The sequence below is a fragment of the Arthrobacter sp. MMS18-M83 genome, assembly GCF_026683955.1.
Classification (GTDB): Bacteria; Actinomycetota; Actinomycetes; order Actinomycetales; family Micrococcaceae; genus Arthrobacter.
On record NZ_CP113343.1, the window covers coordinates 3,902,756 to 4,825,501 of the forward strand.

Annotated in this window: 817 protein-coding genes, 16 tRNA genes, 2 other RNA genes, 24 pseudogenes and 4 riboswitches (2 of these 863 only partly in view); of the genes and pseudogenes, 502 read left to right on the forward strand and 357 right to left on the reverse strand. The window is 63.2% G+C overall.

Annotated elements, in window-relative coordinates:
• From OW521_RS18485 to OW521_RS18505, 5 genes are all read left to right on the forward strand, one after another.
• Positions 1–128 carry the 3' end of an ABC transporter permease gene (locus tag OW521_RS18485; protein WP_268021032.1) on the forward strand. 583 nt of this gene lie to the left of the window's left edge, so 128 of the gene's 711 nt are visible here — the last part of the coding sequence; its start codon lies off the left edge, out of view; its stop codon occupies positions 126–128.
• Positions 125–868 carry an ABC transporter permease gene (locus tag OW521_RS18490; RefSeq protein WP_268021033.1) on the forward strand — a complete coding sequence of 248 codons (744 nt, stop codon included), beginning with the start codon at positions 125–127 and terminating at the stop codon, positions 866–868. The genes OW521_RS18485 and OW521_RS18490 overlap by 4 nt, the downstream gene beginning before the upstream one ends.
• Entirely contained in the window at positions 865–1,809 is a 945-nt protein-coding gene (locus tag OW521_RS18495; protein ID WP_268021034.1) for an ABC transporter substrate-binding protein, read from the forward strand. Before OW521_RS18490 ends, OW521_RS18495 begins: the two co-directional genes overlap by 4 nt.
• Before the next feature lie 114 nt (positions 1,810–1,923).
• Positions 1,924–3,144: a pyridoxal phosphate-dependent aminotransferase gene (locus OW521_RS18500; protein ID WP_268021035.1), complete on the forward strand. Its 1,221-nt coding sequence runs from the start codon at positions 1,924–1,926 to the stop codon at positions 3,142–3,144.
• Between the two features lie 51 nt (positions 3,145–3,195).
• Positions 3,196–4,050: a polyphosphate kinase 2 family protein gene (locus OW521_RS18505; protein WP_268021036.1), complete on the forward strand. Its 855-nt coding sequence runs from the start codon at positions 3,196–3,198 to the stop codon at positions 4,048–4,050.
• Here OW521_RS18505 and OW521_RS18510 read toward each other — a convergent pair.
• Both OW521_RS18510 and xseA read right to left on the reverse strand, forming a co-directional pair.
• The gene (locus OW521_RS18510; RefSeq protein WP_268021037.1) at positions 4,047–4,304 is read right to left on the reverse strand and encodes an exodeoxyribonuclease VII small subunit; all 258 of its coding nucleotides are present in this window, start codon (positions 4,302–4,304) and stop codon (positions 4,047–4,049) included. The two genes, OW521_RS18505 and OW521_RS18510, sit on opposite strands and share 4 nt — an antisense overlap.
• A 3-nt stretch (positions 4,305–4,307) precedes the next feature.
• Positions 4,308–5,648: an exodeoxyribonuclease VII large subunit gene (xseA, locus tag OW521_RS18515; RefSeq protein WP_442781177.1), complete on the reverse strand. Its 1,341-nt coding sequence runs from the start codon at positions 5,646–5,648 to the stop codon at positions 4,308–4,310.
• Between the two features lie 221 nt (positions 5,649–5,869).
• Here xseA and OW521_RS18520 point away from each other — a divergent pair, with 221 nt between their 5' ends.
• Both OW521_RS18520 and OW521_RS18525 read left to right on the forward strand, forming a co-directional pair.
• On the forward strand, positions 5,870–6,748 hold the full coding sequence (locus OW521_RS18520) for a hypothetical protein (RefSeq protein WP_268021038.1): 879 nt from the start codon (positions 5,870–5,872) through the stop codon (positions 6,746–6,748).
• A complete protein-coding gene (locus OW521_RS18525; RefSeq protein ID WP_268021039.1) occupies positions 6,745–7,830 on the forward strand; it encodes a 4-hydroxy-3-methylbut-2-enyl diphosphate reductase in 1,086 nt (361 codons plus the stop codon). Before OW521_RS18520 ends, OW521_RS18525 begins: the two co-directional genes overlap by 4 nt.
• Positions 7,831–7,892: 62 nt before the next feature.
• Here OW521_RS18525 and OW521_RS18530 read toward each other — a convergent pair whose 3' ends face one another.
• Positions 7,893–9,131, reverse strand: a complete 1,239-nt coding sequence (locus OW521_RS18530) for a DNA recombination protein RmuC (RefSeq protein ID WP_268021040.1) — start codon at positions 9,129–9,131, stop codon at positions 7,893–7,895.
• A 122-nt stretch (positions 9,132–9,253) separates the two neighbouring features.
• On the opposite strand from OW521_RS18530, the gene ychF reads away from it, so the two are divergent.
• Positions 9,254–10,339, forward strand: coding sequence for a redox-regulated ATPase YchF (ychF, locus tag OW521_RS18535; protein ID WP_268021041.1), 1,086 nt, complete (start codon positions 9,254–9,256; stop codon positions 10,337–10,339).
• 41 nt (positions 10,340–10,380) lie between these two features.
• Here ychF and OW521_RS18540 read toward each other — a convergent pair whose 3' ends face one another.
• Positions 10,381–11,160, reverse strand: coding sequence for an alpha/beta fold hydrolase (locus OW521_RS18540; protein WP_268021042.1), 780 nt, complete (start codon positions 11,158–11,160; stop codon positions 10,381–10,383).
• 84 nt (positions 11,161–11,244) lie between these two features.
• On the opposite strand from OW521_RS18540, the gene OW521_RS18545 reads away from it, so the two are divergent.
• The 4 genes from OW521_RS18545 (at position 11,245) to OW521_RS18560 (ending at position 18,034) form a co-directional block, all read left to right on the forward strand.
• Positions 11,245–13,011, forward strand: a complete 1,767-nt coding sequence (locus tag OW521_RS18545; RefSeq protein WP_268021043.1) for a GNAT family N-acetyltransferase — start codon at positions 11,245–11,247, stop codon at positions 13,009–13,011.
• A 431-nt stretch (positions 13,012–13,442) separates the two neighbouring features.
• On the forward strand, positions 13,443–15,218 hold the full coding sequence (locus OW521_RS18550; protein WP_268021044.1) for an ABC transporter family substrate-binding protein: 1,776 nt from the start codon (positions 13,443–13,445) through the stop codon (positions 15,216–15,218).
• Between the two features lie 180 nt (positions 15,219–15,398).
• Positions 15,399–16,940 carry an ABC transporter permease gene (locus OW521_RS18555; protein WP_268021045.1) on the forward strand — a complete coding sequence of 514 codons (1,542 nt, stop codon included), beginning with the start codon at positions 15,399–15,401 and terminating at the stop codon, positions 16,938–16,940.
• The gene (locus OW521_RS18560) at positions 16,937–18,034 is read left to right on the forward strand and encodes an ABC transporter permease (RefSeq protein WP_268021046.1); all 1,098 of its coding nucleotides are present in this window, start codon (positions 16,937–16,939) and stop codon (positions 18,032–18,034) included. The genes OW521_RS18555 and OW521_RS18560 overlap by 4 nt, the downstream gene beginning before the upstream one ends.
• A 21-nt stretch (positions 18,035–18,055) precedes the next feature.
• Here OW521_RS18560 and OW521_RS18565 read toward each other — a convergent pair whose 3' ends face one another.
• A complete protein-coding gene (locus tag OW521_RS18565; RefSeq protein WP_268021047.1) occupies positions 18,056–18,685 on the reverse strand; it encodes a PH domain-containing protein in 630 nt (209 codons plus the stop codon).
• Between the two features lie 79 nt (positions 18,686–18,764).
• Between OW521_RS18565 and OW521_RS18570 the strand changes: the two genes are divergently transcribed.
• The 6 genes from OW521_RS18570 (at position 18,765) to typA (ending at position 28,690) form a co-directional block, all read left to right on the forward strand.
• A complete protein-coding gene (locus OW521_RS18570; RefSeq protein WP_268021048.1) occupies positions 18,765–20,612 on the forward strand; it encodes an ABC transporter ATP-binding protein in 1,848 nt (615 codons plus the stop codon).
• Positions 20,613–21,038: 426 nt separating this feature from the next.
• The gene (locus OW521_RS18575) at positions 21,039–22,721 is read left to right on the forward strand and encodes a peptide ABC transporter substrate-binding protein (protein WP_268021049.1); all 1,683 of its coding nucleotides are present in this window, start codon (positions 21,039–21,041) and stop codon (positions 22,719–22,721) included.
• 135 nt (positions 22,722–22,856) lie between these two features.
• Positions 22,857–23,786 (forward strand): ABC transporter permease, encoded by a 930-nt coding sequence (locus tag OW521_RS18580; RefSeq protein ID WP_268021050.1) that lies wholly within the window; start codon positions 22,857–22,859, stop codon positions 23,784–23,786.
• On the forward strand, positions 23,776–24,726 hold the full coding sequence (locus OW521_RS18585; protein WP_268021051.1) for an ABC transporter permease: 951 nt from the start codon (positions 23,776–23,778) through the stop codon (positions 24,724–24,726). The genes OW521_RS18580 and OW521_RS18585 overlap by 11 nt, the downstream gene beginning before the upstream one ends.
• Positions 24,727–24,737: 11 nt before the next feature.
• The gene (locus OW521_RS18590) at positions 24,738–26,450 is read left to right on the forward strand and encodes a dipeptide ABC transporter ATP-binding protein (protein ID WP_268021052.1); all 1,713 of its coding nucleotides are present in this window, start codon (positions 24,738–24,740) and stop codon (positions 26,448–26,450) included.
• A 311-nt stretch (positions 26,451–26,761) separates the two neighbouring features.
• A complete protein-coding gene (typA, locus tag OW521_RS18595) occupies positions 26,762–28,690 on the forward strand; it encodes a translational GTPase TypA (protein ID WP_265977008.1) in 1,929 nt (642 codons plus the stop codon).
• Positions 28,691–29,096: 406 nt separating this feature from the next.
• On the opposite strand, the gene OW521_RS18600 is transcribed toward typA, so the two are convergent.
• A complete protein-coding gene (locus tag OW521_RS18600; protein WP_268021053.1) occupies positions 29,097–29,618 on the reverse strand; it encodes a helix-turn-helix domain-containing protein in 522 nt (173 codons plus the stop codon).
• A 206-nt stretch (positions 29,619–29,824) separates the two neighbouring features.
• On the opposite strand from OW521_RS18600, the gene OW521_RS18605 reads away from it, so the two are divergent.
• Together OW521_RS18605 and OW521_RS18610 are read left to right on the forward strand one after the other, a co-directional pair.
• Entirely contained in the window at positions 29,825–30,961 is a 1,137-nt protein-coding gene (locus OW521_RS18605; protein WP_268021054.1) for an MFS transporter, read from the forward strand.
• 72 nt (positions 30,962–31,033) lie between these two features.
• Positions 31,034–31,972 carry a type IV toxin-antitoxin system AbiEi family antitoxin domain-containing protein gene (locus tag OW521_RS18610; protein WP_268021055.1) on the forward strand — a complete coding sequence of 313 codons (939 nt, stop codon included), beginning with the start codon at positions 31,034–31,036 and terminating at the stop codon, positions 31,970–31,972.
• Between the two features lie 263 nt (positions 31,973–32,235).
• Here the strand turns inward: OW521_RS18610 and OW521_RS18615 are convergent, their stop codons facing one another.
• Positions 32,236–32,478: a putative acetyltransferase gene (locus OW521_RS18615; protein WP_268021056.1), complete on the reverse strand. Its 243-nt coding sequence runs from the start codon at positions 32,476–32,478 to the stop codon at positions 32,236–32,238.
• 136 nt (positions 32,479–32,614) lie between these two features.
• On the opposite strand from OW521_RS18615, the gene fdxA reads away from it, so the two are divergent.
• The 3 genes from fdxA (at position 32,615) to OW521_RS18630 (ending at position 35,616) form a co-directional block, all read left to right on the forward strand.
• Complete coding sequence (fdxA, locus tag OW521_RS18620; RefSeq protein ID WP_018776555.1) at positions 32,615–32,941, forward strand: ferredoxin; 327 nt, start codon at positions 32,615–32,617, stop codon at positions 32,939–32,941.
• Positions 32,942–32,956: 15 nt separating this feature from the next.
• The gene (gene dapC / locus OW521_RS18625) at positions 32,957–34,102 is read left to right on the forward strand and encodes a succinyldiaminopimelate transaminase (RefSeq protein WP_326493975.1); all 1,146 of its coding nucleotides are present in this window, start codon (positions 32,957–32,959) and stop codon (positions 34,100–34,102) included.
• A 230-nt stretch (positions 34,103–34,332) separates the two neighbouring features.
• A complete protein-coding gene (locus OW521_RS18630) occupies positions 34,333–35,616 on the forward strand; it encodes a citrate synthase (RefSeq protein WP_268021057.1) in 1,284 nt (427 codons plus the stop codon).
• Positions 35,617–35,743: 127 nt separating this feature from the next.
• On the opposite strand, the gene galE is transcribed toward OW521_RS18630, so the two are convergent.
• Positions 35,744–36,757, reverse strand: a complete 1,014-nt coding sequence (galE, locus tag OW521_RS18635) for a UDP-glucose 4-epimerase GalE (protein ID WP_268021058.1) — start codon at positions 36,755–36,757, stop codon at positions 35,744–35,746.
• Between the two features lie 115 nt (positions 36,758–36,872).
• Here galE and OW521_RS18640 point away from each other — a divergent pair, with 115 nt between their 5' ends.
• Positions 36,873–37,532: a TetR/AcrR family transcriptional regulator gene (locus tag OW521_RS18640; protein ID WP_268021059.1), complete on the forward strand. Its 660-nt coding sequence runs from the start codon at positions 36,873–36,875 to the stop codon at positions 37,530–37,532.
• A 28-nt stretch (positions 37,533–37,560) separates the two neighbouring features.
• Complete coding sequence (locus OW521_RS18645; RefSeq protein WP_268021060.1) at positions 37,561–38,172, forward strand: hypothetical protein; 612 nt, start codon at positions 37,561–37,563, stop codon at positions 38,170–38,172.
• Between the two features lie 38 nt (positions 38,173–38,210).
• Here OW521_RS18645 and OW521_RS18650 read toward each other — a convergent pair whose 3' ends face one another.
• A complete protein-coding gene (locus tag OW521_RS18650; protein ID WP_268021061.1) occupies positions 38,211–39,050 on the reverse strand; it encodes a hypothetical protein in 840 nt (279 codons plus the stop codon).
• A gap of 11 nt (positions 39,051–39,061) precedes the next feature.
• The gene (dapD, locus tag OW521_RS18655) at positions 39,062–40,087 is read right to left on the reverse strand and encodes a 2,3,4,5-tetrahydropyridine-2,6-dicarboxylate N-succinyltransferase (protein ID WP_268021062.1); all 1,026 of its coding nucleotides are present in this window, start codon (positions 40,085–40,087) and stop codon (positions 39,062–39,064) included.
• A gap of 86 nt (positions 40,088–40,173) precedes the next feature.
• Here dapD and dapE point away from each other — a divergent pair, with 86 nt between their 5' ends.
• Entirely contained in the window at positions 40,174–41,298 is a 1,125-nt protein-coding gene (dapE, locus tag OW521_RS18660; protein ID WP_268021063.1) for a succinyl-diaminopimelate desuccinylase, read from the forward strand.
• 70 nt (positions 41,299–41,368) lie between these two features.
• On the opposite strand, the gene OW521_RS18665 is transcribed toward dapE, so the two are convergent.
• The 4 genes from OW521_RS18665 to OW521_RS18680 form a co-directional block, all read right to left on the reverse strand.
• Positions 41,369–42,208: an amino acid ABC transporter permease gene (locus tag OW521_RS18665; protein ID WP_268021064.1), complete on the reverse strand. Its 840-nt coding sequence runs from the start codon at positions 42,206–42,208 to the stop codon at positions 41,369–41,371.
• Positions 42,205–42,855 carry an amino acid ABC transporter permease gene (locus OW521_RS18670; protein WP_268021065.1) on the reverse strand — a complete coding sequence of 217 codons (651 nt, stop codon included), beginning with the start codon at positions 42,853–42,855 and terminating at the stop codon, positions 42,205–42,207. Before OW521_RS18670 ends, OW521_RS18665 begins: the two co-directional genes overlap by 4 nt.
• A 91-nt stretch (positions 42,856–42,946) precedes the next feature.
• Positions 42,947–43,822: a glutamate ABC transporter substrate-binding protein gene (locus tag OW521_RS18675; protein WP_268021066.1), complete on the reverse strand. Its 876-nt coding sequence runs from the start codon at positions 43,820–43,822 to the stop codon at positions 42,947–42,949.
• Between the two features lie 48 nt (positions 43,823–43,870).
• Positions 43,871–44,626: an amino acid ABC transporter ATP-binding protein gene (locus tag OW521_RS18680; RefSeq protein WP_268021067.1), complete on the reverse strand. Its 756-nt coding sequence runs from the start codon at positions 44,624–44,626 to the stop codon at positions 43,871–43,873.
• Between the two features lie 185 nt (positions 44,627–44,811).
• On the opposite strand from OW521_RS18680, the gene OW521_RS18685 reads away from it, so the two are divergent.
• The 4 genes from OW521_RS18685 to OW521_RS18700 all read left to right on the forward strand — a co-directional run bounded on the left by OW521_RS18685 (position 44,812) and on the right by OW521_RS18700 (position 47,720).
• Entirely contained in the window at positions 44,812–45,660 is an 849-nt protein-coding gene (locus OW521_RS18685) for a TIGR00730 family Rossman fold protein (RefSeq protein ID WP_268021068.1), read from the forward strand.
• A 37-nt stretch (positions 45,661–45,697) separates the two neighbouring features.
• Positions 45,698–46,033: a DivIVA domain-containing protein gene (locus OW521_RS18690; RefSeq protein ID WP_268021069.1), complete on the forward strand. Its 336-nt coding sequence runs from the start codon at positions 45,698–45,700 to the stop codon at positions 46,031–46,033.
• Positions 46,034–46,068: 35 nt separating this feature from the next.
• Positions 46,069–47,322 (forward strand): hypothetical protein, encoded by a 1,254-nt coding sequence (locus tag OW521_RS18695; protein ID WP_268025966.1) that lies wholly within the window; start codon positions 46,069–46,071, stop codon positions 47,320–47,322.
• A 230-nt stretch (positions 47,323–47,552) separates the two neighbouring features.
• On the forward strand, positions 47,553–47,720 hold the full coding sequence (locus OW521_RS18700; protein WP_009357720.1) for a DUF3117 domain-containing protein: 168 nt from the start codon (positions 47,553–47,555) through the stop codon (positions 47,718–47,720).
• Positions 47,721–47,808: 88 nt separating this feature from the next.
• Here the strand turns inward: OW521_RS18700 and OW521_RS18705 are convergent, their stop codons facing one another.
• Positions 47,809–48,441, reverse strand: coding sequence for an O-methyltransferase (locus tag OW521_RS18705; RefSeq protein WP_028264931.1), 633 nt, complete (start codon positions 48,439–48,441; stop codon positions 47,809–47,811).
• 258 nt (positions 48,442–48,699) lie between these two features.
• On the opposite strand from OW521_RS18705, the gene sigE reads away from it, so the two are divergent.
• The 3 genes from sigE to OW521_RS18720 are packed head-to-tail and all read left to right on the forward strand — an operon-like array spanning position 48,700 to position 50,677.
• Entirely contained in the window at positions 48,700–49,344 is a 645-nt protein-coding gene (gene sigE, locus OW521_RS18710; protein WP_268021070.1) for an RNA polymerase sigma factor SigE, read from the forward strand.
• 39 nt (positions 49,345–49,383) lie between these two features.
• On the forward strand, positions 49,384–50,262 hold the full coding sequence (locus OW521_RS18715; protein WP_268021071.1) for a hypothetical protein: 879 nt from the start codon (positions 49,384–49,386) through the stop codon (positions 50,260–50,262).
• A 31-nt stretch (positions 50,263–50,293) separates the two neighbouring features.
• A complete protein-coding gene (locus tag OW521_RS18720) occupies positions 50,294–50,677 on the forward strand; it encodes a twin-arginine translocase TatA/TatE family subunit (RefSeq protein ID WP_268021072.1) in 384 nt (127 codons plus the stop codon).
• A 2-nt stretch (positions 50,678–50,679) separates the two neighbouring features.
• Here OW521_RS18720 and OW521_RS18725 read toward each other — a convergent pair whose 3' ends face one another.
• From OW521_RS18725 to OW521_RS18735, 3 genes are read right to left on the reverse strand one after another with little or no spacing between them, the layout of a single operon-like run.
• Positions 50,680–51,807, reverse strand: a complete 1,128-nt coding sequence (locus tag OW521_RS18725; protein ID WP_268021073.1) for an Mrp/NBP35 family ATP-binding protein — start codon at positions 51,805–51,807, stop codon at positions 50,680–50,682.
• Positions 51,808–51,818: 11 nt separating this feature from the next.
• The gene (locus OW521_RS18730; protein ID WP_268025968.1) at positions 51,819–52,460 is read right to left on the reverse strand and encodes a DUF1003 domain-containing protein; all 642 of its coding nucleotides are present in this window, start codon (positions 52,458–52,460) and stop codon (positions 51,819–51,821) included.
• Between the two features lie 49 nt (positions 52,461–52,509).
• Positions 52,510–53,793 (reverse strand): magnesium transporter MgtE N-terminal domain-containing protein, encoded by a 1,284-nt coding sequence (locus OW521_RS18735; RefSeq protein WP_268021074.1) that lies wholly within the window; start codon positions 53,791–53,793, stop codon positions 52,510–52,512.
• Between the two features lie 76 nt (positions 53,794–53,869).
• Between OW521_RS18735 and OW521_RS18740 the strand changes: the two genes are divergently transcribed.
• Entirely contained in the window at positions 53,870–54,691 is an 822-nt protein-coding gene (locus OW521_RS18740; protein ID WP_268021075.1) for a general stress protein, read from the forward strand.
• 75 nt (positions 54,692–54,766) lie between these two features.
• Here the strand turns inward: OW521_RS18740 and OW521_RS18745 are convergent, their stop codons facing one another.
• On the reverse strand, positions 54,767–56,350 hold the full coding sequence (locus tag OW521_RS18745; protein WP_268021076.1) for an aminopeptidase P family protein: 1,584 nt from the start codon (positions 56,348–56,350) through the stop codon (positions 54,767–54,769).
• Positions 56,351–56,430: 80 nt separating this feature from the next.
• Here OW521_RS18745 and OW521_RS18750 point away from each other — a divergent pair, with 80 nt between their 5' ends.
• A complete protein-coding gene (locus tag OW521_RS18750) occupies positions 56,431–57,276 on the forward strand; it encodes a PHP domain-containing protein (protein WP_268021077.1) in 846 nt (281 codons plus the stop codon).
• A gap of 74 nt (positions 57,277–57,350) precedes the next feature.
• Here the strand turns inward: OW521_RS18750 and OW521_RS18755 are convergent, their stop codons facing one another.
• The 4 genes from OW521_RS18755 to thiE all read right to left on the reverse strand — a co-directional run bounded on the left by OW521_RS18755 (position 57,351) and on the right by thiE (position 62,441).
• Positions 57,351–58,214, reverse strand: coding sequence for a DNA-methyltransferase (locus OW521_RS18755; protein ID WP_265977041.1), 864 nt, complete (start codon positions 58,212–58,214; stop codon positions 57,351–57,353).
• Between the two features lie 8 nt (positions 58,215–58,222).
• Entirely contained in the window at positions 58,223–59,917 is a 1,695-nt protein-coding gene (locus OW521_RS18760; RefSeq protein ID WP_268021078.1) for a DEAD/DEAH box helicase, read from the reverse strand.
• A gap of 288 nt (positions 59,918–60,205) precedes the next feature.
• The gene (locus tag OW521_RS18765; RefSeq protein ID WP_268021079.1) at positions 60,206–61,714 is read right to left on the reverse strand and encodes an RNB domain-containing ribonuclease; all 1,509 of its coding nucleotides are present in this window, start codon (positions 61,712–61,714) and stop codon (positions 60,206–60,208) included.
• A gap of 37 nt (positions 61,715–61,751) precedes the next feature.
• Positions 61,752–62,441 carry a thiamine phosphate synthase gene (gene thiE, locus OW521_RS18770; RefSeq protein WP_268021080.1) on the reverse strand — a complete coding sequence of 230 codons (690 nt, stop codon included), beginning with the start codon at positions 62,439–62,441 and terminating at the stop codon, positions 61,752–61,754.
• Between the two features lie 26 nt (positions 62,442–62,467).
• Positions 62,468–62,587, forward strand: a riboswitch (TPP riboswitch).
• On the opposite strand from thiE, the gene thiO reads away from it, so the two are divergent.
• The 4 genes from thiO to OW521_RS18790 all read left to right on the forward strand — a co-directional run bounded on the left by thiO (position 62,579) and on the right by OW521_RS18790 (position 65,689).
• Positions 62,579–63,916, forward strand: coding sequence for a glycine oxidase ThiO (thiO, locus tag OW521_RS18775; RefSeq protein ID WP_268021081.1), 1,338 nt, complete (start codon positions 62,579–62,581; stop codon positions 63,914–63,916). Its footprint overlaps the riboswitch before it by 9 nt.
• Positions 63,913–64,149: a sulfur carrier protein ThiS gene (gene thiS, locus OW521_RS18780; protein ID WP_268021082.1), complete on the forward strand. Its 237-nt coding sequence runs from the start codon at positions 63,913–63,915 to the stop codon at positions 64,147–64,149. Before thiO ends, thiS begins: the two co-directional genes overlap by 4 nt.
• Positions 64,150–64,152: 3 nt before the next feature.
• Positions 64,153–64,959: a thiazole synthase gene (locus OW521_RS18785; protein ID WP_326493976.1), complete on the forward strand. Its 807-nt coding sequence runs from the start codon at positions 64,153–64,155 to the stop codon at positions 64,957–64,959.
• Between the two features lie 64 nt (positions 64,960–65,023).
• On the forward strand, positions 65,024–65,689 hold the full coding sequence (locus OW521_RS18790) for a 4a-hydroxytetrahydrobiopterin dehydratase (protein WP_268021083.1): 666 nt from the start codon (positions 65,024–65,026) through the stop codon (positions 65,687–65,689).
• Between the two features lie 36 nt (positions 65,690–65,725).
• Here OW521_RS18790 and OW521_RS18795 read toward each other — a convergent pair whose 3' ends face one another.
• From OW521_RS18795 to OW521_RS18805, 3 genes are read right to left on the reverse strand one after another with little or no spacing between them, the layout of a single operon-like run.
• The gene (locus tag OW521_RS18795; protein WP_268021084.1) at positions 65,726–66,028 is read right to left on the reverse strand and encodes a hypothetical protein; all 303 of its coding nucleotides are present in this window, start codon (positions 66,026–66,028) and stop codon (positions 65,726–65,728) included.
• A 36-nt stretch (positions 66,029–66,064) separates the two neighbouring features.
• Positions 66,065–66,289, reverse strand: coding sequence for a DUF3107 domain-containing protein (locus OW521_RS18800; RefSeq protein ID WP_268021085.1), 225 nt, complete (start codon positions 66,287–66,289; stop codon positions 66,065–66,067).
• Positions 66,290–66,339: 50 nt separating this feature from the next.
• On the reverse strand, positions 66,340–66,996 hold the full coding sequence (locus OW521_RS18805) for a TetR/AcrR family transcriptional regulator (protein WP_442781178.1): 657 nt from the start codon (positions 66,994–66,996) through the stop codon (positions 66,340–66,342).
• A gap of 85 nt (positions 66,997–67,081) precedes the next feature.
• Between OW521_RS18805 and moeB the strand changes: the two genes are divergently transcribed.
• Both moeB and OW521_RS18815 read left to right on the forward strand, forming a co-directional pair.
• Complete coding sequence (moeB, locus tag OW521_RS18810; RefSeq protein WP_268021086.1) at positions 67,082–68,281, forward strand: molybdopterin-synthase adenylyltransferase MoeB; 1,200 nt, start codon at positions 67,082–67,084, stop codon at positions 68,279–68,281.
• A gap of 33 nt (positions 68,282–68,314) precedes the next feature.
• Complete coding sequence (locus OW521_RS18815; RefSeq protein WP_268021087.1) at positions 68,315–69,307, forward strand: SDR family NAD(P)-dependent oxidoreductase; 993 nt, start codon at positions 68,315–68,317, stop codon at positions 69,305–69,307.
• Between the two features lie 162 nt (positions 69,308–69,469).
• Here OW521_RS18815 and OW521_RS18820 read toward each other — a convergent pair whose 3' ends face one another.
• Complete coding sequence (locus OW521_RS18820) at positions 69,470–70,798, reverse strand: glutamyl-tRNA reductase (protein WP_268021088.1); 1,329 nt, start codon at positions 70,796–70,798, stop codon at positions 69,470–69,472.
• Between the two features lie 148 nt (positions 70,799–70,946).
• On the opposite strand from OW521_RS18820, the gene hemE reads away from it, so the two are divergent.
• From hemE to OW521_RS18870, 10 genes and pseudogenes are all read left to right on the forward strand, one after another.
• Positions 70,947–72,089 (forward strand): uroporphyrinogen decarboxylase, encoded by a 1,143-nt coding sequence (gene hemE / locus OW521_RS18825; protein ID WP_268021089.1) that lies wholly within the window; start codon positions 70,947–70,949, stop codon positions 72,087–72,089.
• 5 nt (positions 72,090–72,094) lie between these two features.
• A pseudogene (hemG, locus tag OW521_RS18830) lies at positions 72,095–73,578 on the forward strand (protoporphyrinogen oxidase).
• Positions 73,579–73,650: 72 nt separating this feature from the next.
• Entirely contained in the window at positions 73,651–74,352 is a 702-nt protein-coding gene (gene hemQ, locus OW521_RS18835) for a hydrogen peroxide-dependent heme synthase (RefSeq protein ID WP_268021090.1), read from the forward strand.
• A 65-nt stretch (positions 74,353–74,417) separates the two neighbouring features.
• On the forward strand, positions 74,418–75,593 hold the full coding sequence (locus OW521_RS18840; RefSeq protein WP_268025974.1) for a ferrochelatase: 1,176 nt from the start codon (positions 74,418–74,420) through the stop codon (positions 75,591–75,593).
• The gene (gene hemC / locus OW521_RS18845; protein WP_268021091.1) at positions 75,590–76,585 is read left to right on the forward strand and encodes a hydroxymethylbilane synthase; all 996 of its coding nucleotides are present in this window, start codon (positions 75,590–75,592) and stop codon (positions 76,583–76,585) included. Before OW521_RS18840 ends, hemC begins: the two co-directional genes overlap by 4 nt.
• 19 nt (positions 76,586–76,604) lie before the next feature.
• On the forward strand, positions 76,605–77,498 hold the full coding sequence (locus OW521_RS18850; RefSeq protein ID WP_268021092.1) for a uroporphyrinogen-III synthase: 894 nt from the start codon (positions 76,605–76,607) through the stop codon (positions 77,496–77,498).
• Positions 77,495–78,475, forward strand: coding sequence for a porphobilinogen synthase (hemB, locus tag OW521_RS18855; protein ID WP_268021093.1), 981 nt, complete (start codon positions 77,495–77,497; stop codon positions 78,473–78,475). The genes OW521_RS18850 and hemB overlap by 4 nt, the downstream gene beginning before the upstream one ends.
• Positions 78,475–79,551, forward strand: a complete 1,077-nt coding sequence (locus OW521_RS18860; RefSeq protein WP_268021094.1) for an LLM class flavin-dependent oxidoreductase — start codon at positions 78,475–78,477, stop codon at positions 79,549–79,551. Before hemB ends, OW521_RS18860 begins: the two co-directional genes overlap by 1 nt.
• 75 nt (positions 79,552–79,626) lie before the next feature.
• Complete coding sequence (gene hemL / locus OW521_RS18865) at positions 79,627–80,946, forward strand: glutamate-1-semialdehyde 2,1-aminomutase (RefSeq protein ID WP_268021095.1); 1,320 nt, start codon at positions 79,627–79,629, stop codon at positions 80,944–80,946.
• Between the two features lie 399 nt (positions 80,947–81,345).
• Positions 81,346–82,320, forward strand: coding sequence for a glycoside hydrolase family 3 N-terminal domain-containing protein (locus OW521_RS18870; protein WP_268021096.1), 975 nt, complete (start codon positions 81,346–81,348; stop codon positions 82,318–82,320).
• Between the two features lie 101 nt (positions 82,321–82,421).
• Here the strand turns inward: OW521_RS18870 and OW521_RS18875 are convergent, their stop codons facing one another.
• From OW521_RS18875 to OW521_RS18890, 4 genes are all read right to left on the reverse strand, one after another.
• On the reverse strand, positions 82,422–83,159 hold the full coding sequence (locus OW521_RS18875; RefSeq protein WP_268021097.1) for an amino acid ABC transporter ATP-binding protein: 738 nt from the start codon (positions 83,157–83,159) through the stop codon (positions 82,422–82,424).
• Positions 83,156–83,929 carry an amino acid ABC transporter permease gene (locus tag OW521_RS18880; RefSeq protein ID WP_268021098.1) on the reverse strand — a complete coding sequence of 258 codons (774 nt, stop codon included), beginning with the start codon at positions 83,927–83,929 and terminating at the stop codon, positions 83,156–83,158. The genes OW521_RS18875 and OW521_RS18880 overlap by 4 nt, the downstream gene beginning before the upstream one ends.
• 12 nt (positions 83,930–83,941) lie before the next feature.
• Positions 83,942–84,895, reverse strand: coding sequence for a substrate-binding periplasmic protein (locus tag OW521_RS18885; protein ID WP_268021099.1), 954 nt, complete (start codon positions 84,893–84,895; stop codon positions 83,942–83,944).
• A 341-nt stretch (positions 84,896–85,236) separates the two neighbouring features.
• The gene (locus OW521_RS18890; RefSeq protein ID WP_268021100.1) at positions 85,237–85,947 is read right to left on the reverse strand and encodes a 3'-5' exonuclease; all 711 of its coding nucleotides are present in this window, start codon (positions 85,945–85,947) and stop codon (positions 85,237–85,239) included.
• Between the two features lie 90 nt (positions 85,948–86,037).
• On the opposite strand from OW521_RS18890, the gene OW521_RS18895 reads away from it, so the two are divergent.
• From OW521_RS18895 to OW521_RS18905, 3 genes are all read left to right on the forward strand, one after another.
• Positions 86,038–86,454, forward strand: a complete 417-nt coding sequence (locus OW521_RS18895) for an MGMT family protein (protein WP_268021101.1) — start codon at positions 86,038–86,040, stop codon at positions 86,452–86,454.
• A 74-nt stretch (positions 86,455–86,528) separates the two neighbouring features.
• Entirely contained in the window at positions 86,529–89,792 is a 3,264-nt protein-coding gene (locus OW521_RS18900) for an ATP-dependent helicase (protein ID WP_268025976.1), read from the forward strand.
• Positions 89,789–93,337: an ATP-dependent helicase gene (locus OW521_RS18905; RefSeq protein ID WP_268021102.1), complete on the forward strand. Its 3,549-nt coding sequence runs from the start codon at positions 89,789–89,791 to the stop codon at positions 93,335–93,337. The genes OW521_RS18900 and OW521_RS18905 overlap by 4 nt, the downstream gene beginning before the upstream one ends.
• 57 nt (positions 93,338–93,394) lie before the next feature.
• On the opposite strand, the gene OW521_RS18910 is transcribed toward OW521_RS18905, so the two are convergent.
• On the reverse strand, positions 93,395–94,654 hold the full coding sequence (locus tag OW521_RS18910) for a macrolide 2'-phosphotransferase (RefSeq protein WP_268021103.1): 1,260 nt from the start codon (positions 94,652–94,654) through the stop codon (positions 93,395–93,397).
• A gap of 144 nt (positions 94,655–94,798) precedes the next feature.
• On the opposite strand from OW521_RS18910, the gene nudC reads away from it, so the two are divergent.
• Genes nudC through OW521_RS18925 form a run of 3 tightly spaced genes read left to right on the forward strand, consistent with a single transcriptional unit; the run spans position 94,799 to position 98,543 of the window.
• Complete coding sequence (gene nudC / locus OW521_RS18915) at positions 94,799–95,785, forward strand: NAD(+) diphosphatase (protein ID WP_268021104.1); 987 nt, start codon at positions 94,799–94,801, stop codon at positions 95,783–95,785.
• The gene (locus OW521_RS18920) at positions 95,782–97,914 is read left to right on the forward strand and encodes an ATP-dependent DNA helicase UvrD2 (RefSeq protein WP_268021105.1); all 2,133 of its coding nucleotides are present in this window, start codon (positions 95,782–95,784) and stop codon (positions 97,912–97,914) included. The genes nudC and OW521_RS18920 overlap by 4 nt, the downstream gene beginning before the upstream one ends.
• Entirely contained in the window at positions 97,914–98,543 is a 630-nt protein-coding gene (locus OW521_RS18925; RefSeq protein ID WP_268021106.1) for a M48 metallopeptidase family protein, read from the forward strand. Before OW521_RS18920 ends, OW521_RS18925 begins: the two co-directional genes overlap by 1 nt.
• A 57-nt stretch (positions 98,544–98,600) precedes the next feature.
• On the opposite strand, the gene OW521_RS18930 is transcribed toward OW521_RS18925, so the two are convergent.
• The gene (locus tag OW521_RS18930) at positions 98,601–100,034 is read right to left on the reverse strand and encodes a zinc-dependent metalloprotease (protein WP_268021107.1); all 1,434 of its coding nucleotides are present in this window, start codon (positions 100,032–100,034) and stop codon (positions 98,601–98,603) included.
• Between the two features lie 394 nt (positions 100,035–100,428).
• Here OW521_RS18930 and OW521_RS18935 point away from each other — a divergent pair, with 394 nt between their 5' ends.
• From OW521_RS18935 to OW521_RS18975, 9 genes are all read left to right on the forward strand, one after another.
• Positions 100,429–101,457: a YlbL family protein gene (locus OW521_RS18935; protein ID WP_268025977.1), complete on the forward strand. Its 1,029-nt coding sequence runs from the start codon at positions 100,429–100,431 to the stop codon at positions 101,455–101,457.
• A 133-nt stretch (positions 101,458–101,590) separates the two neighbouring features.
• Positions 101,591–104,581, forward strand: a complete 2,991-nt coding sequence (locus tag OW521_RS18940; RefSeq protein WP_268021108.1) for a UPF0182 family membrane protein — start codon at positions 101,591–101,593, stop codon at positions 104,579–104,581.
• A gap of 242 nt (positions 104,582–104,823) precedes the next feature.
• Positions 104,824–104,897 (forward strand) — tRNA-Met (locus tag OW521_RS18945).
• Positions 104,898–105,244: 347 nt separating this feature from the next.
• Positions 105,245–105,321: transfer RNA gene (locus tag OW521_RS18950), tRNA-Met, on the forward strand.
• Positions 105,322–105,528: 207 nt separating this feature from the next.
• Positions 105,529–105,900 (forward strand): VOC family protein, encoded by a 372-nt coding sequence (locus OW521_RS18955; protein WP_268021109.1) that lies wholly within the window; start codon positions 105,529–105,531, stop codon positions 105,898–105,900.
• A 184-nt stretch (positions 105,901–106,084) separates the two neighbouring features.
• The gene (locus OW521_RS18960) at positions 106,085–106,852 is read left to right on the forward strand and encodes an electron transfer flavoprotein subunit beta/FixA family protein (RefSeq protein ID WP_268021110.1); all 768 of its coding nucleotides are present in this window, start codon (positions 106,085–106,087) and stop codon (positions 106,850–106,852) included.
• Positions 106,853–106,865: 13 nt separating this feature from the next.
• Positions 106,866–107,837, forward strand: coding sequence for an electron transfer flavoprotein subunit alpha/FixB family protein (locus OW521_RS18965; protein WP_268021111.1), 972 nt, complete (start codon positions 106,866–106,868; stop codon positions 107,835–107,837).
• 90 nt (positions 107,838–107,927) lie between these two features.
• On the forward strand, positions 107,928–108,860 hold the full coding sequence (locus tag OW521_RS18970; RefSeq protein WP_268025978.1) for a cytochrome b/b6 domain-containing protein: 933 nt from the start codon (positions 107,928–107,930) through the stop codon (positions 108,858–108,860).
• A 49-nt stretch (positions 108,861–108,909) separates the two neighbouring features.
• Positions 108,910–110,046: an acyl-CoA dehydrogenase family protein gene (locus tag OW521_RS18975; RefSeq protein WP_268021112.1), complete on the forward strand. Its 1,137-nt coding sequence runs from the start codon at positions 108,910–108,912 to the stop codon at positions 110,044–110,046.
• A 61-nt stretch (positions 110,047–110,107) separates the two neighbouring features.
• Here OW521_RS18975 and OW521_RS18980 read toward each other — a convergent pair whose 3' ends face one another.
• Together OW521_RS18980 and OW521_RS18985 are read right to left on the reverse strand one after the other, a co-directional pair.
• Positions 110,108–110,896: a PspA/IM30 family protein gene (locus tag OW521_RS18980; protein ID WP_268021113.1), complete on the reverse strand. Its 789-nt coding sequence runs from the start codon at positions 110,894–110,896 to the stop codon at positions 110,108–110,110.
• 100 nt (positions 110,897–110,996) lie between these two features.
• Complete coding sequence (locus tag OW521_RS18985) at positions 110,997–113,054, reverse strand: TPM domain-containing protein (protein WP_268021114.1); 2,058 nt, start codon at positions 113,052–113,054, stop codon at positions 110,997–110,999.
• Between the two features lie 331 nt (positions 113,055–113,385).
• Here OW521_RS18985 and OW521_RS18990 point away from each other — a divergent pair, with 331 nt between their 5' ends.
• From OW521_RS18990 to OW521_RS19015, 6 genes are all read left to right on the forward strand, one after another.
• Entirely contained in the window at positions 113,386–115,056 is a 1,671-nt protein-coding gene (locus OW521_RS18990) for a S1C family serine protease (RefSeq protein ID WP_268021115.1), read from the forward strand.
• Positions 115,057–115,311: 255 nt separating this feature from the next.
• Positions 115,312–116,112, forward strand: coding sequence for an electron transfer flavoprotein subunit beta/FixA family protein (locus OW521_RS18995; protein WP_268021116.1), 801 nt, complete (start codon positions 115,312–115,314; stop codon positions 116,110–116,112).
• A gap of 15 nt (positions 116,113–116,127) precedes the next feature.
• A complete protein-coding gene (locus OW521_RS19000) occupies positions 116,128–117,081 on the forward strand; it encodes an electron transfer flavoprotein subunit alpha/FixB family protein (RefSeq protein WP_268021117.1) in 954 nt (317 codons plus the stop codon).
• Positions 117,082–117,086: 5 nt separating this feature from the next.
• On the forward strand, positions 117,087–117,866 hold the full coding sequence (locus OW521_RS19005; RefSeq protein WP_268021118.1) for a PIG-L deacetylase family protein: 780 nt from the start codon (positions 117,087–117,089) through the stop codon (positions 117,864–117,866).
• A 74-nt stretch (positions 117,867–117,940) separates the two neighbouring features.
• Complete coding sequence (locus OW521_RS19010) at positions 117,941–118,486, forward strand: gluconokinase (RefSeq protein WP_268021119.1); 546 nt, start codon at positions 117,941–117,943, stop codon at positions 118,484–118,486.
• Positions 118,483–119,856 carry a GntT/GntP/DsdX family permease gene (locus OW521_RS19015; RefSeq protein ID WP_268021120.1) on the forward strand — a complete coding sequence of 458 codons (1,374 nt, stop codon included), beginning with the start codon at positions 118,483–118,485 and terminating at the stop codon, positions 119,854–119,856. The genes OW521_RS19010 and OW521_RS19015 overlap by 4 nt, the downstream gene beginning before the upstream one ends.
• Positions 119,857–119,943: 87 nt before the next feature.
• Here the strand turns inward: OW521_RS19015 and OW521_RS19020 are convergent, their stop codons facing one another.
• The 5 genes from OW521_RS19020 to OW521_RS19040 all read right to left on the reverse strand — a co-directional run bounded on the left by OW521_RS19020 (position 119,944) and on the right by OW521_RS19040 (position 123,907).
• Complete coding sequence (locus OW521_RS19020; RefSeq protein WP_268021121.1) at positions 119,944–120,705, reverse strand: MerR family transcriptional regulator; 762 nt, start codon at positions 120,703–120,705, stop codon at positions 119,944–119,946.
• 54 nt (positions 120,706–120,759) lie between these two features.
• A complete protein-coding gene (locus tag OW521_RS19025) occupies positions 120,760–121,626 on the reverse strand; it encodes an anti-sigma factor (RefSeq protein ID WP_268021122.1) in 867 nt (288 codons plus the stop codon).
• 1 nt (position 121,627) lies between these two features.
• Positions 121,628–122,224 (reverse strand): ECF RNA polymerase sigma factor SigK, encoded by a 597-nt coding sequence (sigK, locus tag OW521_RS19030; RefSeq protein WP_326494042.1) that lies wholly within the window; start codon positions 122,222–122,224, stop codon positions 121,628–121,630.
• Between the two features lie 219 nt (positions 122,225–122,443).
• Positions 122,444–122,911, reverse strand: a complete 468-nt coding sequence (locus OW521_RS19035; protein WP_268021123.1) for a tRNA (cytidine(34)-2'-O)-methyltransferase — start codon at positions 122,909–122,911, stop codon at positions 122,444–122,446.
• Positions 122,912–122,950: 39 nt separating this feature from the next.
• Positions 122,951–123,907: a J domain-containing protein gene (locus OW521_RS19040; RefSeq protein ID WP_268021124.1), complete on the reverse strand. Its 957-nt coding sequence runs from the start codon at positions 123,905–123,907 to the stop codon at positions 122,951–122,953.
• A 139-nt stretch (positions 123,908–124,046) separates the two neighbouring features.
• Between OW521_RS19040 and OW521_RS19045 the strand changes: the two genes are divergently transcribed.
• A complete protein-coding gene (locus OW521_RS19045; protein WP_268021125.1) occupies positions 124,047–125,024 on the forward strand; it encodes a diacylglycerol/lipid kinase family protein in 978 nt (325 codons plus the stop codon).
• 9 nt (positions 125,025–125,033) lie between these two features.
• On the opposite strand, the gene OW521_RS19050 is transcribed toward OW521_RS19045, so the two are convergent.
• On the reverse strand, positions 125,034–125,453 hold the full coding sequence (locus OW521_RS19050) for a hypothetical protein (protein WP_268021126.1): 420 nt from the start codon (positions 125,451–125,453) through the stop codon (positions 125,034–125,036).
• Between the two features lie 89 nt (positions 125,454–125,542).
• On the opposite strand from OW521_RS19050, the gene OW521_RS19055 reads away from it, so the two are divergent.
• Together OW521_RS19055 and OW521_RS19060 are read left to right on the forward strand one after the other, a co-directional pair.
• Complete coding sequence (locus OW521_RS19055; RefSeq protein ID WP_268021127.1) at positions 125,543–126,208, forward strand: helix-turn-helix transcriptional regulator; 666 nt, start codon at positions 125,543–125,545, stop codon at positions 126,206–126,208.
• A 68-nt stretch (positions 126,209–126,276) separates the two neighbouring features.
• Positions 126,277–127,545, forward strand: coding sequence for a cysteine desulfurase family protein (locus OW521_RS19060; RefSeq protein WP_268021128.1), 1,269 nt, complete (start codon positions 126,277–126,279; stop codon positions 127,543–127,545).
• On the opposite strand, the gene OW521_RS19065 is transcribed toward OW521_RS19060, so the two are convergent.
• Positions 127,524–128,762 (reverse strand): NAD(P)/FAD-dependent oxidoreductase, encoded by a 1,239-nt coding sequence (locus OW521_RS19065; protein ID WP_268021129.1) that lies wholly within the window; start codon positions 128,760–128,762, stop codon positions 127,524–127,526. The genes OW521_RS19060 and OW521_RS19065 overlap by 22 nt on opposite strands.
• Before the next feature lie 226 nt (positions 128,763–128,988).
• On the opposite strand from OW521_RS19065, the gene mnmA reads away from it, so the two are divergent.
• The 6 genes and pseudogenes from mnmA (at position 128,989) to OW521_RS19095 (ending at position 137,673) form a co-directional block, all read left to right on the forward strand.
• Positions 128,989–130,110: a tRNA 2-thiouridine(34) synthase MnmA gene (gene mnmA / locus OW521_RS19070; RefSeq protein WP_268025981.1), complete on the forward strand. Its 1,122-nt coding sequence runs from the start codon at positions 128,989–128,991 to the stop codon at positions 130,108–130,110.
• A 148-nt stretch (positions 130,111–130,258) separates the two neighbouring features.
• Positions 130,259–131,884, forward strand: coding sequence for a hypothetical protein (locus OW521_RS19075; protein ID WP_268021130.1), 1,626 nt, complete (start codon positions 130,259–130,261; stop codon positions 131,882–131,884).
• Positions 131,885–132,086: 202 nt separating this feature from the next.
• Positions 132,087–133,715 (forward strand): ABC transporter substrate-binding protein, encoded by a 1,629-nt coding sequence (locus tag OW521_RS19080; RefSeq protein WP_268021131.1) that lies wholly within the window; start codon positions 132,087–132,089, stop codon positions 133,713–133,715.
• A 114-nt stretch (positions 133,716–133,829) separates the two neighbouring features.
• A pseudogene (locus OW521_RS19085) lies at positions 133,830–134,916 on the forward strand (ABC transporter permease).
• Between the two features lies 1 nt (position 134,917).
• Positions 134,918–135,952 (forward strand): ABC transporter permease, encoded by a 1,035-nt coding sequence (locus OW521_RS19090; RefSeq protein ID WP_268021132.1) that lies wholly within the window; start codon positions 134,918–134,920, stop codon positions 135,950–135,952.
• Positions 135,949–137,673, forward strand: coding sequence for an ABC transporter ATP-binding protein (locus OW521_RS19095; protein WP_268021133.1), 1,725 nt, complete (start codon positions 135,949–135,951; stop codon positions 137,671–137,673). The genes OW521_RS19090 and OW521_RS19095 overlap by 4 nt, the downstream gene beginning before the upstream one ends.
• Positions 137,674–137,750: 77 nt before the next feature.
• On the opposite strand, the gene OW521_RS19100 is transcribed toward OW521_RS19095, so the two are convergent.
• Complete coding sequence (locus OW521_RS19100; protein WP_268021134.1) at positions 137,751–138,410, reverse strand: NADPH-dependent F420 reductase; 660 nt, start codon at positions 138,408–138,410, stop codon at positions 137,751–137,753.
• 78 nt (positions 138,411–138,488) lie between these two features.
• On the opposite strand from OW521_RS19100, the gene OW521_RS19105 reads away from it, so the two are divergent.
• Positions 138,489–138,875, forward strand: coding sequence for a chorismate mutase (locus tag OW521_RS19105; RefSeq protein WP_265977108.1), 387 nt, complete (start codon positions 138,489–138,491; stop codon positions 138,873–138,875).
• Between the two features lie 4 nt (positions 138,876–138,879).
• A complete protein-coding gene (locus OW521_RS19110; protein WP_268021135.1) occupies positions 138,880–139,917 on the forward strand; it encodes a hypothetical protein in 1,038 nt (345 codons plus the stop codon).
• A 17-nt stretch (positions 139,918–139,934) separates the two neighbouring features.
• Here the strand turns inward: OW521_RS19110 and OW521_RS19115 are convergent, their stop codons facing one another.
• From OW521_RS19115 to OW521_RS19140, 6 genes are read right to left on the reverse strand one after another with little or no spacing between them, the layout of a single operon-like run.
• Positions 139,935–140,669: a DUF4166 domain-containing protein gene (locus OW521_RS19115; RefSeq protein ID WP_268021136.1), complete on the reverse strand. Its 735-nt coding sequence runs from the start codon at positions 140,667–140,669 to the stop codon at positions 139,935–139,937.
• A 52-nt stretch (positions 140,670–140,721) separates the two neighbouring features.
• Entirely contained in the window at positions 140,722–142,014 is a 1,293-nt protein-coding gene (locus OW521_RS19120; RefSeq protein WP_268021137.1) for a DUF58 domain-containing protein, read from the reverse strand.
• A gap of 35 nt (positions 142,015–142,049) precedes the next feature.
• Complete coding sequence (locus OW521_RS19125; protein WP_268021138.1) at positions 142,050–143,105, reverse strand: AAA family ATPase; 1,056 nt, start codon at positions 143,103–143,105, stop codon at positions 142,050–142,052.
• Entirely contained in the window at positions 143,102–144,343 is a 1,242-nt protein-coding gene (locus OW521_RS19130; RefSeq protein WP_268021139.1) for a DUF4350 domain-containing protein, read from the reverse strand. Before OW521_RS19130 ends, OW521_RS19125 begins: the two co-directional genes overlap by 4 nt.
• The gene (locus OW521_RS19135; RefSeq protein ID WP_268021140.1) at positions 144,340–145,062 is read right to left on the reverse strand and encodes a DUF4129 domain-containing protein; all 723 of its coding nucleotides are present in this window, start codon (positions 145,060–145,062) and stop codon (positions 144,340–144,342) included. The genes OW521_RS19130 and OW521_RS19135 overlap by 4 nt, the downstream gene beginning before the upstream one ends.
• Positions 145,023–146,288: a hypothetical protein gene (locus OW521_RS19140; RefSeq protein WP_268021141.1), complete on the reverse strand. Its 1,266-nt coding sequence runs from the start codon at positions 146,286–146,288 to the stop codon at positions 145,023–145,025. Before OW521_RS19140 ends, OW521_RS19135 begins: the two co-directional genes overlap by 40 nt.
• Before the next feature lie 178 nt (positions 146,289–146,466).
• Between OW521_RS19140 and mtrA the strand changes: the two genes are divergently transcribed.
• The 8 genes from mtrA to secA all read left to right on the forward strand — a co-directional run bounded on the left by mtrA (position 146,467) and on the right by secA (position 156,997).
• Complete coding sequence (gene mtrA, locus OW521_RS19145; RefSeq protein ID WP_184736948.1) at positions 146,467–147,141, forward strand: MtrAB system response regulator MtrA; 675 nt, start codon at positions 146,467–146,469, stop codon at positions 147,139–147,141.
• Positions 147,113–149,098, forward strand: coding sequence for an MtrAB system histidine kinase MtrB (mtrB, locus tag OW521_RS19150; protein WP_442781179.1), 1,986 nt, complete (start codon positions 147,113–147,115; stop codon positions 149,096–149,098). Before mtrA ends, mtrB begins: the two co-directional genes overlap by 29 nt.
• The gene (locus tag OW521_RS19155) at positions 149,095–150,831 is read left to right on the forward strand and encodes an LpqB family beta-propeller domain-containing protein (RefSeq protein ID WP_268021142.1); all 1,737 of its coding nucleotides are present in this window, start codon (positions 149,095–149,097) and stop codon (positions 150,829–150,831) included. The genes mtrB and OW521_RS19155 overlap by 4 nt, the downstream gene beginning before the upstream one ends.
• A gap of 205 nt (positions 150,832–151,036) precedes the next feature.
• Positions 151,037–151,612 carry a ComF family protein gene (locus tag OW521_RS19160; RefSeq protein ID WP_326493977.1) on the forward strand — a complete coding sequence of 192 codons (576 nt, stop codon included), beginning with the start codon at positions 151,037–151,039 and terminating at the stop codon, positions 151,610–151,612.
• Between the two features lie 117 nt (positions 151,613–151,729).
• The gene (locus OW521_RS24230; RefSeq protein WP_326493978.1) at positions 151,730–151,915 is read left to right on the forward strand and encodes a phosphoribosyltransferase family protein; all 186 of its coding nucleotides are present in this window, start codon (positions 151,730–151,732) and stop codon (positions 151,913–151,915) included.
• 204 nt (positions 151,916–152,119) lie between these two features.
• Positions 152,120–152,845, forward strand: coding sequence for a ribosome hibernation-promoting factor, HPF/YfiA family (gene hpf, locus OW521_RS19165; RefSeq protein WP_268021143.1), 726 nt, complete (start codon positions 152,120–152,122; stop codon positions 152,843–152,845).
• 32 nt (positions 152,846–152,877) lie between these two features.
• Positions 152,878–154,119: a winged helix-turn-helix domain-containing protein gene (locus tag OW521_RS19170; RefSeq protein ID WP_268021144.1), complete on the forward strand. Its 1,242-nt coding sequence runs from the start codon at positions 152,878–152,880 to the stop codon at positions 154,117–154,119.
• A 133-nt stretch (positions 154,120–154,252) separates the two neighbouring features.
• Complete coding sequence (gene secA / locus OW521_RS19175; RefSeq protein ID WP_268021145.1) at positions 154,253–156,997, forward strand: preprotein translocase subunit SecA; 2,745 nt, start codon at positions 154,253–154,255, stop codon at positions 156,995–156,997.
• A gap of 132 nt (positions 156,998–157,129) precedes the next feature.
• Here the strand turns inward: secA and OW521_RS19180 are convergent, their stop codons facing one another.
• Both OW521_RS19180 and OW521_RS19185 read right to left on the reverse strand, forming a co-directional pair.
• Positions 157,130–157,645 carry an Rv3235 family protein gene (locus OW521_RS19180; RefSeq protein WP_268021146.1) on the reverse strand — a complete coding sequence of 172 codons (516 nt, stop codon included), beginning with the start codon at positions 157,643–157,645 and terminating at the stop codon, positions 157,130–157,132.
• 72 nt (positions 157,646–157,717) lie between these two features.
• Positions 157,718–158,494: a LysM peptidoglycan-binding domain-containing protein gene (locus OW521_RS19185; protein WP_268021147.1), complete on the reverse strand. Its 777-nt coding sequence runs from the start codon at positions 158,492–158,494 to the stop codon at positions 157,718–157,720.
• Positions 158,495–158,630: 136 nt separating this feature from the next.
• Between OW521_RS19185 and OW521_RS19190 the strand changes: the two genes are divergently transcribed.
• Positions 158,631–159,224 carry a hypothetical protein gene (locus tag OW521_RS19190; protein WP_326493979.1) on the forward strand — a complete coding sequence of 198 codons (594 nt, stop codon included), beginning with the start codon at positions 158,631–158,633 and terminating at the stop codon, positions 159,222–159,224.
• Positions 159,225–159,310: 86 nt separating this feature from the next.
• Here the strand turns inward: OW521_RS19190 and OW521_RS19195 are convergent, their stop codons facing one another.
• Positions 159,311–159,526, reverse strand: coding sequence for a helix-turn-helix domain-containing protein (locus tag OW521_RS19195; RefSeq protein ID WP_268021148.1), 216 nt, complete (start codon positions 159,524–159,526; stop codon positions 159,311–159,313).
• A 151-nt stretch (positions 159,527–159,677) separates the two neighbouring features.
• Here OW521_RS19195 and OW521_RS19200 point away from each other — a divergent pair, with 151 nt between their 5' ends.
• Genes OW521_RS19200 through OW521_RS19215 form a run of 4 tightly spaced genes read left to right on the forward strand, consistent with a single transcriptional unit; the run spans position 159,678 to position 168,042 of the window.
• On the forward strand, positions 159,678–160,322 hold the full coding sequence (locus tag OW521_RS19200; protein WP_268021149.1) for an SAF domain-containing protein: 645 nt from the start codon (positions 159,678–159,680) through the stop codon (positions 160,320–160,322).
• A complete protein-coding gene (locus OW521_RS19205; RefSeq protein ID WP_268021150.1) occupies positions 160,319–161,632 on the forward strand; it encodes an AAA family ATPase in 1,314 nt (437 codons plus the stop codon). The genes OW521_RS19200 and OW521_RS19205 overlap by 4 nt, the downstream gene beginning before the upstream one ends.
• 57 nt (positions 161,633–161,689) lie before the next feature.
• Positions 161,690–166,543 (forward strand): NAD-glutamate dehydrogenase, encoded by a 4,854-nt coding sequence (locus OW521_RS19210; protein ID WP_268021151.1) that lies wholly within the window; start codon positions 161,690–161,692, stop codon positions 166,541–166,543.
• A 29-nt stretch (positions 166,544–166,572) separates the two neighbouring features.
• A complete protein-coding gene (locus tag OW521_RS19215) occupies positions 166,573–168,042 on the forward strand; it encodes a sensor histidine kinase (RefSeq protein WP_268021152.1) in 1,470 nt (489 codons plus the stop codon).
• Between the two features lie 127 nt (positions 168,043–168,169).
• Here the strand turns inward: OW521_RS19215 and OW521_RS19220 are convergent, their stop codons facing one another.
• Positions 168,170–168,418: a WhiB family transcriptional regulator gene (locus OW521_RS19220; RefSeq protein WP_003804966.1), complete on the reverse strand. Its 249-nt coding sequence runs from the start codon at positions 168,416–168,418 to the stop codon at positions 168,170–168,172.
• 344 nt (positions 168,419–168,762) lie between these two features.
• Between OW521_RS19220 and OW521_RS19225 the strand changes: the two genes are divergently transcribed.
• A complete protein-coding gene (locus OW521_RS19225; protein WP_442781282.1) occupies positions 168,763–169,143 on the forward strand; it encodes a hypothetical protein in 381 nt (126 codons plus the stop codon).
• Positions 169,144–169,167: 24 nt separating this feature from the next.
• On the opposite strand, the gene OW521_RS19230 is transcribed toward OW521_RS19225, so the two are convergent.
• The gene (locus OW521_RS19230) at positions 169,168–170,229 is read right to left on the reverse strand and encodes a hypothetical protein (RefSeq protein WP_268021154.1); all 1,062 of its coding nucleotides are present in this window, start codon (positions 170,227–170,229) and stop codon (positions 169,168–169,170) included.
• Positions 170,172–173,240: an FtsK/SpoIIIE domain-containing protein gene (locus OW521_RS19235; protein ID WP_268021155.1), complete on the reverse strand. Its 3,069-nt coding sequence runs from the start codon at positions 173,238–173,240 to the stop codon at positions 170,172–170,174. The genes OW521_RS19230 and OW521_RS19235 overlap by 58 nt, the downstream gene beginning before the upstream one ends.
• 212 nt (positions 173,241–173,452) lie before the next feature.
• On the opposite strand from OW521_RS19235, the gene glf reads away from it, so the two are divergent.
• The 7 genes and pseudogenes from glf to OW521_RS19265 all read left to right on the forward strand — a co-directional run bounded on the left by glf (position 173,453) and on the right by OW521_RS19265 (position 180,910).
• The gene (glf, locus tag OW521_RS19240) at positions 173,453–174,640 is read left to right on the forward strand and encodes a UDP-galactopyranose mutase (RefSeq protein ID WP_268021156.1); all 1,188 of its coding nucleotides are present in this window, start codon (positions 173,453–173,455) and stop codon (positions 174,638–174,640) included.
• Entirely contained in the window at positions 174,637–176,616 is a 1,980-nt protein-coding gene (locus tag OW521_RS19245) for a glycosyltransferase (RefSeq protein ID WP_268021157.1), read from the forward strand. Before glf ends, OW521_RS19245 begins: the two co-directional genes overlap by 4 nt.
• On the forward strand, positions 176,617–177,486 hold the full coding sequence (locus tag OW521_RS19250) for an ABC transporter permease (protein WP_265977134.1): 870 nt from the start codon (positions 176,617–176,619) through the stop codon (positions 177,484–177,486).
• A gap of 1 nt (position 177,487) precedes the next feature.
• Positions 177,488–178,249: an ABC transporter ATP-binding protein gene (locus tag OW521_RS19255; protein WP_265977135.1), complete on the forward strand. Its 762-nt coding sequence runs from the start codon at positions 177,488–177,490 to the stop codon at positions 178,247–178,249.
• A 143-nt stretch (positions 178,250–178,392) separates the two neighbouring features.
• A pseudogene (locus OW521_RS24455) lies at positions 178,393–178,986 on the forward strand (LGFP repeat-containing protein); the annotation flags it as partial.
• Between the two features lie 96 nt (positions 178,987–179,082).
• Complete coding sequence (locus tag OW521_RS19260; protein WP_268021158.1) at positions 179,083–180,285, forward strand: L,D-transpeptidase family protein; 1,203 nt, start codon at positions 179,083–179,085, stop codon at positions 180,283–180,285.
• Entirely contained in the window at positions 180,269–180,910 is a 642-nt protein-coding gene (locus OW521_RS19265; protein WP_268021159.1) for a hypothetical protein, read from the forward strand. The genes OW521_RS19260 and OW521_RS19265 overlap by 17 nt, the downstream gene beginning before the upstream one ends.
• A gap of 27 nt (positions 180,911–180,937) precedes the next feature.
• Here OW521_RS19265 and OW521_RS19270 read toward each other — a convergent pair whose 3' ends face one another.
• Both OW521_RS19270 and rfbA read right to left on the reverse strand, forming a co-directional pair.
• Complete coding sequence (locus OW521_RS19270; RefSeq protein WP_268021160.1) at positions 180,938–182,902, reverse strand: DUF6541 family protein; 1,965 nt, start codon at positions 182,900–182,902, stop codon at positions 180,938–180,940.
• A gap of 1 nt (position 182,903) precedes the next feature.
• Positions 182,904–183,773, reverse strand: coding sequence for a glucose-1-phosphate thymidylyltransferase RfbA (gene rfbA / locus OW521_RS19275; protein ID WP_268021161.1), 870 nt, complete (start codon positions 183,771–183,773; stop codon positions 182,904–182,906).
• Between the two features lie 144 nt (positions 183,774–183,917).
• On the opposite strand from rfbA, the gene OW521_RS19280 reads away from it, so the two are divergent.
• A complete protein-coding gene (locus tag OW521_RS19280; RefSeq protein WP_268021162.1) occupies positions 183,918–185,000 on the forward strand; it encodes an acyltransferase family protein in 1,083 nt (360 codons plus the stop codon).
• A gap of 88 nt (positions 185,001–185,088) precedes the next feature.
• On the opposite strand, the gene OW521_RS19285 is transcribed toward OW521_RS19280, so the two are convergent.
• From OW521_RS19285 to OW521_RS19320, 8 genes are all read right to left on the reverse strand, one after another.
• A complete protein-coding gene (locus tag OW521_RS19285; protein ID WP_268021163.1) occupies positions 185,089–187,125 on the reverse strand; it encodes a hypothetical protein in 2,037 nt (678 codons plus the stop codon).
• Between the two features lie 129 nt (positions 187,126–187,254).
• Positions 187,255–188,124 carry a glycosyltransferase gene (locus OW521_RS19290; RefSeq protein WP_268021164.1) on the reverse strand — a complete coding sequence of 290 codons (870 nt, stop codon included), beginning with the start codon at positions 188,122–188,124 and terminating at the stop codon, positions 187,255–187,257.
• Between the two features lie 40 nt (positions 188,125–188,164).
• A complete protein-coding gene (locus tag OW521_RS19295) occupies positions 188,165–189,262 on the reverse strand; it encodes an NAD-dependent epimerase/dehydratase family protein (RefSeq protein ID WP_268021165.1) in 1,098 nt (365 codons plus the stop codon).
• 20 nt (positions 189,263–189,282) lie between these two features.
• Positions 189,283–190,170 carry a glycosyltransferase gene (locus OW521_RS19300; protein ID WP_268021166.1) on the reverse strand — a complete coding sequence of 296 codons (888 nt, stop codon included), beginning with the start codon at positions 190,168–190,170 and terminating at the stop codon, positions 189,283–189,285.
• A gap of 1 nt (position 190,171) precedes the next feature.
• The gene (locus OW521_RS19305; RefSeq protein WP_268021167.1) at positions 190,172–190,606 is read right to left on the reverse strand and encodes a DUF2304 domain-containing protein; all 435 of its coding nucleotides are present in this window, start codon (positions 190,604–190,606) and stop codon (positions 190,172–190,174) included.
• The gene (locus OW521_RS19310) at positions 190,606–191,358 is read right to left on the reverse strand and encodes a glycosyltransferase family 2 protein (protein WP_268021168.1); all 753 of its coding nucleotides are present in this window, start codon (positions 191,356–191,358) and stop codon (positions 190,606–190,608) included. The genes OW521_RS19305 and OW521_RS19310 overlap by 1 nt, the downstream gene beginning before the upstream one ends.
• Before the next feature lie 71 nt (positions 191,359–191,429).
• Complete coding sequence (locus OW521_RS19315; RefSeq protein ID WP_268021169.1) at positions 191,430–192,194, reverse strand: glycosyltransferase; 765 nt, start codon at positions 192,192–192,194, stop codon at positions 191,430–191,432.
• A gap of 144 nt (positions 192,195–192,338) precedes the next feature.
• A complete protein-coding gene (locus OW521_RS19320; RefSeq protein WP_268021170.1) occupies positions 192,339–193,571 on the reverse strand; it encodes a polysaccharide biosynthesis protein in 1,233 nt (410 codons plus the stop codon).
• A gap of 147 nt (positions 193,572–193,718) precedes the next feature.
• Here OW521_RS19320 and OW521_RS19325 point away from each other — a divergent pair, with 147 nt between their 5' ends.
• Complete coding sequence (locus tag OW521_RS19325) at positions 193,719–194,495, forward strand: glycosyltransferase (RefSeq protein ID WP_268021171.1); 777 nt, start codon at positions 193,719–193,721, stop codon at positions 194,493–194,495.
• Here OW521_RS19325 and OW521_RS19330 read toward each other — a convergent pair.
• Complete coding sequence (locus tag OW521_RS19330) at positions 194,492–196,015, reverse strand: GH25 family lysozyme (RefSeq protein WP_268021172.1); 1,524 nt, start codon at positions 196,013–196,015, stop codon at positions 194,492–194,494. The two genes, OW521_RS19325 and OW521_RS19330, sit on opposite strands and share 4 nt — an antisense overlap.
• A 441-nt stretch (positions 196,016–196,456) precedes the next feature.
• Here OW521_RS19330 and rfbB point away from each other — a divergent pair, with 441 nt between their 5' ends.
• Both rfbB and OW521_RS19340 read left to right on the forward strand, forming a co-directional pair.
• Complete coding sequence (rfbB, locus tag OW521_RS19335) at positions 196,457–197,455, forward strand: dTDP-glucose 4,6-dehydratase (RefSeq protein WP_268021173.1); 999 nt, start codon at positions 196,457–196,459, stop codon at positions 197,453–197,455.
• A gap of 3 nt (positions 197,456–197,458) precedes the next feature.
• On the forward strand, positions 197,459–198,868 hold the full coding sequence (locus OW521_RS19340) for a bifunctional dTDP-4-dehydrorhamnose 3,5-epimerase family protein/NAD(P)-dependent oxidoreductase (RefSeq protein ID WP_268021174.1): 1,410 nt from the start codon (positions 197,459–197,461) through the stop codon (positions 198,866–198,868).
• 91 nt (positions 198,869–198,959) lie between these two features.
• Here OW521_RS19340 and OW521_RS19345 read toward each other — a convergent pair whose 3' ends face one another.
• The 3 genes from OW521_RS19345 to OW521_RS19355 form a co-directional block, all read right to left on the reverse strand.
• A complete protein-coding gene (locus OW521_RS19345; protein ID WP_268021175.1) occupies positions 198,960–200,483 on the reverse strand; it encodes a DUF2142 domain-containing protein in 1,524 nt (507 codons plus the stop codon).
• Between the two features lie 191 nt (positions 200,484–200,674).
• Positions 200,675–201,736 carry a substrate-binding domain-containing protein gene (locus OW521_RS19350; RefSeq protein ID WP_268021176.1) on the reverse strand — a complete coding sequence of 354 codons (1,062 nt, stop codon included), beginning with the start codon at positions 201,734–201,736 and terminating at the stop codon, positions 200,675–200,677.
• A gap of 234 nt (positions 201,737–201,970) precedes the next feature.
• A complete protein-coding gene (locus OW521_RS19355; RefSeq protein WP_268021177.1) occupies positions 201,971–204,406 on the reverse strand; it encodes a polysaccharide deacetylase family protein in 2,436 nt (811 codons plus the stop codon).
• A 561-nt stretch (positions 204,407–204,967) separates the two neighbouring features.
• Between OW521_RS19355 and OW521_RS19360 the strand changes: the two genes are divergently transcribed.
• The 13 genes from OW521_RS19360 (at position 204,968) to ssrA (ending at position 215,308) form a co-directional block, all read left to right on the forward strand.
• Positions 204,968–206,191: a CpaF family protein gene (locus OW521_RS19360; protein ID WP_268021178.1), complete on the forward strand. Its 1,224-nt coding sequence runs from the start codon at positions 204,968–204,970 to the stop codon at positions 206,189–206,191.
• The gene (locus tag OW521_RS19365) at positions 206,191–207,042 is read left to right on the forward strand and encodes a type II secretion system F family protein (RefSeq protein ID WP_268021179.1); all 852 of its coding nucleotides are present in this window, start codon (positions 206,191–206,193) and stop codon (positions 207,040–207,042) included. The genes OW521_RS19360 and OW521_RS19365 overlap by 1 nt, the downstream gene beginning before the upstream one ends.
• Positions 207,039–207,977, forward strand: coding sequence for a type II secretion system F family protein (locus OW521_RS19370; RefSeq protein ID WP_268021180.1), 939 nt, complete (start codon positions 207,039–207,041; stop codon positions 207,975–207,977). The genes OW521_RS19365 and OW521_RS19370 overlap by 4 nt, the downstream gene beginning before the upstream one ends.
• A 113-nt stretch (positions 207,978–208,090) precedes the next feature.
• Complete coding sequence (locus OW521_RS19375; protein WP_268021181.1) at positions 208,091–208,351, forward strand: hypothetical protein; 261 nt, start codon at positions 208,091–208,093, stop codon at positions 208,349–208,351.
• Positions 208,352–208,354: 3 nt separating this feature from the next.
• The gene (locus OW521_RS19380) at positions 208,355–208,777 is read left to right on the forward strand and encodes a TadE family protein (protein WP_268021182.1); all 423 of its coding nucleotides are present in this window, start codon (positions 208,355–208,357) and stop codon (positions 208,775–208,777) included.
• Between the two features lie 166 nt (positions 208,778–208,943).
• The gene (locus tag OW521_RS19385; protein WP_326493980.1) at positions 208,944–209,336 is read left to right on the forward strand and encodes a hypothetical protein; all 393 of its coding nucleotides are present in this window, start codon (positions 208,944–208,946) and stop codon (positions 209,334–209,336) included.
• Positions 209,333–209,809 carry a pilus assembly protein TadG-related protein gene (locus OW521_RS19390; RefSeq protein ID WP_326493981.1) on the forward strand — a complete coding sequence of 159 codons (477 nt, stop codon included), beginning with the start codon at positions 209,333–209,335 and terminating at the stop codon, positions 209,807–209,809. The genes OW521_RS19385 and OW521_RS19390 overlap by 4 nt, the downstream gene beginning before the upstream one ends.
• Positions 209,810–209,876: 67 nt before the next feature.
• On the forward strand, positions 209,877–210,992 hold the full coding sequence (gene prfB / locus OW521_RS19395) for a peptide chain release factor 2 (protein WP_268021183.1): 1,116 nt from the start codon (positions 209,877–209,879) through the stop codon (positions 210,990–210,992).
• A gap of 163 nt (positions 210,993–211,155) precedes the next feature.
• Entirely contained in the window at positions 211,156–211,920 is a 765-nt protein-coding gene (gene ftsE, locus OW521_RS19400; RefSeq protein WP_268021184.1) for a cell division ATP-binding protein FtsE, read from the forward strand.
• Positions 211,917–212,831, forward strand: coding sequence for a permease-like cell division protein FtsX (gene ftsX, locus OW521_RS19405; protein WP_268021185.1), 915 nt, complete (start codon positions 211,917–211,919; stop codon positions 212,829–212,831). Before ftsE ends, ftsX begins: the two co-directional genes overlap by 4 nt.
• A 74-nt stretch (positions 212,832–212,905) precedes the next feature.
• Positions 212,906–214,258 (forward strand): M23 family metallopeptidase, encoded by a 1,353-nt coding sequence (locus OW521_RS19410; protein WP_268025990.1) that lies wholly within the window; start codon positions 212,906–212,908, stop codon positions 214,256–214,258.
• Positions 214,259–214,322: 64 nt separating this feature from the next.
• Positions 214,323–214,793 (forward strand): SsrA-binding protein SmpB, encoded by a 471-nt coding sequence (smpB, locus tag OW521_RS19415; protein WP_028264808.1) that lies wholly within the window; start codon positions 214,323–214,325, stop codon positions 214,791–214,793.
• A 146-nt stretch (positions 214,794–214,939) separates the two neighbouring features.
• Positions 214,940–215,308: a transfer-messenger RNA gene (gene ssrA, locus OW521_RS19420) on the forward strand.
• 132 nt (positions 215,309–215,440) lie between these two features.
• Here the strand turns inward: ssrA and OW521_RS19425 are convergent.
• The gene (locus tag OW521_RS19425; RefSeq protein ID WP_268021186.1) at positions 215,441–215,683 is read right to left on the reverse strand and encodes a hypothetical protein; all 243 of its coding nucleotides are present in this window, start codon (positions 215,681–215,683) and stop codon (positions 215,441–215,443) included.
• 633 nt (positions 215,684–216,316) lie between these two features.
• Between OW521_RS19425 and OW521_RS19430 the strand changes: the two genes are divergently transcribed.
• Positions 216,317–217,315 carry a S1C family serine protease gene (locus tag OW521_RS19430; protein ID WP_268021187.1) on the forward strand — a complete coding sequence of 333 codons (999 nt, stop codon included), beginning with the start codon at positions 216,317–216,319 and terminating at the stop codon, positions 217,313–217,315.
• A gap of 64 nt (positions 217,316–217,379) precedes the next feature.
• Here the strand turns inward: OW521_RS19430 and OW521_RS19435 are convergent, their stop codons facing one another.
• Together OW521_RS19435 and OW521_RS19440 are read right to left on the reverse strand one after the other, a co-directional pair.
• Positions 217,380–217,520: a hypothetical protein gene (locus OW521_RS19435; RefSeq protein ID WP_268021188.1), complete on the reverse strand. Its 141-nt coding sequence runs from the start codon at positions 217,518–217,520 to the stop codon at positions 217,380–217,382.
• 122 nt (positions 217,521–217,642) lie between these two features.
• The gene (locus tag OW521_RS19440; protein ID WP_268021189.1) at positions 217,643–218,017 is read right to left on the reverse strand and encodes a hypothetical protein; all 375 of its coding nucleotides are present in this window, start codon (positions 218,015–218,017) and stop codon (positions 217,643–217,645) included.
• A gap of 74 nt (positions 218,018–218,091) precedes the next feature.
• Between OW521_RS19440 and OW521_RS19445 the strand changes: the two genes are divergently transcribed.
• On the forward strand, positions 218,092–219,543 hold the full coding sequence (locus OW521_RS19445) for an MFS transporter (protein WP_268021190.1): 1,452 nt from the start codon (positions 218,092–218,094) through the stop codon (positions 219,541–219,543).
• 26 nt (positions 219,544–219,569) lie between these two features.
• On the opposite strand, the gene OW521_RS19450 is transcribed toward OW521_RS19445, so the two are convergent.
• The 7 genes from OW521_RS19450 to OW521_RS19480 form a co-directional block, all read right to left on the reverse strand.
• Complete coding sequence (locus OW521_RS19450; RefSeq protein WP_268021191.1) at positions 219,570–220,283, reverse strand: metal-dependent transcriptional regulator; 714 nt, start codon at positions 220,281–220,283, stop codon at positions 219,570–219,572.
• A 29-nt stretch (positions 220,284–220,312) separates the two neighbouring features.
• On the reverse strand, positions 220,313–221,089 hold the full coding sequence (locus tag OW521_RS19455) for a class I SAM-dependent methyltransferase (RefSeq protein WP_268021192.1): 777 nt from the start codon (positions 221,087–221,089) through the stop codon (positions 220,313–220,315).
• Positions 221,090–221,139: 50 nt separating this feature from the next.
• On the reverse strand, positions 221,140–222,564 hold the full coding sequence (locus OW521_RS19460) for an aminotransferase class V-fold PLP-dependent enzyme (RefSeq protein WP_268021193.1): 1,425 nt from the start codon (positions 222,562–222,564) through the stop codon (positions 221,140–221,142).
• Between the two features lie 35 nt (positions 222,565–222,599).
• A riboswitch (SAM riboswitch) is annotated at positions 222,600–222,712 on the reverse strand.
• A 161-nt stretch (positions 222,713–222,873) separates the two neighbouring features.
• Positions 222,874–223,686: a histidinol-phosphatase gene (gene hisN / locus OW521_RS19465; RefSeq protein ID WP_268021194.1), complete on the reverse strand. Its 813-nt coding sequence runs from the start codon at positions 223,684–223,686 to the stop codon at positions 222,874–222,876.
• A gap of 66 nt (positions 223,687–223,752) precedes the next feature.
• Positions 223,753–224,868, reverse strand: a complete 1,116-nt coding sequence (rsgA, locus tag OW521_RS19470) for a ribosome small subunit-dependent GTPase A (RefSeq protein ID WP_268021195.1) — start codon at positions 224,866–224,868, stop codon at positions 223,753–223,755.
• Between the two features lie 2 nt (positions 224,869–224,870).
• Positions 224,871–226,265: a 3-phosphoshikimate 1-carboxyvinyltransferase gene (gene aroA / locus OW521_RS19475; RefSeq protein ID WP_268021196.1), complete on the reverse strand. Its 1,395-nt coding sequence runs from the start codon at positions 226,263–226,265 to the stop codon at positions 224,871–224,873.
• A 6-nt stretch (positions 226,266–226,271) separates the two neighbouring features.
• Positions 226,272–226,787 (reverse strand): DoxX family protein, encoded by a 516-nt coding sequence (locus OW521_RS19480; RefSeq protein WP_268021197.1) that lies wholly within the window; start codon positions 226,785–226,787, stop codon positions 226,272–226,274.
• 219 nt (positions 226,788–227,006) lie between these two features.
• Here OW521_RS19480 and OW521_RS19485 point away from each other — a divergent pair, with 219 nt between their 5' ends.
• Positions 227,007–227,846: a sigma-70 family RNA polymerase sigma factor gene (locus OW521_RS19485; protein ID WP_442781180.1), complete on the forward strand. Its 840-nt coding sequence runs from the start codon at positions 227,007–227,009 to the stop codon at positions 227,844–227,846.
• A complete protein-coding gene (gene rsrA, locus OW521_RS19490; protein WP_265977188.1) occupies positions 227,843–228,100 on the forward strand; it encodes a mycothiol system anti-sigma-R factor in 258 nt (85 codons plus the stop codon). Before OW521_RS19485 ends, rsrA begins: the two co-directional genes overlap by 4 nt.
• Before the next feature lie 79 nt (positions 228,101–228,179).
• Here rsrA and OW521_RS24460 read toward each other — a convergent pair whose 3' ends face one another.
• The 5 genes and pseudogenes from OW521_RS24460 to OW521_RS19510 all read right to left on the reverse strand — a co-directional run bounded on the left by OW521_RS24460 (position 228,180) and on the right by OW521_RS19510 (position 234,502).
• A complete protein-coding gene (locus tag OW521_RS24460) occupies positions 228,180–228,254 on the reverse strand; it encodes a 50S ribosomal protein bL37 (protein WP_369299106.1) in 75 nt (24 codons plus the stop codon).
• 127 nt (positions 228,255–228,381) lie between these two features.
• The gene (locus OW521_RS19495; protein ID WP_268021199.1) at positions 228,382–228,996 is read right to left on the reverse strand and encodes a PadR family transcriptional regulator; all 615 of its coding nucleotides are present in this window, start codon (positions 228,994–228,996) and stop codon (positions 228,382–228,384) included.
• Entirely contained in the window at positions 228,996–229,844 is an 849-nt protein-coding gene (locus OW521_RS19500; RefSeq protein ID WP_268021200.1) for a DUF4097 family beta strand repeat-containing protein, read from the reverse strand. The genes OW521_RS19495 and OW521_RS19500 overlap by 1 nt, the downstream gene beginning before the upstream one ends.
• A gap of 104 nt (positions 229,845–229,948) precedes the next feature.
• On the reverse strand, positions 229,949–230,548 hold the full coding sequence (locus OW521_RS19505) for a GDSL-type esterase/lipase family protein (protein ID WP_268021201.1): 600 nt from the start codon (positions 230,546–230,548) through the stop codon (positions 229,949–229,951).
• Between the two features lie 134 nt (positions 230,549–230,682).
• Positions 230,683–234,502: pseudogene (locus tag OW521_RS19510) on the reverse strand (multifunctional oxoglutarate decarboxylase/oxoglutarate dehydrogenase thiamine pyrophosphate-binding subunit/dihydrolipoyllysine-residue succinyltransferase subunit).
• A 534-nt stretch (positions 234,503–235,036) separates the two neighbouring features.
• Here OW521_RS19510 and OW521_RS19515 point away from each other — a divergent pair.
• The 5 genes from OW521_RS19515 to OW521_RS19535 all read left to right on the forward strand — a co-directional run bounded on the left by OW521_RS19515 (position 235,037) and on the right by OW521_RS19535 (position 240,553).
• Complete coding sequence (locus OW521_RS19515) at positions 235,037–236,503, forward strand: hemolysin family protein (RefSeq protein ID WP_268021202.1); 1,467 nt, start codon at positions 235,037–235,039, stop codon at positions 236,501–236,503.
• Positions 236,500–237,570: a hemolysin family protein gene (locus OW521_RS19520; protein WP_268021203.1), complete on the forward strand. Its 1,071-nt coding sequence runs from the start codon at positions 236,500–236,502 to the stop codon at positions 237,568–237,570. Before OW521_RS19515 ends, OW521_RS19520 begins: the two co-directional genes overlap by 4 nt.
• Before the next feature lie 131 nt (positions 237,571–237,701).
• On the forward strand, positions 237,702–238,643 hold the full coding sequence (locus OW521_RS19525) for a metal ABC transporter solute-binding protein, Zn/Mn family (RefSeq protein ID WP_268021204.1): 942 nt from the start codon (positions 237,702–237,704) through the stop codon (positions 238,641–238,643).
• A gap of 173 nt (positions 238,644–238,816) precedes the next feature.
• Positions 238,817–239,632, forward strand: a complete 816-nt coding sequence (locus tag OW521_RS19530) for a metal ABC transporter ATP-binding protein (RefSeq protein ID WP_268021205.1) — start codon at positions 238,817–238,819, stop codon at positions 239,630–239,632.
• Positions 239,633–240,553 (forward strand): metal ABC transporter permease, encoded by a 921-nt coding sequence (locus tag OW521_RS19535; RefSeq protein ID WP_268021206.1) that lies wholly within the window; start codon positions 239,633–239,635, stop codon positions 240,551–240,553.
• Positions 240,554–240,582: 29 nt separating this feature from the next.
• Here the strand turns inward: OW521_RS19535 and OW521_RS19540 are convergent, their stop codons facing one another.
• The gene (locus OW521_RS19540; protein ID WP_268021207.1) at positions 240,583–241,065 is read right to left on the reverse strand and encodes a Fur family transcriptional regulator; all 483 of its coding nucleotides are present in this window, start codon (positions 241,063–241,065) and stop codon (positions 240,583–240,585) included.
• A 123-nt stretch (positions 241,066–241,188) separates the two neighbouring features.
• Between OW521_RS19540 and OW521_RS19545 the strand changes: the two genes are divergently transcribed.
• On the forward strand, positions 241,189–241,845 hold the full coding sequence (locus tag OW521_RS19545) for an MBL fold metallo-hydrolase (protein WP_268021208.1): 657 nt from the start codon (positions 241,189–241,191) through the stop codon (positions 241,843–241,845).
• Between the two features lie 22 nt (positions 241,846–241,867).
• Here OW521_RS19545 and OW521_RS19550 read toward each other — a convergent pair whose 3' ends face one another.
• Positions 241,868–242,956: a PLP-dependent cysteine synthase family protein gene (locus tag OW521_RS19550; protein ID WP_268021209.1), complete on the reverse strand. Its 1,089-nt coding sequence runs from the start codon at positions 242,954–242,956 to the stop codon at positions 241,868–241,870.
• A gap of 94 nt (positions 242,957–243,050) precedes the next feature.
• Between OW521_RS19550 and OW521_RS19555 the strand changes: the two genes are divergently transcribed.
• The 3 genes and pseudogenes from OW521_RS19555 to OW521_RS19565 all read left to right on the forward strand — a co-directional run bounded on the left by OW521_RS19555 (position 243,051) and on the right by OW521_RS19565 (position 245,599).
• Positions 243,051–243,905, forward strand: a complete 855-nt coding sequence (locus OW521_RS19555; RefSeq protein ID WP_268021210.1) for a sulfurtransferase — start codon at positions 243,051–243,053, stop codon at positions 243,903–243,905.
• A 79-nt stretch (positions 243,906–243,984) separates the two neighbouring features.
• Positions 243,985–245,174, forward strand: a pseudogene (locus tag OW521_RS19560) (NAD(P)-dependent alcohol dehydrogenase).
• The gene (locus OW521_RS19565) at positions 245,171–245,599 is read left to right on the forward strand and encodes an HIT family protein (RefSeq protein ID WP_268021212.1); all 429 of its coding nucleotides are present in this window, start codon (positions 245,171–245,173) and stop codon (positions 245,597–245,599) included. Before OW521_RS19560 ends, OW521_RS19565 begins: the two are co-directional and overlap by 4 nt.
• A gap of 343 nt (positions 245,600–245,942) precedes the next feature.
• On the opposite strand, the gene hrpA is transcribed toward OW521_RS19565, so the two are convergent.
• From hrpA to OW521_RS19580, 3 genes are all read right to left on the reverse strand, one after another.
• Positions 245,943–249,929 (reverse strand): ATP-dependent RNA helicase HrpA, encoded by a 3,987-nt coding sequence (gene hrpA / locus OW521_RS19570; RefSeq protein WP_268021213.1) that lies wholly within the window; start codon positions 249,927–249,929, stop codon positions 245,943–245,945.
• Positions 249,930–249,942: 13 nt separating this feature from the next.
• Complete coding sequence (locus OW521_RS19575; protein WP_268021214.1) at positions 249,943–250,929, reverse strand: helix-turn-helix transcriptional regulator; 987 nt, start codon at positions 250,927–250,929, stop codon at positions 249,943–249,945.
• A gap of 148 nt (positions 250,930–251,077) precedes the next feature.
• Positions 251,078–251,248 carry a hypothetical protein gene (locus OW521_RS19580; RefSeq protein ID WP_268021215.1) on the reverse strand — a complete coding sequence of 57 codons (171 nt, stop codon included), beginning with the start codon at positions 251,246–251,248 and terminating at the stop codon, positions 251,078–251,080.
• 81 nt (positions 251,249–251,329) lie between these two features.
• Here OW521_RS19580 and OW521_RS19585 point away from each other — a divergent pair, with 81 nt between their 5' ends.
• On the forward strand, positions 251,330–252,298 hold the full coding sequence (locus OW521_RS19585; RefSeq protein ID WP_268021216.1) for a GlxA family transcriptional regulator: 969 nt from the start codon (positions 251,330–251,332) through the stop codon (positions 252,296–252,298).
• Here the strand turns inward: OW521_RS19585 and OW521_RS19590 are convergent.
• The 8 genes from OW521_RS19590 to OW521_RS19625 form a co-directional block, all read right to left on the reverse strand.
• Positions 252,295–252,591 carry a protealysin inhibitor emfourin gene (locus OW521_RS19590; RefSeq protein WP_268021217.1) on the reverse strand — a complete coding sequence of 99 codons (297 nt, stop codon included), beginning with the start codon at positions 252,589–252,591 and terminating at the stop codon, positions 252,295–252,297. The genes OW521_RS19585 and OW521_RS19590 overlap by 4 nt on opposite strands.
• 33 nt (positions 252,592–252,624) lie before the next feature.
• Complete coding sequence (locus OW521_RS19595) at positions 252,625–253,641, reverse strand: M4 family metallopeptidase (RefSeq protein ID WP_268025992.1); 1,017 nt, start codon at positions 253,639–253,641, stop codon at positions 252,625–252,627.
• A gap of 122 nt (positions 253,642–253,763) precedes the next feature.
• Positions 253,764–253,934 (reverse strand): hypothetical protein, encoded by a 171-nt coding sequence (locus OW521_RS19600; RefSeq protein WP_268021218.1) that lies wholly within the window; start codon positions 253,932–253,934, stop codon positions 253,764–253,766.
• Positions 253,921–254,055, reverse strand: coding sequence for a hypothetical protein (locus OW521_RS19605; protein WP_268021219.1), 135 nt, complete (start codon positions 254,053–254,055; stop codon positions 253,921–253,923). The genes OW521_RS19600 and OW521_RS19605 overlap by 14 nt, the downstream gene beginning before the upstream one ends.
• A 146-nt stretch (positions 254,056–254,201) precedes the next feature.
• Positions 254,202–254,274 (reverse strand) — tRNA-Arg (locus tag OW521_RS19610).
• Between the two features lie 90 nt (positions 254,275–254,364).
• Positions 254,365–255,885 carry an FAD-dependent oxidoreductase gene (locus OW521_RS19615; protein WP_268021220.1) on the reverse strand — a complete coding sequence of 507 codons (1,521 nt, stop codon included), beginning with the start codon at positions 255,883–255,885 and terminating at the stop codon, positions 254,365–254,367.
• Complete coding sequence (locus OW521_RS19620) at positions 255,882–256,754, reverse strand: FAD:protein FMN transferase (RefSeq protein ID WP_268021221.1); 873 nt, start codon at positions 256,752–256,754, stop codon at positions 255,882–255,884. Before OW521_RS19620 ends, OW521_RS19615 begins: the two co-directional genes overlap by 4 nt.
• A 5-nt stretch (positions 256,755–256,759) precedes the next feature.
• Entirely contained in the window at positions 256,760–257,233 is a 474-nt protein-coding gene (locus OW521_RS19625; protein WP_268021222.1) for an FMN-binding protein, read from the reverse strand.
• A 229-nt stretch (positions 257,234–257,462) separates the two neighbouring features.
• On the opposite strand from OW521_RS19625, the gene argS reads away from it, so the two are divergent.
• The 10 genes from argS (at position 257,463) to OW521_RS19675 (ending at position 270,100) form a co-directional block, all read left to right on the forward strand.
• Positions 257,463–259,112: an arginine--tRNA ligase gene (argS, locus tag OW521_RS19630; protein ID WP_268021223.1), complete on the forward strand. Its 1,650-nt coding sequence runs from the start codon at positions 257,463–257,465 to the stop codon at positions 259,110–259,112.
• A 66-nt stretch (positions 259,113–259,178) separates the two neighbouring features.
• Positions 259,179–260,600, forward strand: a complete 1,422-nt coding sequence (lysA, locus tag OW521_RS19635; RefSeq protein ID WP_268025994.1) for a diaminopimelate decarboxylase — start codon at positions 259,179–259,181, stop codon at positions 260,598–260,600.
• Entirely contained in the window at positions 260,593–261,915 is a 1,323-nt protein-coding gene (locus OW521_RS19640; RefSeq protein ID WP_268021224.1) for a homoserine dehydrogenase, read from the forward strand. Before lysA ends, OW521_RS19640 begins: the two co-directional genes overlap by 8 nt.
• Positions 261,916–263,022 (forward strand): threonine synthase, encoded by a 1,107-nt coding sequence (thrC, locus tag OW521_RS19645; protein ID WP_268021225.1) that lies wholly within the window; start codon positions 261,916–261,918, stop codon positions 263,020–263,022.
• A gap of 2 nt (positions 263,023–263,024) precedes the next feature.
• Positions 263,025–263,999 (forward strand): homoserine kinase, encoded by a 975-nt coding sequence (gene thrB / locus OW521_RS19650; protein ID WP_268021226.1) that lies wholly within the window; start codon positions 263,025–263,027, stop codon positions 263,997–263,999.
• Positions 264,000–264,300: 301 nt separating this feature from the next.
• The gene (gene rho / locus OW521_RS19655) at positions 264,301–266,433 is read left to right on the forward strand and encodes a transcription termination factor Rho (RefSeq protein ID WP_268021227.1); all 2,133 of its coding nucleotides are present in this window, start codon (positions 264,301–264,303) and stop codon (positions 266,431–266,433) included.
• A gap of 176 nt (positions 266,434–266,609) precedes the next feature.
• The gene (prfA, locus tag OW521_RS19660; protein ID WP_265977220.1) at positions 266,610–267,683 is read left to right on the forward strand and encodes a peptide chain release factor 1; all 1,074 of its coding nucleotides are present in this window, start codon (positions 266,610–266,612) and stop codon (positions 267,681–267,683) included.
• 18 nt (positions 267,684–267,701) lie between these two features.
• On the forward strand, positions 267,702–268,574 hold the full coding sequence (prmC, locus tag OW521_RS19665) for a peptide chain release factor N(5)-glutamine methyltransferase (protein ID WP_268021228.1): 873 nt from the start codon (positions 267,702–267,704) through the stop codon (positions 268,572–268,574).
• A 12-nt stretch (positions 268,575–268,586) separates the two neighbouring features.
• Positions 268,587–269,312 (forward strand): L-threonylcarbamoyladenylate synthase, encoded by a 726-nt coding sequence (locus OW521_RS19670; protein ID WP_268021229.1) that lies wholly within the window; start codon positions 268,587–268,589, stop codon positions 269,310–269,312.
• On the forward strand, positions 269,309–270,100 hold the full coding sequence (locus tag OW521_RS19675; RefSeq protein WP_268021230.1) for a WecB/TagA/CpsF family glycosyltransferase: 792 nt from the start codon (positions 269,309–269,311) through the stop codon (positions 270,098–270,100). The genes OW521_RS19670 and OW521_RS19675 overlap by 4 nt, the downstream gene beginning before the upstream one ends.
• Here OW521_RS19675 and OW521_RS19680 read toward each other — a convergent pair.
• A complete protein-coding gene (locus OW521_RS19680; RefSeq protein WP_268021231.1) occupies positions 270,097–270,993 on the reverse strand; it encodes a glycosyltransferase in 897 nt (298 codons plus the stop codon). The two genes, OW521_RS19675 and OW521_RS19680, sit on opposite strands and share 4 nt — an antisense overlap.
• Positions 270,994–271,206: 213 nt before the next feature.
• Between OW521_RS19680 and OW521_RS19685 the strand changes: the two genes are divergently transcribed.
• The 14 genes from OW521_RS19685 (at position 271,207) to OW521_RS19750 (ending at position 284,686) form a co-directional block, all read left to right on the forward strand.
• Positions 271,207–272,316, forward strand: coding sequence for an MraY family glycosyltransferase (locus tag OW521_RS19685; RefSeq protein WP_268021232.1), 1,110 nt, complete (start codon positions 271,207–271,209; stop codon positions 272,314–272,316).
• A 127-nt stretch (positions 272,317–272,443) separates the two neighbouring features.
• The gene (locus tag OW521_RS19690; RefSeq protein WP_268021233.1) at positions 272,444–272,932 is read left to right on the forward strand and encodes a hypothetical protein; all 489 of its coding nucleotides are present in this window, start codon (positions 272,444–272,446) and stop codon (positions 272,930–272,932) included.
• Positions 272,919–273,257: a hypothetical protein gene (locus OW521_RS19695; protein ID WP_268021234.1), complete on the forward strand. Its 339-nt coding sequence runs from the start codon at positions 272,919–272,921 to the stop codon at positions 273,255–273,257. Before OW521_RS19690 ends, OW521_RS19695 begins: the two co-directional genes overlap by 14 nt.
• 81 nt (positions 273,258–273,338) lie before the next feature.
• Positions 273,339–274,139 carry a F0F1 ATP synthase subunit A gene (gene atpB, locus OW521_RS19700; RefSeq protein ID WP_268021235.1) on the forward strand — a complete coding sequence of 267 codons (801 nt, stop codon included), beginning with the start codon at positions 273,339–273,341 and terminating at the stop codon, positions 274,137–274,139.
• A gap of 82 nt (positions 274,140–274,221) precedes the next feature.
• Positions 274,222–274,440 carry an ATP synthase F0 subunit C gene (gene atpE, locus OW521_RS19705; RefSeq protein WP_028264751.1) on the forward strand — a complete coding sequence of 73 codons (219 nt, stop codon included), beginning with the start codon at positions 274,222–274,224 and terminating at the stop codon, positions 274,438–274,440.
• Positions 274,441–274,494: 54 nt separating this feature from the next.
• Positions 274,495–275,055: a F0F1 ATP synthase subunit B gene (locus OW521_RS19710; protein ID WP_268021236.1), complete on the forward strand. Its 561-nt coding sequence runs from the start codon at positions 274,495–274,497 to the stop codon at positions 275,053–275,055.
• Positions 275,055–275,882, forward strand: a complete 828-nt coding sequence (locus OW521_RS19715) for a F0F1 ATP synthase subunit delta (RefSeq protein WP_268021237.1) — start codon at positions 275,055–275,057, stop codon at positions 275,880–275,882. Before OW521_RS19710 ends, OW521_RS19715 begins: the two co-directional genes overlap by 1 nt.
• An 83-nt stretch (positions 275,883–275,965) precedes the next feature.
• Positions 275,966–277,603, forward strand: a complete 1,638-nt coding sequence (gene atpA / locus OW521_RS19720) for a F0F1 ATP synthase subunit alpha (protein WP_265977309.1) — start codon at positions 275,966–275,968, stop codon at positions 277,601–277,603.
• 91 nt (positions 277,604–277,694) lie between these two features.
• Entirely contained in the window at positions 277,695–278,582 is an 888-nt protein-coding gene (locus tag OW521_RS19725) for a F0F1 ATP synthase subunit gamma (protein WP_265977229.1), read from the forward strand.
• A gap of 86 nt (positions 278,583–278,668) precedes the next feature.
• Entirely contained in the window at positions 278,669–280,123 is a 1,455-nt protein-coding gene (gene atpD / locus OW521_RS19730; RefSeq protein ID WP_265977230.1) for a F0F1 ATP synthase subunit beta, read from the forward strand.
• 1 nt (position 280,124) lies between these two features.
• The gene (locus OW521_RS19735) at positions 280,125–280,409 is read left to right on the forward strand and encodes a F0F1 ATP synthase subunit epsilon (protein ID WP_268021238.1); all 285 of its coding nucleotides are present in this window, start codon (positions 280,125–280,127) and stop codon (positions 280,407–280,409) included.
• Positions 280,410–280,419: 10 nt separating this feature from the next.
• Positions 280,420–280,851 (forward strand): DUF2550 domain-containing protein, encoded by a 432-nt coding sequence (locus OW521_RS19740; protein WP_268021239.1) that lies wholly within the window; start codon positions 280,420–280,422, stop codon positions 280,849–280,851.
• Between the two features lie 65 nt (positions 280,852–280,916).
• Positions 280,917–282,128, forward strand: a complete 1,212-nt coding sequence (locus tag OW521_RS19745) for an alpha/beta hydrolase (protein WP_268021240.1) — start codon at positions 280,917–280,919, stop codon at positions 282,126–282,128.
• Between the two features lie 68 nt (positions 282,129–282,196).
• Entirely contained in the window at positions 282,197–284,686 is a 2,490-nt protein-coding gene (locus OW521_RS19750; protein WP_268025998.1) for a bifunctional lysylphosphatidylglycerol flippase/synthetase MprF, read from the forward strand.
• Between the two features lie 143 nt (positions 284,687–284,829).
• Here OW521_RS19750 and OW521_RS19755 read toward each other — a convergent pair whose 3' ends face one another.
• The 3 genes from OW521_RS19755 to nucS all read right to left on the reverse strand — a co-directional run bounded on the left by OW521_RS19755 (position 284,830) and on the right by nucS (position 287,342).
• On the reverse strand, positions 284,830–285,033 hold the full coding sequence (locus OW521_RS19755) for a cold-shock protein (RefSeq protein ID WP_028264741.1): 204 nt from the start codon (positions 285,031–285,033) through the stop codon (positions 284,830–284,832).
• A gap of 291 nt (positions 285,034–285,324) precedes the next feature.
• Positions 285,325–286,572: an N-acetylglucosamine-6-phosphate deacetylase gene (nagA, locus tag OW521_RS19760; protein WP_268021241.1), complete on the reverse strand. Its 1,248-nt coding sequence runs from the start codon at positions 286,570–286,572 to the stop codon at positions 285,325–285,327.
• Between the two features lie 74 nt (positions 286,573–286,646).
• Positions 286,647–287,342: an endonuclease NucS gene (gene nucS / locus OW521_RS19765; protein WP_268026000.1), complete on the reverse strand. Its 696-nt coding sequence runs from the start codon at positions 287,340–287,342 to the stop codon at positions 286,647–286,649.
• 57 nt (positions 287,343–287,399) lie between these two features.
• Here nucS and OW521_RS19770 point away from each other — a divergent pair, with 57 nt between their 5' ends.
• Entirely contained in the window at positions 287,400–287,732 is a 333-nt protein-coding gene (locus OW521_RS19770; RefSeq protein ID WP_265977234.1) for an ATP/GTP-binding protein, read from the forward strand.
• An 18-nt stretch (positions 287,733–287,750) separates the two neighbouring features.
• The gene (locus tag OW521_RS19775; RefSeq protein WP_268021242.1) at positions 287,751–288,545 is read left to right on the forward strand and encodes an alpha/beta hydrolase; all 795 of its coding nucleotides are present in this window, start codon (positions 287,751–287,753) and stop codon (positions 288,543–288,545) included.
• A gap of 10 nt (positions 288,546–288,555) precedes the next feature.
• Here OW521_RS19775 and OW521_RS19780 read toward each other — a convergent pair whose 3' ends face one another.
• Complete coding sequence (locus OW521_RS19780) at positions 288,556–289,743, reverse strand: AI-2E family transporter (RefSeq protein ID WP_268026002.1); 1,188 nt, start codon at positions 289,741–289,743, stop codon at positions 288,556–288,558.
• Between the two features lie 299 nt (positions 289,744–290,042).
• On the opposite strand from OW521_RS19780, the gene OW521_RS19785 reads away from it, so the two are divergent.
• The 8 genes from OW521_RS19785 (at position 290,043) to OW521_RS19820 (ending at position 299,690) form a co-directional block, all read left to right on the forward strand.
• Positions 290,043–291,812, forward strand: coding sequence for a hypothetical protein (locus OW521_RS19785; RefSeq protein ID WP_268021243.1), 1,770 nt, complete (start codon positions 290,043–290,045; stop codon positions 291,810–291,812).
• A gap of 36 nt (positions 291,813–291,848) precedes the next feature.
• The gene (locus OW521_RS19790; RefSeq protein WP_268021244.1) at positions 291,849–292,814 is read left to right on the forward strand and encodes a tetratricopeptide repeat protein; all 966 of its coding nucleotides are present in this window, start codon (positions 291,849–291,851) and stop codon (positions 292,812–292,814) included.
• Complete coding sequence (locus OW521_RS19795) at positions 292,814–293,917, forward strand: NADH:flavin oxidoreductase/NADH oxidase (protein ID WP_268021245.1); 1,104 nt, start codon at positions 292,814–292,816, stop codon at positions 293,915–293,917. The genes OW521_RS19790 and OW521_RS19795 overlap by 1 nt, the downstream gene beginning before the upstream one ends.
• Positions 293,918–294,045: 128 nt before the next feature.
• Positions 294,046–294,837, forward strand: coding sequence for an ABC transporter ATP-binding protein (locus OW521_RS19800; RefSeq protein WP_268021246.1), 792 nt, complete (start codon positions 294,046–294,048; stop codon positions 294,835–294,837).
• On the forward strand, positions 294,819–296,390 hold the full coding sequence (locus tag OW521_RS19805; RefSeq protein WP_268021247.1) for a transporter: 1,572 nt from the start codon (positions 294,819–294,821) through the stop codon (positions 296,388–296,390). The genes OW521_RS19800 and OW521_RS19805 overlap by 19 nt, the downstream gene beginning before the upstream one ends.
• A 99-nt stretch (positions 296,391–296,489) precedes the next feature.
• The gene (gene nagB / locus OW521_RS19810; RefSeq protein WP_265977241.1) at positions 296,490–297,272 is read left to right on the forward strand and encodes a glucosamine-6-phosphate deaminase; all 783 of its coding nucleotides are present in this window, start codon (positions 296,490–296,492) and stop codon (positions 297,270–297,272) included.
• A gap of 22 nt (positions 297,273–297,294) precedes the next feature.
• Positions 297,295–297,636, forward strand: coding sequence for a DUF3039 domain-containing protein (locus OW521_RS19815; protein ID WP_268021248.1), 342 nt, complete (start codon positions 297,295–297,297; stop codon positions 297,634–297,636).
• 275 nt (positions 297,637–297,911) lie between these two features.
• Positions 297,912–299,690, forward strand: a complete 1,779-nt coding sequence (locus OW521_RS19820; protein ID WP_268021249.1) for a DEAD/DEAH box helicase — start codon at positions 297,912–297,914, stop codon at positions 299,688–299,690.
• Between the two features lie 33 nt (positions 299,691–299,723).
• Here the strand turns inward: OW521_RS19820 and OW521_RS19825 are convergent, their stop codons facing one another.
• Positions 299,724–300,350: an isochorismatase family protein gene (locus tag OW521_RS19825; RefSeq protein WP_268021250.1), complete on the reverse strand. Its 627-nt coding sequence runs from the start codon at positions 300,348–300,350 to the stop codon at positions 299,724–299,726.
• On the reverse strand, positions 300,351–301,679 hold the full coding sequence (locus OW521_RS19830) for a nicotinate phosphoribosyltransferase (protein ID WP_268021251.1): 1,329 nt from the start codon (positions 301,677–301,679) through the stop codon (positions 300,351–300,353).
• Between the two features lie 131 nt (positions 301,680–301,810).
• Here OW521_RS19830 and clpS point away from each other — a divergent pair, with 131 nt between their 5' ends.
• The 6 genes from clpS to rdgB all read left to right on the forward strand — a co-directional run bounded on the left by clpS (position 301,811) and on the right by rdgB (position 306,175).
• Positions 301,811–302,197 (forward strand): ATP-dependent Clp protease adapter ClpS, encoded by a 387-nt coding sequence (gene clpS, locus OW521_RS19835; protein ID WP_268021252.1) that lies wholly within the window; start codon positions 301,811–301,813, stop codon positions 302,195–302,197.
• On the forward strand, positions 302,190–302,756 hold the full coding sequence (locus OW521_RS19840) for a DUF2017 domain-containing protein (RefSeq protein WP_268021253.1): 567 nt from the start codon (positions 302,190–302,192) through the stop codon (positions 302,754–302,756). The genes clpS and OW521_RS19840 overlap by 8 nt, the downstream gene beginning before the upstream one ends.
• A gap of 105 nt (positions 302,757–302,861) precedes the next feature.
• A complete protein-coding gene (murI, locus tag OW521_RS19845; protein ID WP_268021254.1) occupies positions 302,862–303,932 on the forward strand; it encodes a glutamate racemase in 1,071 nt (356 codons plus the stop codon).
• On the forward strand, positions 303,929–304,726 hold the full coding sequence (locus tag OW521_RS19850) for an MBL fold metallo-hydrolase (RefSeq protein WP_268021255.1): 798 nt from the start codon (positions 303,929–303,931) through the stop codon (positions 304,724–304,726). Before murI ends, OW521_RS19850 begins: the two co-directional genes overlap by 4 nt.
• 43 nt (positions 304,727–304,769) lie before the next feature.
• Positions 304,770–305,528 (forward strand): ribonuclease PH, encoded by a 759-nt coding sequence (rph, locus tag OW521_RS19855; protein WP_078108499.1) that lies wholly within the window; start codon positions 304,770–304,772, stop codon positions 305,526–305,528.
• Positions 305,529–305,536: 8 nt separating this feature from the next.
• The gene (rdgB, locus tag OW521_RS19860; protein WP_268026007.1) at positions 305,537–306,175 is read left to right on the forward strand and encodes an RdgB/HAM1 family non-canonical purine NTP pyrophosphatase; all 639 of its coding nucleotides are present in this window, start codon (positions 305,537–305,539) and stop codon (positions 306,173–306,175) included.
• A gap of 61 nt (positions 306,176–306,236) precedes the next feature.
• Here the strand turns inward: rdgB and OW521_RS19865 are convergent, their stop codons facing one another.
• Positions 306,237–306,998: a VTT domain-containing protein gene (locus OW521_RS19865; RefSeq protein WP_268021256.1), complete on the reverse strand. Its 762-nt coding sequence runs from the start codon at positions 306,996–306,998 to the stop codon at positions 306,237–306,239.
• 200 nt (positions 306,999–307,198) lie between these two features.
• On the opposite strand from OW521_RS19865, the gene OW521_RS19870 reads away from it, so the two are divergent.
• The 4 genes from OW521_RS19870 to OW521_RS19885 all read left to right on the forward strand — a co-directional run bounded on the left by OW521_RS19870 (position 307,199) and on the right by OW521_RS19885 (position 309,198).
• Positions 307,199–307,324, forward strand: a complete 126-nt coding sequence (locus tag OW521_RS19870) for a hypothetical protein (RefSeq protein ID WP_268026124.1) — start codon at positions 307,199–307,201, stop codon at positions 307,322–307,324.
• Positions 307,269–307,592, forward strand: a complete 324-nt coding sequence (locus OW521_RS19875; RefSeq protein WP_268021257.1) for a DUF4235 domain-containing protein — start codon at positions 307,269–307,271, stop codon at positions 307,590–307,592. Before OW521_RS19870 ends, OW521_RS19875 begins: the two co-directional genes overlap by 56 nt.
• Complete coding sequence (locus OW521_RS19880) at positions 307,561–308,583, forward strand: exonuclease domain-containing protein (RefSeq protein WP_268021258.1); 1,023 nt, start codon at positions 307,561–307,563, stop codon at positions 308,581–308,583. Before OW521_RS19875 ends, OW521_RS19880 begins: the two co-directional genes overlap by 32 nt.
• Positions 308,584–308,649: 66 nt before the next feature.
• The gene (locus tag OW521_RS19885) at positions 308,650–309,198 is read left to right on the forward strand and encodes a DUF4395 domain-containing protein (protein ID WP_268021259.1); all 549 of its coding nucleotides are present in this window, start codon (positions 308,650–308,652) and stop codon (positions 309,196–309,198) included.
• Positions 309,199–309,224: 26 nt separating this feature from the next.
• Here OW521_RS19885 and OW521_RS19890 read toward each other — a convergent pair.
• Positions 309,225–310,309: pseudogene (locus tag OW521_RS19890) on the reverse strand (ADP-ribosylglycohydrolase family protein).
• 77 nt (positions 310,310–310,386) lie between these two features.
• Here OW521_RS19890 and OW521_RS19895 point away from each other — a divergent pair.
• The 6 genes and pseudogenes from OW521_RS19895 (at position 310,387) to OW521_RS19920 (ending at position 317,960) form a co-directional block, all read left to right on the forward strand.
• Positions 310,387–310,743 carry a YidH family protein gene (locus OW521_RS19895; protein ID WP_268021260.1) on the forward strand — a complete coding sequence of 119 codons (357 nt, stop codon included), beginning with the start codon at positions 310,387–310,389 and terminating at the stop codon, positions 310,741–310,743.
• Complete coding sequence (locus OW521_RS19900; protein ID WP_268021261.1) at positions 310,740–311,090, forward strand: DUF202 domain-containing protein; 351 nt, start codon at positions 310,740–310,742, stop codon at positions 311,088–311,090. The genes OW521_RS19895 and OW521_RS19900 overlap by 4 nt, the downstream gene beginning before the upstream one ends.
• Before the next feature lie 135 nt (positions 311,091–311,225).
• Positions 311,226–312,143: an MIP/aquaporin family protein gene (locus OW521_RS19905; RefSeq protein WP_268021262.1), complete on the forward strand. Its 918-nt coding sequence runs from the start codon at positions 311,226–311,228 to the stop codon at positions 312,141–312,143.
• Positions 312,144–312,232: 89 nt separating this feature from the next.
• Positions 312,233–313,422: pseudogene (locus tag OW521_RS19910) on the forward strand (exonuclease SbcCD subunit D).
• Positions 313,419–316,439 (forward strand): AAA family ATPase, encoded by a 3,021-nt coding sequence (locus OW521_RS19915; RefSeq protein WP_268021263.1) that lies wholly within the window; start codon positions 313,419–313,421, stop codon positions 316,437–316,439. The pseudogene OW521_RS19910 and the gene OW521_RS19915 overlap by 4 nt, the downstream one beginning before the upstream one ends.
• Positions 316,440–316,556: 117 nt before the next feature.
• Complete coding sequence (locus tag OW521_RS19920) at positions 316,557–317,960, forward strand: MFS transporter (RefSeq protein ID WP_268021264.1); 1,404 nt, start codon at positions 316,557–316,559, stop codon at positions 317,958–317,960.
• Positions 317,961–318,103: 143 nt separating this feature from the next.
• Here the strand turns inward: OW521_RS19920 and OW521_RS19925 are convergent, their stop codons facing one another.
• Positions 318,104–318,838, reverse strand: coding sequence for an IclR family transcriptional regulator (locus OW521_RS19925; protein WP_268026009.1), 735 nt, complete (start codon positions 318,836–318,838; stop codon positions 318,104–318,106).
• A 148-nt stretch (positions 318,839–318,986) separates the two neighbouring features.
• On the opposite strand from OW521_RS19925, the gene OW521_RS19930 reads away from it, so the two are divergent.
• Positions 318,987–319,523 carry a flavin reductase family protein gene (locus OW521_RS19930; RefSeq protein WP_268026011.1) on the forward strand — a complete coding sequence of 179 codons (537 nt, stop codon included), beginning with the start codon at positions 318,987–318,989 and terminating at the stop codon, positions 319,521–319,523.
• A gap of 72 nt (positions 319,524–319,595) precedes the next feature.
• Positions 319,596–321,050, forward strand: a complete 1,455-nt coding sequence (hpaB, locus tag OW521_RS19935; RefSeq protein ID WP_268021265.1) for a 4-hydroxyphenylacetate 3-monooxygenase, oxygenase component — start codon at positions 319,596–319,598, stop codon at positions 321,048–321,050.
• Positions 321,051–321,332: 282 nt separating this feature from the next.
• Here hpaB and OW521_RS19940 read toward each other — a convergent pair whose 3' ends face one another.
• Positions 321,333–321,986 (reverse strand): phosphoribosyltransferase, encoded by a 654-nt coding sequence (locus tag OW521_RS19940; RefSeq protein ID WP_268021266.1) that lies wholly within the window; start codon positions 321,984–321,986, stop codon positions 321,333–321,335.
• 73 nt (positions 321,987–322,059) lie between these two features.
• On the opposite strand from OW521_RS19940, the gene OW521_RS19945 reads away from it, so the two are divergent.
• Complete coding sequence (locus OW521_RS19945) at positions 322,060–322,482, forward strand: MarR family transcriptional regulator (RefSeq protein WP_268026012.1); 423 nt, start codon at positions 322,060–322,062, stop codon at positions 322,480–322,482.
• Positions 322,483–322,504: 22 nt separating this feature from the next.
• Here OW521_RS19945 and OW521_RS19950 read toward each other — a convergent pair whose 3' ends face one another.
• The 5 genes from OW521_RS19950 to OW521_RS19970 all read right to left on the reverse strand — a co-directional run bounded on the left by OW521_RS19950 (position 322,505) and on the right by OW521_RS19970 (position 327,299).
• On the reverse strand, positions 322,505–323,335 hold the full coding sequence (locus OW521_RS19950) for an alpha/beta fold hydrolase (RefSeq protein WP_268021267.1): 831 nt from the start codon (positions 323,333–323,335) through the stop codon (positions 322,505–322,507).
• A gap of 4 nt (positions 323,336–323,339) precedes the next feature.
• On the reverse strand, positions 323,340–323,669 hold the full coding sequence (locus tag OW521_RS19955) for a biotin/lipoyl-containing protein (protein WP_268021268.1): 330 nt from the start codon (positions 323,667–323,669) through the stop codon (positions 323,340–323,342).
• Positions 323,662–324,696, reverse strand: a complete 1,035-nt coding sequence (locus OW521_RS19960) for an alpha-ketoacid dehydrogenase subunit beta (protein WP_268021269.1) — start codon at positions 324,694–324,696, stop codon at positions 323,662–323,664. Before OW521_RS19960 ends, OW521_RS19955 begins: the two co-directional genes overlap by 8 nt.
• Positions 324,689–325,726 (reverse strand): thiamine pyrophosphate-dependent enzyme, encoded by a 1,038-nt coding sequence (locus OW521_RS19965; protein ID WP_268021270.1) that lies wholly within the window; start codon positions 325,724–325,726, stop codon positions 324,689–324,691. The genes OW521_RS19960 and OW521_RS19965 overlap by 8 nt, the downstream gene beginning before the upstream one ends.
• Before the next feature lie 190 nt (positions 325,727–325,916).
• On the reverse strand, positions 325,917–327,299 hold the full coding sequence (locus tag OW521_RS19970) for an amino acid permease (protein ID WP_268021271.1): 1,383 nt from the start codon (positions 327,297–327,299) through the stop codon (positions 325,917–325,919).
• Between the two features lie 177 nt (positions 327,300–327,476).
• Between OW521_RS19970 and OW521_RS19975 the strand changes: the two genes are divergently transcribed.
• The 6 genes from OW521_RS19975 to OW521_RS20000 all read left to right on the forward strand — a co-directional run bounded on the left by OW521_RS19975 (position 327,477) and on the right by OW521_RS20000 (position 333,938).
• Positions 327,477–327,956: an Lrp/AsnC family transcriptional regulator gene (locus OW521_RS19975; RefSeq protein WP_268021272.1), complete on the forward strand. Its 480-nt coding sequence runs from the start codon at positions 327,477–327,479 to the stop codon at positions 327,954–327,956.
• 92 nt (positions 327,957–328,048) lie between these two features.
• Entirely contained in the window at positions 328,049–328,768 is a 720-nt protein-coding gene (locus OW521_RS19980; protein ID WP_268021273.1) for an NUDIX hydrolase, read from the forward strand.
• On the forward strand, positions 328,765–330,072 hold the full coding sequence (gene nadA / locus OW521_RS19985) for a quinolinate synthase NadA (protein WP_268021274.1): 1,308 nt from the start codon (positions 328,765–328,767) through the stop codon (positions 330,070–330,072). Before OW521_RS19980 ends, nadA begins: the two co-directional genes overlap by 4 nt.
• Before the next feature lie 36 nt (positions 330,073–330,108).
• Positions 330,109–331,875 (forward strand): L-aspartate oxidase, encoded by a 1,767-nt coding sequence (gene nadB / locus OW521_RS19990; protein ID WP_268021275.1) that lies wholly within the window; start codon positions 330,109–330,111, stop codon positions 331,873–331,875.
• Positions 331,868–332,758: a carboxylating nicotinate-nucleotide diphosphorylase gene (gene nadC / locus OW521_RS19995; RefSeq protein WP_268021276.1), complete on the forward strand. Its 891-nt coding sequence runs from the start codon at positions 331,868–331,870 to the stop codon at positions 332,756–332,758. The genes nadB and nadC overlap by 8 nt, the downstream gene beginning before the upstream one ends.
• A gap of 4 nt (positions 332,759–332,762) precedes the next feature.
• Complete coding sequence (locus OW521_RS20000) at positions 332,763–333,938, forward strand: cysteine desulfurase family protein (RefSeq protein ID WP_268021277.1); 1,176 nt, start codon at positions 332,763–332,765, stop codon at positions 333,936–333,938.
• A 90-nt stretch (positions 333,939–334,028) separates the two neighbouring features.
• Here the strand turns inward: OW521_RS20000 and OW521_RS20005 are convergent, their stop codons facing one another.
• The 3 genes from OW521_RS20005 to OW521_RS20015 form a co-directional block, all read right to left on the reverse strand.
• Positions 334,029–334,520, reverse strand: a complete 492-nt coding sequence (locus tag OW521_RS20005) for a GtrA family protein (protein ID WP_268021278.1) — start codon at positions 334,518–334,520, stop codon at positions 334,029–334,031.
• A 17-nt stretch (positions 334,521–334,537) separates the two neighbouring features.
• A complete protein-coding gene (locus OW521_RS20010) occupies positions 334,538–335,386 on the reverse strand; it encodes a fumarylacetoacetate hydrolase family protein (RefSeq protein WP_268021279.1) in 849 nt (282 codons plus the stop codon).
• 87 nt (positions 335,387–335,473) lie between these two features.
• Positions 335,474–336,145, reverse strand: coding sequence for a DUF1684 domain-containing protein (locus OW521_RS20015; protein WP_268021280.1), 672 nt, complete (start codon positions 336,143–336,145; stop codon positions 335,474–335,476).
• Positions 336,146–336,287: 142 nt separating this feature from the next.
• On the opposite strand from OW521_RS20015, the gene OW521_RS20020 reads away from it, so the two are divergent.
• Both OW521_RS20020 and OW521_RS20025 read left to right on the forward strand, forming a co-directional pair.
• Positions 336,288–337,082 (forward strand): hypothetical protein, encoded by a 795-nt coding sequence (locus OW521_RS20020; protein WP_268021281.1) that lies wholly within the window; start codon positions 336,288–336,290, stop codon positions 337,080–337,082.
• Between the two features lie 67 nt (positions 337,083–337,149).
• Positions 337,150–337,956: a transglutaminase-like domain-containing protein gene (locus OW521_RS20025; protein WP_268021282.1), complete on the forward strand. Its 807-nt coding sequence runs from the start codon at positions 337,150–337,152 to the stop codon at positions 337,954–337,956.
• 15 nt (positions 337,957–337,971) lie between these two features.
• Here OW521_RS20025 and OW521_RS20030 read toward each other — a convergent pair whose 3' ends face one another.
• The 7 genes from OW521_RS20030 to bcp form a co-directional block, all read right to left on the reverse strand.
• On the reverse strand, positions 337,972–338,436 hold the full coding sequence (locus tag OW521_RS20030) for a MarR family winged helix-turn-helix transcriptional regulator (RefSeq protein WP_268021283.1): 465 nt from the start codon (positions 338,434–338,436) through the stop codon (positions 337,972–337,974).
• Complete coding sequence (locus OW521_RS20035) at positions 338,433–339,554, reverse strand: LLM class flavin-dependent oxidoreductase (RefSeq protein WP_268021284.1); 1,122 nt, start codon at positions 339,552–339,554, stop codon at positions 338,433–338,435. Before OW521_RS20035 ends, OW521_RS20030 begins: the two co-directional genes overlap by 4 nt.
• A 126-nt stretch (positions 339,555–339,680) precedes the next feature.
• Positions 339,681–342,902, reverse strand: coding sequence for an efflux RND transporter permease subunit (locus OW521_RS20040; RefSeq protein ID WP_268021285.1), 3,222 nt, complete (start codon positions 342,900–342,902; stop codon positions 339,681–339,683).
• A gap of 64 nt (positions 342,903–342,966) precedes the next feature.
• Positions 342,967–344,472: a malate:quinone oxidoreductase gene (locus OW521_RS20045; RefSeq protein ID WP_268021286.1), complete on the reverse strand. Its 1,506-nt coding sequence runs from the start codon at positions 344,470–344,472 to the stop codon at positions 342,967–342,969.
• Between the two features lie 79 nt (positions 344,473–344,551).
• Positions 344,552–346,219, reverse strand: coding sequence for an ABC transporter substrate-binding protein (locus OW521_RS20050; RefSeq protein ID WP_268021287.1), 1,668 nt, complete (start codon positions 346,217–346,219; stop codon positions 344,552–344,554).
• 134 nt (positions 346,220–346,353) lie between these two features.
• Positions 346,354–346,435, reverse strand: a tRNA-Leu gene (locus OW521_RS20055).
• Positions 346,436–346,554: 119 nt separating this feature from the next.
• Entirely contained in the window at positions 346,555–347,028 is a 474-nt protein-coding gene (gene bcp, locus OW521_RS20060; RefSeq protein WP_268021288.1) for a thioredoxin-dependent thiol peroxidase, read from the reverse strand.
• Positions 347,029–347,137: 109 nt separating this feature from the next.
• Between bcp and OW521_RS20065 the strand changes: the two genes are divergently transcribed.
• Entirely contained in the window at positions 347,138–347,626 is a 489-nt protein-coding gene (locus OW521_RS20065) for a MarR family winged helix-turn-helix transcriptional regulator (protein WP_268021289.1), read from the forward strand.
• Positions 347,627–347,713: 87 nt separating this feature from the next.
• On the opposite strand, the gene OW521_RS20070 is transcribed toward OW521_RS20065, so the two are convergent.
• The 4 genes from OW521_RS20070 to OW521_RS20085 form a co-directional block, all read right to left on the reverse strand.
• A tRNA-Lys gene (locus OW521_RS20070) sits at positions 347,714–347,789 on the reverse strand.
• Positions 347,790–347,858: 69 nt separating this feature from the next.
• A tRNA-Lys gene (locus tag OW521_RS20075) sits at positions 347,859–347,934 on the reverse strand.
• A gap of 116 nt (positions 347,935–348,050) precedes the next feature.
• Complete coding sequence (locus OW521_RS20080) at positions 348,051–349,235, reverse strand: PQQ-dependent sugar dehydrogenase (protein WP_268021290.1); 1,185 nt, start codon at positions 349,233–349,235, stop codon at positions 348,051–348,053.
• 4 nt (positions 349,236–349,239) lie between these two features.
• The gene (locus tag OW521_RS20085) at positions 349,240–350,352 is read right to left on the reverse strand and encodes a sunset domain-containing protein (RefSeq protein ID WP_268021291.1); all 1,113 of its coding nucleotides are present in this window, start codon (positions 350,350–350,352) and stop codon (positions 349,240–349,242) included.
• A 171-nt stretch (positions 350,353–350,523) separates the two neighbouring features.
• On the opposite strand from OW521_RS20085, the gene OW521_RS20090 reads away from it, so the two are divergent.
• The 9 genes and pseudogenes from OW521_RS20090 to metG all read left to right on the forward strand — a co-directional run bounded on the left by OW521_RS20090 (position 350,524) and on the right by metG (position 364,435).
• On the forward strand, positions 350,524–351,417 hold the full coding sequence (locus tag OW521_RS20090) for a LysR family transcriptional regulator (protein WP_268021292.1): 894 nt from the start codon (positions 350,524–350,526) through the stop codon (positions 351,415–351,417).
• Between the two features lie 184 nt (positions 351,418–351,601).
• A pseudogene (gene ilvD / locus OW521_RS20095) lies at positions 351,602–353,322 on the forward strand (dihydroxy-acid dehydratase).
• Between the two features lie 413 nt (positions 353,323–353,735).
• Positions 353,736–355,637 carry an acetolactate synthase large subunit gene (locus tag OW521_RS20100; RefSeq protein WP_268021293.1) on the forward strand — a complete coding sequence of 634 codons (1,902 nt, stop codon included), beginning with the start codon at positions 353,736–353,738 and terminating at the stop codon, positions 355,635–355,637.
• A gap of 2 nt (positions 355,638–355,639) precedes the next feature.
• Positions 355,640–356,152 (forward strand): acetolactate synthase small subunit, encoded by a 513-nt coding sequence (gene ilvN / locus OW521_RS20105; RefSeq protein ID WP_236811607.1) that lies wholly within the window; start codon positions 355,640–355,642, stop codon positions 356,150–356,152.
• A 72-nt stretch (positions 356,153–356,224) separates the two neighbouring features.
• Complete coding sequence (gene ilvC, locus OW521_RS20110; protein WP_265980903.1) at positions 356,225–357,250, forward strand: ketol-acid reductoisomerase; 1,026 nt, start codon at positions 356,225–356,227, stop codon at positions 357,248–357,250.
• Positions 357,251–357,435: 185 nt separating this feature from the next.
• Entirely contained in the window at positions 357,436–359,031 is a 1,596-nt protein-coding gene (serA, locus tag OW521_RS20115) for a phosphoglycerate dehydrogenase (RefSeq protein WP_268021294.1), read from the forward strand.
• Positions 359,032–359,241: 210 nt separating this feature from the next.
• The gene (locus tag OW521_RS20120; protein WP_268021295.1) at positions 359,242–362,046 is read left to right on the forward strand and encodes an ABC transporter permease; all 2,805 of its coding nucleotides are present in this window, start codon (positions 359,242–359,244) and stop codon (positions 362,044–362,046) included.
• On the forward strand, positions 362,043–362,798 hold the full coding sequence (locus OW521_RS20125; protein WP_268021296.1) for an ABC transporter ATP-binding protein: 756 nt from the start codon (positions 362,043–362,045) through the stop codon (positions 362,796–362,798). Before OW521_RS20120 ends, OW521_RS20125 begins: the two co-directional genes overlap by 4 nt.
• A gap of 77 nt (positions 362,799–362,875) precedes the next feature.
• Positions 362,876–364,435 carry a methionine--tRNA ligase gene (gene metG, locus OW521_RS20130; protein WP_268021297.1) on the forward strand — a complete coding sequence of 520 codons (1,560 nt, stop codon included), beginning with the start codon at positions 362,876–362,878 and terminating at the stop codon, positions 364,433–364,435.
• Between the two features lie 399 nt (positions 364,436–364,834).
• On the opposite strand, the gene OW521_RS20135 is transcribed toward metG, so the two are convergent.
• Positions 364,835–365,521, reverse strand: a complete 687-nt coding sequence (locus tag OW521_RS20135; RefSeq protein ID WP_268021298.1) for a hypothetical protein — start codon at positions 365,519–365,521, stop codon at positions 364,835–364,837.
• A gap of 268 nt (positions 365,522–365,789) precedes the next feature.
• Here OW521_RS20135 and OW521_RS20140 point away from each other — a divergent pair, with 268 nt between their 5' ends.
• The 3 genes from OW521_RS20140 (at position 365,790) to OW521_RS20150 (ending at position 368,861) form a co-directional block, all read left to right on the forward strand.
• The gene (locus OW521_RS20140; RefSeq protein WP_268021299.1) at positions 365,790–366,497 is read left to right on the forward strand and encodes a class F sortase; all 708 of its coding nucleotides are present in this window, start codon (positions 365,790–365,792) and stop codon (positions 366,495–366,497) included.
• 71 nt (positions 366,498–366,568) lie between these two features.
• Positions 366,569–367,633: a 3-isopropylmalate dehydrogenase gene (locus OW521_RS20145; protein WP_442781181.1), complete on the forward strand. Its 1,065-nt coding sequence runs from the start codon at positions 366,569–366,571 to the stop codon at positions 367,631–367,633.
• Between the two features lie 115 nt (positions 367,634–367,748).
• The gene (locus tag OW521_RS20150; RefSeq protein ID WP_268021300.1) at positions 367,749–368,861 is read left to right on the forward strand and encodes a branched-chain amino acid aminotransferase; all 1,113 of its coding nucleotides are present in this window, start codon (positions 367,749–367,751) and stop codon (positions 368,859–368,861) included.
• Positions 368,862–368,963: 102 nt separating this feature from the next.
• On the opposite strand, the gene OW521_RS20155 is transcribed toward OW521_RS20150, so the two are convergent.
• Complete coding sequence (locus tag OW521_RS20155; protein ID WP_268021301.1) at positions 368,964–369,539, reverse strand: SGNH/GDSL hydrolase family protein; 576 nt, start codon at positions 369,537–369,539, stop codon at positions 368,964–368,966.
• Between the two features lie 332 nt (positions 369,540–369,871).
• Here OW521_RS20155 and OW521_RS20160 point away from each other — a divergent pair, with 332 nt between their 5' ends.
• The 4 genes from OW521_RS20160 to OW521_RS20175 all read left to right on the forward strand — a co-directional run bounded on the left by OW521_RS20160 (position 369,872) and on the right by OW521_RS20175 (position 373,824).
• Positions 369,872–370,654, forward strand: coding sequence for an MBL fold metallo-hydrolase (locus OW521_RS20160; RefSeq protein WP_268021302.1), 783 nt, complete (start codon positions 369,872–369,874; stop codon positions 370,652–370,654).
• A gap of 71 nt (positions 370,655–370,725) precedes the next feature.
• Positions 370,726–371,502, forward strand: a complete 777-nt coding sequence (locus tag OW521_RS20165; RefSeq protein WP_268021303.1) for a fumarylacetoacetate hydrolase family protein — start codon at positions 370,726–370,728, stop codon at positions 371,500–371,502.
• A gap of 81 nt (positions 371,503–371,583) precedes the next feature.
• The gene (gene gltX / locus OW521_RS20170; RefSeq protein WP_268021304.1) at positions 371,584–373,098 is read left to right on the forward strand and encodes a glutamate--tRNA ligase; all 1,515 of its coding nucleotides are present in this window, start codon (positions 371,584–371,586) and stop codon (positions 373,096–373,098) included.
• Between the two features lie 12 nt (positions 373,099–373,110).
• The gene (locus tag OW521_RS20175) at positions 373,111–373,824 is read left to right on the forward strand and encodes an HAD family hydrolase (protein WP_268021305.1); all 714 of its coding nucleotides are present in this window, start codon (positions 373,111–373,113) and stop codon (positions 373,822–373,824) included.
• A gap of 39 nt (positions 373,825–373,863) precedes the next feature.
• On the opposite strand, the gene OW521_RS20180 is transcribed toward OW521_RS20175, so the two are convergent.
• A complete protein-coding gene (locus OW521_RS20180) occupies positions 373,864–375,327 on the reverse strand; it encodes a hypothetical protein (RefSeq protein ID WP_268021306.1) in 1,464 nt (487 codons plus the stop codon).
• 333 nt (positions 375,328–375,660) lie between these two features.
• On the opposite strand from OW521_RS20180, the gene OW521_RS20185 reads away from it, so the two are divergent.
• Positions 375,661–375,732 (forward strand) — tRNA-Gln (locus OW521_RS20185).
• Positions 375,733–375,873: 141 nt separating this feature from the next.
• Positions 375,874–375,946 (forward strand) — tRNA-Glu (locus OW521_RS20190).
• A gap of 185 nt (positions 375,947–376,131) precedes the next feature.
• Here the strand turns inward: OW521_RS20190 and OW521_RS20195 are convergent.
• Positions 376,132–376,695 carry a DUF1697 domain-containing protein gene (locus OW521_RS20195; RefSeq protein WP_268021307.1) on the reverse strand — a complete coding sequence of 188 codons (564 nt, stop codon included), beginning with the start codon at positions 376,693–376,695 and terminating at the stop codon, positions 376,132–376,134.
• Between the two features lie 68 nt (positions 376,696–376,763).
• The gene (locus OW521_RS20200; RefSeq protein ID WP_028264661.1) at positions 376,764–377,483 is read right to left on the reverse strand and encodes an IclR family transcriptional regulator; all 720 of its coding nucleotides are present in this window, start codon (positions 377,481–377,483) and stop codon (positions 376,764–376,766) included.
• 112 nt (positions 377,484–377,595) lie between these two features.
• Between OW521_RS20200 and leuC the strand changes: the two genes are divergently transcribed.
• From leuC to OW521_RS20230, 6 genes are all read left to right on the forward strand, one after another.
• Positions 377,596–379,050 carry a 3-isopropylmalate dehydratase large subunit gene (gene leuC / locus OW521_RS20205; RefSeq protein ID WP_268021308.1) on the forward strand — a complete coding sequence of 485 codons (1,455 nt, stop codon included), beginning with the start codon at positions 377,596–377,598 and terminating at the stop codon, positions 379,048–379,050.
• A gap of 10 nt (positions 379,051–379,060) precedes the next feature.
• Positions 379,061–379,663: a 3-isopropylmalate dehydratase small subunit gene (gene leuD / locus OW521_RS20210; protein WP_268021309.1), complete on the forward strand. Its 603-nt coding sequence runs from the start codon at positions 379,061–379,063 to the stop codon at positions 379,661–379,663.
• Between the two features lie 163 nt (positions 379,664–379,826).
• Complete coding sequence (murA, locus tag OW521_RS20215) at positions 379,827–381,152, forward strand: UDP-N-acetylglucosamine 1-carboxyvinyltransferase (RefSeq protein WP_268021310.1); 1,326 nt, start codon at positions 379,827–379,829, stop codon at positions 381,150–381,152.
• Between the two features lie 11 nt (positions 381,153–381,163).
• Positions 381,164–381,937, forward strand: a complete 774-nt coding sequence (locus OW521_RS20220) for a lysophospholipid acyltransferase family protein (protein WP_268021311.1) — start codon at positions 381,164–381,166, stop codon at positions 381,935–381,937.
• Positions 381,938–381,954: 17 nt separating this feature from the next.
• Positions 381,955–382,986: an NAD(P)H-dependent glycerol-3-phosphate dehydrogenase gene (locus OW521_RS20225; RefSeq protein WP_268026015.1), complete on the forward strand. Its 1,032-nt coding sequence runs from the start codon at positions 381,955–381,957 to the stop codon at positions 382,984–382,986.
• Between the two features lie 17 nt (positions 382,987–383,003).
• Complete coding sequence (locus OW521_RS20230; protein WP_268026017.1) at positions 383,004–384,170, forward strand: D-alanine--D-alanine ligase family protein; 1,167 nt, start codon at positions 383,004–383,006, stop codon at positions 384,168–384,170.
• 41 nt (positions 384,171–384,211) lie between these two features.
• Here OW521_RS20230 and OW521_RS20235 read toward each other — a convergent pair whose 3' ends face one another.
• The gene (locus tag OW521_RS20235; RefSeq protein ID WP_268021312.1) at positions 384,212–384,727 is read right to left on the reverse strand and encodes a DUF3515 family protein; all 516 of its coding nucleotides are present in this window, start codon (positions 384,725–384,727) and stop codon (positions 384,212–384,214) included.
• A gap of 270 nt (positions 384,728–384,997) precedes the next feature.
• Between OW521_RS20235 and OW521_RS20240 the strand changes: the two genes are divergently transcribed.
• The 5 genes from OW521_RS20240 (at position 384,998) to rsmD (ending at position 392,727) form a co-directional block, all read left to right on the forward strand.
• Positions 384,998–387,652, forward strand: coding sequence for a hypothetical protein (locus OW521_RS20240; protein WP_268021313.1), 2,655 nt, complete (start codon positions 384,998–385,000; stop codon positions 387,650–387,652).
• Positions 387,653–387,757: 105 nt separating this feature from the next.
• Positions 387,758–388,771, forward strand: coding sequence for a thiamine-phosphate kinase (gene thiL / locus OW521_RS20245; RefSeq protein ID WP_268021314.1), 1,014 nt, complete (start codon positions 387,758–387,760; stop codon positions 388,769–388,771).
• A 22-nt stretch (positions 388,772–388,793) separates the two neighbouring features.
• Complete coding sequence (locus tag OW521_RS20250; RefSeq protein WP_268021315.1) at positions 388,794–389,840, forward strand: DAK2 domain-containing protein; 1,047 nt, start codon at positions 388,794–388,796, stop codon at positions 389,838–389,840.
• Positions 389,830–392,109: an ATP-dependent DNA helicase RecG gene (locus OW521_RS20255; RefSeq protein WP_268021316.1), complete on the forward strand. Its 2,280-nt coding sequence runs from the start codon at positions 389,830–389,832 to the stop codon at positions 392,107–392,109. The genes OW521_RS20250 and OW521_RS20255 overlap by 11 nt, the downstream gene beginning before the upstream one ends.
• 51 nt (positions 392,110–392,160) lie before the next feature.
• Positions 392,161–392,727: a 16S rRNA (guanine(966)-N(2))-methyltransferase RsmD gene (rsmD, locus tag OW521_RS20260; protein WP_268021317.1), complete on the forward strand. Its 567-nt coding sequence runs from the start codon at positions 392,161–392,163 to the stop codon at positions 392,725–392,727.
• A 43-nt stretch (positions 392,728–392,770) separates the two neighbouring features.
• Here the strand turns inward: rsmD and OW521_RS20265 are convergent, their stop codons facing one another.
• A complete protein-coding gene (locus OW521_RS20265; protein WP_268021318.1) occupies positions 392,771–393,559 on the reverse strand; it encodes a spermidine synthase in 789 nt (262 codons plus the stop codon).
• A gap of 2 nt (positions 393,560–393,561) precedes the next feature.
• Positions 393,562–394,818 carry an aminotransferase class I/II-fold pyridoxal phosphate-dependent enzyme gene (locus tag OW521_RS20270; RefSeq protein ID WP_268021319.1) on the reverse strand — a complete coding sequence of 419 codons (1,257 nt, stop codon included), beginning with the start codon at positions 394,816–394,818 and terminating at the stop codon, positions 393,562–393,564.
• A gap of 105 nt (positions 394,819–394,923) precedes the next feature.
• Between OW521_RS20270 and coaD the strand changes: the two genes are divergently transcribed.
• The 8 genes from coaD (at position 394,924) to ftsY (ending at position 403,531) form a co-directional block, all read left to right on the forward strand.
• Entirely contained in the window at positions 394,924–395,409 is a 486-nt protein-coding gene (coaD, locus tag OW521_RS20275) for a pantetheine-phosphate adenylyltransferase (protein WP_268021320.1), read from the forward strand.
• A gap of 147 nt (positions 395,410–395,556) precedes the next feature.
• The gene (locus OW521_RS20280) at positions 395,557–396,084 is read left to right on the forward strand and encodes a YceD family protein (protein WP_268021321.1); all 528 of its coding nucleotides are present in this window, start codon (positions 395,557–395,559) and stop codon (positions 396,082–396,084) included.
• A gap of 32 nt (positions 396,085–396,116) precedes the next feature.
• A complete protein-coding gene (gene rpmF, locus OW521_RS20285; RefSeq protein WP_028264646.1) occupies positions 396,117–396,320 on the forward strand; it encodes a 50S ribosomal protein L32 in 204 nt (67 codons plus the stop codon).
• Positions 396,321–396,344: 24 nt separating this feature from the next.
• On the forward strand, positions 396,345–397,091 hold the full coding sequence (gene rnc / locus OW521_RS20290; RefSeq protein ID WP_268021322.1) for a ribonuclease III: 747 nt from the start codon (positions 396,345–396,347) through the stop codon (positions 397,089–397,091).
• A gap of 5 nt (positions 397,092–397,096) precedes the next feature.
• Positions 397,097–398,074 (forward strand): bifunctional DNA-formamidopyrimidine glycosylase/DNA-(apurinic or apyrimidinic site) lyase, encoded by a 978-nt coding sequence (mutM, locus tag OW521_RS20295; RefSeq protein ID WP_268021323.1) that lies wholly within the window; start codon positions 397,097–397,099, stop codon positions 398,072–398,074.
• Between the two features lie 61 nt (positions 398,075–398,135).
• Entirely contained in the window at positions 398,136–398,573 is a 438-nt protein-coding gene (locus OW521_RS20300; RefSeq protein ID WP_268021324.1) for a hypothetical protein, read from the forward strand.
• A 120-nt stretch (positions 398,574–398,693) separates the two neighbouring features.
• The gene (gene smc / locus OW521_RS20305; RefSeq protein WP_268021325.1) at positions 398,694–402,287 is read left to right on the forward strand and encodes a chromosome segregation protein SMC; all 3,594 of its coding nucleotides are present in this window, start codon (positions 398,694–398,696) and stop codon (positions 402,285–402,287) included.
• A gap of 20 nt (positions 402,288–402,307) precedes the next feature.
• The gene (gene ftsY, locus OW521_RS20310) at positions 402,308–403,531 is read left to right on the forward strand and encodes a signal recognition particle-docking protein FtsY (RefSeq protein WP_268021326.1); all 1,224 of its coding nucleotides are present in this window, start codon (positions 402,308–402,310) and stop codon (positions 403,529–403,531) included.
• Positions 403,532–403,615: 84 nt separating this feature from the next.
• Here ftsY and OW521_RS20315 read toward each other — a convergent pair whose 3' ends face one another.
• Complete coding sequence (locus OW521_RS20315; RefSeq protein WP_268021327.1) at positions 403,616–404,860, reverse strand: MFS transporter; 1,245 nt, start codon at positions 404,858–404,860, stop codon at positions 403,616–403,618.
• Between the two features lie 225 nt (positions 404,861–405,085).
• On the opposite strand from OW521_RS20315, the gene OW521_RS20320 reads away from it, so the two are divergent.
• Positions 405,086–406,420 carry an ammonium transporter gene (locus OW521_RS20320; protein ID WP_268021328.1) on the forward strand — a complete coding sequence of 445 codons (1,335 nt, stop codon included), beginning with the start codon at positions 405,086–405,088 and terminating at the stop codon, positions 406,418–406,420.
• Positions 406,417–406,755, forward strand: a complete 339-nt coding sequence (locus OW521_RS20325; protein ID WP_028264639.1) for a P-II family nitrogen regulator — start codon at positions 406,417–406,419, stop codon at positions 406,753–406,755. The genes OW521_RS20320 and OW521_RS20325 overlap by 4 nt, the downstream gene beginning before the upstream one ends.
• 97 nt (positions 406,756–406,852) lie before the next feature.
• Here the strand turns inward: OW521_RS20325 and OW521_RS20330 are convergent, their stop codons facing one another.
• A complete protein-coding gene (locus tag OW521_RS20330) occupies positions 406,853–408,253 on the reverse strand; it encodes a glucose-6-phosphate dehydrogenase (RefSeq protein ID WP_268021329.1) in 1,401 nt (466 codons plus the stop codon).
• Between the two features lie 151 nt (positions 408,254–408,404).
• On the opposite strand from OW521_RS20330, the gene ffh reads away from it, so the two are divergent.
• Complete coding sequence (ffh, locus tag OW521_RS20335; protein ID WP_268021330.1) at positions 408,405–409,976, forward strand: signal recognition particle protein; 1,572 nt, start codon at positions 408,405–408,407, stop codon at positions 409,974–409,976.
• Positions 409,977–410,020: 44 nt separating this feature from the next.
• The gene (locus tag OW521_RS20340) at positions 410,021–410,770 is read left to right on the forward strand and encodes an alpha/beta fold hydrolase (RefSeq protein WP_268021331.1); all 750 of its coding nucleotides are present in this window, start codon (positions 410,021–410,023) and stop codon (positions 410,768–410,770) included.
• Here the strand turns inward: OW521_RS20340 and thiC are convergent, their stop codons facing one another.
• Positions 410,771–412,600, reverse strand: a complete 1,830-nt coding sequence (gene thiC / locus OW521_RS20345; protein ID WP_326493983.1) for a phosphomethylpyrimidine synthase ThiC — start codon at positions 412,598–412,600, stop codon at positions 410,771–410,773.
• Positions 412,596–412,703, reverse strand: a riboswitch (TPP riboswitch). Its footprint overlaps the gene before it by 5 nt.
• 123 nt (positions 412,704–412,826) lie before the next feature.
• Here thiC and OW521_RS20350 point away from each other — a divergent pair.
• The 17 genes from OW521_RS20350 (at position 412,827) to OW521_RS20430 (ending at position 426,486) form a co-directional block, all read left to right on the forward strand.
• Positions 412,827–413,921 (forward strand): amidohydrolase family protein, encoded by a 1,095-nt coding sequence (locus tag OW521_RS20350; protein ID WP_268021332.1) that lies wholly within the window; start codon positions 412,827–412,829, stop codon positions 413,919–413,921.
• 77 nt (positions 413,922–413,998) lie between these two features.
• On the forward strand, positions 413,999–414,871 hold the full coding sequence (locus OW521_RS20355; protein ID WP_268021333.1) for a VOC family protein: 873 nt from the start codon (positions 413,999–414,001) through the stop codon (positions 414,869–414,871).
• 119 nt (positions 414,872–414,990) lie between these two features.
• The gene (locus OW521_RS20360) at positions 414,991–415,434 is read left to right on the forward strand and encodes a hypothetical protein (RefSeq protein WP_268021334.1); all 444 of its coding nucleotides are present in this window, start codon (positions 414,991–414,993) and stop codon (positions 415,432–415,434) included.
• A 195-nt stretch (positions 415,435–415,629) separates the two neighbouring features.
• Positions 415,630–416,052, forward strand: coding sequence for a 30S ribosomal protein S16 (gene rpsP / locus OW521_RS20365; protein ID WP_184737373.1), 423 nt, complete (start codon positions 415,630–415,632; stop codon positions 416,050–416,052).
• A gap of 1 nt (position 416,053) precedes the next feature.
• The gene (locus OW521_RS20370; protein ID WP_028267532.1) at positions 416,054–416,296 is read left to right on the forward strand and encodes an RNA-binding protein; all 243 of its coding nucleotides are present in this window, start codon (positions 416,054–416,056) and stop codon (positions 416,294–416,296) included.
• Between the two features lie 129 nt (positions 416,297–416,425).
• A complete protein-coding gene (rimM, locus tag OW521_RS20375; protein WP_268021335.1) occupies positions 416,426–416,986 on the forward strand; it encodes a ribosome maturation factor RimM in 561 nt (186 codons plus the stop codon).
• A complete protein-coding gene (trmD, locus tag OW521_RS20380; protein ID WP_268021336.1) occupies positions 416,987–417,838 on the forward strand; it encodes a tRNA (guanosine(37)-N1)-methyltransferase TrmD in 852 nt (283 codons plus the stop codon).
• Between the two features lie 289 nt (positions 417,839–418,127).
• Positions 418,128–418,487, forward strand: coding sequence for a 50S ribosomal protein L19 (rplS, locus tag OW521_RS20385; RefSeq protein ID WP_234752061.1), 360 nt, complete (start codon positions 418,128–418,130; stop codon positions 418,485–418,487).
• A gap of 76 nt (positions 418,488–418,563) precedes the next feature.
• Positions 418,564–419,241 (forward strand): signal peptidase I, encoded by a 678-nt coding sequence (gene lepB / locus OW521_RS20390; RefSeq protein ID WP_268021337.1) that lies wholly within the window; start codon positions 418,564–418,566, stop codon positions 419,239–419,241.
• Positions 419,242–420,177, forward strand: a complete 936-nt coding sequence (lepB, locus tag OW521_RS20395; protein WP_268021338.1) for a signal peptidase I — start codon at positions 419,242–419,244, stop codon at positions 420,175–420,177. It begins immediately after the preceding gene.
• Complete coding sequence (locus OW521_RS20400; RefSeq protein WP_442781283.1) at positions 420,177–420,944, forward strand: ribonuclease HII; 768 nt, start codon at positions 420,177–420,179, stop codon at positions 420,942–420,944. The genes lepB (OW521_RS20395) and OW521_RS20400 overlap by 1 nt, the downstream gene beginning before the upstream one ends.
• Positions 420,945–421,022: 78 nt before the next feature.
• Complete coding sequence (locus OW521_RS20405) at positions 421,023–421,367, forward strand: DUF2469 domain-containing protein (RefSeq protein WP_059387678.1); 345 nt, start codon at positions 421,023–421,025, stop codon at positions 421,365–421,367.
• 113 nt (positions 421,368–421,480) lie between these two features.
• On the forward strand, positions 421,481–421,837 hold the full coding sequence (locus OW521_RS20410; protein WP_268021340.1) for a YraN family protein: 357 nt from the start codon (positions 421,481–421,483) through the stop codon (positions 421,835–421,837).
• The gene (locus tag OW521_RS20415) at positions 421,838–423,379 is read left to right on the forward strand and encodes a YifB family Mg chelatase-like AAA ATPase (protein ID WP_268021341.1); all 1,542 of its coding nucleotides are present in this window, start codon (positions 421,838–421,840) and stop codon (positions 423,377–423,379) included. It abuts the gene before it with no gap.
• 137 nt (positions 423,380–423,516) lie between these two features.
• Entirely contained in the window at positions 423,517–424,659 is a 1,143-nt protein-coding gene (dprA, locus tag OW521_RS20420) for a DNA-processing protein DprA (protein ID WP_268026020.1), read from the forward strand.
• Between the two features lie 85 nt (positions 424,660–424,744).
• Positions 424,745–425,710 carry a tyrosine recombinase XerC gene (locus OW521_RS20425; protein WP_442781284.1) on the forward strand — a complete coding sequence of 322 codons (966 nt, stop codon included), beginning with the start codon at positions 424,745–424,747 and terminating at the stop codon, positions 425,708–425,710.
• A gap of 272 nt (positions 425,711–425,982) precedes the next feature.
• Positions 425,983–426,486 carry a DUF3145 domain-containing protein gene (locus OW521_RS20430; protein WP_265980849.1) on the forward strand — a complete coding sequence of 168 codons (504 nt, stop codon included), beginning with the start codon at positions 425,983–425,985 and terminating at the stop codon, positions 426,484–426,486.
• Positions 426,487–426,622: 136 nt separating this feature from the next.
• Here OW521_RS20430 and fabF read toward each other — a convergent pair whose 3' ends face one another.
• From fabF to aceE, 6 genes are all read right to left on the reverse strand, one after another.
• Positions 426,623–427,858, reverse strand: a complete 1,236-nt coding sequence (gene fabF, locus OW521_RS20435) for a beta-ketoacyl-ACP synthase II (RefSeq protein ID WP_268021343.1) — start codon at positions 427,856–427,858, stop codon at positions 426,623–426,625.
• Positions 427,859–427,998: 140 nt separating this feature from the next.
• Positions 427,999–428,244 (reverse strand): acyl carrier protein, encoded by a 246-nt coding sequence (locus OW521_RS20440; protein ID WP_184737393.1) that lies wholly within the window; start codon positions 428,242–428,244, stop codon positions 427,999–428,001.
• 106 nt (positions 428,245–428,350) lie between these two features.
• Positions 428,351–429,412 (reverse strand): beta-ketoacyl-ACP synthase III, encoded by a 1,062-nt coding sequence (locus OW521_RS20445; protein WP_268021344.1) that lies wholly within the window; start codon positions 429,410–429,412, stop codon positions 428,351–428,353.
• Positions 429,409–430,338: an ACP S-malonyltransferase gene (locus tag OW521_RS20450; protein WP_268021345.1), complete on the reverse strand. Its 930-nt coding sequence runs from the start codon at positions 430,336–430,338 to the stop codon at positions 429,409–429,411. Before OW521_RS20450 ends, OW521_RS20445 begins: the two co-directional genes overlap by 4 nt.
• An 88-nt stretch (positions 430,339–430,426) precedes the next feature.
• Positions 430,427–431,671, reverse strand: a complete 1,245-nt coding sequence (locus tag OW521_RS20455; RefSeq protein WP_268021346.1) for a PucR family transcriptional regulator — start codon at positions 431,669–431,671, stop codon at positions 430,427–430,429.
• 190 nt (positions 431,672–431,861) lie between these two features.
• The gene (gene aceE, locus OW521_RS20460; RefSeq protein ID WP_268021347.1) at positions 431,862–434,630 is read right to left on the reverse strand and encodes a pyruvate dehydrogenase (acetyl-transferring), homodimeric type; all 2,769 of its coding nucleotides are present in this window, start codon (positions 434,628–434,630) and stop codon (positions 431,862–431,864) included.
• A 388-nt stretch (positions 434,631–435,018) separates the two neighbouring features.
• Here aceE and OW521_RS20465 point away from each other — a divergent pair, with 388 nt between their 5' ends.
• The 4 genes from OW521_RS20465 to OW521_RS20480 all read left to right on the forward strand — a co-directional run bounded on the left by OW521_RS20465 (position 435,019) and on the right by OW521_RS20480 (position 437,035).
• Positions 435,019–435,441, forward strand: a complete 423-nt coding sequence (locus tag OW521_RS20465; protein ID WP_268021348.1) for a DUF3052 domain-containing protein — start codon at positions 435,019–435,021, stop codon at positions 435,439–435,441.
• Positions 435,438–435,941: a peroxiredoxin gene (locus OW521_RS20470; protein ID WP_442781182.1), complete on the forward strand. Its 504-nt coding sequence runs from the start codon at positions 435,438–435,440 to the stop codon at positions 435,939–435,941. Before OW521_RS20465 ends, OW521_RS20470 begins: the two co-directional genes overlap by 4 nt.
• A 5-nt stretch (positions 435,942–435,946) precedes the next feature.
• Positions 435,947–436,903: an NAD-dependent protein deacetylase gene (locus tag OW521_RS20475; protein WP_268021349.1), complete on the forward strand. Its 957-nt coding sequence runs from the start codon at positions 435,947–435,949 to the stop codon at positions 436,901–436,903.
• A 56-nt stretch (positions 436,904–436,959) separates the two neighbouring features.
• A tRNA-Val gene (locus OW521_RS20480) sits at positions 436,960–437,035 on the forward strand.
• 231 nt (positions 437,036–437,266) lie between these two features.
• On the opposite strand, the gene OW521_RS24235 is transcribed toward OW521_RS20480, so the two are convergent.
• The 8 genes from OW521_RS24235 to OW521_RS20515 are packed head-to-tail and all read right to left on the reverse strand — an operon-like array spanning position 437,267 to position 443,699.
• Complete coding sequence (locus OW521_RS24235) at positions 437,267–437,584, reverse strand: hypothetical protein (RefSeq protein ID WP_326493984.1); 318 nt, start codon at positions 437,582–437,584, stop codon at positions 437,267–437,269.
• The gene (locus tag OW521_RS20485) at positions 437,557–438,147 is read right to left on the reverse strand and encodes an alanine racemase (RefSeq protein WP_326493985.1); all 591 of its coding nucleotides are present in this window, start codon (positions 438,145–438,147) and stop codon (positions 437,557–437,559) included. The genes OW521_RS24235 and OW521_RS20485 overlap by 28 nt, the downstream gene beginning before the upstream one ends.
• Before the next feature lie 25 nt (positions 438,148–438,172).
• Positions 438,173–439,003 carry an alkaline phosphatase family protein gene (locus OW521_RS20490; RefSeq protein WP_268021350.1) on the reverse strand — a complete coding sequence of 277 codons (831 nt, stop codon included), beginning with the start codon at positions 439,001–439,003 and terminating at the stop codon, positions 438,173–438,175.
• The gene (locus OW521_RS20495) at positions 439,000–439,662 is read right to left on the reverse strand and encodes an HAD family hydrolase (protein ID WP_268021351.1); all 663 of its coding nucleotides are present in this window, start codon (positions 439,660–439,662) and stop codon (positions 439,000–439,002) included. The genes OW521_RS20490 and OW521_RS20495 overlap by 4 nt, the downstream gene beginning before the upstream one ends.
• On the reverse strand, positions 439,659–440,771 hold the full coding sequence (locus OW521_RS20500; protein WP_268021352.1) for an ABC transporter ATP-binding protein: 1,113 nt from the start codon (positions 440,769–440,771) through the stop codon (positions 439,659–439,661). The genes OW521_RS20495 and OW521_RS20500 overlap by 4 nt, the downstream gene beginning before the upstream one ends.
• The gene (locus OW521_RS20505; protein ID WP_268021353.1) at positions 440,768–441,619 is read right to left on the reverse strand and encodes an ABC transporter permease; all 852 of its coding nucleotides are present in this window, start codon (positions 441,617–441,619) and stop codon (positions 440,768–440,770) included. Before OW521_RS20505 ends, OW521_RS20500 begins: the two co-directional genes overlap by 4 nt.
• Positions 441,607–442,548: an ABC transporter permease gene (locus tag OW521_RS20510; protein ID WP_268021354.1), complete on the reverse strand. Its 942-nt coding sequence runs from the start codon at positions 442,546–442,548 to the stop codon at positions 441,607–441,609. Before OW521_RS20510 ends, OW521_RS20505 begins: the two co-directional genes overlap by 13 nt.
• Entirely contained in the window at positions 442,548–443,699 is a 1,152-nt protein-coding gene (locus tag OW521_RS20515) for an ABC transporter substrate-binding protein (protein ID WP_268021355.1), read from the reverse strand. The genes OW521_RS20510 and OW521_RS20515 overlap by 1 nt, the downstream gene beginning before the upstream one ends.
• Before the next feature lie 166 nt (positions 443,700–443,865).
• Between OW521_RS20515 and OW521_RS20520 the strand changes: the two genes are divergently transcribed.
• The 4 genes from OW521_RS20520 (at position 443,866) to OW521_RS20535 (ending at position 447,870) form a co-directional block, all read left to right on the forward strand.
• Positions 443,866–444,648 carry a GntR family transcriptional regulator gene (locus OW521_RS20520; protein WP_268021356.1) on the forward strand — a complete coding sequence of 261 codons (783 nt, stop codon included), beginning with the start codon at positions 443,866–443,868 and terminating at the stop codon, positions 444,646–444,648.
• 96 nt (positions 444,649–444,744) lie between these two features.
• Entirely contained in the window at positions 444,745–445,269 is a 525-nt protein-coding gene (locus OW521_RS20525; protein ID WP_268021357.1) for a methyltransferase family protein, read from the forward strand.
• A gap of 292 nt (positions 445,270–445,561) precedes the next feature.
• Positions 445,562–446,359: an IclR family transcriptional regulator gene (locus OW521_RS20530; protein WP_268021358.1), complete on the forward strand. Its 798-nt coding sequence runs from the start codon at positions 445,562–445,564 to the stop codon at positions 446,357–446,359.
• Positions 446,360–446,514: 155 nt separating this feature from the next.
• Positions 446,515–447,870, forward strand: coding sequence for an MFS transporter (locus OW521_RS20535; protein WP_268021359.1), 1,356 nt, complete (start codon positions 446,515–446,517; stop codon positions 447,868–447,870).
• Positions 447,871–447,953: 83 nt separating this feature from the next.
• Here OW521_RS20535 and OW521_RS20540 read toward each other — a convergent pair whose 3' ends face one another.
• Entirely contained in the window at positions 447,954–448,310 is a 357-nt protein-coding gene (locus OW521_RS20540) for a hypothetical protein (RefSeq protein WP_268021360.1), read from the reverse strand.
• 665 nt (positions 448,311–448,975) lie between these two features.
• Positions 448,976–450,043 (reverse strand): D-2-hydroxyacid dehydrogenase, encoded by a 1,068-nt coding sequence (locus tag OW521_RS20545; RefSeq protein ID WP_268021361.1) that lies wholly within the window; start codon positions 450,041–450,043, stop codon positions 448,976–448,978.
• Positions 450,044–450,114: 71 nt separating this feature from the next.
• On the opposite strand from OW521_RS20545, the gene OW521_RS20550 reads away from it, so the two are divergent.
• Genes OW521_RS20550 through OW521_RS20560 form a run of 3 tightly spaced genes read left to right on the forward strand, consistent with a single transcriptional unit; the run spans position 450,115 to position 452,884 of the window.
• On the forward strand, positions 450,115–451,026 hold the full coding sequence (locus OW521_RS20550; RefSeq protein WP_268021362.1) for an NAD(P)-dependent oxidoreductase: 912 nt from the start codon (positions 450,115–450,117) through the stop codon (positions 451,024–451,026).
• A gap of 14 nt (positions 451,027–451,040) precedes the next feature.
• Positions 451,041–451,811 (forward strand): SDR family oxidoreductase, encoded by a 771-nt coding sequence (locus tag OW521_RS20555; RefSeq protein WP_268021363.1) that lies wholly within the window; start codon positions 451,041–451,043, stop codon positions 451,809–451,811.
• Positions 451,811–452,884, forward strand: coding sequence for an L-idonate 5-dehydrogenase (locus tag OW521_RS20560; RefSeq protein ID WP_268021364.1), 1,074 nt, complete (start codon positions 451,811–451,813; stop codon positions 452,882–452,884). Before OW521_RS20555 ends, OW521_RS20560 begins: the two co-directional genes overlap by 1 nt.
• Before the next feature lie 41 nt (positions 452,885–452,925).
• Here OW521_RS20560 and OW521_RS20565 read toward each other — a convergent pair whose 3' ends face one another.
• On the reverse strand, positions 452,926–453,654 hold the full coding sequence (locus tag OW521_RS20565) for a FadR/GntR family transcriptional regulator (protein WP_268021365.1): 729 nt from the start codon (positions 453,652–453,654) through the stop codon (positions 452,926–452,928).
• Positions 453,655–453,887: 233 nt separating this feature from the next.
• On the opposite strand from OW521_RS20565, the gene gndA reads away from it, so the two are divergent.
• Both gndA and OW521_RS20575 read left to right on the forward strand, forming a co-directional pair.
• Positions 453,888–455,324, forward strand: a complete 1,437-nt coding sequence (gndA, locus tag OW521_RS20570; RefSeq protein ID WP_268021366.1) for an NADP-dependent phosphogluconate dehydrogenase — start codon at positions 453,888–453,890, stop codon at positions 455,322–455,324.
• Positions 455,325–455,500: 176 nt separating this feature from the next.
• Positions 455,501–456,334, forward strand: a complete 834-nt coding sequence (locus OW521_RS20575; protein ID WP_268021367.1) for an oxidoreductase — start codon at positions 455,501–455,503, stop codon at positions 456,332–456,334.
• Here OW521_RS20575 and epsC read toward each other — a convergent pair.
• From epsC to msrA, 3 genes are all read right to left on the reverse strand, one after another.
• Positions 456,331–456,915, reverse strand: a complete 585-nt coding sequence (epsC, locus tag OW521_RS20580; RefSeq protein ID WP_268021368.1) for a serine O-acetyltransferase EpsC — start codon at positions 456,913–456,915, stop codon at positions 456,331–456,333. The genes OW521_RS20575 and epsC overlap by 4 nt on opposite strands.
• Positions 456,916–456,965: 50 nt before the next feature.
• The gene (gene cysK / locus OW521_RS20585; RefSeq protein ID WP_268021369.1) at positions 456,966–457,901 is read right to left on the reverse strand and encodes a cysteine synthase A; all 936 of its coding nucleotides are present in this window, start codon (positions 457,899–457,901) and stop codon (positions 456,966–456,968) included.
• 75 nt (positions 457,902–457,976) lie between these two features.
• A complete protein-coding gene (gene msrA, locus OW521_RS20590; protein WP_268021370.1) occupies positions 457,977–458,501 on the reverse strand; it encodes a peptide-methionine (S)-S-oxide reductase MsrA in 525 nt (174 codons plus the stop codon).
• A 147-nt stretch (positions 458,502–458,648) separates the two neighbouring features.
• On the opposite strand from msrA, the gene OW521_RS20595 reads away from it, so the two are divergent.
• Together OW521_RS20595 and OW521_RS20600 are read left to right on the forward strand one after the other, a co-directional pair.
• A complete protein-coding gene (locus OW521_RS20595) occupies positions 458,649–459,566 on the forward strand; it encodes a Nif3-like dinuclear metal center hexameric protein (RefSeq protein ID WP_268021371.1) in 918 nt (305 codons plus the stop codon).
• A 189-nt stretch (positions 459,567–459,755) separates the two neighbouring features.
• Positions 459,756–460,493, forward strand: coding sequence for a zinc ribbon domain-containing protein (locus tag OW521_RS20600; protein ID WP_268021372.1), 738 nt, complete (start codon positions 459,756–459,758; stop codon positions 460,491–460,493).
• Between the two features lie 69 nt (positions 460,494–460,562).
• Here OW521_RS20600 and OW521_RS20605 read toward each other — a convergent pair whose 3' ends face one another.
• Positions 460,563–461,327, reverse strand: a complete 765-nt coding sequence (locus OW521_RS20605; protein WP_268021373.1) for a YaaA family protein — start codon at positions 461,325–461,327, stop codon at positions 460,563–460,565.
• Positions 461,328–461,419: 92 nt separating this feature from the next.
• On the opposite strand from OW521_RS20605, the gene rnpB reads away from it, so the two are divergent.
• The 4 genes from rnpB (at position 461,420) to OW521_RS20625 (ending at position 464,786) form a co-directional block, all read left to right on the forward strand.
• Positions 461,420–461,811: RNase P RNA component class A (gene rnpB, locus OW521_RS20610), an RNA gene on the forward strand.
• Between the two features lie 281 nt (positions 461,812–462,092).
• The gene (locus OW521_RS20615; RefSeq protein WP_268026024.1) at positions 462,093–463,553 is read left to right on the forward strand and encodes a glyceraldehyde-3-phosphate dehydrogenase; all 1,461 of its coding nucleotides are present in this window, start codon (positions 462,093–462,095) and stop codon (positions 463,551–463,553) included.
• A gap of 86 nt (positions 463,554–463,639) precedes the next feature.
• Positions 463,640–463,849: a hypothetical protein gene (locus tag OW521_RS20620; RefSeq protein ID WP_268021374.1), complete on the forward strand. Its 210-nt coding sequence runs from the start codon at positions 463,640–463,642 to the stop codon at positions 463,847–463,849.
• A 136-nt stretch (positions 463,850–463,985) separates the two neighbouring features.
• Positions 463,986–464,786 (forward strand): HNH endonuclease family protein, encoded by an 801-nt coding sequence (locus OW521_RS20625; RefSeq protein WP_268021375.1) that lies wholly within the window; start codon positions 463,986–463,988, stop codon positions 464,784–464,786.
• Here OW521_RS20625 and OW521_RS20630 read toward each other — a convergent pair.
• From OW521_RS20630 to orn, 4 genes are all read right to left on the reverse strand, one after another.
• Positions 464,770–465,636 (reverse strand): acyltransferase domain-containing protein, encoded by an 867-nt coding sequence (locus OW521_RS20630; protein WP_268021376.1) that lies wholly within the window; start codon positions 465,634–465,636, stop codon positions 464,770–464,772. The genes OW521_RS20625 and OW521_RS20630 overlap by 17 nt on opposite strands.
• A gap of 3 nt (positions 465,637–465,639) precedes the next feature.
• Positions 465,640–466,212, reverse strand: a complete 573-nt coding sequence (gene def, locus OW521_RS20635) for a peptide deformylase (protein ID WP_268021377.1) — start codon at positions 466,210–466,212, stop codon at positions 465,640–465,642.
• 130 nt (positions 466,213–466,342) lie between these two features.
• Positions 466,343–466,415 (reverse strand) — tRNA-His (locus OW521_RS20640).
• 131 nt (positions 466,416–466,546) lie between these two features.
• Positions 466,547–467,131 carry an oligoribonuclease gene (gene orn / locus OW521_RS20645; RefSeq protein WP_268026025.1) on the reverse strand — a complete coding sequence of 195 codons (585 nt, stop codon included), beginning with the start codon at positions 467,129–467,131 and terminating at the stop codon, positions 466,547–466,549.
• 257 nt (positions 467,132–467,388) lie between these two features.
• Here orn and mptB (OW521_RS20650) point away from each other — a divergent pair, with 257 nt between their 5' ends.
• Positions 467,389–468,951 carry a polyprenol phosphomannose-dependent alpha 1,6 mannosyltransferase MptB gene (gene mptB / locus OW521_RS20650; protein WP_442781183.1) on the forward strand — a complete coding sequence of 521 codons (1,563 nt, stop codon included), beginning with the start codon at positions 467,389–467,391 and terminating at the stop codon, positions 468,949–468,951.
• On the opposite strand, the gene OW521_RS20655 is transcribed toward mptB (OW521_RS20650), so the two are convergent.
• Together OW521_RS20655 and OW521_RS20660 are read right to left on the reverse strand one after the other, a co-directional pair.
• A complete protein-coding gene (locus OW521_RS20655; RefSeq protein WP_268026026.1) occupies positions 468,935–470,197 on the reverse strand; it encodes a glycosyltransferase 87 family protein in 1,263 nt (420 codons plus the stop codon). The two genes, mptB (OW521_RS20650) and OW521_RS20655, sit on opposite strands and share 17 nt — an antisense overlap.
• 25 nt (positions 470,198–470,222) lie before the next feature.
• Positions 470,223–471,536, reverse strand: coding sequence for a glycosyltransferase family 87 protein (locus OW521_RS20660; protein WP_268026028.1), 1,314 nt, complete (start codon positions 471,534–471,536; stop codon positions 470,223–470,225).
• A 337-nt stretch (positions 471,537–471,873) separates the two neighbouring features.
• On the opposite strand from OW521_RS20660, the gene mptB (OW521_RS20665) reads away from it, so the two are divergent.
• Positions 471,874–473,451 (forward strand): polyprenol phosphomannose-dependent alpha 1,6 mannosyltransferase MptB, encoded by a 1,578-nt coding sequence (mptB, locus tag OW521_RS20665; protein WP_268021379.1) that lies wholly within the window; start codon positions 471,874–471,876, stop codon positions 473,449–473,451.
• A 7-nt stretch (positions 473,452–473,458) separates the two neighbouring features.
• Here the strand turns inward: mptB (OW521_RS20665) and OW521_RS20670 are convergent, their stop codons facing one another.
• Positions 473,459–474,136 carry a DNA alkylation repair protein gene (locus OW521_RS20670; protein ID WP_268021380.1) on the reverse strand — a complete coding sequence of 226 codons (678 nt, stop codon included), beginning with the start codon at positions 474,134–474,136 and terminating at the stop codon, positions 473,459–473,461.
• A 159-nt stretch (positions 474,137–474,295) separates the two neighbouring features.
• Between OW521_RS20670 and map the strand changes: the two genes are divergently transcribed.
• Entirely contained in the window at positions 474,296–475,063 is a 768-nt protein-coding gene (gene map / locus OW521_RS20675; RefSeq protein ID WP_268021381.1) for a type I methionyl aminopeptidase, read from the forward strand.
• 33 nt (positions 475,064–475,096) lie between these two features.
• On the opposite strand, the gene OW521_RS20680 is transcribed toward map, so the two are convergent.
• Positions 475,097–475,729 (reverse strand): GNAT family N-acetyltransferase, encoded by a 633-nt coding sequence (locus tag OW521_RS20680; RefSeq protein ID WP_268021382.1) that lies wholly within the window; start codon positions 475,727–475,729, stop codon positions 475,097–475,099.
• 96 nt (positions 475,730–475,825) lie between these two features.
• Positions 475,826–475,898: transfer RNA gene (locus OW521_RS20685), tRNA-Arg, on the reverse strand.
• Between the two features lie 218 nt (positions 475,899–476,116).
• Between OW521_RS20685 and OW521_RS20690 the strand changes: the two genes are divergently transcribed.
• The 3 genes from OW521_RS20690 to ettA all read left to right on the forward strand — a co-directional run bounded on the left by OW521_RS20690 (position 476,117) and on the right by ettA (position 479,018).
• The gene (locus OW521_RS20690) at positions 476,117–476,659 is read left to right on the forward strand and encodes a single-stranded DNA-binding protein (protein WP_268021383.1); all 543 of its coding nucleotides are present in this window, start codon (positions 476,117–476,119) and stop codon (positions 476,657–476,659) included.
• A gap of 101 nt (positions 476,660–476,760) precedes the next feature.
• Positions 476,761–477,288: a DUF6993 domain-containing protein gene (locus OW521_RS20695; RefSeq protein ID WP_268021384.1), complete on the forward strand. Its 528-nt coding sequence runs from the start codon at positions 476,761–476,763 to the stop codon at positions 477,286–477,288.
• A gap of 47 nt (positions 477,289–477,335) precedes the next feature.
• Complete coding sequence (ettA, locus tag OW521_RS20700) at positions 477,336–479,018, forward strand: energy-dependent translational throttle protein EttA (protein ID WP_265979931.1); 1,683 nt, start codon at positions 477,336–477,338, stop codon at positions 479,016–479,018.
• Between the two features lie 104 nt (positions 479,019–479,122).
• On the opposite strand, the gene OW521_RS20705 is transcribed toward ettA, so the two are convergent.
• Complete coding sequence (locus tag OW521_RS20705) at positions 479,123–480,031, reverse strand: acyl-CoA thioesterase (protein ID WP_268021385.1); 909 nt, start codon at positions 480,029–480,031, stop codon at positions 479,123–479,125.
• Between the two features lie 63 nt (positions 480,032–480,094).
• On the opposite strand from OW521_RS20705, the gene OW521_RS20710 reads away from it, so the two are divergent.
• Positions 480,095–480,769 (forward strand): hypothetical protein, encoded by a 675-nt coding sequence (locus tag OW521_RS20710; RefSeq protein WP_268021386.1) that lies wholly within the window; start codon positions 480,095–480,097, stop codon positions 480,767–480,769.
• Between the two features lie 62 nt (positions 480,770–480,831).
• Here OW521_RS20710 and OW521_RS20715 read toward each other — a convergent pair whose 3' ends face one another.
• The 4 genes from OW521_RS20715 to pepN (OW521_RS20730) form a co-directional block, all read right to left on the reverse strand.
• Positions 480,832–481,305: a globin gene (locus tag OW521_RS20715; RefSeq protein WP_326493986.1), complete on the reverse strand. Its 474-nt coding sequence runs from the start codon at positions 481,303–481,305 to the stop codon at positions 480,832–480,834.
• A gap of 1 nt (position 481,306) precedes the next feature.
• On the reverse strand, positions 481,307–482,035 hold the full coding sequence (locus OW521_RS20720) for a mechanosensitive ion channel family protein (protein ID WP_268021387.1): 729 nt from the start codon (positions 482,033–482,035) through the stop codon (positions 481,307–481,309).
• A 146-nt stretch (positions 482,036–482,181) separates the two neighbouring features.
• Complete coding sequence (locus OW521_RS20725) at positions 482,182–482,661, reverse strand: OsmC family protein (RefSeq protein ID WP_268021388.1); 480 nt, start codon at positions 482,659–482,661, stop codon at positions 482,182–482,184.
• Positions 482,662–482,757: 96 nt separating this feature from the next.
• On the reverse strand, positions 482,758–485,319 hold the full coding sequence (gene pepN / locus OW521_RS20730; RefSeq protein WP_268026031.1) for an aminopeptidase N: 2,562 nt from the start codon (positions 485,317–485,319) through the stop codon (positions 482,758–482,760).
• Positions 485,320–485,457: 138 nt separating this feature from the next.
• On the opposite strand from pepN (OW521_RS20730), the gene OW521_RS20735 reads away from it, so the two are divergent.
• The 3 genes from OW521_RS20735 (at position 485,458) to OW521_RS20745 (ending at position 488,000) form a co-directional block, all read left to right on the forward strand.
• Positions 485,458–486,459 carry a hypothetical protein gene (locus OW521_RS20735; protein WP_268021389.1) on the forward strand — a complete coding sequence of 334 codons (1,002 nt, stop codon included), beginning with the start codon at positions 485,458–485,460 and terminating at the stop codon, positions 486,457–486,459.
• Positions 486,460–486,654: 195 nt separating this feature from the next.
• Positions 486,655–487,095 carry a ribose-5-phosphate isomerase gene (locus tag OW521_RS20740; protein ID WP_268026032.1) on the forward strand — a complete coding sequence of 147 codons (441 nt, stop codon included), beginning with the start codon at positions 486,655–486,657 and terminating at the stop codon, positions 487,093–487,095.
• Positions 487,095–488,000 (forward strand): Fpg/Nei family DNA glycosylase, encoded by a 906-nt coding sequence (locus OW521_RS20745; RefSeq protein WP_268021390.1) that lies wholly within the window; start codon positions 487,095–487,097, stop codon positions 487,998–488,000. The genes OW521_RS20740 and OW521_RS20745 overlap by 1 nt, the downstream gene beginning before the upstream one ends.
• A gap of 79 nt (positions 488,001–488,079) precedes the next feature.
• Here the strand turns inward: OW521_RS20745 and OW521_RS20750 are convergent.
• Positions 488,080–488,153: transfer RNA gene (locus tag OW521_RS20750), tRNA-Gly, on the reverse strand.
• Positions 488,154–488,297: 144 nt separating this feature from the next.
• On the opposite strand from OW521_RS20750, the gene OW521_RS20755 reads away from it, so the two are divergent.
• The 6 genes from OW521_RS20755 to OW521_RS20780 all read left to right on the forward strand — a co-directional run bounded on the left by OW521_RS20755 (position 488,298) and on the right by OW521_RS20780 (position 493,529).
• A tRNA-Pro gene (locus OW521_RS20755) sits at positions 488,298–488,372 on the forward strand.
• 68 nt (positions 488,373–488,440) lie between these two features.
• Positions 488,441–489,811 (forward strand): trigger factor, encoded by a 1,371-nt coding sequence (gene tig, locus OW521_RS20760; RefSeq protein ID WP_268021391.1) that lies wholly within the window; start codon positions 488,441–488,443, stop codon positions 489,809–489,811.
• Positions 489,812–490,053: 242 nt separating this feature from the next.
• Positions 490,054–490,665 carry an ATP-dependent Clp protease proteolytic subunit gene (locus tag OW521_RS20765; RefSeq protein WP_234749995.1) on the forward strand — a complete coding sequence of 204 codons (612 nt, stop codon included), beginning with the start codon at positions 490,054–490,056 and terminating at the stop codon, positions 490,663–490,665.
• 37 nt (positions 490,666–490,702) lie between these two features.
• Entirely contained in the window at positions 490,703–491,362 is a 660-nt protein-coding gene (locus tag OW521_RS20770; RefSeq protein ID WP_234749864.1) for an ATP-dependent Clp protease proteolytic subunit, read from the forward strand.
• A gap of 184 nt (positions 491,363–491,546) precedes the next feature.
• The gene (gene clpX / locus OW521_RS20775) at positions 491,547–492,833 is read left to right on the forward strand and encodes an ATP-dependent Clp protease ATP-binding subunit ClpX (RefSeq protein WP_265979940.1); all 1,287 of its coding nucleotides are present in this window, start codon (positions 491,547–491,549) and stop codon (positions 492,831–492,833) included.
• A 126-nt stretch (positions 492,834–492,959) separates the two neighbouring features.
• On the forward strand, positions 492,960–493,529 hold the full coding sequence (locus OW521_RS20780; protein WP_268026033.1) for a mycothiol-dependent nitroreductase Rv2466c family protein: 570 nt from the start codon (positions 492,960–492,962) through the stop codon (positions 493,527–493,529).
• Between the two features lie 36 nt (positions 493,530–493,565).
• Here the strand turns inward: OW521_RS20780 and OW521_RS20785 are convergent, their stop codons facing one another.
• Together OW521_RS20785 and valS are read right to left on the reverse strand one after the other, a co-directional pair.
• Entirely contained in the window at positions 493,566–494,441 is an 876-nt protein-coding gene (locus OW521_RS20785; protein ID WP_268021392.1) for an Fpg/Nei family DNA glycosylase, read from the reverse strand.
• 383 nt (positions 494,442–494,824) lie between these two features.
• Positions 494,825–497,446: a valine--tRNA ligase gene (gene valS / locus OW521_RS20790; protein ID WP_268021393.1), complete on the reverse strand. Its 2,622-nt coding sequence runs from the start codon at positions 497,444–497,446 to the stop codon at positions 494,825–494,827.
• 63 nt (positions 497,447–497,509) lie between these two features.
• On the opposite strand from valS, the gene OW521_RS20795 reads away from it, so the two are divergent.
• The 7 genes from OW521_RS20795 to ndk all read left to right on the forward strand — a co-directional run bounded on the left by OW521_RS20795 (position 497,510) and on the right by ndk (position 505,262).
• Entirely contained in the window at positions 497,510–497,887 is a 378-nt protein-coding gene (locus OW521_RS20795) for a DUF488 domain-containing protein (protein ID WP_268021394.1), read from the forward strand.
• The gene (locus OW521_RS20800) at positions 497,884–498,522 is read left to right on the forward strand and encodes a class I SAM-dependent methyltransferase (protein WP_268021395.1); all 639 of its coding nucleotides are present in this window, start codon (positions 497,884–497,886) and stop codon (positions 498,520–498,522) included. Before OW521_RS20795 ends, OW521_RS20800 begins: the two co-directional genes overlap by 4 nt.
• A 9-nt stretch (positions 498,523–498,531) precedes the next feature.
• On the forward strand, positions 498,532–499,290 hold the full coding sequence (locus OW521_RS20805) for an SDR family oxidoreductase (protein WP_268021396.1): 759 nt from the start codon (positions 498,532–498,534) through the stop codon (positions 499,288–499,290).
• A 330-nt stretch (positions 499,291–499,620) separates the two neighbouring features.
• A complete protein-coding gene (ileS, locus tag OW521_RS20810; protein ID WP_268021397.1) occupies positions 499,621–502,968 on the forward strand; it encodes an isoleucine--tRNA ligase in 3,348 nt (1,115 codons plus the stop codon).
• Positions 502,969–502,971: 3 nt separating this feature from the next.
• Entirely contained in the window at positions 502,972–504,333 is a 1,362-nt protein-coding gene (locus OW521_RS20815; RefSeq protein ID WP_268021398.1) for a bifunctional folylpolyglutamate synthase/dihydrofolate synthase, read from the forward strand.
• A 2-nt stretch (positions 504,334–504,335) separates the two neighbouring features.
• A complete protein-coding gene (locus tag OW521_RS20820) occupies positions 504,336–504,788 on the forward strand; it encodes a DUF4233 domain-containing protein (protein WP_268021399.1) in 453 nt (150 codons plus the stop codon).
• Between the two features lie 54 nt (positions 504,789–504,842).
• Entirely contained in the window at positions 504,843–505,262 is a 420-nt protein-coding gene (gene ndk, locus OW521_RS20825) for a nucleoside-diphosphate kinase (RefSeq protein WP_268021400.1), read from the forward strand.
• Between the two features lie 88 nt (positions 505,263–505,350).
• On the opposite strand, the gene OW521_RS20830 is transcribed toward ndk, so the two are convergent.
• Complete coding sequence (locus tag OW521_RS20830; RefSeq protein WP_268021401.1) at positions 505,351–506,064, reverse strand: vitamin K epoxide reductase family protein; 714 nt, start codon at positions 506,062–506,064, stop codon at positions 505,351–505,353.
• Between the two features lie 467 nt (positions 506,065–506,531).
• Between OW521_RS20830 and OW521_RS20835 the strand changes: the two genes are divergently transcribed.
• The 14 genes from OW521_RS20835 to glgP all read left to right on the forward strand — a co-directional run bounded on the left by OW521_RS20835 (position 506,532) and on the right by glgP (position 524,144).
• A complete protein-coding gene (locus tag OW521_RS20835; protein ID WP_268021402.1) occupies positions 506,532–509,627 on the forward strand; it encodes an Rne/Rng family ribonuclease in 3,096 nt (1,031 codons plus the stop codon).
• 108 nt (positions 509,628–509,735) lie between these two features.
• A riboswitch (TPP riboswitch) is annotated at positions 509,736–509,832 on the forward strand.
• Complete coding sequence (locus OW521_RS20840) at positions 509,824–511,344, forward strand: bifunctional hydroxymethylpyrimidine kinase/phosphomethylpyrimidine kinase (protein ID WP_268021403.1); 1,521 nt, start codon at positions 509,824–509,826, stop codon at positions 511,342–511,344. (Overlaps the previous riboswitch by 9 nt.)
• Before the next feature lie 421 nt (positions 511,345–511,765).
• The gene (rplU, locus tag OW521_RS20845; RefSeq protein WP_028267456.1) at positions 511,766–512,074 is read left to right on the forward strand and encodes a 50S ribosomal protein L21; all 309 of its coding nucleotides are present in this window, start codon (positions 511,766–511,768) and stop codon (positions 512,072–512,074) included.
• A 60-nt stretch (positions 512,075–512,134) separates the two neighbouring features.
• Positions 512,135–512,398 carry a 50S ribosomal protein L27 gene (gene rpmA / locus OW521_RS20850; protein ID WP_003803426.1) on the forward strand — a complete coding sequence of 88 codons (264 nt, stop codon included), beginning with the start codon at positions 512,135–512,137 and terminating at the stop codon, positions 512,396–512,398.
• Between the two features lie 144 nt (positions 512,399–512,542).
• The gene (gene obgE / locus OW521_RS20855) at positions 512,543–514,132 is read left to right on the forward strand and encodes a GTPase ObgE (RefSeq protein ID WP_268021404.1); all 1,590 of its coding nucleotides are present in this window, start codon (positions 512,543–512,545) and stop codon (positions 514,130–514,132) included.
• Complete coding sequence (gene proB / locus OW521_RS20860; RefSeq protein WP_268021405.1) at positions 514,122–515,312, forward strand: glutamate 5-kinase; 1,191 nt, start codon at positions 514,122–514,124, stop codon at positions 515,310–515,312. The genes obgE and proB overlap by 11 nt, the downstream gene beginning before the upstream one ends.
• The gene (locus tag OW521_RS20865) at positions 515,309–516,679 is read left to right on the forward strand and encodes a glutamate-5-semialdehyde dehydrogenase (protein ID WP_268021406.1); all 1,371 of its coding nucleotides are present in this window, start codon (positions 515,309–515,311) and stop codon (positions 516,677–516,679) included. Before proB ends, OW521_RS20865 begins: the two co-directional genes overlap by 4 nt.
• Positions 516,680–516,758: 79 nt before the next feature.
• Positions 516,759–516,992 carry a hypothetical protein gene (locus OW521_RS20870; protein WP_268021407.1) on the forward strand — a complete coding sequence of 78 codons (234 nt, stop codon included), beginning with the start codon at positions 516,759–516,761 and terminating at the stop codon, positions 516,990–516,992.
• Positions 516,993–517,047: 55 nt separating this feature from the next.
• A complete protein-coding gene (nadD, locus tag OW521_RS20875) occupies positions 517,048–517,668 on the forward strand; it encodes a nicotinate-nucleotide adenylyltransferase (protein WP_268021408.1) in 621 nt (206 codons plus the stop codon).
• A gap of 7 nt (positions 517,669–517,675) precedes the next feature.
• Complete coding sequence (locus tag OW521_RS20880) at positions 517,676–518,920, forward strand: hypothetical protein (RefSeq protein WP_268021409.1); 1,245 nt, start codon at positions 517,676–517,678, stop codon at positions 518,918–518,920.
• A 63-nt stretch (positions 518,921–518,983) separates the two neighbouring features.
• Positions 518,984–519,382 carry a ribosome silencing factor gene (gene rsfS / locus OW521_RS20885; RefSeq protein ID WP_265979969.1) on the forward strand — a complete coding sequence of 133 codons (399 nt, stop codon included), beginning with the start codon at positions 518,984–518,986 and terminating at the stop codon, positions 519,380–519,382.
• 143 nt (positions 519,383–519,525) lie between these two features.
• Positions 519,526–519,601, forward strand: a tRNA-Ala gene (locus OW521_RS20890).
• A gap of 299 nt (positions 519,602–519,900) precedes the next feature.
• Positions 519,901–520,917, forward strand: a complete 1,017-nt coding sequence (locus tag OW521_RS20895) for a LacI family DNA-binding transcriptional regulator (protein ID WP_268021410.1) — start codon at positions 519,901–519,903, stop codon at positions 520,915–520,917.
• Positions 520,918–521,537: 620 nt separating this feature from the next.
• The gene (gene glgP, locus OW521_RS20900; RefSeq protein WP_268021411.1) at positions 521,538–524,144 is read left to right on the forward strand and encodes an alpha-glucan family phosphorylase; all 2,607 of its coding nucleotides are present in this window, start codon (positions 521,538–521,540) and stop codon (positions 524,142–524,144) included.
• A 151-nt stretch (positions 524,145–524,295) separates the two neighbouring features.
• Here glgP and OW521_RS20905 read toward each other — a convergent pair whose 3' ends face one another.
• The 4 genes from OW521_RS20905 to OW521_RS20920 are packed head-to-tail and all read right to left on the reverse strand — an operon-like array spanning position 524,296 to position 530,038.
• Entirely contained in the window at positions 524,296–527,727 is a 3,432-nt protein-coding gene (locus OW521_RS20905; protein ID WP_268021412.1) for an error-prone DNA polymerase, read from the reverse strand.
• Between the two features lie 39 nt (positions 527,728–527,766).
• Positions 527,767–528,810: a hypothetical protein gene (locus tag OW521_RS20910; protein ID WP_268021413.1), complete on the reverse strand. Its 1,044-nt coding sequence runs from the start codon at positions 528,808–528,810 to the stop codon at positions 527,767–527,769.
• A 44-nt stretch (positions 528,811–528,854) separates the two neighbouring features.
• The gene (locus OW521_RS20915; protein WP_268021414.1) at positions 528,855–529,385 is read right to left on the reverse strand and encodes a Y-family DNA polymerase; all 531 of its coding nucleotides are present in this window, start codon (positions 529,383–529,385) and stop codon (positions 528,855–528,857) included.
• Complete coding sequence (locus tag OW521_RS20920; protein WP_268021415.1) at positions 529,382–530,038, reverse strand: hypothetical protein; 657 nt, start codon at positions 530,036–530,038, stop codon at positions 529,382–529,384. Before OW521_RS20920 ends, OW521_RS20915 begins: the two co-directional genes overlap by 4 nt.
• 142 nt (positions 530,039–530,180) lie before the next feature.
• Between OW521_RS20920 and OW521_RS20925 the strand changes: the two genes are divergently transcribed.
• Both OW521_RS20925 and OW521_RS20930 read left to right on the forward strand, forming a co-directional pair.
• Complete coding sequence (locus OW521_RS20925) at positions 530,181–530,810, forward strand: cadmium resistance transporter (RefSeq protein WP_268021416.1); 630 nt, start codon at positions 530,181–530,183, stop codon at positions 530,808–530,810.
• A 144-nt stretch (positions 530,811–530,954) separates the two neighbouring features.
• Complete coding sequence (locus OW521_RS20930; RefSeq protein ID WP_268021417.1) at positions 530,955–531,509, forward strand: hypothetical protein; 555 nt, start codon at positions 530,955–530,957, stop codon at positions 531,507–531,509.
• Positions 531,510–531,516: 7 nt separating this feature from the next.
• On the opposite strand, the gene OW521_RS20935 is transcribed toward OW521_RS20930, so the two are convergent.
• Complete coding sequence (locus OW521_RS20935; protein ID WP_268021418.1) at positions 531,517–532,392, reverse strand: caspase family protein; 876 nt, start codon at positions 532,390–532,392, stop codon at positions 531,517–531,519.
• 190 nt (positions 532,393–532,582) lie between these two features.
• Here OW521_RS20935 and OW521_RS20940 point away from each other — a divergent pair, with 190 nt between their 5' ends.
• The gene (locus OW521_RS20940) at positions 532,583–532,942 is read left to right on the forward strand and encodes a sec-independent translocase (RefSeq protein ID WP_268021419.1); all 360 of its coding nucleotides are present in this window, start codon (positions 532,583–532,585) and stop codon (positions 532,940–532,942) included.
• A gap of 4 nt (positions 532,943–532,946) precedes the next feature.
• On the opposite strand, the gene OW521_RS20945 is transcribed toward OW521_RS20940, so the two are convergent.
• Both OW521_RS20945 and OW521_RS20950 read right to left on the reverse strand, forming a co-directional pair.
• Positions 532,947–534,668: an amidase gene (locus OW521_RS20945; protein ID WP_268021420.1), complete on the reverse strand. Its 1,722-nt coding sequence runs from the start codon at positions 534,666–534,668 to the stop codon at positions 532,947–532,949.
• A complete protein-coding gene (locus OW521_RS20950; protein ID WP_268021421.1) occupies positions 534,665–535,711 on the reverse strand; it encodes an agmatine deiminase family protein in 1,047 nt (348 codons plus the stop codon). Before OW521_RS20950 ends, OW521_RS20945 begins: the two co-directional genes overlap by 4 nt.
• A 135-nt stretch (positions 535,712–535,846) precedes the next feature.
• Here OW521_RS20950 and OW521_RS20955 point away from each other — a divergent pair, with 135 nt between their 5' ends.
• Positions 535,847–536,482 (forward strand): TetR/AcrR family transcriptional regulator, encoded by a 636-nt coding sequence (locus OW521_RS20955; RefSeq protein WP_268021422.1) that lies wholly within the window; start codon positions 535,847–535,849, stop codon positions 536,480–536,482.
• A 23-nt stretch (positions 536,483–536,505) separates the two neighbouring features.
• On the opposite strand, the gene OW521_RS20960 is transcribed toward OW521_RS20955, so the two are convergent.
• From OW521_RS20960 to OW521_RS20970, 3 genes are all read right to left on the reverse strand, one after another.
• Entirely contained in the window at positions 536,506–537,285 is a 780-nt protein-coding gene (locus OW521_RS20960; protein WP_268021423.1) for an SDR family NAD(P)-dependent oxidoreductase, read from the reverse strand.
• Positions 537,286–537,362: 77 nt separating this feature from the next.
• Positions 537,363–537,977 (reverse strand): TetR/AcrR family transcriptional regulator, encoded by a 615-nt coding sequence (locus tag OW521_RS20965; protein WP_268021424.1) that lies wholly within the window; start codon positions 537,975–537,977, stop codon positions 537,363–537,365.
• Positions 537,978–538,009: 32 nt separating this feature from the next.
• Positions 538,010–538,594 carry a ScbR family autoregulator-binding transcription factor gene (locus tag OW521_RS20970; RefSeq protein WP_268021425.1) on the reverse strand — a complete coding sequence of 195 codons (585 nt, stop codon included), beginning with the start codon at positions 538,592–538,594 and terminating at the stop codon, positions 538,010–538,012.
• Positions 538,595–539,109: 515 nt separating this feature from the next.
• Here OW521_RS20970 and OW521_RS20975 point away from each other — a divergent pair.
• Positions 539,110–539,182, forward strand: a tRNA-Ala gene (locus OW521_RS20975).
• 209 nt (positions 539,183–539,391) lie between these two features.
• On the opposite strand, the pseudogene OW521_RS24465 reads toward OW521_RS20975, so the two are convergent.
• A pseudogene (locus tag OW521_RS24465) lies at positions 539,392–539,616 on the reverse strand (multicopper oxidase domain-containing protein); the annotation flags it as partial.
• On the opposite strand from OW521_RS24465, the gene OW521_RS20980 reads away from it, so the two are divergent.
• On the forward strand, positions 539,518–540,060 hold the full coding sequence (locus OW521_RS20980; RefSeq protein WP_268021426.1) for a hypothetical protein: 543 nt from the start codon (positions 539,518–539,520) through the stop codon (positions 540,058–540,060). The pseudogene OW521_RS24465 and the gene OW521_RS20980 overlap by 99 nt on opposite strands.
• Positions 540,061–540,243: 183 nt before the next feature.
• On the opposite strand, the pseudogene OW521_RS24470 reads toward OW521_RS20980, so the two are convergent.
• Positions 540,244–540,798: pseudogene (locus OW521_RS24470) on the reverse strand (multicopper oxidase domain-containing protein); the annotation flags it as partial.
• Here OW521_RS24470 and OW521_RS20985 point away from each other — a divergent pair.
• Entirely contained in the window at positions 540,751–541,062 is a 312-nt protein-coding gene (locus OW521_RS20985; RefSeq protein ID WP_268021427.1) for a hypothetical protein, read from the forward strand. The pseudogene OW521_RS24470 and the gene OW521_RS20985 overlap by 48 nt on opposite strands.
• 166 nt (positions 541,063–541,228) lie before the next feature.
• Here OW521_RS20985 and OW521_RS20990 read toward each other — a convergent pair whose 3' ends face one another.
• Positions 541,229–541,687 carry a DUF6220 domain-containing protein gene (locus OW521_RS20990; protein WP_268021428.1) on the reverse strand — a complete coding sequence of 153 codons (459 nt, stop codon included), beginning with the start codon at positions 541,685–541,687 and terminating at the stop codon, positions 541,229–541,231.
• Between the two features lie 97 nt (positions 541,688–541,784).
• Complete coding sequence (locus OW521_RS20995; protein ID WP_268021429.1) at positions 541,785–542,162, reverse strand: cupin domain-containing protein; 378 nt, start codon at positions 542,160–542,162, stop codon at positions 541,785–541,787.
• Between the two features lie 256 nt (positions 542,163–542,418).
• Here OW521_RS20995 and OW521_RS21000 point away from each other — a divergent pair, with 256 nt between their 5' ends.
• Positions 542,419–543,576: a class I SAM-dependent methyltransferase gene (locus OW521_RS21000; RefSeq protein WP_268021430.1), complete on the forward strand. Its 1,158-nt coding sequence runs from the start codon at positions 542,419–542,421 to the stop codon at positions 543,574–543,576.
• Positions 543,577–543,606: 30 nt separating this feature from the next.
• Here OW521_RS21000 and OW521_RS21005 read toward each other — a convergent pair whose 3' ends face one another.
• On the reverse strand, positions 543,607–544,497 hold the full coding sequence (locus tag OW521_RS21005; protein WP_268021431.1) for an aminoglycoside phosphotransferase family protein: 891 nt from the start codon (positions 544,495–544,497) through the stop codon (positions 543,607–543,609).
• Positions 544,498–544,626: 129 nt separating this feature from the next.
• Between OW521_RS21005 and OW521_RS21010 the strand changes: the two genes are divergently transcribed.
• The 4 genes from OW521_RS21010 to OW521_RS21025 all read left to right on the forward strand — a co-directional run bounded on the left by OW521_RS21010 (position 544,627) and on the right by OW521_RS21025 (position 549,115).
• Entirely contained in the window at positions 544,627–545,880 is a 1,254-nt protein-coding gene (locus OW521_RS21010; protein WP_268021432.1) for an ROK family protein, read from the forward strand.
• A gap of 104 nt (positions 545,881–545,984) precedes the next feature.
• A complete protein-coding gene (locus tag OW521_RS21015) occupies positions 545,985–547,340 on the forward strand; it encodes an extracellular solute-binding protein (protein ID WP_268021433.1) in 1,356 nt (451 codons plus the stop codon).
• Between the two features lie 3 nt (positions 547,341–547,343).
• Positions 547,344–548,240, forward strand: coding sequence for a carbohydrate ABC transporter permease (locus tag OW521_RS21020; protein WP_268021434.1), 897 nt, complete (start codon positions 547,344–547,346; stop codon positions 548,238–548,240).
• A 47-nt stretch (positions 548,241–548,287) separates the two neighbouring features.
• On the forward strand, positions 548,288–549,115 hold the full coding sequence (locus OW521_RS21025) for a carbohydrate ABC transporter permease (protein ID WP_268021435.1): 828 nt from the start codon (positions 548,288–548,290) through the stop codon (positions 549,113–549,115).
• 18 nt (positions 549,116–549,133) lie between these two features.
• Here OW521_RS21025 and OW521_RS21030 read toward each other — a convergent pair whose 3' ends face one another.
• Positions 549,134–549,337: a hypothetical protein gene (locus OW521_RS21030; protein ID WP_268021436.1), complete on the reverse strand. Its 204-nt coding sequence runs from the start codon at positions 549,335–549,337 to the stop codon at positions 549,134–549,136.
• 450 nt (positions 549,338–549,787) lie between these two features.
• On the opposite strand from OW521_RS21030, the gene OW521_RS21035 reads away from it, so the two are divergent.
• Positions 549,788–550,756, forward strand: a complete 969-nt coding sequence (locus OW521_RS21035; protein WP_268021437.1) for a methylenetetrahydrofolate reductase — start codon at positions 549,788–549,790, stop codon at positions 550,754–550,756.
• A 65-nt stretch (positions 550,757–550,821) separates the two neighbouring features.
• Positions 550,822–553,155, forward strand: a complete 2,334-nt coding sequence (metE, locus tag OW521_RS21040; protein WP_268021438.1) for a 5-methyltetrahydropteroyltriglutamate--homocysteine S-methyltransferase — start codon at positions 550,822–550,824, stop codon at positions 553,153–553,155.
• 97 nt (positions 553,156–553,252) lie between these two features.
• Here the strand turns inward: metE and OW521_RS21045 are convergent, their stop codons facing one another.
• Together OW521_RS21045 and OW521_RS21050 are read right to left on the reverse strand one after the other, a co-directional pair.
• Positions 553,253–553,759: a DUF2004 domain-containing protein gene (locus OW521_RS21045; protein WP_268021439.1), complete on the reverse strand. Its 507-nt coding sequence runs from the start codon at positions 553,757–553,759 to the stop codon at positions 553,253–553,255.
• A 51-nt stretch (positions 553,760–553,810) separates the two neighbouring features.
• On the reverse strand, positions 553,811–554,788 hold the full coding sequence (locus tag OW521_RS21050; RefSeq protein WP_268021440.1) for a LysR family transcriptional regulator: 978 nt from the start codon (positions 554,786–554,788) through the stop codon (positions 553,811–553,813).
• A gap of 497 nt (positions 554,789–555,285) precedes the next feature.
• Between OW521_RS21050 and nrdH the strand changes: the two genes are divergently transcribed.
• The 4 genes from nrdH (at position 555,286) to nrdF (ending at position 559,307) form a co-directional block, all read left to right on the forward strand.
• Positions 555,286–555,528 carry a glutaredoxin-like protein NrdH gene (gene nrdH / locus OW521_RS21055; protein WP_028267421.1) on the forward strand — a complete coding sequence of 81 codons (243 nt, stop codon included), beginning with the start codon at positions 555,286–555,288 and terminating at the stop codon, positions 555,526–555,528.
• A gap of 56 nt (positions 555,529–555,584) precedes the next feature.
• Complete coding sequence (gene nrdI, locus OW521_RS21060; protein ID WP_268021441.1) at positions 555,585–556,055, forward strand: class Ib ribonucleoside-diphosphate reductase assembly flavoprotein NrdI; 471 nt, start codon at positions 555,585–555,587, stop codon at positions 556,053–556,055.
• Between the two features lie 11 nt (positions 556,056–556,066).
• Entirely contained in the window at positions 556,067–558,214 is a 2,148-nt protein-coding gene (gene nrdE / locus OW521_RS21065; protein ID WP_268026034.1) for a class 1b ribonucleoside-diphosphate reductase subunit alpha, read from the forward strand.
• A gap of 118 nt (positions 558,215–558,332) precedes the next feature.
• Complete coding sequence (gene nrdF / locus OW521_RS21070; protein WP_265981378.1) at positions 558,333–559,307, forward strand: class 1b ribonucleoside-diphosphate reductase subunit beta; 975 nt, start codon at positions 558,333–558,335, stop codon at positions 559,305–559,307.
• Between the two features lie 198 nt (positions 559,308–559,505).
• Here the strand turns inward: nrdF and OW521_RS21075 are convergent, their stop codons facing one another.
• The 3 genes from OW521_RS21075 to OW521_RS21085 form a co-directional block, all read right to left on the reverse strand.
• The gene (locus tag OW521_RS21075) at positions 559,506–561,233 is read right to left on the reverse strand and encodes an HNH endonuclease signature motif containing protein (protein WP_268021442.1); all 1,728 of its coding nucleotides are present in this window, start codon (positions 561,231–561,233) and stop codon (positions 559,506–559,508) included.
• 519 nt (positions 561,234–561,752) lie between these two features.
• A complete protein-coding gene (locus OW521_RS21080; protein WP_268021443.1) occupies positions 561,753–564,854 on the reverse strand; it encodes a PAS domain S-box protein in 3,102 nt (1,033 codons plus the stop codon).
• A gap of 216 nt (positions 564,855–565,070) precedes the next feature.
• Positions 565,071–565,961 (reverse strand): ribonuclease Z, encoded by an 891-nt coding sequence (locus tag OW521_RS21085; RefSeq protein WP_268021444.1) that lies wholly within the window; start codon positions 565,959–565,961, stop codon positions 565,071–565,073.
• 115 nt (positions 565,962–566,076) lie between these two features.
• Between OW521_RS21085 and OW521_RS21090 the strand changes: the two genes are divergently transcribed.
• From OW521_RS21090 to OW521_RS21105, 4 genes are all read left to right on the forward strand, one after another.
• Positions 566,077–567,066 (forward strand): dienelactone hydrolase family protein, encoded by a 990-nt coding sequence (locus OW521_RS21090; protein ID WP_268021445.1) that lies wholly within the window; start codon positions 566,077–566,079, stop codon positions 567,064–567,066.
• Positions 567,067–567,093: 27 nt separating this feature from the next.
• Positions 567,094–567,750 (forward strand): DNA alkylation repair protein, encoded by a 657-nt coding sequence (locus OW521_RS21095; protein ID WP_268021446.1) that lies wholly within the window; start codon positions 567,094–567,096, stop codon positions 567,748–567,750.
• A 259-nt stretch (positions 567,751–568,009) separates the two neighbouring features.
• Positions 568,010–568,381: a hypothetical protein gene (locus tag OW521_RS21100; RefSeq protein WP_268021447.1), complete on the forward strand. Its 372-nt coding sequence runs from the start codon at positions 568,010–568,012 to the stop codon at positions 568,379–568,381.
• A gap of 294 nt (positions 568,382–568,675) precedes the next feature.
• A complete protein-coding gene (locus OW521_RS21105) occupies positions 568,676–569,458 on the forward strand; it encodes a hypothetical protein (RefSeq protein ID WP_268026126.1) in 783 nt (260 codons plus the stop codon).
• Positions 569,459–569,679: 221 nt separating this feature from the next.
• Here OW521_RS21105 and OW521_RS24240 read toward each other — a convergent pair.
• Positions 569,680–569,943 (reverse strand): annotated as a pseudogene (locus OW521_RS24240) (hypothetical protein); the annotation flags it as partial.
• Here OW521_RS24240 and OW521_RS21115 point away from each other — a divergent pair.
• From OW521_RS21115 to OW521_RS21130, 4 genes are all read left to right on the forward strand, one after another.
• The gene (locus OW521_RS21115) at positions 569,908–570,102 is read left to right on the forward strand and encodes a DUF1918 domain-containing protein (RefSeq protein WP_268021448.1); all 195 of its coding nucleotides are present in this window, start codon (positions 569,908–569,910) and stop codon (positions 570,100–570,102) included. The pseudogene OW521_RS24240 and the gene OW521_RS21115 overlap by 36 nt on opposite strands.
• 186 nt (positions 570,103–570,288) lie before the next feature.
• Complete coding sequence (locus OW521_RS21120; RefSeq protein WP_268021449.1) at positions 570,289–571,092, forward strand: thioesterase family protein; 804 nt, start codon at positions 570,289–570,291, stop codon at positions 571,090–571,092.
• A complete protein-coding gene (locus tag OW521_RS21125) occupies positions 571,092–571,868 on the forward strand; it encodes a lipoate--protein ligase family protein (protein ID WP_268021450.1) in 777 nt (258 codons plus the stop codon). Before OW521_RS21120 ends, OW521_RS21125 begins: the two co-directional genes overlap by 1 nt.
• A gap of 103 nt (positions 571,869–571,971) precedes the next feature.
• Complete coding sequence (locus OW521_RS21130; RefSeq protein WP_268021451.1) at positions 571,972–574,290, forward strand: FdhF/YdeP family oxidoreductase; 2,319 nt, start codon at positions 571,972–571,974, stop codon at positions 574,288–574,290.
• A 24-nt stretch (positions 574,291–574,314) separates the two neighbouring features.
• Here the strand turns inward: OW521_RS21130 and OW521_RS21135 are convergent, their stop codons facing one another.
• From OW521_RS21135 to OW521_RS21150, 4 genes are all read right to left on the reverse strand, one after another.
• A complete protein-coding gene (locus tag OW521_RS21135) occupies positions 574,315–574,974 on the reverse strand; it encodes an MBL fold metallo-hydrolase (protein WP_268021452.1) in 660 nt (219 codons plus the stop codon).
• Complete coding sequence (locus OW521_RS21140) at positions 574,971–576,056, reverse strand: S-(hydroxymethyl)mycothiol dehydrogenase (protein ID WP_268021453.1); 1,086 nt, start codon at positions 576,054–576,056, stop codon at positions 574,971–574,973. Before OW521_RS21140 ends, OW521_RS21135 begins: the two co-directional genes overlap by 4 nt.
• Positions 576,057–576,291: 235 nt before the next feature.
• Positions 576,292–576,549, reverse strand: a complete 258-nt coding sequence (locus tag OW521_RS21145; RefSeq protein WP_268021454.1) for a mycoredoxin — start codon at positions 576,547–576,549, stop codon at positions 576,292–576,294.
• A gap of 226 nt (positions 576,550–576,775) precedes the next feature.
• Positions 576,776–577,165 (reverse strand): hypothetical protein, encoded by a 390-nt coding sequence (locus tag OW521_RS21150; protein ID WP_268021455.1) that lies wholly within the window; start codon positions 577,163–577,165, stop codon positions 576,776–576,778.
• A gap of 184 nt (positions 577,166–577,349) precedes the next feature.
• On the opposite strand from OW521_RS21150, the gene OW521_RS21155 reads away from it, so the two are divergent.
• Positions 577,350–578,054 (forward strand): MFS transporter, encoded by a 705-nt coding sequence (locus tag OW521_RS21155; RefSeq protein WP_268021456.1) that lies wholly within the window; start codon positions 577,350–577,352, stop codon positions 578,052–578,054.
• The gene (locus OW521_RS21160) at positions 578,006–578,587 is read left to right on the forward strand and encodes an MFS transporter (protein ID WP_268026035.1); all 582 of its coding nucleotides are present in this window, start codon (positions 578,006–578,008) and stop codon (positions 578,585–578,587) included. Before OW521_RS21155 ends, OW521_RS21160 begins: the two co-directional genes overlap by 49 nt.
• Here the strand turns inward: OW521_RS21160 and OW521_RS21165 are convergent.
• The 4 genes from OW521_RS21165 to trxB all read right to left on the reverse strand — a co-directional run bounded on the left by OW521_RS21165 (position 578,577) and on the right by trxB (position 583,758).
• Positions 578,577–579,824 carry an APC family permease gene (locus tag OW521_RS21165; RefSeq protein WP_268021457.1) on the reverse strand — a complete coding sequence of 416 codons (1,248 nt, stop codon included), beginning with the start codon at positions 579,822–579,824 and terminating at the stop codon, positions 578,577–578,579. The genes OW521_RS21160 and OW521_RS21165 overlap by 11 nt on opposite strands.
• An 84-nt stretch (positions 579,825–579,908) precedes the next feature.
• Positions 579,909–581,159, reverse strand: coding sequence for an Nramp family divalent metal transporter (locus OW521_RS21170; RefSeq protein ID WP_268021458.1), 1,251 nt, complete (start codon positions 581,157–581,159; stop codon positions 579,909–579,911).
• 194 nt (positions 581,160–581,353) lie between these two features.
• Complete coding sequence (locus OW521_RS21175) at positions 581,354–582,631, reverse strand: DDE-type integrase/transposase/recombinase (protein ID WP_268021459.1); 1,278 nt, start codon at positions 582,629–582,631, stop codon at positions 581,354–581,356.
• A 149-nt stretch (positions 582,632–582,780) separates the two neighbouring features.
• Complete coding sequence (gene trxB / locus OW521_RS21180) at positions 582,781–583,758, reverse strand: thioredoxin-disulfide reductase (protein WP_268021460.1); 978 nt, start codon at positions 583,756–583,758, stop codon at positions 582,781–582,783.
• A 67-nt stretch (positions 583,759–583,825) separates the two neighbouring features.
• On the opposite strand from trxB, the gene OW521_RS21185 reads away from it, so the two are divergent.
• Entirely contained in the window at positions 583,826–584,344 is a 519-nt protein-coding gene (locus OW521_RS21185) for a GNAT family N-acetyltransferase (RefSeq protein WP_268021461.1), read from the forward strand.
• A gap of 38 nt (positions 584,345–584,382) precedes the next feature.
• On the opposite strand, the gene OW521_RS21190 is transcribed toward OW521_RS21185, so the two are convergent.
• The gene (locus tag OW521_RS21190; protein ID WP_442781184.1) at positions 584,383–585,075 is read right to left on the reverse strand and encodes an NUDIX domain-containing protein; all 693 of its coding nucleotides are present in this window, start codon (positions 585,073–585,075) and stop codon (positions 584,383–584,385) included.
• 46 nt (positions 585,076–585,121) lie between these two features.
• On the opposite strand from OW521_RS21190, the gene OW521_RS21195 reads away from it, so the two are divergent.
• On the forward strand, positions 585,122–585,880 hold the full coding sequence (locus OW521_RS21195; protein WP_268021463.1) for a DeoR/GlpR family DNA-binding transcription regulator: 759 nt from the start codon (positions 585,122–585,124) through the stop codon (positions 585,878–585,880).
• 75 nt (positions 585,881–585,955) lie between these two features.
• Here the strand turns inward: OW521_RS21195 and OW521_RS21200 are convergent, their stop codons facing one another.
• The 3 genes from OW521_RS21200 to OW521_RS21210 all read right to left on the reverse strand — a co-directional run bounded on the left by OW521_RS21200 (position 585,956) and on the right by OW521_RS21210 (position 589,354).
• Complete coding sequence (locus OW521_RS21200; protein WP_268021464.1) at positions 585,956–586,552, reverse strand: TMEM175 family protein; 597 nt, start codon at positions 586,550–586,552, stop codon at positions 585,956–585,958.
• Positions 586,553–586,703: 151 nt separating this feature from the next.
• The gene (locus tag OW521_RS21205) at positions 586,704–587,747 is read right to left on the reverse strand and encodes an NAD(P)-dependent alcohol dehydrogenase (RefSeq protein ID WP_268021465.1); all 1,044 of its coding nucleotides are present in this window, start codon (positions 587,745–587,747) and stop codon (positions 586,704–586,706) included.
• A gap of 122 nt (positions 587,748–587,869) precedes the next feature.
• Complete coding sequence (locus OW521_RS21210; protein WP_268021466.1) at positions 587,870–589,354, reverse strand: CehA/McbA family metallohydrolase; 1,485 nt, start codon at positions 589,352–589,354, stop codon at positions 587,870–587,872.
• A 293-nt stretch (positions 589,355–589,647) separates the two neighbouring features.
• On the opposite strand from OW521_RS21210, the gene OW521_RS21215 reads away from it, so the two are divergent.
• Positions 589,648–589,908, forward strand: coding sequence for a hypothetical protein (locus OW521_RS21215; RefSeq protein WP_268021467.1), 261 nt, complete (start codon positions 589,648–589,650; stop codon positions 589,906–589,908).
• A 75-nt stretch (positions 589,909–589,983) separates the two neighbouring features.
• On the opposite strand, the gene OW521_RS21220 is transcribed toward OW521_RS21215, so the two are convergent.
• The 4 genes from OW521_RS21220 to OW521_RS21235 form a co-directional block, all read right to left on the reverse strand.
• Positions 589,984–590,589 carry a DUF305 domain-containing protein gene (locus tag OW521_RS21220; RefSeq protein WP_268021468.1) on the reverse strand — a complete coding sequence of 202 codons (606 nt, stop codon included), beginning with the start codon at positions 590,587–590,589 and terminating at the stop codon, positions 589,984–589,986.
• Positions 590,590–590,723: 134 nt separating this feature from the next.
• Complete coding sequence (locus tag OW521_RS21225) at positions 590,724–591,182, reverse strand: hypothetical protein (RefSeq protein WP_268021469.1); 459 nt, start codon at positions 591,180–591,182, stop codon at positions 590,724–590,726.
• 33 nt (positions 591,183–591,215) lie between these two features.
• Positions 591,216–592,013 (reverse strand): SPFH domain-containing protein, encoded by a 798-nt coding sequence (locus OW521_RS21230; protein WP_442781285.1) that lies wholly within the window; start codon positions 592,011–592,013, stop codon positions 591,216–591,218.
• A 206-nt stretch (positions 592,014–592,219) separates the two neighbouring features.
• Positions 592,220–592,405, reverse strand: coding sequence for a hypothetical protein (locus OW521_RS21235; protein ID WP_268021470.1), 186 nt, complete (start codon positions 592,403–592,405; stop codon positions 592,220–592,222).
• 83 nt (positions 592,406–592,488) lie between these two features.
• On the opposite strand from OW521_RS21235, the gene hrpB reads away from it, so the two are divergent.
• The 3 genes from hrpB (at position 592,489) to OW521_RS21250 (ending at position 598,330) form a co-directional block, all read left to right on the forward strand.
• Positions 592,489–595,209, forward strand: a complete 2,721-nt coding sequence (hrpB, locus tag OW521_RS21240; protein WP_268021471.1) for an ATP-dependent helicase HrpB — start codon at positions 592,489–592,491, stop codon at positions 595,207–595,209.
• A 71-nt stretch (positions 595,210–595,280) separates the two neighbouring features.
• Complete coding sequence (locus OW521_RS21245) at positions 595,281–596,033, forward strand: M50 family metallopeptidase (RefSeq protein WP_268026037.1); 753 nt, start codon at positions 595,281–595,283, stop codon at positions 596,031–596,033.
• A 119-nt stretch (positions 596,034–596,152) separates the two neighbouring features.
• The gene (locus OW521_RS21250) at positions 596,153–598,330 is read left to right on the forward strand and encodes an elongation factor G-like protein EF-G2 (RefSeq protein ID WP_268021472.1); all 2,178 of its coding nucleotides are present in this window, start codon (positions 596,153–596,155) and stop codon (positions 598,328–598,330) included.
• 15 nt (positions 598,331–598,345) lie between these two features.
• Here OW521_RS21250 and OW521_RS21255 read toward each other — a convergent pair whose 3' ends face one another.
• From OW521_RS21255 to kynA, 8 genes are all read right to left on the reverse strand, one after another.
• Entirely contained in the window at positions 598,346–599,011 is a 666-nt protein-coding gene (locus tag OW521_RS21255) for an alpha/beta hydrolase family protein (RefSeq protein WP_268021473.1), read from the reverse strand.
• Positions 599,008–599,628 (reverse strand): L-threonylcarbamoyladenylate synthase, encoded by a 621-nt coding sequence (locus tag OW521_RS21260; protein WP_265977605.1) that lies wholly within the window; start codon positions 599,626–599,628, stop codon positions 599,008–599,010. Before OW521_RS21260 ends, OW521_RS21255 begins: the two co-directional genes overlap by 4 nt.
• A 27-nt stretch (positions 599,629–599,655) precedes the next feature.
• On the reverse strand, positions 599,656–600,501 hold the full coding sequence (locus tag OW521_RS21265) for an ABC transporter permease (RefSeq protein WP_268021474.1): 846 nt from the start codon (positions 600,499–600,501) through the stop codon (positions 599,656–599,658).
• 16 nt (positions 600,502–600,517) lie between these two features.
• Entirely contained in the window at positions 600,518–601,504 is a 987-nt protein-coding gene (locus OW521_RS21270; RefSeq protein WP_268021475.1) for an ABC transporter ATP-binding protein, read from the reverse strand.
• Positions 601,501–602,589 carry a LolA family protein gene (locus tag OW521_RS21275; protein ID WP_268021476.1) on the reverse strand — a complete coding sequence of 363 codons (1,089 nt, stop codon included), beginning with the start codon at positions 602,587–602,589 and terminating at the stop codon, positions 601,501–601,503. Before OW521_RS21275 ends, OW521_RS21270 begins: the two co-directional genes overlap by 4 nt.
• Positions 602,590–602,675: 86 nt before the next feature.
• Positions 602,676–603,563 (reverse strand): PaaX family transcriptional regulator, encoded by an 888-nt coding sequence (locus OW521_RS21280; RefSeq protein WP_268021477.1) that lies wholly within the window; start codon positions 603,561–603,563, stop codon positions 602,676–602,678.
• Positions 603,560–604,798 (reverse strand): kynureninase, encoded by a 1,239-nt coding sequence (kynU, locus tag OW521_RS21285; RefSeq protein WP_268021478.1) that lies wholly within the window; start codon positions 604,796–604,798, stop codon positions 603,560–603,562. Before kynU ends, OW521_RS21280 begins: the two co-directional genes overlap by 4 nt.
• A gap of 64 nt (positions 604,799–604,862) precedes the next feature.
• On the reverse strand, positions 604,863–605,732 hold the full coding sequence (gene kynA / locus OW521_RS21290) for a tryptophan 2,3-dioxygenase (protein ID WP_268021479.1): 870 nt from the start codon (positions 605,730–605,732) through the stop codon (positions 604,863–604,865).
• Between the two features lie 132 nt (positions 605,733–605,864).
• Between kynA and OW521_RS21295 the strand changes: the two genes are divergently transcribed.
• From OW521_RS21295 to OW521_RS21320, 6 genes are all read left to right on the forward strand, one after another.
• Positions 605,865–606,362 carry an HAD domain-containing protein gene (locus tag OW521_RS21295; protein WP_268021480.1) on the forward strand — a complete coding sequence of 166 codons (498 nt, stop codon included), beginning with the start codon at positions 605,865–605,867 and terminating at the stop codon, positions 606,360–606,362.
• A gap of 168 nt (positions 606,363–606,530) precedes the next feature.
• Positions 606,531–607,745, forward strand: coding sequence for an inorganic phosphate transporter (locus OW521_RS21300; RefSeq protein WP_268021481.1), 1,215 nt, complete (start codon positions 606,531–606,533; stop codon positions 607,743–607,745).
• Positions 607,742–607,963, forward strand: coding sequence for a hypothetical protein (locus OW521_RS21305; protein WP_268021482.1), 222 nt, complete (start codon positions 607,742–607,744; stop codon positions 607,961–607,963). The genes OW521_RS21300 and OW521_RS21305 overlap by 4 nt, the downstream gene beginning before the upstream one ends.
• Before the next feature lie 128 nt (positions 607,964–608,091).
• Complete coding sequence (locus OW521_RS21310) at positions 608,092–609,048, forward strand: hypothetical protein (protein ID WP_268021483.1); 957 nt, start codon at positions 608,092–608,094, stop codon at positions 609,046–609,048.
• The gene (locus OW521_RS21315) at positions 609,045–609,950 is read left to right on the forward strand and encodes a hypothetical protein (protein ID WP_268021484.1); all 906 of its coding nucleotides are present in this window, start codon (positions 609,045–609,047) and stop codon (positions 609,948–609,950) included. Before OW521_RS21310 ends, OW521_RS21315 begins: the two co-directional genes overlap by 4 nt.
• Before the next feature lie 13 nt (positions 609,951–609,963).
• Positions 609,964–610,515, forward strand: coding sequence for a dihydrofolate reductase family protein (locus OW521_RS21320; RefSeq protein ID WP_268021485.1), 552 nt, complete (start codon positions 609,964–609,966; stop codon positions 610,513–610,515).
• A gap of 30 nt (positions 610,516–610,545) precedes the next feature.
• On the opposite strand, the gene OW521_RS21325 is transcribed toward OW521_RS21320, so the two are convergent.
• Complete coding sequence (locus OW521_RS21325) at positions 610,546–611,013, reverse strand: hotdog fold thioesterase (RefSeq protein ID WP_268021486.1); 468 nt, start codon at positions 611,011–611,013, stop codon at positions 610,546–610,548.
• Positions 611,014–611,182: 169 nt separating this feature from the next.
• Between OW521_RS21325 and polA the strand changes: the two genes are divergently transcribed.
• The 4 genes from polA (at position 611,183) to rpsA (ending at position 617,839) form a co-directional block, all read left to right on the forward strand.
• Positions 611,183–613,825, forward strand: coding sequence for a DNA polymerase I (gene polA / locus OW521_RS21330; RefSeq protein WP_268026039.1), 2,643 nt, complete (start codon positions 611,183–611,185; stop codon positions 613,823–613,825).
• Between the two features lie 91 nt (positions 613,826–613,916).
• Positions 613,917–615,221: a GNAT family N-acetyltransferase gene (locus OW521_RS21335; protein ID WP_268021487.1), complete on the forward strand. Its 1,305-nt coding sequence runs from the start codon at positions 613,917–613,919 to the stop codon at positions 615,219–615,221.
• Positions 615,222–615,263: 42 nt separating this feature from the next.
• Positions 615,264–616,196, forward strand: coding sequence for a polysaccharide deacetylase family protein (locus tag OW521_RS21340; protein ID WP_268021488.1), 933 nt, complete (start codon positions 615,264–615,266; stop codon positions 616,194–616,196).
• A 167-nt stretch (positions 616,197–616,363) separates the two neighbouring features.
• A complete protein-coding gene (gene rpsA / locus OW521_RS21345) occupies positions 616,364–617,839 on the forward strand; it encodes a 30S ribosomal protein S1 (protein ID WP_265977586.1) in 1,476 nt (491 codons plus the stop codon).
• 296 nt (positions 617,840–618,135) lie between these two features.
• On the opposite strand, the gene OW521_RS21350 is transcribed toward rpsA, so the two are convergent.
• The gene (locus tag OW521_RS21350) at positions 618,136–618,825 is read right to left on the reverse strand and encodes an IMPACT family protein (protein ID WP_268021489.1); all 690 of its coding nucleotides are present in this window, start codon (positions 618,823–618,825) and stop codon (positions 618,136–618,138) included.
• 22 nt (positions 618,826–618,847) lie between these two features.
• Here OW521_RS21350 and coaE point away from each other — a divergent pair, with 22 nt between their 5' ends.
• From coaE to OW521_RS21365, 3 genes are all read left to right on the forward strand, one after another.
• Positions 618,848–620,068 (forward strand): dephospho-CoA kinase, encoded by a 1,221-nt coding sequence (gene coaE / locus OW521_RS21355; RefSeq protein WP_268021490.1) that lies wholly within the window; start codon positions 618,848–618,850, stop codon positions 620,066–620,068.
• Positions 620,069–620,113: 45 nt separating this feature from the next.
• Positions 620,114–622,201, forward strand: a complete 2,088-nt coding sequence (gene uvrB, locus OW521_RS21360) for an excinuclease ABC subunit UvrB (RefSeq protein ID WP_268021491.1) — start codon at positions 620,114–620,116, stop codon at positions 622,199–622,201.
• A gap of 179 nt (positions 622,202–622,380) precedes the next feature.
• Positions 622,381–623,415: a TerC family protein gene (locus OW521_RS21365; protein ID WP_268021492.1), complete on the forward strand. Its 1,035-nt coding sequence runs from the start codon at positions 622,381–622,383 to the stop codon at positions 623,413–623,415.
• Between the two features lie 62 nt (positions 623,416–623,477).
• On the opposite strand, the gene OW521_RS21370 is transcribed toward OW521_RS21365, so the two are convergent.
• Genes OW521_RS21370 through OW521_RS21380 form a run of 3 tightly spaced genes read right to left on the reverse strand, consistent with a single transcriptional unit; the run spans position 623,478 to position 627,902 of the window.
• The gene (locus OW521_RS21370; protein ID WP_268026040.1) at positions 623,478–624,815 is read right to left on the reverse strand and encodes an alpha/beta fold hydrolase; all 1,338 of its coding nucleotides are present in this window, start codon (positions 624,813–624,815) and stop codon (positions 623,478–623,480) included.
• A gap of 4 nt (positions 624,816–624,819) precedes the next feature.
• Complete coding sequence (locus OW521_RS21375) at positions 624,820–625,320, reverse strand: GNAT family N-acetyltransferase (protein ID WP_268021493.1); 501 nt, start codon at positions 625,318–625,320, stop codon at positions 624,820–624,822.
• A gap of 20 nt (positions 625,321–625,340) precedes the next feature.
• Positions 625,341–627,902 (reverse strand): DEAD/DEAH box helicase, encoded by a 2,562-nt coding sequence (locus tag OW521_RS21380; RefSeq protein ID WP_268021494.1) that lies wholly within the window; start codon positions 627,900–627,902, stop codon positions 625,341–625,343.
• Between the two features lie 315 nt (positions 627,903–628,217).
• Between OW521_RS21380 and OW521_RS21385 the strand changes: the two are divergent.
• From OW521_RS21385 to OW521_RS21470, 18 genes and pseudogenes are all read left to right on the forward strand, one after another.
• Positions 628,218–628,974: pseudogene (locus OW521_RS21385) on the forward strand (hypothetical protein).
• A gap of 72 nt (positions 628,975–629,046) precedes the next feature.
• A complete protein-coding gene (locus OW521_RS21390) occupies positions 629,047–629,826 on the forward strand; it encodes a trans-aconitate 2-methyltransferase (RefSeq protein ID WP_268021495.1) in 780 nt (259 codons plus the stop codon).
• Positions 629,827–629,961: 135 nt separating this feature from the next.
• Positions 629,962–631,707: an ABC transporter ATP-binding protein gene (locus OW521_RS21395; RefSeq protein ID WP_268021496.1), complete on the forward strand. Its 1,746-nt coding sequence runs from the start codon at positions 629,962–629,964 to the stop codon at positions 631,705–631,707.
• Positions 631,708–631,796: 89 nt separating this feature from the next.
• Positions 631,797–633,605: an ABC transporter ATP-binding protein gene (locus tag OW521_RS21400; RefSeq protein WP_442781286.1), complete on the forward strand. Its 1,809-nt coding sequence runs from the start codon at positions 631,797–631,799 to the stop codon at positions 633,603–633,605.
• Positions 633,602–633,982: a GntR family transcriptional regulator gene (locus OW521_RS21405; protein WP_268021498.1), complete on the forward strand. Its 381-nt coding sequence runs from the start codon at positions 633,602–633,604 to the stop codon at positions 633,980–633,982. Before OW521_RS21400 ends, OW521_RS21405 begins: the two co-directional genes overlap by 4 nt.
• A 65-nt stretch (positions 633,983–634,047) precedes the next feature.
• Complete coding sequence (gene uvrA, locus OW521_RS21410; protein WP_268021499.1) at positions 634,048–636,975, forward strand: excinuclease ABC subunit UvrA; 2,928 nt, start codon at positions 634,048–634,050, stop codon at positions 636,973–636,975.
• Between the two features lie 99 nt (positions 636,976–637,074).
• Positions 637,075–637,791: an HAD hydrolase-like protein gene (locus OW521_RS21415; protein WP_268021500.1), complete on the forward strand. Its 717-nt coding sequence runs from the start codon at positions 637,075–637,077 to the stop codon at positions 637,789–637,791.
• Positions 637,778–638,446: a lysophospholipid acyltransferase family protein gene (locus tag OW521_RS21420; RefSeq protein WP_268021501.1), complete on the forward strand. Its 669-nt coding sequence runs from the start codon at positions 637,778–637,780 to the stop codon at positions 638,444–638,446. The genes OW521_RS21415 and OW521_RS21420 overlap by 14 nt, the downstream gene beginning before the upstream one ends.
• Positions 638,447–638,504: 58 nt before the next feature.
• Complete coding sequence (gene uvrC, locus OW521_RS21425) at positions 638,505–640,499, forward strand: excinuclease ABC subunit UvrC (RefSeq protein WP_268021502.1); 1,995 nt, start codon at positions 638,505–638,507, stop codon at positions 640,497–640,499.
• A gap of 86 nt (positions 640,500–640,585) precedes the next feature.
• A pseudogene (gene rapZ / locus OW521_RS21430) lies at positions 640,586–641,508 on the forward strand (RNase adapter RapZ).
• Positions 641,508–642,524, forward strand: coding sequence for a gluconeogenesis factor YvcK family protein (locus tag OW521_RS21435; RefSeq protein ID WP_268021503.1), 1,017 nt, complete (start codon positions 641,508–641,510; stop codon positions 642,522–642,524). Before rapZ ends, OW521_RS21435 begins: the two are co-directional and overlap by 1 nt.
• 9 nt (positions 642,525–642,533) lie before the next feature.
• Positions 642,534–643,514, forward strand: a complete 981-nt coding sequence (gene whiA, locus OW521_RS21440; protein WP_265977562.1) for a DNA-binding protein WhiA — start codon at positions 642,534–642,536, stop codon at positions 643,512–643,514.
• Between the two features lie 109 nt (positions 643,515–643,623).
• On the forward strand, positions 643,624–644,247 hold the full coding sequence (locus OW521_RS21445; RefSeq protein ID WP_059389282.1) for a superoxide dismutase: 624 nt from the start codon (positions 643,624–643,626) through the stop codon (positions 644,245–644,247).
• A gap of 285 nt (positions 644,248–644,532) precedes the next feature.
• Complete coding sequence (gap, locus tag OW521_RS21450) at positions 644,533–645,543, forward strand: type I glyceraldehyde-3-phosphate dehydrogenase (RefSeq protein WP_268021504.1); 1,011 nt, start codon at positions 644,533–644,535, stop codon at positions 645,541–645,543.
• A 9-nt stretch (positions 645,544–645,552) separates the two neighbouring features.
• Positions 645,553–646,779: a phosphoglycerate kinase gene (locus OW521_RS21455; protein WP_268021505.1), complete on the forward strand. Its 1,227-nt coding sequence runs from the start codon at positions 645,553–645,555 to the stop codon at positions 646,777–646,779.
• A gap of 81 nt (positions 646,780–646,860) precedes the next feature.
• Positions 646,861–647,676: a triose-phosphate isomerase gene (gene tpiA, locus OW521_RS21460; protein ID WP_268021506.1), complete on the forward strand. Its 816-nt coding sequence runs from the start codon at positions 646,861–646,863 to the stop codon at positions 647,674–647,676.
• Positions 647,677–647,723: 47 nt separating this feature from the next.
• The gene (gene secG / locus OW521_RS21465) at positions 647,724–647,981 is read left to right on the forward strand and encodes a preprotein translocase subunit SecG (protein WP_074589634.1); all 258 of its coding nucleotides are present in this window, start codon (positions 647,724–647,726) and stop codon (positions 647,979–647,981) included.
• A gap of 122 nt (positions 647,982–648,103) precedes the next feature.
• On the forward strand, positions 648,104–648,499 hold the full coding sequence (locus OW521_RS21470; RefSeq protein ID WP_268021507.1) for an RNA polymerase-binding protein RbpA: 396 nt from the start codon (positions 648,104–648,106) through the stop codon (positions 648,497–648,499).
• Here the strand turns inward: OW521_RS21470 and pgl are convergent.
• Genes pgl through tkt form a run of 6 tightly spaced genes read right to left on the reverse strand, consistent with a single transcriptional unit; the run spans position 648,452 to position 656,711 of the window.
• Positions 648,452–649,270: a 6-phosphogluconolactonase gene (pgl, locus tag OW521_RS21475; RefSeq protein WP_268021508.1), complete on the reverse strand. Its 819-nt coding sequence runs from the start codon at positions 649,268–649,270 to the stop codon at positions 648,452–648,454. The two genes, OW521_RS21470 and pgl, sit on opposite strands and share 48 nt — an antisense overlap.
• 8 nt (positions 649,271–649,278) lie before the next feature.
• Complete coding sequence (locus tag OW521_RS21480) at positions 649,279–650,202, reverse strand: glucose-6-phosphate dehydrogenase assembly protein OpcA (protein WP_268021509.1); 924 nt, start codon at positions 650,200–650,202, stop codon at positions 649,279–649,281.
• Entirely contained in the window at positions 650,199–651,764 is a 1,566-nt protein-coding gene (zwf, locus tag OW521_RS21485) for a glucose-6-phosphate dehydrogenase (RefSeq protein ID WP_268021510.1), read from the reverse strand. The genes OW521_RS21480 and zwf overlap by 4 nt, the downstream gene beginning before the upstream one ends.
• Positions 651,765–651,779: 15 nt before the next feature.
• Positions 651,780–653,411: a glucose-6-phosphate isomerase gene (locus OW521_RS21490; protein ID WP_268021511.1), complete on the reverse strand. Its 1,632-nt coding sequence runs from the start codon at positions 653,409–653,411 to the stop codon at positions 651,780–651,782.
• Positions 653,412–653,416: 5 nt separating this feature from the next.
• Positions 653,417–654,535: a transaldolase gene (gene tal / locus OW521_RS21495; RefSeq protein ID WP_268021512.1), complete on the reverse strand. Its 1,119-nt coding sequence runs from the start codon at positions 654,533–654,535 to the stop codon at positions 653,417–653,419.
• 58 nt (positions 654,536–654,593) lie between these two features.
• Positions 654,594–656,711: a transketolase gene (gene tkt, locus OW521_RS21500; RefSeq protein WP_268026042.1), complete on the reverse strand. Its 2,118-nt coding sequence runs from the start codon at positions 656,709–656,711 to the stop codon at positions 654,594–654,596.
• A gap of 493 nt (positions 656,712–657,204) precedes the next feature.
• On the opposite strand from tkt, the gene OW521_RS21505 reads away from it, so the two are divergent.
• A complete protein-coding gene (locus OW521_RS21505) occupies positions 657,205–658,167 on the forward strand; it encodes a heme o synthase (protein ID WP_268021513.1) in 963 nt (320 codons plus the stop codon).
• Between the two features lie 201 nt (positions 658,168–658,368).
• On the opposite strand, the gene OW521_RS21510 is transcribed toward OW521_RS21505, so the two are convergent.
• Genes OW521_RS21510 through OW521_RS21520 form a run of 3 tightly spaced genes read right to left on the reverse strand, consistent with a single transcriptional unit; the run spans position 658,369 to position 661,106 of the window.
• On the reverse strand, positions 658,369–659,313 hold the full coding sequence (locus OW521_RS21510; RefSeq protein WP_268021514.1) for a COX15/CtaA family protein: 945 nt from the start codon (positions 659,311–659,313) through the stop codon (positions 658,369–658,371).
• A gap of 54 nt (positions 659,314–659,367) precedes the next feature.
• Positions 659,368–660,144 (reverse strand): ABC transporter permease, encoded by a 777-nt coding sequence (locus tag OW521_RS21515; RefSeq protein ID WP_268021515.1) that lies wholly within the window; start codon positions 660,142–660,144, stop codon positions 659,368–659,370.
• Positions 660,141–661,106 (reverse strand): ABC transporter ATP-binding protein, encoded by a 966-nt coding sequence (locus OW521_RS21520; protein ID WP_268021516.1) that lies wholly within the window; start codon positions 661,104–661,106, stop codon positions 660,141–660,143. Before OW521_RS21520 ends, OW521_RS21515 begins: the two co-directional genes overlap by 4 nt.
• A gap of 137 nt (positions 661,107–661,243) precedes the next feature.
• On the opposite strand from OW521_RS21520, the gene OW521_RS21525 reads away from it, so the two are divergent.
• The 8 genes and pseudogenes from OW521_RS21525 to OW521_RS21560 all read left to right on the forward strand — a co-directional run bounded on the left by OW521_RS21525 (position 661,244) and on the right by OW521_RS21560 (position 669,186).
• Entirely contained in the window at positions 661,244–662,029 is a 786-nt protein-coding gene (locus OW521_RS21525) for a helix-turn-helix transcriptional regulator (RefSeq protein WP_268026044.1), read from the forward strand.
• 11 nt (positions 662,030–662,040) lie between these two features.
• On the forward strand, positions 662,041–663,516 hold the full coding sequence (gene sufB, locus OW521_RS21530; RefSeq protein WP_265977544.1) for a Fe-S cluster assembly protein SufB: 1,476 nt from the start codon (positions 662,041–662,043) through the stop codon (positions 663,514–663,516).
• Positions 663,517–663,518: 2 nt separating this feature from the next.
• Complete coding sequence (sufD, locus tag OW521_RS21535) at positions 663,519–664,835, forward strand: Fe-S cluster assembly protein SufD (RefSeq protein ID WP_268021517.1); 1,317 nt, start codon at positions 663,519–663,521, stop codon at positions 664,833–664,835.
• A 26-nt stretch (positions 664,836–664,861) separates the two neighbouring features.
• Positions 664,862–665,218 carry a non-heme iron oxygenase ferredoxin subunit gene (locus tag OW521_RS21540; protein ID WP_059389267.1) on the forward strand — a complete coding sequence of 119 codons (357 nt, stop codon included), beginning with the start codon at positions 664,862–664,864 and terminating at the stop codon, positions 665,216–665,218.
• Positions 665,219–665,256: 38 nt separating this feature from the next.
• Positions 665,257–666,051: a Fe-S cluster assembly ATPase SufC gene (gene sufC, locus OW521_RS21545; RefSeq protein WP_265977540.1), complete on the forward strand. Its 795-nt coding sequence runs from the start codon at positions 665,257–665,259 to the stop codon at positions 666,049–666,051.
• 14 nt (positions 666,052–666,065) lie between these two features.
• Entirely contained in the window at positions 666,066–666,398 is a 333-nt protein-coding gene (locus tag OW521_RS21550) for a metal-sulfur cluster assembly factor (RefSeq protein ID WP_059389266.1), read from the forward strand.
• Positions 666,399–666,555: 157 nt separating this feature from the next.
• Positions 666,556–667,976: pseudogene (locus tag OW521_RS21555) on the forward strand (class I adenylate-forming enzyme family protein).
• Positions 667,969–669,186, forward strand: coding sequence for a thiolase family protein (locus OW521_RS21560; protein ID WP_442781185.1), 1,218 nt, complete (start codon positions 667,969–667,971; stop codon positions 669,184–669,186). The pseudogene OW521_RS21555 and the gene OW521_RS21560 overlap by 8 nt, the downstream one beginning before the upstream one ends.
• On the opposite strand, the gene OW521_RS21565 is transcribed toward OW521_RS21560, so the two are convergent.
• The 4 genes from OW521_RS21565 to OW521_RS21580 form a co-directional block, all read right to left on the reverse strand.
• The gene (locus OW521_RS21565) at positions 669,183–669,806 is read right to left on the reverse strand and encodes an energy-coupling factor transporter transmembrane component T family protein (protein WP_268021518.1); all 624 of its coding nucleotides are present in this window, start codon (positions 669,804–669,806) and stop codon (positions 669,183–669,185) included. The two genes, OW521_RS21560 and OW521_RS21565, sit on opposite strands and share 4 nt — an antisense overlap.
• Positions 669,803–670,555, reverse strand: a complete 753-nt coding sequence (locus OW521_RS21570; RefSeq protein ID WP_268021519.1) for an energy-coupling factor ABC transporter ATP-binding protein — start codon at positions 670,553–670,555, stop codon at positions 669,803–669,805. Before OW521_RS21570 ends, OW521_RS21565 begins: the two co-directional genes overlap by 4 nt.
• An 18-nt stretch (positions 670,556–670,573) precedes the next feature.
• Positions 670,574–671,188, reverse strand: a complete 615-nt coding sequence (locus tag OW521_RS21575) for a biotin transporter BioY (protein ID WP_268021520.1) — start codon at positions 671,186–671,188, stop codon at positions 670,574–670,576.
• Positions 671,189–671,348: 160 nt separating this feature from the next.
• Entirely contained in the window at positions 671,349–672,110 is a 762-nt protein-coding gene (locus OW521_RS21580) for a hypothetical protein (RefSeq protein WP_268021521.1), read from the reverse strand.
• 275 nt (positions 672,111–672,385) lie between these two features.
• On the opposite strand from OW521_RS21580, the gene OW521_RS21585 reads away from it, so the two are divergent.
• On the forward strand, positions 672,386–673,984 hold the full coding sequence (locus tag OW521_RS21585; RefSeq protein ID WP_268021522.1) for an ABC-F family ATP-binding cassette domain-containing protein: 1,599 nt from the start codon (positions 672,386–672,388) through the stop codon (positions 673,982–673,984).
• 25 nt (positions 673,985–674,009) lie between these two features.
• Here the strand turns inward: OW521_RS21585 and OW521_RS21590 are convergent, their stop codons facing one another.
• From OW521_RS21590 to OW521_RS21610, 5 genes are all read right to left on the reverse strand, one after another.
• Positions 674,010–674,453 carry an SRPBCC domain-containing protein gene (locus OW521_RS21590; protein WP_268021523.1) on the reverse strand — a complete coding sequence of 148 codons (444 nt, stop codon included), beginning with the start codon at positions 674,451–674,453 and terminating at the stop codon, positions 674,010–674,012.
• A gap of 72 nt (positions 674,454–674,525) precedes the next feature.
• Complete coding sequence (locus tag OW521_RS21595; protein ID WP_268021524.1) at positions 674,526–675,011, reverse strand: YbaK/EbsC family protein; 486 nt, start codon at positions 675,009–675,011, stop codon at positions 674,526–674,528.
• Positions 674,995–675,849 (reverse strand): SURF1 family cytochrome oxidase biogenesis protein, encoded by an 855-nt coding sequence (locus tag OW521_RS21600; protein ID WP_268021525.1) that lies wholly within the window; start codon positions 675,847–675,849, stop codon positions 674,995–674,997. The genes OW521_RS21595 and OW521_RS21600 overlap by 17 nt, the downstream gene beginning before the upstream one ends.
• Positions 675,850–676,128, reverse strand: coding sequence for a hypothetical protein (locus OW521_RS21605; RefSeq protein ID WP_268021526.1), 279 nt, complete (start codon positions 676,126–676,128; stop codon positions 675,850–675,852).
• Complete coding sequence (locus tag OW521_RS21610) at positions 676,125–676,643, reverse strand: DUF3099 domain-containing protein (RefSeq protein ID WP_268021527.1); 519 nt, start codon at positions 676,641–676,643, stop codon at positions 676,125–676,127. The genes OW521_RS21605 and OW521_RS21610 overlap by 4 nt, the downstream gene beginning before the upstream one ends.
• A 153-nt stretch (positions 676,644–676,796) precedes the next feature.
• On the opposite strand from OW521_RS21610, the gene OW521_RS21615 reads away from it, so the two are divergent.
• The gene (locus OW521_RS21615) at positions 676,797–677,522 is read left to right on the forward strand and encodes a beta-ketoacyl-ACP reductase (RefSeq protein WP_268021528.1); all 726 of its coding nucleotides are present in this window, start codon (positions 676,797–676,799) and stop codon (positions 677,520–677,522) included.
• Positions 677,523–677,671: 149 nt separating this feature from the next.
• Complete coding sequence (locus OW521_RS21620; RefSeq protein WP_268021529.1) at positions 677,672–678,421, forward strand: SDR family oxidoreductase; 750 nt, start codon at positions 677,672–677,674, stop codon at positions 678,419–678,421.
• Positions 678,422–678,490: 69 nt separating this feature from the next.
• Here OW521_RS21620 and serB read toward each other — a convergent pair whose 3' ends face one another.
• A complete protein-coding gene (gene serB, locus OW521_RS21625) occupies positions 678,491–679,384 on the reverse strand; it encodes a phosphoserine phosphatase SerB (protein WP_268021530.1) in 894 nt (297 codons plus the stop codon).
• A gap of 125 nt (positions 679,385–679,509) precedes the next feature.
• On the opposite strand from serB, the gene OW521_RS21630 reads away from it, so the two are divergent.
• The 5 genes from OW521_RS21630 (at position 679,510) to OW521_RS21650 (ending at position 683,550) form a co-directional block, all read left to right on the forward strand.
• Positions 679,510–680,295, forward strand: coding sequence for an ABC transporter ATP-binding protein (locus tag OW521_RS21630; RefSeq protein ID WP_265977520.1), 786 nt, complete (start codon positions 679,510–679,512; stop codon positions 680,293–680,295).
• A gap of 19 nt (positions 680,296–680,314) precedes the next feature.
• Positions 680,315–681,100, forward strand: a complete 786-nt coding sequence (locus OW521_RS21635) for a sulfite exporter TauE/SafE family protein (protein WP_268021531.1) — start codon at positions 680,315–680,317, stop codon at positions 681,098–681,100.
• A gap of 7 nt (positions 681,101–681,107) precedes the next feature.
• Positions 681,108–681,917 carry a TrmH family RNA methyltransferase gene (locus tag OW521_RS21640; protein WP_268021532.1) on the forward strand — a complete coding sequence of 270 codons (810 nt, stop codon included), beginning with the start codon at positions 681,108–681,110 and terminating at the stop codon, positions 681,915–681,917.
• A 196-nt stretch (positions 681,918–682,113) separates the two neighbouring features.
• Entirely contained in the window at positions 682,114–682,371 is a 258-nt protein-coding gene (locus OW521_RS21645; RefSeq protein WP_009358283.1) for a type B 50S ribosomal protein L31, read from the forward strand.
• 81 nt (positions 682,372–682,452) lie between these two features.
• A complete protein-coding gene (locus OW521_RS21650) occupies positions 682,453–683,550 on the forward strand; it encodes a lipoate--protein ligase family protein (protein WP_442781186.1) in 1,098 nt (365 codons plus the stop codon).
• Positions 683,551–683,592: 42 nt separating this feature from the next.
• Here OW521_RS21650 and OW521_RS21655 read toward each other — a convergent pair whose 3' ends face one another.
• The 4 genes from OW521_RS21655 to OW521_RS21670 form a co-directional block, all read right to left on the reverse strand.
• Positions 683,593–684,165, reverse strand: coding sequence for a hypothetical protein (locus OW521_RS21655; protein WP_268021534.1), 573 nt, complete (start codon positions 684,163–684,165; stop codon positions 683,593–683,595).
• Positions 684,166–684,208: 43 nt separating this feature from the next.
• On the reverse strand, positions 684,209–684,601 hold the full coding sequence (locus OW521_RS21660; protein WP_268021535.1) for a hypothetical protein: 393 nt from the start codon (positions 684,599–684,601) through the stop codon (positions 684,209–684,211).
• A 118-nt stretch (positions 684,602–684,719) separates the two neighbouring features.
• Positions 684,720–687,323, reverse strand: coding sequence for an aminopeptidase N (pepN, locus tag OW521_RS21665; protein WP_268021536.1), 2,604 nt, complete (start codon positions 687,321–687,323; stop codon positions 684,720–684,722).
• 4 nt (positions 687,324–687,327) lie between these two features.
• Positions 687,328–688,371 carry a YeiH family protein gene (locus tag OW521_RS21670; RefSeq protein WP_268021537.1) on the reverse strand — a complete coding sequence of 348 codons (1,044 nt, stop codon included), beginning with the start codon at positions 688,369–688,371 and terminating at the stop codon, positions 687,328–687,330.
• 113 nt (positions 688,372–688,484) lie between these two features.
• Between OW521_RS21670 and OW521_RS21675 the strand changes: the two genes are divergently transcribed.
• The 3 genes from OW521_RS21675 (at position 688,485) to OW521_RS21685 (ending at position 691,889) form a co-directional block, all read left to right on the forward strand.
• Positions 688,485–690,041 (forward strand): circularly permuted type 2 ATP-grasp protein, encoded by a 1,557-nt coding sequence (locus OW521_RS21675; RefSeq protein ID WP_265977424.1) that lies wholly within the window; start codon positions 688,485–688,487, stop codon positions 690,039–690,041.
• 73 nt (positions 690,042–690,114) lie between these two features.
• Positions 690,115–691,041 (forward strand): alpha-E domain-containing protein, encoded by a 927-nt coding sequence (locus OW521_RS21680; RefSeq protein WP_265977423.1) that lies wholly within the window; start codon positions 690,115–690,117, stop codon positions 691,039–691,041.
• Entirely contained in the window at positions 691,038–691,889 is an 852-nt protein-coding gene (locus tag OW521_RS21685) for a transglutaminase family protein (RefSeq protein WP_268021538.1), read from the forward strand. Before OW521_RS21680 ends, OW521_RS21685 begins: the two co-directional genes overlap by 4 nt.
• Before the next feature lie 25 nt (positions 691,890–691,914).
• Here OW521_RS21685 and OW521_RS21690 read toward each other — a convergent pair whose 3' ends face one another.
• The gene (locus OW521_RS21690; RefSeq protein WP_268021539.1) at positions 691,915–693,366 is read right to left on the reverse strand and encodes an SDR family oxidoreductase; all 1,452 of its coding nucleotides are present in this window, start codon (positions 693,364–693,366) and stop codon (positions 691,915–691,917) included.
• Between the two features lie 109 nt (positions 693,367–693,475).
• Positions 693,476–694,858: a glucose-1-phosphate adenylyltransferase gene (gene glgC, locus OW521_RS21695; protein ID WP_268021540.1), complete on the reverse strand. Its 1,383-nt coding sequence runs from the start codon at positions 694,856–694,858 to the stop codon at positions 693,476–693,478.
• Positions 694,859–694,962: 104 nt separating this feature from the next.
• On the opposite strand from glgC, the gene glgA reads away from it, so the two are divergent.
• Entirely contained in the window at positions 694,963–696,162 is a 1,200-nt protein-coding gene (gene glgA, locus OW521_RS21700; RefSeq protein WP_268021541.1) for a glycogen synthase, read from the forward strand.
• A 177-nt stretch (positions 696,163–696,339) separates the two neighbouring features.
• Here glgA and OW521_RS21705 read toward each other — a convergent pair whose 3' ends face one another.
• Together OW521_RS21705 and OW521_RS21710 are read right to left on the reverse strand one after the other, a co-directional pair.
• Complete coding sequence (locus tag OW521_RS21705; protein WP_268021542.1) at positions 696,340–698,442, reverse strand: acyl-CoA dehydrogenase family protein; 2,103 nt, start codon at positions 698,440–698,442, stop codon at positions 696,340–696,342.
• A 35-nt stretch (positions 698,443–698,477) separates the two neighbouring features.
• Positions 698,478–699,206 carry a TetR family transcriptional regulator gene (locus OW521_RS21710; RefSeq protein ID WP_442781187.1) on the reverse strand — a complete coding sequence of 243 codons (729 nt, stop codon included), beginning with the start codon at positions 699,204–699,206 and terminating at the stop codon, positions 698,478–698,480.
• A 63-nt stretch (positions 699,207–699,269) separates the two neighbouring features.
• On the opposite strand from OW521_RS21710, the pseudogene OW521_RS21715 reads away from it, so the two are divergent.
• The 4 genes and pseudogenes from OW521_RS21715 (at position 699,270) to OW521_RS21730 (ending at position 704,101) form a co-directional block, all read left to right on the forward strand.
• A pseudogene (locus OW521_RS21715) lies at positions 699,270–700,645 on the forward strand (acetyl-CoA C-acetyltransferase).
• Complete coding sequence (locus OW521_RS21720) at positions 700,642–702,000, forward strand: 3-oxoacyl-ACP reductase (RefSeq protein ID WP_268021544.1); 1,359 nt, start codon at positions 700,642–700,644, stop codon at positions 701,998–702,000. Before OW521_RS21715 ends, OW521_RS21720 begins: the two are co-directional and overlap by 4 nt.
• Positions 701,997–702,908: a MaoC family dehydratase gene (locus OW521_RS21725; RefSeq protein WP_268021545.1), complete on the forward strand. Its 912-nt coding sequence runs from the start codon at positions 701,997–701,999 to the stop codon at positions 702,906–702,908. The genes OW521_RS21720 and OW521_RS21725 overlap by 4 nt, the downstream gene beginning before the upstream one ends.
• A gap of 197 nt (positions 702,909–703,105) precedes the next feature.
• Positions 703,106–704,101 (forward strand): patatin-like phospholipase family protein, encoded by a 996-nt coding sequence (locus OW521_RS21730; protein ID WP_268021546.1) that lies wholly within the window; start codon positions 703,106–703,108, stop codon positions 704,099–704,101.
• Positions 704,102–704,230: 129 nt separating this feature from the next.
• On the opposite strand, the gene OW521_RS21735 is transcribed toward OW521_RS21730, so the two are convergent.
• A tRNA-Leu gene (locus OW521_RS21735) sits at positions 704,231–704,314 on the reverse strand.
• A 276-nt stretch (positions 704,315–704,590) separates the two neighbouring features.
• Here OW521_RS21735 and OW521_RS21740 point away from each other — a divergent pair.
• The gene (locus OW521_RS21740; RefSeq protein WP_268021547.1) at positions 704,591–705,895 is read left to right on the forward strand and encodes a M20/M25/M40 family metallo-hydrolase; all 1,305 of its coding nucleotides are present in this window, start codon (positions 704,591–704,593) and stop codon (positions 705,893–705,895) included.
• A 10-nt stretch (positions 705,896–705,905) separates the two neighbouring features.
• Entirely contained in the window at positions 705,906–707,066 is a 1,161-nt protein-coding gene (locus OW521_RS21745; RefSeq protein WP_268021548.1) for an acyl-CoA dehydrogenase family protein, read from the forward strand.
• Positions 707,067–707,110: 44 nt separating this feature from the next.
• Here OW521_RS21745 and OW521_RS21750 read toward each other — a convergent pair whose 3' ends face one another.
• A complete protein-coding gene (locus tag OW521_RS21750) occupies positions 707,111–707,344 on the reverse strand; it encodes a DUF5703 family protein (RefSeq protein ID WP_268021549.1) in 234 nt (77 codons plus the stop codon).
• Positions 707,345–707,383: 39 nt separating this feature from the next.
• Here OW521_RS21750 and OW521_RS21755 point away from each other — a divergent pair, with 39 nt between their 5' ends.
• A complete protein-coding gene (locus OW521_RS21755; RefSeq protein ID WP_059389240.1) occupies positions 707,384–707,656 on the forward strand; it encodes a hypothetical protein in 273 nt (90 codons plus the stop codon).
• A 47-nt stretch (positions 707,657–707,703) separates the two neighbouring features.
• On the opposite strand, the gene OW521_RS21760 is transcribed toward OW521_RS21755, so the two are convergent.
• A complete protein-coding gene (locus OW521_RS21760) occupies positions 707,704–708,636 on the reverse strand; it encodes an aldo/keto reductase (RefSeq protein ID WP_268021550.1) in 933 nt (310 codons plus the stop codon).
• 52 nt (positions 708,637–708,688) lie between these two features.
• Between OW521_RS21760 and OW521_RS21765 the strand changes: the two genes are divergently transcribed.
• Together OW521_RS21765 and mshC are read left to right on the forward strand one after the other, a co-directional pair.
• A complete protein-coding gene (locus tag OW521_RS21765) occupies positions 708,689–709,522 on the forward strand; it encodes an undecaprenyl-diphosphate phosphatase (RefSeq protein ID WP_268021551.1) in 834 nt (277 codons plus the stop codon).
• A 16-nt stretch (positions 709,523–709,538) separates the two neighbouring features.
• The gene (mshC, locus tag OW521_RS21770; RefSeq protein WP_268021552.1) at positions 709,539–710,822 is read left to right on the forward strand and encodes a cysteine--1-D-myo-inosityl 2-amino-2-deoxy-alpha-D-glucopyranoside ligase; all 1,284 of its coding nucleotides are present in this window, start codon (positions 709,539–709,541) and stop codon (positions 710,820–710,822) included.
• A 57-nt stretch (positions 710,823–710,879) separates the two neighbouring features.
• Here mshC and OW521_RS21775 read toward each other — a convergent pair whose 3' ends face one another.
• Entirely contained in the window at positions 710,880–711,785 is a 906-nt protein-coding gene (locus OW521_RS21775; RefSeq protein WP_268021553.1) for a PAC2 family protein, read from the reverse strand.
• A 120-nt stretch (positions 711,786–711,905) separates the two neighbouring features.
• On the opposite strand from OW521_RS21775, the gene OW521_RS21780 reads away from it, so the two are divergent.
• The 18 genes from OW521_RS21780 to OW521_RS21865 all read left to right on the forward strand — a co-directional run bounded on the left by OW521_RS21780 (position 711,906) and on the right by OW521_RS21865 (position 732,771).
• Positions 711,906–712,637, forward strand: a complete 732-nt coding sequence (locus tag OW521_RS21780) for an HAD family hydrolase (RefSeq protein ID WP_268021554.1) — start codon at positions 711,906–711,908, stop codon at positions 712,635–712,637.
• A complete protein-coding gene (locus tag OW521_RS21785; protein ID WP_268021555.1) occupies positions 712,638–713,804 on the forward strand; it encodes a site-2 protease family protein in 1,167 nt (388 codons plus the stop codon).
• A gap of 119 nt (positions 713,805–713,923) precedes the next feature.
• Positions 713,924–714,973, forward strand: coding sequence for a tRNA (adenine-N1)-methyltransferase (locus OW521_RS21790; protein ID WP_268021556.1), 1,050 nt, complete (start codon positions 713,924–713,926; stop codon positions 714,971–714,973).
• 101 nt (positions 714,974–715,074) lie between these two features.
• Positions 715,075–716,889 carry a proteasome ATPase gene (arc, locus tag OW521_RS21795; RefSeq protein ID WP_268021557.1) on the forward strand — a complete coding sequence of 605 codons (1,815 nt, stop codon included), beginning with the start codon at positions 715,075–715,077 and terminating at the stop codon, positions 716,887–716,889.
• Positions 716,890–716,939: 50 nt separating this feature from the next.
• Positions 716,940–718,556 (forward strand): depupylase/deamidase Dop, encoded by a 1,617-nt coding sequence (gene dop / locus OW521_RS21800; protein WP_268026048.1) that lies wholly within the window; start codon positions 716,940–716,942, stop codon positions 718,554–718,556.
• Between the two features lie 122 nt (positions 718,557–718,678).
• Entirely contained in the window at positions 718,679–718,882 is a 204-nt protein-coding gene (locus OW521_RS21805; protein ID WP_268021558.1) for a ubiquitin-like protein Pup, read from the forward strand.
• Positions 718,883–718,960: 78 nt separating this feature from the next.
• Entirely contained in the window at positions 718,961–719,770 is an 810-nt protein-coding gene (prcB, locus tag OW521_RS21810; protein ID WP_268021559.1) for a proteasome subunit beta, read from the forward strand.
• A gap of 1 nt (position 719,771) precedes the next feature.
• On the forward strand, positions 719,772–720,479 hold the full coding sequence (gene prcA, locus OW521_RS21815; protein ID WP_268021560.1) for a proteasome subunit alpha: 708 nt from the start codon (positions 719,772–719,774) through the stop codon (positions 720,477–720,479).
• Position 720,480: 1 nt separating this feature from the next.
• Positions 720,481–721,845 carry a Pup--protein ligase gene (pafA, locus tag OW521_RS21820; protein ID WP_268021561.1) on the forward strand — a complete coding sequence of 455 codons (1,365 nt, stop codon included), beginning with the start codon at positions 720,481–720,483 and terminating at the stop codon, positions 721,843–721,845.
• Positions 721,846–721,954: 109 nt separating this feature from the next.
• Positions 721,955–722,890 carry an FKBP-type peptidyl-prolyl cis-trans isomerase gene (locus tag OW521_RS21825; RefSeq protein WP_268021562.1) on the forward strand — a complete coding sequence of 312 codons (936 nt, stop codon included), beginning with the start codon at positions 721,955–721,957 and terminating at the stop codon, positions 722,888–722,890.
• Positions 722,891–722,940: 50 nt separating this feature from the next.
• Entirely contained in the window at positions 722,941–723,336 is a 396-nt protein-coding gene (locus tag OW521_RS21830) for an FKBP-type peptidyl-prolyl cis-trans isomerase (protein WP_268021563.1), read from the forward strand.
• A 96-nt stretch (positions 723,337–723,432) separates the two neighbouring features.
• On the forward strand, positions 723,433–725,436 hold the full coding sequence (locus tag OW521_RS21835; RefSeq protein ID WP_268021564.1) for a helix-turn-helix transcriptional regulator: 2,004 nt from the start codon (positions 723,433–723,435) through the stop codon (positions 725,434–725,436).
• Between the two features lie 42 nt (positions 725,437–725,478).
• A complete protein-coding gene (locus tag OW521_RS21840; protein WP_268021565.1) occupies positions 725,479–725,829 on the forward strand; it encodes a hypothetical protein in 351 nt (116 codons plus the stop codon).
• 32 nt (positions 725,830–725,861) lie between these two features.
• A complete protein-coding gene (gene tatA / locus OW521_RS21845; RefSeq protein WP_265977393.1) occupies positions 725,862–726,131 on the forward strand; it encodes a Sec-independent protein translocase subunit TatA in 270 nt (89 codons plus the stop codon).
• A gap of 48 nt (positions 726,132–726,179) precedes the next feature.
• Positions 726,180–726,974, forward strand: a complete 795-nt coding sequence (gene tatC / locus OW521_RS21850) for a twin-arginine translocase subunit TatC (protein WP_268026050.1) — start codon at positions 726,180–726,182, stop codon at positions 726,972–726,974.
• 24 nt (positions 726,975–726,998) lie between these two features.
• Positions 726,999–729,896: a DEAD/DEAH box helicase gene (locus OW521_RS21855; RefSeq protein ID WP_268021566.1), complete on the forward strand. Its 2,898-nt coding sequence runs from the start codon at positions 726,999–727,001 to the stop codon at positions 729,894–729,896.
• 32 nt (positions 729,897–729,928) lie between these two features.
• Positions 729,929–731,593, forward strand: a complete 1,665-nt coding sequence (locus tag OW521_RS21860; protein WP_268021567.1) for an amidohydrolase — start codon at positions 729,929–729,931, stop codon at positions 731,591–731,593.
• A gap of 434 nt (positions 731,594–732,027) precedes the next feature.
• Positions 732,028–732,771: a polyprenol monophosphomannose synthase gene (locus tag OW521_RS21865; RefSeq protein ID WP_268021568.1), complete on the forward strand. Its 744-nt coding sequence runs from the start codon at positions 732,028–732,030 to the stop codon at positions 732,769–732,771.
• A 77-nt stretch (positions 732,772–732,848) separates the two neighbouring features.
• On the opposite strand, the gene OW521_RS21870 is transcribed toward OW521_RS21865, so the two are convergent.
• The 4 genes from OW521_RS21870 to OW521_RS21885 all read right to left on the reverse strand — a co-directional run bounded on the left by OW521_RS21870 (position 732,849) and on the right by OW521_RS21885 (position 736,062).
• On the reverse strand, positions 732,849–733,196 hold the full coding sequence (locus tag OW521_RS21870) for an RNA polymerase-binding protein RbpA (RefSeq protein ID WP_059389983.1): 348 nt from the start codon (positions 733,194–733,196) through the stop codon (positions 732,849–732,851).
• 317 nt (positions 733,197–733,513) lie between these two features.
• On the reverse strand, positions 733,514–734,533 hold the full coding sequence (locus OW521_RS21875; protein ID WP_268021569.1) for an SPFH domain-containing protein: 1,020 nt from the start codon (positions 734,531–734,533) through the stop codon (positions 733,514–733,516).
• Between the two features lie 104 nt (positions 734,534–734,637).
• Entirely contained in the window at positions 734,638–735,099 is a 462-nt protein-coding gene (locus OW521_RS21880) for an NfeD family protein (RefSeq protein ID WP_268026052.1), read from the reverse strand.
• A gap of 108 nt (positions 735,100–735,207) precedes the next feature.
• Complete coding sequence (locus OW521_RS21885; protein ID WP_268021570.1) at positions 735,208–736,062, reverse strand: methyltransferase domain-containing protein; 855 nt, start codon at positions 736,060–736,062, stop codon at positions 735,208–735,210.
• Positions 736,063–736,130: 68 nt separating this feature from the next.
• Here OW521_RS21885 and OW521_RS21890 point away from each other — a divergent pair.
• Positions 736,131–738,157 (forward strand): annotated as a pseudogene (locus tag OW521_RS21890) (S9 family peptidase).
• Here OW521_RS21890 and OW521_RS21895 read toward each other — a convergent pair.
• The 5 genes from OW521_RS21895 to OW521_RS21915 are packed head-to-tail and all read right to left on the reverse strand — an operon-like array spanning position 738,147 to position 742,759.
• Positions 738,147–738,824, reverse strand: coding sequence for a peptide deformylase (locus OW521_RS21895; RefSeq protein ID WP_268021571.1), 678 nt, complete (start codon positions 738,822–738,824; stop codon positions 738,147–738,149). The pseudogene OW521_RS21890 and the gene OW521_RS21895 overlap by 11 nt on opposite strands.
• A gap of 25 nt (positions 738,825–738,849) precedes the next feature.
• The gene (locus OW521_RS21900) at positions 738,850–739,713 is read right to left on the reverse strand and encodes a hypothetical protein (protein WP_268021572.1); all 864 of its coding nucleotides are present in this window, start codon (positions 739,711–739,713) and stop codon (positions 738,850–738,852) included.
• A 46-nt stretch (positions 739,714–739,759) separates the two neighbouring features.
• Positions 739,760–740,902 carry an FAD-dependent oxidoreductase gene (locus tag OW521_RS21905; RefSeq protein WP_268021573.1) on the reverse strand — a complete coding sequence of 381 codons (1,143 nt, stop codon included), beginning with the start codon at positions 740,900–740,902 and terminating at the stop codon, positions 739,760–739,762.
• Complete coding sequence (locus OW521_RS21910; protein ID WP_326493987.1) at positions 740,895–741,578, reverse strand: class I SAM-dependent methyltransferase; 684 nt, start codon at positions 741,576–741,578, stop codon at positions 740,895–740,897. The genes OW521_RS21905 and OW521_RS21910 overlap by 8 nt, the downstream gene beginning before the upstream one ends.
• A 44-nt stretch (positions 741,579–741,622) precedes the next feature.
• On the reverse strand, positions 741,623–742,759 hold the full coding sequence (locus OW521_RS21915) for a type III polyketide synthase (protein ID WP_268021575.1): 1,137 nt from the start codon (positions 742,757–742,759) through the stop codon (positions 741,623–741,625).
• Between the two features lie 402 nt (positions 742,760–743,161).
• On the opposite strand from OW521_RS21915, the gene OW521_RS21920 reads away from it, so the two are divergent.
• The 11 genes from OW521_RS21920 to OW521_RS21970 all read left to right on the forward strand — a co-directional run bounded on the left by OW521_RS21920 (position 743,162) and on the right by OW521_RS21970 (position 753,499).
• Positions 743,162–743,983 (forward strand): site-specific integrase, encoded by an 822-nt coding sequence (locus OW521_RS21920; RefSeq protein WP_268021576.1) that lies wholly within the window; start codon positions 743,162–743,164, stop codon positions 743,981–743,983.
• A 17-nt stretch (positions 743,984–744,000) separates the two neighbouring features.
• Positions 744,001–744,267, forward strand: a complete 267-nt coding sequence (locus OW521_RS21925; RefSeq protein ID WP_268026054.1) for a tyrosine-type recombinase/integrase — start codon at positions 744,001–744,003, stop codon at positions 744,265–744,267.
• The gene (locus tag OW521_RS21930; protein ID WP_442781188.1) at positions 744,261–744,599 is read left to right on the forward strand and encodes a helix-turn-helix domain-containing protein; all 339 of its coding nucleotides are present in this window, start codon (positions 744,261–744,263) and stop codon (positions 744,597–744,599) included. The genes OW521_RS21925 and OW521_RS21930 overlap by 7 nt, the downstream gene beginning before the upstream one ends.
• 197 nt (positions 744,600–744,796) lie before the next feature.
• Positions 744,797–746,098 carry a recombinase XerD gene (locus tag OW521_RS21935; RefSeq protein WP_268021577.1) on the forward strand — a complete coding sequence of 434 codons (1,302 nt, stop codon included), beginning with the start codon at positions 744,797–744,799 and terminating at the stop codon, positions 746,096–746,098.
• Between the two features lie 67 nt (positions 746,099–746,165).
• The gene (locus tag OW521_RS21940) at positions 746,166–746,711 is read left to right on the forward strand and encodes a hypothetical protein (protein ID WP_268021578.1); all 546 of its coding nucleotides are present in this window, start codon (positions 746,166–746,168) and stop codon (positions 746,709–746,711) included.
• A gap of 143 nt (positions 746,712–746,854) precedes the next feature.
• Positions 746,855–747,739, forward strand: coding sequence for a TnsA-like heteromeric transposase endonuclease subunit (locus OW521_RS21945; protein WP_268021579.1), 885 nt, complete (start codon positions 746,855–746,857; stop codon positions 747,737–747,739).
• Positions 747,736–748,530 carry a hypothetical protein gene (locus tag OW521_RS21950; protein WP_268021580.1) on the forward strand — a complete coding sequence of 265 codons (795 nt, stop codon included), beginning with the start codon at positions 747,736–747,738 and terminating at the stop codon, positions 748,528–748,530. The genes OW521_RS21945 and OW521_RS21950 overlap by 4 nt, the downstream gene beginning before the upstream one ends.
• Entirely contained in the window at positions 748,464–749,771 is a 1,308-nt protein-coding gene (locus OW521_RS21955; RefSeq protein WP_268021581.1) for a Mu transposase C-terminal domain-containing protein, read from the forward strand. Before OW521_RS21950 ends, OW521_RS21955 begins: the two co-directional genes overlap by 67 nt.
• Before the next feature lie 159 nt (positions 749,772–749,930).
• Positions 749,931–750,818, forward strand: coding sequence for an ATP-binding protein (locus OW521_RS21960; protein ID WP_268021582.1), 888 nt, complete (start codon positions 749,931–749,933; stop codon positions 750,816–750,818).
• A complete protein-coding gene (locus OW521_RS21965; protein ID WP_268021583.1) occupies positions 750,815–751,486 on the forward strand; it encodes a hypothetical protein in 672 nt (223 codons plus the stop codon). Before OW521_RS21960 ends, OW521_RS21965 begins: the two co-directional genes overlap by 4 nt.
• A 1,368-nt stretch (positions 751,487–752,854) precedes the next feature.
• On the forward strand, positions 752,855–753,499 hold the full coding sequence (locus tag OW521_RS21970) for an NADPH-dependent F420 reductase (RefSeq protein ID WP_268021584.1): 645 nt from the start codon (positions 752,855–752,857) through the stop codon (positions 753,497–753,499).
• Positions 753,500–753,607: 108 nt separating this feature from the next.
• On the opposite strand, the gene OW521_RS21975 is transcribed toward OW521_RS21970, so the two are convergent.
• A complete protein-coding gene (locus OW521_RS21975) occupies positions 753,608–754,861 on the reverse strand; it encodes an aminotransferase-like domain-containing protein (protein ID WP_268021585.1) in 1,254 nt (417 codons plus the stop codon).
• A 98-nt stretch (positions 754,862–754,959) separates the two neighbouring features.
• On the opposite strand from OW521_RS21975, the gene OW521_RS21980 reads away from it, so the two are divergent.
• Complete coding sequence (locus OW521_RS21980; RefSeq protein ID WP_268021586.1) at positions 754,960–755,529, forward strand: CGNR zinc finger domain-containing protein; 570 nt, start codon at positions 754,960–754,962, stop codon at positions 755,527–755,529.
• An 86-nt stretch (positions 755,530–755,615) separates the two neighbouring features.
• Positions 755,616–756,437, forward strand: coding sequence for an alpha/beta fold hydrolase (locus OW521_RS21985; protein WP_268021587.1), 822 nt, complete (start codon positions 755,616–755,618; stop codon positions 756,435–756,437).
• 50 nt (positions 756,438–756,487) lie between these two features.
• Here the strand turns inward: OW521_RS21985 and OW521_RS21990 are convergent, their stop codons facing one another.
• Positions 756,488–757,120, reverse strand: a complete 633-nt coding sequence (locus OW521_RS21990) for a LysE family translocator (protein WP_268021588.1) — start codon at positions 757,118–757,120, stop codon at positions 756,488–756,490.
• 78 nt (positions 757,121–757,198) lie between these two features.
• Between OW521_RS21990 and OW521_RS21995 the strand changes: the two genes are divergently transcribed.
• Both OW521_RS21995 and OW521_RS22000 read left to right on the forward strand, forming a co-directional pair.
• On the forward strand, positions 757,199–758,767 hold the full coding sequence (locus OW521_RS21995; RefSeq protein ID WP_268021589.1) for an LCP family protein: 1,569 nt from the start codon (positions 757,199–757,201) through the stop codon (positions 758,765–758,767).
• Positions 758,768–758,890: 123 nt separating this feature from the next.
• Complete coding sequence (locus tag OW521_RS22000) at positions 758,891–759,760, forward strand: SGNH/GDSL hydrolase family protein (protein WP_268021590.1); 870 nt, start codon at positions 758,891–758,893, stop codon at positions 759,758–759,760.
• Between the two features lie 8 nt (positions 759,761–759,768).
• On the opposite strand, the gene OW521_RS22005 is transcribed toward OW521_RS22000, so the two are convergent.
• Positions 759,769–760,188 (reverse strand): VOC family protein, encoded by a 420-nt coding sequence (locus OW521_RS22005; RefSeq protein ID WP_268021591.1) that lies wholly within the window; start codon positions 760,186–760,188, stop codon positions 759,769–759,771.
• A 168-nt stretch (positions 760,189–760,356) separates the two neighbouring features.
• Here OW521_RS22005 and OW521_RS22010 point away from each other — a divergent pair, with 168 nt between their 5' ends.
• A complete protein-coding gene (locus OW521_RS22010) occupies positions 760,357–761,019 on the forward strand; it encodes a LysE family translocator (RefSeq protein ID WP_268021592.1) in 663 nt (220 codons plus the stop codon).
• An 8-nt stretch (positions 761,020–761,027) separates the two neighbouring features.
• On the opposite strand, the gene OW521_RS22015 is transcribed toward OW521_RS22010, so the two are convergent.
• Positions 761,028–761,402, reverse strand: a complete 375-nt coding sequence (locus OW521_RS22015) for a VOC family protein (RefSeq protein WP_268021593.1) — start codon at positions 761,400–761,402, stop codon at positions 761,028–761,030.
• Between the two features lie 153 nt (positions 761,403–761,555).
• Between OW521_RS22015 and OW521_RS22020 the strand changes: the two genes are divergently transcribed.
• Both OW521_RS22020 and OW521_RS22025 read left to right on the forward strand, forming a co-directional pair.
• Positions 761,556–761,954 (forward strand): DUF3054 domain-containing protein, encoded by a 399-nt coding sequence (locus tag OW521_RS22020; protein WP_268021594.1) that lies wholly within the window; start codon positions 761,556–761,558, stop codon positions 761,952–761,954.
• Positions 761,955–762,012: 58 nt separating this feature from the next.
• The gene (locus tag OW521_RS22025) at positions 762,013–762,294 is read left to right on the forward strand and encodes an Lrp/AsnC family transcriptional regulator (protein WP_268021595.1); all 282 of its coding nucleotides are present in this window, start codon (positions 762,013–762,015) and stop codon (positions 762,292–762,294) included.
• Positions 762,295–762,322: 28 nt separating this feature from the next.
• On the opposite strand, the gene trpD is transcribed toward OW521_RS22025, so the two are convergent.
• On the reverse strand, positions 762,323–763,381 hold the full coding sequence (trpD, locus tag OW521_RS22030; RefSeq protein WP_268021596.1) for an anthranilate phosphoribosyltransferase: 1,059 nt from the start codon (positions 763,379–763,381) through the stop codon (positions 762,323–762,325).
• A 148-nt stretch (positions 763,382–763,529) separates the two neighbouring features.
• Between trpD and ctaE the strand changes: the two genes are divergently transcribed.
• The 4 genes from ctaE (at position 763,530) to qcrB (ending at position 767,865) form a co-directional block, all read left to right on the forward strand.
• Positions 763,530–764,168 (forward strand): aa3-type cytochrome oxidase subunit III, encoded by a 639-nt coding sequence (gene ctaE, locus OW521_RS22035; RefSeq protein WP_442781189.1) that lies wholly within the window; start codon positions 763,530–763,532, stop codon positions 764,166–764,168.
• 88 nt (positions 764,169–764,256) lie between these two features.
• The gene (gene qcrC, locus OW521_RS22040) at positions 764,257–765,045 is read left to right on the forward strand and encodes a cytochrome bc1 complex diheme cytochrome c subunit (RefSeq protein ID WP_268021598.1); all 789 of its coding nucleotides are present in this window, start codon (positions 764,257–764,259) and stop codon (positions 765,043–765,045) included.
• A 98-nt stretch (positions 765,046–765,143) separates the two neighbouring features.
• The gene (gene qcrA / locus OW521_RS22045) at positions 765,144–766,214 is read left to right on the forward strand and encodes a cytochrome bc1 complex Rieske iron-sulfur subunit (protein ID WP_268021599.1); all 1,071 of its coding nucleotides are present in this window, start codon (positions 765,144–765,146) and stop codon (positions 766,212–766,214) included.
• Positions 766,192–767,865: a cytochrome bc1 complex cytochrome b subunit gene (gene qcrB / locus OW521_RS22050; RefSeq protein WP_268021600.1), complete on the forward strand. Its 1,674-nt coding sequence runs from the start codon at positions 766,192–766,194 to the stop codon at positions 767,863–767,865. The genes qcrA and qcrB overlap by 23 nt, the downstream gene beginning before the upstream one ends.
• Positions 767,866–767,970: 105 nt before the next feature.
• Here the strand turns inward: qcrB and OW521_RS22055 are convergent, their stop codons facing one another.
• On the reverse strand, positions 767,971–768,762 hold the full coding sequence (locus OW521_RS22055; protein WP_268021601.1) for a GntR family transcriptional regulator: 792 nt from the start codon (positions 768,760–768,762) through the stop codon (positions 767,971–767,973).
• A 165-nt stretch (positions 768,763–768,927) separates the two neighbouring features.
• On the opposite strand from OW521_RS22055, the gene OW521_RS22060 reads away from it, so the two are divergent.
• Positions 768,928–769,221 carry an HPr family phosphocarrier protein gene (locus tag OW521_RS22060; protein ID WP_268021602.1) on the forward strand — a complete coding sequence of 98 codons (294 nt, stop codon included), beginning with the start codon at positions 768,928–768,930 and terminating at the stop codon, positions 769,219–769,221.
• 119 nt (positions 769,222–769,340) lie between these two features.
• On the opposite strand, the gene OW521_RS22065 is transcribed toward OW521_RS22060, so the two are convergent.
• From OW521_RS22065 to OW521_RS22085, 5 genes are all read right to left on the reverse strand, one after another.
• Positions 769,341–769,742 carry a cytochrome c oxidase subunit 4 gene (locus OW521_RS22065; protein WP_268021603.1) on the reverse strand — a complete coding sequence of 134 codons (402 nt, stop codon included), beginning with the start codon at positions 769,740–769,742 and terminating at the stop codon, positions 769,341–769,343.
• Positions 769,739–771,457, reverse strand: coding sequence for an aa3-type cytochrome oxidase subunit I (gene ctaD / locus OW521_RS22070; RefSeq protein WP_268021604.1), 1,719 nt, complete (start codon positions 771,455–771,457; stop codon positions 769,739–769,741). Before ctaD ends, OW521_RS22065 begins: the two co-directional genes overlap by 4 nt.
• Positions 771,458–771,467: 10 nt before the next feature.
• Entirely contained in the window at positions 771,468–772,340 is an 873-nt protein-coding gene (gene ctaC, locus OW521_RS22075; protein ID WP_268021605.1) for an aa3-type cytochrome oxidase subunit II, read from the reverse strand.
• A 182-nt stretch (positions 772,341–772,522) separates the two neighbouring features.
• On the reverse strand, positions 772,523–772,909 hold the full coding sequence (locus OW521_RS22080; RefSeq protein ID WP_059390004.1) for a HesB/IscA family protein: 387 nt from the start codon (positions 772,907–772,909) through the stop codon (positions 772,523–772,525).
• Positions 772,910–773,114: 205 nt separating this feature from the next.
• The gene (locus OW521_RS22085) at positions 773,115–774,542 is read right to left on the reverse strand and encodes a dipeptidase (RefSeq protein WP_268021606.1); all 1,428 of its coding nucleotides are present in this window, start codon (positions 774,540–774,542) and stop codon (positions 773,115–773,117) included.
• 121 nt (positions 774,543–774,663) lie between these two features.
• Between OW521_RS22085 and OW521_RS22090 the strand changes: the two genes are divergently transcribed.
• Positions 774,664–775,263 (forward strand): DUF3043 domain-containing protein, encoded by a 600-nt coding sequence (locus OW521_RS22090; protein WP_268021607.1) that lies wholly within the window; start codon positions 774,664–774,666, stop codon positions 775,261–775,263.
• 119 nt (positions 775,264–775,382) lie between these two features.
• On the opposite strand, the gene OW521_RS22095 is transcribed toward OW521_RS22090, so the two are convergent.
• Positions 775,383–776,450, reverse strand: coding sequence for a quinone-dependent dihydroorotate dehydrogenase (locus tag OW521_RS22095; protein WP_268021608.1), 1,068 nt, complete (start codon positions 776,448–776,450; stop codon positions 775,383–775,385).
• A gap of 68 nt (positions 776,451–776,518) precedes the next feature.
• Between OW521_RS22095 and OW521_RS22100 the strand changes: the two genes are divergently transcribed.
• The 3 genes from OW521_RS22100 to OW521_RS22110 are packed head-to-tail and all read left to right on the forward strand — an operon-like array spanning position 776,519 to position 780,324.
• Positions 776,519–778,201, forward strand: a complete 1,683-nt coding sequence (locus OW521_RS22100) for an FAD-binding dehydrogenase (RefSeq protein WP_268021609.1) — start codon at positions 776,519–776,521, stop codon at positions 778,199–778,201.
• A 9-nt stretch (positions 778,202–778,210) separates the two neighbouring features.
• Complete coding sequence (locus OW521_RS22105) at positions 778,211–779,254, forward strand: alpha/beta hydrolase (protein WP_268021610.1); 1,044 nt, start codon at positions 778,211–778,213, stop codon at positions 779,252–779,254.
• The gene (locus OW521_RS22110) at positions 779,251–780,324 is read left to right on the forward strand and encodes an alpha/beta hydrolase (protein ID WP_268021611.1); all 1,074 of its coding nucleotides are present in this window, start codon (positions 779,251–779,253) and stop codon (positions 780,322–780,324) included. The genes OW521_RS22105 and OW521_RS22110 overlap by 4 nt, the downstream gene beginning before the upstream one ends.
• A gap of 31 nt (positions 780,325–780,355) precedes the next feature.
• Here OW521_RS22110 and OW521_RS22115 read toward each other — a convergent pair whose 3' ends face one another.
• From OW521_RS22115 to leuA, 3 genes are all read right to left on the reverse strand, one after another.
• Positions 780,356–781,174 (reverse strand): isoprenyl transferase, encoded by an 819-nt coding sequence (locus OW521_RS22115; RefSeq protein ID WP_268021612.1) that lies wholly within the window; start codon positions 781,172–781,174, stop codon positions 780,356–780,358.
• Between the two features lie 2 nt (positions 781,175–781,176).
• Positions 781,177–781,932 (reverse strand): DNA repair protein RecO, encoded by a 756-nt coding sequence (gene recO / locus OW521_RS22120; protein ID WP_268021613.1) that lies wholly within the window; start codon positions 781,930–781,932, stop codon positions 781,177–781,179.
• Positions 781,933–782,015: 83 nt separating this feature from the next.
• Entirely contained in the window at positions 782,016–783,755 is a 1,740-nt protein-coding gene (gene leuA / locus OW521_RS22125; RefSeq protein ID WP_268021614.1) for a 2-isopropylmalate synthase, read from the reverse strand.
• Positions 783,756–784,005: 250 nt separating this feature from the next.
• On the opposite strand from leuA, the gene OW521_RS22130 reads away from it, so the two are divergent.
• A complete protein-coding gene (locus tag OW521_RS22130; RefSeq protein WP_268021615.1) occupies positions 784,006–785,958 on the forward strand; it encodes a M13 family metallopeptidase in 1,953 nt (650 codons plus the stop codon).
• A gap of 71 nt (positions 785,959–786,029) precedes the next feature.
• On the opposite strand, the gene OW521_RS22135 is transcribed toward OW521_RS22130, so the two are convergent.
• From OW521_RS22135 to OW521_RS22155, 5 genes are all read right to left on the reverse strand, one after another.
• On the reverse strand, positions 786,030–787,607 hold the full coding sequence (locus OW521_RS22135; RefSeq protein ID WP_268021616.1) for an LCP family protein: 1,578 nt from the start codon (positions 787,605–787,607) through the stop codon (positions 786,030–786,032).
• Between the two features lie 74 nt (positions 787,608–787,681).
• Entirely contained in the window at positions 787,682–788,644 is a 963-nt protein-coding gene (era, locus tag OW521_RS22140) for a GTPase Era (RefSeq protein ID WP_268021617.1), read from the reverse strand.
• Positions 788,628–789,959: a hemolysin family protein gene (locus OW521_RS22145; protein WP_268021618.1), complete on the reverse strand. Its 1,332-nt coding sequence runs from the start codon at positions 789,957–789,959 to the stop codon at positions 788,628–788,630. The genes era and OW521_RS22145 overlap by 17 nt, the downstream gene beginning before the upstream one ends.
• Entirely contained in the window at positions 789,956–790,429 is a 474-nt protein-coding gene (gene ybeY, locus OW521_RS22150) for an rRNA maturation RNase YbeY (protein WP_268021619.1), read from the reverse strand. The genes OW521_RS22145 and ybeY overlap by 4 nt, the downstream gene beginning before the upstream one ends.
• Positions 790,426–791,514, reverse strand: a complete 1,089-nt coding sequence (locus OW521_RS22155; protein WP_268021620.1) for a PhoH family protein — start codon at positions 791,512–791,514, stop codon at positions 790,426–790,428. The genes ybeY and OW521_RS22155 overlap by 4 nt, the downstream gene beginning before the upstream one ends.
• A gap of 421 nt (positions 791,515–791,935) precedes the next feature.
• Here OW521_RS22155 and OW521_RS22160 point away from each other — a divergent pair, with 421 nt between their 5' ends.
• A complete protein-coding gene (locus OW521_RS22160; RefSeq protein ID WP_268021621.1) occupies positions 791,936–792,823 on the forward strand; it encodes a GerMN domain-containing protein in 888 nt (295 codons plus the stop codon).
• Between the two features lie 65 nt (positions 792,824–792,888).
• Here OW521_RS22160 and OW521_RS22165 read toward each other — a convergent pair.
• From OW521_RS22165 to hrcA, 3 genes and pseudogenes are all read right to left on the reverse strand, one after another.
• Positions 792,889–793,664 (reverse strand): annotated as a pseudogene (locus OW521_RS22165) (16S rRNA (uracil(1498)-N(3))-methyltransferase).
• Positions 793,665–793,666: 2 nt separating this feature from the next.
• Positions 793,667–794,797, reverse strand: a complete 1,131-nt coding sequence (gene dnaJ / locus OW521_RS22170) for a molecular chaperone DnaJ (protein WP_268021622.1) — start codon at positions 794,795–794,797, stop codon at positions 793,667–793,669.
• A 60-nt stretch (positions 794,798–794,857) separates the two neighbouring features.
• Positions 794,858–795,871, reverse strand: a complete 1,014-nt coding sequence (gene hrcA / locus OW521_RS22175; protein WP_268021623.1) for a heat-inducible transcriptional repressor HrcA — start codon at positions 795,869–795,871, stop codon at positions 794,858–794,860.
• Positions 795,872–796,086: 215 nt separating this feature from the next.
• Here hrcA and OW521_RS22180 point away from each other — a divergent pair, with 215 nt between their 5' ends.
• Positions 796,087–796,944 carry a DUF3097 domain-containing protein gene (locus OW521_RS22180; protein WP_268021624.1) on the forward strand — a complete coding sequence of 286 codons (858 nt, stop codon included), beginning with the start codon at positions 796,087–796,089 and terminating at the stop codon, positions 796,942–796,944.
• Positions 796,945–797,091: 147 nt separating this feature from the next.
• Complete coding sequence (locus tag OW521_RS22185) at positions 797,092–797,505, forward strand: DUF4870 domain-containing protein (protein WP_265977346.1); 414 nt, start codon at positions 797,092–797,094, stop codon at positions 797,503–797,505.
• Positions 797,506–797,570: 65 nt separating this feature from the next.
• On the opposite strand, the gene hemW is transcribed toward OW521_RS22185, so the two are convergent.
• Together hemW and lepA are read right to left on the reverse strand one after the other, a co-directional pair.
• Entirely contained in the window at positions 797,571–798,800 is a 1,230-nt protein-coding gene (gene hemW / locus OW521_RS22190) for a radical SAM family heme chaperone HemW (protein ID WP_268021625.1), read from the reverse strand.
• 48 nt (positions 798,801–798,848) lie between these two features.
• Positions 798,849–800,702 (reverse strand): translation elongation factor 4, encoded by a 1,854-nt coding sequence (gene lepA / locus OW521_RS22195; RefSeq protein ID WP_268021626.1) that lies wholly within the window; start codon positions 800,700–800,702, stop codon positions 798,849–798,851.
• Between the two features lie 179 nt (positions 800,703–800,881).
• On the opposite strand from lepA, the gene OW521_RS22200 reads away from it, so the two are divergent.
• Entirely contained in the window at positions 800,882–801,448 is a 567-nt protein-coding gene (locus OW521_RS22200) for a type II toxin-antitoxin system PemK/MazF family toxin (protein WP_268021627.1), read from the forward strand.
• A gap of 169 nt (positions 801,449–801,617) precedes the next feature.
• Positions 801,618–801,878, forward strand: a complete 261-nt coding sequence (gene rpsT, locus OW521_RS22205) for a 30S ribosomal protein S20 (protein WP_028267110.1) — start codon at positions 801,618–801,620, stop codon at positions 801,876–801,878.
• A gap of 206 nt (positions 801,879–802,084) precedes the next feature.
• Here rpsT and holA read toward each other — a convergent pair whose 3' ends face one another.
• The 5 genes from holA to OW521_RS22230 form a co-directional block, all read right to left on the reverse strand.
• Positions 802,085–803,101, reverse strand: coding sequence for a DNA polymerase III subunit delta (gene holA / locus OW521_RS22210; RefSeq protein WP_268021628.1), 1,017 nt, complete (start codon positions 803,099–803,101; stop codon positions 802,085–802,087).
• A gap of 28 nt (positions 803,102–803,129) precedes the next feature.
• Entirely contained in the window at positions 803,130–804,701 is a 1,572-nt protein-coding gene (locus tag OW521_RS22215) for a ComEC/Rec2 family competence protein (RefSeq protein ID WP_268021629.1), read from the reverse strand.
• Positions 804,702–805,001: 300 nt separating this feature from the next.
• A complete protein-coding gene (locus OW521_RS22220; protein WP_268021630.1) occupies positions 805,002–805,457 on the reverse strand; it encodes a ComEA family DNA-binding protein in 456 nt (151 codons plus the stop codon).
• A 553-nt stretch (positions 805,458–806,010) separates the two neighbouring features.
• Entirely contained in the window at positions 806,011–806,235 is a 225-nt protein-coding gene (locus OW521_RS22225; RefSeq protein ID WP_268021631.1) for a hypothetical protein, read from the reverse strand.
• Between the two features lie 369 nt (positions 806,236–806,604).
• Entirely contained in the window at positions 806,605–807,444 is an 840-nt protein-coding gene (locus tag OW521_RS22230) for an META domain-containing protein (protein ID WP_268021632.1), read from the reverse strand.
• A gap of 370 nt (positions 807,445–807,814) precedes the next feature.
• Here OW521_RS22230 and OW521_RS22235 point away from each other — a divergent pair, with 370 nt between their 5' ends.
• Positions 807,815–807,985 carry a hypothetical protein gene (locus OW521_RS22235; protein ID WP_268021633.1) on the forward strand — a complete coding sequence of 57 codons (171 nt, stop codon included), beginning with the start codon at positions 807,815–807,817 and terminating at the stop codon, positions 807,983–807,985.
• A gap of 102 nt (positions 807,986–808,087) precedes the next feature.
• On the opposite strand, the gene OW521_RS22240 is transcribed toward OW521_RS22235, so the two are convergent.
• The 5 genes from OW521_RS22240 to OW521_RS22260 all read right to left on the reverse strand — a co-directional run bounded on the left by OW521_RS22240 (position 808,088) and on the right by OW521_RS22260 (position 816,377).
• Entirely contained in the window at positions 808,088–809,143 is a 1,056-nt protein-coding gene (locus tag OW521_RS22240; RefSeq protein WP_268021634.1) for a DegV family protein, read from the reverse strand.
• 57 nt (positions 809,144–809,200) lie between these two features.
• Positions 809,201–811,729, reverse strand: a complete 2,529-nt coding sequence (leuS, locus tag OW521_RS22245; RefSeq protein ID WP_268021635.1) for a leucine--tRNA ligase — start codon at positions 811,727–811,729, stop codon at positions 809,201–809,203.
• A gap of 320 nt (positions 811,730–812,049) precedes the next feature.
• Positions 812,050–813,564, reverse strand: coding sequence for a glycerol kinase GlpK (glpK, locus tag OW521_RS22250; protein WP_268021636.1), 1,515 nt, complete (start codon positions 813,562–813,564; stop codon positions 812,050–812,052).
• Between the two features lie 58 nt (positions 813,565–813,622).
• Positions 813,623–814,372, reverse strand: coding sequence for an MIP/aquaporin family protein (locus OW521_RS22255; protein WP_268021637.1), 750 nt, complete (start codon positions 814,370–814,372; stop codon positions 813,623–813,625).
• Between the two features lie 175 nt (positions 814,373–814,547).
• On the reverse strand, positions 814,548–816,377 hold the full coding sequence (locus OW521_RS22260; RefSeq protein ID WP_268021638.1) for a glycerol-3-phosphate dehydrogenase/oxidase: 1,830 nt from the start codon (positions 816,375–816,377) through the stop codon (positions 814,548–814,550).
• Between the two features lie 124 nt (positions 816,378–816,501).
• Between OW521_RS22260 and OW521_RS22265 the strand changes: the two genes are divergently transcribed.
• From OW521_RS22265 to OW521_RS22280, 4 genes are read left to right on the forward strand one after another with little or no spacing between them, the layout of a single operon-like run.
• On the forward strand, positions 816,502–817,464 hold the full coding sequence (locus OW521_RS22265; protein WP_268021639.1) for a sugar-binding transcriptional regulator: 963 nt from the start codon (positions 816,502–816,504) through the stop codon (positions 817,462–817,464).
• Positions 817,465–817,518: 54 nt separating this feature from the next.
• Positions 817,519–818,400 (forward strand): aldo/keto reductase, encoded by an 882-nt coding sequence (locus OW521_RS22270; protein ID WP_268021640.1) that lies wholly within the window; start codon positions 817,519–817,521, stop codon positions 818,398–818,400.
• A gap of 10 nt (positions 818,401–818,410) precedes the next feature.
• The gene (locus OW521_RS22275; protein ID WP_268021641.1) at positions 818,411–819,355 is read left to right on the forward strand and encodes an alpha/beta fold hydrolase; all 945 of its coding nucleotides are present in this window, start codon (positions 818,411–818,413) and stop codon (positions 819,353–819,355) included.
• Positions 819,352–820,434 carry a glycosyltransferase family 4 protein gene (locus OW521_RS22280; protein ID WP_268021642.1) on the forward strand — a complete coding sequence of 361 codons (1,083 nt, stop codon included), beginning with the start codon at positions 819,352–819,354 and terminating at the stop codon, positions 820,432–820,434. Before OW521_RS22275 ends, OW521_RS22280 begins: the two co-directional genes overlap by 4 nt.
• Here the strand turns inward: OW521_RS22280 and OW521_RS22285 are convergent.
• From OW521_RS22285 to OW521_RS22355, 15 genes are all read right to left on the reverse strand, one after another.
• The gene (locus OW521_RS22285; protein ID WP_268021643.1) at positions 820,431–822,557 is read right to left on the reverse strand and encodes a primosomal protein N'; all 2,127 of its coding nucleotides are present in this window, start codon (positions 822,555–822,557) and stop codon (positions 820,431–820,433) included. The genes OW521_RS22280 and OW521_RS22285 overlap by 4 nt on opposite strands.
• Positions 822,558–822,720: 163 nt before the next feature.
• On the reverse strand, positions 822,721–823,950 hold the full coding sequence (metK, locus tag OW521_RS22290; RefSeq protein WP_268021644.1) for a methionine adenosyltransferase: 1,230 nt from the start codon (positions 823,948–823,950) through the stop codon (positions 822,721–822,723).
• A 91-nt stretch (positions 823,951–824,041) separates the two neighbouring features.
• The gene (coaBC, locus tag OW521_RS22295; protein ID WP_268021645.1) at positions 824,042–825,289 is read right to left on the reverse strand and encodes a bifunctional phosphopantothenoylcysteine decarboxylase/phosphopantothenate--cysteine ligase CoaBC; all 1,248 of its coding nucleotides are present in this window, start codon (positions 825,287–825,289) and stop codon (positions 824,042–824,044) included.
• Positions 825,290–825,316: 27 nt separating this feature from the next.
• Positions 825,317–825,577 carry a DNA-directed RNA polymerase subunit omega gene (gene rpoZ / locus OW521_RS22300; RefSeq protein ID WP_078109003.1) on the reverse strand — a complete coding sequence of 87 codons (261 nt, stop codon included), beginning with the start codon at positions 825,575–825,577 and terminating at the stop codon, positions 825,317–825,319.
• A gap of 39 nt (positions 825,578–825,616) precedes the next feature.
• Positions 825,617–826,189: a guanylate kinase gene (gene gmk, locus OW521_RS22305; RefSeq protein WP_268021646.1), complete on the reverse strand. Its 573-nt coding sequence runs from the start codon at positions 826,187–826,189 to the stop codon at positions 825,617–825,619.
• A 57-nt stretch (positions 826,190–826,246) separates the two neighbouring features.
• The gene (mihF, locus tag OW521_RS22310) at positions 826,247–826,573 is read right to left on the reverse strand and encodes an integration host factor, actinobacterial type (RefSeq protein WP_268021647.1); all 327 of its coding nucleotides are present in this window, start codon (positions 826,571–826,573) and stop codon (positions 826,247–826,249) included.
• A gap of 109 nt (positions 826,574–826,682) precedes the next feature.
• The gene (gene pyrF, locus OW521_RS22315; RefSeq protein ID WP_268021648.1) at positions 826,683–827,594 is read right to left on the reverse strand and encodes an orotidine-5'-phosphate decarboxylase; all 912 of its coding nucleotides are present in this window, start codon (positions 827,592–827,594) and stop codon (positions 826,683–826,685) included.
• Positions 827,587–830,895 (reverse strand): carbamoyl-phosphate synthase large subunit, encoded by a 3,309-nt coding sequence (carB, locus tag OW521_RS22320; protein ID WP_268021649.1) that lies wholly within the window; start codon positions 830,893–830,895, stop codon positions 827,587–827,589. Before carB ends, pyrF begins: the two co-directional genes overlap by 8 nt.
• A complete protein-coding gene (carA, locus tag OW521_RS22325; RefSeq protein ID WP_268021650.1) occupies positions 830,895–832,199 on the reverse strand; it encodes a glutamine-hydrolyzing carbamoyl-phosphate synthase small subunit in 1,305 nt (434 codons plus the stop codon). The genes carB and carA overlap by 1 nt, the downstream gene beginning before the upstream one ends.
• Positions 832,180–832,698 carry a PH-like domain-containing protein gene (locus OW521_RS22330; protein WP_268021651.1) on the reverse strand — a complete coding sequence of 173 codons (519 nt, stop codon included), beginning with the start codon at positions 832,696–832,698 and terminating at the stop codon, positions 832,180–832,182. The genes carA and OW521_RS22330 overlap by 20 nt, the downstream gene beginning before the upstream one ends.
• Entirely contained in the window at positions 832,698–834,059 is a 1,362-nt protein-coding gene (locus OW521_RS22335) for a dihydroorotase (RefSeq protein ID WP_268021652.1), read from the reverse strand. The genes OW521_RS22330 and OW521_RS22335 overlap by 1 nt, the downstream gene beginning before the upstream one ends.
• Positions 834,059–835,072 carry an aspartate carbamoyltransferase catalytic subunit gene (locus OW521_RS22340; protein WP_268021653.1) on the reverse strand — a complete coding sequence of 338 codons (1,014 nt, stop codon included), beginning with the start codon at positions 835,070–835,072 and terminating at the stop codon, positions 834,059–834,061. The genes OW521_RS22335 and OW521_RS22340 overlap by 1 nt, the downstream gene beginning before the upstream one ends.
• The gene (gene pyrR / locus OW521_RS22345; protein ID WP_268021654.1) at positions 835,069–835,650 is read right to left on the reverse strand and encodes a bifunctional pyr operon transcriptional regulator/uracil phosphoribosyltransferase PyrR; all 582 of its coding nucleotides are present in this window, start codon (positions 835,648–835,650) and stop codon (positions 835,069–835,071) included. The genes OW521_RS22340 and pyrR overlap by 4 nt, the downstream gene beginning before the upstream one ends.
• 178 nt (positions 835,651–835,828) lie before the next feature.
• Positions 835,829–836,494 carry a response regulator transcription factor gene (locus OW521_RS22350; protein ID WP_268021655.1) on the reverse strand — a complete coding sequence of 222 codons (666 nt, stop codon included), beginning with the start codon at positions 836,492–836,494 and terminating at the stop codon, positions 835,829–835,831.
• Positions 836,491–838,086, reverse strand: a complete 1,596-nt coding sequence (locus tag OW521_RS22355) for a sensor histidine kinase (RefSeq protein WP_268021656.1) — start codon at positions 838,084–838,086, stop codon at positions 836,491–836,493. Before OW521_RS22355 ends, OW521_RS22350 begins: the two co-directional genes overlap by 4 nt.
• 303 nt (positions 838,087–838,389) lie before the next feature.
• Here OW521_RS22355 and OW521_RS22360 point away from each other — a divergent pair, with 303 nt between their 5' ends.
• The 8 genes from OW521_RS22360 to OW521_RS22395 all read left to right on the forward strand — a co-directional run bounded on the left by OW521_RS22360 (position 838,390) and on the right by OW521_RS22395 (position 848,886).
• Entirely contained in the window at positions 838,390–839,604 is a 1,215-nt protein-coding gene (locus OW521_RS22360; RefSeq protein WP_268021657.1) for a glycosyltransferase family protein, read from the forward strand.
• Complete coding sequence (locus OW521_RS22365; protein ID WP_268021658.1) at positions 839,591–840,811, forward strand: glycosyltransferase; 1,221 nt, start codon at positions 839,591–839,593, stop codon at positions 840,809–840,811. The genes OW521_RS22360 and OW521_RS22365 overlap by 14 nt, the downstream gene beginning before the upstream one ends.
• Positions 840,811–841,986: a glycosyltransferase family 4 protein gene (locus tag OW521_RS22370; RefSeq protein ID WP_268021659.1), complete on the forward strand. Its 1,176-nt coding sequence runs from the start codon at positions 840,811–840,813 to the stop codon at positions 841,984–841,986. The genes OW521_RS22365 and OW521_RS22370 overlap by 1 nt, the downstream gene beginning before the upstream one ends.
• A gap of 107 nt (positions 841,987–842,093) precedes the next feature.
• The gene (locus tag OW521_RS22375) at positions 842,094–843,866 is read left to right on the forward strand and encodes an ABC transporter ATP-binding protein (RefSeq protein ID WP_326493988.1); all 1,773 of its coding nucleotides are present in this window, start codon (positions 842,094–842,096) and stop codon (positions 843,864–843,866) included.
• Between the two features lie 158 nt (positions 843,867–844,024).
• Positions 844,025–845,137, forward strand: coding sequence for a phosphotransferase family protein (locus OW521_RS22380; RefSeq protein ID WP_268021661.1), 1,113 nt, complete (start codon positions 844,025–844,027; stop codon positions 845,135–845,137).
• Positions 845,134–846,273 carry a phosphotransferase gene (locus OW521_RS22385; protein ID WP_268021662.1) on the forward strand — a complete coding sequence of 380 codons (1,140 nt, stop codon included), beginning with the start codon at positions 845,134–845,136 and terminating at the stop codon, positions 846,271–846,273. Before OW521_RS22380 ends, OW521_RS22385 begins: the two co-directional genes overlap by 4 nt.
• A complete protein-coding gene (locus OW521_RS22390) occupies positions 846,270–847,364 on the forward strand; it encodes a phosphotransferase (protein WP_268021663.1) in 1,095 nt (364 codons plus the stop codon). The genes OW521_RS22385 and OW521_RS22390 overlap by 4 nt, the downstream gene beginning before the upstream one ends.
• A 76-nt stretch (positions 847,365–847,440) precedes the next feature.
• Complete coding sequence (locus OW521_RS22395; protein WP_442781190.1) at positions 847,441–848,886, forward strand: UDP-glucose dehydrogenase family protein; 1,446 nt, start codon at positions 847,441–847,443, stop codon at positions 848,884–848,886.
• On the opposite strand, the gene OW521_RS22400 is transcribed toward OW521_RS22395, so the two are convergent.
• Positions 848,875–849,897, reverse strand: a complete 1,023-nt coding sequence (locus OW521_RS22400; protein ID WP_268021664.1) for an alkaline phosphatase family protein — start codon at positions 849,895–849,897, stop codon at positions 848,875–848,877. The two genes, OW521_RS22395 and OW521_RS22400, sit on opposite strands and share 12 nt — an antisense overlap.
• A gap of 308 nt (positions 849,898–850,205) precedes the next feature.
• Between OW521_RS22400 and OW521_RS22405 the strand changes: the two genes are divergently transcribed.
• Positions 850,206–851,111, forward strand: coding sequence for a glutamate ABC transporter substrate-binding protein (locus OW521_RS22405; protein ID WP_268021665.1), 906 nt, complete (start codon positions 850,206–850,208; stop codon positions 851,109–851,111).
• A 92-nt stretch (positions 851,112–851,203) separates the two neighbouring features.
• Here the strand turns inward: OW521_RS22405 and nusB are convergent, their stop codons facing one another.
• The 14 genes from nusB to OW521_RS22475 form a co-directional block, all read right to left on the reverse strand.
• A complete protein-coding gene (gene nusB, locus OW521_RS22410; protein WP_184735037.1) occupies positions 851,204–851,614 on the reverse strand; it encodes a transcription antitermination factor NusB in 411 nt (136 codons plus the stop codon).
• A complete protein-coding gene (gene efp, locus OW521_RS22415) occupies positions 851,614–852,177 on the reverse strand; it encodes an elongation factor P (protein ID WP_078108994.1) in 564 nt (187 codons plus the stop codon). The genes nusB and efp overlap by 1 nt, the downstream gene beginning before the upstream one ends.
• Positions 852,178–852,369: 192 nt before the next feature.
• Positions 852,370–852,891 carry a tetratricopeptide repeat protein gene (locus OW521_RS22420; RefSeq protein ID WP_268021666.1) on the reverse strand — a complete coding sequence of 174 codons (522 nt, stop codon included), beginning with the start codon at positions 852,889–852,891 and terminating at the stop codon, positions 852,370–852,372.
• Entirely contained in the window at positions 852,888–853,979 is a 1,092-nt protein-coding gene (gene aroB, locus OW521_RS22425) for a 3-dehydroquinate synthase (protein ID WP_268021667.1), read from the reverse strand. Before aroB ends, OW521_RS22420 begins: the two co-directional genes overlap by 4 nt.
• Positions 853,976–854,485, reverse strand: coding sequence for a shikimate kinase (locus OW521_RS22430; RefSeq protein WP_268021668.1), 510 nt, complete (start codon positions 854,483–854,485; stop codon positions 853,976–853,978). The genes aroB and OW521_RS22430 overlap by 4 nt, the downstream gene beginning before the upstream one ends.
• Before the next feature lie 56 nt (positions 854,486–854,541).
• Positions 854,542–855,741, reverse strand: a complete 1,200-nt coding sequence (gene aroC / locus OW521_RS22435) for a chorismate synthase (RefSeq protein WP_268021669.1) — start codon at positions 855,739–855,741, stop codon at positions 854,542–854,544.
• A 26-nt stretch (positions 855,742–855,767) separates the two neighbouring features.
• Positions 855,768–856,634 (reverse strand): shikimate dehydrogenase, encoded by an 867-nt coding sequence (locus OW521_RS22440; RefSeq protein WP_268021670.1) that lies wholly within the window; start codon positions 856,632–856,634, stop codon positions 855,768–855,770.
• Complete coding sequence (gene mltG, locus OW521_RS22445) at positions 856,631–858,334, reverse strand: endolytic transglycosylase MltG (RefSeq protein ID WP_268021671.1); 1,704 nt, start codon at positions 858,332–858,334, stop codon at positions 856,631–856,633. The genes OW521_RS22440 and mltG overlap by 4 nt, the downstream gene beginning before the upstream one ends.
• On the reverse strand, positions 858,331–858,921 hold the full coding sequence (gene ruvX / locus OW521_RS22450) for a Holliday junction resolvase RuvX (RefSeq protein WP_268021672.1): 591 nt from the start codon (positions 858,919–858,921) through the stop codon (positions 858,331–858,333). The genes mltG and ruvX overlap by 4 nt, the downstream gene beginning before the upstream one ends.
• Positions 858,922–858,923: 2 nt before the next feature.
• Entirely contained in the window at positions 858,924–861,602 is a 2,679-nt protein-coding gene (alaS, locus tag OW521_RS22455) for an alanine--tRNA ligase (RefSeq protein WP_268021673.1), read from the reverse strand.
• A 120-nt stretch (positions 861,603–861,722) separates the two neighbouring features.
• Complete coding sequence (locus OW521_RS22460; RefSeq protein WP_268026060.1) at positions 861,723–861,935, reverse strand: hypothetical protein; 213 nt, start codon at positions 861,933–861,935, stop codon at positions 861,723–861,725.
• A gap of 42 nt (positions 861,936–861,977) precedes the next feature.
• Positions 861,978–862,352: a DUF948 domain-containing protein gene (locus tag OW521_RS22465; protein ID WP_265981145.1), complete on the reverse strand. Its 375-nt coding sequence runs from the start codon at positions 862,350–862,352 to the stop codon at positions 861,978–861,980.
• 150 nt (positions 862,353–862,502) lie between these two features.
• Positions 862,503–863,123, reverse strand: a complete 621-nt coding sequence (gene rpsD, locus OW521_RS22470; protein WP_028267147.1) for a 30S ribosomal protein S4 — start codon at positions 863,121–863,123, stop codon at positions 862,503–862,505.
• A 170-nt stretch (positions 863,124–863,293) separates the two neighbouring features.
• Positions 863,294–864,763, reverse strand: a complete 1,470-nt coding sequence (locus OW521_RS22475) for a replication-associated recombination protein A (RefSeq protein ID WP_268021674.1) — start codon at positions 864,761–864,763, stop codon at positions 863,294–863,296.
• Between the two features lie 41 nt (positions 864,764–864,804).
• Here OW521_RS22475 and OW521_RS22480 point away from each other — a divergent pair, with 41 nt between their 5' ends.
• Positions 864,805–865,482 (forward strand): acVLRF1 family peptidyl-tRNA hydrolase, encoded by a 678-nt coding sequence (locus OW521_RS22480; protein WP_268021675.1) that lies wholly within the window; start codon positions 864,805–864,807, stop codon positions 865,480–865,482.
• Here OW521_RS22480 and OW521_RS22485 read toward each other — a convergent pair.
• Positions 865,466–866,641: a helix-turn-helix domain-containing protein gene (locus OW521_RS22485; protein ID WP_268021676.1), complete on the reverse strand. Its 1,176-nt coding sequence runs from the start codon at positions 866,639–866,641 to the stop codon at positions 865,466–865,468. The genes OW521_RS22480 and OW521_RS22485 overlap by 17 nt on opposite strands.
• A 179-nt stretch (positions 866,642–866,820) precedes the next feature.
• On the opposite strand from OW521_RS22485, the gene OW521_RS22490 reads away from it, so the two are divergent.
• The 6 genes and pseudogenes from OW521_RS22490 to OW521_RS22515 all read left to right on the forward strand — a co-directional run bounded on the left by OW521_RS22490 (position 866,821) and on the right by OW521_RS22515 (position 874,046).
• Positions 866,821–868,314 carry an amino acid permease gene (locus tag OW521_RS22490; RefSeq protein WP_268021677.1) on the forward strand — a complete coding sequence of 498 codons (1,494 nt, stop codon included), beginning with the start codon at positions 866,821–866,823 and terminating at the stop codon, positions 868,312–868,314.
• Complete coding sequence (locus OW521_RS22495; RefSeq protein ID WP_268021678.1) at positions 868,311–869,585, forward strand: M20 family metallo-hydrolase; 1,275 nt, start codon at positions 868,311–868,313, stop codon at positions 869,583–869,585. The genes OW521_RS22490 and OW521_RS22495 overlap by 4 nt, the downstream gene beginning before the upstream one ends.
• Positions 869,582–870,406, forward strand: a complete 825-nt coding sequence (locus tag OW521_RS22500; protein ID WP_268021679.1) for a nitrilase-related carbon-nitrogen hydrolase — start codon at positions 869,582–869,584, stop codon at positions 870,404–870,406. The genes OW521_RS22495 and OW521_RS22500 overlap by 4 nt, the downstream gene beginning before the upstream one ends.
• 8 nt (positions 870,407–870,414) lie before the next feature.
• Positions 870,415–872,126, forward strand: a pseudogene (locus tag OW521_RS22505) (flavin monoamine oxidase family protein).
• 209 nt (positions 872,127–872,335) lie between these two features.
• Entirely contained in the window at positions 872,336–872,539 is a 204-nt protein-coding gene (locus OW521_RS22510) for a hypothetical protein (protein ID WP_268021680.1), read from the forward strand.
• Between the two features lie 22 nt (positions 872,540–872,561).
• On the forward strand, positions 872,562–874,046 hold the full coding sequence (locus tag OW521_RS22515; protein WP_442781191.1) for a DUF222 domain-containing protein: 1,485 nt from the start codon (positions 872,562–872,564) through the stop codon (positions 874,044–874,046).
• A gap of 212 nt (positions 874,047–874,258) precedes the next feature.
• Here OW521_RS22515 and OW521_RS24475 read toward each other — a convergent pair.
• The 3 genes and pseudogenes from OW521_RS24475 to hisS all read right to left on the reverse strand — a co-directional run.
• A pseudogene (locus tag OW521_RS24475) lies at positions 874,259–874,906 on the reverse strand (GNAT family N-acetyltransferase); the annotation flags it as partial.
• 84 nt (positions 874,907–874,990) lie between these two features.
• A complete protein-coding gene (aspS, locus tag OW521_RS22525; RefSeq protein ID WP_268021681.1) occupies positions 874,991–876,772 on the reverse strand; it encodes an aspartate--tRNA ligase in 1,782 nt (593 codons plus the stop codon).
• Positions 876,773–876,917: 145 nt separating this feature from the next.
• Positions 876,918–878,269 (reverse strand): annotated as a pseudogene (gene hisS / locus OW521_RS22530) (histidine--tRNA ligase).
• 208 nt (positions 878,270–878,477) lie between these two features.
• Between hisS and OW521_RS22535 the strand changes: the two are divergent.
• The 3 genes from OW521_RS22535 to OW521_RS22545 all read left to right on the forward strand — a co-directional run bounded on the left by OW521_RS22535 (position 878,478) and on the right by OW521_RS22545 (position 881,727).
• Positions 878,478–879,293 carry a peptidylprolyl isomerase gene (locus OW521_RS22535; protein ID WP_268021682.1) on the forward strand — a complete coding sequence of 272 codons (816 nt, stop codon included), beginning with the start codon at positions 878,478–878,480 and terminating at the stop codon, positions 879,291–879,293.
• Positions 879,294–879,358: 65 nt separating this feature from the next.
• Positions 879,359–881,008: a DUF349 domain-containing protein gene (locus OW521_RS22540; RefSeq protein ID WP_268021683.1), complete on the forward strand. Its 1,650-nt coding sequence runs from the start codon at positions 879,359–879,361 to the stop codon at positions 881,006–881,008.
• A gap of 89 nt (positions 881,009–881,097) precedes the next feature.
• Positions 881,098–881,727: a type IV toxin-antitoxin system AbiEi family antitoxin gene (locus OW521_RS22545; RefSeq protein ID WP_268021684.1), complete on the forward strand. Its 630-nt coding sequence runs from the start codon at positions 881,098–881,100 to the stop codon at positions 881,725–881,727.
• Positions 881,728–881,738: 11 nt separating this feature from the next.
• Here OW521_RS22545 and OW521_RS22550 read toward each other — a convergent pair whose 3' ends face one another.
• The 9 genes and pseudogenes from OW521_RS22550 to pdxT form a co-directional block, all read right to left on the reverse strand.
• Positions 881,739–884,132 carry a RelA/SpoT family protein gene (locus OW521_RS22550; RefSeq protein WP_326493989.1) on the reverse strand — a complete coding sequence of 798 codons (2,394 nt, stop codon included), beginning with the start codon at positions 884,130–884,132 and terminating at the stop codon, positions 881,739–881,741.
• Positions 884,133–884,279: 147 nt separating this feature from the next.
• Positions 884,280–885,293: a protein translocase subunit SecF gene (gene secF, locus OW521_RS22555; protein WP_268021685.1), complete on the reverse strand. Its 1,014-nt coding sequence runs from the start codon at positions 885,291–885,293 to the stop codon at positions 884,280–884,282.
• Positions 885,293–887,046 (reverse strand): annotated as a pseudogene (secD, locus tag OW521_RS22560) (protein translocase subunit SecD). Before secD ends, secF begins: the two are co-directional and overlap by 1 nt.
• Positions 887,047–887,155: 109 nt before the next feature.
• Positions 887,156–887,539, reverse strand: a complete 384-nt coding sequence (yajC, locus tag OW521_RS22565; protein ID WP_268021687.1) for a preprotein translocase subunit YajC — start codon at positions 887,537–887,539, stop codon at positions 887,156–887,158.
• Between the two features lie 189 nt (positions 887,540–887,728).
• Positions 887,729–888,805 (reverse strand): Holliday junction branch migration DNA helicase RuvB, encoded by a 1,077-nt coding sequence (ruvB, locus tag OW521_RS22570; RefSeq protein WP_268021688.1) that lies wholly within the window; start codon positions 888,803–888,805, stop codon positions 887,729–887,731.
• Positions 888,798–889,442: a Holliday junction branch migration protein RuvA gene (gene ruvA, locus OW521_RS22575; RefSeq protein WP_268021689.1), complete on the reverse strand. Its 645-nt coding sequence runs from the start codon at positions 889,440–889,442 to the stop codon at positions 888,798–888,800. The genes ruvB and ruvA overlap by 8 nt, the downstream gene beginning before the upstream one ends.
• Before the next feature lie 90 nt (positions 889,443–889,532).
• Positions 889,533–890,111, reverse strand: a complete 579-nt coding sequence (gene ruvC, locus OW521_RS22580) for a crossover junction endodeoxyribonuclease RuvC (RefSeq protein ID WP_184734994.1) — start codon at positions 890,109–890,111, stop codon at positions 889,533–889,535.
• 45 nt (positions 890,112–890,156) lie between these two features.
• Positions 890,157–890,912, reverse strand: a complete 756-nt coding sequence (locus OW521_RS22585) for a YebC/PmpR family DNA-binding transcriptional regulator (RefSeq protein ID WP_268021690.1) — start codon at positions 890,910–890,912, stop codon at positions 890,157–890,159.
• Positions 890,913–890,915: 3 nt separating this feature from the next.
• Entirely contained in the window at positions 890,916–891,617 is a 702-nt protein-coding gene (pdxT, locus tag OW521_RS22590; RefSeq protein ID WP_268021691.1) for a pyridoxal 5'-phosphate synthase glutaminase subunit PdxT, read from the reverse strand.
• Positions 891,618–891,718: 101 nt separating this feature from the next.
• On the opposite strand from pdxT, the gene OW521_RS22595 reads away from it, so the two are divergent.
• Complete coding sequence (locus OW521_RS22595; RefSeq protein ID WP_268021692.1) at positions 891,719–893,014, forward strand: Mur ligase family protein; 1,296 nt, start codon at positions 891,719–891,721, stop codon at positions 893,012–893,014.
• On the forward strand, positions 893,011–893,763 hold the full coding sequence (locus OW521_RS22600) for a type 1 glutamine amidotransferase (RefSeq protein ID WP_268021693.1): 753 nt from the start codon (positions 893,011–893,013) through the stop codon (positions 893,761–893,763). Before OW521_RS22595 ends, OW521_RS22600 begins: the two co-directional genes overlap by 4 nt.
• 33 nt (positions 893,764–893,796) lie before the next feature.
• Here OW521_RS22600 and OW521_RS22605 read toward each other — a convergent pair whose 3' ends face one another.
• Positions 893,797–895,044: a CapA family protein gene (locus OW521_RS22605; protein ID WP_442781192.1), complete on the reverse strand. Its 1,248-nt coding sequence runs from the start codon at positions 895,042–895,044 to the stop codon at positions 893,797–893,799.
• A 73-nt stretch (positions 895,045–895,117) separates the two neighbouring features.
• Between OW521_RS22605 and OW521_RS22610 the strand changes: the two are divergent.
• Positions 895,118–897,131: pseudogene (locus tag OW521_RS22610) on the forward strand (M3 family metallopeptidase).
• 277 nt (positions 897,132–897,408) lie between these two features.
• Here the strand turns inward: OW521_RS22610 and pdxS are convergent.
• On the reverse strand, positions 897,409–898,335 hold the full coding sequence (pdxS, locus tag OW521_RS22615) for a pyridoxal 5'-phosphate synthase lyase subunit PdxS (RefSeq protein WP_326493990.1): 927 nt from the start codon (positions 898,333–898,335) through the stop codon (positions 897,409–897,411).
• Between the two features lie 466 nt (positions 898,336–898,801).
• Here pdxS and OW521_RS22620 point away from each other — a divergent pair, with 466 nt between their 5' ends.
• Positions 898,802–900,316, forward strand: coding sequence for an HNH endonuclease signature motif containing protein (locus OW521_RS22620; RefSeq protein WP_268026065.1), 1,515 nt, complete (start codon positions 898,802–898,804; stop codon positions 900,314–900,316).
• Between the two features lie 107 nt (positions 900,317–900,423).
• Here OW521_RS22620 and pgsA read toward each other — a convergent pair whose 3' ends face one another.
• From pgsA to thrS, 3 genes are read right to left on the reverse strand one after another with little or no spacing between them, the layout of a single operon-like run.
• Positions 900,424–901,053, reverse strand: a complete 630-nt coding sequence (gene pgsA / locus OW521_RS22625; protein ID WP_268021695.1) for a phosphatidylinositol phosphate synthase — start codon at positions 901,051–901,053, stop codon at positions 900,424–900,426.
• Positions 901,046–901,654, reverse strand: coding sequence for an HIT family protein (locus tag OW521_RS22630; RefSeq protein WP_268021696.1), 609 nt, complete (start codon positions 901,652–901,654; stop codon positions 901,046–901,048). The genes pgsA and OW521_RS22630 overlap by 8 nt, the downstream gene beginning before the upstream one ends.
• A gap of 27 nt (positions 901,655–901,681) precedes the next feature.
• The gene (thrS, locus tag OW521_RS22635) at positions 901,682–903,691 is read right to left on the reverse strand and encodes a threonine--tRNA ligase (RefSeq protein WP_268021697.1); all 2,010 of its coding nucleotides are present in this window, start codon (positions 903,689–903,691) and stop codon (positions 901,682–901,684) included.
• Positions 903,692–903,975: 284 nt separating this feature from the next.
• Here thrS and OW521_RS22640 point away from each other — a divergent pair, with 284 nt between their 5' ends.
• Both OW521_RS22640 and OW521_RS22645 read left to right on the forward strand, forming a co-directional pair.
• Complete coding sequence (locus OW521_RS22640; RefSeq protein WP_268021698.1) at positions 903,976–904,566, forward strand: RNA polymerase sigma factor; 591 nt, start codon at positions 903,976–903,978, stop codon at positions 904,564–904,566.
• A complete protein-coding gene (locus OW521_RS22645; RefSeq protein ID WP_268021699.1) occupies positions 904,550–905,821 on the forward strand; it encodes a hypothetical protein in 1,272 nt (423 codons plus the stop codon). Before OW521_RS22640 ends, OW521_RS22645 begins: the two co-directional genes overlap by 17 nt.
• Before the next feature lie 141 nt (positions 905,822–905,962).
• Here OW521_RS22645 and OW521_RS22650 read toward each other — a convergent pair whose 3' ends face one another.
• Both OW521_RS22650 and OW521_RS22655 read right to left on the reverse strand, forming a co-directional pair.
• Positions 905,963–906,244: a YegP family protein gene (locus OW521_RS22650; protein ID WP_268021700.1), complete on the reverse strand. Its 282-nt coding sequence runs from the start codon at positions 906,242–906,244 to the stop codon at positions 905,963–905,965.
• A 115-nt stretch (positions 906,245–906,359) separates the two neighbouring features.
• A complete protein-coding gene (locus tag OW521_RS22655) occupies positions 906,360–907,958 on the reverse strand; it encodes a S53 family peptidase (protein WP_268021701.1) in 1,599 nt (532 codons plus the stop codon).
• A gap of 173 nt (positions 907,959–908,131) precedes the next feature.
• On the opposite strand from OW521_RS22655, the gene OW521_RS22660 reads away from it, so the two are divergent.
• From OW521_RS22660 to OW521_RS22675, 4 genes and pseudogenes are all read left to right on the forward strand, one after another.
• The gene (locus OW521_RS22660) at positions 908,132–909,532 is read left to right on the forward strand and encodes a glutamate decarboxylase (RefSeq protein ID WP_268026067.1); all 1,401 of its coding nucleotides are present in this window, start codon (positions 908,132–908,134) and stop codon (positions 909,530–909,532) included.
• A 29-nt stretch (positions 909,533–909,561) separates the two neighbouring features.
• On the forward strand, positions 909,562–910,428 hold the full coding sequence (locus OW521_RS22665) for a class II glutamine amidotransferase (RefSeq protein ID WP_268021702.1): 867 nt from the start codon (positions 909,562–909,564) through the stop codon (positions 910,426–910,428).
• A gap of 87 nt (positions 910,429–910,515) precedes the next feature.
• Positions 910,516–910,668, forward strand: a complete 153-nt coding sequence (locus OW521_RS22670; protein WP_268021703.1) for a hypothetical protein — start codon at positions 910,516–910,518, stop codon at positions 910,666–910,668.
• 79 nt (positions 910,669–910,747) lie between these two features.
• A pseudogene (locus OW521_RS22675) lies at positions 910,748–911,637 on the forward strand (helix-turn-helix transcriptional regulator).
• A gap of 7 nt (positions 911,638–911,644) precedes the next feature.
• Here OW521_RS22675 and OW521_RS22680 read toward each other — a convergent pair.
• Both OW521_RS22680 and OW521_RS22685 read right to left on the reverse strand, forming a co-directional pair.
• The gene (locus tag OW521_RS22680; RefSeq protein WP_268021704.1) at positions 911,645–912,454 is read right to left on the reverse strand and encodes an alpha/beta hydrolase family protein; all 810 of its coding nucleotides are present in this window, start codon (positions 912,452–912,454) and stop codon (positions 911,645–911,647) included.
• A gap of 219 nt (positions 912,455–912,673) precedes the next feature.
• The gene (locus OW521_RS22685; RefSeq protein WP_268021705.1) at positions 912,674–913,429 is read right to left on the reverse strand and encodes a cation diffusion facilitator family transporter; all 756 of its coding nucleotides are present in this window, start codon (positions 913,427–913,429) and stop codon (positions 912,674–912,676) included.
• Between OW521_RS22685 and OW521_RS22690 the strand changes: the two are divergent.
• The 5 genes and pseudogenes from OW521_RS22690 to OW521_RS22710 all read left to right on the forward strand — a co-directional run.
• A pseudogene (locus OW521_RS22690) lies at positions 913,377–913,670 on the forward strand (SDR family NAD(P)-dependent oxidoreductase); the annotation flags it as partial. The gene OW521_RS22685 and the pseudogene OW521_RS22690 overlap by 53 nt on opposite strands.
• Before the next feature lie 72 nt (positions 913,671–913,742).
• The gene (locus tag OW521_RS22695; RefSeq protein WP_268021706.1) at positions 913,743–914,051 is read left to right on the forward strand and encodes a hypothetical protein; all 309 of its coding nucleotides are present in this window, start codon (positions 913,743–913,745) and stop codon (positions 914,049–914,051) included.
• A 56-nt stretch (positions 914,052–914,107) separates the two neighbouring features.
• On the forward strand, positions 914,108–914,851 hold the full coding sequence (locus tag OW521_RS22700) for an SRPBCC family protein (protein WP_268021707.1): 744 nt from the start codon (positions 914,108–914,110) through the stop codon (positions 914,849–914,851).
• A gap of 416 nt (positions 914,852–915,267) precedes the next feature.
• Positions 915,268–915,534 (forward strand): GlsB/YeaQ/YmgE family stress response membrane protein, encoded by a 267-nt coding sequence (locus OW521_RS22705; protein ID WP_268021708.1) that lies wholly within the window; start codon positions 915,268–915,270, stop codon positions 915,532–915,534.
• Between the two features lie 221 nt (positions 915,535–915,755).
• A complete protein-coding gene (locus OW521_RS22710) occupies positions 915,756–915,956 on the forward strand; it encodes a hypothetical protein (protein WP_268021709.1) in 201 nt (66 codons plus the stop codon).
• Between the two features lie 94 nt (positions 915,957–916,050).
• Here OW521_RS22710 and OW521_RS22715 read toward each other — a convergent pair whose 3' ends face one another.
• On the reverse strand, positions 916,051–916,302 hold the full coding sequence (locus OW521_RS22715) for a hypothetical protein (RefSeq protein WP_326493991.1): 252 nt from the start codon (positions 916,300–916,302) through the stop codon (positions 916,051–916,053).
• 522 nt (positions 916,303–916,824) lie between these two features.
• Between OW521_RS22715 and OW521_RS22720 the strand changes: the two genes are divergently transcribed.
• On the forward strand, positions 916,825–917,193 hold the full coding sequence (locus tag OW521_RS22720) for a YegP family protein (protein ID WP_326493992.1): 369 nt from the start codon (positions 916,825–916,827) through the stop codon (positions 917,191–917,193).
• A gap of 154 nt (positions 917,194–917,347) precedes the next feature.
• Here the strand turns inward: OW521_RS22720 and ggt are convergent, their stop codons facing one another.
• Entirely contained in the window at positions 917,348–919,174 is a 1,827-nt protein-coding gene (ggt, locus tag OW521_RS22725; RefSeq protein WP_268021711.1) for a gamma-glutamyltransferase, read from the reverse strand.
• 186 nt (positions 919,175–919,360) lie between these two features.
• Between ggt and OW521_RS22730 the strand changes: the two genes are divergently transcribed.
• The 4 genes in view from OW521_RS22730 to OW521_RS22745 are tightly spaced (at most 3 nt apart) and all read left to right on the forward strand, a layout consistent with a single transcriptional unit that may run on beyond the window.
• On the forward strand, positions 919,361–920,350 hold the full coding sequence (locus OW521_RS22730; RefSeq protein WP_268021712.1) for a LacI family DNA-binding transcriptional regulator: 990 nt from the start codon (positions 919,361–919,363) through the stop codon (positions 920,348–920,350).
• Positions 920,351–920,352: 2 nt separating this feature from the next.
• A complete protein-coding gene (locus OW521_RS22735; RefSeq protein ID WP_268021713.1) occupies positions 920,353–921,333 on the forward strand; it encodes a 2-hydroxyacid dehydrogenase in 981 nt (326 codons plus the stop codon).
• The gene (gene manD, locus OW521_RS22740) at positions 921,330–922,547 is read left to right on the forward strand and encodes a D-mannonate dehydratase ManD (RefSeq protein ID WP_268021714.1); all 1,218 of its coding nucleotides are present in this window, start codon (positions 921,330–921,332) and stop codon (positions 922,545–922,547) included. The genes OW521_RS22735 and manD overlap by 4 nt, the downstream gene beginning before the upstream one ends.
• A gap of 3 nt (positions 922,548–922,550) precedes the next feature.
• Positions 922,551–922,746 carry the 5' portion of a mannitol dehydrogenase family protein gene (locus OW521_RS22745; RefSeq protein ID WP_268021715.1) on the forward strand. The gene runs 1,328 nt beyond the window's last position, so the window shows 196 of its 1,524 coding nt (coding positions 1–196); its start codon is at positions 922,551–922,553; its stop codon lies off the right edge, out of view.

Below are 922,746 nucleotides of genomic sequence, written 5' to 3' on the forward strand. Positions count from 1 at the left end.
CGTTCCTGGTCCTCCTGGAGAAGGCACTGACCCCCTGGACACGGGCCAGTGCCGTAACCACCAAGCAAGAAACCAAGGCAGGGCTGGCCATCGCGGAAACCCGGATCCACGCGGAGGCGGCCCGATGAGCAACTTCCTGGACACGGTCGCGTGGCTCACGGATCCGGATCATTGGTCAGGAAGCGGCGGAATCGCCACCAGGCTCCTTGAACACCTGCAGTATTCGGCCCTGGTCCTGGCGATTGCCGCGGCCATCGCCGTACCGGTGGGCCTCTTCATCGGCCACACCGGACATGGACGCGTCGTCGCCGTGGCATTCGCCGGTGCCTTGCGGGCCCTCCCCACCCTCGGCTTGCTCGTCCTGTTTGCTTTGTTGGCCGGAAGCGGTCTCATGCCGCCCGTGTGGGCGTTGGTCATCCTGACTGTGCCACCCCTTTTGGCGGGGACATACGCCGGGATTTCGAGCGTCGATCCGAATGTCGTTGACGGGGCCAGGGCCATGGGCATGACCGAACTCCAGATATTGTTCCGCGTGGAGCTGCCCAACGGCCTGCAAGTCATGTTTGGGGGCATCCGCACTGCGGTCCTGCAGGTCATCGCGACGGTTTCCGTCGTGGCCTACCTTCCTTTGGGCGGCCTGGGGCGTTATCTTTTTGACGGATTGGTCCTCCAGGACTTTCCCCGCATGCTGGGCGGGTCACTGCTCATCGCGGCGTTGGCAATCGCCGTCGACCTCATTCTGGCGCTGGCGCAGAGGATTCTGCTTCCGCCCGGACTTTCCATCGATTCCAACGGCGGCCACAAGGCCACCGGAGATCTCGCAGCCGCTGCACCAGCAGGAGCTGCCGTTCAAGGAGGTACCGCATGAAGCACCCCGTCACCCTGACCCGCCGCGGGCTCGGAGGCCTAGCGGCCGGAGTCGGCGTTGCACTTGCCCTGAGCGCATGTGGCGGCAGCCCGCTGTCCACGCCATCCACTAATGCTCCCTCCGGGGCCGGGGGATCGCTGACCGTGGGTTCGGCCGATTTCCCGGAGAGCCAAGTCATTGCCGAAATCTACGCCGGAGCACTGAACGCCGCGGGCGTCACGGCCACTACCAAACCCAATATTGGATCGCGCGAGATCTACTTCAAGGCCGTCCAGGACGGTTCGATCGATCTCGCCCCGGATTACTCAGGCAACCTGCTGTCCTACTTGGACAAGAACGCTACCCAGGTCTCGGCAGATGACGTCTTCAAGGCGTTGCCCGGAAAGCTTCCGCAGGGATTGGGAGTGCTGGACGCTGCCAAGGCCGAGGACAAGGACGCCATGGTTGTCACCAAGGCCACGGCGGAGAAGTACCAGCTCAAATCCATCGATGACCTCGCCAAGGTCTGCAAGGATCTCACGATGGCGGCGCCGGCAACTTTTGAGACCCGTGCCTACGGCTTCCCGGGTCTTAAAGCCAACTACAACTGCGTGCTCAAGGCCCTGAAGCCGTTCAGCGATGGCGGCGGCAACCTGACGTTGCAGGCTCTGCTGTCCAACGACGTTCAGGTTGCGGACATCTACACCACCACTCCGTCCATCCAGGACAACGCGCTGGTGGTGTTGGATGATCCCAAGAACAACTTCAAGGCCCAGCAGGTCCTCCCGCTGTACAACAAGGCCAAGATGACAGACAAGGCGAAGGACGCCCTCAACGCCGTGTCCAAGATCCTGAGCACGGACGACCTCATCAGCCTCAACCGCGCAGTCAGCGGCAACCAGAAGCAGAACCCCAAGGACGCCGCAGCCGCATGGCTCAAGGACAAGGGGATCGTGAAGTAACCTTCACGAGAAATGCTCGACGGCGGCGAGGAACCCAGGGGGCCTCGCCGCCGTCGTCGTTAATGTGAGTGATGTCTCAACTGAAGTACATCCCTGGTATGGCATATTTGATGAATGGCAGAATTCAAGCAGTCCACCAAGCTTCATAATGTCCTTTACGACATCCGTGGACCGATTCTTCAGGCCGCCCAGCAGATGGAGGCTGAGGGTCACCGCATCCTCAAACTGAATATCGGAAACCCGGCACCGTTCGGATTTGAAGCGCCGGACGCGATTTTGGTGGATATGATCCGCCATCTGCCCCATGCCCAGGGATACAGCGATTCGCGCGGTATTTTCTCAGCCCGCACCGCCGTCTCGCAGTACTACCAGACCCGCGGCATCCAAAACATCCACGTTGACGACATCTACCTTGGCAACGGCGTCAGCGAGCTCATCACCATGTCGCTCATGGCTTTGCTGGAAGTGGGAGACGAGATCCTCATCCCCACTCCCGACTACCCGCTCTGGACTGCCTCGGTGGCATTGGCCGGCGGCCGCCCTGTCCACTATCTGTGCGACGAAGAGTCGGGCTGGCAGCCCGACCTTGAGGACATGGAATCCAAGATCACGCCTCAAACCAAGGGCATCGTGGTCATCAACCCGAACAACCCCACGGGGGCGGTGTACCCGGAGGAGACCCTCAAGAAGATCGTGGCCCTGGCTGAAAAGCATGGCCTGGTGGTGTTCGCGGATGAGATCTACGAGAAAATCCTCTACGAAGACGCTGTCCACGTGAATCTTGCCGGGCTCACCGGCGACGACGTACTGTGCCTGACGTTCAGCGGACTGTCCAAGGCATACCGGGTGTGTGGCTACCGTGCTGGCTGGATGGCCATCTCTGGTCCCAAGAAGGATGCCGCCGACTACCTCGAAGGCATCAACCTGCTGGCCAACATGCGTTTGTGCGCCAACGTGCCGGCACAGCATGCCATCCAGACCGCCTTGGGCGGCCACCAGAGCATCAATGACTTGATCCTGCCCGGCGGTAGGCTCCTCGAGCAGCGGAACAAAGCCTACGATCTGCTCAACGCGATCCCAGGAGTCAGCACACAGCAGGCCAGGGGTGCCCTTTACCTGTTCCCGAAGCTTGACCCCGAGGTCTATCACATCCGCGACGACGAGAAATTCGTCCTTGACCTGCTCAAGGAACAAAAGATACTCGTCTCACACGGCCGGGCCTTCAACTGGGTGCGTCCGGACCATTTCCGCATGGTGACCCTGCCAAACGTCAAGGACATTGAAGAAGCGATTGGGCGCATGGCGGACTTCCTCGGGCGGTACGAAGGCAACTAGCCTGTTGTGCAAGCCGCGACGAAATGCGGTCGGACCAGAGGGGACGTCGAAATGGCCGGGACCACGGAGTTCACGAAGCAGGTATCCACCGTCTTGAAGGCCGGACCGGGATTTTCGCTGGATGCGGTAGACGCCGATTCGACACCCGGCTACAAGGGGAAGAAGTCTGACGGCGTCGCTTTGCTGGCAGCCCAGGACGGTCGTCTGGATGTCCTGCAGGAGATGCTCTTTGCCGAGGGAAAATTTGGCAGCCCCAAGCGGGTGCTGTTGATCCTCCAAGCCATGGATACTGCCGGCAAGGGCGGGATTGTTGAGCATGTCGTGGGATCGATGGATCCGCAGGGAGTCAAGGTTGCCCCGTTCAAGGCGCCGACTGATGAAGAGAAAGCCCACGATTTCCTCTGGCGGATCGAGAAGGCGTTGCCCCCCGCCGGATTCGTCGGAGTCTTTGACCGCTCCCACTACGAGGACGTGCTGATACACCGCGTGCACGGGTGGGCTGATGAGGCCGAATTGGAACGGCGCTACGCGGCCATCAACGAGTTCGAGGCACACCTCGTCGAGCAAGGCACGGCGATCGTCAAGGTCATGCTGAACATCAGCCGTGATGAACAGAAAGCGCGCCTGCTGGCCCGATTGGATGACCCTTCCAAGCATTGGAAGTACAGCACGGACGATCTCAAGGAACGCGCCTTTTGGGATTCCTATATGGACGCCTATCAGCTGGTCTTCGAGAAAACATCAACCGAGGTGGCGCCCTGGTATGTGGTTCCGGCGAACAAGAAGTGGTTTGCGAGGATCGCTGTACAGGAGCTTCTACTCGAGGCCCTCGGGAAGCTGGATCTGGGCTGGCCGAAAGCCGACTTTGACGTGCCGGCCGAGCGGGCTCTGGCCGTCCAATCCTAGCTGGCCGTCGGGCCGTCCTCGCCGTTGCTTCGAGCCGCGGCCAGCCTCCTGCGGGCACCCTCCAGCCACTCTTCGCAGCGCTTCGCCAAAGCCTCGCCGCGTTCCCAAAGGGCGAGTGATTCCTCAAGGCTTGCACCGCCGGCTTCAAGGCGGCCAACCACGCCCATGAGTTGCTCGCGGGCTTCCTCGTAACTGAGGGCGTCCAGGTTCTCCGCCGAGGTTTTAGCCTCTGGGGAGGAGTTCTCTGCTGTCATTTCTTAATCCTCGTTCTGCTGTTGCTTGCTTGGGTTTCCGGAAGCTCCGGAAGACACGGCTGAGAGGCGGCCTTCTGCCAACCGCAGGGTCAGCTCGGTTCCGTCCGGGGCTTGGTCCGGGCTCCGGACAACATCGTGGCCGATGCCGTCCGCTCCCGTCACTTGGACCACCGCATAGCCGCGGTCCAGTGTTTTTTGCGGGGACAATGCCCTCACCTGAGCGCGGAGGTGGTGCATCTGGTCGACTGCGCGGACGACGGCGGAGCTAACGGCCGTGTGCGCGTGTTTCCGGAGTCGCTCGATGTCCTCTGCCCTGGCTGTGACCATTCCCTCAGGGAAAGCAAGCACGGGGCGTGACCTCAACGCGTTGAGGCTATCCGTTTCGCGGTCCACCAAGCGGCTTACGTTACGGTGCAGTTGCTCTCGAGCCTGCCGGACCCTCGCCAATTCCTCGGCGACGTCCGGCACGATCCTCTTCGCGGCGTCAGTGGGCGTGGACGCCCTCAGATCCGCGACGTCGTCCAAGATAGGGTGGTCGGCCTCATGGCCAATTGCGCTGACCACCGGAGTAGCCGCGGCAGATACCGCCCGTACCAGTTCCTCGTTGCTGAAGGGAAGCAGATCCTCCAACGCTCCGCCGCCACGGGCGATCACGATCACATCGACGTGGGGATCGGCGTCGAGTTCCCTGAGGGCAGCCAGGATCTGAGTCACCGCGGTGACCCCTTGGACAGCGACCTCGCGGATGGCGAATTCCACGGCTGGCCAGCGAAGGGCCGCATTGCGCAGCACGTCTTTCTTGGCATCCGAATCGCGGCCTGTGATCAGCCCGATCCGGTGGGGGAGCAGTGGCAGCCGTTTCTTCCGCGACTCGGAGAACAACCCTTCGGCGCCAAGCGCCTGACGCAAGCGTTCGATCCTCGCGAGGAGATCACCGAGGCCAACAGGGCGGATGTCCTTGATCGACATGTTGAGCCGGCCGGTCTTAAGCCAGAATTCGGGTTTCACCAGGGCGACGACGCGGGAGCCACGCTCCAATGGGACCTTCTGGCGGTCCAGAACGTTGGACCACAGCGATGCGGGCAAAGAGATTTCAGCGTCGGTGTCCCGCAACGTCACGAATGCGCTGCCACCACGGCGGTTGAGCTCGATGACTTGGCCTTCGATCCACGCCGCCGGGGCCCGTTCTATGTGCGTCTTGAGCTTGCGGGACAGCAGCTGCAACGGCCAAGGATTGTCCGGCGTGGTCTCCGACGCCGTGGCCGGCAGTGTCGACTCCGCATCGGGGGAATCGGCAGTTGGCAACGGCTGTGGGGTGCCGCCGGGCACGGCATCATAGGACACGCGGGTAGCCTCCTGCTGGTGGCTGGTGCATGGTTCCGTCCTCGCTGGTACGTTGCTAAAGGCTGCCGGCGGCACTGCTGCCATCAGTGCCGCTGAAAAGTTTGCTACCGAAAAGTTGGTGGCAGGCTTCCAACTCTATCCATACCTTGTAGCACGCATGACTGACATTTACTGGTCGTCGCCCCGACTGGAACTGCTGTACTCCAAACCCGAGGAATCCATTGCGCACGTTCGTCTCTGCTATCGCAGTGATCTTTGCCCTTCTGCTCACAGGAATCGCCGTCCCTATGGCGTGGACGGACGCCAACATCGTCCGGGAAGAGGGGTTCGTGGGGCTCACTGCTTCGCTCGGCAAGGACCAGGCGTTCCAGGCCCGCCTGGCGGCTACCGCCGTCGGAAGCCTTGAATCCAAAGTCAACCTACCGGCGTCGGTGGAACAACTTGGTGCCTCGCTCCTTAAGAACGCTGCCTCGTCCATGTCCACATGGCCGGAATACCCCCAAGCCTGGAATGAAACCGTCCGCCGGAGCCACCAGCTGAATTTTGACGGGGGTGCCGGTCCAGCGAACTCAGGTGCGCTGACGTCCCTAGTGCTCGACGTCGGGCCCCTCGCCAAGCTCGCCGCAGACCGCCTGCGCGCGACAACCGGCCTCCCCATAACGCCCCCGGATTCCATCCAGATCAGTATCGGAGGTCCGGGCCAACGCCAGCAGGTAGACACAATCTCTGCGTACGCGCCGATGTGGTGGATCCCCGCCCTGGGTGCCATCCTGTTGTTGGCCTTGGCTCTGTTGGCTGCCAGGCGCAGGGGAGCGGTTGTCTTCTTCGCCGGACTTGGCTTGGCCGCGTTCGCAGGACTGTGGCAAGTGGCCGCCACAGTCTTGAAAGGCGTAGGGGATGCGGGACTGGGGGGCACCGCCACGGGTGGACAGTTCGCCCAGGAGTTGGTGACCGCATCCGTCGACAACTTCACTGGCTGGATCGTCGTCGCCGGGATTGCCGGGGGAGTCCTTGCCCTTCTCGGCCTGCTCGTTGTGATCGTGGCACTCAAAGCCAGGCCGAGCGTGCGGGCGAACGCTGCCGGTAGCATGGAGGGATGACCAGCTCAGCAGTTTCCATTCCGATGCCCTCTGTCCCGCGTAGGCGTCGGACGCCGGACGAGGTGCTGGCCGCCGCGCCGGTACCCGGCCCCAAGCGAGTCCTGCTCGCGGCTCCCCGCGGATACTGCGCCGGAGTCGACCGCGCAGTCATTGCGGTAGAGAAGGCACTGGAACACTATGGTCCGCCCGTATACGTGCGCAAGCAGATTGTCCATAACGTACACGTCGTCACCTCTCTGGAGGACAAGGGTGCCATCTTCGTCGACGAGACGGATGAAGTACCCGAAGGTGCCCTGGTGATCTTCTCCGCACATGGAGTGTCCCCGGCCGTTGTGCAGTCCGCCGAAGACCGTGGCCTGCGCACCATCGATGCCACGTGCCCCCTTGTTACGAAGGTGCACCGCGAAGCCGTCCGCTTCGCCAAGGAAGACTACGACATTCTCCTCATCGGCCATGATGGCCACGAGGAAGTGGAAGGCACGGCCGGCGAAGCTCCGGACCACATCCAGATCATCAACGGACCGCACGAAGTGGACAAGGTGACCGTGCGCAATCCGGAGAAGACCATCTGGCTTTCACAGACCACCCTAAGCGTGGACGAGACCATGGAGACGGTCCGGATGCTCAAGGAACGGTTCCCCACACTGCAGGATCCGCCCAGCGATGACATTTGCTATGCCACCACCAACCGCCAAGTGGCCATCAAGAAAATTGCCCCGCAGGCGGACCTGGTGATCGTGGTTGGATCGGCGAATTCTTCCAACTCCGTGCGGCTTGTCGAAGTGGCGCTCGAGTATGGCGCCAAGGCCTCCTACCGGGTCGATTTCGCGAACGAGGTTGACGAAAGCTGGTTCGAGGGCGTTGCCACAATTGGACTGACCTCGGGCGCTTCTGTTCCCGAAGTCCTGGTCCAGGACGTCCTCCGCTTGCTGGCTGACTATGGCTATGGTGCTGTTGAAGAAGTGGTGACAGCGGAGGAAGACTTGCTGTTCTCCCTGCCGAAGGAACTGCGCGCCACCCTCAAAGAGGCCGGAGACGTTACACGCGCCCTGGGCGGACGCGGGAACCGCTCGACGTCGTAGGCGGTACCCGGCGGTCCTAGGCCGGTACACATGGTCCAGTCCCGGGACGGTGCACGTCGGTCCTAGGCCGCGGATTCTCCTTCGATAAGTTCGGGCGCAGCCAGGGTCCGCGGCACTGCTTCGACAGCGGACGGTGACACCAAACCGTCCGTGTCCATGGCATTGAGTTTCCGCGCCGTGGGCAGTACGCGAGCCTCCAGTGTTCCTACGAGCGCGTTGTAGCGATCCACGGAGGACTTCAGCGACGAGCCCAGCTTGCCAACATTGTCGCCAAGCGTGCCCATGCGTTCGTACAGCTGCCGGGCGAGCTCGAAGAGTTCCCGGGCGTTGTCCGTCAAAACGTCCTGGCGCCAAGTGAAGGCAACGGACTTGAGAACGGCCAGCAAGGTACCCGGCGATGCCAGGACCACGTTCCGGGAGAGGGCGTGGTCCAAAAGCGCCGGGTCCGCTTCCAGGGCCGCGGCGAGGATCGACTCTGCCGGCAAGAAGCAGATCACAAGCTCGGGAGAGTTTCCGGGGATGTCCCAATACTTTTTGGACCCCAGGGCATCCACATGGGACTTGAGCGCCTTCGCATGAGCCAGCAGCAAGGCCTCTGTGCTATTTCCTCCCGACTGCATGCCATGGCCGTCCATCTGCGTCCTGTTTCCTGCCGCGTATCCTGCGCTGCCCTGTTCTTGGGCAGCGAGGTAGGACGCCAGCGGAACTTTGGCATCGACCACCAACTGCTTCCCCCCGGGCAGCTGGACAACCAGGTCAGGCCGGACGGCGTTGTCCACGGAAGCGGAATGCACCTGCTCGTGAAAATCGACGTGCCGCAACATGCCCGCGGCTTCCACCACCCGGCGCAGTTGGACTTCACCCCACTGCCCCCTCGCACTGTTGGACCGCAGCGCGGATGCCAGAGCGTGGGTGGAGCGCAGGAGCTGCTCATCGGACAAGCGGGCTTCCTGGAGCTGCTGGGCAAGCTGCCCGTATTGCTCCAAGCGATCCCTTTCCAGAAGCGAGACCTGTTGCTGGACAGCCGTCAGTTTCTCGGCAACGGGGGCAAGGGCACGCAGCACACTGCCGTCTTGGTTCCTGGACTCGTTCAGTTCGCGGTTCTGCGACGACAGAAGGCGCCGTTCGGCGTCGGCGGCTGCAAACTGGGCGTTTACTGCGGCGAGGCGCTCGGAGACCGCGTCGAAATCATCTTCAAGGGCGACGTTCCGGCGTCGAAACAGAACGAACCCCGCCACTATGCCGGCGGCGGCACCGAGAAGAAGCATCAACAACGCGAGTATCACTGCAAATCCATCCATGACCCAACCTTGGCACAGGGGCAGGACAATTTAGGGAAGGGGAGCTCACGGCACCCGGGACTCCGGTCCTCGGTTCTTCTCGGCAAACGGACAAGGGGCCTCAGCGGGTAGAATCAATGCTCGTGGCTCTTACTATTGGCATCGTCGGACTGCCCAACGTCGGCAAATCAACCCTTTTCAACGCACTGACCCGCAACCAGGTGCTGGCCGCGAACTACCCGTTCGCCACCATCGAGCCAAACGTCGGCGTCGTCAACCTCCCGGACCCGCGCCTGCAGAAGTTGGCGGAGGTCTTCGGATCGCAGCGCCTCCTGCCCGCCGTCGTCTCGTTCGTTGACATCGCGGGAATCGTCAAGGGCGCCTCGGAAGGAGAAGGCCTGGGCAACAAGTTCCTTGCGAACATCCGCGAGGCAGAAGCCATCGCCCAAGTCATCCGCGTCTTCGATGACCCGGACGTTGTCCACATCGATGGCAAAGTTGACCCCCGCTCCGACATTGAGACGATCAACACCGAATTGATCCTGGCGGACCTCCAGACGATCGAAAAGGCCACTCCCCGGATCGAAAAAGAAGTCAAGATCAAGAAGCGGGAAGCCGCGGAACTCGCAGCAATCCTGGCTGCCCAGGCCGTGCTGGAACGCGGCGACACGATCTTCTCCTCGGTCAAGAGCGACAAGCTCGAGATGGAGCACCTCAAGGAGCTCAGCCTCCTCACGGCCAAGCCCTTCATCTACGTCTTCAACTCGGACGAAGGAATCCTGGGCAACCCGGAAAAGCAAGAGGAACTGCGCGCCATGGTGGCGCCAGCGGACTGCATTTTCCTTGACGCCAAGCTGGAATCGGATCTCGTTGAACTCGACGAGGAAGAAGCCCGCGAGATGCTCGAGATGAACGGCCAGGACGAATCCGGGCTCGATCAGCTGGCACGGGTCGGATTCCACACCCTCGGTCTGCAGACCTACCTCACTGCTGGTCCGAAGGAAGCCCGCGCTTGGACCATCCACCGAGGCGACACCGCGCCCCAGGCCGCAGGAGTCATTCACACGGATTTCCAGCGCGGATTCATCAAGGCCGAAGTTGTCTCCTTCGATGACCTCATCGCTGCCGGATCCATGGCCGAGGCCAAGTCCCGCGGCAAAGTCCGCATTGAAGGCAAGGAATACGTCATGGCCGACGGCGATGTGGTGGAGTTCCGCTTCAACGTGTAATCGAGTTCCGCTTGTGAACAAGTAGTCGAGCGAATTGTCGGTTAGCCCAGACGCGCGACATCCTGGCTCAGAATATTGGGCCAGGTTTCGACATCAGCCGGGGTGCGGGCGACCGTCAGCGTTGCTTGCGGGAGCAGTGCGGCCAGGGATTCCGCGGTTGACAGCGGGTGGCCCGGATCGTCGACCCACGCCAGGATTGTCGTTGGTATGTCGATTCGCGCGACGGCCTCGGGAGCGGGCAGATCGCTGAGTGCGGCGCCTCGAAACACCGACGGCAACAGCTCGTCGGCGACGTCGGGCCTCGTCTCCGGCGCACCGTTTGTCGCCGGCGGCGGTGTTTCGCCGCGGGTGGTGGCGAGGAATGCCTCGACACCAACAGATTCGATAAGCCCTGCGGCAACCCCGTAGTTCGCAGCCTGTGCAGCTCTGGTTTCCCACGCGGTGGGTGGCACCATGAGCGTGAGCCCGGTAAAACGGTCCGGCTCGCGGGAAGCGGCGTGCAAGAGTGTGCCGGTACCCATGGAGGGGCCAACTCCGTGGACACGTTCACCTGGGAACCAGTGATCGAGCAGCCGTAGGAGGTCGTCGGCGAGGTTTTGCCATTGATATTCCTCGGGAACCTTCCGCCCAGTCGACCGGCCATGGCCGCGTGCGTCGTACCGCAGCAGTCGAGTTCCACTGAGCCCTCGACCGAGGTCGAGGTTGAGTACCCGGTCGTGCGCGCGGCTTGAGGTAAGGCCATGCAGCTGGACAACCGGGTGTCCACCTTCGTCGCTCAAAGCAACCGCAAGCTCGGCTCCGGGTACCTCGAAAGTGGGCATCAGGCTCCTCGTTTCATGACTGACCGCGCCACCTTTAGCGGCTGCGTTGAGAATTCAGGCTATCTGGGGCGATAGGATACTGCCATGCGGCTGACCAACGTCACGCACCTGCGCCTACCATTCGGACGACTTTGGGGCTACGACGTCAGTGTCTCGGAGCCCGGCCGTCGTCTTCCGGTGTCCTTTGACCAGCGGCTCCATGTCGGGACAGGCGACCGGCCCGGCTCCTGGATGGCAATGTCCTTTCGGCTGCCTACACCAACTCGTCGTGAGTCAATTGCCGATGCCTGGCTGGCTGTCGTCGCCCGTCACGGCACGCTGCGAACGGCATTCGTGCCCGGTGCGGACGATGATCCGGAGCTTCACGAAATTGATATAGGTCCGGGAACCTGGGTGGAGCATCAGGTATCTCCTGGCCAGTCCGTCAATGACGCGGTGCGGGACATTCTCGATGCCGCGTGTTCGCCGTACCAACACCCCTCACACCGGCTTTGCGTATTGGAGACTGCTGCTGGACTCACAGTCGTGATTGCGGCCGACCACGCCCACGTCGATATGTGGTCAATGCTGGTGATCGCGCGAGACCTGCTGTCGGCGCTCGATGCTGGGAGGGCGGGCCGTGAACCGTTGCCCGGGCCAGCGCCCACATTTGTTGAACACACGCAGGCACTGCTGGATCGGAATGCGGCGCCGGACCACGTGCGTCACCGATGGGAAGACATCATCGGGGACAGCGGCGGCGTAATGCCGCAATTCCCACTGCCCCTGGGTGCGCCCGATCCGCAGCGCGAGCGTGTAGAAGTTCGCGATGTGTTCGATCTCGACGACGGTGCCGCATTTGCTGCGCAGGCCCGCAACGACGGTGTCTCGACACTTGCACTCGCTGTTGTTGCGATGACAGCGGTGACCCGCGAGTTGGCGGGAACCCCGCTGCGAGCCGTTTTTCCCGTGCACAGCCGTTTCGACGACCGCTGGCATGACTCAGTCGGCTGGTTCATTACTAATTCGGTACTTGAGTCGGCGGTCGCCGAGCCGCGCGCTGCGGCGGCCGCGGTAAAAGAGGCTGTGCAGCTTGGCTCGTGGCCGCTCGCGGACGTGCTGGCCCCATGGGGCGGCATGCCCGTAGCTCCTGGTATGTTCGCGATCTCCTGGCTGGACCTGCGCAGACTGCCAGTGCGAATCGACTCCGTCGGACTCGACGCCCATTATGTGAGCGCGACAATCGATACCGACGGCGTCATGCTTTGGTTCATCCTGGACGAGTCCGGCCTGCACTTGAGATGCCGTTATCCCGACACCCTTGAGGCTCGAGCCAACGTCGGCGGATGGCTTGATCTGCTGGTCGCTCGTTTGCAGGCAGATGCGCGATCCTCAGTTCGAGGACTGCTGCGAGTGGCGGGCCGGACCTTCAGGCTGGAACGGGCGAATCGCGATGATGTCGAGGCCATCGCCGCGCTGCTGTCCGATGATCAGTTCGGTCCCGATCGTGAGTGCGTCGAGCTCGAACGATACGAGGCGGCCTACAACTTGGTTGTTCGCGACAGTTCCAACTATCTGGGGGTCGTCCGAAATGATGCCGACCGCATCGTTGCCACGATGCAATTGACCGTCATTCCAGGTCTTTCCCGGGGTGGTTCTTCCCGACTACAGATCGAGGGACTGCGAGTTGCGGCCGCGGAACGTTCACATGGCTTGGGCACCGCGATGCTTGAGTGGGCACACAATTTTGGGCGTGCGCGTGGGGCGCATCTGGCACAGGTGACCACCGACGAAGCACGGGAACGGGCTCGAGCCTTCTACACCCGACTCGGATATCGGACTGCCCACGTCGGGCTGAAACGGCGCATATAGGCACCTGCACTTCACGTGCTGGATGGATCGGATTTCGTGGCGGAAGCGCGTACTCGCCTTATCGGCCTTAGGGCGGTGTCGGTAAGCGGCTGACGCTGTCATGCACATAAGCGCCAGAATGCGGCGGGGTTCCGCGTCAACGTATAGTGCCCCAGCCATCCTCAGTGATGGAGAATTAACTGATAAAAGCCCCGGTTCGCCTTGAATCGGGGCTTTTGTCACGTCGGCTGGATCGCGGAACCACTTGGACGTCCTTCAATGATTGCATCTCGATAACAAACTTTACTGGCGGGAAACTTTGGGCCCAAACATCCGGTCCGGGCGCTAGGCTACTGCTCATGTGAGACGACCCACAAGCCTGCTGAGGGGGTTGTGGCAGTCTGCCGGAGTCAACAGCGCCGGCTTTTTCCACTCAAAAAATAGGAGGCGGAATGCGTTTCGGACGTACTTCCAAAGCAGTGGGCATCGCGGCAATCGCCGCAATCGCACTGAGCGCCTGCGCCGGCAATACCGGCGGCAACACCCCGTCCACCGGAGCGGCCAAGCAAGGTGGCACGGCCACCGTAGTCGAGGTCAACGCTTTCAACACGTTCAACCCCAACACTGCAGATGGCAACACAGACATCAACTCGAAGGTCAGCTACGCCACGCACTCGGGGTTTTACTACATCGACAACAAGCTGAATGTCGTCCACAACGACAAATTCGGCAAGATGGAAAAGGTCTCGGATAGTCCGCTGACTGTGAAGTACACCATCAACGACGGTGTGAAGTGGTCCGACGGCACGCCCGTTTCGGCCGCCGACCTCCTCCTCCAGTGGGCAGCGTTCTCCGGCTACTACGACGACGCCGACGCCAAGGCCAAGACCGGCACGTCGTACTTCTCCTACGCTGGTGACAACTCGGGCCTCAGCCTGACGGATTTCCCGGAGATCAGCAACAACAACAAGACTCTTACGCTCAAGTACTCCAAGCCTTTCTCCGACTGGGAGATCGTCCTGGGTGGGCCTGGCATTGACATTCCTGCCCACGTCCTGGCCCAGAAGGCCGGACTGAAGGACACCCAGGCCCTGATTGACTTCTTCAAGAGCAAGCCACGCGGAGATGCCAAGGCGCCGCAGCCCGCCGACGCGAAGCTGAAGGCAATGTCGGACTTGTGGAACACCGGCTTCGACACGAAGACGCTTCCCGCAGACCCGACGCTGTTCCTTTCGAACGGTCCTTACATCGTCAAGAGCATGAACCAGGACCAGTCCCTCACCATGGTCCGCAACAAGGACTACAACTGGGGACCGACGCCGAGCCTTGACGAAATCACCGTCCGCTACATCGGTTCCGCCCCGGCTCAGGTCCAGGCCCTCAAGAATGGCGAGGCAGACATCATTGCCCCGCAGGCTTCCGCTGACACGCTCGAACAGCTGAAGGCACTCTCCAGCCAGGGCGTAACCGTTGACCAGGGCAACCAGCTGGCCTTCGACCACTTGGACCTGAACTACTCGGGACCGTTGGCCGACCAGAACGTGCGCCAGGCCTTCATGAAAACCGTGCCCCGCAAGGACATCGTCAACAAGATCATTGGCAAGCTTGACCCGAATGCCAAGCCGCTCGACTCGCAGATCTTCGTCCCGCAGCAGGCTGCTTACGCGGATTCGGCCAAGAACAACGGTTCCTCGGCCTACCAGGATGTCGACATTGACGGCGCCAAGAAGCTCCTCAACGGTGCCACTCCGGAAGTCCGCATCATGTACAACAAGGACAACCCAAACCGTGTTGACGCCTTCTCGCTGATCCGCGAATCGGCCACCAAGGCCGGCTTCAAGATCGTCGACGGCGGCCTTGGCAAGTCCGACTGGGGCAAGGCACTGGGCAAGGGGGGCTATGACGCCACCATCTTCGGCTGGATCAACCCGGGCGTTGGTGTCTCCGGCGTTCCGCAGATATTCAAGACGGGCGGCGGCAACAACTTCAACAAGTTCAGCAGCGCTGACGCGGACAAGTTGATGGAACAGCTCGTGGTCACCACAGACCGCAGCAAGCAAGATGACCTCGAGAAGCAGATCGACAAGAAGATCTGGGACTCCGCATACGGTGTGCCGCTCTTCCAGTCCGTGAACGTGGACGCTTACAGCGACCGCATCACCGGTGTGAAGCTCATGCCGAACCAGACTGGTGTTTGGTGGAACTTCTGGGAATGGGCTCAGAAGTAAGACCCAACTCCGCGAGCAATATCGCCAGCCGAGGCGCCGGGACCGACGTATCATGGTCCCGGCGCCTTCGGGTTGGTGAACCGGCATATTGTCTGCTTCCCAACGACCTCAAGCAGGGAAGGGGCACGATTCTGCGATAGGCGCCGGCGACCCCGGGCCTGGATTTCGAGGTTCTTCACCATGGTGACCTATATCGTCAGGCGGCTTATCACCGCCGCATTCATTCTTCTTGGAGCATCGTTCTTGGTGTATCTCCTGACAGCGTTGTCCGGAGACCCCTTGGAAGAGCTCCGCACCAGCAGTGCACCGAACCGGCAAGCATTGATGGATGCGCGAATCAATCTGCTTGATCTCGACACACCAGCGCCGCTTCGCTATTTCAAGTGGCTGGGCGGCGCCGCCCAGTGCCTGGTTCCCCTCGGCAACGCCTGCAATCTCGGCAAGAACATCGCCGGGCAGCCAATCACGGAGGCCCTCGGCTTCGCGCTGGTTCAAACCCTGACGCTTGTTACCGGCGCGACAATTCTTGCGATTCTCATCGGCATTTCGCTCGGCATCGTCACCGCACTCCGCCAGTACAGCGCGTTGGACTATGGCGTGACCTTCATGGCATTCCTGTTCTTCTCATTGCCGATCTTCTGGGTAGCCGTCCTTCTCAAGGAGTTCGGTGCCATTGGCTTTAATGACTTCCTGCGAAATCCGGAAATACCCCCGGCCGTGGCCCTTGGAATCGGAGCCGTCTTGGGCCTCATTGGGGCCGTCGTCGTGGGCGGCGAAGTGAAACGCCGACTGATCGTCGCAGGCTCTGTCTTTGCGGCGGTTTCGGTTGTTCTTTTCTACTTCTCGCTGACTCAATGGTTCCGCAATCCGGGCCTGGGGCCGGTCATCATTGCGATCATGGGGGCGGGAATCGCCGTCGGAATCACCATATTGGTTTCCGGACTCAAGAACCGCAAGGCACTGCAATCGAGCCTGATTGTGGTGGGGATCGGTGTGATCGCCTATTTCGCTGTGCAGCCGCTGCTCAATGACGCGACCGCGCTCATGATCTTCCTCCTTGCAATCGCCACCATTCTGGTTGGCGTCGCAGTGGGGTACTTCATGGGCGGCTACGACCGCGGCCAATCCATGCGCGCCGCCGGACTCACGGCCTTCCTGGTCGGAGCCCTTGTGGTCATGGACCGGTTCATGCAGGCCTGGCCCTCTTATTTCAACAACAGCCGGGTTCGCGGACGTCCCATCGCCACTATCGGAGCGGGAACGCCGAACATCCAAGGCGATTTCTGGATCATGTCCACAGACACCTTGACCCACCTCGTCTTGCCGACCATTGCCCTGATCCTTGTCTCGTTGGCCAGCTACGCGCGGTTCACACGTTCGTCGATGCTCGAAATCATGAACATGGACTACATCCGCACAGCGCGAGCCAAGGGCCTGAGCGAACGTTCCGTGGTCATGGGCCACGCCTTCCGGAACGCTCTGATTCCGATTGCAACGATCGTCGCCTTTGACATCGGTGCATTGATCGGTGGTGCCGTCATTACTGAAACGGTCTTTTCCGTTCGGGGCATGGGTTTCTTGTTCATCGACGGACTGCTGCACACGGACCCTAACCCGGTGATGGGCGTGTTCCTTTGTGTGGCTATCACCGCCATGGCCTTCAACCTGATAGCGGACCTCGCGTACTCCGCGCTCGACCCACGCGTAAGGATCAAAGCATGAGCCAGCCAACTCAAGAGGACGAACTCCTCGCGCAACAGGCGCTTGCCGAAGCTGCAGCCACCCACGCAGGCAGCGAAGTTACCAGCGGCCTGAGCCAGGGCCAGATTGTCCGTAAAAGATTCTTCGGCCACACGGGCGCCCTGATAGGACTCGCTGTTTTCGCGGTGATCTTCCTGCTTGCCTTTACCGCGGTGGGCGCGTTCGGGATTCCCGGGTGGTGGAAGTACAACCACCTGGACGTCGCGCCGCTCGTCAACGACGGTGCTCCAACCTCCTCGCTGTGGCCGTTTGCGTGGGGCGAGCATCCGTTTGGCCAAGACCGGATCGGGCGCGATCTGTTTGCCATGACGATGCGCGGCGCACAGCAGTCAGTCACGGTGATGCTCCTGATCGGTGGGATTGCAGGTGCGATCGGCGCCATTGTCGGAGGACTTGCCGGCTATTTCCGAGGCTGGGTCGAAGCGATCCTCATGCGCTTGACGGACGTCATTATCATCATTCCGTTGCTTCTCCTCGCGGCCGTGGTGGGCCAGATAGCCAACCGCAGGGATGAGGGCAGTTGGTTGACCGGCTTTGCCGCCAACAACGGCGTCGTCATTCTCGGCGTCTTCCTCGGATTTGTGAGCTGGGTGGGCCTCGCCCGTCTTGTCCGAGGTGAGTTCCTGACCCTCCGTGAGCGGGAGTTCGTCGATGCTGCCCGGATCTCCGGAGCCTCCAACGCGAGGATCATCTTCAAGCACATCTTGCCGAACGCCGTCGGTGTGCTGATCGTCAACGTAACGCTGACCATGTCCGCTGCCATCCTGCTAGAGACGGCCCTCAGCTACCTCGGCCTTGGAGTGCACCCGCCAGATACCTCACTAGGCCTGTTGATTTCCCAAAACCAGGAAGCCTTTGCTACCCGGCCGTGGCTTTTCTGGTATCCGGGCTTGTTCATCATCCTCATCTGCCTCAGTATCAACTTCATCGGCGATGGCCTGCGGGACGCTTTCGACCCGCGCCAGAAGAAGTTCCGGGCCAAGTCCGCGGTTGAGACCGCAATGCACTCCAGCACGACGACGGCGCCGGTCGCCGATACTCCGAAGGGCAGCTGAGTGGGACCCGCCAGGGGAGCCTCAGTATCGGAAGACCGCCCAGTAGCTGGCCGCGGCCAGCGCCACCGTGGCCGCCACTCGGAACCATCCGACCGTAACCGCCACTGTGGCGTCCTCCGCCCGGCCGGGCTCTACTCGGCCGGACTCCACCAGGGCCTGCCATCGGGTGCGGACCAAGACGGCTGCGGCACCCGAATCGGTGTTCTTGAGATCTCCGGGTCGAACCGAACTGCCAGGACCGTATGTGGTGCCTGGGAGCCCCCTCAGGTGCTCGGGGCGGGCATTGCGCCCGCCCCAAATCCCGGGCGCCGGTGCGGCCCACGCGGAGTATTTTTTGCGGGGCGTCATGAGCGTGAGGGCGTAGCGGGTGTCCACTTGCACCAGGGCATCCCACGGGACCTCAACGGTGCTGTAAGGGTTCTCCAGCCGTACGCCGGAGTCCATGACCACCACCACGGGGCGCCAGAACAGCAACCAGCCGATGAAGGCAACAAGGAGCAAGGGAGCGGTGCCCGGAAGGGCTCCCGGACCGGCCGCCACAAGCGTCACGACCACCCCGAAGGCCGCTATTGCCCAACAAGCCCAGGCGAACAGCCTGCTGGTGCGGGCCTTGAAGATTTCGACATTTCCAGCATGGGGCTCTCGGCTCATGCCCCTAATAATTCAGGATTCCGGGCTACTTCACTAATCACCCCTTGGAGGGTGGCCCGGGCGGAAGGGAATACCCAACATGACTGACAATGCCAGCCCCGAACCTGAGGCAACCCCGCTAGAGACTGCCTCGGACAAGAGTGCGCTCGGGAGCGTGGTCCTGGAAGTGCGCGATCTCAGCGTCGACTTCGGTGTGGAGAAGAAATGGGTCCCCGCCGCCATCGGACTGAACTATGAGGTCAGGGCGGGTGAGGTCCTCGCCATCGTCGGTGAATCCGGTTCCGGCAAGAGTGCCAGTTCCATGGCTTTGCTGGGATTGCTGCCCAGCAACAGCCGGGTCACGGGGAGTGTGAAGCTCTCCGGCAAGGAGCTGCTTGGCGCCAAATCCGGCACCATCAGGGAGGTCCGCGGCAAGGATGTTGCCGTGATCTTCCAGGAACCGATGACGGCGCTCAACCCCGTCTACACGGTGGGTGCCCAGATCGTTGAGACGATCCGGCTTCACAACGTGGTCTCCCCGGACGAGGCCAAGGAGCGCGCATTGCGCATGTTGGACCTCGTGGAGCTTCCTGACCCGGAGAAGGCCTTCAAGTCGTATCCGCATCAGCTTTCCGGCGGCCAGCGCCAGCGGGCCATGATCGCCCAGTCGTTGTCTTGCGACCCGAAACTGCTGATCGCGGATGAACCCACCACGGCCCTGGACGTGACGGTCCAAGCTGAAATCCTGGATTTGATGCGCAATCTGCGCAACAAGCTGGATAGCGCCATCGTCCTCATCACGCACGACATGGGTGTGGTGGCCGACCTCGCTGACCGGATAGCAGTGATGCGCAAGGGTGTCATCGTGGAAACGGGTACGGCGCAGCAGATCTTCAGCAACCCGCAGCATGAATACACGCAGGCGCTGCTGGCAGCTGTTCCCCACTTGGGCCAGGGCGCGGACAGTCCCGATGTCGATGTCACTGCGGCCCTGGCTGCGGCCACCAACACCGAGCTCGAATCCGTTGAGCATGACGAACTGCTCCGCCGGGAACGTAAAAACCAAGCGGCTTTGAAGGCGGCGGCGGAAGAAGCCGCCAAGCCCAAGGGCAACCCTGTGCTTGAGCTGATCGACGTCGCCATCGAGTATCCCAAGCAGGGCCGTGTTCCTGCGTTCCGTGCTGTCGAGGGGGCAAACCTGGTCATCTACCCTGGTCAAGTGGTGGGCCTGGTTGGGGAGTCGGGATCCGGCAAGACGACCATTGGACGCGCCGCCGTCGGGCTCTTGCCTGTGGCCGCCGGCAGCATGCGTGTGGTGGGTCAGGACATTTCCGCAGCGAAACGGAATGGAAAGCAGCTTCGCGAGGTGCGTCGGGATATCGGCATGGTCTTCCAGGATCCGTCGTCGTCGCTGAACCCGCGGCTGCCTATCGGTGAGAGTATCGGCGAACCGATGTTCCTTGCCGGGGCCGCCAAGGGCGTGGAGCTGCAGAAGCGGATCGAGAACCTTCTCGACCAAGTGGAGCTGCCCCGCGGTTACCGCAACCGTTACCCGCATGAGTTGTCGGGCGGCCAGAAGCAGCGTGTCGGTATCGCGCGTGCGCTGTCCCTGCAGCCAAAGCTTATGGTGGCGGATGAGCCGACGTCGGCGCTGGACGTTTCGGTGCAGGCGAAGGTTTTGGAACTCTTCCAGAACCTGCAAAAGGAACTGGGATTCGCGTGCCTGTTCGTGACCCACGACCTCGCCGTGGTTGATGTGCTGGCGGACCGGATTTGCGTCATGCAGCGCGGCCGGATCGTGGAGCAGGGCACCCGGGAACAGATTCTCCGTAATCCGCAGGAACCTTACACGCAAAGGCTGCTTGCCGCGGTACCGCTTCCGGACCCGGAGAAGCAGCGCGAGCGCAGGGAACTGCGGGCGCAACTCATGGCCGCCGGCATCGAGTAGCAGCTGCGCGCGAAGCAGCTCGCGGCATAAACGGACTGCCGCTCGTTGCGAAAGAGTCCCCATGGCCAACGGTCCATGGGGGCTCTTTTCTATGCCCCGGGTGTTCTTTCGCACTTCCACGAAAGGGGTTTCGGCATGCCCGAAACCCCTATTTTCCTGCGAAAAGTAGAGGTCAGGCATGCCGAGTGTACCAAGGAGTAACCCATTACGTGAAGTGACTGCTTCATTTACTTGAAATGACTGCTTCATTACTAAAACTGTCAAGGCATACTTGGGTCCCATGTGCCAATGGGATTCCATATTTCGGACAAGGTGTGGTTAGGATTACACATCCATGTAGGCCGCGTCACAGGATAATTCTGTGCCTGGCCCCCGGGGCAGCCATGAGTTGCCCCGACCCATCCCCCTGAATCCATAGGAGGCGGAATGCGTTTTTCGCGCACTTCCAAAGCTCTAGGCTTGCTGGCAGTCGCCGCACTTGCCCTTACCGGATGCGGCAGCGCCGGCTCCGGAAGCAGCGGCCAGGCTGCTGCCGGCGATCCGAACAAAATCATCACCGCATACAGCAATGAACCCCAGCACCCCCTGCTGCCGTCCAACACCAACGAGGTGTACGGCGGCCGCGTCGTCGAACTCCTGTTCGAAGGCCTGCGCAGCTACGACGCCAGCGGAAAGTCCGTGAATGCCCTCGCGGAATCCATTGACACGACTGACGGCCAGAATTACACCATCAAGGTCAAGAAGGGCACCAAGTTCACCAACGGCGAGGAAGTCACCGCCAAGAGCTTCGTTGACGCCTGGAACTTCGCCGCACTGAGCACCAACGCACAGACCAGCAGCAGCTTCTTCGAGTCGATTGACGGCTACGACGCCGTCAGTGCCACCAAGAAGGAACCTGGCGCGGACGGCAAGTCCAAAGACGTTCCTGCCCCGACCGCGCAGACCATGTCGGGCTTGGTTCTGAAGGACGGCTCGACCTTCACGGTGAAGCTGGCACAGCCGGAAGCCGACTGGCCTTTGCGCCTCGGCTACTCCGCTTTCATGCCGCTCCCCGCCGATGCCCTCAAGGACCCGAAGGCCTTCGGCGAAAACCCCGTCGGCAACGGCCCGTACAAGATGGCCGCCAAGGGTGCCTGGCAGCACGACAGCCAGATCGCCCTCGTCAAGAACGCCGACTACCAGGGTCCCCGCGCGGCCAAGAACGGTGGCGTGACCTTCAAGTTCTATACCGATCCGGCACCGGCATACACGGACATCCAGGCCAACAACCTCGACGTCACCGACGTCCTGCCGACGAACGCCCTGAAGACCTACACCACGGACTTCCCGGACCACAACCTCAACAAGGCTTACGCGGGCAACGCAACTCTCAACATCCCGAACTACCTGCCTGAGTTCCAGGGAGACGCCGGCAAGCTCCGCCGCCAGGCCATCTCCATGGCCATCAACCGCGACGAAATCACCAAGGTTGTCTTCAACGGCACCCGTATATCGGCCAAGGACTTCACGTCTCCCTCCGTTGACGGTTACAACGCCAACGTAGCGGGCTCGGATGTTCTGAAGTTCGACGCCGCGAAGGCGAAGGACCTCTGGGCCAAGGCAGAGGCCCTCAGCCCGTGGCCGGCTGGCAAGGTTCTTCAGCTCGCGTACAACACCGATGGTGGCAACAAGGAATGGATCGACGCAGTTGCCAACAACCTGAAGAACAACCTCGGCATCAAGGCAGAAGGCCAGCCGTTCGCCAAGTTTGCTGAGATCCTGAACCTCCGCAAGGCCAAGACGCTTCCGGGCTTCACCCGCGCAGGCTGGCAGGCAGACTACCCGTCGCTGTTCAACTTCCTCGGCCCGCTGCTGAAGACCGGCGCTAGCGCCAACTACGAGGGCTACAGCAACCCGGAATTCGACAAGCTGCTGATCGAAGGCCTTGCGTCCAAGACCACGGACGACGCGAACAAGAAGTTCACCCAGGCACAGGAAATCCTGTTCAAGGACCTTCCCAACCTGCCCCTGTGGTACCAGGCACGCCAGGCTGTATGGAGCCAGAACGTTACCAACGTTGACTCCGGCTGGAACGGCGTCCTGCTCTACTACAACATCACCGCAAAGTAGTCCTCTGGACTTGTTCCAAGCTCGCTAGTGCATGGGGGTCCGGTCGCAAAACCGGGCCCCCTGTGCGCTTGATCCGGCACGAAAGCTGTCCCACATGAATCCCCTTAGTTTCAAGAGCGCCCAGGATACTTTGCTGTGATCCAGTACATCCTCAGGCGTTTGCTGCAGGTCATCCCGGTCTTCCTGGGAACCACCCTGCTTGTGTACTTCATGGTCTTCGCCCTCCCGGGCGACCCCATCCGCGCTTTGTTCGGCGACCGTCCGCCCAGCGAGTCCGTCATTGCCGCCCTGCGCCAGCAATACAACCTCGACCAGCCGTTCTGGGTCCAGTACGGACTGTTCCTCAAGAACCTGTTCACCTTCAACCTCGGCGTTGACTTCACCGGTCAACCCATTGCCGCCACCCTTGGCCGCATCTTTCCCGTGACCGCCATGCTTGCCGTTGAGGCCCTGGCTATCCAGGCCGTCTTCGGTGTGGCCTTCGGCCTGATCGCCGGCCTGCGCAAGGGGAAGCTCTTTGACTCCACCGTGCTGGTTGCCTCCCTCGTCGTCATCGCGGTCCCCACCTTCGTGCTGGGCTTCGTTCTTCAGCTCGTCGTCGGCGTGCAGCTCGGCTGGGCCAAGCCCACGGTGGGATCCAACGCGGACTGGGGCACACTGATCCTCCCGGCCACGGTTCTTGGCCTCGTGTCCTTTGCCTACGTGCTGCGGTTGACCCGCGCCTCGGTCATCGAAAACATGAACGCCGACTACGTCCGTACGGCAACCGCGAAAGGCCTTTCCCGTCCCCGAGTGGTCCTCGCCCACATCCTGCGAAACTCCATGATCCCCGTGGTCACCTACCTGGGGGCGAACCTGGGTGGCTTGATGGGCGGCGCGATCGTCACCGAAGGCATCTTCAACGTGCCCGGCGTCGGACAGAAGCTCTACCAAGCGGTGATCCGCAGCGAGGGCCCCACCGTCGTTGCCATCGTTAGCGTGCTGGTGCTGGTGTTCGTTGCCGCCAACCTGTTGGTCGACCTCCTGTACGCCTGGCTTGACCCGAGGATCCGCTATGAAAAGTAACCGTCAAATCGAGCACTACGTTGCCCCCATCGACGAGACACCGCTGCTCGCGACCGATACCCTCAAGGTCGACGCAGCACCCCTGAGCCTCTGGGCAGACGCCTGGCGGAAGCTCCGCCGTCGTCCGCTGTTCATCATCTCCGCGCTCATGATCTTCCTGCTCCTCATCGTCGCGTTCTTCCCGGGTCTGTTCACGCAGACAGCTCCGAACGACAACTGCCAACTGGGCGACTCCCTGGCGGGCCCCTCGGCCGGCCATCCCTTGGGATTCACCTTCCAGGGCTGCGACATCTATTCCCGCGTCATCCACGGCACGCAGGCATCCTTAACAGTCGGCGTCGTCTCGGTCATCTTCGTCCTGATCATCGGCGTCACGCTCGGCGCGCTGGCTGGGTTCTTTGGCGGCTGGGTTGACACCGTCATTGCCCGCATTGGCGACATCTTCTTCGCATTGCCTTTGGTCCTCGGCGCACTGGTCGTTACCCAGCTCCCCTTCTTCCGCGAGAACAAGAGCGTCTTCACGGTGGTCATGGTCATCGTGATGCTCGGGTGGCCCCAAATGGCCCGTATCACCCGTGGTGCCGTGATCGAGGTCCGCAACGCCGATTTCGTCACTGCCGCACGCTCGCTAGGTGTCTCCAAGATCGGCACCCTGGTCCGGCACGTGGTTCCGAACGCGCTCGCGCCGATCATTGTCCTGGCCACCATGGAACTGGGTGTCTTCATCGTCACTGAAGCAACGCTCTCCTTCCTTGGCATTGGCTTGCCCGGCAGCATCATGTCCTGGGGTAACGACATTTCCGCGGCGAAGGACACTCTGCGCACCAACCCCGAGGTGCTGATGTTCCCCGCAACCGCATTGTCCATTACAGTCCTGAGCTTCATCATGCTTGGCGACGCGCTGCGTGACGCCCTTGACCCCAAGAGCCGCAAGCGATGAAGGAGGCAATCATGACAACGTCCAACGTCACCATCAACGAGGCCGGAACCGAAGAGCGCCCGCTCCTTGAAATCAGGGACCTCGCCATCTCCTTCCAGACGGCGAGCGGCGAGTTCCAGGCCGTCAAGAACGCCCACCTGACTATCATGCCGGGCGAGACAGTCGCCATCGTGGGAGAGTCCGGTTCGGGAAAGTCGACGACGGCACTCGCCGCCATCGGTCTCCTGCCGGAGAACGGCCGGGTTTCCGGCGGCCAGATCCTGCTCGACGGCGAGGACATCTCGCACGCGCCGGAACGGCGCATGATCGAGCTGCGTGGCAACACGATCGGCATGGTCCCGCAGGATCCGATGTCCAACCTCAACCCGGTGTGGAAGATCGGCTACCAGGTCCGCGAGACCTTGCGCGCCAACGGCAAGCCCCATGCTCCGGCTGATGTGGCCCGTGTCCTCGGGGAAGCCGGCTTGCCGGACTCGGCGCGGCGTGCCAAGCAGTACCCGCACGAGTTCTCCGGCGGCATGCGCCAGCGGGCACTGATTGCCATCGGCCTGTCCTGCCAGCCGCGGCTGCTTATTGCCGATGAGCCGACGTCGGCCCTCGACGTGACCGTTCAGCGGCAGATCCTCGACCACCTCGAGACCATGACGGCGGAGCTCGGTACGGCAGTCCTGCTTATCACCCACGATCTTGGCCTCGCGGCTGAACGCGCGGACAAAGTGGTGGTCATGTACCGCGGCAACGTAGTGGAAGCCGGCCCTTCGCTAGAACTGCTCCGCAACCCGCAGCACCCCTACACCCAGCGGCTCGTGGCGTCGGCCCCGTCCTTGGCTTCCCGCAGGATCCAGGCAGCCAAGGCTGAAGGCATCCAAACGGAAGAACTCCTGGCACCCACCGAAGCTGTGGTTGAAAAGGCGCTCCCAGAGGACGTTCTGAAGGTCGAGAGCCTCAGCAAGGTCTTCAAGTTGCGCTCGGGAGTGGGCAGGTCCACCGACTTCACCGCGGTGGACAATGTCTCATTCAACGTCAAGCGCGGGACGACGACGGCGATCGTGGGGGAGTCGGGCTCCGGCAAGTCCACTGTGGCTCAAATGGTCCTTAACCTCCTGCCGCCGACGTCGGGCCGGATCGTGTTCGACGGGGTGGACACCTCCACGTTGAACAGCCGAGAGATCTTCAAGTTCCGGCGTCGTGTCCAGCCGATCTTCCAGGACCCGTACGGTTCCCTTGACCCGATGTACAACATCTTCAGGACCATCGAGGAACCGCTCCGGACCCACAAGATCGGTGACAAGGTCAGCCGCGAGAAGAAGGTCCGGGAGCTTCTGGACCAAGTGGCGCTGCCGCAGTCCACCATGCAGCGATACCCGAACGAGCTCTCTGGCGGCCAGCGGCAGCGCGTAGCGATCGCCCGGGCCCTGGCGCTGGATCCAGAAGTGATCATCTGCGACGAAGCGGTCTCCGCCTTGGACGTTTTGGTGCAGGCCCAGGTGCTGAACCTGCTGGCCGAGCTGCAGTCCAATCTCGGCCTGACCTACCTGTTCATCACGCACGACCTCGCCGTCGTACGGCAGATCGCGGACCATGTCTGCGTGATGCAGAAGGGCAGGCTCGTGGAAACGGGCAGTACAGACAATGTCTTCGATTCGCCGCAGCAGGAGTACACAAAAGCACTCCTCAACGCGATTCCCGGAGCAAGCCTGATGCTGCCGCCCGCGGTGGCCTGACCCGGCTCAGAAACCTTCATTCAACGCCCGTAAGGCAATCAAGAAGGCCGGTGCCGCTTCCCCTGAGGGAGGGGCGCCGGCCTCTTTTGTGTTCCCCGGGAGTTCCACGCGGATCTCCACGCGGTTTTCCCCGCGGATTGTGATGAAGGGCACAATTAGCTGGCGTTGCGGGTGATTTTTAGGCCAATAAATACCACAGCGTTTAGACTCTATGTAGGTGCCCTGTGTCAAAGGGTCTCTTCCGTCGTGCGTTCCGGTTGGAAATGTCGCGATACCACAGCTGACTTCACCACTGAATCGAGCAATAACGCATGTCTGAAACCACCACCAACACCGCGGTAGCCACTGCATCGCGCAGTGACCTGCGCAACGTCGCGATTGTGGCCCACGTTGACCACGGCAAGACCACCCTGGTCGACGCCATGCTCAAGCAGACCAACTCCTTTGCCGAGCACAACCACCTCGAAGACCGCGTCATGGACTCCGGTGACCTGGAGCGCGAAAAGGGCATTACCATCCTGGCCAAGAACACCACCGTGGCCTACAACGGACCGTCCTCCCATGGCGAGACCATCACCATCAACGTGATCGACACCCCTGGCCACGCTGACTTCGGCGGCGAGGTTGAGCGCGGCCTGTCCATGGTTGACGGCGTCGTGCTCCTCGTGGATGCTTCCGAGGGTCCGCTGCCCCAGACCCGCTTTGTGCTCCGCAAGGCCCTCGCCGCGCACCTTCCGGTCATCCTGCTGGTCAACAAGACCGACCGCCCTGACGCCCGCATCGAAGAAGTTGTCCACGAATCCATGGACCTGCTCCTGGGCTTGGCTTCGGACCTCGCGGACGAAGTTCCGGACCTCGACCTGGACAAGATCCTGGAAGTTCCCGTGGTCTACGCTGCAGCCAAGGTCGGCCGCGCCTCCCTGGAACAGCCGGCTGATGGATCGGCGCCGGAGAACGAAGATCTCGAACCCCTGTTCAAGACGATCATCGAGCACATCCCGGCTCCGACCTACAACCCGAACGGTGTCCTGCAGGCGCACGTCACCAACCTGGACGCTTCCCCGTTCCTCGGCCGCCTCGCACTCCTGCGCATCTACAACGGCACCCTCCGCAAGGGCCAGACCGTTGCTTGGGCGCGAGCCAACGGCGAACTGAAGAACGTCAAGATCACCGAGCTCCTGGCCACCAAGGCACTGGACCGCGTTCCGACCGACTCCGCTGGTCCGGGCGAGATCGTTGCTGTTGCCGGTATCGAGGAAATCACCATTGGTGAGACCCTGACCGACGCCGAGAACCCGCAGCCGCTGCCGCTCATCACGGTGGATGACCCCGCGATCTCCATGACCATCGGTATCAACACCTCTCCGCTGGCCGGTAAGGTCAAGGGTGCCAAGGTAACGGCGCGCCAGGTGAAGGATCGCCTCGACAAGGAACTGATCGGTAACGTCTCCATCAAGGTTCTGCCCACCGAGCGTCCGGATGCCTGGGAAGTCCAGGGCCGTGGCGAGCTTGCGCTGGCTATCCTCGTGGAGCAGATGCGACGTGAAGGCTTCGAACTGACTGTCGGCAAGCCGCAGGTTGTCACCCGGACCATCGACGGCAAGATCCACGAGCCGATGGAACACATGACCATCGACGTTCCGGAAGAGTACCTCGGCGCGGTCACGCAGCTCATGGCCGCTCGCAAGGGCCGCATGACCAACATGGCCAACCACGGTACGGGCTGGTGCCGCATGGAATTCATCGTTCCTGCCCGTGGCCTCATCGGCTTCCGCACCAAGTTCCTCACGGACACCCGTGGCGCCGGCATCGCTTCCTCGATCTCCGAGGGCTACGAGCCGTGGGCCGGTCCCATCGAATACCGCACCAACGGTTCGATGGTTGCCGACCGCGCCGGCGTGGTCACCCCCTTCGCCATGATCAACCTGCAGGAACGCGGCTCCTTCTTCGTGAAGCCCACGTCCGAGGTCTACGAAGGCATGATCGTCGGCGAGAACTCCCGCGCCGACGACATGGACGTCAACATCACGAAGGAAAAGAAGCTCACCAACATGCGTGCCGCTTCCTCCGACACCTTCGAGAACCTGACGCCGCCGCGCGACCTGACCCTCGAAGAGTCCCTCGAATTCGCTCGCGAAGACGAGTGCGTTGAGGTGACCCCGGAGTCCATCCGCATCCGCAAGCTGATCCTGGATGCCAATGAGCGCGCCAAGGCTACCCGCGCCCGCGCCAAAGTCTGATCCAGCGCTGATTGCGTAGTGACGCATTGAATAAAGGAGCCACCGGAGCAGCACGCGGCATTGCCGCAGCTGTTCCGGTGGCTCTTTTGCTGCCCTGGCGGGCACCGCACTGCACCGGCAGGCGCTCCTTATTGCCGGCGTCGAGGTCTACTGGGGTGCTGCTGCGGCACTGCTCCTGCTCGCCTCGTTGCAACTCTGGCTGGGCGCCTGGTCGCGGTCTTTGCTCCCGACGGCGGTGGCCGGCATTGCCTGTTATGTGGCGGTTGGCCTGCTGTCGGCTTCCGGAACGGGCAAGCAGCTGATAGTTGCTGACGTACCGGGAAATGTGTGGGTGTACGGCAGTGCGGGCGTGACTTTTGTGATGCTCTTGTGGTGCCGGCGATACAGGCATCCGCCGCGCGGCTGACTAGTCCGCGCTTGGATCCCGGTGGTGGGCGATCAAGAGCGAAGTGGCCACGCCGTCGTCGTCCGCCGGAAGGCGCATGTATTCCTCGACGACTGCCCGCAGCTTGCCCATCATTTCCTGTTGACGCGCGGCGTTGAACTTTACTCCAAGCCGCCACACATCGATATCCCCAGGGGCGAGTCCCCGGGTTTCCTGAACGAATGTTTCGATCAAGACAGGGGAAATATCGTCGACCGGGGTGCTCCACGATGTGCGGGTGGCGATGTACGGCACCTCCTTGGCGCCCCGCTTTCCCTTCCGGCCTTCCTGCGGCACGAGAAAACCCGTGCGGACCAAGGTTCGCACGTGGTGCAGGCTCGACGCGGGATTAATATCCAGCAGCCCGGCAATTTCTTTGTTTGTGCGCGCGTGATGCAGGCAGAGCCGGAGAATCCGCAGGCGTAGCGGCGAACTCAAGGCGCGCCCCTTGGCGACGAGATCGCCGTCCCCCAATTGTTCCGTCATGGTGGCCAGTGTAGCCATCCATCAGTGATTGACATATATCAATCACTGGGGAAAACTGGGCGAGTGAACGCCGGGACCACTGACAATGCTCCGCAAACTGACGCAGCACAACAAGCGGCCTCGCTCTGGCGGGACCGGAACTTCACTACCTTCTGGTCAGGCCAAGCCGTCAGCCAGCTGGGGCACAACTGGGGCAACCGGCGTTTCCAGTCCTCGCAGGGTCTTTGCTCGGGGCCAGCGAGTTCGAAGTTGGCGCGCTCAATGCTGCCAGCCTGGCGGCCTTCCTGCTGATCGGTTTGCCGGCCGGAGCGTGGGTAGACCGCTGGTTGAAACGCCGCACCATGATTGTGGCGGACCTGGTCCGGACTGCGGCGATGGCGACCGTACCACTCCTCTGGTGGGCAGGCATCCTGCAGATCTGGCACTTGTACGCAGTAGCGGCCGTCGTCGGGGCCGCAACAGTCTTCTTCGACGTCTCCTACCATAGCTACGTGCCTGTGCTCGTGGATGCCGCGAACGTGCCACAGGCCAATTCCAAGTTGGAAGCCACCTCCCAGATCGCGCGCATCGGCGGACCTGCCGCAGGTGGCGCGCTGCTGACGGTGGTGTCCGCCCCGGTACTGTTCGTCGGGGAAGCAGCCGGCTATCTCCTGTCCGCCATTTTCTTGTTCAGGACACGCGATGCGGAACGGCCCGTGCCGGCCAAGGACCGGCAGCCGCTAGCAAAGGAAATCAAGGAAGGCCTTGTCTTCGTGGTCAGGCATCCGTTGATCAGCAGAATTGCGGCCTGCACGGGCGGGGTGAACTTCTTCACTACGATCGCCTCTACTTTGATGCCCGTGCTCGTGCTGAGGGAACTGGAGCTAGGGCCACCGGGCATGGGCCTCATCATGGCGGTCGGGGCCGTGGGCGGACTGATCGGGGCCGTTGCCGCGCCCAGGCTCGCAGCTTGGATCGGTGAGGGGACCGTCATTCCCGCGGCGTCGATGGTGAACTCGCTTTTCCTCGTCTTGGTGCCGCTGTCGGTGCTGGCTCCCGAGCGATGGATCTCCTTGGTGATGCTCATCGTCTCCGAGTTCGGCTTCGCCTTCGGGGTGCTGGTGTACAACATCATGCAGCTGAGCATGAGGCAGCGGGTGTGTCCGCCCCGGCTCTTGGGGCGCATGAATGCTTCCATTCGCTTTGTGGTCTGGGGTGTCATGCCAATTGCCGCGCTTGCTTCAGGCCTGCTTGCCGAAAGGCTTGGGCTGGCCCCGACGCTCTGGATCGGCGTGGCCGGGAGCATGGTCTGTGTTGCACCAGCGTTGTTCTCGCCGCTTCGGGGAATGCGCAGGCTGCCTGACGGCGTGCGCGGCGCCTGACCTCCTTGGGACATGCCCCGCCTTGGCTCGCAGCGCTGGACATAATGGCATCATGCGCATTCCTTGGCACAAGTGCAGCGCATGCTCGGCGCAGATGAGGGCACATGTCCAACGTTTGATTTCAAGATTGGACCGGAAGTTCTCCACATACCCAATGTTGGCGCTTCCGTGCCTCCGGTTTCGAGCGGAACGATGGGGCGCATGGTGAACATCAGTGAAGTCATTTCAGCGTACGACGGCGTGGCGCGGGCTAAACATCTCGCTGCGGCTGGGGTGTCGCATTTCCAGCTGAAATCCGAGTTGGCGAGTGGACGGATTCTCCGCGTGGCCCGAGGGGTCTATGCGGTGCCCGGCGCCGATCCCGGCTTGCTCGCTATCCGGTCCCTTCCTGCGGAACCGGCCTGCATTTCCGCGGCCGAATTCTCGGGGTTGTGGGTTCTGGATGCCCCCCAATCTCCCCACGTGGCAGTCCCTCACAGCCGAAAGTACGAAGGTTTTGTCTGCCATCGATCCGCGGTCCCGCCTACCTTAATGGATTCAGTCATCCAGGCCTTGCGTTGCTTGCCGGATCTGGAGGGTCTGGTCGTTGCCGAATCTGCGGTGGTTCTTGGCAGGCTGCCGCTCACGGCCATCAGGATGAGGCTGAGTGGTCGGAATGATGCGCGGGAGCGGAGACTCGTGTCACAAATCGTTCCGCAGTCACAGTCGATTATTGAGTGCATCGCCAGATACCTCCTGCGAGAAGCAGGCTTTCTCGTTGAATCACAGGTAAACATTCCGGGCATGGGGCATCTGGATCTGATGGTGGACGGAAGGCTGGGGATTGAAACCGACGGAGCAGGTTTCCACATGGACAAGCCGAGCTTCGAGGAGGACCGCCGTCGGTGGAATATCACCACAAGGTTGGGTGTCCCGACCTTGGTTGTGAGCTATTCGATGTTGAAGAACCGGCCTCGAGAATTTGTGGCGATGGTCCGGGACACTCTGAGGTCTCTCGACCGAGCCGCGTGACCCCCCGGTGGGCTACCCTACGCCTGTGTCAGAAGGGACATGCCCATCGCTGCTCATCAGGAGTGGACATGTCCCTCGCTCGGGCCCGCGTTAACAAGGGACATGCCCGTAGCAGAGGGCTAGGAGTGGGCATGTTGGCATTATGTCCAGTGGTTCGAACCAGCAGGGGGCATGTCCCATGGTTCGAACCAGCAGGGGGCATGTCCCGTGGGTCGGAGCGGGAGGGGGCATGCCCGGTGAGCGGGGAAGACGGGGGAGCAGGCCTACTGCGGGGCGGGGCGGGGTTTACGGCGTGGAGGCGGAGGCGGGACTTCTTTTGCTGCGACTACAAGGGCCAGCGGGATCTCGACGTCGGACCGGCGGGTGCGGATGGTGCACGCACCATCGGTGACGGAGAGCAAGTAGCCGAGGGCATCGGTGAAGCCGTTGTCCACCCGGTATCGGACAACTACCCGTGTTCCGGATGCGGTGTTGAGCAGGAAATCCTGGGGCCGGGGCGAATTCACTAGTTCATAGTAGGACGCCCGGCTAGGTTGGTGAGTTCACGCTGGTGGATAATAGGGTCAGAATTCGATGTACCGGCCACAGGGCCGGTGGTACTACCCGGAAACTGTCCGGGACAACTGTGGAGAGGCAAGGGACGTGACCTACGTAATCGCGCAGCCGTGTGTGGACGTCAAGGACAAGGCATGTATTGAAGAATGCCCTGTTGACTGCATCTACGAAGGCGAACGTTCCCTTTATATCCACCCGGATGAGTGCGTGGACTGCGGCGCTTGCGAACCCGTGTGCCCGGTGGAAGCGATCTACTACGAGGATGACACCCCGGAGGAATGGGCGGACTACTACAAGGCCAACGTCGAATTCTTCGATGATCTCGGGTCCCCGGGTGGAGCTGCCAAGATTGGCAATACCGGCAAGGACCACCCGTTCATCGCCGCGCTGCCTCCTCAGAACCAAGACCACTAAGAACGGTTGTTTCCTTTGATTTCTGCGGCCCCCGCCTTTGGCCTCAACCTGCCCGACTATCCTTGGGAAGCTATGGCGCCGTACGTGGCCAAGGCTGCAGAACACCCGGGCGGGGTAGTCAATCTCTCGATCGGCACTCCCGTGGATCCCACGCCGGAGCTCGTTCGCGAGGCGCTCGCCGGGGCAGCCAATGCTCATGGGTACCCGACTGTCCACGGCACGGAAGCTCTTCGCGAGGCTGTGTCCACCTGGTTCGCTACCCGACGTGGAGTCCCTGGGATCGACCCCCGGGACGTTTTGCCCACAGTCGGCTCCAAGGAACTGGTGGCCTGGCTGCCGTTTCTGTTGGGGCTCAGCGCAGGCGACGTCGTTGTCCGTCCTACGGTGGCTTACCCGACGTACGACATCGGCGCCCTGCTTGCAGGGGCCACGGCGATTGCTGCAGACAATCTGGACGAACTGGACGCCGCAACCCGTAGCCGGGTCCGGCTCATCTGGATCAACTCCCCGGGCAACCCCACCGGCAGTGTTCGCGATGTCGAATCCCTCAGGCAGATCGTTGCCCAGGCCCGCGAGATCGGCGCTGTGGTGGCGTCTGACGAATGCTATGCCGAACTCGGTTGGGGCGGATGGGATGCCCAGCGTGGCGGCGAAGCCGTGCCCAGCGTTCTTGATCCGCGTGTCACGGGTGGGTCAGACGGACTGTTGTGCGTCTACTCCCTCAGCAAGCAGTCGAACCTCGCCGGCTACCGGGCCGCCTTCGTGGCCGGAGACTCATCGATCGTGGCGAATCTGGTCAACAGCCGCAAGCACGCAGGCATGATCGTGCCTTACCCGGTCCAGGAAGCCATGCGCATCGCGCTCGGCGACGTCGGCCACGTGCTGGCCCAAAAGGATCTCTACCGCGGCCGCCGTGAACGCCTCCTGCCAGCTCTGCAGAACTTCGGACTGGAGATCCACGAGTCCAAAGCGGGCTTGTACTTGTGGTCCACCGCAGGGGAGGCGACGTGGGACACCGTGCGGCGTTTCGCTGACCTGGGCATCGTCGTCGGGCCCGGAGTGTTCTATGGAGACGCCGGCAACGGTTTCATCCGGGTGGCGCTCACGGGCACCGATGAACGCATCGACGCCGCTGTGGAACGCTTGAACACTGCACGGTAACAATGATGTGACTTGCCGCACAGGGCGCGTCACTCCGCCAGTAACCGTAGCTTGTGGATTAGTTTGTCCCGCTTACTGGCGGTAGCTTTTAACTGACTATCAATGGTGGCTTTCTCCACGAAGGCGGTCCAGCCGATGGTGCCTGCACCTGCAGGCTCCCGGCTGGAGTCACCAGATGTTGGTTGGATCAAGCTTTCGACCGAGGCCAAGGGCCTCATGAAGGGGACTCCATGACTGAGACCACCAGTGCTACCCTGCGCCATGCCGGCGGAGAGCTCGAGCTCCCGCGGATCAAGGTTGTAGAAGGGAACGAAGGATACGACGTTTCCAAGCTGCTGAAGCAGACGGGCGCCGTCGCCTACGACCCCGGCTTCATGAACACCGCCGCCACCACGTCGGCAATCACCTACATCGACGGCGACGCCGGTATCCTGCGCTACCGCGGCTACCCGATCGAGCAGCTTGCCCAGCACTCCAGCTTCCTGGAAGTTTCCTACCTGCTGATCTACGGCAACCTGCCCACGCCCACTGAGCTGGATGCCTTTGACCAGCGCATCCGCCACCACACGCTGCTCCACGAAGAGCTCAAGGGCTTCTTCGGCGGATTCCCGCGTGACGCACACCCTATGCCTGTCTTGTCCTCGGCCGTCTCGGCGCTGTCCACGTTCTACCAGGACTCCTTGGACCCGTTCAACCCGGAGCACGTGGAAGTTTCCACCATCCGCCTCATGGCGAAGCTCCCGGTCATCGCGGCCTACGCCCACAAGAAGTCCATCGGCCAGCCCATGCTGTACCCGGACAACTCCATGAACCTGGTGGAGAACTTCCTGCGCTTGAGCTTCGGCTTGCCGGCGGAGCAGTACGAGTTGGACCCTGTTGTGGTCAAGGCGCTCGACCTCCTGCTCATCCTGCACGCAGACCACGAGCAAAACTGCTCGACGTCGACCGTCCGCCTGGTGGGCTCCTCGAACGCGAACCTGTTTGCTTCCGTTTCCGCAGGCATCAATGCGCTCTTCGGTCCCGCACACGGCGGCGCCAACGAGGCCGTGCTGAAGATGCTGCGCCAGATCCAAGCCGATGGCGTCAAGCCCGAGGACTACATGGAGAAGGTCAAGAACAAGGAAGACGGCGTCCGCCTGATGGGCTTCGGTCACCGGGTCTACAAGAATTACGACCCCCGCGCGAAGATCATCAAGGCGACGGCACACGAGATCCTGGGCAAGCTCGGCGGCAACGACGAACTCCTGGACATCGCAATGCGCCTTGAAGAGAAGGCGCTGGCGGACGATTACTTCATACAGCGCAAGCTCTACCCGAACGTGGACTTCTACACGGGCCTCATCTACAAGGCCATGGGCTTCCCGGAGAAGATGTTCACCGTCCTGTTCGCGATCGGCCGTCTCCCCGGCTGGATCGCACAGTGGCGAGAAATGATCAACGACCCCCAGACGAAGATCGGCCGTCCGCGGCAGCTCTACACAGGGGAACCGGAACGCAACTACCCGGCGGTCTAGTCCCCACCGGCTCCCAGGCCTCGCAAGCTCGGCCCGGATCCCTCGCCGGTGTGGGCCCTGCCAACGCGGGGTCACTTACAGCCTGTCCACAGGGACATCATGGGCCGTATGTGACCCCGCGTTGCTCTTAAGAGCTGTAGCCGAGGGGGTTGGTCTTCTGCCAGCGCCAGTGGTCTTCGCACATTTGGTCCACCGTCTTCGTGGTGGACCAGCTGAGGTCCGCCAAGGCAGAGGAAGCGTCGGCCCAGAACGCAGGCAGGTCTCCCGCGCGTCGTCCGGTGATCTCATACGGTAACGGGTGGCCCACGGCCTGTTCGAAGGCGTGGAGCATCTCTAGCACGGACGTGCCTTTCCCGGAGCCAAGGTTCCAGCGGTGCACGCCCGGACGGGCCGCAACATAGTCCAGTGCGGCGACGTGGCCATCCGCGAGGTCGACGACGTGGATGTAGTCCCGTAGGCAGGTGCCGTCCGGGGTGTCGTAGTCTCCACCAAAGACCATGAGCTTTTCGCGGCGGCCCACCGCCACCTGGGCGATATACGGAACCAGATTGTTCGGGATGCCCTGCGGGTCCTCGCCGATCCTGCCGGAGGGATGTGCGCCCACCGGGTTGAAGTAGCGCAGCAAGGCGATGTGCCAGCGCTCGTCCGCGGCGCCGAGGTCCGTAAGGATGTCCTCGATCTGCTCCTTGGTGCGGCCATAGGGGTTGTTGGCCCCGATCTCCATCTTTTCAACGTAGGGAATGGGGTTGTGCTCCCCGTATACGGTTGCCGAGGAACTGAAGACGATGGAGCGGACCCCATGCTTGTCCATGGCCCGGAGCAGGTTCAGCGTGCCCACGATGTTGTTGTAGTAGTAGTTCAGGGGCTCTTGGACCGATTCGCCAACGGCTTTGAGGCCGGCGAAGTGGATCACCGCGTCGATGCTGTGCTGATCGAACACCGACTCAAGCGCGGCCTCATCCACGAGATCCACCTGATGGAACGCTGCCGTCCTGCCTGCAAGTTCACCAACGCGGCGCAGGGATTCTTCGCTTGAGTTCACGAGGTTGTCCACCACGACTACTTCGTGTCCGGTTTCCAACAGGGACAGGACGGTGTGTGATCCGATGTAGCCGGTGCCACCCGTGACAAGAATTCTCATGCAAGCAACGCTAGCCGAAATTGATGCGTGCTCGCTGAGTGTTGCGTAGGACACAGTCCAGCATTCCCCGTGTGCCGGACGGCACGGTTCAAGCACATTTGTGCTAAAAAGATCTGTGCCCAAGATTGTTGATGCCGAAGCCCGGCGCCAGGAAGTAGTCGAAGCGGTCTTCAGGATCATCGCGTCTGATGGCCTGGAACGTGCCTCCTTGCGGGAGGTCGCTGATGAGGCCGGCCTCGCCGTTGGTTCCGTCCGCCACTACTTTGCCAGCAGCGATGAACTACTGGTCCATTCCTTCGCTGTGGTCATCGACAGGATCGCCACAAGGCTCGAGGAGGCGTTCGCCGTCGTCGAATCCCTGGACCATGCCTCGGCGGAACACGACGATGCCGTGTTAACCCTGCTGGGTCAATTCCTGCCGCTTGACGAGGAATCGGCCGTGGACGCTTGCGTGTGGATGGCGTTTCGCCACGCGGCCCGGATCCGACCCGTGCTCGAGGAAGAAGCTGCACGAAGCCACCGTGCCGTGGCCGCCGTCGTCGGACGTTTGGTCATGCGTTTGATGCGCGACGCCGGGACCCGCCAGGAACGTCTGGTGACGGAGGCCGAACGCCTCCTGTCCACCCTGGACGGGCTGTGCATGCATGCCCTGTTGCAGCCCGAGTGGATGACGTTCGAGGTCTGCCGAGACGTCCTGAGCGCGCATCTGGACTCCTTGTTGTCTCCCGTCCAACCGTTAACGTCAAGGCTCATCGGGAATAGACTGGAACCCTGAGTGGGCACCTGCCAAGGGAGGCAATCGGATGCATGACACAGGCGGTCAGGGGTGGCGGATCACAATGGACACCTCCGGACCGATGCTCATTGCCTTGTATCTGAGAGACGTTGCTGGACTGGACGGAGCCGGGACGCCGACGCTGTCCCACGCCACACCAAAAGTCAGACACGCTGATCACACGCACCTCACGGCCGAAGTCGGCGGTGTGCAGGCACTCAAGACGGAGTGGGAGGCCTGGTGGGAGCAACTGCTGAGGGCATATCCGGACGCCGCGCCGGAACTTTCACCGCCAGGGTTCAACGCATTCGGCAACTCGCCCGCCCTCCGCCGGGTGCTGCAGGCCCACTTCGGTGCTGCCCTGAGTTGGGCGGGTGAACGTCTTGAAGAGTACGAAAAACTTGAGGCCGAACGCGAAGCCAGCGGTGCCACGTTGCTCCTGGGGGACCTGGTGGAGGACCGTTTGCTGGAAGTCGGCCGGAGCTCACGGGACTTCCAGCTAACAATCATCGAATTGCCCCTCAACGAGCCAAGGGCGTGGTATTTGGAACCGGACAAGATGATCATGAGCCACCGGCTTTTGTCCGAGCCGGAAGTTTTCCGCAGCTACGTCCAGCCCGTGGTGGAACTCCTGGTCTGACGTAGGGCGACGTCGCCAGGCGCCACCCAGCCGTGGGACTACGTTTTCGGAGCGGAAACCGTGATGGTCATGGGTCCCGGCGTTGCAGAATCCTGCCAGCCTTTGCGGTCCTGCCTGTTCCAGGTGGCTCCCGCGATATCCACCTGCGTCACCGAGAGGGCTTTGGCATTTGCCACTGCCCATTGAGCCACAGCCCACGCCTGCGCACCACTAATGTTCAGCTGGACCGTGCGGCCCTGGGCTGTGGCCGGCAGCGAGCCGAACGCCGCTGTCATGGCCTCCGCAACAGCGTTCGGATCGCCGGCGGTGTCCGCGGCTCGGAGCGTGCAGTCCAGGGCCCTTTCGGAATGTCCGGTCAGCGCCGACGCGTAGGCTCGTCCCATCGCTTCCTGCTGCGCGTAGGCCTGGGGGTAGGCGGAATGCTGGACCGCCTGAGCTGCCTCGGTGATCGCCATGGTTTCGTAGCCGGGGATCTTCACCAAGTGGTCATAGAAAGCGTTTGTCGCGTACACGGGGTCCATGACCTGGGCCTCGGTGCCCCAGCCCTGGGACGGGCGCTGCTGAAAGAGGCCCTTCGAATCCGGGCCGACCTCGTCGCCATGACCGATGTTGCGAAGCTTGGACTCCTGCATGGCCGTGGCGACGGCAATGGTGGCAGCTCGGGGAGGCAGCCCTCGCTGCACGGAGATAGCCGTGATGAGGGCGGCATTCGCCGCCTGGTCGGTCGCCAACTCGTATGGATCTGAGCCGACGACGGCGATGCAGCGCTCCGTAACCAAGGTTTCGGAGCGCTGCAGTACAGTCACCACGGCGTAGAAGGCGCCAGCCACCAGGGCGAGGGCCAGCAACAAGATGATGGTGCGTCGGAGACGGCGCATCCAGGTATCAGCTAGTTTGCGTGGAGGGCTTCATTGAGTTCCACCGTCTGGCCCTTGCGCGGGAGGACCTCCACTTCTCCGGTGGTGGAGTTGCGGCGGAACAACAGGTTCGGCACGCCGGAGAGCTCCACAGCCTTGATGATGCTGCTGGTGTCCTCGCCGTTGGCGTCCTTCGGGCCGGGGATGCGCACGCGGGTTCCGGCCGTGACATAGAGTCCGGCTTCAACCACGGAGTCGTCGCCTATGCTGATGCCCACGCCGGAGTTGGCGCCCAGGAGCACACGCTCACCCAGCGCGATCTTTTCCTTGCCGCCACCGGAGAGGGTCCCCATGATGGAGGCGCCGCCGCCGACATCGGTGCCATCACCGGCAACAACGCCTGCAGAGATGCGGCCTTCCACCATCGAGGTGCCGAGCGTGCCGGCGTTGAAGTTCACGAAGCCCTCGTGCATGACCGTGGTGCCTTCGGAGAGGTAGGCCCCCAGGCGGACGCGGTCGGCGTCGGCGATCCTGACACCGGTGGGAATGACGTAGTCCACCATGCGGGGGAACTTGTCCACTCCGTAGACCGTGACTGCGCCGCGCTTGCGCAGGCGGGCGCGGGTCAATTCAAAGCCGTTCACGGCGGCGGGGCCAAAGTTTGTCCACACAACGTTGGGGAGCTTGCCGAAGATGCCGTCCAGATTGATGCTGTTGGGCTTGACCAAGCGGTGCGAAAGCAAGTGCAGGCGCAGGTAGGCGTCAACGGTGTCCGCGGGGGCCTCGTCGAGGTTGATCTGGGCGAAGACCACCTTCTGTTCGGTCCCGCGATCGGCGTCGTGGCTTTCGGCTGCAAGTGCGGTCAGCGATTCGTCTGCGTGCTCCACGGCACGCAGGGATTCAGCCGCTTCGCCCAGGGCCGGTGCCGGAAACCACACGTCCAGCACTGTCGCTTCTCCGGCGTCGGAGGTGGCGATGGTGGCCAGGCCAAAGCCATAGGCGGAACGATGGTTTGCAGAAGCGCTATCAAGCGCGGCAGAGGCAGCGGTTTCAGTCATGGCGCAAGTCTATCGAGAGCCACTGGTTCCATTGAAACCGTGTGTGGACCGAAGGGGTCGCAATTCGCTCGGGATACAGTGGACAAGTGACCGTTGAAACTACTCCAATTCTTCTTGACATCCGGCAAGACGTCGCGTTGCTGGCCGCCGCGCTCATGGACATCAACAGCGTGTCCGGCAACGAAGCCGCGCTGGCAGACGCCGTCGAATCCGCCCTCCGCGCGATCCCCGGCCTCCAGCTTCTGCGCGACGGCGACGCCATCATTGCCCGGACCGAACTGGGGCGCCCGGAGCGGGTGATCTTGGCCGGTCACCTTGATACCGTGCCGTTGCCTACCGTGGAAGGCTCACTCGGTACCGTGCCCTCCACCTGGGAGTCCGGCGTCCCGGGTACCGGAATCTTGTATGGACGTGGAGCCACGGACATGAAGGGTGGAGTCGCAGTGCAGCTTGCGCTCGCCGCAACCATGTTCGACGGCGGTGCCGAGCCGGGCAAGGACGTCACGTTCGTTTTCTACGACCATGAGGAAGTGGAGGCAGTCAAGAGCGGCCTCGGCCGATTGGTCCGGAACCACGGCCATCTTCTGGAAGGTGACTTCGCGATCCTGCTCGAACCCACCGACGGCACGGTGGAGGGCGGTTGCAACGGCACCAGCCGCTTCGAAGCCACAACCGTGGGGGAGGCGGCCCACTCGGCGCGGGCATGGATGGGCAGCAATGCCATCCACGCCGCTGCACCCATCCTGAGCCGTTTGGCAGCGTACGAACCGCGCACAGTCAACGTGGACGGTCTGGACTACCGGGAAAGCCTCAACGCCGTGAAGATCAACGGCGGTACCGCAGGCAACGTGATCCCGGACCGCTGCGTGGTGGAAATCAACTACCGCTTCGCGCCGGACAAGACCCCGGACCAAGCAGAAGCCCATGTCCGCGAACTGTTGGAGGGCTTCGACGTCGTCCGCACCGATGCCGCCGCTGGAGCGCGGCCCGGTCTCAACCACCCGGCCGCCGCGTCCTTCGTTGCCGCCGTCGGCGCCGAGCCCAAGCCCAAATACGGTTGGACCGACGTAGCGCGCTTCAGCGAGCTGGGCGTCCCCGCCGTCAACTTCGGCCCGGGGGATCCCTTGCTGGCCCATAAGGACAACGAACACGTCGACGCCGACGCCATCCGTGAGTGCCTCCGCGCGTTGCGGCTGTGGCTGGCGGACTGACTCCGGCAAGAAATACGGAGGGTCCGCAAGCCATCGCTTGCGGACCCTCCGTATTTCCGGACTTGCGGACCTACTTGGCCCCGGTGGGAATTTCGACCGCGGCCGCCGTCGCTACGCCGCCTGCTGCTTTCTTGGAGCCTCGCCGTTCGATCCAGATGGCCAAACGGGAGACGGAAAAATTAATAGCAATGTAGATTGCAGCAGCGACGAAGAACACCGGGAAGAGGAACTGCGGGCCGAGGAAGTCTGCCATGATCTGTACCTTCCGGAGGAGCTCCTCGTAGGAAACGATGTAGCCAAGCGAGGTGTCCTTCAGCAGCACAACGAGCTGCGCCACCAATGATGGCAGCATGCGCCGGATGGCTTGCGGAAGCTCAATGCTGAGGCGGGATTGAAAGCCTGTCAGACCGATCGCCAATCCAGCTTCCCGCTGGCCCTTGGGGAGTGACTGCACACCGGCGCGGATGATTTCCGCGAAGATGGCGGCGTTGTAGAGCACCAGCCCGGCCACGACCGCCACAAAGGATCCCGTGGCAAAAACCAGCAGTACGAAGAACATCATCAGCACCACCGGCATGCCGCGAAGGAATTCGAGCACGATCCGCGTGGGTACCCGGATCCACGCCACGGTGGATATTCGGAAGAGGCAGAGGAGCAAGCCAAGGGGGAAGGCGAGCACGGCAGCCACCGCAGCAGCTGACAGGGTGGCCACGATGCCGTTGCCAATCAGCCCCCAGACGTCCGGGATGCTAAAAACAGCCCAGCGCTGCGATTCGAAGATTCCTTGCTTGCCCAGTGTCAAGAGGGCAAGGCCCAGAAGGCCGGCGATCAGCAACCCTCCAATAATGGAGGCGATCAGCGAAGCGCGGCGGGCCTTGGGGCCAGGGACATCGTAGAGGACCGAGCTCATCGCGCGATCGCCACCTTTCGTTCAACCTGGCTGGCAACATACCCGAGGGGCACGGTAATGAGCAGATAGAAAATTGCGACACCGACCAGCACCCAGAGGACGCTGTCGCCGTGTGCGTTGGCAAGCTGCTTGCCGTAGCCGAAAAGTTCGAGAACAAAGAATGCGCCAGCCACGGAGGAATTCTTAACCAATGCGATCAGGATGTTGATCATGGGCGGGATGACGGTGCGCAACGCCTGGGGCAGGATGATGTAGTTGAGAACCTGAGCGAAGTTCATGCCGATGCTGCGGGCTGCCTCCGCCTGCCCAACCGGCACACTGTTGACGCCGGATCGCACGGCCTCGGCGATGAAGGCGGAAGTGTAGGCACTAAGGGCAATTATTGCCGCGACCTCGAATTGCTCAAAGGTCACGCCCAGCCGCGGGAGCACCACTGCGGCGAAGAAGAACGCAATGGTCAACGGAGTGTTCCTGACGATCTCCACGTAGGCCATGCTGAATCCGCGCAGGGCTTTGACGGGCGAGACGCGGGCTGCGGCGAGCAAAGTACCGACAACCAGTGCAATAATGCCGGACACCACTGCCAGGAAAAGAGTTCTGAGGAACCCGTCCCAATACTGGGGGAGGCTCTCAATGATGACGTCCATGACTTCCTTTGGCTACGTCGGGGAAAAGGATCATTGGAAGGGGTGGTTGTTGGACAGGCGCGAGAGAGCCTGTCCAACAACCACCGGGACCTCAGTAGCGGTCGATGGCTGGAAGTTCCGGCACCGTCTTGATCACGGCGCCTGCGGTTCCTTCCCAAGCCTTCTTGTAGGTGCCGTCCTTGGCGAAAGCCTCAAGCTGGTCGTTGATCCAGTTTCGGAAGACAGTGTCATCCTTCTTCAGACCGATGCCGTAGGGCTCCTTGGTGAAGGTTGCATCGGAGGCGAGCTTGAAGGCGTCCGGCTCCTTGTTCACAAAACCGGCAAGAATGACATTGTCCGTGGTAACTGCTTCAACCTGCTTGTTGCGCAGGGGCTCAAGGCACGCGGAGTACGTGGCAGCCGGCACCAGAATCGCGCCGTACTTGTCGACGATGGTTGCGGCCGGGGTCGAACCGGTGACGGAGCAGATCTTCTTGCCCTTGACGTCCTCGGGCTTGGTGATGGAGTTGTTGTCCTTGTTGACCATCAGTGCCTGTCCGGCCTGGTAGTACGGCCCAGCGAAGGAGACCTCGGTCTTGCGCTTGTCATTGATGGTGTACGTGGCCACAATGATGTCAACGTCACCGTTCTTGATGAACTGCTCGCGGTTGGCCGAAACCGTTTCCTTCCACTCGATCTTGTCCGCCGCGATGCCAAGCTTTGCTGCAATGGCCTTGCCGATTTCGACATCGAAGCCTACCGGCTTGCCGTCCAGCCCCTTCTGGCCAAACAGTGGCTGGTCGAACTTGGTGCCAATGGTGATCTTGCCGGCCTTGTTGAGCTTCTCCATCGTCGTGCCCGCCGCGAACGTCGGTTTCTCAACTGGAGTGGTGCCGCCTCCGCCGCCCCCACATGCGCTCAGCGAAAGAGCGAGTACCGCGCTTGCGGCTACCAGGAGAGATTTCCTCCGGGTGATAAAAGACTTCATGACATTCCTTTCATTGAGCGGCCGCCTCTGCGGCCCGAGCGCGGAGTGCTAGTGGGTGAGGAGTTTGGAGAGGAAATCCTTCGCACGGTTGCTTTGAGGATTGGTGAAGAATTCCTCTGGCGTGGAGTCTTCGACAATCTGGCCGTCGGCCATGAAGACCACCCGGTCAGCGGCCTTGCGGGCAAAGCCCATCTCGTGCGTGACCACGATCATGGTCATACCCTCTTTGGCCAGCTGGACCATGACGTCCAGGACCTCGTTGATCATTTCGGGATCCAGGGCAGAAGTCGGCTCGTCAAACAGCATGACCTTCGGCTTCATGGCCAGTGCCCGGGCGATTGCTACACGCTGCTGCTGGCCGCCGGACAGCTGTGCCGGAAGCTTGGGTGCTTGATGCCCGACGCCGACCCGCTCCAACAACGCCATCGCGTCTTTGTCAGCGGTTGCCTTGTCCAGTCTCTTGACCTTGATCGGCCCCAGCGTGACGTTTTCGAGAATCGTCTTATGGGCGAAAAGGTTGAAAGATTGGAAGACCATCCCGACGTCGGCACGGAGGACCGCAAGTTCCTTGCCCTCTTCCGGAAGCTTCTTGCCGTCGATCGAGATCTCACCGGTATCGATGGTCTCCAAGCGGTTGATGGCCCGGCACAGCGTCGACTTGCCTGAGCCCGATGGCCCGATCACAACTACAACCTCACCTTTTTTGACCTGGAGGTTGATGTCCTTGAGGACGTGCAGTTGACCATAGTGCTTGTTGACGCCATTCAGGGAGACAAGGGCATCGCTGGAGGCTTGAATAGTCATAAGACGAATCTAGCGAAGAAATGACGCAAGATGAGACAGCTCACATCAACTTCCGTAGATCGTGATTCAACAGATACCTGACTCGCAGGTAGCGGACAGCAAATGGTGCAATTCCTTCGGCAACACCTAAAACAACAGGGCAACACCGGGACAGCAGCGGCCCGCATCCGCGCTAGCCTATGTCAATGAGTACCAGCCAGCCCCAGGTTCCGAGTCCAGACGCTAATGGCAAAGCGACAAGCAGCGGATCGGCAGCGTCAGCCGCCGTTGCCGCAGATGCTCCGGCCAAGCACAAAGGTCCCTTGGAGCTTCGGCGCAAACAGGCCGCTATGCCGATGTCGGACCAGCGGCTCCTGGACACCCGGGGAGCGGACCACTTCATTCATACGGACCCGTGGCGGGTACTGCGCATCCAGAGCGAGTTCGTTGAAGGCTTCGGTGCTCTCGCGGAGCTTGGGCCGGCCGTAAGCGTCTTCGGCTCGGCCCGCACCAAGCCGGGCACGGGCTATTACGATATGGGCGTGCAGGTTGGCCGTCACCTTGCCGAAGCCGGCGTCGCCGTCATCACAGGCGGAGGCCCGGGATCCATGGAAGCCGCCAATCGAGGTGCCGTGGAAGGCAACGGGGTTTCCGTTGGCTTGGGCATAGAACTGCCCTTTGAACAGGGCCTGAACCGCTGGGTGGACCTTGGCATCAACTTCAGGTACTTCTTTGCCCGCAAGACCATGTTCGTCAAGTACGCGCAAGGGTTCATCGTCTTGCCGGGCGGTCTGGGAACCCTGGACGAACTGTTTGAAGCCATGGTTTTGGTACAGACCCGCAAAGTGACATCGTTCCCCATCGTCCTGCTGGGAGTCGACTTCTGGAGCCCCATGATCGAATGGATCAAGGGGACTTTGGTGGCCGAAGGCATGGTCTCCGCGAAGGACCTGGACCTCATCCAACTCGTGGATGATCCTGCGGACGCCGTCCACCGTGTCCTGCACGGTGTCCCGCGGCCCCCCTCGACCAACGGCGATCAGCGCCCGGAGTAACGTCGCCGGCACCCAGCTCTCAGGTGAGTCTGGCACGATGGTTGTTGTGAGCTTCTTTCTGGTCTTTTTCGCGATCGCCGTGGTCGGCGCGGTGTTGTTCCTCGGCACTGGAATTGCCCGGTCCAGCCGCAACGCCGGTGCCGGTTTGGATGAACCCGTGCCGAACCTGCCGCCGGTGCTGCTCCCGGCCGGAGCCAAGGCGTCCGACGTCGACCGCGTGCGTTTTGCGCTCGGCCTCCGGGGCTACCGGATGGACCAAGTGGATGAGGTGCTCGATGAGCTGCGGGATCAGTTGACCGCCCGGGAGACGGAAATCGATCGGCTGAAACGGGCCCTTGAAGCAGCCGGGAACCCGGAAGACCCGAAAGCGTGACCCAGTTGCTCGAAACGCGGTCCCCGAAGGGGTGCCTGGCCGGACGGCTGGGCCGCGTCGCAGCCCACGCCGCAAGTTGGCCGTGGTGGGTCCAGATCACCCTCGTCTACATCGCCGCGAGACTTGTGAGCGCTTGTATTTTCATGGCTGCCGCATTGCAGCAAGGCGTCAATCCGTGGTTCCCGCCCGCGCCCGACTACTGGAACTTCATCACTATCTGGGATGGGCGTTGGTACGCGGAAGCGGCGAACAACGGCTATCCCTCGGTTCTGCCGCTGAACGCGAGCGGGAATGTCGCCGAAAACTCGTGGGCGTTCTATGCCCTGTTTCCCTACCTCGGCAGGGCACTCGGTGCCCTGACCGGCTTGGCGACCCTGCCGGCGTTGACTGCCCTTGCCATGGCAGCCGGGCTTGGGGCAGCCATGGTCGTCTACAAACTATTCCGGGACTACACCGGGCGCCGTACGGCGCTCTGGGCAGTAGTCTTCTTCTCGACCTTCCCCGTCTCGCCCATCCTGCAGGTCCCCTACGCGGAATCCCTCAATATCCTGCTGCTGGCGGGTTCGCTTCTGCTTGTGGTGCGCCGCAAGTACCTCGCAGCGATGCCTGTGGTTCTGCTCATGTGCCTGTCGCGGCCCACCGGCGTCCCCTTCGCGGCCATGGCGGGGCTGCTTCTGCTCCACTACCTCTGGAAAAGGTTTGGGCGCAGCCTAGGGCCAGCCACGGCGCCCATGGTTCCCGCCGGGCCTAGTGACACTGCCCAGTCGGCTCCCACGCTCCGGGAACTCGCATCACTTGGAGCGCTCGTGGTGGTCAGCGCGGCAGGGGCCCTGGCTTGGCCAGCCATTGCCTGGGCAGTCACGGGGGATCCGCTCGCCTATACCAAGACCGAAACCGTGTGGCGCGGGGATGATCTTGTTCCGTTCAAACCTTGGTTCGACACCGGTCAGATGCTCTTCGGGCCAGTCCTCGGGATTCTGGCGCCGTTTGTGTTCGTGGGCCTTTTTGCCATGCTCATGTTCAGCAAGCCCGTCCGGGCTTTGGGCACTGAACTGCGGCTGTGGTGCACGTGCTACATGGGTTATCTCCTGGTCTTCCTGCACCCTCAGACGAGTACCTTCCGGATGCTCCTCCCTCTGTTCCCCCTGGCGCTCAGTGCAGCCTGGTTGTCCCGTTCCAAGGCTTACCGCGGCACGGTGGTGGTCATGTTTGTCCTGCTCCAGATCGTCTGGATTGTCTGGCTGTGGGCGTGGGCACCCCTGCCGGGCGGTGGCGACTATCCACCGTGATGCCGAGCGTCCTTTGGCCTGTACAAGCGTGATCACGGCCCGCCGGGAAAAGTCCATCAATTAGCTACGGACGGGTAATTACGAGATAATGGACACAAGCAAGGACGAAAAGCACCCTCGGGTGCTCGGCGACGACGACTGAACTGCCATGACTGTCGACGCCGTACATTCCACGCGAGCCAGCCCGGCCGGGTTGGCGGGATTTGGGACAACTGGAGGGGATTTTCCTAATGGCGGCTATGAAACCACGTACTGGCGACGGCCCTATGGAAGTAACCAAAGAGGGCCGCAGCCTGATCATGCGTGTGCCGCTCGAAGGCGGAGGACGGCTTGTGGTCGAGCTCAACGCAGCAGAAGCGGCGAACCTCAAGGAATGCCTCGTAGGCGTTACCGAATAGATTCAATGGGCAGGGCCCGGCAGAAGAGCCGGCGCCCTGCTTCCATGTTTAAGGCGGAACGCGAACAGTTCGTGAATCGCCCGGCGGGCTACTTCTTGACGGCTACCAGCAAGCCGTCGCCCGTGGGAAGCATTGCCGAGGAGAGACGCTCGTCGTCGCGGATGGCTTTGCCGATCTGGCGCAGCACCACGGTGGTGCTGTCCCTGGCGGCAGGGTTGGAAACCTTGTCCTTGTCCAGGGCGTCATTGATGACCAGCGTTCCGCCCGACTTCAGCAACCTGATGGCTTGCTCAACGTAGCCAGGAAAGTTCGGCTTGTCAGCATCGATGAACACGAGGTCGTACGCGGAATCGGTGAGGCGCGGCAGCACGTCCGCTGCACGGCCGGAGATGGTCCTGGTTCGGTTCGCCGGGCTGCCGGATTCCAGGAAGGCCTCCCGGGCGGCTTTTAGGTGCTCGACGTCGACGTCGATCGTGGTCAGGACGGCCTGTGGGCTGAGGCCCCGCAGAAGGCATACCCCGGAGACGCCCGCCCCGGATCCAACCTCCACAACGGTCTGGGCCTTCGACGCCGCAGCCAGAACCGTCAGGACAGCGCCAACCCCGGGGCTGACGGGAGTAACTCCCAGCTCGAAGGAGCGTTCACGGGCGCGAAGCAACACATCGTCCTCGGCAGGCAGATCTTCTGCATAGGACCAGCTGGTTGACTTGTCGGCACTCATGGGGGTTCGCTTTCCAGGCAGAGGGGTATTGGTTCCAGACTACTGTCTATGGGCCGCCCAGCCCGGACGCATGCGGCCCGTAATTCTGTGTCTTCCCGGTGTCCTCCAGACGATGTTCGCTCTGCGGAAAAAGGGTGCCTCCGATCAGCAAACTTTCAGACAACACTGGGATGATGTATATCTGGCCATCCAAGTGGCGGTCGGCAACGAACTCCTGAGTGACAGGCAGGATGGCAAACAGTTTGAGGGGAGCGGACGATGCGGGCATCAAGTGCTGCGCCAGTCCAGACAACGGCAGCAGTCCTGGGTTCCACCGGCACGGCTCCGCCCGTGGAAGAGTGGGTCAGGCCCAGTTGGGAAGAAGTGGTGGAAAACCACTCCGCCAAGGTCTTCCGCCTTGCCTATCGGCTGACGGGAAACAAGTTCGACGCCGAGGACCTCACCCAGGAAGTCTTCGTCCGGGTATTCCGTTCGCTCGAAAACTTCAAGCCCGGCACTCTCGACGGCTGGCTGCACCGCATCACCACCAACCTCTTCCTCGATCAGGCCCGCCGGAAGAGCCGCATCCGCTTCGATGCGCTGGCCGAAGACGCCGAATCACGACTGCCCGGGCATGAACCCGGACCTGAACAGAGCTTCGAGTTGAACAACCTGGACCTTGACGTCCAGCGAGCCTTGGAAGAACTCCCGCCCGACTTCCGCGCCGCCGTCGTGCTTTGCGATCTCGAAGGTCTCTCATACGACGAAGTTGCCGAAGCTCTGGGCGTGAAGCTGGGGACCGTCAGGTCCCGCATTCACCGCGGCCGGACGATGCTTCGCGAAAAGCTGGCCCATCGGGATCCGCGTCCGGTCCAAGCCCGCAAGCCGCGTCTCAAGATTCCGCGCATCGCCGGTCTCCTTTAGTCGCCGATGGGTGGTCTGCTGAACCGACGACGCGGTGGCTTGAACCGGGGAAACCGCCGGCACAGCCGTGCCCCGGGCCATCTGCGGGAATGCTCTGAGTGCCACGCCGCGGTACTCCGGGAACGCCAGTACCTGGAACGGCTCCGCCGCGCCGCGGTCCCCGAAGCGAGCCAGGATTTCACGAACCGACTGATCGAACACACCCAACGCTTGGCGCAGTCCGAGCTCCCTCACGGCCTGACACCCCGGCGAAGCGTGTGGCGCGGCATGCGGGTTGTTGGCTTGACGGCCGGTGGAGTCGCTGTCAGCGCCGGAATCCTGGCGGTCGCAGCCTATGCGCTCGGCGGCGACGTTGCGCCGCAGGCGTCGAACCGCGGAGAGCAGGAAGTCCGGACCCTGGTCAGTTCGACCATGGCCGGAAACGCTGGACAGCAACTCCCTGTCACGGGTTCACAGTTGAGCCTGCCCGTGACGGTGGCGGGAACCGCCAGCCTGAGCGGGCAGCAGTTGTCGGAACTGCGGAAAGACGGCTGGGCTTGCCCCGAGCTGGCAAGCATGGGATACCACGTTGTTTCTGCCCGGGCCATGATGCAGGACGGACACCCTGCAGTTGAGCTGCATCTCAGTAACGGCGACCATCACGCGACCTTGATTGAGGAGCACCTGGAGGGCAGCGGCAGGCCCGGGACCCAGATGTCCATCACTCCGGGAGCCCCGTGGCAAGCGGTCTACTCCTCGCCCGCGGCCGTGCTGCGCTATTCCTCCGATATGCCAGCCGATCAGGCCGCGGAGGCCGTTCCTGAGCTTGTGAAAGCAGGCGATTCGCTCGCCGCTATTCCGGCCGTGGGCATCTCAGGCACCTGGAATGAACGGCTGCAGCGGGGACTCGGTGCCCTGGCAGCCCTGGCGGGTTTCTGAGCGGGCTGACGGACAAGGTAACCTTCGATACGTGTTTGGAATCAATGGCCCGGAGTTTCTGATCCTGCTGATCATCGGCGTAATCGTGATCGGTCCCAGCCGTTTGCCCGAATACACCCGGAAGTTGGCGAATCTGGTCAAGGAACTGCGGCGCATGGCGTCCGGTGCCCGCGAACAGATCAAGGAAGAAGTCGGCATCGACATCGATGAAGTCGACTGGAAGAAATACGACCCCCGCCAATATGATCCGCGCCGGATCATCAAGGAAGCACTGCTCGACGACGACACGAAGCCGGTGAGCGCAGGCGCACCTGTCGCTGCCGTTGCCGTGGAAACAGTGCCCAAGGCCCCTAAACGGGTTATTGAACGGCTTCCCGTCGGTGACAAGGCACCCTTCGACTCCGAAGCCACCTAAAACTACTTTGGCTGGATGCCAAGCGACATTCCGGCCAGACCGCGCGGCTTGGCGTTGAGCTTGCCCGCGATGCTTTGAAGCGCCTGTGCCGCTGGCGTCTCCGGAGCCGCCAACACGACGGGACGGCCCGCGTCACCGCCTTCGCGCAGACGGATGTCCAAGGGGATCTGTCCCAGCAGCGGCACGTCGGTGCCGACGGCAGCGCTCAGGCGCTCGGCCAGCACCAACCCGCCGCCGCTGCCGAACAATTCCATCCTGCCGCCGTCGGGCAACTCCAGGAATGACATGTTTTCCACGACGCCGGCAAGTTTTTGGCCGGTCTGCGTTGCGATAGTGCCGGCCCGCTCGGCAACATCCGCTGCGGCGGCTTGCGGGGTGGTTACCACGAGGATTTCGGCCTTGGGAAGCAACTGCGCCACTGAGATGGCGATATCGCCGGTGCCGGGCGGCAGATCCAGGAACAAGGCATCCAGATCGCCGAAATAGACGTCGGTGAGGAATTGCTCCAACGCCCGGTGCAACATGGGGCCACGCCAGGCCACCGCCTTGTTCCCGGAAACAAACATTCCAATGGAGATCACCTTCACGCCGTAGGCCACCGGCGGGAGGATCATGTCGTCCACCCGGGTGGGCTGCTGCGTGATTCCCATGAGGCCCGGGACGGAGAAGCCGTGGACATCGGCGTCGACGATACCTACGCGCAGCCCCTGCGCTGCGAGGGCACACGCAAGGTTGACCGTCACCGAGGACTTTCCCACGCCTCCCTTGCCGCTGGCCACGGCAAACACCTTGGTCAATGACCCCGGCTCGTTGAAGGGGATTCCGCGTTGGCCGCCGGCGCCGCGCAGCCGCTCCTTGAGAGCATCGCGTTGTTCCTGCGTCATGACCTTGAGCTCGACTTCGACGCCGGTAACTCCCGGAACGCGCGTGAGGGCCGCCGTGGCATCGGCGGTGATGGTCTCACGAAGGGGACAACCGGCGATGGTCAGCAGCACCGCAACGCGGACGTTTCCGTCCGCTCCGGCTTCTACCGAATCCAGCATCCCCAACTCAGTGATGGGACGGCGGAGTTCGGGATCGATGACGGTAGCCAAGGCAGCATTCAGGGCCTCGACGGATGGTGTGCTCATGGAGTGGATGTTCAGCTTTCAGGCTGGTCGGAACCAGAAAGTGGCCCCGTCGAGGTTCCGACGGTCGATAGTCCGGAGTCAGCTGGCGTGGCGCTGGAATGCGCCGGGTGGACTTTGGGGATTTGCTGCGTGCGGGGATTGCGCTGTTTGTCGCGCTTGTCCTTGGCCTTATCTTTGGCCTTTTCGCCGTTGTTCGAGCCCGTGGAATTGTTCGGACGCAATTCTTCCTGGGCTTCGATGAGGTCCGAAAGGAGAGAGCGGAGTTCGGCACGCACGTAGTCCCTGGTGGCGACCTCGCGCAGGACAATGCGAAGAGCCGCGACCTCACGGGTCAGGTATTCCGTGTCAGCAAGATTGCGCTCGTCACGGGCGCGGTCTTGCTCGATGGTCACGCGGTCCCTGTCGTCCTGCCTGTTCTGGGCCAACAGGATCAGGGGAGCGGCGTAGGAGGCCTGCGTGGAAAAGAAAAGATTGAGGAGGATGAACGGGTAGGGATCCCATTGGAAGCCGAACAACCCAACAACATTGAACGCGATCCAGACGATCACGAAGATCGTCATGTAGAAAAGGAAGTTCGCTGTACCCATGTAGCGGGCGAAGCGCTCGGCAAATTTGCCGAAAGCATCGGGATCATTGCCGAAATTCGGTAGCATACGGGAACGCAGCTCGAGCGGGGTGTCCAGTCCTCCGCTGATGGGCTTCTCAGCCAATTCGGCCTCCTAGTTTCCTGATCGGGGCTCCGTCTTCGTGGGTTCGCCAGTCGTCCGGGAGCAAATGGTCTAAGAGGTCATCAACAGTCACCGCCCCCACTAGGCGACCGGCGCTGTTGACGACCGGGAGGGAGTTGAGGTTGTAGGAGGCCATGGTGTGGCTGACCTCGCTGACGCTGGCGTGATCGGAAACCGGTTCCAGGTTCTTGTCCACGATGCTGCCCAGCTGTTCGGGCGGTGCGCTGCGGAGCAATTGCTGGATATGCACCACGCCGAGGAATCGTCCCGTGGGCGTCTCCAACGGCGGACGGCAAATAAAGATGGCCGACGCCAGGGCGGGGGAGAGTTCCTCGCTGCGCACATGCGCAAGCGCTTCGGCGACCGTAGCTTCCGGGGGCAGAATCACGGGCACCGGGGTCATCAGGCCACCGGCAGTGTCTTCGTCATACTGCAGGAGCCTGCGGACGTCGTCCGCCTCGTCGGGCTCCATCAGGAGCAGCAGTTCCTCGGCCTTCGCGGAAGGCAGGTCGGCCAGCAAGTCCGCGGCGTCGTCCGGGTCCATTTCTTCCAGCACATCGGCTGCCCGCTCGTTGTCCAAGGCGGAAAGGAGCGTCACCTGGTCTTCTTCCGGCAACTCCTGGAGCACATCGGCGAGGCGTTCGTCCTGGAGCTCGCTGGCCACTTCGATCCGGCGCTTGTCCGACATCTCCTGCAGTGCGTCGGCAAAGTCCGCGGGTTTGAGGTCCTCGTGGGTGGCAACGAAGTGACTGGCGCCCTGGGGATCGTTCTCGGAGCCCTGCAGCGTGTCCGACCAGTCCACGAGCAGCGTGTGGCCGCGACGAAGCCCCCGAAGCCTGGAGGTTGACGTCCCGCGGCGAATGAAGAGTTTGGAGACCAGCCAGTCGCCGTTGCGTTGCTGGTCCATGGCGATGTCTTCGATGATGGCGTCGCCGCTGCCGTCCTTGAGCGTCACCTTGCGGTCAAAGAGCTCGCCGACCACCAGTTGCTCTGCACCGCGTTGCTGGAAGCGGCGCAGATTGACCAGGCCGGTGCAAATGATTTGGCTCTGGTCCATGGACGTCAGCCGGGTCATGGGAACGAAGACGCGTTTCTTGCCGGGAACTTCGACGACGATGCCCACTGCATGCGGTGCCCCGCGCAAGCCGCGCGAGAGCACAACGACATCGCGCAGCCGGCCCAAACGATCCCCCAGGGGGTCGAAGACATCGAGGCCGAGCAGGCGCGCAACAAAGACGCGTGAAGGATTTGTGCTCACACCTACAGGCTACCGAGTCTGCTCTCTTTTAGCTGAATTTCAGCCACTGCACATGTGAATGGGACAGAATGGGGCTATGGCGAACATTTTCGGTACCCCAAAGGCCACGGAGGAATCCCGCAGCGTCCCCAAGGGCGACACCGTTGGCTCCTACACGTCCTATCTTGATGCCCAGAAGGCGGTTGATTATCTGGCCGACCAGCAGTTCCCGGTCCAGCATGTCTCCATTGTGGGAAACGACCTCAAAATGGTGGAGCGGGTGACGGGACGGCTCAGCTACCCGCGGGTTGCACTGTCAGGCGCCCTAAGCGGCATGTGGTTCGGCCTGTTCGTGGGGGTCATGCTTTCGTTCTTCACCCCGGCCGGCGGACCGTTCTCGATTGTGACGTCTGTTCTCATGGGTGCCGCATTCTTCATGCTCTTTGGGATCGTCACTTATGCCGCCCAGCGAGGAAAGCGGGATTTCACCTCCACCAGCCAGGTAGTGGCGACGAACTATGACGTCATTGTCGCGTTGGAAGCATCGCAGGAAGCCCGCCGACTCCTTCACCAGTTGCCGATGAATCCCTCCGAGGCGGCGTTTGGCCGGCCGCCTCAAGCCTACACACCGCAGGACTACCGGAACCCGCCGGTCCAGCCAGGCCCGCAGGGCCCGGCCCCCGAACGGCCGGCTTCCTGGCAGGACCCCTACGGCCAGCGCGGACCCGAGGCCGGACACGGAACAGCCGGCGAGGCTGCCCAGCCGGCCGCGGATGTTCCAGTCGAGGCGGCACGCCCCGCCACCGGCGTGCGCTACCCGGACCTTCCGGACGGCCGGCCACAGTACGGCGTTCGAGTGAACGACGCCGGAAACGATCAGCAGCACGAAGCTGAGGGCGAAGACGCGGCCAAGCAGTAGTTAGGGCCGCCCAAGCAAAAGGGAGGGCTACCGGATCTGTATCCGGTAGCCCTCCTTTTGCGTTTGCCTGACTAATTACGCTTCGGCGTCTTGGTAAATGCCCGCCATCCAGGTCTCGACGTCGTCCGCCTTGCGGGGGAGGGCGGCACTGAGGTTGACGGGACCGTCGGCGGTCATCAGGATGTCGTCTTCGATCCGGACGCCGATTCCACGGTATTCCTCAGGAATGGCGAGGTCCTCGTTCTTGAAGTAGAGTCCGGGTTCGATGGTGAACACCATGCCCTCCGTGAGGACACCGTCCAGGTAGAGATCGCGCTTGGCCTGGGCGCAGTCGTGGACGTCCAGTCCCAAGTGGTGGCTGGTTCCGTGCGGCATCCAGCGGCGGTGCTGCTGGCCTTCGGGGTTGATGGCTTCCTCCACCGAAACCGGCAGGAGCCCCCACTCGGCAAGGCGCTCGGCAAGGACCGTGGTGGCGGCGGTATGGACTTCGCGGAACTTCGCGCCCGGCTGGGCCGCGGCGAATGCGGCGTCGGCAGCGTCAAGCACGGCCTCGTAGACCTTGCGTTGAACATCCGAGAACTTTCCGTTGGCCGGAATGGTGCGGGTTATGTCCGCCGTGTAGAGCGAATCCGCCTCCACGCCAGCGTCCACGAGCAGGAGCTCCCCGGCGTTGACCTTGCCCGTGTTCCGGGTCCAATGCAACACTGTGGCGTTGGACCCGGCGGCCGCGATGGTGTCGTAGCCGAGTTCGTTGCCTTCCTCGCGCGCACGGGCGAAGAACGCGCCCTCGACGACGCGTTCGCCCCGGTGGTGGGTCATGGCGCGGGGAAGGGCACGGACGACGTCGGCGAAACCCTCGACCGTAGCTGCAACGGCGATCTTCATCTGCTCGACTTCCCAGGGGTCCTTGAGAAGGCGAAGCTCGGAGAGGGCCTCGCTGAGCAGTTCGTCCAGGGCATCGAGTTCGCTCAGGTCCAAGTTCTCCGGATCCTTGGCCGTGTTGTAGCGGGCGGTGTCTACGAGGGCGTCGATGTTCTCGTCCACTTTGCGGACCAGGCGGATGGACACGCCGCCGATTTCCGCGGCGCCCACGTTCTTGGTGATGGCCATCTCGAGTTCGTCGATATGAGCGGTCTTGAGTCCGAGGCGCGCTTCGAATTCGGCGAGCGTGGGACGGGCGCCGATCCAGAACTCACCGGAACGCGAGTCCGCGTAGAACTGTTCCGTGTCCCGGCCCGCCAGCGGACGGAAGTAGAGTGTCGCGAGGTGGTTGCCGCCGTCGTCGCCGGTTCCTTCCTCAACGGGCTCCAGGACCAGCACGGCATCGGGCTCGTGGTCCAGGCCCAAGCCCGTGAGGTGGGCAAAGCCGGAGTGGGGGCGGAAGCGGTAGTCGCAATCGTTCGAACGGACCTTGAGAGGACCCGCCGGTACGACGAGGCGCACACCGGCGAACTTGTCGGAGATGGCCCGACGACGCGTGGCGGCGTGGTCTGCAACGGCGTCGCGCGCGGGGGTCACCTGCGGTGCGGACGCCCAATTGCTGGCCATGAACGCCTTGAAGGCATCGGATGTGGGCCGCTGGGAGCGGTTGTTGACGCGCTCCTCCAGGGGCTGGGAGGCTGTGGTTTCACCGTTTTGGGTGTTATCTGCATCATTCACCGTCCCATCGTCCCATCAAGGCCGACACTAGGCCAACGCCGCAACGGTCCAAGCCGCCCCTGATCAAATAGGCTTGGAAAGTGAAGATCGACCTGCACGCGCACTCCAATGTTTCCGACGGGACCGAGGCTCCCGCGGGAGTGATCGCTTCCGCGTCTGCTGCGGGTCTGGATGTGGTGGCCCTGACCGACCATGACTCCACTGATGGCTGGGATCAGGCTTCCGTTGCCGCCCTGGAATTCGGTGTGGCCTTCGTGCCGGGGATGGAGATATCCTGCCGTACCCGGGAGGGGATCAGTGTTCATCTGCTGAGTTATCTCCATGATCCGGAACATCCCGGCCTGCTCGAAGAAATCACCAAGGCAAAGGACGCGAGGCTCACTCGAGCGAAGCGCATGGTCACGCTCCTCGCCGAAGACTATCCCTTGAGCTGGGACGACGTCATCCACCATGTGGCTCCCGGCGCGACCGTGGGCCGTCCACACATCGCCGACGCCCTTGTGGCAGCCGGTGCCGTGGCTGACCGCTCGGAGGCCTTCACCGCGATCCTGACCTCGCACTCGCGTTACTTCGTGCAGCACTACGCACCTGACCCCGCGCTCGCCGTCGAACTCGTCCGGGCGGCGGGCGGCGTGCCCGTCTTCGCCCATCCGGTCGCCTCGGCCCGCGGCCGGGTGGTGGGGGAACGGACGTACCGGGAAATGATCGACGCCGGGCTCCAAGGGCTGGAAGTGGAGCACCGGGACAACCCCGAGGAAGGCCGCGTGTTCCTGCGGCGCCTGGCTGCCGAGAACGGGTTGTTCATGACCGGATCTTCCGACTACCACGGAACCGGTAAGCCCAATCTGTTCGGGGAGAACCTGACGTCGCCGGAGGTCCTGGCGCGCATCGAGGAACTCGGCACAGGAAGTTCCGTGGTCCGCTGACGGACAACAAATGCTTGGGCCCACGCCGCTAGGGTTCCCTGGCCGAGCTTGCGAGGCGAGGGTGGCGGTGGGGACTAGTTGGGGTAGAAAGTGGCTTTGCCGTCCAGACGCTTCCGCATCACGTCGATAGCCGGGGCGTTCTGGTCCACGCACACGAACTTGCGCTCAAGCTTCGCCGCGACTGAACCGAGCGTGCCGGACCCAGCGAAAAAGTCCAGGCACCAGTCTCCCGGCCGGCTGGATGCGGTGACGATACGCCGGACCAGGCCTTCCGGCTTTTGCGTTGGATAGCCGGTCTTTTCCTTGCCGGTGGGCGAAACTATGGTGTGCCACCACACATCGGTCGGGAGTTTCCCCAGTTCCCGCTTGGCCGGCGTCACGAGGCCGGGTGCCATGTACGGCTCGCGGTCCACCTCGGCGTTGTCGAAGTGGTATTTAGCGGGGTTCTTCACGTACACGAGGATGTTGTCGTGCTTGGTGGGCCAACGGTTCTTGGCGCGGGCGCCATAGTCGTACGCCCAGATGATCTCGTTCAAGAAACATTCCCGGCCGAAGATCGAATCCAGCATGACCTTCGCGTAGTGGACCTCGCGGTAGTCCAGATGCAGGTACAAGGTGCCGTCCTCGGCGAGTAGGCGCCAGGCCTCCACGAGGCGGGGTTCCAGGAAGGACCAATAGTCGCTGAAGGCGTCGTCGTAGCTGTGCAGGGCGCCTTTGATGGTGTCATAAGAGCGGCCCTTGAAGCCGACGCGGTCGCCGTCGCCGTCGGCGTTGCGCACCATGCGCGTTTCCTGGCGGCTTTGGACGCGGCCTGTGTTGAAGGGCGGGTCCACGTAAATCAGTGTGAAGGCGCCGTCCGGCAGCGTCGGGAGGAAATCCGCGTTGTCCGCGTGAACCACCAAATTGCTGCCGTCCGGCGCCCAAACAGTGTCAGTCATTGAGGCCGTTAAGCCTCGGTGCTCTCGGCAGAACCACCGGAAGCGGCCACCACTTCGCCGTTGCGGCGGCGGGTGCGCGAACGGCGTGCGCGGGAAGGCTTGTCCGCACCTTCGCCGGACTGCGGCTCGGCAGACTGGGCTGCAGCTTCGGCGGGGGCCGCGTCGCCTTCGGAAGTACGACGGCGGCGCGTGCGGTTATGTCCACCCTCGCCACTGCCCTCGCGAGAGGGAGCATCACCGGACTTCGCGCCACGGCGCCCACCTTCGTGTCCGCTGTCGCGGCCGGAGCGTCCACGCCCGGAATCGCCGCTGGAGCGCGAGTTTTTCTTTCCGGTCTCGCCGAGGTCTTCCAAGACCTCAGCGTCGACACCGGCCAGAACGCGCTTGTCGCGGGGCAGGCGGCCCTTGGTGCCCGCAGGGATGTCCAGCTCCTCGAAGAGGTGCGGCGACGAGGAGTAGGTTTCCACAGGCTCCGGGTAATTCAGGCCCAGCGCCTTGTTGATGAGACCCCAGCGCGGCATGTCGTCCCAATCGACGAACGTCACGGCCGTGCCCTTGTTGCCGGCGCGGCCGGTGCGGCCAACGCGGTGCAAGTAGATCTTTTCGTCTTCGACGCACTGGTAGTTGATCACGTGCGTGACGTCATCGACGTCGATGCCGCGGGCGGCGACGTCGGTGGCCACGAGGACGTCCACCTTGTTGTTGCGGAAGGCGCGGAGGGCTTGCTCGCGGGCGCCCTGGCCCAGGTCACCGTGGATGGCGGCGGCTGCGAAGCCGCGGTCCACGAGTTCCTCGGCGACCTTGGCTGCGGTGCGCTTGGTCTTGGTGAAGATGATGGTCCGGCCGCGTCCGCGGGCCTGCAGGATGCGGGCGACTACCTCGACCTTGTCCATGCTGTGGGCACGGTAGATGAGCTGCCGGATGTCGCGCTTGGTCAGGCCCTCGTCATCCGGGTCGGCGGCACGGATGTGAGTGGGCTGCGTCATGTAGCGGCGGGCCATGGCGATGACCGGGCCGGGCATGGTGGCCGAGAACAGCAGGGTCTGGCGGACAGCGGGTGTTCCGGCAATCAGGGTCTCGACGTCCGGGAGGAAGCCGAGGTCAAGCATCTCGTCTGCTTCGTCGAGAATCACCATGCGAACGTTCTTGAGGTTCAGGTGCTTCTGCTTGTAAAGGTCGATCAAACGGCCGGGCGTGCCGACGACAACCTCGACGCCCTTCTGCAGGGCCTCGATCTGGGGCTCGTAAGCGCGGCCGCCGTAGATCGTGGCGATGCGCGCGTTGCGCTTCCGGGATGCCGTCTGGAGGTCGTTGGCCACCTGAACGGCGAGTTCGCGGGTAGGAACAATCACGAGGGCCTGGGGTGCACCCGGGACAGCGAGCTTGTCGTGGCCGGCGTCGTCCGGTCCGACGACGCGCTGCAGGGCCGGAATACCGAAGCCGAGGGTCTTTCCGGTACCCGTCTTGGCCTGACCGATGATGTCGTGACCGCCCAGGGCTACCGGGAGGGTCATGGCCTGGATGGGGAAGGGGTGGGTGATTCCGGCGTCGGCAAGGGATTCAACGATGTCGGCGCGGACGTTGTAATCGGCGAAGGACTTTTCTGCGATCTCGTGGGGTATTTCATCCGAGGAAATGGTCTCCTCGGGTTCGATCGTTTCGGTTCCGTCTGTCAGAACTTCATGGGTGTGCAATTCACTCACAGTGGAGTTTTCCTTATTCATTTGGGCTGCGCTGCGTGCTCAACGGTTGTGGCAGGGCCGTTCCGGAGCACGGATGGGCGCAAGCAAATCCAGTGGAAGCCGATCGCGGGCTATCTAAATACTGGCACTGGGGACCAGCTGGTGTATCTCAAGATCGCGTAGGGGCGGGCTTGTTGATGTCAAAAAATTAACTGAATCAACGACCGGGCATCCATTACTACTCACACAGTCTAGCGTCTGGGGGCGATAAACCCCGGATCACGCCCCCGGGCCTGCAAGCGGACTCCGCTACGCGAGCAACTCGAAGGTGACTTGGCGGGTGGCGATGTCCGCGTCAAGCAGTTTCACGCGGACCTTCGTGCCGGACTCCATTTCGCCGTCGCAACGAGCGGTGACCGCGGGCTCGGCGATCTGGACGATGCCGTAGGGACCGTGCGGGGCTCCGTTCCCGTTGCCGTTGTTACCGTTGGTGCCATTCCCGTTGCCGTTGCCGTTGTTCTTGGCGGGTTTCGACCCGGAGATGACGACGGCGTCGAACTCCTGGCCGACATGGTTCACCAAGAGCGCTGCCTCCACAGTGTCCAAGGCCAGGCGCTCAAGTTTCCCGGCAAGCTGATCGGATGACGCCATGATGGCAGGCAAGCTCGGCAGGGCGTCCCGTGCCCACCCGGGAATTGCCGTCCCGGTGCTCAGGGCTTCACAGATGACCAAGACGAAGCGATCGATCAGCCGCCGCAACGGAGCGGTCGCGTGGGCATACGGGGCTCCGATCGCGGACTGCATCACGCCGTCTGGTACCTCGCCGTCGAAAGGCGTGTAGCCGGCGCCGCGGAAGAGCATCCCTGCCGAATGGAGGATAGCCAGCTGCCGGGGGTCCCTGGCATCGAGGGTGCGCAGGTACTCGCCGTAGCTGATCCCGTCGCGCCAAGGCTTGCCGAGGGCGCCCGTCTGCCGTTTGAAATGGAGCAACGAGCGCTCATCGGGGGCGGGCATGGTGCGCAGGATGCCCACTTTTCCGTCGAGCATCAGCTGGGCTGCGGCCATCCCGGTCATAAGCGAAATCTGGGCGTTCCAGTCTTCCACCGGCAACGGGGGAGCAGCGACGATCCTGTACCCCTCGCCGTCGGGCAGTTGGACGATTTCCTGCTCCGGCATGTTCAGGCTGGCTCCGCCTCGGCGGCGTTCGAGTTCCACCCGCTTGAGCCCTACCTCCTTAAGGAGTTGCAGGACCGGATCAGCTGTTCCGGAATCGATCTCCGCTTGGACGCCCTTGTAGTTGAGCTTGGCGCGGCTGCGAACCCTGGACCGACGTACGGAGACCGTGCGGGACTCCGCCTCGGCGTCGAGTTCGAAGTCCCATACGAAGGCGCCGCACGTCTGACCAGCCAGCAGGCTTCCGGCACGCTCGCTGATGATCTCGGGGTGCAGCGGGATGCGCCCGTCCGGGGCATAGTACGTTTGCCCGCGGTGACGGGTCTCGCCGTCGAGCGCCCCTCCCGGAGTGACGAAGGAGGGTACGTCGGAGATCGCGTAGAGAACCCTGTAACCACTGCCCGATCGCTCAATGAAAAGAGCTTGATCGAGATCCGTGGAAGATGGCGGGTCGATCGTGATGAACGGAATCTCCGTGAGGTCCTGCGCCGGCAGCGCGTGACCGGAAACCGCAGTTTCGGCGTCGCGCAGCGCTTCGATGGGATAGCCGGCAGGCAGCTCAAGCTCAGTTCGAAGCGCCGCCAGCGCCTCTGCGAGCGCGTTCGACGTTTCACTGAGATTCGGTGCTATCCGCTGATGTGACACGAAAGTCAGGGTAACTCCAAAATCTCCCGGAGTCTTGCTAAGCCGCCGCGGCGTCCAGGGCGGCAAGGAGCGCTTGGGCTGCGGCCGTTGGATCCTCTGCCTCAGTGATGGCCCGGACCACCACGATGCGGCTGGCGCCGGCTTGCACCACTTCCTCAACGTTGCTGAGATCAACGCCGCCGATTGCGAACCAAGGGAGCACAACGCCGCCCACTGTCTCCGCGTCTGCCTTCTTGATGGCCTCGGCAGCGTACTTCACGAGATCGAGCCCGACGGCGGAACGCCCGGGCTTGGTGGGGGTTGCCCACACCGGTCCGACGCAGAAATAGTCCAGGCCGCTGCGGCCAGGCGATGCGGCAATGGCAGCGTCAATCTGTTCGGGCGTGTGGGTCGAAAGGCCGATGATGGTGGGGTCGTGGAGCAGCTTCCGGGCCGAGCGCAGCGGGATGTCCTTCTGGCCGATATGGAACACCGGAGCGCCGGAGAGGGACGCGATATCTGCGCGGTCGTTAACGGCCCAGAGACGGCCGTGACGGTGCGCCACGGAATGCAGGACTTCCAGGAGTTCCAGTTCCTCGGCCGCTTCAATGGTCTTGTCCCGCAGCTGGATGATGTCCACGCCGCCCTCGAATGCGGCATCGACAAACTGCTCAAAGTCAGCCTGTTGCTTGCGGGCGTCGGTGCAGAGGTACAGGCGGGCGGTGGTGTGGACATCGTGCTGGGTCATGGAAACAGAGTAGTTCCTCTAAACTGGGCTGGTACCGCGGGAGCCGCGGCGGCAGTCACAATCGCCGCGCGGCTGAGAGGGCTTCAGCGCCGACCGCTTGACCTGATCCGGCTAGTACCGGCGTAGGGAAGGACTCCATGGACGAAATGAACACTCAGCACGAACCCCTGCACGCCGATGTGGCGGTGATTGGGGGCGGTGTGATCGGCCTCGGGATCGCGTGGGAGGCCCGCAGGTCCGGCCGCTCGGTGGTCCTCATCGACCCCGCGCCGGCCAGCGGCGCTACGTTTGCGGCAGCGGGCATGCTGGCGCCCGTCAGCGAACTGCACTACCAGGAAGAGGACCTCCTGGAACTCATGCTCGAATCGTCGGCCTTGTGGCCGGACTTCGAACGTCACTTGTCCGGCTCAAGTACCGGACGTAGTACTGGATACCGCACGACGCCGACCCTCGCCGTCGGCGCGGACGCTGCGGACCGCCGGGCGCTCGCCGACCTCCGGGACGTCCAGCTGGCCAACGGTTTGGTGGTGGAATCTGTGCCCCTGCGCGAGGCACGCGAACGTGAGCCGTTGTTGAGCCCCCAGATTTCCTGTGCCTTCCACATTCCCGGGGACCACCAAGTGGATCCGCGAAAACTTGCGGGTGCGATTGTTGGCGCGCTGGGAGACCACCAACCAGGTGACTCCAGTTGGGTTGAGGGGGCCGAGGATGGCTTTGCGGTCCGCAACAAGGCGGCGAGCCTTCTGTGGGAGGACGGGCGCGTCGTCGGGGCTGAGCTCGAGTCAGGCACACGGGTGCTGGCCAAGGAAACAGTGGTGGCCAACGGCCTGCACGCTGCCCGGTTGAACGGACTGCCGGATGGCTTGTCCCTCCCGCTACGCCCCGTGTACGGCGACATACTGCGGCTGCGCGTTCCGGAACACCTTCGGCCCCTGGTTACCGCAACGGTCCGCGGGATGGTGCGGGGGGTGCCGGTCTACATCGTCCCCCGGGAGGACGGGACAGTGGTGATCGGCGCAACGCAACGCGAGGACGGCTTGTCGACTTCGGGTGGATCCGCGAACTCGGTGTCGGCCGGTGGGGTATACCAATTGCTCCGCGACGCGCAGGTGCTGGTACCGGCCGTAGCAGAATTGGAACTCCTGGAAGCCACTGCCCGCGCCCGTCCGGGGACACCGGACAACGCACCCCTGCTGGGAAGGGTGGCAACAGGCGCCGGCCCCGAAGGAACTGAAGGCGCAGTGCACGGCCCCATCGTGCCCGGCCTCATTGTGGCCAGCGGCTTCTTCCGGCACGGAGTGCTCCTGACCCCGGCAGCCGCGAAAATCTGCGTCGGACTCATGGACGGCACTGGCGATCCACGCTGGAACAAGTTCCGCCCGGACCGCTTCTCCAAACCACCCGCACAAGCGGGCGTCGCGACAAACGGCTCGCAGCCTGCCACCTTAGACCCTCTTACGAAGGACCACGCATGAACATCAAATTGAACGGCGCCGATCACACGCTGAGCGACGACGCCTCCGTGACCACGCTCGTCACCCACATCACTGGACGCGCCTTGGATGCCAAGGGCCAGGCGGCCGACGGACGAAAGATTGGGGTCGCCGTCGCGCGCAATTCCGAAGTGGTGCCACGCAGCCAATGGGCTGCAACCGCGCTCGCAGAAGGCGACGAACTCGAAATCGTTACCGCAGTACAGGGAGGTTGAACCATGACCACAGCAAGCACTCAAACAGCAAGCACCCAAACCGACGCCTTGGTGATCGACGGCGTTGAGTTCAACTCGCGCCTCATCATGGGGACCGGCGGAGCGCCGAGCCTGGACGGCCTGGGGGCAGCCCTGCTGGCCTCGGGTACCGAACTCACCACCGTTGCCATGCGCAGGTACTCGCCCACGGAAACAGGCTCACTGTTCCAATTGCTCGTGGATCACGGGATCCGTGTCCTTCCAAACACCGCCGGCTGTTTTACCGCAAAGGACGCTGTCATGACAGCCGAGCTTGCCCGGGAGGCACTGGAAACGGATTGGGTGAAGCTCGAGGTCATCGCCGACGAGCACACGCTCCTGCCGGATGCGGTGGAACTCGTGGATGCCACCGAAAAACTCGTCGACCGTGGCTTCAAGGTCTTCGCCTACACCAACGACGACCCTGTGCTGGCGCTTCGCTTGGAAAACCTCGGGGCTACCGCCGTGATGCCTTTGGGGGCGCCAATCGGCACCGGTTTGGGCATCCTGAATCCCCACAACATTGAGCTGATTGTTTCCCGTGCTTCAGTGCCGGTAGTCCTCGACGCCGGCATCGGCACCGCGTCCGACGCCGCCCTTGCCATGGAGCTCGGCTGCGACGCCGTACTGCTGGCCACCGCCGTGACCCGGGCCCAGAACCCCGTGCAGATGGGCGAGGCCTTCAAACACGCCGTCATCGCCGGTAGGCTGGCGAAGCAGGCGGGCCGCATCCCGCGCCGGGAGCACGCTCTGGCGTCCTCAGCCATGGAAGGTCGGGCCGAGTTCCTCTAGGGGGCTTCTGCCGGACGCAGGGGGCATCCTGCGAAGGAATCCACGTCAGCGAAGGAGCCCCCCCATGGCCGGCAAGGATGACGTTCTCACCGGGTCCGCGATCAACGACGCCTTGGCGGAGCTGCCAGACTGGCGGTACCGCCTGGGCGGTCTCGTCACCGCCTACAAATGCCCGACCTCGGCTGCCGCGCTTGGACTGATTGCCGCCGTCGGGCACATCGCCGAGGAACAGAACCACCACCCGGACCTGGACTGGCGGTACAACCGGGTGTTCGTCCGCTATACGTCCCACGACGCCGGGAGCGAGGTAACGCAGCGCGACATCCGCGCAGCCACCCGCGCCAGCCAAGCAGCCAAGGAAGCCGGGGCCGTGGCCGAGCCGGGACTCCACCGCACGGTTGAGGTTGGAATAGACACCCCTGATCCCGGAGGAATTTCGGAAGTCTGGCGAGTGGCGCTTGGATACCGCAAGGGCCGGTCCGGAGGCCTTGAGGATCCCTATGGCCGCGGGCCCAACGTGTGGTTCCAGGAAACCCAAACTCCCAACCCGAACCGGCTCCACCTGGACGTGCACCGAAGCCAGGCTGAATCGGAACCCGCCGTGGAGAAGACCGCCGCTACCGGGGCGTTAATGGACCATGACCACGCACCCAAATGGGTGGTGGTCACGGATTCACAAGGAAATAGGTTGTGCCTCTGCACCGAAGCAGGCGACGAGCCGGATCTGTAATCACAGCTTTAGCGCCAGCAGGAGCTTCAGCACCAGCTAGAGCCGCAGGGCTGCCGTCAGCTGCGCAGTGTCGTGCCGGAACCGATGGCGGCCCAGGAAGAACGCGACAACCGCGGCCGCCGCAGTGCCCAGAATGATGGGCAAGACCCACGGGATCCAGGTCACGCCGGGCTGGTAGCCAAAGCCGAGCTGGATGAAGACCATCCAACTCAGCATGGCGACGGCTACCGAAACGCAGGCGGGGACGGCGATTCCGTAGGTGCCACGATGCTTGTCATTTCCCCAGACAATGAAGCCTGAAGCGATGGTGGCTAGCGCCACGATGACAAGTGAGAGCATGCGGACTCCTGGCTCGCTGGTGATCTGAGGTGAAGCTTAGAGGGCGCCGAAACCGACCCTGCGGACTTCCTCGGCCCCGATCTCAACGTAGCCGAGGACGTTGCCGGGGACGATGACCTGGCGGCCCTTCTCGTCGGTGAGACGCAAGTCTGTTCCATTGGCAATGGCGTCGCCCACGATCTTGGCAACAGCCTCGGCATCCAGAGCGGACTCCAGCACGATCTCACGGCCAACGTTCTGAATGCCGATCTTTACTTCCACAGCAGGGCCTCCCAGCCAATCAAGAATTTACACAGTCCTCTATTTGTAGCCTAGGACTCTTTGGGGAAGCGACTGATTCCGCGCCAAGCTAAACGGTAGATCAGGTCGCTGGCCACATCGAGGTCCAAATCGCCGTCGGTTTCGAGCCAATAGCGCGCGCTGACCTGCGCCATTCCAGCCAGGCCCCGGCCCAGCAACTGTGCCTCCAGCGGGGGCAGCTTGGTGTCTTCGGCAATGACCTTGGCGACGGCGTCGGCGAACGTGCGGTTGAAAGTCTCCAGGCGGGAACTGACGTCCGGGTCATTGATGAGGTCGGATTCGAAAACGAGCCGATGCGCCTGGTCATCGGCCGCGATGAAGCGATAGTAGGCGCGCATGACGGCCTGGACGCGTTCCTTGTTGTCCGAGGTCGAATTCAGTGCCGTGAGCATCTGGTCCGTGAGCATGGCCAGATGGCTGTCCAGGAGTGCCATGTACAGCTCCCGCTTCGACGGGAAGTGTTGGTACAGCACCGGCTTGCTGACATGGGCAGTCTCGGCGATTTCGTCCATGGCTGCGCCGTGGAAGCCGTTGGCAACAAACACTTCCAGGGCGGCGTTCAGGAGCTGGGCCCGGCGTTCATCGCGTGGCAGCCTCGCCGAGCGGGGCGAAACGGTCCGGTCTTGCTTGACCTGGGCCTCCTGTTTGATACGTGCGCTCTCAGCCACTTGTCTGCCGCCTTTCCTTTGCAGTTATGACCACAATACTGCGCAGTAATATGACCGGGCGGCACCGGCAGGCATACTTTGGAGTATGGCCACTACTTTTGCTGCCCAAACGTTGCCGTCCTCACTGCCTCCCCTCGTGGAACCGGCCGGAGAGCTGACCACCGAAGAGGTGGAACGCTACTCGCGCCACCTCATTATTCCCGAAATCGGAGCGGCCGGTCAGCGACGGCTCAAGAACGCGAAAGTGCTGGTGATAGGTGCCGGTGGATTGGGCTCACCCGCCCTGCTTTACCTGGCCGCAGCCGGGGTGGGGACGCTTGGCATTGTGGACGACGACGTCGTCGACCTCAGCAACTTGCAGCGTCAGGTCATCCACGGGGTGGCCGACGTGGGCCGGCCGAAGATTGAATCTGCGCGGGACGCCATCAAGGAACTCAACCCGCTCGTGAACGTCCAACTGCACAACGTGCGCCTGGACTCTTCCAACGCTCTGGAGCTCTTCGCCGGCTACGACCTCATCCTGGACGGCGCGGACAACTTTGCCACGCGGTACCTGGTGAACGACGCTGCCGCCATTCTCGGCAAACCTTATGTGTGGGGATCCATCTTCCGCTTCGACGGCCAGGTCAGCGTGTTCTGGGAGAAGCACGGCCCCAGCTACCGCGATCTCTATCCGGAGGCACCTCCGGCCGGCTCTGTCCCGTCCTGCGGCGAAGGCGGCGTGTTCGGCATGCTGTGCGCCGCCGTCGGCTCACTCATGGTGACAGAGGCAATCAAGCTCATCACCGGCGTCGGGCGTTCGATGCTTGGGCGCGTGGCGCTCTTTGACGCGCTCGGCGGCAGTTGGCGGGAAATCAAGGTTTCCAAGGATCCGGAGGCCGAACCGATTACCGAGTTGACCGACTACGAGGCTTTCTGCGGCATTACCCCTGCGCCCCCAGGCGACTCGGTTCCGACCGTCACGGCCACCGAACTTTCCGCGATGCTCGCGGCTCGCGCGGCGGGGGAACGCGACTTCGAACTGGTGGACGTCCGGGAGGTTGGTGAACACGAGATTGTGAACATCGACGGCTCGGTGCTCATCCCGCAGGGACGGATCCTGGCGGGGGAGGCTTGGACGGAGCTTCCGCAGGACAAAGAGATCGTGTTCCATTGCAAGGGCGGCACCCGTTCCGCTGCGGTGCTCGCGGCAGCACAGCGTGCCGGTTACACGCGCGTCAGCCATCTCGACGGCGGGATCCTGGCTTGGGTGCGCGACGTCGAGCCCGGCAAGCCGGTCTACTGACCCGACAGCGTACTGAACACGAAAGGCCCTGACATGAGCGAGGATTCCTTGACAACACCGCAGCATCCCATCGGATCGGGATTCGGCCACGGTTCCACGGCGTCGGACGTGCTCACCGGGGTGGACCTCCACGGTAAAACGGCCATTGTCACCGGGGGCTACTCCGGGCTCGGCCTGGAAACGGTACGGGCATTGTCCGCTGCCGGGGCGCGGGTCACGGTTCCAGCCAGGCGGCCCGAGCACGCGAAAGAAGTCCTCACCTCGGCCGGTCTGGGGCCGGAACAAGTGACCGTGGAGGCCCTGGATCTGGCCGACCAGGAGGGGGTGAAGGATTTCGCGGCACGCTTCCTGGAATCGAACCCAACACTGGACATCCTGATCAACAACGCGGCCATCATGGCTAGCCCGGAGCAGCGCGTGGGTCCGGGTTGGGAATCCCAGTTCGCCACCAACCACCTGGGCCACTTCACGCTTCTCAACACGTTGTGGCCCGCGTTGGCGGCTGCCGGCTCGGCCCGCGTCGTGTCCTTGTCCTCCACAGGACACAAACTCTCGCCGATCCGTTTCGAGGACATCAATTTCGAGACCGGCTACGACAAATGGAAGGCCTACGGCCAGGCAAAGACGGCCAATGCGCTGTTCGCCGTGGAACTGGACCGCCTGGGCCGGTCTTTCGGCGTGCGGGCCTTTGCGGTCCATCCCGGAGGCATCATGACCGAGTTGCAGCGCCACCTGCCACGGGAAGAAATGGTTGCCGCAGGGTGGATGGATGCCGAAGGCAACGTCAGGGAGGGTTTCAAGACTCCGGAGCAGGGAGCCGCCACGTCCACGTGGGCAGCCACGTCACCGGCCCTGGATGGCATGGGCGGGGTGTATTGCGAAGACTGCGACATCGCCAACCCCACGGACCCGGCCTCGCCGCTGGCTCGGTACCAGGGCGTCGACGCGCACGCCGTGGATCCTGAAGCGGCGCAACGGTTGTGGGCCGTCTCCGCGGAAATAACGGCCGTCAACGCGTTCGGGTAGGACCCCGCGGTTCCCGAACCACCACAGCAAGGGACATGCTCATTCTTGGTCAATGCCGCTGGACATAACCCTGTTATGTCCAGTCCTGGCGATCAGGGGAGCGCATGCTCTTGCGGCATGGGGCTTGCGAACCGCTTGGGGCGGGCGGCGTCGCGTGTGCGACTATGCGCTTTCAGCCTGCTGAGGTGCCTGTTGGTGGTCCACAGGGCATTCAGTTGCCGGGGCAGCGGCAACAGGCTGTTCCACCTGGATTCCGTACAGGGCCTCGAGTGCGGCCACGTACTCGTCTTGCTGGCCGTTGGCGGCAAGCTCCCTCGCACGGACCGTGGGGATGTGGAGCAATTGCTTGACCATACGGCGGAGGGCGAACTCGACTTCTTCGGCTGCGGCGGTGCAGCCGTGGCGCGCCCGGACTTTCTCCATTTCGGCGTCGAGGACGCTCATGGTGTGGCGGCGCAGCGCCACAATGGCCGAGTCAACAGAGCGGGCCTCCCGCTCCTGTTCGAAGGCTGCTGCTGCGCCGGACACAATAGCGCTCGCTTGTGCCAGCGACTCCGCCTGTTCCTGGGGCGCTGCCAAGCGGATGGATTCGAGCGTCAGGAGCTCGACGCCGTCGAGCTCGCCCACTGCAGGATCGAAATCGTGGGTGAGCGCGAGGTCGATCGCGATGAGCGTTTGAGGGGACAACGCGCGGACCTTGGCAAGTTCCGCGGCCTCCACGCGCGTGTCCGATCCGCTGCAGCCGATCATGACGTCCGCCGCGGCGACGGCGGCAGGAAGGGTTTCGGCGTCGAGCGCGGTTCCGCCGCGGGTCGCCACAAAAGCCTCGGCCCGGCCGGACGACGAATAGACCGACACATCGGTGCAGCCCCGCTCGCGAAGAAGTGACATGGTGGCTCCGGCGTAGGCGCCGGTTCCGAAGACGACGACCTTCTTGGTGCTCCAGTCGGCGTTCTCCGAGAGATCCGTGGCGAGGTCCAGGGCAACGGAAACGATCGACAGGCCACGCGAACCGAGGGCAGTCTGGGCCCCGACGTCCTTGGCGGTCTTGGAAGCGGCCTGGAATAGCCGGACAAGTCCTGAACTTGCGGTTCCTTCATGCTGGGCAGTGATGAGGGCGCGGCGCACCTGTCCAGCGATTTCGCGTTCGCCCACGACGGCGGAGTCCAGTCCGGCGCTCACGGCAAAGAGGTGCCTGCTGACTTCCGGCCCGGTGCGGGTGCTGAAGGCGCGTGACACGAGTTGCTCGTTGAGCCCGCTCAAGCCACTGATCTGAGTGACGAGCGCCGAGCGCGCGGCTTCGAGGTTCTCGACATGCGGCGTTTCGCCATAGATTTCGTAGCGATTGCAGGTGGCCAGGACCACGGCGCCGGAGACAAGTTGGGAGTCGGCCAAAGCGGACGAGGCAACCTCGGATGAACCGTTGCTCAACTGAGCGACGGTTTCAAGGTCGATGTCGGCGTGTGTAGCCACCAATGAGAAAAGAACCACAGCAAAGCAATCATAGCTTTTTCGGCGCCATGTAGAACAACGCACGGCAGTGGTTCTCCGCACTGCTTGGAGTGACGCCCGCCACGTCCCATGGTGTGGGACAGGCTGTCGTTATCTTTTGGGCCCGATCTTCGGCACAATCGAAGGCATGACTTCCAGTTCTGCATTGCCTCACTCCGTGTCGGCCAACCCTGTGTCCGCCGCCGGCGCTTCCGGCATCGCCGCCTCAAGCCTTGACGCAAACCACCCCCTCATGGATGGCCGCACCGCAGACTCGCCCCTGATCCAGGCCTACCGTGGCGGCAAGCCGTCCCGTCGTCCCGTGTGGTTCATGCGCCAGGCCGGCCGATCGTTGCCGGAATACCTCAAGGTCCGTGAAGGCGTTGCGATGCTGGACTCGTGCCTGCGTCCCGAGCTCGCCTCGGAGATCACGTTGCAGCCTGTCCGCCGCCACGACGTGGACGCAGCGATCTTCTTCTCCGACATCGTCATTCCCCTCAAGCTGGCGGGAGTTGGCGTCGACATCGTGCCCGGCGTCGGGCCCGTCCTGGACAAGCCCGTCCGCACCGCGGCCGACGTCGCCGCGCTGCCGCAGCTGACGTGGGAAGCCCTTGAACCGATCCGCGAGGCCGTGCGCCTGACCGTGGCGGAGCTTGGCGCCACCCCACTGATCGGCTTCGCAGGTGCGCCGTTCACTCTCGCTGCGTACATGGTGGAAGGCAAGCCGTCCCGGGACCACCTCGGTCCGCGCACCATGATGCACGCCGATCCGGAAACCTGGACCGCCCTGGCCAATTGGGCCGCGGATGCTTCCGGAATGTTCCTGCGCGCCCAACTGGAAGCCGGCGCGTCTGCCGGGCAGCTGTTCGACTCCTGGGCGGGCTCTCTTGGCCTGGCCGATTACACCAAGTACGTCGCTCCTGCCTCGACCCGTGCCCTTGACCACGTTCGCCACCTCGGCGCGCCGTTGGTCCACTTCGGCACGGGAACCTCCGAGTTGCTTGTCGCCATGCGGGCCGTCGGAGTGGACGTCGTGGGCGTGGACTACCGGCTGCCGTTGGACGAAGCGAACCGACGACTGGGCGGCACCGTCCCTCTGCAGGGCAACATTGACCCGGCGCTCCTTTCCGCGCCGTGGGACGTCCTGGAAGCGCACGTCCGTGAGGTGATCGCCGCCGGCTCTACGGCCCCGGGCCACGTCCTTAACCTCGGACACGGCGTGCCCCCGGAGACAGACCCAGCAGTCCTGACCCGGGTAGTGGAACTCATCCACTCGATCCCGGCAGGGTAGCCGGAATGCGCGGGGCACACCCAAAGCCCGAACACCCCCTTCCCGAGACATCACAAACCGGGCTGACGGCCGTCGTCGTGGGCGGCGGTATTGCCGGCCTCCTCGCGGCACGCGGATTGGCCAAAGCAGGAATCACAGTCACGGTGCTCGAAGCGAGCGACGCGTGGGGGGGTGCGTGGGAAGCCATACCGTGGCCGGCCTTGAGCTGGACAGCGGAGCTGAGTCCTTCGCTACCCGGTCCACCGCAGTGGCCGATCTTGCCCGCGAACTTGGGCTCGGTTCCAATATCGTCGCGCCACATCCGGGGGGCGCCTGGGTGCAGTTGCCTGACGGCCCGCAGGAGCTCCCCAAGACCGGGGTGCTCGGAATTCCCGCGAATCCCTGGGACCCGGAAGTCCGCCGCTCCTTGGGCCTAGCCGGTTCCTTAAGGGCCTCCCTCGACCGCTATTTGCCCGCATCAGTGGGTACCTCAGCCGCGGTCACGAGCGTCTCTGCATTGGTCCGGGCGCGGATGGGGAAGCGGGTGCTTGAACGGCTTGTGGCACCTGTGGTGGGCGGAGTCCACTCTGCCGATCCCGGACTGCTCGACGTCGACATGGTAGCCCCAGGCCTCCGTGCGGCGTTGCGTGAGCACGGTTCGCTTGCCGCTGCAGTGGCCAACCAGCGAAAGGCTACTTCGGGGCAAAACGGAACGGGCGAGGCGAAGGCCGGATCCGCCGTCGGCGGCTTGAAAGGCGGGATGAACACCCTGATCACCGCCCTCGTCGCGGAGCTGCGCTCCCAAGGTGTCACCCTGACTTCCGGTGCCCGGGTGGACTCGATCGCCCGCACCGAAAGCGGCTGGCAGGTTTCCACCGCACACAAAACGTACGACGCCGGGCGGCTGGTGGTGGCGCTTGACGGTCCGTCCGCCGTCGGGCTACTGGAGGACGCCCTTCCGGAGCTGTCCGGGTTGCGTCCCGTGGCGGGCCCGCTGGTGAGCCTGGTGACCTTGGTGGTGGACGTGCCCGAACTGGACCGACGCCCCCGCGGAACCGGAATCCTGGTGGCGCCGCAAACCGCCGGAATCGAGGCGAAGGCCCTGACGCATGCCACGGCCAAATGGGACTGGCTGGCCGAAGAAGCCGGACCCGGCACCCATGTGCTGCGCCTTTCCTATGGGCGGGGCGAAGGGGCGGACGTCGTTGAATTGGCGGCCGCGCGTTCTGTCGCCTCACGCGATGACGATTCTCTGTTTGAGGCTGCGCTCCGTGATGCCTCGACGTTGCTGACCGTGCCGATTGTCCGCGAAGACGTGCTCGATTGGGACGTGGTCCGATGGGCGGGTGCATTGCCGTTCGCCGCGGTTGGTCACAAACAGCGGGTTGCCGAGGTGCGCCGCACCTGCTCCGAAGCCGGGGGCCTGGCGGTTGTGGGCGGCTGGCTCGCTGGAAACGGCCTGGCTGCTGTAGTTGCCGACACGTTTGCGCAAATCGATGCAATTTTGTGAAATGCACCACTTCTACGTCTTGTAGAAGTGGTGCATTTCGACTTAGCGGCATCCACGGGGCAGACTTGTACCATGAGCCACACTTCTGCCGAATCTGTCACTAAAACTGCCGAATCCGAAGAGCAGTTCTTTACGCTGTGGACCGTCTTCAAGCGGTCGGGCGATGTCCTGCGCAGCGCCGATGCTGTCCAGGATTTCGAGCAGCTGGCTGCCAAGCTCGCCGAGGACGGCGTGGTCCTCCGCGGAAGCTACGACGTCTCCGCCATGCGTTCCGACGCCGACGTCATGGTGTGGCTCCACGGGGCCAAGCCCGAGGCCCTGCAGCAGGCCGTTCGTGACATCCGCCGCAGCGCGCTGTTCGCTGGCACCGAGATTGTCTGGTCCGCCATGGGCGTCCACCGCGAAGCCGAATTCGCCAAGAACCACGTTCCGGCTTACGCCCGTGGCGTCGAACCCAGCACTTGGCTGTGCGTCTACCCGTTCGTCCGCTCCTACGAGTGGTACATCCTGCCGGCCGAAGAGCGTGGCAAGATGCTGCGCGACCACGGCATGCTGGGCCGCGACTTCCCGCAGGTCATCTCCAACACCGTGTCCTCCTTCGCCTTGGGCGACTGGGAATGGATCCTCGGCCTGGAAGCGCCTGAGCTGGTTGACCTGGTTGACCTCATGCGCCACCTGCGGGCCACCGACGCCCGCAACCACGTGCGCGAGGAAATCCCGTTCTACACCGGCCGCCGGATCACCGCCGCGGAGATCGCCGAGGTCCTCGCGTGAGCGGCCGACACTCCACCGGGCCAGCCAGCCTTACTGAGGTCAATGACGTCACCGAGGCCGGGCGCATGGCTCCCAAAGAGTACGACGCCGTTCTCCTCGCCTCCTTCGGCGGGCCCGAAGGCCAGGACGACGTCATTCCCTTCCTGCGCAATGTGACCCGCGGCCGCGGAATCCCGGATGAGCGCCTCGAAGAGGTGTCCCACCACTACCGAGCGTTTGGTGGCATCAGCCCCATCAACCAGCAAAACAGGGACCTGAAGGCCGCCCTGGAGGCAGAGCTTGCCGCCCGAGGCATCGGCCTTCCCGTGCTGTGGGGCAACCGCAACTGGGACCCCTACCTTCCGCAAACGCTCCAGGAAGCCTACGACGCCGGCCACCGCAAGCTGCTGATGGTCACCACCAGTGCTTACTCCTGTTACTCCAGCTGCCGCCAGTACCGCGAGGACATCGGCATCGCGCTGACCGAGACCGGCCTTGACGGCAAGCTCGAGGTGGACAAGGTCCGCCAGTACTTCGACCACCCCGGCTTCGTCGAGCCTTTCGTGGAAGGAACCGCGGCGGGGCTCGCAGAAGTGCAGTCGAAACTCGCCGCAGCCGGTCTCGAGGACGCTCCGATCCACATCCTGTTCGCGACCCACTCCATTCCAACCCGTGACGCCGAAGCCGCCGGGCGTTCGGACGCCGAGCCGCGCGAGTTCGAGCAGGACTCGGCCTACGTGGCCCAGCACCTGGCCGCAGGCGCCGAGGTGGTTCGGCGGGTTGAAGCCGAATCCGGGCTCACCGCGCCCTGGTCCCTCGTTTACCAGTCCCGCTCAGGGGCTCCGCAAGTTCCCTGGCTTGAGCCGGACATCAACGATGCCCTTGAGGAATTGGCCGGGCAGGGGATCAAGGGTGTTGTCATCGTTCCGCTCGGCTTCGTCTCCGACCACATGGAAGTGGTGTGGGACCTGGACACCGAGGCACTGGAAACCTGCAAGAACTTCGGGCTAGCCGCCACGAGGGTTCCCACCCCGGGAACCCACCGCAAGTTCGTCTCCGGCCTGGTGGACCTCATCTGTGAGCGGACGGTTGCCAACAACATCGCCGATCGCCCGGCCATGACCGGATTGGGTCCGTGGTACGACGTCTGCCGGCCCGGTTGCTGCGCCAACTTCCGCGGCGAGAAGCCCACGATTGCGGGTGCAGACACCACCGTCGGGACCGGCCATGATGCCTACCCCGTAGGAGAAGGCGCGAAATGACCGTCCGGATCGGTACCCGCGCGAGCAAACTCGCGCTCACCCAGAGCCAGCAGGCAGCTGACCAGCTGGCCGCCGTCGGGGGCTTTCCCGTGGAACTGGTGCGCATCAAGACCGAAGGCGATGTCCGGACGGGCTCCCTGTCCCAGATGGGCGGCAGTGGCGTGTTCGTCGCCGCCCTTCGTGACGCGCTGTTGGCGAATGCGTGCGACGTCGCTGTGCACTCCTTGAAGGATCTCCCCACGGGTGCGGCTCCAGGACTCACCATTGCCGCAACGCCCAAGCGGGTGGACGTCCGGGACGCCTTGTGCGCCCGCGATGGCTTGAAGCTGTCGGATCTTCCGGAAGGCGCAAGGGTCGGCACCGGATCGCCGCGCCGCGCCGCGCAGCTTCGCGCCGCCCGTCCGGACCTTAACGTCGTGGACATCCGCGGCAACGTGGACACCCGGCTGGGCCGTGTTCCGGGGCTCGCCGGCAACCCGGAGGACGCCCCCGGCGATCTCGACGCCGTCGTTCTCGCCGCGGCGGGACTGGACCGGATCAGCAGGCTCGACGTCGTGACTGAATTCTTCGAAACCGACGTCATGCTTCCCGCGCCGGGGCAGGGCTCGCTCGCGATCGAGTGCCGCACGGCGGATGCTCCCGGACAGGCCGTCTCGCTGGAAGGTTCCCAGGGCGCCCAAAATGCCCTCGCCCAGGCCCTCGCCGCTCTGAATGACGAGGACACCCGCCTGGCCGTCACTGCGGAGCGCGCCGTGTTGGCCCGCCTCGAAGCCGGTTGCGCTGCCCCCGTTGGCGCCTATGCCTACCGCAAGGGCAGCATGCTGTACTTGGAAGCCGTTGTCTGCGCCGTGGATGGGAGCAAGACCGTAAGGGAGAAGAAAGCCACGGACGGCCTCACTGAGGTGGGTGCCACATTGCTGGGAATCGAAGTCGCTGAGCTCCTGCTTGCTGCGGGTGCTGCGGACATCACAGATCTTGCCGCTTCCCGATAACCGGAGCCAACAGGAGACCATGGGACGGCACAGCGCGGTGAAGTCAGGGGAGACCCGGGCCCTTGAAGGCGCCCGGGTCCTTGTGACGCGCAGTCCGGACCGTGCAGCCCCGCTCGTCGCTGCCCTGCGGGACGCTGGCGCCGAACCGCTCCTGCTTCCGTTGATCGACTTCGAGCGTGCCCGGGACCAGCACTCGCTCGAGGTCGCGCTGGACGCCCTCCGCGCGGGTGCATATGGCTGGCTCGTGGTCAGCAGCATCACCACTGTGCGCGCCCTGAAGGAAAAGGCGGCCGAACGCCGCTTGGAGTTGAAGGAACTGATTCCGGACTCGGTCAGGGTCGCAACGATTGGCCCGTCGAGCAGGAGGGTCCTCGAAGCGGAGGGCATCCCCGTGGACCTCGCGCCGGAGGATGTCCAGTCTGCCGCAGGACTCGTCTCGGTTTGGCCCACAGGCCTTGTCAGTGTGCTGTTGCCGCAAGCGGACATCGCCGATGCAGTGTTGGCGGCGGGGATCGAAGCCAAGGGAGCCGTTGTCCAGGCCGTCACGGCCTACCACACCGTGGATTACCCGGCCGACCCCGAACGCCGACTCACGGCTGCCTTGGTCGCGGCGAACGGTTGGCAAGCCGGGGCCGCATCGGGGGCTCCGGAGCTCACCCCGGCAGCCGCTAAAGCCGAGCTATCCAGCGGCCGGCTCCACGCCGTCGTCGCCGCCTCGCCCAGTGCAGCGCGCCGCATCCACGCCGCACTTGCTCCGCTGGAAGACTGCCGCTTCATCGCGATCGGGCGCTCGACGGCGGCAGAGGCTGCCGCTCTCGGCCTCCCGGTTGCGGCAACCGCCAAGGAACCCACACCCGCCGGCATCGTGGCCGCCCTACGCACCGTATTCGCAACCGAAGGGAACGAAAGTTGAGTTTTCCAAACCACCGGCCCCGCCGGCTCCGCACCACCCCCGCCATGCGCCGGATGACGGCTGAACACCGATTGGCGCCCGCGGACCTCATCTTGCCGGCCTTTATTCGCGAAGGACTCAGCGCGCCGGCTCCGATCACTTCCATGCCCGGCGTCGTGCAGCACACCACGGACTCGCTGAAGCGCGCCGCTGCGGAGGCCGTGGAACTCGGTGTCAGCGGAATCATGCTTTTCGGTGTTCCCGCAGTCCGTGATGCCCGCGGCACCGCTTCACTGGATCCGGACGGCGTGCTGAACAAGGCCATCCGCGATGTCCGCTCCGAAGTCGGCAATGACCTGGTGGTCATGGGCGACGTGTGCTTGGACGAGTTCACGGACCACGGTCACTGCGGGGTCCTCGACGCCAACGGTTACGTGGACAACGACGCCACCCTGGAGATTTACGCCCAGATGGCAGTGGCGCAGGCCGACGCCGGCGCCCATGTCCTGGGACCGTCCGGAATGATGGATGGCCAGATCGCCGTGATTCGCCAGGCCCTGGAAGCTGCCGGACACCAGAACACCGCCGTCCTCGCGTACGCGGCGAAGTATGCCTCGGCCTTCTACGGCCCATTCCGTGAGGCCGTGGATTCGCAGCTCAAGGGCGATCGCCGCACCTACCAGATGGATGCTGCCAACCGCCGGGAAGCCATCGTCGAGGTGGAACTCGACCTCGAGGAGGGCGCGGACATGGTGATGGTCAAGCCGGCCATGAGCTACCTCGACATCCTGGCCGACGTCGCCGCCATGAGCCCTGTCCCCGTGGCGGCCTACCAAATTTCCGGTGAATACGCCATGATCGAAGCGGCTGCCGCGAACGGCTGGATCGACCGCCGCGGCGCCATCACAGAATCCGTGCTCGGCATCAAACGGGCCGGCGCCGACATGGTGCTGACGTACTGGGCGTCCGAGCTTGCCGGCTGGCTCAAGGAGTCCTGATGACCGAAACCGCTTCCACTCCCACGGCCCCGGTGGTTCCTACGGAGATCCTCCTCGGACTGAACACCTTCGGTGACGCCGGATTGGACGCGGACGGCAACCCGAAACCGCACGCCCAGGTTTTGCGGGAGCTGCTGGCGGAAGCGGAACTGGCGGACGCCGTCGGGCTTCACGCCTTTGGCGTGGGGGAGCACCACCGCCGCGACTTCGCTGTCTCAGCGCCCGAGGTGTTCCTCGCGGCCGCAGCCGCCCGCACATCACGGATCAGGCTCGGTTCCGCTGTCACCGTGCTGAGTTCTGATGACCCCATCAGGGTCTTCCAACGCTTCTCCACCGTTGACGCTCTCTCCAACGGCCGGGCAGAAGTGATGCTGGGCCGCGGCTCCTTCGTGGAATCCTTCCCGTTGTTTGGCTTGGATTTGGCTGATTACGAAGTCTTGTTCGAGGAGAAGCTTGAACTGTTCGACAGGGTCCGGGCGCAAAAGCCCGTGCATTGGGAGGGCCGCACCCGGCCAAACGTGAACGGAATGAGCGTTTATCCGCCGTTGGAACATCACTTGCTGCCAACGTGGATTGGTGTGGGCGGAACTCCTGAGTCGGTGCTGCGCTGCGCCCAATACGGCTATCCGATCATCTTCGCCATCATCGGTGGAGAGCCGCGCCGTTTTGCCCCGCTGGTGGAGCTGTACCGCGAGGCAATGGGGAAATACGGACACCCGATGCAGCAGATCGCTACGCACTCGCCCGGCCACGTCGCTGCGACCGACGAGCAAGCCCGCGAGGAGTTGTTCCCGCACTGGTTGGCGCAGCGCAACCGGATCGGCGCTGAACGGGGTTGGGGCCCGGCCAGCAGGGGCGAATTCGACGCCATGTGCGGTCCCGAGGGTGCCTTGTATGTTGGTTCCCCGGAAACCGTCGCCCGGAAAATCGTGCTGCTGAAGCAGAACCTCGGCGTGGACCGTTTTGACCTCAAATACAGCAACGGAACCCTGCCCCATGAATCGATGATGCGCTGCATCGAACTCTTCGGGACTGAAGTGGCCCCTCTGGTTAGCGAACTGCTCGCCGTCCCTTGAACGCACCTGAACGCGCGCCTGAACGCGCGCCTGAACGTGCCTGAACCGCCCCGAATCCCTGAAAGAATGGAAACCATGACTTCAAACACCCCTGTTTCCGACCAGCTGTTCGACCGCGCCCGTTCGCTGATGCCCGGCGGCGTCAACTCCCCGGTGCGCGCCTTCGGCTCAGTGGGCGGCACCCCGAAGTTCATGGTCTCCGCACAGGGTCCTTACCTGACCGATGCGGATGGTCGCGAGTACGTGGACCTCGTATGCTCTTGGGGTCCGGCACTGCTGGGCCACGCGCACCCGGCTGTGCTCGAAGCTGTCCACGCCGCCGTGGACCGTGGCCTGTCCTTCGGTGCTTCGACGCCGGACGAGGCAAACCTCGCCGCGATCGTCAAGGAGCGGGTCTCCGCCGTCGAGCGAATCCGCATGGTTTCCACGGGTACGGAAGCCACGATGACCGCGGTGCGCTTGGCCCGCGGATTCACTGGACGCAATCTGATTGTGAAGTTCGCCGGTTGCTACCATGGCCACCTCGATGGACTCCTCGCCGCCGCCGGCTCGGGCCTCGCGACCATGGCGCTGCCCGGTTCGGCCGGCGTTACGGAAGCGGCCGCGGCTGAAACGCTCGTCCTTCCATACAATGACCTCGCCGCTGTGGAAGCCGCCTTCGCTGCCCACGGAAACAACATCGCGGCCGTCATCACTGAGGCTGCTCCTGCCAACATGGGCGTAGTCACGCCGAACGAAGGCTTCAACGCCGGGCTCTCCCGCATTACCCGCGAACACGGCGCTCTCTTGATCCTGGACGAGGTCCTCACCGGCTTCCGCACCGGCTACGCGGGCTACTGGGGCCTCACGGGCCGGCAGGAAGGCTGGGCGCCGGACTTGCTGACCTTCGGCAAGGTGATCGGCGGCGGCATGCCGACGGCGGCCCTTGGCGGACGGGGCGACGTGATGGACTACCTTGCGCCCCTTGGCCCGGTGTACCAGGCGGGTACCTTGTCCGGGAACCCCGTGGCGATGGCCGCAGGCGTCGCAACCCTGACGCACGCGACGCCCGAGGTCTACAGTTTCGTGGATGCCCGTTCGCTGGAACTCTCCGCGGCACTTTCATCGGCACTGGACACCGCCGGCGTGGACCACTCGATCCAGCGCGCAGGGAACCTTTTCTCCGTGGCCTTTGGTACGTCGGCCAACGGCGTCCACAACTACGCCGACGCGCAAGCCCAGGAAGTCTACCGCTACGCGCCGTTCTTCCACTCCATGCTGGACTCCGGCGTCTACCTGCCGCCGTCGGTCTTCGAAGCGTGGTTCTTGTCCGCCGCGCACGACGACGCCGCGATGAACCGGATCTTCGACGCACTGCCAGCCGCAGCCAAGGCAGCCGCGGAGGCGACTGCCTGACACGCGGCGTTTTCCCGATGTTTTGCAGCCTGCTCCGTGCGCGTACCGATGGGCCCGGAGCAGGCTGCGGGCAACGATCGAATCGACAAGGCGATGATTCATCTGCTCAAGCCGTCCAGAATTTCAGTGCTTGTCCTCATAGCCCTGATGGCAGGGGTATTTGCCTGGATCGCGCGTTCCGATGGCCCAGACCGCGGTTTGGTGGCGGGCGACTCGCCCACGACGCGGGGTACCCTGCAGGCCGCTCCGATGCCCGTGTTATCCAGCCCTCCGGCCGAAGGATCGCCGTCTCCTTCTGTTTCCCCTGCTACGCCTGCTGATTTGCCCCCTCCTCCCCACCCGACGCCGGAGCAACGGCTCGCGGACTTGACTCTGGAACAAAGGGTAGGGCAGTTGTTCATGGTGGCAGCCAAAGCCGACGGAGGGGATGCCGGCACGGTTGCTGAGCTCCTGAACAACCATGTGGGCAACATTTATCTGGCCGGTCGCAGCCAGGGAGGCGTTGGTGCGACGGCATCAGTGGTGGAAAAACTGAAGGCGGGCGTTTCGCCGGCTTCGACGCGTGGGTTGCCGCTGTTCGTCGCGACGGACCAGGAAGGCGGTTCCGTCCAAGTCCTCAGGGGACCCGGTTTCCTGCCTATTCCCGCAGCCCTGGACCAAGGCAAATCGAGTCCGGAACAATTACGCGCGGACGCACGGAACTGGGGGTCCGAGCTGCTGCAGGCCGGAGTGAATGTTGACCTGGCACCGGTGCTGGATACGGTTCCCAGCCCTGAGTTCGCTTCGTCGAATAAGCCCATTGGGGCGTTCCAGCGCGAGTACGGCTTCACCCCGGCCGAGGTGTCCGAGCACGGGAACGCGATGGCGGCCGGGCTGCGGGACGCAGGGGTGGCGCCGGTGGTCAAGCATTTCCCGGGCATGGGACGCGTCAGCCTGAATACCGACGTCAGCGCCAACGTCCGCGACGCCGAAACCACCCGGACGGATCCCTACCTCGCTCCATTCAAGGCCGCGATTGACGGAGGGCTCCGGTGGGTCATGATTTCGAACGCCTACTACGACAAGATCGATCCCGACCACATGGCGCCGTTCTCACCCGTCATCATGCGTTCCATGTTGCGTGCAGACGCAGGGTTTACCGGAATCATCGTGTCCGATGACCTGTGCAACGCCGTGCAGCTGTCGCCCTGGAGCGCGGGGGACAGGGCAACGAATTTCATCGCCGCGGGCGGCACCATGGCTTTGTGCGCAGATACGGCTTCCGTTCGGGTGATGTACGCCCGGGTCCTGGAGCGGGCGAAGAACGATCCTGATTTCCGCAAAGCAGTCGATGCCGCGGCCTTGACCGTTCTCCAAGTCAAGGCCGGACAGTAGGCCGGACGACATTAGGCCGGACGCGAAAAATCCCCGGCTTCCGGACGATTCCACCGCGTGCGCGGGTGGTTCGCCTGGAAGCCGGGGTTTCTTTGTAAGGCCTAGAGCACGTCCGAAAGGAAGCCCTTCAAACGTTCGGTTCGAGGCTCCGTGAAGAGCTGTTCGGGCGATCCTGACTCCACGACGACGCCTGCATCCATGAACGTCACGGTGTCCGACACGTTCCTTGAGAAGCCCATTTCGTGGGTTACCACCACCATGGTCATGCCACCCTTGGCCAGATCGGCCATGAGCGCGAGCACGCCCTTGACGAGTTCAGGGTCCAGGGCAGAAGTTGCCTCGTCGAAGAACATGACCTCGGGCTTCATGGCCAGCGCGCGGGCAATGGCCACACGCTGCTGCTGCCCACCGGAAAGATTGGCGGGCCGGGCATCGGCCTTGTGCTTGAGTCCGACGAGGTCCAGCTGTGCCAAGGCCTCCTCACGGGCCTGCTCCTTGGACATACCGCGCAGCTTCCGCAAAGCCAGAGTGATATTTTCCGCCACGGTCTTGTGGGGGAACAGGTTGAACTGCTGGAAGACCATGCCGATCCGCCGCCGCAGTTCATCCGGGTTGTCCTTGAGTACCGAACGGCCATCGAGCAAGATGTCACCCTGCTCGGGTTCGATTAGCCGGTTCATGACCCGCAGAAGCGTGGATTTTCCCGAGCCGGAAGGGCCGATCACGGAAGCCGTGGTGCCCTTCTCGACGTGTAAGTCGATCCCACGCAGGACATGGTTGGATCCGAACGACAGGTGGATGTTCTTCGCGGTCAGCGTTCCGGAAACGAACTCGCTCATACGTGGGCTCCCTTTCCGACGACGGCAGCTACCTCGTCCGGTTCCTTCTTCTCCGGCCGGCCCGAACGCAGGCGGCGGTCAATCCAGTTCACGAAGTGAGTCAACGGAATGGTCATGGCCAAGTAGAAGATTGCCGCCGCGACGTAAGGCGACAGATTTCCGCTATTGGACGCTGCGTCCTTGCCGATCTGGAAGATCTCACGCTCCGCGGCCACGAGTCCCAGGGTAAAGAGGAGGGACGACTCCTTGATCAGGGCAATGAACTGGTTCACCAGCGCAGGCAGGACGCGCCGAACACCCTGGGGAACCACCACGAGCCGCATGGCAGGGCCGTAGCCGAACCCCAGGGCGCGCGTCGCCTCGAGCTGCCCTTTGTCGACGCTCTGAATTCCCGAGCGGAAGATCTCGCCGATGTAGGCCGCCGACATCAGCGACAGCGCCGCGATGGCCAACGGGTACGGGCTCGTGGAACCTGTCAGCTGCTTGATGATGGGTCCGAAGCCCAGGCCAATCACGAGGATCGTGAGGACCGGCGGAAGCCCGCGGAGGACATCCGTGTACACGCGGGCGATCCATCGCGCCCCTGCGTTCCGGGAGATCCCCATGAGCGCGAGCAGCATGCCAAGCACCGTTCCGATGACGCCGGACGTCACGGCCAAGACGAGGGTGTTCGGCAGCCCGACGGCGAACATCTTGGGAAGGACTTCGCCTATCGCCTTCCAATCAAGGAAGGTCTCAGAGAGCAGTTTGAGGATTTCCTGGAGATCCATGGAACGCCTGGGTTACTTAGCGGGGATCTGGACGGCCTTGCTGCCCGGCTTCCAGCCCTGGGGAGTCTGATCCGCGGTCGTCGGGCGGTCCTTGTACCACTCTGCAGTGAGCTTGGTCCACGTGCCGTCCGCGATTACAGCGTCGAGGCCGGAGTTGAGGGCGTCCGTCAGGGCCTTGTTGTCCTTGTTCACGGCGTAGGCGGTGAAGTTCTGGGTGTTGACCACCTTCTCGGCGATCTTGGTCTTGTCGCCGTCCTTGACCTGGCCGGTGGCCTGCTGCGACGGGGCCACCCAAGCGTCAACCTGACCGCTCTTCACGTTGGCGTAAACCGTGTTGTAGTCCGGGAAGCGGACGGGCTCAAGCTTGAGCGTGTTGGTGACGTAGTCATCCTGGACGGTGCCTTGAACAACGCCGATACGGAGGTCGGACTTGAGGTCCGCGAAGCCCTTGACCTTGGAGTCGCTCTTGGTCACTACAGCCATGTAGCCGAAGTCGTAGCCGTTGGTGAAGCCGACCGTCTCGCGGCGCTTGTCCGTTGTGGAGATCGAGGAGGATCCGACGTCGAACTGCTTGTTCTTGACCTGGGAGAGCAGCGCTGAGAAGTCAGTGGAGGCGAACTCCACCTTGAGGCCCAGCTTGGCGCCAATGGCGCGCAGAAGCTCGTTGTCGTAACCGGTGAACTTTCCCGAAGGATCGATGAAGATGTTCGGCGGAGCGTCCGAGAGCGTACCGACGCGCAGGGTCCCGTCAGTGATCAAGCCCAGCTTGGACTTGTCGATCTTGTCCACCGGAGTGACGTCCTTGGTGGTGTACTTATCCAGCGTCTTTTGGTCGCTGCCTTGGAGGGCGTCGGTGGGCGAGGCGCTGCCGGTGCTGCCCGCTCCGCCACCGCAGGCGGCCAGGGACACGGCGAGAACTGCAGCCACAGGGACAGCAGAGAACCACTTCAGGGCTTTGATTTTCATCAAGCAAATCACTTTCATCGGGGAACACGCGTTCGTATCGAGGCGGGCGGGGAACGCAGCCAAAGCAGGTTTGGGCCGCAATATCAGAACTCGACCCGCCAAACTTAATTATGTCATTCGTCTATTCACCGATAAATTGACGGCGATACGACGTGTGATTCCCGGAAAGTCCGAATTAAATTCAACACTGAATGGGATTTGTCCCTGAAGTGCCGCATCCCCCGGCATCAGGGGGAATCCGTGACTGACGTCCAGCTGGCATTCAGGCAACGAACGGCAATGTGACATGCATCCCATCATGCGGACGCTTGGAGAAGCGTCCAGTCCGTGGACCCAAGCCTTTAGAATTCTCCGCGGCTGGCATCTTCCGGGGGAAGCACCGGCCAATTGCCTTCAATGACAGCCGTTGGTTTGGTCTTGCGCAGGTAGGTCTGGAAATCGGCGGCCTGTGCAGCCGCCCAATCAACCTGAAGGTGGTGCAGCTTGGAAGCGGGCATCTGCAGCTTCGGGAATTTGCCGGCCATGGCATCCAGCACGCGCAGGGTGGCGAGGGCGTCCGCGGCGGAGGTGTGGGCGTTATCGAGGTTCACGCCGTATTCCTCGCACAGAGCTGTCAGGGTCCGCTTGCCCTTGCGGTACCGGTCAACCTGCTTGTTCATGACATAGGGGTCAAGCACGGGGAACCGGGTCAGTTGCGGCACCCCGTAGCGGGCGGATTCGGCGGCCAGGACCGTGAAGTCATAGCTGGCATTGAACGCAATGACCGGCACACCGTCGTCGAACAATTCCTGCAGTGCCGCCGCAACCTCACGCGTGACCTCTGCGGCGGGGCGGCCCTCTGCCCTCGCCTTCTCCGTGGTGATGCCGTGGATTTCACTGGCTTCCAACGGGATCTCCACGCCAGCGTCCGCCAACCATTCGAGTTCCTTGATGACTCCGCCATCGTCGTCCACGACCGTGACGGAAGCGGTGACGATCCTCGCGGAACGGGAGTTCCGTCCGGTGGTCTCAAGATCGAAGGCGGCGCGGGGGAGGGTGTTCCAGGAGCTCATGCTTCAACGCTACCGGCGCCCTCCGACAAGAACCGGACCGACACACTCCCTGCGGAACGATGCGGCGGACGATGACGATACGCTGGTGGCATGCGGATGGAGTTTGTGACGGCGGTGCTGGCCGTCGTGGACCTCATGCCGCCCGGGGTTGCGGTGTCCTATGGGGATGTTGCCGAGCTTCTGGGCTCTGGCGGTCCGCGGCAGATCGGATCCGTCATGAGCCACCACGGGAGCGCCGTGGCCTGGTGGCGCGTCCTTCGCGCCAGCGGCGAGGCCCCGCCGGGCCTTGAGGCGGAGGCGCTGCGCCACTACTTGGACGAGGGAACGCCGCTCCACGGCGCCTACGCAGAGTATCTGCGGACTGGCGAGGGCCGGTGGCGGGTTGACCTCGGCTTGGCCCGGTGGGCTCCGACGGATCAGGATTTCGACAGTATCGATATGATCTCCGGGCAACTCGAGGGTCAGCTCCATAAATTGTCAGTGCCCGATGATGAAATGACTGTGTGAGTCCAACACCAACCCCGCAGGCGACAACACAGCAAGCAACAACACGGCAAACACCGCGGCAGGCCTCCGCCCGGTTGCGCCTGCTTCCGCCCCGTGAAGTCCATTACGCAGCACCGACGTTGTCCGCTGACCAGGCCGCCGTCGTCGAACTTCCGCTCGGATCCGGGCCGGTGTTGGTGCCGGGGGCACCGGGCACCGGGAAGTCCACTGTACTGGTGGAGGCTGCTGTCCGGCGCGTACAGCGCGATGGCGTGGATACCGAACGTATCCTGATCCTGGCGCCCGGCCGGCATGCGGCGTCGGCGTTGCGGGACACCTTTACGGGGCGGCTGGACCGCAGTTTGAGTACGACGCCGGCACGCACCTGGGCGTCATACGCCTTCGATCTGATCCGGCGAGCCAAAGCCGAGGGCGTGCTGCCGCTGCAGCGACCGCCCAAGTTGCTTTCGGGGCCGGAACAGGACCTCATCATCAAGGAATTGCTGGAGGGGCACGCCAAGCCGGGCTTTGAACTTCCGTGGCCCCGGGATTTGTCTGCGGCGTTGCCGACGCGGGGCTTCCGGCAGGAGGTCCGCCAGCTTTTTGACCGCATCATTGAATCCGGCCGCACTGCGGAAGACCTGACGGCGCTTGCCTACGAATGCGGCCGGCCGGACTGGATTGCCGCCGCGGACCTGTATGCGGAATACCGCGACGTCCTGGATCTGCGGATGCCAGAGGCCTTTGACCCGGCGGGAATCATTACCGCAGCGCGCCAGATCTTCCAGGATTCCCCCGGATTCCTGGCGGCCGAGCGTGAACGGTTGCAATTGATCCTGGTGGACGACATCCAAGAGGCAAATCCTGCAGTGTTCGAACTGCTAGCGGACATCGCAGAAGGCAAGGATGTTCTGGTGACGTCCTCCCCGGACACCGTGGTCCAAGGGTTTCGCGGTGCCCGTCCCGATCTTGTCGCCGAACTGCCGCATCTGCTCGGGGGCACGGCCCTCGGAGGCCTTGCGGGTAACGTGCGGGAGCTTCCTCTGTGGCACACCCACCGGCACCTCCCCGACGTCGCGAAAGCGTGGACGGGGGTGGCTGCACGTATCTCGCAGCGTGCAGGAGGCCAGTTGGCCCGGCGTCTGGATCCGCTACCTGCTCAAGCGGGCCCGCAGCCTGTGGGCCGCGTGGAAGCGCATGTGCTTCCCTCGGCAGTCCACGAATTGCGCTACGTGGCTCAACGCATCCTTGAAGCACAGCTACGTGAGAACTACGGGTTCGGTGACATCGCGGTGATTGTGCGCAACGGTGGGCAATTGGCGCAATTGCAACGCTATCTAGGCGGTCAAGGAATCCCGGTCCGCGTGCCCGTCGCGGATTCAGCTGTCCGCGATGAAGTGGCTGTTCGTCCCCTGCTTGAGGTGTACGGCGTGGTGCTGGACGCCGCCAAGCTGACGCCTGAGTCTGCTGTCTCGCTGCTCACGTCGAGGATCGGCGGGGCTACCGCCATCGAGCTGCGCCGCCTGCGGCAATCCCTGCGCAGGGAGGAACTGCTGGGCGGCGGTGGCCGGTCCAGTGACGCATTGCTCGTTGAAGCCTTGCTGCAGCCTGGGGCGCTGGGTTCTTTGGGTATCGAGGGCAGCTCGGCACGGCGCTTGGCCCGCATGATCGCGGCAGGACGTCTCGCTTCCGCCGAACCCGGAGCCAACGCTGAAACGGTGTTGTGGGCGTTGTGGCAAGCCACCGGGCTGGCCTCGCGCTGGACGGAAATGGCGCTCGACGGCGGCGCCGCCGGCGCCCGCGCGGACCGGGACCTTGACGCCATGATGGCTTTGTTCCACACCGCCGAGCGTTATGTTGACCAGCTCCCCGGCTCCGGTCCCGAACAGTTCCTGGAGTATCTGCTCAGCCAGGAACTTCCCATGGACACCCTTGCCGCCAGGGCGCAGTTGGAGGATGCGGTGGAGCTCATGACGCCGGCCAGCGCGGCCGGGCGGGAATGGTCCGTGGTCATTGTCGCGGGCCTGCAGGAAGGCGTCTGGCCCAACACCCGGCTCCGGGGTGAACTCCTCGGAAGTACGTTATTTGCCGATGCCATCGAGCACGGGGTTGAACACGCCTTGCAAAGGGGTCCCCTCAGCAGACTGCGGGATATCCGCTATGACGAGCTTCGCAGCTTCTCCACAGCCGTTTCACGTGCACGGGAAGTCCTCATCTGCACCGCTGTTTCGTCCGAAGATGAGCAGCAATCGGCCTTTCTTGACTACGTGGCGCCCCTTGAGCCGGGACAGTACCAACGTGAGTACACACCCGTAGGCCGTCCCATGACCCTTCGTGCCTTGGTGGCCGAGCTGAGGCAGCGCGTTCAGCCGGACGACGCCGCGCTTGCCCGCCCCGGCGTGGCCGGGGACGCCGCGGAAGCGGCCCGAGTCCTGGCCCACCTTGCCACAGCGGAGCCTGCGGTGCCGGGCGCGCATCCGGATTCCTGGTGGGGATTGGCGCCGCTCAGCAGCGAAGACCCGGTGGTCCCTCAAGGAGGCACTGTGTTCGTTTCTCCCTCCAAGGTGGAGACCGTACACAAATCGCCGTTGGATTGGTTTGTCCAGGCAGCGGGTGGCGAACCCGCCACGGACTTTGCCCGCAGCCTTGGCACCTTGGTCCATGCGATTGCCCAGGAGCTGCCCGATGCCTCCGGCGCTGAGTACGTCGCGGAGCTTGTGCGCCGCTGGCCGACTCTTGGCATGAAGGACAACTGGGAGGGCAGGCTGGACTTCCAGCGTGCAGAACAGATGGTCCGGAAGCTCGCCCAATACGTCCTTGTCATGCGGAGCGAAGGCCGAAGCCTGGCCGGGGTCGAAGTAGACTTCGACGTTCCCCTGCCGGAGGTGCGGCTCGATCCCTTTTCCGAGGATTCCGATGCTGTCCGGAACGCTGTGCTGAGGGGGCAAGTGGATCGCTTGGAAATAGATGCCGAAGGCAGGCTGGTGATTGTCGACCTCAAGACGGGCAAGCGCCAGCCGGGTAAAACCGAACTTGCGAGGCACCCGCAGCTGGGCGCGTATCAGGCGGCGGTGCTGCACGGCGGATTCGAGGGCCTACCCGTTCCCGGGCTTGTTCCAGGCGGCGCCGTTCTGGCACAGCTTGGGACCAAGACGAAGACGCCGGCAATCCAAGTGCAGGAGCCTCTGGATCCGGGAGATAACTGGGCGCAGGACCTTGTCAACGAGGCCGCCGCGCTCATGGCCGGAGCTAGCTTCGAGGCACGTCACGATCCCTCAAAAGGCAGCCACGGGGGCCACGGTTGCCGTCTGCCCGATATTTGCCCATTGTGCTCCAGGGGAAAGCAGGTCACCGAATGACCGTCCAAACACTCGCCGGTATCGAGGCTGAAGAGACTGCCGAAGATGCCCCGGTGCTGCCCGAGCCTCGATTCTCGCCTGGCGAGTTGTCGGCCATCCTGGGCGAGCGGAATCGTCCCACGGAAGAGCAATCTGCCATTATTGCTTCGCCGTTGACCCCACGGCTGGTCATCGCCGGCGCGGGATCCGGGAAGACTGCAACCATGGCGGATCGCGTTGTATGGCTCGTGGCCAACGGATGGGTCCGCCCCGAAGAGGTCCTGGGCGTCACCTTCACCCGCAAGGCCGCAGGGGAGCTGGCAAGCCGTATCCGCGCCAAATTGGCAACACTGCAACGCATAGCGTCGTCGGATAGCGGGCATTACGGTTTCCCGGAGGGTGTTGCCGGCTCCGACGAACTTGAACCCAAGGTGTCCACCTACCACTCCTACGCCAGCGGGATTGTGGCCGACTATGGCCTTCGCCTGGGAATCGAACGCGATGTGGTTCTGCTGGGAGGCGCCCAGGCCTGGCAGCTTGCCAGTGAGGTGGTTGAAGCGTACGACGGCGATTACGAGCACTTCACAGCTGCCAAGTCCACGTTGGTGAATGCCGTGATGCAGTTGGCCGGCGAGTGCGCCGAGCATTTGCGGGAACCCGTCGAAGTTCAACGCTGGTTGATGGAGCGGGTGTCCGAGTTCACTCACTTGCCTTACATGGACGGGGCAAAAAAGAACCCTACCCAAGCCGCCGGCGATCTCGGTGCCATATTGCGTACCAGGGCCAGCGTTGCGGACATGGTGGGGCGATACCAAATGGCCAAGAGGAACCGGGGGGTCCTGGACTTCGGCGATCTCGTTGCGCTCGCCGCCAAGATCGCCCAGGACATACCCTTGGCTGCCTCTACGGAGCGGGCCCGCTACAAGGTGGTGCTGCTTGATGAATTCCAGGACACCTCGCACGCCCAGCTGGTCCTGTTCTCCCGCCTGTTCGGGGGAGGACATGCCGTCACGGCGGTGGGGGATCCCAACCAGTCAATCTATGGGTTCAGGGGTGCCTCGGCAGGCCAGCTGTTCCATTTCGTGCAGGAATTCCCGGTCCTCGTGGAGGACAGCTTCGGAACCGCTTCCTTTGCACCTGCCCCCACTTCATACCTGACAACCGCGTGGCGGAACGGGCGCAACATCCTGGCCGCGGCCAACGTCATTTCCGCCCCGCTCAACAAGGCCGCCGCGAGTGAGGGAGCCCCGGGCTCGAGGGCCGAAGACAGCTCCGTGGCAGTACCTCCGTTGCAGCCGAGCCCAGCGGCTGTGGACGGCAGCGTCGTGCTCGGGCGCTTTGCCACGGACGAGGACGAGGCCGCTGCAATTGCCCGGGACGTCCACCGCTACCGGCGCACGGTCTTCGAAACCGCGGCTGACGGTGCACCTGTCTCGCCCACCATGGCAGTGCTCTGCCGCCGCCGGGCGCAGATGGAGTGCCTGCGGCGTGAATTCGAAGTCCAGGGGATCCCCTATGAAATCGTGGGTCTCGGCGGCCTGCTCGATACCCCTGAGGTTGTGGACCTCGTCGCGGCGCTCCGGGTCCTGGCCGATCCCGGCCGCTCGGATGCCCTGATGCGTCTGCTGGCAGGCGCCCGTTGGCGCATCGGTACTTCCGACCTCATGGCATTCCGCGACTGGTCGCAGTTCCTGGCCCGACGGCGCTCCCAAGGCGGTACTGGGGCCGGCAGTGTGGACGACGATGCCTCAGGGGCGGACGAAGGCCCTGCGGAGACCGTGGTGGAGAGCGACATCACGGACGCCGCGAGCCTTGTGGAGGCGCTGGACTTCTTGCCACGATCGGAATGGACCTCACGCCACGGCCGCTCCCTCAGCGCCCCGGCCTTGGAACGCCTCGGCCGCCTGTCTGCGGAACTTCGGAACCTCCGTGGGTTCATCGGGGATGACCTCAGCACCCTCCTTGGCGAGGTGGAGCGTGCCATGTTGCTGGACATTGAGGTCGCAGCGAAGCCCGGCACGAGCATCCATCAGGCTCGCCGGAACCTGGACGCATTCCACGACGCGGCTGCGAGTTTCCTACACACTTCTCAGCGCGTGGATCTGTTGGCCTTCCTGGGCTGGCTAGAAGCGGCCGCCGCGGAAGAGGGCGGCCTGGACATGGCCGATGCCGAGGTGAACCACGAGGCCGTGCAACTGCTGACGGTCCACGCCTCCAAAGGCTTGGAATGGGACGTTGCCTTTGTGCCCGGGCTCAACGCCGGGGCCTTCCCGAGCAGTCGCGACTCGCGATGGAGCAGCGGCACCGCAGCCCTGCCCTGGCCCCTCCGCGGAGACCGGGCCGACCTCCCGCAATGGGATCTGGACCAACCGGACCAGAAAGGGTGGCTGGATGCTGAGAAGGACTTCAAATCAGAGGTTCAGCACCATGGCGAGGCTGAAGAACGCCGACTCGCCTACGTTGCCTACACGCGTGCAAAGTTCGTCCTGTGGGCATCGAGCGCCGCATGGAACGGTTCCCGGGCAGGGATTGCAGAGACGTCTCCGTTCCTTGCTGAGTTGGCATGTCTGGCTGACCAGGCAAGCAACGACACCGTTGGAACATCCGCGGCGCTCATTCACCCGCAGTCGCTCAGTGAAGACGCATTGCCTACTGAGAGCCCCCTGACGGTCGGCACGGAAGTGGCGCTCTTCCCCTATGATCCGCTCGAAGGTCCCAGCGACCCCCGCACGGGAGAACGGCTCCGGTTGGTGCCGGGCAGGCGGGCTGCCATGGAGGCCGCGGCAACCCGGGTCAGGGAAGCCATTGAGGGGCTCCGGGCGGATTCGGCGATCGTCATCGAGGCCCCGTTGGTTAGTGCTCCGTCCCGCCCGTCCGTTCAACAGCTCCGGGGCGCGGCCGCTGGCTGGGCGGCCGAGGCAAGGCTGTTGTTGGAACGGCAGTTGCGACGGAAGCCGGTCCAGGACGTCCATTTGCCGGGTCATATCTCGGCATCCATGTTCGTCGATCTTGGAGATGATCCTGCTGCCGTCCTGGCCCAGCTCCGGCGGCCCGTGCCGCGGCAGCCTGGGATCTCGGCCCGCAAGGGCACCGCATTCCATTCATGGGTGGAGGAGTACTTCGGAACTACCGGCATGCTGGACCTCGACGAGGCACCCGGCTCCGACTCGCACATCGACGAGGCCTATGGTCTTGACGACATGGTGGCAACGTTTGTTACCTCCGAATGGGCACACCGTGCCCCTGCCTTCGTCGAGGTCCCGGTTGAGACACGGATTGGAGACGTGGTTGTGCGCGGCCGGATCGACGCCGTTTTTCAGGGGGCGGACGGTACCTGGGAACTGGTGGACTGGAAGACGGGCAAGCGGCCGGCCGGCCGGCAGCTTAAGACCCGCGCCGTGCAGCTTGCCGTGTACCGGCTGGCGTGGGCGCGCCTCAAGGGCGTGCCGTTGGAGCGGGTCAGCGCAGCGTTTTACTACGTAGCCGATGACGCCGTCGTGAGGCCCCACGATTTGGGCACGGCGGCTGAACTGGAGAACATCATCGCTTCCGCGCTTGGCAGCTAACACCGCTTGGCAGCTAAGACCGCTTGGCAGCTAAGACCGCCCTGCCGTGAAAACCGACTAGCGGTCCTTGGCATCCTGCAAGGGAGCGGGCTCCACTGTCTGGAGGGCCTTCGTCGAGGTGTCGTCTGACTCGGACGGCGCCCCCGGCGTCGAGCCGGTCCTTTTGCCTGAAACCACCACAAGTTCTGAAGCGGCCTCGTCTCCGGCAGCCTTATCCAATGTGGCATTGTCCACAGCGGCTTCGTCCAAGGGCTGAACAGTGACCGGCGGCGTCGTGGCGGCTGTTTCCGGATTGTCCGTTTGAACCGCTTCCGAGATGGCCGTCACGCTCACCGCGGGCTTCGCCGGGCCGTCGTCGGAAGCGGCAAGGTCCGCAGCCGCGGCCTCCTCGGCCGCCAGCGCGTTTTGTTCATCAATGTCGTCGGCGAGGGATCTGAGCATGCCCTCGGCCTCGCCCGTCATTTCACTGTGCCCCGCCGCCACGGCCTTGACGAGATACTGGGCCAGGGCGAATTCGGCGAGCAGTGCCGAGCGACGCAGCAGGTGCCCGTCCGGAGTGTCCCGCCGGGCTTCCGTGTAGTGCCTGAGGACGGACTCTACAAACCTCTGTTCGTTTGACGCCACGAGCCAAGCGAAGTCATCGGCCGGATCGCCGATGCGCAGATCGGTCCACCCAGTCACGGCAGTGACGCTGTCGCCGTCGATCAGCAGATTGTCTTCATGGAGATCGCCGTGGACCACGCACGGATTGAAGCGCCACAGCGCCACGTCCTCGAGTGCGTGCTCCCAACGACGAAGCAGGGAGGGCGGAATCTTGCCCGTGGTGGCGGCCTGGTCCAACTCATTCAGCTTGCGCTGGCGGAATTCGTTCGCCGTGTAGCTGGGAAGATCGGCGTTGTTGACGAGCGATTGGGGGAGGTCGTGGACCGCTGCCAGCGCCGTACCGATCTCCTTGGCCAATGCATCACTGCAGCTGGACAGCTCTTCGATGCTGCGCGTGGCCCCGGCCAAGTGGGCGTAGACAAAAGTGCTCAGCGCCCCTTGGCGGACCGTTCCGGCCACTGTTGGCATCAGAAAGGGCAGCTCGGCCCGGATCGCCGGGGCAAAGGCCCGCAGGATCATGAATTCGGTCTCCAGCCGGGCGCTGGCTTCCGGATGGCGCGGTGAACGGACGCGCCAACGCTTGCCTTCCGAGTCCAGCAGAAGCGCCGAATCGAAATCGGCAGCGTCATCCGGGGCGGAGGCGGCAGCCGTCGGCGTCAGGCCGGGCACCGCCGCGGTTGCTACAGCGGCCAGTTCGAACGGTGTTCTTCTCACGTATTCCAAGGTAGATTGACTGGCGCCTATGGGAGCGATGCAGTGCGGCGAGTCTTGAGATCCGCGTGAAAACTGCGTTCAGGGAGCGTGCCTCCAAGATGGATGCAAATGTCATTTGTCGGTGCGAGTCAGTACGGTAGGTACATGAGTTTCACCGAGTTCCCGGCACCGGCAAACCACCTTATCGATACCGTTCTTCCGGTGCGCCCTGCCTTGGTGGACCGGGGATCGGCCGAGCGCATGACGCCAGGCATGCTTGACGAAGTAATCTCTTCGGGCCGTGCCAAGGCCATGGTGCTGTCGCAACGCCAAGCTCTCGCTGTGGGTGACAAGCTGTGGCTGGGCGATGCCGCGCCGCTCTTTGAAAGCCTCCAGGCGGCCAGCGGACCGCTCACTGCCATTTATCTTGGCCGGACACTTGCCCCTTCCTCTGTCCCGGAGCGAACACCGATCGTCCTCTTCGTGCCCGGCGAGCCGGCTGCCCCCGGAACTGCGGGACTTCCGGCCGATGGCACCTGGACGGGGTTTCGGGAGATCGCTGCCCGCCTCGATGCCACGGAAACCGCTTTGTTCGTTGAGGCCAGCGCCATTTCCAATTGGCATGCCACCCATACACATTGCCCGCAATGCGGTACCCCAACCGCCATCGAGGCCGGGGGCTGGGTGCGTCGATGCCCGCGGGACAATTCGGAACACTATCCCCGGACGGATCCGGCCATCATCGTCACGGTCGTCGGCTCCGACGGCAGGCTGCTTCTGGGAGGAGGCGGGCCGGTAGACGCGAAGAACTACTCCACCTTGGCTGGCTTCGTTGAGCCGGGAGAGTCGCTTGAACAGGCCGTGGTGCGGGAAATCGGGGAAGAGGTAGGTGTGCGAGTCACCGCTTGCCAGTACCTTGGTTCCCAGTCGTGGCCGTTTCCGGCCTCGCTCATGCTTGGGTTTACGGCAACAACGGACGACGTCGAAGCCCGGCCCGACGGCGTCGAGGTCACCCGGGCGCGCTGGTTCAGCCGTGCGGAACTCCAGGCAGCCGTGCTCAGCGGCGAGATTACGATCTCCACGCGGCTCTCGATTGCGCGTTCCCTGATCGAGCACTGGTACGGCGGCGTCATCGAGGACCTCCAGCCGTGACGGACGGTATTTTCAGCGACACCGTTTCACTTGAGGACCAGATACTCGGTGGTCTTGATGCCGAGCAGCGGGAAGTCGCCAGCAACCTCAACGGGCCCATGTGCGTCCTTGCTGGAGCCGGAACAGGGAAAACCCGGGCCATCACGCACCGCATCGCTTACGGCGTCCATTCCGGTGTCTACAGTCCCCAGCGACTCCTTGCCGTCACGTTCACTTCGCGTGCCGCCGCCGAAATGCGCAGCCGGCTGCGGGATCTCGGCGTCGGAAACGTCCAAGCGCGCACTTTTCACGCCGCCGCGCTCAGGCAATTGCAGTTCTTCTGGCCCCAAGCGATCGGCGGTGTCCTGCCAAACTTGCTTGACCACAAGGCCAACATCATCGCCGAAGCCGCCCGTCGTCTCAGGCTCAGTACTGATCGAGCCTCCATCCGTGACCTTGCGGCCGAGATCGAGTGGGCCAAGGTTTCCATGCTTACGCCGGCCAACTACCTTGAAAACGCCCACGGACGCGGCACTCCGGGCGGCTTCGACCTCACCGCCGTCGCGCGGGTCTTCCAGTCCTACGAGGACGTGAAGACGGACCGGAACGTCATCGACTTCGAGGACGTCCTGTTGATCACGGTCGGCATCCTGCAGGAGGATCCGAAAGTAGCGGCGACGGTCCGCGAGCAGTACCGGCACTTCGTGGTGGACGAGTACCAGGACGTTTCCCCGCTGCAACAGCGGCTCTTGGAGCTGTGGCTTGGCGGTCGCGACGAGCTCTGCGTGGTGGGCGACGCCAGCCAGACCATTTACTCCTTCACGGGTGCCTCTCCGAAGCATCTCCTTGGCTTCAAGGGACAGTACCCCTCGGCCACAGTCGTGAAGCTGGTCCGTGACTATCGCTCCACGCCGCAGGTGGTGAAGCTGGCCAATGACCTCCTCGGATCCCGGCAGAGCGGTGGAACGGTGGCCGATGCTGCTTGGGCAAAGCCCCTGCAGTTGGTGGCGCAGCGTCCAACGGGACCGGAGCCACGGTTCATGGAATGCCCCGATGACGAGGCAGAGGCCGCGGTGGTCGCCGGCCGGATTCGGGAGCTGATCGACGCCGGGACCAAGGCGAGCGAGATCGCTGTGCTTTTCCGCACCAACGGACAGTCGGAAGCCTACGAACAAGCCCTCGCGTCGGCGGGCATTGGTTACCAGCTGCGGGGCGGTGAGCGCTTCTTCGCGCGCAAGGAAGTCCGGGATGCCATCCTCCAGTTGCGCGCCGCCACGCGGGCAGTGGCCGAGGAGTCCACCAAGGAACCCCTCGGCCAACTGGTCCGGGACATCGTGGCCTCGCTCGGCTACACGGATGCCGCCCCTCACAGCGGCGGGGCCCTGCGCGAACGCTGGGAGTCGCTGGCAGCTCTGGTGGCGCTCGCGGACGAACTTGCCATCAGTCGCGGGCCTGAATTCACGCTGATGGAATTCGTCAACGAACTCCAGGAACGTTCAGTGGCCCAGCACGCCCCGACGGTCCAAGGCGTGACCCTGGCCTCCCTCCACGCGGCAAAGGGCTTGGAGTGGGATGCCGTGTTCCTGGTGGGCTTGAGTGAGGGCCTCATGCCCATTTCCTTCGCGGACACTCCCGAGAGCGTAGACGAGGAACGCCGCCTGCTCTACGTCGGGATCACCCGGGCACGCGAGCACTTGACGCTTTCCTGGTCCACAGCCCGCACACCTGGAGGTCGGGCCAACCGCAAGCCTTCGCGCTTCCTCGACGGGCTGCGCCCTGATTCGGTGCTCGGAGCAAGCGCCCGCAGCCGCGCCATCCCGCGGCGCAAAGCGGCAGCACCGGCGTCGTGCAGGGTCTGCGGAACTATGCTCGCCACCGGCGCTGAACGCAAGGTGGGTCGCTGCAGCCAGTGCCCGCCCACGTATGAGGAACAGACCTTTGAGGCTTTGCGGCAATGGCGCAAGGACGAGGCATTGAGCAACGAAGTTCCCGCCTATGTGGTCTTCACTGACGCGACGTTGACTGCCATCGCCGAGGCTCGGCCTGCTTCGCTTGAGGAACTGGCGAAGCTCGCTGGTGTGGGTCCTTCCAAGCTGGAAAAGTACGGCGAAGCCGTGTTGGCGGTTCTGGTTGAGAACGGGTCTGCCTAGTGCCCCGGGTCGCGGGCCAGCCCGCTTTGCCGCTGACCACCGACGACGGTGCGCCCGTCGTCGTTCGACGTTCGGCGCGCCGCCGCCGAACTGTGGCAGCTTTCTGGGAGGACGGGAACGCGGTTGTTGCGATCCCTGCCCACTTCACGAAGGCACAAGAAAGCGAATGGGTCCGGCGGATGCTGGACAAGCTCAAACTCCAGGGGGAGAGGCGGACCCAAAGTGCCGGGAGGAGGCGTCCTGCCAGCGATGCCGCCCTCGCCGTTCATGCATCGGTGCTGTCATCAAAGTATCTGGGCGGTCGTGCCATCCCGACGTCGGTCCGCTGGGTCAGCAACCAGAAGTCACGGTGGGGGTCAGCTACTCCGGCGGACGGGACCATCCGATTGTCGGACAAGCTCCGGGCCATGCCGCAGTGGGTGATCGACTACGTGTTGCTCCACGAACTCGCGCATCTGCTGGTGGGCGGACATAACGCCGCGTTTTGGCGATTGTTGGAGGCATACCCCGAGACGCAGCGGGCCAAAGCCTTCCTGGAGGGCGTCGTCTTTGCATCGTCGCGGGGTCTCGGCCCGGATGACAATGGCGCCGACGCACCAGCCCGGGACTGGGACGCCGACGCCGACTAAATGCCTTCCGGGAGCGGCGCGGCTCCTTTATGGAGTCGCGCCTTAAGGTGGGACCGCTTAGGCCTTGGGTCCACCGGGTTCCGGGTTGTCGCCCGAGGTGTCTTCCTCTTCCGGCTTCTGAGCCTCCGGCCCGCTCTCGTCCGGGGTGTCGTAGCCACCTTCAAGGAGCTTCTGCAGGGCGTCGTCCACCTCGGTATCGCTGGCTTCGGCCAGGCGGCGCCGCTCGGTGAAGCCCGCGGGATCGTCCAGGTCGTGGGCTGTGGGGAGCAAATCGGGGTGCTGCCAGATGGCATCGCGGCCGGCGATTCCACGCTCGTCCTTCAGCGCAGCCCACAACGTGGCGGCCTCGCGCAGGCGCCGCGGGCGCAGTTCCAGTCCCACCAGTGAGGAGAACGCGTGTTCCGCGGGTCCTCCTGTGGCGCGGCGCCGACGCACCGTTTCACGGAGAGCGACGGCGGAGGGCAGCACTTTCTCGGTTGCAGCGGCAGTGAGTTCGTCCACCCAGCCCTCAACAAGTGCCAGGGCCGTCTCGAGTTTCTCCAGGGCCGCCGCTTGTTCGGGCGTGCGCTCGGGCGTGAACACGCCTTGGGACAGGGCTTCTTGGATACCCTCTGGATTGCCCGGGTCGAGATCGCGGGCGAGGTCTTCGACGCGCGACATGTCAATGTGGATGCCGCGGGCATAGGCCTCGATGGCGCCGAGGAGGTGCCCCCTCAGCCAAGGAACCTGCACGAACAGGCGTGCATGCGCGGCTTCGCGGACGGCGAGGAACAGCCGGACGTCATTCTCCGGGATACTCAGGCCTTCGCCGAATTTGGCCACATTGGCCGGTAGCAAGGCCATTTCGAGATCGGCGAGCGGAACACCGATATCGGTGGAACTGACCACCTCGGCGGACAGGGCGCCGATGGCCTGGCCAAGCTGCATGCCGAAGATGGCGCCGCCCATGTTCTGCAACATGGAGGAGGTGCCACCCATCATTGCCTTCATTTCTTCCGGCATCTGCTGGGTCAGTGCCTCCGAGAGCGCGTTGGCGATGCTGTTGGCGACCGGCTCGGTGAGCCGTTTCCAGGTGGCCAGGGTGGCTTCCACCCATTCGGCGCGGGACCAGGCGCGGCCAATCAGGCCCGTTGCTTGAAGGTCGGTGACTGGATCCAGCCAGAGTTCCGCTAGCCGCAGGGCCTCGTCGACTTCGCGGGTCTGCACGGCATTCACCGACGGATCCGTGCCGGCGGCGGCAACGCGGCGGGCGTTCTCGTGGGCCAGCTGCCAATTGACAGGTCCCTCGGAAGTGGAGCTCATCATGGCCTGCACCTGGGCAAACATTTGCTGCAGCATATTGGGGTCGTTCGGCAGCCCGGCGGCCTTCGCCAATTCGGCGGGGTCGATGTTGCCCATGCCTTGCCCGCCCATCAGGTTCTTCAGCATTTCTGCCAGAGGGTCCTGGGGTGAATCGTCTCCATTGGAGGGAGTGTTGGGGTTGGAGGTCATGGTGCCGCCGATCGTCGATGTGACTGGTGATCACTTTCACGGTACCGCGATGCCAGAGGGCTGTCTGCCTCAGGAACGCGTCGTTCGCTCTAGGCAAAGCACGTCCGGTGGGCACAGCGTCGTAGGGTGGATCGTTGGTATGTTTACTGGCCTCCAACCTGAGGGGCCGAATCGGTAGCGTTGGGCACGGGTTCCTGCGCGGAGAGGTCCCCCATTGACTAGTTTGCCGAGCCCCGGAGCGTCCGGGGAACCCGGACAGCCTCTCGGCCCCTCCTTCCCGCAAGACGCCCCGACGTCGCATGCCCCTTCCCCAGCGCAGGAAGCTGAATCGCGGGAGCAGGAACAGCCCCACGCGCCTGAACCGGCGCGGCGGCGGGACGGACGGTATTTCGCGATGTTGGTCTCCGGCGCCCTGACCGTCGTGTTGGGAGTCGCCGCAGCTGCCCTCCCCGTTCCTTATGTGGTGGAATCGCCGGGGCCAACGTTCAACACCCTGGGCACGGACCACAACAAACCAGTTATTAGCATCACCGGCCATCAGACCTTCCCCGCCAAAGGAAATCTCGACCTGACCACGGTGTTCATCAACGGTGGCCCCAACGGGCCAGTGAGCATTTTCGAAGCGTTCCAGGCCTGGTTGGACGGTTCCAAAGCCGTGTACCCCGAAGAATTGCTCTATCCCAAGGGCGTCACCAAGCAGCAATCCGAACAGGAAAGCGCGCTCGCCATGACCACCTCCCAAGAGAATGCGGTTGCCTCTGCGCTCCAGGAAGAGAACATTCCGTACCAGCAGAAACTTGAAGTCGCGGGGTTGTCCGACGGCTCGGCCTCCGCGGGCAAACTCCAAACCGGAGACGTTTTCACCTCGATCAACGGCAAGGCCGTTACGTCCCTCACCATCATCCAAACCGCACTGGCCGATGGTGCGGGCGCGCCTGCCGCCGTCGTCGTCGATCGCAAGGGCAATCCGGTGACTGTGAACATTACGCCGGGCAAGAGCTCAAACGGCCGCTACATCCTCGGAGTGATGCTCCAGTACAAGTTCACCTTCCCGTTCGATGTCAAGATCTCCTTGGATCAGGTGGGCGGACCAAGTGCCGGCATGATGTTTGCCCTTGGCATCATCGACAGCATCACTCCCGGCGACCTGACGGGAGGCAAGCATGTGGCCGGCACCGGCACTATTTCGCCCGATGGCGCCGTGGGACCCATCGGCGGAATCGCCCAGAAAATGCGGGGAGCGCGTAACGGAGGTGCCACCCTTTTCCTTGCACCGGCAGCCAATTGCGACGAAGTCGTAGGGCATATTCCGGATGGCCTGCAAGTAGTCAAAGTGGAGACCCTGGCGGATGCGAAGTCGGCGGTGGAACGACTCGCCTCTGGACAGGACATGTCCCGTCTTCCGACGTGCTCCAACAACTAGACTGACGATGGAACTTAGCTCCAACGCCACTCGTGGCACATATGACGGCCTCCGCCATCAGCACCAGGCACCGGGCCCGACGAACACACGCACTGATGACAATTAACTGACGACCAGCTATGAGGTACCGAGTTTGTCCCGTCCAGCCAGCACCAACCCGCCCCGAAGACCGCCGCTGAGACGGGGTGCCCTCACTCCTACCCTGATCGTCGTGGCGGTCGTAGTGGTGGGATTCATCTTCTTTGCCAATGTGTGGACCGATGTCCTCTGGTATCAGCAGTTGGGCTTCTTCGAAGTGTATTTCCGGGAGAATCTTGCCCGGATCCTCGTCTTCCTGGCCGGCTTCGCCCTGATGTTCGTCGCAGTCTTCTACGCGATCCGCGTCGCTTACCACGCGCGGCCCGTCTATGCCCCGGACTCCGAGGCCAGGGACAACATGAACCGGTACCAGGCGCAGCTTGAACCAGTGCGTCGCGTGGTCATGATCGGCGTCCCCGTGCTCTTCGGACTGTTCGCCGGAAGCGCTGCTGCGAGCCAATGGCAGAAAGTCCTCTTGTTCTTCAACCAGGTGCCGTTCGGCCAGGCTGACCCGCAGTTCGGCCTGGACATCAGCTTCTACCTCATGACTTTGCCGTTCCTTGGATTCGTCACGGGTTTCCTTATGAGCGTTGTGGTTGTTGCCGGAATCGCCGGGATCCTGACGCATTACCTCTATGGCAGCATCAGGCTGATGGAACGCGGCATCTTCACGAGCCGCGCGGCACAGATCCACCTGGCCTTGACCGGCGCCATTTTCCTGCTGCTTCTTGGAGCCAACTTCTGGCTGGACGTCTACAGCACCGTCCAAAACAACGGTGGACACTGGGCTGGCGCCCTTTACACCGATGTCAACGCTGTGATCCCCACCAAGACCATCCTGGCCGTTGCCGCTGGCCTCGTGGCCATCCTCTTCATCGTGGCCGCTGTGATCGGCCGCTGGCGCCTTCCTGTCATCGGCACCGCGATGCTCATTATCACGTCAATCCTCGCCGGTGGCGTCTACCCATGGGTCATTCAGCAGTTCCAAGTCCGCCCCTCGGAGCAGACACTGGAAAACAAGTACATCGACCGCAACATTGCGATGACCCGGGCCGCCTACGGTTTGGACCAGATCAAGGTTTCCCCTTACAACGCCACGACGGCCGCCAAGAGCGGGGCCCTTGCCAAGGACGCGCAGACGGCTGCCAACATCCGGTTGCTGGACCCAAACCTGGTCTCTTCCGCGTTCTCCCAGTTGGAGCAATACCGTCCGTATTACCAGTTCCCCAAGGCCCTGAACGTTGACAGGTACACGGTGAACGGCAAGACCCAGGACACCGTGATTGCCGTCCGTGAATTGAACCAGGACGGGTTGAACGCCAGCCAACAAACCTGGGTCAACCGGCATATCGTCTACACACACGGTTATGGGGTCGTGGCCGCCAAAGGCAACACCTTCACGGTTGACGGCAAGCCCGACTTCCTGCTGTCCGGTATTCCATCCATGGGCACACTCGGCAGCGACACGAGTTACCAGCCTCGTATCTATTTCGGCGAAGATTCGCCGGACTACTCGGTGGTCGGTGCCCCGGACGGCGCTGCGCACCGTGAACAGGACCGTCCTGCCGGCAAGGACACTTGGACTGAAACGCAGTACACGTTCTCAGGCAACGGTGGGCCGAATGTAGGTAACTGGTTCAACCGTCTCTTGTATTCCATTAAGTTCCAGTCTTCGGACCTGCTGCTGTCTGATGGCGTCAACGAGAAGTCCCAGATCCTCTATGACCGCACTCCGCGTGAGCGAGTGCAAAAGGTTGCTCCGTACCTGACCGTGGACGGCAGCGCCTATCCCGCAGTGGTCGATGGCCGTGTGAAATGGATCGTGGACGGTTACACCACCAGTCAGTACTTCCCATACTCGCAACAGCAGCAGCTCTCGAACGCCACGGCTGACTCGCAGACGACCTCCGGACGTACAGCAGCTTTGCCGAACAGCACCGTCAACTACATCAGGAACTCGGTCAAGGCCACTGTTGACGCCTACGACGGATCGGTGACCCTATACGCCTGGGATGACCAGGACCCCATCCTGAAAGCCTGGGAAAAGATCTTCCCGACCACCATCAAGCCGTACTCGGAAATGTCGGGACAGCTGATGAGCCACGTTCGCTACCCTGAGGATCTCTTCAAGGTCCAGCGTGAACTGCTTGGGCGTTACCACGTGACCAATGCGGACAACTTCTACCAGAACAACGATGCGTGGAGCGTTCCGAACGATCCGACGGTCACCGATGCCGTCAAACAGCCTCCGTTCTACATGTCCCTGCAGATGCCGGACCAGACCAAGCCTGCGTTCCAACTGACGTCGTCCTTCATTCCGCAGGTTGTCAACGGGGCCGCTCGGAATATCCTGTACGGCTTCCTGGCAGCAGATTCCGACGCGGGTAGCCAGAAGGGGGTGAAGGCTGACACGTACGGGCAGTTGCGCTTGCTGCAGTTGCCCACGGACACCCAAGTCCCGGGACCTGGCCAGGCGCAGAATAAGTTCAACTCCGATCCTGAAGTGTCGCGGGAACTTAACCTGCTCAGACAAGGCGCCTCGGATGTGCTCAACGGCAACCTTTTGACTTTGCCGGTGGGCGGAGGCCTGCTCTATGTTCAGCCGGTGTATCTGAAATCGACGGGTGAGACCTCATATCCGACGCTTCAGAGGGTGCTGGTGGCCTTCGGTGACAAGGTCGGCTTTGCGCCGACGCTCGACGCCGCGTTGAAGATCCTGTTCGGGGGCGACTCCGGGGCTTCGGCTGGGGACTCGGCTAACAACGGCCAGACTCCTACCCCACCGGGGGCAAGCACTCCGCCTGCCTCAGCGGATGCCCAGGCTCAGCTGAAGGCTGCGCTGGATGAAGCAAACAAGGCAATCCAGGACGGCCAGGCCGCTCTGGCCAAGGGCGACTTCGCCGGCTATGGCGCCCAGCAGAACATTCTGGCGGCCGCACTGAAGAAGGCGCTCGACGCCGAATCGCGGCTCGGTGTCACGCCCGCGCCTTCGGCCAGCGCGACGCCGTCGCCGACCTCCACGTCGTCGCCCTCGCCGAGCAAGTAGGTAGTTCTCCAACTGGCTGATATCGGCCTAGCTGGGGAGCGTTACAGGACCGGGCCAGCCCAGACCAGGGCTGGCCCGGTCTTCCTTTTGTTCCGGTGACCTGAGCGGTTCTTCCGGTGGCCTGACCGCGGTGCCCGGGCCATTTGGGGGCCGTAGGCGGGCCGGCGGCGAACCAGGGAGACGGAGGTCACGTCGTCTGGATTTGGCCTGACATTCACCGGCAGGTAAAGTAGTTCTTGCGACGCGGGGTGGAGCAGTTCGGTAGCTCGCTGGGCTCATAACCCAGAGGTCACAGGTTCAAATCCTGTCCCCGCAACTGGAGAAAAGGATCCGGCACAGTAGAAATACTGTGTCGGATCTTTTTGTTTTCCACCGATCTCTGGATAGGGAATTGGCAAGTGTGCCCGGTGCGGCAGTGCCACGTCCGTCCTGACCTTCTTTGAGCCGCTTCGGCGCCCAAATGACGCGACCCGCCGTGTCGCAAGCGCTTTCCCAAAGCAAAGAAGGTCAGGACGGCGCGGAGTGCCGGCGAGATTAGCCCCTCTCAGAGGCTGTTACTTCGGCTCAAATAGGTCCCTTTGGTTCCTCAGTTCCCGACGTGCCGCAGCCCACACCCTGGTGGTCAGGGGCACCCGTGAATCTGCGGTAGAGTTGATTCTGCGACGCGGGGTGGAGCAGTTCGGTAGCTCGCTGGGCTCATAACCCAGAGGTCACAGGTTCAAATCCTGTCCCCGCAACCAAGTAAACAAAAGAGTCCGCCCGACAGGGCGGGCTCTTTTGTTTTGTCCGGTTCGCTACGGCTGAAGGGCGCGCCTCGATTCTTCCCGGCCACATGTCCGCACATGGCTCCGAACGCTTCAAGCGTTGACAGTCCAGCTCCTGGAGGACGAAACTTGGGCCGAATGGCCCGTTCATCTGACGGCGCCGGCCGGCCAGGGAGGTTCCTGATGATCAATGCAACGATGGTCGTGGCGACAGTTCCGGTGACGGATCTGGAACGAGCGAAGGAATTCTACGGCGGCATCCTAGGGTTGACCTTCCTCTGGGAAACTCCGGTGGGCGTCCGGTACCGTTGCGGGTCGGTCAGTGAGATCTCTGTCTTCAAGCGTCCGCCCACGTCTACCGAGCACACTCTGGCCCACTTCGAAGTGGATGACATCGAGGCCGTGGTCCAGGACTTGGCGGCCAAGGGCGTCGAGTTCCTCGACTACGCAGATGGCCCCCTTGCCACGACAGGGCACGTCGCCCAGCTAGGACCTGCACGCGGCGCTTGGTTCCGTGATCCCGACGGGAACACTCTCGGCCTTCGCCAGGGTTAGGGCGGTCCCTGCCGGATCCTGATACCCACCGCCGGACCGCACGGCCATCCCGGCGTGGGAACCCCAGCTCCCGCAAGAATCAATAGGAGATCCAAGTATTCCTTCATCGCTGCATGGTAAATACTAGGAGTTCCTAGTATTCTCGATTCCAAGCGTCAGCCATTTGCATCGAGGGAGCTGTTGAATGAAGATCGTCGTGCTCGTCAAACAAGTGCCGGACACAGCGGAAGAACGGAAGCTCGACCTCGCTACGGGTCAGCTCGACCGTGAGTCCGCCGACAGGGTGGTTGATGAAATCAACGAACGCGCCCTTGAGTCAGCGTTGCGCATGAAGGACGCCAACAAGGGCACCGAAGTCGTGGCAATGACCATGGGACCCGCCGAGGCCTCCCATGCCCTTCGCAAAGCTCTTTCCATGGGCGCGGATTCAGCGGTACACGTCCTGGATGATTCCCTGGAAGGCGCCGACACGGGCCGCACCGCCGCGACACTGGCGGCCGCCCTGCGGTCCACAGGATTTGACATGGTGCTGGCCGGCAACGAATCCACTGATGGCCGCGCCGGCGTCGTGCCCGCCATGGTTGCCGAGCACCTCCAGTTGCCTCTGCTGGGATCGTTGATCTCCGCAGAGATCGCCGACGGCGCGGTAAGCGGCGTTCGCCAGGGCGAGGGCGGAACACTTAACGTCCAAGCGGGGCTGCCTGCCATCCTCACTGTGACTGAACGCTTCCCGGAAGCCCGGTTTCCCAACTTCAAAGGCATCCTGACAGCGAAGCGCAAACCAGTTGCCACGCTGTCCGTCTCCGACCTCGACGTCCCAGCAAGCGCGAGCCGCACCGTGGTGGTCTCGACTGTCGAACGGCCACCGCGCGCAGCCGGAAGAAAACTCATTGATGATGGGACGGCAGCCAATGAGCTGGCTGAGTTCCTTGTTGCGAATCGCCTGGTCTGAGGGAGGAACAGAAATGTCCAACGTTTTGGCACTCATCGAAATTTCCCACCGTGGCGAGATTGCAGCCTCAGCCCGCGGGCTGCTGGTAGCCGCTGCCACGCTGGGCTCGCCGGTCGCCGTCGTCGTCTCATCGGAGCCTCTAGCGGACGACGACGTCGCGCGGCTGGGTGAGCTGGGCGCGACGAGGATCTACTCGGCTGTGACTACAGCCGCTGGGACCGTTCTGGTGGCCCCTGCAGTCGATGCGCTGAGCCGGGCGGTCGAGGCTTATGAGCCGGCGGCCGTGCTTACCACCAACACCGCGGACGGCCGCGAAGCCGCCGCCCGGCTTGCCGTGCGGACGGGCGGCAGTGTGCTCGCCGACGTCGTGCAGGTGCGCACTGACAACGGAACCGTTGTCGCGCAGCATTCAGTCTTTGGCGGGGCTTACATCGTTGAGTCCACCGTGGACGGCGGGCTGCCCATCCTCACCATTCGACAGGGTGCGATCGAAGGCCAGGCTCCAGCAACCACGGCGGACGTCAGCACCGCGGTCGTGGAAGCCACCACCGCGGGTGCCGCTGTCATTGACCGGTTCAACGACGATCCGGTTGTCTCCGCCCGCCCGGAGCTTCGCAGTGCCGCAACGGTGGTCTCCGGCGGACGGGGCCTTGGCTCGTCTGAGAACTTTGTGCTGGTGGAACAGTTGGCCGACGCCCTGGGTGCGGCGATCGGCGCGTCACGTGCCGCCGTCGACGCTGGGTACATCGCCCAGACGGCCCAAGTTGGCCAGACCGGTGTCAGTGTGTCTCCGCAGCTGTATGTTGCTTTGGGAATTTCCGGAGCCATCCAGCACCGCGCAGGGATGCAGACCGCCAAGACCATTGTGGCCATCAACAAAGACGAGGACGCGCCCATTTTTGACGTGGCCGACTTCGGAATCGTGGGCGATATTTTCACCGTTGTTCCGAAACTCGTCGAGGCCATCAAAGCCCGATCCAATTGATGGCGTAACAGGCTTTGGCCGCTTCAGCCCAAAGCCTGTTAGCTTGATGCGTCCGTGATTGCAAAGTTCATCCGAGAGGTGTCTGAGAAGATGTCCACCCCCGCGAAAAAGTCGACAGCAGCCAAAAGCAAGTGGTCCCAACCCGTCTGGGTGGTTCCCGGTGTGCTGATCGTGCTTTTGCTCATTGTCTTGGTGGCCAAATGGTTGACGGGCACGTCGAGTGTGCAATCGTTCTTGCACGACTACCCGGGCGCTTCCAGCCTCCCGGAGGGCGCTCCTGTAGGGTTCCCGGCCTGGCTCGGGTGGCAGCATTTCCTGAACGTCTTCTTCATGGTGCTCATCGTCCGCTCCGGTTGGCAGGTTCGCACAGCCAAGCGGCCGCCGGCCCAGTGGACCCGCAACAACACAGGCCTGATCCGGACCAAGAACGCGCCTACCAAGATCAGCCTGGACCTTTGGTTCCACCTGACGCTGGATGCACTGTGGGTGCTCAACGGGATTGTCTTCATTATCGTGATTTTCGCTACCGGGCAATGGATGCGGATCATTCCCACGAGCTGGGATGTGTTCCCGAACGCAATTTCCGCCGCGCTTCAGTACGCATCCTTGAACTGGCCTACGGAGGACGGCTGGGTCAACTACAACGCGCTGCAGTTGCTGACCTACTTCGTCACGGTCTTCATCGCAGCCCCCCTCGCCATCATCACCGGCCTGCGCACATCCTCGGCATGGCCGAAGAAGGCCGGCACGGTGAACAAGGTGTATCCCATCGAGCTGGCCCGCGCCGTGCATTTCCCGGTGATGGTGTACTTCGTGCTCTTCACCATCGTGCATGTCACCTTGGTCCTCGCCACCGGGGCTCTACGCAACCTGAACCACATGTACGGCGGCAGTGACGACATCAACTGGGTTGGCTTCGGCATTTTCGCCGCGTCCCTCCTGGTGATTGTGGGCGCGTGGTTCCTCGCCAGGCCGCTGTTCCTTCGTCCAATCGCTTCGCTGATGGGGAAAGTCAGCAAGTAAACCGCTGCCAATAGCCGGAAAACTGGGAAGAACTGCAGAAGGAGTGCCAATGTTTGAGCTCACGGAAGACCAGCAAGCGGTGGTGGAGATGGTGCGCGACTTCGCCAAGACTGCCATCGCCCCGTTCGCCGCCGAATGGGACGAGACCAAACATTTCCCGGTGGACGTCCTTCGGGAAGCGGGCACCCTTGGCATGGGAGGCATTTATGTCCGGGAAGAGTTCGGCGGTTCAGGGCTTACGCGCACGGATGCTGCGCTGATCTTTGAGGAACTGTCCAAAGCAGACCCCACCATCGCCGCGTACATCTCCATCCACAACATGGTGGTCTGGATGATCGACGCTTTCGGCAACGATGAGCAGCGGGCCCAATGGGTTCCGCAGCTTGCGTCCATGGAAGCCCTGGGCAGCTATTGCCTCACGGAGCCGGGAGCAGGCTCCGACGCCGCGGCGCTGAGCACCAAAGCAGTGCTCGACGGCGACAGTTACGTTCTTAACGGCACCAAACAGTTCATTTCGGGTGCCGGTGCTTCCAGCATCTATGTGGTCATGGCCCGGACTGCGGACACGGGAAGCCAAGGAATCACAGCAATCGTGGTGCCGGCGGACGCGCCGGGCCTGTCTTTCGGCCCGAACGAAAAGAAAATGGGATGGAATGCGCAGCCAACCCGCCAGGTCATCTTCGAGGACGTACGGGTACCCGTGGCCAACCGCCTTGGCGAGGAAGGCAGCGGATTCGGCATCGCCATGAAGGGCCTCAACGGGGGCCGCGTCAATATGGGTGCCTGTTCCGTGGGCGGCGGCCAGGCGGCGCTGGACAAGTCCATCGCCTACCTCAAGTCACGCTCGGCATTCGGTGGGCCACTCATCAACCAGCAATCGCTGTTGTTTGATATCGCCGACATGGATACTGAACTCGAAACTGCCAGGACGCTGATCCTCCGAGCCGCTGACGCCTTGGACCGTGGCGCCCCGGACACCGTGAGGTTGTGCGCGATGGCCAAGCGCGTCGCCACGGATGCCGGTTTCAACGTGGCAAACAAGGCCATCCAGCTGCATGGCGGCTACGGATACCTGTCCGAATACGGGCTGGAGAAGATTGCCAGGGACCTGCGCGTCCACCAGATCCTGGAAGGCAGCAACGAAATCATGCGGCTGATCGTCGGGCGGCTTGCCGTCGGGGCCTAAAGCACGCAGCAAGTACGAATGGCCGGACCTCGATGGAGGTCCGGCCATTCTGTTGGTTGGATCAGAGCTTGTCGAAGTCGGCTTCGTCCACCGTGTCATCTGCCGGAGCGGTAGCGCCTGCGCCGATCGCAGCCTTCGAACCGCCGGACTTCAAGGCCGCCAGGCGAGCCTCGATTTCAGTCTGCTCGCCCAGGTCCTCAAGCTGGTTGAACTGTGCGTCCAGGCTGGAAGCAGCAAGCTCCTGCTGGCCGAGCACCTTGGCTTCTTCGCGGCGGATCTTCTCTTCGAAGCGGCCAACCTCGCTGGTGGGGTCCATGATGTCGATGCTCTTGAGGGCGTCGTGCACCTGGGTCTGGGCAGCAACCGTCTTGGAACGGGCAATCAGCTCGTTGCGCTTGCTGGTGAGCTCGTTGAGCTTGCCCTTCATCTGGTCCAGGCCGCTCTTGAGCTTGTCCACGACTTCCGACTGGGAGGCGATGTTGGGCTCGGCGGCCTTGGCTTGGTTCTCGGCCGACATCTGGCGCTGGATGGCCACCTTGGCAAGGTTGTCGAACTTGACGGCGTCGGCCGCGTTACCGGTAGCACGGTACTCGTCCGCCTTGCGGGATGCTGCGAGGGCTTTGTTGCCCCAGTCCTGGGCGTTCTTAATGTCCTCGTTGTAGTCGGCCTGGAGCATGCGGAGGTTGCCGATGGTCTGCGCCACGGCGGACTCGGCCTCGGCGATGTTGTTCGAGTAGTCGCGGACCATCTGGTCCAGCATCTTCTGCGGGTCCTCAGCTTGGTCGAGCAAGGCATTGATGTTCGCCTTGGCGAGCTGCGCTATCCGCCCGAAAATGGACTGCTTAACCATGGTGTTGCCTTTCGTCCTGCTCAGTGGTGCCCACTGAATCCAGTGATCAGTTCTTGTACCGCTCTACGTGGGGGACTGGCCCCCACCTAGCCTTCGTGAGCTAGAAGCTCCCGTCTCCGCCGCCGTCGCCGCCCCAGCCGCCACCGCCACCGCCGCCGTCGCCGCCGAAGAAGCCTCCGCCTCCACCACCGTCGCCGCCGCCGAAGAAACCTCCGCCGCCTCCGTCGTCGTTATTCCCACCGCCCCAGCCGCCTCCGCCGCCGTGGAGGATGGAGTTGATGAGGATGCCGCCGAGAATCGCTCCGCCGAGGCCACCACCACTGCCCCCGCCGCCGAACATGCCGCCACGTCCGTAGCCTTGGTTGGCGAAACCGCCGAATTGATCGACGTCGGACTGTGCAAGTTGCGCGGCTTGTGCCGCAAGCGCCTGGGCCTGCTGAGCATACGTCAGCGCGGTGACCGGGTCATTGCGGGAAATGGACAGGGCGTAGTCGAGATTCCGTTGGGCTTCGGCCAATCGGGTACGGGCCTCGGGGCCAACGCCGCCGCGCCGCGCCGCGATGTAGTCCGAGGTTGCGCTGATCTGGGACTGAGCAGCCATGATCGTCTGCTGAAGCGAGGCCTGTGCGCGCCGCGCCTGCTCCTGCTGATCGCGGATTCCCGAGAGGGACTGGTCCAAGGCCTGGTGTGCCCTCTCCACCCGGTCCAAGGTGGCGATGGGATCAATCTTGCCGCCTTGGATTTCTGCCTTGACCTGAGCCAGCGCGGCTTCGACTCCGGCCACCGGACCGGCCAGTTCCGGGTGCTCGCCGGACTGGATCATCGCTTTGGCTTGTGCGAGGTCCTGGCTGGTCTCCGCCACCGCACCCTCTAACGAGTTCCGGGCTTCGTCGAGGCTGTCCGCTACCTTGGAAATGGCACCGATCAGCACGTTGGTCTGGTGCAGGCCTTCTTCCGCGGCGCGGACCGCCACTGCGGCAAGGCTGCTTTCCCCTGCCGCCAGCTTTTCCTTGGCTGTACTTGTTGCGTTCTGAACGAAGGCAAGGCGGTCCTTGGCCTGCGTGATGTTGTCGCTCACGTGGCCAAGCGCACTGTCTGCGTACTTTTCGCGCAGGCCGCTGAGGGATTCCTCGGCACTGCTGATCTTCGCCTCCGCCTCGTTGGCGCCGGCAGCAACGGCTGCCAAAGCCTGGGGTGCGTTCTTCTCAAGCTCACGCAGGGAGTCGAAATCGGCCTTCTGCTCGCGCAACGACTCAAGGGCCGCCTCCGAACGTCGGATGATTTCGCCGAGCCAACTGCGCTGCTGCTCTTCGGTGTCCGGGATCTGGTCATCGAGCTGTTGCTGCAGCTTGAAGGACTCGGTCATGTGGTTTTTCGCATCGAGCAAGGCCTTGGTGAAGTTCCCGACGGCGGCATCGCCGTATTGCGCTTGGGCGAAGCCGAGTTCCTGCTCACTGGACTTGATGGTGTCATCCGCTTCGATGAGCAGGGATCCAGCTTTGCGCCGCAATTCCGGGATACTCAAGGAGGCAAGGGGATCCAGTTGCTCTGCCTGCGGGCCGTAGCTCGCGCTGGATGCCGGGCTCTTCTTGCGGCGGTTGCGGAAGTACAGGTATGTGCCAACGCCCCCAGCCGCAACAACGCCTGCACCGATGAGTACCGCAGTGCCCCCGCCGGAATTCTGGGTATCGCCGATGGCCTTGGCGGCATCAATCGCTGCTTGGTCGTAGTTCTTTTTGCCCTGCACAAGGTTTGCGAGGACGGCGTTTTTGAGGATGTCGTCACGCTGGGAATCAGTGATCTTGCTTCCAGGGCCACGGGTGATATTCACTTTGCCCTCGTCCGTGGCGATGGCCAGCAGGACGTCCGTCGATCCGAAGGACTTCTTCTTTGCCACCGCATTGCCCCAGTCGGTGGGCGTGGCCGGGTTGGTGAAGGTCTTTTCAGTGACGACATACAGGTTGAACTGGTGTTCGCTGTAAAGGGACTTGATTGCGTTTTGAACCGCAGTCTTGTCGCGAAGGACGCCGGCGTCGTCAGTGATGTTCTGGCCGGACGGGATAGTCACCGGGTCAGCGGCCCAGGCTGCTGCGGCCGGGAGGGCCAGCATTCCAGCCAGGCCGATGATGGCGAGTACACGTTTCAACATTGACCGCATGTGCAACCCTTCAGCACGTCTGCGATTGGTCCGGGCCGGACCAATCGAAACAGAATGCATCAGCGCCCCCACGCATGGTTGTCAAGCCGCAGGTCGCTGTGGCAATTCCACTTGATTCTATGGTGCACCTTTTGGAGCGTCCACAGCGGTAAATATGCCGCCAGCGAAACGGGGAGAGATCTGGCCTGCCCCAGCGTTGAAGGGGCTAGCCGGGGCCACTCGGGGCACATGTCCGTTCCTAGGACGGCGTTCAGCAAGCTCCCAGCGAACGTCGACTCTTGATTCAGCAAGAGCGACGATAGTTAAGGGGACGAGGAAGAAAGGAAGTCCCATGACGGAGAACCCAGCACAGGGCGCCGTGCCTGAGAACAATGGCCCCAAGAACCATGGTCCTGAGAGCAACGGCAAGGCGGAGGGGGACAAGCAAGCAAGCTCCCAGCCTACGGCGCCGCTGCCGGCATACCAGCCGGGTCAGGATTTCACAGCGCAGACTGCGGCACCTTGGGCTCAGGGCCCGGCCGAAAGCGCCACCGAACAGATCCAGGCGCAGCACAGTGCGCCTCAAAACAGTGCGCCTCAAAACAGCGCTCCCCAGAACAACCCGCCACAGCAAGGCGCCCCCCAGCACAGCGCGCCGCCGCAGCACGCGGAACCCCAGCGCCCGGCCTACGCCGCAGGCCAGGGGCACCCATATCCGCAGCACCAGCCTTTCTACGGTGGACCGAATCCCGCGCAGCACTATCCCACCCAGCAGTTCCCGGCAGCGGCCCACCCGGGCGGTCCAGCGGCCGGCCCCAAGCGCAAGCCAGTCTTCGGCGTCGGGACCCTGGTGGCCAGCATCCTGGCGGCAGGGCTCGTGGGCGGCGGCGTGGTGGCCGCCAGTGATCAGTTGTTCGGCAGCCGGACCCAGATCGCGGCCGGCAGCAGCCAGACGGGAACGGTGATCGTCAACAACAAGGACGACGTCAACGCCATCACGGCAGCAGCAGCCAAGGCTTCGCCCAGCGTCGTTACCATCATGGCTTCCAGTGGAAGCCAGGGCGGCACGGGTTCCGGCATCATCCTTGATGATCAGGGACACATCCTGACCAACACCCACGTGGTGACCCTCGACGGCGCCAGCGCCAACGCCGCGATTGAAGTGCGGTTGAGTGATGGACGCGTCATGAAGGCGACGGTCATAGGTACGGACCCGCTGTCGGACCTCGCCGTCATCAAGGTGGATAACGCTTCGGGCCTGGTGCCGGCTACGCTCGGTGACTCGAGCAAGATCAACGTTGGGGACAACGCCGTTGCCATTGGCGCCCCTCTCGGGCTGCCGGGCACCGTCACCGACGGCATCGTGTCTACGCTCAACCGCACCATCAGTGTGGCGTCCTCGGCTGTTCCCAACGGCGGCTCTGACAGCTCGCAGGGTGGCGGCCAGGGCGGATTCCAGTTCGCTCCTCCAGGCGGTGGCCAAAGCCAGCGCAGTGCGAGCCAGGGCACCGTTTCGCTCAACGTGATCCAGACCGATGCAGCCATCAACCCGGGCAACTCCGGTGGGGCCCTGGTCAACGCCAAGGGTGAGATCATCGGCGTCAACGTGGCGATCGCCTCGGCCGGCAGCAACAGTTCCTCGTCTTCGTCGAGCGGCAACATCGGTGTGGGCTTCAGCATCCCCATCAACAACGCGAAGCGTGTTGCTGACGAAATCATCAAGTCGGGCAAGGCCAGCCATGGGCAGTTCGGCGTCAGCGTTCAGCCCAAGTCGGCCACAGGAAGCACCTCCGGGTTCTCGATAGGCGCGCAGGTGGCAAGCGTGACCGGGGGCTCCGCCGCCGAGAAGGCAGGTATCAAGGTGGGTGACGTCGTAACCAAGTTCGCAGGCATGGACGTCAACGATCCCGATCAGCTCACCGCGGCTGTCCGCGAGCGGCCGGCAGGTTCAACGGTCAAGGTGACCATCCAGCGCGGCGGCCAGTCGCAGGAGCTCGATGTGACCCTGGACGCCGCACAGTAGCGTTCCATCGGCAATAAGTTAGTAATCGACGGCGGCGGGTGGCACCAGAACAGTGCCGCCCGCCGTCGTGTGCTTAGCCCGGCGAACGGGAGTGATCCACGAAACAGGAGTTAACGCGGGTACACGGCGTTGCCCGACTTGTCCCGCAATATGCTTAGCTAGGACGAGCCCTTACGCTGGGCACTCTTGGCCATGCCGCCAGCTGCTGGCCATCCCCGAGTATGGAAGGCTGCCTCGAACACAGTGGGAGACACATTGAAGATTGTTGTTCTGGTCAAGCACGTCCCGGACGCGCAGTTCGACCGACACCTCACCGGCCCAGGCAACACGACGGACCGCGACGAGAGCATCCTCTCCGAACTGGACGAGTATGCGCTTGAAGCCGCCCTGCAGCTCAGCGAGGCCCGCGGGGGTGCGAAGGCAGGCAATGAGGTCATCGCCCTCAGCATGGGCCCCGCCGGCGCCGTGAACGCCATCAAGAAGTCTTTGCAGATCGGAGCCTCCTCGGGTGCGCATTTGAGCGATGATGCGTTGGCCGGTTCCGATGCAGCCGCCACCTCGCTGGCCCTCGCCGCAGCAATCCGGTATCTCGCCGCAGACGCACCTGTGGACCTTGTCCTGACGGGCATGGCCTCGACCGACGGCGAAACGTCCTTGGTTCCCGCCCAGCTCGCCGAGCGGCTCGGGCTCCCGCAGGTCACATTTGCTTCTTCCCTTGAAGTCAACGGCGAACGCGTAGTCGCCCGCCGCGACGGCGACGCCCACGCGGACACCGTCGAGGCAACCTTGCCGGCTTTGGTATCCGTGACGGACCAGATCAACGAGCCGCGATACCCCAACTTCAAGGGCATCCTTGCCGCCAAGAAGAAAAAAATCACGGCACTCACCCTGGCCGACATCGGCGTCGATGCCGCACAGGTAGGCGCCGCGGGTTCGCTCACCGCCGTCGAAACCGCAGAGGCGCGTCCGCCGCGCACAGCGGGCACCATCATCACTGACGAAGGCGACGCCGGCATCAAGCTGGTTGAGTTCCTGGCCGCCCAGAAGCTGCTCTAAGAGGATTCCAGACACATGGCAAAAGCACTTGTATTCATTGACAACCCGGGATCGGCGCTCAAGAAGAGCAGCCTCGAACTCCTGACGATCGCCCGTTCCCTCGGGGAGGCGGCAGTCGCCTTCAACGGCGAACTGCACGACGACGTCGCCGCCGCCTTGGGGTCGCACGGAGCCTCAGTTCTCTACCGGCCATCCGCTACGGACCTGGACGACTATCTCGTCGCGCCGAAAGCCGCATACCTTGCCGCGGCTGTTGCCGCCTCCGGGGCCGAAACTGTCCTGCTGGAGAACACGGCGGATGGCAAGGAAATCGCAGCCCGCCTCGGCGTGAAGCTCAACGCCGGTGTCATCACCGATGTTGTGGGCGTCGACGCCGATGGCACGGCCCACAAGTCGGTCCTGGCCGGCTCGTACACCACCACGGCCAAGGCTCGCACTGCCGTCGCCGTGCTCACAGTCAAGCCGAACAGTGTCGACGTCGAGGCCCCGGCCGCGGCAAGCACGCCTGAAGCCGTCACTATCGACGTCCCGGCCGATGCCACGGCGAACGCCGCACGGATCACCGGCCGCGCCGAGAAGCCTGCCAGTGGCCGTCCTGAGCTCACCGAAGCCCGGATTGTGGTTGCAGGCGGCCGCGGCGTCGATGGCGACTTCGGTCCCTTGGAAGAACTGGCCGACGCGCTGGGCGGTGCACTGGGGGCTTCCCGAGCAGCCACGGATGCAGGCTGGATCGGACATGACTACCAAGTAGGCCAAACGGGCAAGACCGTTTCCCCGCAGCTTTACATCTCGGCGGGCATCTCGGGTGCCATCCAGCAGAAGGCCGGCATGCAGACCTCCAAGGTGATCGTCGCGATCAACAAGGATGCGGAATCGCCGATTTTCGAAATCGCGGACTTTGGCATCATCGGCGACCTCTTCAAGGTTGTTCCGCAGGCCACCGAAGAGATCAAGAAGCGGAAAGGCTGATCCCTTTGTCATCTGACGCTACGTCAACAAAGAGCCCGTTCAACGCCTCCACGGAGCGCGTTGAGCGGGTGCTTTGTTTTACCGCCCACCCGGACGACATCGACTTCGGCGCGGCCGGTACCATCGCTGCCTGGACTGCTGCCGGCGTCGAAGTCAGTTACTGCATCATGACCGACGGCGATGCCGGGGGCTTCGATCCGGCCCACCGTGACGAGATCATTGCCATGCGCGCGGAGGAGCAGAGTCAAGCTGCGGCCCTCGTCGGCGTGACGGACCTGCACTACCTCCACGAACGTGATGGCTACCTGGAACCGACGCATGAAGTGATCAGGCAAGTAGTGAAGTTGATCCGCGAAATCCGTCCCGACGTCGTCCTGGCGATGCACCCGGAACGCAACTGGGACCGGATCCAGAAAAGCCACCCGGACCACCTTGCTGTGGGGGAAATCGTGACCCGGGCCGTGTATCCCGCGGTTGAAAACCCGTTCGCTTACCCGGAACTCGCGGAGGCCGGACTCGGGGCCTACAAGGTGCCGTGGCTATGGCTGTTTGCCGGTCCGGAAACCCGTGAGAACTATTTCGTGGAAGTCACAGGACACGTTGACGCCAAGCTCGCCGCGATCCGGATCCATGCGAGCCAGCATCCCGACCTGGAAGGCATGGAACGCGCTGTCCGGGGCATGCTGGAGCGGAATGCCTCGCGCGCCGGGATGGTGGCCGGACGGGGCGCCGAGGCGTTCCATGTAGTGGAAGTCAACGGCTCCGGAACCATCGCCGGTTTCTGAAATTGCTGATGTGTAACCTGTGTCATATGCTTAGTCTCGTTTAAATCATATTTAATTGAGGAAGGCAGACTTTGATGGCGAAGACTGCACAACAACCGGTATTGGTGATCATGGGCGTCTCCGGTTCCGGTAAATCGACAGTGGCCGGCGTATTGGCCGGCCGCCTGGGTTGGGACCTCGCCGAAGGCGACGACCTGCACCCCGAAGCGAATGTGGCAAAGATGCAGGCAGGGCACGCACTCAGCGATGAGGACCGTTGGCCGTGGCTGGACATCATTGCCGATTGGATCAAGGAGCGCACAGCAGTTGGAAAGCCGGGCATCATCACGTGCTCGGCGTTGAAGAAGCGTTACCGCGATGTCCTTCGCGGCGAGGGAGTCGTGTTCGTCTTCCTCCAAGGAAGCAAGGACAAGATTTCCGATCGGCTGGCTTCGCGCCACGGCCACTTCATGCCTCCCTCGTTGCTGGAATCCCAGTTCGACGCACTGGAGAAGCCCACGGAGGACGAGAACCACATCTCGCTGTGCGTTTCAGCTTCTCCGGCTGAAGAAGCTGACGAAATCATCGAACGGCTCGGCCTTGAGGCACAGCCAGCACACACAACTGGAGATGCAGCGTGAACTGGACCGGGCACGATACCCAACTCCTTGTGGTTGCGGCTATCGGCATTGCGCTGATCGTCCTGCTGATCGCCAAATTCAAGGTCCACCCCTTCCTCTCCCTGGTGCTCGGCTCGGCCTTTGTCGGCCTTGCATCCGGAGTGGAACTGGCCAAGGTCATCAGCAACTTCGAAGACGGCGTGGGTGGCGTCCTCAAAGAGGTCGGCATCCTGATTGCACTCGGCGCCATGTTGGGCAAGCTCCTTGCTGATTCCGGCGGAGCAAACCGTGTGGTGGACACCCTCCTGGAGAAAGCCAGCGGCAACAAGGTGGTCTGGATGATCACCTTGGTCGCAGTCATCATCGGCCTTCCGATGTTCTTCGAGATTGGTCTGGTCCTGCTCCTGCCGGTGATCGTCCTGGTCACCCAACGCTCGCAGATGAAGCTCATGCGCATCGCGATCCCGGCTTTGGCGGGCCTGTCCGTGTTGCACGGCCTGGTGCCGCCGCACCCAGGACCACTGATCGCCATCAGCGCGGTGAAGGCCGAACTGGGCACCACGCTGGCACTGGGTCTCTTGGTCGCCATTCCCACAGTCATCATTTGTGGTCCGCTGTTTTCCCGGTTGGCTGCGCGCTGGGTTCCCGTGGATGCTCCCGCGGTGGCCGGCGGCGTCGACACCAAGCACGCCGTCGATCTCAGCGATGTCAAGCGTCAGCCAAGCTTCATCGTCACGTTGCTGACCATCATCTTCCCGGTGGTGCTCATGCTCCTGAAGGCCGTGGCGGACATCGTCTGGCCCGATGCCGCCCATGCTCCGATGATCCGTACGGTCCTGGACTTCGTGGGCCAGCCTCTCGTGGCCATGACCCTTGCCGTACTCGCCGCCATGGTGACTTTCGGATACGCCGTCGGATTCACCGGCACCAAGATCACGGCCAAGCTGGGCGACAGCCTCGGACCGATCGCCGCCATCCTCCTGATCGTGGGCGCCGGCGGTGGCTTCAAGCAGACCCTGATCGGTGCCGGCGTCGGTGACGCCGTCAAGAAATGGGCCGAGGGCGCCAACATGTCCGTGCTGGTCCTGGGCTTCATTGTGGCTGTGGCCCTCCGCCTGGCGACGGGCTCGGCGACAGTCGCCACTGTGACGGCCGCCGGTATCGTGGCTCCATTGGCGAGCAGCCTGAGCCCAACGCACGCGGCACTCCTTGCCCTGGCCATCGGTGCGGGTTCGCTCTTCCTGTCCCACGTCAACGACGCCGGTTTCTGGCTCGTGAAGGAGCTCTTCGGCCTGACCGTCGGGCAGACCTTCAAGACCTGGTCGGTGATGGAGACGCTTATCTCGGTGGTCGGCTTCGCCTTCATCATGGTGCTCTCGCTGATCATTTAGCGGGGGCTGCATACAGCGGCAAGTACGACGGCGGCCCGGCTCCCCACATGGGGGAGGCGGGCCGCCGTCGGCTTTCAGCGGGATGCCCTAGCTGAGTCTTTCTGCCGCGTAGATCTTGATGCCTTCCAGCAGGTAGGGCGCCAGGCCGACCCGGACCTTGTCGTAATTAGCGGTGAACCGGGGGTCCTCCACATACGTCCGGCCCAGGCCCACGTAGGATTCGGCGTTCGGTGTCCAACTGGCGCAGATCCACTTGTAGTGGCGGTCAACGGCGGCCTGGACCTCTGGGTGGTCCGCCGGAAGGGCGGTGTCGAAGCAGCGGGCGAGTTCCTGGTTCAGGGCCGCGTACTCCTCCATGAACGCCTGCTTCCGGGCTGGTGTCATCGCCGAGTGGCGTGCTTTGCTCTCGTCGACGGCCCGGTCGCCCCAGCGCTCGCGCGCCTCGGCTTCGTAGGGGTTGTTGTCGAAGTCCTTGAAGATATTCTCCGCGGTCATTGTTTCTCCTTGACGTAGTGCTGCGATAGTTGCGTCGACCGTCCGGGACATCCGGTCCAGGCGGTCCCGCTCAGCCAGCAGCCAGTTTCTGTGTACGGCAAGCGCCTCCGCAGGATCGGCCTGGCCATCCAGAACTTCGCCGATGGTCTCGAGCCCAAGGCCAAGTTCACGAAGCAGGAGAATGCGCTGCAGGCGCAGCAGTTCGGGCTGCCCGTAGTACCTGTAGCCGTTGTGTCCGGTATAGGCAGGCTCCAATAGTCCGAGCTGGTCGTAGTGCCGCAAGGTCCGCGAGGAAACTTTGCTGGCTTTGGCCACTTCGGAAATGGTCCACGTATCGGCTTTGTCCTGCTTCATATATCCAGCGTAGAAGTTGACGCTACGTCAAGGTCAAGCGTTGTTGCGATGAACTTACGTGAGAGGTGCTGCCGCAACGGTGGGGAGCGTCGGTTTCTTCGAGCCGCCCACGGGTTCCACGGTGATGCCGATGGCAGCAGCGCTGGAAATGCCCGCGACCACAGCCGGATGGCTCAGGGCTTCGGCGTCCATGAGTCCCTGGGATACGGGGTCGGAGCCGTCCTTGGGAATGAGCCACATCTGATAGACCTTGCCGGCGGGGGGAGCAGGAACTCCGTTCATGCGGACCACCACAGCGTTCTTCGTGCTGGAAATGGACACGGTGGCAGTGCCGCCGCCGTTGACGTTGACGGTAGCTTGCCGGACATCGCCGGCCTGCAGGACCTGGTTCACGGGATCGTTCTGCCCGGCTACGTAGACACCCACGCCCACCCCGCCAAGCGCAATCACTGCAGCAGCCGCGGCGGCTGCCACCCAACCGCGGACGCCGCCGAAGCGTCGCCGATCCCGTCGGCCCCGGGCCGCCGCGAGGTCCACGACGTCGGGAGAAACCTGCGTTGTGGGGCGAGCCGAGGCTTCGGCAGCCGGCGACGGTGCGGATGCGAGGCGTGGTTGTTGGGGGAGTTGCAGCAGAATGTCCTGCAACAGGCCGGGGCGGGGCTCGGCCTCGTCCGTGAAAGAGGTGGCGAGCGTTTCCCGCGTTTGCCTGACCCGGTCAAGGAATGCCGAGCGTTCGGGCGCAGTGGCAATGTAGTTGTCGATTTCCGTGCGCTCGGCATCGCTCAGCGCGTCAAGGGCATAGATCTCGGCGAGTTCCAAGGCCCGTCCCTTGGCAAGATCTGTGGCTATGTCGGTGGCGAACATCTTGCGAAGGTAACTGTCTTTCCCGAAGTTCTGATTGTTATCGTCGTGGTCGGTCATGTCAGCTCACCCCCAGGCAAGTCTTGAGTCGGAGAAGTCCATCGCGGATGCGGGACTTGATCGTAGGAATCGCGGCACCGAGTTGTTCCGCGACTTCCCGGTATGTGAGCCCGCCATAGTAAGCAAGCTTCACGGATTCCAATTGCGTTTCCGTAAGGGTGCCAAGGCAACGGGCGACAGCCTCGGCCTCGAGCCGGCTGCTGGCTTCCTCTTCCACGGAATCGTGGTCAAGGATTTGGCTCGCGGCACCATACTTCGCTTCGCGGTCCGTGGAGGACTGGGCCGAGCGGACGCGGTCGATCGCGCGCCGGTGGGTGATGGTCATGAGCCATGCGAGGGGACTGCCCGCCTCGGGATTGAATTTGGCCGCGTTCTGCCAGACCTGAATGAAAACTTCCTGGGTGGTATCTTCGCTCAAGCCGGCATCCACCAAGACGCGCTTGGCCATGCCGAAGACCCGCCGCGCGGTGAGCCGGTAGAACTCGCTGAAGGCTGCCTGGTCGCCGTCGGCCATCAAACCCAGCAATTCCGCAAGCTGCGCATTGGAGCCGGCTATCAGGCCGGGGGCCTCGGGGCCTCGCACATTCGGTGTATCCATCACCGTCCAGCATAGGTTGCCGGCGGCACGGGCAGCGCCAGGAGCAGTCCGAGTCCTGAGAGTAGTCACGTGCGCCCCTTCCATGGCCCGCCGTTTTCCCGGCACTTGGTGCCTCCGCAGGATGTTTGTGCCTGCATAGGGTATTCGATGCCGTGGGAGCTTTGGATGGGTGATCCGCGTCGGTGCCCTTGCGGATATCCTGACGGCTAGGCCAGCCCGCTAGAGCTTCGCCCCGGCGAAGCCGTGTTGACGCCAGGCCTCGTACACGGCGATCGAGGCGGCATTGGCCAGGTTCAGGGAGCGGAGCGATGGCAGCATCGGGAGCCGAACGCGGGCCGTGACGTGCGGGTCCTGTTTCAGCCACTCCGGAAGCCCGACGGATTCCGGGCCGAATAGCAGCACGTCGCCCTCCTGGTACGAAATGTCCGCATAGGAGGCTTCGCCGTCTGACGTGAAGGCGAAAACGCGATCGGGTTGCAAGGCCGCCCACGCCGCCTCAATGTCCTTATGCACGGTGACCACCGCGAGGTCGTGATAGTCGAGCCCCGCCCGGCGCAACTTCGCGTCGGAGAAGTCGAAGCCCAGCGGCTCCACCAAGTGGAGCTCCGCGCCGGTGATGGCGGCGAGCCGGATAGCGTTGCCCGTGTTGCCCGGGATTTCAGGAGTATGGAAGAGGATGCGGAACACGTACCAATCCTAGCCAGCGGAAGTGCCCGCTTGGGCAGCTCAGTGCATGCCGCGCAGCAGCCGGGCGAGCACCGGGACAACCACGGTGTTGGGCACGGGGCCGGAACCCAGGAATTGTTTGAGGCCGCGGGCCAGCCCGGAAGCGTTGACGATCTGGACCGAACCGAAATCTCCGTCTGTTCGCCGGTAGTGGTCGATGACCGGCTCGTGCGGGTTGCCGTCCGGGCTGTGGACTACCACCCAGCCCGTCACGTTCAGTTCCGGGAAGATCTCCTGCATGTGGCGCACGATCAGCTCGAGTCGCGGCGGCGGCACCGAACGGCCGCCGTGCTTGAGCGCCACCCCGTCCCAGGCATAGGCGCCCTTGGGCAGGAGCATGGAGCCGATCAACGCCAGGCGGTATCCGGCAAGCAAGGCGTGATCGATGTGGCTGTCGTCCGAGGGGGAGCGGAGACCGTTGATGAGGCGGGCCGAGGGGATGGCAGGCAGGATCTGGCGGCTGATGAGCTGGACCGTCCGCATTTCGCGCTGAATGCGGGCTTCGGCGCCGAAGATTCCACGCTTCCGGGGAATCCCGTGGATCTGCAGGGCGGCCTCGCCCTTGGAGATGAGGGGAACCTCGTGTGGATCATCGAAGGGCGGGACATAGACGGGGGCGTCGCCGGCGGTGTTGCGTGGGGCATTCGGCCTGTGGACTCCGGTGGTGCGGGTTTCCCTTCCGGGAGCGCCGGCCCCGCCGTAGTTCGGTCTTTGCGCCGGGTAGGGGGTTGCCCTGCCGGAAGCGCCACTCGCGTAGCGGCGGTCGTATTCCGCGCGTCGTTTGGGATCAATCAGGGTCTCGTACGCGAGCGTGACCTGCCGAAAGACTTCAGGATCCCCGCCATGGTCCGGGTGGGCGTTCCTCGCAGCCTTTCGGTAGGCCACTTTGATCTCCTTGTCCGTCGCAGTGACGGGGACCCGGAGGACCTGATAGTGGGAACTGCTGCCCTCAGCCAACCACGGGCCTTTCTCTGGAAATTCTGAAGTTTCCCGCCGTCCCGGTGCGGAGTGGCGATCTTGGCAAGTCTAGCCAGCCATCCATGAGAACGACGGCGGCCCGGGCTTTAGTTCCCGGGATCCCGCCTGTGGCGGTGGCATGATTCATGCTGTGAACTCCCCGGCCGGCGCCAATAGTCCCCTTGACCCACCAGGCACAGGCCCTGAGCGGAAGCGTGACGCTGCCCGCCGAAGGATCGTCCTGGCGGTCAATCCCGCTGCAGCATTTGGCCGGCACTCCCTTGCCGGGGACGAAGCCGAGCGCTGCCTCCGCGCCGCCGGCCTCGACGTCGTCGTACTTCGGCGCAACAGCATGGAGGCTCTGCAGGGAGCAGTGGGCGACGCCCTTCACGCGGGCACTGATGCCTTGGTGGTGGTGGGCGGCGACGGCATGGTCCATTTGGGGGTCAACTCACTCGCTGGGACCGGGCTGCCGCTCGGGATCGTTCCCGTGGGCACCGGAAACGACGTTGCCCGGATGCTTGGGCTGCCTTTGCAGGATGTTGCGGGATCGTGCGCCCGCGTGATCTCGGCGCTCGCCGGGGGTGGCCGGGTACTCGATGCAGGCCGCATCACCGCCGGCGGACGGACCACGTGGTTTGCCGGGGCTGTGTCCGCTGGCTTCGACGCCGCCGTCAACGAACGGGCCAACTCCTGGCGGTGGCCGCGTGGCGCTTTTCGCTACACTCTGGCGATGCTCCGGGAGTTGGGTTCGTTCCGGGCCATCAATTACACCGTGACGGCCGACGGCGTGACATCGCGGGAGGGTGCCATGCTGATTTCGGTGGCCAACGGCCAGTCGATCGGCGGTGGGATGCGCATCGTCCCGGATGCCGCGCCCGACGACGGGTTGCTGGACCTGTTTATCGTCAAGCCTCTGTCCCGGCCGGCCTTCCTTGCGGTCTTCCCGAAGGTCTTCTCCGGCCGCCATACCTCGCATCCGGCCGTGGAAATCCGCCGAGTCCGCTCAGTGCGCCTTGCGGCCGAAAACGTGGTGGCCTACGCCGACGGTGAGCGGATCGGCCTCCTTCCCTTGGACATCGACGTGGTTCCGGGCGCACTGCGGGTGTTGGCCTGAGCAGGCCGTTCAGCGACGCGAGGCTACGGCCAGGCGGTTGAGCGCGAGTGCGGCCACCAGCAGCCCGAAGTCGCGGAGTGCGACGTCGAAGAAGTTTCCGAGCACCAGCAGGTTCACGATGATTCCCAGAAGCCATACGGCTACCAGGAGCGAGCCAAAGCGCGGGCGGACCGCCACCGCAATACCGGCCACGATCTCTACGACGCCCACGATGTACATGAACGTTTGGGCAGGGATCGGCACCACGGTGGTGGCCACTGGGGCCAGGTAGGTCGTCCAGTGGGTGAGCAGGTTGGTGAACTTGTCCAGGCCGAAAATGATCGGCGCCACGGTGAACACGGTCCTAAGGAGCAGGAATGCCTGCCGCTGGGGATCCATGGACATGAGTGATCCGGTCTTCACTTGAGCCGAGGATGGTGCAGTTTTCATGATGCCTTCTTTCTAAAAGTGGATAGCTTGATTTTAGAAATTTAGAGGGATTAAGCAATGAGTGTTGTTTTTAGAGTTAAGCTGGATCCATGACCGGACTTCCCTGGCTGCGTCGGCTCTCGGCTCTCGCATCGCTCGACGACGGCAACCGCCGCCGCTTGTTTGAACACGTCTGCGGTGCTACCCGCGCGGTGAGCCGCGACGACGCTGCGATGGCTCTCGGACTTCCCCGGAGCACCGCCTCCTTCCACCTGGACCGGCTGGTCCGGGACGGGCTCCTGAGCGTTGAATTCCGCAAACTGGGTGGCAAGGTTGGGCCTGGTTCCGGGCGCCCTGCGAAGCTCTACGCCCCGGTCATCGACGAGATCGGCGCCTCGGTTCCGGAGCGCCACTATGACCTCGCCGGGGAAGTGATGGCCTCGGCCATCCAGGACCTGATGGCCGAGGGAGGGTCCCCCCGCGAAGTACTCCTCGAAACTGCTTATTCGCGGGGCCGCGAGGCAGGAAGCGCCGAGCCGCAATTCCTGGACGTTCTCATGAGCCACGGCTATCGCCCGGAAGCTGACGACGACGGCGGTTACTCCTTGGCCAATTGCCCGTTCCATCGCCTGGCCCAAGGTCACACAAACGTCGTCTGTGCCATGAACGGCGCCTTCCTCACCGGGGCGGCCGCCGCCTGCGGAATCGCGGAAGACCGGATCGCCGAAGACAGCCGCGAAGGCCATTGCTGCGCCAGGATCCGCCCGGCGGTTTGAGGGGGCATATTGAACAGCCGCCTTCCCGTGGCAAAGCCTGAATCCCGCTCCGTCGATAGACTTGGGTAGTGCCTGTTTATCTGGACCATGCCGCCACCACGCCCATCGCAGCCGTCGCCCTCAGTGCGATGACGCGCGAGCTAGCGCGGACTGGAAACCCCTCGTCGCTGCACTCTTCGGGGCGCCGTGCCCGGCGCGCGGTGGAAGAAGCGCGCGAGGCCATTGCCGCCGCTGCCGGGGCGCATCCTTCCGAACTCATCTTCACCTCCGGAGGCACCGAGGCCGACAACCTCGCAGTCAAGGGCCTGTACTGGGCCCGCCACGACGAAGACGGCCGCCGCAAGCGGATCCTTTGCTCCGCCGTCGAGCACCATGCCGTGCAGGACACCGTCGAGTGGCTTGAACGGCACGAAGGAGCCGAAGCAGTCTGGCTCCCTGTCGATTCCCAAGGCATGGTGCGGCTCGACGCCGTCCGGACAGAGATCGAACGCGATCCGGGATCGGTGGCCTTGGTAACCGTCATGTGGGCAAACAATGAGGTCGGGAGTATCCAGCCCGTCAAGGAGATCGTGGAACTCGCTGCAAGTCACAGCATTCCCGTGCACTCGGACGCGGTCCAGGCTTTCGGCTCGATTCCCCTTAATTTCCGCGAATCGGGGCTCGCCGCGATGTCGGTGTCAAGCCACAAAATCGGCGGCCCAGTGGGCGTGGGTGCCCTCTTCCTGGGGCGGTCCACCAAGGTCACGCCCGTCCAGCACGGGGGAGGGCAGGAACGTGACGTCCGCTCGGGAACACTGGATACGGCGTCGATCGCGGCGTTCGCGGCGGCGGCGGAGTCGGCTGCCCGGAACCTGCCTGCGGAGCGCGAGCGAATCAGTGCCTTGCGGGATCGGATCATTGGCGGAGTCCAGGCGGCCATTCCCGAGGCAGTGTTGCGCGGAGCGCCTGGAGACGCCCGGCTTCCGGGCAACGCGCACTTCACCTTCCCGGGCTGTGAGGGCGATTCCTTGCTGTTCCTGCTGGACCTCGCGGGTATTGAGTCATCCACGGGATCCGCCTGTACCGCAGGCGTCCCCAGGCCCTCGCACGTCTTGCTAGCCATGGGGCTGGATGAGGACACCGCGCGGGGCGCACAGCGATTCAGCCTAGGGCATTCCTCGAACGATGCCGACGTCGACTCGTTGCTCAACGCGCTGCCCGGCGCGTACGCCCGGGCGAAGCTCGCCGGAATGGCCGGACATGAGTCCAGTATCCAGACCGCGGCGACGGTGGCCCGCAGCTACGGCGGCGACTCTGCCAGGCGCCCCGCAGGAGGTCAGGCCTCCGGCAACAACTGATCCAACGGCACCGCAGGGTCAACCAGGCGATTCACGTCCACGCGGATCCGCCGGGTGATCAATGCCTTGATGGGCTTCTGAACCCGTTGCTGGTTGACGCTCATGCCTGCCACCACGGCACCGTCCCGCAGCCAGAAGGCAATGAAGCTGTTCTCCTCCAACGAGCCGCGGATAACGGGCGCCGAACCCGCCGCCACCGTTGAATATCCCCAGTACTCCATCGAGACGTCGAACTGGTCCGTGTAGAAATACGGGACGACGTCCAGCATCGCGTCCTGTCCCAGCATCGCTTTGGCCGCGACCTTGCCGCCGTTGAGGGCGTTGGACCAGTGCTCGCTGCGGTGGTGCTCGCCCGTGAAGGGGTGGAGGGCGTTGGCAACATCTCCCGCCGCAAAGACATCGGGACTGCTTGTCCGGAGCGAAGAATCGACCACGATTCCATTCCGAATTTCCAGTCCCATGGCTTCGGCCAGGGCGGTGTCCGGAACGACGCCGACGGCCACCACCACCAGCTCGGCAGGAAGGACCTCGCCGGAGTTGGTGACAACGGCCTGTGCCTTGCCGTCACGTCCCGTGATCTCCGCCGCGCTCGCGGGGAGCCGGAACTCCACGCCGTGCTTTTCGTGCAGGCTTCGGAAGAAGCCACCCAGCTCGGGTCCGATGGCCAGGCTCAGCGGCACGTCCTCCAGTCCCAGCAGGGTCACCGCGTTGCCGTAGCTGCTGGCGGCCGCGGCAAGCTCCATGCCGATCCAGCCGGAGCCGACCATCACCACGTTCCTTCCGCCGGCTGACAGCCCTTCCTTGAGTTTGCGTGAATCGTTGAAAGTCCGGAACGTCGTGACGCCGGCCAGTTCCGAACCGGGGAGGGGGATGTGCCGCGGTTGCGCTCCCGTGGCAATGAGGAGCCGGCTGAACTCGAGTTGCGTCCCTGAATCCAGCTGCACGGTGTGGGTGGCAGGATCGGCGGCAATGGCCTCCTCGCCGAGGAGGAGTTCGACGCCGTTCTCCTGGTACCAGCCGGCCGCCAGCACCGGGACGGCGTCCTCTTCTACCTTGCCCAAGAGAAACTCCTTGGAAAGCGGAGGACGCAGATAGGGCTGCTCATCCTCGGCGCAAACCACCGTGATCCTGCCTTGGAATCCTTCCGAGCGCAGGGTTTTGGCGGCGGTGGCTCCGGCCAGCCCGCCGCCGGCGATGACGATGTGTTCAGTGTCCATGGTGACTCGATTCGCGGGGGGGTGGAGGTTCGGTGGATGCGGACGGTCCACGCAGTCGAACATCTAAAACTGATAGTTTTGACTTTAGAAGTGTCCGTGATCGCGGTCAAGGCATTTTGGGGGGCATTCCGGCGGGGCGCTAGAATAGTCGGGCGCGCTTACTCTTTTCAGCCGCAATTCTTCTCCCCAACACCAACAGAAAGCCAGCATGCGAGTTCTTGCAGCCATGAGCGGCGGAGTCGACTCCGCCGTTGCCGCCGCCCGCGCCGTCGAGGCGGGGCACGACGTCGTCGGCGTCCACTTGGCGCTGTCACGCATGCCCGGAACGCTGCGTACCGGCAGCCGCGGCTGCTGCACGATCGAAGACTCCCGTGACGCTTGGCGCGCTTGCGATGTGCTGGGGATCCCTTATTACGTTTGGGACTTCTCGGAGCGCTTCAAGGAAGACGTCGTTCAGGACTTCATCGACGAATATGCCGCGGGTCGCACTCCCAATCCCTGCATGCGTTGCAACGAGCGGATCAAGTTCGCGGCCTTGCTGGAAAAGGCCATCGCCCTGGGCTTCGATGCGGTCTGCACGGGGCACTACGCCAAGGTCATCCAGGATGAAGGCGGCAATCCCGAGCTCCACCGCGCGGCCGATTGGGCCAAGGACCAGAGCTACGTTCTCGGCGTCCTGACCCACGAACAGCTCAAGCACTCCATGTTCCCGCTGGCCGAGACCGCCTCCAAGGCCGAGGTCCGTGCGGAGGCCGAGCGCCGCGGCCTGTCCGTGGCGAACAAGCCGGACAGTCATGACATCTGCTTCATCCCCGATGGCGACACCGCGGGTTGGCTTGCCGAAAAGATCGACATGACCACAGGCGACATCGTGGACGAGGCCGGGACCAAGGTAGGGGAGCACCCAGGCGCCAACGCGTTCACGGTTGGCCAACGCCGCGGGCTCAAGCTGGGCACTCCTGCCGCCGATGGCAAGCCACGCTTCGTGCTGGAAATCCGGCCCAAGGAAAACAAGGTTGTCGTCGGGCCCGAAGCCTTGCTCGCCATCGACGAGATCCGCGGAATCAAGGTTTCCTGGGCCGGACTGCCCATCGCCGAGGTAGCCACTGGAGCCGAGTTCGACTGCTATGCCCAGGTGCGGGCCCATGGCGACCCCGTTCCGGCCAAGGCGTTTGTAGAGCGGAATGTCGACGACGCCGGCGTCGAGCGCGAAGGCCTCGTGGTGACACTTATCGATCCGCTGCGCGGAGTGGCCCCCGGGCAGACCATCGTGTTGTATCAAGGCACGCGCGTCCTGGGCCAGGCAACCATCGACGCCGCCCGGTCCCTCCAGCGCGCGGCGCTTTAAGGATGTCTGCGGCAGCGCCCTAAGGGTGTCTGGTGGACCGCTCTAAGCGGGTCTGCGCCATTGCCTCCAGTGGAGGGCCGCTCCATACTTGGCTAAGCAGCGTTTCCGCTGCGGTGGTTGGGGTTCCGCATTCGGGACGGCGATGGCTGTGGCATTTCAAAAGAGGGCCCCGGGGGACATCAAGGCCGGGCAAATGGTCGAGGTGGCCGTTCTTGCTGAAGGCCCGATCAGCAGGGGCGGTGACGGTCCGCTGATCGCCCGGCTGCGTATCCCCGTGGAGCGATTGCGACGCGGTCCCACGGGACACCGGCTTGCCGTGCACATCAGGAAATGGCGCGGCACCAGCGTGGTGCCTATTACTCTCACGGCGCCAGGGGATCCGTGGCGCCTCGTCTCCGAGGATCCGCCCGCGGACTTGCGGGCACTCCTTGACGATTCGAGGTTCCTGGCCCAGCACGTCTATGGCGTGGCTTCGGCGACCCTTGACCTGTTCGAATCGACCCTGGGCCGGCGCATGCCGTGGAATCCGGAGGGTCGGCTCGTGTTGAAGGCCCGCGACCTTGTGACCGCCACGGACACCGGCTACCAGCGGGACACCAACATCATCCGGTTCGGGTCCATCGACCGCATGGGCTACAAGGTTCCGACGGCGTTGTTCCGGGACATCGTGGCGCACGAGGTTACGCACGCAATCCTCGATGGATTCCGGCCCGCATGGGGTGATGCGATGGCCACGGCGGAACAAATCGCCTTGCATGAAGCACTAGCGGACCTTGTTGCCGTCCTTTCCGTGTTTTCTTCGCGGGACGTGGTGTACCGCCAGCTCAAGGCCGCGGCCGGCGGATTGGAGGCCGGAAAGGAAATGGACGAGACCGTCTTGATGCGGTCCATCTTCGACTTTGCCCGGGATCTCTATGCCCGTGGCCCGCTGCGTGAGCCGTTCGTCGGTGCGGTCCCCGACCACTGGCAGGAGCTGACGGAGCCGCACAAGCGTGGCGCCGTCGTCGTCGGGGCCGTGTTGCGCGCGGTCCATAGACTCTGGGTCGAACGGAACCTCCGCTTCGGTGAAGGGCAGAGCCTGCAGCAGAATGCCGAGTCCGGATCCGTCGTGGGCACCAGGGTCCTGCGCATGCTCATCCGGGGGCTGGCCTACATGCCTCCCGTGGACGTCTCCTGGCACGACCTGTTGCGGGGAGTCATGGCATCGGACCTGGACATGGTTCCAGAGGACGCGCACGGCTACCGGGAGGCCCTCCAATCCGAATTCTCCGGGATCGGAATCCATCGCGTCTCGCTGTCCAATATTTCCGGGGTGGACAACTACAGGGGGCTGCGGTACCCCATTCGGCTCACGGCACTGGGCTCGGATCCCCAAGAGGTCCAGCGCTTTGTCTGGGAAAACCCCCGGCTGCTCGATGCCGCCCGTCTGGAGCGCCGAACTCCCCTTAGTTCCACGCGAGTGCGGACTTCCGAGCGGGTCACCCCGGACGGTTTCGTCGTCTCAGAGATCGGAGCGTCCTTCATCCAGACGGTGCGCATGAGCCGAAAAGAGGCCTATGTGCGTCTTGGCCTGAAGACCAAGCGCGACTATGTGGACATCCGCGGGGGCGGAGTCTTGAGGTTCGACGCCGGTGGCCGCCTCGTCTACGCGGCGCTGAAACCGGTGATGTCCCGTGAGCGGCAGGCCGCGTTGTTCGTCTCGGACGAACAGCGCGCGGCCGAAGAAGAGGCCTCGAGCGGAGTCAAGGACAAGTTCCACAGGACCGGTGAATAGCCCTTCGGGCATCAGGCGTTCCTGCGCATGGTGATCGATATAGCCGACGACGCGACCACAGAAAAGTAAATTTTGTGTCTCAACTCACAGAATCAAACGTTTCACCAGGAATGCTTCTGATTGAATCGTGGAATCAGGAGTATGTGCTCCGAGGAAATTACCGACGGCGGTACGCCGTATCCATCGAACAGAAAGTTCACTGATGGCAATGAACAAAAAAGCCCTGCGCAGCGTTATCGCGTTCGCGGGCATCTCCGCATTCGCTTTGACGGCCTGCACGGGCCCGTCCGGCGGCGGCGGTTCGGCTTCTTCAGCTGCCAGCGGCCCGATCGCCTACGGCACCACCGATAAAGTGACCGCGCTCGATCCCGCTGGTTCTTACGACAACGGTTCCTTCATGGTGATGAACCAGGTTTATTCCTTCCTCCTTAACTCGAAGCCCGGGAGCGCCGAGCCTGTCCCGGACCTGGCGGAATCGGCGTCGTTCACGTCGCCCACCGAGTTCACCGTCAAGCTGAAGTCCGGACTCAAGTGGGCCAACGGTCACACGCTGGACTCCACCGACGTCAAGTTTTCGTTCGACCGCCAGGTCAAGATCAACGACCCCGCAGGTCCGGCGTCCCTCCTCGAAAACCTGGACAGTGTCTCCACCCCCGACGCCAACACCGCGGTTTTCAAGCTGAAGCTCGCCAACGACCAGACGTTTGCACAGATCCTCAGCAGCCCGGCCGCGCCGATTGTGGACCACCAAGTCTTCCCGGCGGACAAGCTGCTCTCCGATGACGACATCATCAAGGCCAAGGCGTTCTACGGCCAGTACACGATCGACAGCTACAAGAAGAACGAGCTCATCAGCCTCAAGGCCTACCCGGACTACAAGGGTGTCCTGGGCAAGCCGGCCAATGACGCCGCGACCATCAAGTACTACGCCGAGCCGACCAACATGAAGCTGGACATCCAGCAGGGCAACATCGACGTTGCTAACCGAAGCCTCAGCGCCACCGATGTCGATGACCTCAAGAAGGACTCCAAGGTCAAGGTAAACGTTGGACCGGGCGGCGAAATCCGCTACATCACGTTCAACTTCAACACCATGCCCTTCGGCGCCAAGGCAGCGGGGGCGGACCCGGCCAAGGCACTCGCCGTCCGCCAGTCGATCGCCAACCTCGTTGACCGCCAGGCAATCGCCGATCAGGTCTACAAGGGCACATACCTGCCGCTGTACTCCAATGTTCCCAGCGGTTTCCTGGGCGCCAACGAGTCGTTCAAGGACGCATACGGCGACAACGGAAAGCCGAGCCTGGACAAGGCCAAGAAGGTCCTCTCCGACGCCGGCGTCAAGGATGTTGTCACCCTGAACCTGCAGTACAACCCGGACCACTATGGCAAGTCCTCAGGCGACGAGTACGCCATGATCAAGGACCAGCTTGAGAAGTCGGGTCTCTTCAAGGTCAACCTGCAGTCCACCGAATGGGTTACCTACAGCAAGGCCAGCCGCGCCGACGAGTACCCGCTGTTCCAGTTCGGTTGGTTCCCGGACTTCAGCGACGCCGACAACTACCTCACCCCCTTCTTCCCGAAGGGCGGCTTCCTGAAGAACCACTACGACAACCCGGCCGTGACGGCTCTGATCAACAAGCAGCTGACCGCCACGGACAAGTCGGCCCGCGAGTCGGCCATCAAGGACGCCCAGAACGCATTGGCGAAGGACATTTCCACTTTGCCGCTGCTCCAGGGTGCACAAGTTGCCATCTCGGCGAAGGGCGTGAACGGCGTCGACAAGACGCTTGACGCATCCTTCAAGTTCCGATTGGGAACCGTTTCAAAGTAAGCAGCCGGTCGGGGGAGGCGGGTGCCAACAGGCGCTTTGCCTCCCCTTACTGCTGATTGCCTCACATATGAGCAAAACCCCGCGCGATCCGCGGGCAATGAACTTTAGGTAGCAATGACAACACTTATAGAGGTGCCCGACGTCGAACCGGACGCGGTCGCTCCCAAGAGCAAATCAGCGGGCGGGGGTCTGGGCCGGTACATCGTGGTCAGGTTTTTCCTGATCATTCCCACGATCTTCATCCTTGTAACGCTGGTTTTCTTCCTCATGCGGGTCATCGGTGACCCCATCACTGCAGCGCAGGGTGGTCGGCTTCCCCGACGTCCTGGCACAGCGAATCCACGACGCCGGTTACGACCGGCCGATCATCATCCAGTACTTCGAATACCTGGGCCAATTGGTCACCGGCAACTTCGGCACCACCATCACGGACCGGCGGCCGGTCGTCGAAATGCTGTCGACGTTCGGCGCAGCCACCCTCGAGCTGTCGATCAACGCGTTGATCGTGGCACTCGCGGTCGGTATCCCGCTGGGCCTGATCGCCGCTCAGCGTCGCGACAAGGCCGCAGACGCCTTCCTCCGTTGCTTTGCCATCCTTTGCTATGCCACCCCGGTCTTCTTCTCGGGGCTCTTGCTGAAGCTGACGTTCTCCGTGTGGCTCGGCTGGCTGCCAGTGGCCGGGCGTGTCTCCACCCGCACCGAGCTGACCATGGGTCAACTCGCGGCTCCAACCGGCATTTACTGGCTGGACGCATTGCGCAGCGGGAACTTTAGCGCGCTGGGCGACATCGTCTCCCACGCAGTGCTTCCAGCCCTTGCTTTGGGCCTCCTGACCGCAGGCGTCTTCCTGCGCCTCGTCCGGACAAATGTCATCGGCACGCTGGGCAAGGACTACGTTGAGGCCGGCCGTTCACGCGGCGTCAGCGAGTTCCGGCTCGTCACCAAGCATGCCTACAAGCCGGCGCTGATCCCCATCATCACCGTCATGGGCCTGCAGATCGCCCTCATGTTGGGCGGTGCTGTCCTGACCGAGACCACCTTTGAATGGAAGGGGCTCGGCTACCAGTTGGTCCAGTACCTGAATGCGAGAGACTTCGTAGCAGTCCAGGGCATTGTGGTGCTGTTGGCCGTCATCGTGGCCATCACCAACTTCGTCGTGGACGTTGTCGCCGCGCTGATCGACCCGCGAGTGAGGTACTGAAATGAGCACTGCAACAATTTCCGGGCGGAAGAAGTCCTTCCTGACCGGACTCCCCGTCATTTCCCACCTCAACAAGAGCGTTGGCCTGCAGCGTGGGATGCTCATCACCGGGCTCGTGCTGACCGGATTCTTCCTGATCTGCACGGTGCTGGCTCCGTTCATAGCGCCTTACGGCTACGCCCAGCTAAGTGATGCTTCCGGCTCGTTTCCCACGCAGCAGGCCCCCAACAGCAAGCACCTGCTCGGTACGACAGTCGGCGGCTATGACGTCCTTTCGCGGGTCCTCTGGGGTTCACAGACCGCCGTGACCGTGATCGTCGTCGCCGTGGCGATGTCCATCTTCCTCGGAGTGGCGCTGGGCCTTCTCAGCGGTTACTTTGGCGGCTGGCTGGACCGGGTCCTCGTGGTCATCGCCGATGCCATCTACGCGTTTCCTTCCCTCCTCCTGGCGATCGTCATGTCCATCGTCATCAGCCGCGGGCAATCGAGCTTCTGGGGCGGCATCCTCGCCTGCGCCTTCTCGATCACTGTGGTGTTCGTGCCGCAATATTTCCGGGTGATCCGGGCCGAGACCATCAGGCTCAAGGCCGAGCCTTTCGTGGAATCGGCGATGGTCCTGGGTGCTTCCAGCCTGCGGATCATCACCCGCCACATCTTCAAGAACGCCACCCGGACACTTCCGCTGATGTTCACGCTGAACGCCTCTGAAGCCATCCTGACCTTGGCAGGCCTTGGCTTCCTTGGATTCGGCATCGAACCGTCCTCCGCCGCCGAATGGGGCTTCGACCTTAACAAGGCCATGGCAGACGCATCTTCCGGCATTTGGTGGACCGGCGTCTTCCCCGGCATCGCGATCGTCCTCACGGTGCTCGGTTTGACCTTGGTCGGCGAGAGTATCAACGACCTCAACGATCCCCGCCTACGTGGACGCAAGCGGGCCGGAGGCAAGGCCTCCCGCTCCAAAGCGACGGCAGGAACCGACGGCAAGAACACAGGAGCCCTTTCTGCTCCTGAATCAGAAGCAGGTAAGGCATGACCACCAATATCGGCAACATCTCGGACCAGCCGCAGGAACCGGGACGGCCCGTCCTGGACATCGAACGGCTCAAAGTAACGTTTGCCACGGACAGCGGCGATGTCTACGCCGTCAAGGACGTCAGCCTTGAGGTCAAGGCCGGAGAAGTGCTGGCGATCGTAGGGGAGTCCGGCTCCGGCAAGACTGTCACCGCCAAGACCATTCTTGGTCTGCTCCCGGAGACAGCCATCAGCTCGGGCGCGGTGCTGATCAATGGCAACAACGTGATCAGCGTCAGCGCGTCCAAGCTCCGCAAGATCCGTGGCCGGGACGTGGCCATGGTCTTCCAGGAACCTTCCACGGCACTGAACCCCGTGTTCACAGTCGGCTGGCAGATCGCCGAGGGCATCCGGGCCCATGCCACGGACGGGCACCGGATCTCGGCCAGGGAAGCCAAGAAGCGGGCCACGGAAGCACTGCGGAAGGTGGGCATCCCCGATCCCGAAACCCGTGTCAACTACTATCCCCACCAGCTTTCCGGAGGACAGAAGCAACGGGTGGTCATCGCGGCTGCGCTCGCCTTGAACCCGGGTTTGATCGTGGCGGATGAGCCGACGACGGCACTTGACGTCACTGTCCAGGCCGAGATCCTCCAGTTGCTCCGGGATCTACGGGACAAATACGGCACCTCGATCGTGCTCATTACGCACAATATGGGTGTAGTGGCAGACCTCGCCGACCGCGTGGTGGTCATGTATCAAGGTGACGTCGTCGAAGAAGCCACTGCCAAGGTTCTCTTCGCCGAGCCCAAGCAGGATTACACCAAGAAGCTGTTGGCCGCCGTGCCGCACCTCGGCCGCAACTCAGCATCCGAAGGGGCCACCCAACGTCTGCACCAAGGTGGGAAAGTCCTCGTTGAAGCCAAGAACCTCACCATCGAGTACCCGGGCCGCCTCGGCAAACCCGGGTTCAAAGCTGTGGACAACGTCAGCTTTACGGTCTCCGAGAACGAGGTCTTCGGCTTGGTAGGCGAGTCAGGTTCGGGCAAGTCCACTATCGGACGGGCCATCGCCGGCCTCAACCGGATCACCGGTGGCAGCCTCAAGGTACTCGGTTACGAAATGCTGGACTTCAAGGAACACACGTTCAAGCCCCTTCGCAAGGACATCGGCTTCGTTTTCCAGGACCCGGCAGCCTCGTTCAACCCGCAACTGACCATCGGCGAGTGCGTAGCGGAACCGCTGCTCATCCACACCCACCCGAGCCCCGCCCAAACACGCCTGCGGGTGGCCCAGTTGCTCGAATCGGTGCAACTGCCGGCGTCGTACGCCGAACGCTTCCCGCACGAGCTCTCCGGCGGGCAGCGCCAGCGTGCGTCACTGGCGCGTTCCCTCGCGCTTAATCCGCGCCTTTTGATCGCCGACGAGCCAACCTCGGCGCTGGACGTTTCCGTACAGGCAAAGGTCCTGGAACTGTTCAAGGACATCCAGGAAGAGTTCGGTTTCGCCGCGCTGTTCATCAGCCACGACCTCGCAGTGGTGGACATGCTCTCCCATTGGGTGGGCGTGTTGTTCAAGGGCAAGCTGGTGGAGCAAGGAATCGGAAGCCAGATCATGGGCAGTCCGCGGCATGACTACACACGCAGGCTCATCGCCTCGCTGCCGGTGCCGGATCCTGATGAGCAGGCCCGACGCCGGGAAGACAACCGCGAGCTTCTGGGCACCGAGCTACTCGGAAGCTAGCCCCCTCCCCTGACGGCAAGACCCGCCTTTCTTGTGAAAGGCGGGTCTTTCGTCTGTGCCGGTCTTTTTCGTGCTGCCTACTCAGAGACCACCGCGATGTTGAACATCTTGCCTTTCGGCTGGCGCATGAAGATCCGGAGCCACAGCGGCATCCACATTTCCAGGCCACGGGCGGCGTCGAGCCCGCCAAGGTCGTGGATGCGTTCCGGGAGCCAGCCGAACTCCCCCAGGAGCGCGACGACGGCGGCTTTCGCGTCGTCGTCGTTCCCCGCCACGAAGACGTCATGGGCGCCGTCGGCGAGCCTGCGCGGATCAACCATCAGCGGAGCCTCCAAGGTGTTGAGGGCCTTGACAACACGAGCCTCGGGAAAGGAACGCTGGATGGTTTCGGCAATGCTGTCGGTATTGCAGACGGAGAGCGACGGCGGGAATCCGGCGGAAGAGTCCAGGGGATTGGACACGTCAACCAGGACCTTGCCTGCCAGGTTCGCAGCCCCGGCCTCACTCAACGCCGCGAGTGAGACCGTGCCGGGGGTTGCGTTGACCACAATCTCGGCCATGGCCGCCGCCTGGGCGAAGGAACCCGAGCTAGCTGCCGGACCCGCCTGCGCCGCCCATTCCGTTCCTTTGGGATTGCCCGCTTCCCGGGAACCCATCATGACCTCATGGCCAACCGCCACCAGTTTGCTGGCCAATGCATGCCCCACCCTTCCGGTGCCAAGAACTGCGATTTTCATGCGTGCTCTCCTTTTCTTCGGCGCGGACATGCCCATTCTGCCTCTCGAGGCGCGGCCAGCACACCATAGACTGGAGGAATGACCGAGCAGAACCATGCCCTTCCCGACGCCGATTCCTTTGATCCTGCGGCCAGCTCCCTTGCCGGCCGTGTGGACAAGTCCGTCATGGACGAGCTGCTCTCCATCCGGTCCAGCATCGACAACATTGATGCCACCCTCGTCTTCCTCCTCGCGGAACGCTTCAAGGCCACCCAGAAAGTTGGAGTCCTCAAGGCGACCCACAAGCTACCGGCAGGGGATCCGGGCCGCGAATCCGCTCAGATCGCACGGTTGCGCAGGCTCGCCGAGGAAGCGCACCTTGATCCTGCATTCGCCGAGAAGTTCCTGAATTTCATCATCAGCGAGGTCATCCGGCACCACGAGGCAATCGCCGAAGACCACCAGGCATCCATCGCGCAGGCCTGAACACATGCCCGCAGAAACCGCGCAGAACCAGGTCACGGCGACGGCCCTGGGTCCTTGGCCCGGGACTGATCCCGCAGAGGCCGCACGTATCATCCGTGGCGAACTGGGCAATCCGCACCTGCCGTTCCTGGCTGAGCTCCCGGACCGTGGCGTTGGATCCGATCCCCTTGGCCGGACTGCTTCCTTGCTGGTTGAGCTGGCCATCGACGTGCAGCCCCACGGCTGGCGCCTGGTTGACCGCCCAGGGAAAGACCTGCGGCGTGCAAGGTCCGCGCTTGCCACCGACATCAACGTCCTGGCCGACATTGCCGGCTCCGAAGAATCTTCGGCGCAGGCACTGAAGGTTCAGCTGCGCGGTCCCATGAGCCTCGCAGCGGGCCTTTACCTGCACAACGGGGAGCGTGCCCTTCTTGACTACGGTGCCCGCAGGGACATTGCGGAATCCTTGGCGGCCGGCATCGCCGAACACATAACGAGGGTCCGAGCCGCAGTGCCGGGAGCCGAAGTGGTGGTCCAACTCGACGAGCCGGACATTGCTTCTGTGTTGGCAGGTACCATTCCCACCGCGAGCGGCTACCGTACCCTGCGGTCCATCCCTGGCGAAGAGGTCACGGGCGCCTGGCGGTTGGTGATTGACGCTCTGCGGGCAGCTGGAGTGGCCGAGACAGTAGTCTCCGTTCCGGAGATCGAGGCACCCATCCAGCAGATTCTGGCCGCCGGAGCCGACGGCGTCGCCCTTCCGCTCAAGGCGCTCACCACGCGCCAATGGGAACAGATTGCGACGGCGGTAGAGGACGGCAAGCGTTTCTGGGCCGGCGCTCTGGCCACTGACAATCCGCGGGCAACCTTGCCACGCACCGCCGAGGTGGTGGACACCGTCTGGCGGCCTTGGCGCCAACTCGGCCTACCGGCGTCGAGCTTGGGGGCCGTGCGTGTCACACCGTCGGACGGACTGGCCGGGTACTCGCCGTCCGTAGCCAAGGAGGTCCTGACCCGCTTGACCCAGCTTGCCGACGGATTGAACCAGCTCGCCCTCGGCTAGCCCCTTCCCAACTTCTTTTAGACCCGCCGTTCCCAGCGGTTCGGCTCGGCGTACCGGGGGAGCCCGACGGCGGCGGTGGCGGTCCGCGAGGCTGCCGCGCCATCCGTCCTCGGCAGCGAGGGCGCCAATCGGTAATCAAAGGAGCCCGCGTAAACAAGGACCAGGCCGATGTGTTTTTGGAGCACCTTCACCTGGATCCGATGTTTGTCTTCCGCCGCATCCCACCACTGCTCTGCGTAGGCCTTCGCATCGATGGCAGCCGGCAAGGCCAGCCTCAGGGGACCCAGGAACAAACGCGACGCGCCCGAGACCCCGCGAAGCCGCCCCTCAGGTGTGACATCCAAATCCAGCGCCGTGGCCAGTCGGCGGTAGCGGCCCAGGTAGTCGATGAGCCGGGTGCCGCCGTCGTTGCCGGTTTCCGCGACCGTGGTGTCATGGAACAGGCGGGTACGCCCGGGAAAGAAGATTTCACGCCGCGCCGTGAGGCTGGACCGTCCGAACGGATCAAGGTGTGCGTGGTTTTCGATGCGGAACGGAATGCGCTCGCCGTACTCCGGGAAGAAGGCCTGTTCCCCGGCAACCGCGGCCAAGAGCGGCCGGAGCCATTTCTGCCGGCAGCCGACCACATCGAACACTCCCTCGCCGATTCCGTATGATCCGGACCCCGGCGCAAGCGAGAAGTAGTCCTGGAGTTCAGGCTGCAACTGCCGGAACTTGCTGCCCAGCGCCAACTCGTAGATAGGTGTGCTCATGGTGGTTTCCTCGGTTGTGGGTGTTGGTTTGACAGCTCAGTGCCGGGCTGCGCTACAGACGGCCCGCAGCCTTCAGCCGAATGTACGCATCGGCCAGGCGTGGCGCTAGTTCAAGAGGTTCGGCGTCGACTACTTCTGCACCAAGCTGGCGCAGTTGGGCGCTGACTGCCTCGCGGTCAAGGAGGGCCCGCTCGGCGGCCGAGGCACGGAAGACCTGGCTCGCCGTCGTGCGTTCCTCCTTCATTCGCCCCAGCAGGGGGTCGCGGACCGATGCAACCAGCACGACGTGCTGCCTCACCAATTGCGCCACCAAGGGAATGAGTCCTTCCTCGGGGGCCCCGGCGTCGAGCGAGGTCAACAGCACAACCAGGGAACGGTGCGCGGAAACGGCCCGCACTTGGGCCGGGATCTGCGCCCAATCCATCTCGATCAGTTCGGCCTCGAGCGTCGCCATGGCCTGGACCAAGGAGCCGAGGAGATTGCCCTTGGCTGCCGAGTCCACGCGCCCGCGGACGCGTCGATCGAACGCGAAGAAGTCCACGCGGTCTCCGCCGCGCTCGGCCAGCACCGCGAGCAGGAGGGCGGCTTCCATCCCGGTGTCCAGGCGGGGCTCGTCGTCGATGCGTGCTGCCGCCGTGCGCGAGGTATCGAGCATGATCACGACGCGTCTGTCCCGTTCGGGGCGCCAAGTCCTGACGACGACGGCGGTGCGCCGCGCGGTCGCCCGCCAGTCGATGGAGCGCACGTCATCGCCCCGGACGTAGTCCCGGAGGGAATCGAACTCGGTGCCGGCTCCACGGATCTGGACTGCAGCCTTGCCGTCGAGTTCCCGCAGTTTCCGCAGCTTTGAGGGTAGGTGCCGCTTGGAGTGAAAAGGCGGCAGAACGCGCAGGTGGCCGGGGAGAATCACAGTTCGTTGCCTCGCTGCCAACCCGAGGGGGCCAATCGAACGGAGCGTGACATGCGGTGCCGTCAGGTCGCCACGCCGTGTGGGCCTGAGCCGGACTGACATTCGCCGCCGCTCACCAGCCGGGATCTCGACGCGCTGGACAGGGGCTATGGTCCCGGCGGAGGGTTGCCAAGCGTCACGCACCAGCCCTCGGAAGGTCCGGCGGTTGCCGTTCTCCAGCGTCAGTACAGATTCCGCCTCCGAGTGGAGGGTGACATTGCCCGGATCCTGGCGCCGCAGGGAAACCTTGGCAGGGGACGCGGCCAACAGGATGTCGGACAACATCAGGGCCAAAAGCCCGGCCGCAATGAGGAGTACCGTACCCCAGGCGGGGAACAGCAACAAGGGAGCCAACGCGGCGAATACCAGCAGCACAAAGCGGCCTGTGATAGCCATTCAGCACCCCCGGAGAGGCTTAAGGCGCGGCACCATCAGCGCGGAACGGGGACAGAAGCAAGGATGCTGCCCAGGACATCATCCACGTGGACGCCGTCCATCTGCGCTTCAGGGCGAAGCCCGACGCGGTGCCGCAGACATGGCAGGGACAGTGCCTTGACGTCGTCGGGGGTGACGAAGTTGCGTCCGGACAACCATGCCCAGGCACGCGAGGTGTTCAGCAATGCAGTGGCGCCACGAGGGGAAACTCCCAACTGGAACGACGGAGCGGCGCGCGTCGCCCGGACGACGTCCACAATGTAGCCGAGGATCTCGGGGGCCACCGTCACACCGGCCACGGCATCGCGGGCGTTTTGGAGTTCGACGGCGCCCGCCACCGGCCTGACTCCGGCCGCCAGCAAGTTGCGCGGATCAAAACCCTCCGAGTGCCTCCGGATCACTTCGATTTCCTCGGCGCGTCCCGGCAAGGGCATGGAGAGCTTGAGGAGGAAGCGGTCCAACTGGGCTTCCGGCAGGGGATAGGTGCCCTCGTACTCCACCGGGTTCTGCGTCGCGGCAACAATGAACGGCGATGGTAAGGGACGGGAAAGTCCGTCCACGGATACCTGGCGTTCCTCCATGGCCTCCAGCAGCGAGGCCTGGGTCTTGGGAGGCGTTCGGTTGATTTCGTCCGCCAGCATGATGTTGGTGAAGACGGGTCCTTCGCGGAAGGTGAATTCCGAGGTGTGCGAATCGTAGACGAGGGAGCCGGTGACATCGCCTGGCATGAGGTCCGGCGTGAACTGGACTCGCTTCGTATCCAGGCTGAGCGCGGTGGACAAGGCACGCACGAGCAGGGTCTTGGCGACCCCGGGTACGCCTTCCAGCAGGACGTGACCGCCGCAGAGCAACGCGATGAGCATGCCTGTCACCGTTGCATCCTGCCCGACGACGGCCTTGCCTACTTCGTGACGGACGTCCAGCAGGGCTTTGCGGGCGGGATCGGACTCCACAGAGTGCCGGACCGGCTGCTGCGCCGGCGGTCCCTGTGATGCCGGCCCCCCTGAGTAGCCGGAGTTCCCGTCGGTGAAGCTGTTTGCTTGATTGCTCATTGGGCTGTCGCCTCCTGCTCGAGTTTTTCGATGCTTTGTGCCCATCGGACCAGTTCGGATTCGGTGCCGGGCTGGTGGTCAAGCAGCATCCGGAGCTCCTGTGCCGGACGATCCACCTTTCGGGCCACCGCGTCAATGACGGCAGCTGCGCCCACCTCGGGGCCCAGCCGGAAGTGCCTGGCAAGCCTGGTCAGGGCGCCGGCCCGTAGATTGTCGGCTGCCCGGCCGACCGCCCGCGAGTCCTGGTACAACCGGGCGCGGCCTTCGGCCGTTTCTGCGGCTTTGACCACCACCGGTAACGGTTCGAACACGAGCGGACCGAGCCGCCGGCCGCGCCACAGCACGGCGAGCAGGGCGACGACCATCAGCCACAGGCCCAGGAAGCCCACCCACGGAGGCGCCAATTCATTGAGCGTAGCCGGCCTGCCGGCGGTGGGTACGTCTCCGAGCCCGGGGAGATACCAGACGAGATCCGGGGCAGGTCCAAGGGTACGGAAGGCCAATGCGGCGTTGCCTTCTTCCTGCAGCAGATCGTTGCTGATCATGGCCGCGCTGCCGAGAACCACCAGCCGTCCGTCCGCGCTGGCGGCGTACATCCCGCCGTCGCCGGTGCCTGGGCTGTAGCACATCGCGTCGGCTCCCTTGTAAAGGAACCCGTTCTTGCCGGAGACACGGCCTGCGACGAGTGGATCCGCTTGGCGACATCCTGCGTCCAATGTTGCCGTGCCGCTAGGAACCACGCCGGCGTGACGGATCCCGCTGCCCAGTCCGGTCAGGGTCCGGGGACCGGGAGACACCACCACTACGCGACCGGCTGATTTCAGCAACATGTGCAATTGGGCAGAGTCGAGATAGCCGTTGCGGTCGTACAGCAGGACGGTGGCGCCGGGTTTCCCTGCCAGGAACGAGGCTGTGGAGGCGAAGGAAGTGGATTCCGTGACCGTTACTCCGTGCTGTCGGAGGACTTCGGCGGCTGCCATGGCCCCGTCAGGGGCCGGATTGCGGGCAGACATGGGTGCCTTGTCCGTGTTGGCGGAATTTTGGGCCACGGTGAGGATGCCAAGCACCGCGACGATCGCTCCGATGATGATCCAGGCGATATGGCGTCTCAACCAGGCAAGCAGCCGGGAGGTCCACCGAAGCCTCTGGCCGTCCTGGGCCCTGTCCTGACCGTGTGTTCCGCCCGGCGCTCGGTCAGGGGTGCCACGTTCTTTGGTCTTGCCGGGAGCTGAAGTCATCGCGGCACCGCCAAACCGTTGCCTGCCGGACCGGCGAAATCAGGTTTCGTCGCCGACAATTCTGTGTCCAGTGCCAGGACGGCAGCGTGATCGGAAGGGGTGGTCGCTGCCTTGCCGTATTTCACCCCATCGAAGAGTCTGGCCGCCTGCTCAAGCCGCGAACCGGCGGTTGCGAACGCGCGCCCTAATTGGACAGCCGCCTCGTCCGCGGTCCGGCCGGCTTGGGTATCAATGATTGCGCGGTCCTCAGCCGAGCGAACCACCGCGCGGAACTGCTCGACAACGGCCGTCTGCCAGTCTCCACGGCCTGTTGCGGCAGACGCCCGCGCGCGGAAAACCTCGGCATTCACCGACGACCCGTCGTCGAAAACCTCCGCAGATTCCTTCCGGCGGGCGTTGAGCCGTGGCCTGACCACGATCACGGCAACCACGATGAGGACTACCGCCAACACTCCAATAAGGAGCATGCCGATGTTCGGCCCGCTGATGGAACCGCCGTTCAGGGAACGGAGCCATTCGACGAACTGGTTCCACATCTCATCGATCCAGCTGGGCTTGGCCGACGTGTATCGCGGCTTGGAGAGTTCCTCAACCGCCCATCGTTGGGCCTCCTCGCGGTCCGGGTCAACGGGAGGTTCGGAGGCAACGAAAAGATAGGCAAAAGGCGCGGATGCCGGGATCATCCTGTTGGCGAACCCTGGCCGGTCATTGGCGGCCATGATTGAGTGCCGGTGTGACGGGCCATGCTGCGGCCGGGAACGCCGTCGGGATCTTCTCCGGTCTCCAAAAGCCGCAGGAGCTCCACATCCAGGCCGTCACGTCGCATCCGCAAGTCCATGTAGATCAGCGCGGATACGGAAGTTTGGAACGCGAAGCCAACCGCACCTACGAGAGCCCCTACGACCGCAGAAACCACCAACAGGACCACCGTTGTCGTGGTCACTTGTCCGGCGCTCGGATGAGGCGAAAAGACGGCCGTCAATCCGCCGGATGCCAAGCTCACGGGAATCTGGATGACCTGCGCGATGACTCCCACCATGAAGCCAACAAGCAACGTGATGCCAAAGATCCGCCACCAATTCCTCGACGTAAGGGTCCACGAGCGACGAAGACCGGCGAAGACGCCGACTTCTTCTATGGTGACGGCGGCCGGGGCCACCATCAGCTTGGTGTAGACCCAGGTAGATACGACGACGGCGCCAAGTCCCAGGGGAAGGACCAGAAGCAGCCCGGCAGGTCCCATGCCAGTCAGGATGAGGGCGGCCAGCAAGAACAGGACCACGAAGAACAGCAATGATCCGGCCAGCAGGAGGGCAGCGAGGCCCACGAGGGGCCAGATGCGTGAGCGGGCCAGCGACCACATTTGCTTGAACCCGGTGGGGCGGTTCAGCGCAGACCTGGCGACGGGTATGGCCATGACGCCTTGGAGGATGGCGGCGAGTCCCATGGCGAGCAATGAGATACCCATGGCCCCGGCAAAGGCGCCAAGGATCGGGCCAAGATACCGCATCGCTTCGGACTGGCTCGTGAATCCGCCGACGGGAGGTTGTGCGATCCCGAGCATCCCCAGCGCGGCCACCCCGCTCAATGCGCCGATGATTGCCTGGACAATGAGTGCGGAACCGAACATGGTTTTGGCGTTCCGGCGGATGGTCTGGAAAGCGCCGTCCATGATCTCGCCGAACATCAGCGGCCGGAGGGGCACGATCCCGGGTTTCGGGGGAGCGACATAGCGGGGCTGGCCATAAGGCGGCGGACCGCCGGCTGGCCAGCGGGGATCAACCGGCGCGCCCCACGATTGCCCCGGATACTGTGGCGCGCCCCATTGTGGCTGGGCGCCCCATTGCGGCTGGGCACCGTGCGGTGGCGCGCCCCATTGTGGCTGGGCGCCCCACTGCGACCGCGGTTCCTGTTCAGGCCGGTCGCCCGGATCTGGCTGTGACACGTTTTCCTCCCCAAAAGATGCGGCCCGCAGCGGTGCACGGACCCGGAAAGGGACCGTTCGCTCCAGCCTATAGTTCCGCCGTCGTGCCTCATAGCCCAATCCGCCCGCCTTTTGCAGCACGCCATGCCGTGATCCGGCTCAACACGACAAAGGCTGGGCGATAAGGGAATATATAACTATGAAGGCACGCATCCTGGTAGTAGACGACGACGAAGCGCTGGCTGAAATGATCGGCATCGTGCTGCGGAACGACGGCTTCGACCCGGTGTTTTGCGCGGACGGAGGGCAAGCGCTCGAAGTTTTCCGTTCTTCAAAGCCGGACCTGGTGCTGCTTGACCTGATGCTGCCCGGTTCCGATGGCATCGAAGTGTGCCGGCAGATTCGTGGGGAGTCCGACGTTCCCATTGTCATGCTCACCGCCAAATCGGATACCTCCGATGTTGTCCGCGGCCTTGAATCGGGTGCCGACGACTACGTGCCAAAGCCCTTCAAACCGGCCGAACTCGTGGCACGGGTCCGCGCCCGACTGCGCCCGGGAGACCAGAAAGCACCGGAGACCCTGCGGATTGCAGATGTCACCATCGACGTCGCGGGCCACTTGGTGACGCGCGGCGGAGAGCGGATTTCGCTGACACCCTTGGAATTCGACCTGTTGGTTGCCCTGGCGCGCAAGCCTTGGCAGGTCTTCACCCGCGAACTGCTCCTTGAGCAGGTGTGGGGCTACCGCCACGCCGCCGACACCAGGCTGGTCAACGTCCATGTCCAGCGGCTGCGGTCCAAGATCGAACGTGATCCGGAAGCCCCCGAAGTTGTATTGACGGTTCGTGGTGTCGGATATAAAGCAGGCTCCTGAGTCTTCCTCCGGTGAGCCCGGCACTGACCAAGAAGCGGCATCGGCAGAGGTCAAACACCCCGTTGCAGGACATCCTGTCCCGGAACACACCGACGCCCGGGCACTAAACCTCCCTTGGATCCTGGATCGTACTCGCATCTGGACCCGCCGCGCCCTGATCCTGGCACTCCGCGTGTCTCGGCTTGTGGTGACCGGACTTCGCCACATTCGTCCGGGAATCCGGTATTTGTGGCGCGCCCTGCTGCGCCGTTGGCGCCGCTCGCTTGAATTCAGGACCGTTGCCGTGACGATCGTGCTGTCGGTCGTTTCGTTTGCGCTGGTCGGGGCGTACCTCTCAAACCAAATAGCGAACAACCTGTTCCAGGAGCGTCTGAAGCAAGCCGAATCTGAGAGCCGCTACTACGTCAAGCAGGTCCAGGACACCTTCGACGGTTCACAGGCCAACGATCAATCAAGCGTCATCACGCTCGTCTACGACACCCTCAAGGCAGTCGAGGGCAACGGTTCGGTCATCCAGCGGCGATACGTCTTCGAAGCAATGCCCGAACAAACCAAGCCGCGCAACCGCTGGGTGGAATCGCGGGCGTCGGATCAATTGACGGTGCGCGTCATCCCCCTGGCGCTCCGCAAATCGGTCCAGGAATCGGGCAAGGACCAGTACTGGGCTTCCACGGAGTTCCCGGTCGGCAACCAAGACCACCCTGGCATCGCCGTCGGAAACAAAGTCACCTTCAACGGCACCGTCTACGAGCTCTATCTCCTCTACGACTTGGATACCGCCCAACAAACGCTGGACGAAATCCAGAATGTCCTGTGGGCGGGTGGGGCTGCGCTCATCCTGATGATCGGCGGCATTGCCTGGTACGTGACCAGGAACGTGGTGAGCCCGGTGAGCCACGCCGCCGTCGTCTCCGAAAAGCTGGCCGCCGGCCAGTTGCAGGAGCGCATGGTGGTCAAGGGCGAAGATGAGGTGGCGAGGCTGGGTGCCTCCTTCAACCACATGGCCGCGAGCCTGCAGGAACAAATTACGCAGTTGGCCACCCTGTCCCAGATGCAGCAGCGATTCGTTTCCGATGTGTCGCATGAATTGCGGACCCCTCTCACGACCGTCCGGATGGCAGCAGAGGTGCTGTTCGACGCGCGGGATGACTTCGACCCCATCAACAAGCGCTCAGCCGAACTCCTCTACTACCAAGTGGAACGCTTCCAATCCTTGCTCTCTGACCTGCTGGAGATTTCGCGCTTCGACGCCGGTGCTGCTGTCCTGGACTCCGAGCCCACGGACATACTCCAGGTGGTATCCCATGTCATCGACAGTGCCTCACCGGTCGCCGCGGAGTACGGCTCGGAGGTGCGTCTCAACTCCCGCCACAAACGCATCATCGTCGACATGGATTCCCGCCGGATCGATCGCATCCTTCGGAACTTGCTCCTCAACGCCGTTGAACATGGCGAGGGGAAACCCGTCAATATCTCTGTCGCAGCCAACCATGATGCGGTCGCTGTCTCAGTGCGTGACTTCGGCATAGGGATGAGTCCGGCCGAGGCCGCACGGGTGTTCGATCGCTTCTGGCGTGCCGATCCCGCGCGTGCCCGGACAACCGGCGGCAGCGGCCTTGGACTTTCCATCGCAGCGGAGGACACCAAGCTCCACAACGGTTGGCTTCAGGCTTGGGGCCGCAAAGGATCCGGGTCCAACTTCCGCTTGACCTTGCCCCTCAAAAAGGGAGGCGCCATTGTGAAATCCCCGCTGCAGCTTGAACCGGCGGATATCCATTTGCCCGGCGCCGCCCCCGAGCGCCAAATGCTCGTCTTGGATGCGGGCGAGGCGTCGCCGGAGCAGGGTTCCACAAGATCGACGCCGAATGGTCCTTCGGCGGTGCCCGTGGCGCTTCCTCCGGCCTTGCCTCCGGCCGGCAAGGCCGGTACCGACAAAACGGGGGGAACCGCACCATGAGTTTCCGACGCTCACACTTGCCCCGACGCCGGTATCTGTTGAGGGCCACAACCGCCATTCTTGCGATCCTCGTGGTAGTCCTCAGTTCCTGCGCGCAAATCCCACGGTCCGGGCCCGTGGGAAAGAGCAAGGACGAAAGCGCGGGCAACCCGAACGCTCCCGTCTTCTTCCCTCCGCCGCCACACACCGGAGCCAGCCCGGTGTCAATCATTGAAGACTTCTACGGCGCCGGCAGCGGGTACGAAGGCGACTACGCGGTGGCCCGCCAATACCTTACTCAGTCGCTGTCCGTCAGCTGGAAGTCCGACAAACGCACGCTCGTCTTCCGCAAGGCGACAGTCGTCAAAACCGGCGTGGAAAATGAGTTCAAGTACCAGCTCGACCTCGCTTACGCGGTCGACGCCGACGGCGTTGCCACGCAGTTTCCAGAAGGAACCATCGAGACAATTCCGGTGACTTTGGAACAGGTCGACGGCGAGTGGCGGATCTCGGCCGTTCCTGATGGTACTGCGATCCCCGAAGAGACCTTCAAAGTCATCTATGCGGCCCAACCCATCTATTTCTACGACCCTACGTTTACGTATGCGGTTCCGGATATCCGCTGGTTCATCAAGAAGAACACCGTCAAGGCGATGACCAGCGCCTTGCTTGCCGGCCCGGCGCCATACCTGCGGGGCGCCGTCGTCAGCGCTTTCCCATCGGGCATGAAGCTGGCTAGGGAATCGGTGCCCGTCGTTTCGGGAGCAGCCCAAGTTGACCTGTCAGCGAAGGAACTCGTCGACGCCTCTGCCGAAGACAGGCAGCGCATGCAGAATCAGCTGGCGCTGACGTTCCGCAGCCAGTCAGATGTGGTAAACGTGCAGCTCCGGGCTGACCAGGATCTCGTCCGGGTGGAAGACAATGGCTCGGTCCTGCCGCCGGTGCTGGAGAAGAATGCACCTGCCCGTCAGATCGCAGTCAGCAACAATGAACTGGTGCGCTACGAGAACAACAGAATCTCGACCCTCCCGGACATGCAGCCGGTGGCCGGACTGGACCCGAGGGCTCCCGCCGAGTCCCCGACATCCCAGGCGGTGGCCTTCCTCAACGACGCTGGAACCGTCCTTTATTCGATCATTCCTGGCCAGCCCGCCCGTCAGTTGACAACCAGGACCACCTTGAGCCACCCCTCCTTCAGTCCGCAGGATTGGGTCTGGACGGCAGGGCCGGGAGCCAGCGGCGCCACCGAGGTCGTGGCATTCAAACCATCCAACGTTGCGCAAGGCCAGCCTGTCCCCACCGTGACCATGGCGCCCGGATGGCTGGCCGGACGCGTGGTGAGGGATTTCCGTATATCCCGCGAAGGGACGCGCGCACTGGTCATCTCCGAAATGAATGCCAAGTTATCCGTGCAAGTGACCGGCATTGTCCGCAATCCCGACGGCACCCCCAAGGATCTGACCGCCCCGATTACCTTGATTTCTTCAGCCCCCGCCGATCAAGGGGTTTGGGTCAATTCCACGACGGTTGCCGTGATGAAGGCCTCATCCAGTCAAAACGTCGTTCCCGAGCTGCTGTCCCTGACATCCAGCCAGCCGCAGCTGTTGCCGGCGTGGCCGAGCCTGACCACCATCAGTGCCGGCAACGGCCCCGACCAGATATTTGGACAGTCGGCCGCCGGAGTGTTCCAGCGGGTGGGCAATGGCTGGGAGCTGCAACTCAAGGGTCCGGTGGACCCGGCTTTCCCGGGCTAGTCGTCACTGTCGTCAACTTCTCCACGTAGTCTGTGTCCACAAAGCCTGGTTCTCCACATAAGCGCCTTCGCTGCTGTTGGCGGTGGGCGGGAAGCCGGATGCTTGGGGAATGGGGAATGACAACAGGCCCTGCCGCGTGCGTGACCCCGATCTTGTTTTCCGGGGCCACGCCGCGCGTCATCGGGGATTTCATCCTGCCCGTTTGATGCGGTTCGCACAGGCCCTGGACGACGCCGTCACCGAGTTGCTGGCCATTCTGGCTCCCGTGGAGTGTGTGTGCTGTGGTGCCGAGGACTCGGCTCTTTGCGGTGCTTGTGCGAGGCAGCTGCGTCTTTTGTGCAAGCGGCCTTTCCGCGCTGAAGGGCAAGCGCCGGCCTTGCTTACCGTGGATGGCGCCGTGCTCCTGCCTGTTGTCGCGGCGGGCCACTATCGGGACGAACTTGCACAGGTCCTGTTGTCTTTCAAGCATCTGGGCCAGGGACAGCTGGCTTCAACACTCGCCCCTGCTTTGGGGAAGGCCATTCGGGCAGCCGTCGGATACCGGGTGGATATCTGTGTGGTGCCTGTTCCCAGCAGCAACGCGGCCTTCCGGCGCCGCGGATTCAGCCCGGTCCATCTCCTACTCGGTCATTTGCTGCGCCGGGGTGCCCTGCCAGGCCTGGAAGTGGAGGATGCCTTGAAGAAGGTGAGACCCGGGATAGCATTGCAGGCCCTCGTCCCTGCAATGCTGGCCCGGTTCCTGGGTGTTGCGGACAGCATTGCGGGAAATGCCTCGCGCTGAGTCGACGCCTTCCATCGGGCAGATCCCGCCCAACCGGCCGGCGTTGGCGTGCGCGGGCCAGGAAGCGGACAAAAGGGCCTGGGCCGTGGAGACCGCGCACGTCGAGTCCGCGGCTCCATGACTGTCCGGCTGTTCCGGGAACGGGCGTTGGAGGGCAGGGCATGCATCATCGTCGACGACGTCCTCACCACCGGTGCCACCCTGGCTGAAGCGGCCCGGGCAGTGACGGCCGCGGGCGGGACGGTGTGTGGCGCGGTTGTCCTTGCGGCTACTAGACCACCGGCCGGCAACGAGCTCGCCTAGATGCGCCCGAGCGGTGGTGCACATCGACTCAAACAAAAAATAAGTGACGAAAGGGTGAATTACCCGTGGCGATGAACTAACGTCGGTTATGGGTACCAAGAACAGATGTACCTGTCGATAGCGGCTCGGAAAGGGGCTCGACTGTCCGTCAGATCAGCCCCGAGAAGCGCCCTTATCGTGTCACCGAGTTGTTTGGAGGGCACCATGGAGTTCATGATCAGCGGCCGTAATCTGACCGTTTCGGATCGCTTCCGCGAGTATGCAGGCGAGAAGATTTCAAAGATTGAATCGCTTGGGGACAAGGTCCAGAGGGTTGACGCGAAGGTTTCAAAGGAAACCAACCCGCGCCAGACACCGGGCCAGCTCACGGTGGAAGTAACAGTTCTGGGCCGGGGCCCTGTGATCCGGGCCGAAGCGAGCGCCGCTGACAAGTTTGCCGCCTTTGATCTCGCCTATAGCAAGCTTCTGGAAAGACTCCGCCGGGCCAAGGACCGCAAGAAAGTCCACCATGGCCGCCACACGCCCAAAGCCGTCCGTGAGGCCACCGCGGCGCTCGAGCCCGCCAGCGCGAGCGAACCCATCTACATAGAGGCCAGCAATAACCAGACGCCAACGACGCCACCGGTGGAGACCTCGCCCTACGACGTCGACAACGACATCCCAGCGGGCGATTCCCCGGTCCTGATTCGTCGCAAGGTCTTCCCCGCCGCTTCGCTCACCCTTGATGACGCGGTGGACAACATGGAATTGGTGGGCCACAATTTCTACCTGTTCGTGGACAAGGAAACCAACACCCCGTCGGTTGTCTATCGTCGCCGTGGCTGGACATATGGGGTAATCACCCTCGACTCCACGTGCGAACCAGGAGACGAAGCCGTGGAGGAAAAGATCCACGCTTACCGCTCGAATGACCAAGCTGCCACAGCCTAGGCAACATTCGCATCTCCCATGAAAGGACTGGCATGGCCGCTTCGCTGAGCCTGTTGCAGGCACGGCGGATTGCATTGGCAGCCCAAGGACTGGACAAGGAACGGCCCACCGGCCCCGTGACTTCACGGACGGTGGGCCGCGCCTTTGCCCGGCTCCAGGTGGTGCAGATCGACTCGGTCAATGTCCTGTCACGCAGCCATTACCTCCCTTTTTTCTCCAGACTCGGCAACTATGACCGAAGCATCCTTCATGTGATGTCCGGGCGAAGTCCGCGGCGCATGATGGAGTATTGGGCGCACGAGGCCAGCTTCATCCGCCCGGAACACTTTCAGGACCTGCTGCTCTGGCAAAACCGTTCCTGGGTCGGCGCGGCCCATCTGGAGAGCGGAATCCGCGAGGAAATGGCTGGCCGTATCCTCGATGCGCTCGCAAGCGGGCGCCCCATGACGGCGGCCCAATTGACCGCGCACGTGGGGCACGAGGAAGAACGGCAGCACGACAACTGGGGTTGGAATTGGAACCTGGTCAAACGGGTCTTGGAGCACTTGTTTGAAGAGGGACTCGTCACGGCTGCGTCGCGGACGGAGCAGTTCGAGCGGCGGTACACCCTGACGTCGACGGTTCTGCCTCCGGGATTGCCTGCGGTCAAAGGCCGCATGGGGGGTTTCCAAGACGGTGGTGCCGATCTGTCGGCGGCGGCCATGGACCGGCTGATCGACGCAGCAGCCCGGGCTCATGGGATCGGAACAATACGTTGCTTCGCCGATTACTTCAGGACGCCGGTGAAGGCTGCTGCAGCGTCGCTCAGCAGGCTCGTTTCGGCCGGGCGCCTGGAGCCGGTCACGGTGCATGGCTGGGACCGGACGGTGTATCGGCACGTGGACGCCCGGCTTCCGCGCACTGCTACCGGCCGGGCCCTGCTCAGCCCGTTTGACTCCCTGGTTTTTGAGCGCAGAAGGCTGGAGGAACTGTTCGGCTTCCATTATCGGATCGAAATCTACACACCGGCGGAGAGGCGCAAGTTCGGCTACTACGTCCTGCCGTTCCTGCTCCGCGATGCCCTGGTCGCCCGTGTAGACCTCAAAGCCGACCGCTCAGCCAAGCAGCTTCTGGTGCGTGCCGCACACGGTGAACCGGACGCCCCGGCGGACACCGCCGTCGAGCTCTTTGCGGAGCTGCGGCTCATGGCCGATTGGCTCGGGCTCGACGACGTCGTCGTTTCACCGAGCGGCGATCTCTCCTCAGCGCTGGCCTCGGTAGCGGCCCGAAACTGAATTCTGCTGGCGTCCCCAACCGCGGACGACGCCCGGCTCTCCGCTCTCAGGGAAACGAGGCCGCGAGGTCATGGTCTCTCCCGTAGACTGAAACCGCCAGAATTCGGCAGCTTGAGACTGGGAGCAACTTTACGTGGCATCACTTATCGAAAAACTTCTCCGCACGGGTGACAAAAAAACCCTGAGGCAACTGCGGACCTATGCCGATTCCATCAATGCCCTCGAAGACTCTTTCAAGACCTTCTCCGACGCCGAATTGCGCGAGGAGACCGATAGGCTCCGTGCCCGTCACGCGGACGGTGAGCAGCTGGACGAGCTCTTGCCGGAGGCGTTCGCGGCTGTGCGTGAAGCCTCTTCCCGCACGCTTGGCATGCGCCACTTCGATGTCCAGCTCATGGGTGGGGCCGCTCTTCACCTCGGCAATATCGCCGAGATGAAGACCGGTGAAGGCAAGACCCTCGTGGCCACTGCTCCCGCCTACCTCAATGCCCTCACAGGCAACGGTGTGCACGTCGTCACAGTCAACGACTACCTCGCCGAATACCAGTCCGAACTCATGGGCAGGGTCTACCGTTTCCTGGGTCTCAGCAGCGGGTGCATCCTGTCCAACCAGGATCCATCAGTGCGCCGGCAGATGTACGCGGCGGACATCACCTATGGCACCAACAACGAATTCGGTTTCGACTACCTGCGCGACAACATGGCGTGGGACGAGTCCGAGCTCGTACAGCGCGGCCACAACTTCGCGATTGTCGACGAAGTGGACTCCATCCTCATCGACGAGGCCCGTACACCGCTCATCATTTCCGGACCTGCCCAAGGCGACACGAACCGCTGGTACAGCGAATTCGCCAAGGTCGTGATGCGCCTACAGCCCGAAACCGACTACGAAGTCGACGAAAAGAAGCGCACCGTCGGCGTCCTCGAAGCCGGCATCGAGAAGGTCGAGGACTACCTCGGCATCCAGAACCTCTACGAATCCGCCAACACTCCGCTCATTGGCTTCCTGAACAACGCCATCAAGGCCAAAGAGCTCTTCAAGCGGGACAAGGACTACGTCATCCTGGACGGCGAAGTCCTCATCGTCGATGAGCACACCGGCCGCATCCTTGCCGGACGGCGTTACAACGAAGGCATGCACCAGGCCATCGAGGCCAAGGAAAACGTCGAGATCAAGGCTGAGAACCAGACCCTCGCCACGGTGACGCTGCAGAACTACTTCCGCATGTACTCCAAGCTCTCGGGCATGACCGGTACCGCTGAGACTGAAGCCGCCGAGTTCATGAGCACGTACAAGCTTGGAGTGGTGCCCATTCCCACTAACCGGGATATGCAGCGCATCGACCAGTCGGACCTCGTGTACAAGAACGAAATCGTGAAGTTCGAAGCCGTCGTCAAGGACATCGCGGAGCGCCACGAAAAGGGCCAGCCCGTCCTCGTTGGTACCACCAGCGTGGAGAAGAGCGAATACCTTGCCAAGCTGTTGGCCAAGGAAGGCATCCGCCACGAAGTCCTGAACGCGAAGAACCACGCGCGCGAAGCCGCCATCGTCGCTCAGGCGGGACGCAAGGGAGCAGTCACAGTCGCTACCAACATGGCTGGCCGCGGCACTGACATCATGTTGGGCGGCAACGCCGAGTTCACGGCCATCGCCGATCTGGCAAAGCGCGGCCTGGACCCCGAGGAGAACTCCGAGGAATACGAGGCCGCGTGGCCTGAGGCGTTTGAAGCCGCAAAGCAGGCAGTCAAGGACGAGCATGAGGAAGTGCTTGAACTTGGGGGGCTCTATGTATTGGGAACGGAACGCCACGAATCCCGTCGAATCGACAACCAGCTCCGCGGACGCTCGGGCCGCCAAGGTGACCCGGGGGAGTCCCGTTTCTACCTCTCGCTGACCGATGACCTCATGAGGCTCTTCAACTCCGGTGCCGCCGAGCGCCTCATGAACAGCTCTGTGCCGGACGACGTCGCCCTGGAATCCAAGCTCGTGTCCCGTGCAATCGCTTCGGCCCAGGGGCAGGTTGAAGGGCGAAACGCCGAGCAGCGCAAGAACGTCCTCAAGTACGACGACGTCCTGAACCGCCAGCGTGAAGCCATTTATGGCGACCGACGGAGGATCCTCGAGGGAGACGACCTGCACGAAAAGGTCCAGTTCTTCCTGGAAGACACCATCAATGCCCTCATCGATGCCGCAACTGCGGAGGGAACCGGCGATGATTGGGACTTCCACCAGCTATGGACCAACCTCAAGACGCTGTACCCGGTGACGGTCACGTCCCAGGAGATCATTGACGAAGCCGGTGGAAAGTCCCGTGTTTCCGTGGAGTTCCTCAAGAACGAGATCCTTTCGGACGCCCAGCTCGTCTACAAGGAGCGGGAGGAAGCCATCGGCTCGGAGAACATGCGCGAGCTGGAACGCAGGGTTGTCCTTTCGGTCCTCGGACGCAAGTGGCAGGAGCATCTCTACGAGATGGACTACCTCAAGGAGGGCATTGGCCTCCGTGCAATGGCCCAAAGGGACCCCCTGGTCGAGTACCAGCGCGAAGGGTTCATGATGTTCCAGAGCATGATGGAGGCCATACGCGAGGAGAGCGTCGGCTTCCTGTACAACCTGGAGGTCGAAGTCACGCCCGCCGAGGACGTCGTGGTCGTGGATGGCAGCCCCGAAGGCGTTCACGTGGAACATCACGATCCGCAAATCCACGCGGCTGGCCTCGAAGCTCCGGAGAAGCCTGTTCAACTGCAGTACACGGCGCCCGGTGAAGACGGCGCTAGCCAGACCCGGGTAGAAGGTCGGTCCTCGGGACGCTCAGGCAACCCCGCCAAGGCCGCCGCCGAAGACAAGCAGCGCGGGACCAGCAAGAAGAAGCGTCGCTAACCAGATCGCTGCAAGACACGCGGAGCTGACAGGCACGTGTGGCTCCCAGGCACACACTGCGAAACGGAGAAGGACCGGAACAGCGGTTCCGGTTCTTCTCCGTTTCCATTGCCGATCTTGGCGGACTCCGCCTCAGCCGATTTCGAGGGCAGTGACCTTCCACACCCCATTGTTTCCTTCAAGCCTCATGGCTACGGCGCGGGAGCGTAGTTCTTCAGAGACGACCAAGCTGGCCTCGTAGACGCCTTCCTTCACGGCGCAGACACGAACCGAACGGACCACCGGATTGCGGTGAAGCCGTGACCGCCCAGCCTGGGCACGGGCTGCATGGGCACGCGTCAGCGCGGCCCGGTGCTGGAGCGCGGTGAGGCATCTGGGGTCAAGGGACCGTGAGAGCTGTTGGGCAGGACGCGTGCCGGCAAGGACTTCGACCGCGGCTTGGGCGATGCTGCGGGCCAGCGTGCGCATTTCCCCATCAAGGCTGACCACGTCGGCCACTTTGCGGGCAGAAGACAGCCCCTTGCCGGACGAACGGCGTACCCGGCCCATGGCGCTCGATGAGACCGCGGACGAGGGAGGAACGATTCGTGGCGAAGTCACCTTCCGGGTCGCATCGGGCAGGGCATGGATAGCTGATGTTGCGCTCATGAAATTCCTCGGTTGAATCGGTCGGTTGCTAATGGATGGCGGGTTGGCTGCGGAAGGCGTGGTCAGGGCCGTTCAGCCACGGGGTGGTGGTTGGAGAATCTGACCCGGGACTAGGAGCCCGGGGTCGTCTCCGATGACATGTCGGTTCGCGGCGTACCACTTTGGCCAGTGGAGGGCAATGTCGACGTCGCTGGCCATCGGTCCAAGCTGCCGCGCGGCAATTGACCACAGTGAATCTCCCTGGTTCACCACAACCGGGTGCTGACCTGGCGAGGCTTGCTTTTCCGCCGTTCTCTGCGGCAAGGACCCCAGGAGGCCGGGTTCAGTAGCAGGCGCTCGGGGTTGCCAGCGCGGTTCGATCTTCGAAGGATCGGACTCAATCGATGGCAGGGTGGAATCGTACGTAGACGGGACTGGGGCCGGTGCCCACTGGGCGGTAATGCCGCTGGATGGTGTTGTCCCGTCATCCGGGCTCCACGCAGGTTCAACCGGTGCCGGGGCCGCATTCGCCAGCGGAATTCCCACGAGGTTTAGGCCGAGAATTGCCACAGCCAGCCTGCGCATGAAGGCGGGGCTGAGCTTTGCGGTGGTGCTGACGCTGCGGCCCTTGCCCGATTGCTGGAGGACTGCGGCGGCAACGGCCAGGAGAAATGCAGCAATCCACCAAGCGACGATCGCCAGACCGACGCCCGTTGCCGCAAGTCCCAGGAGATCTTCAAACATCGGTGTCTGGTGACGCCCTGCTGCAGTGTGCCATCGGTCGGTCAAGTTCAGTCCGGTGGCAGCGAGCGAAAGTCCGAGAATCAGAATGGCTACTGCCATTGCAGCGTCGTTCCGGATGGTTGTCATGGTCTGTTCCATGGGTTCCCCTTACCCAATTGGTGTCATTTGATGAAGTTTAATAAATCTTGAACCATTTTGATCACATAAGGCATCACTTGTCTAGAAGTTGAGTCTCGAGGATGGAAAATTTGACCCGCTGAGGGTGCCCGCTTACGCTGACGCAATGCGTTGGGATGCTCTGTTCGAAGACATGGAGGCGCAACTAGCCTCTGAACACCTGCTGGGACTTGAGTCCGAGATCTCAGAGCGGGCCCGAGTGGAGATCGCCGGAATCGAGGTCTCTGACAGGTTGCGTGGAGCAATCGGCAGGAAGATTGATGTGACGCTTCGCTCGGGGACGCTTGTGTCCGCGGCCCTGAGCCATGTCGGGAGCGAGTGGATGGTCCTGGACGAGGGGCGCCACCAGTGGCTGGTGCCGCTAGCGGCAGTACTGACGTATCAAGGTCTTGGCCGCCAAGCGCACGCAAGCCAATCGAAGGCGGCGCAACGCCTTGGCTTGGCCAGCGCACTCCGCATGTTGGCCCGGGACAGGTCCGAACTGGCAGTCCATCTCCTCGAGTCAACGTCGGGGGAGAGGGCAATGCACGGCGTCGTTGACCGCGTGGGCAAGGACCATTTTGATCTCGCCGTCATGATGCCGGGCGAAGTTCGCCGGTCCGGCAACGTTGTCTCCGTGGCGACAGTTCCGTTCCGGTCCCTTGCTGCACTGCGATCACTGCGGGGCCAGGACCTCTAGCTCGGGCGGCGACTCTCCGGCGCCTTCATACTTTCGGTGCTTGAGCAGCCCTTGGTGCTTGGGAGTTTTTGGGTGCTTGCCGGTGGTCAGGAGGACTTGGATTTGGCCTCTTGGATCATCCTGCTGGCCTCGGCATAGCGTTCCTCGATGTACTGCTCCAGCATCTTTTCTTCGACGCGCCACTGACCCCTGCCACCTACCTGAATGGCTTTGAGTTCTCCGCTTCGCACCAGGGCATAAGCCTGTGGTGAGTTGATTTGAAGCTGTTCGGCGACATCAGCCAAGGTGAGGAATCGGGGCATGCCTCCATTTTGCCACTGTTGAATCCATTTGCTGAGGTTATCCACAGTTTGACGTGATTTGACGCACTTGACTTTTGGAATCTGCCTGCATGCCGTCAGAATGAGGCCACTGAAGGCTACGGCCGACGAACTACGCAATTTGGGGAGCAGGGTGAGTGCAACTACCGCGGCCGCTGCAGCGCGGCTCAAGAAACCGTCATGGAGGGATCCGCGCCTTTTGGTAGGGATTCTATTGGTCCTGGCATCGTTGGCTGGAGTCATCGCCCTCGTTGGAACCGCGGACCGCACTATCCAGGTGTATGCGGCGCGCGAGCCGATTGCCGTGGGTCAGAGAGTCAGCAAGGACGATCTTGCGGTCGTCAAGGTGCGGCTAGACGATGTCGAGTCCAGCTACGTGACTCTGGCGGATGGCCTGCCCGAAGGGAGGGTCGCCGTCCAAAGAATCGCCAAGAATCAACTTGTCCCGCAGGAAAGCCTGGGAGCGGCCGATACGCTGAACCGCAAGCCTGTTGCGATCTCGATTCAGGAGTCCCTGCCTTCCCAGGCTGTAGCTGGATCCCGCGTGGACGTCTGGGTTTCGCTCCCTGACGCTCGTAACGGCTTCGGCACGCCGCAGCTATTGTTGCCCAGCGCGGAAATCGCCCAGGTTACCGAGGGCGCTTCCACGCTCGGCGCGTCCAAGGAGAAGGTAGTGCTGGTACTTGTGACCGACGAGCAGATGCCGAAACTTCTTGGCGCACAGGCGAACAAAGCGAAGGTTGCCGTGGTCTGGAACCCGGGCGGCGGCGGCAAATGAATATCCCCGTTGTCACCGTCGGGCAGTCACAGGAAGATTTGGTAGGGGGACTCGAGCGGCTCCACGGGCCGGTAACGGTCGTCCGCCGGTGTGGTGAACTCGCCGAACTGCTGGCCGCGTGCCAAAGCGGTCTCGCGCGTGCAGCGGTCGTAGCCGAAGGTACTGAGGAGCTGACGGCGTCGCTGGTCGACCGGCTGGCGGCCGTCGGCGTGTCCATTGTTGCCCTGAGCGACGACTCGGTGGAGGTGGCCCGCCTGCGCGGTCTCGGCGTCGTGACAGCGTCGTTGGGGGTGGATTCTGCGACGCTGGCTTCCAGTATCTTCGATTCAGTAGCCCAACTGTCCGGGCAGGGGAGCCGACGCCCGGGGGAGCGGGATTCCGGTTATGCGGACACGGCCGCGGAACTCCGCCCATCCGATGTTGAGGAAGCAGCGGAACCCGCGCCTGCAGGGGCCGGCCGGATCATCGCGGTCTGGGGACCCACTGGAGCGCCGGGCCGAACGCTTGTGGCCGTCAACATCGCCGCAGAACTCGCGGCCGAAGGTAAGCCCGTGATCCTTGTGGATGCGGACAGCTATGGGGCCAGCGTCGCGGCCTCGCTGGGCCTGCTAGACGAATCCGCCGGATTGGCGCAGGCCTGCCGGTTGGCCGACCAGGGGCTTCTGGACGCTGAATCCCTCAAGCGGATAGCCGCGCCTGTCTTCACCAGGTCGGGGAGCTTCCGCGTTCTTACAGGCATCACGCGGGCGGACCGGTGGACTGAACTCCGTGCCTCTGCCCTCTCCTCGGTGCTCGAACACGCCATGGACATTGCCGACATCGTTGTGGTCGATGCAGGATTTTGCCTTGAGGCCGATGAGGAACTCAGTTTTGACAGCATGGCACCCCGGCGCAATGCCGCCACTCTTCGCAGTATCGAACTGGCGGACACCGTGTACGCGGTGGGCGCAGCCGATGCCATCGGGGTTCCACGACTCGTGCGTGGCCTTGCAGAGCTCGAACGGGCAGTCCCGCAGGCGGCTCCCCTCGTGGTTTTGAACAAGGTCCGGGCAGCATCGGCGGGCCGGTCACCTGAACGCGAGCTTCGCGACGCATGGGAGCGGTACGGACCTGGCTCTGGCATCGAGGTGTTCCTTCCGTCCGACACTGAAGCCTGCGACGCCGCATTGCTATCCGGTGCCGTGCTCCTCGAAGCAGCGCCCGAATCTGCCTTGCGGCACGCAATCGCCAGATTGGTCTGTGCACCTGGCCAGCAAAACAGCAAATCCTCTGTCATTTATTCCAGAGCAAGGCGACGGCTAAAGCGTTAGGCTCGCCATGTGGGCTGCAAGGACGCAGCAATCGAGATGTGATGGAGGCGTTTGTCGATGTCGTCAGGATCCAGCGTGGAGGATCGTTCCAAACCTGCAGTAGTCCGTGAAGGATTCTTCGGTGACTATTACGAGCATCTCGCAGAGGAGGATGCCCGCAGATACGCTGCCGAGCAACTGACCTCAAGGGCAGAAGCGCACCGGGAAGTCGGGAAGAGCCGCAAACCGGGCACTGCCAACGTCAAGATCGCCAACGAGGCAGATCGCAGCATTCTGTACATCGCTACCGATGACATGCCTTTTCTCGTGGATTCGGTGAATGCCGAGCTCGTACGTCAGAACTGCGCCATCCGGCTCGTCATGCACCCGCTCTTCGTGGTTTCGCGTGATCACCTGACGGGCGATATCTCCGCCATCGCCCGGGTGCCTTCCAACATAGGTATCTCGAGCGGTGACACTGCAGCGATGCCGAATGTCGCCCACCTCATCGCGCAAGGCGACAACGTCTCCCATATGGAGTCCTGGATCGCAGTCGAGGTTGACAGGGTGGCGGACGACTTCCAGAAGGAACTCGTAGACGGAATCCACCGCGTCCTCAACGACGTCCGCGCCGCCGTCGAAGACTGGCCCAAGATGCGCACCAAGGCGCTGGAACTGGCATCGTCCCTGGACAGGGTGGCGCACCCCGAAGACATCGCCGAGCTCAGGCAAGCGCAGGACCTCCTGCGCTGGTTGGACAACGGCAATTTCACGTTCTTGGGTTACCGGGAATACGACCTCATCACCGAGAACGGTGAAGACGTCCTTGAGTTGCGGGAAGCGAGCGGCTTGGGACTCCTGAGGGCAGGGGACCACCCGCATCAAATCCAGCACCTCACCGACGCCGGACGCAGGAAGGCCCGCGAAAAGCGTGCCTTGGTCATCACCAAGGCCAACTCGCGCTCTACTGTGCACCGCCCCGCGTACCTGGATTACATAGGGGTCAAGAGCTTCGATCTTGCAGGCAACGTCAATGGCGAGCGCCGCTTCATTGGGCTCTTCGCCACCAGCGCGTACACCGGTTCCGTACGGAACATCCCCATTGTCCGGGAAAAGGTCGACGCCGTGCTCCGCTCGGCGGGTTTCCCGCAGGACTCCCACTCGGGTAAGGACCTCGTGGGTATTCTCGAGACCTACCCACGTGACGAGCTCTTCCAGATTGAGACCGACGATCTGGCCACGACCGCGTTGGGCATCCAGAGGCTTCAGGAGCGGCGCCGTACGAAGCTCTTCCTACGCCCTGATATTTACGGACGGTTCATGTCCGCACTGGTTTACCTGCCCCGCGACCGCTACACCACCAACGTCCGGCAGCGTATTGAACAGGAACTCCGGGAGACATTCGAAGCCGAGAGCATCGACTATGAAGCCCGCATCACGGAGTCCGCGCTAGCGAGGGTTTTCTTCCGCATCCGGCTGCCGCGTGAGGCGGAACTTCGCGACGTCGACGCCGGAGAGCTCGAAAAGCGCCTCGTCCGGGCCTCGCGGTCCTGGGCAGAAGGAATTGCGGAGGTGCTCCGCGAAAACAGGAGCGCTTCGGACGCCGAGGCGCTGTCCGCCCTCTGGACGGATGCATTCCCCGCTGGCTACCGCGTTGACTACGAAGTCGAGGACGCCCTTCAAGACATTGAGCGTTTCGAGAAGTACGGCGCCACGACGGATCGCGATGCCGTCGCCGTCCAGGCGGCTCCTGGAGTGCATGTCTACCTGCCCGATGGTGCCGGAGAGCTCCTTGAAGAGGATGCCCGCGTTAAGCTCTACCTCCTGGAACCCAAGAGCCTGAGCCAGATCCTGCCCTACTTCCACAACCTCGGCCTTGAGGTTCTGGACGAGCGGCCATTCGAAATCGAGACTTCCGACCACAGGGACTTCTTCCTCTACGACCTCGGCCTGAAGTACCCCGCCGGCGTCGACCCCGTGGCTACCGGCCGGCTCCTGGCGGATTCCTTCAGTGCTGCCGTGACCGGAGCGGTGGAATCCGACAGTTTCGACCGCCTGGTGCTCCGCGAGGGGATCCATTGGCGGCAAGTGGTGATGCTCCGCGCTTATGCGAAGTACATGCGCCAGATGGGGAACACCAACTCCTTCGAGTTCATTGCGGACACACTCCTCGCCAACCCCGAGGTTGCACGAGGCCTGATTGATCTCTTCGGAGCCCGCTTCGATCCTGCATCAGCTGACGCCGCGCGTCCGGCCCGCCAGGACACTGCCCGCGCCAGACTCGCCGAAGCGATCGACGAAGTCGCAACGCTCGACGCCGACCGCGTCCTGCGGACTTTCGTCAACCTCATCGAGTCGACGCTGCGCACGAACTTCTTCCAAGGCAAGTCCTACGTTAGCTTCAAGCTGGATCCGACCAAGATCGAGGGTCTGCCCTTCCCGCGGCCAAAGTACGAGATTTGGGTGTACTCGCCCCGCGTTGAAGGCGTGCACTTGCGCTTCGGCAAGGTGGCTCGAGGCGGCTTGCGGTGGTCGGACCGCCGCGAGGACTTCCGGACCGAGATCCTCGGCCTGGTCAAGGCACAGACGGTTAAGAATGCCGTCATCGTGCCCACCGGCGCCAAAGGCGGTTTCTTTGCGAAGCAGCTCCCCGATCCGGCAATTGACCGCGCAGCTTGGATGGCGGAAGGTATCGAGAGCTACAAGACTTTCATTCGCGGCCTGCTCGACCTCACCGACAACCTTGTGACTACCCCCGACGGCGAAAAGATCGTGCCGCCGTCTGACGTTGTCCGTCAGGATGACGATGATTCGTACCTGGTGGTGGCTGCGGACAAGGGCACGGCAACGTTCTCGGACACTGCCAACGGCCTGGCTGCCGAGTACGGATTCTGGCTGGGGGACGCATTCGCTTCCGGTGGCTCCATCGGCTACGACCACAAGGCCATGGGCATCACAGCCCGCGGCGCTTGGGAATCGGTCAAACGCCACTTCAGCGAGCTCGACCTAGACACCCAGACCGAGGAATTTACCGTGGTTGGCGTCGGCGACATGTCCGGTGACGTGTTCGGAAATGGAATGCTTCTCTCCAAGCACATCCGCCTGTTGGCCGCCTTCGACCACCGCCATATCTTCCTGGACCCGACGCCGGACGCTGATTCCTCCTTCGATGAGCGGCAGCGTCTCTTCGATCTGCCGCGTTCCTCCTGGGATGACTATGATCGCTCGCTCATCAGTGCAGGGGGCGGGGTGTTCCCGCGCCAGGCCAAGGTCATTCCGATCTCGCCGGAGGTCCGCAGCGCCCTCGGCCTGCCGGACGGAACGGTCCAGCTGAGCCCTCCGGAACTTCTGCGCGCAATACTCCTCGCCCCGGCAGATCTCCTGTACAACGGTGGGATCGGGACGTACATCAAGGCAAGCACTGAGTCACATGCTGAGGTGGGGGACAAAGCCAACGACGGCATTCGCGTGAACGGGCGCGAGCTGCGCGTCAAGGTTGTTGGCGAAGGCGGCAACCTCGGCATGACGCAACGCGGACGCATCGAAGCAGCACTGCAGGGCGTTATCCTCAACACTGATGCCATCGACAACTCTGCGGGCGTGGACTGCTCCGACCATGAGGTCAACATCAAGATCTTCGTCGACCGCATGGTTGCTGCCGGAAAACTTGATGCTTCCGAGCGCACATCCTTCCTCGCCGACATGACCGACGAGGTTGGGCGCCTTGTGCTCGAAGACAACATTGATCAGAACATCCTGTTGCTCAACGACCGCACACGCGTCGCCGAATGGAGCCCGAGCTACGAGCGCCTGATGGACTGGCTCGAGAAGTCTGCTGATCTCAAGCGGGACCTTGAAGCCCTGCCGACCACCGACACACTGCGCGAGAGGTTGGAACAGGGCCAAGGCCTGACGTCTCCGGAACTTTCCGTCCTCGCCGCATACGCCAAGATTGAATTGGGATCGGCATTGCGCGACAGCGACCTGGCGGACGATCCTTGGTTCCGTAAGACCATCCGCTCGTACTTCCCGAAGCAGCTCCGGGAACGGTTCGATGCCGAACTGGACACGCATCCCTTGCGTCGTGAGATCATCGCGACGGTGGTTGCAAACGACATGATCAACCTGGGCGGCATTACCTTCGCTTTCCGCACGATGGAGGAGACCTCGGCCACCGAGGTTGCCGTTGCGAAGGCGTTTGTCGCTCTCCGGGAGATCTACGAGCTCGACTCGATGGTGAGGGAGCTCAACGCCCTGCCGGCTTCGTTCCCCACGGAACACTGGAGCACCGTGCACCTCGACATCCGGAGGCTTCTGGACCGCGCCGTCCGCTGGTTGCTGAGCCAGGGTAACGCTTCAAAGGCGATCTCGGAGGTCGTTGCCGAGTTCAAGCCGATGATGGATCCAATGAGGGCTCGGGTGCTCGACTACCTGCGCGGTAGCGACAAGGAGCGGGTGACCGGTTGGCTTGAAAAGGCACGTGTGTGGGGCTTGCCGGAAATGCTTGCCCATCGCTGGGCTGAGCTTTTCGAGAGCTTCGTGCTCTTGGATGTAGCCAAGATCGCGCAAAGTCGAGAGGCCCGAGTGGAAGATGTCAGCAACGTCTACTACACGGTATTTGACCGCTTCCATGTTGATTCGCTGCTCGAGCGGATCACCGCACTCCCGCGGGACGATCGCTGGCAGGCGCTTGCCCGTGCAGCTCTGCGAGACGATCTTTATTCGACCGTGGCGGACATGACGACGTCGGTGCTCGAGTCAACCGACGCCGGTCTCGACGCCGAAGCCCGTTTGCGGGCTTGGGAGGACCTCAACGCCGAGCAGTTGGGCCGCGCGAAGAGCATGTTTGACGAGGTGAACGCGCTGGAGGCAGACGACATGGCTTCGCTATCGGTAGCATTGAGGCTCTTGAGGTCAATCGTTCGACGCTAGGCAGAAACCCGGCGTTACATGGAGGTGCAGTGGCAATCTTTACAGACCCCATCAGGGAGCATGCTGATTTCGGGCCTGGAGATGCCGAATGGCTGCACCTCCTGGTCGGCGACTGGCAGATGGTCGCCGACCTTGCGTTCGCGGACTTGGCTCTATGGTTTCCGCATCCTGAATTCGGCTACATCGCGTTGGCACACGTCAGGCCGTCGACGAGCCACACGGTGTTTCATGCGGACTTCGTGGGGGAGGGCATCCGATCGGATCTGCAACCGATAGTCGACAAGGCATGGTCCAGCCGTTCAATCGAACGCTCTAGTGAAACGAGCTGGAGCAGCGAGATGGCGTTGCGGGTTGAAGCCGTGCCTATGGTCAGGAACGGACGGACCCTAGCCGTCGTCACGTCGCATATGGACCTCTCCAGTTCACGAATGCCTTCCCGTCTGGAGCTGACTTACCGGCAGTGTGCCTACGATCTGCTGCGGATGGGAACCCTGGGGCTGTGGCCTGACTTCGCTTCACCTACGGGCTCTCGCCGAGGCGCGCCGCGTGTCGGCGACGGCCTGATCAGGCTCGACGCAGACGGCATCGTGCAGTATGCGAGCCCAAACGGTGTCTCCGCCTTCCGCCGCCTCGGAGAGGTGGAGACTTTGGAAGGGCGGTCCCTTGCAGAGGTAACCGCAGGACTCCTCAAAGACCGGCGCATGGTGGACGAGACTTTGCCCCTGGTTGTGACCGGCAGGATGCCGTGGCGGAGCGAGATCGAGTCCCGCGGCGTCAGCCTGTCATTGCGCGCAATTCCGTTGCGCGATGAAAAGCATCGTTTCGGCGCCCTGGTTTTGTGCCGCGACGTGTCAGAACTGCGACGCCGCGAGCTCGAGCTTGTAACCAAAGATGCCACCATCCGTGAAATCCACCACCGTGTCAAAAACAATCTGCAGACAGTGGCTGCCTTGCTGCGCATGCAGTCGCGACGCATGGTCAGCGATGAGGCGAAGCAAGGCCTGGAACAGGCAATGCGGCGGGTCGCGACCATTGCGCTAGTGCACGAGACCCTTTCGCAGGGGCTCACGCAGAGCGTGGACTTTGACGAGCTGATCGGACGCCAGTTCCGGCTCTCGGCCGAAGTAGCGTCCCCTTCCCAGCATGTCCGGACCGAGCGTTCAGGTCTTTTCGGTGAATTGCCGAGCGACTTTGCCACGCCTCTCGCTCTGGTCATCAATGAGCTCGTGACAAACGCCGTGGAGCACGGCCTCGAAGGCCGGGCGGGCACAGTATGGCTGATAGCCGATCGTTCGACGGGAGAGAGCGGCGACGAACTCCTGACCGTGACGATTGCCGATGATGGCGTTGGGCTGCCCGAGGGGTCCTACACGGAAGGCCTCGGCCTTCAGATTGTGCGGACGCTTGTCACGAGCGAGTTGGGGGGCAGCATCCGGTGGATGCCCCGAGATGGGGGTGGCACCGCCGTCGAGATCGTCCTGAGCTTGGTGCGAAGCTGACGCCAGGAACACATCATCGGTGTGCTGGTAGCCCGGCGAGACATACAAGGATGGCCCGGACCTCTGGTCCGGGCCATCCTTGTATGTTCTTTTAGCTGCGGGCGGCGTGTTCTATCGCCTCCAGGCGTTAGGAAGCGCGGCGTGCCCGGGCGGCGCGGCGCTTGAGTGCGCGGCGCTCGTCTTCGCTCATTCCGCCCCAGACGCCGGCGTCCTGGCCCGATTCGAGAGCCCACTGAAGGCATGTGTCCACGACAGGACAGCGACGGCAGACACTCTTCGCTTCTTCGATCTGGAGAAGCGCAGGGCCGGTGTTGCCTACTGGGAAGAAAAGCTCCGGGTCCTTGTCAAGGCAGGCTGCGCGGTTACGCCAATCCATGCTGATCAGTCACTCCATTCGTGAGTACTAGTTAAGCCTTTTGTGAAAATATTCACGAGAGGCTTCATAGGAAAGGGGCCCATTGGGCCCCCTTGGTCGTCTCAGTCAAGCGTGTCATGTTAACGCCATGTAAACAAGGGGTTCGAGACTTTGAAACCGTGAGCGATACATCACATTGGGTGGCGGTCTACTCACAGGTATTCGACTATGTCCGGTAGTGTGCCAGTGTGTCAAGACCCCCTCTGAACCCCGCCCAGGACCCTACCGTGCCCGGCGACGATGGCCAAGGGACCAGCCACAACAACGCTGCTGTAGCATCCGGCGGAGGAAGGCGTCCCAAAGGAATCGTTGTTATTTCGATTGTGGTTGTGCTGGAAGCCCTCGCACTCTTGACCGCGGCGGCCCTGTACATCTACCAGCTGGCGATCGGGGCGCCGGTGTCCTCATTCTGGGGAGCGGTATTTACCCTGGCCCTGCTCCTGGCCTTCTCGGCGTGGTTGTTTGCCGTGGGCCACTTTTTGTTCCGTGGCTATCGCTGGACCCGCGCGGCGGCGTTGGTTGCCCAGTTGTTCGTGCTGACGATCGGATTTCCCACCATAACTGGAGGGCTGCTTCTTGCCGGCCTCGCCATGGTGGTGCCGGCGTTGGCCGTGATTGTCCTTCTGTTCGACAAGCGGGTTATCGCTTTTGCGTCCAGAACGAGCGGATCCCGGGCCGCGCTCTGACCCTTTTCGCTCCGGCATGGCGCTTCATTCTGGAGCGGCGATCTGTACCGGGCGCGTTCTTCCGTTCTCAATCAGGACAGCACGGCCTGGTGGGGGTGCCTGTTCGACGTCGACGCGTACCCCGAAGAGTTCCCCATCGGTAGGCGACGTCCTGCCAAGGAGGATCCCGCTTCCGTGGGCTCGGGCCAGGGATGCGATGGGCGTCCGCTGCATCAGGGCCGGGCTGTGCCCGGCAGTTGCCACGACGGAGAATCCCATAGTGGGAAGTTCGGCCAGGAGCAGGCCGGTTGCGCTGCTCAAGTGTTCGGCATCGTCCACCAGAAGAATGGTGCCGGTACCCACAAGCTTGCTGCATTCATTCCTGCGGAAGTCCGCCCAGAAGGCATCCGGATCTGTACCTTGTGGCGGTGACCGCCATTGATGGCCTGGGTTGAGCAGCGGCAGCGCTGTGAGCAGCGACGACTTGCCGGATCCAGCGGAGCCAAGGGCAAGAAGGACTCCGGAGCGCGGGAGCGTGATCCAAACAGGTTCATGTTCGTCGCCTCCGAGCCCGAGCAGCACCGCTCTGCGCGCGCGGGCCGGAGTAGGAGTAGTGGCTTCGGTTCCGTGCTGGGCCACTATGTCCGAGACCCGGACGAACCGCGGCAACGGCTCCACCCGGAAAGGGCGCCGCGCAGGGTTAGGAGGTTCGCGGTAGGGCCACGCTGTGCTTGGCGGCGGTGCCACGAACTGGGCGACAGCCGCGCCGCCATCAAGGAAGTCCCCACTCACCATGGCTCTGCCCCGCAAAGGCTTTGTTGCCGCAAACCGCGGCCACGCCATTCGGCCCTCTTCCGTAGTGCCAAGGGGAAAGTATGCACGGTTGGGAATTGACCCGAACAAGCGCGAAGCGACCAGTTCCCGCTCACCCGTTACGAGAACCGTCAGTCCTGACTTCGGCCCGTCGCGGACTATGTCGTGGACGAGGTCCTCGGCCCAGGCATTCGGTCCCATCCGCAATTGGGAGAGCCAGGACCCCCAGCCGGAAATTACGAGCAGCAAAGGAACTTCTGCGGCGACAGCCGCCCGGGCTTGCCGCGCGGACATTTCATGCGCCAGCCGCTCCAGAATCCGGACACCCCTCTTTGCGTGGTTGAGGGAAGCGACGGCACCGACGCGCCCGCGGGCCGTAACGCCTGCAAAGCGCCGTCACCATCCAGGACATAGACGTGATGTTCCTCGGCACTTGCAACCAGCTGCGCCGTTACCGCACGGCAGGCGTCTTCGACTCCGCTAGCAGGAGAACCAACAAGTCCGAGATTCCCGTGCAGACGAGGAGTCCAGAGCAGGTCCGTAACTCGTTGTTGCGCGGGCACGTCGACTAAGCCAAGGTAGGCCGTTCCGACTTTCGCTTTCGCAGGCGCCGCATGCCTGCCCGCCGATGCGGCTGCGCTGAGGCATTGGTGTAACGAGATTGATTCAGGAAGCGCGTCCGCAACAGGTCTCCGGGGCGGTCTGCTTCCAAGGGTGTCCCAAACTTGGTTGATTCTTTCGATGATGGGACGGGCTGCTTCTGCAGGGGTTATCCCTGCACTCTGAATCTTTGCCTCGGCGATCTCAGATGAACCGCTGACAAGGAGCGACTCTGCCGCCGGCCGGGCCACGATCCCCGTCAGTGATCGAATTCCCTCGGCGTGCGAAAGTGCCGCCGACTGGAAAAGCTCAGCATGTTCTTCCCCTCGAACCAAATATGCCCGGCCAGGGAGGGACACCGGAATCGATGCCGCTGCAGGCGAGTTGATGATGTCCCTCGATTCCATCTCTGACTGGACGCGAAGAGCGATGTTCGTGGTGACGTTGGCCCGGATGTCAGCACTCAGTGCCCCCTGCGGACGCTGTGTTGCCATGATCAGATGGATACCCAAGGACCGGCCGAGGGTGGCGATCCGCATCAGTTCGGCCAGGGCAGCCGGGGCGTCTTCAACAAGCATCCTGAATTCGTCGATCACAAGTACCAACCGGGGGAGGGCGGGCAAACGGGCTCCTCGTACCTCCGGGATCCCATCCCCAGTCCAAGGGACCCTGGCCCAGTATGCTGGCAAATCAGGGACATTGGCCGCCGAAAGTAATCCCTCCCTCATCCGAACCTCGGCACGGAGTGACGCAAGGGTACGTTCCAATTCGTGTTCGCTGAGATCTGTGAGCATTCCGACGCATTGGGGCAGGTCGATCAATGGCCCGAGGCCCGAACCACCTTTGAAATCAACAAACAGGAAGTTGACTCGGTCAGGGCTGTGGGTCAGCGAGATCGCCGTAACGATAGTGCGCAGAAGCTCGGACTTTCCCGATCCCGTCGTTCCGGCCACAAGGAGATGCGGTCCGTCAGAAACCAAGTCCAGGTACCGGGGCCCGTCGGCTCCTTGACCGATGACCGCGGACAGGCCGCTGCTGTCTGAAGAGTCGCTCCAGCGGGCCGCGATACTTATGGGGTCGCTCGGAAGCAGTTCAGCGAGCATGCACGTAGAGGGGACAAACGACGCCTTTGCTGTCGCCAGAGCGGGAACGGCTGCAACCGAGCGGCAGTAGCGGTCAAAGACAGAGGACGGGACCAAGTCAGGATCAAATTCCGTTTCTGAACGGCGCGATCGGAGCACCGCGCGTCGGTTCCAAAGCTCGACAACGCAATGACCTTCAGGTCCGCCTGCCGCGCGTTGGAAGATTCTCCAGCCAGATTCGGCCGCCGCCTGCCGGAGGGAATCGTCGTCGGGATCAGGCTCGGACCCCACAAAAAGGAGTACTCCCGGTTCCCCGGTTCCCGCGGAGAAGATGGCCGCCGCTGACCGGATGTCCGTGGTCATCGTGACGCGGGGGAGGAAGCGGGCGCTGAACGGCAAATGGGAAATTGGGCCGTGGATGAGGATCGGGACATTCGCTGCGCTGGGGAACACCGCAAGTTGCATGAGCAGAAATCTGAACATGCCGTCGACCTTTGCTCCAGGTCCCGTGAAGGAAACGGCCTGGATGGTCGGGTCCAAAACTACTGGAACCGGGCCCAACTGGGGCGGCTCGAAGCTTGGATCGGGGGGATCGAGTGCAACCAAGGCGTTCTGCGTACAGGTGCCGAGCCGGAGCCAGACGTCATGGCAGCCTACCGCGCCTCGCGCCGTGCCGGTTCCTGGCAGTGTCAACTGCTTCCGTCCGCGTTCGTCCGAGACCGCTAAGGCAGATGATCTGACGGTAAAGGCCAGCTCTGCGGCGGAGGGTGAGCATCGCCGTCGTCGGGCCCTGTCTTGTTCCACAGCCTCTTCGAGTGCCGCGGCAAGAAGGCGGCGCTGCCGTCTTCCCGAAATCGCCGGAACGAGGACCGCGATGGCAGAAACTGCAGTGAATCCGAGGAACATCCACATTCCAGTGGCAAGAGCGATGCCGACTCCCAGCAGAAGCGGCAGCCCCGCAGTGAGGAGCAGTTGGATCCGGGATTGGGTGTCGCTGCGAGTCTGCACCAAGAGAGGCTCCGCGATGCTAAGGCCTGCTGTCCCCAGTGACTCAGTCCCGGATTCTCCACCGTCGAAGACTACCGACATGGCTGACCCGCCACATCGGATTCTGGACGCTGTCGAGAGGAAAGCGGAGCGGATTTTTCGTCCATCCACCAAGGTCCCGTTTGCGCTCCCATTGTCAGTTATCGTGACTGCTGTCTCTGAAATCGCAAGGGCAGCGTGGATTCGGGAAACATCAGGATCCGCGAGGGAAATATCAGCACTGCTTCTCCCGATGCTGTAACTGCCCCGTTCCAGCGGGACGATCAGGCCCGCAGAAGGTCCCGCATGGACTAGCAGCGACAGCGCTGCCGGCGCGCGTCTGGCGTCGGGGACGTCTTGTGCCCACGAATCCGCGCCGTCAACCAACACTGCTCCGGACATGAGTGGCGCGGCGCCGACGGTGAGATCTTTGAGTGGCCTCCCGTCGACCATCAGTTCCCCGGTTCCGAACTCTGTGGCGACCGCGGCCTGGACGAGGGCGCCTGAGCTGCCGTCGCCCACGGCGATGGCCAGCTCAATGGGTTCCGCTTGCCGAAGTGACCGCGGACCCCGGACAAGGGTGCAATGGAATGTCACTCTGTGTACGCTCCTTCGGCTCTTGCGACGGCTGTTCTTCCACGATATTTGCGATGAGAGTTGGATGTTCGTGATCAGTTGGCCTATGTGGAAAACCCTGCGCCCGCTGTTCAGAGAAGGGCGCAGCGGCAATTGGGCGCGCTATCTCGGGTAGGCTTGACCTGCAGCCAATGCACACCATTGGGCTGGCCATATTCGAACCAGGAGATTTTGTGACCGCTGACCTCGTCATTGTCGGGTCAGGCTTTTTTGGCCTGACGATCGCAGAACAGGCAGCCGCCGAGCTGGGCTTGAAGGTTGTTGTCCTCGACCGCCGGCATCACGTCGGAGGCAACGCATACAGCGAAACGGAAGAGCAGACCGGAATCGAGGTCCACCGGTACGGTGCGCACCTGTTCCACACTTCAAATGAACGGGTGTGGGAGTACGTCAACCGGTTTACAACCTTCACCAACTACGTTCACAAGGTGTATGGCGTCCATGGGGGCGAGGTCTACTCGCTGCCCATCAACCTGGCAACCATCAACCAGTTCTTCAGGGCCAACCTGACGCCCGGCGAAGCGCGGGCACTCATTCAGGAGCAGGCAGGCGAACTTGCCGGAACAGACCCGCAGAACCTCAACGACAAGGGCATCCAGCTGATCGGACGCCCCCTGTACGAGGCGTTTATCAAGCACTACACCGGCAAACAGTGGCAGACGGACCCCAAGGACTTGCCCGCTGGAATCATTTCCCGGCTCCCGGTCCGCTATAACTACGACAACCGTTATTTCAACGACAAGTACGAAGGCCTTCCGACCAACGGGTACACCGCGTGGATCGAGAAGATGGCCGAGCACTCGAATATTGAAGTCCGGCTCAACACCGACTTCTTCGACGACTCGCATGAATACTCCAAGGACAAAGTCGTAGGCAAAGTTCCAGTTGTCTACACCGGGCCCGTTGACCGTTACTTCGACTTCGTAGCTGGGGACTTGTCGTGGCGAACCATCGATTTCGAACAAGAAGTCCTCGATGTGGGTGACTTCCAAGGCACCTCGGTTGTCAACTACAACGACGACGACGTCGCGTTCACGCGCATCATTGAACCGCGCCATTTCCACCCCGAACGTGAATACCAGACGGAGAACACCGTCATCATGCGGGAGTTCTCCCGTTTTGCGGAAAAGGACGACGAACCGTACTACCCGATCAACACCGCAGATGACCGGGAGAAATTGTTCAAGTACCGGGATCTTGCAGCCGCAGAGAGGGACGTGCTTTTCGGTGGCCGGCTGGGCACCTACAAGTACCTCGATATGCACATGGCAATCGGTTCGGCGCTGTCCATGTTTGACAATAAGATTCGTCCGCATTTCGAAAGCGGCGCAGCAATTCAGAGCGGAGGAGTGGACGCGTGAGTAGCAGCAACACGCAGGTACTCCAGCGAGTCATCCTGCCTTCCGATGACCAGATCGACACAACTTCCCTGTACGTCGACGCCGGCCCGGCAAACGGCATCCGTTTGCGCGAAAACGATGAATTCGCAAGGAACCCGAAGCCCCCTGAGGAGAAACTTCACTTCGTCAGTTCGGGCAGCGAGGAAGTCCATTTCGAGGATGTCCTCTCCAGGAGTTCGGTCAGGCTCCGCGCGGGAGAGCAGCTTTCGTTCGGAACGTACTTCAACGCTTTTCCGGCGAGCTACTGGCGGCGCTGGACGGACCTACAATCGATCCGTCTCGTTGTCCGGACAACAGGCCACGGCACCGTCACCGTCTACAAGTCGAACGCGCGGGGCACTCTCCAGCGCGTTGACGGAGCCCGCGTACAAGGAACTTCTGTCACTGAGTTCGACCTCTCACTCAAGCCCTTCGGCGACGGCGGTTGGTACTGGTTCGATCTTGCGTCCAGCCGCGAAGACCTCACGCTCGATTCGGCAGAGTGGCAGGGCGCGGAACGCGACGGCAATCCGGGGAAGGTGACCCTTGAGATCACCACCATGAACAAACCGGACTTCTGCCTGAACAATGCCAGGATTCTTTCGGAGCATCCCGAGGTACTGGAACACGTCCAGGAAATCCTCATTGTGGACCAAGGAACACAAAAGGTCGCAGATCAGCCTGGCTTCGCGGAAGTCAAGGCTGCCCTCGGAGGCAAGCTGCGGATCATCGACCAGGCCAATCTTGGTGGTTCCGGAGGGTTTTCCCGCGGCATGTACGAGGCTGTGGAAAACGGGAGCGACTACGCCCTCTTGCTTGATGATGACGTCGTCATCGAGCCGGAGAGTATTTCCCGGTTGCTGGTTTTCTCGGACCATTGCCGCAAGCCCACTATCGTCGGTGGGCATATGTTCGATCTCTACAGTCGCAGCGTGCTGCACACGTTCGGTGAAGTGGTGGACCCATACCGCTTTGTGCCGGCCATGCCGCATGCGGACATGGAGATGAGGCATGATTTCAGCGTTGCGAACCTTCGGCAAACCCCCTGGCTTCACCGCCGTGTCGACGTTGACTACAACGGTTGGTGGATGTGCATGATCCCGACCGAGGTCATCCGCGAGATCGGGCTGTCCCTTCCACTCTTCATCAAGTGGGACGACGCCGAGTATGGGCTTCGAGCCCGTGAGGCGGGTTTTGCCACTGTGTCCTTGCCGGGTGCCGCAGTCTGGCATGTGTCCTGGATCGATAAGGATGACCTGGTCGGTTGGCAGGCATATTTCCATGGCCGGAACCGCCTCATTACGACGCTCATTTACAGCCCGTACAAGAAGGGGGGCAGGGTGATCCGGGAGTCGTTCCAAGCGGACGTCAAACATTTGGTTTCCATGCAGTACTTCACCGAGCACTCCCGACTCGACGCCTTGCGGGACCTATTCCTCGGACCTGACCACTTGCACCGTAATATCGCCACGAAGCTCGGCGAAATCAATGCACTGAAGTCCAACTACCCGGATGCTCAGATGCGCGAGAACGTGGACGACTTCCCTGCACCGGCCTTGGGCCAGGGGCCTTCCGGCCTCAACCCCATCGGGCTGCCCCACAAAAAGGACCTCGTCAAGTGGGGGGTCACCACGGTCGCCCGTCAGTTGTTGAAAAGGCCGGCGCCTGAGGCTGCGGAGCGACCCCAAGGTTTCCTTGCCCACCGCGACAACAGATGGTTCCGCCTGGCACACTACGACAGCGTCGTGGTCTCCAACGCCGACGGCACAGCTGCCTCTTGGTACAAGCGTGACCCGGAGCAGCTCAAGGCCATGCTGGCAGAAGCAGGAAAACAACATGCCAATCTCTATCGCCACTGGGAGGAGCTCGCGGAGCAATACCGGAAAGCTCTGCCCGAGATCACATCCATGGAAGCTTGGAAGAAGACGTTTGGCTTGGCCGACGGGGAAGGCCATTAGATGACACAACCCGTGACCGACTTGGTCCAACCGGGTCGCGGCCGCGGCATCATTGACGTCTTCAAACACAAGTTCCTGCTCCAACTGCTGGTCCGCAAAGAGATCAAGATCCGCTATCGCGGCTCTGTGCTTGGACTTCTGTGGTCGTATGTGAAGCCGTTAATGCAGTTCTTGATCTACTTCGTAGCGCTCGGAGTGTTCCTCGACATGCAACGGGGAACCCCCAATTATGCGATCTACCTTTTTGCGGGAATCGTGCTGGTCAATTTCTTTACGGAGTCCCTAGGCAACGCGACGCGCTCCATTGTGGACAACAGGGACCTCATCCGTAAGATCTACTTGCCCCGGGAACTGTTCCCGGTCTCCACCGTGTGGGTTTCGGCCGCCCATCTGCTTCCACAAGTTGTGGTCTTGGTCGGCGCCTGTTTGCTGAGCGGGTGGAGCCCATCAATATGGCAGCTTCTGGCCGTCGTTGGAGCTTTCATCTTGACCGCGATCCTTTCTACCGGGCTCGGTTTGTTGTTCGGTGCTGCGAACGTGTACTTCCGCGACTCCGAGAACATCGTCGACATGATTCTCATGATCGTCACTTGGGCTTCGCCGGTCCTTTATGTGTGGCCGATGGTGCAGCGCGTCATGGGTCCATGGTTCTTCCTGTACCAGCTGAACCCGGTGACAGTCGCCGTCGAAATCTTCCACTGGGCGTTTTGGTCACCCACGCTGAGCGCCGAGCAATCGGTGTCGATCTCCATGCCGCCGGACCTGCTCACCGTCTGGTTTCCGTCTGCCTTTGGCGTGGCTGCACTCGTCCTCGTGATTGGCCAGCTCGTTTTCATGAAGCTGTCCGTTCATTTTGCCCAGGAGCTCTGAAATGTCTGCACCCACGGAAGTCTCCGACAGCGTAGCGATCACGTGCCGGAATTTGCGGAAGAAGTTCGTGCTCCGGCACACCCGCAGCATGAAGGAAGCAATCGTGTGGTTGCTGACCGGACGCAAGGGGGACCTTTCCAGGAAGTTTGACGCGCTCAAGGACGTTTCGCTTGACGTTGAACAGGGCGAAACGGTCGCATTGCTTGGGCTCAACGGTTCGGGCAAGTCAACTCTGTTGAAGCTCATTTCAGGCGTGCTGCAACCGGATGAGGGAACCGTGCATACGCGGGGGAGGGTGGCCGGCCTGATCGAGGTCGGGGCAGGGTTCCACCACGACCTCAGCGGCCGCGACAACGTCTACCTCAACGGGGCCATCCTTGGGATGAGCCAAAGCCAGATCGATGACATGTTCGACTCTATTGTCGAGTTCTCCGAAATCGGAGAATTCATCGACACTGAGGTCAAGTTCTATTCCTCCGGCATGTACTTGAAGCTGGCATTCTCAATCGCGGTCCACACAGATCCTGAAGTCTTCCTGATCGACGAAATCCTGGCCGTGGGCGACGAACCGTTCCAACGCAAATGCATTGTCAAGATCAACGAATTGGCGGCGGCGGGCAAGACACTGTTCGTGGTAAGCCACGACCTGGATCTGGTGGCCTCGGTGTGCAAACGCGGAGTGTTGTTGGAACACGGCCAAATCATCATGGACGGCGAAGTGCACGCGGTAGTGAAAGAACTTCGACGGCGGTCGGCGGACTAGCCTACGGCGTGGCTCCGACAGACACCGCATCCGGACGCTAGCATTGGTCGCGATGCGGAGGGACGGTCCTCTGCCAGGGAATGCGGGGGCTCCTGATGGCGAAGTTCACGTCCGTGATGTCTGTTCTGCTAGTGGCGGCAGCAATGGTTCTGGGCCAAGGTGTGGCTTCGGCCGATCCCTCCCCAGGGTCTACGCCACCTCCGCCGGGGTTTGTTCAGCCGACAAGCCAACTTCCGCTGTCCGGCCAGTCGCCAGCGACCGGGGGCCCGGCGCCCTCTTCATCAACGCCGGAGCCCGGTCGACCGGCGGGCACGACCCCCAGTGACCCCACCCCGTCGAGGACAGCCTCACCTTCGACGGCCCCGCCAGCGCCCGCTCCGCCGTCGACGATTGCTCCGTCCGTCGCCTCCGCATCGATTCCTGTGCCCGGCCTGATCGGCTTGGAGCATCAACGACTCGGAGGTGATTCGGGACCACTGGGACCGGCGACGGCCGCCCAGGAATGCAGTCTTTCGCAAGACGGCTGCTACCAGAAGTTCACAAACGGCTCCATAGCCTGGACGTCGCAGACGGGCGCGCACATAATCACGGGCGCTATCGAGGTTTTGTGGCTGCAGCAAGGCGGCGTAGGGAGCTACCTTGCTTATCCTCTAGGTTCGCCAGAGTGCGCGCAATCAGGTAGCCAGTGCTCGCAGCGTTTCCAGCGAGGCAGTGTCTACGACGTCACGGGCCAAGGTCCGTTTCCCGTCTGGGGTGGTATCAACGCGACATACCAGTCTTTGGGAGGCGCCAGCGGCTACCTCGGCCTGCCTCAGGAAGCGGAGCGATGCGGTGTGCCTGCGGGAACCTGCACGCAGCATTTCCAGCGCGGGCTCATTTACTATGGACCGGCCGGAACGTGGCAGATCTGGGGCGCTATCGGCGGCATGTTCGATGCACTAGGTGGTTCCTCCGGATACCTGGGGTACCCGAAGGGCGCCGAGCAGTGCGGGCTTCCGGGTGGAGCGTGCGTTCAGCAATTCCAGCGTGGCGCTGCCTATTTCGTACCGGGGGCCGGGACCTTCCCCGTATGGGGTGCCATCAACGCACGTTACGAGGCGTTGGGCGGCAGCCGGGGCTACCTTGGCTATCCCGTGTCCGGCGAACAGTGTGCCTTACGCGACGGAGGCTGTTCCCAAGCCTTCCAGCGCGGGCGAATCTACTATGCTGCCGGGGCCGGTACGCAGGCGGTGTGGGGCGGATTGGGTCAGTTCTACGTCCTGCGCGGCGGACAAAGCGGCGCTTTGGGCTATCCCGTTACCGCGGAGGCTTGCGACAGCAGTGGATTTTGCAGCCAGTCGTTCCAGTTCGGCGTGTTGGAGTGGATTTCCGGTTTCGGTGTCAGATACCGACTGGTGTCTGAAGCGTACTGCCCGGCACTAAACGTCGGCGCCGTCAAATTCCCCGGAGGCGGGGCCGAGCGAGTCTCTTTCGCGGTGGCAGAAGATTACCCCTCGACAAGGGTTACTTTCATCACTTGTGTCCGTCAGGCCAACGGGAGCTATGCAAAGGAGTGGGGGGCCCTCGGCTCGGCCGGTGAGTCAGGCTTCGCGAGGCCGGGCGTGGCAACAGGGCCGACTTGGCAGAAGTATTCGCCGACTGGATCCTTCAGTGTCACGGAGGCATTCGGGCTCGGCAACCCGGGGACCGCCTTGTCCTACCGGACACTCAATCCGTTCTCGCGTTGGGGCGGCCAGCTCAACGGCAACTACAACGGGTATTTCGAATCCAGCTCAAGTGTCTTCCCGGATGAGAATATGTGGTACTACGCCACCAGGCCTTCCCATGACTACCGGCAGGGGGTTGTCATCAACTACAACCGCCCACCGGATTCGCCAATTGTCATGAACGCGGGTTTCGCGATCTTCCTCCACGGCAACAACCTGCCAACATGGGGGTGCATTGCCCTTAACGACGGCGACCTGTTGCAGTACATGCGCACCGCCCACACCGGCGACCGCTTCATCATGGGGGTGGCTTATGATGTTTTCAACTAGGCAGCTGCCGGCTGTTCTGTTCGGGTTGCTGACGCTGGCCGCTTGCTTGGCCGCCTGCGACTCCGGGCCATCCAAACCGTCAGGCGATTCCGCAGCCGGTCAATCGGCCATCAGCGCGAGCGCAAGTCCGTCGGCGTCCCAATACGCCACCACGCATGACGGCCGGACCATCCTGCCAGCGTTGCCGGAGGACTGCTCCAGCCCCACCCTGGACGCCCTGCGTGCCCGTCTTGGGGACGTTGCTGCCTCCATCCAGCCACCGCGTCCTGCGTTGTCGTCAAAGGACGGAGTCTCCGAGGTCACTTGCGCGTTTTCGCTAGTTCCGGTTGCGTCCGGCCAGATGCCGGATCCAGGTAATGCCGTAGTCCTAACCACGACTACAGTGGCTGACGCAGCGGGCTTGGAGGCCCTGGGACTCCCCAGGCTGATGATGTCCCCTGAAGCAGCCAAGGGGCCGGGAAATGAGGCATGGTTCGGGGTGAACAGGCTATCCGGGACCACGGAATACGTTGTGGAGTCCGTCAAGGGGCTTACAGTCACGCGAATTAGCCTGGCGGTGCCGACAACGACCCCTGAAGTGACAGACGCGAAAGTGCGGCTCGAATCCTTGCTGGCAGAGAGCTAAATCACGTGACTTGCGGCCCGGCGGCCGCTAAGAAGTGCCGCAGGCAGTCAGTTCATAGAGCCGCGCGTCGCCTTCCTGAAGAACCAATTTGACCGACGTGGAGGTTTGGAGATTCTCCAGGCCCGGAAAACTATGGCTGCCGCCGTGCACTTCCTTGCTGCCGAAATCCAGGACGTATTTCACTTTCGCGCTTCGGGCTGCGGCACACACTGCAGGATCGTGGTCTGCGTTACGCAGCTGCTGGTTGAGGAGCTCGACGTCGCGCGTGTTGCTGGTCAGGATGTGTTTAGCCGTGGTGTCCCTGTCGGCCAGCGCGTAGGCGAGGGCGCTGCCCGTCCACGGATTGACAGCAATAGTGGCATCGCGTGGGACTACAGCATCAAGTTTCGAAATGATTTTGTGTTCGTCTAGGGACAACAGGGGAGAATCGTTGTCCTCCGTATAGTTGTGGCGCGCTGAGGAGATGGCGCCGCCGAGCGGTGGCAACAGGGCGGCGGTTCCCGCAATTCCCAAAAGTCCAATGGCGGTCACGGCAATGAACCGGGTCCGCCGCCCGTTGGGCAGTTCCGCGAGCCGCCGTCTCACGGCGGCCCACAAGGCATCGAGCCCGACGGCGGCAAAAGGGATCGCGACAAGCGGCACCAGCGCAGCAAGGCGGTAGCTGTCGTTGTACCAAACACCTGTGAGAATCGCTCTGAGGCGGCTCACTGGGGCAGCCGAAACCACGACGAACAAGAACGCAATCACCAAGAAACATCCGACCATCCACGCTCGTTGTGGGCGCCGCAACGAGGCCAGTATCCCGAGGATCACCAGTATGCTGACGGTTATTGCGACCGGCCTGTCCATGGCTGAGGTGCTGATGATTTGATACACAGCCCGGATCGGAGACTGGATCGGCGGCCAGAAGGCTGCTTCTTCCGGGGGCCGAATGTACTTCCACAACACAACCACAACCCCCGCGAATACCAGTACTCCAGTGGTGGCCAGGATCCACTCGCGCCGATGGGATCGATATCTGCGCTGTCGCAAATAGAACACGAGGTAGCGCTGCAGGAGGACGGGGATGGTCAAGGCAACCAGGGACATGAACCCGTTCGGATGGGCAAGTGCCAGGCCTGGTATCACGGCACAGGGAAGCCCGAAGCGGATCATTGCCGATACTTTGACGTCACGCGCAACGCCGAACAACAAGACCACGCTGCTGAGGGCCACGGGTAGGAGGGCGATGGCCAGGAAGTTCGGATAGAGGACACCGAAATCGAGTAGGAGCAGCGGAAAGCCGGAGAACAGTGCGGACAGAACCGCGGCAGCGCCGACTGCGAACGGCTGCTTTCCAATGAAAACTCTGGTGAGAAGCATGCAACCCGCAGGCCAGACGATGGCGGCAACTGCGATGTTCAGGACGTTTACGGCAATGGCAAGCGGGGCTCCGGTGACCAGGATCAGGAGGGAGGCGAGGTCATGCCAGGCAGCCGGATAGAAGTACGGCGGATTATCGCCGCTCGCCATCTTCGACATCGTTAGTGAAGAGGCATTTCCGGTGTCCAGGATGAAGCGTACCCCGTTGAGGTGAAAGACGTTGTCAAACGTCTGCGAGATGCTCGAAGGGGTTCCAAACGCTATTGTTATCTGCGCCACAAGGATGGCGGCGCCCACGATGAAGGCAGCCACCATCCAAGGCCAGGAGCGGTCCGGCCGCCACCCTGACTTGAAGGTCTTGAAGACGGTTCGGCCTTGGGCGATGACGCGCAATCCGAATATGAAGGTGGCAGCCAGGATGCTGACCATCAGCACGGCGACTGGGGACCACGGGATTGCGGCGTACGGTAGCAAGACCGCGCTTGTTGCCGCAATCGTCACCGTGATAACGGGAGCCACAGCGGCAAGCATGAGTCCCCGAAGTCCGGCAGTCGCAGCCACGACACCGCCGGGCAGCATAAGGATTACCCCCGCGGCAAGCAGCAGCGGTACGGTGTCGGGCCAAGTCACGCTAGATGGTCTGGTCCAGGAGTCCCAACAGATATGAACCGTAGCCGCTCTTGACGAGCGGTTCCGCGCGTTCCCGAAGCTCGTCGTCGTTGAGGAACCCTAGCCGCCACGAGATTTCCTCGGGGGCGCCGATCTTGAGACCTTGGCGGTTCTCCACGGTGCGGATGAAGTTGGAGGCGTCGCTAAGATCATTGAACGTGCCGGTATCGAGCCAGGCGGTGCCGCGGGGGAGGATTTCCACCTGCAGCTTGCCCTTTTCAAGGTAAGTGCGGTTGACATCGGTGATCTCAAGCTCGCCGCGCGGAGACGGCTGCAGGTTCCGCGCGATGTCGATGACGTCGTTGTCATAGAAGTACAGGCCGGGGACGGCGTAGTGGCTGCGGGGCTTTTCCGGCTTCTCCTCGAGAGAGAGTGCCTTGCCGTCGTCGTCGAACTCGACGACGCCGTACGCCTTCGGGTCCCTGACCCAATAGCCGAAGACGGCTCCGCCGTCGATGTTGGCGTGTCGGCGCAGCTGAGTGCCCATGCCTTGCCCGTAGAAGATGTTGTCTCCAAGGACAAGCGCCACGGTGTCATCGCCAATGTGGTCGGCGCCAAGAATGAACGCTTGCGCCAGCCCATCGGGGGACGGCTGCTGGACGTAGGTGAGGTTGACGCCAAACCGGGAACCGTCTCCGAGGAGCCGCTGGAACTGGTCGGCGTCATGCGGGGTCGTGATGATGAGGATATCCCTGATACCGGCCAGAATCAGGGTCGAGAGCGGGTAGTAGATCATTGGCTTGTCGTAGACAGGAACAAGCTGCTTGCTGATGCCAAGTGTGATCGGGTGAAGCCGGGACCCAGTTCCACCGGCCAAGATTATTCCACGCATGGGCCCAATCTTTGCGCACTGGAACTGCAAGGGCAAACCAGCGGCCCGCCCAAGCATGGGCAAGGGCTGCGTCGTCGAGCCGGCAGCAGCCAGCTCTCAGGGTAGAATTGGCGGTCTGGACAACGTCGCGAAGGAAACCCGGAATTGAGCACAGCAGTACTGAAGCCGAACGCAATTCCAGCCCCGATGATAGGAAACCGGCTTGATCCACGTGGAAACAGCCTGAACCTGATCCGGCTAGTTCTTGCATTCATGGTGCTACTGGCTCACAGCTGGCACATAGTGGGTGACGGAAACGGTTGGGGATTCCGTGGTGAAAACCTTGGAGGGTGGGCTGTTGCAGGTTTCTTCGGCATCAGCGGCTATTTGATTACAGCCAGTAGGTTCAGCAACAGGATCGGACCCTACCTGGTCCACCGCGTGGCCAGGATCTTCCCGGCGTTCATCGTGTGCCTCGTCGTAATGGCATTCGGGTTCGCGCCGATCGCCTATTTGATTCAACATGGTTCCCTGCAGGGGTTCCTCCACACTCCCACCACACCGCTGAACTCGATCTTCGCCAACATGACGCTGCATATCGTCAGTTATGACATCGCGGGGACGCCAGCCGGTGTGCCCTATGCGAAGGCATGGAACGGGTCGCTTTGGACTCTCTATTTCGAATTCTTGTGCTACTTGTTGGTCGCACTCATTGGCTTCCTACCGCTTTTCAAGAAAACTCCGTGGCCAATGATCGGTGCCTTCGTGCTGAGCGTAGTGCTCTGGGCCAACATTGACGCCTTGAAACCCTATCTGCAGTCGAACCTGGATTTTGAGCTCGCTGCTCGCTTGGTTCCGTATTTCCTTGGCGGCGCCGTCGTACAGGTGCTGAGCTCCCGGATAGGCATCCACAAAGTCGCAGGGCCGGTGGCGATCGTTCTCGCGGGACTGTCCATCTTCCTCGTGGATGGATTCGGTGGCCAACTTGCGGCTCCGTTCATTGCCTACGGCCTCCTTTGGATCTCTACATGGTTGCCGCAACCGGCATTCGTGGCACAGCACGACATCTCCTACGGTGCCTACATCTATGCGTTTCCGGTTCAACAGTTTCTAGCCGTGTTCGGTGGCTACCATTGGGGCGTCTGGTGGTTTACCCTCGCCGCCACTGCATGTACTATTCCGTTGGCCGCGGCCAGTTGGTTCTTCGTGGAGCGGCCGGTCATGCGGCGCGCGAAGAAGAGCGTCTAGCGCTGAGTTGACCTATTGGGGCTCGTCTCGGGCCTGAAGGAATTCAAGAGAGTGCGGGTTCCTGGAGGTATGCCGGATTTCCCTTTGATCAGCCGAGCCGGATCAGCCGGTCAGCAACCCCGGGACCCAGACTCAGCAAGTACTGGTGAACGGGTTCAAACAGCTCAGGATCCACGATTGCGTACAGTGCGGGGTCGTGGGCCAGAATCCGACCGATGATCTCAGGAGCTTTGTCGTAATCCTTCACGATGTCCACGAGGTCAAAGCTGAGATCGGTCGTCCTCGATGACGACATCCCGCGCATGCCCCATTGCCAGCGGGCGGCCAGAATGGGATCGACGGTTCCCGGTCCGGGGATGTAAACGGTTGACGCCGGTTGGGGCTGCCGGGCACTCTGAAGCAACCGGGGCACGAAAGCCGGTGTGCTCTGCAAGCGGGCCTGCTGGTTGGACATTTCAGTCAGCGGACGGACCGTCGCCGGAAGGCCGGCGGTCTGGAGTCCTGGAACCGAAAAGCCAAAGACTTGCGTTGCCGTGATAGCCAGGACGCACAGCGCAAGTGTCAGGCCGTGCTTGCGGAGTGGGCCCTCCGACGGCACCGCTGGTGGGATCAGACTGGCTGCCGCTGCGACGGCCAGCGGCCAGGCCAGGAGCAACACCGCAATCAGATATTTGTAGAAATAGTACGAGATGGCTCCGTTCTGGACAGTTTGCGAGACGGCCAGCCAGATGCACAGGGCAATCGGTATGAATAGTCCCGTCGCAGCCCTTGAAACGTCCAATCGTTCCGTCCGGAGCTGTGAGGAAGGTATGCGTAGGGCAAGCGAGCGGTTGGCGAAGCCCAATACCAAAGCCAGGACAATTGCCACTAGGGCGAGCCCGAAGTCCGGGTACGCGATCCCGCCTTGAGCCTCCAGGATGTGCTGGCTTTGTTCGATAAGGGGAGAAATCTGGATGATCGGAAGTGCCATGCCCAGCATGCTGACGCTGATACACGCTGATGAAAGGATCCACCACCGGCGGTTGTAGCTGCCGCGCTGGCGTACGACCGTCCACACCTTCATCCAAAGCACGACGGCCAGGAGGGATACAAGCAAAAGCCAGTTGTTGCAGATACTGACAAGACCCGCACCAACGACGGCAACGCCGACAACCGGGACACGACGCTGGAAGGTCAGTAGGGCGAGGACCGTGGCGGTCGCCATGCCACACGCGAGATAGAAATTTGCGAAGCCCTCATATGCCGGTATGGCTCCAGGGCCATAGATCCAGGCGGCCATCGCGATTGCGATTCCGCTGGCCATTACGCCTGCCCTTCGGCGGACCGCGGGCAGTGCGCAAAGTCCGGCCGCGACAATCAGGACCGTCATGACGCTGCAAGCTGCCTGGAGGTTCATGAAACCGACCAGTTCGCTGTCCACGCTGGAATAGGATGGACGAAGAAGGTCGGACATTGTGGCCAACAGAGCATGAAAGCCTTGCGGGTACTCGGAGAATCCCCAAGCGTCGCCGGCGGTGGTTTGCGGAATGGTCGGGATGACCTCGCCATGGAGCCGGATCATGTAGTAGATGCTGAAATGGGACTGATAGTCCCACCTGCTGGTAAGGATCGACAAGGCATCAAGTGGAGATCGGATCGTCAGCATCGTGCCCAGCGACAATGCTGAGAGCAGTGCCGACAGAAACGGTATTGAGTCAATCCATCGGGCACTGGGGACCAGCCGGCGGACCCTCCGGGCGGGAAGTTTCGCGGATCCGATCCACCAAGCTATAACCCCGGCCAGGCCCGCTAGCACGAGTGTCCCGTGGTCCGTACCCATCAAGCGTTCAGGTAACCACCAGGTCAGCGGCACCAGTCCGGCCAAAATCAGTCCATTGAAGAGGATGCGCTTTGACATCACTCGGGCGGTGGGCAGGAGAAGCAGGAGGACGGCCGTAACGATGAGTGCGGGCGTTCCCTGCAAGAGGCCTGTTGTCCTGAGGGCAATGACAGTACCCGCGACGATGGCGAAGGCCAGTATTCCCCGCGCGTGCCGGAATTGCGGACCCGGTCCGGCTTCGCCGCGGGGCGCTCTCGCACTGGAACGTCGCCGAAGGTGCTGCTGGTCGTTGATGGCGGTGCTCACGTGCGATTTTCCCCAATTGGTAAAAGTGAAGCTTGTTGGCGATACGATGATGCGTTGCGTTTCTGGTGCGGACGCCCCCAACGCAACGTGCGTTTACCCGGGGGCCGGGAGAGGGCTGCCCGGAGTAGCCTAGCCGGGGCGCCGGCCGGAAAGGCCGCGCAATCCATCTCGGATCCCGTTGAGGGCATTGGCCAGTCGGACCTGCCGACGCGGGGCAAGCAGTGTGACGATGGCCAGGTGCCTATAGTCCGCCAGGAAGCCCTTCAAAGTCCATAGCGAGAACCGGCGGCCGTACTGGCGTGCTAGCAGGATCCGGTTCCGGAAAAGATAGTAGTAGCGCCAATCAGCGGCAGTGCGGATCTTGAGCGGTTTTCCACCGAAGGAAAGTTCCCGGCCGAACAATTTGGCCGTGGCTGGACTTCCAAGAGTGTGATCCAGCGCAGCATCCGGGGCGATGACGGCGCGCAGTCCGTCAGAAGCACACCGCAGGTAGAACTCGCTGTCCACTCCGTCGATGAAGAGGCTGGACTGAAACATGCCGAGCCGCTCCAGTACAGGGACCGGGATGAGGAGTCCAGACTGGATAGGCTCGCCGCCGAGTTGAATCCCGTTCACCACTGGGCCGCGCCGGACAGGGAGGCCCCTGACAGAGCCGGGCGCCACCATGCCCACTGGAACCTGGGCGGCCGAAGCCGCCGTCGCAGCCGCCTGCAAAGCGGCGACGTAACCGTCGTCGAGCAGTGAGTCTTGATCCATGGTGAGGATGTAGTCTGGCTTCGCGGCCCACGACAGTACAGAGGAAATTCCGGCATTCAGCGCCGCCGCGATCCCGGAGTTTTCAGCAAGTCGCTCCACCCGGCAGCCGAGGCCAGCCAGCTCGTCAAGGATCAAAGTGGGATCCTGAGGGCTTCCGTCGTCGACGACGACCACTGCGTCCACTTGTTTTAGAAGTGCCGCGGCGTTTTCCAACACGCCGCCAGACGGGTTAAACAGGGACACGACAGCGACAGTCGAAGGCAACGTCTCTTCTCCGTCCGGGTCAGGCGGGCTGGACGTCGGGCTGAACGTCGATCCAATTGGCGAGGCGGTCAACGCCCTGGGCCAGGTTGTACTTCGGGGTCCAGCCGAGTACCTCTTCCGCGGCTGAGACGTCTGCCCAGGCGTGGCGGACGTCGCCCTGTCGGTATTGCCCTGTGACGTGGGGTGCCGGAGCGTTGTAGTGCGCGGCGATGAGTTGTGCGGCGGTGCCGATGGTCTGGAACTCGCCAGAACCGATGTCCATCGGTTCACCTTGGACGGTGGGGGAGACAGCTCCTGCGACGATGGCCGAGGCGACGTCATCGATCAAGATAAAGTCACGGCGGACTTCGCCGTCTTCATAGAGTGGAATCGACTTGCCCCCCATGGCCATCCGGCAGAAAAGGCTCATGATCCCGGTGTACGGGTTGATGAGTGATTGGCCGGGGCCGTAGACGTTCTGAAGCCGCAGGATGACGGTTTCGACGCCATAGGACTTTGCCCAGGCCTGCAGGACGTGCTCCTGGGCGAGCTTGGTGGCCCCGTAGACACTGACCGGTGCTGGGAACGTTTCAGACGCTTTCATAGCTACCGGCGTGGCGTCCGGGAAGTCCCACTGGGACTTGTCCAAGGTCTCGCTGGTGCGCTGGCCGGGGTAGAACAACTTGCCGTCGGCGTCTGCCCAGGCACCTTCACCATAGACCGCCCGGCTGGAGGACAGCACGATCCGGCGCGGGAGCTTGCCGTGGCGGTTGAGGCCATCGAGTAGCTGGGAAGTGCCGACGACGTTGACGTGCGTGTGGCGGGTCGACTCCTCGAGGGACTGGCCGGTCCCAGTCTCAGCGGCGAGGTGGATCACGACGTCGGGTGTCACATCTGCCAAGACGGCGTCCCACGTCGCCGCTTCCGCGACGTCGGCGACGACGAGTTCGGCCTTCGGGTGCAACTCAGCAGGCCGTTCACCAGAAGCATGGATCTGGGGGTGCAAATTGTCGATGACAACTACCCGGTCGAAGGCTTCGACCAGAGCGGGGGAAACAGCACAGCCGATGAAGCCAGCGCCGCCTGTGACGAGGACAGTGCCGCCGGGGCGGACAGGACTAGTTGAAGAAGTCACCATTGGACCTTTCATAGCGGAAGTTATTTTCCGAAAGTGTGTCGGACGAGTGCCTTGACGGCGGCGTTGTTGCGACTCACGGCCGCCTTCGGAAGAAGGGCTGCCGCGTGCGCGCGGGAGGTTAGCCTGAGCCTTGCCGACCGGGCCGCCTTCGTCCAACCGAGTTCATCGGCCTGGGCTGCGGAGACCTCAAAATATTCCCTCTCGCCGGCAAAACGGGAGCCATCCACGAGTTTTGTCGAGGATGCACTGTTTGAATGCCTTCGGTACTGGAAGCAAAGCTCGGGATCGATCAGCAGCTGATCGCCGTTGTAGATCATGTCCATGATCAAGGCGAGATCCTGGATGATCGGGAAGCCGTCGCGGAAATCTACCTTCCGGATCTTGTCCGTGCGGAAGGCCAAGGACGGCCAGTACAGCCAGTCGCCGTGCATGAGGTTGGTGGCTATTGCCTCTCCGGCCATCAGCTGCCGTCCACCGCCCCGCGGCTTGATGATCCTCTGCTTCACCACATCAACAAGCGTAGCTACTGCCTGTCCATTTTCGTCGATGACCTCAACACCGGGCTGGATGAGGGCGGCATCGGGGAAGCTAGCATGGGCGGAGAGGATGACATCCACGTAGTTCGGTAGCAAGACGTCATCGCAACCCAAGATTACCATCATCTCCTGTGTGGCGAGTGAAACACAGGTTCGGTAGTTCTCCGTAATGCCGGCGTTCTGATCCTTGCGGATGTATTTAACTCGCGGGTCTTGGATCCCGGCCATGAAGTCGCTGATTTCGGTACCTGGGTACGCGTCATCGACGACCGTCAAAAGCCAATCGCCGTTGTTCTGGGCGAGGACACTGTTGACGGTTTCTTTCATGTATCCGGGGTCTCCCCAATAGGGGATCAAGATGTCGAGGGGCATGTTATGCGTCAAAACCTTCGCTTGATTTTCTAGAGACTGGGGCTGATGGAGCGTCCGTTTCACTGGCCGATGGATTGACGGCCCGGCTTGCTGGTACCGCCTCCGAGAGGGATTCCAGCTGCGCCCGGAGAATGGCTACTTCTTCGGCTAACGAGCGGGTTTCATCCTCCACGACTGAGATTTCCCAGGAGAGGTGTAGGCAGACCCCAAGAAGCATCAGGATGCTCATTGCAAAGAGGAGGTTTGAGGGTACTTGGATACCCACAAGTTCAGCGACGATATTCAGCAAATACGGGAAAGCAGCAAGGATGAGCGTAGCGACGCCGACGATCAGCCACAACGCGGCGTACTTTTCCCGCAGCTTCTTCCGCCGGAGCATTTCGAATACCAGCGCGACTATGATCAAGGCCAAGAGGAACGCAGCGAGATTTCCCATTAGCGGACTCCTGCGACTTCAGGGGCGAGGGCAGCCGGGGTGGACCGTTTGCGAGTCAGGGCAAAGAGCAGGGCAAACACTGACCTTCCAAGATAGATTGCAGCTTTCGCGGGATTGTGGCTGGGGGTGCCGCCTTGCCTGACGCGCATTTCGACGGGGACTTGTGTCACAGTGCATCCCGAGCGGATCGCTACTACAAGGGAATCAATCGTATCTCCGAGGTACTCCGCCGGGTAATGATCCAAGTACTGGCTGATGGCCCGGTCATTGCCGGCGCGGAAACCGCTGGTGACGTCTGTGAGCCGAGTCTTCGCCAAAGATGAAATCACCTTGGCCAGGAAGAGCATCGCCCACTTGCGCGGACCGCTGACTTTGTAGTTTCCGCGATCAGCAAAGCGGGCGCCAATCGAAATGTCTGCATGGCGAAGCCCTGCCAGTACTTCTTCGATGCTGCTTGGATCGTGCTGGCCGTCAGAGTCAACCTGAATTACTTGGTGGTAGCCAAGCCGACGAGCGTACTTGAACCCGGCGCGCATTGCACCGCCTACACCGAGGTTGAAAGGGAGGTTGAGGACCGTTGCGCCAGCAGCTTCCGCGACAGCCGCGGTGTTGTCTGTTGAGCCGTCGTTGACGACCAGAACGTCGTAACGGCCACTTGTCGCGAGCACTTCACGCACCGTGTTGCCGACCGCTTCGGCTTCATTCCAGGCTGGCATGATGACCAGAACGCGGGCTGTGGGGGTTGGTTCCATGGTGTCCAAACTATATCAATTCCAAACAGAGTCGCCGACGAGGCATGTCGTGCCCTCAGTTCGCGGGTCCGTTATTTGAGTCTTTGTTCCAGGTCGGCAGGGATCCTGCCCGTGCGTCCCCTCAGGGCGTCGGCAAATCCCGCCATGGCCGCCAAAATCAGCTTGCGCTTGCCGGGGCTGAAAGCAAATCGCAACACATGCGCCTTGCCTTCCTCCACCAGCCTCCGGAGCGTCCATCCCGGGGCGCTGAGGGCATACCTTCGAGTGAGTGCTGCCCCGTTCCGGCAGATGTAGTAAACGCGGCTGGGGGAGTGGTAGTTAAAAGAGATCTCGCGGCCAAATACCACGAGGGGCCGGCCCAGAAGGCGCGCACGATCACGCTGGCCAAGGTCGTGGTCGATGTCGCAGCCTTCCCCGACCAGGACTTGGAGTCCGGTGCCGCGCACACGCATGGTGTATTCGGAGTCCACGCCGTCGATGAACAGTCCGGCGTCGAAGACACCCACCCGGTCGATTGTTCCGACAGGGATCATGAAGCCTGATTGCATGGGATCAAAAGCCTTGGTGAACCCACCCACGGTGCCCATGGTCGGGACGGCATGCCCACTGTATGAAGACGCGCAGACGAAGCCGACGTCGATTCCCGCCGAAGTTGCTCGCTGCAGTGTCTCGATTGCGTTTTGGACGTAGAGGGGGTTGAGCCGGGAGTCTTGGTCCAGGGTTAGGACGTAGTCCGGATCGCCATCGGTTCGTGCGGCTGAGATGCCGGCATTGAGCGCAGCGGCGATCCCTGCATTCTCCTGCTGATGGATTATCCGGGCGCCTGTCTTGGCCAATTGCGCGAAGACGCCCTCGGAGCCCGAGGGGATCCGTCGTCGACCACAAGGACGCGGACGCCCTGCTGGACTAATTGACGCACACCCTGCTCGAGGGAAAGATCCGGGCGATAGGCGGCGATGATAGCGACGACCGCCCGAGTTTCACTTGTCTGCATGACTCGGCCTTTCTGTGTTCACGATTTTGAATCCAGGAATCAGCAGGGCCAAGAAAAGCACGGCCTCACTGAGGGCCATTCCGAGGGCAATGCCTGGGGCGTTGCCGGATGTCCCGGACCAGACCATGGCTGCGACGCCGAGGAGTGCGGAGACCACCGTCCATAGAAGGACGAGCTGTTGTTGACCCGCGGGAATAAGCAGATTCCGAATGAAGGGGGTGCTGGCGCTCAGGAACAGAAACGCGAGGCCATAGTAGAAGCACAGCTCGGTGGTGGCTTGTGCCTTGCCTGCGAACAGCAGGCTGCTGACGAACGGACCGGCCAGTGTCAGCACGACTGCGCCCAGGACGCCCAGCGCCGCGTGGGCACAGATGGCGGCCAGATGACGTTTGCGGTGGCTCGCCGCGCCGTGCTCGAGCGTCCAGCCCTGGAAGGCGTTGCCGAGTGCAACGACGGTAAACAGGCCGAATCGATAGAGGGTGTCCGCTGTCGCGAGGCTGCCGGAGGCGGCGGGCGCAGTGCTTGCCGTGGCGATCGGGGTCGGAGTGGAAGCGTAAGCGTTACCCGCGAGGCTGATCCCGGCCGTACGGCCCTGCGAAGCGAGTTCCCGCATTGCGGAACGGACATCGCGGGGCACCCACTGGCCGCCTGGGGAAAAGGTGCGATGGAATATGACCAGCGAAACAATTGATGCCAGGACGAGGAGGCCAGTGTAGAACCAGAGCTGGTGTGTCCAAAGCAACAGCGGGGCAGCTGCGGCGGTGGCAATAAACCGAGGGACGGTGTCGTAAATGGCGAGCAACCTAGGCTGGCCCAGGCCGATGCAGAACCACGACGGTGACATTCCGGCAATACCGACGGCCCAGGACATGGCGATTGCTTCCGCGCGGAAAGCCGGGTTGGCAACCAGTGCGGCGACGACGGCAGACGCGGGCAGTACGAGGGCCAGCAGGAGGAGACGGGTCCTCATGCTTCGGAGGTAAACCTTGCCGCGGTCGGCGGCGCTGGTGGAACGCGCGACGGCAACAGGTCCGTCAACATTCCAGCCCCACATCAGCACAGTAGCCGCGAAGGTGCCGATCGCCTGGCCTGAAATGACGCTCGAAATTCCTTCGCCACCGACAAAGCTGGAAATCACTGGAATGAGCAGAAGCGGCGTAACTAAGGACAGCAGCGGTAGAACCGTGAACCCGGAAAGGCGCAGCAGTACGGTCTTCATATGGCAGGAGTGTCCTTGGGTCACGGGCAGTCTTCATCGATCTTACGGGATGGTTCTGCGGGGAAAGCCTTCACCTAAGATGGTGCAAGTCGGACGGGCGGGTGCCAAGCCCCCGTTCTTCCTTGTGAACAATCGGACTGTGAGGCCATGAACAAGCGCAACGAGCACACCACCCCGCGGATACGCGCCAGTGTCTGCATGGCGACCTACAAAGGAGCCCTCTACATCGGCGAGCAGCTCGACTCGATCCTTGCCCAGTTGGGGGACGACGACGAATTGGTGATCGTCGACGACGCGTCTCCCGATGACACGGTGCAAAAGATCATGGCCATTGACGATCCGCGCATCAGACTCATCCAAGCGGGCACCAATCAAGGTTACGTCCGTTCCTTCCAGCAGGCCGCCCTGGCCAGCCGCGGTGAGTTTATTTTCCTGGCTGACCAGGACGATGTCTGGATCGAGGGGAGGCTCGAACGGATGCTGTCCTCGTTGCAGTCGTCCGCCGTTGTCGCCAGCAATTTCGACGTCCTGGGCGGCGGGCCAAGGCCAGCGATTCCCCGACTCAGATCCGCTGACGGACGCAGGTCGATCGCGAATCTCTTTGGAATCCTTGTTGGCTACCGCGCATATTATGGGTGCGGGATGGCGTTCCGGCGCGAACTCCTGGGTGCGTTCGCGCCGGCGCCTTCCTACTTGCGCGAATCCCACGACCTGTGGCTGGCGATTATCGGAAATATGGCCGGTTCCATTGCGCACCTTGACGATTCCACATTGCTTCGGCGGATACACGACGAGAACGCCACCCCCAGGGGGTGGCGTTCCCTCGCGACTATCTTCGCCGCGCGTGTTGTGCTGGTCCGCCTCATGGTGGACGCACGACGTCGGCTACCCTCCTTGGGCGGGCCGCCGGGCCAGCTTTCCTAGTAGTAGAGGACGTCTACCGAGAGCTGCGACAGGCTGTTGGTTAGCTGCCAGCTATTACCCCTGACAATTCCAACGGTGGAGGTGCGGTCGCCGTTCCAATCCCCGGTAATCGGGCTGTCGGTGCTGATTCCGTAGTTGAAGACATTGGACACCACAGGGGATTGGATGCGGCTGCTAAGCCACCACTGTCCGTTGCGCCACACACCGATGCTTGTTTTGCCGCTACCGGTCCAGTCTCCGACTATGGGCGTGTCGGAAGGTACACCAAATCCAGTGAATTCATTCACTACCGGGTTGTTGATGGAGTAGCTGACCTGGAAGCTGGAGTTGCGCCAGATGCCGATGCTGTCCCGGCCGGATCCGTTCCAGTCACCCACGATCGGAGTGTCGGAGCCGATCCCGAAGGAAACTACTTTGGAGATAGCCATTGTGTTGATGTCACCAACCAGCCACCAGACACCGTTGCGCACGATGCCGATACCGGCGCTTCCGGTTCCGTTCCAGTCGCCCACTACGGGCTTGTCGCCCGGGTTCCCGTAGCCGAAGCATTTCCGCGGACCACGCGGCATTTGGAGGCACCAGAAACCATCTTTGAACCATCCGACGTAGCTCTTGCCGTCTCCACCCCATTTGCCGGTAAGTAGGGTGGCGCCGGGAATGAGGCCAATCGGATAGGTATCCGGAGTGGAAGCGAACCGACGTAGCTGGTCCATGGTCCCGTTGAAGAGGTCCTGGTCGCCAGGGAAGGTGGCCTTGGTTGAGTAGCTTGCGTCGGTGTAGTCGTCAGCATACTGCCACACGGAGTAGTAGCCCCACCCTCCAAAACTGGCAGGGTTGTTGGTAAACCACGAGGCGCCCCAGAGCGGGTTGGAATTCGAGAACCTGGTGGTCCCGCCAAGGCAGGTGTTCCAGAAGCTGGCCGTGCTGTAGATTACCGCGGCCTTACCTGTCGCTTGGTAGTAGTAGCCCGCGAAGTCGGCCACCCAGTCCGACAACTGGGACGGACTCATGTTGTAGCAGGAATTTAGGCCTTCGTTGTAGGGGGAACCGTTGTACGCATCCGGGTGGCCTTCGATATCCAGCGCTCCCGGCAGAGTCGTTCCATCACCGGACCACGCTCCTCCGTTCGCGATAAACGCGGTGGCCTGGTCCGCACCACGGGACAGATTCGGACGGGCGAAATGGTAGGCGCCGCGGATGAGGCCCGCAGCGGCTGAACCGTTGTATTGCTGTGCGAAATAGCTGTTCGAGGCCCACGTTCCTTCGGACGCCTTGATGTATGCGAACCGGGCTCCCTTCATATAGGAGACGTAGTTCCAGTCGACATTGCCTTGCCAACCGCTCACGTCAAGCCCTAGCGGGCTACCTTGGGTCCCCGCCGGCTGCTCGGGGACCGACGGCTCGCTGCCGGCCTGGGAGAATACCTTGGACTGCTGCGCCGAGGCGATTCCGACTTGCCCCGCCTTTTTAGTCATCCCCATGGTGGCGCCGAACTTGCTGAGCTTGTCGGCGTCGCTCAACGTCCCCGCTGCAGTTGCGCCCGTTTGAGGGGCGGAGGGGGCAGTTGGGGCGACCGATGTCGGCGCCGTCGCCGGTGCAGGAGTGGCGGAGGTGACGGGCGCCTCAACCTTTGTTTGAGGCGCAGGCGTTGTCGACGCGGTAGGAGATGCTGGAGACGGCGTGGCCGTCGGGCTAGGCTGCGGTGTGGGGGCGGCCAACGCCGGGGTGCCGGTGACCCCCGTCATTGCCAACGGCAGGGCTAATGCCGCCGATAGCAGCATCAAGCGAGGTTTTGACTTGTTCACGGTTGCTCCCGGAGAGATATTGGGCGGGCGTAGAGACACTCCCCACCCATCGTTCTATCTGAGGGTATCCAATTGTTACTCGTGTGACTACTGGTGCTGGTGGTGAGGCCGATTACGCGACAAGAGCGTTTTTTGGAAGCCGGTAAGCTAGTCACCATGCAGAAGATCCTTGTCACCGGCGGCGCCGGCTTCATCGGTTCCAATTTCGTCCACTATTTGGTGGCCAACACCGACGCTAATGTCACTGTCCTTGACAAGCTGACTTACGCAGGCAACCCGGAGTCCATCAGCGGCCTCCCGGAGGACCGTGTCACCCTGGTGAAGGGGGATATCGCTGACGGTGACCTGGTCGATGGGCTCGTCGCTGGCACGGACGTCGTGGTGCACTACGCGGCCGAATCCCACAACGACAATTCCCTGCATGACCCCCGTCCCTTCCTCGACACCAACATCATCGGGACATATACCCTCATCGAAGCGGCACGCAAGCACGCTACGCGGTTTCACCACATCTCCACTGATGAGGTCTATGGAGACCTGGAACTCGGCGACCCTCAACGCTTTACCGAGGACACTCCCTACAACCCATCGAGCCCGTATTCCTCCACTAAGGCAGGATCGGACCTGCTCGTCCGCGCTTGGGTTCGCTCGTTCGGATTGCGCGCAACCATCAGCAACTGCTCCAACAACTATGGGCCGTACCAGCACGTGGAGAAGTTCATTCCGCGCCAGATCACCAACGTCATCGATGGCATCCGCCCCAAGCTCTACGGCAAGGGTGAGAATGTGCGCGACTGGATCCATGCCAACGATCATTCCTCCGCCGTCCTCGCAATCATCGAAAAGGGCCGGATCGGCGAGACCTACCTGATCGGCGCCGACGGGGAAAAGAACAACAAGGACGTCGTCGAACTCATCCTTGAGCACATGGGACAGCCCCGCGATGCCTACGACCACGTGGTGGACCGCCCAGGCCACGATCTCCGCTACGCCATCGACTCAAACAAGCTGCGTGACGAACTCGGTTGGAAGCCGAAGTTCTCAAACTTTGACGCCGGTATCGAAGACACGATCAAGTGGTACCGCGACAACGAATCCTGGTGGCGCCCGCAGAAGGCGGCCACGGAAGCTCGCTACAAGGAACAGGGCCAATAAACGATGACGCTGGAATTTTCGAAAACGCTTGCGGCCCACGAAACGCCGATTCCAGGCGTCGTTCTTTATGACTTGCCGGTTCACGGCGACAACCGTGGCTGGTTCAAGGAGAACTGGCAGCGGGAGAAGATGATCGCCCTTGGCCTGCCGGACTTCCGCCCGGTTCAGAACAACATTTCGTTCAACGAAAAGGCTGGAACAACGCGCGGGATCCACGCTGAGCCGTGGGACAAGTTCATCTCCGTGGCTACGGGCCGGATTTTCGGCGCATGGGTGGACTTGCGTGAAGGACCGTCCTTTGGTGCAGTCTTCACCGCCGAGCTTGATCCCAGCCAGGCTATCTTCATTCCCAGGGGCGTGGGCAATGCGTTCCAGACCCTCGAGGACAACACTGCCTACACCTATCTGGTCAATGACCACTGGTCGGCAGACGCCCAAAGCCAGTACACGTTCCTGAACCTAGCTGACGAGACGGCCGCTATTGACTGGCCTGTGCCGTTGGAACAGGCAGAGCTGTCGGACAAGGACAAAGCACACCCTCGGCTGGCGGAGGTGGTGCCTATGCCGGCTCGGAAGGTACTCGTGGTGGGCGCCGACGGCCAGCTCGGCAAGGCGTTGCGCGAACTATACGACGGCGATCCTTCCGTTGAGTTCGCCGGGCGGTCGGACTTTGACTTGTCCCAGGAAGCGTCGTTTGCGGGACGGAACTGGAAGAACTACTCGACGATCGTCAATGCGGCCGCTTACACCGCCGTTGACGCAGCCGAGAGTCCCGAGGGGCGGGCAGCTGCATGGCAGGTGAATGTCTCAGCTGTGGCGCGCTTGGCGAAGACTGCGATCGAGCAGGACCTGACGTTGGTTCATATCTCGTCGGATTATGTCTTCGACGGCACACGCGAATTGCATGATGAAAATGAACCTTTCACCCCGCTTGGCGTGTATGGCCAGACCAAAGCTGCTGGGGACGCTGTGGTCAGCGTTGTTCCGTGCCATTACATTGTGCGGACCAGTTGGGTGATCGGCGAGGGAAACAACTTCGTTCGTACCATGGCTTCGCTCGCGAGCCGTGGGATCAAACCGAGCGTCGTCAACGATCAAATCGGGCGTCTTAGCTTCACCGAAGACATTGCGGCCGGGATCAAGCACCTTCTGGACTCCAGAGCCCCGTTTGGCGCATACAACCTCAGCAACGACGGCGATTCCCAGTCCTGGGCCGATATTGCCGGCGGTGTGTATGAGCTCTGCGGGGCGTCGGCAGGCGACGTCACAGGGGTGAGTACCGAGGAATATTTCGAGGGAAAGTTGGCGGCACCACGACCCCTCAAGAGCATCCTTGATTTGAGCAAGATCAAAGGAACCGGATTCACCCCGGCCCACAGCGCCGACAGGTTGAGTGGCTATCTTCGCAGCTAGTTTTCAAACGGAAAACGGTCAAATGCAAAGGGTCTGGCCAGGCAATGCCTGGACAGACCCTTTGCATTTTGTTTTGCAACCGGAGAAAGCCCTACTCGAGTCGCCCGCGTTCGGCTGAGTGCCCTGTTGTCGTCCGTTCGGCGGGGGCTCCACCTCGTAGACGCAGCCAACCCAACGCGCGGGTCATGCGCACTGGTAGGAACGAGGTACCCGGGTGGAGAAAGCGGTATAGGTGGGACGCGCCAATGACTAGAGTCAATGCGAAGAGTAGCGTCAGAACTTCCCACGTCAGTGGCGGTTGCCAAGAAGGATTGTTCAACATCATCAGCCAATTGGCGGAGTCTGGTAGCCCGACGACGTAGCGTCGCAGAACGTACACGAAGCCGTACACGTGCGCCGCGCAAGCGGCCCAGAGCAGTATCTTGGTCAGACTCCGGCTGGAGAGGCTGGATTTGAAGCTTCGGAACCGCAGGGCCAATCCGGCTGAAATGACCGCTATGGCGAACAATGGGAGGCTGTACCGTCCCTGCCAAATGAAGCCGCTGCTGGTGACCAGAGCCGCCTGAACCAAAGAGGGCACTATTGCGAGCATGCCGATCGCGACCCAGAAGCCCAGTTGCAGCCGCGCCGGGCGCATCAGAAAGACCAGCAGCAAGAGAGCTATGAGCAACATATTCCAGAACATCAGGACGGCTTGGGGCACCGGCGCATCCAGCCAGCCAGCAACACCGATGTACTGGGTCACGAAATCGAAGGCCCTATCCATCATGGTGACGAAGGCGTTGGACGGACGGAGGCCTTCGACCACATTGGATATTCCTGAGGGCGCCTCGCCCGCTGAAGGAGGCGCTGCCAGCATGATGAAGTTCCACATGACCCCCAGAGCCACCCCCACTGCAGACAACCCGGCAACCACGAGCAACACCCTGTTCCGGAAGATGGCCACAATATCTGAGCCTCGGAAGAAGAGACAGGCCACAATCGCGCCGCAGAGGAGCCACAACAAGGACACGTTCCTGGTATTGGCTAGCGTTGCGGCGGAGACCCCCACTGCCAGGATGCCGGGACGCGCCAGATTGAGCTGTTTCGAGTTTTCCAGGACCGAGACCAGGCCGCAGAATGCCGCCATTGATGCTGCGACTTCCAATGAATTTGGATTGATTCCGATGGCCAGAAACAGGACCATGGGGGTAGTGGCTACGGCGGCTGCAATCATTGGCCACTTCGGGTGACGCAGCCGGGACAATGCCGTGAAACCCGCGGCATAGAAAGCCGCTGACAACAGTCCGCTGACAATGCGCATGGCGAAGATCGCCGGCGCACCGGACATGAACAGGCTTGGCAGGCCTACGAGCCAGTAGTAGAACGGGTTGTACAACCCGGCCGACGTTACCCCGATGGTGGTGTAGGTGTCGTCAACTGGTATGTCGGGTGAACAATCTGCGGGCTTCTCCTTGGTAAAGGCGAAACATCTTTGGGAGGCGATGTTCGCAATGTATGACGGGACCTGAACGTGGACTCCGTGTCCATAGGATTCACCGGGGTGGGGGAAGAACTGGCCCCGTGCCACCGCCGCCGCCTTAATGGTGTGCGCAGGTTCGTCGGGATACGCCATCAGCGGAGTAGCTAGTGTCCACAAGGCGATAAGCGCCGACAGGAAGGCGAAGACGCGTACGAAGGACCCAAATCCGGCCCTGGTTCCAGGCGAAAGGTTTGGAGTTCGGAGCCCCTTTCGGTCGGATGAAGCGAGCTGCTGATCCGAGATCGTCTTCTGGTTCGCGTGTCCGTGTGTAACTGACGGGTCGATCACTGGAGACTACCGATCTTTCCTATCAGACGTGCCGCGTCCTGCAGGGCCTGCTCACTGGGTGACGCCACTCCGGCGAAATAGCCTGAGGCGAACTGGCCATCTGGGCTGAGCACGAAGTTTCCCCAGGACTTAACGAGGGATGCGATCTGATGATTCTTGTAGGTGGTGCAAAATGCTTGATAGTTGACGGTGCCGAGTGCATAACCGCGATCGGTTTTTTCCGGAAGACTGAACTCGACTCCTGTGCCCAATGTCTTGGACGTGCCGCCCTGAACAGCTGCTGCCACAGAGTCTTTGGACATCCGCGTGAACGGTCCACCGAACGACAAAAGAGCGGTGTCAAATCTTGAGCCGATCGACGCTGAATCCATGAAAGCGACCGCGCCGGCTGTATCGTCCACTTTCTTCACCAGGTCGCGGAGATTCTTCACCTCAGCACCGCCGGGGATCTTGGTCCACTTGTCCGTCACACCGGACGGCCAGTCGGCGGACGACGACAGGTACCGTGTGCTGGCCGTTGTCAGCGCCGACGCCGAGCTTGCGGTGATGGGAACTATCGGCGTGTTCGGGAGCGTCAATTCGGGATTGATTGTGGCTATTGCCTTATCGTTCCAGCGAGTCACCTCTCCGGAAAATATCTTCGCAAGGACCCCTGGTGAGAGTTTTAGGCTCCGGACGCTGGGCAGATTGAAGGCTACCCCGACGGACGTAATGGACGTCGGCACGCTAAAAGCACCGTCCGGGCCGCATTGTGTCTTCGTGGCGGCCTGGTCCTGGGATGTCAAGGGGGCGTCAAGCGCGGCGAAGTATGCCTGGCCTGTAGCCAGTGCCGTCAAACCCACCTTGGACCCGTCGGGAGAATAGTTCAATGATGTTGCCTTGAAGGACTTTTGCCAGGCCCCGGTCCAAGCGTCAATTGGATCGCTCTGTATTGGGCTTCCAATCGCGGTGAGTGCACCGCGGATATCGTCCTTGGGCGGCGGACTGGCACAGGCGGCCAAGCTGATGCCCAAGAGCAGGAGTCCTCCTGCTACTCGGCGAATCGACCGATCATGCACCGGGGGTCCTTTCGATTTCGGATTTCGCTAGACTTGCGTCTTGATAACCCTAACCGTTCAACCCGCGGGTCGCGGTGCAATTGTGCCGGGAGCCAGGCGCACGAAGAAGGACAGAAGCATGCCCATCACGTGCGGCTCGCGCTGTAACCTGTCAGATGCTGCGGAATCACCTCCGTCCCGGCCAGCATGATGCCGGCCGGGACGGAGGGTGAAGGTCCCTGGGTGTTTAGGAACTCATATCAAGAAGTATCCGGAGACGTCTGCGATGAGTTGAACTGTTCCCGTGGACTGGTTGTAAAGGGTCACCTTTCCGTCGGCACCTACCGGTACTGTGACCAGGTTCGGTACTGTTTCGGCGGTCGCGTAGTTGAGGTTGGATGCGTTGGGCCGCGTGGTGCCAGAGGCATAGGCGGTGACGAATCCGAACGACGTCGGCTGCGTGACGGTGAGGTTGAAGGTCACCGCCGAAACGGTTGCCGGGATCCCGTTGACGCCGCCGACCTGGAACGAGACGGTTCCGCCCGGTGCCACGGTAGCGGTGTTGCGGGTGTCGAGGAACCTGTTCGGCGCAATCGGCTGGAACGTTCCCGACGCCACAGGCGTTCCCGCGAGATAGTACCCCGCGACATCTGCGATGAGTTGAGCGGTTCCCGTGGATTGGTTGAAGAGGGTGACCTTTCCATCGGCACCTACCGGAACGGTCACTAGGTTCGGTACTGTTTCGGCGGTCGCGTAGTTGAGGTTGGATGCGTTGGGCCGCGTGGTGCCAGAGGCATAGGCGGTGACGAATCCGAACGACGTCGGCTGCGTGACGGTGAGGTTGAAGGTCACCGCCGAAACGGTTGCCGGGATCCCACTGACGCCGCCGACCTGGAACGAGACGGTTCCGCTTGGTGCCACCGAAGTGGCGTTGCGGGTGTCAAGGAACCTGTTCGGCGCGATCGGCTGGAACGCTCCAGGGGCAGTCACCGCGCCGGAGAGGTAGTATCCGGAGACGTCTGCGATGAGTTGAACTGTTCCCGTGGATTGGTTGTAAAGGGTCACCTTTCCATCGGCACCTACCGGAACGGTGACCAGGTTCGGTACTGTTTCGGCGGTCGCGTAGTTGAGGTTGGATGCGTTGGGCCGCGTGGTTCCCGATGGGTAAGCGGTGACGAATCCGAACGACGTCGGCTGCGTGACGGTGAGGTTGAAGGTCACTGCCGAGACGGTTGCCGGGATCCCGTTGACGCCGCCGACCTGGAAGGAAACAGTTCCGCCCGGTGCCACGGGAGCGGTGTTGCGGGTGTCGAGGAACCTGCTCGGTGCCGTCGACTGGAAAGCGCCCGGAACCGACGCCGACATCGTGTCGTACAAACCGTAGTCATCCGTGACCAGGGTTCCGTTGCTGAGCAGGTTCAAGCCCACGCTGATGGCGTTGGCCCCTGCCGGGACGGGCGGTGAGGTCCAGGTAGCCTGGGTCCAGGCTGTTGCTGCGACAACATTCGGACTTGCCGTCCAATAAGTCCACGTGCCCAATCCCGTTCGGTAATACAGCTCGAACTGGGTCGCGGCCGTCGATTTATACCAAGCAGACATTTGATACGTGTGGCCAGGTGTAGCGCTTGGCGCGCATTGTCCCAAGTCCAAGGTGGGCAAGAGCTTGGCATCGCCGTCCACGTAGCCGGACATCACCATCTGTTCGGCTACGGATCCGGTGTGACCGGGAGTCACGCTGGTAAAGGTGGCGGTGTTGGTGCCAAATTTGCCGATGGCCCAGCAATACGGAAGCCCTGTGGCCACTGGGCCGGCCGTTTCCAAGCTCGGGTTCTGGATCAGATTTCCGACAGTGATGGGTGGTGGTGGAGCTGGTCCGCTGACGACTGGCTTGTTCACGTCGAGCGTTGGGTTTGCCGGGTCCGGGAACTGAGCGGCCATGACTTGGCTCACCGTCTTCACAACGATCCTCCCTGCCGTCTGTTCGGCCACCAGCCAGTCTACGTAGGCGTGAAAGTTGGCTGTGGTGACGGTCAGGGGATCCGTGGTGGAGTCGAAGTGGTGGAAAGTCAATTGCACCCATCCGCCACCAGCCTCCGCTTGGGTCACAACCGTTTGCATGTCGGCAACTGTCCAAGTGTTGTCCACCTCATCGGGTGCTTTGGTGAAGTAGAGGTCCGCAGTTGGCACGGGCAATGGTTCGGCCACTTCGGTCAGTGTGGGAGCAGCCTTGCTTTTCAGGTCGCCGAGGCCGCGCGCGCTGTTGTAGCCGCAATCGGCGACTGTTTGTTGGACCGCGGCAGTACTGGAGGCAAATGGATAGGCAAAGTTGGTTACCCGGAAGCCCATGTTGGTCAGATTGACACGGTCATTGCATATTTGGCGCTTGACCTCATTTGCGTCCATCTGGGCCAGATCGGGGTGCGTAACCGTGTGCCCGGCAACTTCATTGCCTGCCGATTGGAGGGAGAGTGCCTGGGCGGTTGTCATGTAGGAGGCCGCATTGAGGTAGCCGGAGGGAAGGAAGAAGGTTCCCTTCATTCCCTTCGAATTCAGATAGGCCGCAGCATTCATCTGGTCCGCATTGGCGTCATCAAATGTCAGCGTGACGACCAAGGGGCCCGCGGCTTGCGCTGGCTGGGTCAAAATGGCCGTATTGAAGAGTGTTGCTAAGAGAAGTGCGGCTGCCCCCATGGCAGCCGTCTTCCTTGAAGGGGTTTGTTGGCCTTCATAGGGGAGCCCCCGCCCAATGCGGGAAGCCACCATCCACCTTTTTTGCATCCCAAGTCCGTTCGTCGCGCCTGCAACCTGACTGGTGAGACCTTCAGTGCCGTGTGTGTGTTCCCGTTTGCACAATTCGGAGTTGCCAGTACTCATCGTGGGCATTCATTTATGATTAACCGACGGCGCGTCAACGGCGTAATAGCGAAGGTGCTGGGCCTGGTTCCTGCCGGCAACGCGCGGCTGATTACTTGACGCTACGAGCGGCCAATCGGAGTGTCAACACTCGCATTTAATCACCGCCAACACTCGAGTAGTGGGCGAAATTCGTTCCGATTTCGTGGATGCGACACCATACGGGCTATGGAAAATCCAACGACCGCAGGTTCCCTGAAAGCGGCCCCGTGCCGTGAGTGGGTGAACAGTTATCCACAACCGCCCCAACTTGACTTGGTCCCATGTTGTAACCTCCCCTAGCTTTAACCTTGTTGGTGGTTCCGCAGCGCCAGAGGCGCATTTTGCATTGGGGGGAAGATGGATGCTTTGCGCATCGTCGAGGATGAAGTCCGCGAGCTGATTCGACGGCGTGGACTAGACCCCTTGAGCCAAACAGTCGAAGTACACCGGCTCGTCGAGGCCGCCGTGAGTGACTACGACGAGCGGGCCCTTCTTGGCCCTTTGCCTCCCCTGGGACATCCGGACACAGCGCGCAAGTACGTGTTCGACGCCGTTGCAGGCTTCGGCCCACTCCAGCCGCTTCTGGACGACCCAACTATCGAGGAGATCTGGCTCAACGCGCCGAACGAGATCTACGTTGCCCGGAATGGCGAATCCGAACTCACGTCGGTTAGCCTCAGTGCGCAACAGGTCCGCGACCTCGTAGAGCGGATGCTTAAAAGTTCAGGGCGCCGGCTGGACCTCTCTTCACCGTTTGTTGATGCCGCCCTGCCTGACGGTTCGCGGCTCCACGTCGTCATTCCCGATGTGACTCGCCGGAATTGGGCTGTGAACATCCGCAAATTCGTGGTCAAGGCGAGCCGGCTCGAACATCTGGTGGAACTGGGCACATTGACGCCACAATCAGCCAGATTCTTGGGAGCTGCGGTGGCCAGCGGGCTCAACATCCTCGTTTCGGGAGCCACACAAGCTGGAAAGACGACCATGCTCAATTGCCTGGCTGCCAACATCGGCTCCCGGGAGCGGGTCATCACTGTCGAAGAGATCTTTGAACTCCAACTCCCGCTACGTGACGTCGTCGGCCTGCAGTGCCGCCAGCCGAACCTCGAGGGTCACGGCGAAATTCCTCTGCGCCGACTCGTCAAAGAGGCTCTGCGCATGCGGCCGGACCGTCTCGTGGTGGGCGAAGTCCGCGAAGCCGAAAGCCTGGACATGCTCATTGCCTTGAACTCGGGGCTTCCTGGTATGTGTACCGTTCACGCCAACTCTGCCCACGATGCCGTGACCAAGATTTGCACATTGCCGCTGCTGGCCGGTGACAACATTTCGAGTGCCTTCGTTGTTCCAACAGTGGCGTCCTGCATCGACCTCGTGGTCCATTGCAGCCGCCACGCGGACGGACGCCGGCAAGTCACCGAAGTCCTTTCGCTGGGCCGACGCGTGGAAAACGGCATTATTGAGTCGTCCACGGTATTCGCGATGCAGGATGGCCGCCTTCAACCCAAGACGCATTCCATGCCCGCTGCGGAGAAATTCGCCCGGGCAGGCTTTGATGTTGCGACGCTCTTGGAGCACTACTGATGGCGCCGCTGTTGGGTGTTCTATGTGGGCTGGGTGTATTTCTCATCTGGTGGTCCGCCTGGGAGCAACAGCCTGCCGTCAAGGAGTCTAAACCGAAACGCCTTGAGACCTTGCTGCTCACCGCCGGGATCGAAAAAGTGAGCGTCAGGGGATTCATCGCGTCTTGTGTGGGATTGGGTCTTTTCACCGTGTTGATGATCTTCATCATGACAGCCTCCCTTTCGATCGCGGCATGCTTCGGCCTGTTCGGCGCCTGGCTTCCTTTGGCCATTGTCAGCTGGCGGGCGCGCAAACGGACAGCGATGCTCCGGGAGCTGTGGCCAGACGTGGTTGACCACCTGCGCTCGGCGATCCGAGCGGGACTTTCGCTGCCCGAGGCTCTGGTCCAGCTTGCTGACAAAGGGCCCGAGGAATTGCGGCAGCTCTTCAGGGAATTCGGCGCGGATTACCGTTCCGGTGGCCATTTCGATTCCGCACTGGGCAAGCTGAAAGAGCGCCTGGCCGATCCCGTTGCCGACCGGATCATCGAAGCGCTCAGACTGACCCGAGAAGTGGGCGGCTCCGATCTTGGCCGACTTCTGGGAACTCTCGCCGAATTCCTTCGTGAGAGCGCCCGGACCAGAAGTGAGCTTGAGGCGCGACAATCATGGACTATCAACGGAGCGCGACTGGCGGTTGCCGCTCCTTGGATCGTCCTTATGCTGCTGGCTAGCAGGCCGGAAGCTGTTGATGCTTACAATTCCGCGGCAGGAGCCAGCGTGCTGGGAGGCGGACTCTTGGTCTCGGGGCTCTGCTACTGGGGAATGCTCCGGATCGGCGCCCTTCCCGAGGACGAAAGAGTGCTGCGATGACTGTACTGACTGCCATGACCGTGTTTTGTGGTCTTGTTCTGGGAGCCGGGCTGTGGCTCATCTTCGTTCGCGCGCCATTCATGCGCTCCACTCCCTTCTCGGAACGCATTGAACCGCAACTAAGGTCCCAAAACCTTGAGTCCCGATTGCTGGCATCAACCGCTGACATTGCGCCGTTCGGCCCTTTGGAACGCATTCTGCGGCCCGTTTTCCGGGACGCGTTGCACCACCTGACGCGGTTCAATTTCGGTACTGCCGCACTCGACAAGAGGCTGGCGAAGGCCGGCTCGGGAAAATCGGCATTGGACTTTCGGGCAGAGCAGCTGTTGTGGGCAGCGGCGGGCTTTGCCATGGCGGTTGTCGCCGTGATCATGGGGGTAACAGCGGGCCGGTTCAGCCCGCTGCTTGCGGTCGTCTCAGTCCTGGCTTGTGCGCTTGGTGGGTTCCTTTTCCGCGACTACTTGCTGGGGGTGCAGATTAAGCGAAGGGAGAGCCGGATGTTGGCGGAATTCCCCAGCCTTGCCGAACTGATGGCCCTTGCGGTCGGCGCGGGGGAGAGCGCCAGCGGTGCCCTCGACCGCGTGTGTCGTACGGCTCGCGGCGAATTGGCGAAGGAGTTTGCCTTGGTATTGGCTGCAACGCGGGCCGGCACGCCTCTGGTCGAAGCGCTGCACGAGTTTTCGGGACGAACCGAGCTCGGCCCGCTGGTCCGGTTCGTGGACGGAATTGTCGTTGCCGTCGAGCGCGGTACCCCGTTGGCCGATGTACTGCGGGCCCAGGCCGCAGACGTCCGTGATTCAGCCAAACGCGAGCTGATGGAAGCGGCAGGCCGGAAGGAGATCGCCATGATGGTGCCGCTTGTTTTCGGCGTCCTGCCCCTCACCGTGATCTTCGCCGTATATCCGGGTCTAGCCGTGCTGAATCTTGGCTTCTAATGAGCGATCCACAACGACTTTTCACATCCATCACAAGGACTTTCGCTGAATGTCCACAACAAGAAACAGCACGGAAATTCGCAACGGATTCCTGCACATGGAAATGGGGAATAATGAAGAAACTCGGACGCAGCGGCCTTCCCGCATCAGGCCTTTTGCTTTGGCAATTGTGGACTCTCCTGCTATCCGGATCAGGACTAAGGATGGACCCGGGTAAGTATCTGGCCGGAGACAATCATCCCGAGCGAGGCGATGTACCCGGCTGGGTCATGATCACATTGATGTCTGCGGCACTCGTTGCGGGTTTGCTTGCACTCGCCGGTCCGGCTCTCGAAGGGCTTTTCAACCAAGCCATGAGCAAGGTGGGAAAGTAGCCCATGCCGTTCCGCAGCGGGGGAGCTGATTGTGGGAGCCGAGCCGGTGCCTGTCGCTGGGACGAGCAGGGATCCGCCGTCGTCGATTTTGTTTTGGTCGGAGGGCTCGTGACGGTGTTCCTCCTCGCCATCATCCAGCTGACCCTCGTGATGCATGTGCGAAATACCCTGATGGATGCGGCTTCGTCCGGAGCACGCTACGGCACTCTCGCTGACAGGACGCCGGCAGATGCGCGTGAGCGCACCGCGGACCTGATCGGCACTGCCTTGAATGCTGAGTTTGCCCGGGACATCTCGACGTCTGAGGCTAGCGTCCAAGGAATCCGCACCTTGGAAGTGACGGTCCGGGCGCCTTTGCCAGTCATAGGGTTGATCGGACCGGGCCCCGCACTGGAAGTGAGGGGTCATGCCGCGATTTCCGACTGATCTTGCCCGCGCTGGGCTTGCCCGGTTCCGCGAGGCGCTCTGCCTGCCACTCCAGGAGGGGCCAGACAGCAACGGCACGCGGCCTGCCCCAGAACGGCGTGCCCCCGGACAGTGTGCTGTTGAGCGGCGTGCCCCCGGACGGTGTGCCCAAGAGCGGGGAAGCGCAGTGGTGGAGTTCACTCTTTTGTCCCTTCTGCTCATGGTTCCTGTGGTCTATTTCATCGTCACCATCGGGCAAGTCCAGGGTGGTTCCTTCGCCGTCGTCGGTGCAGCGGACCAGGCCGCCAAAGTTTACGTGACGCGGAAGGAGGCCTCCGAAGGCCGTGTCGCCGCTGAACAGGCTGCTGCGTTGACTCTCGAGGACTATGGGCATTCCGCCCAGCGGGCGACTGTAGACGTCGCGTGCGACCGGGATGACTGTCTCTCTGCCGGGACGGCTGTCACTGTTACGGTCAAGCTCACGGTACCGCTGCCGATGGTGCCCTTCGGCGAGGCTCTGAGCCTGGATGCCGCGCATCTGAACGCGTCTGCCACGCAGATCGTCGGACGGTTCAGATGACGGACGTTGCTTCGGCCGCAGACGCGCTGGGGTCCCGCGGCGAGGGCAGGGAGAGCGGCCAAATGATTGTCTTGACCATCGGCTATGTGGTGGTCGCATTGTTGCTGGCAACGGTCGTTGCCGCGGCTTCTGCGGTGTACATAGAACACAAGAAGCTTCTCTCCCTGGCGGACGGAGCGTCGGTAGCAGCCGCAGACAGCTATTCGCTTGGCCAAGTAGGCGGTGCTGAAAAGCCCTCGGCCGTCCTCAGCAGCGAGAGGGTCCGCAGCGTTACGGAGTCGTACCTGAGCCAAAACAGTGCCTATTCACGGTTCGATCAACTTGCCGTCGGACTGGACACGGGAAGTCCGGACAGAGCCACGGCTGAGGTGGTGCTCAGGGCGGTTGCCCATCCGCCCGTAGTCAGTTTCCTACTGGCCGAAGGCGTTCCGATCGAAGCCCGATCCACCGCGCGTTCCCGACTGACCCGCTAAGGCAAGCCTTCACACGTCCATTGCTCGGCGCCACGCCGGGCAAAGGATGGCGTACTCTGGAACAACCATGGCTGAGATTGACTTTCCCGCAGAAATCCGCGCACTTCGCTCCACCTACCGCTCCATCGAACAGGTTTCCGACGTCGAGAAGCTCAAGGAAGAGATCGCAGAACTGAGCGAGCAAGCTGGTGAGCCGAACCTCTGGGACGATCCCTCGTCCGCGCAGGTGATTACGTCCAAGTTGTCACACCGGCAGTCAGAACTTGAGCGGTTGAACAGGCTGTTGGGACGCATCGACGATCTTGAAGTCCTTGTCGAGCTCGGCCAGGACGAAGACGACGACGCCTCCATGGTCGAAGCCGCTACGGAACTCGATTCAATCCGCAAGGCCCTCAAGGAACTTGAAGTGGTCACCTTGCTCTCGGGAGAGTACGACGAACGCGAAGCCGTGGTCACCATCCGTGCGGGTGCCGGCGGTGTTGATGCTGCAGATTTCGCCGAGATGCTGATGCGCATGTACCTACGCTGGGCAGAGCGCCATGGCTACCCAACCACCGTGATGGACACTTCGTATGCCGAAGAAGCGGGCCTCAAGTCAGCTACCTTCGAGGTCAAGGCGCCGTACGCGTTCGGAACGCTCAGTGTCGAAGCCGGAACGCACCGACTTGTACGCATCAGCCCCTTCGACAACCAAGGCCGGAGACAGACTTCCTTTGCCGCCGTCGAGGTGATCCCGCTCATTGAGCAGACCGACTCGATTGACATTCCCGACAATGAGATCCGCGTGGATGTCTTCCGTTCCTCCGGTCCGGGCGGACAGTCGGTCAATACTACGGACTCCGCTGTGCGCTTGACACACATTCCGAGCGGGATTGTGGTTTCCATGCAAAACGAGAAGTCCCAGCTGCAGAACCGCGCAGCTGCCATGCGCGTGCTCCAATCGCGCCTCCTCCTGCTGAAAAAGGAACAGGAAGATGCTGAGAAGAAGGCATTCGCCGGGGATGTGAAGGCGTCGTGGGGCGACCAGATGCGTTCCTACGTGCTCAATCCGTATCAGATGGTCAAGGACTTGCGCACTGAACATGAAGTGGGCAACACGTCAGCGGTGCTCGACGGCGACATCGACGACTTCATCGACGCCGGCATCCGCTGGCGCACCGGCAACCGCAACGCCGCAGAGTAGCCACTGACCGTCCGATTGGGCGACACACCGCACCAACCCCGCAATTCCGCAGCGGGGCGTGCGTATAGTCGAAGAGCCGGCGCTCAACTTCCCCCATCGAAAGCCCGTGCGCTGGCGGTTGGACTGGCCGAACGTGGCATGTCCGGCGGGGTTCTGAAGAGTCATGATCCGATTTGAGAATGTCACCAAGGTCTACGACCCCAATGCCCGTCCGGCGCTGGATGCTGTCAACCTTGAGATTGACCGTGGAGAATTCACCTTCCTCGTCGGAGCTTCAGGCTCCGGTAAGTCGACGTTTCTGCGACTCATTCTGAAGGAAGACCGGGCAACATCCGGTTCGGTCTACGTCGCCGGCCAGAACGTGGCCAACATTTCAAGCTGGCGCGTCCCCAAGCTTCGCCGTGGCATCGGCGTCGTTTTCCAGGATTTCCGTTTGTTGCCCCAGAAGAACGTCTTCGCCAACGTGGCCTTCGCCATGCAGGTGATTGGCAAGAGCCGAAGCATCATCCGGGAGACAGTTCCAGAGGTGCTGAAGACTGTTGGGCTTGAAGGTAAGGAACGCCGCATGCCCCATGAGCTCTCCGGTGGTGAACAGCAGCGCGTGGCCATCGCCCGCGCCGTCGTCAATCGGCCCGGCATCCTGCTGGCGGACGAGCCTACCGGAAACCTGGACCCCATCACCTCGATGGGCATTATGGGTGTGCTCGACAAGATCAACCAGAACGGCACCACTGTGGTCATGGCGACGCACGACGACGACATTGTGAATGAGATGCGCAAGCGCGTGGTGGAGCTCCGGAACGGAATTGTGGTCCGTGACGAGGCAAGGGCCCTCTACACCTCGATGATTCCGGTCGTGGGGGAGTCCCGGCGAATGAAGGACGCCAGCGATGCGGAAATCGACCGCGCGCAGGGGGTTCAGCAGTGAGGCTCGCATTTATCCTGGGCGAGATCGGCAGCGGCCTGCGCCGGAACCTGTCCATGGTGATTTCCGTTGTCTTGGTGACTTTTGTGTCCCTGACGTTTGTTGGCGCGGCCGGCATGCTGCAGATGCAAATCAATCAGATGAAGGGCTACTGGTACGACAAAGTCCAGGTCGCCATCTTCCTCTGCAACGACTCTTCGACGGCGACTGGCTGTGCTTCGGGCGCAGTGACCAAGGAACAGCAGGGCAACCTGGCCAAGATGCTCGACTCGCCTGCCGTCAAGCAATACATCAGCGACTACCAATTTGAGTCCCAGGCTGAGGCGTTCAAGCACTTCAAGGAACAGTTCTCCAACTCTCCGATTGTTGACTCGGTAACCCAGGATCAGCTTCCAGCATCTTTCCGAATCAATATGAAGAACCCTGAGAAGTACCAGATCATCAGCGAAACATTCTCCTCCCAAGCCGGCGTAGAGACCGTGAGCGATCAGCGTCAGGTCCTGGAACGGATCTTTGAGTGGATGAATGGCGCATCTGTTGCGGCAATGGTGGTCGCAGGAATCATGATCTTCTGCGCTGTCCTGCTAATAACCACAACCATCCGATTGTCCGCGTTCAGCAGGCGACGGGAGACAGGCATCATGCGGCTCGTTGGAGCATCGAAAACCGTCATCCAACTGCCGTTCATACTTGAAGGTGTCATTGCCGCCGTCGTCGGGGCCGTGCTGGCCTCCGGCACACTGTGGCTGGTGGCCCAATTCTGGCTCAACGGAGACTTGTCGAAACAGTTCCTGAATACTCCCTTTATTTCCTCGGCCCAGGTACTCGTGATAGCGCCGGTCCTGATAGCGTTGGGCGGCGGCCTTGCGGGGATATCTTCCCTCCTGACCCTTCGCCGATACCTCAAGGTGTAGCCATGAAAAGCAGTGACCTCCAGCGAACAGGACAGCCGATGACCCGGAAGTACCAGGCTGCCCTGCAGATACGCATGGTTGGCGGCCGTGCGAAGGTTGCCGGCTCTGTGCTGGCCATTGCACTGGCCGCGAGCTTGGGCACCGCACCCCTGGCACGCGCGGATAACCTCGATGACCAGCAGGCGGCCCTGAACGCGGAATCGGCGCGAGTACAACAATCCTTGGAGTTTGTTGACGCGAACATTGCCAAGGCGGCTGGGGACCTCGTGATCTACCAGGGCCGGCTCCCCGGAGCGCAACAGGCACTTCTCGAAGCGCAGGGCAGGGTCGCTTCTGCGGTGAAGGAAGCTGAAGCTCTCGCAGCGCGTGTCGATTTGGCGCAGCAGAGCAAGGCCAAGATCACCGAGCAGTTGGAAAACGACAAGCAAAAGATCACGGACACCAAGAAACTCATCGGCCAGATCGCGGCCCAAGCGTACAAGTCCGGCGGCGTGCCCACAAACGTTGCCTTGCTGTTCGGATCGAACGACGGCGGGAACCTCACCGAAACCATGGATCTCGCCAACCAGGCGATGCGCAGCCAAAACGCCACGATGACCAAGTTGACCCAGCAGAGTGCGACCAACGTGAACTCGCAGGCCAGGCTTGCCGCCGTCGAACAGGAAATTCGCGATCTCAAGGCGAAGGCTGATGCCGCACTGGAGCGTGAAAAGGCAGCTCGTGACGATGCAGCAGCCAAGAAGGCCGAGGTGGACAAGCTCATTTCCGACACCACCCGCCTCAATAGCCAACTTCAAGCGGCCAAGCCCGGGATTCAGACTCAACTGCAGCAAGTCAAGTCGATGCAGGACGCCGTCGCGGCCGAGATCTCCGAGCGGGACCGCAAGCTGCGTGAAGCGTGGCTTGCCGAGCAACAGCGGCTCGCCGCAGCCGCGGCCGCTGCCGCCCAGGCCCAAGGCCAGGCACCGCAACCGTACGTCCCACCAGTGAGCAATCCTCGCTCCGGCTTTGGGCTGATCCACCCGGTTCCCGGGAACATCCCCATCACCTCGGGATTCGGATGGCGCGCGACGCCGCCTGGAACCATTGATTTCTACGGCCAGGGCGGCTACATGCACACCGGCATCGACTTCGGTGCGCCTTGCGGCACCCCAGTGTATGCGGCCGCGGCCGGCACGGTCTTTTCGGCTGGCTGGGGCAATGACGGCGGTGGCAACCGGGTCAAGATTTCGCACGGGGTCATCAACGGCGACTCCCTGACCACTATCTACTACCACAACACCAGCGTGGTGGTTTCTTCCGGGCAGCAGGTGAGCCAAGGACAGCTCATCGCCTACTCGGGTACAACGGGTAACTCCACTGGTTGCCATGTGCATTTTGAAACGTGGGTGAATGGTCAGGCTACAGATCCCATGAACCTTCTGTAGCCCACGCGGCGGGGTTCTGCTGGCGTAGACTAGTGTGATTCTTCGACAACCAAGGAGTTCTACCGTGCCCAAGGAAAGTGGCCGTAAGGTAGTGGCCACCAATCGGAAGGCCCGGCATGACTACCACATATTGGATACTTATGAGGCCGGAATTGCCCTCATGGGAACTGAAGTGAAGTCCCTGCGTGAGGGTCATGCCTCCATGGTTGACGGCTTCTGCACCTTCTACAACGACGAGTTGTGGATGGAGGGCATCCACATCCCTGAGTACAACCAAGGGAGCTGGACCAACCATGCCGCCCGCCGCCGTCGTAAGCTGCTGCTTCACCGCGAGGAACTCAACAAGATTTCCGGCAAGATCCGCGAGACCGGCCTGACGGTAGTGCCGCTCCAGCTGTACTTCCTTGACGGACGCGCCAAAGTCGAGATCGCCCTCGCTCGAGGCAAGAAGGACTATGACAAGCGGCAGACGCTGCGTGAGCAGCAGGATAAGCGCGAATCACTGCGCGAACTCCGCGAGCGGAACCGCCGCTAGTCCAGTGAGGATTCTGTCGATGGGCGGCTAAGGTGTATCCCGGAATATTCCGGTGTCACTGTGCGCTATGATGGTTAATCCAGCAGGAATTGCTTCGTGGGTGCTCTTGAGCGGTCGCCGTTCTGCAGGAGTTGATAACAAAATACGGGGATGATCGGTTTCGACGATGTTAGTCGCGACAGGTGAAGCGGGCCGAGGATGCAGAATTATCTCGTAAACGCTGTCTGCAAACCAATAAGTGCCAATTCTAAGCGCACTGACTTCGCTCTTGCTGCCTAAGCAGTAAGACAGTCCGTCAGCCCGAGGTTGCTATTGCCCCGGATCCTGGCGTCATTTAGATAGCCACTGCTGTTTGCCTTCGTCATCGAGGCAAATGGGACACTTAGATGACTGGGCCCGGATCAGCTACTCGTTCGCAAGATAGCTGGGGCCGAGAAATTCCGACGCGAACTGCGCCCGGAGAAGCCCTGACAACACGACATCGGACGGGGGTTCAATTCCCCCCATCTCCACCAGTGTGATGAGTCGAGACATCCTTCACGGATGAGTCGGGTCATAGGTTACACCCCGGTCTTCGGACCGGGGTGTTTTTCTTTGTCCGGGTTGGTAGTCGCGGGCGGGGTCGCGGCCTCCTGTTTCCGTCGGCCTTAGGATTCCGGATGGCGAGGCTCGGGCTCGTCGCCCTTACCGCCGTCGTTGGCAAGGGGATATCCAGCGTCCTGTTCGCGGTGTTTGGGAGTGCTTTTGCGATCAAGCAACGTCCGTCGCTGGCGTCCAAAGACCATCACAGCTGCTACCACCGCTGCTCCAATAATCACCAGCGCGACCCAGATCCATTGTTGCCCGTCCAAGTTCGCCCCCAATCCCAGCACATCGGCTGTTTCCGGCATTGCTACGAAAGGCCGATGCTCCGGCGGCCCAGTCCGGGAGGCGGACCCAGTATGGAGTCAGTCCTTGTCCTACGCGGGAGATGCAACGACCCTGGTTCTGGGACGGCGGGCAGTCCATTCAGCCCGTCCGCTTTCTTGGTTGTGGGCGCTAGCAGGCGGGGTCCGATTCAGCCTCAACGTCATCATGATTTACCCCATTCCTGATGGTTGCGGACTCTGGGCCCATCAGCAGTCCGGGCTCAGTCGCGGAAATCTGGCCCATCCGTCACGGCATGGACGCTAGCCGCAACAGTAGGAGTACAGATCGCTCCTGTCGCGAGTGGTGGTTGCTTGTTTTGGGGATTTCCTACTCGACAACTGCCTCGCTGCGCCGGTTGTGCTTGTTAACCAACAGTGCGTCACGAAAGCCGCACGCGCTGTGCTTCAGTTCAGAGGGGGTCCGACGGCGGCATGTCAGGACACGGTGCTCCGGTCCTGGTCGCCCCCGCAGGCGGGAAGCCACCCAATTCAAGGCGTTGCTGCGCAAAAAGCATTGTGGGGTTAAGTCTCGTTCACCCACGGCGTAGGACGGAACGGACTAACCGCAGCAGTGTATTCGTTGATATAGACACCACCGGTTACAGGAGGTGCACGATGAGTACGTTGCCGGAACAAACATTTCCTGAGGACGTCCCTGACGCCCCGTCGGATGACGGAGTCTTGGACGCCTACTCGCGGACAGTGATGCACGTGGCAGAGACGGTCACGCCGCATGTTGCAGCTTTGGAGATGAGCAGCGCCCGCAGAAACGGCCAAGTCAGGATCGGAAGCGGATCGGCTGTGGTGTTCACGGGGGACGGCTACATGCTGACCAACGCCCACGTGGTCTCGGGTCTCCGCTCCGGGCGGGCAATCTTCGCCGACGGAACCCGTACCGACGTCGAACTCGTCGGTGCGGATCCCTTGTCCGATCTCGCCGTTGTCCGCGGGCACCACACCCCGCCGCCCGCCATATTGGGTAACGCTGAGTCACTGCACGTGGGCCAATTGGTGATCGCTGTGGGCAACCCGCTAGGGCTCGCAGGATCGGTGACCGCGGGCGTCGTCAGTGGGCTCGGACGTTCCATCCCGGTCAGGTCCGGCCGGCACAGCAGGGTCATCGAGGACGTCATCCAGACCGACGCAGCCCTGAATCCGGGCAATTCCGGGGGAGCCCTTGCCGACACCAAGGGGCGGATAGTTGGAATCAACACCGCTGTGGCTGGCTTGGGCCTCGGGCTTGCCGTGCCCATCAACACCACCACTCAACGGATCATCGCCGCCCTGCTCAGGGACGGACGGGTCCGCAGGGCATACCTTGGCTTGGTGAGCACGCCTATTCCCCTGGATGCGAGTGCGGTGATCCGAACAGGCCAGGAAGAAGCACTCCGGGTGGTGGAAGTCATCGCTGGATCTCCGGCTGAACGGGCAGGACTGCTTGCGGGCGATCTAGTCCTCAGCGCACAGGCTCGGGCCGTATCCAGTGCTGAAAGCCTTCAGAAACTCTTGTTTTCGCAGGCCATAGGGGAGCCGTTCCTGCTGACGGTCCTTCGCGACGGCAAAGTCCACGCAATGGTGGCCATGCCCAGCGAAATGACTGACGCGGATTCGTGAGGAGCCGGGCCGAGATGGAGCCAGTTCGCTAAAAAGCCGGGGCCCTGATGGCCCCGGCTTTTTGCTATTTCTTCCTCATCCTCAAGTGGGCCACGGGATCCACGGCAGCGTCGGATTCGTGTTTGGCACGCTTCACGGCCCGTTTCTCCTTGATGGACTTGATACTCTTCTTCGCCTCGTGCTGGTGCGGTGCTTTGTCAGGCATGTCATGCTCCCTAACTACGGATCTTCCCTGAAGATCCTGCAAAGAGGGTCCTGAAAAGGCCCTCTCTTTGTAAGCTACGCCTGTTTCGGCCGAAAGCAACCGGCAGCTCAACGCACCAAGATCTACGCTTCAGATGCCGGAACGTCAACAATGCCCACGAATCGCGAGCCGATTCCTTCGTACTCGCTGCGGACCTCGCCGGGCAGGATCCCGGGAACCTCGGTGTTGCGGTGGTGTCCGCAGAAGACGTAGGTGAACTCGGGCCACCACTTCTTGGGACGGGCAGCCTCGGTGTAACCGCACACCACACAGCTCAGGTGAACCCAGACGGGTCGCTTGCCGGTCCGGTTGGCGCGCGATTGGACGAGCCACTGCGGTGGGTTGTCCTGCAGCTCGGTTAGCTCGGCTTTTGAAAGCCTGGACGGGATGCCGTGGCGTTGGGCCATTTCCATCGAAATATCAAGGGCCAGTGCGGCGTCACGTCTGCTAATCACCATTCAACGATACGGGACTTTCGCCGTGGCCGGATCGCGGAGGAATCCCGGCGTCAGCGGACAAGCAGGCGTAGGCTGTGCTCATGACCGACGCAGCGGCCCTGCCGCCAAGCAATCCGCTGCAAAAGCGGGTCCTTGTTGTGGCTATTGTGGCTTCCTTCATCGCTATTTTGGATGGCTTCGTAGTGAACCTCGCGCTCCCGGCGATTGGGCGCGAATTGGGTGGTGGACTTGTCATCCAACAATGGGTGGTGGATGCCTACCTTTTGACCCTGGGTGCGCTGATACTGGTCGCCGGATCCTTGTCCGACCATTTCGGCCGGGCACGGATCCTGGAATGGGGACTCGCCGGTTTCACCATCACATCCGTGATCTGCGGTCTCGCCTGGAACGGAGAGGTGCTGGTAGTGTCACGGGCCTTGCAGGGGATCGCCGGGGCACTCCTCGTCCCGAGTTCGCTCGCCATGATTGTCACGTTCTTCTCCGGGCCGGCGCAGTCCAAGGCGATCGGCCAGTGGTCCGGCTGGACCAGCGCGGCAGCCATCGTGGCTCCGCTCATCGGTGGCGCCTCGGTGGATCTGTTGTCCTGGCGCGTCATCTTCTTCATCAATGTGATTCCGGCCGTCGCCATCTGGCCGATTCTGGCAGGGTTGCGGAAGTCCGACGCCGCCACGGACAGGAACAAGAAGATTGACTACCTCGGCGCTTTCCTGGCCATGGTGGGACTGGGTGGCCCGGTCTACGCCTTCATCGAACAGGGACGGATGGGCTGGGGGAACATGCTGGTCTGGATGCCTCTCGCCGTCGGGGTGGTCGGCATGACCCTGTTCCTGATCCACGAAGCCAGGACCGCGGAGCCAATGCTGCCGCTGCGGCTCTTCGCCATCCGCAACTTCGGTTGGGGAAACCTGGCCACACTGGCCATTTATGGCGCCCTGTCGCTGGGCTTCTTTGCCGTGGGCATCTATCTGCAGCAAGTCGGAGGAATGAAAGCGACCACTGCGGGAATCGCTCTGCTTCCGGCGACCGTGATCCTTATGCTCACGGCCTCGTTCTTCGGCGGACTGGCCGGCAAGTACGGTCCTCGGTGGTTCATGACGGCGGGACCGTTCATCTGTGGAATAGGGTTCCTCATGACCATGGCCGTCCAGGAACCCCTGAACTACTGGACGCAAGTGCTACCAGGGCAGATTGTCTTCGGAATGGGCCTCAGCACCCTGGTGGCACCCCTCACCGCGGCTATCCTGGGTGCCGTTCCCACCGAAGAGGCAGGGATCGGCTCCGCCGTGAACAACGCTGTAGCCCGTATTGCAGGCTTGATCTGCATCGCGTTCGCCGGGCTTATCATCGGCCCGGTCTTCAGCCGCCAAGGTCTCATCAATGCCGTGGTGGTCACCGCAGTGCTGTTCTTCATCGGGGCGGCGGCATCCGCCGTCGGGATCCGGAACCCGGTCTTGGCCCCTGCCGTGACGGAATCTCCGGAAGGACCAGCCCCCGACGACGGCGGGACGGCTGCCCAGCGCGCCTGACCAGTGCTTTCTAAAACACAGCTTCGTCAGCGGTCCGCGAGGACGCAACCTTCGTGCGCGGTATCGGTGGCAACCCAAAGCGCCGACGTGACTTCGTCGGCGAGATCGTAGTCGCGGCTGCCTGGGCCCTTTCCGATCCGGACCACCAGGGCCCCACCGAATGGCTTGCGGCCAATTACCTGGATGTTCGCATCAAGGTCGATTTCCTCGGCAGACAGGTAGCGTAGCAACTCCGGGTTCTCGTCGCTGATCCGGGTGATCTTCCCGGAGTGGCCGTCGTCGAGCTCGATCATCCGGTGTGCATGCGGCAGGGTCACCGAACCGTCCGCGGCGGGGATAGGGTCACCGTGGGGATCGCGTCCGGGATTGCCCAGCTTGGCTGCCATACGATCGATGAAGGTGTCCGAGACGGCGTGCTCAAGCATCTCGGCCTCGTCATGGACTTCGTCCCAGCTGTAGCCCAATTCCCTCACGAGGTACGTCTCGATCAGGCGATGCCTGCGGACCATGCCCAGGGCAAGCTGCATTCCCTGGGGAGTCAAGGTAATGGCGCTGTAGGGCTGGTGGTCCACCAGGCCTTGGTCCTTGAGCTTGCGGACCATCTCCGAGACGGAGGAATTGGCGACGCCTAGCCGGTGCGCCAGCTGCGAGGACGTGATGGGTTTGTCCTGCCACTCCGTGAAGGAGTAGATGACCTTGACGTAGTCCTCGATCGAGGAGGAGGGCGCACTGGTCTTCACGGTTACAAGCCTATCTTGAACCGGCGGCCTCAGGCCTTCCACGCCCGCCAGCTCTGCGTGACGTATGGCAGCGGGACGACCTCGCCCTCCGTATGACCCAAATGCTCGAAGAGATACCACTGGAGGTTCCCCATCACCTTGGCCCGGGTGGCGTCATTCGCCCTCAGATAGTAGCTGCGGGACTTCACCAGTTCGAGGATGTCAGCCGGAGTCACAGGATCCTCCCAATGCGTCACGTGACTTTCGAGGCCCGCAAACTCCGGTCCCACCACAGGCCGGAAGTCCGGTTTGTGGACATCGCCGGCATGCATGATGCGGGACAAGCGGTGGACCCAGGGCACGGACGTGTCTAACTGGTTCCAGATCAAGCCGACAACTCCCCCGGGGCGCAGGATCCGGGCGATCTCGGTGCTGGCTGCGAGGGGATCGCACCAGTGCCAGGCTTGGGCAACGCTGACGACGTCGAATGCTGAGTCCGCCAGTCCAGTTGCCTCGGCCGTTCCCTCCAGGGCGATCACTTGTGGATACATTTTGCGCAGTTGCATGAGCATGTCCGTGGAAGGGTCCACTGCGGAGACGGCCAGGCCGCGCTCTACCAGGAGCGCCGTGAACTTTCCAGTCCCGGCTCCCAGGTCCGCCGCGTCTTGCGCCCCTTCCGGCAGGAGCCAATCGGCTGAATCCGCGGGGTAGCCGGGCCGGACCCGGTCATAGTGCTCCCCGCCGTCCTGGAAGCTCTGACCGAGTTCAAGGCGCCGTTCCTCATAAAGCTTGGGGCCGGCGGACGTGCCTTTGGGTCGCGGGGCCACGCAGGAACTCCTTCGTAGGACGTGAAAAATACCCTACGAATCTATCGCAATCAGTCGGTACTGCAGGGAGCTGCGCCCGCGGTCCCGGGGGTGTTGGGAGCCCACTCCGGGTAGCTGCGGTGGTCGTTCGCAGGGACCCAACGGCCCGCATCCACGACGTAGTCCCAGCCGAGGCCGTTGCTCTTGAGGGCCTGGATGCCTGCGATGAGCCGGGTGGCGTCCTCCAGCCGCGACCCCACGCCGAAACTGGCCCGCAAGGATCCGGACGGGAGGCCTAAGCGCTTGAGCAATGGATGGGCGCAAAAACGCCCGTCGCGGAGGCCAATGCCGTGTTCGGCCGCAAGATAGGCCGCCACGAGGCCTGCGTCATAGCCTTGGAGCGAGAAGTTGACCACGCCGATGGTGTTCTGGGGATCGGTGTCGCTGAAGATCTGGTGGACGGTCACGCCGTCGATCGCATTGAGGCCATCAACCAAATGCGTACGGATGCCGGCTTCGTGGGCATGCCATTCCTCGTGGTCCAGGCTGGCGATGACCTGCGTGGCCCGTGCGAGAGTGGCCGCGCCGAGCACGTTCGGCGAGCCTCCTTCGTGCCTGGCCGGTCCCGTGGCCCAGCTCACGGAGTCAAGGCGTGCTTCGCGGACTGCTCCGCCTCCAGCAAGGTGGGGTGTGCCGGCGTCGAGCCAGTCGGGACGGCCCACCAGGACGCCTGCACCGAACGGCGCATAGAGCTTATGCCCGGAGAAAACCAAGTAGTCAACATCCGCGGCGGTGATATCGATGCGGCGGTGCGGAGCGAGCTGGGCCGCGTCCACAACAATCCGCGCACCGAATTCGTGGGCCAAAGCGGCGAGTTCCTTGATGGGCAGGATCTCGCCCGTCACGTTCGAGGCACCCGTGACTGCCAGGAGGCTGACACCTCCGTGGGAGAGTGCCGTGCGCACATTGGTTACAGTGTCGGCCAAAGTCCCCGCTGCCACAATGCTGCGGTGCGGAACGCCTTGCCACGGCAGGAGATTGGCGTGGTGTTCGATGTCCAGGTAGAGGACTTCGCCAATGTGGCGCCCGTCCGCGACAGGCAGGCAGCCGGCCAGGAGGTTGAGCGAATCGGTGGTGTTGCGAGTGAAAATGACGGAATCGTCTGCCCGGCCGCCAACGAAGTCGCGGACTATGTTGCGGGCGTTTTCATAGACGGAGGTGCTGATTTGCGAGGCATAGCCTGCACCGCGATGGACACTCGCGTAGTAAGGGAGGATCTCGTTGAGATATGCCGAAACTACGGTCAAGGCAGGCGCCGAGGCGCCGTAGTCAAGGTTGGCGTAGCGGACGTGGCCGCCCTGGATCAGGGGCGCTTGCAGCTCTGCGCCAGTCACCGCGGCCAACGGACGGGATGCCGGAGACCGGGATTCACCGCGCTGCTGCACGGCTTCGTTGTGCTGCGGGAGAGCGGGAGAAGTAAACGTGGCTGTGCTCATGGGACCTCACTCAAGAGGGACCCCTGCGTGCAGGGGGTCCGCGCTTGCCGCATCCGTTCCGGACCGGCCGGGTCGTCACCCGGGGCACCCCGCCGCGATGGAGGGTTGCCGGCCAGCAAACCGGGGTTTCGCGCTGGCACTCGTGACCTGTAATGAGACTAGGACACCCGCAAGGCGGGTTCCAATGTGACCGCGATTGTTAAGCGGATTGTTACGATCGCTGGAAAATGTGCCTTCTGCCGAAGAAAAAGTGGCGGACGCCCCGAAAATGGGGGCGTCCGCCGTCGTTTATTCAGTGAATAGAGTGGATTAGAGGAGGTCGTCGAGCTCGGGGTTGAGCCTCTTGAGGACCTCGGAGTGCAGGATCGAGTTGGTAGCGACGGCGTTTCCGCCGAAGGGACCATCCGCGCCATCCAGGGACGTGAAGCGTCCGCCGGCTTCAGTCACGATTGGCACCAAGGCAGCCATGTCGTAGACCTGGAGTTCCGGTTCGGCGGCGATGTCCACGGCGCCCTCGGCCACAAGGCAGTAGGACCAGAAATCGCCGTACGCGCGGCTGCGCCAGACATCGTTCTCAAGGCCCAGGAAGTTGTCGAGCGAGCCGTGCTGCTTCCACTCGGAAAGCTCGGAGTAGGAAAGCGAGGCATCCTCAAGCCGTGACACGTTGGAGACTTTCAGCCGGGTGGCTGCGGCCAGTGATCGGCCCATGTAGGCGCCCGAGCCCTTGGCCGCCCACCAGCGCTTGCCGAGCGCCGGAGCGCTGACAAGTCCCACCACAACTTCGCCCTCGTCCACGAGGGCGATCAGCGTTGCCCAGACGGGCACGCCACGCACGAAGTTCTTGGTCCCGTCGATGGGATCGATGATCCAACGCCTTGCGCCGTGGCCGGTGCTGCCGAATTCTTCGCCAAGGACGGCGTCGCGGGGGCGGGAACGGGAGAGCTGCCCGCGGATTGCCTCCTCGGCAGCCTTGTCGGCATCGGTCACCGGGCTCAGGTCGGGTTTGGTCTCCACCTGAAGGTCCAGTGCCTTGAACCGCTCCATTGTCAGGGAATCGACGGAGTCGGCCAGGACATGGGCCAGCCGCAGGTCGTCGTTGTAGCTCGAATCGGGTTGGGTCATGGTTCCAAACTACCGTCTATTCGCCAGTGAACCGGGGAGGTACCGCGCGGTCAGTTGGCCCTGCTGTTAATTGACCGTGCCCAATTCCTTGGCCTCTTGGACTTCCATGCGGGGGTCCGCGCCAAGGAGCCGACGCAACGACGCCAGGCGGGCGGCGCCGGCCTCGCCGGCATGGCCATCAGCGACCCACGAATCCAAGCCACAACGGACCGCAGAGGCATCGTGTTTGCAACCCCGCTCGCACGATTCCGTTCCGGGTTCCAGATCCGGGAAGGCGTGCAGGATGCGATCCGGGTTCACGTGGGCCAGGCCGAAAGAACGGATGCCGGGCGTATCGATGATCCAGCTGCCGCCAGGGGCGTCGCTGAGCTTCAATGCGAGGGCTGAGGACGAGGTATGACGGCCCCGTCCCGTGACAGCGTTGACCCCACCGGTGGCGCGCTCGGCGCCGGTGAGGGCATTCACCATGGTGGACTTCCCGACGCCGGAGTGGCCCAAGAGAACGGTGACTTTGCCATCGAGATAGTCCCGCAGTTGGCCGACGGCGTCGCCATCAAGCCGGGCGGACAAGCCATCGTCGGAGCGAGCGTCGATTCCGGAGGCCCCTGCATCGGCCGTCCGGCTGATAATGATGGGGAAGCCAAGGCTCACATAGTTCGCGAGCAGTTCCGTGGGATCCTTGACATCCGCTTTGGTGACGAGCAGCAGCGGCTCGATCCCGGCGTCGTACGCTGCCACCAAGGCGCGGTCGATGAATCCGGTCCGCGGCTCCGGGTTGGCAGACGCAACCACCACCACGAGCTGGTCGGCGTTGGCCACCACAGCCCGTTCGATCGGGTCCGTGTCGTCGGCGCTTCGCCGCAGGAGGGTCTTTCGCTCCTCGACGCGCACAAGGCGGGCGAGGGTATCCGGGGCTCCGGATACATCGCCGACGAGGGCCACGAAGTCTCCAGGGACCACCGGGGAGCGCCGGAGCTCCCGGGCGCGGGCCGCAATGACGATGCGCTCGTTGTCCGAGCTTTCGCCCACTATCGCGGTGTAGCGGCCGCGGTCGACCGTAATGATGCGCCCGATCACGGCGTCGTCGTGGCTGGGGCGGTCCTTCGTGCGGGGGCGTGTGCCCTTCTTGTTGGGGCGGATCCGGACATCGGATTCGTCCCAGGAGCTTGCGTCGCGAGCCATCGTTAGTTGCTTGTCTCCGTCGAACCGGTGTCCGCGGCCGCTGGGCCACCACTGAGCATTGACGCCCAGATTTGCGGAAATTCCGGCATGGTCTTGGAAGTGGTCGCGATGTCTTCGACCTGGATGCCCTCGACGGCGAGCCCGAGGATGGCGCCCGCGGTCGCCATGCGGTGATCGGCGTAACTGTGCACGACGCCGGCATGCAGCGGCGCGGGGCGGATCACCAAGCCGTCGCTGGTTTCCTCGGCGTCTCCGCCGAGCCGGTTGATTTCGGCGACCAGCGCGGCGAGCCTGTCCGTTTCGTGGCCGCGCAAATGCGCGATGCCAGTGAGCCGGGAAGGGCCTGAGGCCAAGGCGCACAACGCCGCTACAGTGGGGGCGAGCTCGCTGGTTTCGTCGAAGTCCGCACCGAGGATTTCGGAGCCGCCCGTGACAGTCAGCGTGCCGTTGTCCAGCGTGACCGTCGCACCCATGGTGGCAAGAATGTCCCGCCAGAGATCGCCGACCTGTGTGGTGTTTGCTGGCCAGTTGGGGATTCGGATGGTTCCCTTGGTGGCTAGCGCCGCAGCGAGGAACGGTCCTGCGTTGGAGAGATCCTGCTCGATCCTCTCGTCGAAGGCCTGGATGGTGCCGGGGGCCACACGCCAATGGTTCGGCACGGAGTCATCCACCTGGACTCCCACGCCGCGCAGGACCGAAACTGTCATGTTGATGTGGTCGAGGCTCGGCACGGGCTTGCCCACATGTTCCAGGTGCAGGCCTTCTTCGAAGCGGGCACCGACCAGCAGCAGGGCGGAGACAAACTGCGAAGAGGCGCTCGCATCAATGACGAGGTGGCCGCCTCGTACTGAACCGGTACCGGAAACTTTGAACGGCAAGGAGGCGGCCGGTTGCCCGTCCACGGCGCTGACTTCCACCCCCAGTGTTCGGAGCGCTTCGATGATGGTGCCCATGGGCCGCTGGCGCGCGTGTGGATCGCCGTCGAACACCGAAGTGCCGTTGCGGAGGGCGGCAAGGGGCGGCACGAAGCGCATGACTGTGCCGGCAAGTCCGCAGTCGATGGCGGACTCAGGAACAGCTGCAGCCGCGTCCATCGGGGTGACTTCAAGGTCCGGGCCGTACTGTCCGTCGCCGGGAACTTCCGTAACGGTTGCGCCAAGCTGGCGCAGGGCTTCGACCATCAGGGCGGAGTCCCGCGAGTGCAGGGGTGCCCGCAACCGGGACGGGCCGTCGGCCAACGCCGCCAGAACGAGATAGCGGTTTGTCAGCGACTTGGAGCCAGGAACCGTGATCGTGGCATCCACGGGGTGGCCGGCGAAAGGCGCCGGCCACAGAGGGAGTGCGGAAGCGGTAGAGCTCCCTGGTTCGTCTGTCTGCGTGGCGGGGGTTCCTGGCATGCTTCCTTATGCTCCAACTGCGTTGTCTACGGCCTTGCGAACGGCGCGGTCTGTCTTCTTGAGCTGTTTGCCCGCGGCCTTCTTGGCGTCCACGGCGAGGTGTTCGGCGCGCCATGCGAGACTTGGCCGGCCGGCCGTGTCCACGGCAGCGAGCAGCACGCCGCCGGTCAGGGATATGTTCTTGAGCAACTGGGCGCGGCGGGCGAGCCGGCCTTCCTTCGTGCTGATGTCCGCGGAACGCCATTCGACAAAAGTGTTCAGCACCGAAATACCCGCAAGCAGTGTCGCCGAGAACCGGGAGCACTTGCCGAGGGCGAGCAAGGCGCCCGCGCCCACCTGCGTGCCGCCGATGACGCGCGCCAGCATTTTTTCGTCCGCGGGGAAGGGCAGCGATTCCGAAGCCCGCCGGAGCAGCGGGGAAAGCTGCTCGGCGGTGTCATCCGCGTTCTTGAGCTTGTCCAACCCTGCGACAACAAAGCTGGAAGCCAACATTGGCCTGGCGAGAAAACGGACGAGGGACATGTTTTTGCCTCCTGGATGGCTTGCCACAATGGTCAGGTGGTGCTGCGTTCGAGTGGTGCGGTGTTCACGGGGTGCAGTCGGATCTAGTCTTGCATCTTTGTGGAATATTTGCCCGGAGCCTGCCGTTGTGAGAAGAAGGTGCGGTATGGGCTGGACCTCGGGTTTAGGCGTGTGTGTTGTGCCGCGCCTGTGTCAACGTCGTTGAGCGGAGATGGTTTTTTGGCCTTGGTTAAGGACCGCGAGGAACACTTGGCGCTTGGGCGGGAGCTGCCAGGGGACTCCCGGAGGGTGACAGTAGACTTGGATGCAATGAGCACCATGGATCCGGCCGCAGCGGCCATGTACAAAGCAGCGACGGAAGTAGCGGACGCAACGTCCGATGACGACGCAGCTGTTGAGGCCGACGTCGAGATTGCAGTGGACTTTGCGTCCGAGACTCCTGAACAACGGAGGGCGCGCTTCGAGCGCGACGCCATGCAGTATGTCGACCAGCTCTATTCGGCTGCCATGCGCATGGCCAGAAATCCGTCCGACGCCGAGGACCTGGTCCAGGAGGCCTATACCAAGGCATTCTCGGCCTTCCACCAGTACAAGCCGGGTACCAACCTCAAGGCATGGCTGTACCGCATCCTGACCAACACCTATATCAACCTCTACCGGAAGCGGCAGCGCGAACCGTTGCAGTCGAATTCGGACACTATCGAAGACTGGCAGCTGGCGCGGGCGGAATCGCACACGTCCACCGGGCTGCGCTCCGCGGAAGCGGAGGCATTGGATCATTTGCCGGACTCGGACGTGAAGAGCGCCTTGCAGTCCATTCCGGAGGAATTCCGGCTCGCGGTGTACTTCGCTGACGTCGAAGGCTTCGCATACAAGGAAATATCAGACATCATGAATACCCCGATCGGGACGGTCATGTCCCGGCTTCATCGCGGCAGGAAAATGTTGCGCGATCTGCTGGCGGACTACGCCGCGGAACGGGGAATCAGCGCCGGCGCGGAAGAAAAGGCCCTGGCCGTGGGCGCGGCCGCAAGCAAAAAACAGGAGAAAAGGAAATGAGCTGCCAAGGATTGGGCGACTGCGACGATGCTCGGATGCAGCGTATCTACGAGTACCTCGATGGTGCGTTGACCCGTGAAGATATCGCCGAGATCAAAGTGCACCTGGAAGACTGCCCGGAGTGCACCGAGCAGTACGACCTTGAGTGCGTCATTCGCACCGTGGTGAAGCGCTCCTGCACGGAGGCGGCTCCTGAGAACCTCAAGAACTCGATCCTGGACAGGATCCACTCGATGAAGTCGGTGGACGTCTAGGCGCCTGCAACGGCAAGGGCCCCGGAAACCTGATGGTTTCCGGGGCCCTCCGCATTAAGTCTTACGCTAAGCCGCTGGCTTAGGTGTTGGGACGCTTGCCGTGGTTTGCGCCGCCGCGCTTACGGTCACGACGCTTACGTGCACGCTTGCTCATAGCTGGCCTCCTTAGATTCTTGATACTCAATAAAGCTGCCCTCCAGTCTCCCACATCCGGGGGCCGCCCCGCGAACCGGAAGATCAAAGGTGGAAGGCGCTCTGCCAGCCCTTAATGGATTCCGGACTCAGCCCCGCAAGGAATTTCGGATGGAGATCCTTGCCTGGTCCAGGACGGTCCGCACGGTTTCAAGGGCGATTGGAGTCAGGGCCTTGGACCCCGCATGCTGTCGCAGTTCCACTCGGATGTCATCGCGGAAGGACTGGACCATCATCTCGGCCTCCTTGAGGATCCGGTGTCCCTCCGGCGAGTAGCTTCCCGCCCACGATTGGAATTCCGGCGACTTCGCATTGGCGCGTGCGGCTTCGGCGGTTGCCGCCAGGTCTGCCCGCAAGCCGCGCATGTTGCTGCGGATGTCCTCGCGGAGGTTATCTGCCAACCGCCGAACGGACTCAGAGATGTTGTCCTCGACGTCGGCCAGTTCCTGCCGCCGGCTGTTGAGCTCCGCCAGTCCGGCAGCGGTGATGGAGTAGTTGGTGCGGCGCCCATCACTGCTGGTGGCCACCAGTCCTTCTTCCTCGAGTTTGCCAAGCCGCGGGTAGATGGTTCCGGCGCTGGGGGAGTAGGTCCCCCCGAAGCGTTCTCCGAGGGCCTTGATGAGCTCGTAGCCGTGTTTGGGGCCTGATTCCAGGAGTGCCAGCAGATAGAGCCGGAGGGCTCCGTGGGCAAAGACGGGCGGCATCAGACTTCCTCTTCTCCGGGGACTGAGTGTGCTGTTCCTCGGGTTGGTGCGCTGCCATGGATGATAGAGGTTTTTCCGGACACAGAATTGGTGCGGACCACCATGAGGCGCTCATCGGGGCCAGCGATTGTCTGGACCCTGCCGCCTCCCTGGGCGTAGAACTGGTCATCGATCATCACGGTACCGCTGGCCGTCTTGGCAACAATGTCCACTCCGACGTCATGCGGCAGGCGGATCGTGAGGTCGCCCGATACGGAATTGGCTCCGAAATCCTGGGTGTAGCCGTGGAGATCGAAGCTGAGGTCGCCGCTGACAGTGTTGGCCCGTATGTTCTTGAAGCGGCCCGAAGCCGTGACCTCGCCCGAGACGCTCTTGGCTGTCATGATCCCGTCGTGGTTGCGGGCGATGACTTCGCCACTGACGGTGTTGACCTGAAGCTCGCCGCGCGTGCCGTCAGCGAGGACGGACCCGGAAACCGTGTTGAGGCGGATATGGCCGGTGACGCCCGACACCATGCCGTCACCGCCCACGGTGCCTGCTTCGACGTCGACACCGGCGGGCAATGCAATGCTGATGACGACGGTGTTCGTACTGGTGTTGTTGACGGTTCCCATAAGGTTGCGGAACCAACCCTGCGGGCCGTGCAACTGATGGCGGACTTCGAGCCGGCCATCAACGAGGCTGACGCTCAGTGGATCACCGTTGATTTCCGAGACTTCGATCCTGGCGATCGGTTCATCGTGCGTGACTACGTCAAAGCGGCCCTTGACGATCCCCAGCTTAAGTGACCGGACGCCGTCGACGTCGATGGTCTGCGGGCCGGTAACGGTCCAGTTTTCTTCTGACATAACCCCTCCAAAGGATGCGATATATCGCGTATGACACTTACGATATATCGCGAATTGCGTGTTGGCAATGGGTTCATCGTTGGAGGGGGCGCTTCGCGCTCCGGTTATTCCGGCTGGGCAATCCTCAGCCACTGGAACCAGCCACGGTGCAACACGAGCCAGGCCATGAGGCCGTAGCCCGCCTGGCCCGGAGTGCCACCGTTGGCTGCGAGGTCAGTACGCCATTGTTCGTGGTTGAGCAATGGCGAGAACGTGTCCACGTACTGGTGGTTGCGGCGGGTGGTGACGTCTGCAAATGCGGCGTTGAGGTCCGCGATCCGGCGGTTCTTGGCCGGGTCCAGCGTAGGTGGCGGACCGACGACGAAGACTTCGATGTTGCTTTGGGATGCCCCGTCCAGGATATTGGCCAGGTTGAGGCGGCTACGCGCTGTGGAGACGCCGAATTCGATGTCGCGGCTGGACAGGCCGATCACAAGGCGGTTCTCATGGACGTTGCTGAAGCGTCGCCCGGCTTCGTCGAGCCAGCGGCCCGCGAGGCCCTCTGTACCTTCCATGGGGCAGGGAAGAGAGTAACTCTCCACAAGAACGCCGTCCTGGGGAGTTCGTGCAAGAACCCTTCCGAGCCAGCCCAAGGCCCTGGGGTCACCTAGCCCGGCGAGTAGTTCATCGCCAACAGCTGCGATGCGCAGCTTCCTGTCTTCCACAGTTACCTCTTCACCAAACGTTGCGGTCCTTGCATTGTGCCCGGCCGGGCGGCAGGAGCACCGGACACTTGTTCCATTAACAGAACTGCCCGGCTGGAAGCGGGTATTGAACCTCCAGCCGGGCAGTCGCCGTTTTACTTGCGTTCGAATGCCTGCTTGAGCAAGGTGGCCTGCTCGGCGCTGTGGCGCTTCATGGAGCCGGCTGCCGTGGAGGCGGATGCCGGACGTGAAACGAGGCGGACCTTCCGGTCCAGTGCCTGCGGAAGGTTCAAACCGATGAACGGCCATGGACCCTGGTTGGCGGGTTCGTCCTGCGCCCAGACGATGTCGGCGTTCGGGTATTTGGCGAGTTCGGCTTCGATCTGAGCCTGGGGCAACGGGTACAGCTGCTCGAGGCGGATGATTGCCGTCGAGGTGTCGCCGGTCTTTTGGCGGTTCGACAGAAGATCGTAGTAGAGACGGCCGGAAACCAGGATTACGCGGTCCACACTCTGATCCTGCAGTGGCTCGTGCTCGCCTATGACCGGCTTGAAGCCGCCTGTGGTGAAGTTCTCCACCGCAGAAGCCGCCCCCTTGAGGCGCAAAAGCTGCTTGGGGGTGAAGATGATGAGCGGCTTGCGTGGCCGGCTGTAGGCCTGGCGCCGCAGCAAGTGGAAGTGCGAAGCAGCCGTCGTGGGGTTGGCCACGACCATGTTGTCCTCGGCGCACAGCTGCAGGAAGCGTTCGATGCGGGCGGACGAGTGGTCCGGTCCCTGGCCTTCGTAGCCGTGGGGCAGCATGAGGACGAGCGAGGAACGCTGGCCCCATTTCTGCTCGGCCGAGGAGATGAATTCGTCGATGATGGTCTGCGCACCGTTGACGAAGTCACCGAACTGGGCCTCCCACAACACCAAGGCATCCGGGCGTTCCACGGAGTAACCGTATTCGAATCCCATGGCGGCGTATTCGGACAACAAAGAGTCGTAGATCCACAGCTTGGCCTGCTTGTCGCTCAGGTTGCCCAGCGGCATCCATTCGCTGCCGTTGGCGCGGTCGTGGAAAACGGCGTGGCGTTGCACGAACGTGCCACGGCGGGAGTCCTGGCCGGCCAGGCGGACGGGAACGCCCTCCATGACGAGCGAACCAAAGGCTGCGATCTCACCGAAGCCCCAGTCGATGCCGCCTTCGCGGGACATCTGCTCGCGCTTCTCCAAGAGCTGCTTGAGCTTGGAGTGGACCGTGAAGTCCTCCGGAACGTCCAGGTGCGCCTGGCCGATCCGTTGGAGCATCTCGGCTGAAATAGCGGTGGTAGCCGGCGCGTTGGTCCCGGAGTCCGCCTGCTGGGCGATGGGACGCTCGATGTCGGAGACCGCGGCGGAATCAGCCGTGATGATCGGGATCGGCGAAGTCTGTGCAGCGTGGGTCTCAGCGAAGACGCGTTCCAAGCGTTCCTGGTAGTCGCGCAGCAACTGCTCGGCTTCGTCCTCGGTGATGTCACCACGGCCAATGAGCGACTCGGTGTAGAGCTTGCGGACGGAGCGCTTGGCTTCGATCAGGTTGTACATGAGGGGCTGCGTCATCGACGGGTCGTCGCCCTCGTTGTGTCCACGGCGGCGGTAGCACACCATGTCGACAATGACGTCCTTGTGGAAGCGCTGGCGGAATTCGTATGCCAACTGCGCGATGCGCACCACAGCTTCGGGGTCGTCACCGTTCACGTGGAAGATCGGGGCCTGGATCATCTTGGCCACGTCGGTGGAGTACGTCGAGGAACGCGACGACGAAGGCGCCGTGGTGAAGCCGACCTGGTTGTTCACGATGATGTGGATGGTTCCACCGGTACGGTAGCCACGCAACTGGGACAGGTTGAGCGTTTCCGCCACAACGCCCTGGCCTGCAAACGCGGCATCGCCGTGAACCATGATAGGCAGCACCGGGAACGCCTCGCCCTGGTCCAGCCGGTCCTGCTTGGCACGGACGATGCCTTCAAGCACGGAGTCAACCGCTTCAAGGTGGGACGGATTGGCCGCGAGATAGACCTTGGTCTCATTGCCGTTGTCCGAGGTGAACGTGCCCTCGGTGCCGAGGTGGTACTTGACGTCGCCTGAGCCCTGCACCGAACGGGGGTCCTGGGTGCCTTCGAATTCACGGAACACTTGGGCGTAGGTCTTGCCTGCGATGTTGGTCAGCACGTTGAGGCGGCCACGGTGGGCCATGCCGATCGCAACTTCGTCGAGGCCGTCGTCGGCAGCGTCGGAAATGATGGTGTCCAACAGCGGAATCAGGGATTCTCCGCCTTCGAGGGAGAATCGCTTCTGGCCCACGAACTTGGTCTGCAGGAAGGTTTCGAAGGCCTCCGCTGCGTTGAGCTTGGAAACGATACGAAGTTGCTCTTCGCGGCTCGGCTTGGAGTACGGGTGCTCCACCTGGTCCTGGAACCACTTGCGTTCTTCAGGCTCCTGGATGTGCATGTATTCAATGCCCGTGGTGCGGCAGTAGGCATCGCGAAGGACACCGAGGATGTCGCGGAACTTGAGCATCGGCTTGCCGCCGAAACCGCCGGTGGGCCATTCGCGGTCCAGGTCCCACAGGGTGAGCCCATAGGTGAGGACGTCGAGGTCAGGGTGCTTGCGCTGGACGTACTCAAGCGGGTTCGTGTCTGCCATGAGGTGGCCGCGGACCCGGTAGGAGTGGATCAGCTGCTGGATGCGGGCGACCTTGTTGATCTCGTCAGCGGGGTCCACCTGAAGGTCGGGGCTCCAACGGACGGGCTCGTAGGGAATGCGCAGGGCTTCGAAGATCTCGTCGTAGAAGTTCTGTGCACCGAGGAGCAGCTGGTGGACGAGCTTGAGGAATTCACCACTGCCGGCGCCCTGGATGACGCGGTGGTCGTACGTGGACGTCAGCGTGAGGATCTTGCTGATGGCGTTCTGGGCGATGATCTTCTCGCTGGCGCCCTGCCATTCAGCCGGGTAGTCGAGGGCCCCGACGCCGATGATGGCAGCCTGGCCCTTGGAGAGCCGGGGCACGGAGTGCACGGTGCCGATGCCGCCCGGGTTTGTGAGGGAGACCGTGGTGCCCGCGTGGTCGTCCGCCGTGAGCTTGCCGTTGCGGGCGCGCTTGATCAGGTCTTCATAGGTGTGCCAGAACTCCGCGAAGTTCATGGTCTCGGCCTTCTTGATGTTGGGGACCATCAGCAGGCGGGTACCGTCGGGCTTCGGCATGTCAATGGCGATTCCGAAGTTAAACGTGCGCGGGCTGCACGGCAACGGGCTTGCCGTCAATTTCGTCGTAGTACACGTTCATTGACGGGAACTGGGAGAGGGCGCGGACCACAGCGTAGCCAATGAGGTGGGTGAAGGAGACCTTGCCGCCGCGGGCACGGGCAAGGTTGGAATTGATGACAACGCGGTTGTCGATCAGCAGCTTCGCCGGAACGGCCCTGACGCTCGTGGCAGTAGGGACCTCAAGGCTCATCACCATGTTGGAAGCGATGGCCTTGGCCGGACCACGGAGGACGGAGACGACGTCCTCCTCCGGCGGAGTGGGGGCCTTGGTGCTCTTGGGTAGCTGTGCCGGGATCGGCTGGGCCTGGCTGCCGTCGGACGGCTTCTGCGCGCCGTCCTTGGCGACAGTGGCCGGAGCCTTCTTGGCTGGTGCCGCTACGGCGGAAGCCGCAGGGGCCGGTGTGGCGGTGGCAGGAGCGGCTGCCGGAGAAACCACGGGCGCAATCGGCGTCGTTGCCGTTGCTGCGGCCTGTGCCACGACAGGAATTTCACGAGTGGGAGGGTTTGCAGGGGTTGCGGATGTTCCGTTGGAAGAAGTGCCGTCAGCGGTATCGAAAGATTCGAAAAGCGGCCACCACTTGGCGTCGACCGAATTCTTGTCCTGCTGGTACCGCTCGTACAGTTCGTCAACGAGCCACTCGTTTCCGCCAAATTCCTCGGGTAGACGGTGGCTTGGCTGCTCTGGCACTTGAAATACGCCTCTTCCATGAGTGTTGATTTCCAGCTGGCCCGGGGAACTGCAGAGAGTGCAAAGGCGAGCCAGGGTCTGGGTCCCGCGAACTCAGACCCTAGCCAGTCTAGTGACGAGCGACGGCTATCTGCCAATAGTGGTGACCTAAATCATGCCAATCCCGATGTGTGCTGGATGTAGCGCCCTGACAGGGCCCAGTTTTCGCGTGTTTTTTCAGCGGATTTTCATGGCCAGACCTTGTCACGGCCGGTGAATTCGCCTCGCGGCCGGACTGTAGACTGGGATTCTTATGGACAGTAATTCTAGGTGCCGGCCTGGGACCTGCAGGGGAAGCCGTTTGGCAATCTCCGCGCAGCGCACCCGTCGAGCCGGCAACACCCGTACACATGCCCATCGCACCCCGGAGCTTCAGGCCGGCAGGGCAGCGGATCGTTCTTCCGCTGCGTCCGACCAACCCCCGCCGGGTCAATCAGGCATTAGTCTGCCTAGACTCCTGCTCCAGCCTTCCGCACCAGCCGGCGGTGGCCTCTAATGGAGTGGCTTTTCCTTCTCGCCGGTTTGCTCCTGATTCTGGGCACCGGCTTCTTCGTCGCCGTGGAATTCTCCCTCGTGACACTCGACCAGGCGACCGTCCAAAGAGCGATCGACGGCGGCGACCACGCCGCTGTGGCGTTGCTGAAATGCTTGAAATCCCTTTCTACCCAGCTGTCAAGCTGCCAATTGGGGATCACCCTCACTACCTTGCTGACCGGTTTCGTCATGGAGCCTTCGGTTGGCTTCCTGTTGCACGGGCCGTTGCTCTGGGCCGGGCTGCCTGAGGCTGCCGCGCAGTCCGTGTCGCTCATCATGGCCATGACTTTCGCCACCGTGTTGTCGATGCTGATCGGCGAGCTCGTCCCCAAGAACATGGCCTTAGCCTTGGCTTTTCCGCTCGGCCGGGGGTTGGCCCGCCCGCAATTGATGTTCACAGCCGTATTCAAGCCCGCAATCGTGGTGCTCAATGGCTTCTCCAACAAGGTGCTCAACCTCGTTGGGCTAGAGGCTAAGGAAGAGATCTCCGGCGCCCGCTCGCCTTCTGAACTGGCCTCGTTGGTGCGCCGTTCGGCGGAGCTGGGAACCCTCGACGCCGGGACGGCCAACTTCGTTGCTCGCACGCTGAACTTTTCCGCCAGGACCGCGGCGGATGTCATGACGCCGCGCATCCGTATGGAAACCATTGACGCCGATCAGCCGGTATCGGACATCATCGAGGCCGCCCGGCGCACCGGATACTCTCGCTTTCCTGTCATCGGTGAGTCCGCCGATGACATCCGTGGCGTGGTGCACATCAAGAAAGCCGTGTCCGTCCCGTCTGAACGCAGGAGGAGGGTCGAGGCCGGCGCCATCATGTCCGAGGTCCTGAGCGTTCCCGAAACCATCCACCTCGACTCTTTGCTCTTGGAACTCCGCGAGGGCAACCTGCAACTCGCCGTCGTGCTCGATGAGTACGGCGGAACCGCAGGAATCGCAACGCTCGAGGACCTGGTGGAGGAAATCGTTGGCGAAGTGGCAGATGAACACGACAAAGTCCGCCCTGGATTGCTGCAAAGCGCCTCGGGGGACTGGTACTTCCCCGGACTATTGCGCCCTGACGAAGTTAGCGAACAGATCCCGGGTCTGACCGTCCAGGACGACCCCGCGTACGAGACCGTAGGCGGCTATGTCATGAGCCAACTGGGACGGATCGCGATTGTCGGCGACGTCGTCGAGGCGGGCGGCGGCACCCTCGCCGTCACCCGAATGGACGGCCGGCGGATCGATCGTATTTGCTTCCACCCCACAGCACCCGAGCCTGAAGATGAAGGCACTGACTTTAAAGCCACTGCGGAACGTGAAGCGACGGGATGGCAAAGCAGGAAGCAAGCCAGCAAGCGGTTAGGTAAGAGCTCCGGCAACTCGCCAGGCAATGCCATTGGCAACCCCGCCGGCAAAACCGTCCGCAAAGGACGTGCTGCATGAGCGACTGGGCAGGAATCCTGTGGCTCCTAGTGCTGTTGATCGGCAACGCGTTCTTTGTCGGCGCCGAGTTTGCCGTCATGTCTGCGCGCCGCAGCCAGATTGAACCTTTGGCCAAACGCGGTTCCAAGCGCGCGCAGACCACCCTCTACGCGATGGAACACGTCTCGCTGATGCTTGCGTGTGCTCAGCTTGGCATCACCGTCTGTTCGCTGCTGATTCTCCTCGTGGCCGAGCCAGCCATCCACCATTTGCTGGGAGCACCCCTGGAATCCGTGGGCGTCCCCGTCGAATTGGCCGGTGCTATCGCTTTTGCGGTTGCCCTGCTGGCGGTCACGTTCTTGCATGTCACCTTTGGCGAGATGGTCCCCAAGAACATCTCTGTTTCAGTGGCGGACAAGGCAGCATTGCTCTTGGCGCCTCCTTTGGTCCACATAGCCCGCTTCGTGAAGCCCGTTATCTGGACGCTGAACTTTCTGGCAAATCGCATTCTGCGCCTGATGAAGATCGAGCCGAAGGACGAGGTGACCTCCTCCTTCACGCTTGAGGAGGTGCAGTCGATCGTCCAGGAATCGACTCGCCACGGACTGGTGGACGACGACGCAGGCCTGCTGAGCGGCGCTCTTGAGTTTTCAGAACACACCGCCGCGCACATCATGGTGCCGCTCGACAAGCTCGTGATGCTCAAGCCTGGATCCACACCGCGCCAACTGGAGAAAGCCGTCAGCCGCACCGGCTTCTCGCGTTTCCCGGTGTTGGACGACGACGGCGAGCTGACCGGTTATCTGCACATCAAGGACGTGCTCTCCATTCCGGAAGAGGGACGGCGCTATCCGATTGCGGAAAGTCGGATTCGGTCCCTCGTGAACCTCGCGCCCGAGGACGAGGTTGAAGATGCCATGTCCGTGATGCAACGGACCGGCTCGCACCTTGGCCGGGTTGTCGGGGCGGGTGGCGCGACACTGGGGGTGTTGTTCCTGGAAGACGTTATCGAACAGTTGGTTGGTGAGATCCGGGATGCCACCCAGGCCACGGGGATCCGGCGCTTGGGTGGACCTTCGTCAACGTAGCTTCTTGCCGGCCCGGCGGGGACGGCAAGAACCTCTAGCGAATCCTAAATAGGAATCATTCCCATTTATGGATACACTCAGTGAGCCAACTATTGTGCTTGATTCTCATTTGAGTAGATCCGAGGTTTCCCGTGCGTCGCACCGCCGCCCGTCTTTCCCTTACCGCTTCCGCCGGCCTTGCCGTCCTCCTTGCCGCATGCGCGGCACCCGCCGCGACTGCGCCGTCGTCGTCCTCCGGGGTGATCGATGTGGTCGCCTCCACCAGTGTTTATGGCGACATCGTCAAGAGCGTCGGTGGCGACAAAGTGGCGGTGACCTCCATCATCTCCAAGACCAGCCAGGACCCGCACTCCTACGAGGCCAGCACCCAGGACAAGCTGGCCATCTCGAAAGCCCGGCTGGTGATCGACAACGGTGCGGGCTACGACGACTTCTTCAGCAAGCTGAGCGATGACAGCAAAGTCCCCGCTGACAAGGTCATCACCGCCGTCAACGCGTCCGGGCTCCTTCCTACTGCAACGGGCGGCGCCACCTCCAAGGTGCCGGAAGGGTTCAATGAGCATGTCTGGTACAACTTCGACGCCATGGGCAAGGTGGCCGATGCCGTTGCTGCGAAGCTCGGAAGCCTGAACTCCGCGGAAGCCAAGACGTTCACCGCCAACGCCGATAAGTTCAAGTCGTCCCTGAGCGGGCTCAGCGCCAAGGTCGCAGATATCAAGGCTTCCAAGGGCTCCGCTCCGGTAGCCATCACCGAGCCGGTCCCGGGCTACTTGTTGGAAGCTGCTGGCCTGGAAAACAAGACGCCTGAGGAATTCAGCCACGCGATCGAGGCCGGCTCGGACGTTCCTCCGGCGGCAGTCAAGGAAACGAGCGATCTGATTACTTCGAAGTCGGTGCGGTTCCTGGCGTACAACGAACAGACCGCGGGCGCCGAGACGGAGAAGCTGAAGGCCGCAGCGACCACGGCCGGAGTTCCGGTTGTCGGATTCACCGAGACACTTCCGGAGGGCAAGGACTACATCGCCTGGATGACGGACAACGTGGGCAACATCGCCGCTGCGCTGAACAAGTAGCGAGCATAGGCAAGACAGGAAGCTGACGGGCCCCGCAATCGTCCTAAGATGTACAGGGCGGCTGCGGGGCGTTTTGTGTTCCGAACATAGGGTGCTTTCCAAAACACGGGTGCATTCCAGGCGCATGCAACAGCAACACAGCTTCGCGAACCCCATGGATCGAGGATTTCTTTTTGACACCGGTAGTGAGCCTTCGCGGTGCGGGTCTCCAGTTTGGCCAGCGGGCCCTCTGGAAGGACCTCGATGTGGACATCAGGGCGGGTGAGTTCTTCGCTGTGCTTGGTCCCAACGGCAGCGGCAAGACCAGTTTCCTCAAAGTCCTCCTCGGCCTGCAGCAACTCCACTCAGGAACGGTGACCGTGGGCGGACACCCCGTTGAACGAGGGAGCCGAAGGATCGGCTATGTCCCGCAGCAGAAGTCCTTTGCCCCGGACACACCGCTGCGCGCCCGGGACCTGGTTGCCCTCGGCGTCGACGGCCACCGCTGGGGTTTGCGGATTAACGCCAAAGCTGTCAATGACCGCGTCGACAGTCTTTTGAAACTGGTAGGGGCAAGCGATTACGCGCGCGTTCCAGTTGGACAATTGTCAGGAGGGGAGCAGCAGAGGCTCCGGGTTGCGCAGGCGTTGGCCGCTGAGCCTGAACTCCTGCTCTGTGACGAACCGCTGCTCTCCTTGGATTTGCACCACCAACAGGCCGTGAGCGCCCTCATTAACCGGCAATGCCACGAACGGAACAGCGCCGTGGTGTTCGTGACCCACGAGATCAACCCGGTCATCGACTACGTGGACCGTGTCCTCTACCTCGCAGGCGGCAGGTTCAGGGTGGGAACACCCGAGGAGGTCATGACCACAGAGGTTCTCTCCGAGCTGTACAACAGCCATGTGGAGGTGATCCGCGCGAACGGCCGGATCGTCGTCGTCGGGCTTCCGGACGCCACCACCCACTACCATGACGACGCGCACGCTGGCGTGGAGGAGGGCCACTAAATGGACTTCGGCAGCATCCTGCACACCATCTTCAACTTTGAAAACTACGGCGAACTGCTGGCGTTGGTACAGAATTCCATCTGGGCTGGTGCCGTCCTAGGCCTTCTCGGCGGGCTCGTCGGCACTTTTGTCATGAAACGGGACCTTGCTTTCGCGGTGCACGGCATTTCGGAATTGTCCTTTGCCGGGGCCTCATTCGCATTGCTCATCGGAACGGACATCATTCTTGGCTCGCTGGCGGGTTCTGTTGCGGCCGCACTGCTGCTGGGACTCATGGGCGTCCGGGCGCGGGACAAGAATTCGATCATCGGCGTCATCATGCCGTTCGGGCTGGGCCTTGGCATCTTGTTCCTGGCCCTTTACCAGGGCCGCGCTGCCAACAAGTTCGGACTCCTGACCGGCCAGATCGTCTCAGTGGACACCGTGCAGCTCCAGGTTCTGGCGGGCACGGCCGTGGTGGTCATGATCGCGCTGGCCGCAATGTGGCGTCCGCTGAGTTTCGCGAGCGTTGATCCCGAGATGGCTGAAGCCAGGGGAGTGCCTGTCCGCGGGTTGGCGATTGCTTTCATGGTGTTGCTCGGCGTCAGCGTTGCACTGTCCATCCAGATAGTCGGCGCACTGCTGGTACTGGCCCTGCTGATCACTCCCGCGGCCGCTGCCCTGCGGGTGACCACTTCGCCGCGGCTCGTGGTCCTGTTGAGCGTGCTCTTTGCCATCACTGCCACCGTGGGCGGAATCCTTCTCGCGCTCGGCAGCCGGATTCCCATCAGCCCGTACGTCACCACATTGTCGTTCCTGATCTACGTGGTGTGCCGGATCATCGGCAATGTACGCGCCAAGCGGGGGATCAACGGCCGGGTAGTCCGTCCGCACCAAGCCGTCCTGGACCGAGCCGCGGAGGACCGCGCGGTGGCTGGATAGACGCGCGGCTGGTTAGACGCGGTGGCTGGCTAGAGCAGGCCGGCGGCCTTCTTGGCCGTGCACTCTGGGCAGAGTCCGAAAATCTCCACCGTGTGCGCCACTTCGGTGTAGCCGTTCTCGGCTGCCACCCGGGCCGCCCACGTCTCGACGGCCGGTGCCTCCACCTCGACGGCCTTGCCGCAATTGCGGCACAGCAAGTGATGGTGGTGACCCGTTACGGCGCAGCGGCGGTAGACGGCTTCACCGTCGGCATTGCGAAGAACATCGATGAGACCATCGTCGGCCAGGGACTGCAGAATGCGGTAAGCCGTGGCCAAGGACACGGAGACGCCCTGGTTCTGGAGCAACCTATACAGTTCCTGGGTGCTCACGAAATCGTCCAGTTCGTCCAGGGCGGCGCTGACAGCCAGGCGCTGCTTGGTGACGCGCTGCTCCTTGACAGCGGGATCCTTCGCAGCCGGTAGCGGCTGGGCTGCGGGTCCGGACGTGGCGGCATTGGCGCCGTGTGACATTCGTGAACTCATTTCCATGTGGATGTTCGCAAACACCAAGGTTACCAGCCGGCCGCCCATGGATACCGGTTCTTGGGCGCTGGCTCATGGACACCGCCGGAGGCCCGCCCCTAGGCTGGCTGCATGAAGCTCACCAAGTTCACCCATGCTTGTGTCCGCCTGCAAAAGGACAGCCAGGTCCTCGTGATTGACCCGGGCACCTTCTCCGAGTCCGAGGAAGCCCTTGCCGGGGCCCACGTGGTGCTGATCACCCACGAGCACGCTGACCATGTGGACGCCGACGCCGTGGTCGAGGCGCTCAAAGGAAACCCCGGACTGCAGGTGCATGCACCTGCCGGTGTCGCCTCCCAGCTCGCTGCCAAAGCGGGCGACGACGGCGGCCGGGTGCACGCCGTCGAACCCGGCTCCTCCTTCGAAGCCGGTGGCTTCGCGGTACGCTCCTTTGGAGGCCAGCATGCCCTTATCCACCCGCAGATTCCCGTAGTGGCTAACATCGGCTACCTTGTGGACGAAAACGTCTTCCACCCCGGGGACTCGTTCGTTGTCCCTGATGGCATTGACGTCAAGACGCTCTTGGTGCCGATTCACGCACCGTGGTCAAAGGTGGGCGAAGTGGTGGACTTCGTGATCTCCGTCCGGGCACCCAAGGCCTACCCGGTCCACGACGGCCTGCTCAACGAACTGGGACGCGGGTTGGTGGAAGCCCATGTGACCCGGATCGGCGCGAAATACGGTACCAGCTACGCCAGGCTGTCCCCACGGGAGTCGGTGGAGGTCTAGCCAGGTCCGCTGGTCGCCCTGTTTACATCTTGCTTGGCCAAGTGCCCGTCTCGAAGAAGTCGACCAGGACGGCCTCGTATGGCGCGGGATCCAGGCCGCGCTCGGCGATCCAGTCCGGGTTGTAATAGCTTCCGGCGTAGCGATCGCCGGCGTCGCACATGAGGGAGACAATGCTGCCGCGCTTTCCCTTGGCAACCATGTCGGCAATCAACTGGCAGACGCCCCAAAGGTTGGTTCCCGTGGATGGCCCGGCATGAAGCCCGGCAAGCCGCTGCAGTTGCCGCATGGCCGCCACAGAAGCGGCGTCGGGAACCTGGATCATGGTGTCGATGACGGCCGGGACGAAGCTGGGCTCCATCCGGGGCCGCCCAATGCCTTCGATGCGGGACGGCATCCCCGTGGAATAGTCCGAGACGCCGTCGCGCCAACCCGGATAGAACGCTGAGTTCTCCGGATCGACAACGGCCAGCCGGGTGGAGTGGCAGCGGTACCGCAAGTACCGGCCGATGGTGGCACTGGTTCCCCCGGTGCCCGCGCCCACCACGATCCACTCGGGCACGGGGTACTCCTCGAGGGCGAGTTGCTCAAAGATCGACTCGGCGATGTTGTTGTTTCCCCGCCAGTCGGTGGCGCGCTCGGCGAAGGTGAATTGGTCCATGTAGTAACCGCCGGACGTTCGGGCAACGTCCTCGGCTACCGCATAGACCTCGGAAGCATGGTCTACGAGCAAGCAGGCGCCACCGAACTCTTCAATGAGCGCAATCTTTTCCGGGCTGGTGGTCCGGGTCATCACGGCGATGAATGGAAGCCCGATCAGCCTGGCGAAGTATGCCTCCGATACCGCAGTGCTGCCGCTCGAAGCCTCGACGATGGTGGTCCCTTCGGTGATCCAGCCGTTGACCAGGCCGTAGAGGAAGAGCGACCGGGCTAAACGATGCTTGAGGCTGCCGGAACGGTGTGTGGACTCGTCCTTGAGGTAGAGCTGGACGCCCCAGTGTTCGGGGAGCGGCACCGCGTAGAGGTGCGTGTCCGCCGAGCGGTTGTTCTCGGCCTCGATGCGGCGGATTGCCTCGCTGGCCCATGCCCGGTCCTGGTTGCGTAGAGTGCTCACCGATCCAGCCTACCGGCGGTGCCTGCCTTGCAAGGATAGGCTGGTAGCCGGTTGGCAGCTGATAGGTAGTCGCTGTAAAAACGAAGGAGATTTGATGGCCACCCTCATTGACGTAGCCGCGCTCAAGGACCGCATGGACGCGGGCGAGCGGACCGTATTGCTTGATGTCCGCTGGGCGCTGGGCGATCCGCATGGCCACTCGCATTTCCGCCAGGCCCACATCCCCGGCGCAGTCTACGTGGACTTGCACAATGAGCTCGCGGATCCCTGCGCCGAGGGTCAGGGTAGGCACCCGTTGCCCCGCACCGCTGCGCTGCAGCGAAGCGCCCGTGCGTGGGGCATCAACGACGGCGACACCGTTGTTGCGTACGATGACAGTGGCAGCACCGCGGCGGCGCGGTTATGGTGGCTGCTCCGGGACGCCGGTTTCCATTCCGTGTTCCTGCTCGACGGCGGATTGGGCGCCTGGGGGGCGGCCGGCTACCCGTTGGCCCAGGACGAGCAGCCACCGGTACCCGGCGACGTCGTTCTTGGACACGGCCACATGGATGCGATCAGCATGGAGGAAGCGGCAGACTGGCACAATCACGGGATCCTTCTCGATGCCCGCGCGGGAGAACGCTACCGCGGCGAGATCGAACCCGTTGATCCCCGCGCCGGGCACATTCCTGGCGCCCTGAGCGCCCCCACTGCCGCAAACCTCGGACCGGACGGCACATTTCTCCGTGCAGCTGAGCTCCGCGATAGATTTGCTGGCCTGGGCATCGACGATGGCAGCAAGGTGGCGGTCTACTGCGGCTCCGGCGTGACGGCGGCCCATGAAATCGCCGCCCTTGAAATTGCCGGCTTCAGGGCGGCGCTGTTCCCGGGTTCCTTTTCCCAGTGGTCCTCGCTTGACTCCAACCGCGTGGTGATCGGTGCCGAGCCCCTGGGCGCGCCTGGCCGGTGAATCTGCTTCGGTCAATGACATCGGAGGGCCTGGCGGCACTGAGTGGCAAGAATTCAGTTCGCGGGGGTAGCGTCGAAGCATGACTCCCGGACGCCCCGTTCCCCCGCCCCTTGGCAAACCGCTCGTCGTGAGTGACGAGACTGTGGACGCCGCGCCCTCCACCCCATCACCCCCCGTGGCCGCGAAGGGCTCGCCGACACTCGCGGCTGCCTACGGTGCGACTTCTGCGGTGAGCGGTCTTGTCCCCCGACTGTGGCCCGCCGCGCACCCAAGGAAGACGACGTCGAGATCGAGATCGAATTCTGCGGCCTGTGCCACTCCGATGTCCACGCGACAAGGGGCGAATGGGGGGCCCAAAGCTATCCGCTGGTTCCAGGCCACGAAATCGTGGGCCGGGTCCGCAGCGTGGGCTCGGACGTCGACGACTTCGCGCCCGGTGACCTGGTGGGCGTCGGCTGCTTGGTGGACTCCTGCCGGGAGTGCGACAGCTGCCTCGAAGGCCTTGAACAGTATTGCGAACGCGGAAATGTGGGAACCTACGGCGTGAGGGACGGCCGGAACGGCGACGCCATCACCCAGGGCGGTTACTCAACCTCGGTGGTGGTTGACCGCCGCTTCGTATTGCGCGTGCCCGAGGGCCTTGACCCGGCCGCGGTGGCGCCATTGCTGTGCGCGGGCATCACTACCTACTCGCCGCTGCGTTACTTCGACGTCGAGGAAGGGGACGTGGTGGGCGTCGTCGGACTCGGCGGACTGGGCCACATGGCCGTCAAGATCGCCAAGGCCATGGGAGCGCAGGTGGTGGTCTTCACCACCTCGGACGCCAAGATGGAGGCGGCAATCGAGCTTGGTGCGGACGACGTGATCCTCTCGAAGGACCCCGAAGCCATGGAGAGCGCCAACCGCACCATAGACGTGATTATCGACACCGTTGCGGCGCCCCATGATCTGAACCCGTACTTCCGCACCTTGCGGCTGAACGGCGCCCTCTTCCAATTAGGACTGCCTTCCACCGACATGCCTCCGGTCAGCCCCGGCGCGCTGATCCGGCGCCGGCTCTCCTACGCTGGCTCGCTGATCGGCGGGATTGCCGAGACTCAGGAAATGCTGGACTTCTGTGCTGAGCACGGCCTGGTCAGCGATGTCGAAGTCGTCACCGCTCGGCAACTCAATGAAGCCTTCGATCGTATGGTTGCCGGGGACGTCAAATACCGTTTCGTCCTCGATACCAAGACCCTTCAGCCCGCTTCGGAAAAGGCAGACGTATGAGCACCCTGTTTACCAAGATCATCAACGGCGAGATTCCCGGGCGTTTTGTCTGGAAGGACGACGACGTGGTGGCCTTCCTGACCATTGCCCCCATCACCCAGGGCCACACCTTGGTGGTCCCTCGAGACGAGGTTGATTCCTGGACCGACGCTTCTCCCGAATTGTTGGGCAAGGTCATGGATGTGGCCCAGAAGATCGGCAAAGTGCAAGAGGATGTTTTCGCGGCCAAACGCATCGGCGTTCTCGTGGAGGGCTTTGAGATCGAGCACCTGCACGTCCACGTGTGGCCGGCTTACTCCATGGCCGATTTCGAGGTCCACAACGTTGACCGCCACCCGGATCCCGCAACAATGGACACCAGCGGGGTCAAGCTTCGTGCCGGCCTCCGCGCCGCCGGGCACGGAGAGTTCGTTCCGGCGGACTGAGGCAGGATCCCGCGGAACTCTCCCAGATGCTCGCTCACCTTTGGCGCCTTTTCCCGATCCTCCTGCAGATATAGGCCGTTTTGGGGCGACGCTCGCTCGCCTTTGATGGAGAAACCCGAAACCCTCCTGCACAGGACTGCTCCCCGGAAGTTGGACTGAGAAATTCAGTTCCGATTTTCGGGGAGCGGTTTTATGAGCTGCAGGAGGGTTTCAGTTTTGACCCTCATAAGTGCAGGAGGGTTGAAAGAATGGCCGCGATAAGTGGGCGAGCGTCGGTACGCTCCCGGCGCGTCACGGGACGGGCTGAGGGAGGTGGGGCGAGTATTTTGTGCCTGCGCCTCGGCTACGCGGGTGCCAACGCTTGGTTGAGAACCGTCCGGATACGCTTTTCCGAGACCGAGTAGGCCGTGCCAAGCTCGACCGCGAAGAGGCTGACGCGGAGTTCTTCGATCATCCAGCGCACCCGTGTTAACTCGGCACCGGCCCTTCGGCCGGGCAGCAGCGCAGAGACGGCGTCGTCGTAGTCATCTTCCAAGGCCTGCACGACAGACATGTTCAGCCCGTCCCGCTGGACATTGTTCGGAAGCTTTTCGAGGCGCTTCTCGATTCCGGCCAGGTATCGAGGCAGTTGGCTGAGCTGTGCGTAGCCCGTCCGTGCCACAAAACCGGGGAAGACGAGTTGCTCCAGTTGGCTCTTCATATCGTTGAGCGCACTGATCAAGGTGAGGCTCGTGCTGCCCTTGAGTTGCTTCTCGATCCGCCGGGTGCTGGCCAGGACGCGTTCGACGACGGCTGTCACCGTGAAGACGGTGTCGATCAGTTCCGCTCGGACCACTTCGTAAAGGGCATCGAACGCTGCCTTGTCCCAGGGGAGTTCGGCCGGAGTCAGCTTGTCGATAGCCGCGAGGGCGCAGTCTGCGATCAAAGCGCTCACTGAGCCGTGCGGGTTCTGGCTGAACGTCAGTTTCTCGGTGTTGTTCAAGTGTTCCAGGACATAGCGGTCCGGGGCGGGAACGCGGAGAGCGAGCAAACGGATGACACCGCCACGCATTGCCGACTCTTGCTCCGCCCGGGTCTGGAACACCTGCAGCGCGACGGATTTGCCCTCGTCTACCAGGGCCGGAAATCCCGTGACGTCGTGCCCTTTCACCGTGCGGGTCACTTGGCGCTCAATTGCGCCGAAGGTCCACTCAGTGAGCCCGCTTTGCTCGGACAGGAAACCGGCTGCCTGTGGGGCCGGGCTGCCGCCGGACGAGGCGGGAACTCCGGCAGCGGTAACCCCGGCAGTGGGCGCTCCGGTGCCCTTCGGCCCGTTGGTGCGGGCCGTCGTCGCAGGTGTTGCCCCGAGGGATTCGGCGATGGCCCGTCGCGTAGCCGGGGCCAGTTGTTCCTGGAGGGCAGCAAGGTCCTTACCTTCGTCCAGCACCTTGCCGCGGCTGTCCACCACCTTGAAACTGACACGCAGATGCGCCGGCACAGCGTCCCAATTCCATGAGCCACGCGGAATGATGTGCCCGCGGACACGGCGCAGCACGAGCTCGAGCGAGGCCTCAAGGTCGTCCGAGGCCGGATCGAAGTCACTCACCAAGGCAGCAGCCGCTTGCCGGGCAACATCCGGGGCGGGGACGAAGTTCTTCCGGATGTGTTTGGGCAGCGACTTGATCAACGCCGTGACGAGCTCCACCCGTTGGCCGGGGATCTGCCATCTGAAGGCGGCGTCGTCGAGCTGGTTCAGGAACAGCACGGGGACTTCGGCTGTGACACCGTCCGAGGGATTAGGCGGCGAGCCGGGAGCCACGGGGTGGAATTCGTAGCTCAGCGGCAGCTCAAAGCCTTTGTGCAGCCATGTTTTCGGATAAGCAGAATCATCCAAGGCCTCGGCGTCCTCGCTGATGAGGAGTGATTGGTCGAAGTCCAGCAGGGTGGGGTCTTGCTGGCGGGCTTCCTTCCACCATTTGTCGAAGTGCCGTTCGGAGACCACGTCCTTGCCGATTCTGACGTCGTAGAACTCGAAAAGCGTGTGGTCGTCCACCAGGATGTCCCGGCGGCGCATCCTCGTCTCGAGTTCCTCGATCTCGTGGAGCAAGGCGCGGTTGCGGTGGAAGAATTTGTGGTGGGTCTTCCAATCGCCCTCAACGAGGGCGTGCCGGATGAAGAGTTCGCGGGAAAGCTCCGGGTCGATCCGGCCGTAATTGATGCGGCGGTTCGGGATGATCGGAACTCCGTAGAGCATCACCTTCTCGTGCGCCATGACCGAACCTGTCCGGGCAGACCAGTGGGGCTCGCTGTAGGAGCGCTTCACGAGATCCGGTGCTACTTGCTCGGCCCACAGGGGATCGAACTTCGCCGCGACCCGGGCCCACAGCCGGCTTGTCTCAACCAATTCCGCGGCCATGACAAAGGCCGGAGACTTCTTGAACAAAGCTGAGCCCGGGAAGATGGCGAACCGGCTGCCGCGTGCTCCGGCGTATTCGCGCTTGCGTTCATCCAGCAAGCCGATGTGGCTCAGCAGCCCCGAGAGCAAGCTGATGTGGATGGCCTCGTTGTTGCCTACGGGGTCGGCCTCGCGCTTGTTGTCGATAGCGATGCCCAGTGGCTTGGCGAGCTGGCGCAATTGCTGGAAAAGGTCCTGCCATTCGCGGACGCGCAAGTAGTTGATGAACTCGTTCCTGCAGAGCCGGCGGAATTGCGTGGAGGAGAGCTCCTGCTGCTTTTCCTGGATGTAGTTCCAAAGATTCAGGAATCCGGTGAAGTCCGAGTTCTCGTCCCGGAAGCGTGCGTGCTTCTCCGCTGCAAGTTGTTGCTTGTCCGTCGGGCGCTCGCGCGGATCCTGAATGGTCAAAGCGGCCGCCAGGATCATGACTTCTTTGACGCACCCGCGCCTTCCGGCCTCCACAATCATCCTGCCAAGCCGGGGGTCAACCGGCAGCTGAGCCAACTTCTGCCCGACGGCGGTCAGGCCGCCGCCCGTCTGCCCGTTGCCTCGGTCGCCCGTGGGGGGAGTGCCGCCGTCGCCCGTGCGGGCAGGGCTCAGGGCGCCGAGTTCGCGCAACAGCGTGACGCCGTCGTTGATGGCACGGGAGTCAGGCGGCTCAACAAACGGAAAGTTCTCGACGTCTTTGGGGCCGCGGGCTACACCCATGGCAGTCATCTGCAGGATGACGGCCGCGAGGTTGGTCCTCAGGATCTCCGGATCAGTGAACTGGGGACGGGACTCGAAGTCGTCCTCCGAATAGAGCCGGATCGCGATCCCTTCGGAGACACGCCCGCAGCGGCCGGAACGTTGGCTTGCCGATGCCTGAGATACACGTTCAATCGGCAGCCGTTGCACCTTGGTCCGGTGCGAGTAACGCGAGATACGGGCCGTACCGGTGTCGATGACGTACTTGATGCCAGGAACCGTCAGCGAGGTTTCCGCGACATTCGTGGCCAGGATGATCCGCCTCTTACCGCCGGGGTTGAAGACCCTGTGCTGCTCCTGCAGGCTCAAGCGGGCAAACAGTGGCAGGACTTCGGTTCCCGCCAGCCTTCGGTTGGACGCGATCCGGCCGTTCAGGGCCTCCGCTGCGTCGCGGATCTCGCGCTCGCCGGAGAAGAACACCAGAATGTCGCCGGGAGCTTCCAGCGCAAGTTCGTCGACGGCGTCGCACACTGCATCGAGGGGATCGCGGTCTTCTTCGAGTTCGTCGTCGGACGCGTCTTCATCGCCGCCACCGGCGGGCTGGGACAGTGGCCGGTAGCGGATTTCCACGGGGTATGTCCGGCCCGAGACCTCGATGATCGGCGCGGGCTCTTCCTCGCTGCCGAAATGCTTGGCGAAACGCTGGGGATCGATCGTGGCCGAGGTGATGATGACCTTCAGGTCCGGCCGCTGCGGCAGGATCCGCTTGAGGTAGCCCAGGATGAAGTCGATGTTGAGGCTGCGCTCGTGCGCCTCGTCGATGATGATCGCCCTGTAATTCCGCAGCAGCTTGTCGCGCTGGATTTCCGCGAGCAGGATGCCGTCGGTCATCAACTTGATCTTGGTGGCCTTGCTGACCTCGCCTGTGAATCGGACCTGGAAGCCGACTTCCTGCCCGATCTCCACTCCCATCTCAAAGGCGATACGTTCGGCAACCGTTCGTGCGGCAAGGCGGCGCGGCTGGGTGTGCCCAATCAGCCCCTTGTCTCCGAGGCCGAGTTCCAGGCACATCTTGGGGATCTGGGTAGTCTTGCCGGAGCCGGTTTCGCCGGCGATGATGGTCACCTGGTTCGCGGCGATGGCCGCCATCAAGTCCTCGCGGCGCTCGGAGACGGGCAGCTCTGCGGGGTAGGAAATATGAAGTGTCATGGCTGCTGACAGTCTACTGTGGCTGCGCGTCGCCTCGCAGCGCGTGGTTCCCTGCGGCTTTTTCCAAACGCCCGGCCATGGTGCGGGCGTAGTCCTTGAACTCCTCGGGAGAGATGATCTCAAAGTCCATGTCCAGGGCAGCGAGGTGGGCCGCTGGCTGCGCCAGGCTGTCCCAGCCCGCGCGGAGCAGGGTGGCGTTCCCGCCGTCGTCGCTCAAGCTGGCGAGTTGCGGGCCGACGACGGCGGCCACCTCGCCAATGGGGGCATGGAGGCGCACGACGACGTCGTAGCGGTAAGGCGAGCGGGTGACGGATCGCTGGACGTAGTCCGCGAGGTCCTTGGCCGGCAGGGGGCGCGGCACATACCTTTTCCGTTCAACCGGCAAGGAAGCGATGCGGTCCGCGCGGAACGTGCGCCAGTCTTCCCGGTCGACGTCCCACGCCACCAGGTACCAGCGGCGCCCGGTGTCCACCAAGCGGTAAGGCTCCACGAGGCGGCGGCCGGCGTCGCCGTCGGCTTTGACGTAATCAAAACTGAGTTGCCGTTTGTCTGTGATCGCGGCAGAGACCACCGTGAGCTGCTGGGGGTCCACCGACGCCGCGTTGCTCGGCAGCGTGGTGACCGCGGCCTTGAGCATCGCGAATTTCGGGCGGAGACGCGCAGGCAGCACCTGCTCGAGCTTGGCCAAGGCTCGAACCGACGCTTCGCCGATACCGGCGACCGGACCCGCCGCCACGGAGTTGAGCCCCAGTGCGACGGCGAGTGCTTCATTGTCGTCGAGCAGCAACGGCGGGAGCTGCGCCCCGGCGCCCAGCTGGTAGCCGCCGGCTATGCCCGGCGAAGCGTGGATGGGGTAGCCGAGGTTCCGGAGCTTGTCGATGTCGCGGCGGACGGTGCGCTCGGTGACACCCATCCGCTTGGCCAATGCCGGGCCGGTCCATTCTCGCCGGACTTGCAGCAGGGACAGCAATTGCAGCAGCCTGGCGGACGTCTGGATCATGGCATTGAATCTAGCCCACAATGCGGACAATAGCCGTCCTCATTGAGTTCTAGACTGTGTCCGAGCCTTTCTGGCAACGGATGCGCCGCGCAGGAGGGCTCGGACAGAGTGTGGTTAGAGATAGCGCGTGGTTAGAGACAGGGCGTTGTTAGAAGACGCGAAGCGTCCAGTAAGGGGTGCTAGGCAGTTCCTTGGCGGTCCAAGGCTCTTCGGAACGGACGGGGGGAAGGTGACCGCGGCCGTCCCGAAGAACTGCTGAGACGGTAGCAGCGGCAGTGATGACGAGGATGATGAACACCAGGATTCCGACGATTTCCATGTCTCCATCGTGTTCCTGATCCAGTCCAAGAAACAGTGGCAGAAATGACCCATTTAGGCAATTTTCTGCCACACTGGAACTATGTTGAAAACGGTGGCAATCATTGTGGTTCCCAACTTCTCGATCTTCGAGTTCGGGACCGCCTACGAGGTCTTTGGCATTGATCGCAAGGACCGGGGGAGCGGCGTTCCCAGCTTTGATTTCAGGGTCTGCACCCCTGTCCCGGGCGATGTCAGGATGAAGTCCGGCCTGTCGATGCACGTCGGCCTGGGGCTGGAGGCCGCGGACGATGCCGACCTCGTCATCATGGCCCCCTACGGCAGGGACGAGGACGTTCCGGAATCCGTGCTGGATGCCCTAAGGGCAGCCCACGCGCGCGGGGCATGGGTCATGTCGATTTGTTCCGGAGCATACGCACTGGCGCGCGCCGGGCTCTTGGACGGGCGCCGCTGCACCACCCACTGGCACTACTCGCAGGACCTGGCCAGCAGGTATCCGATGATCCATGTGGACGAGAACGTGCTCTACGTCCAGGACGGAACACTCATTACGAGCGCGGGTACGGCAGCAGGGATTGACGCTTGCCTGCATCTGGTCCGTGTGGAGTTGGGTGCCAATGTCGCAACAGCCATTGCGCGCGACATGGTGGTTCCGCCGCACCGGGACGGCGGCCAGGCCCAGTTCATCGATCGGCCCATGCCCACGTGCGGCTCGGCGCCCATGGAGGCCTTGCTGCGCTGGATGGTGGAGAACCTGGAGCGGGACCACAGCGTCAACGAACTGGCGTCCCGGCTTCACATGTCCGCCCGGACCTTCGCCCGCCGTTTCCGGGCCGAGACAGGCGCCACACCTGCAGCCTGGCTCAACTCGCAGCGAGTGCTCCGAGCCCAGGAACTCCTGGAAACCACCGAACTGAACATTGACGAAGTTGCGCGCGAAGCCGGGTTCGGGCATTCCGTGCTGCTAAGGCACCACTTTGCCAAGGTCCTGGACACGAGCCCGCAGTCCTACCGGAGGGCTTTCCGCGGCCAGTTGGCCGAAGTCGGCTAGCGGAGGGTTTCCCGGCCTTCCACCTTGGCGTGCTCCACGAGGGTGTGCCATGGTCCGGTGACAGCGGTTTCCGGGAGCGTTGCCCGGTGTTGTCCCGCGCGGATCGAATACATGAACCGGTCGGCTTGCCCGGCTACTTGCCCAGCCGATTGCCCGCGCGACGGCACCTGATCCCAAGGGCAGGCCTCCACGATCGGCATCCAGCGTTGCTTATCTTCGGAGCTGGCGGCATCCACGGTCCAGACGCGCGTGATCGCGGCGACGCCGCCGCTGCGCTGGACGGTGATTTTCATGTTCGACGGCTTCCACTGCTCTGGTAAGTGTTGCTAGAGCTTTACCTTCACAGTTTCCCACGCCTTCAGGACGGCGTCATGCTCGGAAGAACCAGCCCCAAACAGCTCCTCCGCAGACGTCGCGGTTGCCTTGGCGAACCGCCGGAAGGTGCACGTGGCGGGTAGGGAGCCGCCTGTCAGGGTGTTGTACCAGATCTGGCCGGGCGCCTCCCACGCATTGCCTCCCAACTCCAGCGCAACGATGGAGAAAGCTCTGTTGGGAATGCCGGAGTTGATGTGGACACCGCCGTTGTCTGCGGTGGTGCGGACATACGTATCCATGGAGTCCGGCTGCGGATCCTTCCCGAGCACGTCGTCGTCGTAGGCGGTACCCGGTGCCTTCATCGAGCGGAGTGCGGCGCCTTGAACGGCATCTGTGAACAAGCCCTCGCCGATCAGCCAGCTGGCCTCGGCCGCGGATTGCTTTTTGGCATGTTGCTCCACCAGCACCCCGAAAACGTCGGACATGGACTCGTTGAGGGCTCCCGCCTGGTTCCGATAGGCGAGGGCTGCAGTGTACTGGGTGACGCCGTGCGCAAGTTCGTGCCCGATCACACTGAGCGACTTGGTGAACCTTTGGAAGATCTCGCCGTCGCCGTCACCGAAGACCATCTGGCTGCCATTCCAGAACGCATTGTCGTATAGCTGGCCGTAGTGGACGGTGGCATCGAGTTTCAGCCCGGCGCCGTCGATCGAATTCCTGCCGAACACTTCTGCGTAGAGCCTGTGGGTTTCGCCCAGTCCGTCGAAGGCTTCATCGGCGGCTGCGTCGCCTGTGGCCGCACCGCCCTCCTTGCGGACGAGCTTTCCCGGCAGGACCTCGGTGGACCCGGTGTCGTAGATGGTCCGTTTCGGCGGACCGGGCTTGGCCTGGCGGGCTGTGGGTACCGGGGCCGGCACCGGAAGCGAGCGGACCGCCTGAAGGGACTTGATGTGGAGCAGGGATTCCTTGGCCGCCCGTGCAATGATCCGCAGGCGGGGCTCATTCTGGGTTGCCAGCCTGCGCAGCATATAGGGCGGAATGATGGAACAGATCACAGCGAACCCTTTCGTACCTGGTGGACTTGACCGGGTACGAACAGCTTAGAAGCGGCCACCGACATTTTGGCCGGCTCGGTGCGGCATGTTCGCTATCACGTCAAGTGAGAGGCCTCCGTCGGGCAGGGAGGCACGGGGTCCGCATCGTTTCCGGAACCCCTGAGGATCCGTTGCAGCTTGCCGAGGTCCACGATGCCGTTGCCCCACGCCAACTCGATTTCGTAGAGGGCTTGTTTGTTGCGGCGGGCGGCTTCACAGTCCGGCATCGGTGTCCTCGGGTTCCGGGCGAAGGACGGTTGCGAGTTGTGCCGCTGGCAGCCGCGAGAGTTTCCCGGCAAGGACCGGCGCTTTGGCTTCGAGCTCCGGGAACGCAGTTGCGGGCTCCATTTTTGGTATCTGCACAAGAACCATGTGTAGGGAGGGGGCAAAACGTGACGCGATTTTTCCACTTATTTTTTGAATTGCAATCCCCGCATCCCGCCGGGGCATAGAAAAACCCCGCCAGTCCTTGGACTGGCGGGGTTTTTCGGTTGTGCCCTCGATAGGATTCGAACCTACGGCCTTCTGCTCCGGAGGCAGACGCTCTATCCCCTGAGCTACGAGGGCATCCAGGGCTCCCGTCCGTTGCCGGAGGGACGTCCACGAGCTTAGCAGGTCACCGCGCCGCAATGGAAAACGGTGAGGCTGTGCGCCGCGTCAGTAGCCCGAGAACGAGTCGGTATGGATTCTTCGGGCTCCCGCCCGGCGTGCGGCAGCGCGGAGGGAGTCTACGTTTGCCGGGGACCCGGACACGTACACGTCCCGTTCGGCAACGTCGGGAACGAGTTCCCGCAGCGAGTTGCCATCGATCCGGAACTGTCCGGCGTCGTGCATGAACGACGGCGGTGGGGAACCGTCTGCCACGCGCGCAATGACGCGCGCACCGGAGGCCTCCAGGACATCTCGCCCGGCAAGTTCGGCTGCGCTGGGGGCGAGATACAACACCACCATGTCCCTTCGCGCGGAGTCGAGCGACGCCAGTTGGGACAAGAAAGGCGTGATCCCGATCCCCGCAGCGATGAGCAGCACGGGCCTGCCGACGTCGGACGGTAGGACAAAGTCACCGCCTACAGCGGTTCCGCGAACGCATTCTCCATCCTCAAGGGCGAGCAGCGCGCGCTTGGCGGCCGAGATCGGCTCCGCTGTGCCAACGCCGAAGGTCACCTCCGGTGAGCCTGGCGAGCTGGTGATGCTGAAGACCCGTCTCCGTCCCTTCCCGTCGGAGCGCGAGTGCGGAAGGTTGAGCTCCATGAACTGCCCGGGAAGGAAACGAACGGGACGGCGCGGCTCAAAACGGAATTCGGTGGTGAACGGAGTCAGGGGACGCGACCCCTTGAAGGTCAGCATGACCCCGCCGCGTTGTCCCGCGAGGAATGCGAGGAAGTTGCCCACGAGCAGCGCAATTTCCGGCGAATTGGCCACGATACCCAGGTTGTACGGCACTGCGAACAACACGCCGACGACCACCGCCAGCGCCAATTGCTGCAAGCGCCGCGGCGGCAAGGTGAGCGGCTCCGTGAGCATGAAGCCCACGAAAAAAAGGAGCGGCCGTTGCGCAAGTGGCTGCCAGAGGGCGGATCCCCATGTCATCCCTGCCTGCAGGAGTTCGGCGGACACGATGGATACCGTGACCACGAGGAACGTGCAGGCCATCAGCATCTTCCGCGTCCTGTACAGCACCAGCAGGACCCCGGGCACCAGGAGCCACAACATGGCCGGTGTCGCCGCCCACCATGTCGCGATGTTCAAACCCGTGAGGCTGGCGATGAAGGCGCCAGCGGCAGCAGGGTTGAAAATGTGCCGGCCACGGAAAGCCAGCACATACTTGGACGCCGACGCCAGGACGCATGCCACAACCACCCCGGCAAGGTCGGGAACCTGAACTGTGGGCACGAGTTCGGTGGGCCAGAACAGGAAGTACAGGAGAAGGCCCGTGATGAGCGAAGACTCCGAATGGGGCCGGACCTTGAACAGCATCGCCACGAGCCGGTTGGACGCATACGTCAGTCCCACGCACAGCACCAGGTGGACGAGCATTTCCGGCAGGCCGAACGTCAGCCAGCCGAGGACGTTCAACACCATGCTGTACACCGCAAGGATGGCGAGGATCCACAGAATCAGCCGGTACATGGTGAAGCGGCCAAGCCAGGCGTCCGCACGCGCTTTGATGGCAATCATGTGAACAGTGTCCCTTCAAAACCTGCCGAATAGGCCGCGTGTCCGTCCGAATAGACCTTGAGCCAGGAGAAATCGAACTCTTCGTCGAGCACCTTCGGATCCACCAGGAAGAGCGCGGTGGCCAGCGCATCGGCTTCCAGTGCCGAGGCGGCCAGGGTCCAGGTGGCCACCACCGTTTCCACCGGGCGCCCGGTGGCGCCGTCCAGGACATGGTGAAGGCCGTCGCCCCACGCGCGCCTGTTGGCCGCAGAAGCGCACAGGGCGCCGTCGTGGAGTTCGACGACGCCGATCGCCTGGGTGGGGTCGTAAGGGTGTTCGAGGGCCACGCCCAAGGGTTCCGCGCCGGAGTGGAGCATGTCGCCGCTCGCGTCCACAAGGAACTCTGTGATCCCCGCTGAGCGCAGCACCGTTGCTACCAGGTCCACCAGCTGGCCCTTTCCCGCAGCGCCAATGTCCAGTACCAAGGGAGCGGAAGTGGAGATCTTTGAGCCGTTCCATTCCAGGACATCTTCCCAGCGCGGCGCCGGCACCGGGTGGCCGAGGGGCCTTAGGGCATAGTCCACCCCGTAGCCCAGCTGCTCAAGGCTGCTGCCGATAAGTGGCGTCATGGCACCCCTGCTGAGGTGGTACAACTTCCTGAACAGCACTTCCAGCTCGGACGCCCCTGCCGGGAGAACCACAGTTCCGGGTTCCCGCGCGAGCCGCGCAATGAGGGAGTCGGTGCGGAACCGTGAATAGCTTCGGTCGTAATCCTCCACAACGCCCAAAAAGCTGCGGCGGACCGCGCTGGGAAGGGGCTCCGGCGTCGAAATCTCCCACTTGGTTCCGATTCCGTCGAAGGCGAAGTCGCTCCAGCCCGCGTGCGGCATGGCGGCTATTTGGCCTCGGACTTGATGGTTTCCACGGCTTGGTTGAACCCGCCGCTGGTCAGGGAAGAGCCTGCGACCTTGGACACGTTGATGTCGTCCAGTTTCTTGCCGACGATCTGCGCTGCGATTCCGTCCTTGAACTCGCCTTGGAACTTCTTGGTGTTCGGGTTCGAGGGGTGGACGGTGATGTCGACGCCGGAAATGGTGCCACCGGACAATGTCAACTGGACGCCTACGGTTTCCTGGCCGTTAGGGGATGTGTAGGAGCCGTCGGCACTGTAGGTACCGTCCTTGTACGAGCCCGATGATGAGGAGCCTGTCGTGGCCAGCTTGCTGGCGCCCGCCTGCGTGCTCGTATTCTGCGGTGTGCTGCTTTGGGCTGCGCCGGCTTGGGTGGAGGGCGCGCAAGCTGCCACCGAGCTGGCGAGGGTGAGGCCGGCGGCGCCGACGAGAATGCTCTTGTGGAGTGGCGTAGTCATGTTCTGCTCGTTTCAACTGGACAAGAAAGGGTCTTGGCACATGGACCGGACGCACGGTTCGGGCACGAGGCCGTTCCGATGTTCAACTTGGAAATCAGCCTAGCGGCTCAGTCTGGGAGCTGTAGGTGGTGAAACTGTGCGTAACCTGTGCGCCAAATGGTCCCCACGTGCACGTGATCACTAAGCAAAGAATTCCACCACTTGCAAGCCCCACCGGTAGGCTAGACGGGTGACTCCCGAAGAACTCTCCGCCGCCATATCCGCCTGCCTGAAAGACGCTGTCGCCGCTGGCGAGCTTGCGCTTTCCGAATCTGCCCTCCCCGAGGACGTACGCGTGGAGCGACCCAAGAACCGGGAGCACGGCGACTGGGCTACCAACATTGCTTTGCAGCTGGCCAAACAGGCAGGGACCAACCCGCGCGAATTCGCCACGGTTCTCAGCAAGCGACTGGAAGCGATCGACGGCGTCACAGCCGTGGACATCGCCGGCCCGGGCTTCCTCAACATCACCGTGGACGCGGCCGCCGCTGGCGCACTGGCCAAGGCGATCGTCGAGGCGGGAAGCTCCTACGGAACCAACCAGGCGCTCGCAGGCCATGTGGTCAACATGGAGTTCGTCTCCGCCAACCCCACGGGACCGCTGCACATTGGACACACGCGCTGGGCCGCCCTGGGCGATTCCATTGCCCGCGTCCTCCGCGCCTCAGGCGCGGAGGTCACCGCCGAGTACTACATCAACGACGCCGGCACGCAGATGAACGTATTTGCGAACTCGGTGCTGTCTCGCCTGCACGGGCGCGGCGTTCCGGAAGGCGGCTACCCCGGAGAGTACATCCGGGAACTCGGCGACGAGGTCCTCAAGGCCCATCCGGCAATCCGTGAACTCACCGATGTGGCAGCGCTGCCGGTGATCCGCGCCGCCGCCTACCAAGCCCAGATGAAAGACATCAAGGACACCCTTGCCGAATTCGGCGTGGCTTTCGATGTCTTCTTCTCCGAACAGGAACTGCACGACGCCGGTGCGATCGAATCCGCCGTTGCGCGCCTCCGGGAGCAGGGCCATGTGTTCGACGACGGCGGGGCCGTCTGGCTGCGCACCACGGACTTTGGGGATGACAAGGACCGGGTGATGATCCGCGCCAACGGCGAACCGACGTATTTCGCCGCCGACGCAGCCTATTACCTGTCGAAGAAGGACCGCGGCTTCACGGAGAAGATCTACCTGCTCGGCGCGGACCACCATGGCTACATCAACCGGCTCAAGGCCATTGCTGCCTGCGCCGGCGATGACCCTGAGGTCAACATTGAGGTTCTGATCGGACAACTGGTCTCCGTCAACGGCGCCAAGCTGTCAAAGCGTGCCGGCAACATCATCGAGCTCAAGGACCTTATCGAGTGGCTCGGGAAGGACGCGGTGCGTTACTCGTTGGCGCGCTTCCCCGCAGACTCGCCGCTCACACTGGATCCGGAACTGCTGAAGAAGAACAGCAACGAAAACCCGGTGTTCTATGTGCAGTACGCGCATGCCCGTTCCCGTGGAACCGCCCGCAACGCGATCGAGGCCGGCGTGGACCACAGCGCTTTCGACGCCTCCCTCCTGGACCACGCCACCGAGAACGAGCTGTTGTCCTACCTCGGCAGCTACCCGTCCATCGTGGCCAAGGCCGCGGAGCTCCGCGAACCGCACCGCGTGGCCCGCCACCTCGAGGTCATCGCCGGGGCATACCACCGTTGGTACGACGCCTGCCGCGTTTCGCCGCTAGGGGACGAGCCGGTGCAGGACGTCAACCGCACCCGGCTGTGGCTCAACGACGCCACGAGCCAAGTGCTGGCCAACGGACTTGGGCTCCTCGGCGTTTCAGCTCCGGAACGGATGTGATCTGGCGTGCAGAATAGCGACGCAGCCTCACCCCTTGCTCCCGAGTGGCTCGCAGTACCGGAGGACATGAACGCGCTTCACGCGCCGATGTGGGCGGAAGACGTCCAGAGGAACGACGACGGCGAACTCGCCATCGATGGCGTTCCCGTCAGCGAGCTCAAGGCGCAGTTCGGCACCCCGCTGTTCGTGATGAGCGAAGGCGATTTCCGTGCCCGTGCCCGCTCCTTCAAGGATGCCTTCGACGCAGCATTCGACGACATCTGCGGGGGAGTGGACGTTTACTACGCCGGAAAGTCCTTCCTCTGCACTGCCGTGGCTAACTGGGTGGCCGAGGAAGGCCTGCGCCTGGACACCTGCTCCGGCGGAGAACTCGCCGTCGCCGCGCGCGCCGGCATCAGCGGCGCCAATTTGGGCCTGCACGGCAACAACAAGTCCGACGCCGAGATCAACCGGGCACTGGACATGAAGCTCGGACGCATTGTGGTGGACAGCCTGGACGAGCTCGAACGGGTGGCCAAGATATCCTCCGGCCGCGGCGAAACGGCGAAGGTGATGCTGCGGCTGACTCCGGGTGTCCACGCCCACACCCATGAATTCATTGCCACGGCCCACGAGGACCAAAAATTCGGGCTCTCCATGGCCGAAGACTCCACTGAGGCAGTGGGCCTCTCGGCAGCGGAGGAAGCCGTGGCGGCGGCTACGTCCTACCCCAACGTGGAACTCCTGGGCCTGCATTGCCATATCGGTTCGCAGATCTTCGAGCCGGACGGGTTCGCCGTTGCGGCCGAAAAGCTCCTGGGATTCCTTGCCGCAATGCAGGAGAAGTACTCCATCGTCTTGCCGGAACTCGACTTGGGCGGTGGCTACGGGATCGCCTATACGCCGGTGGACACCCCGCGCCCGCCAGCCGAAATCGCGCAGGCGATGGCCGCCGTCGTACGCTCAAAGTGCGCTGAGCTGGGGATTACCTCGCCGCGTATTTCGATTGAGCCCGGCCGCGCGATCGTGGGCACCAGCACCTTCACCTTGTACGAGGTCGGGACGCTTAAGACCGTGCGCGTGGATGCACCGGCAGACGCGCCTGTAGATGCCGAGGGCAAAGAAAACGTTACGTTCCCGCGTCGCTATGTGTCGGTGGACGGTGGCATGAGCGACAACGCCCGTCCGGTGCTGTACGACGCGGATTATTCGGCCATTATCGCCTCGCGCGCCTCGGGTGCCGTCCCGCAACTGTCCCGAGTAGTGGGCAAACATTGCGAGAGCGGCGACATAGTTGTTAGAGATGTATATCTGCCCGAAGACGTGGCAGCCGGTGATCTGCTCGCTGTACCGGGAACCGGCGCTTACTGCTGGGCCCTCTCAAGCAACTACAACTATCTGGCCAGGCCTGGCGTTGTCGCTGTGCGCAATGGATCCGCCCGGCTGATCGTCCGCGGGGAAACCGAAGAAGATCTCTTGAACCGCGACATGGGAGTGGCGAATGTCTGAAGTGCGAACCCTGAAGGTGGCCCTGCTGGGCTGTGGCAACGTGGGAGCCCAGGTAGCGCGGATTCTCCTTGACGACGCCGACGCCCTTGCGGCCCGCACCGGCGCACGCTTGGAGCTGTCCGGCATCGCCGTGCGCAACATCGATTCAAAGCGCGACGTCGAACTGCCGCGCGAGCTGTTCACCACCGATGCCGACACCCTGGTCAAGGACGCGGATCTGGTGATCGAGCTCATGGGCGGCATTGAGCCGGCCCGGTCGCTCATCCTGGCTGCCATGCAAAACGGCGCCTGCGTGGTCACCGGCAACAAGGCCCTGCTGGCGCAGGACGGTCCCACACTTTACGAAGAGGCTGACAAGGCCGGCGTCCAGCTCTCCTACGAAGCGGCCGTCGCCGGAGCCATTCCGATCCTGCGCCCCATCCGCGACAGCCTCTCCGGCGACCGCATCACCCGGGTCCTTGGCATCGTCAACGGCACCACCAACTTCATCCTCGACCAAATGGACAGCACCGGTGCACAGTTCGCCGACGCCTTGGCCGAGGCCCAACGCCTTGGTTACGCGGAAGCCGACCCCACCGCCGACATCGAAGGCCACGACGCCGCAGCCAAGGCTGCCATCCTCGCGTCACTGTCCTTCCACACGCGTTTTGCGCTCGAGGACGTCTACTGCGAAGGCATCACCAAGGTCAGTGCAGCAGACATTGCCGCCGCGAAGGAAGCAGGCTTCGTCATCAAGCTGCTCGCCATCGCCGAGAAGATCGAGAGTTTGGAGCCCGGTAACGGCGGCGGCATCTCGGTCCGTGTGCACCCCACCCTCCTGCCGCGTGAACACCCGCTTGCGGCCGTTCGCGGTGCGTTCAACGCAGTCTTCATCGAAGCCGAAAATGCCGGTGAGTTGATGTTCTACGGCCAGGGCGCCGGCGGAACCCCGACGGCGTCTGCAGTGTTGGGCGACCTCGTGTCGGCTGCCCGCCGCGTGGTGCTGGGAGGTCCGGGTCGAACCGAGACCACCACCGGCCACGTGCCCGCGTTGTCGATTGATGCCTCGACCACCAGCTACTACATAGGCCTCGACGTCGCCGACCAGGCCGGTGTGCTGGCCCGGATCACCCATATCTTTGCGGAGCACGGCGTATCCATCGAAATCATGCGCCAGACGATCCACCGTGATGCCGCCTCGAACGTTGAGTCGGCTGAGCTGAAGATTGTCACTCACCGCGCATCCGAAGCCGCACTCGCGGCAACCGTCGAGGCCATCAAGGGCCTGGACGTCATCAATTCTGTGACATCCGTCCTGCGGGTAGAAGGGGTCTAAGTGGCTCACCAATGGCGCGGAGTAATCCGCGAATACGCTGATCGTTTGCCTGTAACGGAAGCCACGAAGGTCATTACCCTCGGTGAGGGCGGAACACCGCTCGTCCACGCGCAGAAGCTCTCCGAGCTCACCGGATCCACCGTGTACTTGAAGGTGGAGGGCATGAACCCCACCGGGTCCTTCAAGGACCGCGGAATGACCATGGCCATGACGGCAGCTGTCGAAGCAGGCGCAAAGGCCGTTGTCTGTGCCTCTACGGGCAACACCTCGGCTTCGGCCGCCGCGTACGCCACGGCCGCCGGGCTGAAGTGCGCCGTGCTGGTTCCCGAAGGAAAGATCTCCATGGGCAAGCTCAGCCAAGCGATCGCACATGGCGCCACGCTCCTCCAAGTGGATGGTAACTTCGACAACTGCTTGGACATCGCCCGCAAGCTCGGTGAGTCCTATCCGGTGTTCCTCGTCAACTCGGTCAACCCCGCCCGTATCCAGGGCCAAAAGACCGGTGCTTTCGAAATCGTCGACGCCCTCGGCGACGCTCCGGACATCCACGTCCTGCCGGTGGGCAACGCAGGCAACATCAGCGCGTACTGGAAGGGCTACAAGGAGTACTCGGCGCCCTTCGAGTCCGCAACCGCCGGTACGCTTCCCGCCGTCTCCACCAAAACGCCAGCCATGTGGGGCTTCCAAGCCGCAGGTGCGGCACCGTTCGTGGCGGGCCACCCCATCACTGAACCGGATACCATCGCCACGGCCATCCGCATTGGCAACCCGGCATCCTGGGATACGGCCATCGCGGCACGTGATGAATCCGGTGGCTTCATCGACGCCGTGACCGACGAGGAAATCCTCGACGCACACCGCTGGCTTTCCGCCAAGGAAGGCGTTTTCGTCGAACCGGGCTCCGCGGCGGGCGTCGCCGGGCTCATCAAAAAGCACGCCGCAGGCGAAGTTCCCACCGGAAAGACCATCGTCATCACGGTCACCGGACACGGACTCAAGGACCCGCAGTGGGCCCTCCGTACCGAAGACGGCAATGAAGTCCAGCCCGTCAAGGTACCGAACGACGTCGTGACTGTGGCAGCTGAACTGGGACTGGAAGAAAACTAAAAGTGGAAACCACGCAGCCCACCGCGACCGGACTTGAGCTTGTCGCGGCAGGCCAGCAGCTGACCGTCAGGGTCCCGGGCACCAGCGCCAACCTGGGCCCCGGCTACGACAGCCTCGGCCTGGCATTGTCGATCTACGACACCCTGACCGTCGAAACGCTCACCACCGGAGAGCTCGAGTTCGAGCTTTCCGGTGAGGGGGCCGACAGTCTTCCACGTGATGCCAGCCACCTCGTGGTTCGCGCCATCAACACGGCCCTGGAACGCCTCGGCTTCCGGCACAATGGCCTGAAGATCACCGCGGACAACGTCAACCCGCACGGCCGCGGACTCGGTTCCTCGGCATCTGCAGTGGTTGCGGCCGTTACTGCAGCCAACGCCTTGGTGCCCGAATCCGCACAACGCGACCGTGAGTGGATCCTGCAACTCACGAGCGAGATGGAAGGCCACCCAGACAACGTCGCACCGGCGATTTTCGGCGGACTGGCCTTGTCATGGCAGGACAGCGAGCAGTACAGCAGCACCCGTGCTGAAGTGGTTCCGTCCGTCATCCCCATCGTCGCCGTTCCAGACTACGAACTGTCCACCGAGACAGCCCGCGGATTGCTCCCGGCTTCCATCGGCCACCATGCCGCCGCCATGAACTCCGGACGCGCCGCGCTCTTAATCCACGCCTTGACTACGCAGCCCCGTTTCCTGCTTCCCGGAACTGAGGACTACCTGCACCAGAGCTACCGCGCAGAGGCCATGCGGCCTAGCGCGGCACTGATTGCGGCATTGCGGTCTGCAGGCCATGCCGCGGTTGTTTCCGGCGCAGGGCCCACGGTTCTGGCATTGGCAAACGGCGCGGACGAGGCAGAAGCGATTACGGAATTCATTGCCTCTTTCACTGCGGACAACACACCGGACGTTTCTTGGCGCGTGATGACACTGGCAGTGGACGTTGAAGGTGCTAGAGTGGACTTGCACCGGCGGTAGAACCGCGGGCAGTTCCCTGACATTGGATCCCGGCATAACGCCGTTCCCGTCTCCTACTGTGTCGAAGTCTGCCGGTGCCGTCTCCTTATCGGCCTGTCGCAGGTGCCACAGAACCCTTTCTGTTACCCGGACCGTCAGCCCGCGCCCCGCCCGCCGGAGCATCGAAGACGTATCAGTATCCGGCCCTGCTGAAACTAAACCGGCAAGACCGAAATCACGGCTGCAGATCTGAACTGCAGTCCAGAACAAATCATCGCGTCCAGCTCTAGGTCTGGACGCCGTCGAGGGGGAAGGATCCTTCGTGACAGAAACCACTGAGCTGGCTTCAGCTGTGGACACAACATCTTCTGCAGCTGAATCAACGGCCGCAACCGCCAAGAGCAGCGGCCTTGCAGGCCTCAAGCTCGCGCAGCTCCAGGCTCTCGCCAGTCAGCTGGGCATTTCGGGCGGATCCCGGATGCGCAAGGGGGACTTGGTTTCGGCTATCTCAGCCCACCGTGCCGGTGCAACCACCAGCAAGGCTCCTGCGGCGACCAAAGCCGTAGCACCAAAGGCCTCGCCTGCAGCAGCAACAGTTGAAGACGCTGCCGCACCTGCCGCAGTATCCACCGAAGCTCCTGCGCAGGAAGGCACCCGGGCACGTGGCCGTGGCCGAAGCCGCCGCGCCACGAGCGACGGCGTCGTTGCCGCTCCTGCTGCCACGGAAACCGTGGAGGCTCCCGCCCCTGCCGCCGAGGCTCCTGCTGCTCCTGTAGCCGAAGCAAGCGAGGCCGTCGGCGAACGCCGCCAGCCGCGCACGCGCAATCGTCGTCGCGGCGAGGTGGCCGCAGCTCCTGCCGAGGCCGGAGAAGCCAGCGAGACCCGTGCGGCCGAGCAGCCCCAGGCTGAACAGCCCCGCGTGGAACAGCCCCGCGTGGAACAGCCCCGCGTGGAACAGCGCCAAACCGAACAGCGTCAGGCCGATCAGCGTCAGGCCGCGCCGCGCCAGGGTGAGCAGGCTTCGGCCGAAGCCGGCGAACCCGCCCAGCGCGATCGCCGCGACAACACCCGTACGCGGCGCGAAGACACTAACGACGGCGATGACACCGGCAACCGCCGCAATCGTCGCAACCGCCGCGACCGCAACGATCGTCCGGGTCCGCAGGACAACCGTGACGGCCGCGACAACCGCGAAGGAAACACCCGCAGCGACCGCTTCCGCGACCGCAACGAACGCCGTCGCGGCCGCGGCCAAGGCCCTGACGTCGACGACGTCGAGGTCACCGAGGATGACGTCCTTCTGCCCGTTGCCGGCATCTTGGATGTGCTGGAGAACTACGCGTTCATCCGCACTTCCGGTTACCTGCCCGGTGCCAACGACGTTTATGTGTCCCTCGCCCAGGTCAAGAAGTACAACCTGCGCAAGGGCGACGCCGTGGTCGGCGCAATCCGCGCTCCGCGCGACGGCGAAGACCGCAGCCAGCAGTCCGCACGCCAGAAATTCAACGCGCTTGTCCGCGTCACGTCGGTCAACGGCAAGACACCGGAAGAGCTCAAGGACCGCGTCGAATTCGCCAAGCTCGTCCCGCTGTACCCGTCCGAGCGCCTGCGCCTCGAGACGGATCCCAAGAAGATCGGCCCGCGTGTCATCGACCTCGTGGCCCCGATTGGCAAGGGCCAGCGCGGCCTGATTGTCTCCCCGCCCAAGGCTGGCAAGACGCTCATCCTGCAGTCCATCGCCAACGCGATCACCACCAACAACCCTGAGGTCCACCTCATGATGGTGCTGGTTGACGAACGTCCCGAAGAAGTCACGGACATGCAGCGCACCGTCAAGGGTGAGGTCATTGCCTCCACTTTCGACCGTCCGGCCGATGACCACACCACGGTTGCCGAGCTCTCCATCGAACGCGCCAAGCGCCTCGTGGAAATGGGCATGGACGTGGTGGTCCTCCTGGACTCCATGACCCGCCTGGGCCGAGCCTACAACCTGGCAGCACCGGCCTCCGGCCGCATCCTGTCCGGTGGCGTCGACTCCGCTGCGCTCTACCCGCCGAAGCGCTTCTTCGGTGCTGCGCGCAACATCGAAAACGGTGGCTCGCTGACCATTCTGGCAACCGCGCTCGTTGAGACCGGTTCCAAGATGGACGAGGTCATCTTCGAAGAGTTCAAGGGCACGGGCAACATGGAGCTCCGCCTGTCCCGCCAGCTCGCGGACAAGCGCATCTTCCCGGCTGTGGACGTCAACGCTTCGGGTACCCGTCGCGAAGAGAACCTGCTCTCGGCCGAAGAAGTCAAGATCATGTGGAAGCTGCGCCGTGTCCTGTCCGGACTCGAGACCCAGCAAAGCCTTGAACTCCTGACCAACAAGATCCGGGAGACCGGGAGCAATGTCGAGTTCCTGATGCAGGTACAGAAGACGACTCTTGGAGCTAAGTCGGATAACGACAAGTAGCTGTTTTAGGGGCGGGCGCTGGTTCGTTCGTGCGGTTGTTGCCGCGCGGATGTTCCGCCCCGCCCCTTCGCGTTGCAACGCGGGGTCAGATACGGCCCATCCAGGCCCTCGGCATGGGCCGCAAGTGACCCCGCGTTGCAGTTATTAGACTTGTACAAGTCGAAAGAGGTTTTGAAATGTTTGAGTCCGTACAGGGATTGCTTGATGAGCATGCTGCTATTCAGGCGCAGTTGAGTGATCCTGCTGTTTATGCCGACCAGTCCATGGCCCGCAAGTTGGGGCGGCGTTCTGCCCAGTTGCAGGGCATCGTGGAGGCTTACAACCGTTGGCGCGGGCTCATGGACGATCTTGAGGCGGCCAAGGAAATGGCTTCCGAGGATGCCGAATTTGCTGCCGAGGTCGGCGAGATTGAGGCGAAGCTTCCGGCAGCCCAGGAGAAATTGCGCCGGCTGCTGATTCCTCGCGATCCCGACGACGCCCGCAACGTCATTCTTGAGGTCAAGGGTGGTGAAGGCGGCGACGAAGCTGCCCTCTTCGCCGGGGACCTGTTGCGCATGTACATGCGTTATGCGGAGTCGCGTGGCTGGAAGACTGAGCTCATCTCGGCCACGGAATCCGATCTGGGTGGTTACAAGGACGTCCAGATGGCCGTCAAGGGCAACTCGAACGATCCCGCTGAAGGCGTGTATGCCCGGCTGAAGTTCGAAGGCGGCGTGCACCGCGTCCAGCGTGTTCCCGTTACCGAGTCCCAAGGCCGTATTCACACCTCTGCGGCAGGTGTTCTGGTGCTCCCGGAAGTGGATGAGCCCGAAGAGCTCGAAATCAACCAGAACGACCTCAAGATCGATGTCTACAGGTCCTCGGGTCCCGGCGGCCAGTCCGTCAACACGACAGACTCCGCAGTCCGCATCACCCACCTTCCCACGGGCATCGTGGTGGCAATGCAGAACGAAAAGTCCCAGCTGCAGAACAGGGAAGCCGGCATGCGCGTCCTGCGCGCGCGCATCCTGGCCCACCAGCAGGAGCAGATCGACGCCGAGAACTCGGCCCAGCGCAAGTCGCAGATCCGCACCATGGACCGTTCGGAGCGCATCCGCACGTACAACTTCCCGGAAAACCGGATCGCCGACCACCGAACCGGCTACAAGGCCTACAACCTCGACGCCGTCATGAACGGCGACCTGGAGCCGGTCATCCAATCGGCCATCGAGATGGACGAACAATCGCGCCTGGATGCCCTGGGCGAGTAACAGCCTGCAAGGAAATTCATGACGCTCTTTCCTGGCCAGAGCCTGGCTGACGCTGTCCGCGAGGCGACTGCCATCCTGTCCGACGCCGGTGTGCCCACTCCGCGCGTGGACGCCGAGCTCCTCGCCGAACATCTCCTGGGTGTCGGCCTCGGGCGCTTGCGTGCCATGCTGCTCGGCGATTCGGCCGCACCTGAAGGCTATGCGGACCTGGTGGCGGAGCGTGCCCAGCGTGTTCCGCTCCAGCACATCACCGGGGTCGCGCACTTCCGCTACCTCACGCTGGCAGTCGGCCCTGGCGTGTTCATTCCGCGGCCGGAAACGGAATCGGTGGTGCAGTTGGTCATCGACCACCTCCAGGGGCTCCCGCACCCCAAGGTTGTGGATCTTGGCACCGGTTCCGGTGCTATTGCTGGTTCGATCGCCCACGAAATGCCGGGGGCCGAGGTACACGCCGTCGAATTCAGCACGTTTGCCCATGCCTGGGCCTCCAGGAACCTGAGGCCCCTCGGTGTGAAGCTCGTGCAGGGCGACCTCCGCAACGCCTTGCCCGAACACAACGGAACTTTCGACGTCGTCGTTTCCAATCCGCCTTACATCCCCGCTGAAGCAATTCCGAACGAACCTGAAGTGGCACTACACGATCCGCCCGAGGCGCTGTACGGCGGGGGAGCGGATGGGATGGAGCTTCCGACGGCGGCTGCCGCCTCGGCTGCCCGGCTCCTCAAGGGCGGCGGCTTCTTCGTGATGGAGCACGCCGAGGTGCAGGCGGAGTGGATTTCCGAACACCTGAAGGCCGCTGGCTGCTGGATGCAAGTCACTACTCACCGTGATCTCAACGGCAAGGAACGTGCCACGAGTGCGGTGTTGGCAATCGCTGCCTCCGGGGAATGAAAGAATAGCGCTGTGACCACAAGCTACAACTGCACGTCAGAGGAACAACGCGCCGAAGGCCTGGAGCATGCACAGCGCGCCATCGGCGAGAAGAAATGCATCGTCATGCCGACCGACACCGTCTACGGCATCGCCGCCGACGCGTTCTCGCCCCAGGCCGTGACTATGCTGCTCGTCTCCAAGGGCCGCGGCCGCCACATGCCGCCCCCGGTGCTCATCCCACGGCTCAATGCCCTGGATGGGTTGGCAACCGATGTATCCGAAGAAGCCCGGAAACTGGCAGACGCCTTCTGGCCAGGCGGCCTGACGCTGATCTTCCACGCTCAGCCATCCCTGGATTGGGATCTGGGGGAGACCCGCGGAACTGTGGCCCTGCGCATGCCCGACGACGAAATCGCGCTTGAACTGCTCAACCGCACGGGTCCGCTGGCGGTGTCTTCAGCCAATCGCACCGGTCAACCCGCCGCGCAGACAGCTGCCGAGGCGAGGACCCAGCTTGCCGAATCGGTCGATGTGTACCTCGAGGGCGGGTTCCGGCCCGTCGAGGGAACCGAGTCCGTAGCATCCACCATTGTCGACGCCACCACCCTGCCGCTCCGGGTGGTCCGCGACGGTGCTGTTTCCCTGGAACGCCTTCGCGAGGTGGTTCCCGGCGTGCTGGCGCTCGGCGAAACCGTGCCTGAGCCTGACGCAGAGTCAGGCACGCAGCCGGAGACGGACGAGATTAGGGCCGAATGAGCCTGGTCCGGGATCGCGTTCCGCTTCTGGACGTAGACGTCACTGCCCTGTGCACGGACGAACTCATCAAGGCCATGAGCGGGTTCGTTTCGGATGGCACCACCAAGGTGGTCCTTGGGCACAACCTGCACAGTGTCACGCTGTTTCATTCGAGTCCGGATTTCCGCAACCTTTATGAGCGCAGCGACGTGGTCCTCCTGGATGGAGCGCCTGTCGCCATGCTTTGGGGACTTGGCCGCCATGGGGACTCACGGGCCGACAGCCCAGGCCTGATGGAATACCGCTTGGGATCCACCGACTGGCTGCCGGCGCTAGGCGGCGTCGAGGGACTACGCCGGATCGCCGTCGTTGGGGCAGGCCCCGACGCCAATGGCAAGACGGTCGAACGGCTGCGTGAGATCGTGCCTGGTGCCGAGGTCTCTGGCCGGCCTGGTGAGAATTGGGACAACTCCAGCGAAGAGGCCACCGTTGCCTGGCTGGCGGAGTTCCGTCCCCAGCTGGTGCTTCTTGGCCTGGGAATGCCGCTGCAGGAGTCGGTCTTGCACCGGCGGCTGGACGAGCTTCCACCGGCCGTCTACTGCACCGTCGGCGGGGCTATAGAGCAGTTGGCGGGGCTCCAGAAGCTCGCTCCACGCTGGCTCGGCCGCCTCGGGCTTGAATGGGCTTGGCGACTTGTCCTGCATCCGGGGCGCGTCGCGTACCGGGTCTTCGGCGAGCCGTGGGTGCTGCTCGGCCTGCTGGTCCGCCGCCGGCTCTCTCGTAAGAACGGCACCCCGCCGGGCGGCTAGAACTTCTGGTCCTCCAGCGGGCCAAAACCCTTGTTGCGTAAACCGGCGGAGAATGCCCGGAACCACTCGGCGAGCCCACGGAAGTCACCGCGGGGAAGGAAGTAGCCCAGGTAGCCTCCAACATCGGCGACCATGGACTTGCCGCGCCGATACCGGCGGATCAAATAGCCGCGGTTGCGGTAGTAGAAGTAGCGCTTGAACGCCGAATCCGGCACGATCACGTGCCAGCGCGCCCCAAAGACGTGCTTGGTCTCGGAAAACGCGTGCGGGTGGGTGATCCAGGCAGTGGCGACCGTACCGAAGCGTATCCCCGCTTTCCTGAGGCGGATCATGAAGTCCACTTCATCGCCGCGGATGAACAGCCGGATATCCGGCACTCCCACTTTGAAGAAGACGCTGGAACGGATGAGGGCGCCGTTGAAGAAGTGCCCGACGTCGGGCAGGAACCCCGCCTTCTCGACTTCGGAACGGTCGTGGGTCACCTTGCCGTCAATCCGGAAGAAGAAGGAGAGTTTGTCCGGGTGGCCGGGAGCCACCACGAGCGGGACCACGGCATCCAGTCCCCGGGCTTCCGCTTCGCGAACCAGGGTTTCGAGGCATTCGGGATCGCCTGGTTCGGCGTCATCGTCCATGATCCAGATCCATTCAGCGCCACTGGCGACTGCCTTGAGGATCGCAAGGGCGAAGCCGCCCGCCCCGCCCAAATTGGCCTCGGAGCGAACGTAGTCCACGTTTGGGTGGCTTGATGCGAGCTCCCGCGAAGGGGTTGTACCGCTGTCCACCAGGCAAATGGTGTCCACCTCAATGGACTGCTTGTTGACGGCGTCGAGCAGGACCGCAAGCTCTCCGGGGCGGTCAAAGGTCACAGCCGCAACGGCAACGGAGACAGTCATGTAGGGTTCCTTCCGGGCAGTAGCGGGGAGGGTCCTCCCGGCTCGCCCTAGGGGCGCGTGAAACGGAGCAAAGCCGCCGTTGCCGCTAGTATCTTGACAGAGTCCAACTGTAGTACAGCAATATTCGGCGGTGCGCAGAGGTGTTGCGGGTGACGTGCCGGCAGCTATTCGCCGGGGACCAAATCCACCACCACCGCCAACAGGAGCCGCCACGTGATCATGTACTCACTCATGATGCTCACGGCTGCCGTCGTGTCCTATCTTGCAACCTGGGTAGCCCGCCGGATGGGGAACAAACTTCGGCTGTTTGCCCCTATCCGCAGCCGCGATATGCACTCGGTGCCCATCTCCCGACTCGGTGGCCTGGGACTTTTCGCAGGCTTTGCCGTGGCCCTCGTGGTAGCGAGCAATTCGTTCTTCGTGAAGGACATCTTCCACGGGAACGGTGCGCCGTGGGGGATACTGGCCGGCGCCTTGGTGATCGTCGCGGTCGGTGTTGCCGACGACGTGATGGACATCCGATGGTGGGTCAAACTGATCGGCCAGTGCACAGCCGGCACGATCGTTGCGGTCTGGGGCGTGCAGATGTCGGTGATTCCGTTTGTTCCGGAGCCCATTCGGATTGAGTCCGAACCGCTGCGTGTCGTTCTGACCGCCCTCCTCATTGTGACCACCATGAACGCCGTCAACTTCATCGACGGACTCGATGGCTTGGCTGCGGGTGTCGCCGCGATTGGCGGGGTTGCGTTTTTCCTGACGGCCTACTGGGTCCACCGCAATGCGACACTCACGGACCGCTCGGACTTGGCGGCGCTGCTGATGGCGATCATCGTAGGTTGCTGCATCGGATTCCTGCCACACAACTGGTTTCCGGCCAAGATCTTCATGGGCGACTCAGGCGCCATGCTTTTGGGCCTCGTGATGGCCTCGGCCGGTGTGGTATCCACGGGCCAGATCAGCTCCGGACTTTATGACCGCGCCAACGGTATTCCTACGATCGTCCCCATCCTGCTGCCGTTCGCGATTCTCTCGCTGCCGTTGTTGGACCTCGGGCTGGCGGTCTTGCGGCGGACCGCACGTGGGCAATCGCCGTGGTCGGCCGACCGAGGACACCTGCACCACAAGCTCATAGAGCTTGGTCACACGCACCGGACGGCAGTCCTCATGATGTACGTGTGGACCTGCATCCTGGCGTTCGGAGGCCTGGCCTTCGCTGTCTTCCCTTGGCATATGGTTCTCACCGTGGACGTCGTGGCCGCGCTGATCATGGCCGGCGTGACAGCTTGGCCGTACTTCGCTCGCGGCGGACGTGCCGCCCGGTAGACGGTGTGTGACAAGGGCGTTAACATCACAGTTCTATCTCATGTAGAATTCTAGGGCGGACAGTCACTCGCCCGCGCACCCACCCTTTTGAGAATTTGGCATCCTTGCCACAACGATTGGCATCCCCATGACCACCAACGCCGGCGGACAACAGTCCGACTCGAACGGCGTTGCTGTCTCCCGCTCCAGTCCTTCGCTGTGGCTGCGGCTTCTTTTGGTCAGCTCGACGGCGGCGGTCGCGGCTCTCGCGGCAACGTCGGTAGTTGCGGCGGTCATGAACGGTGGCCTGGGAGTTCTTTCCGTCGCGTTCGGCGGTGCGCTGGTCATGGCTTTTTTTGCCATCAGCCTGCTGATCGGCCATTTTGTTGGCCGTGACAACCCCTCCGGCGCCGTCGGCCTCTTCGTTGCCAGCTACTTTGTCAAGGTGGTGGGCTTCGCGGTGGTGCTGTTCGTCTTCGGAGCGCCCGCATGGCTGCACGGTCGCTGGTTCGTGATTGGCGCCGTCGTCGCCGTTGTCTCGTGGCAAGCCGCCGAAATCTACGGCTTCAGCAAGGCCCGGCTCCAGATTTACAACGACCCCGCAGCGGGCAAAGGAGGCGACGATGTTCACTCCTAGGAACAAGCGACGCCCCGCCACGCCCAATGCCCCAAAACCCGTCAATTCCACTGAGCCCGCGAGCGACGGAAGCGACGGCGGATACAACGCCGGCATTGCCGTCTTCAGCTACATTGTTGGCGGAATCATAGTCTGGAGTTTGATAGGCTGGGGTCTGGATAATCTGTGGGGGACTCACTGGATTGTGCTCCTTGGCGCTCTGCTTGGAGCCGCAGGAGGGTTCTATCTTTCCCATATGCACGGCCTCACTAGCCAGCGCTCGTCTTCCGGTGAGAGCAAAGCAGACAGTGGTCCGTCCCAGGACGGGGACAGTAATGCCAAATAATTTCACACGGGAAATGGCTGCAAGAAACGCGGCCGGATCCTCAACAACGCCCAATGATGGACACTGCAGAGAGGAAACGCGTTGATCGCGCTTGCGCTCCCGGCCCAGGATTCAGGGACCTTCAATCCTCCCGGAATCGACCAAATGCACCTGCCGGCTATCCTGCCGTGGGGTGCGAGCGATGGCTTCTCCAAGCAGATGTTGCTGGTGATCCTGTCGGTCGTCCTTATCGCTACATTCTTCATCTCCGCTGCGCGCAAGCAGCAGCTGGTTCCCGGCAAGCTGCAGTTCGCAGGCGAGATGGCCTACGGCTTCGTCCGCAACAGCATCGCCAAGGACATTATCGGCGGCCGCGACTTCATGAAGTTCGTTCCGCTCCTGTTCTCCCTGTTTTTCTTCATCCTGGTGAACAACATCTACGGTGCAATTCCCGTGATCCAGCTTCCGAGCTTCTCGCACGTCGGCGGGGCCTATGTGCTGGCCGCAGTCGTGTATGTCACCTGGATCGGCATCGGCATCAAGAAGAACGGGTTGAAGTACTTCAAGCTCGCCACCGTTCCTTCCGGTGTTCCGTGGTACATCCTGCCGATCGTCGTGCCGATTGAAATCATCTCCAACTTCATGGTCCGCCCGGTCACCCACAGTCTCCGTCTCTTTGCCACCATGATGGCAGGGCACCTTATTGTGATGATCGCCGGCTCCGGCATTGAGTTCCTCGTCATGCAGGAAAACGTCCTTCTCAAGGGTGCATCCGTACTCGTACTCGTTGGCGCTGTCGCCATGTACATGCTCGAAGCCCTGATCATGGTGCTGCAGGCGTACGTCTTCACGCTTCTGACTGCGATTTACATCGAAGGCGCGCTCCACGCGGACAGCCACTAGGCACAACCCCTCAATCTTCCCCCTCGGGGGTTGAAGCAAACCAAACAACCTGCCGCGACTGCGGCATCTTGAAAGGAAAACAATGAACGGCGATATCAACGGCTCCCTTAACCTCATTGGCTACGGTCTCTCCGCAATCGGCGGTGGTATCGGTGTGGGTCTCGTATTTGCTGCTTACATCAACGGTGTTGCACGTCAGCCGGAAGCCCAGCGCGTGCTCCAGCCGATCGCGTTCCTTGGTCTGGCTCTGACCGAAGCCCTCGCCATCCTTGGCCTGGTCTTCGCTTTCGTTCTCAAGTAAACCGCTAAGAACCAAGCGAACATTCAGAACCGAGTAGATAAGGACGGGTGAAACATGAATCAGCAGATCATCTCAGCCGCCGCTCAAGGCGCCGCCGAGTCGGCTAATCCGCTCCTTCCCAACCCTTGGGAAATGGGCGTCGTCCTCGCTGGCTTTGCTGTCCTCTTTTACATCGTGGTCAAGTTTGTTGTCCCGATGTTCGAGAAGACTTTTGCCGAGCGCGCAGAGGCGATTGAGGGCGGCATTGCCAAGGCTGAAAAGGCCCAGGCTGAAGCTTCTGCAGCTCTCGAAGAGTACAAGCAGCAGCTCCACGATGCCCGCGCCGAGGCTAACCGCATTCGCGAAGAAGCTCGTGCCGAAGGTGCCCAGATCCTCGCGGAGCTGAAGACCAAGGCAGCAGCTGAGTCGGCGCGCATCACCGAACAAGCGCATGTCCAGATCGAATCGGAGCGTCAGGCAGCTGTTGTCTCCCTGCGTTCCGAGGTGGGCACCTTGGCCACGACTTTGGCTGAGCGCATCGTTGGCGAATCGCTCAGCGATGACGAGCGTGCCGCCCGCGTGGTGGACCGCTTCCTCGCAGATCTGGAGACCCAGAGCGCAGGTGCAGCTAAGTAATGGCAGGTGTATCGAGCGAATCGCTGACCAAAGCGCTGGAGCAGTTGGAAGCTACGCTTCCGACGGCCTCGCTGCAGTTGGCTAAGGACCTCTTCGGAATCCTGGGAACGGTGGACAGCTCGGCTGGCTTGCGCCGCGCCCTGACTGACCCTTCCCGCAGTGGAGAAGAAAAGTCGGCGCTGGTCAAGCAGCTGGTTGGCGGGAAAGTCTCCGCTGATGCTGCGGAAATTGCGAGTGGACTGGCCAGCTCACGCTGGGCATCGGCACGCGATATCGGCGATGCACTCGAGACTCTTGCCGCCACGGTGGTCATTGCCGTGGCTGAAAACAAGTCGGCCGTTTCTGCCTCCGGAATCACGGGGCTGGAAGAGCTGGAAAACGATCTGTTTGCCTTCAACCAGACCGTTGCTTCCAGCCACGAGGTACAACGTGCTCTGGGAGAGTCGCAGGCAAGTGCTGCGGCCAAGATCAGCCTGGCGGAGAAGCTGGTTCCTGGCGCAGGCCCGGAAGCCCAACTTCTCATCGGCCAGGCCGTGTCGCAGCCGCGCGGCGTCAAGCCGAGCAAGCTCATTGACAACTTCGCCAAGCTTGCAGCCAAGCGCCAGCAGCGCTGGATCGCAACTGTCCGCGTTACCCGTCCGTTGACGGATGCGCAGGCCAGCCGTCTGCAGGCCGGGCTTGATGCCCTCTACGGCCGCGAGCTGAAGGTCAACCTCAGCGTTGATCCGACGTTGATCGGTGGAATCCGGGTCCAGGTGGGCGACGAAGTGCTTGACGCTTCCGTCGTAGCCCGCCTGTCCGAGCTCCGTCGGCAACTCGCTGGCTAGCCAGACAAGCACAACTTAACTGATACAAACACCGGTCATCGTGAGCAACGATGATCACGAAAACAGGAGAGCAGGGACTGCAGATGGCCGAATTGACCATCAACGCCGACGACGTCCGTAATGCGTTGAACGAGTTCGCGGCGTCCTACGAACCCGGAAACGCAGAGCGCGTAGAGGTCGGCCGCGTGACCGCCGCAAGTGACGGCATCGCCCGTGTTGAGGGCCTTCCCTCGGTCATGGCGAACGAGCTGCTTCGCTTCGAAGACGGCACCCTGGGCTTGGCCCAGAACCTTGACGTCCGCGAAATCGGCGTCATCATCCTCGGTGACTTCACCGGTATCGAAGAAGGTCAGGAAGTCCACCGCACCGGTGAAATCCTGTCCGTCCCGGTAGGCGACGCCTTCCTGGGCCGCGTGGTTGACCCCTTGGGCCAGCCGATCGATGACCTCGGCGAGATCAAGGCCGAGACCACCCGCGCACTGGAACTCCAGGCTCCGGGCGTGACCCAGCGCAAGTCGGTTCACGAGCCCATGCAGACCGGTCTCAAGGCTATCGACGCCATGATTCCGATCGGCCGTGGCCAGCGTCAGCTGATCATCGGTGACCGCCAGACCGGCAAGACCGCCATCGCCGTGGACACCATCATCAACCAGAAGGCCAACTGGGCTTCGGGCGATGTGACTAAGCAGGTCCGCTGCGTTTACGTCGGCGTCGGCCAGAAGGCTTCCACCATCGCCGCTGTCCGCCAGACCTTGGAAGACCACGGCGCGCTCGAGTACACCACCATCGTGGCTTCCCCGGCATCTGACCCGGCTGGCTTCAAGTACTTGGCTCCGTACGCAGGCTCGGCCATCGGCCAGCACTGGATGTACGGCGGCAAGCACGTGTTGGTGATCTTCGATGACCTGTCGAAGCAGGCTGAAGCCTACCGCGCAGTTTCCCTGCTGCTCCGCCGCCCGCCGGGACGCGAAGCGTACCCGGGTGACGTTTTCTACTTGCACTCCCGTCTGCTTGAGCGTTGTGCCAAGCTCTCCGACGAGCTGGGCGCAGGTTCGATGACGGGTCTCCCGATCGTCGAAACCAAGGCAAACGACGTCTCTGCCTACATCCCGACCAACGTCATCTCCATCACCGATGGCCAGATCTTCCTGCAGTCGGACCTCTTCAACGCCAACCAGCGCCCCGCTGTTGACGTCGGTGTGTCCGTGTCCCGCGTTGGTGGTGCGGCGCAGGTCAAGTCGATGAAGAAGGTCTCCGGAACCTTGAAGCTGGACCTGGCACAGTACCGCGACATGCAGGCGTTTGCGATGTTCGCTTCGGACCTTGACGCGGCTTCCCGCCAGCAGCTGACCCGTGGTGCCCGCCTGATGGAACTGCTTAAGCAGGGCCAGTACTCGCCGTTCCCGGTCGAGGACCAGGTTGTGTCCATCTGGGCCGGTACAAAGGGCTACTTGGACGATGTTCCGGTTGAGGATGTCAGCCGGTTCGAGTCCGAGTTCCTGGAGCACCTCAAGCACAAGTCCTCCATCCTGACCACGCTGGCGCAGACCAACGTGCTGGACGACGACACCGCTGAAGCGCTGAAGACGGCCATCGTTGCCTTCAAGAAGGGCTTCTTCGGCGAAGGCGACAACCTCCTGGTTGGCGCCGGACACGAAGAGCACGAAGCGATCTCCGGCGGCGAAGTCGACCAGGAAAAGATCGTCAAGCAGAAGCGCTAGAGCATTGGTTCCCGGGCCTGCGTAGACGCAGGCCCGGGGCCTTCGCCAAGCCTTAGCCGCTGATCCATCGGGATCTTAGGAAAGGAAATGTATGGGAGCCCAGATCCGGGTCTACCGCCAGAAGATCAGCTCGACGACGTCGATGCGCAAGATCTTCAAGGCGATGGAACTGATCGCTACCTCGCGCATCGGTAAGGCCCGCGCCCGCTTGGCAGCTTCACTGCCTTACGCAAACGCGATCACCCGTGCCGTTTCTGCTGTCGCAAGCCAGAGCGAAATCGATCACCCGCTCGTCACCGAGCCGGAACAGATCCGCCGTGCCGCCGTCCTGGTTATCACCTCGGACCGTGGCCTGGCTGGTTCTTACTCGGCGAGCGTGCTCAAGCAGGCCGAAGGACTCAACGAACTTCTCCGAGCAGAGGGCAAGGAAGTCAAGACCTACCTGGTTGGCCGTAAGGCCCAGGCATACTTCGACTTCCGCAACCGTTCGTACTCCCGCGTATGGACCGGCGGAACGGACGCACCGGAATTCAAGACTGCAAGGGAAGTCGGTGCCGCTCTTCTCGAAGAGTTCGCCAATGACTTCGCTGAGGGTGGCGTGGACGAGATCCACGTCGTTTACACCCGCTTCAAGTCGATGGTGACACAGGAACCCACAGTTGTTCGCCTGCTGCCGCTCGAAGTTGAAGAGCAGACGGTCAGTGAGTCCGAGCTTCTGCCTCTGTACGAATTTGAACCGGAATCGGAGCAAGTGCTTGACGCACTGCTGCCGCGTTACATCGAGTCCCGCATCTTCGCGGCAATGCTGCAGGCGGCAGCTTCCGAGCTCGCCGCCCGCCAGCGTGCAATGAAGTCGGCAGGCGACAACGCGACCGATCTGATCAAGAAGTACACGCGTCTGCGCAACACGGCCCGCCAGGCTGAGATCACGCAGGAGCTTTCCGAAATCGTGGCTGGCGCCGACGCCCTGAGCGCGTAGCCGCCGGTGTCTGGTTCGGCGCAAGCTGCACCTGCACCAAATAGATAAACTTAACCCCACGCCATCTACTGAGTGAAGTGAGAGAGATGACTGCCACCGCTACCGAGCACGCAGCTGCAACGGCCGGCGCCACCGGCCGTATTGCCCGTGTCATTGGCCCGGTTGTCGACGTCGAATTCCCGGCTGACGCAATCCCGTCGATCTACCATGCGCTTACCACTGAGATCACTCTCAACGGTGAGACCAAGACCATCACGTTCGAGACCTCCCAGCACCTGGGTGACAACCTCGTCCGCGCCATCGCCCTGCAGGCCACCGACGGACTTGTCCGCGGCACCTCCGTGCAGGACACCGGTGCCCCGATCTCCGTGCCTGTCGGCGACGGAGTCAAGGGCCACATCTTCAACGTCCTTGGCAAGCCGCTTGACGTTGACGAGTCCGAGATCAAGGCTGACGCCTACTGGCCGATCCACCGCAAGGCTCCCGCCTTCGCGTCCCTCGAGGGCTCCACGGAGATGCTCGAGACCGGTATCAAGGTCATCGACCTTCTCACCCCGTACATCAAGGGTGGAAAGATCGGTCTGTTCGGTGGTGCCGGTGTCGGCAAGACCGTCCTGATCCAGGAAATGATCACCCGTGTTGCCCGTAACTTCGGTGGTACTTCGGTATTCGCCGGTGTTGGCGAGCGTACCCGTGAAGGCAACGACCTTTGGGTTGAAATGGAAGAGGCAGGCGTCCTCAAGGACACCGCCCTTGTGTTCGGCCAGATGGACGAGCCGCCGGGAACGCGTTTGCGCGTGGCGCTTTCCGCACTGACCATGGCGGAGTACTTCCGCGATGTGCAGAACCAGGACGTGCTGCTCTTCATCGACAACATCTTCCGCTTCACCCAGGCCGGTTCCGAGGTCTCCACCCTGCTCGGCCGCATGCCGTCCGCAGTTGGTTACCAGCCGAACCTCGCCGACGAGATGGGCCTCCTGCAGGAGCGCATCACCTCGACCAAGGGTCACTCGATCACGTCGATGCAGGCCATCTACGTGCCCGCTGATGACTACACCGACCCGGCTCCGGCAACGACCTTCGCACACCTCGACGCGACCACGGAACTTTCCCGTGAAATCGCCTCCCGTGGTCTGTACCCGGCCGTTGACCCGCTGACGTCGACGTCCCGCATCCTGGACCCGCAGTACATCGGCAAGGACCACTACAACACGGCCGTCCGCGTGAAGCAGATCCTGCAGAAGAACAAGGAACTCCAGGACATCATCGCCATTCTCGGTGTTGACGAACTGTCCGAAGAAGACAAGATCGTCGTGTCTCGTGCACGCCGCATCCAGCAGTTCCTGTCCCAGAACACCTACACTGCCAAGCAGTTCACCGGCGTCGAGGGCTCCACCGTGTCCATCAAGGACACCGTGGAAGGCTTCACGGCCATCTGCGACGGCGAGCTGGACCACATCGCAGAGCAGGCGTTCTTCAACGTCGGCGGTCTGGATGACGTCGAGCGCCAGTGGGCCAAGATCCAGGAACAGACCAAGTAGTATGGCTGAGCTCGAGGTTGAGATTGTCGCAGCGGACCACTTTGTGTGGTCCGGTGCGGCCAAGATGGTCAAGGCCCGCACCAGCGATGGTGACATCGGGATTCTGCCGGGCCACTCGCCGCTCCTCGCCATCCTGGCCGAGGGCGAGCTGGCCATCGAGCCGGTTTCCGGAGACCGCTTGTCGGTAGTTGTGGACGGCGGGTTCTTCTCCGTCGACAACAACCGCGTGGTGATCGTCGCTGACAACGCCCAGCTGGGCGAAGCAGCTACTGCGGGGATCCGATAGCAAGACCTTGATGGACGATTCTGCTCTTCCGTTCATCGCCTTGGCAACGGCGTTTGCGTTGCTGATTTTTACACTGTGCCTCGTAGGGGTGCGCCGCTTCAATTTGCGGCGCGCCCTGGGCACGGTCGACGCCTCCATTTGCATGGCTGGAAACAGCTGGCGGATGGGGGTTTGTCGTTATCAGGACTCGGACCTCGAGTGGTTCCGCTTGCTCTCCCTCAGCTTCCGTCCGAGGCACAGCTTTCGGCGCAGTTCCTTGGAACTCCTGGGTCGCCGGAAGCCAACCGAAGAAGAACTGACAAGGCTGCAGCCCGACGTCGTGGTCGTGGAACTCCAGCATGAAGGCCAGCGGTTCATGCTGGCGATGAGATTTGATGCCTACGCCGGGTTGTCTTCTTGGCTGGAAGCTGGCCCCGTGGTGGGCGTCGGCACCTGGCGCTGAGGACTGTGGACTTTCTTGACAATTTAAGCCTTGTTGATGGTCCATTCTTCTGGACGATCCTTGGCGTGGGAATCGCCGGGGGAGCATTCCTGCTCTTTCGACCAAGCTGGCGCTGGGTGCTCTCCATTGTTGCCGCCGCCGTGGTGGCAATCGGAGTTGTGACATTCATCCACTGGCTGCTCGTCAACGTTCTGACCATCTTCCCTGAGGACCTCCCCTTCGATGTTCTCGCGTGGTCCGTGGTCGCCTTCTCAGCGCTGGCCCTCTTCCTGTTCCGGCTCCCTGGTTCTTCGTGGCGTGTCAGGAGCGCCGCAGCAGGCTCGTTCGTTGCCGTCTTGCTCCTTGCTGCGCTTCAGATCAACAGCTATTTCGGCCTCAACCACACGGCAGCAGATCTTTTCGGCCACAATGTGGGGCGGATCCCAGAGCTCGGGCGTGAGTTCAAGAAGGGCGCTTCCGGAACCTCGCACCTGTCAGCACTTGGTGCGGGTATCGTCCGCAGGGCTTCGATTCCGGGGACCGAATCCGGTTTCAACGCTCAGGATGCTTTCATCTACCTGCCGCCGGCCTACCTCGCCACCGACCGCACCCAACTACCCGTGCTGGTTCTGTTCGCTGGCCAGCCCGGACGTCCCGCCGATTGGCTGACCGGCGGGCTGCTCGAGCCGACCATGAATGCCTTCGCGGCAAAACATGGTGGAATAGCGCCGGTGGTGGTGGTGGTCGATCCAAACGGCTCCGACACTGCAAACACCATGTGCATGAATAGCCGGATCGCCCATGCTGACACGTACCTCGCGGTCGATGTTCCGCGCTGGATCAACTCGACTCTCGACGTGTCCGCAGATCCAAGGAAATGGGCCGTCGGAGGGTTTTCCTTCGGTGCGACTTGTGCCGTGCAGATGACTACCCTGCATCCTGAAATCTATCCTTCCTTCATTGCGTTCTCGGGCGAGCGGGAGCCTTCACTTGGCCCCGACCGCCAGCGGACCATCCAGACCGCATTCGGCGGAGACTCTGCTGCTTTTGATGCCCTGACTCCTTTGACCTTGATGAAAAAGCAAAGCTACGCCGGGCATGCAGGGTTCATAGCAGTGGGTACCGCTGATGGTGAGTTCAGCCGTTTCGCCACCGAGCTTGCGACGGCAGCCCGCGGTTCCGGGTTCGATATCAGGCAGGCTTCGGTTGCGGGAGCCGGCCACTCGTGGGCGGTGGCCGTGCAGCAGCTTCCGTCTGCGATGGATTTCCTGGCTCCACGTTGGGGGATTTCGCAATGAGCACCCAGGAAGCTCAATTGTCCAAGGAGCAAGCAGCTGTGCACGAGGACGCCAAGCCCGCACGGAAGATGTTGGCAGCGCTCGTTCAGGCCTTGGTCGGAAACGTGGCTGTCCATATTGGTGCAATCCCCTTCACCGTAGTGGTGCTCGCGCTCTACCTGCTTACTCCGGCAATCTTCGATCCCGACGTCGCGTCCAGCCCCGATGTGTTGCGGCACCTCACCAGCGTGAGTGGTGGCGGATTGAAGTCAGGGGACTGGTGGTCCATCTGGACCTCGATGTTCTTTGCTGTCAATCCCTTCGACTACGTTACGAGCTCGCTGCTGCTCGTCGTGCTGCTGGGGTCCTCAGAGCGCAAATTGGGATGGTTCCGTACTGCAGCAGGGTTCCTTGGTGGCCAGTTTGCCACGGTCACTGCTTTCCTGCTGGTGGTCCAGGTCGCAGCCTACGCCGACGACGGCTGGCTGGGACGGATGATGGACGCCAGCAATTCCGGTCCCCTTCCCGCAACCCTCTTCGTCTCGATGGCCGCCAGCGGTCTTTTTCCCACGCTGTGGCGCCGGCGGCTAAGAGCGACAGTTGTGTCATTGGCACTTCTCCTCGTCCTCTACGTTGGCGATCCCTCGGCCGTCATGGCGCTCACCGGTGCGCTGGTAGGGCTGGCGGGCGGTCTCTGGCTCCAACTTGACCAAGGAATATCACCGAGCCATCGTGCAACAAGGCGTGAGACGCGAAACCTGTTATCACTCATGGTGGCGATTTTCGGCGTCGGGCCCCTTGTTGCCGGCGCCGTGCGGAGCCCCGCGGGGCCGATGGCGTTGCTCCGCGAGATGGTCCTGAACCCGGTCCCGACGCTCACGCAGCTGCAGGCCAACTGCGGCGGGACCGTGGACATCAAGTGCCTGGAACTTGGACGCCAGGGCTATCCCGGGCCAGCCGGAGTCGCCTTGGCCGTCGTACCCGCATTGCTTCTCCTCATTTGTGCGGTAGGCATGCGTCAAGGGAGGCGCTTGGCGCTGAAGATCGCCATTGGCGTACAACTTGGTGTGGTGGCCCTATCCTTCGCCTATCTGGTCTTGTTTGCCAGCATTCCGCACTTTCCACATGGCCGCACCGTGGTCCTGGGCTCCGCGGTGTTCCATATCCTGACGCTCGCGCTGGTTCCGCTCATCCTGGCGGTTCTGCTTTTCCTGTTCAGGGGCAACTTTGTGGTGGCGTCGAGGGCGCCCCTCCGCCGGAAGATGGCGTTGCTGGTTGGCGGAACGTTGGTTGTATTGGCGAGTGCCTACACAGGGGCGTGGCTCGGTTCGGGCGGCATGGCGCACGACGGCGGCGTCTTGGGGCTCGTTGCCGAACTCGCCCGGCAGTATCTTCCCCTGCCGATTCCCACGGCTTTTGGGCGCGTGTTCGCCGAGCGCAGCGCCGCGGAATCGATATTGTTCGCCTGGTCGGGGATTATTTTCTGGCTTGTGGCACTCGCCGCAGTGTGGATGCTGCTCCTCAAGCGGCAACACGGTCCTGGCGGAGACGATCCGGCCCGGCTAGTGGCAAGGGATTTGGTCAAGCGCGGCGGAGAGTCCCTCTCCTGGATGGCGCTATGGGAGCCGAACAAGTTCTGGTTCACTCCCGGAATGGACGCCGGGATTGCCTACCAACAGCATGGAAACGTTGCATTGACCCTCGCCGGACCGTTCGGCGTTCCCGAACAGGCCCGGGCGGCGACCGAAGGTTTCCTCGACTACTGTGCGGACCACGCATTGGTGCCGTGCCTCTACTCCTGCACTGAGGAATTGTGGCCGATGTTGCAATCCACGGGGTTTCGCCGAATTGCCGTCGCCCAGGAAACCCGGCTGTTCATCCGCGACCTCGAGTTCACGGGCAAAGCATGGCAAAACGTCCGGACAGCCAAGAACCGGGCGCTCAAAGCCGGCGTTGAAGTCCGGTGGGGACGCTATTCAAAGTTCTCCCAGCACATCCGTTCCCAACTTGGCGAGGTGTCAGAAGAATGGGCCGCCAGGAAAAAAGTACCTGAAATGGGCTTTACCTTGGGTTCCCTCGACGAGCTGATGGACGACGACGTGCTGTGTTGCATAGCCGTCGACAGCAAAGGGTTTGTCTACGGGGTCACCAGCTGGCTGCCGGTGTTTCGTGAGGGTCGAGTGATTAGCTGGACATTGGACTTCATGCGCCGGCGGGGTGATGCGTTCCCGGGCATCATGGAATTCATGATTGCCTCAGCAGTGCAGGAGTTGCGTCACGGGGTGGAGGTCATTTCCCTGTCTGGTTCACCGTTGGCCGGGGATCCCGAGGAGTTCTCCAGTGGGGACGCCGGCATGGCGGGCATTCTCGACCTTGTGGGCAGGACCTTGGAACCTGTTTACGGATTCCGGTCGCTGGCGCGCTTCAAATCCAGGTTCCAGCCTGAGTACAGGACCCTTTATATGTACTACCAGGACAGCTTGGAGATTCCCGCCATCGGCGCTGCGCTAAGCCGGGCATATTTGCCAGGGCTGTCCGTTCGGCAAACTGCCAGGCTTCTTCGCACCCTCGTTGCCTGAGAAACCCAACTAACTCGCATTTGTTGTCGTTTTGACGGCTCATAGCGACAACAAATGCGAGCCAGTTGGCAAGGGGAAAGGGGTCCCGCATTCTGTGCGGAACCCCTTCCTTGAACCTGCCGAGCAGAATTCAAGCAGTCAAACTAGACGGCGGTGACGCCGGTGGCCTGCGGGCCCTTTGCGCCCTGACCGATCTCGAACTGAACGCGCTGGTTCTCATCGAGGGTGCGGAAGCCGCCGGTCTGGATCTCGGAGTAGTGGACAAAGACGTCGCCTTCTGCGTCGTCCGGGGTAATGAAGCCGAAGCCCTTTTCAGCGTTGAACCACTTGACGGTGCCCAGTGCCATTTTGTTTCTCCTCATTGTGGAACTATTAAGTCCGGCACACCGCGTGCCGACCTTGGTTACTCCGCGAGAAGACCTGGTTTTCCGTCCAAGCAAGGCTTGGTTGGCTTCGCAGGAGCTTCACGCTCGCAACACGTCTTGCGAGCATGAATCACACCTACACAAAGACTGCTACAACACTTTCATGGCGGCTACTGGAGGTCAACGGTCTGTTCGGGAATTCCGACAAATTTTAAGTAAAAAGAAGGTAACGGAAGAAAGAGACTCGCGCCATTGGGCGTTCGCGAATTCGGCCTAGGCCAGCCAATCCCCATTGCGCAATACGCCCGCAAGTTGCAGTTCTTTGTCCACGACCACCAGATCGGCCCGTAAGCCCCTTCGGAGGCCGCCAAGTTCATCGGAGAGTCCCAAAACTGCGGCAGGAACCGCCGTCGCCGACGAAACGGCGTCGGCGAGCGCGACTCCGGCCGCAACGGTGCGCCGGACGACGTCGAGCATGGTGGCAGTACCGCCGGCGATGGAGCCGGTGGCATCCAAGGTGGCCACGCCGTCAGTCACGGTCACGGGCGAGGGGCCGAGCATGTAGTTTCCGTCGGAGAGTCCCGCTGCTGCCATCGAATCGGTCACGAGGACAACGTTCGCGGCACCTACCAACTGAAAAACGGTTGCCACGGTGCTTGGATCGAGGTGGGTCCCGTCCGCAATCAGTTCCACCACGGCCTTGCCTTCTTGCGCCGTGCGGAGGGAGGCAGCCACGGGGCCGGGGGAGCGGTGGTGCATGGGAGGCATGCCGTTGAACAAGTGGGTGACAGTCGGCAAAGAGCTGACGCCGTCGAAACCAGCCGATTCCAAGCCCTCCCTTGCCGCAGTGAGGGAGGCAGCAGCCGTCGCGTCGTCGCAATCCGTATGGCCAAGTGACGGCGTCACTCCGTGGAACGTCATCAGGTCCACGAGCGCCGCGGCTCCGGGAAGCTCGGGGGCATAAGTCATCGTAGCGAGCTTGCCGGCGGCGGCTTCAACCAGCTCGGTCATGAGATCCAAGTCTGGCTCAAGCAGATAGGCAGGATTCTGCGCGCCGCAGCGGGCATGGGAGAGGAAGGGCCCCTCCAAGTGGATTCCCGCCACAAGCCCTTCATCGGCCAAACGTACGTAGAGCTCGATGCCGCGGAGGAGGTCCTCCCGAGACGCCGTGACCATGCTGGCGAGCAAGGTTGTGGTTCCGGACCGGTGCAGGAAATCGATGGCCTTGCGCGCCGAGGATTCGTCCGCCCCTGGGAAGTCGCCACCGTTGCCTCCGTGGCAGTGCACATCCACGAAACCGGGAACAATGTAACGTTCGGCGGGGAAATCCGTCCGCGGCGTTTCCTCGAAGCCTTCAAAGGAAGCTTCGTGGAATTCGGCGGCCGGCCCGGCAAAGGCGATGCGGTCGTCCTCCACCGCCACCAGCCCATCTTCGATCACCACACCGTCACTGACGATCGTTCCGGTTATAAGGTGGCGCACAGGCGCAGAAGAAGATGCAGGCCGGTATGGGACAGTCATGCTTTGATTCTAGTTGCCTGTGGTTGCCTCTGACCCGGTTTGGCCCAGGATGAAAGCGGGGCCAACCGGACCACCTAGAACAAGCGCGACTCGCTGTCATCTACGCCGCGCATGGCGTCATAGTCCAGGGTGACGCAGTCTATTCCGCGGTCGTTGGCAAGGACTTTGGCCTGCGGCTTGATCTGCTGGGCGGCGAAAATGCCCCGTACCGGCGCCAGGAGTGGATCGCGGTTGAGCAGCTCGAGGTACCGCGTGAGTTGCTCGACGCCGTCGATGTCGCCGCGCCGCTTGAGTTCGACGGCGACTGTCCTTCCGTCGCTGTCCCTGGCGAGGATGTCCACCGGCCCGATGGCGGTGAAGTACTCACGGCGGATGAGCGAATAGCCGGCCCCGAGGGTTTCAATCTGCTCGGCGAGCAGTCGCTGCAGGTCGGCCTCGACGCCATCCTTGATGAGCCCGGGGTCCGTTCCGAGGTCATGGGACGTGTCGTGGAGGTGCTGGTAGATGTTGATGATGAGCCGGTCATCGGTCTTGGCCGATTGCACGGTCCACTGCTCCACCACGCCTTCTTCGACCTCGGTCTCCTCCGGCGTCGTCACCCGGAGAGTAGCGGGCGGGCTCATCCAGTTCAGCGGCTTGTAGGAGCCGCCGTCGGAATGGACCAGCACCGAACCATCGGATTTGACGAGCAAAAGCCGGGTGGCAAGCGGGAGGTGGGCCTTGAGGCGGCCAACGTAATCAACGGAACAGCGGGCTATGACGAGTCGCACCCGCTCCACTTTACTTCCTCTGCGCTTTGCATTCAGCGACTGGGGCAGAATGGAGACATGCCCCGCTCCAACCGCCCCCGACGCACCGAATCAGCCAAGGCAAGCTGGAAACGGACAGGCGAGTCGCCGGAACTGGATCTGGAACGCGCCCGTTCGGGCATCGCCCGCAGGGAAAGCGCCCCCGACGGCGACTGGATGGTCCGGACCATGACCGCACGGAATGCCGAGAAGACCTATATCTGCCCCGGTTGTTCGATGGCCATCATGCCTGGAATCGCCCACTTGGTGGTGTGGTCCGAGACGCACCTCTTCGGCGAAGCCGCAGGATTGGCGGAACGCCGGCACTGGCACAACAACTGCTGGACAGGCCGCACGTACAGGTACCGCTGAGCACTTAAGCTTGGAAGCATGAGTTTCGATCCTGCGTCCCTCGTTTTCAGCCAACCGGAGTCTGCAACTGATATCCGGGCGTCGACGGTTCTGCCGGCGCGCCGCGAGAACGTGGAGTTCCTCACCGATGATGGCAAGCGGCTCGTGGGGGAGTTGGCGCTGCCGGAATCCGGTGAGGTAACGGCAACGTTGATTACCCTGCACCCGTTGCCCACGCACGGCGGATTCATGGATTCGCACGTTTACCGCAAGGCGTCCTATCGACTTCCGGCACTGGCCGGCGTCGCGGTTTTGCGCTTCAACACGCGGGGGACGCATTCGCCTCGGGGTACCAGCCAGGGGCACTTCGACGAAGGAATCGGTGAACGGTACGACGTCGAAGCCGCCGTTCGCTTCGCAGTGGAACGAGGGCTTCCCAACCGCTGGTTGGTGGGTTGGTCTTTTGGTACGGAGCTGGCCTTGATGTACGGGGCAGTTGAACCTGTGGCTTCCCAGGTGGAGGGCGCCGTCCTGCTGTCACCACCGCTGCACCGGGCAACTGATGTGCACCTGAAGGAGTGGGCCGCCTCCGGAAAGCCACTGACCGTCCTGGTTCCGGAACATGACGACTATCTTCAGCCTGCTGAGGCCGCTGAGCGATTCAGCCTGGTGCCCCAGGCCCGTGTCCTGGGGATCGACGGCGCCAAGCACCTGTGGGTCGGGGAGAAGTACGCGGCACGGGTTTTGGACGAGATCGTCGACGACGTGACGGAAGCCGGCGCGGGACCTGAAGGCTTGCCGCGCCAATGGACGGGCCCGGTGGCCACGGTCTAATGGTCACGGTCTAGTGGCGGTCCTGCCGGATGATGAAGACTTCCTTGATCAGCAGCATGATGGCTGCCGCCGTCGGGATGGCAATCAAAGCGCCGAGGACCCCCAGCAAGCTGCCGCCTGCAATCACCGAGATCACGGCGACTGCGCCGGGAACAGCGACAGCCTTCTGCATGATGCGCGGGGAGATGAAATAGGCCTCGAATTGGAGATAGGCGAAGTAGCAGATGGCGTAGATCACGGCCGTTTGCCACCCCGCGGTCAAGGCCACCAGAATGACCACCACGGCGGCGATCATTCCTCCCACCAGGGGTATGAACGCGAGCAGGGCCACCACGAAAGCCAGAAGGACGCTGAACGGAATGCCCAGGATACTCATGACGATGAAAGCGAACAATGCGTTGAGCAAGGCCACACAAACTTGGCCGATCACGTAGTTGCCCACCGAACGCGTGATTTCCTCTGACAGGGCCTCAACACGCGGCCTGCGCGAACGGGCGGCAAGCCTGTAGCCCCACCTCTTCATGGCGGGCAGTGCCCCGAGGAAGTACAGGCTGAGGACCAGGACGATCAGCGTCCCGAACACGCCGTTGGCCACCGTGGAACCGAACCCGACCACACCGCCGAAGATGCCACCCATGGCGTCCGGGTTCTTGACGAACTTGTCCAGCTCCTGGCTGATCCTGTCGCGGACGCCGAACTGGCTGTCCAAGGACCGGAAGAAATCGGAATCCACGAAACCGCGGATCCAATCAGGAGCCTGCCGCACGATCTGCGAGACCTGTTCCACGATCGTGGGAATGAGAGTGCCAAAAAACGCTGCCACTCCGGCAACAACCGCTCCGACCGCGATGACGACGCCGGCGGGGCGCGGAATCCTTCGGCCCTCGAGCCAACGAACCACGGGATCCAAGCCCAGCGCAATGAACAAGGCGGTCACGATCCATAGCAACAGCTGGGCGGTATTGGTACCGATGTAGTACAACAAGAGAGCGACACCGACGCCGGCCGTGCCCATGAATCCGACATAGAGCGGATGCTGCGCGGACATCCTCGGACCGGGGGAGCCGAAGCGCGGACCGCCGGATTCGTCCTTCTCGGCCTCGGCTGTTTCATGCTCAAGCTCGGGCGGCATCTCGAAACGCACCCGTGGCTGTGCGCCCGGAATGGGCTGGCGGAGCCGGCGCACGAAGGAAGCCATCAGCCCCTCGCCGTGATCCCTGCCGTCCTGGGCGGACGCGTTGACCAAACCACCCGGGTTGGTCCCGGGCTGTTGTTCGGCCGGAGTCGGACCCTTGCGCTCTTTCACGTGTTTTAGCTGCCTTTTCGTTCCGCGTTCAGGCCCCGGCGGTGCCCGATGTGATGTTGTTCGCCACACTATCAGCAGGCCGGAATTGGCGGATTCCAGGGGCCAAGCGGTGTGCCGGGGGGCTCTGTGGGAGGACTCCGAACTGACTCTTCGGTAACAAAACCGTTACCCTTGAAGTTCAACGACCGCTGATGATTGGTATTCCTGTGCGATTGAAGACTGCAGTTTCGCTGGTGCTGCTTGGCCTGCTGACACTGTTGGCCGGTGTTGGCCAGCTGACCTTTTGGGCTCCGGCCGAGACCGTGACCGCGTCCGCTCCCGGCGACGCCAAGGCTGCTCCGCTGACGGTGATCAACCAAAGCGTGCTTACCCACAAAGGCGGTCCCACAAAGATCAGCGTCAAGGGCGATGGCAATTTCGTACTGGCCGTTGGCCGCCCGGATGACGTCGATGCATGGGTAGGAAAGACCGCACACAACAGCGTCAACGGCGTCTCCGAGGACGGCAAGTCCCTCCAAGTCGCGGGCACAGACGGCGAAGCGACAGCTCCATCGCCGGCCGGATCGGACCTGTGGGTGGAAACCGAGAACGCCAACGGTCAGCTGGACTACACCTTTACTCCGCCCGCGAGTGGCGACTGGTCGCTGCTCTTGGCCAGCGACGGAACCAAGCCGGCGCCGTCGTCGGTCTCCGTAACGTTCCCCAACGATGCCACCATGCCGTGGGCCGTCCCGCTCATCGTCATTGGCGCGATTCTCGTCCTCGCGGGTGCGGCGCTGCCCGTGGTCAACAAGTTCACACGCGGCCGAGGCAAGGGCCCTCGCCCAAGCGATCCCGCCGATGGCGGGAAAGCAGACGGCGGGAAAATAAACGAGAACACCGAAGTCGATAACGGCACTGCGGGCGAGGACACCAAGAAGAGCGCAGGCGGCGGTCCCACGCTCCGTGTCTCGGTCGTGGCTGCGGCTGTAGCTGCTGCCCTCGTTGGTGGCACTGCAGCAGGCGCCCAGGCGAGCGATACCCCTTCTCCCTCAGGGTCACCGAGCGCGAGCCCCTCAGGGACCCCCGGGTCCCCGTCTGCCCCCGTCGTGGTGGACGCCCAACTCAAACGCATCCTGGAACAGGTCGCGAGTGCAGTGGCCGCCGGCGATGCCGCGCGTGATGCCGCCAAGCTCGCTCCCCGGGTTGACGGCGCGGAGCTTCAAGTGCGGACCCAGAACTACAAGATCCGGTCCCAGGTCGCAACGCACGAGGCACGGATGCCTGTCCGGTCCAGCAAGTTGCTGGGCAGCGTCATTACCACTCAACGCAGCTGGCCGCGCACCGTAATCGCAGTGACGCAGGGAGACGGCAACGTGGTTCCCCAAGTCCTGACTCTTGTGCAGGCTTCGCCGCGCGAGAACTACAAGCTCAAGAGCGCTTCTCCGCTCCAGCCCGGGACGTCTTTCCCGGCGATCCCTTTGGGCGGAACCCAGCAGGTAGCAGCCGGAGACAAGTCCGGGCTGCAGTACAGCGGGACCGAGGCGCTGGCCGCCCTGGGTGATCGCCTGACCAAGGCGGACTCAGCTTTCAAGGACAAGCTGGTGGAGGGAACCAACTCGCCCTACATTGCCGACGTCCTGGACTACCAGGCCAGCACCGTGAAGGCAGGCGCCAATGGAAACTTCACCTTCACCCACACTCCCGCTCCGGCGGACACGGCAGTGTTCAGGACGTCCGACGGCGGCGCTGTGGTTGTGGGAAAGCTGGACTTCGATTTCACCAGCAAGCCCAAGGCTGATGGCGACACGCTGACCGTGGACAAGGCTGCGGCTGTGCTTGCCGGCGGGGATTCAACGAAAGTTGGCCTCGTGCAGACCTTCGCGGAGTCAGTAGCCGTGTACATTCCGCCGGCTGGTTCGACTGCTCCGATGAAGCTCGTTGCCGCGGTCCGCGGACTGGTGGGAGCCAGCTTCAAGTAGGCAAATGCCTGTGGCGCAGCGGCTAGAGTGGACGGTATGAGTTCGCCAGGATCCCGTCCCGTCTCTCCAGCCGCTGCCAGCCAGCTCAACCTTCGCGGCGCCGTCGACCTCTCTGCCCTGCGGCGCCCTGCGCCGCCGGCATCGAGCGGCGTCCCGGCTGCCTCAGGGGGAAGCAACGGAAGCAGCCAGCCCCTGCGAGTAGATGCCACCGAGGCTAATTTCCAAGACCTCGTGCAGCTGTCCTCGCAGATTCCCGTCCTTTTCCTCTTGTGGTCCAACCGCTCCTTGGAATCTTCGAATCTGTTGAAGAGCCTCGAAACTGTTGTCGAAGGTTTCGCCGGCAAAGTGGTGCTGGCCGCGGCGGATGTTGACGCGTTTCCGCAGCTTGCGCAGGCATTCCAGATCCAGGCCATCCCTACCGCTGTCGCGGTGCTGAAAGGCCAGCCTGTGCCGCTGTTCGAGGGGCCCGCTTCGGACCAGGAAATCCGCAGCCTTGTCGATGAACTCCTCAAAGTGGCCGAAGCCAACGGAGTGACGGGCAGCATCGGCGCAGGCGCTCCCGCCGCTGAGGCCCCGCCTTTGCCGCCCCTGCACCAAGCAGCATTCGATGCCATTGAGGCCGGGGACTACGCCGCTGCTGCGATCGCTTACCGCCAGGCGCTTGCCGAGAAGCCCGCCGACTTGGAAGCGAAGGCCGGACTCGCGCAGGTGGAACTGATGGGCCGGCTTGAGTCCTTGACCGCGACTGAGGCCGAAGCCCTTCGCCACCAGGCCGCGGAGGAACCGGACAGCATCGACGTGCAGCTCAGTGTGGCGGATCTGGACATCTCTGGTGGCCACATCGAGGACGCGTTCAACCGCATCATTGCCTTCATCGGCCGCAATTTCGGGCCTGAGCGCGAAACGGCGCGCGTACGCCTGCTGGAACTGTTCGACGTCGTCGGCATTTCGGACCAACGTGTGGCCAAGGCCCGGCAAGGTCTCGCTCGGGTCCTCTTCTAATGACGCAGCCGGCGTTGTTCAGCCCGCTTCAGCTACGTTCCTTGACCTTGCCTCATCGAGGCTGGGTGTCACCGATGTGCCAGTACAGTTGCTCGCCCGACGGCGATGGCGGGGTGCCGAACGATTGGCACTTGGTACACCTTGGAGCGTTTGCCACGGGCGGCGCGGCCCTCATCCTCACTGAGGCGGCAGCCGTGAGCCCCGAGGGGCGGATCAGCCCGAGGGACGCCGGGCTGTATACGGATGAGCAGGCGGCCACTTGGGAGCGGATCGTGGACTTCGTCCACCGCAACAGCGCCATGGGCGGCAAGATCGGAGCCCAACTGGCACACGCCGGGCGCAAGGCCTCGACTTATTGGCCCTTTGCTGAACAGGACGGATCCGTTGCGGAGGCCGACGGCGGCTGGGTGCCCCGGGGCCCGGGCGACGAAGCCTTTGCCGGGCTTGCCACCCCTGTTGCGATGAGCGAGGCGGACATCCAGGCCGTGATTTCCGATTTCGCGGCGGCGGCCGTGCGGGCAGTGGACGCGGGTTTCGACACCCTCGAGATCCACGGCGCCCATGGCTACCTCCTGCATGAGTTCCAAAGCCCACTGATCAATAAGCGCGATGATTCCTGGGGAGGCAGTGAGGACGGCCGTAACCGCCTGACGCTTGCGGTCATCGATGCCGTCCGTGCCGTCATCCCCGACTCGATGCCATTGTTGCTGCGGATTTCGGCCAGCGACTGGGCCGAGGGCGGCGTGGACATTGACACCTCGGTGCGTCTGGCCCGGGCGGCGTCCGAGCGCGGTGTGGACTTGGTGGATGTTTCAAGCGGCGGCGCTGTGGCCCATCAGCGGATCAAAGCCGGCCCTGGCTATCAGACGGGATTCTCTGAGCAGATCCGGCGCGAAGCGGGCGTCCCCACCGGTGCTGTAGGATTCCTGACGTCCTCCGGGCAAGCCGAACATACCGTGGCCACAGGCCAAGCCGACGGCGTCTTCATGGCCCGCGCGGCACTCCGGGATCCGCACTGGTGGCTTCGTGCAGCTTTTGAACTCGGGTTCCCCTTGGAGTGGGCGCCGCAGTATCAGCGCGCGGTTCCGCGGCACAGCTTCTGACGCCAAGCGTTTTGAGGACTAATCCTTTCCATATCTAGTCCTTTGGGATGAGGCAGGTCGGGAAGGACGGTCCGGAGTTCCCCCTCAGGGACGACCTCCGGAAGCCTTGTCGGGACTAGGCTGGCTGCATGAGTGTCCAGCTTCCCGATTCCGCTCCCACTTTCCGGGTGCCCGCTTTGGTGCTTCGCGGACTGGCCAAACGCTTCGGCGGCAAGATCGCCGTCGACGGCATCAGCCTGGATGTGCCCGCCGGCTCCTTCTACGGAGTGGTTGGTCCCAACGGGGCGGGCAAGACGACCACATTGTCCATGGCGTCGGGGCTCTTGCGGCCGGATTTCGGAACTGCCTTCATTCATGGCGTGGACGTATGGGCGAAGCCCCTGGAAGCCAAGAAGCTGATGGGGATATTGCCGGACGGTGTGAGGCTCTTCGACAGGTTGACCGGCGAACAGCTGGTCACGTATGCGGGCCTGCTGCGCGGCATGGACAGGGATGTCGTTGCCCAGAGGGTGGGCGAATTGCTTGAAGCATTGGATCTCAGCGGCGACGCGGGCACCCTCGTGGTGGACTATTCCGCCGGTATGACAAAGAAGATCGCACTGGCCTCGGCGCTCATCCATGCGCCAAGGCTGTTGGTGCTGGACGAGCCCTTTGAATCGGTGGATCCAATATCAGCTGCCAACATCAGGAGGATCCTGGACAATTATGTGTCCTCGGGAGGGACCGTAATCGTCTCAAGCCACGTCATGGACCTGGTGCAACGCATGTGCGACCACGTGGCCGTGGTGGCGGCGGGTAGGGTGCTGGCTGCCGGAACCGTGGATGAGGTCCGCGACGGCGCCACGCTCGAGGACCGCTTTGTGCAGTTGGTGGGCGGCGGAAACCGGACGGAAGGCCTGGAATGGTTGCGCACCTTCTGAGCCTGAAATGGCGGCTCCTGCTGAACGGCTTCCGGCGCAGCCCGGGCCAGATCGTGGGGATCGCGATCGGCGGGCTCTACGCATTGGGAGTCGTGGCGACCCTGATTGCGGTCCTTGTCGCCTTGCGGTGGGCCGATACTGAGACCGCACATACCGCCGTCGTCCTCGGCGGCGCTGCTGCGATCTTGGCCTGGGCTGTGGTGCCGCTGATGGCCTCGGCCGCGGATATGACGCTCGACCCTTCCCGCTTCACGACGTCGGCGATCCCCATGCGCCAGCTGCTGACCGGACTTGCCCTCGCCGGATTCATCGGATTGCCAGGCTTGTCCACCCTGTTGGTGGCTTTGTTCACTGCGGCAACATGGTGGCGAAGTGTGCCGGCGGTGGCCGGTGCCCTGGTGGGTGCCGTACTGGGCGTCCTCAGCTGTGTGGTGCTGTCGAAAGTGGTAACGACGGCGACAGCCAGCCTCGCCGCCTCCCGTCGCTTCAAGGATGCGAGCAGCATTGTGGTTTTTGTGCCGCTTGTCTTAATGGGACCGATCGTGGCCGGCGTCGTCGGGGGAGTGTCCAGTTCCAGCGACTATCTCCGCACACTCGCCCGGACGGTCTCCTGGACTCCTCTCGGCGCTCCCTGGGCCCTTGGCGGAGATCTGGCATCGGGAGATGTCGCGGGCGCCGGCATTAAGACGCTCATCTCGTTGGCCACTCTCCTCGGGTTGTTTGCATGTTGGAATGCACTGCTCAAGCGGGCGCTGGTTACTCCGAGATACGCCGGCGGATCAGGGAAACGCGGCGGAAAACTTGGCTTGTTCGGACTTCTGCCAGCAACTCCTACCGGCGCTGTAGCGGCACGCGCCCTCACTTACTGGCTCCGTGATCCGCGCTATGCGGCCGCACTGACTGTGGTCCCGTTGCTGCCCGTGATCTTCCTGTTCCAGTCCGGGCAGTCCGGAGGCTACTCTATGCTGATCGTCCTCGGGCCCCTGACTGCTTTTGTTCTCGCCTGGTCCATCTCCGCTGATGTTTCGTATGACAACACCGCGTTTGCCTTGCATCTGGCCACTGGGGTCCGCGGCATCGACGATCGGCTTGGCCGGGCCCTGGCTTGCCTGGCCTTCGCGCTCCCGGTGGTGCTGATCTTCGCCGTCGGGCCATTTTTCCTGACGGGAGATTGGGACTGGCTGCCCGGTATTCTTGGACTTTCCCTGGGCGTATTGTTCACGGGCCTGGGGTTGTCTTCCATCGTGTCGGCGCGGTACACGTCAAGCGTGCCGTTGCCCGGTGACAGCCCGTTCAAGAAGCCGCCAGGCAACGTCGCCCAGACACTGGCCGTCCAGTTCGGAGGAATGGCGGTCCTGCTTGTCCTGCTCCTTCCCGAACTTGTGATCGTGATTGTCCAGTCCGTCACGGGCGATCCGACGTGGGGGTGGATCAATCTTGCAACGGGCCCACTTCTTGGAGTAGTTCTCATCGTGGCGGGTGTCCGGATCGGCGGCCGCTGGCTTGACCGACGCGGGCCGGAACTCTTCGCTCAACTCAGCGTCCACCGTTGATTCCAGCGACAATGACAAGATATGGGACATGGGATAACCTGAAAGTCGAACCAGTCGAACCAGTCGATCCGGGAAACTCAGCTAGAAAGGTCGTGGACCATGGAAGTTGTCATCCTTCCGGGAAGCAAGCAGATCGGGGCACTTGCCGCTGATGCCATCGAGTCGCTGCTTCGTCGAAAGCCGAACGCTGTCCTGGGCCTTGCCACGGGCTCGTCGCCGCTCCCTGTCTACGACGAGCTTGCGCGCCGCCACCAGGAAAGGGGCCTCGACTTCAGCCAGGCCCACGCTTTCGCCCTGGACGAATACGTAGGGCTCGAGCCTGGACATCCGGAATCGTACCGTGAAGTCATCCGGCGTGAATTCACGGACAGGGTCAACATCGACCCCGCGAACGTCCATAGCCCCGACGGCACCGCAGCCGACCTTCCGGCAGCGTGCCAGGCGTATGAGGATTCCATGCGGGCACTCGGCGGCGTTGACCTGCAGATTCTCGGTGTGGGGACCGACGGCCACATCGGATTCAATGAGCCGGGATCGTCGCTCGCCTCGCGGACCCGGATCAAGACGCTGATCGAGCAGACCCGCAAGGACAACGCCCGCTTCTTCAAGAGCATCGACGACGTCCCGCACCACGTGGTCACGCAGGGGCTCGGGACCATCATGGATGCCCGGCACGTCGTCCTGATTGCCACCGGCGCGCAGAAAGCCCAGGCTGTCCGGGACTTCGTGGAAGGGCCCGTCGCAGCCATCTGCGCCGCATCGGTGCTGCAGATGCACCAGCACGCCACCATCCTGATTGATGAAGCTGCCGCTTCCTCGCTCAAGCTTGCCGACTACTACCGCCACACGTACGACAACAAGCCGAAGTGGCAGAGCATCTGATCACGTAGCTGCAGCGGCTAAGATGGATGGCATGACGACGCTGCCTCCGGACCCATTCGAAAACGATCCCATGCGCGAGCTTTCCGGAGCCGGAACTTCCACTGCAACCATTGAGCGCGAGGAAGTGCGCCAGGAAGTGGAACCCGGTGACCGGGAGCGTTTCTCGCACTATGTCCGCAAGGAAAAGATCATGGAGTCCGCCCTGACAGGCGCACCCGTGATTGCGCTGTGCGGCAAAGTGTGGACACCTGGCCGGGATCCGCAGAAGTTCCCGGTCTGCCCCGAGTGTAAAGAGATCTATGACGGACTTCGCCCCGGTAACGACGGCGGAGACAAGGGCGGCGGCTCGGGCGACTCCAAGTAGTAAGCGAGTCCCAGCAGTGAGCAATCCCTAGTAGTTGGATATTTCCTAGTAGCAGGCGGCGGGAGCGTTTTGTCCTGCCTGTTTGCTGCCATGCGTGATCCGGCGCATCCGGAAAAGATTGGTGTTTTTGTGGTTATTTGGGTTTCGCTGGCTACAGCGGCCTTGCTTGGAATCGTCGCTGCCTCGCGCCGCGGCCTGCATGGAGCTGCGCCTGGTGGCGTGGCCCGCGGCTTGATTGCCGCGAGTCAGGCAGACACCAGGCGGGTGGAATCCGCGTGACTGAAACACTTTTCGGCGGCCCCGCCCTGCCCCCGGCGTATCCGGAACGCGCAGCCTGGGGGACCGCCCCGAAACTGCGTGCCTGGCAGCAGGAAGCCCTGGATCTGTATCTGAGCACCAACCCCCGTGATTTCCTCGCAGTGGCCACGCCGGGCGCCGGTAAGACCACCTTCGCTCTCCGGATCGCTTCAACCCTCATTGACAATGGAACCGTCAACCGCGTGACGATCGTTGCTCCCACGGACCACTTGAAGCGCCAGTGGGCGGATGCCGCTGCCAAGGTGGGCATTGCCATCGACCCGAACTTCAAGAATTCCGACGGCCAGCACGGCAGGGGTTTTGTCGGCGTCGCGGTGACGTATGCACAGGTGGCCAGCAAGCCTATGCTCCACCGCGCCAAGACCGAGGCCGCCCGCACGCTGGTCATCCTGGACGAAATCCACCACGGTGGCGAGGCATTGTCCTGGGGCGACGGATTGCGGGAGGCCTTCGATCCCGCTGCAAGGCGCCTGGCCCTCACTGGTACGCCGTTCCGCTCGGATACTTCGCCCATTCCCTTCGTCGAATATGCCGAAGACCGCGACGGCATCCGCCGATCGAAGGCGGACTACACCTACGGCTACGGCAGCGCCTTGAGGGACCATGTTGTCCGCCCCGTGCTGTTTATGGCGTATTCGGGCCAGATGCGATGGCGTACCAGCGGCGGCGACGAAATGGCAGCTTCCCTCGGCGAGGCCGCCGTGACCAAGGACATCACTTCCCAGGCCTGGCGGACCGCGCTTAACGCCAGCGGCGAATGGATCCCTGCGGTTCTAGCCGCCGCGGACAAGCGCCTCGGCGAGGTGCGCCGCACCGTGCCCGATGCCGGAGGTCTCGTCATTGCGACGGACCACGACGACGCCCGTGCGTACGCCGGCCAGCTCAAGAAGATCACGGGTCAGTCGCCCACTGTGATTCTGTCCGATGATTCCAAGGCTTCGCACAAGATCGAGGAGTTCACCGAGAGCGACAAGCGCTGGATGGTGGCTGTCCGCATGGTGTCCGAAGGTGTTGACGTCCCCCGGCTTTCGGTCGGCGTCTACGCCACGTCCACGTCCACGCCACTGTTCTTCGCCCAGGCCGTGGGCCGCTTCGTCCGTGCCCGCAAGCGCGGCGAGACGGCGTCGGTGTTCCTGCCCTCCGTGCCGCCCCTCATGGCCCTCGCCAACTCCATGGAGGCCGAGCGGGACCATGCCCTGGACCGGCCCGAGAAGGAGGATCCGGACGGTCTCTTCAACCCCGAAGAGAACCTGATGGCCGAGGCCAACCGCGAGGAGAAGGCGTCGGACTCCCTGGAAAAGGGCAAGTTCGAAGCACTCGATTCCCAGGCGTCCTTTGACCGCGTGCTGTTCGACGGCGGCGAATTCGGTACGGGAGCAGATATCGGTTCCGAGGACGAACTTGATTTCCTCGGGATTCCGGGCCTGCTTGATGCCGAACAGGTGGGAACTTTGCTCAGGCAACGGCAACATGATCAGCAGTCGCGGAAAAAGCGTCAGTCGCCGTTGGCGGCCGCAGCGTCACCCGCGGTTCCGGACCACCGTATGCTGACGGATCTGCGCAACGAGCTTGCCAAGAACGTGGCGGCATGGTCTGCCCGCACAGGCACTCCGCACGGCGTCGTTCATAACAAATTGCGCGAAGTGTGCGGCGGCCCGGCCGTCGCCCAAGCGAACGAAGACCAATTGCAGTCGCGGCTGCGCAAGCTTCAGGATTGGTTCATCGGGCGGAAATAGAGCCGCTTGACTGCTTGGCCGGGATTCCAGGCCTCAGCTCTGTCCCAGTTCGACGCCGTTTTCCTCGAGTTCTGCGTAGGTCTCGCCAAGATCTTCCGCGATTCCGGCGGTGAGTTCGCCGATCACTGTCACGGAGTAGCCGGCCTGGACGGCATCCAAAGCGGTGGCCTTGACGCAATAGTCCGTGGCTATTCCGACAACCACCACTTCTTCCACTCCGTGGCTTTGCAGCCAGTCGTCGAGGCCAAGCGCGTCTTCGTCGAACTCGGCTGAAGGGACGGCGCCGGATGCTAGCTCGCCCGTGGGCACCTCGTCTTCGGGTGCCAGGACTCCTTCGAACCCTGAGTAGGCCGCGGTGTACTGTCCCTTGCGGAAGTAGGCCTGGATGTATTCGGCATCCAGGTCCGGGTGGAGCTCGGCACCCTTGCTCCCGGCGCGGCAATGCGGAGGCCAACTGTCCACCAGGTCCGGCGTGTCCGAAAAATGGCTGCCCGGATCCACGTGCCAGTCCTGTGTGGCCACGATGTGGTCGAAATGCTGGTGATTGGCGTCGAGGTATTCGCTGATGGCGGCGGCTGCGGCAGCGCCACCTTCCACGGCAAGGGATCCGCCCTCGCAGAAGTCGTTCTGGACGTCGACGATGATCAGGGCCCGGGACATTCAGTCCTCCTCGTAGATGGTGGGGATTGCCGGCTCGCCTCGTTGCAGCCTCCGGACCACGGGAGGGAGCTCCGCCATGGTGGCTGCATGGCGGTCATGTGCCCGGACTACCCCTTCGTGCCCTGTCCACCCAGGGAGCAATTCACCATTCTTGATGAACTGCTGGAGCAGCGGGCGGTCGTTGCCGTCGTCTTCCGGCCGGTGTCCGATGCCTACGATTTCGTGCGTTGCGATGCCGTGTTCGTCAAGTTTGCGGAGGGCGTATTTGCGCCCGCCCACGCTGGCCTTGTTCTTGGCAACCTTGGCGACAGAGACGAATTCCCCGGCATCGTTGGTGCGGCTGACCAGCTTGTAGACCATGCTGGCCGTCGGCGCTCCCGATCCGGTGACAAGGGAGGTCCCCACGCCGTACACATCCACCGGGGCCGATTGGAGGGCGGCGATGGCGAATTCATCGAGGTCCGAGGTGACGACGATCCTGGTGTTGACGTTGCCGAGACTGTCCAGAAGCTCGCGAACCCATTGTGCCTGGGCCACCAGGTCTCCGGAATCCAGGCGGACCGCTCCGAGCTTGTCACCTGCGAGTTCGACGGCGGTGCGAACCCCCGTCCCGACGTCGTAGGTGTCTACCAAAAGCGTTGTTCCCGGTCCGAACGCGGAGATCTGCGCTTCGAAGGCCTCGCGCTCGGTATCGTGCAGGAGCGTGAAGGAATGGGCCGCGGTGCCTACGGTCTTGATGCCGTAACGGCGGCCGGCCTCAAGGTTTGAGGTGCTGCCAAAACCTGCGATGACCGCGGCCCGTGCGGCCGCCGTCGCGGATTCCTCCTGGGTGCGCCGGGAGCCCATCTCGATGCAGGGCCGGTTCCCCGCGGCACTGGTCATGCGGGAGGCAGCCGAAGCTATGGCGGTGTCGTGGTTGAGCACGGACAGGATGTAAGTTTCCAGGATGCACGCTTCCGCGAACGTGGATTCGACGATCAGGATGGGGGAGCCGGGGAAGTATGCTTCACCTTCGGGATAGCCCCAGATGTCGCCGGAGAACCTGTAGTCAGCCAGGAAGTCCAGAGTTTGCCTGTCCACCACTTTGTGCTGGTCCAGGAAGGCGAGCTCGGCGTCGCCGAAACGGAAGTCCTTGATTCCTTCGAGCAGCCGGCCGGTGCCGGCGACAATGCCGTAGCGGCGCCCATCTGGCAGCCGGCGGGCGAAGGCCTCGAAGACCGAGCGCCGGTGCGCCGCCCCGGAATGCAGGGCAGCTTCCAGCATTGTTAGCTCATAGTGATCGGTGTACAACGACGTGCGGGGATGGTCCCAGGCGACGGATCTACTCACGAATTCACTCTAGTCCCCACCGCCTCCCACGTCTCGCTTCGCTCGACGCGGGGCCCTCGCCGGCGTGGGCCCACCCACCGCCTCCCACGTCTCGCCGGTGTGGGCCGGTCCATCCCCATTAGAATGGACAGATGACCACTACCGTCGCCCCCGGCACCTGCGCAGCCACAGACATAGGCTTAAAGGGAGAGGAACGGACGGACACCGCGGAGCAGTCGTCCACCGACGTCCTCAGCGCTGCTGACATCCCTTGGAACCTGGTGGTCTGGAACGATCCCGTCAATCTCATGAGCTATGTGAGTTACGTGTTCCAGAGCTACTTCGGCTATTCCGAGGCGAAATCCAACAAACTCATGCTCGAGGTCCATAGGAAGGGCCGTTCGATCGTGGCGTACGGTGGCAAGGAACAGGTTGAGCAGCACGCGGTTGCCATGCACGGCTACGGTTTGTGGGCAACGGTTGAAAAGGCGAGCGGCAGCGGCGACGGCCGGGGACGCAAGGGTGGCGCACGTGGCTAAGGCTTTCAAGTACGGACTCAAAGGGATCACCGGCTACCTTGAGCCCGCCGAGCGCGAACTCCTGCGGGGCCTTCTGGACGATGTCATTTCCATGCTGGAACCGGAGCTGTCCCAGAATGAAGACCCCTTGACGGCCCTGATCGGCCTGGACATGAATGTCAAGGAACCGTCCGATCGCGCCTTGCTCAGGCTGCTGCCAAACGTCATGAAGAACGACGACGCCGCTTCCCTCGAGTTCCGCCAGCTCACCGAGCGCTCGCTGCGGGAAGGAAAAATCGGTGCGCTTAGGGCCGCAGCGATGGGCCTGGACCGCAACGAGCTTGTGCTCACGCCGGAGGAGGCCAAGCTCTGGTCCATGGCACTCAACGACGTCCGCCTGGTACTGGCCGAGCGCCTCGATATCCGCGACGAAGCCGATGCCGACCATGTCCACGCCATGCAGGACTGGTCCCAGGCCGAAGACGTAGAGAGCTATCTGGCGCTCGTGTACAACTTCACTACTTGGCTCCAGGAATCGCTGGTGCAGGCCATGATGGCATCGATGGACCGGAAAGCCTGAGATGAAATTAGACGTGCTCGCTGCCTTCCGTGTGACAAAACAGACACGAGGCCCCCGCCACAAGTCATGGTTGCGGCACATGCCTTGGCTTATTCTCTAAGAATCATGAACTCAGCATCGGATACGGTATCGGGTGGGGAGAGCGCCGCACCGGCGCCGGAATCCCAGCGCAAGCCGGAAACACTGAACAGCAACGCAGACAACACTTTGCTGGGATCACGCCCCATAGGTGTCTTCGATTCGGGAGTGGGCGGGCTTACGGTGGCGCGGTCGATCATCGACCAATTGCCCAATGAGTCCATCATTTACGTGGGGGACACTGCCAACGGACCTTACGGGCCTCTTCCTATCGCCGAGGTCCGCGCCAACGCCCTCGGGGTCATGGACGAGCTCGTGGACTCCGGCGTCAAGCTTCTGACGATCGCCTGCAATTCAGCCTCGGCCGCAGTTTTGCGCGATGCCAGGGAGCGGTACACGGCCCGCTACGGGATTCCCGTCATTGAGGTCATCCAACCGGCGGTCCGCCGGGCGGTGTCCGCTACGCGGTCTGGCCGGATAGGCGTGATCGGGACATCGGCCACAGTAGGTTCCCGGGCCTACGAGGACACCTTTGCCGCCGCCCCGGACCTGAGTATCACCTCGGTGGCCTGTCCGGAATTCGTGAGCTTCGTAGAGGCCGGCATCACCACCGGTCCGGAGCTCCTGGCCGCAGCCCACGAGTACCTGGAACCGCTCAGGGATGCCGGAGTGGACACCGTAGTGTTGGGTTGCACGCACTATCCGCTGCTGACGGGAGTGATCTCATACGTCATGGGGGAGGACGTCACCCTTGTGTCCAGCGCCGAGGAGACCGCCAAAGACGTGTACCGGGCCCTGGCCACCCACGGGATCCAGCGCACCGACGCCAGCCTGCCGCGGCACGACTTCATGGCGACCGGCGACGCTGTCCAGTTCGAAATCCTGGCGCGCCGCTTCCTCGGCCCTGAGGTCCTGTCCGTGCGCCACGTGGACCATGTAGCCGCGCAGTACCCGACAGGAAGCCTCGCGCGCATCACCCCGGAAATGCTGGAGGCCGCCCGGACGGGAGGCCACCATGCGAGGACCTCCAACTTCGTTGATCCTGCAGCCTTCACCGTAAACGAATTCGGCGCGGCCCGCGGGGGCCGCATCCAGTGAAACTGACCATTGTTGGCTGCACGGGTTCCTTTCCCGGGCCGGGCTCTCCGGCGTCGTGCTACCTGCTGACCGCGCAGGACGGCGAACGCCAGTGGAAGATCGTCATGGACCTAGGCAGTGGTGCGCTCGGGGCCATCCAGCGGTACACGGACCTTGAGGACATAGACGCGATCTTCCTGACCCATTTGCACCCGGACCACTGCATGGACCTGTGCGGACTGCACGTGGCAGTCCGCTGGAAGCCAGGCGGTTGGGGTCGGGACAGGATCCCCGTGTGGGGGCCCGCCGCGACGGCCGACCGGATGGCCACTGCGTACGGGCTGGAACTGGACCCCGGAATGCACGAAGAGTTCGACTTCAGCAACTGGAGCGAACGCCAGTCCGTGCAGCTTGGACCGTTCACCGTGACGCCGTATGCCGTGAACCACCCGGTGGAAGAGGCCTACGCATTGCGCGTAGAGGTCACGGAGCCGGGCAAGGATGGAAGTCCCGTCACCAGGATCCTGACGTACTCGGGAGACACCGACTCGTGCCAGGGACTTGAGGATGCAGCCCGCAACGCGGATCTCTTCCTGTGCGAGGCTGCCTTCGAAGAAGGACGCGACGACGACATCAAGGATGTGCACCTGACCGGCAAGCGCGCGGGGCAGGCGGCTAAAGCCGCGGGAGCCCGACGCCTCCTCCTGACTCACATTCCCGTGTGGACGTCACAGACCAAGGTCATGGCAGAGGCGCGGCCCGAGTTCGCCGGCGATGTCGCCGTCGCGGTTGCCGGGGTTCACTACACCGTCTGAACCCGCAGTCCAGCAGCGGCTGTGTGGTCGCTAAGCTTGCAGTATGACTTCCGAAGCCACATCTGTCCCCGTCATCCGTGCCGACGGCCGCACGCCTGACCAGCTCCGTCCCATCAGCATTACGCGCGGCTGGTCCAAGCAGGCCGAAGGCTCGGCCCTGATCGAGTTCGGCAACACCCGGGTGCTGTGCACAGCTTCCCTGACTGAAGGCGTGCCGCGCTGGCTCAAAGGTGAAGGCCGCGGCTGGGTCACGGCCGAATATGCCATGCTGCCGCGGGCCACGAACACCCGTTCCGACCGTGAGTCGGTCAAGGGAAGGATCGGCGGACGCACGCACGAGATTTCGCGCCTGATCGGCCGGTCGCTGCGTTCCATCATCGACACCAAGGCGCTAGGCGAGAACACGATCGTGCTGGACTGCGATGTACTCCAGGCCGACGGCGGAACCCGCACCGCGGCGATCACCGGCGCCTACGTGGCGCTCGCCGAAGCGATCCGATTCGCCCGGGAGAACAAGATGATCGCAAAGAACGCGCAGCCGCTGATCGACACGATCGCTGCCGTCTCTGTGGGGATCATCGACGGCATCCCCATGCTGGACCTGCCTTATGTAGAGGACGTGCGTGCCGAAACCGATATGAACGTGGTGGTCACCGGCTCGGGGAAGTTCGTAGAGGTCCAGGGAACCGCCGAGGGAGCCCCTTTCGACCGCGATGAGCTGAATGCGCTTCTGGACCTTGCCCTCATTGGCACGGGCGAGCTGGCGGCGATCCAGCGCGAGACCCTGGCCGAGGCCCCGTGAGCGAGGCAATGACCGCGGTTGTTCCGCGACTCGTTCTCGCCACCCACAACAAGGGCAAACTGCGCGAACTCAGGGAACTCCTCAGGGGGCAGGTCCCAGGGCTCGACGTCGACACCCAGGTGATTGACGCGGCCGCGGCCGGAGCCCCCGACGTTGCAGAGACCGGGGTAACTTTTGCCGAGAACTCCCTGCTGAAGGCGCGGGCCGTGGCTGAAGCCACCGGACTGGTGGCGATTGCCGATGATTCCGGGCTCGCCGTGGACGTGCTGGGTGGAGCCCCCGGCATCTTCTCGGCCCGTTGGTCCGGCCGGCATGGTGACGATGCCGCCAATCTCCAACTCTTGTTGGCGCAATTGTCCGACGTCCCCGACGCGCACCGTGGAGCGGCGTTTGTCTGCGCGGCGGCGCTCGCTGTACCCGACGCCGTCGACGGCGGTGGGCGGGAGGTGGTCGAATACGGCCAGTTGGAAGGCACCCTCTTGCATGAACCCCGCGGCGCGGGGGGGTTCGGCTACGACCCCGTGCTGCAGCCCCAGGGCCTGGACCGCAGCTGCGCCGAGCTGAGCTCCGAGGAAAAGAACGCCATCAGCCACCGCGGCAAGGCGTTCCGGGCGTTGCTTCCGGCCATCGTGGACGCCCTGCGCTAGAAAAGCGAATGGCACCCCCGTTACTGCGGGGGTGCCATTCGACGTGATAGGGCCGGCTCAGCTATTCGCTGCGCTTGCCGGCTTCGTGTTCTTCGATGAATTCTTCGGCGGGTTCTGCTCCAGGTTCGGTGGCCTTGCGCCTCGCAAGGAAGCCGCGGATGACCTCGATTGCGACGGGGACCACTGAGATCAGCACGATGACGACGAAGATGATGTCGAGGTTGTCCCGGACCCACGGCACCTTGTCGCCCAGAAGGTATCCGAGCAGCGTGACGCCGCCGCCCCAGAGCACGGCGCCGATGACGTTGAAGATGAAGAACTTGCGCTTGTCCATTTGCGCGACGCCGACGATCACCGGCACGAAGGTGCGGATGATCGGGACGAAGCGGGCCAGGATCAAGGCCTTGCCGCCGTGCTTTTCGAAGAAGGCGTGCGCGCTTTCTACGTTCTCCCGCTTGAACAGCTTGGAATCAGGCTTGTTGAAAATGGCAGGTCCGGCCTTGGAGCCAATGAGGTAGCCGCTCTGGTTGCCGATGATCGCCGACACAATGATCAGGGCGGCAAGTGCCCAGATATTGAACTTGATGGTGTCCGTGGCCACGAGCAAGCCCGCAGTGAAGAGCATGGAATCGCCAGGGAGGAAGAAGCCCACCAGGAGCCCCGTTTCTGCGAACACAATTCCGCAGACAACCAAGACTACCCACGGCGCCAAAGCGGGGTTGGCCAGGAAGACCTGTGGGTTCAACCAGTCGGGGAGAAGCGCGGACATGTGCGGCTGCAACTGTCCTGCGCCTCCCAAAGCGGACACGGCAAAGTCGTTCATCGCAGAAAGGGTCACCCTTCAAGGGTACGGGACAACCGCCGTCGGGCCTTGAGACATCCGTTCTTCGCTTATGCTGAATGCTAAGCATGCTGATTATCCACAATCATTCTTAGGCAAAGGACGGGCTGCTTGGACACGTGCGCGACGGGCAGCACCGAAGGCATTTGAACGGCCCGTGAGCCCACAATCGGAGGAACGAGATGAACGTCTTGATCAAATTGCTCGGCATGGCGGTGGGCATGGGCGCCGGATTCGCGGCGAATAAGGCCCTTGGAGGCAGTCTGGAGCAAGTCCACCGGCAAGCACGCCCCCAAGGATGCGACTAATCTCGAGGACTCCTTGCCTGGCGTGGCGCTGTTTGCCGTCGCAGGGGCAGCAGTAGTGTCAGTCATCCACGTCATGACCCAAAGGGCAACCAAGGAAGGCTCTCGTCAATCTGCAGGAGACAGCAAGCGAAGTTTGAGGCCGGCGGCCTGTCCGTGGTCCTGCCATTGCAGACGCCCTCATGGTGGCGACCACCACCGGAGCATCGGGCGGCTCTTTCCCCCTGTAACCTTGACCAGTGGCATTGGACTTTACGGCGATCGACTTTGAAACTGCGAACGGCTTCAGGGGCTCTCCGTGCTCAGTCGGCCTCAGCAAGGTCCGCGGCGGAGTAGTGGTCGAGGAAGCCTCCTGGCTCATGCGCCCACCGGAAAACCACGACCACTTCGAGTACCACAACACGCGAATCCACGGCATCCGGGCCGAGGACGTCGCCGGCGCTCCACGCTTTGGGGAAGTCTTTCCCGAAATCGGGGCTTTCATCGGCGGCGATATTTTGGCCGCCCACAATGCAGCCTTCGATCTCGGCGTCATCCGTTCCGGGCTTGAAGTGTCCGGGCTGCCTGGCCCGGCCTACGAATACGTTTGCACCGTGATGTTGTCCAGGCGCTGTTATTCCTTGGTGTCCAATTCCCTGCCCTACGCCGCGGAAGAGGCCGGCGTGCCCCTCGTGAATCATCACGATGCCGCCGAGGACGCCCGGGCTTGCGCGGGGATCCTGGTCGATATTGCCCGCAGAAACGATGCGAACAGTATTGCAGAGCTCTACTTGTCCCTCGGCTTGGCCTTGCCGAAACAGCAGGCCTTCCGGCCGGGAGACGGGCTGTCCAAGCAAACCCTGGCTGCGCTCGCGGCCGTCGGGGCCGTTTCGCAACCTTCTGGCCGCTCCGGCGTCGGGAATGGCGCCGGCCAACTTGGGCGAGCCTGGAGCAACTGGCCGGAAGAGGGAACCAATCCGTTGCCCAACCCTGCAGCGGAACCGGGCCACCCGCTGTTCGGCCAGACTGTAGTTTTCACCGGTGAACTTGCCATTGCCCGGCCGGACGCGAAACAGCGGGCCGCGGAGATGGGCGCACGCCCCGAGAGCCGCGTCACCGGAAGGACCACGGTCCTGGTGGTGGGCGACGGCTTCGTGGCAGGCGATCTACGGAACGGTCGCCTCACGGGGAAAGCCAAGCGGGTCTTGGAGTTGCATAGCCGCGGCCAACAGATCGAAGTGCTTTCCGAGGGAGAGTTCCTGCAGATGGTCGGCGGAAGCTAGCTGCATCAATATTCATACGGAGCAACAAAGCTTCCCGTTGCGTGCCCGCACTCCTAGCCTTGAGCCATGACACAGGGAAAGAAGGCTGACGCCGCACGCTTCACCGCAGGGACGCCGGCTCGGGCGGCCACCGGATGGCGGGCCGTCTTCGCTTTTCCCAATCCTGTCAATGAGTACGCCGCGAGGATCACTGCGGGCCTTGTGGTTTTGGCTGCGGTGCTTACCCTCCTCACCGGTTTTGGCTGGGGGCTCGTGCTGATTGCGGCCGGTTTCTGGTTGCGGGTGCTTTTCGGGCCCAGGATCTCGCCGTTTGCCTTGTTGTCCGTGAAGGTCCTGGCACCCCGGGTCGGTCCTGCCAAGCTTGTCCCGGGTCCGCCCAAGCGCTTCGCACAAGGAATCGGTGCCGTGCTGAGTACCGCTGCCGTGGTTCTCTTCTTCGCCGGTTTCGCGCTGGGAGCATGGATCCTGCTGGCCCTCTTGATTGTCGCGGCGTCCCTCGAGTCGTTTGTGGGATTCTGCCTTGGCTGCGCGATTTTCGGTTTCCTGCAGAAGCGTGGCCTCATTCCCGAGGAAGTTTGCGAAGCCTGCAACAACATCGCATTTCGCCAGGCATGAACTAGCTCTTTCTAGCCGACCTTTTCCTAGCCGACCGTGACGGCAATCAACTGCTGCGCCATCGCGCGTATGACTTCCGGCGCCTCAAGGGCTTCAAGCCAGTCCGGCGGCAGGGCGGCCTCACCGTGGAATGCCCCAGGATATTGCCCGCAATGGAAGCGGTGGAGTCACTGTCACCGCTGTGATTCAGCGCGACGGCCACCGCCTGACGGAAATGGGCGGCCGGATCGAGCTGTGCCCCTGCCGCTGCGGCGGTTGCCAACACGGCATAGAGCCCGACGGCGAGTGCCTCCTCCGCGACCCAGCCTTCGCCCAGTTGCGCCGTGAGTTCTTCGGGGCTGAGCACGGTTCCGGTGGAGGACAGCTCCAGCGCTTGGCGGAGGCGGTCCAACAGTTCCGGGGCTGGATCCGGCAATGCCGCCACCACACTCAAGGCATGTTCAGCCGCAGTCCGTATATCCAAGCCCGTGGCCAGTTTGTGCACGAGCACGCTGAAGGCGCCGGCACTCTGCCGTGCCGAAGGGTGCCCGTGGGTCAGCGACGCGGCGTCAGTGCTCAGCTTGTAGACCGTGGCTTCGGAAATATGCGGGACCAAGCCAAATGGAGCGGATCGCATCACCGTGCCGCAACCCTTCGATTCCGGATTGACGGGGCGAAATTTTGTCCCCATCTGGCCCGTGGCGAGTCCGCTCAGGCACGCTTTGCCCGGATGCCTGCGGTGCCGGAGGACTTCCTGGCCGTCAATCCAACGCGGTTGGGGAACGGGGGTCGATGCCGGCAAGGCCACGTCCTGGGTGGCGAGCCAGCGAAGATAAGCAAGCCAGAGGCACGCGGTTTCATCGGCGGCTACGCCGTCGTTGGCCCACTCAAGTGCTTCCACGAGGCCGTCCACGGTGTACAGCGTCAGCTGGGTGTCGTCCGAGAAGTGGGTGCCGCCGTCGAGCTGTCCGAAAGAAGTGAGTCCTGCTGCGCCGTAGCGGGAGCGGATAGTGTCCACGTCGTCGAATTCCACCGCGTAGCCGAGCGAATCGCCCAGGGCCCCTCCCAGCAGGCAGCCGAGGACCCGGGACTCGAAAGATGGAACGACGGAGGGGGACGGTTCAGCACTCATAGTGGTAATTTACCGCGGCTGCTTCGCCGGACTCGACGTGCCCACTGATACGGTGGCTCCTGAACTAGGAGGCAGTGATGCGTGAACCCGCGTGGCGGAAAACCGGAAAGACGCCGGACTACAGATTCTCCCTCGCAAATGAGCGGACCTTCCTAGCCTGGATTCGCACTTCCTTGGCGCTGCTGGCGGGCGCCGTCGCGATCGATCAGCTTGCTCCGAACATCGCACCGCAGCCGGTGCGCATTGCACTGTGCGTCGTGCTTTCAATCATTGGCGCGGGCCTCGCGACGCTTGCCTACCGTCGTTGGGCGCAGATGGAGGCCGCCATGCGCAACGACCAAGCGTTGCCGTTCTCACGGGTCATGATGCTGATGACCATCGTGGTTGCCGTGGCAGCCTTCACGTTCGCTGTGCTGATCCTGGTGGCGCGTTGAGCGTCGAGGCCAGGGATTCAGGGCTGCAGCCAGAGCGCACCACGCTCGCCTGGCGCCGGACCCTTATTTCGCTTCTGGTTGTGGACCTCTTTATATGGCGCAGGTGGCTGTCTGCCAAGTCCGGCGCGGGGCAAATGCCCACCGGAATACCGGGACTCGATTACCAAGGAATCTGCGCTTTGACGGCCGCCGCTGCGACGATCGTTCTAGGTAGCATTGTTTGGGTAAGGTCCCGTCAGCTCCACCAGGGCGCGGACGAAGCGTCGGCTGTCCTCATGCTGGCAAGCGCGGGGTCCATCATCGCACTGGGCTGCGCGGCGGTCGCCGCGATCGCGCTTGGCGGCTAGGCTCGGACTCAGGTAGCGTCCAGACTCGGCTGGCAGGATTCTGCAGGGCACAGCGCGCGATCTGCTGCGTGGCTAGCTGTTGCCGTGCGCCTCCGCAACACGCCACCCCAACTTCGAACTAAGGAATCATCCGACATGACCACAACTGTGTCCGTTCCCTCCTCCCGCGGTACTGGGCTCATCGCCCGGGCGTCCGCTGAAGCTCTGGGGACGTTGTTCCTTGTGGTTATTGGCTTGGGTGTGCTCATCTTCATCAATCCCCAGGCGGTTCCGATGCCGGCGTCGCTGGCCAGCGGCCTTGCCGTTACCGCTGCCATGCTTGCCTTCGGCTACTTGTCGGGCGGGCATTTCAACCCGGCAGTCACCGTTGGCCACGTGATCGCTGGCCGCACGAAGCTCGTGGATGGAGCCGCCTACTTGGGTGCCCAGCTTGTGGGTGGTTTGCTGGGCGCACTGGCGATCTTCGCCGTCGTACGGACTGTTCCCGGGATCACCGACAGCCGCAACGTCTTTGACACCGCGACCTCGGGGTTCGGTGCGCATTCCAGCTTCCAGGTTCCGCTGACCGGGGTGATGCTCATCGAGGTACTCGGCGCAGCGATCCTGGTAGGGGTCTTCCTGGGGGTCACCGCCCGGCGGAACCCCAGCAAGGTTGCCGCACCGTTTGCCGTTGGCCTGACCGTCGCAGCGCTGCTGCAATTGGGCCAGTCCACTGGCAACCTTGCCTTCAACCCCGCCCGTGCCACCGCGTCCGCAGTTTTCAGTTCCGGCTGGGCGTTGGAGCAGCTCTGGCTCTTCTGGGTGGCGCCCTTGGTGGGGGCAGCGATCGCGGGTCTCATCTTCCGCGGCTTTGGCGAGTCCGCTCCGGTGGTCGTCGCGGAGATTGAAGAACCGGCGCAGTCCGGCGAACGGGACGAAGAGTCCGACGACGACGCTGACGCCGCCGCGACGGCAGGCCCGGCAGAGGTTTCACCTGCTGCCGCTGCGCCTTCTGCAGAAGTGAAGCCCGCCGTCGACCCCGCCCGTGATTTCTTCGACGGCAAGCGGGACTGAGACCGGAATTAGTTGCCCGGAAGGCCCCGATATTGCCGGTGCCGCCGTGCCGCGCCAAAAATGTCTGTGCCTCCCGTTAGCGTGAAAACATGAAGCTTCTACACACTTCGGATTGGCACCTGGGCCGCTCATTCCACGGCGTAGGGATGCTGGATGCCCAGCGCAACTTCATTGAGCAATTGCTGGCAGTTATCCGCGAGCAATCGGTCGATGTCGTGCTGATTGCCGGTGACGTTTACGACCGTGCACTTCCCGGCCTGGATGTTGTGAAGCTTCTCGACGACGCCCTGGTTCGGATCACAGACGCCGGGGCCAAGGTGGTGCTGACCAGCGGCAACCATGATTCCGCGATCCGCCTCGGGTTCGCCTCACGCCTGCTGGAGCGCGGGGGAGTCCATTTGAGGACACGGGTGGAGGACTTGGATTCCCCGGTCTTGTTCGCACTGGACGGGAACCGCGCCGGCGGAGCCACCCCGGGGGCCCCGGTGCTGGCCGTCTACGGCATTCCCTATCTTGAACCGAGGCTCGTTGCCGAACGGCTCAGCACCCAAACGGCGAGTCATTTTGACGTCACCCAGGCAGCGGTGCAGCTGATTCACAAGGACATCGCCCGGAGAAGCGGGACGGGACCGGTGCATTCCGTAGTGCTGGCACACACGTTCGCGAGTGGAGGTATCACCTCGGACAGCGAACGCGATCTGAGCATCGGCGGTTTGGGAGCAGTGCCACTCGATCTCTTCGATGGCTTTGGCTACACGGCCTTGGGCCATCTCCACGGGCGGCAGGAACTTTCCGAGCACGTCCGGTACTCGGGTTCGCCACTTGCCTACTCGTTCTCCGAAGCCAAGCATCGGAAGGGCGCCTGGCTGATCGACGTCGGAGCGGACGGCGTGAGGAGCGTCGAGGAAATCCTGTGGAAGGCACCGCGGGAGCTGGCGATTCTCAGGGGAAGCTCGCCCAGCTTTTGGAGTCCGAGGAACACAACTGGGCCGAATCCGCCTACTGCCAGATCACCCTCACGGACTCCGCGCGGCCGGCGCAGGCCATGGAACAGTTGCGTACCCGTTTCCCGGACACACTGGTGTTGGGCTTCGACCCGGAGGACGCCGCGGGAATGGCCAAGGCCAGCTACAGCAGCAGGCTTGCTGAAGCCGAGGACGATCTCGGAGTTTGCTGTGGTTTCCTTGACCATGTGCGCGGGAGGCCTGCTGACGAAACTGAACTTTCCGCCCTTCGTGAAGCCTTGGAAATGGTCCGGCTGGACGGAGCGGAGCTGTGAGAATCCACCGCCTTGAGATCGAGGCTTTCGGTCCGTTTGCCGGGGTTCAGTCGATCGACTTCGATCAGCTGGGCGCCCAGGGTCTGTTCCTCCTGAACGGTGCTACCGGCGCCGGCAAGACGAGCGTGCTCGACGCCATCTGCTTCGCCTTGTACGGTTCGGTGCCCGGCGCCCGCCAAGACGGCAAACGCTTGCGGAGCGACCACGCGGAACCGGCTGCAGAGCCCCGCGTTGTCTGCGAATTCTCCGCCCGCGGCAGGCGCTTCGAAGTCACCCGCTCCCCGGCGTGGGACAGGCCCAGTGCCCGTGGACGCAAAGGCTTCACTACGCAGCAGGCCAAGACCCTCTTGCGCGAACGGGTCAATGGTTCGTGGGAAGAGAAGAGTTCCCGCAACGACGAAGCCGGTTCGGAAATAGGTGATGTCCTCGGGATGGACCGGGAGCAGTTCACCAGGGTAGTCATGCTCCCGCAGGGAGACTTCGCGGCCTTCCTACGCTCTAAAGCTTCCGACCGGCTGGATCTGCTGCAGAAACTCTTCGGCACCCAGCGCTTTGAAGCCATCGAGCAACAGTTGGCACTCCAGGCAAACGCTGCGCGCGCTGAAGTGGAAGGCAACCAGAACGGTCTTCACTTGCTCTTGCAGCGGGTCGAATCGGAGTTCGCGCAACTGGGTATTGAAGAGCCAGTGGAGCCGGATGTCCATGACATCGTGTCCGGCGCGGCCACACCCGAACTCAGGCTCGGGCACTTGGAAGCATGGTCGCGGGCCGAATCGCTGGAGCGGCAACAGTCTGCCACCTTCGCCGACGCCGCCAGGCTTCAGCTGGCAGATAAGCTCAACTCTGCCCGGGAGCGGGTTCAACGGCACGCGAAGCTCGACGCCGCCACGCGCCGCAACGAAGCACTCGCTGCACGCGCGGCCGAAGTCCAGGAATTCCGCGACCGTCTTGGACGTCACCGGAAGGCCGCCGTTCTCGGCGGCCAGCTCGACGCCGTCGACCGCGCTGCGAAGGCACTGGACCTGGCGGCCTCGAAGGCCGAGTCGGCTAGGGCCAAACTCCTTGCGGCCTCCCTGGACGCAAGCGATCCCGCCGCGGCCCTGGCAAGGATTCGGGAAACCATGGCGGTCCTGGAAGCCCGGGTTGCGGACGAGCAAAAGCTCGACCACATTGCTGGCCGGCTTGTCGGACTCAATGCTGCAGCAAAGCATCGGGATACCGCCAAGGAATCAAGGTCCCTAAGCTTGGTGGCGCTTCGCGCGGAGGCAGCCTCCTTGGAAACCGGCCTCGGCCCACTGGAAGTGGCAGCCTTGGAACTGCCCCTGCGCGAAAGTGAAGCCGCGGCAGCGCAGAACACCGTCAAGACCGTGGCGCGTCACGCAGCTGCCCTCGAATCCCTCTCCGCGGCGGTAAAGCGGCACGCGTTGGCCCGCGCTCTTTCCCAGGACCTCCGACAACTCTGGTTGGATCTCCGCGAATCCCGCTTGGCCAACGCCGCCGCAGAGCTCGCAGCAAAGCTGCATGACGGTGAAGCATGCCCTGTCTGCGGAAGCGCTGAGCACCCTTCGCCAGCGTCAGCCGGATTGACGGCATTAGCCCTCGCCGAGGAAGAGCAATCCGCCCACGAACGGTATGACGAGAGCGAGCACGACCTGCTCCAGGCGTCGGCCGAGCTCGCGTCCGCCGAGCAGGAGGTCGCTGTGCTGGCCGCCCAGGGCGGAGGCATCGATCCAAAGGAAGCTGCTTTCACCGAGGCCTTGGCCAAAGACGCGCTCGCCTCGGCACGGCTCGCCGTCGACGGACTCAAGAGAGGCAAGGAAAGCCTCGCCCGTGTGATGGAGCGGATTTCCCGCTTGGAAGAAGAGCAACTCCGGGATGACACGGTTGCGGCCCAGGACGAGTCGGCCCTGACCCTGCTGAGCGAACAACGCGAGTCCCTGGACACCCTGCTTTCCGGGCTTCGTGACGGCTTCGAGACGCTCCGTGGCAGGATCGAGGCACTGACCAGGCAACGCGAGCTCCTCCAGTCCGCCGTCACCGCGGGCGCCCAGTTGGAAGGCGCCCGGGAGGCCTTGGACGATGCTTCGGTGGCCTTGCAACATGCCCTGTCGGCGAACCATTTCGAGACAGCTGAGGATGCCCGGCGAGACATGCTCGACGAACAGCACGCCGCCCGCTTAGACGAAGCCGTCAGGGCTTCCGAGACCGAGAGTGCCCGTCTCGCGGAGCTTTTTGAGTCCGAGGACCTTGCGCTTGCTGCCAAGGAAGCCCGAATCGGCGATGTGCCCTTGGCCGCCGTCGAGCTGGCCGCCCTCGAAGGGGAGGCCGGTCAAGCGGAAGAAGCGGCGCGCCGTCTTGCCCTTGCTGCGGGGCTCGCAGCCCGGACCCTGACGAGCTTGGCAACGATCCGTGCGCAGTATGAAGCAGCGTCGGCCTCGGGACGGGAGCCCCGCGAACGCGCCCGGGCGCTCAGCGAACTCGCCGAAACTGCCAGGGGGTCGGGCGACAATGGCTACAAAATGAGCCTCAACAGCTATGTTCTGGCCGCGCGGCTCGAACAAGTCGCAGCAGCGGCGTCGGAGCGCCTTGTTGCCATGAGCGATGGCCGCTACACCCTTCAGCACACGGACGCCAAGGCAGCTAGGGGCGCGAAATCCGGGCTAGGCCTGGAAGTCGTGGATGAATGGACGGGACAGCGGCGGGACACCGCCACCCTTTCCGGCGGGGAATCCTTCATGGCCTCGCTCGCCTTGGCCCTGGGGCTCGCGGATGTTGTCCAGCAAGAGGCCGGCGGCGTAGACATCGAGACCTTGTTCGTGGATGAGGGCTTCGGGAGCCTCGACGAGCAGTCCCTGGAACAGGTGATGGACGCGCTGGAAGGATTGCGCGACGGCGGCAGGGTAGTCGGGCTCGTCAGCCACGTTGCCGAAATGAAGCAGAGAATCAGCAGCCAGCTCCAGGTGATCAAGAGTCGCAACGGCTCCACCGTGCGAATCGTCGACGCCGCAGCCGCGTAGGACCGAGCCGTTAGACGGACGCATCCTCCGCGAGCCGTCCGGTAGACTTGGAGGGTTACACCGGGTCGCGCGCATCGGGAGGAGGGACGATGCGCACCATTCAGCGAACCCGGAATCATGAACTCCTTTCCACAAAACTCCGCGGGTAACACCGCGCTCGCGCCTGCCCCGTCGCAGCCTGCCCGCCAGCGCCGTTCGCGCCTGCCTGGCCGCTTCGCGCGCCTGCCCGAACTTGCCGGCCGAGACTTCCTGCCGTTGGGACTCTTCGCGAGGCTGCCCCTCGCCATGCTGACCGTTGGCACCTTGACCCTCGTCACGGCCGTCAGCCATTCTTACGCCATCGGCGGCCTGGCCGCCGGCGCCGTGGGTATCGGGTCAGCCGTGGGCGCGCCGGTGCTCGGCTCGCTCGCTGACCGGGCAGGCCAACGCCCGGTCCTGCTGGTAGCCGCGGCCGTCAACGCGGTCACAGTCATTGCACTGCTCGTTGCCGCCTACCTGACGCCGGATTTCAACGCACCCACGGACGCGATCGCCATTCTAGTGACGGCCTTCCTTGCTGGAGCGAGTTGCCCGCAGGTGGGTCCCATGGCCCGTGTCCGCTGGATGGCCCTGACCACAAGGAACCTGCCCGCGCGGAACGAGGGCCCGGGAGCTAGTGGGAAGATCGCCGGTTCGGGCAGTGTGGCGGCGAGCCGCGCAGACCTGGATACTGCCCTGTCCTACGAGGGAACCGCTGACGAAATCACTTTCGTCCTGGGGCCGGCGCTGGTCGGCATTTTGGCGAGCCTCGTAGCTCCTTGGCTGCCGCTGGCATTGGCTGCGGTCCTCACTGCCACTCTGGTACCTGCTTTCGCCGTGCATCCTTCGCAATTAGCCGTGGTGCCGGCAAAGCGCAAGGCACGGGGCGCCGTCGGGAGCGCTCCTGAAGGACAGAGATCACGCGTCCGTTCTCTGGCCTGGTTGAAAGTGGCCGTTCCGGTATTGGCCATGGTCTGCATGGGAACATTTTTCGGTGCCACGCAGAATGCGTTGAGTGCTTTTTCCGCCCAATTCGCCACTGCCGAAATCGCGGGACTGATGTACTCCGTCATGGGCCTGAGCTCCGCCGTCGCCGCTCTATCTGTTGCCTACTGGCCGCAGCGCTTTGGGCTGGCGATCCGCTGGGTGGTCGCCGCGGCGGCGATGACAGCGTTCTCCCTGTTGTTGTTCCTCCCGGCCGGGATCTGGCCTATGGCCATGGTTCTGCTAGTGCTGGGAATTCCGGTGGGACCCGTCATGGTGACGGTCTTCAGCATCGGAGGAGTCGTGGCCCCAGCCGGCCGCATGGCAACGGTCATGACCGCCCTGGCGAGCGGGATCGTGGCCGGTACGGCCTTGGGCGCCTATCTTGCCGGCCAGTTGGCACAGATCCAAGGTTCAGGCGCCGCCTTTGTGGTGTCTACCGCCGCTTCGGGTGCGCTTCTGGTGCTCGGCGTCGTGGCGGGACTTTTCCTTCGGCGCAGGCCAAGCACCCAACAATAACGACGCACGCTCACTTATGGGCCACTTTTTGGGAACCCTCTTTCAGATCATCCGCAAAAGGGTTCCCGGTTTGGCCTGAAGAGTGAGCGAGCGTTGGAAGAAATAGGACTACCGCGCGCATCAAGGGTGAAATGCAGGGTGCCTCATGCCAGTTGCGACTCTATCCGAGCTGCGCTCGCGGCCAGTGCCTCCCCGACGGCGGCTTGGTCCTGTTCGCGGCGGATGTAGACGACGGCGATCGCCGCGGGCCGCCCGCCGGGCACCTTGATGGGAGCGGCCAGGGATGACAATCCTGCGATGACCTCGTCGTGGCTTGCAGCATAGCCGAGCCGGCGCGCTTCGGTTGCCTCCGGCCGATAGGGCAAGCCCGGGGCGCGGGTGGCCCATTCGTCCTCGCTCATGGTGGACTGGATGGCGATTCCAGGCGCACCGGTGTTCACGGGGTGGCGGGTCCCCGGGTGTTGTGCCAGGGTCGCGGCCGAGTGGCGTGGCTCCACGGTGACCAGCGTGACGCAATCAAGATGGTCCCAGACCGCCACGAAGGCCGTCATGTTCAGGGTATTGGCAAGCTGGGTCAGCTCCGGGAGGGCGGCCGTCTGGAGATCGCGGGAGACGCCCCGCGCCAGCACTGCCAGGCCGGGGCCGGGCTGAACCCGACCGCCGTCGTCGCGGACCAAAAGGGAGTGGTCCTCCAGCGTGCGCAGGATCCGGTAGGCCACCGAGCGATGAACGCCCAGGGCGCCGGCGAGTTCGGCAATGGTCAAGGGACGTTCGGCGGCGGCCAGGATTTCCAGGGCTTGGATTCCGCGGGAGAGAGTCTGCGACGGCGAAACGGTCGCCGTCGTTTCCTGCGGTTTTTTAGTGGCACTGGGCGACATCATGGGCTCCATCCTATGTTGGCGTCTGAGGCGGCGGATCCGCCATCTTGTGCCGTGGACCGCAAAAGACTATGGTTCTGTATGAGAATTTATTGTTCAAATATAGAACAAGTTCACATATAGAACAATCTCCACCCAGGAATCAATGATGATTGCCAAGTCCAGCCAGAATGCGGAGCCAGGCCGACTGGGCCGCACTTCGCGGCCGCGGGCACATCACTTCCGTGGCAGCCTGGGCCGATTTGCCACAGGCGTGGCCATCGTAACGTTTGACGGCGCCACCAAGCGGCACGGGATTACCGTGAATTCCTTCACCGCGGTGTCCATGGAGCCACCGCTGGTCCTTGTCAGCATCGCCCGCACCGCTAAAGCCCACGACGAGCTTGCCGGGCGGTCCTTCAGTGTCAACATCCTGGGGGCGGAGCAACAGGACCTCGCGCTGCACTTTGCGGGCCGTCGCGGGCCCGAGCCCCGCTGGGTCGAAGGCGGCACGGCGCCGCGCCTATCCAATGTCCTGGCCTACTTCGAGTGCACGCCATGGGCTGCCTACGACGGTGGTGACCACACCCTTTACGTTGGCGAAGTGGTCGACTTCAACTACCGCAACGGCGATGCGCTCGCCTTCGCCAACAGCTCTTTCACCACGATTCCGGAAAGCCAATTGGGAATGGAGGATCTTCTGTAGTTGCCGCGGCGCAGGGAAATGCCGCATCCACATACGCAATGCCGTTCAGCTCAACCATCATTGGAGACAACCATGGGAATCCGGACCGGACAGCAGTACTTGGACAAGCTCAACTCGATGAACCCCCACGTCCTGATCGACGGCGAAATGGTCACCGAGAAGATCGCCGACCACCCGTCATTCAGGAACGTGGCCCGCACGTACGCGAAGCTCTTCGACATGCAGCATGAACCGAAGTATGCGGAAGCACTCACCTACGAATCTCCGACAACGGGGGATCGCGTCAGTACTTCGTTCCTGGTGCCGCGGAGCAAAGAGGACCTTGAACACCGGCATGCGGCCATCCGCACCTGGGCGGAGTACTCCCATGGATTCCTGGGCCGGACCGGTGACTACATGAACGGAGCGCTCACGGCGCTCGCAGCCGCGGAAAAGTGGTTCGCCCAGGCCGATCCGATGTTTGGCGAGAACATGCGCAAGTACTACGAGCATTGCCGCGAGAACGATCTCCTGGCCACGCACACCCTGATTCCGCCCCAGGTCAACCGTTCCGTGTCCGGGTCCGAACAGCTCGGTGGCCAACTCTCGGCCAGGGTGGTGGAGGAACGGGAAGATGGGATCGTGGTGCATGGCGCGCGCATGCTAGCCACGATCGCGCCGATTGCCGACGAACTCCTCGTGTTTCCCTCGACGCTCCTCCGAGCAACGCCGGAAGACGCCCCCTACTCCTACGCCTTCGCCCTCCCGAATGACGCGCCGGGCATGCGCTACCTGTGCCGGACCTCTCTCTACAACGGCGGAAGCACCCACGATGAACCCCTCGCCAGCCGCTTCGAGGAGATGGACGCCGTCGTGGTTTTCGATCATGTGTTCGTCCCCAACGAGCGCATCTTCATGCTTGGTCATCCCGAACTCTGCAACGCCTTCTATTCCGAGACGGGCGCCGGCGCCCTCATGACCCACCAAGTGGTCACGCGGACCATCGCCAAGAGCGAGTTCTTCCTTGGCCTTGCGTCCGAGATCGCGGCGTCCATTGGGATCGACGGTTTCCAGCACATCCAGGAAGACCTCGCGGAGCTGATCGAAACTGTTGAAATCGAAAAGGCCCTCATGGTGGCCGCGGAGGCGCAGGCCGCCCCAAGTCCGGATGGCGTGTTTCTCCCGCATTGGCCCACGTTGAACGCCGCGCGCAACTGGTACCCCAAGGTTGCCCAGCGATTCCCGGCAATCATCCGCAAGTTCTCGGCGTCCGGCCTTATGGCGCTACCGGGCGAGGCGGACGTGGCCAGCGAGGCGTTGCCGGACATAGAAATGTACCTGCAGGCGAAGACCCTGACTGGCCCGGAGCGCGTCCGCCTCTTCAAACTGGCCTTCGACGCGAGCATTTCCTCGTTCGCCGGGCGCCAGGCCTTGTATGAATACTTCTTCTTCGGTGACCCTGTCCGCATGGCGGGCGCCCTCGTGAACAGCTACGATCGCGAGCCGGTCCGCGCCCGGGTGCGTGAGTTCCTCGAGCGGGAAGACTGAACGCGCCACGGCGGATGCGACGACGGGAGGTTCCTGCCGTCGTCGTCATTTTGTGCCGTCCATGACGCTCGCTCACCTTTGACGCGAAATCCGCCGACGCTCGCTCACCTATGAGCCCAAACGGCGGCTCCCTCCTGCAGTTCATCATGTGCAGGAGGGTTTCGAATCTTTCCCTCATATCTGCAGGAGCGCCGGGTTGGAGGCCGACATATCTGCAGGAGGGTCGGGAAATGGACCTTCAGATGTGAGCGAGCGTCGGAACTCCTGCGAATATCGGCGGGCTCAACCAGCCTGCTCCAAAAGCCGCACGGCGTCGTCGTCCGTCAACTGTTCGAAGTGCTCGTAGAACGCGCCCACGGCGTGGAATTTGCCCGGCGTGTGCAGGCAGATCATGAAGTCGCACACCCGGCTGATGGACGCTTGGGCTTCCAAGGATGACACGGGGACGGCGGCCACCACGGTCGCCGGCCCGCCGGCGCGGACAGCCTCGACGGCGGCGCGCATGGTTGCGCCGGTGGCCAGACCATCGTCGACAAGAACCACCGTCTTGCCCGAGAGATCGAAGCTGATACCCGGGTAGGTTTTCACGCGCCGCAGGAGTTCGCCCCGCTCGCGCGCCTCCACGGCGTCAAGCGACCCCTGGGTGATTCCGTGCCACCGCATCCGTTCGGCGAGGGGCCGATTGATTATTCGGACAATTCTGCCGTTGGACCAGGCCAAGGCGCCGAAGGCGGTTTCCTCACGTCCCGGGATGCCGAGTTTTCGCACTAGGACAGCGCCGTACGGTTGGTAGAGTTCGACGGCGGCCGCGGCCGCTACGGGGACTCCGCCGCGAGCCAGGCCAAGCAGGATCGTGTCTGGCCGTTTCCGGAGTTGCGGAAGCCCGGCTGCCAGCCGGCGTCCGGCGTCCGCACGGTCCTTGAAGGGCATGCCCATTCGTCTCACTTCCACGTAATCCAGCGCTGAATCAAGCCTACCTTTCTTGCCGCGGCCGCTCCTCGCTGCCACGATGGGCCGTGTGAACAAGCCCATCGGTTACTGGATCAAACGCCTGGATGCCGCACTGGAAGTGCATCTGGACCGCACCTTGGCGAGGTTGAAACTCAGCCGGAGGCAGTGGCAGACACTCAACGTCCTGGCGGAGGAACCTCTCAGCCCCGAAGACCTTGACAGCGTCCTCAGCCCCTTTTGGGACGGCGATACGCGTCGTCGCGAAACAGAACTGGCCGCGCTGGTAGGCCGTGGATTGATCATCATGGTGGACGATCGCATCAGCCTCAGCGAATTGGGCCACGTAAAACATATGGAAGCCCAAAGGCTCGTCGAGGACTCCCGCCGGGACATCTCGATGGGGATAGGCCTGGATGAATACGCCATGGCCGTCAGCGTGCTCGAACGGATGACCCTTAACGCGGAGCGGCTGGCCCGGTAAGGCCAGCCGCTTCATCGTCAGCCTAGACGCCGAGGAACGCCAGGGCGGCGTCCTTGAACACCCGGCTGGTGATGGCGTTGCTGTGGTTCCGTCCAGGGACGAGTAATTGTTCCACTATGCCGCCTGCGCGGGCGGCGATCGAGGCGAGCTCCGGCATAGTGACGGCCCGCTCGTCCTTGTCACCGGCCACTAGCAACACCGGCATGTGCGGCACCGCCTCGGCGGGATCGTACGGTTCGCCCTTAATCGCCTCGATCAGCGACAAGAGCGCAAACAAATCGTTGCTCGGCAAGAGCTGCGCCATTTTGAGCAACCCCGCGGTGGATTCGTCTTCGATGGGCGTGCCGTCCGCAAGGTAGTGCTGGGCAGCGACGAGATCGAAGGACGCCAGCGGATCTTCCTTGTTCGGGCCGCCCAACACCAGGCGGTGCACGAGTTCGGGTTGGGTTGCCCCGAATTCCCAAGCGAGCCGGGAGCCCAAAGAATAACCAATGATGTCGAGCCCGCTGGAAGGGTCACCGTCGCGCAAGGGGCGCGCGCCGGCGTCGGCCACTATCTGGAGCAGGTCCGCACGGATCCGGCTGGGGGAGTAGGAGTCCAAGTCCTCGGGCGAAGCGCTTCGGCCATGCCCCGGAAGGTCCACTGTGATAACGCGGCGGCCGGCGGCCTGCAGGGCGGTAATCCACCCGGTGTCTGCCCAGTTGAGTTTGCTCGAGGAAGAGAAGCCATGCAGGAGCAGGATGGGGCGCAGTCCGGCGTCGGTCCCTGCGGTGGGTTCATGGATTTCCACGAAGATATGGGGATCTGTTCCTTCCACCGTATGGATGTGCTCTTCTGCGTGCCTGCCGCTCATGGTGTTAGTCCTCATCAAGTACGGCGCTCAGGCGGACCCGGCGCTTGGGTGCATCATCCTTCGGAACTGTGCCCACGATGCCGGCAGTATTGTCCGGCACCTCGAACACCACCAGCGGTTCACCTACGTTGATAGTGTCGCCCGGCGCACCGTGGATACGGATCACTTTACCTGCCTGCGGGCTCGGCAACTCGAGGGCGGACTTACTCGTTTCCAGCTCCACGAGGGGCTGATTCCGTTCCACCTGGTCGCCGGGGGAGACGAGCCAGTCCAGCACGGTCGCTTCAATGAGGCCTTCGCCAAGATCGGGCAGGGGGAAGCTGATTTCAGCCACGTCGATACTCCAGTACTCGTTGGATCCCTAGCAGGATGCGGTCAATGTTCGGGATGTATTCGTCCTCCAGGTCGCCGGAGGGATACGGCACGTCGAAGCCGGTGACCCGCTCCACGGGCGCCTTCAGCGTGTCAAAGCAGCTTTGCGTGATCAGTTGAGCCACTTCGGCCCCCAGCCCGGAGGTCAGCGGAGCTTCATGCACGACGACGGCGCGCCGCGTCTTTCCGACGGAAGTCGCCAATGCTTGGGCGTCGATCGGCTTGAGCCAGCGCAGATCAAGGACCTCGACGTCGATTCCGTCCTCAGCCGCGAGTTCCGCAACCTGCAAGCACCGAGCCACCATCGCGCCCCAGGCCACGAGGGTCAGGTGGCGGCCCGGCCGGACAATCCGGGCGCCGGTGAGGGTTCCGCCGTCGGAAGTGTCGACGTCGCCCTTTTGCCAGTACCGGGACTTGGGTTCCATGAAGATCACCGGGTCCGGCCGGGAGGCCGCGTACTTGAGCAGGTGGTAGGCATCATGCGGGTCCGACGGCGAGACAACCTTGAGGCCCGGAACGTGCGCGAAGAGCGCCTCGAGGCTTTCGCCGTGATGTTCGGGGGCGCGAATGCCGCCGAAGCTGGGGACCCGGAGCGTGATCGGCATCGGAAGCTTGCCCCGGCTGCGGTAGTTCATCCTCGCGATCTGGCACACGATCTGGTTGATGGCGGGATACGCGAAGCCGTCGAACTGGACCTCCGGAATGGGGTGGAAGCCAGCCATGGCGAGCCCCACGGACATGCCCAGGATGCCCGATTCAGCGAGCGGCGTGTCGAAGACGCGGGATTCTCCGTGCTTGGCCTGCAAGCCATCGGTGATGCGGAAGACTCCGCCCAATTGGCCACAATCCTCGCCGAAGACCACTGTCTTTGGATCGGCGGAGAGGATCTCGTCCAAGGCGCGGTTGAGGGCCTGCTGCATGGAGATGTGTGTCCGCTGGGACTCTGTGGTTGTCCCGGCTTCGAGGGTGGCGGTGGTGCTCTCAGACATGTTCGGACTCCTCGCGCCAACGGGTGGCCTGGTTTTCAAGGGCGGGGGTGGTTTCCTGGAAGACGAAATCGAACATCTCAGTGCCTGGCCGAGGGCCGAGGGCTTCGATTCCGGTGCGGATCAGTTCTTCCTCGATTCGTGCTGCTTCGTGGGCTGCGGCGAAGAAGGCCTCATCTGCCGCGCCCACGGCCAACAGACGCTCGCGGAGGCGCTCCAAGGGATCCTTGCCGGCGTCGATGCGCTCATCGTCAAGGCTCCGGTACCGGCCGGGGTCGTCAGCTGTGGAATGGGGACCGCGGCGGTAGGTCATTGCTTCGACCACTACCGGGCCGTTTCCTGCGCGGCAGTGGGCGAAGGCGTCCCGGGTGGCCTCATAGACAGCAACCACATCGTTGCCATCCACCTGAATGCCGGGGATGCCGTAGCCGGCTGCGCGGCCAGCCACCGAACCGCCGGCCACTTGCCGCTCGGTGGGCACGGAAATCGCCCAGCCGTTGTTTTGGATGAAGAAGACAACCGGTGCTTTCATCACGGCGGCAAAGTTCATGGCTTCATGGACATCGCCTTGGGAGGAAGCGCCGTCGCCGAAGTAGCTGAGCGCAACTCCCGGCTCCTCGCTCAGGGTCTGGCCGTGGGCCCAGCCGACGGCATGGAGCACCGAGCCGGCCACCACGGCCTGGATAGGCGCGAGGCGGCTTGCCAACGGATCATACATTCCGCCGTGCCACGTTGCCTTGTGGGTGGACATGTACGCCACCATGTCCACGCCCATGGTCCTGGCGACGCCCATCTCGCGGTACGTCGGAAAAGCGAAATCGCGTGCCGTGTCGAGGGCGTAGGCGCTGCCGACCTGGGCTGCTTCCTGGCCGAGTTCCGGAGCATAGCCGGGAATGATTCCCTGACGCTGCCAAGCAACGGCCGAAGTATCCAGATATCGAACGGCAGCCATCAGGGAGTAAAGTTCCCTGAGCTGTTCGGAAGCCAGGGGCGCGGCGTCGGCTGCGGCCACAGCGGGAAGAAATGAGTCCATGGACGTGACCGTAGTCACTGTGTGGGCCGTAGGCAATCCGCCTAATTGCGGCTACGCAAACTGCCAAGAACTGTCAATGGTACCGAGGGAATGCATAGCAGTTTGTACAACTTTCCCTCACCTAACTGACTCGCAGTTGTTGTCGTTTTGAGGCGTCAAAACGACAACAACTGCTAGCTAGTTGGGTTTGCTAGGCGCTTCGTGCCGACTTGACCTTGGCGCCGATCCTGCACGCCACGGCGATGCAGGCGATCAACAGGAACGTGCCGATCAGCTGGCCTGCGCTCTCGGCATTCGAGAAGCCCACCACGAAGATCAGGGCAAGCAGTACCAGCCCGAATACCGTGAGGAAGGGGAATCCCTTCATGCGAAGCGACAGATCCGTTCCTTCGCGGTCGGCGCGGCGGCGCAGGATGAACTGGGACACGAGTGCCGTTCCCCAGACCACGAGGCAGGTGGAGCCCACCAGGTTGAGCAAGGCGGGAAGCACGTGGTCGGGGAAGAGCAGTTCCAGGATGGTGGCGATGAAGCCGAAAGCAACCGAAACCCCGACGGCGGCCATGGGCACCTGGGCGCCGCGCAGCCGCGACAGGAAAGCCGGGGCTTCGCCGCGCTCGGATAGCGAGAACACCATGCGTGAGGCCCCGTAGAGGTTCGCGTTGAGCGCTGAGAGCAGGGCCACAACGGCAACAAGGGTGATTGCCGTGCCGGCTCCCGGGATGCCCGCCAGGTTCAGGACACCAGCGAACGGCGACTTCAACCCTTCTGAGTCAGAGGGAAGGACGGCCGCAATGACGAAGACTGAGCCGATGTAGAAAACCAGGATGCGCCACACCACGGTGCGGATGGCCTTGCCGACGCTGTGAACCGGGTCCTGCGTTTCCGCGGCAGCCACGCTCACGATTTCGGTGCCACCGAAGGCGAAGATCACTACAAAGAGCGCCGCGGCAATTCCGGCCCAACCGGACGGTGCGAAGTTACCCGTGATGTGTCCAAAGCCGGGGGAAGTCACTCCAGGCAGCCAACCGAACAGCAATGCCGCGCCGATGATGAGGAAGACCACAATGGCCGCAACCTTCAGGATGGCGAACCAGAACTCGAACTCACCAAAGTTCCGGACTCCGGCGAGGTTGATCGCGGTAAAGGCCACCATGAAAATCAGGGCCAGGGCCCACACGGGAATGACCGGCCAGACGGAGAACAGCAGCCCTGCTGCGCCGAGGGCCTCCGCGGCGATGACAACTACGAGCTGCAGCCACCACAGCCAGCCGACCGTTGATCCGGCCGTTTTGCCCATCGCCTTTTCGGCATAGACGGAGAATGCGCCGCTGTTGGGGTTGGCTGCGGCCATCTCGCCCAGGGCCCACATCACCAGGATGATCAGGGTGCCGGCCACAAGGTAGGAGATGAGTACTGCGGGACCGGCCGCATGGATCCCGGCGCCCGAGCCGAGGAAGAGCCCTGCACCGATGGCGCTGCCCAGGCCCATCATGGTCAGTTGGCGCGGCTTCATCGAGTGGCCAAGGCCTTGCGAAGGAATGGCGGGTCGAACAGCGGTGGACGTCGTTGTCATTCGTGTTTGCCTTCTTGTGGAGGGTTTGTCAGCTGGTCCTCGTGGGACTTATCGAATTTACCGCTTACACAGGCAAAGTGGCGAAAAACACTTGTGAGACCATGGACGCAATGTGAACGGAGATCGGCACGTTTCCTGTCGATTTGTGCGGTATCTGGGTGGAAGTAGGGAAAATTGGTGGCTGTTGACGAGTTGGATGCCAAGATTGTCCGATTTTTCACCGACTCCCCGCGTGCGTCTGTCCTCGAGGCATCCAGGGTCTTGAAGGTAGCTCGCGCCACGGTCCAGTCCCGGCTGGACAGGATGGCCGAGCGGGGTGTGGTGGCTCCTTGGGTTCCGCAGCCGGACCCTGCGGGCTTCGGCTATCCCGTGGTGGCCTTCTGCTCGCTCACTATCAACCAGGACCTGGGGCACGACGCCGTCGTCGAAGCCCTGTCTGCTATTCCCGAACTTATTGAGATCCACACTGTTTCCGGCAGTTCGGATCTCATGGTGCGGGTGGTCGGCAAGTCGAACTCGGACCTGCAGCGCGTGCTGGACAAGCTCATCGCCACCAAGACCGTGCTCCGCTCGTCGTCCGTGATCGTGCTGAATACGCACTTCCAAGGCCGCACCTTGCCCCTCCTGGAAGCGGCAGCCAAGGAGAATGCGGGCTGAAACATTTGGACTCTGTCCCCGGACAGTCGTACCATGAGTTCTAGTCATTTTGACTTTAACTATCTTTCCAGTCCCTGAGGCAAAGAAGCGGGGTGAACACCGTGTACGCCAACTCCGCGAATGTCGCAGAGCGTAGGCTCGCACCGCCGTCGTTGGCCATATCCACGGTGATTTTCGCCCTCCGCCCGAGCGAAAGCTCCGGCCGCCCGACGCTGTGGCTGCCGTTGGTGCGCCGCATCCGCGAACCGTTCAAGGACATGTGGGCGCTCCCCGGCGGTCCCTTGCAGCATGATGAGTCCCTCCAGGATGCAGCTTCGAGGAACCTCCGCGAAACAACCGGGTTGGCGCCTCAATACCTCGAGCAGCTCTACGCTTTCGGCGGCCTGCACCGCTCTCCTGCCCAACGTGTTGTCTCGATCGTCTACTGGGCGTTGGTGCAGCCCACGGAAGCCGCACTGGCGGACGAGTCAGAGAACGTCCGTTGGTTCCGGGCTGACAGGCTTGCCGAATTGGCCTTCGACCACAACGCGATCGTCGACTACGCCCTATGGCGGCTGCGCAACAAGATGGCCTACGGGTCCATCGCCTATCACTTGCTGGGGGAGTTCTTCACCCTGGCCCAGGTCCGCGAAGTCTATGAGGCTGTCCTGGACCGCCAGCTGGATCCGGCGAACTTTCGCCGGCAAATCAAGGGAACACCGGAAATCGAGGAAACCGGTGAATACCTTCAGGGCGGAAAACACCGCCCGCCACGCCTCTACCGCTTCACCGGCACGCCCGGACTCGGGCCAGACAACAGGAGTACACCATGAGCAGCGTCAACACAGCTATTCAGCTGATCACGCGGGAGGAAGCCGAGAGTGGCCGTTCCGCGGCGGGCTCAACGTGCAGCCCTGCTCTGGCCAAGGGCCCGTGGGAGTACGACCTCGCAGAGACCCTGGCCGGCATTCCGGCCTACGGTCCCGGCGCTTCCAGCTCCGACGACGCCCCAAAGGCCACCCCCCGGCAGGGCCAATTGCCTGAAGAATACAAGTTGGCCAGCGACGCCGAGCTCGACGCCCGGATCCGCGCCGCCAAGGAGACGCTGGGGGAGCGGGCCGTTATTCTGGGCCACTTCTACCAGCGCGACGAAGTTGTCCAGTATGCGGATTTCGTGGGCGACTCCTTCCAACTGGCCAACGCGGCCCTGACCAAGCCCGACGCCGAGGCCATCATCTTCTGCGGTGTGCACTTCATGGCAGAGACTGCAGACATTCTCTCCAGCGAGAACCAGGCCGTGGTCCTGCCGAACCTGGCCGCCGGTTGCTCCATGGCAGACATGGCGGACGAGGACTCGGTGGAGGAATGCTGGGAGCAGCTCGAAGAGATCTTCGGGACCGCACCTGATTCCGAAGGCAGGGCCCCGGTCATCCCGGTGACCTACATGAACTCGTCAGCCGCATTGAAGGCCTTCTGCGGCCGAAATGGCGGCATCGTCTGCACGTCCTCCAACGCCAAGACCGTGCTTGAATGGGCTTTCGAACGCGGCCAGCGGGTGCTTTTCTTCCCTGACCAGCACTTGGGCCGCAACACTGCCAAAGCCCTTGGCGTGCCGCTGGAGCAGATGCCTATGTGGAACCCGAGCAAGGAGCTCGGCGGAAACGATGAGCAGACCCTGCTGGATTCCCGCGTCATCCTCTGGCACGGCTTCTGCTCCGTCCACAAGCGCTTCAACGTGGGCCAGATCGAGAAGGCCCGTGCCGAATTCCCCGGCGTGAACGTCATTGTGCACCCCGAATGCCCTATGGAAGTTGTTGACGCGGCGGACGGGGCAGGCTCCACCGACTTCATCAAGAAGGCCATCGCCGCCGCAACCGAGCCCACCACCTTCGCAATCGGGACCGAGATCAACATGGTGAACCGTTTGGCGGCCGAGAACCCCCAGCACACCATCTTCTGCCTGGACCCGGTGATCTGCCCTTGCTCCACGATGTACCGCATCCACCCCGGCTATCTCGCCTGGGTGCTTGAAGAATTGGTGGAGGGCCGCGTGGTCAACCGCATCACGGTAGACGATTCGGTCAAGGACAACGCCAAGATCGCCCTCGAACGCATGCTTGCAGCCCGGCCGCTCTAGGCCCACCCCGTATCAACCAGTCGAATTGAGCCTGATATGACTGCAGAACGCTTTCCCGGTGCTAGGGCGCCGCGGCGACTCATCGTCGTCGGCAGCGGCATCGCCGGACTCTATTCCGCACTGCTTGCCGCTGAGGCCGGTGTGGACGTCGTCCTGCTCAGCAAAGGCGCGCTGGCAGACAGCAACACCTTCTTCGCGCAAGGCGGGATTTCGGCAGTGCTCGAGGAGCCCGCCCCCGGGGATACCGTTGCCGCGCACATTGCGGATACCCTCAAGGCCGGCGGAGGCCACTGCAACGAGGAAGCCGTGCGGGTGCTGTGCACCGAAGCGCGCCTCGACATCATGGGGCTTGAGCGTTTTGGTGTCCGTTTCGACGCGGACGACGACGGCGATCCCGCCTTGGGGCTCGAAGCCGCCCACTCGGCTCCGAGGATCCTGCACGCCGGCGGAGACGCCACCGGCGCCGGAATTGCGAAGGCACTCATCCTCTCAGTCCTTGACGCGCAGGCCGCCGGGAAACTCCAGGTGCTGGGACACGCACAGGCCACCGGCTTGATCGAGTCTGAGGGACAGGTTGCAGGCGTTGAATTCCAGCGGAACGGGCGCCTTGAGGCTCTACACGGCGATGCCGTGCTGCTTGCCACTGGTGGAGCGGGACAGCTATTTGCCCGGAGCACCAATCCCTCGGTTGCAACGGCCGACGGGCTCGCGCTCGCGTGGCGGGCAGGAGCGGAGCTCGCGGACCTCGAGTTCTTCCAGTTCCACCCCACGAGCATGGTGCTGCCAGCTGCTGCAGGCCCGGCGGCCGCCGGCGCCGATCCCCTCCTGATCTCCGAAGCTGTCCGCGGTGAAGGCGCCATCTTGGTGGACGCCAAGGGCGAACGATTCATGCCGGCCTACCACCCCGACGCCGAACTTGCTCCGCGCGACGTCGTCTCCCGCAGCATCGCCCTCCACTTGGCTTCACTTGGCGATCCCAACGGCCATGTCTTCCTTGACGCCCGGGTGGTCGAAGCAGCCAAGGGGCAAGGTTTCCTCGAGAAACGATTCCCCACCATCAGCGCCCGGACCCGCGAAGCCGGCGTCGACTGGACCCGTCAGCCCGTTGCGGTTGCCCCGGCCGCCCATTACTGGATGGGAGGCGTCGTCACCGATCTGTACGGCCGCACCTCCGTGCCCGGGCTGCTTGCGGCCGGCGAAGTGGCGTGCACCGGTGTCCAGGGCGCGAACCGCCTCGCCAGCAACTCCTTGCTCGAAGGACTCGTGTTCGGGCGGCGGGCTGTTGAAGGGTTTCTTGGCGAGGTGCAGTCCAACAGCGGGGAGACCGACTCGCTGGTTCCCTCGGCGCCTGCGCTCCGGTCTCACGCCGGCGAACGCCTCGCAAGCTCGGCGGCCGGCATGGACCTGCACGCAACAACGGCGCTTTCGGGAACCACCGAGCCGGCCGGGGCGCTTTCGTGGCAGCCTGAACTTGTCCCCGAGCCCTTCAGCCGTACCGCCCTTCGTCGGCTGATGACTGCCAAGGCCGGGGTTCTCCGGACTGGGGGGCTGCTCCGGGAGGCTGCTGAGGCACTCAACGCCTGGGCCGACGTCGTGCTTCCTGAGAACGTGCCGGACTCGGCGGATTCCTTGGTGCACGAGGACGCCAATTTGCTCCTGGCGGCGCAACTGTTGGTGCAAGCTGCCGGGGCACGGCGGGGGTCGCTGGGCGCGCACTACCGGAGCGACGCCGTCGAAACCCCACTTGAAGAACCGAATCAGAGATACACCATCCGCCGGAAAGCGAGCCTCGTCAATGACTAGCCTGACCCTCCCCGCAGCACCCGTCCGGGACATTCTGGAGCGGGCCTTCGCGGAGGACGCGCCGAACGGGGACATCACTTCGCAACTGCTGATCCCCGCCGAAGCCCGGGCCACCGCCGTGCTCAATGCGCGCGTTCCCGGGGTCTTCAGCGGCGGAACCGTGTTCCGGGACGCCATGCTGCTCATCGACCCGGACACCGAAGTGGAGCTGCTGCTCGCCGACGGTGAAGCGTTCGACGCCGGAACCCACCTCGCGCGGGTCAGCGGCCGCGCCCGCTCCGTGCTGCTCGCCGAACGCGTCGGGCTCAACCTGGCCCAGCGCATGAGCGCCATTGCCACCAAGACCTCGGAGTTCGTGAAGCTGGTCGAAGGCACCAAGGCCCGGATCACAGACACCCGTAAGACAACGCCAGGGCTGCGGGTATTGGAACGCTACGCCGTCCGCTGCGGCGGGGGAGCCAACCACCGCTACAGCCTGTCTGATGCGGTCCTGGCCAAGGACAACCACTTAGCCGTGATGACCGGGGGCGATTCCGCTAAACTCACCGCACTGCTCGCGGCTGCCAAGGCACAACTGGGCCACACTACGCATTTCGAGGTGGAAGTAGACAGTGCCGAGCAGATCGAACCAGTCCTCGCGGCGGGCGTCGACACGATCATGCTGGACAACTTCTCCCTTGAGGAGCTCCGTGCCGGCGTGGAGCAGGTGGCCGGGCGCGCCATCGTCGAGGCAAGCGGCAACGTCAATGTCAACACCGTGGCGGACATCGCGGCGGCAGGGGTGGATGTCATTTCCATCGGCGGACTCACGCACAGTGTTGCGGCGCTGGACTTGGGCCTGGACGTGACGCTGGACGTGGGCGTTTCCCCAGGCCTGGGCTGACGCCATGATTTTCCTCGACGCTGCGGCCACCACTCCCGTCCGCAGGGAAGTCCTCGAAGCGATGTGGCCCTACTTGACGGGCGAGTTCGGCAATCCTTCAAGCCATCACAGCCTCGGCGAGGCAGCTGCGAACGCGTTGTCCGGCGCGCGTGCGGCAGTTGCGGAGATCCTGGGCTGCCGGCCGGGCGAGATCACCTTCACCTCCGGCGGCACGGAAGCAGACAATTTGGCCGTGAAGGGAATCGCCCTCGCAAGGCGGTCGGCGGATCCGGCCCTGAATCGCGTTGTCATCAGCGCTATCGAACACCCCGCCGTCGAGGAATCCGCACACTACCTGCAACGCGTCCATGGATTCGACGTGGACCTGGTCCCCGTGGACAGGTACGGAGTCGTGACCCCTGAGGCGCTCCGGTCAACCCTCCGTCCGGAAACTGCCCTCGTCAGCATCATGTATGCCAACAACGAGATCGGGACGGTGCAGCACGTGCGGCAGCTCGCGGAGGTGGCCGCCGAACATGGCGTGCCGTTCCATACGGACGCTGTCCAGGCCGCCGGCTGGCTGCCCATCGCCGTCAAGGAACTGGGCGTCGACGCACTGAGTATTTCCGGCCACAAACTCGGCGCGCCCAAGGGCAGCGGCGTTCTTTATGCCAAGGGAAGGCTCAGGATCGAGCCGGTAGTCCACGGAGGTGGCCAGGAGCGGGGGCGACGCTCTGGAACCGAAAACGTGGCAGGTGCCGTTGCGCTGGCCACGGCATTGACCCTTGCCGACGCTGAACAATCCGGATTGGCTGAACAGTCGGGAGTCGCCGGCCGGGTCTCTGAGCTGCGGGATGCCTTCATTGGGACGGTCCTTGAAACAGTGCCCGGAGCTGTTCTCACGGGCCACCCCTCGCGGCGGCTGCCATCCATCGCGTCCTTCTGTTTCCCCGGCACCAGCGGAGAATCCGTCCTGCTGGAACTTGAGCGGCTTGGCGTGGTCTGTTCGAGCGGATCGGCATGCGCCGCGGGATCGGATGCGCCGTCTCCAGTCCTGCTGGCGTTGGGCATTGAGCCCGAGGTTGCCCAGACCGCTGTCCGCTTCAGCTTCAACTCCACGGTGACCTCAGCGGAACTGGAGGAGGCCGCGCAAGCCGTGGCTGCCGCCGTCGGGAGCGTGCAGGGACTCGGTCGCCGCTGACTGTCCCCTGCCCAACTGACTGGCAGCAACTGTCGTTTTGCGGGCTCTAAGCGACAACAAGTGCGAGTCAGTTGGGGATTCGACGGCTGGTCAGACGTGCCGCGCCCGACGGAAAATCCAGTGCCGCAGCATGGAGAAGCGCACGGCCGTGGCGAAGAATCCGGACAGCGTGGTGGTCCAGAGGTCCTCGGTCAGCGTGGCATCGGGCCGGAACGCATGCAGCACACCCAGGCTCCCTCCCGTGATGACCAGGGCCACCGCGATCACGATCAGCCCGTTCAGATGGTCCCGGGTCCTCTTCCGGTTGCCGGTAATTTTGAAGGTCAGCCGCCGGTTCAGTGCTGTATTCATGAGCGACGTGATGATCAGCGCTGCGGCGTTGGCCAGCTGGGGTCCCATCCACGGCCGGAACAGTGCGTACAGGGCCAGCGACGTCGCCGTGCAGATGATTCCGACGCCGGTGAAACGGATCAGCTGCCGGACCACCGGATAGCGCAGGATACCTTTGCGACGCTTGCTAGTGAGCGTTCTCGAAAGGGACGTCTGCCGCAGCTCAGTGGTGGGCGCAGCAGAAGAGTCCATGGCTCAAGCCTGTCATATCACGCCGGGGATTTCTCCCAGGATGCAGCTTTGACAGGGTTGGTCAGCTCTCCGATGCCCTCAACGCGGCAGGTCACAACGTCTCCCGGCGCGATCCGGGCGCACTCAGCCGGGAAGCCGGTGAGCACCAGATCGCCGGGGTGCAAAGTCATGAAGGAGCTGAGGTAGACAAGGATTTCGTCCACCTTCCAGCCGAGGTCAGCGGAGCTGGCCGTCCGTAATTCCTTGCCGTTGTGCACGATGCCGATCGAAAGATCACGGTCGTCGAGGTCCGTGACGACCCAGGGTCCTGCCGGAGTAAAGGTGTCCTGGCTTTTGGCCCTGATCCACAGTTCGTCCGTTTTCTGCAGGTCCCGTGCAGAGACGTCATTTCCAATCGTGAAACCGAGGATAGCGTCGCGGGCATTCTCAGGTGTCAGTCCGCGGACTTTGCGCCCGACGACGACCGTCAGTTCCGCTTCCGGGTCCACGTAGCCGACCGCAGAGGCGAGCTCGATGGCCTCGCCCGGTCCGATGACACTTGTGGCGGCCTTGTGGAACGCTTGCGCGGGCAGGTCCCGGCCCGGCTGGCCAGTGTTGTGTGCCATGCCGAGGACGTTGGCGGGAACAGACGGGGCCAGGAACGTGAACGTGTCCTCCAGGACCTCCGCGCCCCTGTGCCACCCAGGTCGCTCCCCGCTGCTGCCGTTTGCCGGCGAATCCGCGAACGGGCTCTCCACCACGGTCCAGGTGCGGCCTGCCGCCGAAGCGAAATCGACGGCGTTGTTCGCCACGAAGAATTGTTCGTCCGGAGTGGCGGGGGAGAGGGGGCGGACGCGGGCGATCCGGCGTGCACGTGGGGAAGTCATGAAGACATCCTACGTCCTCGTCGGACGATTACGGGTTTGGTACGCGACGGCGTGCGGCTGGCTCCGCAGGAGGTGCCGTTCTTGCAGCTAGAGGGGCAGGTAGAGCTCTCCGACCGGGATGTCCGCGGCCAGGCGATTCGCCGGTCCGGCCAGGGGGCAGGCCCAGGCCTCGTTGTACGCGCAGGACGGGTTGTAGGCGAAGTTGAAGTCGAGGACAAACTCCTGCGTTTGCCCGGATCCTCGAAGGCCGTGGAAAGCGCCCTTGATGGTGTCCAACAGGTATCGGCCGGCACCGTAGCTTCCTCCCGGCTTACCGGCCGTGGCGTCGCGGAAGGGGACGAAGATGCCGCCGCCATAGCTGCGGAGGCGCCACACGGCCAGCGAACCAAGCTCGTCGAGATCGAAGGTGCCAAGGCGGACGAATGGCACTACGCCGTCCGTTCCGGTCTGGACGTTCATCTCCTGCCCCGCGCCTTCAGGAGACAAAGCAGCATAGCGGCGGAACCGGGGGTTGTAGTCCGCGGTGCGCAGGCCGGCGAAAGCTTGCTTGCTAGCGGGCGTCAAGGCCGACGCCGGGTGGGTTCCGAACATACGGTCCCGTTCCTGGCGCCAATAGACATGGGCCTGGAAGGGATCGCTCACCGCAATCTTCCGGACGTCGTCGTACAAGGCAAACGTACGCAAGCGCCAATCTGCGATGTCCACGGCGGAGATTCCCGCCGCACTGTTTTCGTCCTCGTCAAACTGATCTGGAGCCATGCGTCCAGCCTAGTCCTACGGCGCGGGGCTCAGGCGCTCGCCGAACGCTCTGCGGGTTTGGACTCGCGAAACGCCGACCGGGACAGGCGGGGAGCGACGGGGCGCCACTAGGCTGGTGCGCATGAGAGCGAAGCGGACCCCGTTGAAGTTTTCAGTCGCCGTCGTGGGAGCGCTCGTTGTGGTGTCCGCGGCTGGCTGCAGTTCCGAGGGCAAAGGCGGAGCCGTCTGGACGGCCGGGTCCACCAGTGCCGCGCCGGGCACCACGGCGCCGTCGGACGCGGGTACGGCCCCGCCGTCGGGCACTTCCGCTGCTTCGGGGACCCCCTCCGCGGGAAGTACGGCGACGGCGGGCGCTACGGCCTCGGCGTGGAAGACGTATTCGGATGCGGCCAAGAAGATCAGCTTCGATCTTCCAAGCGACTGGATCGCGCAATCGGTCACGCCCGACGCCGGCTCCTTGCCGGGCGCCCTCAAGATCGTGGTCAAGAACGCCAAGGGAGGGTATATGGCGACGCTGCACACCGGGCTGCCCGAAGCGAGCCCAGCCGACTGTAGTCCGGCCGCCAAGCGGCCTTATGTGGTAGTCAGCAGCGTCCCGATTGACCTGCCCCATGCGGATGGCGATTCCACGATTCCTCCGCACGTGGTGTTCAGGGTCATTCAGGGCTACAAGTTCTTCGGTTCGTATGGCATCACCAACATGGTGGCCGGAACTGATGGCCAGGCCTGCCAACTCCGGAATCTCGTGGTGGGGCCCGCAGGAAAAGGCAACTACTACTTTGGCGACATGGCCGCCGTGCACGCTTTTTCAACGGACGAAGTCGTTGCGCCGGCGAAGTCCTTCGACACCCTTGACCAAGCTGCCAAGTACGTCGATCAGAGTTCGGAATTCGCCAACGTCCAGCGGATGCTACTGTCTCTGAAGATCAATCTGTAGAACCACGATTGACACACACAGATCGGCGACAGCGGGGGGTTGTCTAGCCGCAACACTCCGGAGATCCATGGAACGCAACGTTGCTGCGCAGCTCGTTTTCAAGACCGTCGCCAACACGAAGGTGGCGATGGCAATCGCCGTCGCCACCAATCCAGGCTACGAATCGTTGACCGAAGAGTTGTCCGTCACCGTGGAAGGCGACGCTGTTCCGCTCACTGAGCTGACGGACCATCATGGTGGACGTTTCCACTACATGGAGTTCGCCGAACCCAGCGAAGTCACGGTGGATTACCGGGCCTCGGTGAAGGGCGTTGGCCTCCCCGATGAGTCCTCGCGGATGGAACTCATCCGTTATGTGCGGCCCAGCCGTTATGCCGAGTCCGATCGGCTGCTTCCGACGTCGTACGCCGAGTTCGGGGGGCTGCACGGCGGGGAACTGTTGCAAGCCATCCGGAACTGGGTCCACGACGAACTGCGTTATATCAGTGGATCCTCCCGGGGGACAGATGGCGCGGTGGAAACGCTCCTGCACCGCAAAGGTGTTTGCCGGGACTTCGCCCACCTTGCCATTGCCCTCCTCCGCTCCAAGGACGTCCCCGCCCGGCTCGCCGCCGTATATGCCCCCGGGTTGAGCCCGATGGACTTCCATGCCGTGGCCGAGGCTCACATCGACGGAACCTGGTACGTGATCGACCCCACCGGGCTGGCTCCTCGGGAGTCCATGCTCCGCATCACGGCCGGCCGCGATTCCTCGGACACTGCGTTCCTGTCCACGGTGGGCGGAAGCTTGTCCTTGAAGAGCTTGAAGGTCACAGCGGTAGTGGCCGACGAACTGCCGGATGAGGATCCGGCAAAGCTCGTCGTTCTACGCTAGAAGCCGTACGGCCGCCTACTTGTGTGCCACGAACGCTTGCAGTTTTTCGGTCAACCGGAGAAGCTCACGCTGTTCCTCGGCCGTCAGGGCCGGAGCCACAAGCTCGGCGATGTCTCGGATGTGCTCACGGCCGATCTCTTTCTGCAGTTCCTGACCTGCTTCAGTAAGCCCAAGAAGGATCCCACGGCCGTCGTCGGGGGCGATGCTGCGTTCGACGAGTCCGCGCTTCTCCAACCTGTCAACCAAGCGGCTCAGGCTCGATTGGCTGAGCAGGACATGATCGTTGATCTCGTTCAACCGCAGTTTGCCCGTGGGGCAGCGGGAGAGCGTGAACAGGACGTCGTACTCCTTGATGGGGAGTTTCTTGAACGCCTGTCCGGCTTGGAGCCGGCGCATCACCGCAACCTGGGAGCGGAACAAGGACTCCCAGGTTTCTGCGGCGAGGCGCACGGCCGACGAGGTGGGCGCCTTGGTGCTCACGCCGACCTCCCGGCGGGATCGGTCACATCATCGCTGGAGGAAGCGGCCAAGGAAGCGGCAACGCGCGACGCGTGGGTAGGTGCGTCAGGCACGTGGGCGGGCTTGCGGTCCGCGAACTCCTTGCGCAGGACCGGAAGGACTTCTTCGCCGAAGAGATCCAGCTGCTCCAGCACGGTCTTGAGCGGCAATCCGGCGTGGTCCACCAGGAACAGCTGCCGCTGGTAATCGCCGAAGTACTCGCGGAAAGTCAGCGTCTTCTCGATGACTTCCTGCGGGCTGCCCACAGTCAGGGGTGTCTGGGAGGTGAAGTCTTCCAAGGAAGGCCCGTGGCCATAGACCGGAGCATTATCGAAGTAGGGGCGGAATTCCTTCACCGCATCCTGGGAGTTCTTGCGCATGAAGAACTGCCCACCGAGACCCACGATGGCCTGGTCTGCCTTGCCATGGCCGTAGTGCTCGTAGCGTTCGCGGTACAGGCCGATCAGCTGCTGGTAGTGCTCCTTGGGCCAGAAAATGTTGTTGGCGAAGAAGCCGTCGCCATAGTACGCGGCAAGTTCCGCGATCTGGGGACTGCGGATGGAGCCGTGCCAGACGAAGGGCGCGACGCCGTCGAGCGGGCGGGGTGTGGACGTGAAGTTCTGCAGCGGGGTGCGGTATTTGCCACTCCAGTTGACGGTGTCCTCATCCCAGAGGCGGCGCAGCAGGGAGTAGTTCTCCACGGCGAGTTCGATTCCGTCCTGGATGTTCTTGCCGAACCAGGGGTAAACCGGAGCCGTGTTGCCTCGGCCCATGATGAGGTCCACGCGGCCGTCCGCCAGGTGCTGGAGCATGGCGAAGTCTTCGGCGATCTTCACGGGATCGTTCGTGGTGATCAGCGTGGTGGAGGTGGACAGCGTGATGCGTTCCGTCTGCGCCGCAATGTAGGCCAAGGTGGTGGTGGGGGAGGAGGAGAAGAAGGGGCGGTTGTGGTGCTCGCCGATCGCATAGACATCCATCCCGATCTCTTCGACCTTTTTGGCAATGGCCACGGCGGCCTTGATGCGCTCGTTCTCCGTGGGGGTATGGCCAGTGGTGGGGTCAGTGGTGATGTCGCTGACGCTGAATACGCCGATCTCCATGATGTGCCTTTCTGCCTGTCCGGTTGGTGTCCGGGCTCTGCCAACAGTCTACCTCAAGATAGATGCATTTGCATGTATCGCTGGTTGTAACAAGGCAAGGCAAGATTTTGTTCCCTGCGTGTTGCCTTACTCGGCGGGGCCGGAAGCCGATCGGCGGCCGGTTACCCTGGGGGCCATCCCGGTGGTCCAGTCCAGGTGGTCTGCCTGGCCATGGCCGGCCGTGCCATCCTTCGGGACGTCGGGACGCTGCGTGAGTGCCTTGAGCAGCGCCTTCTTCTCGCGCCGGCCTTCGACCAATTTGTAGAGCACCGGCACCAGGACGAGGGTCAGTGCCGTGGACGAGACGAGGCCTCCGATGACCACAATGGCCAGTGGCCGGGAAATGAAGCCGCCGCCACCCGTGATGCCCAGGGCCATGGGGGTGAGGGCGAAAACGGTGGCGAGGGCGGTCATCAGGATGGGACGCAGCCGCTGACGGGCGCCGTGGGTGATGGCTTCTGCCACACTCATTCCGGCGCCGCCGCCGTGTGGCTTGCGGTACTGGTTGATGAGGTCGATCAGCACAATCGCATTGGTCACCACGATTCCCACCAACATCAGCATGCCGATGAGGGACGGCAGCCCGAGCGGGACGCCCGTGACCAGGAGCAACGCGATGGCACCTGTCGCCGCGAAAGGCACGGAGACCAGCAGGATAAGGGGCTGGATGAGGGACTTGAAGGCGGCAACCATGATGACATACACAATGGCGACGGCGGCCAGGAGAGCGAGGCCGAGTTGCCGGAACGAGTCCGCCTGCTGCGTTGTTGCGCCGCCGATCGCGGCAGTGACGCCAGCAGGCAGCTGCACGGAGTCGAGCCGATCACGGACGGCCGTGCTGACGGCACCAAGATTGGAGCCCGACGGCGTCACGGTCACCTTCGCGCTCCGCTGGCCGTTGCTGCTGGTGATGGACACAGGCGTGTCCACTTGGTCCACGGAAGCGATGCTGGACAGCGGAACCGGTCCTGACGCTGTCGGGAGGTTGATGGCCCTGACATCGGCGATACTGCTGAAATGTGTGCCTTCGCCGATTTGGACTGGAAAATCCGTGGTGTCGATACGGACCGTGCCTGCAGGTACGGGACTGACGGTGGACGCCAAGACTCCCGCCACTTGTTCCTCGTTCAGCCCGGCGGCGACGGCTTTGGCTCGATCGACCCTAACTTGCACTACGGACTGGCTGGCATCCAGGTTGGTGGCTACCTCGGAGCTCCCGGGTACCCCGTCCATGGCCTTCGCCACAGCGTCGCTCGCAGTTTTCATATCAGCGGCGTTGGCGGCGTTGATGGTGATGTCCACGGTGGAAGACGTGCCCAGGCCGCCCTGTTGGGCGCCAACAGTGACCTTTCCTGCGGCCGTGGCGCTTGCGAGCCGGGACCGGACCGTGTCCTGCAGTTTCTGCTGGTCGGCTTTTTCGTCCGTCACCACCGTGAATGTCGAGTTCGACGCACCACTTGACGTGAGGGCCGCGAAACCTGTCTGGGCGTTGCCTGACGTTACCTGTACGTCCTTGATGCCGTCGATCCCGCGCAGGACCGATTCCACCTGGGCAGCGGCGGCGCCAGTCTGCTCCAGGCTGGTACCGGCGGGAAGAACCTGGCGCACGGTCATGCTGTTCTGGCCGGAGCTGCCCAGTAGGTCTGTGGCCAGCAGCGGGGACATGGCTGCTGTTCCACCCAACACCAGGACCGCGGCGACGATCGTCACGACCGGGTGCTTCTGGGTCTTGGCCAGGATGGGCAAGTATCCGCGCTGCAGCAGGCTGCGCTGCTCTGCCTCGTGCGCAGCGGCAACTGCGCGCTCGGCGGCACGGGCGTCATTGGCGGCGGCCAGAGATGGCGACTTGAGGAACCAATAGGCCAGCACCGGAACGATGGTGAGCGACACAAGCAAAGAGGACAGCAGGGCGATGGTCACCGTCAGGGCGAAGGGGCGGAACAGCTCGCCCGCCAGATTGCCCACGAACGCGATCGGCAGGAAAACGGCTACCGTCGTAAGGGTGGACGCCGTGATGGCCCCCGCAACTTCCCGGATGGAATTGAGGATTGCCGCGAGCTTGTGTTCTCCATAGCTGAGGTGCCGTTTGATGTTCTCGATCACCACGATCGAGTCGTCCACCACGCGGCCGATGGCAATCGTCAACGCGCCCAGGGTAAGGATGTTCAGCGAGTAGTGGGTTGCCGATATTCCGATGAACGTGATCAGGAGGGACAGGGGAATGGACACCGCCGTCACCAAGGTGGAACGAACGGACATCAGGAACACAAGGATGACGGCTACGGCGAAGCCCAGTCCAAGTAGCCCCTCCGTGGTGAGGTCCTTGATCGATTTTTCGATGTACGGGGCTTGGTCGAACACGGGGGTGAAGTGCGCATTGGAGCCGAGTTCAGCCTCCATCCGGGAGAGCGAATCCTTGACGGCGTGCGAAATGGCAACCGTATCGCCGTCGGGCTTCTTCGTCACGGACAGCGCCAGTGTCGGCTTCCCGTTGGTGCGCGTAATGGAGGTCGCGGCGTCGTCCTTGATGCTCACATCCGCGACGGTGCCGATGGTGGTACCGCCCTTGGCCCCGGCCAGCGGCAAGCCCTTGATGACATCGAGGGAGTCCACCGGGCTGCCGATCTGGAGGGACAAGGTCTTGCCTTGGTCCTCGATGGTCCCGGCGGGAACCAGCGTGCCGTTGTTCTTGAGGGCGTTTGTGAGCGACTGGACCGTGGCGCCGGTTGCCGCCATGGCCTGGGCCTTGGGCTGGATCAGGATGTGCTGGGTTGCACCCCCGGTCACGTCGGCGCTGCGGACGCCGTCCAGCTTCTGCAACCGGGGAACGCTGAGCCGCTGAAGGTCCGTGTTGAGCTCACTCAGCGGCTTGTCCGAAGACACGGCCAAAAACACGATAGGGAAGTCGCTGATGCTGCCGGCAAAGGACCTGGGCTCTACATTGGCCGGCAGCACCCGTTTCGCGTTGGAGATGGCGCGATCAATCTGGTTGCGCGCACGGTCCAGGTTCGAACCGTAGGTGAACACCATGGTGATCTGCGAAACGCCGTTCCGCGATGTCGACGTGGTCGATTGCAAGCCCTCGACGCTGTTCAAGGCTGTTTCGAGGGGCCGGCTGAGTTGCTTGTCGACGACTTCCGGAGACGCACCCGGCATGGCCGTGATCACCGAAATCTGCGGAAACTCGATCGAGGGAATGAGTTCCTGCTTGAGTGAGGACATGGTGATCACGCCGAACACCGCAGCGAAAACGGTGATCAGCGCGATCAATGCCCTGTTCGCCAGTGAAAGCCTTGCCAGACGGAACATTGCACTGTCTCCTGGGATCTACGGTCTGTCTCGTGTCTCGAACTGGCCGCAGCCCGGACTGTTACTAGTGCTGGACGGCGTTGGCGGCCTCGAGTTGGAGCGAACGGGCAGTGCTCGCTTCAAGTTCCGCAGCAAGTTCAGGGCTGTCGTTCAGCTTGACGCCGTAGCCCGGCATCATTTCCTTGAGCTTCGATTGCCAGCCCTTGAAGTTCTTCGGGAAGGATCGCTGCAGCATCTCGATCATGATCGGGACTGCAGTGGATGCACCAGGCGATGCGCCGAGCAGTGCGCCGATGGAGCCGTCGCGAGCCGTGATGACCTCGGTGCCGAACTGCAGCACGCCGCCCTTTCGGGAGTCCTTCTTGATGATCTGCACGCGCTGGCCCGCTGTGATCAGCTCCCAGTTGCCGCCGTCGGCCTGGGGGTAGTACTCGCGGAGGGACTCCACCTTTGCATCGTGGCGCTTGGCCACTTCCTTGATCAGGTAAGCGGTCAAGTCCATGTTGTCCTTGGCCACGGCGAGCATCGGGATGATGTTGCTCGGACGGATCGACAGCGGCAAGTCAAGGTAGCTGCTGGTCTTAAGGAAATTCGTGGAGAAACCGGCGTACGGGCCGAAGAGCAGGGAGCGCTTGCCGTTGACGTAGCGGGTGTCGAGGTGCGGCACGGACATTGGCGGGGCGCCTACAGAGGCCTGGCCGTACACTTTGGCGCTGTGCTGGCTGGCGATGGCCTCGTCGGTGCAGCGGAAGAACTGGCCCGAGACCGGGAAACCGCCGTAGCCCTTGCTCTCCGGGATGCCGGATGCCTGCAGCAGGTGGAGTGCCCCACCGCCGGCGCCGACAAAGACGAACTTGGCGTGGATCTGGCCGTGTTCGCCGGAAGCGGGGTGCTTGAGCGAAAGGTCCCAGCCGCCGTCGGAGGCTTTGCGGACATTGGTGACGTCGTGGCCGTAATTGACTTCAACGCCGTTGTTGGCGAGGTAGCCGGTCAGCTCGCGGGTCAAGGCCCCGAAGTCGACGTCGGTGCCTTCCGCTGCGCGGGTGGCGGCCACGCGCTGCTTGGCGTCGCGGCCCTTGACGATCAGGGGAGCCCACTTGGCGATCTGTGCCTGGTCTTCCGTGTATTCCATGCTGCGGAAGAGCGTGTTGGGCTTGAGAGCTTCGTAACGGGTCTTGAGGAAGTCTGCGTGCTTGTCGCCGATGACAAAGCTCATATGCGGAACGGTATTGATGAAGCCCTTGGGGGAACCGATCAACTTGTTGTCCACCAAGTGGGACCAAAACTGCCGGGAAAGCTGGAATTGCTCGTTGATGTGCAGGGCCTTGGACGGGTCAACAGAGCCGTCCTTCGCTGCGGGGGAGTAATTAAGCTCACAGAGCGCTGCGTGTCCGGTTCCCGCGTTGTTCCACGGTCCGGAGCTTTCCAGGCCGGCTTCGTCGAGTCGCTCAAAGAGGGAGATGGTCCAGCTGGGTTCGAGTTGCTTGATGAACGCACCAAGGGTTGCGCTCATGATTCCGCCCCCAATAAGGACGACGTCAGCGTGGTGTGTCTTGGAAATGAAGGTCACGATCAATCTCCGATAGCGGCGGCACTGGCTGTCACAGAATATCCCCGCGTGGGCGCATAACTGAAATTGCGGCGGCCCGTCAAGACTTCAGGCGAACGTTTGTAAAAACTTCGTTTAAGACGGGCGATGCAGGGTACTTCTCGACGCGGTCGGAGAGAGCCAGGGCCGAGATGGGGAACGCGATGGGGACCGCCGGGACGGTTGCGGCAATTTGGGCATTGATGGTCTGGTACTGGGAGTTGCGGTCGGAACCGTCAGGGAGCCCACGGGCGCGGTCGATTTTCGAGAACACCTGCGGATCGCTGTAGCCGAACTCGCCGTTGTTCTCACCAAAAAGAGTGCCCACGAAGTTGTCCGGATCTGAATAGGCGCCATTCCAGCCAAGCAGGTGGAGCGCATGATCGCCCGGCGATTGGACCTTCTGGAGGTAGCCGTCGTCCCAGCTCACAGGCATCGGTTTGATGTTGAGCCCGACGGCGGTCAGTTCGGCGCTGATCTCCGCGTAGATCTTTTCCGGGGTGGGCATGTAGGCGCGGGTGACGTTGAGCGGGTAGTAGAACTTGAGTTCTTCGCCCTTGTAGCCGGATTTAGCGAGCAACTGCTTGGCTTTGTCCGGGTCGTACCCGAGCGCCGGAGCATTGTTGTTGAATCCGCTCAGCTTGGGCGGAACGAACTGGGATGCCGGTGACGTGTTGTCGATAAAGAACTTATGAATGAGGGTCTCTTTGTCGATGGCCATTTCGATTGCCTGGCGGACTCCAAGATTCTGAAGAGGACCCACGGACTCGTTCATTCCCAGGTACATCACTGAGAACGGATCCCGTTGGACGATCTGCATGCCCTTCTTGACCAGTTGGTCGAAGGTTCCGGCGGTGACGAGGTCGTAGCCGTCGATTGTGCCTGCCAGCAGGGCCTGAAGGCGAGCTTGCGGATGGTCGAACGGAATGAAGTTGACTGTGGCTATCTGTCCGCGGTCGCCCCAGTAACCCTTGTAACTCGTGAGGGTGATGCGATCCGGGCTCCACGAGGAGAAGACGTACGGGCCGGTGCCGACGGGATGGGAGGCGTACGACGACGCCGGTTGCCCTGCCAGTTTCTTGTCCAGCACGTTCGCGGTGCCTTCGGTCATCGCTTTGGGGGATGACATTGCGAAAGCAGGCAGTGTCAAGGCTTGGAGAAATCCGGTGAAGGGCTTCGCCAAGTTGATCTGGACGTGGTCGGCAGAGATCGCCTTGCAGCTCTTGAATAAGGAGAGAGTGGCGTCGTCCGAGAAGGACTTGAAGACGCTCTTGAAAGGGATACCTGGCACTTGTTGGCGCACGGTTGCCGGAAGGTTGAACCAACGGTTGAAGTTGCTGCACACTGCCGCGGCATCAAAGGCTGTTCCGTCGTGGAAAAAGACTTTTGTGCGCAGCGTGAAGTCGTAGCTCAGTCCGTCATTTCCTTGGGACCACGCCGTGGCCAGAAGAGGCGTCGGTTGCCCGGTGGAAGCATCCACGCCCACAAGGCCTTCCATTACTTGCCGAGTGACGCGATAGGACTCCGAGTCGTTCGTCAGGGCGGGATCGAGTCCAAGCGGCATCGACGGGGTGCCGAAGTTGAACGTCTTGCTCGGCTCCGGCGGTACATCGCCCGCGGCCGATGTTGACGTTGCAGGACCAGGGGATACCGTGCACGAGGTCAAGGCCACGGCCAGAAGGCCTGCGCCGATTTGTAGCGTGACACGGCGAAGCTTGCTGCTTACCACTCTTGTCCCCTCAAGGCAGTTGGACGGGCGAAGGCCCGTGGCAGCCGGACCGCAGTCCAGTCTAGTTCAGGGGCCTGAGTCCTGGCTGAAAACGCGGAAGTGCCCCGGTCAAGGACCGGGGCACTTCCGACATGTGCGCAAGGGGGGACTTGAACCCCCACGCCCGAAGGCACAGGAACCTAAATCCTGCGTGTCTGCCAATTTCACCACTCGCGCTGGTGCTGGTACCTGGCCGGGATTCAGGGTCTCCTGCGTTCCGGGCATATACCGCGCTCTATTGTACCCGTGGTTTTGCGCCAGCCGTTCCGTCCTGGCCCGACGAGGGCATGTAGTGGCTACTTGTCGAGCTTGAGGTCCCTGCGGAGCTTCGCAACATGTCCCGTGGCCCGCACGTTGTACTGGGCCACGGCTACCTTGCCGTCGGTGTCCACCACGATCGTGGATCGGATCAGCCCTTGGTAAGTGCGTCCGTAGTTCTTCTTTTCGCCCCAAGCGGCGTAAGCGTCAGCTACGTGGTGCCCTTCGTCAGAGAGCAGGGGAAAGGTCAGGGATTCCTCGGCCACGAACTTTTCCAAGTCCTTCACTGTGTCCGGAGAGACGCCAAGGACTTCATAACCGGCGGCACGAAGAGTTTCGAGGGAATCCCGGAAATCGCAGGCCTGCTTCGCGCATGCCGGGGTGGACGCCGCCGGGTAGAAATAGATGACCGTATTCCGGCCGCGGTACGAGGCCAAGCTGACGTCGCGGCCAGTGTGGTCCTTGAGGGTGAAATCGGGGGCAATGTCGCCAGGAATGAGTCGTTCCGCCATACTGTGCTCCTTGCTCGGGTTCGCGAGCACCCAGCTTAGTGACCAGCTGTTCGCTTCACGAATTGGACCCGAACCAGATCGGCACGTCCCGGCCGATATACTGGCCCTTATGCCTGATATGGAACGGTGGCCCACCGGGCGCCTGCTCTCCACGGCGGCGCGGCTCGTGGAGCACGCCTGGAATGAGAAATTGCGCGGTATGGGGCTGACCCACGCCGGGGTCATTGTCATGGAAGTACTCGCCGTCAAGGGACCCACCACGCAGTCGATGCTCGCACAGATTGTCCGCGTTCAGGCGCAAACCATGGGGAAGACCCTCGCCAGGCTGGAAGCGCACGGGCATGTCAGCCGCACTCGCGGCATTTCGGACCGCCGAAGCCAAGTGGTCAGTCTGACCGAAGCGGGGGAGCGCACGCTCGGGCTCGCCACGCAGTTGGAGCGGGAAGTTCTTGAACCCGTTCCCGTGGATACCGCCAAACTGCGGCGGGAACTTCAAGCCCTGGTGCGCGAACTGGCGAACAATCATTCTGCGGCCGCCGTAAATGTCATTGTGGCTGCGGCCGAGTCCGGCGTATCGCTTGACGACGTCCCGGACTAGGCCCGCGAGGCAGCCGGATCGAGGCGGAGAAGGCCTAAAAGCGAAAAGATCCCTGGATGGCGTTTCGGCCATCCAGGGATCTTTCTTTGGTGCACCCCCCGGGACTTGAACCCGGAACCCATTGATTAAGAGTCAATTGCTCTGCCAATTGAGCTAGAGGTGCAATTGTTTGTTGCTCGCAACGCAAAGAAATAACCCTTGAGCAGCTATTGCCGCTCAAGGGCCCTTCCCTTGGTGCACCCCCCGGGACTTGAACCCGGAACCCATTGATTAAGAGTCAATTGCTCTGCCAATTGAGCTAGAGGTGCATTCGTCGATTTCGATCAGCTGAAGGCTTTTCTTCCCTCGTTGATCTCCGCAACGACATGTAACTCTACACGAGACTTGTCGAAGTGTGAAATCGACCCGAGCCCCCTCCGCGGCGCTACCGGGGAGGCTTCAGGACCAGTGCAAAATCGGGGTTTTGGTTGTTGCTGAGAACCCACAGGGTGCCGTCAGGCGCAAGCGAAACGTCCCGGAGGCGGCCGTATTGGGCTGTGAAGTATGCCACAGGAGTCCCAGCCGTTTCACCACTGAGCGTCACCGTCCACAATCGCTGCCCCCGCAACGCGCTCGTGAACGCCGTTCCGTTGACGATTTCCAGGCCGCTCGGGGAGGAGTCCGCCGTCGACGGCCACACAACCTTGGCATCAAGGTAACCGGCTCGGCCGGGCGCCCCCGTTACTTCCGGCCAGCCGAAGTTGCCGCCTGCTTTGATGAGATTGAGTTCGTCGTTCACATCGGGTCCGAATTCGCTCGCCCAAAGTCTGCCTGCGCTGTCCCACGCCAGGCCCTGCACATTGCGGTGTCCGTAGCTGTACACCGGATTGTTGCCGAAGGGGTTGCCCGGCGCCGGTTTTCCATCGGGTGTGAGCCGCAGGATCTTCCCGCCAAGCGCATTGCGGTCCTGTGCCTGCTCGGGGCGCTGCGAATCACCTGTGCCGACGTAGAGGAAGCCGTCGGGTCCGAAGCGGATACGGCCGCCGTTATGGGTTGGGGCTTTGGGGATGCCGGAGAAGATGACTTCGGGCGTGCCAAGACTGAGGCGGCCGTCTGCTGACTGTTCCAGCCGGGTCCGGGCAATTCTGTTGTCCGATTCAGCGGTGAAATAGCTATAAAGCAGGCGGTCTCCGGAGAACGTCGGGGAGAGGGCCAGTCCCAGCAGGCCGCCTTCGCCGCCGGGTACGACGCCGGGAAACTCGCCAATGGTGGTGGCGTGGCCGTTCCGGACGGATTTTATGAGCCTGGTGTCCCGTTCGGAGATGATGGCGGTGCCGTCGTCGAGGAACACGATGGACCACGGGAGGGTGAGATTCAGGTCCAGTTTCCGAAGCAACTCCGGTCCGTTGCCTTCGGGCTTAGGGGGCTGGACGGTATCTGATTGGCTCGCGGACGGTGGCGCTGCCGGCGACCCGGTTGACGTTCCTCCTGGCGACGAGCCGGTGCCGGGGGAACTCCCCGTGCATGCGCTCAGCAGCAACGCCGAGATGCAGGCCGCAGCCAGGAGCGCCCGGGCAGGCAAAAGGCGGGGCCGCAGAAAGCTTCCGGGACCCGCCTTTGCCTGGTTCATGGTGTCAGCGGCGATTCCTGCGAGGTGGCCGGAAGCCGGCGGCCTCGGCGTGGGCGCTCGAGACAAACCAGACCCCGGCCTTGACCTCGTCGTAGGACGGGCTGTCTTCGTCGTGATAGGTCATCGTGTCGGCGTTGCCCTTGACGGTGTAGCCGTCGGGGCCGCTCCCGTCAGCCCCCGCGGCAGCCGAGCCCTCGCCGTACGGCTGGTCGGCGGCGAGATGGCCGCCCATCGGCGTGGCGTCGCCGGAAACGACTTCCGGGCCGGGGGCCGCGACCGGCGTCGAGACGGCGTCGAAAGCCTCCTGCTGCTCTCCTTGCTGCCCGTCCGGAGCGGTGTCGTCGATCTCCGCCGCGGCGGATTCGGCGCCGGGAAGCGTCGGTGCGTGGGTGTCCGTGTATTCGCGGTGGTGGACCGGAACCGGTGCGGCCGGTGCGCCGACTTCGCTCCACGTGGCTTCCCATTCGGCGCCATCGGCCAGCTGTTCGGGAGTGGTTGGTGCAGGGGCGGCGGGTTGCGTTCCTGGTGCCACCGAACTGCCGGCCGCGGCGGGAGCTCTGTCGGCCGCTGTGACGTCGTCGGCCGTCACGCCTTCTTCGAGTTCAGGCTCGGAAAGTACCGGTTCTGGAACGATTGGCTCGTGAACGATCGGTTCGGCTTCTTCGGAGACTGCGGCCTCGGAAACCGTCTCCGCGACCATCTCTTCGGACAGCACAGGTTCCGGGAGCGTGGGTTCCTCGAATAACGGCTCCTCAAGGGTGGTCCCAACGGCTGGAGACTCTGCCGGGACGGCCAAGCCAGACTCGAGCGGAGAGTCAGGGCGCTCCCAGTCGTCGACGTCGACACCGCCCGTCTCAGGTTCTGGTTCCGGTGACGGCTTGGGCTCGACGGGGCGTGACCCGCTTAGGTCCTGTTCGGCGGTCGCGGCTGCGGCGACCAATGGGGCGGAGCCTGTCAGGGCGGCCGCGGTGGTGTCTATTTGCGGTGACGAGGCAGTTTGCGACGGAGAGGACGGGGCCATGCCGCCCGAGGAAGACTTCGCGCTGTTGCGGCTCATCAGCCACCAGACAATCGCAACGATCAACACAATGACGATGACCCAGATCAACCAATCCATGGGAGGAGCCCTTCTGTTCGATTGGCACAGTTGTCGTGATTTGACGTTACGTGCGTGGCAAGGGGCTGTCTAGGTTTGTCAATCGATTCGAGGCGTGCGCCGCGTCCGCATCACTCCGGTGCCGCGGCTGGAAAGAACCGAGGCAGGACCCGCATCCCCTAGGGTGTCCTCATGGACTTCAAGAGGCTGCGCATCCTCCGTGAACTGGCCGACAGGCAGACCGTCGGCGCCACAGCGGAAGCCATGAATGTGACAGCTTCCGCGGTGTCGCAACAGCTCAAAACGCTCCAGGAGGAGCTCGGCGTCGTTCTCGTGGAGAAGGACGGCAGGGGAGTCCGGCTGACCGAGGCGGGCCTCGCAATGGCGGAAGCGGCAGCCGACGTCGCCACGGCGATGGCCCGGGCCGAATCGACGGTGGACACCTATCGCCGGGGGTGGCAGGCCCACATCCGGGCAGCCTTCTTCCCGAGCGCGGCCGAGATGCTGTTGCCTGGACTGCTGCACCGTGTCAAGGCTATTGAAGGGCTGCATTTCGAAGCCCATTTCGAGGATCCCGGAACGGACGGTTTCGCCGGATTGGCTGCGGACTACGACATCGTCCTCGCCCACAGCGTGGATGGTGCAGAGGTGTTCGCCCGGCATGGCCTAGAGGTTCTTCCACTGCTGGAGGAAGCCTTGGACGTCGCCATGCCGGCGGGCCACGAGCTCGCGGCCAAGGCGCGGCTGACGGCCCATGACGTAGTGGGCTACCCGTGGCTCGGCGTACCTGTCGGCTTTCCCTTTGACACCGTGCTCCGTCAAATCGAGCTCCAGGCGGGCACGACGGCGGTGCGCGGCCAGCGGTACCCCGATCTCCGGGTCCTTGAGGCCTTGGTTGGTTCGGGGCACGGAATCTGCCTCCTTCCGCGCTACACCGCCCGCGCCAACCAAAAAAGAGGTTGGTCCTGCGGCCGCTCGTTGGGGTCCGCGCCAGCCGCAGCATTGTGGCCCTTGCCCGTCCGGAGGTGGCTGCCCGTACCACCATCAGGCAGACTCTCAGCTTGCTTCAGGAGGAAGCCGCGGTGATTGCCCGCGAGCTTCGACTGGGTGACGAGTGACGGCTGGACGCTGGATTCAGTCTCACAGCGTCTCGCATGTTGAGACGAGTGTCCACTATTTGAATGAAATATTGGATGAAATAGCGCCAAATTTGCCTTAACCCGCCCGCCGTGTTCGTTGGCCACAGCCCAAGAGTCATAGACTCGTGCCCATGAGTGACCACACCCCAATTGCGACAGACAACCAGCCGGACATCAAACCACGCAGCCGGGTCGTAACGGACGGCATCCATGCCGCCCCCGCGCGAGGCATGTTCCGGGCCGTAGGCATGGGCGATGACGACTTCGCCAAGCCCCAAATCGGTGTCGCGAGCTCGTGGAACGAAATTACGCCGTGCAATCTCTCGCTGAACCGACTCGCCCAGGGCGCCAAGGAAGGCGTTCACGCCGGCGGTGGCTTCCCCATGCAGTTCGGCACCATTTCCGTTTCGGACGGAATCTCCATGGGCCACGAGGGCATGCACTTCTCGCTGGTCTCCCGTGAAGTCATTGCCGACTCCGTCGAGACCGTGATGCAGGCCGAGCGCATTGACGGCTCCGTCCTGCTGGCCGGCTGCGACAAATCCCTCCCGGGTATGCTGATGGCCGCCGCCCGTCTGGACCTCGCCAGTGTGTTCCTGTACGCCGGTTCCATCATGCCGGGCTGGGTCAAGCTCGAGGACGGCTCGGAGAAGGAAGTCACCCTCATTGACGCCTTCGAAGCCGTTGGTGCCTGCGCTGCCGGCAAGATGAGCCTCGGAGACCTGGACCGCATCGAACGTGCCATCTGTCCTGGTGAGGGCGCTTGCGGCGGTATGTACACGGCCAACACCATGGCGTGCATCGGCGAAGCCCTCGGCATGTCGCTCCCGGGCTCGGCCGCCCCGCCCTCCGCAGACCGCCGTCGTGATGACTTTGCCCGCAAGTCCGGCGAGGCCGTGGTCAACCTGCTCCGCCTCGGCATCACCGCGCGGGACATCATGACCAAGAAGGCGTTCGAGAACGCCATCGCAGTCACCATGGCCTTCGGCGGTTCCACCAACGCCGTCCTGCACCTGCTCGCGATCGCCCGCGAAGCCGAGGTCGAACTGACACTGGACGACTTCAACCGCATCGGCGACAAGATCCCGCACCTGGGCGACCTCAAGCCCTTCGGCCGCTACGTCATGACGGATGTCGACAAGATCGGCGGCGTGCCGGTCATCATGAAGGCACTGCTCGACGCCGGACTGCTGCACGGAGACTGCCTCACGGTCACCGGCAAGACCCTTGCCGAGAACCTGGCCACCATCAACCCGCCGGACCTCGACGGAAAGATCCTGCGCGCCCTGGACAATCCGATCCACAAGACCGGCGGCATCACCATCCTGCATGGTTCCATGGCGCCGGAAGGGGCCGTCGTCAAGAGCGCCGGCTTCGACGCCGATGTCTTCGAAGGCACGGCCCGCGTGTTCGAGCGCGAACAAGGTGCCCTCGACGCCCTGGACAGGGGGAGATCAAGGCCGGGGACGTCGTCGTGATCCGTTACGAAGGACCTAAGGGCGGCCCGGGCATGCGCGAGATGCTCGCCATCACGGGTGCCATCAAGGGCGCAGGCCTCGGCAAGGACGTGCTCCTGCTGACCGATGGCCGCTTCTCCGGCGGTACCACCGGTCTCTGCATCGGACATGTTGCGCCTGAAGCGGTCGACGGCGGCCCCATCGCCTTCGTCAAGGACGGCGACAAGATCCGTGTGGACATCGCTGCCCGCTCGTTTGACCTCCTGGTGGACGAAGCCGAGCTCGAGTCGCGCAAGGTCGGCTGGGAGCCCCTCCCGGCAAAGTTCACCAAGGGTGTCCTCGCAAAGTACGCCAAGCTGGTGCACAGCGCCTCCACGGGCGCGTACTGCGGCTAGCTCGGGGTTCCGGCCCAACTGACTCGCAGTTGTTGTCGTTTTGACGTCTCATAACGACAACAACTGCGAGTCACTTGGGTGAGGGGCCGAGGTATGACCAGTCCGTGGACAATGAGGTCCACATCGTGAGATGACATCTTCATCGTTTGACACTTATCTCACAAAGAGGGAACACTGAACGCATGATCGCATTCGTTACTGTCGGCGCCACCGTGGGCACTGTCGTACTTACCAAGCGCGTGGCCTCCTAGCCCGACTGGTAACGAACCGTCACGCGCAACCCCTCGAAGAGCCGCAAGGCTGAGGGGTTTTTTTATTTCCCGCAGGGGACAGCGCATTTAGCAAGAACCCGCACGAATGCAGTACCCAAGCAGTAACTTTCACTAATTGAAGATCCCCAAAGGAAGAGTCCGATGAGCAAAGGATCGCCGATCAGCCCCTCGCTGATGGCTGCAAAGTCCGCTGGAGCCCCCAAGGCTCCGGATAAGGTCGACCGTCCGGCTGACGCCGTCGTCGACAATGCTGCAACTCTCTCTCCTGTACTCGGGCCGAACAACGTTGTACCCCCAACGGTGATGACCGGCTCGGAAGCTATTGTCCGCTCGCTCGAAGAACTCGGCGTGGACGATATTTTTGGTTTGCCCGGTGGCGCGATCCTCCCCACCTATGACCCTTTGATGGCCTCCAAGATGAATCACATCCTGGTCCGTCACGAACAGGGAGCCGGCCACGCAGCCCAAGGCTACGCCATGGTTACCGGACGGGTTGGCGTCTGCATCGCCACCTCGGGCCCCGGTGCCACCAACCTCGTTACCCCCATCATGGATGCCCACATGGACTCCGTGCCGCTCGTCGCCATCACCGGCCAGGTATCGGCTTCAGTCATTGGTACGGATGCCTTCCAGGAAGCGGACATCGTCGGCATCACCATGCCGATCACCAAGCACTCCTTCCTGGTGACGGACCCCAACGACATTCCGCACGTCATGGCCGAGGCTTTCCACCTAGCGAGCACAGGCCGTCCTGGACCGGTACTGGTGGATATCGCCAAGAACGCCCAGCAGGGCACCATGACCTTCTCCTGGCCGCCCAAGATCGATTTACCGGGCTATCGTCCGGTGGTCCGCGGCCACAACAAGCAGGTGCGTGAGGCGGCCCGGCTGATCGCCGCGGCAAGCAAGCCCGTCTTGTACGTCGGTGGCGGTGTGGTCAAGGCACACGCTTCGGCCGAGCTGCGCGAACTCGCGGAGCTCACGGGCGCGCCCGTGGTGACCACCCTCATGGCCCGGGGAGCGTTCCCTGACTCCCACCCCCAGCACGTCGGCATGCCGGGCATGCACGGAACTGTCTCTGCGGTCACCGCACTGCAGCAGTCAGATCTGCTGATCACCCTTGGTGCGCGCTTCGATGACCGGGTGACGGGTGTCCTCAGCACCTTCGCTCCGCATGCAAAGATCATCCACGCGGACATTGACCCGGCGGAGATCTCCAAGAACCGCGTGGCAGACGTTCCGATCGTGGGCTCCGTCAAGGAGATCATTCCGGAACTGACCGAGGCCGTCCGGACCGCTTTCGAACTATCCGGCACCCCGGATCTCGACAGTTGGTGGGCATTCCTCAACAACCTCCGTGATACCTACCCCCTGGGTTGGACCGAACCCGAAGATGGACTCAGTGCCCCCCAGCGGGTCATCGAACGCATCGGTGCGCTCACGGGTCCGGAAGGCATCTACGTTGCCGGCGTTGGCCAGCACCAAATGTGGGCTGCCCAATTCATCAAGTACGAGCGCCCCCACGCCTGGCTGAACTCCGGCGGCGCCGGCACCATGGGTTATGCCGTCCCGGCAGCCATGGGCGCCAAGGTCGGCGAACCCGACCGCGTGGTCTGGGCGATCGACGGCGACGGCTGCTTCCAGATGACCAACCAGGAACTGGCCACCTGTGCCATCAACAAGATTCCCATCAAGGTTGCCATCATCAACAACTCCTCGCTGGGCATGGTGCGCCAGTGGCAGACCCTCTTCTATGAAGGCCGCTACTCCAACACCGACCTGAACACCGGCCACGACACCGTCCGTATCCCGGACTTCGTCAAGCTGGCGGACGCGTACGGTTGTGCCTCGTTCCGCTGCGAGCGGGACGAGGACATCGACGCCACCATCCAGAAGGCACTGGAAATCAATGACCGCCCTGTGGTCATCGACTTCGTGGTCAGCCCGAACTCCATGGTGTGGCCGATGGTCCCCTCCGGAGTCTCCAACGACCAGATCCAGGTTGCCCGCAACATGACCCCGGAATGGGAAGAGGAGGACTAGCCATGAGCCGCCACACACTGTCCGTTCTGGTCGAAGACAAGCCCGGCGTTCTGACCCGCGTGGCCAGCCTCTTCGCCCGGCGCGCCTTCAACATCAACTCCCTGGCCGTCGGCCCCACCGAGGTCTCCGGGATTTCTCGCATGACCGTCGTCGTCGATGCCGATGGCGACCTCATCGAACAGGTCACCAAACAGCTCAACAAATTGATCAACGTGATCAAAATTGTCGAGCTGACCCCAGAATCTTCCGTGCAACGTGACCACATCCTGGTCAAGGTACGTGCGGATGCCGCGACACGCCTGCAAGTCACCCAAGCTGCAGACTTGTTCCGTGCCTCAGTGGTTGACGTTTCCACAGACTCGGTGGTTATCGAGGCAACCGGTACCCCGGAAAAGCTCGCAGCGCTGCTTTCTGTGCTCGAGCCATTCGGCATCCGCGAAATCGTGCAGTCCGGCACCTTGGCCGTTGGACGGGGATCCCGCTCCATGAGTGACAGGGCCCTGCGCAGCGCTTAGGCACTGCGTAGCCGCCCAACAACGCACCACAGACAATATCTACAAAGAAATCCACTCAAAGGAGTTACGCAAGTGACTGAAATGTTCTACGACGACGATGCAGACCTGTCGATCATCCAAGGCCGCAAGGTTGCCATTGTCGGCTACGGTTCCCAGGGCCACGCCCACGCGCTGAACCTGCGCGATTCCGGCGTCGAGGTTGTCATCGCACTCAAGGAAGGCTCGAAGTCGATCGCCAAGGCCGAGGACGCAGGCTTCACGGTCAAGAACGTTGCCGACGCCGCCGAATGGGCCGACGTCATCATGATCCTGGCGCCGGACCAGCACCAGCGCTCGATCTACAACGACTCCATCAAGGACAAACTGACCGCCGGCAAGGCCCTGGCCTTCGCACACGGCTTCAACATCCGCTTCGGCTACATCGAGGCACCGGAGGGTGTTGACGTCATCCTGATCGCACCGAAGGCTCCGGGCCACACCGTGCGCCGCGAGTTCGAAGCCGGCCGCGGTATTCCGGACATCATCGCCGTGGAGCAGGACGCCACGGGCTCCGCTTGGGATCTGGCCAAGTCCTACGCAAAGGCCATTGGCGGCACCCGCGCCGGTGTCATCAAGACCACCTTCACCGAGGAGACCGAAACCGACCTCTTCGGCGAGCAGGCTGTCCTGTGCGGCGGTGTCTCGCAGCTGATTCAGTACGGCTTCGAGACCCTGACCGAGGCTGGCTACCAGCCGCAGATCGCCTACTTCGAGGTGCTTCACGAGCTCAAGCTCATCGTTGACCTCATGTGGGAAGGCGGCATTGCCAAGCAGCGCTGGAGCGTTTCCGACACCGCAGAGTACGGCGACTATGTCTCCGGCCCGCGTGTTATCGACCCACGCGTCAAGGAAAACATGGCCGGCGTCCTCGCCGACATCCAGTCCGGCGCGTTCGCGAAGCGCTTCATTGACGACCAGGACAACGGTGCAGTCGAGTTCAAGGAGTTGCGTGCCAAGGCAGAGAAGCACCCCATCGAAGGCGTCGGCCGGGAACTGCGTTCCCTGTTCTCCTGGCAGCAGCAGGACGAAGATTACGTCGAAGGCTCTGCAGCCCGCTGATTAAAGGCACCCGTTGACGCCGCGGCAGACGCCGTAGCAATTCAACACAGAACGCCGTTCGGGATAGGCTCGAAATGAAGCCGCCCGGCATGGAGGCCGGACCCGGTATACCGGGTCCGGCCTTCGTCGTCAAAGAATCGTTTCACCAAAACCCCACCTGAAAAAGAGAGCTAAAGAGGTCACCGGTGACTAGCACCAAGCCAGTAGTACTCCTCGCTGAGGAACTTTCGCCCGCCACGATCGAGGCCCTTGGTCCGGACTTCGAGATCCGCCAAACCGACGGTGCGGACCGCTCCCAGCTGCTCTCCGCAATCGTCGACGTCGACGCCATCCTGGTGCGTTCAGCCACCCAGGTGGACGCCGAGGCAATTGCCGCAGCCAAGAACCTCAAGATCATCGCCCGCGCCGGCGTCGGCCTGGACAACGTGGACATCAAGGCCGCAACCCAGGCCGGTGTCATGGTGGTCAACGCCCCGACGTCCAACATTGTGTCCGCAGCCGAACTTACGGTCGGACACATCCTCAGCCTTGCCCGCCACATCCCGCAGGCCAGCTCCGCCCTCAAGGGCGGCGAGTGGAAGAGGTCCAAGTACACGGGAATCGAGCTCTTCGAAAAGAAGATCGGCATCATCGGCCTTGGACGCATCGGCGCCCTCGTGGCTGCCCGCCTCCAGGGTTTCGAAACCGAGATCCTGGCTTACGACCCCTACATCACCTCCGCCCGGGCAGCCCAGCTCGGCGTCAAGTTGGTCACCTTGGACGAGCTGCTGGAAAAGTCGGACTTCATCACCATCCACATGCCCAAGACCCCGGAAACCGTGGGCATGCTGGGCGCTGATGCCTTCAAGAAGATGAAGGAAACGGCATACGTGGTGAACGTGGCCCGTGGCGGCCTGATTGACGAGGAAGCCCTTCACGAGGCCCTGGAAGACGGTCAGATCGCCGGCGCCGGCATCGACGTGTTCGTCAGGGAGCCGAGCACCGACCTGCCGTTCTTCGACATGGACAACGTCATCGTGACCCCCCACCTGGGTGCCTCCACCGACGAAGCCCAGGAAAAAGCCGGGGTTTCCGTGGCAAAGTCGGTGCGCCTCGCCCTTGCCGGCGAACTCGTGCCTGACGCCGTCAACGTTGCCGGCGGTGTGATCGCTTCCGAGGTTCGCCCAGGAATCCCGCTTATCGAAAAGCTCGGCCGGATCTTCACAGCTTTGACCCACGCATCCCTGACGCAGATCGACGTGGAGGTCGCGGGCGAAATCGCAAGCCTGGACGTGAAGGTCCTTGAGCTTGCTGCCCTCAAGGGCGTGTTCGCCGACGTCGTGACCGAGCAGGTCTCCTACGTCAACGCACCTGTCATCGCCGAGCAGCGCGGCATCAACACTCGCTTGATCACGACGTCGGAGGCTGAGGACTACCGCAACGTCCTGACCATCCGCGGCGCGCTCAGCGACGGTTCCCAGATCTCCGTGGCCGGCACCCTCACCGGACCCAAGCAGGTCCAGAAGCTCGTGGGCGTCAACGGCTACGACGTCGAAATCCCGATCAGCGAGCACCTGGTGGTTGTTTCTTACGCTGACCGTCCGGGCGTCATTGGCACGATCGGCCACATCCTCGGCATGAACAACATCAACATCGGCGGCATGCAGGTGGCCCGCCAGAGTGAAGGCGGCCAGGTCCTGGCACTGCTGACGATCGACACCTCCGTGCCCCAGCAGGTCCTTGAAGCAATCAAGGCCGGCATCGGTGCCGACATGGTTCGTGAAGTGGATCTGGAGGACTAGCATCCGAACCGTTTGAGCTAGAATCGTGTGCCGCAGTTCACATCGGCCACATAATATTGGCCGGTCTGCCTACAATGGCTTGGTCCGAAATTCGGATCCGGCGGCAGGCCGGCCAATACCTTTTGCACACACCCAATGGATTCCTATTGCCTCGGCATGGTTTCAGGGAGAGCAGTGTGCGCACCCGCAATCCAGGACTCAGGGAGCCCTATGAACGCCGTCCAGAGGTTCATCAGAAGCCGTGTGCTGCTGTTGACCGCGGCCATTTTGATCGTCGCCATGTGCTTGTCCGTATTCATCCAGAGCCAGTCGCAGGCCGCGCTGAACCGGACGGTGGATGAGAACTCACGAGGCCTGTACGACATCCTGGTGCAAGCCAAAGCCGGGAATAACAAAGACGGCGGGGCGCTTGTCCAGCCGGACATCGCCAACGGCCAGGGTGGCATCAGCTTCCAGCAACTCGAGAAGATCCGTGGGCTGGGTGGCACGTCCGTTGCCGCCCCCATCAGCCTCGTCTCCCGGGTGACGCAGAACCTGGAGACCCCGCGGCTTGATGCGATGGATTACCTCGGCTACAACGCAGGGCTGGCTGGTGGTGCCACTGCGGGAGACCCCACCGGCACTGACGCCAAGAAGTGGCCCGCGCCGGAATCCGTCCTTCCTGCCCAGCCCAAGAAGTACCGCCTGACAGCCACTGCCGTGAGCTCCGACGGAGTGTCCCAGCAAACCCTCTTCCAGACCAGCGCTGAAGGCACCCTGGGCAAAGGCCAGGTCATTGAGCAGCAGTCCGCCGGGGGCAAGAGCATCCGCATTGCCGGTCCTGCAGGGGAGACCGGGATCAAGTTCCCTGCACCTGCAGGTGGCTCCGAGCACAACCTCTTCAACCTCTCGGTTGCGCTTCCCATGGCTCCCCAAGTCACCGAATCCGTGGTCGCGGTCGACCCGACAGCCGAACGTGCCCTCCTTGGCTCGGCTGGCGACTTCCTTGCACCTCTGCAAAAGGCACCGCCTGCCGACACCCGCAACGCAGGCGCCATCGGACGCTACTTTGAGCAACTCTTCTCCAAGAGCCCCACGCAGCAAGAGCTCGAACAGGGCCCGGACTTCCTCGGCGTCAAGCTCAAATACTGGGCGCCCCTCATGACGCAGTACCAGCAGGCCAAGTTGTCCGGCCAGATCACGGATGCCTCGCAGGCCATTCCCCTGATCGTCCGGCAGGGAACTTCCCTTGACCTGAAGTACTCGGTGAAGATCCAGGAAATCGATGATTCCGGCAAGGTCGTCAACGACGTCGGCACCGTCTCGCGGTCCCTGGACAAGGACTACCTGCCCTTCGTGTCAAAGTCGCCGTTCTCCCTGCAATGGCCCGGATCTACCGACCACAGCCAGTTGCTCGGTAACACGGGCAACTTCAGCCAAGGCCTGTACCAGCCTGCCCAGTGGAGCACGGACTTCGCGGCCGCACCCAAGTACAAGGATGGCGACACCTCCGCGAATGGAGCCGTTGGCAAGTCCGCAACGCCGAGGGACTGGGTGACTGTCAACAAGCTGCCCGAAAAGTCGACTTTTGGGGCGATCGTGGACCAGGCCCAACGCAAGCCTGTCGATGAGCGCTCGTACCGTGAGAACCTTTCCACGGGATCGAAGCCAGCTACTCCGCTCCCGATGGTCTATGGGACGTTCGATCCGGCCCAGATCCAGAAAGCAGCAGGCGACGTCAACAAGCTGCCCTTGGGTGGCTACGATCCCGCTCCGATGACGCTCCAGAAGGACGCCTCAGGCAATGACACCGCAGCCAAGGGCCTCAAGCCCTCGCTGAGCGCCACAGGGCTGGTGAGCCAGTCTGCCGGTGCCATCACCGACTACTACGGCCTTGCCGCGGCCCGCGGATACAGCACGAACGCCAACGTGATCGACGCCGTCCGGGTTCGCGCCAGTGCCGCCGGCAACTGGAAGCAGGCTCAGCCGGACGTCGACAAGCTCGCAGCCCAGATCCGCGACCTGGGACTCGAAGCCACGGTTGTGGCCGGTTCTGCGCGTGAAGACGCCAACATCTTCGTCCCCGGTTACTCCAAGGACGACGCCGGCAAGGAGTCCGCGCTCGGCACCGTCCAGCAGTCGTGGGTCCGGCAGGATGCCGCAGATGCCGTCTCCGGCTCGCTGACCGGCACCAACATCACGCTTCTGTTCCTGACGCTCTGCGGAGCCACCTTGCTGACGGGCGCTTCCACTGTCAGCTACGTCCGTCAACGACGAAGCGAAGCCGGGATCCTTCGGGCCATGGGCTGGACCCAGAGGAAGATCCGCAGCTGGGTCCTTGAGGAATTCGGCATCGGTGCGGCGATCGTTGCCTTGGCAGGCATTGCGTTGAGCCTTCTGAGCTGGAACCTGGCAACAGTCATTGTTTCCGCGTCTGTGTTGGTGCTTTACTCCGCTGCCGCCTACATTGCAGCCCAGCAATTGCGGCACCGGGATGTTGTGGACCAGGAACCACAGCACGATGAACGACTCATCGCCGTGGACTCGCCGCTAACGTTTGCGTACCGCCAACTGGTCACCCACCGTTTCAGCTCAGTGTCACTGGCCGTGGCCGTGGGCGTGTTCGGAGCGGCCGTTGGTGCCCTGATCGCCCTGCTCATCGACATCCCACGCGCAGCGGGAGCCAGCGCCCTCAGCGGACTGGCGTCGGCCGCCGTCGCCCTGCCGAGTGTCATCCTGGCAGTCAGCGGGGTTCTCGTGGGCCTCGTGCTGACCTTGGTCACAGGTCGGTTCGAACTCAAGGCCAGGCGCGAGCAACTCAGCACGCTCAAGGCCATGGGTTGGAACCCGGACATGCTGGGCCAGGTCCGGTTCTTCGAAAATGCCTTGGTCGGAGCTGCGGCCCTGATCCTGGGCGTCCTGGGGGCGTTGGGCATAGGCCTGCTGCTCGCTCCCTATGCAGCACTCTGGGCCGCCTTGGCCGGAGTGCTGGCCGTACTTTGCTGGATTCCCATTGCAACGAAAGTGGTCAAATGACTGACAATCTCCATCCCGATCTGACCCCGACCACGGAATCCGCCGACGAGTCGTTCCAGACGCGCGCCAACACCATCGTCAGGGCGGCGGACCACGCTACGCCCCTGCAGTTGAGCAACATCACCATCCGCTATGGCGGGGACAAAGGTGGCGCCGAGCCGGTCACAGTCGTCGAGGACTTCAGCCTCACCCTCCACGCAGGCGAGATGCACTGCATCGCCGGGCGAAGCGGCTCAGGCAAGACCAGCATCCTGACGGTGGGCGCGGGACTCACACTCCCGACGTCGGGCCGGGTCCTCTGGGAAGGCGACTCCCTCGAGAAGATGGGCGACGACGAAATCGCCGACCGCCGCCGCGCGCTGATCGGGTACGTGGACCAGGGCGGTGCGTTGATCGACGGCATGAGCGCTTTGGAGAACGTGTTATTGCCGGCCGTTCCCGACGGGGAAGTGGAGCAGCGCACCGAAATGGCCAAGGACCTGCTGGACCTGGTCGGACTGGGCCGGCGCATGCGCCACCGTCCGGCGCAGCTGTCCGGTGGTGAGCGCCAGCGTGTTGCCATCGCGCGCGCCCTGATCCTGGGCACCCGCGTCCTGGTGGTGGACGAGCCCACGGCCAGCCTGGACCGTACCTCGGCCAACCGCATCATCGGCATCCTGAAGGACACCACCAACGACGGTATTGCCGTGCTGGTGGCGTCGCACGACCACGAGTTGGTCCGGCTCAGCGATACGCTGACTGAATTGAACTAGTAGCCGATGCCTCCGGACTGGCCGTCATATGCGGCCAGTCCGGTCTTTCCATCTCCAAGAGAAGGTAACTTCGTAGAGTGACGTCTCCAGAAAAACCCCCGTTCTACATCACCACTGCCATTACGTACCCGAACGGCGAGCCGCATATCGGCCATGCCTACGAGTACATTGCCACCGATGCGATGGCCCGGTTCAAGCGCCTCGACGGCTACGACGTGATGTTCCTGACCGGTACGGACGAGCACGGCATGAAGATTGCCCAGGCGGCGGAAAAGGAAGGCATCACCCCCAAGGAACTCGTGGACCGGAATGCCGAAATCTACAAGGCCGCCCACGCTGCCTTGGGCATCTCGTACGACCGCTTCATCCGCACCACGGATGAAGATCACTACGCTGCCTCCCAGGCCATCTGGAAGAAGATGGAAGCCAAGGGGGACATCTACCTTTCCAAGTACGAGGGCTGGTATTCGGTCCGCGACGAAGCCTATTACACGGAGGACGAGACAGTCCTGAAGGACGACGGCGTCCGTTACTCGCGCGGTACCGACACCGAAGTGACGTGGACCGCGGAGGAGAGCTACTTTTTCCGGTTGTCCTCTTACCAGGATAAGTTGCTGGCGTTGTACGAGGAGCAGCCGGAATTCGGCGCCCCGCAGTACCGCTTCAACGAAGTCATCAGCTTCGTCAAGCAGGGTCTGCAGGACTTGTCGATCAGCCGGACGACTTTCGACTGGGGTGTCCCGGTACCGGGGAACGACAAGCACGTCATGTACGTGTGGGTTGATGCCCTGACTAATTACCTGACGGGGGTCGGCTACCCCGATGCGGAATCGGAGGCGTTCCGTAAGTTCTGGCCGGCGGACGTCCACGTCATCGGCAAGGACATTTCCCGGTTCCATGCGATCTTCTGGCCCGCCTTCCTGATGAGCGCCGGCCTGGAACTGCCCAAGAGGGTCATGATCCATGGCTTCCTGACCAACAACGGCGTCAAGATGTCCAAGTCCCTCGGCAACGTGGTGGCTCCCAAGGACTTCGTGGAGCAGTACGGCCTGGACCAGGTGCGCTTCTTCTTCCTCCGCGAAGTGCCCTTCGGTGCCGACGGCAGCTACAACCACGAGGCAATCGTGGGCCGCATGAACGCAGACCTCGCCAACAACTTCGGCAACCTGGCACAGCGTTCGCTGTCCATGGTGGCCAAGAACTGCGAAGGCAAGGTGCCGGTCCCCGGCGAGTTCTCAGCCGAGGACTCCGCGCTGCTGGCCCAGGCCGGCGGGCTGCTGGACGCGGCCCGCGCCGCTTTCGAGAAGCAGGAATTCAGCCGCGCCCTCGAGGCAATCTGGGCCGTGCTCGGTGACACCAACGCCTACTTCGCCGAGCAGGCCCCGTGGGTCCTGCGCAAGACCGACGTCGAGCGCATGAACACGGTCCTCTACGTCACGTTGGAAGTAGTCCGCATCGTAGCGATCCTCGCCCAACCGATCATGCCGACGTCGGCAGCCAAGCTGCTTGAGGCTCTGGGACAGTCCGACGGTGAGGCCCGCCAATTCGCTGCCATCGCCACTCCGATCGTCCCCGGCACGCAGCTCCCGGCGCCGGCCCCGGTCTTCCCCCGCTACGAGGAGCCCGCCGAGGCCTAACCGCTCGCTCACCTATACGGCCCTTTACCGGAACGCTCGCTCACTTATACGGGGCGTGACACCCCCTCACCCACCGGTGAGGGGGTGTTCCTTTCCCGTCCAATGATCGGTCGGTGTCCGGAGACGGATCCAGCGGGCCGCCGGATGTCCGAGTGGTGCCATCGCGCCGGTGAGTGGTGACCCAAACGGAGCAGGTAGTAGCCGGGACAAAGCGCACTGGCTCCTGTATGTAAACGCGTACCCGCCACTCGCGTTAATCAGGCGAACGAAACCTAGCCTGAAAAGCAAGCGAACTGATGACACTTTCTGGGGAGTAACTGTCAAGATTCATCTCGCTGGTTGAGGTCTCCCGTACTTGTCTTTCCTGGGTCTCGAAGACGGTTACTCCGCAAAGTCTGCTCAGCTCGAACCTGACGTGGTTGGAGGGACCGAAATGAAACGGACTATTGCGACTATGGGGGTCGTGGGCCTGGGATTGCTGGGTGCCACGGTGTCGGCGAACGCTGCTCCCTCAGACAAGATCACCATCTGCCACGCCACGCATTCGGCGTCGAACCCATACATCGCAGTGACGATCAGCTTGGCGGCGTTGTCCGGGCATGTCGCCGACACCAACGATATCGTCCCTGCAAACGCTGGCGCCTTTATGCCCAACGGACAAAACCTCACCCCGGAAAACATCGCCATCCTCAACGCCGGCTGCCGGGTGGTCAGCCCGCCGGTGGTGAGCCCGCCGGTGACCAGTCCGCCGGTGGATCCGGTGGTCAGCCCGCCGGTGACCAGCCCGCCGGTGGATCCGGTGGTGAGCCCGCCGGCGAGCCCGGTGGATCCGGTGGTGAGCCCGCCGGTGACCAGCCCGCCGGTGGATCCGCTGGTGAGCCCGCCGGTGACCAGCCCGCCGGTGGATCCGCTGGTGAGCCCGCCGGTGACCAGCCCGCCGATGACCAGCCCGCCGGTGAGCCCGGTGGATCCGGTGGGTCCTGTAGAGCGGGTAGCGCCAGGCGCGCCACCGGTCGTCACGCGTGTCGTTCCCCCTGTGGTTCCACCCGTCGCCGCGCCGGCAGCGCCCGTGCCTGCAGCTGTCATTCCCGCTACGGCAGGTGCCGAAGCTGCGCCGGACGCCGCGATAACGAATGTGGGGTACAACGTCCAAACGGCCGTTGGCGGGAAGGCGGACGCTGGTATCCCCGGTTGGCTAGCCGGCTTGACTGGTCTCTTCAGTGCAGTGGCCGCATTCGTGGTCCTGAGGAGCCGTGTGCGGGCCCGGAAGGCCGACCGCTAGGCAAACCCCGGTGGGTGCCGCGATGCGATGTGCGGCACCCATCCACCTGTTTCACCGTCTCCGGGAGTGATCATGGCACGTCACCGCTACGCACGGCAGCCGGCAGCCGGCATCCGTGGCCTGGTGATCAGTTCCAGGGATCTTCTCCTGTTGGCGATTTGCGTCGGGGGGCTGCTTGCGTCGTGGCTGGTCTACGGTGTATCCGGCCCACCGGATCCAGTCGCTTTCGACGCAGGGACGCGGCTGCTTTCGTCGCCGCCTCCCGCGAACAAGCCCGCGGCAAACCAGGCAGCCGTGGTCGCACCTGCCTCTAGGCGGGGAATGCCGCTCCCTGCGGCGTCGGCTCCTTTGCAGATTACCTACCCGGCGGCTGGCCTAAATGTGGTGGTTCACCCGCTGCGACCGGATCCCGCTGAAACTGGCGCGCACAGCATTGAGCCTCCGGAGACGATGGATGGATATTGGCTCAGTCCGTTCGGAACCCCGGGGGCGGGCTCGACGAATACCACGTACGTGATTGGGCACAGCTGGGAAGGCCTCGACGCCCCGTTCAACCATCTCAGCTACGCAGCAGCCCCGGGGGATGAGCTCAAAGTCGTCACGGAGACGGGAGCGATGACATACAAAGTCGAGTCCGTCACGACGTACACAAAATCGACTTTGAAGGACAGTCCCATCTGGACGGCGGTGCCCAGCCGCCTAGTCCTGATCAGCTGCTACACGCAGGATCTCTGGGGCAAGAATGTCGCAGTGGTTGCCTCACCAGTGCTCGGCCGGTAGCTCCCCCCTCCGAGAGTTCAAATGCTGAGACTATTTTGACCAGCATGTGGATGCCTTGGCAGTCTGAAAACATGAGTGCAACGCAACCCACCGCAACGATCAATCTGGCTGTCATTCCCGGCGACGGCATTGGCCCCGAAGTCATTGCCGAAGCCCTCAAGGTCCTGGAGAAGGTCGTTGCCGAAGAAGGCGTTGCCCTGGAGCGGACCGAATACAAGCTTGGAGCCCAGCACTGGCTCGAAACCGGTGAAACACTCCCCGATGAGGTCCTAGCTGACCTGCGCACCCGTGATGCCATCCTGTTCGGTGCCGTCGGTGCAGCCCCGGGGGATACCCGTATTCCTTCCGGCATCATTGAACGCGAGATGCTGCTCAAGCTCCGTTTCAGCCTGGATCACTTTGTGAACCTGCGCCCGTCACGGCTCTACGGCACGGTCGGCAGCCCTTTGGCCAACCCCGGCAATATCGATTTCATCGTGGTCCGCGAAGGCACCGAGGGTCCGTACGTCGGCAACGGCGGCACCCTGCGCGGAGGTACCGCCCATGAGGTCGCCACCGAGGTGTCATTGAACACGGCGCACGGCGTCGAGCGTGTTGTCCGTGATGCGTTCCGCCGCGCCAGCGAGCGGCCCCGCAGGCACGTCACCCTCGTCCACAAGCACAACGTCCTTGTCTTTGCCGGCCACTTGTGGAAGCGCACTGTTGAGGCCGTAGCCAAGGAATTCCCCGAGGTCACCCACGACTACCTGCACATCGACGCAGCCACCATCTTCATGGTGACCGACCCGTCCCGCTTCGATGTGATTGTCACCGACAACCTTTTTGGCGACATCATCACGGACCTCGCCGCGGCAATCACCGGTGGCATCGGCCTGGCAGCCTCGGGCAACATCAACATGGACCGCACCGCGCCCTCCATGTTCGAACCCGTCCACGGTTCCGCTCCGGACATCGCCGGCCAGCAGAAAGCGGATCCGACCGCCGCCATCCTGTCCGCGGCCCTGTTGCTGGAGCACCTCGGCTACACCACAGCCGCCCGCAGGATCGAAGCCGCCGTCGTGGCTGACATCGAAAGCCGCCGCGGCGAAACCCGCAGCACCGCGGCCATCGGCGACGCTATCGCAGCCGCACTTTAGGCCCTGCACTCGGGCGTAAGCTTTACTTGAATTATTTACCTGCTGCCGTGGTCCATCGCTGAACCATACCCTCCAAGAGATGGTTCGCTCTGCCAGGTAGCCGACTGGAGGAAACATGACTCAGACTGCCCACGGCGTCGAATTCAGCCAGCAGCTCTCGGAGACCCCGAAGTCTGCTGAGGAGCGTGCAGCGATCCTGGCAAACCCGGGATTTGGCGACTACTTCACCGACAACACCGTTATCGTCGACTACAGCGTTGACACCGAGGGCAAGGGCGGCTGGCACAATGCCCGCGTCGAGGCCTATGGGCCGATTTCCCTGGATCCTTCGGCGGCAGTGCTGCACTACGGCCAGGAGATCTTCGAAGGCCTCAAGGCCTACCGCCACGCCGACGGCTCCATTTGGACTTTCCGTCCTGAGGCCAACGCCGCTCGGCTGAACAAGTCGGCCCGCCGCTTGGCCCTCCCGGAACTGCCTGAGGAGTATTTCCTCGGCGCCATCCGCGAACTCGTGCAGGCGGACAAGGAATGGGTTCCGTCGGGCGACGGCGAAGCCCTGTACCTGCGCCCGTTCATGATCGCCACGGAGGCGTTCCTGGGTGTCCGCGCCGCCCGCGAGGTCTCGTTCCGGGTCATCGCGTCTCCGGCCGGCAACTACTTCGGCGGCGAGCTCAAGCCGGTGTCAATCTGGATCTCCCGTGAATACGCCCGCGCCGGCCGCGGAGGCACCGGTGCTGCCAAGTGTGGTGGAAACTACGCTGCTTCCCTGATCGCCCAGATGGAGGCCGAGGAGAACGGCTGCAAGCAGGTCCTCTTCCTGGACCACTTCAATGACGACGCCGTTGAGGAACTCGGCGGCATGAACGTCTTCTTCGTCATGAAGGACGGCTCGCTGGTCACCCCGGCGCTCACGGGAACCATCCTTGAAGGCGTGACCCGGTCCTCGGTCATTCAGGTGGCCAAGGACATGGGCCGCGAGGTTTCAGAACGCAAGATCACCCTCGCAGAGTGGCGGGACGGCGTGGCCTCGGGAGGGATCGCCGAGGTCTTCGCTTGCGGAACCGCGGCCGTCATCACGCCCATCGGCGTGCTCAAGGACAAAACCGAGTTCATCGGCTCCGAGGACGCCAAGGCAGGCGAAACCACCATGGCGATCCGCCAGCAGCTGCTCGGCATCCAGACCGGAACGGTTGAGGACAAACACGGCTGGCTGACCCGCCTCGCGTAAGGCTTGCCGGCTTCTGCAATGCCCGACGGCGGCCTCCCACTTCGGTGGGCAGGCCGCCGTCGGCGTTTCACGAGGGAACAGTTGGCTGGCCGGAAGCCAGGGTTACTCGGGCTGGGGCCTTTGAATCAGTGGTTCGATAAGTGCTTCCATCTTGGCCTGCAGATACTGCTGGCCGGCTGCGGAGGGGTGGTCACCGTCGGGCCCGATGAGGTTGTCGGCGTCGTCCATGATCCAGCCGAGGTCAATCGGATCCACGAAGCTGGCGCCGGCTTGCTGGGCGGCGGCCTTATCCTGGTCCCGTATCTCGAGTCTTTCCGGTTCCGGCGTACTCGTATACGACGGTGGACCAATCACCAGGATGTCGGCATGGGGAGCCCGGACCTTGACCGACGCAAAGGCCCGAGCCGCTGCAACTTGGGTCTCCCCCGGGGAGGCACCCATGTCATTTTCGGAACCAAAGAACACCACCAAACGCGTGGAGTCCGTTACTGCCTCGTCGACCTGGGAACCGAAGGTCGATCCGTCGTCGCCGACGCTGACGTAGCCGCTTCCATCCTGTGCCGCATTGACGATCGTTGCCTGAAACTGTTGAAAAACGGGATCGTTCTCCACAAGGTTTGGCCAGGCGTCGGCGGGTGAGGTGCCGTGTCCGGTACTGAGGGAATCTCCGATGATCACGACCGTTGGCTGTTTTGCGGACGCGGCAGCGCGGGGTCCCGCGTCGGACGAACAAGCATTAAGGGTCGCGAGAACGGAAAGGCAAACGGTTGCGATCGCCGTCGTGGTCCAGAGAAGTCCTCTTCGAGGGATTTGAGTCCGCAACAATTCGACCACTCCTCTGCATCTATTCAAGGCAATCCGCGCCCTAAATCAGCCCTGCCGGCGATCCGTTGATCTACTGGGCTTGTGCTGACGCCTTGACACCATGCTACGTCGTGTACTGGCTTTGCTCCTTGTGCAACTGCTCCAACTCCGGCAGCCAGCCATGTGACATGTGCCAAGATAGAATCGTGAATCCGGTCAATGATGCCTCTTTCCAGACCAGCAGTTTCCTCACCCGCTCACGCTTGGCACCCAATCCGGGGCCGATGAGCCTCGATGGGACCAACTCCTACGTCATTGCCGCGCCGGACGCTACCGGAGTGGTCGTCGTCGATCCAGGGCCGCTCGACGAATCGCATCTGGCCGCCCTCGCCGCCAGCGGAACGGTTGAGCTCGTTCTTATCACCCACCGCCACAAGGACCATACCGAGGCGTCCGCGCGCTTCCACGAACTCACCGGCGCTCCCGTCCGCGCGGCGGACCCGGCACACTGCCACGGTGGCGAGCCGCTCCGCGGTGACGAGGTCATCAAGGCAGCCGGGGTAGAGATCCATGTCCTTCCCACGCCGGGCCACACTTCTGATTCAGTGTGCTTCCATCTTCCCGGCGACGGGCCTGACGGCTCCGTGCTCACCGGCGACACCATCCTGGGACGAGGAACCACGGTCCTGGATTATCCCGACGGCAGGCTAAGGGACTACCTCGCGAGCCTCGACACGCTTGAAGGACTTGGTCCCGCAACTCTGTTGCCCGCACACGGGCCCGTCCTGCCGGCGGTGGACGCGGTCTGCCGGGAGTATCGGGCACACAGGGAGATGCGCCTGGATCAGATCCGTGAGGCCCTCGCACGACTCGGGGCGGAGGCCGAGGTGCAGGCTGTCACCGATGCCGTGTATCCCGACGTCGATCCTTCCGTGCGCTGGGCCGCGGAAACCTCGGTTGCCGCGCAATTGGACTATCTGCGCGGCTAGCGGACGCTGTCCGCAGCTGGGGAGCGTAGCGGCCGCGCTAACCACCGCGCGCGGACGGTACGCTAGAAACCATGCGTATCGCTCGGTTTGTTGTTGATTCTGATCCCGTCTACGGCGTCGTGGAAGGTGAGCCCGGCAGTGAAGTCATCACTGTCATTCACGGCGATCCCTTCTTCAACGGCGTTGAGCGGACCCCGGTCCGCCACAAGCTCGAAGACGTGCGCCTGCTGGCACCCATCATTCCGCGCAGCAAGGTGATCGGCGTCGGCCGGAACTTTGCTGATCACGCCCGGGAACTGGGCAATGAAGTTCCGCAGCATCCCCTGCTCTTCCTGAAGCCGAACACGGCCGTCGTTGGCCCCAACGACCCCATTGTGTTGCCCGAGTTCTCAGAAGAAGTTTCCTTCGAAGCGGAACTCTGCGTCGTCATCGGCCGCATTTGCAAGGACGTGCCCGAAAGCCGCGTGGACGATGTCATTTTCGGTTACACCTGCGGCAACGACCTCACAGCCCGCGACGTCCAGAAAACGGATCTGCAGTGGGCCCGCGCCAAGGGCTTCGACACCTCTGCGCCCCTGGGCCCGTGGATCGAGACCGACCTTGACCCCGAGGACCTGGCCATCAAAGGTTGGCTCAATGGCGAGCTTCGCCAGGACGGCAACACCAATCAGATGATCCGCAGCGTGCGTGAACTCGTGTCGATCGTTTCGCAAGCATTCACTTTGCTGCCCGGCGACGTCATCATGACAGGTACTCCGGCCGGCGTCGGTCTGGTACAGGAAGGCGATCGCTACGAGATCGAGATCGAAGGCATCGGCCGCTTGTCCAATCCGGTAGTCCGCCGCTGAGGCGTGACAGTCCGCCTGCTGCTTGACGCCAAGTGACAGTGGGGATTCCGCGAAGTGGCAGGCGGTAAAGTTGGAACCATTATGACTACTGTTGCTGCGTCGAACTCTGCCGCCATCCCTGCCGTGAATGCCGAAACCCCGGTCCGCGTCCGGTTCTGCCCCTCGCCCACGGGAACCCCGCACGTCGGATTGATCCGTACGGCCCTCTTCAACTGGGCCTACGCCCGGCACACCGGAGGCAAGCTGGTTTTCCGTATCGAGGACACTGACTCTGCCCGCGACAGCGAGGAAAGCTACCATCAGCTGCTTGATGCGCTGAAGTGGCTCGGCATCGACTGGGACGAGGGCGTCGAGGTCGGCGGACCGCATGAACCGTACCGTCAGTCGCAGCGCAGCGATATCTACAAGGACGTCATCGCCAAGCTGAAGGCCGGCGGTCACATCTACGAGTCGTACTCCACTCCGGACGAAATTGAAGCCCGGCACCGCGCTGCCGGCCGGGATCCCAAGCTCGGCTACGACGGCTTCGACCGGCATGTGACGGAAGAGCAGCTCGCCCAGTACAAGGCCGAAGGCCGCCAGGCCGTGCTGCGCCTGCGTATGCCGGACGAAGACCTGACCTTCAATGACCTCGTGCGCGGGGAGATCACGTTCAAGGCAGGCTCCGTGCCCGACTTTGCCGTGGTGCGGGCCAATGGTGCACCGCTGTACACCTTGGTGAATCCGGTCGACGACGCGCTCATGGGCATCACGCACATCCTGCGCGGTGAGGACCTGCTTAGCTCGACTCCGCGCCAGATCGCCCTCTACCGTGCGCTGTACGCCATCGGCGTCGCCGAATACATGCCGGAGTTCGGCCACCTTCCATACGTCATGGGCCAGGGGAACAAGAAGCTGTCCAAACGCGATCCGGAATCGAGCCTGTTCCTGCACCGCGAGCGTGGCTTCATCCGCGAGGGATTGCTCAACTACCTGTCGCTCCTGGGCTGGTCCCTGAGCGCCGACGAGGACATCTTCACCGTGGAGCAGCTCGTGGCCAACTTCGACATCCACGATGTCCTGGGCAACCCGGCGCGCTTCGACATCAAGAAGGCCGAAGCGATCAACGGCACGCACGTGCGTATGCTCACCCCTGACGACTTCCGGGAGCGGCTCGTTCCCTACCTGCGCGCTGCCGGTTTCGTGGGGGAGATCCTGACCCCGCGCCAGGAAGAGATCCTCGAGGAGGCCGCGCCGCTGGTCCAGGAACGGATCACCCTTCTGGGTGAGGCACCCGAGATGCTCGCCTTCCTTTTCAAGCAGGACGGCCACATCGACGTCGCGGACGACGCCCGCAAGGGCCTTCCCGAAAACCTGACCGAGGTGTTGGACGCTGCGTTGGCCGCGTTGGAACCGGTCGAGGACTGGACCGCCGAAAGCATCCAGACGGCGCTCAAGCAGGCCCTGGTGGAGGACCTCGGCGTCAAGCCGCGCCTTGCGTTCGGACCCGTGCGCACGGCCATCTCCGGCCGCCGCATCTCGCCACCGCTTTTTGAATCCATGGTCATCCTGGGCAAGGATTCCTCGCTCACCCGCTTGCGCTCGTTCCGCGGCTAGTCCAGGCTCGCCGTGATCAGCGCACTTCAGGAATCCTTTGGCACGGTCCAGGGTGTCCTCTTCGATATTGACGACACGCTTGTGGATCTCGAATACGCCATGACCACGGCGCTGCGTGACGTCAGCGAACATCTCCTGCCCGGCCTGGACCAGGCCGGGTGGGAGAAATTCGGACGGATATTCACTCACGAAACGACGCATTTCTATGACCGCTACCTCGCAGGCGAGTTAACGTTCAACGAGCAACGACTCCTGCGTGGCCGTGCCGCGCTAGGGCATTTCGGCGTTGAGCTTGGGGGCGAGGACTCCCACACATGGCTCAGCGACTACTCCCGCCTGCAGCCCAGCTATGTAAGGGCCTTCAGCGACGTAGTTCCCGTGCTTGACGCCCTGGATGCCGCCGGCATTCCTTATGGCGCCGTGAGCAATAACGTCCACGATTACCAGCGGGTCAAACTCGACAGCGCAGGACTCGCAAGGATCACGGTGCTTGTGGGAACGGACACTGTTGGTGTGCCCAAGCCGGACCCCGCCATATACCTCGAGGGGGTCCGCCGCCTGGGCACGATTCCGGCCGAGACGCTCTTCGTCGGCGACAACCGGTTGCTCGACGCCGATGGCGCCACTGCGGCCGGATTGCAAGGCGTCTGGCTGAACCGTACAGGTGGGGCCACGTCCGGCTTTTCCGGCCACGAAATAGACTCCCTGTCGCGGCTGCTCGCCTGAGCCTTTGCTGCTCGCCTGAACAGAGGCGGGCTTCGGCGGCTACGCGCCGAGCCGGAACTTCCGGAGGAAGACAAACGCGCCCACGGAGCCCGCACCCAGGACGCCCACAAGTCCAAGCGCCGTGCCGGTATCTGACTTTTCAGCCATGCTCGACGGCGATACCGCAGCGGCCCCCTGATGGAGTTCTGCCGTGCCCGCCGCGATCCGGGCATTCCCGTCCGCGAGTTTGTCGGCTCCGGTAGACAGCTGGGCCGAGCCCGCAGCCAGTTTGGCGTTTCCTTCGGACAATTTCGAGGCGCCCGCGGCCAATGCAGTGGAGCCGTCGAGAAGACCGGGGGAGGAGGGATCGGCGGGGCTGCCCTTGATGCCCGCCATCAGCGATTCCGTGCCCGACGCCATTCGTGACGTTCCATCCGTCATGCTGGCCGTGGCCTTGAGGAGCCCCGGGTGTTCGGGGTCGCCCGGAACGCCGTCCATGCCCACGCGGATCCTTGCCGTTCCATCGGCAAGCATCTGGGTTCCCAGAACCACGCCCGGAGAGGCCGGGTCCTGGCTGTTGAGCTTCTGGGCGAGCGTCGCGAAGCCAGCTGTCAGCTTCCCGGTTCCTGCCGCCAGTTTCCCCGTGCCGTCGGCGAGCCTTCGGGTACCGTCGTGCAGTTGCCCCGCCCCGGCTTGGAGCTGGCCCGCGCCCGCCTGTAATTGCGCGGCTCCGGCATCAAGGCGATGTGCGCCATCGTTGAGGGCATTGATCTGGGCCCTCAGCACTGCGAGTGGCACTACGCCCTGGACTCCGTTGGCGGCATCGGCGAGCTGCTGCAGCCCTTGGGCCAAGGCTGCGGTTCCTGTCCCCTTGGTGGGATCGTTTCCGGCGCCCGGGTAGCCCTTGAGCTGATCAGTGCCAGCCGCCAGACTCGCGGTACCCGCGTCGAGCCGGGCAGCGCCGGCGTCGAGCTGTGCGGCGCCGTTGTTGAGCTGGACTGCCCCATTGTTGAGCTGCGTGGCGCCATCGGCGAGGTTGTTTTCGGCGTTGCCGGCCGGCGTCGGGGTCAGGGCCGCGGAGAGCTGAACAGCCCCGGCCGCAAGCTTCTGCGCGCCGTCGTCCACTTTGTAGACTCCTGGCGCAAGCTTGGCGTTGACATCGTTCTGGATCTTCACCGCCCCTGTAGCCAGTTTGTCGGCGCCATCCTTCAACTGTTGGGCTCCCGGTGCCAGTTTGCCCTGGATTCCGGTTTGGACCTTCGACGCGCCATCAGCCAGTTTGGCCGCGCCAGTCCCGGCTTCCGCGGCTCCTCCCGCAAGCCTTGCCGCACCGTCTTTGAGCTGTCCGGCGCCGGCTGATGCCTGTCCTGCGCCGTCATTGAGCTGCTCGGATCCTGCAGCGATCTTCCCAATGACCAATGTGTAAAACCCGAGGAGGGCGATCAGTAGGAGGGCGAGCACACCGATGGCGATCATCTGGGCCCGGCTGCGTGTTGTGGTGGCGATGGCAGGGTTCCGTGTCATGGGCGATTCCTCTCGATGACTTCCCGACGGCGACGCTGCTGCCGGGGATCCCCCCATGTGACGCAGCTAACAGGCGACGTGACCTGTGGCTGTGCCACGAAACAAGTGTTTGGCATTGGTTACCGAGTGGTAACTTACCGAGAGTAAACTTAACCCTCGGGGTATTGCAAGGGTTTTTTGCTCTCATTGGCGGATCATTGAGCGTAGGACGGTGACGGTCGCGTGACCGTGCGCTCGATTTGTGCGCATCGAGAGTCTCGGGTAAAGTAATTACTCGTGCTAAGGGGCACGGAGCGAAGGTTTACGCCATCGAATCCGGCCTAAAAGCGCCAATGGGATATGGTGTAATTGGCAACACTACGGTTTCTGGTACCGTCATTCTAGGTTCGAGTCCTGGTATCCCAGCTCTGAATAATCCATGTATTTGCGTGGTAATTTGGAAGTTTTGAAGCGGTTCGCCGATTTGAAACAACGTTGAATGTATGAAATACTCATTCAGCTTGAATGCCGGAAGCGGTATTCAAAACGCAGTAATTCAAAGTACAAGGCCCCATCGTATAGCGGCCTAGTACGCTGCCCTCTCACGGCGGTAACGCGGGTTCGAATCCCGCTGGGGTCACAACATGAATCCCCCGGAACCACCAGGTTCCGGGGGATTTTTCTTTGCCCAAGGTGCGGGTGGAACATCGGACACCGTACCTTCCTCCCCTTGTTTGCCGCCCGAAAGTCCCCAAATGATGCGACCCGCCGTGTCGCAAGCGCTTTCCCATATCAAAAAAAGGGGAGAGTGGTACGGGTGGCAGCTCAGGTGGTCTTCTGGAGGGCTTCCGCGGCGTCTCTGACCTTGATGAGCGTGCGCAGGTTCCGGGTGGTGGTGCTTGCCTTGTAGCGGGCCTTTGAAGAGAGCTTGCTGAAGGGGCTGTCCAATGTGCCTCCTGCTGGGGCGAGCCAGGCCGAAGCCTCGGCGCCCAAGCGGACTTGCTCGACGCCGCCCTGTCCCGGCGTGCCGAGGGCTGTGCCGGCGTCGAACAGTTCGTCCAACATGGCCGTGTCCGAAGCTAGGGTGATGTAGCTGTGCGTGGTCTTGTCGTCGGCGGGATAGGGGCAGGCTTCCACCAGTTCGGCAACCCGTTCTGCGGTCAGGACCACTACCCAGGCGTCATAACCGAATGCGTCCCTCAGGCATTTCTCGCATTGCTCTTTGACTTCGGCCGCGTCCAGATCGCTCTGAAGGACAACGTTGCCGCTGGCAAGCAGGGTCTTGACCCCGGTGAAGGGGTATGCCTTGAGGGCCACTTTGAGGTCGGCCATCTTGATGTTGATCCCGCCAACGTTGATCCCACGCAGGAACACGGCAAAGCTGTTCATGCGCCCACCCTACATGCGCCCACCCTACGTGCGCCCATTCATTGCCGAGAGGGGTCGAGGAGAGCGGATCAGTCGTTGTTCTTGCGCAGGGCTTCCGTCAGCACCCGGGCGGCATTGCAGACGACCTCGGCATGGAGCCGCCCGGGTTGGCGGGTCAGGCGCTCGATGGGGCCCGAGATGGACACCGCAGCAATGACCCGGCCGGAAGGGCCGCGCACCGGTGCGGAGACTGAGGCGACACCGGGCTCGCGTTCGCCCAGGCTCTGAGCCCAGCCCCGACGTCGTACTCCCGCCAGGACCGTCGGGGTGAATCGGGCATTCTGAAGTCCGTCCAGAAGCCGGTCGTGGTCTTCCCACGCCAGTAGGATTTGCGCGGCGGAGCCGGCCTTCATGGACAGCTGGGTTCCGACGGGTATGGTGTCGCGCAGGCCGATCGGGCGTTCGGCCGAAGCGACGCACACGCGCCAGTCGCCCTGCCGGCGGAAGATCTGAGCGCTTTCGCCGGTGGCGTCCCGGAGCTGGATGAGGACAGGACCGGCCGAGGCGATGAGCCTGTCTTCGCCGGCCGCCGAGGCGAGCTCAACGAGGCGGCTGCCCAAGACGAAGCGCCCTTGGATGTCACGGCTCACGAGGCGGTGGTGGACCAGGGCCAGTGCCAGCCGGTGCACAGTGGGACGGGCCAGCCCGGTTGCGGCCACAAGTTGAGCGAGGGTGGTTGGTCCCGCCTCAAGTGCGTCGAGCACCTGGGCCGCTTTATCGATGACGCCGACTCCACTAGAATTGTCCATGTAATGATATTGCCGTCTCAATATCTGAGATGCAAGTTGTTTCGCTGGCGCAGTTTGAATCGCTGATGTTCAGTGGAAGTAGTCAAGCCAACCGCAGTGAAGGGAGCAGGCCGTGGGAAAGACACTGGCCGAGAAAGTTTGGGATGCGCACGTGGTGCGCAAGGGCGAAGGCGAAGGAGCCAACGCCCAGCCCGATCTTCTGTTCATCGACTTGCACCTCGTGCATGAAGTGACTTCGCCGCAGGCCTTTGAGGGTCTCCGGTTGGCCGGCCGCAAACTGCGCCGGCCGGACCTCACCATCGCGACCGAAGACCACAACACTCCCACCCTGGACATCGACAAGCCGATTGCCGATCTCACCAGCCGCACGCAGATCCAGACCTTGCGCAACAACTGCCAGGAGTTCGGCGTCCGCCTGCACTCGCTCGGCGATGCCGAACAGGGCATCGTGCACGTGGTCGGCCCGCAGCTTGGGCTCACCCAGCCTGGCATGACGGTTGTGTGTGGCGATTCCCACACTTCCACGCACGGTGCGTTCGGCGCGCTGGCCATGGGCATCGGCACCTCCGAGGTGGAACACGTCATGGCCACCCAGACGCTGTCCCTCAAGCCGTTCAAGACCATGGCGATCAACGTTGGGGGCACCCTGCGCCCGGGCGTGTCTGCAAAGGACATCATCCTGGCGGTCATCGCCAGGATCGGTACGGGTGGCGGCCAAGGCTACGTGCTGGAGTACCGTGGATCGGCCATCCGCGCGCTTTCCATGGATGCCCGCATGACCATCTGCAACATGTCGATTGAAGCCGGTGCCCGCGCAGGCCTGGTGGCTCCGGACCAGACCACCTACGACTACATGTACGGCCGTCCCCACGCCCCCCGGGGCGAGGAATGGGATGCCGCCGTCGAATACTGGAACACGCTGCACACCGACGACGACGCCACCTTCGATGTCGAGGTGGACCTCGACGCCGATACCTTGGAGCCGTTCGTAACCTGGGGGACCAACCCGGCCCAGGGTATTTCGCTCAACGAATCGGTTCCGTTCCCCGAGGACTTCGGCGACGAAAATGCAAAGCTGGCTGCCGAACGCGCGTTGCAGTACATGGGCCTCGAGGCCGGTACGCCGATGAAGGACATTCGGGTGGACACGGTGTTCCTCGGTTCCTGCACCAACTCCCGCATCGAGGACCTGCGTGCCGCGGCCGATGTTATCCGTGGCCGGGAAAAGGACCCGAAGGTACGGATGCTGGTGGTCCCCGGGTCGGCACGCGTCCGTCTCGAGGCCGAGGCCGAGGGACTGGACCAGGTGTTCAAGGAATTCGGTGCCGAGTGGCGGTTCGCCGGCTGCTCCATGTGCCTGGGCATGAACCCGGACCAGCTCGAACCAGGGGAGCGCTGCGCATCCACCTCGAACCGCAACTTCGAAGGACGCCAGGGCAAGGGCGGCCGCACGCATTTGGTCTCACCGGTTGTGGCCGCTGCCACCGCCGTGCGCGGGACGCTGAGCTCGCCGTCGGACCTGGCGCCCGCCTCCGTCTCCGCATCCACCACCACCGACGCCGCCTAGGAGGATTCCCATGGAAAAGTTCACAACCCACACCGGCATCGGTGTCCCGTTGCGCCAAAGCAATGTGGACACGGACCAGATCATTCCCGCCGTCTACCTCAAGCGGATTACCCGTACCGGCTTCGAGGACGCACTGTTCTCAGCGTGGCGCAAGGACCCGTCCTTCATCCTGAACCAGGAGCCCTTCACCGCTGGATCGGTCCTGGTGGCGGGCCCCGATTTCGGCACCGGTTCGTCCCGCGAACACGCAGTCTGGGCGCTGAAGGACTACGGATTCAAAGCCGTGTTGTCTTCCCGTTTCGCGGACATCTTCCGCGGCAACTCGGGCAAGCAGGGCCTCCTGGCTGCCGAGCTTGCCCAAGACGATATCGAGCTCATCTGGAAAGTGCTTGAAAACGCTCCGGGCACCGAAGTCAAGGTTGACCTTGTGTCCAAAACCGTTGAATGCGGCAACGTCGTGGCACCGTTCGAGATCGACGACTACACCCGCTGGCGCCTCCTGGAGGGCTTGGACGACATTGGATTGACACTCCAGCACGAGGAAGACATCACGGCCTACGAGGCCACCAGGCCTTCCTTCAAGCCGAAAACCCTGCCGGCACGGATCCAGTAGGTCAGCAGGAAGGACCGGCCGGGACGAAGATCCGCGCCGGTCCTTTTCTGTCGGCGGAAACACTTCGGGGCGTGCTCTATTTCGAATCGGTAACGTCAGCTTTTATGCTTAGCTGGAGCCTTCGTAAGTATGGGGGCATCAACTCGTGAGGAAACCGGTATAGATGAGTAGTGTCCTGACAATCCGCGGCGGCGTCCCCTTGACCGGCCGCGTCACCGTCAGAGGTGCCAAGAACCTTGTTCCCAAGGCCATGGTGGCTTCGCTCCTCGGCAACGAACCCTCGGTGCTGCGGAACGTCCCGGAAATCAAGGACGTGGAGGTCGTCACCAGCCTGCTGCAGCTCCATGGCGTGACTGTTCAGAAGGATCCCGTCACTGGCGATCTCACGCTGGATCCCAAGAACGCCAAGACAGCGTCCAGCACCGCGATTGACGCTCACGCGGGGGACTCCCGCATCCCGATCCTGCTGTGCGGGCCGCTGATCCATGCCATTGGAGAAGCGTTCATTCCAGACCTCGGCGGCTGCAAGATCGGCGACAGACCCATCGATTACCACCTCAACGTGCTCCGCCAGTTTGGCGCCGTCGTCGAAAAGCGCCCGGGCGGCATCCACATTTCCGCTCCCAAGGGTCTCCACGGTGCCAAGATCTCCCTCCCTTACCCTTCGGTGGGAGCCACGGAACAGGTACTGTTGAGCGCCACCCGCGCCGAGGGCATCACGGAACTCAGCGGTGCCGCCACCGAGCCAGAAATCATCGACCTCATAGCTGTCCTTCAAAAGATGGGCGCTATCATCAGCGTCCAGACGGACCGCACCATCAGGATCGAAGGCGTCAAGGACCTTGGCGGCTACGACCACCGCGCGCTGCCTGACCGCAACGAATCGGCGTCGTGGGCTTCCGCTGCTTTGGTGACCCGTGGAGATATCTTCGTCGAGGGCGCTTCGCAGCGAGACATGATGACTTTCCTGAACACGTACCGAAAGGTAGGTGGCGGCATGGATATCCGAGAGGACGGCATCCGCTTCTACCACCCGGGCGGCAAGCTCAGCCCACTCGTCCTTGAAACCGATGTGCACCCGGGATTCATGACCGACTGGCAGCAGCCGTTGGTAGTCGCCCTGACCCAGGCCGAAGGGGTGTCGATCGTGCACGAAACCGTGTACGAAAACCGCTTTGGCTTTACCGATGCGCTGACCCGCATGGGTGCCACGATCCAGGTCCACCGTGAATGCCTCGGAAGCGTGCCGTGCCGGTTCGGCCAGCGCAATTTCCTGCATTCCGCCGTCATCTCGGGACCGACCCCGCTCAGGGGCACCGACATCGATATCCCTGATCTCCGCGGCGGATTCAGCCACCTTATTGCGGCGCTTGCCGCAACCGGCACGTCCAGGGTGACCGGGATCGACATCATCAACCGTGGCTATGAGCGCTTCACTGAAAAGCTCGCCGGCCTGGGTGCCGATTTCGACCTCACCGACTCCAAGTAACGGGGGACACCTTGAAGGAACCGGCCCAGAGCCGTGCCATGTTCGCTGTTCTCGCGGGTATAGCGCGCCCGCTCATGAACATCCTCATGGCAAAGAAGTGGGAGGGGACTGAAAAGCTCCCCGCAGGTGGCTTCATTGCCGCCCCGAACCATTGCACCGAGATCGACCCCATTGTGGTGGGGCACATGCTTTACAACATGAAGCGTCCACCGCATTTCCTTGCGAAGTCGGGCCTTTTCAAGGCCCCCGTCCTAGGTAGCCTGTTGCGCGCAACGAACCAGATTCCGGTGGAACGCTCGACGACGGGAGCGAACCGCTCGCTGCAAGCCGCCCAGAACGTGGTAGACGCAGGAGGTGCCATCATCATCTATCCGGAGGGCACCCTGACCCGCGACCCTGATTTGTGGCCGATGAAGGGCCACACGGGAGCTGCGCGCCTGGCGATCCAGACAGGAGCTCCCGTGGTTCCAATCGCCCATTGGGGCGCCCATGAAGTCTTCCCGCGGTATGCCAAGCGTCTGTATGTCTTCCCCCGGAAGACCTCCCGCATCCTGGTGGGCGATCCGGTGGACCTCAGTGCTTTCCACGGTCGGACCTTGGACCGCGCCACCTTGGTAGAAGCGACCGACATCATCATGGACGCCATCACGGAACTCCTGGCTACCTTGCGCGGGGAAGAACCTCCTGCGGAACGCTGGGATCCCGCAGCCCACAACCAGTCCAAGCACGGTCGCTTCCAAGCGACTGAAGAAACCGGCACCAACGGCGTGGACGGACAAAAGTGACCGCTGGCGAGGCACCCATGTCCAATACGGCGGTAGTCGCCGTTCTCGGTGCTGGATCCTGGGGCACCACGTTCGCCAAGGTCCTCGCGGATGCGGCAATAGCCACCGGCACAGAGCGCAGCATCCGCATTTGGGGCCGACGGGACGAAGTGGTTGCCCAGATCAACACGGAGCACCGCAATGCGCAGTATTTGAAGGACATCGCGTTGCCCGATTGCATCACGGCGTCAACGGACGTATCCGAGGTCCTTGCCGGTGCCGGGATCGTCATTCTCGCTGTGCCGGCGCAATCGCTTCGGCTGCAACTGCGCAAATGGAAGCCGCTCGTGGCTCCGGACGCCATTGTTGTCTCCCTCATGAAGGGCCTTGAACTCGGCACGGACTCGCGCATGAGCCAGGTTATTTCCGAGGAACTCGACATCCCGCAGGAGCGGGTTGCCGTGGTTTCGGGGCCCAACCTGGCCATGGAAATCGCGCGGCAAGAACCGACGGCTTCCGTAGTGGCATGCAGCGACGAGGCCACCGCCGCCGAAATTGCGCACTGCTGCACTGCGCCGTACTTCCGCCCCTACACCAGCAATGATGTCGTGGGCGTCGAAATCGGCGGCATCGTGAAAAACGTCATCGCCCTCGCCGTCGGCATCTGCGAAGGCAAGCAGATGGGTGACAACACGAAGGCCTCGGTGATCACCCGTGGCCTCGCGGAGACATCGCGGCTTGCCCTTGCCTTGGGTGGCGAGGCCCGCACCATGGCAGGTCTTGCTGGCCTGGGTGACCTTGTGGCGACCTGCTCCTCGCCGCTTTCCCGCAACCATACGGCGGGCCGTTTGCTCGGCGAAGGCCTGACCCTTGACCAGGTTACGGAGCGAATGACGCAGACCGCGGAAGGCATCAAGTCCGGGTACGCTGTCTACGAACTAGCCGGAAAACTCGGTGTCGAAATGCCGATCACGGCGGCCGTGGTAGCCGTCCTTGAAGGCAAACTATCCGTTGATGAACTTGGGCCCAGACTCCTGGCCCGCTCCCTGAAGTCCGAAGGCGATTACTGACTGTGACCGAAGAATCCTTGTCTGCCGGAGCTGCTGACTCCCCTGGAACTGCTGCTTCCGCAAAACCCTCCGAACGTCGTCGGCCGCGCGTCGCAGTACTCTTTGGAGGCCGCTCAAGCGAGCACGCGGTCAGCTGCGTGACGGCTGCCGGAGTCATGGGCGCCATCGACAAGACCAAGTACGACGTCGTCCCCATCGGGATCGCGAAGTCCGGCCAGTGGGTGATCCCGTCGGCTGATATCAGCAAGTGGTCATTGAGCGCCGCGGCCCTGCCCGAGGTCGCACCGTCCGGGAAGACCGTCACGCTTGCCGAGGTGGGCGGAGCCCACCAGTTGATCGTCACGGCACCGAACGCCGTGCCCGAGGAACTGGGTTCCGTGGACGTCGTTTTCCCGCTCCTGCACGGGCCTTGGGGCGAAGACGGAACGGTCCAGGGACTCCTGGAGCTTTCTGACACCCGGTACGTGGGAGCCGGAGTTTTGGCATCCGCGGTCGGCATGGATAAGCACTTCATGAAGGTCGTTTTCGAGGCTGCCGGCCTTACCGTGGGACCCTACGTTGCCGTCACGGACCGCGAATGGATCAACGACGCTGAAGCCGTCCGCAAGCGCGTGGACCGCCTCGGCTTCCCAGTCTTCGTGAAGCCCGCTCGCGCCGGTTCGTCCATGGGGATTTCCAAAGTCGATTCCATGGACGGGTTGGATGCCGCCGTCGAGGAGGCACGTCGGCACGACCTCAAACTGGTGATCGAGGCCGGCATTGTTGGCCGGGAAATCGAGTGCGCCGTCCTCGAAGGACGCGGTACTGCGGCGCCGCGCACCTCCATGCCCGGAGAGATTGCCGTCGCTCCAGGCGAGCACGAATTCTATGACTTCAATGCCAAGTACGTGGAAGACGGCGCCGCTGCCTTGAGCTGTCCGGCTGATATTCCAGACGAGGCCATCGCCCGCGTGCGCGAGCTTGCTGCCGCAGCGTTCGATGCCGTCGGTGCTGAAGGCCTCAGCCGTGTGGACTTCTTCTACACCCCGGACGGCGAGCTCATCATCAACGAGATCAACACGATGCCCGGATTCACCCCCAAGAGCATGTATCCGCAGATGTGGGCGGCTTCCGGGATGAGCTATGCCGAGCTGATCGACGAACTCATCTACCTGGCCCTCAATCGGAAAACCGGCTTGCGCTGAAAACCGGCCGGCGCTGAAAGCCGGCTCCAGCGTGGGGCCTGCTACTTTCCCGGGGTGCTTGTCGGCAGGTTCTGCAGCAGCTCAGGCTGGCCAACGCACTTGCGTACGGCCTTGATCTTCGCTGCGGCAGGTGCCAAATCCGCAAGGACCGTGGCAGAGCTGATCTTGTTCGGGTCCATGAGGATTTCCGTGGCGGGCTCGCGCCCGTAGGTGGTCAGTGTCCACACCGGGTCGCCTTCCTTGATGACCCAATCGACGTCGTTCACTGTGACGCAGCGGTCCGTGGTGGGGCCAGGCACGTTGACGCCGCAACGCAGGATCAGCACAGAAGGGTCACCCCATGCGGCCGTTGCTTGGCTGTTGGTCTTCCGCAGGGCGGCATCGCCGATGGTGTCCGGAAGTGCCACCATCATGGGTGCGCAGGCCGCGTTCGCGGCATCAGCGGCAGGCTTGACGTCGACGACGGGGGAGCAGGCTGCCAGGCTAAGAACCGAAACCGCAGCGGCCGTCAGGGAGCAAAGGGCGCGGACGTACACGGCGGCTTTCGTTTGTTGCATTGATGAAGCCTATCGCGGCGGCGGCCACGCAGGGATCGGGGAGGGCACTCCCAGGATCGGCGCAGCTAAGGGAAGTCCCTTGGGCATACATAGAGTGAAATTTTGGGAGACTGCCTGCGAGGCTCAGGAGCGGAGGCCACGATATAGGGCATTATGACGTCTGACGCTGTCCCTCAGGGGTCCAGTGGTTCGACCTGTCCGGGTCTACCCGGTCGATGAGACGAATCGCCTGACAGCGTGCATGTCAGAAAACTGGGTAGAGAGAAAAATATGCGACCGCTCTTCCGTGCTGCTCCCGTCTTCGTTGCTGTGGTGCTGGCCGCTAACCTGCTGGCGACTCCTGCAACCGCCTCAGTTACGGGCCTTGTATCTCCGTCGTTGGTCCCGCAGATTCAGGCCCAGCCGGCCAGCGTCCCGCGAGTCTCGGCCCCGGTTGATCCGGCGCCGCCAAACGACGTCGTTCGAACACCCGGGTCGACGGGTTCCCCGACGCCGTCCGGTAAACAGGGCGCGCCGGTGGCCGCAGCGGATGCGATGGCCGCGCTGCCCACCGGAAAGATCCAGGCGACCGTGGTTACGGTCCAGCTCGCAGACAAGACGGCCGCGCAGACGGACAGCGCTGTGCCGATGGCTTCGGCACTGGCTGCGATCTCGTCAGCCGACGCCTATTGGTTAGCCATGACAAACAACAGAGTGGGCATCTCGGTGGTCGCGAGCACGGCACGCTTCCGCTCCTCGGCGCTTTCCACACAGCAGCCTGGCCAGATTGCCGATATTGTTTCCAGCGAACTCGGTTGGACCCAATCGGCGCAACGGGCCTTGGTGATCTTCATTCCCAGTAGCTTGAACAACGGCGCGGCGGGCATGACCTTCAGCAGCGGAACGATCGGCGGTAGGATTGTCATTCCGCAAATAAGTCCACTCACGAACCCCGTGCTAACCCACGAGTTCGGCCACACCTTGGGGCTGGATCACGCCAACAGCCTGCAGTGCGGCAGCGGCGTTTCGGACGTGGCGCCGGGCCCGTATTCCGGATTCGCCGATCCGAGCTGCAGCATCCGACCGTACGGCGACAGCCTCGACATCATGGGCATCTCGCGTTACTACGAAAAGCCGGCCATCAGCTCACCGAACTGGGACGCCTTCCAGCTCGGCCGCGGAGACGAGATTGTCGACGCCGGTGCCGTGAGCTCATCGCGAAGCTTCACCTTGTCACCGTGGGCCGGAAGCAGCGCTGCCCGGGCCGTCAAGTTCACGGACGCTGTTTCCGGGGAAGTGTACTACCTGGAGCTCCGCACACCGGTGGGCTTTGACTCGGCCGTTGCGATAGGGGGGAATCGAGGCGTCAAGGTTGTGCAGAGAGGTGGGGGAGCCAGCACGATTGAGCTGCCCTTCTCGACCCTTCCGTTTGCCGGGAATTACAACACCAAGGAGACTTGGCCGGCAGGATCCACCTTCACCACGCACGCCGGAACCACGGTGACGGTCGAGTCCCTGAGTGATAGTGCCGCGGTGGTGACTATTCGGCCTTACCGTCTTCCTGCTGTCGGCTACCTGGATGGAGCCACGCTGACGCGGTCGGCGGATAAGTTGGTCCTCAACGTCAATGGCTGGGCCTACGACGGCGCGAATCCCGCGCCTTCCTCCCCGGTTCATGTGTACATAACACCGCCGAACGGGGTTCAGGACAGCGGGCATGTAGTTACGGCCGACCTGCCGAGGCCGGATGTCAACCAGATCATGCAGGTGCCGGGCAATCATGGATTCTCCTCGAACTTTGAGTTCACGGTGGCAGGGACATTCAAGGTCTGCGTCTACGCCATTGGCAGCCAGGAAAATATCGGCCTGGGTTGTCGGGAACTGACCGTCGCAGGAACGCCTTCACCGATCGGGTATTTGGACAGCATCGCGGTGGTCCCCCAGGGATCCGGAGCTGCCATCAGGGCCGAAGGATGGACGCTTGATCCGGGGACTCCTGGTGCATCCATTCCGGTGCATCTCTATGTCACTGCGCCTGATGGGACCACCACTGGCTCTCCCTTCACGGCTAACGCTCCTTACCCGGGCGTGAATACCGTGATGCAGGTCCCAGGCGATCATGGCTTCAAGGTGGATCTTCCGATCAGCCAGCCTGGAAATTACAAGGTCTGTGCCTATGGCCTCGCGGTCAGTCTGCTGTCGGACGGTAACACCATGCTCGGTTGCAAAACACTCCAAGTGGACCTGGCCGCGCCGCCGGTCGGATACTTGGAGAGCGTGACGCCGGTTCGCAACGGCGGGTCGTCCGCAATCACTGCTGTGGGATGGACACTGGATCCGGGCACGCCTGCGGCTTCCATTCCGGTGCATCTGTATGTCACGGCGCCCGACGGGACCACCACCGGCTATCCGTTTACTGCGAATGTGCCGCGCTCGGATGTGAACGGGGTGATGCAGGTGCCAGGCGATCATGGCTTCAAAGTGAGCCTTCCGCTCAATCAGCCAGGAAGCTACAAGGTGTGTGCCTATGGTCTCGCCGTCAGTTTGTTGTCGGCCGGAAACACCATGCTCGGCTGCAAGACATTTCAAGTGATGGCTGCTGCGGCTCCGATCGGATACTTGGACAGCGTTACGGTCGCCTCCAGCGGCACGTCGTCCGTCATCGGCGCGCTGGGATGGACGCTGGATCCGGGCACGCCTGCCGCCTCTATTCCGGTGCACCTTTACGTCACGGCGCCTGACGGCACTACCACTGGCTATCCGTTTACTGCGAATGTGCCGCGCTCGGATGTGAACGGGGTGATGCAGGTGCCAGGCGACCATGGCTTCAAAATGAGCCTTCCCCTCAAGCAACCGGGAATCTACAAGGTTTGCGCCTATGGCCTCGCAGTCAGCCCTTTGTCGGCGGGCGACAGCATGCTCGGCTGCAAGTCTCTTCAGTACTAGCGGCCGCTTCCTCGTCATGCCCGTCACGCCACCTGAAGGGCCAGTCAAGCCCCGGCTGCAGCGGACGGGCCCTTCTTTGTCGGCGGTTCGCGATAGCGTAGAGCTGTGCCCATAGAACAACAGACTGTCGCTGAGCTCTCCGAAGGGGAGCTCCTCGCGCGTATTTTTCCGCGCCTGCACCACAGCAGCAGTGTGCTGCTCGGGCCGGGGGATGATGCCGCCGTCGTCGCCGCTCCCGATGGCCGGACCCTTGTTTCCATTGACACCCAGACCCAGGACCAGGACTTCCGCCTGGAATGGAACAACGGATACCGCACCACGGGATATGACGTCGGTTGGAAATCGGCGGCACAAAATCTCAGCGACATCAACGCGATGGGTGGTACGGCCGTGTCTCTCGTCGTGAGCCTGACCATGCCGCCCGGCACTCCTGTGCAGTGGGTTGAGGACTTTGCAGATGGGTTGACGGCCGGCATCGTCGGTCTGGGGGCTTCCGACTGTTCGGTTGCCGGGGGAGACTTGGGCCGTGGCAGTGAAATCGCCGTGACGGTCGCGGTCATAGGGACAATGCACGGGCTTCCCGCTGTGCTGCGTTCCGGTGCCCGGCCCGGGGATGTCCTGGCCCTTGCCGGAACTGTCGGCCGCGCTGCCGCCGGGTTGGCTCTCCTTGAAAGCACCATTTCCGTTGGTACGCTGGATCCCACCCAACGCGCACTCATGGACAGCCAGTGCCGGCCGCAGCCGCCGCTCACGGCAGGTCCAGTGGGTGCCAAAGCCGGAGCAACCGCCATGATGGATGTCTCCGATGGGCTGTTGCGCGACGGCGTCCGGCTCGCCGAGGCCAGTGGTGTCGCGCTCGATCTCGACCCCATAGCGCTCAAGGCTCTCGCCACCCCCTTGGAAGCTGCCTCGGCTCTCCTTGGCCTCGATCCCATGGACTGGATTCTCGGCGGTGGAGAGGACCACGGTCTGCTGGCGACTTTTCCAGCAAATGTTCAGCTACCTTCCGGCTTCACTGCGATAGGCTCGATCCAGGCCGTTGCCGAAGGGCAGCACAGCGGCGTCCGGATAGCGGGAATGCCCGCTGACACCGTGGGATGGGATCACTTTGCAGACTAAGATTGCCGCCAATGCGCACGCAATGAAACGGTGGCTGGGCAAGGCGGAGACTACGCTCGGGAATCACAGCGATCGCCTCAACGCCATCAACATCTTTCCTGTGGCAGATGGCGATACCGGCACCAACCTGTACCTCACTGTCCGCGCCGCTGCCGCGGCATTTGTTGATGGATCCGGTCGGGACGAACCAACAAACGACGTCGGCGCCGTTCTGGCCAGCGCAGGCCGGGCGGCCATGGAACAGGCGCGCGGGAACTCCGGAACACTCTTCGCTGTCTTTCTGTGTGCAGCGGCTGAGCCGCTCGCCGGCCACACCCGCCTCAGCGCGCCGCTGCTTGCCACCGCCCTGAACCGTGCCCAGATCCGGGCGTGGTCTGCCTTGAGCGAGCCTGTGCCGGGCACGATGCTCTCCGTTCTGGAGGCTGCTGCAAGGGCCGCGGGTGAATGCGATACCGCACACAATGGCGATGACAGCAACCAGGCACTAGGACTGGCCCTCGATGCCGCCGTGAATGCCGCGTTGGATGCAGTGGTACGCACCGAGGACCAGCTCGCCCCGCTGCATGCAGCCCATGTAGTGGACGCGGGCGGCGTGGGTATGTTGTTGATCCTCGACTGCTTGCGTTCGGCCGTGCTCGGCGAAGAACTCCAGGATGAGCTCTTGGACGGCCTCCACGGCTATGACCTGCAGGATCCGCACATCCATGCGGGAATGCCTGATGACGACGGCGTCGAAGTCATGTGCACCATTAGCCTTTCACCGCTGGCCGCCGCCACGCTGCGCCAGCGATTGGACGAACTTGGCGACTCCGTCATCATGAGTCAGGTGGGCAGCGCGAACCCTGTGGGCGGCCCGGCAGGACGGGACTACGCCGGGTACGACGACGATGATGACGATGACGCGGTAGAGACAAGCTACCGCTGGCGCGTGCATGTCCACGTACCAGACGCGGAACCTGCAGTCGCAATCATTCGCTCACTCGGCGACCCCACCGACATGTCCGTCAGCCAGCTGTCGATGCCGCGCGACCCTGGCCTCCCGGTGGGCCAGCACGGGCATGAATCCTGAGCTCCAGCTTCCGCTCGAACGAAGGATTGGCAAACGCTCCGCCTCCGTCATCGAGAAGCACCTCGGCCTGGACACTGTCGGGGAGCTGCTGAACTATTTTCCCCGCCGCTACCTGAGCCGCGGGGAGCTGACCCCCATCAGTAAACTGCCGCTGGATGAAGAAGCCACCCTTATCGCCAGGGTGCTGTCCAACTCCACCCGGCAGATGCGGGCAAGGCGCGGATCGTTGACCGACGTGGTGGTCACTGACGAGGCCGGCGGCGAGCAGATTCCCGGAACCCTGAAGATCAGTTTTTTCAACGGCTTCCGCGCCCGCAGCGAACTCCAGCCGGGGCGCCGCGTCATGTTCTCCGGCAAGGTCAGCCGCTATGGCGGATCCTTGGGCATGACCAATCCGGACTTCATGTTGCTGGACGAGGACCCCGAGTTGGCCGGTTCCGTTGATCCGGAGAAGCTCGCGGCAATGCCCATCCCCGTCTATCCCGCCACAGCGAAGCTCACCAGCTGGTCCATCCACAAGGTGATCACCACCCTCCTGGACACTATCGATGTGGACAGCATCGAAGATCCACTCCCTTCGGAAATTGCCTTCCGGGAGAATTTCCTCGAGGTCGGGCAGGCGTATCGGCTGATCCATTCGCCGGAAACGGCAGCGGACTGGCAGCGTGCCCGGGACCGGTTCCGCTATCAGGAAGCCTTGGTGCTGCAGACCGCGCTGGCACGGCGTCGGGCCCAACTGGCGGCAGAAGAGGCCACCGCGCGGCGACCGTCGCCCGATGGCATCCTTGCCTCCTTCGACCGGCAGTTGCCGTTCACGCTGACCGCCGGCCAGTCCGCCGTCGGGAAGACGCTTTCCCAGGAGCTGGCACTGGACTCGCCGATGAACCGGCTGCTGCAGGGTGAAGTCGGGTCGGGAAAGACGATTGTGGCCTTGCGCGCAATGCTGCAGGTGGTGGATGCCGGCGGACAGGCGGCGTTGCTTGCCCCCACCGAGGTCCTCGCGGCACAGCATTTCGATTCCATTCGGAGGACCCTGGGTCCGCTGGCCCGCGACGGTCTGTTCGGCGGTGCAGGAGTGCTGGGCGGGGCCGGATTGTTGGACAGAGACCCCGGGATCGGCCCGGGATCGGTCCAGGTCACGTTGCTGACAGGCTCCATGCCTACGGCCGTCCGCAAGCAGGCCATGTTGGACGCCGCGTCGGGAAATGCCGGCATTGTGATCGGTACCCACGCATTGCTGAGCGACAAGACCTCCTTCCAGGACCTCGGGCTGATCGTTGTCGATGAGCAGCACCGGTTCGGCGTGGAGCAGCGGGATGCGCTCCGCGCCAAGGCGAACAGGCCGCCCCACCTGTTGGTAATGACCGCCACTCCGATTCCGCGCACCGTTGCCATGACGGTCTTCGGCGACCTCGAGACGTCGGTGCTCGACGAACTTCCCGCAGGCCGGGCACCGATCTCCACCCACGTGGTGGGGCTCGCGGAAAACCCGGGCTGGGCGGCGCGGATCTGGAAGCGCTCGCGGGAAGAGATCGACGCCGGGCATCAGGTGTACGTAGTGTGCCCCAAGATCGGAGAGGACGACGACGGCGATTTCAGCCCCGGCGAAGCGGAACCAAGCGACGCCGAACTTTCGGACGAGGGTCCCGCTCGCGAACTCGCCTCGGTGACCGCCGTCGTCGATACACTCAGCCAGGAACCCGCCTTGCGCGGCGTCCGGGTGGAACCCCTTCACGGACGACAGGACCCGGCGCTCAAGTCTGAAACCATGGCCTCGTTTACTGCCAACCAGACCCAGCTGCTGGTGTCCACCACGGTCATCGAGGTCGGCGTGGACGTCCGTAACGCCACCCTCATGGTGATCCTGGACGCTGACCGCTTCGGCATTTCGCAACTTCACCAGTTGCGCGGGCGGGTAGGCCGGGGCGGTCTGCCCGGCACCTGCTTGTTGGTCACCACGCTCGAGCCCGGCCATCCAAGCCGTAGGCGCTTGGACGCCGTTGCGTCCACCACCGACGGTTTCTTGCTTTCCCAGGAAGACCTCAAATTGCGTCGCGAAGGTGACATCCTGGGTGCTTCGCAATCCGGTGGGCGCTCCACCCTCAAACTGTTGCGGGTCTTGGAGCATGAAGATGTGATCGCCCGTGCCCGCACCGATGCCCAGCAACTCGTGGCCAAGGATCCAGGGCTGCAAGGCCAACAAGCACTCGCCGCGGCAATCGACGAATATCTCAACCCCGAAAAGGAGGCGTTCCTTGAACGCGGCTAAGGAATCCATGCCCGGCGGTACCCCTGGGTGCAACGCCTCGGGAGAATGCCCGTGAGCCGGATCATTGCCGGCGTGGTGGGCGGCAACCCGTTGGTCAGCGTTCCGGGAAATGCCACCCGGCCCACGACGGACCGCGTCAAGGAGGCCTTGTTCTCGCGGCTCGAGGCGCTCGACGCCATCGACGATGCCCGCGTCCTTGACCTTTATGCCGGCTCGGGTTCACTCGGTATCGAAGCTGCCAGCCGAGGCGCCCGCACGGCCGAACTCGTGGAGTTTGATGCCCGCGCGTCCGAAGTCTGCCAGCGAAACGCCGATATGGCCAACCAAGTGCTGGGACGCAGGACGGTCTCCGTCCACCGTTCCAAGGTGGAGTCTTTCCTGGAGCGCGCCGCGGACGACGCCCTGTGGGACTTGGTCTTCCTGGACCCGCCGTACCCCTTGGACGAGCCCTCCCTCAAGGCGGTCCTCGCCAAGCTTGCCTTCCACCTGGACGAGGGCGCCGCCGTCGTCGTCGAACGTTCCTCGCGTTCTCCGGAACCGGACTGGCCGGACACCCTCGAACGGTTCGCCGACAAGAAGTACGGCGAAACGAAGCTCTGGTTCGCCGAACCCGTCTAGAACCGCCTTAGCCGGATATCCGGCACTAGCCCGAAAGGCGGCGCTAGCCCGAAAGTCGGTCCAGCTCGACTCCGCTCAGCACGGCCGCGGGGTGCGGTCCACGGGCCAAAAGCTCTGCTGTCCACGCGGCTGGCCATGGCCAGCGCGTTCCCACGAGGATGATGTTGCCGGGATACCGGCCGGTGAACATGCCACTCTCGGCGAAGGCTGCAACATCGGGAATCGCCTCGCGCATCGCAGCGACCTGGCTCCGCACCAAGGTCAATGCCGCTTCATCGCCGACGTTGACAATGAGCACGCCGTCCGGCCGGAGCCGCGCGGCGGCTTCCTCGTAGAACTCCCTGCAGGCAATATGGGCCGGAGCTTCGGGACCGGAGAAGATGTCCAGGATCACGACGTCGAACCCGAGTTCCCGGGGCAGCTCCGCGAGGGTTTCACGCGCGTCGCCGATGTGCGTGGCCAAGCGGGTACCGTCCGGCAGGGGCAGTTTTTGGAGCACGAAATCCAGTAGCTCGCGTTCGAGTTCGACGGCGTGCTGCTCCGAACCGGGCCTCGTCGCCTCGATGTACCGGGCCAGGGTGAGGCCCCCGGCACCGAGGTGAAGGGCCGTGATAGCTTGCCCGCCAGGCGCGGCTAGATCCACCAAATGGCCGATCCTGCGCAAGTATTCGTAGAGGATCTCCGCGGGATCCACGAGATTGACATGGGACTGCTCGGCCTCGCCGATTCGCAAGATGTAGGCGCCGGCAATCAACGGGTCGGCTTCGATCGCGGCATGCTGACCAGTGGCCCGTAGGAACCGCCGTCCCTCGTGAGCTTGCTCGGTAGGCACAGTTAGAGCTTATTCCGCAGGGTGGCCAGCCTTGCGGCGGCTTCTTCGAGTACCTCGGTCTTCTTGCAGAAGGCGAACCGAAGGAGGCTGCGGGTCCGCTCCGCGCCTTCGGGGTGGCAGAACACCGGGACGGGGATGGCGGCCACCCCAACAAGCGACGGAAGCCGCCGCGCCAAGTCGACGGAGTCGTCGATACCCAGCGGTGCGGTGTCCACGTTGATGAAGTATGTACCCCGCGGGGTGTAGACGCCGAAGCCAGCGGCCCGCAGGCCCTCGGCCAGGATGTCCCGCTTGTGCTGGAGAGTGGAGGCGATGGCTGTATAAAACTCGTGCGGCAAGGCCAGGCCCACGGCTATCGCGCTCTGGAAAGGAGTGCCGGAACTGTAGCTGAGGAATTGCTTGACGGTGCGGATCGCTGCGACGAGGTGTTCAGGACCACTGAGCCAGCCGATCTTCCAGCCCGTGAAGGAGAACGTCTTTCCGGCCGAGGAAATGGTCACGCATCGTTCAGCGGCACCTGGGATGCTTGCGACCGGAATGTGCTGCACACCGAAAGTCAGGTGTTCATAGACTTCGTCGCTGAGGATTACGGCGTCGTATTTCCGGGCGAGTTCGACCACGCGTTCCAGCACCTCGCGCGGGAAGACCGCACCGGTGGGATTGTGCGGGTTGTTGAGGAGCACAACCTTGGTGCGCTCACTGAAGGCCGTTTCCAGGGCGTCCAGGTCCGGGAGGAAATCGGGTGCGAGCAAGGGGGCGGTCACATGCTTGGCGCCGGCGAGCCCGATGATGGCGCCATAAGAGTCATAGAACGGTTCGAAGGTCAGGACCTCATCGCCGGGCTCGATGAATGCGAGCAATGACGCGGCGATGGCCTCCGTGGCCCCGGTGGTCACGATGACCTCGGTCTGCGGGTCCGGAGTCAGTCCGTAGAAGCGTGCCTGGTGTGCGGAGATGGCCTCACGAAGTTCAGGGATGCCTTTGCCCGGTGCGTACTGGTTTGCCCCCGCCGAGATGGCTGCCTGTGCCGCTGCCTTGATTTCCGCGGGACCGTCCTCGTCCGGGAATCCTTGGCCAAGGTTGATGGCCCCGGTCGATATTGCCAGGGTCGTCATCTCCTCGAAGATGGTCACGCCCAGGCTGCCGTCAGCGGAAAGCAGGTTGGCGCCGCTTGCGGCCCGTTGCCACGGGGCAGTGCCGGTAGCCTGCTGCCAGGGGGCGCCGGGGGTGTTCGCGCTGAGAGGGGCCGGGCTCGTCACTGTATGTTGCCTTCCTGGAGTGATGGCTTCCGGCTCGTCCGGGCCAGCATGTCAGCCATGCTATCGCCATAGTGCCTACGGCCCTGGATACGGTAGGTTCGAACCATGAGACGCGCTGTGTGCCCTGGCTCCTTTGACCCTATCCACAACGGACACTTGGAAGTCATCGCGAGGGCCGCTGGCCTGTTCGACGAAGTGGTCGTGGCAGTGTCCACCAACTACGCGAAGAAGTACCGCTTCAGCCTCGAAGAACGCATGGAGATGGCGCGGCAGACCCTGGCGTCGCTCCGCGGGATCATCGTGGAGCCCATGGGGGAGGGCCTGTTGGCTGAGTATTGTAGACATCGGGGGATTTCAGCGATCGTGAAGGGTTTGCGTTCGTCTTCGGATTTTGACTATGAACTCCCCATGGCCACCATGAATCGCCAGCTATCCGGCGTCGAGACGGTTTTCCTTCCGGCGGAAGCCCATTACCTGCATTTGTCCTCCACCCTGATCAAAGAGATTGCCGTTCTGGGCGGCGATGTCTCCGATTTCGTGCCCAAGTCCGTCCTTAAGAGGCTCCTGGCTGGCGAGTCGTCTGCAGAGTAGCCTCGCAGCGGGTAAGCTGGATCGGTACCTCGGGGCAGAACGCGATGATATTGACCCGGTTTGAGTCCGTTCACGCGTTCAGGCTAAGATGGTACGTCGGTCATATGTTCTACAGGAGTTCTCATTAAGCGAGATGCAAGTTCGCCTTTGACGCTGGACGTCAAGGACCTCGGACGTAGTCCAGGAAGCATGCGGACGCTCACTGAACATGTACCCGCGCCAAGTGACCTTGGTGTGGCACTCATTGGCGTTCAGGAAGGCTCGGATATCGAGCTCGACCTGAGGCTTGAGGCCGTACACGAAGGAATTCTGGTATCTGGAACCGTATTCGCTGAAGTCAAGGGCGAATGCGGACGATGCCTGGATCCCCTTGCGTATGACCTTGAGGTCAATGTGCAAGAACTTTTCTTCTATGAAGGCATTGAGCTTTCGGACGAAGAAGACGATGAAGAGCAACGTCGAGTCGAGCACGATCTGATCGATCTTGAGCCGGTGTTGCGGGACGCAGTTGTAACTATGCTGCCGTTCCAGCCGGTGTGCCGGGAAGACTGCCAGGGCCTCTGCTCCGATTGCGGAGTGCGTCTGGAAGACGAGCCGGGGCACCACCACGAGGTCCTGGATCCTCGCTGGGCTGCCCTAGCTGAACTGGCTAAGTCTGACCGGCAAACTGATTAGTAAGTGTTGACTAAGAGAGAAATGAGATAGCCGTGGCTGTTCCCAAGCGGAAAATGTCTCGCGCGAATACACGCGCCCGCCGTGCCCAGTGGAAGGCAACTGCCCCCAACCTGGTCAAGACCATCGAAAACGGCCAGGTTGTTTACAGCCTGCCGCACCAGGCAAAGGTCGTTACCGACTCTGCCGGCACTGCGCTGTTCCTTGAATACAAGGGACGCAAGGTCGCAGACGTCTAAATCCGCCACACAGGCTGACAAAGGATGTCTTCAACTGAAGAGCTTCTGAAGCGTCTCGGTGTCTTTATTGACGCCGAGACGCTTCGTCTTGCTCTAACACATCGTTCATACGCGTATGAAAACGGCGGGATTCCCACCAACGAGCGCCTCGAATTCCTCGGCGACTCCATTCTGGGCTTCTCCGTGACCGATTCCCTGTACCGGGACAACCCGGCACTGCCGGAGGGCGAGCTCGCCAAGCGACGCTCCGCCGTCGTCAGCACCCGCGCCTTGGCAGGTATTGGCCGGGACCTTGGGATCGGCGAATACATCTACCTCGGGCAGGGCGAAAGACTCACCGACGGTAAGAACAAGTCCTCAATTCTTGCGGACACCATGGAGGCGCTCATCGGCGCAACCTACTTGTCCAACGACATCGAGACGGCACGCGCGCTGGTCATGCGACTCGTTGGTCCGTTGCTGAAGGACGCCGCAGCCCTCGGGGCCGGCACTGACTGGAAGACCAGCATGCAGGAGCTTGCCGCGAGCCGCCAGCTCGGATCCATCTATTATGCGGTGGAGGGCTCCGGTCCGGACCACGCGCGCTCCTTTGAGGCAGTGCTGCAGATCGGCGGTACCGCTTACGGCAAGGGCTCGGGCCATTCCAAGAAGGAAGCCGAGCAAGAGGCTGCCGCAGATGCGTGGCGCGCCCTGAACAGCAAGGTCAATCCGGGCAGCAAGATCGCGACCGGCAAGGCTGACGCCCCGGCGGATTCCGCGCACGGCGCCTGAGTACCATGCCGGAACTCCCCGAAGTCGAAGTGGTACGCCGCGGTTTGGCGCGCTGGGTGCGGGGCCGGTCCATCACGTCCGTGGACGTCCTGGACCCGCGCTCCATCCGCCGCCACGCGCTGGGCACGGAAGACTTCGTCGGCAACCTGGAGCACGCCACGGTTTTGGACGTCGTCCGTCGGGGTAAGTTCCTCTGGATGCCCTTGCAGGCCGAAGGGCCCCGCGGCGCCGATGGTGCCCGCAGTACCGATGCAGATCGGCTGCCGGGTGTCGCGCTCATGGCGCACCTTGGGATGAGCGGCCAGTTGCTCATGCAGGATCCCGGCGTTCCGGACGAGAAGCACCTCAAAGTCCGCATCAACCTGAGCCAGTCCGACGGCATGCCCGAGCAATTGCGGTTTGTGGACCAGCGGATCTTCGGCGGACTGTTCGTCACCTCCCTTGTGCCAACGCCCGACGGCGGTCCCGGCGGCGAGGGCGAGGCGCCCCTTCCGGAAATTGCCGAAGAAGCCTCCCACATTGCCCGCGATCCGCTGGATCCCCACTTCTCCTTTGACGACTTCTACCGCAAGGTCAAAGCCCGCAAGACCGGGCTCAAACGTGCGCTGTTGGACCAGGGCGTCATTTCCGGGATAGGCAACATCTACGCCGACGAAGCCCTCTGGCGGGCCAAACTCCACTATGCCAGGCCGACGGACACCCTCCGGCGGGCCGACGCCATGCGGATTGTGGATGCTGCCCGGGAAGTCATGATGGACGCCCTGGCAGCTGGCGGTACGAGCTTTGATTCGCTCTATGTCAACGTCAACGGTGATTCCGGATACTTTGCCCGATCCCTCGATGCCTATGGGCGGGCCGGCGAACCCTGCAGGCGCTGCGCCGCTGCCGGGCTGGCGGGTGTGATCAAACGCGAGCAGTTCATGAACCGGTCCTCCTACACGTGCCCCGTCTGTCAGCCGAAGCCGCGCAACGGCCGCTGGTAGCACTTTTCGCCTGGAAATCCCCGCCGTTTCCATTGCCGGGCCACGGTGGCAGACTGTGGGCATGAGAGCCTGGGTCATCCGGATAGGCATTGCACTTGTCTTCAATGCCATCACCTTCTGGGCGGCTTCCATCCTCCCTGGAGTACGGCTGGGTGGGGGATTCCTCTGGGCTGTCGTGGTCTTCACCGCGGCCACGCTGCTGATCAAGCCCGGCATGACTGCCTTGATCGCGATCGGCGGCGCCAGTCTCCTTTCCCGCTCAAGGCGTTCGGGAAAGCTCCTGAGCGCCGCAGCCGGCCTGTTGGCAACCCTCGGCATCCTGATTGTCACCAGCATCTTCTCCAGCGGCTTCCAGATCAACGGAATCGCGGGCTGGGTTGCGGCTACCGTGGTGATTTGGCTGGCCTCCTTGATCTACAACTTCGTGGACGACGGCCTTGAGGCCAGGGTCACGGCGTTGATCGGGCGTGCCGGGATCAGTCGAAGGCGACAGCCCTGAACGTGCCGCGGGAGCTACGGCCGCCGGATATCAAGGGTACGTCCCGCAAATCCGGGGATTTCCGCCGTCGGGCAGTAGATTGAGAGGGGGAAATCAGCCACTCAGGAGAACCGAAACACCTTGCATCTGAAAAGTTTGACTGTCCGGGGATTCAAGTCGTTCGCGTCGGCCACGACGTTCGACTTCGAGCCGGGCGTCACTGCCGTTGTCGGCCCCAACGGTTCGGGCAAGTCCAATGTGGTTGACGCACTGGCCTGGGTGATGGGCGAACAGGGCGCCAAGACCCTGCGCGGCGGCAAAATGGAAGATGTCATTTTCGCCGGGACATCGGGGCGGCCCCCTTTGGGCCGCGCGCATGTTTCGCTGACAATTGACAACGCCGACGGTGCCTTGCCGATCGAATACAGCGAAGTCACCATTTCCCGCACGCTCTTCCGGACCGGCGGCTCCGAGTACGCCATCAACGGCTCGCCGTGCCGTCTCCTGGATATCCAGGAACTCCTCTCGGATTCAGGCCTGGGCCGGGAAATGCATGTGATCGTAGGGCAGGGGCAGTTGGACCGGGTCCTGCACGCCACTCCTGAGGACCGCCGCGGATTCATCGAAGAGGCCGCCGGCATCCTGAAGCACCGGCGTCGTAAGGAAAAGACTGTCCGCAAGCTGGAAGCCATGCAGGCGAACCTGCAACGCCTTGGCGACCTGACGGCAGAAATCCGCCGGCAACTCACGCCCCTGGGCAAGCAGGCCGAAGTCGCCCGCCGGGCCCAGACCGTGCAATTCGACGTCCGTGATGCCAAGTCCCGGCTGCTGGCGGACGAACTCGTGCAGCTCACCAAAGCTTTGGAGAAAGATGTCGCGGATGAAGCTGCGTTGAAGGAACGCCGCGAGACCGTTGAAGCGGAACTCGGCGCAGGTCGCCAACGCCAGCTCCGTCTTGAACAACTCGCTGCTGTTGCGACGCCCAGGCTCAATGCGGCCCGGGACAATTGGTATCAATTGTCCGCAACCAGGGACCGGCTTAGAGCCTTGGGATCGCTCGCCACGGAGCGTCGCCGCCTCCTCGGATCCACGGATGCTGCCCCCGATTCCGGCCGCGACCCGGACCACCTCGACCGGCAGGCGGCCCGGGTACGGCAGGAACAGGCGGAACTCGAGCACGACATCCTGGCGAAGCAGGCAGCCCTTCTCGAGGCCACCGCTGTCAAACAGGAAGCCGAGAACCTGGCCGCGGCCGAGGACAAGCGCCTGACAACCGTGTTGCGCGCGGCGGCCGATCGCCGTGAAGGACTCGCGAAACTCGTTGGACAATTGGCTGCCGCGCGTTCCCGGGCGGAGGCGGCGGAAGCCGAACGAGGCAGGCTCAGGGAATCGCTTTCTGCCGGTGAGGAACGCCGTCGCCACGCGCAAAGCGAGTTCACGGCCCTCGAGTCACAAGTGGCCGGGGTCGAAGACGGCGAGGAGAGCCTCGACGCCGAATACGAGGGCGCCAGCGCCCTTCTCGACGAGATCAACGCCGAGATCGACGCGTTGAAAGCCGCCGAACGGGACGAAGTCCGCGAACGTGATGCCCTCATCGCCCGCCGTGATGCCCTGCAACTTGGACTCAACCGCAAGGATGGCTCTTCGCGGATCCTGTCCTCGGGCCACCCCGGGGTCGTGGGTTCCTTGGCTTCGCTTCTGACAGTCGAGCCCGGCTATGAGGCCGCAGTGGCCGCGGCGCTCGGCAGCGCCTCCGACGCCGTGGTAGTGGCCGACGGCGCGGGAGCCGTCGCCGCGATGCAGTTGCTGAAAGACGCCGACGCCGGACGCGCTTCCCTTTTGCTGGCGGGCGCGCCACCGTCCGCCGCTCCGGAGCTTGACTCGCCGGAAGTGTCGGCGCTGCCGAACGGTGCGCGTTGGGCTACTGAGTTGGTTCAGGCTGATGGTCCTGACGCGGGTGGCGCCATGGCCCTCCTGGCCCTGACCGCCGTCGTCGACGGACTGGGCGCGGCGGCAAGCCTCATTGCAGGCAACCCGAGGCTCACCGCTGTAACCCTCGAAGGGGACGTCTTCAGGGCCCTGACCGTGGACGGCGGATCGGCCACGGCGCCGTCGCTCCTTGAGGTCCAAGCCGCAATGGACGACGCCGAAGCCCGGCTTCTGGAGCTCACCACCCGTCTTGAACGTGGCAAGTTCGCCCTGGCGGGGGCCGAAGCCCGCCGGGCCGACGCGCGGGAACGCGCGGACGCTGCCCTGGACAAACTCCACGACTCGGATGCCCGGCTGGCCGCCGTGGCCGAACGGCTTGGCCACCTGAATTCCCAGTTGCGCAGCGCCGTCGGGGAAAGCGATCGCCTGGCGGATTCCTTGGCCAAGGCCGAACTGAACATCGCCGTCGCCGAGGAATCCCTTGAACTTGCGGCGGAACGGCTGGCCGCGGCACAAGAAGCCCCCCAGGAAGAAGAGCCTTCCACGGAGCACCGGGACGCGTTGTCGAGAGCTGCCAGCGAAGCCCGGTCCTGTGAGATGGAGGTCAGGCTAGGGTTGCGCAGTGCCGAGGAACAGCTCGCCGCAACCAGCAACCGGGCTGCATCCCTGGAACGGGCCGCCGCAAGCGAGCGGCGTGCCCGTGAGGAGGCGGCGCGCCGGGCCCTGCGGCGCAAAGCCCAAGCCGAGCGGGCCTCCGCAGTGGCCTCCGCCGTTGGACAGACGGTTCGCTTCGTTGACGTTTCGGTGGACTTGGCTGCCCGCGCCCGTGACCACGCAGAGGCGGTTCGTGAACAGCGGGAGAAGGAACTTGCCGATGTCCGGAGCAGCAACGACGTCTTGGCCCAAGAACTGGCCGGACTGACGGATTCCGTGCACCGCGACGAGCTCGCGCGGGCCCAACAGAGGCTCAGGATCGAAGCCTTGGAAACGCGCGCCATCGAAGAACTTGGCCTGTCGGCAGAGCAACTCGTGGCCGATTTCGGTCCGGAGCAGCCCATTCCCGTGCCTGCTGCCGCCACGGACAAATGGGCCGAACTCCGCGCCCCGGTGGACGAGGACGGAAACCCTGTTGTCGAGGGCGTTCCTTTTGTCCGCGCTGAGCAGGAGAAACGGCTCCGGAAGGCCGAACGGGACCTCGCCGCGCTCGGCAAAGTGAACCCCTTGGCGCTTGAGGAATTTGCGGCACTCGAGGAACGGCACCAATTCCTGAGCACACAGCTGGAAGATCTCAAGTCCAGCCGAAAAGACCTTCTGGACATCATTAAGGAAGTGGACAACCGCGTTCAGCAGGTCTTTGCCGAAGCCTTCGCCGATACGTCCAAACAGTTCGACCACGTCTTTGCGCGGCTCTTTCCTGGCGGTGAGGGCAAGTTGGTACTGACGGACCCGGACGACATGCTGACCACCGGCATCGAGGTTGAGGCACGGCCTGCCGGCAAGAAGATCAAGCGCTTGTCCTTGCTTTCAGGCGGCGAACGGTCGCTGACGGCTGTCGCCCTGCTTGTGGCGATTTTCAAGGCGCGGCCTTCCCCGTTCTATGTCATGGACGAGGTGGAAGCAGCGCTGGACGATACGAACCTGGGCAGGCTGATCACGATCTTCGAAGAACTGCGCGAGTCCAGCCAGCTGATTGTCATTACCCACCAGAAGCGGACCATGGAAGTCGCGGACGCCCTGTACGGAGTGACAATGCGGGGCGACGGGGTCTCTACCGTCATCAGCCAGAGGCTCGGTGCCGAGGTCTAGCTTTGTGAGAAGCTAGGGGAGTGAATGATCTCCTCCCCATTATTCTGTCCATTGTCGCTGCCATTGTGGTGGTCGGAGGGCTGATTCCTGTCCTGCTCAAGGCGCGGAAGTCCTCCTCGACCTACGCTGGAACACGCGACGCCAACGATCCTGCTAATACGGGGTCGGCAGGCGGCGGAACGATTGTCGACGACGCCCCCGGTGCCGTGCGGGAACGCCCGGCACCCGGTATCGCCGTCGAGCCCGCCGACCTTGCCGTTCCCGAGACCGACGTTCCTGACGACGCCGCGGGGCTGGAACTCATCGAGGTGGAGACCCCTGCGCCGGTGGAGGGCCGCCTCAACCGGCTTCGGGCGCGACTGGTCAAATCCAACAACATCCTCGGCAAGGGACTCCTGGCGCTGCTTGCGAGCGACAAGATCGACGAAGATGTCTGGGACGAAGTCGAGGAAACGCTGCTCCTTGCCGACCTTGGCACCGAGCCCACCATGCAGCTGGTGGATGCACTGCGTGAACGGGTGAAAGTCCAAGGAACCCGCAACCCGGAGGAAGTCAAAGCCCTCCTGCGCGAGGAACTCATCAAGCTCGTGGACCCGACTATGGACCGCAGCCTGAACGTGGACCGCAAGGGAGACCACCCCGCCATCATGATCGTGGTCGGCGTCAACGGTGTCGGCAAGACCACCACCGTGGGTAAGCTGGCGCGTGTTCTGGTCGCTGAAGACAAGGACGTCCTCCTGGGCGCTGCCGACACTTTCCGGGCGGCGGCCGCGGAGCAGCTTGCCACCTGGGGGCAGCGCGTCGGCGTCGCAACGGTCAGGTCCCACGTCGACGGCGCGGACCCCGCCTCTGTCGCGTATGAGGCCGTCAAATCAGGCATCGAGCAGGAAGTCGATGTCGTCATGATCGACACCGCTGGCCGCCTGCAGAACAAGGTCGGCCTCATGGACGAACTCAGCAAGGTCAAGCGGGTCATCGAGAAGCTGGCTGAAGTGGATGAGGTCCTGCTGGTGCTGGATGCGACCACCGGACAGAACGGCCTGAACCAAGCCAAGGTCTTTGCCGAGGTGGTCAACATCACGGGAATCGTGCTCACCAAACTGGACGGCACGGCGAAGGGCGGCATCGTCGTCGCGATCCAAAAGGCTCTCGGCGTCCCGGTCAAGCTTGTTGGCCTTGGCGAAGGCCCGGACGACCTCGCCCCGTTCGAGGCCGAAGCCTTCGTCGACGCCCTGCTGAACTGAACGCCCTGCTGAACTAGCCGCATCCCACCCAACTAACTCGCAGTTAATGTCGTTTTCAGCCCTGAAAGCGACATTAACTGCGAGTCAGTTGGGTGAGTCGATACGCTCCGGTACGCGATGCATCGGCTCGCGGGCCACGGACCACCCGACGGTTGAGAGCAGGAGGATCCCGCCGGTTGCGCCGAACGCCCAGCCGTAGCCGAAACCGTCGGCCAGGAGGCCAACCAGAACAGGCCCGACGATCGCTCCGGCATCGGAGGCCATCTGGAAGGCCGCCAATACCTTTCCGCCCGAACGGCCGCGACCGATGATGTCCCCGACGGCGGCCTGCTGGGCAGGGTTCAGCAAACCCGAGCCGAAACCGGCAACAGCGGAAGCCGCGAAAAACGCGGGAAGACTGCTCGTCAAGCCGATGGTGCCAGTGGCCAGGCCCGTGACGACCAGGCCCAGCAGCATCATGGGCTTGCGGCCGAAGCTGTCGGCCAAGCGACCGGAGAAGGTCAGCGCCAGCGCGTTGCCCCCTGCGAACACGGCCAGGGCCCAGCCCGCCGAGCCGGCACCCGCGGCCAGGACAACCACGGCGAACAATGGCACGGTGGCCATGCGCACCCCGAAGGTCGCCCAGCCATTGCCGAAGCTAGAGAATAGCGCGGCCCTGTAGGCAGAATCGCGCAGGGCCTCTTTAAGTTGCATTGCCGGCCCCGCCGCGTCTCCTTGGCTCGCTCCCTTTGAACTGCCCGTCAGCTGCGTGCGTACGACGAGGGCCGCGAGCACCAGGGCAGCCGCGTAGGCAAGGAATGGGACGCGCAACCCGAACCCGGCAAGCAGTCCACCAACCACGGGGCCGAGGACGCTGCCTATCAGGAACGCAGACGCGTAAGCGCCGGAGACCCGTCCGCGGCTTTCCGGGGGAGCGAGGCGGATCAACAGGCCCATCGCTGCGACCGTGAACATCACGGAACCGGCCCCGCCGAGACCCCGGAACACCAGCAGTTGCCAGTAGCTTTGGGCGAAGGCGCACGCCGCCGTGGAGGCCGCCACAATCAGCAACCCCGCGATGTAAACGGGGCGCTCGCCGAAGCGACCCATCAGGACGCCGCCGGCTGGAGCGAATACCAGGCGCATGAACGCGAAGATACTCACGATCACGGCGGCCGCCGTTGCTCCGACGTCGAATGTGGTGGCGAACTGCGGGAGCACGGGCGCCACGAGGCCAAAACCCAGCGCGATCAGGAACGCTGCCACCAACATCACCTTGATGTCCCGAGGCATGGGGGCCTTCGTGGCGCGAGCCCCTTGGTTTGCACTGGATTTGGGGCTTGCGGTCATCGTGTTGAGGTCCTCCGGGTTGTGTTGGTGCGGGGAATGTGGAACTGACGAAACATATCCGTAACAAGGGCGATATCCACCATTTACGTTCGAGAAGTTCTTGTAACAGCCCCGCAATCTAAAACCTTCGCAGGTGAAACACTGCCCCGCAAAACTCTTACATAGAACGCAAATGCGTTGGGACAGGCGGCAAAGTCCGCAACAAAGAGCAGAGAGGACGTAGACATGGAATTTAGCGCCGGTCTCGTTTGGCTCCTGGTCGCGTCAGCCTTCGTGCTGTTCATGACCCCGGGCCTGGCATTTTTCTATGGCGGCATGACCCGTGCCAAAGCCGCCCTGAACATGATGATGATGAGCTTCATCGCCATCGGCACAGTGACCATCGTCTGGGTCTTGTGGGGCGCGTCGATGTCCACGAGCAACACGGACAACTTCTTCCAGCTCTTCGCAAACCCGTTCAGCCACTTCGGCCTGCATAACTTCACGGATCCCGCAGACCTCCTCCACGTTGGATACGCTGCTACCTTCGCGATCATCACCGTGGCGCTGATCTCCGGTGCAATAGCGGACCGAGCCAAGTTCTCGGCCTGGACGCTCTTCACCCCGATTTGGGCCACCCTGGTCTACGCACCCATGGCTTACATGGTGTGGGGCGGCGGGCTCTTCTCAAAGGACGGCTGGTTCGGCCAGACTTTCGCCCCGGTCATCGACTTCGCCGGTGGCACTGTGGTGCACATCAACGCCGGTATTGCTGGCCTGATACTCGTCCTGATCATCGGCAACCGCAAGGGCTTCGGCAAGGACCCGAATCACCGCCCGCACAACGTGCCCCTGGTCATGCTGGGTGCGGCGATCCTCTGGTTCGGCTGGTTCGGTTTCAACGCCGGTGCAGCAGCAACGGTAGAGCAGGCAGGCCTCATCTGGATCAACACCCTCACCGCGCCTGCAGCAGCCATGCTCGGCTGGCTTATTGTGGAGCGCATCCGTGACGGCCACCCGACCTCGCTCGGAGCTGCTTCGGGTGTCGTCGCCGGTCTGGTCGCTATCACCCCGGCTTGTGCCAACGTTTCGCCGCTCGGCGCCATCGCGCTCGGTATCGCAGCCGGCGTTGCCTCGGCTCTCGCCGTCGGCCTGAAGTTCAAGCTTGGCTACGACGACTCGCTCGATGTGGTGGGCGTCCACCTGGTGTCCGGCATCATCGGCACTGTGGCCATCGGCTTCCTCGCCACCCCGACCCAGGGTCCGGCCGGCCTGTTCTACGGCGGCGGTACTACACAGCTGGTTGCACAGTCTCTCGCAGCGCTTTGCTCGATCGTCTTCACCGGCGTCATGACATTCATCATCGCCTACCCGATCCACAAGCTCATGGGCTTCCGGATCTCCGAACGCCAGGAGATCGCCGGTGCAGACCTTAGCCTGCATGCCGAAACGGCATACGAGTTCGGCGTCGGCGGCCACGGCGGCAGCTTCCAGCCCCTGCACGACCTCATCACTGGCAAGGCATCGGCTGGAGCAACTGAGGAAACATCCGTATCAGGCAAGGAGAGTGTCCAGGCATGAAACTCATCACGGCGATCGTCCGCCCGGAGAAGCTCGACGCCATCCGAGAGGGGCTCGAAGCCTACGGGGTACAGGGACTGACGGTCAGCGCGGCCAGCGGCTACGGCCGGCAGCGAGGTTACACCGAGGTGTATCGCGGTGCCGAGTACAACGTGGATTTGCTTCCGAAGATCCGCGTCGAGGTCCTGGCCACGGATGAGCAGGCGGACGACATCCTCGATGTCCTGATCGCTTCCTCCAACACAGGCCGCGCCGGTGACGGCAAAGTCTGGACTGTGGACGTCTACGAAGCAGTCCGTGTCCGCACGGGCGAACGCGGCGCAGCAGCCATCTAAAGCACCCAACGCAAAGAGGGGCCGGGTACCTGGAAAGGTACCCGGCCCCTCTTTGCCTGTCCGCTTAGGCAGGAACCCAGCCAGCAGTCCGGCCGGCTCAGCCCCCGACGGCGGTGGGCCAGTCCGCGGGACCGGAGCCACCGGCGTCGTACTTTTCAAGCGGCACCGAATCCTTGGCCCAGGCTTTCAGCACGGGCTCAACGATCCGCCAGCAGTCCACGGCAGTGTCTCCCCGGACGGAAAGCAGGGGATCGCCGGTGATGACCCCCTCCAGGACTTCTCCATAGGGCAGGAGATCGGAAGCGTTCAGGTCGGAGGCGAGCGTCACGCGATCTAGCGTGAAGACGTCCCCGGGACCGTTGACGTCAATGTCGAGCTGCAGAGTGTCCGGACCGAATCCGATGCGCAGCTGGTTGGGGGAGTCCACGCCTTGGAACCCGGACGGCAGGTGCGGAACGGGCCGGAAGGTGATGATGGCTTCCTTGCGCGCGAGGCCCAAGGCCTTGCCTGAGCGCAGGATGAAAGGGACTCCCTTCCAGCGCCAGTTGTCGATCGACACCTCAACTTCCGCGAGCGTCTCGGTGTTCCGGGCGGGATCCACGCCTTCCTCTTCGACATAGTCCGGAACCGGATGCCCGCCGCTTCGGCCGGCGCTGTAGCGGGCTCTGCGCGTGGTCTTCCGGTAGGGCGCGCTGATGCTGCTCGCACGCAGCACCGTGGCGATCGCGCCGCGGAGATCGCTCTCGTCGATGGTGGCGGGGGCATCAATGGCCAGGAGCGCCATGATGTGCAGCAAATGGCTCTGGATCATGTCCTTCAGGGCGCCTGCGTTGTCGTAGTAGCGCGCACGCCCTTCGAGCGCGAGGTCTTCGTCGAAAATGACCTCCACCTTTTCGATGTGGTCCCGGTTCCACACGGGTTCGAGGAACCTGTTGGCGAAGCGCAAGCCCAGGATGTTCAGGACGGTGGCTTTGCCGAGGAAATGGTCCACGCGGTGGATGTGGTCTTCCGGGACCAAGGCTGCAAGGGTCTTGTTGAGGTCCCGGGCCGATTCCGAACTGGAGCCGAACGGCTTCTCCATCACTAAGCGGGTCCCGGCAGGCAGATCTGCGGCATTGAGTACTTCGCAGGCCTTTTGGCTGATGTGTGGCGGCAAGGCAAAGTAGACGGCTACCGGTGCTTCGAGTCCGGCCAGCAGCGTGGCGAGCTGGCCGTCGGCCGTGACATCCAGCTGATGGTAGGCGGTGTTGTCCTCCATGGCCGCGACGGCTTTCTTCCCTGCGGCACCGGCGTCCTTCCCTGCCTCCTCAAAGGCGCCCTGCACCCGTTTTGTCCATTGCTGGGCGGTCCAGGGGTCGGACCCGGCTCCCACAAGCTTGAGGCCGTCCGCGAGCCCGCCGGCGACAAGCCTGGCAAGGCCCGGCAACAGCAACCGGCCTGTCAGGTCTCCGGAGGCACCTAGGATGAGCAACGTTTTGACGGTAGTTTTGCTGGTCACTGTGCCAGCATGCCATCTTGCAGGCGCGTCTTGGTACCCTAGATAGTCGAGTCCCCCAGTTGAGTCAGATTTGTTTGGGGCAGGAATCGTCAAGATGTTGGCGCGCCGGAACGGCCGCCATTCGTAGACCATTGAAAGAAGTGCACGGCGCGTGTTCAATTCACTCTCTGACCGGTTGACAGCAACCTTCAAGAATCTTCGTGGCAAAGGTCGCCTCACCGAGGCCGACGTCGATGCCACCGTCCGGGAGATCCGCCGTGCCCTTTTGGACGCGGACGTTGCCGTTTCCGTGGTCCGCGAGTTCACGGGGCGGATCCGTGAACGTGCCTTGGGCGCCGAGGTTTCCGCTGCCCTGAACCCGAGCCAGCAGATCGTTAAGATCGTCAACGAGGAACTCCAGGAGATCCTCGGTGGCGAGACCCGCCGTATCCGCTTGGCGAAGACCGGCCCCACCATCATCATGCTCGCCGGCTTGCAGGGTGCGGGTAAGACCACACTCGCCGGCAAGCTGGCCAAGTGGCTCAAGGCTCAGGGACACAGTCCCGTACTTGTTGCCGCCGACCTCCAGCGTCCCAACGCCGTGACGCAGCTCCAGATCGTCGGTGCGCGCGCTGGCGTCCACGTCTTCGCGCCGCACCCCGGTACCACCTCCGACCTGGATGTTCCCACAGGCGACCCCGTCGCCGTCGCGCGCGCCGGCGTCGACGAAGCCCGCCAGAAGCTGCACGACGTCGTGATCGTCGACACCGCAGGCCGCCTCGGCGTCGACGCCGAAATGATGGACCAGGCGCGCCGTATCCGCCAGGCGATCATCCCGAACGAAGTGCTGTTCGTGATCGACTCCATGATCGGCCAGGACGCTGTCAATACGGCGGTTGCCTTCGACGAAGGCGTCAACTTCACGGGTGTCGTGCTGTCAAAGCTCGACGGCGACGCCCGCGGCGGTGCCGCCCTCTCGGTCGCGTCCGTCACCGGAAAGCCGGTCATGTTCGCGTCCACCGGCGAGGGCCTCGACGACTTCGAACTGTTCCACCCAGACCGTATGGCATCCCGCATCCTCGATATGGGTGACGTTCTCACCCTGATCGAGCAGGCCGAGAAGAACTGGGACAAGGACGAAGCGGCCCGGATGGCGAAGAAGTTCGCCGACCAGGAAGACTTCACCCTGGATGATTTCCTCGCCCAGATGCAGCAGATCCGCAACATGGGATCCATGAAGAAGATGCTCATGATGATGCCGGGTGCGCAGAACATCCGCCAGCAGCTGGAGCAGTTCGACGAGCGCGAAATCGACCGCGTGGAAGCCATCGTTCGCTCCATGACCCCGCATGAGCGTCTGGCTCCGAAGATCATCAACGGTTCCCGTCGGGCCCGCATTGCCCGTGGTTCCGGTGTGCACGTCTCCGAGGTCAACGGCCTCCTGGAGCGTTTCGCGCAGGCCCAGAAGATGATGAAGAAGCTCGCGCAGGGTGGCGGCATGCCCGGGATGCCGGGTATGCCCGGCCTCGGTGGCGGAGGTTCCCGCAAGGGTGGCAAGAGCGCGCCGAAGAAAAAGGCACGTTCCGGCAACCCCGCCAAGGCGGCCCAGGAACTGCGCGACGCCGAGAACAAGCGGGCGAACGCCGTCCCCACAGGCGCGGCATTCGGTCAGACCAGCGGCGACTTCGATCCTTCACAGTTGAACTTGCCCAAGGGCTTCGACAAGTTCCTCGGCGGCAAGTAGCCCTCCCGACCAAGGTTGTCAGTCCCGTGCCATAGGGTGGATGAATGCAAAAGCAGCGCGTTGTGTTCGTCCATGGAGCAGGCACATTCGGCGCTGCCGCTTGGCCGAAGCAACACGGCATGGCGCTCGAGTATGACGCGCTCTTCTTGAAACGCCACGGCTTCGATGCGCAGGCCGAGCCGTTGGAATCCGATGTCGCCGCCGATGTGGACATCGTGCTGGAGTGCCTGGGAGCGCGGGAGACCGCATCATCCTCCGGCACGGCTCGTGGCGGCCATGTTGTTGCGCATTCCCAAGGCGCGATTTCCGCCATGCTGGCCGCAGTGGAGAGGCCGGACCTGGTCCGCTCGCTCGTGCTGGTGGAGCCGGCGTGCCTTTCCTTGACGGCCGAATTGCCCGCCACCGCGGCCTACCGGGCACTCATGGAGCCGTTGTTCCGGGTCCGGCACGAACTCAGCGATGACGATTACCAGCGGGAGTTCGTCCGCCGGGCGTTTTCCTCGGAGGCTGCAGTCCTCAGTACCCCGGAGGCCCGGCGTACTGCTCGGCGTCTGCGGCTGCAGGCGCCGCCCTGGGAGGCCCCCCTGCACATTGTGCCGGGAGTTCCCACGCTTGTCTTGACCGGCGGCTGGGAACCGCTCTACGAAGAGATCGCCGGCTACCTGCAGGAAACCGGCGCCCTCCACCGCGTTGCGGCAGGAGGACACCGGCCTCATGACTCGATCGAAGGAGACCGGATAATCCGCTCCTTCATTGCGGACGTCAACCGCGCCGGATCAATCCAAGCTTCCTGATCAGTTCAGGCTTCCTGACTTCGCTCCCGGTTGTCCCGCGGGAACCTCCAGTTCAGGCAAGTAGACCTTGCCTCCGGATGCCAGGAACTCCTCGCTCTTTTCGCGCATGCCGCTGTACATTTCCGCGATGGCTGCTTGGGAATCCGCTGAACCGTATTCGTCGCGGATGTCCTGGCTGATGCGCATGGAGCAGAATTTCGGCCCGCACATGGAACAGAAATGCGCCGTCTTGGCTGGTTCGGCCGGGAGCGTCTCGTCATGGAATGACTCTGCGGTAACGGGGTCCAGGGAAAGCGCGAACTGGTCGCGCCAGCGGAACTCAAAGCGGGCCTTCGACAGGGCGTCGTCGCGTTCGTGTGCGCCCGGATGTCCCTTGGCGAGGTCGGCAGCATGGGCGGCGATCTTGTACGTGATCACACCAGTCTTGACATCGTCCTTGTTTGGCAGGCCCAAGTGCTCCTTAGGCGTGACGTAGCAAAGCATGGCTGTTCCGTAGCGGGCAATCTCGGTAGCGCCGATCGCCGAGGTGATGTGGTCGTAGCCCGGGGCCACGTCGGTGACCAGGGGGCCCAAGGTGTAGAAGGGGGCACCCTTGCACAGTTCCTGCTGGCGTTCCACGTTTTCCCGCACCAAGTGGAACGGTATGTGGCCCGGCCCCTCGACCATGACCTGTACGTCAAACTCCCAGGCCCGCATAGTCAGCTCGGCCAAGGTGTCCAGCTCGGCGAACTGCGCGGCGTCGTTCGCGTCCGCCGTCGCTCCCGGGCGCAGCCCGTCGCCGAGGGAGAACGCGACGTCGTACTTCGCGAAGATTTCGCAGAGTTCGTCGAAATGGGTGTAGAGGAAGTTTTCCTCGTGGTGGGCCAGGCACCAGCCCGCCATGATGGAGCCGCCGCGGGAAACGATGCCGGTCACGCGATTGGCGGTCAGCGGAACGTAGCGCAGCAGTACGCCGGCGTGGATGGTCATGTAGTCCACGCCCTGCTCGCATTGTTCAATGACGGTGTCGCGGAAGATCTCCCAGGTGAGCTTGTTGGCTTCGCCGTTGACCTTTTCCAGGGCCTGGTAGATGGGCACGGTGCCGATCGGCACCGGGGAGTTGCGGATGATCCATTCGCGGGTGGTGTGGATGTCGTCGCCGGTGGACAGGTCCATGACCGTGTCTGCGCCCCACTGCGTGGCCCACTGCAGCTTGTCCACTTCTTCGGCGATTGAACTGGTGACGGCCGAGTTGCCGATGTTGGCGTTGATCTTCACGAGGAAGGCCTTGCCGATGATCATCGGTTCGGATTCGGGGTGGTTGATGTTGTTGGGAATGATGGCCCTGCCGGCGGCGACTTCGCTGCGGACCAGTTCAACATCGCAGTTTTCGCGAAGTGCCACGAACTGCATCTCCGGCGTGACGATGCCTTGCTTGGCATAGTGCATCTGAGTGACCGTCTTGCCTTCGACGGCGCGGCGGGGCACCGGCTGTGCGCCCTTCCACTCCGCGGAGGCGGCGCCGCGGCGCACGGCCGACTTGCCGTCGTCGAGCAGGTTCCGTTCCCGGCCGCCGTAGACCTCGGTATCGCGGCGGGCTTCGATCCATTCGCTGCGGAATGGCTCAAGGCCGACCACCGGATCGCTCCCGGGCCCTGCGGTGCGGTACACCTGGAAGGGCGCGTTGGCCTCGCCGTTCGGGGACGGTTCCAAGGCGATTTCCGTCACCGGAACCCGGATTCCCGTGTCGGCATCCTCCAGGAACGCGAGGGAATGCGATTTGAGGGACTGGGTCACTTCCTGCGCCGATCCGTTTTGGATAGGGCTCAGCTGTGTTTCTTTGGTGCTCAAAGGATTACTCACTTCCTTCGCCGGCATTACCCGGACAGGTTCAACGGTCGCAGGCTGCGTCAGCCCGATCTCAGCCCTTGCGAGGGCCCCCGTGTGGTCGTACATGAAGCTACCACAGCCGTTGGTGCCCAGGACAGATGTGACAGAGGACAGATGTGACCAGGACAGATGTGACCAGGACAGATGTGACCGAGCAGCGACGGCCGTCGGAGCTTAAGGTGGAGGCATGCCAGAAATCATCGAGTTCAGCGGCACCATCCTTACAGGGCCGAAGGATGAACGGCGCGGGCTCTGGTCCGTCGACGGCCGGCTGACCTTTGTCCGACCCCCTGCCAAGCCGGACGCCGTCCTGGACGGTTGGGTCCTTCCCGGCATGGTGGACGCCCACTGCCATGTCGGTCTGGGCAAGGGCGGGGCCGTGGATGAGGAGACCGCGCGTCTTCAGGCAACGGCGGACCGGAACGCCGGAACGCTTTTGATCCGCGACGCCGGCTCCGCAAGCGATACACGCTGGCTTCAGAACCAACCGGATATGCCGAGGATCATCCGCGCGGGCCGGCACATCGCCAAGCAGCGGCGGTATATCCGTGGGCTGGCCGAGGAAGTTGAGCCGGAGGATCTGGTGGAAGCGGTGCGCAAGCAGGCCCGGTCCGGCGATGGGTGGGTCAAGATCGTAGGAGACTGGATCGACCGGTCCACCGGGGACTTGGGTCCGTCCTTTCCGGCCACCACGGTCAAGGACGCTGTCGCAGCCGCACACGACGAGGGAGCCCGTGTGACGGCTCATTGCTTCGCTGAAGAAACCATTGACGACATGCTCGACGCCGGCATCGACTGCATCGAGCACGCTACCGGTCTGTTGCCGCACCACATTCCACGCTTGCTGGATCAGGGAGTGCCGATCGTCCCGACGCTCATCAACATTGCCACCTTCCCGGATATCGCCAGGCAGGCAGAATCGAAGTTCCCGCGCTACGCCGCCCACATGACCAGGCTCTGGGAGCCCCGGCATGAGCGGGTCCGCGAGGCGTTCGACGCCGGGGTGCGGGTGTATGCCGGGACTGACGCCGGCAGCGTCATCAAGCATGGCCGTATCGGCGAGGAAATCCTGGAGCTTCACCAGGCCGGATTGCCGGCGTGGGCTGCGCTCGATGCTGCCTGCTGGTCCGCCCGGGAATGGCTAGGCGTGGACGGCGTCAGCGAAGGTGCCAGTGCCGACGTCGTGCTGTACGGGAAGGATCCACGGGCCTTCCTGGACGTCGTGCTGAAACCGAAGGCCATCGTACTCAGGGGGCATATTTCAGGAAGCGGCAAGCATTAGGAATAAATTGAAGCTTCAAGTAATTTAGATGTATAGAGGTTGCCGAAGGGCGGCGCCACAAAAGCCGGGAGTTTCACATGACCATCACATCCAGCCAGGATCTCCTTCCTGCCGAACTCACCATGGGTACCGTCATGCTCAAGGTGGGGGACATGAAGCTCATGAGCGACTACTACCAGCGGGCCCTCGGGCTGGACGTCGTCGCCGAACAGGACGGCGGACTCTACTTCGGCAGGCTCGGAAAGCCGCTGGTGCACTTGGCCCCGGCCTCCGGACTCCGGATCCCGGGCCGCGGAGAAGCTGGACTCTTCCACACAGCTTTGCTCTTCGAGGACCAGTCCTCGCTTGCCGCCACCGTTGCCTCCGCCGCGCAGTACGAGCCCCACGCATTCGTCGGCAGTGCCGACCACCTGGTCAGTGAGGCCTTCTACTTCACCGATCCCGAGGGCAACGGCATCGAGCTCTACTATGACAAGCCCCGCGAAGGGTGGGAATGGAACGGCAGTTCGGTTGTCATGGACAGCCTGCCCCTCCCGCCGCAGCGCTACCTCCAGCAGTACCTTAGCGAAGCAGCGGTGACCGGCCAGCATGAGGCAGGCGCCGGCGTCGGGCACGTCCACCTCCAAGTGGGCGACGTGCAGACCGCCCACGATTTCTACGTCGACACCTTGGGCTTCGAGAAGACCGCCGGCTGGCACGGACAGGCGTTGTTCGTCTCCGCAGGCGGCTACCACCACCACATGGCGATGAATGTCTGGAACAGCCGTGGCGCGGGCCCCCGCAAGGACACGCTGGGTCTCGGCGAGGTCGTGATCGAAGTGCCGTCAGGGGACGACGTCGGCGCGCTTGCCGACCGCCTCAAGGTTGCCGGTATTGCGGCCCACCACACGGGGTTGGAGTTGCGCTTCGAGGACCCATGGCGGAACCGGCTGCGGGTCGCTGTCCGCTAGCGTCCAACTTGCTCCCCAACCTCGCGCCGCTCTGCCGTTAGACTTGGGGCTGACGGCGTGGCTCATACTTTTAGGCCACGCCGCAGCTCCGTCGGCACGAATGAATGAGGGTAGTTTCCATGGGCTTTGCTGAAATCTTTGTTGCCACCCACGATGAAGCACTCAAGAGGGCCGCTGCCCTGGAGAAGGGCAGTGACGTTTCCGGGGCCGCGGTACGGATCCCGGGAATCAGCGATTTCGAGGTAGAACAGCTTGGCGACTTGGCAGGCACTGCCGTGCATGCGGGCGGCGCTGACTACGAGCTGGCCCTGGTGGATGTGACCAGTGACGCGCTGCTGGGTGTTCCCGAAGCCATGGTGCGGGCGTTGTCCGAACTTCTCAGCTACGAGACTGAGGGCGAAGGAAGCGTCCTGGACGACGTCGCCGAGCGCTGGGCAGCCCAAGAGGATATGCCCTTCGATGCCCAGCAGTCCCGCCTTTATGTCCAGCAGTTGGCGGCACTCGCCAGCGACGTCGAAAAGGCCGAGCGCACTGGTCTTTACGTCTGGTCAGCCGAGCAGTAATTCCGCAGGAAACCCGCCACACGGGCATGTAGTTCGAAATACCGTCGGCCATCTGGCACAATGGACAGGTACTCGATCCGCGCGGCCCCTCTCTCCGTGTGTGCATCTTGTCCTTCGAACCCTCAAGTATGGCCCGCCCCACGGGTGCAGAACGACGGGTTCAACCCCGTTTCAGAAACAGGAGTGACCACAAAAGTGGCCGTAAAGATTCGCCTTAAGCGCTTCGGTAAGATGCGCGCACCGTACTACCGCATCGTCGTCATGGACTCCCGCTCCAAGCGCGATGGCCGTGCGATCGAAGAGATCGGCAAGTACCACCCCACCGAAGAGCCCTCGTACATCGAGGTCGCCTCCGAGCGTGCACAGTACTGGCTGTCCGTCGGCGCCCAGCCGACCGAGCAGGTTGCTGCGATCCTCAAGATCACCGGTGACTGGCAGAAGTTCAAGGGTCTCCCGGGCCAGGAAGGCACGCTGAAGACCAAGGTCGCCAAGCCTGCTTTCGTTGCTCCGGAGAAGGGTTCCGTCATCATTCCGGAAGCCATCACCAAGAAGGCCAAGCAGTCGGAAGCAACTGAAGCTCCCGCTGACGCTGAAGCAGAGACCACCGAGGCTGAGTAAATTGCTGGCAGAAGCGCTCGAGCACCTGGTCCGTGGGATCGTTGACAGTCCTGAGGATGTCAAGGTCAGTGCCAAGAACAACCGCCGCGGGGAATCCCTCGAGGTACGTGTTCACCAGGACGACCTCGGACGGGTAATCGGACGCCAGGGCCGTACCGCACGCGCTTTGCGCACGGTGATTGCGGCATTGGCAGGCGGCGAGCAGGTCAGGGTCGACGTCGTCGACACCGACCGTCGCCGGTAACGCGCCCAGCAATACTTGTCTTAGATCCGGCCCCTTCACCAGATTATGGTGGAGGGGCCGGATTGTTTTACGACCAAACTCCAGCATTGGTCCCGAATCCGGTCCCAGCGAAGAAATCAGAGGAATCCCATGCAGCTCCAGGTTGCCCGAATCGGCAAGCCCCACGGAATCCGCGGCGAAGTCACCGTTCAGGTGCTCACTGACGCGCCCGGCGATCGTTTTGTCCCCGGGACCGAATTCGTTGTGGAGCCAGCAAAAGTCGGTCCTTTGACCATCAGCAGCGCGCGGTGGAACAAAGACATCCTCCTGCTCGGATTCGAGGGGATCTCCACCCGCAACCAGGCAGAGGAAATCCGCGGCGCAAAGCTCTTCATCGAGACGGAAGAACTGGACGAGGACGACGACGAGGGCTGGTACGAGCACGAACTCGTCGGCCTTGAAGTCCGTGTCGGCTCCCAGACCGTGGGCAAAGTGACCGCACTCAACACCATGCCTGTCCAGGACCTGTTGGTTATTGAAGACGCCGATGGCAAGGAAATCCTGGTGCCCTTCGTCGAAGAGATCGTGCCCGAGGTCAACGTCGAGCACGGCTACGTGCTGCTTACGCCTCCGCCGGGCCTCTTCGAGCTGAACACGGACTCATCCGCCGCCGACGATGCCGAGGACACCGAAGACAAGGGCGATGCCTAGATGCGCATAGACGTCGTCAGCATCTTTCCGGAGTACCTGGCGCCCCTTGAACTTTCCCTCATAGGCAAGGCTCGCCAGGATGGCCTTCTGGAACTGAAGGTCCATGACCTACGGACCTTCACCACGGACAAGCACCGCACCGTGGACGACACTCCTTACGGTGGCGGGGCAGGAATGGTCATGAAGCCCGAGCCTTGGGCCCAAGCCTTGGAGTCCATTGCCGTTGCGCGGCTTGCTGCAGGCGAACGTGCCGCGGCTGAAGGGGATCCTTCGCAGGACGAGTCCGCGAAGAAGCCGGTCCTGATTGTCCCGTCGCCAGCGGGGGAGCGCTTCAACCAATCCCTTGCCTACGAGCTCGCCGAAGAGGAACAGCTCGTTTTCGCCTGCGGCCGCTATGAAGGAATCGACGAACGCGTCATGGAGTGGGCAGCCGAACACTTCACGGTCCGTCCGGTCAGCCTGGGTGACTACGTGCTCAACGGCGGCGAGGTCGCAGTCCTGGCCATGGTCGAGGCGATCGGGCGGTTGCTTCCAGGCGTCGTCGGGAACCCCGAATCCCTGGTGGAGGAATCCCATTCGGACGGCCTGTTGGAATACCCGGTCTATACGAAGCCCTCGTCATGGCGCGATCGTGACGTGCCTGCCGTCCTCTTGAGTGGCAATCACGGCAAGATCGCCCAGTGGCGTCGCCACGAGCAGTTCCGCCGCACGGCGGAACGCCGCCCGGATCTGCTGGCAGGGTTCGACGCCGGCCGCCTGACCCGCGCGGACCGCACGGCTTTCGGGGAACTGGGGTACGACGTCGTCAACGGCCGGTTGCGGCACCGCCCCGACGACGACGGCCCGGCCTGAGCCTGCCGCCGTCGGGCAGTGCTCGCCGCGACTGGACCAGAAAAACCGGACCGCGTCCGCGGGATTGGCTGGAACTCCCGGGGTATGGCAGAATTAACCCTTGTGTCTACTGGGTTCGCGCCTGCCACAGGGGGAGCGTAGCCAACAGCCTGACAACCCGGGACCACCAATCAGTGGTGGTCTTGGACTTTGAAAATCTTCGGCGGTAATTTCCGGACGGCCATGCGCCCCGGGCTTGCCCGCCGTGACCCAAAGTGGATGACCTGTGGCGTTCACCAGGAGTGGATTAATGCATATCCTCGATAACGTAGATGCAGCTTCGCTGCGTAACGATGTTCCCGAATTCCGCGCGGGTGACACCATCAAGGTTCACGTGAACATCATCGAAGGCAAGAACTCCCGCGTCCAGGTTTTCCAGGGCTTCGTCCTGGGCCGCCAGGGTGACGGCGTTCGCGAAACCTTCACCGTCCGCAAGGTCTCCTTCGGTGTCGGCGTAGAGCGTACCTTCCCGGTGCACTCCCCGATCATCGACAAGATCGAGGTCGTCACCAAGGGCGACGTCCGCCGCGCCAAGCTCTACTACATGCGTGCACTGCGCGGTAAGGCTGCGAAGATCAAGGAAAAGCGCGACTTCGCCACCGGCAAGTAGGTCTTCGACCAAAAGCGGGTCCTGGATTCGTGTCCGGCCTGCGCCGGAGAAATCCGCAACGCAACAGGAACGAATCATGGACCACGCAAAACGCCAGCCCCGGAAACAGGGCTGGCGTTTTGTTTTGCTCGCACTTGTCCTGGCCGTGGCCATCAGCGGGCTTGTCCGATCCTTATGGGTCGACGTCTACTTCATCCCCTCCGAGTCCATGGAGCCGCTCCTGGGCACCGGAGACCGCATCCTTGTGTCCCGGACTGATTTTTCCGCAGATCCCATCCGCCGCGGAGACATCGTCGTCTTCGACGGCAGGGGCACTTTTGCCCCGCTCAACAGCGGCAAAGGACCATTTGCCGACGCCGTGGCCGCCGTGGGCCATTGGCTGGGATTGTCGGGAAGTGACTCCACTTACGTCAAGCGAGTCATCGGACTTCCCGGAGACCACGTTGTCTGTTGCGGCGCCGATGGCAAACTCACAGTGAACGGTCAGCCGCTTGAGGAACGCTATCTGTATCCCGGCGACACGCCGAGCGAGCAGAAATTCGACGTCATCGTCCCGGGTGACCGATTGTGGCTCATGGGGGACCACCGTTCACGATCGGCCGATTCGCGTAGTCTTCTGGGCGCACCCGGTGGAGGAATGGTGCCGCTGGAGCGTGTCGTCGGCCGTCCGGTCCGGATCATCTGGCCGCTTGATAGATTTGCAGAACTGCCTCGCCCTGCGCAGGCCGGTACAACCTCGAAGAACGGACAGTAGATGCCGGAGACAACTCCCGGGAAGCCAGAACGGCACGACGACGACGCCAGGCTCCTGGACGGACCGTCCGCTCCCGCCAGGGAGCTTGCAGGGGACGACGCCGGCCCGGCCTCCTCAGTGCCGACGGTCCAAGCGGCGGCGCTGCCGGATGGACAGGAGTCTCCTCGAAGGGCTGCGCGGCGGGCCGCCGATGAAACCGATGAGTCCGATGCCGTCGCCAAGACCCACGGCAGTCCGTTCCTCAGTTGGCTCAAGGAAATCGGCACCGTAGTGGTCATCGCCGTCGTGTTGTCCTTCCTGATCAAGACATTCCTGTTCCGTGCTTTCTTCATCCCCTCAGAGTCCATGGTCAACACCCTCGACGTTGACGATCGGATCTTCGTCAACCTGCTCGTCCCGAAGCCGTTTGCGCTGGAACGTGGCGACGTAGTGGTCTTCAAGGACGCTCAGGGATGGCTGCCGCCCACGCAGAAGGCGGCGCCCGGCCCCTTCAAGTGGTTCCAGGATGGCCTGGTCTTTGTCGGCCTGCTCCCGGATGAGACCAATCAGCACCTCGTCAAGCGTGTGATCGGCCTGCCAGGGGACAGGGTCTCGTGTTGTGACAATTCCGCCAGGGTCAGCGTCAACGGCACGGTTCTCAACGAAAGCTACATCAACCCGGCCCAGGTTCCGATGGCGAAGTCTTTCGATGTGGTGGTCCCGGAGGGGAAAATTTGGGTTATGGGCGATAATCGCAATAACTCGGCAGACTCTCGCGAACACCAAGCAGTCAATGGCGGGTTCATCAACATCGCCGACGTGGAGGGCAAAGCCACCGTTATTGCCTGGCCCGTCAACCGTTGGCAGATCCTCGACAATCACTCCGAGGTCTTCCGAACTGTCCCCTCGTCGTCGCCACAGAACACGGCTTCGCCCACGGCTCCAGCGAGCAAATGATGGCGCCTCTGGGGACCAGGCCGGCCGCGCCCGCTGGAAAGCGGCAGGCTGCCGGTCCGGGGAAGACAACGGCGAAGACAGCGGGGACCAAACCCAAACAGCCTGCCGGCTTTCCGACCCTCGAGGTCGAACGGGGCTTCCTGGCTCAGGGAGTCACGCTCCTGGCCGGCGTCGATGAAGTAGGCCGCGGAGCCCTCGCCGGTCCTGTGTCGGTGGGGATCGCCGTCGTCGACCTCCGGGACCACGGTCTGCTCGCCGATGTCCGCGACAGCAAGCTGCTCAAACCCGAAGACCGTGAGCGCTTGGAACCGCTGGTGCGCGAATGGGCGGTTTGCTCCGCAGTAGGCCACGCAAGTTCGGCGGAGATCGATGCGCTGGGAATTGTGGGTGCCCTGCGCCTTGCCGGAACACGCGCCTGGTTCGAGATCCTCGCTGCGGGCGTACGTCCGGACTTGGTCCTGCTCGACGGGAGCCACAACTGGCTCTCTCCGCAAAGCCAAGGTTCGTTGTTCGACGCCGAGCCTTCGGGACCCGTCTGTGAGGCCCCGGTGCACACCCGCGTGAAGGCGGACATGAGCTGTCTCAGCGTGGCAGCCGCCAGCGTGCTGGCCAAAGTAGCCAGGGACCGCATCATGCTTGATCTCCACGAGGAATATCCGGCCTTCGGTTGGAACGAGAACAAGGGCTACGGCACGTCCTCGCACCGGGAAGCCATCCGTTCCTTGGGGCCTACGCGGTACCACCGGACCAGTTGGAACCTGCTCTAGCGGTCGCTTTTCCCTGTGGCGGACGCTGGCCTTGCCAGCGTTGCGGCGTGTGCCCGCTCCATGGTGCAAGATGGAACTATGAGTGCCGAGGATCTTGAGAACTACGAAACCGACATGGAGCTTCAGCTCTACCGCGAATACCGTGATGTCGTCGGGTTGTTCAGCTACGTTGTCGAGACCGAGCGCCGGTTCTATCTGGCAAACCACGTCGACCTGCAAGCCCGCAGTGCCGACGGCGAGGTCTATTTTGACCTGACGCTCCAAGATGCCTGGGTTTGGGACGTCTACCGTTCGGCCCGTTTCGTCAAGAACGTCCGGGTGATCACGTTCAAGGACGTCAACGTCGAAGAACTGCCGCGGAGCGAGGAACTTTCCTTGCCGAAGGACGGCGACCTAGGTGATCTCGGCAACCTGGGCAACTAGGAAAGCTCGCCAACTTCTCCTCCACACCATCCTTCTGACGGAGTTTCCCACATAGCCAAACTCCTCCCTGTCTTTGGTCTCTCCGCGCCTCCACGCTGGTAACGGAGGTGGTTATGAAAGCCAAAGACCTATTGGGCCAGCACGGTGAAACACTGGCAGCCAGGTTCCTTGAAACCCAGGGGATGCGAATTGTTGACCGCAATTGGAGATGCCCGGAGGGCGAGATCGACATTGTGGCGCTCGACGGCGACATCTTGGTCATTGCCGAGGTGAAAACCCGGAAGAACTTGGCCTACGGGCATCCTTTCGAAGCCGTTGATGCTGCCAAGCTTGCACGGCTGCACCGCTTGGCCTCGTCATGGTGCCGCGACCACGAGCTGCGCGCCTTGCGTCGCCGGGTGGACGTCGTAGGAGTCATCGACGACGGCATAGGAGAACCAAAGCTGGAACACCTCAGGGGTGTGGGCTAGATGGGCGTGGGCCGAAGCTACTCCGTGGCGCTGCTGGGCCTCAACGGCTACATCGTGGAGGTCGAGGCGGACATTGGGCAGACCCTCCCGAACTTCGTGATCCTGGGGTTGCCCGATGCGTCCTTGAACGAAGCCAAGGAGCGTATTCGCTCCGCCGCCCAGAATTCCGGCATCCCCCTGAGTCGTCGAAAGATCACTGCCAATCTGATTCCGGCCTCGTTGCCGAAGCGCGGTTCGGGGTTCGACCTCGCGATCACCATGGCAGTACTGCGGGCTGCCGGTGACATCCGCTCCACCGAAGATACGGTCTTCATCTCGGAGTTGGGACTGGACGGCAGATTGAGGCCGGTTCGCGGCATCCTGCCGGCAGTCATGGCTGCTGTGCAGGCGGGACACCGTGAGATTGTGGTGGCTCAAGCGAACGTCGCAGAAGCGAAGCTGGTTCCTGGGGCCGTGGTTCGTGGCTACAAGACCTTGGCCCGTCTGGCCTTTGATTTCGGGGCCGATCCCCAGGACCTGGCCCTCGACTACGATCCTGCGGATGGTGAAGCCAGTGGAGACGGCAATCGAGGCGCCGGAGTTGTTCCAGACCTTTGCGATGTCTCTGGCCAAGGCGATGCGCGCCGCGCCCTCGAAGTTGCGGCGGCCGGGGCACACCATGTGCTGCTGTGCGGCCCACCCGGTGCCGGCAAGACCATGCTCGCGGAGCGGCTCCCGGGACTCTTGCCGGATCTCGGCGACCAGGAAGCCATGGAAGTCACCGCCATCCACTCGCTCTCGGCTGTCCACGTTGACTCGGTGCAGCTGTTGCGCCGCCCGCCTTTTGAGAACCCCCACCATAGTGCGACCGCTGCAGCCATCATCGGCGGTGGCTCTGGCCTGCCACGGCCTGGAGCGGCATCCCGAGCCCATCGTGGCGTCTTGTTCCTTGACGAGGCGCCCGAGTACGAACGCCGCGTTCTGGACGCCCTGCGGCAACCGTTGGAGAGTGGTGAACTTGTCATCCACCGCTCGGCCGGTACCGCGGCGTACCCTGCCCGTTTCCAACTGGTCCTTGCAGCGAATCCTTGCCCGTGCGGAAAAGCCACCGGCAAGGGCGTCGATTGCACCTGCACTCCAGTGATGCGGCGGCGCTACTTCGGGCGCATGTCAGGACCGCTATTGGACAGGGTGGACATCCAGCTTCAAGTGGAACGCGTATCCCTCGCAGACTTTGGCCAATCCGGCGCGGAGGAGGACACAGCTACTGTCGCAGGGAGAGTCCATGCCGCCCGGTCACGGCAACGCGAACGCCTGGCGAGATTCGGGATGGAAACCAACTCGCAGGTTCCCGGGCGTGTACTGCGCGGCGAACTACGCCTCCCTTCCTCGACCACGAAGATTCTGGACACCTCCCTGGAGCGTGGAATCCTCACCGCGAGAGGCTACGACCGCGTCCTGCGCTTGGCGTGGACGCTTGCGGATCTAGGCCACCGGGACCGGCCCCACAACGACGACATCGGGCAGGCCCTTGGCTTGCGGCAGGCGGTTGCGGCCGCATGAAAGGACAAGCCATGACTGAGAACCACCCGCAGCCGCTATCCGAAACGCCTCCCTCGGACACCGCTCTGTCCTTGCCTGGAACCGGAAGCCCGGACCGGTCGACAGAACGCCTGGCCCGGGCAGCGCTGTCGAGGCTGATGGAGCCACAAGACGCGGCCGGACTCGCGTTGGTGCGCGCCGCGGGAGCCGTCGATGCTCTCAGGATAGCGACCGGTGGGCTCGCGCCTGGTCCCGAGCTTGAGCAGGAAGTGGCTTCTTTGCTCGACGACAACGGGGTTTCCCCATCGGGGGCCGGATTGGCTCCCGCTTTGCGTCGGTGGGCGCCAAGAATCCCGGATCTGGCACCCGAACGGGATCTTTCAACGATGAAGCGCCTTGGTGGCCGCATGATCATCCCCGGCGACCCGATGTGGCCATCTCAGTTGGCCGACCTTGGCCTGCATGAACCGTTGTGCTTGTGGTGGCGTGGACACGAATTGGAGTTTCCACCCGTGCAGCGGGTGGTTGCGCTTGTCGGCTCACGGGACAGCACGAGTTACGGGGCCTCAGTAACGGGGGACTTCGCGTACGGGCTGGGCCAGCGCGGCTATACCGTCGTATCGGGAGGTGCATACGGAATAGATGCCCATGCCCATCGGGGGGCGCTGACCGGGGGTACCAACCACATGCCGACCATCGCAGTGATGGCTGGGGGAGTGGACAGGTACTACCCGTCCGGGAATGAGGATTTGCTGCGGGCCGTGGCAAACCAAGGTTCGGTCATCGCAGAGGTTCCCCCCGGGTCGGCGCCTACCCGCTACCGGTTCCTGCAGCGCAACAGAATTATCGCCGCCTTGGCGGGTGTGACGGTTGTGGTGGAGGCACGCTGGCGTTCGGGCGCGCTGAATACTGCCCATCATGCCGAATCTATAGGCAGGGCCGTCGCAGCGGTTCCGGGATCCGTCCACAGTGCCAACTCGGCGGGCTGCCACCGGCTCCTGAGGGACGGCGGGGCTGTTTGCGTCACGGATATAGGCGAGATTGCCGAACTGACGGGGTCCAGCGGTGAAGCGCTCGCCGAGGACAAGGAAACGGATCCTTCCGACCATGATGGTCTCACGCTTGAGGACCTTATCCTGCTGGATGCCTTACCAGTCCGTTCAACTAGCTCTGTGGAGAAGCTCGCCGTGGTTGCGGGACTCAGCCCGGAGGCGGTGCGGGCAGGGCTCGGACGGCTGGGATTGCTGGGACTGGCAGCATCGGTGCGCGGCGCCTGGAAGAGGTCAGGGAAGCGGGGGTGAGCAAACGGTTGAGGCGGTGCGGGGCGGTGCGGGGCTGAGCGGGATCCAGCCCACCTGGATCCGCCTCTCGGTCCGGAACGTGGCGATGCCGCCCTCGCAGCCCCCCGGCTGGCACAGTGGAGAGGTGCAAGAAAAACCGCTCCCCGCAGCACTCGCGGGGTCTGTTCAGGACTTCCGGCGTTATTTGGAGGGCGAACGGGCCAGATCGGCTCACACTGTGAGGGCGTACATCGCAGATGTCGAGAACTTACTGGGCTTTGCCGCCTCGGAGGGCGCGGGGGAGCTCGCGGCTCTGGAACTTGGCACTCTACGTCGCTGGTTGGGTGCACAGAGCGAAGCTGGCAGGTCGAGAGCGACTCTGGCCCGGCATGCCGCCACGGCCCGGGCATTTACCTCTTGGGCTTTGAGGGAGGAACTGATTGCATCGGACCCGGCCCTTCGACTCCAAGCCCCCAAACGAGATCGCACTCTCCCCGGAGTGCTTCACCAACAGCAAGTCGCCAGGATCTTCGAAAACCTCAGCGAGGCGGCCGAGGATGGTTCCCCGATGCCGCTGCGTAACCGTGCCGTCGTCGAACTCCTCTACGCCACGGGAATCCGCGTCGGCGAACTGGCCGGCCTCGACATCGACGATCTCGACCCTGATCGTCGGACCCTTCGCGTGCTCGGCAAAGGCAATAAGGAACGTACTGTCCCTTACGGGGTCCCGGCTGCGCTCGCCGTCGACGACTGGCTCCGTCGCGGCCGTCCGCGGCTGGTTACCGAGCGGAGCGGGCCGGCGTTGTTTCTCAGTTCGAGGGGCAACCGGATGGACCAACGCCAGGCACGCAGCGTGGTCAATGACCTCCTGGCGGCGCTTGGGGATACCGCGGCAACAGGGCCCCACGCCCTGCGCCACACAGCTGCCACCCATTTGCTCGACGGCGGTGCGGATCTGCGCGCAGTTCAGGAGATACTTGGACACAGTAGTCTCGCAACAACCCAGATTTACACGCACGTGTCGGTGGACCGGCTCCGCAAGAGCTATCAACAGGCGCATCCTCGTGCCTAAAAGAACGCCGTCTGGACAAACCCTGCCGCGGTATGAAGAGGCCTTGCGGAGGCGAAATCGGTGTGTCCGGGAATCGCACTGGCGTAATTCCGGTCCGTACGGCAAAATGAAAGCAATGTCGGGGAACTTTCAACTTAAACTTGAACGTTTTTCCGCTGTGGAAAAAATCATAGAAAGCTAGGGAAACCGGAACAGCGCGGCACGCGCGCAGCAAACTTTTCATCCAGGCAGAGGTCGTTGGGGAAGACGTACCTACAGCTATGGAGGATGGAATGTCTGTTGCAACAACCCGCGGTGTCTTGTTTGTGCACTCGGCCCCTACCGCGTTGTGCCCTCACGTTGAGTGGGCCATCGGATCGGTCGTTGACAAGCGGACCGATCTAGAGTGGACCCCTCAGCCGGCCGCGCCCGGAATGTTCCGCGCCGAATTGTCGTGGGCAGGAGTCCCGGGAACCGGCGCGCAACTGGCGTCGGCCTTGCGTGGATGGGCGCACCTTCGCTACGAAGTCACCGAGGAGCCCAGCCAAGGCGTGGACGGTGCTCGTTGGTCCCACACGCCCGAGCTCGGCATTTTCCATGCCGTCACGGATGTACACGGCAACATCATGGTGACCGAGGACCGCATTCGCTACGCCTATGAGTCGGCAGCGGGGGACCCTGCGGCCGTGTATCACGAGCTTTCCTTGGCGCTCGGCGAGGCTTGGGACGAAGAACTCGAACCTTTCCGTCACGCCGCCGAAGGCGCACCTGTCCGCTGGCTCCACCAGGTCGGCTAAGCCCCGCCGGTAAGCCCCGCGGCCCAAGCGCCGGCGCGAAGGAGCAAAGACAGCATTTCCATAGCAAAGAGGAGGGCCCCACGGTGGTGGGGCCCTCCTCTTTGCACCGATTGTGCGCCGAACTGGCAGGAAGCGGTCAGACGTTGCGGACGGCGATGACGGCGTTGTGGCCGCCGAAGCCGAAGGAGTTGCTCAACGCAACGATGTCACCGGCAGGCAGCTTGCGAGCTGAAGTGACGACGTCGAGCGGGATCTCCGGATCCTGGTTTTCGAGGTTGATGGTCAACGGAGCCTGGCGTTCGTAGACCGCGAGCACCGTCAGTACGGCCTCCACGGCCCCTGAAGCACCCAACAGGTGGCCCATCTGGGACTTGGTGGCAGAGACCGCCACATTGTCGACGTGCGCGCCCAGGGCGGCACGGAGCGCCGTGTACTCGGGCTTGTCGCCCACCGGCGTTGACGTGGCGTGGGCATTGACGTGCACTACATCCTCGGGCTGGATCCGGCCATCGAACATGGCAGCCTTCAAAGCGCGGATAGCGCCCAGGCCCTCCGGGTCCGGAGCAGTGATGTGGTAAGCGTCGGCCGTGACCGACGTACCGGCGAGCTCAGCGTAGATGCGCGCACCGCGGGCGATGGCGTGTTCTTCGGCTTCCAGGACCAGGGCGCCCGCGCCTTCACCCATGACAAAGCCGTCGCGGTCGCGGTCGTATGGCCGCGAAGCGTGCTCGGGATCGTCATTACGACGGGAGAGCGCCTGCATCGAGGAGAACGCTGCAAGGGGCATCGGGTGGATGGCGGCTTCTGCGCCACCACAGACAACGACGTCGGCCTTGCCCGAGCGGATGAGCTCGAGGCCGAGATGCATTGCTTCGGTGCCGGACGCGCAAGCAGAAACGGGGGTGTGCGCACCGGCGCGGGCGCCAAGGTCAAGGCTGACTGCAGCGGCCACGCCGTTCGGCATGAGCATGGGGACCGTCATGGGCAGTACCCGGCGGGGGCCCTTTTCCTTCAGGGTGTCCCAAGCGTCCAGGAGCGTCCAGACGCCGCCGATGCCGGTGGCGAAAGCCACAGCAAGGCGATCGTGGTCGATTTCGGTGATGCCGGAATCTGCCCAAGCTTCGCGTGCTGCGATGACGCCGAACTGCGTGGACGGATCCATGCGCTTGGCTTCAACGCGGCTCAGAACCTCGAGTGCCGGCGTCGAGCACCGGGCGGCAAAGTGGACCGGAAGGTCATACTTGGCAACCCACTCGTCCTCGAGTGTGTGGGCACCGGAGACCCCTTTGAGCGCGTTCTTCCACATCGTGGGGACGTCGCCGCCGATGGGCGTTGTGGCGCCCAGACCGGTTATGACTACTTTGCGTGCCATGCGATCACTCTCTGTCGGATCAGCCAACCCAAGTGCTGTTCTCATTGGGGCGGCAGGAAAAAACTCTGGGAGATAAAGCAGCTGTGCCGGGCTTCGGATGCAACAGGGCGCACCCGAAGTCCGGCACAGTTGAGGCCAGGCTAGGCCTGTGCGTTCGAGATGAAGTTGACGGCGTCGCCGACGGTCTTCAGGTTCTTGACCTCTTCGTCCGGAATGCGGACGCCGAACTTCTCTTCAGCGTTGACCACGATTGTCATCATGGAGATGGAGTCGATGTCCAGGTCCTCGGTGAAGGACTTGTCCAGTTCGACGGCGTCGGTGGCGAGGCCGGTCTCTTCGTTCACGATTTCAGCCAGGCCGGCCAGGATTTCTTCGTTGCTAGCCATTGTTGGCTCCTTTTCTTGTTGTGCCGGCTGCTGCCGGAAATGGGGGCAAACCGCGGATACGGTTTGGGTTTCAAAGAACTATTCAATTGGGGTGAAGCTGTCCAAACTACGGAAGAACGACTACCTGGGCACCAAAGACCAAGCCGGCACCGAATCCGATCTGCAGGGCGAGGCCGCCGCTGAGTCCAGGGTTCTCTTGCAAAAGACGGTGCGTGGCCAGCGGAATGGAAGCGGCAGAGGTGTTGCCGGCATCCGCGATATCGCGCGCAACCAGAACGGTCTCAGGGAGCTTGAGTTTCTTGACCATTTCATCGATGATCCGCATGTTCGCTTGGTGGGGGACGAAGGCCGCAAGATCCGAGGCTTCTATCCCGGCGGCGTCGAGGGCTTGCTGGGCAACCTTCGCCATTTCCCAGACAGCCCAGCGGAAGACCGTCTGGCCGTCCTGGCGAAGCGTCGGCCAAACATCCTGTGCTGCGGAAATAATGGCCTGATCATCGGATTCATCCGAATGGCGGGCAGTCTCGCCAAGAGTGCGGACCTCGTCGAGGGAATGCGTCATGCCGATCGCGTTCCACTTGCTTCCATCCGACCCCCAGACGGAAGGGGCAATGCCGGGCGTATCGGACGGACCGATGACCACTGCGCCGGCTCCATCGCCGAGAAGGAAGGAGATGGTTCGCTCGTGGTTGTCGATGACGTCCGAGAGCTTTTCGGCTCCTACCACCAAAACGTATTCCGCCGCGCCCGAGCGGACCAGGGCATCGCCTTGGGCAATGCCGTAGCAGTAGCCCGCGCAAGCCGCGGAGATGTCATACGCCGGTGCCGGGGTTGCGCCCAGGCGGTCGGTGAGGGCGGCAGCTGCGGACGGCGTGGCGTACGGGTGCGTGACCGTGGAAACGATCACGGCGCCCAGCTGCGAAGCCTCGATGCCCGCCCGCTTGAGTGCCTCGCGGGCAGCTCCCTCGGCCATATCGATGACGCTGACGCTGGCAGCTGCACGGTGACGGGTCACGATTCCGGTGCGCTGGCGGATCCATTCATCCGAGGAGTCGATCCACTGGCAGACGTCGTCATTGGTGACGATGATGTCAGGGCGGTATGCCCCGATGCCTACGATGCGTGAATAATCGCGGGCCGGTGCCTGCTTGAGTACGGGGACGCTCATGCTCCTCCCTCCAGTTCCGCGAAAAGGGCAAGTGCCGCGGACAAGTCGTCCGGGGTTTTGACAGCAACGGTTTTGACGCCTGGCATGCCGCGCTTGGCGAGCCCCGCAAGGGTGCCGGCCGGCGCCAGTTCGATGAGTCCCGTGACACCTCGCTGAACCAGGTTCTCCATGCAGAGATCCCAGCGCACCGGGCGTGAGACCTGGGCGATCAGGCTTTCGACGGCGGCGCCGCCGTCCGTGACTTCCTGGCCGTCGAAGTTCGAGAGCAAGGGAACCGTGGGGGCCTGCGGCCTGAGCGAAGGCCGGAGTGCTTCAAGCGCGTTCACGGCCGGGGCCATGTGGGAGGTGTGGAACGCCCCGGCGACCTTCAGCGGGATGACCCTGGCCTTGGCCGGCGGGTTGTCAGCGAGGGCCTGGAGTTGTTCGAACGTGCCCGCGGCAACGGTTTGTCCGGCGCCGTTGACGTTCGCGGGAGTTGCGCCCGCGGCCGCAATCGCAGAAAGAACCTCAGCCGGGTCCCCGCCGACGACGGCGCTCATCCCGGTGGGGGTGACGGCGGCAGCGGCTGCCATGTTGTTGGCACGCTCGCGGACGAACGTCATGGCTTCTTCCTCGCTGAGGACCCCCGCAAGTGCCGCGGCAGTGATCTCACCGACCGAGTGCCCGGCCAAAACGATCGGAAGGGTGCTGAGTTCGACGTCGAACAGCGACTTCGCCGCCACAAGCCCTGCGGCGACGATCAAGGGCTGCGCGATCGCGGTGTCCTTGATGGTTTCCTCATCGGAGGTGGTGCCGTGGGCTTTGAGGTCGATGCCTGCGATTTCGCTCAGGGAGGCCAAATGGCCTTCTACGGAAGGGAGCTCCAGCCAAGGGGCCAAAAATCCAGGGGTCTGGGAGCCCTGTCCAGGGCAGACGATTGCAAGCACGTAACCAGCTTTCCAAATTGCCGCGCGAACTACTGGTGTTTGCGTACACCAAGCTCACTGGGTCAGTTTGTAGGAAGTCTACAACGGTTCAACCCGCGGATCGGGTACCGTGACGCTCCGACGTCGCCTTCGGCTGAGCCGAAAGCCTGCCCACAACCAGGGCAGTTTGGAGCACAAAAGCCTCCCGGGGCAAGAGTGGATCCCACCCCGTGACGTCGCAGACGCGCTTGAGACGATACCGCACCGTATTCGCATGGACGAACAACTCGCGGGCCGTTGCTTCGAGGGAATGGCCGAGTTCCAAATAGGTGCCCAGTGTCTCAACGAGCCCGTTGGACGCGGCAAGCAGCGGCCGGTAGATGTTCTTGATGAGGGAACGGCGCGCGGCGTCGTCGCCGGAAACTACGCGTTCCGGGAGCAGGTCGTCGGCGGCTACCGGTCGAGGAGCCGAGGGCCAGGCTTTGGCCGCCGTGAGCCCGGCAAAGGCTGCTTGCGCAGAGCTGCTCGCCTCCAGCAGGGAGCCCGCCTCCGGTCCATACACCACCGCGCCCGGGGCGAACAGTTCGCTCAGCTTCAAATAGGCGGTATCCCGGTCATGCACACCACCCAGAATAAGGATGAGTCGATCGCCCTGGATGCCAACCAAGGCATCCTCGGCGTAGCGTCCGGCCGTCCGGCGCAACTCGCTCACATAGCTTGCGCTTGGTTCCGACGGCGAGTTTCCCACCATCACGGTGAAGCGTTCCTGGGCCTTCCAGCCCAGGGCCGCAATGCGTGAGCGAAGGGCGTCGGTGTTCTCGCCGCGGAGGATGGCGTCGACAATCAGGGCCTCGAGCCGGGTGTCCCAGGAACCGCGCGATTCCGCGGCCCGGGCGTAGACGTCCGCGGCCGCGAAGGCAACCTCCCGTGAATAGCGCAGGACCGCTTCGCGCAAGGATGGCTGGTCGGCTTCGGGTGCGATCACAGGCACCTGATCCTCAACTACCTCAACCACGATCCGGATCAACTGGAGGGCTTTTTGCAGGCTGATGGAGCGAGTCAGCTCGGTGGGAGCATTTCCGAAGACATCCGTCAGGATCCACGACGGCGAACTGGGCCGTTCGTACCAGGTCACGAAAGCCGCGATTCCGTTTTGGGCGACCAAGCCCAGCGCTGAACGTTCGTCGGAGCTCAACCGGCTGTACCAGGGCAGTGATTTCTCGAGCTTGCGCATGGTGGTGGTGGACAGTTGCCCCACATTGGCGCGGAGGCGCTTCAGGGTCTCCGCCTTTTCGGGCGTTAACGCGCGCGCAGCCGCTTTGCGTTTCGCGGGGGTTTGAATCGGCTCTGCCATTCCTTGAGCATACGGCGCATCATCCACAAGCTCCATTTGTGCGAAGGCTACAACTGCGTTTGGTGTGGGTCACGCCAGTGGCCGGGCTGCGCAGCGCCGTGCGGAGATTGTTAAAGCCCGACGGCGGCCCGCACCTTCCGGTGTGGACCGCCGTCGTGGCCTAGTGACTTTGATTCGCTTCGCTCGAGGCTTAGCTTTCGCCGCCTGCACCGCCGGTGGTTCCGGCGTTGACATCGAAAAGACGGTATTTCTCGATTGCCTGGGCCGGAGCCTGGGCGTCCACTTCGCCGCGGCGGGCGAGCAACTGCAGGGCTTTCACGACGATGGAGTGGGTGTCGTTTTTGAAGTAGCGTCGGGCGGCTTGGCGGGTGTCGGAGAAGCCGAAGCCGTCGGCGCCGAGGGAGGCGAATTCGTTGGGGATGAATTGGCGGATCTGGTCCGGGACGGCTTTCATGTAGTCGGTGACGGCGATGACGGGTCCGGTGGCGCCGGCGAGTTGCCGGGCGACGAAGGGGGTGCGGGGTTGTTCGCCGGGGTTGAGGAAGGCGTGTTCTTCGGCGGCGAGTCCGTCGCGTCGGAGTTCGTTCCAGGAGGTCACGGACCAGACGTCGGCGGAGACTCCCCAGTCGCCGGCGAGGATTTTCTGGGCTTCCAGGGCCCAGGGGACGGAGACGCCCGAGGCCAGGATCTGCGCGCGGGGCCCGTCGGTTTTCGCCGGGGCGAGCAGGTAGATGCCTTTGAGGAGGCCTTCGGTGTCGAGGTTTTCCGGTTCCGCGGGCTGGGTGATGGGTTCGTTGTACACGGTGAGGTAGTACATGAGGTTCCGGTCCTCGGAGTGTTCCCCGTACATGCGTTGGAGTCCGTCGCGGATGATGTGGCCGATTTCGTAGCCGTAGGCGGGGTCGTAGGTGCGGACGGCGGGATTGGTGGAGGCCAGGATGGGGGAGTGGCCGTCGGCGTGTTGGAGTCCTTCGCCGGTGAGGGTGGTCCGTCCTGCGGTGGCGCCGATGATGAAGCCGCGGGTCATCTGGTCCGCGGCGGCCCAGAAGGCGTCGCCGGTGCGTTGGAAGCCGAACATGGAGTAGAACACGTAGATCGGCACGAGGGGTTCGCCGTGGGTGGCGTAGGCGGTGCCGGCGGCGGTGAACGCGGCGACGGCGCCGGCTTCGTTGATGCCGGGGTGGATGAGCTGGCCCAGGGGGGATTCCTTGTAGGCCAGGACGAGGTCCCGGTCCACGGAGAGGTAGTTCTGGCCCTTGGGGTTGTAGATCTTCGCGGTGGGGAAGAACGCGTCCATGCCGAAGGTGCGGGACTCGTCCGGGACGACCGGGACGAAGCGGGCGCCGAAGTTCTTGTCCCGCATGAGGTCCTTCAGGAGCCTCACGAAGGCCATGGTGGTGGCGGCCTGCTGTTTGCCGGAGCCGCGCTTGGCGGCCTCGTAGGATTTCTCCTCGGGCAGCACCACGGGGGTGTGGGTGGAGCGGCGTTCGGGCACGGGCCCGCCCAGGGCCGCGCGGCGGTCCATCATGTACCGGATTTCCGGGGCGTCCATGCCGGGGTGGTAGTACGGGGGCCGGTACAGGTCCGTGTCCAGTTGTTCGTCGGTGATGGGGATGCGCAGGTGGTCACGGAAGGCCTTGAGGTCTGCCATGGTGAGTTTCTTCATCTGGTGGGTCGCGTTGCGGCCCTCGAAGTGGGGTCCGAGCCCGTAGCCCTTGACGGTCTTGGCCAGGATCACGGTGGGTTTGCCCTTGAACTCGGACGCGGCCTTGTACGCGGCGTAGACCTTGCGGTAGTCGTGGCCGCCGCGTTTGAGGCCCCAGATCTGGTTGTCGTCCAGGTCCGCGACCAGGTCCTTGGTGGCCGGGGTCTTCCCGAAGAAGTGTTCACGCACGAACCCGCCGGACTCGGCCTTGTAGGTCTGGTAGTCCCCGTCCACGGTCTCGTTCATGATCTTCACCAGGGACCCGTCGGTGTCCCGGGCCAGCAGATCATCCCATTCCCGGCCCCAGACGACCTTGATGACGTTCCAGCCCGCGCCGCGGAAGAACGCCTCCAGTTCCTGCATGATCTTCCCGTTGCCCCGCACGGGCCCGTCCAGGCGCTGGAGGTTGCAGTTGATCACGAAGTTCAGGTTGTCCAGGTTCTCGTTCGCGGCGAGCTGGAGCAGGCCGCGGGACTCGGGCTCGTCCATTTCCCCGTCGCCCAAAAACGCCCAGACCTGCTGGCCGGAGGTGTCCTTCAGGCCCCGGTCGTGCAGGTAACGGTTGGACTGGGCCTGGTAGATCGCGTTCATCGGGCCGATGCCCATGGACACGGTCGGGAATTCCCAGAACGCGGGCATCAGGCGCGGGTGCGGGTAGGAGGAGAGGGCATGGCCCTCCTTGGACTTTTCCTGCCGGAACCCGTCCAGGTCCTCCTCGGAAAGCCGGCCCTCCATGAACGCCCTCGCGTACATCCCCGGGGACGCGTGTCCCTGGAAGAAGACCTGGTCCCCGCCCGAAGGGTGGTCCTTGCCGCGGAAGAAATGGTTGAATCCGACCTCGTACAGCGTCGCGGCCCCGGCATAGGTCGAGATGTGCCCGCCCACCCCGATGTCCGCCCGCTGCGCCCGGTGCACCATCACGGCCGCGTTCCAGCGCATGTACGCCCGGTACCGGCGCTCGAACTCCTCGTTGCCAGGGAACACCGGCTCCTGGTCCGCCGGGATCGTGTTCACGTAATCGGTGGTCGTCACCATCGGCACCCCTACCGACTGGGACCCCGCCCGCTGAAGCAGGCTGCGCATGATGAACTGCGCCCGCTCCGTGCCCTGCTCCCTGATCAACGCATCCAAAGACTCAACCCACTCGGCAGTCTCTTCCGGATCACGATCAGGCAGCTGGGAAGTCAACCCGCTAAGGATGTGTGAGGTCTCTTCTCCTGCAGCCACGTCCAACCTCTCTTTTGGCGCATTCATCGTCGCCTCAGGTCCGGCAGGGTAACTGCCCGTCATGAACGCGGCGTGTGCGACATATCGGTTACAACAGCCCGGTCATGTGCGCCGGGCAGGTTCTCTTGAGCTCTAGCTGCGCTATTCGCGGCGGGCGGTTGCCCTGCAGCCAAAGTCTTCACTGGCCACTGTAGCTTTGTACGAGCCGCGATGCGTAGCCGTGCTGCCGCGAAGGCGTTGTATGTCACACTCAAGCTGTTACATCGTATGCAGGAGTAGCTGTAGTCACAGCTGTTGCCCCGGCTGCGGGCGTGGCTGGGGCGCGGAATATGGTGGAACGCGGGACAATGGCTTGAAGCCCACGCCCAAAGGGTGTTGGCTTGTAGTAATCGAAATCACTTCAAGAGGAGGAAACGTGAGCGAGGCCGACGCCGCCACATCGGTAAATGTGGCGGAAAGATTGGGTTTCAAAGATGGGGATCTGATTCAGGAACTCGGTTACGACGATGACGTCGATTTCGATTTGCGTGATGACATTGAGGAACTCACTGGTTCCGAACTGCTCGATGAAGACGATCACGAGGTAGTGGATGCCGTCATTTTCTGGTGGCGCGACGGCGACGGGGACCTTGTCGACGCGCTCGTGGACGCACTGACCACCCTGGGTGAGGGCGGAGTGGTTTGGGTTCTGACCCCTAAGTCTGGCCGGGACAACTACGTTTCGCCTTCGGACATTCAGGACGCTGCCCCGACTGCGGGATTGCACTGCACTACGTCCGCAGGCGTCTCCAAGGACTGGAGCGCTACTCGGCTGGTGGCACGCAAGAAGAACAAGTGACGCACACCAAGTTGGACCGTGCCGGGTTGCGTCCCGGAGTTCCGGTTGTAGGGCAGGAAGCCCCGGATTTTGAATTGGTAAACCAGTTTGGGGAGCCAGTTCGCTTGTCTGGACTTCGCGGCCGCAACGTGGTGATTGTCTTCTATCCCTTCGCCTTCTCCGGAATCTGCACAGGGGAACTGTGTGAGATCCGTGACAATCTCGGTATTTTCGAACACGCCAACGCCACCGTTCTTGGAATATCGGTTGACAGTAAGTTTGCTTTGAGGGCCTACGCGGAAAAGGAACGTTACGAGTTCGACCTCCTGGCCGACTTCTGGCCGCACGGGGCAGTTGCCGAAAAGTATGGGGTGTTTGACTCCGCTACTGGCATGTCCTTGCGGGGCACGTTCATCATTGATGCCGCGGGCATTGTCCGTTATGTAGTCGTCAACCCGCGTGGCCAAGCACGGGATCTAGCGGAATATCGCGAGGCATTGTCCGCACTGGGCCAGGCCTAGCGCCTATGAGCACCCAACGGCCCGGCGTCGGAATGACTGGCTTTGCCATTCTGCCGCCGGCCGACACCGTTGCATTGGACGCGTATGAGCTCGAAGCGCTCAGCCAAGCCGCGAGGATTCTCGGCGGCAAACGGCTCGCTGTTCTGACGGGTGCCGGCCTGAGTACAGACTCCGGAATCCCTGACTACCGGGGTCCGGGAGCTGCGCCACGGAATCCCATGACCTTCCAGGAGTTCATCGGAAGCTCCGCCAACCGGCGCAGATACTGGGCGAGGAACCACCTTGGATGGTCCCACCTCCGGCATGCGGACCCGAATGCCGGGCATGCCGCCGTCGCGCTCCTCGAGCGCCGCGGGCTGATCACCGGACTCATCACGCAAAACGTAGACCGGCTGCACGAGGACGCAGGCAGCGTGAACGTCGTGGACCTGCACGGCCGCTACGATCGCGTGATTTGCCTTGACGGGGGACACGTCTTCACGCGAAGGCTCGTCGCGTCGATCCTTGAGGAGATCAATCCAGGATTTCTGGAGGCCGCCCAAGCTTCCGGCGTCGTGGAAATGGCGCCCGACGCTGATGCCACAGTGGAGGATCCCGAGCTCATCCGATCGTTCGTCGTCGCCGTTTGCCCCGTTTGCGGAGGAACGCTCAAGCCCGACTTCGTGTACTTCGGCGAAAATGTGCCAAAGGATCGGGTGCTGCGTGCCTATTCCATGGTGGACGAGGCCGGGGCCCTGTTGGTGGCGGGGTCTTCTTTGACGGTCATGAGCGGGTTGAGGTTCGTGAGGCATGCGGCCAAACTCGGTAAGCCGGTGGTGATCATCAACAGAGGAGCGACCCGCGGGGACGGGTTCGCGAGCCTCAAAGTGGATGCCGGGGTCAGCGGTGCTCTAGCGTGGCTTGCGGCCGAACTTCCCGATCTATTGCCCCCGGATTCGCGGATTAGTGTTCCGGGCGAATGATCCGGTAGAGTACATGTTCGTTGGTTGAAGCGCCCAAGGCGTTGAAATCAGTGTTTGGGTCTTTAGCTCAGCTGGTAGAGCGCCACGTTTACACCGTGGATGTCATCGGTTCGATCCCGGTAGGACCCACCAAAACGTCGTCGCTCAAACCGACGATGTTTCCGGGTTGAGGTCCAGATCCCAGCATTGCCTGGTGTCTGGCGACGGCGAGGCGTTCGACGTCTGGGTCGAAGAGGATATTGAACGGCTGTCCGGCGTTCCGTCCGCCAGTCGACAAGGCAGCTGCGTCAGGAAATTAGCCGATAGCGGTCAGCCGTTCCGCCCCCGCGCCGCGACGGCCCAGCGGTCCACCACGGACCCGTCCTAGATCACGGTGACCTCGTCCACCAGGTTGACCGCCACGCAGACATGGTTGGGGATCAGTCGCAGCCGCTCTCCCAGGGCGGGCAGCGGGGATTCCTCCGGCCATATCACTGTGGCGTGGTGCTCGGAGAGCGCCGTCACCCGGGCCCGATCCTCCTCCAGCACGCGCCCGAAGCCGGTGGTCCAGGCGGGCCGGTCGCCGCCCAGCATCTTGCTGCCTGCGTCCAGCACGATCCGCCCTGGCATGTCCTCGGATCCTTCGTGGCGGCTCACCACGGTCGTCGCGACGCTCAGCGCGACGTCTTCCAGCGCACGCATCGTCCCAGCTCCAGCTGTTGGGCGTCTCCGAACACGTAGACGCCCGGTCGCAGTTCCGTCGCCACGGATGCGCCGGTGAGCAGTGCCGTCGGGGTCGAACCTCCGCTGAGGACTGCGACGTCGTGCCCCGCCTGGCGCAGCGCGGCGGCGGCGCGTTCCAGCGCGGCGCCCGCCTGGTCTACGGCTGCTTCGGGCATGCTTGGAGCGTAGCTGTTCCCCGGGAAGGTGAAGACCCCGGCAACGTGGAATCCGGCGTCGCGCGCGGCATCTGCCACCCCAGCGGCGTCCTCGGGGCGGACCCCGCTGCGGTGGTGTCCGCTGTCGATCTCCACCAGCACGCTCAGGCGCCCGGCGTCAGCGCCCAGCAGCCGGCTGGCCTCGCGCACCGCTCCCGCCTCGAGCTGCAGGGCGGCGATCTGCGGGATCTTGTGCGTCTTGACGTGGGGCCGGAGGGTCAGGCCCTTCCCCTTGACCGTGGAAGCCATGCGTGCGATGTTCCGGGCCAGCACCTCCCGGTCGATCAGGATGGCGGGAGTGTCGATCGTCTCGGGGACGGTGTTCATGTTGTCCTTTCTGCGTTACGGGTGATCAGCGGTCCGCGGCCCTCTCGGTGAGCAGCAGGCCGGCCAGGGCATGCGGTGCCACGACGGCGGGCCAGGGGCTGAGGTCCCCGCCGCTCGCCCAGCGGAGGATGAACGATGCCCGTTCTTCCGGAGAGTCCCCGCCGTGTCCGCCGGCGTCCACGTGTCCGTGATCCGCAACCACCACAAGTAGCCATTCTTCACCAAGATCGGCCGCGCGGTTCCCGACGGCGTTCCGGATGCGGGCCACGTGCCCGTCCACCCGAGCCAGCGCCTCCTGGTACTGCGGGCTGAGCGCACCATAGACGTGCCCGGCGTCGTCCACATCGCAGAAGTACACGAAGGACACGTCCGGCACTTTGTGGGAGTTCAGTGCGGCGAGGGTGAAGTCGGCGATCTCGGCGTCGATCCGGACGAAGCCGTGGGTCTCGCCGTCGCGTGAGACCACCGTGTGCAGCCCGGCCTTCTGCTGCTCCAGCCGCTGGTGGATGACGGGTCCGAGCCCTTCCGGGGAGACCAGCGGCGGCCAGCCCGCCGCGGCGAACGTCCGGGTGGAGGTGTCCTGGTAGAAGGCCCGGGACAGCAGGTCGGGGTGGCCGAAGAGGCGGTGCCCCACGAAGCTGTTGTCCCGGACGCCGTGCTGTGCGTGATCGGTCCCGGTCAGGAGGGAGGACCAGCCCGGGCCGGACAGCGTGGGGACGTCCATGGTCATGGTCCGGTGGTCGCCTTCTGCGGCCAGGGACCTCAGGGTGGAGGCGGAGGGCGATTCCGCGGCCAGGTCCCAGCGGAGCCCGTCGATGCCCAGCAGGATGATGCGGGGCCGTGCGGCGGGGCTCATCGGTCGCCTTCCCGGGCTTCCGCCAGGACGGAGAGCGTGACTTCTGCGAGTGAGCCGAGGAGCGTGCGGCCGGGAGCCGCGTCGATCGGGACGGTGGAGGGCACGACGACGACGGGGCACCCCGCCGCTTCAGCTGCGGCGAGGCCGACGGGGGAGTCCTCCACCACTACACAGTCGGCGGGCTCGGCTCCCAGCAGCCGGGCCGCCTCCAGATAGGGGTCAGGGGCAGGCTTGGACGCGGGGGTGTCCTCGACCGCCACCACGAGCGTGAACAGTTCACGGCCCAGCCGGTCCCGGACCAGTTCCACCACGCGGCGGGGCGAGGCGGAGACGATGGCCGTGGGGATCCGCTCCGCGGCCAGGAGTCGGAGGAGGTCCACGGCCCCGGGACGGGGTACCACCTCCTGTGCCACCAGTTCGGTGAAGGCCTCATCGAGCCGGACGGAGAGTTCCTCCGCGCTCGGGGCGCCCGCGGAGGGCATGGTGGCCAGGAGGTGGGTGGCTGTGTGCCCGGACGGGCGGCCCAGGATGTCAGGCCCGTCTTCGGGTCCCAGCGTGCGGCCCAATCCGAACGCCACCTCCGCCACGGCGTCCCACCAGAGGCGTTCGGTGTCCACGAGGGTCCCGTCCATGTCGAAGAGTACGGCTGCGGGCATCATGCGGTGGTTTCCTCGTTCCGGGCCTGGTCGATCAGGACGGGGCGTTCTGGCAGGCCGAGCCGGATGCGCGCCCCGGTGGGGAGGGTGGATGCGTGAGCGGTGGGGACGTCCGCCACCAGGTCGCGCCCGCCGTGCAGGCGGATGGTGAGCCGCGTCGTCCCGCCCAGGAATGATGCCGCCACCAGCTGCGCCGGGCCGTCCGGGTCCGCGCTGACGGTGAGGGCTTCGGGACGGATCAGGACGTCGACGTCGGCCGAGCCGGCCCGGCCGGGCAGGCTTCCCTGGACAGGGCGGCTGACACCGAGGACATCCACTAGAGCGCCGTCGCCGCTGAGCCGGCCCGGGAGCCGGTTCATGGTGCCCACGAATCCGGCGACGAAGGGAGTGGCGGGGCTGTTGTACAGCTCCTCCGGGGTGGCGCACTGCTCCAGGCGCCCGTCCCGCATGACGGCCACGCGGTCCGCCATGGACAGGGCCTCCTCCTGGTCATGTGTGACGAAGAGGGTAGTGATGCCCAGTTCCAGCTGGAGGCGGCGGATCTCCTCCCGCAGGGACTGGCGGACCTTGGCGTCCAGGGCGGACAGCGGCTCGTCCAGGAGGAGCACCCGCGGTTCCAAGGCCAGCGCCCGGGCGAGGGCCACGCGCTGCTGCTGGCCTCCGGAGAGCTGGCGTGGGTAGCGGCTGCCCTGGGTGGGCAGGCCCACCAGTTCCAGGAGTTCCTGGGCGCGCGCGCGGCGCTTGGCCGTCGGGACTCCCTGCATGCGCATACCGAACGCCACGTTGTCAGCGGCGCTGAGATGCGGGAAGAGGCTGTAGGACTGGAACACCATGCCGATGTCGCGGCGGTGCGACGGCGTGCCGGTCACGTCCGCGCCGTCCACCAGGACTTCCCCGGAATCCGGGATCTCGAAGCCGGCCACCATGCGCAACGCGGTGGTCTTGCCGCAGCCGGAGGGCCCCAGGAGGGCCAGCAGCTCCCCGGGATTGAGGCTGAGGTCCAGCCCGTCCAGGGCCGTGGTGGCGCCGAAGGAGCGGCGCAGTCCGCGGAATTCCAGGGTGGCGCCCGTGCTTGCAGCCGGTGGCCGGTGGGTGAGGGTGGGCGCGGTCATGAGGTCTCCTTGGAAGCTTTGGAACGGCCGAGTTTCGCGACCGCGAGAAGGATGAGCCAGGTTCCGATGAGGCCGACCATGGAGACGGCGACGGACAGCTGGGCGTGGGAGCCGCTGATGGCGACCGTCCAGACGGCGAAGGGCTGAAAACCGAGCAGGGCGGACACCGCGTATTCCCCGAGCACCAGGGCGATGGTCAGGAACGCGGTGTTCAGCAGGGCTTCCCGGAGATTGGGCAGGACCACCAGGAACAGGGTCCGGAACCAGGAGGCCCGGCAGGACCGGGCTGCCTCCACCAGGACTTTCACCTCGATGGCGTTAAGACCCGATTCCAAGGTGGTGTACGCGAGGGGCAGCGCCATGAGGGTGTAGGCGAGCACCAGGATGACCGGGAAGCCCGGCTGTTGCAGGGCCGCGAGCAGCGGGAAGCCCGGGGTGTCATAGAGCCAGTCGGTGGCCCAGCGCAGAACGGTCGTGATGCCTGCGCCCAGCGCTACCGCGGGCACCACCAGGGGGAGCATGCAGACGACGGCCACCAGGGCTTTCGCCCGAGGCGCGGCCAGGCGTACGGCCAGGAGAGCTGGAAGCAGGAGGCCGAAGACCAGGACGACCGTGGCGCCGGCCAGGAGCAGGGTCAGCCCGAGGCTCTGGGCCAGGCCGTCCGTGGTGAAGATCGCGGCATAGGCGTCCAGGCCCGGCTTCTGGCGGGGGTCTCCGAGGCCGACGGTGAAGGCCAGGGCGCACAGGATGGGCACCAGGAAGTAGACGCCCGCCGCGGTGAGGGCGGAGGTGCGTCCCAGCTGCGATTCGCGGGCCCCGGAGCGGCGTAATGCGGTCAGGAGAGCCATGCCGAGGTCCTTCGCTGCAACAGGAGCTGGACGCCCATCACCAGCGCGGCGACGATGATCATGTCCATGCCGAGGGCCAGGGCGATGCCGGACTGTCCCACCAGGACGTCTCCGGTGAGAGCCGAGGCGATCTTCACGGTGACCAGGGGGATGGAGCTCCCCACCATGGCGGCCGCCGTGGCGTAGGCGCTGAAGGCGCTGCCGAACAATAGCACGAAGCCGCTGAGCAGGGTGGGGAGCAGGATGGGGAAGGCCACGTGCCGCCAGTACTGGAAGCCCGTGGCGCGGCTGTTCCGTGCGGCCTCCTGCCACTGGGGCTTGAGGCCGTCCAGCGCGGGGGTGAGGGTGAGCACCATGAGCGGCACCAGGAAGTACAAGTAGACGAGGGACAGGCCCCAGAAGTTGTAGAGGCTCCAGCCCTTCTCCGCGAGCCCGAAGAATCCCGTCAGGACACCGGCGTTGCCCAGGGTTGCCACGAAGGCGAATGCCAGCGGCACTCCGCCGAAGTTAGCAATCACCCCGGAGGCGGACAGCACGGCGTCCCGCAGGCCGCGGAACCGGGAGGTGACGATCGCGTAGGCGATCGGCAGGCTGACTACCGTGGCGACGAAGGCGGTGAGCGCGGAGAGGCGGACACTGCCCATGAGGCTTTCCAGATAGGGGCCGTCGAAGGTCGCCGAGAAGTTGGCGCCCGTGACGGAGGCGACGCCGGCGTCGTCGGTGGTGGTGATGGACCCGGCGGCCATCGCGGCCACCGGGAGCCCGAGAACGACGGCGGCGAAGGCAAGCAGCGGGAGGACGCCGAGCCAGCCGGTGGAGGGGCGGGCGGCCCGGCGGCCGGGAGCCTGAGGTTCCCGGCGCCGGGTCTGAGCACCCGCATCGGCGACGACGGCGCGGTGCGCGACGAGATCGGGTGCGGCGGAGGTCATCAGGAGACAGCCTTCGTCCAGCCGTCGGACACGGTGGACTTGGCCTTCTTGCCCTGCTCCTCCGTGGGGTAGTCGGTCTTGTCCTTGGGGATCTTGGGCAGCCGGGTCAGGGCGGTCTTGTCCACGGTGCCGTCGGCGATCATGGTCGGCAGGAGCGCCGGGCGGGCGTAGCCCTTCAGCCAGAGGTTCTGGCCTTCGGTGCTGAAGAGGAATTCCTGCCAGAGGCGGGCGGCGGCTGGGTGCGGGGCCCACTTGACGATGGCCTGGGAGTAGTAGAGGGAGAACACGCCGTCCTCCGGGACGGCGACATTCCATTCGATGCCCTTGGCCTTCAGTTCATCGGCGTAGGCGGCGTTCCGGTAGTCCCAGACGATGGCGATGGGCGTCTCGCCCTTCTCCATGGTGGCCGGGCTGGCTTCCACTGGGTTGAAGTTGCCCATCTGCTTCAGTTTGGCGAAGAAGTCGAGGCCCGGCTGGACGTTGTCGAAGGAGCCACCGTTAGCGAGTGCAGCCGCGAACACGGCGCTATAGGCCGAGGAGGACTTGGCGGGGTTGCCGGTCAGGGCCACCTTGCCCTTGTACTGCGGGTCTGTCAGCTCGGAGAACTTGGTGGGGCACTTGGCCACCCGGCTTGCGTCGCAGCCGATGGACACATAGCCGCCCATATCGTTGTACCAGAGGCCCGCGGCCTCTTTCTGGGAGTCTTGGATCTCGCCGAAGGACGCCACCTTGTACGGGGTGAGCAGGCCCTGCTTGGCGGCCTGGACGTCGAAGTCGTGCCCCACGTCGATGACGTCCGGAGAGCGGTCCTGGCCCTTCCGGGAGGACACTGCGTTGAGTTCGTCCGCGCTGGAGGCGTCCGGGTTCTCCACTTCCACCTTGACGCCGTACTTCTTCTCGAAGGTGGAGATGACCTCGCCGTAGTTGGCCCAGTCGTTAGGGAGGGCGATGGCGTTGAGCTTGCCTTCCTTCTTGGCGGCGGCGATCAAAGCCTCCATGCCGCCTCCGGCCTCGGCAGAGGGGGCGGTCTTCCAGTCGCTGGCGCCCTTGGATTCGGCGGGGGCGGCGTTGCCGGAGGAGCAGGCGGCCAGGCCGCCCAGGAGCAGTGCCGCGGCGCCCAGAGCACTGATGCGGCAGAGGGTGGGGTTCATAACATTCTCCTAGTAAGTTGGCTATACAACTTGTCGAGACCACTGTCAGTGCCGCAGGTGTACATTAGGTGAACGGGAAGGAGTGAGTGGGCGAACTGCCGGAGCATTTTCAGCATTGAACCTTTGTTTTCCGGGGAATTTTAAGGTCACGCTGTACCGTGGAGGGATGGTTGACGATGCATCAGAACGGGGTGGGCGCGTGAAGGCCGAAGGCGCCCAGTACAGAAAGTTGGCAGCCAATATGCGCCGCGAGATCGAGGCGGGCGAGTTTGGGAACAACGGACGGCTCCCCAGCGAGGAGACCCTGGCTGAGCAGTACGGGGTGTCCCGGGGTACCGTGCGCAACGCTCTTGCCCTGCTGCGGGCCAACGGCCTGGTGACCTCCCGGCGCGGGACCCGGCGCGTGGTCCTGGGAACGGCGCGGACCCAAAGTTTCCAGGAGCTCCTGAGTTTCACGGCCTGGGCCCGGGCGCAAGGGGAAGAGCCCGGCGCCCGCACCATGCACAGCCGTGTCCGCCCGGCGACCGTCGCCGAAAGGGAGGTTCTCCAGCTCGACGCCGGGGATGAGGTCACTGAGATCCTCCGGCTGAGGCTCCTCGGCCGGGTCCCCATGATGCTGGAGCGCACTGTGTATCCGTCCAGGGTCGGCGCGGCGATCGAGCGGCTGGCCGCGGACTCCCTCTCTCATACCGAGGTCCTCGACGCCTCCGGCGTCGTGTTCGCGGACAGTGAGCACACCATCGACGTCGTGGCCGCCGATCAGACCGATGCCCAGGCCCTGGGCTGCATCGAGGGCACGGGCCTGCTCCGGGAGATCCGCCGTGCCACCGATCCTGCAGGCGTACCCCTGCTGTGGTCGGAGGACAGATTCCTGCCGGGAACGGTGTCCTTCGCGGTGCACAATTCGGCGTCGGTCAGTTCGCTTGCCCGCCGACGCGGAATCCGCTGAATCAGGAGTTCCAAAACTTTCCGCGACGCAAACGTTGCTCAAGAATCGTGTGGGCTGGTGCTTGCCGCCCGTCGTTGGGCGGTTCAGAATGGTCGCATGACAGCGTCTGGAGATGCGGCGCGTGAAAAGAGGCTGGCAGCCATTGGCACCACGGTGTTCGCCGTCGCCCCGGCAACCGTTGCAGGTCTGTTGCCGTGGGTGGTGACCCGCTGGAAAGTGCAGGAGCCCGTGCCGGGAGGGCTGGTTGCCCAGTGCGCTGGAGTCCTGCTGATTGGCGCAGGCACGGCGGTGATTACCGATTCGTTTGTACGTTTCGCACTCGAAGGACTGGGCACGCCGGCACCTTTTGCACCGCCGAAGAACCTCGTGGTCAGTGGGTTCTACAGGTTCGTGCGGAACCCCATCTACGTGGCCATTGGGGCCGCCGTAACCGGACAGGGCCTCTTACTGGGACAGCCGAAGCTGTTTGTCCTGGCGGCGTTGGGCGCCGTTCCCGTGGTGGCCTTCGTCAGGTTGTATGAGGAGCCGAAGCTGGCTCGCAAGTTCGGCGCCGGGTATGAGGACTACCGCGCGAACGTCCCGCGCTGGCTGCCGCGCCTCACGCCCTGGCAGCAGAGCTAGCGTCGGACCCGTTCCGCGCCGCGGGGAATTGGAAGAACTCTCCACCGCGACTATTGGGGGATGCCGCGGTGGAGAGCTCAAAGATGAATATACAGAGAATTTCTGGATAAGGAAAGGAAGCGCGCCCTACGTCCGGGACGACCCCTTCCAGCACTGAGCCACTATGATGGTATTTGTTCAGTGGATTGAACAAGCGTGATTGCCGCGGATCGGAGTTCCGCTGCCTAGGCAGCATTTCTTCTGGCCAGCACGCGCCGACTCTGCGCCAGACGCACTATTGCGAAGGAGAATCATGGCCGATTCCCGCACCCCCCGTTCCGCCGATGGCTTGGGGAGCTCCTCGCCAGCGCCGGCTGTGACTCGCGCAGCTGCGGTACTGGACGCCTTGGCTGAGGCTCCTTCGGGTCGGCTGACACTCAGTGACCTTGCGAGGGAGCTGGGGATTCCGAAATCCTCCACCTCGAACCTGCTGCTTGCCCTCGAGGAAGCCCGCCTTATTACCCGCGCGGGTGCCGATTTTTCCCTTGGCCGGAAATTGGTTGAACTTGGTGCCGCATACCTCAGCCGGCTCGATGAAGTCCAAGAGTTCTACAAGTTCTGCGAGCAAGCGCCGACATTGTCCGGGGAAACAGTGCGGATCGCGATGATCGACGGCGATCACATCATTTACCTGGCGCGTTACGAAGGGCATCCTGCCGTCCGGCTTACCTCAAACATTGGCGACAAGATGCCGCTTTCCTTGAGCGCCGTCGGCAAGGTGCTCTTGGCACAGCTCCACGACCATGACATCGAGGCAATGTTCCCGGATGATGTGGAGCTTCCTGTCATGACTCCCAAGTCCCTCCGCAGCGCTGCTGAGCTCAAGGCCCAGGTGGCCGCCATCCGGAAACAGGGTTATGCCTTGGAGGATGAGGAATCCACCCTTGGCGTGGTTTGCCTTGCCGTGCCCGTCCCTACCCATGGAGCGCACGGCCCCAGCCTCGGTCTCTCGGTGACAGCCCTGAAGGCCACCTTTTCCGAGGAGCAGGCTGCCCTGATGGTGAAGGAGCTCAAGGAGCTTGCTCACTCGCTGGGCAACCCGATGGGCTAGGTCATCTTGTCCCGCGACGTGGGGTCATAATTAAATCTGATTACACCACTTGAAACTTGTCCAACGTACTGTACTCTGTTCACTATAGTGATTCACGCCATGGCGGCTGACGCTATCTCGCCAGACCAACGGGGGTCTGGAGTGTTTTTGAGGGAGTGCTTGTGACAACTCGTACTAAGACAAAGCTTGCTGACATGGACGGCGCAGTTGTTGAGCCGGAACAGCTGCGAAGGGCAACTCTTGCCAGCTCCGTAGGATCCGCTCTGGAGTACTACGACTTCTACATTTACGGTCTGGCTTCGGCCCTGATCTTCGGGCCGTTGTTCTTCAAACCCTTGGGTGAAAGCGGCGCATTGATCGCGTCGTTCGCAACCTATGGCGTCGGATTCGCGGCGCGGCCTTTCGGTGGTATCTTCTTCGGTTTCATCGGGGACCGCTTCGGCCGCAAGATGGTCCTTTTGATGACCATCGGCATGATGGGCCTTGCCAGTTTCGCCATCGGCTTGCTGCCCACTTTCGAACAGGCCGGCATGCTCGGCGCTGTTCTGCTCGTGGTTCTTCGTATCATCCAGGGCCTCGGCGCTGGAGCCGAGCAGGCAGGCGCAACAACGCTGATCTCCGAGGTTGCTCCGCCCAAGCGCCGCGGCTACTTCGCTTCGCTGCCGTTCGTTGGCATCCAGCTCGGAACCCTTCTTGGTGCCGGCACGTTCGCACTGATTGGCATGGCTAACAAGAGCGTGCTTGAAGGCTGGCTGTGGCGTGTGCCTTTCCTCGCCAGCTTCATCCTGATCATCGTGGCCGTTTTCATCCGTCTCAGGCTGAAGGAAACTCCAGTGTTCCAGGAGCTTGAGAAGCACAAGAACGTGGTGAAGAACCCCGTGGGTGAGCTCTGGAAGCACTCCAAGAAGAATGTGTTGGTGGGCATCGGTCTTCGCATGGGCGAGAACGGCAACTCTTCGATCTACTCGGCGCTGCTCATCTCCTTCATGTCCGTGAAGGAAGGCGTCTTCCCTGGCGACAAGTTCATCGGCCCGGTCGGCCTGCTGATAGCCGCCGGATTTGCCGCCGTCATGGTGGTCACTTTCGGCGCACTGTCAGACCGTATTGGTCGCGTCAAGGTTTACCGCTACGGGGCCCTGTTCCAGGCAATCTTCGCGATTCCCGCCTTCTACCTGGTGACCCTCGGCAACGTGACCCTCGTATGGGCAGTCATGGTTGTCGGCATCGCCCTTGGCGTGCAGTCGATGCTTGGCCCGCAGTGCCCCCTGCTGCCCGAGCTCTTCGGCTCACAATACCGTTTCACCGGTGTGGCATTGAGTCGCGAACTGTCGGCTGTCCTGGCGGGCGGACTCGTGCCCCTCGTTGGTGTTGCGCTCTTGGCTGCGACGGGCAACTCCTGGGTGGTCCTGGCGGTCTACTCGCTCGTCCTGGCGCTGATTTCATACATCACCACGTTCTTCACGCCGGAAACAGCCGGCCGCGACCTCCGGTCTCTGGAGGACGCCAAGTAAGCCGGTCCCGTACCTCGACGTACGCAAGCAGCGGCGGCCCCTCCCGGCAAGGAGGGGCCGCCGCTTTGCAGTCATTGCAACCGCTAGGAGTAGCTCAGGCTCATCAAGAGGGCCTTTAACTGGGCATACTGCTCCGTCGCCATCCAGGCTTTGGCTGCCGCCCGGCTGGCGAATGGCGGCTCGTTGAAGATGACGCTGGCTTCAGCGCCACTGTTGCCCATTACCATCCATGTGCAAGCTGATGAGACGTCACCCTCCTCCAGATTGCGGGGGTTCATGACTGCCATGGTGTACCAGTCATGGCCGGAGTCATCCACGATGAAACCGAATTCGGGCGTCGTACCGTCGGCGTTACGCATTGCCGGAACTGCCGCCTTGTCGAACACGGTGCGGCGGGTGGGGCCCGCAGCACACCCCACGCCGGAGGCGCCGCTCGACACTCTGAGGAGATCGCTGCCGTTACCGTCAGAGATAATCGCTTGAACGGGCTGCCAGGGAGGCCCCTCCGCGCCAGGCCCTCGTTGTGTTCTGACCGACCAACCGGCCGGGTAGAAGAAGGAAATGTGCCGGTCGGGGAACGTGAAGGACTTCGGCGCGGGTTGGGCCGGAAGCGACGGCTGGACGGGTTGCGCTGGCACGTCAGCAGAAGGTGCCGCCGTCGCTGGAACTGAGGGAACTGAGGGAACTGGCGGACTCGTGGGTGGGGCCGATGGGCTGTACGACCTGGTGGACGTCGCGCTCGGCGCCATACTCCCGGCTGCTGGGTTTTCCGCACGCGGCTGGGGCCCGCAGGCGGAAAGTGTGAGGCTGATGGCAAGACCCGCAGTTGCCGCGGCGCTGATAAGTCTGACACGGTCGGAATTCATGGTTCTCTGTCCCCCTGGAAAGCGCGTGATGGCGGGTTGATTACGCCGCTCAGCTCTTATGTTTCCGGGCCGAGGCCTTTGGTTACACGCCGGGGAGGAATTCTGCGCGTCCGCTCGCCCTGCCGGGCAAGGTCAGTAGGATCGCCGAGCGCCACGAACATCGGCGCGGCGCGTGCAGCAAAGCGGCCCCTCCGGCACACCGGAGAGGCCGCTAGGGCGCTGCGTTGGGTTGTGTCGGTTTAGTAGAAGTGCACCGTGTCGACGAGGTGGGGGAGCTCCCCGCCGTCGAGGAACGTGCGCAGGTTGCTCACGAAGCGCTCGGCGATGAGCCGGTTCTCGGCGGCGCTGAGTGCCGAAGTGTGCGGAGAGACCATGACCTTCGGATGGTTCCACAGCGGGCTGTCCTGGGGGAGCGGCTCCACGGCGAAGACGTCAAGGCATGCGTAGGACACCTGGCCGTTGTCCAAGGCTTCGAGGAGGGCCTCCTCATCAACCACGGTTCCGCGGCCAACGTTGACGAAGACCGTCCCGGGCTTCATTGCCGAGAAGACCTCGCGGTTGAAGAGCTTCTCCGTGTACGGCGTACCTGGGAGGGTGTTGACGACGGCGTCTGCCGAAGAGAGGAGCCCGGCGAGGCCCTGGTTGTCTGCCACCTCGTCGATTCCCTCGATGGTCTCGACGTTGCGCTTGGTTCCGCTGACCTGCATGCCCAGTGCGCGGGCGATGCGGGCGGTTTCCAGGCCGATCTCACCGAGGCCGGTGATGACCAGCCTGGAGCCGTTCACAAGTTTGGTGGGAGTACGCAGCTCGGGCCAGACCTTGGCGGCCTGGTCCAGTGCGAGTTCCGCGCTGCGCTTGAAACCGTTGAGGATGCCCAGGGCGGCAAACTCGGCAAGCGGGAGCGCGTGTACGCCTGCGGAGGTAGTCACTTTGAACTTTTGCAGAGTCTCGCTGTCGAGGCCGGAAGCCTTGACGGCGCCACCGGCACCAGCGGCCATGGCGTGGATCCACTGCAGGTGCGCGTTGCTGTGGGCGATGCGGGCCAGGCCGGCCGGGTTCTCGTTGGGGAAGCCATAGAGGATCTGAGCCTTGTTCAACATTGACCAGTAGCGTTCCTCTTGTTCGGGAGTCCGCTTGAAGTCCGGATCGCCGGAGTGGTCGGCCGGGAAGCGTTCCGGAGGAAGCAGCTCGGGTTCGTAGAGCACCGTAATGCTCGGATCTACTGCGCGGATACGCTCCACATGCTCAGCTTCGAGCGGGACTGCGATCGCGATGGTAAGTTCATCAGTCGTCATAGTGTTCATCATACTGAATTGAGGCTAGGATATTGAACAGTTTTTGAAATGTGAACCACAAAGAAGTGAGGTGAAAACGGGACATGACAGCCAAGATTGTAGGTTTTGTGGGACTCGGACTCATGGGCTTCCCCATGGCTGCCAATCTCCTTGCCAGCGGTTGGGAGGTGACCGCTTGGAACCGTTCGGCCGAGGCGCTGACCGAGTTGGAGAAGCTCGGCGGAAAACGTTCGGAATCGGTTGCCGGACTGCGTGACCAACCCGCCATCATTTTCATGCTTCCAGATCTCTCCTACATCCATCACGCCACCGCGCCGCTGCTCGACTCCTGGCGTTCGGCCGCACCGCTCCCCGGAACCACGGTGGTCGTTATGAGCAGCGTGTCGCCGACGGCCGTCCGGGAATTCGGCAGAGCGGTCCATGAAGCCAGTGCCGGGAACGCCGTCGTCGTCGATGCCCCTGTCAGCGGCGGAACCAAAGGTGCGCAGGACGGCACGCTGGCCATCATGGTGGGAGCCAGCGAAGAAGACTTCCAGCGAACGCTTCCGGTACTTCAGGCCATGGGTGCCACCGTCCGCCGCATGGGTGCCCTGGGTGCCGGTTCGCTGGCCAAGGCCTGTAACCAGCTGATAGTCGGGACCACGACGGCGGCGCTCGCGGAAGCCGCCGAACTCGCCGAGCGTTCGGGCATGGATGCTTCTGCCCTCTTCGAAGTCCTGGCCGGCGGACTCGCCGGAAGCCGGGTCCTGGATATTGTCGGCCCACGCCTGGCAGCCAAGGATTACGCGCCCACAGGTCCCGCGAAGTTCATGCACAAGGACCTCAAGTTCGTACTCGAAAGCGCCGAAGTGGCCGGTGCCGCCGTCCCGATGGCGACTGCCGGCGTCGAACTCTACCGCGAACTGATTGATCAGGGCCTTGGCGACCAGGACCTCGCAGTTGTCCGCCAGGCCATCGCCAACTTCAGCGACTCCTCCCTAAGCCCTTTGAACTAAGTAAGGAAACAACCATGAGTGGACTCTTTGATCTCACCGGGCGCGTAGCGCTCGTGACCGGATCCAGCCGCGGCATCGGCAACGCGCTGGCACGCGGACTGGCCGACGCCGGCGCCACCGTTGTCCTCAACGGCATCAATACGGAACGGCTCAAGGACGCGGAAGCCGCCATGGCGGCGGACTTCGGGCCCGGCCGCATCCACAGCTGTGCGTTCGACGTCACGAGCGATACCGAAGCAGCCCGCGGCGTTGCCTGGGTTGAAGAAAACGTTGGCCCCCTCGACATCCTGGTCAACAATGCGGGCATCCAGCACCGCGTCCCCATGCTGGACCTCGATGTGAAGGACTGGGATCGGGTCATCACCACCGACCTCACGAGCGCTTTCCTCGTAGGGCGAGAAGCTGCCCGCCACATGATCCCGCGAGGCCGCGGCAAAATCATCAACATCTGCTCGGTGCAGACGGACCTGGCGCGTCCCACGATCGCCCCCTACGTGGCTGCCAAGGGCGGCCTGCGCAACCTGACGCGCGCTATGACCGCTGAATGGGCGGCCTCGGGCCTTCAGATCAACGGCATCGCCCCGGGTTACATCCACACCGAGATGACCCAGAACCTCGTGGACGATCCCGACTTCAATTCTTGGATCCTTGGCCGTACGCCGGCCCACCGTTGGGGCACGGTGGAGGATCTTGCAGGTCCTGCCGTGTGGCTTGCCTCGGAGGCTTCCAATTTCGTCAACGGCCAGACGATCTTCGTCGACGGCGGAATGACGGTGGTCGTCTAATGAGCGATATCCAGCACGCTGGCTTTCAGCTTCCCCGGACTTCGCCCGCTGTCGTCGCGCATGCGGCCGGCGACCTTCGCATCGAGGACATAACCCTGACTGCTCCGGCTCCCGACCAGGCCGTCGTGGAAATCGCCTACGGTGGCATCTGCGGCTCGGACCTGCATTACTGGCTCCACGGAGCGGCGGGCGAATCCATCCTCAAGGCGCCTCTGGTCCTTGGCCACGAAATCGTCGGCACGGTGGTCCAGCAGGCAGCCGACGGCAGCGGTCCGGAAGCCGGCACGGCCGTCGCCGTCCACCCGGCGAGCCCTGCCCCAGGCGCGGCCAAATATCCGGAAGACCGGCCCAACCTTTCCCCCGGCTGCACCTATCTCGGCAGTGCCGCACGCTTCCCGCACACGGACGGCGCCTTCAGCCGATACGCCACCCTGCCGTCCCGCATGCTCCGCGCGCTTCCTGCCGCATTGGACATGCGTACGGCGGCGCTCGCGGAACCTGCAAGTGTCGCATGGCATGCCGTCGCCCGAGCAGGGGACGTCGCCGGAAAGACGGCGCTCGTGATCGGAAGCGGCCCGATCGGGGCGCTGGCAGTTGCCGTCCTCAAACGTGCAGGGGCGTCCCGGATCGTGGCTGTCGACATGCACGACAAGCCTCTTGAGATCGCCCGCGCAGTGGGTGCGGACGAGGTCCTGAAAGGCGATGATTCCGGGGCTATCGCAGCGGTAGAGGCAGACGTAGTCATCGAGTCCTCCGGCAGCCACCACGGACTGGCATCGGCCATCAAGGGCGCCGTGCGCGGTGGCAAGGTGGTCATGGTCGGGCTGCTGCCCTCGGGCCCGCAGCCGGTCTTCATTTCGCTGGCCATCACCCGCGAGCTCGAACTGCTCGGCTCATTCCGCTTCAACGATGAGATCGACGACGTTATTGCCGCACTTGCGGACGGCTCGCTCTACGTGGATCCGGTGGTGACGCACGAATTCACGCTGGACCGTGGCTTGGAGGCCTTCGAGGTGGCCAAGAACTCGGCCGAATCGGGGAAGGTCCTCCTGAACTTCCAGCCTGCGGCCTAGCCGCCCGGGCAATCAATCGAGCGGTGCTGGCGGGTCAGCCGTCAGCGCCGCTCGACTGGAACAAACACCCGTGGCTGGCCTTCCCAGCTAGGTGACAAGTCCGCGATTGTCTCCCGCATGATGTTGGACGAGGCCTCGCGGGCTTTGTCGCCGTCCCCGTCGCTGATGCCCTGGGCTACGTCCAGGTGCCATTGCAAGGCCGCTTCCTTCGGATGTTCGGGCATGAGCCCGTGGACCGTCCGGCCGGTGAGGGTTTCCGAGACCTGACCAATCAGGTTTGCGAACATTTCATTGCCGGAACCGGACAGCACCAGCGCGTGAAAGCGGATGTCCAGGTCCAGGAAGGTGGGCATGTCGCCCGCACGGCCTGCTTCACGCATGGCCAGGGAGATTTCCAACAGCTCGCTCCGAAGCGATTCCGGAGCGTTCTCCGCGGCCAGTTCAGCGGCTATGGGCTCGACGGCGGAGCGGAGTTCGGCGAGGGAGCGCAGCTGTGCGCCGCGGCCTTCTCCGGCCAACCGCCAGCGGATGACCAGCGGGTCGAACGGATTCCAGCGGTGCGCCGGAAGTACCCGGATGCCAACGCGCTTGATGGTTTCCACGAGTCCCAAAGACTGCAGCACCCTGACCGCCTCGCGTACCACCGAGCGGGACACCTTGAGCTCCTCCTCGAGGTGCTCGGCCAACATGACATGACCCGTGGGAAGCCTGCCGCCGACGATCCGGGTACCCAGATGCTCGACGGCGCGGAAGTGGAGGCTGGTTGACATAGTTGTAAGCATAGTGGCGTTGACCGCGGCGTTACCGGCAGACCGGACGGCGGGCAACTCCCCACAGTGCGGGCTCGCAACATAGACTCTTTTGTGACGCGGACGCTTCCGAAACGTGGGCGAAACTTTCCCAGACACGGTCCGAATACGTATGGTTTATTCCAGCTACTGCTTTGGAAAGCGTTTCCTCGCTTCCAGCAGGACTCAATGCACAAGAACGAATTGGAGTTTTGATGTCAGCACACATCGGTGTCACCGGCCTCGCGGTGATGGGCGCCAATCTGGCCCGTAACCTGGCCCGCAACGGCTTCACCGTTGCCCTCCACAACCGCTCCGTCGAGAAGACCGACGCCCTGCTGGCCAAGCACGGCACGGACGGCGACTTCATCCGCACGGAAACCCTCCAGGAACTCGTGGACTCCCTTGAGAAGCCCCGTCGCGTCCTGATCATGGTGAAGGCCGGCAAGCCGGTTGACGCCGTCATCGACCAGCTCGTTCCGCTGCTGGAGCCCGGTGACATCGTGATCGACGCCGGCAACTCCCACTACGAGGACACCCGCCGCCGCGAATCCGCGCTGGCCGAGAAGGACCTGCATTTCGTGGGTGTCGGTGTTTCCGGCGGCGAAGAGGGCGCCCTCAACGGCCCCTCCATCATGCCCGGTGGTTCCAAGGAGTCCTACGACGCCCTGGGCCCGCTGCTCGAGAAGATTTCCGCCAAGGTTGACGGCCAGCCGTGCTGCGCCTGGATCGGCACCGATGGCGCCGGACACTTCGTCAAGATGGTCCACAACGGCATCGAGTACGCCGACATGCAGGTCATCGGTGAAGCCTTCGATCTCCTCCGCTCCGGCGCGGGCATCGAGCCCGCCGAGCAGTCCAAGATCTTCGCCGAATGGAACAAGGGCGAACTCGCTTCCTTCCTGATCGAAATCTCCGCCGAGGTCCTGGGCCACGTCGACGCCAAGACCGGCAAGCCGTTCGTCGACGTCGTCGTGGACGCTGCCGGCCAGAAGGGCACCGGCCGCTGGACGGTCATCTCCGCCCTCGAACTCGGTTCCCCGGTTTCCGGCATCGCGGAGTCCGTCTTCGCGCGGGCCCTGTCTTCCCAGGCAGAGCAGCGCAAGATCGGCCAGGAGCTCCTCGCCGGCGAGGAAATCGCCGTCGACGTTCCCGAGAACTTCGTCGAGGACGTCCGCCAGGCGCTGTACGCCTCCAAGCTGGTTTCCTACGCGCAGGGCCTGGACATGCTGACCTCCGCTGCCAAGGAGTACGGCTGGGACCTCAAACTTGATGAAATCGCTTCGCTGTGGCGCGGCGGCTGCATCATCCGTGCCGAGCTGCTGAAGGAAATCACCAACGCCTACGCCGCCGAAGAGAAGCCGGCCAACCTGCTGTTCGCCCCGGCCTTCACCAAGGCGATCGCCGGCGCGCTTCCGGCATGGCGCCGCGTGGTGGCAACCGCGGTCCAGCTGGGCATCCCGGTTCCCGTGTTCTCCTCCTCGCTGGCCTACTACGACGGGCTGCGCCGCAAGCGCCTCGCTGCAGCGGTCATTCAGGGACAGCGTGACCTCTTCGGTGCGCACACCTACGGCCGCGTTGACGCCGAGGGCACCTTCCACACCCTGTGGGGCGAAGACAAGTCCGAGATCTCGGCAGTCGACACGCACTAGAGATTGGGGCAGGCCCTTTCGTGTCGACTCCGTCGCCACGTAGGGACCCTGCTGCCCCACTCTTTGACCCACTTTGCACCTGACAAAGGCCGGCACTTCCCCGATACTGTGGGAGGCGCCGGCCTTTGCCGTAGGCGGGCCGTGCGCGATTACACCCCCCAGACGAGGAGCAATCCATGCCGCAACGCGTCGCATTTGTCACAGGTGCGTCAACAGGAATCGGGTTCGAAGCCGCTATCAAGCTCAGCAAGGCAGGGATGGTGGTGTACGCCGGGGCGCGGAGGGTCGAGAAGATGGAGCCCCTCAAAGCCCATGGGATCAAGGTGTTGTCCCTGGATGTCACCGTCGAAGAGTCCATGAAGGCTGCTGTGGACCTTGTCATGGCCGAGCAGGGACGGATCGACGTGCTGGTCAACAACGCCGGGTACGGGTCCTATGGCGCGCTGGAAGAGGTACCGCTGGACGAGGGCAGGCGCCAGTTCGAGGTCAACGTCTTCGGTCTCGCCCGAATGTCCCAGCTCGTGATTCCCGTGATGCGGTCCGCGGGTTCAGGCAGGATCATCAATGTCTCCTCGATCGGCGGCAAGATGTATGAACCCCTCGGCGCCTGGTATCACGCAACCAAGTTCGCCGTCGAGGGCCTCAGTGATTCGCTGCGGCTTGAGCTCAAGCCGCACGGCATCGACGTCGCAATCATCGAGCCCGCCGGAACCGACACAGAATGGGGCACCATCGCCGGGGAGAGCCTGCTCACGGTGTCTGGACATGGACCCTACCGGGACCAGGCAGGCGTTGTCGCGGCCGCCTTGGCTTCGACGTCAGGGACGGCACTGTCGACGCACCCCCGGACCGTCGCGAGCGCTATCGCACATGCTGCCAGAGCGCGACGGCCCAGGACCCGCTACCCAGTGGGTAGGGGAGCCTGGACCATCCTGGCGTTGCGCAGGATTCTTCCGGACAGGGCTTTCGACACGGTTTTTTGGAGCGCCTACAAGCGCTTCGCTGCCTAGATCCGGTATTCGATGTAGTACTCGGCCGGGTCGACGGCGGGCTTGGTTTCGCTCTTGGCATCGCGGTGCCGCCACGTTGCAGGAACGCCGGTGATGATCGACTCGGGCGGTGCGTCTTTGACCACGACGGCGTTGGCGCCTATGGCGCTGTCGGCGCCGATGGTGATGGGGCCAAGGACCTTCGCCCCGGCTCCGATCGTGACCCGATCTCCGATGGTGGGGTGGCGCTTGACTTTGGCCAGTGAGCGGCCGCCCAGCGTCACGCCGTGGTAGATCATGACGTCTTCGCCGATCTCGGCGGTCTCACCGATCACCACGCCCATGCCGTGGTCAATGAAGAACCTCCGGCCGATGGTCGCACCGGGATGGATCTCGATTCCGGTCAGGAACCGGGCAAGCTGCGAAATGAGCCGTGCCGGAAAGCGCAGGTCAGGGTTCTGCCACAGTTTGTGCGTCAAGCGGTGCGCCCAGATGGCATGCAGTCCGGAGTACGCAAAAAAGTTCTCAAAGGAGCCTCGGGCCGCCGGGTCATGTGACCGGGCGGCCTCGAGGTCCTCCATAAGTCTTGCGAAGAAGCTCACAAAGACCTTTCTACAGGAAATGAAGGAAGGCGGTTGCGCAGGGTCTGCAATCAGCCGCGAATATCGTCAAAAAGCACGGTGGAGATGTAACGTTCGCCGAAGTCGGGGACGATTGCCACGATGAGCTTGTCCTTGTTCTCCGGGCGCTTGGCGAGCTCCAGGGCACCCCAGACGGCTGCGCCGGCCGAGATGCCGCCAAGGATGCCTTCCTTGGTGCCGAGGGCGCGTGCGGTGGCTACGGAGTCCTCCAGGGTCGCGTCGAGAACCTCGTCGTAGACGTTGGTGTCCAGGATTTCCGGAATGAAGTTCGCGCCAAGTCCCTGGATCTTGTGCGGGCCGGGGGCTCCGCCGTTCAAGATAGGCGAGTCCTTCGGCTCGACGGCCACGATCTGGATTTCCGGCTTGCGCTCCTTCAGGACCTGCCCGACGCCGGTGATGGTACCGCCGGTGCCGACGCCGCCGACGAAGATGTCCACTCCGCCGTCGGTGTCCGCCCAGATTTCTTCGGCCGTAGTGGTGCGGTGAATCTCCGGGTTTGCCTCGTTGGCGAACTGCTGGGCCCAAACGGAGTTCTCCGTGTTGGCCACGATCTCCTTTGCCTTTTCGACCGCGCCGCGCATGCCTTCCGAGCCGGGCGTCAGGACGATCTCAGCACCGTAGGCGCGCAGCATGACGCGGCGCTCGGTGGACATGGTTTCCGGCATTGTGAGGATGACCTTGTAGCCGCGTGCCGCGCCGACCAAGGCAAGTGCGATGCCAGTGTTGCCTGAGGTCCCCTCAACGATGGTGCCACCTGGCTTCAGCGCTCCGGATTTCTCGGCAGCGTCGACGATGGCGACGCCGATACGGTCCTTGACGCTATTGGCGGGGTTGTAGAACTCCAGCTTCACTGCAACCGTGGCTTCCAAGCCTTCGGTGAGCCGGTTCAAGCGGACCAAGGGGGTTCCGCCGATCAGCTGGGTGACGTCGTCGTAGATCCGTGCCATGTAATCATGCCTATTCTCTGGATTCGCTGAAATAGCTACTGCTGAGGTCAGCCTAACGAGCGGTGTTACACGCTGCTACGCGCGAAGCCACGAAGAGTAATATTTCCGGGCCTTGGCGAGTTTGGGGTTGATGATCACCTGACAATAGCCCTGCTCCGGGAATTTGGCGTAGTAGTCCTGATGGATGGACTCGGCCTCATAGAATTCCGGCAGCCTGCTGACCTCGGTCACAATCGGCTTGGACCACAGTTCCTGGTTCCGAAGGATGGCTTCTTCGAAAAGGATCTTCTCTTCCGTGGTTGTGTAGAACATCGAGGAACGGTACTGGGTCCCGACGTCGTAGCCTTGGCGGTTGAGTGTGGTGGGATCGTGCAGGGCGAAGAACATGTCCAGGATGACTTCCTCCGGGATAACGTCCTCATCGAAAGTCACAGCTACCACCTCTGCGTGGCCCGTCATACCGGAGCAGACATCGTAGTAGTCGGGGTTGCGGATGTGCCCTCCCGTGTAGCCGGAAACCACGGAACTGACGCCTTTGGTCTTCTGGTAAACAGCATCGAGGCACCAGAAGCAGCCTCCGCCAAGTACAAAAGTTTTCATGATCTCTTCAATGGCCGGGAGCCCTGGATGATTCCCGCACAACCTTACGGGAGTGTGACGGCGGAGACCCCGCCACCGGCGGGCAAACTCAGATAGTTCGGTTGCCGCAAGCGCGTGATGGCCACCGGATGCGCAAGAATGTAGTGCATGGAAGCTGTGAACACCGCGGTTGCAGATACAGGATCCGGGGAAGAGCCGGAAGACGGTACAGCCGGAACTTCAGGAACCAGTACCCCCACGCTTGGTCAGGTCTTGCTGGCTGTCGAGGAGCTCTGGCCTGAGTCCCTCGCCGAGGAATGGGACGAGGTGGGCCTGGTGGTGGGGCGGCCGACTGCGACGGTCACCAAGGTCTTGTTTGCCGTGGATCCCACCCTTGCCGCCATTGACGAAGCCATTGAATGGGGTGCCGAGCTCCTCGTCACGCACCATCCCTTGCTGCTCAAGGGCGTCACCTCGGTGGCTGCGACGAGCGCCAAGGGCCTCGCTGTCCACCGGCTCATCGAGTCAGGTACAGGCCTGCTGACCGTGCATACCAACGGAGATTCCGCCGTCGGGGGTGTTTCGGATGTTCTCGCGGACGCGTTCGGACTGGACAATGTTGTCCCACTGGCCCCTGCTGCCCACGGACTGCCGGAAGAGGGCATCGGCCGGGTCGGGGATCTTCCGGAACTCATGACCCTCGGCGATTTTGCGGCGCGCGTGTTCGAGATTCTGCCTTCGGTAGCTGGGGGAGTGCGTGTAGCCGGGGACAAGGACGGACTGGTACGGCGTGTTGCTGTATGCGGCGGCGCCGGCGACAGTCTGTTCGATGCTGTCCGGGCGAGCCAAGCTGACATCTACGTCACTGCGGATATGCGCCACCACCCGGCGTCGGAAGCGCGCGAAGCTGCTGTTGACGGCAGGCCGTACCTTATTGACGTGTCCCATTTCGCGAGCGAGTGGCTATGGCTGCCCGCCGCGGCCGAAGCGCTCGGCAACGTGCTCGCGGACCAAGGGCACGACGTCGAGATCCGGGTCGCTTCCACCAATAGCGATCCCTGGGACTTCATTCTGACTCCCGGCTAAGCCCCGCGTGCGAGCTCCATCCCAGGGCCCACCCCGGCGAGGGACCCACACCGAGCGAAGCGAGGTTTGGGAGCCGGTGGGGATGTAGCGAGGCAGGGGAGCACGCTACGCGCTAGAGTCGAGACAAACAGGCCTGAGAGCCTGGCCGGGAATGGATATCTTCCCCGGCACGATCAAGCGGAGGTAAGCGTGGCCAAGGCAGCACCGGCGGAACAGTTGAAATTGCTCGAACTGCAGGGGTTGGACGCGAAGCTCAAATCCTTGGCCAACCGCCGCCGCACTCTGGAGACCGACCCCCGCATCACCGATCTTCAGGACGCCCTCAGCGTCGCCAACGGGGCGCTCGGGACCGCGAAACTTGCCGTCCACGACGCCGAAACAGAGCTGCGCAGGTCTGAGGCAGACGTCGAGCAAGTGGCTAGCCGCATTGAGCGGGACGAAGCCAGGCTGAACAGCGGCACCGGCCTCTCCAAGGATCTCGTTGCGTTGCAGAGCGATATTGCATCACTGAACAAGCGTCGCTCCGATCTTGAGGACGTCGAACTGGAAATCCTCGAACGCCTGGACGGGCTGAGAGAGCGCCAAGTCGCCCAACAGCAGATCGTTGATGACATCCAAGGCTCCTTCTCCGGGATCCGTGCCGAGCTGGACGCCGCGATTGCCGAGATCGTCGCCGAGGAGACGGACGTGCGCGCGCAGCGGTCCGGTTTCGCCGCAGGGCTCGACGCCGGGATGCTGGCTATCTACGAAAAGACCCTCGCCAAGCGCGGTGTGGGGGCCGCCAGGCTGTTCCACGGCAAGTCCGAAGGCTCAGGGATGACGCTCAGCCCCGGCGATCTTGCCGAGGTCAAGGCCGCCGCCGAGGATGAGATTGTCTTCTGCCCCGATTCCGGCTGCATCCTGGTGCGCTCCGCCGAGTGGAACTAACCGTTTCTCCCGCCCAACTAGCTCGCAGTTAATGTCGTTTTCAGCCGTCAAAACGACACCTACTGCCAGTCAGTTGGGGAGGATGATGCTGAGGGTGTGCGGCTTGCGGGCCGTGCCTTCCGTCAACTCCGCGGTCCAGAATTCCGAGGCGGCCTTAAGCAGCTGTTCCGGGGTTGCCGGAGCCTTGCCCCGACGGCTCAGCAGATGCCGGGCCAGTTCGCCGCGGGTGTGCTTGGCGAAGTGGCTGATGACGGTGCGCTTCCCGTTCGTCTCGGAAAAGACGTTGACGGAGACGGTTTGCGCCGCGGGCGGAGCCCAGGCCGCAGCGTAGGTGCTGGAGCGGCAGTCCACCAGCAGCTCGCCCTCCACCCGCGAGGCAAGGGCCTGCGTGAGCTGCGGCTTCCAGAATGAGGCGAGGCGCCCGACGTCGGGCAATGCGGTTCCCATGGACAAGCGGTAGGCGGGCACCCGGTCGCCGAAGCCAATGGCGCCCCACAGGGCGGACACCACGAGGATCGACTCCGCGGCTTTGCGGCGCTGCGCAGGCGTCAGGGTCTTGTACCCAAGAGCGTCGTAGAGAACTCCTGAATACACCTGGTGGGCGGGCGCGGCCGGTTCTGCGTGCAACCGGGTATTGCGTTCGACGTCATCCTTCAACGACGCGCCCACGCCCAACAAGGCGAGGGCGTCCTCGTGCGCGCTGACCAAGCCCAGGGCGTCGAGCACTTTGGCCCGGTAGCTGTTGAGTTCGGGAAAACTCAGTGACTCCCATTCGACGGCGGGGCCCTTGGCAGCGGGGGTCTTGCCTTCGGAAGGCGGCAGGAGAATCAGCACTTGTCGATATTAGCGGTAATGCCGGCTGCACCTGTCGGGTCAGCACAGTCCGGCAGTGCAGAGGGCCCGACGCCGGTAGACTGTAGGGCGGATGGGTTGACTAGGCGGTCGCGCGCCACGTGAGTGGCTCGAGGAACGTCCGGGCTCCACAGAGCAGGGTGGTGGGTAACGCCCACTCGGGGTAACCCGCAGGCCAGTGCCACAGAGAACAGACCGCCCGCAGTTGCTCGTGCCTGCACGAGCAACTGGCGGGTAAGGGTGAAACGGTGGTGTAAGAGACCACCAGCTCCCTGGGTGACCAGGGAGGCTAGGTAAACCCCACCCGGAGCAAGGCCAGACAGGGCACGATCGAGGGCTGCTCGCCCGAGTGTCCGGGTAGGCCGCTGGAGGGCGTCGGCAACGGCGTTCGTAGATGGATGGCCGCCACCCTTTCGCCGGCAACGGCGGGGGAGGACAGAACCCGGCGTATCGGTCAACCCATCCACTCGGCCTGTGTGAGTGATTTCACGCGTCCCGGCTGCCAAAGCCTCCCGTGCCAGACCTTAGAATGGACACTGAACGTAGAAGTTCCACCGCCGGTTCTGCGTTCGCAGCCGGCGGTTTTTCTTTGCAACGTTCGAGGTGTCCGGGCAGACCGAAGTCCCGCCGATGCCGGTGCCGCAGGATTACTCCGGGCGGCAGCCATCTACGTACGAGGACGTATGTAGCTGACCCTAGGAAGGTAGTTCTGTGAGCCAGTCATCAGATTCTTGTCTTGATACGTGGATGGGCCGCGAAGCGCTGGCCGAGGCCATGATTCCGGTGATCGGCCGGCTGTACCGTGAAAACAACGTGGTCACGAGCATTCACGGGCGCAGCCTCATCAATAAGTCGTCCATGAACATCCTGAAAGCCCACCGTTTTGCGCGCCGGATGAGCAAAGACGAGCTCCTGCTCGAGGAAACCGCGCCTTTGCTCAACACCCTCGCGGAGCTTGAACTCGGCGCCGCGGCGATCGACATCGCGCGCCTCAACGAGAAGTACAAGGCCGAGGCTCCGGGCACGCCGCTGGAGGACTTCCTCCGCGCCGAACTTGCCGAGGTTGTTGGACGCCGCGGCGCGGACGACCGGACCAGCACCGACGTCGTCCTCTACGGATTCGGCCGCATCGGCCGGCTCCTGGCCCGCCTCCTGATCGAAAAGGCCGGTGGCGGCCACGGACTGCGCCTGCGCGCCATCGTGGTCCGCAAGGGCGCCGAGAATGACCTCGTCAAGCGCGCCAGCCTGTTGCGGCGCGACTCCGTGCACGGTTCCTTCGAGGGCACCATCCGCGTGGACGAGGCAGCCAACACCATCACGGCCAACGGCGTCCAGATCCAGGTGATCTACTCGGACAACCCCTCAACCGTTGACTACACGGCGTACGGCATCACGGATGCCCTGGTGGTCGACAACACGGGCCGCTGGCGCGACGCCGAAGGCCTCTCCCAGCACCTGCAGAGCAAGGGCGTCGCGCGCGTCCTGCTCACGGCCCCGGGCAAGGGCGATCTCAAGAACATCGTCCACGGCATCAACCATTCCTCCATCGAGGACACGGACAAGATCGTCACCGCAGCCTCCTGCACCACGAACGCCATCACCCCGGTGCTGAAGGCACTCAACGACAAGTTCGGCGTCATCCACGGCCATGTGGAAACCGTTCACTCGTTCACGAACGACCAGAACCTGATCGACAACTTCCACAAGGGCGATCGCCGCGGACGTTCGGCCGCACTCAACATGGTCATCACCGAAACCGGCGCGGCCAAGGCCGTGGCAAAGGCCCTTCCGGAACTGCAGGGCAAGCTGACCGGCAATGCGATCCGCGTTCCCACGCCGGATGTTTCGATGGCCATCCTGAACCTGAACCTGGAAAAGGGAACCACGAAGGACGAGGTCAACAACTACCTTCGCGAGATGTCCCTGCACTCCGAGCTTCGGAAGCAGATCGACTTCATTGACTCTCCCGAGGTGGTCTCCACCGACTTCGTCGGCTCGCGCCGTGCAGGCATCGTGGACGGTCTGGCCACCATCTCCAACGACAAGAACCTCGTTGTGTACGTCTGGTACGACAACGAATTCGGCTACTCCTGCCAGGTAGTGCGCGTCATGGAAGAAATGGCAGGCGTGAACCCGCCGTCCTTCCCGGCACGCAGCGTCGCTGTTGAGGTGGAGCCCAACAAGTCGTTGGAGCCCGCCGTCGTCTAGCAGCTTCCGGCCTAGGCCAGAAAAGACACACAGGTTTCCCGGCTGATGCGCTGGTATCAGCCGGGAAACCTGACCAGAATGGACGCATGGAACGCGAAAAGATTCTGGAACATGACACAACCCTGGAACACGCACTGGACGTGGCGCGCGCCAACTTCAAGGAAGCCCAGCGCCTGCTTGACCAAGCCAAGGTGGCATTCGCGGCGGGGGATATCGCTGAGGACCGCGTTGTCCAACTGGAGTCACTTCTTCAGCTCGCGGCCGAAGACCTGAAGCGGGTCACCAGGGAGCAATAACCGGTTGCTCGAGTTGCCTGCGCTGAGATTGTTCCGAGGCAGTGACTTGTCCTCCACACTGTGGATATCCGGGCCGGTTGTCGGTGCCCTGACCTAGTCTCAAGGGACGTATTCCTCCTCGAAAGGATCCCGTCCCTTGAGCACCACTTGGGCTGCATATCGACGTGGCCGCCGCCAGTCCCGTCAGGCCTGGGTGCTGCTGATTGTCTTGATCGCGGGTGCGCTTGGCGGCGTTGCATGGTTCTTCACCGTTGGCCAGTTCGCCGTCGCTGAAGCCCCGGGCAATGGACCCACGGAAGCGCCCGTCTTCGACCCTTCCTGGATGAGGCCGGTGGAACCCGTGCAGCCGGTCCCCGTCGATTCAGCTGTCGATGCGCTGGAGACGCTGCCCGTGAAGGGGCGTGCAGTCAAAGACAACTACGACCGCAACGAATTCGGCCAGGCGTGGCTCGACGTCGACCGGAACGGTTGCGATACCCGGAACGACATCCTGAGGCGGGATCTTACGGCAGCGGAGTTCACTGCCGGCTCCAAATGCAGGGTTGCGTCTGGAGAGCTCCGCGAACCCTACGTCGGGCAGGACATCCATTTCCGCAGGGGATCCGAAAGCAGCTCGGCCGTGCAGATCGACCATGTGGTCGCCCTCGGCGATGCCTGGCAGAAGGGTGCCCAACAGCTCACTGCGAAGCAACGTCAAAGCCTCGCCAACGATCCCCTCAACCTCATTGCTGTCGACGGCGCCGCCAACGTGAAGAAGAGTGCCAGCGACGCCGCAAGCTGGCTGCCCGCGAACAAGGGCTTTCGTTGCCATTACGTGGCCCGGCAGATCTCCGTGAAGGCCGCGTACCGGCTCTGGGTCACCCAAGCCGAGAAAGACGCCATGAAGCGCGTCCTGGACTCGTGTCCGGGCCAGCAGACCATCAGGGCGATGGAGTAGCGGTATAGTTCCCGGGCGACGGAGGAAGCGCCAAGCGGCCGTGACCAAGTTGCCAGACCCCGCCGTCGTCGATCCTTTCCAGGACCACGCGCTGAAGCGACGTCTCACGAGGCAGCCCGGCAAGGTTTTCCATGTCCCGGTGCCGGAAGGTGAAGTAGACAGCGTCGCTCGGGGCATCAGAACAGCGGTCCAGGGTGAACCGGCGGGCAAATGCGGCGATGTTGCTGTCCGGCAGTTTGCGGGCAAGATAGGGGTCCAGCATCCAGGAGTCGCAGCTCGCAACGGCAACGGCTTTGTCCGGGAAGTAGCGGTCAAAGAACTCCCGGGCGTGGTTGAAACTCGCGTCCACGAAGGAAGGGGAGATGCCTCCATCCTCCGGAATATGAACGCCCAGCATCCACTGGTCGTCTGCATCGGAGTGATCTGCTGTGTTGCTGCGGACAAGGTGGAACTGCAAGCGGCCGATCCGGAAGATGTTTCCAGCCATGTGCAGCGTCAGCCAGGCCCACGTGTCCAGGCCGAAGCGTCCGTGAACCCGTCGGTTGATGCGAAGGTTCAGTCCCACGTCGGCGAGGATCGCGGCCGAAGATTCCGGCGGGATGCCGAGGGAAAGGTGATGGCTGTTGACCACTGGCGCAAAGCGGAGGAGCGCCTCGATCCAGTCTGTTTCCGTGCAGCCGTCCGCCGGAGCGGACTCGGTGGGAAAGGCGCCCAGACGGGCGTCCAGGACGGCAAGAGCCCGTCGTGTTCCGTCTCCGGGCGGTGACGCCAGCAGCGCCGCGCACGCCAAGACGTCCTCGCCGCGGATGTCGAGGAGCCTGAACAATTCGTCCTGCGCGATGCCGCTCATCAGTCAGTGCCCGAAAGGATCCGGATCGACGCCCGGCATCCAGGTCAGGCCGGGGACTCCCCAGCCGTTCTTCTTGGCTTGCTTCAGGGCCTTCTTGGCATAACGGTCAACGAGGCGATTCACATAGAGCTTGCCGTCGAGATGGTCGAATTCGTGCTGCATCACCCTGGCGAACCAACCTGTCGCCACGAAATCCACAGGTTTGCCGTAGCCGTCGAACCCTTGGACGCGGGCCCACTCGGCCCTCTGCAGGGGGTAATGCTCCCCTGGGAAAGACAAGCAGCCTTCTACGTCTTCCTCCGGATCCGGAAGCGTGCCGGGGATCTTGGAGAGGGTGAGAACCGGGTTCACCAGGACGCCCTCGTCGGGAGCGTCGTCGTCATTGGCATATTTGAAGATGAAGATCCGTTTGCCGACTCCCACCTGGGGTGCGGCCAGTCCTACGCCGTTGGCGGCTTCGTTCGTCTCGAACATGTCGGCAATCAAGGTGCGCAACTCGTCGTCGAACACTTCGACCTCGCTCGCCCGGCGATGGAGCACGGGCTCGCCCCAGATGGTGACTGGCAGGACGGTCATGTCAGGTGTTCCCCTGGTTCTCGGGTCTGGAAGACTGGATGGCCGGAATTGGCCCGGACAAAGCAAAGGCCGCACTGGATAACCAGTACGGCCTTTGGCTGCGATCGGCGAACTGCACCGATCTCGTGAGGGTGAGCGACGGGGGTTGAACCCGCGACCTCCTGGACCACAACCAGGCGCTCTGCCAACTGAGCTACGCCCACCATGCGCCTTTGGCCGCTTTCGGAATGACCCGTCAGCTGCGAAGGCAACGACAAAAACTATACCCCGTCTTCGGGGGTGGTTTTGCCACTTTTGACCCTTTGGGTGAAATTTCCCAAAAAGGTGCCGTAGATCACGTACTTGCCGGCGTCTCCGGGCCGCCAATGACCTGCTTGGAAATCCGCTGTGCCGTTGCTGTATCTGGTCCAGGCGCCGGGACGAAGACTGCCTCGCGGTAGTAACGCAGTTCGTCGATGGAGTCTTTGATGTCTCCGAGCGCACGGTGACCACCATGTTTGGCCGGGGACTGGAAATAGGCGCGTGGGAACCAGCGGCGCGAGAGTTCCTTGATGGTGCTGACGTCGATGACCCGATAGTGAAGGTGTTCAACGATATTGGGCATATCGCGCGCGAGGAACATGCGGTCTGTTCCGACCGAGTTGCCACCGAGCGGCGCCTTCTTGGGGTCGGGTACCCATTTCTCGATGTACTCAAGGACCATTGCTTCCGCCTCGGCCATGGTCTTGCCATGGGGGAGTTCGTCCAGGAGCTTTGAACGGGTATGCATGTCGCGAACGAAGTCGTTCATCTGCTCAAGAGCGGCGTCGTCGGGTTTGATGACGACGTCCACGCCATCACCCAGGATGTTGAGGTCCGAATCTGTGACCAAGGCCGCTACCTCGATCAGGGCGTCGTTTTCAAGGTCAAGACCGGTCATCTCGCAGTCGATCCAGACGATGCGTTCATTAGTAATAGGCACGCGCCCAGCCTACCGTTCGGCCGCATGGGAAGCGTGGCGGGGCGCTCGATTCCGCGTTTGAGGCGTACTCCGGCTGGTAAACTGGGCCGTTGTCGAGCGGTTATTGCCTGCCTCGATGAGCTGGACCAATGTACGTAGGGACTGGAAATATCATGACGGCAGGCGGATCGGGCGTGGGCACCTCAAACAGCCGGGATGAGGCAAAGGAACCAGCCATGTCGCCTGAGACGATCGCCGCGGGTCTCGATTCCCCGAAAAGTGCGCGTACGGGTGCCGGTACCGCTAGCCAGGTCAAGGCCTATGTGGCCATCTGGGAGGGTTTCTTCGGATCCCTCATGATCTTCGCCGGTTCGATCGGCGCCGGCTGGATCGCCAACGGATCTCCCATGTTCAGGCACCCGGTTGTCATCGCCCTGCGCACCGAGGGCTGGGGCGTTACGACCTCCACCATCTTGCTGACAGCCGGGGCCATGCTTTTGGTCAGGTCCTGGTTGCGGCTAGGGCAAAGGCTCAAAGATTGGGGGCCAGGCTCGCTCAGGTCGGTGGTTATCGCGGTCGCGGCGTGGGCCGCGCCAATGATGTTCGCCGTGCCCATCTATTCGCGGGACGTGTACGCCTACACAGGCCAAGGCAGGCTGGTTTTGGAGGGCCAAAACCCCTACACCGCCGGTATTTCCTCGCTCAGCAACTGGTTTTCCCTCGGTGCCGACCCGGCCTGGGCTGAAGCCAAGACACCCTATGGACCATATTTCCTGTGGCTTGCGAGGTGGGTGGTGGGCATCACCGACGCCCAGCCCGATTTTTCCGTCTTGCTCTTTCGCGTTTTGGCGACGGCGGGAGTAGTGCTCTGCGTGGTCTACGTTCCCAAGCTGGCCGAGCTGCACGGCATCAATCCGGGCCGTGCGCTGTGGATCGCTGTGGCGAATCCGCTCTTTCTCATCAGCTTCGTAGCCAGTGCCCATAACGATGCCTTGATGGTCGGCCTCGCGGTGGCAGGCATGTACTTTGCCGCCACCGGCCGCCATATCACCGGTCTATTACTGGTCACGGCTTCCATCGGAATCAAGCCGATCACGGTGCTTCTCCTGCCTTTCATCGGCCTCATGTGGGCTGGCCCGGCCGCGAGCTGGACCCGCAAGTTCCTGTTCTGGGGCGCGACGGCGGCCATAAGCTTCGGCGTGCTGGCCGTGAGCGGAATCCCCTACAACCTTGGTTTTGGGTGGGTCTGGGCCATCCTCGATCCCACCCCTGGCTACACCGGATATTCGCCTTCCGGCTTCCTCGGCCAGCAGCTCGAGGTGACCGCTAACCTCCTGGGCCTGCCAGGGCCGGCTGTGGCCACGGGGCTCCGTACCCTCATGAAGTGGGTCGGAATGGCCCTGGTGGTGGTCCTGATGTTCCGGGGCGACTATTCGCGGCTGGTGCGTCGCGCGGCCCTGGGGTTTGCCGCCGTCGTCATGCTTTCCCCCATCATCCAGCCGTGGTACATCCTATGGTTCATCCCGCTGCTCGCGGTCACAGGCATCAGGGACGACTGGCAGATCAAGTCGCTCTATGTCGCCATCACCTTCTTCGTGGCCTTCGGCGCGCAGGACCAGATTTCGGTGCTGTCCTTTGTGGAGATGAACGTGAAGGTGTCTTCCCTGGCCTTCGTGGTGGCGGTGGGATTCACGATCTACTTAATGGTCCTGGACGTGCACACCCGCAGGCTACTGATCCAGTCCACTCCCATGGAGCTCCTCCGCAGGCTCGAGCGAAGGCTCAGGCGCCCCGAATAGCGGTGGCTGCGCCGGACTTGCGGCCAAGCTCAAGGGATCGCTGTACAGACCACCACAGCAGGACAACCAGAAGCACGTTACGCGTGGTGAGTATTGCCGCCATCACGGGGTTGGCGTGAATGAGCGGGGTGTAGAACAGCGGGTAGATCACAAAAGTCGTCATGGCGATGCCCATGAGTAGGGCGGCAGGAACACGCCACCTGTTCCAGTCGTGGGTCAGGCCGGCGACAACCACCGGAGCCAGCCAGATGATGAATTGAGGCGAGCCCACTTTGTTGAACACGATGAACGCGGTGGTCATCATGAGCGCCCCCTCAAGAAACAGCTCTTCCGCTTCGGCTCCGCGCCTAAGCGCCCAAATCAACAGGGCTGAGCCTGCGACGGCGGCGAGCACCAGGAGGGGCTGCATCATGAATGCCGCTACATTCGCGCCCGGTCCATACACTTCCGTGGAATTGATGGCGACGTTGTCAGCGATTTTGGAGCCGCCGATGTTGAGCACGCTCAGCCAGACCCAGGGAGTTGAGAACGTGGCCTCCAATTGCATGCCGCGCTCACCTTGGTTGGTGAGGAAGTCAAGGATGTGCGGAAGCCCGCCTGAAAGGTATGTACCCAACGCGACTTCCGCCGTTACGGCTGCGCCGCAGGCTATGATCTGCAGCCTGCGGCCACTCGCGATGACGATAGGCACCAGGACGGCGGCCGGCCAGACCTTGATCCAGGTGGCAATGCTGAGAAGGATTCCCGCTGCGACGGGGCGCGTAGCTGCATACAGCAGGGCTACCAGCACGATGGGCGCGGTGATGCCCTCCACCCGGGCAAAGCTGAGGTAACCCATGAAGGCGGTGAAGAACAGCCACCACCAAGCGGGGGCAATGCCGGTTGTCCGGCGCGGCCCGCGGGTCAGGATGAACAATCCGGCGGCGTTGAGCACGGTGATGATCAGAGTCCAGACCAGCAAGTACGGGCCCGGGCCCGCGATGTTGGCCAGGAAGATCGGAATCTGGGCGAGCACTGGATAGACCCAAGGGCTGATCATGCCGTTGAGATCCGCGGGGTTGTAACCGTTCATTGCCCACTGGCGGTACTGCTCGGTGTCGCTGAAGGTGTTCCCTGAAACGAAAAAGCTTGCCATCCAGCCGAGGAAGTACACATGGACGGCTGCGAAACCCCACCACACGCTGGAAGGACGGCTGAACCATGCGACGGCGGCAGGCGGCAGGGCAGCGTCGCGCACACGGGCCAGCCCGTCAAAGAATCGAACGGAAATCTCAGGACTCCTTGGCAGCGGCGGCCGGTTCGTTGGCCGGAATCTTTTTGCCCAAAAGGTACAGCCGGCGAACGGACCAGCAGAAGAGCACAACCAGCAGGACATTGCGGACGGTTAAAACCAAGGCCATCCAAGGGTTGTTGTGGCTGAGGGCATCGTAGAAGAGGGGGTAAATGAAGTACGTGGCTACCGCAATCGCAATGAGCATCGTCGCCGGGACGCGCCATTCCTTCCAGCTATGCGCGAGTCCGACGGCGACAGCTGGTGCCAGCCAGACCATGAACTGCGGGGATCCGACCTTGTTGAAAACCACGAAGGCCGTGGCCATGGTCAGGGAGCCGGCCAACAACAGCTCCGTGCGGTCAGCCCCGCCGCTTCGCTTGCCGTTGTGAAGTGCCCAGAATGTCAGGGCAGCGACCAGGAGTGCGGCCAAGACCAGGAGGGGCTGCATCAGTTGTGACATGAACGGTGTGCCTGGGCCATCCACCTGCATCGAGTTGATGTCCGTATTCATGTACATCCTGGAGTCGCCCACATGGAGGACCGAGAGCCACAACCAAGGAGCAGTAAAAGTGGCCTCCAGTTGCATTCCGCGATCGCCCTGCTGGGTGAGGAAGTTGAAGAGTTTGGGCAGCGCGCCCACGGCAGCCGTGAGCGCGACCACCAGGGCGGTGGTCAGAATCCCGGCCGCAACCACGCGGATTCTCTGCTTGACCACGGTGACCAAGGAAAGCATGACGGCGGCCGGCCAGACCTTCATCCAGGTGGCAACGCTCAGAAGGGTCGAGGCAATGAAAGGGTGGGACACTCCGTATGCCAGGGCGATCAGCACGATCGGCGCGGTAAATCCATCCACACGGGCGAATCCCAGCCATCCCATGATGAAGACGAAGACCAGCCACCACCATGCTGCCGGGATGGCCTCCCGACGGCGTCCCCACCCCGTGAGCTTGGCGAGAGCTACGCCGTCGAGCACGGTGATCATGAGCACCCACAGGAAGAAGAACGGGCCGGGACCAGCCAAGCCTGCGATGGCCATCGGTATCAGGGCCAGGACGGGGTAGACCCACGGACTGGGCCCGCCACTGAGGTTCTCATCCCGGAACCCCGCGGCAGTCCAGTCCCGATAGATGAATGTGTCGCTGAAAGCTTCGCCACGCAGGGAGACGATCAAAGCGAACACGAGGAAGACCAAGTGCACAATGCAGAAGCCCGCCAGCAGACCCTTGGGGGAGTTGAGCCTTGTTTCCAACGAAGAGGGAATGACACGATGCCGGAACCGTGTGAGCGCGCTGAAGAATGAGTCCGTGGAAATGGGAGGATCCTTGTCAGGTAGTTGTCGTCACAGGGTGCCGCGAGCCGTTGCGGCGGGAGCCGCTCCAGGCAACAGCGGTTCCGTTGAAATTCATGCGGAACCGGCGTGCCTGTGGGCCTTCGGCATCAAACCAGAGCCCCGTTCATCCTATCTCAGGCCACTTTCGCAGTCCGACCCGGGGTCCGGAGGGCCCCGGGATGCCGCGGGCGGCGATGCTACAGTTGCAATAATCCAAGGCAGCCGCCATTACCACTTTGGCACGGATGCGGCAGGGAACCGGACAGGATTTTGTTTGATGGTGACGTCGAAGTTTCGCGAGCGTGAGGTGAGGAGTTCGTTGACTCATCCAGAGGCGCTTGGCGGCTCCAACGCCCCGGTGCACGGCACAGTTATTGCCAAGGCGGCAAGGACGGCGATCCTTCAAGGATTCATCGGGTCTTTGCTCATGGTGGCTGGGTCGGTAGGTGTCGGCTGGCTGGCCAGCAGCAGCGCCTTGATCCGCACCCCACTCTTCATCATGGCCAGGACTTCTCCGGCAGGCGTGATTCTGTGCACTGTGATGCTCTGCCTTGGCGCACTCCTGCTCCTGCGTTCATGGCTGCGCATTGCCCAGCGGATCGGCGGCTGGAACCCCTCCGCGCGTCGTGTCCTCCGGCGTGCATTGTGGATGTGGACGCTGCCACTGATGCTCGCGCTGCCCCTGTTCAGCAGGGACGCCTATGCCTATATCGGCCAGGGCCGTCTGATGGAGCAGGGCCTGGATCCTTACACCAACGGCATCTCTGCCCTGAGCAACTACTTTTCCCTCGGACCCGACAAAATGTGGACCGAGGCTCCCACGCCATACGGTCCGCTCTGGCTGTGGATTGAACAGGGAGCCGTGTGGGTGAGCGCAGGCATCCCCGAACTTGCCCTGATTCCCTTCAGGCTGGCAGCACTCGGCGGGGTCTTACTGCTCACCATCTACGTTCCCCGATTGGCCGCACGCTATGGAGTGAACCCGGACAGGGCGCTTTGGCTTGGGGTTCTCAACCCGGTTCTCCTCATCAACTTCATCGCGAGCGCGCACAATGACTCCTTGATGTTGGGCCTGGCCGTTGCCGGGCTGTACTACACCTCGGTCAAACGGCCCGTGCTCGGAATCGTGCTGATCACCGCTTCGATCGCCATCAAGCCAATTACTTTGATTGCTTTGCCGTTTGCTGGCCTGGTGTGGGCCGGGTCCCGTGCCGGGTGGGGCCGCAGGATGTTCTGCTGGACGGCCACGTTGGGCTTATCCCTAGGGCTACTGGCCGCCGCAGGATTCGTCAACGGACTGGGATTCGGTTGGCTCGGTGCGCTGCAGACTCCCGGTGCCGTCTGGATATGGTACGCGCCGGTGGGCCTGCTGGCCCATACGGCAGGCTCCGTGGTCGGACTTTTCGGCGGTTCCGGCGTCCCCGTGACGGACGTCATCCAGACCATCGGAACGGCGGTCTCGGCGCTTGCTATCGTCTGGCTTGCCGTCCGCACGCCTGGCCGTGGAATCGGCATGCCCGCGCCGATCGACGACGAACCTGGGTTCAACAAGACCGTGCTTCGGAGGATGGCGTGGGCCTTCGCCGCCGTCGTCGTCCTGGCGCCGGTGATTCAGCCCTGGTACATGGTCTGGTTGCTCGTGTTCTTTACCGTGACGGGAATCGCGGACGGGCCCCAGCTTCGGACGGTCTTCTATTTGACGGCGTTCTTCACCCTCATCGCACTGACGGACCAATTGAGCGTCTTCCAATGGATCCCCATTGAGGTGGTGCGCGGAGTGGCCATCGCCATCGCGGTCTCGTTCATCGCCTATCTGGTGTTCTTTGACAAGAAGACCCATGTGCTGTTCCGCCCGCGTCGCGGGACTTTGAAGCTTAAGCTCAAGCCGAAGTCCTGAACCGGGTTCAACCGAGGTGTTTGATCGCCTCGCGCAGCGACAGCTGGCTCAGGCGGGCCCGTCGGGTTTCCACATAGTCCCGCACCCATTGGGGATCCGTTTTGGCGTACTCCCGCAGCGTCCAGCCGATTGCCTTCCGGATGAAGAATTCCTTGTCGGCCAGATTGGCGTCGAGCACAATGGAGAGAAGTTCCTTGTCTGTGGCCGACTTTGCCTTGAGTTGGGAGGTGATGGCGGCGCGCCGGACCCAGAAGTCCGGGTCGGACGCCCACTTCCGCATGAGCGGCGTCAGCGTGCTCCGGTGGTGCTGCAGAAGGGCGCAAATACGGTCTGAGACACCGTCAACGTAATCCCACCATGCACCTGTCCTGATGATTTCTTCGTACAGCGGCAACATCTCCAGATCGTTCGCCACCGACTTGAGTGAAGTCAGATCAATGGCCGCATAGCGTTCTTCCCGCCAGGTGGCCTCCCGCCACAGCTGCCTGACGTCGTCGCGCAGTTCGGCCGGGCACCCGAAAGGCAGTTCCTTTGCGGTGATGAGAACCATGCGGCGGACCACGGGAACCCTGACGCCGAGGGAGGGCATGGATGACTTCATGTACGCTTGTGCCGATTTCGCCCTTTCTGGGTCTGCTTCTGCACGCAGGCGTTCCCGGATGGTGGCGATTCTTCCGTGTTCCATACTGTGACTCTAGGGCAGTCCTGCGGCGGACCGCTCCTCTGCGGTGGTCTTTACGCGCCACCTTGTTGACTCGCGCCGGGGCGCCCATAAAGTTGGTGGAAAGAGTTCATCCGGTGTCCGCCTCGGGCCCCTTTTTCCTAGTGCCTTGGAGGCCCGCTTTTGTCCACGGTGAAGACGCCAGACGAGATTGCACTCATGCGTGAAGCCGGGCGTGTGGTTGCCGACACGCTTTCCGCGGTTCGTTCGCAAGCCGAAGTCGGGGTGACGCTGAAGGAACTGGATAGTGTTGCTGCCGCTTTCATTGAATCCGCCGGTGCCAAGCCGGCGTTCCTGAACTACCGGCCGCGGTGGGCGTCCACGCCCTTCTCCGGTGTTATTTGCACGAGTGTCAACGACGCCGTGGTGCATGGAATTCCGGACGGATACGTGCTGCAGGACGGCGATCTCTTGAGCGTCGACTGCGGGGCATTCGTGGAGGGGTGGTGCGGAGACGCAGCCATAAGCTTCATCGTGGGCACTCCGGATCCTGTGGACCAGGAGTTGATCGATGCCACGGATGCCGCCCTTGCCCGCGGAATCGAGGCCGCCCGGATTGGCAACAAGATGGGCGATCTTGCGTACGCCATCGGCGGGGAGGCCAAACGGAGTGGCTATGGGATCCTTGCCGATCACGGGGGTCATGGCATTGGCCGGACTATGCATGCGGAACCGAACGTGCCGAACATCGGCCGGCCGGGCCGCGGGGTGAAGCTCGTGGAGGGTCTGGTGATCGCCATTGAGCCGATGCTGATTCTGGGTGGCAGCGACGACTACTACCACGATGACGACCAGTGGACCCTGCGCTCTGCCAACGGCCGCCGCGCGGCGCACAGCGAACACACCGTCGCGATCACAGCAGACGGCCCCGTTATCTTGACGCTGCCGTAAGCGGCATTGCCTCGGAACCCTGTGCGCAAGAAATCAGCCCAGCAGGCGCATGACCGCCCTTCCGGGCACGGCTGTGGAAACGGTCGTGAAGCCCGCGGCCGTGAACAACTTGACCGTCCCCTGGTAGAGATCGGCTGAACCGGCCTTCGGTCGGAGCGAGGGATCCACCGGGTAGCCTTCAACTATTTCGGCCCCGTGGGCAAAGGCATGCCCGACGGCGGCGGCCAGCAACGCTGCGGCCACACCGCTCCGGCGGTGGCCGGGAGAAACCACGAAACAACTGACCGACCAAACTCTAGTCCCATCGTGCGCGCCTTTTCCTGCGGCTTTTAGGACTCGGGACATTTCGATACGCGGATAGCGCTCGCGCGGCTCGACGGCGCACCAGCCTACTGCTTCGTCGCCCCGAAACGCCAGAACCCCGGGTTCCAGGCCGCCGTCGTCGAACTTGGCTTCGAGCTGCTCCTTCCGCGCCACAGGGGGAGTGGTTTTCCAATCCCGACCGGGGAGGGCGAACCAACGGCACCAACAGCGCGAGGGCTCGCCGCGGATGCCAAAGAGCTTTTCGACGTCGGGCCAAGTTGCGGGGCACGTGGTGATCGCGGCGGAGCCGGGGACGTTCGGGGCCATGGGAACAGCGTAGATCGTAGCGAGGGTCCACTGCATGGGATTGGTGCCGGCACGGGCCTGGAAATGCGCCGGTTGACGAAAACCAAGAGCGGCCCTGAACTACGTTTCCGCAGGTCAGGGCCGCTCTTTGGGTGCCCCGGGAGGGAATCGAACCCCCGACCAAGAGATTAGAAGGCTCCTGCTCTATCCTCTGAGCTACCGAGGCTGGTGACGCTTGCACAGCACGTGGCTAAGGCGCCACCAAGAGTTTACATTGCGGCGGGTGCCTGTGTTGTCAGGTCGGTTAAGGGCGTGACTCTTCCTCCACAGGCGGTCATTCGGCGTGGCTATGCACATACGGGAATTGGGCACTGCCGGGGAACTGGGCAGGGCGAGAAGCTGAAAGAGCCAGCCAGGCAATTCAACTCATGTTAGGACAAGACCATGAACGACATCATCACCGTCCGGGGATTCGTGGCCTCGGAAATCAGAAGCTCGACGACGCCGGGCGGAACAGGGACTGCCTCATTCCGCCTGGGCTCCACGGAGCGCAGGTTCGACCGTGCCAACGATGTCTGGATCGATGGCAACACCAACTGGTTCACGGTCCAAACGTTCAGGCACCTCGCGGGAAATATTGGGTGCAGCGTCAAGAAGGGCCAGCGGATCATCGTGGTCGGCAAACTCAAGTTGAGGCAATGGGAACGCGACGGCAAGGTCTACCACGTTGCCGAGATCATTGCCGAATCAGTGGGGCACGACCTCATGTGGGGCTCGGCGAACTTCATCCGGACCACAAGCGGCACGAGTCCGCAGATCACGCCCGCTGCCCCGGACGCCGAGCCGGAGAATCAGTGGCCTGCAGCGGAGGACGACGGTGAAGGCGGTCCGGACGACGACGAGGACGCGGGTGGCGCAGCTGAGAGGGGAGTTATTCTTCCAGCCGGAGAAAGCGACGAGCCGGTTCTTGTTGATGCCGATACCTGAGAACTTGTGGAACCAGGTGTTTGAAACAATGATGCCGTGGACATCCGCGGATTGCCGTGCGGCGCAGCAGACAGTGCGCCGCATGGCAGAATGGCCGGGTGATGAGCAGGGGAACGCCGCGAAAACAATCAGGACACCGCCACGTCGCTGGAAGCCGACGCTTGCTGCTTGCGGGGCCGCTACTCGTCGCCGGACTGGTGGCGGGCTGTTCCGCACCGGCTCCCGTCGTGTCTGGAAGCAAGCCAATCTCATCGCCCTCCCCATCGAGTCCAGCCACCCCCGTTCCGGCCACCGCCAGTCCCGGCGCTGGAATCCCTTCGGCCTCGCTCAGCCCGAGCACGGTGAGCCTGAAGCAGACCATGGAGTCCGCGCTCAAGGCCCTGGCCGCGGCGACGCCGAAACCGGCACAAGAGGCATTGCGATCACAACTCGTTTCAGCCGGCATTCCCGCGTCGACGTTGGAAGTTTCCGCCGGCAAGACGCCCACAGGACTGGACGTCGATGCCATCGAGGCGGCGGCCAGGCTGGACAAGGACTGTGTCATGGGCGAGATCCGGGACGGCCAGGTATCGGTGTCTGTCCTGCCCGTGCTGGCCAGCGGCAAATGCTTCGTCGGGGATTCACGCTAGTAGGGCCGAATGTGAGTTATGCCTTGCCACCCATTAGATTTAACGGCATGGCGGAATTCATTTATACGATGACCAAGGCTCGCAAGGCCGTTGGCGAAAAACTTATCCTGGACGATGTCAGCATGTCGTTCTTCCCTGGTGCGAAGATCGGCGTCGTTGGCCCGAACGGAGCCGGCAAATCCACGATCCTGAAGATCATGGCTGGCATCGACACACCGTCGAACGGCGAAGCCCGCCTCAGCCCCGGCTACTCCGTGGGTATCCTCCTGCAGGAGCCGCCCCTGAACGAGGAAAAGACTGTCCTGGGCAACGTCCAGGAAGGCGTAGGCGAGATCTACTCGAAGATCCAGCGCTTCAACGAGATCTCCGAGGAAATGGCCAACCCGGATGCCGACTACGACACACTCCTGGAGGAAATGGGCCACCTCCAGGAAGCCATCGATGCTGCAGATGCCTGGGACATCGATTCCCAGCTCGAACAGGCCATGGACGCGCTGCGCTGCCCGCCGGGCGACTCCGACGTGACTGTCCTGTCAGGTGGTGAGCGCCGCCGCGTGGCGCTGTGCAAACTCCTCCTCCAGAAGCCTGACCTCCTCCTCCTTGACGAGCCCACCAACCATTTGGATGCCGAAAGCGTCCTGTGGTTGGAGCAGCACTTGTCTTCCTACCCCGGCGCCGTCCTCGCGATCACTCACGATCGCTACTTCCTGGACCACGTCGCCGAGTGGATCTGTGAAGTCGACCGCGGCCGCCTGTACCCCTATGAAGGCAACTACTCCACTTACTTGGAGAAGAAGCGCGCCCGTCTGGAAATCCAGGGCAAGAAGGACGCCAAGCAGGCCAAGCGGCTCACCGAAGAACTCGAATGGGTCCGTTCCAACGCCAAGGGCCGCCAGACCAAGTCGAAGGCTCGTCTGGCCCGGTACGAGGAAATGGCAGCCGAGGCCGACCGCACCAGGAAGCTCGACTTCGAGGAAATCCAGATTCCGCCGGGACCGCGCCTGGGTGGCCTGGTCCTGGAAGCGAAGAACCTGCAGAAGGGGTTCGAAGACCGGACCTTGATCGACGGGCTTTCGTTCTCCCTTCCCCGCAACGGCATTGTTGGTGTCATCGGCCCCAATGGCGTCGGCAAGACCACCTTGTTCAAGACCATCGTTGGGCTAGAACCCCTCGACGGCGGCGACCTCAAGGTCGGCGACTCCGTGAAGATCTCCTACGCCGACCAGAGTCGCGGTGGCATCGACCCCAACAAGACGCTCTGGGAGGTCGTCTCCGACGGTCTCGACTTTATCCAGGTCGGACACGTTGAAATGCCGTCCCGCGCCTACGTCGCGGCCTTCGGCTTCAAGGGTCCAGACCAGCAGAAGAAGGCTGGGGTGCTTTCCGGCGGTGAGCGCAACCGTCTTAACCTGGCGCTGACCCTCAAGCAAGGCGGAAACCTGCTGTTGCTTGACGAGCCCACCAACGACCTCGACGTCGAAACCCTCAGCAGCCTGGAGAACGCCCTGCTCGAGTTCCCCGGCTGCGCCGTGGTGGTCTCTCACGACCGGTGGTTCCTCGACCGAGTCGCCACCCACATCCTGGCTTATGAAGGCGATGAGGAAAACCCCTCGAAGTGGTACTGGTTCGAGGGGAACTTCGAGTCGTACGAGGAAAACAAGGTGGAGCGACTCGGCCCGGACGCTGCCAAGCCGCACCGTGTGACGCACCGCAAGTTGACCCGCGACTAAGCGGATCCAATCGCGGAAGGCCGGCGCTCCTGGATAATATCTCCCGGGGCGCCGGCCTTCTTCGTGTGATGATCTTGGCCGCGTTGTGGCAGCGACGCAAGCAACTACTGCGGAATCCGGAGCATGCCCTCCTGCGCCACGGTGGCGACGTGCAGGCCATCACGGCTGAAGATCTTGCCGGTGGCTAGTCCTCGCGCACCCTGGGCGCTGGGGGACTCCTGGACGTAAAGCAGCCATTCATCCACGCGCACGGGACGGTGCCACCACATGGCGTGGTCAAGGCTGGCTACACTCATGCCCGGCGTCATCCAACTCAATCCGTTCTTGCGCAGCACCGATTCCAAGATGGTGTAGTCGCTCGCGTAGGCCAGCGCGGCCAGGTGAAGGTTGGGATCGTCCGGCATCGGGCCGAAGGTCTTCATCCAGACGGCATTGCTGGCTATCCGGTCCTTGGGCGCTTCCACATACAGTGCGGGATCGACGTGGCGCACATCGAAAGGCCGCTCGAAGGACATGTGGCGGGCCAATGGGTGATCGTACTTCTGCAGGAGTTCCGCGGTACTCGGCAAGGATTCGGGGTCCGGAATTCCCACTGGCATGGAGGACTGGTGCTCCACGCCCTCTGCCTCGGTCTGGAAGGAAGCGATCATCGACAGGATCGGTTGGCCTTCCTGGTATGCATGCACCCGACGCGCTGAGAACGAGCGTCCGTCACGGAGCCGTTCGACGCTGAAAGTGATGGGTTGGTTGGCATCCCCGGGACGAAGGAAATAGCCGTGCATCGAATGGACGGCTCGGTCCTCATCCACGGTGCGCATACCGGCCACGAGTGATTGAGCCAGGACTTGGCCGCCGAACACCCGATGTCGGGGCTGTTTCTGGGACGGTCCGAGGAAGATGTCCTCGGCGGTTCTCGCGCCGTCGAAATCAGCCAGGGACAGCAGTTCGATGAGGGTGGACGTCGGGTCCTCAATGGCAACCTGATGTTCCAGGCCGGCGTGCGCGTCAGTCATGGTTCGACTCTAGACGCCGCACCGACCCCTCTCAACCGAGGACATGCCGGTAGAGTCGATGATGTGTCCGATGTATTGACCCAGTCCTTCCGTTTCGTCGATCCCCGCGATCTGGCGGATCTCCGCACCTATGTCACGCGCGCCAAGAGCATCGACGACGGCGCGATTCGGCTTCAAGCAACCGGTCGCGTGCTGGCTGCATATGTCTGCGTCCTGAGGCCGCGTCTCCTGGGCGAATCGACCCCCACCATCCTCGGGCTGCGCACCATCGCCCTGGCGGATGACGCCCATGCGGACGTCACAGTGACCCTGTCCTCCGTCCTGGACCGCCTCGCGCGGTCCGGTGCTGACGACGTAGAGCTGGCCATCCCGCCGTCGACCGTTTCCGAGTCGTGGGCGGGAGTCGGGGCGCCCCGCAGCGGCTGGGAGCCGCTCGGTTCAGTGCCCGACGCCGAACTCAGGGCCGTGGCGAATGCTGGCATAGCGGAGGTGGCCGGGATTGTTCCGGATCAGCCTGGTGCTTTGATCGTCAACAATGCGAGGGCGGCGGTGTGGGGACGGGAGATTCCCGGGCTTGGCGGCGTGCCCGCAGGCGCGGCGTTCGCGGCCTTGGCTCTCGGTTTCCTTGGCGATCGGGAGCACCGCCTCTTCCGCAACGGGCGTTGGTTCCGGCTCAGCGGAAGCCGGGGCCACATCCTGGCGCGATCCGGATCAGGCCTGGGCTTCCAGGCTCGCTGAGCCCGCGTACGCGAACCCGGACGCACCGCGCCCGGGCCAACACAACCCAGACCCCTACGGGTTCAGGGCTGCTGGACCGACGGGCTGTTCACCATGGTGAGTGCAGCCCGCTCCATGTAGTCCCACAGCGTGCCTTCATGCAGCGGAGACAAGCCGAGCGAATCCACTGCCGCGCGCATGTGGAAGAGCCATCGGTCCTTGGCTTCGGGCGTCACCTGGAACGGCATATGCCGCATCCGCAGGCGGGGGTGCCCACGTTCTTCGCTGTAGGTGCCTGGGCCACCCCAGTACTGCTCGAGAAACATGAGGAACCGGCGCTTAGCCGGGGCGAGGTCTTCCTCCGGGTACATGGGCCGGAGCAACGGATCTCCGGCGACGCCGTCGTAAAAGACGTCGATGAGTCTCACGAAAGTCTCGTGGCCACCGATGGCCTCGTAGAAGCTGTCAGTGTAGGCAGGCTGGCTGAAGGGATCGTTTTGCATCAACTGCCGCCGCTCGGCTGGCTGCGGTGCTGCGGATTCCTGCTGGCTGCCCATGTCACTCACCTGCTTTCTGCTCTTGAATCTTGAGAGATTCCTTTGAAGATTGAGGCGCACCGGATGCAGCGGTTTCAGCAGGCGCAGTACCCGGAGGTGCGGGCGGAACGTCGTCCGGGACGGCTGGTTCCTCCGGCACGTAGTCGCCTTGCGAGCGGTTGCCCACTCTCAGGATCTCTCCATTGCGCAGATACCAGATGGCGCCGTCTTCGGCCCGGAGCCTGGTGATCCGGAGGCCTACGGATTCAACGGTGCCAATCACTTCGGTGGTCACGATCACATCGCCGATCCCGAACTGGTCCTCGATGGTGATGAAGATCCCGGACAGGAAATCACGGATGAGCTGTTGGGCACCGAAGCCAATGGCCACACCCAAAATGCCGACGCTCGTGAGCAGCGGTGCGATATCCACATTCAGGTATTTGAGGACGTAGATGATGACGATGACCACCACCACCACGCTCAGCACGCTGGTCAGCAGCGAGCCGATGGTGTGGGCGCGTTGGGCGCGTCGTTCATGGTCGAGCGCCCGGAAGGCCGGCTGGACCCACCTGAAATGCGCTTTCTTGAAGAAGCTGGTGCCCTCTGCCACGCTGCGGGTGATACGCAGAATGATGAACCGGGCCACAACCCAGACCACCAACCCAATGCCCAGCGTCACGAAGATTGACACGAAATCGATCTTGGCTGCATCGGCCACGATGTTGTCGGTCGACGAGGCGACGTTCATGTGCGGGAATGCTCCTCACGGGATCCAATTGTTCGCCGGGCCCTTTTTGCCGGGCGCTGAACACTCTGTCCACGGTCAACCCTATCGCCGTAGCGTGGTCGCATGCGCATTGTGATTCTTGGTGGAGCAGCCTCCTTGTCATCCAACTAGCTGGCGACCGCCGTCGTGCTCGGCTCATGCAGAACGGGAAAGTTGACGCTCCGGGCGATGAAGCACACTTGGTTGGCCTCACGATGCAATTCGTCCATGAGGGAAACATGCGCGGGGTCGGCAACGGTGACCTGCGGCTTCAAGGTGACGTTCTCGAACTGTCCACTGCCATCACGGTTGAGGCGCATCATCCCCTCGGCATGGTCCACATAGTCCGTGACTACTACGCCGTGTTTGACCGCGACATGCAGGAAAGACAGCATGTGGCACTGGGACAGGGCGGTGAGGAGCAACTGTTCGGGGTTGTACCGGCTACGGTCGCCATGGAACGTCGGGTCCGAGGATCCCTTCAGGACGGGCAGCCCCGGGATCTCGACATCGTGGTCCCGGGAATAGCCGCGGTAAGTGGAGGTCCCGCTCCCCAGATTTCCGGTCCAGCGCACGGTGAGGGAGTAACGGTGTTCGTCCAGGCTCATGTGGAAAGTCTACCGGCGGCACTCGCCGCGTTATGCGAAGGGGCCCCGGTCCAGGATGCGGAACCGGGGCCTGACGGTAATTTACCTGGGGGTTTCTTAGACGTCTGCTGCGCGTGCCCTGAGGGCACGGGCAACGCCGTCGCGGTTTTCGAGCATCATGCGCCGCAGGGCGCTGCTGTCCGCCGGCAGCTCAGCCAGGAACTTGTCCGTGCGGTCCACCGTGGCCTGTGTGGTCAGCTGCGCCGGGTAGAGCCCGACGACGATCTGCTGGGCCAGCGCATGAGTGCGGTTGGCAACAATCTCCGGGACGGCCTCAAAGTACTTTTCGGCGTACGGTTCCAGTAGGGAGGTGTCCAGCACCCGCGTGAACCCGGCGACGGCCGAGCTTTGGATGGCATTGGAAAGCTCGCCGGTCACAACGATCTTCTTCCACGCAGTGGCCTTGGCCTCGGGAGTGGGAAGGGCTGCCGTCGCCTGTGCGGCGGCGTTCTGGCCGTTGGCTGTGTGGTCACGCTCGAGTTCGGAGTCGATCCGTTCCTGGCCTTGGCGGCCACCCACCACCAATGAGGTGAGGAGTTCCCAGCGCAAGTCCTGGTCAACGGTCAGTCCATCGAGGACCGTACTGCCGTCCAGGAGCGCCTGGACCGTGTCCAGTTGGGAGCTGCTGGCGGCAAGCAGCGCGAAGGACTTCACGAACTGGAGCTGGGCGTCCGATCCGGCAGTCACGGTGGACGAGAGTTCCCACAGCTTGTCCGCGGCGGCCACCGCGGCGGCATCCTTGTGCTCCGCTGCGACGTAGTACGTCAGTGTGGTGGCCAGTTGGCGGAGTTGGGTCTGGATCACGGAGGAATCGGTCTCGGACGCGATGTTCGCGAGAATTAGTTCGACGTAGCCGCGGGCCGGAGTCTCGCCATCGCGGGCCGCATCCCAGGCGGAGCCCCACACGAGGGTGCGGGGCAGGCTGCCGGCAAAGTCCTTCAGGTGGGCTTTTGCAGTGGCCCAGGATGCGGGGTCGAGGCGAACCTTTGCATAGGCGAGGTCGTCATCGTTGAGCAGGACCAGGTCCGGGCGTACCAACCCGGCAAGGGCGGGGACATCGGTCCGGGCGCCGTCGACGTCGAGCTCTTCCCTGTGGGTGCGTTCGAGCTTGCCGGCAGCTGAGAGGTTGTAGAAGCCAACCGCGAGGCGGTGTGGACGCAAGGTGGGCTGTTCGTCGATGGCTGTCTGCAGGATCGCAAACGAAGTGATGGTGCCGTCAGCGTCGGCCTTGAGCTCGGGGGCGAGCGTGTTGACGCCGGCGGTCTCGAGCCAGAGCTTGCCCCACTGGTCCAAGTCACGGCCACTGGCAGCTTCGAGTTCTTTCATGAGGTCGGCCAGCTCGGTGTTCTGCCAAGCATGCTTCTGGAAATACTCGCGGACGCCGGCCATGAACTGATCCTGCCCCACCCATGCAACCAACTGCCGTAGGACGGAAGCTCCCTTGGCATACGTGATGCCGTCGAAGTTGACCTCGACATCCTGGAGATCATTGATCTCGGCGAAAATCGGGTGGGTGGTGGGAAGTTGGTCCTGGCGGTATGCCCACGATTTCTCCACGGAGGCGAAGGTGGTCCAGGCCCGGTCGAATTCGGTGTTTTCGACCGCGGCCAGGTGGGACATGTACTCGGCAAAGGACTCGTTGAGCCACAGGTCGTTCCACCAGCGCATCGTGACGAGGTCGCCAAACCACATGTGCGCCAGCTCGTGCAGCACTGTGATGGCCCGGCGTTCGACCTGGGCACCCGTGACCTTGCCACGGAAGACGTAGCCCTCAAGGATCGTCACGGCGCCTGCGTTTTCCATGGCGCCAGCGTTGAACTCGGGGACGAAAAGCTGGTCGTACTTCTCGAAGGGATAGGGGAAGCCGAACTGGGCCTCGAAGAACTCAAAGCCCTGGCGGGTCAGTTCGAAGATCTTGCCGGCGTCCAGGTACTGCATGAGGGACTTGCGGGCAAAGACACCCAGGGGGATGACCCGGCCGTCGGAGCTGGTGACCTGGCTGCGAACCGCTTGGTATGGTCCCGCGATCAGGGCTGAGATGTAGGAAGAAATGCGGGGGGTGGGGGCGAAATGCCAGACAGAGCGCGCACCGCCGTCGTCCGCCGGAGTGGTTTCCACCGGGACGGGAGTGGGGGAGTTGGAGATGAGATCCCAGTGCGAAGGGGCAGTGACCGTGAACGTAAATGCCGCTTTCAGGTCCGGCTGCTCGAACACGGCGAACATGCGGCGGGAATCGGGCACCTCGAACTGGGTGTACAGGTAGACCTCGTTGTCCACCGGATCCACGAATCGGTGCAGGCCTTCACCCGTGTTCATGTAGGGGGCGTCGGCAACTACCGTGAGCTCGTTCTCCACGGCCAGCTCCGGCAGTTGGATACGGACGCCGTCGGACACCACGGCGGGATCCAGCTCGGTGCCGTTCAGCGTCACGCTGTGCACGGTTTCCGTGATCGCGTCGATAAAGCTCGAGGCACCCTCGACGGCGGAGAACTTCACCACCGTGGTGGAGCCGAAGACCGCGGCGCCCTTCGTCAAGTCGAGGGTGACGTCGTACGAGGTCACGGTGAGCAATTCTGCGCGCTGTGCCGCTTCTTCGCGCGTCAGGTTCAGGCCTGGCAAGGTGGTGCCTCCAAGAATGGTTTGCAGAAAGCCGGCTGACTTCAGCCAATGCCGGCGCTGTGAAGTCATTCTTTCATTTGATCCCGGCTTGGCAAGGACGCTGGATCACAGTGTCGCCGGCCGGGGTAGCGTTGGATCATGGGAAAGATGCGCGACTCGTTGGACCTCCGGGCACTGCGCTTTGCGGTGGCATTTCCGCTGCTGCTCGCCGCCGGATTTGCTGTGTGCGCACTCATGTTGCGCAACAACCTGCCTGAACCCGTCGCCATTGCATGGAATGCCGACGGCGGCAGCAGCTTTGCGCCGTTCGCCGCCTACGTGTCCGGCGGAACCGGCCTCATGGTCCTGACCGGATGGTTGGTCTTCATCCAAGCGGTTCCGCTCGCCAGGCCGGTGATCATGCGCCGGTTCATGATGGGCTTGGGTCTCATGGTGACGCTCTTCATCACCTCCGTGCTGGCCGCGGGACTCGTGGGACAAACGGGCCTCACCGATGCGCGTAACTCGCACGTTGATGCCACAGTCCTTGCGCTGGGTGCCGGTGCGGCCTTGCCCTTGGGCGTGGTCATGATGATGGCTTTCAAGCCTGATCCGCGCTGGACGCCGGAGGATGACGCCGCCCTCGAAGCCGAAGTAACTCTGAAGGAAGACCCCGGCCTGGCAGAGGATTCCATGCTGCTCTGGGTTCACGCGAGAAGCTCGGTGTTCGTGATGATCTGCGTGGCCACCCTATTTCCTGCCATGTTGATCGCTATTGCGCTCCCGTGGCTGGGGGCATTGCTCGCGGCAACCGCCGTCATAGGAGCGTGTTTCCTCTTCGTCCGGGTGCGGGCTGACCGGGGAGGAGTGCAAGTCTTTCTGGCCGGAGTCCTGAAGGTCCTGACTGTGCCCGCCGTGGACATCGCCGGAGCTGCCGCACAAGAAATCAGGGCCGCCGACTTTGGCGGCTGGGGACTCCGGCACCACGGAGGAGCCACGGCCGTCCTCGTGGGTAGCGGACCCGCCGTCGTCGTTCGCCAGGTCAGTGGCCGAAGGGTGGCTTTCAGCGCCGGGACCTCAGCGACGGCGGACCGGCTCGCTGGAATCCTGAACCGCGTCGCTGCCCGAGCCCAGCGAGGCGAGCAGCCGCCTGCTCCCTGAGCGCGGTGAGGTTCGCCGCGTCAGCAGGCTTCGCCTTAACCGGCTTCGTCTTAAGAGGTGGGCAACGGCCCGATCCTTGTAACCTAGTAACCGCATCCCTCACCGCCGCGCCCGGCCTTGCCGCGTTCGCGCGCCAGACTGAATGGACTTCCTGTGACCACACCCCGCGTCCACATCGCTACGGACCACGCCGGCATGGAGCTCAGCGCCCACCTGGTGAGCCACTTGACTGCCAAAGGCTACGACGTGGTTGACCACGGCCCCAAGGTGTACGACGCCCTTGACGACTACCCGTCGTTCTGCATCAACGCGGCCGCTGCCGTCGTCGCCGACCAGACCGCCGGCGTCCACGCATTGGGCATTGTCCTTGGCGGATCCGGCAACGGTGAGCAAATTGCCGCAAACAAGGTCAAAGGCGTCAGGGCAGCGCTGGCTTGGAACCTTTCCACGGCGAAACTTGCCCGCGAGCACAACGACGCCAACGTGATCGCCGTGGGCGGCCGCCAGCACACCGTCGAGGAAGCCACCGAACTGATCGAGGCCTTCCTCGAGGAACCGTTCAGCAACGACGAGCGACACGTCCGCCGGATCGGAAAAATCGCCACCTATGAAAACACCGGCGAAATCGTTGCATAATGCCTGAAGGGCATTCGATCCATCGCCTGGCACGTCAGTTCCAGGATGTTTTTGCGGGTCAGGTGCTGGACGTTTCCAGCCCGCAAGGCCGTTTCACCGCGGGTGCCGCACTTCTGGACGGACACGAGCTGCAGGATGCGACGGCGCACGGTAAGCAGCTATTCCTCCGTTTTGACCACGGAGTGATCCTTCATGTCCATCTGGGTCTCTATGGTGCCTGGAACTTTGGCGGCGACGAGTCCTTCCGCGGGGCCTCGAGCATCGGGGCGCCGCGGCGTATCGGCGAGCGTGAGACTTTCTCGCCGGATGCCGGATTGGGCGCCGAAAACGGAGAAAGCTATGCGGGGCCGCCCGAGCCGGTGGGGGCCGTCCGGGTGCGCCTCGTCGCAGGGAACGGCTGGGCAGACCTGCGAGGCGCCACCACGTGTGCGGCGATCACCGAGGCCGAGGCGGCGACGGTCCTTGCGCGGCTTGGTCCCGATCCCCTTCAAAACCTTCCAGGGGACCGTGACGAGTTCATTCGACGGATCCGGCGGCGCAAGACGGCCGTAGGGCTCCTCCTGATGGACCAGTCCGTTGTGGCCGGAATCGGAAACATCTATCGCGCCGAGGTGCTGTTCCGGCAAGGCGTTGATCCGTGGACCACGGGCGGTGCCTTGGACGACGAAACCGCCGGGCTTCTATGGGATGACACGGTGGCGGCCATGAACGACGGCGTCCGTGACGGGCGGATTGTTACGACCCCTCCGGCTTGGTGGAGCGGCGGGGGCGCAGGAGCGCTCGACGGCGAGGCCCACTTTGTCTACAAGCGCCAGGGCCAGCCGTGCCGGCGATGCGGCGAAGCAGTGGGGATGGCTGAAATCGGTGCGCGCAAGCTCTATTGGTGCCCCGGCTGCCAGGACTAGCATCTACCTCTGGCCGGGACAATCACGCAGATAGCGCACTTAAACGTGAAGAGCCCCTCAGTGAGGGGCCCTTCGTTTTTGGAGGGGACGACGGGAATCGAACCCGCGTAATCAGTTTGGAAGACTGAGGCTTTACCATTAAGCTACGTCCCCGGGCAAGACTGCATGCACCCTTGGAGGTGTTCCGCGCATCTTTCCGGTGGCTGTTGAAGCCGGATATAACTAAACCTAATTCAGGGGCCAAGTGTCAAATGTGCATTCTCCGGCGCTATGCCCGTAGACTGTCCTGTGCATTCACGGGGTGTAGCTCAGCTTGGCTAGAGCGCCTGCTTTGGGAGCAGGAAGTCGCAGGTTCAAATCCTGTCACCCCGACTCTGTGTGCCTGTCCCGGTCCGGGACGCGGCAGAACCCCATCCCACAAAACCAGGAGTACTTAGACTGTGAAGAGCGCTGTCGAGAACCTCACCGCCACGCGGGTCAAGCTCAACGTTGAGGTTCCCTTTGAGGAACTGAAGCCGAGCATCGATGCCGCTTACAAGACCGTTGCTTCGCAGATCCAGGTTCCCGGGTTCCGCAAGGGCAAGGTTCCCTCCAAGCTGGTTGACCAGCGCGTTGGCCGCGGCTACGTCTTGGAGACCGCCATCAACGACGGCCTCAATGGCTGGTACCAGGCTGCCGTCCAGGAAACTGGCCTACGCCCGCTGAGCCGTCCCGAGGTTGAGATCACCGAGGTTCCGGACCCGTCCTCGACCGACGGTGAGCTGAAGTTCCAGGTTGAGATCGACGTCCGGCCCGAGGTTGAACTGCCCGACTACGCCGGCATCAAGGTCGAGGTCGCTGCAGCAGAGTCCTCCGACGCGGACGTCGACAAGGCCCTGGATGAACTCCGCGGCCGCTTCGGCACGCTGAAGTCGGTTGACCGTCCGGCTGCCGACGGCGACTTCCTGACCATCGACATCACCGCCACGATCGACGGCGCCGAGATCGACTCCGCTACCGGGCTGTCCTACCAGGTTGGCGCCGGCACCATGCTCGAAGGCCTCGACGAGGCGGTCACCGGCCTGTCTGCCGATGAAGAGGCAATCTTCGACACCACGCTGGTTGGCGGCGAGCACGCCGGCGAGGCTGCCCAGGTCAAGGCTGTTGTCAAGACCGTCAAGGAGCGCGAGCTTCCCGAGGCAAACGACGACTTCGCCCAGCTGGCATCCGAGTTCGACACCCTCGCTGAGCTGCGCGAAGACCTCGCCAAGCAGGCCGCTGAGTCCAAGGTGGTCGGCCAGGGCGTCGAAGCCCGCGACAAGGTCCTCGATAAGCTCGTCGAGCTTATCGAGGTTCCGGTTCCGGACTCTGTTGTTGAAGAGCAGCTCGAGGCTCACTTCAACCCGGAAAACGCCCACGGCGAAGGCGATCACGACACCGAGGAACACCGCGCCGAGGTCAAGGCCAACACCGCCCGCGCCTTCCAGAACGAAATCATCCTTGACGCCATTGCCGACAAGGAAGAAGTGAGCGTCAGCCAGAACGAGCTGATCGACTACATCGTCAGCACGGCAAGCCAGTACGGCATGGACCCGAACCAGTTCGCCCAGATCATCGATCAGAGCGGCCAGGTTCCCATGATGGTTTCCGAGGTCCGCCGCCGCAAGGCCCTCGCAGTTGTCCTCGGCCAGGCCGAGGTTGTCGACTCTGAGGGCAACAAGGTTGACCTCAGCGACTTCGTGCGCCCCGCTGGCGAAGAGACCGCGAATGTCGAAGAAGCTGAAGAAGCAGCTGTCGTCCCGAGCGATGACCCTGCAGCAGTGAAGTTCTAGTTTCACCTCAGCCGCCCCCGGATCGCCTGATCCGGGGGCGGCTTGGTTTAAGCCGCGCCGGCGCCGAAAAGCCGCACGCCGGCAATCGTGCGCCGTCAGCGAACAGCGCGATTTGGGAGAACAAATCGCCCTCGAAAACGGTTAGTGTCCAAGTAGTGAAGATCAGGGATGGCAAGTTCAGCAATGGCCCTGTCACCAGCGAGAGGTAAGTACTTATGTCACAGCACGCAGAGGCCCCCAGGATGGCCACCGTCGATCCAGCGGCCCAGGACAACTACATCTACAACCGCCTGCTGAAAGAGCGCATCATCTGGCTCGGATCCGAAGTCCGTGACGAGAACGCCAACGCGATCTGCTCCCAGCTCCTCCTCCTGTCGGCTGAAGACCCGGAGAAGGACATCTACCTGTACATCAACTCGCCTGGTGGCTCGGTGACTGCCGGCATGGCCATTTACGACACCATGCAGTTCATCCCGAACGACGTCGTGACGGTAGCCACCGGACTGGCGGCCTCCATGGGCCAGTTCCTTCTTTCCTCGGGCACCAAGGGCAAGCGCTACGCCACGCCCAACGCCCGCATCCTGATGCACCAGCCTTCCGGTGGCATCGGTGGCACGGCATCGGATATCAAGATCCAGGCTGAATTGATCCTGCACATGAAGAAGGTCATGGCTGAGCTGACTGCCGAACAGACCGGGCAGACTGTCGATACCATCCTCAAGGACAACGACCGCGACAAGTGGTTCACCGCCGTCGACGCCCTCGAGTACGGCTTCTTCGACAAGATCGCCGCCCACGCAGGCTCGGTTGCCGGCGGTGGCGGAACGGCCAACGCCTCGAACTCAGAGAACTAACCGGCACCAAGAAACATTCAGATCAGGAGCAATAAACATGAACTACAACTTTGGATGGTCTGCCGGTAATCTCCCGTCCAGCCGGTATGTCCTCCCGCAGTTCGAAGAGCGCACGCCCTATGGCTTCAAGCGTCAGGACCCGTACACGAAGCTCTTCGAGGACCGCATCATCTTCCTCGGCGTGCAGGTTGACGACGCTTCCGCCGACGACATCATGGCCCAGCTGCTGGTACTCGAGTCCACAGACCCGGACCGTGACATCACGTTGTACATCAACTCCCCGGGCGGCTCGTTCACGGCCATGACGGCCATCTACGACACCATGACGTACATTCGGCCGGAGATCCAGACTGTTTGCCTGGGACAGGCGGCCAGTGCCGCTGCCGTGCTGCTCGCGGCAGGTACTGCCGGGAAGCGTCTCGCCCTGCCGAACGCCCGCGTACTGATCCACCAGCCGTCGCTGTCCGGCGGCCAGGGCGGGCAGGCCTCGGACCTCGAGATCCAGGCCGCAGAAGTCATGCGCATGCGCTCCTGGCTCGAGGATACGCTGGCCAAGCACTCAGGCCGGACGCCAGAACAGGTCAACAACGACATCGAGCGCGACAAGATCCTCACCGCCGCCGAGGCGATGAACTACGGATTGATCGACCAGGTGCTTGATTCCCGCAAGATCAAGCCCCAGGCAATCGCCAGGTAACTGGCCAAAACTCGACGCCGGTGCGGTTCAGGAAATATGGACCGCATCGGCGTTCTGTTTCAACCCAAGCAGCCCATTGTGTCCTACAGTGGAAGTTGTCATGGTGGCGCCCCCGCTGCGATCCTGCGAACTTGGCGGATAGGTACGGGGCTGCACCACCCGCATGAAACGAAGGGATTCCCACATGGCTCGGATTGGCGAGAGCACGGATTTGCTGAAGTGTTCTTTCTGCGGAAAGAGCCAGAAGCAGGTGCGGAAGCTGATTGCCGGGCCCGGCGTGTACATCTGCGACGAGTGCATCGAACTCTGCAATGAGATCATCGAAGAGGAGCTCGCCGAAGTGTCGGATCTGGGCAGCTTTGAGTTGCCCAAGCCGCGGGAAATCTTCGATTTCCTCCAGGAGTACGTCATTGGCCAGGAGCCTGCGAAACGCTCCCTCGCCGTCGCGGTCTACAACCACTACAAGCGCATCCAGGCGGGTCACGCGCCGAAGACCGGACTGGGCGAAGGCGGACACCACGAGGACGTGGAGATCGCCAAGTCCAATATCCTGCTGATTGGCCCCACCGGTTGCGGCAAGACCTACCTGGCACAGACGCTCGCGCGCCGCTTGAACGTTCCTTTCGCCGTCGCTGACGCCACCGCCTTGACTGAAGCCGGATACGTGGGCGAGGACGTAGAAAACATCCTGCTGAAGCTCATCCAAGCCGCTGACTACGACGTCAAGAAGGCCGAACAGGGCATCATCTACATCGACGAGATCGACAAGATTTCGCGTAAGAGCGAGAACCCGTCCATCACACGCGACGTCTCCGGCGAAGGCGTTCAGCAGGCACTCCTGAAGATCCTCGAAGGAACGGTGGCCTCGGTTCCACCGCAGGGTGGTCGTAAGCACCCGCATCAGGAATTCATCCAGATCGACACCACCAATGTGCTGTTCATTGTGGCTGGGGCCTTTGCCGGACTCGAGGACATCATCGGATCGCGGTCCGGCCGCAAGGGCATTGGATTCGGGGCCCCGCTCAACGAGGTCAAGGACAACGTGGACAGCTACGGCGAGGTGATGCCGGAGGACCTGCTCAAATTTGGGCTGATTCCTGAATTCATTGGACGCCTGCCTGTGATCACCACCGTGTCCAACCTTGACCGCTCGGCGCTTATCCAGATTCTCTCCAAGCCCAAGAACGCGCTGGTCAAGCAGTACCAGAAGATGTTCCAGCTGGACGGCGTAGAGCTTTTGTTCGACGACGACGCCCTGGACTCGATTGCCGACCAAGCGCTTGAACGCGGGACTGGAGCCCGCGGCCTGCGGGCCATCATGGAAGAAGTGCTGTTGCCGGTCATGTTCGACCTGCCCAGCCGCGACGACATCGCCAGCGTGGTCATCACCGCGGATGCCGTCAACAAGAAAGGCCAGCCCACGATGATCGCACACGAAGTCGTGGCGAAGCGGCGGAATAAGTCCGCCTAGCCCGAGGTTGGCATAGCTGGTGCCGGACGCACATTCTTCCGGCCAGCCGCGTCCCCTTACGTCCTATCCGAGGAGTTCCCTGTGCCCGAGCAGACCGCAAACAAGGTTGATTTCTGGTTCGACCCCATGTGCCCTTTCGCCTGGGTCACATCCCGCTGGATTGGCGAAGTGGAAGACGTCCGTGGCATCGAGACCACCTGGAACGTCATGAGCCTTTCGGTGCTCAACGAAGGCCGCGAACTTCCGGCAGAGTACGCGGAGAAGATGGAGCTTGGCTGGGGACCGGTCCGGGTCATCATTGCCGCCCGCGAGCTGCACGGAGACGAGTACATCAAGCCGCTGTACGACGCGATGGGTTCCCTCATCCACCACGAAGGCATCAAGGATTTCGCCGAGGTCATCTCCAAGGCCCTGGCTGAAACGGGCCTGCCCGCCGAGTTGGCCCGCTTCGCCGATTCCGAGGAATACGACGTCCAGCTGCGTGCCAGCCACGAATCCGGTATTTCCTTGGTGGGCCAGGACGTGGGGACTCCGGTGGTCGCGGTCAACGGCACTGCGTTCTTCGGCCCCGTCCTGACCCGTATTCCCCGAGGCGAAGAAGCCGGCCGAATCTGGGATGCCACGGTCACGCTGGCCGGCTACCCGCACTTCTTTGAACTGAAGCGCAGCCGGACGGAAAGCCCCGAATTCAACTAGCCTGAGCCGTGGCAGTCGTTTGAGCCGCAGGCACCGTTATTTCAGGAAGCGCGACGTTCTACGGTCCGCCAGGATCTTTCCGTTTGTTTGGCAGCCCGGGCAATACTGCAACGCAGTGTCGGCAAAGGACACCTCGCGGATCGTGGTTCCGCACACCGGGCATGGCTGGCCCGCCCTGCCATGCACCCTCATGGTGCTCCGCTTCGCGTCCTTGAGCTCGTTGGAGGCTTTGCCGGTTGCGGCGGCGACAGCCGCACCCAGGACGCTTTCGATGGCCTCATAGAGGACCTGGGTGGTACTCCTGTCCAGCGACTTGGCGATCGCGAACGGTGAAATTCTGGCGGCGTGGAGGATCTCGTCGCTGTAGGCGTTCCCGATGCCCGCGATGACGCTCTGGCTCCGGAGCAGCCCCTTGATTTGGTGAGAGCTTGTGGCCAGGATCCCGGCCAAGGTTTCGGCGGTGAATTCCGGGCTCAGGGGGTCCGGACCCAGGGTTGCGATACCCGGGACGTCCAATGGGCTTCGTACCACGTACACGGCAAGGCTTTTCTTCGTGCCCGCCTCCGTCAGATCCACGCCGACGTGTGTTGAGCCGTCGCTCTTTGTGAAGCTGAGCCTGGCGGCAATATTGCTGCCGCCCATCCGTAGCTGGGCCTGCGATGGCTGCTCGGTGTAGCGCAACCATCCGGCCTTGGCGAGGTGGAAAATGAAATGGATCCCGTCGGCGTCGAGACTGATGAACTTGCCGAAGCGCTCCACCCCGAGGACTTTCCGGCCCTCCAGGGACGAATACGGTGGATCGGCGGTCTTGAGCACCGCAAAGGAGGTGATCTGGATCTTCGTCAATTCGGCACCGAGAAGGTTCCTGCCCAGGAAGGCGGCTAGTCCGGCCACTTCGGGAAGTTCTGGCATAGCAACACTGTGCCACAAAGCACCCAACGCCAGAACCCCGAAGGCCAGTCACGAACGCCGTGAATTACATCCCAGTAGTTCCTGAGGAGGGCTTGTGCTGGCTGGGGAGCGGGTCAAGAATAGAACTTACCCACTTCGAAAGAAGGGGGACACGGAAACCAAAGATTCAGTGATATGTATCTGACGCAGCCTTCGGCAAAGTTGGATGCAAGCTACCAGTGACGAGGTAGGAAGACCTGAAAGTCTGAGGATTCCGCCAGACTGTCAAGACGTCACCGGACAGCCGAAAAGTCGAAGCCCCACCAACGGCTAAACGCTGATGGGGCTTCCCCTTTGCCCGAAAACTCACGGACAGAGCCCGGAAACTCCCGGGCTCTTCGAAACTAGGCTTGCGCGGGCTCCTCGGCAGGCGCCAGGACCACGTCGCTCACCGTGAGTTCGCCGTCAGCGGCTACTAGCGAAATCTCCTGTGCGTTGGCCGCAGCCTTCAAATCTCCCAGTCCGGCTTCCAGCTGTGCAACAAAGGATTCGCCCGCAGTGATCGTGGCGGAGAGAACTTCGGTGCGCTGCTTGACCTTGGCCTCCGACTTGGCCTTGCGGATACCGCTCAGCGCAATGCCAACGGTGCCCAGCATGGTGGTGTCGCCGCCGACGATTTCCAGGGCAGACGGCCACGCCGCACGGTGCACTGAGCCTACGCGCCACCAGCTCCAGACTTCTTCGGTGGCGAAGGGCAGGAACGGTGCGAACAGGCGCAACAGTGAATCCAGTGTGGTGGCGAGGGCCGCGAGGACGGAGGCCTGCTCCGTCTCGCCGGCGGCACCGTAAGCGCGGTCCTTGATGAGTTCAACATAATCGTCAGTGAACTGCCAGAAGAACGATTCCGTGATCTGGAGGGCGCGCGCGTAGTCGTAGTTGTCGAACGCCTTGGTGGACTGGGCCACCACGTCGGCCAGCTGTGCCAGCAGTGCGCGGTCCAGGGGGTTGCCCAGGACGGACAGGTCCGCGCCGACAACCGAGTTCTCGGTTGCGCCCAGATTCAGCACGAACTTGGAGGCGTTGAGCAGCTTGATGGCCAGGCGGCGGCCGATCTTCATCTGGGCGATCTCGTAGGCGGTGTCCGCGCCAAGCTTGGCCGAGGCAGCCCAGTAGCGGACGGCGTCGGAACCGAATTCGTTGAGGACGTCGGTCGGAACCACCACGTTGCCCTTGGACTTGGACATTTTCTTGCGGTCCGGGTCCAGGATCCAGCCCGAGATGGCAGCGTGCTTCCACGGTGCGCTGTTCTGGAGGGCATCGGCCCGCACGGCCGAGGAGAAGAGCCAGGTGCGGATGATGTCGTGGCCTTGGGGACGGAGGTCGAAGGGGTAGACCTTGCCGAACAGTTCCTCGTCACGGCTCCAGCCGCCCACGATCTGCGGTGTCAGGGAGGACGTGGCCCAGGTATCCAGGACATCCGCGTCACCGATGAAGCCGTTGGGCTGCTCGCGCCGGGACTCGTCGAAGCCCGGAGCGGCGTCCGCCGCAGGGTCCACGGGCAGGGACTCGTCGGACGGGAGTATCGGGTTCGCGTAGTCCGGGTTGCCCTGGGCATCAAGCGGGTACCAGACGGGGATCGGCACGCCGAAGAAGCGCTGGCGCGAAACGAGCCAATCGCCGTTCAAGCCGGAGATCCAGTTCTCATAGCGGGAGCGCATGAAGGACGGGTGGAACTCGATCTCGTGTCCTCGCGCGATCAACCGTTCGCGGCGATCCTCGTCCCTGCCGCCATTGCGGATGTACCACTGGCGCGATGTGACAACTTCGAGTGGCTTGTCGCCCTTTTCGAAGAAGTTCACCGGGTGCGTGATCTTCGTGGGCTCGCCGTCCAGCAGATCGGCAGCCGTGAGGAGTTCCACCACGGCTTCCTTCGCGCCGAACACCGTCTTTCCGGCGATCGCGGCATAGGCTTCACGGCCGGCGTCGGTGGTGATCCATTCCGGAGTCTCGGCGATGATGCGCCCGTCACGGCCCACAATCGCCCGGGTGGGCAACTGCAGCTCGCGCCACCAGGTGACGTCCGTCAGGTCGCCGAAGGTGCAGACCATGGCGATGCCCGAGCCCTTGTCCGCCTTGGCAAGCGGGTGCGCCTTGACCTCCAGTTCGACATCGAACAGGGGAGACGTGACGGTCTTGCCGAACAGCGGCTGGTAACGCTCGTCGTCGGGGTTTGCCACCAGGGCCGCGCACGCCGCGAGCAGTTCCGGGCGCGTGGTCTCGATGTAGATCTTTTCGCCGTCGGCGGTGAAGAAGGGGTAGCGGTAGTACGCTCCGGCAACTTCGCGGTCCTCCAGTTCGGCCTGCGCGACGGCGGTGCGGAACGTCACGTCCCACAACGTGGGAGCCTCCGCCATGTAGGCGTCGCCGGCGTTCAGGTTCGCGAGGAAGGCGCGCTGGGACACCGCACGGGAAGTGTCATCGATAGTGCGGTAGGTGAGGTCCCAGTCCACGGACAAGCCAAGGGTCTGGAACAGGTTCTCGAAGACCTTCTCGTCCTCGACGGCGAGTTCCTCGCAGAGTTCGATGAAGTTCTGCCGGGAGACGACGTCGAAGTCCCGCTGGTTCTTTGCGGGCTCCGCCGGCGGGCGGTAGTCGGCGTTGTACGGAATGGCAGGATCGCAGCGGACGCCGTAGTAGTTCTGGACGCGGCGCTCGGTGGGCAGGCCGTTGTCGTCCCAACCCATCGGGTAGAACACGTTCTTGCCGGTCATGCGCATGTAGCGGGCCTGGACATCCGTCTGCGTGAACGAGAACATGTGGCCAACATGGAGCGAACCCGAAGCGGTAGGCGGGGGAGTGTCGATCGAGTAGACCTGCTCCCGGGTGGTGTCCGGGTTGAACTTGTAGGTTCCTTCGTCCAGCCAGCGCTGCGTCAGGGCAGCCTCAAGGCCTTCAAGGGCCGGCTTGTCGGGAACGTTGATGGGGGCGGTGGCGGGCGTGTCTGTACCCTGCGTTGATTCAGCCATGGGCCAATTGTTTCATGGCCCCCATTGTTCCGCGGCACGCGGACGTGCAGTAGCATGCGGCCCATGACGGAACTCAAAGATGTTTTGGCTATCAAGCGCATCTATGACGAAGCAGCCGACGACGACGGCTACCGGGTTTTGGTGGACCGGCTCTGGCCGAGAGGGGTATCCAAGGAACGCGCCCGTTTGGATCTCTGGCTGAAGGAGATCGCACCGTCGCCGCCGCTGCGCACGGAATTTGCGCACATGCAGGAGCATTTCGCGGACTTCAAGAAGCAGTATGAGGCCGAGCTGGAACAGAATCCCGCCGTGGACCAGTTGCTGGAGTTGGCGGCCGGCAAGACGCGCCTGACCCTGCTTTACGGAGCCCGGGACCCCGAAGTCAACCACGCCCGCGTGCTCCTGGAGTTCTTGCTAGGCGCCGGGACGGCGGGCACATGACCCCGCAGCACCCGCGCTTTGCGCGGGCTTACGCCCGAGCGGTTCCAGCGATAAACCGCCGCGGCGGCACCGAGCACCGGCGCAGCTTGCTGGCCGGCCTGCGGGGCCGGGTCATCGAGGTCGGTGCCGGCGAGGGCTCGTCGTTCGGCTTGTACCCGGCCACTGTCGAAAATGTCCTCGGGGTTGAACCTGACGACTACCTCAGGGGCCTTGCTGAGCAGAAGGCAAAGCTCGTTGCTGTCCCGGTCGCGGTTGTTCCCGGCACCGCCGAGAACATTCCAGCGGCCGATGGCGAGGCGGACGCCGTCGTGGTCAGTCTTGTCCTGTGCAGCGTCGCTGACCAAGCTGCGGTCTTGGCGGAAATCCGCCGGGTGCTTCGTCCCGGCGGAACCTTGGCGTTCTACGAGCACGTGCGTTCGGATCGGAGGGTTCTCGCTGCAGTCGAGGATCTGCTCACTCCCGTTTGGCAGCGTATGGCCGGGGGCTGCCATCCCAACCGCGACACCCTCCAGGCGATCGCTGCCGCCGGTTTTCAGGTGCTGGACACTGAGCGTTTCGGCTTCTCGGCGGGGCCACTGTCCCCGCCGATCGCCCACATCCTTGGCCGTGCGATTTCTCCCGATGAACCACGTTAGGGTGGTGCCATGACTGAGGAAGTACAGACGAAGACCGCAATAGTGACCGGCGCCAGCACGGGAATCGGCGAGGCCACAGTGCGGGCCCTCACCGCAGATGGATGGAAGGTGTTCGCCGTCGCCCGCCGCGCGGACCGGCTCGAGGCCCTCGGCGCCGAGACCGGAGCCGTGCCGTTTGCAGCGGATATCACCAACGACGACGACGTCGCCGCCTTGCTCTCGGCCGTCACCGAAGCAGGGGGAGCAGACACCCTCATCAATATTGCCGGCGGTGCACGAGGCGCAGACACCCTGGCCAATGCGCAGACCGAAGACTGGGACTGGATGTACCAAGTCAACGTGCTCGGCACCCTGAAGCTGACCCGGGCCTTCCTCCCGATGCTGCGGGCCAACGGGGAGGGCACCGTCCTGAACTTGACGTCGACTGCGGGCTTCACAGCCTACGAGGGTGGCGGCGGATACAACGCGGCCAAGTTTGCCCAGCACGCGATGACCGCCGCCCTGCGGCTGGAGGAAGCCGAGAACAACATCCGCGTGATCGAGGTTGCGCCCGGTCTCGTCCGCACTGAGGAGTTCGCGCTCAAACGCCTCGGTGATGCTACTGCTGCAGCCAAGGTGTACGCCGGCGTCGAGAAGCCGCTCACGCCTGAGGACGTCGCCGACGTCGTCAAGTACGCAGTCTCAGTGCCGCACCACATCAACCTGGACGAGATCATTGTGCGTCCGGTGGCGCAAGCAGCTACCCACAAGTTGATCCGCAAGGGCTAAGGGGAACCGGCGCCGCGCGTTCCATGCCCCAAGTGGAGCTCGCGGCGCCGCTGCCGCTAGACTTGTGGCACAAGCTTTGACCCGGACATCACCGGTGAGCTTCCGGAAGAACGCCCCTGGCACCAAGGGTTAGTAGAACCGGACGGGTAAGCCCGTCACAGCAGCAATGAGCGGCCGAACGCCGGAGCAGCTCTCCTCAAAGGAGCAGTGCCAGCGGGCGGTAAGTGAGGTGGTACCGCGGTACCGGCGCTGTTGGAAACAACGGCCTGGCGCCGTCCTCGCATCCTGAATGAAACTTTGTGTTCACCGGCTCAACCCCAGGATGAAGAGATGACGTATTACCCCAAGGCCTCCGCAACACTGTCCGGCACAGCTTTGTCCGGCACAGCTTTGTCCGGCACCGCAACAGGAGTGTCCGCCTCCGTGAAGTTCCCGGAGATCGAAGAGCGCATCCTCAAATACTGGGATGAGGACGGCACCTTCCAAGCCAGCATTGACCAGCGCAGCGCTGATCTTCCCGGCGGGCACCCTGGCAGCAACGAGTTCGTCTTCTATGACGGCCCTCCCTTCGCCAACGGCCTGCCCCACTACGGCCACCTCCTGACCGGTTACGCCAAGGACCTGGTGGGCCGCTACCAGACCCAGCGGGGCAAGCGCGTCGAGCGACGCTTCGGCTGGGATACGCACGGCCTTCCCGCTGAGCTCGAAGCCATGAAGCAACTGGGCATGACCGACAAGACCCAGATCGAAGCCATGGGCATCGACAAGTTCAACGACGCCTGCCGCGCCTCGGTCATGAAGTACGCGGACGAGTGGAAGAGCTATGTCACGCGCCAGGCGCGCTGGGTGGACTTCGACAACGACTACAAGACACTCAACGTCGAATACATGGAGTCGGTCCTCTGGGCCTTCAAACAGCTCCATGAAAAGGGCCTCACCTACAACGGCTACCGCGTCCTGCCGTACTGCTGGAAGGACGAGACCCCGCTGTCCAACCATGAGCTGCGCATGGATGACGATGTCTACAAAAACCGCCAGGACCAGACCGTCACCGTGACTTTCCCCATCAAGGCAGGGGAGTCGGACCTCTCCAAGTCCCTCGAAGGTGTGCAGGCGCTCGCCTGGACCACCACCCCTTGGACGCTGCCCACCAACCTGGCGCTCGCCGTCGGGCCCGACATCTCCTACGCGGTGGTTCCGGCCGGTCCGAACGGCATCAAGGCCGCCTCCCCGGAGGCCCCCGTGACGGGCAGCTTCCTGCTGGCCGCCGATCTTCTCGGCACCTACGCCAAGGATCTCGGGTACGACGACGGCGCTGCCGCGGCCGCCGCCGTCACCGCCAGTTACACGGGCTCCCAGTTGGCTGGCCTGGAGTACGAGCCGCTTTGGGATTACTTCTCCGACGTCGAGAAGTACGGTACGCAGAACGGCTGGCGGTTCCTCGTAGCGGACTACGTCACCACCACGGACGGTACGGGCATCGTCCACCAGGCTCCGGCCTACGGTGAAGACGACCAGAAAGTCTGTGAGGACGCCGGTATCCCCGTGGTGCTTTCCGTCGACGAAGGCGCCAAGTTCCTCCACCTGTTCGCGCACGGGCCCCTTGCCGAGATCTCCGGGCTGCAGGTGTTCGATGCCAACAAGCCGATCACGCAGGCCCTCCGTTCCGGCGGTCGTTTGGTTCGCCAAGCCAGCTACGAGCACAGCTACCCGCACTGCTGGCGCTGCCGTAACCCCTTGATCTACCGCGCTGTGTCTTCCTGGTATGTGGAGGTCACCAAGTTCAAGGACCGGATGTCCGAACTGAACCAGGAGATCAACTGGATCCCCGGCAACGTCAAGGACGGACAGTTCGGCAAATGGCTGGCCAACGCCCGCGACTGGTCCATCAGCCGCAACCGTTACTGGGGCTCGCCCATCCCGGTGTGGCAGTCCGATGACCCCGAGTACCCGCGCACCGACGTCTACGGCTCCCTCGCCGAGATGGAGGCCGATTTCGGCCGTCTTCCGATGAACAACGACGGCCAGGTTGACCTGCACCGCCCGTTCATCGACGAACTGACCCGGCCCAACCCGGACGACCCGCGCTCTCCTGAAGACGGCCAGTCCACCATGCGCCGAGTTGAGGACGTCCTGGACGTCTGGTTCGATTCCGGTTCAATGCCCTACGGCCAGGTGCACTACCCGTTCCAGAACGAGGAATGGTTCGACACCCACAACCCTGCAGACTTCATCGTGGAGTACATCGGGCAAACCCGCGGCTGGTTCTACATGCTGCACATCTTGTCCACGGCACTCTTCGACCGGCCGGCCTTCCGCAATGTGATCAGCCATGGCATCGTCCTGGGCTCGGATGGGCAGAAGATGTCCAAGAGCCTGCGTAACTACCCGGACGTCTCCGAGGTCCTGGACCGCGACGGCTCCGACGCCATGCGCTGGTTCCTGATGTCCAGCCCCATCCTGCGCGGCGGCAACCTCGTGGTCACCGAGCAGGGAATCCGCGACGGCGTCCGCCAGGTCATCTTGCCGCTGTGGAACGTGTACAGCTTCTTCACTCTGTACACGAACGCCTCCAATAGTGGCGCCGGCTATGACGCCAAACTGCGCTACGACGGCTACACAGACACCCTGGACCAGTACCTTCTGGCAAACACCGGGGACCTCGTCCGCAACATCACTTCCAGCCTGGACGAATACGACATTTCCGGCGCCTGCGATGAGCTGCGCAGCTACCTGGACATGCTCACCAACTGGTACGTGCGCCGCAGCCGCCAACGCTTCTTCGACGAGAACACCGACGCTTTCGACGCCCTCTACACGGCGCTCGAAGCCGTCTGCCGCGTCTCTGCATCGCTGCTTCCCCTGGTTTCCGAGGAGATCTGGCGGGGCTTGACCGGCGGCCGCTCCGTGCACTTGGCGGATTGGCCCGAGGCCGCGCTGTTCCCCGCAAACCCGGATCTCGTGCAAGCCATGGACCGCGTCCAGCAAATCTGCTCGGCCGGTTCCAGCCTGCGCAAGGCCGCCAACCTCCGCGTTCGCCTGCCGCTGCAGGAACTCGCGGTGGTGGCACCCGGTGCGGATGCGCTGGAAGGCTTCGCCGCCGTCGTCGCGGACGAACTGAACCTGCGTTCCGTCCGGCTCATGGACGCCGCCACGGCGTCGCCGGAGGAATTCGGCATCGAGCAGAAACTCGTGGTCAATGCCCGCGCGGCAGGTCCACGCCTGGGAAAGAACGTCCAGCAGGCCATCAAGGGCTCCAAGTCCGGCGACTGGTCGGTTTCCGATGCAGGGGTGGTCACGGCAGGCGGCCTCGAACTGGAACCGCAGGAGTACACGCTGGAAACCGTCGTCGCGGAATCGGCTGACGGATCCTCCGCGGCAGTGGCTGTCCTCCCCGGTGGTGGCTTCGTGGTCCTGAACACCGAGGTCACCCCGGAACTTGCTGCCGAAGGCCTGGCGCGCGACATGGTCCGTGCCATCCAGCAGGCCCGCAAGGACGCCGGACTCAACGTCAGCGACCGCATCCACACCACCGTGCTGGCTGTCCACGACGTTGTTGACGCGCTTCGCGCCAATGAAGAGTTGGTCAAGACCGAAACCCTGTCCCTCAAGCTCGACCCCGTCGTCTCCGGCGACGCCGTCGAGCCGCAGATCACTGTTACCAAGATCGAGGCCTAGTACATGAGCGACGAATTCTCCGTAGAAAGCGTCTACGCCGAACTCCTGGGCCGCGCCCCGGAAAACAAAATGGAGCCGCGGCTGGCGCCGCTGTACCGGGCCATGGACGTGCTGGGGGAGCCCAACAAGGCGTTCCCGATCATCCACATCACCGGCACTAACGGCAAGACATCCACCGCCCGCATGATTGAGGCTGGGCTTCGCGCCCATGGCTTGAGTACCGGCCGCTACACCAGCCCGCACCTGTCGAAGGTCACCGAGCGCATCAGCATCGACGGCGAGCCGGTTTCGGATGAGACCTTCGTCCGGATCTGGGACGAGATCCGGCCTTACCTCGAGATCGTGGACAAGGAACTCGAGGCCGACGGCCAGCCCAAGCTCACATACTTCGAGTGCCTGACCATCCTCGGTTTCGCGATCTTCGCTGACCAGCCCGTCAATGTCGCTGTCATTGAGGTTGGCCTTGGTGGCATCACCGATGCCACCAACGTAGGCGACGGCCAGGTTTCCGTGGTCACGCCGATTTCGCTCGACCACACGGATCTCCTCGGCGACACCACGGAGGACATCGCCCGCGAGAAGGCTGGGATCATCAAGCCTGGCGGCTTCCTGGTCAGCGCGGCCCAGCCCGTGGACGCCGCGCAGGTGCTCTTGGAGAAGGCGCGCGAGGTTGGGGTGCCGTTCCGCTTCGAAGGCGTCGAATTCGGCGTGGAGTCCCGCAGCGTCGCCGTTGGAGGTCAAGTGCTGACCATCCAGGGGCTCGCTGGCCGCTATCAGGACCTGCTGCTGCCCTTGCACGGCGCCCACCAAGCTGAGAACGCCGCAGTCGCCGTCGCGGCCCTCGAAGCGTTCCTGGGTGGCGGCGAAAAAGAGCTCGACGGCGATGTCCTCCGCGAGGCTTTCGGCAACGTCACGTCGCCCGGCCGTCTTGAAGTGGTACGCACCGCTCCCACGATCATCGTGGACGCCGCCCACAACCCTGATGGCATCCGCGTCTCGGCCGAGGCAATCGAAGAGGCCTTCAGCTTCAGCAAGCTGGTGGTGGTCCTCGGGGTCCTCAAGGAAAAAGACGCGGAAGAAATCCTGCGGCAGCTCAAGGAATCCCTGGGCGGACTGGCAGAAGAGTTCTGCTTCACGCAGTCGAGCTCACCGCGGGCCATCCCGGCCGCGCAACTGGCCGATCTCGCCGTCGACCTCGGATTCGGTGCGGACAACGTCCACATTGCTGAGAAGCTCGATGACGCGATCGAATGGGCTGTGGAACGCGCTGAAGCCAACGAAGACCTGGCCGGCGGGGTACTTGTCACCGGTTCCATCACCGTGGTGGCCGAAGCCCGCGTGCTCCTTGGAAAGGCCGGTGCCTAAGCATGGCCAAACTCACGAAGGCCCAGCGCGAGTGGCGCCCGGGGATGCGCAAGAAGCGCCGTTCCACCAAGGTGATGTTTGCTTCGACCGTGCTCCTCCTGGAAGCTTTCGTCGCTTTCTTCGCCACCTTGGCTGTTTTCGGCCTGAAGCGTGGAGAGATATCGCCGGCACTGATCCTGACCTTCGGCATTACATTAAGCGTTGTGCTGGTCCTGGCCTGTGCTGTCCTCAGCAAGCCGTGGGGCGTCGGAGTTGGCTGGGCATTGCAGCTGGTTCTGATCCTTACTGGATTCGCCGAGCCTACGATGTTCGTCGTGGGAATCCTGTTTGCGGCGTGCTGGTGGTACGGCATCCGCGCCGGCATGAGGATTGACCGCGACAACGCCAAGCGCGATCGCGAACAAGCCGAGTGGAACGCCTCGCACGGGGAAGACGCTACGGGTCAGTCCGCTTGAGCCGAACCACGTAAACTGGCTGGGAAACCCACACACCACCACATTGGAGCAACCGTGAGCATTGAGCGCACCCTTGTACTGATCAAGCCCGACGGCGTCGCCCGCAACCTGAGCGGCAGCATCCTCGCCCGCATAGAGTCCAAGGGATACTCCTTGGTCGAATTGAAGAAGGTCAACGCCACCCGCGAGCTGCTGGAGGAGCACTACGAAGAGCACCTCGGCAAGCCGTTTTACGAGCCGCTGGTTGAGTTCATGCTCAGCGGCCCGGTTGTCGCCGCCATTTTCGAGGGCCATCGCGTGATCGAGGGCTTCCGCTCCCTTGCCGGAACCACGGACCCGACGACGGCGGCACCGGGCACCATCCGCGGTGACTTCGGCCGCGACTGGGGCCTGGCCGTGCAACAGAACCTGGTGCACGGTTCCGACTCGGTTGATTCCGCCGAGCGCGAGATCAAGATCTGGTTCGGCGCGTAGTTTCCCCCAAGCCAATGGCAGAAGGGGCCCATGTTCACGCGAACATGGGCCCCTTCTGCGGTTAATAGCTCAGTTACGGGATAAGCGCTCAGTAGCCCGATGTGCCAATGAAGACGTTGATGAAGGCAAAGAAGATGCTCGCGATCACGGCAACGTAGAGGAGCGCGGAAATGATCCAACCGGATTCGCCTAGGATCTTGGCCAAGCGGGCGGGCGCCGGAATGACCCCATGCACCATGTTCCTGATGGTCACGAACACGAAAAGCGGAATCATGCATGCCCACACCACCATGCAGAACGGGCACAAGACGTGAATGACATACAAAGCCTGCGACCACAGCCACACGATGAAGATGAAGCCCAGTGTCACGCCGGTCTGAAGCCCGACCCAGTACCAGCGGGCGAACTTGGCCCCCGCAAAGATGGCCATGGCCGTGGTGATGATCACGGCAAAGGCTACGATGCCGATGAACATGTTGGGGAAGCCGAAGACCGAACTCTGCGGTGTCTTCATGACACTGCCGCAGGACACCCACGGATTGACGTCGCAGACCGTTGCGTGGTTCGGGTCGATGAGGACCTGCAATTTCTCGAGGACGAGCGCGCCGGATGCCAGCCAGGCTATGGCGCCGGTGACGAGCAGCAACCACGCAATGGGCCGGTCGCGGACCATGCGCGGCACGGCCGCGTCGGCGGCGTTTCCCCCATCGGGGCTTTTCCCTGCGTTGTCCTTCCCGGTTTTCTCTTGCCGGAGGGAGAGGGAGTTGTTATTGGCCAGGTTCGGGCTGGCGGGGCTCGGCATGGTTAGCGGTCCTTTACTGGAAAGCCCGGCCCGGGGCCGGGGGTGCTCTTGGGAGGATTCTAGCCTCGGTGGCTGGATGCGGCGTCCAGACGACCACGGCACGGAAGCTTTCGCGAGGTGATTCCTGCCGGGAGCGCGGGCGTGTGAGAGAATGAACATGGCCGGAAGCCGATCCACATGCGGAATCCGGTCCGGTATCTTGTTCGCAAGACCGCCATTCACGTGCAGGGCATGCCCAGGATCCGTTGATCCACGGTAGGCCCGCGGTGGCAATGGACGGCACCTGGTTGTGGCACTAGAACAACGGGTTTGGATCAAGGCCGGCTTTCCGTGAATGCCGCACCCTCAAGCTGGTGCGAACCGGAAAGACCACTACTGACTTCTGTCAACGCCTGCGGGTTTTGACAATATTTGCCCCTCTGGGCGCCGGATGTGGCGGTTGCGCAAGGGCAGGAGTGTCACCACATATGGATAACGAGCAAGTTGTAGCCGTCGCCGAAGATGCGGCGTCCACCGAGACCACTGAAGCACCCAAGAAAGCCACCCGAACCCGCCGCAAGGCGGTGCCGAAGACGGTCGCCGCGGAAGAGACCCCCGACGCCGGAGCTGCAGCATCCGTTGCGGAGCCACTTACCGAAGACGCAGGTGCCGACGCGTCCAAGGCTCCTGTCCGGCGCACCCGGACACGGAAGAAGGTCGAAACGCCGGAGCCGCTGCCAGGATTCGCTGAAGAAGCTCCGGCCGGTGGCGAGGTAGCAGGGGCCGCCGCCGTCGTGGAACCTGAAATTGCGGCAGAAACTGAAGCGGTCCCGGAAAAGCCGGTCCGCCGTCGTCGTACTACGAAGGCGAAGACCGTAGAGCCGGTTGTCGAAGAAGCCGAGGTTGAAGCGCTGGCTACCGAGGTTGCGCCCGAGGAAACCACTGAGGAACCGGCCGCCGAGCCCGCAGCTGCAAGCCCGGTCGCCTCGCTGTTCCTGGAACCGGCCTCCGTCACGTCCATGATCTTCCAGGCACCCGACTTGAGCGCAGTTGCCAGGCCGGTCGTCGTCGAACAGGAATCTGTAGCCGACGCTGAGGAAACTGCCGAGGATGGGGAACTCGACGATGCCGGCAGCCGCCGCCGCCGTCGCAGCCGCGGGCGCCGTGGGCGTCGCGGCACCGAACGCGAAGATGCCGCTGGCGAAGAAGCTTCCGCGGAATCCGACGACGAGGTGGAAGCCGGTACCGAGGAAGTCCTTGAGGAAGGCGTGACCTCCCGACGTCGTCGGCGCCGTCGTCGTGGCGACCAGGACCTGGAGCTGACGGGCGGCGGAGACGACGATCCCCCCAACACTGTGACCCGTGTCCGCGCTCCCCGCGCACACGTTGAGTCCACGAGCAGCTCCGACCGCGTCACTAGCGTCAAGGGCTCCACTCGCCTTGAAGCCAAGAAGCAGCGCCGCCGCGAGTCCCGCGAGACCGGCCGCCGCCGCCAGGTCATCACCGAAGCCGAATTCCTGGCTCGCCGCGAGTCCGTGGACCGCCAGATGATCGTTCGCCAGCGCGACGACAGGATCCAAATCGGCGTACTGGAAGACGGCGTGCTCGCGGAGCACTTCGTGTCCAAGACACAGCAGGATTCCCTGATCGGCAACGTCTACCTGGGCAAAGTCCAGAACGTGCTGCCGTCGATGGAAGCCGCATTCGTCGACATCGGACGCGGCCGCAACGCCGTGCTGTACGCCGGTGAAGTCAACTGGGATGCCGTCACTCTGGAAGGCAAACCGCGCCGCATTGAAAACGCCCTGAAGTCCGGCGATTCCGTGCTGGTACAGGTCACCAAGGACCCGGTTGGCCACAAGGGTGCGCGCTTGACGAGCCAGATTTCGCTCCCTGGCCGCTACCTCGTGTACGTACCAGGTGGTTCCATGACCGGCATCTCCCGCAAGCTGCCCGACGTCGAGCGCAACCGTCTAAAGAAGATCCTCAAGGATCGCCTCCCCGACAACGCGGGCGTCATTGTCCGGACCGCGGCTGAAGGTGCTTCCGAGGAAGAGCTGACACACGATATCAACCGCCTGCGGGCCCAGTGGGAAGGCATCGAAAGCCAGTCCACGTCCACCAAGATCCTTGCGCCCGAACTGTTGTACGGCGAACCGGACCTCACCATCAAGGTTGTCCGTGACGTCTTCAACGAGGACTTCTCGAAGCTCATCGTCTCCGGCGACGAAGCCTGGGACACCATCGAGGCCTACGTGACCTACGTGGCTCCGGATCTGGTAGGCCGCCTTGAGAAGTGGACTTCAGACCAGGACATCTTCTCGGCATGGCGCGTGGACGAACAGATCCACAAGGCATTGGATCGCAAGGTCTTCCTGCCCTCCGGCGGCTCCCTCGTGATCGACCGCACCGAAGCCATGACCGTTGTTGACGTCAACACCGGGAAGTTCACCGGCAGCGGTGGCAACCTCGAGGAAACCGTCACCAAGAACAACCTTGAAGCTGCCGAAGAAGTGGTCCGTCAGCTGCGCTTGCGCGACATCGGCGGAATCATCGTCATCGACTTCATCGACATGGTCCTGGAATCCAACCGCGATCTCGTGTTGCGCCGCCTGGTCGAGTGCCTCGGCCGGGACCGCACCAAGCACCAGGTTGCCGAAGTGACCTCGCTTGGCTTGGTCCAGATGACCCGCAAGCGCATGGGCACCGGCCTGCTTGAGGTCTTCGGCGAGCAGTGTGAGACGTGTGCTGGACGGGGAATCGTCACCCACGACGAGCCCGTGGAGCACCGCCGGGCCAATGTGGTGGCCGCCGAACACCACCACCCGCGCACTGAGTCACAGCCGGCCGTCCGCCCGGAGCAGCGCAAGCGCCGCCGCGGCAGGGGTACGGGGCAAGGGACAACTGAGCTCCCGCTGACCCCTCTGGCTCCGGTCCACGTCGAATCGACGGATCCCAATCGCCAGGCAGCAACCCGCGCTGCCCTCGCCACCATCGCGGCTGCCGCCCACGCTGCACACCTGCACGACGACGAGCTACACCACGCCGCGGATTCGCTCGCCGGCGGGCACGTAGCGGAAGCAACCCCGGTCCAGGCCCCCGCGGCCCCGGTCCAGGCTCCTGCCGCTTCTTCGAGTGGCGAGGAACGTTCAAAGCCTGTCCTGCGATTCGGCGGCGAGGAAGTGGCGTTGCCCTTCGTCCACCACGAAGAAGAGCCAGCGAGTGGCGCACCTGCCATGAGCTTGGATCTGTTGGCGCAGGCGTTCGCAGGCCTCGGCGAGGCCCCCGACACCGCGAGGATGGCGACAGAAGCCCAGGAAGCCCCCGCAGGGGCCTCCGCCGCTGCATCCGGGGAATCCTCGGAGTCGTCAGGATCGCCTGGACGCCGAGGTCGCCGCAACCGTAGTGCCAGCCGGGCCCAGGGTGCCGCCAACGCCACCGACGTGGAGCACCACGAGGTTGCCGCCCCTGCCTCCGGCGGGGCCGCGCACGAGGCCAAGGCTCCCGATGCTGCTCCGGCTAAGTCGACGGCGGCAGCGGAACCGATCATCCTCGGAGTCGGCGTGCCCAAGTCCGAGCTCTGAGCGAGTTACCCTGTCCGAAGCCCCGGCCGTTTCCGCTCCTGTGAAACCGCCGGGGCTTCGGCGTTGCTGGACATTTCAGCGGGCGCCGTGTGATCCGGGTTAAGCTAAAGGACTGACACGGGGTGCCGCGCACCAAGCCGGCTGAGACCAGACCCGTTGAACCTGTCCGGTTAGCACCGGCGAAGGGATGTCTCGTATGACTGTTTCAGCCCAATCAGCGGTCTACCCGCTCAAGGCCATCGAGCGCCCTATCCCCAGGGTCCTCAGCATTGCCGGCTCGGATCCTTCGGGTGGCGCCGGGATTCAAGCCGATCTGAAGAGCATTGCGGCCAACGGCGGCTACGGCATGGCCGTCATCACCGCGCTCACCGTGCAGAACACGCAGGGGGTCACTGCCGTCCATGTGCCTCCCGTGGCGTTCTTGCGCCAGCAGTTGGATGCCATTAGCACCGACATCACGGTTGATGCCGTCAAAATCGGCATGCTCGGGGACGCCGCGGTCATCCACGAAGTCCGCCGCTGGCTCGGCGAGGCGCGCCCCGCCGTCGTCGTGCTGGATCCGGTGATGATCGCCACCAGCGGCGACCGGCTCCTGGCGGAGTCCGCTGAAACCGCACTGCGGGAACTTCTGCCCCTCGCTGACTTGGTGACCCCCAACCTTCCTGAATTGGCCATGCTGCTTGGCGAACCTGAAGCCACTGACTGGGCATCGGCGCTGGAGCAGGGCAAACGCTTGGCTGCCGCCTGCGGAAACACCGTCCTGGTGAAGGGCGGCCATCTGCGGGGAGCCGACTGCCCGGACGCCCTCGTCAACACCGGGGGAGTCCTGAGCCAGGACGTCGTCGAGTTCGACGGCCTCCGGGTGGAGACCCGCAACAGCCATGGCACGGGGTGTTCCCTGTCCTCAGCGATGGCGACGGCGAAGGCGCGGCTTGGCGATTGGGAGTCAGCACTGCGTGTTGTCAAGCCCTGGCTCCAGGAGGCGCTGACCCAGTCCGAGGTGCTGGAAGTGGGGAAAGGCAACGGACCGATCCACCACTTCCACGCGCACCAGCACGCCCTCCAACCGGGTGCTTTCGCGGTCAGGATGTGGGACGCCGCCCAATCGGAACTCGAAGCGATCTACGGACTCGACTTCATCAGGGAACTGCGGTCCGGCGCGCTTGGTGAAGAGCAGTTCACCTACTACCTCTCGCAGGATGCCATCTATCTCAACGGCTATTCCCGGGTTCTGGCGCGGGCAAGTGCCCTCGCTCCCAGTGAAACCGAACAGCTGTTCTGGGCCCGCGGCTCGCAGATGTGCCTTGAAGTCGAGTCCGAGCTGCACCGGAACTGGCTCAGCGGACGCCAAGCCAGCGGAGAACCGGGACCCATCACCAAAGCCTACGTGGACCATTTGCTGGCGGCATCGGCGTCGGGCAGCTATGCCGTGTTGCTGGCCGCCGTCCTGCCCTGCTACTGGTTGTACGCCGAGGTGGGACAGCAGCTCCATCATGGCTATCTTCAGGCGGAAGCCTCCGAGGAGCACCCTTATGCGGACTGGCTGCGCACCTATGCGGACGAAGCGTTTGCGGAGGCTACCCGCAGAGCAATCGACATCACAGATGCTGCCGCGCAGGCAGCGTCCCCTGGGGAGCGGGCTGCGATGATGGAAGCATTCGCCCAGTCCTGCCGCTACGAAACTGCGTTCTTTGATGCTCCACGTGTGCATGGTTGAGCCTGGTTTCTGACGCGGAAAAGTTGGATCGTCAGGCCGTTTCGGCGGGAGCCGCAGCGTGTCGGACCAACGATCCGTACTTTTCCCGGCTGGCAGGGTAAGGTAGACGGGCACGGTACCGGACGGCGGCATAGCCAGTCTGTGGCAGCCATCCTGTGGCAGCCTCCGGGCCTGGCCTCATTTGCAGCCGAAGGCGAAACTAGCGTAATCTAGATCTTCGGTGCTTACGCCAACACTTGGGTTATGCCCCTAGAGACCTTTCATTTGGAACTAGCCTTTCACTTGGAACTGTTTGAGGGATGACTCATGGATTCCGTACCGGAGTCCACGGCGTTGAGGCACAGCGTGAACCAGGCCCGTTTTCGGATCGGGGTTCCGCACGCAAATTTAGTAATAAACGTCGAGAGAAGTGAGTGCCCAAGTGGTGTACGCGATTGTCCGCGCAGGCGGCCGCCAAGAAAAGGTTTCCGTTGGAGACTACGTAACCCTGAACCGCGTCCCCGGTGGAGCCGGCAGCACCCTTGAGCTGCCCGCACTGCTCTTGGTGGACGGTGACAAGGTCACCTCCGCTGCTGCGGATCTGGCCAAGGTCAAGGTTACGGCTGAGATCCTCGAAGACCTCCGTGGTCCGAAGATCGTCATCCAGAAGTTCAAGAACAAGACCGGCTACAAGAAGCGCCAGGGTCACCGTCAAGAACTGACCAAGATCAAGATCACCGGTATCAAGTAACCACTGGTTGCTGTTCAGGTTTTCAACAGATTCCCCAGAATTTAAAGGCAGGCATTTCAAATGGCACATAAAAAAGGCGCGAGCTCCACTCGCAACGGTCGTGACTCCAACGCCCAGTACCTCGGCGTAAAGCGCTTCGGTGGCCAGGTCGTTTCCGCAGGCGAGATCATCGTCCGCCAGCGCGGCACCCACTTCCACCCGGGCGCCGGTGTCGGCCGCGGTGGCGACGACACCCTGTTCGCCCTGCAGGCAGGTGCGGTTGAGTTCGGTACTCGCCGTGGCCGTCGCGTAGTGAACATCGTTGCTGCTGCAGCTGCAGAGTAATAACACGTTCTGAACGGGTGGAGCGGGCCGTATGGCCCGCTCCACCCGTCTCTTTAACCGCACTAGAATTTACTAGGGCGGGCGGCGCCGCATCAGCCGGCAACACGCACTTCAAGCAGTAATTTCCACATAGAGGAGAAACACGTGGCGACCTTCGTAGACCGGGTAGTACTTCACGTATCCGGCGGAACAGGCGGCCACGGCTGTGTCTCTGTTAAGCGCGAGAAGTTCAAGCCCCTCGGCGGACCCGACGGCGGCAACGGCGGTAATGGCGGTGACGTCATCCTGCGCGTCGATGCCCAGACCACCACTTTGCTTGATTACCACCACGCACCCCACCGCCACGCAACCAACGGTGGCCCCGGCATGGGCGACTGGCGCGGCGGCAAGAACGGTGAAACCCTCGTGCTTCCCGTCCCGGACGGCACTGTGGTCAAGACCAAGGACGGCGTTGTCCTTGCTGACCTTGTAGGTGAAGGCACCGAGTTCATCGCCGCTGCAGGCGGCCTGGGCGGCCTCGGTAACTCTTCGTTGTCTTCGCAGAAGCGCAGGGCTCCCGGTTTCGCCCTTCTCGGCACTGAAGGCGACTCCAGCGACATCGTCCTGGAACTGAAGTCCATCGCGGACATCGCGCTTGTTGGCTTCCCCTCCGCGGGTAAGTCCAGCCTCGTCGCGGCGATGTCAGCGGCGCGGCCCAAGATCGCCGACTACCCGTTCACCACCCTGATCCCCAACCTTGGCGTGGTTCAGGCCGGTGACGTCAGGTTCACCATTGCCGACGTTCCCGGGCTGATCGAGGGCGCGAGCGAGGGCAAAGGTCTGGGCCACAACTTCCTGCGCCACGTAGAGCGTTGTGCTGCGCTGGTGCACGTGCTGGACTGCGGGACCCTTGAAGCAGACAGGGACCCCCTCTCGGACCTCGCGATCATCGAGCAAGAGCTGGACAAGTACGCGGTGGACATGAGCTACGCCGGCGTTGACGGCGAAGTGGTTCCCCTGAACCAACGGCCCAAGCTTGTGGTCCTGAACAAAGTGGACCTGCCTGATGGTCGGGACATGGCCGAGTTCGTCCGTCCCGAACTGGAACAGCGCGGCTACCGCGTCTTCGAAGTCTCCGCCACGAGCCATGAAGGCCTGCGCCAACTGAGCTACGCCATGGGCGAGATTGTCATGGCGGCCCGCAAGGCGGTTGCCACTGCGCCTCCCAAGGTCCCAACGCCCGTTCTCCGCCCCCGCGCCGTCAATGAGTCCGGCTTCAAGATCCGCCGCGAGGAAAAGAACCTCGAGCCGCTCTTCCGTGTGCTGGGGGAGAAGCCGGTGCGCTGGGTCAAGCAGACCGACTTCACCAACGAAGAAGCCATTGGCTATCTTGCCGATCGCCTTGCCAAGCTCGGCATCGAGAACGAGTTGTTCAAGATGGGTGCCGTTCCGGGTGACACCGTCGTGATCGGCGAAGAGGACGGCGTCGTCTTCGACTGGGAGCCCACCATGATGGCGGGCGCCGAACTCCTGGCGACGCCTCGAGGCACGGATATCCGTGTTGCTGACATCGGCGACCGTCCCACCCGTTCGCAGAAGCGCGATGAGCAGCTCGAACGCCGCGAAGCGAAGGCCGCAGCACGCGCCGAGCTCGAAGCCGAGCGCAAGGCGGGCATCTGGACCGAGTCCGTCAGCGGCCGCCGTCTACCGAAGCCCCTGAAGGAAAGCGGCCTGGAAGCGGAAAATGACGACTAGTACGGCCCGCGTCCCTGAAGTGATTGAAGACGCCGACGTTGCTGAACGCCAGGCCTTGGCTGGCGCCAAGCGGATCGTGGTGAAGGTGGGTTCATCCTCGCTGACCAGCATCAAGGGCGGCATCTCGGAGAAAGCTCTGACGGCCCTCGTCCACGCATTGGCCGAGAAGCGCAACTCAGGGACGGAGATCATCCTGGTCTCTTCCGGTGCAATTGCGGCAGGTCTCGCGCCGCTTGGCTTGGCAAAGCGTCCCAAGGACCTTGCCACGCAGCAAGCCGCGGCCAGCGTGGGGCAAGGGCTGTTGATGGCGCGCTACTCGCAGGCTTTTGCCGCGCACGGTGTCACTGTCAGCCAGGTCCTGCTGACTGCGGATGATTTGATGCGGCGCACGCAGCACAGTAACGCGTACCGGGCGCTGGACCGTCTGTTGAACCTCGGCGTCGTGCCCGTCGTGAACGAAAACGACACTGTTGCCACACATGAAATCCGCTTCGGTGACAACGACCGGCTCGCAGCCTTGGTTGCGCACCTGGTCCGGGCTGACGCGCTGGTCCTGCTTTCCGACGTCGACGCACTCTACGACGGTCCGCCGTCGCTCGGTGCCAAGCGCATTCCGCTCGTCACTGGCCCCCAGGACCTGGTCGGCGTGACAATCGGCAAGGCGGGCAAAGCCGGCATCGGTACCGGAGGCATGACCACCAAGGTGGAGGCGGCGTCGATCGCGGCAGGCTCCGGCATCCACGCCCTGGTGACGTCCACAGCCAATGCCGCGGCCGCCCTCGCGGGCGAGGACGTAGGCACGTGGTTTGCCATCAACGGCAACCGCAAGCCCGTCCGCCTCTTGTGGCTGGCCCACCTCGCTTCTGTTCGGGGCCGTTTGGTGCTCGACGACGGCGCCGTCAGGGCCGTGCGCGATCGCCACACTTCGCTGTTGCCCGCCGGGATTTCCTCAGTGACGGGGGATTTCGAGCCTGGCGATCCTGTGGAGATGATCTCTGCCGAGGGCACCGTGATTGCCAGGGGACTGGTGAACTATTCCTCGGAAGAGCTTCCCCGCATGCTTGGCCGCTCCACCAAGGAGCTCGCCAAGGATCTTGGCCGCGGATATGACCGCGTAGTTGTTCATGTTGACGACCTCGTACTGGTTCAACCCTCCCGCTCCACTAAACTTGGAGAATGACTGAGGCCCTGACCCCTGATTCTCCTGTGATGACCGACGCCCTGGCTTCCGGCAATGCCGCCCAGGTGCCGGAAACTCCGGAGCCGGGAACCGTGCCACTCGCCCCCGGACTCGTCGAAGCGGCCGTGCATTCGATTGCGGACCGCTCACGCCAGGCCGCACGGCGCATGGGCCAGGCGAACCGTGCCTGGAAAGACCGCGCGCTGCACGCAATCGGTGCTGCCCTCAAGGAACAGCAGGGGCTAATCCTCGCTGCCAACGCCAAGGACGTTGAGTCAGGCCGGAGCAACGGAACGTCTGCTGCCTTGCTGGACCGCCTGACCCTGACTCCCTCTCGCATCGACGGCCTCGTCGCCGCCCTCGAAAACCTGGCAGGCTTGCCGGATCCCGTGGGCAACGTCGTCCGCGGCCAGACTCTTCCCAACGGGCTGCGCTTGCGCCAGGTCAACGTGCCCATGGGCGTGGTTGCAGCGATCTACGAGGCCCGCCCCAACGTCACCGTGGACATCGCCGGACTTGCGCTGAAAAGCGGCAACGCCGTGATCCTGCGCGGCGGATCGGCTGCGGCCCACACCAACGCGGCCCTGGTGACCATCCTCCGCGACGCCTTGGAATCCGTTGGCCTTCCGGCCGACGCTGTCCAGACCGTTGACCAGTTCGGCCGCGAGGGCGCCAATGTGCTCATGCGTGCCCGTGGTCGGGTAGACGTGTTGATTCCCCGTGGTGGACGGGACCTGATTCAGACTGTGGTCAACAACTCCTCCGTGCCCGTTATCGAGACCGGCGAAGGCAATGTCCATATCTTCATCGACGAGTCCGCCAGCGAAGACATGGCCGTCGATATCCTGCTCAACGCCAAGACCCAGCGGCCCAGCGTCTGCAACACCGTGGAGACGCTTTTGGTTCACTCGAAATCGACCGTGCTGCCGGCAGTCGCTGCCGCACTGCGTTCTGCAGGCGTAACTCTCCACGTCGATTCCCGGATCCAGGCAGCGCTGTCCGGCGCCGTGGATACGGTTCCCGCCGACGACGTCGATTGGGCTACGGAATACATGGACCTTGACCTCGCGGTTGCCATGGTGGACAGCCTCGACGAGGCAGTTGCCCACATCCGCAAGTGGTCCACCGGCCACACGGAAGCCATCCTGACGAACAACTTGGCCAACGCCGAGAAGTTCATCGCCGATATCGACTCTGCGGCTGTCATCGTGAACGCTTCCACGCGTTTCACTGACGGCGGCGAGCTCGGCTTGGGCGCAGAGGTGGGAATCTCCACGCAGAAGCTGCATGCTCGCGGTCCCATGGGCCTCACGGAACTGACCACCACCAAGTGGATCGTGCAGGGTGAAGGCCAGATCCGTAGCTAACAACGCTGTAACATAGAACAGAAGTCCTGAACGGTGGGAGGATCCGCCGTCGAAATCCTTTGAACCGCTAGGGGAGAAAATGCAGTTTCAGCAGATCGCCATTTCCATTCTCGCTCAAGGGGGCGAGAGCGAGGCGCCGGCGCCGTTGTGGGTTCCTCCGTTCGTCTTCGGCATCACCATCTTCTGCATCCTCCTGGTCCTGATGTTCGTGGCAGTCTCCTACACCAACCTCGGCAACCGTCACGACGCCGTCGACGAGCACTCGGATCCGCACCGCCAGCACCCGGCCAAGCACCCAGGGCTGGGTCACTAACATTTCCGCCGCAAAACCCTTCGAGGAAACGGGGCGCCGGCTTCGCCTGGGCGTGATGGGTGGGACATTCGATCCCATTCACCACGGCCACTTGGTCGCTGCCAGTGAGGTTGCTGCCAAGTTTCGGCTGGACGAGGTGGTCTTCGTGCCCACGGGACAGCCCTGGCAGAAGTCGAACAAGCAGGTCAGCGAAGCTGAGCACCGATACTTGATGACTGTTATTGCTACGGCTTCCAACCCCAATTTCACGGTAAGCCGTGTGGACGTGGACCGCCCCGGTCCCACATTCACTATCGACACCCTGCGCGATCTGCGGACCCAGCGGCCGGATGCCGATCTTTTCTTCATCACCGGCGCGGACGCCTTGGCGCAGATCCTGTCCTGGAAGGATGTCGACGAGCTCTGGTCCTTGGCGCACTTTGTGGGTGTCACCAGGCCCGGCCATGTTCTCGATGGCATGGGCAGGGAGGACGTCAGCCTCCTGGAAGTGCCTGCCATGGCGATTTCCTCGACGGATTGCCGCGCGCGTGTGGGTGCAGGCAATCCGGTCTGGTACCTCGTGCCCGACGGCGTGGTGCAGTACATCGCCAAATACAAGCTGTACTCGGGCAAACCCGGCATGGGGGAGCCCCTGCATGCTATGACCGGATCAGACCACCAAGCACGTACTGAGTGAGTTTTGAATGAGCCAGGAACAGCCCCCCATCCGTAGCCGGCGTGACCTTCGACGAGCCCGGGACGCAAGCCTGGAACAAACAGGCGGAAGCCCCGACGCAGCGGAGAACGCTTCTTCCGACGACGCCAACCATGCGCCCGGGGGAGCTTCGGTCAATCGGGTGCGCCGCGTAGCGGATGCCCCCGTGGATGCGAAGCCGGCAGCGGAACGTTCATCCCAGGCCCGTGCCCGCGACCGTGCCGCCCTCCGCGCCATCAAGGAGCTAGCGGACAAAGAGCAGCAACTTTCCCGAGGCGGTCCCCCTACACGCCGTCAGTTGCGTCTGCAGCAGCTACAGGAGGAAGTTGCCCCTGGTACTTCGGCGATCCCGATCGTCGCGGCACCCGGATCCAGGCCCAGGACATCCAGCATCCCAGCCCAGGCTTCCGGCAAGCGGCAACCCGGCGGCGCCCCCATCGGCACCTTGCCGGACGGTGGTGTCCGGGTTACGGCAGGGCCGCCTCCAGGTGCGCCGGAAATGACCGTGGAGCAGGCCTTGATGGCGCGCGAGCTCCTGGCTGCCCAAGCGAACAACCAGTCCAACAAGCTTGAGCACATCGCCGCAATGGAATCGGCAGTGCAGAAGATCGCGGTCGCCGAACCTGAGGCTTCCGGGGCGGACGTTGAGCCCGCTGATCCTGAGGTGTTGGCGGAACAAATCGCACAGGCTGAACGCGAGGCGATCCTCGATAAGCGGGCCATGGCCAAGCAGAAGCTTGCTGAACAGAACAGCCGTCCTGCTGCGCAGGACCGGGTTGAACCTTCTGCGGCCAGCAACCTCGCCATGGTCACGCCCTTGGAATTCGTTAAGGTTCCGGGACTGGATCGTCCCGTCATGAAGCCTCCCGGCACCACCTTTGTCCCTCTTGTGACTTCCCCTGCACCGAAATTGAAGTCCGGGCAGACGGCGTCGGGCAAACCACGCAACCTGCGTGGCCGGGCCGGCGTCTTGGCGCGTGCGGAAGCCGCCGCTAAGGCGGCGGGCCGGGGCCCGGCGTCGGACTCCGCATCAGGTGGCGAAGCGTTTGCCCAACCGGCCGAACACCCGCCTATCTCGGCAAGTTCGGCTTATGGACTTGAACCGCTCGACGCCGCGACGGCGGGACTTGGGCGCGTCCAGCGTACCCGGCTTCTGGTCCTGGGACTCGTTGGCATCGGAGCCATCGCCCTGATTGCGGGCATCATCATGATCACCAGCGGACTTTCCCGCTGACCACAACGGCTTTTGCCACCAAACAGGCTTCGTTCATTCTCGAAGCCGCATACAAGGAGTCCCGTGACTGCACATGAACAATCCGTCCTCTTGGCCCGCCACGCCGCCCGCGCGGCAGCGGACAAGCTGGCCGAGGACATCATCGCCCTGGACGTCAGCGAACGTCTGGCCCTGACCGACGTCTTCCTGATCGCCTCCGCTCCGACGGAACGCCAGGTCAACGCCATTGTTGACGGCATCGAGGAAGAGCTGCTCAAGCAGGATCTTCGGCCTGTCCGCCGCGAAGGGCGTTCCGAGGGCCGGTGGGTCCTTCTTGACTACGCCGACATCGTGGTGCACGTCCAGCACACCGAGGACCGGGTCTTCTACGCCTTGGAGCGCCTGTGGAAAGACTGCCCGGTGGTGGATCTGGATCTCGGTGACGACGCCTCGGCGAAGGCTCCGGCCATCGAGGAATCCTAGGCGCCGAGCGGCAATCCAGCCGAATATGCCCGATTTGGAATTTTCGGAAATGCTGTTCTAAGATATTTGAGTTGCTTCGGAGGAATCTGAAAACTGGGCGAGACTTTCCGGCCAGTCCAGGGTTCATGAAGCGGCAAGAATATGGGGCTGTGGCGCAGCTGGTAGCGCACCTGCATGGCATGCAGGGGGTCAGGGGTTCGAGTCCCCTCAGCTCCACCATAGAGGCCTTACTCGAACCTAGTTCCTGGTTCGGTAGGGCCTCAGTTTTGGGAGAAGGGAACCACTGAACGGGTGGTTCCCTTTTTCGTGTCGTAGCCCATTCGGGCCAGACAAATCCCAGGACCGCACGCTCGCTTAGCTGTTGAGTGTATGCAACAGTGGGTTCAGCATGGCTGCGCCACTTTGCCAACCGATTACGGTTTACTATAGGTGGGCATCGCCGTCCGGCAGATTGCGGTCATTCGCTGGCCCATCGCCGACCGGCCGCCGACAACGTAGGGGGATAGTCCTTGGTAACCATGGCCGATGTCGCACGGATTGCTGGCGTTTCCCGGAGTACTGTGTCCTATGCCCTCAGCGGTGTCCGGCCGATTGCGCCCGAAACGCGGGAGCGGATCTTGCAGGCCATGTCTGACCTTGGCTACACGCCGAACCTGCTCGCCCAGGGGCTAGCCGGTAAGCGGACCGGCATCGTCTCCTTGATTTTCCCGGTCGGGGAGCAAGGCATGAACACCACGGAATTCGAATACGTTCAAGGTGCTGCCGAACAAGCGCGCGCTGACGGATACCATCTTCTTCTGTGGCCAATGGACCCCGACGACCTGGGCGAGATGCAGCGGGTCGTGGCCCAGGGCTTGGTGGATGGAATCCTCCTCATGGAAATCAGGTCATTCGACGAACGGATCCCCATCCTGATCGAAACCGGTGTTCCGTTCGTCTCGATCGGACGGCCGACGGATGCCGCCGGTCTGGCATTTGTCGACGCGGATTTCGAAGCCATGGGCGAGCTCGCTGTAGCGCATCTGGTGGGCCTGGGTCACACGGAAATCGGGCTCGTGACGCATTCGCGGGAGTCCTTGGACGCCGGATACGGTCCGGTGGTCCGCTCGTGGGATGCCGTGGCAGCTGCCGCGTCGCGGCACGGCATCAACGCGCGGCTGTTCCCGGCCGCGAGCTCTCTTGCCGGTGGTCGCGACGTGTTCGAACAGATTCTCGAAGGGGCTCCGGAAACAACGGGACTCGTGATGATCAATGAAGCGGCAACCGCAGGCCTTCTGGGTGCGGCGGCGAACCATGGTTGGCGCGTCCCAGAGTTTCTCTCCTTTGTCGCGATCAACACCAGCGCCGGCTCCGCGGAGCGCTTCATGCCTGCCCTGACGACTGCATCCGCAGAGCCGAGAGCTATGGGGCGTGAGGCCGCGCAATTTCTTTCGCGCCGTCTGAAAGGCGAAGGGACAGAAGTTCTGCAGTGGCTGGCCGAACCAGTGCTGACTTTGCGAGGAAGCACCACAGTGGCACGCGCTACCCGGTCGTAAAATCCTTGCGCTGTTCGGGCGCACCACAAATACGGCACATGATTACGCGGTCTCACCGATCATGATTGTGATATTTGACACACCGTTGCGCCGCCAACTACTGTCAAGCCATCGACCCGCGTCGACAAGGCGCGTCGACGAAACGGCGATGAGATTCCTCCTGGTACAACATGGCGGATGGTCTCCGATCAGTGTTCCCAGAGACGAAGGAAGCAACTCGTGCTTGGAATCATTCGGTACCAGTCCCGGGTGTTGACGATGCAGTTCATGGAAGGCAGCCCGGAAAGGGAATTCCCCGGCTCCCGCAGCGGGTCCATGAGCAACCGCGTCCCTTTATTCCTGGGCCGAAGAGGCCCTCGAATAGCGCGAGGACGGACCCTGGAGACCGCTACCTGCGTCTGAGCTTCAAGACTGGAGCACTCCCGAGGCCAAGGGTGCTCGCCCAAAACATGTAAGCGCTTGCCCTCCCCAGGTGGAGTCGTAGAAGCCTCCACACCTGACGGCACATAGCGCTCCCGCACCTATCCCAACATGTCCCCAATGATTACAACGACCTCCTGGAGGTACAACATGGAAAAGTTGACCACATCGGCCCTGGCCGCGTTCGAAGGTGGCCGGAAGTGAAAGCTATTCGAAGGTTCACGGTCCGGACGGTTCTGCCGGAAGCAATTGCCCCGCTGGCACGGCTGGCGAAGAACCTGCGCTGGTCGTGGCATTTGCCGACACGTGAACTGTTTTCCACCCTGAACACCGAGGCATGGGAGCAGAGCAAACATGACCCGATGACCTTCTTGGGTCTGGTCAGCCGCGAGGAACTGCACGAGCTCGCGGCGGATGCTGCAGTCGTTGAGCGTGTCCAGCACGCGGCGGCGGATCTTGACCGGTACCTGAGCGAGCCGCGCTGGTACCAGGGCCTCGGTCCGGATGCTCCGGCGTGCATCGCCTATTTCTCCCCCGAGTTCGGCATCACCGAGGTGCTTCCGCAGTATTCCGGGGGCCTGGGGATCCTGGCCGGAGACCACTTGAAGGCCGCGTCGGACCTGGGCGTGCCGCTGATCGGCGTCGGGCTGCTCTACCAGGCGGGCTATTTCAAGCAGTCCCTTTCGCGGGACGCCTGGCAGCAGGAAACGTATCCGGTGCTGGACCCTGACGGACTGCCGCTGACGTTGCTGCGCGAAGAAGACGGTGCGCCGGCTCTGATCTCGCTGCCGCTGCCGGGTGACCGAAAGCTGCGCGCGCACATCTGGCGTGCCGACGTTGGACGCGTTCCGCTTCTGCTGCTCGACTCGAACGTGCCCGCCAACGACGACGCGGCGCGCGGGATCACGGACCGCCTCTACGGCGGCGGCGGTGACCACCGCCTGCAGCAGGAGCTCCTGCTGGGCATGGGCGGGGTGAAGGCACTGCGCGTCTACCAGCGGCTCACGGGCACCCCGGCTCCGGAGGTGTTCCACACCAACGAAGGCCACGCCGGTTTCCTGGGCGTCGAACGGATCCAGGAGCTGATGTCCTCCGAGGCCCCGCTGACGTGGTCCGAGGCCCTGGCCGCGGGGCGTGCGTCCACGGTGTTCACCACCCACACCCCCGTGCCGGCAGGCATCGACCGCTTCGAGGCCGTGCAGATCAGGCACTTCTTCGACGCCGGCCTGGCCCCGGACGTGCCGGTGGACAAGGTCCTGGAACTGGGCCGGGAGAACTACGACGGCGGCAACCCCGCGGTCTTCAACATGGCCGTCATGGGCCTGCGCCTGGCGCAGCGGGCCAACGGCGTGGCCAAGCTGCACGGCGTGGTCTCCCGCGAGATGTTCTCCGGGCTCTGGCCGGGCTTCGACCACACCGAAATCCCCATCACCTCCGTCACCAACGGCGTCCACGTACCCACCTGGATCGACCCGAAGATGAGCAGGCTCGCCGCAAAGTACTTCGGCAGCACCGACGTGGATGCCACCGGTTGGGACAAGATCTACGACGTGAGTGACGCAGAGCTGTGGACTCTGCGGCGTGAGCTGCGCTCCGCTTTGGTGGAGGACGTGCGGACTCGCCTGAGGGCTTCGTGGAAGAAGCGCGGCGCCGCGGATGCGGAACTGGGCTGGACGGACACCGTGCTGGACCCGGACGTGCTGACGATCGGCTTCGCCCGGCGCGTACCGACCTACAAGCGGCTCACCCTCATGCTCCGCGATCCGGCCCGCCTCAAGGCGCTGCTGCTGCACCCCAAGCACCCCATCCAGCTGGTCATCGCCGGCAAGTCCCACCCGGCGGATGACGCGGGCAAGAAGATGATCCAGGACCTGGTGAAGTTCACCGACGACCCCGCCGTCCGGCACCGGATCGTGTTCCTGCCCAACTACGACATCGCCATGGCCCGCACCCTGTTCCCGGGCTGCGACGTGTGGCTGAACAACCCGCTCCGGCCCCTGGAGGCCTGCGGGACCTCCGGCATGAAGGCGGCCATCAACGGGTCCCTGAACCTGTCCGTGCTGGATGGCTGGTGGGATGAGATGTACGACGGCGAGAACGGCTGGGCGATCCCCACCGCCAACAACGACGCATCCCCCACCGAACGCGACGACATCGAGGCCGCGGCCCTCTACGAGCTCCTGGAGACCCAGGTGGCCCCGCGTTTCTACGGCTCCACGGTCTCCGCAGATGCCGGCGCGGCGGGTCCCTCCCAGTCCGGCCCGGAAACCATCCCGACGCACTGGGTCTCCATGATCAAGCACACCCTGGCCCACCTCGGCCCCGCGGTCTCGGCCGACCGCATGCTCCAGGACTACGTCAACACCCTCTACCGCCCGGCAGCTGTCGCCGGCAGGCAGGCGGGAACGGCCTCGTTCAAGGAGGCGAAGGAACTGGCGGCCTGGATCACGAAGATCCGCAACGCCTGGCCGCAGCTGATCGTGGAACACGTCGATTCCGTGGGCGTCACCGAGGAGCCGCAGATCGGCGACACGCTCCAGGTCAATGCCTACATCGCGCTGCACGATTTGACCCCCGAGGACGTGTCAGTCGAAGTGGCGTATGGCCGGGCCCAGGACGCAGACGAGCTGGAGGAAGTGGCACTGGTCGAGCTGACTGAAACGGAGGACCTTGGCAACGGGCGCCACCTGTTCACCGGCTCCATCCTGATCAACCGCTCCGGATCCTTCGGCTACACCGTCCGCGTGTTCCCGAAGCACCCGTCCCTGGCCTCGAAGGCCGAACTGGGGCTCATCTCCAACGCCTGAGAATGGGCATCCCCGCTGCTTGTCAAAGCGGCGGGGATGCTATCCACCCAAAGCATCCTCGCCGCAGTAGAGTCCTTTCCGGGGGATATTGCGATTCGATCACGGGGCGAAGCAGATCTGACCTGCAACCCGGTCCGCGGCTGGCACCTGGCTACCTGAAATCGCGGGAGTTGGACCTCACTGTCAGAACCAGGGGTTCCAGTTTGTCCGCCACGAGGTTGGTGACTCCTTCCGGCGAGCGTTCGAGGAAACCCCGGATGATCAGCGCGGATGATTCCCGGGCCACGCGGCGATGCCTCTTCCAGAGGCCAACGCTGCAGATGACGTTGAGGATGCCGCTCTCGTCCTCGAGATTGACGAAGGTGATCCCTTGCGCGGTCTGGGGGCGTTGGCGGTGGGTCACGACGCCGGCCACTTCAACACGCGTGCCGGTCTCGACCTGGGAGAGCCGGTCAACCCGCAACACACCCCTGGAATCAAGCCCGTTGCGTGCGTGCCGCATCGGGTGGTCATCGGTGCTGATGCCTGTGGCCCACATGTCGTAGGCAACATTCTCCTGGGGCGAGAGCTCGGGCAGCAATGGCGGCTGGATGGCGACGTGTGTCCCTGGCAACTGTCCTTCCCGTTCCAGGGCGGCATCGCCGGCTTGCCACAGTGCTTCGCGGCGGTTCATCCCTAGCGAATCGAGTGCGCCGGCGGACGCGAGTGCCTCCAGCTGGTCCGCGCTGAGACCCGCGCGTCGCGACAGATCCGCCATGTCCCGGTAGGGGCCATGCTCCTCCCGCTCGGCCACGATCCGCTTCGCCACCTCAGTCCCGATGGACGTGACGCCGTCGAGTCCCAGCCGCACTGCGTGGGAGCCATCCCGTCGGTGCAGGTGGTCCTCGCGTGGCTGATCCTGCTGGAATAGGCCGATCTCCGGCTGGTGGAAGTCCAGGCAGGAATCCATGCCGCCCACTTGACCCAGTTCCGTCTCCGTGGTTTCGTCGAGCACTTCAAGGGTTGCCTCGGCAAGGGAATGCAGGACATCCGGGCGCAGCACGTGGACCTCGTGCCTGCGGGCATCCGCCACGAGGGTTTGCGGGGAGTAAAAACCCATGGGTTGTGCCCGGAGCAGGGCCGCGAGGAACGCGCCGGGATAGTGCAGCTTCAGCCACGAGCTTGCGTAGACCAATACCGCGAAGCTCAAGGAGTGGGATTCCGCGAAGCCGAAGTTCGCAAAGGCCTGGATCTTGGCGTAGATTGCGTCGGCGTCGTCCCTGCTGATCCCGTTGGCAGCCATCCCCGCATAGAGTTTGGCCTCAAGAGACTCGATCTTCTCCCGCCCCCGTTTGGAGCCCATGGCTCGACGGAGCAGATCCGCATCCTCGGCAGTACAGCCACCCACGGCAACTGCCATCTGCATGAGCTGCTCCTGGAACAAGGGGACACCCAAAGTCCGTTCAAGGACCGGCTCCAACAGCGGATGAAGATACGTGATGTCTTCCTTGCCTGCACGGCGGCGGATGTACGGGTGGACGGCGCCACCCTGGACGGGGCCCGGGCGGATCAGCGCGATCTCTACCACCAGATCGTAGAATTTCCTCGGCTTCAGACGTGGCAGCGTGCTGATCTGGGCCCGGGATTCCACCTGGAACACCCCGATCGAGTCGGCCCGGCAGAGCATGTCGTAGACAGCCGGTTCTTCACGCGGAATACCCTCGATGGTCCAGCGTTCGCCGAAATGCTTGTCGATTAAATCAAAGGAGTACTGCAGGGCGGCGAGCATGCCCAAGCCGAGAAGGTCGAATTTGACCAGGCCCATCCATTCGCAATCGTCCTTGTCCCATTGCAGAACCGTGCGGTTTTCCATCCGGGCACGCTCGATGGGAACCACCTCGCCAACGGGCCGTTCGGTGAGCACCATCCCGCCGGAGTGGATGCCCAGATGGCGGGGGAATCCCAGTATCTGGTCAGCAAGCTCCAGGACCGGGGCGGGGATGTTATTGGTCTTGCCCTCGCTGAGATCGCCCCAGTGATCGAGCCGTTTAGACCAAGCGTCCTGCTGGCCCTGGCTGTAGCCGAGCGCCTTGGCTATGTCGCGGACAGCGTTCTTCGGGCGGTAGCTGATGACGTTCGCTACCTGGGCTGCGTTGAACCGTCCGTATTTGCCGTAGACGTATTGGATCACTTCTTCGCGCCGGTCCGAGTCGAAATCGACGTCGATGTCCGGTTCTTCCTCGCGGAGGCTGGAGAGGAAACGCTCGAACGGAAGGTTGTAGAAAATACTGTCGACGGCGGTGATCCCCAGCGCATAGCAGACGGCAGAGTTCGCCGCGGATCCTCTGCCCTGGCAAAGGATCCCTCGGGAGCGGGCAAACTGCACGATGTCGTGCACAATCAGGAAATATCCGGGGAAGTTCTTCGCCTCGATCACTGCGAGTTCCTGCTCGATCCGGCTATGGACCCGTTCGTCGGCATCCGGGTACTTTTCCTTGATACCTTCGTCGACGAGGTGCCGGAGCCAAGTGATAAGACTGTGCCCTGCAGGAACATCGAGCTTGGGGAGCTTCGGACGGGCGGCCCGTAACTGGAACGCAAGCTGGTCAGCGATCTCGACAGTCCGTTCCACCGCGCCGGGGTAGCGGGCGAACCTCGTCGCCATTTCGGAACCGCTCCGTAGATGGGCGCCGTTGTTTGCGGGTAGCCACCCGTCCAGTTCCTCCAGGCTGCGGCGTGCCCTGACAGCTGCCATGGCTGTGGCCAGCGGGTATCCCTCCGGAGCGGCATAATGCACTGCGTTGCTGGCGATGAAAGGTATGCCCGCACGCTTGGCAATACGGACGAGGGCGTCGTTATGGCTGCTGTCTAGGGGGTTCCCATGGTCGAAGAGCTCCACAACCACATTTCCTCGTCCGAATCTTTCGATCAACGCATCCACTTCCCGTGCAGCGGCATGCTCGCCATCGCTGAGGAGGGCTCTCCGGACTGAGCCTTTGCGGCATCCGGTCAGCACCAGGCAATGGTCTTTGAGGGCGTGCGCCAGGGTGTCGAGATCGTAGATGGGGTGGCCCTTTTCCGCATCAGCAGCCAGATGTGCGGTGGTCATCGCTCCTGCCAGCCGGTGGTATCCCTCTTCCTTGCGCGCGAGGACGAGCAAATGGTCACCTTCAGGATCGGCTTCTCCCTGCTGGGGTTTGCTGAGTCCGAGTGACAGCTCAGCGCCGAACACTGTCTTCAGCTCGTAGGCTTCGGCGGCTTCCGCCATTCGCACGATCCCGTAGAAGCCGTCATGATCGGTCAGCGCGAGGGCATGGAGGCCCAGCCGGACTGCTTCCTCAACCAATTTCTCGGGTGAGGAGGCGCCGTCCAGGAAACTGTAATGCGAATGGGCGTGCAGTTCGGCATAAGGCACGACGGCGGTACCCGCCCGCGATGCGGTCCTTGCGGGCTCGAGGGGGACCGGACGGTAAGGCCCGCGTTTCCTTGACCAGGCGGGGCTGTCACCACCGTCCCCTTTGGTCTTGTGGGTGTCCTGCCCGCGCCGGTCTGACAGCGTGCGTTCGAACTCCGACCATGGGATTGACGGGTTGTTCCAAGCCATCTTTGTCTTCCTGCCTAAAGTTGTGTCCTACCCGGCTGTTCAGTCGTAGCGGGCCTCTGCCCACCAGTTCTGCTCGTCCAGGAGAAGGAGCCAGGCTTCTCCGTTGCCGTCCACAAGCTGGAACCGGTCCGCTTCAAGGCGGTGGTCGGCGTCCCACCATCTCTGTCTAAGCGGCCAGGGGCCGGCCCACTGAGCCACCAGTCGTCGTCGTGCAGGGTCTCCGCTGGGGCAGAACCACATTGGTGGGGCAAGCAATCCGCCTCGATGGTCCGTACGGACCTTTTCCTTGTTTGCATCAAGCAGCAGGACCGGGATGAGGGAAGCGAACACCGTGGCGGGCTGTGGGTCTGGAATCCTGCCGGGCCATGGCCTGGAGGCCAAGGCGGCCGTTCCCGGGGGCAAGGCATCCCCCCAAGGAACCAAACGACGCCGCTCCGTCAACAACCGACCTCCCGAGATCGCAGGCACTACTACGGCTTCATGCCCCAGCATGCTTTGGATCCGGCTGAGTCCGTGGTGAATCTGCTCCTCGGCTCCATCCCCGAACAGAGCGCGCCCATGATGGGCGATGGAATCCACCCGGACAGGGACGAACTCCACCCCGATGACCGGTGAGGATAGCCCGGCGCCGGATGTGCCGCCGTCGGGCATTCCGCTGTTGGCCGTTGTGCTGCTGGCTACAGGGGGCTGCGACTGAAGTTGCCAACGCACCCTGTCCACGACGTCGCTGGCTGTGAAATGGCGGGGGTGTCCCCACGTACGTTCGGATCGGCTGCCTGCTTCGTCAGTGATCAGAACCTTTAGCTCCGTACAAACCAGCCCTTCAGTCTGGAGTCCGGCCACGAAGGTGTCGGCAGTGGCGCGGAGTTGGAACGCGAGTTGGTCAACCCGGTCCAGGCCTGGTTCGAACTCCGCCCGTTGATCCAGTTTCCGTGGGGGCGTCCGGGGGATCACCCTGCGAGGGTCCTGGCCGCTTGCCAAAGCATGCGCAGTGATTCCCGCAGCACCGAAACGGGCACGGACATCTGCAACCGGGAGGTTCGCGAAACTCCCCAAAGTGAGAATGCCAAGGCGTTTGAGCAAGGAAGCCAGCTTCGGCTGTCCCAGTACCTCCACCGGAAATGGACTCAGGAAATCCCGGGATGAGCCTGGCTGCAGCACAAGAAGGGGGAGAGCTCGCTGGTGCTCCGGGCTGCCTGTTCGGCGGCAAACACGGAGTCTGCGATCCCCACCCTGGCCTCCACGCCGAGGCGGTCGGCCGATTCAAGTACGGCGCCGGCGGCCGCTTCCTCACTGCCGTAATATCTGGCGGCCCCCCGGGCCCGGATAGCGCATAAGCCCGGTCGGAGTACTTCCACGCCAGGAGTCCGTTCCTCAAGCGAGGAAAGCACAGGTTCGAATTCCCGTGCATCCCGCACCGGATCAACAACGCATACCACTAAGCCGGTACAACGGGTCTGCGCTTCCCGCAGCCGCAAGCCCCGGACGACTCCTTCTGCCCGGGCTTCCGCGGAGCAGGCAGCTATCACCCCTTTGCCGATGACTGCCGCCGGCATGTCCGGGGGCAGGGCATCTGCCAAGCGGGCGGCGACAAGCGGCCAATCCGGGAACCATGTCACCAGCGCGCGTACCGGTGTTTCAACCCGTACCAGCATCATGCTCCAATCCGATGACTGGACAGATCTACCGGGCCGCTGTCCGCAAGATCCACGGATGCCCTGCGGGAACTACCCCGGAGAGCCACTTCGAGCTCAAGCTCCTGCTTGGCGAAATGTCCATGGCCCTGCCCGAGCCCCGCCCACTCATATCCATTCACCTGCAAGACGGCTTCACTCTGTGGCCATGGTCCCAGGACAATCAGGACGGAACTCCGCTCGCGGAGCCTGGCTCCCAAGCGGGCAGCCTCTGCCGGTGCGACCCTTTCCGGGGCGCATGCAAGCACCACCGAGAGTACGTCCGCCAAGGCAGCGATCACCGGTGTCCAGCTAGCCCCGGGGTCAGGCACCAGCACCAGCCGATCAAGCGCAATGCCGAAACCTGCTGCCGCCTCGATCCCGAAGTCAGGAAGCCCTGCCACTCCGCACCACGAGCCATTGCGTGAGGGGCCAGCCAACAAGGCCATTGCCAGTGACATGGATCCCTGTACGGAATATGCCGCACCCGGGCGAAGTCCTCCCGGTAGAAGCCGACTGAGTGAGGGGAGTACGGGCAGGGAGCGTTCGTTGCCGCGCTTGCCCTGCATAAGGTGGATTTTCGCCTGCAAGTCATCGCGCAGCAAAGCTGGCGAGGCGGAAGTCAGGCGAGAAGACATGGTTCAATTTTCGAACATATATTCGAATGAGTCAATTGCTCAGGATTCCGACCCACGGCCGGCTCGATGGCGCCAGCTTTGGGGCGCCTGCCGTGGCCGGCACGGCGGTGTGGCCGGTCAGCTGTGCTCAGCGAAAGACCCTGTGCCTCAGACGGTAGTCTCGGGAGCGATGGAAAATCTCGGCGGCACCGTACTGACAGCGGCTGGAGCGTTTGCCGCGACAAACCTTGATGACCTCCTGGTTTTGTCGGTTCTCTTCCTGTCAGCCAGGACGCGGAGGGTGCCTGGATACTGGAGAATCTGGGTAGGCCAGTACATCGGCATCGGAATACTGACGGTCGTGGCGGCTGCGGCAGCCTGGGCGCTCACTCCTGTCCCGGTGGAATGGGTGGGTCTCCTCGGCTTGGTGCCGCTTGTTTTGGGCTGCTACGCCCTGTTCCAGGTTGCCCGCCCGTCCGGAGATCCACCGAAGCCCCGGTCACTGACGCTGCCCGTGGTTGTCGCTGTGACTGTAGCCAACGGTGGAGACAACATTTCCGTGTACATACCGCTATTTCGCTCGCTGGGGCCCGCTGCTATGGTCACGACAGGACTGACTTTCGGGGTGATGGTGGCGGTGTGGTGTGCCGCCGGCTATTGGCTGACGGCACACCCGAAGGTCGGTGCCCTCTGCCGCCGGGCCGGGAACTGGGTCATCCCAGTGGTGTACATCGCTCTCGGGGGCACCATCATTGTCCGCTCCGGAGTCTTTGCGTTGCTGTTCCAGGGATAATCGGCAAGCCTTAGCAAAGGACGGCGCGGCTCTCCGGCTTCCTGGGATGCCTGGAAGCTGCATTACACGCAGGATTCTCCCATTCCGAAGTGATATGACTGCGGGTGGGCTTCAACCGGAAGTGCGCAGGAGGATTGACAGGGTATGTTCCGAAGTTGGTTTGTTGTGGGCGCATTGCTGCTGCTTTTCGGGGCGGCGGCCGTGTTGGGTTTCGGAGCCATCTTCCGGGCCAAAAGCGTCGCTGCCCGAATTGAGGCGGCCGCCGCGGGGGTCTTGGCCGCGATCATGGTGGCGGTGGGGCTTGGATGGGCGCCGTTTGCCGTCGTGCCGTTAGGGGTAGCGATTGGCGTTGTCTTCCTTTCGTTCGCTGTGAGAATTGCGTACCAAGGGAAAGGGCCCGGCGAGACCGGGCGATTGTCGGCGGTCTATGGCGCACTGGTGACGGCCCTTTCGGGCTGGGTGCTGCTTTCCGCGGCGAGTGGAACCGGATCCGCGTCGGATCATCCAGGGCACGAACTGGGCACCATCCTTGTTGACATCATGGGCGCGCTGCTCATGGCCTTCGCTGCCACAGGGTGGCTGTTAGGTACGTTCGCCATGCCTGCCGAGAGTAAATCGCACGCTGTGCCTCGATTGAAAGGGGTCCGCGAGGCGCTGATGGCTGCTGGACTTGCCGTCGCGTTCTACGCCATCTCCTAGGCCGGCGTCAGGATCCCCAACTGGCCTTCTTTTGGGCGGGGGTGGCCTCCAGTTGCACCACTTGGTCGAACCGGCCCTCTTTGAGCGCTTTCGAGACGGCCTTGAGCAGCTCAGCTCTGGACAAGGTGCCGTCTGACTTGAGGGTCTTGACGAAATGGTACGTGAATGCGCCGTTGTACTTGCCATCAATGAACGCATCTGTGGCCGTCTGGTCGTCCCGGCACGCGGCCATCAGCACCGCCTGCACACCGTCGGCGCCGTTGGTGCCCTGGGACAGTTCCTTCAGCGACGACTTCTTGGTGGTCTCGAGGGTCTCCACACTGCTCAGTCCCTCGGGCGTCGGTGGCGGCAGGAATCGTGGGCGCCGCCCCGGGATCAGGTCCAAGGCGCGCAGGCCGGTGCCGCTGTGGCACGTGTCCAAGACAACGTCCATGCGCGCCGACGCGGGCAGTCGAAGCAGCAACTCGTGGAGCTCGTCGTCGACAATCAAGGTGTCCTTGTTCCAGGAATCGCCGGCGCTGTCTATGTCATAGCACGCGAAGCACTCGTCGAGGCCGTCGGCCTCGTCACCATTCGTGTCGGGTATCTGGGTGCCGTGGCTGGAGAAGGTGAACACGATCTGGCCGAGGTCGCCGCTTTCCGCGCGTTCCACCAGCCCGGTCAACGCCCCGAGGACCGCCGTCTTTGACGCTTCGGCATCGACCAGGACAGTGACGTCTTCAGGCGCGAAACCATACTGCTCCCGCAACAAGGCAGCGAGGTCGTTTGCGTCGTTGACGCACCCGTGGAGCCAGCTGCTTTGCGGCAGATTCTTGAAGTTGTTGATTCCCACGCACAATGCTGCCCGCGTCGGAGTTGATTTGTTTACGGCTGCTTCGCTCATGAACCCACATCCTCATTCGGGATAGCCCCAAGGAACCACGGCTGCCGAGTACCCGGCGCCACCATCGTAGTCCTGTTGGACCCTCTTGCGCCGTGGAAATCCTGGACAAGTTTCCTGACCCTGGCCGGGTCCGCCCCAGACGACCAGGAGGCCAACGGGAACGTCCCTGCGGTGGCTTTAGAATGGAGCCATGATCGATATTTCGGTCGAGAAGGTGGTCCTTCTCTTGATCATTGCGGCTTTGGTCCTCGGCCCGACGAAACTTCCAGAGTATGCAAGGAAGCTGGGGCGGCTCATCCGCGAACTGCGGCGCATGGCCTCTGGCGCGCAGGAAAAGATCCGCCAGGAGCTCGGCCCCGAATTCGAGGACATTGATTGGCGCAAAATGGATCCACGCCAATATGATCCCCGACGGATCATCCGCGAGGCCCTCTTGGAGGAAGATCCGCTTCCGGAGCCAGTCACCCCAGTACAAGCGCAGCCTCCTGCCCGGCCGGTCGTACGGTTGGCCGCCGGACAACAGGCCCCTTTCGACGACGAGTCCACCTGATCCGTCAGTCGAGGCGCGGTGTGCGCGGGGGAGCGGTGCGGCGCTCGCCTGTTGCTTCGAAGGCTGCGGCTAAGGCTAGGAGTGCGGTGTCGTCGTAGGCGCGTCCGGCGAAGGTGAGTCCCACGGGCATGCCGGTATCTGACATGGTGCCCATCGGCACAGTGACGGTGGGGATGCCCAGGTGCCGGGGGACGAGGTTGCCGTTGGCGACCCAGACGCCGTTGAGCCAACCGAGTTCGGCCGAGGCTTCGTTGGTGTCCATGTCGGCTGGTCCGACGTCGGCAGCGGCGGGGAAGACGACCGCATCCAGACGGAGACCGTCCATCCATTCCTCCAGGTCCAGCCTGCGGGTTTCCTCTAGGCCGCGGAGGCCTTCCTCGAGGTGCGGGATGTCGGTCACGGAGGATACCCGGTGTGCACGGATGTGCGCAGGGTAGTCGGCGATGTCGTCGTCGAACCCGTCATAGCGGTCCGGGAGCGAGCCTTCCGGGTGCGGGAAGATCGCGGTGCCGTCGACGTCGGCCAGGCTGTTGAGTGCCGGATCCCCGTTTGCCGCGAGGAAGTCATCCCATGCCCACGCGGAGAGGTCGACGATCTCCCGTTTCAGGTATTCGGGGCTCACGAGTCCGCGGGTGGCGATGGTGGGTGCACCGGGGCGGTCGCCTTCATAGTTTGAAACCACGGGGAAGTCCACCAACACCACCTCGGCACCAGCGGACTCAAGATCCCGCCGGGCAGCTTCCCAGAGTTCGATCACGGAATCGCGGGTCTGGATTCGTTGGCCCGTGGGTCCGCCGATGCCGGGAGTTTCGCTGGTGCCGGCGTCGGGGTCTGCGTTGATGTACATGGCCGGCACCCCGAAGCGTTTGCCTTTCAAAGCCGAGCGGGCGCCGTCGACGTCGAATGGCGCCAGCGCCGGGTAGGAGGCCGGGCGGACCCGGGACGCGGCCGGGATCTGGACCCACGGTTGCGCGCGCCAAAAGTCGCCGCGGGTTTCGGCGTCGTCGGCAACGATGACATCGAGCAGTTCCAGAAGGTCTGCCATGGACCGGGTGTGAGGAACTACCACGTCCATGGTGGGGACCAGCGGCCAGTTGCCGCGCACGGAAATGATCCCGCGCGAGGGCGTGTACGCGCACAGGGCATTGTTCGACGCGGGTGCGCGTCCACTGGACCAGGTTTCCTCGCCCAGGCCGAAGGCTGCGAAGCTTGCCGCGGTGGCGGTTCCGGAGCCGTTGGAGGAACCGGAGCCGAAGGCCGCGGTGAGGTAGTCGCCGTTGTAGGGGCTTTCGGCGCGTCCATAGACGCCGCGTTGCATGCCGCCGTTGGCCATGGGCGGCATGTTGGTCAGGCCGAGGAGCACGGCCCCGGCGGCGCGGAGGCGTTCGATGGTGAAGGCATCGCGTTGGGCGATGAGGTGTTCGAACGCGGGGGAGCCTGCTGCGGCCGTGAGCCCTTTGGCCAAGTAGCTGTCCTTGGCGGTGTACGGAATGCCGTCGAGGGGCCCGAGGGTGGTGCCGCTTGCCCGGCGCTCGTCGGAGACCCGGGCATCTGCGAGCGCTTCGGGGTTCATGACGACGAGGGCGTTGAGCTTGATGCCGTTGCGGTCGTAGGCGTCGATGCGGTCCAGGTAGGCCTGGGTGAGTTCCTCGCTGGTGACTTCGCCGGTGTCCAGTGCTGTCCGCAGTTGCGCAATGGAGGCCTCGACGACGTCGAAGCGGCTCATCGTGCGGCCTGCCTGTTGAGTTTGGGCTGCTGTTGAGTGATGCAGTGGATGCCTCCGCCGCGCGCGAGGATTGGCCGGGCGTCCACCGTGACGACGCGACGGCCCGGATAAGCCTCCGCCAGGATCTCCGCGGCCAAGGCGTCGGCCCGCTCTTCGCCATAGCCGCACGCAATAACGCCGCCATTGACCACGAGGTGGTTGACGTAGCTCCAGTCTACGAAGCCTTCTTCGTCGCGCAGGGTCTGAGGCGCGGGAAGCAGGGTGATCTCGAACGGCTTCCCCGTGGCATCCTCTTGGGTTTCGAAGAACCGCTGCAGGGTGCGGCTGACCTCGAAATCGGGGTGCTCGGGGTTGGTCTGGGAGTGCAGCAAGACCCGGCCGGGGGAGGGAAGCGTGGCCACCATGTCGACGTGGCCGCGCGTGCCGAGGTCCTCGTAGTCACGGGTGAGGCCTTGCGGCACCCATACGGTGTGCGTGGTGCCGAGCGTGCGTGACAGCTCCGCCTCGACACGTGCCTTGTCGGCGTAAGGGTTTCGGTGTGGATCCAGCTGGACGGTTTCGGTGACGAGGACGGTGCCTTCACCGTCGACATGGATGGCGCCGCCTTCGTTGACCAGTAGCGACGTGACCAGTTCCGCGCCGGCCTTTTTGGCCACAAAGCGTGCCATCCCGGCGCTCTTTTGCCACTCCGACCAGGCAGGTGCGCCCCAGCCGTTGAAGATCCAGTCGACTGCGCCAAGCGCACCGGGACGTTCGTCGTCGACGACGAAGGTGGGTCCGACGTCGCGCATCCAGAATTCGTCGAGCGGTGCCTCAAGCTGTTCGATCGCGGAGCCGAGCATGCGATTTGCCCGGCTCCTTTCGCTGGGGTCGACCACCATGGTGACGGGCTCGAATTCAGACACTGCGTGCGCGACGGCGGTCCAGGCGGCGTAGGCCTCTTCCGTCGACGCCGGGTCGTCGCCCAGTGTCAGGCCGGTGCGGGGGAACGCCATCCAAGTGCGCTCGTGCTGTGCGGTTTCGGCTGGCATTCTCCAGGCCATGGAAGACTCCTCTGAGGTTTGAGGTTGGTAGCCACAAGGGCCAGGGCGTCCTTGCCTTGGCGAGTGGCTGAGTATTTGGATTTCTTATTGATCGCATGATCAATAAGATGAAAACTTACTTTAGACTGTTGTGTGATGTCAAGCACCATACAGAAACGCGCAGCGCGGAAGACGCCGGCCGAACGCGCGGCCGAAATAACCGAGGCCGCCAAGGAAATAGCGCTTGAACAGGGGCTTTCCGCCATTACGCTGCGCAACGTTGCAGCGCGGGTGGGAGTGGCCTCGGGCCTCGTTGCGCATTACGAGCCCAACGTTGACGCCCTCGTTGCGGGCATCTTTGCGACCATCGTGGCGGCTGAGACCGAGGAGGTTTCGGGCCTTCTGGATCGGCTGCCGACTCCCTTGGAACGGCTCGGGATGCTCCTCGAAACGCTCATGGATGGCAGTCGTCTGGACGTCACTGCCATCTGGGTGGAGGCGTGGACCCTGGGGCGTCGGAACGAGGCGCTCGCTGCCTGCGTTCGTGAGCAGATGGATGCTTGGCAAGCGGTGGTGCAACGTATCGTCGAAGACGGGATCGCGGACGGCGAGTTCGACACGTTCGACGCTCCATCCGTTGCTTGGCAGATCCTGGGCATGGTGGACGGCCTGAATGCCCAGGCATTGGTGCGTTGGGATGGTGTCAGCGACCGCGGTACGCACCTTGCCCGCGCTGTGGAAGGCATGGTGGGTGCGGCCCGCGGTTCACTGCTACCGGGCCAGGTTGGATAGCTCGTCCGCGTGAGCTACGGGGCTTATCTTGCGGGGCGCACTGCTCGTCCCGCCGCTGCGATCACCAACTTCTCCGGGAGTAGCTTGACGGCCACCCGGGCAACGAAGGAGTTGAGTCGGCCATCCACAACGCTCGGCTTGTTCGCACGGATCGCGGACAGGGCGGTGTCCACTACTTGACCCGGAGTCCGCATGGATCCAGCTGCTGCCGCCTCGCCGGCGATTTCGAAGAAGGGCGTGTCCGTGGCGCCCGGGCAAACCGCGAGGACTTTCACGCCCGTGCCTTGTGTTTCGGCCCAGAGTGCCTGGGTGAAAGAGAGCACGAACGCCTTTGTCGCGCCGTAAACGGCCATGTGGGGTATTGGCTGGAAGGCGGCTGTACTCGCGATGTTGATGACGGCGCCAGTGCCGCGCTCCACCATGCCGGGCAGGTATCGCGTCGTCGTCCCGACCAAAGTGGAGCAGTTCAGCTGGATCTGTTCGCTGAAGCGGTCGGCGTCGGCATGGAGAACTTGTCCGTGCGTCCCAAAGCCCGCGTTGTTGACCAAGATGTCCACGGTGAGTCCAAGGGCTTCGGTAGCGAGATGGAGTTCCTTCGCGGAGTCCGGGAGGCTCAGGTCCATCGCCAGGACAGTCACTTCGGTTCCGTCTTCGCGGAGTTCGCGCGCAAGCTCGTCAAGCTTGTCCTCGCTGCGGGCAACCAATATCAGGCGTGCGCCCTCGGCGGCTAGCCTTCGGGCAAAGACTGAACCGATGCCTGTAGACGCTCCAGTGATAAGGGCTGTTTTGGCTGAGATGTTCATTTCTACTCCTAATAAACTGACTGTGCGGTTTGTTTTTTGGTGATATGGGGTTTTTGGCTGTTGGGTTTGGTGCGTTGCTAGCTGGAAATGAACTGCCGTTCGAGGAGTTGCAAGAGAAGCCCGGCACGTCGCTCGAAGGCGTCGAGATCTCGGGGATCGAGGGCGTCGGTGACAGCCTTCAGTCCATCGAATGCGGCCACGATGACCGTTGCGGAGTCGTTGGGATCTCCTGGAAACGTCAAGACGCCACTTGCGCGGCCTCGTTGAAGGATTCCTGCTACGAGGTCCACCCATGCGGCGAGGGGAGAGGCGCCGCCGGGATGCCCCTTCACGGAGGCCAGTTGATTGGCAAGGCGCACCACTCCCCACGCCGAAGAGTCGCTCAGGACGGTTCTGACCATGAACTCCCCGAGAGTGCGCAATTCCTCAAGTGGATTGTCCTTGCTGAGAATTTCCTCTTGGACGCGGCGTAGCCAACGTGCCTTTTGCTCGTCGACGACGGCCTGGGCCAAGAGCACTTTCGAAGAGAAATGAAAGTAGATGGCTCCCTTCGTGAGCCCGACTTCGCGGATGATGTCGTCCATCCGGGTCTGCTCGAAACCCTTTCGCGCAAAGACATCAGCGGCAACCCTGAGGATCTCGCTGCGCGTGGCCGCGCCCTTGGGTGTGCTGCCGGTGTCGCCAATCTCCATAGAACGAAACTACAAACCGACTGGTAGGTATGTCAACTGGGAGGCGCGATGGCAGGGAGCATGAAACGCCACATGTCGTCAATCCGCTTGAGAACGTCACGTCGTTCTGTCAGCACGTTGGACACCATTTGGACGCCCGTGAAGGACGCAACCAGGTACCGTGCGAAGTCTGCGGCATCAATATCGGGCCGCACGTCACCCTCTTGTTGAGCCTGGCGGGTCAGTATCTCCATGGTGGCGACCCAGTCCTGGTAGGGGCCTTTCACATCTGCGTTGAAGGCCGAGGCCTCGAACGTCAGCCGGATGCCGGCCCGCACAATTGGCTCATCGAGCAACTGCTGGCCGAAGGTTCTGCACATCGAGATCATGGTCTCCAGCGCCGGCAACCCGGCCGCGGCAACCCTCTCTCCCGCGACACGCACAATGTTGTGCTGTTCGGCGATGACAGCCAGCGCCAGGTCTTCCTTCGACTTGAAATGGAAATACAACGCGCCTTTTGTAACGGCGGCCCGCTCCGTGACGTCGCTGAGGCTCGCATTCCCGTATCCGACCTCTTCAAAGATCGACGCTGCCCCTTCAATCACCGCTGTTCGGGTGGCTTTGGCACGTTGTTGCATGATCAGCCTTGAGACCTCTCCGGTTTCTACATCCGGGATACTTGAGTGCGCGAATCCGACTGAGCCCGGGGACCGGCGAGGTCAACCGGATCCGGAGGGGCACACGTGGGGGCGCTCTCACGAAAGCCCGACACCGGGCTTCGAAACCATAAGGCTACCATTGTGACCGCCGATATTTCGGCCTCCGGGAGCCCGATCCTATTCCTGGCCGGCGCAGAGTTCGCGGCGCACGCGCTTAATTTTCCGCTTCCTATGAAGTTTCCCGACGCCCGGCACATCGTAAACCGGTTGAACGGTTTGTTTAATGACCATTCTGGCTCTACACTTCAAGGCGGTGGCTCGTTGTGTTTGCGGCAACCAGCTGAAGGACAGTAATGGGGGGAGGTGCGGCCGAGTAATCGACCGCACCTTTGCTGTCCGCAGCGGACGGCGTTCGATTTCCTATCTCACATCCTTGTGGTTTAGTATTGACGAGTTGCTCCGGCGGGGATGGAAGTTCCCGGCAAGCAAAGTTTGGGGCTGTGGCGCAGCTGGTAGCGCACCTGCATGGCATGCAGGGGGTCAGGGGTTCGAGTCCCCTCAGCTCCACAACATTCGACGTATTCGGAACATCGAGTAAGTCCGCAGCACGGAAAGGGAATCACCCGAACGGGTGGTTCCCTTTTTGCGTCCAGTCCCCATTCCGGACGGTTCTGCGAGGCGCCGTTGTGGTTAAAGGGCGACGAGATGCCGTCGTAGGCAAGGTGGAACATCATTCCGTCCCTCGCATGGGCGAGGTTGTGACAGTGGTCCATCCAGATGCCGGGATTGTCCGCGGTGAGCAGCATGGTCCACATCTGTCCAGGCCGCACCTCCATGCTGTCCATGTTGAGATCCGTGCTGACCGGACGCCCGTCGATTGATAGCACGCGCACGTGGTGCCCATGGGGGTGCATGGGGTGGACGTCGTCGCTGCGGTTCACCACCGTGACGAGCACGCGATCGCCGCCCTGGACCACGAGGGGCGGGATGTTGGGATACACCGCACCGTTGACGGTGAACGCGAAGCGGGGCACCCCGTCGACAAAGCGGATCAGGTGGTCGAGAGCGTACGTAACCGACACATTGGCGGCGGGGGCCCGGAGCGAGGCGGGCACACCATAGGTGGCCAGATCCAACTCGGGGCCCGGCACGAAGCGCGGTGCAGGTCCCGGAGGCACGGGGGAGGCCGACGAAATCGCCCGTGGAACGAGCGAGAGCCCACTAGTGCGCGCGCCTTCGAGGGCAAGCTGGACCAGCTGATCGGGCATGGTGAATTCGACGTCGTAGCGTCCTCCGGCGGCGAGCGGCAGGACCGCCCCGGTCATTTGCCCTGCGGCCGGTCCGTCGCCCATGGCGAGGTCGCCGCCGTCGATCGCCGTGAGCCTGAACGCGACCCCGGACAGACTGAATCGCTGGGTGAGCTGGTCTGTGTTGATGATCCGTAGCCTCACGCGTGATCCGGGGGCTTTCTGTTCCGTCCAGACCGCAGCGTGCCCGCCGAAGAGCGTGGAGCCGCCGAGAGTGTGCACCGGCACCGTGATGTCCTGGATATCAGGAGCGGGGCCGTCCGGAGGGTCGACGACGAGCGCTCCATAGAGGCCCTTCGGTTCGTCGGCGGATGCGTTTTGGTGGGTGTGGTACCAATACGTTCCGGCCAGCGCGGCCGGGAACTCGTAGATGAAGCTCTGGCCCGGCATGACCGCGTCCTGGGTGACACCCGGGACGCCGTCCATCGCGTTGGGCACGTCGTAGCCGTGCCAGTGGAGTGTCACGCCGTCCGGCACATTGTCGTTCACGAGTGTCACCCGCACGGTCTCGCCCTGGCTGGCCCGCAGTTCGGGTCCCGGCAACGAGCCGAACGTGAGCGCGTCGGCGTTCGTGCCGTCGTCGAGCGTGACGCGTTCGCTGCGCGCATGAAGTGTGTACTCGCGCACCCGTCCAAGCGGTGCGGGGCCGCGCAGGGTGTCCACGCTACGGGTAGTCTCCGCAACGGGGCTTGTACTGGAGTGGTGACCCGCGGTGTGGAACGACGACGGTGGCGCTGCCTGGCTGTCCAGCCATGAAACGGCGAGGGCCCCAAAGAGCACAACCACTCCCAGGGAACCGGCGGCGATCGTCCCCCGATTCCGCCAGCCGTGCGTGGCCCCAAGGGTCCCGGACGCAATTCCGAGGAGCGCGAGCACCGCCAGGACAGCCAGAGGGAGCCAGCCCGCCGGGGTCCCAAACGTGAAGACGGACAGGAGTCCCGCCGTCGTGAGCGCCGCTGCGGCTGCCAGCGCGGGGAGGACGACGGCGCTTGCCCGCCTCGTGAGCGTCAGTGCCACGGCGCCGATCGCCGCGCCAGGCACAGTGAAGGCGAGGCATCCGAGAACCCGATCGCCGACGAGCTCTGGCCGTCCCGTGAGAAGAACCGCCATTCGGCCAGCGGCGAGCACCAATCCGAGTAACGCACCCGCCGTGACGGTCCATGCCGGAAGCCAGACGGGGGACGCCGGCCGCGCCCGTACGAACCACGCGGCGAGCCCGCCGATCCACGAAGCCGCGCACAACGCGGCAAGGATCAAGTCGATCCCAAGGACGGCCGACGGGGGCATCGCTGGAGTCTTCCCGCGGTCAGGACGACGCGGGGAGGGGCTCCTGGGTCTTGGCCTTCACGGCACTCCCAGTTCGGTTCAGGCGCCGCGCTCGGAGGAAGAGCCAGTATGTCGAGAAGATGATCAGCAGCCCGCTGACGGCGTGCACGGAGACGGCCCATGCGCCGGGCAGGTTGGGATTCTCTCGGCTCCCTCCGGTCAGGATGCCCCCGACAATGAAGACCGCGAGCTGGACATACGTGAGCGCGAATATGCCCACGGTGAGCCAGATGGTCGACTTCCCGGACTTGGCAAGGAAGGCGAAGAGGATCGCGAGGAGCGCGAGCGAACGCATGACGATCTGTCCGTTGATCGTGTGCGGGTCGAATGATGCGTCCCCGAGGAGCTTCCCGCCGAATGTTCCGAATCCGGCGAGGTACAGCTGGACGATAGTGTCGAGGAACAAGAGCGAACTGACGATGAGTAGGGCCTTGCGCATGCGGACTCCTTGATGGCTGGGTGCGGGTGTGCTGCTGCCGGTGTCCGGGCTAAGGATCCGGGACACCGGCAGGCGGGTTTCAAGGGAGGCAGGGCTGCTACTCGGTCTTGACTCCATATTCTGCGGCGCTGACAAACTCGATGGCCGAGTAGGTCTCGTCGCCTACGACCCAGGCGTTGTGTCCTGGCGGGATGGTGTAGGAATCTCCTGTGGAAATGCTGATCTTCTTGCCGTCGTTCGTCTCGACTTCTAGGGAGCCGGCAATGCAGTACCCCACGTGGTTGAGCTGGCAGGAATCGGTTTGGACCACCGGTTTGATGCAATCCGCCCAACTCCAGCCCGGCTCGAAGCTGAGGCGGCCGATGGTGTAGTCACCGACAGTGACGTTTTCCACCAAAGTTTTGTCCGGACGGCGGGTTTCATCAGGGGAATTGTGCGACTTTACTTGAAGCTGCGTGACGAGGTTGACAGTCATGGTCTGCTCACAAGGGGAGTGGGAGCCTGATTTTCCAGGTCCGCAACGTGGCTCGCTATCCGCAGCGGACCCTGCTGTGCCTGAGCTGCTTGCGGCGCGTGCCGTGCCCTTCAGCAGCGGGCAGACGGTCGGTTACTTGCAATCTCTACCATCCTCCGCCGCCCCCGTGTTGTCGAGACTTTCAGCGGGGGATAGATTGCTGGAGGCCGCCGGACATTCCAGCAAGCCGAGAAGCGAAAGAAGGCTCGAGTTCAGCGTGACCCCAACGGATCCTAACGACCCTCGCGCAGTGGGCCTTGATGCATTGTTTGGCGGTCTGCGCCGGTTCCCCGACGTCGAGGCCGATAACCTGCAAGCGCACGACGCCACCGATCATCTTCTCCTCGAGACTGCGGCAGGGCACGTGCACAGCCCGAAGACCCGCGTTGCGGTGATTGGCGACCGCTACGGAGCCCTGACCCTGGGCGCTTTGGCGGCCCTCGGCGTCGAGCACATCCGTGTGTCCCAAGACCTCTACGTGAGCAGGCTCGCACTCCAACGGAACGCCGAGGCGGCAGGGCTGTCCGGTCGCTTCGAACAGTTCGAGTTGGGAGCCGCGCTGCTCGATGGCGCCGAACTGGTGATCATGCAGTTACCCAAAGCGCTCGCCGAACTGGAGGAGATCGCCGACGCCGTAGCGCGCTTTGCAGCGCCGGGCGCAGTCCTGCTGGCCGGTGGACGCGTCAAGCACATGTCCGTCGGCATGAACGCCGTCCTGGAGCGCAGCTTTGAGTCCGTACAGCCGCAGCTCGCGCAGCGGAAGTCGCGTGTCCTGCTTGCCAGCAGCCCCAAGCGCCCGGCAGGTGCGCCACCCTTCCCCGTTTCGGAACAGAACACCGAGCTAGGGATTACGGTGTGTGCCCACGGGGCTGCGTTCTCGGGTACGAAGCTGGACATCGGCACCCGATTCCTTTTGGGCTTCCTGGACAGGATTCCCAATGCGCGCCATGCTGTGGACCTCGGCTGCGGAACAGGAATCCTCGCCACGATGTACGCACGTAACCGGCCCGATGCGCGCGTTACTGCGACAGACCAATCAGCCGCAGCCGTCGCGTCCACGCGGGCCACCGCGGCGGCCAATGGGGTGGGAGACCGAGTCACCGTAGTTCAGGACGACGCCATGTCCGCCTTCGAACCAGGCAGTGCAGACCTCATCTTGCTCAACCCCCCATTCCACCTTGGTGCCAGCGTCCATGCCGGCGCGGCAACGAAGATGTTTGAGTCCGCAGCACGGGTCCTGGCTTCCGGAGGTGAACTCTGGACTGTCTACAACAGCCACTTGCAGTACCGCGCCGGGCTGGAACGCCTGATTGGTCCCACCACTGAAATGGGAAGGAACCCGAAATTCACTGTGACACGCAGCATCAAACGTTAGGTGTCAGTGGGGTTGGTGAGCACGGCTCGGTCAGTGTGGCTGAGACAGCAACTGGTCCAGCGCGAAGTGCCCGATCCCTGACATCTGCGGGTTGTCATCCGAAAAACTGAGCATGGCCGTCGCGAACAAGACGGCCCAGCCTCGGGCCCGATCCCAGGTGCCCGCATCAACTGCGGGCCCGAAGGCGGCGATGAAACGGTGCCGCGCACCGGCGTCGAACATCAACCAGGCGACGGCAAGATCAGCCGCCGGGTCGCCAGCCCCAAGGTCCCCGAAGTCGAGGACAGCCGCTAGCCGCCCGTCAGGGCGCAGGAGGACGTTCGCGGGGTGAAGATCTCCGTGCAGCCACAGGCTGGGCCCGTCCCACGGCGGAACCAGACAGGCTTCGGACCAAAGCTCCCGCAAGCGCGGGGCTTCCGGATAGCGGCCGGAATCAGTGAGCCGGTCCAGTACCGCGACAGACCTCGTCCCGAGGGGAACCCCGCGGAAGGGGTTGACTGGGGCGTCCGGTGCCGCGGGCACATGTATGGCGATGAGGAACGCGGCCATGTCCTCGGCCGCCGCATTCCGGGTTGCCTGGGGCACAAGCGCCGCGGAGACTCCCTCCAACCAAGGGGTCACGCTCCAGTGCCATGGATAAACGGCGGATGGACGTCCTGAATAGACAGGACGGGGGAGGGGAATGGGGGAACGCCGGGCATACATCGGAAGGTACTGCTGTTCATGGAGTACCAACAATGCTGCCGCCTCCCGACGGGGCAAACGAACGGCCCAATCCTTGCCAAGACGGTAGATGACGTTGTCCCAACCGTTGGCCACTAGCTCCAACGGAAGGTGAGAGAAAGCGGGCAGTTGCTCCTCGAGCAAGCTCCGCACGAGTCCCGCGGTGATGTCCAGCTCGGCCTGCGGCATGAGTGCCATGTCCTGGGGCCTCCTGTCTGCAATATCCGCGTCCGTTCCACCCGACAAGCGTGTGGGCATACCGGGACACGCACACGTGCCGTACGATGCAAATGCAACAGCATTATTCGAATGATTTTAGGGGAATCCGTGACTGAGATCCGCCAGCCGACTCCGAGGCGCGGAACCAATCTGCCACGCATGGGGGACTTCAACCTGACCGTCATCCTCGACGCAATCAGGCGTTCATCGGGCGGACTGAGCCGGGTGGAACTGGCCCAGATCGTTGGACTTTCACCGCAGACAATCTCGAACATCTCCCGCCGCCTGCTGGATCAACGGCTCATTGTCGAGGCAGGCAAGGAAGGCAGCGGTCCGGGGAAACCGCGCACCATCTTGCGCCTGAACCCCGCCGGAATGTATGCGCTGGGCGTCCACCTTGATCCTGCAGTCATTACGTCCGTGGTCCTGGACCTGGTGGGCGACGTCGTGAAGCATTCCCGGATTCCTACTCCTGCCGGCGGCAATCCGCAGCGCGTCATCGCCGCAATCGCGGAGGAAATCAAGGCGCTGATCGAAGACTCCGGTGTTGATCAGGGAAAGATCGCGGGACTTGGTGTCGCGGCGCCGGGACCCATAGACCTCGATGAAGGTACCGTGGTCGACCCGCCCCTGATGGTGGGGTGGGACCGGGTGCACTTGAGGGACGCCCTCGCCGAAGCCACGGGGCTGGAGACCCTCGTGGATAAGGACGTGACTAGCGCAGCCGTCGCGGAAACGTGGGCTGGCGGACCAAGCGGTACGGGTAGCTTCATTTTCATGTACATGGGTACCGGCATCGGCTGCGGCATCGTCCTGAACGACGAAGTGGTCCGCGGAACATCAGGGAACGCCGGTGAAATCGGCCATATCATTGTCGACCCGGACGGCCCCCCATGCGATTGCGGTCTGCGCGGGTGCGTCAAGTCCTCCTGCATCCCGCAGGTCCTCGTGGCCGAGGCCGAAGAGCAGGGCGTCCTGGACGGTGGCCGTAAGGGTACAGAGGGGCCCGAAGTCCAGGAAGGCTTTGCAAGGCTCTGCGATGCCGCGGATTCAGGCGACGAACGCGCCATCGCCATTATCGACAAGTCGGCGGTGCTGGTTGCCCGGGCCGTCGCGGTGGTGACCAACACCCTCGACGTCGAACGCGTCGTCTTTGGAGGCCCGTTCTGGGGCCGCATGTCCGAGCGATATCTGGATCGAATTCCTCCCCTTCTAGCCGCCAACAGCGCCGCGAACAGTATTCACGGCATTGAGGTTGTCGGGACCGGGGTGGGCGAAGACGTCGGGGCGATTGGGGCGGCCTGCCTGGTACTGGAACACACCCTTGCGCCGCGCGCCCAGCGGCTCCTGTTGGAAGGCTAAGCCTTTCACTGCCCTGCGTCGCAGGGCAGTGTTTATTAATATCGGCAACAGGCTGGGCCAGCTGAAGTGTGGGGGCTGCAGCCGCTTGAAAAGATCGGAGCGTCATGCGTCGCCCAGCCCGGATCGGAGCAGCACTGCTCGGCTTAGTGGGCCTTTTGGCCTCGGCCGCCTGTTCCACCCAACCGCAAACCAATGAAAAACAGACCATCAAGATCGTCTATCAAAAGACGGACTCGTTCACCGCCCTGGACAAGGTCTTTAAAGACGCCAAACAGGAATTCGAAGCCGCCAACTCAGGCGTCACCGTGGACCTGCAGCCTATCCAAGCAAACGACGACGACTACGGCACCAAGCTCGCGCTGGCCCAGCGGTCTCAGGACACAGCACCGGACGTCTTCTACGAGGACACCTTCAAGGTCCGTTCGGACGTCGACGCCGGATACCTGTTGAAACTCGACTCGCAACTGGCCAACTGGGACGAGTGGTCCAAATTCAACGAGGGTGCCAAGGCCGCGGGACGCGGTGACGACGGCAGTATCTATGCCGTCCCGCTCGGCACGGACACCAGGGCGATCTGGTACAACAAGACAGTCCTCCAGAAGGCCGGCATACCGTTGCCCTGGCAGCCAAAAACCTGGGATGACATCCTGGCTACGGCCCGCAAAATGAAGGCCGCGGATCCGAGCCTGGTGCCTTTCAACATGTACGCCGGAAAAGGAACCGGTGAGGGAACGGTCATGCAGAGCTTCTACGAACTGCTTTATGGCACGGGAAACTCGCTGTATTCGGAACGCGACAAGAAGTGGGTGGTGGGATCCAAGGGCTTCACCGATTCGCTCCAGTTCCTGAAGACCCTGTACGACGAGAAACTCGCCGTGACACCGGCGGACGCGCTCGATTCGAATGTGTGGAAGAAAGTCTTTGGTGAGTGGCTGCCCCAGGGCAAAATGGGCGCCACCGTGGAAGGCTCGTACGCGCCGTCGTTCTGGCAAAAAGGCGGTTCCTTCGAATGGGCCGGCTATGCGCAGGATATGGCCGTAGCCAAGTTCCCCACCCAGTTCGGGAAGGATCCCGGCGGTGTGAGCATGTCCGGCGGGTGGACGCTCGCCGTTGGCGCGAAGACCAAGAGCCCGGACTTGGCTTTCAAGTTCCTGGCCACTGCCGTGAACAAGAAAAACGCGCTCGCCTTCGATGTCAACAATTCGCAGATCGCCGTCCGCGCCGATGTCGCTTCAGATCCCGGTTACCAAGCGGCCAACCCGTTTGTGAAGGACGTTTCCGATCTTGTGGGCGTGACACACTATCGCCCGGCGACCGCTGACTACCCGAAGATCTCCCTCGCAGTCCAGCAGGCCACCGAGGCCGTCATCACCGGCAAACAAGCCCCAGCGGAGGCCGCAGCAGAATACGACGCTTCGGTCAAGAAACTGGTCGGTGACGCCAAGGTCATGCAGAAATGACGCATGCCAGTCCCTGATTCCCCATATCGCGGCTCTTTGCGTCGCAGGTTCCGCTTGCTGCCGGTAGCGCCGTCAATCCTGCTGTTGCTCCTCTTCATGCTGGCACCCGTGGCGTGGTCCTTCTACGCCTCCTTCACCGACGTCGCGTTGTCCGGCAAGGCCGCCTTGAACCCTCAATGGATCGGCCTGGACAATTACGCCCGGATGCTGACGGATTCCGTCTTCCCGCTCTCTGCCTGGCTGACAGTGGTCTTCGTGGCTGTGTCCGCGATACTCGGACAGAACGCCCTGGGCCTGCTCATCGCCCTTCTGATGACCAAATCCGGGGGTGCCACAGAGTCGTTCGTGGGCACCGCAGTGATCGCCTCGTGGGTGTTGCCGGAGATCGTTGCTGCCTTCGCGGCGTATGCGTACTTCAGCCAGGACGGCACGCTCAACCAGCTCCTGGGACTGCTCGGCGTTCACGGCGCCAACTGGCTGTACGCGTTCCCCATGGCCGCCGTCATCCTGGCGAATGTCTGGAGGGGCACCGCGTTTTCCATGCTGGTCTACCGGGCGGCCCTCGCCCAGGTCCCGCGCGACATTTCCGAAGCCGCCCTCATGGACGGCGCCCGGGGGTGGCAGCGGCTCGCCTTCATCACCCTGCCGATCATCCGTGGGAGCATCGCCACGAATCTCATGCTGGTCACTCTCCAGACGCTCGCAGTCTTCACCCTCATCTGGGTGATGACGGCTGGCGGCCCCTCCAACGCGAGCACCACCTTGCCGGTGCTCGCGTACCAGGAAGCCTTCAAGCTCGGAGATATCGGGTACGGCACCGCGATCGCTTCGGTGTTGATCCTGATCGGCATGGTCTTCGGAACGGTGTACGTCAGGCTCCTCCGCAGGGCGAACCAGTGACATCCCTGCGTCGTGACCCGCGGTTTACCGAAAGGCGCCCGACGGCGGTGGCGGGGAGACGACCCCGCGTCCGGTTAGCTGCCAATGCAGCTTTGGCCGTGATTGGCTTGTGCTTTGTGCTGCCGCTTGCGTGGCTGCTTCTTGCCTCCGTTGATCCGCACGCCGGATACCAGACGCGGTGGCCGCAATCGCCGTCGTTCGCCAACTTTGCCGCTGTGCTGACTCCTGAGCTGTTGTTCCTGCCGCTCGTGAACAGCCTCCTGCTGTCTGCTGGTACCGCCGTCGTGAACCTGGCGGCTGCGGTACTCGCGGCCTATCCGCTGTCCCGGTACCAGTCGCGATTCAACAAGCCGTTCTTGTATGCGATCCTGTTCGGCACGTCGCTCCCGGTCACGGCAATCATGGTGCCGGTCTATGGCTTGTTCGTGCAGTTGCAATTGCTGGATTCAATGCCGGCGACGATTTTCTTCATGGCAACCACCACCTTGCCCATGGCCATCTGGATGACCAAGAACTTCATGGACTCCGTGCCCCTGGAATTGGAGGAGGCGGCCTGGATGGACGGCGCCTCGGGACTGGCCACCTTGCGGAGAATCGTCCTGCCCTTGATGGGGCAAGGGCTGGGCGTGGTGTTCATCTTCGTCTTCATCCAGGCCTGGGGGAACTTCTTCGTCCCGTTCATCCTGCTGCTGTCCACCGCCAAGCAGCCGGCCGCGGTCTCCGTTTTCAGCTTCTTCGGCCAGCATGGAGCCATCGCCTACGGGGAACTCGCCGCGTTCTCCATCCTGTATTCGGTCCCCGTGCTCGTCCTTTACACCGTGGTGGCACGGGGCTCGGGCAGCGCGTTTGCGCTCTCCGGGGCGATGAAGGGCTGAGCAGCAGGCAGCCAGGACTCAGTCGATGTCCTCCACGATGGTGCCGTACGGAATGGAATCGTCGAGGTGGGCCTGGTGGCCGGTCAGCCCTGGGTTATAGAGGACACGGACACCGTGAAGCTTGTCCGCGGCGGATTGCATCAGGATGGGGCGGATGGTCTGGATGAACCTCTCATCCTTGCCTTCGAGGTATTCCTGATAACTGGCTGGAAGCTGAATCATGGCAAAAGAATAGTCCTGCCGGACCGGCATGGGGAGGGCTTCCGGACGGGGTTCTCCGGGGCCTACTCCTTGCCGGTCAAGCCTCGCCGCAGTTCAAACGAACAATCTTCAGAAATCGGGCGAAACGTAGCGTAAAACTGCGTCTTAATTCGGTGGACGATTTGTGGCGCCCGGGGCCCCGATCTAGAGTCATAGTCAAGTTACCGCGGTAACGTGTCAGCGATCCTCCGCCGGATCTGCCTCTCGAAGGCAGGCAGGAGGGTGTGGGTGCCCCCATGTGGGCCTGACATTTGCACACGGACAACTTCATTACAGGCGTAACAGTCGCGGCTGCGCCCTGCTGGAGTTCGTTGCGTGTATCCCCAAACTCAATTCACCGATTCTGCAGTCCACGGCCTTGGTTTTCAAGTCCCTGGACGCGGGCCCGCTGACACACAGCCAAGGACGCAAATGTCACCACCAAGCCTTATCGACACCCATCCAAACTTGACCGGGGCCGCTCCCGTCGCCTTGTCCTACGAACTCTTCCCGCCCCGCTCTCCAGCGGCTGCGGAATCCCTGTGGACCACCATCGGCGAGCTTGAGGCCACGGATCCCGACTTCGTCTCCGTCACCTATGGCGCCAGCGGCTCCAACCGCGACACCGCCGTCGAGCTCATCAACCGGCTGCTGCTTGAAACCACCCTCCGGCCGCTGGCCCACTTGACCTGCGTCGGAAACACCCCGCAGGAGCTGGCCGAGATCATTGGCGAACTCCTGGATAACGGCGTGCGCGGCATCCTTGCCTTGCGCGGTGACCTGCCCAAGGACAGCGGCAAGCCGGTCAGCGGCTCGTTGCGTTACGCCCAGGATCTGATCGAACTGATCCGCCGCGTGGAACAGCGACGCTCGGCCCTGCTGTGCGCAGGCAAGATCGCGGTCGGGGTGGCCGCCTACCCCACCCGCCATCCCGAGTCCCCGAGCATCGAGCACGACGTCGAGGTACTGCTCGCGAAGCAGCGCTCGGGAGCCGACTTCGCCATCACGCAGGTCTTCTTCCACACCGAGCAATATGCCGACCTGATCTCGCGTGCCCGGCGCGCAGGAGTCACCATCCCGATCATTCCGGGCGTCATGCCGTTGACGAGCCTTCGCCGGCTCAAGCGCCTCGGCGAGCTCACCGGCGTCGAACCGGCACCGGAACTCATCGAACGCCTTGCCGCCGCGGACACTGACGCCGAACGGCGCAAGATCGGGGTCCGCGCCACGGTGGACCTGGCCAACGCAGCCCTCCACGCAGGCGCTCCGGGCATCCACCTCTATACGTTCAACGAGCACACCTGTGCCCTGGACGTGCTGGACAAGCTTGCCCTGCCCCGGCCGGCCCGCCCTGCCAGCCGGCTCAGCGCCATCGCCCGGCGTCAGGAACTCGTCAGCTGAACCTGGCTACAACGCAGCCCCAAAGACAACAAACCTTTTCCACCAACTTCTTGAAGGAAATTCGAATGACTGAGCAGAACACCACCCAATTCCCCGCAGCCTCCCTCCTCGGCTACCCGCGCATCGGGCGCCGCCGCGAACTGAAGAAGGCCGTTGAAGCCTACTGGGCAGGCAAGATCGACGCTGCCGCCCTTGACGCCGCTGCCAAGGACATCCAGCTGACAATTGCCAAGCGACTCCAGGAACTGGGCCTCAACGAAGCCGCCGCCGTTCCTGGCACCTTCTCCTTCTACGACCAGGTGCTCGACGCCACCGCACACCTGGGCGCCGTCCCGGCCCGTTTCGGCCAGCTGCTCAATGCCGAAGGCCAGCTCGATATCGATGGCTACTTCACCCTGGCCCGCGGCAACAAGGAACAGCAGCCGCTGGAAATGACCAAGTGGTTCGACACCAACTACCACTACCTCGTCCCGGAAATCGGCCCCGAGACTGACTTCAAGCTCGCCTCCAACCGCATCGTCGAGGAATTCGAGTTCGCCCTGGCCAACGGCATCGAGACCCGTCCGTACATCGTCGGCCCGGTGACGTACCTGCTCCTGTCCAAGGCTTCGGACGACGCCCCCGCAGGCTTCGCTCCGCTGTCCCGCCTTGAGGACATCCTCCCGGTCTACGTTGAACTGCTCGGCAAGCTCGCCGCCGCCGGCGCCAGCTGGATCCAGTTGGACGAGCCCGCCCTGGTTGTTGACCAGGACACCCCGGCCTCGGAAATCCAGGCTGCCGTTGCCCGTGCCTACGAGGTCCTCTCGGGTGCCGCAGCGCGCCCGCAGCTCTTCGTCTCCACCCCGTACGGGTCCCTCGATGGCCAGCTCGGCACTCTTGCCGCCACCAACATCGATGCCCTGCACATCGACGTCTTCAAGGGCGCGGTCCCGTCCGCAGCAGCCCTGGCCGGCCTGGGCAACAAGACCCTGGTTGCTGGCGTCGTCGACGGCCACAACATCTGGCGCAACGACCTCGCCGTCTCGGCCGCAAAGCTGGACGAACTGAAGGCCGCAGCCGGCAAGCTCGCCGTCAGCACCTCCACCTCCACCCAGCACGTTCCGCACGACACCGCCGAGGAGACCAAGCTCTCCGAGCAACTGCGCAGCTGGCTTGCGTTCGCTGACCAGAAGGCCGTCGAGGTCAAGACCCTTGCGGACTACCTGGCCAACCCCGCTTCCGCGAAGGCCGCCATCGACGAAGCTTCCGCCGTGATCGCCTCCCGCGCCACCGCCGAAGGCGTCCAGCGTGCCGACGTCCGTGCCCGCACCGCAGCCCTCACCGAGGCCGACTTCAACCGCTCGGAGTACTCGGTCCGCGAAGCCGCCCAGGAAGCAGCGCTGCACCTGCCCCCGCTGCCCACCACCACCATCGGCTCCTTCCCGCAGACCTCGGAAATCCGCTCGGCCCGCGCCCGCAACAACAAGGGCGAGCTGAGCAACGAGCAGTACGAGCAGCTGATGAAGGACGAGATCAAGCGCGTCGTCGACCTGCAGGAAGAACTCGGCTACGACGTCCTGGTGCACGGCGAGCCCGAGCGCAACGACATGGTCCAGTACTTCGCCGAGAACCTCGAAGGCTTCGACGTCACGGTCCACGGCTGGGTCCAGTCCTACGGCTCCCGCTGCACCCGTCCGTCCATCCTTTGGGGCGATGTCACCCGCTCGGCTCCCATCACGGTTGCCTGGGCCGAATACGCACAGTCCCTGACCAGCAAGCCGATGAAGGGCATGCTCACCGGTCCGGTCACCATCCTGGCCTGGTCCTTCGTCCGCGACGACCAGCCGCTGGGCGAGACCGCCAACCAGGTAGGCCTGGCACTGCGTGACGAAATCGCCGACCTCGAAGCTGCCGGTATCAAGGTCATCCAGGTGGACGAGCCCGCCCTGCGCGAGCTTCTTCCGCTGCGCAAGGCCGACCACGCCGCCTACCTGAAGTGGTCGGTTGACTCCTTCCGCCTGGCCACCGCCGGTGCGGCCGACGCAACCCAGATCCACACCCACCTCTGCTACTCGGAGTTCGGCGTGATCATCGACGCGATCGACGGCCTTGACGCCGACGTCACTTCCATCGAGGCAGCCCGCTCCCGCATGGAGGTTGTCCACGACCTCGAGGCACACCACTTCGGCCGTGGCGTTGGTCCGGGCGTCTACGACATCCACTCGCCGCGCGTCCCGGGTGAGGCCGAAGTCACCGAGCTCCTGGCAACCGCCGTCAAGCACGTTCCGTCCCGCCAGCTCTGGGTCAACCCGGACTGCGGCCTGAAGACCCGTGGCTACGCCGAGACCGAAGAGTCCCTGCGCAACCTGGTCAAGGCCACCAAGACGGTCCGCGCCGGACTGCTGGAAGCAGCCAAGTAACGCCCAAGTAGGACAAACGACGGCGGCCGGTCACCTCGAAAGGTGACCGGCCGCCGTCGTACTCTTTTAGTTCTGCGTCAGGACCTTCAGTCCTTCTTCAGGACTCCCAGAGGATTTCGTCGTCCACCACGCCGTCCTCATCCGCCGCGACCACCAGGAGCTCGTCGGTGAAGTGTGAGCCCAGGGTGAAATCGAGGACGAAGTAGCGCTCCGGCTGGCCCGGGTAGATCGCCACGTGGCCAAGCTTGAGGGCCTTGAGGAAGACGTCTTTGGTGAGCTGCGCCTTGTCTCGGACGCCGAACACCGCCTCCAGCTGCTCTTCCTTGAGCTGCGTGGAGTGGAAGTGGAGGAACTGCTGGGAGTTGGTGCCGTCCTGGTCCAGCTCCTCGGCAATCATGTCCCGGACCTGGTCCACCAACTCGGGGAGGTAGCTCAGGCGGTAGTCCACCTTGTGGAGTGCCCTCTCGTCGAAGTGGTCATGTGCCGTGACGTTCAGGTCCAGTTCGAGGGGATTTCCGGCGAGCTCGTGCGAAGCCACGTAACAGTGCTCCCGCCCGTGGTTGAGCTCGATTTCCCCAAAATGTTTGCTCGCTACCTTGCTCATGTCTTCAAGATAGTCCCAAACAAGCGGCGTGTTCCAGCATCTTGGAAGAATTCAGGCGCGTGGTTTGGGCGTTGACTTTTGGGTCACTTTGGGCGTGGTCGCGGTAGCGCCGGCCCGGACTGCCGCAGCGCTCCCGCGAAGCGTGTCCGCCAGCAGTTCCGTGAAGAGCTGCACTTGCGCGGTGCGCTTTTCGTTGATGAGCAGGGCGAACACGTTGCGGGCCAGCCGGATGTCCGGCACGTCCAGAACCACGACGCCGGGAGGCCGGTGCCGCAGTGCCAGTTCCGGTACCAGCGCGGCGCCGAGCCCCGCGGCAGCCATCTCGAGGCTGGCGTGGAAGTCGTCGCTGTAGGCGACGACGCGCGGGTGCAGATTGCAGCTGGCAAACAGCCGTTCGATCACGACGGCGTCGCTGGTGCCCGGGTGGTGGATGATCCATGGCATGTCGGAGAGTTGCGAGGCCTGCATTTCGGCGTCTTCCCGGATACCCCAGGACGCGGGGAGCACCACCCGGAAGTCGTCGTCGCCGATCCACTGCCGTTCCAACGTGTGTGGCCACGCGAGCCCGGACTGCCCCACCTGGTACACGAGCGCCAGATCCAGTTCGCCGCCGGTGCGGAGGCCTTGGATGGTCTGGGCAGGTTCGGCCACCCACACGCGCAGTTCAATCCCCAGTTTCTTCCAGCGCGGGTTCCGCAGGATGTCCGGCAATACGTACGTCGCCAGGCTCGGGAAGATGCCAAGCCGCAGCTCCTGCGCGGGGGAGTCGGTGCTCCGCGAGGCGGCTGCCAACAGGGTCTCGACGTCGGTGAGCACCTTGGACGCATGGCGCACCATGGTGAGGGCGGCTTCGGTGGGAACCACACTGCGTGCGGAACGGTGGAACAGTTCGACGCCGGTGTCCCGTTCCAGGGCTGCCATCTGTTGGGATACGGCCGACGCGGTATAGCCGAGCCGCGTGGCGGCCGCCGCGAAGGAGCCGAGCCGCGTGACCTCAAGCAGCGTCCGCAGGTGGAGAAGGTTGACCATCAGTGATCCTTAGGCTCGATGCCGGTCGAAAGACCGTGGAAGCCAGCATAGCTGTGTGAATTCCGTCTCCGCGCCTGCTGTTGCTGTGCCTCTTCAGCCCGTTGGAGTGTGGCGGGCGACTCACGAAACGGTGTTTGCAGGATGCCGCGACACGCCGGGATCCAAGCGACACGCTGACGATTAATTGTGGCTAAGTAGTCCACAGGGTGTGGATTACGTCTCCGGATTTGGCGGATTCACGGACATTTTTACCCCCTTTGCCTGTGGACTACCGGTGCGCAAAATGACATACTTGTAATACATCATCTTGGGGTTCCGCTGAGGCGCTTGCACTACATGTAGTATCGATTTACGGATTGAGCGGGAAACCAGCACAAGACATGAATAGAGCGTTTGGCTGCCTTAGCGGCCAGCGGGCCAGCATCGGAGTCGGAACCAGTTCCGGTCAGGGCCTGCCAATACGAAGAGCAAAGACTTCAACAAAGGGGACAGGGATCATGACTGTTACGGTTTACACGAAGCCGGCCTGTGTTCAGTGCAACGCAACGTACCGTGCACTCGACAAGAAGGGCATCGCCTACCAGAGCGTTGACATCTCCCAGGATGCCGAGGCCCTGGAGCGCCTGAAGGCCCTTGGATACATGCAGGCTCCCGTCGTGGTGACCGAGCAGGACCACTGGTCAGGATTCCGTCCGGACAAGATCGAAGAGCTGGCACTGGCTGCCGCTTCTGTGGCCTAGTTTTTCAGGACTTCGCCACAACAACAAAGTATTCCAATGTAGTCGAGGTGACTCCCATGGCAGCGCCGGCAACAGCACCTGCTCAAGCAACGGCTGAGGCTGTCAGCACGCGGAGTCACCTGATCTACTTTTCCTCCACATCTGAGAACACCAAGCGCTTCGTCCAGAAGCTCGGCGTCGACGCGGCACGCATCCCGCTCCATGCCAAGGACGCGCCGCTGCTCGCACTGGAACCGTTTGTCCTTGTGCTGCCCACCTATGGCGGTACGAATGGCGAAGGATCGGTGCCCAAGCAAGTCATCAGGTTTCTGAACAACCCGCAGAACAGGGAACTGATCCGCGGCGTCATCGGAGCAGGAAACACCAACTTCGCGGAAAACTACTGCATGGCGGGAGACATCATCGCCACCAAATGCCGGGTTCCGCTTCTTTATCGATTCGAACTCATGGGGACTCCGGAAGATGTTGACCGGGTCAATCAAGGATTGGAAAAGTTTTGGACACGACTGTCGCAGACACAGAAGTAACCAAGGGCGCTATGGATACCGCCAAGGTCAAGAAGCCATTGCCGGAGGCCTACAAAGGCCTTGGCTACCATGAGCTCAACGCCATGTTGAACCTTTACGGTCCGAACGGGGAAATCCAGTTCGACGCCGACCGCGAGGCCGCGCACCAGTACTTCCTGCAGCACGTGAACAACAACACCGTTTTCTTCCATGACCTGGAAGAGAAGCTGGACTACCTGGTCAAGAACCAGTACTACGAGCGCGAGACGCTCGATCAGTACACGATGAACTTCATCCGTGACCTGTTCAACCGCGCCTACAAGAAGAAGTTCCGCTTCGAGACTTTCCTTGGCGCCTTCAAGTTCTACACCTCCTACACGCTGAAGACCTTCGACGGCAAGCGTTTCCTGGAGCGCTACGAGGACCGCGTCTGCATGGTTGCCTTGCACCTTGCCCGCGGCAACGAAGAACTTGCCAGCCGCCTTGTCGATGAAATCATCGACGGCCGTTTCCAGCCCGCCACGCCTACCTTCCTCAACGCCGGCAAGGCCCAGCGCGGCGAGCTGGTCTCCTGCTTCCTGCTGCGCATCGAAGACAACATGGAGTCGATCGCCCGCGGCATCAACTCCGCGCTGCAGCTGTCCAAGCGCGGCGGCGGTGTGGCCCTCTCGCTGACCAACATCCGTGAGCACGGCGCTCCGATCAAGCAGATCGAGAACCAGTCCTCGGGAGTCATCCCGGTCATGAAGCTCCTCGAAGACAGCTTCTCCTACGCCAACCAGCTCGGTGCCCGCCAGGGTGCGGGCGCCGTGTACCTGCACGCCCACCACCCGGACATCTACCGCTTCCTGGACACCAAGCGTGAAAACGCCGACGAGAAGATCCGCATCAAGACGCTGTCCCTCGGCGTCGTGGTCCCGGACATCACGTTCGAGCTGGCCAAGAAGAACGAGGACATGTACCTCTTCTCCCCGTACGACGTCGAACGCGTCTACGGCGTCCCGTTCTCCGACATCTCGGTCACCGAGAAGTACTACGAGATGGTGGACGACTCCCGGATCAAGAAGACCAAGATCAGCGCCCGCGAGTTCTTCCAGACCCTCGCGGAGATCCAGTTCGAGTCCGGCTACCCGTACATCATGTTCGAGGACACCGTGAACAGGGCCAACCCGATCGCCGGCAAGATCACCATGAGCAACCTGTGCTCTGAGATCCTGCAGGTTTCCACGCCGTCCATCTACGCCGAGGACCTCAGCTACGAGACGGTCGGCAAGGACATCTCCTGCAACCTTGGTTCGATGAACATCGCCAAGACCATGGATTCCCCGGACTTCGGCCTGTCGATCGAGACGTCCATCCGTGCCCTCAGCGCGGTGTCGGACATGTCCTACATCAACTCGGTGCCGTCCATTGCGCAGGGCAACGCCCAGAGCCACGCAATCGGCCTTGGCCAGATGAACCTGCACGGCTACCTTGCCCGTGAGCACGTCCACTACGGTTCCGAAGAGGGCCTGGACTTCACCAACATCTACTTCTACACGGTGCTCTTCCACGCACTGCGTGCCTCGAACAGGTTGGCCATCGAGACCGGCCAGTCCTTCGGCGGCTTCGAGAACTCCACCTACGCAAGCGGCGAGTTCTTCAACAAGTACACCGAGCAGGAATGGGCTCCTGAGACCGAGCGCGTCCGCGAGCTCTTTGCCGGCATCCACATCCCCACCCAGGATGACTGGCGTGAGCTGAAGGCCTCGGTCATGGAGCACGGCATCTACAACCAGAACCTGCAGGCCGTGCCGCCCACGGGTTCCATCAGCTACATCAACAACTCGACATCGTCGATCCACCCGGTGGCCGCCAAGATCGAAATCCGCAAGGAAGGCAAGATCGGCCGCGTCTACTACCCGGCTCCGTACCTCGACAACGACAACCTGGAGTACTACCAAGACGCGTACGAGATCGGCTACGAGAAGATCATCGACACCTACGCCGCTGCCACGCAGCACGTGGACCAGGGCCTCTCCCTGACCCTGTTCTTCAAGGACACCGCCACTACGCGTGATATCAACAAGGCGCAGATCTACGCATGGCGCAAGGGCATCAAGACGCTCTACTACATCCGCCTCCGCCAGCTCGCGCTGGAAGGGACCGAGGTTGAGGGCTGCGTTTCCTGCATGCTGTAACCGATAACGGTTGTTTATTTGCGGCAGCCGCCGCGCCTCAAAACTGAAGAGTACGACGCCGGGTGAGCGCCCGGCGTCGTACGCTTACCTTAAAGAACACATACGTTAAGGGGACGAAATGACCGAGAAGGTCAAGCTGCTTAGCCACGTCGAAGCAATCAACTGGAACCGCATCCAGGATGACAAGGACGTGGAGGTCTGGAACCGCCTGGTCAACAACTTCTGGCTGCCGGAGAAGGTGCCGCTGTCCAACGACGTCCAGTCCTGGCACACCCTGACACCGGACGAGCAGCAGCTCACCATGCGCGTCTTCACGGGCCTGACCCTGCTGGACACCATCCAGGGCACCGTAGGCGCCGTTTCCTTGATTCCGGATGCCATCACCCCCCATGAAGAGGCTGTGTACACCAACATCGCCTTCATGGAGTCGGTGCACGCGAAGTCGTATTCGTCGATTTTCTCGACCCTGTGCTCCACCAAGGAGATCGATGACGCCTTCCGCTGGTCCCTCGAAAACGAGAACCTCCAGAAGAAGGCCCAGATCGTCATGGATTACTACCAGGGCGACGATCCCCTGAAGCGCAAGGTCGCTTCCACGCTGCTGGAATCGTTCCTGTTCTACTCCGGGTTCTACCTTCCGATGTACTGGTCCTCCCGTGCAAAGCTCACGAACACGGCAGACCTCATCCGCCTGATCATCCGCGACGAAGCCGTGCACGGTTACTACATCGGCTACAAGTTCCAGAAGGGCCTGGAAAAGGTCTCCGAGGAACGGCGCCAGGAAATCAAGGACTACACCTTCGAGCTGCTCTTCGAGCTGTACGAAAACGAAGTCCAGTACACGCACGACCTCTACGACGGCGTCGGCCTGGCTGAGGACGTCAAGAAGTTCCTGCACTACAACGCCAACAAGGCCCTCATGAACCTCGGCTACGAGGCCATGTTCCCGGCTTCCGTCACCGACGTGAACCCGGCCATCCTGTCGGCACTGTCACCTAATGCCGATGAGAACCACGACTTCTTCTCGGGGTCTGGGTCTTCTTATGTGATTGGGAAGGCTGTAAATACTGAGGATGAGGACTGGGAGTTCTAAGGCGGCCGTGACACGTCCCTGATCAGATTGAAGTCAAGCTGGCCGGTTTGTCCGCTCGTACATGCGGACAAGCCGGCCAGCTTTCTTGTGCCGCCCCAGTCGAGGAGCCCTGAGAATCACGTCTGACTGTTGTTCTCGTCCGCTGTGACTGTGGGCTCACTTGGTTCTAAATCTGCCTCCCGTTGAAGGTGTTGGCGATCAGGTGCCTTGGAACACGGCACCTTCAGTGAGGGGGTCGTTCGGGGGCGCGGGCCGGCCGGGATCGTGCGTGTCGTGGGCGTCGGCGTCGGCGTCGGCGTGGGGCCATGGGTGTGCGGCTGTGAAGGAGTGCCAGTCCGGTAGGGGATCCGGGGGCAGTTCCGGTTCGGGATGTGCGGGCACTTCTTGGTCCGGGCGTGTGTCCGAGTCCGTGTCCGTCTCCGTGATCGGGACATGGTGTGGCCAGCGGGGTGGTTCCCAGTCCTGGTGTTCGCTGGGGTAGTGCCGTTGTGAGGGTGAGGTCCACCCGGGCGGGTGGTTCTTGCTGGCGGTGGTGGGTGTCCATGCGGTCCGGTGTTTGAGGCGGTGGTGTTTGGGGCAGGGCTGGCCCAGGTTGGAGATGCCGGTGGTGCCTCCCTCGGCCCAGGCCAGGAGGTGGTCGGCGTCGTTGTCCAGGGAGTGGTTGTTGCAGCCGGGGAAGGGGCATTTGCCGTCGCGGAGCCTCAGCCATTGGCGCTGGGCCTTGGTGAGGCGGTAGCTGGTCCGTCCGATTTCCAGCGGCGCGCCGTCGCGGGGGTCGGTCAGGACGCGGTGGAAGGAGTCGGCGCCGTCGGTGATCAGGCGGCGTGCCATGGAGGGCGGGATCGGCCCGTACCCGTCCAGCATGGCCGGTTCCTCGGTGGCGCCCAGGAGGGACAGGACCGGGACGGTGACCAGGACCTGCGCCCTCGGGGACGGGACGCACCCCGCCCCGCCCGTTCCCTGCCGCCCTGGTCCGGCCCCGCCCGCTCGCGTGCCGCCGGTGACCGTCCTGCCGGTGACTGTCCCGCCGGTGGTGTGGTTGGTGAGGAGCCAGGTGGCGGTGATGTCGGCGCGGAGCTGGGCGAGGGTGCGGGCCTCGTGGGGGCCTTGGAGGGCGCGGGCGGCGGCGGTGGTCCGTTCCCAGATCCCGGCGGCGGTATCTGCCGGGAGGTGGGCGGAGATCCATGCCATGCCGTCACGGTCCGGGAGGTATTCGACGCGCCGGTCCCGGGCTCGTGCGGCGTGGCGTTCCTCGAGGCCGACGGGGTGGTGGCGTTCCCGCCAGGTGCGGGCCTTGGCCCGGAACCGGGACGGGACGAGGTCCCCGGCCGGGCACCCCCGGGCAGGGTTGGGCGCGTCGGGGTCCAGGAAGTGCGCTTCCAGGGCGGCTGCCCCGGCGGGGTCCAGGCCGCCGGTTTCCTCGACCATGATCCGGGCGTGCTGCCAGGAGATCGTCCCGGACTCAAGGGCCGCCAGGGTCCGCGGCAGCACCGTGGTCAGTGCCTGGCTTTCGGACAGGAGCGCGCCGGCGGTTCGTTCGCTGACGGTCAGGACGCAGGCGACCTCGGCGAGCAGGGCCAGCTCCTGGGCGGTGGATTCCTGCGGTGATGCCGCCGGTGACGCCAGGAGCCTGGCCGCGTGGACGTAGTCCGCGGCGAGCGTCGCTTTCAGCGCGGCGGTCCTGGCTTCCAGCCGGGCCACCTCGGCGAGGCCGTCCAGGCAATCATCCGCCAGGCGCCGCAGCGGATCGGCGCCCGGCGGGGACTCGGCGTGCCGCGGGAAAACGGTGTCTTGCGGGGAATCGAGGCCGGGCGTCCCGGAGCGCACCGCGCCGGCGCCGCTCAAGCCAGCAAGCACAGCAACGGACACGGCAATGGCCTCCACGGCGGCCCTGCTGTCCGCAGTCCAGGCTGTCCTTCCATCCATACCCACAGCATCGCAGGAGGCACTGACAATTTAGTGCCGCCGCTTGGGTTGGTGTGCACCTCTCGCAGACACGGACTGGCGCCGAGGAGAGTGCCGCCCCCGGAGAGGGGTTGGGCAGTCCCGCGCTCCTCCGACGGTGACGGTTGCCGATGGATGTGCCTGGCTTTGCAGAACCCGCGCCCTGCACCGGCAATGCCCAGGCATCGCGTTCCGGGCGAAAGCAACGGCGGTTTCGCTCAGGTCATCGGCAAAGTAACCATGTCCATAGACCGCTCCGCGGTAGGTCAGCAGGCGACTTCCACAAAATGGGGGGCCGGCGGCGTCTGGGGTAGAGGACCCCGAGCCCCGGGCTCCAGGGGCCCTCCCGCCGTCGGCCCCGTCCAATGCCGGTCCCGGAGGGTCGGCCGGTCTGTTTCAAGCCGCGATATTTTCCTGTATTAATTCAACATCTTTTCCGGCCCTGAGGCACGAGTGCCGCCTACTCGTTTTCCAGGTAGAGCCGCCAAACACGCGGGCAGCCTACGTATGCAACGCGTTCTCCAACTCTTCGTCCACCCGAACCAGCTCGGCGAGAAGCCGGGTCAGCAGCTCGGTACCCGATTGGCCACCGCCGTTGCGCCCCAGATCCTCCAATTCCTGGCATAGGGATGCAGCACCGGTGGCCCCGATACTGGCGGCGGAGCCCTTGAGTGTGTGGGCGGCTTGTTCGAGTGCGCCTCCGCCACCATCGTCCAATGCCTGATGAAGGGCGGCGACGCTGGTGGGGACGCCGCGCCGGAAGGCTCCGGCAGCTGACGGCAAGAGACCACGCCCGTCCGCCGGACCCAATTCACGAAGAACCGCGAGGCGTTCCGGATCAACAGCCGGCGCTTCAGCTTCGGGAGTTACCCCGCGGGGAACCCACCGCTTGAGGGCTTCATCCAAGGCAACCAGATCGACTGGTTTGCTGAGGTAGTCGTCCATGCCAGCGGAGAGGCAGCGCTCCCGATCTTCGTCCTGGGCTCCGGCAGTCATGGCGATGATGGGCAGGTGCTCAGCGCGGCTTTCCTGTGCCCGAATGCTCCTGGTGGCTTCGAAGCCGTCCATGACGGGCATGTGGCAATCCATGAGCACAGCCGCATAGGAGTGGGCGGCGATAGCGGAAACAGCCTCGGCACCATCGGCAACCACCTCTGGTTGGTAGCCCAGTTTGGCAACCATTTCGCAGGCGACGAGCTGGTTCACCGCGTTGTCCTCCACCACAAGGATTTTGCCCCGGGAAGGCCTGTCCGGCATCGGAGGCCGCGCCAGTGAGGACGCTGGCTCGATCGTCGGGCTGCCCGCCACCAGCCGCATAAGGCGGTCGTAGAGTTCGGAGCCGCGTACGGGTTTCGTGAGCCATTCGCTGATTCCCGCCTCAGTCATATCGGCCTTGGATACCTGGGACGCGGACGTCAGCATCATGAGGCGCACGCCCCGTAAGGCGGGGTCCCTGTGGAGCTCGTGGGCAAGCTCGAGGCCGTCCATGTCCGGCATGCACATGTCGAGCACTGCGACGTCGAAGGGTTGCCCGGCGGCGACTGCCGTCCGGGATCGTTCGAGGGCCGTGCGCGCGTCGGCCACCGCGTCCGGCCGCAGTCCCCACGTCTTCAACTGCGATTCCAACACGAACCTATTGGTGGCATTGTCGTCGACCACCAGAACCCGCAGGCCCGTCAGCAGGCCCGGGACCGGAGTGGTGGCAAGGCGCCCGCGTTCCTTAGCCAGAGGCAATCGGATAGAGAACCAGAACGTGCTTCCCTCACCCGGGGTACTTGTCACACCGATTTCCCCGCCCATCACCTCCGTCAGACGCCGGCATATGGCCAGTCCCAGCCCTGTTCCACCGTACCGACGGGTGGTGGATGCGTCCGCTTGGGAGAACGAATCGAACAAGCGCAAATGATCCGCGGTATCGATACCGATACCGGTATCACTGACCTCGAACCGCACTAGCGCGGTTCTTGCGTCCTGGTCCGCGACGTTCACCCGGATGGCGACCTCACCGGACGCGGTGAACTTGACGGCGTTCGAGGCCAGGTTCAGCAGGATCTGCCGGATCCGGCCGGCATCACCGGCTAGCTGTGCGGGAACATCGGGATGGCAGTACGCGATGAGTTCCAAGCCCTTGCCTTGGGCGGCTTCGGCCAGGAGCCCGGCAACGTCATCCATCAGGTACTGCGGATCGAAGGAGGTGATGTCCAGGTCGATTTTCCCAGCCTCCAACTTTGAGAAATCGAGGATGTCGTTAATCAGGGTCAACAAAGCTCCGGCAGCGGTCTGAACCCCTTCGGCGTATTTGCGTTGCGCTTCATCCAACGGCGTGTCCAGTAGAAGCGTAGTCAGGCCAATGACTCCGTTCATGGGGGTACGGATCTCATGGCTCATCGTCGCCAGGAACTCGGACTTCAACCTGCTCGATTCCAGGGCCGCCTCCCGGGCAGCCCGCAGCTCGGCTTCAGCGGCACGCCGAGCGGTGATGTCCTGCCCGATGGTCGCAATTCCGATAACTCCGTGTTCGCCGCGGATCGGGGAGACCGTCAAGGACACGGGCACAATGGACCCGTTCTTTCGCACCCTGTCTGTCTCAAAGCTGCGGGCCTGTCCGCCATTCAGGACAGCGGCCAGTACCTCGTCCTCCGCCTGGAGGTGGTCCGGAATGAGGAGCCGGACGTTCTGCCCGATCGCTTCAGCGGCAGTGTATCCGTACAGCTTTTCGGCCCCAAGGTTCCAGCTGGTGATGAGGCCCTCGGGCGTCATACCAATGATTGCGTCGGCCGAGGATTCAACGATGGCGGCCAGACCCTCCACTTGGGCGAGCGCCGCCCGCGCCTGGTCCCGTGCGAGCTGGCGGGAAGTAACGTCTCGGAAACTCCAGACCCGTCCCACGATCTCATCCCCGACCAGTTGGGGCCGGGAATAACGCTCAAACGTCCGCCCGTCACGGAATTCCAACATGTCCAAGCTCTCCGCGCCCGGATCGGCGTACAGTTCCTGGACCTTGCCTATGAAGCCGTCGGGATCCGTGAGTTGATCCAGGACGAAAGCCAACAGCCGGCCGTCGTCGTGGGACTCCATAAGATCCGCGGAGATGCCCCACAGTGCGGCGAACCGTTCGTTCGCCCCCGCAATCGTCCCGTCTGCCGCGACAACCAGGATGCCGTCCGCAGTGGACTCCAGGGTGGCACTGAGAAGGGAGAGGGCATCACGGAGTTCCGCGTTAACGCGGCTGCGGTCACTTACTTCGCGGATGGAGGCGACGAGCTGCATACCGGGTCCGACGCCGAGGGGAGCGAAGCTGATCTCAATGGGAAACTCGGTGCCGTCACGGTTACGGCCGAACAGTTTCAGGTCAGTGCCCGCCCGGCGTATTCCAGGATCGCTGGCAAAGAGGTCTCGGATGGTGCCACCGTGGCCCTTGAACCGCGCCGGAAGCAGCATTTCATAGTGCTTGCCAAGCAGCTGGCTGCGCGAATAGCCGAAGAGCCGCTCTGTGCAGGCATTGCCGAACGTGATCTGCCCGTCCTGGTCGATCACCAGCAATGCGTCGGGTACTGCCTCAACGAGGCCCACATAAGAGCCGACGTGGTCCAATGGTCGCATTCCGTTTGTCATTTCGGCCCCCAGAGCTGAATGGATGACAAGCCCGCCCACATCCGCGGACGCCTGGGTGTGCCGGTGTGGCCCTCCCCACGGACAGATTATCCGGGAACCGACCCGAAAGCATCACAAAATTGCCCTGTACTTCCGACGCCGTCGCGAGCCGCCGTACGTCGCAGCCCGGCGCCCTCAGGGGTGCCGGACGCTTCTTCCGCATCTTCACAGCCACCGCTGCCGCTTCGGGAACGGGATCCGGTCCAGGTCGTTTGCGGCTACGACGGCGGCCCCGCCGGACCGCGTCCGTGCTTGCTCCTCAAGCAGGCTGACGTCTGTGTAACGTGACGAGAAGTGGGTAAGGATGAGCATGCCCGCTTCGGCGGTGGCAGCCAATGCCCCTGCCTGCCCGGCGGTGAGGTGGCGGTACTGCGCGGCGAGGCCGCCGTCGTCGTCGCTGAAAGTCGACTCAGCCACGAGAAGGTCGGCACCCTCGGCGAGTTCCTCAGCGCCGGCGCATGGCGCCGTGTCCATCACGAAGGCGAAGCGCTGTCCGGGCCTGGGCACGCTCACGTCTTCCAAGCGCACGCCGCCCAGACTCCCGTCCTGCTGCAGGAGGCTGACGTACGATCCCGTAATCCCGGCCGCCGCAAGCCGCTCCGGCAGGAGGCTGCGGCCGTCAGGCTCGACAACCCTATAGCCGTATGTCTCGATTCGATGGAGCAGCGGGCGCACCTCTACTCCTGCGGCAATAGGACCGGCGCCCCCGTGCGGATGAAGCCGAAGGTCGATCCCGGGAGACGCAACGGCCACGAGGGCGCGGATCATGTCCTCGCCGGACGCGGGATAGTGCACGTGGATTGGATGCTCAACTCGGTCCAGGGCCATGCGCGAAAGCACGCCCGGCAGCCCGAAACAGTGGTCGCCGTGGACATGGGTGATACAGATACGCGTGATCTGGCTGGCAGAGACACCAGCCTGGATCATCTGCCGCTGGGTACCCTCTCCGGGGTCGAAGAGCAGGCCCTCGCCATCCCAATGGAGCACATATCCGTTGTGGTTGCGGGTCCTGGTCGGGACCTGGGAGGCGGTGCCGAGAACCACGAATTCACGCATGGAACTGAGTGTCTCATTACTTGGCGGCCACGCCCATCATCTTGCGCGCCCCGCAGCGCCCTTGCCGGGTCACGGTCTTGGGAGGAAGATATGCGGCAAACTCAGGAGGCCTTTCGTGACCCAGCTCGGCAAATTTGAGAAGTACCTCGTCGAGGAATTCTTCGACGACTACCGTGCTGGAGAGATGTCCCACGGGGCGTTCATTCGTCGGGTGGCCTTCATTACCGGGAGCATGGCCGCGGCTTCAGCAGCGATGCTCCAGCTCGGCTGTACCACCGATGAAGTCCCGCGGAGCACCGATCCGATGCCGAGCCCAATGGCTTCGTCGGCGCGGTTGCCAAGGGATGCTGCTCGGGGCGCGATGGCGGGAAGGCCAGTTCCGGGGGCGAAGAGTCCCCTTTCCGTACCTGAGGGCGCGTCCGGCCTGGTGACGGCCACCGTACGGTTCCCCGCGGCTGGAACCGAGAGCAGCGCGTACCTCGCCAGGCCTGAGGGGGCCGATCCGGGACCGGCGGTGCTCGTCTGCCATGAGAACCGCGGACTCACACCGCATATCCAGGACGTCGCGAGGCGTTTTGCCAAGGCCGGATACGTCGCCTTGGCGCCGGATCTCCTGAGCCGGGAGGGAGGCACGCGGAGCCTGGATGCCGATGCCATCCCCCGAGCCCTGACGCGGGCAGGAGCCGAGCGACACGTTTCCGACTTTTCCGCGGGCTTCGGCTACCTCCGGTCGTTGGATTTCGTCGACGGCGAGCGGATCGCGATGAACGGCTACTGCTTCGGCGGCGGCATCACCTGGCAGGCCGCCGCCGAGATACCCCGACTGAAAGCCACTGCGGCCTTCTATGGCCCCGCACCCGACCTCGACAAGGTTCCGTCCATCAAACCGGCCGTCTTTGGCGTCTATGCCGAACTCGACCAGCGCATCACCGGCGCAATGCCTGCACTTCGGGATGCGCTCGCAGCCAGTGAGGTGCGCCACAAGCTCACTGTCTATCCCCGCGTCGACCACGCCTTCCACAACGACACGAGCGAGCGTTACAACCAAGCCCAGGCCGCTGCCGCCTGGCAGGACACGCTTTCGTGGTTCGGAGAGTACGTCTGACCAGCCACTATGCGAAAGAATGTCCGCATGAGTGACCCGGGTGAGTTCATCGATGAGGCGCTACGCCGTGAGAGCTCCTGGATCCGTGCAGAAGACGCGCAGACGCGCCTGGGAAAAGGGCTCCGCTACTACGGATCCTCGATCGGTGCCATCCGTGGAACGGTCCGTGACACCCTCCGCCGCTACCCGCAACTCACGCATGACGCGGTCACCGCCTTGAGCTCGGAATTGTGGGAGCCTCCCGTTTTTGAACGCCGGTTCGCGGCAATCGTCCTGCTGCAGTCCAACGTCCATCTGCTGACGAATACCGACCTGACACGCCTTGAGGGTTTTGTCCGTGAAGGAAGGCTGCGCGAACTGGTCGATCCGCTAGCGGTTGACGTGATCGGACCCTTGATTGCCGGGCTGGAAGGGCAGGTCAGGGCGCGGGCGGGCAGCGTTCTTGATCGTTGGGTACGGGAGCATGACGAGTGGCTGTGCCGCGCCGCCTTGTTGTCGCCGCTGAGGGAGCTCCGTGCCGGTGGAGGCGACTGGGACGCTTTTGTACGCCACGCCGCGGCCGGGCTCGACGCCGCTCGGGAGATGGGCGGTGAAGCGGAGATTATCAGGGAGGCGGTTTCCACCGTGCTGGTTGAAGTTTCCAAGCGCCGGCCTGAGCTGCAATTCCCCTCATCAGTCGTCTGACCCGGCGAGAATCGCTAGGGCGACGGCTACACGTCTCCAATGTGTTCGATTTGGGAACCTTGAACGGGAAAGCAGGGCTGGCTCACTCTCAATGCCTCAGCCCTGCTGGTTCCATATTTTGTTCCTCGTCCTGAGCACTGTTTCTGGAGAACTTACACCTGAGGGGTTCCTTTGTGACTAGGCTTTGACCATTGTCGGGTCGCTTTGGTCGATGGGGCCCCAAGCCTCTTTGGTTCGACCAGTCATTGGAAGGAGCGTCGTGAAAACCCTCCGGGCGATCAAGCGGCTCTTTATCGAACTGCCGCAACCAGCCAGGACTTTCTACTGGTGCTTTATCGCTCTTTTCTTAGTGACCTTTCCTCTCGGCGCAGTGACCCGGATGAATTGGGTTGTCCTGGGAATCAGCGGAGCGGGCGTGTTCTTGTTCCTGTTTGGATTGCACGTCTTCCGGGACATCAACGGCACAGCAAGCATGTGGTCCAAGATATACAAGGAGAGCCGTGGAATCAGACCTGAAGGTTTTACGTTTGCCGACGTGCCGACGATTAAAGGCATGGGGTTTATGTACATGCTCATGGGCGTATTTTTTGTAGTGGGAGGGTTCGGCTTTCTTTTTCAAGCTCATGCTTGAAAGCCTTGAGGACAACACCCGTACTCCGATCGCCGGTCCGTTCGGGACTGACTCTGATTCTCTGTGTTAGAGGTTTCTGCCTGCAGACGCGTTGAAATCGTCCCATAAGCCGCCCGAACGGGACGCCTTCGGGTTGTCGGACGATGTCGCAGGATGGCTCGGATATTGGGCGTCGCAAGATTCGCGTGACCATGACCAGACTGCACAATTGACCGATGAGGCGTCGAAGTGAGCGATTCACAGCGGGAGCCTCCAGATCCTGATTGATGGTGTAACTTGCGGATCAGGGGTTCCGTGGCTGCGGCTACTCTGGTTGCGAAGACTTTGGATAAGCCGTCCGTCATCACGCAATACGGCATCGTGTGGGACAAGCTGTGCGGACACTCGGGCGCGATGCCTGTGGGTGCTTTCAGTATCGAGCACGGCATGGAGTTCTTAGAGGACGCGCTCCACATCCGCTCGCACCCGCTGAGCGAGGCTACCTCGTATCGGTGGATGAAGGCGATCTACCTGCTGAGCGACTTCAAGCGGACCGGTGTCCTGACGCTGCGCAGGCCCCGACGGGAATTTGTGTTCATGGGCGCCGCCGCTCCGTTCCAGGCGTATATGGACAGCATGACGGCGAACGGCATGTCATCGGCGCACCTCCGCAACTCGAGCATCTACTTGGAGAGGCTGGCGGCGTTCTTGGATCACGCCGGCCTGGCGGATATCTCAGGGCTGGAGCCGGTTCATGTTCATGGCTTCGTCGAGAACTTGGCGGTCTATGAGCCGCGACGATTTACAACACGGTGTGCGTCCTGCGCAGTGTGCAAACCTCAGGTGGGAGCAAGACGCCATCGAGATCATCCACCAGAAGACCGGCCGGGTCGTGGCCCTTCCCCTGCTCAGCGACGTTGGCGAAGCAGTCATCGACTACCTGCGCAACGCCAGGCCGCACTCGGACTCCGAGTACGTGTTCCTGAAGGTGCACGGCCCGTGCGAGCGGATGCAGCCGATATCCACACCCTCGTCCACACGATTAAAGGCGGCGGGGGTCGCGATCCCGCAGGGAAAAAGCACGGACCGCACGCATAGCGGAGCTTCAAGTGATAGAAGAGGAGGTCGGCGAAGAACTCATCGCCGTTGATCTCCAAGCGAACTTGCTCGCCGACGAAGGCCTTGGCCCAGTTCCAGGAGGAACTTCTCCACATGCTGTACCAGTTGAGCTCCAGTTCCCGCTCGCCGCGGCGGTCAGTCATGACTGCGGCCGCTGCGTACCAGAGGTGGGTCGCGGCGTCGTCGAGCTTCTCAAGTAGTGCGATCTGGTGGTACCAGGGCAATGTTGCAAGCGGCGCTTGCAACATTGGGAACTCCGGCCAAGCTTGCGCGAAAGTCTTCATGTAGCGAAGCGCCGGCGGAGCCGCGAACGACGCCGCTGTTGCCGGAGCTGCGACGCACCACCGGTCAGCCAATTGGATGGGCCACCTGCAAGCTGTTCCCACGGCAGCCCAACACTCGTAATCTGATCCTGGGAGGTGGTTCCTGTGGAAGCAGCCCAGGGAGATCGGATCATCATTCATGGCAGAACTGTCGGGGCATCTGACCGGCACGGCGAGATTATCGAAGTCCGCGGTGCCAATGGTGCGCCGCCGTACTTCGTGCGCTTTGACGACGGGCACGAGACCATTCTGTATCCGGGCGGCGACTTCACCGTCGACCGCACAAGAAGGGCGACCTGACCCCCGGATCGTCCGTCTTCACAGGTGAGATAGGTAAGGCTTCCGCCTTTGGCGGCGGTCCTCTTGGTCCTCGCCCTTTGCCGGGCTTGCTGTCTGATCGGTCATTTGCGGTCGACGTCGGACGGCTGTGGCGCCAGAAGATACAGTGGTCTGAGTTCCATTACCGGACCGGCGAAAGGGCAGGCGTTGAGTATTGAACTTCCGGACCTTGCGGAAGGCGACTTCTATTACGAATCGCTCGGCGATGGGCGTTTTCGCTCCACCATTCACGCCCAGGGCGCCTGGAATCCGCATGAGCAGCACATGGCGCCGGCCTCGGGGATCCTGGCTGATGCCCTGCTCCGCCATGAGCCGCGTGACGACGTCCGTCTGGCGCGCCTCAGCTACGAAATCCTGGGACTAATCCCGGGCGGGGAGTTCGAGATGACCACCAGCACGCTCCGCCCCGGCAGGACGATTGAACTGATCCAGGCGGAACTCTCGGCGGCAGGCCGCGTGGCTATCCGGGCCACCGCCTGGCGGATGGCAACCAGCGACACGAGTGCAGTGGCCGCGATAGAAGACGTGGCCATGCCGGCCCCGGATGAATGCAAACCCTGGGACGGCTCGAACGTGTGGCCGGGCGGCTACATCCGGTCCCTGGAAATGCGCATCGCGGAAGGACACCGGGCAGGCTCAGGCAAAGTCTGGATCCGAACCGAGCACCCGCTGACTGATGCGGCCGACAGCCGCGATCTCGCCAGGCTCGTGGGACTCGTGGACACTGCCAACGGCATCGCCGCCCGGGTTTCGCCCGGCAAGAACAGCTATATCTTCCCCAACCTCGACCTCCAGGTCCACATGTATCGTGAACCCGCAGGCGAATGGCTGGGCTTGGACAACATGGTCTCCTTCGGCAATGACGGCATCGGCCTCACCTCCACAGTGCTCCACGACATCAGCGGCCCCTTCGGCCGGGCGGAGCAGATCCTCACGCTGAGGAAGAACTGATGGCCGGAGACCCGGCCGGAACCCGCCGCACGCTGACGGTGGTGAGACAGGAAGAATCGCTCGGCGTCGCTGACGACCTGGATTTCGGGATCGAACTCCTGAACCGGGCCCGCAGAGGGCAGTTGGCGCCAACACTCCGCTTGTACCGGCCCCGCCCCACGGTGGCGTTCGGGCAACGCGACGCCAAACTACCCGGGTTCCAAGCCGCATCCGAGGCCTGCCGGGACCTGGGGTTCGAACCACTGATCCGCAAGGCAGGGGGGCGGGCTGCGGCGTACCATCGCGGCACCTTGGTGATAGACCACGTTGAGCCGCACGCCGACGCCATTGCCGGAGCGAAGGCCCGTTTTTCATTCTTTGGCGAGCTCCTCGCGGGTGCACTCCGTCGCGTGGGCGTCCAAGCCGCCGTCGGGGAGATCCCCGGCGAGTACTGCCCGGGGGAGTTCAGCGTCCACGGCTTGGACCCGGATTTTCCAGCACACCAGATCAAGCTCATCGGCACCGCCCAGAGGGTGGTCTCCGGGGGGTGGCTGTTCAGCTCGGTGATAATCGTCGAGAACTCGACTCCCATCCGTGAAGTCCTGACAGCGAGCTATGAAGCCCTCGGCTTGGAATGGGACCCAGCCACCGCCGGCGCCGCCAATGACCTCTTGCCGCAGCTGGACGTACCGACGGTGGAAGACGCCGTCGTCAAGGCTTACGCAGAATACGCGGAACTGATCGACGGCGATTTCCAGAGCCTGCTCCCTGTCACGAGCACCAGTACGCCGTTGTAGACGGATACCGCCAGGACTACGCTTGAGGCCACAACCACGTGGTCCCGGGCGTCGCCTTCCACCGGACCCGGGATGTGCCGCCCTCCTGAAGCGAGGTAGAGCAATGGACAAGAAGCCGCCTGTTGTCCACGATTCCGACGCGGACCTCACAGTCGGTCCGCCCAAACGATCGGCCGCGGGCCTGCCCAGCCTGGTTGAATCGTTGCCGCATTCTTTGGGCCAAATGGGCCCGTCCCGCATGTGGAAGTCCCTGCGCGCGTTGAACCAGAAAGACGGCTTCGACTGCATGAGTTGCGCGTGGCCCGATCCTCCAGAACGGAAGCTGGCCGAGTTCTGCGAAAACGGTGCCAAGGCCGTCGGGTGGGAGGCGGATCCGCTCAAAATTCCGTCTACTTTCTGGGACGAGAACGACGTCGAATCCCTCGCCCAACGCTCGGAATACTGGCTGGGACAGCAGGGCCGGCTCGTGGAACCCGTCTACAAGCCGGCCGGTGCTGGCCACTACCGTCCCATCAGCTGGGACAATGCGTTCCGGATTGTGGCCCGTGAACTGAACGCGCTGGATTCGCCGGACGAAGCCACCTTCTACACGAGCGGCCGCACGAGCAACGAAGCCGCGTTTGTCTACCAGCTCTTCGTGCGCGCCTTCGGGACCAACAACCTGCCCGATTGCTCCAACATGTGCCATGAGTCCACTGGACTGGCCCTCGGCGAGACGCTGGGCGTGGGCAAGTCCGCCGTCACGTATACCGACTTCGCCAAGGCGGATTTGATCATCATCATGGGCCAGAATCCAGGGACCTGCCATCCCAGGATGCTCACGGCCTTGGAAGAGGCCAAGCTCGCGGGTGCCAGCATTGTCGCCGTGAACCCGCTTCCGGAGGCCGGGCTCATCAACTTCAAGAACCCGCAACGTCCCCGCGGCCTGGCAGGCAAAGGAACGGACTTGGCGGACCAGTTCCTGCAGATCCGCCTCGCAGGGGACATGGCGCTGCTTCAAGCCGTGTCCAAGCGGGTCCTGGAAGCGGAGAAGGCAGCACCGGGGGCAGTGCTGGACCATGCGTTCATCGAGGAGCATTGCCAAGGCCTCGAACAATTCAAAGCCCACATCGAAAACCTCGATGAGCAGGACGTCCTTGCCGCAACGGGCCTCAAGACCGAGGAAATCGACGAGTTTGCCTCCCGCTACCTGCGTGCCGAAAAGGTCATCATTACCTGGGCCATGGGCTTGACGCAGCACAAGAAGGCCGTGGCAACCATCAAAGAAATTGCCAATCTGCTCCTGCTCCGCGGGAACATCGGCAAACCCGGCGCCGGCCCGTCACCCATCCGGGGACACAGCAACGTCCAAGGCGACCGCACCATGGGTATTTGGGAGAAGATGCCCGAGCCGTTCCTCAACGCGTTGCAGCGGGAATTCGGATTCGACCCGCCGCGGCTGCCCGGCGCCGATTCCGTGGACAGCATCCGGGGCATGCGGGACGGGCGGATCAAGGTACTCGTCGCGCTCGGTGGAAACCTGGTCCACGCGATGTCGGACACCACCGCGGCTGAAGCCGCGGTCCGGAAGACCAGGTTGTCCGTCCAGATTTCCACGAAGCTCAACCGTTCCCACACCGTGGTGGGAGATCAGGCACTGATCCTGCCGACGATGGGCCGGACGGAAATTGACCGCCAGGCCAGCGGTGAGCAGTTTGTGACCGTGGAAGACACAGTCTGCGCCGTCCACCGTTCGGCGGGCAGGCTGGAGCCGATCTCCGACAAGGTCCTGTCCGAAGTCGCGATCGTCTGCCGCCTGGCCCGAGCGGTACTCGGCGACAAAGTCCCTGTTGACTGGCCAGGTTTCGAAGGAAATTACGATTCCATTCGCGAACACATTTCCCATGTAGTGCCGGGCTTCGAGAACTTCAACCAGAAGGCGCGGAGCCGCGACGGTTTCGTCCTACCGCATGGTCCAAGGGACGAACGGAAGTTCCCCACCGCCACCGGAAAGGCAATTTTCACCGTCAATGACCTTGAGACCATCCAGGTCCCGCCGGGGCGCCTGCTGCTCCAGACAGTCCGCTCCCACGACCAATTCAACACGACCACCTACAGCATGAACGACCGCTACCGGGGCGTGAAGAAGGGCCGCCTGGTGCTTTTTGCGCACCGCGACGACCTGGCCGATCTTGGTCTCGCCGACGGCGGCTATGTGGACGTCCACAGCGAGGCCGACGACGGCGTGGACAGGGTCCTGCGCCAGCTGCGGTTGATCGCGTACCCCACAGCCCGTGGATGCGTGACGGCGTACTACCCGGAGGCGAATGTCCTGGTCCCGCTGGATTCAACCGCGGAAGGCAGCAACACGCCGGCGTCCAAGTCTGTGGTGGTGCGCCTGGAACCAGCCGCACCACCGGACTTCAGCGCCAGTGCCCACTAGCGTTCCCCAAAAGGGGCGACGCGCCTAGTGCCCCCGCGCGATCCATTCCTCAAGCTGGGGCGCCTCGGCTCCAACGGTAGTGGAACTGCCGTGGCCGGTCAGGACGAGGGTGCTTTCCGGCAACGTCAGGATTCTTGAGCGGATGGAGTCGATGATCGTGGGGAAATCGCTATAGGAACGCCCGGTGGCTCCCGGCCCGCCCTGGAACAGGGTGTCGCCACTGAAAAGGGTTCCTTCGCTTTCCAGATGGAAGGATACGGAACCGGGGGAGTGACCTGGTGTGTGAATGGCCCTTAGCCGGGTCCCAGCGACCTCAAAGATCTCGCCGTCGGTGATGTCGGCGTCGGGATCGGCGTCAAGGTAAACCGCCTCCCATAGCATCCAGTCCTCACGGTGCAAGTGGATCGGCGCACGGACGATGTCCCGGAAAGCTCCCGCGGAACGGATGTGGTCGTCGTGGCCGTGTGTGAGGAGGATGGCTTTAACTGTGCGGCCGCCGATCGCCTCGGTGATGGCCGCCGGTTCGTGCGCCGGGTCGATCACGACGCACTCGGAGTCGTCTCCGACGATCCACACGTTGTTGTCCACATCCCACGTGCCGCCGTCCAGAGAGAAGGTGCCGGACGTGACTACACGCTCAACGCGGACAGTCTTGGTTTGGTTGGTCAGCGATTCATTCGTCACAGTTCGACCACCGATCGAAGGACGGATCCCGAGTGCATCTTGTCGAAAGCTTCTTCAATGTCAGCGATGCCGATCCGTTCCGTGACGAAGGCGTCGAGATCGAGCTTGCCCTGACGGTAGAGGCTGACGAGCATGGGGAAATCGCGGGAAGGCAGGCAGTCGCCGTACCACGAGGATTTCAGGGAACCGCCTCGGCCGAAGACGTCCAGCAGCGGGAGTTCGAGCATCATTTCCGGCGTCGGAACTCCCACCAGCACCACCGTGCCTGCGAGGTCGCGCGCATAGAACGCTTGCTTGTACGTTTCGGGGCGGCCGACGGCGTCGATCACCACGTCCGCGCCAAAACCGCCGGTGAGTTCGCGGATCTGTTCAACGGGGTCTCCCTGCGAGGAGTCCACCGCGTGCGTGGCGCCGAGTTCGCGTGCCCGGTCCAGCTTCTTGGCGTCAATGTCCACGGCAATGATGGTGGTGGCGCCGGCCAGGGCAGACCCCGCGATGGCGGCCACGCCCACGCCGCCGCAGCCGATAACGGCCACCGAATCGCCGCGCTTCACGCCTCCGGTGTTGATCGCGGAACCCAGCCCGGCCATCACGCCGCAGCCGAGCAGTCCGACGGCGGCAGCATCGGCGTCGGGGTCGACTTTGGTGCATTGCCCGGCGGCGACGAGGGTCTTCTCGGCGAAGGCGCCGATGCCGAGTGCCGGGGAGAGCACGGTGCCGTCCTCGAGCGTCATTTTCTGGGTGGCGTTGTGCGTGTTGAAACAGTATTGTGCCTGGCCACGGTTGCAGGCGCGGCAATTGCCACAGACTGCCCGCCAGTTCAGGATCACACGATCACCGGGAGCGATGTCCGTGACATCCGGACCCACGGCGCTCACAACGCCGGTTGCTTCATGGCCGAGGAGGAAGGGGAAATCGTCGCTGATGCCGCCCAACTTGTAATGCAGGTCTGTGTGGCACACGCCGCTGGTCAGGATGTCCACCAACGCTTCGCCCGGGCCCGGGTCCGGGACGAGGATTGTTTCGAGGGTTACGGGCGCGCCCTTCGAGCGGACAATTGCCCCTTTGACTGCGTGGACCATGGAAAACTCCCCTGTGAGGTTCGTGGACCGCGGACGTCGTGTCCGAGTCTGATCTCAAACTGTCTATCACAGGGGCTGGATCCGTGACTAGGGTTGTTGCGCTTTACGCGGCATGTTGCGTAGTGCGCTACGAACCCAGAGAGCCGGAGGTGAGCCTGCCGCGAACTGGCAGCAGATGACCGTCCCAGTCGTTTTTGGGGGTATCTGCTGCCAGTTCGCGCGAAGACGGGGCAACTCAGGCGGCGAGCCGGGCCTCGACCTCGGCTGCCGAGGGGTTGGTTGCCGCAGTGCCGTCCGGGAACAGGACGGTGGGGACCGTTTGATTTCCGCCATTCAGCTTCTCCACGAGTTCGGCAGTGCCCTCGACCTCTTCGATGTTGATCTCGTTGTAGCCGATGCCCTTGGCGTCCAGCTGCCTCTTGAGGCGGTTGCAATAGCCGCACCAAGTGGTCGAGAACATGGTGATGGTGCCGGATTCGGGGGTGAAGTCCACGGATTTCTCCTGTCGTCTTTTGTTGGAACTACTCGCGTCAACGGTAACCCGGCGGGCACTATTCCTCCGCGGGCATGTGTCACATGACACGCAAACGAGGGGGCCGGCTCAGACTGTGACCTGGCTGTTAAGTGTTCACAACATAGAAACGGCGCGACGCATCGCAAGCGCCCGCCCGAAGAGATGAAATCGACGCGCGGTTCCGTAGGACCGTAGCTGTCGGGTCCTAAAGTGACTCTTCGACGGCGACGCCGGACTGGAACTCGCGGCCGTCCGCTTCACTGAAGGCGGTCATGACGTGTCCCTTGCCAAGACCATTGATTGCAGAGAGCGGGAAATGTCCCGTGATGGTATTCCCGGAGTGCTCAACGCCCTTGAGGTCGTAGTTCTCTTCGGCGCTTTGGTCGTGGTTAAAGGAGAAGAATGCGATCGCCTCCCCGTTCATGAACTCGATGCCCAATCTTCGTTGAGAGGAATAGTCCGGAGTCGCCGCGACCAAGCCCACGACATAGGCGCCGGAACCAGGGATGTTGCCCTCGATCTCGAACTTGGCCACGAGCGTGGCTTCCGTGGCGGTGATGCTGGCCTGCTTCAGAAGTGCCTCATGGGTGCTCATGGCTCAATCCTGCTCTGTGCGACTCCCGCCGTCCACCCCTGATTCGGGTTTTGTCGAAGCCGTTTCGCCGACCCGATCTGATCAGGCACATGGCCAAAATCGGCCCTGACCAGCCGGGAGACTTGCCGATACAGGTACCGGCAGTGCCTCCCTCGCCGGCAGGAAGGCTTCTAGGGTTGAGGACGTGGATCACCGGAATGAAAGCAAGCAGCGTTTGCTCGTCCCCTCGGCAGCGCTCTTGTGGGGACTCCAATTCGCCTTCCTCAACCCCGCGCTGGCACTCCTGCTGGTGGCCCTGTTCAATGCCACCCCCGCAGAGGTGGGCTGGGTCCTTGCCGTCTACAATGCCGGCGGCTTCGTGGCCTCCCTCCTCGTGCCGGCCTACGCAGACCGCGCAAAGGACTATCTGCGACCCCTGCTGGCTTGCGGCATCCTGACCTTGGCCTTGTCAGCCCTCTTGGCGGTCAGCACTTCGCTGCCGCTCGCCGTCGTAGGCTTGATCGTCCTCGGAGGGCCAGCCGGGGTGGGCAGTTCGCTCCTGTTCGCACATCTGAAACATTCAGGTGCCGGAGCCGCAGACGTCATGAACACCCGCGCGATCGTTTCCTTCGCTTGGGTGGCAGGGCCGCCCCTGGCGACGTTCGTCATGGGTGCGCTGGGCAATCGAGCCATCCTGCTCGCGCTCGGGGCCGTGGCAGTTCTCAATGTCGCCACGACCGCCGCCATGATTTCCCGACGGCGGGCCGCTCCCGTTGAGCCCGGGCCAAGAGTAACGACCCCGACAACGGGCAACTGCTCTCAAAAACGGGGGTCGCCGCCGTCGTCCTGGGGTTTATCGCGCTGCAGGCCACCAACAGCGCCGCCGTGTCGATCATGGGTCTGTTCGTGACGCAAGGGCTCGGCGTCGATGTCATCTGGGCGGGCATCGCGCTGGGCGTCTCGGCTGCACTCGAGATCCCTGCGCTTTTCCTGATCGGGCGGCTGGCCCGCCGCTTTTCGAGCCGGGCGCTCATTGCCTCCGGATGCGTCGCCGGAATCGCCTACTACGCGGCTATGGCCTTTGTCTCCAACCCCGCCACACTGATTGCGCTCCAGGGTCTGAATGCCTGGTTCTTCGGGATTGTGGCGGGCGTGGGCTTGACGTTGTTCCAGCGGCTGATTCCCCGCCCGGGCTTGGCCTCGGGCTTGTACACGAACACCCGGCGCCTCGGCGCTATCGTCTCCGGCCCGATCATCGTTTTCGGTTCGACGACGGCGCTCGGCTACCAGGGCGTCTTCGCGGCTTGCGCGGCCCTCACCGTCCTGGCGCTGCTTGTCATTGTGTTGGCTGGGCGGGCGCCCAGGCGAGTGCCTCCGAAGGAACGTCTCGCCGCTGCATCAGCAGGGCAAGCATCGGGTGCTCGTCCTGACGCTATCGATTGAGCCTGGTAGCCCGCAGGGCGATGCCTACGGCGAACATGAGGACGCCCACGCCCGCTGATAGCGGGGGGAGGGTGGCTACCAGGACCACGCAAGCCAAGGCCCCGAACACTTGGAGTGCTTTGGGGTATCGCCGGTCTGCGGTCGGCTGGGTGAACGCGGCAATATTGGCGACCAAATAGTAGATGAGCACGCCGAACGAGGAGAAACCGATCGCACCGCGCACATCGCCGACGGCGACGACCACGCAGATCACAGCGGCCAGTGTGACTTCGGCCCTGTGCGGGACGCGATAGCGCGGATGGACGGCGGCGAGCCAATGGGGTAGATCATGGTGCCTGGCCATGGCCAGCGTGGTCCGGCCCAATCCGGCGATGAGTGCCAGCAAGGCGCCCAAGGCGGCGACAGCGGCTCCCACGCGGACCACGGGAACGGCCCAAGACAAGGTTCCGTTTTCGACGGCAGCGGCGAGCGGTGTTGGTGTGCCTGCCACGCCGTCCGGGCCGAGGGCTGCGAGCAGGGTCACCGCAATGATGGCGTAGAGAATGACTGTGATGCCCAATGCGATCCCGATGGCGCGCGGGATTGAGCGCCTGGGGTCGCGGACCTCCTCTCCCATGGTCGCGATCCTCGCATAGCCCGCGAAGGCGAAGAACAGCAGCCCGGCGGACTGGAGGATCCCGTACCATCCGTGCGCAAGCAGGCCGTCCCCAAGGATGCCGGCCGGCGCGGGAGCAGAGCCGCCCCAGCAGGCTGCCAAGGCAATGGCGAGGGCCGCCAGTACGGCGAGAACCAGAATGCGGGTCAGGCCGGCCGTGCGCGTCACCCCGTGATAGTTCACGGCGGCAAGGACGACGACGGCGGCGATCGCCACGGGACGCTCCCACCCTGCGGGTGCGGCATAGGCAGCGAAGGTCATCGCCATGGCAGCGGCGCTAGCGGTCTTCCCGATCACGAAGCCCCACCCGGCCACGTATCCGGACCACGGTCCCAGCCGCTCGCGCCCGTAAATGTAGGTTCCACCCGACGTCGGGTATGCGGCGGCGAGCTGGGCGGAAGACGTCGCGTTGCAGAATGCCACCGCTGCCGAGACCACAAGCCCAATCAGGAGACCTGATCCTGCGGCGGAAGCGGCCGGGGTGAAGGCCGCGAACACGCCGGCGCCAATCATGGAGCCCAAGCCAATCACGACCGCGTCAAAGGTACCCAGCCGACGGGCCAGGGCCTGGGGGTTGCTCATGGGGGTTCTCCTTCGGCGCTCAGACCCAGCTTAAGTCCTGGGTCCGCCCCGAAGTGCACGGCGCATTCGAGACTGCCGGGGGCGCTAGGAGTGCCCCGTGATTGTCAGGACGATGAGGACACAGTTGAGGCCGACGATGAGTGCCGCGCTGGTCCACCCGGCAATCTTCAATGCTGTTGAATCTGTGTGGATGCCCATGACTTCGCGCTTGCCAGTGAGCCGAATCAGCGGAATCAAGGCGAAAGGAATGCCGAAGCTGAGGAGGACCTGGCTCAATACGAGTGCCAGTGTGGGTTCTATTCCGGCTCCGAGAATGATCAAGGCCGGGATCAACGTGATGACCCGGCGGAGCAGGAGTGGCACACGGATCTTGAGAAGGCCACCCATCACTGTTGCTCCGGCATAGCATCCCACGGACGTCGAGGCCAGGCCCGAGGCCAGCAGGCCGACGCCGAAAGCGACGCCAATGATTGGACCTAGAGCCGAGGTGACTGCGGCATGGGCTCCTGCGATGGTGTCAGTCCCTTCGACTCCCCGCAGGCTGGAGGCGGCCAAAAGGAGCATGGCAATGTTCACAACCCCCGCCAGCATCAACGCCCCCGCGACATCCACCCGGGTTGCCCTGATGAGTTTCGTCCGCACCGCCGGATCTTGGGAGAAGCCATGCCTGTCACGGGCCAGGGCGGAATGCAGGTAGATGGCGTGCGGCATGACGGTGGCACCGAGCATGCTGGCGGCGAGGAGGACCGTGTCCGTGCCTTCGAAGCGCGGCACCAAACCTGCCAACACGCCTCCGGTCTCCGGCGGACTGACGAAGAGTCCCGAAACGAAACCGACGGCGATGACCGCCAAGAGCATCATAATGGCGTATTCGAAGGACTTTTGGCCCCGTGACGACTGGAGCGTTAGGAGCATCATGGATGCCAGCCCGATGATGAAACCACCCATGAGAAGCGGCAGCCCGAAGAGGAGGTTGAGCGCTACGGCTCCGCCGATGACTTCAGCCATGTCTGTGGCCCCGGCAACGACTTCTGCCTGGACCCAAAAAAGCCTGCGGCGGTGTGTTCCCAGGCGCTTACCGAGGAGTTCGGGAAGGCTGTGGCCCGTGGCCAAACCTAGTTTCGCAGACTGGTACTGCACCAAGACCGCCATGATGTTTGCTGCAACCAAGACCCACACGAGCAAGTAGCCATAGTTCGCACCGGCAGTCAGATTTGCCGCGACGTTTCCCGGATCCACGTAGGCGATCGCAGCCACGAAAGCTGGTCCCAACAAAAGTAGCCGGGACCGCCACCGGGGCTTGCTCGCCGGTTGCATCGCAAGAGTGGTGGCCATGGTTTCCTCAACGTCGGGGATGCGAACATGATGAGGATACCGTTAAGTTAGGCATACCGAAAAGTAGTTTTTAGGTATGGCTTGAGAATGGGCTACTCCCAACTGACTGGCAGTAGGTGTCGTTTTGGCGGTTTGTCATGTCTCGGGACCTCGTGGACAGTTCATGTCTCATGACCTTGTGGACGGTTGATGTCTCATGACTTCGTGGACACTTCGTCCGTGGGTGGTTTGAGGCGCGGGTAGCGTGTCCGTTTCCGGCGTGCTCCGGCGGGGTCTGCTGCGATGCCTGAGGGTTTGCCGTTGCCGACGTAGCGGGTGCCTTTGACAGGCAGGGGGTGGGTGGTGATCTCGGTGCCGCGGGTGTCGAAGAACATGATCTCGGCGTGGTCGTAAACGATGTGCACGGTGCTCCCGGCCTGGTCCTGGCCGATGTTGAACGCGGTTCCCAGCACGGTAACGCGGCCGTCGTTCCTGACGAGCCGTTGCGTGCTCTGTGCCGGTGCCGGAACGGTCATGGCGGGTTCCGGGAGGGCCGGTGCGGGTGTTTTCGGGGTCGCGTCCCAGGCTTCCTGCGGGGTCAGGGCCCCGGGCAGGGCCTGGTGTTCGCGTTCGGTGTTGTAGTAGTGGTCGAAGGTATCGATCTGGGCTTGCAGGACGGGAATCGACGGGGCCGCCGGCTGGCGGTGCAGGTACTGGTGCAGGGTGCGGTGGAAGCGTTCGTTCTTGCCCTGGGTGGTGGGTTTGCCCGGTCTGCCGGTGATCGGTTCCACACCGTGGGATTTGAGGAACTCCACGAGTGCGCCGGTGCGTCCGCGGCGGGTCGGGTTCAGGGCCGCGCCGTTGTCGGAGAGGAATTTCTCCGGCACGCCGTGGCGTTCGATGGCCAGGGCGACGACGGCGATCGCGGCCTCGCTCGTTTCCCCGGTGGCCGCCAGGGAGGCCAGGGCCAGGCGGGAGTGGTCATCGAGGAGCTGGAAGACCGCCACGGTCTTCCCGTCGGCCAGCCGCCACTCGGTCGCGTCGATCTGCCAGCACGCGTTCGGTTGCGGGTAGACGAACCGCTGGTAGGCGCTGCGGGGCTTCTTCCGCGGCTCGGGCACCACGACACCGGCCCGGTCGAAGATCCTGGCCACCGTCGCCCGGGACGGCGGGGCGAAGCCTTGCCGGGACAGCTTTGCGATTACCGACAACGGGCCGTGATCCAGCCCCTTGGCCTCAAGATCCGCCCGGGTGGCCAGGAGGAGTTCGACCATCGCCGGTGCCGTGGCTTTCGGGCTGGTCAACGGCACCGGGCGCTTGATCTCCAGGGCCTTCACCGGCCCGACGCGTCCGGCCGCCGTGCGGACCTTGTAGAACCAGGCACGCGAGACACCGTGTTCGGTGCAGAACGCGCTCACGGCACCGCGTGGCGCATCGGCCGGCCACGTAGCAACGGCATGACGGACACTGATCTTCGGGGCGGGTTTGCTCATGAACCAGAGCAAACCCGCCCCGTCTGTCTACGAGGTCCTGAGACACACTGTCCACGAAGTCATGAGACATAAGTGTCCATTAAGTCATGAGACTCCACAGTCGTTTTGGCGGTTCATAACGACAACAACTGTGAGTTAGTTGGGTGAGTTTAGGCGTGGGTCGGTTCTTCGACGAGGGCGGTGGCGATGCTGTCAGCATCCTCAAGTGCGGCGAGATACCGCTCGGCATCCAAGGCGGCCGCGCAGCCTGTGCCGGCGGCCGTAATGGCTTGGCGGTAGCGGTGGTCCACTGCGTCACCGCAGGCAAAGACCCCGGAAAGATTGGTGACCGTGGTGGGGGAGTCAACCTTGATGTAGCCTTCGGCGTCGAGATCCACCTGGCCTGCAACAAGGTCCGTCCGAGGGACATGTCCAATGGCCACGAATAGGCCCGTGGCCGTATGTTCGCGCGTTTCACCGGTGCGGGTGTCAGCCAGGGTCACGCCGGTGACCTTGGCCTCGCCGTGGATGGCGGCGATGGCCGAGTTCCAGGCGAAGCGGATTTTCGGATTGTCCTTGGCACGCTGGGCCATGATTCGCGAGGCTCGGAGCTCTTCCCTGCGGACGACGACGGTCACGGTCTTGGCGAACCGGGTCAAGAACGTTGCTTCTTCCATGGCCGAGTCTCCGCCGCCTACCACCACAATGTCCTGCTCGCGGAAGAAGAAGCCATCGCACGTGGCGCACCAGGAGACGCCATGCCCGCTGAGTCTCTTCTCCTCCGGCAAGCCAAGCTCCTTGTAGGCGGAGCCGGTCGCGAGGATCACGGCCAGTGCCTTGTGGGAATCGCCCGACCCGGTGACCACGCGCTTCAGGTGCCCGGCCAGCTGGACTTCAGTGACGTCGTCGAACACTATCCTGGCACCGAAGCGCTCGGCCTGGTCCTGCAGGCCCTCCATAAGTTCGGGGCCCTGGATGCCGGCAGGAAAGCCGGGGAAGTTCTCCACTTCCGTGGTGTTCATCAGCGCGCCGCCAGCGGTGACTGATCCGGCAAGGACCAAGGGATTCAGGCCCGCCCGGGCTGCGTAGATTGCCGCAGTGTAGCCGGCGGGGCCGGACCCGATGATGACCAACTGTTCTTTGCTCATAGACAAGTGCAACAAGGACGGGGGGCTTCAATCAAGGGCTCGTCAGTCCAAAGTGCATAATGGGTGAATGTCTAGCGAAGCCGGAGCCGTCCTGATCCGGCCCATGAGTCCTGAGGATTGGCCCGAGGTCCGCGCGATTTTTACTGAGGGCATCGAGACCGGGCAGGCCACCTTCGAGGTGGCTGCCCCGGAGTGGGAACAATTCAACGCAAGCCGCCTTCCGGATCACCGCTTCGTCGCCGAAGTATCCGGCCGCGTGTTGGGCTGGACGGCTGTTTCCGCGGTGTCGGCCCGCCCGGCTTATGCCGGCGTGGTCGAACACTCCGTCTATGTCGCCGGGTCTGCGCGCGGGCGGGGCGTCGGAAGCCTGCTCCTGCAAGCCCTGGCTGAGTCGACCGAACGGCATGGCATCTGGACCATCCAATCCAGCATTTTCCCCGAAAACCAGGCCAGCATCCGCCTTCACCAAGCGAATGGCTTCACCATCGTTGGGAGGCGTGAACGCATCGCGCGGATGAGCGCGGGACCCCTGTCCGGCCAATGGCGGGATACGCTGCTGCTTGAACGCCGCTCCCGCCGGGTCTGAAGCGCTTCCGCGAGTCGGGGACCGGCAGCCCCGGCGGCTCATACCATGTGGCAGAGGCTGTTGAGGGCGGCCCATTGGAGAAGCATGATCGACTTTCCGTCCACGATGCGACCGTCGTCGATCATGGCCAGAGCATCGGCGAAGGTAATCTCGATGGTTTCGATGTCCTCGCCCTCCGAGGCTACTCCGCCGCCGAGGCCTGTCTGGTCCGCCGGGGTGTATGGCGCGACGTAGAAGTGCAGCCGTTCGGTGACCGATCCGGGACTCATGTATGCGTCGAAGACATGCCGCAGCGCTCCAACTTCGACGCCGAGCTCCTCGCTTGCCTCGCGACGGATAGCCGTTTCGGGATCGTCGTCGTCCAGCAAACCGGCCGCAGTCTCGATCAGCATCCCGTCCGGATGATCGTTGACGTAGGCCGGGAAGCGGAACTGCCGGGTGAGTAGAACAGTGCCCCGGCCGGCGTCGTACAACAGAATCGTCGCGCCATTCCCTCGATCGTAACTTTCGCGTTGCTCCGTGACCCATCGGCCATCGCTGCGGCGGTAGTCGAAGGTGGTGCGACGCAGCACGTGCCAACCGTCCGAGGTCACTTCGACGTCTCGAACAACGACGGCGGGATTGCGGTCGAGGCCGCGGCCAGCTTGGTCGAGACCGGTACGGCCGCGGTGGTCTGGTACATCAATTCCAGAACGCAACGTTGTGGGAGGGGCATCGTTTCTCCGAGTCATCCCGATAGAATAGCGCATAATCGTGCAACATCAGGAAGGAACGCGCATGCTTGCTGCCGAACGACTCGGATACCTCCTCACGCGCTTAGCCACCGATGGCAAGGTGATAGCCAAAGACATCGCCCATGAGCTTGGATTATCCGAAGACAGTGTGCGCCGCGATCTGCGCGAGCTTGCCGCAGCCGGGCTCTGCCAACGTGTGTATGGCGGTGCGCTACCGGTTTCTCCTGCCATCGCCGACTATGCCACCCGCGTTGCGGTATCGCCGGAGAGCAAGGACCGCATTGCTACCCGCGCCGCTTCGCTCGTCCAGCCGGGTTCCGCCGTGATCCTCGACGGCGGCACCAGCACCCTCGCGGTGGTTCACGCGCTGCCCGCCGAGCTCGACTGTACTGTGATTACCCACAGCCCAACCATTGCCTCTGCGCTTGTCGACCACCCCCTCATCGAGGTCTTCCTCCTCGGTGGTCGGTTGTTCAAACACTCTGCAGTGACCTGCGGGGCTGCGGCCGTCGAGGCCACCCATGCCATTTCCGCCGAGTTGTTCTTCCTCGGTGTCACCGGAGTCCACCCCGTCCGCGGACTGACAACCGCCGACGCCGACGAAGCCGCAATGAAACGCACTCTGGCCGCCCGTGCGGCAGATACCTACGTCCTCGCCAGCACCGAGAAGATCGGTGCCGCTTCACGCTATTCGGTATTGCCTTTTGCCAGCGTCGCCGGCATCATCACCGATGCACCAGCCAAAGATCCGACCATGAGGGAGCTCTCGGACCTTGGGGTCACCCTCATTGGCGCCGATTGACTATTTTCGCCAGAATCGCATCACTTGTCGTCATCAGCCGAGTGCTCCGGGTGACCCGGAGACCCCTGGCTCGCGCTACTCCAGCCGGTCCTGGTGTGCGCGGACCACAAAGTGTTCAACCCGACGGTCCGGAACCAGCCAGATCAGCGCCACCACCGTATACGCGGCGACGGCAAGCAATGGATGCAGGAAGCAGAGGCCAAGACCAGCCAAGTAGATGAGGGGCGAGGTCTTCCCCTTCCAGTCCCTGCCCAGCGCCTGGGCGAGCGCTCCCTGCCGCCCCTGCTGCCTTATCAACGCCTGCTGCAGCACGAAGTAGGCAATGGCGGCGAAAAGCAGGTTGAACCCGTAAGCCAGCACGGGGACCTCCATGAAGCCCGACTCGTCCATCCAACGTGTGCTGAACGGGAACAACGATAACCAGAACAACAGGTGCAGATTTGCCCAGAGGATCCCGCCGTTGACTCGATCGGCCAAGTGGATCAGGTGGTGGTGATTGTTCCAATAGATCCCCACGTAGACGAAGCTGAGCAGGTAGCTAAGGAATGTCGGGAGGACACTCAGCAGGCTAGTCCAGCTGGGTTCCGGGGGTACCCGCAGTTCAAGGACCATGATGGTGATGACAATGGCGAGGACGCCGTCACTGAATGCCTCGAGCCGGTTCTTGTTCATCGGTTTGCCTTCATGGGGACATCATCGTTGGTGCGGACTCCCGTCGCAAAGCGATACTCGCCGACAGCGGAAAGCCCCACGGGGCACAAGCACGCGGCCAGAGCGACGGTGCAAATGCCCCGCAGGGACTTTTGGGAGGGACGAATCAGGTCTAGCCCAGTGTGGACGTATCGATGACGAAGCGGTACCGCACGTCGGACGCGAGCACGCGCTCGTAGGCGTCGTTGATCTTGTCTGCCGGGATGACCTCGATCTCGGCACCGAGTCCATGCTCGGCGCAGAAGTCCAGCATTTCCTGGGTCTCACGGATGCCGCCGATCGCGGATCCGGCGAAGGAGTGCCGTCCGGTAATGAGCGAGAACACGTTGACCGGGAGCGGCTCCGCGGGTGCGCCCACGTTCACCAAGGCGCCGTCGAGGGCCAGCAACTGCAGGTAGGAGCTGATGTCGATCGGGGCGCTCACGGTGTTGATGATCAGGTCAAAAGTGCCGGCGAGCGATTCAAACGTTGCAGGGTCGCTCGTGGCGTAGTAGTGGTCTGCGCCCAAGCGCAGGCCGTCTTCAAGCTTCTTCAATGACTGGGACAACACGGTGACGTCAGCACCCATTGCGTGTGCGAGCTTGACGGCCATGTGGCCCAGCCCGCCGAGTCCGACCACGGCGACCTTCGTGCCGGGACCGGCGCCCCAGTGCCGAAGCGGCGAATAGGTGGTGATGCCTGCGCACAGCAGGGGAGCGGCGGCGTCGAGCTCTATTCCTTCAGGGATCCGTACGACGAAGTCCTCGGTCACCACAACGTGGGTGGAGTATCCGCCCTGGGTGATGGTCCCGTCGCGGTCGACGGCGCCATAGGTCCCGGTCATGCCCTTGAGGCAGTACTGCTCCTCGCCCTTGCGGCAGTTCTCGCATTCGCCGCAGGAGTTGACCATGCAGCCCACACCTACCCGGTCGCCGACCTTGTGGCGGGTGACTTCGGCGCCGACTTCGGTGACAATACCGGCGATTTCATGGCCGGGAGCGAGGGGGTAGGACTGTGGTCCCCAGTCGCCGCGGACGGTGTGGATGTCTGAATGGCAGATGCCTGCGTACTTGATCTCGATCAGCACGTCGTGGGCGCCGACGTCGCGGCGCTCAATGGTGGTCGGGATGAGGGCCTCGCTCGCGGACGGCGCGGCGTAAGCATTCACGGTAAGCATGTTTCTCCTGTTTATGGACGGAGGATTGGCACTATCCATCCAACAGGAGATTTCCGGTCTGAGGGAGTCCCTGCTGGTAGGGGTACTGGCAGGGACTCCCTCAGGATCGGATCTGTTCGGGACTAGCTCTTACCCAGGAAGATGGGGTTGGTCAACGCTGCCATGGGGCCGAGCGGGAGGTTCGCGCCCATCTCAGTACCGCTGCCCGACGTACCGTCGGCCTTAGGGTGCCGGACTTCGACGCGCACGTACGCCGCGAGCTGGGGGGTGGTGAGCCACGTGCTGGTGCCCTGGCCCGACGCGGGAAGCGTGACCTGCTGGGTCTGCCCTTCATCGGTGATGAAGCGCACGACGCCGTTCGGCACCCCTGCGATCTTCGCCGTCACGGTTACTGGAGCGTCTGCCGCGACGTCGAGACGATCGCCGACCGTCGCGCTCTTGCCTCCGGATGTCACCTTGAAGTCCACCGAGACGTCCGCGGACTCGGCGATCCAGTTCCGGCCATTGCGGATGCCGTCCAGCAGGGCATCGCGGGACAATGCGGCGGCGTTGACCACGTTGTGGGGCCAACCGATGACCTGCGGGACGCTGTGGGCGTCGCTGTTGCCCATGGCTGGGAGCCAACGCCCGCCTGTACGCGCGGAGTGGGCCAGCATCGAGTCCCACGTGTTGACGGAGTACTCGTCGTCCAGGGTCCACGGGCCCGTCCACACTTCGACCGCATCGGCGTCGTCGTAACCGAACTTCCAGCGGCAGGCGACGTAGGGGCAATACGGATGCGCCGGGACAACAATCCCGCCGGAGGCGTGGATCCGCTGGGCTTCCTTCTCGAATCCCTTGTCGCGGGCCCGGTAGCGCCAGTCGATCCACTCGCCTGGCTCCAGGCCGAGGGCGAGGTAGTGACCGTTGCGGGTGGTGACTTCCTCGCCGGTGAGGATGAGCAGGTCATTGCCCGCGAGCGGTCCCCAGACGCCGTGCGACGCCGGTGTGTTGTGGTCCGTGGAGATCATGAAGTCGAGCCGCGCGGCGCGGGCGCCCGCTGCCACCTCTTCGGGGGTGCGCTTTCCATCGGAGTAGACCGTGTGCAGGTGCGCGTCGCCGCGATACCAGCCTGCGCCGCGGCCGGCGATCTGCTGCGCCGGATACTGGGGTTTGAAAGGCGTGCCGTCCGGTCCGTACTCGAGCGTGACATTCACGGTGTAGTCAAGGCCCTGTTCGGCCACCTGGTACGGGCCGAGAACAACGTTCCAGGTGCCCTTACCCACGGGTCCAGGCAGGTAGCCGGGCGTCGTCTCGCCGACGCTGATGCTGAATTCCGTGCGGAAACCGCCCGACCAGCCACGGAAGCCCTTGCCGGCGATGTCCGTGCCCTTCTCATCGAAAATTCCGATGTCGCACGCGTTCCCGAGAAGTCCAGGGGACACCTGGGGCTTGTTGTAGGTGTACGAGACGCTGATCTTGTTGACGCCTGCCGGCACCTCGATCGGCAAATACACGAAGTCTGCGGCGCCCGGGTCCAGATGGCCGGTGATCGTCTTGGTCTTGCTGGTTCCGGTGGCGGCTGCCGCGAACGAAACCGGCACCAGGGTCAAAGCTGCGCCTGTCAAAGCGGCGGCCAGAAAACCGCGCCGGGTTGCGGAGAAGGGGACATTTTCGCCCGAATGGGCTTTGCATGGTGAACTCACCCCCTCGATGTTGCCGACCGTTACTGAACAGTAGGCAACGGAGCCAAGAACGCAGCATGAAACCATAGGTGGCAGCAAGCGGTGTCCATTTAGTGGACCCGTCCCGGTCGGACCCTTGCCACACACGATTCCCGGGCTTACTGTTCTTGGCATGCACCTACGGCTGGGGCGACGGCGCGAACCTTTCCCAAGGACCGAACAGGACGGTGTTTTAGATGTGCGATATTCCGGGTTTGATCAGTCGCCTGGAGGCCCAGGACCTCGCTAGATTGCGAGAGCTCGGGAGCGAACAGCCCTTGGAACCACAACTGATAACTGCCATAGACTCCGCGGCCGGCGGGCCAGGGGAAGGCCGCGGCTATTACGTGGTCAGTGGTTCCCTGTATCCGGTCGAAGCCAGGGACTACCACCTCCGGGAAGATGTAGCCGAAGCCGTGTTTGCAGCGGACGACACTTCCGTAGACGTCACGGCCTGACCAACGCCGATACCGTTACTCCAACGAGTGCCACCGGTCCACCCGGTCAAGCCCGGGTGGACCGGTGCTCTCGGGCTAGAAACTACGCAGCAGCTCCTTCATTTCCTTGATCTCAGCCTCCTGTTCCGACACGATGCCGCTGCCCAGCTTGAGCGCGTCCGCGTTCTTGCCATCAGCGCTTTCCTTCTGCGCCATGACCACGGCCCCTTGGTGATGGGCGATCATCTGGGTGAGGAACAGCCTGGCTGCTTCAGGCCCTTGGGCGGCCGAGAGTTCCTTCATGTCCTCGTCGCCCATCATTCCGCTCATGGTGTGGTCGCCGGACATCTCGGCGGGTTCGTTCCAGGCTTTAAGCCAGCCCGTCATTTTCTCAATCTCGGGGCCTTGGGCTGCTTTGATCCTCCCAGCGAGTGCGGTCACCGGAGCGGGGATGTCCTTCTTGGCTAGCACCAAATCGCTCATCTGGATGGCTTGGGCATGGTGCGGGATCATCATCTGCGCAAACGATGAGTCGGCCGCGTTGTGCTCTCCGGCAGCGCCCACCACCGAACCAGACGAGGACGAGGGGGTGCTTCCGTGGTTCATGCCGGGCATGTTGTTGCCGCCGGTTCCGGCTGAGCAGCCGGCCAGCGCGATGCCCGCGGCAAAGGCGAACGAGGTCATGGTCAAAGTCTTCTTCATGGTTTGGGGTCCTTCAATCATTCAGCCGGCAGAGGTGCGGCTGCGTGGGACGCGCACAGCAAGCCCATTAACGGGCGGCGCGTCAGGGTGAAGTCTTGTGCAGCGGGCCGAACGGCTCGATGCGGCCGCGAATCTTACGTCCGACTGATGCAGAGATCGCCCGGGGAAGGACTACCCGGACGGTGCGAATAGCCGGCAATCAGTGAGCCCGGCTCCCCGGTGCGTTCATCTGCATATGGCAGGACGCCTGGCACAGGTGCCGTGAGCGAGTCATGGCTCGGGGCAGGCACGCAGACGGCACCCATGGCCGACATCGCCGTACAGGTGCCCGAGCTGGTGCAATGCGATCCGGGCAACTGAGCCGATTGCCGGACGGACGCGCCGGACGGCGGCGATGGATCACCCGATGGCTCGATGTGGCCACCGTGGGCGCCCGCCATTTCGACGTCGATCCCGCTCGCGGGGCTGTGCACGCTGTGGCTGGCACCCATCACGTGCATCCCGAGGATTCCGGCGATGATCGCCAGGAGCGCGGTTAGCAGGCCAATACGCCGGAGGAAGGCTGTGGCGCGGCCCCGTAAGGGGTCGGTCATGGTCTTCCTCCTTCCGAAGTTGTGCTTGTAACGCTACCGGCTCAGGCCAGTCGCTGCTACGTCGGTTCTGGGCGGCGACGCTCCTGCGTCTTCCGTTGTGGGCGGTTGAACTGCTTTCGCCGAGGCCGCTTCCCGGGCAAGGAATGCTCCGAGTTCGTTGATGGTGCTCATCAACGGAGCCGGGAAGACCACCGTGGTGTTCTTGTCTACGCCGAGTTCCACCATGGTCTGGAGGTTGCGCAACTGCAGCGCCAAGGGGTGGGCCATCATGGTGTCGGAGGCCCGGCCCAGTGCGGCTGCGGCCAGGGATTCGCCTTCGGCGGCGATGATCTTGGCGCGCTTCTCGCGCTCAGCTTCGGCTTGGCGGGCCATGGCGCGCTTCATGCTGTCCGGCAGCTGGATGTCCTTCAACTCCACCAGTGTCACCTCGACACCCCATTCCAAGGTCAGCCCGTCCAGGATCTGGCGAATATTGGCGTTGATCACATCCGTTTCCGCGAGCGTTTCGTCGAGGGTGTGTTGCCCCACAACTTTTCGGAGCGTGGTTTGGGCTATTTGGTCGATGGCCGCGTGGATGTTTTCAATCGCGATGACGGACTTGATGGCGTCCACTACCCGGAAATAGGCAACAGCGGAAATATCCACGCTGACGTTGTCCCGGGTGATGATGCCTTGCGACTGGATGGGCACGGTGACGATCCGCAGGGAGACCTTCCTCAGCCGGTCAACGAACGGGATGATGACGACGAGGCCAGGCAGCCTGACACGCTGGACCCTTCCCAGCCTGAACAGGACGCCGCGTTCGTATTGCGTAACGATGTGGACGGCCATCGCGAACCAGATGACCGCTACGACAATGAGCACAATGAGAAGGGTGATGGAGTCCGCCGTCATAGCCACCCCAGGCTCCGTTCCTAGGCGCTGTTGAATTCGTGGCGGTGAGACTTCGGGGAGTTGCAGTGCAGCTGAAACAGGAGCCGAGATGCCGCCGTAATGAAAGGAACGCCCCATCCAGGACATTCCTTTCACTTCTTGGGCTAGACCCTCTCGCGGGTCCGGTCGATTACCGGTTCCGGATCGTTCGTGAACTCACGGCGGCGGCGTGGGAAGGCCCAGAACGTGAAGTCCTTCGTGTCCACCTTGGGTTCAGGACGTTCCTCGGATTCCCGTGGGGCATCTTTCCTGGTGTCCCGCTGGAAATCCTTGTAGTACCCGTAGCACATCACTGACCTCCTTCTAGCGATTGCCCTTTAATCGTCCTCCCGATTCGGCAAGCAGTCCACCTTTCCGGCTCGGTTCCGCATGTATGCACAATGGAGGAGTGAATTCTCCACTCGTCGCGCCGGACGCCGCGCCTGCCTTCAGACTCTTTGACCTTGGCGCGATCGGGGCAGGACTCGTTTTCGCGGACTCGTTGGGAGAACTCGCCGAAGCGCTCGGTGCAAGCCGGGCGGCTGGAACCGCCGTTGTGCAAGCGCCCCCAGGAACCGGCAAGACGACGCTCGTTCCGCCCCTGCTTGCCAACATCGTGGCCGGCTCCGTCAACGGGGATGAACGCCCCCGCGTGGTGGTGACCCAGCCACGCCGGGTTGCTGCGCGCTCGGCCGCACGACGCCTCGCCGCCCTCGACGGTAGCCGCCTGGGTGACCGCGTCGGGTACACCGTCCGGGGAGAAAGCAAGACGGGTCCGGGAACCCTCATCGAGTTCGTCACCCCTGGAATCCTCCTGCGCCGACTGCTCGCCGATCCAGGGATTGGGAGCATCAATGCCGTGATCCTCGACGAGGTTCACGAACGCGGCTTGGAGACAGACCTGCTGCTCGCAATGCTCGTCGAGGTCCGTGAGTTGCGCGAAGACCTCGCGCTTGTGGCGATGTCGGCAACCCTGGACGCGCCACGGTTCGCCGCGCTGATCGGGGGTGCGGCGGTCGGTGAGGGCCGAACCGGAGAGCACGACGGCGCCCGGCCGGCTCCCGTCGTCGACTGCCCTTCCGCGCTGCACCCCTTGGAGGTGGACTGGGCACCCGCGGCCGTGCCGCGATTGGATGCACGCGGCGTGGCCCGCGCCTTCCTGGACCATGTGGCGGACACGGCTGCGGCGTCGTACGCCGAAACGCTCGCGGCCGATCCCGACATCGACGCCCTCGTGTTCGTCCCCGGTGCATGGGAGGTGTCCTACGTCGCGTCCCGGCTGCGCGCCCGCCTCGGTGCGAGGGTACCGGACACGGAGGTGTTGGAGCTTCACGGACAGGCAGGCCCGGCAGAACAAGACCGGGCAGTGTCCGGGCGGGAACCTGGCGGACCTCCGCGGATCATTGTGTCGACCGCGTTGGCCGAATCCTCCCTGACTGTTCCGGGAGTCCGGCTTGTCATTGACGCGGGCCTATCCCGCGAGTTGCGGCGCGACTCCAACCGCGGAATGTCCGGCCTGGTTACCGTCTCCTGTTCCCGTGCGTCCGCGGAACAGCGTGCCGGACGCGCGGCACGCCAGGGGCCCGGACGAGTGGTCCGCTGCTACGAGCAAAAAGCGTTTGGTGCGGCACCAGCCCACCCCACCCCGGAAATTTCGTCCGCGGACCTGACAGGCGCCGCCCTCGTCCTGGCCTGTTGGGGATCGCCACGTGGCCAGGGACTGGCCCTTCCAGACACGCCGCCCCAAGCAGCGATGGATGATGCGGTGGAAGTGCTGCGGGAACTCGGCGCGATTTCCCCGGATGGACTAGCCACGGACGTGGGAAAGACCCTGGCAAGGATTCCCGCCGATCCCCGCCTGGCCCGCGCACTGCTCGATGGCGCCGCCGTCGTCGGGCGTCGCGCGGCGGCTGAGGCCGTTGCGCTCGTCGCGGGGGATCAGCGCCCTCCGGGAGCTGATCTGACCCGCCTCCTGACTTCGCTGCGGTCTGGTAAGGACCCCGCAGCCGCACGTTGGGCGGAGGATGTCCGACGCATGGAGGCGATCGCCCGCCAGGAGGGCTCCGGCGTCGTACGCTCCCTGTCTTCACGGGCGAGCCTGACCTCTCCGGCTAGCCCTGCGGAAGCGCTCGGGTTCGTGGTCGCCCTTGCGTTCCCGGATCGTGTGGCGCGTCGCGTTCCAGGCTCCGGACCTGAGCGCTACCTGCTCACGTCAGGGACACGCGCCGGGCTGCCGGCAGGCAGTCCGCTGGCCGGCCACCAATGGCTCGCGGTGGCCGAAGTGTCCCGCGGGGAGGGCCGGGATACGGCAGGGACCGGCGCCGTCATCCGATCCGCCGCGCCCCTGGCGGCGGACTCGCCGCAAGCCGCCGCCAGCCATCTCCTGAGCGACACTGTGGAAGCAGAATTCAAGCAGGGTCGTGTCACCGCCCGGCACGAACGGCGATTGGGCGCGATCGTACTTTCGTCGACGCCGGTGCGGCCGTCCGTGGAAGAGGGACGCGCTGCCGTAGCCCGCGCCTTGGCGAAGGACGGCTTGGGGACGATCGGATGGTCGACTGCGGCGGATGCGCTACGCCGGCGCCTGTCCTTGCTGCACCGGGAATTGGGTGATCCCTGGCCGGACGTTTCCGAACTGGCGTTGCTGGCCAGTCTGGACAAGTGGCTGGCACCGGAGCTCGAAGCGTTAGCTGGCGGAGCTGCGACGAACGGGATCAACCTGGCCGAGCCGCTACGGCGGCTGTTGCCGTGGCCCGAGGCGGCGCGATTCGGTGATTTGGCGCCGGAATGGCTTGATGTCCCGAGCGGTTCGCGGGTGAGGATCGACTATCCGGACGTGGCGGACGACGGCGGCCGGCCGGTGGTGGCCGTCAAGCTACAGGAATGCTTCGGCTGGGCTGAGACACCCCGCTTGGCAGGCGGGCGGGTGCCGGTGCTCTTCCACCTGCTTTCCCCGGCAAGGCGACCGCTGGCCGTGACAGATGACCTGGCTTCCTTCTGGTCCGGCCCCTACGCCCAGGTCCGTGCGGAGATGCGCGGCCGCTATCCAAAGCATCCCTGGCCCGAAGACCCTTGGACAGCGCCTGCTACGGCGAAGACCAAACGGAAGATGTGACCCGGGTGGAGTGGCCTGGCTGAGGCCGACTGGGAGGCATTCACAGGCTTCTTCTCTAGGATGCCACGGTGATGAACATGGAATTGCGTCCCGCTGACCTGGCCGACGACTGGTGGCAAGCCGTGGTGCGGGGATTCACCACGCCGGAGGTCCCCAACCTGTCGACGCCTGTTGTCTTGGGCATCCTCGCGCTAGCCGTCGTGCTGAGTATCCCCCGGGCCACGTGGCGCTGGTTTGGCCTCTATGTGACGTTCGTGCATGAACTGGGACACGCGTTCGCTGCCCTCATGACGGGTCGGATTGTTCACGGGCTCAAGATTGGGCTCGACCACTCGGGACAGCTCCTCAGCAGTGGACGGGGCAAGTTCGGAGCGGCCTGGTCCGGGTTCTGGGGATATCCGAGTCCGGCCGTGGTGGGCGTAGCGCTTATCTGGTCCGTGTTCGCAGGACGGTCGGGAGCGGCGATGTCCATTGGGGCGTTGGTGCTGCTGGTCGCCCTCGTCTTCCTGCGGAATTTCACCGGAATCTTCGTTGCCCTTCTCAGCGCGGCGATTGCCCAACTGCTTGTCATGTTTGCCAATCCCTCAACGGTCAGCCATGTGGTGTTGGGGCTCGGAATAGCCTTGGAAGTGGGCGCCGTGCGGGATTGGTTCAAGGTTGCCTCGGTCCACACCCAGCGTCGGGATCGGCTGGGGTCGTCCGACGCCTACATCCTGGCCCGTTCCACCGGGGTGCCGTCGTTGCTGTGGCTTGTGGCATTCGCGGTAGTCATTGCCGCAAGCGCCACCTTTTCCGTTCGCCTGGTCTGGGGCATGCTCTACTAGCCTTGCGGGCGCGGTTTCAGGACCGTGAGTTGGCTTTCCTCTTGCCGTGCGCCGGTCGAGGGTGTGGAATCGGTTAGCAAGGGACGCGGGGGATTCGGCTTCTACTCCAGGAGGTGCTCATGTCGGTGAAAGGCTCAGGCAGTGCGACGAAGGGGTCGAACCGGAGCAACCCCGATCTTCGACGCGCGGACGCTTCGGCAACGTCAGCCGATCGGCCCGAGAACATCCGCAACGTTGTCTTGATCGGCCGCTCGGGTGCCGGGAAAACGATGCTGCTCGAGTCCCTCCTCTACGCCGCCGGCGTCGTTACCCGGATGGGTTCGATCGTCGAAGGCACTACCGTGAGTGACTCGGAAGCGACGGCCATCCACCAGCAGCGTTCCATCGGACTTTCGGCAGCACCCCTCGTGTTCGACGACGTCAAAGTGAACCTTCTCGACACCCCGGGCTACGCCGATTTCATGGGCGAGTTGCGTGCAGGGCTGCGTGCGGCGGATGCGGCGTTGTTCGTCGTGTCTGCCGTGGACGGGGTCGACGCCGGGACCGCCGCGTTGTGGAGCGAATGCGAGCGCGTCGGCATGCCCCGGGCCGTAGTGATCAGCCGGCTGGACCATCCACGAGCGAACTATGATGCCGTCCTCGCTGAATGCCGCAGATCCTTCGGTGATTCGGTACTGCCCCTCCATTTGCCGGTCCGCCACGGTGACACTGTCACGGGATTGCTCGGGCTTCTTTCGGGTTCGGTGTCTGAGTACACCCCCGGGGATCCGCGTCCCGCAGTCCGCCCTGCCGCTGCGGAGGAACTGGCCGGCTCGGACGGTGCCCGGGGTGAGCTTATCGAGGGCATCATCTCGGAGAGCGAGGATGAGACGCTGATGGACCGGTACCTTGGCGGCGAAGATGTCCCCGTCGACACCCTCGTGGAGGACTTGGAGACCGCAATCGTCCGGGGGACGTTCTTCCCGGTGCTGGCAACGTCCTCCGTGACCGGTGTCGGCACGGCCGAACTGTTGGAGGTGCTGACGCGGGCGTTTCCGTCGCCTACTGAGCGTAGCCTGCCCACGGTAACCGACTTGGGTGGGACACCCGTCGAACCGCTGACGTGCGATCCGGACGGCCCGCTCCTTGGCGAAGTGGTGCGGACTACCGTTGACTCGTTTCTGGGGCGTGTTTGCCTCGTCCGGCTCTTCTCCGGGACGCTTCGCGAGGACTCTGCCGTGCACGTGGGCGGGCACGGCTTGGCCGAACGGGGCCATCCCGACCACGACAGCGACGAACGGATCACGCACCTCTACTCCCCGTTGGGGTCCAGCCTCCGGCCGGTGCCTTTCGCCGTGGCCGGGGACATTTGCGCGCTGGCGAAGGTAGCGAGCGCCGAAACGGGAGACACAGTTTCCGCACGCGAGTCGCCGTTGCTCGTGGAAACCTGGGACATGCCGGAGCCGCTGATGCCCGTCGCGATCGAAGCGGCCTCTCACGGCGACGAGGATGCACTATCCAAGAGCCTGGCCAAAGTCGCGGCGGGCGATCCGACCCTGAGGGTGGAGCGGAACGCTGAAACCCACCAGCTGGTCTTGTGGTGCATGGGAGAGGCACACTCGGAGGCGGTCCTCGACAGGTTGCGCGAGCAAGGGGTGAAGCTGCAAACGGTGGACGTCATCACCCCGCTCAGGGAGACGTTCGCCGCCCAAGCCGCCGGCCACGGCCGCTATGTCAAGCAATCGGGAGGCCACGGACAATACGCGATCTGCGATATCGAAGTGGAACCCCTTGAACGCGGGACAGGTTTCGAATTCGTCGACAGGATTGTCGGCGGAGTCATCCCCGGAACTTATGTGGTTTCGGTCGAGAAAGGCGTCCGGGCCCAAATGAACAAAGGGGTGCGCGCAGGCTTCCCGGTGGTCGACATCAGGGTGACCCTGGTGGGCGGCAAGACGCACAGCGTCGATTCCTCGGACGCGGCTTTCCAGGCCGCTGGCGCATTGGCATTGCGGGAGGCCGCTGCGGCCAGCAGCATTCAACTCCTGGAGCCGATTTCGGCCGTTACCGTCCTCGTGGCAGACGATCACGTGGGCGCCGTCATGAGTGATCTGTCCTCCCGCCGCGGGCGTGTTACCGGTACGACGTCGGTGGGCGGGGAAAGTACTGAAATCAGCGCCGAAGTTCCGGAACAGGAATTGCTGCGGTACGCGATCGTGCTGCGGGGACTGACCGCGGGCAGCGGCCGATTCCGCCGGGAGTACCTGCGGCATGAGCCGCTGCCTCCTGGTATTGCAATTGCCGCCGCGAAGTCTTGATGACCCGCATCGGGCTCAGCCGTTACCTCGAAGGAACGCTGATACCGGGCCCGCCAAAGAGGCACCTACATCCGCCGCGCTCTTTTTGACCCCCACGCGATCAAAGGAATGGTCGCCGCCGTCCCACCACTCGATGGTGGCCGTCGGGCCAATCCGGGACACTACGCCTTCGAGCAACTCGGGCGTCGCGAAGGTGTCTCGAGTGCCCTGCAGGAACAGCATCGGCAGGGTGAGCCCGTAGAGGTGCTCGTCACGCAGCTTCTCCGGTTTCCCCGGCGGGTGCAGTGGGTAGCCGAGGTAGACGAGTCCAGCCGCGGGCATGCCTTCGGCGACTGCCATCGATGCCATGCGACCACCGAAGGACTTACCTGCCGCCCACAGCGGCTCGCCCTCTGAACGGGACGCCGCTTCCGCCATGACGGCCCGCCACGCCGCGATCGCCGCAGGCGGCCGGTCGGGGAACCTCTTGCCGGCTTCCCGGTAGGGGAAGTTGAAGCGCAAGGTGGCGACGCCGTCGTCGTTCAATGCGCGTGCGAGGCCGCCAAGGAAGGGATGCTCCATTCCCGCTCCCGCTCCGTGGGCGATCACGAGGGTCGCGAACGGTTTGGCAGGCCGGGCGTAGATACCTGAGATCGGTGCGCCGTCGACGTCGATGGCGATCCGGGTTTCGTCGACGCTCATTCGAAACGGGAGGGATCGCCGGTGCCGCGCCTGACCACTTCCGCTGTGCCGCTCGAGAAGTCCACCACGGTGGTAGGCTCTGCGCCGGTGTCCCCTGAATCGATCACGGCTTCCACCAGGTTGTCCAAGCGTTCCTTGATTTCCCAACCCTGGGTCAAGGGCTCCTCCTCGTCGGGGAGCAACAGGGTGCTGGAAAGGAGCGGTTCACCCAGTTCGGCCAGCAGCGCCTGGACGAAGTTGTGGTCTGGAATGCGCACGCCTACCGTCTTTTTCTTGGGGTGCAGGAGCCGGCGCGGCACTTCCTTGGTGGCAGGAAGGATGAATGTGTAGCTTCCCGGCGTGACGGCCTTGATGCTTCGGAACACATCGTTGTCGATCATGACGAACTGCCCCAGCTGCGCGAAGTCCTTGCAGACCAAGGTGAAATGGTGTTTGCCGTCCAGCTGGCGGATTGAGCGGATCCGATCGAGGGCTTCCCTGTTGCCAATTTGCGCGCCGAGTGCGTAGCAGGAATCGGTGGGGTAGGCGATCAGTCCGCCCGACTTCAGGATGTTCACCACCTGGGCAATTGCGCGTGGTTGGGGGTCCTGCGGGTGAACATCGAAGAATCTTGCCATGCCAAGAGCTTACGGGTAGGCAGTACTTCAGGACAGGACATCCTTGCTCGTGAACTTGCCATAGGCCAACGCCCCGGCTGCCAGGATGTAACCCGCTTGCAGCCAGGCGTTGTCTCCGAAGCTCACCCATGAAATGGGTTGGCGCAGGAGATCAGCGAAGCCCAACCAGTAGTGGCTGAACAACCAAGGATGCAGCCACTCCAATTGCGGCAAATTGTCGGCCACTTGCGACACCACGGACAGCACGACGGTGGCCGCCATTGCACCGACTGGAATGTCCGTAAAGGTGGAGATTGCCAGACCGATAGCGGACAGCCCCAGCAGAGAGACGGCAATGTACGCAGCAATCAGCAGCGAACGCACTACGGATTCGCCGACGCCGATAGTGTCGCCCGAGAGCAGCGTGACGGGGCCCACCGGGAACAGCACGACGCCGGCCAGCGCGCCGGCGGCGGCGACCGTCAGGGTCGCTGCCAAGCAGAACGCGGCGGCGGCCGTGTATTTGATCAGCAAGAGGCGGACGCGTCCAGCGGGGGCGACGAGCAAGTACCTGAGCGTGCCCAGGTTCGCTTCTCCGGCAATCGTGTCGCCTGCTACCACCCCGATTGTGAGGGGCAGGAACAATGGCACCGAAACCACCAGCGCTGTCACGCCAACGAAGAGCCCGTTTTGCGTGATCCGATCCAGGAAAGGTGGACCCCGGCCTGGAGCCACCGGATGTGAGCTCAGTTTGACCGCCGCGGCAATGAGAATGGGAATGGCTGCGAGCGCCAGCAGCATGGCCCACGTCCGCAGCCGCCTGAACAGTACCGAGAGCTCCGAGGCCATGAGGGACCACGAGCTTGATGGCCGGCCCTTCGGCGCGGCAGTCATGGGTTCAGTCCCGCGTTCAGCCAGCAATGTCGAAGCCCTCTCCGGTGAGGGAGACGAAGCGCTCCTCCAGGCTGGCGTTCTCCACGCCAAAGCCCCGGACCCGGACGCCGTCCGCGACGAGGGCCGCCACGATCGCCTCGGGCGCCACATCGTGCCCCGGTGAACCGGTACTGACAAGACTCTGGCCATCGGGACGTGACGAGCCGGGCGACGGGGCTGACAGCTCAGACTGCAGGCCGAGCCTCGAGAGGACACGGACGGCGGCCTCAACATCAGGCGTGTGGAGCCGGATGGTGGCCTTCCCTGCGGCCCGGAGTTCCTGCAGGGTTCCTTGTGCCACGAGCTTGCCCACGCTCATGACGCCCACATGCGTGCACACCTGCTCTACCTCCGCGAGGAGATGGCTTGAAACAAATACCGTGGTGCCTCCGGCGGCGAGGGAGCGGACCAGGCTGCGCACCTCCCTGGTGCCCTGTGGATCCAGGCCATTGGTGGGTTCATCGAGGACAAGGAGCTCCCTCGGCCGCAGCAGCGCATGCGCGATCCCGAGGCGCTGCTTCATCCCGAGGGAGTAGGCGCGGACTTTCTTTCCTGCGGCGTGGGACAGCCCCACGCGCTCGAGTGCTTCGTCAACCCGTGCCGCCCGGGTTGACGGGGAGGCATGCGGGTCGGCGCTGTCCAGTCGCCGAAGGTTCGCGGCCCCGGACAGGAAGGGGTAGAAAGCCGGCCCTTCCACCAAGGCGCCAACATGGGGCAGGACCGCTGCCAGTTGGCGTGGCATTTCACCGCCAAGGACCCGGATATTGCCACTTGTGGCGGCCGCCAGGCCAAGCAGCAAACGGATGGTGGTGGTCTTGCCGGAACCATTGGGGCCGAGGAAGCCAAAGACGGATCCGCGGGGAACAGCCAGGTCGATTGCGTCGACCGCGGCCTGGTGGCCGAACTGCTTGCTGAGGCCCCGTGTTTCTATCGCCAGGTCAGCTGGCGGGGATGCCTCCGTCACTGCGGGGAGGCTGCAGCTTGCAGCCGCTCAAGTGGCACCATTCCCGCGAAGACGCGGCCGTCGTCGAGCATCAGAACAGACACCAGGCTGGTAGTCAGCGCGCGCCCGCCCGGCACTGCCTGGGTGAGCTGGGCGAACATCGGGGCAGCCCGGACATCAGTGGGCACTGTGCCCGCCGGCAAGCTGATCACCGCGTCCCAGCCGCTGCCCGTGACCGCGGGCCGGCCAGTTGCTGCCTTCGCAAGCGGTGCCTGGCCGGTCTTTCCGGGCAGGGTACGCAGTTGTGGAGATGTTTTCTCTTCCACGGCGGCACCGCGAGGTGGAGTGAAACTGAACAGGCCGGCGTCGGGCGCGGACAGGTTCAGGTCAGTGAAGGAAACCGAAAAGGCTGCTGCGGCCTGGCCCCGTGCGCGCACGTCGACGCCGAGCGGCAGGCCGGAGGCGGAGTCGACGGCGACCGTCACGGAGTCGACGAGAGTTCCGGTACTGCGTGGCTTGATCACTAACTGGTAGGCCGTGCGTCCGGCCACAGTGGTTCCGTCGCCCACGGCCACTTCCGTGCTGGGCTCGACGGCGGCGAGGAAGTGCTGCGCGACGACGTCAGGTGTGGCCATTCCGGGAGTTGGTGTCGCATGCGGGGCAGGGCTGCCGGTCTTGGGCGGCGCAGGCAGTGTCACATGCGCCGCGCTGTTGTCGGCCGAGTTGTAGAGCCAGAGATCGTTGCCATTGCGGACGAGATCCCGCTCGGCGAGCATGTCCATCACCTGGAACCTGGCTTTGGAGGGGCCGTCCACGTAGACCCGCGCCGTGTGCGAACCGCTCAACAGTTCGATCACGGAAGCTGGACCCTGGGTGGCAGTAGGTCCGGTGGAGGGGAGTTGGGGGAGTCCCAGTTCGGAATTCTGCTGAAGCGTACCGGATAAGGCACGGACTTCGGAGTGCCCGATCATGGCGATGACTTCCGCGGCCGTCTTGTGCGGCAGGCTCGTTGCAGCTCCCGCCTGGTAGGAACCAGCCAAGGCCGCCGCGCCAAGGGCTACCGGAACCATCGCGGCCGGCAACCAACGCAACCAGGGGCGGGTCATGGCAACCTCGCGAACCGTCCACCATTGGGGAAGTTCATGCTTCCAGACTACTCCTGGTGTTGTGGGTGATCACGGGTTCCAGCCCCCTATGACTCCAGCGTCCTTCGCACGAAGTCGGCGCTTGGCCGTGAATAGGCGGCCCCGAGGCGCTCGAACAAGGCGATTCCCGCCATCCCGGGCCAATCCTCGGGCAGGAATTCAGCTGGCAGCCCTGGGTCCAGGTACGGGATGATCCGCCAGCGGTCGATGCATCGGACATAGCTGGCGAAGGTTTCGGCCGACGCCTCGCGAGAGGCTTCCATCAGCTGGTGAGCATCACCTGAGCCGCCTTCGGGACCGTCACCCGAGCTGCCGCCGCCGTCGGAACCATGATGCCCGATGAAGTCGCGGTGCAGTTCCGCCACTGCGTCGAGATCCCACCAAGCGGAGGCGGCATCGCGGAGGCTGCCGCCGACCAGGGGAGCGTCCGTGACGAACACGGTGGACATGCGTCGCAACTCGAGGTCCTCCAGGATCTCCTCCACCTCATCGCGCAGGGAATCCGGGCAGATCCACAGCCCCGCTGCCACCGTGCCGCAGCCAATCCAGTGCAGCCTGCGCCGCAATTGGTGCCGCTTTTCCCGCTCGGTCTCCGGGATGGAAAAGGACACGAGGCACCAACGGTCCGCGGACGACATCAGCCGGGGGTTGTAGATCCGGCGGTCGCCGCGGGCAAGCATGGCCGCGGCGCCGTCGGTGATGGCGAACCCAGGAACACCCTGATACAGCCGGGGGAACACGATTTCCTTCTTTTTCAACCTCGACAAGGCCGTCCGGGTCACAGCCGCGGAGACCCCGAGGGCCTCCATGAGGGCGATGATGTGCCTGGTGGACATCCATCCGCCGGCATCGCGCAGGTACAGGCCGATGACAGTGCGCAGCAACGACGTGGTGCTCCCGGGCCGGGAGTCCATGTCGTCAAGGACAGCACTCACAGGAGCTCGGCGAGGGCGTCCCGGATGGCGGTCACGCCCAGCTCAACCTCGGCATAGCTGGTGCTGAGCGGCGAGAGGCCGATGCGCAGTCCGTGGGGCGGACGGAAGTCGGGGATAACCCCCCGCTCCCAGAGTTTCTGGGTGACCTCGCCGAAGAGGGGATGGTCCACCGTGATGTGCGAGCCACGCTCTGCGGTGTTGCGCGGGCTGACAATCTCGGCGCCCAGCGGGACCAGTAAGTCTTCGGCCAGGGCAACGGCGTATTCGGTGAGCTTGATGGACTTCTCCCGCACAGCGTCCATCCCGACGGACGCAATGAGCTCCACCATGTCCTTGAGTGGCTGCATGGCGAGAACGGGCGGGGTGCCGGTGATGAAGCGGCGGATCCCCTTGGCGGGCGTGTAGCTTTCCGTCATGCCGAAAGGGTTGTCGGCGCCCATCCACCCCCAAATGGGCTGCTGCAAGCGGTTTTGCTGCGCCGCGTTGACATACGCGAACGCGGGGGAGCCCGGGCCGCCGTTGAGGTACTTGTACGTGCAACCCACTGCAAGGTCGACGCCCCAGGCGTCCAGTTCGAGGGGCACCGAGCCTACTGAGTGGCACAGGTCCCAAAGCATGAGCGCACCGGCGTCCTTGACCAACGCGGTGATCGCTTCCGCATCCGCAAGGAAGCCGGAACGGTACGCCACGTGGCTGAGGACGACGACGGCGGTCCGCTCGCTGAGCAGTCCCTCAAGGTCTGTGGTCCGGACGCCGCTGGCCGGGTTGGAGGCGACCCACTTGATAGTGGCGCCTTTTTCCGCCGCGATGCCTTCGATGATGAAACGGTCGGTGGGGAAGTTGTCGCGATCAACCACGATCTCATCGCGGCCCGGTTGGGCGTCCATTGCGGCACGGATGAGTTTGTAGAGCATGACGGAGGTGGAGTCTCCCACGGTGACCTGACCGGCGGCCGCGCCCAGCGTCACTGCGCCTATCCGGTCGCCGACCCGGGTGGGCTCGTCCATCCACTGTTCGTCCCAGCCCCGGATAAGGCGGCTGCCCCACGCGTCTTGGACGAATGAAGCCAGCTTCGCCGGCGTGGCCTTGAGCGGGCGCCCGAGCGAGTTCCCGTCGAGATAGGCCGCGAGTTGCCCCTCCTCGGGTGCGTAAAAGGCCTCACGCTGTTCGGCGAGGGGATCGGCGGCGTCGAGTTCGCCCGACGTCGGCCGTTGGGTTTGCTGCACGCTGTTCATGTCTCTCCTGAAGAAATTTCTATTGCGGTTGCTGGAAGTGTTGCTTGATGTCTTGTTTGGGGGCTCAATTACCGATCTCGGTGCGTACGGCGTAAAGCTCCGGGAAAAATGTCAGGTCGAGTGCCCGCTTGAGGAAGTCGACCCCCGAGGAGCCGCCCGTACCCACCTTGAATCCGATGGTTCGGTGCACCGTGCGCAAGTGGCGGAAGCGCCAAGCGTGGAAATTGTCCTCGATGTCTACGAGGTCTTCGCACGCCTCATAGAAACCCCATGGCGTGGCTTCGGATTCGTAGATCTCTTTGAAGACCGGGACAAGGTCCTTTTGGAACGTCCACGGTTGGCTCTTGTCACGTTCCAGGATTTCGGCGGGAACGGCGTAACCGGCCCGCGCCAATACCGCGAGAAAGGCATCGTAGAGAGTCGGCTGCTCAAGGAGCGCGCTGAGCTGGCTGTGAGTTGCCGGATCACTTTCGAAGACCCGGAGCATATCGCGGTTCTTGTTGCCCAGGATGAACTCAACGCCGCGGTACTGGTGGGACTGGAAGCCCGAGGAACTGCCCAGGAAGCGCCGGAATTCGGAGTACTCACGCGGAGTCAGCGTACCCAGGACCGACCACTGCTCAGTCATGGTCCGCTGTATGGCCTTGACGCGTGCGATGCACTTGAGGGCCTTGGCAAGGTTGTCCGCATCGAGAAGCCGGCGGGCTTCAAGGAGTTCATGCAGGACGAGCTTGAGCCACAGTTCGCTGGTTTGGTGCTGGATGATGAACAGCAATTCGTCATGGTGTTCCGGTGTACTCAACGGGTGCTGGGCAGTGAGGAGGCGGTCAAGGTCCAGGTACCCGCCGTAGGACATGGCCTGGCTGAAGTCGGTGCGGACCGAATCCTCGATGGGCCTGATGCTTTGGGCAGAGTGGCCGGTGCGGTTTTCCATACCTCGAGCGTATCAGTTCTATGACGGACGTCAAGATAGTGAATTTTCTCCGAATGTTCCCCCGATCAAGCCCGCGCAGTCGGCGCTCTTGTGTCTTACGCTGGGCTTATTGCCAAGTCCGGGAGGGGGCCTGTGAGCATCGTTACGCTGTATCTGGACGTCGACGGCGTCGTGAACCCCTTTGGTCCCATGGGCTTCACCGATTGGGGTACTGAATGGAAAATCGCCGACGCCGGAATACTGGACGTCGTTTATGCCGCCGAGCTGGTTGACGAACTCAACGCCCTGGCCGCACACCCCGCAGCGAGGTTTGTCTGGCTGACCACGTGGCAGCGGCTCGCCCCGGAGTTCCTGTGCCCGGCAATCGGTCTCCACGGTGAACGTTGGCCTGTCTTGACCAGTGACGGCTGGGACCAGACCGCCGATTGGTGGAAGCTGGACGTTTTACAAAAGGACGTCCAAGAGTCCGGAGCCGAACGCTTCGTGTGGATGGATGATCAGTTGGCCCATGAGGCTGCAGCCCGCTCCTGGGCGGAATTCCTTGGTGACCGTGTGCTTTGGATCTCACCCGATCCGCGGCGCGGCCTGTCACGGAGCGATATCGAGGCTGTTCGGCGATTCCTCGGCTGAGTCGATGTTTGGCCAAGCAGGCACTGGCACGTAGGATTCTTAAGGTTTCACGCCCGCCATTGTTAATTCCGCCAGTGCAGTCAGATGAACGGTTGCTGAACAGTGCTGTGCACGGCAGGCCCGGGGAAGTGGAACTGCGCATCGTCGACTCTGCAGATTGGGCACCAGGTGGAAATCACCTTCATGGTCGCGCTTGTCATAGCGCTGGCCTTATTTTTTGACTTCACCAACGGGTTCCATGACACTGCGAACGCAATGGCCACCCCTATCGCCACCGGCGCCATCAAGCCCAAGACGGCGGTTGCCCTTGCCGCGGTGCTTAACCTCGCGGGCGCGTTCCTGTCGACCGAAGTGGCGAAGACCATTTCCGGAGGCCTCATCCGCGAGGGCACGGACGGCATCCACATCACGCCGGAGATCGTTTTCGCCGGGTTGATGGGGGCCATTCTGTGGAACATGTTCACTTGGCTCAAGGGGCTGCCGTCAAGTTCTTCCCATGCACTCTTCGGTGGGCTCATCGGGGCGGCGATCGTTGGAATCGGATTCCACGCGGTCAATTTCGATACCGTGCTGCAAAAGGTCATTCTTCCGGCCATCTTCTCGCCCCTGCTTGCCGGCGCCGTGGCCTATCTCTGCACCAGGCTCGCCTACGCCCTGACATCCCGGCACGACCCCGAAACCGGTGACAAGCTGACCCAGAAGCGCGGTGGATTCCGCACCGGACAGATCTTCACCTCCAGCCTGGTTGCGCTGGCTCACGGCACCAATGACGCGCAGAAGACCATGGGCATCATCACCCTGGTTCTCATTGCCGCCGGAACCCAGCGGGCCGGCAGCGGTCCACAACTCTGGGTCATCGGGGCCTGCGCACTTGCCATCGCCATGGGAACCTACGCCGGCGGCTGGCGCATCATCCGGACCATGGGATCCGGCCTCACCGAAGTCAAACCCGCCCAGGGCTTTGCTGCGGAAGCAAGTACTGCTTCGGCAATCCTCGCTTCCTCCCATCTGGGCTTCGCGCTATCGACCACCCAGGTTGCCTCCGGCTCGGTCATCGGCTCGGGACTCGGACGTAAAGGCACAACAGTGCGTTGGGGAACCGTGGGGCGTATCGCCACCGGCTGGCTCTTCACCCTCCCGGCCGCTGCCATCGTTGGGGCCCTGACGGCACTGCTTGTCGGCATCGGCACCGTCGGCGTGGTTATCGCGGCAGTTGTGGGCACCGCCGTCGTCGTCTACATGTTCATCTACTCGAGGAAGTCGCACGTGGGTCACCACAACGCCGTCGAAGTCGAGGAAGCCGGCACAGCAGTCCGCTTCCGCAAGAAGAACGCCGGAAAACAAAGTCTGAGCCAGAGCATGAGTGAGGACATCCAGGCATGAAGTGGTTGGATCTGGTTCAGGTAGCCGGGGCAACCCTGGTTGCGGCCGTGCTCTTGGTAGTGCTGTATTCGCTCGGCGTTCGACTCACGGCGATCGCGGGCGACGCCCGGCAGAAATCGACGGCAATCGTTCGGTCCCTTGCTTATCTGTGTTTCGTGTCCTGCGGAATCGCCGTGCTTTTCGGGATCTATCTGATCGTCCCGTATTTCACCAAATAGCCTCGCCCTCGGGAACGCAAGCTCTGGCCGTCAAGTCCATTCGGGAGAATAATCGGCTGTGTAGCTGCGCACGCTGATTGGTCCCCTGGGAGGGGCCAATACGCCGCCTTCGGCAGGTGGGGGCTGAAATGAACTACCGGACCCGGAACCGAATCCTCGGATTCCTGCTTCTTCCTGCTATTTTCGCCATGCTGGGCGGTTGCGCCGGTCCTTCACAAGATTCGGCCCCCGCTCAAGACTCCGCCTCCGCCCGATCCGGTGCCCCGGCGCCCGCATCGACCGCCGTGGTCGAACCCACCGTTGCGCCGCCGGGGGGTCCTGCGGGCCCGGACGTTCCGCCGCCGGCGGCGGCTCCTGTGGTGCGGTGGGTGCCGATCGGGCCGATCGGTCCCAACGATCCCCAGGAAGGGCGGATGTACCTCTACGCCCAGGGAAAAGACTGCGGTAACCTGCGCTCCGGCGTCGACGGCACCACCTTCAAGGACGTGTGGCTGGCCGCTGCCGCGGTCTGTGACGCGCTGCGCGCCAACACAGGTCAGTCGTGGCAGGCCGCGGCAGCTGCCACGGCGGCAATGCCGAAGGTTCCCCCGAACCGCTGCCTCGAGTTGGCGATCGTCTCTGTAATGCGGGGCGTGGTGGACTACCACGCGAGCAACCCCACATCGGCCGTTCCCCTTCAGCCAGGGATAGGCGAATCGTGCCCCCGCCATCTGAGCGGCCTCACCGTGGTTGATGAAAACCTCAATCCTGTTCCCGGCCTGCAACGACCCAGCGGACCGCGCACTGGGGGGACCTGGGTGCGCCTGGACGGTTACTACGTCCGGGTGGGCTCATTGAAGATCGACGGCGTCGATTCCGGAGTTGAGACCCGCGGCGCCGGCGACTACTCGCCGGTCTACTTCAAGACGCCCGCGGCCACAACCAAGAACTCCTTCACCGTCACCATCACTGACACGCTGGAAGTGGACGGTGCGGTCCAATTCTTCTACGACGACACAGTCGGATCGTCGGCAGGCTCCACAGGCGGACCGTCGTCGACAGCCGGACCGACCAAACCATCGCCAAGCGGCACGGCCTCGCGGTGAGCGACGAATCCGCCAAGAAGGAATCCAACAACCAGGATGTGGTCCTGGTCGAGTCCCGCTGGCAGCGGACGCTTGACGTTCTCTCGGTGATCGGGCCGCCGTTGACCGTAGCCACGGCGCTGCTTGTCTATTTCGGTTGGGCGCGCACGGATGCGCAGGCAAAATCCATGGGCCTGGACGTGAGCCTCTTTGGCTACACCGTCCAGGACTTCATCCTGCGCAGCATCCAGTCGCTGTTCCGCCCGCTTGCCTGGTTGGCTATTATCGGGTTCCTCTGGCTCATGGCGGACCGCGGCGTGGACAAGCTGCTCGCGGACCAGCGGTTCCGGCCCGCCATTCGACGGACCGCGACGGCGCTGCTGGTGCTCGGCTTCCTTTTCGCCGCTGTGATGTGGATCCTGACCATTTCGCAGCCGGAGCGGATCCTCCTCTACGTGCCGTACATGATCGCGGGCGGCTTGTTGCTGGGAACCTGGGGAATGAGCCTGCGCCGCCGGGCCGCTGCGGGCTCCGGGCGCAGCCTCACCGTGACACCCCGCGCGTTGGAACGTTCCTTCATCTTTGTGCTTGTCACGCTCCTTCTGTTCTGGGGCACGTCCGACTACGCCCAGGCACTGGGGCGCGGAGCCGCCGTCGACTACCAGGAACGCTCCCAACTCTTGCCCACAGCCGTCGTCTACAGCAAGGAACGGCTGGCCGTTACTGCCCCCAATGTCCACGAGGAAACCGCCGGGACCGCGGCCGAGCCGCTGTACCGGTACACGGGGCTCCGGCTGCTCGTGGTGAGCGGCGGACGGATCTTCCTGCTCAACGATGGCTGGACGCTGAAGGAAGGCCGCGTCGTGGTGCTGCGCGATGATTCGAGCGTGCGCGTGGAGTATGGGAACCCATCGGCCGAATGAGTATGGTAAGGCCATGTCGGATTTCCAGTATTACGTGGCATCCTCGCTTGACGGGTTCATTGCCACCAATGAAGACGATCTCGGCTGGCTGCTCCAGTTCGAAGAGGCCGAGGGTGTCACCGAAAGCTACGAAGACTTCATGGCCGGCATCGGCTGCATTGTCATGGGTGGCCAGACGTATCGCTGGCTCATGGAACATGAACCCGGGAAATGGCCTTACCCGGGTATCCCATGCTGGATCTTCACCCACCGCGAATATGCCGCGCCGGCTGGTGCGGACGTCACGTTCGTGCGTGGTGAGGTCCAGGAGTTCGCTCCGGACCTCATTGCGGACGCCGGCGACAAGAACGTGTGGCTGGTTGGCGGCGGAAACCTGGTTGCCCAATTCGCCAAGGTGGGATTGTTGGACGAGATTATTGTCACGCTAATCCCGGTCGCTTTGGGCTCCGGCAAGCGCTTGCTTCCCGTGGAGAGCGCGACGGCGCCGCTTGAGCTGGTCTCGTCCCGCCCCCTTGGTGGCGCGGCAGTGGAGCTGCGGTACCGGTTCCCCGCGCGGGCGCAATGATCCCGGCGGGCTGACAAGGGGCGCGAAGTGTCAGTGGGGCCTGTTGTCCCGGATCATGTTGGTGATCCGCGCGGTCGAGAGCCGGCGCCCGTGTTCGTCGGTCATGACGATTTCGTGGGTGGCGAGCGTGCCCCCCAGGTGGACGGCCGTGCATGTGCCGGTGACCAGGCCGCTTGCTACTGAGCGGTGGTGGGTTGCACCCACCTCGATTCCCACCACATGGCGTCCGGCTCCCGCGTGCAAGGCCGCCGAGAAGGAGCCCAGAGTCTCGGCAAGAACTACGTGGGCTCCGCCGTGGAGGATGCCGGCAACCTGGGTGTTCCCTTCCACCGGCATGGTGGCGACGGTCCGTTCGGGGCTCAGTTCGAGGAACTTGATGCCCATCTTCGTCACGAGCGATCCCACCCCATAGCGCGAAAGCCAACCATGCAGCTCCGGCGGAACGCCAGCTGCATTGAGTTCGTCGGTGAACCGGCCCGGCGTGAAATTGTCCATCATGGCAACTAGGCTGGCACCTGTGAGCGAAACAACCAAACCGGACTCAGTTCCAACCGAAACGTCAGCGCCTGTGGCTACTGTCACCGCAACGGCACCAGACCCTTCAGCAACCCCTGCCGTCACGGTGGCGGGTGGACGGCCCCGGCTTCTGGTGCTGGATGGGCACTCCATGGCATTCCGGGCGTTCTATGCTTTGCCGGCAGAGAACTTCGCCACCTCCTCTGGCCAGCACACCAACGCCGTGCATGGCTTCACCTCGATGCTGATCAACCTCATCAAGGACCAGAAGCCCACCCACGTGGCCGTTGCCTTCGATGTTTCGGACGACACCACGTTCCGCAAGGCGGAGTACAGCGAATACAAGGGTGGCCGCAACGAAACCCCGCCGGAATTCCGCGGGCAAATCGATCTCATTGACCAGGTCATGGAGGCCTGGGGCATCAGGACAATCAAGATGCCCGGCTACGAGGCGGACGACATTCTCGCCACACTCGCTGCCCAGGGCGACGCCGCCGGCTTCGAAGTCCTCCTCGTTTCGGGGGACCGCGACGCGTTCCAGCTCATCACGGACAATGTGTTCGTCCTGTACCCGAAACAGGGCGTTTCCAACATTCCTCGCATGGATGCAGCGGCGATCGAAGAAAAGTACTTCGTTCCGCCTTCCCGCTACTCCGATCTCGCCGCACTGGTGGGGGAGTCTGCCGACAACCTCGCGGGCGTACCCGGTGTGGGCCCCAAGACCGCTGCCAAATGGATCAACCTTTATGGCGGCCTGGACGGGATCCTCGAGAATCTGGATTCGATCGGCGGGAAGGTGGGCGGAGCCCTCCGGGAAAACATCGACGCCGTCAAGCGCAACCGCCGCCTCAACCAACTCCTGAGCGATCTCCAGCTCCCTGTGACGCTCGCCGACCTTGAGGAGCCGCGTCCCAACCGCCAGGAGGTCGAGACGCTGTTCGACACCCTTGAATTCAGGACCCTCCGCGCCCGGCTGTTCGCGCTCTATGGAGACGACACCGCAGGAGCGGCGCCGGAGACCATCGACGCCCCTGCCTACAAAGTCCTGGGCGACGCTGCCGCCCTGGAGGAGTTCTTCGCGGCCGGCGCGGGGAGTCGTGCCGCCGTCGCCGTGCAGCTGATCCCCGGACGGATTGGTGACGACGCCGAGGCCCTCGCCATCGTGCGCGCCAACGGCGCCGCCTACATCGACCTTCCGTCGCTGGATGCCGCGGCTGAGACAGTCCTGGCCAAGTGGCTTCGAGACCCCGAAGAAGCCAAGGTCATGCACGAGTTCAAGGACGCGCTGAAGGCCCTGCACAACCGCGGATTGGGCCTTGAAGGCGTTGTGGATGACACTGCCATCTCGGGGTACCTGATCCAGCCGGACCGCCGCAGCTACGAACTCTCCGAGCTCGCACAGCACCACCTGAAAATCACGCTCGCTACGGCCGCGGCACAAACAGGCCAGCTGGAACTCGAACTCGGTGACGGACCGGATGGGGCCGCGGCCACCGCGCTCGTCCAGCAGGCCGCCGTCGTGCACACGCTGAGCAAGCACTTCGAAGGCGAGTTGGCCGAGCGCAAGGCTGAAGCGCTCCTCACCACGCTTGAGCTGCCGGTCGCACGGGTGCTTGCCCAGATGGAACTCTCAGGCATTTCCATCTCGATGGACCGTCTGAACGAACAGCTCGCCGACCTCGCCAAAGTGATCGACAATGCCCAGGAGCAGGCGTTTGCCGCTATCGGCCACGAGGTCAACCTCGGCTCGCCGAAGCAGCTTCAGACCGTCCTCTTCGAAGAACTTGGCTTGCCAAAGACCAAGAAGATCAAGTCTGGCTACACCACCGACGCCGCCTCATTGAAGGCGCTCCTGGAGAAGACCGGCCACGAGTTCCTTGTGCAACTCATGGCCCACCGGGAATCCTCCAAACTGGCCCAGATGCTGGAGACACTCAAGAAATCGGTGGCGGAAGACGGCCGCATCCACACGACCTACGCGCAAAACGTCGCGGCCACTGGACGCATCTCCTCGAACAACCCCAATCTGCAGAACATCCCGGTGCGCAGTGAGGAAGGCAGGCGCGTCCGCGGAATCTTCGTCGTCAGCGAAGGCTACGAATGCCTGTTGTCGGCCGACTATTCGCAAATCGAAATGCGTATCATGGCGCACCTGTCCGGCGACGAGGGGCTCATCCAGGCCTACAAGGAAGGCGAGGACCTGCACCGCTATGTGGGCTCGCACATCTTCAACGTGGCACCGGAAGACGTCACCAGTGCCATGCGTTCCAAGGTCAAGGCCATGTCCTACGGCTTGGCCTACGGGCTGACCTCGTTCGGCCTTTCCAAGCAACTTGAAATCTCCGTGGACGAAGCCAGGACCCTCATGAAGGACTACTTCGACCGCTTCGGCGCCGTGCGCGACTACCTTCGTGGCGTAGTGGAGCAGGCCAGGATCGATGGCTATACCTCCACGATCGAAGGCCGCCGCCGCTATCTTCCGGACCTGACCAGTACGGATCGCCAGCACCGCGAGATCGCCGAACGGATTGCGCTGAACTCACCGATCCAGGGTTCGGCGGCGGACCTCATGAAGCGGGCCATGCTCGGAGTTTCAGCCGAATTGACCAGCCAGGGGCTAAAGTCCCGGATGCTCCTGCAGGTCCATGACGAACTCGTCCTCGAAGTGGCCCACGGCGAACGCGAAGCGGTCGAGAAGCTCGTGACGGAACAAATGGGTTCGGCAGCACAGCTCACGGTCCCGCTGGACGTTCAGGTCGGCGTCGGCTCCAGCTGGTACGACGCCGGGCACTAGCGGGGGGAGCAGTCCACGGTTTTTGAGGGCTTGCACGGGGCACGCCGCCGCTACGGTGGCGTGCCCGGTGCTGTCTGGATAGGCTCGGGACGTGGCTGATCCCAAGGAAACAAACGAAAAATACCACATCAAGCGTTTTCATTCCGCAGGGAAGGAGAACCCGGACTACGGACAGGCACGTGATTGGCTCCAGGCCGTCGGGTTTGGATTTCATGACGAGCGGCGAAGCGATGAGGTCATTGACAAGATCCTCGCGATGTACCAAGCGGACAATCGTGAACTGACGGGCGTCTACGTCAACGATGAACCCCCGTTGCATGCGCTCGACCAAGGCTTTCCGGTGGCAACGTTCGGAACGCTGGAAAACAAACTGAATATTGGCTTTGGGCAGGAACTTCGGACGCGCCAGATCACCGCTGTCAGCGTCCGCGGAACGCATCGGCGCCACGGCCTCTTGCGGGGGATGATGACCGCTGATCTCGCCGCGGCCAAGGACGATGGCTTCGTCCTGGCGGCCCTGACGGCTTCCGAGGCATCCATCTACGGCCGTTTCGGGTTTGGTGTCGCAACCTTTGAGCGGAGCATCAAAGTGGACACCGGTCCGAAATTCCGCATCCGCCACGAACCCGTTGGCCGGGTGGAAATCGCGGATCCCCGGGTCCTTCTTGAACTCGCTCCCGAGGTTTTCGAGCGCGCTCACCGGGGGACGCCGGGGTCCATCGTGCGGCAGGACTCCTATCGCCATCACGTCTCCGGAGCCATGAAACGCGACGGCACAGAGGACAAAGCCATCAAGTGTGCCCTCCACTATGGACCGGACGGCACCATTGACGGCTACGTCTCCTACAAGTTCGCGGGCTGGGACACCAAGCCTTACACCATGGAAATCGTGGACCTCGTTGCCGCAACGGACTCCGGATACTTGGAACTGTGGCAATTCCTGGGCAGCATTGACCTCGTCGAGCAGGTCTCCTGGCCTGAAGCTCCTATTGAGGACCCCCTGGCATGGGCGCTGGTGGACGGGCGCTGCGTCACGTCGTCCGACTACCGGGACATGTTGTGGTTGCGCGTCCTGGATGTTCCTGCTGCCTTGTCGGCTCGCCGCTATGGCAGCGATGGCCGTTTGGTGCTGGAGATCCGGGACGCGCTCGGTTTTGCGGACGGCAGGTGGGAATTGGCGTCCGACGGCGGTGTCGTCACCGTCAGGGACGCCAGCGGCGGTCCCCCGGACTTGAGCATGGACGTCACGGATCTGGGGTCTGTCTATTTGGGTGCCGTCAGTCCGGTAACCTTGGCTTCGGCAGGCCGGATCCGCGAGCACACGCCGGGCGTAACATTGGCTGCCCAGCAGATGTTCGCCGTCGAACGCCCCGCCCACTGCCTGACGCATTTCTAGGCAAAATCTCACCCGCAGGATCTACGACAAAAGAAGGATTCCATGGGGGAATTCCAGCCCGGTGGCGACTCCACCGGCCAATCAGGGCTGCCCGGCAGGCGGTCATTGTTACTGGCTGCCGCCGGACTAGCTGCGGCCGGCCTGGGTGCGTGCGCCCAACAGCCCGACGCCACCCCTGCCCCCCGTCCGGCTCCGGATTCCACGCCGGGCGTCGAGGCGGCCGGCCCCCACCCGGTCGCGCCAGAAACGCGGCCGGCCCCGCCGTCGAAGTCGCAGATCGTTGCAGAATTCTCAGGACGCAAGCCCGTTGAATGGGGGCTCGGCGTCACTGGCGTGGTCACGAAGACCGCGTCAACTCACGCGGTTTTGACCTTTGACGCCTGCGGCGGACCCCGGGGAACAGACTGCGATCAACGCTTGCTGAAGACGCTGCGCAGGCTCAACATTCCCGCCACGCTGTTCGTCAACGGTCGCTGGATCAAGGCCAACCCCGGACTGGCCGCGGAACTTGCGGCCGATCCTTTATTCGAACTGGGCAACCATGGGTTCCGGCACCAACCGCTTTCCGTTGGCGGGCGTTCCGCCTACGGCATCGCGGGCACGTCCAACGTGGGCGAAGTGTACGACGAAATCATGGGCAACCAGGACGTCATGGGGCAACTTTTGGGAAAAGCGCCACGCTTTTTCCGGCCGGGGACGGCCTACTACGACGAAGTTGCCGCGTCGATCACCCGCGCCCTCGGACTGGTTCCTGTGAACTTCACGGTGAACGGCGACGGCGGTGCGACCTTCCCTGCCCCCACTGTGGCGGCGGAGGTAGGCAAGATCGGCGGGGGGCAGGGCGCAGGACAGGTTGTGATTTCGCATTTCAACCAACCTGCCGGCGGCACCGCGGAGGGCTATGAACGTGTTTTGCCCCGTTTGCTGGACCGCGGCGTGACGTTCGCGCGGCTTGGTGACACGCTGCCGCTTTGACCCTCCTTGCGGCGAACGACTAGACTAAACGGGCGCGTACTACGTGCGCGAAAATTTATAATCCACAATTCAGGATGACCCGGCGTTTTGCCGTGTCCTGCAGACCGGGAACGGAAAGCGGGCGGTTTGCCTGACCGATACTCTATCCACAACGGAGCCCCTACTACATGACCATCACCTCCACCGAGAAGCCCGGTACCCCCGTAGTCGCGATCAACGACATTGGTACCGCTGAGGACTTCCTCGCAGCTGTCGACGCCACCATCAAGTACTTCAACGACGGAGACCTCGTCGAAGGCATCGTCGTCAAGGTCGACCGCGACGAAGTTCTGCTCGACATCGGTTACAAGACCGAAGGTGTCATCCCTTCCCGCGAGCTTTCCATCAAGCACGACGTTGACCCCGGGGACGTCGTCTCCGTTGGCGATCAGGTCGAAGCCCTGGTGCTCACCAAGGAAGACAAAGAAGGCCGACTGATCCTCTCCAAGAAGCGTGCTCAGTACGAGCGCGCCTGGGGCGACATCGAGAAGGTCAAGGAAGAAGACGGTGTTGTCACCGGTACCGTCATCGAGGTTGTCAAGGGTGGTCTTATCCTCGACATCGGTCTGCGCGGCTTCCTGCCCGCATCCCTCGTCGAGATGCGCCGCGTCCGCGACCTCGCTCCGTACATCGGTCAGCAGATCGAAGCCAAGATCATCGAGCTGGACAAGAACCGCAACAACGTCGTTCTTTCCCGCCGTGCGTGGCTCGAGCAGACCCAGTCCGAGGTCCGCTCCACGTTCCTCAACAAGCTGGAAAAGGGCCAGGTCCGTCCCGGCGTCGTTTCCTCCATCGTCAACTTCGGTGCATTCGTGGACCTGGGCGGCGTAGACGGTCTGGTTCACGTTTCCGAGCTGTCCTGGAAGCACATCGACCACCCGTCCGAGGTTGTCGAGGTTGGCCAGGAAGTCACCGTCGAGGTTCTCGAAGTGGATCTGGACCGCGAGCGCGTGTCCCTGTCCCTCAAGGCCACGCAGGAAGACCCATGGCAGACCTTCGCCCGCACCCACGCCCTCGGCCAGGTTGTTCCGGGTAAGGTCACCAAGCTGGTTCCGTTCGGCGCGTTCGTACGCGTTGAGGACGGCATCGAAGGCCTCGTTCACATCTCCGAGCTGGCTGTCCGCCACGTTGAGCTTGCTGAGCAGGTCGTCTCCGTTGGCGACGAGCTCTTCGTCAAGGTCATCGACATCGACCTCGAGCGCCGCCGCATCTCCCTCTCCCTCAAGCAGGCTAACGAGGGCGTTGACGCCGACAGCACCGAGTTCGACCCGGCTCTGTACGGCATGGCCGCCGAGTACGACGAAGAAGGCAACTACAAGTACCCTGAGGGCTTCGACCCCGAGTCGAACGAATGGCTCGAGGGCTACGAGACGCAGCGCGCCGCTTGGGAGCAGCAGTACGCTGACGCCCAGGCACGTTGGGAAGCTCACAAGAAGCAGGTTTCCCAGCACGCTGCTGACGACGCCGCTGCTGCCGTTTCCGGCGAGAGCGACTCCGGTACCACCAGCTACTCCTCCGAGCCGGCTGCCACCGAGTCCACCGCGGGCACCCTGGCATCCGACGAGGCCCTCGCCGCTCTGCGCGAGAAGCTGACCGGCAACTAATTGCCACTGGTCCGGACTTCCGGGCCGGAATGAAAGCGGCTCCTGCGATTCAGTACGAATCGCGGGAGCCGCTTTCTTTAATACCTTTTGCTCCCACGGGACATGCCCCGTTTTAGCTTCAAGGACTGGACATATGCCCATTATGTCCAGTGGTGGCGATCAGGGGAGGGCATGCCCAGTATTCCTTGACCCAAGGCCCCACGGGACATGCCCCGCCTTCGCATCAAGGACTGGACATTTGCCTACTATGTCCAGTGGTGAAGATCAGGGGAGGGCATGTCCCCGTGGTTGCGAGCTCAACCCGGGACGTCGACCCATTCCGTTCCTTGCAATTGGAGTCCCGATGCGCCGCCGGTCAGGGCGGCAAGCCGTTCGCCGGCGTCGGCGATTGCCGTTGGATCGTCAGGCAGCGCCAACCGCAGGACGGCCTGCGTGGGCTCGTAGCTTGTTTCAGCCATGACGTAGCCTGCCGAGCGCAGATCGTTCTCCAACCTTCCAGCAGCGTGGTGGGCCACAGCCACGGCGCAAATCCGCAGGCGGCGTCGCTGAACCAGGGGAGCGGAGTCCAGCGCGGCCGAGACTGATTCGGAGTAAGCACGGACCAGCCCGCCGGCGCCCAGGAGGATCCCGCCGAAATAGCGTACGACGACGGCACTGACGTCGCTGAGGTCGGTCACCCCTAGCAGTGTTTCCCGTTTGATGAGTGCTTCGAGCATCGGTATGCCGGCTGTTCCGGAGGGCTCGCCGTCGTCGTTGGAACGCTGGATGACGCGATCCGGACCGAGGACAAAAGCGGAGCAATGGTGCCGGGCATCGTGGAATTCTTTCCGCAGTTCCGCCACCAAGGCGCGCGCGGCGTCTTCGTTGGAAGCGCGGCGCATTACCGTGATGAAGCGCGAGCGCTTGATCTCGAGTTCGTGGCGGAAATCGTCACCAAGCGCCAACGTTGTGTACGCCGTCGCCCGGCTTTCGTCCTGATCTGCCACCGACCCAGTCTAGTGTGGAGGGGTGCTGAAGATTGGACTTACCGGCGGGATCGCCTCCGGCAAATCACTAGTGTCCGCCCGGCTCAAGGAGTTGGGTGCCGTCTTGATCGACGCCGATGCGCTGGCCCGCGAGGTCGTTGAGCCGGGTACGCCCGGCCTCGCCCACGTCGTGGCTGAGTTTGGTGAAGACATCGTCGACGCCGAAGGCCGCTTGGACCGTCCGCGCCTCGGGGCGATTGTGTTCGCCCAGCCGGATCGCCGGGAAGCGCTCAACGCGATCATCCATCCCCTCGTCAGGGAACGGGCCGGTGCGATGCTCGCCACGGCAAGTCCCGGAGACGTCGTGATCCAGGACATTCCGCTGCTGGTCGAAACCGGGCAGGGGAGCAACTTCCACCTGGTGCTGGTGGTTGACGCGCCGGACGAGGAACGCATCCGGCGTATGACGGAGACCCGTGGCATGACGGTTGAGGACGCCGTGTCCCGGATGGCTGCCCAGGCCGGCAGGGATGAACGGTTGGCGGCAGCGGACATCGTGCTGGAAAACTCGGGAAGCGTCGAAGACGTCACGGCGCTCGTGGACACTTTGTGGCAAGAGCGCTTGGCACCGTTCGCCCGTAATCTTGCAGCGGGCCGACCGGCGCCACGAGCAGGCGGGCCCGTACTGTCCGCACCTGACCCCAATTGGCCGCTGCAGGCCGAACGGCTGCTTGCGAGGATCCGGAAAGCATCTCTGGAAGTGCTGGGGGCGGACCACATCGGTTCAACCGCCGTACCCGGGCTTCCCGCCAAAGACATCGTCGATCTGCAAGTCACCGTGGCCTCGCTGGAAGTGGCGGATCGAATTGCTCCGGCGTTGGGCGCGGCCGGTTTCCCCTTGCGGGAGGCTTCTGCGCGTGACACACCCAAGCCGCCGAACCTGGATCCCTCGGCCTGGCAAAAACGCTTCCATTGCAGCGCGGACCCTGGACGGGCCGCCAACGTCCATGTCCGGGTCCTTGGAAGCCCGGGCTGGCGCTATGCGTTGTTGTTCCGGGATTGGCTCCGCGCCGACCCCGTCGCCGTGAAGATGTATGCGGACATGAAACAGGAGCTCGCCGAGGTGCACGCCGGAGACCGCCGGACCCTGGCGTATGCGGAAGCCAAGGAGCCATGGTTTACCGAGGTCGCCTGGCCGCTCATGGCTTCTTGGGCAGAGAGCAGCGGGTGGCAGCCGCCGTCGTACTCCGTGGCGCGAGGCTAGAAAACGCGGACAGTACCTGTCCGCGGGCGGGGGTACATTGGATTCATGAGTCTTGCCCAGGAGATCAACCGTGTTGTCGCGCCCTTTGAGGTCATCAGCGAATTCAAGCCGGCAGGTGACCAGCCGGCCGCCATCGCGGAGCTGACCGAACGGATCAACAACGGCGAAAAAGACGTCGTGCTGCTCGGCGCCACCGGTACGGGCAAGAGTGCCACCACCGCTTGGTTGATCGAAAAGGTCCAGAGGCCCACTTTGGTGATGGTTCAGAACAAGACCCTCGCCGCGCAGCTCGCGAACGAGTTCCGGGAGCTGCTGCCCAACAACGCGGTGGAGTACTTCGTGTCGTACTACGACTACTACCAGCCCGAAGCCTACGTTCCGCAGACGGATACCTTCATCGAAAAGGACTCCTCCGTGAATGAGGAAGTCGAGCGGCTGCGGCACTCGGCCACCAACGCGCTGCTGACCCGCAGGGATGTCATCGTTGTGGCTACCGTGTCCTGCATCTACGGCCTCGGTACGCCGGAGGAGTACATCGCCGGGATGGTCACGCTCACCAAGGGCGCCGAGATGAACCGGGACCATCTCCTGCGCAAATTCGTTTCGATGCAGTACACCCGCAACGACATGGACTTCCACCGCGGCACTTTCCGGGTGCGCGGAGACACCGTGGAAATTATCCCCATGTACGAAGAGCTGGCCCTGCGCATCGAGTTCTTCGGCGACGAGATCGAGAACATTTACACCTTGCATCCGGTCACGGGCGATGTCATCCGCGAGGAAACCGAGATGTACATCTTCCCGGCTTCGCATTATGTCGCGGGACCTGAGCGCATGTCCCGCGCCATCACCGCCATCGAAGACGAGCTCGCGGAGCGGCTCAAAGTCCTCGAAGGCCAAAACAAACTGGTGGAGGCCCAGAGGCTGCGCATGCGCACCACCTACGACCTCGAGATGATGCAGCAGATGGGTTTCTGCAACGGGATCGAGAACTACTCACGCCACATCGATGGCCGCGGCTCCGGCACCGCGCCGCACTGCCTCATCGACTACTTCCCCGACGACTTCCTTCTGGTCATCGACGAATCCCACGTGACGGTTCCACAGATCGGCGCCATGTACGAGGGCGACATGTCGCGAAAGCGCACCCTCGTGGACCATGGCTTCCGGCTTCCTTCCGCCATGGACAACAGGCCCCTCAAATGGGATGAATTCCTGGAGCGAGTGGGCCAGACCGTCTATCTCTCCGCGACCCCTGGCAAGTACGAGCTCGGCAAGGCCGACGGTTTCGTCCAGCAGATCATTCGCCCCACCGGCTTGATCGACCCCGAAATCATCGTGAAGCCGACCAAGGGCCAGATCGACGACCTCCTCGGTGAGATCCGGTCCCGGGTGGAGCGCGACGAACGCGTCCTGGTCACCACGCTGACCAAGCGCATGGCCGAGGACCTCACCGACTACCTCCTGGGCCACGGGGTCAAGGTTCAATACCTGCACTCCGACGTCGACACCCTTAGGCGCGTTGAACTGCTCCGCGAACTCCGCATGGGCAGCTTCGACGTCCTGGTGGGCATCAACCTGCTCCGCGAAGGCCTCGACCTCCCTGAAGTGTCACTTGTCAGCATCCTCGACGCTGACAAGGAAGGCTTCCTGCGTTCTGCCACTTCGCTGATTCAGACCATCGGCCGCGCCGCCCGAAACGTCTCGGGACAGGTCCACATGTACGCCGACCGGATCACCGACTCGATGGCCAAGGCCATCGAGGAAACCAACCGCCGCCGCGAAATCCAGGTCAAGTACAACACCGACAACGGTGTGGACCCCCAGCCGCTGCGCAAGAAAATCGCTGACATCACCGACCAACTTGCGCGCGAAGACGCCGATACCCGTGAGCTTCTTGCGGCGACCAGCAAGAGCGGCCGGACCGGAAAGGGCAAGGGCGCCACGAAGGTCCGGCAAGACGGCCTGGCCGCGGCCCCGGCGGAAGACCTGGTGGGACTGATCGAACAGCTGACCGAGCAGATGCACGCAGCTGCCGCCGAACTGCAGTTTGAGATCGCTGCACGGATCCGTGACGAAGTCGGCGAGCTCAAGCGCGAACTCCGCCAAATGCAGTCTGCCGGACACGCCTAGGGTAAAGTTGAGGCTACGTAGGGGAGTATCCCAAGCGCTACGTCCGTCAACACGCAAGGCATAGATGCCTCGCCGGGCATAGCGGATCGCCGTATTGGCGTTGTTTGCCTTCAGGCACGCAGACGCAGGCAGGTCGGAGAGACTTACGCCGTTTTGGCGTACCTGCGAAAGGCATCTTGATGCAACTCCCCGCTTGGTTTGAGATCGGCTCATTCGTCGTTCTCGGAATCATCCTCCTTGTAGACCTCCTGTTGGTCGTCAAGCGTCCGCATGAACCCTCCATGAAGGAAGCCGGCCTGTGGGTTGCGTTCTACGTCACCCTCGCTTTGGTGTTTGCTGGAGCGATGTTCGCCTTTGCCGGCCCCGAGCAGGGCAGCCAGTTCATCGCCGGTTGGGTGACCGAATACAGCCTGAGTATCGACAACCTCTTTGTCTTCATCATCATCATGGCGCGCTTCTCGGTGCCCCGTAAGTACCAGCAAGAAGTGCTGATGGTAGGCATCATCATTGCCCTGGTCCTGCGTGGCATCTTCATTGCCCTTGGCGCGGTGGTGATTGAGCAGTTCAGCTGGGTCTTCTACATCTTTGGCGCATTCCTGCTGTGGACTGCCTGGAAACAGGCCACGGACGACGGCGAAGACGAAGAAGAAACCTCCGAGAATCCCGTTATTGCCCGCATCCGCAAGGTTGTCCCGATGTCGGAGAAGTTCGACGGCGGCAAGCTGCGCACCACGGTTGGCGGCAAGAAGCTCTTCACCCCCATGCTGATCGTGTTCGTGACCATCGGCATGACGGACCTCCTGTTCGCGGTGGACTCCATTCCGGCCATCTTCGGGTTGACCCAGAGCGCGTTCATCGTCTTCACTGCCAACATCTTCGCCCTCATGGGCCTGCGCCAGCTGTACTTCCTGCTCGGCGGCCTCATGAACCGCCTGATCTACCTCAAGCACGCACTGTCGGTCATCCTTGCGTTCATCGGCGTCAAGCTGGTGCTGCACGCAATGCACGTCAACGAACTGCCCTTCATCAACGGCGGACACCATATTGAATGGGCTCCCGAGATCCCCACCTATGTGTCTCTGGCAGTCATCATCGGCACTATCGTGGTGGCGGTAGTCGCGAGCCTCCTGAGTCCGGCCGCCATCAAGTCCAAGCTGGACGCCCGGCTCGAGGAAGATTCCCGCAAGAGCATGCACAAGGTCTCCGGCCACTAACGCGGGTCGCCGCGGTGCGCGGCGGACCACAGCTGAACCCCGGTCACCACTGTGGCCGGGGTTCAGCTCTTGCCGCGCACCATTCCCAAGAGACGGTTGAAGATTCCCTCGCCGTCTTCGCCGATAGCATCGTGGTGGAAGTCCCCGGTGGTCCAGGCCTGCAGTCCGCGCACAGCGGCTGCGGTCTCCATGGATAGCTCGAAGTCCACATAGATGTCGTCGCGATACACCGCAGCCGCCACGGGTACCGTGTTCGCGGCCAGCCGGGCCACATCGTAAAGAGGTTTCCAGTCCTGCTTGCCGGCCAAACGGGCGGCCACGTCCTGCAAGGGCACCAAGGCCGGATCCTGCTCGAAATACCAGGGGTAGACCATCTCGCCTGTCAGGAGCGGCTCCGCGGCCTCGGGCTGGAACTCCGGGAATTCCGCAAGCACGCGCCAAGCCGCCCAGTCCGTGGCTTGCTCTTGGCCGTAGATGGCCTCGTGCAGGACCGCGTACAGGGGATTCGATGCCCGGGATACGAGTCCGTGGACTTGCTCCAGGAAGGCGTCAGAAAGCCGCTCTCCATCCGCGGAGGGTACAAAGGCGTCCTCCAGGAGGGTGTGCAGGGCATCCACGCGGGTGTTCCCGCCCAGGAACGATCCCACCAGTTGGAAGCGCTCCGCGGTCAGGCGCTCTCCACTGGGCAGCCGCTCCTTCGTGGCGTCCAGATGCCGCGCGATACGGGTCACCATCTCGCGGTCCTCCGGATACCAGGCGAAGTACTCCGCGTTCCGTTCCGCGACCCGCTGGAACGTGGCCCGGTAGACGCGCTCGGCCGGGCCGTCCAACGGCGCAAGCCCTCCCGTGATGAGCACTTCGCGAAGGCCTTCCGGAGCGAAGGAAAGGTAGGTCAGTGCGCAGAAACCGCCGAAGCTCTGGCCAAGAACGGTCCACGGTTCCGAGCCCAAGGTTTTCCGGATGAGTTCGGCGTCAGCCACGATCGAGTCGGCCCGGAAATGCGCCAGGTAGTCTGCCTGAGCCTCGGCATCGCCTCGGAGCGGCAGCGTGTTGCGGTCCGCTGGCGTGGACAGGCCCGTGCCGCGTTGGTCGAGCATCAGAATGCGGAAGCTTCTTGCGGCAGCCTTCATCCAGCCGGACAAGGACGTGGTCCGCGTTCCGCGTCCGCCCGGTCCGCCTTGGAGGTAGAGCAACCACGGCAGCCGGGCCGCGTCCTCAGCCGGGTGCTCGGCGGAGACGAACTCCCGGGCGAAGACGGCGATCGTCTCCGCGGCGCCATCACCGGGAGCTTCGCTCCCGGAAGGCCAGTGGTCGAGGGGCACCGTGAAGAAATGTTCGGTGGTCCGGACGCCACGGAATTCGTGACGTGCCCGGATGGTGTGTGCCGCGTGGCCAGCCATGCGTTCAGCCACGGGTCAAGACCTTGTCATCGCTGCCAAAGGCACCCAGGGCTTCTCCGGCAAGCCGGAAGGTGGACCAGCCGTCCATGGGCACGGCGCCGACGCTGCGATAGAAGTTAATGGACGGTTCGTTCCAGTCCAGGACGCTCCATTCCACCCTTGCGTAACCGCGTTCGACGGCGGTGGCGGCCAGATGCTGCAGGAGCGCCTTGCCGTGGCCCTCGCCGCGCGCATGGGGCGTGACGTAAAGGTCCTCAAGGTAGATGCCGTGGACACCTTCCCACGTGGAGTAGTTCAAGAACCACAAGGCGAAGCCCTGGACGTCTCCTGCCGCGTTTTCCGCCATGTGCGCGTACACCCGCGGATTCTCGCCGAACAGGGCAGCGGTCAGCATCTCCGGCGTGTTTTTCACGGCGTCGGGCTCTTTTTCGTAGACCGCGAGCTCGTGGATCATCTGCAGGATCGCGGGGACATCGGACACGGCGGCAGGGCGGATAACACTCATGATTCGAGCTTACTAGGAGCCTAGAGGCGGTTGACCGCGGTCACCCTGACCACGGCGGTACCGCTCTCGTCCGAGGCTTCCAGGTCCACTTCGGCGGAAATGCCCCAATCATGGTTGCGGGCGGGGTCGTCGAAGATTTGCCGCACACGCCAGATGCCAGGTTCCTCGGTGATCATGAGGAGGCCCGGGCCGCGGGCGTCGGGGCCGGTCCCGATGTCGTCGTGTTCGTCGAAATAGTCGTCCAGGACGTCCTCCCAGTGTTCCGCATCCCAGCCGCTGCCGGCGTCGAGCTCGCCCAAAGCGGCGGCATCCTCGTCCGCGAACAGCTCAACGCGCCGGAACATTTCGTTGCGGACCATAACCCGGAAGGCGCGGGTGTTGGACGTGAGCGACGGCGGCGGGGGAGGCGGGGCGTCGTGCGGCGTGGGGGCCGCCCCGGACGTGAGCTCCTCCCATTCGTCCAGTAGGCTGGAGTCGACTTGGCGGACCAGTTCGCCTAGCCACGCGATGAGGTCTTCAAGGTCTTCGCGCAGCGCGTCCTGCGGCACCGTTTGGCGCAAGGCCTTGAAGCCGTCTGCCAAATACCGCAACACAATGCCCTCGGAGCGGGCCAGTCCATAGAACTGGACGAATTCACCGAAGTTCATGGCGCGCTCGTACATATCGCGTACCACCGACTTGGGCGCGAGCTCAAAGTCGCCCACCCATGGAGCGGCCTTGCGGTAGACATCGAAAGCTTCGCCCAGGATCTCCGCGAGGGGCTGCGGGTAGCTGACCTCTTCGAGCATCGCCATGCGCTGGTCATAGTCGATGCCATCGGCCTTCATGGCGGCGATAGCCTCGCCGCGTGCCTTCTTTTGCTGCGCAGAGAGGATTTGGCGGGGTTTCTCGAGGGTTGCCTCGATCACGGACACAACGTCCAAAGCGTACGACGGCGACTCCGGGTCCAGGAGCTCCAGCGCCGCAAGCGCAAACGGCGAAAGCGGCTGGTTCAGTGCGAAGTTGGCTTGCAGGTGGACGGTCAAGCGAACGGATCGGCCTTCCTTCTCCTGCTCGGCTTCGGGAATGCGTTCCACCACTCCTGCGGCCAACAGCTCCCGGTAGATACCCAGGGCTTTCTTCATGAGCTGCAGTTGGGCGGACCGGGCCTCGTGGTTTTCGGTGAGGAGGCGGCGCGTGGCGGCGAACGGGTCGCCGGGACGTTCCATCAAGTTGAGCAACATCGCATGCGTCACCGTGAAACTCGAGGTCAACGGGTCCGGGACCGACTCCACCAAACGCGTGAAGGTGGGTTGCCCCCAGGAGACGAAGCCCTCGGGGGGCTTCTTTCGCACCACTTGCCGCAGTTTCTTCTGGTCGTCACCGAATTTCGCGGTGGCCTTGGCCATCGCCTTCGCGTTCTCCACCACGTGTTCGGGAGCCTGCACCACAACCGTTCCGGCGGTGTCATAGCCTGCGCGGCCCGCGCGGCCGGCGATCTGATGGAACTCGCGGGAGTTCAGCAAACGGGTGCGGACGCCGTCGTACTTGCTCAGGGCCGTCAGGAGGACGGTGCGGATGGGAACGTTGATTCCCACGCCGAGCGTGTCGGTACCGCAGATGACCTTCAGGAGTCCCGCCTGGGCCAATTGCTCCACGAGCCGCCGGTACTTGGGCAGCATGCCGGCGTGATGGACGCCGATGCCGTGGCGCACCAACCGGTTCAGGGTCTTGCCGAATCCGGCGGCGAACCTGAAGCCGGCAATCAGTTCGGCAATCTTGTCCTTTTCCTCGCGAGTGCACATGTTGACGCTCATGAGGTTTTGGGCGCGTTCGATCGCTTCGACCTGGCTGAAATGCACCACATAAACGGGAACCTGCTTGGTGCTCAGGAGTTCCTCGAGGGTTTCGTGGACGGGAGTTTCCTGGAAGTAATAGTGCAGGGGGATGGGGCGTTCGGCTGAGCTGACGGTGGTGGTTGACCGCCCGGTGAGTTCGGTCAGGCCGGTTTCGAACTGGCTGACGTCTCCCAACGTCGCTGACATCAGGAGGAACTGGGCCTGCGGGAGCTCCAGGAGCGGCACCTGCCAGGCCCAACCCCGCTGGGGATCTGAGTAGAAGTGGAACTCGTCCATGATGACCGTGCCGAGTTCGGCTCCCTTGCCTTCGCGCAGGGCGATGTTGGCGAGGATTTCGGCGGTGCAGCAGATGATGGGCGCGTCCTGGTTGACCCCTGAGTCGCCCGTGATCATGCCGACGTTCTCCGCTCCGAAGATCTCGCAGAGGGCGAAGAACTTCTCCGAGACCAAGGCCTTGATGGGGGCGGTGTAGTAGCTGCGCATTCCCCGGGACATGGCCTCGAAATGCGCCGCGATGGCTACCAGCGACTTTCCCGAGCCGGTGGGTGTAGCCAGGATGACATTGGAGCCGGATGCGAGTTCCATGATGGCTTCATCCTGCGCAGGGTACAGCTGCAGCCCGCGGCTCTCCGTCCACTCAACGAAGCGTGTGTAGATTTCGTCCGGGTCAACGCGTCCGTTGCCCGATCCGGCGTCGGAGGTTCCAGCGTTGGATGTTACCGGAAGCTGCTCAAGAAGTTTCATTGCCTTCCAGCTTAGTTCCCGAGGGGCGGTCGCCCCGCCGTGGCGGTGGAAAATTGGCGGGTCCCTCACCTGTCCTGGTCGGGATCTGGTGCTCACCGGTGGGGCGGGAGGAGACTTGGGAGTGTGTTTCGGTTGACCCCGGTCGCTCGATGGTGCCGGTGAGCCCGTAGTTTAGTTTGGTGGCGGAGGGCACAGTTTCTTGTCCGCGGGACCGTGGATTGTTGCTTCGAGCACGAATGTCAGATTTGTTGTTTATCCGTCCTCCCCGGAACACAGACACCTTTTCACAGGGGCGGCTTTGGAAGGTGATCCGCTATGGAGGTGATCCACCCGCGGTGCGCGGGTGTCGATGTTTCGAAGAAGGACGCGAAGGTCTGCGTCCGTGTCCAGGGCCGAGGGTCCAGGCCCACCAGGTCCACTGTCACGACCTGGGATTCGATGACCGCCCGGATCCTCGACCTGCGGGAGCACCTGGGTGTCCCCGGGAGACTGATGCTGCAGGCCCTCGTCGAGGGCGAGAATGACCCCGTCGCACTGGCAAACCTCGCCCAGCGCAGCTTGCGTTCGAAGATCCCCGAGCTCACCAAGGCGCTCAATGGCAGGTTCCATGACCACCACCGCTTCATGGCGGCCCTGTATCTGCACCGGATCGACGCTCACACCGCGGACATCAACGACCTCAGCGCCAGGATCGAAGAGGCGATCGCGCCCTTTCTCCTCGCCCGGGAGATCCTCGTGAGTATTCCGGGATTCAGCAGAACGGTCGCCGAGGTCTTCATCGCCGAAACGGGGGCTGACATGAGCGTCTTCCCCACTGCCGGGCACACACCTACTTCTCCGCGAAATACAGACGGATCACTGCCGGCACGGTCCGTCCAAAGCGCTCGTCGCATTGGAACACGCCATGCTCACCGCAGTCTGGCACATGCTCACCACAGGAGAGCTCTACCGGGATCCCGGACCTGACTATTTCGCCGGACGCGCCCCAGCCAAGACCAAGGCCCGCGCGATCGGACAGCTCGAGTCCCTGGGCTACCAAGTCATCCTCGAACCCCTGCAACAAGCCGGCTAAGAAACCACAACAGGCAATTTTCATGTCAGTGTGGAGAGGAAGAGACCACGGAGCCGGACGATGGAGACAGCAGTGAAATGGGATCCAGCCAAGTACGTCGAGTTCGGCAATCACCGCGACCGCCCGTTTTTTGACCTGACCTCGAGAATCCTGGCGGAAGATCCACGGCTCGTGGTGGATCTGGGCTGCGGTCCGGGGAACCTGACGGCGACCCTCCCGACGCGCTGGCCCGGTGCCGCCGTCGTCGGGCTGGACTCTTCTGCCGAGATGCTGGCGAAAGCCGAACTGCTCACCGCCGCACGGCCGGGTCTTTCGTTCGAGCGCGCCGACATCGCAGAGTGGACACCGGAAGCGGACACCGACGTCGTGGTCAGCAACGCGGCCCTGCAATGGGTGCCCGGACACCTGGCCATGCTCGCCGGGTGGCTGGACGCGCTGAAGCCCGGTGCGTGGTTTGCCCTGCAGGTCCCGGGAAACTTCGGTGCCCCCTCCCATGTACTCATGCGCGAGCTGGCCGGTTCGCCGGAATGGTCCGGAAGATTGTCCGGTGTGCTGCGTCACGACGACGCCGTCGGGGAACCAGCCGACTATCTCCGGATCATGCTCGACGCCGGATGCGACGCCGACGCCTGGGAAACCACCTACCAGCAACTCCTACCGGGACCCGACCCCGTGCTGCACTGGGTGCGGGGGACGGGTCTCCGTCCTGTGCTTGCCGCCCTTCCCGAGGGCGAAGCGGCCGCTTTCGAAAACCAGTACGCAGCCATGCTGCGAGAGGCCTATCCGACGGACCGGCACGGCACCGTGTTTCCCTTCCGCAGGATTTTCGCCGTGGCCAAAAAACGTGGCTAAGAAGGAGCGATTCCTGGCTCCGGAAGTACTGGAATTGCACCGAATACCAGTGTGATCTGAACTACAATGACAAGGCCATCGCGGGGCGGCATCGTGTGGAATCCGCCGCTCCGGAGACCAACGATTGGAGGCAAAGTGCTGGCATCCCTGCTGCTGCAGCGCCTAGCCCCCTACAAGACCCACGTACTGGCCATAGTTTTGCTGCAACTGGTCCAGATCGGAGCCACCCTCCTCCTACCCACCTTCAACGCCAAGATCGTCGACGACGGCCTTGTTGCCGGGAACAGCGAAGTGATACTGCGACTGGGCGGTTGGATGCTGCTCCTCGCAGTCGTTCAGGTGCTTGCTGCAGTGCTGACCGGCTACCTTGGCGCCATCGTCGCCATGAAGCTTGGCAGAGGGCTCCGGCAGGACCTTTTCGACAAGATCCATTCCCTCCCGGACCAGGACGTAGCGGCCTTCGGGCCCGCCAGCCTCGTGGTCAGGACCACCAACGACGTCCTGCAGCTGCAGAACATTACGGTGATCGTGTTTAGCATGCTGGTGGCAGCGCCGGTCATGGGCATAGGCGGCGTCATTCTGGCAGTCGAACAGGACGTGGCATTGTCGTGGATCGTTTTTGCGATCATTCCCGTGCTGCTGACCATCATGCTCTTGATCGTCCGCAAGCTCGTGCCGCTGTACCGCGAGGGCCAGGGCTTGCTGGACCGGATCAACAGCGTGCTTCGGGAACAGATCCTGGGCACCGCAGTCATCAGGGCCTTTGTCCGCCAACCATTTGAGATGAGACGGTTCGAGGCTGCCAATGACGCCCTGACAAACAACAATCTCCGTTCTGCCCGGATTATCGCGGCCATGCTTCCGCTCGTCATGATCGTCGTCAACCTGTCCTCGGCGGGGGTGGTCTGGCTCGGTGGCCACCGCATCATCCACGGCGACATGAAATTGGGTGCACTCACCGCATTCATCGCCTACATCATGCAAATCCTCCTCGCGATCATGATGGCCATGTATGTGCTGAGCATGGCTCCCCGTGCTTCCGTCAGCGCTGAACGCGTCACCGAAGTGCTCAACACTGAATCCGAATCGGCCCTGCCGGGAATCCTGGCCGGCGGGAGCACGGGAGGTCCTGAGCTGACGGGGGGCTTGAGCTTCAACAACGTCTCCTTCGCCTATCCGGGAGCCGAGGCGCCGGTGGTGGAAGGCATCTCTTTCGAAGCGGCCCCGGGAACCACGACGGCGGTGATCGGCTCCACGGGAAGCGGCAAGTCAACTATCGTCAGCCTTGTGCCAAGGCTCCTTGAGGCGACAAACGGAAGCATCTCCCTCGACGGCCAGGACATCGCGACGGTTCCCTTGGGTGCCTTGCGCAGCCGGCTCGCCGTCGTGCCCCAGGAGACATGGCTGTTCCGTGGAACCATCGCGGAAAATCTGCGGCTTTCGCTGCCGTCGGCAACGGATTCCCAATTGTGGCAAGCCCTCGAGACCGCGCAGGCAGAAGATTTCGTGGCCGAACTGCCCCAAGGTCTGGAAACCACCCTCTCCCAGAGCGGTGCCGGTCTCTCCGGCGGCCAGCGGCAGCGCTTGTGCATTGCCCGCGCAATCTTGCGCCCCGCATCCGTCTATTTGTTCGACGACAGTTTCTCAGCCCTGGACACGGCGACCGAGGCAAGGCTCCGGGCCGCACTCGAACCCGAACTGAGGGAGGCAACCGTCATCATCGTCGCCCAGAGGGTCAATACGGTGGTGTCGGCGGACCAGATACTCCTCATCGACCAGGGCCGTCTGGTGGCAAAGGGAACCCACGAGGAACTCCTCGTGTCCTCGGAGACCTACCGGGAGATCGTGGCGTCCCAGCTCGAAACGGAAGAAGCCGCGTGAGCGGCGATAGCGTGCACCGCGCCCCCACAGAGAAGCCGGCGCGGTCGCTTCTCCGCCTCGCGGGCTTGCTGAAGCCCGCGAGGGGAGTCATGACCACCGCGATTCTGTGCATCTGCGGTTTTGCAACGCTCAACGTCGCGGCCCCCAAGATACTGGGCGACGCCACGGACGTCATCGCAGCCACCGTCTTCGGCGCACCGTTCAACACCGGGCGATTTGTCATGCTGTTGCTCGTTGCTGCATCCATGTACGCGATCGCTTCGCTGCTCAGTTGGGCCCAGGGCCGGCTCAACGCCATCGCTGTCCAGAGGCTCGCGCACGACCTCCGGGAAGCGGTTGAAGCGAAATTGCATCGGCTTCCCGTTGCCTACTACGACGGCCGCTCCCGGGGAGATGTTCTCAGCCGTGCCACCAACGACCTCGACAACGTGGCACAAACCCTCAACCAACTCCTTGCGCAACTCCTGACCTCAGTGTTGATGGTCATCGGATCCCTGGGGATGATGCTGCTGCTTTCACCCTTGCTTGCCCTCGTGTCCCTGTTGGCTGTGCCGATATCGGCCCTCGCGTCAGTGGTGGTGACCCGGCGCTCGCAGAAGTACTTTGTCCGGCAGTGGGAAGCTACGGGGGACGTCAACTCCCTAGTGGAGGAGACTGCAACCGGCCACGAAACCATCAAGCTTTTCGGGGCGCAATCTGCGATGGCCGTCCGCTTCGCTGCCCACAACGACGGGCTCTATTCCGCGAGTTCCAAGGCACAGTTCGCATCCGGGTTGCTGATGCCCCTCATGGCTTTCGTCTCGAACGCCAGCTACGTGGGGGTTGCGATTGTGGGGGCGCTCCAGTTCCTTGCCGGCGCGATGAGTATCGGCGGGATCCAGGCGTTCATACAATTCAACCGGCTGTTTAGCCAGCCCTTAGGCCAGATCGGCGGCATGGCCCAGGTCCTGCAATCGTGCGCGGTTTCCGCCAGCAGGGTCTTCGAGTTGTTAGACGAGCCGGAACTGTCAACGGAAATCGGGACTGGCGTTCGCACCGAGGCTGGTTCGGTGATGGGGTCCGGCGGGCAGCCCGATGCGCAGTTCGATCTCCCTTCGGGAAGGATTTCCTTTGAACACATTGCTTTCAGCTACCGCGCCGACGCGCCACTGATCGAGGACCTGTCATTCCGCGTGGAGCCGGGACAAACGGTGGCCATTGTGGGACACACCGGCGCGGGGAAAACCACGTTGATCAGCCTCCTCATGCGTTTCCATGAACTCGGCTCCGGCAAGATCACCATTGACGGCGCGGATATTGCGGACATGGGACGTGATGCCCTCCGCCGCAACTTCGGTGTGGTCCTTCAAGATCCTTGGATTTTCACAGGAACCATCCGGGAGAACATCGAATACGGACGTCCAGGTGCCAGCGACGCTGACATCGTGGCCGCTGCCGAGGCAAGCCACGTGGACCACTTTGTCCGCTCGCTGCCGAACGGCTACTCCACCCTGCTCAGCAATGGAGGGGAACCGCTTAGCCAGGGCCAGAGGCAATTACTGAGCATCGCCCGTGCGCGGCTCTCCGGCCGCCCCATCCTGATCTTGGACGAAGCCACAAGCTCGGTGGATACCCGCACGGAAGTCCTCATCCGCCAGGCGATGCACAGATTGCGGAGCAACAAGACGTCGTTCGTCATCGCTCACCGCTTGTCCACCATCCGCGACGCTGATCTAATTCTCGTCATGGACCACGGACGGATTGTTGAACACGGCACCCATCATTCTCTGCTGGAGCTTGGCGGGCACTACGCCCGGTTGCACGACGCCCAATTTGCCGTCGGAGACGGCGAGTTGGCCGTGACGCCGGCACGGACCGCCAAACACCGCGGCGTCCAAGGGGAGAGTGAAGCCTCGTGAGCGGATCGCTCGAGTTTCCCGGTTCGTGGCGACCCAACCAGTCGAGCACCGTGGCGTTGTATGAGCAGCTTCGGCTCCGCATTATCGAGCTGGCTGACGCTGGTACCCTCCCCGTCGGGACCAAACTTCCGGCGGTGCGCAGCCTGGCTGGCGAGCTGGATGTCGCGCCCCACACCGTCGCCCGCGCGTATAAGGAACTTGAAGCGGCCGGAGTCGTGGCAACCCGCGGCCGGAACGGAACAGTGGTGTGCGCCCGGGACGACCGCTGGAGCGCCTTGGCTGCCGTCGCGGCGAACTACTCGGCCGCGGCAAAGGCGCAGGGCGCCAGTTTCGCCGAGGCAGTACAGCTTCTGGCGGCCGCCTATGACGCGGATTGATACCCGTCAGTAGCCCGCGGGAGCCCACATGGAAATTCGAAGAAGTTTTCGATTAGCATTAGTGGGTGCCTAAAGCCGTAGCTGAAGTCCCCGCCGTCGAGTCCCTCGCAAGCGTTCCCGCGCAGCAGCCTGCCACGCCGGTGAGACATGACCTGTCCCGGCTCGTGGTCAAGGGAGCGCGTGAACACAACCTCCGCAACGTGGACCTGGACCTTCCCCGTGATGCCATGATCGTCTTCACCGGCTTGTCGGGTTCAGGCAAGTCGTCCCTGGCCTTCGACACCATCTTCGCCGAGGGCCAGCGCCGGTACGTGGAATCATTGTCGGCCTACGCCCGCCAGTTCCTGGGCCAGGTGGACAAACCGGATGTCGACTTCATCGAGGGCCTTTCCCCGGCAGTCTCCATCGATCAGAAGTCCACCAGCAAGAACCCGCGTTCCACGGTGGGCACCATCACCGAGATCTACGACTACATGCGCCTTCTGTGGGCCCGTGTCGGCAGGCCGCATTGCCCGGTGTGCCATGAGCCCATCACCAGGCAGACTCCGCAGCAGATCGTCGACCAACTGCTGGAACTCGAGTCCGGCACACGCTTCCAGATCCTGGCTCCCGTGGTCCGCGGACGCAAGGGCGAATTCGTGGAGCTCTTCAAGGAGCTCACCGCCAAGGGCTACTCACGTGCCCGGGTGGACGGCGAACTCGTCCAGTTGAGCGATCCGCCCAAGCTCGGCAAACAATTCAAGCACTCCATCGAAGTAGTCGTGGACCGGTTGGTGGTCAAGGAAGGAATCAGCCAACGGTTGACCGACTCGATCGAAACGGCGCTCGGCCTTGCGGAAGGCCGTGTGCTGGTCGAATTTGTCGATCTCGACGCCGAAGACCCGGCCCGGATCCGGGCGTTTTCCGAGAACCTTGCCTGCCCCAACGAGCACCCGTTGGCCATCGACGAGATCGAGCCCCGTTCCTTCTCCTTCAACAACCCTTTCGGCGCATGTGCGGCCTGCAGCGGCATTGGCACCAAACTGGAGGTCGATGAAGAACTCGTAGTCCCCAACCCCGAGCTTTCACTGGGCCAGGGGGCCATAGCGCCATGGTCGTTGGGTACAGCCACCACGGAGTACTGGAACAGGCTCTTGGAGGGCCTCGCTTTGGAGCTCGATTTCTCCATGGACACCCCCTGGGAGAAGCTGCCGCAGGAAGTTCGGCAGACGGTGCTGCATGGGAAGGACCACAAGGTGGTCGTCCAGTACCGCAACCGGTTCGGCCGGGAGCGCAAGTACAGCACCGGCTTCGAAGGCGCCATCCAGTACGTTCACCGCAAGCACGGCGAAACGGACTCGGACTGGGCACGCGACCGCTACGAAGAGTACATGCGGCAGGTTCCTTGCCCCGCATGCAACGGTGCCCGGCTTAACCCGGCGTCGCTCTCCGTGCTGATCAACGGCAAGTCCATCGCCGAAGTATCGGCCCTTCCGATGCGCGATTGCGCCGACTTCCTCGGCAGCCTCACGCTCACCGACCGCGAGGCCCAGATCGCGCATCAGGTTCTCAAGGAGATCCAGGCACGCCTGACGTTCCTGCTCGACGTAGGGCTCGAATACCTGAATCTCGAAAGGCCGTCCGGGACACTGTCCGGCGGTGAGGCCCAGCGCATCCGGCTCGCTACGCAAATTGGCTCTGGCCTCGTGGGAGTCCTCTATGTCCTGGACGAGCCGTCCATCGGGCTGCACCAGAAGGACAACCGGCGCCTCATCGAAACGCTGACGCGGTTGCGTGATCTCGGCAATACGCTGATTGTCGTCGAACACGACGAAGACACCATCCAGGAAGCCGACTGGGTAGTGGACATCGGACCTGGCGCCGGCGAGCACGGTGGCCAGGTGGTGCACTCCGGTTCCTACAAGGAGCTCCTGGAAAACACGAACTCGCTGACGGGCGACTACCTGTCCGGGCGACGCAAGATCGACATCCCGCCCAAGCGACGCAAGTACGACAAGAAGCGTGAGCTCAAGGTCATCGGCGCACGCGAAAACAACCTGAACAACGTTGACGCTACCTTCCCGCTGGGTCTTTTCACGGCCGTGACCGGCGTCAGCGGCTCAGGGAAGTCCACCCTGGTGAACGAGATCCTCTACAAGGTGCTTGCGAACAAGCTCAACGGCGCCAAGCAGGTTGCAGGCCGGCATCGCTCCGTAGTGGGCTTGGAGCACCTCGACAAAGTGGTCCATGTTGACCAGAGCCCCATCGGCAGGACACCGCGTTCCAACCCCGCCACATACACTGGCGTCTTCGACAACATCCGGAAGCTTTTCGCGGAAACCACCGAAGCCAAAGTGCGCGGTTACCAGCCAGGCCGCTTCTCATTCAACGTCAAAGGCGGCCGCTGCGAGGCCTGCTCCGGTGACGGCACGCTGAAGATCGAGATGAACTTCCTGCCGGATGTCTACGTACCTTGCGAAGTGTGCCATGGTGCCCGCTACAACCGGGAGACCCTTGAAGTTCACTACAAGGGCAAGACCATCGCGGACGTCCTCAACATGCCCATCGAGGAAGGTGCCGAGTTCTTTGCGGCGTTCACGCCCATTGCCCGGCACCTGAACACCCTCGTCGACGTCGGTCTCGGCTACGTCCGGCTTGGGCAGCCGGCCACCACGCTGTCCGGCGGCGAGGCGCAGCGCGTGAAGCTGGCCTCGGAGCTCCAGAAGCGATCGAACGGACGCAGTGTCTACGTCTTGGACGAACCCACTACGGGCCTGCACTTCGAGGACATCCGTAAGTTGCTCATGGTGCTGCAGGGCTTGGTGGACAAGGGGAATACGGTCATCACCATTGAACACAACCTTGACGTCATCAAGTCCGCCGACTGGATTGTGGACCTTGGCCCCAACGGCGGTTCAGGCGGTGGACGCATCGTGGCAACAGGCACACCTGAACAGGTAGCCAAGTCCACGGAAAGCCATACCGCTTCCTTCCTTGCGGAGATTCTGGGTTAGTGTGGCGCTCCCATCAGGGAATATTTCGGCGGCTGCCGGAGTATTCCCTGGGCGGCATGTGAGTTTCAGGCACGCCTCAACTCGTGAGAAACTAACCCGGTGACTCAAACAATGGTGCCCGTAATCTTTGATCTGGACGGCACCCTTGTCGATCCTGCAGGTGGCATAACCGGCGGCATCGCCGCGGCCCTGCGCGAAATTGGCCTCCGTGTTCCGGAACAGGCCGTGCTGGACTCCATGGTTGGACCCAAGCTCAGTGATTCCCTGGAACACATTGCCGGGGTTCCCGCAGGGCGAGTCGATGAAGTCATTGGGCTTTACCGCAGCTACTACCGATCTGTAGGAATTGGTCAAGGCCAGCTCTATCCAGGCATCCGGGAGCTCCTCGAGTTCTTCGCGGAGTCGCGGCGTCAGGTCGCTGTAGCCACGCAGAAACCCCAAGGCCTGGCGCGCGTCGTGTTGGAGCACCACGGCATTGCTGATTTCTTTGCGTCCATCTGCGGTGCCTCGGACGACGAATCAATGGCCGCAAACACGGCCCCCGGCAAAGTGGAAATCGTTGGTGCTGCGCTGGCGACGTTGCATTCGCAGCCCGCCGTGATGGTGGGGGATCGCCACCAGGATGTTGCCGGTGCCATGGCCAATGGACTTGACTGCATCGGTGTGAGTTGGGGATTTGCGCCCGACGGCGAGCTTCAGGAAGCCGGAGCCGTCGCCGTCGTGGACTCCACTGGGCAGCTGCTGAAGAAGATCGAAGAACTTGACGCCGTCCGCGCGGCGGCCCTGAGCGAGGTGCAGAACGATGGAAGCCTTTGATGTCATCCGCTGGACCACCCGCGGACTGATTTCCAGCACCTGCCGACCCACTGTCATCGGGCTGGAAAACGTGCCCAAGGAGGGGCCATTCATTGTGGCCCCAAACCATTTGTCTTTTCTGGACAGCGTGATTGTCCAGGCTTTGATGCCCCGCCCGGTGGGATTCTTTGCCAAGGCCGAGTACTTCACCACCAAGGGCTTCAAAGGCCGTGCGATGAAGGCGTTCTTCCAGGCTGTTGGATCCATTCCGGTGGAACGCGGAGAGCAGGCGGCCAGTGTGCAAGCGCTCAAGACCCTGCTGGACATCCTGGAGAACGGCAGGGGCATCGGCATCTATCCGGAGGGAACCCGTTCGCGTGACGGCCTGCTCTACCGTGGGCGGACGGGCGTCGGCTGGCTTGCTTTGACTACGGGCGCCCCCGTCGTGCCGGTGGGCCTGATTGGCACGGACAAATTGCAGCCTGTGGACCGTAACACCGTCCGTCCGCAGCACTTCATCATGAAGGTGGGCGAGCCGTTGTACTTCGAGAAAACAGGTCCGGACCATTCCCTGCCTGCCCGCCGCGAAGTGACGGACAAGATCATGGATGCCATAGCGGCATTGAGCGGCCAGGAACGTTCCACGAGTTACAACCAGAGCAAGACGGCGGAGTAGCTCCGCGAAGCCGGGCGGTGCGTACGGGGTATCGTCTTTCCCTTACTAGACTGGATCTGTGGCAGATCCAGCGAGCTATCGCCCCCAGACGGGAGAAATCCCCACTACCCCCGGCGTCTACCGGTTCCGGGATCCACACGGCCGCGTCATCTATGTGGGCAAGGCGAAGAACCTCCGGTCCCGGCTGAACTCCTACTTCGCCAACCCGGCAGGGTTGCTGCCGAAAACGTACGCCATGGTGCACGCCGCGAGCAGCGTTGAATGGACCGTGGTGGGCAGCGAGCTTGAGTCCCTCCAGCTCGAATACACCTGGATCAAGGAATTCAAGCCGCGCTTCAACGTCGTGTTCCGCGATGACAAGACCTATCCGTACCTTGCCGTGAGCATGGGGGAGAAGCTTCCCCGGGTTCAGGTCATGCGCGGCGAGCGCCGTAAAGGCACCCGCTACTTCGGGCCGTACACGGCCGGTGCCATCCGTGAAACCATGGACACCTTGCTCAGGGTCTTTCCGGTGCGGAGCTGCAGCGCCGGAGTGCTTAAGCGTGCGCAGGCCAGTGGGCGGCCATGCCTGCTGGGTTACATCGACAAATGCTCGGCCCCGTGCGTCGGCCGTGTCACGCCCGAGGAGCACCGCGCCATTGCCGAAGACTTCTGCTCGTTCATGGGCGGCGAGGCCGGCAAGTTCATACGGCGCCTTGAGAAAGACATGGCAGCTGCCGTAGCTGAGCTCGACTACGAACGGGCGGCACGAATCCGGGACGACATCGCGGCGTTGCGCAAAGTCTTCGAACGCAATGCCGTGGTCCTTTCCGAAGACACGGACGCAGATATCTTCGCCCTGCACGACGACGACCTCGAGGCTTCCGTGCAGGTCTTCCACGTCAGGGGCGGCCGCGTACGCGGCCAGCGGGGATGGGTGGTCGAAAAGGTCGAAGACGCCACCACGCCGGAGCTTATCGAGCACCTCCTGCAGCAGGTTTATGGAGAAGACAGCGACAACCAAGGCCGCATTCCTCGCGAAGTCCTGGTCCCGGAGATTCCGTCCAACCATCATGAGCTGCTTGAATGGCTTGGCGGCCTCCGGGGCGCCAAAGTGGATATCCGCGTGCCGCAGCGTGGCGACAAGGCCGCCCTCATGTCCACTGTCCGCGAAAACGCGGAGCAGGCGCTGAAGCTCCACAAAGTCCGGAGGGCAGGCGACATCACCGTCCGCTCCCAGGCGCTTCAGGAGTTGCAGGAGGCGCTTGAGCTTCCCGTGCCGCTCCTACGGATCGAATGCTATGACATATCCCATGTGCAGGGCACCAACGTGGTCGCGTCCATGGTGGTTGTGGAAGACGGCCTCCCCAAGAAGGCCGACTACCGGAAATTCTCCATCACCGGTGCAGCCGCAACGGACGACACTGCGGCGATGCATGACGTCCTCACGCGACGCTTCCGGCACTACCTTCAGGACAAGTCCTCCCAGCTTCCCAAGAGCGGGGAAGTCCGCAACCCGGCGGAACTGGCGCCGTCGTCGGATGATGCCGCCCTCACCGGGACAAAGGCGAGGTTCGCCTATCCGCCCAACCTGGTCGTCGTCGACGGCGGCCAGCCCCAAGTCAACGCCGCCGCGCGGGCCCTCGCGGAACTGGGGATCGACGACGTCTACGTCGTGGGCCTGGCCAAGCGGCTCGAAGAAGTCTGGTTGCCGGATAGCGATTTTCCCGTGATTCTGCCGCGAACTTCACAGGGGCTCTACCTGCTGCAGCGCATCCGCGACGAAGCCCACCGCTTCGCCATCACTTTCCACCGGCAGAAGCGTGGAAAAGCCATGACCGTGTCCGCGCTTGACGGCGTTCCCGGCCTAGGAGAAGCCAAACGGAAGGCGCTCGTGGCACATTTCGGTTCGCTCAAGAAGATCAAGGCCGCCACGGCAAGCGAGCTCACCGCCGCGAAGGGAATCGGCCCGGCGTTGGCGGAAGCCGTCGTGAGCCACCTGGCGGGGGCCGGCGCCTCCGAAGAGGCCGCCCCGGCAGTGAACATGACCACCGGCGAAATCCTTGAATTTTAGCTAGGGTAATAAACGGACCGCTCCTCAAGCGGTCCGGCTTGGACCTTCCCAGAAGCTTTGGACCATCTCAGAAACGGGGACACTTGATGTCAGAGTCAACAGCAGGATCCGACGCGGAGCAGGACGGCCTCATTCCCGTCAAGCCTGTCGAAGCGGAACTGCTGGTGGTGACTGGCATGTCCGGAGCAGGCCGCAGTACGGCCTCGGACGCCTTGGAGGACCACGGCTGGTACGTCGTCGAAAACCTCCCCCGCAGATGTTGGGGACCCTCGCCGAAATCGTCTCGCACGCACCCCAGTCGATCCCCAAGCTGGCCGTCGTCGTGGACGTCCGCAGCAAAGGACTCTTCACCGACATCAGGACGGCCCTCGGCGCACTCAGCGCCAGCGGAATCACGTTCCGGGTTCTCTTCCTCGATGCCAGCGACAACGTCCTGGTCCGGCGCTTTGAACAAGGCCGCCGCCCGCATCCGCTCCAGGGCGGAGGCCGGATCCTGGACGGTATCGCCGCAGAGCGCGACGTCCTGAAGGAACTCCGGGAATCGGCAGATGTGGTCCTGGACACGAGTACGTACAACGTGCACGGCCTGGCGACCGCCATCACCGAGCTCTTCAGCGACACGGGCCCCGTGGCACTGCGCCTGAACGTCATGAGCTTCGGCTTCAAATATGGCTTGCCGGTGGATGCCAACTTCGTGGCCGACGCGCGCTTCATCCCCAACCCGCACTGGGTCCCGAAGTTACGCCCGCACACTGGACTCGACGCCGATGTCAGCGAATATGTGCTGGGGGCCGACGGCGTCAAGGACTTCGTTGACCGGTATGTCCTTGCCTTGGAGCCCGTCCTCGACGGCTATCGGACGGAAAACAAGCATTACGCCACCATTGCTGTCGGCTGCACAGGCGGCAAGCACCGTTCAGTGGCAGTCGCCGTCGAACTTTCCAAACGGCTGGCCCAATATCCCCGGGTCACCGTGACCACCAGCCACCGTGATCTGGGTCGTGAATAATGGGGGTTCTGACCGGACCCCTGCCGCTTGTCCCGCCCAAGGGGACGCCAGGCAGCCAGCCTGCCAAGGGCCCCACTGTTGTTGCGCTAGGCGGCGGACACGGGCTCTCAGCGTCGCTCTCCGCGTTGAGGCTGTTGACCTCCGAGCTCACTGCGATCGTGACCGTTGCGGACGACGGCGGATCGTCCGGGCGGCTGCGGGAAGAGTACGGTGTCCTTCCGCCCGGCGATCTTCGGATGGCGCTGAGCGCCCTCTGCGATGACACGGACTGGGGGCGCACGTGGCGGGACGTCATGCAGCACCGCTTCAAGACCCCGAGCGGTCGGCAGGGTTCCTTGGACAACCACGCCATGGGAAACCTGCTCATTGTTACCCTCTGGGAGCTGCTGGGCGACGCCGTGGCGGGACTGAAATGGGCAGGTGCCCTCCTGGGTGCCCGCGGTCAGGTCCTGCCGATGTCCACGCAGCCACTGAACATCGAGGGCGACGTCCGGGTGCCCTTGCTGGGAGGCGGGTACGAGTTCCAGACCGTCAGGGGCCAGGCCAAATGCGCCGTTGCCGGATCGCTCGAAAACGTCCGGCTTCGCCCGGAGGACGCGCGGGCATGCATCGAGGCGCTCACGGCCATCGAGCTCGCAGACTGGATCATTCTCGGCCCTGGCTCCTGGTACACGTCTGTCCTGCCCCACTTGTTGTTGCCTGAGATGCGCCAAGCCTTGTGTGGCACCCCGGCTAAACGATGCCTCACCATGAACCTTGCCATGGACACCAAGGAAACTTCCGGGATGTCCGCCGCGGACCATCTGGACGCCCTGCGCCACTACGCGCCGGAGTTCAGCGTCGACGTAGTCCTCGCCGATCCCTCGTCGATATCGGACCACAAGGAATTCGAGCGCGCTGCCGGAATGATCGGTGCAGAGGTGGTCTTGGGTAAAGTGGGGGCGTCGAGCCGCCGTCCAGTCCACGACCCGCTGCGTCTGGCATCGGCGTATCACGATATCTTCGGGAATAGTTAGGAACATGCGATGGCACTGACCGCATCGGTCAAGGAAGAACTTTCCCGGCTGGACATCAAGAAGTCTTCCGTCCGCAAGGCCGAAGTCTCGGCCATGCTGCGTTTTGCCGGCGGATTGCATATCATTTCGGGCCGCATCGTGATCGAGGCAGAGGTTGACCTCGCCTCCACGGCGCGGCGACTTCGCGCCGCGATCGCCGAAGTCTACGGGCACCAGAGCGAGATCATCGTCGTCTCCGGTAGCGGCCTCCGGCGCGGTAGCCGCTATGTGGTGCGTGTAGTGCGCGACGGCGAGGCCTTGGCTCGCCAGACGGGCCTCCTGGACGGCCGTGGACGGCCTGTGCGCGGGTTGCCGTCCGCCGTCGTCAACGGTTCGGCGTCAGACGCCGAAGCGGTCTGGCGCGGAGCTTTCCTGGCACACGGTTCGCTTACCGAACCGGGCAGGTCCTCCTCGCTCGAAGTCACCTGCCCCGGACCGGAGTCCGCCCTTGCCCTGGTTGGAGCCGCCCGTCGCCTCGGAATCCAGGCCAAGGCGAGGGAAGTGCGCGGGGTGGATCGCGTGGTCATTCGCGACGGCGACACCATCGCCGCGTTGCTCACCCGGATGGGCGCCCACGACGCCCTCATGGTGTGGGAGGAACGCCGCATGCGGAAGGAAGTACGGGCAACCGCCAACCGCCTTGCGAACTTCGACGACGCCAACCTTCGCCGCTCGGCCCAGGCGGCCGTCGCCGCCGGTGCCCGGGTGGACAGGGCCCTGGAAATCCTGGGCGACGACGTTCCGGACCACCTGAAGTACGCCGGTGAGCTCCGGGTGGCGCACAAACAGGCCAGCCTGGATGAACTGGGCCGGCTCGCTGATCCGCCGATGACCAAGGACGCCATCGCGGGGCGGATCCGCCGGCTGTTGGCCATGGCGGACAAACGCGCCGGAGACCTGGGCATCCCCGGTACCGAGGCGAATGTGACCCCCGAAATGATGGACGAATAAAGGGCCCGCCCTAGAATCGTCAGGGTGTAGATTTCCGGCCGGTTCGCCGATCGGATGAACAAAACGAGAGTTACCAACCGGACCCCGGTCCATTACATTGGAGGATTTCGTGACAGAGTACGTACTGCCCGAGCTCGGCTACGACTACGCAGCACTTGAGCCGCACATTTCGGCGAAGATCATGGAGCTGCACCACAGCAAGCACCACGCTGCCTATGTAGCCGGCGCCAACAACGCCCTGGCCCAGTTGGCAGAGGCCCGCGACAAGGGCGATTTCGCCAACATCAACCGCCTTTCCAAGGACCTCGCGTTCCACACTGGCGGCCACATCAACCACTCCGTGTTCTGGAACAACATCTCCCCGGACGGCGGCGACAAGCCCGAGGGCGAGCTGGCGGCAGCGATTGACGACGCCTTCGGCTCCTTCGATGCCTTCCGTGCACAGTTCTCGGCAGCGGCCCTTGGCCTCCAGGGATCCGGCTGGGGCTTCCTCGCCTACGAGCCCATCGGTGGCAACCTCCTCATCGAGCAGCTCTACGACCAGCAGGGCAACGTCGCAGTCGGCACCACGCCGCTGCTCATGCTGGACATGTGGGAGCACGCTTTCTACCTGGACTACGTCAACGTCAAGGCTGACTACGTCAAGGCTTTCTGGAACATCGTCAACTGGGCCGACGTCGCCAAGCGCTTCGAAGCGGCCCGCGCAAACGCCACCGGACTGATCGTTCTCTAGGGACTCCGTCCCGAATCGGTGAGTGACGCGGAATACACGGGAATGTAACAAACTTCACATTCAGGTGAATTTCGCCCAAATACCGGATTGTCTGCCCCCGCAGTTGCGGGGGCAGACGTAGTTAAACGTAAGATGGGTCACGGAAGGCGGTTAGCCTTCAGCAACGTGGCTGGTCGCCCTCCGATCTGATAATCACTTCTGCCCAATGATGTGCGGGAATTGTTAGTTGGAATCAAGATCCGACTCACTAGGTGTGCTTGCAAGAGCACCAAGGAGACTGAAATAGTGACCACCCGTATTGGTATCAACGGCTTTGGCCGCATCGGCCGCAACTACTTCCGCGCAGCACTCGCCCAGGGTGCCGACCTCGAAATTGTTGCGGTCAACGACCTCACGAGTCCCGAGGCACTTGCCCACCTTTTGAAGTACGACTCCGTCGGCGGTCGCCTGACCCAGTCGGTTGAAGTCAAAGAGGGCAACCTCATTGTCGACGGCAGCATCATCAAGGTCCTTGCAGAGCGCGATCCTGCGAACCTCCCCTGGGGCGAACTGGGCGTTGACATCGTCATCGAGTCCACCGGCTTCTTCACCAAGGCTGCCGCGGCACAGAAGCACATCGATGCTGGTGCCAAGAAGGTCCTGATTTCCGCTCCGGCTTCGGACGAAGACATCACCATCGTCATGGGTGTCAACCACGAGCTCTACGACTCCGCAGCACACCACATCATCTCCAACGCATCCTGCACCACCAACTGCCTCGGCCCGCTGGCCAAGGTTGTCAACGACGCCTTCGGCATCGAGCGTGGTCTCATGACCACGATCCACGCCTACACGGCAGACCAGAACCTGCAGGACGGCCCCCACAGCGACCTTCGCCGTGCCCGCGCCGCAGCGATCAACATGGTTCCCACCTCCACCGGTGCTGCCAAGGCGATCGGCCTCGTCCTTCCGGAGCTGAAGGGCAAGCTCGACGGCTACGCCATCCGCGTCCCGGTCCCGACCGGTTCCGCCACGGACTTGACCGTCACGGTTTCCCGCGAAGTGACCGTTGACGAAGTCAACGCAGCACTCAAGGCAGCTTCCGAGAGCGAGCAGTTCAAGGGCATCCTGAGCTACACGGCAGATCCGATCGTCTCGTCGGACATCGTCGGCGACCCGGCTTCTTCGATCTTCGACTCCGGCCTCACCAAGGTCATCGGCAACCAGGTCAAGGTTGTTTCCTGGTATGACAACGAATGGGGCTACTCGAACCGCCTCGTTGACCTCACGGAGCTCGTCGCATCCAAGCTGGGCTAGGGTAGACACATGACTTCTCACACCCTCAACGAACTGATCGCTGAAGGTGTCCGCGGGCGGTACATTCTTGTCAGAAGTGACCTGAATGTGCCGCTCGACGGCTCTACAGTGACCGACGACGGCCGCATCAAGGCCTCCCTCCCGGTCATCGAAAAGCTCTCGGACGCCGGTGCCCGCGTGCTCGTCACGGCCCACCTGGGACGCCCCAAGGGTGCTCCCGAGGCCAAGTATTCGCTCAAGCCCGCTGTAGCGCGGCTTGCGGAGCTCGCTCCATTCAAAGTCCGGCTCGCGGAAGACACCGTTGGTGAGTCCGCCAAGGAACTCGCCAGGGCCCTCGAGGATGGAGACGTCCTGGTTCTCGAGAACGTCCGCTTCGACGCCCGCGAGACCAGCAAGGACGACGCCGAGCGCGGCGCCTTCGCGGATGAACTCGTAGCGCTGACCGGTGACAACGGCGCCTTCGTTGATGACGCCTTTGGTGCGGTTCACCGCAAGCACGCCAGCGTTTACGATGTCGCCACCCGGCTTCCTTCCTACCAAGGGGACCTCGTGCACACCGAGGTCGAGGTACTGCGCAAGCTCACCACCGATACACAGCGTCCGTACGTTGTTGTTCTCGGAGGCTCCAAGGTATCGGACAAGCTCGCCGTGATCGATAACCTCTTGGGCAAGGCGGACACCATCCTGGTTGGTGGCGGGATGCTCTTCACCTTCCTGGCAGCGTCCGGCCACAAGGTCGCCGGCAGCTTGCTTGAAGCAGACCAGATCCCCGTGGTCCAGGACTACCTCAAGCGTGCATCCGACGCCGGTACCGCTTTCGTCGTACCCACAGACGTGGTGGTCGCGAGCCGCTTTGCTGCGGACGCCGAACACGAAGTGGTCGCCGCCGATGCGATCGAGGACAGCTCATTCGGTGCCACGGGCATTGGCCTGGACATCGGGCCGGTATCCGCGGCGGCGTTCGCCGAGCAGATCAAGGCCGCCAAGACCGTGTTCTGGAACGGGCCTATGGGGGTCTTTGAATTCGAGGCCTTCTCGGACGGGACCCGCGCCATTGCGCAGGCCTTGACTGAGACGCCTGCATTCACCGTGGTCGGCGGCGGCGACTCTGCCGCAGCTGTCCGGACCCTCGGTTTTGAGGACTCCCAGTTCGGCCACATTTCAACCGGCGGCGGCGCAAGCCTGGAATACCTTGAAGGCAAGGATCTTCCTGGCCTGAGCGTGCTGGACCGCTAAGGCTACACGGCCGGCGGGGCGCCCTTCTTAGAAGGCTAGCGCCCCGCCGCTTCCCTATCTCAACGCATTTTTGGAGCACACGTGACAACTTCTGCCAACGGAAACTTCGTTCGCAAGCCTTTCATTGCCGGCAACTGGAAGATGAACATGGACCACGTCCAGGGCATCACCCTGTTGCAGAAGCTGGCATGGACCCTGTCCGATGCCAAGCACGATTACAGCCGGGTCGAGGTTGCGGTCTTCCCGCCGTTCACGGACCTCCGCGGTGTGCAGACCCTCGTCCAGGGCGACGAACTGGACGTTGTCTACGGCGGCCAGGACCTCTCACAGTTCGACTCCGGAGCCTATACCGGCGACATTTCCGGCCAGTTCCTCAATAAGCTGGGTTGCGCATACGTTCTGGTGGGTCACAGCGAACGCCGCACCATCCACAACGAGACTGACCAAGTCCTCAACGCGAAGGTCCAAGCTGCCTTCCGTCACGAGGTAACGCCGGTTCTGTGTGTCGGCGAAGGCCTTGAGATCCGCCAGGCCGGCACCCACGTCGAGCACACCCTTGCCCAGTTGCGTTCCGGCGTCGAAGGGCTCTCAGCGGAGCAGGCCGGCAATCTGGTTGTCGCCTATGAACCGGTCTGGGCCATTGGCACGGGCGAAGTGGCTGGTCCGGAAGACGCACAGGAAATGTGCGTCGCTATCCGTGCCGAACTCGCTTCGTTGTTCGATGATTCGGTCGCTGCCAAGACCCGCCTCCTCTACGGTGGCTCGGTGAAGGCCAACAATGCAGCAGCGATCATGGCCGGCTCCGACGTCGACGGCCTCCTGGTGGGTGGCGCGAGCCTCGACCCTGCTGAGTTTGCTAACATTGTCAGGTTCGAGAGCCACCTTAGCGCGGCTTAGTCCGTTCAAGGTTCCGCTCCCGTTTTCCGTTCTTCTGAAAGGCCGTCGTGGACGTTCTTCAAGTCATTCTGCAGATCCTGCTGGGCATCACCAGTCTTCTGCTGACGCTGCTCATACTCCTACACAAGGGACGGGGCGGCGGGTTGTCCGACATGTTTGGCGGTGGCATGAGCTCGGGATTGAGCTCTTCGGGTGTCGCAGAGCGAAACCTCAACCGTTTCACCATCGTCTTGGGCTGCACTTGGGGTGTCGTAATCATCGGCCTTGGCCTCATCATGCGCTTCACCTCCGGCGGAGACTCCTAGTTCTCCCGGTTCAGTTCCGGTGGAGCAAGGTGCCCGGAACCCTGCCGTCGTCGGGTTCGCCGCACTAGACTAGGCTGCGTGGCCTACACCGCCATGCAGCCGAACTCTCAAGGGGATCGACGATGGTTCATGGTTCTTCAGGATTCCGAGGCACACGGGCCGGTGTAACAGCCGGATCGGCCCCGAGAAACCAACCCGACTCCATAGTCGGCGAAAGCTTGCCGCGTATTCGTGTTCCCTATTGGTGCGCCAAGGGACATGAGACGCGGCTTGTTTTCGTTAAGCTCCCGGAAGATCAAATTCCGGCCCGGTGGGACTGCCCGAAGTGTGGCCTGGTCGCCGTCCGTGAACAGGGCGAGGCGACGATGGAGCGCGCGGACGAAGAAATCTTCAAGAGCCACTTGGACTACGTTAAAGAAAGACGCTCCAGCCAGGAAGCGGAGATTGTCCTGGCTGGAGCGCTGAAGCGGCTACGCGCCCGCAGGATCCTTCCGGATGAGCTGCTGGGGGACACGTGAGGCTGCATTTTCGTCGATGAGCCATAGGGTTCTCGACCGGCCAAGAGGGCCGGAGGCGGGAACCTGGATCGGGTTGGCCCCGGCGAGGGCCAGGCCCACGGCCCCGGCCTTGTCTTCGCCTGCCACAACCATCCAGATCTCCTGGGCGGAATTGATGGCGGGCAGGGTCAGTGAAATCCTCGACGGCGGCGGCTTGGGGGAGTTCTCGACGCCCACCACTGTGCGGTCCTGGACACGGATACCCGCTTGCTCAGGGAAGAGCGAGGCAACGTGCGCATCCGGGCCCACGCCCAGCAGCAGGATGTCGAAACGCGGCAGCTCGCCAGCATGCTCCGGTCGGTTGTCCGAAGTATCTGCGGCGTGCTCTTCCTCCGCAGCGGCCTTGAGCCGGGCTGCATAGTCCGCTGCGGCGTCGTCTGCGGTGGCGAACTCGTCCGAAGATCCCGGTTCGTGCACGCGGTCGGGATCCACCGGCAGGCTGGAGAGCAGGGCCTCACGGGCTTGTACGGTGTTTCGGTCTGTGCTGTCCTTGCCAACGAACCGCTCGTCACCCCACCAGAAGTTCACGCGGGACCAGTCGACTGCGGGTGCCGCGGGTGAGTCGGCAACTGCTTTTAGGGTGCCGATGCCCACGGTTCCGCCGGTGAGGACCACCGTGGCTTCGCCGTGCTTGTCCTGCACGTCCACCAGCTTGGTGATGAGCCTTGCTGCGATCGCGGCCATAAGGACGGCGGAGTTGGGATGGATGCTTACTCTGGGGTCAGCGCTCACTGGGACGGTCACTCCTTGCTATTGGTTCGGGGCAGTCCCATAGTAATCACTTCTCCGAAGACATCGTCCGGATCAAGGCGACGCAGTTCTTCGGCGAGGCAATCCCGCAAGCTGCGGCGTGGCAGTGAAATCCGCTGGGCGGGTTGGCCAGGCTGGGTCAGTTCCGCGATAGTGAGGCCTGGACGAACCAGCTGGACGTCGCCGGTGGCGCGGCTCAGCCGTACCCTGCGGATGCCCGTTCCTGCCGGATCCGCGACAATCTGGACCGGGGCGTCGAGGAACAATGTGAGCCAGGCGGCCAGCAAAAGCGTGCTGGGGGAGTCCGAAGCGCCCTCGACGGCGATTGCCGTGACGGGTGATTCGTCCACCTGGTCCAGGGCTGCCGCGAGCTGCAGGCGCCAATTGGTCAGGCGTGTCCAGGCGAGATCGGTGTCGCCTGCCCGGTACGTTTTCCGGATACGGGCCAGAGCCGCCGCGGGGTCGGGCTCGTTGGCGGAGTCCGTGATGCGCCGGTGCGCAATACGTCCGATGGAGGTCTCGCACGCGTTCTCGGGTGCTCCGTGCGGCCACCAAGCCACGATCGGCGCGTCGGGCAGCAGCAGTGCCGCGACGAGGGATTCGCTTTCCTTGGCGAGCTCACCGTAGCCCCGCAGCACGATCACCTCGGAGGCTCCCGCGTCGCCGCCCACCCGGATCTGGGCGTCGAGCCGGTTGGGCGCTTCACTGCCAGCGTCGGCGAGGACGATGATGCGGCACGGGTGTTCGCGGCTGGCCTCGTTGGCTGCCTCGATGGCTTCTTCCTCGAGACCGGACTTGGTGACCACCACCAGGGTCAGGACGCGTCCAAGGGCAATCACACCCCCCTGCTCGCGCAGGGAGGTGATCTTCTTGGAGATCTTGGAAGTGGTGGTGTCGGGAAGATCTACGATCATGGCCTTCTCCAGGTTCGTCCGTCGCGGGCAAGCAGCTCGTCGGCCGAGGCCGGGCCCCAGCTGCCGGGAGCGTAGGGTTCGGGCTGTTCGTCGAGTCCGGCCCAGTATTCCTCGAAGGGGTCCAGGATCTTCCAGGACTCCTCGACTTCCTGATGCCGGGGGAAGAGCGGCGGCTCGCCCAGCAGCACGTCCAGGATCAGGCGTTCGTAGGCCTCCGGGCTGGACTCGGTGAACGAGTGCCCGTATCCGAAGTCCATGGTGACGTCCCGGACTTCCATCTGCGTGCCGGGAACCTTGGATCCGAAGCGGATGGTGGCGCCCTCGTCGGGCTGCACCCGGATGACCACGGCGTTCTGGCCGAAGTCGTCCTCGCCGTGCCCGCGGAAGAGCAGGTTGGGTGCCCGCTTGAACACCACGGCGATTTCCGTGACGCGGCGGCCTAGACGTTTGCCTGCGCGGAGGTAGAACGGTGCCCCGGCCCAGCGCCGGGTGTGGATGTCCAGGCGGATGGCTGCGTAGGTTTCCGTCTTGGAATCGGCCGGGATGCCCTCTTCCTCAAGGTAGCCCTGCACCAGCTCCCCGCCTTGCCAGCCGCCGGTGAACTGGCCGCGGGCCGAGTGGGTGGACAGGTCATCTGGGAGCCTGACCGCGGCGAGGACCTTTTCCTTCTCGGCGCGCAGGTCATCGGCGTTGAAGGATATGGGCTCCTCCATGGCCGTCAGGGCCAGCAGCTGCAGGAGGTGGTTCTGGATGACGTCGCGTGCCGCGCCGACGCCGTCGTAATATCCCGCACGGCCGCCGGTGCCGATGTCCTCGGCCATGGTGATCTGGACGTGGTCAACATAGTTGGCGTTCCACAAAGGCTCGAACAACTGGTTGGCGAAGCGCAGCGCCAGGATGTTCTGGACCGTTTCCTTGCCAAGGTAGTGGTCGATGCGGAAGACCGCGTCCTGCGGGAAGACGGACTCCACGATGTCGTTGAGCTTGCGCGCGGACTCCAGGTCGTGGCCAAAGGGCTTCTCAATGACCACGCGACGCCACTGGCCATCGCCGGCCTGCGCCAGCCCGTGCTTGGACAGCTGGCGGCAGACCTGCTCGAAGGCCTTGGGCGGAATGGACAGGTAGAAACCGTGATTGCCGCGCGTGCCGCGGGTCTCGTCCAGTTCGTCAAGCGTGGCGCTGAGGCGCTTGAACGCCTGGTCGTCGTCGAACTCTCCCTGGACGAAGCGGATGCCCTCGGAGAGCTGGTTCCAGACGGCGTCGTCGAACGGGGTGCGGGAGTGCGCCTTGACGTTCTCCTTGACCTCGTCCGCGAAGTCCTCGTTGCTCCAGTCCCGCCGGCCGAAGCCGACAAGCGCGAAGCTCGGCGGCAACAGCCCGCGGTTGGCGAGGTCGTAGACCGCCGGCATGAGTTTCTTGCGGGCGAGGTCGCCGGTGACTCCGAAGAACACCAGCGACGAGGGCCCTGCGATGCGGTTCAGGCGCCGGTCCCGGGGATCCCGGAGGGGATTGCGGTGACTTGCCTTTCCGGTGGACCGGTAACCGTTTTCAGTTTCTGGCATGTTTGGGTTTGTGCCTTAGCTTTCGAGCGCGCTGGCCTGGCCGGCCAGTGCGGCGACGATTTCCTGGAGCTGGGCAACTCCGGCTCCACGATCCGTGAGGTGCAGCCGGAGGACCGGACGGCCGTGGTTCTCGAGAACCTGGGCATCACCGGCCGCCTGGGCTGCAATCAGCTGACCGAAGGTGAAAGGGCGTTCCGGGATGGCGATGTCGCCGGTCGCGGAAGCCGTAATCTGCAGGAACGAACCGATAGCCGGTCCGCCCTTGTGGAATTGTCCGGTGGAGTGCAGGAAGCGCGGACCCCAGCCGAAAGTGACCGGCCGGCCACTGACGCCAGCGAGTTCGTCGCGGATGCCTTCCAGTTGGGCGAATGCGATCCGGTCGAAGTATGCCTGGACGCTCAGGTAGCCATCGGTGCCAAGTTCGGCAAGGAGGGCCTTGACGGCCTCGGCGGCCGTTGCCGCGTCGCCGAGCCACGAACCCCCGCGGACTTCGATCGCTCCGTCGACGAAGTTCGCCGGCGTGGGCTCAGGACGCGCGTCAAGGAGGCCACGGGCGGCAATCTTGGCCGCCTCGACGTCGGGCTGGTCAAAGGGGTTGATGCCCAACAGGCGCCCTGCGACGGCAGTGGCAAACTCCCAGACGAACATCTGGGTGGCCAGGCCACCAGCGATGGCGGCTTCGTTTTCCCCGAGTTCGACGTCGGATTCCGCGCCGACGAGGCGGATCACCAAGACGTCCTCAGCGCCGCCGCTGACCTCGGGTGCGGACGGACCCGCCACAACCGGCAAAACACCGGTGCCGAGCTTCCCTGTGGACTCGGCGATGAGCTGTTCGGCCCAATCGGCGAAGCCGACAATGCCCGAACCGTCTTCGACGATGACGACCTTGTTGCGCAGCGGGGTGGTTCCGCCAAGCGCAACACCAAGCCGGAGCCCGATGTTTTCAGGTGAGTCATCGTTGAGGATCTCCGCAGCTTCCTCGGCCTCATCCAGGAATGCCTGGATGTCGACTCCGGCAAGGCCGCTGGGGACCAAGCCGAAAGCCGTCAGCGCAGAAAAGCGGCCACCGACGTTCGGGTCGGCGTTGAAGACGGCACGGTAGCCGGCTTCACGGGAGGCCTTGTCCAGCGGGGAACCGGGATCGGTCACGATGATGATGCGGCTCTTGGCATCGATGCCGGCCTCGGTAAAAGCTCGCTCGAATACCCGCCGCTGGGAGTCGGTCTCCACAGTGGAACCCGACTTGGAGGAGACCACGATGGCGGTCTCGGCGAGGCGGTCCGCCAGGGCAGCGCCGACCTGTTCGGGGTCTGTGCTGTCCAGCACGGTCAGCTCGACGCCAGCGGTGCCGGCAATGACCTCGGGGGCAAGCGAGGAGCCGCCCATGCCACACAGGACAATGCGGGAGACGCCTTCGGCCCGGAGGGCATCCCGGAGTTCCAGGATTCCCTCGACCAAAGGCTGGGAAACGGTTGCCGCCTCCACCCATCCGAGACGGATGGCGGATTCGGACTCTGCATCGGGACCCCACAAGGTGTGGTCCTTCGCGAAAATCCTGGTGGCAATCCGGTCTTCAACAAGTGCCGGGATGTGCAGTTCGATGGCCTGCTGCGCAGCACCGCTGGCGTCGTAGCTGAGAGTGCTCATGTGGGTTAGGAAGCCTTCCGTGCAGAGGCGAGGGCGCCTTCGACGTCGGCCAGAAGTTCCTTCCAGCTGGCGACGAACTTGTCCAGGCCCTCGGATTCGAGGATTGCGACGACGTCGTTGTAGGAGATGCCCAGGCCCTCCAGTGCGTTGAGGACGCCGTTTGCTTCCTCGTAGGTACCGGAGACGGTGTCACCCGTAACCACGCCGTGGTCGAACGTGGCGTCGAGGGTCTTTTCGGGCATGGTGTTGACCACGCCGGCGGCGACCAGTTCGGTCACGTACAGGGTGTCCGGGTAGGCCGGGTCCTTGACGCCGGTGGAGGCCCACAACGGACGCTGCGGCAGCGCGCTGGCTTCGGCCAGGACTGCCCAACGCTCGGTGGAGAACAGCTCTTCGTAGACCTGGTAGGCGAGGCGGGCGTTCGCAACGCCTGCCTTGCCCTTGAGGGCCTTGGCTTCGTCGGTGCCCAGGGCATTGAGGCGCTTGTCGATCTCGGAGTCCACGCGGGAGACGAAGAAGGACGCCACGGAGTGGATCTTGGAGAGATCGTGGCCGTTTTCCTTGGCCAGCTCCAGGCCGGACTGGAAGGCGTTGATGACGGCGCGGTAGCGCTCCAGGGAGAAGATCAGGGTCACGTTGACACTGATGCCCTCGGCCAGGGTTGCCGTGATGGCCGCGAGGCCTTCAAGGGTTGCCGGGATCTTGATGTGGACGTTGTCCTTGTTGACCTTCTTGTACAGGTGCTTGGCCTCGGCGATGGTGCCCTCGGTGTCCCAAGCAAGGCGGGGGTCCACCTCGATGGAGACGCGGCCATCAACACCCTTGCTCGCTGCGGCGACCGGAGCGAAGAGGTCGCAAGCGTCTGCGACGTCGCGGGTGGTGATTTCAAAGACGGTCTCTTCAACCGTGGCGCCCTTGGCGGCCTCCTCGGCAATCACGGCGTCGTAGTCGCTGCCTGAAGTGATGGCGGCGTGGAAGATGGACGGATTGGTGGTCACACCAACCACATTCTTCTCGTCGATGAGCTTCTGCAGGCTGCCGCTGGACAGGCGTTCCCGGGAAAGGTCATCAAGCCAGATGGACACACCGGCGTCGGAGAGCTGCTGGGTGGGAGTCGTAGTCATTTTCTTTTATCTCCTTGAAAATCTATTCGTTGCAGTCGAATTCGTCTCAGGCGCGTTTTCAGCTACCGAGACCCGCGAGGGAGTCCTTGGCGGCGGCGGCGACTGCTTCTGCCGTGATGCCGAACTCCTTGAAGAGGCGCTTGTAGTCTGCCGAGGCGCCGAAGTGCTCGAGGCTGATGGAACGGCCGGCGTCGCCGACGAATTCCTTCCAGCCCAGTGCCAGGCCAGCTTCGACGGAGACGCGGGCCTTGACGGCGGCCGGAAGCACGGACTCGCGGTACGCGGCGTCCTGCTTGTTGAACCACTCGACGCACGGCATGGAGACAACGCGGGTGGCGATGCCCTCGGCCTGGAGCGCTTCGCGGGCGTTCACGGCGAGCTGGACTTCGGAACCGGTGCCGATCAGGATGACCTCGGCCGGGACCGTGGCGCTGTCCTTCGAAGCCTCAGCCAAAACGTAGCCGCCCTTCGCGACGCCTGCGGTGGAGCCGAAGGTGTCACCCTCAGCAACGCCTTCGCCGCGTGCGTAAGTCGGGATGTTCTGGCGGGTCAGCACGATGCCTGCAGGGTTCTCGTGGTTCTCGAGCATGGTCTTCCATGCTGCGGCAACCTCGTTGGCGTCGCCGGGGCGGACAACGTCCAGGCCCGGGATCGCACGCAGGGTGGACAGCTGCTCCACCGGCTGGTGGGTGGGGCCGTCTTCGCCCAGGCCGATGGAGTCGTGGGTCCACACGTACAGCGACGGAACACCCATGAGGGCGCCGAGGCGGATGGCGGGGCGTTGGTAGTCACTGAAGATCAGGAACGTACCGGAGAATGCCCGGGTCCGGCCGTGCAGCGAAATGCCGTTCACGATCGACGCGGCGGCGTGCTCGCGGATACCGAAGTGCAATACCCGGCCGTACGGGTTTCCCTTCCATGCGCCGGTTGAGCGCGAGGCCGGAATGAACGACGGCGAACCCTCGATGGTGGTGTTGTTGGACTCGGCGAGGTCGGCCGAACCGCCCCACAGTTCCGGAAGGACCGGGCCGATGGCGTTCAGGACCTTGCCGGAAGCTGCGCGGGTGGAGACTTCCTTGCCTGCTTCGAACACCGGCAGCGCGGCGTCGAGCTCAACAGGAAGCTTCTTGGCCTCGATGCGCTCAAGCAGTGCAGCGTTCTCCGGGTTGGCGGCCTGCCACGCCTCGAAGGATCCCTGCCATTCGCTGCGCTCGGCTGCGCCGCGTTCGACGACGGCCCGGGCGTGTGCCAGAACGTCCTCGTCAACCTGGAAGGAACGCTCGGGGTCGAAGCCCAGGACTTCCTTCAGGGCTGCGACTTCCTCGGCGCCGAGGGCGGAACCATGGATCTTGCCCGTGTTCTGCTTCTTGGGCGCCGGGTAGCCGATGATGGTGCGCAGCGAGATGATGGACGGCTTTGACGTCTCGGCCTTGGCGGCGAGCAAGGCGCCGTAGAGCTCCTGGACGTCTTCGACGTATTCGCCGGTCTTGGTCCAGTCCACGCGCTGGGTGTGCCAGCCGTAGGCCTCATAGCGCTTAAGCACGTCTTCGGTGAACGCGACATCGGTGTCGTCTTCGATGGAGATGTGGTTCTCGTCGTAGATCACCACGAGGTTGCCCAGTTCCTGGTGGCCGGCCAGGGAAGATGCCTCCGAGGTGACGCCTTCCTGGAGGTCGCCGTCGGACGCTATGACCCAGATGGTGTGGTCGAACGGGCTCTCGCCGGCGGGGGCGTCGGCGTCGAACAGGCCACGCATCCGGCGCTGGGAGTAAGCGAAACCAACCGACGACGCGAGTCCCTGGCCCAGCGGGCCGGTGGTGATCTCGACGCCGGCAGTGTGCTTGTATTCCGGGTGGCCGGGGGTCAGTGATCCCCAAGTACGCAGGGCCTCGAGGTCCTTCAGCTCCAGGCCGTAGCCGGAAAGGAACAACTGGATGTACAGGGTCAGCGATGTGTGCCCGGGGGACAGGACGAAACGGTCGCGGCCGATCCAGTCCGGGTGCTTCGGGTCGTGGCGCATCAGCTTCTGGAAGAGAAGGTAGGCGGCCGGTGCAAGGCTCATGGCCGTGCCGGGGTGACCGTTGCCGACCTTCTCGACGGCGTCAGCGGCCAAAACGCGGACGGTGTCCACGGCGCGCTGGTCCAGGCTTGTCCAAGTCAGTTCTTGCTCTTCCAAATGTGGCACGTAAACCGAGCCCCTCTCTGTGCTGACGGCTGGTGACGGCACGTGGCAAGCCTCGGGCACAGGATGGCGCCCGCTGCGAAGTGTCTACCAGCCGTTCACCATTGAAACGTTGATCTATCATCCAGACATGCAAACCTGAGAATACGCTTTCTCAGAAACCTGCGTGAGCTGATCTGCAGACAGCTTAGCCCGGTTCCGGGCCCCAAATGGTGGGAATCTCAAAAAATGGACGCAAATTCCGTTTTATGAATCACCGCGACGTCAAAGTGCCGGTGAACTTTCGGAAACAAAGGAAAGTTCCGGGTGCCGTGGCGTCGGACAGGCCACGGTATGATATCTGGAGGCCACCAGCGGCGAGTGCGCCTTTCATCCAAAGCGGGGTCCAAAGCACGCATTGAATCCACGCTTTGCCTTGCGCCCCGGTTTTCGAGGTGCCCGGATGGACTGGCGCCGCCGCTGCGAGAACACCAGAGCAAAGAACAGAGTGACTGCCAACGTGAGCACAACAGATACGCCCCTCAACGTTTCCCCGGCTGCGGGGAAACGTGGAATGTCCCGTAAGTTCAAGGCGTATCTGGCACTGACCAAACCCCGCGTGATCGAGTTGCTGCTGGTCAGCACCCTGCCCACCATGATCTTCGCCGAGCGCGGTTTCCCCTCCATCGGGTTGATTCTCGCCACTCTGGTGGGTGGCGCGTTCGCGGCCGGCAGCGCCGGGGTCTTCAACTGTTACATCGACCGCGACATCGACAAGTTGATGCACCGCACCGAAAAGCGGCCCCTCGTGACGGGCGAAGTCACTCCACGCGAAGCGCTCGTCTTCGCGTGGATCCTTGGGGCTGCCTCGATCGCCATCCTGTGGTTCGGGGCCAACCCGCTTTCGGCATGGCTTGGCCTTGGTGCGATTGTTTTCTACGTTGTCATCTATACGATGATCCTCAAGCGCCGGACGGCGCAGAACATCGTGTGGGGCGGAGCTGCAGGGTGCTTCCCGGTGCTTATCGCCTGGGCCGCGGTGACGAACACTGTTGAGTGGCCCGCCGTCGTGCTCTTCATGGTGATCTTCCTGTGGACTCCGCCGCACTACTGGCCGCTGTCCATGCGCTACGGCGAGGACTACCGCAACGCCAACGTTCCCATGCTGGGCGCCATCGCCGGCGCCAAGGTGGTGTCCGTCCAGGTGGTTCTCTACGCGTGGGCCATGGTTGCGTGTTCGCTGCTTTTGGTGCCGGTTGGCCGCGCAGGCTGGGTGTACACCATCGCCGCCATCCTCGCGGGCGCCTGGTTCCTGTATGAATCCCATGCCCTTTACAATCGGGCCCAGGGTGGCGACGTCTCGAACAAGGGAGCCATGAAGGTCTTCCACGGCTCCATCAGCTACCTGACCCTGCTCTTCATTGCCCTCGCCGTGGACCCGTTCATCGGTTCCCCGATCATCGGCGGCTGACGCCCCCGGCCCCCCGGTCGCCGTCGTCGACGGACGCTCGCTGACGTATGTGCGCCCGTGCCCAAACGCCCGCTCACCTTTAAGGGCAAAAGCCCGAAACCCTCCTGCACCTTTTGCGGCAAAAGAAAGACCTTCCTTCACATCAGAGGTGAAGGAAGGTCTTCCTTTTGGCTAAGCTGCGAGGCGACCAACCGCCCGGGGTTAGCCCCTCGGGCTGAACCGGGCCACATCCGTCGCGTTCGTGGCGGCGCTCATGAGCAGGGCGGCACCCAACATGTGGGCGCCTACCAGGAGGGTGGGGGTTCCGTTGTAGTACTGGGTAAAGCCGATGACCGCCTGCAGGACCGTCACGGCGAGCAGCAGCAGCGCCGCTGTGCGGAACAGGCCGGTGATTCCCTTGCGCAGGACGAAGTAGACGGCGAAGACGGCCCCTGCCGTGATGAGGTACGCCGGCACTGCGTGGATGTGCGAGAAGAGGTCCCAGTCGAGATCGTTGCGCGGTGCGTTGGCGTCGCCGGCGTGGGGGCCGGCGCCAGTGACTACGACGCCCAGGCACACGGCAACTGCCGAGAAGAACGCGACGGCGGTCATGACGGGGCTCATTGCGCCCGGAATCGGTGCCAACGGCCGGTTCATGAAGCGGCCGGTCCGGCCATATGCGCGGTTGACCAGGAGCGTGGAGAAGACCACCAGGGCCATGGAAACCAGGAAATGCAGTCCGACCACCCAGGGGTTCAGATTGGACAGCACGGTGATGCCGCCGATGATGGCCTGTGCCGGAATGCTGGCGAGCAGCCCCAAAGCAAGCAGGAAAAGGTCGCGACGTTCCTTGCGAAGGTTCCACAAGTACACCAGCATCAGGACGGCGACGGCCGCCAGAGCGAACGTCAGCATGCGGTTGCCGAATTCGATGAAGCCGTGGATGCCCATCTCCGGTGTATTCACAAGGGAACCGTTGGTACAGCGCGGCCATGTCGGGCAGCCGAGCCCTGAGGATGTCAGCCGGACCGCGCCGCCGGTGACCACCAGGACTACCTGGCCGATCAAGGACAACATCGCCAGCCTTCGGATGGTGCGATTGACTTCGGTGGGCAGTTTGGCGGCCAACTGCTGGATGGACTTCGGGAGGCGGGAAGCCGTGCTCACAGATTTCTCAATTCTCGGATCTCAATTCACGCTGACGGTTCGGTTCGGCAACGCCTAGTTCCACTTGAACCATCGGATCGCGGCCGCGCCGGGAAGAACCGTCCACAACAACAGCACAAGGACGTAGGGCAACGAAACATCGCCATGCAGGAAAGCGTCCCTGAGCGACTGCCCCAAGGCGCCCGAGGGCAGGAAGTGCACGATGTTCTGGGCCAGAACCGGCAGGCGCTCCGCGGGAACCACGATTCCCCCGAGGGCGCCCAACAGAATCCAGAGCAAGTTCGTAATGGCGAGCGTTGCCTCCGGCCGCACGGTGCCGGCAACCAGGAGTCCGAGTGCTGTGAACGCGGCGGCTCCGAGGACCAGCAGGCCCAGCCCGGGAAGCCATCCTTCTGGACGTGGCTGCCAACCGAGCAACGCGGCCACGGCGCCGATCACCAGGACCTGGAGGACCAGAACAGCCAGCACAGCGAGGATCTTCCCGGCAATGAGGCCCGTCCGGCCCAGGGGGGTGGTAGAGAGGAAGCGGAGCACGCCGTAGCGGCGGTCGAAGCCGGTGGCAATGCCCTGGCCGGTGAATGCCGTGGACATGGCACACAGTGCGAGAACCCCTGGGGTCGCGATGTCCACCCGATTGGCGCCCAAGCCATCGAGCAGCGGTGTGACGGTGAGTCCCACCAAGGCCAGCAAGGGCATGATCACCGCGAGGATCAGCTGTTCGCCGTTCCGGATCATGGTCAAGGTTTCATAGCGGCCTTGGAGCAGGATCCTGCGCATCAAGGGGGCCGGTCCTGCGTGGGGTGTGTTGCGCACAGAGGTTGCGCTGGTCATCGGATGTCCCTTCCGGAAATGTCCAGGAAAACGTCTTCCAAACTGCGCGCCTCCAAGCGAAGGGACGCTGGCATGATGCCCTTTTCCGCCCACCAGGCCGTGAGTTTCGCCAGGTGTTCCGGAGTCAGCGTTCCGGCGATCGCGTAACTTCCCGCCCTGCTTTCCGTGATGGTCAGTTCGTCACCGATGGCCGCGGCAATGTCGAGACCGGCGGGAGCATCAAAGAAAAGTGTGCGTTCGGTGACCCCGTCCATGGCTTCGTGGCCGTGGCTTAGCAAGTCGGCGACGGTGCCCTCCGCAACGTTGCGTCCGGCGTCGATGATGTACACGTAGTCCGCGAGCCTCTGGGCGTCGTCCATGAGGTGTGTGGTGAGGATGATCCCCATGCCCCCATCCCGCAGTTCGGCGATGAGTTCAAACACGATTTGGCGGGACTGCGGATCCAGTCCCGCGCTGGGCTCGTCGAGGAACAGGACTTCGGGATTGCCGATCAGGGCCGCTGCGAGAGACAGCCGTTGCTTCTGTCCTCCGGACAACCGGCGGACGCCGGTTCGGCTGAAGGTGTCGATGCCCAGCCGTTCTATGAGGCCGTCCACGGGAAGGGGGCTTTGGTACATGCCGGCGATGTGCCGGAGCAAGGGGATGGGGCGGGCCGACGGCGGCAGGCCCCCGTCCTGCAGCATCACGCCCACGCGCGAACGAAGGTTCGCTCCGGCGGTGTCCGGGTCCTCGCCAAGCAGATCGATGCGGCCGCCGGTACGCTTTTGAAGGCCTTGCGCGCATTCGAGGGTGGTTGTTTTGCCCGCGCCATTGGCGCCCAGCAACGCAGTGATCTGGCCGCGTTCTGCAAACATTGACAGTCCGCTGACCACCCGGAGCATCTTGCCGTCAAGGGAAGCCAGCGGGCCGACGTCCTTGATGAGTCCATCGATGGTGAGGACAGGGGATTCGGGGGATCGCACCAGAGTATTCTACGTGAAGTAGTAGGGGTGCCGCGGGCGGGGTCTCGCAGGCCAGCCTTGCCTTACTGGATGCATGGACTAAATTACGACATGATTGTGTTGTGTATTCCATGAGGAGTTCTGTTTCTGTGCCCGCAATGCGACACAGCACAGTCATGCCCATGCCCGGCGACACCGCCGCAGGTGTGGCTGACGCGGAAGACCGCACCAGAGACCGTGTTCTCAACGCAGTGTTGGAGCACGGCCCCGTCAGCGCGGCCGAACTCGGCGACATGTTGGGCTTCACCCCCGCGGCTGTCCGCCGGCACCTGGACCACCTTCAGCGCGCCGGGGTCATCGAGGTGAAACGCGTCGCGAAGGCAGGGGCTGGCGCGGGCCGTCCGGCCCGTCGCTATGTCCTCAGCTCCCAGGGCCAGTCGAAGCTCGGAGATGACTACCTTAATATTGCCAGTTCCGCGCTGCGGCGCTTGCGGGACCTTGCGGGCGAACAAGCTGTCAGGGACTACGCGGTAGAGCGCTTTGCCGAGATGGAACAGCGTTACGCTCCCGAAGTTGAGCGCGCAGGATCCGATATCGCAGCGCGTGCTTTGGCGCTGTCCAAGGCGCTAAGCCGGGACGGCTACGTTGCATCGGCTGCCTCGGTTGAGACCAAGGCACCCCTGCCGGCATCTCTCTCCAGTGTCCAGTTGTGCCAGGGACACTGCCCCATCCAGCAACTCGCCGCCGAATTTCCCGTTTTTTGCGACACGGAGACCGAACTATTTTCCCGTTTGGTCGGCGTCGATGTCCGCAGGCTCTCCACCCTCGCGCAGGGCGGACACGTCTGCACAACCCACATTCCTACCGGCAGGCCAGCCGCTAAAGAGGCCCTCGGGTTTCCCAAGCTGCGGGCCACGCCCCATGTCGAATCCAACAATCAGTAAGAAAGGCCGTGATGACGGGTCAATTAGCTGAAGGAACAGCAGAGAAAGCGCTAGCTGACGGTGCTGTGATCTCGGAGATTCTGGAGAAGAATCCCGAGCTGCACGGTATTGGTAACTACGAGTACGGATGGGCTGACAAGAACGACGTCGGCGCCAACGCACGCCGTGGTCTCAACGAAGAGGTAGTCCGCGACATTTCGGCAAAGAAGAGCGAGCCGCAATGGATGCTGGACCTGCGCCTGAAGGGCTTGAAGTACTTCGACCGCAAGCCCATGCCCACATGGGGTGCGGACCTCTCGGGCATCGACTTCGACAACATCAAGTACTTCGTGCGCTCCACGGAGAAGCAGGCTGCCACGTGGGAAGACCTCCCCGAGGACATCCGCAACACCTACGAGAAGCTGGGTATCCCGGAAGCTGAGCGCAGCCGCCTCGTGTCCGGCGTGGCCGCACAGTACGAGTCCGAGGTGGTGTACCACCAGATCCGTGAGGACCTGGAGCAGCAGGGCGTCATCTTCCTTGACACCGACACCGCGCTTCGCGAGCACCCGGAGATCTTCCAGGAGTACTTCGGCACCATCATTCCCGTGGGCGACAACAAGTTCGCTTCGCTGAACACGGCCGTGTGGTCCGGCGGTTCCTTCGTGTACGTCCCCAAGGGCGTCCACGTGGACATTCCGCTGCAGGCCTACTTCCGCATCAACACGGAAAACATGGGCCAGTTCGAGCGCACCCTGATCATTGCGGACGAGGACTCCTACGTCCACTACATCGAAGGCTGCACCGCTCCGATCTACACTTCGGACTCGCTGCACTCGGCCGTGGTGGAAATCATTGTGAAGAAGGGCGCCCGCGTCCGTTACACGACCATCCAGAACTGGTCCACCAACGTGTACAACCTGGTCACCAAGCGCGCCATCTGCGAAGAAGGCGCCACCATGGAATGGATCGATGGCAACATCGGCTCCAAGGTGACCATGAAGTACCCGGCTGTCTACCTGGTTGGCGAGCACGCCAAGGGTGAGACCCTGTCCATCGCCTTCGCCGGCGAGGGCCAGCACCAGGACACCGGCTCCAAGATGGTCCACATCGCGCCGAACACCAAGAGTTCCATCATCTCCAAGTCCGTGGCCCGCGGCGGCGGTCGTGCAGCATACCGCGGCCTGGTCCAAGTCCGCGAAGGTGCCAAGCACTCCGCCAACACCGTGCGTTGCGATGCCTTGTTGGTTGACACTATTTCCCGTTCCGACACCTATCCCTACATCGACATCCGTGAGGATGACGTGGTGATGGGTCACGAGGCCACCGTTTCCCGAGTCAGTGAGGAGCAGCTCTTCTATCTGATGTCACGCGGTATGCCCGAGGACGAGGCCATGGCCATGATCGTGCGCGGCTTCATTGAGCCGATTGCCCGCGAGTTGCCCATGGAATACGCCCTTGAACTCAACCGCCTGATTGAACTGCAGATGGAAGGATCCGTCGGTTAGCAATGACTGAAATCACTACTGAAAAGGCTCGCATCGGCGCGCCATCGGCACACCCATTTATCAACGGCTTCACCGAGGAGGGCGAGAACCTCTCGCCGGTCAACACTGGAACCAACACCTCCACGACGTCGGAACAGGCGCCTTCGGCCGGTCCGCTTGCCGGAGCCTCGGCCAAGAGCCACTCCCACGGTGGCGGCGTCGGTGTCCCGGACAGTTCGCGCGCAGGTCGACTGACCTCGTACAAGCTGGCTGACTTCAAGCCCCTCACCGGCCTGGAAGAAGACTGGCGCTTCACCCCGCTCAAGCGGCTTCGCGGTCTTCACAACGAGGTCCTGTCCGGTTCGGCACCGTCTGTGGCTGTTACGGCCCCGGACGGCGTCGTCGTCGAAACCGTGGGCCGGGAAGACCGCCGCATCGGTTTGGCGGCCATCCCGGAGGACCGCGTGTCCGCCAACGCTTGGGAGAACTTCACGGAGGCCACCGTTATCACGGTGCCCGCCGAGCTCCAGCTCGACGGCGAAGTGTCCGTCCTGCTTACCGGCACCTCCACTGAAGCTTCCGCCCAGCACATCGTGATCGTGGCTGAGCGCTTCTCCAAGGCCCGGATCGTCCTGGACCACCAGGGCAGCGCGATCGTTTCGGAAAACGTCGAAATCCTGGTCGAAGACGGTGCCGACCTGACCGTGATCTCGCTCCAGGAATGGAACGACGACGCCGTTCACGCATCTTCGCAGCAGGCCAAGCTGGGCCGCGACGCCAAGTTCAAGCACATCGTAGTCAGCCTCGGTGGCGACCTCGTGCGCTTGACTCCGTCCACCCGCTTCACGGCGCCCGGCGCGGAAGCCGAGATGTTCGGCCTGTACTTCGCCGACGCCGGCCAGCACCTTGAGCAGCGCTTGTTTGTTGACCACGCCGTGGCCAACTGCAAGTCCAACGTCCTGTACAAGGGCGCGCTGCAGGGCCGCAATGCACACACCGTGTGGGTTGGTGACGTCCTGATCCGCAAGGAAGCTGAGGGCACCGACACCTACGAGGCCAACCGCAACCTGGTCCTCACGGACGGTGCACGCGCGGACTCCGTGCCGAACCTCGAAATTGAAACCGGCCTGATCGAGGGTGCCGGCCACGCCAGCGCCACCGGCCGTTTCGATGACGAGCACTTGTTCTACCTCATGGCACGCGGCATCCCGGAAGACGTCGCCCGCCGTTTGGTGGTCCGTGGCTTCCTCAATGAGATCATCCAGCAGATCAAGGTGCCGGCACTCGAAGAGCGCCTGACCGAAGCTGTCGAGCGTGAGCTCGCCGCGAGCGACAACTAATACAAGCCAAGCAGGGAAAACAGATTATGAGCGATCAGCCACAAGGCGAACTGGTATGCAACGCCAATGAGATCCAGGTCAAGCAGGCGCTGCGCATCCTGATCGATGACTACCCTGTGGCCATCGTCAAGGACTCGATGGGCGAGATCCACGCCATCGGCGACACCTGCTCGCATGCGGACATTTCGCTGGCCGAGGGAGAAATCGAAGGCTGTGCGATCGAATGCTGGGGCCACGGCTCCCAGTTCGATCTCCGCACCGGGCAGCCCTTGCAGCTCCCTGCCTATGACCCCGTCCCCGTCTTCGCCGTCACCCTCGACGGTGACGATGTCTACGTGGACGTGACCAACGTTGTGAACGGCGCTTCAGTACAGAACTACTGAGCGCCAAGTGCCTAAAGACTTACGAAAGAAAGAAGAGCATGTCTACTCTTGAGATCAAGGACCTGCACGTCAGCATCGAGACGGAGCAGGGCACCAAAGAGATTCTGAAGGGCGTCAGCCTGACCATCAAGACCGGCGAGACCCACGCAATCATGGGCCCCAACGGTTCGGGCAAGTCCACCCTGGCGTCCACCATTGCCGGCCACCCGCGCTACAACGTCACGAGGGGCACCATCACGCTCGACGGCGAAGACGTCCTGGCCATGAGCGTTGACCAGCGCGCCCGTGCGGGCGTCTTCCTGGCCATGCAGTACCCCGTAGAGGTTCCGGGTGTCACCATGACCAACTTCCTGCGCACCGCCAAAACGGCAATCGATGGCGTAGCACCTGCCCTCCGCACCTGGACCAAGGACGTCAAGGCAGCCATGCAGCTGCTGCGCATCGACGCCGACTTCGCACAGCGCAACGTCAACGAAGGCTTCTCCGGCGGCGAGAAGAAGCGCGTGGAGATCCTCCAGCTCGAACTCTTCAAGCCGAAGTTCGCCGTGCTTGACGAGACCGACTCCGGGCTCGACGTCGACGCGCTCAAGGTCGTCTCCGAGGGCGTCAACCGCGCCCACGCCACGGGCAACATGGGTACCTTGCTCATCACCCACTACACCCGCATCCTGCGCTACATCAAGCCGGACTTCGTCCACGTGTTTGTTGATGGCCAGGTTGTCGAAGAGGGCGGCCCCGAATTGGCCGACCGCCTCGAAGAAGAAGGCTACGACCGTTACGCCACGGGCGCCGGCGCAGCCACCATTGCTGCTGCCGCAGCAGCACAGGCCTAGTTAGGACTCCCGCCATGACCGAAATCAACGCGGCTCGCACCAGCCTCGAGGACGTCGAGGAGGCGCTCAAGGATGTCATTGACCCGGAACTCGGTGTCAACGTGGTGGACCTTGGGCTGCTCTACGGTCTGAAGTACTCGGAGGAGGACGGCGCGCTGCTCATCGACATGACGTTGACCACCGCAGCTTGTCCGCTGACGGATGTCCTTGAAGAGCAGGTTGGCCAGTCTCTCGACGGCATCGTGGACGACTGGCGCCTCAACTGGGTATGGATGCCGCCATGGGGTCCCGAGCGGATCACCGACGACGGCAAAGACCAGATGCGGGCCCTCGGCTTCAACATCTAGGTCCCACCGCCTTGGAGTACGACGACGGCCGGTCACCTTCCCTGGAAGGTGACCGGCCGTCGTCGTACCCTCGTCGAGTGCGCTTAAGGCTGGGCCACGCCGAAACTTGTGGCGTCACAGAAAGCCGCGAACCCGCGCCAGAGGCTAAAATTCGATGATGCCTTTTCTGGACAAACTTCAGCTCTGGGCCGATGAACGCCCTGACGACGCCGCCGTCGTCGTGGGCGGCAAACGGCTCAACTGGGCAGACCTTCGAGACGCCGCTACCTTGCGTCTGGAAGAGACTGCCGAGACGACGATACTCGCCGAGCCCAATTCCCTGGACTTCGTGGTGGCCTACGCGGCCGCCGTGGCGGGCGGACGGTGCTGCGCCGTGCTCGACCCTCTCTGGCCGCAGACCATGATCGATGAGGTCGCCCAGGGGATTGGACAAGCCGGGCCCGCCCAAGCGTCGGCTATCGGCCGGGAGCTTGCCGACGGCGACGAGCTGGCCGACGGCCATCCCGACACCACATTCCTGGTCGGCCTGACCTCTGGAACCACGTCCGTCCCCAAAGCCTTCACTCGTTCACGGCGCTCGTGGCAGGTCTCGTTCGAGGCCTCCATCGAATTTTTCGGCCTGACTCCCGAGGACAAAACGCTGGCCCCCGGTCCGCTGGCCGCGAGCTTGAACCTCTATGCCCTGTCCGAGTGCCTCTATGCCGGGGCGGCCTTCCATACCCTGGAGACCTTCGACGTCGGCGACGCTCACGCAGCCATCAGCCACGACGGCATTACCCGCCTGGTCTTGGCGCCCACCATGCTGCGCCTCTTGAGCGAGCGCGGGCTGGCTGGAGGAGTGGACGCGTCGGGGGTGCGGAGCATCATCTGCGCGGGCTCGAAGCTCGACGCCCGCACGTTGGAGGCCGCCAGGCGGTGGGCGCCGAATGCGGCAATCTTCGAGTATTACGGAGCTTCGGAACTCAGTTTCGTTTCCGGAACGCGCCTTTCTGCAGGGGAGCTCCTTGACCCGGGGGGCACCGGCATCGGCGGGCCGTTTCCCGGCGTCGAACTCAAGATCATGGATGACGACGGCGCGGAGCAGCCCGAAGGGACCGACGGCAACATCTGTGTCCGCAGTGGGATGGTGAGCAACGGATACCTGTGGGGCGACGACGGGCAGGCGCTGCGCTGCTTTGACGGTTGGTACACGGTGGGGGACCAGGGCTACATGGATGCCGGAGTCCTGCATATCCTTGGCCGTCGATCGGACATGATCATCACGTCAGGGAAGAACGTCTATCCCCACGAGGTGGAGCTTGCCCTGGCATCGGTCCCCGGAGTTTCTGCCGCCGTCGCTGCGGGAATGGTCGACGACATTCGTGGCCAGCGGGTCGTGGCAGGAATCCTCCCCGCCTACGGCTCGGTGACGGCTACGCAGGTGAGGACGGGGCTGGATGGTTTGCTCGCCCGGGATAAGCGGCCCCTGCAGTACTTCACCTTGTCCGAATTGCCCGTGACGGACCGCGGAAAAGTCAGCCGGCAGATTCTGCTGGACTGGATTAAGACAACGATCCCCGGGCGAAACCCCTTGCTTAGCCGCGGGCCGGGCACGGGCCTGGATCCCTCCCGCCAGCCCGTGATCATTGCCGCCCTGCGGACGCCGGTCTGCCGTGCCCACGGACAACTGAAGTCGCTCCGGGCCGAGGATCTCCTGGCTCCGGTCCTGCGTTCGTTGCTGACATCCACCGGGGTTTCCGCCTCGGATGTCAGCGACGTCGTGATCGGCAATGCGGTAGGCGGTGGCGGCAACCTGGCCCGCTACGCCGCCCTGCAAGCGGGACTCCCGGTGGAGGTTCCCGGCCTGACCGTGGACAGGCAGTGTGGTTCCGGGCTCGATGCCATCGCCTTGGCGTCGAGGCTGGTGGCCGCCGGCGGCAACGGAGTCTATTTGGCCGGGGGAGTGGAGAGCATCAGCACTGCACCACTGCGTGCCAGGCGGAATCCAGACCCCGACGGCGAACCGGACTTCTACACGCGCGCCACTTTTGTGCCGCCCGGGTTCGGGGACCCGGATATGGGCGTGGCTGCGGAGAACGTGGCACGGAAGTGTGGCATCAGCCGCCAACGACAGGACGATTTCGCGTTGCGCAGCCATCAGCGCGCCGTCGCCGCCAGCGTAGCCGGCGCGTTCGTCCCGGAAATTGTTCCCTTGGAAGCAGGGGGTGCCGTGGTCCAAGCCGACGACGGTCCCCGGGCATCGCTGAGGCCCGGACTCATGGCGCGCTTTCCGGCCGCGTTCGTGCCGGGCGGCACTGTAACAGCCGGAAACTCGTGCTTCGACGCTGACGCGGCCTCCGCCGTCGTGATCACTTCACTGCAGCGGGCCCGGCAATTTGGCGCCGCCGACGGCCTGCTCGTGCTGGGGTGCGATACCGCAGGGGTGGATCCGGAACTGCTGGGTATCGGCGCTTCGGTGGCGGCCAAACGATTGCTGGCTGGGCTTGAGATTGAGCCGAAGAAACTCGACCTAGTGGAATTCAACGAGGCATTTGCCTCGCAGGCCCTCGCTTGCCTTGACGCGCTGGGTGTGGACCCGGAGCGGGCGAACCTCGACGGCGGGGCCCTGGCGCTGGGGCACGGCTATGGTGCGTCGGGGGCGGTTTTGGTCACGCGAATTCTGGCGCAAGCCCGCCGGATTGCCGAAGAGCAGCCAGGCCGGGAGAGCCTGGCGCTGGCGATGATCAGCATCGCAGGTGGAATGGGTACGGCGGCGATGTTCCGGTACGCCCTTCTGCAGGGAGCCTAGTCCTCCGCGTCGCCCAGGCCGCGCGCCGCCAGGGCATCGCCGGTCTGCCGCGCATAAGCCACGGTGGTGATGAACACCGGAAGGACCAGGGCGCGGGGATTGCGTTCCAGCCCCCGCGCGCGGGCCGAGTCGCGGACATCGGAGAATGCGCCGGCGATGAACGGAAGGCTGCGCAGCATGATGGCTATGGTCAGCGCAAAGCGCTCCGGGTCTGCCCCGAAACGCTTGAACGGCTTGGACAGTGCCACTACTCCGTCCAGCAATGCCTGCACCGGAGTCGTGGCCGTGAGGACGGACGAGGCGACCACGCAGACGAGCACATTGAGGACGATCCGCGCAGCGACAGGGCCGCCCAACTGCCACCATTGGAACGCGCCGATAACAAGAAGGATGGGCGTCACCAGCCACACGGAATGCACGAGGCGTTTGAACCCTGCACCGCTCAAGAGGAAGAACCCGCACATCACGGCCAGGACCACCGCCGAGACGAGCCAGTCGACAATCAGGAACGATGCCAAGCCGCAGCCCGCTACCAGCAGGAACTTCAGCCACAAGGGCGTGCGGTGGACGATCGAGTCACCCCGCACATAGTTGGGGATCAGGATCCCGCAGCCCGTCACGTCGTCCGCACCTTGCCGTTGAGGGATTCGGGTTCCGCTGGCGCGACCGCCTCGGCGCACAGCGCACGGTAGTGTTCGACGGCGTCGGCTGCTCCGCCGTCGAACACTATCCGTCCGCCGTCCACCACCAGGGCGCGCTCCGCTTCCAGCGCGAGGTCGAGATCATGGGTGGACATGATGATTTGCTGCTCGAGGCCCGCAAGCGTGCGCCGGAGCAACTCCCGATTGCGGAGGTCCAACAGCGTTGATGGCTCATCGAGAACCAGGACAGCAGGATTCACCGCGAGGACGGCGGCGAGGGCGAGCAATTGGCGTTCTCCACCGGAGAGTTCGTAGATGCTCTGATCGGCGAGATTCAGGAGGCCGAACCGGTCCAGGACAGCTTCGGCCCGGGCCGCACGCTCCTTGGAGTTCTTGATCGAACGCCGCAATGACAATTCAACATCTTCCCGGCCCGTCGGCATGACAAGCTGCGACAAAGGATCGGTGAAGACGAAACCCACTTGGCTGCGGACGTGGCGAACGTCTCCCACGCTGTCCGCGCCGTTGACGGCGACGGCACCTTCGCTCGGAGCCACCAAACCGTTGAGCAAGCGCAGCAAAGTGGATTTTCCCGAGCCATTGGCGCCAATGACAGCGATCCTCTGCTCGGTAAGTTCCAACGAGACGTCCTGCAGCAAGGTCTTGGGCGTGGGGCTGCCATCGACGGCAACACGCACGGAGACTTCGCTCAGAATGATGGTGTTCATGTACCGATTGTTCCCGCTCTATTTGACGCGGCGGACCAGGATGTCCGGGAATGCCTTGTGGAGGGCGACGGCGATGATCGCGGCAAGGATGTTCTTGATGGTGTCGCCGGGGTAGTAGGGCAGATCGGCCAGGAATGCCTTGGCGAAGTCGAACTTGCCATTGACCATGAAGCCAAGCACGCCGAGGCCGTGGATGAGGATAATGGTGCTGACCATGGCCGCTGCGAACAGGAGCACTGCACGGTACTTGACGGTCTTGCGAATCACTCGAGCCGCGAGCCAGCCGGCAGCAGCGGCAGCCAGCGGGAAGGCGATGATGTAACCGGCTGATGGTGTGGCCAAGATGCCAAGTCCGCTACGGCCTCCGCTGAAGATCGGCAGTCCAGCGAAACCCAGCAGGGTATAGAGCCCGACGGCGGCAAAGGCCCGGCCGCTGCCGAGCACGAGGCCGGTCAGCAACACGGCAAGCGTCTGCAGAGTGATCGGGACACCCAGGGCGCCGACCGGGATGCCAGGAATCATGGTGGACGCGGCCACCAAGGCCGCGAATACCGCGATGAGGCCGATGTCAGTAGACGTCCAGCGGGTACGGGGGGAGGTTCGTCGCGTAGCCGCGGTTTCGGTGCTGCTCATGGTGTGTCCTGTCTAATGCCTGGGGCCGAATGAATCCCCTGAAACCGACACTACAGAGCAGCCGGATACGGCATTTTGTAGGGTGTCCACGAGCAGCGCTGCAAGGCCTTGGGGCCAAGGTACAAAGGATGGCGCTGTTTGCGGCCTGAGCCGCTCTTGGCTAAGCCTCGACGTCCTCTTCCGTTGGGGTGAAGCCCGCGCGGTCCACCTTGCGGTGGTAATGCATGCCGGCCAGTCCGCCCACTACCGCAGCGACGAGGGTCACTGCTGCCACCACTACGGCGGCGATGATCCCGGTTGCGCTCAACTGTCCCTCATTCAGGGGAATCCTCGGGAAGCTGTTCACGTTGGCGAGGATATTGAACCGCTGTCCGGCGACCATGCCCAGCAATGCGACGAGGACGGCCACAATAATTGCCCAAAGCCAGACCATGAACCCCTGTCTGACGCCGTTGAACCGGGCCATTCGTCCGGCAACGTAGCCGCCACAATAATAGGAAACGAACAGGATCACCAAGAGCGAGATGATCCCTGCGATCCCTACAGGCTGAGATGCCCCTAGATTCACCGCATCACTGACGTTTGCGTTGTTTGCAAGTCCAACAGCAATCCCCGCCGCTGCGAGAAGGGCCACCAGTAGCACGGCCATCCCGGTTGCAGTCAGCCAGCCGAAGAAGGCGGAGCCAATCTTGATTCCGCCGAAGCGTTCTTTCTCGCGGGCAATAACGGTCTCACGGGTGGCTGCACGTGGGTCCGAAGCGGCGGGAACAACTGGATAGCTGCTCGTGTCGTCAACGTAGCCAGGGTTGTTTCCACGTACATCGTCAACGGCGTCACGCCGTGGTTCGACGGCGTCCGGGATTCCATCCTGGCCGCGGTTGCCTCGGACGTGCTTGCCGTCGGATCCTGTTGCACTGCTCATCGGGGGCCTCCCTCGCAATCGTCCAACCGGACTCATCTTCGGAGCCCCGCAATGCCGGCGCTCCCTACTGGGTCCTACCTTCACCTAACCACGCGCCAAAAATAGTAGCAAGGGTACTTACTATTCAGGGGTCATGACCGGACCAGCCTTAGCGCTGGCGAGGGTTAGACCCGGCGGGCGGTAGAATCGTAAAGGCCGTTTGTTCGGCCCTCCACTTCAGCTGCGCCTTGACCTCTGGTGCTGCGGGTGTTCCCCATTGAAAGGCATCCCCCGAATTGATTACCGTCCAGGAACTCGAACTGCGCGCCGGCGCCCGCCTGCTCATGGATCAGGTCAGCTTCCGCGTGGACAAGGGGGACAAGATCGGCCTGGTCGGCCGGAACGGTGCGGGCAAGACCACTCTTACCCGCGTCCTGGCCGGCGAGGGACTGCCTGCGGCAGGCAAGGTTGCCCGCAGTGGCGAGATTGGCTACTTGCCCCAGGATCCGCGGACCCCGGACATGGAACAGCTCGCACGCGACCGGATCCTTTCCGCCCGCGGACTCGACGTGGTGGTGGGCAAGCTGAAACAGGCACAAACGGACATGTCCAGCGAAGACGCCACCATCCAGCGCAAGGCCATGAACCGCTACGATCGCCTGGAAGCCGAGTTCCTCGCAGGAGGCGGATATGCCGCCGAGGCAGAAGCCGCGGCTATTTCCTCCAACCTGGCTCTTCCGGAGCGCCTCCTGAACCAGCCGCTCAAGACCCTCTCCGGTGGCCAGCGCCGCCGCGTGGAGCTGGCCCGGATCCTCTACTCCGACGCCGAAACCCTCCTCCTGGACGAACCCACCAACCACCTCGATGCCGACTCCATCACGTGGCTCCGCGACTTCCTCAAGGGTCACCAGGGCGGGCTGATTGTGATCAGCCACGACGTCGAGCTCCTCGAAGCCACAGTGAACAAGGTCTACCACCTGGATGCCAACCGGGCCCAGATTGATTTCTACAACATGGGCTGGAAGCGCTACCTGCAACAGCGCGAAACTGACGAACGCGCCCGCAAGCGCGAGCGAGCCAATGCCGAGAAGAAGGCCCAGGTCCTCATGGACCAGGCCAACAAGATGCGCGCCAAGGCCACCAAGGCCGTTGCAGCGCAGAACATGGCAAAGCGTGCCGAGCGGCTGCTTGGCGGCCTGGAAGCAGTCCGTGAGCATGACCGCGTGGCAGCCCTGCGGTTCCCGGATCCCGCTCCCTGTGGCAAGACTCCGCTCACGGCTGAGGGCTTGAGCAAGTCCTACGGCTCCCTGGAGATCTTCACGGATGTGGACCTCGCAATCGACCGCGGTTCCAAGGTGGTCATCCTAGGCCTCAACGGTGCGGGCAAGACCACTCTCCTGCGCATGCTTGCTGGAGTCGACAAGCCGGACACGGGCGAAATCGTCCCGGGCCATGGACTCAAGGTGGGCTACTACGCCCAGGAGCACGAAACCCTTGACCACGACCGCACCGTCCTGGAGAACATGCGTTCATCCGCCCCGGACATGAAGGACGCTGAGGTCCGTGGGATCCTCGGCTCGTTCCTGTTCTCGGGCGACGACGTCGACAAGCCGGCAGGCGTGCTTTCCGGTGGTGAGAAGACGCGACTCGCCCTCGCCACGATTGTGGCCTCAAGCGCGAACGTGCTGCTTCTGGACGAACCCACCAACAACCTTGACCCCGCCAGCCGCGCGGAGATCCTGGGCGCACTGCGAAACTATTCGGGCGCCGTCGTGCTCGTCAGCCACGATGAAGGCGCTGTGGAGGCGCTGAACCCGGAACGCGTGGTCCTGCTCCCGGACGGCGTCGAGGACCACTGGAACGAAGACTACCTGGACCTCATCACCCTCGCTTAGGATCACCCGCGCTAAGGGGACCGCCTCAGGGCATTTCCCACGGCACGGAAGCAAGGGGCCGGCCGAGTTCGATGTAGCTCTTCAGATTGGACAGGACGGCCGACCAACCCCGGCTCGCAATGGCTAGTTGCTCGTCGTCGGCGATGTTCCTGTGGTGGACGGTAAGCCTGGCAATGCCGTCATGTGACTCAATGGTGAACGTGACCACGTCCGGCTTCCCAACTTCGGGAACCGTCGGATCTTCCCAGGTGTTCACGAGCCGCATGGGCGGCGTTGCCTCCAGGACCGTGCCTACGACGTCCGCGATACCGGAACCATCCGTGCGCTGGTGCTCCCAGCGTGAACCTGCTTTCCAGTCCGACACATTGGCGTGGCCCCAGTATTCAGCGGTCTGGGCGGCATCCGTCAACGCCGTCCAGATCCGGTCCGGGGTTCCTTCGATGTACGTGACGTACGTGTATTCAGCCATGCCAACCAGCCTAGCTGCTGGCGGTAGCGGATCAACCGTCCGGCGGGATCAAGAGCCCAGCGGACCTGCAACTCAGCGGACCTGCAAGGGCTGCGCGGCCGTGATCCGTTGGAGCTCGCTGTAGCTGATGGAAAACATCGAGTTATTGTCGCCCGCGCCTGCCCAAAGGAGCGGATACTGCTGGAGGGATATGTCGAGGATGGTGCGTATGGGCTGTGGGTGGCCGACGGGGGCCACCCCGCCGATGGCCTGGCCCGTGTGCTCCAGGACGAAGTCCGGGCTTGCCCGGCGGATCCTGGCCGTACCCAAGGTTGCCGCCACCAAGGCTGTGTCCACCTTCGCGGCTCCGCTCGCGAGAATCAGCAGGGGAGCGCCGTCGAGCTCGAAGACCAAGCTGTTGGCGATCGCCGCTACATCGCAGCCCAGCAGGGAAGCCGCGGCGGCGGCCGTCGGGACGTCGTCCTCGAAAGTGCGCACCGTGTCCTGGGCACCGGCAGCGGTCAACGCGGACTTCACGTTCAGGACGGGGGCGGGGATCTCCTCAGTAGCCTTGGGCATCCAGGATCGCGTCTTCCTGTTCTTCGGCCGTTGGCCGCTTTGACTTCCGTGGCGCGGGGGCCTTGCGACGAGGCATCGCACTGATTTCTTCTTCCTCGTCTTCGGCATCAATCCGGGCATTGCGCGCCTGTTGCCTTGCCGCATAGCCGAAGCCGACGAACATGAGCACGCCGAAGGCAAACCACTGCAGGGAATAGGAAAGGTGGGTGCCCTCGTCCGTGGCCGGCTTGGGGAACGGCGCGGGCATTGGCTGGACAGCAGGCGATTCCGTGGCCAGCCGCCCATAGGCCCCGGTCAAGATGGGGTAGCCAAGCTCTCCGGCGTAGGAAGGGAGATCGATGGATGCCAGTTGGCCGTCGACGGCGCCGCGGTCCAGCTTCGGTTCCGAGGCCTTCAAGCGCGCGACGACGGTGACCTCGCCGGCCGGCGGGGCAGGGATGCTGTCAGGGTGGCCGGGAGTCTTGTTTCCGATGGGGAGCCACCCGCGGTCAACCACTACAGCCTCGCCGCTCGTCAAGCGGAACGGGACCACCACTTCGTATCCGGGCTGGCCGTTGAGAGGCCGGTTGCGCACAACGCGTTGGCTCGACACGTCATAGCTTCCGCGCAGCTCCACCTGCGTCCATTCCCGCTCCGGGTCCAAGGACTGGAACTCCGCCTTGGCGGCGGAGAACGGAAGGGGGATGGCCGAATAATTACTGACAACACGGTTGATTTCCGCCAACGTTTCGGCTCGGCGATCCATTTGCCAACGACCCAGGAAAACGCAGCCCGCAGCAAAGATCACGGCCAAGACGAAGTAGCCCAGCCACTTGCTGGAAAAAAGAAAGCGGTACATTCAGCGAGCCTCGCCTGGGTCTGTGGTCTTCTCGAAGGGTATCGTCTCTTTCCACAGGCCGCGGGTCTGCAGGTAGTCCTCCAGCCATTCCCGGTGCTCCTGGCAGGCAAGCCACACCTTGCGGCGATCGGGAGTATGGATGCGCGGGTTGTTCCACAAGAGCTGCCACGTGGCCTCTGCGCGGCAGGCCTTGCGCGAGCACACCGCGGCGAGTGAGTCGCGCTGACCGGCTTGCTGCTCTTTCTCGAGGCCAAGGCCGCCCATTGTGAAGATGTTCATGAAGCCGCCTGTTCTTCCCCGCTATGCGGATATTTGAGTTCGCCGCTGCCGACGATGCCTTCCGTTTCCGGGCGGGAATCGTCCTGGTGCGTGGCGTCGTCGTCGATCAGTTCACCTTCCAACACCGTCGCAGTCGCCGCGTACGACTCCGGTTCTGTCTCAGGTGACGCTTCCAGCTCGACCGCCGGCACGTAATCCAATAAAGCATCACTGTGGATTTCGGCCTTGTCGCTGCCGTTGGCGATCACAACAGCGATCCAAGGCAAGAACACGGCCCCGGCAACGGCGATGATCTTGAACCAGCCATCAACCACGAAAATGAGGATGATGCACACCATGCGGATACCCATGGCCACCGCGTACTTGATCATTCGTTCGCGCATATCGTCCGAATGGGCAGAGGCGGCATCGGTAATGCTGTGCACCACGGGGTCACCTGAAACGGCGTCCGGGTCCCCGGGCGCCTGCTGCAGGGGACTACTATCTCTTGTCACGGCTGATTCATCACGCTCCAACGGCTTCCCTCAATTCTCTCACCATGGAACCGGCCGCCCAAACCGCGCCGAGGGCAGCCACCCGCTGCAGAGGGCTCCCGGCGGCTAAGATCGATCCAGGAAATCACCCTTTTTCAAGCGGCACTGTGCTGCCGCGGAACTCTGGAGAACAGCATGTCTGAAGCAGTATCAACCGCTCGCAGTGTCCTCATCACGGGCGGAAACCGCGGCATCGGCCTGGCAATCGCAGAGTCATTCCTGGCCAACGGCGACAAAGTTGCCGTGACCTACCGCAGCGAAACGCCCCTTCCCGAAGGCATCCTCGGCGTCAAAGCCGATGTGACGGACGAGGCTTCCCTTGACGCGGCATTCAAGGAAGTTGAGGCTGCCCACGGTCCCGTTGAGGTCTTGGTGGCCAACGCAGGGATCACCAAGGATACGCTCCTCTTGCGCATGAGCGAGGACGACTTCACCTCTGTCATCGATACCAATCTGACCGGTGCCTTCCGTGTCATCAAGCGGGCGTCCAAAGGCATGATCCGCCTTCGCAAGGGACGCGTCGTGCTGATCTCCTCCGTCTCGGGTCTCTACGGCGCCCCGGGGCAGATCAATTACTCGGCCTCGAAGGCAGGCATGGTGGGGATCGCCCGTTCCCTGACCCGCGAACTTGGCAGTCGAGGCATCACGGCAAACGTAGTGGCCCCGGGCTTCATCAACACCGACATGACCGCCGAGCTTCCTGAAGAAACCCAGAAGGCCTACTTGGCCAGTGTTCCAGCCGGCCGCTTCGCCGAAGCGTCCGAGGTCGCCAACGTGGTCCGTTGGCTTGCAAGCGACGAGGCCGCTTATATTTCCGGAGCAGTTATCCCGGTTGACGGCGGCTTGGGTATGGGCCACTAGGTCCTTCCTTGCGGCGGCAGGGTGTGTTGGCGAAAACGCAAAACACGTCCACTGGTTCTTGTGGGGAACCCACAGACGGAATGAGGAAGCCCGCTGGCATGATTGACTCAGGACTAATAGAACTTGGATGTTTAAACAAAGGAGCACGAATGGGACTGCTGGACAACAAGACGGCAATCGTCACCGGTTCTTCACGCGGCATCGGCGCTGAAGTAGCCAAGATCCTGGCCGGCGAGGGCGCTGCCGTCGTCGTCAACTACCGCCAGAAGGCCCCCCGGGCCAACAAGGTTGTGGGCGAGATCCAAGCAGCCGGTGGCCGCGCTGTCGCCGTGGGCGCGGACCTGACCACCCAGGAAGGCGTCCAGGCACTGGCCAGCGCAGCCATGGAGGAATTCGGTTCGCTGAACGTCCTAGTGCTTAACGCTTCCGGCGGCATGGAATCCGGCATGGAAGAGGACTACGCCCTCAAGCTGAACCGCGACGCCCAGATCAACATGCTCAACGCGGCAGTTCCGCTGATGCCGGAAGGCTCCCGAGTGGTCTTCGTCACCAGCCACCAGGCACATTTCGTCGAGACCGTTCCCACGATGCCCGAGTACGAGCCGGTCGCCCGTAGCAAGCGCGCCGGTGAAGACGCCTTGCGCGAACTGCTCCCGAATCTTGCCGACAAGGGCATCTCCCTCGTTGTGGTTTCCGGCGACATGATCGAGGGCACCGTAACGGCTACCTTGCTGGACCGCTCCAACCCGGGCGCCATTGAGGCCCGCCGCGCCGAGGCCGGCAAGCTGTATTCAGTGGAGGAATTCGCTGCCGAGGTCGCAAAGATGGTCACGGCCGACGTCGAGAGCGGCCACACCGAGTATGTCGGCGGCGCCGACTACTTCGGCAAGAGCGCCTGATAGATTTCAAACACGACGAAGCGGCCGGGACATTGTCCCGGCCGCTTCGTCGTCGCTCGTGAATTCGGATCAGACGCCGGCGATATGCCGGACCGCGTCGAGGTAGGGCATGTTGATGGCGGCGTCGGCAACCGCCCGGACGGCGGGCTTGGCGTTGAACGCGACACCGATGCCCGCCGCGCCCAGCATGTCGAGGTCGTTCGCGCCGTCGCCCACGGCGATGGTGTGCTCCAGGTCGATCCCTTCGGCGGCCGCCCACTCGCGAAGGTACTTCTCTTTGGCTGCGCGGTCGATCACGTCGCCGAGGACCTTGCCCGTCAGGAAGCCGTCAACGATCTCGAGTTCATTTGCGATCCAGTAGTCCAGCCCGAGTTCCTCCGCGATAGGTTGCAGGATCTGGTTAAAGCCGCCGGACACCACCGCCACCACATGGCCCGCGGCTTTGAACGCAGCGACGAGTTCCGCTGCACCCTCGCTCAAGCGCACCTCGGCACGGACGGCGTCGACGACGGCGGCCGGCAGGCCTGCCAGCACTGCCACCCGGGCATGCAGACTCTGTGCGAAGTCCAATTCGCCACGCATCGCGGCCTCAGTGACGGCGGCTACTTCCTCGCGCTTGCCGGCGTGTGCAGCAAGCAGTTCGATGACTTCCTGCTGGATCAGGGTGGAATCGACGTCCATGATCAGCATTTTGCGGGAGGCATCACGCAGGGCGTCGGCCACGATTGCGGTGTCCATGCCGGGAGCCGCGGCATCTGCCACCTGGCGCCGGATGCCGGACAAGTCAGCGGCAGTAGCCCCATCAACGGCCAGGCCAATGGTGTACACCCCAAAGCGCTCGTCACCCGAACGCGACTCAGACGTGAAGGAAGCCCCCGAGCCGGACAGCACCTTGCGCAGGTGTTCAAGCTCCGAAGGGGACAAATTCACGCCATAGCTGACCGCGGTCAAGTTCGAACTCATGGCTGCAATCTTATCCAGCGTGGAAGCACCGCCCGAATTCCTGTTTCATCCGATGCGACGCGCAAACGGTGTGACCGTAGTTTCGGTTATCTATCACCCCCATTTTTGTCCTAGTGTCTACTCCTATGAGTGATGTTCTGGAATTGGCTTCCGTCAGCGTTGTCCGAGGTACCAAGACCCTGCTGGACAAAGTTGACTGGCAGGTCAATGAAGGCGAACGCTGGGTCATCCTCGGTCCCAACGGCGCAGGCAAGACCACCCTGCTCCAGATCGCCGCCGCCCGGATGCATCCCACCAGTGGAAAAGCCGGGATCCTTGACGAGACGCTCGGCCGGGTTGACGTCTTCGACCTCCGTCCGCGCATCGGTCTTTCCTCCGCAGCTTTGGCCACCCAGATCCCGGAACACGAAAAGGTGCTCAACGTAGTGGTCACGGCTGCCTACGGCGTGACCGGCCGCTGGCGTGAAGGATACGAGCGTGACGACGAGCGCCGCGCCTTCGGCCTGCTCAATGAATGGGGCATGGGTCCACTGCTGAACCGGTCCTTCTCCTCGCTCTCCGAAGGTGAGCGCAAGCGTGTGCAGATCGCCCGCGCCCTCATGACCGATCCTGAGCTGCTCCTGCTCGACGAGCCGGCCGCGGGCCTGGACCTTGGCGGCCGCGAGGAACTCGTCCACAAACTCGGTGAACTCGCCCGCGACGAGGACGCTCCCGCCATGGTTCTCGTGACGCACCACCTGGAAGAAGTCCCGCCCGGATTCACGCATGCCATGCTGCTCCGGGATGGCGGCGTGGTGGCCGCGGGACCCATCGAGGAAGTCCTGACCGCAGAGCATCTCAGCAACACCTTCGGCCTGCCCCTGGACGTGACCGAGAACTCCGGCCGCTACACGGCCACCGCCCGCCGGTAGGCACAGGCACCGAGAAACAGTGGAGATCCTTAGCGGCATCCTGATCTTTTTCGCGGGCTTGTGGGCCGGAACCATCAACAGCGTGGTCGGCTCGGGCACACTGGTCACGTTCCCGGTCCTCATCGCCCTGGGCTACGCACCAGTCACGGCGACCATCAGCAACGCCATGGGGCTTGTCGCGGGCAACGTGACAGGGGCCTGGGGCTATCGCCACGAACTCAGGGGCCGGGGCCGGCAGTTGCTCAGGCTCTTGCCGGCGTCGTTGCTTGGCGGCATCACTGGTGCCTGGCTGTTGCTCCACCTCCCGGAGAAGGTCTTCTACTACGCAGCTCCGATCCTGATCGTGCTCGCGCTGCTCATGGTGCTCTTCCAACCCAAACTCCAACGGTGGGTCCAGGACCGGGCCGGCAACCCGGAGCACGCCATCTACGACAAGCGGCACACCGTGATCCTCGTTGTGCTGGTGTTCCTCGCCGGGGTCTATGGTGGCTACTTCGTCGCTGCCCAGGGCATCCTGCTCGTCGGCATTCTGGGTGTCTTCATGACGGGTACCATCCAGAATGCCAACGCCATGAAGAACATCCTGGTGTTGGCCGTAAACGTGGTGGCAGCGTGCTCCTACCTCCTGTTTGCCTTTGGCCGGATCGAATGGCCGGTCGTGGCAGTCATCGCAGTCAGTTCATTGATTGGTGGACTGGTGGGCTCCAAAGTGGGACGGCGCTTGAAGCCCCTCGCGCTGCGCATCGTGATCTTCGCGCTCGGCATCGTGGCACTCGGATTCATGATCGCCAACTTGCTGAAATAGGAAACCCGTGACTTTCCACTACCTCGAAACCGCGGACGACCCGCGCGTTGCCGACTACACACAACTGACGGATGTCCACCTCCGCAAGCTCCGCGAGCCCGCGGAGGGCATGTACATTGCTGAGTCGTCCCGAGTGCTTCGGCGTGCCCTGGCGGCCGGACATAAGCCCCGCTCCTTCTTCCTTGCGGAGAAGTTGCTAGAGGACCTCGACGACGTATTCCAACGATTCCCCGAGGTTCCGGTCTACATCGGCAAGGCCTCCCTGCTTGAAGAAATCACGGGATTCCATTTGCATCGCGGTGCCATGGCAGCGATGCATCGCCCGGCCCCGGTGCCCCTTGAAGAGCTCCTCGCTGGCGCGCACCGCGTGGCTGTCCTCGAAGACGTGGTTGACCACACGAATGTCGGCGCGATCTTCCGTTCCGCGGCAGCGCTCGGAGTGGACGCCGTGCTCGTGTCCCCGCGCTGCGGGGACCCACTATATCGCCGTAGCGTCCGGGTGAGCATGGGCACCGTCTTCCAGGTTCCTTGGGCCCGGCTTGAGTCCTGGCCGGGTGATCTTGAACAGCTCAAGGAGCAGGGCTTCACGGTAGCCGCCATGGAGCTCACAGATGACGCTGTGGACCTCGACGCGCTTGCTGCCAGCAACCCCGGCAAGCTCGCTCTCGTACTAGGTACCGAAGGCGCGGGCATGAGCCCGGAGACGCTCGCCGTCGTCGACCTCGCGGTGAAGATTCCCATGCGGGCTGGCGTCGACTCGCTCAACGTCGCGGCCGCCTCGGCCGTGGCGTTCTGGGAACTGCGGCTGCGAAGCTGACGCGCCCAGCAGGTGACGCCACCCACCGCAGGGTCGGTTCGTCGCAAGGTGCCGTTTCCGCTATGATTGATTGTTGGCCCGGCACTCGGTATCTGTTTTCAAGCGAAAGCGTCCTGAACGGCAGATGGTGTGCGGACCGAATCCATTCATACCTGGCAGCTGGCAAAATCCAGCTGCGTGAGCAAAAGGTCCCATTATGAAGTCTGATATCCACCCGAAGTACGAAGCTGTTGTTTTCAACGACCTGGCTTCCGGCGTCAAGTTCCTGACCAAGTCCACCGTGTCTTCTTCCAAGACCATCGAATGGGAAGACGGCAACACCTACCCGGTCATCGACGTCGAAATCTCCTCGGAGTCCCACCCGTTCTACACGGGCAAGCAGCGCATCATGGACTCTGCAGGCCGCGTCGAGCGCTTCAACGCTCGCTTCAAGGGCTTCGGCGGCAAGAAGTAATCAACTTCACCCCCAAGCTTTGGTGAAAGCCCGCACCCGCCGTATCTTCGGTGGCTGCGGGCTTTTGCGTTTTCCGGCAGGATGGAAGCCATGACTTCCAGCATGGCTTTCGAGCAAGGCGAGCAACAACTCCACGGCGAATACAAGGTCCTTGGCGGAAAGCTCGTGGTCGTTGACCTCGACGTGGTGGACGGACAATTCGCGCACGTCTCGCTCAGCGGAGACTTCTTCCTGGAACCGGACGAGGCCCTGTTGGACATCAACCGGGCCGTCACAGGACTCCCGGAAAGTTCGACGCCGGCCGAGATTTCCGCTGCCGTCTCCGCCGCGCTGCCTGCCGACTCGGTCCTGTTCGGCTTTTCCGCCGATGCCGTCGCTGTTGCTGTCCGGCGGGCGCTTGCCAAGGCCAGCGGCTGGGCGGACCACCAGTGGGAAGTCATCCCACCGGCGGTCCTTCCCACGCACCTCAACGTCGCCTTGGACGAGGTCCTCACCGAGCAGGTGGGAGCGGGGCTCCGCAACCCCACTTTGCGCTTCTGGGACTGGGAGGAGCCGTCAGTGGTGATCGGCAGCTTCCAGTCTTACCGCAACGAGGTAGATCCCGACGGCGTCGCGCGCCACGGCATCACTGTGGTCCGCCGCATCAGCGGCGGGGGAGCCATGTTCATGGAGGCCGGAAATTGCATCACCTATTCGCTCTATGTGCCACAGAGCCTGGTGGATGGCATCAGCTTTGCCGATTCCTACGCGTTCCTGGACGCGTGGGTGATGGCCGCCCTGGAAAAACTGGGCATTACCGCGTTCTACGTCCCGCTCAACGACATCGCCACCGAGCAAGGCAAGATTGGCGGTGCCGCGCAAAAGCGCCTCGCCAATGGCGGCATGCTGCACCACGTCACCATGAGCTACGACATTGACGCCGACAAAATGGTCGAGGTCTTGCGCATCGGCAAGGAGAAACTCTCCGACAAGGGCACCCGGAGTGCCAAGAAGCGCGTGGATCCGTTGCGACGCCAGACCGGCCTGGCAAGGACGGAAATCATCAAGGCCATGCAGGAAGTCTTCGTCGAGCGCTACGGCGCCAAGGAGTCCCGTATCACCGACGCCGAATTGGCAACGGCACGTGAACGGGTGCAGTCAAAGTTTGGTACCGAAGAATGGCTGCACCGGGTTCCTTAATAGCCTGTGTTCCCTAGGACAGACCGGCGGACTGACTGGCACCTACTGGGCCCGGTACGCATTCACTGCCTGTTGCAGGACCGGACCGTAGAGCGGCCATGAATCGGCGGGAGCCGCCACGATGAGGACGCTGCTGCCCCTGCTACCGGCCACGAAGCAGGCAATCTCACGGTAGCGGTTGTTGCCGACGTGGGTCACGTAGCTGTCGTCCACGCAGGAACCCGTGCCTCCACGGAAAGCCATTCCGGTTCGCTCAGCGATTTTGGTGGGTGACGAGGAGTTCTCGTCAGCCAAGTGGTCGAGCCTGAAGGTGTTCCAGTTGTCCAGCGACTCGCTGCCCTGCTGGGGCGTGGCATTGAGGTATATCCGCAGTTCGCCCGTTGAAGACGTGACAGCTGCGGATACGCTGCCGGGATCGCTTTCCGCGGGACTGGCATCGGGTGGGACTGAAAGGACCCCGGTGCCATCCGGAAGTTCCATGGTTTTCCACCCTGCCGGGGCCGGTGCTGCGTTGAACCACGCGAGCGGCGCTTCTGCGGAAAGGACAGTTGGCGGCGGGTTCTGGACAGGGGAGCTGCACGCTGCGATGGCTATGATCCCACTGGCCGCGATCACAGATGTCCTTGCGGACAGCGTTGCCCTGGAGCGAGCCCGGGTCCTACTTATTTCCATCGCCGTCGTCCGGTCCGCCGTTGTCGTCACCGTCGTGGTCGCCGCCGTTGGGGTGCCGCGGGGGTGGCGGAACCATGTGCGGCGGCGCCTGTACGGGCGGCGGAACGATCGCTGGCGGGACTGGAGCTTGTGGGACTACCGCGGGCGGAACGACGGCAGGCGGGGCAGCCGGTGGCGCGATCGGCGTCGCTGTCGGGGAAGTCGACGGCGTGAGGGGAGTCCCGGTGGTGACGTTCGGCGAAGGCGTGCCGCTAGCGGGCGCAGTGCTCGTGGGTGGGGCAACCGGCGCCGGAGCGGCGGGCTGTCCGCCGAAGCAGGCTCCGAGCAATAGGCTCGTGCCCAGCGCTGCGGCGGCAAGCACGGGGCGAGGAATCTTCATGGTAACCGTCCTCAGGGAAAGCCCAAGGCGAGGTGCAGGGCTTGCATCTAAAGACGATGCCGGCGGGTTCCGGGTTCAACGCCGGCCCGGCCGGAGAAGGGTCGGCGTGGCCCGGAGCTCAGCCGGCGGCTTGAGCCGTCAGGGCTCGGAACAAATGGCTCCGCTGCTCTATGACAATGCGCCGAAGGGCCCTCGGGGCTCCCGAGTGCGTCGCAAGCCAATCGTCCGTGCGCAGGAGCACCGGTTGATCCGCCGGGATCATGCCCGGGGCGAGGTCCTGGGCTGAGGGGAAAAGACCACGCACAATCCGGCCCGCGATCTCGATGCTCCTGGACTCCCAGACGTTTTCCAAGCAGTCGAAGTACGGTTCCGTGAACCCGTCCAGCAGTCCCGACGGGGAAACGGAGAAACCTGCGATCGTCGCGCTCAGAATCTCGTTCGAGAGCGTGGTGTTGTTCACTGCGGCATCCCATGCGGCTGCCTTGACTGCGGCATCGGGACGGGCAGCGGCCGCCAGCGCATGGCCTTCGCGGCCGGATGCCGTGTGGTCCCTGGCAAGTTCGGCATCCAATTCCGGCAGCTCGGCCGAGCCATTCGCTGCAAGGGCCTGCCACAGGCTCCACCGCAGATCGGCATCCACCGTCAAGCCGTCCACAATGACGCCTCCGGAGAGGATGCCGCGGAGGAACTCCACGTAGGCGCCATCATGGCGCGACAGCTCGGCCAGTGTCCTGGCCCAGGCAAGTTGTTGGTCCGAACCGGGCTCGCTTGCGCGCAGCCGCCGCGCGCTGGTCTCCAGCAGGCTCCCGCGGACGGCACCGCGTTGCGGAGCCGGGACGTAACGCTCGACGGCGGTCACCGCGTTGCCCAGGACGTTCAGCAGCACGCCGATTCCTGACTCGGCAGGGGCGAAGCGTTCGACGGCGTTGACGTACAGCGCCGCCGGCGTAACGGCGTCTCGCGCTGAATCCCACAGGGCTGTCCAGCACAGTGCCCGGGCCATCGGATCGCTGAGTCGGTCCAAGGCGGAACGCACTGTTGCCTCGGACCCCGCATCCAGGCGGACCTTCGCATAGCTGAGGTCGTCGTCGTTGACGAGGAGAAGGGCCGGGCGAGGCTTGCCCGCCAGTGCCTCCACCGCGGTCTCGGCGCCTTGGGCATCGGTCTCGACGACCTCGGTTCGGAGCAACCTGCCAATGTCATCGAAGTCGTAGAGCCCGATCCGGAGCCTGTGGGGGCGGTGTTCCTGCCTGCCCGTGATGGGGTCCACGGAGTCTTGGCGCAGAGTGACTGACTCCATGACGTGGCTGCCACCTGAGATCTCAGCCATCATGGTGGAGATTCCCGAGGTCTGCAGCCACTGCCGGGCCCAGGTGCCAAGGTCCCGGCCTGATGCTGCGCTCAATGCTTCGAGGAGGTCGGTCAGTGTTGTGTTGCCGTATTCGTGATCCCTGAAGTAGCGTCGCGAGCCGCCAATGAAGGCCTCGAAGCCGACGTAAGCCACCAATTGCTTGAGGACGGATGCACCTTTTGCATAGGTGATGCCGTCGAAGTTCTGCTTGGCGGCCTCCAGGTCGGGAATGTCCGCAACGATGGGGTGGGTGGTGGGCAACTGGTCCTGCACGTATGCCCAGGACTTCCGTTTGTTCGCGAAATTCACCCAGGCGCTGTCCCAGTCCGTGGCCTTGTCCACGCCGAGCGTGCCCATGTAGTCGGCGAAGGATTCCTTGAGCCAGAGATCGTCCCACCAGGTCATGGTCACGAGGTCGCCGAACCACATGTGGGCCATCTCGTGCATGAGGGTGTTGGCACGGGCTTGGTACTGGGCATCGGTGGCGCGCGAGGTGAAGACGTACTTCTCCGTGAAAGTGACCAGGCCGGGATTTTCCATGGCACCGAGGTTGTACTCGGGCACGAACGCTTGATCGTACTTGCCCCACGGATACGGATAGTCGAAGAGATCGTTGAAGAAGTCCAAGCCGTTCTTGGTCAACTGGAAAAGCTCCCCGGCGTCGAAGGACTCTTGCATGGATGCGCGGCAATAAAGCGCCAGTGGGACCTCAAGGCTGGTCCCGTCGTCGAGCGTTTTGCTCCAGTGGTCCGTGGCGCGGAAATAGGGGCCGGCAAGGACGGTGGTGATGTAGGTGGACATCCGCTTGGTGGTGGCGAAGTCCCAGCGGCTCGTGGCCGGATCGCTCGTCAGTTGCGTCCGCGCGAGCTCTGCGCCGTTCGAGGCCACCTGCCAACCGGAAGGAGCCATGACATGGAACGTGAATTCGGCCTTCAGGTCAGGCTGCTCGATATTCGCGAAGACGCGGCGGGCGTCCGCCGGTTCGTATTGCGTGTAGAGGTAGCACTGTCCGTCGGCAGGATCGACGAAGCGGTGCATGCCCTCTCCGGAGCGGCTGTAAAGGGCCGTTCCGGTGACCGTGACTTGGTTTTCAGCTTGGAGATTGTCTAGGCGGATCCTGTCGCGGTCGACCACTCCGGCGACGTCGAGGCCTTTTCCGTTGAGGAAGACGCTGTGCACTCCGCCGTGGATGAAATCCAAGAACGTGGAGGAACCGGGCACGGCGGAAAAGTTGATGACGCTGCGGCTCGTGTATCCCGGCACGTCAGGGTCTGTGGCTTCGCGGACGTCGAGGGAGACATCGTAGCTGTGTGTGCTGATCAGGGCTGAACGGGTGGCGGCCTCAGCGCGCGCCAGATTGTGGTTCGACACTCAGCTATCTAATCATGCGCCAGACGGCGCCCAGGCCCAGCAACGCGATGAGGAACCACGAGCCGAGGGCAACCAGCGCAGCGCGCCCCCCGGTGAGCAACAGCGTACGGACGCGGACCGCTGAACCTAGACCGAACAGGGCCGAGGCGAGCAGGATGTCCTGGATTCCTCCCGCTGCTTCCAGGACGCCCGGAGTGAGCCATCCCAGCGAGCGGGCGGCCACCATGGCGATGAATCCGAGGACGAACAGGGAAACGATCGGAGGGAACTTGCCGCTGTCGTCATTCGCCTCGTTGCCGTTCCGTGACTTCCGCCGCATCGACCACCGTTGCGTGAGGCCGGCCCCCGCAACAATGGGAGCCAGCAGGATCACCCGAGTCAGTTTGACGACGACGGCGATGGCCAGCGCCGCCGGACCGGCGGTCTGTGCCGTGGCGACTACTTGACCGACGTCGTGGACGGAAGCGCCGGTCCAGGCACCGAATTGTTCGGGACTCAGGCCCAAGGGGTGCATGAGCAGGGGCAGGACGCCGATGGCGAGCGTGCCGCACAGGGTCACCAAGGCAACGGGCAAGACGGTGTCCTGGTGCTTGATGCGGCGCACCGCGGCCATGGCTCCGATCGCCGAGGCGCCGCAGATGGAGAATCCGGTTGCTATCAACAGGGCACCTTCGCGCGGAAGCTTTACCAGTCGGGCCAGTCCGTACGTGCCGGCGAAACTGAGCAGCACGACGGCGGCAATCAGGGCGAGCGCGAACCAGCCAAGGTCGAGCACATCGACAACGCTGACTTTCAAGCCCAGCAGCACAATACCTGCCCGCATGTGGTGCTTGCCGGCGAAGTCCAGGCCCGGGCGGGCGCGTCCGGCAGCCCATGCCGCCGTGCCCGGTATATTTGCAGCTAACAAACCCAGCGCTACAGCGGCTGTCATGGCAGGGATGGGGGGAAGCAGGGCATGGACAATGAAGGCGAGTCCAGTGGCTGCCACTGCCATGACGATCCCGGCTCCCAATCGGGAGACGGGGGCCGGAAGACGCTTGGGGTGCATTCGTCAACCTTGATGCATGCAAGCGCTGAAACGCGAACCGGGATTAAAGCTGGTGTCGCAACATGCAGAACGCGAAATGCGTTCGTAATCGAAAAGGTGATTGTCTGAGTCCCATGTCAGAGCTATTCCGGGATTACTCCGAGGCCGCCGCCCGTTCCGGCGCCTACGACGAAATGTTCGCCCCAGGCACAGTTGCGCGAAAATCCTACGGCCAGGTGGACGGTGCACTCCGCGAGCTTTCGCTTGCCGATGTGAGTGCGCGTGCCGAGTCGATGGCGCGGACCTTCTTGGACCGGGGCGTGACCTTCGATTATGCGGGGGAGGAGCGTCCCTTCCCGTTGGATATCGTGCCGAGGGTGATTCCGGCTGACGAGTGGGATGTTCTTGAGCGTGGGGTCAAGCAGCGCGTGCGCGCGTTGGAAGCATTCCTCGATGATGTGTACGGGCGGATGGCGGTGGTCGCAGACGGTGTAGTGCCGCGGGCGTTGGTAACCACGAGCGCGCATTTCCACCGTGCGGTGCATGGTTTCGAGCCGGCCGGCGGAGTGCGGGTGCACGTGTCCGGGATCGACGTGGTCCGTGATGCGGCGGGAACGTTCCGGGTGCTGGAGGACAACGTGCGGGTGCCGTCGGGGGTGTCCTATGTGCTGGAGAACCGGCGGGCGATGGCGAAGGGTTTGCCCGAGGCGTTCGGGCAGCAGCCCATCCGGCCGGTGGAGGAATACCCGCGCCGTCTGCTCTCGGCGTTGCGGAAGACGGCGCCGTCGGGGGTGGATGATCCTACGGTGGTGGTATTGACGCCCGGGGTGTTCAACAGCGCCTACTTCGAGCACACGCTGCTGGCCGGGCTGATGGGTGTGGAGCTGGTGGAGGGCAGGGACCTGATCTGCCGCGGCAACCGGGTCTACATGCGCACCACGGCCGGTGAACAGCGCGTCGATGTGATTTACAAGCGGATTGACGATGAGTTCCTCGACCCGTTGCAGTTCCGTTCCGATTCCATGCTGGGGTGTCCGGGGCTGGTGAACGCCGCCCGGGCGGGCGGGGTGACCATCGCGAACGCGGTGGGCAACGGGGTGGCCGACGACAAGCTGGTCTATTCCTACGTGCCGGACCTGATCCGGTACTACCTGCATGAGGAGCCGGTGATCGCCAATGTGGAGACGTTCCGGCTGGAGGAGAAGGAAGCCCGTGAGCAGGTCCTGGACCGGCTCGAGGAATTGGTGGTCAAGCCGGTGGACGGCTCCGGGGGCAAGGGCCTGGTGATCGGTCCGGATGCTTCCCGGGAGGAGCTTGATGCCCTGAGGAAGCGGGTGTTGGCGGATCCGCGCGGCTGGATCGCGCAGCCGGTCCTGCAGCTCTCCACCGTGCCGACGCTCTCGGGAGACCGGTTCGGGCCCCGGCACGTCGATCTGCGTCCGTTCGCGGTCAACGACGGCGACGACGTTTGGGTGCTGCCCGGCGGCCTGACCCGGGTGGCGTTGAAGGAAGGTTCCCTGATCGTGAACTCTTCCCAGGGCGGCGGGTCGAAGGACACCTGGGTCCTCTCGGACTCCCCGCAACTGCCCGCCGTCGAGCTGCCCCGCTCCTCCATCACGGTCCGTGAGCAGGTCTCGGTATGGCCCGTTGAAAGCAACTGGCGGGATCGCCAGTCGGACCAGCAGCAATGACCGGCCTCGCCATGGTGCACGGACCGGATGACATTCATCGCCACAACGCAGGACCCAAAGGAGGCACAGCCCCATGCTGAGCCGTATTGCTGAATCCCTTTTCTGGATCGGCCGCTATGTGGAGCGCGCCGACGGAACGGCCAGAATCCTGGACGTCCATCTCGAACGCTTGAACCACCTTCCGCTCGAAGAGCAACGCAGCGTGGCAAGGGAACTCCTGGCCGTCATGGGAGCCCGTCCCCAGAGCGAGGACTTCGGCTTGCCCGAACTGCTCCACGCCCTCGCCTACGACAAGACGAGTGCCACCTCCATTGCAGGTTCGCTGGGGGCTGCGCGCGAGAACGCGCGCCGGGCTCGGGAGACCGTGTCCTCTTCGTTGTGGGAGAGCCTCAACACCACGTACTACGGGCTGAACCAGCACCGCAAAGACGTCGTGGGTACGTACCGTTTCTGCAACTGGGTATTGGAACGCACCGCCATGGTCAGGGGCCTCGCGGACACGACTGTGAGCCACGACGAAAGCTGGCTTTTCCTGGTGCTCGGCCGCTCGCTCGAACGTGCCGACATGACCGCGCGGATGCTGTCCACCAGGGATGTCCTCTCCGCGGGAATGTCCTGGGTGAACATGCTGCGCTGCGCTGGTGCCTACGAGTCGTTCCTGCGGACCCGTCGTGCTGCTTTTGGAGACCAGCACGCTGCCGAGTTCCTCCTGCTGGACCGTTTGTTCCCACGCTCCATCGTTTTCGCCCTGCGCGACGCCGACGAGTGCCTGGCCAAGCTTGATCCCTCCGCCCAGCGGGTGGGCTTCATCAATGACGCCCGTCGGATCGTCGGCCAGGCCCGCACGTTCCTTGAGTTCCACCGCACGGACGATCTCATGTCCGAGTTGCCCGAGCACATGGACCGCGTTCAGAAGGCAGTAACGCAGGCCTCCGACGCGATTTCCCGTAAGTACTTCAATCAGGCGGATGAACTGGCCTGGGTGGGAGAAGTTTCATGACCCGGCTGAGCATTGTCCACAAGACGGCCTACAAATACAACCGCCGCGTGACTCTGTCGTACAACGAGGCACGCATGACGCCGTTGACCGATCCGCAACAGGTGGTCCTTGAATCCTCACTGAAGATCACGCCGTCGCAGGCCGCCGTGAGCACCTACCGTGATTATTGGGGCACCCGCGTGACCGCGTTCGATATGCAGATGCCGCACGAGCGCCTCGAGGTGTTGGCCACTACCACCGTTGAAGTCCACCGGGTGGAACGCGTGGCCCTCGACGAAGAGATCGTTGGTTGGGATGTGATGGGCTCGGACGAGATCCGGGACCAGTTCAGCGACTGGTTGCCACAGTCGCAGCTCAGTGGACCCGGCGAGGAAGTCCTCGGCCTGATTCCCACCGTCGTCGCCGGCAAGAACCCGCACCAGACAGCCATGGCGATTTTCGAATGGATGCGCGGCGAAATGAGCTATGTGAAAGGCACCACCGGCGTCACCACCAACGCCGAGGAAGCCTGGAATCAGCGTCAAGGAGTCTGCCAGGACCTGGCCCACTTGGCCATCGGCTCGCTTCGCAGCTGCGGCATTCCAGCCCGGTACGTATCCGGTTACATCCATCCGCGGCCCACGGCCGAGATCGGGGAAACGGTGGCTGGCCAATCCCACGCGTGGCTGGAATGGTGGGACGGCGAATGGCGCAGTTGGGATCCGACCAACCACAAGCCTGCCGGCGACTATCATGTCACGGTGGCACGCGGAAGGGACTACCGGGATGTTCCTCCCTTGAAGGGCATCTTGTCCGGTGGCGGCGGCTCCGGCCTGACCGTGACCGTTGAGATCACGCGACTGACGTAAGCGGGCCCGCGGCCCTCCACCTGGGTTACCAGGGGGAGGGCCTGTAGTCCTTCAGGAAGACGCCGTACTGGTCTTCGCCGTTTTCGCCCATGACGATGGGGTCGTAGACTCGCGCCGCTCCATCCACGAGATCGAGCGGTGCGTGGAAGCCTTCCTCCATGAGCCGGACTTTGGTGTAATGCGGACGTTCGTCCGTGATCCAACCGGTGTCGACGGCGGACATCAGGATCCCGTCAAGGTCCAGCATCTCTTGCGCGCTGGTCCGCGTCATCATGTTCAACGCAGCCTTCGCCATGTTGGTATGCGGGTGCCCTGGGCCCTTGTAGGCGCGGGAGAACTGCCCCTCCATCGCGGAGACGTTCACGATGTACTTTCGTCGTGCCGTGGAGCGCTTCATGGCCCCGCGGAGCCGGCTGACCAGCAGGAATGGCGCCGTGACGTTGCAAAGCTGAACCTCGAGCATCTCCAGGGGATCGACTTCGTCCACCACTTGGGTCCAGCTGTTGATCGTCGCAAGGTCGGGGACCAATCCGCCGGCGTCGATTGCGGTGCCCGTAGCGATTCGCTCCAACGACGCGGAGCCCGTGGACAGGGCGAGCGAGGTAATGGCATCTCCTGCCAGTACCGGACGCTCGGTGACGCTATGGGTGATGGCCAAGGGATGTTTGTCGTGGGCGTGTCCAAACGTGACCAGCTCCGGACCGCCATTGGCCGCCTGCAGGGCTTCCGGCAGTGGCTCGTCCTCGGCATCCACCAAGGGTTTGTACGCGTTCCCGGAACGGCGGACCGTCTGGGCGGCGTTGTTGATGATGATGTCGAGGGGACCGGCTTCATTGAGTGAGTCGGTGAGGGCCATGACCTGCGAAGGGTCGCGGAGATCGATGCCCACAATCCTGAGCCGGTGCAACCAGTCCGCGCTGTCCTCCATGGCTGCAAAGCGGCGTGCGGCGTCCTTGGGAAAACGGGTGGTGATGGTGGTGTGTGCGCCGTCGCGGAGCAAGCGGAGGGCGATGTACATGCCGATCTTGGCGCGGCCGCCCGTGAGCAGGGCACGGCGTCCACTCAAGTCAGTGCGGGCGTCCCGCTTGCTGTGGCTGAAGGCCGCACATTCCGGACACAGCTGGTGGTAGAACGCGTCTACCTGCGTGTAATGCTGTTTACAGATGTAACAGGGCCTCGAGCGGATGAGATGGCCTGCGATTTCGCCCGTGGCAGAGGTGGCTAGCTTGTTGCCGCGGGTCTCGTCGTCGATCCTGTCCGGGGCCGCAGTGGCAGTCAATGCGAGGACCGCGCGGTCGGCTTCCGCGATCTCGTCCCGTTTGGTGACCCGGCGGTGGCGCTTGACGGCCTTGAACATCTTCCCCGTGGCGCGCCGGACGGCGACGTAGTCAGGGTGCTCCTCGTCATAAACGTGGATTGTATTCAGGACCTTGAGGGCGGCCTGGATCTCATCAGGCGTCAAATCGGCGGGGCTCATTGGCTCAATTTTACAGGGTCCGGCACAGCAAAGCCTCCCCGGCGACAGAGGCTGAATATCTGCTGTCGCCGGAGAGGCCGTGGGCTGCTCTTGGTTCCTGGAGCCTGGGTCAGACTTCCACCGAGGAGGCCTGTATTTTGGTGACCTGCTCCGCCGAATCCCGGATGTCTGGGAACTTCTCGGTGGCGGCTTTGATCGCCTCAGGTACCGAGAGCCGGTACTCGGCAGCCAGGGAGAGCTCGGAAGCGTCAGGCTCCGGTACCATCTGACCCTTGGCGAGTACCGTGATTCCGGATTCGGTGACTTTGAAGCCGCGGGCACGGTCGAGGTCGGCATCCAGGCCAATGGCAGCCCCGGCAGGGACCTTCACGTTCTTGTCGATGATGGCTCTCTTGATCACGGCGCCTTCACCGATGCGCACTTTGTCCATCAGTACCGAGTCCTGGATCCTGGTGGCCGGTCCCACGTAAACATCGTTGGACAGGACGGACCCTTCCACGATTCCGCCGGAAATCACAGAGCCACTGGCCACGATGGAGTCCAGCGCCGTGCCGACCGTGTTGTTCTCGCCCCGGACAAACTTGGCGGGCGGTGAAATGCTCTGCCGCGTGTAGATGGGCCATTCCGAGTTGTACAGATTGAAGATCGGGACGGGCGAAATCAGGTCCATGTGGGCGTCATAGAAGGAGTCGATGGTGCCTACATCGCGCCAATAGGTGCGGTCGCGGTCGGTGGATCCGGGAATGTCATTGAGCGTGAAGTCGTAAACACCGGCTTCGCCTTGGCCAACGAAGTAGGGAATGATGTCCCCACCCATGTCGTGTTTGGTGTCCAGACGCTCCGCATCGATGCGAAGGGCCTCCACCAGTGCGTCGGCATCAAAGACGTAGTTGCCCATCGAAGCAAGGAACTGCGTAGGGTCGGCCGCGAGGCCCTCTGTTTCTGCGGGCTTTTCCACGAACGCCGAAATTTTCTGGGAATCGTTTTTGTCGACCTCGATCACGCCGAACTGGTTGGCCATGTTGAGCGGCTGACGAACTGCCGCGACCGTGGCTTTGGCTCCGCTGGCCACGTGCTGTTGGACCATCTGCTGGAAGTCCATGCGGTAGACGTGGTCCGCTCCGACAACCACCACAATGTCGGGGTTGGCGTCGTGAATCAGGTTAAGGGACTGGTAGATGGCATTCGCACTGCCGAGGAACCAGCTCTTGCCCACGCGCTGCTGGGCGGGAACCGAGGCCACATATCTGCCCAACTGGGTGGACATCCGCCAGGTCTCGGAGATGTGGCGGTCAAGGCTGTGCGACTTGTACTGGGTCAACACCACGATCTGGAGGTACCCGGAATTGACCAGATTCGAGAGAGCGAAATCGATCAAACGATATCCCCCCGCGAACGGCACCGCAGGTTTGGCCCTGTCTGCCGTCAGTGGCATTAGGCGGTTTCCTTCGCCGCCAGCCAACACAATTGACAATACTTTCTTCAACGCCATGGTGTTTGCTCTCCCTGTACGTCTTTGTAGCCCCCGAAAAAAGCCCGGGTTGCCGGACCCTTTCACACTAGAACACATACTCCGGAAGGACTACGTTAGGTAGCGTGCGCGTAGACATTGTGACTAAAGAGTTTCCACCCGAAATCTATGGCGGGGCCGGCGTGCATGTTGCCGAGCTCAGCCGCGTCCTGGCAAAACGTGTGGATCTGCAGGTGCGCGCCTTCGGCGCGCCCCGTGACGCGGACTTCCACGGTGCAACGGTGACGTCGTATTCCACACCGGAGGATCTGGGCACGGCCAATGCCGCCCTGCAGACCCTCGGGGTGGATTTGCGCATCGTGCCGGACGTTGCCGGAGCGGACCTGGTCCATTCCCATACCTGGTACGCCAACATGGCCGGCCACCTGGCTTCGCTGTTGCATGGAATACCCCATGTGCTCAGCGCCCACAGCCTGGAACCGCTGCGGCCGTGGAAAGCGGAGCAGTTGGGCGGTGGCTACGCGTTGTCCTCATGGGTTGAAAAGACCGCCTATGAGGCCGCCGCGGCTATCATCGCCGTCTCGGACGGCATGCGGAAGGACATCCTGCGTAGCTATCCGAACGTGGATCCGGCCAAGGTCAGGGTCGTCCACAACGGCATCGACGTCGACATGTGGCAGCCGGACGAAGGCGAAGACGCAATTCGCGCCCTCGGCATCGACCCCGCCAAGCCCAGTGTGGTCTTCGTTGGTCGTAACACCCGCCAGAAGGGTGTTCCGTACCTCCTGAAGGCGGCCGCGAGCCTGCCGGAAGATGTGCAGCTTGTGCTTTGCCTGGGTGCGGCGGACACTCCGGAACTCGCAGCGGAAACGGCCCGGCTTATCGAGGACCTGCAGAGCAAACGCGAAGGTGTCCTGGTCATCGAACGCATGCTTCCGAGGCATGAGCTCATCCAGGTCCTCAGCCATGCCACGGCCTTCGCCTGCCCGTCCATCTACGAGCCCCTCGGCATCGTCAACCTCGAGGCCATGGCATGTGGCGCGGCCGTGGTGGCAAGCGCTACGGGCGGCATCCCCGAAGTGGTTCAGCACGGTGAAACGGGACTGCTGGTGGAACTGGAGCAGGTCACGGACGGCACCGGTACCCCGCTGGATCCCGAAAAGTTCGTCGCAGATTTCGCCGCCGCCCTCAACGAGGTTGTGTCCGATCCTGCGCGGGCCAGGGTCATGGGCGCCGCGGGCCGCGTCCGTGCGGAGCAGCACTTCTCTTGGGAATCGATTACCGAAACAACCCTTGAGGTCTACCGTTCGGTCCTCGCCCACTAAACCCCTAACCCACGAGCCCAACTAGCTAGCAGTAGGTGTCGTTTTGGGCGCCCAAAACGACCTTAAGTGCGAGTCACTTGGGATGGAACGACGACGGCGCCGCACTTCCGCTGAGGGGTGCGGCGCCGTCGTCGTTAAGGATTCGGCAACTGTTCACCTGCCGGTCCCGGCAGGATGCTAGCCGGACTTCCTCCCTTTCAATGCAAGCAAGGTCTTCTCCTCGGCTGGAGCGTTGCCGCTGGCTCGTTGTGCCCGGAAGTAGCTGCGGGCTTCGTCCTGGCGCTCTTTCTCGGCTCCGGACGCGATGGCCGCGCGCAGGTGCTCCGGACCGTAGCCGAAGGAATCGACCAGATCCAGGGCGTGGGGACGGATCTTGATGAGGAGCCGGTTGATGTAGGCGCCCACAGTGCGACCCCGCTGCATGGAGAGGCGGCCGTTCATGAGGTACCAAGACAAGTGTTTTTCGATGAGCGAGAGGCCAAAGAGATCGCGAAGCCACGTCAGCACCTGAAGTGTGCCGGGATCGCTGATCTTGCCGAGGGCTTCCGTGAACGCTTCCCATTGCAGGAGTTCGGCATGTGCCTGGGCGGCGTCGATCAGATCGTCCTGGTGTTGGTTGAACAGGGCGGCGGCCTGGTGCTGCGGCAACTTGTTCGCTCCCTTGAGTGCCGAACCCACCTCCGACACCATGGACTGAACCCGGTCGGTCAGCAGTGTGCGCTGTCCTTCTTCGTCCCGCAGGGCCAAAGCTGCCTTCTGGACGGATCCCGTGTCGGCCACGAACTGCGCCACTTGTCGCAGCCCGGTGCGGTTGATTGCGACGTCCGCCGCCTGGGCCGCTACGAAGCGCGCCAATACGCCGAAGTCAACGTTGCGGAACTCCTTGGCGTAGTCGGCCAGCAGGCGCTTTGCGACCAGCTGGAGCAGCACGGTGTTGTCGCCCTCAAAGGTGGCGTAGACATCCAGGTCTGCGCGGAGCGAGGCGAAACGGTTTTCGGTGAGGAATCCGGCGCCGCCGCAGGCCTCACGGCATTCCTGCAGAGTGTCGAGAGCGTGCCAGGTGCTCAAGGGCTTGAGCGCGGCGGCGAGGGTCTCCAGGTCCTGGCGGTCGGAGTCGGTGTCGTGCCGGCCGGAGAAGACGTCGTCGAATTTTTCGAGCAGCTGCTCGTGCGCGAAACTCGCCGCAAAGGTGGTGGCCAGCCGGGTGAACAGGCGGCGCTGGTGCCGCTGGTAGTCCAGAAGGACCTCCTCGTCGGTAGGTGAGGAGGCGTTGAACTGGCGCCGCTCGGAGGCATATCGGATGGCGGTGGTCAAAGCCAGCTTGCTCGCGGCTACTGCGGCGCCGTCCAGGGAGACCCGGCCCTGCACCAGCGTGCCGAGCATCGTGAAGAATCGCCGTCCCGGGCTAGCGATGGGGGACGTGTATTCCCCGGTAGGGGAGACATTGCCGTAGCGGTTGAGCAGGTTGGTGCGCGGAATGCGGACATCGCTGAAATGAAGCCGGCCATTATCGATGCCGTTGAGGCCGCCTTTGACACCGTCGTCCTCCCCGCCGATTCCCGGAAGGAATGCTTTGGTGTCCGGGTCCCTGAGCGGAACGTAGAACGCGTGGACGCCATGGTTCACATTGCGGGTCCTTAGTTGGGCGAACACGACGGCGGCCAAGCCGTCCTCGGCTGCGTTGCCGATGTAGTCCTTCCACGCTGCACGGAACGGCGTGTTGATCACGAACTCCTGGGTGGCGTCATCGTACGTGGCCGTAGTGGCGATGCTGGCAACATCGGAACCATGGCCGGTTTCGGTCATGGCGAAGCAACCTGGGATTTCCAGGCTCATGATGCCCGGCAGCCAGCTGTTGTGGTGTTCCTCGGTACCGAGGTGCATGACGGCGGAACCAAACAGCCCCCACTGGACGCCGGCTTTAATTTGCAGTGAAGGATCGGCGGTGACAAGTTCCTCAAAGCCTGCGATGTTGCCACCGTGGTCGTCCGAACCGCCCAAGCTGGAGGGGAAGGCCCTGTGTACCGCCTTGTTGTCCACGAGGTACTTCAGCTGCCCGAACACGCGCTTGCGGTGCTCGGTATGCGTCAGGCCTTCGATCTTGTGTACCTCCGGGCGGCCGGCGAGGTCGCGCGCCGTACGCCGGATGTGGGCCCACTTGCCCAGCAGTAGTTCGCCGAGTGCCGCTACGTCCACCACGGGTGCTGCGGGCTGCGTGGTTGCTGCGGTCCCGGCAGGCTCACGGGTGCTGGAGGGCGTGCGATCCACTACTTCAGTCATGTTGATTCCTTCTTTGGTTCCGAACAACTGATGTGTCATTGCTGGTTTTCTGCGGAGTTGGTCTTGAGCTCGGAGGCGATTCCCACGCACAGCCAATCGGTGATCCGGGCGGCCATGGTTTCCTGGTTGGGCTTCGCTGGAGAGGCGGGGCTACCTAGCCACATTTCGCCGGCATTGCGGACGAGCCCGATTGCCGCGGTGGGCCAGTACTCAATGAGTGCTTCCTTCTCCGCCCCAAGGTGTTCCCGCATGGGCTTGGCGATCATGGCGCTGATTGACTCGAAGAAGTGGCCGAGGGCTCCGGAAGCGGCGATGGCGTCCTGAGCAGAGGGCTCTCCGTGCGTGAGTCGTGTGACGAATGCATAGACGTTGGGGCTCGACTCCGCCATTTGCAAGTAGGCCGAGACCATGGCGAACAAGCCTTCCCGTGGAGTCTGCGCGCTTTCCGCTGCTTCCTTCATCCGGCGTTGCATCTGTCCAAGCACCACTTCGCCCATGGCTTGCTGCAGGCCGGCTTTGTCCCCGAAGTACCGGTAGTACACCGACTTGGAGGTGTTCGCGGCGGCGGCTATGTCCTCCATGGACGCGTCGCTGCCCAGCGCGTGGACAGCCTTGCGAGCGGCCTTGATGAGTTCGCGGCGGCGTTCCTCGCGGTGGCTCTGCCAGCGCGTGGCGCGGCCGTCGACGGCGGGGCTCCCGCCGCCGGCCAGGGCGGCGTTCCCTGCAGGCGGGTCGGCAGAAAGTGCCGAGCTGGGGGTGTTCACGATACTCAGCGTATCAGGTACGCTGGGTATCAGTAACCCGAATGTGATCATAAGGAGAAACGCATGCCCGAAGCAGCAGAGTCCGCGAGCGCACCACAGGAAACCGCCATCGGCCCGGGCACGCTTCGCAAAGCGGTGGTGGTTGGCGGCAACAGGATCCCCTTCGCTCGGACCGGCGGCGCCTACACCAAGTCCTCCAATCAGGACATGCTGACGGCCGCCTTGGACGGATTGATTGCCCGTTTCGGGCTCCAAGAGGAGCGGATCGGTGAAGTCGCCGCAGGTGCTGTCCTGAAACACTCCCGCGACTTCAACCTGACCCGCGAAACGGTGCTCGGCTCAGCCCTGTCGCCGGAGACGCCGGCCTACGATCTCCAGCAGGCGTGTGCCACCGGCCTCGAGGCAGTCCTCGGCTTGGCCAACAAGATCAAGCTCGGCCAGATCGACTCGGCCATCGCGGGCGGCGTCGACTCTGCGTCCGATGCCCCTATTGCCGTCAGCGAGGGACTTCGTGAGGTCCTGCTCGACCTCAATCGGGCCAAATCGCTGCCTGAGCGGCTCAAGGTCCTGTCCCGGCTCCGTCCCAAGGATCTGGCCCCGGATGCCCCGAACACCGGAGAGCCGCGGACCGGCCTGTCGATGGGTGAGCACCAGGCGTTACGGCCCAATGGAAGATCAGCCGCGAGTCCCAAGACGAGCTCGCGTTCGACAGCCACCATAACCTCGCCGCGGCCTACGAGCGCGGCTTCTTTGATGACCTCGTGACTCCCTACCGTGGCCTGAGTCGCGATTCGAACCTTCGCCCGGATACCTCCATGGAGAAGCTGGCCACGCTCAAGCCCGTCTTCGGCAAGAGCCTCGGAGCGGAGGCCACTATGACGGCCGGCAACTCCACCCCGCTCACGGACGGCGCCGCTACCGTGCTCTTGGGCACCGAGGAATGGGCCGCCGCCCGCGGCCTGCCCAAACTGGCCGTCGTCGTCGATGGCGAAGCGGCCGCCGTCGATTTCGTCCACGGCAAGGACGGACTCCTCATGGCGCCTGTTTTTGCGGTGCCACGGCTTCTCGCCCGCAACGGGTTGTCCTTCGAAGACATCGATTTCTTCGAAATCCACGAAGCCTTCGCGGGCACCGTTCTGAGTACCCTCGCTGCGTGGGAAGACGAAGAATTCGGCCGCAACCGCCTGGGCTTGGACGGCGCCCTCGGCAAAATCGATCGCGCCAAGCTCAACGTCAACGGCTCGTCCCTCGCCGCCGGCCATCCCTTTGCTGCCACCGGTGGACGAATCGTCGCAACGCTGGCGAAGATGCTCCAGGAGAACGGCCCGGTGGACGGCCGTCCCGCCCGTGGACTCATCTCCATCTGCGCCGCCGGAGGACAGGGCGTCGTCGCGATCCTCGAAGCCTACTCCGCTCCGGAAGGGCGGGAGCGGGCATGACCGACAAATACACACAGTTTGTCAGCCAGGGGATCGGCAAGGACCTGGCCAAGAAACTTGGACTGCCCCAACCTGCCGTGCTTCGGAGGTACAAAGCGGGAGAACCCCTGGTTCCAGGGCCGGTACTTTTGCTGGGGAGCGGGAACGGGAACGTGAACGCATCAGGCCCCGATGAACTGGCGGCAGCGCTCCTCGGCTGGGGGCTGGATGTGCGGAGAAATGCCCTGCCCAAGGAAAAGCTCGGGGCGATCATCCTGATGCTCGACGACGTGGAGCACCCTGAAGACCTCGCCGGCCCCGTCCTCACGGCCGCGCAATCGCTCCGGGATTTGGTCCCCTCCGCAAGAGTCGTCACCATCTCCCGCACCTCCGCGTCCGCGGCAAGCCCGGCTGTTGCTGCCGGACGCCAAGGGGTCGACGGGCTGCTGCGTTCGCTGGCCAAGGAGCTCAGGGCGGGCGCTACGGCCAACGGCATTCTCCTTGGAGGCAGCGCCGGTCCAACCAGCCCCAGCACACTGGGTGCACTGCGCTTTTTCCTGTCGGGCCGGTCCGCATTCGTGGATGGGCAGTTCCTGACGGTCACCACGGGTGCGGGCCAGCTACCCGCCGACGCCGACAAGCCCCTGGACGGCAAAGTCGCCGTGGTCACGGGGGCCGCCCGTGGAATTGGTGCGGCGATCGCACGCACCCTGTACCGCGACGGCGCCCGGCTGGTGGTGGTTGACATCCCCGCTGCCGGGGACCACCTCGCGGCCGTCGCCAACGAGGTCCACGGCACCGCCCTGCAGTTGGACATCACGGCGGAGAACGCCGGGAAACGGATCATAGACCACGCCATGGAACGCCATGGCGGCCTTGACATCGTCATCCACAACGCCGGCATCACGAGGGACAGGCTCCTGGCCAACATGGATGAAAGTCGCTGGAATTCGGTCATCGGCGTCAACATCGCCTCGCAGTTGCGAATCAACGAGGCGCTTCTGGAGTCCGGGCGGTTCAGCAAAGCCCCAAGAATCGTCTCTGTGGCTTCCACGAGCGGCATCGCAGGGAATCGCGGGCAGGCCAACTACGCGGCTTCCAAAGGAGGAGTGATCGGAATGGTCCGCGCCACGGCACCCCTGCTGGCAGAAAGCGGTGGATCCATCAACGCAGTCGCCCCCGGCTTCATCGAAACAGACATGACTGCCCGAATCCCCTTCGCCACCCGGGAGGTGGCGCGACGGCTCAATTCCCTCCAGCAGGGCGGGCGGCCGAGTGACGTCGCAGAGGCCATCGCATTCCTGGCATCGGATGCGGCCGCCGGGATCTCGGGCGAAGTGCTGAGGGTATGCGGGCAGAACCTGGTGGGTGCATGAGTACAGAACAGCCGCTCATCCTGGGGGACTTGCCGTCCCTTTCAAAGCTGTATGTCAATGCGGCGGCTACGGCGGCGCGGAGAAGGATGCTGGGATTCCAGGTTACCAATGCGCTGCCTCAAGGGAGTCATGAGGTCCGTGGGGTGCAGGCTGACGTCGGGAACCTCACCGCCTACCAGCATCTGGTCGGAGAGAGCGCAAGCGATGTGCTGCCTGCAGGTTTCATCCATGCCCTCGCTTTCCCGGTAGCCATGAGTGTTCTCAACCGCAACGACTTCCCGCTTCCGCTGCTCGGAATGATCCACCTGCGGAACCACGTGGAGCACTTGCGGGCGGTCCAATTCCGCGAACTGCTCGACATTCGGTCCTGGGCGGAGGACATGCGGGGCCATAGGGCTGGAACGCAGCTGGACGTCGTCGCCGAGGTCCGTTCAAGCAGTGACGGGGCCTTGCTCTGGCGAGGTGTCTCGACGTACTTGGCCAAGGGAGTGTTCTTGCCGGGAGTCGATAAGGCGGCTGCAGCCGCCGCGCCGAGGGAGTTCACTCCTCCTGCGCCGACGGCCGTCTGGCAGCTCGGCGTGGATGCAGGCCGCCTCTACGCTGCGGTGTCCGGGGACTTCAATCCGATCCACCTCAGCGTCCTCTCCGCCAAGGCACTGGGGCTTCGGCGAGCCATAGCGCACGGCATGTACCTTGCCTCCCGGGCCCTGGCGGACGTTGGCCCGGTGAAGTCGGAGGCGTTCCGTTGGGACGTGAATTTCGAGGCACCCGTGTTCCTCCCGGCGAGGGTGGCTTTGGAAGTCAGCACGCTCCACTCCGGCTCGGGGGCTTGGGAGGCTTCTGACTATGTCGCCTGGAACCCCCGGAGCGGCAGGAGGCACTTCAACGGGTCGGTGACCGCGCTTTAGGGTGCCGGAGCGAGGTTGGAAACAGGTCAGTAGCGCGCCGCGGCGTGTTAGCTTTTCAGTGATCGTGATCTATCGACAGGAGGTGAGTCCCATGAACGCAGTATCCGCAATGGGTGCTCCCTCGCAGTCCACGATCGCGCGACTGAAGTAGTCGCGATCGGGAGCGCCCCACAGGCAATTCGCGAAAGGCGACTCCCATGAACACAACACCTTCTTCACCCCTGCACCCCATTTCGACCACGGTCTCCGACCTGCCGAGATCCGGCCAGGGTCAGCCGCAGTTGGACGCCACAAGACGGGTACGCGCCGCGGGTGAGCGAGCGCTGGTCCTCGGTGGTGGCGGATCATCAGGCAATGCTTGGCTGATCGGCGTCATCGCCGGCCTCTTCGATGCCGGGTTGGATGTGACCGAGGCCGATCTGATCATTGGCACGTCGGCCGGATCGACGGCCGCGGCCCAGATTACCGGCGCGAGCCCGACCCAACTGCTTGCCGACATCCTTTCCGCTGCACCCCAGCCACGGACCGCTCCAGTGGGATCCGACGCTGGACGCGTTCGCATTGGGGCGGCGGCGAACCATATGGAGAGAACGAGCCGAATCATCGCCGCCGCTGAGGATGCGGCCGACATGCGCCGCAGAATGGGCGCGGCGGCCCTCGAAATGGACGCGGCGTCGCATGGCCCCGGTCAAACGCGGTGGCACGATACCGTGGCCGCCCGTCTGCCTAGCCAGCATTGGCCGGAACAAAGAATGCTCATCACGGCGGTCAATGCGCATACCGGTGAACCGGTCGTGTTCGACCGCCACAGCGGGGTCGACTTGGTGGACGCCGTTGCTGCCAGCTGTGCCAGTGGCTTCGCCTATCGAATCGACGGCGGCAGATACATCGACGGCGGTTACCGATCCAACGCCGAGAATGCCGATCTGGCAGCCGGATACGCACGGGTGTTGGTGCTGTCACCGTTCGGCGGCAGATCCCGGACTCCGGTGGACTGGGGCATGGATCTCGCAACACAGGTCGACGAACTACGAGCACGCGGAAGCAGAGTCGAAACGATCTTCCCGGACAGCAGCTCCGAGCGCATGTTCGGCGCCAACGCGATGGATCTCTCGCTGCGTCCGCCCGCCGCTCGAGCCGGTTGCGGGCAAGGTAGGGTCCTTGCCGGGCAGCTCATCGAATTCTGGCGCTGACGCCCACGAACGCCATCGACTCTGCAGGAATTTAATGAATGTGATGAACGCCCGTATCAATTGCTGAAAAAGCAAATTCATATTAAACAAATAAGGCCCGGAATCTTTACGATTCCGGGCCTTATAATTGTGCGCGGAGGGGACTTGAACCCCCACCCCCTTTCGAGGACTAGCACCTCAAGCTAGCGCGTCTGCCATTCCGCCACCCGCGCAGATGGTGTTCGGAGCCTTCGTTCTGCGCCTCTCGGCGCTTCTCTTTCCTCCGAAGCAGCGAGAAAAACTCTAACACGGTTCCTGGGAAATAAAAAAATCGGAGCTGGCCAAGGTGCCGGGACCGGCAATTAGTTCCTGCCAGTCCGCGTCAAAACACCGGAAAACGCGCGGCCAAACGGGCGGTCGGTGGGTAGGCTGAGGGAAGCGCGCGGGAGCGTCCGCACCTTGACGCCTGCCCGCCGGAGTACACGAATCCCAGCCAGCGAGGAGAGTTCCATGACTGATATCCGACCCGAGGACGAAGTAGTCCGGATCTGCCAGGAACTCATCCGGATAGACACCTCGAACTTCGGTGACGATTCCGGTCCCGGGGAACGCCCTGCCGCCGAATATACCGCGGCGCTGATTAGCGAAGTGGGATTGGACGCTGAAATCTTTGAATCCGCTCCGGGGCGCGCCAACGTCGTGACGCGCATGGCGGGGGAGGACCCTTCAGCCGACGCCCTCGTGGTGCATGGCCACCTTGACGTCGTTCCCGCGCTCAAGGACCAGTGGTCCGTGGATCCCTTCAGCGGCGAACTCAAAGACGGCCTCATTTGGGGTCGGGGTGCCGTGGACATGAAGGACATGGATGCCATGATTCTCTCCGTCATGCGTGACTTCGCCCGGACGGGACGCAAGCCCAAGCGGGACATCATCTTTGCCTTCTTCGCCGACGAGGAAGCGGGCGGCAACCACGGTGCGCGGTACGCCGTCGAGCACCGCCGCGAACTGTTCGACGGCGCGACGGAGGCGATCTCCGAAGTAGGCGGCTTCTCTGCGACGATCGGAGGCCAGCGCACTTACCTGCTCCAGACCGCCGAGAAGGGTCTTTCCTGGCTGAGGCTCATGGCCCACGGACGGGCCGGGCACGGTTCGCAAATCAACACGGACAACGCCATCACGCGCCTGGCGGGCGCAGTCACCCGCATCGGGGAATACCGGTGGCCCATCGAACTGACACCCACCACCCGTCAATTCCTGGACGGCGTCACCGAACTGACCGGGGTCGAATTCGACCCGGACAACCCCGAGATCCTGCTGAAGGAACTCGGCACCGTGGCGCGTTTCGTCGGAGCCACTCTGCAGAACACCTCGAACCCCACACTGCTGAGCTCGGGATACAAGCACAACGTCATCCCGGAATCCGCGGAAGCACTGGTGGATTGCCGGACCCTGCCCGGCCAGCAGGAGCTCGTGTTCGAAACCATCAAGCAACTTGCCGGCGACGGCGTGGACGTCAGTTATGTCAACAAGGACGTGTCACTCGAGGTGCCGTTTGCCGGCAACCTGGTGGACGCCATGATCGATGCGCTCCATTCCGAGGACCCCGGAGCCAAGGTCTTGCCGTACACACTCTCCGGCGGCACCGACAACAAGTCGCTCAGCAAGATCGGCATCACCGGCTACGGGTTTGCGCCCCTGATGCTGCCGGAGGAACTTGACTTCACTGGCATGTTCCACGGAGTTGACGAACGCGTTCCCGCCGATTCGCTCAAGTTCGGGTCCAGGGTGCTCAACACCCTGCTGAGCAACTACTAAGGAGAACGTGGTGACTTCCGAGGAGATCCTGCCGGACGAACTGCTGGAGCGAATTCGGAGCCGCGCCGCAGGCTATGACCGGGACAACTCGTTTTTCCACGAAGACCTGGGGGAGCTCGCTGCCGCGGGTTACCTGAAGATCTTCGTCCCGGAGTCCGACGGCGGACTCGGGCTCGGGCTCGAAGCGGCAGCCGCGCTGCAGCGCCGTCTTGCGACGGCTGCCCCGGCCACCGCTTTGGCCGTCAACATGCACCTCGTCTGGACCGGCGTCGCGCATGTCCTCGCGGCCCGCGGAGACGAATCCCTCGGCTTTGTCCTGAAGGAAGCCGGTAACGACGAGGTCTTTGCCTTCGGGATCTCCGAGGCAGGCAACGACTCCATGCTCTTTGACTCAGGGACCACGGCCGAACCGCAGGACGATGGTGGGTACAGCTTCACAGGACGGAAAATCTTCACGAGCCTGTCACCGGCCTGGACGCGCCTCGGAATCTTCGGCAAGGACGGTAGCGCGCGGGACGGGGACGGCGAGCTGGTCTTCGGCTTCATCCAACGTGACTCCCCGGGTCACGAGACCCTGGCCGACTGGGATACCTTGGGCATGCGCGCAAGCCAATCGAACACCACCCTCCTGCAGGGTGCCGCGGTGCCGCCCGAGCGCATCTTCCGGAAACTGCCCGTGGGACCCAACCAGGATCCATTGATCTTCGCGATTTTCGCGTGCTTCGAGACGCTGCTCGCCGCGGTGTATACGGGCATCGGGGAACGGGCATTCACCTTGGCCGTTGAGGCCGTCAAGCGCAGGACCTCGGCGAAGTACGGCGGCCGGAGCTTTTCGCAAGATCCCGACATCCGCTGGAGGATTGCCGACGCCGCCATGGCCATGGATTCCATCCAGCCGCAGCTAGCATCAGTTGCGCGTGACGTGGATGCACTGGTTAACCACGGCGCCCAGTGGTTTCCCAAGTTTGTCGGACTCAAGGTGCGGGCAACCGAGAACGCCCGGAACATGGTGGACATGGCAATCCGGGTTTCCGGAGGCTCCAGCTACTTTCATGGCTCCGAACTTGAACGGCTGTATCGCGATGTGCTGGCCGGGATTTTCCATCCCTCCAATGATGAGTCGGCGCACACCACTGTCGCCAACGCGTGGCTCGGGCCCCTCGAAGGCTGAACCGCTCGAGGCTGAATCAGGGACCCCGTAACGAGGCCTCGCAGCTAGACGGTGCGCTGCACGTTGAGCACTCTGCGGCGCAGCCAGAACCGGCGGCCGCCGCCAACATAGAGGATGCTGCGCTCCAGTTCCCACTTGCCATACTCGGAGTGCTCCACGAGCCGACGCCGCGCCTCGGGCAAGGAATCATCGGGGCTGACAGTCAGTACGAGATACTCATACTGCCTTGCGTAGTCCCGTTGACGCTCTACCGAACTGCTCAGAAATTGTTCTCTCATCCCTCTCCATTTTCGTCTTTTTCGGGCTAACGTGAAGTCATGAGCATCGATCCGCGTGTCGCGCTTCAGTCATTGACAGCCGCCTTGGAAGAGCACCTGATTGCCGCTTCCGCCCGCCGGGGCGAAGGAGATCCCACTGTGGAGGCAGCGTTTTTCGCCGTTGCAGATGCCTTTGAGGTATATGAGGACTCACTATACGAGGCCTACTCGGAAGTCACACCCCTTCAGGTGTTTGACGACGATGAAGAAGATGACGACGAGGACAATAACGAGCTCCTCGACGAAGACGAGCTGGAGATCCTTGATCAGTAGTGTCGGGCCAGTAATGCCCGATCAGTAATGCCGCGGTTTCAGCCGAGTCAGATCGCTGAAACGTCTTCCAGTGCCCGCGAAATTTCGGCGGGGAGAGGCGCTAGTTGCGCATCGAGCAACTCCTTGAGCTGGATCGCATTGCGCGCGCCCACTACCGCCGTAGATACGCCTGGGCGGGAAAGCAGCCAGCTCAGCGATACGTCCACCGCGGAGCGTCCCAATCCACGACCCGCCATGGCCACGGCTTCGACGATTCGTGCGCCCCGCGCGTCGAGATACTTTTCGACGTAGCTACTCAAGCGACCCTCGGCTGCGCGCGAGTCGGAAGGGATCTGTCCCCTGTATTTGCCACTGAGCACACCGCGCCCGAGCGGCGCCCACGCCATGAGGCCCAGGCCGGCGTCCTCTACGGCCGGTACCAGTTCCTCCTCCGGCTTCCGGTGCAGGAGCGAGTATTCGGATTGGTTGGCCACGACGGTGAATCCCGCCACGGCGGACGCCTTCGCGGTCTGCCAGCCGTTGTAGTTGGAAATGCCGACGTACCGCGCGCGTCCCGACCGCAGCGCAAGGTCAAGCGCGGAAAGCGTTTCGTCCAGCGGAACATTGCCGTCCCAAGCCTGGGCGAACCAGATGTCGACGTAGTCGGTTCCCAAGCGGGCAAGGCTGGCGTCGAGCGCGGACAACATGGAGCCTCGAGAAGCATCTACAGTGCGGCGGACGTCCGACGTCGAGACTCCGGCTTTCGTGGAAAGGACAACCTCCGAACGCGCCACCACGTCGCCCAGCATGGACCCCAGGAGGGCCTCAGCTTGTCCGCCTGCGTAGGAGGCCGCGGAGTCGATCATGGTGCCGCCTGCTGCAACGAAGGTGTGGAGCAGTTCCCGTGCATCCTGTTCGTCCGTTTCCTCCGCCCAGGACATGGTGCCCAGGGAAAGGGTGGACACCCGAAACCCGCTATTGCCGACGTAACGCTGCTGCATAGCTGATAGCTTACGGGGAGTTCGGGTAGTTCATGACGTAGGGTCTATTCACGTGAACTGGATAGAAGCGGCCTTCCTCGGCCTCGTGCAAGGCCTTACAGAATTCCTTCCGATTTCTTCAAGCGCACACCTGCGTATTGTCGGCTCTTTCCTGCCCAATGCGGCGGATCCGGGTGCCGCGTTCACGGCCATCACACAGCTGGGCACCGAGACGGCCGTCATCGTCTTCTTTTGGCGGGACATCGTCAGGATTGTGCGGGCTTGGTTCGGATCGCTGCGCGGCAAGGTGGCAAAGGACGATCCCGACGCCCGAATGGGTTGGTTGGTCATCCTCGGCAGCCTGCCCATCATCGTGCTTGGCCTGCTCTTCCAGGATCAGATCGAATCCGTTCTCCGCAGCCTGTGGATCGTGGCGACCATGCTTATCGTCTTCGGCATGATCCTTGCTGTGGCCGATGCCGTTGGCCGGCAGGAGCGGGAGTTGAGCCAACTGACGTACAAGCACGGCATCCTTTACGGGCTGGCCCAGGCCATGGCGCTCATCCCAGGCGTCTCCCGCTCGGGTGGAACCATCACCGCCGGCCTGCTGATGGGCTACACGCGTGAAGCCGCCGCACGTTACTCGTTCCTCCTCGCCATCCCCGCCGTGTTCGGCAGCGGACTGTACCAGTTGTACAAGGTGGTGTTGAAGGAAGGAATCACCGGACCCTTCGGCCTGCCGGAGACAGCCCTCGCCACGGTCATCGCCTTCGTTGTGGGCTTCGTCATCATCGGATGGTTCCTCAAGTTCATTTCCACTCACAGCTACCGGGTCTTCGTCTGGTACCGGATACTCCTTGGTCTTGCCCTTTATGTATTGCTCGGTTTCAATGTCATCAGCGCCTAGCACTATGGTTGAGGCTGTGAAATCGTGGACCTCCCGCCCTGTGCCTGACCTGCCCGGCAGCATGCCCCAATTGCGGCTGTTTGATACCGCCCTCAAGGCCTTGGTGGACATAGAGCCACGCGCCGAGCAATCCATGTACGTCTGCGGCATCACGCCCTACGACGCCACCCACATGGGGCACGCCGCCAGCTACGTCGCCTTCGACCTCCTCAACCGGGCATGGCGGGACAGCGGTCAGCGGGTTGACTACGTCCAGAACGTCACCGACGTCGACGACCCCCTCCTGGAGCGCGCCACCGCCACGGGCGTGGACTGGCGCGAGCTGGCTGCGAGCCAGATCGAACTTTTCCACACGGACATGGACGCCCTCAACGTGTTGGCTCCCAACCATTACATCGGCGCCGTCGAGGCCATCCCGATGATTGTCCCGGCGATTGAACAACTGATCGCGGACGAACTCGCCTACCGGGTGCCCGGCACCGACGGTGAGCCTGACGGCGACGTCTATTACGACGTCGAGGCCGCGGGCAAGCGCTCGGACAGTCCGGATGCCTGGACCTTAGGCGACATCTCAGGTCTCGGTGAAGTGGAAATGCTGGAACTCTTCGCGGAACGCGGCGGAGATCCCGGCCGTTCCGGCAAACGCAATGCCCTCGATCCTTTGCTGTGGCGCGTTGCCCGCGACGGCGAGCCGAGTTGGCCCGGTGCAAGCCTGGGCGACGGACGGCCCGGTTGGCACATTGAGTGCACTGTCATTGCCCAGAAGTACCTGCCCGCTCCCTTCACGGTGCAGGGCGGTGGCTCGGACCTCGTCTTTCCGCACCACGAAATGGGCGCCGGCCATGCATACTCGCTCAGCGGCGTACCTTTGGCGCACCACTACGCCCACGCCGGAATGGTGGGTCTGGACGGCGAAAAGATGAGCAAGTCCAAGGGCAACCTGGTGCTTGTGTCCAAGCTCCGCGCCGCGGGGGAGGAACCCGCGGCAATCCGCCTGGCGATTCTGGCCAACCACTACCGCTCGGATTGGTCTTGGACCGATGAAGGATTCGCGCAAGCCAAGGAGCGGCTCAACACTTGGCGCGCCGCCCGCGACATCGCACCGGAGGGGACAGGCGCGGAACTGCTGACACGGATGCGTGCCGAGCTTGCCAACGATCTCAACGCTCCCGGCGCGATCGCCGCCGTCGATGCCTGGGCGGCAGCCGCCCTCAGCGAACAGTCCGACGCAAAGCCTTGCGCACTCGACACAGCGCTGGTGAGCGATGCCGTCAACGGATTGCTCGGCGTCGAACTCTAGGTTCCTGGAACGAACGTCGAACCTGGCCTGGCTGGATAAGCCCTGGCGGCAAAGACGTCAGGGCTTATCCTTGCCCCGGCGCTTGAGGTAGCGCTCGAATTCGCGGGCGATGGACTCACCGCTTGCTTCGGGAAGGTCGGCAGTGTCCTTGGCTTCTTCGAGCTGCCGCACGTAGGCGGCGATCTCCGGATCCTCGGTGGCCAGCTCGTCCACGCCGCGCTCCCACGCCTCCGCTTCCTCGCTCAATGCATGCGTTTCCAGGGGCACCTGGAGAAGATCCTCGATCTTGTTCAAAATGGCCAGTTGTGCCTTGGGCGAGGGCGCCTGTGCGACGTAGTGCGGTACGGCCGCCCATAGCGATACCGTAGGCAGACCCGCCAGCAGGGCGAATTCTGCCAGGACACCGACAATGCCTACCGGTCCCTCGTACTGTGAGGCCTCCAGGTTCAAGCGCTGCCTCAATCCACTGTCATCCGAAGTGGTGCTGACGGGGATCGGGCGGCTGTGCGGGACGTCGGCCAAGAGAGCGCCGATCAGCACAACGTAGTCAACTTTGAGCGTTTCGGCATGAACCAGAAGCTCGGCGGTGTAGGCGCGCCATCGATAGGAAGGCTCGGTGCCGAGCACGAACACCACGTCCACATTGCTGTCCGGGACGCTGGCCTTGTAGAGGCGCGTGGAAGGCCATTTCACCTTGCGGGTTCCGGCCGCGGTGCGTCGTACGGTCGGTCTGGTGAACTGGAAGTCGTAGTAATCGTCGGCATCTACGGATGCCACTTTCTTTCCCTGCCACAACTTATTCAAGTAGTGCAGGGAATCACTGGCCGCCTCGCCGGCGTCGTTCCAGCCTTCGAAAGCCGCCAGCATCACAGTGATGCGTTTGCCCTCGGGTACAGGCTGGAGAAGGCGCTCAGGCTCCGGTGAAGTGGCCTGTCCGTCAGGGGCTCCGTCCAAACTGTTCATCCACTCACCCTACGTCCAAGACCGCCACCCATGCATGGCCCTAAGGGGTCTGCGTGGCCACACTTCGCGCCGGGCGTAGAACGACAATTGCCTCCCTCGCTTCCACGTAGACTTGATGGCATGCATGCCTCAGCCACCCAGCCCCTCCTCAAAGCCGTGCTATGGGACATGGATGGCACCCTGGTGGACACCGAGCCGTACTGGATTGCCGCAGAACGCTCCCTCGTAGAGTCCCACGGTGGCGTCTGGAGCCACGAACAAGCCATGCAGCTCGTAGGACAGTCGCTGATGCACTCGGCCGGTATTCTCCAGGCGGCCGGTGTGAACCTGGCAAAGCGGGAGATCGTGGACATCTTGAGCGGCCAGGTCATCGACCGTCTCCGCATCGAGGTGCCGTGGCGGCCCGGCGCGAAGGAATTGCTTGACGAGCTGTACCAAAAGGGTGTTCGCTGCGCCCTTGTGACAATGTCCGAAGGCCCGATGGCGCGGGAGGTCGTGGCGAACCTTCCCAAGCCGTACTTTGAATTCCTCATCACGGGGGACACTGTCAGCCAAGGAAAACCCCACCCGGAGGCTTACCTCACCGCCGTCGAACGCCTCAAGGACAAGGACCCTGAGCTGACCGCTGATCATTGCGTCGCACTCGAGGATTCCGTCCCGGGAGTTGCGGCCGCGATCGCGTCCGGCGTGGTTACGGTCGGAATTCCACACCAAATGCCACTTCCCGAGGACCGCCGCAGGGCTACTTGGAACACCCTCGCGGGGCGGAAGGTCTCCGATCTCGAAGCACTCGTTATGGCCCGGGCGGCCGCCGATGCACTTGACGGCGCCCTCCTTGGACAGGCGAACTAGGTGGGTACTCCCCGGAAGGGCGTCCACAGCACCCGCGGCAGGAATGACGGGATTCCACTCGGCCGTATTGCCGGAATTCCCGTATACCTCGCCTATTCCTGGTTCATCATCGCCGCGTTCACGGTCATCGCCTACGGACCCGCTTTGCTCGTGCGGAACCACTCCTTGGGCATTGGCGCCTACTTTGTTGCCTTTGCCTACGCGCTCCTCCTCGCGCTTTCCGTTCTGGTCCACGAACTCGCCCATGCCTTGAGTGCCAAGGCCTTCAAATGGCCCACCGAGAAAATCGTGTTGAATCTCTGGGGCGGCCACACGCAATTTGAGACCTTCATCGCCTCGCCGGGCCGCTCGGTGGTTGTTGCTTTGGCGGGACCGGCTGCGAATTTCCTCCTCGCGGGAGCAGCCTGGCTGATGCTGGGCGCAGGTGTCTTCACCGGAGTGGGGGACACCCTGACGAATATCTTCATGTGGGCCAACCTGCTGATCGGCATTTTCAATGTGCTCCCGGGCCTGCCCCTAGACGGGGGTCGCTTGGTGGAGTCCGCGGTATGGAAAGCGACCGGCAGCCAGGAAAAGGGGACGGTGGCGGCCGGTTGGGCGGGACGAGTTATCGTAGTCGTTCTGGTCGTTTGGTTTATCGCACTGCCTTTGCTGAGCGGAAACACCCCGGACCTCAGCTATATGCTCATCACCATCTTGGTCTGCAGCTTCCTCTGGATGGGCGCATCGGGTGCCATCAAGAACGCCACGCTCCGCGGCCGCCTCCACTTGGTGAGTGCCGCCGCGCTGGCCGAACCCGCCGTCGGGATTCCCAATTCGGCTACCGTCGCGGACGTGCTGCGCGTGGCACCCTACGGTACACCCGCCGTCGTGATCTGCGGACCGGACGGACGGCCACAAGGACTGGTCGACCCGGCGGCGACTGCGGCCGTGCCCGCCTCGGAAATATCCACGACACTGGTCACAGCAGTTTCAACCCCGCTCGCCGAGGGTGCGTACGTGCCCCGGACATCCAGCGGCCAGGAGCTGATCCAGTATTTGGCCCAGCTTAACGGCGGCGAATACGCCGTGGTGGACGACGTCGGCATCGTCACCGGCCTGCTGCGGCAGCAGGCGGTAGTGACAGCCATTACAGGAAAAGTAGCCCGCCGGAGCGGGCGCCTGTAGGACCTTTCCCGGTAGAGTTACCTGCCGGCCGTGAAATAACCCGGCCGGCAGTGCGCATCACTAAGCAGTAACTGTGGCAATAATTGACGGCCCAGCCGTACAGGAGCGAGGAAACACCCATGAGCAGCGAAACCGCCGCCGACTACACGGCCACCGCCGCCAACCCTGCCACCCAACCGACTGGTGCGGCACGGCGCCGCGGGCCGTTCCGGGTGGGGGAACGGGTCCAGCTCACGGACGAACGCGGCCGGATGAACACCATCACCCTGGAAGAAGGCGGCGCCTTCCACACGCACCGCGGCTTCCTCAACCACGACGAAATCATCGGCAAGGTTGACGGCTCAGTAGTGGCAAACAACATAGGCCAGCAGTACCAGACGCTCCGGCCCTTGCTCTCCGATTTCGTGCTGTCCATGCCCCGCGGTGCTGCCGTGGTCTACCCCAAAGACGCCGGCCAGATCGTGACCATGGCAGACATCTTCCCGGGCGCGCGGGTGGTGGAAGCCGGTGTGGGTTCCGGTGCACTTTCGATCTCCTTGCTACGCGCAGTGGGCGACGCCGGTTACCTCCACTCTTTTGAGCGCCGTGAAGAATTCGCCGACATCGCCCGCGGCAACGTGGAAACCATTTTCGGCGGGCCGCATCCTGCTTGGAAGATCTCGCTGGGCGACTTCCAGGAGGAAGTTGTCCGCACCGAGGAACCCGGATCCGTTGACCGCGTGGTTCTCGACATGCTGGCTCCTTGGGAATGCCTGGACGCAGTGGCAACGGTCCTGGCCCCCGGCGGCGTATGGATCAACTATGTAGCCACCGTCACCCAGCTCTCCCGTACTGCCGAAGCCATCCGTGCGGACGGCCGGTTCACGGAACCGGACGCCTGGGAGTCCATGGTTCGTGGCTGGCACCTCGAAGGCCTTGCCGTCCGTCCCGACCACCGCATGGTTGCCCACACCGGCTTCCTGTTGGTGACGCGTCGCCTTGCGGACGGTGTCACCGGAATCTCCGTCAAGCGCCGTCCTTCCAAGACTGAGTTCAGCGAAGAGGACTTGAATGCCTGGACGCCGGGAGCCGTGGGGGAGCGGGCTGTTTCCGACAAGAAACTGCGCCGTGCGGCGCGCGATGCGATTGCCGGGACCAACGTCAAGGACGACCCCTCAGCCTCGCACTAGGCAAACATCACAAACTGGTCCGCATTCCGGATGTCACAGGTTTCCCGACGCTTTTGAGGGCTAAGGTCTATTTATAGAAAGCGGGAAGGAGCTGATGCTTCGTGGATACGTCGAACAATGACTTCGGGCGGACAACACCTGAGGAGCCATCGAACAAGGCCGTGGCTGAGGGAAAAGCGGGACACAGCGGTGGGGCGATTCAACCGGTGGACGACGCCGGTGAGCTCACTGTTGCGGAACGCCAGATAAACATCCTTCGTGACAAGCTGCGCCACATCGACCGTCAACTGGCCGCCGCCACCCAGAACAACACCAAACTCGTGACCATGCTGGAAACGGCCAAGGCTGAAATCCTCCGGCTCAAAGGCGCCCTCGAACAGGACGGCCAACCGCCGTACAGCTTCGGGACCGTCCTGCAAATCAACCCCAGGCGCCAGCCAACGGCCGGCAGCACGGGCCAGGCTGCCACCGAGGAATCGGTTGACATCTTCAATGCCGGCCGCAAGATGCGCGTGGGCGTCAGCCCCCTCGTGAACCTCAACCAGCTGGCTGTTGGACAAGAAGTCCTCCTCAACGAGGCCCTGCTTGTGGTTGCCGGCCTTGGTTATGAGAGGGCGGGTGAACTCGTCACGCTCAAGGAAATGCTTGGCTCGGACCGTGCCCTCGTGGTGGGCCGCGCCGACGAGGAGCGGGTTGTCAGGCTTTCAGGTGCCCTGCAGAAAGTGCACCTTCGAGTCGGTGATGCCCTGTCACTCGATTCCCGCACCGGATACGCCCTCGAGAAGGTTCCCAGGGCGGAAGTCGAGAACCTTGTCCTCGAGGAAGTCCCCGATATTACCTACGAGGATATCGGCGGCCTGGGACCGCAAATCGAACAGATCCGGGATGCCGTCGAACTGCCGTTCCTGCACCCTGACCTGTACCGGGAACACGGCCTCAAGGCGCCCAAGGGCATTCTGCTATATGGCCCGCCAGGTTGCGGCAAGACACTGATCGCCAAGGCCGTGGCCAACTCGCTCGCCGCCCGCGCGTCCGAACGGGCCGGCAACGTGGATCTCAAGAGCTACTTCCTGAACATCAAGGGTCCTGAACTCCTTGACAAATACGTTGGCGAAACCGAACGCCACATCCGGCTGATCTTTGCCCGCGCGCGCGAAAAGGCCTCGGACGGCAGCCCCGTGGTGGTGTTCTTCGATGAAATGGACTCGCTGTTCCGCACCCGCGGCACGGGTGTCTCCTCCGACGTCGAGACAACGATCGTCCCTCAGCTCCTCAGCGAGATCGACGGCGTGGAGCGGCTGGATAACGTGATCGTCATTGGCGCCTCGAACCGCGAAGACATGATCGACCCCGCCATTCTTCGCCCCGGCCGTTTGGACGTGAAAGTCAAGATCCACCGGCCCGACGCCGAGGCAGCTGCCGACATTTTCGCCAAGTACATCACCACGGACCTACCCTTCCATGCAACGGACCTGGCTGAACACGGTGGCGATGTGCAGGCCACCGTCGACGCCATGATCCAGCGCACCGTCGAGGCCATGTACTCCACCGAGAAATCCAATGAGTACCTCGAAGTCACCTATGCCAACGGCGACACCGAGATGCTCTACTTCAAGGATTTCAACTCGGGTGCAGTGGTCCAAAACGTGGTGGACCGTGCCAAGAAATACGCCATCAAGGATCTCCTGCTGACCCAGCAGAAGGGCCTGCGGATCGATCACTTCCTGCGCGCCGTCGTCGACGAATTCCGCGAACACGAGGACATGCCCAACACCACCAATCCGGATGACTGGGCACGTATCTCAGGCAAGAAGGGCGAACGCATCACGTACATCCGCACCATCGTCCAGGGCAAGGCCGGCCAGGAGCCCGGGAAGTCGATCGAGACGACTCCCAATACCGGCCAGTACCTGTGACGGCCCGGCCGGAAGGCCTGCCCTCTGAGAAACTTCCCGTGGGCGGGGCCATGCGGGTCATGGGTTCGGAAACTGAATACGGTATCCACGCTCCCTCCGCACCGGGGGCGAACGCCACGATGATGTCCGCGCGAATCATCCAGGCCTACGCGAACCTGACGCGGCAACGGGCGGCCGGGGGCGCTGAAACGCGGTGGGACTATACGGACGAGGAACCCCTGCATGATGCACGTGGTTGGACGGTTGAGCGCAGTGCTGCAGACCCCAGCCAGCTGACCGACAGGCCTCCGGTGCTCGACGCCGAGGCGGTTGCGCTGGCTTACGGGCGGCAGGAACTCGAAGCCGATGGCAGCGACGAGTCTGGTTCCCTGCTGATGAATATGGTCCTCGGCAACGGGGCGCGCCTGTACGTGGACCATGCCCATCCGGAATACTCGAGTCCCGAGGTCACGAATCCCCGAGACATCGTTGCGTGGGACGCGGCCGGCGATCTCGTCGCCTTGGCCACGGTCCGGAAGGTCGCAGCCGATCCCGATCTGCCAGCCATCAACCTGTACAAAAACAACACCGACAACAAGTCGGTGTCCTACGGTTCCCACGAGAACTACCTCATGCCGCGGGCGGTGCCCTTCGGGGAGATCGTCCGTGGCCTGACGCCGTTCTTCGTCACGCGCCAGGTCATCTGCGGAGCCGGACGACTCGGCAAGGGCCAGGACGGTTCGACTGCCGGATTCCAAATCAGTCAGCGCGCGGACTTCTTCGAAGCCGAGGTCGGATTGGAAACCACCATCCGGCGTCCGATCATCAACACCCGGGATGAGCCGCACGCCACGGCGGACAAGTACCGGCGCTTGCACGTCATCATCGGCGACGCCAACTTGAGCCAAGTGTCCAACTACCTGAAGTTCGGCACCACGGCTTTGGTCCTGAGCCTCATCGAAGCCGGCCAAGCTCCGAAGATCGAAGTGCACGAGCCTGTGAGCGGGTTGCAGGCAATCAGCCACGACACCTCTCTGACTGCTACTGTCAGGCTTCTCGACGGTCGGCGCGTAACCGCATTGGACATCCAATGGATGTATTACGAGGCTGCCGACAAACTTGCCCAGGAAAGCGGTGTCTCCGATTCCTTCAGCGGAGACGGCCATACCCGGGATGTCCTGGACCGGTGGGAGTCGACGTTGGGGCTTCTGGGGAGCAACCCCGCAGGTGCCTCTTCTTCCGTCGAGTGGCTCGCCAAGATGTCCCTCTTGGAGGGTTACCGGAACCGTGACGGACTGGAATGGAACGACGCCCGCCTGGGGCTGATCGATTTGCAATGGTCCGACGTGAGGCCTGAGAAAGGCCTCTACTACCGCATGCTTTCGCGTGACCGGATGCAGAGGATCGTCGACGACGCCGCCATCAGCCGCGCTGTGGTCGAACCGCCGTCGGACACACGGGCTTATTTTCGTGGGAAGTGCGTTTCCAGCTTCGGCAAGGACGTTGTCGGCGCCAGTTGGGATTCGGTCATTTTCGACGTTCCCGGCATCGGCAAACTCCAGCGGGTGCCCACGCGGGAACCCCTCCGCGGCACGGAAGCACTCACCGGCCAGCTCTTTCAAAAGCACGCCACAGCGGGTGCGTTCCTCCGTGAATTGCTCGGACTGGACCCGGCCCCGCCAGCCTGAACCGGCAGCAGGTGAAAGGCCGCCAAACGGGCTCTTAAAACCGCAGCGTGGCGGCCCGCCCCGTGGCAGTATGGCATTACAGGAAGTCCCCGTTGCCGGGGATGGACAGAATGGAGAAGGAAATGGCAGCTCAGGAGCAGCAGCAACCGCAGTCCCGCGACGTCGAGACAGAGGCTGACGTCCCGGAGGTCCCGCCCGCAGCACCGGAGGCACAGGCCTCGGTCGCCACGCAGGGCGTGGACGATCTCCTCGACGAAATTGATGGCGTACTTGAATCGAACGCCGAAGAGTTCGTGCGGGCATTTGTGCAAAAGGGCGGCCAGTAAGCAGCCGCCAGCTAATCTCAGGGCCCGGCCGGCGCGAGGCCGCCGGGCATCGGATGTCAGAGTCGAAGGAGCGCAGCAATGCAGGATCCAGCAGCCGGCCATCTGGCCACCCAAGCAACGTCTTCGTTCACAGAGCATCTGCAACGCTCCAGGCCTGAACTCCTTCCCTTCAATCAAGTGCTGCCCGCGGGACAGATTCCGCCGGTACCCCATGCCACGACAATCGTTGCCCTGAGTTATCCCGGTGGCGTCCTGATGGCGGGCGATCGGCGCGCCACCATGGGCAATGTCATCGCCAGCAGGCATATTGAGAAAGTCTTCCCGGCCGACGATTACTCCGTCCTGGGCATTGCCGGCACTGCCGGACTGGCCATCGACATCACGCGGTTGTTCCAGGTGGAATTGGAACACTACGAAAAGATCGAAGGCACGCTGTTGAGCCTGGACGGCAAGGCCAACCGGCTTGGGGCCATGATCAGGGGAAACCTGCCCATGGCGATGCAGGGTCTTGCAGTGATCCCGCTTTTCGCAGGCTTCGACCAGGCCGCCGGCGTCGGACGGCTTTTTTCCTACGATGTCACAGGCGGACGATACGAGGAATTGGAGCACCACTCTGTCGGCTCCGGTTCCGTGTTCGCCCGTGGTGCCCTGAAGAAACTGTGGCGGCCGAGCCTCACCGAAGACGAGGCAGTCGCCGTCGCCGTCGAAGCCCTCTATGACGCGGCCGACGACGATTCCGCCACAGGCGGACCGGACCCTGTCCGCCAACTCTGGCCGGTGGTGTACACGGTCACCCGCGCCGGCGCCCGTCGCGTGTCCGAACGGGAGTTGGCGACAATCGCCGGATCCATCATTGAATCGCGCGCAGCTGCCGGACGGGAGGCCTGATATGACCCAGCAGTTTTATGTTTCGCCCGAACAGCTGATGAAGGACCGCGCGGACTTCGCGCGGAAGGGCATCGCCCGGGGCCGTTCCGTCGTCGTGATCAGTTGCGCCGACGGCATCGCGCTGGTGGCGGAAAATCCCTCGCCGTCCCTGCATAAGATCGGCGAGATCTACGACAAGATCGCCTTCGCCGCGGTAGGCAAGTACAACGAGTTTGAGAGCCTCCGGCAGGCTGGTGTCCGCTACGCCGACGTCCGCGGCTATTCGTACGATCGCGAGGACGTCACCGCCCGCGGACTGGCCAGCGTCTATGCGCAGAGCCTCGGCGCAGTCTTCACTGCGGAACAGAAGCCGTTCGAAGTGGAGCTCGCCGTGGCAGAGGTCGGGCACACCCAGGTCGAGGATCATCTGTACCGGCTGACCTTTGACGGGTCCATTGCCGACGAGAACGGCTTTGTGGTCATGGGCGGCCTGGCCGAGCAAGTAGCGGAGGTCGTGGCCGGCGGCTGGAAGGCTGATCTCAGCCTGGCCGGCGCCCTGCGCCTGGCGGTCAAGGCACTTGCCACGGACAAGGACGTGGACGCCCTGCCCGGGACCGCCGTGGAGGCGGCAGTGCTGGACCGGAGTCCGGAAAGCGGTCGCGGTTCCCGTCGGGCATTCCGGCGGCTCCGGGCAGAGGAAATCACGCAGCTGCTGGCAGGGGAGGCCTGAGATGGACAAGAGAATATTTGGGATAGAAACCGAGTTCGGCATTTCGTATTCGAGCCCCGACTCAAGGCCCTTGGCCCCAGAGGAAGTCGCCAGGTACCTTTTTCGCAAGGTGGTGAGCTGGGGACGCTCGTCCAACGTCTTCCTGACCAACGGCTCGCGCCTTTACCTTGACGTCGGCTCGCACCCGGAATACGCCACCGCCGAATGTGACGATCTCGCGCAGCTGATCGCCCACGATCGGGCGGGTGAACTCATTCTCGACGACCTCGTAGATGAAGCGCAGGCGCGCCTCGCGGCGGAGGGATTCAACGGCACGGTTTACCTGTTCAAGAACAACACCGATTCCGCCGGAAACTCCTACGGCAGCCATGAGAACTATTTGATTCCCCGGCGGGGTGAGTTCTCGCGGCTCGCCGAGATCCTCATTCCCTTCCTCGTCACACGGCAGCTGATCGTTGGTGCGGGCAAGGTCCTGAAGACGCCCCATGGTGCCACCTTCGCGTTCTCGCAACGGGCAGACCACATTTGGGAAGGTGTATCTTCAGCAACCACACGGTCCCGCCCCATCATCAACACCCGCGATGAGCCGCACGCCGATGCCGAGTTCTTCCGTCGCCTGCACGTGATCGTCGGTGACTCCAACATGTCCGAGACCACCGCCCTGTTGAAGGTGGGAACGGTGGATCTGCTCCTGCGCATGATCGAGGCCGGAGTGATCATGAGGGACATGCGCATGGAGAACCCGATCCGCAGCATCCGCGAAATCTCCCATGATCTCAGCGGTAAGGCCTTGGTCCGCCTGGCCAACGGGCGGCAACTGACGGCCCTGGATATCCAGCGCGAATACCTAGCGAAGGTGAGCGCGTTCGTGTCATCGAACGGAGCCCACAATCCTCACGTACCGCTCATCCTGGACCTGTGGGAGCGCACGCTGAATGGCATTGAAAGCGGCGACACCAGTGGGATCGACACCGAAGTGGACTGGGCCATCAAGAAGAAGCTGATGGATGGCTACATGCGTCGCCATGGAATCGGCCTGGATTCCCCGCGGATCGCGCAGCTGGATCTCACTTATCACGACATCTCGCGTAGGCGCGGGCTCTTCTTCCTCCTCCAGGCCCGTGGTGCTGCCCGGCGCTTGGTGGCGGACACAGACATCAAGGACGCCGTGGATGCGCCGCCGCAAACCACCCGGGCAAAACTCCGCGGCGACTTTGTCCGGCGGGCCCAGGAGCTTGGCCGTGACTACACCGTGGACTGGGTCCATTTGAAGTTGAACGACCGCGCCCACCAGACGATTTTATGCAAGGACCCCTTCCGCAGCGTTGACGAGCGGGTGGATGCCCTGCTGGACTCAATGAGCTGACTCCCAGCTTCACCGGTTATTCTGGAGGTTGGCCTTTAACGGGCCTCTACGTGCATGGCCGAGCCTGGCCCGGCCGTGCTCTCCTTTTGCCCCGACGAAAGTTCAATTTGTGCGACGTCTACTAGCAATGCTTATCCCTGGCCTCCTGCTGCTCACCGCCTGTGGCGGAACCCCGGCAGCAGCTCCGCCGGAGCCCACCAGTCAGTCCGCCGGCGAAGTCGCCAAGCTGGATTCCCTCAAGGTCTCCGACAATGGAGACAAGAAGGCCCCCGGCCTGGAATTCACCAAGCCGCTGGACGTGACACAGCCAACCATCAAACTGGTCACCGACGGCACCGGCGATAGAGTGAAGGCCGGTCAGATCGCAGAGATCGCCTACATCGCCGTCGACGGCAAAGATGGCAAGACCCTTGAAGACACCTTCACCACGGGACCTATGCCGGTCGAACTGAACGACCAACTCAAGACCGGCAGTGCTGTGCTCTACAACGCGCTGGTCGGCGCGAAAGTAGGCGCCGACATCGCTTTCGCCGTCCCCGGAACCGCGGCGAGCGGAACAACAGCGGCAACTTCGTCGCAGCTGGTGGTCTTCAAGGTCACTTCAGTCAAGGACGCCACCAAGGCCCTGGACAAGCCCGAGGGGGATGCCGTGACGCCTCCCGCTGGCCTGCCCACGGTCAAGGTCGATGACAAGGGAATTCCGCAGATTTCCGTCGACGGCGCGGCGGCTCCACAGAGTCTTATTGCCCAGGACCTCATCAAGGGCAAGGGCGCCGTCGTCAAGGAAACGGACACTCTGACGGTCAACTACGTCGGCGTCAACCTGGTGGGCGGCAAGAAGTTCGACTCCAGCTACGATCGCGGAAAGACCGCAAGTTTTGCGCTGAACGGCGTCATCAAGGGCTGGACCCAAGGTCTAGCCGGCAAGACAGTCGGATCCCGGGTTCTTCTGGTTATCCCCAAGGACCTCGCGTACGGCGACGCCGGTCAAGGTGACGCGAAGGGCGACCTCGTCTTCGTCGTGGACATCCTCGGCGCCAACTAGCCTTCAGCAAAATTCACACCGCATTGCCCCTATCAAATTGAGGAGTACCCATGTCATTTGGCCAGCGTGATTACGACCGCACTAAGCCGGAAATCGACTTCCCGGAGGGCGACGTCCCCGTGGAACTCGTCATCAAGGACATCATCGTCGGTGACGGCGCCGAGGCTCAGGCCGGCGACACCGTCTCCACTCATTACGTTGGCGTGGCTTGGTCCACGGGCGAGGAATTCGACGCATCTTGGGGCCGCGGGGCGCCGCTGGACTTCCGGGTCGGCGTTGGCCAGGTCATCCAGGGTTGGGACCAGGGTCTGCTTGGCATGAAGGTCGGCGGCCGTCGTCGTCTGGAAATCCCCTCGGAGCTCGCCTATGGCTCCCGTGGCGCGGGCGGGGCCATCAAGCCCAACGAAGCACTCATCTTCGTCGTGGATCTCGTGGCAGTTCGCTAGGTTTCCGCAGCCTAGGAAGGCGCGTCTGCAGCCGGAGGAATCCGGCCGCAGACGCGCCTTCCGCCTTTGCCGCAGGAATTTAGTAACGTTGCAATCGTGTCCGCATCACGAACCGAACGACTCCTGAACCTGCTGATCGCCCTTTTGAATACCAAATACGGGCTGTCCCGGGCCGTTCTCAGGGACAAGGTCTACCACGACTCCGGCGACAGCGACGTCGCGTTTGGCCGCATGTTCGAACGGGACAAGGCGGACCTGAAGCAGTTTGGTTTCGTCATCGAAACGCTCCTTGACCATGGTTTCGGCTCAGACGATCCCGCTTCCACGCGCTACCGCATCGGTAGGGAATCCAACCGCCTGCCGGACGTGCGTCTGACCCCTGCGGAGGGAACAGTACTGCTTCTGGCCGCGCAGTTGTGGGAACGCGCAGCGCTGGGCTCTGCAGCAGCCAGCGCGCTGAGGAAGCTGCAGGCCTCCGGCGACCTTGCCGACGTCGAACTTCCAGCGGGCGTCCAGCCGCGCATCAAGCCCGCGGGCCAGGCTTTTGACGACATCATCGGCGCCATGAATGGCCAGCACCCCGTTGCCTTCCACTACCGTGCCGCCAGCACCGGAAAAGAAGAGCGCCGATTTGTGGAGCCCTGGGGCTTGGGGAGCCGCTTCGGCCAGTGGTACCTGGTGGGCTTCGACCGGGGTCGGGGGGCCAAACGTTTCTTCCGCCTGTCCCGGATGACGAGCGAGGTTCAGGTTGAGACACGGGACCACTGCGAGATTCCGACGGGTTTTGATATCCGCGCCGAACTGGACAGCCTCAATGAACTCCCCTTGCAGGAGGCCCAGCTCGACGTAGCGGAGGGCCGCTTGCTGGGACTCCGCAAGCGGGCGGTGAGCATCGCGGACACGTCTGGGAGCGCTGGCCCCCACAACGGCAGGGACCGCCTGTCCGTGCCGTTCCGGGACAGCGAGTTGCTGGCCGAAGAATTGGCCTCCTACGGTCCGCACGTGAGCGTGGCGGGGCCGCCTGAGTTGCGTGGAGCCGTGATTCGGCGGCTTGAAGCCGCCGGCGCGTTCGCCTCGCGCCCCGCCGTCGAGATCCGCTTTCCCGAGGCCGGTCCCGCGCCGCGGGTGCGCAAGCGAACCTCGGAGAACCAACTCAACCGGATGTTGCAGTTGGTGCCTTTCCTTGTCCACAACCAGGGCTTGCCCATCCAGGAGGTGGCGGACCGCTTCGGTATCACCCGCAAGGAATTGCTTGAGGACTTGAAGATACTGATCTGCTCCGGCCGTCCTGAAGGCTATCCGGATGACTTGTTCGATATCGATTGGGAAAACGAGCACGTCTACATCCGGGAGCACCTCGAACTCAACCGGCCCATCCGCTTCAGCGTCGACGAAGCCTGCGCTCTGCTGACGGGCCTGGCCACCCTGGGCGGGCTCCCCGCCCAGGCAGGCATGTCGGAAGACGAACAGAGCGGGGCCCTGGAGTCCGTGACCCTGAAGCTCACCGGCGCGGCGGGGGAGGCCGGCCGTTTGGCCGCGGCCGTCGCCGGCCCGCCCGTCACGCCCGCCGATGCCGGAGTTTTCGACACCATCACCCGGGCGATCCAGGCCGGTAGCCAATTGCGTCTTCGCTACCTGTCACCGCAACGCGATTCAATCTCCGAACGGGACGTCGACCCCCTCCGGCTCTACTCGCTGGACAACACCTGGTATTTCGAGGCGTACTGTCACAACAAAGCCGGGCTGCGGAATTTCCGCCTGGACCGCGTTGAGGAGATCGCACCGAACGGCAGGGTTGTTTCCGGGGCCGGCAGCGCCGAGGACGGCGTTCCGGTGAAGCTCTACACGCCCAACGACGACGATGTCGTGGTTGTCCTCCAGCTGACTCGACAAGGTGCCGGACTGGCGGATGACTACTACGCGGAACGGACAGCAGTGCTTCCCGATGGCGGACTGCTCGCCGAGATCCGATTCGGAAACGCTGACTGGTTACCGATGTTCGTTGCCCAGCATGGGGGTGCGGCCCGGATCCTGCAGCCTGCCGGGCTGGCGGACGCCTCCGCAGAGTGGCTTGCCGCGGCCCTCGGGCAGTACAAGTAGCCGGACCCAATACAAACGGTGAAGGCTGGATAGACTACTCAAATGCCTTGGTGGTCCTGGATCCTTCTGTGGGTCGCTCTGATTGCAGTGTCCTTGCTTTGCTACGTCCTGTTGGGCATCAGGCTTTTCCGGACTTTCATGGCGACGATGCATGAGCTGAGTGCGGCGGGGGAGCAGCTGGGGCGTCGCACGCGCCTTCCCGAACACCCTGACGACGACGGCGGTGCCTCGCCGAGAGTGTTCGGCGAGGCCGTTTTTGCCTCACCGGAACAGATGCGTCATGATTACGTGACGGCCAAGGCCTCCCGCCAGGAAGTGCGTCGCCAAAAGCGCGTTAAGCGCAAAGCAGGGCGGGGCCAACCCCAGTCCCTGCACGACATCGAATTCAGTTAGACGTAGGATGTATTCCAACGAAAGGACTTCCCGTGGGACGACTATTTGATGGCCCTTGGCCAATTGTCATTATCATCATCGTGGCCCTGCTGCTGTTTGCGGCACCCAAGCTTCCGGCCATGGCCCGGAGCCTCGGTCAGTCGATGCGCATCATCAAATCCGAAGTCAAGGAAATGAAGAACGACGGGAAGCCGGCGGCCAAGGACGACACGGACCCCGTTGAAGGCAAAGTGGTCAACCACCCCGAAGCCACCACCAAGAGCGGCAACGACACTGACGTTCCGCCAGCAACCCGTAGCTAAGCAGTAGTGGCAACGAAGACGGGCCGCAAAGCCAACCCCGAAGGGCGGATGGCGCTCCTAGACCACCTGAAGGAGCTTAAGAACCGGCTGATCAAGTCTGCCATCGGCGTGTTCCTGGGCGCCGTGGCAGGATGGTTCCTCTATGAGCCTGTGGTCAACAGCTTGTCGGATCCGTTGGTCAAGATCGCCGAGGAGACCAAGCGGACCGCGGTCCTCAATTTCGCGAGTGTGGCGGATCCGTTCGACTTCAAGCTCCGTATTGCCATCCAGATCGGCCTGGTCATCTCCAGCCCGATCTGGATCTACCAGGTCTGGGCCTTCATCACCCCGGGCCTGACCAAGAAGGAGCGGCGCTACACCCTCGGGTACATGGCCGCGGCGGTGCCTTTGTTCCTGGTGGGCGTGTATGTCGCATGGTTGGTGATTCCGAACGTCGTGCGCGCCTTGCTGCAGTTCACGCCCCAAAACGGCGCCAACAACATCGACGCATCGCAGTATCTGACGTTCGCCACGCACATGCTTCTGTTCCTCGGTATCGCCTTCCTGGTCCCAGTGGTGTTGGTGGGCGTCAATATGGCGGGCGTTTTGACCGGCAGGACCATCCTCAAGGCGTGGCGTATCACCGTCTTCCTTGTGTTCGTCCTGGCCGCCGTGGCAGCTCCCGGTGCGGACGCCCTGTCGATGTTCATGCTCGCTGGCCCCCTGCTGGCGCTATTCTTCGCCGCAATCGGGCTATGCATCCTGAACGACAAACGGCGCGCGCGCCATCAGGCGAAGGTCGCCGCTGAGACGGAAGCCACTGCCGACGTCGCCACACCTGCCTCTGATCTGGAGAATCTGTAGTCTTCCGGCCACTAGGCTTGAAGCATGTCCTCCAATTCAGGGGCCCTTTCGCCCTCAGAAGCTTTTCAAGCTGCAGCGCAAAGGAGTGCTGAGTCGAAAACCTATCTCGGCACTTTTGCCCAGTCGCTGGAATTCGAACTTGACGATTTCCAGCGTGACGCATGCCGTTCGTTGCAGGAAGGCAAGGGAGTACTGGTTGCGGCGCCCACGGGGGCCGGAAAGACAATCGTCGGAGAATTCGCGATCTACCTCGCCCTGGAACGCGGACTCAAAGCCTTTTACACGACGCCCATCAAGGCGCTGAGCAACCAGAAGTTCTCCGAGCTTTCAGCGAAGTATGGCGCATCAAACGTGGGCCTGCTGACCGGTGATACCACCATCAACGGCGAGGCTCCCATCGTCGTCATGACCACCGAAGTCCTGCGGAACATGTTGTATTCGGACTCCGACACCCTGGGCGACCTTGGCTACGTGGTCATGGATGAGGTGCATTACCTTGCGGACCGCTTCCGTGGCGCAGTTTGGGAGGAAGTCATTATCCACCTGCCCAGCGAGGTGCAAGTGGTTTCCCTGAGCGCCACGGTGTCCAACGCGGAAGAGTTCGGTGCGTGGCTGGATACCGTGCGCGGACACACCGATGTGATTGTCTCCGAGCACCGTCCTGTCCCGTTGTGGCAGCACGTCATGGTGGGCCGTGAGATCGTCGACCTCTTCGCCGGGGACACGAGCTTTGATCAGATTGCTCCAGGGGCGACCGACGGCGAGGCACCCTTGCCGGTGGCAGTCCAGGAGTTGGACCGGAATCCCGGGCAGAAGGAATTCGAGGTCAATCCCGAGCTGTTGTCCATGGCCAGGGCAGAGAGCCAGATGAACTTCCGTGGCCGATTCGGTCACGGTGGACGCGGCCGCCGCAGGCAGGACCGCCAACGTGACAACAGTGCCGCGGAGCAGCGGAGTCCGGTGCGCAAAGCCAGCCGGCCGCAGATCATTGCGAGCTTGGACCGGCAGGGGCTCCTCCCGGCCATCACCTTCATTTTCTCCCGTGCTGGCTGCGACGGGGCCGTAGCGCAGTGTGCCGGGGCCGGGTTGTGGCTGACTACCGAGCGGGAACAGCAGATCATCGCGGCCCGGGTAGATGAGGCGAGCCGCGAAATTCCCGCAGACGACCTCGATGTGCTGGGGTTTTGGAGCTGGCGTGATGGCCTGCTCAGGGGGCTCGCTGCGCACCACGCCGGTTTGCTGCCGACTTTCAAGGAAGTCGTCGAAAACCTGTTCGCCGACGGTCTGGTGAAGGCGGTGTTCGCCACGGAGACCTTGGCGCTGGGCGTCAACATGCCAGCCCGCTGCGTCGTCCTGGAGAAGCTCGACAAGTTCAACGGCGAAGCCCACGTCAACATCACGGCGGGGGAGTACACCCAGCTCACCGGCCGTGCGGGAAGGCGTGGAATCGACGTCGAAGGTCACGCCGTGGTCCTCTGGCAGCCGGGAACCGATCCGGCGGCTGTCGCCGGCCTTGCTTCGCGGCGCACCTATCCCCTTAATTCCAGTTTCCGGCCCACCTACAACATGAGCATCAACCTGATCGCCCAGTTCGGACGTCCCCGGGCGCGGCAGATCCTCGAGTCATCGTTCGCCCAGTTCCAGGCCGATCGTTCCGTCGTGGGGCTGGCGCGGCAGGTTCGGAGCCGTGAAGAGTCACTCGCCGGCTATGCCGAGTCGATGAAGTGTCATCTTGGCGACTTCACCGAGTACGCGAAGCTGCGGCGGGACCTCAGCGATGCCGAGGAGTATGCATCCCGGAGTACCTCAAGGGCCCGCAAATCCCTGACGGTGGAATCCCTCACCCGCCTTATGCCTGGAGACATCGTCAAGGTTCCCGGCGGACGCTCGCCCGGTTACGCCGTCGTCCTCGATGCCGATCCCAATGCGCGTGAACCGCGGCCCGCAGTCCTGACGGAAGACAACCAGTTGCACACGATCGGCGCCCACGAGGTCGAAGGTCCGGTCACGCCCGTGTCCTGGATCCGCATCCCGAAGTCGTTCAACGCGAAGCTGCCCAAATCCCGCCGTGACCTGGCATCGGCAATGCGGAACGCAGTGCGGGAGGAGCGGCCGCCTGCCCGGGGGACCAACAGGAACGAGGACTTTGGCCGCGCCCGTTACTTGCCGGACCAGGAGAAGAAAATCTCGGACCTGCGCCGGGCACTCCGCGCCCATCCTTGCCATGGCTGCAGCGAACGTGAAGACCATGCCCGCTGGGCCGAGCGTTGGTGGAAACTGCGCCATGAAACCGATGGGCTTGTCCGGCAGATCCAAGGCCGCACCAACACGATCGCGAAGACTTTTGACCGTGTGTGCGATGTCCTCGCCGCTTACGGTTACCTGCGGACGTCCGACGCCGGCCATGTCGCGATCAGCGCGGACGGCCAGCGCCTTCGCCGAATCTACGGCGAAAAGGACCTGCTCATCTCCCAGTCCATTCGCCAGGGCGCCATCAATGACCTCGACGCCGCAGAACTGGCTTCGCTGGCCAGCACTTTGGTTTACCAAGCCAAGCGCGACGATCGCGGTCTCCGGCCCAAGATGCCGTCCATCTCCCTCGAAACCTCCGTGGACATCGTGGTACGTGAATGGTCCTCCCTGGAAGACGTCGAGGACAAGAACAGGCTCCCGCTGACGGCCGAGCCGGAACTCGGACTCGTTTGGCCCATTTTCAAGTGGGCCAAAGGCCGCCACCTTCAGGAAGTACTCAGTGGCACCGACCTCGCAGCAGGGGACTTCGTGCGTTGGGCGAAGCAGGTGATCGACCTGCTGGACCAGATGGCCAAGATTCCCGGGCTCGAACGGAGCCAGGCCAAGACATGCCGAGAAGCGATCGATCTGGTCCGCCGCGGTGTAGTGGCCTATTCCAACGTCTCCTGACCCACCACAGATTCCCAGCAAGGAGCACTTCCATGACTCATCCAGGCATGCCCGCTGAAACTACGCCCCGCAAGGTCACGATGTACCGGAACGGTTCCGTCTATACCGCTGCGGACCCCTTTGCAACGGCAATGCTGGTTGACGGAGACACTGTTGCCTGGGTTGGTTCAGAGCAAGCCGCGACGTCGATTGCCGATTCGTCGATGGAAGTCATTGATTTGCGGGGAGCTTTGCTCGCTCCCGGCTTCGTAGATTCGCATATGCATCTCACCGAGACCGGAATTGCGGCTGACGCCCTCCAACTTGCCGGGGTCCGCTCGGCCCGGGAACTGCTCGACGTCGTCGCCCGCGCCGCAAAAGCGTTTGGTGCCACCGGCACCGTGCTGGGTCATGGCTGGGACGAATCGATGTGGCAGGACAAGACGCTGCCTGCGGCGGAAGAAATCGATCGAGCCGCCGGTGGACGCAAGGTGTATCTTGCGCGCGTGGACGCGCACTCGGCCCTTGTTTCACCTTCCTTGGCCTCTGCTGCCGGCATCGCCGGCCTTGACGGCTACGACGGTTCGGCCCACGTTCTGAGGGCTGCTCACACGGCCTCGCGCTTGGCCGCCAGGCAGTTCCCCGAAGCCGAGCGCCGCCGGTACCAGGAACTTGCCCTTCGCGAGGCTGCGGCCAACGGCTACGTGGCGCTTGCTGAGATGGCCGCACCACACCTGTGCAGTGTTGAGGACCTGCGGATGTCCGCCTCGTGGAACGAAAGCCGGGAGGGTGTCCCCGAGATCCTGCCCTATTGGGGCGAACTTGCTACATCGGCCGAGCATGCTGCTTCCATTTTGGAAGGCCTGGGCGTACCTGTTCTTGGCTTGGCCGGTGATTTGAACATCGACGGTTCCATCGGGTCACGAACGGCAGCCCTCAACGCCGACTACGCTGACGCGCCAGGGCATCGAGGAAGCCTCTATCTCTCCGTGGACGAGGCTGCCCGTCATCTGGCCGCTTGTTCAGCGCTGGGAGTCCAAGCAGGTTTCCACGTCATAGGCGACGCCGGACTGAAGACCGCGCTGGATGCCTTGGACCTTGCCGCGGCAGACCTGGGAGAGCAACGGGTCCGTGCAGCTGCGCATCGCCTCGAACATGTGGAAATGGCAGATGCGGCGGATTTCGCCCGTCTTGCCAAGTACTCGATCACCGTGAGCGCGCAGCCCGCGTTTGATGCCGCCTGGGGTGGAGGTGGAAAACTCTATGAGCAGCGCCTGGGCGGCCCACGGAGAGCGGCCATGAACCCCTTCGCCTCGTACTACTCCACCGGCGTGCCCGTGTGCTTTGGAAGCGACAGCCCGGTCACCCCCTTGCGCCCGTGGTCCAGTGTCCGGGCATGCTTGGAGCACAGCAATCCGGACCAGCGTATTTCGGCGCGGGCCGCCTTCATTGGACACACCCGCGCTGGGTGGCGGGCCAGCAGGCAGCGCAATCCGCTCATGGGGCAATTGGTTCCCGGGGCACCTGCAAGTTTTGCAGTGTGGGAGGTTGAAGAGCTGATGGTTCAGGTGGCGGATGACCGTGTCCAATCCTGGTCCACTGATCCGCGCGCCCGTACGCCCCTTCTGCCCGCGCTGGACAGCGGAAGCGACCCCGCCTGCCTGCAGACAGTACGGGAGGGCCGGGAGCTCTTCTCAAGGGAATCATTGCGGCGGTAGTTGTAAATATCCTGCCAATACTGAAGGCCCCCTGACCTGCGTCTATGAACGAACCCGCAGGTCAGGGGGCGCTTGACAGTGTTTGTGAAGCCCGTAGCATTTAGGGTCAACAGGCTTCCACAGGGAATACCTGGTTGTCTGGCCGCGGTGGGGTTCGTGTCAAAACAGTCAATGGGCCCGTTTTCAGACCGTGGCACTCGTAGTGGGCAGGTCCGCAGTGCAGCAGAAAACGGTTCGGCCTCTAGTTGGAAACACGGGTCGGCACTGGACCTGGGCTTGTGGACCTGCCCGCGGCCAAGCAAATTTGGTGTGTCAAGCACCACAAGTGGCCCTGCGCACGCCGGGTCGTCGCCCTATAATGGAGAGTTGCGCCAGGATCCCAGCCTCGCTGCTGCTCCGGCTCACTGACCGCTCCATCAAGGAAAGGCCTCTTTTTGCGTGTCCTGACGATCATCCCCACCTATAACGAGCTGGAATCGCTGCCCAAGACCCTCGGACGGCTGCGCGCGGCTGTCCCCGCCTCTGACGTCTTGGTTGTCGACGACAACAGCCCTGACGGCACGGGACAGCTCGCCGACAGCATCGCGGCCGAGGACAGCCAGGTCCATGTCCTCCACCGCAAGGGCAAGGAAGGCCTCGGGGCCGCCTATATTGCCGGATTCAGATGGGGTATGGCGGCTGGCTACGACGTCCTCGTAGAGATGGACGCTGATGGTTCACATCAGCCCGAGCAACTGCCGTTGTTGTTGGATGCCATCAACGACGGCGCCGACCTCGCCATGGGCTCACGCTGGGTTCCCGGGGGAGGCACTGTGAACTGGCCTCTGTACCGCCAAGCGATCTCACGCACCGGCAGCACATACGCCCGCATCATGCTTGGCTTGAAGATCAAGGACATTACTGGAGGGTACCGCGCCTTCCGCCGCAGCACCCTTGAGGCCCTCAAGTTGGACCAGGTCGAATCGGTGGGCTACGGCTTCCAGGTGGACCTTGCGTGGAGGGTCGCCAAGCTGGGCCTGAAGATCGTAGAACGCCCCATCACCTTTGTTGAGCGCGAGCTAGGGGCTTCCAAGATGAGTGGCAACATCGTTGTTGAGGCCATGATCAACGTGACCAAGTGGGGGTTGGCCTCCCGCTGGGCCGCGCTGACCCGGAAGAAGTCCCCGGTTTCAAAGTAGGCAGAACAAAGGCCGGGTCCGCACTCTGTTAAGAGTGCGGACCCGGCCTTTGTCTTAGGACTGCCTTTGGCAATGCCTTATGCCGAGCGGCGTTCCCCGCGGCGTTCACGCAGGATGTTCAGCCGATCTTCAAGGATCTGCTCGAGTTCGGGAAGGCTGCGGCGTTCCAGCAGCATGTCCCAGTGGGTTCGGACGGCCTTCTCGTTGGTGTCAACGGGGCGTTCGCCATCAACCAGGAGCGCTTCCTTGCCCGTCTTGGAAACCCAAACAGGGGGAATCTCCGCTTCGGACGAGAAGGTCACGAAGACCTGCTCCCCGTCCGCGCAACGGTATTCAACCCTCTGGCGCGGCGCCGGCTCAACGCCGGACTCGGTTTCCATGCTCTGGGCGCCAAGACGCATGCCCCGCAGGCTGCGATCGCTCATGATTACTCCCTCTGTCTGTTCACGGAACCAGGCTCCGCGCTAGCCGGACGCCGAATCGACGCAGCCCGGGCTACTGTATGCACACGTTGCATCACTAGATGAAACGCCTGACCAAGCGTTAATGTTCCGTTCGGACTGAACCGGCCGGACAAATACACCATTATACGCGGATCGATGCAGGCAGGACAAAGCGGGGGAGCCATTCCTGACAAAAGCCTGCCTGGCGGCACTCCGATGCGACCCAGACGCCACGAGGGACCGGCCCCATGAAGAAGGCCGGTCCCTCGTCGCGAACTGGATTGCGAAGCTGCCTTCGGCTACGCCGGCGGATCCTGTGCCGGGGGAGTCGATTCGGGGTGTCCGGAACTCACTGCCGTGGTGGCCGCCGGTGCGGAAACTTCGGCTGCGGGCTTCCCGGAGTCGCTGAACAGGTCTGCAACGCCGGCCCCTCCGTTTGTGCCTCCCAGTGCACTGCCGATGCCTTTAAGGGCCTCGCCGACCTCGCTGGGGATGATCCACAGTTTGTTGGATGATCCTTCCGCGATTTTCGGCAGGGTCTGAAGGTACTGGTAGGCGAGCAGCTTTTGGTCCGGATTGCCCTTGTGGATGGCATCGAAGACCTTCTGGATGGCTTGGGCTTCACCGTCGGCGCGCAGGATAGCCGCCTTTGCGTCGCCCTCGGCGGCAAGAATTGCAGCCTGCCGCTGGCCTTCGGCCGTGAGGATCTGCGATTGCTTGGTACCTTCGGCCGTCAGAATTGCAGCACGCCGGTCGCGCTCGGCCCGCATCTGCTTTTCCATCGAGTCCTGGATGGAATGGGGCGGGTCGATTGCCTTGAGCTCCACGCGTGAAACGCGGATTCCCCACCGTCCGGTAGCTTCGTCCAAGACGCCGCGGAGCTGGCCATTGATCTGGTCGCGCGAGGTGAGCGCTTCTTCGAGATTCAGGCCGCCCACCACGTTACGGAGCGTCGTGGTGGTCAGCTGCTCAACAGCCTGTATGTAGTTGGCGATCTCATAGGTCGCGGCTCGAGGATCCGTCACCTGGAAGTAGACCACCGTGTCGATGGAGACTACCAGGTTGTCTTCGGTAATCACCGGCTGCGGCGGGAAGGAGACCACTTGTTCGCGAAGATCCAACAGTGGCAGGAGGCGGTCGACAAATGGGATCAGGATGGTGAGCCCGGGGTTGAGCGTGCGCTGGTACTTGCCCAGGCGTTCGACGACGCCAGCGCGCGCCTGCGGGATGATCCTGATCGAGCGGACCAACACGATGATCACAAATATGACGAGAACTAGCAGCACGATCGCGGCTGCAGTTCCTCCCAAGCTATCCATACATCTCCTTCATTCCCCAGTCACGTATTTCATGTGGTCTTGTGTTCGGCTATGCGCCGATCATTTCAGGCCAAGTTTGCGGGACGCGCGCTCCGGGTCACCGTTCAGCGCGGACTGTTTTCCGCCGTTGAGGCGACTACCGCCGTCGCGCCCTCAATCCTGGTGACCTGCACTGTCTGGCCGGCGTCGATGATTCCCGCGGCGCTGCGGGCGGTCCACACGTCGCCACCGATCTTCACCAATCCTGCGGTCGCACTGACAGGCTCCATCACTAGCGCCGATTGGCCGATCAGGCGGTCCACGTTGGTCCGTTGTTCCGCAGGACCCTTGTGCAGATGCTTCAGCGCGATAGGGCGGACGAAGGCGATCATCAGCAAGGACACGACGCAAAGGACAACGATCTGAAGCCAGAGATCAGCTCCGGCAAAGTCTGCGACCAGTGCAGCCAGTGCGCCGCCGCCGAGCATGATGAAGAAGAAGTTGAGTGTCAACATCTCCACTACGGCAAACGCGAGGAAAACCGTGAGCCAGAGAGCCCACCAGTTGCTGCCAAGCCATTCAAACATCATTCCCCCCGTTCCCGGACTTTCGGCGGCAGCCGGCCTGATCCGGACTGCAGCGTCGGCAAAATCCAGTCGCTGTTTTTCCATCCTAGCCCGGTGCGAAGCTTCGCGTTAGGAGGGTCGCTCAGGCACAGTGAAAACGCTGAGGTTGAACTTCGCGGTGGCTCCGACTGACGATTCTGCTGCGATCGACGCCAACAAAGCCGAACGCTCCAGATGGTGGCCTGCCGGGCCCATGAAGGCGAGGTCAGCGATATCGCGCCCGTTGAGTGTCAGCTCCACGTCGAGTTGGACGGAATCTGCGGGATTGAAGAATTCCTGCATGGACTCTGCCAAGCGCTCGTCTTTGCCCGGTTCTATCCTTAACATTCCGGTGCGTTCCGCAATTTCCGCGAGGTGTCCGCTCCGGGGAGTCACCACGATCACCCGGCCACCAGGACGCAACACGCGGGCAAACTCCGGGGGATTCCGCGGCGCAAAGACCACGATGAGGGCATCGACGCTCTGGTCGGCGAGCGGCAGTGGACGCCAGATGTCCCACACCAGATTGATGGCGTTGGGATTCAGCCGTGCTGCCCGGCGGAGGGCGAACTTCGAGATATCGATGCCAATAGCGGCCGCGGGAGTGCGGTCCAGCACCGTATGTAGATAGTGGCCGGTGCCCGTGCCGGAATCCAGAACGAGGGATCCCGGCGCCGACAGGACCGGGGATGCCAGTTCCGCGATGGCATCAGCCAAGGGAGCGTAGTGTCCGCCGCCCAGGAAGTCATTGCGGGCTGCGACCATCTCTGCCGTGTCCGCCTCGAAGACCGTACCCTTTCCGGTGAGCAGGTTGAAGTAGCCCTGTTTGGCGGCATCGAAACTGTGGCCGGCGACGCAATTCAGTGAAATGGGCGCCGTACCGCTGAGGCCGAAAGAACCCTGGCAGACCGGGCAGCGCAGGGAAGGGACGGCGTCGGAAAGCATAGGGATAATCCTACGGTGGCCGGAGTGGCACAAGCCGTCCCGACGGGACGGCAGCTAGGCTCACCAGCGTGAAAGCCGAACAACTCCCGCTGCTGAAGTCCGTCTCTTCCGCTGCCGCCCACCCGGATGGCAGCCGCGCCGTCGTGTCCGTCACCCGGCCCGATTTCGACGCCGATGCGTACGTAGGGCAACTCTGGAGTGTTGCCTTTGACCCTGCAGTCCCGCCTCGACGGATCACCCGAGGCTTCCGGGACACCGCACCCTCTTTTCCCCCGACGGCAAGGTGCTGGCGTTCCTCCGGGCGACACCGGACGGAAAGCCACAGCTGCACATAGTGGAAGCCGACGGCGGGGAGCCGCAAGCGATTACGGAACAGAAATTGGGAGTCTCGGAGTTTTCCTGGGCGCCCGATTCGAGCAGGATTGTGTTCTCCTCGCGGGTTCCCGAAGAAGGCCGTTACGGAACGGTTGAAGGCGTCGGAGCGGGCGGCGAGGACCCCCGGCTGATCACGGATAACCAGTATCGACTCAACGGGCTGGGTTACACGGCGGACAAACCCGCCCAACTATTCGTCATCGACGTCCCCGAGCTCGGAGCGGAACCTCCCGTGGCTCCCATGGGGCGGGCTGCGAAAGAACGCGGAACTGACGCGCCGAGCTTGCTGCCGGCAGCGGTGCAGTTGACGCTCGGCGACGCCGATCACACATCACCGTGTTTCAGCCGCAACGGCGAGAGCGTCTACTTTGTCGCATCGCTGCATGAACGGCACGACGCCGATATCGCCTCTGGGATTTATCGCGTCCCGGCTGCGGGTGGCGAGCCGGAAGCCGTGCGGCCGGATGCCGCGCCGCAAGCAGTACACGAGGTCCGCGAATCCATCGACGGCGAATGGCTGTTCTTTACGGCGCAGGACCTCGGCGAAGACGGTTTGGACTTCGTAGCGAGGAACACGGCCCTCTATGTGATGCCCGTCCGCGGGGGCAGAGCCGCAATGCTGAGCGATGTCGAAGCCCAGGACATTTCCGGCCCCCTCGATCCTTTCGGGGTGGATGGCATGCTTGGTCTCAACACAAGCCGTGGGAGTGTGGAGCTGATCAAATGGACGGCCGATGGCGGGAGCTCGGTCCTGCTCAAAGGGCCCTGGGTTGCCGGGGGTGCTTCCGCGGTGGGTGACGTGGTTGCCGTCAGTGTCAGCGACGCTTCAAGCAACGGCGAGGTAGGCGTCCTGGAGCAGGGCGAGCTGCGCTTGCTCACTGACTTCTCCGGGGAGCTCCGGGCAGAAGCAAGCATCCTTGACCCGCAGGAATTCAGCGCCACTGGCAATGATGGCTACCCGGTCCATGGCTGGGCGGTCCTGCCGGAGGGCCAGGGCCCGCATCCGGTGCTGCTGACCATCCACGGTGGCCCTTTCGCTCAATACACGGCCGCGTTCTTCGATGAGGCCCAGATTTATGCAGAGGCGGGATACGCCGTCCTGATGTGCAATCCCCGTGGTTCTGCCGGATATGGTCAGGAACATGGTGGTGCCATCAAGGAGAAAATGGGCACCGTGGACATGGCGGACGTGCTTACATTCCTGGATGGCGCCCTGCAGGCCTTCCCGGCGATGGACAGGGAATCGATCGGCATCATGGGCGGGTCTTATGGTGGATATCTGACGGCCTGGGTTATCGGACATGAACACCGCTTCAAGGCGGCCATTGTGGAGCGAGGTTTCCTTGACCCCGTCAGTTTTGCCGGCTCCTCGGATATCGGGTGGTTCTTCGGTGGCCAATACACCGGTGGATCCCCGGAACAGATGGCGGCCCAAAGCCCCATGGCCATCGTGCCTGAGGTCCGGACGCCTACGCTCGTGATCCACAGCGAAAACGATCTCCGTTGCCCTGTTGAGCAGGGACAGCGCTACTTCGCCGCCTTGAAGGCACAAGGCGTGGAGACTGCGTTGCTTCTCTTCCCGGGTGAGGACCACGAACTTTCGCGCTCCGGCACGCCGCATCACCGCCGTCAGCGGTTCGAACAGATCCTCGCGTGGTGGGCTAAGCACCTGCCTTCCACAGCGAACCCAACGCGCGAATCCGGCCCGGCTAAGAATTAAGGAAGCCCAACCCGCGGCGTGCCTCGTCGATTCCGGGGTATGCCCAGTGGGCGCCGTATTGCTGATCGTCGGCAAGAGACCGCAGCTCGGCCCTGTCCAAATAGAGTCCGCCGTGCAGGTGGTCGGTCTCGTGTTGGACTATCCGTGCCTGCCAACCTGAGAATCCTTCCGAGGCTGAACTTCCGTCAGGACGTTGGTAGTGAAGGCGAACATCCCGGTGCCGCGTCACCACGGCTTGGAATCCACGCATCGACAGGCAGCCTTCATAGAACGACGCCGTAGACCTCCCTTCGGGCTCGTACCTGGGATTCAGGATCGCGAGGAAGCCCAGCGGCGTCCTCTCACGGATTTCTGAAGCGATGGGGTCAACGTCGAAATGGTCCTCAAGCACGGCCAACTGCAAGGGAATGCCGAGCTGGGGTGCTGCGAGGCCAACGCCGGGGGCGCCGTGCATGACATCCCGCATCCGCTCGATCAGTTGCGCCAGCTCGGTGTCCTCGAGCTGGCCATCATAAGGTGCGGCGAGTTGCCGGAGCACGGGGTGGCCGACCTGGACGATGGGTGGGAGCCCGTCGAGCCCGAGTAGATCCTGAACCGCGGCGCGGATCTGGGAGGCTGTGAACGTTGTGTCCGGGCCGGCCGACAGGGGCCGAGTCTCAAAGTCCATGGATTGAGCTTAGCGGGATGGCACCTCAACCGTCCCCGCAGCTCTTGGTGACGAAATCGTAGATGGTTCCGCGCAGCGCATTACCGGCAGCAACCTTGATAGTCCCGGCAAGTCCATTGACCGTCACGTGAAGTGGCATGAGCGTGCCCACTTTGTCCTCCGCGACGGCGTGCGGGTCGCAACGCGCGGGGCGGATGCGCAGGCTCAGGGTCGAGTTCTTGTCGGTGCCATGAATCACGACGCCATGGGGCCACGGGCTGCCCGGGTCCGCTGCAAGGAGGGTGGTTTCGCCGATTGACTCGATGGTCATGGACCCTGTACCACCACGGGGCTTGACCGTGATGGTCATTGTTGCCAGGCCTTTCCCGGGTCCTGGGTCCAACGTCGGCAGGAGCTCCAGGCTCGCTACTTCCGAGGCGCCGCGTTCCAGGCATAGTTCGCTGTTGTTCCGAGCCAGCACGCCGAAGGGGTCCGTCACGGTTTCGCTGTACACGTGGTCCGAGCCCGCCAGCAGATAGTCAACCGTGGATTCCGAGGAGCCAGGGGGACAGGTCGCAGACGGAAGCTGCGCGGGCAGGCTCTTGGTCTGGCCCGGCGGAATGGCTGTGCCATCGGCGCTCGAAGACCATCCGATCGTTCCATCAAAGCTCGCCGTGCGCAGGGCGGCGCGGACCACAGTGATGGTGTCCGGGCCGGGGTTGCTGAATTGGATCTCGATGATGTGCGTGCTGTAGTTATCCCGGAACTGGTTCAGTTGGACGGTGAGTGCGCTGGCCGGCGTCGTGGCCTGTGGTCCAGGCGTCGCGGTACATCCCTCGGCAGAAGCTACCGTGATGCCCAGCAGGACGGTGAGCACGACGGCGGCTGCCCGCCGTCGTCGAACACTCACTTTTCGCCCCTGGCGATCATGGATGCAGTCTAAAACGCAATCACGCCTAGTGCATCGTGAATCGGCGGGCCACGAGCTCCGAGAACATCGGCAAGGTGATCGCCCGGCCGATCAGGGCGTTCCGTGCGTTCAGGACCTTCGGAGGCAACGGGCGTCCAAGCGCCATGTTCACGCTGGCCTGCCAGATGGCTTTCTTCGCTGCACGCTGACGGTTGCGCTCGAATGCCGCGAGTTCCTTGCCGGCAGGTCTTCTTCCCGACGTTCGCAACGTTTCGCTGATAATCGGCGCCAGGGCAACGGCATCCAGCCAGCCCAGGTTCATCCCTTGACCACCGATCGGGCTGATCTCGTGCGCGGCATCGCCGAGCAAGGCAACCCGTCCATGAACCATCCGGGAAACAAGGCGTGTGGTCACGCCGAACGCACTGATCATCGTATTGCTCGTTGAGTCCACCGCCGTTCCGGTCCGCTTTCGGATCAGGGAAGCGAGCGCACGGGGAGTTGGCTCTTGGCAAGGGGCGCCAAGCCGGACTACCCACCTTCGGATACCGCCGGGCAGTGGAAAAGACTCGACGATCCCTCCCGGCTCAAGGAAGAGGACTGCATTGTTGCCGTACATCGACTCATCCTGGAAATCACCCATGACGTAGTAGTCGGGGTAAGTACGCAAACGCGGCTCCAAACCCAGGCCTTCACGGACGGCGGAATGGACGCCGTCGGCCGCCACCACGAAGCGGCCGAGGAACTCCACCGCCGACCCGCCTTCCTGTCCGCGCAAACGCAAGTACCCGCCGTCGTCAACCACTTCCTGGATGTGCACGCCGCGGAGAAGCGCGCCTGGATCGAGTTCGATAACCCTGGACTCGAGGGCTTGGGTGGTGAGATATTGCGGAACTGAAAGGATAAAGGGGTATTCAGCCGAAGGGCGGGCAAAGTCCATGTCGGCAACTTTTCGCCCGCCGCTGTACGCGGCCCCGCGGGTGATCCGGACGCCCGAATCGACCAGCGAATGGGCGGCACCTACAGCGTCGAGTGCGGCCAGCGCCGGTGGATGGATTCCAATGGCCCTGGTTTGTCGGCTCGACGTCGCCCGTCGCTCCAGGATGGCAACGCGGTGCCCGTGTTGCAACAGCAGCGCGGCCATGTACAGCCCCACCGGCCCCGCTCCAACCACTACGACATCAAACATGCGGAGCCTCACCGGGTCGGTAAATCAGCAGGTTGTGCCACAGGCCGCTGCCTTCCACCGTCCAAGCCGGGGGAGTGGCGGCACGCAATTCCGGCATCGTATAGCTGCGCCTGATGGACGTGAGTCCGTCGCCGTGGATATAGGAGCCGAGCCCGAGCGGCCAGGCGCCCGCCCAGAACAGAGAGTAGGCGAGGCGACTGCGCCTTAGGTCGTTGTGAAGGGCAATGCGGCGGCACAGCTGTTCTGAGTCTCGAAGGAACGAAGCGAGTTCGAGGGGCGTCAAGTGGTGCAGTACGTGGTTGGAGATGACGACGTCGAATCGGAGCCCCTCTGACACGAGCTCCGAGCTGAAGGCCTTCCGATATCTCACGCCCTCGACTGGCGGCGCGGAGTTCGCGAAATGGAATGCACGCTCGTCCGGATCGATTCCGGTGACCTCGAGCTGGAATCCCTCCGCGGCGGCCCGGCGCGCGAGGCTTCGGGCGACGTCGCCACCGCCGCAGCCGATGTCGAGGACCGTGGTTGGCGCCGCCGTCGTGAGTAATGGCCTGATCAGGGACTCGTACGTATCCCGCCAGCCAGACACCACGGCGTTGACGAGCGGAAACCGCGCGTAACTGCGGTTGAGCCGGTCGAGCTCGCAATCGGGGCGGTCCATGTCCTCAATGGCGGTCACATCACGTTCGCCGAGAAAACCGCCTGGGCGGGGGAGGGCAGGCATCACAATGCTGGGGAAACCCGGGTGAACAGCCCCGTTTCCACAGTGAGGCCGGGTCCGAATGCCATGGAACAGATACGCTCCTCCCGCTGTGCCGGAGTTTGTCCCAGGATGTGCTTCAAGACGAAGAGCACGGTGGCGCTGCTCATGTTGCCGTAGTTGCGAAGGACTTCGCGTGCCGGAATCATCTGTTCCTCGGTGAGCTCGAGCTTCGACTCGACTTTGTCGAGAATGCTGCGGCCGCCGGGATGGATGGCCCAATGCGTGATGTCCCGATAGGGGAGTCCGGCCAAGGACGGGTCGCGGGCAAGCAGCGGTTCGAGCGCCCCGGTGATGTGCTCCTCGATGATGTGCGGCACGTACGTGCCGAGAACCATTTCAAAACCTTCGTCGCCAATGTTCCAGGCCATGGCTTCTTCGCCCACAGGCGTCAGAACAGTCTCGAAATGGTCCAGCCTGATCACCGGGTCCGGCCCCTCAGGTTCACGGGAAGTCACGACGGCGGCGGCCGCGCCGTCCGCAAAGATCGCCGATCCCATGATGGTGTCTGGGTCATTCGAGGTCCGGACGTGGAGAGAGCAAAGCTCCACGCAGATAACCAGGACGACGGCAGAGGGATCGGCCTGACAGAACTGCCGGGCCGCCCGGAGGGCCGGGAACGCGGCGTAGCAACCCATGAATCCAAGGTGGTAACGCTGCACAGCCGGGCTGAGACCAAGGGCCCGGACCACCTTATAGTCGGGCCCGGGGTTGAAGAACCCGGTACAGGAAACAGTGATGACATGAGTTATGTCAAGTAAATCAATGTCAGGACATTTCCCGACGGCGGCTTTGGCGGCCTCTATGAACAGTTTGGTAGCCTCGACAGCAAAAATCTCGTTGCGGACCTTGGTGCTGGGGCTCAGAACCCGGCCTGAGTCAGGGTCGTAGAATGACGGGTTCTCGGCATGGTTATCAAGGGTTAGTTCAGCAACGGCGGTGAACCGGGTGTCAATGGCAGCTGAATCGAAGCACGTTCGCACGAGTCGGGATCCGAGTCGCGTCAGGCCGGGTTGGGATGCAAAGACGTCGCGTGCTTGTGGCTGTACAAGCACTGTGGGCGGTACGGCAGTTTCCAGAGACCTCACGTAGACCGGCATGCTTCATTGTTGGCGACGAAGATGCTGTTGACAATGGCAGAGGGGGAAATGTGGATGTTTTGAGGGTTTGGATTGCGGCGTCGCACGGGTGCTCCTGAGTGGCTCGATAACGCCGATAATCTACATTATGTAAAGTAGTTCTCTGCGTATCTCATCAGATGAATCAATTCGCCCCAATCCCCCGGATCCATCAGCATGCTCATCCAGCCCTCGGGATTGCGCGGATTTTTGCGCCCGTGGACCCCTGGTGGGCAGCTTCGCAGGCATTCCGGGCTGGCGATAGCGGTGATGTGTGACGCTCGGAGAAGCGCCTCTGACCTGCGGTTTTGTCGATATGATGCATTTGATGAATCATTGATTCAGATTCTGAGCATGATTTTGACGTGATTTTGGGGGCGAGAAATGTCGGTCGACGGGTCCGGGCGCGTGCTGCAGCTGAGTGCTGTTCAGCTGCAGCATCCCGAGGAGCAGACGCTCGAGGACATGCTCACGGGCTGGCGCAACCAGCAGCTGTCCAGGAACCTTCAGTTCGACACGATTGATAAAGGCATCGGTTGTGTCCGAAGGTTCGTGAACCATGTCAATGAGTTCCCGTGGAATTGGTCACCGGCCCATGTCGAGGAGTATTTCGGGGATCTGCGGTCGATCCATCAACTGAAGCACTCCACGATCCGCGGTTACCAGTCCAGCCTCCGCCGGTTCACGTCCTACGTATCCAACCCCGATTATGGCTGGGACCGGGTGTGTGAGCAGCGCTTCGGCACGCATCCTGCCCAGGTCTTCTTTGACTGGAACACTGCTGCGCACACGCAAGAGTACGAGGGCCGGCCGTCCAAGCGGCCCTTCACCAAGGCTGAGCTGCAGATGCTGTTCGACCATGCGGATAACCAGGTCGAGCTGATTGCCACCTCGGGCAATAAGGGGTGGAAGGCGGCATACCGTGATGCCGTCATGCTGAAGGTGGCCTACTCGTACGGGCTGAGGTTCAATGAGCTGCGGCATCTGCAGACCATCGATTTCGCGACCAATCCGCAGGCGCGCAGGTTCGGGAAAGCAGGGGTCTGCAAGGTCCGCTTTGGCAAGTCACGCAAGGGCTCCCCCCACAAACCCCGCAGCGTCCTGACGGTCTTCGACTGGACCGCCGGCGTCATCGAGGACTGGCTCGCCAACGGGCGGGGAACTTTGAAACGCTGGACCTGTTCCCGAGCGAACGCGGTGGCCTGATCGTCGAGTCCACCCTGCTGCGCCGGCTCCGGCGTTACCTGGACGAGCTGGGATTGCCACTGGATGGCCTGGATCTGCACTCGCTGCGACGCTCCTACGCAACGCACCTTCTGGAGGACGGATGGGATCCTAGATTCGTGCAATATCAAATGGGCCACGAACACGCCTCAACCACCGGGATCTATCAATTCGTCAGCGATGACTTCCGCAACTCCACCCTCCGGGCGGCTCTGGACCGCACCATGGACGAAGTCCTGGGCGTGCAGATGCGGGGACAATGGTGAGACGCGAAGTTGAATACAAGTGGCGGCTTTCCGAGCTCATGGCAGCACGGGGACTTCACAACACCACCGACCTCATCCCTTTGCTGGCCGAGCGCGGCATCACCTTGTCCCGGCCGCAGGTTTACCGGCTGGTCAACCAGAAGCCCGAACGCGTCGCGCTGCAGGTTATCGCCGCGATCTGTGACATCTTCTCCTGCGGACCCGAGGATCTCATCACCGTCACAGCCGCCGACGTCCGCGCCCGCAAGACGGGTACCAGCGCCGCCAATGTCGTCGACCTGAACCGCACGGTCCGCCCGCGCCGGGCCCGCATCATCGACGATGACCATTGACAAGCCCGAGGGCCTGAGTCCCCGCAACACCAGCCGAGGCCGGCCCCGGACCACAGGCGCCGCCACGTGCGCACGATGCGGCCGCACCGCCGGCAGAACACGCGCCAGCTGGCCGGAAGGAAAAAATCTGCGGTCCCTGCTTCACCACCGCCACCCGCACCCACGGGACCTGCCCCGACTGCGGTCAGCGCCGGCTGTTGCCCGGCCCGCCCGAAACCAACGGAGGGCCCCGATGCGCGCCCTGCGCAGGCATCCCCCACGACTTCCACTGCACCCGCTGCAATGTTGAAGGCGAGTTTTACCGGCGCGGTATCTGCGCCCGCTGCGCCCTCCGGGACGACCTCAACGATCTGCTGCTCACAGACCCTGCCGATCCAGGAACAGCGGGCAAAATCGTCGATGTCCTCTGCAAGGCAGACCGGCCTGAGAGCATCATCACGTGGAAGCGCTCCCCCACAGTCCAAGCCCTCCTGTCCTCTCTCTCGAGCGGGAAAATACCTTTGACCCACGAAGGACTCGACGCGCAGGCCGAGACAGCTGAACGAGAAGCCAACCACCTGCGGGCACTGTTCGTCCACCACGGGCTCCTCCCCCACCACGACCTGCATCTGGCCCGGTTCGAATCCTGGATCAAAGACAAGCTCCGCCCCTTGCCCGAAGAGGTCGCAAAACCTGTCGGGCACTTCGCCACATGGCACCACCTCCGGCGCATCCGGTCCCTGACAACACCGGAGAAAAGCGCCCGCGGCCCGGTGCACTCCGCCAAACAAGAGATCACCGAAACCATCAAATTCCTGGACTGGCTCTGGCAAACCCACCAAAGAACCGCAGCCACCTGCATCCAGCAGGACATCGAATCCTGGCTCGCCACCGGACCCACGACCAGAAAAGCCATCCGCACCTTCATCGTTTTCATCAACAACACCGGCACAAACCACCAGGTGGAAATGGGCCACTACACCGCCAAAAACCGTCCCACGATCACCCAGGACCAACGCCTGGCATGGCTGCGCGAACTGCTCACCGGCACCAGCGAGTCCTTGCCTTACAGGGTTGCCGGCATCCTGCTGCTGCTCTACGCCCAACCGCTCGTGCGGGTAGCCAAACTCCGGGTCGACGCCATCGAGACCAACGAAAACAGCGCGAACATGAGGATCACTTTCGGCACGCATCCGGTTCCCGTGCCCCAGCCCTTCGCAGGATTACTCCAAGAACACCTTCGAAGCCGGCCGAACCTCAGAACCGGATCGGACACCGAAAGCCCTTCGCTCTTCCCCGGAACCCGGGCAGGGCAGCCCCTTCACCCAAACGGCCTCATGGACAGGCTCCGCAGCCTCGGCATCGAGCTGCGCGGCGCACGAAACTCCGCTTTGGACGAACACCTCACCCTTTCACCGCCGCCACTGGTCGCTGACGCACTGGGATACAGCCACCAAGTCGCATTCCTCCACGCCGACAACGCCTGGTCACGCTACGTCAACCTACGCACCAAGCCCTGACAAGTGACGTAGACGAGTCACGCCAGGGCAGAAGGATTCCTGCCGCGTTTCAAGTTACCGTTGCAGGATGATCGCTGAATTCATGAGGGATGGCGACCGTTCCCTCCCTCCGCATCCATCCCCCTTAGAGGTAACAGCGATCCGGGTGTGGCACTGCAAATACAGGTCACTTGACGGCTTATCAGATTACAAAAACCTAAAGACCCTAGTAATTGCGACCTATCCAGATGCAGATCTCGAGCCGCTGACCAGCCTCAGCAACCTTGAATATCTGAGCATCATGCACTTGCCGAAGGTCTCAGACTTGGCCCCTCTTACCCAATTGCAGAGGCTAAACACGATAAGGCTCAGCACCCTGCCGAGCTGGGACTCATCCGGCAAGCGGACGACGGTTCACTCCTTGGAACCCCTAGCCGAGCTGCCGGATCTGACTCACCTTGAACTCTTCGGAGTGCTGCCCGAAGACGGCTCACTTCATGCCCTGGAGAACTGCCCAGCCTTGGAATCGATTCGGGTCAGCAAGTACGCGCCCCTCGAGGTCGATCGCTTCTACCGAAAGACAGGGCTGGATGATTCCTTCGCACCTTCGCCAAGCGTTCTTGCCTGGACCTGACCCACACCAAGAACAAAGGAAGACGGCGTTGACCGAGTGGAAATACGCCCACATTCAATCCGCAGGGATGCCACTAGCATAGACACGTGAAGGATTAGCCTTTCGCCCTCAACCGCCGATTCCTCTGTCCTTTCTCAATTTAGTTGGCCATTTTCGCAACTTACCTGGCCACCTACGGGTTTCCGGGGTTTGTCTCAGTTAATCTGGCCACCATGGATGCTGCTGCCGCGCTGAGGTCGATGCCTTCGAACATGACGGACGAGACCCGTGTGCTGGCGCGCCTGGACGGGCGGATGACGAATGCGCCGCTTTCCGTGGCGCTGGCATCGCTCGGGCTTGAGTCGGCGCTTCCGGTGCGGACGTTCTTCTCGTGGCAGGGCAAGCGGAACTACGAGGGCAGGTGGTGGTCCAGCACGGTCCGGTCCCATGTGGGGTTCGAGAGCCTGCTGGAGCGCGACTTCCTGCTCTCGGCGGACCATGACCGGGACGTCGTGGGGGTCGCGTCCCAGCCGTTCGCGTTCTTGTGGCCGCGCGGGACCGAGGGGTCCCGGGGGCACGTGCCCGACTTCTTCGTCCGGCTGCGGGACGGCACGGGCAGGGTCGTCGACGTCAAGCCCGCAGGTCGTGTCCGGTCCGCGGAGCGCCAGTTCAGCCTGACCCGTGAAGCCTGCGCGGCGGCCGGATGGGACTACCAGGTCTTCACCGGTCTGGCCGAGCCACGGGCGTCCAATCTGCGGTGGCTCGCCGGCTACCGCCAGGACCGCTTCGCCCCCTCCGGCATTGCCGCGTCCGTCCTGGTCGACTCGTTCACCCCTGAGACCTCGCTGGCCGCAGGCGTCCGGCGGGCAGCCAAGGCGCTGGGCACCGACGAAAGCATCGTCCGCGCGCAGGTGCTCCACCTGCTGTTCACCGGGGTGCTGGACGTCGACCTCGACGCCGCGCTAACGCAAGACACGCCGGTCTCCCCGGGTGTCGCACCGAAGGCGTGCGCCGCCTGGAACGCTAGCTCGCGGGAGGCGGCGTCGTGAAGTCGGTTCGCCTGTTCGACTTCATCCAGTTCGACGGCGCCTCCTGGCAGGTGGCTGCCCACGACGGTGCCGAGCTGGCCTTGAAGAACCTCGCCACCGGCCGCATCCGCCGGGTGCCGGTCGCCGAGATGCTTGCCGACGACTCGTACCTGCCTGACGCCCCCGCTCCCCTGCCGTCCCTGGCCGGTGTCGCGCTGCTCGAAACGCTCGAGCCCGGTGCCCGCGCGCAGGCCGAACTGCTGCACCGCCACGTCTACGAGCTAGTCAACGGGACCCCGCCTGACGCTGCCCCCGGAACGGGGCCCAAGCCGGAGTACGACCTGGCCAACCCGCTGCTGCGCCGCATCGAGGCCAAGGCAGCCGAGCTCGCCGCCACGGGCACCCCGATCGCGGCCCGCACGTTGCGCCGCCACGTCACCGCCTACCGCAAGCAGGGCATCGCCGGACTCGCCGACGGGCGCAACACACGTCAGAGCACCCTGGCGGGCTGGGCCGACCCGGAGCTCGTGGCGCTGCTTGAGGCCGAGATCGCAGGGCAGACCAACACATCCACCGGGACACGGTCCCGCGCCATCACCCGAGTCCGTGCCCTCGCCGAGCGGCAGGGCCTCGGGGTCCCGTCCCCCGCCACGCTCTACCGGATCCTGGCCAAACTGGAGAAGTCCCGGCACCCGTTCGGCAACGCCACGACCCGCAGGACCCAGGCCAGCCGACCCGACCGGACATGGAGCCGGCAGACGCCCATGCGGCCGGGGAACTCGTCGAGATCGACTCCAGCCCCTTGGACCTGATGCTCATCTACCCCGACGGGTCCACGGGCAAAGCCGACCTCACCGTCGCCCTCGACATCGCGACCCGGACACCGCTGGGCGCGATCCTGCGCCCCGAAGCGACCAAGGCAGTCGACGCCGCGGTCCTGCTGGCCAGGGCCATGACCCCCCTGCCGCTGCAGCCCGGCTGGGACGCAGCCCTGGGCTACTCCCGATCGATCCTGCCCCAGGGCATGATCCCCGGCGGCGCCGACGTCCGCTCCGCGATCGCTGCCAAACCCGTCATCGTGCCAGAGTCAATCACCGTGGACCGGGGCAAGGTCTACGTCGGCGCCACGTTCACCACCGCCTGCGAACGCCTCCAGATCAGCCTGACCAAGGCCGCCCCGCGAACCGGGACCGACAAGCCCCACATCGAGCGCTTCTTCGCCGGGGTCAACTCCGGCTTCACCCAGTACCTCGCCGGTTACACCGGCCCGAACGTCGTCCGCCGCGGCAAGGATCCCGCCGCCGAGGCACGGTTCAGCCTCGCCGATGTCCAGAGCCTGCTTGACTGGTGGCTCGTCGCCATCTGGCAGAACCGCCCGCACCCGGGCCTGCGTCACCCGGCCATGCCGAAGAAGGACCTGACCCCGAACGAGGCCTTCGCCGCTCTCTCCGGCGTCGCCCCGCAGATCCCGGTCACGCTCACCCGCGAGGACTACATCGCCCTGCTGCCCTTGGACTGGCGCACCATCCAGCCATACGGGATCAACTTCCACAACCTCCACTACGACAACCCCGCCCTGCACGAATACCGAGGCGTGCCCTCGGGACTGCCCGCCCCCGCGAACGGACGCTGGGAGATCCGCTACGACCCCTACCGGCTGCAGTCCATCCACGTCCGCGACCACCGCAAGGGTGCCTGGATCGAAGCCGAATGGACCATGGCACGCCAACTCGCCGGCCCGTTCTCCCTCGACGTCCTCACCGCCGCGAAAAAGACCCTGGACAAACGCTCCGGCAGCACCCCCGGCGCGGACCTGCTCGCCGAGATCAACCGAATCCTCACGGCCCCCGCAGGGCGTGCCGAGGCCCGGGCCGCCAGACGCGCCAGCGCCGCGCCGCCGAGCGTTCCGGATCCCGCTCCGCCGCGGCGCCTGGCCCCTGTCCCCGAAGAACCCGAACCCGGCGCCGCTACACCGTCCACAGCGACTGCGACCGCACCTGCGGGTCCACGTCCGCGCCGTCATGCCCGCCGCATCGACCTTCTGGAGGACTGAGCCATCGCGACCCCCGACTCCCTGACCGCCTGGCGCCAGTTCGTCGACCACGCCCCGATCGAGCCGGAGCGGCTCTCCCGCAAGGAGCTCAAAGCCCTCTCTCCCGAGGAGAAGGACGCCTACGACCTGGAACGCTTCGCCTGGCTGGCGGCCGACACCGTGCTGGAAACCACGGACACGCAGGCCCTTACCCGGCAGACCAGGATCATCCTCGCGCGCAACGCGGCCACCACCGCCACGGCGCGGCGAGGGCTCGCGATCTCCGGGGCAGCCGGGATGGGCAAATCCACCGCCGCGCTGCTGATCGGCAAGCGCCATGAGAAGGCCGAGCGCACGCGCCTCGGCCGCACCGACGACGTGTCCTTCGCCCCGGTGGTCTATGCCATGGTCCCGCCAGCGACCACGCCAAGGATGCTCATGCAGGCCTTCGCGAACTGGCTCGGCCTCCCGGTGTTCCAGAGGGCGACCGCGCAGATGGTCACCGAGCGCGTCCTGGGTGTGCTGCGCACCCTCGGCACGTCTCTGGTGGTCCTCGACGAGGTGCACAACCTGACGACGAACAGGCAGGCAGGCGCCGAGGCAGCCAGCACCCTCAAACAGTTCGCCGACCGCCTGGACGCGACCTTCCTCTACGCCGGCATCGACCTGCCCACCACGGACCTGTTCGCCGGGGACATGGGGAGACAGATCAAGGCCAGGATGATCATGCACCAGATGCGCCCCTACGGGAACGGAACCAAGGCAGACCGCGAGGCCTGGACCGAACTCGTCCTCGGCGTGGAGGACCTCCTCACCCTTGCCGCCCATGAAGCCGAGTCCCTCGCCGAGGAAGCCGCTTACCTGTGGGACCGCACCGGCGGGAGCATCGGCGGCCTCCGCGCCCTCCTGTCGGACGCGGCCATCGGAGCGATCATCGACGGCACCGAGAAGATCGACCGTCGCCGCCTTGAGACCACCGCCACCGACTACGCCGCCGAAGAACACCACCACACACGCGCAGCCATGTCCTCCGGCAGCGGCAAGCGCGGGCTGACGCGGGCCCAATGACGATCCAGCCGCTCCCCGTCCCCACCAGGATCTTCGGCGGCGAGGGCCTGATCAGCTACGCCTTCCGCCGCGCGGCACGCAACGGCACGCCCGTCGAGGAGATCGAACGCGTCCTCTACGAGGTGGGAGCCATCCCCAAGCCCAGCCACCGCCGGACCCCGGAACGGCTGCAGGCCTGGCGAAGCCTCGGCTCTCTCCACGAGAGCGCCTTCGCAACACCCGCCGTGATCGACGGCGCCGACGTCATCGATCGTGCTCTCTGCCTGCGCTGCACCCAGGGATCGGGCGGAACCGGGCGGCTGCCCCGCATCGGGTGGGTCTGCGCCAGACACCGGCGCTGGCTCGGCACCCCACAGCACGACATCCGCGCCCTGCCCGAACTCATCGCAGCCGAACGCCACTACCGTCGGGCCCTCGCCCCACGCGGCGTCCTCGTAGGCTCCCCCCTCATGCTGTGGGCCCGCGAATGCGCGACCACAGTCCTCAGCCCAAGCACATACCTCTTCCAGCAAACACCATCCGGGAACGGTCCCGGCGCGGATCCACCTCCGACCTCGGCCTGCTCGCCTACCCCGAAACCGTCAGAATCGCCCGTCTTGTCACAAACCCGGTATTCAACACACGGATGCTCCAACCAGGGCTCCGACCCCGCGACCGCCACACGCTGAGCGTCAAAGCGACCACCGGGTTCTTTCCCAACGCCAGCGACGACGAATCCTGGCGCGCCGCACACCGGATCACCGCCATGTTCAACACCATCGCCGGAGAAATCGAGAGGAACCCCTCCCGCGCGGGAGGCGCCACCCCCTCCAGCACGCCACTGGCTCAAGCCTGGAAAATCTGGGGCAGATAGCCTGTGATTCTCAGCGGACTTTTCGCAGCGCTAAGTATCACCCCTGGCGCCCGTTAGCCGGTCCTTCAACTAGCAGCGTGGCCACCGCGGTAGACGCCCTTCTTGCCGACATGATCCTGGCTTGGAGGCCTCGCATTCCTTTTGAGGAGGATCGTGGATAGCGTAGGGCCGTGTGCCAAGAGCGGGACGCCGGTCGCCGGCCAACGCCGCGCAATGGACGACCTTATGGAGGTGTGGCATGCGGCAACAGTTATGGATGCTAATGGCGACAGTTTCCGATCTTGCGTTCCTGGCTGCCGTCGTCTACGTAGTGAGACGCCCGCAGCCGAAGGGCCAACCATATGGTCGGGAACACAAACTCCTGTGGACTTCACTCTTTGTGAGTTTGTGTTGCACGATCGCCGCAGGCGTTGCAATCTACCTTCCGTGAGGGACACCCCCTCCAGCCATAATCAATGGCAGTCAAGGAATATTAACGCCCGACGCCAGGCCGACGAATTGAAGGATCTTAGCAAAGTGAATACGTCCCAGTACCGGTTCCGCAAACGGGACCGACGAACCGTCACTTCAAGCTGCGATTTAACTGCTAAGCAAAGTTAACAGTCACACAAATAGCCCACCGACCACGGTACGCCGCACAGAGACGCTTGGCCTCAGTCCGCTGCGCCCGGCCCACCCCTTGTGGGAGGAGGAGACCGGGCGTTCCATACGGAATGGCCAACTAAATTGAGACGGTTCCTACCCCATTCGTCTCAATTTATCTGGCCATTTCCCAGGTCAAGGTGGCCAACTAAATTGAGAAAGGACAATGTGGGTCCCCGAACAACTAATAGCAGCCCCTGATTGTGGTTTAACCCTGCGCACCGGCCGACGCTTCGACAACCAAGGCACTCCTGCCTACCAGAGGGAATGACGGCGAGAATCATCGATAAAAGACCCTCAGCTCGCCTAGGAGCGGAGAATAAACCCCAAAGCGATAATCCGCTTACCCAGTTGTAGCAGTCTGTCTGGCTCATCAGATGAATCAGGCGGACCCTTCTCCCGGGTTCACCCGGGGCGCCCCCGGCTCCAGCTACCAGGTCGCGTTCCCGACGCCGTCGTGTTCTGCATGTGACCCTTTCACCTCGTTTACATGCAGTCCCCCGCGGTCATAGGCTTTTACCACCAGACTCTGGAGGGTGAAGTGACAACTGCAATTATCGGGATCGGTAACGTCGGCTCCCGGGTCGCCCGCAATCTTGTTCAGGGCGGCGAGCCAGTCGTTCTGGCCGCGCGCAATCAATCCGGCGCTGACGCGTTGGCGGCTGAGTTGGGTACGCTCGCGAGTTCGGCAAGCGTTGTTGATGCCGTGTCACAGGCTGACGCTGTTCTGTTTGCCGTGTGGCTGGACACTGGGAAGGAGCTCATTTCCCAGTTGTCACAGGCGCTGGTCGGCAAGGTTGTAATCGACCCGTCCAACCCGATCGGGCCCGATGGCCACGGCGGTTTTACGACGACACTGCCGGAGGGGGAATCGGCGGCCTCGGTCCTGGCAAATCTGCTACCTGCCGGAGCGCACTTCGTGAAGGCTTTCGGCACGCTGGGGGCCGACGCGCTGGGCTCGGCAGCGAACCGGCCATCCGAGCGGGCCGCTTTGTTTTACGCAACTGACGACGACGCAGCGGCAGAAACGGTGGAGAGGCTCATTAGTGTCTCTGGTTTTGACCCGGTCAAAGCCGGAGGAATCGAGGCGGCCGGCAGATTGGAGCTGATGCGTGGAGACCTTCACCAGAATGGCGGGCTCGGTGGAAAGCTCCTGAGCGCCGACGAGGCGCGTGCTGCCCTTTAGCGGACGGTCGGGGGGTAGCAAGGCAACGGCATCCTGGCCCATGGTGGCCGGGGTCGATTCGTTGCACTGGGCGCACGCCTTGTCTTGCTCATAGTGCTCTTGTCAGGTCTATTGCACGAGGGCCGCGCCCGCCTCGGTGCTGTAGGTCTTGATCGCGCGGGAGAGGCGTTGTATCCCTTCGGCTATGACTTTCGGCGGATTGGTGACGTAAGACAGGCGCAGAGTGGTTTGATCAGGATCGTGGGCGTAGAAGGCGGAGCCGGGCACAAACGCTACGCCCTCTTCAACGGCCAAGGGAAGAAGATTGCTGGTGTCGATGTCGTTCCCGAGGCGGACCCACAGGAACATTCCTCCGTCGGGGTTTGTCATGCTCGCTCCTTCGGGCAGTATCCCGGTGAGTTCTGCGTGCATGGCGTCACGGCGTGTTTTGTATACCGCGTTGAGGCGCCGGATATGCTGATCGATGTCGTTCGTGGCAAGGTAATGCGCGACCGCCAGTTGGTCGGTTACCGGTGACTGCAGCCCGACCGCTTGTTTTACGATGGCGACGCTTCGGAGGATTGGCCCTTCTCCCCGGATCCAGCCCACCCGGAGGCCCGGGGCCATGATTTTCGACATCGAATTCAACAGCAGGGTCTGGGCGGGCATTCCGGGGAGCGCGGCGATTGGACCCACTGGGTCACCGGAGTATCGCAGAGGTCCGTAGGGGTCATCCTCGACCAGCGCTGTTCCCGTGCGAAGCAGGACCTCGGCCACTTGATGGCGGCGGGCGGCCGGCATGCACCCGCCAGTGGGGTTTTGGAAGGTCGGGATCAGGTACACGAATTTCGGCTGATGCCGTTCTATGAGCTGTTCCAGCTCGTCCGGAAGTACTCCGTGCTCATCCGTAGGAATGCCGATCATCTGCGCCCCGGACAGCGCGAAAGCCTGGACGGCAGCAAGGTAGGTGGGCCGTTCCACGAGAACAACGTCTCCGGAGTCCAGAAGTGCTTGACCGATCAAGTACAGGCCCTCCTGGGAACCGGAGGTGATCTGGATCTGTTCCGAGGTAGTCGGCAGTTGGCAGGACATGCGCGCGGCGGCCTGCTCCCGTAGAGCCGGTTCGCCTTCTGTTGAGGCGTATTGCAATGCCTTGCTGGCTTGATGGGTGAGAACATGGTCAAAAGCTGCCCTGATTTCCTCGACGGCGAACAGCCCGGGGTCTGGGATGCCTCCGGCAAATGAAATGACGTCTCCGCGCGACAGGATGCTCAGAATTTCACGCACCGGAGATGATTGGACGCCCCGGAGCCGGTCTGCCACCGGAAACCTCCACGGCAGCGGAGTCCTGCTCCCGGGGTCTTTCTCGGTCGATTCGTTCATCGTTTGCACCGGTACCTTCCTGTATGAGCGCGCTCGCCACGGCAGGGGTGTTCATCCTCAGTTGTCGCGCGGCACTCCCAGTGTGATGTCATTGGTCTATGCCGTTCAACCATGACAACATGATCGGAGTCCGCCTTGCCGAGGACCTGGTCAACCTCGACGTCGACGGCGCGTGGACTCGCGATGCGGTTTCGGCCACACTTACGCGTTCTCTGGTCCGCATCGTGGACCTCGACGACGAACTCACGGAGCTTCACGACTGGACGCGCCGCCTGCGGGGGGTGTTCGCCGCAACCGACACGGACGCGCGGTGCGAGTTGATCAACGAATTGTTGGCCGTCGGGGTGCGTCAGGTTCACCTCGCGACGCACGACGGTTTTCCCCCGCATCTCCATTTCGCCCAAGACGGGCACCGCCTCACCGAGCGAGTGCAGGCGGCGACCATCGGCGGCCTCGCGATCTTCGCCGTCGAGGCCCGCGTCGGTCGCATGGGCATTTGCTCACGCCCCGGATGCGAGCACGCCTACGTCGACACCAGCCGGAACGGTCGACGCGCCTACTGCTCGGCAATTTGCGGCAACGCCCACGCAGTCCAGCGTTACCGCGAACGGAAAGCAGCCGATCGCCGCGGCGCCGACCACGGATCGAGGCACCCGGAACGGGTATGACTCGATGAAGAAGCATCGCCACCCACCGACAACCGCGCCGTGGCCCGACTACGGTCAACGAGAGTCCCTTTAGAAAGGAGCAAGTCATGGGTGAAACCTTCAACGCCGTGGACGGCGTCCGGATTTCCTTCCAGGAATCGGGTGCTGGCCCCACCATCGTTTTGGTCCACGGCTCAGGGCTTTCCCGCGCGATCTGGCGGGGTCTCGGCTACACGAAGGCGTTGGAGGAGCGATTCCACGTGGTGACCCTGGACCTACGGGGACATGGCCGCAGTGACAAACCGCATGACGAAGACGCCTACAGTATGGATCTGCTCGTCGGAGACCTTCTGGCAGTCCTGGATGCCGCGGGTGCGCCGTCTGCCCACTACTTGGGGTATTCCGCTGGCGCGAGAGTCGGATTCTCACTGCTGGCCAGCAGTCCCGAGCGTGTCAAGACATTCACTGCTGCAGGCGGCACCTACCGCTCGCCGGCCGGGCAAATCGAATCGATCTTCTTCCCCGGATATGACGAGGCCCTGGACCAGGGCGGCGTGCCCGAATTTCTGCGCCAGTGGAGCAGTGCCGCAGGCCGTGAGATAGATCCGCAGACCGCCGCAGCCTTTCTGGCCAACGACCCCGCCGCCCTGCGCGCCTACTTCCGGCGCAGTGAAGAGGAACCCGGAATCCCGGAGGAGGCTCTCCGGAAGATCGACACCCCCACCTTGCTGCTCGCGGGCACGGAGGATCCGCTCCGGCATGCGGACTCGGAACGAGCGGCCCGACTCATGCCCAAAGCCCAATTCCATGCCCTGCCGTACTCACGGCCAGACTCTGACTCCCGCCAGCCCCGTCCTCAACATGGTCAACTCATTTATTGGATCGACTCGAGAGTAACGGGCCAGGAAACGGTCGTCACTCCCCCGTAGCCGCGATCGAGTCCGCCGGGCGCAGGAGAGATGGCGCAAAGAAGGGACTGTTAACTACTTGCTGAAACCGCAGTCCCCACGCCTAGCACCGCGAGTATCGCAGCGGAGGTCCGTTCCAAGGTCTTGGTCACGGTTGGTCGTTTCAGCCAGAGAACGGCCTTGGTAGCCACGAAGGACAGGATTCCGAAGTAGATCATCGAGATCGCAAAGTCGATGACGCCGAGCATCATCGTCAAGCCGAATGATTCTTCACCGGAAGGCAGGAACTGGGGTACAACGGCGAGGAAGAACAGTCCAACCTTCGGATTGAGCAGGCACGATACGAGCCCGGCGAAGAAACTTGAGCGCATTTGGCCGCTGACTCCAGGGCCGCCGTGTTGTTGCGATGCTATTTGCGAGCGGCGGCTGTGGACAAAGGCGCTGACTCCCAGGTAAATCAGGTAAAGACCACCGATGATCTTCACCACTCTGTAAGCCTCGGCCGACTGCTCAAGCAGGGCTGCCAGTCCGATGCCCGCAAGACCTGCCCAGAAAATGCTGCCGAGCGAGGAACCGAACGCCGCTGAGAGGCCGGCTTTGACGTTTGACAGGCTGCACCTGAGCACGAGGAAGGAGTCTGGGCCAGGGGTAAGGGCCAAAATAGCGCACAACCCGACGAACGCCGCCAGTGAACTCAGAGTCATTTTCCCATTCAACCATTGCCGGGGATTTGTGCTGCGCGTAGCGGGGCGCACGGAACCTTCCCAGACGTCCCAGCTACAATGGGGGCCGTCCGTCATTCCCCCGGAGAGGTAGTCCCCCTTTTGGTAACTCGCCACGATGCACCCAACCCGGAATCGGGTCAGTCCGCACCTGTCGCCTATCCGGGGCAGGGCAAATTGGTTACCCGCAGCCGGCGTTTCAGCTATCGTCGGGCGCCGCGCTGGTTCAAAATCACGAGCATCGTGGTGGCCGTCCTGCTGCTTGCCGTCGTTGCCTTCGGCGGATATTGGGCGTGGAGGCTTCAATCCAACATTTCGACGTCTGCCCTGGGTGCCGGTGGCCACAGATCGGAAGGCCCTGTAGATGACCGGAAGGACCGCTTGCAGATCCTTATTCTCGGTACCGACACCAGAAGCGGTAATAACGGACAATTCGGGACGACGGACCAGTCATCCGGCTATGGGCAGTCCGATGTAATGATGCTGCTGGACATTTCCGCAGACAATAATCACGTCAACGTGATCAGCCTTCCCCGGGACCTGCTAGTCGACGTGCCCGCCTGCACTGACAATAAGACCGGACAGCACTACGCAGAACGCCAGAACGCCATGATCAACAGCGCAATGGCCGAAGCCGGCATTGGCTGCGCCGTGGACACCGTGAACAAGCTGACGGGCCTGGAGATGGACCACTTCATGATGGCCGACTTCAACGCCGTCAAAGAACTCTCCAATGCGGTCGGTGGCGTGGACGTCTGCGTGAGCTCTGCCGTGAACGACCCCGACTCCGGACTTCACCTGCCCAAAGGCACGTCACAGGTCCAAGGGGATCAGGCCCTGGCCTTCCTGCGCACTCGCCACGCATTTACGGATGGCGGTGACCTCGGGAGAATCAAGGCCCAACAGGCGTTTCTTGGTTCGCTGACCCGCAAACTCAAAGCCGACGGTACACTCGGCAACCCGCAGAAGATGCTGGGAATCGCCGACACGGTCACCAAAAACCTGACCGTCGACGACGGCCTTGCTTCCGTTCCTGCTTTGCTGACCATCGCCGACCGACTGAAGAACATAGACCCGGCGAAAGTCAACTTCATCACGTTACCGAACGTGCCAGCGGCGTCGGATCCGAACAGACTCGACCTCGATCAACCGGCTGCCAGCAACTTTTTTGCCGCCTTGAAACAAAGCGCCGACCTTAGTCAGCCTGCCGCTAGTGCTGCCCCCTCCCCTGCTCCGACCACCGAAACTCCGAAAGCGGCCTACAACAAGGCGCTTCAGCCGATCACCATCGCCAATGGAACAGGCGTGAGCGGCAGGAGCCAGGACATCGCAGCGCTGCTCTCCTCCGGTGGATTCACGAAGGTGGCCCGGATTCAGGGAGATGCGAGGCCGCAAACCATGGTCTACTATGGTGCCGGGTTTGCCGATGTCGCCGCGGACGTTGCCGCCATGTTCGGGTTGCCAGCGGCGAGTATGCAGCAGGTTCCCAGTGTCCAGGGAGTCCAGCTTTACGCCGGGCAAGACTTCGCCACAGGGAGCAAACCGACGCTTCCGGCGCCCAAGCCGAACGATGTGGTTGCCCAGACCGCCCAAGACCAGACGTGTCAGGCAACCAACCCCGCGGGATAGACGGAGCACAACTCCACTGCGAACTTCAGCGGCCACACTGCCCCCACCGGGCGATCTTGACGGAATCTGCGGTGGTCCCGGGCTTGTCTGGTGCGGCGGCTGAATGAGGGTCAGTATGAGAGCATGAGCGATTCCAGTCAGGAGCACGCCGAACCCGGCCGCCCCGCGACTGTGCGCCAGGGTCTGCACCCGTGGAATCGATTTGTGGCAATTGGAGACTCCTTCACGGAAGGAGTGGGCGATCCGGAACCGCGCAACCCGGGCGGCCTCCGGGGCTGGGCCGACCGCGTTGCCGAAGAACTCAGCGTAGGCCATCCGGAATTCACCTATGCCAATCTTGCAGTCCGTGGTCTCCTGTTGCGCCAGATACTCGACCGGCAACTGGGGGCGGCGATGGCACTGCGGCCCGACCTGGTAACGCTTTCGGCAGGCGGCAATGATTTGGTCTTCCGTGGAAGCGATCCCGACCGCTTGGCGAATGAACTGGATCCCGCGGTCGGGGAGTTGGTGTCCACAGGTGCCACCATCGTGCTTTTCACTGGTCCGGATTGGGGGTCAACCCCGGTTCTGAGGCACAACCGCCGCAAGGTTGCCATCTTCAACGAAAATCTTCGGACAATTGCAAGCCGCTACGACGGCGTGGTTGCCGATCTGTGGGCGCTGCAGTTGGCAAGTCCGACAATGTGGGACCCGGACCGCTTGCATTTCTCGCCCTTGGGACACCACACAGTGGCGATGACGGTTCTGAAGTCCCTCAATGTCGAGGACTCCCTGAGTCCATCTGAACCTAAGACATTGCCCGCGGGCAGCTGGAAGGAAGCCAGAACAGACGACATCGTCTGGGCGAGGGAGTACCTGGCCCCGTGGGTATTGCGGCGCATCACCCACCGGGCACCGGTCCAGCCTCGAGTGGCAAAGCGACCAGAGGCTGGGCCTGTTTTTACCGCCGGGGTTTGGGACGGCGGCGCCCTGCGAAAGCGGCTGCTACCTTGAGGTTCCCGTTACTGGGGCTGCTCCCCGGTGACGTTGACCAGCCACGCAATTCCGAATTTGTCGGTCAGCATTCCGAAAATATCGCCCCACGGCGCCTTCTCCATCGGAACCGTGACCGTCCCGCCGTCGGCCAGTCCCGACCAATACCCGCGAAGCTCGGCTTCATCGTCTCCGCTGAGGGACACGGAAATGTTGTTGCCCGGGCTGTAGTCCATGCTGTTGGGAGTGTCTGCAGCCATCAGTAGAAGTCCGTTGTCGGTCTTGAGCGCCGAGTGCATGATTTTGTCGCTTTCGGCCGGGTCTTCGCTGGCGTGGAACTCCGCGAAGGTGCTCTGGGTCAGGTCCCCGCCGAAGACCGACTTGTAGAAGGCCATGGCCTCCCTGGCACTGTCCCGAAAGCTGATGTAAGGATTGAGGTTCGTGGTCATTACATGGCTCCTCAGTTGTTGTGGCAGCGGATTCAGCTGCCTTTGCGTCATGCTAACAGCGCCTGCCCGAAGCCTCCACAGGAATTTGCTCCGCGCCGGACGCCTTGCGAATCAGACCACCTGCACGGAGCCTGAAAAATGCCCGACGGCGGCTGGCTATCATAGAGCATGACCATCCCCGCCGCTTTGGCTTCCTTCGCCGTCGTTGCCGCGCTGCTCACTATCATTCCGGGAATGGACACGGTCCTCGTGCTGCGCACTGCCATCAGCCGGGGCCGGGTTCCGGCGTTCGCCGCAGCCGGAGGGATCTGCACAGGCACGATGGTGTGGGGTGTTGCTGCCGCCGTCGGCGCGTCTGCTTTGCTCGCTGCTTCGGAAACCGCATTTCTAGTCCTCAAATTGGCTGGTGCCGCCTATATGGCGTGGCTGGGCTTGTCCATGCTGATCAAGAGTTTCCCGCGAGTGGCCCTCGCCTCAGCTCCCGACCTTGCCCCGGCCACGGCCGAATCCATGGCGCAGCCCCGGCCGGCAAGCGGACGCTCTCCATGGCTGACTGGCATCACGTGCAGTCTGCTGAATCCGAAAGTAGGAGTGTTCTACATGGCGATGATCCCGCAGCTTTTGCCGCCGGGCGCTTCGCCGTTGCTGATGGGCATACTTCTGCCGACGGTCCACAGCATTGAGGGCATCTTGTGGTTCGCGGGCATCATCGCCGCAACCCATTTTGCCCGCAGATGGCTCCAATCACCTGTGGTGGGCAAAGTCACGGACCGCATCGCCGGCGTCGTACTCATCGGGTTCGCGGCCAAGATCGCAACAGACCGGGTTTGACACGCTCCCTAGGTTCCTGATGGCTCGCGGCCGACGAGTCCCACCGTGTTGCCTTCGCTGTCCTCGATGAACGCCATCCACTCGTCAGTTCCGGCGGGTCCAAGGCTCCCGTCAACGTGGCTGTAGATGAGCTGTGGTTCCTGAACGACCTTGACTCCTGAGGCACGGATCCTTTCAATCGAGGACCTGACATTGGCCACGTCAAGATAAATAAGCGACGTCGGAGCGCCCTTATCCAGGAGGAGCCGAACCCCGTTCAAATCGAAGAACAGGAGCCCAGGTGGATCGAACCTTCCTGTTGGCTCGCTGCCCAAGAGCCGCGAGTAGAAAGCGGCTGCCCGGTCGAGGTCGACGGCGCGCTGGGCAACTTGGATCAACCGCATTATTTACCTCCAGGGACTGGCTTCGTTCCAGGTTTGGTAGCCACATCTTCCCTGCAGCTGGGCTTTGGTACAAGGCTTTGTTCCCGGGCGTTCGTCCAGGACCTGAGCCCCATCGGTTAGAGTTCGGCATCCCTGCGGGATAGGGTCGTTTCCATGCCTGCTGCAAAACCCACCCTGGTCCGGACTGCCGTCATCGCCGCACTCGTTGATGCCGTTCTCATACTGGTTTTCGCGGCCATTGGCAGGGACGCACACCAGCGCGCCGATGTCTTGACGGGGGTCTTCTCGACGGCCTGGCCGTTTCTTGCGGGAGCTGCGATAGCGTGGCTTTCCGCGAGGATCTGGCGGGCGCCGTTCGCGATCTGGCCGTCCGGCGTCGTTGTATGGATCGGAACCGTGGCCGGCGGCATGCTGCTGCGCGCAGTTACTGGCCAGACCGTAGTACTTGCCTTCATCATCGTTGCTTTGATCAGCTTGGCGATACTGCTGCTTGGCTACCGTGCCGTGATCGCCCTTGTGTCCCGGGTTCGTCGACGGAGCGGTAAGCCCTGAGCGCCAACCCATGCACTAGGCTTGCATCGTCCACTGCCGCACTTCGGAAAGGCCCCCAGTGATCACCGCTTTTGTCCTGATCAAGACCGACGCTTCACGTATCCCGGAGACGGCCGAGGAGATTTCCGCCATCCAGGGCATCAGCGAGGTCTACTCCGTCACAGGAGAATGGGACCTTATTGCCGTGGCACGTGTCGCCAGGCATGAGGAGCTGGCGGACGTCATCGCAGACAAGCTCTCCAAGGTTCCTGCAGTGGTTCACACCACCACGCACATCGCATTCCGCGCATACTCCCAGCACGATCTGGACGCCGCTTTTTCCTTGGGCTTCGAGCAGTAAACGCCAAAACCCCTGGCGCCTGGCCGGCTCAGTTTTGAGTGAGTCCGACCCACGTGTCCAGCACCCGGGCGGCTGCTCCGGAGTCAATGGACTCGGTGGCCCGCAGCCATGCCGATTTCATGCGGTCCAGGAACGGTCCTTCGGCAGAAGTGTTGAAGGCAACCAAGCCGGCAGCGGCGTTGAGCAACACGGCATCTCGGACCGGGCCCGGCTTCCCGCCCAGTACTTCGCGCACGACGGCGGCATTCGCCTCGGCGTTGCCGCCTCTGAGATCCGCGACGGTTGCCAAGGCGATCCCCAGGTCGGCCGGCGAGAACAGCAGTTCGGTAACTTCCCCGTTCCTGATTTCCCACACCGTGGATGGACCTGTGGTGGTCAGTTCATCGAGACCGTCTCCTCCGCGGAATACGAGTCCGCGACTCCCCCGGCGTGCCAGGACCCCCGCGATCAGCGGCGCCATGGTGGCATTGGCCACCCCGACGGCTGAAGCCTGGACATGGGCCGGGTTGGTCATCGGTCCCAGGAAGTTGAAGGCCGTGGGGATGCCGAGTTCTGCCCGGACAACTCCGGTATGCCGGAATGACGGGTGGAAAACCTGCGCGAAACAAAAAGTGATTCCAGCCTCCTCAGCGTTGCGGGCAACGCGCTCGATCGGCAAGTCGAGCCTCACGCCAAGGGCTTCCAGGACGTCAGCGGAGCCTGACGACGACGACGCCGCCCTGTTTCCATGCTTGACGACGCGCGCGCCCGCACCCGCGGCCACAAGTGCAGCCATGGTGGAGATGTTGACTGTGTTGAGTTGATCGCCCCCGGTGCCCACGATGTCCAGCTTTTCGCCCGGGATACTCACGGGGTTGGCGTTGGAAAGCATCGCCTCAACCAGTCCTGTGACTTCCTCCACAGTCTCCCCCTTTGCGCGCAACGCAACCAGGAAGCCGGCAATCTGGGAAGGGGCGGCTTCCCCGGACATGATCGTGTTCATGGCCCATGCTGTGTTCTCGACGGAGAGGTCATGCCCCTTGATCAGGGCGGAGATGAGTCCGGGCCACGAGTTGCTTGCCTGCTGTGCAGATGCCTGTGAAGTCACCACTTGATGCTAGCGATCCACCCGGCTCCATGACCAATGCGAACCACTCAGGGAACTTTTCCGCGCGAATTCGCGTGTTTGTAGAAAAAGTCCCCCCAAAAGGCGGTTCGCATTGGGAAGTCCGGACTTTTACAGACATAATGTCTTTGTGACATCTGCGACCCATGCCCCCAGTACCCCGGCGCACCCGACGCTGAATCGCCCCAATCTGGTTTCCGTTGGAACCGTTGTGTGGCTTTCCAGTGAGTTGATGTTCTTCGCCGGTCTCTTTGCCATGTACTTCACCCTGCGATCAACGTCAGGTGCGTTGTGGGCTGAAGAAACCGGCAAGCTCAACTTCCCGTTTGCGCTTGTCAACACGATCGTCCTTGTGGCCAGTTCCTTTACTTGCCAGATGGGCGTCTTCGCTGCCGAGCGACTCGAGCCACGCCGTCGAGGCGGCGTGTTTCAGCTCACCCGCTGGGGCATGACCGAGTGGTTCATCCTGACGTTCCTCATGGGCTCCTTCTTCGTTGCCGGGCAGACCACCGAATACGCCATGCTCGTTTCGGAGCACGTCACCCTTTCGGCCAACGCCTACGGTTCCTCGTTCTACATCACGACCGGCTTCCATGGTCTCCACGTCATCGGCGGCCTCATAGCCTTCCTGTTCATCATCGGTCGCGCTTACGCGGCCAAGAAGTTCGGGCACTTTGAAGCGACCTCTGCAATCGTCACCTCGTATTACTGGCACTTCGTGGATGTTGTGTGGATCGGGCTCTTCCTGGTCATCTACGTCCTGAAGTAGCCAAGCACTGACTCTTGTTCCGCAAGAGGATGAATTTTCAAAAAGCGGCTCACGGAGCCGACGCAGGATCGAATAAAGGAACCACCACGTGAAGGCACTCTCGCAGAAGCGACGTCATCCACTGGCAGCCATTGCGCTGCTGCTGATGGGACTCCTCGTCACTGGTGGGCTCTACGCCGTTGCCACAACGGTCAACCAGGCGAAGGCAGACACCACTACCTTGAGCGCAAGCGACGCCCAGGAGGGTGGCAAGCTGTTTGCCGCCAACTGCGCCACCTGCCACGGCATGGGCGCCAGCGGAACCAAGGACGGCCCTTCGCTGGTCGGCGTGGGTGCGGCTGCGGTTGACTTCCAGGTTGGCACCGGCCGTATGCCCATGCAGATGAACGGACCCCAGGCACAAGAAAAGCCGAGGCAGTTCAACGACCAGCAGACGCAGCAGCTGGCGGCTTACGTCGCTTCGCTCGGCGCCGGCCCGGCCATTCCCGATGCAGCACTGCTTGACGAAAAGGGAGATGCCGCCAAGGGTGGCGAACTCTTCCGCGTCAACTGCGCTATGTGCCACAACGCCGCAGCTGCCGGCGGTGCGTTGACCCGCGGGAAGTTCGCTCCGGCCTTGGCTGGTGTCTCCGGCCAACACATCTATGAAGCCATGGCGACCGGTCCGCAGAACATGCCCGTCTTCAACGACGCCAACATTTCTCCTGAGGGCAAGCGCGACATCATCACCTTCCTGAAGAAGATCGAAGCCAACGGTTCGCCGGGTGGCGCCGACCTCGGTTCGCTGGGTCCGGTTTCCGAAGGCCTCTTCGTCTGGGTTGCAGGCCTTGGCGTCATCATCGCCTTCACCATCTGGCTGACGTCGCGTACGTCTTAGTCCAGGCGCACTAAAAGCTTCTGCTGTCCCCACAGCAGTTTTGAATTGAACATTAACCCGGTTCCGGCCGGGACAACGAGAGAAGGATGAGGCGAATTATGGGCAACCATAGTGACGGCAGTCCGAACCACTCGGGCACCGTAGCTACGGCTGGTCAGAATGTTGTGGAGAAGTTCCAGGATCCTGGACTTCCTCCGCACCGTTTGCGCCTGGCTGACACGGACCCGAGAGCCGCTAAGCGAGCCGAGCGACAGGTAGCCATTCTGTTTGGCATCTCCGTCATCGGCACGGTGATCTTCCTGGTGTCGTACTTTGCCATCGATCTTGGGCAAGACTCCACGATCGCAACGATCCGCACGCAAAACCTGTTGCTTGGCCTTGGCACCGCATTCGCGATGCTCGGGATCGGCACCGGCATCGTGCACTGGGCCAAGGCCCTCATGCCGGACCACGAGGTATCGGAAGAGCGCCACGCCATCCGCACTGAGGAAGACCGCAAGGCCGCCGTACGGATCGTCGAGGACATCGTCGAGGAAACCGGCATCAAGCGTCGCCCCCTGATCCGCAACACCCTTTTGGGCGCTGTGGCACTGGCACCCCTCCCGGCCCTGGCCGTTTTTGGTGACCTTGGACCCCGCCCGGACGACAAGCTCGCACACACCATGTGGGCACCCCAGGACGGCAAGCTCAAGCGCCTCACCCGCGACCCCGACGGAACCCCGATCAAGGCATCGGATGTAACCATCGGTTCTGCGTTCCACGTGATCCCCGAAGGACTTAACGAGCTCCAGGAAGGCAAGCTGAACGCGAAGGCCAAAGCCGTCGTCCTGCTCATGCGCCTCAACCCGGGCGACCTGACGATCTCCAAGGGCCGTGAAAACTGGAGCTACAACGGAATTGTTGCCTATTCCAAGATCTGCACCCACGTTGGTTGCCCGGTTGCTTTGTACGAGCAGCAGACGCACCACCTGCTGTGCCCGTGCCACCAGTCGACCTTCGACCTCACCAAGGAATGCAAGGTTGTCTTCGGACCCGCCAGCCGTCCGCTCCCCCAGCTGCCCATCGCGGTCGACGCTGAGGGCTACCTCGTAGCCACGAGCGATTTCAAAGAACCTGTAGGACCGAGTTACTGGGAGCGTGACGAGCATGAGCGCCTCATCAACAGCTGAAGTCCCCTTCGTACCCACGACCAAAGTTGGCCGTATCACCGACTTCGTTGACGAGCGCGTCGGCGGATCCGGAATCCTGCGTGAGTTCGGCCGGAAGGTCTTCCCTGACCACTGGTCCTTCATGTTCGGTGAAGTGGCGTTGTATTCCTTCGTCATCCTGCTCATGTCGGGTACGTTCCTGACGTTCTTCTTTGACCCGTCCATGGCGGAGACCCACTACTCGGGTTCATACACCCCGCTGACCAATGTCGAAATGTCCGTGGCGTACAGCTCCTCGTTGAACATTTCGTTCGACATTCGCGGTGGCTTGTTCTTCCGCCAGGTGCACCACTGGGCGGCGTTGCTCTTCGTGGCCTCGCTTGGTGTGCACATGCTGCGCGTGTTCTTCACGGGTGCTTTCCGCAAGCCGCGTGAAATGAACTGGGTTGTGGGTGGTGTCCTGTTGATCCTGGCTATGGCTGAAGGCTTCACGGGATACTCCCTCCCCGACGACCTGCTCTCCGGTAACGGCCTGCGCATCATCGACGGCGTCATCAAGTCCATCCCGGTGATCGGAACATACATCTCGTTCTTCCTCTTCGGGGGCGAGTTCCCCGGAACGGCCATCATCGGCCGCCTGTACGTGCTGCACATTCTGCTGGTGCCGGCCATGATCCTTCTGATGATCGTCATCCACCTCTTCATGGTTGTTGTCCACAAGCACACGCAGTACCCTGGCCCCGGCCGCAGCGACGGTAACGTCGTTGGCTACCCCCTGGGCCCGGTCTACGCCGCAAAGGCCGGAGGCTTCTTCTTCATCGTGTTCGGTGTCGTCGCGCTTATGGCTGCGATGTTCACTATCAACCCGATCTGGAACTACGGTCCGTACGACCCCTCCCCTGTGTCTGCCGGTACCCAGCCTGACTGGTACATCGGATTCGTCGATGGTGCACTGCGTCTTATGCCGGGTGTCGTCAACGACTTCCACTTCGAGTACGTCATCTTCGGCCACGTGCTGACGCTGAATGTCCTCCTCCCGGCCCTTGTTCCTGCTGGCATCATTTTCACCGTGCTCTTCATGTACCCGTGGATCGAGCGGTGGATCACCAAGGACAACCGCGAGCACCACGTCCTTGACCGTCCTCGCAACGCTCCAACCCGCACCGCCATCGGTGTCGCAGGGTTCACCTGGTACTGCGTCATGTGGGCCGCTGCAGGTTCGGACCTCATCGCAACGCACTTCCACGTTGCCCTGAACGACGTTACGTACTGGCTGCGCACGCTCTTCTTCCTTGGCCCGATCATCGCGTTCATGGTGACCAAGCGCGTGGCCCTTGCGCTTCAGCGCAAGGACCGCGAGATCGCCTTGCATGGCCGCGAAACCGGTCGCATCGTGCGCTTGCCGCATGGTGAATTCATCGAGGTGCACGCACCGCTGGACGACTATAAGCACTACAAGCTCGTCGGCTTCGAGTCGCCCGTCCCCCTGCCGGCTGAGCCGAACGAGCACGGTGTGGTCACTCCGAAGGAAAAGCGCCGCGCGGCACTTTCCAAATGGTTCTTCGAAGACCGTGTTGCTCCGGCAACGCCAGCCGAGCTTGAAGCCGCACACGGTCATGGCCACCATGAGGCCATCGAGTCCGGCGAAGAGCACAAGAGCCTGAGCCATTAGTTCTCGGCGATAGCAAACGAGAGAGGGCCCCGTCCGCAATTGGACGGGGCCCTCTCTCATTGTCTATGTGTACCGGCTACCGGGCCACTCCCTGAGGCCTTGAGGCTAGTGGGTACGATACCCTGTGGACTGGCTTCGCGTGGACCGAACGCCTGGGCGCTGCAACGGGACCCACAACTTATACCGGTCAGCCCTGTAGTAGGAGACGGAATAGTCCACCATGGCGCGTGCGACGAAGGCGTGACGTTGAATCTTGAGCAGCGGAGTGCCGACATCCACATTCAAGAGCCTCGCAGTCGATGGCGAAGCCGCAGTTGCTTCGATCATGTCCTCGCCCCATTCCATGACGAGTCCGTACTTTTCGCTCAACACGTTGTACAGCGAAGTGGGAGGCGCTCCGTCTAAAAGGCCCGGCACGCGATGGGCGGGGATGAAGTTCTCGTCCACGCTCATAGGCTCGTTGTCTGCGAGCAGGAGCCGCCGGAAGCGAACCAAGGGAGTCCCCTCCTCCAGCTGGAGCTCCCGCGCCAGGAAGGCACTCGCGGCGATCTGCTCGAAGCTCAAAACCTTCGCCGCCGGAACCATGCCGCGACGTTGCATTTCCTCGCTGTAGGACGTGAGCTTTACTTGGAGGTCCAGCTTCGGTTTGCGGACGAAAGTTCCCAGGCCAACCACTCGTTCAATGACCTCTTCGCCGACGAGGGCATCAATAGCCTGCCGCACCGTCATCCTGGCTAGTCCGAAACGTTCAGAGAGGTCCCGCTCCGACGGCAAGGCAGCACCGGGCTTGCAAGACTCCGAGATGTAGGTTCGCAGGATCTCGCGCAGTTGAACGTAGATAGGAGTGCCGCTCTTGCGGTCGATCTCCCCCGTGATACGTGCTGCTTCAGCAGGCATGACGGTCTCCGGCCCCGAAATCTTCCATAAAACAAGCGTAGGCCATTCTCCTTGCAGGTCTAGACCAGCTGGACGCTGTGGACGGTGCTCTCGCGTGGCGGCGCTACGCTTGTAAGGATCAAAATCGCAGTCGGCATTTGGCCGTCCGAGTCAAAAGGAGCCGGTTTGCCCGAGCACAAAGCCATCGTCGCCGCAGAGATCGGCCTCCATGCACGGGCAGCCGCCGTGTTTGTCCGTGCGGTGACGGCCACCGGGCTCCCGGTGACCATCCGGAAACCCGGCCAGCAGGCGGTCGATGCGAGGTCCCTTCTTGAGGTCATGACCGAGGACTTCGGCCATGGCTGCGAGGTAGTTCTATCGGTCGCTGGAGAACCGCTACCAGCTGGTCGGACACTTGAAGAGGTTACTGACGCCCTAGACGCCCTTTCGGCCGTCTTGGAGGCCGTAGAGGGGCGCTGAGCGGGGTAAACGCACAGGTACGGCTCCGGGAAAGGCGTGCCGGCGGACACCATCCGTATAGGACAACGATGGCGGGCCCCACCGATTGGTGGGGCCCGCCATCGTTGTTCAAGGTGCTTCTAGTGCGCGTGATCTCCACGGCTGTATTCGAAGACCCAACCGACCAGGGCTACGAGAGCCAAGCCAGCGGCGACGAAAGTAATCCAGAAACCTACGGCGAGACCAAGGAAGCCACCGGCACAAGCCAAGCCGAGGACCAGCGGCCACCAGCTCCAGGGGCTGAAGTGTCCCTGCTCGCCGGCGCCTTCGTGAATCTCGGCGTCCGGACGGTCTTCCGGACGCATACCGACACGCCTGCCTGTGAAACCAAGATAACCGCCGATCATGCCAGCCAGGCCACCGACCAGGAGAATACCCAGCGTGCCAACCCACTCAGACCAGTGGGTCAGAAAACCGTAGGCCAGTGCAACGGGGATGAAGAAAAACGACCCGGCTCCAAAAATCCATGATTCGATCTTCACTTGGCGTCCTTCTGATCAGCATTGCCAAGCAGTGTTGCTGCCGGCTCAGGCGACTGTGCTGTGTGGTGCTGTGCGAGCTCCGGGTGGTGCAGGTCCAGGGCCGGACGCTCGGAACGAATACGGGGAAGCGAAGTGAAGTTGTGCCGCGGCGGCGGGCAGGACGTAGCCCACTCGAGCGAGGCTCCGAAGCCCCAGGGATCGTCAACTTCAACCTTCTTGTTGCTGCGCCACGTGATGTAGACGTTCCAGAAGAAGGGCAGGAGCGACGCACCGAGGACGAAGGATGAAATCGTGGAGAACTGGTTCATCCAGGTGAAGTTGTCCTGCGGCATGTAGTCCGCGTAGCGACGGGGCATGCCCTCGACGCCGAGCCAGTGCTGGATGAGGAAGGTGCCGTGGAACCCCAAGAACAGAAGCCAGAAGTGGATCTTGCCCAGGCGTTCGTTGAGCATCTTGCCGGTCCACTTGGGCCACCAGAAGTAGAAGCCTGCGAACATGGCGAACACGACCGTACCGAAGACCACGTAGTGGAAGTGTGCAACCACGAAATACGAGTCCGAAACGTGGAAGTCAAGTGGCGGAGAGGCCAGGATGATGCCGGTCAGGCCACCGAAGAGGAAGGTGACCAGGAAGCCGATGCTCCAGAGCATGGGTGTCTCAAAGGTAATGGAGCCCTGCCACAGCGTTCCGATCCAGTTGAAGAACTTCACGCCGGTGGGTACCGCGATCAGCATCGTCATGAAGGAGAAGAACGGAAGCAGTACGGAGCCGGTGACGTACATGTGGTGCGCCCACACGGTCACGGACAGTGCAGCGATGGCGATGGTTGCGTAGACAAGGCCCTTGTAGCCGAAGATCGGCTTGCGGCTGAATACCGGGAAGATCTCGGAGACAATGCCGAAGAACGGCAAGGCAATGATGTACACCTCGGGGTGGCCGAAGAACCAGAACAGGTGCTGCCAGAGGACAGCTCCGCCGTTCTCCGGATCGAAGATGTGGGCGCCAAAGCGGCGGTCCGCGCCGAGTGCGAAGAGCGCAGCGGCGAGGGGCGGGAACGCCATGAGGACCAGGATGGCCGTCACCAGGGTGTTCCAGGTGAAGATCGGCATGCGCCACATCGTCATGCCCGGAGCGCGCATGCAGATGATGGTAGTGATGAAGTTGACAGCACCCAGGATGGTTCCGAAACCGGACAGGGCGAGGCCGAAGACCCAGAGATCGCCGCCGACGCCCGGCGTGAATGTCGTGTTCGACAACGGCGCATAGGCGAACCAGCCGAAGGACGCCGCACCCTGCGGGGTGATGAAGCCGGACACGGCGATGGTGGAGCCGAAGAGGAAGAACCAGAAGGCCAATGCGTTCAGTCGCGGGAAGGCAACGTCCGGGGCACCGATCTGCAGCGGCATGATGACGTTCGCGAAGCCGGCGAAGAGCGGCGTCGCGAACATCAGGAGCATGACCGTGCCGTGCATCGTGAAGAGCTGGTTGTACTGTTCCTTGGTCTGCAGGATCTGCATGCCGGGTTCGAACAGCTCTGCACGGATGAGCAGGGCCATGACGCCGCCCAGGCAGAAGAACACAAAGGACGCGATCAGGTACATGTACCCGATGGTCTTGTGGTCGGTGGAGGTGATCCAGTTGACGACGATGCGTCCTTTGGATTTCGGTACTACCGGAGACTCAAGGACTCCGGCGGATTGAGTGTAAGTAGCCACGTCGCTTCCCTTAATTCTTCTCGTTCAGGTTCGGGTTGCGGTCGTACTTCGAATCGAGAAGACCCGTATTACCGCTCTGGCGAAGCTGGTTCATGTGAGCCTGGAACTCAGCCTCGGAAACAACCTTCACGCGGAACAGCATCTCTGAGTGGTATTCACCGCAAAGTTCGGCGCACTTGCCGTCATAGGTTCCCTCCTTGGTGGGGGTCAACCTGATGTAGTTGGTCTTGCCGGGAATCATGTCGCGCTTCTGCAGGAAGGCGGGGACCCAGAAAGAGTGAATGACGTCGCGGGAGTTCAGCTCCAGGTCAACCGACTTGTTGACCGGAAGGTACAACGTGGAGAGCTTCTCCTTGTCCACATCGTTGCCCGTGAGGTGTGCCTGGACGCCTGCCTCGTGGAGGTCCTCGGTGACGACCGAGCCCTTCACGTAGTTGAAGTCCCAGGCCCACTGCTTGCCGCGGACGTCAACGACGACGTCGGCCGGCTGGGAGCGGTCATCAATCGCACGCTGGTCCTGGTCGGTGAAGTAGAAGAACACCAAGACCATGAACAGCGGAATGGTCAAATAAAAGACCTCCAGAGGGAGGTTGTAGCTAAGCTGCTTGGGAAAACCCGTGGTGCCCTTGCGGCGGCGGTAGGCGATGATGCACCAGACCAGCAGGCCCCAAGTAATAATGCCGACGACCAGGGCGGCGATCCATGAGTTGACCCAGAGGTCCATGATCCGATCGGTGTGGTTGGTGGTGCCACGCTCGGTGGGCAACCAGCCCTTCTCTACCTCTGGTGAACATCCGGTCAAAACCAACGCGCCGGCTAGTGCCAAGCCAGTGATCGAGGTGATCTTTATGCGTCGGCTGCCGGTTCGGTTCTGCGAACTCACAGACGGCCCTTCCTCTTGTTGCTGCAGCCCGGCAGACCAAAGGCCCACCGGGCACACTAAAGTTTTACTACCCGATGTAGAGCTTACCGCTACCAAGCGGATTTCGCCGACATGCTGGCCCAGTGCGTCGGGTCGGGTTGAACCCGCTCCTGAACTGGGCCAACAGTCTGCGACTGCCCGGCTTAGTGGAACGAATCGCCGCAGGCGCAAGACCCGCCGGCGTTGGGGTTGTCGATCGTAAAGCCCTGCTTCGAGATCGTGTCCTCGAAGTCGATGCTGGCACCGCTCAGGTACGGGACGCTCATCTTGTCGACAACCACTTCGACGCCGTCGTAGTCGCGGACGGCATCGCCGTCGAGCAGGCGCTCGTCGAAGTAGAGCTGGTAGATCAGACCCGAGCAGCCGCCTGGCTGAACAGCGACGCGGAGCCGCAAGTCCGTGCGACCTTCTTGTTCAAGAAGGCTCCGGACCTTGCCTGCGGCGACGTCGGTCAACTTGACCTCGTGCTCGGGAAGCTCACCGCCGGCGAGCTGCGCTCCGGTGCTGTTTTCGTTGGTTGCAGTGCTCATTGGCCTACCTTCTTATGACGCTCTTGGCGGCTGCGCCTTCGCGCTGCCTGCCCTTACCCAAATACGTGCGGGTTATAGCTACATGCTACGTCGAGCCGACGCATAGCTATAACTTCTAACGTAACCGCCGGGACCGTTACCTTGTTCCCCGCAGTGGATCTTGTTCCCCTGGTGACCCATATGGACACCTTCGGGATCTGGAGTGTCAGAGGCCTTCCGCGTTAAGGCGCGCCAGCATTATTGCCTCGGCCAGGATGGCATTACGGAAGTCACCAATGTGAAGTGATTCGTTGGCGCTGTGCGCCCGGGAATCCGGATCCTCTACGCCGGTCACGAGGATCTGGACATCGGGGTAGGTTTCGGTCAGGTCCGCGATGAAAGGTATGGATCCACCGATCCCCATCTCGACGGCCGGTACACCCCAGGCTTCACCCAGCGCCCACATCGCGATCCGGGCCGCAGGCGAGCCGGTGTCTGTAGAGAAGGCGTTGCCGCGCTCCCCCGGCACGAACGTCACTTGCGCTCCGAAGGGCGCGTGGGCCGCCAGGTGCCTTCCCATTGCGTCCATAGCGGCATCCGGATCTTGCCCCGGAGCCAAGCGCAGGCTGAACTTCGCGCGCGCTGAAGGGAGCAGCGTGTTGGATGCGACGTCGACGGCGGGTGCGTCGATGCCGATGATGGACAAGGCGGGCTTGGTCCACAGCCGTGAGGCGATGCTGCCGCTGCCGGCAAGCCTCACACCGTCGAGCACAGAGGCATCCGCGCGGTACTGGTCCTCGTCAACGTCCTCTACGACGTCATCTTTGGCCACCAAGCCCTCGATGGCCACGTTGCCGTCGTCGTCGTGCAAGGTCGCGATCAAGCGGGACAAGAGGGTCGGCGCGTCCAACACAGGACCACCGAACATGCCGGAGTGCACGGCGTGGTCCAGCACCCGCACCTCGAAGGTGCCGTCCACCAGGCCGCGAAGACTGGTTGTCAGGGCTGGAACGCCGACCTTCCAGTTGCTGGAGTCAGCCACGACGATGACGTTCGCCTCGAGGAGATCACGGTGTGTTTCGAGGAATGTGCGGAAGGTTGGCGAGCCCGCTTCTTCCTCGCCCTCGAAGAACAGGGTGACGCCGAGACCAAAATCATCTCCCAGCACTTGGGTTACAGCGGCGTAGGCGCCCAGGTGGGCCATGATTCCAGCCTTGTCGTCGGCTGCGCCGCGGCCATAAAGGCGGCCTTCCCGTTCCTCGGCGACAAACGGCTCGGTATCCCACAGGCTCACGTCGCCAGGCGGCTGCACATCGTGGTGCGCGTACAGGAGGATGGCCGGTTTGCCCGGCGCTGCAAGGCGGCGCGCAACAATGGCCGGTCCTCCCGGAGTGCCGTCCGTCTTGTCGCAACGCAGAATCTGGACATCGGCGAAGCCCGACTCGCGGACCAACGCCGCAACGGCCTCGGCACTGCGCTCAAGTTCCGCGGGGTCGAAACTTGGCCAAGCAATACCCGGGATGGCGACCAGCGCTTTCAAACGCGCCATGGTCTCGTCAAAGGAAGATTCGACGGCGGACTTGAGCGCATCGACATTGATCGTGCCGGAGCCGCCGGAAAAGGTCTGCGGGATCTCCGCATTCATTGAAGTCATGGCGAAAACACTACCGCTGGGAGAGATACGGGGGAACTGGTATGGACGGCGTGGCGGACTCATTCGCTGGGGTCCACGTTGCGTCGACTTCAGGGCGCTTCCTGCGGGGTATTCTGTAGGGGTGTTTGGACGTAAAAAGGATGAGCCGAGCGCTCAAGACTCAGTAGACCAGCTAGCCGCCGATGCCGCCGCGAAAGGTGCAGGTGCTGGTAAGGGCGCGCCCACACCCAAGCGCAAAGAACAGGAAGCCGCTCGGAAGCGCCCCTTGGTGCCAACCGACCGCAAGGCCTCCAAGGAAGCCGAGCGCATCGCCGTGCAGGACCAGCGCCAGAAAATGCGCCAGGCGCTGGATACCGGTGACGAAAAATACCTGCCGCTGCGCGACAAGGGACCCCAAAAGCGTTTCGCCCGCGACTACGTCGACGCCCGTTTCAGCCTCGGCGAGTACCTGATGTTCGGAGCGCTGCTGTTCGTAGTGATCTCCTTCATCATTCCGTCAGGAAGCGATGCCCTCAGCTATGTCTTGATCGGTTTCTGGGTCATGTTCCTGGCGGTCTTCGCGGACGTGTTCATCCTCTCCCGCAAGCTGCGGAAGGGCCTGACGGAGAAGTTCGGCGAAGTCGAGCGCGGCACTGTCTGGTACGGCAGCATGCGTTCCCTGCAATTCCGTCGCCTGCGCCTTCCGAAGCCGCAGGTCCAGCGTGGCCAGTACCCCGCTTAGGGCCGCAAGCCACCAAGGACGCAAGCGACCAAGGACAAGAGTCCAAGTAAGCAAAAAGACCCTGGACCAGCTGTTCCAGGGTCTTTTTGCTTGTCCGCATGTGGCGATCGATAGCGTGGCTAGCGGCGGCGCTTCGCAAGGGCCTTGTTGATGCCGGCGGCCCAGAACGGACCTTCGTAAAGGAACGCGGTGTATCCCTGGACCAGGGTGGCTCCAGCGTCGAGCCTTTCCTGGACGTCGGCTGCGGACTGCACTCCGCCGACGGCGATGAGCACCAGGCCCTCCCCCACCGCGGCCTTCAGCCGGCGCAGTACCTCGAGCGAGCGCTCCTTGAGGGGCGCACCGGAGAGCCCGCCGGCGCCGCAGGCCGCCACCTTGCCCGGTTCGGAAACGAGGCCCTCCCGTCCGATGGTGGTATTGGTGGCAATGATGCCATCGAGCTTGAGGTCCAGGGCGAGGCGGGCGACGTCGTCAATGTCGTCGTCGCTGAGGTCCGGGGCGATCTTGACCAGCAGGGGGACATGGCGCCCAGCGGATTCGTCGGCGGTGTCTCCTACGGCGCGCAGCAGCGGGCGGAGGGTCTCGACATTCTGGAGCTGGCGCAGGCCGGGAGTGTTCGGCGAACTGACATTGACCACGAGATAGTCGGCGGCGGGCGCCAGGCTCCGGGCGCTGACCAGATAGTCCTCAACCGCGTCGTCGAGCTCGACAACCTTGGTCTTGCCGATGTTGACACCGATCACGGGGCGAACTCCGGCATGCGTGCGCTGCAGCGCCGCCCTCGCAGCCTTGAGGCGCGGCGCCACGGCCGCGGCGCCGTCGTTGTTGAATCCCATGCGGTTGATCACGGCTTTGTCCTCGATCAGGCGGAAAAGCCGTGGCTTTTCATTGCCTGGCTGGGCCTGGCCCGTGATGGTGCCTACTTCCACGTGGCCGAAGCCCAATTCCGCGAGGGCCTCGATTCCGTGGCCCTCCTTGTCGAAACCGGCAGCAAGGCCGAACGGCGAGGGGAAGGTCAGGCCGAAAGCCTCCGTGCGCAGCGAGGGGTGCGGTGCCGTCATTTTGGCCAGAACGCGCCCCGCTCCCGAGCGGTGTGCAAAGCGGATCGCCTGGAAGCCGATCTTGTGGGCTTTTTCGGCATCCATCCAGGAGAAGGCCAGCTTGAAGAATGTTGGGTAAACGCGCATGTTCCTAGTTTTCCGGTTTACGGGCGGCGCACCAAACCAGAGCGGTTACCGGGCGGTAGCATGTACGAATGCCGAGCAATCCACGTGACGGAGTTCACTCCAAGGCAACCATTCAAGCCGATGTTCTCGTCATTGGCGCGGGACTTGCGGGGCTCGTGGCCGCCGCCCAAGCCTATGCACTCGGGAAACGGGTTGCTGTGGTGGACCAGGAACCTGCAGCATCCGTGGGCGGCCAGGCACATTGGTCTTTCGGTGGACTGTTCCTGGTCAACACCCCCGAACAGCGAAGGCTGGGCGTCAGGGACAGCGCCGAACTTGCCTTGAGCGACTGGTTGGCATCCGCGGCCTTTCATAGGCCGGAGGACTCCTGGGCCCGGCTTTGGGCGGAGGCCTATGTTGACTTCGCCTCCGGCGAGAAACGCCGGTGGCTGAGATCGCTCGGCGTGCGGCTCTTTCCGCTGGTGCAATGGGCCGAGCGCGGCGGCTACGGTCCGCAAGGCCACGGCAACACAGTCCCGCGGTTCCACGTCACCTGGGGCACTGGCCCCGGCGTCGTACAACCGTTCCTGGAAAAGGTGAGCGAGGGCATCGCCCGGGGCAGGGTATCCCTCCACTTCCGGCATCGCGGCACGGAACTAACGACGACGGCGGGCCGCGTCACCGGGGTCAGCGGCGAGATTCTTGAGGCGTCCGGCGCTGGACGCGGCGAAGCGTCGTCGCGGACCGTCGTCGGGAGTTTTGAAGCGACTGCCGGGGCCGTCATCGTCACCACCGGCGGAATTGGTGGAAACCATGCAATGGTGAGGCGGCAATGGCCCGACCGAACGGCGCCGGAACACATGCTGAGCGGTGTACCGGCCTCCGTGGATGGCGAGTTCCTTGCTGCCGCTGCTGCCGCCGGCGGAGGGCTCATCAACGGTGACCGCATGTGGCACTACCCCGAAGGCATCCACAACCACTCCCCCGTGTGGCCCTTACATGGCATCCGCATCCTCCCGGGTCCGTCGTCGCTGTGGATTGATGCGACGGGACGGCAGCTGCCCGCCCCGCTTTTTCCAGGGTTCGATTCCTTGGGCGCCCTCAGGCATATCCTGGCGGGCGGACACGGGCATTCGTGGTTCGTGTGCAACCGGACCATCGCAATGAAGGAATTCGCCTTGTCAGGTTCTGAACAGAATCCGGATCTCACAGGCAAGGACATCCGGCTCCTGGCCTCCCGCCTCAGTGCTGCCAGTGATTCCCCGTTGCGCAGCTTCCTGGACCGTGGCGTGGATTTCCTGCAGGCTGCAACGGCCACCGAACTAGCTGGAAAAATGAACTCGCTGACGGGTTCGCCCCGGATAGATCCTGGCCAGCTCGATGACCTCATCCGCGATCGGGACCAGCAAGTGGCGAGCGGGCTGGGCAAGGACCCGCAGCTCGCCGCTGTCCGGGCGGCGCGGAGGTTCGCCACCGACAAGATCATGCGTGTGGCCCCTCCGCACCGGCTCACGGACCCGAAACACGGCCCGCTTGTGGCCGTTCGGCTCTCCGTGCTGACACGCAAGAGCCTTGGCGGACTACAGACGGACCTTCGTTCACGCGTCCTTGACGGTTCCGGAGCGCCGGTCCCGGGATTGTACGCGGCAGGAGAGGCGGCTGGCTTCGGCGGCGGCGGAATCCACGGCTACCGGGCATTGGAGGGAACCTTCCTGGGCGGCTGCCTGTTCTCCGGGCGCGCAGCAGGGGGCGATGCCGCAGCGAGTGTCTAAGCTGTTCCCATGGAGTGGCAGACCGACATCCTCGGCGCGGACTTCGAAAGTTGCGCATTCGAGGCGGCAGGACCTGACGGGGTGGTCCGGCGTGCAACACTGGTTCGCCACGTCCCTCACGAGGGGGCGGGAGGTGGCGATCGGCCACTGGCCGCCAACGGTTCCATCCTTTTCCTGCACGGCTGGAGCGACTACTTTTTCAACGTCGCGCTGGCAGAGTTTTGGACCGGACAAGGCTTCCACTTCTACGCGCTCGACATGCACAACCACGGCCGCAGCCTGCAGGTGGACACCCCGGGTGGCTACGTGGAACATCTGGATGACTACGACGCCGAGATCGGCAAAGCCATCGACATGATCCGCTCCGGCGACCCTTTTGGGGAGGTGCCCCGTTCGTTGACCCTGATGGGACATTCCACCGGAGGCCTCGTGGCCGCCTTGTGGGTCAGCCGCAACCCCGGTTCCGTCCAGTACCTTGTACTCAACAGCCCGTGGCTTGAAATGCACGGAAGTTCCTTGGTCCGCCGCGCAGCCCAGACTATGGTGAAGCCGCTTGCGCGCTTCCGCCCCACGACAATCCTGCGCTTGCCCGAACGCGGGTTCTACTACCGCAGCATCAGCAGCTCAGCCGAGGGCGAATGGCTCGTTGATCCCAAATACCGGCCACCCTTGGCCTTCCCTATGCGGGCAGGATGGCTCAGCGCTATCCTCAGCGGACACACGAGGGTGGCCCGCGGGCTGAGAATTGACATCCCTATCCTCGTGCTGATCTCCGGAGCGAGCGCGAACGGCATGATCTGGCAGGAGTCCATGAGGCGTTCAGACGCCGTCCTGGACGTGAACACCATGGCTGTCCGTGCCATGACCCTAGGCCGCACCGTCACGTTGGAACGGGTGGACGGCGGCCTTCACGACGTGTTCCTTTCGGCAGGCCCGGTGCGCGCAGATGCCTACGCCCGGCTTGCGCGCTGGATTCACGGGTACATTTCGAACGGCCTGCCGCCGGAGCATCTGGCCGGCGAGGAACATGGACAGCCGGGGGATGCGCCATGACCACGGAGCTGGGTGTGCCGGTATGGCAACAGGATTTTCTGGGCGGTGGTTTCGAGGCCCTGGAATTGGAACTTCCACCCGACGAAGAAGGTCCGGTTTGCGCCACCCTAGTCCGACACGTCCGTCCGGTGCCAGCTCAGTCGGCGCCACACGGACTTCTCGATGCCTTGACGGCCTTCACGGGACGCCGACGCAGGAGGGAGGTTCCGGTCACGGAGGGGCCACCGAGGGTGGTGCTGTACCTCCACGGCTGGGCCGACTACTTCATGCAGACAGAACTGGCGGAGTTCCTGGGTGCCTCCGGATTTCATTTCTATGCGCTTGACCTACGTAAGTTCGGCCGCAGCCTACGGCCGGGGCAAACTCCCGGCTACACCACCGATCTGTGGGTATACGACGAAGACATCGATGCCGCGCTGCTTGCGATAAACCAGGACATCGCCGAAATAACCGGTAGCGCGGAGGCGCCTACCGTCCACCTGCTGGCCCATTCCCTGGGCGGCCTGATCGCGGCACTGTGGGCTGACCGGAACCCTGGCCGCATTGCCACCCTGACGCTGAATTCGCCGTGGCTGGAGCTTCAGGGCAGCAGCCTGATCCGCAGCATCGCGATGCATTTGGTGGAACCGTTTGCGCGCACGGATCCCAAGCGGCCATTCCGATTTCCGGAGATGCCGGCCTATTGGGAAAGCGTGAGCAACCTGGCCCACGGGGAATGGACCCTTGATCCGGAATGGCGGCCGCGAACTTCGTTCCCGATACGCGCGGGGTGGACGAAGGCAGTCCTGGCGGGACACACCGCCGTCGAACGCAAACTCAATATCGATGCTCCGGTGCTCGTGCTGCTTTCGGGACGCACCCGCATCCAGTCGGAGTGGAGCGCGGAGCTCATGCGCGTCGACGCGGTGATCGATGTTGAGCAGACTGCCCGCCGGGCCCTGGGACTTGGACGGCGGACAGCGGTGTTCCGCTACCCGGGCGCTCTCCATGATGTGTTCTTGTCACGGCGCACGGTCCGTCAGCAGGCCTACAGGGACGTCGCTATCTGGTTGGCTTCTTATCCGGACTGACCGGATTTTGCCAGCGCACTCGTGTTAATCGTCAGCGGGATGCGGCAGCGTCCACCGCGCCACCGTAACGGCGGTCCCGTTTGGCATAGATCTCGACGGCGTCCCATAAGGTCCTGCGGTCGACGTCGGGCCACAGCGTATCCATGAAGACGAACTCTGCGTAGGCCGATTGCCACAAGAGGAAGTTGGACAGCCGCTGCTCACCGGAACTGCGCAGGAACAAGTCGACGTCAGGAAGATCCGGTTCATCAAGGTACTTCTGGATGGTCTTCTCTGTGACAGAGCCGGGCCTCAAGCGTCCATCGGCAACATCCTGGGCGATAGCTGCAACGGCGTCGGCGATTTCGGCCCGGCCGCCGTAATTAACACACATGGTCAACGTGCACGTGTCGTTGCCGCGGGTGTAATCCTCTGCTTCCTCAAGTTCCTTGATGACGGAACCCCATAGCTTGGGACGTCGGCCTGCCCAACGAATCCGCACCCCCCACTCGTCGAGCTGGTTGCGCTGCCGGCGTAGCACGTCCTTGTTAAATCCCATGAGAAAACGCACTTCTTCAGGAGAACGGCGCCAGTTTTCAGTGGAGAAAGCGTAGACACTGACGTACTTGATGCCGAGTTCGATCGCGCCGGCCATCACATCCAGCAGCGCCGGTTCCCCGGCCTTGTGACCCTCGATGCGCGGCAGGCCGCGTTGGTTTGCCCAGCGGCCATTGCCATCCATGACGATGGCCACGTGCTGCGGGACCAGTTCGGGGGGTATGGCCGGTGGCCTGGCCCCCGAGGGATGTTGATACGGGGCCTTAACCGGGGTCCTCCGCGCAGTTGCCGTCTTCTTTTTTCCCAGTGCCACTGTCAGCTTCGCTCCACATGTTTGAGGGACTTCAATGCTCGTTCAAGATGCCATTGCAGGTAGCTCGCCACCAAACCGGCGGCTTCCCGGCGATGAAGGCTCTGGGACACATCCGCCGTTGCCCAGTCCCCCGTCAGCAACGCGCCCAACAGGACCACGGTCTCGGGTGCCGGCGCCGGCGAACCAGGGGGGCGGCAGTTAGCGCAGATCATTCCGCCCAAGGGAGCGGAGAAGGCGGTATGCGGACCGGCCGCCCCACAGCGGGCACAGTCCGTGAAGCTGGGCGCCCAGCCGCCGGTGGCCAAAGCGCGGAGGAGGTAGGAGTCAAGAATGAGTTCCGGTGGGTGGTCGGAACGGCTTAGCGAGGCAAGAGCCCCCACGAGGAGGTTGTATTGCGCGGTTCCCGAATCGGCGTCGGCGTCTGTCAGCTTCTCTGCGGTTTCCGTCATGGCGGCAGCGACCGTGTACCGGGAATAATCGGCGGCAATCGAGCTCCCATAGGCTCCTTTGGCAACCGCCTGGGTGACGATGTCCAGGGTGCGGCCGGACACCAGTTGGAGGTCTGCCACCATGAAGGGTTCCAGCCTGGCCCCGAACCGGCTACTGGTCCGCCGCACGCCCTTTGCCACCGCTCGAACCTGGCCGTGGTGCTTTGTCAGCAGCGTGATGATGCGGTCCGCTTCGCCCAGTTTGTGGGTGCGCAGCACAACGGCATCGTCCCGATAGGACCGCGCTGCGAACGAAGAAGGATTGGCCACAGTTAATCTTCGCACCACACCGGGCCTTCTCGGGTCCGGCGGAGCCGTGCGGCACCGTGTTGACGGTGCCGCACGGCAAATGGCTATGCCCGGACAGCCCTAATGGCGCGATTGACGGCAGAGATGACTGCCTTGAGCGCAGCGGTGCTCGTGTTGGGATCGATGCCGACACCCCACAGGACCCGCTCGCCGACGGCGCATTCGACATATGCTGCCGCACTGGCGCTGCCGCCCTCGGACAATGCATGTTCCGAATAGTCCAGGACGCGTACGTCCACGCCGTCTTCACGCAGGATATCCAGCAGCGCAGCGATGGGGCCGTTGCCCGTGCCGGTCCGTTGAACCACGGTGCCGTCCACGCGCAGGGCCGCGTGAAGGGTCAGCTCGCCGGATTCATCGGTCTCCGTGCGGATGGAGCCCAGCGAATAGCGTCCCCACTGGCCATCGGCCGTGGTAGCGGGAAGGTATTCGTCCTGGAACATCGCCCACAGCTGGGGCCCGCTGACTTCGCCGCCGACAGTATCGGTGCGGTGCTGGATGACGCCGGAGAATTCGATCTGTGCCCGGCGCGGCAGGTCCAGGCTGTGCTCGTTCTTGAGCAGGTACGCCACACCGCCCTTGCCGGACTGGGAATTAACGCGGATGACGGCCTCGTAGGTGCGACCCAGGTCCTTGGGATCGATCGGGAGGTACGGGACCTGCCAGGTGAAGTCGTCAACGGCCTTGCCGGCGGCAGCCGCCTCTTTCTCAAGGGCTTCGAAACCCTTCTTGATGGCGTCCTGGTGCGAACCGGAAAATGCCGTGAACACGAGATCGCCACCATACGGGGAGCGCTCGGGCACGGGCAGCTGGTTGCAGTACTCCACGGTCCTGCGGACTTCGTCGATGTCCGAGAAGTCGATCATTGGATCGACGCCTTGCACGAACATGTTCAGGCCCAGGGTGACAAGGTCCACGTTGCCGGTACGCTCACCGTTTCCGAACAAGCAACCTTCGATGCGGTCGGCGCCTGCCAAATAGCCCAGCTCTGCCGCCGCGACGCCCGTGCCGCGATCGTTGTGGGGATGGAGGGAGATGATGATGCCGTCACGGGGATGCAGGTTCCGGTGCATCCATTCGATGGAGTCGGCGTAAACGTTGGGGGTGGCCATTTCCACGGTGGCGGGCAGGTTGATGATGACTTGCTTGTCCGCGGATGCTTCAAAAACGTCGGCAATTGCGTTGCAAACCCGCGCTGCGTACTCGAGCTCGGTTCCGGTGAAGGACTCCGGCGAGTACTCATACGTGATGTGGGTGTCCGTGAGCGTTTCTTCGTACTTCTTGCACAAGCGCGCCCCCTGCAGGGCAATATCCAGAATCCCGTCCTCGTCCTGGTTGAACACGACGCGGCGCTGGAGAACCGAGGTGGAGTTGTACAGGTGGACGATGGCCTGCTTTGCGCCCACGAGAGACTCGTAGGTGCGCTCAATCAGATGTTCGCGCGCCTGGGTCAGGACCTGGATGGAAACGTCATCCGGAATGTGGCCGCCTTCGATGAGCTGCCGCACGAAGTCGAAGTCGGTCTGCGACGCAGACGGGAAGCCGACCTCGATTTCCTTATACCCCATCTTCACCAGCAGCTGGAACATCTTCAGCTTGCGGGCCGGGCTCATGGGATCGATCAGGGCCTGGTTGCCGTCACGCAGGTCCACAGCGCACCAGCGCGGGGCCTTGGTGATGACTTTGTCCGGCCAGGTGCGGTCTGCCAGCTCGACCTTGATCTGGTCCTGGAAAGGCAGGTACCGGTGGATCGGCATTCCGGAGGGCTTTTGTGCGTTGCGCATGATTTTGGGCCTTTTCTCTTAATCTTGAAGGAAGATTGGCCGGGCACAGCTAACTCCGCAGCGAGGGTTGGCCTAGCGAATATTCGCTTTCAAGGCCCCGCCGCGGCAGCTAAGGAGAAGCATTCCTGCACGCACCATTTCACAGTAACACGGGTGCGTATGATGACAATGCAATACCTGAAGCAACGTCCACCATGCAGACGCGGTTACGGTGGTGAGCCGGATCCGCTCGTCGTCCGAAGGAGTTCTTGTGCCACAGTCGGGGATCACACTGTCCAACATCGATGAAAGCGTTCGGCCACAGGACGATCTCTACCAGCACGTCAATGGTGCGTGGCTGAAGGCCACGGTCATTCCGGACGACCGTCCGCTGGAGGGAACTTTCACCGCGCTCCGCGATGGCGCCGAGCTGGCAGTCAAAGCGATCATCGAAGAGGCGGCTGCGAAGGGCGAGGAAGCCAGCGGAATCGAGCGCAAAGTCGGTGAGCTCTATAACAGCTTCATGGACGAGGACGCCGCCGAAGCCAAGGGCATGGAACCGATCCGCGCCCGGATCGATGAGGTCTTCGCCACTGCTTCGCCCGCCGAAGTTGTCGCATTGTCCGGGCGGCTGTTCCGCTCGGATGTTTCCGGCCTCTTCTCCATCTACCCAGCGCCCGACGCCGGGAACCCGGACCGGGTCCTGCTGTACATCGGCCAGGGCGGGCTTGGCCTTCCAGACGAGTCCTACTACCGGGACGAGAAGTTCGAACCGATCGTCAGTGCCTACGGCAAGTACGTCGCCAAACTCTTCGGCTTGGCAGGTATTCCCGACGCGGACGCAGCGGCTGGGCGCATCGTCGCCTTTGAAAAGGCCCTTGCCTCGCACCACTGGGATAACGTCACGCTTCGCGATCCGCAAAAGACATACAACCTCAAGACTGCGGAAGAGGGACATGAACTGTTCCCCTATCTGGACGCATGGTTCGACGCCGCCCGGATTGAGGGCGACAAATTCACCGAGCTGGTAGTGAGCACTCCGGATTTCTTCGCGGGTGCGGCCGCCCTTGTCGAGTCTGAGCCTCTTGCCACCTGGCAGGAATGGTTGGCTTTGCGCGTGCTGAACGCCGCTGCCCCCTATCTGTCGTCAGCCTTCGTCGATGCAAACTTCGATTTCTACGGCACCACCCTGAGCGGGACGCCGCAGAATAAGGACCGCTGGAAGCGTGGCGTCGCCGTCGTCGAAGCCGCCCTCGGAGAGGCAGTGGGACAGATCTATGTGGAGCGCCACTTCCCCGAGGGTTACAAGGCCAGGATGCAGACGCTGGTCGCCAAGCTGATCGAGGCTTACCGCCAGAGCATCACCGCCCTCGACTGGATGGGCGAGGACACCAAGGCGGAAGCACTGAAGAAGCTCGCGGCCTTCCGCCCCAAGATTGGTTTCCCCGACAAGTGGATCGATTATTCCGCCGTCGATATTGACCCGGTTGATCTTCTAGGGAACGTCGAGCGGGCCCACAATGCCGACGTCGACCGCCACCTTGATGAGATCGGCAAGCCGGTTGATCTGAACAAGTGGCTCATGACCCCGCAGACCGTGAACGCCTACTACCACCCGATGCTGAACGAGATTGTTTTCCCCGCGGCGATCCTGCAGCCCCCCTTCTTCACCGCAGAGGCTGACGACGCCGTCAACTACGGCGGCATCGGCGCAATCATCGGACATGAGATCGGCCATGGCTTCGACGACCAGGGCTCCCAGTTTGATGGAAGCGGAGCGCTGCGGAACTGGTGGAGCGAGGAAGACCGCAAGGCATTCGAAGGACTGGCGGCGAAGCTCGTGGCCCAATTTGACGCCCTTGCACCGTATGCGGCTCCTGAGCATAAGGTCAACGGGAAGCTGACGCTGGGCGAAAACATCGGCGACCTTGGAGGCCTGACCATCGCCTACAAGGCCTACCTGCTGAGCCTTGACGGTGCGGAACCGCCCGTCTTGGAGGGCTTTAGCGGCCAGCAGCGCTTCTTCATGTCCTGGGCTGCCGGCTGGCGCCAGGTCATCCGGCCCGAGGAAGCCATCCGGCGCGTCGCTACGGACCCACACTCCCCAAACGAGTTCCGCACTAACGCCATCGCCAAGAACCTGGACTCATTCCATGAGGCGTTCGCGGTGGAATCCGGGGACGGGATGTGGCTGTCGCCTGAGGACCGCGTCAGTATCTGGTAGGAAGCAATACGAACGGCAAGGGGGCGTTGACCACAAGCTGTGGTCAACGCCCCCTTCATTTCGGCGCGCGGCTACCGGGCGATGAGGGCGGGGTTGACGGCCTGACACTTTACATCGCCTGCAGTCTGCTTGACGACGTTGGCCGGAACGGAAACCATTCCAAATTTTGTTCCCGTTGTGAAGTCGGAGCCCACATAGACTTGGACTCCGACGATGCCCGGAGACGGCTCGATCTGTGCGGCGGGAATGCCCAACAGGCTGGCAACGTCCGGCGCAACATCGGCATAGCCGGTCCCGTAGTAGACAACCGTCTTGGATGCGGCCGCGGCCAGGAAATGGCCGGCCCTGGTAAACCCGCCGCCAATGAGTGCGGCCGCGAGTTCCTGGCCCCGCGACGCAACGCCCGAACCGTCAGCTACGGTCACTGCTTGGAGCGCCTTGTTGTAGGCGGGGGCGCCGGGAGAACCGGCAGCCGGCGTTGAAGGAGGCCCTGAGGAGGCCGTCGGGGCTGGCGAGGCGCTCGGGGACGGAGCCGCCGTGGCGCCCGGGTTGGTCAGGTCCAAGTTCGCCCGCATGGCGGCAAACAACTGCGTGGCCTGTGGTTGGACCAGTTCGAGCCTGTTGATGTCGACGGCGGCGGGCTGGGTGGGAACCGACACGAAGGCCACCTTGGACAGGTCAATGTCTTTGAGGCGGCTCCCGATCGTCAGGAGCGACTGGACGGATGCCAGGCCGTCATCCACGGTGAGGTTCTTGGTTACGACGTCTGCGATCGAAAGCAGGCTCTGCGGATTGCTGAGCGTGCCGTCAGCCTTGACTTTGCGGGTCAGCGAGGAAAGGAACCCTTGCTGCGCTTGGATGCGTCCGAGGTCGCTCCCATCACCAAAACCGTGGCGGGTCCTGAGGAAGGCCAGCGCCTGCTCGCCTTCGACCTTCGATGTCCCTTTGGGGATTCTGAGCCCGGAATCGGGGTCGTAGACGGCGTCGCTCACGCATACGTCGACTCCTCCCACCGCCTTGGACAGTTCCTTGACGGCGTTGAAGTCAGCCATCATGAAGTGGTCGATCTCCAGCCCGGTGAGCTTGTTCACGGTGTCCACCGCGCAACCGATGCCGGCCTCAGCCATGGCCGAGTTGATCATGACGTTGGAGTGGGCTTCATAAACCGTCTTGGTTTTGGGGTCAGTGCACTTCGGGACAGTCACTAAGAGATCGCGGGGAAAGCTGGTAAGGCTCACCCTCTTGTTGTCCGCCGAGATGTCCAGAAGCATCATGACATCTGATTGACCGTAGCCCGTGGAGTCTTGTGACGAACCGTATTGCGAGTTTTTCCCGTCGCGGGTGTCGGAACCAAGGATGAGGATCTGCAAGCGGTCCGTGGCATCGTTGGCCGCGGCTTCGGTTCTCGTGGCGCCCGCCGACAAAGGTGCCTTGCTGATGTTCAACTGCAACCGGACAACCCAGTAAGCGGCGAAAGCGATCCCGGCGACGAGGAGCACAGACACCGACACTGCGGTGATCTTGAGCCAGAGCGGGAGCCCCTTAGGAGCATTCATGTGGCGGGGGGTGCCGGGGGCTTCCCCGTGGCGTGCAGCGCCGGGCGGACGAATGGTGCCGGGCTCCTGTACGCGTGCATCGCGACGTCGCACTACGCGCTCAACCTTTCCTCGGAAAATGGGATTCGGACCATTTTACGGGCCCAAACTGGGAAAATCCCCAGTGGCTAGAACCCCAGCTTCACGAGTTGCTTTGGATCGCGCTGCCAATCCTTGGCTACCTTGACGTGCAGGTCGAGATAGATCTTGGTTCCGAGGAGGGCTTCGATCCCCTTGCGGGCGTTGGTTCCGACCTCCCGCAAGCGGCTTCCGGCCTTGCCTATGATGATGGCCTTTTGGGACGGGCGCTCAACGTAGAGATTGACCCGCACGTCAAGGAGCGGATTGTCTTCGGAGCGGCCTTCGCGGGGCAGGATTTCCTCCACCACCACGGCCAGGGAGTGCGGGAGCTCGTCCCGGACACCCTCAAGTGCGGCTTCGCGAATGAGCTCGGCGACCATGATGGCCTCAGGTTCATCCGTGAGCTCACCGTCCGGGTAAAGAGGCGGGGAAGGGGGCATGTGCCCAATGAGGACGTCGGCAACGGTGTCGACTTGGAAGCCGTCGGTTGCGGAAACCGGAACGATGTCCGCCCAGCCTTGCTCGCCGAGCACTTCGCGCCCCAGTGCCGCGACTGCCAGGAGCTGCTCTGTCAGGGCCTGACGGTCCACGAGGTCGGTCTTGGTGACGAGCGCGATGATCGGCTTCCGTCCAACGGCAGCGAGCTGCGCAGCAATGTACTTGTCACCCGGACCGATCTTCTCGTTCGCCGGCAAGCAAAACCCAATGGCATCCACTTCCGAGAGGGTGTCCGCCACGAGATCGTTGAGGCGCTTGCCAAGAAGGGTGCGTGGGCGGTGCAAACCCGGTGTGTCCACGAGGATGAGCTGTGCGTCCTCCCGGTGGACAATGCCGCGGATCGTATGCCGGGTGGTCTGCGGCTTTGCCGAAGTGATGGCAACCTTCTGGCCAACCAGAGCGTTGGTGAGGGTCGACTTGCCGGCATTCGGACGACCCACGAGAACCGAGAAGCCTGCGTGGAAGCCGCCGAAGTCCTGATCGGCGTCGAACTTCTTATTGTGCTTGCTCACGTGGAACTCCCTGTTGCGTTGTGTCGGCCTCGTCGAGAAGGTCTTCAAGGTCAGTGTCTTCTTTTGGAATGGCTGCCGCAATGATATGGCTGACCCGGTTTCGCCGACCTTCAAGCCTATCGGCTTTCAAGGAGATCCCGTCCACCTTCACCGCACTGCCTACGATCGGCACCTTGCCCAAGGTCTTGGCCAGGAGGCCGCCCACGGTGTCTACTTCGTCGTCGTCAAGGTCAATGTCGAAAAGTTCGCCGAGGTCGTCGATGCTCATCCGTGAACTGACACGGAACGTGCCATCACCCAGGTCGGTGACCTCCGCATCGTTGGAGTCGTATTCATCGACGATCTCCCCCACGATTTCCTCAATGAGGTCCTCCAGCGTCACCAGTCCCGCCGTGCCACCGTACTCGTCAATGACCACAGCCACGTGCGTGGACTCTTGCTGAAGCTCGCTGAGGAGGTCGCTGACGGGCTTGGATTCCGGAACGAAACGGGCCTCGCGGGCTACCGCGTCCACGTCCGGGAGTACCGAAGGCTGTTCCGGACGGTGCAATGCGGCAGCGACGTCCTTCAGATAAAGAATCCCGCGGATCTGATCAGCATTCTCGCCGATAACGGGAATCCTTGAGTAGCCGGAGCGCAGGAACAAAGCCATGGCCTGCTCCAGGCTGGAGCCCGACTCGATGCTCACAATGTCCGTTCGAGGGACCATCACAGAACGGACCAAGGTGTCGCCGAAGTCGAATACCGACTGGATGAGTTCGGCCTCGCTGTCCTCGATCATGTCCGATTCCGTAGCCCTGTCGACGAGCTCACGGAATTCTTCCTCGCTGAAGAACGCTTCATCGCCGCTCGGAGCACCAGGCGCCACCGCGCTGCCGATCGCTACGAGCCAACCGGGAATGGGCCCCAGGATCCAGCAGAGGAACCTGATGAGGGGGGCCGAGAAGCGCGCCACGTCGCCTGAGTTGGCGCGCCCGAGTTGACGAGGCGAGACGCCCACCAAGACGAAACCGATGACGGCCATGATGCCCGTCGCCGCCAGTCCGGCGAGCCAAACGTTGTCGAGGAGACTGTGCATGACCACGGCGACAGCCACTGCTGCCGCCATCTCGAACCAGACCCGCCAGAATCGCAGCGCCCGTATGTGGGCAACAGGTTGGGCGAGGATGCTACGAAGGGAAGTCCCCCGGCTCTTGACGATGGCTTGCTCTGCCTCGTACCGCGGCAGGAAGGTAAAGGCAGCCTCCGCCGCAGTCAGCAAGGCGACGAAGCTGAGGAACACCAACGCCATGCCGACCAGGATGAGTGAGGTCACTGCATGGTCTCCAGGGGGGCATCTTTGCCGAGGAATTCGGACAACAGCTCACGCTGCAGGCCGAACATTTCTTCCTTCTCTTCCGGCTCAGCGTGGTCGAAGCCGAGGAGGTGGAGAATTCCATGCGTACAAAGCAGGAGCATTTCATCCTGGGTTGAATGGCCCGCATTGCGCGCCTGGACCTCGGCCACTTGCGGGCAGATGGCGATGTCGCCCAGCATGCCCTGTGGCGTCGGCTTACCTGGCGTTCCCGGTGTGAGCTCATCCATGGGCACGGAAAGGACATCGGTTGCGCCGGGCTCGTCCATGAGCTCGATGTGGAGCTTTTCCATGGCAGCTTCATCCACGAGCAAGATGGAAAGTTCAGCTTGGGGGTGGATGTAGAGCCGCTCAAAGACGAAACGCGAAAGCGTCACCAGTTGTGCCTCGTCCACCTGGACGCCGGACTCGTTGTTGACCTCGATGCTCATCTGCGTTCTCCCCGTTTGTCATGCGCGGCCGCGTGCTGTGCGCGCACCCGGTGCTTTTCGTCCCAAATGCTGTAGGCGGACACAATGTCGGCCACCAGCCGGTGCCTGACGACGTCGGAAGCGTCCAACATCGTGAAGTTCACGCCGTCGATCCCAGTGAGGATTTCCCGGACAATACGCAGGCCGGAGGTGGCTCCAAAAGGTAGATCCACCTGGGTGATGTCCCCCGTGACTACCATCTTGGAACCGAAACCAAGCCTCGTGAGGAACATCTTCATCTGTTCCGCAGTGGTGTTCTGGGCCTCATCAAGAATGATGAACGCATCGTTGAGCGTGCGGCCGCGCATGTACGCAAGCGGCGCTACTTCGATCGTTCCTGCAGCCATGAGGCGCGGGATCGACTCCGGGTCCATCATGTCGTGCAAAGCGTCGTACAACGGACGCAGATATGGATCGATCTTGTCACTCAGCGTTCCAGGGAGGAATCCAAGGCGCTCCCCTGCCTCGACGGCGGGCCGCGTGAGGATGATGCGGCTGACTTCCTTGAGCTGCAGTGCCTGCACGGCCTTCGCCATCGCCAGGTACGTCTTGCCGGTGCCTGCCGGGCCGATCCCGAAGATCACCGTGTTGTCGTCTATGGCGTCAACGTAGCTCTTCTGGTTCAGAGTTTTTGGGCGAATGGTGCGTCCGCGGCTGGAAAGAATGTTGTGGGTCAGCACTTCCACAGGACTCTGGAGTGACTGGCTGCGCAGCAGGGAAACGAGCTGTTGGAGTACGTCCGGGGTGATAACCGTCCCCCTGCCGACCAAACCCCGGACTTCCTCCAGGAGCCGCATGATCCGGGGAACATCGCCGGATGGTCCGCTGAAAGAGAGCTCGTTGCCACGCACATGAAAGTCGACGCCGGGGAACTGGGCTTCTATGTAGCGCAGTGCCTCGTCATGGCTGCCGAGGGTCTGAACCATCTGATCAGAGTTGTCGAAGACGACAACTTCCGTCCGGGCGCCGGGGACAGAGTGTGGGAACTCGGCCGGACCTGTGTCAACGCTGCCGGCCCTGGGCCGCCCGTTCAATGATTCTGTCATAGTGCTGGCCTTGCGGCCTGTGCTCCTCCGGCTTGGTTATGTCCATCGATTTGCTCCGATGTCCGTTCGCTGGATGGGCGCAGGATCGCGGGCCTCGGATTGCTTTCAATCCTACGCCAGCCAGTCTCTGGGGTGGTTCCAGACCATGCCCGGGAGGGCTGCGGACAGCCGATTTCATGCCACTTTGGTATCAACTCCGTATCGACCTCGTATCAATCGCATTGCAGTTGGTGCCGGAGGATGGAATCCCCAGCAAGCGCCGCGGGGACTGTGACAAGCTGATTTATGGGCAAAAATGCCCTGCACCCGGTCCTCGGGCGCATGACTCCCCCGCACCACAGCGGCCGAACACGAGCAGGAATCCACCATTACCAGGCCAGCCGGCATTCCAGAGGGCACACGCATCCGGAGACGTTCCGCCATGCTTGTGACCGCGCTGACCGCTGCCCTGTTTCTTTCGGGTTGCGTTGCTGACCGTTCGAGTCAGGGATCAACGACGCCTGTCCCCAACCCGACCGCTGCCCTGCAGGCGGCACCCGCAACCAATGCGCCGCTCGAGACAACCCAGGCGTCAAACAAGATTCCGGTGTACTGGATCGGACGGAGCGACACGGATATCTTCCTGTACCGCGAATTTCGTGACAACCCAGGCAACGAGAACCCGATCACTACCGCCCTTCGGATCATGATGTCCCAGAAGCCGTTGGATCACGATTTCTTCACGCCATGGCAAAATCCGAGCAACCTTGCGACGTCGATTTCCGGCAAGAACGTGGTCACGGTCGACGTTTCCCGCGACGCGTTCAATTCCAACCTCGACGCCGGAATGGCGCAGCGCGCGGTCCAGCAACTCGTCTACACCGCTACCGCTGCTGCGGCGAGCTCGGGATTGATCGACTCCGGTCAGCTGATCAAGGTGACCATCCTGGTGGACGGGCACACGGATTACATGGCGTTCGGTCAGGTCAAGCTAGGTGATCCGATGGTCCGGGACGCAACCATGGTGGCACCCGTCTGGATCATTGAACCGCAGGAGGACCTGACCCTGCCTGCCGGTCCAATCAAGTTCAATGGGCGTACCACCGACTCTTCGAAGAAACTGCATTGGCAGATCCTCCGCGAGAACTCAAGCGGCGAGAAGATATCATACCTGTCCGGTCAGACCACTGCTTCGACCGTGCCGGGCCAAGGCGGCGCCTTCAGCTTCACTGTGGGCCTCGGAGCCGGCCGCTACGAGTTGCGCGTCTCCATGGTGGGTCCAGGCGACGCCGACGTCGCCACGGATACCCGTTCCTTCAGCGTCCGCTGATCAGCTACGCGCACTGCGAGCTACTCGAAGGGCGGCGTCGGCACCGCCGCAGCGCACGTGGCGCTCTACCAGCGCCCCAGAATGTCGCTGGCCAGTACGACGGCGGCCGGGCCCGCCGTCGATGAGCGAAGTACATGGTGGCCCAAGAGGGCGGTGACAGCGCCGACGTCGCTCAGCTTGGTCACTTCGCGCGGCGAGATGCCGCCCTCCGGGCCCACGATGAGCAGCACTTCGCGCGCTGCTCCGGGATCCCCACCGGAAAGTTGATCCTGCCACTCCTCCAAGACATCCCTCAGCGGGCGCTTTGCGTCCTCGTGCAGGATGATCGCCAAGTCAGCAGCGGCAACGGCCGCCGCCAAACCGGAGCCGTCGACGGCGGCACGAACTTCCGGGATCCACGCGCGCCGCGCCTGCTTGGCCGCTGCGGTGGCCACCGATTGCCACTTCGCGTGGGCCTTGGCGGCCCGCTCCCCCTTCCAGCGGACAATGGAACGTTCCGCCTGCCAGGGCACCACGGCGTCGATCCCGAGTTCCGTTGCCGTCTCGACGGCGAGCTCATCGCGGTCGCCCTTGGCGAGGGCCTGGACCAAAACGAGGCGCACTATCGGCCGGCGCTCCTCGACGACATCGGAGGCAAGACCTTAAGGCTTCCCGGTCCGGATGCGGTCACAGTTCCCGTGAGCCGCTTTCCGGCGCCGTCGGCAATGTCGACCGCTTCACCGACTTCCAAACGCTTGACGGTGACAGCATGCCTTGCCTCGGCGCCGTCCAGCACGAACGTGTCACCCGGCCCGAGCCCGTCAAGCGTTCCGGCGACCGTGAAAAATACGGGGTTGCTCACCGCTACAGGTTACCGAGCTTGTCCCGCAGCTTCGCGAACATACCGCCGCTCGCTACGAGCTTGCCCTCGGTGAACTGCTCACCGCGCAACTTGGCAAGTTGGCGGAGCAAATCCTCCTGCGCGGCGTCGATCTTTCCGGGCGTCTCAACGTGCAGGTGTACCTTGAGGTCTCCCCGGCCGTATCCGCGGAGATGGGTGACACCCAGTCCGCGCAAGGTGATGACTTCGCCGGCCTGGGTGCCGGCCTTGACGTCGATCTCCTGGGGGCCGTCGAACGTATCCAGCTGCAGCTCGGTTCCCAGCGCGGCGGCCGTCATGGGAACGCTCAGGGTCGCGTGAAGGTCGTCGCCCTCGCGTATGTAGGTGGAATCGGCGTTGACCCGGATCTCCACGTAGAGATCGCCTGAAGGTCCGCCGGCCGGCCCTGCTTCGCCCTGGGACGACAGCTGGATGCGCGTTCCGGTCGCCACGCCGCCAGGCACTTTGACGGTCAGCGAACGGCGGCTGCGGATGCGGCCCTGGCCGCTGCACTCATTGCACGGATCCTTGATGATCGATCCGAAACCTTCACATGAACCACACGGCGCGGAAGTCATGACCTGGCCGAGGATGGAGCGGACTGCGCGCTGGACCTGACCCGAGCCGCCACAGATGTCGCAGCGCTCCGGGTGGGTTCCCGCTCGGCAGCATGAGCCTTCGCACGTGGGGCAGACGACCGCTGTATCCACTTCAAGCTTCTTGTTGACGCCGAAGACGGCCTCGCGCAAATCGATGCGGACACTGATCAACGCGTCCTGGCCGCGGCGCATACGTGATGCCGGCCCCTGCATGCCACCGCCACCCCCGCCGAAGAAGGTATCGAAGATGTCCTGGAACGCGAATCCCTGGCCCGCGTAACCGCCACCGAAGCCGTTGTCGGTGCCGTTCTCGTTGCCCGTGGCGTCATACACACGGCGCTTCTGGGGGTCGGAAAGGACCTCGTAGGCGTGGGTCACGGCTTTGAATTCCTCGGCGGCGCCTTCTCCGGGGTTCACATCGGGATGCAGCTTACGTGCGAGCTTGCGATAGGCCTTCTTGATCTCCTCGCCGGTTGCTTCCGGTGAGACGCCCAGAACGTCATAGTGGCTGCTCAAAGTCGGTATCTCTTCCTTGTTGTACTGCGTTTCTTGCGAGACGGTTTCTGGCCGGAGCTGTCAGCCGCCCAGAATGCGGGAAAGGTAGCGTGCGACGGCGCGGACGGCCGCCATGGTGTTGGGATAGTCCATCCGGGTAGGACCAAGAATGCCGATCTTGGCACTGCTGCCCGGACCATAGCCGGTGGCGACCACCGACGCTTCGGAGAGCCCGTCGTAGGGGTTCTCGCGGCCGATGCTCACGGTGACTCCCCGAGGGTCTTCTGCCATGTCCGAGAGCAAGCGCAACATGACCACCTGTTCCTCGAGAGCCTCCAGAACCGGCCCGATGCTGAGCGGGAAATCCACGTTGGAGCGGGCCAGGTTCGCTGTGCCTGCCATGACCATGCGCTCGTCCCGGCTTCTGTCGGCCAGCCTCTCGAGACCATGGGCGAGGACACCGGCAAGGCCTCGAAGCGCTGGTGGGCAGAGGGCAACCACGGACGGCAGGACCTGCGGCATGAGGTCAAGCTGCGAGCCGGCAATGCTCCCAAGGAAACGTGCGCGCAAGGCCATCACATCTTCGTCCGTGGCATCGGCCCCTGCGTGCACCACGCCCTGTTCCACTTTGCCGGTATCGGCGATAAGCACTACCAAGACCTGGCGCGGTGCCAGCAGCACAAACTCAATGTGACGCACGCGGGCGCGGCTAAGGTGCGGGTACTGCACGACGGCGACCTGGTTGGTCAGTTGGGACAGGAGCCGAACGGTGCGCTCAAGGATGTCCTCGACGTCGTCGGGTCCCTCAAGCAGCGAGTGGATGGCCCGGCGCTCGGCGGCTGAAAGCGGTTTGACCTGGGAAATACGGTCGACGAACAGGCGGTAGCCCTTGTCCGTGGGGATTCGGCCGGCACTGGTGTGCGGTGCGGCGATGAGTCCTTCTTCTTCCAAAAGGGCCATGTCGTTGCGGATGGTGGCGCTCGACACTCCCAAATGGTGCCGTTCGACCAAGGCCTTGGATCCGACGGGCTCGCGGGAGTGAACGTAGTCCTCCACGATGGCGCGCAACACTTCAAGCTTGCGTGGTTCGCTCACTGCCCACCTCCATTCAACAGCCAGTGCTGAACAGTTACTACTCAGCGACCTGATATTCAACAATTAGCACTCAACATGCCCAAGTGCTAACAAGTCTAGTATGAGCCACCACGTTGTTAGCATTGGTACCGCTCGCGGCGAACATGATTCCCGCGCGGTCCGGCGGAACGTCCAGGGCCGTCATTGATCCCCTAGCGCAAAGTGGTGTGAAGACAGTGTCTTACAACAATTGGGGCCCGCAAGACCTCTCCTCGCCTGCCAAGCGGCAACTGCCTGAGGTGCCCGTTGAACGCGGAATGGTCCTCGAGGACGTACAGTCCGGTTGGGTCGGGGCTGTGACCAGGGTCGAAAAGGCCGGCGGCATCCACATTGTGGTGCTGGAGGACCGCCGGGGAAAGAACAAGTCGTTCCGGCTCGGCTTCGGATTCCTCCTCGACGGACAACCGGTGAAACTTCTGCCGCCGGCGCCACGCGCCGCCTCCGGAGCGGTTGTCGGGCAAGCGGGCAGGACTGCTTCGGGATCCGTCCGGGTGGCCGGCCAAAGAGCGCAAGTCGCCAAGGCAAGCCGGATCTGGGTGGAAGGAAAACACGACGCCGAACTCGTGGAGAAGGTCTGGGGAGATGACCTTCGGGTGGAGGGAATCGTCGTCGAACCCTTGCATGGCGTTGACGATCTTAAAGCAGCGATTGCCGAGTTCTCTCCCGGCCCGGGCCGCAGGCTCGGAGTCCTGGTGGACCACCTGGTGCCGGATTCGAAAGAGTCGCGGATTGCCGCCGATGCCATGACACTGCCTGGCGCCGCAGGAAACGTCCTGATAGTGGGCCACCCCTATGTGGACGTCTGGCAGGCCATCCGCCCCAAGGTTCTGGGGATCGAGCAATGGCCCACGATCGCCCGCGGGACCGATTGGAAGAGCGGCATCTTGAAGTCGTTCGGTTGGCCGCATGAGACAGCCGAGGACGTCGGGCTAGGCTGGCAGAAGCTTCTCGGCGCCGTCCACAGCTACGCGGACTTGGAGGCCTCCCTGCTGGGACGGGTGGAGGAAGTGATCGATTTCCTGACCGTACCGTGACGGCTCCTTGCAGCTTTCGGTTCGCTTCAGCAGCGGCCCCGGTGCGGTTCCCGCGCCCAGGGTCCGGGAGTTGGTCCACTGATCGCCTGCCGAGCAAGTATTCTGGGACAGCAACACTGCACCGATAGATACTCAAAGGAAGAAACTGTGGCAGACAACGCTCCTGACGATGGGGACGGCGCCTCGGGCCAGTCCCAGTACCACGGCGTTCCTGCCAATGCGCTGCCCTTGACGGCCTCCGAAGACCGTCAATGGGCCACCCTGGCGCACTTCGGCGGGATCCTTGGTTGTGTGCCCTCGCTCCTGATCTACCTGATTTTCCGCGAACGTGGCCCCTTCACGGCACAGGAATCCAAAGAGGCGCTGAACTTCACTTTGCCTCCAACGATTGCCGCAGTGCTCGCCAACATTCTGGTCTTGCTCCCGGTGGTTGGAAACTTGTTCGCAGTCCTGGCCACGGCAATCTGGGTCGCTGTGACGTGCTTCTCCGTGTCTGCCGGCATCCGCGTCAACCACGGGCAGCCGCACCGCTACCGCTTCAACCTGCGCTGGATCAAGTAGCGCTGTTTCCCGGCGCACTAGTGCTTGCGCCCGTGCCCGCGCCAGCTTGTGCTCGCGCCGGCGGGCTACTCCGGGAGGATGCGGCGCACCACGGCGTCGGCCAGTAGCCGCCCCTTGAGCGTCAAAATCAGCCGCCCTTGGAAGGCCGCCGCAGGCTCCACCAGGCCATCGGCAATGAGGCCGGCCACGGCATGGCGGCCCACCTTGTCGAGGGCGTCTACCTGGAGCCCCGTGCCGAGGCGCGCCTCCAGCATGATGCGTTCCACTTCCCGGGTTCCGGCGTCGAGGGTTTCGCGCCCAGCGGCAGGAGAGACGCCCAGACCGAGCCTGTTTGCGTAAGCGGTGGGGTGTTTGACGTTCCACCAGCGGACACCGCCCATGTGGGAATGCGCGCCGGGTCCGATGCCCCACCAATCGTCTCCCCGCCAGTATGCAAGGTTGTGTTTGCATGCCTGTTGGGGTGTGCGGGACCAGTTGCTGACCTCGTACCAGTCGAGCCCGGCGGCGCTGATCAGCTGATCGGCGAGTTCGTATTTGGCGGCGTGGTCGTCGTCGTCGATTCCGGGTACTTCCCCGCGCCGGATCTGGGCAGCCAGCTTGGTGCCTTCCTCCACGATCAACGCGTAGGCGCTGATGTGGTCCGGTTCGTAGGACAAGGCAGTCTCAAGGGAAGTCTGCCAATCGGCCATCGACTCGCCTGGAGTGCCGTAGATCAGGTCGAGGCTCACGGCAAGGCCGGCGTCGCGCGCCCATTGAACCACTAACGGGACCCTGCTGGGCGTGTGGGTACGGTCCAGAACCTTGAGGACGTGCGGGACTGCTGACTGCATGCCGAAGGAGACCCGTGTGAAGCCCGCGTCGGCCAGCAGCTGGAGCGACTCGGGAGTCACCGAGTCCGGGTTCGCTTCAGTGGTGACTTCGGCTCCGGTTTCCAGCCCCCAGTGCCCGACGGCGGCCGTCAGGATGCGTGCCAGGTCTTCAGCGGGCAGCAGGGTCGGCGTGCCTCCGCCGAAGAACACCGTGCTCAAGGGCCGATGCGGCAGTCCGGACGCGCCCATGGCCTTGACTGCGAAGTCAATTTCCGAAATCGCACTCGATGCGTACGCGTCCTGGGATGCGCCGCCCCCAAGCTCGGTGGCGGTATAGGTGTTGAAGTCGCAGTATCCGCAGCGCACGGCACAGAAAGGTATATGGACGTACAGTCCAAACTTGCGTGACTCGACACCGTCAAGCACCTGCGGCGGCAGGAGGCCGTCCGCAGGTGCGGGATCTCCGAGGGGAAGGACGCTAGGCACAGGATCCCCCGCGTGCCTGTCCCGCAGTGTGTTGGGCGAACAGCCCCATTACTTCTTGGCCTTGTCCTTGGATTCGTCGGTGGTAAGGGCTGCGATGAACGCTTCCTGTGGAACCTCCACACGGCCCACCATCTTCATGCGCTTCTTGCCTTCCTTCTGCTTTTCCAGAAGTTTGCGCTTACGGGTGATGTCACCGCCGTAGCATTTGGCAAGGACGTCCTTACGGATGGCGCGGATGCTTTCGCGGGCAATGATGCGCGAGCCGATGGCAGCCTGGATGGGCACCTCGAACTGCTGGCGCGGAATGAGCTCGCGAAGCTTGCCGGTCATCATGACCCCGTAGGCGTAGGCCTTGTCACGGTGGGTGATGGCGCTGAAGGCGTCAACCTGCTCGCCTTGGAGCATGATGTCAACTTTGACCAGATCGGCAACTTGCTCGCCGTCGGCCTTCCAGTCCAACGAACCGTAGCCACGGGTCTTGGACTTAAGGATGTCGAAGAAGTCGAAGACAATTTCGGCAAGCGGCAAGCGGTATCGGATCTCTACACGGTCCTCGGAGAGGTAGTCCATGCCGCCCATGACCCCACGGCGGCTCTGGCACAATTCCATGATGGCGCCGACAAATTCATTGGGCGCCAGGATGGTGGCGGACACCATCGGCTCACGGACCTCCGAGATCTTGCCCGTGGGGTATTCGCTGGGGTTGGTGACGTGAAGGACACGCTTGTCCTCCAGCGTGACCTCATACTCCACGTTCGGAGCGGTCGAGATGAGGTCGAGGTTGTACTCGCGCTCGAGGCGCTCACGGGTGATTTCGAGGTGCAGCAGGCCCAGGAATCCCACGCGGAAACCGAAGCCGAGCGCGGCCGAGGTCTCCGGTTCATAGACGAGTGCGGCGTCGTTGAGCATCAGCTTCTCGAGGGCATCCCGGAGCACCGGATAGTCCGTGCCGTCCAGGGGATACAGGCCCGAGAAGACCATGGGTTTGGCATCGGCATAACCGGCCAGGGATTGCGCAGCGGGCTTGGCCAGGTTGGTCACGGTGTCGCCCACCTTCGACTGGCGGACGTCCTTTACACCGGTGATCAGGTAGCCGACCTCGCCGACGCCCAGTCCCTTGGAGGGAGTGGGTTCCGGCGAGCTGACCCCGATTTCCAGCAGTTCGTGGGTGGCACGGGTGGACATCATCTGGATCCGCTCGCGCGGGTGCAGCATGCCGTCCACCACGCGGACATAGGTGACCACGCCGCGATACGTGTCATACACGGAATCGAAAATCATGGCGCGCGCCGGGGCGTTGGGGTCGCCAACGGGTGCAGGTAGATCGCGGACGATCTTGTCCAGGAGGGCCTCCACGCCGGCGCCGGTCTTGCCGGACACGCGCAGCACGTCCTCGGGGTCGCCGCCGATCAGGTTGGCGAGTTCCGCCGCGTACTTTTCGGGCTGGGCGGCCGGGAGGTCGATCTTGTTGAGCACCGGAATGATGGTGAGGTTGTTTTCCATCGCCAAGTAGAGGTTGGCCAGGGTCTGGGCTTCGATGCCCTGCGCCGCGTCGACCAGGAGAACCGCGCCTTCACAGGCCGCGAGGGAGCGGGAGACCTCATACGTGAAGTCAACGTGGCCAGGGGTATCGATCATGTTCAAGGCGTAGCTGGTGCCGTCAAGTTCCCAGGGCATGCGGACAGCCTGGGACTTGATGGTGATGCCACGCTCGCGCTCGATATCCATACGGTCCAGATATTGGGCCTTCATGTCGCGGGATTTAACGACGCCGGTGTACTGCAACATGCGGTCGGCCAAGGTGGATTTACCGTGGTCGATGTGGGCGATGATGCAGAAGTTCCGGATGATGGCCGGATCTGTCGCGGCGGGCACCGGTGCGGTGCGGGCCATGGGAGACACGCAGGGTCCTTACTGTTGACACTCACACGGCCGAACCCCGGACTGATCTGGACCAATCCGGCCGATGCCGCATATCTGAACTTATAGTCTCCCATGAACAAGACGCCGGTTGTGCACTTCGATCAGCCGCCGTTGCGTTGCGGGCGACGCAGGATGTCAATGGAAAGTACGGTGGTCCCATGGCATCGGACACACATTTGCTTGGCAGGCTCCTCAAAGGCTCCCTGGGCTACCTTCGACGGATCGTCGGAGCACCCGCCGGTAGAGAGCCCCGCCAGCCACCGAAAAGCCGGGCGTCGGCGGCGAACCGCCCCCGGAACGCGGCGGCCGGCGTCGGGCAGCTTTCCCGGCCCTATCCGGGGGACTTCCGGGGCAAGGTCTCTCCGCGGTACTCCCCCAACCCTGATGGCAAACCGGATCCCGGAGAGATCGTGTGGTCGTGGGTCCCCTACGAAGAGGACTATTCCGAGGGGAAGGATCGGCCGGTCCTTTTGATAGGGCACGACGGCATGTGGCTGCTGGGGCTGATGTTGACCAGCAAAGACCACGACAATGGCCGCCGCTCAGGTGACTACGTGGACATCGGGACCGGCGCCTGGGACCCCAGAGGCCGGCCCAGTGAGGTCAAGGTTGACAGGGTGGTACGCATCAATCCCGCGGACGTCCGGCGTGAGGGCGCCGTCCTGGACAAACGCACCTTCCAGCTGGTGGCCCGGCGACTGGGTGGGCAACACGACTCGGCGTAGACGGCAAATCCCCGGAAAAGCGCAGAGTCTGATAATATTTATGGCTGTGTGTCCGTGCAGGTCGACGGCCACTCATGGTTGGCTGCCATAGGCATCCCCACGCCGCTCAGTCGATGGCCAACCTGAAAACCCTCTAGACCATTTCCGCATTAAAAGAGAGTTCACACACGTGGCTAATATCAAGTCCCAGAAGAAGCGCATCCTCACCAACGAGAAGGCTCGCCTGCGTAACAACGCTGTCAAGTCTGAGCTGAAGACGGCCATCCGCGCCGTTGCCACCGCCGTTGAGTCCACGGACAAGGATGCCGCTGCAAAGGCTCTTGTTGCTGCCAGCCGTAAGCTGGATAAGGCTGTCAGCAAGGGCGTTATTCACAAGAATAACGCTGCAAACCGCAAGTCGGCGATCTCCAAAAAGGTCAACGCACTCTAAGGTTTATCCAGTTCGACTGAGCTGAACGTGAGGCCGGCGCCCAATGGGTGCCGGCCTCAGTTATTTAAGCCAGGCACGGATGGGGGTGGAACGGGCCACCTGGCGGTGGCTCCGACTCACGATGCGCAAATGGACTTTCGACCCTCGGATTCCGGCGTCGTCAGGAAATGTGCGTGTCGCCTAACAATCTGGGTGTCGCGCGTCGGCTACCGGCCCCGGGCGGAAGCGGCAATGACCGTGACAGCGTGCTCCACCGCGTACACCGGATCCCGCGAGAGGCCTTTGACCTGGGCGTCCGCTTCAGCCGTTACCTGGATGGAACGGATCAGGCCTTCAGGAGTCCACCGTCGGACGTCCCGCTGCGCCTGCTCCACGAGCCAGGGCTGCATGCCAAGCTGCTTGGCGATCTGTGCCGACGAGCCCTGGGCTCCCGCAACCTTGGCGAGGGAGCGGAGTTTCGCGGCAAGGGCGGCAACCAGCGGCACGGGGTCAACTCCGGTGGCGAGGGCGTGCCGGAGGCTGGACAGGGCCTGCGGTCCGTTGCCGGCCATGGCGGCGTCCGCAACCTTGAATGCCGTGGCTTCTACACGGCCCCCGTAGTACCGCTCAACGGTGGCTGCGTCCACGGCGGTGGTGGCATCCGCGATGAGCTGGCTGCATGCTGCTGCGAGCTCCGAGAGGCTGGCACCGACTGCGTTGACGAGGGCCTGGACAGCTTCCGCTTCGATGCGGCGGCCGCCTGCCTTGAATTCCGAGACGACGAATGCTGTTTTCTCGGCATCCTTTTTCAAAGGCTGGCAATCCGCGACCGGCCATCCGGATGACTTGATGGCGTCCAGAAGCTTCTTGCCCCGTACTCCCCCACCATGACGAAGGACCAACACGACGTCATTCTCAGGATGTGTGAGGTAATTCAGCGCATCGGCAAGAAAGGCATCGTTCATGGACTCAAGGCCCTCGATCTCGATGAGTTTGGCCTCATCGAACAATGACGGCGTGACAGTCATCGCGAGGGAACCGGACTCGTAGCTTCCCGCGTTGAGTTTGCTGATTTCCACGTCCGGCGCGGTGGCCCGCACCTGGGAACGGATCCGATCCATTGCACGGATTCCGAGGTACTCCTCAGGGCCGGTGATAAGCACTACAGCGGACGGGGTAACGTCCCGCCAGCCGATGGCGTTCGCCGCGGAGGCTTTAGCCTTGGTGACCTGGGCAGCAGCCAATGTTGCTTCCTTCCAGAAGGGATTTTGCTCAGTCCCAGTCTCCCACGTCCAGTGTCCTGCGCAGTTTTCGCCAAGGCCTCGGCCCTACAGCAGGGCGTCCGGGAGCCCCGGAATGCCTCTTAGCCCATCGGCGACGGACAGTTGACTCCGCAGCCTTCATGAGGAGCAATAGCCGGCGGTGCAAAGCCAGCACGGTGTGGCCCGTCCACGCTGGATGCAGGACCAGCCACACGAGCAGGATGGTCACAACAGACCACAGAAGCATGGTGGCAATTCCTGCCAGGCCTTCCGGCCAGGGCAGCGCCGCTCCCGGAAGTCCTGCGAAGAACCGGGCGATGACCGCCACCATTCCCGCGTTCGCTCCGGCAATGGCCATAGGGATGGCGGCTAACCAGGGAACCAAGGGAACGATCGGAACGGCAATGGTCCCCAGGATAGTCACCGGTGGGACGAACGCAGCTGCCGCGACGTTCGTCAGCAATGAGTAGCTGGAGAATTGTGGCTGCAAGGCAACAATCACCGGGCTGCACAGGAGCTGCGCTGACAAAGGAACGGCAATGGCCGAAGCGATCCAGGAAGGCAGCCAAGCTGGAGCCCAGGATGCGATGGGGCTTGCCAAAAGGACAATTCCCAGCGTGGCGAGGACCGACAGGAGGAATCCCACGCTCATGCCAAGTGAAGGATCCAGAATGAGCAGGCTACTGATTGCGAGGCAGAGAAAGCCCAGACTCCGGCCCCGCCGCCCGCCGCTAAGGGCTGTGAGGCCGATAGCACCCATAACGGCCGCCCTGAGGACGCTCGCATCCGGGCCGACCATCATGACAAAGGCCGCCAAGCCCACGAGGGCCACGATTGCCGCTCCGCTCCTGGGAAGCCGCAAGCTTCTGGCCAAAAGCACCAGGCCGCCGAGGATCAGGCTGCAATTTGCGCCGCTGACGGCCGTGAGATGGGTGGTGCCGGTGGTTTTCATAGCGGCTTCCAGGCCTTCGTCCAGGCCGGAGGTGTCGCCCGTGACCATTCCGGGCAAAAGACCTGCGGCGTCGCCCTGCAACCATTCGGCAGCAGAGGCGAATTGCTTCCTCAACTGCGCCGGACCTCCCGGCATAACGCCCTCCGTTTCCAACCTGGGCTGTGCGTTGGGGCGGTGCTGTGCGTCGAGGTCATGCCGGCCGTCCGGCTTCATAGGAGGTGTAGCGGCCGCGAGAACTCCGGCCTCCAACTGCCCTGCTTTTGCCTGCTTCAGCTTCCCCGCGGTTCTGATCTCGTCGCCCATTGCGACCTGGTCCCAGCCCTGCCCCCCGGTGAGCAGAATTCTTGTGCGGGAACGGATCAACTGACCATCGGTTGCTATGTCCATCACTTCTGCCGGAACTGCCCACCGTCCCGATCCACGCGAGCCAGTGCCCAGTTCGCGGGGCTCTCCCACGATCAGCACGTGGATGATAACGGAGTCCCGCGATGCCGCGGCCTCAGCGACGGGACCGTCCTGGCGCGGTCCCGCATCCATTGCTGCATGGGCCGCCACGGCCGCACCGAACAAGCACGCAACGGCCAGGGTGGCGGCAAGGGTCCTTGAGCGCGAACGCGAGTTACCGCCCACGCGGGCTTCCGGGCGTCTGGTCTCCGGGTGCCGCCGAGCGGTTTTCCGAATCTGGGGGAATCGCTGACGCCGGCCTCCCAGCAGAAGCCCCGCGATAACACACAGGCCCGCACACAGGGCCACTATCCATAACGACGGCAAGAAGGGAGCGGAGAGGGATACGGCCCACGTGAGCGTGGCGGATGGGACCAGCCGCAGGTCGATGCGGCTACGGTTCCCATGGGCGTCCTCGCGCCCCGACGGCGTCGATCGCGGGGCACTTGCCTGCCCGGCTCCCTTCATACCCGATCGTCGGCCATGTCAGACCGTCACCAAGGGCAGCAGGGATTCCATCATCTTCGGGCCGACGCCATCTACGGCATCCAGATCTTCCACCGCCGCAAACGGACCGCGCTGCTGCCTCCACTCCACGATGCGCTTGGCCAGGACCGGACCAACCTTTGGCAGGGCATCGAGTTCCTCAGCCGTCGCAGTGTTTAAGTTGAGCTTTCCTCCAGCAGAGGCTCCGGTTCCCGGGCTACCGCTTCCCGAAGCTGCCCCGCCACTGCTACCACCCGCGGCCCCGCCCGCAGTACCAGCCGCCGGAGCGGTAACGGCCTCCCCTGCCCGCGGAACATGGATTTTCGCGGCGTCCTGAACTAGCGCGGCAAGGTTGAGGCCGTTCAGCTCGGCGGTCGGCTCCGCTCCCCCGGCAGCGGCGATCGCATCAAACACTCGCGCTCCGGCCGGCAATGTGACGATCCCGGGGTTCTTCACTGCACCGGCCACATGGACAGTAAGCTGGCCGCGCCGCGATTCGGGCGTATCATCCTGGGCGGCGCTCCCACCAACTCGTGGCGCTGCACCAGCAAGCGAACTGCGGACCAAAGGCTCGACGGTTGGCTGGGCTGTCCACGCCTGCCAAGCGAACCACAACAGCAACAGCAAGCATGGAACGGTCAGCAACACAGCTACTCGCCTCGGCGTGCGCCAACGAAGCCGCGGAGGAGCCAACGATTCGCCAGAGCCGCCTGAATCGCCGGAATCTGGTTCCCCGGAAGAGTAGCCGGACGGGGAAGTCCGAGTGTTGCCTTCAAGCAACGTGTGCAAGGGCAGTAACGGGTCGCTATTGTGCTGGCCCCGATGAAGTCCGCCCTGGCCGGCGCCTCCCAGCTCAGCACTATGGTCGCCTGCCAGAGGCGGTGCAAGACGGGCCGTGAACCGTCGACGCGCAGCACTCGCGGCGTCGTTGGCTGAGGCGGCACCGTTCCTGCGTGGCATAAAATCGAGCCTAGAACCGCCCACCCCGCAAGGGCAGGCGGCATCGACTCTATGTGGACAAGGACGCCGTCAAGAGGCCTTGTGGAGGATCAGTTGCACCCGGGGACGCGTCGTCGGCAACCAGGTGGGAGATCGGAGCAGCATTGGTGCGGTCGACATCTGGCTCGTACAGGTCCGCCGGAGTGTCGCAGATGTCCGGACTGAACACCGTGCAGTCGCTGCCCTCGCGGCTTACGTCGACGCCAGTCGTATTCTCTCCCTTCGCCACCAGCATGCGGTCGATGACGCGGATCGGGACAGCGCATTGGAGTTGTCCACGTAGTCTCAGTTGCCCTCGACTTAGCCAGTGGAACCTGTTTGCTTCTTATCCATGGGCTGTTGCGCAGCCCTCGCCGGTCCGGGACCAGCCGACCCGGCAGCCATCTGGCGAATCCCGAAGCGCCTACCCTACGTAGACCCCAGAGTTGTCACGGTCATAGTAAGAACCCTCGGGGCAGTGCCGTGCATTTACAGCGTAGGAGCGCAGCAAGCAATAAGAACTTCAATTTACCCCCAGGTTTGACTAGTTCATCGATATTTATTTTTACGAGGTTGGCTATGGCGGGCGTCAGCAATTAGGACGCTGATCCGCGCAGCGTGGTCGTTACTTGCTTTTGAAGTTGAGAGTGTCGGTTCCACCCTTCCATGTCAAAGTGTCCTGATTAGAGGTCATTTCAATGGGCTGTTTCAGGAACTGTACGACCCACTTTTCCTGTTCAGCCGGGTCGCCGACGCATCCAACCGCTCCGAGCGCCAGCTTTTCAACAATGAGAGTGCTCCCTGTGATCATTGCTGGTCCGCTGATCGGATTGCAGGGAGTTTTCGCGGTGAGCTCCAGTCCACCATTCACAGAATTCAGCTCCACCGTAAGCCCGCCAGCGGCTACCCACGGGAGAGTGACGCCATTCGAAGTTCCCGAAATGCTGACGTATTGAGAGCACGGAGCAGACGGAAGGAAAGGCGCGCAGGATACCTGTGGAGTTGCGGAACTGATCGGAGGCGGAGTGGGTACCGCTGTGCCGGCTTTACCGACCGGTCCGGACGCGCAAGAAGTCATGAGCAGGCCGACGAAAAATAAGCAAAAAATGAATTTCGGAAACCGAGAATGCTTCATCGAATCCCCCTGAATGTTGAAACTGATCGGAGCATATACGTGGATGAGGTCTCTGTCGCTGAGTTTCTCATACATTGTTTCAACGATTCCTACTAGGATGATCGCCCCGAGTTTCGATATTAGCTCGTCATGGCCGCCGTCTGCGTCCGGGGTAATCAGTGAATGCCATCCGCCAGGAACGAGGTAGGGGACAACCCCGACCGGCGTTTGGAAGTCGCGGGCCGGCCGGGGCTGCCCGTGATCGAGCTCAAGAGAAGAGCGAGGATCCCGGACCGCCGCCGGTGCTTCATGGCGCCAGGGTTCTTGCCTGCCAGGGATGTTGCTGCGCACGGTCAGGGCGATTCCGTTCCCGTTGTCGCTGAGTCTTCGGGCGCGGCGGAGTCTGAAGAACCCTTTTCGTATGCTCTTGAGCTGTTCAATGCCTTTCCTTCGCTGACCAGGTGGAGGGCTTTTCAGGCACCCCCACTATCCGCCTTCCTAATCCGGCCCCCACGGGCTGCCCCCAATGAAGCCCGTGGGTCACTTCTTAATAGTCGGCAAGCGGTACCTTTCGTGACGCGAAACCGGCACGGATCTTCAGCGGTTCAAGACCGGATTGCAGCTTCAACATCTGCTGTGCGTCTACTTTCTTGTGTTGACCCGGGATCACGCAGCCCCGGCCCCGAGAAACCGATAAGTCCAGCAAGCAAGAAGGAGTACTGTGACAGAGCCGCAGCTGAGCGGTGCCCACGCGCAGAAGACTGTGATCCCTGACGTGTTCAGAAGAAGCGGCAATACGGACTGCATCGTCGTCTCGGGCGAACGCGATTTCGACGCTCCCGATGAGATCAGGTTCATCCACAACGAGAAGCCCTCCTACATGTATGCCTGACGGGCACGCCGTTCATAAATACCGAGGGCCCTGGCTCGGGATTTCTCGACCATGGGAAAGGCGAACGCTGCCGTGACATGTCCGCGGAGCTGGCAGTACTTTTCAGTCGCCGCCCGCGGACGGCTTCGCGAGGTCTTTGTCTGCCGCGGAACCGCTCGCGCTGGAATCGCCTGCCGTGACGCCAGGTGTGCTGCTTTCCCCGACGACCACCACCAAAACGCCCAGACCTGCGTGAGCTGCCAGGACGGCGGGCAGGGCACTGATCTGTGCAGGCGGGCATCCCAGGCAGTTCTCCCCCAGTCGCGACGCCAGCCCTTCGGCCTCTGCCAGGTTTCCAAAATGGTGCACGGCAAGCCGGGATTGTCCCAAAGGCCGGGAGTTGACATCCGCGTCAACGATTTCCTCAAGCCGAGCGACGGCTTTAGCCGCCGAACGCACCCTCTCAAGCGGCACGATCTTGCCGTCGTCGACCGCCAGGATCGGTTTGATGGACAGCATTGTCCCGAGCAAGGACGCGGCAGCGCCGATTCGTCCGCCGCGCCGTAGCTGCTCAAGGCTCGGCACGTAGAAATAGACCTTGGTGCGGCTCAATCGCTCCTCGGCAAAGCGACGGACTTCGGTCGCCGAACGGCCGTCTGCTGCGGCGACGAGCGCACTTTGGACACCCATGCCTAGCGCCATTCCGACGGTGCGCGAGTCAATGACCTCCACCGGGATTGCAACCCGCTGCGCAGCCAACCGGGCGGCATCGGCGGTGCCGGACAGCCCGGCGGAAATATGGATGGAGACGACAGCCTCAAAGCCGCGAGACTGCGCGGCGAGGTATGCCTGTTCGAATTGCCCGGGTGAAGGACGTGAAGTCTTCACTGACGATCCGGCCGCCAAAGCCAGCGCCAGTGTCTCGGTGATGTCGTCTTCGCCCTCGCCGTAGATTTCTTCGCCCACCATGACAGGCATCGGTACGACGGCGAGACGCCCGTCCGCGATGAACGCCTTGACCCATTCGGCCGGCAGGGCGGCTGCCGAGTCAGTGACGACGGCGGTCCGTACGGCGACAGGCGGCGGTTCAGCTCCGCTGCGACCCGGCGTCGTGGACTGACGCAGGCGCGCCAAACGTTCCTTGAGCCACAACCATGCGGGTGGTTCGCGGTCCGTCAACGGTGCCTCCTGGGCTGCTGGCCGGCCGCCGGCAATCACCGGCGGCCGTATTCCCGGCTAGGCCGGGACGATGTTGACCAGTTTAGGCGCGCGCACGATCACCGTGCGGATGCCACGGCCATCGAGTGCCCGCTGCACGTTTTCGCTCGCCAAGGCGTGCTCGCGAAGCGCGTCCTCGCTGATGTCCGGCGACACCTCGAGGCGGTCGCGGACCTTTCCTTGAACCTGCACGACAGCCGTCACGGTGTCCTGGACAAGGAGGGAGGCATCGTGGGAAGGCCAGCCAGCATTCGCCACGGAGGCCGGGTGGCCCAACTGGTTCCACAGGTCCTCGGCCGTGTACGGCGCGAAGAGGCTCAGGATGATCCCCACCGCCTCGGCGGCTTCACGGACGGCGGGATCTGCACCACCGGCACCGGAATCGATGGTCTTGCGGGTCGCATTGACCAGCTCCATCAGCTTGGCCACCACGACGTTGAACTTGTTGTTGTCCAACAGCTCAGCGGCGTCGGCGATGGTCCGATGGGTGACGGTGCGGAGGGCGCGGTCACCGGTGGTGACATCGACACCCGTTTCGCTCGTGACGTCCTTGCCAAGGCGCCAGGCACGGGCGAGGAACTTCGCCGAGCCCGACGGCGAGACGTCGGCCCAGTCGACGTCGTCCTCTGGCGGCGATGCGAAGACCATGGTCAGGCGAACGGCGTCGACGCCGAACTTGTCCAGCTGCTCGCCAAGATCCACGCCATTGCCGAGGGACTTGCTCATGGCCTTGCCACCGTTGAGGACCTGTCCCTGGTTGAGCAGGGCGCTGAAGGGCTCATCCGCTGCAAGCAAGCCCATATCGTGTATGACCTTGGTGAAGAAGCGGGCGTAGAGCAAGTGCAGGATGGCGTGCTCCACGCCGCCCACATACTGCCCGACGGGCATCCAGTCGTTGATCTTGGCCGGATCAAAAGGGCCCTCGGTGTAATGCGGGGAGACGAAGCGCAAGAAGTACCAGGACGAGTCAACGAACGTGTCCATGGTGTCCGTGTCCCGCTGGGCGGCCCGTCCGCAGTTGGGGCATTCGACGTTGACCCATTCCAGTGCCGCAGCGAGAGGAGACGTGCCTCTAGGCGACAGCGCTTCTCCGCGCAGGTTTTCAGGCAGGGTCACAGGCAGTTGATCGTCCGGTACCGGCACCTCGCCACATTCGGCGCAGTGGATGATCGGGATCGGAGTACCCCAGAATCGCTGCCGGCTCAGGAGCCAGTCGCGCAGGCGGAAGTTGACGAACTTCTCCCCCGTGCCCAGCTTTTCCAGGATGTCGATGGCTGCAGGGATGGCCTCGGCCTTGGACAATCCGTCCAGTTCGCCGGAGTTCATCAGGGTGCCTTCACCGGCGGTCGCAATGCCGGTTTCGGCAGGGTCTTCCCCACCGGTGTTCAGCACCGGACGCACCGGCAGGTCAAAGGCCCGGGCGAAATCGAGGTCGCGCTGGTCGTGGGCAGGGACTGCCATGATGGCGCCCGTGCCGTAGTCGGCAAGCACATAGTCGGCGGCCCAGACAGGCAGCTTTTCGCCGTTGAGGGGGTTGATCGCGTAGCGGCCGGTGAACACACCGGTCTTCTCGCGCTCAGTGGACTGGCGCTCAATGTCCGACAAGGCCTTGACCTTTTCGCGGTAGGCCATGAGGGCGTTGTGGTGTTCGGGTGTGACCAGGTCCAGCGCCAGGTGAGCGTCTGCGGCGACGACGAAGAACGTTGCCCCATACAGGGTGTCCGGGCGGGTGGTGAAGACAGTGACCTCGCGTTCGGCGCGGCCGTCCGTGGCTTCGATCGCGAATCGCACGTGTGCACCTTCGGAGCGGCCGATCCAGTTGCGCTGCATCGCCAGCACACGCTCGGGCCAGTGCCCCTGGAGCTCCGACATGTCATCCAGCAAGCGGTCAGCGTATTCAGTGATCTTGAAATACCACTGGTTGAGGGACTTCTTGGTCACGGGAGTTCCGCAGCGTTCGCAAGCGCCGTTGACCACTTGTTCGTTGGCCAGGACGGTCAGGTCCTTCGGGCACCAGTTGACCGGGGAATCCTTGCGATAGGCCAGGCCGCGCTCGTAGAAACGCTTGAACAGCCACTGTGTCCAGCGGTAGTACTCCGGGTCCGAAGTATGCAGCCGGCGGGACCAGTCGGCGGAGATGGCGTAACGCTTGAACGATGCAGCCTGGGTATCGATGTTGGCGTAGGTCCACTCGCTGGGGTGGGCGTTGCGCTTGATTGCGGCGTTCTCTGCCGGCAGGCCGAAGGAGTCCCAGCCGATGGGGTGCAGGACGTCGAAGCCCTTCTGCCGGAGGTAGCGTGCCACCACATCGCCCATCGCGAAAGCCTCGGCGTGGCCCATGTGGAGGTCGCCTGAAGGGTAGGGGAACATGTCCAGGACATAGCGCCGCTCACGGGATCCGTCATCAACAGGAGTGAAGACTTTGAGGTCTTCCCAGACTTCTGGCCATTTGGCCTCCATCGAGGCGAAGCTGTAGACACCCTCCTCGGGCGTCTCGCCTGCCACTGTTGACTGTGCTCCGGTTTCTGTCTCCGGCTGAACGCTCACTGCTGCCCTCTTCTGTTCTTCCATGACGGTTTTGCCTCCTGCTCCGGGCCCCGGAAGGTCCCGGACACACAAAAGCCCCTCGGCAAGGAGGGGCGGCCGCTCGGTTCGCGATGGTTTAGATATCGACGGAACCGGGCGGCTAGCTAAGCAGAAGGATCGCACGCATAAAGCCACCTTACCGCTTTGTCATGTGTAGTGTGCAAACACGCTACAAACGCCGCAAGTGGGTGAAGGTTGAGGGAGGCCGCACTTCGCCCGGGTGTGGTGGGCACCGCGAAGCGGGCGGGGCAAGTGCGGCCTCCTTCAACCGATGGTTGAACCTACTTAACGTCCTCGTCCACCCAATCCATGGACTTGGTCACAGCCTTCTTCCACAGGCGCATCTGGCGCTCCTGCTCTTCGGCCGGAAGCTGCGGCTCCCAGCGCTTGTCCTCGCCCCAGTTGGCGCTGAGTTCGCCGAGGTCCTTCCAGAAACCGACCGCGAGGCCGGCGGCGTAGGCCGCACCCAGGGCCGTGGTCTCCACGACCTTTGGACGGACCACAGGGACGCCCAGGATGTCCGCCTGGAACTGCATGAGGGCCTCATTGGCAACCATGCCGCCGTCGACCTTCAACTCGGTCAGTGGAACGCCCGAGTCCGCGTTGACGGCGTCGAGCACTTCGCGGGTCTGGAACGCGGTTGCCTCCAGCGCTGCGCGGGCGATATGGCCCTTGTTGGCAAAACGGGTCAGTCCCACGATGGCTCCGCGGGCGTCGGCGCGCCAGTACGGGGCGAACAGGCCGGAAAAGGCCGGAACAATGTACACGCCGCCGTTGTCCTCGACCCCGGCCGCAAGCGTCTCCACCTCGGGAGCTGAGCTGATCATGCCAAGGTTGTCGCGCAGCCACTGGATCAGCGAACCCGTGACTGCGATGGAACCCTCCAATGCGTAGTGGGGTTTGGCATCGCCCAGCTTGTAACCCAACGTGGTCAGGAGGCCGTTCTTCGAGTGGACGATCTCCTCGCCCGTGTTGAAGATCAGGAAGCAGCCGGTGCCATAGGTGTTCTTGGCTTCGCCGGCCTGGAACGCCGCCTGGCCAAAGGTTGCCGCTTGTTGGTCACCCAGGATGCCCGCCACGGGAACTTCGCGCAGCAGCTGGGACGTGTGCACGGTGCCGTAGACCTCGGAAGAGGACTTGATGGCAGGCATCATCGACGCCGGCACGCCGAACACGTCCAGAATGTCCTGGTCCCATTGCAAGGTGTCGAGGTCCATGAACATTGTGCGCGAGGCGTTGGTGACGTCCGTGGCGTGCACTCCGCCGTCGATGCCGCCTGTCAGATTCCACAGGACCCAGCAGTCGGTGTTGCCGAAGATGAGGTCCCCGGCTTCAGCCTTGGCCCGCGCACCTTCAACGTTGTCCAGGATCCACTTGATCTTGGTCCCGGAGAAGTAGGTTGCCAAGGGCAGGCCTACCTTCTGCTTGAAGCGTTCGGGTCCACCGTCCTGGGCCAGTTCGTCCACGATCGATTGTGTACGCGTGTCCTGCCAGACGATCGCGTTGTAGATGGGTTCGCCCGTGTTCTTGTCCCACACGACGGCGGTTTCGCGCTGGTTCGTGATGCCGACGGCGGCGATGTCGTGCCGGGTCAGGTTCGCCTTGGAGAGCGCCGAGCCAATGACCTCACGGGTGTTGTCCCAGATTTCGACCGGGTTGTGCTCCACCCATCCGGCCTGGGGGAAGATCTGTTCGTGTTCCATCTGGCCGGAGGAAACGATGTTTCCCGAGTGGTCGAAAACGATGGCGCGCGAGCTGGTGGTTCCCTGGTCAATGGCGATGACGTATTGCGACATTTTGACGTCCTTGTCTGATTGCTTTGGTGTGGATGCGGGATAGGTGTTGAGCGGAGTACTACTTGGCGATGGTTGCCATGATCGGCACTGAGTGGGCAACCAGGCCCGCGATGGTTCCGCCCAGGAGCGGTCCGACCACGGGAACCCACGAGTATGCCCAGTCGCTGGAGCCCTTGCCCTTGATTGGCAGGATGGCGTGGGCGATGCGCGGACCGAGGTCACGGGCCGGGTTGATGGCATAGCCCGTGGGCCCGCCAAGGGACGCGCCGATACCCACGACGAGCAGTGCCACTGCGAGCGGTCCGAGGCCGGACGGAGTGCCGCCGAATGTCAGGATCACGAAGACAAGCACAAAAGTGCCGATGATTTCTGTTACGAGGTTCCAGGGGTATGAGCGGATCGCCGGACCCGTGGAGAACACCGCGAGTTTGCTTGCTGCCAGCGGCTCGGCGTCGAAGTGCTGCTTGTGGGCGAGCCACGCGAAGATGGCGCCGAGGAAGGCGCCGGTCAGTTCTCCGCCGAAGTAGGTGAACGTGGATGCCGCGCTCACGGCTACCCCTGGGGCGAATTCGGCCTTGCCGTCAACCAAGAGGCCAAGGGTGACGGCCGGATTCAGGTGCGCGCCGGACATAGCCGCCACGTACACGCCGGCAAATACGGCGATGCCCCAGCCAAAATTCACCATCAGGAACCCGCCGCTGTTACCCTTTGTGCCTTTTAGCGCGACGTTTGCCACAACGCCACAACCGAGCAGGGTAAGCATTCCGGTTCCGAACACTTCGGAAAGGAAAACAATTCCGAGAGACATCTTTGACTCCTCATTTTCTTCTGTTGTCAGCCCCCGCAGATTTGTTGGAGGCCGTTGGTCCGGCGTCCGTTAGTGCCGTCCCGGTTGCGGTGATCCCTGGCGGAGCGGAGCACTGCAACCCTTGTGTCGCGGCTTCAAGGCCGGGACAATCAAGCTGATGTGACGTACATTACGTTCATGCGACGAGGCTGTGAACAGTCACGCCATGAAAACGTAGAAGCACCTCCTGTGCGTGCTGGATTTCCGCGTCACGCTGCGCTGGATCCCAGCCAAGCGGCCCGGAAAGGACCTCGGCGATTTCGTTGAGCAGCTCCCCTGTCACGAGGCCGCGGAAGGCCAGCGAGGTGCGGCGAATGAGGACATCCACGAGGTGCCCGATCTGTTCGCTGGCGGCCATGAATTCCAACTCCCGGACGCTGAGTTCGTTCGTGGAACGCAGTTTCCGGTCCTCGCCCGCCTTGAGGAACGCGATGACATCCTCGGCGCGGGTACCGTAGCGGGTCAGCAAGCCGCTCACGCGATCGGCGTCGAGTCCGGGAGCCATGTGCTTCTTGACCCAGTCCTGGATCCCGTCTTCGCTGTCCGGGAAACCGGAGCCGCCGCCGATGGCGAGCTTCGCCGTCGACACCTTGCGTTCCATGCCCAGCTCACGGAGGACGTCGTTACTCAGGTGTTCGGCGAGGGCACGGAAGGTGGTCCATTTTCCGCCGATCAGTGAGAGGACGACGGCGGCCTTGCCGCCTTGGGTCGCCGCGGCATCGGAGGCTGGGCGATCGCTTCGTTCGATGCGGTAATCGCGTGACACGAAGCCCGGCTGGGTATCATCATGGCGTGGCAGGGGGCGGACCCCGGCGAAGCTATAGACGATGTGGCTGCGGTCCACCGTGATGGATGGAAAGACGTGCCCTACGAGATCGAAGAAGTAGTCAATCTCGCCTTCGGTGCACACAGCGTCCTGGGCCATGTCGGCGTCGACGTCGGTGGTGCCCACCAAGACGCGGTCACCCATCGGATAGATCAGCACGATCCGTCCGTCCGTGTGTTCGAAGAAGATCTCCCGGCCGCCGCAGGCTGCAAGCAGTTCCGGGTGATCCAGCACAATGTGGGAGCCTTTGGTGCCGCCCATGAAACGGCTCGCGGCCCCCATGGCCTTGTTGGTGAGGTCCACCCAGGCACCGGTGGTGTTCACGATGACGTCGGCATGGAAGCTGAATTCTTCGCCGGTAAGTTCATCGCGCAGCAAAACGGCGCCGGTCGCGCCGGCGGCGGCGTCCATCGCGACAGAGCCCATCGAGACAGAGTCCATCGAGACGAGGGAGACGTAGTTGCTGGCGCGGGCACTGCCACCGGGCAGGTCACTTCCGATGCCGGCCTTTTCACCGTCCTGGAGCACATCGAGCGTCAGGCGCTCCGGATTGTGCACGGAGGCATCAAAGTACGTAGCGGCGTATTTGATGTCGGGGTGCAGCCGCGGCAACTCCGCCAGTGCCTTTTCCCTGCCGCGGAACTGATGGCGCGGCACGCTGCCGCCGTCGCGCGAGAAGAAGTCGTACATGCTCAGTCCGAGCTTGATGAGGAAGGCGCCGCGTTCCGTCGGCTTGCCTTGCTTGTGCGTGAGGAAGCGTGTGGGGGCGGACAGTATCCCCGAAAAGGTGCTGAAGATGGGGATGGTTGTCTGCAACGGCTTCACGTAGTGCGGGGCGATCTTCAGGAGGCGGTTGCGCTCGACCACGGATTCCTGCACGAGGCGGAATTCCCCATTCTCGAGGTAGCGGATACCGCCGTGGATCATGTGGGACGAAGCTCCGCTGGCGCCCTGGCAGTAGTCACCGCGCTCCACGAGTGCGACGTCCACGCCCTGCAGCGCCAGATCACGGAAAGTGCCGACGCCGTTGATGCCGCCTCCGATGATCAGTACCTGGGCTTTCGGCCGTTCACGAAGTGCCGAAGCGGAGGTCCGACGTGGTGATCCTGCTGCGGAACCGGAAATTCTGGTGTGTCCCAAAACTGCTCCCTTGGGCTTTGGTGTGAGCGCGGCATCACTTGACGGCGCACCTTGCACAACTATTCTTCGAAAGAGTGGAAAATGAAATCAAGCTATTTGCACAAACGTGCAGAACGGAACCAAGATGCCACGCGTACGACATTCAGAGGCCCTCCGGGCAGCGCAGATGTACTACCTCCAGGACCTCACGATGGACGCCATCGCCCGCGAACTGAGGACTTCGCGTTCAACGGTTTCCCGGTTGTTGTCCTCGGCCCGCGAGTCGGGACTGGTGCAGATCCAAATCCGGAGTCCACTTGACTCCGCCCCCGAACTGGAACGGATGATCCGCAGCCACTACGGCGTCGACGTACACGTGGTACCTGTCCTGGACACCTTGAATGAGGCGGAAACCCTTGACCGGGTGGCGACGCAGGCAGCACGCACTATCGGTCCACTTGTCGATTCCAACGCCATTATCGGCGTGGCCTGGGGTGCGACCATCAGCGCCGTCAGCAGGCACCTGACCCGCAAGATCACACACGACAGCACTATCGTGCAACTCAATGGCGCCGGGAACATGCAGACTACCGGCATCACCTATGCGAGTGACATTATGCGCCGTTTCGGCATTGCCTATGGCGCGCGGGTGGAACAGTTCCCCGTGCCCGCCTTCTTCGACCACGCTTCCACCAAGACCGCCATGTGGAATGAGCGCAGCGTCCAACGCGTGCTCGATCTCCAGTCGAGGATGAGCATCGCGATCTTCGGTGTCGGGTCGGTCCATTCGGACTATCCCAGCCACGTCTACGCGGGAGGCTACCTCGATGAAACCGACTTGAATCTGCTGGCCGGCTCCGACGTCGTGGGGGACGTTGCCACCGTTTTCTTCCGTGCTGACGGCTCTTCCGACGGGATCACCCTCAACGAACGTTCCACCGGCCCAAGCCACGAGCAACTGAGGCAGGTCCGGCGCCGCATCTGCGTCGTTTCGGGCGCATCCAAGATCAACGGCCTGCGTGGTGCCTTGGCGGCCGGGCTGGCCACGGATCTGATCCTGGACGAGGCCACCGCAAAGCGCCTGGTGAGTTTCGGGAGCCCATCCTGAATATTTGGCTGGTCCTGAATCATTCCCGGCATCGAGGTAGGTAGAGTCTTGGCTATGAAACCCTCGCCTAGGCTCAGTCTCAACAACGGCGTCCTGATTGACCAGTTGGGGTTCGGGCTCTACAAAGTGCCACCGGCGGACGCCACTTCTGTGGTCGCCACAGCGCTAGGCGCTGGCTATAGGCACTTCGACACCGCCGCGATGTACGGCAACGAGACCGGCGTAGGCCGCGGCATAGGCAGCGCCGTGATACCCCCGGCCGGTGTGGATGGCAACACCGGAGGCTCCGGGGAGGGCACGCACCCGCTCTCGCGCGAAGACGTCTTTGTCACGACGAAGCTCTGGAATGACGATCACGGGTATGACTCCACTCTCAGGGCTTTCGATAATTCCATGGCCAATCTCGGCCTGGACTACGTCGATCTGTACCTGATCCACTGGCCTTGCGCCGGGCGTGGCCTGTTCCAGGAGAGCTACCGGGCCATGGAGACCCTGTACCGCGAAGGCCGCGTGCGGGCGATCGGAGTTTCCAATTTCCAGCCGGCCCACCTTGAATCGCTGATGCAGAAAGCCGAAGTGGTTCCAGCCGTGAACCAGATCGAACTGCACCCATGGCTGCAGCAGCCACGGCTCCGGACCCTGCACGAGCAGTTGCGTATCCGCACCGAGGCTTGGAGCCCGTTGGGGCGCGGACAGGTCCTCCAGGATCCGGCCGTGCGCGCGCTGGCGGACAAGTATGGCAAGACGCCCGCGCAAATCATCATCCGGTGGCACCTCCAGCTGGGGAACATCGTGATTCCGAAAGCGAGCACCCCGGCACGCATCCTGGAGAACTTCAATGTCTTCGGCTTCGAGCTTGATGCCGAAGACATGGACGGCCTTGCCACCCTCGAACGCCACCACCGCACCGGGTCACACCCGGACAATGTCAACTAAGACCCGTCGAATGGAACAAGTGGACACCCACTCCCCCGAACCCACCCCGCCCTCCCCACGGGAGTTCTTCAGCCAGGCCCTGGCTTCCCGGACCAGCGCCTCGGACATCGATCTTGACGGCAGCAACGTGGCGTATTGGTGCTACGAACCGGTCACCACGACAGCGACCACACGAACCATCCTGGTCATCCATGGTTTCCGCGGCGACCACCACGGCCTGCTCCGGGTGGCCGACCATTTGCCCGAGATGCGGATCATCATGCCGGACCTTCCCGGCTTCGGCAGTTCGGAACCTTTTGCGGGAGATCCCCACACGGTGGAACGCTATGGAAAATTCATCACCGGCTTCATGGCGGCACTGGGCCTCGGGCCGGACACGGTTTTGCTCGGTCATTCCTTCGGCTCCATCGTCGCCAGCCACTTCGCCGCCTCGAACCCGGGTGCAATCCGTCCACTGATCCTGGTCAATCCCATTGCGGCTCCCGCGCTCGAGGGGCCAAAGGGCCTCATGACCAAGCTGGCAGTCATGTACTACCAGGTCTCTGCCAAGCTCCCGCGCAGGCTGGGGCTCGCCGTCTTGCGCAGCCGCCTGATTGTTCGCGTCATGAGCGCCACCATGGCCAAGACCCGCGACAAGGAACTCCGTGCCTTCGTCCATGGGCAGCACGATGCGTACTTCTCCGCCTTCGCCGACCGTGCCAGCCTTCTGGAGTCCTTCCGGGCCTCCGTGTCCAGCCATGTGGCCGAGGTCGCCAGCCAACTGGACCTCCCGGTGTTGCTGGTGGCCGGCGAAAAGGATGAGATCGCGCTGCTCCGGGACCAGCACAAACTGCTGGAGCTCCTGCCCGACGGCGCGCTGGTAGTGATTCCCGACGTCGGGCATTTGATCCATTACGAGACCCCGGCGCCGGCCGCCGCCGCCATCCGCAGCTTCCTGGAGGAACACCCCGCGTGAAAATCGTCATCGACGCCCGCTTTACCCGCACGGACCATCATGACGGCATCAGCCGCTACGGTTCGAGCCTCATAGCGGCGACGTCCAAGATCGCGGATGTCACCATGCTGATCAGCGACAAACGCCAGCTGGCGCTCCTTCCGGATGTCCCTTACGTGTTCATCAGCAGCCCGTTGTCGCCGCGCGAACTGTTCGTGGCGCGCGAAGTCAACAAGCTCGGCGCCGACGTGGTGGTTTGCCCGATGCAGACCATGGGAACCCTGGGCCGGAAGTATGGCTTGGTCCTGACCCTGCACGACCTCATCTATTATGAGCACCCGGCCCCTCCGGGCTTCCTGCCGGCACCTGTCCGGTTGCTGTGGAGGCTCTACCACAAGGCCTACTGGCCGCAGCGCCTGCTTCTCAACCGGGCGGACATCGTCGCCACCATCAGCCACACCACTGAGTCGCTCATGGCGAAGTTCAATTTGACCCGCCGGCCTGTCCGGATCGTGGGCAACGCACCACAACCAGGCCAGACGCCGCGCGATCCGGAGGGCGGCGCCGAGAAGTCCCTGCTCTACATGGGCTCGTTCATGCCGTACAAAAACGTGGAGACCATGATCCAGGGCATGTCCGAATTGCCCGGATTCACGCTGCATCTTCTGAGCAGGATCACCCCCCAGCGCCGTGCCGAGCTCGAGCCCCTGGTGCCGCCCGGTGCCCGGGTCGAATTCCACAACGGCGTCACGGATGCCGAATACGATTCCCTGTTGATCCGCGCCACGGCCCTCGTCAGCCTATCCAAGGCGGAAGGTTATGGGCTGCCCCTGGTTGAGGCCATGGCACTTGGCACCCCCGTGATCGCCAGCGACATTCCCATCTTCCGGGAGGTCGGTGCGGATGCCGTGAGCTATGTGCACCCGGATTCGCCCGCCGAATTTGCTGCGGCCGTCAGGGCCCTTGAAGACGAAGGGCTGTGGCAAGCGCGCTCACGCCGTTCGGTGGAACGCGCAGCCGACTTCAAGTGGGACGAATCGGCCCGTCAATTGTTGGCGGTGGCCGAAGAGGTCGTGGCGATGCGCAGTCGCAAGCATTAGAGGACGTCCACGCCGTCGAGCCGCAGTTGCACGGGTCCCGAGGTGCGCTTCGCCGCACTGGCTGCTTTGACTGCCCGCATGGCCCGCGTGGCTTCGGCCGCTTGGGCGTAGGGAATGAAGAACAGCGTCCGGACGTCCGGATCGCCGTCTTGCGCCGCTGCGCGCTGCGCTGACAGGGCGAGCGAAACAGGCGCGGGGCCCGCAGTGCGCAACTGGACGTTCTTGGCCAGGCCTTCGTTGAAGTGCACGACGTCGGCCCGCTTGCCCGTGACGGACGCGATCCGTACCGCGGGCGGCAACTGGAGTTCCTGCCGCAGTGCCAGCTCCCGGGAGGCGTACCCGGCCGGATCCCAACGCAGGAGGGCACCCGTCGCGGTGGTGTCGTCGGCAGTGATAACGACGAGTCCGCCTTCGCTCGCGGGGCGTACGAGCGCCGCCGCGTTGAACCACCGCCGAACGGTGTCCTCGCCGGCACGAAGATTCTCCCGGCGGAGGAGCGAATTGCCATCCAGGAGCAGCGCCGCAGCATAGCCGCCGGGTGCGATGGGTTCAGCGCCCACGGTGGCCACCACCAGGGCACAGGCGTCGGTGACTGTGTGTTTGACCTGGTCTCCTGAAGAAGTCACGACAGCCTTGCCCGGAAAAGCCCGGCCCAGCTCTTCGGCGGTCCGGAGCACGCCGGCCGCCCCTCTGCGAAGACGGCCGCCGCCACAATTGCGGCAACGCCATTCCGGAGCCGGGGTGGAGCACCAACGGCACTGCGGCAGGGCCGATTGACCGGCGATTGCGAGGGGCCCCTGGCAATTGTTGCACCTGGCGGGCTCACGGCAATCCTCGCAGACCAACGACGGCGCGTAGCCGGATCTGGCCACCTGTACCAGGACAGGTCCACGTTCCAGCCCTTCTTTGGCGGCCCGCCACGCGGCGCCGGGCAGCCGTGCAATCCTGGCCAGGGGGTCCCGCTCCTGCTCGAAACTGTCCGCCGTGTTGAGGACGCGCGGCGCTCTGGCACGGACCACGGTCCGAGGGGCTTCCACCGGCACGGCCCAGCCCCCTTCGACCAGTCGCTGAAGCTCGGTGCTGCGGCTGTGCGCAGCCATGAGGCACGCTGCAGACTCCTGTTCGGAGCGCAAAAGCAGGATTTCGCGGGTGTGGGCGTAAGGAGCGCGCTGGTCGATGTGGAGGTCGTCACCGTCGTCCCAGCACACCACGAGTCCAAGGTCCTGGACGGGAGCGTACGCCGCGGACCGCGTACCGATCGCCACCTTGGCTTCGCCGCTCAGCAGCCGAAGGTAGCTCCGGTACCGCGGGGACTGACCGTCGTCGGCCGTCAGCCGCGCGACTTCCCCAACCGGCAAGACGGCGTCGAGCGCCGCTTCTATTCGGTCAAGGTCACGGTAGTCGGGCACAACCACAATCGCGCCCCGCCCCGAGGAACGGACTGCTGCCACCGCAGACGCCACGAGTTCGGGCCAGCCGGCGGCTCCAAAGCCCCGCACTGCGGTGAGGACGGCCCGGGGCGAGCCACCTCCGGCGAGATGCTGCAGGTACGGTGCGCCGTTGGTGTAGGAAGCCCAGGTTGCTTGAGCCGGGGATACAGCGCCCTCGGCAGGGCTGGCAGCCGCCGCTCGATCCTCCAAGAGGGACGCACCGGAAAGGAATAGCTTCTCCAGGCCCGCGACGCGCGGCGGGATGGCTGTCCGGAGAACGTCGCTCAGCGTCCCGGCGTAGCGTGCGGCGATGCTGGAGGCAAGCTCCAGCAAAGGCGGCGTCAGCACTTGGACGGGTGAAATCACCTTGAGCAGCGGACTTAATGCATGCCCCGCCTCCGACGATTCCGCACGCTCCAGCACGTAGCCGTTGAGTTCCTGGCCGCTGAAGCGCACTTTGACCCGCACGCCCGCCAACGCGGTGTCTTCGAACTCAGCCGGGACGCTGTAGTCAAAAGGCCTGTCCAAATGCGGCAGAGGCGATTCGATCAAGATCCGTGCCACGGGATTGCGTGCCGCGAGGGTTGGCCCGGCGGCGTCGCTCCCCCGAGCGGGGAAACCCTGCAACAAGGACGGCTGGCGGGCCGGCGAAGGCAACGCCATGGCAAAGGGAAGCAGCGAATCATCGCTCATGCTTCTCACCTCCCTGGAGTGCCGGATGCCAGCGACGGCCTCAATGCGAGTGACGGGCTTGGCCGTGAGGACATGGCCCGCTGTTTCGCTCTTGGGTCAAGCCAAGCAGACACCACCGACAATTTTGCCTTGGCGGAGCAGTCCCCAGCCGACACGGTCCGGATCAGGCGTTGAAATATTCCTTCAACTCGCCCACCCGGTCCAGCCGCTCCCACGTGAAATCGGGCTCGTCGCGGCCGAAGTGGCCGTGCGCCGCCGTCTTGGCGTAGATGGGACGCTTGAGGTCAAGGGCGTCGATGATGGCACGCGGACGGAGGTCGAAGATCTCCGCAATCGCCTCGCTGATCTTGGCCGGGTCAACAGTCTCGGTACCGAAGGTTTCGACGTACGTGCCGACAGGACGTGCCTGGCCGATCGCGTAGGCAATTTGGATTTCGGCGCGCTTCGCCAGCCCTGCGGCCACCACGTTCTTGGCTACCCAGCGCATTGCGTAAGCGGCCGAACGGTCCACCTTCGACGGATCCTTGCCGGAGAAAGCACCCCCGCCGTGGCGGGCCATGCCGCCATAAGTGTCAACAATGATCTTGCGGCCGGTCAGTCCGGCATCACCGACAGGTCCGCCGATGACGAAGGCGCCGGCGGGGTTCAGGATGTTCGCGACGTGGGAGATATCCAGGTTGGACACTGCCAGGACGGGATCGATCACGTGCGACGCCAGATCGGCGCGCAAGCGATCGAGGTGGGTTCCTTCGGCGTGCTGGCTGGAAATGACCACCGTTTCAACGGAAACCGGGCGGTCGCGGTCGTATCCGACCGTCACCTGGGTCTTGCCGTCAGGGCGCAGGTAGGCCAGTTCGCCGCTCTTGCGGACTTCCGTGAGCCGCTCGGAGAGGCGGTGGGCCAGCCAAATGGGGGTTGGCATGTAGGACGGGGTTTCGTCACTCGCGTAGCCGAACATGATGCCCTGGTCACCGGCGCCTTGGAGATCATAGTCGTCCTCCTGGCGGCCTTCGCGGGCCTCGAGGGAGTTGAAGACCCCGCCGGCGATGTCGTTGGACTGCTGGCCGATCGAGACTGACACGCCGCAACGGGCGCCGTCGAAGCCGTTGGCGGAAGAGTCATAACCGATTCCGAGGATGGTCTCGCGGACGATCTGCGGAATTTCGACATATGCATCCGTAGTGACTTCGCCAGCCACGTGCACCAAGCCGGTGGTGGCCATGGTCTCAACAGCCACGCGGGACTCAGGGTCTGCTGCGAGAAGCGCATCAAGGATGGCGTCGCTGATCTGGTCGCAGATCTTGTCCGGGTGCCCTTCCGTAACCGACTCTGAAGTGAAGAGCCGGAGCTTGGACGGGGTTCCGTGGGATTCATGATGCAGCGGTAAAGTCACTCGACTACCTTACTCGGTTGAGGGCGGTCGGCTTCCGCCGTATGTCCCTGTGCTAAGGAATGAGCTGCTAAGGAATGAGCTGCGTCCAGGCCTAGGTGGCCGGGTGCACGCGGCTCAACTCAGTACTGATGCGGTCAATGACGGCGGCGGCGACGTCGGATTTGGAACCCGCCGCCGACTGCGGCGCCGCACCATGGCCGGAGAGAATGATCACAGAATTCTGGTCTTGGCCGAACACACGGCCGACGCCGACCTGGTTGACCACCAAAAGATCGCAGCCTTTGCGTTTGATCTTTGCGATGGCGTGTTCCAGGACGTTGCCGTCCTCGTCCCCGGTTTCGGCTGCGAATCCGACGATCAACTGTGTGGTTGATCCGGCGTCGCGGCGCTGTACCAGCTCATGCAGGATGTCAGGGTTCCGTACGAGGCGCACTACGGGAGCGTCCTCGCCTTCGCTCTTTTTGATTTTGGTATCTGAAACTTCAGCGGGACGGAAATCAGCGACTGCAGCCGCCATGATCACGACGTCGGAGCCAACGGCGGCTTCCAGCGCGGCGTCGCGGAGTTCCAAGGCCGACTCAACCCGGACCAGCTCAACACCGGCGGGAGGCTGCACTTCCATGTGGGCTGCGAGGAATCTCACATTCGCGCCGGCGTCGAGGGCTGCTGCGGCAAGGGCAACGCCCTGCTTGCCGGAAGACCTGTTCCCGAGGAAACGGACCGGATCCAGGGCCTCCCGGGTGCCGCCCGCGGAAATCGTGATTGTTCGCCCGGAGAGAGGTTTGGTGCCAACAAGCTCGCTGGAATGCGCGGAGACGTCGACCAAAGCGAGAGCGGCCGCGAAAATGGACTCCGGTTCAGGGAGCCTGCCCGGGCCGGAATCCGCGCCCGTCAGCCGACCCACTGCGGGTTCAAGGACGGTGATGCCGCGGCTGCGCAGAGTCTCCACATTCGCCTGGGTTGCTTGGTTCTGCCACATTTCGGTGTGCATTGCGGGGGCAAAAAGCACGGGGCCATGAGCCATGAGGAGAGTGTTGGTGAGCAGGTCCCCGGCTTGGCCGGTTGCGGCCTTGGCCAATAGGTCGGCAGTTGCCGGGGCAACCACTATGAGATCGGCCTCGTGACCAAGCCGGACGTGGTTGACCTTCTCCACGTCGTCAAAGACACTGTTGCTCACGGGATTGCCCGAGAGCGCTTCCCAGGTAGCTACGCCGACGAACCGGCTGGCAGCCTCTGTGGGAATCACCGTCACATTGTGTCCGGCTTCAGTAAAAAGCCGGAGGAGCGATGCAACCTTGTAGGCTGCAATCCCTCCCCCGACTCCGAGGACTATGCGCACGTGACCTCCGTCAACAGGCAGTCTGTTTTACTCTGCGGGCTCGATCGGGGTGGAGACCAGCAGGCCTTCATTGATCTCGCGCAGGGCGATGGAAAGCGACTTCTCGTTCAACTTCGTGTCGACCAGCGGGCCAACGTACTCGAAGAGGCCCTCGTGCAACTGGGCGTAGTAGGCGTTGATCTGGCGCGCGCGCTTGGCGCCGAAAATCACCAGGCCGTACTTCGAATCGGCAGCAGCAAGCAGCGAATCGATCGGCGGGTTGATGATGCCTTCAAGGTTCGTGGACACGAAATCTCCAAATTCTAACGGGCTGACAAGTGCTAGCGCTTAGCGCTGGTGCGGGGTAAGCCCCATGAGTGAAACGAGCTCGTCCGCTGCCCGGCGTACGTCGTCATTGATGACGGTGTGGTCAAACTCCGGTTCAGCGGCAAGTTCCAGTTTAGCGGTTTCCAGCCGTCGCCGCTGTTCCTCGGGGGTTTCGGTGCCGCGTCCCACCAAGCGGCGGACCATTTCGTCCCAGCTGGGCGGAGCGAGGAAGACGAAGTTCGCGTCGGGGACAGCGGCCTTGACCTGGCGTGCGCCCTGCAAATCGATCTCCAGCAGTACGGACTTGCCTTCGCCGATGGCGGCGTCGACCGTGCTGCGGAGCGTGCCGTAGCGGTTCTTGCCGTGCACCACTGCCCACTCGAGCAACTGGCCATCTTCAACAAGTGCGTCGAATTCCTCGGCGGATTTGAAGAAGTAATGGACACCGTCCGTCTCCCCCGGACGCGGCGCCCGGGTGGTGGCTGAAACTGACAGCCAGACCTCGGGGTAATTGTCGCGGATATACGTGGATACGGTTCCCTTGCCAACGGCAGTGGGGCCTGCGAGGACGGTCAGTCCCGGATTCTTGCTCACATCGTCCTTCGTGGAGATTCTATATACGCTGCATTTCTTTTTAAACGCTGTATTGGTTTAAACGCTGTATTTGTCTTCCATAAAATCTATCAGCGACCGGGACTGATGAATTCCCAGACCCCGGACCCTGCGTGATGGTGCGATGCCGATCTCCGCCATGATGGCCGCGGCCCGGACCGGACCAACACCCGGAACAGCCCCCAGAAGCTCGGAAACACGCATCCGTGCCAGGGCCTCATCAGTCTGCGCCGACTTGATCAGCCGGGCGATGCTGAGTTCTCCGGTCCTGAGCTGTTCCTTTGCCAAGGCCCGCCTTGCCCGGGCTCTGGCGGCCTTTTCCAAGGCATCGGAACGTTCCTCTGCGGACAAGGCTTTCAACGTCACTGACACATCCCCCTTTGGCCGGCATTGAGTGCGTAGCGGTTTGGACTGCTCCCGAAATTACCGCGTGGTCAGTGCGGAGCGCAATGCACTGGACCTACCAAGATCTCGACTAACCAGTCAGCAAGCTGTCCCGGGTGACCTCAGTAGCAGAACGCAATCCAGGAATTGAGGAACCAGCGGCCAGGATTCCGCGGCTCGACGTCGCCAGTACCGCCGGATATGCCTCACCGAAAGTGGCACGCAGATCCGCCGGCGTGGCTCCTTGGGCTCCTAGTCCGGGAGCAAGGATGGGGCCCCGAACCGCGTTGAGGTCCAAGCCAAGGTCCACTAAGGCCGTGCCGACAGTCGCACCAACCACAAGACCGACGGACCCCATGCCCACCCAACCTGGAGCGCCGGCATAGCGACGGTTCTCCTGGGCGGCCGCCTCAACGATACGCCGCGCCACCGACTCGGAACCGCCAACGTGCTGAACGGACTTGCCCTCGGGGTTGGACGTCAGCGCAAGGACGAAAACACCCCGGCCACACCCGGCCGCGAGGTCCAAGGCCGGCCGCAGTGACTCGAATCCGAGATAGGGGCTCAGCGTGACAGAATCCGCAGCCAAGGACGAACCGTCGCGCAGCCAAGCGTCTGCATAGGCAGCCATCGTGGAGCCGATGTCTCCGCGCTTGGCATCAGCGATGCTCAAGACGCCGGCGTCGGACGCAGCCGCAAGGGTCCGTTCCAGTACCGCCATTCCCGCGGAGCCGTGGCGCTCATAGAGTGCCACTTGCGGCTTCACCGCGGCAGCGAGGGTCGCCACGGCCTCCACAACGGTGAGCGAAAAACGCTCCAGCCCGGCGACGTCGTCGTTCAATCCCCAGTCCGCCAGCAACGCGGGGTGCGGGTCGATGCCCACGCACAAGGGGCCGCGGGCAGCCATGGCGGCAGCCAGGCGGGAACCGAACGGCTGTCGGGGCCCCGACCTGGCAACAGCCCGCCCAAGGGGAGGCTGCCCGACTACAGCAGACTCAGGCATTGACGGCCTCGGTGGATGCCTTCAGGTTGGCGGCGTGCTCCTGCAAGCTGGTCACCGACCACTCGTAGGTGCGCAGCGCCTCGATTGCCTGCACCGCGGCGTTGAACTCGGCCACCGTGGTGATGCACGGGATGCCGATGGACGTAGCGGCGGCGCGGAGTTCGTAGCCGTCGCTGCGGGCTTCGCCACCGGAAGGCGTGTTGAAGACCATGTCGATCTCGCCCGCAATGATGAGGTCTGCGATGGTGCCTTCGCCCTCGGCGCTGCTGCCCTCTGCGACCTTGCGGACCGGGGTGGCCTGGATGCCGTTGCGGCGCAGGACATCCGCCGTGCCGCCTGTTGAGACAATCTCGAATCCGAGATCGGACAGGCGCTTGACGCCCATGATCACCGAGCGCTTGTCCCGGTTGGCGACAGAGACGAAGATCTTGCCTTCGGTGGGCAGCGCGTTGTTAGCCGCGGCCTGGCTCTTGGCGAAAGCGGTGTCGAAGTGCTTGTCGATACCCATGACCTCGCCCGTGGAGCGCATTTCGGGGCCGAGCAGCGAGTCCACCACCTTGCCCTCGGGCGTCCGGAAGCGGCTGAACGGCAACACGGCTTCCTTCACGGACACGGGCGCGTCGAGCGGAAGGGTTGAGCCGTCGCCCGTTTCCGGCAGCATCTTGTAGGCGCTGCGCAGCTGGTTGATGGTGACGCCGGTTCCGATCAAGGCCGCAGCCTTGGCCATCTGGACGCCCGTGGCCTTGGAGACGAACGGCACCGTGCGGGAAGCCCGCGGGTTGGCCTCCAGCACGTAAAGCACGTCCGAAGCCAGCGCGAACTGGATGTTGATGAGGCCGCGGACGCCTACGCCTTCAGCGATGGCCCGGGTGGCCGTGCGGACGCGTTCGATCACGTTGCTGCCGAGGGTGATCGGAGGCAGGACGCATGCGGAGTCACCGGAGTGGATGCCGGCTTCCTCGATGTGCTCCATAATGCCGCCGAGGTACATGTCCGTGCCGTCGAAGAGCGCGTCGACGTCGATTTCGACGGCGTCCTCGAGGAAGCGGTCGATCAGCACCGGGTGATCCGGGGTGATTTCCGTGGCGTTGGCGATGTAGCGGGAGAGGTTGGCTTCGTCGTAGACGATTTCCATGCCTCGGCCGCCAAGCACGTAGGACGGACGGACGAGGACCGGGTAGCCGATTTCGTCGGCGATCTTCTTGGCGTCCTCGAAAGACACCGCGGTGCCGTTCTTCGGGGCGATCAGGCCGGCCCGGTCGAGCACGCGGGAGAACATGCCGCGGTGCTCGGCGAGGTCGATGGCTTCCGGCGAGGTGCCCAGGATCGGCACACCCGCGTCTGCCAACTGCTGTGCGAGCTTGAGCGGGGTCTGGCCGCCAAGCTGGACGAACACACCCATGACGCCACCGGTGCGTTCCTCAGCCGCAATGACTTCGAGGACGTCCTCAAGGGTCAGCGGTTCGAAGTAGAGGCGCGTGGAGACATCGTAGTCCGTGGACACGGTTTCCGGGTTGCAGTTGACCATGACGGTCTCGTAGCCGGCCTTGCGCAGCGCCATGGAGGCGTGCACGCAGGAGTAGTCGAACTCGATGCCCTGGCCGATGCGGTTGGGGCCGGAGCCCAGGATGATGATGGAAGGCTTGGCGTGCAGGCCCACCTCGTCCTCTTCGTCGTACGAGGAGTAGTGGTACGGGGTGTAGGCGGCAAATTCGGCGGCGCAGGTGTCCACCGTCTTGTAGACCGGACGGATGCGCAGGGCCTGGCGGACGCCGCGGACAACAGCCTCCGGGTTGTGGGTCAGGGCACCGATCTGCTCGTCCGAGAAGCCGTGCCGCTTGGCGTTGCGCAGCATGTCTTCGGTCAGGGCGCCGGCCTTGCGGATCTCCTGGGAGGTCTCGTTGAGCAGCTGCAGCTGGTCCAGGAACCACGGATCGATCTTGGTGGCGGCGTAGAGCTCTTCAACCGAAGCACCTCCGAGCAAGGCGCGCTGGACCTGGTGGAGGCGGTCCGTCGTCGGGCGCTTGGACTTCTCGATGAGTTCCGGAACTTCCCACTCGGGCACGTGGCTGAAGTCCAACTGCGAGCCCTTTTGCTCAAGGGAGCGAAGTGCCTTCTGCAGGGCTTCCGTGAAGTTGCGGCCCATGGCCATCGCTTCACCGACGGACTTCATGGTGGTGGTCAGCGTGTTGTCCGCGGCCGGGAACTTCTCGAACGCGAATCGCGGAACCTTGACCACGACGTAGTCGAGCGTCGGCTCAAACGATGCAGGCGTCTTCTGCGTGATGTCGTTCGGGATCTCGTCCAGGGTGTAACCGAGGGAGAGCTTGGTGGCGATCTTGGCGATCGCGAAGCCCGTTGCCTTGGAGGCCAACGCCGAGGAGCGCGAAACACGCGGGTTCATCTCGATGACGACGACGCGGCCCGTGTCCGGCTCGATCGCGAACTGGATGTTGCAGCCACCGGTGTCGACGCCGACTTCGCGGATGACGGCGATGGAAATGTCGCGCAGGCGCTGGTATTCGCGGTCCGTCAGGGTCAGGGCGGGTGCCACGGTGATGGAGTCGCCGGTGTGGACGCCTACGGGATCGAAGTTCTCGATGGAGCACACAACAACGACGTTGTCGTTCTTGTCGCGCATCATCTCGAGCTCGTATTCCTTCCAGCCGAGGATGCTCTCTTCCAGGAGGACCTCGGAGGTGGGGCTGTACTGCAGGCCCTGGCCCACGATGCGGCGCAGGTCGTTTTCGTTGTACGCCAGGCCCGAGCCCAAGCCGCCCATGGTGAAGGACGGTCGAACAACCATCGGGTAGCCGAGGTCTTCCGCGGCGGTCAGTGCTTCATCCATGGTGTGGATGATGTGGCTGCGGGCCGACTCGGCGCCGCAGCGCTCCACGACGCCCTTGAACTTTTCCCGGTCCTCGCCGAGTTCGATCGCGGCAATGTTGGCACCGATGAGTTCGACGTTGTATTTCTCGAGCACGCCGTTCTTGTCCAGGGCGATGGCCGTGTTGAGGGCCGTTTGTCCACCCAGCGTGGGCAGGAGGGCGTCCGGGCGCTCCTTCGCGATGATCTTTTCGACCACCTCGGGAGTGATGGGCTCGACGTATGTGGCGTCGGCGAACTCGGGGTCGGTCATGATGGTGGCCGGGTTGGAGTTCACGAGGATGACGCGCAGGCCCTCCTCCTTCAGCACGCGCAGTGCCTGGGTGCCGGAGTAGTCGAATTCGGCTGCCTGGCCGATGACGATCGGGCCGGAACCGATAACAAGGACGCTCTTGAGATCTGTACGCTTTGGCATTACTTGGTGTCCTCGTTCTTCGCGGAGTTCGATGTCTGAGTGGCGGCGGCCTGCGCGGCGTTCCGGCCGTTCTTCGTGCTCTCCATCAGGTCGATGAAGCGGTCGAAGAGGTAGGCGGCGTCGTGCGGACCGGCTGCGGCTTCGGGGTGGTACTGGACCGAGAAGGCCGGAATGTCGAGGCAGGCAAGTCCTTCGACGACGTCGTCGTTGAGGCTTACGTGACTGACCTCCACGCGGCCAAAGCGCTCTTCCGGAGCCAGCGTGGCACCGTCCATGGGAGCGTCGACGGCGAAGCCGTGGTTCTGCGAGGTGATCTCCACTTTGCCCGTACGGCGGTCCATTACCGGCTGGTTGATACCGCGGTGGCCGTACTTGAGCTTGTAGGTCCCGAATCCGAGCGCGCGGCCCAGGATCTGGTTGCCGAAGCAGATACCGAAGTACGGCAGCTTCTCATCGAGCACCGAGCGGAGCAGCTTCACCTGGACGTCTGCGGTGGCGGGGTCGCCAGGGCCGTTGGACATGAAGAAGCCGTCCGGATTGACTGCCTTGACGTCTTCCAGCGTGGCCGTCGCCGGCAGGACGTGGACGCGGACGCCGCGTTCGGCGAAGCGCGCTGGCGTCATGGCCTTGATGCCAAGATCGATCGCGGCGATGCTGAATTTCGCTTCGCCGTCCCAACCGTGGTCCGCAGGTTCCACGACGTAGGCCTTGTCGATGCTCACTTCTTCGGCCAGGCGGGCGCCTTCCATGGGAGCGCTGGCCAGGACGGTGTCCAGGAGCTCCTTGTCGGTGGCATTGGCTGCCTCGCCGGAGAAGATGCCTGCACGCATGGTCTTGTGCTCGCGCAGGTGCCGGGTGATCGCCCGGGTATCCACGGCCTGGATCCCGACGATCCCCTGCTCCACGAGTTCCTCGTCCAGGCTGCGTTCCGAACGCCAGTTCGACGGGCGGCGGGCGGCGTCGCGGACCACATAGCCGGCCACCCAGATGCGGCGGGACTCGGCGTCTTCCTTGTTCACGCCGGTGTTGCCGATGTGCGGAGCCGTCTGGACCACTAGCTGCCGGGCGTAGGAGGGATCCGTGATGGTTTCCTGGTAGCCGGTCATGCCGGTGGCGAAAACGGCCTCGCCCAGGGCAACGCCTGTGGCGCCGTAGCTGCGGCCGCGGAACGTGCGGCCGTCTTCGAGCACCAGCACTGCTGCGGTGGACTCGGCTGGGTTGTTGGTGGTCACTGGGTTGCCTGTCACTGTATTGCCTGTCGCTGCGTTGGTGTCCGTCACGTTGTTACTTTCCACTATCGGCATCCGCCTGGGGGGCTGCAGAGATCAATTCTTGAAGTGCTTCGAGGAGGGGTTCCTTGTCGGCGGCGTGCCTGGTCCTGAATCCGGTATCGAGCTCACGTTCTCCGAGCAACCAGCTCAAGACCACGAGTCCGTCCTTTTCCACGAACTTGCCTGCCATGCCGCTGGCGCTGCGGCAATCGGTCACGGCTCGCGATGGAATGAACAGCGGTCCGGTTCCCTGTCGGTCAAAGAGGACTCCTTCCGGATGGATGCTCATTTCCGCGTTCCCGCGGAAGCCCAGGCCATGAACGGCGATCCGGTCAAGCCAGTCTCCCGACGTCGTCGTGGCCACGTACTGGCCTTCAGCTACAATGCCTGCCGGGCTGAGTTCTTCGGGCACCTCCGGAAGCGGCCCGAAGCCGGCCTGCCGCTTGAGCCTGCTGCGCCAACCCATTGCGATGAGTCCGGCGGCGACTGCGGCAAGGCCCAAGACCAGGAGCAGGGAAGCGATTTTGTCCATCAGTTGCTGCTGCCTGCGCCGGCGGTATCCGCTGCGTAGCGGTACGGCGTATTGAGCTTGCCGTCCAGTACGGTCGGGTGGCCCTTGAAGAAAGTCGCGATGACGGCGCCCGGCAACTCCCTGCCCGCAAAGGGTGAGTTCCGGCCCATGGTCGCCATCTTATGCGGATCCACAGTCCATCGGGCAGCCGGGTCCACGAGGATCACATTGGCAGGCTCGCCGACCTCAAGCGGGCGTCCCTGATCTGCCACCCGGCCAATGGCCGCGGGCACTGTGGACGTGACGCGGGCGAAGTCGGCCCACGTCATGAGCCCTGTCTCGATCATGGTTTCCTGGACTACCGACAGGGCTGTTTCCAGGCCCGTCATGCCCATCGCCGCCTGGGCCCACTCACATTCCTTGTGCTCGCTCGGATGCGGGGCGTGGTCCGTGCCTACGACGTCGATGGTGCCGTCGGCGAGCCCGGCGCGGAGTGCCTGGACATCCGCGTCGGTACGAAGCGGCGGGTTGACCTTGTAGACGGGGTCATAGCTGCGGACCAGCTCATCGGTGAGCAACAAGTGGTGGGGCGTGACCTCAGCGGTGACGTTGATTCCACGTTCCTTGGCCCAGCGGACGATCTCCACCGAGCCGGCGGTCGATACGTGGCAGACGTGCAGGCGGGAGCCGACGTGCTGGGCCAGGAGCACGTCGCGGGCGATGATGCTCTCCTCGGCGACCGCCGGCCAACCGGCAAGGCCGAGAACGGCGGAGACGGTGCCCTCGTTCATCTGGGCGCCGGCGGTAAGGCGCGGTTCCTGCGCGTGCTGGGCAACGACGCCGTCGAACGCCTTGACGTATTCCAGGGCACGACGCATCAGCACCGGATCGTGCACGCAGATGCCGTCGTCGGAGAAGACGCGGACCTGGGCACGGGAGTCGGCCATGGCGCCGAGTTCGGCGAGCCGTTCCCCGGCGAGTCCAACCGTGACGGCACCCACAGGGCGGACGTCCACCCAGCCGGAGGCACGGCCCAGGCTGTGCACCTGCTCGACGACGCCGGCGGTGTCCGCCACCGGGTTGCTGTTGGCCATGGCGTGCACAGCCGTGTAGCCGCCAAGGGCTGCGGCACGGGTTCCCGTTTCTACGGTTTCGGCGTCTTCACGACCGGGTTCGCGCAAGTGGGTGTGGATGTCGACCATGCCGGGAAGTGCCACGAGGCCCGCGGCCTCGATCACTGTGGCGCCCTCTGCGGACAGGCCGGTGCCGCGCTCAGCGATGACGCCGTCGCGGATCAACAGGTCCTCGGCGTCGCCACCCAGGATGGCCGCGCCGCGGATCAGATAGGTACCGGTTGCTGTACCTGTTGCGGTCTCGGTCATCAGTTGCTCTCCTTGTCGGAACGGGCGGAGCCCGGTGTAGTGGCGGCTTCCCGGGTGTCCCCCGAGAGCAGCAGGTACAGGGCGGCCATCCGGACCGAAACACCGTTGCGGACCTGGGCCAGCACGGTGGAGCGGGGCGAATCGGCGGCGGCGGAGGATATTTCCAGTCCGCGGTTCATGGGGCCGGGGTGCATGATGATGGTGTCCTTGAGCCCGAGTTCGTCGAGGGCCCGGAGGCGGGCATCGTCGAAGCCCCAACGGCGCGAATACTCGCGCGTCGAAGGGAAGAAGGAAGCATTCATGCGCTCACCCTGGACGCGAAGCATCATTATCGCGTCTACGCCGCCTTCGAGTGTCTCGTCAAGGTTGTAACTGACCTTGCACGGCCAGTGTTCGACGCCGATCGGCAGCAAGGTGGGTGGAGCCACCAGGGTTACTTCCGCACCAAGGGTGCGCAGCAGCCACACGTTTGAACGGGCGACCCGGGAGTGCAGGACGTCGCCGGCGATCGCGACGCGCATACCCGTGAGATTTGCGCCCGTGGACGCCGAACCTCTCAGCTTGGACCAGTGCCGGCGCATCGTGAAGGCGTCCAGAAGGGCCTGGGTGGGGTGCTCGTGCGTCCCGTCGCCGGCGTTGATGACGGCAGCGTCGATCCAGTCGGTGGCAGCCAAGCGATGCGGTGCACCCGAGGCCCAGTGACGAATGACCACCGCGTCGGCGCCCATCGCGGCAAGGGTCTGCGCGGTGTCCTTGAGGGACTCACCCTTTGATACCGAAGAACCCTTGGCCGCGAAGTTGATGACGTCGGCGGAAAGCCGCTTAGCAGCCGCCTCGAAGGAAATACGGGTGCGGGTGGAGTCCTCGAAGAAGAGGTTGACCACTGTGCGGCCGCGCAAAGCGGGGAGCTTCTTGACTTCCCGGTCCCCCACCGCGGCCATCTCTTCGGCGGTGTCCAGGATCCGGATGGCGTTCGCGGCGCTGAGGTTCTCCGTGGAGAGCAGGTGTTTCACGCGCCGGCCTCGATCACTACTTCATTGACGGGCTGACCGTCCACCGAATCGAGTTCTTCCAAGTGGACCCGGACTTTCTCCGAGGAAGACGTTGGCAGGTTCTTGCCTACGTGGTCCGCGCGGATGGGCAACTCGCGATGGCCGCGGTCCACGAGCACTGCGAGGCGAACGATGCGGGGCCGGCCGAGGTCGATGATGGCGTCGAGGGCGGCACGGATGGTGCGGCCGGAGTACAGGACATCGTCGATGAGGACAACAACCTTGTTGTCGACGCCGGACAGAGGCAGCCTTGTGGGATAAGGGGGCCTGGCAGGCTGGTGGGAAAGATCGTCCCTGAACATGGTGACGTCCAGCTGACCGACGATTGCCGAGGCGTTGACGGACGGATCCGCGGCGGCGATCTTTTCTGCCAGCCGCACAGCCAGCGGATAGCCGCGGCGTGGGATGCCCAAAAGAACCAGATCCTGGGAGCCCTTGTTGGCCTCGAGGATCTCGTGGGCGATACGAGTGAGCGCACGGTCAATATCCGCGTGGTTGAGGACAACCCGGGACGGCACCGGCGCAGTGACTTCAGTCATCGCTCGTCTCCCCTTTCCCCGCCTCACGGGACGGAATTAAAAAGGAACATTTGCCCTTCAAAATTACCACAGGGATGACGGCCGTCCGACGCGCCCCGGATCCTCGCAACGCGTTTTAGCTCACACCCATCCGGGTCCAGGCGCTTCCGGGCCGGAGCGGAGCGAATCCACGCAGAAGTCAGATTTCCACCAGCCGGTACCCCGTGCCCCGGACCGTGGCCAGGCGGTCCGCGCCTAGCTTCTTTCGTAGATACAACACGTAGACGTCCACCACGTTGGACGTTCCGTCATAGTCATACCCCCAGACGCGGCTGAGCAATTGTTCCCGGGACAGTACCTGTCCGGGATGGCGCATGAACGTTTCCGCCAACGCAAACTCGCGGGAGGACAGCTCTATTTCCTTGCCGTTCAATTTTGCATTCCGGGAGTGCAGGTCCAGCTCGAGGAGACCACATTTCAGTATGTGGTCCAACGTGCCGGGCAGGGGATTGCGGAGGCGGATCCGTATCCGCGCAAGCAGCTCCTCGAATCGGAAAGGCTTGGCCAGATAGTCGTCTGCCCCGCCGTCGAGGCCCGCAACGGTGTCACGAACAGATGTCCTGGCTGTAACCATAATCACTGGAAGACGGACTTTGGTCTCGCGCAGCAATCCCAGAACGGTAAATCCGTCCAGGCGGGGAAGTCCGGCGTCGAGAATCAACAAATCAAATTGGCCCGACGTGGCGTAGTCCAAAGCCGTGATCCCGTCAGCCACCACGGAGGGTGTGTGTCCGGCTGCGCGGAGGCCCTTCTCCATGAACGTAGAGATCCGCGCTTCGTCCTCGGCTATCAAGATCCGGCTCATGATGCGGCCGCCTCGCTCATCAAGGGAAGATGCAACGTAAATGTAGATCCTTGGCCCGGGGCCGAATTCACCGTGACCCGCCCCGAATGTGCCTCGGCGATGGCCGTGACAATCGCAAGCCCGAGACCGGCCCCCGCTTCGCCCCGACCGGTTTCGACTCTGCCGAACCGCTCAAAAATCCGCTCCTGGTCCCGGACCTCGATGCCTATGCCGGTATCGCGGACCCAAACGGCCAGGGTCTCGGGACTGGACACCCCGCCTTCGCCGACCACTCCGGGTTCAACCCTGCAACCCAACGCTATTGTGGCTTCATCATCGGTGTACTTGACGGCGTTGGCCGCGAGTTGGACGAGCGCTTGTGTCAGACGCTGCGGGTCGGCATTCACCACGGCATCGCACTGTTCATCCACTTTCCATTGCCTGTTGGCGAGCACGCGGATCTTTTCCATGACCTCGTCAGTGAAGCGGGCCACGTCCAGTTCCTCCCTCCTGACAAACTCCGGACGCTGCGCATTGGCCAGCAACAGGAGATCATCCACCAACCTTTGCATCCGGGAGAGTTCATCGAGCAGGAGCGCCCGCGTCTCGGCGACGTCCGACGGGTCGTCATCCGACATCAGTTCCAAGTGACCACGCAGGATGGTCAAGGGCGTACGAAGTTCATGCCCGACGTCGTCGATGAACCGGTGTTGTTCTTGGGCGCCCGCGTCGAGCCGTTCAAGCATCAGATTGAACTTGTGAGCCAATTGGGATACGTCGTCAGCCCGGGACCGCTCGTCCACACGCTGGCTTAGGTCGTCGTGGCTGACTACTTCGGTTGCTTCGCGCATCCGGCGCAGGGGACGGAGAAGGCGCCCGGCGAAAACGGTGCCGATCAGGCCAGTCGCGAGCAACGCCCCGCCGGAAACCATCGTGTAGGTCCGGATCGAGGAAAGGATTCTCTCCTCCTGGTCCGACGTATCCCTGCCGATCAGGAAGAATGACTGGCTTCCACCAGCGCCGAGGCTCACCGGCCGGATCGTCAGCCGCATCCGGTCCTTGTCCGCGCCCAGGCTTCCGACGACGGCGCGTGCCGGGTCCGCCATGTTGAGGACCGGGCCGTACAGGGATTCCGGGAGCACAGGGTCATCCGGGTTGCCCTCTACTTTCCAATCCAGGTGCCCGTCGACGAATGCCGCTATCACTTCGTGCCTGCCGGGATCGATTTCGTGTGCCGCTGACCGGAGCTGGGAGATCGACGTGGCGCCAACCGCTGATGATCGGGCGCGGGCAATTTTTTCCACATTCTGTGCTTTGTCGGAAAGACTCTGATCAACGCGGTTATTCAGTTCCGTGAAGGACACCACGAACGTCACGACTCCAGTCAGGACGAGGCTGGCAAGCATCATGAGGAGCATCATGGCCAACACCAGGAAGCGGACCGACCGCACCTTGGACTGAACGCCGTTCCAAACGTTTCCGGCAGTGATACGAAGATGGGAACTTGACGGAGCCGCGGAGTCCGTACCGCGCCACCCCATGACGCGCATGCGCCAAACTCGAGGCATTGGCCCACCCCATTTTTCACCAACAGCATCGATCAACACCGGCATACCGTCCTTTTGGGAAGGTGCGGGACCCGATCTGGTATGCAGCCAACCGCAGCACTGGCCTACCGAAGCGATGTTAGTCAACCAGGCCAGGCGCCGCACGAGTAGTGACTACCTGTTAATTCGGCCTTCTTCCGTTGAGGGTCCGGCTCGGCACGGAGGCCCTGATCATCGGCAGCGACCCGTGTTGCTGGCGTTCATGAGAAACCGCTCATGTTGGCCACATCCCCCCCTCATGTCCGGTCGCGACAATGGGTATCCCACTTTCACTCGGCCCTGGGAAATGACTGACTACGGAGGCTCACCGTGGAACCGCTACGGATTGTCTTGTATTCGCACGACTCGCTGGGACTTGGCCACGTCCGTCGAAATCTCGCCTTGGCACATTCCCTGACGACCCACTTGCCTGCCCTCATCGGACGGGAAGTCACAGGTGTGCTGATCTCCGGTACGGCCGTTGCCCCTGGATTTGCCGTTCCGGCGGGCTGGGACTGGGTTCTGCTGCCCGGAGTGGATAAGGGTCCGGCGGGCTACAAGCCCCGGAATTTGGCCTTGACCATGACCGAACTGGTGTCGCTGCGTGCCGCGGTGTTATCCGGGGTCTTGGCCGGCTTCAGGCCCGATCTGATCGTGGTGGATCGACACGCCACTGGAATCCACGGGGAACTCGAAAGTGCGCTGCGCGAAGCACGTTCTGCCGGGCCGGTGAGAATCGTCCTGGGATTGCGGGAAATCCTCGACTCCCCCGTCCCGGCAATGGCCGAATGGGCCCGGCTTGGAGGTCCCGGCGTGATCAAGGGGATTTTCGACGCGATTTGGATCTACGGTGATCCGTCGATACACGATCCAGTGGCGGCCGGTGAAATCCCCTTCTCACTCCGCCGCCTGATTCAATTCACTGGATATCTCGCCGAGGGACGACCCACGGGATCTGCGACGACGTGCATGCGGGGGCCTTACTGTTTAACCACCGTTGGCGGCGGTTCCGACGGTCACCAATTGGCCCTTATCGCAGCGGCCACTCCCCTGCCTCCGGGCTTGGGGCATCTCATAGTCACAGGCCCGCAGATGCCGGCCAAGCAGGTCCTGGACATACGTCACCGGGCTAATCCAGGCACAAAGGTCCTCACCACGGTCGACGACGTCATCCACCACATGCGGCACGCCGCAGCCGTGATCTCGATGGGCGGGTACAACAGCGTCTGCGAAATCATGAGCACCGATGTTCCGGCTCTGATCGTCCCGCGCACTTTGGCGCGCGCCGAACAGAGGATCAGGGCGCACTCGCTAGCCCGCGCCGGGTTCGTGGACGTTCATGAAATCAGTAGCCTCACTCCGGACATTCTCCATGACTGGTTGCTCAGGAGGGCGGGGACCGCCATTGACCGGAGTGGTATCCGCTTGGACGGTTTGTCCTGCCTTCCCCGGCTTGCCGCGGCCCTGTTCGATCCGGCACTCGAGCGGATCAACCTCCGCCCGGCGAAGAAGATGAAAGCCGAGGTAGGCAATGTCGCAATCTGAACCGGAAACGGCTTATGTTCTCAAGATGTATCCGCGTTTCTCTGAGACGTTCATCGTCTCCGAGATTTTGGCACGGGAGGCCGCCGGAGAAAGGATCAGCATTTTTTCATTGCGGCCACCCACAGGCCCCCGCTTCCACCCGGAACTGGCCAGGGTCCAAGCACCCGTAAGCTACATCGACCGGCCCCATAAGTCCGAGGATCTCTGGGACATTTTTCGAAGTGCCGAGAAAGCGGGGATCGGCCACGCAGTGGCCGGGGCCTTCAACGAGTTGACCGGGACGGACCCGGACGACGCGGCCCAGGCGCTCCAACTCGCCATCGCCCTGCAGCAACGCAATATTGGGCATTTACACGCCCACTTCGGTTCGATTGCCGCCAATGTGGCGAGGCTTGCTTCATTGTTGACCCGGGTCCCCTACTCGTTCACCGCCCACGCAGCGGACATCTTCCGTGAATCGAACGACGGCGAGCACTTGCGGATCAAGCTGGAACAGGCCCACCACGCAATAACGATCAGTCAATACAATCTCAGCTACCTGCGGCGCCGCTTCCCCGGGGCAACGGACCGCCTGCATCTGGTACGCAATGGCTTGGAACTGGAGCGCTTCCCTTATGAGGCACCACGTCCGGTAGGAGAGATCGTCCGGATCGCCGCAGTCGGAAGGCTGGTGGAAAAGAAAGGCTTTGAATATCTGCTGGCCGCTGCCGCCGAGCTTCTGGAAGGGGGCTTCCGGCTGGAGGTGAGGATCGCCGGGGACGGGCAACTCGCCGACGACCTTCAACGGACCATCGACCACCGCAATCTCCGCGCGTCGGTCCGCCTTCTGGGAGCCCAGACCCAGGATCAGGTCAGATCCCTCCTAAGATCCGCCGACGTGTTTGTCGCACCCTGCGTCATCGGCCAGGACGGGAACGTGGATGGGCTGCCCACCGTCCTCCTTGAGGCGATGGCCATCGGTGTGCCGTGCATCGGCACCGATGTGACGGGAATCCCGGAGGTCATCAGGGACCGCCACACAGGGATCCTGGTTCCCCCAGGCAATGGGCACCGGCTGGCCGAGGCCGTACGCGAGATCTGTGGACCTGAAATTGACCGTTCGGCCCTCACGCGAAACGCACGCAGGCTCATCGAACAGAACTACGATTCGAGGCAGCAGGCAGTCGAGCTTCGTGCGCTGTCAATGGCGCGGAAGCAGGTTGCCTGATGCATGTGGCATACGTTTGCGCTGACGAAGGCGTGCCGGTGTTTGGCACCAAAGGATCGTCTGTCCATGTCCAGGAAATCGTACGCGCCTGGCGCAAGAAGGGGGCGACGGTAACGCTCTACTGCACCCGGCTGGGCACCGATCGTCCAGACGATCTGGCCGATCTCGACGTCGTCGAAGTTGCCGCCGGGTGCGCCGAAGGACCTGCGCGCGAGCTGGCCCTGGAAGACGCGGCATTCGCGCTCGCCGCCAGGATCCTTCACGACGGCTGCGAACTGGTTTACGAACGCTATTCGCTATTCAGCCCGGTGGTGTCTGTCGTGGCCAGCGTCCTCGGCGTCCCGGCCGTACTCGAAGTCAATGCCCCTCTTATTGAAGAACAAGCGCGGTACCGGCAACTCTTTGACGTGGAGCGGGCCGAAAGTGCCCTTGGACGCAACGCCCGGGCGGCGGACGTCGTGGCCTGCGTTTCAGCGCCCGTGGTCCGCTGGGTCCACGGCAGGGTACCTACCGCCAGGACTGTGTTGACTCCGAACGGCGTCAACGTCGAACGAATAGCCGCCCGTACGGGCGGACGTCACCACGACGGCCACCTCACGGTTGCGTTTGTCGGGACTTTGAAACCCTGGCACGGGGTTCCCGAGCTGTTTCAGGCTGTCGCACTGGCCAACATGCGCGAGGCCCGCCGCCCGAGCGGACCGAACCGCTGGGCCGTGAAAGTCATAGGCGATGGTCCAGTCCGGACCACACTTGAAGAGTTGGCAACCTCGCTGGGCTTGGAAGCGGAGTTTACCGGGGCCGTCGCACCCGGATCCGTGCCAGGGCTCCTTCACGAGTGCGATGTGGCCGCAGCTCCCTACCCCGTTGAGGAGCCCGGACGCGACGACTACTTTTCGCCGTTGAAAGTCTATGAATACATGGCTGCCGGAATGCCCATCGTGGCAACCTCGGTGGGACAGATCCCGTCCATTCTTGACCATGGACGCACGGGACTGCTGGTTCCGGCCGGCGATCCCGCAGCATTCGCCGCTGCCCTCGGCGTCCTTGCCGCCGATCCTGGCTTGCGAGATCGCCTGGGAACCCAGGCCCGTGAGCAGGCTGAAATGCGCTTCAGCTGGGACGGCGTGCTCTCGCGCATCACCGCGGCGTTGCCAGCCCCGCGAAAGGTGGCATGATCATGACCACGACACCCAGGCATCGGCGTCCAAGACCTGGAATGCAGCCTGCGCGCCCCCCGCGCAGCGGCAAGGCCGAATCCGGCTTGCGACGGACGTTGCGGTGCGTGCGTCCGCATCTTCACGGCCATCGACTCCTGATGGTCGGAGGGTTCACCGCCTTGGCCGCAGACGTCCTCTTCCGCCTGATAGAACCATGGCCCGTGAAGCTGGTCATCGACGCCGTCTCCCGTTCCCTCGGCGCGACTCTGCGTAGGCCGGGCCCCAGCATGGACGCCAGTCTTGAAACTCTTTTGTTGTGCGGTGGAGCGATCGTGGTCATCGCCATCGTGCGTGCCATCGCCAACTACTGGTCCGCGATATCGTTCGCCCTTGTCGGCTCAAGGATTGCCGCGGATCTTCGAGCCGAGACCTTCCGTCACGTCCAGAGCCTATCCATGCGCCACCATACCCGTGCTTCGACCGGCGACACCGTCCAACGCCTTGTTGGAGATGTCTCGCGTCTTCAGGAAGTCGCCGTCACCGCCGGGTTGCCGCTGCTTGGCAACGTGGCCACGCTCATCTCCATGACGATCATCCTGCTATGGCTCGACCCGCCATTGGCACTCGTCGTCTTTCTAGCGACCGGCGTCTTTGGTCTCCTTTCGCGGAAAAGCTCCGGACCCATCACCGCTGCCGCCGGCAACTCCCGAAAAGGTGAAGGAACCCTGGCCACGACGGCCGCCCAGACGCTCGGCGCGATCCGGGAAGTCCAGGCCTACGGACTTGAGGACACGATCAGCGCGGGCTTCCGGTCCAGCAACCAGGCAACGCTGGGAACGGGGGTTGCCGCCCTCAGGCTCGCCGCCAGTCTTGAGCGTCGGACCGATGTTCTGATCGGCCTGGCAACGGCAGTCGTATTGGCCGGAGGGGGTTGGCGCGCATTGGACCACTCAATAACGCCGGGAGATTTGATCGTCTTCCTCACGTATTTGAAGACAGGAATGAAACCGCTGAAGGACCTGGCCAAGCAGACGGGCAGAATTGCCCGCGCCACTGCCTCCGGCGAGAGGGTCGCGGACCTCCTCGATGCGCAAACCGATCTTCCCGAGGCGCCCAACGCCCGCGCACTGAAGAGCCGGAACCCGGACATCGTCTTCGAAAACGTCTTCGCCGGCCACGGCGAAGGCACGACGGTACTGCACGGGATCAATCTAACGATTCCTTGCGGGGAGCACCTCGCCATCCTCGGACCATCCGGTGCCGGCAAATCCACCCTTGCCAGCCTTGTCCTTCGCATGATCGACCCGAGCACCGGCACGGTCAGGGTGGGAGGCACGGACGTCAAGGATCTCCAGATCGCTTCGGTACGCTCCCACGTGTCTATCCTGCTGCAGGACTCGGTCCTGTTCGGAACCACGGTGCGGGACAACATCCGGTTCGGCCGCCTCGACGCGACCGACGACGAAATCGAACGGGCAGCCGCCCTCGCCCAAGCCGATGGCTTCATCCGCGAGCTCCCCGATGGTTACGACACCATTCTGGGCGATGCTGCGAAGGATCTTTCCGGCGGGCAGCGTCAACGCCTCGCGATTGCCAGGGCCATCCTCAGACAGGCACCCATCGTCATCCTGGATGAGGCCACCGCCGGACTCGACCCCGCCTCCCGCGAATCGATCCTGAATGCCCTTGAAGCCCTCACCCGAGGTAGGACGTCAATCACCATCACCCACGACGCACACTCTGCGCGCAACTGCGACCGGGTTATCTGGCTCGAGGACGGTCGCATCATCGAAGAAGGCCAGCCGGCCGATCTGCTGAAGGACCCGGCGAGCCGATTCGCTACATGGGTTGAGCAGCAACGAGACACGCGACCAGACAGAATGGAGGTGACGGCATGAGCATGACAGCGCTAAATCGGCCAGGCGCCGACCAATCCCTCGCACTGCGTGACAGCGCCCTTCCTTGCTTAGCTGACCTGCTCGACAATCACCGGCTGTCAGAGTTGTTGGGAGAGCCGGTACGGATCACAAGGGTCAGATACAAGCCAGGGACGTCCGTGCTGGCCGCCTTTCGCCATACCCGCAATGGCCACCCGGACTACGGCTGGGCGATGACCCGAACCGCGGCCGGCAATTCCAAACTCCGGCGGCGGGAAATCTATTCCAGCACCCACGGCGGGGATATCCGGCTCCTGCAGCCCGACGGTGGAAAACCGGACGCACTTGTCGCCGTCGGCGGGTTCGAAGACGACTGGGCACTCACCGGAAACCTGCTCTGGCTCCGGGACCACGGCCTGGAACGGCTTGGGGCCCTCCCCCGAACAGGAGACAGGCTGGTGAGCGGTGCGGCAAGCATAGTCCGCTACAAGCCCGAACGGCGCCTGGTCCTCATGGACCACTCCCCCGCTGGCTCCATCGTCATCAAAGCCGCCGCCGAGTCATTCAACAACGCAAGGCAACAGCATTTTTGGCAGTGGCTGCATCGGCACGGGGTGCCTGTCCTTCCGTGGCTCGGAGACGTGGGGTGCGCAGATCACGGCATCAGCGCCAGCCCCTTCTGGGGCGCCGGGGATCTTGGGTCAGTCGACGACGACGACGGGTCCCGCCACGCGGGCGAGGCCCTGGCCAGGCTCCACAACGCCCCGGGATACGCAGGCAGCTACTCCGCCGATCCGCAGCCGAGCCTCCTCGGCCAGCTCATGGCCACCACGTCGATGATCACCACACTCCTGCCAATACTTGAAGAACCCGCCATGAAACTCGCTGCCAGGCTCAGCGGTCAGCTCCGGGCTCAAACAAGCCACCGACACCACACCCTGCTCCACGGCGATTTCTCTCCGGACCAGGTCCTCGTCGCCGATCAGGACGTCCGGATCATCGATTTTGACCGGGCCCACTCCGGCGTGCCGGAAGCGGACATCGGTTCGTTCGCCGCCGTCGAAGAAATCAATGCCCGGACGCCGGGCTCAGAGACGGCGGGCGGTTCAAAAACGGCGCACCTGATCGAAGGCTACCTCGAGGCCGGAGGCAGGTTCTCGCGGGCAAATCTCAATACCTGGGCGGCATTCAGGCTGTTCACCGGCAGCGTCGATCCGTTCCGGGACCGTGCTGCCGACTGGGCCGCTGACGCGGCGTGGCAGATCGACCGGGCACTGGAGTTGACCAGATGAATTGGCAGCCTCCCGTCCCGACGGACGCAGTGGACGATTCCGGGACTCCGTGGCACACCGTGCGGGCCTGGCCGGATAAAGCCCCTGGAGACTATCTCCTTGAAGTCCTGACGCCGGGACGCAAGGGCGTCCGAGCCGCCCACGTGCGGCGCGGCCACTTTGAACTGGTGCCTCGGGACGATCCTGGACTGCCGGCCTTGCTGGTGGAGGCGAGCCGAGGGGAAGTCATCTCCCATCGACCCCACAAGCGCGCGGTCATCCGGGCCAAGGGGCAGTACATCAAGGTGTTCCGGCCCGGGCGGGCCGTCGTGTCGGCCGAACGGTGTGAACAAATGGGTGCCCTTCTGCTCGCTGATAGTTTCATCGCGCCCAGGATCAACCACAGTTCCACGGACGTCATGGTTTTCGGTTCAATCCCCGGACGGACGCTTCGCGAACTTGGCGAGGACCCCAACGTCAACGATGAAACGTTCGCCGCCATATGGGCGCAATGGTCGCGTGCATGGGTCTCGCAAATCGTCGGGCCGCATGGTGGGGCGCGGCATGACCTCATTGCGGCCTTGCCGATCCATCCGCCGGAGAAGGAAGCGTCCAATCTCTGGCTGTGGGTGAATCGCTGGGTACACCACAACGAAAGCTCCCCCGAGTCGTGGCCGGAACGTGACGTTCTACGCGCCAGGGCGAATCAGGTGACCGAAGACCTCCTGCGGTCAACACCGGATCCGTTGGTCTGGGCACATGGAGACCTTCACGACAAGCAAGTCATCTGGACCGAAGAAGAATCCCCGCTCGGATTGCTGGACTTCGACGCAGCCGCCCAAGCTGAGGCGGCCCGGGATCTGGCCAATATTGACGTCCACTTGAAGCTTCGGCTCCGACTGCACCTGCTGACTCCTGAACGCTACCTGGTAGCCCACACACAGGTACTGGCCGCCTCGAAAGACCTGCACGTGAGTCCGGCCCGATTTCACGCCTATGCGGACGCCACTCGCGTCCGGCTAGCCTGCCTCTACTCCTTCCGCCCGGGGCTTGGATCCGTGGCGTCCGGTCTTCTCGACGAACAGGCAGCCCAAAGGCCATTCTCCGAATTCAACACTCCGGGCAGTTCCGGGGCGGCTCGGGAGATGATCATATGAATTGGCACCCTCCCGTGCCGGCTAAGGTCAGCGATGGCGCAGGCGTCACATGGCATGTCCGCAGGGCATGGCCCGGATCCTTGGCCGGCGAGTTCGTCCTCGAAGTACGGGACCCAGTTGGGCCCGGAGTACGGGCCGCCCACTTCCGGCGGGGGAATTTCGATCCTGTGCCCCGCGATGATCCGCTGATTCCATCCCTCGCGCGGGAAGCCGCGAAGGGCAATGTCATAGTCCACCGTGCCCACAAACGCGCCGTCATCCATGCCGGTGACAAATACGTCAAAGTATTCCGGCCGGGCCGGGCTGTGGATGCCGCGAGCAAGCACCGCATCGCAGCCTCCCTTCTGGACTGCAGTTCGTTCAATACCCCGCGCATCCTCGAGGCCGGGACCGATGTCATGGTCTTCAGCAGCCTTGGCGGACGCTCCTACTACGAACTCGGACAGGATCACGCCACGGTCACCGACGCAGCTTTTGATGCCGCCTGGGCGCAATGGTCACAGGCTTGGGCCACAACTGCAACCATTGCCAAAAGCGCTGGCTTCCGCGACAGCCTCGACAGCCTGCCGGCCCACCCGCCGGAGACAGAGGTGGCCAATCTCCAGCGCTGGATCGATCATTGGCTACGGCACAGCCAGGGGGTTCCGGAAGCGGCCACGGCACGATCTGCTTTGCTTGCGCGCGCGGAGGCGGCCATCTGCGGGCTCAGCGGCTCGCCCGCCGATCCACTCGGATGGGCGCATGGCGACTTGCATGACAAACAGATATTCGGGTCCGACGAGAGCTGCGGGCCGGGGCTCTTGGACTTCGACGAGGACTGCCGTGCTGAGGCCGCCCTGGACCTCGCGAACCTCAACGTCCACGTGGAACTGCGGCTCCGCCAAAAGCTCCTGACAACGCGCCGGTATGTCATCGCCCACCGCCGCATTGTGGCCACCGCAGAAAAACTACACGTCAGCCCGGAACGATTCGCCGCTTACGCTGCGTGCACCAGGCTTCGCCTCGCGTGCCTGTATTCCTTCCGCCCTCCTTGGGGAGCCGAGGCCACGAAATACCTGAGCGAACCGACCACGCCGGAAAGAGCGCTTTAGTACGGGGACGCCTCAGCCAGCTTCACTGCCACCACACCGAATCAGAGGTCAAGCCACAGACACGAAGGAGAGACTTATGGAAACCATCGGCACCCAACCGAAGGCTGGCGTTCTCGTGCCGCCGACGCGGGCCTCGAACCTTACCGTGTCCGTCATAGGCACCGGCTATCTGGGTGCAACCCATGCAGTCTGCATGGCCATCTTGGGCCATGACGTCATCGGAATAGACGTGGACGAGAGCAAGATCGACGCCCTCTCGCGAGGGCAGCTCCCGTTCTTCGAACCCGGGCTGCGCGACCTCCTCTGCCAGGCCCTGGCAACCGGACGGCTGAAGTTCACCACCGATTTCTCTGCCGCGGGGCCAGCGGACCTTCATTTCATCTGTGTCGGCACGCCACAGGCGCCCGACTCAGACGCCGCTGATCTGCACTTCGTGCATGCCGCTGTTCGCCGGCTTACCCAACATCTGGGCCGCAGGTGCCTGATCGTCGGGAAGTCCACGGTGCCCATCGGGACGGCGGCACGGCTGGCGTCCTTGGTACGTTCGTTGTCGCCCGGAGGCAACGCAGTGGAACTTGCTTGGAACCCGGAATTCCTCCGGGAGGGGCACGCCGTCGAAGACACGCTCAGACCCAACCGCCTTGTCTTCGGAACTGCCAGTGAGTGGGCCCTCGCGCAGCTGTCCAATTGCTACCTTCCCCTGATTGAAACCGGCACTCCCGTGGTTGCCACCGACCTGGCAACCGCCGAACTCGTCAAAGCCGCAGCGAACTCGTTCCTCGCCACAAAAATCTCCTACATCAACGCAATGGCGGAAATCTGCGAGGCCACCGGCGCCGACGTCAATCACCTGGCGGAAGCGCTCGCCTACGACACCCGGATCGGCGGGCAGTTCCTGAAGCCCGGATTGGGTTTCGGCGGAGGGTGCCTGCCCAAGGACATCAGAGCGTTCGCCTACCGGGCGCGTGAATTGGGCGTCGGACAGGCCGTGAGCTTCTTGAACGAAGTCGACCACATCAATCGACGCCGCAGGCAGCGGACCGTCGACCTCATATCCGATCTCGCCTACGGAAACCTCGACGACGTCAAAGTCACCGTGCTCGGCGCGGCGTTCAAACCGGACTCCGACGACATCCGGGACGCCCCTGCCCTGGACGTCGCACGGATGCTCTACGCAGCCGGCGCCCAGGTCACTGTCTTCGACCCCCAGGCAATGGACAACGCCCGGAGGAAGTACCCCGAACTAAGCTACGCAGCCAGCCTCGAAGAAGCGGTGACCGGCGCGGAGGTCGTGGCGCTCCTCACCGAATGGGCGATCTTCCGGGAAGCCGACCCCGTCAGGCTCGGCCAACTCGTCGCTCGGCGAAATATCGTCGATGGAAGGCACGTCCTTGACCCAAGCGCCTACCGGGCGGCAGGCTGGGACTACCGTGCGCTGGGCGTGCCTTCTCCCTTGAACTCCCTTACCCTCCTGCCGGCCACAATTCCCGGCCTCGTTCATGACACCGCATCAGTTCAATAGATCGTCCATGACAGGTGCGCCCTTGTCGTTGTTGGTCAACGGCGCGAGTCCCCAGGAAGCTTCGATCGTGTGCAAGAGGGAGTAGTGGCCATACGGGGCCCCCGACTGGTAGCCCTTCTTTGCGGCCGGTCCGGCGAAAATCGCCCCTACTGCATTGCTTTCGTCGCTGCCTTCATCCCACGTGATCACCAGGAGGGACTTCTGCGTCACGAACGCGGGTGAAGCAAGGATCAGGGGAACCTGCTGTGCAAGCCAAGCATCGCCGGTCTCCACCGGGCAGTCGTGCATGTCATTGCATAGGTTCGGACTGATGAACACATAGTTCGGAAGGGTGGAAGCGGAGGCCAGATCCGCGGTGAACCGCGTGAACGGGACCACGTGCGCCGCGCAATTGTTCCTGTCGCCGGTGACGCCCGGGTAGTACATGAAAGGATTGTGCCGCACTGCGTATTTGCCCGAGTTACTGGCCGCACAAGGGGCCGGCATGCCCTCGGCGTACATTTTCCAGCTCCGGCCCGATTGCTCAATCCGGTCAGCGATGCTCGGGACGGCCGCCGTGCAGTTACCACCCGGACTGCAGTCGTCCGCTATCCCGGCGGTGGTGCCGCTCGTGAGGGCAAGGTAATTGGGCAGGCTCGGATGGGCGAGGGCCTGATAGTTGTTGGCCAGGGCCGATTCGGCGGCAAGCTTGTTGATGTAGGGAGCGGCAGCCTTGCCGAGGATGTCCGAGGCGGGTTTGTTCTCCTCAACAATTATGACAACGTGATCGAAACCGCCTGCGCCGGCAGCGACGGTGCCGTTCGATTGCGAGGTAGCTGGCGCTGACGGCGAGACTGATCGACTGACGTCGGGGACTGTCGGCGAGACTGATCGACCGACGTCGGGAACTGACGGCGAGGCTGAGTCCGAACCCGAGGGGCCGGCTGAGGGACCTTGGGGCTGGCATCCGGTCGTCAGCACCAGCGTGAGAAGACCAACGACCGCAAGATGGTGCCTGCTCTTGGCTCGCATCCCCTGATGATATGCGCGGTGTGCGAATCCGGCTATACCCGAGATACCCGTTAGATCGATGACGGCTAGGCGGCCTGACCCGAATCCTTCCAAGTGGTTACCCGATTGGAGGGGACCGGAGCGGCCCTCAAACGAGTGGCTGGCACTCAAGCTAGAAGAGGTTCAGCGGCCGTATTCTCACAGAATGGGGGCCGTTGAGGTCGGCAAAGCATCGAAGGGATGCGTCTGGGAATGACTTGGCTGAAGTCGAGTTTCGCCACCGTCAACGCGAGGGCCTCGCCAATGCGGCGCATGATAAAAGGAGCATCATGATGGCGATCTTTGCACGCACGCGGTTGAGAGTGGCTGGGATCTGCGCCGCGTCGGCCCTGGCCCTCAGCGCTTGCGGCAGTACTGGACCCGCGACGAGCACAGCGCCCGCAAGCCGTGCACCCACGGCGATCACCGTCGCGAAAGATGTTGCCCTGACTGGCAGCCCGACATTTGACAAGATCAGATCCTCCGGAAAAGTCCGAATCGGCGTCAAGCAGGATCAGCCGGGCCTGGGCTTCAAAGACGCAACGACCGCTGAATACAGTGGTTTCGACATTCAGATCGCCACGTGGATCGCAGCATCGCTGGGTTACGACAAGGACAAGATCGAGTTCACGCCGATTCTCTCGGGTACGCGTGAATCCGCTATCACCACCGGAGCCATTGACTACTATGTGGGTAGTTACCCGATCACAGACCACCGCAAGAAAACGATCGACTTCGCCGGCCCCTACCTGGTCACGGGCCAGGGCCTGATGGTGAGGAAAGACAACGCATCCATAGGCAGCGAAAAGGACCTTGCGGGAAAGAACGTTTGCTCCGCCACCGGGGTGGACTCGATAAAGTACATCCAGGCCAACTTCCCAGCCGCCCAAACAACTGAGCTTGACACCTACGCCAAATGCGTCGAGTCGCTCAAGGCCGGGCAGGTGGACGCAGTTACTACCGATCAAGCAGTCCTGATGGGCTACACCGCCCAGGACCCGGACCATCTGAAGGTGGTCGGTCAGCCGTTCACTACCGAAAAGTACGGCGTGGGCATTCCGAAGGGCGACAAGGCCCTGCGGACATTCATCGGAAATATGCTTACTGATGGTGGCGCCATCTGGAAGAAGATCTACAACGACACGCTCGGTAAGTCGGGGACAACAAGTGAGCAGCCCAAAGTCGACCAGTACTGAGGATCCGGAGCGCGGTGGATCTCCTTGGCCCGGCAACACAAAACCCCGGCTGGAATCCCAGCCGGGGTTTTGGCGATTACTACTGCCCCTGCCTAGGCGAGCAGGGAAGGCTTGAGCTTCTGCAGACGTCCGAGGAGACCGTTGATGAACGCAGGCGATTCATCGGTGGACATGACCTTGGCCAGCGCCACTGCCTCGCTGACCGCCACGCCGTCCGGCACGTCGTCGTTGTAGAGGAGTTCCCAGGCGCCGATACGCAGAATGATACGGTCAACCGCCGGCATGCGCTCAAGGGTCCAGCCCTGGGCGTAGGTCTGAAGGAATTCGTCGATGGTCGGCTGCATGGCAACCACGCCCTCCACGATGTCGGTCGTGTACGGGTTGACTACGAGGTCGGTCATTTCCCGGCGGGCCTTCAAGACCTCGAATGCGGAGGCGGAACGCTGCTCCGCCTCGAACAGTACTTCGAGGGCCCTGTTACGGGCCTTACCACGGGCACTCACTAGTCGCTGACCCGGCCCAGGTAGCTGCCGTCGCGGGTGTCGACCTTGACCTTGGTGTTGTTCTCAACGAAGAGGGGCACCTGGATCTCATAGCCGGTTTCAAGGGTGGCTGGCTTGGTTCCAGCGGAGGAGCGGTCGCCCTGGAGGCCCGGCTCGGTGTAGGTGATTTCGAGGACTACGCTCGGGGGAAGCTCGATGTAGAGCGGGGTGCCCTCGTGGATGGCGATGTTGACCATCTGGTTTTCCAGCATGAAGTTGGTGGCGTCGCCTACCGTGGCACCGGAAACCGTGATCTGGTCGAAGTCCTGGGTGTCCATGAACACGAAGTCCGCGCCGTCCTGGTACAGGTACTGGTAGTCGCGGCGGTCAACGGTGGCGGTTTCGATCTTGAGGCCGGCGTTGAAGGTCTTGTCCACCACCTTGCCAGACATGACGTTGCGCATCTTGGTGCGCACGAACGCGCCGCCCTTGCCCGGCTTGACGTGCTGGAACTCAATGATGTTCCAGAGCTGTCCCTCGAGCTTCAGCACGGTACCGTTCTTGATGTCATTTGTGGTTGCCACTAGTATCCTCTGGTTTCTCTCACTGGTTCTAGCTACGCCTTCTGGCTTCCAGCCGACTATGCCAAGCAGGCATGCCTTGACGGCCGCCAGCGCGTATTTATCAAAAATCCAAAGACCATTCTACCGGCAAATTGCGCCGCGCCCGCCGCGCCCGCTGTTCAACAGGCGAACGGGCCCTGGAGGTCCCCCCGTTCAGGAGGCAAGCTCGAGGACGTTACGGGCACGTTGCAACGCGACAGCGGAGGAGTAAATCAGGGAAGCATCGGCTGCCAGGGCAACCCGCAGGTCCAGGGCCTTGGTGAACGATTCCGCTGCGGCAACGGGATTTCCGGCCACAAAATGGGCGCGCCCCAAATATTGGTGGACGATCGGTTCCTTGGTTGTTCCCTGGACTTCTCCGAGCAATTGGCGGAAGAGCTCCACGGCGCGGTCGAAGCGGTTGGTGGCACGGTGCAGTTCAGCCTCGAAGATCCTGAGTTTGAAGGACTCGGGATCCTTGTAGCGGGCCTCGGCCAGCAGCTCGGCTGCTTCGCCGGGGTGGCCTTCGAGCATGAGCGCCATGATGCGGTCGGCGGGATCGGTGGACTCAGCCAACGCAGACTGCATGGCTTCCTCGTTGACAATATGCGGCAGGAGCGTGTCCGGGTTGGTGCGCACCCCAGGGAATCCGCCGGTGGGCCAATCACTGACGCTGCTGAAAGTTTCAGTCGTCATGATGCAATCTCCTGGTAGGCGGCGAAAAGCAGCGAGGTGTCGGGGACGTCGAGGATTCCGGGCTTCGCGACGCCGTCGAGCACCACAAATCGCAAGAGGTCGCCGCGGGACTTCTTGTCGCGGCGCATGCCATCAAGCAGGCCCTGCCAGCGGTCCCGGCGGTAGGTGACCGGCAGCCCGAGCCCCTCAAGGATCGTGCGGTGCCGGTCGGCGTCGACGTCGGATAACCGCCCGACGCTGCGGGCGAGCTCGGCGGCGAACATCATGCCGACCGAAACTGCCGCGCCATGACGCCACGAGTAGCGTTCCACGAGTTCGATCGCGTGGCCCAGGGTGTGGCCGTAGTTGAGGATCTCGCGCAGGCCGGATTCCTTCAGGTCTTCGGAAACCACTTTCGCTTTGACCGCGATGGCACGCTCGATGAGCTCGCGGAGCACCGCCGAGCCCGGGTCTGTGACTTCCTCAGGCTTGTTTTCCACGAGGTCCAGGATGGCGGGATCTGCGATGAAGCCGCACTTGATGACTTCGGCCATTCCGGAAATCAGCTCGTTCTTCGGCAGCGTCTGGAGCGTGTCCAGGTCAGCCAGGACGGCAGCGGGCGGGTGGAAGGACCCCACCAGGTTCTTGCCCTCCGCCGTGTTGATGCCGGTCTTGCCACCCACGGACGCGTCCACCATGCCGAGGAGGCTCGTGGGCATGTGGATGACCTTGACGCCGCGCAACCAGGTTGCCGCGACAAATCCGGCGAGGTCGGTGACAGCGCCGCCGCCCACCGCAACGATCGCGTCGGAGCGGGTGAAGTCGTTCTGGCCAAGCACCTGCCAGCAGAAGGCCGCAACTTGGATGTGCTTGCCCTCTTCAGCGTCGGGGATCTCAGCCGTGACGGCGGTGAATCCCGCCGCTTCGAGCTCCGCGCGCACCGTGTCGCCCGTAAGCCGCAGGGCGCGCGGGTGAACCACAAGCACACGCTTGACCCGCTCCCCCAGTTTCGCGGGAAGGGTCTCCAAGAGGCCGCGTCCGACGACGACGTCGTAGTTTTCGTTCGCGGACTGGCCGGTGACCTTGATGACAGTTGCTTCGTTGCTCACTTTTGCACTTCCTCTTTCAAGGCCGCGTATTCACGCAGTCTTTCCTCCACGTGGAGGGCGATTTCCGCCACGGTTCCGGACCGTACATCGACGGTGACATCTGCCAAGCGTTCATAGACGGGACGCCTGGCAGCAAACAGGGCTTCCCAACGCGCCATGGCGTCTCCCGCCAGGAGCGGCCTGCCGGTGTTGCGGGCGATGCGTTCGGCGACCGTCTCCGCATCGCATTCGAGATAGACCACAGTGCAATCGCCCAGGAGCTGTTGGGTGCCGGAATCCAGCACCGCGCCGCCTCCAAGTGAAACAATCCCGCCGCTGAGGTTCGCGGCTTCGATAGCACGCGCGACAGTCCTGGCCTCGATCTCCCGGAAGGCATGCTCTCCGCGACCAGCGAAAATATCCGCGATGGTCCCGTGGTGCTCAACAATGACGACGTCCGTGTCCACAAACGGCACGCCCAATTGCTGGGCGAGCTGGTGGCCAATGACTGACTTACCGACGGCCATCGGTCCCACTAAAGCAATCGCAGGCCCGTGACCGGCGCCCGAGGTACCGCGGACCACTAGTGGCCGACCGAGTCCAGGTTTGCCGGAATGCTGTCCAGGTAACCCCGAAGGTTTCGTGCGGTTTCAGCGACGGAGTCACCGCCGAACTTCTCAGCAACAGCTTCGGCCAGAACTAGGGCGACCATGGCCTCGGCGACGACACCCGCGGCCGGAACGGCACAGACATCGGAGCGCTGGTGGTGGGCCTTGGCGGCTTCGCCGGTGCTCACGTCAATGGTCTTCAGTGCGCGGGGGACGGTAGCGATGGGCTTCATGGCGGCGCGGACCCGCAGGACTTCGCCGATGCTCATGCCGCCTTCAATGCCACCTGCCCGGTTGGTCTTCCGCACGATGCGGCCGGCCTCGTCCTTGACGATTTCGTCATGCGCAGCGGATCCCCGGCGGGCAGCCGTGAGAAAGCCATCTCCGACTTCAACGCCCTTGATGGCCTGGATGCCCATCAGGGCCGCAGCCAGGCGGGAGTCGAGGCGACGGTCCCAATGCACGTAGCTGCCGAGCCCCGGTGGAAGGCCGTAGGCCAGCACCTCGACAACACCGCCGAGAGTCTCGCCTTCCTTGTGCGCTGCGTCGACCTCGGCCACCATGGCGTCCGAGGTCTCACGGTCGAAGCAACGCAAGGGGTCGGCGTCGAGGGCCAGGACATCGGACGGCACAGGCAGCGGCCGACCCTCCGGAACAGTGACGCTCGCGATGGAAACCGTGTGGCTGACGAGTTCGATGCCGAGCTGCTTCAGGAATTGGGAAGCGACTGTGCCAAGGGCAACACGGGTGGCGGTTTCCCGGGCGCTGGCGCGCTCAAGAACAGGGCGCGCTTCGGGGAAACCGTACTTCTGCATGCCCGTGAAGTCTGCGTGGCCGGGACGGGGACGGGTCAGGGGTGCGTTGCGGGCCTGGTCGGCAAGAAGGGCGGGATCCACCGGGTCCGCAGACATGATCTGCTCCCATTTGGGCCATTCGGTATTGCCGATCTGGATGGCGACGGGTCCGCCCTGCGTGACGCCGTGCCTGACGCCGCCGAGGATGTTCACTTCGTCCTGCTCGAACTTCATCCGGGCTCCTCGACCATAGCCGAGGCGGCGGCGCGCCAAGGCGTCGCGGATTTCCTCGCTGGTGAGTTCCACACCGGCGGGGACGCCTTCAACAATTCCGAGCAATGCCGGGCCATGGGATTCACCGGCAGTCAACCAACGCAACATATAACCAATCCTGCCATGTAAGGCCCCTAGTAGACCCGCCGGGGTAGCCCGACTGAGTCGCACATCACATCTATGACATCGGCGGTGACGTCAGCGCCGGAAAACAAACGGATTTGCTCTACGGCTTGGTAGAGCAGCATTTCCAGCCCGGGTACCACCACGCCACCGCGTGAATGCCATACTTCGGCGATCCGGCTGGGCCATGGATCGTAGGCTACATCCAGCAAGACACCCGAGACGCCGTCAGCAAGCTTGTCGGGGAGTCCGTCAAGCTGCGTGGCAATGCTGTCCGCCGCCCGCGGCGGAAGGGTGGAAATCACCAGATCGGCTCCAGCCAGGCCTTCAGCCGCCTCGGCCATCGGCAGGAGTTGAACGGCGAGTCCGACGGCGGCAGCGGCGGCTTTCGCTTCAGCTGCCCGTCCGGCGTCGCGCACGTAGACGTCAACGTGTTTTGAACCCAGCTCGTTGACCGCCGCGATGGCCGCCGCGGACGTTCCGCCACCGCCAAGAATCGCGGAATTCGGCCGCTCCTTGACCCCGGCATTCTTGACGGCGTCAACGATGCCGGCCACATCCGTGTTGTGGCCAATCCGCCGCACACCGTGCTCAGTGGCTTCAAACGCGACAGTGTTGATGACGCCCAGGCGGGCGCCGGCCCCACGGACCTCGTCGACTTCGTCCACCATGGCGGTCTTGAGGGGCATGGTGACGGACAGGCCGCACCAATTGTCCCTGGCTTCAAGGGCCGCCATGAAGGCCGGCAACCGCTCAACGGTCACGTCGATGGCTGAGTAGTCGATGTCGAGCCCAAGCTTCGCGTAGGCCGCGCGGTGGAGTGCTGGTGACTTCGAGTGACTGATGGGGTGCCCCAGGACGGCAGCACGTCTACTCACACGCACCGTCCCGCGTTGGCTGCACACCATGCGTTGTACTGCTCAACGTACTTGCTGTGTTCCGCCAACGTGCTGGAGAACTTCGTCTCCTTGGTATCCAGGTTGATGGTCACCCAATAGAGGTAATTATTGGCTGTTGGCTTCGCAGCAGCGTCGATCGCCGTCTTGCCGGGCGAGCCGATCGGGCCAACCGGCAGGCCCACGTTGGCATAGGTGTTGTACGGATTGCTCTTGTCAGCCTTCTGGGCGTCGGTCAAGTGGAAGGTCTTGGTACCGAGGCCGTAAGTGACAGTCGCGTCCGATTGGATGAGCCCATTCGTCTCCGTATTGCCAGGCTTGAGCCTGTTGTAGATGGCGCCCGCTACGTTGCCGTAGTCAGCCTGGCCACCTTCAGCCTGCACAATGCTGGCGACAGTGACGGCCTGGTACTGCTTGGTCGGATCCGTGACGCCCTGCGCCTTGAGCTCATCGGTGGTCCCAGTGACAAGCTTCTGGAGAATGTCCTTCGCCGGCGTCCCAAGCGGGAACCGGTACTCCCCCGGCGCCAGGAAGCCTTCCAGGTTCTTTGCGGGGGCCGGGACGCCAAACTGGGCCGGCGAGTCACTGAGGGCCTTCAACTCGGACACAGGGATACCTGACCCCTTGGCGATCGCATCGAGCGACTCCCCGATTCGAAGCCCCGCACTGAGCGCGAAGTACATCACCTTGGAGGCGTCCTTGTTGAGGAGGACATTCACTGCATCGGAGTTCTTCATTTCGGTGCGGAACGTGAAATCGCCCGGTGAGAGTTCACCCCCGGCCGCCGTGAATGCGGCCAGGAACGTGTCCGCGTTGGCAATGACGTGCTGGTTCTGGAGGTTGGTGGCGACCAGTTTGGGTCCGGATCCCGGGGCAACCGTGACCGTGACGGAACCTGTGCCCGGACCGGGGTAGTCACTGACCTTGTCCATGCCGAGCAACGGCTTCAGGAACTGGGCCCCGACCGCAACAGCGGCGACGAACACCGTGAGGGTCAGCAGAAGTGCAAGGACGCGACGACGGCGCCGGACTTTCTTCGACGGAACCTTTGCCACCGCAGCCGCAGCCGGGATGAGTTCATGTGCATCGTGCTCGTCATGGACTTCGTAGTCGAAGTGGGGATCGTGGTGCTCATAACCTTCGTCATGTGCATGCACTTCGTGGAACTCGTCGCCGTATGCGGCGTCGTAGATCGGAACGGCGTCGTGGTTCCCGGCATCGTGGGGAAGCGCGGCGTCAGGGTGCGCAGTGTCTGGGTGCACAGTGTCAAGGTGCGCGGTGTCCTGGTGAGCGATGTCAGGGAGCACGGCGTCTTGGTGGACGGCGTCGTGGAGCAGTGCGTCTTCAGGTGAAGCCTCGTGTTGTTGCACGTTTTCCTCCGGTTGGACCACATCGGACTGCGGAGGAAAGTCCCCGGACGGCCCGGCTTCGCCGCGAATGCCGTCATTGTGGAGTTCCGGGGCGTGGGACGGCGTTTCAGGGGCCGCCGCGTAGTGCGGAACATACGCGGGCTGCGGCTTCGGTACGGCGACGGGTTCAAAGTGGACAGGCACAGGCGGTGGCAACACCTCCTGGTTCTGAGTCTCCAGGAAGCGTTCCCTGGCACGGATTTCACGACGAGTCAGCGGCCGGGTGCGGCCGTCTGATGCGTCGTTGGAGGGGTCGTTGTTGACCGGGCTCACAATTGTCTTCCCCTCGTTGGAGAGTGTGGATCAATGCCGGAGGCCGGCAGCGGCGCATTGGCACCGTCAATGTGTTGGGGTGGCGCCGGCGCTTGCACGCGCCTACCCACATCGGCACCTCTGGCTTTTTGCATGTCGATCGCGTGCTGCAGAATTCCGGCAGCGGCAACCTGATCCACTACTTTACGATGATCCTTGCTGCTCATGCCAGCTTCACGGAGATTGCGGTGGGCTGTCACGGTACTGAGCCGCTCGTCCACCATGTTGACCGGAACGTCGAGTCCACGGCGCTGCAAGTGGGCTGCCAGCAACTCCGCGTATTCGTTGGCCATGATCGCGGACGCGTGTTCCTCACCCTTCATCGTGCGCGGCAGCCCGACGAAGATCTGGACAACACCGAGCTCCGCGACCTGCCGGACAATCACACCGATGTCGGAATTCTTCTTGGCGTCCCGGCTCACCGTCTTGAACGGCGTGGCCAGGATCCCGTCCGGATCGCAGATAGCAACTCCCACACGGACGGTGCCGACGTCTACCCCCAGCTTGATTCCCCGGGGGTAGTCGTCGTTGCTCGCATTGGCCTCCAAGATCAGCGCTTGGCGATCGCGTCCACAACGGCCGCAAGGGCCGGTGCGATCTTCGCAGCGTCGGTTCCGCCGCCTTGGGCGACATCGTCCTTGCCGCCGCCGCCGCCACCGAGGATTCCTGCCGCCACCCGGACCAGGGCGCCCGCCTTCACGCCCGCGTCACGGGCGGCCTCGTTGGTGGCCACGATGATGACGGGACGGTCGTTGCTGACACCTGCCACAGCCACGGTGGAAGCGTCGGAGCCGAGCCGGTTGCGCAGATCCATGGCGAGGCTGCGGAGGTCGTCCGCTCCCCCGACCTGGCCGGCGTCGTGCGCTACAACCCGGACGCCTGCGGCGTACTGTGCTGTGGCAACGAGATTGGCCGCGGCCGCGGTCAGCTGCTCCTTGCGGAGGCGGTCCAGTTCCTTCTCGGTCGACTTGAGTTTGGCCAAGGTGCTGGAGATCCGATCTGCCAGCTGGCCCGAAGGGACCTTGAGCATCTCTGTGAGCTCGGTGACCAAGGCACGCTCGGCCGCGAGGTGCCGGAAGGCGTCAAGGCCTACAAAGGCTTCCACGCGGCGGTTTCCCGAACCGACGGACTGTTCGCCGAGGAGCGAGAGGCTGCCGATGAGGGAGGTGTTGGCCACGTGGGTGCCACCGCAAAGCTCACGGGACCACGCGCCGTCGATCTCCACGACGCGGACTTCGCTTCCGTAGTTCTCGCCGAAAAGGGCCATGGCGCCGAGGGCCTTCGCCTCCGCGAGGCCCATGACCTTCGTGTCCACCTGGAAGTTGTTGCGGATGGCGATGTTCGAGACCTCTTCGATCTCGGACTTCGTGGCGGCGCTCAATCCTTCGCCCCAGGCGAAGTCGAAGCGCAGGTATCCGGCCTTGTTGAAAGAGCCACGCTGGGTGGCTTCCGGGCCGAGGATTTGATGCAGGGCAGCGTGGACGATGTGGGTGCCCGTGTGGGCCTGCTCAGCTGCATGGCGACGTTCGCGGTCGACGGCGGCGCGCACCAAGGCGTCCGAGGAGATCTCGCCTTCGCGGACGATCGCCTTGTGGACGCTGAGGCCCTTCACGGGGCGCTGGACGTCGAGGACCTCGACGACGAAGCCGTCGCCGGTGATGAGGCCCTTGTCGGCGGACTGGCCGCCGGCTTCGGCGTAGAACGGCGTCTCGTTGAGCACGAGTTCGATCTCGTCGCCCGTGGAAGCGTGGGCAACACGACGACCGGAGCTGACGATGCCGCGGACACGGGCCTCCCCTTCCAGCTCGGTGTAGCCGGTGAAGACGGTCTCGCCCTCGGCCAGGAGCTCCTGGAAGGCCGAGACATCGGCGTGTCCACCCTTCTTGGCCTTGGCATCTGCCTGGGCACGCTGACGCTGCTCCAGCATGAGGCTGCGGAATTCGGCTTCGTCAACCTTCAAGCCGGCTTCCTCAGCCATTTCGAGGGTGAGATCGATCGGGAACCCGTAGGTGTCGTGCAGGGCGAAGGCATCTTCGCCGGACAGTGGCCTGCCGGCAGCCTTGGAGAGCACCACGGCTTCTTCAAGGCGGGCGGTTCCGGAGGCGATGGTGCGCAGGAAGGCTTTTTCTTCGGCGTAGGCGATGCGGCTGATGCGGTCGAAGTCAGTCTCCACCACCGGGTAGACCCCCTTCATGGCGTCGCGCGATGCCGGAAGCAATTGCGGGAGGCAAGCCTCTTCGACTCCGAGGAGGCGCATGGCGCGGACGGCCCGGCGGATGAGCCGACGCAAGACGTACCCGCGGCCTTCGTTGGACGGCGACACGCCATCGGAGATCAGCATGAGGGCCGAACGGATGTGGTCGGCAACAACGCGCATCCGGACATCGTCCGTGTGGTGGGGATCGTCAGCGGACTCGGCAGAGGTGTATTCCTTACCGGACAGCGCCGCGGCCCGGTCGATGACCGGACGGACCTGGTCTGTCTCGTACATGTTCTCGACGCCTTGCAGGATCATCGCGAGGCGCTCCATGCCGAGGCCGGTGTCGATGTTCTTCTTGGGCAGCTCCCCAGCGATGTCGAAGTCCACCTTCGATCGGACGTTCTCGATCTGGTACTGCATGAACACGAGGTTCCAGATTTCGACATAGCGGTTTTCGTCCGCGATGGGACCGCCTTCGGCGCCGTAGGCCGGGCCGCGGTCGTAGTAGATTTCCGAGCACGGACCAGCGGGACCAGGCTGCCCGGTGGACCAGTAGTTGTCAGCCTTCCCCATCCTCTGGATGCGTGAGGCAGGGATGCCGGTGTTCTTGAGCCAAAGATCCTGGGCTTCGTCGTCTTCCTCGTAGACGGTTACCCAGAGACGCTCAACGTCGAGCCCATAGCCGCCGTCGTCGACGCTCTTGGTGAGCAGTTCGAAGGCGAACTTGATGGCGTCTTCCTTGAAGTAGTCCCCGAAGGAGAAATTTCCGCACATCTGGAAGAACGTGCCGTGGCGGGCGGTCTTGCCCACTTCCTCGATGTCGCCGGTACGGATGCACTTCTGGACGCTCGTGGCGCGGTCGAAGGGCGGCTCCTCACGGGCGGTCAGGTAAGGAATGAAGGGAACCATGCCAGCCACAGTGAAGAGCAGGGAAGGGTCGCTGGATACGAGCGACGCCGAGGGGACGGCGGTATGGCCCTTGCTGACAAAAAAGTCCACCCAGCGTTTGGTGATCTCCTGCGACTTCATTAGCTGATTACTTACCCTTCTCAATTCACTGCACATGAGTTTGTGCGCAGCCCTGGCAGTTGCCATTGCCGCAGCTTCTAATTCTGCCTTGTTGACGGCCGCTTGGGCGAACCGCGGTGGCTATCGGGTGCCGGCGTCGGGCTCGTTGATGCCGAGTGCGGACCGGAGGTCGGCTTCCCGCTCATTCATTCCGGCGCGCACTGCGTCGGCGAAGTCATACACGCCATCAGCCAGCCGGGCTACGGCGCGATTCAGGCCGTCGGGACCGATATTGGCCTTCGCTTCGGTGATCTTGCGGAAGGCAATGATTCCGATTGCCACGCCGATCCCCATCCAGACGATTCTTTTCACAATGTTCCTGACTTACGAACGGGTTCAGCGGCTGCGGCGGCCACTGCTCGATTTGCGGCGGTTGGAAAAAGCCGTACGCACTCCGTAGCTGAATGCGGCCACCTTGATGAGCGGTGAACCGACAGTTGCGGCCACCAGGGAGGACAACGCGGAGATGTTGGCTGAGGCATCGGAAACGTTGGAGGTGATGCCATCCACCTTCTTCAGCTGCTGGTTGGTCGTGGAGACCGTTGCAGTGACTTCATCCATCAGGGGCGTCGCTCCGTCGCTCAGCGAGCGGATGGAGGTGCGGACTTCGTCAAAGACCCGCCCAAGTTTGAGGATCGGGACAGCCAGCAGCAACACAAGGAGCGCAAAGACTCCGGCCGCGATCAGGCCTGCAATATCGCCACCAGTCATGGACACTCATCTCCTAGCATTTGTTGCGTTGCGGTGGGCGCGCCGTGCGGCTCCGCACGGACGGTCCCCGGCTTGGCTTCCCCAAGTACCTTACATACAAAGAAGCCCGCGGCGCGTGCCACGGGCTTCTTTGTATGCGCTTGCTGGAATTTAGCGAGCGTAGAATTCGACGACGAGCTGCTCTTCGCAGGTCACGGGGACCTCGGAGCGCTTCGGACGACGAACCAGGCGTGCCTGCAGGGCGTCAATCTTGACGTCCAGGTAAGCCGGAACGACGTTCAGAACGTGTGCGCCGGCAGCTGCAACCTGGAACGGAGCCATGACTTCGCTGCGGCTGTGAACGTGGATGAGCTGGCCTTCGGCAACGCGGAACGACGGGCGGTCCACGCGGATACCGTCAACGAGGATGTGGCGGTGCACAACCAGCTGGCGGGCCTGGGCGATGGTGCGGGCGAAGCCGGCACGCAGCACGAGGGCGTCGAGACGCATTTCGAGCAGTTCGATCAGGTTTTCACCGGTCAGGCCCTTGGTGCGACGTGCTTCTTCGAAGGCACGGGTCATCTGGGCTTCGCGGATGCCGTACTGGGCGCGCAGACGCTGCTTTTCGCGCAGACGTACGGCGTAGTCGGAGTCCTGCTTCTTGCGGGCACGGCCATGCTCACCGGGGCCGTACGGGCGGCGCTCCATGTACTTGGCGGCCTTGGGGGTCAGAGCGATGCCGAGTGCACGCGAAAGGCGTGCGGTACGGCGAGCACGAGTGTTGTTAGCCACTTGTGTCCTTCCAATATCTGCGGTGTGTCAGTGTTACTGGCCTCCATGAGGGAGAGCATCGGCCAACCGCTGCCTTTTGCTACGGGGCGCAGGGCACAGCATCAAAACGTGAATTTTGATGGAATGTGCGTCCGTGCCTTGCCAGACAAGCATCCATCGTACCATGAGGCTTACTTGCCTCGGATGATCCTGCGGAGCCGCTCGAGTCGGGGGGCAATGTCCCGTTCGGCACCGTTCCCGGTGGGTTCGTAGTAGTCCTTGCCCACCAGGTCATCCGGGGCGTATTGCTGGGTGGCCACGCCATGAGGGGCATCGTGGGCGTAGGTGTAGCCCTGGCCGTGGCCAAGCCCCTTCGCTCCTTGGTAATGGGCGTCCCGCAAGTGCGCCGGAATTCCGGTCCCCATCCCCGCTCGTACATCGGCAATGGCTTTGTTGATGCCCATGTAGGCGGCATTGGACTTTGGCGCTGTGGCCAGGTGCACCACGGCTTCGGCGAGGATGATACGGCCCTCGGGCATGCCGATCAGCTGCACTGCCTGGGCAGCGGCGACGGCGGTCTGAAGCGCGGTGGGATCGGCCATTCCGATGTCCTCGGCAGCGGAAATGACGATCCGGCGGGCCACGAAGCGAGGGTCTTCGCCGGCTTCGAGCATGCGGGCCAGGTAGTGGAGGGCCGCGTCGACGTCCGAGCCGCGGATCGATTTGATGAACGCACTGGCGACGTCGTAGTGCTGGTCCCCTGCCCGGTCGTACCGGACGGCGGCCACGTCCAGGGCCCGCTCCGTGTGGCGGAGTTCGACGACGACCGGAGCCTCGGGGGCGCCGTCACCCGCGAGCCCCTCCTCTTCGGAGGCGTCGCCGTCGTTGTTCCGGTCCCCGTAAGCGACGCCGGCGGCGGCCTCGAGCGCCGTCAGCGCGCGGCGCGCGTCTCCCCCGGACAAGCGGACCAAGTGCTCGAGGGCTTCCGGGCTGAGCTCCACCTTCCCTGCCAGGCCGCGGGCGTCGGCAACTGCCCGCTGCAGGAGACCTTCGATATCGGCGTCCGTGAGAGGTTTCAGGGTGAGCAACAATGACCGGGACAGCAGCGGCGAGACAACCGAGAAGGACGGGTTTTCAGTTGTAGCCGCGACCAGGACTACCCAGCGGTTCTCGACGCCGGGAAGCAGGGCGTCCTGTTGGGCTTTGTTGAAGCGGTGGATCTCATCAAGGAAGAGCACGGTTGTTGTCCGGTAAAGATCCCGCGCTGTCAGGGCATTCTCCATGACGAGCCGGACATCCTTGACCCCGGCGGTGATCGCCGACAATTCAACGAACTTCCTGCCGGGTCCGCGGGCGATGACGTGGGCAAGCGTCGTCTTGCCGGTACCCGGCGGTCCCCACAAGATGACCGAGCTTGGACCTGCGGGACCGGCGGCGTCGGCCCCGGCGGCAAGCTGCCGCAACGGAGACCCCTGGCCCAGCAAGTGCTGCTGTCCCACGACGTCGTCCAGTGTCCGGGGACGCATGCGGACGGCCAGAGGACTCCGCGGCGACGCTCGACGCGCTGTGCCTGCACGTCCATCGCCGGAACGGTTCGAATCGGCCGCCTGGCTGCCGTCGTCGTCGTCGCTGTCCGCGCCGGCACCAAAGAGATCTTCCACATGGATAGGCTACTCATGATTCCAGCGAAGGAGACATCGACGTGGAGATCCGGCCATCCGGCCCCAACGAAAAGCAACCCCCTCGGGCGGGGCGCACCGCCTTCATCCCTGGTTCCCGGTTGCCCGGTTGGGTGGAGCGCTTCGCCGCGAGCCATGGCGCGCTTCAGGAAGAGCCCGACGACGGCGGTACGCTTTTGCGGGCGGCGGATGGCGCCACGGCGCTGCTGAAAGCCCCTTGGCCCGTTGATGGAAGGCCCGGCAAGGGCACCAACACGCTGGAGCGTTTGGCATCGCTTGCTTCACAGGAAAGGCGGCTTGGGGTCATTCTGGTCCGCCGGGGAGGCTACGCGGTGGGTGTGGTGAGCGGCGGCAAAGTCTCTGCGTCCAAATCGGGTTCGCGCTATGTGCAGTCACGCTCGGCGGCAGGAGGATCCTCGCAGCAGCGCTTTGCCCGGCGTCGGGAGAACCAGGCCAACGCGCTGGCTGAGGCAGTGGCCGGTTATGCCGCCGGTGTGTTCGCCGGACAAAGTATTGAATATCTCGTTCTGGGCGGAGACGCCGCGCTTTCCTCCGCGGTCCTGGAGGAAAGGGCGTTGAAGGAGTACGCGTCGCGGAAACAATTGCCGTTTCTGGCAGTTGCCGATCCCAACGCAACTGTCCTTCGCAGGGCTGCGGCAGATGCGTGCGCCGTACGGATCGACGTCACGGATCCGCTGTAGCGGTTCGCAGCGCCAACACCGCCAACGCAAGATCGGTGGGGTTCTGGAGGTCCAGCCCGGTGTAGCGTTCGAACGCCGCCAACCGGTTCACCACTGTGTTCCGATGACAAAAGAGCTTGCGTGCCGTCTCCACCAGGCTGCCTGTCCCGAGGAACGTAGTGGCCGCTTCGAGGATGCGCGACCGTTCCTGCGGTGCACAGTCCTGCAGCTTGGGAAACACGAGTTGCCCCGGATCACAACCGAGCTGGGACAATCTGTGTCTGGTGATGGACAACCACCTGTCCCTGAGGGTGAAGACGCCAACGCTTCCCATAGGCAAATCGCGCATGACTTCGCGGGCGGCGGCAGCCGAGGTCCTCACACTGCCGAGCCCTTCAGCCAGTGGGGCCACTGCTACTGCCATGCCATCGAAGAGGACTGACTCGTCATAGGTGAGCGCGTCGCTAAGCTCGGCCTGGCCCTGCCCGCCCCGCTTGTGGATGACCAGGGTGTGGTGCTCTTGGTCGAAAGTAAAGAAGGCTTCTATCCTCCTAGTCCGGTGACGCAGGCGGCGTTGTACGCTCAGGCTGTCTTCCCTGCTGACCGCTGCTACAAGGAACCGTGCGCCGACGTCGACGCGTAGGGCTCCGGCGATCCGGGCAAGATCCGATTCCGACGGTTCACCGGGGGCCAATAGTTGCGAGAGGTACTGGTGATGCAGATCAGCGTTGGCCTGCTCGATATCCTCGAGTTCAGCGACGTACCGTGCTTGGACGCGTGAGGCAAATGTGTCCACCGTGCGCCAGACGAGTTCGGTCCTGCTGACAAGCAGCGCCGGATCCACCGCCAAGGCGGATGCGGACAACGCATCCCACACCACCGAAAAGTCCAACCTGATCGCGCGCACCAGGCTGTCCAAGGGGAGCCCTTGCCTGGCGCGGCGCTTGCCTAGCTCTGCGGCGATGGACTCGAGGGCGTCCATGTTGGTTCCTCCATCCCGCAGCACGCCGAGAATGGCCACCAAGGAATCATGGCTGCTCCGGCGAAGGTCCTCGATGGTGAGCCCGGACTCGCTGTACACCGGATCCTGGAGGATTCTCGCGATGAATGTATCCACCATGCCAGGGATCAGTTCCGACAACGCCGCAACCACGCCCCGCCATTTCGCATCGTCCGTCATGGCACCTCCACTGTCCTCCTTCATCATGCCTCCCCAAGAGGAAACGCCGCTTGTACCTTCGTACATTAATTGGCCCCGATCCGAGGTGATGTTGTCATTGGCCGCGCCGCCGTTGCTTGGGACGATCGATGTCAGCCATTTTTATGCGGCTCCCCAAATTTATAGGCCAGGAGTTTTCGATGACCACCAACATCCCTGTCGAGGAGCGGCCAACGGCTGTCCGCTCCGACGAACAGTCCGGATATAAGAAAGGCCTGTCCAACAGGCAGGTGCAGATGATCGGGATGGGCGGTGCCATCGGCACCGGCTTGTTCCTTGGCGCCGGAGGCCGGCTTGCTTTGGCCGGTCCTGTCCTTCCCGTTGTCTATGCGATCTGCGGCGTCTTCGCCTTCTTCGTCCTGCGAGCCCTGGGCGAGCTCGTCCTGCACCGTCCGTCGTCGGGCTCCTTCGTTTCCTACGCGAGGGAGTTCTTCGGCGAAAAGGCTGCCTATGTTTCGGGCTGGGTGTACGCGATCTCCTGGGCGCTCACGGCGATCGTGGACATCACCGCCATCGCGGTCTACTTCCACTACTGGACGGCCTTCAGCTCCGTTCCCCAGTGGGTCCTGGCTCTGGCTGCACTGGCGGTCGTGACCGGCGTGAACCTGATTTCCGTCAAGCTTTTCGGTGAACTCGAGTTCTGGTTCGCCATCATCAAGGTAGGTGCCTTGGTGGCCTTCCTGATCGTTGGCGGCATCTTCTTCGCCGGCAATTTCCCCGTCGCAGGCCACAGCCCCGGTTTCTCCCTGATCGCCGAAAACGGCGGCCTGCTGCCGAACGGGCTCCTGCCGGCCGTCATCATCGTCCAGGGCATCGTGTTCGCCTACGCCGGGATAGACCTGATCGGTGTCGCGGCCGGTGAAACAAAGAACCCGGCGAAGGTCATGCCGAAGGCTGTCAACGCGGTGATTTTTCGGATCGCTATCTTCTACGTCGGGTCTTCGGCGCTGCTGGCCCTGCTGCTTCCCTTCAACGCCTACAAGGCCGGCGAATCGCCGTTCGTGACCTTCTTTGCCGCCATTGGCGTCCCTGGTGCAGGCGATGTCATGAACTTCGTGGTGCTGACCGCGGCGTTGTCCAGCCTGAACGCGGGCCTGTATTCGACCGGACGTATCTACCGCTCCATGGCCCAGACCGGCACGGCGCCCAAGTTCATGGAACGGATGAGCCGAGGGGGTGTTCCCTACGGCGGAATCCTCTTCACCGCGGCCATCACCTTGCTGGGAGTGGGACTGAATGCCGTGGTTCCGGCCATGGCCTTCGAGATCGCACTCAACGCGACGGCGTTGGCCATCCTGTGTACCTGGGGAACCATCGTCCTGTGCCAGCTCAAGCTCTACAAGCTGTCCAGGAAGGGGCTCATGCTCCGGCCGGCGTTCCGGATGCTTGGCGCTCCACGGACGTCATACCTCACTTTGGCTTTTCTCGCCGGCGTCATGGTCCTTATGGTCTTCGACTTCCCCGTGGGGACATACACGGTTGTATCCCTTGCCATCATTGTTCCGGCACTCATCGCCGGATGGTTCGCCGTCCGCAAACGCGTGAGCGAACTGGCAATCATCAATCCCGGAAGCCATCTCCTTCCGGTCATCACATCCACTCCCAAGAACCAAACGGAAGGCTCCGCATCATGAGCACCCCTACTATCGGAGCGAACACAGGCGTCACCGCTGCTGAGGCCTTCCTCCGCGACTTCCGCAGCCTCTCCGCCATTGGCGAGACCCCAGGCCATGGCGTAGACCGGCAGGCAGCAACCACCGCCGACGCACAGGCCCGCACCTGGTTCACCTCCTTGGCTGCCCAGTACGGCTTCCGCACCGAAACGGACCAGGTAGGCAACATCTACGCCCTCCTGGAATGGACGCCCGGCGCGCCTTACGTCCTGGTTGGATCTCACCTGGACAGCCAGCCGACAGCCGGCAAGTACGACGGCGCCTATGGGGTGGCTGCCGCCCTGCACGCCGGGCGGCGCCTGGCCGAGTCCGCCGTTCCCGGGGAGAAGCCCAAGTACAACCTGGCCGTGGTGGACTGGTTCAACGAAGAGGGCTGCCGCTTCGCGCCTTCCATGATGGGAAGCTCCGTCTACACCGGAAAACTGCCGGCTGAAACCGCCCTCGCCATCACCGACGTCGATGGCGTCACCGTGCGCCAGGCGCTGTCCGCCATCGGGCAGCTTGGCAGCGGCAGCGGCCCCCAGGCGGCAGCCTACGCCGAGATCCACATTGAGCAGGGCCGGTCCCTCGAGGACTCCGGAACCACGATAGGCCTGGTTCACTCCTGCTGGGCCGCAGCCAAATACAGCGTCACCGTCCATGGCGAGCAAGCCCACACGGGTTCGGCCGTCATCGCCGACCGCAAGGATGCCCTCCTGGGCGCGTCTCGGATTGTGGTCCTGCTGCGCGAGATCGCAGACCACTTCCAGGGAGCTGTGCTGCACACCTCGGTGGGGCAGCTAACCGTCTACCCGAACTCGCCCGTGGTGGTTCCGTCCAAGGTGGAACTGGTCATGGACATGCGCACCGCAGACGAGGACGTGCTGGCCGCGGCCAAAACGCTGCTCCGTGCCGGCATCTCCCACATCGAGGTCGAAACCAACGTCTCGATCGATGTCGAGGAATCCCATGCCTGGGGCATCAACCCGTACCAGCCCGCCGGCGTCGAACTGGCCCGCGAGTGCGCCGACAAGCTGGAGCTAAGCAGTGCCCCCGTTTTCACCCTGGCCGGCCACGACTCGATCAACATGAAGGACATCGTTCCCACGGTCATGCTGTTTGTCCCCAGCGTGGACGGCATCTCACACAACGAGCGCGAGTTCACACACGACGACGACGCCTGCGCCGGAGTGGACATGCTCACCGAAGTGGTGGCCCGCCTCTGCCGTGGAGACCTGGACGGGGCGAAATGACACCGGCGCACGAGCCTGATGTGCGTGTTGCCGTCCTTCAGGCTACCGGCCTCGTTGGTTCGCCGGCCGAAAACCTCCGGCGCATCGCAGCCCGGGCGCAGGAGGCCCGGCAACGCGGCGCAGAGCTCCTGGTCACCCCGGAGCTGTTCACCAGCGGCTATGCACCAACCGCGGTCCACGGCACCGACGGCACCGCGCAGCGCGAGCAGCTCGCCGCCATCGCCGTCGAACACGGCATCGCACTGGCGGCCTCCACCGTGGAACATGAGGACGGCAGGCGCTACATCAGCGCCTCCCTGTTTGGCCCCGACGGCACGGAACTGGCCCGCTACCGCAAGCAGAACCTGTTCGGCACCGACGAGAACTCTGTGTTCACGCCCGGAAGCGAGGCGCCCGCCGTCGTGGACTTCAAGGGTGTCAAGATCGCCCTGGGCATTTGCTTCGACGTCGAGTTCCCCGAGTTCGTGCGGTCCACCGCCCTGGCGGGCGCCGAGTTGCTGTGCGTGCCGACGGCGGTACCGCTGCGGGCCGGGGACGACGCTGGCGAGCAGCCCTTCGACACACGGCTGATCCCCTCCATGGTGGTCCCCACCCGCGCTCTCGAAAGCCAGATCTTCATCGCGTACGCCAACCATGCCGGCCCGGACTTCGCAGGGTTGAGCACCGTCGCCGACCCGTATGGGCGGCGGCTGGCGACGGCATCCGGCGAAGGTGAGCTGATCCTCGCCGACGTGGACCTCGCGGTCCTTGCCCAGGCTCGCCGGGACACCGACTACCTGGCCCGCTTCATGACCAACGAACCTACCGCAACAAACCACTAAGGACACCAGTGACCATCGCAGCCACAAGCACTCCGACTGCACCCGCGACCACAACCGCGGCCGCTCCCATCACCATGCTCAACCCGGACTTCCCGTTCCCCTATGACGACTTCCTCGCACACCCTGCAGGGATCGGCAGCGTCCCCGAAGCCATGCACGGCACCGAAGTGGCAGTCGTCGGCGCGGGCCTTTCCGGACTTGTTGCCGCCTACGAACTCATGAAGATGGGCCTCAAGCCTGTCATTTACGAATCCTCCAGGATCGGCGGCCGCCTCCGCGGCGGGACCCAGCCGGGACAGTCCGGCCCCGTGGCGGACCTCGGCGGCATGCGCTTCCCGCGGTCGGGACGGTCCTTCTTCCACTACGCCGACAAGGTCGGGATCCAGACCCAGCCGTTCCCCAACCCGCTCACCCCGGCAGCGGGCAGCACGGTGATCGAACTCGGCGGACAGGCGCACTACGCCGAGACCGCCGCGGATCTTCCACAGTTCTTTGCCGACGTCGCTGCCGCGTGGGACGACTGCCTCGAGGAACGTGCCCACTTCACGGCGATGCAGGAAGCCATCCGCAACCGCGACCTGGCCACCATCAAGAAACTCTGGAACGAGTTGGTCCCGAAGTTCGACGACGTCTCCTTCTCCGGCTACCTCGCCACCTCCAAGGCGTTCTCCGCCCTGCCGTTCGAATACCGGGAGGCCTTCGGCCAGGTCGGCTTCGGCACCGGCGGCTGGGACACCAACTTCCCGGATTCGTTCCTCGAAATCCTCCGCGTGGTCTACGTGGACGCCGACGCCGAGCAGCACCGGATCATCGGCGGCGCACAGCTTCTCCCGGAGCGGCTGTGGCTGCACGCGCCGGAGGGCCTGGCTCATTGGCCGGCCGGCACCTGCCTGGCATCGCTGCACGGGGGCCACCCCCTTGGGGCCGTGACTTCCGTACGACGGCTGGCCAACGACGACGGCACCCCGGGCGACATCGCAGTCACGGACCGCTGGGGACGAACTGCCGAATACCCGGCGGTTATCGCCACCTGCCAGAGCTGGCTGCTTTCGGCGCGCATCGGCGTCGACGAATCGCTCTTCAGCCACAAACTGTGGACCGCGATCGAACGCAGCCACTACATGCAGTCGTCCAAGACCTTCGTGGTGGTGGACCGGCCCTTCTGGAAGGACATCGACCCCGAAACCGGACGCCAGATCATGAGCACCACGCTTACGGACAGGCTCACCCGCGGAACCTACCTCCTGGACAACGGCCCGGACCAGCCAGCCCTGGTCTGCCTGTCCTACACGTGGAACGACGACGCCCTCAAGTGGCTCCCCTTGGATGCCGACGAACGGGTCCGGCTCATGCTGCACTCCCTCAAGCAGATCTACCCTACGGTGGACATTGCCTCGCACATCGTCGGCGATCCGATCACGGTCTCCTGGGAGGATGATCCCAACTTCATGGGCGCCTTCAGCGACAACCTCCCCGGCCACTACCGCTACCAGGAACGGCTCTACACCCACTTCATGCAAGAAGGTCACTTGCCGGAACACCGCGGCATCTTCCTCGCAGGAGACGACATCTCCTGGACCGGAGGCTGGGCCGACGGAGCCGTGACCACGGGCCTCAACGCGGTGTGGGGAGTCATGACGCAGCTCGGCGGCGGCACCCCGGGGACAACCCCGGCCCTGGCGACCGCTTCGAAGAACTGAAACCCTTCCGCCTCCCCTAGGCAGTCCTGGCGGTAACCGGACGGCTGAAACGATCGTGATCCTGGCGACGTTGCCGTTGCCGTTGCCGCGCCGCTGCTTATCTTGACGCTGGACGGATCCTTGGATGGCTGTACAACCACTCTCCGGGCGCCGGTCGGTGTCCGCGAGAGGTGCGCACCGGCCGAAGCGGCGGCACTTAATTGTCGGTGCCTCCTGCGATGCTGTGGGTATGGATGGAAGGACAGCCTGGACTGCGGACAGCAGGGCGGCCGTGGAGGCCATTGCCGCGTCCGTTGCTGTGCTTGCTGGCTTGAGCGGCGCCGGCGCGGTGCGCTCCGAGACGCCCGGCCTCGATTCCCCGCGGGACGCCGTTTTTCCCGCGGCACGCCGAGTCCCCGCCGGGCGCCTATCCGCTGCGGCGCCTGGCGGATGATTGCCTGGACGGCCTCGCCGAGGTGGCCCGGCTGGAAGCCAGGACCGCCGCGCTGAAAGCGACGCTCGCCGCGGACTACGTCCACGCGGCCAGGCTCCTGGCGGGGCCGGCGGCATCACCGCAGGAACGCACCGCCCAGGAGCTGGCCCTGCTCGCCGAGGTCGCCTGCGTCCTGACCGTCAGCGAACGAACCGCCGGCGCGCTCCTGTCCGAAAGCCAGGCACTGACCAAGGTGCTGCCGCGGACCCTGGCGGCCCTGCAGTCCGGGACGATCTCCTGGCAGCACGCCCGGATCATGGTCGAGGAAACCGGCGGCCTGGACCCCGCCGGGGCAGCCGCCCTGGAAGCGCACTTCCTGGACCCCGACGCACCCAACCCCGCCCGGGGGTGCCCGGCCGGGGACCTCGTCCCGTCCCGGTTCCGCACCAAGGCACGCACCTGGCGGGAACGCCACCACCCCGCCGGCCTCGAGGAACGCCACGCCGCACGAGCCCGGGACCGGCGCGTCGAATACCTCCCGGACCGTGACGGCATGGCATGGATCTCCGCCCACCTCCCGGCAGATACCGCCGCCGGGATCTGGGAACGGACCACCGCCGCCGCCCGCGCCCTCCAAGGCCCCCACGAGGCCCGCACCCTCGCCCAGCTCCGCGCCGACATCACCGCCACCTGGCTCCTCACCAACCACACCACCGGCGGGACAGTCACCGGCAGGACGGTCACCGGCGGCACGCGAGCGGGCGGGGCCGGACCAGGGCGGCAGGGAACGGGCGGGGCGGGGTGCGTCCCGTCCCCGAGGGCGCAGGTCCTGGTCACCGTCCCGGTCCTGTCCCTCCTGGGCGCCACCGAGGAACCGGCCATGCTGGACGGGTACGGGCCGATCCCGCCCTCCATGGCACGCCGCCTGATCACCGACGGCGCCGACTCCTTCCACCGCGTCCTGACCGACCCCCGCGACGGCGCGCCGCTGGAAATCGGACGGACCAGCTACCGCCTCACCAAGGCCCAGCGCCAATGGCTGAGGCTCCGCGACGGCAAATGCCCCTTCCCCGGCTGCAACAACCACTCCCTGGACAACGACGCCGACCACCTCCTGGCCTGGGCCGAGGGAGGCACCACCGGCATCTCCAACCTGGGCCAGCCCTGCCCCAAACACCACCGCCTCAAACACCGGACCGCATGGACACCCACCACCGCCAGCAAGAACCACCCGCCCGGGTGGACCTCACCCTCACAACGGCACTACCCCAGCGAACACCAGGACTGGGAACCACCCCGCTGGCCACACCATGTCCCGATCACGGAGACGGACACGGACTCGGACACACGCCCGGACCAAGAAGTGCCCGCACATCCCGAACCGGAACTGCCCCCGGATCCCCTACCGGACTGGCACTCCTTCACAGCCGCACACCCATGGCCCCACGCCGACGCCCACGACACGGACGATCCCCGCCGGCCCGCGCCCCCGAACAACCCCTCAGGTGCCGTGTTCCAAGGCACCTGATCGCCAACACCTTCACCCCGCGGACACAGGTCCGCCGCCTCTGAATGCCCCCATGACGGCGCAGCGTCGCCACCCCTCCTAGCAGCCTGACAACGCCCGCTGGGGCCGTGCCTGCCGGTAGAGGTACCTGCCGTGCACTGCGAAGCCGGCGCCTCGTACAGAGCCTGGGCGCCGGTATTCGAGGCCATCACCAGTAGCCAGAACTCCGACACTCCTCGGCGACTGCCAGCCGTAAGAAGCGCGTCGACGATCTGCCGCCCGAAGCCACGGCGGCGGTGCTTAGCCGTGGTGGCCATGCAATAGATACCACCCCTGCCTTCCACCAGGGCGAGGCGTCCGACGGCGGCCGTGGCGCCGTCGTCGTCCCTCACGAGAGCGTAGAGGGAGGGGCAGGACGAAAGGATGCTCCGCGCAATCTCCAGCCCGGTGTCTCCCCCGCGCCCGTCCACCGACCACCACAACCGGAACCACTCTTCGGACGGCTCGTCGGAGATCTCGACGCCGGCAGCCGGGTGACCGTGTCGGGTCCCGGAAAGCTCGCCGCCCGGCCGGACCATGATGAGCGTTTCAGACTGGCGGGTGAATCGTTGCGCATCAAGCACCGCGTTCAGGCCGGTGCTGCGTTCGTCTTCGAAAATCTGGAAGATCAGCGGGAGGCGCCGGGAGCGATACCACTGGGTCGCCGCCCGGACTGCCGATTCATGGTCATCGGCCTGCTCCCTCGGCCAGACCGAGTTTGCCCGCTGCGTGACGCCACCTGCGGCACGCATGACCCATCCGCCCGTGTCCTCACGATCCGGGGCCGGCCATGCCCGGTCCATCAGCTCCTCTATCAACCCAAGCGTCATCTCCTGGGCCATGTGTCCTCCTCAAGGTCAATCGCCGTCATGATACGCCTAAGGCCTCCGCAGCTGCGGAGGCCTTAGGTCTACTACTACGGCTTGTTAGTCGGACTTGCCCTGCGGCTTGGCTTCAGGCTTGAAGTCGACTCCGGCTTCCTTGCGCTGCTGCGCCGTGATGGGCGCAGGAGCAGCGGTCAGGGGGTCGTAACCGCCGCCCGACTTCGGGAAAGCGATGACGTCGCGGATCGAGTCAACGCCGGCCAGCAGGGCCACGACGCGGTCCCAACCGAAGGCCATGCCGCCGTGCGGAGGCGCGCCGTACTTGAATCCCTCAAGAAGGAAGCCGAACTTGGTCTGCGCGTCTTCCTTGTCCAGGCCCATGAGCTCGAAAACGCGCTCCTGGACATCGGCCTCGTGGATACGGATGGATCCGCCGCCGATTTCGTTGCCGTTGCACACGATGTCGTAGGCGTAGGACAGGGCCGATTCCGGGTCCTTGTCGAACGAGTCCAGGTACTCGGGCTTCGGGGAAGTGAAGGCATGGTGCAGGGCCGTCCACTGGCCGCCACCCACCGCGACGTCGCCGGAAGCGACTGCCGCAGCAGCAGGTTCGAACATCGGGGCGTCCACGATCCAGACGAAGGCCCAATCCTTGGGGTCGATCAGGCCGGTGCGGTGGCCGATCTCAACGCGGGCAGCACCAAGCAGGGCGCGGGACGGGGACTTCTCTCCGGCGGCGAAGAAGATGCAATCGCCGGGCTTTGCGCCCACGGCGTCGGCCAGCCCGGCACGTTCGGTGTCCGTCAGGTTCTTGGCAACGGGACCCGTGAGCTCGCCGTCTTCCTTGAACAGAACGTAGGCAAGCCCCTTGGCGCCACGCTGCTTGGCCCATTCCTGCCAGGCGTCCAGTGCGCGGCGGGCCTGCGAGGCACCACCGGGCATGACGACCGCGCCAACGTAGGGAGCCTTGAAGACACCAAAGTTCGTGTCCTTGAAGAACTCCGTCAGTTCGGTGAGTTCCAGGCCGAAACGCAGGTCCGGCTTGTCTGAGCCGTACTTCGCCATGGCCTCGTGGTACGTCATGCGGCGGATCGGCGTCGGGATCTCGACCTCGATCAACTTCCACAATGCTTTGACGATGCTTTCGCCGAGCTCAATGATGTCGTCCTGGTCAACGAAGCTGGCTTCGATGTCGAGCTGGGTGAATTCCGGCTGGCGGTCCGCACGGAAGTCTTCGTCGCGGTAGCAACGGGCGATCTGGTAGTACTTTTCGAAACCGCCAACCTGGAGCAGCTGCTTGAAAAGCTGCGGCGACTGCGGAAGCGCGTACCAGGAACCCGGCGCCAAGCGCGCAGGAACAACGAAGTCACGGGCGCCTTCCGGCGTCGACCGCGTCAGGGTGGGGGTTTCGATCTCAACATAACCCTGCTTGTGAAGCAGTTCGCGGGCCACGCGGTTGGCCTCGGAACGCAGACGCAGGTTGTGGGCGGGGCCAGGGCGGCGCAGGTCGAGATAGCGGTGCTTGAGGCGCGCTTCCTCTCCGACCTCCACGTGCTCGTCGATCTGGAACGGCAACGGGTCCGAGGTGTTGAGGATCACCACTTTCTCGGCGATCACCTCGATCTCGCCAGTGGCGAGGTGCGGGTTCTCGTTGCCTTCGGGACGCTTGCTGACGGTGCCCACGATCTGCAGCACATATTCGTTGCGCAGGCCGTGGAAGACCTCTTCCTCGCGGACGACCACCTGGGCGACACCGGACGCGTCACGCAGATCGACGAAGGCCACGCCACCGTGATCGCGGCGGCGGCCTACCCAGCCTGCCAGGGTAACGGTCTGTCCAATGTGCTCGGAACGCAAGGATCCGAGGTCATGTGTGCGCAGCACAGCATTCCTTTCAACATGATTTTCAGCGGATCATGACAAAACGATCCCGTTCGAGTTTACCCGTATGGATGAATCGCCGCCCCATCACGCGCTGCCCCGACCAGTTGCGGCCGGCCGGTTACCGTCCGCGGGCGCCGGTTCGGGCTTAGCGGGTGGTGATGCGGACGTGGAGATCCTCGGCGGACGGCTCCCAGCTGGCGGGATCCGCATCCACCTGCTCTCCGGTGCGGATGTCCTTCACTTGGTGCTTGCCATCGTCGTCCGTGAACCAGACAAAAGGAATGCCGCGGCGATCGGCGAACTTGATCTGCTTGCCGAACTTTTCGGCCTTGGCCGCAACCTCGGTCGCGATCCCCCGCCCGCGCAGCTGGGCCGCGACGTCCTGGGCAGCGGACCAACTATCGTCGTTGTTCAGTGCCACCAGCACTGCCGTAGGAACCGAGCGGGACGCAGTCGCGAATTCCTGGCTCAGGATGCGGGATACGAGGCGGGTCACGCCGATCGAAAGCCCGACGCCGGGGAACTTGCGGTTGCCCTTGCTCGCGAGAGCGTCATAGCGGCCGCCGGAGCAAATGGAACCGAGCTGCTCGTGGCCCACCAGGACGGTTTCGACGACGGTTCCGGTGTAGTAGTCCAGGCCCCGGGCGATGCTGAGGTCGGCAACAACCTTGCCGGGGGCGCGCTGCACGGCGGCTTCGATGACTTGTTCAAGTTCGCTAAGGCCTTCTTCGAGCAGTACGTCCGTCACACCGAGAGCGCGGACCTGCGCCACAAAGGAGGTGTCCTCAGTGCGGATGCTTGCAAGCTTCAGGGCAAGAGCCGCCTGCTCATCCGTGGCGCCAAGCTCGGTCTTGAGCAGTTCGGCGACTTTCGCGTCGCCGATCTTCTCGAGCTTGTCGATGCTGCGAAGCACCCCGGCGGTGTCGGTGAGGCCGATACCGCGATAGAAGCCTTCAGCCAACTTGCGGTTGTTGATGCGCAGGCGGAAGTCCGGAATGGGAAGAGCGCTCAGCGCTTCGGCGATCACTAGGGCGATCTCGACGTCATAGCGGAACGGCAGTTCGCCGTCGCCCACAACATCAATGTCCGCCTGCGTGAACTCGCGGGCGCGACCTTCCTGGGGACGCTCCCCCGCCACACCTTCTGGATCTGGTAGCGGCGGAACGGAAAAGCGAGGTAGCCGGCATTTTCCACGACATAGCGGGCGAAAGGCACCGTCAGGTCGAAGTGGAGGGCCAAGGCATTGGGATCCGCCCTGTCCGTCTTTCCGCCCTCGCCGGCATCCTCATCTTCCTGCAGGCGACTCAGGCCGTATACCTCTTTGTCGATCTCGCCCTTGCGCAGGAGTTGGCCGACCGTCTCAACGGCACGGGTTTCGATGGAGGAGAAACCGTGAAGTTCGAAGGTCTTGCGCAAAGTGTCCAGCACATGCAATTCCACCAACCGCTCCTGGGGAAGCCACTCGGGGAATCCGGACAGGGAGGCAGTACGAGCCATGGTGGAATTTTCTCCTCAATGATTGCGTCGGCCGGACCTGCCTCAAAGAACCACGGGCCGATTCGGCTCAGGACGGGCTGGCGCCCAGCCAGTCATGCATAAACTATGTGCGGCAGCCAGTTTATGCTTTCGGCGCCTGCACATCTAATGCAGGCGCTTGGCTTGGGTTGCCTGCGATGGAAGCTCGTCCAGACAACCAGGAGGACTCTTGGCTATAAGGCCGCGGGACAACCGTGAAGCCAAACGGCGCATCAGGCAGATGGAAGCCAAGCGCGAGCTTCGGCGTGCCCAGGGCAAGCGGCGCCGTCGGGACAATGTGATCGCCGTCGGTGCGGCTGCCGCCGTACTGATCGCCGCCGTCGTACTTCAGCTCACCGTGTTCAACTCGAACCCGAGCGAGTCGGAGTTCGCAGCGGCGCAGGCCGGGCTCAGTTCGCCGTCGGCGTCGCCTTCCGCCACGGCCACAAACAGCGCGGGGACAAACAGTGCGGACATTCCCAAAGCGGATACCGCGGCAGGCAAAACTTTCACTGGCCAACTCAGCCTCAACGGCGGGATTGTCGGAGTCGAACTGTACGGCACCACGGCTCCCCAGGCCGCTGCCGTCTACAAATCCCTCACCGATGCGGGTTACTACAGCGGCCTCAAGTGCCCGCGACTGACCACTGCCGACAACTTCTCGGTGCTGCAGTGCGGTGCCAAGGGAGCGGACACCACTGACGACCCCAACTTCCACTGGGGACCGCTGGAGAACACGCCCGCCAACAACACCTATCCGGCCGGAACAATCGCCGTCGCGCGAACCGGAAACAACGCCTACGGCAACGGGCACCAATTCTTCATCGTGTACAAGGACACCGTCATTCCCCCGGATTCCGCCGGCGGCTACACGATCGTAGGCAAAGTGACGGGCGGCATGGACGTCGTGACGAAGATTGCCCAGGCGGGCATAAATCCGGGCAGCAGCGCCACGGACGGCGCCCCTGTGGCACCTGTCACGATAGACTCGTTTTCTCTGAAGTAAACAGCCCGGACAACGGTCCACGGCTTCTTACCTTAGTAATCCCTCCAAGCGAAAGACTTTTAGCGGTGACAGACAGTCAGAAATCCGACGAAACTGCAGTAGTGGCCAACGAAGAAGAAATCCAGGCACCGGCGGCGGCCGAGACCAGAGCTGAATCAGCTGCGCCGGTAGACGACGCAGCCGAGTCCTCGGCGGTAGCCGAGCAAGCCGGCGTCGAGCCCGCTGCTCCGGTAGCCGACGCGGCAGAGCCCGCTGCTCCGGTAGCCGACGCGGCAGAGCCCGCTGCCCCGGCAGCCGACGCGGCAGAGCCCGCTGCCCCGGTAGAGCCCGCTGCCAAGACTGCTTCTCCGACACCACGCCCGGCCCCCTCGCACGCACCATCTCCCGCAGCTTTTGCTGCCCGTCCGAAGGCCGCAGCGAGCGTGATTCCAGCCGCACCGGCTGCCCAGCCCACAGCTGTGTCGCTCGCGGAGGCCGCCAAGTGGGGGCGCGCGGAGGGTGACGGTCATGTCTTCCTGACCATCGACGGCGAAGAGCAGCCGGTGGGACAGTACCCAGGCGTGAGCACTGACGAGGCGTTGGCCTACTTCGCCCGGAAGTACGAGGACGTCGTCGCGCAGATCGTTTTGATGGAACACCGCGTGGAGTCCAAGGCCCCTGCCACGGACATGCAGAAGACGGTGGACCACCTGCGCGAGCAGCTCGCTGAGCGCAACATGGTGGGCGACATCCGCACCGCGGAAACCCGCTTGGACGCGTTGGCCGGACAGATTTCTGAACTGGAAAAGTCCGAGAAAGCCGCGCACGATGCCGCTCGCGCGGCCGAACTCGCTGCGCGCGAAGCGATCGTTGCAGAGGCCGAATCCATTGCGTCCCAGGATCCGTCCCAGGTCCAGTGGAAGACGTCCAGCGCCCGCATGAACGAACTCTTCGAAAGCTGGAAGACGGCTCAGAAGAACGGCATCCGGCTCGGGCGCAGCAACGAGGACGCCCTCTGGAAGCGGTTCCGCTCGGCCCGTACCGTGTTTGATCGCCACCGCCGCGCCTACTTCTCCCAGTTGGACAGCACCAACTCGGCCGCTAAGGTCGCGAAGGAACAGCTGATTGTCGAGGCCGAAGCCCTCTCCAGCTCGACGGACTGGGGATTTGCGGCCGGCGAATACCGCCGCCTCATGGACCAGTGGAAGGCTACGCCCCGCGCCAGCCGCAAGGACGATGACGCCCTCTGGTTGCGCTTCCGCGCCGCCCAGGACGTCTTCTTCAGCAACCGCCAAGCCGCCAACGATGAGATTGACCAGCAGTACACGGTCAACCTTGCCGTCAAGGAAGATCTGATCGCTGAGGCCCAGGCATTGCTGCCGATCACGGATCTGAACGCCGCGAAGAAGGCCCTTCAGTCCATCCGTGATCGTTGGGAAGAAGCCGGCAAGGTGCCGCGCGCCGACATGGGCAGGATTGAAGCCGGCCTGCGCAAGGTCGAGGACGCCGTCCGGGAAGCCGAAGACGACAAGTGGCGCCGGAGCAACCCGGAGACCAAAGCCCGCACCAACAGCGCCCTGTCGCAGCTTGAAGCTGCAATCGCCGGCCTGAGAGAAGATCTGGAGAAGGCTGAAAAGGCCGGAGACCAGCGCCGCATCAAGAACGCCCGTGAGGCCCTTGAGGCCCGCGAGGCTTGGCTTGACCAGATCCAGCGCTCGGCAAGCGACCTCGCCTAGGGCTATCTGAGCTGACAGGCCCTGTCCGGTTATCCACATAACAGGGACAGGGCCTGTTTTCGTTTCCGCAGCCACGCGATGATTGCTTAATGGCCTCTGGATTCCCTTCCCCGAAACAACAGGATTTCCTCGCCCAGGAATTATATGAGCCCAGCCCCCTGTTCACGTGGGCCGAGCTGCAATCAATGGCCGGCGACGGCGTGCTCACGCCGCTCTACGAGAAAAGCTTTACCCCTCCCGGACTCGCTGTCACGCCTCGGCTTCGCGCATGTGCAGCCGCCTCGGTGGTTCCGGATCGCATCCGCAGGAAAGTCATTGCGGGCCGGATGACTGCGGCCTGGATCTACGGTTGCGCCGATGCTCCAGAGAGGCTTTCGCTCCTGGTGGACGCGAAACACCGCATCTCGAGCGTGCGATCGGCCCGCGGCTGCATTTTGCACGAAGTCCGCTTGGGCCAACTGGATGTGGTCAGTATCGGCGGACTGCTGGTGACCAGTCCGCTCCGGACGGCCGTGGATGTGGCCATGCACGTCGAAGCCGACAGGGCCGTTCCTGCCCTGAGAATGCTGCTCTCCCGGGATGAACTCGGCGTCCGGTTGCGGCTCCTGACCCTCGCAGTGGAGGCCTCTCCGAGGGTCCCCCACAAGAAGGCTGCGTTGCGCAAGCTCGCTGCGCTATCGCTTCCGTCTGACGCATTCCCACCTGAGGCGGCCGCCTGAGTTCCTACAGTTCAGCTCCGCCGGCGATTTCCCGTGGTCCTGTAAACATCGAAGACGCCATCGATCTTGCGAACGGCACTGAGCACATGGTGCAAATACTTCGGATCTCCCATTTCGAAAGCGAAACGGGAGATGGCCACACGATCGCTGGAGGTGTGCACGGAAGCCGCCAGAATGTTGACGTGGTTCTCAGACAGCACGCGGGTGACATCCGAGAGCAACGACTTCCGGTCCAGTGCTTCCACCTGGATCTCAACCAGGAAGACGCTGGACTGGGTGGGAGCCCATTCAACTTCGACGATGCGGTCCGGTTGGTCACGGAGGTCCGAGACGTTCGTACAGTCCGTGCGGTGCACCGACACGCCCGAGCCCCTGGTTACGAAGCCCAGGATCGGATCAGGCGGGACAGGCGTACAACAGCGGGCGAGCTTGACCCAGACATCCCCGACTCCCCGGACGATGACTCCGGAGTCCGAGTACTTGGTCTTCTGAAGTTGCGAGGGGATGCTGACTTCGTCCAGGTCCTCGTCGGGTGTTTCATGGCCGCCAAGGTGCTCCATGAGCTTTTCCATGACGGACTGCGCCGAAGTGTGCCCATCACCAACGCCTGCGTAGAGACCCGAAATATCTACGTAGTGGAATTCCTCTGCCACCGTGGACAGGGCGTCATGCGTCATGAGGCGTTGCAGGGGCAGGTTCTGCTTGCGCATGGCGCGGGTCAGCTGGTCTTTGCCGCGCTCGATGGCCTCTTCGCGGCGTTCCTTGCTGAACCACTGCCGAATCTTGTTGCGGGCCCGTGCGCTCTTGACGAAATGCTGCCAGTCCTGGCTCGGACCTGCGCCCTCGGCCTTGGATGTGAAAATCTCCACCCAGTCGCCATGATTGAGCTCGCTATTGAGCGGCACCAGCTTGCCGTTGACACGCGCACCAATGGTCCGGTGACCCACCTCGGTATGGACTGCGTAAGCGAAGTCCACCGGCGTCGAGCCTGCGGGAAGGGCCATGACCTCGCCCTTTGGAGTAAAGACAAACACTTCGCGGGCATTAATCTCAAAACGCAGGGAATCCAGGAACTCGCCCGGATCCGACGTTTCCTGCTGCCAGTCGACCAATGAACGCAACCAGCCCATGTCGCCGTCCTTGGGGCTTCCGGGGCCTACAGCCGTCCGGTTGGGCTGGTCCTTGTACTTCCAGTGGGCCGCCACGCCATACTCGGCGCGTCGATGCATCTCATGCGTACGGATTTGGATCTCGACGGGCTTGCCGCCAGGCCCGATAACCGTGGTGTGCAAGGACTGGTACATGTTGAACTTCGGCATCGCAATGTAGTCCTTGAACCGCCCCGGCAGGGGGTTCCAGCGCGAATGCAGAGTGCCAAGGGCTGCGTAACAATCGCGGACCGAGTCCACCAGGACCCGTACGCCCATGAGGTCGTTGATGTCGTCGAAGTCTTTGTCCCGGACGATCATCTTTTGGTAGATCGAGTAATAGTGCTTGGGCCGGCCCGTGATGGTGGCCTTGATCCGGGCAACCCGGAGGTCCTCGGCAATCTGGTTGCGGATGACGCTCAAGCTCTTCTCGCGCTCCGGTGTGCGGTCCCCCACCATCCGGACAATCTCCTCGTACACCTTCGGGTACAAGGCGGCGAAGGAAAGGTCCTCGAGCTCCCACTTAATGGTGTTCATGCCCAAGCGGTGGGCCAGAGGGGCAAAGATCTCAAGCGTTTCGCGCGCCTTGCGGGCGGAAGATTCGGCGGAAACGAATCGCCACGTGCGCGCGTTGTGCAGGCGGTCCGCGAGCTTGATCATCAGCACGCGGATGTCCTTGGCCATGGCCACAACCATCTTGCGGACAGTCTCGGATTGCGCGGCCTCACCGAATTGAACCTTGTCCAATTTGGTGACACCGTCCACAAGCATTGCGACCTCGGGGCCGAAGTCACGGGTCAAGTCAGCGAGAGTGTACGGAGTGTCCTCCACTGTGTCGTGCAAGAGTGCAGCGGCCAGGGTGGTGCCGGTGAGCCCGAGTTCGGCCAGGATCGTGGCTACGGCCACTGGGTGGGTGATGTACGGATCACCGCTTTTGCGCTTCTGTCCTTGATGGCTGCGCTCTGCTACCGTGAAGGCCCGCTGGATAAGGTCGAGGTCTTCCTTGGGGTTGTTCGCCCTGACTGTCCGCAGGAGCGGCTCAAGGATGGGCGAATAGGTGCTCGCGCCGCGCCCCGTCAGCTTCGCCAGCCTGGAGCGCGTCCGTTCGCGCCGTCCGGGAAACGTCGGACGCACGCCTGGACTGTCCACGGGAACACCACCCGAGGTGCTGCCCGTAGCTGCAGAAGCGGTGCCGGGCACGGGGCTCAGGCCGTCCTCCCCGCCCGCCGGTGGCGCCGACGTCGTACGTTCCTCCACAAAAGCACCTCTCACGACTGACTTAATTCTCCCAGTCTATTCCGCCGGTGACCTGTCCAAGAACCGGTACCCACATGACGGAGGCAGGAACGGAAAGGGCCGGTCACCGCACTTGAGCGGTGACCGGCCCTTTCGAGGGAACGCGGCTTAGACGGAGGCAGTTTCCGAACTCGAGCTGGCGGCGGCCGCGCGTCGACTCGCCACCTTCTTGGCCTGCTTCTGGAGCTCCGGTTCGCTCTGGCGCAGCCACGCGTAGAGCGGTGCTGCGATGAAGATGGTGGCAGCGGTGCCGATCAGGATGCCGACGAACAGTGCCAAGGAGAGGTCACGCAGCGTTCCCGCTCCCAACAGTCCGGCACCGATGAAGAGAATCGCCGCGACCGGTAGTACCGCCACCATCATGGTGTTGATGGAGCGCACCAGGGTCTGGTTGACGGCGAGGTTCACCTCTTCGGCGAAAGTGCGCCGACTGGAGGTGGCGATGTCCGAGGTGTTTTCACGGATCTTGTCGAAAACCACCACGGTGTCGTAGAGGGAATAGCTGAGAACCGTCAAGAAGCCGATGATGGCCGACGGCGTCACCTCGAAATCGCTCAAGGAGTAGACGCCTGCCGTGGTGAACATCGTGACCAGCATGCCAGCAAGGGCGGAAACCGACATCTTCCAGGTTCGGAAGTACAAAGCCATCAGGAGAGCGGCCAAACCAACGAACACCGCGAGGCCAATCAGGGCCTGCTTGGTGACGTCCTGGCCCCACGTGGGGCCAATGAAGGTTGAGGTGACCTCTTTGTCCGTGACGCCGTAGGCCTTTGCGAGGTCCGTCTTGATCTTGATGGTCTGGTCATCGCTGAGCTTGTCAGTCTGGATGCGCATGGTGCTGCCTGCGACGTTGGCGACGCGCGGAACTGCACCGGGGACGACGTCGTGGACTGCCTTTTCACCAGCGGCGGAATCGGTGGTCTTCACGTTGGAGACCGTGAACTCGGAACCGCCCCGGAAGTCGATTCCGAGGTTGTAGCCGCCCTTGACCACTGGCAGGAGGATGGAGATCGCCACCGCTACTGCGGCGATGATGAACCAGATCTTCTTGCTGGATACGAAGTTGTAAGAGCGCTTGCCCGTGTAGAGCTCGTTGCCGAACTTTGCGAAGCTCGTGGTCATTACTTCTCCTCCTTGGTTCCGTTGGAAGAACCAGCCAGCTGGGATTGCTTTTCCGCAAGCCGGCGCTCGGCGATGGTCATGCGACGCTCGGCTTCCGCAGCGGCACCCGTGTTGCGGGCGCGCACGACGGCGGGCTTCTCGGCTGGCGTGCGGAGCCTGCCCGCACCGCGGTACAGCGGTAGGGCGCCAAGGCGCTCAGGGTCCAGACCGGAGAAGCGGTGGCCTTCGCCGAAGAACTTGGTCCGGGCCAGCATCTGAAGTGTCGGGTGCGTGAACATGAACACGACCAAGAGGTCTGCCAGCGCGGTGAGGCCGAGGGTGAAGGCAAAGCCGCGGACGTTTCCAACAGCGACGAAATACAACACCAAGGCAGCGAGCAGGTTAACGGCCTTGGAGGCAAGGACGGTGCGCTTGGCGCGCTTCCAACCGTTCGCGACGGCGGACACGAGGCCTTTGCCCTCACGAAGTTCGTCACGGATGCGTTCGAAGTACACGATGAAGGAGTCGGCTGTCTGGCCAATGGCCACGATTAGACCTGCCACACCGGCCAGGGACAGCCGGTAGTTTTCAGTCCAGCCAAGAATCGCGATGGCAAGGTACGTGAGTCCGCCGGCCACCACTAGGGAGAGGATGGTAACGAAGCCCAAGGCTCGGTACTGGAAGAGCGAATAGACCACCACGAGCAGGAGGCCGATCACGCCGGCCATCAGGCCAAGACGCAGCTGCTCGCCGCCGAGGGTGGCGGAAATCTGCTCCTCGGACTGGATATCGAAGCTGATGGGCAAAGCGCCATAGCGAAGCTGGTCTGACAAGGCCTGCGCGGACGCTTGCGTGAAGTTACCGGTGATCTGCGGCTTGCCATCGGTGATGACGGCGAGGGCACGCGGCGCGGAAATGACTTGGTCATCCAGGACGATGGCGAACTGGGCCTTGGGGTCGTTCCCGCCCTGTGCCTGCGAAGCCACGTAGAACTGGTTGAGCCTCTGAGTAACGTCCTTGAAAGTCTTGGTGGCGTTGGCATCGAACGTGATGGTCACGCCCCAGGCATTGGTCACCGAGCCCTGTGCGCCCTGGACGGGATCGAAGGAGGACGAAACGATGTCCTGGCCCTTCACCTCGACCGGGCCAAGGATGTACTTGATGGCCGGAGTCTTAGGCGTTGCCGGCTCGCATGTCACCAGCGGCTTGGCGGGATCTGACCGCGGCTGCTTGTCCTGGGCCGGATTGGCACAGTCCAAGGCTTCGAAGGCCTTATAGACGTCCGCTGTCACCCAGTTGGTGTCGCTGGCGTTGGTCGGCGCAGCCGTGGGCTTAGGCAGGCTCGCGTCCGGCGTCCGCGATGCCACCGGAACGGCCGCAGGGTCTCCCGCTGTGATAACGGGACGGAAGTTCATGTCCGCTGAGGCCTGGATCAGGGCACGGGTTTCCGAGCTGGGCGTGCCGGGAAGGCTGACAACCACGTTGCGGCCGGACTGCGTGGTGATTTCCGCTTCGGCAACGCCTGAGCTGTCAACGCGTTGGCGAATGATCGCCACAGCCTGGTTCAACTGTTCCTCGTTGATGCCCGAGGAACCCTCGACCTTTGGCGCGAGGATCATCTGCGTGCCGCCTTCAAGGTCAAGCGCGAGCTTCGGTGCCCAGCTTGCATGACCGGTGACGACTCCCCCAGCGAGGACTGCTGTCAGTACAGCGAAAATTGCGACAAGCCAGATCAGCACCCTGCGGGCTGCGTTTTTTGGCCGGTTCGTGCCATGTTCGATCTTCCTGTTGATGACGGAACAGCCGCCGGCGCGCACTTGTGAGCGCAAGCCGGCGGCAGTTCATTGCCGTAGGACTATTCCCGCTGGTGATGCGGGTACGGACTAGCTGTCCTTCTTGCCCTCGTCATTGAGGCGTTTGAGGGTTTCCTCCGGGGTCTCAGCGGGTGCCGGCACGTCGGCGTCAGCGGCCGTCAGGGACGACGCGTCATCCGGAACGTCAACAGCCGCTTCCTCGGTGGGCTCAACAATCTTGGTAACGGCCTGGCGGTGCACCGTTGCGAGGTTGCCCGGAGACAGTTCAAGGACAACTTTGTTCTCAGCGTCGTCCATCGAGACGATTCGGCCGTACAGTCCGAAACTGGTCATGACGTCAACGCCAGGGGCGAACTGGGACTGCAGCTTGGCCTGCTGTTGCTGCGTCTTCTTATTGCGGCGGAACATCATGAAGATGAAGACGCCAAGCATGGCAAACAGCAGGATTGTCATTGGATCCACAGGGAAGTTCCGTTCTTTACTTACGTTTTTGGTTTCACGGCCATGTCTGCCCGGTGGATCCGACGGCCGTGGAGCTTTCCCCACTTGGCCGCACAATGCTCCGACGGGCGGGCACAGAACCAAGGACTCGAACGTGCCGAGTGTCATACCAGTCTAGAGGCTTAAGCTGAATGGATCGTGCTAACGGCCGGTGTCGATGCTTTCTGCCTCATTTTCGCTGTCCTCGAACAACGCCAGCGGGTCCTGTCCGAACACACCCGCCGGCACGGCATATCCGAGGTGCGTCCATGCCGAGGCCATGGCAATCCTGCCGCGCGGCGTCCTCCCAAGAAGTCCCTCACGTACGAGGTACGGCTCAGCAACGGTCTCGACTGTCTCAGGCTCTTCGCCGACGGCGATCGCGAGGGTGGAAAGCCCCACCGGACCCCCGTTGAACTTGGTGATCAACGCTTCCAGTACCGCGCGGTCCAAGCGGTCCAATCCACGCTGGTCCACTTCATACATGTCCAAAGCGGCGGAGGCAGCCCGGGCGTCGATCTGTTCGATGCCGTGGACCAACGCCCAGTCCCGCACGCGGCGCAGCAGCCGGTTGGCGATACGCGGTGTTCCACGGGAACGGCCGGCGATCTCGCTGAATCCGGCCGAATTGACCTTCAGGTCAAGGAGCCCGGCCGAGCGGCGCAGAACCAGCTCAAGCTCTGCCACCGAATAGAACTCCAGATGTCCGGTAAATCCGAAACGGTCACGTAGTGGTCCGGGCAGGAGTCCGGCCCGGGTCGTGGCGCCGACCAGGGTGAAGGGCGGCAGCTCCAGCGGAATAGCCGTTGCCCCTGCCCCCTTGCCCACCACGATGTCCACCCGGAAATCTTCCATGGCCATGTACAGCATTTCCTCGGCAGGCCGGGACATCCGGTGGATTTCGTCGAGGAAAAGAACCTCGCCTTCCGAGAGGGAAGACAGGATGGCTGCCAAGTCCCCGGCATGCTGGATGGCCGGACCGCTGCTGATACGCAAGGGAGCGTTCATCTCGGCGGCGATGATCATGGAGAGCGTGGTCTTACCCAACCCCGGGGGGCCTGAAAGCAGGACGTGGTCCGCGCTGCGGCCGCGCATCCTTGACGCTTCCAGGACGAGTGAGAGCTGCTTGCGAACGCGATGCTGGCCGACGAAGTCGTGGAGGTTTTTCGGGCGTAGTGCAGCCTCGATGATGCGCTCTTCGGGTTCCTCTCCCCCGGTAACGAGGGACTCCTCAGCCACGGCTGCCTACCCGGTTTCCCGCGCGGGCACCGTCCTGGCCGAGCCAGCGGAGGGTGGCCCGCAGGATGTGGGCGACATTGCCGGCGTCCGCAAGCTCAGGGGAATCCGCCATTGCCTTGTCGATGCTGCCGGCGGCGTCCTTCTCGGACCAGCCGAGACTCGTCATGGCGGCGACCACTTGCGGCTTCCAGACCGCTTCGGCCGCGATGGCGGGCGCAGCCCCCGGCGCGGTGCCATGCGGGACGAGCTTGCCGGCAAGTTCCAGGACGATCCTGCCGGCCACCTTGGGTCCAATGCCCGGAACCTTGGTGAATGACTTGGTGTCACCGGAATGGGCGGCCACTCGGATCGCTTCGGGCTCATGCACGGCCAACACTGCGAGGGCCAGGCGCGGCCCCACCCCGCTCACACTGAGCAGGACATCGAAAACTTCCCGCTCGTCGTCGTTCGAGAAGCCGAAAAGCGTCAGGGAGTCCTCCCGGACGATCAGCGAGGTGAACAGCTTTGCTTCCTGGCCGACATGCAGATGGCTGAGGGTCTGGGGCGTGGCGTAGACGCTCATTCCGGCACCGTTGAGATCGATGACGGCCGTGGACAGGCTGACGTGTGCCACGGTTCCGCGGAGAAAACTGATCAAGACCCGGCTCCTGAAGTACTGCCCGCGCGTTTGATCCGTGGCGGGCTATCCGAACATATCTACGAATACCCTAGCAAGGGCCACCGACAATTAGCGGGCGCGGCGCGCTTTCGCTTCTGCTTCGGCCCAAGCCCTCTGGGCCGGCGTCAGCGCGCTGCTCCCTGGCCCGGTAGTGGCCACCGCGGCGCCGCTGCCTGCCCGCCAGGCGTGCGTGACGGCGAGGGCCAACGCATCCGCGGCGTCCGCAGGACGGGGAGGTGCGTCCAGGCGCAGGATCTTGGTGATGAGTTTTGTCACGGCTTCCTTGTTGGAGGTGCCGCTTCCAGTGACGGCGGCTTTGACCTCCGATGGCGTATGGAGTGCCACCGGAATGCCGCGCCGCGCAGCAGCGGCAATGACCACACCGGACGCCTGGGCCACGCCCATGACCGTGCTGACGTTCAATTGGGAGAAGACCCGTTCCACCGCAAGGACGTCGGGTTTGTACAGGTCAAGCCATTCGTCGATGGCCTCAGCGATGACCAGCAACCGCTGGTCCAATGACTGCTCCGGGGAGGTTCCCACGACGCAGACGGCCACCATGGTGGCGCGCCGGTTCCGTTCGACGTCGACCACTCCGATTCCGCAACGGGTGAGGCCCGGATCGACTCCCAAGACGCGAAGAGTCAAGTCCGGGCCTCCCTGTTTGATGTCACGCTGAGTTGCAAGAGGACGCTACTCGGATTCGAGCGCAGCCTGTACTTCCTCGCTCATGTCCGCGTTGGTGTAAACGTTCTGGACGTCGTCGAGATCTTCGAGGGCGTCCACGAGCTTCATGAACTTCTTGGCGCCGTCGAGGTCCAGCGGAACCTGCATGGACGGCACAAACTCGGCTTCGTCCGACTCGTAGTCGATGCCGGCTTCCTTGAGGGCATCCCGGATTGCCTGAAGATCGGTCGGCTCCGAATGGATTTCCCAGTTTTCTCCGCTGTCCTTGACTTCCTCGGCGCCGGCGTCGAGTACGGCCATGAGGATGTCGTCTTCGCTGAGCCCGTTCTTAGGCAGGTTGACGACGCCCTTGCGGGTGAAGAGGTAGCTCACGGAGCCGGGGTCGGCGATAGTGCCGCCGTTGCGGGAGATGGCGAGCCGGACCTCTGAGGCAGCACGGTTCTTGTTGTCCGTGAGGCACTCGATCAGAAGAGCGGATCCCTGCGGGCCGCGGGCTTCGTACATGATTTCCGTGTAGTCGACCACTTCACCGGTCAGGCCGGCACCTCGCTTGATGGCGCGGTCGATGTTGTCAGCGGGAACCGATGTCTTCTTGGCTTTGGTGACAGCCAGTTCAAGGCTCGGGTTGCCGGCGAGGTCCGGTCCGCCCATGCGGGCGGCGACTTCGATGTTCTTGATCAGCTTGGCGAACGACTTGGCCCGGCGGCTATCGAGGATGGCCTTCTTGTGCTTGGTCGTCGCCCATTTGGAGTGGCCTGACATGCTTTAAACTTCCCCTCTGATCATTCGAATAAACAGTTCATGCACGCGCTTCTCCCCAGTCACTTCCGGGTGGAAGGAGGTGGCCAGCAACCGACCTGAGCGCACTGCAACAATTCTAGCCAACCCATGCAAAGCGTCCGTGTGGGCGGCTTTGCCCGGTTCCACTTGGGCGAGGATTTCGACGCCGGGACCCACGCGTTCCACCCACGGTCCGCGGATGAACACTGCGTGGACAGGATCAACTCCAGACTCCCCCGCGCTGAATTCAAGCCCCTTGAAGTCAAGGTCGGTTTCAAAGGACTCGCGCTGGCGGCCGAAAGCGTTGCGACGGACCGTGATGTCCAATCCACCGAAAGTCTGCTGCGGATTACCGGCGAGGTCCGTGGCGGGATCGGCGATGTCGTCCGCCAGCAGGATCATGCCCGCACAGGAACCGTAGACGGGCAGCCCTGACGCGATCTGCTTGCGAATAGGATCGGCGAGTTCAAAGATGCGGGCCAATTTGTCGATCGTGGTGGATTCGCCACCGGGAATAATGAGGCCGTCAATGTCGTCGAGCTCCGCCGGACGCCGGATGCCGACGCCGGTGGCACCGGCTGCTTCGACGGCGCGAAGGTGCTCGCGGAAATCGCCTTGTAGGGCGAGGACGCCGATGCGCAAGCCGGAGCCCACGCGTGATGACGCCTCGGAAGGGGGGTTGGTCATTCGACCATCATAATGCGCTCCCGATACCGGGCTCGCCTTGGCAACCCGATTGCAGGCCTGCGGCACATGGTTTATGCACCAACTGGGATATATTACAGAGCATGTTTTCGTTCACCGTTCCACTCGGCAAGCTGGTCCGCGCTGTGTCCAGGCTTCGCGGCGGAGGTTCGGCCCTGCCTGGCCTCGTCGTCGAGAAGATCGACCCGGGCTTCATGCAACGGACACTGTCCTCGCTCCCCCATGGCGTGGCTGTGGTGAGCGGGACCAATGGCAAGACGACCACCACCAAAATGGTGGTGGAACTGCTGGAAAGCCAAGGCCTGAAGGTCTTCACCAACCGCACAGGGAGCAACTTCACGCGCGGCGTGGCAGCAGCCCTCCTGGGTGAGGTGGACTGGCGCGGCAAGCTGGACGCCGACGTCGCCGTCTTGGAACTTGACGAGGCACACGCGGTGCACTTCGTGAACAAGGTACCGCCGCGCTACTGCCTCCTCCTGAACGTTCTTCGCGACCAACTGGATCGCTTCGGCGAAATCGACACGACCGCGTTGCTTCTTCAGAGGATTGCCGAAAGAACCACGGGAACCGTCGTTCTGAACCGCGAGGATCCGCGGGTCGCCCGGATCGCAGCGACCATTACTGGTCCCGAAGTGCTCTACTTCGGTTTGGACGAATCGCTCCGCAGCACCTTCCCGAACGACGACGACATGCGCACCGCGACGCCGGGAACCGGCGCCCAAGGTGACGTTCCCGCCGTCGAAACGGCCGACGTCGTGCTCCGCCGGGTCGGTGCCGACGAAGCGGACTTCGAGTTCGACGGCGAACGGGTCACCACCCAGATGAAGCTCCGCGGCGTCTACAACATCTTCAACGCCGCCGCCGCGTTGGTGCTGGCCAGAAGCATTACCGGGGCAAGCGGGAAGCCAGGCGACGCCGCGAAGCTGGTCAAGGCCCTCTCCGAGGTCGCTCCGGCGTTCGGCCGCGGGGAAAGCCTCGTGGTGGACGGCCAGCCCCTTGAGTTGGTGCTGGTGAAGAATCCCAGCGGCTTCCGGCTCGGCCTGAAGTCGTTCCCGGCGAAGGGCTACGCGTCCATGATCGCCATCAATGACAACTATGCCGACGGCCGCGACATGTCCTGGCTGTGGGACGTTGAATTCGAGTCCCTGCGCGAGGACGGCGTGGACGTCCTCACCGGCGTCCGGGCGTATGACATGGCCTTGCGACTTCAGTACGACGAGGTCCGTTTTGGCTCCGTGAACACAGACATCCCCGCGGCCTTGGCTGAATTCATCCGGGGTTCGGCGGGCAAGCCGAAGCGGGTTTTCTGCACTTATACTGCGATGCTGGCCATTCGGCGTGAACTCTCCAAAATCACCACAGTGGAGGTGGTCTCATGACCTCGGCCGAAGATACCGCACAACACGCAAGCAAGGGCACCATACGGGTACTGCAGTTGTATCCGCGTGCGATGAACATCTACGGGGACTGGGGCAACTCCCTCGTCCTGCGCCAGCGGCTGCTCTGGCACGGCTACACGCCCGAGCTCCTCGAGTACAACGTGGGCGACGACTTCCCCGAGGATGTTGACATCATTGTGGGCGGCGGCGGACAGGACAGCGGCCAGATCGTCATCAAGGACGACCTCCAGGCACGCGGCGACCAACTCCGCGGGATGGCGGAGGACGGAACGCCCATGCTGGTCATTTGCGGGCTCTACCAGCTTTTCGGCAAATTCTTCAAGACGAAGGCCGGCCCGGTCATCCCGGGGATCGGCATCCTGGATGTCGAAACCATCGGCTCCGATGAGCGGCTCATCGGCAACGTCACGCTCACCTCACCTGAGTTCGGCGAAATCCTGGGCTACGAAAACCACAGCGGACAGACCTCTCTGGGCCCCGGCGTCGAACCCCTCGGCACCGTGTCCAAGGGCGCCGGCAACAACAGCAAAGACGGCCATGAAGGCGCCCGGCACCGCAACGTCGTTGCCAGTTACTTGCACGGATCCCTGTTGCCAAAGAATCCTGCCATCGCCGATTTCCTGATCCGCACCGCCGTCGAACGCAAATACGGAAGCTTTGTCCCGGGGACGCCCGACGACGGCTTTGCCCGCCTGGCGCGCGAACACGCGGCGCGGCGTCCGCGCTAGCTGCACACCCGGCGACCCGGCCGGGCAGCTCAGCTATTTCTCCTTCGTGATGAGGAGTTCGTGTGCTCCGGCCGCTGCGGCGCCCATGGCCTCGACCACGGTCGTTGTGCGCGCCCGTGTTTCCGCATCGGCGGCGGGAGTGGCGCAAACGCCCTGTGGTGCGTCGCTGGCGACTGAGCACCATCGGTAGGGATTTCGCACGATGACCGAAGGCGCCCATGCGAGGTCCGAGGCAGTCCATTTGCCAGCCTGATCCTGGCTGAACTGAGTTCTTACCAGCAAGCCCTCATTGTTGACGGCATACCAAGGCGACAGCTCCGTCACGCCATTGCCGAGCCCGTACACGATCCACGTTCCCTTATACTTTTCGATCGGCAGCACCGAATGGGTGTGGTGGCCGTAGATCATGGTGAATTGCCCGCTGTCCACGAGGGCGTGCGCCACGTCCTGCTGCTGGGCGTTGGCTTGGCTCGCATACTCGTCACCGGCATGCATGACGCCAAGGACGATGTCCGCACCCATCGAACGCGCCTTCTTGGCTTTCTCGATCATCACGGCAGGGTCGAGCATGTCCACTTGCCAGTCATATGCTGGAACCTGGCCGTTGAGCCCGTACGCCCCCGCAATCACGGCGACAGTGGCAGCATCAGTCTTCAGGAGCAGGATGCCTTGGGAATCCGCCTGCGTACGGTACGAACCCGTGTGCTTCAGGCCTGCCGCGTCCAGTGCATCGAGGGTCCGGACGACTCCGGCTGTTCCTTGATCGATGGTGTGGTTGCTGGCCGAGGTGCACGCCTTGTATCCGACCGCCTCGGATGCTGTGGTGATCTGCGGCGGGACGTTGAAGGAAGGGTAGGCCGAGAACGGGCCCTGCGGGACAGCAACCGGAGTTTCCATGTGGCAGATGGCCAGATCACTCTGCTTGATGTACTTCCGTTGGCCTTCAAGGAGAGGGCCAAAATCGTAGCCGGTCCCGCCCGCGGCGATGGCATCCTGCTTCGCTTGCTGCCAAAGCTGCGCGTGCACCAGCATGTCTCCGGTGACCAGAACGGAGGTGCAGCGGAGCGCGACGCACTCGGGCCCCTTGCCATGTGTCGGCGTCGGGGTGGGTGTAGGGGTGGAAGTGGGGGTCGCTGAGCGCACCGGCGCCTGAGCGGCACTGGATTTCTTGGAGTCGGCATCGGCTATGACGCCGCACCCCACTGCCACAGTGAGGAAGACGGCCGAGGCCGCAGCTGAGACTGCCAAACGTTTGCGGACGGATGCGGCCATGGCCCCCATGTTACGACGGCGGGCATCCGGAATCGCGCAGGACATCGTTGTGGACCGCGGCCCTGCATGAAAGGGTTGCTTGATGACGAATCCTCTCCTGGAGCCGAGTACCCTTCCCTTCGGATTGCCACCCTTTGCGGAGATCCAGGACAGCCACTACGCCGAAGCAGTGGATGCGGGTCTCGCTGAGCACCTGGCCGAGATCCAATCCATCGTGGACAATCCGGAACCCTCATCCTTCGAAAACACGGCGGTCGCGATGGAACGCTCTGGCCGCCTGCTGGATCGGGCAGCGGCATCCTTCTTCACACTGGTTTCCGCCGATGCTTCGGAGGCCATCCGCGCACTCGAAACCGAGCTGTCTCCCCGATTCGCGAGCCATCAGGACGCGGTCTACCTCAATCGCGGACTGTACGAGCGGTTCGCAGCCATAGACACTTCAGGGCTTGATGACGAATCCATCCGACTGGTCCAGGAATACCTCAGGGAATTCCGCCAGTCCGGGATCCAGCTTGAACCGGATGACCAGGAAAAGCTCGAGGGCCTCAATGCGGAGCTGTCTCGTTTTAGGCACGGAGTACGGCCAACGCGTCAAGGAAGCCATGAAGGCCGCGGCCCTCTTGGTGGATGACCCCACGGAACTTGCCGGCCTGCCAGCGGACGAAATCGCCGCCGCTGCCGAAGCAGCACGCGCTGCCGGACACGAGGGGAAATACCTCCTGACCCTCATACAACCGAGCAACCAGCCTGCCTTGGCTTCTTTGCAGAACCGCGAACTCCGCCGCCGTTTGTACGAGGCATCCATCGCGAGGGGCAGCGACGGCGGCAACTTGGACGTCCTGGAGCTGGCAAAGTCCATGGTGCGCTTGAGGGCTGAGAAGGCGGCACTTCTCGGGTTCGGGAACTACGCCGAACTGGTCATCGATCGGCAGACTGCACCCGATTTCGGGGCCGTGCAGGCCATGCTCAACAAGCTCGCTCCGGCCGCGATCCGCAACGCCGACGCCGAAGCCGCCGCACTGGCGCAGAGCGCCGGGCACCCGCTGGAAGCATGGGATTGGGCGTACTACTCCTCGAAGGTCCGGCGGGAGCGCTACGCGGTGGACGAGCAGCTCCTACGGCCCTATTTCGAATTGGACCGTGTCCTGGTGGATGGAGTGTTCTTCGCAGCCACAAGCCTCTTCGGTATTACCTTTCACGAGCGCAAAGACCTTGAGGGGTACCACCCCGACGTCCGCGTCTGGGAGGTGCGAAACGAGGACGGCTCTGAGCTCGGCCTTTTCCTGGGCGACTACTACTCCCGGGACTCAAAGCGCGGCGGCGCCTGGATGAACTCGCTCGTCGAACAGTCAGCACTCCTGGGCACCAAGCCAGTGGTGATCAACAACCTGAACATCTCCAAACCGCCAGCCGGAGAACCGACCCTTCTGACCTTGGACGAAGTCCGGACCAGTTTCCACGAGTTCGGCCACGCCCTGCACGGGCTCTTTTCCAAGGTCACGTATCCACGGTTTTCCGGGACCTCAGTGCCCCGGGACTTCGTGGAGTATCCGTCACAGGTCAACGAGATGTGGATCATGTGGCCCGAGATTATCGGCAACTACGCCCGCCACTACGCCACCGGCGAACCGCTCCCCCATGACATCATTGACCGCCTCAACGAGTCCAGGCTCTGGGGCGAAGGTTTCGCCACGACGGAGTACCTCGGTGCGGCGCTTTTGGACCTGGCCTGGCACGTGTTGGACGTGGAAGGCGTTCCACAGGATGCGCAGGACTTCGAGGCCAAGGCGTTGGCCGCGGCCGGCGTGGCACACTCCCTCATACCGCCCCGGTACCGCACGGGTTACTTCCAACACATCTTCGCCGGTGACTTCTACGCAGCCGGGTACTACTCCTACATCTGGAGTGAGGTGCTGGACGCGGAAACGGTGGACTGGTTCAACGAAAACGGTGGACTCTTGCGCAAGAACGGCGAACGATTCCGTGCAGAACTGCTCTCCCGGGGCAACAGCCGGGATCCGCTGGAATCCTTCCGCACACTCCGGGGACGAGATGCCGCCCTGGAGCCCCTCCTCAAGCGCCGCGGCCTGGAATAGCTGGTGGGCCGACCCAACTAACTAGCAGTTGTTGTCGTTATCGAGCCTCGTAACGACATTAACTGCGAGTCAGTTGGGTTAACAGACGACGCCGGCCGGTCACCGTAGAAGGTGACCGACCGGCGTCGTACTTAGTGGCAGCGCAGCGCGATGGACGGTGTGATCCGGCAGCGTGCGTAAAAGGGCCCCGCCCCTCGCCGCCGCAAAGCCGCGGCAGCGGGGCGCGGGGAATAGCGCGCAGAGGATCAGTTCCGTCCGGCGCCCCAAAAGGCGAGAACTACCAGCCGCGCTCGGCGAGGCGGTGGGGTTCGGGGATTTCCTCGACGTTGATTCCCACCATGGCCTCGCCCAGGCCGCGGGAGACCTTGGCGATGACGTCGGGGTCATCGAAGAAGGTGGTGGCCTTCACGACGGCGGCGGCACGCTGGGCCGGGTTGCCGGACTTGAAGATGCCCGAACCGACGAACACGCCGTCCGCACCGAGCTGCATCATCATGGCCGCGTCTGCGGGAGTAGCGATGCCGCCGGCGGTGAACAGAACCACGGGAAGCTTGCCGGAGGCGGCGACTTCCTTGACGAGCTCGTACGGGGCCTGCAGTTCCTTGGCCGCGACGTAGAGCTCGTCTTCGGGCAGGGTGGAGAGCCGGAGGATCTCGGCACGGATCTGGCGCATGTGGGTGGTGGCGTTGGAGACGTCGCCGGTGCCGGCTTCACCCTTGGAGCGGATCATGGCCGCACCCTCGTTGATGCGGCGCAGCGCCTCGCCGAGGTTCGTGGCGCCACAGACGAAGGGAACGGTGAAGTTCCACTTGTCGATGTGGTGGGTGTAGTCGGCCGGGGTCAGGACCTCGGACTCGTCGATGTAGTCCACTCCGAGGGACTGCAGGACCTGAGCCTCGACGAAGTGCCCGATGCGGGCCTTGGCCATGACCGGGATGGACACGGCGGCGATGATCGCATCGATCATGTCCGGGTCCGACATGCGGGACACGCCACCCTGGGCGCGGATGTCCGCGGGAACGCGCTCGAGCGCCATCACGGCCACGGCACCGGCATCTTCGGCGATGCGGGCCTGCTCGACGTTGACGACGTCCATGATCACGCCGCCCTTGAGCATCTCGGCCATGCCGCGCTTGACGCGGCTGCTGCCCGTAACGCTGGCTGCGGACGAACCGGCTTCGTTGCTTACATCAGGTGTAGACACAAAAACCCCTATGGGTAGATAGAAGACCTTGGCCGGGGCGCAAGCGGACAGGTGGCCACGCACAGCACACACCGGATTTCCAGGTCACATTGACCAAGTAAGTTCAATACTAGTCCCCTGCGCTGGGCCGGTCGTACTTGATTACCCGCCGCTGGCTGCACTGTTCCGCAAGTGACCGGAGGCGCCGCGCACCGGCTGATATGACTCCCGCGCCGCGATACTTCAGGTATCAGGGAACGGACCGCAACCTAACTGGGCTAAAAATGTCCGAGCCTCGTGACAGTGTTTGTTTATGGAAGGCATCGGTCAATTCGTGGCACGTCGGGCGGCCCCGCCCGATGGCGGGATTGCGTCGCTGGGACGCCTTTCCCGCCGCCTGAGGCCCGTCCCTGCCCTCCATGCCGAGCTTCAAAACCAGTCCGCCGCGCCGTCGCTGGCAAGTGGCCTTGATCAGGCCGCGGCGGCGATGGATGCGCTGCGCGCAACGGCTGTCTCCGAGGCCCGGCTGTTTGGTTTCCCCGAGGCCGCTGATTTCGCCGGCAGGGTCGAGGAGATCTCGCGGACGGTGGAGTTTTTGCAGATCGTGGCAGCCCAGGCCGTGGAGCGGACGCGGCGCGAAGCCCAAACGGCACGGCAGTCGTCCCCGGCGCCGGGGTGGAGGACGGGCTGGACCGGGCCCGCCGCAGCCGCAGCAGAACCGGCAACCGCATCCGACCCCGAGGTTCCGGCGTCGGCACCCGCGGCCAGCCCTGCGGACGTGGCAGCCGTGGTTGACGACGGCTACCGGAACGCGGCCGAATTCCTGCGGGCCAGGCTGCGGATCGGCATCGGCGAGGCGCGTCGCCGGCTCGCGGTCGCCTCGGCCGTGCTCCCGCAGACCGGGATCGCCGGGCAGGAAATACCCGCACGGCACGGGGTACTCGCCGCGGCCCTGTCCTCGGCAGCCGTGCCGTCCCGCTCGGCCACGGTGATCAGCCTTGCCCTGGACCAGGTGCGGCACCTCGCCGACACGGACACCGCCCAGCAGATGGAACAGGCACTGACCAGCACCGCGGTGCAGAGCGATCCCGATTTCGTGTCCCGGATGGCCAAGCGCTGGGTCGATGCCATCGACCAGGACGGACCCGAGCCCAGCGAGGAAGAACTCCGCCACCGCCAAGGAGCGTTCATCCGCACACCCCGCCGCGGCCTGCATCACCTGGAAATCTTCGCCACCGCCGAACAATTCGAGGCCCTCGCCACCGTGATGAACACCGCCGCCAACCCGCGCCTCCGCCACGATACCGACGGATCACCGGATCCGGATCCAGGCAGCAACACCGGCGGCACCGGAGGGTTTTCGGAGCACGACGCCGCCGCCCGCCCGTCCCTGGATCGCCGCTCGCGGGCGCAGAAGCTCCTTGACGGGCTCGTCGGGGCCTGCGGAGCGGCCCTGTCCACCGGCGAGCTGCCCGCCGCGGGCGGTCTCCGGCCGCAGGTCATGGTGACCATCGACTACCGCGAGCTGCTCGAGCGCGTCGAACACCAAACCACCGCCGCAAATCCCCGGCTGAGCACCGGCGCGTCCACGTTCCAGGGCCCGATCCTCCCCTCGGTCATCCGCAAGATCGCCTGCGACGCCGACATCATCCCCGTCCTGCTCGGGGGCGACAGCCGCATCCTGGACATCGGCCGCACCACCAGGGTATTCCCGCCCCACATCCGCAAAGCCATCACCGCCCGCGACCAAGGCTGCGCCTTCCCCGATTGCGACATCCCCGCATCCTGGTGCGAAGCCCACCACATCACCTACTGGTCCCACGGCGGCACCACCGGAACCGACAACGGCGTCCTGCTCTGCAGCCACCACCACCACGTCATCCACAAAGAACACTGGACCATCACTACGGACTCCGGCGCGGCATGGTTCAAACCCCCGCCCCACATCGATCCCCGCCAAACACCCAGACGCAACCACTACTTCAGACCCACCCGGACATGAAGCCGCCCAGACACGAAACGCGCCCGCACACGACAGGAACGCGAGTGACACCAACGCGTATCTCCCAAGCGCCCGACAGGCTTCGGCGCACAAAATGATCCCACCGCTTAGGCGGGTGTCCCTCCGTCGACGTCTGCCATTGCCTGTTCGCGGACAGCCGCCATCCTTTGGACGACGGTGATGCCCGTTGCGGCGGCGAGCATGACGAGGGTCACCAGCAAGACGACGGGGGGCAGCCCCAGGCCGGTCAGGCCCGTCACGAGCAGCACCGAGATGAGCCGCTCGGCACGCTCGGCGATTCCCACGTTGGCGTAGAAGCCCAGTGATTCAGCCTTGGCTCGCGCGTATGAAACAACCATCCCGAGTATCAGGCAGGCCACCGCCGCAATGGCAATGGCGCTGTTCCCCCCGCCCATGAAGAACCAGATGGCGACGCCGGCGAAAATGGCGCCGTCCGCCAACCGATCCAGCGTGGAGTCGAGAAAGTTTCCCCAAGGGCCGCTGCGGCCCTGCTCCCTGGCCATGATGCCGTCCACGACATCGGACAAGGCGAAGACCGCGATGAGCAGGGAGCCCCACCAGAGCTGGCCCATAGGGTAGAGAATCAGCGCGCCGAGCACTACCCCGGCGGTCCCGACGACGGTAACGGCGTCCGGCGAAACCCCCACCTTGAGCAGGAATCGGGCAAGGGGCGAGAACAACGCGGTGAAAAACCCGCGCGCATGGCGATTAAGCATCCGTCTCCCCGGGTGCGTCCGACTCGCCAGGCCACGCGTCCGCCACTTGCTGGCGGACCTCGTCAAGGGTCTGGGTGATGGCCTTCGTCTGCGCGATGATCGGGAAGAAGTTTCCGTCTCCACCCCAGCGCGGAACCACGTGCTGGTGTAGGTGAGCTGCGATTCCAGCCCCGCCGGCCACGCCCTGGTTCATGCCCAGGTTGAAGCCGGCCGGGTTGGCCACCTTGCGCAGCACGCGCATCGAAGTCTGCGTGAGCTCCGACATCTCAGCTGTTTCCTCCACTGTGATGTCCGTGTAGTCCGGCACGTGCCGGTACGGGCACACAAGCAGGTGTCCGGGGTTGTACGGAAACAGGTTCAGCACCACGTAACAGGTCTTCCCACGGTGCACGATGAGGGATTCCTCGTCCGTGCGGCTCGGGGCTACGCAGAATGGGCAGTCGTCCTGGTTTTTGAACTGGTTCTGCCCGCCCTTGATGTAGGCCATGCGGTGCGGAGTCCACAGGCGCTGGAAGGCGTCCGGAACACCTGCCAAGCCGAAGTCGTCGGTCACTTCGGCATCGCCCGGATAGTCAGCTGTCACGCCTGTGTTCTCCTGCACTGTTTCCGCCTCGGCGTATCCGCCTCGTCAGCTCTCGCGGTTCTTGACGGCGTCCACGATTCTCCGGACGGCCTCGGCAACGGGCACGCCGTTGTCCTGGCTGCCATCACGGAAGCGGAACGACACCGCACCGGCTTCCGCGTCCTCTCCGCCGGCGATCAGGACGAAGGGAATCTTGTCCTTGCTCGCAGTGCGGATCTTCTTCGGGAAGCGGTCCGATGAAATGTCCGCCTCGGCACGGATCCCTGCGGCCTTGAGCTGGTCAACGACGTCGAACATGTAATCGTTGAACGCTTCCGCCACCGGGATGCCAACCACCTGCACGGGCGAAAGCCACGCCGGGAAGGCTCCTGCGTAGTGTTCGGTGAGCACGCCCATGAAGCGCTCGACCGAGCCAAACAGGGCGCGGTGGATCATGACCGGACGCTGGCGGGTGCCGTCGGCAGCCTGGAACTCTAGCTCGAAACGCTCAGGCAGGTTGAAGTCCAGCTGAATGGTGGACATCTGCCAGGTGCGGCCCAGCGCGTCCTTGGCCTGTACAGAGATCTTCGGGCCATAGAACGCAGCTCCACCCGGGTCCGGGACCAGATCCAGCCCCGAGGCTTCTGCTACTTCGGCCAAGGTGCGGGTGGCTTCCTCCCAGGCAGCGTCATCACCAACGAACTTGTCCTCGTTCTTGGTGGACAGTTCAAGGTAGAAGTCGTCCAGTCCGTAGTCCTTAAGCAGGCCGAGGACGAAATTCAGGGTGGTGGTGAGCTCGTCCTTCATCTGCTCGCGGGTGCAGTAGATGTGGGCGTCGTCCTGTGTCATGCCGCGCACGCGGGTCAGTCCGTGGACAACGCCGGACTTCTCGTAGCGGTACACGGAGCCGAATTCGAAGAGGCGGAGGGGCAGTTCGCGGTAGGAGCGGCCGCGCGACCGGAAGATGAGGTTGTGCATGGGGCAGTTCATCGGCTTCAGGTAGTAGTCCTGGCCGGGCTTGCGCACGGTTCCGTCGTCGTTCAGTTCCGCGTCGATGTGCATCGCCGGGAACATGCCTTCCTTGTACCAGTCAAGGTGGCCGGAGACCTCGTAGAGGTGGCCCTTGGTGATGTGCGGGGTGTAGACGAAGTCGTAACCGGCGTCCACGTGGCGCTGGCGGGAGTAGTCCTCCATGGCCTTGCGGATGATGCCGCCCTTGGGGTGGAACACCGGCAGGCCGGAGCCCAGTTCGTCCGGGAAGGAGAACAGGTCCAGCTCCGCGCCGAGCTTGCGGTGGTCGCGGCGCTCGGCCTCGGCGATGCGCTCCTGGTAGGCCTTCAGTGCATCCTTGGTAGGCCAGGCGGTGCCGTAGATACGCTGCAGCTGCTGGTTGTTCTGGTTGCCCAGCCAGTAGGCCGCCGAGGAACGGGTCAGGGCGAAGGCGTTGGAGATCAGTTTGGTGTTGGGCAGGTGCGGTCCGCGGCAGAGATCGCACCAGACACTGTCACCGCTCTTGCGGTCCACGTTGTCGTAGATCGTGATGTCCCCAGCGCCGACCTCGACGTTGACACCTTCACCGGCGTCTGCGGCATCGTTCTTCTTGCCCAGCAGTTCGAGCTTGTAGGGCTCGTTCTTCATGGCCTCGCGGGCTTCGTCTTCGGTGACAACGCGGCGCACGAACTTCTGGTTCTGGTTGATGATCTTCTGCATCATCTTTTCGAGCTGGCGCAGATCTTCAGGAGTGAAGGGTTCGGCAACGTCGAAGTCGAAGTAGAAGCCGTCTGTGATGTACGGGCCGATTCCGAGCTTGGCGTCGGGACGCAGCTGCTGTACGGCCTGGGCCATGACGTGTGCGGTGGAGTGGCGCAGGACGTTAAGGCCGTCCGGCGAGTCAATGGTGATTCCTTCAACCTGCGCGCCTTCGGGCAGCGCCTGGTCAAGGTCCTTCAGTTCGCCGTCGACACGGGCCACTACGACGTCGCGGCGCTCAAAGAAGAGTTCCGCGCCGGTGGTCCCTTCCGTCACCTTGGTCTCTTCGCCATCGACGATGAGGGTGATCTGCTGGGCATCTGACACGGGTGTCTCCTATTCATTGATATGGCTTCATAGCTTGTGGCGTACGGGGACCACAGCCAGCCATCGTCCATCGTATCTGCTCCGGCGGAGGCCGCCAAAGCAGGCTTTGGTTGAACTTGATGATCTTTTCTTGCTGGTGGGGGTCGTTATGACCGATCATTTCGTTACCGAAGCCAGCCAGTCGCGGAGGCGATCGATTCGGCGCTGCGTAGGTCGACTTCGGGCAGCGACAAGGTCCGGCGGGAACTTTTGTGCTTGACGAGACATGAATGGGTATGGAGACCATGAGTTCGTCCATCTCAGACCAGGTGTTGTGGGACCGCAGCGTTGCAGGTGATACAGACGCCTTCCGTGACCTGTTCATTCGACATCGCGACGCGGTCTACAACTACTGCTTCCGCCGAACGGCCTCGTGGGACGCCGCGGAGGACCTCACGTCGGCCGTGTTCTTGGAGGTCTGGCGGGGCCGACGACAGCTGGCTCTGGATAGAGAATCGGCGCTGCCATGGCTGATCGGAACCGCATCGAACCTGGTGCGAAGCCGGATGCGGTCCGCCGCACGACGTTTAGCTATCGAGCGGCGCGCGGCGCCGCTCGACGAGATCCGCGACCCCGCCGAAGCCGTCTCCGAGAATATCGATTCCGAGCGGCGGATGGCCGCCGTCCTGGCTGCCATACGACGCCTGTCCCGAGGCGAGCAAGAAGTCCTGGCCGCGTGTGTGTTCGCCGAGCTTGACTACCAGGCGGCCGCGGCCGCCCTACGTGTGCCGATAGGCACGGTGCGCTCACGGCTGTCCCGCGCCCGGGCCCGCCTCCAAGAGGTCAACCGACCCGCAGAAGCCCGAGAGGGAATAGACGATGAACATCTTCGATGAATTTCCGGCCACTCGACGCATGCCCGAAGACGCCGAGCGCCGTGCATGGGCGCGAATTAAAAAAGGCATACACGCCGGCGAGGAGAAAACAGCGCCCGGAAGGCCCAGCGCGAAGTGGCGCTTCGCAGTCTTGGCGGGAGCTGCTGCCGCTGCCATCGCCGCGGTGTTCCTGATCATCCAGCCTTGGGCGGGCGTCGGCGGTCCGCCCATATCGGCTCCCGTGCCCAGCAGCGCGCTGACCTCCCCACAACCTTCTCCGAGCCCTGGTTCGCTTCCGCCGTCGAGCCCTGCCGGTGTCCCGGGCGAACCGATCATGCTGGCCGGATCGCTAAATCCGGTTGGCGTGGCGCCGCTGTGGCCGGATGTCGTGTTTCCGGTGGTGCCGGGAGCGGGCCGTTCGATAGCCCAGGCTGGATCCGTCATCGTCGAGGCAGGGGTGCAGGGCAGCACCTTGGTCGTGGCCAACAGCTCCGATTCGGGCGCCACCTGGACGACCAACCGGGCGGCCCTGCCGTCCCCGGTCCCGTACGTCGACGTATCGCTGTCCGGTGACGGCACGCACTGGATCGTCGGCCCGCCACACGAAGGAGGCTCGACGGTGTCGAGCTATGTGGGCGCCTACGTCTCGACGTCGGGCGGCGCCCTCCAGCGGGTCTCCCTGCCCGGCCCGGCATCGCATGCCGCCTGGGCCGGATCGACACTGCTTGTGAGCGGCGGGGCGATCGACACCCATCTCTGGTCGAGCACCGACAACGGACAGTCCTTCACCGACATCAGCCCGAGGGTCCAAGGATCGATGCCTCCACCGGGGTATCAGGGCGCCCCGTCGATCTCGCTCCTGCAGCTGCGCGGCGGGGTGGCAGCCGTCGCACTTGCACAGAACGGAGCATCCAGCACCGCGACCGTCTACGTGACGAGGGACGGCGCCACGTTCGGCAAGGGCGCCTCGGCCGACCTGCCGAATATCGCTCCCGGGCCGCTCGGCGGCCTTGCCAGCACCTACGGTAGCGACGCCGCCATCGTGACCAGCGCCGTACATCTGCTCAAGGTCACAGCCGACGCCCAGTTCCAGCCGCTCGCGATGGCGGGCATCCCTCCAGGGGTGAACTCGCTCGGAATCCAATTCCGGGACGCCGCCAGAGGCATCGCCAACGCCACCAAGACCACGTGCGGGGCCGGGAAGACCGACTGCGCCACGCTCACCACCCGGTACACCACCGCCGACGGCGGGGCCACTTGGACCCCAGCACCCTAAACACAGCAAGCCCCAAAAAGGCCCATGATGGCCAGTCCGATCAAGGAACCGGCCACCAGCCTTCTCCCTGGCAAGGCACTGTCGTCGCCGCACCGGACGGAAGGTGGCTGCGCCGCCCTGCCTTGGAGGGACCTTACCCTGTCAGCGGCTTGCGGCTTTCCTCAACTCGTGGGTCCGCCACGCTGGCTGATGAAGCAGATGCAGCCGGTGAACCTGCCTCTCAAGCGAAGGGGTCCACTTTCCGTGGCTCCGGTCCTTGATAAGGGCCGTTCCGGCGATCTCCCTGAGTGTTGATATCCCCCGGACAGCCAACTGCTTGGTGGCAAATGTTGTGGACATCGCCAGAATGTCGCCGTCGCCGTCGCGCAGTGCAATCCTGTACCCGTCATCGGGTGCGTCCACCAGCTCAAAGTACCCAGCCATTGTGTAGCCTCCTGAATCCTGCGGTTAACAAGGACACAACCAGTTTACCGAGCCAAATCTCTTTGGGAGGCCTTTTTGGCGCTGTGGCAAGGGCGACCGTTCCAGGATGTCCCCTTCAGGGTTTAGCCTGCAGCAATGCAAGGAGAGCCTTACCGTCCGGGCTACCCAATCCTGTGCAGGGGTCCCAGCCGGTCCCGGCCCGGTAGCTTCCGTTGGAGCCTGTAGTGATGTCGTGGAAGCCTGCCGCCGGTTGAGTGCCGTTTTGGTAGAGCAGCGGCTGGATCAGCCCGAAGCGCCTGTTGGTTGCCTGCGCAAGGCGGGCGATCAGCGCCGCCCAGAGAGGTGCCACCGCGCTGGTTCCGCCGATCACCATGTCTTTCCCATCGACTCGAACCCGGTAGCCGGTCTGCGGGTCCGCGACCCCGCTGACGTCCGGCACGCCTCGCCCCGCCTTCTTGGGGGCGGGCCTGTGCTTCGCGTGTCCGGTGACGCCCGATTGCCAGGATGGAACCGGAAACACATCGCTGTATCCTCCGCCGGTTGCCGAGTTAGGACCGTCGTTCCAAACAGTTTCTGCGCTGATGACGCCCGTCGCGGGGTCTGCTTGAAGGCGGGTTCCGCCACAGGCCAACACATGAGGGCTCGACGCCGGGAAATCGGCGTGGTCCTTGCTGTCTGTTGCGCCGTCGGCACTGCCGTTGTCCCCGGCTGCGGCTGTCACCGTCACCCCGAGGGCCGCGGCGTCCGCCATGGCCTGGTCGAACGCCGTCCGGGCTTGGGCCGTCCATGCGTCCTCGCTCTGGCCCCAGCTGATGCTGATCGCGGCCGGCGCGGGATTCGCGTGCGACGCGGCGATAATCGAGTCCAGGAATCCGGCGTCGGTGTTGGGGGCAAAGTAGACCAAAATATTGGCCTTCGGCGCCAAGGCGCCCACAACTTCAATGTCGAGCAAGACTTCCCCGTCGGCACCCGCCGGATCCTGCCCTGGCTGGTTAGCCCCGCCGTCGACTCCCACCGCAGTGATGGTCGGCGTGGGCATACCGAGGCCTTGAAAGTAGGCGTCCAGGTCCTGTTGGCCGTAGCCGCCACCGAGTTCGATGATGGCCACGGTTTGGCCTGACCCGTCAGTTCCGTCGGGGAAATCATAGATTTTTCCCAACTGGGGCGGGGTATAGCTGGTACCTGTCGCGGCCAGCGGTATGACGCGAAACTGAGCCCGGGCTTGGGGACGGTCATCAAGGCCCAGGACGGCAACAACGACGCCGTCGAGAGCCGCGGGCACCTGGAGGCCTCCGGTGCGGTGGCGGTGCGTAACCGCAGTGCCGTCTGGGCTACGACTCGTCAGCTCATCCAAGGACGTTCCAAAAATGCTACTTAGCTGCCCCACTGAGCCGGCCAGCCGAATCCTGCGGCTAGCCGCGTCCGATTCAACAACCTCAAGGCCCAAGTCGGTGAAGGTGTGCACGGCCAAATCAACGTCCGCCGCGGATGCGCCGTAACTCGAGGCCAGCTCCTCCCGCGACAGAGGAGTGGACGGTACTTCGGTCAATTCTTCCTGGCGCCGAAGAATGACCGTCGCCTCAATCCGACGGGACGGGTCGACTGGACCGAGAAGGTCCCTGACCCCCGGAGCGGGGGCCCTTTCCGATCCCGGTAGCGGGACGCTGCGCGTCTCTTCCGACTGGCGCTCTTCCGGGGTGTGCTGCATCGACATTGGTGCCTCCTATTATCGCGGTGACAGAGCTCCGTCCCCTGCGATTATGTACCCGGAGCCTTTTTGGCACCATGCCTTGGGGCTTGGGTGAGGCGGCCTCCCACGGTAGCGTGGGCCCTGGCAAGCCGTGGCACCGCCACGGCGAGCGCCGTGGCGAGTCAAAGGAGCGAACCATCAATAGGTCACACCGGGCATCAGCCCATGAACCCGACACAGCGGTTGAGTTGAACCCGGTTTTCAGCCGTCCGGGAGAATCCAGCATCTTTCCACGTTTCACCCTCCCGGACGGAGAGTCCCTCCCTTCGACGGCCTATCAGGTTGTCCACGACGAGGCCATGCTGGACGGGAACTCCCGCCTCAATCTCGCAACGTTTGTTGGAACGTGGATGGAACCCGAAGCGTCGAAACTCTACGCCGAGACGTTTGACAAGAACATGATCGACAAGGACGAATACCCCCAGACCGCCTTGATCGAAACCCGCTGCTGGCGCATGCTCGCAGGCCTGTGGAACGCGCCCGATCCCGCCAAGTCCGTGGGGACGTCCACCATCGGCTCCTCAGAGGCATGCATGCTCGGCGGCCTCGCGTTGAAGCGCCGCTGGCAACATTCAAGGCGGGCGGCCGGCCTTTCGACGGACAAACCCAACCTTGTCCTCAGCTCGGCCGTGCAGGTGTGCTGGGAGAAATTCTGCAACTACTGGGACGTGGAAGCCCGGTACGTTCCGGTGTCAAAGGAACATCCGGCGCTCGACGGCCACGGACTGGATCAGTATGTGGACGAGAACACCATCGGCGTTGTGGCCATCATGGGCGTGACCTACACGGGATCCTATGAGCCTGTGGAAAGTATCTCTGCGGCGTTGGACGAGATACAGGCACGGCGAGGACTCGATATTCCTATCCATGTTGACGGTGCCTCCGGAGCCATGATTGCGCCTTTCCTGCAACCGGAGACTGTCTGGGACTTCCGTTTGCCAAGGGTTGCCTCAATCAATACCTCAGGCCACAAGTATGGCTTGGTCTATCCCGGCCTTGGATGGGTCATCTGGCGGGATGAGCAAGCCCTGCCCGAGGACCTGATCTTCCACGTCAGTTACCTGGGTGGGAACATGCCGACTTTCGCCCTGAACTTTTCCCGCCCCGGCGCCCAAGTGCTCTTGCAGTACTACTTGTTCCTCCGACTCGGATACGAAGGATACAAATCCGTTCAGGCAACCTCCCGCGACGTGGCGCTTTTTCTCTCCAGTGAAATAGGGGTGATGGAGCCATTCACTTTGTGGAGCGACGGATCGGACATCCCGGTCTTTGCCTGGCAGCTCACTGACGGCTATACGGAGAATTGGAACCTTCACCACCTGTCCGAACGGCTTCGGATGAATGGGTGGCTCGTCCCGGCCTATCCAATGCCGGACGGTCTGAGCGACGTGACGGTGCAAAGGATCGTTGTCCGCAATGGCTTCACTCGCGACCTCGCATCCAGCTTCCTCGACGACCTCAAAAAGGAAGTTGCGTACTTGGACGGCCTCACCTCACCCATGCCCGCCGGCGGGCAAACCCAGGCGTTCCACCACTAGTCAGCAGCGACTCACAAGGAGAGATGCCCATGTGCCGGTTGTTCGGCCTGCACGCCGGGTCCCAGCCCGTGCGTGCCACCTTTTGGCTCTTGGACGCGCCGGACAGCCTCGCTGACCAGAGCCGGCGCGAGCCCGACGGCGCCGGAATAGGCACCTTTGACGGTGACGGTAAGGCCCACGTCGCCAAACAGCCGCTCGCCGCATGGGAGGACCACGCCTTTGCGCGCGAGGCGCGGATCCTGAAGAGCACGACGTTCCTGGCCCATGTTCGGTATGCCAGCACCGGCGCGCACACGATGGTCAACACGCACCCGTTCGAGCAGGACGGGAGGTTGTTCGCCCACAACGGCGCCTTCGGCGATCTTGAACGGCTCGATCAGCGACTGGCTGAGTTCGGAGTTGCGGATCTGGTGCACGGCCAGACCGACAGTGAGCGCCTCTTCGCCCTGATTACTGCAGAGAGCAGGCGAGCAGGCGGCGACGTCGGCGAAGGTATCACCCAAGCGATCAGCTGGATCGCCCATGAGCTTCCGGTCTTCAGCTTGAACCTCATTCTGACGACGGCGACCGACCTTTGGGCGGTTAGGTTCCCGAACACTCACGAACTGCACATTCTGGAACGGCAGCCCGCCGGTCCCGGCGATGCGGTTCCGTTGGACGCGCGGAGCTCCCGTATCCGCGCCCACAGCAAGGAGCTCGCCCATTCCGGACACGTCCTCATTGCCACCGAACCGATGGATGACACCCCGGCATGGAGGCCGTTGGCTGGCGGAGCGCTGGTCCACGTCGGTCCGGACCTGGGAGTGACTACAAGCTACCCCTTTCCCAAGGCGCCGGCACACCAGCTCACGCTCTCCGATCTCTCCCCCTCCGCGGCTGCATCCCAAAAACCCTGAGCGTCGAACGAAAAGCAGCCCCGGCGTCTTACTCCGGAGGCGCGTGTTCAGCGCGTCAGTGAACCCGGCCGCACATAAGATCGATCCATGACCGCTGAAGTCGAATCCGAAACCGCCTTCGTCCCAGCCGTGCAACTGGACGGACAGATGAGCATCAACGACGTCCTGCTTGAGTTGGGCCGGGAACCTGTTGTGTACCCATCAGCGAACGCCGACGCCGGCGACTTCCAGATTTTCTAGCCCAAGGCCCGGGCCTCTGGCCATGGAGGTACTGGCAGGGACTCCCTCGCGTTGCCGAAAGGTCACTATCGTTGATCGCATGGACAACCGCAATGACGTTCGCGATTTCTTGCCTCCCGGCGCGCGAAGCTAACGCCAGATCAGGCGGGGGTACCGGCGTCGGGCGGCAATCGGCGAGTGCCCGGACTTCGCCGCGGCGAAGTGGCGACCCTGGCCGGGGTAAGCGTTGAGTATTACACCCGGCTCGAGCGCGGAAACCTTGCAGGGGTGTCCGAAAGCGTCCTGGAAGCACTGGCCAGGGCGCTGCAACTTGACGAGGCAGAGCACTCACATTTGTTCGATCTGGCCCGCACCGCCGGAACAAGCAAGCGGCAGCGTCGAACCACACCACAACACGTCCGGCCGAGCGTCCAGTTTGTCCTTGACGCCATCACCGATGCGCCCGCGTTTGTTCGCAACGCACGCATGGACATCCTGGCGGCCAACAGGCTCGGCATTGCCTTGCACTCGGAAATGTATGTCAACCCGGTCCGTCCGGCCAACTATGCGCGTTTCATTTTCCTGGACGAAGAACGCGCCCGCCGGTTCTTCCCGGACTGGGAGCTCGCAGCCAACAACATGGTGGCCATCCTCCGCGCCGAGGCCGGTCGCGATCCGTTCGACCGCGGACTAAGCGATCTCGTTGGTGAGCTATCCACCCGCAGTGACGAGTTCCGCACCCGCTGGGCAGCGCATAACGTGCGCCGCCACTACACCGGGTTCAAGCATTTCCACCACCCCGTAGTGGGGGAACTCCGCCTGCTGTTCGAAGCGATGGAACTCTCGGCCGACACCGGGCTCTCGCTGTTCATCTACCCTGCAGAACCCGGTTCCCCCTCCGCGGATGCGCTTCGCCTCCTCGCGAGCTGGGCCGCCACCCAGGAGCTGGCAGAACAACCTCAAACCGCACCTGCCGAAGGTGGCGCGTGACCGCTGACTAGGGCATTGATCGGGCTGCGATCAGGCTAGCCCTCAACCAAGAGACGGCACGTCTTCTCTGCGCGGCCGGAAAAGCGTGCCCGCCTTGAAAAGGGACAAAATCGGCGACGCCTTCCCGGAAGGAACTGATGAGGCCTTGGACGTCCGAAAAGGGAAACAGCGGATCATTCCGTCCGGCGACGATCATGACACGCTGGTTTTCGATAGCTTGAGCCACCAGGTGGGTGTCACCGGCTTTGCGAAGATTCGGCACAAACCACGCTGGGTTATGCGAAATGGCCTCCCGTTCAAATGACTCAAGGGTCCCGATCCCGCAGCTGAGGACCCCGGCACGCAGCCTCAGATCGCAAGCTAGATTGAAGAGTCCGATCTGACCGCCCAGCGAATGACCTGCAATCCCTAGGGGTCCGCGAACTTCGGCGTCAAGCCATCCGGTGACCATGGCGATGTCCCCCGTGTGGAGGCCTTGCCACGTCGATCCGGACACCACCAGGTTCCATGCCTCGCGGTGTTCCGCTTGCCAAGGGTCCGCCGTGTTGCGTTGCCGCTCCTCGAATCCAAGAAGGTCGGGGACCAGCGTCGGCATGCCTGCCTCTGCCAGTTCAAGGGCAAACGCCATTTGCGGGTCACCGTCAAGCCCGGCAAGCTCGCCCTTTCCCAAGGCATAGTTTCCGGCGTGCTGGTGGACGGCCACCACTGCCCCCGCCTGATGATCGTCGTCGATCGGCGTAAGGAAGAGACAAGGGACAACATGCCCATCGTCCGCCCAAATCTCAAGGCGCTCGCGAAGGACCTTCCCCTGTTGCACACGAGGACCACGAACAACTTTCGCAGCTTGATAAGAGCGAATGGGGTCCAACCCGAGAAGGGACAGAATCTCAGCCCGGGCGTCATCCACTATGCGGGCTCCCCTCCATGTTCGGAATCTTCAATCATTCTTCCCTTCTACCGAGGGATGGTCCAGAGCGGCCTCCGGCCGATCCGGGGCTACGGCTGCCGACGCTCTTGCTCGCCGCCGTCGGGCTTGCTACTCGACCGCCGGTGAGGGCGGACGAACGCCAAAGGCAAGTGAAGGTTCGTCCGGTGTGGAGAGTGTCAGCACGGCCTCCTCGACGGTCTCCTCGTCCTCAAGTTCGCGCTCAACGCGGCGCAGGGCCACGGCCACGTCGTGCTCCCGTAGGTCACCTTTGATGTCCACAGCCGCGACCAAATACAGATTCCGTGGCCCCACAAATTCCAAGTGCAGATAGGTCAGGCGCTCGATCTCCGTATGTTCCAAGACCCGGATCGCCATCGATTTCTCAAGCTCGGGGGTAACGCCCTGGCCTACCAGGAAGCGTCGGTTGCGATCTATCAGCACCACCGCGATAACCCCGAGAAGGATGCCCACAAGAATAGACCCGAGAGCGTCCGGAACAGGCGAATCCGTAGTCTGGTGCAAGAAGATGCCGAAGAAGGCAATGATCAGGCCGATCAACGCGGCACTGTCCTCCGCGAAGACGGCACGCATTGTGGGATCCGAACTCTTGAGCACTTGTTCCAAAGTGCGGCGTTCAAGTTCCCTGGCGGACTTGCGCGCCTGCCGGAACGCCTGGATGAACGAGGCCCCTTCGAGCACAAAGGAAATCGCCAAGACAACATAGGCGACCTCGAAATCATCGGCTGGCTCCGGTGCGAAAAGCTGTTGGACGCCGTGCATCACGGATACCACAGCGCCTGCGGTGAATAAGCTGCCGGGCGACGGCCGTTGGAGGAGTTCGGCCCAGACCATGGTGGAACGCACTGTGACCGAATTCGGCCGGCTGGACACTCTGGTTCTGAACGCCGGATATCAAAAGAACCGGGAAGGACTCGAGACCTTGCCGACCGAGGAAATGGACCGGGTCTTCAAGACCAACCTGTACTCGTTGATGTGGACTGCCCGCGCGGCGATCCCCCACCTGAAGCCCGGGGCCTCGATCATCGTCACTGCCTCCATACAGGCGTTCAACCCTTCGCCGCAACTGATTGACTACGCCATGACCGGCGGAAAAGGCCTCTAGCAGCAGGGTCCTTGATTATCCATCATCAGGTTCAACCAGCACGGAAAGGCCACCATGGACAAGCAACACGCAACCGCGGAAGAGGAAGCCGGAGGCTACGGAACCCCGACGCCTGAACAAGAAACAGCAGGACGCGAGGCCCGGCAGGCGAATCGGCACAATGAAGAGGCCACTTCGACGTCGGAGGACGGGCGCAACGGATCGACCGCCGTCCCATCGGCCGATGCCGAACTGGACGACTCGAACTCGGAAGGGACCGAGCCCGGCAGGTCTTTCTCGTCGGAACCGAAGGGCGAAGCAACAGGGCTGCCCAAGGAAGAGTCCCCGAAAGATGACGACGGCGAAACATTCGACGCTGGCTAGATCGCCTAAACGACCACCAACCTCCGCAGGAACAAACGCAAGCAAGGAGCATGAACATGGCTACCGTTAACCGAACAATCGACGTGGAAGTCCCCGTTTCAGTGGCTTACAACCAATGGACCCAGTTCGAATCTTTCCCGGAATTCATGAAGGGCGTGGAGGCGGTCCGACAGATCGACGAGACCGCGTTGCATTTTTCCACCAACGTCGGCGGGGTCAAGCGCGACTTTAACGCCCGAATCCTGGAGCAAGTTCCAGATTCATTGGTCAGCTGGGCAAGTATCGACGGTCCGCGGAACGCGGGCTCGGTACGGTTCGAACCGCTCGGCCGGGATCGAACCCGCGTCAACGTGGAGATCGAGTGGGAGCCGGAGAGCTTCGTTGAGAAGGCCGGATCGCTGGTCGGCATCGACGATATGCGGGTTTCGGCAGACTTGGACAAGTTCAAGGAATTCATCGAGGCACGCGGCCAGGAGACAGGTGCCTGGCGCGGCTCCGTGGCCGACGGCGATGTCGATGACGCAGGGGAGGCCTTCGGCGCCGCCACCACCTCGGAACTACCCGCCGTCGATCCTGACTTAACGGCGCCTGCGGCCACGAATGCGGCCGACGCCGAGGCCCAGCCTCACGTCGGGCAGTACACCGAGGGCGACTACGGCACGGAACGCATCCTCGATCTCCCCGCCGAACGAATCCAAGGCGACTATACGGCTGAAGAAACGCTCGACGATCCGTCCGGGCTGCCCGGCTCTGAGCGTTTGCCAGGCACGGAGAGCAGGCCGCGTCCGACGGACCACTGAACCCTGTAGGGCGGGCCACCAATAGGTGGGCCCTACGGAAGTCCGGTATGAATCCACACACGATTCGAGGAGCAACAATGAGCGAGTTCCCTCCCGACCCTACGCGCGATCCTGACCCTACCCGGGAGCCAGGACCAACACCGACGCCGGAGCCCGTGCCATTTCCGGAGCCAGGTGCGACGCCAGTCCCGACCCCGGGACCGGGACCCCAGCGCGGACCGCGCCCAAGAACTCCCGAACCAGTTCCCCTTCCCGAGCCGGGTCCTTCACCGGTCCCCGATCCAGACCCCGGCCTGCCCTTCCCGCCCACGCGCCCCTTCGGAGAGACTCCTGCCACGAACGGGTAGGGCCCCTTCGGAATCGGTGAAATTCCGAGTACAAATTGATGGATTTCTTTTCAAGAAAGCGAGACTGTGATGGGATTTTTTGGATTCCTTTTGCTTGGCCTCATCGCGGGTGCAATTGCCAAATTGATCATTCCCGGCAGGCAAGGCGGCGGCTGGCTGATCACCCTAGTCCTGGGCGTGGTTGGCGCCATACTGGGCGGGTGGATCGGTGGCCTCATTTTCGGGGGCGGCCTGCAGGAGTTCTTCTCGATACGCACCTGGCTGCTCGCCATCGGCGGATCGGTCGTAGTACTGCTGATCTACGGCGCGATCACAGGCAGGAAGAGCCGGACGTAGGCCGACCGCTTGGGCCATCGTGCCACCGGCGTCACAAACCATCAACACGAGGCCATATTCATGGTTCACGGCTCCCGATCCGTGGACAATCCGGTTGCCCTCATTACTATCGAGAGTGGATGCGGGTAATCCCGGACTCAGCCGGGACCTGCCAGGATGACTATTGGGGGCTGGCAATGTCGGAACCTTTAGAGTCTTTTGACCCACTCGGAGGGCCGGAAGTGGCGTTGAATTCGGCGGTGGTCGGCAGTGACAACCTCGCGGCCCTACGCGAGCAGGCACAGGGCATCATCGACGAAGTCCTCAGCGGTACCGAGCCCGACGGAGAGCACATTCGGGCCAAACTGAGGGCCGGCATTGCCCGCCATCCAGGCTTCCCGGAACTCGCCCTGCTTGAGCACTTGATGAATCGGAACCATTGACGTCCGAGTTGCTGCTTTTGTCCGAACACCGGCCCGGTGAGCCGGCCAAGCAATTAGGTACGACGGGCTGTGCACACCGGAAGAGCCATGGTTGCTAAGGGCCGATTGAGTCAAAGAAGCGGTAGGCAGGAGCCTCTTGGCGGGCTTTGGTCTGAATAAACTGCTTGTCCTCTTCGCTGAGCACGGTTCCGCCGTGCAGGTCTACATCGGCGTTTTCGCCGGTTTCTCCATTAATCGTGGCCGTAATTGTTCGCGGCACGATGACGCATCCTGGATTCTCCATGAACCATTGCTGGGTCGCTGGATCTAGTCGGTTCCATTGTTCTTTGAGATGCATCTCAACCATTGCTGCCTTTCAGGCGTCGGTTCGGGTCAAAAAGGGCATGATGGCCAGTTCAAAACCGGACCACGGCGCTCCCTGATCTTCACGGAGACGAATCTGTGCAGGCGATGCTGATCTAACGGGAGGTCCGGGAGGCTTGAGTGTTAACGGCCTCGGCGGCGGCGCTGGACGTCGCCGTCGTCCTCCGACCACTCCAACCCTAGGCTCATTCACCCGGAAAGGACCGCCCGCAAAGATCTCGGTTTGCCTGTCAATCGGAGCACCCGCTCGGCACTGCGATTTGCCGGCATTGCCGGAGGACCATGTGTGCCGGAAGACTGAGGGTTCGATAGGTTTTACATAGGGTTTACCCGCCCGGTCTTGTGAGCCCAAACGCAGCTGGAACAGACTGAATGTGATGTGAGGGCGATGCGTTGGCGATCGTCCACCAAACCAGCGGTAAGGAACGCAGCGATGCTCCGTCCCGCTCCGTAGTGAAGTCGCTGCGCAGCTGGATCCGCAGACCGGGAGGTAGCAGTGGCCGGCATGTTTGAAGTATTCGTTGACGGGGATTCCCTTTTCAGGTTCCGCCTCAAATCACCTGACGGAATGGTCATTGCTGTTTCGACGCCGTTCGAGGACAAGTCCGGGGCGGTCGCCGGCATCGCCGCTGCGCGCGAGTGTGCAGGCATGGGGCTGGTCACAGACCTCTGCCCGGCTGCGGGCGCACGAGGACCGGCCAAGATAGCTCTTCCAAGCACGCTTCCGCAGAGCACGGTTCCGCAGAGCACGCTTCCCCAAAGCCCGGCTCCACAGGCGTGTGATGAGCAGCGCAAGGCGAGCGACGGATTTCGCACCCGCACCAAGGAACTCCGGCGGGCGGCAACCGCGCCCAGGTGGACCGGCGCGGCATAGGAATTCGACAAGGTCAGGACCGACGGCGCACTGGGGGACTCACCTGGGTCTCAGCAGGCGAGATGCGCCGCCGGCCGTTTTGGTCCACCCACAATTCTTCCACCGTTTGTCCGTCATGCACAGCAGGGGTTGCCCCTCACCGAGCGCACACAGCTCATGGCGACGGTTTGAGAACCATCGCCGAGCCTCCCCCTCGCCTGACAGGCTCGGCGGCAGCGATCATGCGCCCGTCGGGTCTGAACTCGATCGCTGTTGCCGCACCGATCTCCGCGGCCGAGGTGAAGGCATCGCCTGATGGCGTGAACTGATGGCCATACGGCGTCAGTTGACTCCCGTATGCCGTGATGAAGTCCGGCTCGGCCGTGACCTTGGCGGTGTTCCGTTGCGAAGCACGCGGGGAAGCTATCGCGTCGGAAATGCTCATGCCCAGGTCAACCCTGTTCAGGATCGTCTGCAACACGGTGGTGATGATGGTCGATCCGCCGGGTGAGCCGAGGGCGAGGAACGGATCGCCGTCCTTGAGGATAATGGTCGGGGACATCGAGGAGCGCGGTCGCTTCCCCGGCTCGATCCGGTTCGGATCAGCCGCGTTGTAGACGGCCGAAAAATCGGTCAGCTCGTTGTTGAGCAGGAACCCGCGACCCGGCACCACGATTCCGGATCCGCCGGTCTGCTCGATGGTAAGCGTGTACTCGACCACGTTTCCCCACTTGTCCGCGACCGTCATGTTGGTCGTGGAGATGTTTTCGGTGTCCTTCTCATCGGCGAGCGCCGCAGCGGAAGCCGGGCACACGCCGTCGTACCCGGATACGTCCCCCGGGGCGACGGGTTTCGTAGCCGCGTGCAGCGGATCAATCTGGCAGGCGCGTTCCTTGCCGAAGAGCGGGTCGGTGAGCGCATCCGTAGGAACATCCACAAAGGCAGGGTCGCCAACGTACTTTCCACGGTCCGCGAACGCGAGCGCGCTCGCTTCGAGGTAGTGGTGCAGGGCGGCCGGCTTGGACATCTCGGAGAGATTTACGGTGTCCAGGATGTTGAGCGCCTCGCCCACGGTGGTGCCCCCGCTGCTTGACGGCGCCATGCCGTAGACATCAAGGCCGCGGTAGTCGACGTGGGTGGGCGCCTGGTCCAGGGGTTCGTACGCCGCCAGGTCTGCGGTGGTCATGTGCCCCACGGGAATCGGCAGCGTCGTGGTGGCAGTTTTCGGCGGCGCTTGGACGGTCGCCGCGATCTCGTCCGCGAGGGGGCCGCTGTAGAAGGCGCTGGTGCCTTGCTTCGCGAGGAGCCGATACGTCGCGGCGAGGTCGTGGTTCTGGAAGACGCTTCCGACGGCGGGTGCGTCGCCTCCCGGGAGGAACAGCTTGCTCGTGGAACTGAACGCCTCGAAGCGGAGCTTGTTGTCGAGTGTCTGCTGACGGAATGTCGGATCCACCACAAAGCCCCGGGTTGCGACTTTGATGGCAGGCTGGAGGGCATCTCCAAGGCTCACCGTACCCCAGCGGTCCAGGGCGCGCTCCCAGGTTGCAGCTGTGCCGGGGACGCCTACGGAGACGCCACTGGTGACAAGCTGTGGGGTGAAGTTATAGGGCTTGCCGGTCTTCGGGTCGATGAACGCGTCATGTGGCATCGCCGCCGGAGCGGTCTCGCGGCCGTCTATGGTGCCGATCTTTCCGGTCTTTGCGTCATAGAACACGAAGTATCCGCCACCGCCGATCCCGGCGCTGTACGGTTCGGTCACGCCAAGGGTTGCGGCCGCGGCGACGGCGGCGTCGGCTGCGTTGCCTCCCTCGCGGAGGACCTCGATCGCGGCGGCGGATGCCTCGGGGTCTACGGTGCTCACCGCGCCTCCATATCCCGTGGCGGTGGCGGCCTTTTCAGTCTGGCGCGGATCGGCAAAGGCGGGACTGGCAACGGCACCGCTCGTCACGCTCAGGGCGAGAACTGCCGTCATGGTGGCCAGTCGAAGTCTTGGATGTGGCATGGTGGCTCCCCCATCAAGGTTGTGCGAGTTGGCGGTGTGGCCACACTACTCCGCGGTGGTACGAGGCTCAACGGGTTCAGGCTATTCCGGTGCAGGCGCCAACAACCTTCTGCAAACCATTGACAAACTTGTACAAGGTTTTCCATACTTGCAGGACAAGGTTTCAACGAAGCAACTGGAGGACAGATGTCGGCAAAACTCACGGATGTCGCAAAGCTGGCGGGAGTATCCCTGGCAACAGCGTCGCGCGCATTCGGAGATCCCGGACGCCTGGCCGCTGAGACGCGGCAGAAGGTCATGGCCGCGGCCGAGCAATTGGGTTACGACGTGCCCGGAGTGACTGGCAGCCGGACGTTCGGCGTCATCGTCCCAGACATCTCCAACGCAGTCTTCGCGGCCCTGATCAAGGCCATACAGGACCAGGCATGGCATGGCCGGCACCGGATGGTCTTGGCCGACACCGCGGAATCCTCCTCGCGGGAACGCGCCCACCTCGAGTCCTTCTCGACGGGGGTGGACGGCATCATCCTCTGCTCGCCCCGCTTGCCGTCAGAGCAGATCCACGAACTCGCCGGCAGCGCGCCGCTGGTGGTCATCAACGGCGAAGCCGAGCACGCGGCACGTGTGCTCATGGAAGCGGGCGAAGGAATCCGCCAGGCCATAGAACACCTCTACGCCCTTGGCCACCGCAAACTCGCCTACATCCCCGGACCGGCGTCGTCATGGGCAAACGGCCAGCGCAGCGCCGCAATCACCCGCTTCTGCGCTGAGTGGGGCATTGAACTCGTCACGGTCGGGAACCAGAACGCAACGGTCGACGGCGGACTGGCAGCAGCGGCGTCGGTAGTCGCCAGCGGTGCCACCGCAGTCATCGCCTACAACGACCTCGTCGCCATCGGCATGCTCGCCGGGGCCCGGACCCTCGGCTACCACTGCCCGGAGGACATCAGCGTTGTCGGCATCGACGACCTTGACATCGCCGCCGCAGCCGAACCGGGACTCACCTCTGTCCGGGTACCCATTGACCGAAGCGGTGCCCTCAGCCTCGAACTCCTCCTTGAGCAGATGGCCGGAAAGCCGATCGCCACGGAAGCCGTCCACCTCAGCTCCCAACTCATCGTGCGTGGCTCCACGTTTGCCGCGCGCACCGCCGAGCAAGCCCTCCAGGGAAAGTAACCATGAGAATAGTCATCGCAGACCCCAATCTGATGCCCCAGCGGTCCACCTTCGAGGCCGCCCTTCCAGAGGGATCCCTCACCTCCTGGCACGATAGCTGGAACGAACACGCCGTCCTGACCGACCTCAAGGACGCCGACGTCTATGTGGGTCCACGCTTCACCGAGGCCATGGGCGCAGCCGCCGGCAACTTGCGCCTGGTCCACGTGGGAGGTGCCGGTTACGACGGCATCGACGCCGATGCTTTGCCCGCCGGGGCGGTCTGCGCCAACGCCTTCCACCACGAAAGCTCCATCGCCGAACACGTCGCCGCGGTACTGGTAGCCCTGCGCCGCAACCTGATCGCCCAGGACGCGGCTCTCCGGAGCGGCGTCTGGTCTTCCTCCGTTTACTCCCCCGAGATCCGCCAGCCCGAAACCCTTCGCGGGGCCGTGGTGACATTCCTCGGGTTCGGACACATCGGCGGCGCGGCATGGGCGCTCCTCAAGGCTTTCGGCGCTGAAGGCATCGCTATTACCCGCAGCGGCAGCGTGGACGCCCAGGCCAACTCCCTGCGCTGGGCCGGCACTACCGAACGGCTTGGCGAGGCACTCAGTGAATCGGACATCCTGGTGGTCAGCATCCCGCTCTCTGAGCAGACCACCGGCATCATCAGCGCCGCTGAACTCGACGACCTTGGCCCGGACGGATTGCTCGTCAACATTGCCCGTGGACCTGTCGTTGATGAAAGCGCCCTCTACGAAGCCCTGAAAGACCGGCGGATCGCAGGGGCCGCAATCGACGTCTGGTACCAATACCCGGGGACCGACGGCCGCGGCGAACCGTCCGCCCTTCCGTTCGGCCGGCTGGACAACATCATCATGACCCCGCACTCCTCCGGCGTCACCGCGGAAACCTTCCGCAGCCGCGCGCTCGAGATCGCCGAAAACATCACCCGCCTTTCCAAAAATGAACCACTGAAGAATGTAGTGATTTCCCGATGACCCGAAAAATCGTCGACGTCGACGTCCTGGTAACCAGCCCCAGCCGCAACTTTGTCACGCTCAAGATCACCACCGACGACGGCCTGGTCGGTTGGGGTGACGCCACCCTGAACGGCCGCGAACTTTCTGTTGCGAGCTACCTCCGCGATCACCTCGGCCCGGCCCTGGTGGGCAGGGACGCGGACCGCATCGAAGACACCTGGCAATACTTTTACAAAGGGGCCTACTGGCGCCGCGGGCCTGTGACCATGGCCGCAATCGGCGCCATCGACCTCGCCCTCTGGGACATCAAAGGCAAGGCCCTCGGCGTTCCGGTCTACCAACTCCTTGGCGGCGCAGCCCGCGACAAGATCCTCACCTACACGCACGCCACCGGATGGGACCTGCCTGAGCTGTTGGACTCGATAGACCAGCGCCGCGAGCAAGGCTTCCGCGCCGTCCGGGCACAGTCGGGCGTCCCTGGCCTGTCGAAGGTCTACGGCGTCACGAAGGGCGCCGCGAGCTACGAACCCGCCGGACGCGGCGCCGGACCTGTCGAAGAAGACTGGGACACCTCGGCCTACCTGCGCCACGCACCAAAGATCCTCTCCGCAGTCCGTGAACACGTCGGCCCGGAGCTCAAATTGCTCCACGACGTCCACCACCGCCTCAACCCCACCGAGGCTGCCCGGTTGGCCCGCTCCTTGGAAGACGTGGACCTGTTCTGGCTGGAAGACGTCACCCCCGCCGAGAACCAGCGCCTGCTCCGTACGCTGCGCCAGCAGACCACGATCCCGCTGGCCATCGGCGAAGTCTTCAACACCGTCTGGGACGCCGAGTTGCTCATCACTGAACGGCTCATCGACTACATCCGCACCGCCGTCGTGCACGCCGGAGGCATCTCCCACGTCCGCAAGATCCTGGCGCTGGCCGAGGTCTACCAGATCAAGGGCGCCCCGCACGGGCCTTCGGATGTCTCCCCCATCAACCTCTCGGCATCGCTGCACCTTGGCCTGGCCACGAGCAACTTCGCCATCCAGGAATACATGGGCTACGACCCCATGGTGTCCGAGGTCTTCCAGTCCAGTTTCCGCTTCGAAGACGGCTACCTGCACCCTGGCGACGAGCCTGGACTGGGCGTCCACGTGGACGAAGAAGCCGCTGCCCGCTTCCCGTACGCGCAGGCCTACCTGCCCATCGCCCGGGAACTCGACGGCTCCATGAAGGACTGGTGAACCATGGCCACGTCAAGCCTCCCGCCGCTGGGCGCCGAAACACCTGGAATCGTGTGCCGAACGGAAGCTCCTGCCCCGGGGATCGTGCACCTCGGCCTGGGCAACTTCCACCGCGCCCATCAGGCGGTCTACACGGAAGCCGCCATGGCCGCCCATGGCGGCGACTGGGGAATCATCGGAATCTCCAGCCGCTCCAGCG

Excerpts from the sequence above, each read along its gene's own strand:
- OW521_RS19180 (WP_268021146.1), bottom strand. The coding sequence starts at position 157,645 with ATGAGCGCAACATCAGCTATCCATGCCCTGCCCGATGCGACCCGGAAG.
- OW521_RS21015 (WP_268021433.1), top strand. The coding sequence starts at position 545,985 with ATGCGTCGCCCAGCCCGGATCGGAGCAGCACTGCTCGGCTTAGTGGGC.
- OW521_RS21380 (WP_268021494.1), bottom strand. The coding sequence starts at position 627,902 with ATGAAACTTCTTGAGCAGCTTCCGGTAACATCCAACGCTGGAACCTCC.
- OW521_RS19230 (WP_268021154.1), bottom strand. The coding sequence starts at position 170,229 with ATGTCCGCGCGGCAAGCCCGGGCGGCTGTCGCCGCAGAAGTTCCTTTG.
- uvrB (WP_268021491.1), top strand. The coding sequence starts at position 620,114 with ATGAGTCTTGCCCAGGAGATCAACCGTGTTGTCGCGCCCTTTGAGGTC.
- OW521_RS19600 (WP_268021218.1), bottom strand. The coding sequence starts at position 253,934 with ATGCCGGACTGTGAAGCCGCCCGCCGCAACAAACAAGCCCTCTACGAA.
- OW521_RS21670 (WP_268021537.1), bottom strand. The coding sequence starts at position 688,371 with ATGCACCCCAAGCGTCTTCCGGCCCCCGTCTCCCGATTGGGAGCCGGG.
- OW521_RS22605 (WP_442781192.1), bottom strand. The coding sequence starts at position 895,044 with ATGGGGGCCATGGCCGCATCCGTCCGCAAACGTTTGGCAGTCTCAGCT.
- galE (WP_268021058.1), bottom strand. The coding sequence starts at position 36,757 with ATGAGAATTCTTGTCACGGGTGGCACCGGCTACATCGGATCACACACC.
- rsrA (WP_265977188.1), top strand. The coding sequence starts at position 227,843 with ATGAGCTGCCAAGGATTGGGCGACTGCGACGATGCTCGGATGCAGCGT.
- nrdI (WP_268021441.1), top strand. The coding sequence starts at position 555,585 with ATGGCAGCGCCGGCAACAGCACCTGCTCAAGCAACGGCTGAGGCTGTC.
- zwf (WP_268021510.1), bottom strand. The coding sequence starts at position 651,764 with ATGCCAGAAACTGAAAACGGTTACCGGTCCACCGGAAAGGCAAGTCAC.
- OW521_RS21895 (WP_268021571.1), bottom strand. The coding sequence starts at position 738,824 with ATGGACTTTGAGACTCGGCCCCTGTCGGCCGGCCCGGACACAACGTTC.
- OW521_RS20350 (WP_268021332.1), top strand. The coding sequence starts at position 412,827 with ATGCCAGAAATCATCGAGTTCAGCGGCACCATCCTTACAGGGCCGAAG.
- OW521_RS21660 (WP_268021535.1), bottom strand. The coding sequence starts at position 684,601 with ATGAAGATTCCTCGCCCCGTGCTTGCCGCCGCAGCGCTGGGCACGAGC.
- OW521_RS19640 (WP_268021224.1), top strand. The coding sequence starts at position 260,593 with ATGTCTGAAGTGCGAACCCTGAAGGTGGCCCTGCTGGGCTGTGGCAAC.
- alaS (WP_268021673.1), bottom strand. The coding sequence starts at position 861,602 with ATGAAGTCGCAGGAGATCACCAAACGCTGGGTGGACTTTTTTGTCAGC.
- OW521_RS20945 (WP_268021420.1), bottom strand. The coding sequence starts at position 534,668 with ATGAGCCGCTTCGACGTCGTCGAGGCCTCCATTGCGCAACTGCGGACA.
- OW521_RS21435 (WP_268021503.1), top strand. The coding sequence starts at position 641,508 with ATGGGGGTTCTGACCGGACCCCTGCCGCTTGTCCCGCCCAAGGGGACG.
- OW521_RS20930 (WP_268021417.1), top strand. The coding sequence starts at position 530,955 with ATGTTCCGAAGTTGGTTTGTTGTGGGCGCATTGCTGCTGCTTTTCGGG.
- OW521_RS22015 (WP_268021593.1), bottom strand. The coding sequence starts at position 761,402 with ATGCGGTTGATCCAAGTTGCCCAGCGCGCCGTCGACCTCGACCGGGCA.
- OW521_RS20620 (WP_268021374.1), top strand. The coding sequence starts at position 463,640 with ATGGAACGCGAAAAGATTCTGGAACATGACACAACCCTGGAACACGCA.
- OW521_RS20455 (WP_268021346.1), bottom strand. The coding sequence starts at position 431,671 with ATGGCAGAGCCGATTCAAACCCCCGCGAAACGCAAAGCGGCTGCGCGC.
- OW521_RS20530 (WP_268021358.1), top strand. The coding sequence starts at position 445,562 with ATGGCCGATTCCCGCACCCCCCGTTCCGCCGATGGCTTGGGGAGCTCC.
- OW521_RS20995 (WP_268021429.1), bottom strand. The coding sequence starts at position 542,162 with ATGACTGTCAACCTCGTCACGCAGCTTCAAGTAAAGTCGCACAATTCC.
- proB (WP_268021405.1), top strand. The coding sequence starts at position 514,122 with ATGACGACTAGTACGGCCCGCGTCCCTGAAGTGATTGAAGACGCCGAC.
- OW521_RS20830 (WP_268021401.1), bottom strand. The coding sequence starts at position 506,064 with ATGCCGAGCCCCGCCAGCCCGAACCTGGCCAATAACAACTCCCTCTCC.
- OW521_RS19170 (WP_268021144.1), top strand. The coding sequence starts at position 152,878 with ATGGCCGCTTCGCTGAGCCTGTTGCAGGCACGGCGGATTGCATTGGCA.
- OW521_RS20015 (WP_268021280.1), bottom strand. The coding sequence starts at position 336,145 with ATGGCTCCAGATCAGTTTGACGAGGACGAAAACAGTGCGGCGGGAATC.
- OW521_RS21220 (WP_268021468.1), bottom strand. The coding sequence starts at position 590,589 with ATGAAGAAGACTTTGACCATGACCTCGTTCGCCTTTGCCGCGGGCATC.
- OW521_RS20555 (WP_268021363.1), top strand. The coding sequence starts at position 451,041 with ATGAGTGGACTCTTTGATCTCACCGGGCGCGTAGCGCTCGTGACCGGA.
- OW521_RS19045 (WP_268021125.1), top strand. The coding sequence starts at position 124,047 with ATGATTCATGCTGTGAACTCCCCGGCCGGCGCCAATAGTCCCCTTGAC.
- OW521_RS18600 (WP_268021053.1), bottom strand. The coding sequence starts at position 29,618 with ATGGCTACACTGGCCACCATGACGGAACAATTGGGGGACGGCGATCTC.
- pyrR (WP_268021654.1), bottom strand. The coding sequence starts at position 835,650 with ATGACTGAAGTCACTGCGCCGGTGCCGTCCCGGGTTGTCCTCAACCAC.
- OW521_RS21720 (WP_268021544.1), top strand. The coding sequence starts at position 700,642 with ATGACCGACAAATACACACAGTTTGTCAGCCAGGGGATCGGCAAGGAC.
- OW521_RS22350 (WP_268021655.1), bottom strand. The coding sequence starts at position 836,494 with ATGAGCCGGATCTTGATAGCCGAGGACGAAGCGCGGATCTCTACGTTC.
- ilvN (WP_236811607.1), top strand. The coding sequence starts at position 355,640 with ATGAGCCGCCACACACTGTCCGTTCTGGTCGAAGACAAGCCCGGCGTT.
- OW521_RS21085 (WP_268021444.1), bottom strand. The coding sequence starts at position 565,961 with ATGCGTGAATTCGTGGTTCTCGGCACCGCCTCCCAGGTCCCGACCAGG.
- OW521_RS20940 (WP_268021419.1), top strand. The coding sequence starts at position 532,583 with ATGATCGATATTTCGGTCGAGAAGGTGGTCCTTCTCTTGATCATTGCG.
- OW521_RS22330 (WP_268021651.1), bottom strand. The coding sequence starts at position 832,698 with ATGGACAAAATCGCTTCCCTGCTCCTGGTCTTGGGCCTTGCCGCAGTC.
- OW521_RS21690 (WP_268021539.1), bottom strand. The coding sequence starts at position 693,366 with ATGAGCCCCGCCGATTTGACGCCTGATGAGATCCAGGCCGCCCTCAAG.
- OW521_RS19310 (WP_268021168.1), bottom strand. The coding sequence starts at position 191,358 with ATGGAACCAACCCCCACAGCCCGCGTTCTGGTCATCATGCCAGCCTGG.
- OW521_RS20430 (WP_265980849.1), top strand. The coding sequence starts at position 425,983 with ATGTCTGTTGCAACAACCCGCGGTGTCTTGTTTGTGCACTCGGCCCCT.
- OW521_RS21685 (WP_268021538.1), top strand. The coding sequence starts at position 691,038 with ATGACCCGGCTGAGCATTGTCCACAAGACGGCCTACAAATACAACCGC.
- OW521_RS21325 (WP_268021486.1), bottom strand. The coding sequence starts at position 611,013 with ATGATGGACAATTTCACGCCGGGCCGGTTCACCGACGAACTCAATGCA.
- OW521_RS20865 (WP_268021406.1), top strand. The coding sequence starts at position 515,309 with ATGACTGAGGCCCTGACCCCTGATTCTCCTGTGATGACCGACGCCCTG.
- OW521_RS19380 (WP_268021182.1), top strand. The coding sequence starts at position 208,355 with ATGCCGTTCCGCAGCGGGGGAGCTGATTGTGGGAGCCGAGCCGGTGCC.
- atpA (WP_265977309.1), top strand. The coding sequence starts at position 275,966 with ATGGCCGAATTGACCATCAACGCCGACGACGTCCGTAATGCGTTGAAC.
- gndA (WP_268021366.1), top strand. The coding sequence starts at position 453,888 with ATGTCAGCACACATCGGTGTCACCGGCCTCGCGGTGATGGGCGCCAAT.
- pyrF (WP_268021648.1), bottom strand. The coding sequence starts at position 827,594 with ATGCCTGAGTCTGCTGTAGTCGGGCAGCCTCCCCTTGGGCGGGCTGTT.
- OW521_RS20000 (WP_268021277.1), top strand. The coding sequence starts at position 332,763 with ATGATTTTCCTCGACGCTGCGGCCACCACTCCCGTCCGCAGGGAAGTC.
- atpE (WP_028264751.1), top strand. The coding sequence starts at position 274,222 with ATGAACGGCGATATCAACGGCTCCCTTAACCTCATTGGCTACGGTCTC.
- OW521_RS20300 (WP_268021324.1), top strand. The coding sequence starts at position 398,136 with ATGAGAGCCTGGGTCATCCGGATAGGCATTGCACTTGTCTTCAATGCC.
- prcA (WP_268021560.1), top strand. The coding sequence starts at position 719,772 with ATGACCCAGCAGTTTTATGTTTCGCCCGAACAGCTGATGAAGGACCGC.
- OW521_RS20445 (WP_268021344.1), bottom strand. The coding sequence starts at position 429,412 with ATGAGCGTCCCCGTACTCAAGCAGGCACCGGCCCGCGATTATTCACGC.
- OW521_RS18890 (WP_268021100.1), bottom strand. The coding sequence starts at position 85,947 with ATGAGCTCCTGGAACACCCTCCCCCGCGCCGCCTTCGATCTTGAGACC.
- OW521_RS21030 (WP_268021436.1), bottom strand. The coding sequence starts at position 549,337 with ATGATTCAGCTTCCAGCCAGTTATCAGGAATACCTCGAAGGCAAGGAT.
- OW521_RS22655 (WP_268021701.1), bottom strand. The coding sequence starts at position 907,958 with ATGTCGATGCAGCACACCCCGGAAGAGCGCCAGTCGGAAGAGACGCGC.
- OW521_RS20425 (WP_442781284.1), top strand. The coding sequence starts at position 424,745 with ATGCCGCCCTCGCAGCCCCCCGGCTGGCACAGTGGAGAGGTGCAAGAA.
- OW521_RS20720 (WP_268021387.1), bottom strand. The coding sequence starts at position 482,035 with ATGAACGTCGCCTCGTCGACCGACAACATCGTGGCCGATGCAGCCAAG.
- OW521_RS21125 (WP_268021450.1), top strand. The coding sequence starts at position 571,092 with ATGGCCGGAGACCCGGCCGGAACCCGCCGCACGCTGACGGTGGTGAGA.
- OW521_RS18880 (WP_268021098.1), bottom strand. The coding sequence starts at position 83,929 with ATGGATCTCCAGGAAATCCTCAAACTGCTCTCTGAGACCTTCCTTGAT.
- clpS (WP_268021252.1), top strand. The coding sequence starts at position 301,811 with ATGACCACTACCGTCGCCCCCGGCACCTGCGCAGCCACAGACATAGGC.
- OW521_RS20010 (WP_268021279.1), bottom strand. The coding sequence starts at position 335,386 with ATGACTTCCCCACGTGCACGCCGGATCGCCCGCGTCCGCCCCCTCTCC.
- OW521_RS21840 (WP_268021565.1), top strand. The coding sequence starts at position 725,479 with ATGCCTTGGTGGTCCTGGATCCTTCTGTGGGTCGCTCTGATTGCAGTG.
- OW521_RS22110 (WP_268021611.1), top strand. The coding sequence starts at position 779,251 with ATGACCACGGAGCTGGGTGTGCCGGTATGGCAACAGGATTTTCTGGGC.
- OW521_RS22715 (WP_326493991.1), bottom strand. The coding sequence starts at position 916,302 with ATGGTTGAGATGCATCTCAAAGAACAATGGAACCGACTAGATCCAGCG.
- OW521_RS20935 (WP_268021418.1), bottom strand. The coding sequence starts at position 532,392 with ATGAGCGAAGCAGCCGTAAACAAATCAACTCCGACGCGGGCAGCATTG.
- OW521_RS19785 (WP_268021243.1), top strand. The coding sequence starts at position 290,043 with ATGATTGGTATTCCTGTGCGATTGAAGACTGCAGTTTCGCTGGTGCTG.
- OW521_RS19390 (WP_326493981.1), top strand. The coding sequence starts at position 209,333 with ATGACGGACGTTGCTTCGGCCGCAGACGCGCTGGGGTCCCGCGGCGAG.
- OW521_RS22495 (WP_268021678.1), top strand. The coding sequence starts at position 868,311 with ATGAGCACCCCTACTATCGGAGCGAACACAGGCGTCACCGCTGCTGAG.
- OW521_RS19195 (WP_268021148.1), bottom strand. The coding sequence starts at position 159,526 with ATGCCCCGATTCCTCACCTTGGCTGATGTCGCCGAACAGCTTCAAATC.
- OW521_RS21875 (WP_268021569.1), bottom strand. The coding sequence starts at position 734,533 with ATGGATAGCTTGGGAGGAACTGCAGCCGCGATCGTGCTGCTAGTTCTC.
- OW521_RS21215 (WP_268021467.1), top strand. The coding sequence starts at position 589,648 with ATGTGCGATATTCCGGGTTTGATCAGTCGCCTGGAGGCCCAGGACCTC.
- OW521_RS19090 (WP_268021132.1), top strand. The coding sequence starts at position 134,918 with ATGAGCACTGCAACAATTTCCGGGCGGAAGAAGTCCTTCCTGACCGGA.
- sigE (WP_268021070.1), top strand. The coding sequence starts at position 48,700 with ATGCGGGCATCAAGTGCTGCGCCAGTCCAGACAACGGCAGCAGTCCTG.
- rplS (WP_234752061.1), top strand. The coding sequence starts at position 418,128 with ATGCATATCCTCGATAACGTAGATGCAGCTTCGCTGCGTAACGATGTT.
- nudC (WP_268021104.1), top strand. The coding sequence starts at position 94,799 with ATGAGTTTCACCGAGTTCCCGGCACCGGCAAACCACCTTATCGATACC.
- OW521_RS21595 (WP_268021524.1), bottom strand. The coding sequence starts at position 675,011 with ATGCCCAAGGCTACTGAGGAGATCCCCGCCCCCGTCCTGAACGTGAAG.
- carA (WP_268021650.1), bottom strand. The coding sequence starts at position 832,199 with ATGCCGATAGTGGAAAGTAACAACGTGACGGACACCAACGCAGCGACA.
- OW521_RS19220 (WP_003804966.1), bottom strand. The coding sequence starts at position 168,418 with ATGGATTGGCGTAACCGCGCAGCCTGCCTTGACAAGGACCCGGAGCTT.
- lepB (WP_268021338.1), top strand. The coding sequence starts at position 419,242 with ATGCCGGAGACAACTCCCGGGAAGCCAGAACGGCACGACGACGACGCC.
- OW521_RS19535 (WP_268021206.1), top strand. The coding sequence starts at position 239,633 with ATGGACTTCGGCAGCATCCTGCACACCATCTTCAACTTTGAAAACTAC.
- OW521_RS22735 (WP_268021713.1), top strand. The coding sequence starts at position 920,353 with ATGAGAATAGTCATCGCAGACCCCAATCTGATGCCCCAGCGGTCCACC.
- OW521_RS22500 (WP_268021679.1), top strand. The coding sequence starts at position 869,582 with ATGACACCGGCGCACGAGCCTGATGTGCGTGTTGCCGTCCTTCAGGCT.
- bcp (WP_268021288.1), bottom strand. The coding sequence starts at position 347,028 with ATGGCGGAACGACTCATTCCTGGCGACATTGCCCCCGATTTCACCCTC.
- OW521_RS21525 (WP_268026044.1), top strand. The coding sequence starts at position 661,244 with ATGCGACACAGCACAGTCATGCCCATGCCCGGCGACACCGCCGCAGGT.
- trxB (WP_268021460.1), bottom strand. The coding sequence starts at position 583,758 with ATGAGCAAAGAACAGTTGGTCATCATCGGGTCCGGCCCCGCCGGCTAC.
- OW521_RS19805 (WP_268021247.1), top strand. The coding sequence starts at position 294,819 with ATGGTTGCGCACCTTCTGAGCCTGAAATGGCGGCTCCTGCTGAACGGC.
- OW521_RS20180 (WP_268021306.1), bottom strand. The coding sequence starts at position 375,327 with ATGACACGGAACCCTGCCATCGCCACCACAACACGCAGCCGGGCCCAG.
- OW521_RS20705 (WP_268021385.1), bottom strand. The coding sequence starts at position 480,031 with ATGACTGACGCGCACGCCGGCCTGGAACATCAGGTTGCCATTGAGGAC.
- OW521_RS22405 (WP_268021665.1), top strand. The coding sequence starts at position 850,206 with ATGATGGCGATCTTTGCACGCACGCGGTTGAGAGTGGCTGGGATCTGC.
- polA (WP_268026039.1), top strand. The coding sequence starts at position 611,183 with ATGGCATTCCGGGCGTTCTATGCTTTGCCGGCAGAGAACTTCGCCACC.
- OW521_RS20670 (WP_268021380.1), bottom strand. The coding sequence starts at position 474,136 with ATGGAACACGGAAGAATCGCCACCATCCGGGAACGCCTGCGTGCAGAA.
- OW521_RS22355 (WP_268021656.1), bottom strand. The coding sequence starts at position 838,086 with ATGCCGGTGTTGATCGATGCTGTTGGTGAAAAATGGGGTGGGCCAATG.
- mtrA (WP_184736948.1), top strand. The coding sequence starts at position 146,467 with ATGAAGGCACGCATCCTGGTAGTAGACGACGACGAAGCGCTGGCTGAA.
- OW521_RS21205 (WP_268021465.1), bottom strand. The coding sequence starts at position 587,747 with ATGCTTACCGTGAATGCTTACGCCGCGCCGTCCGCGAGCGAGGCCCTC.
- OW521_RS20040 (WP_268021285.1), bottom strand. The coding sequence starts at position 342,902 with ATGTTCCGTCTGGCAAGGCTTTCACTGGCGAACAGGGCATTGATCGCG.
- OW521_RS20785 (WP_268021392.1), bottom strand. The coding sequence starts at position 494,441 with ATGCCAGAACTTCCCGAAGTGGCCGGACTAGCCGCCTTCCTGGGCAGG.
- sigK (WP_326494042.1), bottom strand. The coding sequence starts at position 122,224 with ATGGATACACCGAATGTGCGAGGCCCCGAGGCCCCCGGCCTGATAGCC.
- OW521_RS22460 (WP_268026060.1), bottom strand. The coding sequence starts at position 861,935 with ATGGGGATCGGCGTGGCAATCGGAATCATTGCCTTCCGCAAGATCACC.
- OW521_RS19365 (WP_268021179.1), top strand. The coding sequence starts at position 206,191 with ATGGCGCCGCTGTTGGGTGTTCTATGTGGGCTGGGTGTATTTCTCATC.
- OW521_RS22390 (WP_268021663.1), top strand. The coding sequence starts at position 846,270 with ATGAATTGGCACCCTCCCGTGCCGGCTAAGGTCAGCGATGGCGCAGGC.
- OW521_RS20965 (WP_268021424.1), bottom strand. The coding sequence starts at position 537,977 with ATGGAGATTGGCGACACCGGCAGCACACCCAAGGGCGCGGCCACGCGC.
- moeB (WP_268021086.1), top strand. The coding sequence starts at position 67,082 with ATGGCCACTACTTTTGCTGCCCAAACGTTGCCGTCCTCACTGCCTCCC.
- aroA (WP_268021196.1), bottom strand. The coding sequence starts at position 226,265 with ATGCCAGGAACCCCCGCCACGCAGACAGACGAACCAGGGAGCTCTACC.
- fabF (WP_268021343.1), bottom strand. The coding sequence starts at position 427,858 with ATGGCACGCAAAGTAGTCATAACCGGTCTGGGCGCCACAACGCCCATC.
- OW521_RS21650 (WP_442781186.1), top strand. The coding sequence starts at position 682,453 with ATGGAAGCCATGACTTCCAGCATGGCTTTCGAGCAAGGCGAGCAACAA.
- OW521_RS21990 (WP_268021588.1), bottom strand. The coding sequence starts at position 757,120 with ATGACTCTGAGTTCACTGGCGGCGTTCGTCGGGTTGTGCGCTATTTTG.
- OW521_RS21275 (WP_268021476.1), bottom strand. The coding sequence starts at position 602,589 with ATGACCCGCCCCTGGTTGCGTTGGTTGCCGGCCGCGATGGTTCCGGTA.
- OW521_RS18590 (WP_268021052.1), top strand. The coding sequence starts at position 24,738 with ATGACAACGTCCAACGTCACCATCAACGAGGCCGGAACCGAAGAGCGC.
- OW521_RS19375 (WP_268021181.1), top strand. The coding sequence starts at position 208,091 with ATGAAGAAACTCGGACGCAGCGGCCTTCCCGCATCAGGCCTTTTGCTT.
- OW521_RS20565 (WP_268021365.1), bottom strand. The coding sequence starts at position 453,654 with ATGTCAACCAGCCTCCACTTCCGCGCCGTCGAGCATCTGGGTACCCGG.
- OW521_RS21725 (WP_268021545.1), top strand. The coding sequence starts at position 701,997 with ATGAGTACAGAACAGCCGCTCATCCTGGGGGACTTGCCGTCCCTTTCA.
- OW521_RS22600 (WP_268021693.1), top strand. The coding sequence starts at position 893,011 with ATGACCTCGGCCGAAGATACCGCACAACACGCAAGCAAGGGCACCATA.
- OW521_RS18670 (WP_268021065.1), bottom strand. The coding sequence starts at position 42,855 with ATGGACGTCATCATTGAGAGCCTCCCCCAGTATTGGGACGGGTTCCTC.
- OW521_RS19790 (WP_268021244.1), top strand. The coding sequence starts at position 291,849 with ATGAGTTCGCCAGGATCCCGTCCCGTCTCTCCAGCCGCTGCCAGCCAG.
- prcB (WP_268021559.1), top strand. The coding sequence starts at position 718,961 with ATGCAGGATCCAGCAGCCGGCCATCTGGCCACCCAAGCAACGTCTTCG.
- OW521_RS21920 (WP_268021576.1), top strand. The coding sequence starts at position 743,162 with ATGTCGGTCGACGGGTCCGGGCGCGTGCTGCAGCTGAGTGCTGTTCAG.
- OW521_RS20575 (WP_268021367.1), top strand. The coding sequence starts at position 455,501 with ATGCCGCAACGCGTCGCATTTGTCACAGGTGCGTCAACAGGAATCGGG.
- OW521_RS21310 (WP_268021483.1), top strand. The coding sequence starts at position 608,092 with ATGAACTACCGGACCCGGAACCGAATCCTCGGATTCCTGCTTCTTCCT.
- OW521_RS19940 (WP_268021266.1), bottom strand. The coding sequence starts at position 321,986 with ATGGGCATGCCCTTCAAGGACCGTGCGGACGCCGGACGCCGGCTGGCA.
- OW521_RS22005 (WP_268021591.1), bottom strand. The coding sequence starts at position 760,188 with ATGACCACGAACCTCAATCCTTACATCAGCTTTCGGGACAGTGCCAGG.
- OW521_RS20990 (WP_268021428.1), bottom strand. The coding sequence starts at position 541,687 with ATGCGCAAGGCCCTACTCATCGTCAGTTCGCTCTTGTTCCTCGACACT.
- OW521_RS21995 (WP_268021589.1), top strand. The coding sequence starts at position 757,199 with ATGGGGGCCGTCCGTCATTCCCCCGGAGAGGTAGTCCCCCTTTTGGTA.
- OW521_RS21165 (WP_268021457.1), bottom strand. The coding sequence starts at position 579,824 with ATGAGCAACCCCCAGGCCCTGGCCCGTCGGCTGGGTACCTTTGACGCG.
- qcrA (WP_268021599.1), top strand. The coding sequence starts at position 765,144 with ATGGGCAACCATAGTGACGGCAGTCCGAACCACTCGGGCACCGTAGCT.
- OW521_RS21605 (WP_268021526.1), bottom strand. The coding sequence starts at position 676,128 with ATGAACATCTTCACAATGGGCGGCCTTGGCCTCGAGAAAGAGCAGCAA.
- OW521_RS19120 (WP_268021137.1), bottom strand. The coding sequence starts at position 142,014 with ATGGCTATCACAGGCCGCTTTGTGCTGCTGGTATTCGCCGCGTTGGCT.
- OW521_RS18935 (WP_268025977.1), top strand. The coding sequence starts at position 100,429 with ATGTTGGTCTCCGGCGCCCTGACCGTCGTGTTGGGAGTCGCCGCAGCT.
- OW521_RS20805 (WP_268021396.1), top strand. The coding sequence starts at position 498,532 with ATGACTGAGGAAGTACAGACGAAGACCGCAATAGTGACCGGCGCCAGC.
- OW521_RS18560 (WP_268021046.1), top strand. The coding sequence starts at position 16,937 with ATGAGCCAGCCAACTCAAGAGGACGAACTCCTCGCGCAACAGGCGCTT.
- OW521_RS19920 (WP_268021264.1), top strand. The coding sequence starts at position 316,557 with ATGAACTCCTTTCCACAAAACTCCGCGGGTAACACCGCGCTCGCGCCT.
- manD (WP_268021714.1), top strand. The coding sequence starts at position 921,330 with ATGACCCGAAAAATCGTCGACGTCGACGTCCTGGTAACCAGCCCCAGC.
- OW521_RS20500 (WP_268021352.1), bottom strand. The coding sequence starts at position 440,771 with ATGACCGCGCCCACCCTCACCCACCGGCCACCGGCTGCAAGCACGGGC.
- OW521_RS22465 (WP_265981145.1), bottom strand. The coding sequence starts at position 862,352 with ATGACTGGTGGCGATATTGCAGGCCTGATCGCGGCCGGAGTCTTTGCG.
- OW521_RS22620 (WP_268026065.1), top strand. The coding sequence starts at position 898,802 with ATGGATGCGCTGCGCGCAACGGCTGTCTCCGAGGCCCGGCTGTTTGGT.
- OW521_RS22420 (WP_268021666.1), bottom strand. The coding sequence starts at position 852,891 with ATGACGACTGAAACTTTCAGCAGCGTCAGTGATTGGCCCACCGGCGGA.
- OW521_RS19100 (WP_268021134.1), bottom strand. The coding sequence starts at position 138,410 with ATGAAAATCGCAGTTCTTGGCACCGGAAGGGTGGGGCATGCATTGGCC.
- OW521_RS18680 (WP_268021067.1), bottom strand. The coding sequence starts at position 44,626 with ATGACTATTCAAGCCTCCAGCGATGCCCTTGTCTCCCTGAATGGCGTC.
- OW521_RS21790 (WP_268021556.1), top strand. The coding sequence starts at position 713,924 with ATGAGCAGCGAAACCGCCGCCGACTACACGGCCACCGCCGCCAACCCT.
- OW521_RS22510 (WP_268021680.1), top strand. The coding sequence starts at position 872,336 with ATGGATGGAAGGACAGCCTGGACTGCGGACAGCAGGGCGGCCGTGGAG.
- OW521_RS21860 (WP_268021567.1), top strand. The coding sequence starts at position 729,929 with ATGACTCATCCAGGCATGCCCGCTGAAACTACGCCCCGCAAGGTCACG.
- OW521_RS19580 (WP_268021215.1), bottom strand. The coding sequence starts at position 251,248 with ATGGAAATCGTCGGAATCCTGGTGTTCATCATCCTCGTCATCACTGCC.
- OW521_RS22020 (WP_268021594.1), top strand. The coding sequence starts at position 761,556 with ATGCCTGCTGCAAAACCCACCCTGGTCCGGACTGCCGTCATCGCCGCA.
- OW521_RS18965 (WP_268021111.1), top strand. The coding sequence starts at position 106,866 with ATGTCCAACGTTTTGGCACTCATCGAAATTTCCCACCGTGGCGAGATT.
- OW521_RS20680 (WP_268021382.1), bottom strand. The coding sequence starts at position 475,729 with ATGCAGTGGACCCTCGCTACGATCTACGCTGTTCCCATGGCCCCGAAC.
- OW521_RS18960 (WP_268021110.1), top strand. The coding sequence starts at position 106,085 with ATGAAGATCGTCGTGCTCGTCAAACAAGTGCCGGACACAGCGGAAGAA.
- qcrB (WP_268021600.1), top strand. The coding sequence starts at position 766,192 with ATGAGCGCCTCATCAACAGCTGAAGTCCCCTTCGTACCCACGACCAAA.
- mptB (WP_442781183.1), top strand. The coding sequence starts at position 467,389 with ATGTCGCCTGAGACGATCGCCGCGGGTCTCGATTCCCCGAAAAGTGCG.
- OW521_RS20485 (WP_326493985.1), bottom strand. The coding sequence starts at position 438,147 with ATGAACACCGTCCCCGAGACGATCGACACTCCCGCCATCCTGATCGAC.
- OW521_RS18575 (WP_268021049.1), top strand. The coding sequence starts at position 21,039 with ATGCGTTTTTCGCGCACTTCCAAAGCTCTAGGCTTGCTGGCAGTCGCC.
- OW521_RS18985 (WP_268021114.1), bottom strand. The coding sequence starts at position 113,054 with ATGCGGTCAATGTTGAAACGTGTACTCGCCATCATCGGCCTGGCTGGA.
- OW521_RS19115 (WP_268021136.1), bottom strand. The coding sequence starts at position 140,669 with ATGAGCACACCTATCTACGAGTTGGCGCTGGGCAGCAAGTTCCGGCAG.
- atpD (WP_265977230.1), top strand. The coding sequence starts at position 278,669 with ATGACTGCCACCGCTACCGAGCACGCAGCTGCAACGGCCGGCGCCACC.
- OW521_RS21760 (WP_268021550.1), bottom strand. The coding sequence starts at position 708,636 with ATGCAGCAGCGTTACGTCGGCAATAGCGGGTTTCGGGTGTCCACCCTT.
- OW521_RS18555 (WP_268021045.1), top strand. The coding sequence starts at position 15,399 with ATGGTGACCTATATCGTCAGGCGGCTTATCACCGCCGCATTCATTCTT.
- OW521_RS18490 (WP_268021033.1), top strand. The coding sequence starts at position 125 with ATGAGCAACTTCCTGGACACGGTCGCGTGGCTCACGGATCCGGATCAT.
- OW521_RS21370 (WP_268026040.1), bottom strand. The coding sequence starts at position 624,815 with ATGGCTGGCCACGCGGCACACACCATCCGGGCACGTCACGAATTCCGT.
- OW521_RS20970 (WP_268021425.1), bottom strand. The coding sequence starts at position 538,594 with ATGCAACAACGTGCCAAAGCCACCCGAACAGCGGTGATTGAAGGGGCA.
- OW521_RS20740 (WP_268026032.1), top strand. The coding sequence starts at position 486,655 with ATGGAGCTCAGCGCCCACCTGGTGAGCCACTTGACTGCCAAAGGCTAC.
- OW521_RS20355 (WP_268021333.1), top strand. The coding sequence starts at position 413,999 with ATGACCATCACATCCAGCCAGGATCTCCTTCCTGCCGAACTCACCATG.
- OW521_RS20125 (WP_268021296.1), top strand. The coding sequence starts at position 362,043 with ATGACTGACAATCTCCATCCCGATCTGACCCCGACCACGGAATCCGCC.
- OW521_RS22000 (WP_268021590.1), top strand. The coding sequence starts at position 758,891 with ATGAGCGATTCCAGTCAGGAGCACGCCGAACCCGGCCGCCCCGCGACT.
- OW521_RS20250 (WP_268021315.1), top strand. The coding sequence starts at position 388,794 with ATGAAACGGTGGCTGGGCAAGGCGGAGACTACGCTCGGGAATCACAGC.
- rimM (WP_268021335.1), top strand. The coding sequence starts at position 416,426 with ATGCAGCTCCAGGTTGCCCGAATCGGCAAGCCCCACGGAATCCGCGGC.
- OW521_RS22010 (WP_268021592.1), top strand. The coding sequence starts at position 760,357 with ATGACCATCCCCGCCGCTTTGGCTTCCTTCGCCGTCGTTGCCGCGCTG.
- secF (WP_268021685.1), bottom strand. The coding sequence starts at position 885,293 with ATGACCACGAGCTTCGCAAAGTTCGGCAACGAGCTCTACACGGGCAAG.
- OW521_RS20340 (WP_268021331.1), top strand. The coding sequence starts at position 410,021 with ATGCAAAAGCAGCGCGTTGTGTTCGTCCATGGAGCAGGCACATTCGGC.
- OW521_RS21255 (WP_268021473.1), bottom strand. The coding sequence starts at position 599,011 with ATGAGCGTCGACGAAACCCGGATCGCCATCGACGTCGACGGCGCACCG.
- OW521_RS21045 (WP_268021439.1), bottom strand. The coding sequence starts at position 553,759 with ATGAGCAAGGTAGCGAGCAAACATTTTGGGGAAATCGAGCTCAACCAC.
- OW521_RS21930 (WP_442781188.1), top strand. The coding sequence starts at position 744,261 with ATGGTGAGACGCGAAGTTGAATACAAGTGGCGGCTTTCCGAGCTCATG.
- OW521_RS18860 (WP_268021094.1), top strand. The coding sequence starts at position 78,475 with ATGACCGAAACCGCTTCCACTCCCACGGCCCCGGTGGTTCCTACGGAG.
- OW521_RS19320 (WP_268021170.1), bottom strand. The coding sequence starts at position 193,571 with ATGAAGACCGTACTGCTGCGCCTTTCCGGGTTCACGGTTCTACCGCTG.
- OW521_RS20745 (WP_268021390.1), top strand. The coding sequence starts at position 487,095 with ATGCCTGAAGGGCATTCGATCCATCGCCTGGCACGTCAGTTCCAGGAT.
- OW521_RS21705 (WP_268021542.1), bottom strand. The coding sequence starts at position 698,442 with ATGACTGAAGTAGTGGATCGCACGCCCTCCAGCACCCGTGAGCCTGCC.
- OW521_RS18885 (WP_268021099.1), bottom strand. The coding sequence starts at position 84,895 with ATGAAAATCAAAGCCCTGAAGTGGTTCTCTGCTGTCCCTGTGGCTGCA.
- OW521_RS20065 (WP_268021289.1), top strand. The coding sequence starts at position 347,138 with ATGCCTGATATGGAACGGTGGCCCACCGGGCGCCTGCTCTCCACGGCG.
- OW521_RS22490 (WP_268021677.1), top strand. The coding sequence starts at position 866,821 with ATGACCACCAACATCCCTGTCGAGGAGCGGCCAACGGCTGTCCGCTCC.
- OW521_RS19735 (WP_268021238.1), top strand. The coding sequence starts at position 280,125 with ATGGCTGAGCTCGAGGTTGAGATTGTCGCAGCGGACCACTTTGTGTGG.
- OW521_RS20840 (WP_268021403.1), top strand. The coding sequence starts at position 509,824 with ATGACTGTTTCAGCCCAATCAGCGGTCTACCCGCTCAAGGCCATCGAG.
- OW521_RS19885 (WP_268021259.1), top strand. The coding sequence starts at position 308,650 with ATGACACAGGGAAAGAAGGCTGACGCCGCACGCTTCACCGCAGGGACG.
- OW521_RS19800 (WP_268021246.1), top strand. The coding sequence starts at position 294,046 with ATGAGTGTCCAGCTTCCCGATTCCGCTCCCACTTTCCGGGTGCCCGCT.
- OW521_RS21265 (WP_268021474.1), bottom strand. The coding sequence starts at position 600,501 with ATGACTGCCGCGCCGAAGGGCCGGCCATCAAGCTCGTGGTCCCTCATG.
- OW521_RS19265 (WP_268021159.1), top strand. The coding sequence starts at position 180,269 with ATGATGTTTTCAACTAGGCAGCTGCCGGCTGTTCTGTTCGGGTTGCTG.
- OW521_RS21570 (WP_268021519.1), bottom strand. The coding sequence starts at position 670,555 with ATGAACACCATCATTCTGAGCGAAGTCTCCGTGCGTGTTGCCGTCGAT.
- OW521_RS20815 (WP_268021398.1), top strand. The coding sequence starts at position 502,972 with ATGAGCGACGAATTCTCCGTAGAAAGCGTCTACGCCGAACTCCTGGGC.
- OW521_RS20195 (WP_268021307.1), bottom strand. The coding sequence starts at position 376,695 with ATGAACAGCTTTGCCGTGTTCCTGCGTGGGATCAACGTTGGCGGGATC.
- nagA (WP_268021241.1), bottom strand. The coding sequence starts at position 286,572 with ATGACTGTCCCATACCGGCCTGCATCTTCTTCTGCGCCTGTGCGCCAC.
- OW521_RS19295 (WP_268021165.1), bottom strand. The coding sequence starts at position 189,262 with ATGGTGACTTCTTCAACTAGTCCTGTCCGCCCCGGCGGCACTGTCCTC.
- OW521_RS19815 (WP_268021248.1), top strand. The coding sequence starts at position 297,295 with ATGGATGGCATGACGACGCTGCCTCCGGACCCATTCGAAAACGATCCC.
- OW521_RS21130 (WP_268021451.1), top strand. The coding sequence starts at position 571,972 with ATGGACAAGAAGCCGCCTGTTGTCCACGATTCCGACGCGGACCTCACA.
- OW521_RS18970 (WP_268025978.1), top strand. The coding sequence starts at position 107,928 with ATGTCCACCCCCGCGAAAAAGTCGACAGCAGCCAAAAGCAAGTGGTCC.
- OW521_RS18495 (WP_268021034.1), top strand. The coding sequence starts at position 865 with ATGAAGCACCCCGTCACCCTGACCCGCCGCGGGCTCGGAGGCCTAGCG.
- aroC (WP_268021669.1), bottom strand. The coding sequence starts at position 855,741 with ATGTTGCGTTGGTTGACTGCCGGTGAATCCCATGGCCCGGCATTGCTC.
- OW521_RS21515 (WP_268021515.1), bottom strand. The coding sequence starts at position 660,144 with ATGACCAGCGCAACCTCTGTGCGCAACACACCCCACGCAGGACCGGCC.
- OW521_RS19625 (WP_268021222.1), bottom strand. The coding sequence starts at position 257,233 with ATGACTACGCCACTCCACAAGAGCATTCTCGTCGGCGCCGCCGGCCTC.
- OW521_RS18690 (WP_268021069.1), top strand. The coding sequence starts at position 45,698 with ATGGTTGTTGTGAGCTTCTTTCTGGTCTTTTTCGCGATCGCCGTGGTC.
- OW521_RS20880 (WP_268021409.1), top strand. The coding sequence starts at position 517,676 with ATGAGCCAGGAACAGCCCCCCATCCGTAGCCGGCGTGACCTTCGACGA.
- ileS (WP_268021397.1), top strand. The coding sequence starts at position 499,621 with ATGACGTATTACCCCAAGGCCTCCGCAACACTGTCCGGCACAGCTTTG.
- OW521_RS18850 (WP_268021092.1), top strand. The coding sequence starts at position 76,605 with ATGGGACGGCACAGCGCGGTGAAGTCAGGGGAGACCCGGGCCCTTGAA.
- OW521_RS20140 (WP_268021299.1), top strand. The coding sequence starts at position 365,790 with ATGGCACGTCACCGCTACGCACGGCAGCCGGCAGCCGGCATCCGTGGC.
- OW521_RS18870 (WP_268021096.1), top strand. The coding sequence starts at position 81,346 with ATGGTGGCAGCCAAAGCCGACGGAGGGGATGCCGGCACGGTTGCTGAG.
- OW521_RS21590 (WP_268021523.1), bottom strand. The coding sequence starts at position 674,453 with ATGGCTGAATACACGTACGTCACGTACATCGAAGGAACCCCGGACCGG.
- sufD (WP_268021517.1), top strand. The coding sequence starts at position 663,519 with ATGACTGAAATCACTACTGAAAAGGCTCGCATCGGCGCGCCATCGGCA.
- serB (WP_268021530.1), bottom strand. The coding sequence starts at position 679,384 with ATGAGTTCGAACTTGACCGCGGTCAGCTATGGCGTGAATTTGTCCCCT.
- OW521_RS20225 (WP_268026015.1), top strand. The coding sequence starts at position 381,955 with ATGTCCAATACGGCGGTAGTCGCCGTTCTCGGTGCTGGATCCTGGGGC.
- OW521_RS19130 (WP_268021139.1), bottom strand. The coding sequence starts at position 144,343 with ATGACTTCAGCTCCCGGCAAGACCAAAGAACGTGGCACCCCTGACCGA.
- OW521_RS22365 (WP_268021658.1), top strand. The coding sequence starts at position 839,591 with ATGTCGCAATCTGAACCGGAAACGGCTTATGTTCTCAAGATGTATCCG.
- OW521_RS19435 (WP_268021188.1), bottom strand. The coding sequence starts at position 217,520 with ATGCCTGACAAAGCACCGCACCAGCACGAGGCGAAGAAGAGTATCAAG.
- OW521_RS18725 (WP_268021073.1), bottom strand. The coding sequence starts at position 51,807 with ATGAGCACACCATCCGTCGAGGCCCTGAATGCTGCCTTGGCTACCGTC.
- OW521_RS20770 (WP_234749864.1), top strand. The coding sequence starts at position 490,703 with ATGAACTACAACTTTGGATGGTCTGCCGGTAATCTCCCGTCCAGCCGG.
- OW521_RS18700 (WP_009357720.1), top strand. The coding sequence starts at position 47,553 with ATGGCGGCTATGAAACCACGTACTGGCGACGGCCCTATGGAAGTAACC.
- OW521_RS19555 (WP_268021210.1), top strand. The coding sequence starts at position 243,051 with ATGGCCACCCTCATTGACGTAGCCGCGCTCAAGGACCGCATGGACGCG.
- OW521_RS18630 (WP_268021057.1), top strand. The coding sequence starts at position 34,333 with ATGACTGAGACCACCAGTGCTACCCTGCGCCATGCCGGCGGAGAGCTC.
- OW521_RS21225 (WP_268021469.1), bottom strand. The coding sequence starts at position 591,182 with ATGACCGACCCCTTACGGGGCCGCGCCACAGCCTTCCTCCGGCGTATT.
- hemL (WP_268021095.1), top strand. The coding sequence starts at position 79,627 with ATGACTTCAAACACCCCTGTTTCCGACCAGCTGTTCGACCGCGCCCGT.
- OW521_RS21080 (WP_268021443.1), bottom strand. The coding sequence starts at position 564,854 with ATGCGACCATTGGACCACGTCGGCTCTTATGTGGGCCTCGTTGAGGCA.
- OW521_RS21775 (WP_268021553.1), bottom strand. The coding sequence starts at position 711,785 with ATGAACAGTTTGGACGGAGCCCCTGACGGACAGGCCACTTCACCGGAG.
- OW521_RS18875 (WP_268021097.1), bottom strand. The coding sequence starts at position 83,159 with ATGAGCGAGTTCGTTTCCGGAACGCTGACCGCGAAGAACATCCACCTG.
- OW521_RS18530 (WP_268021040.1), bottom strand. The coding sequence starts at position 9,131 with ATGGATGGATTTGCAGTGATACTCGCGTTGTTGATGCTTCTTCTCGGT.
- OW521_RS19780 (WP_268026002.1), bottom strand. The coding sequence starts at position 289,743 with ATGGCTTCCTTCGTGCGCCGGCTCCGCCAGCCCATTCCGGGCGCACAG.
- OW521_RS22395 (WP_442781190.1), top strand. The coding sequence starts at position 847,441 with ATGGAAACCATCGGCACCCAACCGAAGGCTGGCGTTCTCGTGCCGCCG.
- prfA (WP_265977220.1), top strand. The coding sequence starts at position 266,610 with ATGTTTGAGTCCGTACAGGGATTGCTTGATGAGCATGCTGCTATTCAG.
- OW521_RS20005 (WP_268021278.1), bottom strand. The coding sequence starts at position 334,520 with ATGGACTCTTCTGCTGCGCCCACCACTGAGCTGCGGCAGACGTCCCTT.
- leuD (WP_268021309.1), top strand. The coding sequence starts at position 379,061 with ATGGAAAAGTTCACAACCCACACCGGCATCGGTGTCCCGTTGCGCCAA.
- hemC (WP_268021091.1), top strand. The coding sequence starts at position 75,590 with ATGACCGTCCGGATCGGTACCCGCGCGAGCAAACTCGCGCTCACCCAG.
- OW521_RS19905 (WP_268021262.1), top strand. The coding sequence starts at position 311,226 with ATGACCACAACTGTGTCCGTTCCCTCCTCCCGCGGTACTGGGCTCATC.
- kynA (WP_268021479.1), bottom strand. The coding sequence starts at position 605,732 with ATGGAAAACCGCACCGGCCACTCTGCCCAAAGCATCAGGCCCATCGAG.
- OW521_RS21580 (WP_268021521.1), bottom strand. The coding sequence starts at position 672,110 with ATGAGCAGTGCAACAGGATCCGACGGCAAGCACGTCCGAGGCAACCGC.
- OW521_RS19105 (WP_265977108.1), top strand. The coding sequence starts at position 138,489 with ATGACCGAGCAGAACCATGCCCTTCCCGACGCCGATTCCTTTGATCCT.
- hrpB (WP_268021471.1), top strand. The coding sequence starts at position 592,489 with ATGCACAATGGAGGAGTGAATTCTCCACTCGTCGCGCCGGACGCCGCG.
- OW521_RS19255 (WP_265977135.1), top strand. The coding sequence starts at position 177,488 with ATGTCTGCACCCACGGAAGTCTCCGACAGCGTAGCGATCACGTGCCGG.
- OW521_RS20905 (WP_268021412.1), bottom strand. The coding sequence starts at position 527,727 with ATGGCTTGGAACAACCCGTCAATCCCATGGTCGGAGTTCGAACGCACG.
- OW521_RS21980 (WP_268021586.1), top strand. The coding sequence starts at position 754,960 with ATGCCGTTCAACCATGACAACATGATCGGAGTCCGCCTTGCCGAGGAC.
- OW521_RS21305 (WP_268021482.1), top strand. The coding sequence starts at position 607,742 with ATGAAGTGGTTGGATCTGGTTCAGGTAGCCGGGGCAACCCTGGTTGCG.
- OW521_RS22640 (WP_268021698.1), top strand. The coding sequence starts at position 903,976 with ATGAGTTCGTCCATCTCAGACCAGGTGTTGTGGGACCGCAGCGTTGCA.
- OW521_RS18570 (WP_268021048.1), top strand. The coding sequence starts at position 18,765 with ATGACTGACAATGCCAGCCCCGAACCTGAGGCAACCCCGCTAGAGACT.
- OW521_RS21575 (WP_268021520.1), bottom strand. The coding sequence starts at position 671,188 with ATGAGCAGCACCGAAACCGCGGCTACGCGACGAACCTCCCCCCGTACC.
- OW521_RS19690 (WP_268021233.1), top strand. The coding sequence starts at position 272,444 with ATGACCACCAACGCCGGCGGACAACAGTCCGACTCGAACGGCGTTGCT.
- OW521_RS19750 (WP_268025998.1), top strand. The coding sequence starts at position 282,197 with ATGTTGGCAGCGCTCGTTCAGGCCTTGGTCGGAAACGTGGCTGTCCAT.
- OW521_RS19825 (WP_268021250.1), bottom strand. The coding sequence starts at position 300,350 with ATGTCCCGGGCCCTGATCATCGTCGACGTCCAGAACGACTTCTGCGAG.
- OW521_RS20915 (WP_268021414.1), bottom strand. The coding sequence starts at position 529,385 with ATGATGCTGGTACGGGTTGAAACACCGGTACGCGCGCTGGTGACATGG.
- cysK (WP_268021369.1), bottom strand. The coding sequence starts at position 457,901 with ATGGCACGGATCTACGACGACGTCACCCAGCTGATCGGCGGAACCCCC.
- OW521_RS22595 (WP_268021692.1), top strand. The coding sequence starts at position 891,719 with ATGTTTTCGTTCACCGTTCCACTCGGCAAGCTGGTCCGCGCTGTGTCC.
- OW521_RS20725 (WP_268021388.1), bottom strand. The coding sequence starts at position 482,661 with ATGAGCCTGGACGAACACCGTTACTCCCTCACCGTGCGCTGGACCGGA.
- OW521_RS21190 (WP_442781184.1), bottom strand. The coding sequence starts at position 585,075 with ATGACTCGGAGAAACGATGCCCCTCCCACAACGTTGCGTTCTGGAATT.
- yajC (WP_268021687.1), bottom strand. The coding sequence starts at position 887,539 with ATGACAATCCTGCTGTTTGCCATGCTTGGCGTCTTCATCTTCATGATG.
- OW521_RS21985 (WP_268021587.1), top strand. The coding sequence starts at position 755,616 with ATGGGTGAAACCTTCAACGCCGTGGACGGCGTCCGGATTTCCTTCCAG.
- OW521_RS18795 (WP_268021084.1), bottom strand. The coding sequence starts at position 66,028 with ATGCTCTCACTTGTCATCGTGGCGCTAGCCACCATCGCTTCAGGCTTC.
- OW521_RS20520 (WP_268021356.1), top strand. The coding sequence starts at position 443,866 with ATGGTTGACGATGCATCAGAACGGGGTGGGCGCGTGAAGGCCGAAGGC.
- OW521_RS22270 (WP_268021640.1), top strand. The coding sequence starts at position 817,519 with ATGAAACCCTCGCCTAGGCTCAGTCTCAACAACGGCGTCCTGATTGAC.
- OW521_RS21175 (WP_268021459.1), bottom strand. The coding sequence starts at position 582,631 with ATGAGCAAACCCGCCCCGAAGATCAGTGTCCGTCATGCCGTTGCTACG.
- OW521_RS19755 (WP_028264741.1), bottom strand. The coding sequence starts at position 285,033 with ATGGCACTGGGCACCGTCAAGTGGTTCAACGCTGAAAAGGGCTTCGGC.
- nadA (WP_268021274.1), top strand. The coding sequence starts at position 328,765 with ATGAGCAGCGTCAACACAGCTATTCAGCTGATCACGCGGGAGGAAGCC.
- OW521_RS20080 (WP_268021290.1), bottom strand. The coding sequence starts at position 349,235 with ATGAACCAGGCAAAGGCGGGTCCCGGAAGCTTTCTGCGGCCCCGCCTT.
- trmD (WP_268021336.1), top strand. The coding sequence starts at position 416,987 with ATGCGCATAGACGTCGTCAGCATCTTTCCGGAGTACCTGGCGCCCCTT.
- OW521_RS18705 (WP_028264931.1), bottom strand. The coding sequence starts at position 48,441 with ATGAGTGCCGACAAGTCAACCAGCTGGTCCTATGCAGAAGATCTGCCT.
- OW521_RS20145 (WP_442781181.1), top strand. The coding sequence starts at position 366,569 with ATGAGTGCAACGCAACCCACCGCAACGATCAATCTGGCTGTCATTCCC.
- OW521_RS20980 (WP_268021426.1), top strand. The coding sequence starts at position 539,518 with ATGGGGGTGCATGGGGTGGACGTCGTCGCTGCGGTTCACCACCGTGAC.
- glgC (WP_268021540.1), bottom strand. The coding sequence starts at position 694,858 with ATGGCGTTGAAGAAAGTATTGTCAATTGTGTTGGCTGGCGGCGAAGGA.
- OW521_RS22370 (WP_268021659.1), top strand. The coding sequence starts at position 840,811 with ATGCATGTGGCATACGTTTGCGCTGACGAAGGCGTGCCGGTGTTTGGC.
- OW521_RS18740 (WP_268021075.1), top strand. The coding sequence starts at position 53,870 with ATGGCGAACATTTTCGGTACCCCAAAGGCCACGGAGGAATCCCGCAGC.
- OW521_RS21855 (WP_268021566.1), top strand. The coding sequence starts at position 726,999 with ATGTCCTCCAATTCAGGGGCCCTTTCGCCCTCAGAAGCTTTTCAAGCT.
- OW521_RS19110 (WP_268021135.1), top strand. The coding sequence starts at position 138,880 with ATGCCCGCAGAAACCGCGCAGAACCAGGTCACGGCGACGGCCCTGGGT.
- OW521_RS19590 (WP_268021217.1), bottom strand. The coding sequence starts at position 252,591 with ATGAAAATCACCGTCCAGCGCAGCGGCGGCGTCGCCGCGATCACGCGC.
- rfbB (WP_268021173.1), top strand. The coding sequence starts at position 196,457 with ATGCAGAAGATCCTTGTCACCGGCGGCGCCGGCTTCATCGGTTCCAAT.
- OW521_RS20550 (WP_268021362.1), top strand. The coding sequence starts at position 450,115 with ATGACAGCCAAGATTGTAGGTTTTGTGGGACTCGGACTCATGGGCTTC.
- rfbA (WP_268021161.1), bottom strand. The coding sequence starts at position 183,773 with ATGCGTGGAATAATCTTGGCCGGTGGAACTGGGTCCCGGCTTCACCCG.
- OW521_RS20360 (WP_268021334.1), top strand. The coding sequence starts at position 414,991 with ATGGGCTTTGCTGAAATCTTTGTTGCCACCCACGATGAAGCACTCAAG.
- OW521_RS19960 (WP_268021269.1), bottom strand. The coding sequence starts at position 324,696 with ATGTCTGAGAGCACCACCGCCACCCTCGAAGCCGGGACAACCACAGAG.
- hemE (WP_268021089.1), top strand. The coding sequence starts at position 70,947 with ATGACTTCCAGTTCTGCATTGCCTCACTCCGTGTCGGCCAACCCTGTG.
- lepB (WP_268021337.1), top strand. The coding sequence starts at position 418,564 with ATGGACCACGCAAAACGCCAGCCCCGGAAACAGGGCTGGCGTTTTGTT.
- OW521_RS20800 (WP_268021395.1), top strand. The coding sequence starts at position 497,884 with ATGACCCCGCAGCACCCGCGCTTTGCGCGGGCTTACGCCCGAGCGGTT.
- OW521_RS21455 (WP_268021505.1), top strand. The coding sequence starts at position 645,553 with ATGACTTCTCACACCCTCAACGAACTGATCGCTGAAGGTGTCCGCGGG.
- msrA (WP_268021370.1), bottom strand. The coding sequence starts at position 458,501 with ATGAAAACTTTTGTACTTGGCGGAGGCTGCTTCTGGTGCCTCGATGCT.
- OW521_RS19305 (WP_268021167.1), bottom strand. The coding sequence starts at position 190,606 with ATGGGAAATCTCGCTGCGTTCCTCTTGGCCTTGATCATAGTCGCGCTG.
- OW521_RS19340 (WP_268021174.1), top strand. The coding sequence starts at position 197,459 with ATGACGCTGGAATTTTCGAAAACGCTTGCGGCCCACGAAACGCCGATT.
- rph (WP_078108499.1), top strand. The coding sequence starts at position 304,770 with ATGACTTCCGAAGCCACATCTGTCCCCGTCATCCGTGCCGACGGCCGC.
- OW521_RS22400 (WP_268021664.1), bottom strand. The coding sequence starts at position 849,897 with ATGCGAGCCAAGAGCAGGCACCATCTTGCGGTCGTTGGTCTTCTCACG.
- OW521_RS19675 (WP_268021230.1), top strand. The coding sequence starts at position 269,309 with ATGAGCCTGGTCCGGGATCGCGTTCCGCTTCTGGACGTAGACGTCACT.
- OW521_RS20960 (WP_268021423.1), bottom strand. The coding sequence starts at position 537,285 with ATGAACATCTCAGCCAAAACAGCCCTTATCACTGGAGCGTCTACAGGC.
- OW521_RS21630 (WP_265977520.1), top strand. The coding sequence starts at position 679,510 with ATGAGTGATGTTCTGGAATTGGCTTCCGTCAGCGTTGTCCGAGGTACC.
- OW521_RS22055 (WP_268021601.1), bottom strand. The coding sequence starts at position 768,762 with ATGCCTGCTGAAGCAGCACGTATCACGGGGGAGATCGACCGCAAGAGC.
- OW521_RS19585 (WP_268021216.1), top strand. The coding sequence starts at position 251,330 with ATGTTGAAAACGGTGGCAATCATTGTGGTTCCCAACTTCTCGATCTTC.
- OW521_RS21375 (WP_268021493.1), bottom strand. The coding sequence starts at position 625,320 with ATGAGTGTTATCCGCCCTGCCGCCGTGTCCGATGTCCCCGCGATCCTG.
- aceE (WP_268021347.1), bottom strand. The coding sequence starts at position 434,630 with ATGAATGCGCCAAAAGAGAGGTTGGACGTGGCTGCAGGAGAAGAGACC.
- OW521_RS19795 (WP_268021245.1), top strand. The coding sequence starts at position 292,814 with ATGACGCAGCCGGCGTTGTTCAGCCCGCTTCAGCTACGTTCCTTGACC.
- OW521_RS19925 (WP_268026009.1), bottom strand. The coding sequence starts at position 318,838 with ATGTCGCCCAGTGCCACTAAAAAACCGCAGGAAACGACGGCGACCGTT.
- OW521_RS21340 (WP_268021488.1), top strand. The coding sequence starts at position 615,264 with ATGGGGGAATTCCAGCCCGGTGGCGACTCCACCGGCCAATCAGGGCTG.
- OW521_RS20025 (WP_268021282.1), top strand. The coding sequence starts at position 337,150 with ATGGAACGCAACGTTGCTGCGCAGCTCGTTTTCAAGACCGTCGCCAAC.
- OW521_RS19125 (WP_268021138.1), bottom strand. The coding sequence starts at position 143,105 with ATGAGCAATCAAGCAAACAGCTTCACCGACGGGAACTCCGGCTACTCA.
- OW521_RS22720 (WP_326493992.1), top strand. The coding sequence starts at position 916,825 with ATGTTTGAAGTATTCGTTGACGGGGATTCCCTTTTCAGGTTCCGCCTC.
- OW521_RS19770 (WP_265977234.1), top strand. The coding sequence starts at position 287,400 with ATGCCCCGCTCCAACCGCCCCCGACGCACCGAATCAGCCAAGGCAAGC.
- OW521_RS22255 (WP_268021637.1), bottom strand. The coding sequence starts at position 814,372 with ATGTCTCTCGGAATTGTTTTCCTTTCCGAAGTGTTCGGAACCGGAATG.
- OW521_RS19680 (WP_268021231.1), bottom strand. The coding sequence starts at position 270,993 with ATGACTGTCTCCGTTGCCGTTGCGGCTGTGACCTTTGACCGCCCCGGA.
- OW521_RS19725 (WP_265977229.1), top strand. The coding sequence starts at position 277,695 with ATGGGAGCCCAGATCCGGGTCTACCGCCAGAAGATCAGCTCGACGACG.
- OW521_RS18815 (WP_268021087.1), top strand. The coding sequence starts at position 68,315 with ATGAGCGAGGATTCCTTGACAACACCGCAGCATCCCATCGGATCGGGA.
- thiO (WP_268021081.1), top strand. The coding sequence starts at position 62,579 with ATGGACGAAATGAACACTCAGCACGAACCCCTGCACGCCGATGTGGCG.
- OW521_RS22085 (WP_268021606.1), bottom strand. The coding sequence starts at position 774,542 with ATGACTTCAATGAATGCGGAGATCCCGCAGACCTTTTCCGGCGGCTCC.
- OW521_RS19695 (WP_268021234.1), top strand. The coding sequence starts at position 272,919 with ATGTTCACTCCTAGGAACAAGCGACGCCCCGCCACGCCCAATGCCCCA.
- kynU (WP_268021478.1), bottom strand. The coding sequence starts at position 604,798 with ATGAACAGCGTGCAGCAAACCCAACGGCCGACGTCGGGCGAACTCGAC.
- OW521_RS20820 (WP_268021399.1), top strand. The coding sequence starts at position 504,336 with ATGGCCAAACTCACGAAGGCCCAGCGCGAGTGGCGCCCGGGGATGCGC.
- OW521_RS20400 (WP_442781283.1), top strand. The coding sequence starts at position 420,177 with ATGGCGCCTCTGGGGACCAGGCCGGCCGCGCCCGCTGGAAAGCGGCAG.
- tal (WP_268021512.1), bottom strand. The coding sequence starts at position 654,535 with ATGACTACGACTCCCACCCAGCAGCTCTCCGACGCCGGTGTGTCCATC.
- OW521_RS21420 (WP_268021501.1), top strand. The coding sequence starts at position 637,778 with ATGGAAGCCTTTGATGTCATCCGCTGGACCACCCGCGGACTGATTTCC.
- OW521_RS18980 (WP_268021113.1), bottom strand. The coding sequence starts at position 110,896 with ATGGTTAAGCAGTCCATTTTCGGGCGGATAGCGCAGCTCGCCAAGGCG.
- murI (WP_268021254.1), top strand. The coding sequence starts at position 302,862 with ATGAACTCAGCATCGGATACGGTATCGGGTGGGGAGAGCGCCGCACCG.
- OW521_RS18510 (WP_268021037.1), bottom strand. The coding sequence starts at position 4,304 with ATGACAGCAGAGAACTCCTCCCCAGAGGCTAAAACCTCGGCGGAGAAC.
- thiS (WP_268021082.1), top strand. The coding sequence starts at position 63,913 with ATGAACATCAAATTGAACGGCGCCGATCACACGCTGAGCGACGACGCC.
- OW521_RS19020 (WP_268021121.1), bottom strand. The coding sequence starts at position 120,705 with ATGAAGCAGGACAAAGCCGATACGTGGACCATTTCCGAAGTGGCCAAA.
- OW521_RS22645 (WP_268021699.1), top strand. The coding sequence starts at position 904,550 with ATGAACATCTTCGATGAATTTCCGGCCACTCGACGCATGCCCGAAGAC.
- OW521_RS18790 (WP_268021083.1), top strand. The coding sequence starts at position 65,024 with ATGGCCGGCAAGGATGACGTTCTCACCGGGTCCGCGATCAACGACGCC.
- OW521_RS18645 (WP_268021060.1), top strand. The coding sequence starts at position 37,561 with ATGCATGACACAGGCGGTCAGGGGTGGCGGATCACAATGGACACCTCC.
- OW521_RS19095 (WP_268021133.1), top strand. The coding sequence starts at position 135,949 with ATGACCACCAATATCGGCAACATCTCGGACCAGCCGCAGGAACCGGGA.
- OW521_RS18840 (WP_268025974.1), top strand. The coding sequence starts at position 74,418 with ATGGCTCCCAAAGAGTACGACGCCGTTCTCCTCGCCTCCTTCGGCGGG.
- OW521_RS19300 (WP_268021166.1), bottom strand. The coding sequence starts at position 190,170 with ATGCCCCTCGACATCTTGATCCCCTATTGGGGAGACCCCGGATACATG.
- OW521_RS19065 (WP_268021129.1), bottom strand. The coding sequence starts at position 128,762 with ATGGACACTGAACACATCGTCATCGCCGGCGGCGGGCTGGCCGGAGCC.
- def (WP_268021377.1), bottom strand. The coding sequence starts at position 466,212 with ATGACCGTCCTGCCAGTCACCATCTGGGGCGAGCCCGTGCTCCATCGC.
- OW521_RS20780 (WP_268026033.1), top strand. The coding sequence starts at position 492,960 with ATGTGCCCTTTCGCCTGGGTCACATCCCGCTGGATTGGCGAAGTGGAA.
- OW521_RS21365 (WP_268021492.1), top strand. The coding sequence starts at position 622,381 with ATGCAACTCCCCGCTTGGTTTGAGATCGGCTCATTCGTCGTTCTCGGA.
- mnmA (WP_268025981.1), top strand. The coding sequence starts at position 128,989 with ATGAGCGGCGGAGTCGACTCCGCCGTTGCCGCCGCCCGCGCCGTCGAG.
- OW521_RS19615 (WP_268021220.1), bottom strand. The coding sequence starts at position 255,885 with ATGATTGCCATCAAAGCGCGTGCGGACGCCTGGCTTGGCCGCTTCACC.
- ettA (WP_265979931.1), top strand. The coding sequence starts at position 477,336 with ATGGCGGAATTCATTTATACGATGACCAAGGCTCGCAAGGCCGTTGGC.
- OW521_RS19500 (WP_268021200.1), bottom strand. The coding sequence starts at position 229,844 with ATGTCAGAAGAAAACTGGACCGTTACCGGCCCGCAGACCATCGACGTC.
- OW521_RS18500 (WP_268021035.1), top strand. The coding sequence starts at position 1,924 with ATGGCAGAATTCAAGCAGTCCACCAAGCTTCATAATGTCCTTTACGAC.
- OW521_RS20615 (WP_268026024.1), top strand. The coding sequence starts at position 462,093 with ATGGGCCGCGAAGCGCTGGCCGAGGCCATGATTCCGGTGATCGGCCGG.
- OW521_RS18975 (WP_268021112.1), top strand. The coding sequence starts at position 108,910 with ATGTTTGAGCTCACGGAAGACCAGCAAGCGGTGGTGGAGATGGTGCGC.
- orn (WP_268026025.1), bottom strand. The coding sequence starts at position 467,131 with ATGACCGGTCTTGACCTTGAAAACGACGCCCTGATCGAGGTAGCGGCC.
- OW521_RS19370 (WP_268021180.1), top strand. The coding sequence starts at position 207,039 with ATGACTGTACTGACTGCCATGACCGTGTTTTGTGGTCTTGTTCTGGGA.
- carB (WP_268021649.1), bottom strand. The coding sequence starts at position 830,895 with ATGCCAAAGCGTACAGATCTCAAGAGCGTCCTTGTTATCGGTTCCGGC.
- OW521_RS19495 (WP_268021199.1), bottom strand. The coding sequence starts at position 228,996 with ATGCCGCCCGTCTTTGCCCACGGAGCCCTCCGGCTCTATCTGCTGGCA.
- nagB (WP_265977241.1), top strand. The coding sequence starts at position 296,490 with ATGGAAGTTGTCATCCTTCCGGGAAGCAAGCAGATCGGGGCACTTGCC.
- dapD (WP_268021062.1), bottom strand. The coding sequence starts at position 40,087 with ATGACTGAAACCGCTGCCTCTGCCGCGCTTGATAGCGCTTCTGCAAAC.
- OW521_RS20765 (WP_234749995.1), top strand. The coding sequence starts at position 490,054 with ATGGCCACCGTCGATCCAGCGGCCCAGGACAACTACATCTACAACCGC.
- rpsA (WP_265977586.1), top strand. The coding sequence starts at position 616,364 with ATGACCATCACCTCCACCGAGAAGCCCGGTACCCCCGTAGTCGCGATC.
- OW521_RS22485 (WP_268021676.1), bottom strand. The coding sequence starts at position 866,641 with ATGACGGACGATGCGAAATGGCGGGGCGTGGTTGCGGCGTTGTCGGAA.
- OW521_RS18650 (WP_268021061.1), bottom strand. The coding sequence starts at position 39,050 with ATGCGCCGTCTCCGACGCACCATCATCTTGTTGCTGGCCCTCGCCCTG.
- OW521_RS20325 (WP_028264639.1), top strand. The coding sequence starts at position 406,417 with ATGAAACTCATCACGGCGATCGTCCGCCCGGAGAAGCTCGACGCCATC.
- OW521_RS22225 (WP_268021631.1), bottom strand. The coding sequence starts at position 806,235 with ATGCTGGTGGCGAAGGGAGAGAATACGACTGGCGTCGACGTAAGCCGC.
- OW521_RS18930 (WP_268021107.1), bottom strand. The coding sequence starts at position 100,034 with ATGACCTCCAACCCCAACACTCCCTCCAATGGAGACGATTCACCCCAG.
- OW521_RS20715 (WP_326493986.1), bottom strand. The coding sequence starts at position 481,305 with ATGGGCAGCCAGCAGGAATCCGCAGCACCGCAGCCAGCCGAGCGGCGG.
- gltX (WP_268021304.1), top strand. The coding sequence starts at position 371,584 with ATGACTACTGTTGCTGCGTCGAACTCTGCCGCCATCCCTGCCGTGAAT.
- OW521_RS21620 (WP_268021529.1), top strand. The coding sequence starts at position 677,672 with ATGGGACTGCTGGACAACAAGACGGCAATCGTCACCGGTTCTTCACGC.
- OW521_RS21195 (WP_268021463.1), top strand. The coding sequence starts at position 585,122 with ATGCTTGCTGCCGAACGACTCGGATACCTCCTCACGCGCTTAGCCACC.
- OW521_RS22670 (WP_268021703.1), top strand. The coding sequence starts at position 910,516 with ATGACCGCTGAAGTCGAATCCGAAACCGCCTTCGTCCCAGCCGTGCAA.
- OW521_RS19010 (WP_268021119.1), top strand. The coding sequence starts at position 117,941 with ATGGCGAAGACTGCACAACAACCGGTATTGGTGATCATGGGCGTCTCC.
- OW521_RS21885 (WP_268021570.1), bottom strand. The coding sequence starts at position 736,062 with ATGCTTTCCGACGCCGTCCCTTCCCTGCGCTGCCCGGTCTGCCAGGGT.
- OW521_RS21400 (WP_442781286.1), top strand. The coding sequence starts at position 631,797 with ATGACCACCGCGATTCTGTGCATCTGCGGTTTTGCAACGCTCAACGTC.
- OW521_RS19775 (WP_268021242.1), top strand. The coding sequence starts at position 287,751 with ATGAGTTTCGATCCTGCGTCCCTCGTTTTCAGCCAACCGGAGTCTGCA.
- OW521_RS19155 (WP_268021142.1), top strand. The coding sequence starts at position 149,095 with ATGAGTTTCCGACGCTCACACTTGCCCCGACGCCGGTATCTGTTGAGG.
- OW521_RS21245 (WP_268026037.1), top strand. The coding sequence starts at position 595,281 with ATGAACATGGAATTGCGTCCCGCTGACCTGGCCGACGACTGGTGGCAA.
- OW521_RS20255 (WP_268021316.1), top strand. The coding sequence starts at position 389,830 with ATGAATCCTGAGCTCCAGCTTCCGCTCGAACGAAGGATTGGCAAACGC.
- ggt (WP_268021711.1), bottom strand. The coding sequence starts at position 919,174 with ATGCCACATCCAAGACTTCGACTGGCCACCATGACGGCAGTTCTCGCC.
- OW521_RS21965 (WP_268021583.1), top strand. The coding sequence starts at position 750,815 with ATGACGATCCAGCCGCTCCCCGTCCCCACCAGGATCTTCGGCGGCGAG.
- OW521_RS21200 (WP_268021464.1), bottom strand. The coding sequence starts at position 586,552 with ATGAACAAGAACCGGCTCGAGGCATTCAGTGACGGCGTCCTCGCCATT.
- OW521_RS22545 (WP_268021684.1), top strand. The coding sequence starts at position 881,098 with ATGGCCTCTGGATTCCCTTCCCCGAAACAACAGGATTTCCTCGCCCAG.
- OW521_RS22385 (WP_268021662.1), top strand. The coding sequence starts at position 845,134 with ATGAATTGGCAGCCTCCCGTCCCGACGGACGCAGTGGACGATTCCGGG.
- OW521_RS19595 (WP_268025992.1), bottom strand. The coding sequence starts at position 253,641 with ATGCTGCGCAGGCTGGCAACCCAGAATGAGCCCCGCCTGCGGATCATT.
- OW521_RS19715 (WP_268021237.1), top strand. The coding sequence starts at position 275,055 with ATGGCAGGTGTATCGAGCGAATCGCTGACCAAAGCGCTGGAGCAGTTG.
- OW521_RS19355 (WP_268021177.1), bottom strand. The coding sequence starts at position 204,406 with ATGGGGGCAGCCGCACTTCTCTTAGCAACACTCTTCAATACGGCCATT.
- OW521_RS20090 (WP_268021292.1), top strand. The coding sequence starts at position 350,524 with ATGGACTTCAAGAGGCTGCGCATCCTCCGTGAACTGGCCGACAGGCAG.
- sufC (WP_265977540.1), top strand. The coding sequence starts at position 665,257 with ATGTCTACTCTTGAGATCAAGGACCTGCACGTCAGCATCGAGACGGAG.
- OW521_RS20595 (WP_268021371.1), top strand. The coding sequence starts at position 458,649 with ATGGAAGCTGTGAACACCGCGGTTGCAGATACAGGATCCGGGGAAGAG.
- OW521_RS18895 (WP_268021101.1), top strand. The coding sequence starts at position 86,038 with ATGCGGATGGAGTTTGTGACGGCGGTGCTGGCCGTCGTGGACCTCATG.
- OW521_RS19325 (WP_268021171.1), top strand. The coding sequence starts at position 193,719 with ATGAACAAGCGCAACGAGCACACCACCCCGCGGATACGCGCCAGTGTC.
- OW521_RS21805 (WP_268021558.1), top strand. The coding sequence starts at position 718,679 with ATGGCAGCTCAGGAGCAGCAGCAACCGCAGTCCCGCGACGTCGAGACA.
- OW521_RS21550 (WP_059389266.1), top strand. The coding sequence starts at position 666,066 with ATGACCGAAATCAACGCGGCTCGCACCAGCCTCGAGGACGTCGAGGAG.
- OW521_RS19055 (WP_268021127.1), top strand. The coding sequence starts at position 125,543 with ATGACCGGACTTCCCTGGCTGCGTCGGCTCTCGGCTCTCGCATCGCTC.
- OW521_RS19565 (WP_268021212.1), top strand. The coding sequence starts at position 245,171 with ATGAGCACCCTGTTTACCAAGATCATCAACGGCGAGATTCCCGGGCGT.
- leuA (WP_268021614.1), bottom strand. The coding sequence starts at position 783,755 with ATGCGCAACGCACAAAAGCCCTCCGGAATGCCGATCCACCGGTACCTG.
- pdxT (WP_268021691.1), bottom strand. The coding sequence starts at position 891,617 with ATGACCAACCCCCCTTCCGAGGCGTCATCACGCGTGGGCTCCGGCTTG.
- prmC (WP_268021228.1), top strand. The coding sequence starts at position 267,702 with ATGACGCTCTTTCCTGGCCAGAGCCTGGCTGACGCTGTCCGCGAGGCG.
- OW521_RS22095 (WP_268021608.1), bottom strand. The coding sequence starts at position 776,450 with ATGCGCGTTTACCCAACATTCTTCAAGCTGGCCTTCTCCTGGATGGAT.
- OW521_RS18675 (WP_268021066.1), bottom strand. The coding sequence starts at position 43,822 with ATGAAGTCTTTTATCACCCGGAGGAAATCTCTCCTGGTAGCCGCAAGC.
- OW521_RS22730 (WP_268021712.1), top strand. The coding sequence starts at position 919,361 with ATGTCGGCAAAACTCACGGATGTCGCAAAGCTGGCGGGAGTATCCCTG.
- OW521_RS21170 (WP_268021458.1), bottom strand. The coding sequence starts at position 581,159 with ATGGCCACCACTCTTGCGATGCAACCGGCGAGCAAGCCCCGGTGGCGG.
- OW521_RS19210 (WP_268021151.1), top strand. The coding sequence starts at position 161,690 with ATGTCGTCAGGATCCAGCGTGGAGGATCGTTCCAAACCTGCAGTAGTC.
- mutM (WP_268021323.1), top strand. The coding sequence starts at position 397,097 with ATGCCGGAACTCCCCGAAGTCGAAGTGGTACGCCGCGGTTTGGCGCGC.
- OW521_RS20525 (WP_268021357.1), top strand. The coding sequence starts at position 444,745 with ATGACAGCGTCTGGAGATGCGGCGCGTGAAAAGAGGCTGGCAGCCATT.
- OW521_RS22160 (WP_268021621.1), top strand. The coding sequence starts at position 791,936 with ATGCTTGTGACCGCGCTGACCGCTGCCCTGTTTCTTTCGGGTTGCGTT.
- OW521_RS20135 (WP_268021298.1), bottom strand. The coding sequence starts at position 365,521 with ATGACAGCTGCAGGCACGGGCGCTGCCGGCGCGGCGACGGGTGGAACC.
- OW521_RS21755 (WP_059389240.1), top strand. The coding sequence starts at position 707,384 with ATGAGCATCGATCCGCGTGTCGCGCTTCAGTCATTGACAGCCGCCTTG.
- OW521_RS22335 (WP_268021652.1), bottom strand. The coding sequence starts at position 834,059 with ATGACCGAGACCGCAACAGGTACAGCAACCGGTACCTATCTGATCCGC.
- OW521_RS21645 (WP_009358283.1), top strand. The coding sequence starts at position 682,114 with ATGAAGTCTGATATCCACCCGAAGTACGAAGCTGTTGTTTTCAACGAC.
- OW521_RS21075 (WP_268021442.1), bottom strand. The coding sequence starts at position 561,233 with ATGGATGGAAGGACAGCCTGGACTGCGGACAGCAGGGCCGCCGTGGAG.
- OW521_RS19620 (WP_268021221.1), bottom strand. The coding sequence starts at position 256,754 with ATGCCGCACGCGGGCTGGAGCGACTTCGCCTTCGACGGAATCGGAACC.
- OW521_RS19710 (WP_268021236.1), top strand. The coding sequence starts at position 274,495 with ATGAATCAGCAGATCATCTCAGCCGCCGCTCAAGGCGCCGCCGAGTCG.
- OW521_RS22105 (WP_268021610.1), top strand. The coding sequence starts at position 778,211 with ATGGAGTGGCAGACCGACATCCTCGGCGCGGACTTCGAAAGTTGCGCA.
- OW521_RS19025 (WP_268021122.1), bottom strand. The coding sequence starts at position 121,626 with ATGACCGACCACGACGATAACAATCAGAACTTCGGGAAAGACAGTTAC.
- OW521_RS19865 (WP_268021256.1), bottom strand. The coding sequence starts at position 306,998 with ATGAACGACTTTGCCGTGTCCGCTTTGGGAGGCGCAGGACAGTTGCAG.
- pafA (WP_268021561.1), top strand. The coding sequence starts at position 720,481 with ATGGACAAGAGAATATTTGGGATAGAAACCGAGTTCGGCATTTCGTAT.
- OW521_RS22155 (WP_268021620.1), bottom strand. The coding sequence starts at position 791,514 with ATGACAGAATCATTGAACGGGCGGCCCAGGGCCGGCAGCGTTGACACA.
- OW521_RS19000 (WP_268021117.1), top strand. The coding sequence starts at position 116,128 with ATGGCAAAAGCACTTGTATTCATTGACAACCCGGGATCGGCGCTCAAG.
- OW521_RS19425 (WP_268021186.1), bottom strand. The coding sequence starts at position 215,683 with ATGCCGGAAACAGCCGATGTGCTGGGATTGGGGGCGAACTTGGACGGG.
- OW521_RS21540 (WP_059389267.1), top strand. The coding sequence starts at position 664,862 with ATGAGCGATCAGCCACAAGGCGAACTGGTATGCAACGCCAATGAGATC.
- OW521_RS19410 (WP_268025990.1), top strand. The coding sequence starts at position 212,906 with ATGGTTGGCGGCCGTGCGAAGGTTGCCGGCTCTGTGCTGGCCATTGCA.
- OW521_RS22285 (WP_268021643.1), bottom strand. The coding sequence starts at position 822,557 with ATGAGCGATGATTCGCTGCTTCCCTTTGCCATGGCGTTGCCTTCGCCG.
- OW521_RS21830 (WP_268021563.1), top strand. The coding sequence starts at position 722,941 with ATGTCATTTGGCCAGCGTGATTACGACCGCACTAAGCCGGAAATCGAC.
- OW521_RS20165 (WP_268021303.1), top strand. The coding sequence starts at position 370,726 with ATGCGTATCGCTCGGTTTGTTGTTGATTCTGATCCCGTCTACGGCGTC.
- OW521_RS18585 (WP_268021051.1), top strand. The coding sequence starts at position 23,776 with ATGAAAAGTAACCGTCAAATCGAGCACTACGTTGCCCCCATCGACGAG.
- OW521_RS22275 (WP_268021641.1), top strand. The coding sequence starts at position 818,411 with ATGGAACAAGTGGACACCCACTCCCCCGAACCCACCCCGCCCTCCCCA.
- OW521_RS20235 (WP_268021312.1), bottom strand. The coding sequence starts at position 384,727 with ATGCAACAAACGAAAGCCGCCGTGTACGTCCGCGCCCTTTGCTCCCTG.
- OW521_RS22080 (WP_059390004.1), bottom strand. The coding sequence starts at position 772,909 with ATGAGCACTGCAACCAACGAAAACAGCACCGGAGCGCAGCTCGCCGGC.
- sufB (WP_265977544.1), top strand. The coding sequence starts at position 662,041 with ATGACGGGTCAATTAGCTGAAGGAACAGCAGAGAAAGCGCTAGCTGAC.
- ftsE (WP_268021184.1), top strand. The coding sequence starts at position 211,156 with ATGATCCGATTTGAGAATGTCACCAAGGTCTACGACCCCAATGCCCGT.
- OW521_RS19740 (WP_268021239.1), top strand. The coding sequence starts at position 280,420 with ATGGACGATTCTGCTCTTCCGTTCATCGCCTTGGCAACGGCGTTTGCG.
- OW521_RS18565 (WP_268021047.1), bottom strand. The coding sequence starts at position 18,685 with ATGAGCCGAGAGCCCCATGCTGGAAATGTCGAAATCTTCAAGGCCCGC.
- OW521_RS19895 (WP_268021260.1), top strand. The coding sequence starts at position 310,387 with ATGCGTGAACCCGCGTGGCGGAAAACCGGAAAGACGCCGGACTACAGA.
- OW521_RS20320 (WP_268021328.1), top strand. The coding sequence starts at position 405,086 with ATGGAATTTAGCGCCGGTCTCGTTTGGCTCCTGGTCGCGTCAGCCTTC.
- OW521_RS19515 (WP_268021202.1), top strand. The coding sequence starts at position 235,037 with ATGGAGTGGCTTTTCCTTCTCGCCGGTTTGCTCCTGATTCTGGGCACC.
- rdgB (WP_268026007.1), top strand. The coding sequence starts at position 305,537 with ATGACCGCGGTTGTTCCGCGACTCGTTCTCGCCACCCACAACAAGGGC.
- OW521_RS18545 (WP_268021043.1), top strand. The coding sequence starts at position 11,245 with ATGCGGCTGACCAACGTCACGCACCTGCGCCTACCATTCGGACGACTT.
- OW521_RS21235 (WP_268021470.1), bottom strand. The coding sequence starts at position 592,405 with ATGTGCTACGGGTACTACAAGGATTTCCAGCGGGACACCAGGAAAGAT.
- OW521_RS21490 (WP_268021511.1), bottom strand. The coding sequence starts at position 653,411 with ATGAGCACTCTCAGCTACGACGCCAGCGGTGCTGCGCAGCAGGCCATC.
- OW521_RS21020 (WP_268021434.1), top strand. The coding sequence starts at position 547,344 with ATGCCAGTCCCTGATTCCCCATATCGCGGCTCTTTGCGTCGCAGGTTC.
- OW521_RS20490 (WP_268021350.1), bottom strand. The coding sequence starts at position 439,003 with ATGAGCCCCGCCGCACGGCCCCGCATCATCCTGCTGGGCATCGACGGG.
- OW521_RS19945 (WP_268026012.1), top strand. The coding sequence starts at position 322,060 with ATGGGCCGTGTGAACAAGCCCATCGGTTACTGGATCAAACGCCTGGAT.
- nrdF (WP_265981378.1), top strand. The coding sequence starts at position 558,333 with ATGACCGAGAAGGTCAAGCTGCTTAGCCACGTCGAAGCAATCAACTGG.
- dop (WP_268026048.1), top strand. The coding sequence starts at position 716,940 with ATGCGGGTCATGGGTTCGGAAACTGAATACGGTATCCACGCTCCCTCC.
- OW521_RS19950 (WP_268021267.1), bottom strand. The coding sequence starts at position 323,335 with ATGAGCGGCAGGCACGCAGAAGAGCACATCCATACGGTGGAAGGAACA.
- OW521_RS21880 (WP_268026052.1), bottom strand. The coding sequence starts at position 735,099 with ATGTTTGAATGGCTTGGCAGCAACTGGTGGGCTCTCTGGCTCACGGTT.
- OW521_RS21680 (WP_265977423.1), top strand. The coding sequence starts at position 690,115 with ATGCTGAGCCGTATTGCTGAATCCCTTTTCTGGATCGGCCGCTATGTG.
- OW521_RS21955 (WP_268021581.1), top strand. The coding sequence starts at position 748,464 with ATGGAGCCGGCAGACGCCCATGCGGCCGGGGAACTCGTCGAGATCGAC.
- OW521_RS21150 (WP_268021455.1), bottom strand. The coding sequence starts at position 577,165 with ATGAGCACCCATGAGGCACTTCTGAAGCAGGCCAGCATCACCGCCACG.
- OW521_RS20870 (WP_268021407.1), top strand. The coding sequence starts at position 516,759 with ATGCAGTTTCAGCAGATCGCCATTTCCATTCTCGCTCAAGGGGGCGAG.
- OW521_RS20495 (WP_268021351.1), bottom strand. The coding sequence starts at position 439,662 with ATGATGCCCGCAGCCGTACTCTTCGACATGGACGGGACCCTCGTGGAC.
- OW521_RS20085 (WP_268021291.1), bottom strand. The coding sequence starts at position 350,352 with ATGGATTGGTTGATCTGGGTCATCGTCATTGTGTTGATCGTTGCGATT.
- OW521_RS21905 (WP_268021573.1), bottom strand. The coding sequence starts at position 740,902 with ATGTTTGATGTCGTAGTGGTTGGAGCGGGGCCGGTGGGGCTGTACATG.
- hemQ (WP_268021090.1), top strand. The coding sequence starts at position 73,651 with ATGAGCCACACTTCTGCCGAATCTGTCACTAAAACTGCCGAATCCGAA.
- OW521_RS21140 (WP_268021453.1), bottom strand. The coding sequence starts at position 576,056 with ATGGTCCACGCAGTCAAAGGGGCAATTGTCCGCTCGAAGGGCGCGCCC.
- OW521_RS19545 (WP_268021208.1), top strand. The coding sequence starts at position 241,189 with ATGAAGCTCACCAAGTTCACCCATGCTTGTGTCCGCCTGCAAAAGGAC.
- OW521_RS22200 (WP_268021627.1), top strand. The coding sequence starts at position 800,882 with ATGGCATCGGACACACATTTGCTTGGCAGGCTCCTCAAAGGCTCCCTG.
- OW521_RS18540 (WP_268021042.1), bottom strand. The coding sequence starts at position 11,160 with ATGCCCACTTTCGAGGTACCCGGAGCCGAGCTTGCGGTTGCTTTGAGC.
- OW521_RS24235 (WP_326493984.1), bottom strand. The coding sequence starts at position 437,584 with ATGCGTGCGCTGGAAGACGTCGCGCTGAGCGTCGCGACGACCGTGGTG.
- OW521_RS18525 (WP_268021039.1), top strand. The coding sequence starts at position 6,745 with ATGACCAGCTCAGCAGTTTCCATTCCGATGCCCTCTGTCCCGCGTAGG.
- OW521_RS21480 (WP_268021509.1), bottom strand. The coding sequence starts at position 650,202 with ATGATCGTAGATCTTCCCGACACCACCACTTCCAAGATCTCCAAGAAG.
- OW521_RS18550 (WP_268021044.1), top strand. The coding sequence starts at position 13,443 with ATGCGTTTCGGACGTACTTCCAAAGCAGTGGGCATCGCGGCAATCGCC.
- OW521_RS20515 (WP_268021355.1), bottom strand. The coding sequence starts at position 443,699 with ATGAACCCCACCCTCTGCCGCATCAGTGCTCTGGGCGCCGCGGCACTG.
- OW521_RS20410 (WP_268021340.1), top strand. The coding sequence starts at position 421,481 with ATGAAAGCCAAAGACCTATTGGGCCAGCACGGTGAAACACTGGCAGCC.
- metE (WP_268021438.1), top strand. The coding sequence starts at position 550,822 with ATGACTGAGCAGAACACCACCCAATTCCCCGCAGCCTCCCTCCTCGGC.
- prfB (WP_268021183.1), top strand. The coding sequence starts at position 209,877 with ATGGCTGAGATTGACTTTCCCGCAGAAATCCGCGCACTTCGCTCCACC.
- nrdH (WP_028267421.1), top strand. The coding sequence starts at position 555,286 with ATGACTGTTACGGTTTACACGAAGCCGGCCTGTGTTCAGTGCAACGCA.
- OW521_RS19965 (WP_268021270.1), bottom strand. The coding sequence starts at position 325,726 with ATGGACTCATTTCTTCCCGCTGTGGCCGCAGCCGACGCCGCGCCCCTG.
- OW521_RS21600 (WP_268021525.1), bottom strand. The coding sequence starts at position 675,849 with ATGTACCGCTTTCTTTTTTCCAGCAAGTGGCTGGGCTACTTCGTCTTG.
- OW521_RS21470 (WP_268021507.1), top strand. The coding sequence starts at position 648,104 with ATGGTTCATGGTTCTTCAGGATTCCGAGGCACACGGGCCGGTGTAACA.
- OW521_RS20795 (WP_268021394.1), top strand. The coding sequence starts at position 497,510 with ATGACGGAACTCAAAGATGTTTTGGCTATCAAGCGCATCTATGACGAA.
- OW521_RS20035 (WP_268021284.1), bottom strand. The coding sequence starts at position 339,554 with ATGGAGATCGGCGTATTCAGCGTCAGCGACATCACCACTGACCCCACC.
- tatC (WP_268026050.1), top strand. The coding sequence starts at position 726,180 with ATGGCGCTCCTAGACCACCTGAAGGAGCTTAAGAACCGGCTGATCAAG.
- OW521_RS21975 (WP_268021585.1), bottom strand. The coding sequence starts at position 754,861 with ATGAACGAATCGACCGAGAAAGACCCCGGGAGCAGGACTCCGCTGCCG.
- OW521_RS21615 (WP_268021528.1), top strand. The coding sequence starts at position 676,797 with ATGTCTGAAGCAGTATCAACCGCTCGCAGTGTCCTCATCACGGGCGGA.
- OW521_RS18685 (WP_268021068.1), top strand. The coding sequence starts at position 44,812 with ATGAGTACCAGCCAGCCCCAGGTTCCGAGTCCAGACGCTAATGGCAAA.
- OW521_RS21250 (WP_268021472.1), top strand. The coding sequence starts at position 596,153 with ATGTCGGTGAAAGGCTCAGGCAGTGCGACGAAGGGGTCGAACCGGAGC.
- OW521_RS21940 (WP_268021578.1), top strand. The coding sequence starts at position 746,166 with ATGATCGCTGAATTCATGAGGGATGGCGACCGTTCCCTCCCTCCGCAT.
- OW521_RS20835 (WP_268021402.1), top strand. The coding sequence starts at position 506,532 with ATGGATAACGAGCAAGTTGTAGCCGTCGCCGAAGATGCGGCGTCCACC.
- nadD (WP_268021408.1), top strand. The coding sequence starts at position 517,048 with ATGGGTGGGACATTCGATCCCATTCACCACGGCCACTTGGTCGCTGCC.
- OW521_RS18665 (WP_268021064.1), bottom strand. The coding sequence starts at position 42,208 with ATGAGCTCGGTCCTCTACGATGTCCCTGGCCCCAAGGCCCGCCGCGCT.
- OW521_RS19480 (WP_268021197.1), bottom strand. The coding sequence starts at position 226,787 with ATGTCCCTCGTCCGTTTTCTCGCCAGGCCAATGTTGGCTTCCAGCTTT.
- OW521_RS21005 (WP_268021431.1), bottom strand. The coding sequence starts at position 544,497 with ATGGCACTCATGCCGCAGGCCGAGCTGGACATCACCGCGGGACTCGTG.
- OW521_RS22705 (WP_268021708.1), top strand. The coding sequence starts at position 915,268 with ATGGGATTTTTTGGATTCCTTTTGCTTGGCCTCATCGCGGGTGCAATT.
- OW521_RS22665 (WP_268021702.1), top strand. The coding sequence starts at position 909,562 with ATGTGCCGGTTGTTCGGCCTGCACGCCGGGTCCCAGCCCGTGCGTGCC.
- nrdE (WP_268026034.1), top strand. The coding sequence starts at position 556,067 with ATGGATACCGCCAAGGTCAAGAAGCCATTGCCGGAGGCCTACAAAGGC.
- OW521_RS20895 (WP_268021410.1), top strand. The coding sequence starts at position 519,901 with ATGGCCGATGTCGCACGGATTGCTGGCGTTTCCCGGAGTACTGTGTCC.
- OW521_RS20735 (WP_268021389.1), top strand. The coding sequence starts at position 485,458 with ATGGGAAAGATGCGCGACTCGTTGGACCTCCGGGCACTGCGCTTTGCG.
- OW521_RS21740 (WP_268021547.1), top strand. The coding sequence starts at position 704,591 with ATGACTGATATCCGACCCGAGGACGAAGTAGTCCGGATCTGCCAGGAA.
- OW521_RS20560 (WP_268021364.1), top strand. The coding sequence starts at position 451,811 with ATGAGCGATATCCAGCACGCTGGCTTTCAGCTTCCCCGGACTTCGCCC.
- OW521_RS22430 (WP_268021668.1), bottom strand. The coding sequence starts at position 854,485 with ATGGCCGTCGGTAAGTCAGTCATTGGCCACCAGCTCGCCCAGCAATTG.
- OW521_RS20150 (WP_268021300.1), top strand. The coding sequence starts at position 367,749 with ATGACTCAGACTGCCCACGGCGTCGAATTCAGCCAGCAGCTCTCGGAG.
- OW521_RS19430 (WP_268021187.1), top strand. The coding sequence starts at position 216,317 with ATGAGTACGTTGCCGGAACAAACATTTCCTGAGGACGTCCCTGACGCC.
- hpf (WP_268021143.1), top strand. The coding sequence starts at position 152,120 with ATGGAGTTCATGATCAGCGGCCGTAATCTGACCGTTTCGGATCGCTTC.
- OW521_RS21675 (WP_265977424.1), top strand. The coding sequence starts at position 688,485 with ATGTCAGAGCTATTCCGGGATTACTCCGAGGCCGCCGCCCGTTCCGGC.
- OW521_RS20315 (WP_268021327.1), bottom strand. The coding sequence starts at position 404,860 with ATGACCGCAAGCCCCAAATCCAGTGCAAACCAAGGGGCTCGCGCCACG.
- OW521_RS22100 (WP_268021609.1), top strand. The coding sequence starts at position 776,519 with ATGCCGAGCAATCCACGTGACGGAGTTCACTCCAAGGCAACCATTCAA.
- pgsA (WP_268021695.1), bottom strand. The coding sequence starts at position 901,053 with ATGCTTAATCGCCATGCGCGCGGGTTTTTCACCGCGTTGTTCTCGCCC.
- OW521_RS18505 (WP_268021036.1), top strand. The coding sequence starts at position 3,196 with ATGGCCGGGACCACGGAGTTCACGAAGCAGGTATCCACCGTCTTGAAG.
- OW521_RS21750 (WP_268021549.1), bottom strand. The coding sequence starts at position 707,344 with ATGAGAGAACAATTTCTGAGCAGTTCGGTAGAGCGTCAACGGGACTAC.
- OW521_RS21050 (WP_268021440.1), bottom strand. The coding sequence starts at position 554,788 with ATGGTCAACCTTCTCCACCTGCGGACGCTGCTTGAGGTCACGCGGCTC.
- OW521_RS19160 (WP_326493977.1), top strand. The coding sequence starts at position 151,037 with ATGCGGTTCGCACAGGCCCTGGACGACGCCGTCACCGAGTTGCTGGCC.
- OW521_RS19870 (WP_268026124.1), top strand. The coding sequence starts at position 307,199 with ATGAACGTCTTGATCAAATTGCTCGGCATGGCGGTGGGCATGGGCGCC.
- OW521_RS20200 (WP_028264661.1), bottom strand. The coding sequence starts at position 377,483 with ATGGACAATTCTAGTGGAGTCGGCGTCATCGATAAAGCGGCCCAGGTG.
- OW521_RS19440 (WP_268021189.1), bottom strand. The coding sequence starts at position 218,017 with ATGGTGATTAGCAGACGTGACGCCGCACTGGCCCTTGATATTTCGATG.
- OW521_RS21730 (WP_268021546.1), top strand. The coding sequence starts at position 703,106 with ATGAACACAACACCTTCTTCACCCCTGCACCCCATTTCGACCACGGTC.
- OW521_RS20505 (WP_268021353.1), bottom strand. The coding sequence starts at position 441,619 with ATGGCTCTCCTGACCGCATTACGCCGCTCCGGGGCCCGCGAATCGCAG.
- OW521_RS19185 (WP_268021147.1), bottom strand. The coding sequence starts at position 158,494 with ATGACAACCATCCGGAACGACGCTGCAATGGCAGTAGCCATTCTGATT.
- ybeY (WP_268021619.1), bottom strand. The coding sequence starts at position 790,429 with ATGAGCATCGAGGTCAACAACGAGTCCGGCGTCCAGGTGGACGAGGCA.
- OW521_RS20415 (WP_268021341.1), top strand. The coding sequence starts at position 421,838 with ATGGGCGTGGGCCGAAGCTACTCCGTGGCGCTGCTGGGCCTCAACGGC.
- OW521_RS18990 (WP_268021115.1), top strand. The coding sequence starts at position 113,386 with ATGACGGAGAACCCAGCACAGGGCGCCGTGCCTGAGAACAATGGCCCC.
- OW521_RS18785 (WP_326493976.1), top strand. The coding sequence starts at position 64,153 with ATGACCACAGCAAGCACTCAAACAGCAAGCACCCAAACCGACGCCTTG.
- OW521_RS20545 (WP_268021361.1), bottom strand. The coding sequence starts at position 450,043 with ATGATGAACACTATGACGACTGATGAACTTACCATCGCGATCGCAGTC.
- coaD (WP_268021320.1), top strand. The coding sequence starts at position 394,924 with ATGAGACGCGCTGTGTGCCCTGGCTCCTTTGACCCTATCCACAACGGA.
- dprA (WP_268026020.1), top strand. The coding sequence starts at position 423,517 with ATGGAGCCACAAGACGCGGCCGGACTCGCGTTGGTGCGCGCCGCGGGA.
- clpX (WP_265979940.1), top strand. The coding sequence starts at position 491,547 with ATGGCTCGGATTGGCGAGAGCACGGATTTGCTGAAGTGTTCTTTCTGC.
- OW521_RS19050 (WP_268021126.1), bottom strand. The coding sequence starts at position 125,453 with ATGAAAACTGCACCATCCTCGGCTCAAGTGAAGACCGGATCACTCATG.
- OW521_RS20630 (WP_268021376.1), bottom strand. The coding sequence starts at position 465,636 with ATGAGCGGCATCGCGCAGGACGAATTGTTCAGGCTCCTCGACATCCGC.
- OW521_RS18955 (WP_268021109.1), top strand. The coding sequence starts at position 105,529 with ATGATCAATGCAACGATGGTCGTGGCGACAGTTCCGGTGACGGATCTG.
- rsgA (WP_268021195.1), bottom strand. The coding sequence starts at position 224,868 with ATGGCTCGCGACGCAAGCTCCTGGGACGAATCCGATGTCCGGATCCGC.
- OW521_RS20955 (WP_268021422.1), top strand. The coding sequence starts at position 535,847 with ATGTCAAGCACCATACAGAAACGCGCAGCGCGGAAGACGCCGGCCGAA.
- OW521_RS21780 (WP_268021554.1), top strand. The coding sequence starts at position 711,906 with ATGCATGCCTCAGCCACCCAGCCCCTCCTCAAAGCCGTGCTATGGGAC.
- OW521_RS21230 (WP_442781285.1), bottom strand. The coding sequence starts at position 592,013 with ATGGCCGTCCACATCGTTACGCAATACGAACGCGGCGTCCTGTTCAGG.
- OW521_RS20240 (WP_268021313.1), top strand. The coding sequence starts at position 384,998 with ATGCGACCGCTCTTCCGTGCTGCTCCCGTCTTCGTTGCTGTGGTGCTG.
- OW521_RS19575 (WP_268021214.1), bottom strand. The coding sequence starts at position 250,929 with ATGATCCAGACGTCCGCCAGGCTGCTGCAATTGCTGTCCCTGCTGCAA.
- OW521_RS19605 (WP_268021219.1), bottom strand. The coding sequence starts at position 254,055 with ATGGAGCCCGCAACTGCGTTCCCGGAGCTCGAAGCCAAAGCGCCGGTC.
- hpaB (WP_268021265.1), top strand. The coding sequence starts at position 319,596 with ATGGGAATCCGGACCGGACAGCAGTACTTGGACAAGCTCAACTCGATG.
- OW521_RS20440 (WP_184737393.1), bottom strand. The coding sequence starts at position 428,244 with ATGGCTAGCAACGAAGAAATCCTGGCCGGCCTGGCTGAAATCGTGAAC.
- OW521_RS18755 (WP_265977041.1), bottom strand. The coding sequence starts at position 58,214 with ATGACTGACACTGTTTGGGCGCCGGACGGCAGCAATTTGGTGGTTCAC.
- typA (WP_265977008.1), top strand. The coding sequence starts at position 26,762 with ATGTCTGAAACCACCACCAACACCGCGGTAGCCACTGCATCGCGCAGT.
- OW521_RS21035 (WP_268021437.1), top strand. The coding sequence starts at position 549,788 with ATGTCACCACCAAGCCTTATCGACACCCATCCAAACTTGACCGGGGCC.
- OW521_RS21185 (WP_268021461.1), top strand. The coding sequence starts at position 583,826 with ATGTCTAGCGAAGCCGGAGCCGTCCTGATCCGGCCCATGAGTCCTGAG.
- OW521_RS21915 (WP_268021575.1), bottom strand. The coding sequence starts at position 742,759 with ATGCCGGTCTACGTGAGGTCTCTGGAAACTGCCGTACCGCCCACAGTG.
- OW521_RS20510 (WP_268021354.1), bottom strand. The coding sequence starts at position 442,548 with ATGACCTCCGCCGCACCCGATCTCGTCGCGCACCGCGCCGTCGTCGCC.
- OW521_RS19970 (WP_268021271.1), bottom strand. The coding sequence starts at position 327,299 with ATGACAACGACGTCCACCGCTGTTCGACCCGCCATTCCTTCGCAAGGC.
- OW521_RS21260 (WP_265977605.1), bottom strand. The coding sequence starts at position 599,628 with ATGGCAAGATTCTTCGATGTTCACCCGCAGGACCCCCAACCACGCGCA.
- OW521_RS20475 (WP_268021349.1), top strand. The coding sequence starts at position 435,947 with ATGAGCACCCAACGGCCCGGCGTCGGAATGACTGGCTTTGCCATTCTG.
- valS (WP_268021393.1), bottom strand. The coding sequence starts at position 497,446 with ATGGCTGAATCAACGCAGGGTACAGACACGCCCGCCACCGCCCCCATC.
- OW521_RS18905 (WP_268021102.1), top strand. The coding sequence starts at position 89,789 with ATGACCGTCCAAACACTCGCCGGTATCGAGGCTGAAGAGACTGCCGAA.
- OW521_RS21320 (WP_268021485.1), top strand. The coding sequence starts at position 609,964 with ATGTCGGATTTCCAGTATTACGTGGCATCCTCGCTTGACGGGTTCATT.
- thiE (WP_268021080.1), bottom strand. The coding sequence starts at position 62,441 with ATGACCCAGCACGATGTCCACACCACCGCCCGCCTGTACCTCTGCACC.
- OW521_RS20920 (WP_268021415.1), bottom strand. The coding sequence starts at position 530,038 with ATGTCTTCTCGCCTGACTTCCGCCTCGCCAGCTTTGCTGCGCGATGAC.
- hisN (WP_268021194.1), bottom strand. The coding sequence starts at position 223,686 with ATGACCCAACCCGATTCGAGCTACAACGACGACCTGCGGCTGGCCCAT.
- OW521_RS22585 (WP_268021690.1), bottom strand. The coding sequence starts at position 890,912 with ATGTCAGGCCACTCCAAATGGGCGACGACCAAGCACAAGAAGGCCATC.
- OW521_RS24230 (WP_326493978.1), top strand. The coding sequence starts at position 151,730 with ATGACTGTCCGGCTGTTCCGGGAACGGGCGTTGGAGGGCAGGGCATGC.
- OW521_RS22265 (WP_268021639.1), top strand. The coding sequence starts at position 816,502 with ATGCCACGCGTACGACATTCAGAGGCCCTCCGGGCAGCGCAGATGTAC.
- OW521_RS19520 (WP_268021203.1), top strand. The coding sequence starts at position 236,500 with ATGAGCGACTGGGCAGGAATCCTGTGGCTCCTAGTGCTGTTGATCGGC.
- glpK (WP_268021636.1), bottom strand. The coding sequence starts at position 813,564 with ATGTCGCAATACGTCATCGCCATTGACCAGGGAACCACCAGCTCGCGC.
- hrpA (WP_268021213.1), bottom strand. The coding sequence starts at position 249,929 with ATGACACTTCATATTTCCTACCCCGCAGAGCTGCCCGTCTCCGAGCGC.
- OW521_RS20100 (WP_268021293.1), top strand. The coding sequence starts at position 353,736 with ATGAGCAAAGGATCGCCGATCAGCCCCTCGCTGATGGCTGCAAAGTCC.
- OW521_RS19360 (WP_268021178.1), top strand. The coding sequence starts at position 204,968 with ATGGATGCTTTGCGCATCGTCGAGGATGAAGTCCGCGAGCTGATTCGA.
- lysA (WP_268025994.1), top strand. The coding sequence starts at position 259,179 with ATGAACGCGCTTCACGCGCCGATGTGGGCGGAAGACGTCCAGAGGAAC.
- OW521_RS19250 (WP_265977134.1), top strand. The coding sequence starts at position 176,617 with ATGACACAACCCGTGACCGACTTGGTCCAACCGGGTCGCGGCCGCGGC.
- OW521_RS20950 (WP_268021421.1), bottom strand. The coding sequence starts at position 535,711 with ATGGCCTGGAGAATGCCAGCCGAAACCGCACAGCACGAGCGCACTTGG.
- OW521_RS19460 (WP_268021193.1), bottom strand. The coding sequence starts at position 222,564 with ATGAGCACAGCCACGTTTACTTCTCCCGCTCTCCCGCAGCACAACGAA.
- OW521_RS22650 (WP_268021700.1), bottom strand. The coding sequence starts at position 906,244 with ATGGCTGGGTACTTTGAGCTGGTGGACGCACCCGATGACGGGTACAGG.
- OW521_RS20405 (WP_059387678.1), top strand. The coding sequence starts at position 421,023 with ATGAGTGCCGAGGATCTTGAGAACTACGAAACCGACATGGAGCTTCAG.
- OW521_RS21095 (WP_268021446.1), top strand. The coding sequence starts at position 567,094 with ATGAGTGACCCGGGTGAGTTCATCGATGAGGCGCTACGCCGTGAGAGC.
- OW521_RS19135 (WP_268021140.1), bottom strand. The coding sequence starts at position 145,062 with ATGGCCGCCAATGACCGGCCAGGGTTCGCCAACAGGATGATCCCGGCA.
- OW521_RS22700 (WP_268021707.1), top strand. The coding sequence starts at position 914,108 with ATGGCTACCGTTAACCGAACAATCGACGTGGAAGTCCCCGTTTCAGTG.
- OW521_RS19080 (WP_268021131.1), top strand. The coding sequence starts at position 132,087 with ATGGCAATGAACAAAAAAGCCCTGCGCAGCGTTATCGCGTTCGCGGGC.
- nadB (WP_268021275.1), top strand. The coding sequence starts at position 330,109 with ATGACTGCAGAACGCTTTCCCGGTGCTAGGGCGCCGCGGCGACTCATC.
- OW521_RS20695 (WP_268021384.1), top strand. The coding sequence starts at position 476,761 with ATGAGCAGGGGAACGCCGCGAAAACAATCAGGACACCGCCACGTCGCT.
- OW521_RS19205 (WP_268021150.1), top strand. The coding sequence starts at position 160,319 with ATGAATATCCCCGTTGTCACCGTCGGGCAGTCACAGGAAGATTTGGTA.
- OW521_RS19345 (WP_268021175.1), bottom strand. The coding sequence starts at position 200,483 with ATGGCGTATCCCGACGAACCTGCGCACACCATTAAGGCGGCGGCGGTG.
- nadC (WP_268021276.1), top strand. The coding sequence starts at position 331,868 with ATGACTAGCCTGACCCTCCCCGCAGCACCCGTCCGGGACATTCTGGAG.
- OW521_RS19930 (WP_268026011.1), top strand. The coding sequence starts at position 318,987 with ATGATTGCCAAGTCCAGCCAGAATGCGGAGCCAGGCCGACTGGGCCGC.
- OW521_RS20120 (WP_268021295.1), top strand. The coding sequence starts at position 359,242 with ATGAACGCCGTCCAGAGGTTCATCAGAAGCCGTGTGCTGCTGTTGACC.
- rnc (WP_268021322.1), top strand. The coding sequence starts at position 396,345 with ATGTCTTCAACTGAAGAGCTTCTGAAGCGTCTCGGTGTCTTTATTGAC.
- OW521_RS18730 (WP_268025968.1), bottom strand. The coding sequence starts at position 52,460 with ATGCTACCGAATTTCGGCAATGATCCCGATGCTTTCGGCAAATTTGCC.
- OW521_RS19540 (WP_268021207.1), bottom strand. The coding sequence starts at position 241,065 with ATGTCACACGGCGCCAATGCCGCCACGTCCGGACCCGCAGCCCAGCCG.
- OW521_RS21870 (WP_059389983.1), bottom strand. The coding sequence starts at position 733,196 with ATGAGCGATCGCAGCCTGCGGGGCATGCGTCTTGGCGCCCAGAGCATG.
- rpmA (WP_003803426.1), top strand. The coding sequence starts at position 512,135 with ATGGCACATAAAAAAGGCGCGAGCTCCACTCGCAACGGTCGTGACTCC.
- OW521_RS20690 (WP_268021383.1), top strand. The coding sequence starts at position 476,117 with ATGAACGACATCATCACCGTCCGGGGATTCGTGGCCTCGGAAATCAGA.
- whiA (WP_265977562.1), top strand. The coding sequence starts at position 642,534 with ATGGCACTGACCGCATCGGTCAAGGAAGAACTTTCCCGGCTGGACATC.
- OW521_RS22695 (WP_268021706.1), top strand. The coding sequence starts at position 913,743 with ATGGACAAGCAACACGCAACCGCGGAAGAGGAAGCCGGAGGCTACGGA.
- murA (WP_268021310.1), top strand. The coding sequence starts at position 379,827 with ATGAGTAGTGTCCTGACAATCCGCGGCGGCGTCCCCTTGACCGGCCGC.